At 41.7% G+C, this 840899-nt stretch carries 841 protein-coding genes, 2 tRNA genes, 1 rRNA gene, 1 other RNA gene, 6 pseudogenes, 6 riboswitches and 1 other annotated feature (1 of these 858 cut by a window edge); of the genes and pseudogenes, 228 read left to right on the top strand and 623 right to left on the bottom strand.

Annotation, left to right across the window (positions count from 1 at the left end):
* Positions 1-130: ribosomal RNA gene (locus ACLGGR_RS09885) — 16S ribosomal RNA — on the bottom strand; the annotation flags it as partial.
* Between the two features lie 435 nt (positions 131-565).
* Positions 566-668: riboswitch (TPP riboswitch) on the top strand.
* Between the two features lie 93 nt (positions 669-761).
* Between ACLGGR_RS09885 and thiT the strand changes: the two genes are divergently transcribed.
* Entirely contained in the window at positions 762-1337 is a 576-nt protein-coding gene (gene thiT, locus ACLGGR_RS09880; RefSeq protein WP_251215791.1) for an energy-coupled thiamine transporter ThiT, read from the top strand.
* 240 nt (positions 1338-1577) lie between these two features.
* Here the strand turns inward: thiT and ACLGGR_RS09875 are convergent, their stop codons facing one another.
* The 3 genes from ACLGGR_RS09875 to ACLGGR_RS09865 form a co-directional block, all read right to left on the bottom strand.
* A complete protein-coding gene (locus ACLGGR_RS09875; protein WP_410972971.1) occupies positions 1578-2132 on the bottom strand; it encodes a GNAT family N-acetyltransferase in 555 nt (184 codons plus the stop codon).
* 146 nt (positions 2133-2278) lie between these two features.
* Positions 2279-3826, bottom strand: a complete 1548-nt coding sequence (gene floT / locus ACLGGR_RS09870; protein ID WP_024423234.1) for a flotillin lipid rafts scaffold protein FloT — start codon at positions 3824-3826, stop codon at positions 2279-2281.
* Positions 3827-3837: 11 nt separating this feature from the next.
* Positions 3838-4368: an NfeD family membrane protein gene (locus ACLGGR_RS09865; protein WP_034284306.1), complete on the bottom strand. Its 531-nt coding sequence runs from the start codon at positions 4366-4368 to the stop codon at positions 3838-3840.
* Between the two features lie 207 nt (positions 4369-4575).
* Between ACLGGR_RS09865 and ACLGGR_RS09860 the strand changes: the two genes are divergently transcribed.
* Positions 4576-5055: a DinB family protein gene (locus ACLGGR_RS09860; RefSeq protein WP_189310216.1), complete on the top strand. Its 480-nt coding sequence runs from the start codon at positions 4576-4578 to the stop codon at positions 5053-5055.
* Positions 5056-5094: 39 nt separating this feature from the next.
* On the opposite strand, the gene gbsB is transcribed toward ACLGGR_RS09860, so the two are convergent.
* Complete coding sequence (gbsB, locus tag ACLGGR_RS09855; RefSeq protein WP_048237229.1) at positions 5095-6303, bottom strand: choline dehydrogenase; 1209 nt, start codon at positions 6301-6303, stop codon at positions 5095-5097.
* 27 nt (positions 6304-6330) lie between these two features.
* A complete protein-coding gene (betB, locus tag ACLGGR_RS09850; RefSeq protein WP_410972970.1) occupies positions 6331-7800 on the bottom strand; it encodes a betaine-aldehyde dehydrogenase in 1470 nt (489 codons plus the stop codon).
* A gap of 206 nt (positions 7801-8006) precedes the next feature.
* On the opposite strand from betB, the gene gbsR reads away from it, so the two are divergent.
* Positions 8007-8564 carry a transcriptional regulator GbsR gene (gbsR, locus tag ACLGGR_RS09845; RefSeq protein ID WP_142945031.1) on the top strand — a complete coding sequence of 186 codons (558 nt, stop codon included), beginning with the start codon at positions 8007-8009 and terminating at the stop codon, positions 8562-8564.
* A gap of 72 nt (positions 8565-8636) precedes the next feature.
* A tRNA-Ala gene (locus ACLGGR_RS09840) sits at positions 8637-8709 on the top strand.
* 351 nt (positions 8710-9060) lie between these two features.
* Here the strand turns inward: ACLGGR_RS09840 and ACLGGR_RS09835 are convergent.
* The 19 genes and pseudogenes from ACLGGR_RS09835 to ACLGGR_RS19285 all read right to left on the bottom strand — a co-directional run.
* Positions 9061-9864: a peptidoglycan recognition protein family protein gene (locus ACLGGR_RS09835; protein WP_410972969.1), complete on the bottom strand. Its 804-nt coding sequence runs from the start codon at positions 9862-9864 to the stop codon at positions 9061-9063.
* 19 nt (positions 9865-9883) lie between these two features.
* Complete coding sequence (locus tag ACLGGR_RS09830; protein WP_019743388.1) at positions 9884-10147, bottom strand: phage holin; 264 nt, start codon at positions 10145-10147, stop codon at positions 9884-9886.
* 12 nt (positions 10148-10159) lie between these two features.
* Complete coding sequence (locus tag ACLGGR_RS09825) at positions 10160-10372, bottom strand: BhlA/UviB family holin-like peptide (RefSeq protein ID WP_008344062.1); 213 nt, start codon at positions 10370-10372, stop codon at positions 10160-10162.
* 56 nt (positions 10373-10428) lie between these two features.
* Positions 10429-10575, bottom strand: coding sequence for an XkdX family protein (locus ACLGGR_RS09820; RefSeq protein ID WP_224929347.1), 147 nt, complete (start codon positions 10573-10575; stop codon positions 10429-10431).
* On the bottom strand, positions 10576-10929 hold the full coding sequence (locus ACLGGR_RS09815) for a hypothetical protein (RefSeq protein WP_410972968.1): 354 nt from the start codon (positions 10927-10929) through the stop codon (positions 10576-10578).
* Entirely contained in the window at positions 10926-12338 is a 1413-nt protein-coding gene (locus ACLGGR_RS09810; protein WP_410972967.1) for a hypothetical protein, read from the bottom strand. Before ACLGGR_RS09810 ends, ACLGGR_RS09815 begins: the two co-directional genes overlap by 4 nt.
* 122 nt (positions 12339-12460) lie before the next feature.
* Positions 12461-12604, bottom strand: coding sequence for an XkdX family protein (locus tag ACLGGR_RS09805; protein ID WP_410972966.1), 144 nt, complete (start codon positions 12602-12604; stop codon positions 12461-12463).
* Positions 12601-12921: a hypothetical protein gene (locus tag ACLGGR_RS09800; protein WP_410972965.1), complete on the bottom strand. Its 321-nt coding sequence runs from the start codon at positions 12919-12921 to the stop codon at positions 12601-12603. Before ACLGGR_RS09800 ends, ACLGGR_RS09805 begins: the two co-directional genes overlap by 4 nt.
* Positions 12922-12934: 13 nt before the next feature.
* Positions 12935-14320 carry a hypothetical protein gene (locus ACLGGR_RS09795; RefSeq protein WP_410972964.1) on the bottom strand — a complete coding sequence of 462 codons (1386 nt, stop codon included), beginning with the start codon at positions 14318-14320 and terminating at the stop codon, positions 12935-12937.
* A 22-nt stretch (positions 14321-14342) separates the two neighbouring features.
* Entirely contained in the window at positions 14343-14642 is a 300-nt protein-coding gene (locus tag ACLGGR_RS09790; protein WP_410972963.1) for a hypothetical protein, read from the bottom strand.
* 11 nt (positions 14643-14653) lie between these two features.
* Positions 14654-15796, bottom strand: coding sequence for a hypothetical protein (locus tag ACLGGR_RS09785; RefSeq protein WP_410972962.1), 1143 nt, complete (start codon positions 15794-15796; stop codon positions 14654-14656).
* Positions 15797-15809: 13 nt separating this feature from the next.
* A complete protein-coding gene (locus tag ACLGGR_RS09780; protein ID WP_024423249.1) occupies positions 15810-16193 on the bottom strand; it encodes a phage tail-collar fiber domain-containing protein in 384 nt (127 codons plus the stop codon).
* Between the two features lie 11 nt (positions 16194-16204).
* The gene (locus tag ACLGGR_RS09775) at positions 16205-17128 is read right to left on the bottom strand and encodes a YmfQ family protein (protein ID WP_410972961.1); all 924 of its coding nucleotides are present in this window, start codon (positions 17126-17128) and stop codon (positions 16205-16207) included.
* Positions 17112-18161 (bottom strand): baseplate J/gp47 family protein, encoded by a 1050-nt coding sequence (locus ACLGGR_RS09770; RefSeq protein ID WP_098677636.1) that lies wholly within the window; start codon positions 18159-18161, stop codon positions 17112-17114. Before ACLGGR_RS09770 ends, ACLGGR_RS09775 begins: the two co-directional genes overlap by 17 nt.
* Positions 18154-18576, bottom strand: a complete 423-nt coding sequence (locus ACLGGR_RS09765; protein WP_034282463.1) for a DUF2634 domain-containing protein — start codon at positions 18574-18576, stop codon at positions 18154-18156. Before ACLGGR_RS09765 ends, ACLGGR_RS09770 begins: the two co-directional genes overlap by 8 nt.
* 14 nt (positions 18577-18590) lie before the next feature.
* On the bottom strand, positions 18591-18857 hold the full coding sequence (locus tag ACLGGR_RS09760; RefSeq protein ID WP_024423253.1) for a DUF2577 family protein: 267 nt from the start codon (positions 18855-18857) through the stop codon (positions 18591-18593).
* On the bottom strand, positions 18854-19864 hold the full coding sequence (locus ACLGGR_RS09755) for an XkdQ/YqbQ family protein (RefSeq protein WP_251215799.1): 1011 nt from the start codon (positions 19862-19864) through the stop codon (positions 18854-18856). The genes ACLGGR_RS09760 and ACLGGR_RS09755 overlap by 4 nt, the downstream gene beginning before the upstream one ends.
* A 12-nt stretch (positions 19865-19876) precedes the next feature.
* On the bottom strand, positions 19877-20545 hold the full coding sequence (locus ACLGGR_RS09750; RefSeq protein ID WP_025094222.1) for a LysM peptidoglycan-binding domain-containing protein: 669 nt from the start codon (positions 20543-20545) through the stop codon (positions 19877-19879).
* A pseudogene (locus ACLGGR_RS19285) lies at positions 20538-23327 on the bottom strand (transglycosylase SLT domain-containing protein); the annotation flags it as partial. The gene ACLGGR_RS09750 and the pseudogene ACLGGR_RS19285, both read right to left, overlap by 8 nt.
* Before the next feature lie 145 nt (positions 23328-23472).
* On the opposite strand from ACLGGR_RS19285, the gene ACLGGR_RS19280 reads away from it, so the two are divergent.
* Positions 23473-23754 (top strand): YMGG-like glycine zipper-containing protein, encoded by a 282-nt coding sequence (locus ACLGGR_RS19280; protein ID WP_458773719.1) that lies wholly within the window; start codon positions 23473-23475, stop codon positions 23752-23754.
* Between the two features lie 920 nt (positions 23755-24674).
* On the opposite strand, the gene ACLGGR_RS09735 is transcribed toward ACLGGR_RS19280, so the two are convergent.
* Both ACLGGR_RS09735 and ACLGGR_RS09730 read right to left on the bottom strand, forming a co-directional pair.
* Positions 24675-24812 carry a hypothetical protein gene (locus ACLGGR_RS09735; protein WP_095410046.1) on the bottom strand — a complete coding sequence of 46 codons (138 nt, stop codon included), beginning with the start codon at positions 24810-24812 and terminating at the stop codon, positions 24675-24677.
* A gap of 41 nt (positions 24813-24853) precedes the next feature.
* Positions 24854-25294, bottom strand: a complete 441-nt coding sequence (locus ACLGGR_RS09730) for a phage tail assembly chaperone (RefSeq protein WP_039180982.1) — start codon at positions 25292-25294, stop codon at positions 24854-24856.
* Between the two features lie 152 nt (positions 25295-25446).
* Here ACLGGR_RS09730 and ACLGGR_RS09725 point away from each other — a divergent pair, with 152 nt between their 5' ends.
* Positions 25447-25536: a putative holin-like toxin gene (locus ACLGGR_RS09725; RefSeq protein WP_074041930.1), complete on the top strand. Its 90-nt coding sequence runs from the start codon at positions 25447-25449 to the stop codon at positions 25534-25536.
* Positions 25537-25800: 264 nt separating this feature from the next.
* Here the strand turns inward: ACLGGR_RS09725 and ACLGGR_RS09720 are convergent, their stop codons facing one another.
* From ACLGGR_RS09720 to ACLGGR_RS09635, 18 genes are all read right to left on the bottom strand, one after another.
* Positions 25801-26244, bottom strand: a complete 444-nt coding sequence (locus ACLGGR_RS09720) for a phage tail tube protein (protein WP_410972960.1) — start codon at positions 26242-26244, stop codon at positions 25801-25803.
* Position 26245: 1 nt separating this feature from the next.
* A complete protein-coding gene (locus ACLGGR_RS09715) occupies positions 26246-27592 on the bottom strand; it encodes a phage tail sheath family protein (RefSeq protein WP_034282473.1) in 1347 nt (448 codons plus the stop codon).
* A 3-nt stretch (positions 27593-27595) separates the two neighbouring features.
* On the bottom strand, positions 27596-27808 hold the full coding sequence (locus tag ACLGGR_RS09710) for a YqzN/YkzM domain-containing protein (RefSeq protein WP_024425900.1): 213 nt from the start codon (positions 27806-27808) through the stop codon (positions 27596-27598).
* Complete coding sequence (locus tag ACLGGR_RS09705; protein WP_039180991.1) at positions 27795-28250, bottom strand: phage tail terminator family protein; 456 nt, start codon at positions 28248-28250, stop codon at positions 27795-27797. Before ACLGGR_RS09705 ends, ACLGGR_RS09710 begins: the two co-directional genes overlap by 14 nt.
* Before the next feature lie 4 nt (positions 28251-28254).
* On the bottom strand, positions 28255-28752 hold the full coding sequence (locus ACLGGR_RS09700) for an HK97 gp10 family phage protein (protein ID WP_410972959.1): 498 nt from the start codon (positions 28750-28752) through the stop codon (positions 28255-28257).
* Entirely contained in the window at positions 28749-29105 is a 357-nt protein-coding gene (locus tag ACLGGR_RS09695; protein WP_251215803.1) for a YqbH/XkdH family protein, read from the bottom strand. The genes ACLGGR_RS09700 and ACLGGR_RS09695 overlap by 4 nt, the downstream gene beginning before the upstream one ends.
* A complete protein-coding gene (gene yqbG / locus ACLGGR_RS09690; RefSeq protein ID WP_024423261.1) occupies positions 29102-29485 on the bottom strand; it encodes a protein YqbG in 384 nt (127 codons plus the stop codon). The genes ACLGGR_RS09695 and yqbG overlap by 4 nt, the downstream gene beginning before the upstream one ends.
* A 13-nt stretch (positions 29486-29498) precedes the next feature.
* Positions 29499-30422, bottom strand: coding sequence for a phage major capsid protein (locus ACLGGR_RS09685; RefSeq protein WP_024425904.1), 924 nt, complete (start codon positions 30420-30422; stop codon positions 29499-29501).
* Positions 30423-30444: 22 nt separating this feature from the next.
* Positions 30445-31533: an XkdF-like putative serine protease domain-containing protein gene (locus tag ACLGGR_RS09680; RefSeq protein ID WP_410972958.1), complete on the bottom strand. Its 1089-nt coding sequence runs from the start codon at positions 31531-31533 to the stop codon at positions 30445-30447.
* 38 nt (positions 31534-31571) lie between these two features.
* On the bottom strand, positions 31572-33029 hold the full coding sequence (locus ACLGGR_RS09675; RefSeq protein WP_142945048.1) for a phage portal protein: 1458 nt from the start codon (positions 33027-33029) through the stop codon (positions 31572-31574).
* Positions 33026-34327, bottom strand: a complete 1302-nt coding sequence (locus ACLGGR_RS09670; protein WP_410972998.1) for a PBSX family phage terminase large subunit — start codon at positions 34325-34327, stop codon at positions 33026-33028. Before ACLGGR_RS09670 ends, ACLGGR_RS09675 begins: the two co-directional genes overlap by 4 nt.
* An 8-nt stretch (positions 34328-34335) precedes the next feature.
* Positions 34336-34980, bottom strand: a complete 645-nt coding sequence (terS, locus tag ACLGGR_RS09665) for a phage terminase small subunit (protein ID WP_410972957.1) — start codon at positions 34978-34980, stop codon at positions 34336-34338.
* Positions 34981-35132: 152 nt separating this feature from the next.
* Positions 35133-35651: a sigma-70 family RNA polymerase sigma factor gene (locus ACLGGR_RS09660; RefSeq protein WP_410972956.1), complete on the bottom strand. Its 519-nt coding sequence runs from the start codon at positions 35649-35651 to the stop codon at positions 35133-35135.
* A 127-nt stretch (positions 35652-35778) separates the two neighbouring features.
* Positions 35779-35931 (bottom strand): XtrA/YqaO family protein, encoded by a 153-nt coding sequence (locus ACLGGR_RS09655; RefSeq protein ID WP_395960789.1) that lies wholly within the window; start codon positions 35929-35931, stop codon positions 35779-35781.
* A gap of 50 nt (positions 35932-35981) precedes the next feature.
* Positions 35982-36383, bottom strand: coding sequence for a RusA family crossover junction endodeoxyribonuclease (locus ACLGGR_RS09650; RefSeq protein ID WP_142945053.1), 402 nt, complete (start codon positions 36381-36383; stop codon positions 35982-35984).
* Positions 36384-36485: 102 nt separating this feature from the next.
* Positions 36486-36677, bottom strand: coding sequence for a hypothetical protein (locus tag ACLGGR_RS09645; RefSeq protein WP_260601831.1), 192 nt, complete (start codon positions 36675-36677; stop codon positions 36486-36488).
* Positions 36655-36807, bottom strand: a complete 153-nt coding sequence (locus ACLGGR_RS09640) for a hypothetical protein (RefSeq protein ID WP_185907607.1) — start codon at positions 36805-36807, stop codon at positions 36655-36657. The genes ACLGGR_RS09645 and ACLGGR_RS09640 overlap by 23 nt, the downstream gene beginning before the upstream one ends.
* Complete coding sequence (locus ACLGGR_RS09635; RefSeq protein WP_251215812.1) at positions 36804-37067, bottom strand: helix-turn-helix transcriptional regulator; 264 nt, start codon at positions 37065-37067, stop codon at positions 36804-36806. The genes ACLGGR_RS09640 and ACLGGR_RS09635 overlap by 4 nt, the downstream gene beginning before the upstream one ends.
* A 159-nt stretch (positions 37068-37226) precedes the next feature.
* On the opposite strand from ACLGGR_RS09635, the gene ACLGGR_RS09630 reads away from it, so the two are divergent.
* The 4 genes from ACLGGR_RS09630 to bioB all read left to right on the top strand — a co-directional run bounded on the left by ACLGGR_RS09630 (position 37227) and on the right by bioB (position 40009).
* Positions 37227-37604 (top strand): helix-turn-helix domain-containing protein, encoded by a 378-nt coding sequence (locus ACLGGR_RS09630; protein ID WP_095409428.1) that lies wholly within the window; start codon positions 37227-37229, stop codon positions 37602-37604.
* A gap of 231 nt (positions 37605-37835) precedes the next feature.
* Positions 37836-38186, top strand: a complete 351-nt coding sequence (locus tag ACLGGR_RS09625; RefSeq protein WP_142945056.1) for a hypothetical protein — start codon at positions 37836-37838, stop codon at positions 38184-38186.
* Between the two features lie 314 nt (positions 38187-38500).
* Positions 38501-38854 carry a hypothetical protein gene (locus tag ACLGGR_RS09620; protein WP_251215813.1) on the top strand — a complete coding sequence of 118 codons (354 nt, stop codon included), beginning with the start codon at positions 38501-38503 and terminating at the stop codon, positions 38852-38854.
* 159 nt (positions 38855-39013) lie between these two features.
* Complete coding sequence (gene bioB / locus ACLGGR_RS09615) at positions 39014-40009, top strand: biotin synthase BioB (RefSeq protein ID WP_410972955.1); 996 nt, start codon at positions 39014-39016, stop codon at positions 40007-40009.
* A gap of 35 nt (positions 40010-40044) precedes the next feature.
* On the opposite strand, the gene ACLGGR_RS09610 is transcribed toward bioB, so the two are convergent.
* The 4 genes from ACLGGR_RS09610 to ACLGGR_RS09595 form a co-directional block, all read right to left on the bottom strand.
* Positions 40045-40518 carry a hypothetical protein gene (locus ACLGGR_RS09610; protein ID WP_024423274.1) on the bottom strand — a complete coding sequence of 158 codons (474 nt, stop codon included), beginning with the start codon at positions 40516-40518 and terminating at the stop codon, positions 40045-40047.
* Positions 40519-40688: 170 nt separating this feature from the next.
* The gene (locus ACLGGR_RS09605; RefSeq protein WP_039183288.1) at positions 40689-41522 is read right to left on the bottom strand and encodes an undecaprenyl-diphosphate phosphatase; all 834 of its coding nucleotides are present in this window, start codon (positions 41520-41522) and stop codon (positions 40689-40691) included.
* 127 nt (positions 41523-41649) lie between these two features.
* Entirely contained in the window at positions 41650-42792 is a 1143-nt protein-coding gene (locus ACLGGR_RS09600) for an AI-2E family transporter (protein ID WP_142945058.1), read from the bottom strand.
* Positions 42793-42857: 65 nt separating this feature from the next.
* Positions 42858-43250 carry a DoxX family protein gene (locus tag ACLGGR_RS09595; protein WP_410972954.1) on the bottom strand — a complete coding sequence of 131 codons (393 nt, stop codon included), beginning with the start codon at positions 43248-43250 and terminating at the stop codon, positions 42858-42860.
* A 197-nt stretch (positions 43251-43447) separates the two neighbouring features.
* On the opposite strand from ACLGGR_RS09595, the gene ACLGGR_RS09590 reads away from it, so the two are divergent.
* On the top strand, positions 43448-44440 hold the full coding sequence (locus ACLGGR_RS09590) for a Gfo/Idh/MocA family protein (protein WP_410972953.1): 993 nt from the start codon (positions 43448-43450) through the stop codon (positions 44438-44440).
* A 62-nt stretch (positions 44441-44502) separates the two neighbouring features.
* Here the strand turns inward: ACLGGR_RS09590 and ACLGGR_RS09585 are convergent, their stop codons facing one another.
* From ACLGGR_RS09585 to ACLGGR_RS09545, 7 genes and pseudogenes are all read right to left on the bottom strand, one after another.
* Positions 44503-45027: a type 1 glutamine amidotransferase domain-containing protein gene (locus ACLGGR_RS09585; protein ID WP_251215817.1), complete on the bottom strand. Its 525-nt coding sequence runs from the start codon at positions 45025-45027 to the stop codon at positions 44503-44505.
* Between the two features lie 90 nt (positions 45028-45117).
* Positions 45118-47106, bottom strand: a complete 1989-nt coding sequence (locus ACLGGR_RS19275; protein WP_251215818.1) for a methyl-accepting chemotaxis protein — start codon at positions 47104-47106, stop codon at positions 45118-45120.
* Between the two features lie 369 nt (positions 47107-47475).
* Positions 47476-48423 (bottom strand): methyl-accepting chemotaxis protein, encoded by a 948-nt coding sequence (locus ACLGGR_RS09570; RefSeq protein WP_410972996.1) that lies wholly within the window; start codon positions 48421-48423, stop codon positions 47476-47478.
* Positions 48415-49311, bottom strand: a pseudogene (locus ACLGGR_RS09565) (HAMP domain-containing protein); the annotation flags it as partial. The gene ACLGGR_RS09570 and the pseudogene ACLGGR_RS09565, both read right to left, overlap by 9 nt.
* A 314-nt stretch (positions 49312-49625) precedes the next feature.
* Positions 49626-51617: a methyl-accepting chemotaxis protein gene (locus tag ACLGGR_RS19270; protein WP_251215820.1), complete on the bottom strand. Its 1992-nt coding sequence runs from the start codon at positions 51615-51617 to the stop codon at positions 49626-49628.
* A 125-nt stretch (positions 51618-51742) separates the two neighbouring features.
* Complete coding sequence (locus ACLGGR_RS09550; protein ID WP_410972994.1) at positions 51743-52570, bottom strand: methyl-accepting chemotaxis protein; 828 nt, start codon at positions 52568-52570, stop codon at positions 51743-51745.
* Between the two features lie 114 nt (positions 52571-52684).
* Positions 52685-53551: pseudogene (locus tag ACLGGR_RS09545) on the bottom strand (cache domain-containing protein); the annotation flags it as partial.
* A gap of 339 nt (positions 53552-53890) precedes the next feature.
* Between ACLGGR_RS09545 and ACLGGR_RS09540 the strand changes: the two are divergent.
* The gene (locus ACLGGR_RS09540; protein ID WP_034282523.1) at positions 53891-54631 is read left to right on the top strand and encodes a protein-glutamine gamma-glutamyltransferase; all 741 of its coding nucleotides are present in this window, start codon (positions 53891-53893) and stop codon (positions 54629-54631) included.
* Positions 54632-54652: 21 nt separating this feature from the next.
* On the opposite strand, the gene ACLGGR_RS09535 is transcribed toward ACLGGR_RS09540, so the two are convergent.
* From ACLGGR_RS09535 to ACLGGR_RS09510, 6 genes are all read right to left on the bottom strand, one after another.
* Entirely contained in the window at positions 54653-54901 is a 249-nt protein-coding gene (locus ACLGGR_RS09535; RefSeq protein WP_048237293.1) for a hypothetical protein, read from the bottom strand.
* A gap of 24 nt (positions 54902-54925) precedes the next feature.
* Positions 54926-55957, bottom strand: coding sequence for an NAD(P)H-dependent flavin oxidoreductase (locus ACLGGR_RS09530; RefSeq protein WP_410972952.1), 1032 nt, complete (start codon positions 55955-55957; stop codon positions 54926-54928).
* Between the two features lie 16 nt (positions 55958-55973).
* Positions 55974-56375, bottom strand: a complete 402-nt coding sequence (locus tag ACLGGR_RS09525) for a secondary thiamine-phosphate synthase enzyme YjbQ (RefSeq protein WP_142945068.1) — start codon at positions 56373-56375, stop codon at positions 55974-55976.
* 112 nt (positions 56376-56487) lie between these two features.
* Positions 56488-57780, bottom strand: coding sequence for a hemolysin family protein (locus ACLGGR_RS09520; protein ID WP_323650611.1), 1293 nt, complete (start codon positions 57778-57780; stop codon positions 56488-56490).
* Between the two features lie 48 nt (positions 57781-57828).
* A complete protein-coding gene (locus ACLGGR_RS09515) occupies positions 57829-58503 on the bottom strand; it encodes a zinc metallopeptidase (RefSeq protein WP_024423288.1) in 675 nt (224 codons plus the stop codon).
* Between the two features lie 80 nt (positions 58504-58583).
* Positions 58584-58808: a YuzI family membrane protein gene (locus tag ACLGGR_RS09510; protein WP_410972951.1), complete on the bottom strand. Its 225-nt coding sequence runs from the start codon at positions 58806-58808 to the stop codon at positions 58584-58586.
* A gap of 126 nt (positions 58809-58934) precedes the next feature.
* Between ACLGGR_RS09510 and ACLGGR_RS09505 the strand changes: the two genes are divergently transcribed.
* Complete coding sequence (locus ACLGGR_RS09505) at positions 58935-59921, top strand: potassium channel family protein (RefSeq protein WP_142945069.1); 987 nt, start codon at positions 58935-58937, stop codon at positions 59919-59921.
* Here ACLGGR_RS09505 and ACLGGR_RS09500 read toward each other — a convergent pair.
* The 5 genes from ACLGGR_RS09500 to ACLGGR_RS09480 all read right to left on the bottom strand — a co-directional run bounded on the left by ACLGGR_RS09500 (position 59918) and on the right by ACLGGR_RS09480 (position 64619).
* Positions 59918-60319 carry a YugN-like family protein gene (locus ACLGGR_RS09500; protein WP_142945070.1) on the bottom strand — a complete coding sequence of 134 codons (402 nt, stop codon included), beginning with the start codon at positions 60317-60319 and terminating at the stop codon, positions 59918-59920. The genes ACLGGR_RS09505 and ACLGGR_RS09500 overlap by 4 nt on opposite strands.
* Positions 60320-60348: 29 nt before the next feature.
* Positions 60349-60567, bottom strand: a complete 219-nt coding sequence (locus ACLGGR_RS09495; protein WP_142945071.1) for a spore germination protein — start codon at positions 60565-60567, stop codon at positions 60349-60351.
* A 112-nt stretch (positions 60568-60679) separates the two neighbouring features.
* The gene (locus tag ACLGGR_RS09490; RefSeq protein WP_117731500.1) at positions 60680-62035 is read right to left on the bottom strand and encodes a glucose-6-phosphate isomerase; all 1356 of its coding nucleotides are present in this window, start codon (positions 62033-62035) and stop codon (positions 60680-60682) included.
* Between the two features lie 127 nt (positions 62036-62162).
* On the bottom strand, positions 62163-63335 hold the full coding sequence (locus tag ACLGGR_RS09485; protein WP_410972950.1) for an iron-containing alcohol dehydrogenase: 1173 nt from the start codon (positions 63333-63335) through the stop codon (positions 62163-62165).
* Positions 63336-63455: 120 nt separating this feature from the next.
* Positions 63456-64619, bottom strand: coding sequence for an iron-containing alcohol dehydrogenase (locus tag ACLGGR_RS09480; RefSeq protein ID WP_410972949.1), 1164 nt, complete (start codon positions 64617-64619; stop codon positions 63456-63458).
* 144 nt (positions 64620-64763) lie between these two features.
* On the opposite strand from ACLGGR_RS09480, the gene ACLGGR_RS09475 reads away from it, so the two are divergent.
* Complete coding sequence (locus ACLGGR_RS09475; protein ID WP_003212952.1) at positions 64764-65000, top strand: DUF378 domain-containing protein; 237 nt, start codon at positions 64764-64766, stop codon at positions 64998-65000.
* A gap of 69 nt (positions 65001-65069) precedes the next feature.
* Here ACLGGR_RS09475 and yugI read toward each other — a convergent pair whose 3' ends face one another.
* The 3 genes from yugI to ACLGGR_RS09460 all read right to left on the bottom strand — a co-directional run bounded on the left by yugI (position 65070) and on the right by ACLGGR_RS09460 (position 67355).
* Positions 65070-65462 (bottom strand): S1 domain-containing post-transcriptional regulator GSP13, encoded by a 393-nt coding sequence (yugI, locus tag ACLGGR_RS09470; RefSeq protein WP_007500519.1) that lies wholly within the window; start codon positions 65460-65462, stop codon positions 65070-65072.
* Between the two features lie 198 nt (positions 65463-65660).
* On the bottom strand, positions 65661-66854 hold the full coding sequence (locus tag ACLGGR_RS09465) for an aminotransferase (protein ID WP_039181074.1): 1194 nt from the start codon (positions 66852-66854) through the stop codon (positions 65661-65663).
* Entirely contained in the window at positions 66855-67355 is a 501-nt protein-coding gene (locus ACLGGR_RS09460; protein WP_003213765.1) for an Lrp/AsnC family transcriptional regulator, read from the bottom strand. It lies immediately after the preceding gene.
* A gap of 175 nt (positions 67356-67530) precedes the next feature.
* Between ACLGGR_RS09460 and ACLGGR_RS09455 the strand changes: the two genes are divergently transcribed.
* On the top strand, positions 67531-68355 hold the full coding sequence (locus ACLGGR_RS09455) for an alpha/beta fold hydrolase (protein ID WP_410972948.1): 825 nt from the start codon (positions 67531-67533) through the stop codon (positions 68353-68355).
* Here ACLGGR_RS09455 and ACLGGR_RS09450 read toward each other — a convergent pair.
* A complete protein-coding gene (locus tag ACLGGR_RS09450; protein ID WP_041107617.1) occupies positions 68352-68612 on the bottom strand; it encodes a YugE family protein in 261 nt (86 codons plus the stop codon). The genes ACLGGR_RS09455 and ACLGGR_RS09450 overlap by 4 nt on opposite strands.
* 82 nt (positions 68613-68694) lie before the next feature.
* On the opposite strand from ACLGGR_RS09450, the gene ACLGGR_RS09445 reads away from it, so the two are divergent.
* Both ACLGGR_RS09445 and ACLGGR_RS09440 read left to right on the top strand, forming a co-directional pair.
* Positions 68695-69870: a MalY/PatB family protein gene (locus ACLGGR_RS09445; protein ID WP_410972947.1), complete on the top strand. Its 1176-nt coding sequence runs from the start codon at positions 68695-68697 to the stop codon at positions 69868-69870.
* A 133-nt stretch (positions 69871-70003) separates the two neighbouring features.
* Positions 70004-71296 (top strand): ATP-binding protein, encoded by a 1293-nt coding sequence (locus tag ACLGGR_RS09440; RefSeq protein ID WP_410972946.1) that lies wholly within the window; start codon positions 70004-70006, stop codon positions 71294-71296.
* On the opposite strand, the gene ACLGGR_RS09435 is transcribed toward ACLGGR_RS09440, so the two are convergent.
* Complete coding sequence (locus ACLGGR_RS09435) at positions 71297-71473, bottom strand: hypothetical protein (protein ID WP_162860193.1); 177 nt, start codon at positions 71471-71473, stop codon at positions 71297-71299.
* 91 nt (positions 71474-71564) lie between these two features.
* Here ACLGGR_RS09435 and kapB point away from each other — a divergent pair, with 91 nt between their 5' ends.
* A complete protein-coding gene (kapB, locus tag ACLGGR_RS09430; protein WP_095409449.1) occupies positions 71565-71957 on the top strand; it encodes a kinase-associated lipoprotein KapB in 393 nt (130 codons plus the stop codon).
* On the opposite strand, the gene kapD is transcribed toward kapB, so the two are convergent.
* Positions 71954-72571 carry a 3'-5' exonuclease KapD gene (gene kapD, locus ACLGGR_RS09425; RefSeq protein WP_142945079.1) on the bottom strand — a complete coding sequence of 206 codons (618 nt, stop codon included), beginning with the start codon at positions 72569-72571 and terminating at the stop codon, positions 71954-71956. The genes kapB and kapD overlap by 4 nt on opposite strands.
* A gap of 218 nt (positions 72572-72789) precedes the next feature.
* Between kapD and ACLGGR_RS09420 the strand changes: the two genes are divergently transcribed.
* The 3 genes from ACLGGR_RS09420 to ACLGGR_RS09410 all read left to right on the top strand — a co-directional run bounded on the left by ACLGGR_RS09420 (position 72790) and on the right by ACLGGR_RS09410 (position 76406).
* Entirely contained in the window at positions 72790-73968 is a 1179-nt protein-coding gene (locus ACLGGR_RS09420) for an MFS transporter (protein ID WP_269466388.1), read from the top strand.
* A 107-nt stretch (positions 73969-74075) separates the two neighbouring features.
* The gene (locus tag ACLGGR_RS09415) at positions 74076-75977 is read left to right on the top strand and encodes a transglycosylase domain-containing protein (protein WP_095409452.1); all 1902 of its coding nucleotides are present in this window, start codon (positions 74076-74078) and stop codon (positions 75975-75977) included.
* An 18-nt stretch (positions 75978-75995) separates the two neighbouring features.
* Positions 75996-76406 carry a thiol-disulfide oxidoreductase DCC family protein gene (locus ACLGGR_RS09410; protein WP_024423304.1) on the top strand — a complete coding sequence of 137 codons (411 nt, stop codon included), beginning with the start codon at positions 75996-75998 and terminating at the stop codon, positions 76404-76406.
* Between the two features lie 243 nt (positions 76407-76649).
* Here ACLGGR_RS09410 and ACLGGR_RS09405 read toward each other — a convergent pair whose 3' ends face one another.
* Positions 76650-77207, bottom strand: coding sequence for a YufK family protein (locus ACLGGR_RS09405; protein ID WP_024423305.1), 558 nt, complete (start codon positions 77205-77207; stop codon positions 76650-76652).
* Positions 77208-77392: 185 nt separating this feature from the next.
* On the opposite strand from ACLGGR_RS09405, the gene malK reads away from it, so the two are divergent.
* From malK to ACLGGR_RS09370, 7 genes are all read left to right on the top strand, one after another.
* On the top strand, positions 77393-78991 hold the full coding sequence (gene malK, locus ACLGGR_RS09400; protein ID WP_142945080.1) for a malate sensor histidine kinase MalK: 1599 nt from the start codon (positions 77393-77395) through the stop codon (positions 78989-78991).
* Complete coding sequence (locus ACLGGR_RS09395; protein WP_095409456.1) at positions 78984-79691, top strand: response regulator; 708 nt, start codon at positions 78984-78986, stop codon at positions 79689-79691. Before malK ends, ACLGGR_RS09395 begins: the two co-directional genes overlap by 8 nt.
* 394 nt (positions 79692-80085) lie before the next feature.
* The gene (locus tag ACLGGR_RS09390; RefSeq protein WP_142945082.1) at positions 80086-81168 is read left to right on the top strand and encodes a BMP family lipoprotein; all 1083 of its coding nucleotides are present in this window, start codon (positions 80086-80088) and stop codon (positions 81166-81168) included.
* 159 nt (positions 81169-81327) lie between these two features.
* Positions 81328-82863, top strand: a complete 1536-nt coding sequence (locus ACLGGR_RS09385; RefSeq protein WP_323649165.1) for an ABC transporter ATP-binding protein — start codon at positions 81328-81330, stop codon at positions 82861-82863.
* On the top strand, positions 82856-83902 hold the full coding sequence (locus ACLGGR_RS09380) for an ABC transporter permease (protein ID WP_095409459.1): 1047 nt from the start codon (positions 82856-82858) through the stop codon (positions 83900-83902). The genes ACLGGR_RS09385 and ACLGGR_RS09380 overlap by 8 nt, the downstream gene beginning before the upstream one ends.
* Complete coding sequence (locus ACLGGR_RS09375) at positions 83903-84862, top strand: ABC transporter permease (RefSeq protein ID WP_048237319.1); 960 nt, start codon at positions 83903-83905, stop codon at positions 84860-84862.
* A gap of 176 nt (positions 84863-85038) precedes the next feature.
* On the top strand, positions 85039-86376 hold the full coding sequence (locus ACLGGR_RS09370) for a 2-hydroxycarboxylate transporter family protein (protein ID WP_265192805.1): 1338 nt from the start codon (positions 85039-85041) through the stop codon (positions 86374-86376).
* Between the two features lie 73 nt (positions 86377-86449).
* Here the strand turns inward: ACLGGR_RS09370 and ACLGGR_RS09365 are convergent, their stop codons facing one another.
* Positions 86450-86665, bottom strand: a complete 216-nt coding sequence (locus tag ACLGGR_RS09365) for a hypothetical protein (RefSeq protein WP_142945085.1) — start codon at positions 86663-86665, stop codon at positions 86450-86452.
* A 219-nt stretch (positions 86666-86884) separates the two neighbouring features.
* On the opposite strand from ACLGGR_RS09365, the gene ACLGGR_RS09360 reads away from it, so the two are divergent.
* Genes ACLGGR_RS09360 through mnhG form a run of 7 tightly spaced genes read left to right on the top strand, consistent with a single transcriptional unit; the run spans position 86885 to position 92655 of the window.
* Positions 86885-89290, top strand: a complete 2406-nt coding sequence (locus ACLGGR_RS09360) for a Na+/H+ antiporter subunit A (RefSeq protein WP_142945086.1) — start codon at positions 86885-86887, stop codon at positions 89288-89290.
* Entirely contained in the window at positions 89287-89718 is a 432-nt protein-coding gene (locus ACLGGR_RS09355; RefSeq protein WP_039181111.1) for a Na(+)/H(+) antiporter subunit B, read from the top strand. Before ACLGGR_RS09360 ends, ACLGGR_RS09355 begins: the two co-directional genes overlap by 4 nt.
* Entirely contained in the window at positions 89718-90059 is a 342-nt protein-coding gene (locus tag ACLGGR_RS09350) for a Na(+)/H(+) antiporter subunit C (RefSeq protein ID WP_048237322.1), read from the top strand. Before ACLGGR_RS09355 ends, ACLGGR_RS09350 begins: the two co-directional genes overlap by 1 nt.
* The gene (locus tag ACLGGR_RS09345; protein ID WP_410972945.1) at positions 90052-91530 is read left to right on the top strand and encodes a Na+/H+ antiporter subunit D; all 1479 of its coding nucleotides are present in this window, start codon (positions 90052-90054) and stop codon (positions 91528-91530) included. The genes ACLGGR_RS09350 and ACLGGR_RS09345 overlap by 8 nt, the downstream gene beginning before the upstream one ends.
* A gap of 6 nt (positions 91531-91536) precedes the next feature.
* Positions 91537-92016: a Na+/H+ antiporter subunit E gene (locus ACLGGR_RS09340; RefSeq protein ID WP_024425941.1), complete on the top strand. Its 480-nt coding sequence runs from the start codon at positions 91537-91539 to the stop codon at positions 92014-92016.
* Positions 92016-92297: a Na(+)/H(+) antiporter subunit F1 gene (locus tag ACLGGR_RS09335; protein WP_024425942.1), complete on the top strand. Its 282-nt coding sequence runs from the start codon at positions 92016-92018 to the stop codon at positions 92295-92297. Before ACLGGR_RS09340 ends, ACLGGR_RS09335 begins: the two co-directional genes overlap by 1 nt.
* A complete protein-coding gene (gene mnhG / locus ACLGGR_RS09330; protein WP_142945429.1) occupies positions 92281-92655 on the top strand; it encodes a monovalent cation/H(+) antiporter subunit G in 375 nt (124 codons plus the stop codon). The genes ACLGGR_RS09335 and mnhG overlap by 17 nt, the downstream gene beginning before the upstream one ends.
* 94 nt (positions 92656-92749) lie before the next feature.
* Here mnhG and ACLGGR_RS09325 read toward each other — a convergent pair whose 3' ends face one another.
* From ACLGGR_RS09325 to degQ, 6 genes are all read right to left on the bottom strand, one after another.
* Entirely contained in the window at positions 92750-93139 is a 390-nt protein-coding gene (locus ACLGGR_RS09325) for a hotdog fold thioesterase (protein WP_095409463.1), read from the bottom strand.
* Positions 93140-93162: 23 nt separating this feature from the next.
* Positions 93163-93804, bottom strand: coding sequence for a two-component system response regulator ComA (gene comA, locus ACLGGR_RS09320; protein ID WP_024423322.1), 642 nt, complete (start codon positions 93802-93804; stop codon positions 93163-93165).
* Between the two features lie 80 nt (positions 93805-93884).
* Positions 93885-96197, bottom strand: coding sequence for an ATP-binding protein (locus ACLGGR_RS09315; protein WP_410972944.1), 2313 nt, complete (start codon positions 96195-96197; stop codon positions 93885-93887).
* A 53-nt stretch (positions 96198-96250) separates the two neighbouring features.
* Entirely contained in the window at positions 96251-96421 is a 171-nt protein-coding gene (gene comX / locus ACLGGR_RS09310; protein ID WP_142945088.1) for a competence pheromone ComX, read from the bottom strand.
* On the bottom strand, positions 96418-97332 hold the full coding sequence (locus ACLGGR_RS09305; RefSeq protein ID WP_323649151.1) for a polyprenyl synthetase family protein: 915 nt from the start codon (positions 97330-97332) through the stop codon (positions 96418-96420). The genes comX and ACLGGR_RS09305 overlap by 4 nt, the downstream gene beginning before the upstream one ends.
* A 151-nt stretch (positions 97333-97483) precedes the next feature.
* A complete protein-coding gene (degQ, locus tag ACLGGR_RS09300; RefSeq protein WP_003213123.1) occupies positions 97484-97624 on the bottom strand; it encodes a degradation enzyme regulation protein DegQ in 141 nt (46 codons plus the stop codon).
* 505 nt (positions 97625-98129) lie between these two features.
* On the opposite strand from degQ, the gene ACLGGR_RS09295 reads away from it, so the two are divergent.
* Positions 98130-98486: a YuzC family spore coat inner layer protein gene (locus ACLGGR_RS09295; protein ID WP_410972943.1), complete on the top strand. Its 357-nt coding sequence runs from the start codon at positions 98130-98132 to the stop codon at positions 98484-98486.
* Between the two features lie 35 nt (positions 98487-98521).
* Here the strand turns inward: ACLGGR_RS09295 and ACLGGR_RS09290 are convergent, their stop codons facing one another.
* The 9 genes from ACLGGR_RS09290 to ACLGGR_RS09250 form a co-directional block, all read right to left on the bottom strand.
* Entirely contained in the window at positions 98522-99748 is a 1227-nt protein-coding gene (locus ACLGGR_RS09290) for an EAL and HDOD domain-containing protein (RefSeq protein ID WP_048237328.1), read from the bottom strand.
* A 137-nt stretch (positions 99749-99885) separates the two neighbouring features.
* Positions 99886-101358, bottom strand: coding sequence for a nicotinate phosphoribosyltransferase (locus tag ACLGGR_RS09285; protein WP_142945091.1), 1473 nt, complete (start codon positions 101356-101358; stop codon positions 99886-99888).
* Positions 101359-101375: 17 nt separating this feature from the next.
* Positions 101376-101927, bottom strand: coding sequence for a cysteine hydrolase family protein (locus ACLGGR_RS09280; protein ID WP_024425949.1), 552 nt, complete (start codon positions 101925-101927; stop codon positions 101376-101378).
* Between the two features lie 60 nt (positions 101928-101987).
* Positions 101988-102395, bottom strand: a complete 408-nt coding sequence (locus ACLGGR_RS09275) for a YueI family protein (RefSeq protein ID WP_142945092.1) — start codon at positions 102393-102395, stop codon at positions 101988-101990.
* A 27-nt stretch (positions 102396-102422) separates the two neighbouring features.
* A complete protein-coding gene (locus ACLGGR_RS09270) occupies positions 102423-102671 on the bottom strand; it encodes a YueH family protein (RefSeq protein WP_024423330.1) in 249 nt (82 codons plus the stop codon).
* Between the two features lie 96 nt (positions 102672-102767).
* Positions 102768-102989: a spore germination protein gene (locus tag ACLGGR_RS09265; protein ID WP_098677646.1), complete on the bottom strand. Its 222-nt coding sequence runs from the start codon at positions 102987-102989 to the stop codon at positions 102768-102770.
* 98 nt (positions 102990-103087) lie between these two features.
* Positions 103088-103309, bottom strand: coding sequence for a spore germination protein (locus ACLGGR_RS09260; RefSeq protein WP_003213446.1), 222 nt, complete (start codon positions 103307-103309; stop codon positions 103088-103090).
* 66 nt (positions 103310-103375) lie between these two features.
* The gene (locus ACLGGR_RS09255) at positions 103376-104479 is read right to left on the bottom strand and encodes an AI-2E family transporter (protein WP_410972942.1); all 1104 of its coding nucleotides are present in this window, start codon (positions 104477-104479) and stop codon (positions 103376-103378) included.
* Positions 104480-104662: 183 nt separating this feature from the next.
* A complete protein-coding gene (locus tag ACLGGR_RS09250; RefSeq protein WP_142945095.1) occupies positions 104663-104899 on the bottom strand; it encodes a YuzF family protein in 237 nt (78 codons plus the stop codon).
* Positions 104900-105075: 176 nt separating this feature from the next.
* Between ACLGGR_RS09250 and ACLGGR_RS09245 the strand changes: the two genes are divergently transcribed.
* Complete coding sequence (locus ACLGGR_RS09245; RefSeq protein ID WP_410972941.1) at positions 105076-106563, top strand: esterase/lipase family protein; 1488 nt, start codon at positions 105076-105078, stop codon at positions 106561-106563.
* Here the strand turns inward: ACLGGR_RS09245 and ACLGGR_RS09240 are convergent.
* The 8 genes from ACLGGR_RS09240 to ACLGGR_RS09205 form a co-directional block, all read right to left on the bottom strand.
* Positions 106560-107093: an HD domain-containing protein gene (locus ACLGGR_RS09240; protein WP_024423336.1), complete on the bottom strand. Its 534-nt coding sequence runs from the start codon at positions 107091-107093 to the stop codon at positions 106560-106562. The genes ACLGGR_RS09245 and ACLGGR_RS09240 overlap by 4 nt on opposite strands.
* 144 nt (positions 107094-107237) lie before the next feature.
* Entirely contained in the window at positions 107238-107981 is a 744-nt protein-coding gene (locus tag ACLGGR_RS09235) for a (S)-benzoin forming benzil reductase (protein ID WP_410972993.1), read from the bottom strand.
* A gap of 99 nt (positions 107982-108080) precedes the next feature.
* Entirely contained in the window at positions 108081-108566 is a 486-nt protein-coding gene (gene essA / locus ACLGGR_RS09230) for a type VII secretion protein EssA (protein ID WP_142945098.1), read from the bottom strand.
* On the bottom strand, positions 108556-111453 hold the full coding sequence (gene esaA / locus ACLGGR_RS09225; RefSeq protein ID WP_410972940.1) for a type VII secretion protein EsaA: 2898 nt from the start codon (positions 111451-111453) through the stop codon (positions 108556-108558). Before esaA ends, essA begins: the two co-directional genes overlap by 11 nt.
* Positions 111450-115925 carry a type VII secretion protein EssC gene (essC, locus tag ACLGGR_RS09220; protein WP_410972939.1) on the bottom strand — a complete coding sequence of 1492 codons (4476 nt, stop codon included), beginning with the start codon at positions 115923-115925 and terminating at the stop codon, positions 111450-111452. The genes esaA and essC overlap by 4 nt, the downstream gene beginning before the upstream one ends.
* Before the next feature lie 51 nt (positions 115926-115976).
* Positions 115977-117290, bottom strand: a complete 1314-nt coding sequence (essB, locus tag ACLGGR_RS09215; RefSeq protein ID WP_410972938.1) for a type VII secretion protein EssB — start codon at positions 117288-117290, stop codon at positions 115977-115979.
* Between the two features lie 14 nt (positions 117291-117304).
* A complete protein-coding gene (gene yukD / locus ACLGGR_RS09210) occupies positions 117305-117544 on the bottom strand; it encodes an ESX secretion system protein YukD (protein ID WP_003213579.1) in 240 nt (79 codons plus the stop codon).
* Between the two features lie 95 nt (positions 117545-117639).
* Positions 117640-117933, bottom strand: coding sequence for a WXG100 family type VII secretion target (locus ACLGGR_RS09205; RefSeq protein ID WP_003213769.1), 294 nt, complete (start codon positions 117931-117933; stop codon positions 117640-117642).
* A gap of 406 nt (positions 117934-118339) precedes the next feature.
* On the opposite strand from ACLGGR_RS09205, the gene adeR reads away from it, so the two are divergent.
* The 3 genes from adeR to ACLGGR_RS09190 all read left to right on the top strand — a co-directional run bounded on the left by adeR (position 118340) and on the right by ACLGGR_RS09190 (position 121529).
* Complete coding sequence (adeR, locus tag ACLGGR_RS09200; protein ID WP_048237340.1) at positions 118340-119569, top strand: sporulation transcriptional activator AdeR; 1230 nt, start codon at positions 118340-118342, stop codon at positions 119567-119569.
* A 110-nt stretch (positions 119570-119679) separates the two neighbouring features.
* The gene (gene ald / locus ACLGGR_RS09195) at positions 119680-120816 is read left to right on the top strand and encodes an alanine dehydrogenase (protein WP_142945102.1); all 1137 of its coding nucleotides are present in this window, start codon (positions 119680-119682) and stop codon (positions 120814-120816) included.
* A 116-nt stretch (positions 120817-120932) separates the two neighbouring features.
* Positions 120933-121529 carry a biotin transporter BioY gene (locus ACLGGR_RS09190; RefSeq protein ID WP_410972937.1) on the top strand — a complete coding sequence of 199 codons (597 nt, stop codon included), beginning with the start codon at positions 120933-120935 and terminating at the stop codon, positions 121527-121529.
* 65 nt (positions 121530-121594) lie between these two features.
* Here the strand turns inward: ACLGGR_RS09190 and ACLGGR_RS09185 are convergent, their stop codons facing one another.
* The 3 genes from ACLGGR_RS09185 to ACLGGR_RS09175 form a co-directional block, all read right to left on the bottom strand.
* A complete protein-coding gene (locus ACLGGR_RS09185; protein ID WP_410972936.1) occupies positions 121595-122371 on the bottom strand; it encodes a sporulation protein in 777 nt (258 codons plus the stop codon).
* 160 nt (positions 122372-122531) lie between these two features.
* Complete coding sequence (locus tag ACLGGR_RS09180; RefSeq protein WP_251215842.1) at positions 122532-123860, bottom strand: Na+/H+ antiporter family protein; 1329 nt, start codon at positions 123858-123860, stop codon at positions 122532-122534.
* Between the two features lie 334 nt (positions 123861-124194).
* Positions 124195-125685 carry a leucyl aminopeptidase gene (locus tag ACLGGR_RS09175; protein WP_048237344.1) on the bottom strand — a complete coding sequence of 497 codons (1491 nt, stop codon included), beginning with the start codon at positions 125683-125685 and terminating at the stop codon, positions 124195-124197.
* A gap of 324 nt (positions 125686-126009) precedes the next feature.
* Between ACLGGR_RS09175 and ACLGGR_RS09170 the strand changes: the two genes are divergently transcribed.
* Positions 126010-126486, top strand: coding sequence for a divergent PAP2 family protein (locus ACLGGR_RS09170; RefSeq protein WP_024423347.1), 477 nt, complete (start codon positions 126010-126012; stop codon positions 126484-126486).
* A gap of 40 nt (positions 126487-126526) precedes the next feature.
* Here ACLGGR_RS09170 and ACLGGR_RS09165 read toward each other — a convergent pair whose 3' ends face one another.
* From ACLGGR_RS09165 to ACLGGR_RS09150, 4 genes are all read right to left on the bottom strand, one after another.
* The gene (locus ACLGGR_RS09165) at positions 126527-127171 is read right to left on the bottom strand and encodes a 3D domain-containing protein (protein WP_410972935.1); all 645 of its coding nucleotides are present in this window, start codon (positions 127169-127171) and stop codon (positions 126527-126529) included.
* Positions 127172-127270: 99 nt separating this feature from the next.
* Positions 127271-127591 carry a YuiB family protein gene (locus ACLGGR_RS09160; protein ID WP_039181171.1) on the bottom strand — a complete coding sequence of 107 codons (321 nt, stop codon included), beginning with the start codon at positions 127589-127591 and terminating at the stop codon, positions 127271-127273.
* A gap of 81 nt (positions 127592-127672) precedes the next feature.
* Entirely contained in the window at positions 127673-127798 is a 126-nt protein-coding gene (locus ACLGGR_RS09155; RefSeq protein WP_157840088.1) for a YuiA family protein, read from the bottom strand.
* A 135-nt stretch (positions 127799-127933) separates the two neighbouring features.
* Complete coding sequence (locus tag ACLGGR_RS09150) at positions 127934-129151, bottom strand: NAD(P)/FAD-dependent oxidoreductase (RefSeq protein WP_162473404.1); 1218 nt, start codon at positions 129149-129151, stop codon at positions 127934-127936.
* A gap of 391 nt (positions 129152-129542) precedes the next feature.
* On the opposite strand from ACLGGR_RS09150, the gene yumC reads away from it, so the two are divergent.
* Entirely contained in the window at positions 129543-130541 is a 999-nt protein-coding gene (gene yumC, locus ACLGGR_RS09145; protein WP_034282604.1) for a ferredoxin--NADP reductase 2, read from the top strand.
* 47 nt (positions 130542-130588) lie between these two features.
* Here the strand turns inward: yumC and ACLGGR_RS09140 are convergent, their stop codons facing one another.
* Positions 130589-130795 carry a hypothetical protein gene (locus ACLGGR_RS09140; RefSeq protein ID WP_024425965.1) on the bottom strand — a complete coding sequence of 69 codons (207 nt, stop codon included), beginning with the start codon at positions 130793-130795 and terminating at the stop codon, positions 130589-130591.
* Between the two features lie 196 nt (positions 130796-130991).
* Here ACLGGR_RS09140 and ACLGGR_RS09135 point away from each other — a divergent pair, with 196 nt between their 5' ends.
* Positions 130992-131408, top strand: coding sequence for a hypothetical protein (locus ACLGGR_RS09135; RefSeq protein WP_410972934.1), 417 nt, complete (start codon positions 130992-130994; stop codon positions 131406-131408).
* Positions 131409-131530: 122 nt separating this feature from the next.
* Here ACLGGR_RS09135 and ACLGGR_RS09130 read toward each other — a convergent pair whose 3' ends face one another.
* The 3 genes from ACLGGR_RS09130 to ACLGGR_RS09120 form a co-directional block, all read right to left on the bottom strand.
* Positions 131531-131893 carry a HesB/IscA family protein gene (locus ACLGGR_RS09130; RefSeq protein WP_024423354.1) on the bottom strand — a complete coding sequence of 121 codons (363 nt, stop codon included), beginning with the start codon at positions 131891-131893 and terminating at the stop codon, positions 131531-131533.
* A gap of 73 nt (positions 131894-131966) precedes the next feature.
* Positions 131967-132821, bottom strand: coding sequence for a diaminopimelate epimerase (gene dapF, locus ACLGGR_RS09125; RefSeq protein WP_046313318.1), 855 nt, complete (start codon positions 132819-132821; stop codon positions 131967-131969).
* Between the two features lie 270 nt (positions 132822-133091).
* On the bottom strand, positions 133092-133328 hold the full coding sequence (locus ACLGGR_RS09120; RefSeq protein ID WP_008346813.1) for a YuzB family protein: 237 nt from the start codon (positions 133326-133328) through the stop codon (positions 133092-133094).
* A 255-nt stretch (positions 133329-133583) separates the two neighbouring features.
* Between ACLGGR_RS09120 and ACLGGR_RS09115 the strand changes: the two genes are divergently transcribed.
* Positions 133584-134651 (top strand): NAD(P)/FAD-dependent oxidoreductase, encoded by a 1068-nt coding sequence (locus ACLGGR_RS09115; RefSeq protein ID WP_034282611.1) that lies wholly within the window; start codon positions 133584-133586, stop codon positions 134649-134651.
* Positions 134652-134701: 50 nt separating this feature from the next.
* On the opposite strand, the gene ACLGGR_RS09110 is transcribed toward ACLGGR_RS09115, so the two are convergent.
* Both ACLGGR_RS09110 and ACLGGR_RS09105 read right to left on the bottom strand, forming a co-directional pair.
* Positions 134702-134932 (bottom strand): hypothetical protein, encoded by a 231-nt coding sequence (locus tag ACLGGR_RS09110; protein ID WP_046313316.1) that lies wholly within the window; start codon positions 134930-134932, stop codon positions 134702-134704.
* Between the two features lie 102 nt (positions 134933-135034).
* Positions 135035-135364 (bottom strand): YuzD family protein, encoded by a 330-nt coding sequence (locus ACLGGR_RS09105; RefSeq protein WP_410972933.1) that lies wholly within the window; start codon positions 135362-135364, stop codon positions 135035-135037.
* Between the two features lie 121 nt (positions 135365-135485).
* Between ACLGGR_RS09105 and ACLGGR_RS09100 the strand changes: the two are divergent.
* Positions 135486-135785: pseudogene (locus tag ACLGGR_RS09100) on the top strand (NifU family protein).
* 43 nt (positions 135786-135828) lie between these two features.
* Here the strand turns inward: ACLGGR_RS09100 and ACLGGR_RS09095 are convergent.
* The 6 genes from ACLGGR_RS09095 to yutH form a co-directional block, all read right to left on the bottom strand.
* Positions 135829-137799 (bottom strand): S9 family peptidase, encoded by a 1971-nt coding sequence (locus ACLGGR_RS09095; RefSeq protein WP_410972932.1) that lies wholly within the window; start codon positions 137797-137799, stop codon positions 135829-135831.
* 101 nt (positions 137800-137900) lie between these two features.
* Positions 137901-138833 (bottom strand): homoserine kinase, encoded by a 933-nt coding sequence (gene thrB / locus ACLGGR_RS09090; protein WP_410972931.1) that lies wholly within the window; start codon positions 138831-138833, stop codon positions 137901-137903.
* Complete coding sequence (gene thrC, locus ACLGGR_RS09085; RefSeq protein WP_410972930.1) at positions 138830-139891, bottom strand: threonine synthase; 1062 nt, start codon at positions 139889-139891, stop codon at positions 138830-138832. Before thrC ends, thrB begins: the two co-directional genes overlap by 4 nt.
* Positions 139888-141192, bottom strand: a complete 1305-nt coding sequence (locus ACLGGR_RS09080) for a homoserine dehydrogenase (RefSeq protein WP_142945113.1) — start codon at positions 141190-141192, stop codon at positions 139888-139890. The genes thrC and ACLGGR_RS09080 overlap by 4 nt, the downstream gene beginning before the upstream one ends.
* Positions 141193-141415: 223 nt before the next feature.
* Positions 141416-142384 (bottom strand): 2-hydroxyacid dehydrogenase, encoded by a 969-nt coding sequence (locus tag ACLGGR_RS09075; RefSeq protein ID WP_410972929.1) that lies wholly within the window; start codon positions 142382-142384, stop codon positions 141416-141418.
* Between the two features lie 85 nt (positions 142385-142469).
* A complete protein-coding gene (gene yutH, locus ACLGGR_RS09070; protein ID WP_251215848.1) occupies positions 142470-143480 on the bottom strand; it encodes a spore coat putative kinase YutH in 1011 nt (336 codons plus the stop codon).
* A gap of 132 nt (positions 143481-143612) precedes the next feature.
* Between yutH and ACLGGR_RS09065 the strand changes: the two genes are divergently transcribed.
* Entirely contained in the window at positions 143613-144113 is a 501-nt protein-coding gene (locus tag ACLGGR_RS09065; RefSeq protein WP_025094161.1) for a phosphatidylglycerophosphatase A family protein, read from the top strand.
* Positions 144114-144152: 39 nt separating this feature from the next.
* Here the strand turns inward: ACLGGR_RS09065 and ACLGGR_RS09060 are convergent, their stop codons facing one another.
* From ACLGGR_RS09060 to ACLGGR_RS09050, 3 genes are read right to left on the bottom strand one after another with little or no spacing between them, the layout of a single operon-like run.
* A complete protein-coding gene (locus ACLGGR_RS09060; protein ID WP_087978090.1) occupies positions 144153-144926 on the bottom strand; it encodes a TIGR01457 family HAD-type hydrolase in 774 nt (257 codons plus the stop codon).
* Positions 144927-144944: 18 nt separating this feature from the next.
* The gene (locus ACLGGR_RS09055; protein WP_048237358.1) at positions 144945-145379 is read right to left on the bottom strand and encodes a DUF86 domain-containing protein; all 435 of its coding nucleotides are present in this window, start codon (positions 145377-145379) and stop codon (positions 144945-144947) included.
* 19 nt (positions 145380-145398) lie between these two features.
* Positions 145399-145674 carry a YutD family protein gene (locus ACLGGR_RS09050; protein WP_024423368.1) on the bottom strand — a complete coding sequence of 92 codons (276 nt, stop codon included), beginning with the start codon at positions 145672-145674 and terminating at the stop codon, positions 145399-145401.
* A gap of 120 nt (positions 145675-145794) precedes the next feature.
* Between ACLGGR_RS09050 and ACLGGR_RS09045 the strand changes: the two genes are divergently transcribed.
* A complete protein-coding gene (locus ACLGGR_RS09045) occupies positions 145795-146430 on the top strand; it encodes a YhcN/YlaJ family sporulation lipoprotein (RefSeq protein WP_034659879.1) in 636 nt (211 codons plus the stop codon).
* Between the two features lie 39 nt (positions 146431-146469).
* Here ACLGGR_RS09045 and lipA read toward each other — a convergent pair whose 3' ends face one another.
* Complete coding sequence (lipA, locus tag ACLGGR_RS09040; RefSeq protein ID WP_251215850.1) at positions 146470-147366, bottom strand: lipoyl synthase; 897 nt, start codon at positions 147364-147366, stop codon at positions 146470-146472.
* Between the two features lie 326 nt (positions 147367-147692).
* On the opposite strand from lipA, the gene ACLGGR_RS09035 reads away from it, so the two are divergent.
* Positions 147693-148637, top strand: coding sequence for a M23 family metallopeptidase (locus ACLGGR_RS09035; protein ID WP_251216290.1), 945 nt, complete (start codon positions 147693-147695; stop codon positions 148635-148637).
* A gap of 231 nt (positions 148638-148868) precedes the next feature.
* On the opposite strand, the gene yunB is transcribed toward ACLGGR_RS09035, so the two are convergent.
* From yunB to ACLGGR_RS09015, 4 genes are all read right to left on the bottom strand, one after another.
* The gene (yunB, locus tag ACLGGR_RS09030; RefSeq protein WP_410972992.1) at positions 148869-149633 is read right to left on the bottom strand and encodes a sporulation protein YunB; all 765 of its coding nucleotides are present in this window, start codon (positions 149631-149633) and stop codon (positions 148869-148871) included.
* Between the two features lie 75 nt (positions 149634-149708).
* Entirely contained in the window at positions 149709-150014 is a 306-nt protein-coding gene (locus tag ACLGGR_RS09025) for a YunC family protein (protein WP_410972928.1), read from the bottom strand.
* A gap of 67 nt (positions 150015-150081) precedes the next feature.
* Positions 150082-151455: a bifunctional metallophosphatase/5'-nucleotidase gene (locus ACLGGR_RS09020; protein ID WP_410972927.1), complete on the bottom strand. Its 1374-nt coding sequence runs from the start codon at positions 151453-151455 to the stop codon at positions 150082-150084.
* Between the two features lie 63 nt (positions 151456-151518).
* On the bottom strand, positions 151519-152370 hold the full coding sequence (locus ACLGGR_RS09015) for a DUF72 domain-containing protein (RefSeq protein WP_142945122.1): 852 nt from the start codon (positions 152368-152370) through the stop codon (positions 151519-151521).
* A 304-nt stretch (positions 152371-152674) separates the two neighbouring features.
* Here ACLGGR_RS09015 and ACLGGR_RS09010 point away from each other — a divergent pair, with 304 nt between their 5' ends.
* Positions 152675-153844: a PucR family transcriptional regulator gene (locus ACLGGR_RS09010; protein ID WP_410972926.1), complete on the top strand. Its 1170-nt coding sequence runs from the start codon at positions 152675-152677 to the stop codon at positions 153842-153844.
* A 64-nt stretch (positions 153845-153908) separates the two neighbouring features.
* Positions 153909-155066, top strand: coding sequence for an oxalate decarboxylase family bicupin (locus ACLGGR_RS09005; protein ID WP_410972925.1), 1158 nt, complete (start codon positions 153909-153911; stop codon positions 155064-155066).
* Between the two features lie 268 nt (positions 155067-155334).
* Here the strand turns inward: ACLGGR_RS09005 and ACLGGR_RS09000 are convergent, their stop codons facing one another.
* The 3 genes from ACLGGR_RS09000 to ACLGGR_RS08990 form a co-directional block, all read right to left on the bottom strand.
* Positions 155335-156051, bottom strand: coding sequence for an NPP1 family protein (locus ACLGGR_RS09000; RefSeq protein WP_410972924.1), 717 nt, complete (start codon positions 156049-156051; stop codon positions 155335-155337).
* 290 nt (positions 156052-156341) lie between these two features.
* Entirely contained in the window at positions 156342-157541 is a 1200-nt protein-coding gene (locus ACLGGR_RS08995) for an MFS transporter (RefSeq protein ID WP_142945127.1), read from the bottom strand.
* Positions 157542-157699: 158 nt separating this feature from the next.
* On the bottom strand, positions 157700-158935 hold the full coding sequence (locus ACLGGR_RS08990) for a pyridoxal-phosphate-dependent aminotransferase family protein (protein WP_410972923.1): 1236 nt from the start codon (positions 158933-158935) through the stop codon (positions 157700-157702).
* A gap of 171 nt (positions 158936-159106) precedes the next feature.
* On the opposite strand from ACLGGR_RS08990, the gene ACLGGR_RS08985 reads away from it, so the two are divergent.
* Complete coding sequence (locus ACLGGR_RS08985; RefSeq protein WP_251215855.1) at positions 159107-159985, top strand: endonuclease I family protein; 879 nt, start codon at positions 159107-159109, stop codon at positions 159983-159985.
* Positions 159986-159998: 13 nt separating this feature from the next.
* Here ACLGGR_RS08985 and ACLGGR_RS08980 read toward each other — a convergent pair whose 3' ends face one another.
* The 9 genes from ACLGGR_RS08980 to ACLGGR_RS08940 form a co-directional block, all read right to left on the bottom strand.
* Positions 159999-160742, bottom strand: a complete 744-nt coding sequence (locus tag ACLGGR_RS08980; RefSeq protein WP_410972922.1) for an IucA/IucC family C-terminal-domain containing protein — start codon at positions 160740-160742, stop codon at positions 159999-160001.
* A gap of 21 nt (positions 160743-160763) precedes the next feature.
* Entirely contained in the window at positions 160764-161801 is a 1038-nt protein-coding gene (locus ACLGGR_RS08975) for a FecCD family ABC transporter permease (protein ID WP_142945131.1), read from the bottom strand.
* Complete coding sequence (locus tag ACLGGR_RS08970) at positions 161794-162810, bottom strand: FecCD family ABC transporter permease (protein WP_410972921.1); 1017 nt, start codon at positions 162808-162810, stop codon at positions 161794-161796. Before ACLGGR_RS08970 ends, ACLGGR_RS08975 begins: the two co-directional genes overlap by 8 nt.
* Before the next feature lie 73 nt (positions 162811-162883).
* Positions 162884-163837 carry an ABC transporter substrate-binding protein gene (locus ACLGGR_RS08965; RefSeq protein ID WP_410972920.1) on the bottom strand — a complete coding sequence of 318 codons (954 nt, stop codon included), beginning with the start codon at positions 163835-163837 and terminating at the stop codon, positions 162884-162886.
* A 139-nt stretch (positions 163838-163976) separates the two neighbouring features.
* Entirely contained in the window at positions 163977-164885 is a 909-nt protein-coding gene (locus ACLGGR_RS08960; protein ID WP_410972919.1) for an alpha/beta fold hydrolase, read from the bottom strand.
* 64 nt (positions 164886-164949) lie between these two features.
* On the bottom strand, positions 164950-165861 hold the full coding sequence (locus ACLGGR_RS08955) for an alpha/beta hydrolase (protein ID WP_410972918.1): 912 nt from the start codon (positions 165859-165861) through the stop codon (positions 164950-164952).
* A gap of 311 nt (positions 165862-166172) precedes the next feature.
* Positions 166173-166601, bottom strand: coding sequence for a phosphate-starvation-inducible protein PsiE (psiE, locus tag ACLGGR_RS08950; protein WP_410972917.1), 429 nt, complete (start codon positions 166599-166601; stop codon positions 166173-166175).
* Positions 166602-166638: 37 nt separating this feature from the next.
* Positions 166639-167946 carry a HAMP domain-containing sensor histidine kinase gene (locus tag ACLGGR_RS08945; protein ID WP_410972916.1) on the bottom strand — a complete coding sequence of 436 codons (1308 nt, stop codon included), beginning with the start codon at positions 167944-167946 and terminating at the stop codon, positions 166639-166641.
* Positions 167933-168628 carry a response regulator transcription factor gene (locus ACLGGR_RS08940; RefSeq protein WP_323649084.1) on the bottom strand — a complete coding sequence of 232 codons (696 nt, stop codon included), beginning with the start codon at positions 168626-168628 and terminating at the stop codon, positions 167933-167935. Before ACLGGR_RS08940 ends, ACLGGR_RS08945 begins: the two co-directional genes overlap by 14 nt.
* Before the next feature lie 250 nt (positions 168629-168878).
* On the opposite strand from ACLGGR_RS08940, the gene ACLGGR_RS08935 reads away from it, so the two are divergent.
* On the top strand, positions 168879-170084 hold the full coding sequence (locus ACLGGR_RS08935; RefSeq protein WP_410972915.1) for a DUF418 domain-containing protein: 1206 nt from the start codon (positions 168879-168881) through the stop codon (positions 170082-170084).
* An 84-nt stretch (positions 170085-170168) separates the two neighbouring features.
* On the opposite strand, the gene ACLGGR_RS08930 is transcribed toward ACLGGR_RS08935, so the two are convergent.
* Positions 170169-171101 (bottom strand): helix-turn-helix transcriptional regulator, encoded by a 933-nt coding sequence (locus ACLGGR_RS08930; protein WP_410972914.1) that lies wholly within the window; start codon positions 171099-171101, stop codon positions 170169-170171.
* An 82-nt stretch (positions 171102-171183) separates the two neighbouring features.
* Between ACLGGR_RS08930 and ACLGGR_RS08925 the strand changes: the two genes are divergently transcribed.
* Positions 171184-171828: an FMN-dependent NADH-azoreductase gene (locus ACLGGR_RS08925; RefSeq protein WP_410972913.1), complete on the top strand. Its 645-nt coding sequence runs from the start codon at positions 171184-171186 to the stop codon at positions 171826-171828.
* A gap of 152 nt (positions 171829-171980) precedes the next feature.
* On the opposite strand, the gene ACLGGR_RS08920 is transcribed toward ACLGGR_RS08925, so the two are convergent.
* From ACLGGR_RS08920 to ACLGGR_RS08820, 21 genes are all read right to left on the bottom strand, one after another.
* Entirely contained in the window at positions 171981-173837 is a 1857-nt protein-coding gene (locus tag ACLGGR_RS08920; protein WP_410972912.1) for an alpha/beta fold hydrolase, read from the bottom strand.
* A gap of 58 nt (positions 173838-173895) precedes the next feature.
* On the bottom strand, positions 173896-174462 hold the full coding sequence (locus tag ACLGGR_RS08915; protein ID WP_323649073.1) for a TetR/AcrR family transcriptional regulator: 567 nt from the start codon (positions 174460-174462) through the stop codon (positions 173896-173898).
* Between the two features lie 196 nt (positions 174463-174658).
* Positions 174659-176056, bottom strand: a complete 1398-nt coding sequence (sufB, locus tag ACLGGR_RS08910; protein ID WP_007500362.1) for a Fe-S cluster assembly protein SufB — start codon at positions 176054-176056, stop codon at positions 174659-174661.
* A gap of 17 nt (positions 176057-176073) precedes the next feature.
* Positions 176074-176520, bottom strand: coding sequence for a Fe-S cluster assembly sulfur transfer protein SufU (sufU, locus tag ACLGGR_RS08905; RefSeq protein ID WP_041115744.1), 447 nt, complete (start codon positions 176518-176520; stop codon positions 176074-176076).
* Positions 176510-177730, bottom strand: a complete 1221-nt coding sequence (locus ACLGGR_RS08900; RefSeq protein WP_410972911.1) for a cysteine desulfurase — start codon at positions 177728-177730, stop codon at positions 176510-176512. The genes sufU and ACLGGR_RS08900 overlap by 11 nt, the downstream gene beginning before the upstream one ends.
* Positions 177730-179043 carry a Fe-S cluster assembly protein SufD gene (gene sufD, locus ACLGGR_RS08895; protein ID WP_034280840.1) on the bottom strand — a complete coding sequence of 438 codons (1314 nt, stop codon included), beginning with the start codon at positions 179041-179043 and terminating at the stop codon, positions 177730-177732. Before sufD ends, ACLGGR_RS08900 begins: the two co-directional genes overlap by 1 nt.
* A gap of 18 nt (positions 179044-179061) precedes the next feature.
* The gene (sufC, locus tag ACLGGR_RS08890; RefSeq protein ID WP_007500355.1) at positions 179062-179847 is read right to left on the bottom strand and encodes a Fe-S cluster assembly ATPase SufC; all 786 of its coding nucleotides are present in this window, start codon (positions 179845-179847) and stop codon (positions 179062-179064) included.
* 213 nt (positions 179848-180060) lie between these two features.
* Complete coding sequence (locus ACLGGR_RS08885) at positions 180061-180195, bottom strand: YuzK family famiily protein (RefSeq protein ID WP_254965641.1); 135 nt, start codon at positions 180193-180195, stop codon at positions 180061-180063.
* Between the two features lie 215 nt (positions 180196-180410).
* Complete coding sequence (locus tag ACLGGR_RS08880) at positions 180411-180779, bottom strand: carboxymuconolactone decarboxylase family protein (RefSeq protein WP_003212803.1); 369 nt, start codon at positions 180777-180779, stop codon at positions 180411-180413.
* 103 nt (positions 180780-180882) lie between these two features.
* Entirely contained in the window at positions 180883-181704 is an 822-nt protein-coding gene (gene metQ, locus ACLGGR_RS08875; RefSeq protein ID WP_142945141.1) for a methionine ABC transporter substrate-binding lipoprotein MetQ, read from the bottom strand.
* Between the two features lie 14 nt (positions 181705-181718).
* On the bottom strand, positions 181719-182387 hold the full coding sequence (locus ACLGGR_RS08870) for a methionine ABC transporter permease (protein ID WP_125586118.1): 669 nt from the start codon (positions 182385-182387) through the stop codon (positions 181719-181721).
* Positions 182380-183405 carry a methionine ABC transporter ATP-binding protein gene (locus ACLGGR_RS08865; protein ID WP_142945143.1) on the bottom strand — a complete coding sequence of 342 codons (1026 nt, stop codon included), beginning with the start codon at positions 183403-183405 and terminating at the stop codon, positions 182380-182382. Before ACLGGR_RS08865 ends, ACLGGR_RS08870 begins: the two co-directional genes overlap by 8 nt.
* A gap of 154 nt (positions 183406-183559) precedes the next feature.
* A riboswitch (SAM riboswitch) is annotated at positions 183560-183668 on the bottom strand.
* A gap of 102 nt (positions 183669-183770) precedes the next feature.
* Positions 183771-184112: an SCP2 sterol-binding domain-containing protein gene (locus ACLGGR_RS08860; RefSeq protein ID WP_024423403.1), complete on the bottom strand. Its 342-nt coding sequence runs from the start codon at positions 184110-184112 to the stop codon at positions 183771-183773.
* A gap of 120 nt (positions 184113-184232) precedes the next feature.
* The gene (locus tag ACLGGR_RS08855; protein WP_142945144.1) at positions 184233-184535 is read right to left on the bottom strand and encodes a thioredoxin family protein; all 303 of its coding nucleotides are present in this window, start codon (positions 184533-184535) and stop codon (positions 184233-184235) included.
* 12 nt (positions 184536-184547) lie between these two features.
* On the bottom strand, positions 184548-184892 hold the full coding sequence (locus ACLGGR_RS08850) for a toprim domain-containing protein (protein ID WP_024423404.1): 345 nt from the start codon (positions 184890-184892) through the stop codon (positions 184548-184550).
* 131 nt (positions 184893-185023) lie between these two features.
* On the bottom strand, positions 185024-185260 hold the full coding sequence (locus ACLGGR_RS08845) for a YusG family protein (RefSeq protein WP_048237389.1): 237 nt from the start codon (positions 185258-185260) through the stop codon (positions 185024-185026).
* A gap of 44 nt (positions 185261-185304) precedes the next feature.
* Positions 185305-185688, bottom strand: a complete 384-nt coding sequence (gcvH, locus tag ACLGGR_RS08840) for a glycine cleavage system protein GcvH (protein WP_268429218.1) — start codon at positions 185686-185688, stop codon at positions 185305-185307.
* A gap of 66 nt (positions 185689-185754) precedes the next feature.
* Complete coding sequence (locus ACLGGR_RS08835) at positions 185755-186111, bottom strand: arsenate reductase family protein (protein WP_024423406.1); 357 nt, start codon at positions 186109-186111, stop codon at positions 185755-185757.
* A 310-nt stretch (positions 186112-186421) separates the two neighbouring features.
* The gene (locus tag ACLGGR_RS08830) at positions 186422-188203 is read right to left on the bottom strand and encodes an acyl-CoA dehydrogenase family protein (RefSeq protein WP_323649066.1); all 1782 of its coding nucleotides are present in this window, start codon (positions 188201-188203) and stop codon (positions 186422-186424) included.
* Positions 188204-188217: 14 nt separating this feature from the next.
* Positions 188218-189393, bottom strand: a complete 1176-nt coding sequence (locus ACLGGR_RS08825; RefSeq protein WP_410972910.1) for an acetyl-CoA C-acetyltransferase — start codon at positions 189391-189393, stop codon at positions 188218-188220.
* Between the two features lie 12 nt (positions 189394-189405).
* Positions 189406-191793, bottom strand: coding sequence for a 3-hydroxyacyl-CoA dehydrogenase NAD-binding domain-containing protein (locus ACLGGR_RS08820; protein WP_410972909.1), 2388 nt, complete (start codon positions 191791-191793; stop codon positions 189406-189408).
* 199 nt (positions 191794-191992) lie between these two features.
* Here ACLGGR_RS08820 and ACLGGR_RS08815 point away from each other — a divergent pair, with 199 nt between their 5' ends.
* Genes ACLGGR_RS08815 through ACLGGR_RS08805 form a run of 3 tightly spaced genes read left to right on the top strand, consistent with a single transcriptional unit; the run spans position 191993 to position 192767 of the window.
* A complete protein-coding gene (locus ACLGGR_RS08815; RefSeq protein WP_003212904.1) occupies positions 191993-192130 on the top strand; it encodes a YuzL family protein in 138 nt (45 codons plus the stop codon).
* A 26-nt stretch (positions 192131-192156) separates the two neighbouring features.
* Positions 192157-192408, top strand: coding sequence for a hypothetical protein (locus ACLGGR_RS08810; RefSeq protein ID WP_048237393.1), 252 nt, complete (start codon positions 192157-192159; stop codon positions 192406-192408).
* An 11-nt stretch (positions 192409-192419) separates the two neighbouring features.
* Complete coding sequence (locus ACLGGR_RS08805) at positions 192420-192767, top strand: spore coat protein (RefSeq protein WP_142945150.1); 348 nt, start codon at positions 192420-192422, stop codon at positions 192765-192767.
* 29 nt (positions 192768-192796) lie between these two features.
* Here ACLGGR_RS08805 and ACLGGR_RS08800 read toward each other — a convergent pair whose 3' ends face one another.
* From ACLGGR_RS08800 to ACLGGR_RS08790, 3 genes are all read right to left on the bottom strand, one after another.
* A complete protein-coding gene (locus ACLGGR_RS08800; RefSeq protein WP_024423411.1) occupies positions 192797-193048 on the bottom strand; it encodes a YusU family protein in 252 nt (83 codons plus the stop codon).
* Positions 193049-193119: 71 nt separating this feature from the next.
* Positions 193120-193950 (bottom strand): ABC transporter ATP-binding protein, encoded by an 831-nt coding sequence (locus ACLGGR_RS08795; protein WP_008347057.1) that lies wholly within the window; start codon positions 193948-193950, stop codon positions 193120-193122.
* Between the two features lie 146 nt (positions 193951-194096).
* Positions 194097-194543, bottom strand: a complete 447-nt coding sequence (locus ACLGGR_RS08790) for a YusW family protein (RefSeq protein WP_410972908.1) — start codon at positions 194541-194543, stop codon at positions 194097-194099.
* Positions 194544-194656: 113 nt separating this feature from the next.
* On the opposite strand from ACLGGR_RS08790, the gene ACLGGR_RS08785 reads away from it, so the two are divergent.
* A complete protein-coding gene (locus ACLGGR_RS08785) occupies positions 194657-195499 on the top strand; it encodes an oxidoreductase (protein WP_410972907.1) in 843 nt (280 codons plus the stop codon).
* 46 nt (positions 195500-195545) lie between these two features.
* Here ACLGGR_RS08785 and ACLGGR_RS08780 read toward each other — a convergent pair whose 3' ends face one another.
* A complete protein-coding gene (locus ACLGGR_RS08780) occupies positions 195546-196952 on the bottom strand; it encodes a S1C family serine protease (RefSeq protein WP_410972906.1) in 1407 nt (468 codons plus the stop codon).
* 328 nt (positions 196953-197280) lie between these two features.
* Here ACLGGR_RS08780 and ACLGGR_RS08775 point away from each other — a divergent pair, with 328 nt between their 5' ends.
* Together ACLGGR_RS08775 and ACLGGR_RS08770 are read left to right on the top strand one after the other, a co-directional pair.
* Complete coding sequence (locus ACLGGR_RS08775) at positions 197281-197958, top strand: response regulator transcription factor (protein WP_142945154.1); 678 nt, start codon at positions 197281-197283, stop codon at positions 197956-197958.
* Entirely contained in the window at positions 197955-199286 is a 1332-nt protein-coding gene (locus ACLGGR_RS08770) for a HAMP domain-containing sensor histidine kinase (RefSeq protein ID WP_251215881.1), read from the top strand. The genes ACLGGR_RS08775 and ACLGGR_RS08770 overlap by 4 nt, the downstream gene beginning before the upstream one ends.
* A gap of 20 nt (positions 199287-199306) precedes the next feature.
* Here the strand turns inward: ACLGGR_RS08770 and spxO are convergent, their stop codons facing one another.
* Entirely contained in the window at positions 199307-199471 is a 165-nt protein-coding gene (spxO, locus tag ACLGGR_RS08765) for an anti-adapter protein SpxO (RefSeq protein ID WP_003212782.1), read from the bottom strand.
* Between the two features lie 192 nt (positions 199472-199663).
* Between spxO and ACLGGR_RS08760 the strand changes: the two genes are divergently transcribed.
* Positions 199664-200542, top strand: a complete 879-nt coding sequence (locus tag ACLGGR_RS08760; RefSeq protein WP_041107731.1) for a TetR/AcrR family transcriptional regulator — start codon at positions 199664-199666, stop codon at positions 200540-200542.
* Between the two features lie 48 nt (positions 200543-200590).
* Here the strand turns inward: ACLGGR_RS08760 and fumC are convergent, their stop codons facing one another.
* Entirely contained in the window at positions 200591-201985 is a 1395-nt protein-coding gene (gene fumC / locus ACLGGR_RS08755; protein ID WP_024423418.1) for a class II fumarate hydratase, read from the bottom strand.
* A gap of 89 nt (positions 201986-202074) precedes the next feature.
* Positions 202075-202242 carry a YvzF family protein gene (locus tag ACLGGR_RS08750; protein ID WP_003213147.1) on the bottom strand — a complete coding sequence of 56 codons (168 nt, stop codon included), beginning with the start codon at positions 202240-202242 and terminating at the stop codon, positions 202075-202077.
* A gap of 112 nt (positions 202243-202354) precedes the next feature.
* On the opposite strand from ACLGGR_RS08750, the gene ACLGGR_RS08745 reads away from it, so the two are divergent.
* From ACLGGR_RS08745 to ACLGGR_RS08730, 4 genes are read left to right on the top strand one after another with little or no spacing between them, the layout of a single operon-like run.
* The gene (locus tag ACLGGR_RS08745; protein ID WP_251215883.1) at positions 202355-203779 is read left to right on the top strand and encodes a spore germination protein; all 1425 of its coding nucleotides are present in this window, start codon (positions 202355-202357) and stop codon (positions 203777-203779) included.
* Positions 203766-204860 carry a GerAB/ArcD/ProY family transporter gene (locus tag ACLGGR_RS08740; protein WP_142945158.1) on the top strand — a complete coding sequence of 365 codons (1095 nt, stop codon included), beginning with the start codon at positions 203766-203768 and terminating at the stop codon, positions 204858-204860. The genes ACLGGR_RS08745 and ACLGGR_RS08740 overlap by 14 nt, the downstream gene beginning before the upstream one ends.
* Positions 204857-205978, top strand: a complete 1122-nt coding sequence (locus tag ACLGGR_RS08735) for a Ger(x)C family spore germination protein (protein ID WP_410972905.1) — start codon at positions 204857-204859, stop codon at positions 205976-205978. The genes ACLGGR_RS08740 and ACLGGR_RS08735 overlap by 4 nt, the downstream gene beginning before the upstream one ends.
* A gap of 37 nt (positions 205979-206015) precedes the next feature.
* Positions 206016-206384, top strand: a complete 369-nt coding sequence (locus tag ACLGGR_RS08730; RefSeq protein WP_142945160.1) for a hypothetical protein — start codon at positions 206016-206018, stop codon at positions 206382-206384.
* Between the two features lie 42 nt (positions 206385-206426).
* On the opposite strand, the gene liaR is transcribed toward ACLGGR_RS08730, so the two are convergent.
* The 7 genes from liaR to ACLGGR_RS08695 all read right to left on the bottom strand — a co-directional run bounded on the left by liaR (position 206427) and on the right by ACLGGR_RS08695 (position 211697).
* Positions 206427-207062, bottom strand: a complete 636-nt coding sequence (gene liaR, locus ACLGGR_RS08725; RefSeq protein ID WP_142945161.1) for a two-component system response regulator LiaR — start codon at positions 207060-207062, stop codon at positions 206427-206429.
* Positions 207059-208123: a two-component system sensor histidine kinase LiaS gene (gene liaS / locus ACLGGR_RS08720; RefSeq protein WP_142945162.1), complete on the bottom strand. Its 1065-nt coding sequence runs from the start codon at positions 208121-208123 to the stop codon at positions 207059-207061. The genes liaR and liaS overlap by 4 nt, the downstream gene beginning before the upstream one ends.
* Complete coding sequence (gene liaF / locus ACLGGR_RS08715) at positions 208120-208884, bottom strand: cell wall-active antibiotics response protein LiaF (RefSeq protein WP_251216292.1); 765 nt, start codon at positions 208882-208884, stop codon at positions 208120-208122. The genes liaS and liaF overlap by 4 nt, the downstream gene beginning before the upstream one ends.
* A 30-nt stretch (positions 208885-208914) precedes the next feature.
* Positions 208915-209784 carry a LiaG family protein gene (gene liaG, locus ACLGGR_RS08710; protein WP_251215885.1) on the bottom strand — a complete coding sequence of 290 codons (870 nt, stop codon included), beginning with the start codon at positions 209782-209784 and terminating at the stop codon, positions 208915-208917.
* 104 nt (positions 209785-209888) lie between these two features.
* Positions 209889-210557 carry a stress responsive protein LiaH gene (gene liaH / locus ACLGGR_RS08705; RefSeq protein WP_410972904.1) on the bottom strand — a complete coding sequence of 223 codons (669 nt, stop codon included), beginning with the start codon at positions 210555-210557 and terminating at the stop codon, positions 209889-209891.
* 15 nt (positions 210558-210572) lie between these two features.
* Complete coding sequence (locus ACLGGR_RS08700; RefSeq protein ID WP_251215886.1) at positions 210573-210965, bottom strand: hypothetical protein; 393 nt, start codon at positions 210963-210965, stop codon at positions 210573-210575.
* A gap of 162 nt (positions 210966-211127) precedes the next feature.
* Positions 211128-211697, bottom strand: coding sequence for a cob(I)yrinic acid a,c-diamide adenosyltransferase (locus tag ACLGGR_RS08695; protein WP_410972903.1), 570 nt, complete (start codon positions 211695-211697; stop codon positions 211128-211130).
* A gap of 188 nt (positions 211698-211885) precedes the next feature.
* Here ACLGGR_RS08695 and ACLGGR_RS08690 point away from each other — a divergent pair, with 188 nt between their 5' ends.
* Complete coding sequence (locus ACLGGR_RS08690; RefSeq protein WP_410972902.1) at positions 211886-212632, top strand: SDR family NAD(P)-dependent oxidoreductase; 747 nt, start codon at positions 211886-211888, stop codon at positions 212630-212632.
* Between the two features lie 216 nt (positions 212633-212848).
* On the opposite strand, the gene pdxA is transcribed toward ACLGGR_RS08690, so the two are convergent.
* The 20 genes from pdxA to ACLGGR_RS08590 form a co-directional block, all read right to left on the bottom strand.
* Complete coding sequence (gene pdxA / locus ACLGGR_RS08685; RefSeq protein ID WP_410972901.1) at positions 212849-213874, bottom strand: 4-hydroxythreonine-4-phosphate dehydrogenase PdxA; 1026 nt, start codon at positions 213872-213874, stop codon at positions 212849-212851.
* Positions 213850-215193 carry a four-carbon acid sugar kinase family protein gene (locus tag ACLGGR_RS08680; RefSeq protein ID WP_410972900.1) on the bottom strand — a complete coding sequence of 448 codons (1344 nt, stop codon included), beginning with the start codon at positions 215191-215193 and terminating at the stop codon, positions 213850-213852. Before ACLGGR_RS08680 ends, pdxA begins: the two co-directional genes overlap by 25 nt.
* A gap of 25 nt (positions 215194-215218) precedes the next feature.
* On the bottom strand, positions 215219-217000 hold the full coding sequence (locus ACLGGR_RS08675; RefSeq protein WP_410972899.1) for a sigma-54-dependent Fis family transcriptional regulator: 1782 nt from the start codon (positions 216998-217000) through the stop codon (positions 215219-215221).
* Between the two features lie 146 nt (positions 217001-217146).
* Positions 217147-218322: a sialidase family protein gene (locus tag ACLGGR_RS08670; RefSeq protein ID WP_410972898.1), complete on the bottom strand. Its 1176-nt coding sequence runs from the start codon at positions 218320-218322 to the stop codon at positions 217147-217149.
* The gene (locus ACLGGR_RS08665; RefSeq protein ID WP_410972897.1) at positions 218319-219725 is read right to left on the bottom strand and encodes a sodium:solute symporter family protein; all 1407 of its coding nucleotides are present in this window, start codon (positions 219723-219725) and stop codon (positions 218319-218321) included. Before ACLGGR_RS08665 ends, ACLGGR_RS08670 begins: the two co-directional genes overlap by 4 nt.
* A 63-nt stretch (positions 219726-219788) precedes the next feature.
* Positions 219789-220961 (bottom strand): iron-containing alcohol dehydrogenase, encoded by a 1173-nt coding sequence (locus tag ACLGGR_RS08660; protein WP_410972896.1) that lies wholly within the window; start codon positions 220959-220961, stop codon positions 219789-219791.
* Positions 220962-220968: 7 nt separating this feature from the next.
* The gene (gene dapA / locus ACLGGR_RS08655; protein WP_410972895.1) at positions 220969-221868 is read right to left on the bottom strand and encodes a 4-hydroxy-tetrahydrodipicolinate synthase; all 900 of its coding nucleotides are present in this window, start codon (positions 221866-221868) and stop codon (positions 220969-220971) included.
* Positions 221869-222048: 180 nt separating this feature from the next.
* Positions 222049-223335 (bottom strand): heme ABC transporter ATP-binding protein, encoded by a 1287-nt coding sequence (locus tag ACLGGR_RS08650; RefSeq protein ID WP_410972894.1) that lies wholly within the window; start codon positions 223333-223335, stop codon positions 222049-222051.
* Entirely contained in the window at positions 223332-224390 is a 1059-nt protein-coding gene (locus tag ACLGGR_RS08645) for a FecCD family ABC transporter permease (RefSeq protein WP_410972893.1), read from the bottom strand. Before ACLGGR_RS08645 ends, ACLGGR_RS08650 begins: the two co-directional genes overlap by 4 nt.
* On the bottom strand, positions 224356-225306 hold the full coding sequence (locus ACLGGR_RS08640; protein ID WP_410972892.1) for an ABC transporter substrate-binding protein: 951 nt from the start codon (positions 225304-225306) through the stop codon (positions 224356-224358). The genes ACLGGR_RS08645 and ACLGGR_RS08640 overlap by 35 nt, the downstream gene beginning before the upstream one ends.
* Positions 225307-225475: 169 nt before the next feature.
* The gene (locus ACLGGR_RS08635) at positions 225476-226870 is read right to left on the bottom strand and encodes a glycoside hydrolase family 28 protein (RefSeq protein ID WP_410972891.1); all 1395 of its coding nucleotides are present in this window, start codon (positions 226868-226870) and stop codon (positions 225476-225478) included.
* 20 nt (positions 226871-226890) lie between these two features.
* Positions 226891-228384 (bottom strand): UxaA family hydrolase, encoded by a 1494-nt coding sequence (locus ACLGGR_RS08630; protein ID WP_410972890.1) that lies wholly within the window; start codon positions 228382-228384, stop codon positions 226891-226893.
* On the bottom strand, positions 228381-229832 hold the full coding sequence (locus tag ACLGGR_RS08625; protein WP_410972889.1) for a tagaturonate reductase: 1452 nt from the start codon (positions 229830-229832) through the stop codon (positions 228381-228383). Before ACLGGR_RS08625 ends, ACLGGR_RS08630 begins: the two co-directional genes overlap by 4 nt.
* A 57-nt stretch (positions 229833-229889) precedes the next feature.
* Positions 229890-230900: a LacI family DNA-binding transcriptional regulator gene (locus ACLGGR_RS08620; RefSeq protein WP_410972888.1), complete on the bottom strand. Its 1011-nt coding sequence runs from the start codon at positions 230898-230900 to the stop codon at positions 229890-229892.
* Positions 230901-230957: 57 nt separating this feature from the next.
* Complete coding sequence (uxaC, locus tag ACLGGR_RS08615; protein ID WP_410972887.1) at positions 230958-232394, bottom strand: glucuronate isomerase; 1437 nt, start codon at positions 232392-232394, stop codon at positions 230958-230960.
* Positions 232395-232531: 137 nt separating this feature from the next.
* Entirely contained in the window at positions 232532-234286 is a 1755-nt protein-coding gene (locus tag ACLGGR_RS08610) for a HAMP domain-containing sensor histidine kinase (RefSeq protein ID WP_251215902.1), read from the bottom strand.
* A gap of 3 nt (positions 234287-234289) precedes the next feature.
* On the bottom strand, positions 234290-235012 hold the full coding sequence (locus ACLGGR_RS08605; protein WP_410972886.1) for a response regulator: 723 nt from the start codon (positions 235010-235012) through the stop codon (positions 234290-234292).
* A 175-nt stretch (positions 235013-235187) separates the two neighbouring features.
* Positions 235188-236003, bottom strand: coding sequence for an ABC transporter ATP-binding protein (locus tag ACLGGR_RS08600; RefSeq protein WP_142945185.1), 816 nt, complete (start codon positions 236001-236003; stop codon positions 235188-235190).
* Between the two features lie 20 nt (positions 236004-236023).
* A complete protein-coding gene (locus tag ACLGGR_RS08595) occupies positions 236024-237046 on the bottom strand; it encodes a FecCD family ABC transporter permease (RefSeq protein WP_142945186.1) in 1023 nt (340 codons plus the stop codon).
* Positions 237047-238099, bottom strand: a complete 1053-nt coding sequence (locus tag ACLGGR_RS08590; protein ID WP_048237426.1) for a FecCD family ABC transporter permease — start codon at positions 238097-238099, stop codon at positions 237047-237049.
* 259 nt (positions 238100-238358) lie between these two features.
* On the opposite strand from ACLGGR_RS08590, the gene ACLGGR_RS08585 reads away from it, so the two are divergent.
* Positions 238359-239297, top strand: coding sequence for an iron-hydroxamate ABC transporter substrate-binding protein (locus ACLGGR_RS08585; RefSeq protein ID WP_142945187.1), 939 nt, complete (start codon positions 238359-238361; stop codon positions 239295-239297).
* Positions 239298-239539: 242 nt separating this feature from the next.
* Here the strand turns inward: ACLGGR_RS08585 and ACLGGR_RS08580 are convergent, their stop codons facing one another.
* From ACLGGR_RS08580 to ACLGGR_RS08570, 3 genes are all read right to left on the bottom strand, one after another.
* The gene (locus tag ACLGGR_RS08580; RefSeq protein ID WP_251215904.1) at positions 239540-240946 is read right to left on the bottom strand and encodes an amino acid permease; all 1407 of its coding nucleotides are present in this window, start codon (positions 240944-240946) and stop codon (positions 239540-239542) included.
* Positions 240947-241138: 192 nt separating this feature from the next.
* Positions 241139-241317: riboswitch (Lysine riboswitch) on the bottom strand.
* 324 nt (positions 241318-241641) lie between these two features.
* Positions 241642-241785 (bottom strand): small acid-soluble spore protein SspJ, encoded by a 144-nt coding sequence (gene sspJ / locus ACLGGR_RS08575; RefSeq protein WP_142945189.1) that lies wholly within the window; start codon positions 241783-241785, stop codon positions 241642-241644.
* Positions 241786-241866: 81 nt separating this feature from the next.
* Positions 241867-242295 carry a MarR family winged helix-turn-helix transcriptional regulator gene (locus ACLGGR_RS08570; protein ID WP_142945190.1) on the bottom strand — a complete coding sequence of 143 codons (429 nt, stop codon included), beginning with the start codon at positions 242293-242295 and terminating at the stop codon, positions 241867-241869.
* Between the two features lie 171 nt (positions 242296-242466).
* On the opposite strand from ACLGGR_RS08570, the gene ACLGGR_RS08565 reads away from it, so the two are divergent.
* The 4 genes from ACLGGR_RS08565 to modB all read left to right on the top strand — a co-directional run bounded on the left by ACLGGR_RS08565 (position 242467) and on the right by modB (position 246483).
* Entirely contained in the window at positions 242467-242952 is a 486-nt protein-coding gene (locus ACLGGR_RS08565; RefSeq protein WP_251215905.1) for a metal-dependent hydrolase, read from the top strand.
* Positions 242953-243075: 123 nt separating this feature from the next.
* Entirely contained in the window at positions 243076-244926 is a 1851-nt protein-coding gene (locus tag ACLGGR_RS08560) for an LTA synthase family protein (RefSeq protein ID WP_410972885.1), read from the top strand.
* A 115-nt stretch (positions 244927-245041) separates the two neighbouring features.
* Positions 245042-245818, top strand: coding sequence for a molybdate ABC transporter substrate-binding protein (gene modA, locus ACLGGR_RS08555; protein WP_410972884.1), 777 nt, complete (start codon positions 245042-245044; stop codon positions 245816-245818).
* Positions 245818-246483, top strand: coding sequence for a molybdate ABC transporter permease subunit (gene modB, locus ACLGGR_RS08550; RefSeq protein WP_410972883.1), 666 nt, complete (start codon positions 245818-245820; stop codon positions 246481-246483). Before modA ends, modB begins: the two co-directional genes overlap by 1 nt.
* Positions 246484-246523: 40 nt before the next feature.
* Here the strand turns inward: modB and ACLGGR_RS08545 are convergent, their stop codons facing one another.
* The 7 genes from ACLGGR_RS08545 to ACLGGR_RS08515 form a co-directional block, all read right to left on the bottom strand.
* Positions 246524-247369 (bottom strand): aldo/keto reductase, encoded by an 846-nt coding sequence (locus ACLGGR_RS08545; protein ID WP_410972882.1) that lies wholly within the window; start codon positions 247367-247369, stop codon positions 246524-246526.
* 69 nt (positions 247370-247438) lie between these two features.
* The gene (locus ACLGGR_RS08540) at positions 247439-248308 is read right to left on the bottom strand and encodes an ROK family protein (protein ID WP_323649000.1); all 870 of its coding nucleotides are present in this window, start codon (positions 248306-248308) and stop codon (positions 247439-247441) included.
* A gap of 64 nt (positions 248309-248372) precedes the next feature.
* Positions 248373-250388 carry a Na+/H+ antiporter gene (locus ACLGGR_RS08535; RefSeq protein ID WP_142945196.1) on the bottom strand — a complete coding sequence of 672 codons (2016 nt, stop codon included), beginning with the start codon at positions 250386-250388 and terminating at the stop codon, positions 248373-248375.
* 310 nt (positions 250389-250698) lie between these two features.
* Positions 250699-251310, bottom strand: coding sequence for a trimeric intracellular cation channel family protein (locus ACLGGR_RS08530; protein ID WP_024423463.1), 612 nt, complete (start codon positions 251308-251310; stop codon positions 250699-250701).
* Between the two features lie 150 nt (positions 251311-251460).
* Positions 251461-251874 (bottom strand): disulfide oxidoreductase, encoded by a 414-nt coding sequence (locus tag ACLGGR_RS08525; RefSeq protein WP_041107782.1) that lies wholly within the window; start codon positions 251872-251874, stop codon positions 251461-251463.
* Positions 251871-252557 (bottom strand): DsbA family protein, encoded by a 687-nt coding sequence (locus tag ACLGGR_RS08520; RefSeq protein ID WP_142945197.1) that lies wholly within the window; start codon positions 252555-252557, stop codon positions 251871-251873. The genes ACLGGR_RS08525 and ACLGGR_RS08520 overlap by 4 nt, the downstream gene beginning before the upstream one ends.
* 143 nt (positions 252558-252700) lie before the next feature.
* A complete protein-coding gene (locus tag ACLGGR_RS08515) occupies positions 252701-254800 on the bottom strand; it encodes a heavy metal translocating P-type ATPase (RefSeq protein ID WP_285846019.1) in 2100 nt (699 codons plus the stop codon).
* A 412-nt stretch (positions 254801-255212) separates the two neighbouring features.
* Here ACLGGR_RS08515 and ACLGGR_RS08510 point away from each other — a divergent pair, with 412 nt between their 5' ends.
* Genes ACLGGR_RS08510 through ACLGGR_RS08500 form a run of 3 tightly spaced genes read left to right on the top strand, consistent with a single transcriptional unit; the run spans position 255213 to position 257780 of the window.
* Positions 255213-255956, top strand: coding sequence for a metal ABC transporter ATP-binding protein (locus ACLGGR_RS08510; RefSeq protein ID WP_024423467.1), 744 nt, complete (start codon positions 255213-255215; stop codon positions 255954-255956).
* Positions 255956-256828, top strand: coding sequence for a metal ABC transporter permease (locus ACLGGR_RS08505; protein WP_251215912.1), 873 nt, complete (start codon positions 255956-255958; stop codon positions 256826-256828). The genes ACLGGR_RS08510 and ACLGGR_RS08505 overlap by 1 nt, the downstream gene beginning before the upstream one ends.
* 13 nt (positions 256829-256841) lie before the next feature.
* Positions 256842-257780, top strand: a complete 939-nt coding sequence (locus ACLGGR_RS08500; RefSeq protein WP_410972881.1) for a metal ABC transporter solute-binding protein, Zn/Mn family — start codon at positions 256842-256844, stop codon at positions 257778-257780.
* 37 nt (positions 257781-257817) lie between these two features.
* Here ACLGGR_RS08500 and ACLGGR_RS08495 read toward each other — a convergent pair whose 3' ends face one another.
* On the bottom strand, positions 257818-258366 hold the full coding sequence (locus tag ACLGGR_RS08495; RefSeq protein WP_410972880.1) for a hypothetical protein: 549 nt from the start codon (positions 258364-258366) through the stop codon (positions 257818-257820).
* Positions 258367-258454: 88 nt separating this feature from the next.
* Between ACLGGR_RS08495 and ACLGGR_RS08490 the strand changes: the two genes are divergently transcribed.
* The gene (locus ACLGGR_RS08490) at positions 258455-259060 is read left to right on the top strand and encodes a TetR/AcrR family transcriptional regulator (RefSeq protein ID WP_410972879.1); all 606 of its coding nucleotides are present in this window, start codon (positions 258455-258457) and stop codon (positions 259058-259060) included.
* Positions 259061-259079: 19 nt separating this feature from the next.
* On the opposite strand, the gene ACLGGR_RS08485 is transcribed toward ACLGGR_RS08490, so the two are convergent.
* The 19 genes from ACLGGR_RS08485 to ACLGGR_RS08395 form a co-directional block, all read right to left on the bottom strand.
* Complete coding sequence (locus tag ACLGGR_RS08485; protein ID WP_410972878.1) at positions 259080-260012, bottom strand: response regulator; 933 nt, start codon at positions 260010-260012, stop codon at positions 259080-259082.
* The gene (locus ACLGGR_RS08480) at positions 260009-261325 is read right to left on the bottom strand and encodes an ATP-binding protein (protein WP_142945204.1); all 1317 of its coding nucleotides are present in this window, start codon (positions 261323-261325) and stop codon (positions 260009-260011) included. The genes ACLGGR_RS08485 and ACLGGR_RS08480 overlap by 4 nt, the downstream gene beginning before the upstream one ends.
* 117 nt (positions 261326-261442) lie before the next feature.
* Positions 261443-262888, bottom strand: coding sequence for an aspartate ammonia-lyase (gene aspA, locus ACLGGR_RS08475; RefSeq protein WP_024426050.1), 1446 nt, complete (start codon positions 262886-262888; stop codon positions 261443-261445).
* Between the two features lie 18 nt (positions 262889-262906).
* Entirely contained in the window at positions 262907-264184 is a 1278-nt protein-coding gene (locus ACLGGR_RS08470) for a cation:dicarboxylate symporter family transporter (RefSeq protein WP_024426051.1), read from the bottom strand.
* A 175-nt stretch (positions 264185-264359) separates the two neighbouring features.
* Positions 264360-264494 carry a hypothetical protein gene (locus ACLGGR_RS08465; RefSeq protein ID WP_342490968.1) on the bottom strand — a complete coding sequence of 45 codons (135 nt, stop codon included), beginning with the start codon at positions 264492-264494 and terminating at the stop codon, positions 264360-264362.
* Positions 264491-266926 (bottom strand): heavy metal translocating P-type ATPase, encoded by a 2436-nt coding sequence (locus tag ACLGGR_RS08460; protein WP_410972877.1) that lies wholly within the window; start codon positions 266924-266926, stop codon positions 264491-264493. Before ACLGGR_RS08460 ends, ACLGGR_RS08465 begins: the two co-directional genes overlap by 4 nt.
* A gap of 81 nt (positions 266927-267007) precedes the next feature.
* Complete coding sequence (gene copZ, locus ACLGGR_RS08455) at positions 267008-267214, bottom strand: copper chaperone CopZ (protein WP_024423475.1); 207 nt, start codon at positions 267212-267214, stop codon at positions 267008-267010.
* Positions 267215-267287: 73 nt separating this feature from the next.
* Positions 267288-267593, bottom strand: coding sequence for a metal-sensing transcriptional repressor (locus tag ACLGGR_RS08450; protein WP_012011272.1), 306 nt, complete (start codon positions 267591-267593; stop codon positions 267288-267290).
* 87 nt (positions 267594-267680) lie between these two features.
* Positions 267681-268136, bottom strand: coding sequence for a DUF6376 family protein (locus ACLGGR_RS08445; RefSeq protein WP_142945207.1), 456 nt, complete (start codon positions 268134-268136; stop codon positions 267681-267683).
* Positions 268137-268392: 256 nt separating this feature from the next.
* Entirely contained in the window at positions 268393-269994 is a 1602-nt protein-coding gene (locus ACLGGR_RS08440; RefSeq protein ID WP_410972876.1) for a histidine kinase N-terminal 7TM domain-containing diguanylate cyclase, read from the bottom strand.
* Between the two features lie 397 nt (positions 269995-270391).
* Positions 270392-270937, bottom strand: coding sequence for a hypothetical protein (locus tag ACLGGR_RS08435; protein ID WP_410972875.1), 546 nt, complete (start codon positions 270935-270937; stop codon positions 270392-270394).
* An 11-nt stretch (positions 270938-270948) separates the two neighbouring features.
* A complete protein-coding gene (locus ACLGGR_RS08430) occupies positions 270949-271443 on the bottom strand; it encodes a hypothetical protein (RefSeq protein ID WP_410972874.1) in 495 nt (164 codons plus the stop codon).
* 278 nt (positions 271444-271721) lie between these two features.
* Positions 271722-272085, bottom strand: a transfer-messenger RNA (tmRNA) gene (gene ssrA / locus ACLGGR_RS08425).
* Positions 272086-272259: 174 nt separating this feature from the next.
* On the bottom strand, positions 272260-272730 hold the full coding sequence (gene smpB, locus ACLGGR_RS08420) for an SsrA-binding protein SmpB (RefSeq protein ID WP_012011279.1): 471 nt from the start codon (positions 272728-272730) through the stop codon (positions 272260-272262).
* A 139-nt stretch (positions 272731-272869) separates the two neighbouring features.
* A complete protein-coding gene (gene rnr / locus ACLGGR_RS08415) occupies positions 272870-275209 on the bottom strand; it encodes a ribonuclease R (protein ID WP_410972873.1) in 2340 nt (779 codons plus the stop codon).
* Positions 275210-275228: 19 nt separating this feature from the next.
* On the bottom strand, positions 275229-275975 hold the full coding sequence (locus ACLGGR_RS08410; protein ID WP_024423480.1) for an alpha/beta hydrolase: 747 nt from the start codon (positions 275973-275975) through the stop codon (positions 275229-275231).
* A 124-nt stretch (positions 275976-276099) separates the two neighbouring features.
* Positions 276100-276333: a preprotein translocase subunit SecG gene (gene secG / locus ACLGGR_RS08405; protein ID WP_003212746.1), complete on the bottom strand. Its 234-nt coding sequence runs from the start codon at positions 276331-276333 to the stop codon at positions 276100-276102.
* 185 nt (positions 276334-276518) lie between these two features.
* Positions 276519-276809 carry an AbrB/MazE/SpoVT family DNA-binding domain-containing protein gene (locus ACLGGR_RS08400; RefSeq protein WP_024426058.1) on the bottom strand — a complete coding sequence of 97 codons (291 nt, stop codon included), beginning with the start codon at positions 276807-276809 and terminating at the stop codon, positions 276519-276521.
* 37 nt (positions 276810-276846) lie between these two features.
* Positions 276847-277080: a helix-turn-helix domain-containing protein gene (locus ACLGGR_RS08395; RefSeq protein ID WP_008347669.1), complete on the bottom strand. Its 234-nt coding sequence runs from the start codon at positions 277078-277080 to the stop codon at positions 276847-276849.
* 154 nt (positions 277081-277234) lie between these two features.
* Here ACLGGR_RS08395 and ACLGGR_RS08390 point away from each other — a divergent pair, with 154 nt between their 5' ends.
* The 3 genes from ACLGGR_RS08390 (at position 277235) to catR (ending at position 278561) form a co-directional block, all read left to right on the top strand.
* Complete coding sequence (locus ACLGGR_RS08390; RefSeq protein ID WP_034280928.1) at positions 277235-277630, top strand: helix-turn-helix domain-containing protein; 396 nt, start codon at positions 277235-277237, stop codon at positions 277628-277630.
* A 138-nt stretch (positions 277631-277768) separates the two neighbouring features.
* A complete protein-coding gene (locus tag ACLGGR_RS08385; protein ID WP_323648958.1) occupies positions 277769-278170 on the top strand; it encodes a helix-turn-helix domain-containing protein in 402 nt (133 codons plus the stop codon).
* 70 nt (positions 278171-278240) lie between these two features.
* Positions 278241-278561: a catDE operon transcriptional regulator CatR gene (catR, locus tag ACLGGR_RS08380; protein WP_142945214.1), complete on the top strand. Its 321-nt coding sequence runs from the start codon at positions 278241-278243 to the stop codon at positions 278559-278561.
* A 75-nt stretch (positions 278562-278636) separates the two neighbouring features.
* Here catR and ACLGGR_RS08375 read toward each other — a convergent pair whose 3' ends face one another.
* The 4 genes from ACLGGR_RS08375 to ACLGGR_RS08360 are packed head-to-tail and all read right to left on the bottom strand — an operon-like array spanning position 278637 to position 282094.
* On the bottom strand, positions 278637-279326 hold the full coding sequence (locus ACLGGR_RS08375) for an ABC transporter permease (RefSeq protein WP_142945215.1): 690 nt from the start codon (positions 279324-279326) through the stop codon (positions 278637-278639).
* A gap of 21 nt (positions 279327-279347) precedes the next feature.
* Entirely contained in the window at positions 279348-280265 is a 918-nt protein-coding gene (locus tag ACLGGR_RS08370) for an osmoprotectant ABC transporter substrate-binding protein (RefSeq protein ID WP_410972872.1), read from the bottom strand.
* Between the two features lie 13 nt (positions 280266-280278).
* Positions 280279-280932: an ABC transporter permease gene (locus tag ACLGGR_RS08365; RefSeq protein WP_024423488.1), complete on the bottom strand. Its 654-nt coding sequence runs from the start codon at positions 280930-280932 to the stop codon at positions 280279-280281.
* 13 nt (positions 280933-280945) lie between these two features.
* Positions 280946-282094 carry a betaine/proline/choline family ABC transporter ATP-binding protein gene (locus tag ACLGGR_RS08360; RefSeq protein ID WP_133744561.1) on the bottom strand — a complete coding sequence of 383 codons (1149 nt, stop codon included), beginning with the start codon at positions 282092-282094 and terminating at the stop codon, positions 280946-280948.
* Between the two features lie 269 nt (positions 282095-282363).
* Here ACLGGR_RS08360 and ACLGGR_RS08355 point away from each other — a divergent pair, with 269 nt between their 5' ends.
* A complete protein-coding gene (locus tag ACLGGR_RS08355; protein ID WP_034280936.1) occupies positions 282364-282900 on the top strand; it encodes a GbsR/MarR family transcriptional regulator in 537 nt (178 codons plus the stop codon).
* Positions 282901-282955: 55 nt separating this feature from the next.
* On the opposite strand, the gene ACLGGR_RS08350 is transcribed toward ACLGGR_RS08355, so the two are convergent.
* Positions 282956-283588, bottom strand: coding sequence for a MarC family protein (locus ACLGGR_RS08350; RefSeq protein WP_142945218.1), 633 nt, complete (start codon positions 283586-283588; stop codon positions 282956-282958).
* 119 nt (positions 283589-283707) lie between these two features.
* On the opposite strand from ACLGGR_RS08350, the gene ACLGGR_RS08345 reads away from it, so the two are divergent.
* Together ACLGGR_RS08345 and ACLGGR_RS08340 are read left to right on the top strand one after the other, a co-directional pair.
* Entirely contained in the window at positions 283708-284172 is a 465-nt protein-coding gene (locus ACLGGR_RS08345; RefSeq protein ID WP_410972871.1) for a hypothetical protein, read from the top strand.
* A gap of 15 nt (positions 284173-284187) precedes the next feature.
* Positions 284188-284652, top strand: a complete 465-nt coding sequence (locus ACLGGR_RS08340; protein WP_410972870.1) for a GNAT family N-acetyltransferase — start codon at positions 284188-284190, stop codon at positions 284650-284652.
* A gap of 22 nt (positions 284653-284674) precedes the next feature.
* Here ACLGGR_RS08340 and ACLGGR_RS08335 read toward each other — a convergent pair whose 3' ends face one another.
* From ACLGGR_RS08335 to ACLGGR_RS08275, 13 genes are all read right to left on the bottom strand, one after another.
* On the bottom strand, positions 284675-284956 hold the full coding sequence (locus ACLGGR_RS08335) for a hypothetical protein (protein ID WP_142945220.1): 282 nt from the start codon (positions 284954-284956) through the stop codon (positions 284675-284677).
* Positions 284953-285321: a zinc metalloprotease gene (locus ACLGGR_RS08330; RefSeq protein WP_410972869.1), complete on the bottom strand. Its 369-nt coding sequence runs from the start codon at positions 285319-285321 to the stop codon at positions 284953-284955. Before ACLGGR_RS08330 ends, ACLGGR_RS08335 begins: the two co-directional genes overlap by 4 nt.
* Positions 285318-286715, bottom strand: a complete 1398-nt coding sequence (locus tag ACLGGR_RS08325) for a hypothetical protein (RefSeq protein WP_410972868.1) — start codon at positions 286713-286715, stop codon at positions 285318-285320. Before ACLGGR_RS08325 ends, ACLGGR_RS08330 begins: the two co-directional genes overlap by 4 nt.
* Positions 286687-287454: an ATP-binding cassette domain-containing protein gene (locus ACLGGR_RS08320; protein ID WP_410972867.1), complete on the bottom strand. Its 768-nt coding sequence runs from the start codon at positions 287452-287454 to the stop codon at positions 286687-286689. The genes ACLGGR_RS08325 and ACLGGR_RS08320 overlap by 29 nt, the downstream gene beginning before the upstream one ends.
* Positions 287455-287512: 58 nt before the next feature.
* Positions 287513-287782 (bottom strand): hypothetical protein, encoded by a 270-nt coding sequence (locus ACLGGR_RS08315; RefSeq protein ID WP_075621754.1) that lies wholly within the window; start codon positions 287780-287782, stop codon positions 287513-287515.
* Between the two features lie 256 nt (positions 287783-288038).
* The gene (eno, locus tag ACLGGR_RS08310) at positions 288039-289331 is read right to left on the bottom strand and encodes a phosphopyruvate hydratase (protein WP_003212752.1); all 1293 of its coding nucleotides are present in this window, start codon (positions 289329-289331) and stop codon (positions 288039-288041) included.
* A 31-nt stretch (positions 289332-289362) separates the two neighbouring features.
* Positions 289363-290898, bottom strand: coding sequence for a 2,3-bisphosphoglycerate-independent phosphoglycerate mutase (gene gpmI / locus ACLGGR_RS08305; RefSeq protein WP_251215931.1), 1536 nt, complete (start codon positions 290896-290898; stop codon positions 289363-289365).
* On the bottom strand, positions 290891-291652 hold the full coding sequence (tpiA, locus tag ACLGGR_RS08300) for a triose-phosphate isomerase (protein WP_017359213.1): 762 nt from the start codon (positions 291650-291652) through the stop codon (positions 290891-290893). The genes gpmI and tpiA overlap by 8 nt, the downstream gene beginning before the upstream one ends.
* 30 nt (positions 291653-291682) lie before the next feature.
* Complete coding sequence (locus ACLGGR_RS08295) at positions 291683-292867, bottom strand: phosphoglycerate kinase (RefSeq protein ID WP_410972866.1); 1185 nt, start codon at positions 292865-292867, stop codon at positions 291683-291685.
* A gap of 213 nt (positions 292868-293080) precedes the next feature.
* Positions 293081-294088 (bottom strand): type I glyceraldehyde-3-phosphate dehydrogenase, encoded by a 1008-nt coding sequence (gene gap, locus ACLGGR_RS08290; RefSeq protein WP_007500174.1) that lies wholly within the window; start codon positions 294086-294088, stop codon positions 293081-293083.
* Between the two features lie 31 nt (positions 294089-294119).
* Entirely contained in the window at positions 294120-295157 is a 1038-nt protein-coding gene (locus tag ACLGGR_RS08285) for a sugar-binding transcriptional regulator (protein ID WP_142945227.1), read from the bottom strand.
* 309 nt (positions 295158-295466) lie between these two features.
* On the bottom strand, positions 295467-296840 hold the full coding sequence (locus tag ACLGGR_RS08280; protein ID WP_410972991.1) for an amino acid permease: 1374 nt from the start codon (positions 296838-296840) through the stop codon (positions 295467-295469).
* A 139-nt stretch (positions 296841-296979) separates the two neighbouring features.
* A complete protein-coding gene (locus tag ACLGGR_RS08275; protein WP_410972865.1) occupies positions 296980-298173 on the bottom strand; it encodes an ornithine--oxo-acid transaminase in 1194 nt (397 codons plus the stop codon).
* A 209-nt stretch (positions 298174-298382) separates the two neighbouring features.
* On the opposite strand from ACLGGR_RS08275, the gene ACLGGR_RS08270 reads away from it, so the two are divergent.
* On the top strand, positions 298383-299822 hold the full coding sequence (locus ACLGGR_RS08270) for a sigma-54 interaction domain-containing protein (RefSeq protein ID WP_410972864.1): 1440 nt from the start codon (positions 298383-298385) through the stop codon (positions 299820-299822).
* 30 nt (positions 299823-299852) lie between these two features.
* On the opposite strand, the gene ACLGGR_RS08265 is transcribed toward ACLGGR_RS08270, so the two are convergent.
* Both ACLGGR_RS08265 and rpoN read right to left on the bottom strand, forming a co-directional pair.
* Positions 299853-300590 carry a FadR/GntR family transcriptional regulator gene (locus ACLGGR_RS08265; RefSeq protein WP_410972863.1) on the bottom strand — a complete coding sequence of 246 codons (738 nt, stop codon included), beginning with the start codon at positions 300588-300590 and terminating at the stop codon, positions 299853-299855.
* A gap of 172 nt (positions 300591-300762) precedes the next feature.
* Entirely contained in the window at positions 300763-302061 is a 1299-nt protein-coding gene (gene rpoN, locus ACLGGR_RS08260; RefSeq protein WP_410972862.1) for an RNA polymerase factor sigma-54, read from the bottom strand.
* A 70-nt stretch (positions 302062-302131) separates the two neighbouring features.
* Here rpoN and yvfG point away from each other — a divergent pair, with 70 nt between their 5' ends.
* Positions 302132-302347: a protein YvfG gene (gene yvfG / locus ACLGGR_RS08255; protein WP_142945233.1), complete on the top strand. Its 216-nt coding sequence runs from the start codon at positions 302132-302134 to the stop codon at positions 302345-302347.
* 177 nt (positions 302348-302524) lie between these two features.
* Here yvfG and ACLGGR_RS08250 read toward each other — a convergent pair whose 3' ends face one another.
* The 13 genes from ACLGGR_RS08250 to ACLGGR_RS08190 form a co-directional block, all read right to left on the bottom strand.
* Positions 302525-303703, bottom strand: coding sequence for a DegT/DnrJ/EryC1/StrS family aminotransferase (locus ACLGGR_RS08250; RefSeq protein ID WP_410972861.1), 1179 nt, complete (start codon positions 303701-303703; stop codon positions 302525-302527).
* Positions 303703-304389 (bottom strand): acetyltransferase, encoded by a 687-nt coding sequence (locus ACLGGR_RS08245; protein ID WP_251215937.1) that lies wholly within the window; start codon positions 304387-304389, stop codon positions 303703-303705. The genes ACLGGR_RS08250 and ACLGGR_RS08245 overlap by 1 nt, the downstream gene beginning before the upstream one ends.
* On the bottom strand, positions 304352-304945 hold the full coding sequence (locus ACLGGR_RS08240; protein WP_251215938.1) for a sugar transferase: 594 nt from the start codon (positions 304943-304945) through the stop codon (positions 304352-304354). Before ACLGGR_RS08240 ends, ACLGGR_RS08245 begins: the two co-directional genes overlap by 38 nt.
* Before the next feature lie 20 nt (positions 304946-304965).
* Positions 304966-306480 carry an MATE family efflux transporter gene (locus tag ACLGGR_RS08235; RefSeq protein WP_410972860.1) on the bottom strand — a complete coding sequence of 505 codons (1515 nt, stop codon included), beginning with the start codon at positions 306478-306480 and terminating at the stop codon, positions 304966-304968.
* Between the two features lie 28 nt (positions 306481-306508).
* On the bottom strand, positions 306509-307531 hold the full coding sequence (locus tag ACLGGR_RS08230; protein WP_410972990.1) for a polysaccharide pyruvyl transferase family protein: 1023 nt from the start codon (positions 307529-307531) through the stop codon (positions 306509-306511).
* 11 nt (positions 307532-307542) lie between these two features.
* The gene (locus ACLGGR_RS08225) at positions 307543-308565 is read right to left on the bottom strand and encodes a glycosyltransferase family 2 protein (RefSeq protein ID WP_410972859.1); all 1023 of its coding nucleotides are present in this window, start codon (positions 308563-308565) and stop codon (positions 307543-307545) included.
* Positions 308566-308592: 27 nt separating this feature from the next.
* Positions 308593-309696 carry an EpsG family protein gene (locus tag ACLGGR_RS08220; RefSeq protein WP_410972858.1) on the bottom strand — a complete coding sequence of 368 codons (1104 nt, stop codon included), beginning with the start codon at positions 309694-309696 and terminating at the stop codon, positions 308593-308595.
* Positions 309697-309710: 14 nt separating this feature from the next.
* Positions 309711-310841, bottom strand: a complete 1131-nt coding sequence (locus tag ACLGGR_RS08215) for a glycosyltransferase family 1 protein (protein ID WP_251215942.1) — start codon at positions 310839-310841, stop codon at positions 309711-309713.
* Positions 310834-311673 carry a glycosyltransferase EpsE gene (epsE, locus tag ACLGGR_RS08210; protein WP_410972857.1) on the bottom strand — a complete coding sequence of 280 codons (840 nt, stop codon included), beginning with the start codon at positions 311671-311673 and terminating at the stop codon, positions 310834-310836. The genes ACLGGR_RS08215 and epsE overlap by 8 nt, the downstream gene beginning before the upstream one ends.
* Positions 311666-312814, bottom strand: coding sequence for a glycosyltransferase family 4 protein (locus ACLGGR_RS08205; protein ID WP_251215944.1), 1149 nt, complete (start codon positions 312812-312814; stop codon positions 311666-311668). The genes epsE and ACLGGR_RS08205 overlap by 8 nt, the downstream gene beginning before the upstream one ends.
* The gene (locus ACLGGR_RS08200) at positions 312780-314654 is read right to left on the bottom strand and encodes a polysaccharide biosynthesis protein (RefSeq protein ID WP_142945250.1); all 1875 of its coding nucleotides are present in this window, start codon (positions 314652-314654) and stop codon (positions 312780-312782) included. Before ACLGGR_RS08200 ends, ACLGGR_RS08205 begins: the two co-directional genes overlap by 35 nt.
* Before the next feature lie 165 nt (positions 314655-314819).
* Positions 314820-315503 (bottom strand): CpsD/CapB family tyrosine-protein kinase, encoded by a 684-nt coding sequence (locus ACLGGR_RS08195; RefSeq protein WP_075611942.1) that lies wholly within the window; start codon positions 315501-315503, stop codon positions 314820-314822.
* On the bottom strand, positions 315493-316224 hold the full coding sequence (locus ACLGGR_RS08190; RefSeq protein ID WP_024423528.1) for a YveK family protein: 732 nt from the start codon (positions 316222-316224) through the stop codon (positions 315493-315495). Before ACLGGR_RS08190 ends, ACLGGR_RS08195 begins: the two co-directional genes overlap by 11 nt.
* Before the next feature lie 257 nt (positions 316225-316481).
* Between ACLGGR_RS08190 and slrR the strand changes: the two genes are divergently transcribed.
* Positions 316482-316952, top strand: coding sequence for an HTH-type transcriptional regulator SlrR (gene slrR / locus ACLGGR_RS08185; RefSeq protein ID WP_251215945.1), 471 nt, complete (start codon positions 316482-316484; stop codon positions 316950-316952).
* An 86-nt stretch (positions 316953-317038) separates the two neighbouring features.
* On the opposite strand, the gene ACLGGR_RS08180 is transcribed toward slrR, so the two are convergent.
* The 4 genes from ACLGGR_RS08180 to ACLGGR_RS08165 form a co-directional block, all read right to left on the bottom strand.
* Positions 317039-317263, bottom strand: a complete 225-nt coding sequence (locus ACLGGR_RS08180; protein WP_024423530.1) for a phage holin — start codon at positions 317261-317263, stop codon at positions 317039-317041.
* 144 nt (positions 317264-317407) lie between these two features.
* Positions 317408-318307: an iron-hydroxamate ABC transporter substrate-binding protein gene (locus ACLGGR_RS08175; RefSeq protein ID WP_410972989.1), complete on the bottom strand. Its 900-nt coding sequence runs from the start codon at positions 318305-318307 to the stop codon at positions 317408-317410.
* Between the two features lie 17 nt (positions 318308-318324).
* Positions 318325-319326, bottom strand: a complete 1002-nt coding sequence (locus ACLGGR_RS08170; protein ID WP_065214796.1) for a FecCD family ABC transporter permease — start codon at positions 319324-319326, stop codon at positions 318325-318327.
* Entirely contained in the window at positions 319323-320348 is a 1026-nt protein-coding gene (locus tag ACLGGR_RS08165) for a FecCD family ABC transporter permease (protein WP_185907614.1), read from the bottom strand. Before ACLGGR_RS08165 ends, ACLGGR_RS08170 begins: the two co-directional genes overlap by 4 nt.
* Before the next feature lie 323 nt (positions 320349-320671).
* On the opposite strand from ACLGGR_RS08165, the gene ACLGGR_RS08160 reads away from it, so the two are divergent.
* The gene (locus ACLGGR_RS08160) at positions 320672-322081 is read left to right on the top strand and encodes a polysaccharide deacetylase family protein (RefSeq protein ID WP_142945255.1); all 1410 of its coding nucleotides are present in this window, start codon (positions 320672-320674) and stop codon (positions 322079-322081) included.
* A gap of 217 nt (positions 322082-322298) precedes the next feature.
* Here ACLGGR_RS08160 and abc-f read toward each other — a convergent pair whose 3' ends face one another.
* The 5 genes from abc-f to ACLGGR_RS08135 all read right to left on the bottom strand — a co-directional run bounded on the left by abc-f (position 322299) and on the right by ACLGGR_RS08135 (position 327150).
* Entirely contained in the window at positions 322299-323858 is a 1560-nt protein-coding gene (gene abc-f / locus ACLGGR_RS08155) for a ribosomal protection-like ABC-F family protein (protein ID WP_410972988.1), read from the bottom strand.
* 392 nt (positions 323859-324250) lie between these two features.
* Complete coding sequence (locus ACLGGR_RS08150) at positions 324251-325417, bottom strand: macrolide family glycosyltransferase (RefSeq protein ID WP_410972856.1); 1167 nt, start codon at positions 325415-325417, stop codon at positions 324251-324253.
* 168 nt (positions 325418-325585) lie between these two features.
* A complete protein-coding gene (locus tag ACLGGR_RS08145) occupies positions 325586-326476 on the bottom strand; it encodes an ABC transporter substrate-binding protein (protein ID WP_410972987.1) in 891 nt (296 codons plus the stop codon).
* A 174-nt stretch (positions 326477-326650) separates the two neighbouring features.
* A tRNA-Arg gene (locus tag ACLGGR_RS08140) sits at positions 326651-326726 on the bottom strand.
* Positions 326727-326844: 118 nt separating this feature from the next.
* Positions 326845-327150 carry a TM2 domain-containing protein gene (locus ACLGGR_RS08135; RefSeq protein ID WP_410972855.1) on the bottom strand — a complete coding sequence of 102 codons (306 nt, stop codon included), beginning with the start codon at positions 327148-327150 and terminating at the stop codon, positions 326845-326847.
* Between the two features lie 228 nt (positions 327151-327378).
* On the opposite strand from ACLGGR_RS08135, the gene clpP reads away from it, so the two are divergent.
* Positions 327379-327975 (top strand): ATP-dependent Clp endopeptidase proteolytic subunit ClpP, encoded by a 597-nt coding sequence (clpP, locus tag ACLGGR_RS08130; protein WP_007500118.1) that lies wholly within the window; start codon positions 327379-327381, stop codon positions 327973-327975.
* A 58-nt stretch (positions 327976-328033) separates the two neighbouring features.
* Here the strand turns inward: clpP and ACLGGR_RS08125 are convergent, their stop codons facing one another.
* Positions 328034-328612: an LOG family protein gene (locus ACLGGR_RS08125; RefSeq protein WP_047203876.1), complete on the bottom strand. Its 579-nt coding sequence runs from the start codon at positions 328610-328612 to the stop codon at positions 328034-328036.
* A 137-nt stretch (positions 328613-328749) separates the two neighbouring features.
* Between ACLGGR_RS08125 and ACLGGR_RS08120 the strand changes: the two genes are divergently transcribed.
* The gene (locus tag ACLGGR_RS08120) at positions 328750-329091 is read left to right on the top strand and encodes a MazG nucleotide pyrophosphohydrolase domain-containing protein (protein ID WP_034281021.1); all 342 of its coding nucleotides are present in this window, start codon (positions 328750-328752) and stop codon (positions 329089-329091) included.
* A 26-nt stretch (positions 329092-329117) separates the two neighbouring features.
* Here ACLGGR_RS08120 and ACLGGR_RS08115 read toward each other — a convergent pair whose 3' ends face one another.
* Positions 329118-330740: a SulP family inorganic anion transporter gene (locus ACLGGR_RS08115; RefSeq protein ID WP_039181629.1), complete on the bottom strand. Its 1623-nt coding sequence runs from the start codon at positions 330738-330740 to the stop codon at positions 329118-329120.
* Positions 330741-330777: 37 nt separating this feature from the next.
* A complete protein-coding gene (locus tag ACLGGR_RS08110) occupies positions 330778-331359 on the bottom strand; it encodes a beta-class carbonic anhydrase (RefSeq protein ID WP_410972854.1) in 582 nt (193 codons plus the stop codon).
* Between the two features lie 553 nt (positions 331360-331912).
* Between ACLGGR_RS08110 and ACLGGR_RS08105 the strand changes: the two genes are divergently transcribed.
* Positions 331913-332890: a 2-hydroxyacid dehydrogenase gene (locus tag ACLGGR_RS08105; RefSeq protein WP_410972853.1), complete on the top strand. Its 978-nt coding sequence runs from the start codon at positions 331913-331915 to the stop codon at positions 332888-332890.
* A 182-nt stretch (positions 332891-333072) separates the two neighbouring features.
* Positions 333073-333561 carry a ribonuclease gene (locus tag ACLGGR_RS08100; protein WP_251215952.1) on the top strand — a complete coding sequence of 163 codons (489 nt, stop codon included), beginning with the start codon at positions 333073-333075 and terminating at the stop codon, positions 333559-333561.
* A gap of 50 nt (positions 333562-333611) precedes the next feature.
* Here ACLGGR_RS08100 and ACLGGR_RS08095 read toward each other — a convergent pair whose 3' ends face one another.
* The 17 genes from ACLGGR_RS08095 to ACLGGR_RS08015 all read right to left on the bottom strand — a co-directional run bounded on the left by ACLGGR_RS08095 (position 333612) and on the right by ACLGGR_RS08015 (position 349317).
* Positions 333612-334355 (bottom strand): arylamine N-acetyltransferase family protein, encoded by a 744-nt coding sequence (locus ACLGGR_RS08095; protein WP_410972852.1) that lies wholly within the window; start codon positions 334353-334355, stop codon positions 333612-333614.
* Between the two features lie 39 nt (positions 334356-334394).
* Positions 334395-334652, bottom strand: coding sequence for an HPr family phosphocarrier protein (locus tag ACLGGR_RS08090; protein WP_142945264.1), 258 nt, complete (start codon positions 334650-334652; stop codon positions 334395-334397).
* Positions 334653-334678: 26 nt separating this feature from the next.
* Positions 334679-335629, bottom strand: coding sequence for a DNA-binding protein WhiA (gene whiA, locus ACLGGR_RS08085; protein WP_142945265.1), 951 nt, complete (start codon positions 335627-335629; stop codon positions 334679-334681).
* A gap of 17 nt (positions 335630-335646) precedes the next feature.
* Positions 335647-336606 (bottom strand): gluconeogenesis factor YvcK family protein, encoded by a 960-nt coding sequence (locus tag ACLGGR_RS08080; protein ID WP_034281026.1) that lies wholly within the window; start codon positions 336604-336606, stop codon positions 335647-335649.
* Positions 336607-337494: an RNase adapter RapZ gene (rapZ, locus tag ACLGGR_RS08075; RefSeq protein WP_185907621.1), complete on the bottom strand. Its 888-nt coding sequence runs from the start codon at positions 337492-337494 to the stop codon at positions 336607-336609. It abuts the gene before it with no gap.
* Positions 337495-337533: 39 nt separating this feature from the next.
* Positions 337534-337998 (bottom strand): 8-oxo-dGTP diphosphatase, encoded by a 465-nt coding sequence (locus tag ACLGGR_RS08070; protein WP_024423553.1) that lies wholly within the window; start codon positions 337996-337998, stop codon positions 337534-337536.
* Between the two features lie 336 nt (positions 337999-338334).
* Positions 338335-339285 carry a thioredoxin-disulfide reductase gene (gene trxB, locus ACLGGR_RS08065; protein WP_048238006.1) on the bottom strand — a complete coding sequence of 317 codons (951 nt, stop codon included), beginning with the start codon at positions 339283-339285 and terminating at the stop codon, positions 338335-338337.
* Between the two features lie 234 nt (positions 339286-339519).
* Positions 339520-340926 carry a PcsB-like coiled-coil domain-containing protein gene (locus ACLGGR_RS08060; protein ID WP_323648906.1) on the bottom strand — a complete coding sequence of 469 codons (1407 nt, stop codon included), beginning with the start codon at positions 340924-340926 and terminating at the stop codon, positions 339520-339522.
* 364 nt (positions 340927-341290) lie between these two features.
* Positions 341291-342751 carry a tetratricopeptide repeat protein gene (locus ACLGGR_RS08055; protein WP_251215956.1) on the bottom strand — a complete coding sequence of 487 codons (1461 nt, stop codon included), beginning with the start codon at positions 342749-342751 and terminating at the stop codon, positions 341291-341293.
* Positions 342752-342881: 130 nt separating this feature from the next.
* Positions 342882-343511: a bifunctional phosphoribosyl-AMP cyclohydrolase/phosphoribosyl-ATP diphosphatase HisIE gene (hisIE, locus tag ACLGGR_RS08050; protein ID WP_142945269.1), complete on the bottom strand. Its 630-nt coding sequence runs from the start codon at positions 343509-343511 to the stop codon at positions 342882-342884.
* The gene (gene hisF, locus ACLGGR_RS08045) at positions 343508-344266 is read right to left on the bottom strand and encodes an imidazole glycerol phosphate synthase subunit HisF (protein ID WP_410972851.1); all 759 of its coding nucleotides are present in this window, start codon (positions 344264-344266) and stop codon (positions 343508-343510) included. The genes hisIE and hisF overlap by 4 nt, the downstream gene beginning before the upstream one ends.
* Positions 344263-345000, bottom strand: a complete 738-nt coding sequence (gene hisA, locus ACLGGR_RS08040; RefSeq protein WP_410972850.1) for a 1-(5-phosphoribosyl)-5-[(5-phosphoribosylamino)methylideneamino]imidazole-4-carboxamide isomerase — start codon at positions 344998-345000, stop codon at positions 344263-344265. Before hisA ends, hisF begins: the two co-directional genes overlap by 4 nt.
* Entirely contained in the window at positions 344997-345635 is a 639-nt protein-coding gene (gene hisH / locus ACLGGR_RS08035) for an imidazole glycerol phosphate synthase subunit HisH (RefSeq protein WP_142945272.1), read from the bottom strand. The genes hisA and hisH overlap by 4 nt, the downstream gene beginning before the upstream one ends.
* A complete protein-coding gene (gene hisB / locus ACLGGR_RS08030; RefSeq protein ID WP_041115604.1) occupies positions 345635-346219 on the bottom strand; it encodes an imidazoleglycerol-phosphate dehydratase HisB in 585 nt (194 codons plus the stop codon). Before hisB ends, hisH begins: the two co-directional genes overlap by 1 nt.
* Complete coding sequence (gene hisD / locus ACLGGR_RS08025) at positions 346219-347505, bottom strand: histidinol dehydrogenase (RefSeq protein WP_142945273.1); 1287 nt, start codon at positions 347503-347505, stop codon at positions 346219-346221. Before hisD ends, hisB begins: the two co-directional genes overlap by 1 nt.
* Complete coding sequence (gene hisG / locus ACLGGR_RS08020) at positions 347502-348149, bottom strand: ATP phosphoribosyltransferase (RefSeq protein ID WP_059376603.1); 648 nt, start codon at positions 348147-348149, stop codon at positions 347502-347504. The genes hisD and hisG overlap by 4 nt, the downstream gene beginning before the upstream one ends.
* Positions 348142-349317, bottom strand: a complete 1176-nt coding sequence (locus tag ACLGGR_RS08015) for an ATP phosphoribosyltransferase regulatory subunit (RefSeq protein WP_410972849.1) — start codon at positions 349315-349317, stop codon at positions 348142-348144. Before ACLGGR_RS08015 ends, hisG begins: the two co-directional genes overlap by 8 nt.
* Positions 349318-349550: 233 nt before the next feature.
* On the opposite strand from ACLGGR_RS08015, the gene ACLGGR_RS08010 reads away from it, so the two are divergent.
* Positions 349551-350339, top strand: coding sequence for a C39 family peptidase (locus ACLGGR_RS08010; RefSeq protein ID WP_410972848.1), 789 nt, complete (start codon positions 349551-349553; stop codon positions 350337-350339).
* A 40-nt stretch (positions 350340-350379) separates the two neighbouring features.
* Here ACLGGR_RS08010 and ACLGGR_RS08005 read toward each other — a convergent pair whose 3' ends face one another.
* The 8 genes from ACLGGR_RS08005 to hprK form a co-directional block, all read right to left on the bottom strand.
* Positions 350380-351003, bottom strand: coding sequence for a DsbA family protein (locus ACLGGR_RS08005; RefSeq protein WP_410972847.1), 624 nt, complete (start codon positions 351001-351003; stop codon positions 350380-350382).
* Positions 351004-351032: 29 nt separating this feature from the next.
* Positions 351033-351674 (bottom strand): NAD(P)-dependent oxidoreductase, encoded by a 642-nt coding sequence (locus ACLGGR_RS08000; RefSeq protein ID WP_410972846.1) that lies wholly within the window; start codon positions 351672-351674, stop codon positions 351033-351035.
* Positions 351675-351761: 87 nt separating this feature from the next.
* Positions 351762-352190: an Rrf2 family transcriptional regulator gene (locus tag ACLGGR_RS07995; protein ID WP_024423567.1), complete on the bottom strand. Its 429-nt coding sequence runs from the start codon at positions 352188-352190 to the stop codon at positions 351762-351764.
* Between the two features lie 69 nt (positions 352191-352259).
* A complete protein-coding gene (locus tag ACLGGR_RS07990) occupies positions 352260-352778 on the bottom strand; it encodes an acyltransferase (RefSeq protein ID WP_142945280.1) in 519 nt (172 codons plus the stop codon).
* 1 nt (position 352779) lies between these two features.
* Positions 352780-353430 carry a pyrophosphatase PpaX gene (gene ppaX, locus ACLGGR_RS07985; protein ID WP_024423569.1) on the bottom strand — a complete coding sequence of 217 codons (651 nt, stop codon included), beginning with the start codon at positions 353428-353430 and terminating at the stop codon, positions 352780-352782.
* The gene (locus tag ACLGGR_RS07980; RefSeq protein WP_410972845.1) at positions 353427-354371 is read right to left on the bottom strand and encodes a nucleoside recognition domain-containing protein; all 945 of its coding nucleotides are present in this window, start codon (positions 354369-354371) and stop codon (positions 353427-353429) included. Before ACLGGR_RS07980 ends, ppaX begins: the two co-directional genes overlap by 4 nt.
* A 19-nt stretch (positions 354372-354390) precedes the next feature.
* Positions 354391-355215: a prolipoprotein diacylglyceryl transferase gene (lgt, locus tag ACLGGR_RS07975; protein ID WP_142945282.1), complete on the bottom strand. Its 825-nt coding sequence runs from the start codon at positions 355213-355215 to the stop codon at positions 354391-354393.
* An 11-nt stretch (positions 355216-355226) separates the two neighbouring features.
* The gene (gene hprK, locus ACLGGR_RS07970; protein ID WP_024423572.1) at positions 355227-356159 is read right to left on the bottom strand and encodes an HPr(Ser) kinase/phosphatase; all 933 of its coding nucleotides are present in this window, start codon (positions 356157-356159) and stop codon (positions 355227-355229) included.
* 177 nt (positions 356160-356336) lie between these two features.
* Between hprK and nagA the strand changes: the two genes are divergently transcribed.
* From nagA to ACLGGR_RS07955, 3 genes are read left to right on the top strand one after another with little or no spacing between them, the layout of a single operon-like run.
* Positions 356337-357527, top strand: a complete 1191-nt coding sequence (gene nagA, locus ACLGGR_RS07965; protein WP_410972844.1) for an N-acetylglucosamine-6-phosphate deacetylase — start codon at positions 356337-356339, stop codon at positions 357525-357527.
* Positions 357527-358252 carry a glucosamine-6-phosphate deaminase gene (gene nagB, locus ACLGGR_RS07960; protein ID WP_142945284.1) on the top strand — a complete coding sequence of 242 codons (726 nt, stop codon included), beginning with the start codon at positions 357527-357529 and terminating at the stop codon, positions 358250-358252. Before nagA ends, nagB begins: the two co-directional genes overlap by 1 nt.
* Positions 358253-358270: 18 nt before the next feature.
* Entirely contained in the window at positions 358271-358996 is a 726-nt protein-coding gene (locus ACLGGR_RS07955) for a GntR family transcriptional regulator (protein WP_410972843.1), read from the top strand.
* 29 nt (positions 358997-359025) lie between these two features.
* Here ACLGGR_RS07955 and ACLGGR_RS07950 read toward each other — a convergent pair whose 3' ends face one another.
* From ACLGGR_RS07950 to ACLGGR_RS07930, 5 genes are all read right to left on the bottom strand, one after another.
* Positions 359026-362880, bottom strand: a complete 3855-nt coding sequence (locus tag ACLGGR_RS07950; RefSeq protein WP_410972842.1) for a lamin tail domain-containing metallophosphoesterase family protein — start codon at positions 362878-362880, stop codon at positions 359026-359028.
* Between the two features lie 94 nt (positions 362881-362974).
* Positions 362975-363361: a phage holin family protein gene (locus ACLGGR_RS07945; RefSeq protein ID WP_142945287.1), complete on the bottom strand. Its 387-nt coding sequence runs from the start codon at positions 363359-363361 to the stop codon at positions 362975-362977.
* Entirely contained in the window at positions 363362-363556 is a 195-nt protein-coding gene (locus ACLGGR_RS07940; protein ID WP_024423578.1) for a PspC domain-containing protein, read from the bottom strand.
* 6 nt (positions 363557-363562) lie between these two features.
* Positions 363563-364654: a DUF4097 family beta strand repeat-containing protein gene (locus tag ACLGGR_RS07935; protein ID WP_142945288.1), complete on the bottom strand. Its 1092-nt coding sequence runs from the start codon at positions 364652-364654 to the stop codon at positions 363563-363565.
* A gap of 11 nt (positions 364655-364665) precedes the next feature.
* Complete coding sequence (locus ACLGGR_RS07930; protein WP_095409647.1) at positions 364666-365001, bottom strand: DUF4870 domain-containing protein; 336 nt, start codon at positions 364999-365001, stop codon at positions 364666-364668.
* 197 nt (positions 365002-365198) lie between these two features.
* Here ACLGGR_RS07930 and ACLGGR_RS07925 point away from each other — a divergent pair, with 197 nt between their 5' ends.
* On the top strand, positions 365199-365429 hold the full coding sequence (locus tag ACLGGR_RS07925; protein ID WP_048237529.1) for a hypothetical protein: 231 nt from the start codon (positions 365199-365201) through the stop codon (positions 365427-365429).
* A gap of 57 nt (positions 365430-365486) precedes the next feature.
* On the opposite strand, the gene ACLGGR_RS07920 is transcribed toward ACLGGR_RS07925, so the two are convergent.
* The 4 genes from ACLGGR_RS07920 to ACLGGR_RS07905 form a co-directional block, all read right to left on the bottom strand.
* A protein-coding gene (locus ACLGGR_RS07920) for an IS3 family transposase (protein ID WP_410972841.1) occupies positions 365487-366637 on the bottom strand; the annotation gives its coding sequence in 2 pieces (ribosomal slippage) (positions 365487-366364 and positions 366364-366637; 1152 coding nt in all).
* Between the two features lie 111 nt (positions 366638-366748).
* Entirely contained in the window at positions 366749-369625 is a 2877-nt protein-coding gene (uvrA, locus tag ACLGGR_RS07915) for an excinuclease ABC subunit UvrA (protein WP_410972840.1), read from the bottom strand.
* A 7-nt stretch (positions 369626-369632) separates the two neighbouring features.
* Positions 369633-371618 (bottom strand): excinuclease ABC subunit UvrB, encoded by a 1986-nt coding sequence (uvrB, locus tag ACLGGR_RS07910; protein WP_142945290.1) that lies wholly within the window; start codon positions 371616-371618, stop codon positions 369633-369635.
* A gap of 292 nt (positions 371619-371910) precedes the next feature.
* On the bottom strand, positions 371911-372156 hold the full coding sequence (locus tag ACLGGR_RS07905) for a CsbA family protein (protein WP_034281059.1): 246 nt from the start codon (positions 372154-372156) through the stop codon (positions 371911-371913).
* Between the two features lie 280 nt (positions 372157-372436).
* Between ACLGGR_RS07905 and ACLGGR_RS07900 the strand changes: the two genes are divergently transcribed.
* From ACLGGR_RS07900 to ACLGGR_RS07865, 8 genes are all read left to right on the top strand, one after another.
* Complete coding sequence (locus tag ACLGGR_RS07900; RefSeq protein ID WP_410972839.1) at positions 372437-374968, top strand: PEP/pyruvate-binding domain-containing protein; 2532 nt, start codon at positions 372437-372439, stop codon at positions 374966-374968.
* A 90-nt stretch (positions 374969-375058) separates the two neighbouring features.
* On the top strand, positions 375059-375631 hold the full coding sequence (locus ACLGGR_RS07895) for a TetR/AcrR family transcriptional regulator (protein WP_251215971.1): 573 nt from the start codon (positions 375059-375061) through the stop codon (positions 375629-375631).
* Between the two features lie 40 nt (positions 375632-375671).
* Entirely contained in the window at positions 375672-377006 is a 1335-nt protein-coding gene (locus tag ACLGGR_RS07890) for an MFS transporter (RefSeq protein WP_410972838.1), read from the top strand.
* A gap of 272 nt (positions 377007-377278) precedes the next feature.
* A complete protein-coding gene (locus tag ACLGGR_RS07885; protein ID WP_410972837.1) occupies positions 377279-378262 on the top strand; it encodes a YncE family protein in 984 nt (327 codons plus the stop codon).
* On the top strand, positions 378259-378945 hold the full coding sequence (locus tag ACLGGR_RS07880; protein ID WP_251215974.1) for a response regulator transcription factor: 687 nt from the start codon (positions 378259-378261) through the stop codon (positions 378943-378945). Before ACLGGR_RS07885 ends, ACLGGR_RS07880 begins: the two co-directional genes overlap by 4 nt.
* Positions 378942-380357: a HAMP domain-containing sensor histidine kinase gene (locus tag ACLGGR_RS07875; protein WP_410972836.1), complete on the top strand. Its 1416-nt coding sequence runs from the start codon at positions 378942-378944 to the stop codon at positions 380355-380357. Before ACLGGR_RS07880 ends, ACLGGR_RS07875 begins: the two co-directional genes overlap by 4 nt.
* 209 nt (positions 380358-380566) lie before the next feature.
* Entirely contained in the window at positions 380567-382681 is a 2115-nt protein-coding gene (locus tag ACLGGR_RS07870) for an ArnT family glycosyltransferase (RefSeq protein ID WP_251215976.1), read from the top strand.
* A gap of 31 nt (positions 382682-382712) precedes the next feature.
* Positions 382713-383705 (top strand): glycosyltransferase family 2 protein, encoded by a 993-nt coding sequence (locus ACLGGR_RS07865; protein ID WP_251215977.1) that lies wholly within the window; start codon positions 382713-382715, stop codon positions 383703-383705.
* A 45-nt stretch (positions 383706-383750) separates the two neighbouring features.
* Here ACLGGR_RS07865 and ACLGGR_RS07860 read toward each other — a convergent pair whose 3' ends face one another.
* Positions 383751-385100 (bottom strand): amino acid permease, encoded by a 1350-nt coding sequence (locus ACLGGR_RS07860; RefSeq protein ID WP_251215978.1) that lies wholly within the window; start codon positions 385098-385100, stop codon positions 383751-383753.
* A gap of 75 nt (positions 385101-385175) precedes the next feature.
* Positions 385176-385400, bottom strand: a binding site (T-box leader).
* Between the two features lie 89 nt (positions 385401-385489).
* Complete coding sequence (locus ACLGGR_RS07855) at positions 385490-386164, bottom strand: NAD(P)H-dependent oxidoreductase (RefSeq protein ID WP_251215979.1); 675 nt, start codon at positions 386162-386164, stop codon at positions 385490-385492.
* A gap of 228 nt (positions 386165-386392) precedes the next feature.
* On the opposite strand from ACLGGR_RS07855, the gene ACLGGR_RS07850 reads away from it, so the two are divergent.
* The gene (locus ACLGGR_RS07850) at positions 386393-386758 is read left to right on the top strand and encodes a winged helix-turn-helix transcriptional regulator (RefSeq protein WP_251215980.1); all 366 of its coding nucleotides are present in this window, start codon (positions 386393-386395) and stop codon (positions 386756-386758) included.
* A gap of 9 nt (positions 386759-386767) precedes the next feature.
* On the opposite strand, the gene ACLGGR_RS07845 is transcribed toward ACLGGR_RS07850, so the two are convergent.
* The 3 genes from ACLGGR_RS07845 to ctpB form a co-directional block, all read right to left on the bottom strand.
* A complete protein-coding gene (locus tag ACLGGR_RS07845) occupies positions 386768-387955 on the bottom strand; it encodes a PDZ domain-containing protein (protein ID WP_034623768.1) in 1188 nt (395 codons plus the stop codon).
* Positions 387956-388023: 68 nt separating this feature from the next.
* A complete protein-coding gene (locus ACLGGR_RS07840) occupies positions 388024-388377 on the bottom strand; it encodes a swarming motility protein SwrAA (protein WP_003212923.1) in 354 nt (117 codons plus the stop codon).
* Between the two features lie 344 nt (positions 388378-388721).
* Positions 388722-390170: a carboxy-terminal processing protease CtpB gene (ctpB, locus tag ACLGGR_RS07835; RefSeq protein ID WP_251215981.1), complete on the bottom strand. Its 1449-nt coding sequence runs from the start codon at positions 390168-390170 to the stop codon at positions 388722-388724.
* 153 nt (positions 390171-390323) lie between these two features.
* Here ctpB and ACLGGR_RS07830 point away from each other — a divergent pair, with 153 nt between their 5' ends.
* Positions 390324-391064, top strand: coding sequence for a sulfite exporter TauE/SafE family protein (locus ACLGGR_RS07830; RefSeq protein ID WP_251215982.1), 741 nt, complete (start codon positions 390324-390326; stop codon positions 391062-391064).
* A 49-nt stretch (positions 391065-391113) separates the two neighbouring features.
* Here the strand turns inward: ACLGGR_RS07830 and ACLGGR_RS07825 are convergent, their stop codons facing one another.
* From ACLGGR_RS07825 to ACLGGR_RS07805, 5 genes are all read right to left on the bottom strand, one after another.
* On the bottom strand, positions 391114-392385 hold the full coding sequence (locus tag ACLGGR_RS07825) for a murein hydrolase activator EnvC family protein (RefSeq protein WP_251215983.1): 1272 nt from the start codon (positions 392383-392385) through the stop codon (positions 391114-391116).
* Between the two features lie 110 nt (positions 392386-392495).
* Complete coding sequence (ftsX, locus tag ACLGGR_RS07820; protein ID WP_251215984.1) at positions 392496-393386, bottom strand: permease-like cell division protein FtsX; 891 nt, start codon at positions 393384-393386, stop codon at positions 392496-392498.
* Positions 393379-394065: a cell division ATP-binding protein FtsE gene (gene ftsE, locus ACLGGR_RS07815; RefSeq protein WP_142945301.1), complete on the bottom strand. Its 687-nt coding sequence runs from the start codon at positions 394063-394065 to the stop codon at positions 393379-393381. Before ftsE ends, ftsX begins: the two co-directional genes overlap by 8 nt.
* A gap of 380 nt (positions 394066-394445) precedes the next feature.
* On the bottom strand, positions 394446-394775 hold the full coding sequence (gene cccB, locus ACLGGR_RS07810; RefSeq protein WP_251215985.1) for a cytochrome c551: 330 nt from the start codon (positions 394773-394775) through the stop codon (positions 394446-394448).
* A gap of 48 nt (positions 394776-394823) precedes the next feature.
* Positions 394824-395672, bottom strand: coding sequence for a YitT family protein (locus tag ACLGGR_RS07805; protein ID WP_024426245.1), 849 nt, complete (start codon positions 395670-395672; stop codon positions 394824-394826).
* 189 nt (positions 395673-395861) lie between these two features.
* Between ACLGGR_RS07805 and ACLGGR_RS07800 the strand changes: the two genes are divergently transcribed.
* Positions 395862-396596 carry an alpha/beta family hydrolase gene (locus ACLGGR_RS07800; RefSeq protein ID WP_410972835.1) on the top strand — a complete coding sequence of 245 codons (735 nt, stop codon included), beginning with the start codon at positions 395862-395864 and terminating at the stop codon, positions 396594-396596.
* A 16-nt stretch (positions 396597-396612) separates the two neighbouring features.
* Here ACLGGR_RS07800 and ACLGGR_RS07795 read toward each other — a convergent pair whose 3' ends face one another.
* The 24 genes from ACLGGR_RS07795 to degS all read right to left on the bottom strand — a co-directional run bounded on the left by ACLGGR_RS07795 (position 396613) and on the right by degS (position 418714).
* Positions 396613-398406, bottom strand: a complete 1794-nt coding sequence (locus tag ACLGGR_RS07795; protein WP_410972834.1) for a M3 family oligoendopeptidase — start codon at positions 398404-398406, stop codon at positions 396613-396615.
* A gap of 124 nt (positions 398407-398530) precedes the next feature.
* Positions 398531-399632, bottom strand: a protein-coding gene (gene prfB / locus ACLGGR_RS07790) for a peptide chain release factor 2 (RefSeq protein WP_098677688.1) whose coding sequence is annotated in 2 segments (ribosomal slippage) — positions 398531-399559 and positions 399561-399632 — 1101 coding nt in all. Because the reading frame shifts where the segments join, the coding sequence is not laid out codon by codon here.
* Between the two features lie 67 nt (positions 399633-399699).
* Positions 399700-402225, bottom strand: coding sequence for a preprotein translocase subunit SecA (gene secA / locus ACLGGR_RS07785; protein ID WP_251215988.1), 2526 nt, complete (start codon positions 402223-402225; stop codon positions 399700-399702).
* A gap of 198 nt (positions 402226-402423) precedes the next feature.
* On the bottom strand, positions 402424-402987 hold the full coding sequence (gene hpf, locus ACLGGR_RS07780) for a ribosome hibernation-promoting factor, HPF/YfiA family (RefSeq protein ID WP_024423608.1): 564 nt from the start codon (positions 402985-402987) through the stop codon (positions 402424-402426).
* Positions 402988-403175: 188 nt separating this feature from the next.
* On the bottom strand, positions 403176-404861 hold the full coding sequence (locus tag ACLGGR_RS19265; protein ID WP_251215989.1) for a methyl-accepting chemotaxis protein: 1686 nt from the start codon (positions 404859-404861) through the stop codon (positions 403176-403178).
* A gap of 33 nt (positions 404862-404894) precedes the next feature.
* On the bottom strand, positions 404895-405275 hold the full coding sequence (locus ACLGGR_RS07765; RefSeq protein WP_142945306.1) for a DUF8042 domain-containing protein: 381 nt from the start codon (positions 405273-405275) through the stop codon (positions 404895-404897).
* Between the two features lie 14 nt (positions 405276-405289).
* Positions 405290-405631, bottom strand: a complete 342-nt coding sequence (fliT, locus tag ACLGGR_RS07760; RefSeq protein ID WP_046313066.1) for a flagella biosynthesis regulatory protein FliT — start codon at positions 405629-405631, stop codon at positions 405290-405292.
* Positions 405628-406032, bottom strand: a complete 405-nt coding sequence (gene fliS / locus ACLGGR_RS07755; protein WP_058837543.1) for a flagellar export chaperone FliS — start codon at positions 406030-406032, stop codon at positions 405628-405630. The genes fliT and fliS overlap by 4 nt, the downstream gene beginning before the upstream one ends.
* Before the next feature lie 17 nt (positions 406033-406049).
* Positions 406050-407579 carry a flagellar hook-associated protein 2 gene (locus ACLGGR_RS07750; protein WP_410972833.1) on the bottom strand — a complete coding sequence of 510 codons (1530 nt, stop codon included), beginning with the start codon at positions 407577-407579 and terminating at the stop codon, positions 406050-406052.
* 20 nt (positions 407580-407599) lie between these two features.
* Positions 407600-407941 carry a flagellar protein FlaG gene (flaG, locus tag ACLGGR_RS07745; protein WP_251215991.1) on the bottom strand — a complete coding sequence of 114 codons (342 nt, stop codon included), beginning with the start codon at positions 407939-407941 and terminating at the stop codon, positions 407600-407602.
* A gap of 161 nt (positions 407942-408102) precedes the next feature.
* A complete protein-coding gene (gene csrA / locus ACLGGR_RS07740) occupies positions 408103-408327 on the bottom strand; it encodes a carbon storage regulator CsrA (RefSeq protein ID WP_008360181.1) in 225 nt (74 codons plus the stop codon).
* Positions 408321-408755, bottom strand: coding sequence for a flagellar assembly protein FliW (fliW, locus tag ACLGGR_RS07735; RefSeq protein ID WP_075611996.1), 435 nt, complete (start codon positions 408753-408755; stop codon positions 408321-408323). The genes csrA and fliW overlap by 7 nt, the downstream gene beginning before the upstream one ends.
* A 28-nt stretch (positions 408756-408783) precedes the next feature.
* Complete coding sequence (locus ACLGGR_RS07730) at positions 408784-409362, bottom strand: DUF6470 family protein (RefSeq protein WP_251215992.1); 579 nt, start codon at positions 409360-409362, stop codon at positions 408784-408786.
* 46 nt (positions 409363-409408) lie between these two features.
* Positions 409409-410317 (bottom strand): flagellar hook-associated protein FlgL, encoded by a 909-nt coding sequence (gene flgL, locus ACLGGR_RS07725; RefSeq protein ID WP_251215993.1) that lies wholly within the window; start codon positions 410315-410317, stop codon positions 409409-409411.
* Positions 410318-410326: 9 nt separating this feature from the next.
* A complete protein-coding gene (gene flgK, locus ACLGGR_RS07720) occupies positions 410327-411847 on the bottom strand; it encodes a flagellar hook-associated protein FlgK (protein ID WP_410972832.1) in 1521 nt (506 codons plus the stop codon).
* A 15-nt stretch (positions 411848-411862) separates the two neighbouring features.
* The gene (locus tag ACLGGR_RS07715; protein ID WP_251215995.1) at positions 411863-412345 is read right to left on the bottom strand and encodes a flagellar protein FlgN; all 483 of its coding nucleotides are present in this window, start codon (positions 412343-412345) and stop codon (positions 411863-411865) included.
* Between the two features lie 18 nt (positions 412346-412363).
* Complete coding sequence (gene flgM, locus ACLGGR_RS07710; RefSeq protein ID WP_024423620.1) at positions 412364-412627, bottom strand: flagellar biosynthesis anti-sigma factor FlgM; 264 nt, start codon at positions 412625-412627, stop codon at positions 412364-412366.
* A 79-nt stretch (positions 412628-412706) separates the two neighbouring features.
* Positions 412707-413126, bottom strand: coding sequence for a TIGR03826 family flagellar region protein (locus ACLGGR_RS07705; RefSeq protein WP_142945312.1), 420 nt, complete (start codon positions 413124-413126; stop codon positions 412707-412709).
* 56 nt (positions 413127-413182) lie between these two features.
* The gene (locus ACLGGR_RS07700) at positions 413183-413905 is read right to left on the bottom strand and encodes a ComFC family protein (RefSeq protein ID WP_410972831.1); all 723 of its coding nucleotides are present in this window, start codon (positions 413903-413905) and stop codon (positions 413183-413185) included.
* Positions 413866-414159, bottom strand: coding sequence for a late competence protein ComFB (gene comFB / locus ACLGGR_RS07695; protein WP_142945313.1), 294 nt, complete (start codon positions 414157-414159; stop codon positions 413866-413868). The genes ACLGGR_RS07700 and comFB overlap by 40 nt, the downstream gene beginning before the upstream one ends.
* A 49-nt stretch (positions 414160-414208) precedes the next feature.
* Positions 414209-415600 (bottom strand): ATP-dependent helicase ComFA, encoded by a 1392-nt coding sequence (locus tag ACLGGR_RS07690; RefSeq protein WP_410972830.1) that lies wholly within the window; start codon positions 415598-415600, stop codon positions 414209-414211.
* Between the two features lie 125 nt (positions 415601-415725).
* Positions 415726-416568 (bottom strand): DegV family protein, encoded by an 843-nt coding sequence (locus ACLGGR_RS07685; protein ID WP_410972829.1) that lies wholly within the window; start codon positions 416566-416568, stop codon positions 415726-415728.
* Positions 416569-416784: 216 nt separating this feature from the next.
* Positions 416785-417474, bottom strand: coding sequence for a two-component system response regulator DegU (degU, locus tag ACLGGR_RS07680; RefSeq protein WP_008348273.1), 690 nt, complete (start codon positions 417472-417474; stop codon positions 416785-416787).
* Positions 417475-417538: 64 nt separating this feature from the next.
* A complete protein-coding gene (gene degS / locus ACLGGR_RS07675) occupies positions 417539-418714 on the bottom strand; it encodes a two-component sensor histidine kinase DegS (protein WP_003213166.1) in 1176 nt (391 codons plus the stop codon).
* 221 nt (positions 418715-418935) lie between these two features.
* On the opposite strand from degS, the gene ACLGGR_RS07670 reads away from it, so the two are divergent.
* Positions 418936-419604, top strand: a complete 669-nt coding sequence (locus tag ACLGGR_RS07670; protein WP_012011434.1) for a YigZ family protein — start codon at positions 418936-418938, stop codon at positions 419602-419604.
* On the top strand, positions 419589-420680 hold the full coding sequence (locus ACLGGR_RS07665; RefSeq protein WP_410972828.1) for an LCP family protein: 1092 nt from the start codon (positions 419589-419591) through the stop codon (positions 420678-420680). The genes ACLGGR_RS07670 and ACLGGR_RS07665 overlap by 16 nt, the downstream gene beginning before the upstream one ends.
* 35 nt (positions 420681-420715) lie before the next feature.
* Here ACLGGR_RS07665 and ACLGGR_RS07660 read toward each other — a convergent pair whose 3' ends face one another.
* The 14 genes from ACLGGR_RS07660 to ACLGGR_RS07595 form a co-directional block, all read right to left on the bottom strand.
* Complete coding sequence (locus ACLGGR_RS07660) at positions 420716-421783, bottom strand: glycosyltransferase family 4 protein (protein ID WP_142945317.1); 1068 nt, start codon at positions 421781-421783, stop codon at positions 420716-420718.
* Positions 421784-421917: 134 nt separating this feature from the next.
* Positions 421918-423114: a teichuronic acid biosynthesis protein TuaH gene (gene tuaH, locus ACLGGR_RS07655; protein WP_410972985.1), complete on the bottom strand. Its 1197-nt coding sequence runs from the start codon at positions 423112-423114 to the stop codon at positions 421918-421920.
* A 19-nt stretch (positions 423115-423133) separates the two neighbouring features.
* Positions 423134-423889: a teichuronic acid biosynthesis protein TuaG gene (gene tuaG, locus ACLGGR_RS07650; protein ID WP_048237564.1), complete on the bottom strand. Its 756-nt coding sequence runs from the start codon at positions 423887-423889 to the stop codon at positions 423134-423136.
* A gap of 24 nt (positions 423890-423913) precedes the next feature.
* Positions 423914-424591, bottom strand: coding sequence for a teichuronic acid biosynthesis protein TuaF (gene tuaF / locus ACLGGR_RS07645; protein ID WP_048237565.1), 678 nt, complete (start codon positions 424589-424591; stop codon positions 423914-423916).
* A gap of 72 nt (positions 424592-424663) precedes the next feature.
* Positions 424664-426121, bottom strand: a complete 1458-nt coding sequence (gene tuaE / locus ACLGGR_RS07640; RefSeq protein ID WP_410972827.1) for a teichuronic acid biosynthesis protein TuaE — start codon at positions 426119-426121, stop codon at positions 424664-424666.
* Positions 426122-426160: 39 nt separating this feature from the next.
* Positions 426161-427090 (bottom strand): NAD-dependent epimerase/dehydratase family protein, encoded by a 930-nt coding sequence (locus tag ACLGGR_RS07635; RefSeq protein WP_251216001.1) that lies wholly within the window; start codon positions 427088-427090, stop codon positions 426161-426163.
* Positions 427091-427108: 18 nt separating this feature from the next.
* The gene (gene tuaD / locus ACLGGR_RS07630; RefSeq protein ID WP_285846032.1) at positions 427109-428443 is read right to left on the bottom strand and encodes a UDP-glucose 6-dehydrogenase TuaD; all 1335 of its coding nucleotides are present in this window, start codon (positions 428441-428443) and stop codon (positions 427109-427111) included.
* 79 nt (positions 428444-428522) lie between these two features.
* Positions 428523-429707, bottom strand: coding sequence for a teichuronic acid biosynthesis protein TuaC (tuaC, locus tag ACLGGR_RS07625; protein ID WP_410972826.1), 1185 nt, complete (start codon positions 429705-429707; stop codon positions 428523-428525).
* Positions 429704-431155 (bottom strand): teichuronic acid biosynthesis protein TuaB, encoded by a 1452-nt coding sequence (gene tuaB, locus ACLGGR_RS07620; RefSeq protein ID WP_410972825.1) that lies wholly within the window; start codon positions 431153-431155, stop codon positions 429704-429706. Before tuaB ends, tuaC begins: the two co-directional genes overlap by 4 nt.
* A gap of 18 nt (positions 431156-431173) precedes the next feature.
* Positions 431174-431833, bottom strand: a complete 660-nt coding sequence (locus ACLGGR_RS07615) for a sugar transferase (RefSeq protein WP_034281119.1) — start codon at positions 431831-431833, stop codon at positions 431174-431176.
* Positions 431834-432032: 199 nt separating this feature from the next.
* Positions 432033-432602, bottom strand: a complete 570-nt coding sequence (locus ACLGGR_RS07610; RefSeq protein ID WP_410972824.1) for a hypothetical protein — start codon at positions 432600-432602, stop codon at positions 432033-432035.
* A gap of 346 nt (positions 432603-432948) precedes the next feature.
* Positions 432949-434439, bottom strand: coding sequence for an N-acetylmuramoyl-L-alanine amidase (locus ACLGGR_RS07605; protein ID WP_410972823.1), 1491 nt, complete (start codon positions 434437-434439; stop codon positions 432949-432951).
* A gap of 22 nt (positions 434440-434461) precedes the next feature.
* Entirely contained in the window at positions 434462-436546 is a 2085-nt protein-coding gene (locus tag ACLGGR_RS07600) for a SpoIID/LytB domain-containing protein (RefSeq protein ID WP_410972984.1), read from the bottom strand.
* A gap of 48 nt (positions 436547-436594) precedes the next feature.
* Positions 436595-436918 (bottom strand): LytA, encoded by a 324-nt coding sequence (locus ACLGGR_RS07595; RefSeq protein WP_251216007.1) that lies wholly within the window; start codon positions 436916-436918, stop codon positions 436595-436597.
* A 182-nt stretch (positions 436919-437100) separates the two neighbouring features.
* Here ACLGGR_RS07595 and tagU point away from each other — a divergent pair, with 182 nt between their 5' ends.
* Positions 437101-438021 carry a polyisoprenyl-teichoic acid--peptidoglycan teichoic acid transferase TagU gene (gene tagU, locus ACLGGR_RS07590; RefSeq protein WP_142945331.1) on the top strand — a complete coding sequence of 307 codons (921 nt, stop codon included), beginning with the start codon at positions 437101-437103 and terminating at the stop codon, positions 438019-438021.
* 233 nt (positions 438022-438254) lie between these two features.
* Here the strand turns inward: tagU and wecB are convergent, their stop codons facing one another.
* Positions 438255-439394 (bottom strand): non-hydrolyzing UDP-N-acetylglucosamine 2-epimerase, encoded by a 1140-nt coding sequence (gene wecB, locus ACLGGR_RS07585; protein WP_410972822.1) that lies wholly within the window; start codon positions 439392-439394, stop codon positions 438255-438257.
* Positions 439395-439659: 265 nt separating this feature from the next.
* Here wecB and galU point away from each other — a divergent pair, with 265 nt between their 5' ends.
* A complete protein-coding gene (gene galU, locus ACLGGR_RS07580) occupies positions 439660-440541 on the top strand; it encodes a UTP--glucose-1-phosphate uridylyltransferase GalU (protein ID WP_008343198.1) in 882 nt (293 codons plus the stop codon).
* A gap of 25 nt (positions 440542-440566) precedes the next feature.
* Here galU and tagH read toward each other — a convergent pair whose 3' ends face one another.
* Both tagH and ACLGGR_RS07570 read right to left on the bottom strand, forming a co-directional pair.
* Positions 440567-442171: a teichoic acids export ABC transporter ATP-binding subunit TagH gene (tagH, locus tag ACLGGR_RS07575; protein ID WP_410972821.1), complete on the bottom strand. Its 1605-nt coding sequence runs from the start codon at positions 442169-442171 to the stop codon at positions 440567-440569.
* A gap of 19 nt (positions 442172-442190) precedes the next feature.
* On the bottom strand, positions 442191-443018 hold the full coding sequence (locus ACLGGR_RS07570; protein ID WP_410972820.1) for an ABC transporter permease: 828 nt from the start codon (positions 443016-443018) through the stop codon (positions 442191-442193).
* Positions 443019-443330: 312 nt separating this feature from the next.
* Here ACLGGR_RS07570 and ACLGGR_RS07565 point away from each other — a divergent pair, with 312 nt between their 5' ends.
* Positions 443331-446336 (top strand): CDP-glycerol glycerophosphotransferase family protein, encoded by a 3006-nt coding sequence (locus ACLGGR_RS07565; protein ID WP_410972819.1) that lies wholly within the window; start codon positions 443331-443333, stop codon positions 446334-446336.
* Between the two features lie 109 nt (positions 446337-446445).
* Here the strand turns inward: ACLGGR_RS07565 and ACLGGR_RS07560 are convergent, their stop codons facing one another.
* From ACLGGR_RS07560 to tagD, 3 genes are all read right to left on the bottom strand, one after another.
* Positions 446446-448698 (bottom strand): CDP-glycerol glycerophosphotransferase family protein, encoded by a 2253-nt coding sequence (locus ACLGGR_RS07560; protein ID WP_410972818.1) that lies wholly within the window; start codon positions 448696-448698, stop codon positions 446446-446448.
* Between the two features lie 86 nt (positions 448699-448784).
* Complete coding sequence (locus ACLGGR_RS07555; RefSeq protein WP_410972817.1) at positions 448785-450818, bottom strand: glycosyltransferase; 2034 nt, start codon at positions 450816-450818, stop codon at positions 448785-448787.
* A gap of 90 nt (positions 450819-450908) precedes the next feature.
* On the bottom strand, positions 450909-451298 hold the full coding sequence (gene tagD, locus ACLGGR_RS07550) for a glycerol-3-phosphate cytidylyltransferase (protein WP_008343212.1): 390 nt from the start codon (positions 451296-451298) through the stop codon (positions 450909-450911).
* 359 nt (positions 451299-451657) lie between these two features.
* Here tagD and ACLGGR_RS07545 point away from each other — a divergent pair, with 359 nt between their 5' ends.
* Both ACLGGR_RS07545 and ACLGGR_RS07540 read left to right on the top strand, forming a co-directional pair.
* Positions 451658-452428 (top strand): WecB/TagA/CpsF family glycosyltransferase, encoded by a 771-nt coding sequence (locus tag ACLGGR_RS07545; RefSeq protein WP_251216018.1) that lies wholly within the window; start codon positions 451658-451660, stop codon positions 452426-452428.
* A gap of 11 nt (positions 452429-452439) precedes the next feature.
* Positions 452440-453630: a CDP-glycerol glycerophosphotransferase family protein gene (locus ACLGGR_RS07540; RefSeq protein ID WP_410972816.1), complete on the top strand. Its 1191-nt coding sequence runs from the start codon at positions 452440-452442 to the stop codon at positions 453628-453630.
* A 17-nt stretch (positions 453631-453647) separates the two neighbouring features.
* Here the strand turns inward: ACLGGR_RS07540 and ACLGGR_RS07535 are convergent, their stop codons facing one another.
* The 12 genes from ACLGGR_RS07535 to ACLGGR_RS07480 form a co-directional block, all read right to left on the bottom strand.
* Positions 453648-456278, bottom strand: coding sequence for an N-acetylglucosaminidase (locus ACLGGR_RS07535; protein WP_410972815.1), 2631 nt, complete (start codon positions 456276-456278; stop codon positions 453648-453650).
* Between the two features lie 124 nt (positions 456279-456402).
* Positions 456403-457353 (bottom strand): mannose-6-phosphate isomerase, class I, encoded by a 951-nt coding sequence (gene manA / locus ACLGGR_RS07530; RefSeq protein ID WP_142945341.1) that lies wholly within the window; start codon positions 457351-457353, stop codon positions 456403-456405.
* Between the two features lie 146 nt (positions 457354-457499).
* Positions 457500-458321 carry a carbohydrate ABC transporter permease gene (locus tag ACLGGR_RS07525; RefSeq protein WP_410972814.1) on the bottom strand — a complete coding sequence of 274 codons (822 nt, stop codon included), beginning with the start codon at positions 458319-458321 and terminating at the stop codon, positions 457500-457502.
* Complete coding sequence (locus ACLGGR_RS07520; RefSeq protein ID WP_410972983.1) at positions 458318-459268, bottom strand: carbohydrate ABC transporter permease; 951 nt, start codon at positions 459266-459268, stop codon at positions 458318-458320. Before ACLGGR_RS07520 ends, ACLGGR_RS07525 begins: the two co-directional genes overlap by 4 nt.
* A 77-nt stretch (positions 459269-459345) precedes the next feature.
* Positions 459346-460611, bottom strand: a complete 1266-nt coding sequence (locus tag ACLGGR_RS07515) for an ABC transporter substrate-binding protein (RefSeq protein ID WP_251216021.1) — start codon at positions 460609-460611, stop codon at positions 459346-459348.
* A 102-nt stretch (positions 460612-460713) separates the two neighbouring features.
* Entirely contained in the window at positions 460714-462132 is a 1419-nt protein-coding gene (locus ACLGGR_RS07510; protein ID WP_410972813.1) for a response regulator, read from the bottom strand.
* Entirely contained in the window at positions 462126-463568 is a 1443-nt protein-coding gene (locus ACLGGR_RS07505; protein ID WP_142945345.1) for a sensor histidine kinase, read from the bottom strand. The genes ACLGGR_RS07510 and ACLGGR_RS07505 overlap by 7 nt, the downstream gene beginning before the upstream one ends.
* Positions 463565-464566, bottom strand: a complete 1002-nt coding sequence (locus tag ACLGGR_RS07500; RefSeq protein ID WP_410972812.1) for a sugar-binding protein — start codon at positions 464564-464566, stop codon at positions 463565-463567. The genes ACLGGR_RS07505 and ACLGGR_RS07500 overlap by 4 nt, the downstream gene beginning before the upstream one ends.
* Before the next feature lie 69 nt (positions 464567-464635).
* The gene (locus ACLGGR_RS07495) at positions 464636-465091 is read right to left on the bottom strand and encodes a GNAT family N-acetyltransferase (RefSeq protein ID WP_410972811.1); all 456 of its coding nucleotides are present in this window, start codon (positions 465089-465091) and stop codon (positions 464636-464638) included.
* Positions 465092-465211: 120 nt separating this feature from the next.
* Positions 465212-465811, bottom strand: coding sequence for a bifunctional 4-hydroxy-2-oxoglutarate aldolase/2-dehydro-3-deoxy-phosphogluconate aldolase (locus ACLGGR_RS07490; protein ID WP_323648770.1), 600 nt, complete (start codon positions 465809-465811; stop codon positions 465212-465214).
* Positions 465783-466799 (bottom strand): sugar kinase, encoded by a 1017-nt coding sequence (locus ACLGGR_RS07485; RefSeq protein WP_410972810.1) that lies wholly within the window; start codon positions 466797-466799, stop codon positions 465783-465785. Before ACLGGR_RS07485 ends, ACLGGR_RS07490 begins: the two co-directional genes overlap by 29 nt.
* Before the next feature lie 86 nt (positions 466800-466885).
* The gene (locus ACLGGR_RS07480) at positions 466886-467896 is read right to left on the bottom strand and encodes a LacI family DNA-binding transcriptional regulator (RefSeq protein WP_410972809.1); all 1011 of its coding nucleotides are present in this window, start codon (positions 467894-467896) and stop codon (positions 466886-466888) included.
* Between the two features lie 259 nt (positions 467897-468155).
* Between ACLGGR_RS07480 and kduI the strand changes: the two genes are divergently transcribed.
* From kduI to ACLGGR_RS07455, 5 genes are all read left to right on the top strand, one after another.
* A complete protein-coding gene (kduI, locus tag ACLGGR_RS07475) occupies positions 468156-468983 on the top strand; it encodes a 5-dehydro-4-deoxy-D-glucuronate isomerase (RefSeq protein ID WP_410972808.1) in 828 nt (275 codons plus the stop codon).
* Between the two features lie 7 nt (positions 468984-468990).
* On the top strand, positions 468991-469761 hold the full coding sequence (gene kduD / locus ACLGGR_RS07470) for a 2-dehydro-3-deoxy-D-gluconate 5-dehydrogenase KduD (RefSeq protein ID WP_410972807.1): 771 nt from the start codon (positions 468991-468993) through the stop codon (positions 469759-469761).
* Between the two features lie 103 nt (positions 469762-469864).
* Positions 469865-471331 carry a spore germination protein gene (locus ACLGGR_RS07465; RefSeq protein WP_251216029.1) on the top strand — a complete coding sequence of 489 codons (1467 nt, stop codon included), beginning with the start codon at positions 469865-469867 and terminating at the stop codon, positions 471329-471331.
* Between the two features lie 3 nt (positions 471332-471334).
* Positions 471335-472435 (top strand): GerAB/ArcD/ProY family transporter, encoded by a 1101-nt coding sequence (locus tag ACLGGR_RS07460; RefSeq protein WP_410972806.1) that lies wholly within the window; start codon positions 471335-471337, stop codon positions 472433-472435.
* Entirely contained in the window at positions 472432-473577 is a 1146-nt protein-coding gene (locus tag ACLGGR_RS07455; RefSeq protein WP_410972805.1) for a Ger(x)C family spore germination protein, read from the top strand. The genes ACLGGR_RS07460 and ACLGGR_RS07455 overlap by 4 nt, the downstream gene beginning before the upstream one ends.
* Before the next feature lie 13 nt (positions 473578-473590).
* Here the strand turns inward: ACLGGR_RS07455 and ACLGGR_RS07450 are convergent, their stop codons facing one another.
* Together ACLGGR_RS07450 and ACLGGR_RS07445 are read right to left on the bottom strand one after the other, a co-directional pair.
* A complete protein-coding gene (locus ACLGGR_RS07450) occupies positions 473591-474988 on the bottom strand; it encodes a glycosyltransferase (RefSeq protein ID WP_410972804.1) in 1398 nt (465 codons plus the stop codon).
* Between the two features lie 136 nt (positions 474989-475124).
* Positions 475125-476489: a sugar porter family MFS transporter gene (locus tag ACLGGR_RS07445; protein ID WP_142945357.1), complete on the bottom strand. Its 1365-nt coding sequence runs from the start codon at positions 476487-476489 to the stop codon at positions 475125-475127.
* Positions 476490-476747: 258 nt separating this feature from the next.
* Between ACLGGR_RS07445 and ACLGGR_RS07440 the strand changes: the two genes are divergently transcribed.
* Complete coding sequence (locus tag ACLGGR_RS07440) at positions 476748-477713, top strand: LCP family protein (protein WP_410972803.1); 966 nt, start codon at positions 476748-476750, stop codon at positions 477711-477713.
* 165 nt (positions 477714-477878) lie between these two features.
* Positions 477879-478760, top strand: a complete 882-nt coding sequence (locus ACLGGR_RS07435; RefSeq protein ID WP_410972802.1) for a Cof-type HAD-IIB family hydrolase — start codon at positions 477879-477881, stop codon at positions 478758-478760.
* Between the two features lie 55 nt (positions 478761-478815).
* On the opposite strand, the gene ACLGGR_RS07430 is transcribed toward ACLGGR_RS07435, so the two are convergent.
* The 5 genes from ACLGGR_RS07430 to pgsB all read right to left on the bottom strand — a co-directional run bounded on the left by ACLGGR_RS07430 (position 478816) and on the right by pgsB (position 483145).
* Entirely contained in the window at positions 478816-480039 is a 1224-nt protein-coding gene (locus ACLGGR_RS07430) for a C40 family peptidase (RefSeq protein WP_410972801.1), read from the bottom strand.
* Positions 480040-480146: 107 nt separating this feature from the next.
* Positions 480147-480317, bottom strand: coding sequence for an extrachromosomal elements maintenance protein EdmS (gene edmS / locus ACLGGR_RS07425; RefSeq protein ID WP_087976066.1), 171 nt, complete (start codon positions 480315-480317; stop codon positions 480147-480149).
* The gene (locus tag ACLGGR_RS07420; protein ID WP_251216037.1) at positions 480314-481480 is read right to left on the bottom strand and encodes a CapA family protein; all 1167 of its coding nucleotides are present in this window, start codon (positions 481478-481480) and stop codon (positions 480314-480316) included. The genes edmS and ACLGGR_RS07420 overlap by 4 nt, the downstream gene beginning before the upstream one ends.
* Before the next feature lie 18 nt (positions 481481-481498).
* On the bottom strand, positions 481499-481948 hold the full coding sequence (pgsC, locus tag ACLGGR_RS07415; protein ID WP_007497520.1) for a poly-gamma-glutamate biosynthesis protein PgsC: 450 nt from the start codon (positions 481946-481948) through the stop codon (positions 481499-481501).
* Between the two features lie 15 nt (positions 481949-481963).
* Positions 481964-483145, bottom strand: coding sequence for a poly-gamma-glutamate synthase PgsB (gene pgsB, locus ACLGGR_RS07410; RefSeq protein ID WP_142945362.1), 1182 nt, complete (start codon positions 483143-483145; stop codon positions 481964-481966).
* Between the two features lie 747 nt (positions 483146-483892).
* On the opposite strand from pgsB, the gene ACLGGR_RS07405 reads away from it, so the two are divergent.
* The 9 genes from ACLGGR_RS07405 to rbsB all read left to right on the top strand — a co-directional run bounded on the left by ACLGGR_RS07405 (position 483893) and on the right by rbsB (position 493344).
* Positions 483893-485374, top strand: coding sequence for a spore germination protein (locus ACLGGR_RS07405; protein ID WP_251216038.1), 1482 nt, complete (start codon positions 483893-483895; stop codon positions 485372-485374).
* The gene (locus ACLGGR_RS07400) at positions 485364-486461 is read left to right on the top strand and encodes a GerAB/ArcD/ProY family transporter (RefSeq protein WP_251216039.1); all 1098 of its coding nucleotides are present in this window, start codon (positions 485364-485366) and stop codon (positions 486459-486461) included. Before ACLGGR_RS07405 ends, ACLGGR_RS07400 begins: the two co-directional genes overlap by 11 nt.
* Positions 486451-487593 (top strand): Ger(x)C family spore germination protein, encoded by a 1143-nt coding sequence (locus ACLGGR_RS07395; protein ID WP_251216040.1) that lies wholly within the window; start codon positions 486451-486453, stop codon positions 487591-487593. Before ACLGGR_RS07400 ends, ACLGGR_RS07395 begins: the two co-directional genes overlap by 11 nt.
* 117 nt (positions 487594-487710) lie before the next feature.
* A complete protein-coding gene (locus ACLGGR_RS07390) occupies positions 487711-488697 on the top strand; it encodes a LacI family DNA-binding transcriptional regulator (protein WP_142945366.1) in 987 nt (328 codons plus the stop codon).
* Entirely contained in the window at positions 488694-489572 is an 879-nt protein-coding gene (gene rbsK / locus ACLGGR_RS07385) for a ribokinase (RefSeq protein ID WP_410972800.1), read from the top strand. Before ACLGGR_RS07390 ends, rbsK begins: the two co-directional genes overlap by 4 nt.
* On the top strand, positions 489569-489961 hold the full coding sequence (gene rbsD, locus ACLGGR_RS07380) for a D-ribose pyranase (RefSeq protein ID WP_267586795.1): 393 nt from the start codon (positions 489569-489571) through the stop codon (positions 489959-489961). The genes rbsK and rbsD overlap by 4 nt, the downstream gene beginning before the upstream one ends.
* A gap of 15 nt (positions 489962-489976) precedes the next feature.
* A complete protein-coding gene (locus ACLGGR_RS07375) occupies positions 489977-491458 on the top strand; it encodes a sugar ABC transporter ATP-binding protein (RefSeq protein ID WP_410972799.1) in 1482 nt (493 codons plus the stop codon).
* Between the two features lies 1 nt (position 491459).
* Positions 491460-492413: a ribose ABC transporter permease RbsC gene (gene rbsC, locus ACLGGR_RS07370; protein ID WP_024423678.1), complete on the top strand. Its 954-nt coding sequence runs from the start codon at positions 491460-491462 to the stop codon at positions 492411-492413.
* Positions 492414-492426: 13 nt separating this feature from the next.
* Positions 492427-493344: a ribose ABC transporter substrate-binding protein RbsB gene (gene rbsB, locus ACLGGR_RS07365; protein ID WP_024423679.1), complete on the top strand. Its 918-nt coding sequence runs from the start codon at positions 492427-492429 to the stop codon at positions 493342-493344.
* A 37-nt stretch (positions 493345-493381) separates the two neighbouring features.
* Here the strand turns inward: rbsB and ACLGGR_RS07360 are convergent, their stop codons facing one another.
* Together ACLGGR_RS07360 and alsR are read right to left on the bottom strand one after the other, a co-directional pair.
* Entirely contained in the window at positions 493382-493999 is a 618-nt protein-coding gene (locus tag ACLGGR_RS07360; protein WP_410972798.1) for a flavin reductase family protein, read from the bottom strand.
* Between the two features lie 59 nt (positions 494000-494058).
* A complete protein-coding gene (alsR, locus tag ACLGGR_RS07355; protein ID WP_142945371.1) occupies positions 494059-494946 on the bottom strand; it encodes an acetoin biosynthesis transcriptional regulator AlsR in 888 nt (295 codons plus the stop codon).
* 150 nt (positions 494947-495096) lie between these two features.
* On the opposite strand from alsR, the gene alsS reads away from it, so the two are divergent.
* From alsS to chrA, 5 genes are all read left to right on the top strand, one after another.
* Complete coding sequence (gene alsS, locus ACLGGR_RS07350; RefSeq protein ID WP_410972797.1) at positions 495097-496797, top strand: acetolactate synthase AlsS; 1701 nt, start codon at positions 495097-495099, stop codon at positions 496795-496797.
* Between the two features lie 35 nt (positions 496798-496832).
* Positions 496833-497603 carry an acetolactate decarboxylase gene (budA, locus tag ACLGGR_RS07345; RefSeq protein WP_410972796.1) on the top strand — a complete coding sequence of 257 codons (771 nt, stop codon included), beginning with the start codon at positions 496833-496835 and terminating at the stop codon, positions 497601-497603.
* Positions 497604-497754: 151 nt separating this feature from the next.
* On the top strand, positions 497755-498231 hold the full coding sequence (gene chrS, locus ACLGGR_RS07340; protein ID WP_142945374.1) for a chromate efflux transcriptional regulator ChrS: 477 nt from the start codon (positions 497755-497757) through the stop codon (positions 498229-498231).
* Between the two features lie 16 nt (positions 498232-498247).
* Complete coding sequence (gene chrB / locus ACLGGR_RS07335) at positions 498248-498829, top strand: chromate efflux transporter ChrB (protein WP_410972795.1); 582 nt, start codon at positions 498248-498250, stop codon at positions 498827-498829.
* Positions 498829-499365 carry a chromate efflux transporter ChrA gene (chrA, locus tag ACLGGR_RS07330; protein ID WP_075623622.1) on the top strand — a complete coding sequence of 179 codons (537 nt, stop codon included), beginning with the start codon at positions 498829-498831 and terminating at the stop codon, positions 499363-499365. Before chrB ends, chrA begins: the two co-directional genes overlap by 1 nt.
* Before the next feature lie 33 nt (positions 499366-499398).
* Here the strand turns inward: chrA and ACLGGR_RS07325 are convergent, their stop codons facing one another.
* A complete protein-coding gene (locus ACLGGR_RS07325; protein WP_323648708.1) occupies positions 499399-500718 on the bottom strand; it encodes a UDP-glucose dehydrogenase family protein in 1320 nt (439 codons plus the stop codon).
* 116 nt (positions 500719-500834) lie between these two features.
* Positions 500835-500978 carry a YwzD family small protein gene (locus ACLGGR_RS07320; protein WP_003214884.1) on the bottom strand — a complete coding sequence of 48 codons (144 nt, stop codon included), beginning with the start codon at positions 500976-500978 and terminating at the stop codon, positions 500835-500837.
* A 186-nt stretch (positions 500979-501164) separates the two neighbouring features.
* Between ACLGGR_RS07320 and ACLGGR_RS07315 the strand changes: the two genes are divergently transcribed.
* Complete coding sequence (locus ACLGGR_RS07315; protein ID WP_070326105.1) at positions 501165-502772, top strand: SWIM zinc finger family protein; 1608 nt, start codon at positions 501165-501167, stop codon at positions 502770-502772.
* On the top strand, positions 502759-505536 hold the full coding sequence (locus tag ACLGGR_RS07310; RefSeq protein WP_323648704.1) for a DEAD/DEAH box helicase: 2778 nt from the start codon (positions 502759-502761) through the stop codon (positions 505534-505536). The genes ACLGGR_RS07315 and ACLGGR_RS07310 overlap by 14 nt, the downstream gene beginning before the upstream one ends.
* Positions 505537-505606: 70 nt before the next feature.
* On the opposite strand, the gene ytvA is transcribed toward ACLGGR_RS07310, so the two are convergent.
* The 3 genes from ytvA to ACLGGR_RS07295 form a co-directional block, all read right to left on the bottom strand.
* Positions 505607-506395: a YtvA family blue-light photoreceptor gene (gene ytvA / locus ACLGGR_RS07305; RefSeq protein ID WP_251219992.1), complete on the bottom strand. Its 789-nt coding sequence runs from the start codon at positions 506393-506395 to the stop codon at positions 505607-505609.
* 153 nt (positions 506396-506548) lie between these two features.
* Complete coding sequence (locus ACLGGR_RS07300; protein WP_267587104.1) at positions 506549-507409, bottom strand: Cof-type HAD-IIB family hydrolase; 861 nt, start codon at positions 507407-507409, stop codon at positions 506549-506551.
* Between the two features lie 403 nt (positions 507410-507812).
* Complete coding sequence (locus ACLGGR_RS07295; RefSeq protein WP_410972794.1) at positions 507813-508169, bottom strand: hypothetical protein; 357 nt, start codon at positions 508167-508169, stop codon at positions 507813-507815.
* 117 nt (positions 508170-508286) lie between these two features.
* On the opposite strand from ACLGGR_RS07295, the gene ACLGGR_RS07290 reads away from it, so the two are divergent.
* Complete coding sequence (locus ACLGGR_RS07290; RefSeq protein WP_024423692.1) at positions 508287-508697, top strand: YwpF-like family protein; 411 nt, start codon at positions 508287-508289, stop codon at positions 508695-508697.
* A gap of 27 nt (positions 508698-508724) precedes the next feature.
* On the opposite strand, the gene mscL is transcribed toward ACLGGR_RS07290, so the two are convergent.
* Together mscL and fabZ are read right to left on the bottom strand one after the other, a co-directional pair.
* Positions 508725-509120, bottom strand: a complete 396-nt coding sequence (gene mscL, locus ACLGGR_RS07285) for a large conductance mechanosensitive channel protein MscL (RefSeq protein WP_024423693.1) — start codon at positions 509118-509120, stop codon at positions 508725-508727.
* Positions 509121-509247: 127 nt separating this feature from the next.
* On the bottom strand, positions 509248-509682 hold the full coding sequence (gene fabZ, locus ACLGGR_RS07280) for a 3-hydroxyacyl-ACP dehydratase FabZ (protein WP_142945382.1): 435 nt from the start codon (positions 509680-509682) through the stop codon (positions 509248-509250).
* Between the two features lie 219 nt (positions 509683-509901).
* On the opposite strand from fabZ, the gene ACLGGR_RS07275 reads away from it, so the two are divergent.
* Positions 509902-510957 (top strand): tetratricopeptide repeat protein, encoded by a 1056-nt coding sequence (locus ACLGGR_RS07275; protein ID WP_251216050.1) that lies wholly within the window; start codon positions 509902-509904, stop codon positions 510955-510957.
* Positions 510958-510971: 14 nt separating this feature from the next.
* On the opposite strand, the gene ACLGGR_RS07270 is transcribed toward ACLGGR_RS07275, so the two are convergent.
* The 4 genes from ACLGGR_RS07270 to spoIIID form a co-directional block, all read right to left on the bottom strand.
* A complete protein-coding gene (locus ACLGGR_RS07270) occupies positions 510972-511790 on the bottom strand; it encodes a flagellar hook-basal body protein (protein ID WP_034281197.1) in 819 nt (272 codons plus the stop codon).
* A 30-nt stretch (positions 511791-511820) separates the two neighbouring features.
* Positions 511821-512660 (bottom strand): flagellar hook-basal body protein, encoded by an 840-nt coding sequence (locus ACLGGR_RS07265; protein WP_061110178.1) that lies wholly within the window; start codon positions 512658-512660, stop codon positions 511821-511823.
* Between the two features lie 124 nt (positions 512661-512784).
* Entirely contained in the window at positions 512785-513786 is a 1002-nt protein-coding gene (mbl, locus tag ACLGGR_RS07260) for a cell shape-determining protein Mbl (RefSeq protein ID WP_007497573.1), read from the bottom strand.
* A gap of 184 nt (positions 513787-513970) precedes the next feature.
* The gene (gene spoIIID / locus ACLGGR_RS07255) at positions 513971-514249 is read right to left on the bottom strand and encodes a sporulation transcriptional regulator SpoIIID (protein ID WP_008343327.1); all 279 of its coding nucleotides are present in this window, start codon (positions 514247-514249) and stop codon (positions 513971-513973) included.
* Between the two features lie 347 nt (positions 514250-514596).
* Between spoIIID and ACLGGR_RS07250 the strand changes: the two genes are divergently transcribed.
* From ACLGGR_RS07250 to ACLGGR_RS07240, 3 genes are all read left to right on the top strand, one after another.
* Positions 514597-515010: a MarR family winged helix-turn-helix transcriptional regulator gene (locus ACLGGR_RS07250; RefSeq protein ID WP_410972793.1), complete on the top strand. Its 414-nt coding sequence runs from the start codon at positions 514597-514599 to the stop codon at positions 515008-515010.
* A gap of 15 nt (positions 515011-515025) precedes the next feature.
* Positions 515026-516213 (top strand): MFS transporter, encoded by a 1188-nt coding sequence (locus tag ACLGGR_RS07245; RefSeq protein WP_142945385.1) that lies wholly within the window; start codon positions 515026-515028, stop codon positions 516211-516213.
* A 120-nt stretch (positions 516214-516333) separates the two neighbouring features.
* Entirely contained in the window at positions 516334-516933 is a 600-nt protein-coding gene (locus tag ACLGGR_RS07240) for an undecaprenyl-diphosphatase (protein WP_410972792.1), read from the top strand.
* A 38-nt stretch (positions 516934-516971) separates the two neighbouring features.
* Here the strand turns inward: ACLGGR_RS07240 and ACLGGR_RS07235 are convergent, their stop codons facing one another.
* Positions 516972-518360 carry an MFS transporter gene (locus ACLGGR_RS07235; RefSeq protein ID WP_410972791.1) on the bottom strand — a complete coding sequence of 463 codons (1389 nt, stop codon included), beginning with the start codon at positions 518358-518360 and terminating at the stop codon, positions 516972-516974.
* A gap of 175 nt (positions 518361-518535) precedes the next feature.
* Between ACLGGR_RS07235 and ACLGGR_RS07230 the strand changes: the two genes are divergently transcribed.
* From ACLGGR_RS07230 to ACLGGR_RS07210, 5 genes are all read left to right on the top strand, one after another.
* Entirely contained in the window at positions 518536-519423 is an 888-nt protein-coding gene (locus ACLGGR_RS07230; RefSeq protein ID WP_323648690.1) for a transporter substrate-binding domain-containing protein, read from the top strand.
* Between the two features lie 42 nt (positions 519424-519465).
* The gene (locus ACLGGR_RS07225; protein ID WP_080967770.1) at positions 519466-520143 is read left to right on the top strand and encodes an amino acid ABC transporter permease; all 678 of its coding nucleotides are present in this window, start codon (positions 519466-519468) and stop codon (positions 520141-520143) included.
* 10 nt (positions 520144-520153) lie between these two features.
* Entirely contained in the window at positions 520154-520894 is a 741-nt protein-coding gene (locus ACLGGR_RS07220) for an amino acid ABC transporter ATP-binding protein (protein ID WP_410972790.1), read from the top strand.
* A gap of 193 nt (positions 520895-521087) precedes the next feature.
* Entirely contained in the window at positions 521088-522296 is a 1209-nt protein-coding gene (locus ACLGGR_RS07215; RefSeq protein WP_410972789.1) for an ammonium transporter, read from the top strand.
* An 18-nt stretch (positions 522297-522314) separates the two neighbouring features.
* Positions 522315-522662, top strand: a complete 348-nt coding sequence (locus ACLGGR_RS07210) for a P-II family nitrogen regulator (RefSeq protein ID WP_007497589.1) — start codon at positions 522315-522317, stop codon at positions 522660-522662.
* Between the two features lie 85 nt (positions 522663-522747).
* Here the strand turns inward: ACLGGR_RS07210 and spoIIQ are convergent, their stop codons facing one another.
* Positions 522748-523644, bottom strand: coding sequence for a stage II sporulation protein SpoIIQ (gene spoIIQ, locus ACLGGR_RS07205; protein WP_048237629.1), 897 nt, complete (start codon positions 523642-523644; stop codon positions 522748-522750).
* Positions 523645-523758: 114 nt separating this feature from the next.
* On the opposite strand from spoIIQ, the gene ACLGGR_RS07200 reads away from it, so the two are divergent.
* From ACLGGR_RS07200 to rpsN, 5 genes are all read left to right on the top strand, one after another.
* Positions 523759-524268: a GNAT family N-acetyltransferase gene (locus ACLGGR_RS07200; protein ID WP_251216057.1), complete on the top strand. Its 510-nt coding sequence runs from the start codon at positions 523759-523761 to the stop codon at positions 524266-524268.
* 162 nt (positions 524269-524430) lie between these two features.
* Positions 524431-524853, top strand: a complete 423-nt coding sequence (locus ACLGGR_RS07195; protein ID WP_024426331.1) for a DUF5362 family protein — start codon at positions 524431-524433, stop codon at positions 524851-524853.
* Between the two features lie 142 nt (positions 524854-524995).
* Positions 524996-525145 (top strand): 50S ribosomal protein L33, encoded by a 150-nt coding sequence (gene rpmG, locus ACLGGR_RS07190; RefSeq protein WP_003214771.1) that lies wholly within the window; start codon positions 524996-524998, stop codon positions 525143-525145.
* 82 nt (positions 525146-525227) lie between these two features.
* The gene (locus tag ACLGGR_RS07185; protein WP_410972788.1) at positions 525228-526424 is read left to right on the top strand and encodes a GTP-binding protein; all 1197 of its coding nucleotides are present in this window, start codon (positions 525228-525230) and stop codon (positions 526422-526424) included.
* 16 nt (positions 526425-526440) lie between these two features.
* Positions 526441-526710 (top strand): 30S ribosomal protein S14, encoded by a 270-nt coding sequence (gene rpsN / locus ACLGGR_RS07180; RefSeq protein ID WP_142945393.1) that lies wholly within the window; start codon positions 526441-526443, stop codon positions 526708-526710.
* Positions 526711-526964: 254 nt separating this feature from the next.
* Here the strand turns inward: rpsN and moaA are convergent, their stop codons facing one another.
* Together moaA and fdhD are read right to left on the bottom strand one after the other, a co-directional pair.
* Positions 526965-527972 carry a GTP 3',8-cyclase MoaA gene (gene moaA, locus ACLGGR_RS07175; protein WP_410972787.1) on the bottom strand — a complete coding sequence of 336 codons (1008 nt, stop codon included), beginning with the start codon at positions 527970-527972 and terminating at the stop codon, positions 526965-526967.
* 10 nt (positions 527973-527982) lie between these two features.
* Complete coding sequence (gene fdhD / locus ACLGGR_RS07170; RefSeq protein ID WP_251216061.1) at positions 527983-528771, bottom strand: formate dehydrogenase accessory sulfurtransferase FdhD; 789 nt, start codon at positions 528769-528771, stop codon at positions 527983-527985.
* A 134-nt stretch (positions 528772-528905) separates the two neighbouring features.
* Here fdhD and ACLGGR_RS07165 point away from each other — a divergent pair, with 134 nt between their 5' ends.
* Entirely contained in the window at positions 528906-530171 is a 1266-nt protein-coding gene (locus ACLGGR_RS07165) for an L-lactate MFS transporter (protein WP_410972786.1), read from the top strand.
* 82 nt (positions 530172-530253) lie between these two features.
* Positions 530254-532602, top strand: coding sequence for an FdhF/YdeP family oxidoreductase (locus ACLGGR_RS07160; RefSeq protein WP_410972785.1), 2349 nt, complete (start codon positions 530254-530256; stop codon positions 532600-532602).
* A 52-nt stretch (positions 532603-532654) separates the two neighbouring features.
* Here ACLGGR_RS07160 and ACLGGR_RS07155 read toward each other — a convergent pair whose 3' ends face one another.
* From ACLGGR_RS07155 to ACLGGR_RS07130, 6 genes are all read right to left on the bottom strand, one after another.
* Positions 532655-533332, bottom strand: a complete 678-nt coding sequence (locus ACLGGR_RS07155; RefSeq protein WP_410972784.1) for a VWA domain-containing protein — start codon at positions 533330-533332, stop codon at positions 532655-532657.
* Between the two features lie 83 nt (positions 533333-533415).
* Positions 533416-534114, bottom strand: coding sequence for a VWA domain-containing protein (locus ACLGGR_RS07150; RefSeq protein ID WP_142945399.1), 699 nt, complete (start codon positions 534112-534114; stop codon positions 533416-533418).
* Between the two features lie 323 nt (positions 534115-534437).
* Positions 534438-535463, bottom strand: a complete 1026-nt coding sequence (spoIID, locus tag ACLGGR_RS07145; RefSeq protein WP_323648675.1) for a stage II sporulation protein D — start codon at positions 535461-535463, stop codon at positions 534438-534440.
* 257 nt (positions 535464-535720) lie between these two features.
* Positions 535721-537028, bottom strand: a complete 1308-nt coding sequence (gene murA / locus ACLGGR_RS07140; protein ID WP_024423722.1) for a UDP-N-acetylglucosamine 1-carboxyvinyltransferase — start codon at positions 537026-537028, stop codon at positions 535721-535723.
* 32 nt (positions 537029-537060) lie between these two features.
* Entirely contained in the window at positions 537061-537795 is a 735-nt protein-coding gene (locus ACLGGR_RS07135) for a YwmB family TATA-box binding protein (RefSeq protein ID WP_142945400.1), read from the bottom strand.
* A 129-nt stretch (positions 537796-537924) separates the two neighbouring features.
* Positions 537925-538155, bottom strand: a complete 231-nt coding sequence (locus tag ACLGGR_RS07130; RefSeq protein ID WP_024423724.1) for a DUF1146 family protein — start codon at positions 538153-538155, stop codon at positions 537925-537927.
* A gap of 170 nt (positions 538156-538325) precedes the next feature.
* Here ACLGGR_RS07130 and ACLGGR_RS07125 point away from each other — a divergent pair, with 170 nt between their 5' ends.
* A complete protein-coding gene (locus ACLGGR_RS07125) occupies positions 538326-538802 on the top strand; it encodes a hypothetical protein (protein WP_024423725.1) in 477 nt (158 codons plus the stop codon).
* A gap of 40 nt (positions 538803-538842) precedes the next feature.
* Here ACLGGR_RS07125 and ACLGGR_RS07120 read toward each other — a convergent pair whose 3' ends face one another.
* From ACLGGR_RS07120 to prfA, 21 genes are all read right to left on the bottom strand, one after another.
* A complete protein-coding gene (locus ACLGGR_RS07120) occupies positions 538843-539238 on the bottom strand; it encodes a F0F1 ATP synthase subunit epsilon (RefSeq protein WP_003214592.1) in 396 nt (131 codons plus the stop codon).
* A gap of 24 nt (positions 539239-539262) precedes the next feature.
* Positions 539263-540684: a F0F1 ATP synthase subunit beta gene (atpD, locus tag ACLGGR_RS07115; RefSeq protein WP_024423726.1), complete on the bottom strand. Its 1422-nt coding sequence runs from the start codon at positions 540682-540684 to the stop codon at positions 539263-539265.
* 24 nt (positions 540685-540708) lie between these two features.
* On the bottom strand, positions 540709-541575 hold the full coding sequence (locus ACLGGR_RS07110) for a F0F1 ATP synthase subunit gamma (protein WP_024423727.1): 867 nt from the start codon (positions 541573-541575) through the stop codon (positions 540709-540711).
* Positions 541576-541663: 88 nt separating this feature from the next.
* Positions 541664-543172, bottom strand: a complete 1509-nt coding sequence (atpA, locus tag ACLGGR_RS07105; RefSeq protein WP_034660286.1) for a F0F1 ATP synthase subunit alpha — start codon at positions 543170-543172, stop codon at positions 541664-541666.
* A gap of 16 nt (positions 543173-543188) precedes the next feature.
* Positions 543189-543734 (bottom strand): F0F1 ATP synthase subunit delta, encoded by a 546-nt coding sequence (locus ACLGGR_RS07100; protein ID WP_024423729.1) that lies wholly within the window; start codon positions 543732-543734, stop codon positions 543189-543191.
* A complete protein-coding gene (gene atpF / locus ACLGGR_RS07095) occupies positions 543731-544252 on the bottom strand; it encodes a F0F1 ATP synthase subunit B (protein ID WP_034281220.1) in 522 nt (173 codons plus the stop codon). The genes ACLGGR_RS07100 and atpF overlap by 4 nt, the downstream gene beginning before the upstream one ends.
* A 120-nt stretch (positions 544253-544372) precedes the next feature.
* On the bottom strand, positions 544373-544585 hold the full coding sequence (gene atpE, locus ACLGGR_RS07090) for a F0F1 ATP synthase subunit C (protein ID WP_003214968.1): 213 nt from the start codon (positions 544583-544585) through the stop codon (positions 544373-544375).
* A 48-nt stretch (positions 544586-544633) separates the two neighbouring features.
* Complete coding sequence (atpB, locus tag ACLGGR_RS07085; RefSeq protein WP_142945402.1) at positions 544634-545368, bottom strand: F0F1 ATP synthase subunit A; 735 nt, start codon at positions 545366-545368, stop codon at positions 544634-544636.
* A 7-nt stretch (positions 545369-545375) separates the two neighbouring features.
* Positions 545376-545759 (bottom strand): ATP synthase subunit I, encoded by a 384-nt coding sequence (locus tag ACLGGR_RS07080; RefSeq protein ID WP_003215321.1) that lies wholly within the window; start codon positions 545757-545759, stop codon positions 545376-545378.
* Between the two features lie 497 nt (positions 545760-546256).
* Positions 546257-546886 (bottom strand): uracil phosphoribosyltransferase, encoded by a 630-nt coding sequence (gene upp, locus ACLGGR_RS07075; protein ID WP_003214553.1) that lies wholly within the window; start codon positions 546884-546886, stop codon positions 546257-546259.
* Between the two features lie 147 nt (positions 546887-547033).
* Complete coding sequence (gene glyA / locus ACLGGR_RS07070; RefSeq protein WP_034281450.1) at positions 547034-548281, bottom strand: serine hydroxymethyltransferase; 1248 nt, start codon at positions 548279-548281, stop codon at positions 547034-547036.
* A gap of 177 nt (positions 548282-548458) precedes the next feature.
* The gene (locus tag ACLGGR_RS07065; protein WP_410972783.1) at positions 548459-548998 is read right to left on the bottom strand and encodes a TIGR01440 family protein; all 540 of its coding nucleotides are present in this window, start codon (positions 548996-548998) and stop codon (positions 548459-548461) included.
* A 12-nt stretch (positions 548999-549010) separates the two neighbouring features.
* Positions 549011-549460, bottom strand: coding sequence for a ribose 5-phosphate isomerase B (rpiB, locus tag ACLGGR_RS07060; protein WP_003214714.1), 450 nt, complete (start codon positions 549458-549460; stop codon positions 549011-549013).
* 133 nt (positions 549461-549593) lie between these two features.
* On the bottom strand, positions 549594-550052 hold the full coding sequence (locus ACLGGR_RS07055; RefSeq protein WP_267586823.1) for a low molecular weight protein arginine phosphatase: 459 nt from the start codon (positions 550050-550052) through the stop codon (positions 549594-549596).
* Positions 550053-550115: 63 nt separating this feature from the next.
* Entirely contained in the window at positions 550116-550670 is a 555-nt protein-coding gene (locus tag ACLGGR_RS07050; protein ID WP_410972782.1) for a manganese efflux pump MntP, read from the bottom strand.
* A 60-nt stretch (positions 550671-550730) separates the two neighbouring features.
* Positions 550731-551783, bottom strand: coding sequence for an L-threonylcarbamoyladenylate synthase (locus ACLGGR_RS07045; RefSeq protein WP_323648670.1), 1053 nt, complete (start codon positions 551781-551783; stop codon positions 550731-550733).
* Between the two features lie 161 nt (positions 551784-551944).
* Complete coding sequence (locus ACLGGR_RS07040) at positions 551945-552388, bottom strand: GNAT family N-acetyltransferase (RefSeq protein ID WP_251216067.1); 444 nt, start codon at positions 552386-552388, stop codon at positions 551945-551947.
* 63 nt (positions 552389-552451) lie between these two features.
* A complete protein-coding gene (spoIIR, locus tag ACLGGR_RS07035) occupies positions 552452-553108 on the bottom strand; it encodes a stage II sporulation protein R (protein ID WP_323648668.1) in 657 nt (218 codons plus the stop codon).
* Positions 553109-553227: 119 nt separating this feature from the next.
* A complete protein-coding gene (locus ACLGGR_RS07030; protein ID WP_048238026.1) occupies positions 553228-553707 on the bottom strand; it encodes a hypothetical protein in 480 nt (159 codons plus the stop codon).
* 142 nt (positions 553708-553849) lie between these two features.
* The gene (prmC, locus tag ACLGGR_RS07025; protein ID WP_410972781.1) at positions 553850-554734 is read right to left on the bottom strand and encodes a peptide chain release factor N(5)-glutamine methyltransferase; all 885 of its coding nucleotides are present in this window, start codon (positions 554732-554734) and stop codon (positions 553850-553852) included.
* The gene (prfA, locus tag ACLGGR_RS07020) at positions 554724-555791 is read right to left on the bottom strand and encodes a peptide chain release factor 1 (RefSeq protein WP_048237652.1); all 1068 of its coding nucleotides are present in this window, start codon (positions 555789-555791) and stop codon (positions 554724-554726) included. Before prfA ends, prmC begins: the two co-directional genes overlap by 11 nt.
* A 210-nt stretch (positions 555792-556001) precedes the next feature.
* On the opposite strand from prfA, the gene racA reads away from it, so the two are divergent.
* Positions 556002-556550 carry a chromosome-anchoring protein RacA gene (gene racA, locus ACLGGR_RS07015; protein WP_410972780.1) on the top strand — a complete coding sequence of 183 codons (549 nt, stop codon included), beginning with the start codon at positions 556002-556004 and terminating at the stop codon, positions 556548-556550.
* Between the two features lie 232 nt (positions 556551-556782).
* Here the strand turns inward: racA and ACLGGR_RS07010 are convergent, their stop codons facing one another.
* The 10 genes from ACLGGR_RS07010 to ACLGGR_RS06965 all read right to left on the bottom strand — a co-directional run bounded on the left by ACLGGR_RS07010 (position 556783) and on the right by ACLGGR_RS06965 (position 567177).
* Positions 556783-557739 (bottom strand): AEC family transporter, encoded by a 957-nt coding sequence (locus tag ACLGGR_RS07010; RefSeq protein ID WP_142945413.1) that lies wholly within the window; start codon positions 557737-557739, stop codon positions 556783-556785.
* Between the two features lie 91 nt (positions 557740-557830).
* Positions 557831-559531: an oxaloacetate-decarboxylating malate dehydrogenase gene (gene malS, locus ACLGGR_RS07005; protein WP_144471919.1), complete on the bottom strand. Its 1701-nt coding sequence runs from the start codon at positions 559529-559531 to the stop codon at positions 557831-557833.
* Between the two features lie 279 nt (positions 559532-559810).
* Positions 559811-560413 (bottom strand): thymidine kinase, encoded by a 603-nt coding sequence (locus tag ACLGGR_RS07000; protein WP_048237655.1) that lies wholly within the window; start codon positions 560411-560413, stop codon positions 559811-559813.
* Positions 560414-560500: 87 nt separating this feature from the next.
* Entirely contained in the window at positions 560501-560701 is a 201-nt protein-coding gene (rpmE, locus tag ACLGGR_RS06995) for a 50S ribosomal protein L31 (RefSeq protein WP_003215407.1), read from the bottom strand.
* Positions 560702-560832: 131 nt separating this feature from the next.
* Complete coding sequence (rho, locus tag ACLGGR_RS06990; protein WP_008354975.1) at positions 560833-562116, bottom strand: transcription termination factor Rho; 1284 nt, start codon at positions 562114-562116, stop codon at positions 560833-560835.
* 366 nt (positions 562117-562482) lie between these two features.
* The gene (gene glpX / locus ACLGGR_RS06985; RefSeq protein ID WP_048237657.1) at positions 562483-563448 is read right to left on the bottom strand and encodes a class II fructose-bisphosphatase; all 966 of its coding nucleotides are present in this window, start codon (positions 563446-563448) and stop codon (positions 562483-562485) included.
* A 32-nt stretch (positions 563449-563480) separates the two neighbouring features.
* Positions 563481-564770, bottom strand: coding sequence for a UDP-N-acetylglucosamine 1-carboxyvinyltransferase (locus ACLGGR_RS06980; RefSeq protein WP_024423746.1), 1290 nt, complete (start codon positions 564768-564770; stop codon positions 563481-563483).
* Between the two features lie 246 nt (positions 564771-565016).
* Positions 565017-565655 (bottom strand): fructose-6-phosphate aldolase, encoded by a 639-nt coding sequence (gene fsa / locus ACLGGR_RS06975; RefSeq protein WP_003215343.1) that lies wholly within the window; start codon positions 565653-565655, stop codon positions 565017-565019.
* A gap of 111 nt (positions 565656-565766) precedes the next feature.
* The gene (locus tag ACLGGR_RS06970) at positions 565767-566624 is read right to left on the bottom strand and encodes a class II fructose-bisphosphate aldolase (RefSeq protein ID WP_024423748.1); all 858 of its coding nucleotides are present in this window, start codon (positions 566622-566624) and stop codon (positions 565767-565769) included.
* A 178-nt stretch (positions 566625-566802) separates the two neighbouring features.
* Entirely contained in the window at positions 566803-567177 is a 375-nt protein-coding gene (locus ACLGGR_RS06965; RefSeq protein WP_003214681.1) for a response regulator, read from the bottom strand.
* Between the two features lie 180 nt (positions 567178-567357).
* Between ACLGGR_RS06965 and ACLGGR_RS06960 the strand changes: the two genes are divergently transcribed.
* Positions 567358-567888, top strand: a complete 531-nt coding sequence (locus ACLGGR_RS06960) for a DUF2529 domain-containing protein (RefSeq protein ID WP_142945415.1) — start codon at positions 567358-567360, stop codon at positions 567886-567888.
* Positions 567889-567929: 41 nt separating this feature from the next.
* On the opposite strand, the gene pyrG is transcribed toward ACLGGR_RS06960, so the two are convergent.
* The 12 genes from pyrG to ACLGGR_RS06900 all read right to left on the bottom strand — a co-directional run bounded on the left by pyrG (position 567930) and on the right by ACLGGR_RS06900 (position 582250).
* Complete coding sequence (gene pyrG / locus ACLGGR_RS06955) at positions 567930-569537, bottom strand: glutamine hydrolyzing CTP synthase (protein ID WP_034281230.1); 1608 nt, start codon at positions 569535-569537, stop codon at positions 567930-567932.
* 239 nt (positions 569538-569776) lie between these two features.
* The gene (rpoE, locus tag ACLGGR_RS06950) at positions 569777-570316 is read right to left on the bottom strand and encodes a DNA-directed RNA polymerase subunit delta (RefSeq protein WP_142945416.1); all 540 of its coding nucleotides are present in this window, start codon (positions 570314-570316) and stop codon (positions 569777-569779) included.
* Positions 570317-570755: 439 nt separating this feature from the next.
* On the bottom strand, positions 570756-571259 hold the full coding sequence (locus tag ACLGGR_RS06945; RefSeq protein WP_410972779.1) for a hypothetical protein: 504 nt from the start codon (positions 571257-571259) through the stop codon (positions 570756-570758).
* On the bottom strand, positions 571238-571852 hold the full coding sequence (locus ACLGGR_RS06940; protein ID WP_410972778.1) for an ATP-binding cassette domain-containing protein: 615 nt from the start codon (positions 571850-571852) through the stop codon (positions 571238-571240). The genes ACLGGR_RS06945 and ACLGGR_RS06940 overlap by 22 nt, the downstream gene beginning before the upstream one ends.
* Positions 571853-571882: 30 nt before the next feature.
* Positions 571883-572413: a stage II sporulation protein M gene (locus ACLGGR_RS06935; protein WP_410972777.1), complete on the bottom strand. Its 531-nt coding sequence runs from the start codon at positions 572411-572413 to the stop codon at positions 571883-571885.
* Between the two features lie 1155 nt (positions 572414-573568).
* Positions 573569-573745, bottom strand: a complete 177-nt coding sequence (locus ACLGGR_RS06930) for a hypothetical protein (RefSeq protein WP_410972776.1) — start codon at positions 573743-573745, stop codon at positions 573569-573571.
* A 157-nt stretch (positions 573746-573902) separates the two neighbouring features.
* Complete coding sequence (locus ACLGGR_RS06925) at positions 573903-574193, bottom strand: uberolysin/carnocyclin family circular bacteriocin (protein WP_075612067.1); 291 nt, start codon at positions 574191-574193, stop codon at positions 573903-573905.
* A gap of 1499 nt (positions 574194-575692) precedes the next feature.
* The gene (locus ACLGGR_RS06920) at positions 575693-576835 is read right to left on the bottom strand and encodes an acyl-CoA dehydrogenase (RefSeq protein ID WP_410972775.1); all 1143 of its coding nucleotides are present in this window, start codon (positions 576833-576835) and stop codon (positions 575693-575695) included.
* A gap of 16 nt (positions 576836-576851) precedes the next feature.
* Positions 576852-577964: an acyl-CoA dehydrogenase family protein gene (locus ACLGGR_RS06915; protein WP_410972774.1), complete on the bottom strand. Its 1113-nt coding sequence runs from the start codon at positions 577962-577964 to the stop codon at positions 576852-576854.
* An 11-nt stretch (positions 577965-577975) separates the two neighbouring features.
* Positions 577976-578839 carry a 3-hydroxybutyryl-CoA dehydrogenase gene (locus ACLGGR_RS06910; protein WP_410972773.1) on the bottom strand — a complete coding sequence of 288 codons (864 nt, stop codon included), beginning with the start codon at positions 578837-578839 and terminating at the stop codon, positions 577976-577978.
* Between the two features lie 19 nt (positions 578840-578858).
* On the bottom strand, positions 578859-580034 hold the full coding sequence (locus ACLGGR_RS06905) for an acetyl-CoA C-acetyltransferase (protein WP_410972772.1): 1176 nt from the start codon (positions 580032-580034) through the stop codon (positions 578859-578861).
* 104 nt (positions 580035-580138) lie between these two features.
* Positions 580139-582250, bottom strand: a complete 2112-nt coding sequence (locus tag ACLGGR_RS06900; RefSeq protein ID WP_410972771.1) for a heterodisulfide reductase-related iron-sulfur binding cluster — start codon at positions 582248-582250, stop codon at positions 580139-580141.
* 143 nt (positions 582251-582393) lie between these two features.
* On the opposite strand from ACLGGR_RS06900, the gene cls (ACLGGR_RS06895) reads away from it, so the two are divergent.
* From cls (ACLGGR_RS06895) to ACLGGR_RS06885, 3 genes are all read left to right on the top strand, one after another.
* Complete coding sequence (cls, locus tag ACLGGR_RS06895; protein ID WP_410972770.1) at positions 582394-583590, top strand: cardiolipin synthase; 1197 nt, start codon at positions 582394-582396, stop codon at positions 583588-583590.
* Positions 583591-583602: 12 nt separating this feature from the next.
* Positions 583603-584565, top strand: coding sequence for a UV DNA damage repair endonuclease UvsE (uvsE, locus tag ACLGGR_RS06890; RefSeq protein ID WP_410972769.1), 963 nt, complete (start codon positions 583603-583605; stop codon positions 584563-584565).
* A 73-nt stretch (positions 584566-584638) separates the two neighbouring features.
* On the top strand, positions 584639-584893 hold the full coding sequence (locus ACLGGR_RS06885) for a hypothetical protein (RefSeq protein WP_034281244.1): 255 nt from the start codon (positions 584639-584641) through the stop codon (positions 584891-584893).
* Positions 584894-584921: 28 nt separating this feature from the next.
* Here ACLGGR_RS06885 and ACLGGR_RS06880 read toward each other — a convergent pair whose 3' ends face one another.
* The 3 genes from ACLGGR_RS06880 to cls (ACLGGR_RS06870) form a co-directional block, all read right to left on the bottom strand.
* Positions 584922-585920 carry a S66 family peptidase gene (locus ACLGGR_RS06880; RefSeq protein WP_410972768.1) on the bottom strand — a complete coding sequence of 333 codons (999 nt, stop codon included), beginning with the start codon at positions 585918-585920 and terminating at the stop codon, positions 584922-584924.
* A gap of 203 nt (positions 585921-586123) precedes the next feature.
* Positions 586124-587839, bottom strand: coding sequence for an ABC transporter ATP-binding protein (locus ACLGGR_RS06875; protein WP_410972767.1), 1716 nt, complete (start codon positions 587837-587839; stop codon positions 586124-586126).
* 106 nt (positions 587840-587945) lie between these two features.
* On the bottom strand, positions 587946-589448 hold the full coding sequence (gene cls, locus ACLGGR_RS06870; protein ID WP_251216081.1) for a cardiolipin synthase: 1503 nt from the start codon (positions 589446-589448) through the stop codon (positions 587946-587948).
* Between the two features lie 152 nt (positions 589449-589600).
* On the opposite strand from cls (ACLGGR_RS06870), the gene ACLGGR_RS06865 reads away from it, so the two are divergent.
* Positions 589601-590572, top strand: coding sequence for a S66 family peptidase (locus ACLGGR_RS06865; RefSeq protein WP_410972766.1), 972 nt, complete (start codon positions 589601-589603; stop codon positions 590570-590572).
* Positions 590573-590974: 402 nt separating this feature from the next.
* Here ACLGGR_RS06865 and argS read toward each other — a convergent pair whose 3' ends face one another.
* The 5 genes from argS to speE all read right to left on the bottom strand — a co-directional run bounded on the left by argS (position 590975) and on the right by speE (position 595389).
* The gene (gene argS / locus ACLGGR_RS06860) at positions 590975-592648 is read right to left on the bottom strand and encodes an arginine--tRNA ligase (protein ID WP_060597505.1); all 1674 of its coding nucleotides are present in this window, start codon (positions 592646-592648) and stop codon (positions 590975-590977) included.
* The gene (locus ACLGGR_RS06855) at positions 592645-593067 is read right to left on the bottom strand and encodes a YwiB family protein (RefSeq protein ID WP_003215400.1); all 423 of its coding nucleotides are present in this window, start codon (positions 593065-593067) and stop codon (positions 592645-592647) included. The genes argS and ACLGGR_RS06855 overlap by 4 nt, the downstream gene beginning before the upstream one ends.
* A gap of 123 nt (positions 593068-593190) precedes the next feature.
* Positions 593191-593538: a hypothetical protein gene (locus tag ACLGGR_RS06850; protein WP_048237674.1), complete on the bottom strand. Its 348-nt coding sequence runs from the start codon at positions 593536-593538 to the stop codon at positions 593191-593193.
* Positions 593539-593616: 78 nt separating this feature from the next.
* The gene (gene speB / locus ACLGGR_RS06845; protein WP_251216084.1) at positions 593617-594489 is read right to left on the bottom strand and encodes an agmatinase; all 873 of its coding nucleotides are present in this window, start codon (positions 594487-594489) and stop codon (positions 593617-593619) included.
* A 69-nt stretch (positions 594490-594558) separates the two neighbouring features.
* Entirely contained in the window at positions 594559-595389 is an 831-nt protein-coding gene (speE, locus tag ACLGGR_RS06840) for a spermidine synthase (protein WP_025093862.1), read from the bottom strand.
* A gap of 227 nt (positions 595390-595616) precedes the next feature.
* On the opposite strand from speE, the gene ACLGGR_RS06835 reads away from it, so the two are divergent.
* A complete protein-coding gene (locus ACLGGR_RS06835; protein WP_410972765.1) occupies positions 595617-597686 on the top strand; it encodes a transglycosylase domain-containing protein in 2070 nt (689 codons plus the stop codon).
* A 124-nt stretch (positions 597687-597810) separates the two neighbouring features.
* On the opposite strand, the gene ACLGGR_RS06830 is transcribed toward ACLGGR_RS06835, so the two are convergent.
* Both ACLGGR_RS06830 and ACLGGR_RS06825 read right to left on the bottom strand, forming a co-directional pair.
* A complete protein-coding gene (locus ACLGGR_RS06830) occupies positions 597811-598329 on the bottom strand; it encodes a YwhD family protein (RefSeq protein WP_039182196.1) in 519 nt (172 codons plus the stop codon).
* Between the two features lie 12 nt (positions 598330-598341).
* On the bottom strand, positions 598342-598998 hold the full coding sequence (locus tag ACLGGR_RS06825) for a site-2 protease family protein (protein ID WP_323648627.1): 657 nt from the start codon (positions 598996-598998) through the stop codon (positions 598342-598344).
* Between the two features lie 109 nt (positions 598999-599107).
* On the opposite strand from ACLGGR_RS06825, the gene ACLGGR_RS06820 reads away from it, so the two are divergent.
* Positions 599108-599293 (top strand): 2-hydroxymuconate tautomerase, encoded by a 186-nt coding sequence (locus ACLGGR_RS06820; RefSeq protein ID WP_142946267.1) that lies wholly within the window; start codon positions 599108-599110, stop codon positions 599291-599293.
* Positions 599294-600010: 717 nt separating this feature from the next.
* On the opposite strand, the gene ACLGGR_RS06815 is transcribed toward ACLGGR_RS06820, so the two are convergent.
* The 4 genes from ACLGGR_RS06815 to ACLGGR_RS06800 all read right to left on the bottom strand — a co-directional run bounded on the left by ACLGGR_RS06815 (position 600011) and on the right by ACLGGR_RS06800 (position 603266).
* Complete coding sequence (locus ACLGGR_RS06815; protein ID WP_410972764.1) at positions 600011-600817, bottom strand: zinc-dependent metalloprotease; 807 nt, start codon at positions 600815-600817, stop codon at positions 600011-600013.
* Between the two features lie 224 nt (positions 600818-601041).
* The gene (locus ACLGGR_RS06810) at positions 601042-601542 is read right to left on the bottom strand and encodes a YwgA family protein (RefSeq protein ID WP_251216088.1); all 501 of its coding nucleotides are present in this window, start codon (positions 601540-601542) and stop codon (positions 601042-601044) included.
* 30 nt (positions 601543-601572) lie between these two features.
* Positions 601573-602874 carry an HD domain-containing protein gene (locus ACLGGR_RS06805; RefSeq protein WP_007497716.1) on the bottom strand — a complete coding sequence of 434 codons (1302 nt, stop codon included), beginning with the start codon at positions 602872-602874 and terminating at the stop codon, positions 601573-601575.
* Between the two features lie 170 nt (positions 602875-603044).
* Positions 603045-603266 (bottom strand): YuzB family protein, encoded by a 222-nt coding sequence (locus ACLGGR_RS06800; protein ID WP_003215259.1) that lies wholly within the window; start codon positions 603264-603266, stop codon positions 603045-603047.
* A gap of 242 nt (positions 603267-603508) precedes the next feature.
* Here ACLGGR_RS06800 and ACLGGR_RS06795 point away from each other — a divergent pair, with 242 nt between their 5' ends.
* The gene (locus ACLGGR_RS06795) at positions 603509-604318 is read left to right on the top strand and encodes an RsfA family transcriptional regulator (protein ID WP_323648613.1); all 810 of its coding nucleotides are present in this window, start codon (positions 603509-603511) and stop codon (positions 604316-604318) included.
* A 33-nt stretch (positions 604319-604351) separates the two neighbouring features.
* Here the strand turns inward: ACLGGR_RS06795 and ACLGGR_RS06790 are convergent, their stop codons facing one another.
* From ACLGGR_RS06790 to pta, 19 genes are all read right to left on the bottom strand, one after another.
* Positions 604352-604585, bottom strand: coding sequence for a DUF5970 family protein (locus ACLGGR_RS06790; protein WP_003214547.1), 234 nt, complete (start codon positions 604583-604585; stop codon positions 604352-604354).
* Complete coding sequence (locus tag ACLGGR_RS06785) at positions 604582-606858, bottom strand: glycosyltransferase (RefSeq protein ID WP_410972763.1); 2277 nt, start codon at positions 606856-606858, stop codon at positions 604582-604584. The genes ACLGGR_RS06790 and ACLGGR_RS06785 overlap by 4 nt, the downstream gene beginning before the upstream one ends.
* A 119-nt stretch (positions 606859-606977) precedes the next feature.
* Positions 606978-607463 (bottom strand): tetratricopeptide repeat protein, encoded by a 486-nt coding sequence (locus ACLGGR_RS06780; protein ID WP_410972762.1) that lies wholly within the window; start codon positions 607461-607463, stop codon positions 606978-606980.
* Between the two features lie 39 nt (positions 607464-607502).
* Entirely contained in the window at positions 607503-608348 is an 846-nt protein-coding gene (gene lipL, locus ACLGGR_RS06775; RefSeq protein ID WP_410972761.1) for an octanoyl-[GcvH]:protein N-octanoyltransferase, read from the bottom strand.
* Positions 608349-608473: 125 nt separating this feature from the next.
* Positions 608474-608869, bottom strand: coding sequence for an SMI1/KNR4 family protein (locus tag ACLGGR_RS06770; protein ID WP_410972760.1), 396 nt, complete (start codon positions 608867-608869; stop codon positions 608474-608476).
* Between the two features lie 58 nt (positions 608870-608927).
* Positions 608928-609140: a hypothetical protein gene (locus ACLGGR_RS06765; RefSeq protein WP_410972759.1), complete on the bottom strand. Its 213-nt coding sequence runs from the start codon at positions 609138-609140 to the stop codon at positions 608928-608930.
* Between the two features lie 72 nt (positions 609141-609212).
* A complete protein-coding gene (locus ACLGGR_RS06760) occupies positions 609213-609482 on the bottom strand; it encodes a hypothetical protein (protein WP_410972758.1) in 270 nt (89 codons plus the stop codon).
* A gap of 29 nt (positions 609483-609511) precedes the next feature.
* Positions 609512-609874 carry a hypothetical protein gene (locus tag ACLGGR_RS06755; protein ID WP_410972982.1) on the bottom strand — a complete coding sequence of 121 codons (363 nt, stop codon included), beginning with the start codon at positions 609872-609874 and terminating at the stop codon, positions 609512-609514.
* Positions 609875-610220: 346 nt separating this feature from the next.
* Positions 610221-610616 (bottom strand): CDI toxin immunity protein, encoded by a 396-nt coding sequence (locus ACLGGR_RS06750; protein ID WP_410972757.1) that lies wholly within the window; start codon positions 610614-610616, stop codon positions 610221-610223.
* A gap of 67 nt (positions 610617-610683) precedes the next feature.
* The gene (locus ACLGGR_RS06745; RefSeq protein ID WP_326135895.1) at positions 610684-611010 is read right to left on the bottom strand and encodes a hypothetical protein; all 327 of its coding nucleotides are present in this window, start codon (positions 611008-611010) and stop codon (positions 610684-610686) included.
* A 15-nt stretch (positions 611011-611025) separates the two neighbouring features.
* Positions 611026-612549: a T7SS effector LXG polymorphic toxin gene (locus tag ACLGGR_RS06740; RefSeq protein WP_410972756.1), complete on the bottom strand. Its 1524-nt coding sequence runs from the start codon at positions 612547-612549 to the stop codon at positions 611026-611028.
* A gap of 11 nt (positions 612550-612560) precedes the next feature.
* Entirely contained in the window at positions 612561-612839 is a 279-nt protein-coding gene (locus tag ACLGGR_RS06735) for a YwqI/YxiC family protein (RefSeq protein WP_410972755.1), read from the bottom strand.
* 4 nt (positions 612840-612843) lie between these two features.
* Complete coding sequence (locus tag ACLGGR_RS06730) at positions 612844-613242, bottom strand: YwqH-like family protein (RefSeq protein WP_410972981.1); 399 nt, start codon at positions 613240-613242, stop codon at positions 612844-612846.
* Positions 613243-613417: 175 nt separating this feature from the next.
* Positions 613418-613684, bottom strand: a complete 267-nt coding sequence (locus ACLGGR_RS06725; protein WP_142946245.1) for a hypothetical protein — start codon at positions 613682-613684, stop codon at positions 613418-613420.
* Between the two features lie 13 nt (positions 613685-613697).
* Complete coding sequence (locus ACLGGR_RS06720; protein WP_323648599.1) at positions 613698-615032, bottom strand: TRAP transporter large permease subunit; 1335 nt, start codon at positions 615030-615032, stop codon at positions 613698-613700.
* A gap of 43 nt (positions 615033-615075) precedes the next feature.
* Positions 615076-615954: an NAD(P)-dependent oxidoreductase gene (locus ACLGGR_RS06715; protein WP_323648597.1), complete on the bottom strand. Its 879-nt coding sequence runs from the start codon at positions 615952-615954 to the stop codon at positions 615076-615078.
* 13 nt (positions 615955-615967) lie between these two features.
* Positions 615968-616639, bottom strand: coding sequence for an RraA family protein (locus ACLGGR_RS06710; RefSeq protein WP_410972754.1), 672 nt, complete (start codon positions 616637-616639; stop codon positions 615968-615970).
* 151 nt (positions 616640-616790) lie between these two features.
* On the bottom strand, positions 616791-617642 hold the full coding sequence (locus ACLGGR_RS06705; protein WP_251216102.1) for a MurR/RpiR family transcriptional regulator: 852 nt from the start codon (positions 617640-617642) through the stop codon (positions 616791-616793).
* 130 nt (positions 617643-617772) lie between these two features.
* Complete coding sequence (gene pta / locus ACLGGR_RS06700; RefSeq protein ID WP_024423792.1) at positions 617773-618744, bottom strand: phosphate acetyltransferase; 972 nt, start codon at positions 618742-618744, stop codon at positions 617773-617775.
* Positions 618745-618984: 240 nt separating this feature from the next.
* Between pta and hemQ the strand changes: the two genes are divergently transcribed.
* Complete coding sequence (gene hemQ, locus ACLGGR_RS06695) at positions 618985-619755, top strand: hydrogen peroxide-dependent heme synthase (protein ID WP_268427479.1); 771 nt, start codon at positions 618985-618987, stop codon at positions 619753-619755.
* Positions 619756-619895: 140 nt separating this feature from the next.
* Here hemQ and ACLGGR_RS06690 read toward each other — a convergent pair whose 3' ends face one another.
* Complete coding sequence (locus ACLGGR_RS06690) at positions 619896-620864, bottom strand: alpha/beta hydrolase family protein (protein WP_410972753.1); 969 nt, start codon at positions 620862-620864, stop codon at positions 619896-619898.
* A 121-nt stretch (positions 620865-620985) separates the two neighbouring features.
* The gene (locus ACLGGR_RS06685; RefSeq protein ID WP_410972752.1) at positions 620986-621465 is read right to left on the bottom strand and encodes an Lrp/AsnC family transcriptional regulator; all 480 of its coding nucleotides are present in this window, start codon (positions 621463-621465) and stop codon (positions 620986-620988) included.
* A 145-nt stretch (positions 621466-621610) separates the two neighbouring features.
* Between ACLGGR_RS06685 and ACLGGR_RS06680 the strand changes: the two genes are divergently transcribed.
* From ACLGGR_RS06680 to ACLGGR_RS06655, 6 genes are all read left to right on the top strand, one after another.
* Complete coding sequence (locus ACLGGR_RS06680; RefSeq protein WP_410972751.1) at positions 621611-622843, top strand: MFS transporter; 1233 nt, start codon at positions 621611-621613, stop codon at positions 622841-622843.
* A gap of 149 nt (positions 622844-622992) precedes the next feature.
* Positions 622993-623595 (top strand): type 2 periplasmic-binding domain-containing protein, encoded by a 603-nt coding sequence (locus tag ACLGGR_RS06675; protein WP_410972750.1) that lies wholly within the window; start codon positions 622993-622995, stop codon positions 623593-623595.
* A 1-nt stretch (position 623596) separates the two neighbouring features.
* Positions 623597-624304 (top strand): 3-((4R)-4-hydroxycyclohexa-1,5-dien-1-yl)-2-oxopropanoate isomerase, encoded by a 708-nt coding sequence (gene bacB / locus ACLGGR_RS06670; RefSeq protein WP_410972749.1) that lies wholly within the window; start codon positions 623597-623599, stop codon positions 624302-624304.
* Positions 624301-625062, top strand: coding sequence for a glucose 1-dehydrogenase (locus ACLGGR_RS06665; RefSeq protein WP_323648587.1), 762 nt, complete (start codon positions 624301-624303; stop codon positions 625060-625062). Before bacB ends, ACLGGR_RS06665 begins: the two co-directional genes overlap by 4 nt.
* 15 nt (positions 625063-625077) lie before the next feature.
* Positions 625078-626499 (top strand): alanine--anticapsin ligase, encoded by a 1422-nt coding sequence (gene bacD, locus ACLGGR_RS06660; protein ID WP_410972748.1) that lies wholly within the window; start codon positions 625078-625080, stop codon positions 626497-626499.
* Between the two features lie 17 nt (positions 626500-626516).
* Complete coding sequence (locus tag ACLGGR_RS06655) at positions 626517-627710, top strand: pyridoxal phosphate-dependent aminotransferase (RefSeq protein ID WP_410972747.1); 1194 nt, start codon at positions 626517-626519, stop codon at positions 627708-627710.
* Between the two features lie 15 nt (positions 627711-627725).
* Here ACLGGR_RS06655 and ACLGGR_RS06650 read toward each other — a convergent pair whose 3' ends face one another.
* From ACLGGR_RS06650 to ACLGGR_RS06595, 12 genes are all read right to left on the bottom strand, one after another.
* The gene (locus ACLGGR_RS06650) at positions 627726-628517 is read right to left on the bottom strand and encodes an SDR family oxidoreductase (RefSeq protein ID WP_410972746.1); all 792 of its coding nucleotides are present in this window, start codon (positions 628515-628517) and stop codon (positions 627726-627728) included.
* 104 nt (positions 628518-628621) lie between these two features.
* Positions 628622-629077: a dTDP-4-dehydrorhamnose 3,5-epimerase family protein gene (locus ACLGGR_RS06645; protein ID WP_410972745.1), complete on the bottom strand. Its 456-nt coding sequence runs from the start codon at positions 629075-629077 to the stop codon at positions 628622-628624.
* On the bottom strand, positions 629070-629924 hold the full coding sequence (rfbD, locus tag ACLGGR_RS06640; protein ID WP_142946233.1) for a dTDP-4-dehydrorhamnose reductase: 855 nt from the start codon (positions 629922-629924) through the stop codon (positions 629070-629072). Before rfbD ends, ACLGGR_RS06645 begins: the two co-directional genes overlap by 8 nt.
* A 3-nt stretch (positions 629925-629927) precedes the next feature.
* The gene (gene rfbB / locus ACLGGR_RS06635; protein WP_410972744.1) at positions 629928-630893 is read right to left on the bottom strand and encodes a dTDP-glucose 4,6-dehydratase; all 966 of its coding nucleotides are present in this window, start codon (positions 630891-630893) and stop codon (positions 629928-629930) included.
* Complete coding sequence (locus ACLGGR_RS06630; protein WP_410972743.1) at positions 630890-631630, bottom strand: sugar phosphate nucleotidyltransferase; 741 nt, start codon at positions 631628-631630, stop codon at positions 630890-630892. Before ACLGGR_RS06630 ends, rfbB begins: the two co-directional genes overlap by 4 nt.
* A 2-nt stretch (positions 631631-631632) precedes the next feature.
* A complete protein-coding gene (locus ACLGGR_RS06625) occupies positions 631633-632661 on the bottom strand; it encodes a PseG/SpsG family protein (RefSeq protein WP_410972742.1) in 1029 nt (342 codons plus the stop codon).
* On the bottom strand, positions 632658-633398 hold the full coding sequence (locus ACLGGR_RS06620) for a glycosyltransferase family protein (RefSeq protein ID WP_410972741.1): 741 nt from the start codon (positions 633396-633398) through the stop codon (positions 632658-632660). Before ACLGGR_RS06620 ends, ACLGGR_RS06625 begins: the two co-directional genes overlap by 4 nt.
* Positions 633388-634512: an N-acetylneuraminate synthase family protein gene (locus tag ACLGGR_RS06615; RefSeq protein WP_410972740.1), complete on the bottom strand. Its 1125-nt coding sequence runs from the start codon at positions 634510-634512 to the stop codon at positions 633388-633390. The genes ACLGGR_RS06620 and ACLGGR_RS06615 overlap by 11 nt, the downstream gene beginning before the upstream one ends.
* 1 nt (position 634513) lies before the next feature.
* A complete protein-coding gene (locus ACLGGR_RS06610) occupies positions 634514-635389 on the bottom strand; it encodes a GNAT family N-acetyltransferase (protein WP_410972739.1) in 876 nt (291 codons plus the stop codon).
* Positions 635386-636564, bottom strand: a complete 1179-nt coding sequence (locus ACLGGR_RS06605; protein WP_410972738.1) for a DegT/DnrJ/EryC1/StrS family aminotransferase — start codon at positions 636562-636564, stop codon at positions 635386-635388. Before ACLGGR_RS06605 ends, ACLGGR_RS06610 begins: the two co-directional genes overlap by 4 nt.
* Before the next feature lie 21 nt (positions 636565-636585).
* Entirely contained in the window at positions 636586-637998 is a 1413-nt protein-coding gene (locus ACLGGR_RS06600; protein WP_410972737.1) for a capsular polysaccharide export protein, LipB/KpsS family, read from the bottom strand.
* Between the two features lie 6 nt (positions 637999-638004).
* Complete coding sequence (locus tag ACLGGR_RS06595) at positions 638005-638775, bottom strand: glycosyltransferase family 2 protein (RefSeq protein ID WP_410972736.1); 771 nt, start codon at positions 638773-638775, stop codon at positions 638005-638007.
* A 184-nt stretch (positions 638776-638959) separates the two neighbouring features.
* Between ACLGGR_RS06595 and ACLGGR_RS06590 the strand changes: the two genes are divergently transcribed.
* The 3 genes from ACLGGR_RS06590 (at position 638960) to ACLGGR_RS06580 (ending at position 641307) form a co-directional block, all read left to right on the top strand.
* A complete protein-coding gene (locus ACLGGR_RS06590) occupies positions 638960-639625 on the top strand; it encodes a YIP1 family protein (protein WP_410972980.1) in 666 nt (221 codons plus the stop codon).
* A 388-nt stretch (positions 639626-640013) separates the two neighbouring features.
* Positions 640014-640556 (top strand): spore coat protein GerQ, encoded by a 543-nt coding sequence (gene gerQ / locus ACLGGR_RS06585; protein WP_410972735.1) that lies wholly within the window; start codon positions 640014-640016, stop codon positions 640554-640556.
* Between the two features lie 133 nt (positions 640557-640689).
* Positions 640690-641307: a cupin domain-containing protein gene (locus tag ACLGGR_RS06580; protein WP_142946221.1), complete on the top strand. Its 618-nt coding sequence runs from the start codon at positions 640690-640692 to the stop codon at positions 641305-641307.
* A 41-nt stretch (positions 641308-641348) separates the two neighbouring features.
* On the opposite strand, the gene ACLGGR_RS06575 is transcribed toward ACLGGR_RS06580, so the two are convergent.
* From ACLGGR_RS06575 to ACLGGR_RS06565, 3 genes are all read right to left on the bottom strand, one after another.
* Entirely contained in the window at positions 641349-641720 is a 372-nt protein-coding gene (locus ACLGGR_RS06575; protein ID WP_251216118.1) for a DUF423 domain-containing protein, read from the bottom strand.
* A 70-nt stretch (positions 641721-641790) separates the two neighbouring features.
* Positions 641791-643098 (bottom strand): purine/pyrimidine permease, encoded by a 1308-nt coding sequence (locus tag ACLGGR_RS06570; RefSeq protein ID WP_251216119.1) that lies wholly within the window; start codon positions 643096-643098, stop codon positions 641791-641793.
* 33 nt (positions 643099-643131) lie between these two features.
* Entirely contained in the window at positions 643132-643464 is a 333-nt protein-coding gene (locus ACLGGR_RS06565; RefSeq protein WP_039182322.1) for a YwdI family protein, read from the bottom strand.
* A 170-nt stretch (positions 643465-643634) separates the two neighbouring features.
* Here ACLGGR_RS06565 and ACLGGR_RS06560 point away from each other — a divergent pair, with 170 nt between their 5' ends.
* Positions 643635-644993 carry an aldehyde dehydrogenase gene (locus tag ACLGGR_RS06560; RefSeq protein WP_410972734.1) on the top strand — a complete coding sequence of 453 codons (1359 nt, stop codon included), beginning with the start codon at positions 643635-643637 and terminating at the stop codon, positions 644991-644993.
* A gap of 33 nt (positions 644994-645026) precedes the next feature.
* Here the strand turns inward: ACLGGR_RS06560 and ACLGGR_RS06555 are convergent, their stop codons facing one another.
* Together ACLGGR_RS06555 and ACLGGR_RS06550 are read right to left on the bottom strand one after the other, a co-directional pair.
* Positions 645027-645707 (bottom strand): uracil-DNA glycosylase, encoded by a 681-nt coding sequence (locus ACLGGR_RS06555; protein WP_410972733.1) that lies wholly within the window; start codon positions 645705-645707, stop codon positions 645027-645029.
* On the bottom strand, positions 645704-646531 hold the full coding sequence (locus ACLGGR_RS06550; RefSeq protein WP_410972732.1) for a glycosyltransferase family 2 protein: 828 nt from the start codon (positions 646529-646531) through the stop codon (positions 645704-645706). Before ACLGGR_RS06550 ends, ACLGGR_RS06555 begins: the two co-directional genes overlap by 4 nt.
* 128 nt (positions 646532-646659) lie before the next feature.
* On the opposite strand from ACLGGR_RS06550, the gene ACLGGR_RS06545 reads away from it, so the two are divergent.
* Entirely contained in the window at positions 646660-646974 is a 315-nt protein-coding gene (locus tag ACLGGR_RS06545; protein ID WP_041115434.1) for a YflT domain-containing protein, read from the top strand.
* Positions 646975-647099: 125 nt separating this feature from the next.
* Complete coding sequence (locus tag ACLGGR_RS06540) at positions 647100-647909, top strand: bifunctional hydroxymethylpyrimidine kinase/phosphomethylpyrimidine kinase (protein WP_410972731.1); 810 nt, start codon at positions 647100-647102, stop codon at positions 647907-647909.
* A 46-nt stretch (positions 647910-647955) separates the two neighbouring features.
* On the opposite strand, the gene ACLGGR_RS06535 is transcribed toward ACLGGR_RS06540, so the two are convergent.
* The 5 genes from ACLGGR_RS06535 to ACLGGR_RS06515 all read right to left on the bottom strand — a co-directional run bounded on the left by ACLGGR_RS06535 (position 647956) and on the right by ACLGGR_RS06515 (position 652277).
* Positions 647956-649032, bottom strand: coding sequence for a chitobiase/beta-hexosaminidase C-terminal domain-containing protein (locus ACLGGR_RS06535; RefSeq protein ID WP_410972730.1), 1077 nt, complete (start codon positions 649030-649032; stop codon positions 647956-647958).
* A 153-nt stretch (positions 649033-649185) separates the two neighbouring features.
* Positions 649186-649440: a hypothetical protein gene (locus ACLGGR_RS06530; protein ID WP_142946214.1), complete on the bottom strand. Its 255-nt coding sequence runs from the start codon at positions 649438-649440 to the stop codon at positions 649186-649188.
* Positions 649441-649550: 110 nt separating this feature from the next.
* The gene (locus ACLGGR_RS06525) at positions 649551-649679 is read right to left on the bottom strand and encodes a hypothetical protein (protein ID WP_410972729.1); all 129 of its coding nucleotides are present in this window, start codon (positions 649677-649679) and stop codon (positions 649551-649553) included.
* Positions 649669-651009: an MFS transporter gene (locus ACLGGR_RS06520; protein ID WP_410972728.1), complete on the bottom strand. Its 1341-nt coding sequence runs from the start codon at positions 651007-651009 to the stop codon at positions 649669-649671. Before ACLGGR_RS06520 ends, ACLGGR_RS06525 begins: the two co-directional genes overlap by 11 nt.
* A 185-nt stretch (positions 651010-651194) precedes the next feature.
* Positions 651195-652277: an amidohydrolase family protein gene (locus ACLGGR_RS06515; RefSeq protein ID WP_410972727.1), complete on the bottom strand. Its 1083-nt coding sequence runs from the start codon at positions 652275-652277 to the stop codon at positions 651195-651197.
* 524 nt (positions 652278-652801) lie between these two features.
* Here ACLGGR_RS06515 and ACLGGR_RS06510 point away from each other — a divergent pair.
* Positions 652802-652937 (top strand): annotated as a pseudogene (locus ACLGGR_RS06510) (FMN-binding glutamate synthase family protein); the annotation flags it as partial.
* Between the two features lie 113 nt (positions 652938-653050).
* Here ACLGGR_RS06510 and ACLGGR_RS06505 read toward each other — a convergent pair.
* From ACLGGR_RS06505 to ACLGGR_RS06490, 4 genes are all read right to left on the bottom strand, one after another.
* Positions 653051-654508 carry a sucrose-6-phosphate hydrolase gene (locus ACLGGR_RS06505; protein ID WP_410972726.1) on the bottom strand — a complete coding sequence of 486 codons (1458 nt, stop codon included), beginning with the start codon at positions 654506-654508 and terminating at the stop codon, positions 653051-653053.
* A gap of 19 nt (positions 654509-654527) precedes the next feature.
* Positions 654528-655916 (bottom strand): sucrose-specific PTS transporter subunit IIBC, encoded by a 1389-nt coding sequence (locus ACLGGR_RS06500; protein WP_142946210.1) that lies wholly within the window; start codon positions 655914-655916, stop codon positions 654528-654530.
* Between the two features lie 255 nt (positions 655917-656171).
* Positions 656172-657005: a PRD domain-containing protein gene (locus ACLGGR_RS06495; protein WP_267586906.1), complete on the bottom strand. Its 834-nt coding sequence runs from the start codon at positions 657003-657005 to the stop codon at positions 656172-656174.
* Positions 657006-657057: 52 nt separating this feature from the next.
* Complete coding sequence (locus ACLGGR_RS06490; RefSeq protein WP_142946208.1) at positions 657058-657336, bottom strand: hypothetical protein; 279 nt, start codon at positions 657334-657336, stop codon at positions 657058-657060.
* A 500-nt stretch (positions 657337-657836) separates the two neighbouring features.
* Here ACLGGR_RS06490 and ACLGGR_RS06485 point away from each other — a divergent pair, with 500 nt between their 5' ends.
* The gene (locus ACLGGR_RS06485) at positions 657837-660263 is read left to right on the top strand and encodes a S8 family peptidase (protein ID WP_251216127.1); all 2427 of its coding nucleotides are present in this window, start codon (positions 657837-657839) and stop codon (positions 660261-660263) included.
* A 320-nt stretch (positions 660264-660583) separates the two neighbouring features.
* Here the strand turns inward: ACLGGR_RS06485 and ACLGGR_RS06480 are convergent, their stop codons facing one another.
* The 3 genes from ACLGGR_RS06480 to ACLGGR_RS06470 all read right to left on the bottom strand — a co-directional run bounded on the left by ACLGGR_RS06480 (position 660584) and on the right by ACLGGR_RS06470 (position 663714).
* Complete coding sequence (locus tag ACLGGR_RS06480) at positions 660584-661588, bottom strand: LLM class flavin-dependent oxidoreductase (protein WP_251216128.1); 1005 nt, start codon at positions 661586-661588, stop codon at positions 660584-660586.
* A 54-nt stretch (positions 661589-661642) separates the two neighbouring features.
* Positions 661643-662392 carry an oxygen-insensitive NADPH nitroreductase gene (nfsA, locus tag ACLGGR_RS06475; RefSeq protein WP_095409856.1) on the bottom strand — a complete coding sequence of 250 codons (750 nt, stop codon included), beginning with the start codon at positions 662390-662392 and terminating at the stop codon, positions 661643-661645.
* 110 nt (positions 662393-662502) lie between these two features.
* Entirely contained in the window at positions 662503-663714 is a 1212-nt protein-coding gene (locus ACLGGR_RS06470; protein ID WP_142946204.1) for an FtsW/RodA/SpoVE family cell cycle protein, read from the bottom strand.
* Between the two features lie 477 nt (positions 663715-664191).
* Between ACLGGR_RS06470 and ACLGGR_RS06465 the strand changes: the two genes are divergently transcribed.
* Positions 664192-664455 carry a spore morphogenesis/germination protein YwcE gene (locus ACLGGR_RS06465; protein WP_008345491.1) on the top strand — a complete coding sequence of 88 codons (264 nt, stop codon included), beginning with the start codon at positions 664192-664194 and terminating at the stop codon, positions 664453-664455.
* 75 nt (positions 664456-664530) lie between these two features.
* Here the strand turns inward: ACLGGR_RS06465 and qoxD are convergent, their stop codons facing one another.
* From qoxD to ACLGGR_RS06425, 8 genes are all read right to left on the bottom strand, one after another.
* On the bottom strand, positions 664531-664911 hold the full coding sequence (gene qoxD / locus ACLGGR_RS06460; protein ID WP_007497818.1) for a cytochrome aa3 quinol oxidase subunit IV: 381 nt from the start codon (positions 664909-664911) through the stop codon (positions 664531-664533).
* Position 664912: 1 nt separating this feature from the next.
* On the bottom strand, positions 664913-665530 hold the full coding sequence (qoxC, locus tag ACLGGR_RS06455; protein ID WP_008359616.1) for a cytochrome aa3 quinol oxidase subunit III: 618 nt from the start codon (positions 665528-665530) through the stop codon (positions 664913-664915).
* Entirely contained in the window at positions 665530-667488 is a 1959-nt protein-coding gene (qoxB, locus tag ACLGGR_RS06450) for a cytochrome aa3 quinol oxidase subunit I (RefSeq protein ID WP_044331067.1), read from the bottom strand. Before qoxB ends, qoxC begins: the two co-directional genes overlap by 1 nt.
* A 27-nt stretch (positions 667489-667515) precedes the next feature.
* Positions 667516-668472 carry a cytochrome aa3 quinol oxidase subunit II gene (gene qoxA, locus ACLGGR_RS06445; protein WP_142946279.1) on the bottom strand — a complete coding sequence of 319 codons (957 nt, stop codon included), beginning with the start codon at positions 668470-668472 and terminating at the stop codon, positions 667516-667518.
* 516 nt (positions 668473-668988) lie between these two features.
* The gene (locus tag ACLGGR_RS06440) at positions 668989-670071 is read right to left on the bottom strand and encodes a M24 family metallopeptidase (protein ID WP_410972725.1); all 1083 of its coding nucleotides are present in this window, start codon (positions 670069-670071) and stop codon (positions 668989-668991) included.
* A gap of 12 nt (positions 670072-670083) precedes the next feature.
* Positions 670084-671595 carry a UDP-glucose--hexose-1-phosphate uridylyltransferase gene (gene galT / locus ACLGGR_RS06435; protein ID WP_410972724.1) on the bottom strand — a complete coding sequence of 504 codons (1512 nt, stop codon included), beginning with the start codon at positions 671593-671595 and terminating at the stop codon, positions 670084-670086.
* A 35-nt stretch (positions 671596-671630) separates the two neighbouring features.
* Positions 671631-672623: a UDP-glucose 4-epimerase GalE gene (gene galE / locus ACLGGR_RS06430; RefSeq protein ID WP_340869120.1), complete on the bottom strand. Its 993-nt coding sequence runs from the start codon at positions 672621-672623 to the stop codon at positions 671631-671633.
* Entirely contained in the window at positions 672623-673801 is a 1179-nt protein-coding gene (locus tag ACLGGR_RS06425) for a galactokinase (protein WP_410972723.1), read from the bottom strand. The genes galE and ACLGGR_RS06425 overlap by 1 nt, the downstream gene beginning before the upstream one ends.
* Before the next feature lie 181 nt (positions 673802-673982).
* Here ACLGGR_RS06425 and ACLGGR_RS06420 point away from each other — a divergent pair, with 181 nt between their 5' ends.
* A complete protein-coding gene (locus tag ACLGGR_RS06420; protein WP_059377217.1) occupies positions 673983-674828 on the top strand; it encodes an AraC family transcriptional regulator in 846 nt (281 codons plus the stop codon).
* 34 nt (positions 674829-674862) lie between these two features.
* Here ACLGGR_RS06420 and ACLGGR_RS06415 read toward each other — a convergent pair whose 3' ends face one another.
* Both ACLGGR_RS06415 and ACLGGR_RS06410 read right to left on the bottom strand, forming a co-directional pair.
* On the bottom strand, positions 674863-675120 hold the full coding sequence (locus tag ACLGGR_RS06415) for a hypothetical protein (protein ID WP_024423842.1): 258 nt from the start codon (positions 675118-675120) through the stop codon (positions 674863-674865).
* Between the two features lie 26 nt (positions 675121-675146).
* The gene (locus tag ACLGGR_RS06410; protein WP_012011676.1) at positions 675147-675530 is read right to left on the bottom strand and encodes a GtrA family protein; all 384 of its coding nucleotides are present in this window, start codon (positions 675528-675530) and stop codon (positions 675147-675149) included.
* 456 nt (positions 675531-675986) lie between these two features.
* Between ACLGGR_RS06410 and ACLGGR_RS06405 the strand changes: the two genes are divergently transcribed.
* The 5 genes from ACLGGR_RS06405 (at position 675987) to ACLGGR_RS06385 (ending at position 679740) form a co-directional block, all read left to right on the top strand.
* Complete coding sequence (locus ACLGGR_RS06405) at positions 675987-676127, top strand: anti-repressor SinI family protein (RefSeq protein ID WP_095409863.1); 141 nt, start codon at positions 675987-675989, stop codon at positions 676125-676127.
* A 302-nt stretch (positions 676128-676429) separates the two neighbouring features.
* Positions 676430-677119, top strand: coding sequence for a class I SAM-dependent methyltransferase (locus tag ACLGGR_RS06400; protein WP_142946198.1), 690 nt, complete (start codon positions 676430-676432; stop codon positions 677117-677119).
* The gene (locus ACLGGR_RS06395; protein WP_251216135.1) at positions 677112-677780 is read left to right on the top strand and encodes a glycosyltransferase family protein; all 669 of its coding nucleotides are present in this window, start codon (positions 677112-677114) and stop codon (positions 677778-677780) included. The genes ACLGGR_RS06400 and ACLGGR_RS06395 overlap by 8 nt, the downstream gene beginning before the upstream one ends.
* A gap of 107 nt (positions 677781-677887) precedes the next feature.
* Positions 677888-678202 carry a DUF485 domain-containing protein gene (locus ACLGGR_RS06390; protein ID WP_122631592.1) on the top strand — a complete coding sequence of 105 codons (315 nt, stop codon included), beginning with the start codon at positions 677888-677890 and terminating at the stop codon, positions 678200-678202.
* A complete protein-coding gene (locus tag ACLGGR_RS06385) occupies positions 678199-679740 on the top strand; it encodes a solute symporter family protein (RefSeq protein WP_410972722.1) in 1542 nt (513 codons plus the stop codon). Before ACLGGR_RS06390 ends, ACLGGR_RS06385 begins: the two co-directional genes overlap by 4 nt.
* 27 nt (positions 679741-679767) lie before the next feature.
* On the opposite strand, the gene ACLGGR_RS06380 is transcribed toward ACLGGR_RS06385, so the two are convergent.
* From ACLGGR_RS06380 to cidR, 4 genes are all read right to left on the bottom strand, one after another.
* Entirely contained in the window at positions 679768-680142 is a 375-nt protein-coding gene (locus tag ACLGGR_RS06380) for a nuclear transport factor 2 family protein (protein WP_410972721.1), read from the bottom strand.
* 133 nt (positions 680143-680275) lie between these two features.
* Positions 680276-680944, bottom strand: coding sequence for a thiamine phosphate synthase (gene thiE / locus ACLGGR_RS06375; protein WP_410972720.1), 669 nt, complete (start codon positions 680942-680944; stop codon positions 680276-680278).
* Positions 680941-681756: a hydroxyethylthiazole kinase gene (gene thiM, locus ACLGGR_RS06370; protein ID WP_410972719.1), complete on the bottom strand. Its 816-nt coding sequence runs from the start codon at positions 681754-681756 to the stop codon at positions 680941-680943. The genes thiE and thiM overlap by 4 nt, the downstream gene beginning before the upstream one ends.
* Before the next feature lie 17 nt (positions 681757-681773).
* Entirely contained in the window at positions 681774-682661 is an 888-nt protein-coding gene (gene cidR, locus ACLGGR_RS06365) for a cidABC operon transcriptional activator CidR (RefSeq protein ID WP_142946191.1), read from the bottom strand.
* A gap of 165 nt (positions 682662-682826) precedes the next feature.
* Between cidR and ACLGGR_RS06360 the strand changes: the two genes are divergently transcribed.
* Together ACLGGR_RS06360 and ACLGGR_RS06355 are read left to right on the top strand one after the other, a co-directional pair.
* A complete protein-coding gene (locus ACLGGR_RS06360; protein WP_024423851.1) occupies positions 682827-683210 on the top strand; it encodes a CidA/LrgA family holin-like protein in 384 nt (127 codons plus the stop codon).
* Positions 683204-683884 (top strand): CidB/LrgB family autolysis modulator, encoded by a 681-nt coding sequence (locus tag ACLGGR_RS06355; protein WP_024423852.1) that lies wholly within the window; start codon positions 683204-683206, stop codon positions 683882-683884. Before ACLGGR_RS06360 ends, ACLGGR_RS06355 begins: the two co-directional genes overlap by 7 nt.
* 35 nt (positions 683885-683919) lie before the next feature.
* Here the strand turns inward: ACLGGR_RS06355 and ACLGGR_RS06350 are convergent, their stop codons facing one another.
* Positions 683920-685101: a class I SAM-dependent rRNA methyltransferase gene (locus ACLGGR_RS06350; RefSeq protein ID WP_142946190.1), complete on the bottom strand. Its 1182-nt coding sequence runs from the start codon at positions 685099-685101 to the stop codon at positions 683920-683922.
* Between the two features lie 118 nt (positions 685102-685219).
* On the opposite strand from ACLGGR_RS06350, the gene glxA reads away from it, so the two are divergent.
* Positions 685220-685603: a glyoxalase GlxA gene (gene glxA, locus ACLGGR_RS06345; protein ID WP_142946189.1), complete on the top strand. Its 384-nt coding sequence runs from the start codon at positions 685220-685222 to the stop codon at positions 685601-685603.
* A gap of 85 nt (positions 685604-685688) precedes the next feature.
* Here the strand turns inward: glxA and ACLGGR_RS06340 are convergent, their stop codons facing one another.
* The 3 genes from ACLGGR_RS06340 to ACLGGR_RS06330 form a co-directional block, all read right to left on the bottom strand.
* A complete protein-coding gene (locus ACLGGR_RS06340) occupies positions 685689-686417 on the bottom strand; it encodes an amino acid ABC transporter ATP-binding protein (protein WP_103131778.1) in 729 nt (242 codons plus the stop codon).
* Entirely contained in the window at positions 686414-687058 is a 645-nt protein-coding gene (locus ACLGGR_RS06335) for an amino acid ABC transporter permease (protein WP_024423856.1), read from the bottom strand. The genes ACLGGR_RS06340 and ACLGGR_RS06335 overlap by 4 nt, the downstream gene beginning before the upstream one ends.
* 70 nt (positions 687059-687128) lie before the next feature.
* Complete coding sequence (locus ACLGGR_RS06330; RefSeq protein ID WP_251216141.1) at positions 687129-687893, bottom strand: transporter substrate-binding domain-containing protein; 765 nt, start codon at positions 687891-687893, stop codon at positions 687129-687131.
* A 523-nt stretch (positions 687894-688416) separates the two neighbouring features.
* On the opposite strand from ACLGGR_RS06330, the gene ACLGGR_RS06325 reads away from it, so the two are divergent.
* Together ACLGGR_RS06325 and ACLGGR_RS06320 are read left to right on the top strand one after the other, a co-directional pair.
* Positions 688417-689502, top strand: coding sequence for a Rap family tetratricopeptide repeat protein (locus ACLGGR_RS06325; RefSeq protein ID WP_410972718.1), 1086 nt, complete (start codon positions 688417-688419; stop codon positions 689500-689502).
* Positions 689503-689521: 19 nt separating this feature from the next.
* Positions 689522-689662, top strand: coding sequence for a hypothetical protein (locus ACLGGR_RS06320; protein ID WP_185907651.1), 141 nt, complete (start codon positions 689522-689524; stop codon positions 689660-689662).
* 44 nt (positions 689663-689706) lie between these two features.
* Here the strand turns inward: ACLGGR_RS06320 and ywaC are convergent, their stop codons facing one another.
* The 5 genes from ywaC to ACLGGR_RS06295 form a co-directional block, all read right to left on the bottom strand.
* On the bottom strand, positions 689707-690339 hold the full coding sequence (ywaC, locus tag ACLGGR_RS06315) for a GTP pyrophosphokinase YwaC (RefSeq protein WP_025093809.1): 633 nt from the start codon (positions 690337-690339) through the stop codon (positions 689707-689709).
* Positions 690340-690434: 95 nt separating this feature from the next.
* Positions 690435-691448, bottom strand: a complete 1014-nt coding sequence (locus ACLGGR_RS06310; protein WP_061110245.1) for an ABC transporter permease — start codon at positions 691446-691448, stop codon at positions 690435-690437.
* Positions 691445-692941: a sugar ABC transporter ATP-binding protein gene (locus tag ACLGGR_RS06305; protein WP_410972717.1), complete on the bottom strand. Its 1497-nt coding sequence runs from the start codon at positions 692939-692941 to the stop codon at positions 691445-691447. The genes ACLGGR_RS06310 and ACLGGR_RS06305 overlap by 4 nt, the downstream gene beginning before the upstream one ends.
* Before the next feature lie 69 nt (positions 692942-693010).
* Positions 693011-694129, bottom strand: a complete 1119-nt coding sequence (locus ACLGGR_RS06300; protein WP_122632237.1) for a sugar ABC transporter substrate-binding protein — start codon at positions 694127-694129, stop codon at positions 693011-693013.
* A gap of 170 nt (positions 694130-694299) precedes the next feature.
* Positions 694300-694409, bottom strand: a riboswitch (SAM riboswitch).
* 97 nt (positions 694410-694506) lie between these two features.
* Complete coding sequence (locus ACLGGR_RS06295; protein ID WP_410972716.1) at positions 694507-695934, bottom strand: right-handed parallel beta-helix repeat-containing protein; 1428 nt, start codon at positions 695932-695934, stop codon at positions 694507-694509.
* A 368-nt stretch (positions 695935-696302) separates the two neighbouring features.
* On the opposite strand from ACLGGR_RS06295, the gene ACLGGR_RS06290 reads away from it, so the two are divergent.
* Complete coding sequence (locus ACLGGR_RS06290; RefSeq protein ID WP_410972715.1) at positions 696303-697394, top strand: branched-chain amino acid aminotransferase; 1092 nt, start codon at positions 696303-696305, stop codon at positions 697392-697394.
* A 196-nt stretch (positions 697395-697590) separates the two neighbouring features.
* On the opposite strand, the gene ACLGGR_RS06285 is transcribed toward ACLGGR_RS06290, so the two are convergent.
* The 13 genes from ACLGGR_RS06285 to sigY form a co-directional block, all read right to left on the bottom strand.
* Positions 697591-697989, bottom strand: coding sequence for a hypothetical protein (locus ACLGGR_RS06285; protein WP_142946184.1), 399 nt, complete (start codon positions 697987-697989; stop codon positions 697591-697593).
* Positions 697990-698107: 118 nt separating this feature from the next.
* Complete coding sequence (locus tag ACLGGR_RS06280; RefSeq protein WP_142946183.1) at positions 698108-699436, bottom strand: 6-phospho-beta-glucosidase; 1329 nt, start codon at positions 699434-699436, stop codon at positions 698108-698110.
* Positions 699433-699759 carry a PTS lactose/cellobiose transporter subunit IIA gene (locus ACLGGR_RS06275; protein ID WP_003215078.1) on the bottom strand — a complete coding sequence of 109 codons (327 nt, stop codon included), beginning with the start codon at positions 699757-699759 and terminating at the stop codon, positions 699433-699435. The genes ACLGGR_RS06280 and ACLGGR_RS06275 overlap by 4 nt, the downstream gene beginning before the upstream one ends.
* A gap of 26 nt (positions 699760-699785) precedes the next feature.
* Positions 699786-701135, bottom strand: a complete 1350-nt coding sequence (celB, locus tag ACLGGR_RS06270) for a PTS cellobiose transporter subunit IIC (protein WP_410972714.1) — start codon at positions 701133-701135, stop codon at positions 699786-699788.
* A 14-nt stretch (positions 701136-701149) separates the two neighbouring features.
* On the bottom strand, positions 701150-701455 hold the full coding sequence (locus tag ACLGGR_RS06265) for a PTS sugar transporter subunit IIB (RefSeq protein WP_003214824.1): 306 nt from the start codon (positions 701453-701455) through the stop codon (positions 701150-701152).
* Positions 701456-701577: 122 nt separating this feature from the next.
* A complete protein-coding gene (locus ACLGGR_RS06260; RefSeq protein ID WP_410972713.1) occupies positions 701578-703521 on the bottom strand; it encodes a BglG family transcription antiterminator in 1944 nt (647 codons plus the stop codon).
* Positions 703522-703758: 237 nt separating this feature from the next.
* On the bottom strand, positions 703759-704373 hold the full coding sequence (locus tag ACLGGR_RS06255) for a class F sortase (protein ID WP_251216147.1): 615 nt from the start codon (positions 704371-704373) through the stop codon (positions 703759-703761).
* Between the two features lie 59 nt (positions 704374-704432).
* The gene (locus ACLGGR_RS06250; RefSeq protein ID WP_410972712.1) at positions 704433-705824 is read right to left on the bottom strand and encodes a copper amine oxidase; all 1392 of its coding nucleotides are present in this window, start codon (positions 705822-705824) and stop codon (positions 704433-704435) included.
* Positions 705825-705949: 125 nt separating this feature from the next.
* Positions 705950-706063, bottom strand: coding sequence for a hypothetical protein (locus tag ACLGGR_RS06245; RefSeq protein ID WP_223251037.1), 114 nt, complete (start codon positions 706061-706063; stop codon positions 705950-705952).
* 82 nt (positions 706064-706145) lie between these two features.
* Entirely contained in the window at positions 706146-707516 is a 1371-nt protein-coding gene (gene gdhA, locus ACLGGR_RS06240; RefSeq protein WP_024423873.1) for an NADP-specific glutamate dehydrogenase, read from the bottom strand.
* 310 nt (positions 707517-707826) lie between these two features.
* Positions 707827-708039: a hypothetical protein gene (locus tag ACLGGR_RS06235; protein WP_039182469.1), complete on the bottom strand. Its 213-nt coding sequence runs from the start codon at positions 708037-708039 to the stop codon at positions 707827-707829.
* Complete coding sequence (locus tag ACLGGR_RS06230; protein WP_410972711.1) at positions 708036-708347, bottom strand: YxlC family protein; 312 nt, start codon at positions 708345-708347, stop codon at positions 708036-708038. Before ACLGGR_RS06230 ends, ACLGGR_RS06235 begins: the two co-directional genes overlap by 4 nt.
* Positions 708344-708877, bottom strand: coding sequence for an RNA polymerase sigma factor SigY (gene sigY / locus ACLGGR_RS06225; RefSeq protein ID WP_251216151.1), 534 nt, complete (start codon positions 708875-708877; stop codon positions 708344-708346). The genes ACLGGR_RS06230 and sigY overlap by 4 nt, the downstream gene beginning before the upstream one ends.
* A gap of 461 nt (positions 708878-709338) precedes the next feature.
* Here sigY and ACLGGR_RS06220 point away from each other — a divergent pair, with 461 nt between their 5' ends.
* Positions 709339-710376: a pectate lyase family protein gene (locus ACLGGR_RS06220; protein WP_251216306.1), complete on the top strand. Its 1038-nt coding sequence runs from the start codon at positions 709339-709341 to the stop codon at positions 710374-710376.
* A 57-nt stretch (positions 710377-710433) separates the two neighbouring features.
* On the opposite strand, the gene cydC is transcribed toward ACLGGR_RS06220, so the two are convergent.
* From cydC to ACLGGR_RS06145, 15 genes are all read right to left on the bottom strand, one after another.
* Complete coding sequence (cydC, locus tag ACLGGR_RS06215) at positions 710434-712167, bottom strand: thiol reductant ABC exporter subunit CydC (protein WP_410972710.1); 1734 nt, start codon at positions 712165-712167, stop codon at positions 710434-710436.
* On the bottom strand, positions 712157-713893 hold the full coding sequence (gene cydD / locus ACLGGR_RS06210; protein WP_410972709.1) for a thiol reductant ABC exporter subunit CydD: 1737 nt from the start codon (positions 713891-713893) through the stop codon (positions 712157-712159). The genes cydC and cydD overlap by 11 nt, the downstream gene beginning before the upstream one ends.
* Complete coding sequence (gene cydB, locus ACLGGR_RS06205) at positions 713893-714909, bottom strand: cytochrome d ubiquinol oxidase subunit II (protein WP_251216154.1); 1017 nt, start codon at positions 714907-714909, stop codon at positions 713893-713895. The genes cydD and cydB overlap by 1 nt, the downstream gene beginning before the upstream one ends.
* Positions 714896-716311 carry a cytochrome ubiquinol oxidase subunit I gene (locus tag ACLGGR_RS06200; protein ID WP_251216155.1) on the bottom strand — a complete coding sequence of 472 codons (1416 nt, stop codon included), beginning with the start codon at positions 716309-716311 and terminating at the stop codon, positions 714896-714898. The genes cydB and ACLGGR_RS06200 overlap by 14 nt, the downstream gene beginning before the upstream one ends.
* 323 nt (positions 716312-716634) lie before the next feature.
* Positions 716635-717750, bottom strand: a complete 1116-nt coding sequence (gene isdG / locus ACLGGR_RS06195; protein WP_274382408.1) for a heme oxygenase — start codon at positions 717748-717750, stop codon at positions 716635-716637.
* A 7-nt stretch (positions 717751-717757) separates the two neighbouring features.
* Entirely contained in the window at positions 717758-718771 is a 1014-nt protein-coding gene (locus tag ACLGGR_RS06190) for a FecCD family ABC transporter permease (RefSeq protein WP_410972708.1), read from the bottom strand.
* A complete protein-coding gene (locus ACLGGR_RS06185; RefSeq protein WP_251216156.1) occupies positions 718768-719706 on the bottom strand; it encodes an ABC transporter substrate-binding protein in 939 nt (312 codons plus the stop codon). The genes ACLGGR_RS06190 and ACLGGR_RS06185 overlap by 4 nt, the downstream gene beginning before the upstream one ends.
* 18 nt (positions 719707-719724) lie before the next feature.
* Positions 719725-720477, bottom strand: a complete 753-nt coding sequence (gene srtB / locus ACLGGR_RS06180; protein ID WP_142946168.1) for a class B sortase — start codon at positions 720475-720477, stop codon at positions 719725-719727.
* Between the two features lie 26 nt (positions 720478-720503).
* A complete protein-coding gene (locus tag ACLGGR_RS06175) occupies positions 720504-721274 on the bottom strand; it encodes an ABC transporter ATP-binding protein (RefSeq protein WP_410972707.1) in 771 nt (256 codons plus the stop codon).
* Entirely contained in the window at positions 721261-722247 is a 987-nt protein-coding gene (locus ACLGGR_RS06170) for a FecCD family ABC transporter permease (RefSeq protein ID WP_142946166.1), read from the bottom strand. The genes ACLGGR_RS06175 and ACLGGR_RS06170 overlap by 14 nt, the downstream gene beginning before the upstream one ends.
* 33 nt (positions 722248-722280) lie before the next feature.
* A complete protein-coding gene (gene isdE / locus ACLGGR_RS06165; protein ID WP_340869056.1) occupies positions 722281-723168 on the bottom strand; it encodes a heme ABC transporter substrate-binding protein IsdE in 888 nt (295 codons plus the stop codon).
* Between the two features lie 73 nt (positions 723169-723241).
* Positions 723242-725071: an NEAT domain-containing protein gene (locus ACLGGR_RS06160; RefSeq protein ID WP_410972706.1), complete on the bottom strand. Its 1830-nt coding sequence runs from the start codon at positions 725069-725071 to the stop codon at positions 723242-723244.
* A 19-nt stretch (positions 725072-725090) separates the two neighbouring features.
* Positions 725091-725747 (bottom strand): heme uptake protein IsdC, encoded by a 657-nt coding sequence (isdC, locus tag ACLGGR_RS06155; RefSeq protein ID WP_142946163.1) that lies wholly within the window; start codon positions 725745-725747, stop codon positions 725091-725093.
* Between the two features lie 20 nt (positions 725748-725767).
* Complete coding sequence (locus ACLGGR_RS06150; protein ID WP_142946162.1) at positions 725768-726226, bottom strand: NEAT domain-containing protein; 459 nt, start codon at positions 726224-726226, stop codon at positions 725768-725770.
* Between the two features lie 370 nt (positions 726227-726596).
* Positions 726597-726929, bottom strand: coding sequence for a winged helix-turn-helix transcriptional regulator (locus ACLGGR_RS06145; RefSeq protein WP_024427514.1), 333 nt, complete (start codon positions 726927-726929; stop codon positions 726597-726599).
* A gap of 179 nt (positions 726930-727108) precedes the next feature.
* On the opposite strand from ACLGGR_RS06145, the gene ACLGGR_RS06140 reads away from it, so the two are divergent.
* Genes ACLGGR_RS06140 through ribD form a run of 3 tightly spaced genes read left to right on the top strand, consistent with a single transcriptional unit; the run spans position 727109 to position 729819 of the window.
* Entirely contained in the window at positions 727109-727963 is an 855-nt protein-coding gene (locus ACLGGR_RS06140; RefSeq protein WP_142946161.1) for a VOC family protein, read from the top strand.
* Positions 727964-727979: 16 nt separating this feature from the next.
* Positions 727980-728741 carry a GTP cyclohydrolase II gene (locus tag ACLGGR_RS06135; protein WP_024427515.1) on the top strand — a complete coding sequence of 254 codons (762 nt, stop codon included), beginning with the start codon at positions 727980-727982 and terminating at the stop codon, positions 728739-728741.
* Positions 728728-729819, top strand: coding sequence for a bifunctional diaminohydroxyphosphoribosylaminopyrimidine deaminase/5-amino-6-(5-phosphoribosylamino)uracil reductase RibD (gene ribD, locus ACLGGR_RS06130; RefSeq protein WP_142946160.1), 1092 nt, complete (start codon positions 728728-728730; stop codon positions 729817-729819). Before ACLGGR_RS06135 ends, ribD begins: the two co-directional genes overlap by 14 nt.
* 44 nt (positions 729820-729863) lie before the next feature.
* On the opposite strand, the gene ACLGGR_RS06125 is transcribed toward ribD, so the two are convergent.
* The 7 genes from ACLGGR_RS06125 to ACLGGR_RS06095 form a co-directional block, all read right to left on the bottom strand.
* On the bottom strand, positions 729864-730232 hold the full coding sequence (locus ACLGGR_RS06125) for a VOC family protein (RefSeq protein WP_034281355.1): 369 nt from the start codon (positions 730230-730232) through the stop codon (positions 729864-729866).
* A gap of 285 nt (positions 730233-730517) precedes the next feature.
* Complete coding sequence (locus ACLGGR_RS06120; RefSeq protein ID WP_410972705.1) at positions 730518-731366, bottom strand: polysaccharide deacetylase family protein; 849 nt, start codon at positions 731364-731366, stop codon at positions 730518-730520.
* Positions 731367-731431: 65 nt separating this feature from the next.
* Entirely contained in the window at positions 731432-731761 is a 330-nt protein-coding gene (locus ACLGGR_RS06115; RefSeq protein WP_024423898.1) for a PTS sugar transporter subunit IIA, read from the bottom strand.
* A gap of 19 nt (positions 731762-731780) precedes the next feature.
* Positions 731781-732104, bottom strand: coding sequence for a PTS sugar transporter subunit IIB (locus tag ACLGGR_RS06110; protein ID WP_024423899.1), 324 nt, complete (start codon positions 732102-732104; stop codon positions 731781-731783).
* A 12-nt stretch (positions 732105-732116) separates the two neighbouring features.
* On the bottom strand, positions 732117-733550 hold the full coding sequence (locus tag ACLGGR_RS06105) for a glycoside hydrolase family 1 protein (protein ID WP_410972704.1): 1434 nt from the start codon (positions 733548-733550) through the stop codon (positions 732117-732119).
* Between the two features lie 44 nt (positions 733551-733594).
* Positions 733595-734905, bottom strand: a complete 1311-nt coding sequence (locus ACLGGR_RS06100) for a PTS sugar transporter subunit IIC (RefSeq protein ID WP_410972703.1) — start codon at positions 734903-734905, stop codon at positions 733595-733597.
* An 89-nt stretch (positions 734906-734994) separates the two neighbouring features.
* Positions 734995-736953 carry a BglG family transcription antiterminator gene (locus ACLGGR_RS06095; RefSeq protein ID WP_410972702.1) on the bottom strand — a complete coding sequence of 653 codons (1959 nt, stop codon included), beginning with the start codon at positions 736951-736953 and terminating at the stop codon, positions 734995-734997.
* 136 nt (positions 736954-737089) lie between these two features.
* Between ACLGGR_RS06095 and ACLGGR_RS06090 the strand changes: the two genes are divergently transcribed.
* The gene (locus ACLGGR_RS06090) at positions 737090-737293 is read left to right on the top strand and encodes a hypothetical protein (RefSeq protein ID WP_410972701.1); all 204 of its coding nucleotides are present in this window, start codon (positions 737090-737092) and stop codon (positions 737291-737293) included.
* Positions 737294-737341: 48 nt separating this feature from the next.
* Here the strand turns inward: ACLGGR_RS06090 and ACLGGR_RS06085 are convergent, their stop codons facing one another.
* The 6 genes from ACLGGR_RS06085 to ACLGGR_RS06060 all read right to left on the bottom strand — a co-directional run bounded on the left by ACLGGR_RS06085 (position 737342) and on the right by ACLGGR_RS06060 (position 743067).
* The gene (locus ACLGGR_RS06085; RefSeq protein ID WP_041087582.1) at positions 737342-737767 is read right to left on the bottom strand and encodes a YwqH-like family protein; all 426 of its coding nucleotides are present in this window, start codon (positions 737765-737767) and stop codon (positions 737342-737344) included.
* Between the two features lie 288 nt (positions 737768-738055).
* Positions 738056-738319, bottom strand: a complete 264-nt coding sequence (locus ACLGGR_RS06080; protein WP_024423905.1) for a YwqI/YxiC family protein — start codon at positions 738317-738319, stop codon at positions 738056-738058.
* 37 nt (positions 738320-738356) lie between these two features.
* Positions 738357-738782: a YwqH-like family protein gene (locus ACLGGR_RS06075; protein WP_041118256.1), complete on the bottom strand. Its 426-nt coding sequence runs from the start codon at positions 738780-738782 to the stop codon at positions 738357-738359.
* Positions 738783-739076: 294 nt separating this feature from the next.
* Positions 739077-740483 carry a Na+/H+ antiporter NhaC gene (nhaC, locus tag ACLGGR_RS06070; RefSeq protein ID WP_410972700.1) on the bottom strand — a complete coding sequence of 469 codons (1407 nt, stop codon included), beginning with the start codon at positions 740481-740483 and terminating at the stop codon, positions 739077-739079.
* 144 nt (positions 740484-740627) lie between these two features.
* Positions 740628-742049 (bottom strand): aspartate ammonia-lyase, encoded by a 1422-nt coding sequence (gene aspA / locus ACLGGR_RS06065; protein ID WP_034624136.1) that lies wholly within the window; start codon positions 742047-742049, stop codon positions 740628-740630.
* Between the two features lie 28 nt (positions 742050-742077).
* Positions 742078-743067: an asparaginase gene (locus ACLGGR_RS06060; RefSeq protein ID WP_142946154.1), complete on the bottom strand. Its 990-nt coding sequence runs from the start codon at positions 743065-743067 to the stop codon at positions 742078-742080.
* A gap of 205 nt (positions 743068-743272) precedes the next feature.
* On the opposite strand from ACLGGR_RS06060, the gene ACLGGR_RS06055 reads away from it, so the two are divergent.
* Positions 743273-743620, top strand: coding sequence for a helix-turn-helix domain-containing protein (locus tag ACLGGR_RS06055; RefSeq protein WP_039182556.1), 348 nt, complete (start codon positions 743273-743275; stop codon positions 743618-743620).
* A gap of 63 nt (positions 743621-743683) precedes the next feature.
* Here the strand turns inward: ACLGGR_RS06055 and ACLGGR_RS06050 are convergent, their stop codons facing one another.
* From ACLGGR_RS06050 to ACLGGR_RS06030, 5 genes are all read right to left on the bottom strand, one after another.
* A complete protein-coding gene (locus ACLGGR_RS06050) occupies positions 743684-744148 on the bottom strand; it encodes a helix-turn-helix domain-containing protein (RefSeq protein WP_142946153.1) in 465 nt (154 codons plus the stop codon).
* 98 nt (positions 744149-744246) lie between these two features.
* The gene (locus ACLGGR_RS06045; protein ID WP_410972699.1) at positions 744247-744774 is read right to left on the bottom strand and encodes a YfjD family protein; all 528 of its coding nucleotides are present in this window, start codon (positions 744772-744774) and stop codon (positions 744247-744249) included.
* A gap of 21 nt (positions 744775-744795) precedes the next feature.
* The gene (locus ACLGGR_RS06040) at positions 744796-745554 is read right to left on the bottom strand and encodes a hypothetical protein (protein ID WP_410972698.1); all 759 of its coding nucleotides are present in this window, start codon (positions 745552-745554) and stop codon (positions 744796-744798) included.
* Between the two features lie 12 nt (positions 745555-745566).
* Positions 745567-746763: a DUF6861 domain-containing protein gene (locus tag ACLGGR_RS06035; protein ID WP_142946151.1), complete on the bottom strand. Its 1197-nt coding sequence runs from the start codon at positions 746761-746763 to the stop codon at positions 745567-745569.
* A gap of 4 nt (positions 746764-746767) precedes the next feature.
* Complete coding sequence (locus ACLGGR_RS06030; protein WP_034321782.1) at positions 746768-747091, bottom strand: WXG100 family type VII secretion target; 324 nt, start codon at positions 747089-747091, stop codon at positions 746768-746770.
* 226 nt (positions 747092-747317) lie between these two features.
* Here ACLGGR_RS06030 and pepT point away from each other — a divergent pair, with 226 nt between their 5' ends.
* Together pepT and ACLGGR_RS06020 are read left to right on the top strand one after the other, a co-directional pair.
* A complete protein-coding gene (pepT, locus tag ACLGGR_RS06025; protein WP_142946149.1) occupies positions 747318-748550 on the top strand; it encodes a peptidase T in 1233 nt (410 codons plus the stop codon).
* A gap of 289 nt (positions 748551-748839) precedes the next feature.
* Positions 748840-749019, top strand: coding sequence for a hypothetical protein (locus ACLGGR_RS06020; RefSeq protein ID WP_039182574.1), 180 nt, complete (start codon positions 748840-748842; stop codon positions 749017-749019).
* Positions 749020-749102: 83 nt separating this feature from the next.
* Here the strand turns inward: ACLGGR_RS06020 and ACLGGR_RS06015 are convergent, their stop codons facing one another.
* Positions 749103-749780, bottom strand: a complete 678-nt coding sequence (locus tag ACLGGR_RS06015) for a DUF3298 and DUF4163 domain-containing protein (protein WP_410972697.1) — start codon at positions 749778-749780, stop codon at positions 749103-749105.
* Positions 749781-749941: 161 nt separating this feature from the next.
* Between ACLGGR_RS06015 and ACLGGR_RS06010 the strand changes: the two genes are divergently transcribed.
* The 5 genes from ACLGGR_RS06010 (at position 749942) to ACLGGR_RS05990 (ending at position 756096) form a co-directional block, all read left to right on the top strand.
* Complete coding sequence (locus ACLGGR_RS06010; RefSeq protein WP_185907650.1) at positions 749942-750799, top strand: MurR/RpiR family transcriptional regulator; 858 nt, start codon at positions 749942-749944, stop codon at positions 750797-750799.
* Between the two features lie 198 nt (positions 750800-750997).
* Entirely contained in the window at positions 750998-751891 is an 894-nt protein-coding gene (gene garR / locus ACLGGR_RS06005; RefSeq protein ID WP_410972696.1) for a 2-hydroxy-3-oxopropionate reductase, read from the top strand.
* 7 nt (positions 751892-751898) lie between these two features.
* Positions 751899-753320 (top strand): four-carbon acid sugar kinase family protein, encoded by a 1422-nt coding sequence (locus ACLGGR_RS06000; protein ID WP_410972695.1) that lies wholly within the window; start codon positions 751899-751901, stop codon positions 753318-753320.
* Positions 753321-753371: 51 nt separating this feature from the next.
* The gene (locus tag ACLGGR_RS05995) at positions 753372-754691 is read left to right on the top strand and encodes a gluconate:H+ symporter (RefSeq protein ID WP_410972694.1); all 1320 of its coding nucleotides are present in this window, start codon (positions 753372-753374) and stop codon (positions 754689-754691) included.
* 82 nt (positions 754692-754773) lie between these two features.
* A riboswitch (SAM riboswitch) is annotated at positions 754774-754886 on the top strand.
* Between the two features lie 88 nt (positions 754887-754974).
* Positions 754975-756096, top strand: coding sequence for a 5-methyltetrahydropteroyltriglutamate--homocysteine S-methyltransferase (locus tag ACLGGR_RS05990; RefSeq protein ID WP_024423919.1), 1122 nt, complete (start codon positions 754975-754977; stop codon positions 756094-756096).
* A 152-nt stretch (positions 756097-756248) separates the two neighbouring features.
* On the opposite strand, the gene ACLGGR_RS05985 is transcribed toward ACLGGR_RS05990, so the two are convergent.
* A complete protein-coding gene (locus tag ACLGGR_RS05985; protein ID WP_047202926.1) occupies positions 756249-757241 on the bottom strand; it encodes a JmjC domain-containing protein in 993 nt (330 codons plus the stop codon).
* 883 nt (positions 757242-758124) lie between these two features.
* Here ACLGGR_RS05985 and ACLGGR_RS05980 point away from each other — a divergent pair.
* The 5 genes from ACLGGR_RS05980 to asnB are packed head-to-tail and all read left to right on the top strand — an operon-like array spanning position 758125 to position 763661.
* On the top strand, positions 758125-758853 hold the full coding sequence (locus tag ACLGGR_RS05980) for a class I SAM-dependent methyltransferase (protein WP_081125102.1): 729 nt from the start codon (positions 758125-758127) through the stop codon (positions 758851-758853).
* The gene (locus ACLGGR_RS05975; protein ID WP_081125105.1) at positions 758843-759100 is read left to right on the top strand and encodes a PqqD family protein; all 258 of its coding nucleotides are present in this window, start codon (positions 758843-758845) and stop codon (positions 759098-759100) included. Before ACLGGR_RS05980 ends, ACLGGR_RS05975 begins: the two co-directional genes overlap by 11 nt.
* A complete protein-coding gene (locus ACLGGR_RS05970) occupies positions 759097-760086 on the top strand; it encodes a GNAT family N-acetyltransferase (RefSeq protein ID WP_081125108.1) in 990 nt (329 codons plus the stop codon). The genes ACLGGR_RS05975 and ACLGGR_RS05970 overlap by 4 nt, the downstream gene beginning before the upstream one ends.
* Entirely contained in the window at positions 760083-761471 is a 1389-nt protein-coding gene (locus ACLGGR_RS05965; RefSeq protein WP_410972693.1) for an MFS transporter, read from the top strand. The genes ACLGGR_RS05970 and ACLGGR_RS05965 overlap by 4 nt, the downstream gene beginning before the upstream one ends.
* A 6-nt stretch (positions 761472-761477) precedes the next feature.
* Positions 761478-763661 (top strand): asparagine synthase (glutamine-hydrolyzing), encoded by a 2184-nt coding sequence (gene asnB / locus ACLGGR_RS05960; RefSeq protein ID WP_410972692.1) that lies wholly within the window; start codon positions 761478-761480, stop codon positions 763659-763661.
* Positions 763662-763883: 222 nt separating this feature from the next.
* Here asnB and bglH read toward each other — a convergent pair whose 3' ends face one another.
* The 11 genes from bglH to ACLGGR_RS05905 form a co-directional block, all read right to left on the bottom strand.
* Complete coding sequence (gene bglH / locus ACLGGR_RS05955) at positions 763884-765302, bottom strand: aryl-phospho-beta-d-glucosidase (RefSeq protein WP_410972691.1); 1419 nt, start codon at positions 765300-765302, stop codon at positions 763884-763886.
* Positions 765274-767181 carry a beta-glucoside-specific PTS transporter subunit IIABC gene (locus ACLGGR_RS05950; RefSeq protein ID WP_323649273.1) on the bottom strand — a complete coding sequence of 636 codons (1908 nt, stop codon included), beginning with the start codon at positions 767179-767181 and terminating at the stop codon, positions 765274-765276. The genes bglH and ACLGGR_RS05950 overlap by 29 nt, the downstream gene beginning before the upstream one ends.
* A gap of 327 nt (positions 767182-767508) precedes the next feature.
* Positions 767509-768342 carry a BglG family transcription antiterminator LicT gene (licT, locus tag ACLGGR_RS05945; RefSeq protein ID WP_142946142.1) on the bottom strand — a complete coding sequence of 278 codons (834 nt, stop codon included), beginning with the start codon at positions 768340-768342 and terminating at the stop codon, positions 767509-767511.
* Positions 768343-768577: 235 nt separating this feature from the next.
* A complete protein-coding gene (locus tag ACLGGR_RS05940) occupies positions 768578-769393 on the bottom strand; it encodes a YwqG family protein (protein ID WP_410972978.1) in 816 nt (271 codons plus the stop codon).
* A 168-nt stretch (positions 769394-769561) separates the two neighbouring features.
* Positions 769562-770017 (bottom strand): methyl-accepting chemotaxis protein, encoded by a 456-nt coding sequence (locus tag ACLGGR_RS05935; protein ID WP_404841210.1) that lies wholly within the window; start codon positions 770015-770017, stop codon positions 769562-769564.
* 534 nt (positions 770018-770551) lie between these two features.
* Complete coding sequence (locus tag ACLGGR_RS05930) at positions 770552-771286, bottom strand: energy-coupling factor transporter transmembrane component T family protein (protein ID WP_142946133.1); 735 nt, start codon at positions 771284-771286, stop codon at positions 770552-770554.
* On the bottom strand, positions 771276-772874 hold the full coding sequence (locus ACLGGR_RS05925; protein ID WP_410972690.1) for an ABC transporter ATP-binding protein: 1599 nt from the start codon (positions 772872-772874) through the stop codon (positions 771276-771278). Before ACLGGR_RS05925 ends, ACLGGR_RS05930 begins: the two co-directional genes overlap by 11 nt.
* Positions 772849-773448 (bottom strand): ECF transporter S component, encoded by a 600-nt coding sequence (locus ACLGGR_RS05920; protein ID WP_251216184.1) that lies wholly within the window; start codon positions 773446-773448, stop codon positions 772849-772851. The genes ACLGGR_RS05925 and ACLGGR_RS05920 overlap by 26 nt, the downstream gene beginning before the upstream one ends.
* Complete coding sequence (gene tenA, locus ACLGGR_RS05915) at positions 773445-774131, bottom strand: thiaminase II (RefSeq protein WP_410972689.1); 687 nt, start codon at positions 774129-774131, stop codon at positions 773445-773447. Before tenA ends, ACLGGR_RS05920 begins: the two co-directional genes overlap by 4 nt.
* 87 nt (positions 774132-774218) lie before the next feature.
* Positions 774219-774322, bottom strand: a riboswitch (TPP riboswitch).
* 56 nt (positions 774323-774378) lie between these two features.
* Entirely contained in the window at positions 774379-775506 is a 1128-nt protein-coding gene (locus ACLGGR_RS05910) for a hypothetical protein (protein ID WP_251216186.1), read from the bottom strand.
* Between the two features lie 141 nt (positions 775507-775647).
* Positions 775648-776304 (bottom strand): type 1 glutamine amidotransferase domain-containing protein, encoded by a 657-nt coding sequence (locus tag ACLGGR_RS05905; protein WP_142946128.1) that lies wholly within the window; start codon positions 776302-776304, stop codon positions 775648-775650.
* 254 nt (positions 776305-776558) lie between these two features.
* Here ACLGGR_RS05905 and ACLGGR_RS05900 point away from each other — a divergent pair, with 254 nt between their 5' ends.
* Entirely contained in the window at positions 776559-776723 is a 165-nt protein-coding gene (locus tag ACLGGR_RS05900) for a hypothetical protein (RefSeq protein WP_003214630.1), read from the top strand.
* 34 nt (positions 776724-776757) lie between these two features.
* On the opposite strand, the gene ACLGGR_RS05895 is transcribed toward ACLGGR_RS05900, so the two are convergent.
* The 11 genes and pseudogenes from ACLGGR_RS05895 to ACLGGR_RS05845 all read right to left on the bottom strand — a co-directional run bounded on the left by ACLGGR_RS05895 (position 776758) and on the right by ACLGGR_RS05845 (position 787246).
* A complete protein-coding gene (locus ACLGGR_RS05895) occupies positions 776758-777129 on the bottom strand; it encodes a DUF1304 domain-containing protein (RefSeq protein WP_251216188.1) in 372 nt (123 codons plus the stop codon).
* A 5-nt stretch (positions 777130-777134) separates the two neighbouring features.
* Positions 777135-777389 (bottom strand): ORF6C domain-containing protein, encoded by a 255-nt coding sequence (locus ACLGGR_RS05890; protein WP_142946126.1) that lies wholly within the window; start codon positions 777387-777389, stop codon positions 777135-777137.
* 206 nt (positions 777390-777595) lie between these two features.
* Positions 777596-779977, bottom strand: coding sequence for an immune inhibitor A domain-containing protein (locus ACLGGR_RS05885; protein ID WP_410972688.1), 2382 nt, complete (start codon positions 779975-779977; stop codon positions 777596-777598).
* Between the two features lie 189 nt (positions 779978-780166).
* Entirely contained in the window at positions 780167-780460 is a 294-nt protein-coding gene (locus ACLGGR_RS05880; protein WP_060597613.1) for a putative quinol monooxygenase, read from the bottom strand.
* 25 nt (positions 780461-780485) lie between these two features.
* Entirely contained in the window at positions 780486-781124 is a 639-nt protein-coding gene (locus tag ACLGGR_RS05875) for a nitroreductase family protein (protein ID WP_410972687.1), read from the bottom strand.
* 13 nt (positions 781125-781137) lie between these two features.
* Positions 781138-781622: pseudogene (locus ACLGGR_RS05870) on the bottom strand (MarR family winged helix-turn-helix transcriptional regulator).
* A gap of 313 nt (positions 781623-781935) precedes the next feature.
* A complete protein-coding gene (locus ACLGGR_RS05865) occupies positions 781936-783237 on the bottom strand; it encodes a pyrimidine-nucleoside phosphorylase (protein WP_142946122.1) in 1302 nt (433 codons plus the stop codon).
* A 25-nt stretch (positions 783238-783262) separates the two neighbouring features.
* Positions 783263-784444: a NupC/NupG family nucleoside CNT transporter gene (locus tag ACLGGR_RS05860; RefSeq protein WP_034281385.1), complete on the bottom strand. Its 1182-nt coding sequence runs from the start codon at positions 784442-784444 to the stop codon at positions 783263-783265.
* Positions 784445-784610: 166 nt separating this feature from the next.
* The gene (deoC, locus tag ACLGGR_RS05855; protein ID WP_133744373.1) at positions 784611-785282 is read right to left on the bottom strand and encodes a deoxyribose-phosphate aldolase; all 672 of its coding nucleotides are present in this window, start codon (positions 785280-785282) and stop codon (positions 784611-784613) included.
* Between the two features lie 84 nt (positions 785283-785366).
* On the bottom strand, positions 785367-786311 hold the full coding sequence (deoR, locus tag ACLGGR_RS05850) for a DNA-binding transcriptional repressor DeoR (RefSeq protein WP_034281387.1): 945 nt from the start codon (positions 786309-786311) through the stop codon (positions 785367-785369).
* A 59-nt stretch (positions 786312-786370) separates the two neighbouring features.
* Positions 786371-787246: an aldose 1-epimerase family protein gene (locus tag ACLGGR_RS05845; protein WP_410972686.1), complete on the bottom strand. Its 876-nt coding sequence runs from the start codon at positions 787244-787246 to the stop codon at positions 786371-786373.
* Positions 787247-787483: 237 nt separating this feature from the next.
* Between ACLGGR_RS05845 and ACLGGR_RS05840 the strand changes: the two genes are divergently transcribed.
* A complete protein-coding gene (locus ACLGGR_RS05840) occupies positions 787484-789307 on the top strand; it encodes an acyltransferase family protein (protein WP_410972685.1) in 1824 nt (607 codons plus the stop codon).
* Positions 789308-789459: 152 nt separating this feature from the next.
* On the opposite strand, the gene ACLGGR_RS05835 is transcribed toward ACLGGR_RS05840, so the two are convergent.
* The 3 genes from ACLGGR_RS05835 to ACLGGR_RS05825 all read right to left on the bottom strand — a co-directional run bounded on the left by ACLGGR_RS05835 (position 789460) and on the right by ACLGGR_RS05825 (position 792763).
* A complete protein-coding gene (locus tag ACLGGR_RS05835) occupies positions 789460-790731 on the bottom strand; it encodes an MFS transporter (protein ID WP_142946118.1) in 1272 nt (423 codons plus the stop codon).
* Between the two features lie 233 nt (positions 790732-790964).
* Positions 790965-792059 carry a saccharopine dehydrogenase family protein gene (locus tag ACLGGR_RS05830; protein WP_410972684.1) on the bottom strand — a complete coding sequence of 365 codons (1095 nt, stop codon included), beginning with the start codon at positions 792057-792059 and terminating at the stop codon, positions 790965-790967.
* Positions 792056-792763: a class I SAM-dependent methyltransferase gene (locus ACLGGR_RS05825; RefSeq protein WP_410972683.1), complete on the bottom strand. Its 708-nt coding sequence runs from the start codon at positions 792761-792763 to the stop codon at positions 792056-792058. Before ACLGGR_RS05825 ends, ACLGGR_RS05830 begins: the two co-directional genes overlap by 4 nt.
* 125 nt (positions 792764-792888) lie before the next feature.
* On the opposite strand from ACLGGR_RS05825, the gene ACLGGR_RS05820 reads away from it, so the two are divergent.
* Positions 792889-793896, top strand: coding sequence for a helix-turn-helix transcriptional regulator (locus ACLGGR_RS05820; protein WP_142946115.1), 1008 nt, complete (start codon positions 792889-792891; stop codon positions 793894-793896).
* Between the two features lie 35 nt (positions 793897-793931).
* Here ACLGGR_RS05820 and yidA read toward each other — a convergent pair whose 3' ends face one another.
* Entirely contained in the window at positions 793932-794744 is an 813-nt protein-coding gene (yidA, locus tag ACLGGR_RS05815) for a sugar-phosphatase (protein ID WP_410972682.1), read from the bottom strand.
* Between the two features lie 310 nt (positions 794745-795054).
* On the opposite strand from yidA, the gene ACLGGR_RS05810 reads away from it, so the two are divergent.
* A complete protein-coding gene (locus tag ACLGGR_RS05810) occupies positions 795055-795414 on the top strand; it encodes a MerR family transcriptional regulator (RefSeq protein WP_039182663.1) in 360 nt (119 codons plus the stop codon).
* Between the two features lie 129 nt (positions 795415-795543).
* A complete protein-coding gene (locus ACLGGR_RS05805; protein WP_410972681.1) occupies positions 795544-796527 on the top strand; it encodes a Gfo/Idh/MocA family protein in 984 nt (327 codons plus the stop codon).
* Between the two features lie 40 nt (positions 796528-796567).
* On the opposite strand, the gene ACLGGR_RS05800 is transcribed toward ACLGGR_RS05805, so the two are convergent.
* The gene (locus tag ACLGGR_RS05800) at positions 796568-798082 is read right to left on the bottom strand and encodes a methyl-accepting chemotaxis protein (RefSeq protein WP_142946112.1); all 1515 of its coding nucleotides are present in this window, start codon (positions 798080-798082) and stop codon (positions 796568-796570) included.
* Positions 798083-798398: 316 nt separating this feature from the next.
* Here ACLGGR_RS05800 and ACLGGR_RS05795 point away from each other — a divergent pair, with 316 nt between their 5' ends.
* Positions 798399-799736: an amino acid permease gene (locus tag ACLGGR_RS05795; protein WP_251216196.1), complete on the top strand. Its 1338-nt coding sequence runs from the start codon at positions 798399-798401 to the stop codon at positions 799734-799736.
* Between the two features lie 31 nt (positions 799737-799767).
* Here the strand turns inward: ACLGGR_RS05795 and ACLGGR_RS05790 are convergent, their stop codons facing one another.
* The 6 genes from ACLGGR_RS05790 to ACLGGR_RS05765 form a co-directional block, all read right to left on the bottom strand.
* A complete protein-coding gene (locus ACLGGR_RS05790; protein ID WP_410972977.1) occupies positions 799768-800856 on the bottom strand; it encodes a DNA alkylation repair protein in 1089 nt (362 codons plus the stop codon).
* A 110-nt stretch (positions 800857-800966) separates the two neighbouring features.
* Positions 800967-802295 carry a GntP family permease gene (locus ACLGGR_RS05785; RefSeq protein ID WP_142946109.1) on the bottom strand — a complete coding sequence of 443 codons (1329 nt, stop codon included), beginning with the start codon at positions 802293-802295 and terminating at the stop codon, positions 800967-800969.
* Between the two features lie 24 nt (positions 802296-802319).
* The gene (gntK, locus tag ACLGGR_RS05780; protein WP_410972680.1) at positions 802320-803864 is read right to left on the bottom strand and encodes a gluconokinase; all 1545 of its coding nucleotides are present in this window, start codon (positions 803862-803864) and stop codon (positions 802320-802322) included.
* 184 nt (positions 803865-804048) lie between these two features.
* A complete protein-coding gene (locus ACLGGR_RS05775) occupies positions 804049-804906 on the bottom strand; it encodes a MurR/RpiR family transcriptional regulator (RefSeq protein WP_048237914.1) in 858 nt (285 codons plus the stop codon).
* Between the two features lie 92 nt (positions 804907-804998).
* Complete coding sequence (locus tag ACLGGR_RS05770; protein ID WP_410972679.1) at positions 804999-805934, bottom strand: nucleoside hydrolase; 936 nt, start codon at positions 805932-805934, stop codon at positions 804999-805001.
* Positions 805935-806026: 92 nt separating this feature from the next.
* Positions 806027-806521, bottom strand: a complete 495-nt coding sequence (locus tag ACLGGR_RS05765; protein ID WP_107162823.1) for a DUF1433 domain-containing protein — start codon at positions 806519-806521, stop codon at positions 806027-806029.
* A gap of 101 nt (positions 806522-806622) precedes the next feature.
* Between ACLGGR_RS05765 and ACLGGR_RS05760 the strand changes: the two genes are divergently transcribed.
* From ACLGGR_RS05760 to ACLGGR_RS05750, 3 genes are all read left to right on the top strand, one after another.
* Complete coding sequence (locus tag ACLGGR_RS05760; RefSeq protein WP_410972678.1) at positions 806623-808116, top strand: lipase family protein; 1494 nt, start codon at positions 806623-806625, stop codon at positions 808114-808116.
* A gap of 12 nt (positions 808117-808128) precedes the next feature.
* Positions 808129-808539 (top strand): hypothetical protein, encoded by a 411-nt coding sequence (locus ACLGGR_RS05755; RefSeq protein ID WP_410972677.1) that lies wholly within the window; start codon positions 808129-808131, stop codon positions 808537-808539.
* Between the two features lie 82 nt (positions 808540-808621).
* Entirely contained in the window at positions 808622-810298 is a 1677-nt protein-coding gene (locus ACLGGR_RS05750; protein ID WP_251216204.1) for a hypothetical protein, read from the top strand.
* 221 nt (positions 810299-810519) lie between these two features.
* On the opposite strand, the gene ACLGGR_RS05745 is transcribed toward ACLGGR_RS05750, so the two are convergent.
* Entirely contained in the window at positions 810520-811419 is a 900-nt protein-coding gene (locus ACLGGR_RS05745; protein ID WP_410972676.1) for a LysR family transcriptional regulator, read from the bottom strand.
* A gap of 172 nt (positions 811420-811591) precedes the next feature.
* On the opposite strand from ACLGGR_RS05745, the gene ACLGGR_RS05740 reads away from it, so the two are divergent.
* From ACLGGR_RS05740 to ACLGGR_RS05710, 7 genes are all read left to right on the top strand, one after another.
* Positions 811592-812587, top strand: a complete 996-nt coding sequence (locus ACLGGR_RS05740; RefSeq protein ID WP_410972675.1) for a LacI family DNA-binding transcriptional regulator — start codon at positions 811592-811594, stop codon at positions 812585-812587.
* 172 nt (positions 812588-812759) lie between these two features.
* Complete coding sequence (gene ganS / locus ACLGGR_RS05735; protein WP_410972674.1) at positions 812760-814025, top strand: galactooligosaccharide ABC transporter substrate-binding protein GanS; 1266 nt, start codon at positions 812760-812762, stop codon at positions 814023-814025.
* A gap of 146 nt (positions 814026-814171) precedes the next feature.
* Positions 814172-815410, top strand: a complete 1239-nt coding sequence (locus tag ACLGGR_RS05730) for a carbohydrate ABC transporter permease (RefSeq protein ID WP_251216307.1) — start codon at positions 814172-814174, stop codon at positions 815408-815410.
* A gap of 1 nt (position 815411) precedes the next feature.
* A complete protein-coding gene (locus tag ACLGGR_RS05725; protein ID WP_410972673.1) occupies positions 815412-816254 on the top strand; it encodes a sugar ABC transporter permease in 843 nt (280 codons plus the stop codon).
* Between the two features lie 11 nt (positions 816255-816265).
* Positions 816266-817474: a glycoside hydrolase family 53 protein gene (locus ACLGGR_RS05720; protein ID WP_410972672.1), complete on the top strand. Its 1209-nt coding sequence runs from the start codon at positions 816266-816268 to the stop codon at positions 817472-817474.
* Between the two features lie 23 nt (positions 817475-817497).
* On the top strand, positions 817498-819564 hold the full coding sequence (locus ACLGGR_RS05715) for a beta-galactosidase (protein WP_410972671.1): 2067 nt from the start codon (positions 817498-817500) through the stop codon (positions 819562-819564).
* 283 nt (positions 819565-819847) lie between these two features.
* Complete coding sequence (locus tag ACLGGR_RS05710; protein WP_024427570.1) at positions 819848-821176, top strand: CitMHS family transporter; 1329 nt, start codon at positions 819848-819850, stop codon at positions 821174-821176.
* Between the two features lie 41 nt (positions 821177-821217).
* On the opposite strand, the gene ACLGGR_RS05705 is transcribed toward ACLGGR_RS05710, so the two are convergent.
* The 7 genes from ACLGGR_RS05705 to ACLGGR_RS05675 all read right to left on the bottom strand — a co-directional run bounded on the left by ACLGGR_RS05705 (position 821218) and on the right by ACLGGR_RS05675 (position 827973).
* Entirely contained in the window at positions 821218-821646 is a 429-nt protein-coding gene (locus ACLGGR_RS05705) for a DUF4064 domain-containing protein (protein ID WP_340868914.1), read from the bottom strand.
* 24 nt (positions 821647-821670) lie between these two features.
* Positions 821671-822621 carry an ABC transporter permease gene (locus ACLGGR_RS05700; protein WP_410972670.1) on the bottom strand — a complete coding sequence of 317 codons (951 nt, stop codon included), beginning with the start codon at positions 822619-822621 and terminating at the stop codon, positions 821671-821673.
* Complete coding sequence (locus ACLGGR_RS05695) at positions 822618-823547, bottom strand: ABC transporter ATP-binding protein (RefSeq protein ID WP_251216211.1); 930 nt, start codon at positions 823545-823547, stop codon at positions 822618-822620. Before ACLGGR_RS05695 ends, ACLGGR_RS05700 begins: the two co-directional genes overlap by 4 nt.
* Before the next feature lie 323 nt (positions 823548-823870).
* The gene (locus ACLGGR_RS05690) at positions 823871-824209 is read right to left on the bottom strand and encodes a zinc ribbon domain-containing protein YjdM (RefSeq protein ID WP_251216213.1); all 339 of its coding nucleotides are present in this window, start codon (positions 824207-824209) and stop codon (positions 823871-823873) included.
* Between the two features lie 92 nt (positions 824210-824301).
* Positions 824302-825441, bottom strand: coding sequence for a glycerate kinase (locus ACLGGR_RS05685; RefSeq protein WP_410972669.1), 1140 nt, complete (start codon positions 825439-825441; stop codon positions 824302-824304).
* A gap of 29 nt (positions 825442-825470) precedes the next feature.
* Positions 825471-826742, bottom strand: coding sequence for a GntP family permease (locus tag ACLGGR_RS05680; protein ID WP_323649315.1), 1272 nt, complete (start codon positions 826740-826742; stop codon positions 825471-825473).
* A 118-nt stretch (positions 826743-826860) separates the two neighbouring features.
* On the bottom strand, positions 826861-827973 hold the full coding sequence (locus ACLGGR_RS05675; protein WP_410972668.1) for a CdaR family transcriptional regulator: 1113 nt from the start codon (positions 827971-827973) through the stop codon (positions 826861-826863).
* 160 nt (positions 827974-828133) lie between these two features.
* Here ACLGGR_RS05675 and ACLGGR_RS05670 point away from each other — a divergent pair, with 160 nt between their 5' ends.
* The 4 genes from ACLGGR_RS05670 to ACLGGR_RS05655 all read left to right on the top strand — a co-directional run bounded on the left by ACLGGR_RS05670 (position 828134) and on the right by ACLGGR_RS05655 (position 833206).
* Entirely contained in the window at positions 828134-828784 is a 651-nt protein-coding gene (locus ACLGGR_RS05670; RefSeq protein WP_142946091.1) for a TetR/AcrR family transcriptional regulator, read from the top strand.
* A 69-nt stretch (positions 828785-828853) separates the two neighbouring features.
* On the top strand, positions 828854-830107 hold the full coding sequence (locus ACLGGR_RS05665; RefSeq protein ID WP_410972667.1) for an MFS transporter: 1254 nt from the start codon (positions 828854-828856) through the stop codon (positions 830105-830107).
* Positions 830104-832431 (top strand): FtsX-like permease family protein, encoded by a 2328-nt coding sequence (locus ACLGGR_RS05660; protein ID WP_410972666.1) that lies wholly within the window; start codon positions 830104-830106, stop codon positions 832429-832431. Before ACLGGR_RS05665 ends, ACLGGR_RS05660 begins: the two co-directional genes overlap by 4 nt.
* Positions 832432-832444: 13 nt before the next feature.
* Entirely contained in the window at positions 832445-833206 is a 762-nt protein-coding gene (locus ACLGGR_RS05655) for an ABC transporter ATP-binding protein (RefSeq protein ID WP_410972665.1), read from the top strand.
* 33 nt (positions 833207-833239) lie between these two features.
* Here the strand turns inward: ACLGGR_RS05655 and ACLGGR_RS05650 are convergent, their stop codons facing one another.
* Positions 833240-833452, bottom strand: a complete 213-nt coding sequence (locus ACLGGR_RS05650) for a hypothetical protein (RefSeq protein WP_142946087.1) — start codon at positions 833450-833452, stop codon at positions 833240-833242.
* A 416-nt stretch (positions 833453-833868) separates the two neighbouring features.
* Between ACLGGR_RS05650 and ACLGGR_RS05645 the strand changes: the two genes are divergently transcribed.
* Complete coding sequence (locus ACLGGR_RS05645; protein WP_410972664.1) at positions 833869-835047, top strand: response regulator aspartate phosphatase; 1179 nt, start codon at positions 833869-833871, stop codon at positions 835045-835047.
* A 97-nt stretch (positions 835048-835144) separates the two neighbouring features.
* Here ACLGGR_RS05645 and ACLGGR_RS05640 read toward each other — a convergent pair whose 3' ends face one another.
* The 5 genes from ACLGGR_RS05640 to ACLGGR_RS05620 all read right to left on the bottom strand — a co-directional run.
* A complete protein-coding gene (locus tag ACLGGR_RS05640; RefSeq protein WP_410972663.1) occupies positions 835145-835993 on the bottom strand; it encodes a PRD domain-containing protein in 849 nt (282 codons plus the stop codon).
* 30 nt (positions 835994-836023) lie between these two features.
* A complete protein-coding gene (locus ACLGGR_RS05635; RefSeq protein WP_142946084.1) occupies positions 836024-837490 on the bottom strand; it encodes a glycoside hydrolase family 1 protein in 1467 nt (488 codons plus the stop codon).
* Between the two features lie 4 nt (positions 837491-837494).
* The gene (locus tag ACLGGR_RS05630; protein WP_410972662.1) at positions 837495-839354 is read right to left on the bottom strand and encodes a beta-glucoside-specific PTS transporter subunit IIABC; all 1860 of its coding nucleotides are present in this window, start codon (positions 839352-839354) and stop codon (positions 837495-837497) included.
* 338 nt (positions 839355-839692) lie between these two features.
* Positions 839693-840646: a hypothetical protein gene (locus ACLGGR_RS05625; protein ID WP_410972661.1), complete on the bottom strand. Its 954-nt coding sequence runs from the start codon at positions 840644-840646 to the stop codon at positions 839693-839695.
* A gap of 150 nt (positions 840647-840796) precedes the next feature.
* Positions 840797-840899: the end of a hypothetical protein gene (locus ACLGGR_RS05620; RefSeq protein ID WP_410972660.1), read on the bottom strand. It continues 800 nt past the right edge of the window; only the last 103 of its 903 coding nucleotides appear in the window; the start codon falls outside the window, past its right edge; the stop codon is at positions 840797-840799.

Raw genomic sequence — 840899 nt, 5'->3', positions numbered from 1 at the left:
AGGTTACCCACGTGTTACTCACCCGTCCGCCGCTAACATCCGGGAGCAAGCTCCCTTCTGTCCGCTCGACTTGCATGTATTAGGCACGCCGCCAGCGTTCGTCCTGAGCCAGGATCAAACTCTCCGAGGTATGCAGGATGCATATCACACATGCATTGCTACACGATGTAGCGAACTTAGCATGTGATCATTTCCTGCCTCGCCAGTTTGACTGACTACCTATGAAGTATCATAGGATTTTTTTATAAAAACTCGAATTAACAGGTACGTTTTGTCTTGTTTAGTTTTCAAAGATCATCTTCGTCGTCTCTCAGAGGCGACTTTATTAATATAACATTCTATCAAGATAAAGTCAACAACTTTTTTCTCAATGTTATTTATCAACCGCGCTGTTTCAGCGGCGAATACAAATATAACACCTTTTAAAAGAAGAAACAAGTATTTTTTCTAAATAATTTATTTTTCCTGATCTCTTCCTATATATTCGTACAAAAAGGGCTTAACTCCGTAATTCACTATTGTTGATCCTGTAGGTCTTTAGTATATTTATAATAGATTGAAACTAAATAACCGCAGGGGGAGCTTTGTGCTGAGAGTGAACAATTCGTTGTTCTGACCCTTTGAACCTGTCAGTTAATACTGAAGTAGGAATGTGGAATCACTTGCATACATAGTATTCAAGCCGATATGTTTTTCTATGAATCACATACTCATCCTGACATGGTCTCTCCTTGCACAATTCGTGAAAAGGGGATTTTTTTATGCAGCAATCAAATCAATTAGTACGACTGATGGAGATCGCCATCATGACTTCTCTTGCACTTGTTTTAGATTATTTATCCGGTCTCTTTTTAAGAATGCCGAATGGAGGTTCTCTTGCACTGATTATGATTCCTGTCATTCTCATGTCTATTAGATGGGGGATATCTACTGGATTTATTATTGGTGTGTTAATCGCAGGTCTTCAGCTGATGAATAGTCCGATCATCGCTACACCTGTTCAAGGATTCCTCGATTACTTCGTTGCGTCTGTCGTCATTTCTTTAAGCGGCTTGTTTTCTGGAGTGATCAAAAAAGCCATTCAGGATCAAAAGCGAAAACAGCAATTCATCTATATTACCTTAGCTGTTTTTGTTGCTAGTTTCTTCAGGCTGCTGACGTTCTTTATTTCTGGCGTCGTTTTCTTTTCTCAATATGCACCGAAAGGAACACCAGGATGGGTCTACTCTTTAATTTATAACAGTACATATATGGTTCCTTCATTTATTATTTGCAGTATCGTTCTTTGTATACTCATCCCAAGTGCATCCCGTTTGGTTTTTCCTCGTCAAAAATAACCGGCTGATTACAGCTGGTTATTTTTTTATGCATAATTTGCCGCTCTATGGAATCTATTAATAATAGAAGATTTCATGCTGGAGGTACGACAATGAGCCCTTACTCCATTATGCTTTGCTGTTATATTCTCAGTCTTGCTTATTATTTGGCAGGTTTCTATGAAGCTTTAAAAATAGCAGGCGTGAAAGGAAAAGTAGAAGCTTCACCGTTTATTTCTTACATGTTGCTTGCTGTACTTTTCACTTTTTTCTCTCATTATTATTGGAAGCTGACGATTTAATTTGTTGTACATGGTTATTCAATATAGACAGCTCCCACCCATACCCTATTTCATTATGGTTCTCGCCAGCCAGCTCGAACTGGCTGGTAACGACAAAACTAGGTTGAAGCTTTTGATAAAATTGTTTTGCCGAATTTTGTTCAAACACCCATAGCATCAACCTCTGATACCCTTTTTCTATTAAATAATCCACCCCTTTTGCAATTAAAGCAATACCCGTACCTGATTTCTGTTTCTCTTGTAATAAATAGATGGCATAAAGCTCTCCATCATATGTAGAATAACGTTCGTCACGTTGTTTTCCGAAAGAAGCAAAACCAAATACGCCATCCGCATCTTCTGCGACAAATGTGCCTTCAAGTGATCTTCTTCTCCAGCTCTCTTCTCGATCTTCTATATTTAAACCATCCAAATAATCCTGATTAATAATGCCTTGATAAGTCGTCTGCCAGCTTTTCACATGAATTTCGGCTATTTGTGGAATATCTTGATGTACAGCATGTCTCACCTTCATCCGCGCCACTCCTTTTAGTTTTTTCACCCTATCTTCATTATGATAAATTCCTATTATGTAAAATTCAATGACCGACGTTTTGTCAGCATACCTTTTAATGATTACAGAAAAAAGTGACACCTTCTGATAGAAGGTGCCTTTTGATTTTATTCTTCTATTTGACGATCAGCGATTTCTTTTTTTCTTGGTTGTTTGATTTCGTTTGTCAGCTCTTGAATGCTTTGCTTCACATTGCCTTTGCCAGAAAAGTTCTCAATAATTTCTTTCACATCAATTCCAGAGGATGCTTTCAGGCTTTCTTGAAGACTGGACATGAGATTTGTGGCATAGCCTGTGACTTTATTGGCACCGCTGCCTTCCCCATTACCGCCCGTATCCACAACAGTAATTTTATCAATGTTAGAAAGTGGTGCAGATACTTGCTTCGCATATTCAGGTAGCATTTTCACAATCATATCAAGAATCGCTGCCTGACCATACTGTTCGAATGCTTCCGCAATTTTCTCTTTCGCTTCAGCTTCTGCAAGTCCTTTTAGTCTAATGACTTCTGCTTCTGTTTCCCCTTTCGCACGATCCGCTTCTGCTTTGGCAAGCCCGTCAATACGGACTTTTTCAGCTTCTGCTTTGGCCATTGCTTCAATACTGTATTTCTTCGCATCTGCTTCAGCAAGACGTTTCGCTTTTTCCGCCGCAGCCGACTGCTCAACAGCATAACGGTCCGCATCTGCTTTCTTTTTCACTTCAGAATCGTATTGACGTTCACGACGCTGAATCTCTTTTTCTTCTAATTCGATTTGCTTCTGACGCTCAATGATTTTGACTTGCATTTCTTGTTCAGTTACGTGCTGACGGTTTCGAGCTGTTTCTAGATCGTACGCTTGGTCAGCACTTGCTTTCGCTGTATCCTGTTCACGTCTGAATTCTGCTCTTTTCAGCTCATTGATCTTTTCTGCTTCAGCGATTTCAGTAGCACGCTCAAGCTCAGATTTCTTCGCATCTTTATCTGCTTCGGCACGTTTGATACGTGTTTCTTTATCTGCTTCAGCTGTTGCAATATCTGCATCACGTTTTACTTGAGCAATTCTTGGTTTACCTAGAGATTCTAAATAGCCATTTTTATCACGAACATCTTTAATCGTAAACGAGACAATGACAAGACCCATTTTCGCTAAATCTTGAGAAGCGACACGTTGTACTTCTTGTGAGAATTTCTCTCTGTTTTTATAAATCTCTTCAACTGTCATTGATCCTAAGATTGAACGAAGGTGGCCTTCTAATACTTCTCTCGCTTCGTTTTCGCGGTCTTCTTTTGTTTTCCCTAAAAACTGCTCTGCAGCAGTCGCGATTTCTTCAATCGATCCGCCAATTTTAATGATGGCTGTTCCGTCCGCCATGACTGGTACACCTTGTTCGGTATAAACTTCAGGTGTTGAAACATCTAGCTTGCTAGATAGTAAGCTGAGCGGCTCTGCTTGTTGAAAGACTGGAAGTACAAAGGTACCGCCGCCTCTCACAATCTTAATCTTGTTTCCACCTTCATCCACGTGGACATTTTTACTTCCTAGATAACTTCCTGTGACGATTAATGCTTCATCTGGACCTGCTGTCCGGTATTTAGAAACAAATACACCAATAAGTGCAATAAGAATCACGAGCACAATTCCAATGATCACTAAAATAGTTGTTCCTGGCATAGCATTCCCTCCTAGATTTCTTCATTTGGTATAACAGATAAGACGCCTTTGTTCACTTCGACAACTAGCACACGGGTTCCATATGGAATCTCCTCTTGGTCGAAACTGACAGCTGGCTTTGAGATTTTCCCGCTATTACTGATTAACAGTACTTCTCCAAACCCGTCTTTTGGAACAGATACAATGATCTCCCCAGTTCTTCCTTTTAAATCGGCCTCCGTATAAGAGAGAGATTCTTCAGCAGAGGAAAGCGGGACTAGTACAAATACATTCAAACAGGTCACAAGGATCACTGCGAGGATGGCAGATAAGACTGCGCCAAGTCCACTTCCGACAATTGCTGTTTTTTCAGAGATAAACCCTCCAGCCGAGAAAAAGGTAAGAAATGCGAGGATCAATGTTGGTTGAAGGAATGGAACAGGGATCGCTTCAAACAATCCATCAAATACATCGCCGAAAAAGACGAAAACAAGTGTCAGGATTCCTGATATCATTAATATGTATAAATACAGCGTCTGAAGAGGCAGCCCGAACACATCCATCTTCCTCACCCTTTCTTCATGAAATGAACATCTTTTGTTTCATTTAGACCACACTCACCTCCAATGTATTCCTTCTAACAGGTAATACGAACCACTTTTGTAAAGGTTTCATATTTCATCACAATTCTTCAAAGGGATTTTCGGATAGCTCAAGAATGATTGTCATGTACCATTATGTTAAAATTTGATCTTGAGGTGATGAAGAAAATGAGTTTATTACATGATGCAAGACAAGAATTGTGGCACGAGCTGCAAGGTTTGAGCGAAGAACAATTGAACCAAAAATTATCTGATGATACTTGGAGTATTCAAGAGGTAACAGATCATTTAAAGAAAATGGACCTAGTTGCAGCAAAACATCTAGCTGCTGAGGGAAAAAAGGCGCCGATCAAAGAATATGAACCAAAGCCAGTAGAAATGGCAGAGGATCGTTCAAAAAAAGCCACTGCGCCTAGTATCGTTGCGCCCGATCGCAAGCATGTGACACCTACACATTTAAAGGATGAGCTCGATACAGCACGTGAGAAGCTCAATCAAATTTTATCAACATTTACTGAGGAAGATTTCAAACGCGTCATTGCACACCCTGTGTTTGAAGAGCTGTCCCTTAAGCAATATCTTGATTTTATCGGCGCACACGAAAAACGCCATATTCATCAAATCAAAGAAATTAAAGAGCAACTATAGACATAAAAAAGACTCCCTTATGGGAGCCTTTTTTCATTATTATACCGTTTTAGGTGTTAACTCAAAGCAGCGAGCATAAATCCAGTTGTACGCTTTTTCGTTTAAATCTCTTGGGTTTCCAACTGTTTGCGGGTCTTTCATCGCTTCTTTAGATAAACGATCAATCATATCTTTTGATACACCTTGTTCTTCTAATGAAGGAACTTCTAAATCTTCTACTAAATCATACATCCAATTCACAGCTGCTTTGGCTGCTTCCTCTGTTGACATTCTGCTTGTATCAATACCAAACGCTTGCGCAATTCGAGCGAATTTTTCCGGATACCCTTTCCAGTTATACTCCATCACTGGTCCCATCATCGCTGCAACACACTGACCGTGCGCGACAGGAATAATGCCTCCGAGTGTTTGACTCATCGCATGTGCAGCTCCTGCTGATTCACTTCCATAAGAAAGCCCGGCAAGCATCGCAGCTTGTGCCATTCCATATCTGGCTTCTAAGTCCTCGCCATCAGCAAAGGCACGGCGAATATAATGAGCAGCATATTCAATCGCCATGAGCGCTACCGCATCTGTAATGGGCTGAGCAAATTTCATCGTATAGCATTCAATGGCGTGAGCAAGCGCGTCAATTCCAGTCATTGCAGTCACGTGAGGCGGCATGGATACATGAAGCTCTGGGTCAATCACTGTTAGATGAGCTGCAATGAGAGGACCACCTGTATTGAATTTGAATTCTCTTTCTTCATCAGTAATGACCGCCCACTGCGTTACCTCTGAACCTGTGCCAGCTGTTGTCGGAATAGTGGTTAAAGGCGGAATTCTATTTTCAAGCGGTTTTTTCCCCTCTGCTGCTTCGTAATCAAGGACTGAGCCTTCATGAGTCGCCTCTACTCCGATTGCCTTTGCTGTATCCATTGAACTGCCGCCGCCTACTGCGACTAATCCATTACAGCCTTCTTTTTCATATAAAGCAGATCCTTCGTTCACTAGACGGACTGGCGGATTTGGCTCTACTTTATCAAATAGAACGACATCGATTTGCGCTTCTTTTAATGAAGCAATTACTGGGTCCACCACGCCGGCTTGATAAATACCAGGGTCTGTTACAAGCAATACCTTTGAAACGCCGTATGCTTTCACTTCTTCCCCAACATGTTTCACTGCACCAATGCCGTGTTTGATGACAGTTGGAATTTCAAATGTATGAAATTTCTGCATGCTTTCAATTTTCATATTTAGTGTCATATAGAATCTCCTCCAAATGCGTAATTTTTATTTAAACCAATGAACCGCTTCAGGTTTTGTATTTCGATATAAATGCTTCAGCTCAGTATATTCCTCAAGTCCCGTGCGTCCTAATTCGCGCCCAATGCCTGATTGCTTATAGCCACCCCAAGGTGCTTGAGCGAAATAAGGATGGAAGTCATTGATCCAAACCGTGCCCAATCTTAATTGTCGAGCCACTCTTTCGGCTTTGCTAATATCAGAAGACCACACAGCTCCTGCTAATCCATAAATCGTATCATTTGCCAGCTTGATAACTTCTTCCTCTGTACGGAAGGATTCGACTGTCAGGACGGGTCCAAAGACTTCTTCCTGTACAATCCGCATATCTGACGTGCAGCCTGAGAAAATGGTCGGCAAGTAGAAGAACCCCTTTTGCAGCTCCTCTGCGTCAGGTCTTTTTCCGCCTGTCTCTAACTTAGCGCCTTCTTCTATACCGATGCTGACGTATTTTTCTACTTTTTCTCGATGCTCAGCTGAGATGAGCGGCCCGCTCTGGGTATCTTCATCAAAGCCGCTGCCCAGCTTGATTTTTTTCGTACGCTTCACCAGTTCTTCTAAAAATTCATCATGAATAGATTCTTCCACTAGCAAACGTGAACCTGCTGAACATACTTGCCCTGCATGGAAAAACACAGCATTCATTGCCTGGTCAACCGCTACGTCTAAATCAGCATCTTGAAACACAATATTCGGATTCTTTCCGCCAAGCTCAAGGGCTATTTTTTTCACATTCCCGCTGGCTCCCTGCATAATTTTCTTACCTGTTTCAATCCCGCCTGTAAATGAAATCAGATCTACTTGATCATTCACAGCAAGCTCATCTCCAACCGTTGCCCCCGGTCCTAGCACTAGGTTTGCAACGCCTGCTGGAACGCCCGCTTCTTCTATGAGTTTAAATACTTTTATCGTGGTGAGTGGTGTGATTTCACTTGGCTTTAGAACGATTGTATTTCCCGCCGCAAGAGCAGGAGCGATTTTCCAGCTTGCTTGAAGCAATGGATAGTTCCAAGGAGTGATTTGTCCGCATACACCGACAGGCTCTCTGACCAATTCACTTTTCGAGTTTGGAATTGGTGATGCAATGATTTCCCCGCCAGCTTTATCAGCCAGACCTGCGTAATATTGGAACACGTTCGCAATATCGTCCATATCTGCTTTGCTTTCCTCTAATGTTTTGCCTGTATCAAGCGATTCCAATTTGGCTAGTTCATCAAGATCACGTCTAATCAATTCAGCTATCTTAAACACAATATTTCCTCTTTCAAGTCCAGGCAGGTTTGCCCAGTCCCCTTGATCGAAGGCTTTTCTCGCTGCTTTAATGGCTAGCTGTGCGTCATTTCTAGATCCTTCGCTGACTGTCGCGATCACTTCTTGATTGAACGGATTGATGATATCCCGTGTGTCGGTACTTTTAGCGCCAACCCATTGTCCGTCTATAAATAGCGTTTGACTCATAGAAGGAACCTCCTCTGATTCTCTTTGGTAAGTTTGTTAAATAAAAATTTAACGTTTTGAACATAATTAACTTATCATGTTCAAATTTTTCTGTCAAAAGGAGATATGCTTCATTTATTTTGACATTTTGTATTCTTTCGTTAACATATAGTCCATAAAGATTTTTTTGAACGTATTGAATTCTCTTAATAGAAAGCAGGGACAAGATGAAAAAGCAGGAACAGGCGCAAGCAGAAGATCGTATTTTGGCTGCTAAAGATCTAGTCATTGATTCCATAGCCGAAACGATGGATCTCTATGGCATTACACGAAGTGCAGGTATTCTATATGGGACGATGTATTTAAATGAGGAAATGACACTGGATGAAATGCGTGAAGAGCTGCAAATGAGTAAGCCGAGTATGAGCACAGGTGTGAAAAAGCTGCAAGACATGAATATTGTCAAAAAGACGTTTCACCGGGGCCGAAGAAAACACAGCTTTGTTGCGGAAAAAGACTTTTTTAAGTTTTTCACGAACTTCTTTCCGCAAAAATGGGAACGTGAGGTCGAGGTCAATTTAGCGGCAATTGAAGAAGCGCAAGAGCGGCTTCAAGAGGTGGCGCATGATGATCAGCTCGAGGAACATGTAAAAGAGGAAGCGCAGCAGCTCATTGAGCAGCTTGAAAGCTCAAAAGCCTATTATGACTGGCTGAGACGATTAGCCCATTCAGTTCATTCTGGTGAAATTTTTGACTATATTCCAATTGAGCAGAAAGAAAAATAGACGATGTGTTTACGTTTTACAGCTTGAATTTCACAGGAGGATTGATTATAATAAATTATGTCGTCATACCTCGGGGCATTAGCTCAGCTGGGAGAGCGCTACGCTGGCAGCGTAGAGGTCAGCGGTTCGATCCCGCTATGCTCCATACGAAAAACCATTCTTGAAAAATCAAGAATGGTTTTTTTATGTACATATCTCTTATGTTTGTTCTTTGTTTTTCGGATTCTTAATAAATTTATGATGCGGTATGTAATCACAGAAAGATAAGTTAGGATGAGAATGATTGTATAGGACACAGGAAAACCGCTCGTCATTCCGTGATAAATGAAATAGATGAGCAACGCTGACAATATGATGATCTGGAACAGTTCTTTTTTCATTTTTCTCTCCTCTCATGATAGTGATTTGGTTGATTACACCACATGTGATGTAATTTTTTGTTAGCTATCAGCAAGGAAGCATTTCCTCACTTGCTGATAGCTCTTTTTATAGATCGTCACTTCTTCAGCAATTGTTCGATTTTGTTCTTCGTCTTCGGTCCGTAAATTCCATCTGCAGCTAAGCCGTTCATGAGCTGGAACCGCTTGACCGCGTTCGCCGTTTTCGGTCCATAATAGCCGTCAATCCCGTTGTTTTTTGCCCCTTTGTCTGGGTAAAAATAGAGGGAAGATAAGGCTTTTTGCACGGCTGTGACTTGAGGGCCTTTTGTTAACGGCTTGGTTACTTTTAAAATGCCAGACGGCAGGTTTAACGATTTCTGTTTGGAAGCGGGTGCTTTGTGGCTCAAGCTTTCTGCCTGAACTGGTTTTCTTGTGCTTTTGCTGCCGGTATGCGCTGTGGCTATGCCAGCTTTAAACTGATCCCACCGTCCGAGAAGTTTCCTTGGACACTCTTTCCCGCTCCAATGTTTATGAGGCACTACATTTGATAAAGGAATCCCCAAATCTCCTATCAGCTTGCGAATGAGCCATTGGGCATTTTCGACTGCTTGTTCAAAGTTACCGTCTGCATTTTCACAAATTTCAATTCCAATTGACTTCATATTGCCGGTGCCTCTGCCATCCCCTGCGTGCCAGCCGTTTTCGTTTAACGGTAAATGCTGATAAATCACCTGATCATCAACGGTGTAATGCCAGCTGACCCCAGTACTCGAACGTGCAACAAACACTGCATGACTGGCCGCATTTGCACCTTTTGCACTGTTTGACGTATTATGCACCGTAATATAGAGCGGCTTCATCGTGTTTCCTGGTCTGTTGCGATGTTGTTTTGGGATGAATGCTTGAATGATTTTCATCATGTTGTTTCTCCTTCAAGTATTATTTTGTTAGCCCTCTTTGTTTCAGAGCATCTTTTTGTAATTGACCTTTGTAGGTCACATAATTGTTTTTAAACCAAGCTATTACTGCTGTGACCATAGTGAAAATCGTAGAACCTGCCACATAAAGTGCCTCACCAGCGGTTTGTACTTGCTCCTCACTAATCGGCAGCACCGTCTGTCCAAACATGACAAGCGTTTGATTAATCAGAGCAATAAAAAGAAGCACTGTGCGAATCACAGTGCCTTTGTCAAATGTTTTCATGACATTTACCTCCTATTTTAAATTCCGTTCAATTTTGTCGAGCTTATCGATCACAACGTCATACTTTTCACTAAACTTTGCTAACACATCATTTTGCGCCTCGATTTGCTCATTGAGCTTGTTTTCTCTTTCCTTTGTTGTGTTTAATACGTAAAACAGCACCCAACAAAACAACACCGCAAACGGTCCTTGTGTCATTAAATATTGAGTCAAATCCATTTCCACTGCACTCACCTACTCCCTCACTTTGCGCATCCTTAAAGGAGGCAAAATAAAAACGCCTATTCAGCGTTTGTTGGATATTCTTCTCTTGTTATTTCTTTGTATTGTTTCGGCGTAATCTTCTCAAAACGAACAAATTTTGCTACATCTTCATTTTCATAACACTTCCATTGATAGAACAATGAAATACTACGGAACCAATCCAATTAAATGACCCCCTTTTCATTCAGCAACATGATAAGCTCTGATATTGTTTTTGATTGTTCTTCTACTCTCTTTTCTGACTCTGACAGCTGCTGAAGCAGATCAGCATTTTGCTGTTTTAATAGATCAATTTCTGATGGTGGCATCGGTTTTGGCTGCAAGCTATCAATGTATTCCTTTGTTGCCGACTCATACCATGCCCTTTTCGCTACATTGTATTTACCTTTGTACAAACCATTTTGAGGTCTTACATCTGTATATCCTTTTGGGATGTCTGCGTCCTCTTCAATTTCTATTTCTTCTCCTGGAAGGTAATTGAATTTTTCATCGTATTTATATACCCATTTCACTTTCATCCCTCCTGTGCAGCCATGAATTTAAAGCCGAAAGTGATAAATTCATTTGGGTTTGTTGAATTGGAGACACTTTGTATATACACATTACCATCAGTATCAATATGTGTTCTGTGTGTTTGTGGTGTTGAACCAGCGCCGATACTAGATGCTACCCCTATAAAATGCATTCCCTGAATAGGGCGATAACCACTTGGTAATGTAAAAGCAGGTACCTCAAAACCGATAGTACCCCCTGTAATTGAACCAATTAACTCTACCTCTCCAAATGCATTCTTATAAAATTGCACTTTTTGAGTCCCGTATTCTTTCCATCCGTTTATTATTTTTGTCGGGGACTTCCATTCTATTTGCTCTGCGCTGGTTAACAAGCGTTCCCATTTTGACCATACGCTATTTACAACTGTTTTTCGCCATGTCCGGCCGAGATTATCAAAACCAATGATAGAACCATAGTTTCCTGCACTATTACATACCCAAACCCCTCGTAAAGCAACACCTGGTCCGTTAATAGCTGATGTGTCTGAGGTGAAATGTACAAAACCTTTATAACGAGGTAGTATGTCATGAAAATCAACAGAATTGATTATGTGAAATTTCCCAAAACCATCTGGATTGGTAATAGGAAATGCTTGTATAGCATTTAAATCTTTAGATGTGAGCTGCCTTTCCCATTCAGTCCATGTATAGTCAATCTTCCTAATTCTATAAAAAGAGTTCAGACCATTAACTGCATCGTATATAGCTTGTAACAGAGTATTTCCATAACTGATAACAATCATAAATGCCCTTTTGATCCCTTGTGGACCATTTAGACCTGCATTATAAACGAGATACATTCCTGTTTCCGTAATTTCGTTATAGTCGGTGGTCTCACTTGTACCTTTATAAAAGGGTTGACCGTTATCCCTTGTTATTTTATGAAGCTGACTGTTGTTCCATTTATCTTTTTCAGCTGCTGTCGGAATCTGAGTCCAAGTGATAGACAAATGGCTAGAATTATAGTAGAAGTAATATGCATTGCCTGATGTATCGATCGCAAAACCTGTTCCAATGTTATTTTGTCCCACTGTCTGTATCCCTCTAATGGCAAATTGTGAAGGGCTATCCTCTATTCCACTGGGCGCATAAAATGTACATGTCCCTTTGTCTTTAATTGAGTCAAAGATTTTTGAGCCGGCAGGAATATTTAAAAGTTGTACTCCATTATCTCCTGTAATTTTATACAGCTGTGACTCATTCCATTTCTTTTTTTCTAGTTCTGAAGAGTGCTGTCTCGAATCATCGATATGATTAGTTAATTGTTCTGATATACCAGTGTCGTTATGAATCAGTATTTTCAACATATCGTTGAATAGATCAGCATGAGCTTTATCACTCGTTTCAAAAGAACGAGGAGTTTTTATATCCAATTTGTTCTCTCCTTTCTACAATGCCTTAAATTGTTTCAATGAGATTGAGGATAATTTATGATTTAATGGTTTATTACCCTAAGCCGTCGGAATCACCTTTTTCAGGCAAAAAAAGAAAGCCATTAGGCTTCGTATTTGGTTCCTGTTATGTCTTGATAGTCGTCTGCCGAGATCCAGCCAATGCTTACATAAAATGCAATGTCCTCTGGGCCGTAACACTGCCAGTCCCAGAATTGTTTGATATCTGCTACAGTCGGAAACATCATTCTGAAGTCCCCCCTTTTTGTATAGCCAATAGCTGTGTTAATTGTTTAGATAATAAAGCATTTTGTTTCTTTAAAAGTTCTATATCACTTGGCGGGAGAGGGGCTGGTTTTAAGCTATCTATATACTCCTGTGTCGCTGATTCATACCATTGTTGTTTTTCCACATCAAATGCTGCTTTAAAAAAAGAAGGATTATTGGGTGGAGCAATTGTTGTGCATTGATCTGGAATGACATAATTACCTTCATTATCCCTTTCGAACACTTCGATAGGTCTGATCAATTCATTTTGATGATTGTATTGATAGGCTTGTATCATCTTTATCACTTCCTTAATTTAATGGGACGACCGTGTCTAAATAGTAGCCAGTTACTGCACTGTTATTCACTGCATGTAGACCGGTTAATTTTAACTCTCCTGTCTTATATATATATAATTTACTATGACCCGTTGTACCTGATACTGGTACTGATACTACTATGCCTTTATCAGGCAATCCAGTAATTGGAATTCTCCCGCAGATAACTTCTCTATTTGCTACTAGATGACCTCTCAACAATAATAAGTTTCCCCATTTAACATATTGAACTGGTCTGTCACCAATAGAAGAACCATTATCTAATGTGACATTTAGCCAACTGACATTTTCAAAATCAGCATCAGTAACTATTTTTTTCCATCCTTTGAAAACACCGTCAGTATGAACAGTACCAAACCAATGAGTGTTGTCATAACTTCTAATGATGTGAATAGTTTTTCTACCATTTACAGTTTCTAAGATATCGATATTAAACCAAGAAGAATCATTATCGACAGGCATATTTAAAACATTAGATCCAACAGCAAAGTAAAATCCGGATGGCAGCGTTAAAATATCAGTACCTATCGGCATTGAAAGTCTTAATCCCTTTGAGTTTAATAGGTTATGGTCATTGAGACGTTTCCAACCGCTCCACTCTTGTTGGGTACCTGTTACATCAGTTGTTGAACGGTTAATATAGACATCTCCTGTATTGTTTGCACCGATGACCCAGCCGTAGGTATTTTCACTAAAGACAGACAAAGCCCTCATGGAACTTCTTGTCGGAAGGTCTGGATGTGCTTCATGGATGTACCATGAGTGAACTCCCGGCAATTTTATCAGCTTATCTAAAATACTAGGATCATCTGCATTAATTCTTTCAAAAGCTTTTCCATCGTCAGCAGTGATTTTAGACAATTGTCCTGCATCCCATTTGTTTTTTTCATTTTGAGTCGGCATCTGCACCCAGTTGATTCCAATGTCTTTTACATAATAGGAAAAATAAAATGCATTGCCTAATGTGTCAATTGCCATTCCTACACCAATATTGTTTTGCCCTACAAGCTGGAAGCCTCTTAATGCAGCGTTCCCAATAGCAGGAGAATCAACTACTCCAGAACCCCCTGGGGCATAGAATGAGCAAGCACCTAGCGCTTTAATTTCCTCATAGATACTGCCACCTGGAGGAATACTGACCAAATGGGACCCGTTATCATTTGTTAGTTTATATAGCTGTGATTCATTCCATTTCTTCTTTTCTGAACCAGAGACGTGAGGATTTGTATCTTCTGCATGATGATGAATTTGAGCTAATAGTTCTGTATCATTTTCAATCAAGATCTGTAGCATTTTATTAAATAAATCTGCATGCGCTTTGTCGTTTATCTCAAAAGAACGCGGTGTTTTTAAAACCATATTTCTCCCCCCTTATAATGTTTTAATGTGATTTCAACTCTTTTATATCACGTAATATCTGTGTCATTTGTTTGGTTAAAAAGGCATTTTGCTCCTTTAATATTTCAAGATCATTAGGTAATGGTTTTGTTTTTAGGCTATCGATATAATCTTGCGTAGCTGTTTCCTCCCATTTATGTTCTTTAGGATTAAATTTTGCAATATACGATTCAACAGGAGGAGGTACATCGGTAAAACCTTCAGGAATTTTTTCATGTTCATTGATGAGTTTTTCTTCACCAGGCATATAAATCAATTGATCATTATATTTATAAATCCACATTTTAGTTCCTCCTATAATGTACTGAATTTAATTAAAAACGTAATGAATTCTGTAGGATTGACAGAGTTAGAGGAAAATTGTACACATACTCTTCCGTCATTTGAGATAAATGTCCGATGATATTGTGGTATCCCAGATGTACCAAGACTAGAAGCAACCCCCACATAATAAACAGAATGTTTCGGGCGGTATCCCTCTGGAAGGACAAAAACAGGAATTTCACCTAAGGCACCATCTCTAACAGCACCATTTATCTCCACTTCTCCCAAAGCATTTTTACCGAAACGAATAGGCAGCGCACTTGAACTATATTCTTTCCATCCGTTTAAAAGTCTTGGGGTGGTCCATATAATTTGTTGGTCAGCTTCACTCAAATTACGTCTCCAGCCTTGCCAGCCTAAATTTAGATCGAGATAATTTGTAAACATATTGTTTTTGTTATCAATAGCAATAACCCAGCCATAAGTTCCTTTATTATTACTATCAGATGAAGTGAAATGAAAAAATCCTCTGGCAGATGACTCAGAGGGATTATCTTTTGCACCAGCCACAGAATAAAAAGTGCCGAATGTTTTACCAGTTTCAGATATTTTATCTAGAAGACTATCTGAAGCATCTACAGATACACGAACACCACCCGTGTCATTAGTAATTTTAATTAATTGACTTCCATTCCATTTATTTAAATCGTTTATACTCGGAAGGGGTGTCCAAGTAATAGTCGTATGACCAAAATTGTAGTAAAAGCTGTATGCTTTTCCTGATATATCTACCGCAAAGCCTGCTCCAATATTATCTTGACCTACAATTTGCATACCTCTCAGTGATATATTTGACGGTGTTGGAGAATCTTCGACTCCAGGAGCTGCGTAAAAGGTACATGTACCTTTATCCTTAATTGCATCAAATATTTTTGAATCAGCTGAGACATTGATAAGCTGCATACCGTTATCGGCAGTTATTTTATACATCTGCGAATCATTCCATTTTTTCTTTTCTTCTTTAGATGCATGTGAGTTCATATCTTGCGTATGGTTGGTAAGCTGTTCTAACAGACCATTGTCGTTTTTAAGCAAGGTTTGAACCATTTCATTAAATAAATCAGCATGCGCTTTGTCACTAGTTTCAAACGTTTTCGGTGAATTTATTTCCATTTAAATCCCTCCATCAATAAATATCATCAATCTCAAAAACAAATTCGATGTCACCGTCTTTTTGTTTGTCTGTCATGGTGCGGATGGCGGTGAATTTGCCGTCTTCGTCGACAAGTGCTAGTTCGTTGATCACTTCTCCTGCCAGTTCTCCTTCGGCGATCGTGCAGGTGTAGCGGATTTTTGCTGGTTCCATGAAGGTAAACGAATCAATATTTTTTTGGACTAGTTCTTTTTTGAGTTTTTGTTCCGTGCCGTCTAGAGAGATTGGTTTTCCATCCTTCGTTCCCCCATTTCCAAATGCCATTTTGACGACTTTTGTGAGTTTTGTTCCTTCGGCTCTTGCCTTTGCCATTTGTTGACGTGCATACAGTGTTGTTACGGTTAATTGATCAGCCATTGTGATCCTCCTTATAACTCTATTTTTTTAGAAGTTGCTGCTAGCATTTTTGATCCATCCAGCGGAACAGATCCATCGAGAATCCAGTAATGATCCTTGATCAATAAGCTGCCGCCCTGTTCAGTTTGGACATGTACTGGTAAGCGGAACGTCATCTTCTTCTTGGTTTGATGCTGGAGCTGATTTTTTGTGCGTAAAGTCAATGCTGCTCCTTGCTTCGTTTCATGTACCGCTCCAGTCATGACATAGTTCATGCGATATGCTGTGTCTGACTGATATTGAAGCCGCATTCTCATGTTTAATGAATGCCGAAAACGAGCAGGCACATCCGTTGTACCTCGTGTTCCGCTGAGATAAAACGTACCATTTAAGACAAATTCACCATTGAGTAAAATCGGAATATGATCGAAAAAACCCACTCTGCTGCGCAGTGTGAGCCTCCCGTGATGATCATTTTTTTCATATACGTCGGTATGATGAAAAGCCGTGAACGTATAAGCCAAGTGTGCAGGTTTTAACGTTTCAAGTATTTCTACAATATATCTCGTGTTTTGCAGATCATCTAGGTTCACACGTAAGGCGAAATGATAGCGATTGGTTGTGAGACGGATGATAGCACTTGGATTCTTGAGAAAGCGATTCACTGATTTCTCTAATGAAAGATACGTGATTGGCGGAATATTTGACATCATATTGAGTAAGCGTGCCCTGCGCAGTTCAATTGAATCATCTGATTCCCGCTGCACCTTCAGCATTCTTTCCCATCTATTCAATCCCCATGTCGCTGTTAAAGGAAAGAACTGATCCGTTAAGTCGAAAATAGATTCGTCCAATCCCTCAAATTCCGGTGCCTCTGTCTTGAGCAGGTGATCCACTTCATAAATCTCTGTAAAATATGGCGGCAAGTAGTTTTTCATTTCATCCTGTTTGCTCAATAACCTTCACCTGCCTAAGACGCGGAATCTCAATGTCCTGTAATACTAAGTTTTTCGACTCTCCATTCAATAACACATCTGCATAATCTGACACACTTTCTGAATGGTACAGAATATCATTTAAGGCGGACATTCGAATGGTACTCTTTTCAAATGCGATTGATTTCAACAGCGTCTTGACCTTTTCTTCTATTTCTTTCTGAGCTCCTTCAAGGGTCCAGTCCATTTGAAGTTCGACAGCTACTTCTATGTCGATATCCAGCCATTTGGCGCTTTCAACAGTTGCTTTTGAGCCTATAGGCGCTTGTCCTTCTCCTTCACCTGGCACTGGGTCGATATATTCCTGTACCCTTTTGACAAGAAGATCTGATGCAACATCTAGATTGCCATCTGTGATGACAATTTTGACCGTCCCTTCTCCGTTCCAAAGCGGGAACACTTTCGCTCTGCCAACACCGGTCACTTCCTCAGCCCATTTTTTATAATGCGCCCTGTTGGCACTGACTGCCTCTCGCCTCGCACGTATTAAATATCGATCATATAAAGAAGCGTCATCTTCCTCCTCTTGACCTGGTATCACCAGTTCTTTCATCGTAATCGATTCAAGTCCTGGAATTGTATCAAGTGACAGCAGCGGCTGATCTGTTAATTGAACATTGCCGGCTTTACCAGGTGTCTCGCATTCTAGCGTGCCATCCTTCGAATACTGGAAATAAACGTCTTCAATAAAAAAACGTGAACCAGCTGGAATGTTGATATTTTCTGGCTGAATGGCCGCTGACCAAACCGCTTTAGTGGCTGGTTTTCTTTCAATTCCTACTTCAGCAGCCCGCCGATCTAGAAACTCTCCTTGTGCTGTATCTGCAAAGACCAGCTCAAACACTTGATCAAGCCAAATATAGGACTGGGCCAATTCAGCGGCAGCAGGTGCCAAGGCATTCCAAATCACGCTGTTTTCTCTTTTATCTATATCATCTGGCAGTCTATCCAGCATTCTTTCCATTAATGCTTCATACGTTTGTTCTTCAAACATCGCCCTCCATCACCTCCTCTATTTCTAATGTGCCCTCATCTGTGACAATCGCTAGTTTGACATGAAATGAGTCATTTTGCTTTGTGACCTCTAACTCTTCAATATGATCAATCCGCTCGTCAACGATCAGTGCTTCCTCTAGCAGCCTTGGAATCTCCATTTCTTTGTATTCATCCGTAGCTTCTGTATCCGTCAATAGCTCCTGAATTTCAGTACCAATGTCGTGGCTGTAGATAGGATGTGCATACCGCTCTGTCCTAAGTGTCATATAAACGAATTGCCGGATTGCCTCGATGCCTGAAATGGTTTCGCCTGTCAGTCTGCCAGTTTCAAAATCTATTCGATACGTCGTCGAGGTTTCGACCTCTTCGTCTTCTTCTGTTTCCTCGATTTCTTCCTCTGGTGAAAGTGCCACGTTCATCACCTCCCTTACAATTTGTCGATGATGTAAAAGGACTGCCCTCCTGCCATTGCAAGCACCATAATACTGTCTCCCCTTTTCAGCTCATCATCCTCACCCTTATTTAAGCGCTTGGGCCAAATCAGTAATTCTTCTGGAATGATCAGTTTATGATTTTCATTTAATCGGATGCTCAGAGGGGAAACAGCCGTTACTTCTCCGATGACAAGATCAATTGGAGATTCTGCGTCTACTGCATTCACTGCCAATCGTTTAATCGCTTCACTTAATCTCACGCCTGATCACCCTTTGGCATAGAATTTTTCTCAACAACATCAATGGTCATGGTGTGTTTCACCCCACTGAATTCATGTTTGTCTTGATCGATCCAGTAAGTTTTTGTTACGTTGATTTCAGGAATTTTCAAATAGATTGGGAGACCGCTTTGCAGCTCAGGAATTCCTAGGGCTTGGATGCTTTTGACTTCTTGTTTGACGCCTTTTTTCTCAGCCAGCCGTACTTTGGCTCTTTTTTGCAGCTGCGGCTGGTTGATTTGCCCCGTGACTGTCTCAACATGCTGTAAAATACCGTATTTATTCTGACCGGCTTTATCCTGTTCGATCACTACAATCTCGGATTTACTGCCTTTTTTCTTATTCTTCCCCTGTTCATCAGCAGACGTACGCATCTTGACACGAGTGGCTGTCTCTTCAATCGAGGTGCTGTATTGATAGCTGATGAGATTGACGCCTGATTCAATGACCCATACGTCCTCTGGATCAGGCCAAGCTCTCAGCCCCATCTTGCCTTTAGCAGAATAGATTTGATAGTTTCTTCCCGTTTGCCGCTTCGTTTCTTTCAATGCTTTCAATATCATGTCATACAAGCTCGTATCATTTTTAAAGACTAGTGATTTGATGACATGTCCTGTATTGGCAATGGAGGTCATTGGAATTTGAAAATCAGCTCCAATCCGCCTTAAGATTTGATCTGCTCTTTGATTTGAAAAAACATAGACATCTTGGTTTTTCACCAAATATTGAAGCATATCGTATGCGGTAAAGGTCAGCTTCCCTTCAACGGGCGTCCTGGAAAAAACAATGCCTCTGAACAGCTCTTTACCTTTCCATTTAAAAAGAACCGTGTCCCCTTCTGAGACACGGTAATATGTTTGACTGCCTTGCTTTGTGATAATATTTGCCTGAATAGAGCGAGGGGCTTGATACCTTTGCCCCTGAAGTGTCACACTCTCTGTGACAAGCTCATACATGGTGCCGCTTCTGATGGCAAAAAGCTCAATCAATGCCAGCCCCCCTTATTGAGGTATTTTTAATTTTTGTCCAGGGAAAATCCAATGCCCCGGCTGCTTAATATTGCGTTTGCTTCGTTTAATCATCGCTGCTTTATTGGCATTCCAAATACGCCGCCATTTCGTACTGTCACCATAAAATCGGCCTGAAATGGCCCACAACGTATCACCTTTTTTGACGGTATACAATTTTGGTGGTGTTTTTGATGGCCTTTTCTTTTTGGTTTGTTTTGCTTTTTTCTTCCGTTTGATTTTCCTAGGCGATGCGGTTTTATATTCTTTTAACTCGATCGTAAATTCACGATCTCCAATATCATATGACCCTTCCTTGTGGGTAAAGCTTTCAATGCTGCACGTCATATTGATTTTTGTCCCAGTTACAATCAACCGTACGGATTTCTTTGAACGCATCATTCGTTCAATTTTCGCTATTGCATTCTCTGGTGATGGAATGCTTTTATATTCAGCAATCGGCGAATATTTCTTAGGAAATAATGAGGTGAATGATACTTGTTTCGCCGAGGGTACGTCAATAAAGGTCAGTTCTCCAAAAGAGGCGACTTTCACTGTTTCATTTTGTACGTTATTTGTGATTTCGAGTTCAGATGGAAGGACAGGGAATCGCAACTTGTCCTTTCCTTGGGAAATCCACAATTGATACACTGATTTACCCATCCATCACGACCCCCTTCGATCCTGTATGAAGCTCTACTTCCAGTTCATCTACAAGCATTTGTTTGATTTTTTCGACTAACGATTGCTGGTCTTGTCCATTATGGAAATGCTGATCGCCATTGAATTGAATTGTGATTTGTTTATAACCTGACGATGTTGTACTGCCAGCAGACTGAGCTGAGGTGACCTGCTGCATCTGTGCTTCTGGTAAAGGAGCAGATGCATTCGATGGATCATATACTTGCATCCCAAGTGCCTTGGCTGCCTGCGTCAATAAATACCTTCCGCGAATGCCTCTTTCTTCAGGAATAATCCATTCGCGTTTATTTCCTTCACCGACTCTAGCCACCTGCTCTTGAGTAATCAATCCGCCATTTGCGTAGCCTTTATAAGGGCCGCCTCTTCTCATACTTCGTAATCCCGGCGTATTGAAGACTGTTCCATATCTGCCCTTAATGTAGTTAATAGCTGCAACGGCATTATGAATTGGGTTCCAAATGTCATTCATGCCCTTGCCTTTATTGGCGTTAAACGTCGTTCCAATGGTTTGCATTAAGCCTTTAGAAGGTGTTCCCTTTTTGGCGTTGGAATCCCATAAGTTGATCGCTCTCGGATCTCCATGTGACTCATTTTGCGCGATGGTCATCAGACCTGGAAGCCAGCTCATAGATGTACCAGTCGCCATGATAGCCGCCATGAGCCATTGCTTCACATTTAGATTTGAAGCTCCCATGCCGCTGAAGGCTCCAATTAATGAACCAGCCTGATTCTCAGCAAATTTTTTCACATCAACTGAGTCGAGCCCTTTGACGACACCAATCGATGCAAATTTCCCAAGATTCATCATGACGCGTGAAGGGGAATGAATGTCTAATTCATCTCTAAACGCCTGCTCTACTTTCTTCGCCATTTCTTTGGCTGCTTGCGTGACTTCGCTTCCTTTGGAACGCATGCCGCTGTTAAAGGCGTCAATCATTCCAGAACCCCAGCCTGGTGATTCTTGTTTTGCTTGCAGGAATGGTTGTTTGATGTGCTGATCTACGTATTGACTAGTACCAACTGATGTGGCATTTTGCCCTGTCGCAAAACCACTAACCGTCCCAGAACCCCAAGTTGGTGATGCCGTCATCACTTGTTGGTATGGTGCTTTTACACGACTTTGCAAGAAGCTATCTGTTCCTGTTGGTGTCATCTGCTGACCATTTGCAAAGGCAGAAACCGTTTGTTGACCATACTTTCCTGAGTCTGATGTCAATTGACCAAAAGGCTGCTGAATATTCTTTTGTTTCCATTGATCAAGAGAGATTACTTTACGGTTTAACCCTTGTTCAAAGTCGTTATTAAATTGCTCGCCAATGCCAGAGGCTTGAATGTCCCCAGTCATCGAGACCGATCCGTCTATTGAACCGACAGAAGATGATGCAGCTACAGCTGTAGGAGCTGGAGAGCTTGATACTTGATTTCCAGCTGCTCCGCTTGGCATAACAGACATTCCGAGTTGAGAAGCAGCCTGTGCAAGCAGCATCTTTCCGCGCCCTCGGTTATTTTGAGTTGGAATGACAAATTCGTTACCTGCTTCACCGACCCATGATAAGGTTGGCTGGGTGATATAGCCGCCTGTGGCATTATTATCAGGTTTTTTCTTCCCAACGACCCAATTTATTACTACATCTACAATACCGCCTGCTTTGTCAAAAATCTTTTTTACCCAGCCAAATGCTGCAGAAAATCCATCACTTATGGCACCTGCCACTTTTACGATCGGTGTCTGAATATTATCTTTAAACCATTTGGATAATCCATCCCAAATATCTGTCACCACTTTATACGCTTCTTCGAACTTTTTCCCGAAACTATCTTTAATGGTTCCTACAGTATCTACAAGTGGATTCCACACATTCTCCATAAACCATGTCGATACAACTCCAAAGATTGATTGTATTTTTTTCCATGCATTTGATAATGCCGTCCAAATTCCTGTAGCGACTGTAACGACTGTGCTGCTTAACGGTGTCCAAACGTTTTCGATAAACCACCCTGCAACTGTACTGAATGTTTCTTGAATCCATGTCCAGGCATTGACTAGGCTTGACCAGATGGTCGTTGCTACCGTAACGACTGTACCGCTTAACGGAGTCCAGACGTTTTCAATAAACCACCCTGCAACTGTACTGAATGTTTCTTGAATCCATGTCCAGGCATTGACTAGGCTTGACCAGATGGTCGTTGCTACCGTAACGACTGTACCGCTTAGCGGTGTCCAGACGTTTTCGATAAACCAGCCTGCGACTGTACTGAATGTTTCTTGAATCCATGTCCAAGCATTGACTAGGCTTGACCAGATGGATGACGCTACTGTGACTACCGTACTGCTTAATGGTGTCCAGACATTCTCTGTGAACCAAGTCGCAACTGTTGACCAAACTTCAACAATTTGATCTTTGATTTCAATGGCTTTTTGGCCAATCTTTTCAAATCCGCCCCCATCAAACCATTTTCCGATCGTTTCACCGATAGATTCGCCGCCCATACTTCCAGCGATGCCGCCTACTAGACCACCGATGGCTGTACCTACCCCTGGAACTACACTTCCAATAGCTGCACCTGCTGCTGCACCTGCCATCCCACCGGCGATACCGCCTCCAGTCGTACCGATCTTTTCACCAGCATTCTCTTTTTTCATACCGATTAAATTTGTTGCACTAAGTAAACCACCTAGAATAGGTACTTTCTTTAATAATTTACCGCTCCCTTTACCGATATTTTTCACCGCATTCCCTAGTCCACTTAACCCCTTGCCGCCAACTGAAGCTGCGATACCCGCACCTTTCTTTAGTCCACTAGGGATTTTCCCAAATAATTTACCTGCATTTGTTTTCAGTTTCCCTAATTTACTTGGAGGCCTTCTATTCATTTCGGTTCTTGATGTGGCATTTGGATTTGTTGATTGTCTCGGTGAACGGCCATTTTTCGCTTTAGTAGACCCTCGGCTGCTTATTCCTCTTGCACAACAAGGGCAACAACTACTGCGAAACAAACCTTTTCCACCTCGCGGCTTAGGCTGCGTTTTAGGAGCCGAATTAGATGGTGCTGTTGTCGGAGCTGTTGTTGGTGCTGTTGTTGGCGCTGTTGTTGGCGCTGTTGTTGGTGCTGTTGTTGGTGCTGTTGTTGGTGCTGTTGTTGGTGCTGTTGTTGGTTCACTTGATTGATCACTTGTACCTAAGAGTCGATCTAATCCAGTCTTCACCAATTGATCTAGTTTTTTTTCAGGATTAAATTTAATCTTCTCTTTAATTCTTCCGATCACATCTTGTTTGTACTCTTCCATTTTATTTTCAACCCAAGGAAGAGCTTTTTCATCCCAAAACTTTCTAGGACTCAATTTTTCCTTCACTTTGTCGGCAACGTCACCTGCATATTTTTGAATTTCATTTAATCCTTTATTGGCAAAGTTTTGGAGCCAACTCTGTTTAGGTTCATCCTTTTTAACTGACGGACTAGCAGCCTCAGGCTCTTTTTTTATGGTTTTTTCTTTCACAACAGACTCTGCCTGATCTCGTTTTTTCAACTTACTTTTTGCATTGTCTTGAACAGACACTCTGATTTCGTGTTTGGACATCGTCAAGCTTTTGAGTGTCTTTTTGATTCGTTGAATTGCAGCGGTGGCTTGGTCAACCATGTTTAATCTCATATAATACGTTCTGTTGATGAGCTGAAGGATTGATTTTTTGATCGATGACATTTTCGCTGACAATTGATCGTTTAGTTTAAACGTCAGCATAATGGGGGTTGTTCCCATTTGTTTCAAACGATTTATGCTGGATTTGATGACATCCAGCCCCTTCGCTTGAATGGATATGACCAGATGATTTGGAATCATATTTAACTGATTGTTCAATGCTTTTAGATCACGATAGATTCCCTGATCCAGCCTCATGGAAAATACTGAAATTTTCCGAAGCGATAAAGTGAGATTTCTTAAATTCTTTTCATCTATTTCTAAGCTTATTTTTACCGGTTTTCTAAATGGTTTGAGCTGCTTCTCGAACGTTTGAAATCGTTTTTGAATGCGTAATAACTTCTTCGACACCCGGTCTTCTAATTCAAATCGTGCTGTGAGTTTCGCCATTTATTTACCTCCTTTCTTTGCTTCTTTTTCTAACATGTCTAGCTTGTAGCTGATGAGTCCAAAAAGAAATGCTTTGAACGGCCTTGGTGCTTCATATAAATCTAGGAGTTCAGATGGGGAGTAGTGAAGTTCGTGCATCGCGTAATATAAAAACACCGCTTCTTTATCCCCATCTTTTATTAGTTTTTTGCTGCTTCTTCTAAATCTTCAATTTCATCTTCGAATCCGTTGATTTCGATCGCTTTGTTTAACCAGTTCGCATATTCACCGCCGACTGACAGGACCCGTTTTGCTACTTCAACTGGATCTTGTGTGCTGTAGGCTTCTCTTAATTCCTTTGAACGGAAATCTGGGTAAATCGTCGATTCAATCGCAATACGTGCGTAGAAGCGCTGGCTGTCTAAGTCCTTCACACGTCCTCTGCCTTTGATATTTTTGAAGGTTGTGTTTTCTTTTTCCAATTCATCAATACGTTCAGTTGTAATGGCTTTAAAGACAAAAGGAATAACATTCCCTTTTTTATCAACAAAACGCTTAGAAATCGGTACTTTGACTTCTTCCGCTTCTACTGTTTGTCCTGGCATAAAAAATGAAAGATCAAATGTTTGTTTTTCACTCATGTTTAAAAACTCCCTTTGTTATGTTTTTTTGAATGCAAAAAAGCACATCCATTTTTTGAATGTGCTTTCCAATCTTTTCATGTATAATATAATTCGTACAATTGAACGGCTTGCTCAAGGGTGTCTGGCTCATCCCCGATAGGAAGGGGGTGATGCTCATGTCAACGTTCCAAGCGATTTCCCTAATGCTTTTATTCGGGATGTTTATCCTTGCTTTGTTGACGTATATAAACAAAAAATAGACTCCCCTTGAGCTTTGGACGGTTGAAGGGAAAGTCTATCCTTAAAACTATCTAATTGATAAGCCAGCCCCTTGAAGGGCCTCATTGTACATTGCCGGGATGTTGGAGCATCCTGGCTTCTTTTTATTTTATGCAAATTGCTTTGCATGTAAACATAATTTTGTATACTCGGAATGCTTTGGGAATGCTCTGAGCATTCTCTTTGCATTATAGCATATTCGGTTTTTATTTAGCTAATTAATTAGCTAATTTCCTCCACATTTCTTAGAAAGAATCCTTCAGCTTTTCAGGAAGATCAAAGTCCTCAAACGTGAAAGGAACTTCTTCTTCAAGCGCCTCTGAATCAACATCCAATCCAGCGATTTTAGCAGAATCAAAGTTGACATCAAATAATGTCACACGCTCAGTGCCACGGCCTGATGATTTATCGTCAATTACCGCTTGAAGAGTGAAATATGGATCTTCTCCTTTTTTCACATAATTGAGCATTAATTGAACGAAACGGGACGTAACTTTATAGAATGTTGCCGTTCCTGTTCCATTTGCTCCCGTTGTTTTATGGCCAGTCATTCGGCGGCCCATGACGTTGACTTCTGATTTGTTTTTCTCCACGTTTGCTTCGAAGGTTTTGATAAATGCAAGTTCCTCACCTTCTAAGAAAAGACGACCTTCTTTACCTGAAATCGTATTTTGCGCTTTAAAAGCCATCTTACTTCACCTCCACATTGAAATAGAATTTTTCTGCCGCATCGACTGGTTGAACCGCTAAATCGATGATAAATCCATCACGATCTTCATTGAGACCGATCACGATATCTGTTTCTGAATTAAAGCCTGTAATGCCGCTGCCATCTTGAAGCTGTGTGAGATACTGGGTAATCAGTGTTTTCACAAGTTGCACACCATCATCTGATGCTGGAATGTCATTGCCATTGGCTTTACGTAATTTAATCAGATTTTTTAATTCGAATGTTAAATCATTGTTGATCGCATCAAGCACACGAATAATTTTATTTTTCGCCAATTGCTGGTTCTTTTCAGCTGTAAAGCTTGTCAAGGAGTTAATATCTTTTTCAACACTCACCGTGCGATCTCTCGCATCAAAGGTGAAAAGGAACTCCCCTTGTGATAAACGGTATTCTACTTGATCATTGTCCAGGCGTTCTAATGTATCGACTGCTCCTTCGTATTCAACAAAGGTCAATGACTGATTGAAATTTGCTCCGGCACTTGCACCTGCGACCCATGCTGTTGTTTGAGCAGGTGTTAGTTCTGTTCCATCTTCGAGGACAACGCCGCTTGTCACATTGATGATTCCTTCTTGGTCCGCTGCATAATTCGCCACAACCCCTTGCACCTTACGACCTTGCTTATCACGTAAACGCTCGATAAATGAAGCGAAGGTTGCTTTTAATTGCTCACTATTATCGACTGGAAGGGCAATGACATCAAAGTATTCTGTTTCTGCTGCTTCTAGGAAAGCTGTATAATCTGCGACACTCGCCACGCCGTTTTTCCCGCCGCTTAGTGCCACACCAGCTGTGATGACAGCTTCACCTTCACCAGAAAATTGAACGTATTTGTTTTTCACAAGGTCTTTGACATCAGTGACGACCTGTTTATCCACAATATCCGTTCCAAGATAAGTGATCACATCGCGTTTTGTGCTATCAAGTACATTTTCTGCCACTTGTACTGTGATTTCATTTCCTTTTAGGCCGCCATAATTTGCTGTGACCACAAAATTTTCAGCAATTTCGGCTTTGGCCGGCTCACCTTCATTGAGGCGGTAAAGCAAGACCGTTTGCGCTTTTTTCTTTGCTTCACGGAAAAGAAGCAGTGACTTATCATCAATGTTAAGTCCAACCTTTTTATTTAAATCTTCCATATTTGAAACGGAAATAAAGGTTTTTGGTTCTCCCCAGCTCATCACAAGGGGAAGTGCCACCGTACCTCGATCGCCTAAAGTAATTCGCTGCTCTGCTGTTGTTTTAAAATTAAAGTAAATGCCAGGACGCTTTTTCTCTGTACCTGGTGTAAAAGTGCCTCCGTTCATCCTTTAAACCTCCTTGGACAAAAAAGCATCGATGTGCTTCTTTGCTTCTGTTTTTGTAATTGGTTGATGTTTGATATAAAAAAGAGCACCTTCAAGGATTTCTGGTTTTACCCCAAAAAGATCCTTGCTGTGCTCTTTTAAGGCTTCAAATGAAAAGCCAAATTCTTTTTCTTCGCCAGCTGTTTGAGCAGGCTGAGCATTTTTAGTCTTGCTCACGTTTGATCACCCCATCTGAAAAGTTGATATCTTCAAGGCTTGCCTGTTTGTCACGGTTATACCAATAGCTGCTATCCCACGTCAGGACAATCGCTGCTACGCCTTGATCTATCATTCTTGTTTCCACTCTTTTTATGCGGACATAATCATCAAGCACCTCTCCGTCTTCACTCATCATCTGAATGATTTGACGATCAGCAAGCAATGCATCAACGATTGTTTCTGCCGCATCATGTGCTTTTTCTGTATCAATATGAAAGACTTTCACTTGCAGCGAATAAGATTTCATAAAGGTAGAGACCGTATCTGGACCACTGATCACTGTCACAGGCGGCACGTAAACGGATGGCACTTGAAAGCGTTCTGGCAAAAGACGATCATACATTGTCACAGGAAAGTGTGTGTAGATATAATGCATGATTGCCCCGACTTCTTGATTCATTCCATCACCTCCCAAAATGTCGATCGAACCAGCTTTGAAGCTTTCGATCCAGCGACTGTTCAAACATTTGCTCATAGAGCATGACAGCATGATCCCAGTAGCCATTTCCATCAATCCATTGAGAGGCAAGCATCATCCCTGTACTTGCATTCGGATCATATTCAAAGCGGCTGCCAGTCCATCTGCCAGGCACCCATCTTCGCTCTCCACTTGAAGAAGTGGCATGTCCGTCATTGACATAGGAGGCATATTCAAGCTGCGTTCCCACTTCAAGTGTGAGACCGCCTTTTGAAATGAGAAAATGATTCTCCTTGCCACCTTGCTTAAAGGAGCTTAGAAGCCGGCCTGTATCGACAGCATTCTCCTTGATTAATTCATCCTGAATGATGTCTAAAAACTGCAGGCCCATGTCCTCCAGCCAATCTTGATATTCTGCCTTCAAGCCGCCATCACACGCTGTTTCCAGCTGTGAAAGCAGCCGGTCAAGTCCATCAATTTTCATAGATTTTCCTTCCTGACTGCCATCACTTCGATGTGATGATTTTTCACTTTTTTAGGCTGCTGTAATTTGAGTGACACGCCATTCCACACCATTTTGTCATGCAAGCGAATATCACTTGCTAAAGGAAAATGGACAAGATAGGATTGATAAATGACTGTATTCGGCTCTTCTTGCACAAGTGACTGGTTCTTTTCTATGACATAACAAGCTAGATCGGTCAGACTGGGAGCAACGGGATAGGAAAGTGTCATTTGTAAATCATCAGCTGGAATTCCAAATTTCCCGCGGACGGACTCCTTCTGTTCAAGGTGAAAAAGATCACAGCGATCTGTTAATAGAGATTGATAGCTCATAATGACCTCACCTTTAGTTTGGCGCTGCCGCCGGTCAATGTTGGTTCAATGTAATCGACAAGCAGGGCATATACATAGGGTCTGCCTTTCACTTGATCAGCTGCCTTCGCATATGAATAATCGCCCATCTTTTCTGACGTAAAGCCTTTCATCATAGATTCGTCATCATTCAGCATGGCAAAATATTGAGCCATTTTTAATAATGCGATTCTTGCTTTTTCAGGGAGGGGCTGATATTTTTCACTTGAGAAATCGTGACCTACGATCTGAAATACCGCAGCTTCTGCTTCGATAATATCTGCTGTCAGTCTTTCTACAGATCGATTTTTCACACGATCAAATACAGAATAGGCTTGCAGTTCTTCAGCAGAAATGATCATGACCTATCGTCACCTACTCTTTCACTTTCATCACTTTTGCTACAGCATCCTCTTCCTCAAATTTGCTGTCTAGCTTCGCTGTGAGGACAATAATAAATTTACGGCTGCGAATATCTTTTTCTACTTCAATTCGAATATTACGAGAGAAACCGACGATAATATTTTTAGGGTGTGTCAGCAAAATATCTGATACGTCTGTTCCTGCTTCGTCATATGGCTGCATATTGGCAAGACCTTTGACCGGCACACCGAATGCAGAAGAAAGTCCGCCTTGAATGGCCGCATCTCCGAGGCCTGTCTGACGGTTTGCTACTTGATCCTTCCACTCAACCTCTAAACTTGGGGAGGTGTAGAAGCGGAAATCCTGAGGTACACGTAAATATTTTGATGGCATCGCTTTATAGGCTTGCTTAAACATTTGGCGGCTAATTTCCGCTCCATTCGCATCTACGATATGAGATACCGCTTGTTTTCTCACGCCATCCATTTGAGCTAAAAATGGATCTGCTGAAGTCGTATCGCCATTGACGATGAGCTCTTCAATGTCAACTGCTGCACGTTCAGCAAGCATTTGCATAATCGTCTGCTGAATTCCGTCTTTCTCAATATTGTTTTCAATGCTGTCGTAGGTCATATGAATCTCTGCGATGACCTCTTTCGCATTTAGCTGGACAGTGCTTGTCGCTGGGACAACACGATCTTTCGCATCAAGCGCTTTGCCTTCTTCTGCTGGGCGCAAAATACGCTGGCCAAAGCCGATTTTTTCGATTTTTTGTGAATCACTTTCCATTGGAATGATACGTGCATCATTTAAAACGGTTGGTGTATTTTGCATCATTCTAATGAATGTGTTGGATTGGGTTGCGTTCATGAGACCGCCGGTTTTTAAGCTGGCAAGTGTCATTTCGGCCTTGCGAATCAACTCTTGATTTCTCACACTGTTTCCTCCTTATTTAGGCTTATAGTAAGCCATCCCATATGGGCTTTGTACTGTCGTTTTGTGTATCGTGGATTGTTTGTTTTGACATGCCGCGCGCTTTTTCAAGCATGTGAATCCGCTCTGAAATAGGCAAAAGCTGCTGCTGAAGCACTTGCTCAAGCGCTGCTTTTTCTCTGCTGGCTGATTTCTCTAAGGAAGAAAGCTGATGGCGAATCGGTGCAACGACTTGCTCAAGCACCTTTTGGACAGGTTCTTCCCCTGTTTGATCTGTTTCCTTCTGTTCAGCCTGCTGTAAGACATTGTCGATAGCCATTTTTGCTTTTTCAAGCTCTCGTACTTGCTCCGTCGTTAAAGCAGCATCTTGTTTTTGTACAGAGGCTGGCCTTTCACCAATCGTTTGAAGCACATCTTCTGTCTTCAAAATGTCCTGCACGATTGGCAGCAATTGCTCAAGCGCTGATCTTACACCCGCCTCATCACCATCACTTGACTGTAAGGTTTCCAGCAGATGGTCTAAAACGCTCCAAAATTGTTGTGACATGTTTGCACCTTCCTCTTTCAAAAAGAAATTTTTCAGCAAAGAAAAAAGCCCTCTCTCATTTGAGCTTTGAGATAGGAGCTGATCTTGTTCTTCTATTGCTACGATGTCCGCCGTTCCAGCCATTGAATACCCTGTAATGTGGCCTTTCTGAATTTGATCCCAAATCTCTTCCGAAGCCTTTGTCACAAGCACCCAAGATCCTTTTCGAATCAGCTCACCGCCTACTTCAAAATCAGCTGGTGCGATGTATGATTCAACCACTTCGCCAACACCATGTTGAAAATCATGCTGTTTGTCAATGTGGCGGGCATCCTTCATAAAACTATGTGCCGCTCTTTCAATTTCTTTGGCAGACATAAAGTCTTGGTGTGCATCAGGTGTATTCGGTTCATACACGACACCATACACAAGGCGATGAGCATCTTCTGCCTTTGTCAGCACACTGATCTCCTTTTGAAAGTCAGGCCGCTTTTTCTTTGCCTTCATTAAAAAGAATTTCTTTTTGTTTGCTGCTCTGTCGACGTAGGAAACATGCGTAATTTTTGCGTTTTTTAATTCTCTTGGCATATGTTCACCCCCTTTCAAAAAAGCGCATGCGCTTCGGTTTATTCCTTCAGCTGATTCGTCTCTCGTTGAGACTGTTGCTCGGCTGATGTCATGCGGCTTTCTAAAGGTCTGTGATAGAGATCCTCCGGCCATTCCTCTAACGTTTTCCCAAGGATACGTCCTGCCAGATCTCGCAAATCGTTTGGTGACACTGCCCCAGCCTGAATAAACGGTGTCAGAACCTTGGCAATCTCTAATGGGTCTCTAAAGTCAGGACCATTTAATAGGAAACGAACATGCCAAATATCAAGATCCGGCAGGAAAAGAGTATTGAGTTTTCCTGTGATGAGGTGCCGTTCAGGCTGAAATACCTGTTCTTCTGTTGTTTTCCGCGCCGTATCTGCTGTCGCTTTGTTATAGTCTTGAGACTCACCTGTGTAAATAGGCGGCAGGCGAAAAGCAGAGCGGATTTTGTTTCTTGTTTTTTCATCGTATTCTAAAAAGAGTGCATCTTCTTGCAAGATCTCTGCTAAGGATTTAAAGTTCACTTTGACATTAGAGACATCTTCTTCTCCAGTTAACCCTTTTTCTGTCGGGAGTCCTTCAACTTCAAGCAAGAGAAACTTATGTGCATGATCAGAGCCTTCAATATCGTCCATATAATCCTGAAGCTGCTGATAGGAAGACTCAGACAGCATCCCATTTTCGACAATGATGGCACCAGGTACATGCCGCCCTTGTTTAAAATAAAGGTAGTTCAGCTCTTCTGCCTTGCGTGCTCCATACATATTGACGATGTTGCCAATCCAGCGGGGAATTCCATACGTTCCACTGCCGATTTTAAAATGAATTACTTCTGTTGCACGCAGCGGCTCTGGGGTGGTGTCATCGTATTTACCTGTTTCACAATGTAAAATGCGCGGATCACCATATTCCTTGAAGAAGACTTTCTTTTCATTGATCACCTGCACATATTTACGGAATCGTTTCTTTCGATTCATTGTTTTCAATTCGCCGTTTTCTGTGTATTGGAATTCGACGTCGACTGGCTCACTCAGCTTGCAAATACGGATATGGAGCGCATCTAAATACTCGATTCCTGCCGGCTTTCCTTGACCATCTCGGAGCACCTCTAAAAAACCATTGCCCGTTTTCTCCCGGTCTTCGATGACATAGCCAAGCACTACATCGGCTGATTCATCATAGTTCATGTATTTCGTAAACTCTTCAAGTCTTGTCCATTCCTTCTCTGCGGCCTTCTTTTTTGCTGGTTTCACACCTTCTGCATTAAAATCAAAGGCATATTCTACACCAAAACCAAAGCCTAAAATATTGGTCTTATACGCATCAATACATTGCTGAAGAATGGTTGAATATTCTGCCATGCTTTTTAATTCATTGATATTGTAAGGCGGGGGAACAATGTCATCCTTTTCGTAGGAAAATTCATCTGCATACATTTGTTTTGTATGATCAGACATGTTTGCCTTCATAATGGTAGCCTTCAATTGTTTCATTGTATGGACCTCCTCTCTCTGTTTGGACGGACACGCTCCGAGGCGGTCTGTTTCAAATCTGTCACTTCATAATCATCCAGCGCATACCAGATGGCTGATAATGTGTGCGGATCGATTTGAAATTCATCTTCCTCTAGGCGTCCATCCTTATCTGCCTTATAGGTTAGTGATTGAAGTTCATAGATGGTATATGGACAAGCATCAGAACAAATAATTTTCTTAAACCGTTTGATCTTTTTTGTATACTGCAAACGTGAGCCTTGAAACTTATGTGCGGCCACCATTTGAAAGCCGCGCTGCCGAAAATAGTGGATGGTTTTAGGTTCGGCTGCATCGGCTTTAATCAGTTCCTTTGATTCAATGAACTCTTGCAGGTCAATGGCTGTTTCATCATCTGTCTTCCCGCGGTCGTAATATTCCCAATAAATATATAAGTACTTTTTTTCATGATCGACAGCTAACCGAATGAGCGCATTGTATGATTCAACAAATCCAAAATCCATGCCTGCTCGTTTCAGCGGTCTGTCAATCTGCTGAATGGCTCCTAATACGTCAGAATGGTTTCTCACCTCAAATTGAGGAAAAACCTTTGTGCCATTAATGCCGAAATACCCCTTCCTCGCAATACGATAGAGGTCTGGGTCATACTCTTTCAGCTCATCCAGCTGCTTCACGTAGCTTTTAGGAAGAAATAAGTTATCTTCCGCCGTGGAGTGATGATAGTACGTATCCTTGATGACAACAGTCCGTTTTTTATATAAGGTCTCGTCATCTAAAACAAAACGCTTCAGCTGTTCATCTCGAAAAAAATGTCGGTATGTCCAATTATCCTGACCTACAGGATTGGTCGATAACATCATATAAAGCGGTAAGGATGGATGCCTCAGCCTTCCAAGCAGCTCTTTAAAGCCTTCATAAGAAACCTCTGAACATTCCTCAATCCAAATGATCGAGATGTTGTTGATCGATTTCAATTTTTCAGGCTTGTCCAGCCCTTTAAATAAGATGCTGCTGCCGTTTCGAAACGTCAGTGCAAGCGGCGAACTTCGGCACTTTACCACATGGTCGATGCCGAGGTCGCTGACGATCTCTTGTAATAGAGAAAAGGTTGATTCGCGGTGCGTATCATACACTTCTCGAATGACAAGTGCTGTCCGCTTTTCTTCCAGCAGCTTTAAGACGAGCTTTAAAGCAATGTGATAGCTTTTGGAGGAGCCGTAGCCCCCTACTAAAAATTGAAACTTTTGATTCCAATCGAATAGAAAGTGTTCAAAGTGAGGATTGACTTCTTTTTCAATCATTGGCGTCATGAGTCGTCCTCTTTTCGCTTGATCATGATTTGAAGATCTTCCTCTTTTTCTTCACGCACTGCTTTTTTTGTTTTTTCGATTGTCAGTTCAATTTGCTTCAGTCTTAATCTTCGTTCATCCTTTGCATGAGCGAGCTCTTCAAACTGTTTTATTAGACGCCTGAGTTCACCCATTGCACGGGATTGTGCATTTAAAAATGTGGCATGCCGATCCCATGAAAATTGAAACGAGTATTCTTCTGAGGTGATGTCTAGTTCTGGCTGAATGCCTTCGCCTGTTTCTTCTAATGAAGAAGGCACGTATGCCGCCTTTTTCACCTCTTTGATCATGTCCTCTTGATCTGCTACATACATGATTCGCTGCGCCCGAATAATGGCTGCATATTGAATTTGAATTTGGTCCCAGATTAAATCAATCGATGTGCGTCCATCCATTTTCTCCATGATTTCAATCGTTTCATCTGAAAGAAATTGATTGAAGATCGAGTGTGCTTGCTTTGACGAAGTTTTTTGTCTTTGCCATCCGTATCGCCTTTTCCATGATTTGACGGTATGGATCGAGACATTGTAATGATCAGCAATTTGCTGGTACGTCATCCCCTTCATATAATCGTGCTTGGCCTCTATCCGTTTATCTTTCATTTACATTCACCTGCCGCCTCCTTTTAATTCGAACGATTCCCTCTGAAGGAATCATTTGTGTAGGGCTAGCAAACATTCGTTTGGTCTTTCTAACTATAGGTGGCAACTGTAAGACAAGCTTTCACTGATTTATTTTTGGATAGAAAAAACGCCTATTCAGCAGCTCTGAATGGGCGTTCTTGTACTTTTTTGGACATCTTCGTCCGCGCTCTTTCCATATGTTTTTGGACAGTTCCTTTTTTGACATCCAGCATTACCGCGATCTCGCTAAACGATAACCCTTGTGTTGTGTGCATAAAGAATACGTCCTTTTCTCGATCTGTTAAAACAGACAAAGCGTCATCAATTCGTTTTTTGTCTCTCTCACTGATTTCTCTTTCTTTCTCTTGAATAAGGGTATATTCATGTGATAAAGCCTCTAACACTTCTGGGTTTGCGAGGATGGTACGCTGATAGACTGAACGTCTGTCTAATCCTCTGCGTGCACCGGGCTCTCTTCCGATTTGAAGCCATTCTACTACGTATTCTAGATCGCTCACCATGCTGGCGATCATTTTTTTATCATGCTTGTCTTGAACGGACAGCTGATATTCTTCTTTTTCTTGAAATGGTTCATATTGTTTTCTAGCATTCTTTAATGCTCTTTTATATTCAATGAGTAAATCTTGCATATTGGCTCTCTCCCTTTTTTAAGAAAATAAAAAACGGACACCAATCAGGTCCCCTTTTAGCAGGGTCTTGATCAGTGTCCGCAGGCTTTCCGTCTTGGACATATTGTGCTTTGATGTGTTTAGTCAGTTAGCTGATTTTAAAACCAATCTCGTGATCTACTCTTGCAAAATGACCTTTTGCCGTTTGAATAATGGTTTTTCCATGTTCAGGTACATCCATTTTATAAGCCGTTCCTACATTCCCATCTAACACGATGACTTGAATTTTTCCTTTTTCCATCTCACCGACAAATGTTTGGTTATCTTGAATGAATAATTGTTTTGGCTCGTTCATATGCTTGTCTCCTTTTTTGGTGATGACCCCGCGCCACCACCTACCGTATTGATAATGATTTCAACTCTTGGACACATACTATAAAACTGTGAAACTCTTAAATCGACAATCTGCAGAGGGGCTTCATTGGCTATAGAATGAAGTGCTTCTTGAATATGCTGTAGACTTGGCTGAAAGATGCTGACGTGTACTGGGCGTATCAATCCTTTTTCTGCGTATGTACGCTTTTTTTGGCAGTCAGCTATGTCAAGCGGCATGTGATCAAATAAACGAATCTCAAGTGATAGTGCGCCTTCTAATTTTTGCGGGCATTGTAATTTTGCAGCAGATCGTATTCTTTTCATCAATGTCTCTTTTGTTAACAAATGCTCATGTTCAATGATTAAATGGATGACCACGTTATGATCTCCCGTCATCCTCTGCCCATTGGCGGATGTCTTGTTCGTTTTTACCCGCTTTGAGCAAGCATTTCAAGAATGTCATGATTTGCTTCCATCGTTTCACGTCGGCCTGATTCCTCCTTTTTTTGTATCATCGACCTTAGCTTCTAGGAGGGTCATATATGTCTCTTTCTCTTCTGCTGTGGCAAAAACAAACATAGGTTTCTGATGATGAAAGGCGATCCAGCCGCCAGCTTGATCTAAGCAAACCTGCGCTTCTTTTCTAGCATCAAACGTCAGCTGATGTCTCATCTTCTTCAGAGCCCTCCAAACTGTCCTCAATTTCTGTTTCGTATCCATATCGTTTCATGTCATATAACCAACAGCTTTTTGGATAGCCAAAGTCATTCATCTGTGTCACCATTGGATGTTCAATATTCATTCTGCTCGTCTCCCCTTTTCTAAGAACTGATCTTCTTTCAAGAAATTACTCTTTTCGTGTAACTTTTGGCCAAAAAAAAGCTCTTGAACACCGGTATTCAGCAGATCTGCAATATGCTTTGCTATTTCTAAGCTAGGCTTTGTTCTGCCCATTTCGATATTCGCATAGCCGCTTGTGTACTTATATCCCAGTTTTTTCGCCATATAGGTTTGTGTTTTTCCTTGCAATATGCGCTCTTCTCGTAAATTTTCAAGTTTCATCTTTCCACCTCTTACTCAATATGTGTAAGTTATATTCCTTATGATAATATACACGAAACGAGTAAGTCAATCATATTTTTATTCTTTTTGTGTATTTATTTATCTTTTCCGTGTAATTCATGATAAAATTTACTCATAACATGAAAAAAGGTGTTTCCGATGGATAATTTAACTGGGAAGATTCTAACTGAATTAAGAGAGAAGCATGGATGGAGCAAGTCAACAGTTGCTAAAAAACTCGGATTAAAGGCGATGTCCACCTATGCAAACTGGGAATATGGCTTGAGAAAACCCGACGGTGAAATGATTGTGAAAATTGCCGAGTTATATGGGGTCTCAACCGATTATCTTCTCACAGGTAAGGATAAAGACAGGCCCGCCGACGATCTTGCAGACGATCCTGATTTGCAAATTGCGTTTAAAGCAGCCTCAGATTTTTCCGAAGAAGCACGAAGACAAACCATCGATTTTATTAACTACATTAGAGAGAAAGAGAAACAAAAAGGCCGTCAGCCAAAACAGCGAGACGACCATTGACTATCTCTTTTTCGTCATGATTTACATTGCTGGGTTGAACCCGGCTTTTTTTATACCTCTTTTTCCCCCTAAAAAAAAGAGCATATGAATAAAAAATCATATGTTTTTTAATTTCTCCCAACATAATATGTGACAATTTTCACCACAATTACTCTTTTTTCACATATTTTAATTGACATATAATTCTATTAATATTAATATATGTATATACCAAAAAAAGGAGTGTTACCGATGAAAAAATTCATGAAAGTCTGTACATTGTCTTTAGCTGCTTTAGGTGCTCTTACGTTCTCCCAAACTGAAGGTGCTCATGCAGCTGCACAGCCAAAAGAACCAGTCATAGCAAAAGCTCCTATTATGAATAAAGTGATTACAGTGAACCGCACGCTTACTGTAGGTTCTTCAATCGCCGTTTCTCTTCCAGCAAGCCAAATTTCTGTGTCGGGTGCAACGTATGCGATTCAATTAGATCAAACGGCTCCAAACTTCACTTGGATCCGTGCGGTACAACGCGGTTCAGTGACAGTTTCTTACTATAATTCACTGGGCGAGCTTGTGATTAACTATATTACTGTTCGATAAGCAATCTAGCTTTACATATGAAAAGGCGATGACTCAAGACATCGACCCAGACCGTAGACAACTCCACTTTTACTTCAAATAAAAGTGGGGTTGTCACATTTTTTCGATAAAACCTCATGTTTTTTGCACTGAACAAGATTCTTTCAGGTTCATGGCATCATAAGTACGCATCTCTTACTAAGTAAGCCACTTTTCCCCTCATTCGAAAATTCATTACAATTTTCACCAAAAATACTTATTTATCACCATTTTAAATTGAAATATAATGTTATTATTGTTAATATATGTATATATCAAAAAAAGGAGTGTTACCGATGAAAAAATTAATGAAAGCTTGCACAGTGCTTTTAGTTGCTTTAGGTGCTCTTACGTTCTCTCAAACTGAAGGTGCTCATGCAACTGCTCAGGTAAAAGAACCAGTTATAGCAAAAGCCCCTATTATGAATAAAGTAATTACGATCGACCGCAAAGTTAAGGTAGGGTGGTCTGGTGCTTTTTCTATTCCAATCAGTAAAATAACTTTATCCGGTGATACAGATGCTGTTGAACTGAAACAAACTGCTCCAAATTTCACTTGGATTTACTATTTAAAACCTGGCTTTGTTAAAGTATCTTATCTAAATTCAGATGGTGAACTTGTAATTAACAACTATACAATTACCTACTAAAACTCTTTTAAATTTATTAAACTTAAGGCGATGACATCATATCATCGCCTTTAATAATGTGATCATTCTCTAAAACCAGCTAGACATTCAATTCTTGCTATAGACCAACCAATATGTTAACTTTAAATTATAATAAGTTGACATATTAAGGGGCTGATGATGATAAAACACATATCTTTGTCTTGGGAAGCGATAGCGGAGAAGGCGATAAAAAATGAACCGATTACGGTACAAGAGGGTTTAGACATTCTTGAAGCTGACGATAGAGAATTGTTACCTATTATGCACGCAGCCTATCAGGTACGATTTCATTTTTTTCAAAAAAAGGTGAAATTAAATATGATTTTTAACGCAAAAAGTGGATATTGCCCTGAAAACTGTGGATATTGTTCACAGTCGATGATTTCAAAAGCACCGGTTGAAAGATATACAATGCTTGATCAAAAAACCATTGTGGCAGGCGCGCGTGAGGCTCTCAAAAGAAAAGCCGGGACTTATTGTATTGTGGCAAGCGGGAGAACGCCTTCTCATAGGGAATTAGATGAAGTCACTGCAGCAGTCAAGGAAATCACTGAAACGATGCCTTTGAAGGTGTGTGCTTGTCTTGGGTTATTAAATGAAGACAAAGCGAAGCGGCTGAAGGAATCGGGTGTTCATCGGTATAATCACAATATCAATACACATCATGATCATCATGATCAAATTACGACAACTCATACATACGATGACCGCGTATCGACCATTGAGCAGGTCAAACAGTCTGGCATGTCACCTTGCTCAGGGGTCATCATTGGAATGGGTGAAACCAATCAGCAAATCGTTGAAATGGCTTTTGCGCTCAGAGCACTTGATGCGGATTCAATTCCAGTCAACTTTCTTCATGCCATCGAGGGAACACCGCTTGAGCATCAAGAACGAACACATCCGATCAAAGCATTGAAAGTGCTGGCAATGTTGAGATTTGTCAATCCAACAAAGGAAATTCGGGTATCCGGAGGCAGAGAGTTTAATTTACGAACGCTCCAGCCGCTCGCACTTTATGCCGCAAATTCCATTTTCGTTGGTGATTATTTAACAACAAAAGGCCAGCAAGTCCAAACGGATCATCACATCATTGAAGATTTAGGGTTTGAAATAGAAGAATGTGCGTTATAAAAAAAGTCTGCCGATTCACCGGCAGACTTTTAAGATTAGAATCTTTTATGAAAATCGACAGTTCCGCTTCCATCTTCTCGATCAAAGCTGCCAACAAACGTCCAGTTAATATATCCACCATCACCATTGTTGACAAACGTACCATCTTCAAATACCCAAATACCAAATGTAATGCCGTCATATTCAACACTATCATAGTAGACAACATTGTTCAGACCGCTAAAGTCATGGTCTTGGCTTAAGTTTTGGACAACAACGTTGTAGTTTTGACCTGCTTCATAGAATGCACTGTACGCCGCATTTTTTACGAATCCATCACGATTTTGAGATGATTTTACTGCTTGTTCAATTTTATCGGCAATGGCTACTGGATCAATAGAGACACTTCCATCAACACCTGTTGTAGTAGCAGCTTCAGCCGTTTGACCAAAAGTCGTAAGAGATAGAGGGGCAGCGATCATTGACGTAGCGATAACAGAACCAACAAACATTTTACTTGTTTTTCTCATTATTTCTAACTCCTCCTTTAATTGGTATGTTTATGTACTACCCCTTTCTCTGTCTCTTAAACACTAATTTATGAAAAAAATTCTTATTCTACCAATTAAGAGGGTGTTTTTACTGTTTAATTAGGCGGAATAACAAAAAAACTACTCTTACAAAAGAGTAGTTTACAGTATTACATGAACAGGATAAATAAAATCACACCTAGGATAATTCGGTATATTGCAAAAGGCACCAGTTTGATTTTATTGATTAGTTTTAGGAAGAATCGAACAACAAAGAGAGCCACAACAAACGCACTCACAAAGCCGACGATAAAGAATGGCAGCATGTCTGTTGTTAAATATTCGGCATTTTTCACAAGGGTTAACAAGCTTGCTCCCGCCATAATTGGCATCGCCATGATAAATGTAAAGTCTGCCGCAGCACGGTGATTCAAACCAAGAATAACCCCGCCTGCGATTGTCGAACCTGAGCGCGAGAAGCCTGGCCATAATGCCAAACATTGAAACAGTCCGATATAAAGCGCCTGTCTGTAAGTCATGTTGTCGACAGAGCTTGTTTCTGTTTTACGTTTATTGATCCAGTCAGCGACAAGCATCAGCACTGCCCCTAAAATCAAACCGACAGCGACCGTTCTGACGTCAAACAAGTATTTATCAATATAATCTTCAAATAAAAAGCCTAAAATGACGGCAGGAACAAGTCCAACAGCAATTTGGGCGATGGTCAGTTTATGCCCGCTGCGCTTTTGTTCTTCGGTGATATTTTTCTTTAAGCCCAATAAGTTTAAAATACGATCTTTAAACACGATCATGACAGCTAAAATTGAGCCTAACTGAATCACGACTTTAAATGTGTTGGCCGCTTCTGGCGTAATAATTTCCTTTGATTTTAACCAAAGATCATCGACAATGATCATGTGACCTGTAGATGAAACAGGTGCGTACTCTGTTAATCCTTCAACAATTCCTAAAACCAGTGCCACGAATAAATCCCATAGATTCATGATTTTCTTTCCTTTCAATTCTGATCTTTTGAACACGCCAAACATCTATGTCCACATAAAGACAAGCTTCCTTCATCGAAAGCTCGTCTTTATGATACTATATTTTTTTCAAAAAAAGATTATGACATCAAACCTTTTCTTCTTTATACAAATTGGACCGCATTTTGAACCAATCAAATAAGTGAGTCGTGATGACCTTCAGAACGGCATACGTCGGAATAGCGACAATGATGCCAACCACGTTGAACAATTTACCAGCTGTTAATATAACAAAAATAATCGTAATGGGATGAATATGAAGGTTTTTCCCCATCACCTGAGGAGAAATGAATTTCCCTTCAATGAGCTGTACCACTGTCCAGACAATAATGAGTTTTAACAGCATTACTGGTGACGTCACAAGTGCAATCACAATCGCTGGTGTAATCGCAATTGTTGGACCAAGGTAAGGCACTATGCTTGTACATGCAGCAATGATAGCAAGCAGCAGCGCATAATCAAGTCCAATGATCATATAACCGATTAACAGAAGAACACCGATACAGAAGCTGACAATGATTTGTCCGCGAATATACGAGCTCAGACGGTGGTTCATTTCGTGAAGCATGATATGGGTATGTTCCCTCATTTTACTTGGGAAAAATTTCAATAGGTAGTCAGGCAGCTTTTTGCCGTCTTTTAATAGATAAAAAAGGATAAACGGCACAGTCACGATCGAGATGATGACTTCTGTGAGCGCCCCTAAGAATGTTCCTACACCGGTAAAGGTGCTTTCCAAAATCTTCGTCGCTTGACTGGATGCTTTACTTACCAATTCAGACACGTTAAAGTTCATCGAGTTTTGCACTTGATTAATAAAGTTACTTCCTGTTAATTGTCTAATTTGATCTTCTACCGTATCAACGTATTTCGGAAGATTATGAAATAGGCTCATGGTTTGAGCTTGTAAAAAAGGAATAATGGACACGATGGTCACTGTAATAATCCCTATAATGACAATATATAAAAGCAAAATGGAATAGATCCGCTTGATTCTTGCTTTCTCTAACAAGTTGACAATTGGATTTAATAAATAATACACGACCCCCGTTAAAATAATCGGTAAGGCAATGGTTTTGACGAGTACAATGAGCGGTGTGAAAATAAATGATGTTTTCATGAAAACAAGGATATTCAATCCAATTAATAGCAGGACGAGTAAAAAGAGAACAAACTTGTTATCAAGAAAAAATTTTCTAAATCGACTGCTCCACATTTGCATAGAATTCATATTGTTCCTCCAAACACGGGCTATTTTATGAGTAAATTGTACACTACTTGATCATGATATGGTGATCATTGTTTCAGCTTTTTTTCCCATTTTGCAATAGACATCGCCCATACAATGAGAATCGGCTGTCCAATAAGCCTTATCCATAGCAAGGCTTGTTCTGTATTTTCTTGACCTGGAAATGGTATTCCCTCACGAGCAGCAAATAAGTTTGCGGGGAAAATGAGGACAAGATAGACAGCAATGGATTTTGCCGCTGCAATCCTGACATTTGGCAAAAGCAGCATCACGGCCAGCAGCCATTCAAGACATGCAGTTGCATAGACCATTACATATGGAAATGGCCAGCCTGGCATCATGCGGGCAAAGCCGCTCGGCTCTATCACATGAAAAATACCGGCCGCTATGAATAAAAGCGCAAAGGTGCATGTACTTCCTATATGCAGGACGCGCTTCATGTTTCCTCCTCTCCCTTCTATCCTGAGTATTACCCGAAGAAGGAAGAAACTACCCACTTTTCGTACATTTATATCCTTTATGTAAGACGCATCAGCCTATATAAAGGTTTCATCGGCTTTTCAATAAAAAGAATATTCTTTCATACAAACGCTTTCAAAGCATGTATAATCAGAGAAAAGCAGGAGGAGGGAATGACATGATTCGATTTGCTGTCATCGGAACGAACTGGATTACAGATCGATTTTTACAGGCTGGTGAAGGAATTGCTGATTTTACATGTACAGCCGTCTATTCACGGTCCGCTGAAAAAGGACAGGCCTTTGCCGAAAAATATGGGATTTGTACAGTTTTTACAAACTTACAACAAATGGCGGAAAGTGATACGTTTGATGCCGTGTATATTGCGAGTCCAAATGCCCTTCATAAAGAGCAAGCCATGTTGATGATGGAGCATCAAAAGCATGTTTTATGCGAAAAACCATTCGCCTCTCATCGAAAAGAAGTGGAAGAAATGATTGCCGCAGCGAAAAAACATCAAGTGTGTTTGATGGAAGCGATGAAAACAACATTTCTGCCAAACTTTCTTCAAATTAAACAGCATCTTGATCAGCTGGGACCTATCAGGCAGGTGGTCGCGCATTACTGTAAATATTCCTCAAGATACGATGCCTATCGAAACGGCGAGCTTCCAAATGCCTTTAAGCCTGAGCTATCAAATGGTTCTTTAATGGATATCGGTGTGTACCTCGTCTACCCATCCCTATACTTATTTGGTCTGCCGAATCAAATTACCGCGAGAGGCTATAAGCTTTCTTCTGGTGTTGATGGGAACGGTTCAGTCCTTTTACAGTATGACGGGCATCAAGCACTTCTTTTTCATTCTAAAATTTCAACGTCTCATTTATCGGCTGAAATTCAAGGCGAGGATGCCACGATGGTGATTGATCAATTCCACCGTCCTTCACGAATCACGATACATGACCGTGACGGACATCAAACTGACATCTCTCTCAAAGATGATCAGCCAGCTATGTCTTATGAAATCAATCATTTTATTGAGTGTATTCAGCAGGGAATGGGGCAGTCTCCGGTCAACACTTTTGCCCTATCTGTTCAAACCATGTCCGTCATGGACGAAGCGAGAAGACAAATGGGCGTGATGTATCCTGCCGACAGACAAAATGTATAGGGTATAAAATGATGAAAAAAGGGCGAAATTTTTTTGTTCGCCCTTTGTTTCGTGTCAGTCGTTTATTTTGCCGCTAACACATCCGCAAATGCTTTCACATACGGCGGAAGGTCCGGCGGACGTCTGCTGGAGATGAGGTGGCCATCTGTGACCACTGCCTCATCGAACCAGTCCGCACCAGCATTTGTCATATCATCTTTAATACCAGGTGTACTTGTCACTTGTCTGCCTTTCAGAATTCCTGCTGAAATCAGCACCCAGCCGGCATGACAAATCTGCCCGATTGGTTTTTCCTTCGCATCAAATGTACGGACGATCTCTAATACTTCTGGATAGCGGCGCAGTTTATCAGGCGCCCATCCGCCAGGGACTAGCACGGCATCATAATCATCAGCTTGGATGGAATAAAAATCTGCATCAGATACCGCCGGCACACCATACTTCCCAATGTACTCATGATTTGCTCTTTCTCCTACAAGATGGACAGTCGCCCCTTCTTCTCTTAAACGCAGAACCGGATACCATAGCTCTAAATCTTCAAAATCATCACTGACAAACGCAATGACCTTCTTATCTGATAAACGCATCCTATCTCTCCTCTTCTTTTGATTACCTCTATTGTACGAGATGACCTCTTAAAAAGAAAAGCGGTCCCCCTTGAGGAGAACCACTTGACCTTATTCGCTGATCTTAAATTTTTTAATTAAATCACGTAATTCTTCCGCCATTTGGGAAAGAGTCGTGGATGAAGAACTAATCTCTTCCATAGAAGCAAGCTGCTCTTCAGCAGATGCTGCGATATCTTGGATACTTGCTGAACTCTCTCTTGATACATCTGCAATTTCATTCACTGCTTTAGAAATTTGCTCAGATCCTTTTGAAAGCTCGCGCACCGTTGTATTCATTTCATTCATCCTTGCTGCGATTTCCGATGTTTGCTCATTTATTTGTGAGAAGCTTTCTTTCGTTTGATCTGTAATAGTAAGACCATTCTTCACTTCTTCATTCACTGCTTTGAACATATTTTGAGATGTTTCAATTTCAGAGACAATTTCATTCACAAGCTTTTCAATCTCTTTTGCTGAATCCGATGATTGAACCGCTAGTTTACGCACTTCTTCCGCAACAACAGAGAAGCCTCTGCCTGACTCGCCTGCACGAGCTGCTTCTATGGCAGCATTTAGTGCAAGTAAATTCGTTTGATCCGCAATGCCGTTAATCACGCCTAGGATGTTTGTGATATCTTTTGATTTATGCTCTAGCCCGTTGATCACGCCTTCAGCTTCTTTCACTGAATGGTCAATCGTCTTCATTTGGCCAACAGTCTGCTCCACAAGCTGTCCGCCTGTTTCTGCGACTGTTTTTGATTGAACAGATGACGCTGTGATGACATCAGACGTTTCGGCAACTTCGTTCAGTCCTTCATTCATTTGCTTTAAATGAGACGCACTTTGCTCCACCATTTCACTTTGATTTTCGTTGCCGTTTGAGAATGTTTCAATAGATGATGTAATATGTTCGGTTGCTTTTGTTGTTTGACCTGCGCTCGCCGTCAGTTCTTCAGATGATGAAGCGACATTCTCAACAGATGTTTGTACAGCTTGAATGACATCTCTTAGGGACTCACTCATTTCATTAAAGCTTGTGCCAAGCTGTCCAATTTCATCTTTTGAGCGGACATCAATTTTTTCTGTTAAATCTCCTTGACTGATCTTCTTCGAAGAAGAGACAAGAGTGGAAAGTGGTTTTGTAATGGAACGGATGATAAAGAAGATCAGAATCCCGCCAATGATAAGCGCGCCGGCTAAAATGATGGCGGCCATGTTAAAGACTGGCTGTGCAGCTTCTTCTACTTCACTGACAAACATCGTCCCGACAATCTTCCAGCCAGTCGCTTTGTTTGTGGTGAACTCCATTTGCTTTTCTTTACCTTCAAACATATAGCTCATCGATCCGTTATCTTGTGAATACAGCTTTTCTAACCATTCACCAGATAATTTTGTTCCCGCTTTTTTCGTTGGATGTGCCACATATGTACGATCTGGACTTCCAATAAAGGCATAGCCTTGTTTCCCAATGTTAATGCTATTGGACTCTTTTACTAGATTCGCAATGTCTAGGTTCATCGCGATGACGCCTGATCCATCCTCTAGTTTTTTAGAAATGGTTACCACAAGTGTACCGGTTGAAGCCGTTGCGTATGGTGCTGAAACAGACAGCTCACCGTTTTTCGCCCAGCCGTCTTTATACCAATCCCGCTCAGTAGCGACATAATCCGCAGGCATTTTTTGATTAGGATATCTTGAAAACACTTTGCCGTCACTTGAAGCGACAAAAATGCCTTCTGTGTCATCATTCATACTCATGAACTGCTCAAAGCGTCCTTGAATATCGGTCGTTCCTTTTTGCTTGAGCTTTTTCTCCGTGATCCATTTGCTAAAGAAATCGGCTGCGTCTGTTTTCACTTTTACAACCTTCGTAATATTTTTATCTAGCTGCTCTACGTTTTCCTTTGCGCTTTGCATAATTTGATCATTTAAGGAGGTGCTTGCCGTATGATATGAAGAGAATGCCAATACGATGATTGGGCATAAAAGAATAAATAAGAAAGAGAATACGAGCTTTTTTGAGATAGATGGCTTTCTGAAATACTGTATGAATTTCATAAAAAAGAAAACTCCTTTTAGTAAGATAGTATATATATCGGAAGTACTACTAGGTTCTTTACTTTTTTAACTTATTAAAGTCTAAATAAGTCCAAATTACCCAATTTATATGCATCGAATGGAAAAACACCTGACGTTTTGGCGTCAGGTGCTTAAGATTGTTGACAAAGGGCTAAAATGTTCTGGATTTTAACCCTTTGTCTTCTTTTCAGTGTGATAGAAAACCTTTGAAGTCTAGGAAGGACGAGCACCGGAGCGGAGCGAATTTAACATTCGTGAGCACCGGAGCGCAGACCTGACACCGAATGCGAGGGTTTGTCTACACGCTGAAACACCTGACGTTTTGGCATCAGGTGTTTCGCTACTCTCTTACATTTTAAATTGTTTAATGAGCTCTCTAAGTTCTTCTGCCATCTGAGATAAAGTGGCAGAGGATGAGCTGATCTCTTCCATAGATGCCAGCTGCTCTTCTGCGGAAGCCGCAATATCTTGGAAGCCTGCTGAGCTTTCTCTTGAGAGCTCTTTAATTTGATTCACCGCATGAGAAATATCATTTGAACCATGTGATAGTTCTTTGGCTGTTCCGTTCATTTGTTTCATTTGTTCTGTCATTTCAGATGTTTTATCAGTGATTTTCTCAAAACTCACTTTCGTTTCATCTGTAATGTTTAATCCAGATTGCACTTCTCCTGCTACTTGTTTAAACATTTTCTGCGATTTTTCTATTTCCTCCACAATTTCGTTCGTCAGGCTTTCAATTTCTTTTGAAGAGCTTCCTGACTGCTCTGCCAGCTTGCGGACTTCTTCTGCGACAACAGAGAAGCCTCTGCCTGCTTCACCTGCTCGTGCGGCTTCTATCGCAGCGTTTAAAGCAAGGAGATTCGTTTGATCCGCAATCCCGTTGATGACCCCAAGAATGTTTGTAATATCTTTTGATTTCTGCTCTAATCCTGCAATGACAAGCTCTGCTTCTTTTACTGCCTGCTCTATGGTTTGCATTTGACCTGCTGTTTTTTGAACGAGTTCTCCTCCAGCCTGAGCGGTTTTGCTCGATTCGATGGACGATTCCATCATATGAGAGGTTGTGTCGACCATATGCGATAGGCTGCGATCCATTTCGTTTAACTGGACCGAGCTTTTTTCGATCATATCATTTTGATGTTCAGTGCTGTTTGAGAACTGTTCAATAGATGATGTAATATGCTCAGTCGCTTGAGCTGTCTGTCCCGCACTTGCCGTTAACTCTTCAGACGAAGCAGCCACATTTTCAATGGAATTTTGGACAGCTTGAATGACTTGTTTCAGCTTTGCTGACATGTCGTTAAAACTTTGCGCAAGCTTACCGATTTCATCATGCGTACGAACTTCAATATGCTGGGTCAAATCACCTTGACTGATTTTCTCAGCCGATTTAGAGAGCTCTATCAGTGGCTTTCGAATCGATTTAATAATAAAATAAATCGCGATTCCGCCAATGACAATTGCAGCCGCAAGGATGATCATTGTTAAGTCGAGCACTGGCTGTGCGGCTTCTTTTACTTCATTCACATACATCGTTCCAGCAAGCTTCCAGCCTGTTGCTTCATTTGTGTCAAAAAACATTTGTTTCGGCTGGCCATTATATTCATATTCAAAACTGCCTTCTTTTTTATCATACAGTTTCGAGATGAAGTCACCAGTCAGCTTTGTTCCAGCCTTATCGGTTTTATGGGCAACATAACGCTGATCTGAGGTGGCGACAAACGCATAGCCTTCTTGGCCAATTTTGATGCTGTTTGTATCTTTCACTACCGTATTTAATCGAACATTCACCCCAATCACACCAGATCCATCTGCTAATTGTTCTGATATTGTGATGAGCAGGTCATCAGATGACTTACTTGTAAAAGGATCTGAAATGATGAGTTTCTTCTCTCCCATCGATTGCTGAAACCAAGTTTCATTTTTAGCGCTCTTTGCATTACCTTTGTGGATCTCGGAATATTCAGTTAGTTTACCATTTTGATCTGCAACAAATACTTCTACTACATCGTCATCTGTTTCCGATAATTGCTCTAATTTTACTTTGAGTAAATCTTTGTTTTTAGCAGTCAATTCACCCTTTTTGATCGATTTGGATAAGTATGAAACAATGTCAATTTTAGGCTGTATATCTTTATTAATGAGCTCGTTTAATTGTTGAACACCATTTGCAGCACTAGACATAATCTCATCATTGAGAGACTTTGATGCCACTTCATAAGAAAATGCGGCCAATACGAGAATTGGCACTAGGAGAATCGCTAAGAATGCAGTAATTAATTTCTTCGACATCGTAAAGTGCTTAAAAAAGTTGATTTTGTTCATGACTCTACTCCTTTTGATTTATGATTTGTGGTCTTTCTCTTCTATTCTTAGGTAATATGAATTATTTTTCAAGGAATAATGTTCAAAAAACCCAAAAAATAAGTATAATTACCTATTTCTTTTGATTTACTCAATAAAAAAGAGCCTCTAGCTGGAGGCTCTTTTCTTCATGTCTATTCAACCTTAAATTTGCTAATTAAATCGCGTAATTCTTCTGCCATCGAAGAGAGTGTGGCAGAGGACGAGCTAATTTCTTCCATTGATGCCAGCTGTTCTTCTGCTGAAGCAGCAATGTCTTGAATATTTGCCGAGCTTTCACGTGATACGTCTGCGATCTCACGAACAGCCTCTGACACATGTGCAGAGCCATTTGAAAGCTGGACAACAGTTTGATTCATTGTTTGGAGCTGGTCAGAAATTTCTTTTGTCATTTCGAAAATATTGTGGAAGCTTACTTTTGTTTGTTCAGTGAAGCTTAGACCTGATTGAACTTCTCGATTCACCGCAGTAAATACTTCCTGTGATACATCGATGTCTTGCACGATTTCTTTGATCAAATTCTCAATTTCTTTTGCTGAGTTCGCAGATTGAACCGCCAGTTTTCTTACTTCTTCTGCTACAACGGAGAAGCCTCTGCCAGATTCACCAGCTCGTGCGGCTTCGATTGCTGCATTTAGCGCAAGTAAATTCGTTTGATCGGCAATTCCATTGATGACACCGAGAATTTGGGTAATGTCTTTAGATTTACTTTCAAGTGCACTGATGACATTCTCTGCTTTTTTCACGGACTGATCAATGACATTCATTTGAGAAGCGGTTTTTTCAACAAGCTGGCCGCCTTCTCCTGCGATATCTGTTGATTTGATCGATGAAGCAGTAATAGATTCAGCCGATTCATTCATATTCTGAAGACCGCGGTTCATTTCTTCTAACTCTTCTGAGCTCAATTCCACTTTATCATTTTGGCTTTCATTTCCGCTGGAGAATTGTTCAATGGCTAGTGTAATATGCTCTGTTGCTTTACTTGTTTGTCCTGCGCTGGCAGTCAGTTCTTCTGATGAAGATGCAACATTCTCGACTGAAGTTTGAACGGCTCCAATGAGAGATCGCAATGAGTCAATCATCGTATTAAAGCCTTTACCAACTTGTCCAATTTCGTCATCTGACTGGATCTGAAGCTTATCGCGTAAATCACCTTCGCTGACTTTTTTCGAGAAGCGGGCAAGATTGGATAATCTTTTTGAAATAGAGCGGACGATAAAGAAAATGAGGGTTCCTGCTACAATGAGTGTGACACTAAATACGATAATGGCTGTATTGAAAACGGGCTTTGCCGCCTCTTCTACTTCAGAAACGAGCATCGTTCCACCAATTTTCCAGCCGGTTAATTCATTGGTTACATATGCAACCTTTTTATCTGTTCCTTTGAGGGTATAGCTGCCGCTTCCTTCTTTGTTTTTAAAAATAATACTTGCCAGATTCTCATTGACCTGACTTCCTGACTTTTGGGTTGGATCTGCTAAAACCGTTTTATCTTTCTCCATGATGAAAGCATAGCCTTTTTGCCCAATTTTGATTTCTTTTAGTTTTTGGAGCAGGCTGTCAATTTCCATATCAAGACCAATGACACCTGAACCATCTTTCATTTTTTGGGCAATTGTGATAACCATTTTGCCAGTGGATGCTGCTACATATGGTTTTGTGATGACTTGTTTGCCGTTTTCTGCTTTTAATGCCTCTTGATACCATGGACGTTCTCTTGGATCATAGCCATCAGGCATCTTTTGAACTGGGTATTGCATAAACAATCCCTTTTCAGAGCCTGCATAGATCGCGGATACATCTTTTTCATTAATTTTTCCAAATTGCTGTAATTCTTTAATGGTCGCATTTCTATTTTTTTCTTGAAGGCTAGACGCTTTGAGCGAGTCTGTAAACAGTGTCACAGCATCTGATTTGTTTCCAATATTCTCATTGATTAAGGTATCAAATGCATTGACCTGACTCATTGCACTGCCCATAATCTGTTTGTCTAGCTCTGTCTTTGATGTAAAAAATGCACTAATTGTCAGTGCCACAGTTGGCAGGATAAGGACTACCAAAAAGGCAATGATTAATTTTTTTGAAATGGATGGTTTTTTGAACCATTGGATCATTTTTCCCATTTTAACTTTCCCCCTTTACTTCTCTAAAGTTATTATCGGATGAAAGGTGTATTTTTAGAGACTGGAAATGACGTTTAAAAATAAAAAAAATACCCAGACAATTCTGGATATTTTTTCATCATTATTTAATTAATTTTAAATTGACTTGTGAGCTCTTTTAATTCCTCTGCCATGTTGGCAAGTGTCACAGAAGAAGACGTGATTTCTTCCATAGATGCGAGCTGCTCTTCTGCGGAAGCCGCAATGTCCTGAATGTTTGCTGCGCTTTCTCTAGAGACTTGGCGCATCTCCTGCATCGCTTGTGAAACAAGCTTTGAACCGCTCGATAGGTCAATGGCTGTATCGTTTAATTGCGTCAGTTTTTTCGACATTCCTTCTGCAGCCTCATAAATGTGTTGGAAGCTTTCTTTTGCTTCTTCTGTCATACCAAGTCCTGCGTTTACTTCTCGATTGACTGCTTTGAACATATCTTGAGATTTAGCAATTTCTAACACAATTTCTTGGATGAGCTTCTCAATTTCTTTCGCTGAATCTGCGGATTGGACAGCTAGTTTTCTCACTTCTTCTGCAACGACGGAGAAGCCGCGTCCTGATTCACCTGCTCTTGCTGCTTCAATTGCTGCATTAAGCGCAAGCAGATTTGTTTGATCCGCAATACCGTTAATGACATTTAAAATACTCGTAATATCTTTAGACTTGTATTCTAATTCTTTCATGACCTGCTCTGCTTCTTGTACGGATGTATCAATATGTTTCATTTGGCTTGCTGTGCTTTCAACAATTCGCCCGCCTTGACCAGCCGCCTCTGTTGATTGAAGTGAAACAGCAGCCACTTCAGATGAAGTATGTGACATATCTTGTAATCCTTCGTTCATTGCCACAAGCTGATTCGTACTAGATTCGACTTTCTCGTTTTGTGCTTCATTTCCATTTGAAAATTGTTCTATCGACATCGTAATATGCTCTGTTGCTTGACTTGTTTGGCTGGCACTTGCCGTCAGCTCCTCTGAAGCCGAAGCCACGTTGTCGACAGATTGCTGTACAGCACGAATGACGTCACGAAGAGATTCACTCATCTTACTGAAGCTTCTTGTGAGATCACCTATTTCATCCTTCGATTTGGTTTCGAGGGTTTCTGTTAAATCCCCTTCACTCACCTTTTCTGAGAAATCAACTAGCCTTCTCAGTCCAATTGTGATCGAGCGAACAATGAAGAAGATAGCGACACCGCCAAGGATAAATGAAGAAATTAAAAGAATAATGGCAGAATTCCAAACTGGCTGTGCTGCTTCTTCTGTTTCTGATACAAACATCGTTCCAGCAATTTTCCAACCTGTTAAATCATTTGTCACAAAAACGAGACGTTTTTGTTCTCCTTTATTCTCATAAGTTGAAGTTCCTTCTTTTCCGCTGTAAAGGATAGATGAAATATTTCCTGTGACCTTAGATCCTGATTTTTCTTCTGGATGAGCTACAATTTGTTTATTTTTATTTGCAATAATTGGATATCCTTCTCGTCCAATTTTAATTTCTTTTATTTTATCGACAATGTCTTGCACATCAATGTCGATTCCGATCGCTCCAGACCCGTCCTTCAGGCGCTGGGCAATCGTGACCACCATTCCGTTTGTTGTAGCAGAAATGTATGGATTGGTGACAACTGGCTCACCTTTTTCATCCTGCATTGCTTGCTGATACCAATCGCGTGTTGTTGGATCAAAGCCTTTTGGCATGTCTACATTAGGAAACTGAATGAAATCACGATTTTTACTTGCTGCATAAAAACCAACCACATCTTCTTCATTGATTTTGCTGTATATCTCAAGATGCTCATACAGTTCGTCCTGGTTTTTCTTTTTAAAGTCTGCAGCAGTAGATGTTTCAGTAAAGAGTTTCACCGCATTTTCCTTGTTCAAAAGCTTTTGCTCGATCATGTCATTCAGCTCATTGACTCTTGCTTTTGCTCCGTACATGATTTCATGATCTAATTCTTCTTTGGCAATCTGATATGAAATCGTACTGAGTGTAATGATTGGCAAGACGAGAACAAGTGTGAATGAAATAATCAGTCTTTTGGAAATAGATGGTTTTTTCAACCATTTTATTGCATTTTTCATGTTTTTCCTCCTTTTAAACGATATGTTTTATATCGGACATCTTCATAGTATTTTCATGTTTTTCAAATAAAAAGGATGCTATTTTGTTTATTTTCACAAATCGATTCCTTGCCCAAGCACCCTGCATACGCTAATACAAAAGGGGGCGCTTTTCATATGATTATCCTTTCAGGACAGCCAGTAACAAATGAGCAGCTGGCATCGTTTCAGCTAGAGGGACAAAAGCGGATCATTTTGATGCAGTTACAGGCCTCGAATGATACGTTCCGCTATAGGCAAGCATCTGATTTGTTATTTGAGGTCACTTTAAGATCGAACATTATGAATGCTGCAAGAGATTTGAATAAGAGTGGTGCCTCATTTGCCATCTTTCAAAGATCGCGTGCAAATGATGCGTTTTGGCGAGTATCGGAAGCAGGAGCACTAGAGCTGCGCTATCAAGTGGAGCCATCTAGAGGCATTAAAGACATTTTTGAAAATGGATCAAAATATGCATTTGAATGTGCAACGGCAATTGTCATCGTGTTTTATATGGGGGTCTTGCAAACAGTAGGAGAGGAGAAGTTTAATCGAAGGCTTCGCAGTTTAACACTGTATGACTGGCACTATGATACTTTGTCGATTTATACAGAGCGCGGGAATGATTTTATCTATGGGGATTGCTTATATTTCGAAAATCCAGAGTTTAGCTATCAGCAGTCGCAATGGCGCGGGGAAAATGTGATTTACTTAGGAGAAGATCAATATTACGGTCATGGGCTCGGAATTTTAACAGCGGCAGAAATTATCGACAAACTGAATAAGAGAAGACGGCCAGGTGCGGTTCAATCCGCTTATTTATTACCGCAGACTACCCGGATGGATGTGATTTATCTCAGGCAAATGTTTGGCAGCTAAAAAAAGCCTCTTGTCTATTGGTTATGACAAGGGGCTTTTGTATGCCTTGCGTTTACGATAATTTTGGAGTGTGCCAAGCATCGTGTTCGCAAGGACCTCCATCTCTTCTAAATCTTTTCTTGTGACCGGTGGATCGTGCCGGCTCCATTTCACGTATCGAACAAAATAGTAATGACGAATGGGCGTAAGGACGGCAGGAGATTGTGGAAAGTCATCAAACCAAAATTCAATCTGGCCTTTTTTTCGATAGGAATGTTTTAAGATGTCCATCCTGTTACACCACCCATCATGATTTTATGTCTGCGTCAGTCCGTGCATGATGTCTTCAACGCTTAAAATCGAGTGAATATGCCCAACGCCCTGTCCTGCCCACAGAGCCATTTGATCAGGGTTAACGCCGGCAGCAGCTGCTTTTCGCATCGGTGTTGTGCATATATGCTGAACTGGATAAGGAAGGACTCTATCTTCATGCAGGCTTTCATCCTCCATCCACTGATTCACAATACCTCTCGCTCTTTTCCCAGAAAAAAGCCTTGTCACCCTTGTTTCACTGCCTTCTGCCTGTAAGATGGCCTTCTTGTATACCTCTGCCGCAGCACTTTCCTGGCTGGCTAAAAACCGCGTGCCGATTTGAACCGCATCCGCTCCAAGCGCTAGCGCTGCTTTCATACCAGCTCGGTCCGTAATGCCCCCGGCGGCGATCAATGGCACCTGACAGAGCGGTTTGACGTCAGGGATCAGACTGATCAGCCCCACCAGGGCGTCTCCTTTTGCACGTAAAAATGTGCCGCGGTGTCCCCCTGCTTCACTTCCTTGCAGAACAATTGCATCCATTCCTTTTTCCTCTAAAAGCAGTGCTTCCTCTTTTGTTGTCGCCGTTCCGATTAAAAAGATTCCTTTCTGCTTTAAGCGATGAATCGTTTGTTCATTTGGACAGGCGAATGTAAAGGAAACGATAGGAACGCCTTCTTCCAGAAGAATGTTGATTTTCTGTTCAAAATCATCCCACAATTCTTCTTCGCTTGGCATCCTATCAGCTGCGGGCCATACAGGCAGTCGCTTCTCCCAAAACGCCACATCCTCTTTTTTCACTTCTGGAATTGGCTCTGGTACAAACACATTGACCTGAAACAGGCGAGATGTCAGCTGTTTGACCTGTCTAATCTGCTGTCTCAAATCGTCAGGCTTCACATATCCACTTGCCAGGCTGCCAAGCCCCCCGTATTCTGAAACAGCGGCTGCCAGCTGCGGTGTCACAGCCCCTCCTGCCATTGGCGCTTGGATGATTCCATGTTCGATTTTCAGTAACTTTTTGATATCCCCCATTTATTTCCTCCATCTCTTACTCGTTTGATGACACTTGTACATAAAAATGACGATATCTTGGCCCGTCAAACTCACAGAAATAGATTCCCTGCCACGTGCCAAGCACAAGATCCCCATCATGAATGAGAACATGCTGAGACGCTCCCATATAACTCGCTTTCATATGTGCTGCCGTATTTCCTTCCATATGGCGGTCCTTTGGGTGTTCCCACGGAAAGACTTCATCAAGCCGGCGAAGCATATCCCGTTTCACATCTGGGTCTGCATTTTCATTAATGGTCATCCCTGCTGTCGTATGTGGACAATAGATGATGACAGTTCCGTTTTGTATGCCTGTTTCCCTGACATAATGGCGAACCTCGTGTGTGACATCGATCATGTCATCGCGTCTGTCTGTTTGTATATTGATTTTTTTCATTTGAGCTGCTCCTTTTTAACGTTTCTATCAAACCATACCCTTTTTATGTGAAACAAATCCTCTTACCTAAAGTTTACCAAGCAAAAAAACCTCGTCAAGCAATGCGAGGTTTTTAAGAAAAGTGAACCTTTTTGACTTCAATAGTTCGAATATGGTGGTCTTCAGCATCCATGATGGTAAATTCACAGCCTTCTGCTTCAATCGTATCTCCAATGTCAAAATCAAATTTATGTGTCATCATCCAGCCAGCAATTGTATCAACATCATCATTCTCAATGGCTAAATCCAATAAATCATTTACTTCATCAATCAATGCTTTCCCATCCATCACATAATGGAAATCACCTTTTTTAACGATGTGAGGTGTTTCATCCTGATCATATTCATCTCGAATCTCTCCGACAATTTCCTCTAGTATGTCCTCTACTGTGACAAGTCCCGCTGTTCCTCCGTATTCGTCTACGAGCACTGACATATGAATCCGTTCCTTTTGCATCAAAATGAGCAATTCTTGAACGGGCGTACTTTCAATCACTCGTATCACCGGACGCATTAAGTCTTCAATCGATACATCTTGATTTAGGAAGCTGGCCTTAAATACATCTTTGCTATTAATAACACCAATCACATGATCTTTGTCTTCTTTAATAACAGGGTAGCGTGTGTACCTTTCGTTCAGCATATAATGGGTCACGTCTTCTAGGGTCTGTTCAATCTCTATGGCTGAAATTTCGGTACGCGGAATCATGATCTCTCTCGCCACTCGGTTATCAAATTCAAAGATTTTATTCACATATTTGTACTCAGATTGGTTAATCTCACCCTTCTCATAGCTTTCAGATAAAATGAGACGCAATTCTTCCTCACTGATCGCCACTTCATGTTCTTTGACAGAATGAAAACCAAATAATTTCACAATGCCTCGTGCAGCCCCATTTAATGCTTTAATAAACGGATACATGACTTTATAGAAAAAGATGAGTGGTTTTGCTGTCACAAGGCTGACCGCCTCTGCCTTTTGAATGGCAATTGTTTTAGGCGCGAGTTCTCCCACAACGACATGTAAAAACGTGATGATCACAAATGCGATGATAAACGAAAGGATGTCAGTCAATGCGGAATGAAGCCCGATTTTTTCAAACAGCGGATGCAGAAAATGCTCTACCGTCGGCTCACCCAGCCACCCTAAGCCTAAAGCCGTGATGGTAATTCCAAGTTGACAGGCGGATAAATACTCGTCGAGATTTGATATCAGCTTTTGAACATGGATGGCTCTCTTATCACCGCTTTCGATCAGCTGGTTGATTTTAGAGCCTCTAATTTTCACAATCGCAAATTCAGTGACAACAAAAAATGCTGTCGCAGCAATGAGTAATATGACTAAAAATACGTTTAAAATATACAAAAAAACCCTTACCTAACACTGGTAAGGGCTCACCTCCTCTGGCATCAATTAATCATTACGGCCATTTAGGAAGATCATTACAAAACGGAGCAATTCAAACAGGGAAACAAGGGCCGCTGCTACGTACGTCAGAGCTGCAGCATTTAACACCTTGTTCACGCCTCTTTCTTCACTGCTTCTAATGATTCCTTCTGAAACAATGATATCTTTTGCACGAGAACTTGCATTAAACTCGACAGGCAATGTCACAAGCTGAAAGAATACAGCTGCTGAGAACAAAATGATCCCAAGCCCGATTAAGTTAAGGCTGCTGAGCAAAATTCCACCAAGGAAAAGAAGCGGAGCAACACCAGATGCAAAGTTCACGACAGGAAAGATCTTATGTCTCAAAACAAGCGCACCATAGGATTCCTGATGCTGCAAGGCATGTCCAACCTCGTGTGATGCGACTGAAATGGCCGAAATGGAATGGCCGTAGTACACAGGTTCAGATAAACGAACCACACGCTGCGTCGGGTCGTAATGATCAGTCAAAGTTCCTCTTACCGGTTCAACAGGCACGTCATATAACCCGTTGCGATCTAAAATATATCGAGCGGTTTCAGCACCTGTTTTCATACTGGATGCTTCCACCTTTGAATACTTTTCAAAATTATTCTTTACTTTAAATTGTGCCCAAAATGATAATCCCAATGCGGCAAATGTTAAAAAATAAAAAAACAGCATGCTCATCAGCTTCCTTTTATTTTATATATTTATTTACAATTTTAATGACTTTTATGTACCATGTACAGCAAAAAGCACTAGGTCTTTTTCAGGGGAATAACCGCACCAATGAAAAAGAAGAACAAACCTAAGCAAGCTGTATAAAAAGTCACTGTCCCATAAAGGTCTTGAAAAAAGTGCAGCCATGAAAAATCATTCATAAAATGATTCACAGCATTTAAATCAAACACGAGTAAGATGACAGCTGATGATAAAAAGTGCACGCCAATAAAAAGAAGTACGGTCTTTTGAACGAACGTCATTCGAATTCCCTCCTTCTTCTCCCTTATTTTAAGATATGGGTTCTATTTCAATACATGACGAAGATGAAAAAATGTTTCCTCAATCGGGCATACTGACATTAGCAGTCTCCTGAAAGGAAGAGTCCGATGAAATCAAACCGTATCTTTATCGCTTGGCTAAGGTGGCCACTTTATCTTCGAATTGCTATTATCATCTGTTTCTTGCTTCTCTTTTTTGGACAATTAATCGTTTTACTTGAACCGAAGCAGTATCATACGATCTTTGATGGGATCTGGTGGGCGCTCATTACAGTCTCTACGGTTGGCTATGGTGATTTTGTGCCGCAAACTATGCCAGGGCAGGTGGCGGGTATGGCGCTCATTTTTATCGGTGCCAGCTTTGTCACCGCTTATTTCGCCACGCTTGCCGCCGCTGTGTTCAGCAAGCAGCACCATTATGTTGAGGGCAAGGTAGCCTTTAAGGGGAAAGGACACCTGATTATCGTCGGCTGGAATGAGAAGACGAACAAACTGCTTCAGTCGTTTCAAACGATTGATCCAGCCATGCCAATTGTGCTGATTGATGATTCCTTGAAAGAAGGGCCTCTTTTGGAAAATGTTCATTTTATTAAAGGACATGGCACCGAAGATGTCACACTGCGCAAAGCCAATATTACCAGTGCAGATGCACTCATGATTACCGCGGATCAGCATGAAAATGAAGTGACAGCCGATATGCAGAGTGTTTTAACCTTACTTGCTGCAAAAGGATTAAACCCTTCGCTATATTGTTTAATTGAAATCTTAACAGATCGTTACGTGAAAAATGCCGAGCGTGCTGGTGCCAACCAAGTCATTCATACCTCTGATGCCGTCAATCATTTAATGGTTGAACATTTTCTTATAAAAGAACAGCTCACGGCGTTAACGAAAAAACGACAAATGACCTTGCATAAACACGTCACGATCATACCTGTACCGGTTTCATTAGCCGGAGAAACATTCTTAACAGCGCTCCATCATTTTTTAGAGCATCATGTGATCATCGTCGGCGTACAAAAAAAAGAAGGACCCATGATGAATCCTCCCTTTGGCTATGAGCTTCATCCAGAGGATGAACTGATCAGCCTTTAAAGCAGTGCGTCTTCTAATTCCTTGACGAGCGAAAAGCCAATCTCAGCATAAGCCTTTGATACATCCCCATCTTTCTCTTTTGGTTCTTGGAATTGGTTAAAGGATGCGCCCATATTTCCAACCATCGCATGATCATCTAACTTATCTTGATATACATGCTTTAAGAGAAATGGATGTCCCATTTTCACCACAACACCTGGCTGATCGAGCTGGCCTTTCTCGGCTGTAAAAGGAACTCTGAGAAAGGTATAGCCATCACGGTTATCAATTTTATAATCAAAATACCCGTGATCATAATCCCAGTTGCCATTAATGACATAACCGAGCGGCTTCATCGTTTCTTCTAAATGGTAAAGTGAAAAGCTTTCACCAGGCAGTCTGGATGGTACATGAATCATACGAAACCCTCCTTTTTGTATAGGGTTCGTTAAAGAGAGGAATTCATACATTTGCCTCTCGTGATTTGTACATTGTTTGTAAACGCGGCATCAAATAAGCTTTGATTGGTTGTTTGAGTCGGCTCGTTCGAACTGCCGGAACCTGCTGTTTCCTTCGTAGCACTCATAGGACAAATGCGCCCGACATTGCCAAAGTTAACGATCGCCTGGCCAGAAATATCATGAATATAAATATGATTCGTCCTCATTTTTCACCCTCCTCCATTCATTATTCTATGTACAGAACACAGGAAAGCTTGCACAGGAACCTGAAGAAAACAAAAAAGGCACACCCTTATGAAAAGGTGTGCTTTTTCGTTCTTATGATTGTTTTAAACGGCTTTCAAGCTCTGCTTTTTTCTCTTCAAAGCCTGGTTTTCCTAGTAAAGCAAACATATTCACTTTATAAGCTTCTACTCCAGGCTGATCGAATGGATTGACGCCTAGTAAATATCCAGACATCGCACATGCTTTCTCAAAGAAGTATACGAGGTATCCGAATGTATAAGCATCCATCTCAGGAATTGTCACGATGAGATTCGGTACTTTTCCATCTGTATGGGCAAGCATCGTTCCTTCAAATGCTTTTTTATTGACGAAATCAACCGTTTTTCCTGCTAGGTAGTTCAAACCATCAAGATCTTGTTCTTCTGCTTCAATCACAAGCTCATGTCGAGGCTTGTCAACATTCACGATTGTTTCAAACAAGTCTCTTCTTCCTTCTTGAACATATTGACCAAGTGAATGAAGATCTGTTGAGAAGTTAGCAGATGAAGGATAGATTCCTTTTTCATCTTTCCCTTCACTTTCACCGAATAATTGCTTCCACCATTCTGAGAAATATTGAAGGCCTGGCTCATAGTTAATCAGCATTTCAATTGTTCTGCCTTTATTGTAAAGGACATTGCGGACGACAGCATATTGGTAAGCCGCATTTTCAGAAAGCTCAGATGAAGCGAAGTCTTCGCTTGCTTTTGCCGCACCTTCCATCATCTGATCAATGTCTGCTCCGCTCACAGCGATAGGCAAAAGACCGACTGCTGTTAATACAGAATAGCGTCCACCGACATCATCAGGGATGATAAATGATTCATAGCCTTCTTCAGTTGCTAATGTTTTCAGTGCACCGCGTGCCTTGTCAGTTGTCGCATAAATACGTTTTTTCGCTTCTTCAGCACCGTATTTTTCAATGAGGAGCTTTTTAAAGATGCGGAACGCAATGGCTGGCTCTGTTGTTGTACCAGATTTTGAAATCACGTTAATGGAGAAATCTGCATCTTCCAATAGATCCATCACATCTGTTAAATAAGAAGAACTGATGTTGTTTCCAATAAAAATGATTTGCGGTGTCTTGCGCTTGCCTTTTGGCAAAGTGTTATAGAAAGAATGGTTCAAAAACTCAATCGCCGCACGTGCACCTAGATATGACCCGCCGATTCCGACAACGAGCAGGACGTCAGAGTCAGACTTAATTTTATCTGCACTTTTTTTAATGCGGGCAAATTCTTCGCGGTCATATTGCTTCGGCAAGTCCACCCAGCCTAAATAATCACTGCCTGCACCCGTTTGTTCATGAATATTATGATGGGCTACCTTCACAAAATCTTTTAAATATGTAAGCTCATGTTCTTGAAAGAAAGGTAACGCTTTCGAGTAGTCAAATTGAATATGTGTCATCGTTTGTAAGCCCTCCATTACGTTAGTTCTATCCCTTTCACTTTAGCGGAACTAGCTTTTGAAATCAAGTGATCGTCACTGGCATAGCAAAAAGCCGCTACTCTTAGATGAGAAGCGGCAATCTGGATTATAAAGAAGCTTTCAAAATCGCTAGAATGTCATCACGATTAAGTTTCATAAAGTTTCCAAAACCACCGTATTCCATTTCTTTTGCTGCAATGTCAGCAATTTTGTCCAGCTGATCTTCACCGATGTCATAGTCCGATAAACGGCTTGGTGCTCCTAGGCTTGTCCAGAACGCAGACAGTTTGTCGATTCCTTCTAATGCGATGTCACGATCTGACTTTCCTTCTGTTTCAATGTCAAACATGTTCAGCATAAGGTTTTTAAAACGTTCTACATTATGATCAAGGGTGTGGCGCATCCAGTTTGGGAAGAGGATGGCAAGTCCACCTGCATGCGGAATGTCATAGACAGCCGATACAGCATGCTCAATCGTATGGGACGCCCAGTCGCCGAAATAGCCCATTTGCAGCGTGCCATTTAAAGCAATCGTTCCTGCATAAAGAATGGTTTCACGATGCTCATAGTTTTGTAAGTCTTCCAGCAGTTTTGGTGCTGTCTCGATGACTGTTTGAAGAACAGCAAAGCACATCCGGTCCTGTAAAGGCGTGTTTTTTACATTGTGGAAGTATTGCTCAAAGACGTGGCTCATCATATCGACCATACCATACACCGTCTGGTTTTCTGGCACAGAATACGTATGCTCGGGGTCTAGAATTGAAAAAGCAGGGTGAGTGACAGAGCTACCCCACACATATTTTTCATTCGTTTCCCAGTTTGTGATGACAGAGTCTGGATTCATTTCTGAACCAGTTGCTGCAAGTGTCAGTACTGTGCCAAACGGCAATGCTTTTTGAGCGGTTGTTTTCTTTGAAATAATATCCCACACATCACCGTCATACTCTGCTCCCGCTGCAATCGCTTTTGTACAGTCGATCACACTTCCGCCGCCGACGGCTAATAAGAAATCAATGTTCTCATTTTGGCAGATATCGATTCCCTTTTTCACTGTTGTAAGGCGCGGGTTTGGTTCAACGCCAGACAGCTCAAACACTTCTGCATCTGCTTCATTTAACGCACTGATGACATTGTCATAAAGACCATTTTTCTTAATGCTGCCGCCGCCATATACAAGTAACACTCGTTTTCCATAACGAGCGAGTTCGCTTTTGAGTCCGTCTAGTTGTCCTTTACCAAACATCAATTTCGTTGGATTATAGTAAATAAAGTTTTCCATCTGTTCTACATCTCCTTAAAACATTTATATCCAAAAACATGAAAGACTACTGTAACATATGTGCGCGCAGAACTCAAAAAAAGATAACTGCTTAAAAGCAGCTATCCTTTCCATGTTCGATTATAAAGAAGCGTTTAAAATAGCTAGAACATCTTCTTTGTTCAGCTTTTTAAATTGACCAAATTCACCACGTGCCATTGCACGGTCTGCAATTAAATCAATTTTCTCATCGTTGATGTCATAATCCGCTAAACGGCTTGGTGCACCAAGACTTGTCCAGAAAGCTGACAGCTTGTCGATTCCTTCTAAGCCGACTTCTTCGTCTGTTTTGCCCGCAGGGTCTATATCGAATACACGCACCGCTAATTGTTTAAAACGGCCTGGGTTTTCTTGAATCACATGTTTCATCCAGTTCGGGAACAAGATCGCAAGTCCTCCTGCATGAGGGATATCATAAACAGCAGATACTGCATGCTCAATGTTATGAGAAGCCCAGTCACCACGTGCCCCCATTGAAAGCATTCCATTAAGTGCAATGGTGCCAGTGAATAAAATCGTTTCACGCAGCTCATAGTTCTCTAGATCGTTGATCAACTTCGGTGCCGTTTCAATGACAGTGCGAAGAAGTCCTTCACACATACGATCTTGGTAAGGTGTATTTTCTGTGTGATGGAAATATTGTTCGAACACATGTGACATCATGTCAACCATGCCATAAATCGTATGGTTTTTAGGTACAGTGAATGTGTTGACTGGATCAAGAATAGAGAATTTCGGGAAAACTGCTGGACTTCCCCAGCCATACTTCTCATTTGTTTCCCAGTTTGTGATGACTGATCCAGAGTTCATTTCAGAGCCTGTTGCGGCAAGTGTCAACACAGTACCGAATGGAATAGCTTCCATAGGGACGTGCTTACGTGTCACGATATCCCAAGCATCTCCATCGTACTTCGCACCAGCTGCGATTGCTTTTGTCGCATCAATGACACTGCCGCCGCCAACTGCCAAAATAAAATCAATGTCGTTCTCTTTGCAAAGCTCGACCCCTTTTCTTACTGTTGTTAAGCGCGGGTTAGGCTCCACACCAGCAAGTTCAGTGATTGCTGCTCCTGATTCTTTTAGGATGCTGACAACTTGGTCATAAAGGCCGTTTCGTTTAATACTGCCTCCACCATATACAAGTAATACGTTTTTTCCGTAGTGTTTGAGTTCATCTGAAAGGGCTGAAACTTCTCCCTTTCCAAAAATTAATTTCGTTGGGTTCCAATAAGTAAATCGATCCATGTGATCTCCTCCTCGCGCTACATTATGCGCCTCATTCATTCCAAAAGTAAAGTAATTTGCTTTCATCCATTTTCTTACGCATAGTTTGGCTAAAAATCTGCAAAATATAAATGTATTGATGCTGTAGCGAAAGGAGGAATCACGATGAGTGCTATTCAACGTATTGCCCTCGTGCTCACGATTATCGGTGCTATTAACTGGGGACTAATCGGCTTTTTTCAATTTGACTTAGTAGCAGCGATCTTTGGCGGACAAGGTTCTGCATTATCACGTATTATTTATGGTCTTGTTGGAATTGCAGGTCTTGTCAACCTTGGTCTGTTGTTCAAACCAAGCGAAGAAGCTGTTCGCCGTGACGAGCCGAATCCAGAAGTTCGTTAAATAAAAAGACATAAAAAAGGCTGCCTACATGAGGCAGCCTAAGGCACCGTTTGAAGCGGTGCTTTTTTATTATTTCTTGATAAGGTCTTTACGGTTTGATTGCTCAATCCACTCTTCAAGTTTATCTTTAAGCGTATTGAAACCTTGTGGTGCAGCAGCTTCTTCTTTCACTTGCTGTGGTCTTTGTTTCTTTGGTTTGCTTTCTTTTCTTTCAGGTGCATCTTGTGTCGCACGGATAGAAAGGCTGATTTTACCTGCATTTTCATCAACAGAAAGAACTTTTACTTGTACTTCGTCACCAATTGAAAGGTGCTCGTTGATGTCTTTTACAAAGCCATGTGTTACTTCAGAAATATGCACAAGTCCTTGAGTTTCTTCATCTAATGCAACAAACGCACCATACGCTTGTAATCCTGTTACTTTACCAGTGTAAACACTGCCTACTTCAAACTTTGTCGCCATGATAACAACTCCTAAATAAATGTTTTAATATTCGTTTATACGCAATTAAAAACTATATCACAGAACGGGCAGTTACGCAAAATATTTTTTAAATGGGTTTAGATGAGATTAAAAGGGGGAATACCTGAAAACAAGAATGCTTTCTAGTATTCCCCCCTAATTTGTGAGGCATGAGTCCATTTGGATTGATGCCTTTTTTTATTTTAAGATGGCTGATGCTTCTTCCTTCACTTGTCGAGCCTGTAAAAAGCGCTGAATTCTTGAAAGTGATTCCTGAAGATGATCAAGTGACGAAGCATATGAACAGCGAATATGACCTTCACCGCTCGGTCCGAATACATTCCCAGGAACAACGGCTACTTTTTCACTTAAGAGCAGCTCCTCAGCAAATTGTTCTGACGTCATGCCCGTGCTTTTAATTGATGGGAATGCGTAAAACGCTCCATTTGGCTGGTGGCATGTGAGTCCTAGTTCATTAAGGGAGCCGACAAACAAATTACGGCGCCTTCTGTAGCTTTTCTTCATTTTCTCGACATCTTCAAGTCCATTTTTTAATGCTTCTTCTGCCGCATATTGTGCCATCGCCGGCGCGCACATCATAGAATATTGATGTATTTTCAGCATGGCATCGCGCAGTACAGGTGGTGCTGCCACATATCCTAAGCGCCAGCCCGTCATGGCAAACCCTTTAGAAAAGCCTGAAATCAAGATCGTTCTTTCCTTCATATCTTGAATGGCCGCGACGCTTGTAAAAGCTTCATCGTACGTCAGCTCTGCATAAATCTCATCCGTAATAATGAGCAGGTCATGCTCTTTCGCAAATTGAGCAATATCTTCAAGCTCTTCCTTTGAATAAACAGACCCAGTTGGATTTGATGGTGAGCAAAGCAAAATCGCTTTTGTTTTCGGCGTCAGCTTCGTGCGAAGATCCGCAGAATCTGCTTTGAAATCTTTTTCAGCGGATGTACTTAAATAAACAGGCACTCCGCCTGCAAGTGTCGTAAGTGCCCCGTATGCTACGAAACAAGGCTCTGGAATGATCACTTCATCCCCGCTGTTTAAAATCGCACGAAAGGCCAAATCAAGTGCCTGGCTTCCGCCAACTGTGATAATGAGTTCCTCTTCTGGACTGTAGTCAATGTGAAACCGCTTATATAAGTAGTGGCTCAGTTCTTTTCGCAAAGAGATTAAACCGGCATTCGCCGTATAAGAGGTCAGTCCTTGTTCTAATGACATAATACTTGCTTCTCTGACATTCCAAGCTGTCACGAAATCCGGCTCGCCGACACCAAGGGAAATAACCCCTTCCATTGTGGCTGCCAAATCAAAAAATTTCCGAATACCTGACGGCTGAATGCTTTGTACCGTTTCAGATAAATAAGACTTTTTCATTTAAGGAGACACCACGATTCTTTTGTCATCGTCTCCTGTTTCAAACACTTTCCCATCATGTTTATATCTTTTCAAAATAAAGTGGGTAGTTGTTGAAACAACGGAATCTAGTGTCGATAATTTTTCAGATACGAAGCGGGCAATATCAGACATAGATCTTCCGCGAATCACAACGGATAAATCGTAAACACCTGACATGAGATAGACAGACTCCACTTCCTGAAACCGATAAATCCGTTCAGCAATTTCATCAAATCCTACGCCTCTTTTTGGTGTCACTTTTACATCAATCATTGCTGTTACGCCTTCATGACCATCCACTTTTCGCCAGTCAATCATGGTTGAATAATCAATAATGACTTTTTGATCTTCAAGTTTTTGAATGATGGCTTCGGCTTCTTCTGTTGTCACGCCTGCCATTTTTGCAATTGTATTTAAATCGGCGCGGCTGTTTTCATCTAAAATCTCTAATATTTCAGTTTCTTTTTCTGTTAGTTTCATTTGATTTCACACCTCAGATTATAAAAGCTAGTTTTAAAAAATCTTCTGAACATTATAGCACGTTTTTCCCATTATGCTAAGCAGGGAAAAGATTCTAATAATAGCTTAAAATCCACTTTTTAGGGTACAATACAGTCACCTAACAGAGAGAGTATCAAGTATCGGAGTGAAGAATGTGGACATTGTTCAGCCAGCGTATATGAAAAGTACATTCGGTTTAGATATCTATTACGAGCACTATCCAAACGAGGGCAAGAAGACATTGATCTTAATTCACGGTCTCTTCTCTTCTACCTTCAGCTATCGAAAGCTCATCCCGCTTCTGAAACAGGACTTCAATTTAATTGCAATCGATCTGCCGCCATTTGGACAGTCCGAGAAGTCGAATACGTTTATTTACAGCTATCGCAACATGGGAAAAATTATTATTGAACTTGCTGGTCATTTACAGGTTCAGCATGCGATCTTAGTGGGTCATTCAATGGGCGGACAGATCGCCTTATATGCTGCTTCTGAACGGCCGGACTTATTTGAAAAGGCGGTTCTTTTGTGCAGCTCTGGATATTTGAATAAGTCAAAAAGATCACTTGTTTACAGCACATATATTCCTTATTTTTATCTGTATCTAAAAAGAAAGCTTTTAAAGCAGGGCATTATGAAGAATTTAACGGCAGTTGTGCATGATCATTCCATCATTGATCAAGAGATGGTCGATGGATATTTAAAGCCGTTTTCAGATGATCAAATCTTTCGGGGGATATTTCGTTTGATTCGGCACCGGGAAGGAGATTTAACCTCGGACGTTTTAAAGAAAATGGAAACGCCCGTGCTGCTCATTTGGGGCGAGGAAGATCGAATCGTTCCCATTCAAATAGGCGAAAGACTGCACAAAGATCTGCCTAATTCGACCTTACATGCATTAAAAAAAACCGGGCACCTCATTCCTGAGGAAAATCCGGTCTTTGTGTCTGATCAAATCGGACATTTCAGCCTGTCTTAGCGTGAACAGGAGCTGCTGTCTCGTATGACAAAAAGCTGATTCGCTGTATGCTGACAGCTCTCTATCGGAAGAAGCTGTTCAAATGAGTGATGGTAGATGGCTTGAATCTCTTTTGCTAAAGATAACGGGTCTTCTGCGTCGTATAATGCACTGATGACGTCAGCAGGCTCCGTTTCATAAAAATCCTCTCCATAATGAAAAGGGTCCCATGCCTTAATAAATTGAATCATCTCTTCTACAGCTTGACTATCTTTCATCGGTATCACCGCTTATAATAAATTTTGTGATGTTTATTTTAGCACAACCAAGAATGGTTGAAAAACAGCTAGAGGTGGTTTCATGAATTTCGACGAACAGATCATACGTAAAGGTTCAAAATCAGTGAAATGGGATCAGGCAGAGTCTTTGTTCCTGACAACAGATGCCCTCCCGATGTGGGTGGCCGATATGGATTTTAAAGCACCTCAGGTCGTCCTTGATGCATTGAAAGAGCGATTAGATCATGGCGTTTTTGGCTACGCATTTCAAGATCAGGATACGCAGCAGGCAGTCGCTGGCTGGCTCAAAAGAAGACATGGATGGACAATTCAGACAGATGCCGTCACCTTCACACCAGGAATCGTAACGGCACTTAGTTTTGCTGTTCAAGCCTTTACAGCACCGCACGACGAAGTAGTTATACAGTCACCAGTGTATACACCTTTTTATCAAATGATTGAGCGAAATGGACGTACAGTCTCAGCCAATCCCTTAAAAATAGAAAACAACCGCTATATGATGGATTTTGATGATTTAGAGAAAAAACTGAGCAGACCACAAGCAAAGCTCATGTTCCTATGCCATCCGCATAATCCGTCCGGAAGAGCATGGTCAAAAGAGGAATTAAAGCGAGTCGGAGACCTATGTGTGAAGCATGGAGTCACAGTCGTTTCAGATGAGATTCACTCGGATTTGATGCTTTACGGGGAGCAGCATGTGCCCTTCGCCAGCCTTTCTGACGACATTGCACATATCACGGTAACGTGTATTGCGCCGAGTAAAACCTTTAATCTAGCGGGGCTTCAAGCATCTGCCATTATCATTTCAGATGAAGAAAAAAGAACCCTTTTCACGAATGAACTGCAAAGAAACGGACTGTCCAAACTGAATGCATTTGCGATTCCTGCGATGGAAGCAGCATACCACCACGGGGATGAGTGGCTTGATGCCCTTGTTCTTTATCTCGAAGGCAACATGAAGATGGCGATGGACTATATTGACGAATATCTTCCAAATATGCGTTATATGAAACCAGATGCTTCTTATTTATTGTGGCTGGACATTCGGGATTATCAATTCAGTCAAGCGGAATTGAAACGGAATCTGCTGAAAAAAGGGAAAGTGATCCTAGAGCTTGGCCACGTGTACGGACACGAAGGAGACGGCTTTATTCGGATAAATCTCGGCTGTCCTGCTTCAACAGTCAAAGAAGGACTAAAACGTCTTCACCAAGCATTCACGCTTTCAGCTGAATAAGACCTATACGATAGAAAGAACATCCTAACGGGTGTTCTTTTTAAAGAAAAAAACCCTCCTTTTATCATATCTACTTTGTACATGAAATGATATAATGAGAGGAATTACAATTATTTACGAGGAGAGCATTTAAATGGAAATGTTCAAGGATTTTCTGCTCCATGTATCTTTTATTCTATTTCCAATCTTTTTATATCATGCGCTATGGCTAAGCCGGACCCCTGCTCATTTCCCAAAAACGAATAAACTGCTCATCACAGTATTCGCATCCATCTCTTCAGCACTATGTATTATGTATCCAGTTGGTTCGATTTTAGATTTGCAGACTGGGCTTCAATCCATTCCCCTTGTACTTGCTATTTTATACGGAGGATACATGGCGGGGATCGTTGCCATCTTGATAAGCATCATTGTCAAATTCGTGATGTACGGCTCTTTCTTATGGATTGGACTCATCGTTGTCCCAATTTACTTTTTCATCCCATTCCTGTTCTACCGAAAATGGCATCAATATTCGAAGCTGAATAAGCTTTTTTACGGAGTGCTTATCGGTTTATCCAAAGGATTCTTTATTTACATTGGTCTGCTTGCGGTCAGCTTAATGGCATACAGTCCAGCTTTTATTATGCAGCAAAAGCTCCTGGAGTTATTTTTCTCAACTCTATACTACATATTCTTTCTTGTGCTCAGTATCTATTCCATTGAATTCGTGAAAGAAAATGCGGAAATGAGAACACAGCTTGTCCAGTCAGAAAAGCTGACCATTGTAAGTGAACTTGCTGCAAGTGTCGCCCATGAAGTACGCAATCCGCTGACAGTTGTGAGAGGCTTTATTCAATTGCTCTTTTCGAGTGATCATACGAAAGAGCCACCTGCCAATAAAGATTATAAAAATCTCGTTCTGTCCGAATTAGACCGAGCGCAGGACATTATCACGAGTTATCTTGACATTGCAAAACAAAACTATTATCAAATTGAATCTCTTAATCTCTCTAAATTACTTGAGGAATGTGCATCACTGATGACATCCTATGCGAATTTTAAATCGGTCACGATTCATCAATCCATTGAACCTGACTTATACATTCAAGGTGACGTAACGAAGATCAAGCAAGTCATGATTAATTTAATCAAAAATGCAATTGAAGCAGCTCCTGAACATGAAGGGAAAATTGAACTTTTTGCTTCAAAAGAAAATCATAAGATCTGCATTTATTTCGTTGATAACGGTGTAGGTATGACAGAAAGCCAAATGAAAAAGCTTGGCGAACCCTATTATACCTTGAAAAATAAAGGGACTGGGCTTGGGCTGACAGTGACTTTTTCTATTATTGAAAATCACCATGGAACCATTCGTTTCAAAAGCTCGCTGCAGTCTGGAACAACCGTTACCGTGAAATTTCCTGAAGATACAAGAAGAAAATGATTAATCCATTTTTTTTGTTCTTTTTTCATCTATGCGCTCCTGCTTCTTAGACGCACGAACGATGAGACGAAAACAAATAAACGCAGCAATAAAGAAAATCACCGTGGTGATAGCCGCTGGGATGTACTCCCTTTTATCTTCAGGAAAATATAGTAGAAAAAGTACGATGAATGACATCTCGCCATTCCCCCTTTTGCTCGTTTACTTCACTATATTGGCTAAAAGAAATGAAATACCTTCCTATGAGAAGGAAATGGAGGAATTTCACATGACAGACATTCAAATTGGACAAGTTGTGAAAGGTTTTTATAAAACAGGTGTATATGTTGGGGAAGTGACAGCAGTGAAACCGTCGACCTATCTCGTTCAAGTAAAAGCAGTTCTGACACATCCCACACAAGGCGACCTGCATCATCCGAAAGAAGCAGACGTGCCTTTTTTCCAGGAGAGGCGGGCTTTGGCCTATAGAGAACAGACAAATATCCCTCATCATATGGTGAAGCCTTATGATGGTGATATACCTGATTATGAAGTATCACTGAAAGAAGCTGTAGATAAATTGAAACAAGCACTCCGTGCGGATGATTCCAAATGGGCTGAAAAATCAAGAGCGTGCTTATCTTCTCTTGAGAAAGATTATTTTCCAGAAGACGTCCGCTAATCAGCCGAATCAAAAAAATGCGAGAAATCGATAAGCTCACCGATTTTGGTTGTTTGCGGATTTTCCACATAGGCTCTGTCTTTTTCAAAGAGGGTGAACAGCTGATAAGTCGTCATGGCATCATCGAGTGCTTTATGATGCTTACCAGCTCCTTCACTGCCGTATTCCTTTGCCGCTTTTCGAAGCCCTGTCAATGTGCGGTCACCAAAAAAGGTTTTATATTCAAAGGCAAGATCCCTCAGCTTCCCCTTAAAAGGAAAGGTAATGTGATTGAGCATACAATTTTGCTTCAGTACCTTCATGTCCATGTTGCCCCACGTAATAATCTCACAATTCTCTCCCCCATCTAGTGTCACAAGCTTCTCGATAAACGTCTCAAATGAAATCCCGCTCTCTACATCCTCCTGTGTAATTCCGAGGAAAGATTTACAGCGCTTCGTCAGCTTCGGGAACTTTTTCGGTTTGACGTAGCTAGAGAATGTGTCTATGATCGTTTCATCTGCTGCTTTCACTACCCCAGCTTCAATAATTTCAGGAAAAAAGTTTTGTGGATGATATTTTCCATCAGGCATCGTAAATTCAAAATCGACCACAAGCACCGTCTTCTGTTCCACCAGTTTCACCTCACTTTTTCGTCAGTTTTTCATTCTCATACCATTATATTAAGACGGACCTTGAAATCACTTCATTTTCGTGAAAATAATGCAGATTCACTATGCCCAACCTATTCATCAGATGAAAGATCGTTTATTTTCCTTTATAATTATTAAGGAACACGAAATAAATAAAGAAGGTGGTCTCTATCACAAACAGGAAGAAAAACTTGTACATCATGTGGTTTGTGAACTTTTTTGTATCTGCGAGCATTACAATGATCGTCCCTTTTTTATCACTTTACATAGAATCTCTTGATAGCAGCTATTCAAATGAATTTGTTCAAAGATGGAGCGGCTATGTCTTTGGGGTCACGTTTTTAACGGCCTTCCTGATCTCTCCGATTTGGGGGCGGATTGGCGACCGGCATGGCTATAAAAAGATTTTATTGATTAACGGTATTGGCATCGCCACAAGTATTCTATTAATGGGGCTTGTGCACACCGTGTATCAGCTATTCGCATTAAGGCTCTTCATGGGGCTTGTCACAGGCTTTATCTCGACTTCAATGGCACTGATTTCTGCACAGACTGAAAAGGCAACTGCCGGTAAAACGCTTGGAACGATGCAGATGAGTAATGTCGCCGGAGGATTGTTTGGTCCGTTAATGGGCGGATTCATGGCAGACAGCGTCGGATTTATTTATACGTTTTTCCTCACAGCGGCTGTCATTTATGTGTCAGCTATTGTGATTATCTTCGGAGTAAAGGAACAGCCGATCCGGTCAAAAGAAGCAAAGCGAGTTTCTTACTCACGGAAGGATGTACTCATTCACATTTTCAAACAGCCTTTGCTTGTGGTCACGATGCTTTTAACGTTTATTACACAAGTAGGGAACTTTAGCATTCAGCCGCTTTTGGCTTTATACATTCATGATTTACATGGTCCTGTCAATCTCGCTTTTTATGCGGGGCTAGCATTTTCTGCAACTGGACTTGGCAATTTGCTGTTCACGCGAAAATGGGGAGATCTCGGAGATCGAATTGGTCACGACAAGGTGCTGCTTGCCCTTCTCATTCTCTCCTCTATTTTATTCATCCCGCAAGCGATGGCGGATTCCTACGTGATGTTAGTCATTTTCCGTTTTCTATACGGGATGGCACTTGGCGGGATTATTCCGTGTACGACAGCGTATATCCGGATCAAAGCACCTGCTTCTATGCAAGGAGAAGTGCTCGGATACAATGTCAGCTTCCGCTTTCTTGGGAATGTTGTCGGTCCAGTAATCGGCGGCATTGTGGCGAGTCATTACGGGATTCCAGCTGTCTTTTATGTCACTGCCGGCATTTTTCTGTTTGGCGCGTTATTTTTATGGGCGGTCCGCTCGCATGCGAAGACAAAGGAAAGGAGTGTCTGATCATCTTCAGATACTCTTTTTTCTTGCGTAAAAGCCTGATTCACTAGACTTCACGCCCATTCTTTTCTAAAAATAACCTTCTCGTATTCGCAAAAGAATGGTACGATATGGCTAGAAAATTGAAGAAAGTGAGTGACCTCATGTTTCGTGCAATTATTGGTTGGTTATTACTTGCTGCCCTCATCCCACTATTTGTTCTGACTTTTTATCTATCAAAGGAAGAAGCTGCAAGTGTAAAGCCTGTTAACGAAGTGCTTGATCAAAAAATCAAGCTGGAAAAGATAGATTTTTCCCAAAACAGTTATATGTATGACCGGGATGGTTCTCTTATCTCCGAGATCGTCTCAAACGATGAGAACCGAGTGTTCGTGAAATACGATAAAATCCCTGAACCTGTGAAGGAGCTATTCCTTCGTTCAGAGGACCGCAACTTTTATGACCATAAAGGCATTGACTTTATGGGAGTTGTTCGTGCCCTTGCTGCAAATGTTAAAAACCATGGCATCAGCCAAGGAGCGAGTACGATCACACAGCAGCTGTCCCGCAACTTATATTTAAGCCATGAACGTTCGTTCAGCCGAAAGTTTACGGAGCTGCTCTATTCCTATGAACTTGAACGAAAATTCTCAAAGGATGAAATTCTAGAAAGCTATTTAAATACGATTTATTTCAGTAATGGTGTTTACGGTGTCGGTTCTGCGGCTAATTACTATTTTGATAAGCCGCTTAGTTCTTTAACACTTGCACAAATGGCATTTATCTCTGCTATTCCAAACAACCCAACACTGTATGACCCATTAAAACAGTTCAAGCACACAAAGAAACGCCAAGAACGACTGCTTGGTATTTTAAAGAAAGATGGCGTCATCACCAAAAAGCAATACAAAAAAGCCGTCAAAGAAAAAATCAGCCTGTCCTTAAGTGAAAAGAAAAACCTTTACCCTGACTATGTGACATATGCCAATGAAGAGTTTACCGATCTTGTGTCTGATCAGGAGGGCTTTACAAAACGATTGAAGAAGGCCAAAACGGCTGAAGCAAAAAAGGCTATTCAAAAAGAATTATCTGAAAAGGTCAGTGCCCTGCTCCAGGATGGCGTGAAAATTTATACGGCGCTTGATCCTTCCTTACAGCAAAGAGCCGTCTATCAGCTCAATGCTCAATTGCCTTACCAAGGTGTGGAAGGCGGATCAGCCGTCATTAATCATGAAACGCATCAAATTGTTGCACTTGCTGGCGGGAAAAACTATAAGAAATTTGATTTCAACTACGCTTATCAAGCGCAAAGACAGCCTGGTTCTGCGATTAAACCGCTTTTAGACTATGCGCCTTATATTGATCAAACCGGCGCAACGGCTTCAAGCACCATCAGTGCCGGCAAGTTTTGCAGCAGCGGATACTGTCCGCAGAACTATAACCATAAAACATATGGAACGGTCACACTTGAAACAGCCTTTAAAAATTCTTACAATACCCCTGCGATCCGAATGCTGGATACAGTAGGTGTCAAAAAAGGCTTCAGCTATTTAGAGAAGTTCTCATTTGAGCATATCGTAGCGGATGATTACCGCCTTCCTTCTGCACTTGGCGGATTTACGAAAGGCTTCTCACCGCTAGAAATAACAGATGCATATACCGTCTTTGGCAACCAAGGAGCCTACACACAAAGTCATTCGATCACAAAAGTGACAGACTTAAACGGTAAGACCCTTTACAAGTGGAAAGAGTCGCCAAAGCAAGTATATTCTCAGCGTACAAATGAAACGATGCGTAAGCTGCTTACCTCCGTTGTGAAAAGTGGGACAGGGAAAAAAGCGAATTTCAATGCCCCTTACATCGGTGGTAAAACAGGGACATCCAATGACTACAAAGATATTTGGTTTGTGGGACTGACAGATCAGTACACAATGGGTGTCTGGGTCGGAAGAGATAGAGGAACGGTCGAATCGATTTACAATTCAAGCCCGCACTTACGTATTTGGAAAAATACGATGCAATACGCCAGATAAACAGGAGGTTTGATTGCGATGCATTCAACACATCCACCCCATTTAATTTTATTTGACGGTGTCTGCAACGTGTGCAGCGGCGCTGTTCAGTTTGTGATTAAGCGCGATCCAAATGAACGGATGATGTTCGCTTCATTACAATCAGATACAGGGCAGCGTATTTTAAAAGAAAACGGTTTGCCTTTAGATGAGTTCAATTCATTCATTTATATCGAAAAAGGGACCCTTTATACGAAATCGACAGGCATCTTAAAAGCCGCGCGGCATTTAAAAGGGATCTACAGATGGAGCTTTTTACTCCTTGCCATACCACGCCCAATCCGTGATTGGTTTTATCAGCTGATTGCAAAAAATCGCTACAAATGGTTTGGGCAAAAAACATCTTGTATGATGCCAACACCCGATATTCAAAAACGGTTTCTTTCATAAAAAAAGCATCCTCCATCATTGGAGGATGCTTAGATTGTTGACAAAGGGCTAAAATGAACTTTATTTTAGCCCTTTGTCTTCTTTTCAGCGTGATAGAAAACCTTTGAAGTCTAGGAAGGACGAGTACCGGAGCGGAGCGAATTTGACATTCGTGAGCACCGGAGCGTAGACCTGACAACGAATGCGAGGGTTTGTCTACACGCTGAGCATCCTCCATCATTGGAGGATGCTTTCTTTGTCTGCTTATGAAGGCAGACTTGCCATCACACTGTTATAAAGCTTAATAAATAAGTACAAAATACCGATCAAAAACGTCGCCCAAAACAGCAGAATAAACATCATAAATCCAATCAAATTCAGCATAGAAAGCGATTGATAAATGCGAACCACAACCCAGATAAAATAGACAAGACTTGCTAATGCAAAAAGTCCGACAAGCAGAATGAGCTGCTGCGTCAACAGAAACGCAAGCAAGCTGGCAAATAAATAAACAACGGATGCAATCCGAATTTTCTTTAAGTTCTCCCCTTCAGGGTCCTTAGCGAAAAAGAGCAACGCCAGCTCTAATACCGTATCTGCAATCAGTTTTAAGGCAGATAAGATCATAAAATAAACAAGTGCAAAAGCGGCAAAGAGAGCAAGACGGATGCCCTGTTCTGAGAAAAATTCCAGCATTCCTTTTAAAATACCTGCTTGAGTCAAGAAATCAGTTGTGATACCTACTGTAAAAATCGAAAAAGCAGAGCTGAATAGTAAAATTGAAATCAGCGGAAAATATCCAGTCAAATATGTATTTTTCATAAATAGTTCCTTTCTCATAAGCTCACATTTATTATGGCTCACTTAAAACGGATTGACAAGATGCTTTCAAAGTAAACTGACAGCAAAATCAAATTTATGATTTTGCACGTACATTCCTTCACAAACTTACATTTTCCCGTTAAAGTATTACTGTTACGAAAAAATTGTGCGTTAGGGGTATACTCGTGAAAAAAACTTTAAGACTGCAAACACGGCTGACGATTTTTGTGTGTATCGTTGTCCTGATCTCTCTTTGTATCACATTCTTTACGATATGGTCGGAAACAGCCAAAAACATTCATCAGCAGGAGCGTGACATTGCTCTTTCTACTGCCAAAATGGTCGCAGAAGCACCGATCACCGCACAATCATTAGAAGATCATTCATATTCAGCATTACGAAAATATACAACAAGTGTTCAGCAAATCACCAAAACCGAATTCGTTGTCGTTATGGATATGAACGGTATCCGCAAAACACATCCGAATCCCCAGAAGATTGGAAAGCGGTTTGCCGGCGGTGATGAAAAAGCTGCATTACAGGGGAAAGAACATATTAGTACGGCTTCTGGAACACTCGGCAGATCCATGCGTGCTTTTGTTCCTGTTTATGATCAAAACGGAAAACAGCTCGGGGCTGTGGCTGTAGGGATTACGTTAAAGGAAATTGACTTGATTATTCATCAAAGCTTACTTCCACTCTACTTCGTCACATCACTCAGCCTTCTATCTGGCATCATCGGAGCACTCATTGTAGCAAGAAAAGTGAAGAAGATTATGTTTGGACTTGAGCCGGATGAGATCGCCACATTGTTAAAAGAACGAAGCGCCATGCTAGAATCAACAAAAGAAGGAATTCTTGCCGTCGATCAGCACGGTAAAATCAAGCTGGCCAATGCAGAGGCCAAACGGCTCTTTCATAATATGGGCATTATGGTTGATCCTAGAGAACAAGATGTTCAAACTCTCCTCCCTTCAAGCGGCTTAAAGCAAGTCATTAAAACACGCAAGCCGCTGCTTGATCGTGACGTGAGAATGAATGGACTGGAGCTCGTCTTTAATGAAGTGCCAATTACGGTAAAAGGTGAAATTGTCGGGGCCATCGCCACCTTCCGTGACAAAACAGAAGTGAAACATCTGGCTGAACAGCTTAGCGGGGTCAAAATGTATGCGAATGCGCTTCGTGCCCAGTCACATGAATTTATGAACAAGCTGCATGTCATTTTAGGATTGGTTCAGCTCAAAAACTACGATGACCTTGGCACTTATATCAAAGATATTGCGATCTATCAGCAAACGGAAACAAATGAAATCATCAACCATGTGAAAAACTCTGTTTTAGCAGGATTTTTACTAGGAAAACAAAGCTATATCAGGGAACAAGGCGCTGCCTTGGAGGTTATTTGCAGCACACAAGTGCCAAATACGGAGGACCCGGCAGTGACGCATGATCTCATTACCGTGATTGGCAACCTGTTAAATAACGCACTCGATGCAGTTTCACATACTGAGACGAAAAACATCTCGATTTCCTTCAGATACGTCCATCAGCAGCTTCACATTGAAATCACGGACACAGGTGTTGGTCTCACAAAAGAAGAACAAGACATCATGTTTGATCAGGGCTTTTCAACTAAAGGAGAAGACAGAGGGTTCGGACTCTACTTCGTTGACCAAAGCATCAAGAAATTGAACGGACATATGATTGTCACGAGTGAAAAAGGAGAAGGAACGACGTTTAGTCTCCGCATTCCGTATAAACAAAAGGAGGATTCACATGATTAATGTGTTAATAGTAGAAGATGATCCAATGGTTGGGGAGCTGAACAAACGCTACCTGACCCAAATCGATGGCTTTGAGTTAAAGGGAATTGCCACCTCCTTTCAGCAGGCACTTGAAGTGTTAAAAACAGAAGTCATTCACCTCGTACTGCTCGATATTTATATGCCTGGTCAAAATGGACTGGCATTACTAACAGAAATTCGCCAGCAAAATCATTCCGTTGATGTCATTGTCATTTCTGCTGCCAATGAAGTAGATGTTGTTCAGCAAACGATGCGGAACGGAGCGGTCGATTATTTAATCAAGCCTTTTGAGTTCGAACGATTCCAATCAGCACTGGCAGAGTATAAACGGAAACATGCCCTGTATCAATCCATGAACAGCATTTCGCAAAATGATTTAGATGCGAAGCTATTTCATAAAAAAGCAGAGGCGGAAAAAGTCCTTCTTCCAAAAGGCTTGACCAAAAGCACACTCAAACTCATCTGGACAAGCATTCAATCATTTGGTCAGCAGGCTTTCACGACTGAAGACCTAGCCAATCATACAGAAATCTCTCAAGTCTCCATTAGAAAATACTTGAAATTCCTTGAGGATATCGAAGTGGTGGATGTTGAAATGGCGTATGGGACAATTGGACGTCCTGTTTTCCAATATAAATTGAACACGAGCAATATGAATTTGATTCAGCAATATCTTTAAACTGCTACATCTGACCTTTCACAAAGGCCAGATGTTTTTTTATGGCATACGATGTAACAAATCCCTTGATATCAGCTGTTCTACTGTAGTAGAGCACATCGCAAAAGCGGCATTATATCATATTTCAGCAGATAAAAAGACATCAAATAAAGCCGTTTAACATTTTTTTAAAAATAAAACAAATTTCTATTTATTTATTCGATTGGAAATGATAAATTATGATTGATTAGTTCAACGAGATATAAGTCTGATGTCTTACATCTTCTCTCCTGCCCTCCATTAGTTCCATGAGAAAGCAGGATAAAATACCCTTTTCTGAAGGGTAAGAAGAGATAAGTCGGTCTTTTTTCGCGAGACTTTTCTGAAACTTTTAAATTTTATAGGGGGTTATGTTTTGAAGAAGCGCAAAATTGGACTAGCATTGTCCTTAGTCGTAGCAGCAGGAACCATCCTTGGAGCATGCGGCAACTCTGGCTCAAACAGCGGTGAAAGCAAAAAAGATAAAGATCAATTCACTGTTGCAATGGTAACTGATGTCGGTGGTGTCGATGACAAATCGTTTAACCAATCAGCTTGGGAAGGTTTACAAGCATTTGGGAAAGACAACAATCTAAAAAAAGGTAAAAACGGCTTTGATTACTTACAATCTAAATCAGATGCTGACTATACAACAAACTTAAACACACTTGCTCGTGAGAAATTCGACCTGATTTACGGAATTGGTTTCTTAATGCAAGATGCTATATCTGAAATTGCGGATCAACGTAAGAATAATCACTTTGCTATCGTTGATGCAGTCGTGAAAAAAGACAACGTGGCAAGCATTGTGTTTAACGAAAACGAAGGATCATTCCTTGTAGGTGTTGCGGCTGCTCTTTCTACAAAATCAAACAAAATTGGTTTTGTCGGCGGCGTTGATTCTGAATTAGTCAGAAAATTCGAAGTCGGTTTCCGTGCAGGTGTTGAAGCAGCTAACCCGAAAGCAAAAGTTGAAGTGAAATATGCTGGTGCATTCGATAAGGCTGACATCGGGAAAGCAACAGCTGAAAGTATGTACAAATCCGGCGTCGACATCATCTATCATGCTGCTGGCGGCACTGGAACTGGTGTCTTCACAGAAGCGAAAAACCTGAAAAAAGCGGATCCTAACCGTAAAGTTTGGGTCATCGGTGTAGATAAAGACCAGTATGACGAAGGAAAAGTACCTGGAACAGAACAAAGTGTCACCCTTACTTCTATGGTTAAGAAAGTAGACACAGCGGTACAAGACTTAACAACGAAAGCAAAAGAAGGTAAGTTCCCTGGCGGCGAAGTGATCACATACGGTCTGAAAGAAGGCGCTCTTGACATTTCTCCATCTCAGGAAAACCTTGATAAAGATGTATTAAAGAAAGTTGAAGAATGGAAACAAAAAATCATCAAGGGTGAAGTTAAAATCCCTGCAACACGTGATGAACTAAAAGATTTTAAAGCTTAATTTGAGCATCGGGATAAGCACACCTTATCCCCTTGCCTCTCCTTTACCTCCTCTTTATTCGTAAAAGGTGGTAAAAGAAAAGCTGCAGCCTCGTTTTGCAGCTTTTCTTTTGCTAGTTTTTATCTTCATCAGCACCCTAAAAAAGGAGCGGTTAAACCTGTGGATTATGTCATTGAAATGTTGAATATACGCAAAGAATTCCCTGGCATTGTAGCAAACGACAACATTACGCTGCAGCTAAAAAAGGGCGAAATTCATGCGCTGCTTGGTGAAAACGGCGCTGGAAAATCAACGCTCATGAATGTGCTTTTCGGACTGTACCAGCCTGAAAAAGGTGAAATTAAGGTGCACGGAAAACCCGTGACTATCTCTAGTCCAAATGATGCTAGTGATTTAGGCATCGGAATGGTGCATCAGCACTTTATGCTTGTCGATACCTTCACTGTTGCTGAAAACATCATTTTAGGTAAAGAGCCAAAGAAGTTTGGAAAGATTGACAAAGAACAAGCCATACAGCAAGTACAAGAGCTTTCTGACCGCTATGGTTTGAAAATAGATCCTGCCGCAAAAGTATCTGACATCTCTGTCGGCATGCAGCAGCGAGCAGAAATCTTAAAAACACTTTACCGCGGCGCTGACATATTGATCTTCGACGAACCAACGGCCGTTTTAACACCTCAAGAAATTAAAGAACTCATACAAATTATGAAAAACTTAATCAATGAAGGTAAATCCATTATTTTAATCACCCATAAGCTGAAAGAAATTATGGATGCCTGTCATCGTGTGACCATTATCCGAAAAGGCCAAGGCATTCGTACACTTGATGTGGAAAACACAAATAAAGACGAACTTGCAAGCCTCATGGTTGGCCGTGAAGTGTCATTTAAAACAGACAAAAAAGCTGCTTCCCCTGCTGAGGAAGTTCTTCAAATTCAAGACCTCACAGTAAAAGACGCCAGGGGAATTGAAGCGGTCAAACAGTTGAACCTCTCAGTGAAGGCTGGTGAAATTGTCGGAATTGCTGGAGTAGATGGCAATGGCCAGTCTGAATTAATTGAAGCCATTACCGGTCTAAAAAAATCAGAATCTGGCACGATCATGCTAAACGGGAAAGCCATTCAAAATCTCCCGCCTCGTAAAGTGACCGAATCTGGGATTGGACATATTCCTCAGGACCGTCATAAACATGGACTCGTGCTCGATTTTTCAATTGGAGAAAACATTTCGTTACAAACGTATTATCAGCGTCCTTATTCAAAATTCGGCTTATTAAATATGAAAAATATTTATCAAAAAGCAAAAGGAATCATTGCGGAATATGACGTCAGAACACCGAGTGAATATACAGAAGCGCGCGCTCTGTCAGGCGGTAACCAGCAAAAAGCCATTATCGGCCGTGAAGTTGACCGCAACCCTGATTTATTAATTGCCGCTCAGCCGACACGAGGACTTGATGTTGGTGCGATTGAATTTGTTCATAAACGTCTAATTGAGCAAAGAGACTCAGGCAAAGCCGTTTTGCTCATCTCCTTTGAACTTGATGAAATTATTAATGTCAGTGATAAGATCGCTGTCATTTTCGAAGGCAGCATTGTGGCCATTGTTGATCCAAAAGAAACAACAGAGCAAGAGCTTGGTCTATTAATGGCTGGAAGTACGCAACAGGAAGTGGGGAAAGAAGCAAATGTCTAATCGCTTAACAAATCTGCTGATTCCGCTTATAGCCATTGTACTTGGCCTTTTCGTTGGGGCCATTATTATGCTGGCAAGCGGTTATAGTGTCATCGAAGGCTATAGTGCCCTTTGGAATGGCGTTTTCGGTGAAACCTATTATATGGGAGAAACCATCAGGCAAGTGACACCTTATATTTTATCAGGTCTTGCTGTTGCCTTTGCATTTCGGACAGGCCTATTTAATATCGGTGTAGAAGGTCAAATGCTCATTGGCTGGGTAGCTGCTGTATGGATCGGAACAACTGTCCATGCACCTATGTATATCCATCTCCCGCTTGCACTCATCACAGCAGCAGCTGCTGGTGCATTATGGGGCTTTATTCCTGGGTTTTTAAAAGCTCGTTTTTATGTGCATGAGGTCATCGTCACCATCATGATGAACTACATTGCCCTTCATGTCACAAACTATTTAATCTCAAATGTCTTAACAGATAATAAAGATAAAACAGATAAAATCGATGCCACTGCCTCGCTCCGCTCTGGATTCTTTGAGCAGATCACTGATTTTTCCCGGATGCATAACGGTATTTTTGTTGCCATTATTGCTGCGGTCGTGATGTGGGTCATTATTCAAAAAACCTCTAAAGGGTTTGAATTACGAGCGGTTGGAATGAACCAGCAGGCATCACATTATGCTGGTATGAACGTTCGCCGCAATATCATTTATGCGATGCTCATTTCAGGTGCTTTTGCTGGTCTTGCAGGCGCTATGGAAGGCCTTGGTACATTTGAATATGCCTCTATTAAAGGCTCGTTTACAGGCGTAGGTTTTGATGGAATCGCCGTCGCTTTATTAGGTGGAAATACGGCTGTTGGTGTTGTCCTTGCCGCATTATTGCTTGGTGGATTGAAGGTCGGTGCGTTAAATATGCCGCTTGAATCAGGCGTACCGACTGAGGTTGTTGATATTGTCATTGCGATCATCATTCTTTTCGTCGCCTCAAGCTATATTATCCGTCTTGTGATTCAACAAATGAAGAAAAAGGGGGGAAAATAAGTGGGATTTCTGCAAATACTTGAAATCATCGTCCCAGCTACACTTGTTTATGCTGCACCACTTATTTTAACCGCTCTTGGAGGCGTCTTTTCAGAAAGATCAGGTGTTGTCAATATCGGTCTTGAAGGTTTGATGGTCGTCGGAGCATTTTCCAGTATTATCTTTAACTTATTTTTTGCTGATACGTTTGGAGCCTTGACCCCGTGGCTTGGGCTTCTTATCGGAATGGCCGTTGGCGGATTGTTCTCACTGATTCATGCAGTGGCGACCATTACCTTCCGAGCGGATCAAACGGTCAGTGGTGTGGCCATTAACATGCTGGCACTTGGCGCAACATTGTTTGTCGTTAAACTGATTTACGGAAAAGCACAAACTGATAAAATTACAGAGCCTTTCTATAAAGGAGATATTCCCCTTTTAAGTGACATACCGATTATTGGTGATATTTTCTTTAAAGATGTTTATTATACGTCCATACTCGCCTTAGCTCTTGCAGTTGTTGCTTGGTTTGTTTTATTTAAAATGCCGTTTGGACTTCGTCTTCGTGCAGTCGGAGAGCATCCAATGGCAGCTGATACAATGGGAATCAAAGTGTATCGGATGCGTTATATCGGCGTCTTTATTAGTGGCCTGTTTGGCGGTCTTGGCGGAGCTGTTTATGCCTCAACGATCGCGCTTGATTTCTCCCATGCCACCATTACTGGACAAGGCTTTATCGCACTAGCTGCGCTTGTATTCGGTAAATGGCATCCGTTTGGCGCAATGGGTGCTGCATTATTCTTTGGATTTGCTCAAAGTTTAAGCATTATTGGCTCTCTCCTGCCGCTGTTCCAAGATATACCGAACGTGTATATGCTGATAGCACCATATGTGCTCACCATCTTAGCACTTACTGGCTTCATTGGGCGTGCTGATGCACCGAAAGCACTTGGTACACCATATTTAAAAGGAAAACGATAAATACGATGTATGATCAATCCCCTGAAGGACAAACTACCTTCAGGGGATTTTTGTATGATAAAAAACTCAAAAATTCCTGTTTATTTTACTTTTATTACACTTATTTTAGTTTAATAAATAGATGAGTGTCACAGAATCTTCTACAATTGAGACAAATAGCATTTGGGGGTGTTTATGTGGCTAATGCACAACAATTGAAATCGATTACAGACGATTCTGACAATAATAAAAGCGTTTTCCGTAAGATCATGTCTTGGAAAATTGGTGTTATTGATCTACCTGTGTATTTAGTACTTGCAGCGATTATTTTAACTGCCGCTTATTTTAATAAAATTCCAGCAAATATGCTTGGCGGTTTCGCTGTTATTATGATTTTGGGGATTTTCCTTGGAGATGTAGGACAACGTATTCCAATCTTAAAAGATATTGGTGGACCGGCGATCCTTTCTTTATTCGTACCATCGTTCCTGGTCTTTTTTAATGTTCTGAATCCGAACTCATTGGAAGCGGTTACGTCTCTGATGAAAACGTCTAACTTCCTTTACTTCTATATTTCTGCTCTTGTAGTAGGTAGTATTCTTGGGATGCAGCGAACTGTTTTAGTACAAGGCCTTATTCGTATGTTTGTTCCTCTAGTTGCAGGTACAATTGCAGCTGTGAGTGCAGGAATCCTTGTTGGCCTTTTAGTTGGTTACACACCGCATCATTCATTCTTCTTTATTATTGTACCGATTATTGCCGGTGGTGTTGGAGAAGGGATTTTGCCATTATCTATCGCTTATTCACAAATTCTTGGTGTATCAGCAGAGTCATTAATTTCTCAATTGATTCCTGCCGCTGTCATTGGGAACGTCATTGCCATTATCTGTGCTGGCGCAATGAAGAAGCTTGGTGAGAAACGTCCTGAACTAAACGGAAATGGCCGTCTTGTGAAATCAAAAGAAGCAAACGAAATTTTTGAACAGCCAGATCTGGATGCAAAAGTTGATTTCGGGTTAATGGGTGCTGGTGTACTCGTTGCTTGTACAACCTTCATCTTTGGTGGTTTGTTAGAAAGCTTTGTTCATATTCCAGGTCCAATCTTAATGATTGTTCTTGCCGCTTTAATCAAATACTTAAACGTGATGCCTCAGCATCTTCAAAACGGCTCACAGCAGTTCTACAAGTTTGTATCAAGAAGCTTTACATGGCCGCTAATGGTTGGTCTTGGTATTCTATACATTCCACTTGATGATGTAGCAACTGTCATCTCGATTCCATTCGTATGCGTATGTATCGCTGTTGTACTCGCAATGGTTGGTTCTGGTTACTTCGTTGGAAAACTAATGAACATGTATCCAGTAGAATCTGCTATTGTCACTGGCTGTCACAGCGGACTTGGCGGTACTGGCGACGTTGCCATTCTTTCAGCTTCTGGAAGAATGGGTCTTATGCCTTTCGCACAAGTATCTACACGACTTGGCGGAGCAGCAACTGTCATCTGTGCAACGATCTTACTCAGAATGTTTAGTTAAAATTTCACACATAAAAAGCATGGGCTCTCACATGGGCGCATGCTTTTTTATATTTCTTTTCTCCTATAGGATCTTATTCATCAGCATCTGCTAATACAATTCGTAAATATTCCCTCGGCTGAAAAGGATACAGCTTGGTTTCTTGATAGCTCATGTGAAGAAGATGCTCAGAAAACAGCGGCCATTCACTCCCGGCCTGCCACCTTTTTTGATCATTTCTGTCAATCAAGAATGCTCCTCCTAAAATCGTGCAGAATAGGCTTAAGCTGATGGCAATCTTTTGTGTCATTTAATCAGCTCCTTTAAGAAAAGCATGTACGAAAAACAAAACAATATACAATGGGTATCATTTTTGATAAAATTATTTTTGTGGTCAAAAGAACCTAAAACAAATACAGTTTGTTTGAAGTCGTTTCAAACCAATGCACTATGGCTGTATTTACGCTATAATTTTAATTACCAGTTCTTTAGAACGTGAATTTATATTGATCAAAGGAGGTTCATTTTCTTGCAGCTTATTCACTTCGCCATCCTATCACCTTTTTTACTCGCCTTTGTTGTACCTTTCCTTTACAAATATGTGAGGCGTATACATACAGGGTGGTTTGTTCTCATCTTGCCAATTCTTTTATTTACCTATTTCATCCAAATGTTACATATCACCTCGAATGGACGAACACTTTTCTCACAGGCTGAATGGATTCCATCATTAGGGATGAATTTCACTGTGTATGTCGATGGTCTCAGCCTGTTATTTGCTTTATTAATTACAGGTATCGGTGCACTTGTGGTGCTGTACAGTATTTTCTACTTATCAAAAGAAAAAGAACAGCTTGGCTCTTTCTACACGTATTTGCTCATGTTTATGACCGCCATGCTGGGTGTCGTTCTTTCTGACAACATGGTGGTTCTATACTTGTTTTGGGAGTTAACGAGTATCTCTTCCTTCCTCTTAATTGGGTATTGGTATAAGCGGGAACGCTCTAGGTACGGAGCAACGAAATCACTGCTTATTACTGTTTTTGGCGGATTAGCTATGCTTGGCGGCTTCATCCTCATTTACCTGATTACTGATTCATTCAGTATTCGTGAAGCAGTGAATCAGCTTCAGCTTATTATGGCATCACCTTACTTTATCCCTGCCATGATCCTAATTTTACTAGGTGCATTTACGAAATCAGCGCAGTTCCCATTCTATATCTGGCTGCCTGATGCAATGGAAGCACCGACCCCTGTGAGCAGTTATCTGCATTCTGCTACGATGGTGAAAGCTGGTATTTATCTTGTTGCCCGCTTCAGTCCAATCTTTGCAATATCAGAGGTATGGTTCTGGACCATTTCCATCGTTGGACTTGTTACATTATTCTGGGGATCATTCCATGCCGTCCGGCAAAACGATTTGAAAGCCATTCTGGCCTATTCGACAGTGAGTCAGCTCGGTATGATTATGCTTATGCTTGGCGTCGGCGCAGCTGCAATTCATGAAAACAATCCTGCCTTTTTTGGTGCAGCCGTTCTTGCTGCTATTTTTCACCTCATTAACCATGCTACATTTAAAGGCAGTCTCTTTATGGCAGCTGGTATTATCGATCATGAAACAGGAACTCGTGACATTCGGAAATTAGGCGGATTAATGACGATCATGCCGATTACCTTCACGATTACGTTAATCGGTACATTCTCAATGGCCGGACTACCGCCATTTAATGGCTTCTTAAGTAAAGAGCTATTTTTTACAAGTATGATACGAATTTCTGACATCAGCTTTACGGACGTTTCAACATGGGGTGCTATCTTCCCAGCACTCGCTTGGCTCGCTAGCGTCTTCACGTTCATTTACAGTATGATGCTCCTCTTTAAAACATTTAGAGGTCGTCTGAATGTAGACCAATTGGAGAAAAAACCGCATGAAGCACCGATCGGCATGCTCATTCCGCCAATCATTCTAGCTGCACTTGTGGTCACTTTCTTCTTTTTCCCTAATATTCTTGCCTATTCTGTCATCGAACCCGCAATTGCGGCGATCATTCCTGAAGCCATTGAAACAGGAAGCCGATTTGCTGTGAAAATTGAAGCGTGGCATGGCTTTCAGCCAGAGCTGTATATGACAATAGGTGTTGTTGTACTCGGCACAATCGGCTACTTGACGCTTTCAAAATGGCGTCCTATGTACAACATCTTTAAGGAAAAATGGTCATTTAACGCTTTATACGACCGCTCTCTTATCGGTTTGGAAAAAGGTTCATACCGCCTGACAAACAGTTATATGACTGGTTTTCTTCGGGACTATCTTGTTTATGTGTTTGGTTTCATGATTATCGTCATTGGCGGTGTGATGTTTTATCAGCAGGCCTTTTCATTTAAAACAGATCAGGCTGCCTCAATTGGCACGTATGAAGTCATTCTTTCACTTGTGATGGTGGCGGCGACGATTGCAACTGTATTCGCAAGCTCACGATTAACAGCTATTATTGCTCTAGGTGTCATGGGCTACACGCTATCATTATTCTTCGTGATTTTCAGAGCACCTGACCTTGCGCTGACGCAGCTCATTATTGAAACAATTTCAGTCGCACTGTTTTTGCTTTGCTTCTATCATTTGCCGAAGCTGAGCTTAAAGCAAAAAACAAGAAGATTCAAAATGACCAATTTCATCATTTCTTTAGGTGTTGGGGTTGTTGTCACTTGTCTAGCTTTTGCTTCCACAAGTCAGCAGTCACTTGACACCATCTCAACTTACTTTATTGAAAACAGCTACAAACTTGCTGGCGGTGACAATATTGTCAATGTCATTCTTGTAGATTTCAGGGGCTTTGATACCCTCTTTGAAATTACTGTGCTCGCCATTGCGGCACTTGGTATTTATGGGTTATTAAAAACACAAGCAAAACGGAAGAGAGGTGTGCGGCGATGAGAAAGATTGATACGAATGATATGCTTTTGCAAGTCACAACAAAAATCACAGCATTCATCATCTTGCTTTTCTCCCTTCACCTATTTCTTGCGGGACATAACAATCCTGGCGGCGGATTCATTGGCGGCCTGATGAGTTCTGCGGCTGTTGTTCTTCTGCTTTTAGCCTATGATCTGAAAACAGTAAGACGCATTTTGCCATTTGACTTTATTTATGTAGCTGGAGCCGGTTTGCTCGTTGCGATTCTGACAGGTATGGGATCCTTTCTATTCGGTGCCCCTTTTCTATCCCATGCATTTGATTATTTCCAATTACCGTTTTTAGGGAAAACAGAACTGGCGACAGCCGTCCTGTTTGATATCGGTGTGTATTTAGTCGTTGTCGGTGTCACCATGACCATTATTCAAATGATTGGAGAGAAGGAATAATGGAATTTCTAATGTCTATTATCGTCGGAATTATTTTTATGGCGGCGACCTATCTGATGCTGTCAAAGAGCCTTCTGCGGGTCATCGTCGGTACTGCTGTTTTGAGTCACGGCGTCCACTTGCTGCTTTTAACAATGGGCGGCTTAAAAAAGGGAGCGCCTCCCGTTCTAAAAGAGGGGATCACATCCTATGTAGATCCATTGCCACAAGCATTAATTTTAACAGCCATTGTCATTGCTTTTGGTGTGACATCCTTATTACTTGTCATGGCCTTCCGTGCTTTCCAAGAGCTGCGAACAGATGACATGGATCAAATGAGAGGAAATGATCAGCATGAATAATCTCGTGATCCTGCCTATTTTAATTCCATTACTAGCTGCTACACTATTGATCTTTATGAATAAAAACATCATGCTGTCAAGAGTCTTTAGTGTCTTGGCATCTCTTTCAGCCATTATATGTAATGCATATTTGGTTCAAACGATTTTCACAAATGGGATACAAACCCTTTATTTGGGCGGCTGGAAAGCACCATTTGGGATTGCCCTTGTCGCCGATCAATTTGCTGCACTCCTTGTGCTGACCGCATCCGTTGTCGGGCTTGTGACAGTCCTCTTCTCCTTTCAAACAATTGGGAAAGAAACAGAGCGTCTCTTCTATTATTCTGGCGTTCAGTTTTTATTAGCTGGCGTGAGCGGAGCCTTTTTAACGGGAGATATTTTCAACCTGTTTGTATTCTTTGAATTACTGCTGATGGCGTCTTATATGCTCATTGTATTAGGCGGATCAAAACCTCAGCTTCGTGAGTCACTCAAATATATTGTGTTTAATATCATCTCGTCGGCATTATTTATTGTCGGAGTCGCCTGCTTATATGCAGTGGCGGGCACGCTCAATATGGCTGATTTAAGTGTGAAAATAGCTGAATCAGGGCAAACAGGGTTAATCACTGTTATTTCCATCCTGTTCCTCATTGTGTTCGGCTTAAAAGCTGGGATCTTCCCGCTTTATTTCTGGCTTCCAGGATCGTATCACGCACCGCCGGCCGCGATTTCAGCTCTATTTGGTGCTTTGCTGACAAAGGTTGGCTTATATGCGATTGCCAGAGTCTTCACATTAATTTTTATACATGATACAGGCTTCACCCATACACTCATGGCGTGGCTTGCCGCACTGACGGTGATATTCGGTGTGATTGGCTCGATCGCCTATTCTGATGTGCAGAAGATTGTGATTTATAACATTGTCACAGCTGTTGGGGTCATTTTGTTTGGATTTGCAGCCAACACACCAGCATCACTCCAAGGAGCCATTTATTATCTCATTCACGACATGGTGATCAAAGGAGCATTATTTATGCTGGCAGGTGCCCTCTTTGTGTACGCTGGTACAAACCAACTGAAAAAAATGGGCGGGCTGATTCAATCCCAGCCTCTATTAGGGTGGATGTTTTTCATATCGGCTTTATCACTGGCAGGAATTCCGCCGCTGAGTGGCTTTGTTGGAAAACTAAAAATTGTGGAAGGTGGATTTTCTGCTGGATACATGACGTTTTCTATCTTGGTCTTATTGTCCAGTCTCCTTGTCCTCTACTCTATTATGAAGATTTTCATGTCTGCATTTTGGGGCGAGGATCAGGACATGCGCAGAAGAAAGCCGTCAATTAAAGGAATGGTGTACCCTGGCGTACTGCTTGTCGTCTTATCGCTTGCCATTGGGTTAGGGACAGAGTTCATTGCGCCTTATATCAATCAAGCAGCGGAAATGCTCTCTACACCAGAAAAATATATTCAAGCTGTGCTGAAGGAGTAGATGAACATGGCCTTTCAAATATTACTAAACGCTCTCCTCGCCTTTACATGGATGTTTATGAATGATACATACAGAGCCGCAGACTTTGTATCAGGCTTTGCCTTAGGGATGATCGCTATTTTTATGCTGCGTCGATTTTTCCCGCAGCGTTTTTACGGCTATGCCCTTTATGCGATTTTCAAGCTTATCATCATTTTTATTCGCGAGCTGCTTCTTGCCAATTTAAGTGTATTAAAGACCGTATTATCTCCAAAGCTCACGATTAAGCCCGGTATTTTCGCCTTTCGTACGGACTTGAAAACAGATTGGGAAATCACCATACTGGCGAATATGATTACATTGACACCAGGTACACTAGTGATTGATATTTCTGATGATCGTTCGATTTTATACATTCATGCGATGGATATTGAAGATGCTGAAAAAGCCATTCACGATATCCGGGTTTCATTTGAAAAAGCGATTCAGGAGGTGAGCGGTAAGTAATGGAACTCATTTTGCAAATGTCACTTGGCATTCTTGCGCTGTCTACTTTGCTTTTTGTGATACGAGTGATCAAAGGTCCCTCTATTCCTGATCGTGTGAGTGCGCTTGATGCAATAGGAATCAATTTAATTGGGATGACAGCCATCGTTTCAATTTTACTGAAAACCACTGCATTCTTTGAGATTATTTTACTGCTCGGCATCCTTGCCTTTATCGGTACTGTCGCTTTTTCCAAATTCCTTGAGAAAGGGGAAGTGATTGAAAATGATCGTCATCGCTAAAGCCATCGTGATTTTCTTTATCATGCTAGGCGCTATTCTCTGTTTGATTTCAGCCATTGGTGTCCTCCGTTTGCCGGATGTTTACACACGTATGCATGCTGCATCAAAAGCATCGACACTTGGTGTTGTTCTGATTTTAGTAGGTGTGTTTTTTCACGAATGGTTTCTTGCAGGTGTTATCTCTGCAAAAATCCTTCTCGGGATCGTATTCATCTTCCTGACAGCACCAGTCGGCGCGCACTTGATCGGAAGAGCCGCCTACAATACTGGTGTTAAGCTCGACAAGCGCAGTGTTCAAGATGATTATGGCGGTTTCCGTAACTTTGTGATTAAGCGAAAAGAAGATTCTTATTTATAAAAAGCAAAAAAGAATGGACTGACATGTTGGGCCATTCTTTTCTTTTATCGCTCAACAGCATATAAAAAAAGCTTCCGCTGCACCGGGAGCTTTTTTATATGCGATCAATGACAGCAAGTGTGCATCTTGACGTACAGATGTGCCGGTCTCGATCATCTTTTATATCGATTTGAAATACCATTGTACGCCGTCCTACATGTACTGGAACAGCTGTCGCTGTCACCACTCCATCGCGTACAGATTTTAAATGATTGGCATTGATTTCAATACCTGAGCAAACTTGCTGCGTTAAGTCTAAATGAGCAGCAGCCCCCATGCTCGCCACTGTTTCTGCTAGAGCAGCAGATGCTCCTCCGTGCAGCAGTCCAAATGGCTGTTTTGTTCTGTGATCGACTGGCATTGTTGCAACGCATCGTGACTCATTGCACTCTACAATCTCAATGCCTAGTGCCTCAAGCAGTGTATTTGATCCGCTCACATCCATTAAGGCCCTCTCCCTTCACACGTTTACAGCACACTTTCAGACTTGGCTATTAACACCGCTTCTGTACGAGATCCAACATTCAGCTTATTAAAGATGGATGTCAAACTGTACTCAATTGACCGTTTGCTCAAATGAAGCACATCGGCAATCTCCTGGTTCGTGTATCCTTTTTCTACTTCTCTAAGGATCAAACACTCCCGTTCAGTTAAGAGATCGTGATCAGTCTGCTGCGCCTGTTCTGGCTTTTCTTGCTGCTGTGAAATTAATTTCTTTAAATAGGACAGCTGAATGACAACTTCTCCTTGTAATGTGCGGTGTATGTATTCAATAATTTTGTCTTTCGTCTCTGTTTTACTAATTGCACCGTGTAATCCAGCCCGAATTGCCTCTTCAAAATAATCATCTACTTCATACCCTGTATAAATGATAATTTTCACTTGATGGTTGGTTTCTAATATTTGCTTCGCAATGTCCATTCCATTGATATCCCCGAGATTTAAATCCATTAAAATCACGTCATAGATGGAAAAGTCATGCGTCTTTAAAAAGGCGGCTTCTGCATCAGGACTTAAACAATCGACTGATAGCTGCTGGTCTGATTCTAAAATGCTTTTTGTCCCTTCCATGACAGCCGGATGATCATCAATGACCAATATCTTCTTCATGTCTTCCTCCCTTTAAATCACTCACTTCCATTTTATATAAAAGACTTGGCTGATGCCAAGTCTTAATCCTTAATAAATCGTTACAATTCCATTTCAATTTTCACCTTAAGCCCTTTTTCCGGGGCTGTGTGAATTTGAAGCTTTCCATTTAACGCTTTGACTCGTTCTCTAATTCCCGATAGCCCCATGCTCATTGTGTGCTGATCAAGATGACTTGCATCAAAACCGACTCCATCATCCTCATAGTGAAGAACAACCTGATCTTTAATACAAATCAGCATCACTAACACTTGAGTGGCTTGGGAGTGCTTCAGGGCATTAGATAACAGCTCCTGGACAATTCGGTAAATATTCAGCTGTGAATCAATATCGATGTCCAGCTCTTTATCAAAGCGTGTCGTATTCAGCCTAATATGAAACGGCGCTTCCTCCTGAATTTGAGAAGTCAGCTTTGATATCGCCTTTACTAAACCTAAATCATACAGCAGCTGCGGCCGAAGCTCATGACACGTTTCTCTCGTCGTTTGAATCACTTTAGACATTTGATCGTTCCATGAGATAAGCGAATTTTCAATAGATGTTGGGCATTGGTTGTTTTGAAAATTCGTTAAAAACATCTCTGACTGCCTTTTCAGCGATATCAAGTCCTGCAGCACAGAATCATGAAGATCCCTCGCTAAATCTGAGCGCTGCTTTTCTTCCATGGCAAACATGATTTTCTTCAGCCAGGCAGGATTGGCTTCACGCTGCTTCAAATCGTCAAGATGCTCCATCAATTCTTCGATCTTGACAACATTTTCTAAACTGACACTTGTATAAAAGGCCAATGTTTTCAGCCAAGAAATTTCATCACGTGTCAATTTCGGTGTCTGTATATTGGATAAGCAGCAAATCATAAACGAGTGACCGCCCCGCTCGCCAATTTTCATCATAAATCCTTTATCAAGCTCGATGATTTTACCAACTTCACCTAAAATATCTTGAAATTGATCCACGTATTCTTTCCATAGCTTACTATCATTTGTTGACTCATCAATTTCAATAATTTGTCCATCAGCCTTCACCTCAAGCACAAAGGCTTTATTCACAACAAGCACTTCTAAAATGGTGTATTTTAAATGATATAACACTTGATGAAGTGAGGACGCCTCACGAATGAGCTGCGTGAATTTAAACACGCTGTCCTGGTAATTATGCTTCTCTGAAAAACGCTTCAGACGAAAACGGAAATCTAGAATTTCTTTGAAATAGAAAACAGCCAACATGAGTGTATAGGTGATTAATGCGAGCTTCAGTGTGTACTTCAAATCTTCTGGCTTTTGCAGAATGTAAAACGTGACAACAACAAAAATGGTCGGTGTAATGGCAAGAAACCCATAGTATTTCAGTCTGCTTAACAAAAAATCCATATTGTAAAGTTTGTTCGTCATAAATTGATACACGAGTGAAAAAGGAATGAGCAAGACAAAAGAAGTTAAGAAAAATGGATCTACCACATAAATACGAAACAAAACATATGGAATTGCAAATAAAAATATAAATGGACAAAATGCTATAATATTTATCATGACAAAAAACTTTAAAACAGACCCCTGCTCTGTCTCTTTATATTTCCGCATTCCATTGATAATCACTTTGAATGACATGATAATAGAAGCAAAAAAGAATAAAAGATTTAAACTTGGCATGTATCTGGCTAACGCCGAATCAATCGGAACAAATAACTCTATTACTAGATTAATTATAGGAAGGCTATATAAAAAGCGAATCGTTTTTTGAGTCGTTATATGCAAGTCAAACTCTTTGAAATATTGATAAATGAAATGAATATAAAAGACAAATACACTTGATAAACAAAATGTGATTACATAATGGCTAAATCTATCACCAATACCTGAAGTACCTGCACTAAGATATCCGATACAAATCGTTAATAAAAATAAAACTAAAAGAAATGCTGATTTTCGTTGGGCCTCTTTGTTAATTCGAATGATAAAGAAGATACAAAATAAACAAATTGAATACAGGATGAGAGGAATTATATAGACAAATAAACTTTCTTGACCAATCAATGTCTTATTTTTTAGAGTGATCATTTGGTTGCCTCTTTGAATATCAATTCTTTGCACATTCCTAAGCTCACCATTGATCAAATAATCTTTGTTGTTAGCAGGTTCCCCATTGATTTTAAGTATAATATCTCCTTCTTCTAATCCTGATGTGTAGGCTAAAGAAAGATATTCAACTTTGACAACTTCTGCTTGACCGTTCTTGTTCTCCGCTACACGTGCTCCATTAAAAATATCAAATACATAAATATATGAAACATAGATCACAAATAAAAAAGACAGAAAAACCAAAAAAGCAGATAGTTTCGTATAAGTTATCTTCATGTATAAAACATCCTTAACTGGAGAACTTTTAAATCATTTTTAAATGAATCGTATCATTTATAGTACCATATATAATCTGCAGACATTTGCCCTTTTTTAATCCCCTGAATGATTGCTTTCATGGTTTGCTCATCTGTATGAATTAAACTTGCATTCCCTAAGTCCAATTCATTCACAACACCAGGATTTTTGACTAAATATGCAATAACATTTTGAATGTTCAATCATTGCCCTCCTTTGTCATAAATGCATATAATTGTTCCTTCTTCGTTTTAGGTAAATCAAGTTGTTCCATTCCACGCTTCATTTTTAACAGCATAATCTCTCTCATCGATACCATGTACTGAGTCAAACCAGCTTCAAGTAACTTCTGCTTCAGTTGAAACGGCTTTTGCTCTGATTCATCCAGCTGGTTAGAAAAGAAGGCAAGAAGCTCTTGACTGGCATCGTTAAAACGTCTTTGTAAATAACTGAATGCCAGCGTTTGTTTTTTTTGAAAATCTCCGTTTGTTTTTGAAAATAACGCAAAAAAATCGTTACTGATCTGTTCAGCAACACCATAATATATCGAATAAGATTCCACAGTGGAGCTTATTTTTCCTGTCGCTAAATAAACACCCAGAACGCTAGAAATAGCTGTTAAAGAACCCGATTTTTTCCTTAAAACCTCTACACACTCTTCTTCTGTTCTATGCAAATGACGCAAATCCTCGTGCTGCCCTTCCATTGACATTTTAATGAAATGGAACAGCTTCTCTACTAGTTGAGAATTATTTTCACATATTGATGCGATGAATTGGATACTCACCGTATATAAATACGTAGAAGCATTGATGGCCACTCCTTGGTCGACGTTCATCCAAGGATACGAATCATTGTCCTGATCTTCAATATCATCTAATATATCGGCAGATAAGATAAGAAGTTCAATCCCTGCTGCCAGTTTTGTAATCGCTCGCTTGTCTTGTCCGCCAAATGCCTCATAATGCTGGTAAGCCAATTGACCAAGAGGAAATTCTTTTTTTCTATCTGTAAATTTCAGAAGCAGCTTTTGTAAATCATTCTGCCTGACTGCATGTTGAATAAAATCAGACATATTCTGCTTGATTTTTGTATTATCTAGATAGTTTAGCATACTCGATCTTGTACCTCACCCTCTCGTCTTTTATTTTACTAAAAAGACATGAGCAAATGTCCACTGACATCGCTATTTAACAATTATATAATAATATATCCTTTTTTTGTATGTATTTGGATAAAAAAAAGACTTGATGATTATCAAGTCTTTAAGAAATTTTCACATATTCATATTTGTCGTATTGATCAATGCTTTTGTTAATGTTATGAAGAGAAGCCGTTGTTTCTCTAATTTCGTTTTCAAGTTTCCATAATAATTGTTTAAGTTCTTCGATTTCATACTTTTCCATCGATTCCACTCTCCTTTTTTGGAAGATCAATGTATTTGTGTATGGTGATTGGGTCATAAGTATTTGATCTGTTACTAACAGTGTAAATGTAATTGAGTATTTTTTCACCGAAAAGTATGCACAAAATGTGTGCGTGATACCGCAAAATTCAATAGGTCTTTTTTCATCATTTTCTGACTTTTCAAATCATACTTTTATCTCAATTTCAAAGGAATTGCGTCATTTTTGCGACAGGAATAGGCATCATTCGTCACACTTCTCTCCCGAAAGAACATACGATCCCCTCCGCATCTTCGGTTTTACGTGTTATAGGTCAGACGACAGACGCTATTGTGGACACCGCAACTTTTTGGCGACATTCACCGAAATTGACCGCAAAAGTACCTATTTTTATGTTGGATTTACAAAGATAGAAAGATCATTTTGATTCTTTATTCTGATTTTCTTCATACATTTAGAACAGATATCCGTCCAATTTCACGTCAATGAGAGAAGAGGTGACCATGTGTTTTACTATGTTCCTTATCCTGCTTTGCAGGTTCCCGCAATGAGCCACGCATACCCACCGCGCACGCCAATGACTTTTCCTCCAGTAGATGCCCACTCATTTCAACGCGCCGCAAAGGAATCAGCACGTCTCGTTGCTGATGCTTCACTCATCACGCAGCAAATTTCCAGCTCCCTTCCGTTTGCGCAGCGCATCATGGAGGCTGCTGAGCGCTCTGATTCAACAAGTGTCATCCGAATGCTGAAGCAAATCGGTGTGAAAAGCGGCATCGATATCCGCTTTAGTCCAGAAGGCATTCGGATCTACTTGTCTCTTGCCTCCAGCAGACTTTTTCTTCTTTTACAGTGGGCATGACAAAGAAAAAGCCGCTCTCACGCGAGCGGCTTTTCTTAAGATTCAAACATTTTATGGCACCATTCAATGGCTTCTATATAACAGCCATAAGCTTCCTGTTTCGGGAGATTTCCATCTAACATCTCATCATCCCATTCATTTCGTTCAATACGTTTGGCCACACCTAGCACAAAAGAATAATCATTTTCATAGCCAAGCAGTGCCTCGCCAACTTCATCAGAAAGCGGCAGCTCCTTCACAAGTTCTGTGATATCTGCTCTGACAAGTGTATCAATAAGAGAAAACATACCTGTCAGCATATAAGAGGCTGGGTGCTCTCGTTCAGTACGGTGGGCAATCAGTTCACACGTTTTGGCACGAATGAATGACATTTTGATAATTTCTTTTTGGCTTGAGTTAGCTTGGACATTCAGTTCTTTAAATGAAAGGATAAAGATCCAGCGCCGAATCTCATTAAACCCAAGCAGGATAATTGCCTGCCGGATACTTTTAATTTGATAAAGACGTCTCATGCCGCCTGAATTTAGCATTTTTAATAATTGATATGATAGCGAAAGGTCACTTTCAATAAAATGGGTCACGGTCTGGATATTCGGCTGGTCCTTGCTTAACTCATTTAAAAGCTGATGGTACGCATGGAAGCTGGTCGATAAGGCTCGTCCCGATATCACATGCGGCTCACTAAAGAAATACCCTTGAAACAAGTGGAAGCCCGCTTCTAGCGCTTCTTCATATTCTCTTCTCGTTTCTACTTTTTCAGCTAGAAATCGAAGGCGATACTTTTTATACGTATTCAGAATAGCTCTTCGTTCTTGCGTTGTCGTTTTCAAAAAGTCAATTTTTAAAATATCAATGCAATAGAGGAGTTCCTCAAGCAGCTTGTCACTATAATGTGTTCCGTTTAGGAAGAAATCATCGAGTGCAATCGTATATCCCCATTTTTTTAACTGCTTACATCTCATAATAAGTGCCGGGGTAATCGGTACATTTTCTAATATCTCGATCACAAGCTGATGCGGATCAAAATAGGTGAGCAGATCAGATGAAAGCAAGCTTTCGGTGAAATTAATGTAGCATCGTTTTCCTTCTGTCAGTGTCTCGATGCCGATATTTAGAAAACTGTTGATAATGAGGTCCGTTGTCGCTTGATCACCGTCTTCAGCGCTATATGTATTGGTTTCACTATCTCTATAAAGCAGCTCATATGATACGACTTGTTCTTTTCTGTTAAAAATAGGCTGTCTTGCAACAAACACCCTCAACTGCTCCAATCCTCCTTTATGCCATGACAAACAAGATGTGCTTTCAGTATACCAAATGATTGCGCTTTTCGTTCATTTTCAATCGGTCAAAATAAAAAAAAGAGACCATCCGGCTTGATGATCTCCCTTTCTTCTAATCATTCGCTTTCATAAAGCTCTTTTTTGATTTTATTTTTCACATCATGGATAAACTGCATTTTATTATCCCAGCATTTTTGACTCAAATCGACTGGATATTCTTCTGGTTTGCTGATTCGTTTGTATTCCTCCCAGAAGAGTCCAAGACTGTCCTGCACGTAGGCTTGAATCGTTTGAATATCCGGATTGTCATAGACAAGTTTTCCTTGTTCAAAAATCGGGACGTGTAGATCTTTCGCCACAAAATTCGTCACAAATTTACTAATAAATGTATGCACAGGATGGAACATTTTTAGTTTATCCTCACTATGAACATCTTCCTCTTCAAGTGCAATGTAGTCACCCTCAGAATGATGATTCAATTGATTGATAATGCGGTACACACGTTTACGGCCTGGTGTTGTCACTTTCTCTGGGTTGGATGAAATTTTGATGGTATCATTCATTTTGCCGTTTTCTTCAATGGATACCAGCTTATATACTGCACCGAGGGCTGGCTGATCGAATGCTGTGATGAGTTTTGTCCCAACACCCCACACATCAATTTTGGCGCCCTGTGCCTTTAAATTCATAATGGTGTGTTCATCAAGATCGCTTGATGCAATGATTTTTGCATCATGGAATCCTGCTTCATCCAGCATCGTTCTAGCTTTTTTAGACAAGTATGCAAGGTCTCCGCTATCAAGTCTGACACCAATGAAGTTGATTTTGTCTCCAAATTCTTTCGCTACCTTAATCGCATTCGGAATACCTGATCTGACGGTATCATACGTATCGACTAAAAAGACGCAGTCTGTATGTGTTTCAGCATATTTTTTAAATGCCGTATATTCATCGCGGTATGCTTGTACAAGTGCGTGGGCATGTGTTCCTGATACTGGAATGTTGAAGCGTTTCCCAGCACGAACATTACTTGTCGCCTGAAAACCGCCGATGAGTGCAGCTCTAGCTCCCCACATCGCTGCATCCATTTCATGCGCACGTCTTGTTCCGAATTCTAATGCTGTCTCATCTTCAATGATTCCTTTAATCCGGGCCGCTTTTGTTGCAATCAACGTCTGGAAATTCACGATATTGAGCAATGCCGTTTCGATTAACTGAGCTTCAACAAGCGTTGCTTCGATGCGCATAATCGGTTCATTCGCAAAGACAATTTCCCCTTCTCGCATTGAATGAAGTGTACCTGTAAAGGACAATCCGCTTAAATAGTCAATGAAATCGCTTTTATAACCGAGTTCATCTTTTAAATACGCTAGATCGCTTTCGGTGAAAGAAAAGTCCGATAAATATTCAATCGCTTTCTCTAAGCCAGCAAATACAGCGAAGCCATTGTCAAATGGAAGCTTTCTAAAGAAGAGTTCAAAGACTGCCTTCTTCTCATGTATGCCGTCTCTCCAATACGTTTCTGCCATGTTAATTTGATAAAGATCTGTATGTAGTGATAAACTGTCGTCATTAAACCGATGCTCCAACTTCCATTCTCCTTCCCTTACTTAACCACTTTCGCACCAAGCGACTGCTCAAAGTGAGAAAGTGCCCACTCGTGCCCCGCTTCATTAAAACTCGCCACAGCATTCTGGTGAATCACAAGTTCAAAGCCTTTATTGTACGCATCAACAGCTGTATGAAGTACACAAATATCGGTACATACGCCGGCTAAGTGAAGTTCCGTGATGCCGCGCTCGCGCAGTTTCATTTCTAATTGAGTGCCTGCAAAAGCAGAGTATCTTGTTTTTTCCATATAATAGACATGTTTTAAATGTTTTGACGTGTGAAATAGTGAACTTAGTTGTCCATAAAGTTCAATACCCTCTGTTCCGCGAATATTATGGGGCGGAAATAACTTTGTCTCTGGATGATAAGGGTCCTCTTCTTCATGATGATCGACAGCAAAGACGACAAAGTGGCCTTCATCAATAAATGAAGAAGTGATCTCTGTGATCTTAGACTCAATCGCCTGTCCAGGCTTTCCGCATGTCAGTTTTCCATCGTCTGCAACAAAATCAACTGTATAATCAATACAAATCAACGCTTTGCCCATCCGCATCTCTCCCATATGCTCTTTTGAATCATTATAGCTTATTCATTTCACTAGGGAAACCTATTCAACAGATTCATGAGAAAAAGCTTTTTGAAACAGCTCATCCTCTATATAGATGTGTTCCTGATTAACCGCACCAGGCATCTCTATGACAAGACCAAAAGGAGAGTGTGCTTCGTGATGATTCACCACTTTAAAGGAACATCCAGCAGCATTTGCCATTTTGACATATTGAGAATAAGAAGCATAGGAAAGTTCACCATTTAAAAGAACTGTGGCCTGGCGATTGGCCTTCAATATTTGTTCGACCTCTTGATACGGTTTATTTCTTGATACCTGTCCCTTTGTCAGGGCGAGAAGCGCTCGTTCCCTTAATGAACCAAGAAACATTCTTCGTTCATCTGGTTTTGTTTCAGCATGTCCAAATATCCCTTGCTGCAAATAGAAGTCTACAGATTCTTCTTTCATCGCTGTTTTCACTCCTGGTTTCTAAATTTACATTTCTGTGACCCAGTGAACAATCTTGAGTGCGAGGTCACGGGCTTCGTCTGTTTCTACTCTTTCCATTAAGGATTGTTCAAGCGTATGGATGAGCTGCTCCTTTTCGTCCTCATACGCAATGGAAATACTCCATTCAATGTCAGGTACGGCAACAAGCGTTTTATATTCTTTTTTATTTTCATGTAAATATACATTGTAGGTCTTTGGTTGTCCGCTTGTGATGTGTGCTTTTCTAATTTTCATTTGACTCTGTTCACACCTCTTTTTTCTTCTTACATCCATATCCATTGTACCATAAAAAAAGACAGCTTCTGAAAAGGAATTCCCTTTCAAAGCTGGCTACGCATTAAAGCTCTTTTGCTGGCCGATCAGGTCTATATCCCACACAAACGTAACGTTTGGACTATTAATAAATTGGCCAAAGTCCCCTGCATTATAGGTACCTGAACCACCGGCAGAGTGATCAACACTTTTTGGCGAAATGGCAAAAACATCACCGAAATGTGCAGAACCATTTCCAATCACACGGTCAATATGAATAGGTCCAACAATCGCTGGCATCTTTCCACCACCTTTTCTCCCCACATCATATGCCCAGCTCAAAAATACGTGTATGAAAAATAAAAAAGACAGCTGATCTTTCATCATCAGCTGTCTTTCTATGCGTTAAATGATTGAGGCTGGCCAAACAATGTAAAGTCCCAAAGCATCGTGGCATTCGGATCACTTGTAAGCGACATATAATCACCTGAATTAAATGCTCCCGCACCGCCAGTAGAGTGGTCTACAGCCAAAGGGGCAATGGCCAGGACATCACCGAAAGTAGCTGCACCGTTTCCTCCTAGCGACTCGATATGAATAGGTCCAACGATTGCAGGCATCAGAATCTCCCCCTATCTGCTTATCTCAATCATCTTATGCAAAAAGGGAAAAGGTGTGCATCTGTCCTAGACGTTTAAATGCTGTTCCTTACGAGACCGCTGACGCAGCTGAACCAATCTGACAATATTCAAGGTGATGGCTTTGAGCAGTGCATAGACAGGAACCGCAAAGATCATGCCAACGATTCCGCCAAAGCTTCCTGCCCCAATTAATAGCAGGATAATGGTCAAAGGATGGGTGTTGAGGCGTTTTCCAATAATCAATGGAGAAATGACATTTCCATCAACTTGCTGAACGACAAGAATGACAATGACTGTCACCACCGCTTTTCCAGGCGAATCAAGAAACGCAATAAGCACAGCTGGTGCCGCGCCAAGATATGGCCCTAGGTACGGAATCACATTTGTGACCGCAATGATAATGCCGAGAATGAGCGCATATTTCACACCAATTAATAAGTACCCGATAAAACAAGCCACTCCAACAAATAAACAGACAACAATCTGCCCTTGTATGTAAGCCGCAAGTGTATCGTTTAATTCTTTAAAGATTTTCAATCCTTCCTTACGGTAAGGCATTGGCAAAAATTGAACGAGCTTGTCCGGAAACTTATGTCCGTCTTTCAACATATAAAACAAAATGAACGGAACGGTGATCACAGCTAAGGCAATATTGGCAATCACGCCAAACACCGCAGACATGCTTGAAGCAATGTTTTCCGGCAAATCTTTTAATGTCGAAACAATTGACTGTTCAAACTTCGAGACGGAGACATAATCTTGGTTCATCATCCAAGTAAAAGTTTTAGAATGCGAGAAGTCGTTCATAAATTTCTGCATGTCCGTCACATAACCTGGGAAGCTTTTGACAAGTCCACCTACCTGCGTGACAATAATCGGTCCCGCAGCATTCACAATGAACGTGATGAGCCCGATGAACAAGAGATAAATGATCAGGATAGCAAGTGTCCTAGGAATTTTCTTGGACAAAAATCGAACAATTGGATTAAAGATGAAAAAGAGAATTCCAGCCAGCAAGATAGGAACAAACAAGGTTGATGCAAATAAAATAATCGGCTGAAATAAAAACGAAACCTTTGTAGATACATAAACAATGAGTAAAACAAGTAATATTTGGAATGTCCAAAAATGAACTTTAGATTTTAGCAAAGATGCTCCTCCTGTTACGTATTGATCTTATTAAAAAACTACTATTCAACCCACCTTCTGTCAACTGCTTCTTGTTTTAGAACCTTATTTTTTGTAAAAAAAAGAACAATTGGTATATCATGCACTTTTTCCAGATATACATTCTATAAGCATGAAAAAAGCAGACACCTATGCGTCTGCTTGTTACACTCTTTCACTGTGATCAGGCATCACCGATACAATTTGCTGGATCCGCACATATAAAACTGACTTTGCCCCCGCCTCAATGACAATATGATCCGGCATGACTTCCTTCAATTTTCCACGCACCGTATCTTTCACTGTTTGAACAATTAATCTCATACCAATCACTTTCTGCAATGTTTGATAAACATATGGATCAACTAATGAAACAAGCTGCGGACTTCCTTGTTGTGCCATCCTACCTGCCCCTTTACTTGTGTATTTACCCACAGCGTATGCAATGACCCATGTGAATGTCACTCATGGCAAACCCACAACCCAAATACCATATTTTTACATTTTATATTTTTTTACATCTTTTGGAAGTATAATAGATTGGTGCTGCCAACAACTTAAATCATTTGAAGAGGTGAATGTTCTTGAAAAAACTCATCTGTATCGCTGCTGTCATGCTCTTTTTTTCCTTTGCAAGTTATGCGTATGCAGGAACAATTGGAGATGAACCTGGGACACCAGGGAAGTGGTTTAAAGGAGAAGAGCCGGTTCAAAAAGACGAGTCAAAACCGCCACTTGTTTTTGTACACGGCATTAACAGCTCCTCCTCCACATGGTTCGACCGAAACGATATGGCAAAGCAAGCTGTTCTGAACGGATACGAAAGCGCATTCATAGATTTGTATCCAGATCAGGATACGAAAAAGAATGGCAAACTATTAGCAGAAAAACTAAAAGAAATCTATGATGTGTTCGGTCGAAAACTGATTGTGATTGGTCATAGTAAAGGCGGGGTGGATACACAGTCCGCACTCGTGTATCACAATGCCCATCCATATGTGGAAAAGGTCATCACACTCGGCTCCCCTCATTATGGGACGCCGCTGGCAGATTTAGCGTATAGCAAGGGCGGAAGCTGGCTCGCGGAAATTCTTGGACAAAAAAGCGACGCGCTCTATTCTTTGCAAACGGGGCTCATGGCGGCTTTTCGAAGTGAAACCGACAAGCTGGAGAAGTTTCCTCATAAATACGTCACGTATTCGGGATCGGAATGGGGAACATTTGGCGGGGTGCTGTATTTAGGCGGCATGTATTTAAAGAGTTTTGGTGCAAATGATGGTGCCGTCACAGTAAGCAGCACAAGACTATCATATGCAAACAATATTTTAACAGGGAAATGGGATCACAACTCAATTAAAAACGGCTCAAGCATGTTCCCTGTGTTTCAGCATCAGCTGCTGGCAAATGTCGCAAGCGCTGAAAAAGAAAATATAGAGAGCCCGAACTCTACTGAACTGAATACAGATGTTTATGTGAAAGGCGGAGAAAGTGAAAAGGATAAAACAGAAGCGTTTTATGTAGAGGAAGGAACGAATGGCTTATCGATTCAGTGGTTAAATGAAAGGCAGGAGGCGCGGCCGGAAATCATCGCCCCAAATGGAGACGTCTTAACAAATCTGAAGACATCGGAAGCATCTTTCCCATATGAAGGCGCATTTTCGCACCATGTGCAAATCAATAAACCCGTTCCTGGAAAATGGACGATTCGATCAAATTCAGGAAAAATGGCTCCTTATTTGCTGCTCGTATCCTTTGATTCACCATTAAATGAAGAAATCAAAGCAGAGGCAGCGAAATCAGGGGATGATGCATCGACCCATTCAAGCGGTCTGATTAAACGATTAAGCAAGAAAGTAGAAACCTTTTACTTTAAGGATGCCCAAAAAGATCATCCACTCAAAACAACTGATTCATCAGCTGTTCAATTGAAAAAAGAAGGTGCTTATTCTGTCACGGTTCATTACACCGGACTCACTGCATCAGGTACATCAGCATTTAACCGTACCGTTATTCGCACATTGTATGTCGATCAGCATGGAAATATTCATGGAGACATTCCTTACTAAACAGAGCGTTTCATGGGCTGAAGTGCCTGCTGCACTTTTTGATCCAATTCCGTGATTTTTTTCATTGCAAGTGATTCGTCTATTTGTCTGTAATGGTGATGTCCGCCAGGCTCTTCATCCATTTCATCTGCTTTCTTGACGATTTGCTGGAGTGTGTCCTTATGAAGGTCGCCCTCTGGCAAATATGAATCTGTATGAAGCAGAATCGCAAGCGCAATATCTTTGGCTGCCTTTGGTTCCTCACCGAGGCGTATGAGCAGTTTGTGAGCCCGCTCTGCGCCTTTAATGGCATGAATATCATTCCGTCTATATGTCTCGTAATCCCATTCTCCGCCAGCTGTATACCATTCATAGTGGCCGATGTCATGCAAGAGGGCTGCTTTCACAGCGAGATCTGGATTAATTCCAGCCTGCACCGCCAGTTTGAATGCGTGATAAGCACAAGCAATCGCATGGGCTTTTCCTGACCGATTTAAATATTTTTGAGCGACTGGATGGGTGTAAACATCCATTAATGTAACCTTTCTCATGGAAACCCCTCCTTATCTATATTTTTAGCATCCTAACATATTCTGAAAAGAAACTCAAATGTTCTGTTATATTTTCTATGAGTCTCTAGTATAGCTTATGTTAAATGAGCTGTTTTTGCTTGTACAATACGAAAAAAGCAGTCGTTATGACTGCTTTTTCACATACTCACGTGCATCGTAGACACATCCGCCAGCTGGATCATCCGCTAAAAGATCGAGCAAAATACCTGCGACTTCATCTGGGCTCTTCAGCGTGCCTGTTTCATATAATTGCTGAAAACGGTCTATCTGTTCAAAGTCTTGTTTTGATGACTTCCGAATTTCCCCCTGCATATCTGTATCGATCGTGCCGGGTGAAAAGGAAAACGTGTTGATCGGATGCGCCTCGTCCTGCTGTTCCTCATGAAAAGTCCTCATAAACATATCGAGCCCTGCCTTTGAACTGCAATACGCACTCCAGCCTTTGTACGGGTTTTTCGCCGCTCCAGAAGAAAGATGAACGATCGTTTTCTTTCCGTTATATGATTGAGTCTGCTTGGCAAACACATGGCTCAGCAAAACAGGAATGACAAGATTCAACGTATAATGCTGATGAAGTGTATCCTGTCCGCCTTGTCCAACGCGCTTGATAGGTGTGACCATTCCTGCATTATTGACGAATAAGATGTCATCAGCATTTGCCAGATTTTGCGGCGTGAGACTATTTTGAAGCCATTTGGCTGCTGCCGTTTCATCGGTCAGGTCAACCTGAGTATGTGTGAGCTTCGGATGGGATATCGGCGATGCACTTCTTGCTGCTGTGTACACATGATCTCCGCGTGAAAGCAGCCTGTTCACAAGTGCTAGGCCAAAACCTTTTGATCCGCCTGTAACGATTGAAATTCGAATGACAATCTCCTCCCTTGATAACACTATTTTACGTAGTGAAACGGTATGACATCAAGCAATCTGCATAAAGAAAAGCCTGCCTCTTTTAAAAGAGACAGACTATTTCTTTTCAGCCTTCACATTCACCTTTGGAATCAGGATGATCATCACGACGAGACCAAGGGCGATCAAGAAACCAAAGATCATCGGAAGCAGTGCCGATGTCTGCTTCTCATGATCATCGTCAGAAGGTGCTGATACAGCCGAATCACTAAAAGAGATATTCATCTCTTTCATCATGCGAGCTGGTGTTTTGGGCGGGTTCTCTTTTAGATCACTAAAAAGCTGAGGAGAAAGAGATCCACCCGGGGCTTTAGGCGGTTCAGCAAAATGAATGTCTGTTTTGATTTTTGACGTCGTTTTGCTTTGTTCGTATTTCGTTTGATCCCTCAATATACTCGAGTTAATATTGAGCTCCTTTTCCTGATATTCATTCGGCTTGACATTCGTATCCGTATCTTCACCAGCAGCGAAAGCAGCAGGGATGAGAAGAAAAAGGGAAACGGCAACGAGTACCGCCCCTTTCACGAATAGATTAAGCTTCATGAGTCACATCACGTTCCTCTGTTTTATCTTTCCATAGCTTTTTCACAAGCGGCACGACCATGAAAAGGACAGTTAAAATCACTAACCCTGTGACGCCCATTCCAAAGGTGTCCCCATTTCCATATTGGATCGAGAGGTACACGTCTGTCACTGGATTGGTAAAGTGGAAATTCGGCATCACCAAATCAATTAACGGTGCGACAAAGAAGAAAATAAGCGCCGTTGCTGCCATCCATCCGGCAATGGAACCGAAAAGGAAGGCCGTGCGAATAAAGGCAGAGCACGCCACTAATAACAAAATGGTGAAGATCGACCATTGAATGGCTTGATCATCTGCAAGTTTGTAAATGTTTAGTCCAAACAAGCTGATCATGAGTCCGACTAATAGATTTAGAATGCCAAACAGTGCACCTTTGACCAGCATCGGAGCTGACGCATAATACGAACTGAAAAAGCCAATTAACAAACTGCTGATCATCACAATGACCAAAATCACGACCGGCGGTACAGTCTGCGTTTTTTCTTCCGGCACATCGCCGCTTATTTTCAGTGGATTGGCTAAATGGTTATACACAAAGTTGCTGTTGCCTTGATCACTTAATGTATTTCCTAGAATCCCCTTTAAATCTTGCTGAACAAGCTTCGTAGAGTCGACATTCTTGCTCCAGTTTTCATTCAGCGTATCTGCTTTTTCTTGAACTGTTGTGACACTCTCTTCAATGTTATTCGTATAATCCGCCACCCCTTTTTGGCGGTCGGTTAACGAACTCATATTTTCAGAAAGACGAAGCACTTCCTGACCAATTGAATCCTGTGCACTGACTACAATTGAACTGCCAGCAAGATCTGCCGTATACACCGCATCCCCTTGATCAGCCATTTGCTCAGCTACATTGTCCGCACTTTCGGAGATTGTTTGTAATTCCTGTTCCATGCTTGCCTGCTGAGTCGTAATGTACTCCGCATAACCATCTGAAAACTTCTGCATCTCATCAATAAAAGTAGACACATCATCGTTTGATGTCAGCATCTGGTTTTTGAGTGTATCCCAGTTTTCTGTTTCTTCTTTTTTGATGGAGAGGATGGACTGGATATTCTCTTCTTTTGTGTCATATAGAGAAGAGTTATTAGATGGTTGATAGACATTTGCAATCATCAGCTCTAGCTGAGAGAGTTGATTTGAATAGTCCATTAATTTTTTAGTTCTTGTTGATTTTGTTTCGAACTTTTTCTCAAAAAGATGATCGCTAAAGGCATTACTAATCGGTGAGTTCCTGCGCTTCAGCTCTTTTACTTTGCTTACAATGGATGATTCTTGATTTTTGATTTCATTCGGAATGACGTTATATCGATCTTGTAACCATAGAATCATCTTTTCAAGTTTATCTACTTTTTTCGTCAGACTCTCAAGCTCTTTACTCATTTGACTCACTTTGTCTTTCAAATCATCATTATGAGTCGCAGCTTTTTCTTGAATTTTCTTTTTCACTTCATCTAAGCGAGTTGAGAGTGCTTTTAGGTCATCCTGCGATGAATTCTTGCTGCTGGTATCTGGCTGAGCAGGACTTTCACCGCTTTCACCTTTTTCCCCATCTTCAGTCGAAGGCGGTGTCTCCTGTTCTCCTAATTGATCCGCAAGGTCGTTCATTTCTATTGAAATTTGCGAGAGCTCATTTGTTTCTTCATCTAGGTTAATCCCAATCTCTTCTGGGTTTTCATTATCTTGATCTGACTGCCCGTCTTCATCAGAGTCAGCTGGCGGTTCCGGCTCGTCCATTAACTCTTGCCTTTTTGCCAATAGCTTTGTCTGCAAGGCTGATATTTTATTTCGATAATCTTCTAAGTAACGCTCTTCATACTTTTTAATCAGTTCTTCCTGAGACGTCTTCACAAGTTCCTTTAATCCCGTTGATTGCTTAGGAATAGCGTCTTCTCTCGACTTTTGAACAGATTGGATGGCGCTGTCAGTTGTTTTCAGCTGACTTTGTACCCCGTTGATGTCTGTTTTTAGTCCGCCCATTTGATCACTAAAGCTTCGGGCATTTTGGTTTTGAATGTCAGCGAGCTGTTTGAGCCCTTGCTGGATTTGCTTTTGGCTTGTTGATTGCGCTTTGATCAAGAGATCCTTTTGTTTGTCTTGATACTGCTGGTATTGATCGACTACTTTCACAAAATCCTTTAACTGGTTCTTTGCTTCTTCTGTTGTACTCAAGCCGTCTTTATATTGTTTCTGTGAATCGGCCATCGCATTTTTTAATTCTTCTATTTGTTTCTTCTGCTGCTGTACGGCATCTGATAGTTTGTTTGAGTTCGGTTTATAGAAGTTGTACATCGTGTTTTGGAATTCGACTTCTTTGCCGACAATATGCTCAAACTCTTCTCTTACATTGCCGATTTCCTGTGATACAAAACTCCAGTATAGCGTCGACATTTGTTCATTCATTTTCTTTTGTGCATTTTCCAGCTCTCTTTGCACTTTCTCTTTATTGACTGCATTGAGCTGATCTTGAATCGAAAATTGAATGGACGCCTTTTCAGGATGGTCTTTATCATAGCTCAGCACATTTTTAGAGAAGTCAGACGGAATATAGAGGACAGCGTCATACTTTCTGTTTTTCAGTCCATTTTCCGCCGCACTGCGATTCACTACAGTCCATGTATAGTCAGGACGCTCTGACAATGCTGCCACAACATCCTGTCCGAAACGAGCTGTGTTTTCACTTTCGCTCGCTCCCATATCCTCATTGACCACCGCAATATTACGGGTGGCATTCTTCTTCTGTTTTGCCGGGTCATCTCCAATCAGGTGGAAAAATAAAACCGGCAGCACAAGAATCAATATCATGGTGGAGATGATTTTGATGGAGCTTTTTTGCTGCTCTGTCATTGAACACTCTTCCTTTCTACCGCACATAAAGGAACCTGGATTTTCTTCTCTTTCCCGTTTTCAACCAAATAGCCGAAGCCTGGCTGAATCTCTGGTTCTTGTCTTGCATACGGAAGCGGTATGATGTTTTGCTCTGATTTTTTCATGAGTAACATGGCATGACGAACTTGTTTGATTTCGTTTGTGAGTGCATCATAGCCCTTACTGAACTCGGTATGATTCCCTGATGCGATCAGGCTGAAGCCCAGGTGCGCATATGACTTCATGAAATCAGCCAATTGATCTTGAAGACGCGGATCGATCGTCTGCTGAAAACGCGTAATGCCATCAATCACAAGCACAATTTGGGGAAATGACAGCTGATCGGTCTCCCCTCGGCGTACAGCTTCGACGTACATCTCTTCCCGCACCTTGAATAAGCGGTCTATTTCTTCTGCCCATTCGGTGATATCATCCTTTGTTTCAAGGTAATCGATGTTCTCTTCTTTTGCATAATGAGATAGACCCCGATCAATTGAATCAAAGACAGCCAGCTTTTCAGGCTTTGCCACTAAAAGCTGATCAAGCATCAGTTTTGTCACATTTGTTTTCCCGCGCTGCGTTTGACCGATGATGAGACAATGTTTATTCTTTTTCAAGTCAAAATAAACGGGTGCCACAGATTCCTCATCTAATCCGACTGGAATATCATAAGGCGGTTTTTGTTCATCTAAACGACTCTCAAGCTCCCAAACTGTCAGCTTATCAGGAAGCATTGGCACAGGCTTTGGTTTTTCAGCCGCTTCAAAGCGGTCATGAAGAAGCTGTATTTCTTGTTTCAAATGCTCAAACAATTCGAGATCGTTCTCTCCTTCAACTGGCAGGAACATTTGCGCAAAATAAAGCTCTTCTTTGTTAATAATGACTCGGCCTGGGACCGGCTCTAAACTAAATTTCGGTCTGCCAATAATCGAGTACGCCTCTCCTTGATCCATTAAGTAATGGACAATCTTTGTTTTCAGATTGTTCATCAGCGATTGACGCACTGCATTTACCCGGGTCGCTGTAATCAAGAAATAAATACCTAGTGATTGTCCGTCACGGCTCAGCTGAATAAATTCAGATTCGAGATCATGCATTTCGTCTTTGACAATGTCAAAGTTGTCAATCACGATAAAAATGAACGGAAGCTTTTTCTCATTTAAGGCGTTGTACATTTTGATATGACTCATTTCTTGCTGTCTGAATAACCGCTTGCGATATTCAACCTCTTCCCGCAGACGCTTCATTGATTTTTGGATCTTTCTCATCTGATCCATTAAGAAATAATCCGCCGTATGTGGCAGTTTGGCTAACGGAAGCAATGTTCCGTTTCCGAAATCATAAATATATGCATGCCATTCTTCAGGTGAATACCTCTCCGCAAAGCTCATCAGCAGTGTTGTAGCAGCAAGTGATTTGCCGTAGCCGGAGGAACCGAAGATGCCAATGTTCCCATCTTCCATCATTTGATAAGAAAGTGGATGCTGGCTTTGCTGATCTGGTTCATCGACAAGTGCAAAATGGAAGACATGCTCTTCACTCGACGCATAACGCGTTTTTGGAATCCGCTCTTCAAGCGGTGGAAGCCATGGACTTGGCAGCTTCTCAATTCCAAGCTCATGCTGCATACGTTCAATTTCATCTACAACAGCGGAAATCTCCGTCACTGTCTCTTTTTTCACTGCTGGCTCTGTGCTTACCCCTGATAACGGAATAAGACCAGTATCTGTCACAATGGCAATGTCATCTTCTGAGCCGTAGCCATCTTCCATATATGGTGCACCGCTCCAAGCCGATTGGAACAGTTCATAAATTTCATTGTTACCAACTTGTAAATAACCGCGGCCTGTGATGGTAATGGACGCTGCATCACTATTTTTCAAAATTTCCTTACTGTCTGACGCATCTTGCACTTTTAGTGCGACCTTAAAGCGGGAGTTACTCCAAATCTGATCATCAATGACTCCGCCTGGCTTTTGGGTAGCCAAAATGAGATGGACCCCGAGGCTTCGGCCGATACGTGCAGCACTGACAAGCTCCCTAATAAAGTCTGGCTCTTCACTTTTTAATTCAGCAAACTCATCAGAGATTAAGAACAAGTGAGGCATTGCCTGCTCAGCCTTTTTCTCCTTGTAGAGCTTCGTATAATCATTGATGTGATTCACATGATACTGATCAAACAGCCGCTGCCTTTTCTTCAATTCACTTTTAATTGAGGCAAGCGCTCTTTCACTAAAGTTCTTGCTGCCTTCAATATTGGTGATCGTTCCAAGTAAATGAGGAATATTTCGGAACGGCTGCGCCATTCCGCCTCCTTTATAGTCAATCAACAGGAAAGCAACTTCGTGCGGGTGAAAGTGTACAGCGAGCGATAAAATATATGTCTGTAAAAATTCACTTTTCCCTGATCCCGTTGTTCCCGCCAGCAATCCGTGCGGGCCGTGTGCTTTTTCATGCAGGTTCAGATCGACAATGTCGTTTTTCCCTTTATAACCGATTGGCACTGATAATGATTTGGCCGTTTCTGAAGTCAGCCATTTTTCACGAATGCCAATGTCGTCCACCTGTTTGGCATGAAAAAGATCAAGGAATGAGACCGTTTCAGGAATCGAATTGGTCATACCGACTTGATGGTCTAATGTTCTCAGTGTTCTGGCAAACAGTTCATTGTCCCCGCGCTGATGTGTATCAAGCTGAAACGGAATTCGTACCGCCTTCTTGTGCTGAATGAGAATATCTCCTTCTTCTTCGTTAATATAACGGACAAGCGTTGAGATATTTTCAGCTAAGCTTTCCTTTGTTTCTGCAGCAAAGAGAATGGAGATACCAAGGTCTGTCCGGCTGCCTTCTAAGTATTCTAAAATCACATGCTCAGCAATGAGCTCATGGTTTGTCACGATGAACACAAAATGAGGCGTAAAGATTTTCTTCTCTTTTTCTTCTTCTAAATCACGCTCACGTAAAATTTCATAGATTGAGGACAACAGCTGATCGCGTGTTTGCTCGTTGTAAATAAACCCTTTGCCATATGTATGAGGCAGCTGGAAGTGCGGAAGCCATTTCATCCATTCCCAATTCTCATACTCCTGCTCATGAAAGATAAAAACAAATCTCAAATCGTGATAGCTGTGTGAGAAAGCAAGCTGTCCGACAAGCTGATGAAGCTCATTTTTCACAATCGCAGGCTTCCCAATTAATCCTGTTGGACCATCCGCAAGACCGAATGTAATCGGGACATTCTTCACTTCACGATATACTTTTTGCATGTGCTGCGTTTGTTCCATTAAGTCATCAATATCTCGATTGGCCATATCGCCGCCGCTCATCGATAATTCATAGCTTGATGGGACTGCTCCCGTTCCAAGACGCAGATGCAAGAAGTCGTCACTTACAAGTGTCTTTTCCCAAATGCGGCCGCTGATTTCTGATGTTAAATACTTCATTTGTTCAAATGATGGATAATGATACGTCAAAATATATTGCTGGCGGTCATACAGCTCCTGCAGCTCTTTCCGTTTATTTTCTAAATAAAGAGAGTAGACTCGCTGCCGCTTCTCTTCTCGTCTTTTGCGCTGTGATTTTTCTTTAAAGTATTGAACGGACGATGTAATTAACGTCATGATAAACATCGCCATCGACACGACAATAAAGATTCCGCGCGGCTGGATAAGGGCGACAATCCCCATTACAAGGAGCATCACAAGCGGCGGCAGGACGACAAGCCAAAGCCCTCTGCTGTTATTTTCACTCTCCTGCGAAGGAAAGCTAAAGGATACCCGGTCATCTGGTAAATCATAAATCAAACGCGGTGTACGTCTGTATGAAGGGTATTTTTGTTTTGTCTCTGTGCTTGGCGGTCTTGTTTTTTCCAAACGTGTTTGAAAGGGTTCGTATGCTGTCACCTGTAATAAATCATCATCTTTAAATATCACCGTCAGAAAGTTCCAGAACAGCTCATCTCCGGCATAAATCTTCTCTGGACCGTGGATTTTCTTTCCGTTCACGTAAATCGTCTCGTCCTGAGGCATGACATACCATGTTCCTTCTATTTTCTCTAAAGTGAACTGGCTGGCATCTTGAAACATGGAATGAGCTTGTTCTTTCCACACATCAATTTCATCTTTCTCCTCACGTGAAAAAGACAGCTCGACTCTATTTCCTAGGTAATAAATATGCTGATCATGATGTGCATCCATTAAAATAAGTGTGAGTGAACCAAGCTGATATGGTTCATGTGGAAGTAATTTTCCTTTCTTCTCATCTCCCTGATAAATATAAAAACCATCATTCGGTTCATCAGGTGATAAACGAATTGCCCCTTCATCAAACGAAAGTGAAGGGATTGTCACCGTATGCTCTATTTCAGGTCCAATCAGAGCTTCTCGATTGAACTGCTCATCTAAACGGACGGTTTGATAATCCTCCTCATAAAAAACCCAAAGAAGACTCAAACGCTCCACCTCCTCGTGGGACAGCACCTACTGTCAGTTGTATCGAAAGAATTATTTCTTCTCATCTTTTTTCGTCTGAGAGGTTTTCTTTTTCGCTTCAGATTCTTTCTCTTGTTTCTCTTGATCGGCTTTTGACTGCTCTTTTTGTTCAGTAGCTTCATCTGTTTGGCTTGCGCCCGAGGAGTCACTCGTGCTTGTCTCCGTTGTTTCTTTTTCTTCATATTTCGCCATTTCCTTAATGATCGGATCTAGCTGTTTTTGTTTTTCTTCAGCAGAAAGGCTGTCATCGTTTTGAATTTCATTACGATAGGCGACGAGTGCCGTAAATATGTACCTGTCGTCTCCAAGCACCCGTGCAATATCGAGTGCTTCCTTGCTATTGCCTTGTCCAATATGAATCCAGAATAGGAAGTATTGCGGATCTGTCTGTAATGTGTACGTTTCTGTGATTTCTTTTTTATGCTGATCAAGTAAGAGGCTGCCTTGATTCGTTTGTACATACGAAATGGCCAGTTCATATTGAAGAGAGACTGGCATTTGATTGGCTGGATATTTCTCTAACGTATCCACCACTTGACTGTACTGCTTGTTGAGATAATATTTGTTTGCCTCGACGTACGCTTCTTGTTTTGGCATGGCAAAAAAGAAGGTGTAAATGGTGTACACCAAAGCAGGGATTAACAGGACAAGTAGACCTAGTCCGATGTATCGCTCAATCTTCCATTTCTTTTTAGGAATGGTTAAGAGCGTTTTTTCTTTCTTATCGATTGCTTCAATCTTTTGCTGAATCAAGGCAGACAATTCTTCCAGCGACTTCGTTTCACTGATTTCTTTTGCCAGCTCAGATAATTTCAACGTTTCATTGTAAGCCACATATTCTTGAAATTGATATTCATGGTCAACCACTCGAAGAACGACGGCCTTCACCTCTTTTAACAGGCGATGCTCATCGGTTTCATATGGCGGGATGCTTTCTTTAACCCCATAATGCAAAAATGCAGGAGCTAAGCCTTGATGAAAAACAATGTTTTCAGGAGAAACAATAGGATGCAGCCGCTTCACGTCGTGTTTAAGAACTGCATCGACAAGCTGGTATGAAAAAATCCATTTGCTTTTTTCATCCTTTGCATGGATGAAACGAAATTCCTGATAGGCAGGAGGCGGTTGTATAGAAATGATGACCTCATCTTCAGTTAATTGAATCTCTTTCTGAAATGAAGGATTGATGTCTTTGATCGGTGCCGCTTCTAAACCGTCTAAGAGTTTAATCGTCTCTTTTTGAAAAATAAAGGTATAGGTGCCTCCCTCTTTTTTCATGACTGCTTCTAATTGTTCTTCTAAATAGGAACTCTTTTTATCTGCCATTTACAAAAGTCCTTTCATAGTATTTCCAGCCTGTCTCCTGTGGTAATTCCACAGTCTGACAGCTTATATTCGCCTGAAAACACAGCTTTCTTATTGACTACTCGCACCCATCCGCCTTCTCGCTTTGGAAGTGAGATTTGTTTTGCCTGCCAGGCGATATGGATGACTTGTTTAATATGTAAATAATTTGATAGTCTCAAATCAAACACACTGCCATCATAATTTTTTAAGTCGATGGTAATATCGATATACACAAATTTCCACCTCACAAAATAGAAAGAGCGCCGGCATCCATTGACAGACTCGGCGCTTTTTCTGCATTTCACACTTAGAAAGGAAATCCCTTTGATTAGCCGCGGATTTGGCTTGCGATGTCTTGGTCAGTGCTTTCAAGTGTATTTGCCGTTTGATCAAGCTGATTGCTGACATCTGTTAATAGATCAGACATTTTGATAAATGAAGGCTTAAGCTGCTCGTATTGATCAGCAAATGCTTCACTAGAAGCACCTTCCCACATTCCTTTTAAATCAGAGATCATTCTATTTAGACGATCAACTTGGTTTAACACTTCTTGACTTTCAACACCATATTGCTTAGCGGTCGCTCTTAGTTCTTCTGGGGTTACGCGAATAATTCCTGACATATTCCTCATTACCTCCCGTGCATAGCCGCCATATAATGGGCTAATCCACTTATTTTTTGACGTTATTATTATAAAAACAGAAATGATACACAGTCAAACAAATCTGTTTTTATTTTACAAAATGAGTCTATAGAATTACTGTTTTTTCGCTTTTTATCTAGTATTTAACATTTTTTTGGTCATATATTCTTAATAAGTGTCCACCCACTTCGATGAACCTTTCCGCCTATTGATTTTTTACTACATTATTATTGTACTATTTCTTTTTCAACGTGCTTCAACATCCATGTGCTTGCTTCTCACACTTTTTGTTTTTTTAAGTTTATGGCAGTTTTTTGTTGATTTACGTACCCCATTCTCTTCATAATGTAAGTACGTGAAATATTCGAAAAAGCAGGGGTTTTTTATGACAAAAAAGACAGATCCGTTTAAGTATAGTCTTGATCGTTTAGAGGATGTGGCAGACCAAATTAGTGATGTGCTCAATTGCCCTATTACTATAGAAGATACTCATCATCGATTATTGGCATATAGCACACACAATGATTTTACTGATCCCGCCAGAACTTCAACCATTATCTCCCGCCGAGTACCGGAAAAAGTCATCAATCGGCTTTGGAAGGACGGCATCATTCCTACACTCCTTAAAACAGATGAACCGCTTCGTGTCCCTCAAATTGCAGAGGTGGGTTTATCTAGCAGGGTCGCCATTTCCATCTGGAAGGACAAAGAAGTGCTCGGATTTATTTGGGCGATTGAATCCGCACAGCCTTTTTCAGAAGAAGAAATGGACCTTCTCAAAATGGCAGCACATGCCGTGAAAAACAAATTACTCAATTTACAAATTCGAAAAACGAAAACAGAAGAACGCAATCAGGAGCTTTTCTGGAAGATGCTCACGGGGCATATTCATGAGAAGGATGAGATGCTTGACCTATTTTTAAGACTTGGCATCAGATGTCCAGACACATATGCCATCATCATCTTCCGTCTTCGTGATGAACTCACAGAGGAGACAGAAAAAAAGCTGTCCTATCTGCTTGAAACAACACAGCAAGTACAGGTACTGTTAACGACTGTTGATTTTCACGAATTCATTATTCTTGTCTCACCAAAAACAGAACATCCGCTTCAAGATATTAAACAATTCACAAGCGGCATGCTGCATCAGCTGGCGGACAGGTATCATATTCAGCATGTTCAAGCAGCGATTGGAGGAATTTACGATAACATCTCACATATTCAGCCTTCCTATAAAGAAGCACTTGCTGTATTAAAAACGAAAGAACGCTTTCCAGTTGAAACAGAACGTTTAAACAGCTTTTCCGAACTAGGCATTTATCAATATCTTGATGTGCTTGCTGAGAAGCGAAAGGGCTCTTCTTACTCCAGTTACTCTTTATCAAAGCTGGAGGATTACGACCTAAGGCATCATTCCAACCTCGTCGAAACCCTTGAACGGTTTATTGACTGTGACAGCAATGCCAATATTGCCGCAAAGCAATTAAACATCCACATCAATACCTTGAATTATCGATTAAAACGGATTACAGACATCGCAGAAATTGATTTAAAAAACATGAATGAGAAAATGACGATCTACCTTGATATGAAGCTAAAAAACGTCCATTTGTGAAATTTCACAAAGAGGCGTTTTTTTATTTTTTATTTCAACCGAAGAATTTTCTAAACTTTCAGGATACACTAGACATACAATATCAATAGATAAGCATAGGGGGAATAAACATGATCATCGGCATTCCGAAAGAAATTAAGAACAATGAAAACCGAGTGGCATTAACACCAGGAGCAGCTTCTCAATTGCTTTCAGCTGGACATCAGATTTTAATTGAAACAAACGCTGGTTTTGGAAGCGGATTCACTGATGACGATTATGTATCTGTTGGTGCAGAAATTCTTGATCAGGCGAAAGATGTATGGGCATCTTCTGAAATGATCATGAAAGTAAAAGAACCATTACCTGAGGAATATCCTTATTTCAGAGAAGGACTCATCTTATTTACGTACCTGCATCTTGCCGCAGAGCCCTCCTTGGCTGAAGCATTGAAACAAAAAGGTGTGACAGCCATTGCTTATGAAACAGTAACGGACGGAAAATCACTCCCTCTTCTCACACCTATGTCGGAAGTGGCAGGCAGAATGGCCGCTCAAATTGGTGCACAATTTTTAGAAAAGCCAAAAGGCGGAAAGGGTATTTTACTTGCAGGGGTACCAGGGGTATCAAGAGGAAAGGTCACCATTATTGGCGGCGGTGTTGTTGGAACAAACGCAGCGAAAATGGCGGTCGGTCTTGGCGCAGATGTCACCCTGATTGATGTAAACGCAGAACGCCTGCGTCAGCTGGACGACCAATTTGGACATCAAATGAAAACGTTAATGTCCAATCCTGTCAATATTGCAGATTCAGTCAGTGAGGCAGACCTTCTCATTTGTGCTGTGCTGATTCCTGGTGCCAAAGCGCCAACGCTTGTGACAGAAGAAATGGTGAAACAAATGAAGCCTGGTTCTGTCATTGTGGATGTAGCGATTGATCAAGGCGGCATTGTTGAAACCATTGATCATATCACAACCCATGATCAGCCTACTTATGAAAAACACGGCATTTTACATTATGCTGTCGCTAATATGCCAGGCGCGGTTCCGCGGACATCCACTGTAGCTTTAACGAATGTGACTGTTCCATATGCACTGCAAATTGCGAATAAAGGCGCTGCAAAAGCCATTAGAGAAAACAATGCCATCGCAGAAGGTGTCAATGTCATGAACGGGCATATCACGTACGAAGCGGTCGCTCGTGATCTCGGCTATGATTACGTACCTGTCAGCAAAGCCATCGATGCCTCTTTTATGACCGAAGCTTAATCAACTACCTGCCCTATTGATGGGCGGGTTTTATTGTTAACCTAAAATAAAAACAAGTTGACAAAAATCACTCTTCCCCTTAATCTATTTGTACAGATAAGACAGGGGGAAACATCATGCAAAAGAAGACAAGAACTGCTGACTTTGTACTAGTCGGAATGTTTGCTGCACTCATGGCTATCGGCGCCAATATCACATCCATTGTGCCGTTTTTACAGATCGGCGGAATTCCACTTACGATGCAGCCGTTTTTTTGTGTACTTGCTGGTCTCTTACTGGGCAGACGACTTGGCGCATTAGCTATGATTGTCTATGCCTTGGTTGGAATTGCTGGTGCACCTGTATTCGCCCAGTTCTCTGCGGGCTTTGGGGTCATTTTAGGGAAAAGCGGCGGCTTTGTATTATCGTACATCCCTGCTGCCTGGCTTGCTGGATTCATTCTAGAAAAAAGAAAAAACCCTGGCTTTGGCCGCTTTTTGCTTGCAGCCATTGCTGGTACGACCGTGATGTATGTGATCGGAACGACCTATACATACCTCGCACTAAATGTATGGCTCAATGCCCCGATTTCTTATCAAACCACGTGGTTCTTTATGATTTGGTTTATGGTAAAAGACTACGCATTGACCATATTACTTGCGATGCTGTCTCCTAAAATTTATCGCTCTGTTTCAAAAGCCACATCCTTTCGAAAACAAGAAGCCGCCTCATAAGTGCAGACTCATCAAGTTGATCATAGAAAAAAGAGCCTGTCTTCATTCAGGCTCTTTTTTCACCATTACTCAGCGTATCGATCTATGATTTCTTCCAGCATTCCTTCAAGCGTTTCTACATCTTCAAGATCTGATGGACTGAAGCGGTAGCGTGCAAGCTGTTCTCCTTCATTATACATCTCCTCAAGCCAGCCTCGCAGGCCTCTTGCTCTACGGTCGACTTCGAATACAATGTCTAATCCGCCTTCATCAATCAGAAAAATCAGCTCTAACTCATCAAGCATATAGCGATAGTAGTCTGATGTCGGAATGAACTCGAATTCTTGGACGAATGGCAGGCGCCGCTGAAAGTAAGGTGCTTGTTCACAGTCTGCTTCGTTCAGGTGGAAGCCTAGATTTCTAGTAGCCTCAAGTACATTTCTCACCCAAGGATGTGCTTCAACGAAAATGCGGTCATAGTCAGATTTATCGATCCCGCCTTGGATATCAAGGTCTGTCTCTACTGCAACTTCTACTTTTCCGATCGTCATCGGGGTATCAATAGGAAGATTAAATGAAAACGGAAATTCATGCTTTTCACTAGGCTGGATGGTAAAAGAATCCGTCACTCGTAAAGTATAGATGTTCGCATATTTTCTACGCTCTTCATCATCTTTCACAATCACATACTGTGTTTCAATCTTGACATTGATATAGCGGATGTCCTGAGCGATTTTCCCGCCCTTTACATGGACAGTTCCCGTTACTTCTTGTCCTGGATAATAAGCGTTTTTCTCTAAAATGGTATCTACTTTTGCCGCACCAATTCCTGCACTGGCCGCTAGTTTTTTAAAAAATGACATGTCCCATCTTCCCCTTTTCATTTTTATCAGCATATATACGTAAGATAAAGGAAGAAAGATTCATTTAATTCATACTTTTGTCCTAATTATTTTTTTCATCTACGAACAACAAAAAAGCTTATAGAAAAAACATCATCGTTTTCTCTACAAGCTTTTCATCTTACAGAATAATCGCCGCCAGCCAGCCGAACAGAACAAGCGGAATATTATAATAGATAAAAGTCGGGACACAAGTTCCCCAAATGTGGTGATGCTGTCCATCCATATTCAATCCAGATGTTGGTCCAAGCGTACTGTCACTTGCAGGTGAACCTGCATCTCCAACAGCCGCAGCAGAGCCAATAATGGCAATGGTGGCCATTGGGCTAAATCCTAAGTGTAAGCAAAGTGGAACAAAGATGGTTGTAATAATCGGAATCGTTGCAAATGATGATCCGATTCCCATTGTCACAAGCAAACCAACGAGCAGCATTAAAATCGCGGCAAGGCTCTGGCTGTTGCCGATAAATTGGGAAGATGCTTTGACAAGAGATTCAATATCTCCTGTTTTTGTTAAAACGTTGGCAAATCCAGCGGCAACAAGCATGACAAAACCAATAAATGCCATCATATTCATTCCAGATGTAATGAGTTCATCTGCTTCACCGCGTTTCATCATTCCAGTCACAAACAAGACAAGCAGTCCTGAGAGTGCACCGAAGATCATTCCTTCCACACCAAGGCTTTGTGATAGATAAAGCTGGACAATCAACGAAACGAGAATAGCAAGACCGGCAAAGAATAAGCTTTTTTTCGTATAAGCCGATTTCTCTACGTCTGTAATTTCACGATCCTCATATACCTTCGGCTTTCGATACACAAAAATGGAAACGATCAAACCAAGAACCATACCCGCAACAGGAATCAGCATGGCATACGGAATATCTGCTAAGTTTACAGTCAGACCCGCTTCTTTCATATTGTCACGAAGCATTCCATGGAAAATCTGTCCAAAACCGACTGGAAGTAATATATATGGTGCAGTGAGTCCGAAGGTCATGACACACGCTAGCAGTCTGCGGTCAATCTGAAGCTCGTTAAACACCTTTAATAACGGTGGAATTAAGACTGGGATAAAAGCAATATGAACAGGAACGACGTTCTGTGAAAAACAGGACACGATTAAAATGACAAGAACGATGAGCACTTTTGATAGTGTTTTCCGTCTTGAATCGCCTTCTTTTCCTAGAAGCTTCACTGCTCCTTCAACCATGGCATCTGGTAGACCTGTTTTCGTCAGCGCCGCAGCAAAAGCTCCTAATAGCGCATAACTAATCGCCACTGTTGCATTTCCTCCAAGTCCGTCCGTAAAGGCGTTTACTGTTCCTCCCAAGCCTAATCCACCTGCAAGTCCGCCAGCTAAAGCGCCTATTGCCAGCGCAATCACGACATTGACCCGCAGCAAGCTTAATATCAACATTAAAACAACCGCTAAAACAACTGCATTCATGGTGAAACCCCCGAAATCCTTTAGTTTACTAATGTAGTAGATAATTAAAGTACCAACGTATGTTACCATAGAAAAAAAACTTCGTCAAATGGCGTATGTCCTACATAAAAAAGCCCTGCCATGGCAGAGCCCAGCGTGTAGACAAACCCTCGCATTCGCCCGCAGTCCTGCGTACCGGTGCTCACGAATGTTCAATTCGCTCCGCTCCGGTACTCGTTCCTTCCTAGACTTCAAAGGTTTTCTATCACGCTGAAAAGAAGACAAAGAGCTAAAAAAGATTTTTTTAGCCCTTTGTCAACTACTTGAGCTCTGCCATCCGGCAGAGCCTTATCCTTTATTTCTTTCCTTCAAATCGTTCCACAAATGTAGCAAGTGATCTTACCATCACACCTGTTGCCCCTGTTGGTCCAAAGCATGAAGGTTTTTCTGTTGTTGCAGTTCCTGCAATATCTAAGTGAACCCAAGGTGTATCCTCTGCGAATTCACCAATGAAAGCACCTGCCATAATCGCATGACCATCACGGCCTGGTGAGTTATTGAGATCAGCCATTTTGCTGTTTCGTACTCGTTTTTTATCTTTTTCTGTGATTGGCAGCTGCCAGATCATTTCACCACATTCTTCTGATGCTTCTTTAAACTGAGCGAGCAGCTCATCGTTATTGGTCATCACGCCTGTTGTCTCATTTCCAAGCGCCACAATGACACCGCCTGTTAATGTGGCCACATCTACAAGGACAGAGGCACCGTGCTGCTTCGCATATGTCACCCCGTCTGCTAAAACAAGACGGCCTTCTGCATCCGTATTAAGCACTTCGATTGTTTTACCGCTTAGTGACACGATGACGTCATCCGGCTTCATAGCGTCTGCTGAGATCATATTATCGGTTGAGGCTATGACCGCAATGACATTTTGCTCTGGGCGCAGTTCTCCGATGATTTCCATTGCGCCTAAAACAGAGGCTGAGCCGCCCATATCTGTTTTCATGCCAACCATACTAGCTCTTGGCTTTAAAGAATAGCCGCCTGTATCATACGTGATGCCTTTACCAACAAGGCCGATGACGTCTGTCCATTCTTCCTTGCCTTGATATTTCAGCACGATGAGTTTTGGAGGTTCTGTTGAGCCTCTATTGACGGCTAAAATACCACCCATTCCGAGCTCTTCCATTTGTTCTTTATCTAAAATTTCAATCTCAAATTCGTATTTATATGCAAGCTCTGCCGCATACGAAGCCAGATCAGAGGATGTGAGCATGTTCGGCGGCATATTCACAAGGGTACGGGCCGAATTGACTGACTGTCCGTACACTTCGCCGACTTTCAAACTCGCCTGAATTTCAGCTGTATCATGATCCGTCGTAGCATAAACAAACTCGATGAAGCGATCCGGTTCATTTGTTTTATGTTTAAAATCCTGTAATTCATATGTAGCTAAAAGGCAGCTTTCAGAAAGGGCATGGGCTGCATCTTGAGCAGGCAGATCCTTTCCAATAAACGTATCCAGCAAGACAGAAACCGCTTGCTTTTTATCTTGATGAAGCTTTTTAAATAAATGGGCAAACACTTCTTTTGCCTCTTCAAACGTGTAATCTGATTCTTTCCCAAGCCCGACAAAATAAATGCGTTTGATGCCTGTTTCAGGGGATGGGAAAAACTTCGAAAGCTGATTTCGTTTGGATGAAATGTCGCCTTCTTTTAATAATTCAGTGATTCTTCCTTCAAGTAATTCATCCATTTCTTTTGCTTTTCCTGATAATTGGCTCTTTTGAAAAAGTCCGATCGCCAGTGTATCTTTATGCTGCAATTCATTTGTCGAGAAAAACATATTTATCACACGCTCCTTAATGAACTCCATTTTTCACATTGGAACTTCTATTATATCAAAATTTGCGTGCCTATACGATCATTGCCAGACTGTCTTTCCTTGATGAACATTTATATTTTCACACGCGGAAGGGTATCATGAAAAAGCGGCGAAAACCTGAGCAGCCTGTCCGTGTTCTCCTCGTTCCACATCTACTTTCTTTAATGTTATAATGAACATGGACTTGGCAGCATTTTTTACTGCTATCATTTTTTCATCATACTAGGATCTTTAGTCCATCATTTCGCACGATATTTTTTCTTAAAGAGAGGATGTTTCTTGTTCATGAGCGTACTGACGAATTTTCCGCTGCTTGCCAGCCTTGCAGCCATCTTTTTTGCTCAATTTGTAAAAGTACCGATTCAATTTATCATTTCTAGACGACTAGATTGGTCGCTCATTACAAGCACAGGCGGAATGCCAAGTTCACACTCCGCAGCAGTAACAGCACTCTCAACAGCAGTGGCTTTAGAGCACGGGCTAGATACATCAATCTTTGCCATTTCCGCCATCTTTGCCATTATTACCATGTTTGATGCGACAGGCGTTCGCAGACAGGCAGGAGAACAGGCGACTGTCCTCAACAAGCTCGTTACAGATTTTAACCGATTTGTTTCCGAAGCGAAGAATTTCCCAAATGCGGAAGAAAAAGAAAAGCAAAAGAAATTAAAAGAGCTTCTTGGTCATAAGCCGATTGAAGTCTTCTTCGGCGGCTTAACAGGAATCTTGCTGACACTCATCTTAGATTATTACTTCATGTAGAAGCGAAAAAGCTTTGGACCTTAAATGGCCCAAAGCTTTTTCATTCTTTATTGGCTTGAAACTGCTGACGGAATACTTGCATCGATTCTGCTTCATTGAGCTGATTTAAGTCTTTTTCCGTTAACGTCCCTTCACCCTTTTTGATGATATACACATCGAGTACTTTTTTACCCCATTCTCTATACACATCATCAACGGTTTCATAGTATAAATCAAGCTTATGGCCTTTAATGGCTTTCCCAGTATCTGCAACCACACCGTAGCCATAGTTTGGGATATACAATACCGTTCCAATCGGAAAGACAGATGGGTCCGCTGCCACTGTTGAATATAAATCACGTTTCACTTTGACGCCTGAATATGTAATGCCATATGCATGATGTTCCTTCGTTTTGCCTGTTGATTCCACACCTGCTGTATAGCCGGTTGCAACAACCTTCTGCTTCGGGTAATCGTTCCAATTAAACGCTTCTTCGAGAGAAACAGACCGCGAATCTTCACTTTTGAGTGCCATCGTTTCCCTTTTTGGCTGTTGAAAAAAAGAAGATACTTGCTTGCCCGCATCGGTCTCTTTCACCCATGCAGCTAAATCACTTGGTTCGACTCCAGATATGCCCGTAAAGCTTGTCAAAAGTGCGATCATGAATAGCGCTGTCATGAACAATCGTTTCATCCATGTTTTCATCTCTATTTGTCACTCCTCTACCCATCTATTTGTTTCCAAACAAAATGGAAACTATGCAAAGGAGAAACAAAAAAACCCACCTGCGTGTCCACAAGTGAGTTAAAACATTTGATACCCTCTTTTTCGAAGTGCATTAATGACAAAACCTGATGCGATCGCACCAATCAGGCCGCTTAATAAGATGATGATATCTGCCGCAGCGAGTGAGACAATCCGGTCTCCTATTCCTGAAAAAGCAGTGCCAGGCTCTCTTACATAAGCGATCATCTTTTGATTGTTAATAATGAAAAGGCATACAATTGGATATAAAATAGCCATAATCCATGACATTCTCAGCAGCATATTGAGCAAAAAGCCAATGCCAAAGAATAACACGAAAAATAAAATAACTGAAATGATAACGACTGGTAAACTGATCACTTCATCTCCACCCCCAAATATCCCATCATTAGTTTAACTTGGAAATAGAGATGAAGTCAATCAATGGAAAAAGCAGATCGATTAACGCTTCTTTCCTGTCCCTTTACATTCCTCACATGTTTCAGATCCGCCGAGCAATAGCTGAAAATACCCTTTTCCTGAACAATATTGACAGGTTGATGTTTTTTCCTTTGTTTGTGCATTCATATTGCTCACTCCTTAATCTAAATTTTCTGATAATTAATCATAACATATTTTGCTGCCGATGACCAAGTGAGAAAATATACCACAACAAATAAAAAAACGTGTATCACGAGGATACACGTTGTTGTCTATGATGGTTTAGAAGAACTTGAATTTTCCTTTTTTCAGAACAAGTCCTGGTCCGCCAACCATGAATAATGAACGGTTGTCGATGATTTTCTTCATTGCAGAAGCTTTTGTTCCTTGAAGTTTCTTACCAAACGCAACACCTACAGCGTCGTGTTCACCAAGAGAAGCAACTGTTCCTTTGATGTCTGGCTTAAAGCTTTCAAGAGATCCACCTTTTACTAGTGCTGCAAGGTTTTTCGCTACTGTTTCACCTTGCTGCATAGCAATTTGTGCAGTTGGTGGGTATGGACGGTTGATTTCTTCATTGATAATCAATGAACAGTCACCGATGATGAAGACATCATCATTTTCTGGTACACGAAGATCTGGAGAAACTTTTACGCGGCCGCGCATGTTTTCAAAACCAGCTTCTTCAACGATTGGGTTACCGCGTACACCTGCAGCCCAAACAACAGTTTCAGCTTTGATTTCTTCTGTATCATCGTCTTTTCCAACAATGATTCCTTCAGGCGTACATTCTTTGATCGCTGTACCGATTTTGAACTCAACACCTTTACCTTGAAGGTAGTTCATCGCATAGTCGATCAATTCTGGGTCGAATCCAGGAAGAGCTGTTGGCGCAGCTTCTACACAGATGATACGCACGTCTTTTTGATCAATATCATACTCTTTGCAAAGCTCAGGCACACGGTTTCCAAGCTCACCAAGGAACTCAATACCTGTGAAGCCTGCACCGCCGACAACGATCGTCAAACGCTCTGGGCGTTTTTCAGCATCCGTATTATACGTCGCAAATTGAAGCTCAATGTGCTCACGAAGCTGACGAGCAGAGTTGATGTTAGAGATTGAGAATGCATATTCTTTCAGTCCTGCAATACCAAATGTTTCAGGAACAGCACCAAGTGCAACAACAAGGTAGTCATAAGAAAGTTCGCCATCTGATGTCACAACTTTCTTCGCTTCCTTATCAATGCTTTCAACTGTTGCTTGTACAAAGTTGACACGGGAACTGTTAATCACATCTTTGATTTGATAACGACAGCGGTCATGATGAAGTGTACCTGCACTTGCTTCATGTAACCATGTTGTTTCGTAATGATAATTATGCTTGTTCACAAGAGTAATGTCCGCATCATTTGTGCCAAGCTGTTTTGTTAATCTTGTTACAGTCATTAATCCGCCATAACCTGCACCTAATACAACGATTTTCGGTTTATTCACTGGAATCACATCCACCTTTTTTAAATTTGCTGTAAAACGGATAAAGAATTACATATCGTTATTCTCAACCGCTTTGCGGCATTTTATGAAATTTAAACAAAAAAATAAGTATGTGAAAATCTGAACTTTCACCTACATAAAACGAAAGCATTTGACCGTATCCGACAAAAATTCATAAAAAATTAATATTTAGTTCCCTTAACAATAATAGCGAGTTCTGCTCCAATTTTCAAGGCTTTAAACTGAAAATCCTTAGGATAAACGGTCTTTCTCACTTTTTCCTCCGTTTCAAAGCTTCAGCATCAAAAAACGACAAGTTTTTCAAAACAAGTCAAACGACGATATGTGGTATGATATGATATAGTGATAACAATTTTCATTTGGGAGGATTAAAGGAATGCAAGAAGATTCTAAGGTATATGACATTACCGTTATCGGGGGCGGCCCAGTTGGATTGTTTACTGCGTTTTACGGAGGCATGAGACAGGCAAGTGTGAAAATCATTGAAAGCCTTCCTCAGCTCGGCGGTCAACTATCCGCTCTTTACCCTGAAAAATATATTTATGATGTGGCTGGATTCCCAAAAATCCGCGCACAAGAATTAGTTGATAACTTAAAGGAACAAATGGATAAATTTGATCAAACCATTTGCTTAGAGCAGGCAGTTGAAACGGTTGAAAAGCAAGCAGATGGCATCTTTAAACTTGTGACAAATCAAGAGATTCATTATTCTAAAACAATCATCATCACAGCTGGTAACGGTGCATTCCAACCGAGAAAGCTTGAGCTAGATGCAGCAGAATCATTTGAAGGAAGCAATCTGCATTACTTCATTAATGACTTGAACCAATTTGCCGGCAGACGTGTTGCCGTTCTTGGAGGCGGAGACTCTGCGGTGGACTGGGCACTCATGCTTGAACCAATCGCAAAAGAAGTATCCATTATTCACCGCCGCGATAAATTCCGCGCGCATGAGCACAGTGTAGAAAACCTGCACAACTCGAAAGTCAATGTCCTGACACCATTTGTACCAACTGAACTCATTGGTGAAGACCGCATTGAACAAATCGTGCTCGAAGAAGTCAAAGGCGATAAAAAACAAGTGCTTGATGTGGACGACGTGATCGTCAACTTCGGTTTTGTTTCCTCCCTTGGACCAATCAAACAGTGGGGCCTTGAAATCGAAAAGAACTCCATCGTGGTGAAATCTACAATGGAAACAAACATTGAAGGCTTCTATGCGGCAGGAGACATCTGTACGTATGAAGGAAAAGTCAAATTGATTGCAAGCGGATTTGGTGAAGCACCAACTGCTGTCAACAATGCGAAAGCCTACATGGACCCGAAAGCCCGTGTACAGCCTCTCCATTCCACAAGCTTATTTGAAAACAAATAAGAGCGGATCAAAAAAAGGAGTTCCCACTCGCGGAACTCCTTTTTCGTTTATTTAAAAATCCCAATATAGGCATTCGCCATTCCAAGCACCATTGCAGCAAGCAGTACCACAACAATCCCTGCCACAACCAAAATCACCCGATCCTTCACACGTTCCTTTTTCGGAAGCGGCTTCTCAATCCCGCAAGATGGACACGTTTTGGAACGATACGGAATCAATTCATGACAGTTCCTGCAATTGATTTGTTCACTCAAACCTCAGCAACCTCTTTTCTGACTACAGTTTATGTTTGGTTCTCATGATACTCTTTTCGAGGTGAAATAGCCAGTTGTTCGGGCAAGCTGTAACAAAATTGAGCGATTTATACATTGTTGAAGAGAAAATGAAGATTTCATCTGATCAACCCGATATAGGAAATGAAGAAGTTCATAATGAAGGATAGGTGTAAAGATGTTAAAGCGTTTAATGATCAGTTTGAGCTTATTACTGCTGATTGGTGGCTCAGTTGAACTGTTTGCAAAGGACTTTAACAAACGTAATGCTGAGTTCGCAGCAGGGTTGAATATTGATATTAATCAATTAGAACCTTTTTTAAGACATGTCTCCTCTTCGATTTTGGATTCTGGTTTGAATGATCAAGACATCAAACAGATACAGTCTGAAATAAAGAAAATGCAAAAGGACAATGAAACGAAAGAAATCGGTACGTTTGAAGTCATGTATCGCGGAGAACCAGCAAAGATTCGAGTTGAGGTGGAAGTACATGTGGAAGATGTCAATAAAGAAGTCTTGATCTATTTGTATAGTACACATGAGTTGATCTATGTCCTCGACAAAGAACTGTTAAAAATCGAAGAAGAAATATGAGAAAAAGATGCTGAGTGAGTGTCTTTTTTCTTTACTCTCAGCTCAATTAAAAAAGCCTCCTCGTTCGTGTTGTTTAAAAACAAACGAAACAAGCAGGCTTATCTTTATTCATGATCACATGTTTAACATTCTTCCGGCGTACCGGTATTCGTCGCTGTTCTGAAGGAAGAACCGCATCCGCATGACGCGATGGCATTCGGATTGTCGATGGTGAAACCGCCGCCCATTAGTGATTGTTTGAAATCAATGATGGTTCCGTTCATGATATCAAGGCTTTCGGAGTCGACAAGGACATTTATGCCATGCTGTTCAAACTGCGTGTCTTTCTCTGAGACTTCATGGTCAAAGCCCATGCCGTACGAAAGACCGCTGCAGCCGCCGCCTTTTACGCCAACTCGAAGGAACGCATTTTCTTCTTCATGTTCTTTCATCATATCTTTAATCTGCAGTGCAGCAGCTTCTGTAATGGTTACTGGTGTACTCATGATCATCCCTCCTTTTGACTGGATGTTTCTTTTCAATTATAAACGTGATGATGCCTTTTCTCAAATAAATGGATTAGAGATAAAATGTGCCGTCACAAATCGTTTCAGCAGGTCCTGTCATGAGCACGTGGTCATTGTCTTTCCAGCGAATGATGAGGTCTCCGCCTGCTAAATGAACGGTCATGTCTGTTTCCTTTTTCGCCTGACCATTCACGATTGTGGATACAGCCGCAGCGCAAGCCCCTGTTCCGCAGGCCTGTGTAATCCCTGAACCTCTTTCCCACACACGAAAATGCAGTTCTGTTTCACTGACAACTTCTACAAATTCTACATTGACGCCTTCTGGGAACATGTCGTGTTTTTCGATGATTGGTCCAAGTGTATGAAGCGGTGCTTTTTCAATGTCCTCTAAATAAAAAACGATGTGCGGGTTTCCCATTGAAACGGCCGTTCCATTTAAAACTGCCTTGCCAAAATCAAGTGCCTCATTAATCGTTGTGCTGGCCGGTTCACCAAGCATTGGCATCGCTTCTTTTTCAAAACGTGGTTTTCCCATATCTACTGTGACTAACTGAACGTGACCATCCTGAGCGTGAACGGTAGCTTCAACGAGTCCTGACAATGTCTCAATCTGGAACGTTGTGTCTGTCACAATTTGATGCTCATACACATACTTTGCTACGCAGCGCAGCCCGTTACCACAGTTTTTTCCCTCTGATCCATCATTGTTGAAAATGCGCATCTTCACAGGTGCAACATCTGATGGGCAAATCAGGATCATCCCGTCAGAACCGATTCCTGTATAAACAGAAGAAACGCGAATCGCTATCTCTGATAACTGTTCTTCTGGAAGCTGTTCCTTCATCTGATTGACGTAAATATAATTATTTCCTAATCCGTGCATTTTCGTGAATTGAAATGATGTCATGAGCTTCCTCCAAAAATGTTGTTTCTTTATAGTATAAAAGGAGTCGATTCAGGAGACAATCTTATCATCCCCCGTTTTTCATACATAGAAGCTCTTTGCTGCCATGGCAAAGGGCTTTTATTATGCATATGCCTCTTTTTCTCTCGTGTGATGCTTCATATTGATGATATTTTATTAGCATAACATATTGGATGCGCTTTCTATTAATTCTCCTTAAAAATGGAAGATGAAAATGTGAAAAAAATGCACCTCATGACCCATGTGGTGCATTTAAAACATGTCGTTTTCCTCTATAAAAGCATAAATACGCTCGACTAGCTGCTCTGCATTTTCTCCTGAAACAAATTCTCCATTCACAAGTGCAAATGGGGAGTCCATACATTTGCCGCAATAGCTTAAACAGCCGTATTCCATTACGTCTAGGTTTGGGTCTTTTTCAAGCTTCTCTTTTGCTTCTTGAGACCCTTGTGCAAGATTACTTACACAAAATTCGATCAGTGGAAACACTGTGCTTCACCTCACATTGCCTTACCATCCTACCGAAATTCCTTGTATTAGTCAAAATATGAGCTTCATCTGTATCGTTACGCCTATTTCTCGTAAAATGTTTTACTATTTAGGACTAACTGATGAATATGTAGGTTATTTTGAAACAATTATTGTGGTTTCACAGTAAATTCGATATAATTTTATTTGGTATTTTAACTTAAAGTTTTTTAGTATAAGTGTTTTTCAATGTCTACGGGGAAAAGGAGAATCGTCATGAAAAATTTAGTCTTGATCGGCGGAGGTTACGGGAATATGCGGGTTCTCCACCGCTTATTGCCAAATCAATTACCTGATGATGTCACTATCACATTAATTGATCGAAATCCTTACCACTGTTTAAAAACAGAATATTATGCACTTGCTGCTGGAACGATCTCTGATCATCACATTCGAGTATCTTTTCCAGAGCATCCGAAGCTGGATATTCAATACGGGGAAGTAGAAAAAATTGATATTGAAAACAAACAGATCTTATTCAGCGACCGTGAACCGATTCCGTATGATGATACGGTGATTGGACTCGGCTGTGAGGACAAGTATCATAATGTCCCTGGTGCGAAAGAACATACATACAGCATTCAAACCATTGATCAGTCAAGACATGCGTATAACAAATTAAATAATTTGAGCGCAGGTGCAACGGTTGGCATCGTCGGTGCTGGACTTAGCGGGGTAGAGCTGGCCAGTGAACTAAGAGAAAGCCGTGCTGATTTAAACATTATTCTTTTTGACCGCGGAGAGTTGATTCTATCAAGCTTCCCAAAAAGATTAAGTTTGTATGTGCAAAAGTGGTTTGAAGAAAATGATGTAAAGATCATTAACTGTGCCAATATTACAAAGGTTGAAGAAGGTGTCGTTTACAACCATGATGACGCGATTGAAGCAGATGTCATCGTGTGGACAGCTGGAATACAGCCAAGCAAAGTGGTACGTGAGATGGATGTTGAAAAAGACGCACAAGGCCGCGTCGTATTAACTCCTCATCACAATCTCCCTGGGGATGAGCATGTATATGTTGTAGGTGACTGCGCAAGTCTGCCGCATGCCCCAAGTGCACAGCTTGCTGAGGCGCAGGCAGAACAAATTGTCCAATCGCTGCAAAAACGCTGGAAAAATGAGCCGCTTCCTGAGGCTTATCCACAATTTAAGCTAAAAGGTGTTTTAGGTTCTTTAGGGAAAAAAGCCGGCTTTGGTTTAGTGGCTGATCGTCCACTTGTTGGCCGGGTGCCAAGACTCCTGAAATCTGGACTCCTTTGGATGTACAAACATCACAACGGCTAAAATCATGTGAATTTTTTCTCAAAGCTCCTTCATGATGAGGGAGCTTTTTTTTATGAAACGGCATGTGCCGATGAGTGGGTCCATTTGATCGGAGCAAGGGCAAGGATGCAGTCTTTACGAAAGGTTCTCATCGTCTTTTTCGATAAACAATATGCTTGGATGAGCTGATCCGTTTGACGGTGTACAATGATTTTTCTCTTTGTGCACTCTCCATTTTTCTTCATATAAATCATCTCAATCGGTATTTGCTGATGAAGAGATTGTTTCAGTAAATAATTCATGATGCTCACGCTCCTTTCATTTCATTATAAACGAACAAACGTTCCTTTTCAAGACAAAAAAAGGAACGTTTGTTCTATTTTCTTTCTCAAAAAAAGAACAGCTTATTCACTGCTCTCCTTGTACCCGTATTTCTCCATTTCTTGATAAATGTCTTTTAATTTCGGATTGCCCTCTCCAACGATTTGATCCTCTACTAAGACAAGCGGATAAAAGAATTCATCAACAAGAATTCGTTCAGACAATTCCTTTTGTTGTTGGTTTTCTGGCGGGTGCTCAATATCAATATATGTGATGCGAAATGGCTGATTCGGATATTTTCGTTTTAATGCTGCATCTAACCATTCAAACGTATCTTTTGAAGAAGGCAGATTCACGCAGCTAGCGCACAAGACATCTCTTCCATATACATAAAGATCGACGGTTTGATTCATTTAACAAGCCCCCTATTCTAACTTCATTTTAGCTGAATTTTCTGTATGAAAAAAGCCAAAATCACTTTTTGTTTCAAGATGAGATTGTGCTATAATGAAAAGGAAACTTTGAAACCAATCAATAGATTTTTATCGTCCAGATGAATATAATGGTGATATGTTGTGAAAGGAGCGATTATATCTAATGACTGAAGTCGAAATGAAAGACCAAGTACAGGAAGTACTGGACAAACTTCGTCCATTTCTATTACGTGATGGTGGAGACTGTGAGCTTGTAGACATTGAAGATGGTATTGTGAAATTACGTCTTCTTGGTGCATGCGGCAGCTGCCCAAGTTCAACCATTACATTGAAAGCCGGTATTGAGCGCGCATTATTAGAAGAAGTGCCTGGCGTTGTAGAAGTTGAACAGGTTTTCTAATTCATATATGACATGAAAACGACCCAATCAGGGTCGTTTTTTATTAGGTTAACTTCTCTCTAAACCATTCCTTTATAAAAGTCAGTCTTTGAATGCGCTGGCCCGGGTGACCACTTCTGGATAAATCATGAGATGCCTTTGGGAATTTGACCAATCTTGTGTCTTTCCCAAGCTCCTTCAAGGCCACAAAAAGCTGCTCTGCTTGATCAACTGGGCAGCGATAATCTTCATCGCTGTGCAAGATGAGAAGCGGTGTGTTCATCTGCTTCACATATTTTAGCGGCGAACGATCCCATAGCTTATCGACAGAATCATAAATATCCCCATCAATCTGCCACCTTGTAAAGAAATAACCGATATCACTGATGCCATAAAAGCTAATCCAGTTTGAAATGGAGCGCTGTGTGACAGCTGCGCGAAAGCGGTCGGTCTGACCGACAATCCAGTTGGTCATAAACCCCCCATAGCTGCCGCCTGTCACGCCAAGTCTTGTTTCATCAAGGAAATCATAGACTGTGAGCACATGATCAACAGCCTGCATGACATCGTCATAATCAACGTCACCATAGCTTCCTCTCACACGGTCGGTAAACATTTGTCCGTATCCATGACTGCCGTGCGGGTTGATATACACGATGGCATAGCCTTCAGAAGCGAGCATTTGAAATTCATGAAAATACGTATGACCATACATCGCATGCGGACCGCCATGAACCTCTAGAATGAGCGGATATTTCTTTCCCTCTTCCATCTGGGAAGGCTTCATAAACCAGCCATGCACCTCGTCTCCATCTTTTGACTGAAAAGAAAATGGTTCAGGTTCCGATACGATATGCTCCTTTAGAAAATCATGATGCTCGAACGTGATTTGCTTTAGCTCAGTCTCCCCTAATGTCATCTCATACAGCTCACTTGGTGAGACAGGTGTAAGCCGGCTGAACAGCAGTTTGGATTCATCTGGATGAAGGCTGAAATTGGTGATATGTTCCGCCTCTAGTCGAACAGGATAGGCTAAACCTTCAATAGAGAAATAATAAATCCCTGTACTGCCTTGATCAGAAACAAGCGCATAAAACCCTTGACTGTCCTTTGTCCACTGCGGAAGCTGAAAGACCTCTCCCATCACGCTATCTCCTGCCATACAGTTTCCAACATACATATCGAGCATTTCTGACAGCTGAACCGCCTTGTCTTCCTTCAGATCATACAGCCATAATGATGGGAAGGTGGCATTTTGAAATTCGCGCTCATGTCCAATATACAAAAGGCTCTCTCCATTTGGAGAAAAAGAGGCGGTGGAATAAGCGCCGTTTGCATGTGTAATCTTTCTTGTCGTACCATCTTCTAATGACAGGAGACACACGTCACTTATGTAAGGTGTCTGTGCGTTTAATTGAATAAAGGCAAGCCATTTGCCGCACGGAGAAACCGTATGATTCATATGATGAACCTGCTCACTCGTAACAGGCTCTACCTCTCCTGAATCGATATCCACCTTCACGATCTGCGTGAAACGCCCATCTAAAAAGCCTCTTCCATCTGCTTTATAGGTCAAATCATCATATACCGCTGGAGCAAAGTCATCTCGCTCTTCCTTTTTTTCATCATGAACAGATTCTGATTGTTTCAATGACACAGCCGCATAAAGAAAAGCGCCATCTGGGGAAAAGACAGGATGAGATACTCCGTACGGAATCTTCGTTAAGGTTCGCAAGCCGCCTCCTTCGCTCTTCATGAGCGCCAGCTGAGGGACTTCCTTTGGCTTTTGTAAAATAAAAGCAAGCTGCTTGCCGTCTTTTGACCAAACTGGCTGATGATGCTTTCCATCCTCAAATGTCCATTGTGCCAGCTCCTCTGTCTCTTCATTTCGAACCCATAAATGGATATTGTAATCGTCCTTTTTCTCATTCACAGTGACTTTTGTAAAGACTGCCTTTTTTCCATCTGGTGAATAAACCGGATGAGAAACAGAAACAATCTTTGTTAAATCTTCTGCCGTCATCAATTTCTTCATGAATGTATCTCCCCCTTTTATGCATAAAAAATAGTTCGATCCTCTAAATAATAATCCCTGCTTCTTCCCATAAAAACAAGCATAAAAAAGAACGTGCAGATTCACAGCACGTTCTTCACTTGATTAACAGGATGATGCTGCACGACAACCCCTTCTACTGGAACCGTCAGCAAATCGACTTCGCAATGCGGGAAGTTTTGGGCAAGCTGTTCTTTCAGTGCTTCTCCCTTCCCTTTTTCCACTAAGGTGAGGATCGTCGGCCCAGCACCGCTCAAAGCCGTTCCATACGCTCCTTTGAGCGAAGCGACATGCTCTACCTTTGACAGCTCTGGCACGAGCATTGTGCGGTAAGGCTGATGAAATAAATCCTTATTCATCATTTCTCCAACAAGCGGCCAGTTTTGCGTCATTAAGGCGGCCACAAGAACGTTGCTCACAGCACTCGCACTGACGGCATGCTTATAGGAGAAATCCTCTGGCAGGACATCACGAGCATCCTTTGTCAGCACTTCATAAAAAGGAATCACCACGACGACATCTACATCCACATGCTGCACTTTCACGGCATGTGTCTTGTCTTCTTCATGGAGACCGATCAGTAAACCACCGAATAAAGAGGCACCCGCATTATCTGGATGACCTTCTACCTCACTTGCATAAAAGAGCTTCTGATCATCTGTCATGTTTAATTCAAGAAGCTGATTGGCGAGTTCAATGGCGGCCACGATGGCAGCAGCACTGCTGCCAAGCCCCCGTGCCAATGGAATATCACTCCACACTTTGACATGAACAGGCGGGAGTGTTTTTCCAAAGTCATCTGCGACCTTTTTGGCTGTTTGATAAATCAGGTTGTCGGTGCCTGATGGAACCCCAGACACAACATCTGTTTCTGCTTCAAACAGCCAGCTATCATGGTCATAGACCGATAGCTTTAAATAGCGGCTGAGCGCCATTCCAACTGAATCAAAGCCTGGTCCTAAATTGGCAGTGCTTCCCGGTACTGTGATTGAAAAAAGCATGGAGGCTTCACTCATACGCGTGCGGCCTTTTCTAAGTGTTCAAGAATTTGATCTTCATCTGCATCGAGTGTGACCGGCTTGATTTGTGAAATATCGATAGCCGTATTTGGATCTTTCAATCCGTTACCTGTTAATACCGCAACAACTTTACTGCCTGGCTTGATTTCTCCAGATTTCACCTGCTTTAATACGCCCGCAATCGACGCACATGAGCCCGGCTCTGCAAACACGCCTTCTTCACGTGCAATCAATTGATACGCATGAAGAATTTCCTCATCTGTTACTTCATCAATCTTTCCGTTTGATTCATCTGCGGCTGACACAGCTTGTTTCCAGCTCGCTGGATTTCCGATACGGATAGCCGTTGCCACTGTTTCCGGCTGCTCAATCACTTCATTTCGAACGATTGCCGCTGCACCTTCTGCTTCAAAACCGCGCATGACAGGCAGTCCAGTTCCTTTTTTCTCGTGATATTCCTTGAAGCCTTTCCAGTAGGCCGTGATGTTCCCGGCATTTCCAACAGGAATCGCCAGTACGTCCGGGGCAGAGCCTAGCTGCTCACAGATTTCAAATGCCGCTGTCTTTTGTCCTTCAATTCGGTAAGGATTGACGGAGTTCACAAGGGCGATCGGTGCTTTTTCACAGATGCTGCGGACGATTTTCAGTGCATCATCAAAGTTGCCGTCAATGGCAATGATCTCTGCTCCGTACATGACAGCCTGTGCAAGCTTACCGAAGGCAATTTTCCCGTCAGGAATGATGACGATACATTTCATATCAGCACGGGCTGCATAAGCTGCTGCTGCTGCAGAGGTATTCCCTGTCGAAGCACACATGATCGTATCATTGCCTTCTTCTTTTGCCTTTGCAACGGCCATGACCATTCCTCGATCCTTGAAAGAGCCTGTTGGATTGACGCCTTCTGTTTTCACATGAAGCTCAATCCCCAGCTTTTCTGAAAGCTTGGCGAGGTGGACCAGCGGTGTATTCCCTTCATTTAATGTTAGTTTTGGTGTAGATTCGTTTACTGGTAAGAATTCTTGAAATTCTTCAATGAGTCCATTCCATTTCATCGGCTTAAACCGTTCCCTTCTACTCGGTACGTGCTCTTCACTTGAACCACCACGTCGAGGTCGTTTAATTTTTGCAGGATATTTGAGAAATCTTCTTCTGAGGTCTGATGTGTAATGATCACAATTTCAGCCAGCTCATCATGTCCTTTCACAGGAAGCTGAAGGATCTTTTCAAAGCTGATGCCTCTTTCAGAAAAGATAGATGTAATGCGGGAGAATGCCCCGACTTGATCTCTAACATGAATTCTTAAAAATTGCTGAGCAAATACTTCTGATGACGATTTGATCTTCTTCTCAAACTGCGGTGCGATAAATCCGCTTCCGTTCACGCCAAGGCGCATGTTTTTCATCACTGCGACTAAGTCTGAGACAACAGCTGTTGCCGTTGGCAGACTTCCTGCTCCAGGTCCGTAAAACATCGTTTCACCTACAGCACTTCCGTAGACATACACCGCATTGAATTCATTGTTGACGGATGATAATGGATGATGATCAGGAAGTAAGGTTGGCTGGACACTGACCTCCACTTTCTCTCCGTCTCGCTGAGCAATTCCGATCAGCTTCATTGTATAGCCAAACCGCTTACTGAAATTAATATCCTCATCAGAGATATCAGAAATACCTTTCACCTTTACATCCTCTAATTCCACATTCATAGAAAAGCCGAGTCTTGCAAGAATCGCCATTTTCCTTGCTGCATCCAGTCCTTCTACATCAGCTGTCGGGTCTGCTTCCGCAAAGCCAAGATCCTGTGCTTCCTTTAAGACATCCTCATATGCGCTTTTATCGACATTCATTTTCGTTAAAATAAAATTCGTTGTACCGTTCACAATCCCCATCATCTTGGTGATTCGGTCAGAAGCCAATCCTTCCTCCAGCGTACGCAAAATTGGAATTCCTCCGGCGACACTTGCTTCATAATAAAGATCACAGCCATTTTCTTTCGCTACATGTAAAAGCTCCGTACCGTAAAGTGCCATTAAATCTTTATTGGCTGTAATGACATGCTTCTTCTCATTCAACGCATCTATTAAATATTGTTTTGTCTCTTCAATGCCGCCCATTACTTCAATGATGACGTCAACCTCTGGATCTCTAATCACATCGTATACTTCAGTTGTGAAGACCTCTCTTGCGACATCCACATCTCTTTTTTTATCGGGATTGTTCACAAGCACTTTTTGTATTAATACCGGACAGCCGATTTGGTGCATTAATTTATCCTGATGGTCTTGGATAATTTTTACGACACCGCTCCCCACTGTTCCTAATCCTAATAGCCCAACTCGAATTGCCTTCACCTGAAATTCCACCTTTCTCCGTAAATGTCCTCTCTAAAAAGACATTTGTTAACCTTACACAGACATTCAATGTACACACATTATAAAGGGGTATCCTCATTTTGACAAGGTAATAAAATAAGAGATTGTCAGAATGAAACCGCTTAACAGCTATTTACATCAAGATTCTATATTTTCAAAATATTTTTGTCAGAAAAGCTCCCGAAAGCCGGGAAGCCTTCTATTATGAACGAACCGGCGTTTTGGCTGGCTCGTCTTGTAAGACAAGCGCAATATTTTCAGCACATAAACGCATCATCGTTTTTCTCGTTTCGACACTAGCACTTCCAATATGAGGGAGGACTGTGACGTTAGGTAATGTCGTTAACGGATGAGACGGACTGACAGGCTCTTGTCTAAATACATCCAGACCAGCGCCGGCAATTTTTCCTGTCGTGACAGCCTCGTATAAAGCATCCTCATCCACAGTCTGTCCTCTTGATACGTTAATGAAATAAGCAGAGTTCTTCATCAGATCAAATGCTTTTTCATTAAACATGTCTTTCGTTTCCGGGGTTAACGGCGTCAGACAGACGATGAAATCAGACTGCTTGAGCAGTTCCTCAAAAGCCGCATAGGTCACACCAAGCTGCGCTTCTGCCTCGGGTTTTCTTGAACGATTATGATAAAGAACATTCATATTAAAGCCTTTGGCCCGCTTGGCAAGTGCTGTTCCAATGCTGCCCATTCCGACAATCCCAAGCGTTTTGTGATGAACATCAGCACCGGCAAGAAGAAGCGGTCCCCAGCCTGTCCAGTTTCCATCCTTAATCCAATCACTCGCCTCGACAATTCGTCTAGCTGACGCCATTAGAAGGGCAAAGGCTAAATCAGCCGTGGATTCTGTTAAGACGTCCGGTGTATGACATACGGTGATTCCGCGCTTTTTAGCTGCTTCAAGATCAATATTGTCATAGCCAACAGCAAGGTTTGCGACCACCTTGACATTCGGGGCCTTTGATAAAAGGGTCTCATCTATTTGATCTGACAGCATGGTGAGAAGCGCATCCGCTTTAGCAGCCTGTGTTTCTAACTCTTCTCTTGGACACGGCTCATCTTCGCTTGGCCACATCTCGATATGAGCGACTTCTTTTAGTGGTGTAAGTGATGCTTCATCCAGCTTTCTTGTGATATAGACATAAGGTTTCGTCAAGAAGAACACTCCTTTGATTGATTTCTTTAAGCATAACGAAAAACGCCTCAAGAGAAAAGAGACGTTTCATCTGTTCACTGAAACTTCAAATCAGTGGACCTGTGATCCAGCCAACAGGTGGAATGAGGCTCCCGCCGCTTCGCATGGCACTCATTTCTTGAAAGACCTTGAGAAAGTATTCATAGCGATTGGCATCATTTAAGACGTAATCTAACCGTTCTTCATAATATGATTTTTCATTTTCTCCCGACATGTAGTAGCCTTCCACAATTTCAAAATAATGAAGCGGAAACAACAAACGGCTGTATAACAAACGCTTTGAAAAGGAGGAAAGAGGTGTCACCTCCTCATATTGCTGAAGAAAGGAAAAGCCTTCTTCAATTAAATCTTCCTTATGCTGTACAAAGGTTTCTCTTAAGTATTCAGCAATATCACGGGTTGGATGATCAAAGACCCAATCCACCGGTAAACGCAGCGGCTGCTCATGCGGCCATGTCATACGTGAAAAGCGCTGATGACAGACAGTGCCTGAGTCACCTTCTTTCGGTTCATCATCAAGCTCAGTATCGACTAAATATTGAATGGCATTCTCCGTTAATCCAAGATAATATGGAAACGATTCAATGAATTTTTGTTCAAACCGTTCCAGCGGTTTTTGATGCATTTGCTGCATCCAAAAGCCTTCAAGCTGATCTAATCGTTTTGCCCATAATTCCTTCCAGGCACCGACACGTTTTGTTTCGGACACCTCATATGGAAAGCCTCTTCCCCTGACATGAAAGGCTGCCAGTTCTGACGCTTGCTGAAACGAGCGGCTTGAGATCGGAGGCGCTGCTTTTAATAAAGCGTACTGCTCCTTTCCATGAGTAAAGGTGGGTTTCTCTTCATTTGTTAATTCAAACACAGCGACGTATGGGTCTCCAGCATTCAGTAAATACTGACTGATATGATACAACTCTGAGAGTTCTTCTTCTCGCAAATGAGACACAGGAACAATGAGAAAGAGAGCCTCCGCCGTTTGAAAGCTCTGATAACTGCCATATGGCGTAAATTGACGAACATCAATACCAAATGTGTGATAAATGGTTTCTTTCATGTTTTCACCTGCGTTCCTATGATCAATCTCTTATCATATCGTAGTCGCAGGTTGAGGGATTTATGAATACTATTTACTATCCGAAGCTTTTTACACGTTGTGGACAAATTACGAGGATTGGGTGAGGAATACATGCCGCATCATCATGAGATGAACGAAGTAGAAAAAACAGCAAGACGCCGTTTACAAGAACGAGGCGTAACCATTCAAGATATAGCAGACCTTGTCTACTTTTTACAGGAAAAATATCATCCTGGCTTAGACATGACAGAGTGCATCCACAATGTGGAGCGTGTCATCGCAAAACGTGAAGTCCAAAATGCGATTTTAACGGGCGTCGAACTAGACGTACTCGCCGAGCAAAAGAAGCTGACTGAGCCGCTTCAATCAATACTTGAAACGGACGAAAGCCTGTATGGCGTTGATGAAATTTTATCCTTTGCTATCGTCAATATTTATGGTTCGATCGGCTTTACGAATTACGGATATATCGATAAAGAAAAACCAGGAATTCTCGGGAAACTCAACGATAAATCCACAGGCGAATGCCACACCTTTTTAGATGACATTGTCGGCGCTATTGCTGCTGCCGCATCAAGCAGGCTGGCACATAGTGCGAGAAATGCGGAATAAAGAAAAAGAGGACGCGCGCGTAACGCTTGTCCTCTTTTTTTATGATAATCGCTCGATCCACTCGGATAATGAATCAATGACATAGGTTGGCTGCTTTTCATACTTCTGAAGTAGCTCTTTTGTGGTCACTCCTGTATGGACGAGTAATGTGTCCATTCCTGCATTCATTCCTGCCATAATATCCGTATCATAGTTATCACCCACCATGAGCGTCTCAGACACATCTGTCCCAAGCACACGCATCGCTTGTTCCATAATAATGGATTCTGGCTTTCCGATAAATGTCGGCTGAACTGTTGTGGTGACAGTTAGTACAGATGTTAACGAGCCGTTCCCTGGCAAAAGCCCTCTTTCTGTTGGAATGGCTATATCTCCATTTGTTGAGACAAATTGTGCGCCTTGACGAATGGCAATCGCACCTACTGCTAATTTTTCATATGTAATGCCCCGATCAATTCCAACAACAACGAAATCAGCGTCTTCCTGACCAAACGTCAGCCCTTTTTCTTCAATGGCCTGCTTGATTCCTTCTTCACCAATCACGTAAACTGATGCATCTTTCTTTTGCTCAGCAATATAATTAGCCGTCGCCATACTTGTTGTAAAAACTTGTTCTTCTGTTGCTGGGATATCAAATGACACGAGTTTTTCCGCTACCTGCTTCGGCGTGCGTGATGAGTTATTCGTGACAAACAAGTAAGGGATGTTCAACTCATTTAACTTTTGAACAAATTGACCTGCTTCTTCGATCTTTTCTGTTCCTTTATACATGGTCCCGTCTAAATCAATTAAATAGCCTTTGTATTTCATGATGCTCACAACTCCAATGGTTTATTTAAACGCTGATACTGGGCCAAGCTCCTGCTCCAAGTAGGTACGGATGCGGCTTGGAAAGACCTCCAGCGCCTGCTCTACTTCGCTGATCACCTGCAATAAGTCATGATGAACCACTTCCTGATATTGCTGCACAAGTGTTTTGCGGGATGAGACAAGCTTTTTCAGCTGACTGCCTTCCACTTCTGGTACGACCTTTTCATCAACAAGTATATCCATGATGTCATCATAGCTTCCTGGGTCACGCATAATAAAGCCATCAATCATGTCATTTCCAGTATCAAGAATACATTCGACGAGCAAATGAACAATTCGTTCCAGCGCTTTTTTCTCTAGAGGACTTGTCCATGTTTGATGACTCTGCATCAACTCATATTGCTCCTCGAAAAAACGTAATGTCTCTTCAATCTTTTTTCTGTCTACGAAATACATCATGACGCTCCCCTTTGCGTTATTTTCTGATTCGTTTTAAGACAAAATAGGCACAGCCAAAATTACAGTATTCATAAATGTATTCATCGAGTGTGCTGATTTTAGTATCAAAAGTGGCCTTTTGGTTTTGGTCATCAAAGAACCCCTTCAGCCTGAGCTGATTATAGCCCCAGTCCCCCACAATATAATCATACTTATTTAAAATATCTGAGTACCTTGCTTTAAACGCTTCTTCATTAAAGCCGTCTTTGATATCTCTTACAAGATCAAAGGTAGCATTCTGAACGACGATCATCTTCTCACCTCTTTTTAAACGATCCATCTTTAATGATAATTCATTGGAAGAACTCCATCAATTGCTAAAGCATGTTTTTTCCGATTTAGCCGAAGCTAAAGGAAAAAGGAGGTCACATTTATGAAGAAACAACTGACAGCCGCGATTCTCCTCAGCATGCTTTTAGGCGGGTGCGGCTTTCAATCAGGTATGAACCGGCAAGTGGATGAAGATTCTTCAAGTAAAACCATCCGTCTGTCGGATCGTCATGAAGGAAATAATTCCAACATGCCAGAAGCAGATACAAACAGAGCAGGATATGTTCGTTATCAGCGCCAGCAAGTAACGGATCAGAAAGAAAGAACCCCTGCTTTAAATCGCGAGCATCTCGCCCACGTGATTACAAGTTTAACGGTGCAGCTGCCAAACATCAAAGATGCTGCCACACTTGTGACAGATGAGGATGCACTCATCGTGTATCGAACAGGAAACAAAAACCGTGATGAATCTGCCGATCAAGTGAAGAAAACGGCGGTTTCTGTTCTCCCTCGTTATTATCATGTATACGTCTCTGATAATCCAGAGCACTTTCAATCCATTGCCAATTTTTCACGTCTTCAAACCAATTCACGTGATTTTGACCAAATTTTAACCAAAACGATTCAACAAATGAAGTATTCCCCTCAAGGTGGAGATATTTCAACGAAAGAAGATGCAAATGGCATGACGAATTCCGACCGTACGATGAGAAGAAACGCCCCTTACGGCCAAAATTAATACGAGAAAAAACGCCAGAGAGCTCTGGCGTTTTCTTTGTTACGCTTGCGCCTGACGCTTTTTAGACGCTTCATTTACTTGTTCATCTGCATGGTAGGAAGAGCGCACAAGCGGCCCAGCTTCACAGTGGCTAAAGCCTTTTGACATCGCAATTTCCTTCAGCTCTGCAAACTCATCCGGATGGTAATATTTTTGAACTTTCAAATGCTTCTTCGAAGGTTGTAAGTACTGCCCAATCGCCATGATATCCACGTTATTGGCAAGAAGATCATCCATGACTTCAATGATTTCTTCCTTCGTTTCACCGAGTCCAATCATAATGCTTGATTTTGTTGGAATGTCAGGCTGCATTTCTTTTGCACGGCGCAAGAATTCTAATGAACGATCATATGTAGCACGCGCACGAACTCTTGGCGTTAATCTGCGAACTGTTTCAATATTGTGATTTAAAATGTCAGGACGAGTGTCCATTAACGTCTTCAAGTTATCATAATGACCGCCCATGTCTGAAGGGAGAACTTCAATGGTCGTGAATGGGCTTTTTCTTCTAATCGCACGAACGGTTTCAGCGAACACACCTGCTCCGCCATCCTTTTGGTCATCCCTTGCAACCGCTGTTATGACAGCGTGCTTTAAGTTCATTAAGGCTACTGAATCTGCCACGCGTTCTGGCTCTTGCAGGTCAAGCTCAGTTGGAAGTCCAGTTTTCACCGCACAGAAACGGCATGCGCGCGTACAAACAGATCCAAGAATCATAAATGTAGCGGTTCTTCTCACTGCCCAGCATTCGTGAATATTCGGACATTTCGCTTCCTCACAAACAGTATGCAGGTTGTTTTCCCGCATCATTTTCTTCAAACCGGTATAGTTTTCATTCGTATTCAGCTTAATTTTAAGCCAGTCCGGTTTTCTTACGTGCTCTTCCTTCTTTGCCAATTCCATCATCTCCATATGAATTCGTTAAAGGTGCATCTACAAAAATCTTCCTGCTATATACGATGGATGCAGCCAAGAAGCTGCAAAAAATTGAATCTTCGGCCTAAAGCCTTTTCTTTAGACACTTTAACATAGTACAGATTGAACAACAAGGGAATGAGCTGCAAAAATACCCAAAAGCCTCCTAAAAAAACAGATGAAAATTACTAACATTTTCTTCTTATGAAATAGATTGATCTAACCACACTAAACGGTAGAGGACGATGTTCGAAGAAAGGAGATGGACGTTTGTGAAAGTGGTTTTAGCCATCATGATTGCTCTTTCAATGCTCCCTTTACCTGTTCATGCAAAAGGGACGGGCAAGCAGCCAGATGAATTGAAGCAAAGAATGGCCCTATATGAAAAAGTCTCCATGACAACACAGGTTCCATGGTATGTACTTGCTGCAGTTGATCAGTATGAACACAATATTCGAAAAAGCAGAAGAGATTTACCGAAACAAAAAGGCGTCATTGGCATCTACATTCCCCGGGAAATGTGGATTGGACCAGAAAACCCGAATAAACAAGATACCTCTCCTTTAAGCATTAAAGTGTTTGACGGAATTGGGCTTGATGGGAATGGGGATGGAAAAGCAAGCAGCGATGACGATGAGGATGTATTATTCACGTTTGCTCAATACTTGCTCCACTACGGCAGCAGCGTTGATCAATTAAAAATTGGCTTATGGGACTATTATGGACGTGATCAAACCGTTGGAATCATTTCATCTTTTATGAAGCTATATAAGCACTATGGGCATCTTGATCTTGGAAAGCATGCTTTTCCTCTTCCGGTTGGAGCTGACTACAGCTACCGGAGTACATGGGGAGATGCGAGAGGATTTGGAGGCAGAAGGATTCATGAGGGAACCGATTTATTTGCCCATTATGGACTTCCCGTTCGTGCGACATCGTATGGCGTGATTGAAATGAAAGGCTGGAACCGTTTTGGCGGCTGGCGGATTGGCATTCGAGATATTCATAATCATTATCATTACTTCGCTCACTTAAATGGCTTTGCAAAAGGCCTTAAGACAGGTCAAATTGTTGAACCTGGCCAAGTGATTGGATCTGTCGGAAGCTCTGGTTACGGTCCTCCAGGCACCGCAGGGAAGTTTCCGCCTCATCTTCACTATGGCATGTACAAAGACAACGGCAGAACCGAATGGTCATTTGACCCATACCCTCATTTAAGGGCGTGGGAAAGAGCTGAACGGAAACGAAAGTAAAATAACAGCCCAATCATTCTTGGGCTGTTTTTGATGATGGACAAAGAGCTAAAATGATTTTTAATTTTAGCTCTTTGTCTTCTTTTCAGCGTGATAGAAAACCTTTGAAGTCTAGGAAGGGAGAGCACCGGAACGGAGCGAATTTGACATTCGTGAGTACCGGCGCACAGACCTGCGGGCGAATGCGAGGGTTTGGCTACACGCTGACACAGCCCAATCATTCTTGGGCTGTTATTCCTTTTTCTCCTTTTTCTCTGGGAGAACAATTGATGGAGCACCTGAATTTGTTCCGCTGCCATTATAATAATCTGGTACGTCTCCTTGAACGGCCTGTATGGAGACAGGAACAGAGTTTTTGACTACGATTGTTTCAGAGGCAAATGGGATAATGACTCTTACCTTGACCTCGATCAGAACACTAATATCAATCAAGGCATTGTTGATGCCATAAGGCTTAATGTTTTTTTCAACGTCCGTATGCGGATCACCAATCACACTAAAGCGCACAGGCACTTTTGGTCCGAGGTTAGCAATGAGTGCATTTCCGGATGCTTGCCCGAGCGGAATGTTATATATAATGCCGTCATGTCCATCTGTTTGATCCTTTAATGCTTCTTTTGCCTCTTTTTGAAAGTTCCCCTTTTCAATGTCTTCTAAATTTTTTTGAAGATGACGTGACAGGTCAGCCATTGCTTTCGATGTTGCTTTCGCATTAAAATCGATGGTCGTCACTTTTCCGTTCTCACTTGTATTCATGACCACCATATCCTTCATATTCTCCTGATCGTCTGCAAAGTCTTGTACTGAATATTGTATGAGATGATTGGCGATGCGCTCTGTTTCTAGTTCAGCAATGTGAATAAGGGTTGGTTTAATGGATCGGTTGATAAAAAATAAACTAATCACGGTTGAGAGCACAAAGAATACGATGGCAAGCAGCATGACGTAACGAAATGGCAAAGGGCCCTTTTTGTAGGGGCGATAACGGCGGTTCATTCTCAATAAAAAATCCCCCCTTCTCCATTACATGTGTATGCAGACAGGCGGGGGGATAGGAATCATCTCTCTATTTTATTTCACCATTTTTAATAATGCATCTTTTCCAATTGTTCCAGCTGAGATGCCCAGCGCTTCTGCGGCGTATGTCACAGATTCTAAAGGAGCATCGAGCAATTGCTCAATGGTTCTTACACCAACTGCTCTTCCTGCAATAATTCCTCTATCTGCAAGCTTTTCATTCAAGAGCCCGACATCCAGTGCACCGCACATGATATACCCATGTTCATTTGATACTGCCATAAAATTTGTCTTCGGCAGCTTGACGGTGACCGCTGTAAAGGAATGGCCATCAATTGTAATAGGTGTTAAATTCACCAAATCCCTTCACTCCTCTCATCACAATCTATGTGAAAAGAGGGCGCGTGTTGTTAGGCTGAAGCGGATTTCATGTTGCTTCCTTCAAGCGCCATGTCAGAACATCACGTAAAAATTCAGGCATGAAATATTCAATATGTTCGTGATCACGGATATGAGGAAAAAGAGAGCCTAATGTATACATATCGACTGTGCCAACTGTATAAGATGCGTCTTTTTTGATCAATTGACCATGTACAAAGACATCTTTCACCCGTTTGGTCTCGCCTTCTTCTAATGTATAGCTGAGTCCGCTATATAGCATTTTCCCCATCAGCTCACCTCTAAATCCGAAACCTTTGATGCGCAGCTGTTCCATTTTTTCTTCACAGCCCCGCCGAACCGTTTCGATCAGCTGTTGACCCGTAAGCGTCACCCGAATGGGGTTAATGGGATGCGGACATATCCGGTGGACTTCTTCTCTTGTGACGATCCCTGCCTCTAATGAATCAAGCACCATACCTGCATTCATCATGCCAATATCAGCTCCGCACCAATCTTTAATGGCATCTGTTAAAAGCTGCGGAAGCGGAGATTCGTCGAACCACTTCGTTTCTAGCTTCGACTCAATCGTTGTCACTTTTTCCTGCATGAGTGCTTTCGCTCTTCTTTCTGCTTGCTGTAAGGTGGTGATGGCTTCATCTGATTCACTGATGAGCTGATCCACTGACTGTACTGTCGCTTTTTTCTCTATCAGCTCTTTGCGCGCTGTATCGATCGTCAGCTCAACACAGCCAATATAATGCCCATACTTTTCAGCGCATGCAAGCAGCACACCATTGTCCATTTCACCTTGTTCTAACAGATGATGCGTGTGTGAGCCTAGGATGATGTCGATTTCAGGGAAATCACGGGCGACCTCTCGATCATGGATGATACCGAGATGGGATAAAAGCACAATGACATCTGCCTGTCCCTTTACTTCCTGCAGCATGTCCCGTATGCTGTCAAACGGATCAGTAATGTTCCAGCCCAGCTTTTCATATACAGGTGTATACGCAATGGTCACGCCTAAGAGACATATCTTCAGTCCGTTGTCCATTGTGATGATATGATAGGGCTTTGCCCACGATGGCCTTTTGCCTTTCTCAAATAGATTAGACAGGACCACTGGAAATTGTGCATTTTCATACAAGTGATCCAGCTGATCATGAGGCAGCGTAATGCCTTCATTATTCCCGATCGTGACCCCATCATAGCCCAGCTGATTGAGGAGCTTGACGTTTACCTTTCCATAATCAGCTTCGGATACGAGGTTCACTCGGTCCATATGGTCGCCAATATCAAACAAGAGCATCTGATCGTGAACTTGACGCTTTTCTTCAATATAAGCTGCAATTTTTGGCCAGTTCTCAAAGTGGCTGTGCAAGTCGTTTGTATGATATAACCATAGCTTCTGCAGCATGTTGATCTCTCCCTCAAGTTGTCACTGAACCGTCTCATTCAGATTGAAAGCCTCAGCTCTCGGTTAACTAAATAAATCTAACTGCTTCGGAGACAGGCTTGAATACGTGATATCCAGCAAATCAATCATCTGCTGGCCATTTGCCGCTGCATCTCCGCCGGAGTTATTATTAAACACGACATAAACATCTTTCGATTGCTGATGCAGGATGTCGAGATTCTTTTTCCACTCTTTTAATTCAGCTTCATTATATAAATATAAATATCTCACTTCACGCCAATTCTCATGGTCTGCCGGGTGAAGCCAGCCCTGTTTATTCCTCCCGTGAAAACGGACCAAGGTTTTATCACGGTGTGTAGCTTGTATGACTGGCGGTATGGAACCTTCTCCGACTTGCGGTTCATCACAGACGGAATGAATCCATCCTTCCTTTTCCATAAAGGACAAAGTCTGCTCATAAAATTCCTCTGAAAACCATGTACGGTTTCGGAATTCAAGAGCACATGGAATATCGCCCATCTTCTCCTTACACCATCTTAAATAGTGGACGTGCTCTTTTTTGCAATCAAACCAAGGTGGAAATTGAAAGAGCACCATGGCGAGTTTCCCTTCACGAATGAGCGGAGTCAGCGAAAGAATAAATGCATCAAACATCTCCTCCTTCGAAGCAAACGGAATCTCGCCCCTTTGATGTCCAGTCATTCCTTGGTATGCTTTTACAACAAATTGAAAGTCATCCGGAGTATCCTTTATCCACTTTTCATGATTACGCTCAGGCTGAACGGCATAAAAGCTGGCATCCAGTTCTACAATCGGAAATGTTGACGCGTAGTGAAACAGCTTTTGCGCGCTGCCGATTTTCGGCGGATAAAGACTGTCATGATCTCCCCAGCCAGTTAATCCGATATAAATCATGTTTCTCACCTCTTGCCACTCTCATGTATAGACGGCTTCCTCATTCGAAGCCTTTGTTTCTTGTGATACCCATATTTCTGAAAGAAATTCTTCTGTCTACAACATATCATATTTGCTCGTAATTCTGAATGAAGATGACTGGCGGCACGTGATTTTGTCTTGACGTTCTGTTTGTTTGTTATATTAATTGACAACTTTCTATCTAAAATGATTTTAGCTGATAACATAAAATGCATATCAGAGATGTTGACAGTGATTGTCCATTTTTTTATTCATCTTCACCAATAAAGGAGATTGAATGGATATGAACATAGACGATAACCAGTTTGAAATTTTACAAAAAATGGCCAAAAAGATTCACAAGCCCATCTATTTGTTTAACCAGCATGGACGAATTCTCTATTCCTCGCACCCCATGATCTCGAGCCCAGAATGGATGCACATTCTTCCCCTTTTTCAAAGCAGGACAACTCATTCTTTTTCGATGATACATGCCAAACAAACCTTTTCCGTCTTTCCAATTGATCTAAACGAACAAACATGTGATTATCTGGTCATCCTTTCTTTCATTAATCCGCAGAATAAAGCATTGCATGCGATGATTGCAAAAGCAGTGAACGAAATAGCGATTGCGCGCATGAGACAATATGCCGCTCTGCAAACGGCCAAGCGTGCTAGAAATGAGGGCTTTCGCAGATGGATAGAGAGGGCATCGTCTTCCCAGCAAGATCCCTTACATTTCGCTCAGGCGTTTGGATTAAACGCCGAATGCCGCTATCTATGTATGATCTGTCAGCTTGATCAGCGTAGTGATACCACATGTTTTATGAAACAGCAAATGGTTTTAGATCAAGTGATTGATCTGCTCGAAAATGCACTTCCAAGCTGTCCATTCCCTGCCTTCCTCTTTGTCAAAGGTGATATGGGTGTTGTATTGATGGAGGAGACTGGCAGTTGGCTGGAGGTGAGCGACAGGCTCAGCTCTTTTTTAAAACAGTTGCAGATACTTGTTAAACTGCAAGTGAATCATACTATTTCTTTTGGGGTGAGCTTGACGGGATGCCTCATCTCCCATCTGTCTGAAGGCTACAATGAGGCATTAGAGGCTCTTCAAACCGGACATCTCTCATCGCGGACTGAATATATTCAGTTTTATCAGGCAAAGGATGTGCCAGATTTACTAAGGCTCATTCCAAAAAAGGATATGATTACGTTTCATCAGCTGCACCTACACCCGTTATCTGATCCATCACAAGTCGATCAAAATCTTCTTCACACCTTATCTGTCTATTTAGAAACCCATTGCCACATTTCAGAAACAGCCAAACGATTGTCCATTCATCGCAACACGGTCATTTATCGCCTCGAGAAGTGTGAAGAATTGCTTCGAATCAGCTTAAAAGATTCTGACGCAACATTGCGGCTGCGCTTAGCCTTCCGTATTCAAATGTTTCTCTCCTCCTATCCAGATTGAATTTTTTCTTCTGAAACCTCATATAGTTTGGAGGAGAAAAATGAGACTCGAGGAGGGATGACAAATGGATGATGAGCTCCGTCACATCCCGCAGCCCATTCGAAAGGATGGCGCGGGTGCCACCGACTTAGGCCCGCGCGATGTCCTTCGAGATATAGAGAACCCAGATATGCTCGTTCCCCCTAAAACCGATGCCGGAACAATCCCCAATTTAAAATTTTCATTTTCTGATACACACATGCATTTGAATCACGGCGGCTGGTCGAGGGAAATTACGAAGCGGGAGCTGCCTGTTTCAACAACGATTGCAGGTGTCAACATGCGGCTCACACGCGGAGGTGTTCGTGAGCTTCATTGGCATAAGCAGGCGGAATGGGCGTATATGATTTTAGGCAAAGCCCGTATCACATCTGTAGATGCAGAAGGGCGAAATATGATCGCTGATATAGAAGAAGGCGATTTGTGGTATTTTCCACCTGGTATCCCGCACTCCATTCAAGGGCTTGAGGATGGATGTGAGTTCCTTCTTGTATTTGATGATGGAGATTTTTCTGAATTTGATACATTCACGATCACAGACTGGTTTGCTCATACACCAAAAGAGATTCTCTCCGCCAATTTTGGTGTTCCTAAGAAATTATTTGACCATATACCAAATAAGCAGCGCTATATGTTTCAAGGCTCACCGCCGTCATCCTTAGAAAGCCAAATGGTATCTGATCCATACGGCAGCATCAAGCCGCCATTTACGCACCAGCTTCTTCGTCAAAAACCAATAACGACCTCTGGCGGAACAGTCCGAATTGTCGATTCACGGAATTTCCCGATTTCAAAAACGATTGCAGCTGCACTTGTTGAAGTAAAACCTGGCGGCATGAGAGAAATGCACTGGCACCCTAATAATGATGAGTGGCAATACTATTTAACAGGTACAGCCAAAATGACGGTCTTTGGAGCAGGTGGTACTGCCCGCACCTTTAATTACAGAGCCGGTGATGTTGGATATGTTCCTTTTGGCATGGGGCATTACATCCAAAATATCGGCCAAACGAGCCTTTGGTTTTTAGAAATTTTTAAAAGTGACCGGTTTGCAGATATTTCGTTGAATCAGTGGATGGCCTTAACCCCGCCTCAATTAGTGAAAGAGCATTTACACGTAGATGATGCGATGATTCGTGCGCTTCATAAAGAAAAATCACCTGTCGTGAAATATGAGAGTTGATGCGATTTTGTTTATAAAAAAACCGATCATTTTTTAGATGATCGGTTTCAGATTGTTGACAAAGTGCTAAAATGATCTTTATTTTAGCACTTTGTCTTCTTTTCAGCGTGATAGAAAACCTTTGAAGTCTAGGAAGGACGAGTACCGGAGCGGAGCGAATTTGACATTCGTGAGCACCGGAGCGCAGACCTGACAAAGAATGCGAAGGTTTGTCTACACGCTGAAACCGATCATTTTTTAGATGATCGGTTTTTTATCATAGCTAATCTTATCGATACCACGCTTTTGCTAAATTGTTTTTAAAGTTACTGTCTTTGAAAGGTACGTTTGCACTACCAAAGTCTGTTGTATTCAATGCATGTCTTGCAGCCGGCGTTAAATCATCCCAGCCAATTAAAGGCTGCATCCCTTTTCCACTCACATTGCCGCTTACATTCAACTCATGATTTAATGGCCAGTTGCTATCATAACCTACTAAAGGATTTGTCCCTAAAATACTTGCTGCACTCGGTGCTACTTTCTTATATTGTCCATGACCTGAGTAAGCAATTGATTGAACACGCGGGTTGGCTACAGCTGGGTTGTCAATCCAAACGACAATGGATTCCCAATCGTGACGATGACCAAAGCCCGGTGAAGGATTATCTTTTGGGAAATACCAAGCATACATAATCGCCCAGCTGCCATTGTACCAATCTGAACGTGAATATACTTGACCGATATTACTGCTGCATCCACCATTATGTGAACCGCTCGTTTTTAACCCTCTGCTTGTGTTTCCAGCAGCATCTACAGCTGGGAATGGTACACATCCATGCCATACTTTCAAATAAGGCTGGATTTTTTTCGCCGCTTTTTGTGTAACAGTTGTTGGGTTGACTTCTCTAAAACCAACTACCTTGTCATGATCAATTTCTGCCGCATGAACTGCTGTACTAAACATGGTGACGATAAAAAATATAATGGCAAAAATAAACTTCTTCATTTTCTATCCCCTTTTCTCTTGATTATCTCAGTTACCTCATGCTGTCGAGATTGATGTTACCATTGCCGAAAAAACCAATCAATCACTTTTTACACAAAATGTATAATTCAGTATTTTATTAACAAGTTTTTATTGATCTCAAAGACCTAAATATATGAATTCTCTCTCAGAAAAAGGTTTAAATATTGATAAACTCTACTATTCATTTAGATAAAATATAAAACATATACTATTTTTAATTGGAATTTTTCTAAATACATTTCATTCAATAAAAAAAGACTGTAGATCAACTACAATCTTCCTTGCGCTGCATGAGCATGCTGCACTTTTTTCCCCCACACGATGGATGCAGCGAAGCTTACGCAAAGCACCAGTGTTCCAAACATAAAAGGAAACTCAATATTCACATCAAATAATATACCCGCAAGACTCGGTCCGACGATGTTGGCAAGGCTCATAAAGGATGTATTGAGACCGCCTGCTACCCCTTGCTGATTGCCTGCCATCTTGGACAGCAATGTATTGAGGGCTGGTCGGACGAATGACGTAGCCGATAAAAATAAAATCGAACCCGTAAAAATCAACCAAAAGGATGGCGCAAAACGGCAGGCGATCAGCATGAAAGCCGCACCTAACAGCGCATAACGCACGACTCTCATCTCCCCAAATCGTTTCACACAGGCATTCACTAACGCCCCTTGGACAAGCACCCCAGCAAGACCCGCAACCGTAATCACAAACGCAATATCCTTCGGTGAAAATCCGTGTTTTTGGTCTACATATAAGCCGAAAATCGATTCAAAATGAATGATTCCGAAATTGAGGACAAAGGCCAATATAAATAAAAAGCCGTACGATGTCCTTAGGGCCTCGATCATTTGCACAAAAGGATTGAAATGAATATGCTTGTTGAGCCGCGCCTCTTCCTGTTTTTCCTTTGTTAATGTTTCAGGTAAGAAGAGGATGGATAACAAGGTAGAAAGAGCAGCAAAGGAACCGGCAATCAGAAAAGGAAAAGCGATCCCGTACTCAACCAAATAACCGCCTACGCCCGGCCCAATGACAAAACCTAGTGTCATTGCTGCACTAAATAAACCCATTCCTTTCCCACGGTCCTTTTCACTTGTGATATCAGCGATGTATGCAAACATGGCCGGCATGAGTAAAGCCCCGGCAGCACCGCCTAAAAACCGAGACACAAACAGCATCCAAAGCTGATCAGCAAAAGCAAAAATAAACTGAGCAATCGTAAAGCCGGCAATCCCGGCAATGATCAATTTTCTTCGTCCAAATCGATCGGTCAGTGCGCCGGCAACCGGCGATAACGCAAATTGTGTAAAACCTGTTGCAGCGACAAGAAAGCCGAGTGTTTTTCCTGTTGCACCAAAGGCTTCGATGTAACTCGGCATCACAGGTACAATGAGGCCAAAGCCAAGCATGGCAATAAAAATATTGAGCATCAAAATGTATAATCTGCCCATCTTCTTCATACAAAAAACCTCTTTCTGCAAAATAAATGAAAATGATGACAAAAATATGAGAACTTCTCCAGTATAGCGATAACCTCATCTATAAGTCTAGTTTTTCAAAAATTAGCGTTCTTTTCCAAATAAAAAATACCCGCCAATGGCGAGTATGAGGTATCACGTTATTCAGCTTGTTCATAGATAGAAAGAGCCGCCTGAAGCCCTGCTCCGCAATGGATAGACGCACCGTGTTTGATGAGGATCGCTTCAAGCCCTGCTAACACAAACAGTACATTTTCCTTTCGGCAGCTGTAACCCATTGTCCCAATTCTCCATATACGGCCGGCAAGCGGGCCAAAGGAGCTTGCAATCTCAATCCCAAAATGATGGAGCAGGTCGGCACGGACCGCTTCTCCGTCAATACCACTTGGAATGACAATACAAGTCACAACCGGCATTTTACAATCTGGATCACCAAACAATTCAAGACCCATTGCTTCAAGACCCTTCATCAAGGCTTTCTCATGAAATGCGTGCCTTTGAAAACGTTCAGAGAGCCCTTCTTCCAGCACAAGACGAACCCCTTCTCGCAGTGCATAGAGCATCGTTGTTGCTTCTGTATGATGATTTAATCGTCTTGGGCTCCAATAATCCTGAAGCTGGCTTAAATCAAAATAATTGCTTTTGATTGGAGAAATATCGATTTGTTTTTGTAATTCATCCTGTGTCGCAATGCCTTTTTCTACTTTCTTTCTCGATTCAATGACAGCTGCGACTCGGTCATTATACGTAATAGGTGACATACCTGATGGAACAGATAAACATTTCTGCGTGCCGCCAATCGCCGCATCAATTTTCCATTCATCCACTTTTACCTCGACACCGCCAATCGTTGCCACAGCGTCTACAATGAACAGCGCATCAAGAGCCCGGCATGCTTCACCGATTTGCTTGAGCGGCTGCAATCGTCCAGTCGATGTTTCCCCATGAACCATTGCAACGATTTTAGGCTTGACCTGCTTTATTTCTTGGATGATGTCGTCAGGATCAAAAACCGTCCCCCATTCACATTCCATTGTATGTACTTCAGCACCGTAGCGCTGTCCTATTTCAATGAGCAGGTGACCGAAACGGCCAAAGACAGGCACAAGCATTGAATCTCCCGGCTCAATCACACTGGCGAGCACAGCTTCAAGCCCTGAACGAGACGTACCGTCGATTGGATAAGCCCATTTGTTTTCTGTTTGAAAAAGTGACCGCAATAAGGTCATTGTTTCATTCATAATGTGTGTAAATGCTGGATCAAATTGACCGAGAATAGGCGTGCTCATTACACGGAGCACTCTCGGGTCTACTTCAACGGGTCCCGGTGTCATAATCGTTCTTGAAGGTGTTTGCAGTTCTTTCACGTGATCCATCCTCTCCCTTGCTGTCCATCCTTATATGCCCACTTATACAGTAATGTGAATAAAATAGCAATCTCTTTTCCTGCGAACTTATTACATAAAATTTACGAGAAATCCATTTATTTCTTCATGGCAATATGATAGAAATAAAGAGAATACATTCCCTATCAAGGAGGAAATCGAATGAAAAGAACTTTATTTGGAACTGTGGCCGCCGGATTGATGATATTCGGCACATTAGCCGCCCCGCTGCCTCCAGCTGCAAATGCTCAAACCTTCACGCTGAATGAACCAAGTCAAACGATCACCTTTTCCCCGTTACAGCTTCAAAACGAAACTTCTGTACAAAAAACGCAAACTGCCGCTACAAGTCAAATCGATTCCTATTACCAATCTGCTGCTGGCAAATCAGGACCCGCTCTTAAGAAAGCCTTACACGATATCATTGATGATCATACGCAGCTATCCTACAGCCAGGTTTGGGATGCCTTAAAGAAAACAGATGAAGACCCCAATAACCCAAACAATGTGCTGCTGCTTTATAGTGGTGCCTCCCGCTCAAAGCAGTCGAATGGCGGAAATGTGGGCCAGTGGAACCGGGAGCATGTCTGGGCCAAGTCTCACGGCAATTTCGGGACAAGCCAAGGGCCTGGGACAGATCTCCACCACCTTCGTGCGACAGATGTGCAAACGAATAGCACACGCGGAAATTTAGATTTTGACACGGGTGGTAATGAATACAAAGGAGCGCCGGGCAATTTCTACGACAGCGACTCATTCGAACCTCACAACCGGGTCAAAGGAGATGTTGCGAGAATGCTCTTTTATATGGCGGTTCGATACGAAGGCGATGACCGCTTTCCAGATTTAGAATTGAACGATAAAGTGAATAATGGAAGCTCTCCTCTTCACGGCAAAATGTCTGTGCTTCTCAAATGGCACAAGCAGGATCCAGTCGATCAAATCGAACGGAACCGCAATGAGGTCATCTATCAAACGTATCAGCACAACCGCAACCCTTTTATTGATCATCCTGAATGGGCAAGTGAGATTTGGGAATAAAAAAAAGGCACTGCTACGAGCAAGCAGTGCCTTTCTTTTGTTCAAGCGGACAAACAAGACAATAATCGAGACTCTCCGATTTTTTCTCAAGCTTATAATACATACAGCAGGTTTTCCGGTTGGATGTTTCTAGTAAGCTGTCGTCTAGGTTTAGGCTGTGTTGAAATGGATTTTGCTGAGCTCCGAATACATCACCAGCCGCTTGTTTCAGATACAGATAATCCTCCCGCACACGCTGCTTCACCGCAGGCTCTTCCGCTTCCCGCATCATGCTTCGATAAAGAGAGTTGATTCGAACCGCTACATTTTCCCATAAAATACGATAAGAAAGTTTTGATGTGCGGTTCAGCACGTCTAAAAGAGGCGTAACACACTCCGTAAAGAGCGCACGCACGGCCTTCTCTCTCCATTCATGCCGGTCTCCTTCTAGTGGAACAAACGAACACGCCGCCTCATCCATTTCAATTTTTCGATCCTCTCTAAATGCACATGCTGCTGGTGGAAACTGATAGACACCGTCATACAGCGTCATCAAGTATAAAGAGGAACTGACCGCTAAGTAGGCATACCGCTTTGAAAACATAGATGCTGCTACCGCAAGATTCGGTGCATGCATCGCTTCCTTTTCAGCTTCTAATAAACGCATGATGGCTGCTTCTGAAAAAAGCGCAGCAAGTGTGCGATCAGATGTCATTGGTCCATTTGTGATGTGTACCCCAAAATCAAGTAATTCTCTCTCAACCCACTCTGGCCTCATATCAAAACCCCCATCTTCTGTTTATCGATTACGCTGTTGATATAACAAATAAATAAAGAACGGTGCACCAATTGCCGCCGTAAATACACCTGCTGGGACATCTAACGGTAGAAATGCGGTTCTAGCCACAAGATCAGCCAGCATCACGAGAATACTCCCAACAAGCGCAGATGCTGGGACAAGCGCTATGAAAGAACGGCCAATGATCATCCGTGCAACGTGCGGCGCCATGAGTCCAACAAATTCAATGCCGCCTGCAAATGCGACAGCAACACCAGCCAATGTCACACTCATCAGGAGAAAGAATAATCGTTTCGCCTGCACTTTTACACCGAGACCTGTTGCAAGATCATCGCCAAGTTCTTTTACATTCATCGTTCTTGCTAACACCATGACAATCGGTAAAATGATCATCACCCAAGGAAGCATCGCAATGACGTCTTTCATCGTAGAACCATATAAGCTGCCCGTCAGCCAGATGTATGACTTTGTCGTTGTCATCGTATCACTAAGAACAAGCGTAAACGTCACGCATGCCTTCATAATGGCGGAAATCCCTATTCCCATCAGGACAAGTGTGATCGGTTTGACCCCTTTTTTCCATGAAAGCAAATAGATCAGGCACGATACCGCAAAAGCACCTGCAATCGCCCATAAGGATTGATAAGCAATGGGCACAGTGCCCATCCAAAAGACAATGAACATAATCGCACCAAACGAAGCACCACTCGTAATCCCAATGATGTCAGGTGATGCAAGCGGGTTGCGGATCAATCCCTGCAAAATAAGCCCTGATACCGCAAGCGCGGCTCCGACTAAGACAGCCAGCAGCGTTCGGGGAATTCTCAGCGTATTTAACACAAAGGAATTTCCCTCTCCCTGACCGATTAAATGAAGTAGCACATCCACCGGCTGAATGAACCGGCTTCCCATACTGAGACTGAGAATAAATAAACCAAAGGCAATGGCCGTCAATAAAAGCAAAATCAAAAATGTCCGCTTTGAAAATTGAAATGAAATGCGCCCGCCTTTAGAACGCACTGTATATGTTTTAGCCACCTGTCTTCAACCCCTTGCGCACGAGATAAACAAATAGAGGCGCTCCTGCTACCGCCGTCATGACACCAATCGGCACTTCCTGCGGCATGATCAGAAAACGAGCCGCCAAATCCGCGGCAAGTAAAAGCGACGCCCCCACAACGGCACAATACGGCAGTACCCAGCGGTGGTCAGGCCCGACAAGCTTTTTCACAATATGCGGCACAAGAAAACCAACAAAACCAATTGAACCAGCAACAGCGACGGAACCACCTGCTAAAAAGACGACGAGTACACCCATCGTTATTTTCAGCAACAGTGTACGCTGGCCAAGTCCTTTGGCAATATCGTCTCCCGACAAAAGAACATTAATAGAACGTCCAAGAAGCAGCGCCACAATAGTCGCACCTAAAATATAAGGCAAAACAGGGATTAACATATCAATGCTTCTTCCAGACACTGAACCAGCCATCCAGAACAAAATGCTTTGAATCGACTGTTCATTCACGATTAAAAGACCTTGTGTAAAGGACGCAAACAGTGCAGATATCGCCGCACCTGCAAGGACAATTTTGACCGGCGTCAATCCATCTCTTCCAATGGAGCCCAATACAAAAACGAGCATCCCTGCAATCGCTGCGCCTAGAAAGGCTGTCCACATATAGCCAGTTAACGACTCTGTTGAAAAGAAAACAATCGAAATCACGATAAAAAATAGTCCACCTGCATTAATTCCTAATAAATCAGGCGCCGCAAGCGGATTTCTCGTCAATGCCTGCATGAGTGCACCTGAAATCGCTAGGCTTGAGCCAACGACTGTTGCGATTAAAGCCCTTGATAATCTGGATGTCATGACAATGACACTGTTTGGATCCGATTCATCAAATTGAAGAAAAGCATGGATGGTGGCTTTGAGGGAAATTGAGGTTTGCCCAAGGGAAATACTGAGCATAAAAAAGACCAACATCAACACAATGAATCCAGCAAAAAGCAGTGCCTTGCTTGAATCCTTTTTTAATAAACTTCTCATCTGATTCCCGCTTTCAATCTGTTATGGAAAAAAGGAGAAAATGGTATATTCACATTTTCTCCTCTGTTATGACTTATTTATCAATTCCTAGACGATCGTAAATATCATCAAGCATCATGTTTGCAGCGATAATACCGCCGCCCATGTTCCAAGTGATTTCATCTACTTTATGCACTTGTTTCGCTTTCACTGCGTCAAGCTGCTTCCATAAAGGATGACTTGTCCACTCTTTATATGCTTTCTCAACTGCCTTATCTTGTTCATCCATAAAGTAATAGATTACGTCTGCATCCATTTGCGGAATGCTCTCTTTGTCTGTAAGTGTAATGATGTCTTGCTTTTTATCTTTGACATTCTTAGGTCCTTCAAAGCCTAACTCTGTTAAAATCGACCCTGCGAAACCAGTTTGATAGATTCTTGCATGATCTGCACGGAAGTTTACTACAGATACACTCATTGGCCAGTTTTTGATGTCTTTTTTCGCTTTTTCTTTGAAGTCAGCGACGCGGTCATCCCACTTCGTCAGCAATTCTTTTGATTTGTCTTCCTGATTTAACGCTTCACCCATCAACTTCACTGTATCTTTGAATGTGAACACAGTTTCAGTTGCAACAGTTGGAGCGATTTCTTTCAGCTGATCAAAAATTTGCTCGTGGCGGATTTTTGATGCAATGATCAAATCAGGCTTGAGCTTTTCAATTTCCTCTAAGTTTGGCTGTGTTTCCTGCCCAACAATTTTAACATCCTTTAAGTCATCTCTTAAATATTTATACGTAGGTGCTTCAAGCCATGATTCAACGACACCCACTGGTTTAATGCCCATAGCGACTGCTGCATCCGTTGCTCCTTGGTACAGTGTCACCACACGTTTAGGCGATCCTTTAATTTCAGTTGAACCGATAGCGCTTTCAACGGTTCTTGTTTTCTCTTTACTATCTGACTTGCCGTTACTGCTATTGCTGCCGCAAGCTGCAAGTAAAACGATGGAGAGCACAACTAATAGCGACCAAAAAGATTTCTTGAACATGTACCTCACCTATCCATTCTATATGTAGTCATATCGTTTGATAACGATTCTCATTATCACACTATGATTTTATCATAGAAAAGGATGGTGTCAATGTAAATTTTTAAGAAAACGGGAGAGTGTTGACTAGTTGGTCATGCTAAATAGAACGATTCCACACTTGGATCGTTCTTCCAATATGTTTTCCCACTTCTAGTAGAATCGACAAATGGGTGTGTCCATCCAGCACTTGATAGACTGATTGTTGTTGGATCGATTCATTTGGCAGCTCATGATAGGCAGGAAATTTTTCTATATCATACAGTTCATCCTCGCTGCCTACTAACATCGCATATGGCCGATCCATTCTCGCAAATTGTTTTTTAGGTGCAGACGGGGTTAAGGCAAGAGATAAATTGACGGTGATGGCTGTCAATAAAAGCGGATCCTGCTCGACTGCCCATTTTGGATAATGAAAACGTACGGCTTCAGAATGACCCATCAACATTCCTTTTGTCATCGCAGACAGAACGAATTTCCATACTTGAACGGCCGCAAAAGGAATTTGATCTGACCTTGCAGTATCGGATTGATAGCCAAATTCAGGTGCGATAAAAAAGTAGCCATCAACTTCTCTTTTTTTCGGCCAAGATAGATAGTTTAACAGCAATCCCGCTCCAGATGAATGACCGCAAAGATAAACGGCTCCTTTTTGCTGCTGTTTGACCGCATCCACAAACTGCGATATATCCTGCCACACATCCGTGATATTAGGTGTATCACCCCTTTTTCCACCCGAATGCCCGTGACCTCTTAAATCGAGCAAAAACGTATTCACATGAAAATCATGCTGCAGCGTATGGGCGATATGCTCATAACCAGCTAGGCTGTGAGCGCCTCCACCATGGATTAAGATGACATTTGCCTCGTTCTTCTTTTCAGCTATAAACGGATAAAAAGCAAGGCTTGTGCCGTCATGTGATGTCATGAATTGTCTTTTTGGAATATGCACAGGTGCTGCCTGCTGCATGCTTGTAAATGAGAATGGTTCTGTCTTGGTATCTGTCAATTTTTTGCTCCTTTAAACAGAAACGAGAATGGCCAGCCTCGCTAGTCATCCTCATTCCTATTTCTTATTCATTGCATTCTTTCAAAGGGAATGTATTACTTTCAATAATCTCGACAATTTGGTTTAACGCTTTTTTTGCTTCTGGTATAGGGAAAACAGGAAACACGTGATTCATTTTAGGATATTCTATATAGTTTATTGGAACCCCCTGCTTATCTGCCATCTCTTTGAATTTACGGGCATCCGGGAGGAAGAATTCGTGAGTGCCTATAAAAACAGAAATTCGTCCAAGTGACTTGATCTCTCCATAGATTGGACTGACTAAGTGGTGTGTTTCATCCATGTCACCCGCATATCTTTTTCCTGCTTCAATTAATAATGCTAGATTGAGCATTGGTTCTTTTGGAACCATAGCAGCGATATCAGGGTTGCTTAATGTAACATCTAGCCATGGTGATAAAAGAATGATATTCCCTGGCTGCGGCAAGCCCTTTTTTTCCAAGTATTGAGCAAAAGCTAACGATAAACCTCCGCCAGCAGAATCACCCATGATCACGATTTTTTCAGGTGTTCCTTTCTCTAAAAGAGCTTGGTACACAGGAAGGACACTCTCGATCGCATCCATATATTGATGGTTCGGTGCTTTTGGATAAACCGGTACATACACCGTACTATTTAATTGCTTCGTCAATCGGTCTAAAAAACGCCAATGCCAAGTCAAAGGCTGTTCAATATAGCCGCCACCGGGTATAAACAACACTTGATAGTCATCCGGCTGAACATTTGATTTCAGCATATACGTATCGACTGGAAACGAGTGATTTTTAGTGATTTTGTACTTATTCTTAAGTTTTTCAGGCAATTCATAAGGTAATTGATTTGCCCTTCTTCGCTCTTCTAGATAATCATTTACATTGAGTTTCTTTTTCGTCAAAACAAGCAGCTTTTCTACTAAAAAACTTTGAATACTTCGCATATGATCGCCCCTGTTCATAGAATCATGATGATTGATGTCGATGGAAAGATAAGGCTTCTAAAGCATACCATATGAAGACGTACATCAGGAAAAAACCTTTTTATCCAGCTGATCACTCACCACAATAAACACTTATTCATTAATGAACAACTGTTTATTTATTGTTACTCATATTCTACTTTTTAGACGCATGACAATCAATTGTCAATCTGACCCTAACCGTTCATTAATAGACAGATAACGATCGAGTGTTCATCTGATCAATGTCCAGACATGAAAAAAGACGAACGGTCATCGTTCGTCTTCTTTCCTTACTTCACTTCCTCATGCTCTTGAGCAGCATCTCTTTTGCTCGCGATAAAGAGTGCACAGGTCATGGCAAGAATGGCCAGCGCCCACCAGAAGGTCGATACTGCCTCTTCATGATCAATGATAATCAAACGGATGACAGCTGTGATTCCAATATAAATAAAGTATCGAAGCGGAAAATGAAAGTTAGATTTAAAGTATTTAATAATTAAGGCAATAAACTCAAAGTACATAAAGAAGATCAGCAGTTCCCCAAGCATTCCATAATAGCTTTCTCCTTTGTTGAACAGTGTCTTATAAACAAATTGGACAATGTACCATGTTTCACTGATTAAGAGAACGCTTAAGGCAATGGCCAAAAAGAACAGACAGATATTGAGAAGGCCTTGCAAGAGATCAGATATTTTTCGGAAGTTGTTGAATCGTTTCATTGGGTTGTCTCTCCATTTCAGTATATTCATTTGTTGTCTACATTTTAATGTTCCAAAATCGCAGCACGATGTAGTAAACATCGTTCCTTTCTATACTTTCAAACTGCCCGTGCATGCGGGTCATCATTCGTTTGATGCTTCGTTCACCAAGTCCATTGCTTTCTAGTGTGACCTCTGGCTCTTTGATTGCATTGCTGACATGGATCTCAAAGATTTCTTGATCCGATAAAAACGTGAGATTGATATCCTTTTTGGGATCAGCGTATTTCCGTAAGTTGGACATCACATTATCAAATACCCGGCCAAGCTGCTCGACATTCACATTAATATAGCTGTCAGGCAGCTCTCCTAAAAGATGAACGTTGAAGTTCTCTTGATGCAGGATGGCCACCTGATCTGACAGGAGATCGTAAATTACCTCTTTGACTGCGACGGTCTCAAGCTCAGATTCATGTTCTTTATCCAGCAGAAAATAGGCAAAGAGATTGTCAGACAGATTTTTTAATTGCAGTGCTTTCCCGTAGGCACTCGCTATATATTGATCTTTATGGGTATCCGCTCCAGTCTCCTCTTTTTTTGCAAACTCCAGATTCATTATTAGTGACGTCAGCGGTGTCCTCATATCATGGGACATTTCGGTGACCAAGCTGCGGCTCTCTTCTTGCAGCTCATCAATGGCTTGAAGTTTGTCCAAAAAGGCTTTTCGCAGATCCTCAATACTTTTGGCAATCATCGCTAATTCATCGTGCCCTTTCACCGTCATCTCATAGTCCAGCTCACCGCCTTCAAGAATATGAATCTCTTGATGAATCGTTTGCAGGTAGCGCAGACTTTTGCGAATACCAAGAAGAACAATGAGGAGAAAAATAAGCGTCGTCCCGAGCAGCTCGAGTGTAAAGGCAAGATCGTGGTAACGAGATGAATAGAAACCGTCCACCATGACGCGGCCTTTACCGTCGCTAAACTGAACTGGATAGGAATGGTGCTCAGCGTACTGGGTCATCCTTTCTTTTCCGTACGCCGATTCATCGGCAGCGGAATAGATAGAGTCATATTGCAGCACTTGATCCTTGAAGATGGTCAAATTAATGTAATTCTCTCTTTTCACCCACTCGCCAAATGCTTTTCGATCCATTGAAGACAGCTCATTCTCAGACACGTAACGGCTGAATTTTTGAATATACTTGGCTGACTCCTGCTCGTAATACTCGTCTGAACTCAAATATCCATCGATCAATTCATCGGTGATTTTTTGCAGCGTCAAAAAGACAATACCACTCACGATTGAAGCCGCCAAAATCAGCAATGCCAGTTTTTTAGCCAGCGTATATTTACGATGTGCCAAATCGATATCCTCTTCCCCATTCGGTTTTGATATATACAGGACGCGCAGGATCATCTTCAATTTTGGCACGAAGCTTTCGAATATGCACCATCACCGTATTGTTGGAACAATAGAAATAAGGCTGCCCCCACACGCTTTCATAAATATTTTGAGCAGAAAATATTTTGTTTCGCCTGCTCATGAGCAGCTTTAACATCCGATATTCTAGATCAGACAGCTTAATTTGCTGGCTTTCTTTCCATACTTCATTAAATTCTTCATTTACCCTCAGCTTGCCCCCAACAAGAAAGGTCTCTTCCTGCTCCTTCTTTTCCTGATAGACGGTATACCTGCGTAATTGTGCAATCACTCTAGCATGAAGTTCCTCTTCTGAGAAGGGCTTGGTCATATAATCATCCCCGCCGGCAAGTAATCCTTCAGTTTTATCAAATGTGCTCGATTTGGCTGTCAGAAATAGAATCGGGACGTTTGATGAGGCTCTTATGTGCTGGCACGTTTCAATGCCTGAGGGCCCTGGCATCATCACATCCAAAATCACCAAATCGAGTAAATCATCCACAAGCTTCAATGCTTGGTTGCCGTTCATCGCTCTTAGTACCTCATATCCTGCACGTGTAAGCGATTCCTGCAGAAGGTCACCGATATCCTGATCATCTTCTACGACTAATATTCGATGGGTCATGTCTCTCACCTCATGAAATGTGATGCTCTTTCTTTTATGTCTTTACTATATATCATCTAGCTATGTGAAAAGATACAGCATAAACCTTAACAGTTTATGAATATAAGAATCTGCCATTAAATGGACACATTTATTCCCAAAAATTCACTTCTTCATAATTTGTTAAGAATTGAACTATATATTGATTCATTGTAAGGATCAATGGTTCGATCCAAATCGTATTTATCATAACAGGAAAAGGGGCATGGATATGAATACAAACAAAGTAGCACACGGACAACCGATGAGTCTGCGGGAAAGGGTTCATTTCTTAGACATTGTACGAGGGTTTGCTTTAATGGGAATTATTCTGGTCAATTACTTTTTGATCGTAGATTCGGCCAAGGGATTTGACATGGAGTCAAATGATGTTTTTCACAATGTAGTAAATTGGTTCGCATCAGGGAAATTCATTACGTTGTTCTCCTTTCTATTCGGGGTTGGTTTTATGATTTTTATGAACCGAGCTGCTCAGAAGGTGGACAGCCCGAACAAACTGTTTGCCCGCAGATTAACCATTCTCTTAGGATTTGGCCTTCTGCATGTCACCTTTGTTTGGATTGGTGATATTTTGGCCTATTATGCAGTCGCTGGCTTTTTATTGCTTTTCTTTTACAAACGCACAGCCAAAACCATCCTATACTGGCTGATTACACTATTTGTGATTCAATTGTTCACACCTCTTTTCACGATGCTGTTCAATACCATGAACACAGGATCATCAGGCAAGCCGGATTTTGCTGATTTCGAGCTGACCAGCCACAACAGTCTGACTTATTTAGCATCGATTGGTGACCGGTGGACAGATTTGGCCACAATGGCTTCTGGTTCATTTTCTATGTTCTATTCTATGTTCCTCATGTTTTTGCTTGGTGTGTATTTTGTGAAAATGGAGTTTTTCAAAAACATGGAGGCGAAAAAAGCGATTTGGAATCGCATTTGGGTCATTTTTTCCATCGCTTTTCTCATCACCCAAGGCAGTACGATCATAGCAGCGGTCAATCCTTTTGAAAATACACTCTGGGTGAACATTGCCACTGCTCTGGAACAAAACGGGGGATTAACTGGCAGTATGTTTTATATGAGTACACTTGCGATGCTGTTTCTACACGTTCCTCAGCTGCGAGGTGCTTTGATGATCTTTACCAAAGTTGGACGGATGTCATTGACCTGTTATTTGCTTCACTCGACCATTGGAACAATGCTATTTCTGAAGTATGGAGCGGGACTTGCCAATCAACTTCAGCCGGCTGGCACGTTCTTCATGGCTATTGGCGTGTATGTCTTCCTTGTGCTTTTCAGTACGTTTTGGCTAAAACGGTTTAAATATGGCCCGATGGAGTTTATTTGGCGTCAGCTGACGTATGGGAAGGTCGATGACAAATCGAAAACAAATACAATGGATGTGGCGAAATAACTGACATAATAGTAGTTAAAAAGAGTGAGAAAAAGGCGAACTTTAGTGGTTCGCCTTGTCTGTAGTATATTAGTTTTTTGTGATTCAATACTTGTCAATCACTTCTCGCAATTGATTCAAATAACTTTCTTTCAATTCATCTGGGTATTCAATTTTCACATGTTTCCCAAATGACATCAAATAGTGTGTCATATACGATAATTCTTCTTGGTTGTACCCACCCACAATATAAGGAATCTGATCAATGATCTCCAATCTCATATTTGGGTAATGATTCTTCAGAAACTTTTCTTTTCCTTGTTCCGTTAATCGACATTTAAATGAGATATCATGATAAGTTTTTTCGTACGCGAGCTGCAGTTCTTTTAATTCTTCCTTCGTAAATGTGTCTCTGATTTCTTCTTCAATCCTCATGTCCTTCATAAAGTCACATCTAAAGATGCCCCACTTTTTATTTTGAACATCATATGCTTGAGAAAACCAAATGCCATTTCGATAAAATAACTCAAGAAATTGCAGCCTGATCCATTTATTTTCATATTGAGTGTACGTCATCTTCACGATTTGATCTTTCATCATTGCCTGTAAAATCAATTCCAAATGATTTTGTTCACTAACTGGTGCGACATTATAGTAATGAATCACATCCAAAGTCTCCGTAATCATTTGCTTTCTCTCATCAGACAGTGTAGCAAACAACTTTTGCCGAATTTGTGAGTAGGATTTTTTAAATGGTGTTGCTGACACCAGGTCTAGCGCTTTAAGAGCGAAAAAAACAGCTTGGACTTCTTCTATATTGAAATAAATAGGAACCAATGGAGATTGATTCACCAGTCGATATCCTCCATGTCTGCCATTTTCAACGTAAAAAGCTAAGCCCATTGACTCTAGCTCTTCTATATCTCTTAAAGCCGTCCTTTTAGAAATGCCAAATTCGGATTGTAAATCCTTTAACTGAAAAGAGTGTTTATCGCTTAAAAAAATAAGTTCTTGGTTTAATCGTTCTGATTTTTTCATTTGTTTTCCCTCTTAAAAAGGTGACTTCTTTTGTCACCTTTATCATTTATACTCAGCTTATCAAAAGAAAAGGAGCATGTATATGCAAACATTAATCATTAACGCGCATCCAGATTTCACTCATCGAGAAAGTTATTCAAACAAACTGCAAACACTATTTTTAGAACAGTTTAAAGAAAGATTCCCTCATGACAAACCAACAATATTATATTTACATGAAACTGAAATTCCTCGTATCGAAAAAGACCAGCTGCTACGTATTTGGGATAAGCAAGCATCCGAACAAACATTAACGGCTGCCGAAGAAAAAATCGCCGCTGCTTCATCTGCTTTATTGGCTCAATTCAAAGCACATCATCGAATTGTGATCGTGTCACCTGTTCATAATTTCAATGTGACTTCACGAATGAAAGATTATATAGATAATATCTTTATTGCGAGAGAAACGTTCAAATATACAGAAAATGGTTCTGTTGGTCTGATGACTGACGATTATCGTGTACTTTTACTTCAAGCAAGCGGCTCAATTTTCACAAATAACGATCGATACACACCTCTGGAATTTTCACATCATTACCTAAAAGAAATATTTCAAAACTTGATGGGGTTTCATCAATTTCATATTGTCCGAGCACAAGGAACAGCGATTTTAGAGCAAGATGCTATTTTACAATCTGCATCTGATGATATGACGAAAACCTTAGATCAGTTTTATGCACCTAATTAACCTCTATTTAATCAAAAAGACCCAAAACGAAAAATCGTGATTTTTTTAATAAAAATCACCTTTTTCGTTTTTAGGGTACTATAAAATCTTTCAGTTGATGTGCATCGGCGGGACCAAAAGCACTGCGATTTCATTTTATTTATCCCACATTCTCAACTGCTAGTAAGACTATTTTTTATAACCAATGCTGCCGTTTCACTCGGGTGGCTAAGAGGGAAATGATGGCCATATGGGACAACATCAACTTTTCCAAGATGCGATGGAGCAGAATATCCTCTGTCATACTCCCCCCAAATCATGTGAAGATTATCCTTTGTTATTTCATTGAAATCACCGTGATCGTTTTTCAATAGTAAATGGTTAAGCTGAACTGTCGTATTTAAAATTCTAGGAGACGTAAAGCTGTTTCTGATTTTTTCAATATAATGTTCAGGGATGCTCTCCGTCCTTTCAAACAAACCATTACTTAATAAATAACGTTCTATCATATTAGGAGCTGCCAATTTTAATGTCCATTTGTTCATCCACTTAGGAACATTTAGCGATTTAGCATTTTTTTTGGCAACTGGCGGCTGAAGTAAAGTGATTGAATACTTCTTATCTATGTACCCTTGTCCCAATGCTTTCAATAGAATAAACGCACCGAATGAATGGCCAATGAGATGTGCACCATGAGCCGCTTTCTCCATTACCTTTTTCACTACATTCAAATAGATATCTAGAAGATGTTTCTCTCGTTTAAATGGAGAACGTCCCAAACCTGGAAGATCCAAGATCCATACAGGTTGACCCGTTTTTTCATGAAGCTCTTGTGCTAAAGGGAATAAATCCTCTCCATCACTCAATAAACCATGTAATAAAATAAATGGTTTCCCCTCTCCTTTTAGTTGGTAAAGGGTATTGTTATCGCATAATGTTCGCTCAAATACATGATGATGCTCACCATGTTGATCCATCATGCGATAATCCAGATCAGCTACTACGGCCGGGAAAAAGTTCATGACACTCGTCTTCTTAAACCAATCGTCTCCCATTATTTTTTTCGCTGAAACATTTGAGAATGTTCGTTTTGTCATAAAATTCAGTCCGTCAGAAGGAATTTTAGTGATTTTGCTTACGCCACTATTCATAACAGCTTTCATTAGTGGCATTGGGACAGAGATTTTAGGGGCCATCATATTCATACTTTCCGACATCACACTTAATAATTCAGCAATGTTCTGATCGTGCTCCTTGTCTTCAACAAGTGTATATGTTTGGATAGCCGGCTGCTCCAACCTGAAAACCTGCACAATAAACCTCGCAAACTCATCGTTTGAAATAAGTGGAAGCCTATAGTCCTTTCCTCCAGGAATCACCGGCATGAGCCCTCTTCGCATACTCTTCACAAGCAAACCCAATCCTGCAATTTGCTCTGTACTCCCTGTTTGACTACTGCCGACTACAGTTGGCGGATTAATGACAGCCAGCGGATAACCTACAGCTGATGCCTGTTGACGAATATAAAGATCTGCTAAAAATTTTGTTCTCTCATATGGATTTTTTATTTTCAAATAGTTGTTTCCTTCTTTAAACACATCAATTGTAACCTTGCTATTTTGATCATCAAAGGGACTCATATAACCGACGACATGAATAAATTGCTGCAAACCCTTCGATTGATGAATACTTTTAGCTAATTCACTCATATGTTTGGCGCCATTTAAAAAGACGGAAGCTGCCTCATTACTTGTCGCTTGAATATCCATGGGGCCTCCTGCGTGAATCAGCACATCCGTTTTCAGTACCCTTTTCTTATCTTCAGCACTTAGACCTAAATCTATTTTCGTCAAATCACCTTCAACAAAGTGCATCACTGACTCTTTTAAAATGCCTCTTTCTTGAAAAATTCGTGTTGCTTTACTTTTCGATCTCACTAAAAGAAGAATGTTCACATCCTCTTTGGTTAATTCTTCGACTAATTGCTTTCCGATAAAGCCTGTTCCACCAATTAAAAATACTGTTTTCATATGAAGTCTCCTTTTTAGTACTACATAGTACTAATTTGATGTAAAAAAAATGCTTCTTTTATCGAAGCAAGTTAAATAAATGATCTGCTGTTTTTGTGATGACAGTGGCATCCTTCAATGTTTCTGAAATAAATAACGCTCCTTCAAGATTTGTAATAAAAAGGGATGACACCTCATCAATATGAATCGTATTTCTGAATTCCCCGTTCTCTACCCCTTGTTTCAGTAATAGAGAAACTTTCTTTTGTAATCCTGTAAAAAAGAGACCTATTTTTTCTTTTATTTGTGTGGCCTGTGCAGGACTTTGAATATAAAGAGTAATAAATGGACAGCCGCCCTTATACTCTCTCGACTGAACGCCTTGTGATAATTGCTTTAAAAACATTTGGATACGCTCTTCAACCAAAAATTGTTTCTGAGAAATTACGTCATCAATTGCAGATTGATACATGTCAATCCAATAATCAACGACCCCTTCTAATAATTCTTCCTTATTAGAAAAGTGATAATACACATTCGACTTTGACACTTTGCTTACACGTACTAATTCATCCATACTTGTATAAGCAAACCCTTTTTCCAAAAATAATGTTGCAGCTACTTCAAGTACACGTTTTTGATTCATTAATTTTATCTTTGTCATAATTAGAACTATACAGTACTAATTTATATATTGCAAGTATTTATGTTCATTTGGAGAGATGGACCTGGCTTCTCGAACTAAAGCCATAAAAAAACACAACGCCATGAAGGCTTAATTAACAAGTGGTATCACTCGAAATTAAATGCCTTCAAAAAGCGTTGTGTATCAATGTTTTTTATTAACCAATAGAGCCTTCCATTTCGAACTTAATCAAGCGGTTCATTTCAACGGCGTATTCCATTGGCAGTTCTTTTGTGAATGGCTCGATGAAGCCCATGACGATCATTTCTGTTGCTTCTTCTTCAGAAATTCCGCGGCTCATCAAGTAGAATAGCTGTTCTTCTGATACTTTTGATACTTTTGCTTCGTGCTCTAATGAAATGTTGTCGTTTAAGATTTCATTGTAAGGGATCGTATCAGACGTTGATTTGTTATCCATGATGAGTGTATCACACTCGATGTTTGAGCGTGCACCTTCTGCTTTGCGTCCGAAGTGAACGATTCCTCGGTATGTTACTTTACCGCCTTGTTTGGAAATCGATTTCGATACGATCGTTGAAGATGTGTTTGGTGCAAGGTGAATCATCTTCGCACCTGCATCTTGGTGCTGACCTTTACCTGCAAGGGCAATACTTAATGTCATACCACGAGCGCCTTCACCTTTTAGGATGACCGCTGGGTATTTCATTGTCAGCTTAGAACCGATGTTTCCATCAATCCATTCCATAGTTGCATTCTCTTCACATACTGTACGTTTTGTCACAAGGTTGAAGACGTTGTTTGCCCAGTTTTGAATCGTTGTATAACGGCAGTAGCCGCCTTTTTTGACGATGATTTCAACAACCGCACTGTGCAGTGAGTTTGTTGTGTAAACTGGAGCTGTACAGCCTTCTACGTAATGCACATGTGCGCCTTCGTCAACGATGATCAGTGTACGCTCGAACTGACCCATGTTTTCAGAGTTGATACGGAAGTATGCTTGAAGTGGAGTATCTACTTTTACGCCTTTTGGTACGTAGATAAATGAACCACCAGACCATACAGCCGAGTTAAGCGCAGCAAATTTGTTGTCAGTCGGAGGAATGACTTTTGCCCAGTGCTCACGGAAGATGTCTTCGTTCTCTTTTAATGCGCTGTCTGTATCTTTAAACACAATTCCTAGATCTTCAAGGTCTTGCTTCATGTTGTGATACACAACTTCAGATTCATACTGAGCAGATACACCAGCTAAATATTTTTGCTCTGCTTCTGGGATACCAAGCTTATCAAAGGTTTGTTTGATTTCTTCTGGTACTTCATCCCAAGAACGCTCAGAGCGCTCTGATGGCTTTACGTAGTACGTAATTTCATCAAAGTTTAATGCATTTAAATCTCCGCCCCATTGTGGCATCGGCATGTTGTAAAAGTGCTCAAGAGATTTCAAACGGAAGTCGAGCATCCACTGAGGCTCTTCTTTCATACGAGAAATTTCTTCAACGATCTCTTTTGTCAGTCCGCGCTCTGAACGGAAAATGGAAACGTCTTTATCAGAAAAGCCGTATTTATATTCACCAACATCTGGCATTTTTTTAGCCATCCATTTTCACTCCAATCTTATGATTTGCCGTTATCTTCGGCAGATGCGCCTTTTTCAAGCGCCTTCCATGATAATGTTGCACATTTGATGCGGGCAGGGAATTTTGCCACTCCCTGCAGCGCCTCAATGTCACCAAGATCAATGGAATCGTCGTATTCTTTTCCTAGCATCATATCGGAGAAAATCTGAGACATTTTCAAAGCTGTTTCAATATCTTTCCCTTTAATCGCCTGCGTCATCATAGAGGCAGATGCCATCGAAATCGAGCATCCTTCTCCTTCAAATTTCGCATCCGTGACTTTATCGTCTTCGATTTTCATCGTAAGACGAATACGGTCACCACACGTTGGGTTGTTCATATCGACGACAATGCTGTCGTTTAGCACACCTTTGTTTCTCGGATTTTTATAATGATCCATAATCACTTGTCTGTACAGTGTGTCTAAGTTTACATTAAAAGACATTCGTAAAATACTCCTTTGTCTTACGGAGCGCTGCAATAAGTTTGTCAATCTCTTCTTCTGTATTATACAGATAGAAGCTTGCTCTTGCAGTCGCTGATACACCAAGCCATTTCATGAGCGGCTGTGCACAGTGGTGTCCAGCACGAATGGCGACACCTTCCGTATCCAGAACAGTTGACGCATCATGCGGATGGACATCGTCTAAGTTAAACGTCACAAGCCCAGCTCGGTGCTGCGGTCCATAAACAGTCGCACCGTCAAGCTCCTTGAAGCGCTCAAGCGCGTAAGTCGCAAGCTGATGCTCGTAACGGCTGACTTCCTCCATACCAATGTCATTTAAGAAATCAATCGCTTTTCCGAGTCCAACTGCTCCGGCAATAATCGGTGTTCCCGCTTCAAATTTCCACGGCAGCTCTTTCCATGTAGAATCATATAGATCCACAAAGTCGATCATTTCACCGCCAAACTCAGCAGGCTCCATATTATTCAAAAGGTCCTTCTTCCCGTAAAGCACACCGATGCCAGTCGGTCCACACATTTTATGCCCAGAGAATGCGAAAAAGTCACAATCTAGATCCTGAACATCAATTTGCATGTGCGGGGTGCTTTGGGCACCGTCGACGACAATGATTGCCCCATGATCGTGGGCAATTTTGGCGATTTCTTTAATCGGGTTGATGGTTCCTAGTACGTTTGAGACATGTGTGACAGCGACGATTTTCGTTTGATGTGTGATCGTTTGCTTCACATCTTCAAGCGATAGCGTGCCGTCTTCCTGTAACGGAATGTATTTCAATGTGGCGCCAGTTGCTTTTGCTGCTTGCTGCCAAGGGATGATATTCGCATGATGCTCCATATGCGTAATGACAATCTCATCGCCTTCTTTGAGGTTTGCTCTAGCATAGCTGATCGCCACTGTGTTTAGTGCAGTTGTTGTACCTCTAGTAAAAATAATCTCCTGGACAGATGAAGCATGGATGAATGCACGAACTTTCTCTCTCGCACCCTCGTATGCGTCCGTTGCTCTTGTGCCAAGGGTATGAACACCCCGGTGAACGTTCGAGTTGTAAGACCGGTAATACTCATTCATTGCATCTATGACAACTCTTGGTTTTTGAGAAGTCGCTGCACTGTCCAAATACACCAAATCATGTCCGTTCACTTGCTGATGAAGGATTGGAAACTGCTCACGAACGTCTTTGATATTCATTATTTTACTTTCCTTTCAATCACAGAAACAAGCTGCTTTTTAACTCCTTCAATCGGCAGTTCTTTCACAACTGGATTTAAGAAGCCATAAATCACAAGTCTTTCTGCATCTTCTTTGGAAATCCCGCGGCTCATGAGGTAGTACAATTGAATTGGATCGACACGTCCAACAGAAGCAGCATGCCCTGCTGTGACATCATCTTCATCAATTAATAGAATTGGGTTTGCGTCACCGCGTGCTTTCTCACTCAGCATGAGGACACGTGATTCCTGCTCTGCATTTGACTTTGTTGCGCCATGCTCGATTTTACCAATTCCGTTAAAGATAGAGGATGCTTGATCCTTCATCACACCATGCTTCAAGATATATCCTTCAGAGTTTTTACCGAAGTGGATGATGCTTGTTGTGAAGTTTTCCGTTTGGTTTCCTCGGCCGACAACAACTGATTTCGTATCACCGAATGTACCGTCGCCCATCAGTTTTGTGATGTTCTCAGACACAACGTCTCCATCATTCATCAGGCCAAGTGCCCATTCGATTTTACTGTCACGGCCATTAGCCATACCGCGTCTGTTCACATATACTGTGACACCTTCTGCAAGGTTATCTACAGCACCGTATGTGACGCGGGCGTTTGCGCCTGTGAACACTTCAGAAACGATATTGAAGATCGCTTCTTCCGGTTTTGCTGTACTGATGTAGTTTTCTACATATGTGACAGCACTATGATCGTCTGCTACGACGATGACATGGTTGAACAAAGTTGTTTCGTCATTTTCATGAAGATAAACAGCTTGAATTGGTGCTTCAAGCTCAACGTTTTTCGGAACATAGAGGAAAGCTCCGCCATTCACTAAAGCAGCATGTAAAGCTGTTAGTTTATGCTCATCCACTTTCACTGCATCTGTCATGAAGTATTGTTTCACTAAATCTCCATGCTCACGAATCGCTGTATGAAGATCAGTGAAGATCACACCTTTGTCTTTCGCTTCAGCTGAAAGAGACAAATAGGCCGGCGTTTGATCACGCTGAATGTAAACTGTCTTATCTGTGTCCTCTAAATCAATAAGAGATTTCACTTCTTCTGGAAGCTCTTCTAATGATCCAAATGGCGCACTTTCGACTGTATGCTGTTTGAAATTGGTTAAATTCCATTTTGAAATATTCGTTTTGTCAGGCTTTGGCATTGGGAGGTCTTCTGCTTTTTCAAGAGCCTGTAAGCGAAGGGAGCTCATCCATGCCGGTTCCTGATGCTTCTCGGAGAAGCTTTTGACATAATCTTGATCTACTGATAATTTCGTTTCTAATGTCATCAATAATCCTCCTAACGCTTACGCTTCTTGACCAACAGTTTCGTCTTCAATTCCTAACTCTTTTTTAATCCAATCATAGCCTTCTGCTTCTAGACGCTGCGCGAGTTCTGGTCCGCCAGATTTCACGATACGGCCTTGCATCATAACATGAACGTGATCTGGTGTGATGTAGTTCAGCAGGCGCTGATAGTGAGTGATCATTAAGCAGCCAAAGCTTTCGCCGCGCATTTTGTTAATTCCTTTAGAAACAACTTTCAGGGCATCGATATCAAGACCAGAATCGATTTCGTCAAGGATGGCGATCTTTGGTTCAATCATCATTAATTGAAGAATTTCGTTGCGTTTTTTCTCCCCGCCTGAGAAACCTTCATTTAAGTAGCGTTGTGCCATATCTGGGTCCATTTCAAGGAACTCCATGTTTTCGTCCATTTTGCGGATGAATTTCATAAGAGAGATTTCATCGCCTTCTTCTCTGCGTGCGTTAATAGCAGAACGAAGGAAGTCAGCATTTGTAACACCGCTGATTTCAGACGGGTATTGCATCGCAAGGAAAAGACCAGCTTGAGCGCGCTCATCTACTTCCATTTCAAGGACATCTTCGCCATCAAGCAAGATGCTGCCTTTTGTTACTTCATATTTAGGGTGACCCATAATTGCAGCAGATAAAGTAGATTTACCTGTTCCGTTTGGTCCCATTACTGCGTGGAATTCTCCACCTTTTATCTCGAGGTTTACACCCTTTAAGATTTCTTTCCCTTCAATCTCAACGTGCAAGTCCTTAATTGTTAATGTCGAAGCAGTCATATATCGATACCTCCAAAATAATCATTATTCTCAATTTATTCTCATTCTAATTTTATAACAAATTAAAACTGAATACAACACATTCACGATAAGCGTGAGAGGATGCTCTCAAAATTCTAACAAAAAAAGCAGGTAGATAAAAGGATTTATGTCGAAAAGACTGTTTTCATAAAGAAAGGGCGGGAAACTGTTCTCCCCGCCCCTCAGCTATTATTAGCCTCGTATATTCATTTTTGCGAGCTGTCTTTTCTCATCTCGGTAGGACTGCTCTCGTTTATATTCCACTTTCATCCGTAAGTCATGGTCTCTTTCGTACTCTGCATAGCTCATGCCATGAGCTTGATGCATGGCCTTTTCCATCTCGGCGGTATAATCCAATCCTAGTGTACTATGGTCCGAACAAATAATAAACCATTCCCTTCCTTGAGTGTAGCTTTATTGTAGCAAACGTATGCGGCTTCACTCAAAAGGGATATGACACCCTATGCTGGCATATTTTCTCACACAATCGGATGAGAAGCGCTCAACTCCCTGATATGGAAAAATACCGTGTTATGCTTCTCTTAATGCGTCTGTCCTCCAAATTCATCAATACATTGCTGAACGACAGTGATTCCTTGGCTTAGTGCTGCCCCGCCGCCAAAAGCTGCTGCTACGCTGACAACCTCCAGCAAATTCTCTTCTGTCGCCCCTTGATCGAGCGCTCCCTTTGTATGATAAATCATGCAGTATTCGTCCTGTGCATGAATACTGATGCCAAGGGCAATCATTTGTTTTTCCTTTTGCGTTAATGAATCGCTCTGGAAGCACTGCTCCGTAAATTCATTAAATTTCTTTCCAAACACCGGCATTTTCTTCTGGAATTCACCCATTGCGGTTTTATAATCAGTCAGTGATTGCTGCATGGATCCGCTCATATGCTGTTCATTCATCTTGATTCCATCCCTTCAGGTCATTTGTACGTTTTTATTATGAGCGAGATTTGAAAAAATACACAAAAAACCTCGCTTTGATAGAAGCGAGGTTGAAATGTTGTTATTCAGATACAGGCAATACTGCACCGTCATATTTTTTGTCGATGAATTCTTTGATTTTATCAGAGTGAAGAACTTCCATTAATACCTTGATCTTCTCTGATTTTTCGTCACCTTTGCGAACCGCAACGATGTTTGCATATGGGTTGTTCTTTGTTTGCTCAAGTTCGATTGAATCTTTTTTCGGATTCAATTTATTTTGAATCGCATAGTTTACGTTGATGAATACAGCATCGCCTTCACTGTTTTCATAAGCTTTCGCCGTTAATTCAGGTGCGATTTTTTTGAATTTTAGGTTCTTTGGGTTTTCTTTAATGTTCTTTACTGTTGCGTTGATTGTATCAACCTTTGGATCAAGCTTGATAACACCAGCATTTTGAAGCAGGGCAAGCATACGGCCTTGTTCAGCTACGTTGTTTGTCATGATGATTGTGCCGCCGTTTGGAATATCTTTTACTGATTTGTATTTCTTAGAGTAGATACCGAAAGGCTCAAGGTGAACCGCACCTGCACTCACTAGGTTATAATCTTTGTTTGATTTATTTTCTTCGTTTAAGTAAGGGATATGCTGGAAAAAGTTCGCATCCACTTCTTTTTCAGCTAACGCTTTGTTGTACATTTTATAATCGCTAAGCACTTTCACTTTTAAATCGTAGCCTTTTTCTTTTAGAAGTGGTTTTGCTTCTTCAAGAATTTCGGCATGCGGTGTTTTTGAAGCGGCAACCGTAATGGTTTTGCTTTCACTTGCGTTATTAGATGAACCGCACGCAGCTAAAATACCTGCAAATGCTAGAAATAGTGCACTTAAAATCAATTTCTTCATGAATAAATCCTCCCTTAACGTTTATCAATTTTATTTGTAATCAAATCACCGATTATTTGAATAATAAAGACGATGATCAGAATAAACACAGTGGCTACAAGTGTGACATCAGTATTACCGGATTGGTACCCTTCCACATAGGCGAGGTCACCTAGTCCGCCTGCTCCAATTGCACCTGCAATCGCAGTAGAGCCAATTAGAGCAATCGCTGTTACGGTTATACCTGAAATGAGGGCTGGCAATGATTCTGGCAGCAATACTTTGAAAATGATTGTCGACGTTTTCGCTCCCATTGATCGTGCTGCTTCAATGACTCCTTTGTCTACCTCACGCAGTGCAATTTCGACAAGACGTGCATAGAATGGAGCTGACCCTATGACAAGGGCAGGAAGTGCTGCATTTGGGCCTAGAATAGTGCCCATAATGAGTTTTGTAAATCCTAATAATAGAATGATTAGAATGATAAAAGGAATCGATCTGAAAATGTTGACGACAGCGCCGATGACAGCATTAATCGGTTTATTTTCCCAAAGACCGCCTTTTCCTGTAAGGAAGAGCAGGAGTCCTAGGATAATCCCGATTGCAAAGGCAAATGCCAATGAAATGAGTGTCATATACACCGTTTCACCTGTTGCACTCCAAATGACGTCTAAATCAACGTTCGGAAACCATTTCTCAAACATGTGTCATCACCTCGATTTCAACCTGTTTGCTTTGGATATAGGCGATGGCTTTTTCTACTTCGGTCTCTTCTCCATTAATGTGGATAAAGAGTGTTCCAAACGCGCCTTCCTGCGTTTGAGAAATCTTCCCTTGAAGGATGTTCACATCGACGTTGAAGGATCGAATGATCTCAGTGATCAGCGGCTGCTCGGCAGAATCTCCGATAAAGGACAATCGTACGACCTGACCTTCTTTTACCCGCTCAAGGACATGCTCAATTGTTTCTTTCGCTTCCTCTGGTTCAGCCAGCTGTTGCACAAATCGCTTCGTCATTTCTTCCTTCGGCTGTCTGAAGACGCGCAATACTTCGCCTTCTTCGACAATACGTCCATTTTCCATGACCGCGACGCGATGACAAATTTTGCGAATGACGTGCATTTCGTGTGTAATGAGCACGATCGTGAGCCCTAGTCGTTTATTGATATCCGCCAAAAGCTCAAGGATAGAATCAGTCGTTTGCGGATCTAGCGCAGATGTCGCTTCGTCACATAGAAGAACCTTTGGATCATTCGCTAATGCTCTCGCAATGCCGACACGCTGTTTTTGCCCGCCGCTTAGCTGAGACGGATACGCATTTTCTTTTCCTTCTAAACCGACCAATTTAATCAGTTCATTCGCACGTTCTCTCCGTTTTGATGTCGGTACACCTGCGATCTCAAGCGGGAACATAATATTTTGTCTCACCGTTCTTGACCAAAGCAAATTAAAGTGCTGGAAGATCATGCTGATTTCTTGTCTTGCTTTCCGAAGTTTCGCATTCGATACTTCATTGATCCGGTTGCCTGCCACTTCAACAATTCCATCTGTTGGCAGCTCCAGACCGTTTAATAGGCGAATAAGCGAGCTTTTTCCTGCACCGCTATACCCGATAATTCCGAATATTTCACCTTTATCAATATCCAGGTTGACGTCTTTCACGGCATCAACATTTCCGCTTTTTGAATGGTACGTTTTTGATACATTCTGTAAATGAATCACAGTCTGATCACCTGCTTTCTTGCTGAATCTATAGGTTTCCATCACATACGTTATTTATTCTTCTTTCTGTCATGACTCTAGCCTGACGCCAGGTCAGTAAAAAAGACCTAACTGCAACGCAAGCAGAAAGGCCTTTTATGTCAATTACGCCTTTCTCTCATCTTTCAAAGCGCTGCGGCTTTGAGTGAATTGGCACCAATTTCAGCTATGCTGACGGTTGCCGGGTTTCATAGGGCACGTCCCTCCACCTCTCTTAATAAGAGAAAATATGTTGTTTTATGTGATGTTCATGTTTTTACTAACGTAGAATATCATGCTACCCGAGATATGTCAACGCTGTAAATCGCTAATTTCCAAGTAAACAACTACGTTATCATTTTTCGAAAAAAACCGTTCGTCAGCCAAAGCACTGCCTCTAGTCTAAGGAGCGCACGGAATGACCCTTTGACTTTGACTTGTCCCCTGCTGATTAACTGCTGTAAGGACATATCTCCATCTAATAATTGAAGAATTTCTTTCCTCTCACCATAAAAGATGAGATCCGATAACTCAATTGCAGGTAGTTTCTTCACTTCACCACGTTCATCCACAATCAATGTACAAGAGTCAGTTTCCGCCTCAAATGTAATCTTCAAGGATGATGATGAGAGCAGCGGTTTTAATAATAAACGCTGCCCTGTGTTACCATGGGCTTTCACATTTTCCACATGTATAACCTCCCTGTCATTTGGTTATACATAACATTTCTCTACAAACATCGGCTTGTCCTTTATAAATAACTCGACAAATTTTCAAATGAATTTCTTGAAATATGACAAAAAACCGCTTTATTTAGCGGTTTCAATCATTTCATGAAGATATGGAACTGAGTGAAAGGCATAGCCTTTTTGCACCAATTTACCTTTTTTAAACAGTAGAAAGCAAGGAACACTCTCAATCTCAAATGCTTTCGCAAAGCCTGGTGAGTAGTTTAAATTGTTTTCGTAAAATGGTACATCCGGCTGCATGGCGTCTACGACTGCCAGCATTTTCTTTGCCAGCTGGCATGTTCCGCAAAACGGAGTATATAAGTATAAAAGAAATAAATCGTCCTCTATCTCCTTGAATTCGTGTTCTTCAATCTCTTTCATATACGTCCACCCTCATAAATATTTCGAATGAACATCAATGTTTGCAGCTAATAGGATAGATGCAATGTGGGCTGACGGTGAAGCGGCCACTTCGCGGTACGTTCTATCGACAAAAAGATGAAGTGCTTCAGGGAATTCTTTTCGAAATTGCTTCCGCAGTTTGTCGCCTGCATCGTCACTGTCTGCTAATATGTAAACGTCTTTCCCCACTAAATCGTCCACAAGCTGATCCAGCTTCGATGTACTGATCGTGCCATTGGTGCAAATGATGGTAACAGGTTCACTTATGACTTCTTTTAGCTTTTGTTTGTCTGTTTTACCTTCTACAATGATGACCTTTTCTATCTCGACATTCATCACGATCACCCGGCCCTTTTGACGTTGATTCACTTCTTCCTTAGATTACAATCTTTCATTCAGGTTGTAAAGATTGGGCGCCTCGTCATCAAAAAGACTGCAGCTTCTGTTCACTGCAGTCTCATCTGTGATTAGCACCAGCCATTTTCATCGTCACAGTCTACATATTTTTCTGTCCCGTGGGTTAATGTATCCGTTAGACGATAAAAACGATTTTGATCATAGGAATATCCCGATTTCAGCTCATATTGGTTTTCACTAATCATCGTGCCAATCTCTTCATTTTGATGATAAAGCACCATGCCGCTTTCTTTGAATCGTCCAGTGACATGCTCTGTTATATCCACGTGTTCTTTTTGAAAAGACAAATTGGACACCCCCCATAAAGGTAGAGTGTCCAATTTCACATGAATTAGTCTTCTTTTGTCATTTCTTCATATTGCTCAGCCGTCATTAAGTTCTCGATTTCAGCTGCATCAGCTGGTTCTACAACGATCATCCATGCTTTTTCGTATGGAGAGTCGTTGACGAATTCTGGGCTGTCATCCAGCTCATCGTTCACTTCAACGATTGTGCCATTGATCGGTGCATAAAGTTCAGAAACAGTTTTTACTGATTCTACACTTCCGAAAGGCTCGTCCGCTGTGATTTTGTCTCCTACTTCAGGAAGCTCAACGAACACGATATCGCCCAGCTCAGATTGAGCAAAATGCGTAATACCGATACGCACCTTATCTCCTTCTACTTTGACCCATTCATGTTCTTCTGAATAACGTAAATCTTTTGGTGTGCTCATTCAATACCCCTCCAGTCTTTTCTTACAATCTATATTGAAGATACCACAATCTGAATGAAAGTTACATCATTTCCAGACGCTTTTAAATGTATCTTCATTAAATCCAACCGTCACTCGTTTTCCGTCTGTTGTAATCGGGCGCTTAATCAGCATTCCGTTAGACGCGAGTAATTCTAGCTGCTCGTCCTCTGACATTGCAGGAAGTTGATCTTTCAGCTGCAGCTCCCGGTATTTTTGTCCGCTTGTATTAAAGAATTTCTTCAGCTCTAAACCGCTTTTTTCGTAAAGGGCTTTTAATGTTTCTTTATCAGGCGTCTCTTCGACGATATGTATGCTGTTGATGTCTTTATTGTGTGCTTCCAGCCACTTTTTTGCTTTTCGGCATGTACCGCAAGATGGGTATTCGTAAAAATCTAAAGCCACCATTTTCACCTCCTGCAAATTGTGACAACATTTTATCACAAAATATTTTAAAAACCTAAATGTATGCTTACAAAAAGGTGCGGAGTGATATCCGCACCTCAGATTGTTGACAAAGGGATAAAATGATCTTTATTTTAGCCCTTTGTCTTCTTTTCAGCGTGATAGAAAACCTTTTCAGCCTAGGAAGGACGAGTACCGGAGCGGAGCGAATTTGTCATTCGTGAGCACCGGCACGCAGACCTGACAAAGAATGCGAGGATTTGTCTACACGCTGAGGTGCGGAGTGATATCCGCACCTTTTAAGCCGTCCTTATACGATATATTTCTCTGCTTCAAAGATTCGTTTTGCCACTTCACGCTTTTTGGCGATGACATTGATTGGAGTAAATCTTGTCAGCTTGCGAAGGGCTGACAGGCTCATGCGGAGTGAATCTCCTTCCTCCATCGCAATCAAGGATTCTTTTGCATGGGCTTCAATCTTTAAGAAAGCTTCTTGCGTGAAAATTTGTGTGTAAGCAAGCTTTTGAGCATTCTTTTCTTCCCCTGTTGCAGCGATTGCCTTTTCTGTGCGCAAAATCGCTGATTCAGCAGCAAAAATTTCATTCACGATATCGGCTATGTTCACAAGAATTTCTTGCTCTTTGTCTAAGGCTTTCCCGTATTTCATTGCTGCCATACCAGCCACCATTAAGGCGATCTTTTTCGCATGGGCGAGCAAATATTTTTCTTGATCGAGCGGCTGATCGCCTGGCTCTTCCGGCATCATCATCATCAGCTCTTCCTGTAAGGTTTGCGCCTTTTGAAGCAGCGGAAGCTCTCCTTTCATCGCTTTCTTCAAGAATGTACCTGGTACAAGTAAACGATTGATTTCGTTTGTCCCTTCAAAAATACGGTTAATTCGTGAGTCGCGATAGGCTCTTTCGACCTCGTATTCTTGCATGAATCCATATCCGCCGTGAATCTGCACGCCTTCATCCACAACATAATCTAACGTTTCAGAGCCGAGCACTTTACAGAGAGAGCATTCAATCGCATATTCCGCAATAGATTGAGCAATTTGTTTGCCGTCTTTTTGCTCTTCATCACTTAATAGCCCCATCCGCTGTTCAAATAATCCAACCGTGCGGTAAACTGCACTTTCCATCGCATAGAGCTTTGCTGACATATTGGCTGCTTTTTCACCAATTAAGCTGAATTGAGAAATTGGTGTTTTGAACTGCTTACGCTGGTTCGCATATTCTGCCGACAATTGAATGACGCGCTTTGATGCACCGATTGTGCCGACTGCCAGCTTATAGCGCCCAATATTCAAAATGTTAAAGGCAATTACATGACCTCTGCCGGCTTCACCGAGCAAATTCTCCTTCGGTACTTGGGCATCTTCAAGAATCAATGTTCTTGTCGATGATCCTTTAATGCCCATCTTTTTCTCCTCAGGTCCCGTTTTGACACCTGGAAAATCCTTTTCGACGATAAAAGCAGAGAAGTGTTCACCATCAATCTTCGCATACACAACAAAGACATCGGCAAATGCGGAGTTTGTGATCCACTGCTTTTCTCCATTGAGGACATAGTGGGTACCTGCTTCATTCAGAACTGCGGTTGTTTTTGCTCCAAGAGCGTCAGAGCCTGATCCTGGCTCAGTGAGTGCGTACGCCGCAATGGTTTCCCCAGAGGCGAGTCCAGGCAGGTACGTTTCCTTTTGCGCTTGATTTCCGAAGAGCACGATCGGCAGAGAACCAATACCGACATGAGCACCATAGGAAAGTGAGAAGCTTCCTGCTCTAGCGAATTTTTCAGTAATGATCGCTGAACTGATTTTATCTAATCCAAGCCCGCCGAATTCTTCTGGCACGTCGGCTCCTAAAAGTCCAAGCTCACCAGCCTTTTTGAGAAGCCTGACCGAATGCTCGAACTCATGGTTTTCAATTTGATCTATATGCGGAACCACATCTTGTAAAATATAATCCTCTGTTGTCTTCCCAATCATTTGATGTTCATCAGAGAAATCCTCCGGTGTAAAAATATGCTCATAATTCGTCTCATCAATTAAAAAGCTTCCACCCTTTTTTACATCTTCCAATGCTTTCATCCTGATTTCCCCCTTTAGATCAATTCAAAAATCCCTGCTGCTCCCATGCCCCCGCCGATACACATTGTGACAATGCCAAATTGCTCGTTTCGCCGTTTCATTTCATGAATAAGTGACAGCGTTAGTTTCGTTCCTGTACAGCCGAGCGGATGTCCGAGCGCAATTGCCCCGCCGTTGACATTCACCTTTTCTTCATCAATCCCTAAATGGCGAATGACTTGAATTGCCTGAGAAGCAAACGCTTCGTTTAATTCAAACAGTCCAATATCCTTCAGCTCAAGTCCAGCGATTTTCAGCGCACGCGGAATGGCTTCAACCGGCCCGATCCCCATCACCTCAGGCGGTACACCGCCGACAGCAAATGCTCTAAATTTAGCGAGCGGCTGAAGAGAAAGTGAGGATGCTTTCTCGCGGTCCATCATCATCACACACGCAGCCCCGTCACTTGTCTGCGAAGAGTTCCCTGCGGTCACTGTGCCTCTTGTCGAAAAGGCTGGACGCAAAGTAGACAGAATCTCCTCCGTTGTGCCTGCTCTCACACCTTCATCCTGTGAGAACGTGAATTGATGCTCTTCTAATTGATATTGCTCTCCTACCCGTCGTTCCGTTACATCAACAGGTACAATTTCATCTGAAAACTTCCCTTCTTGAAGTGCCTTTGCTGCCTTTTGATGACTCCTCACCGCAAAGGCGTCCTGATCTTGACGTGTGACCTGATACTTTTGCGCCACTTGCTCTGCCGTGTGACCCATGCTCATGTAGTATTCAGGCGCTTGCTCTGCCAAGAGAGCATTCGGACGAATGGAATGCCCCATCATCGGCACCTGCGACATCGATTCGACTCCTCCAGCTAAAATCGTGTCTGCCTGCCCAAGCATAATTCGTTCACCCGCATAAGCGATAGACTGAAGTCCTGACGAGCAGTAGCGGTTTATGGTGATGGCAGGTACAGTATAAGGCAGTCCCGCTAATGCTCCAATATTTCGGGCCACATTTAATCCCTGCTCTGCTTCTGGCGTTGCACAGCCAATGATCAAATCATCTATCTGACCGTCGTATTCACCGGCACGCTTTAACGTTTCTTTTACACATAATGCGCCCATATCATCAGGACGGACATGTTTTAACGATCCTTTTTTCGCCTTCCCTACTGGTGTTCTTGCGCCAGCGACAATGACTGCTTCTCTCATTTTGACTCCCCCTTAGTTACGTAAAGGTTTTCCTTTGACGAGCATGTGCTGCATGCGTGCCTGTGATTTCACTTCTCCTACAAGACTTAAAAAGGCTTCTCTTTCAAGCTCTAATAAGTATTGCTCCTCTACCTCTGTTCCAAATGGCAGTTTCCCGCCGGAAATGACATGAGCTAATTTTTTTACAATGGTCATGTCATGCTCTGAAATATATCCAGACAGTCTCATATTTTCAGCAGCCAAAATCATCGCTGCATAGCCTGTTTCTCCCATGACCGGCACCTTTTGCTTGAGCGGCGCACGATAACCGGCTTCATCAAGAGAGAGCACCAGTTGTTTTGCATCATAGATCAGGTGATCCCCATTCATACTGATCCGGTCGTTCACGCGGAGCATGTTCATATCCCGCGCTTCCTCAGCTGAAGTTGATACTTTTGCCATCGCAATTGTTTCAAATGTTTTCAGCGTGGCATCCTGTATAGCCGTCTGCGACGGCTTCGCTGACCCTTGCAGGTGACGAAGGTATAACTCTTTGTTTCCGCCGCCTCCTGGAATCAGTCCAACTCCCGCTTCCACAAGTCCCATGTAAGTTTCGCTCGACGCCTGTATAGCTGCTGCCGGCAGACAAACCTCTGTTCCGCCTCCTAATGTCATCCCAAACGGTGCGGCTACGACTGGACGCTCGCTATATTTGACCTTCATCATCGCCTGCTGGAAGCGCCTGATCACAAAGTCAATCTCAAAGAAATTATCGTCCTGTGCTTCCATTAAAATCAGGGCAAGGTTAGCACCAACACAGAAGTTCTTCCCTTGGTTTCCGATAACAAGCCCTTTATAATTCTTTTCCGTCTCATCAACAGCACGATTGATCATATCAATGACATCTAGTCCAATGGCATTGCTTTTAGAGTGAAATTCGAGTAAGGCGACGTCATCACCAATATCGATCAGGCTCGCACCAGAATTTTTGAAGATAACGTCGTGTTTCTTTTTCAATCTAGCTAAAGAAATATGTTTGTCGTTCCCTTTTTCCTGTTCATAAGCGCCATTCTGATAAAAAGCTCGCTCTCCTTCAGCATTCTCTTGATAGAATGTGTCGTGTCCTTTTGACAGCATGTCTTGCACCCACGCTGGGATGCTGTGACCTTCTGCTTCCATGCGCTCGGCGGCTTTTTTGACACCAATTGCATCCCACAGCTCAAATGGGCCATGCTGCCAGCCAAACCCCCATTTCATTGCGTTATCGATGGAAAGAATATCATCCGCAATTTCACCTTTTAGATGAGCTGAATAAAGAAGCACGGGCGCTGTCATATTCCAAAGCAATTGCCCTGCACGGCCATCCTGATAAATAAGCGCTTTCAACTTTGCTTTTGCACCCTTTTGCTGTTTCGCCATCTCAATGCCTGGATCTTTTAGCTTTGTGCGCTCTCCATATGTGAGCGTCACTGGGTCAAGCTCTAAAATAACCTTCCCATTTTTTTGATAAAAACCTTGCCCTGCCTTGCTGCCAATCCATCCTTTTTCGAGCATTCTTTCAATAAACTCAGGCAGCTGAAAAATCTCTTTTTCCTTTCCTTCTACCTGTTCATATACGTTTCGTGCCACATGAGAGAACGTGTCAAGCCCCACGACATCAAGTGTACGGAAGGTCGCACTTTTCGGTCTTCCAATGAGGGGTCCTGTGACAGAATCCACTTCTCCAATGGTGTATTTGTTCTCAAGCATTTCACGCACTGTGACAAGAAGTCCATAAGTGCCAATACGGTTTGCAATAAAGTTCGGTGTGTCTTTTGCTTCAACGACACCTTTGCCGAGTACATCCTCGCCAAATGTTTTCATAAATGAAAGTACTTCTGGATCTGTTTCTTGAATAGGAATGATTTCTAAGAGCTTTAAATAACGAGCTGGGTTAAAAAAATGTGTGCCTAAAAAGTGGCGTTTAAAATCATCTGATCGGCCTTCTGCCATTTTTTCAACTGAAATACCGGATGTATTGCTTGATACGATGCTTCCTTCTTTGCGGTGTTCGTCGATGAGAGAGAATACGTGCTTTTTGATGCTGAGCTTTTCAGTGACGACTTCAATGATCCAGTCAGCATCGTGTAATAAGGAAAGGTGGTCTGTGAGATTTCCCGGTGTGATGTATGATAGGTTTTTTGCTGAAGTAAGAGGTGCTGGCTTTTGCTTTAACAATTTTTTCATCGCTTCTTGACTTAATCGATTCCGAACACTAGGGTGATCAAGCGTCCGCTTTTTCGCCGTTTCTTCCTTTGTGAGTTCATTTGGCACAATATCTAGCAGTGTTACTGGTATCCCGATATTGGCTAGATGTGCAGCAATGCCTGAGCCCATGACACCTGAACCAATGACAGCCGCCTTGCGAATATGTTTGCCCATAAATATCCCCCTAAACATTTTGAATGAACAGTCATTCATTTTTTGTCCAAAAAAAAGCAATGCCTCTTTCTTTATCTTAAAAGATTTTCCGAAACAGTTCAATAGCAGATTTCAAAAATTTACACATTCTCATGTGCCTCCGTTTGCGGCGTATGAATTAAAGATGAGAGGGAATTGTAAGAATGGAGGTGATGTCCACATGTCTCGTTTGAAGAAAAACCCATCGAAAGCAGGCGTAAGTGCTGCAAGTGTAAAAGGAAACGCAGGTCCATCACAGGAAGCAGACCTTGGCGGGAAAAAAACCAGTCAAAATCAGCAATATAAAAAGAATCAGTAAGGAAACAAAATCGTAAGGAGGAACACATGTTGAACAATCAGCAAATGAATATGCCCCCAGAAGTCATTTCAGTGAAGGATTCCTTGTACTTAGAGGATATGCTCAACTGGAACTTAATCGCCATGAAAAAGGCTCATTTTATGGCCGAGCATTGCCAGGACCAAACATTGAAACAAGAATTAAATCAAGTTGGCCAAATGCATCATCAGCATTACACACAAATTCTTCAGCATTTAGGCAGCTCAGGGCAAGGCCAGTCTACTGGCTTTATGCAATAGGAGGAAAAAACATGGAACAGCAAAACCAACAAAAAATCGGGAACCCACAAACTCCGGTTCCCACAACAACAAACATGAACGATCGTGATTTTGTCACAGATCTCTTATCGACTGAAAAATATATGACAAACGGATACAACACAGCGCTCAATGAATTCAGTCATGAATCTCTTTACCAGGATATTCAGCGAATTGCACTGGAAACACAGAAAACACAAAGACATTTATATGATGTCATGTTCCGATATGGCTGGTATTCCGTTGAAGCAGCTGATCAGCAAAAGCTCCAGCAGGCACATCAGAAATTCCAGCAAACACTGACAGAACAATCTCCGTACGGATCATCACAAATGTCATAAAAAAACTGCCAGTTGGAGCTGGCAGTTTTTTAACGGTCTTTATTGGCACGGTGAGCTTCGTTCAACTGTTTGATCCGTTGAATCGTGTGTTTGATTTCTTCTTTAGCTTCTGGATACGTTTCATTGAAGTGCTTTGCTAGCGGCGGCATGCTTTTTGCAATATGAGAGTAGATCACCCACTGTTTCACATCTTGTTTCAGCTCGTCTGTTGATTCACCGAGCAGCAGCTCTGTATATTTATCAAGCAAGCCTTCCAGCTTTTCATCTAATTCATTTCCCATTGATATTCCGCTCCTTTTTCAGAAAAAAGCCTGACTCTGTGAGACACAGATGTCAGGCTTTTGACATACGATTATCTTGCAGCAAGAAATGTTTCAGCTTGTGCTTGCTGCACAATACAGCGTCCTCTACCATGCGGAATACATAATGGTGTTCCAAATAAAGGATCTGTTGTCACTTGGCAATTCATATCAAAGACATTTTTCACGAGATCACAATTAATCACTGTTTCTGGTCTTCCTTCTGCATAAATCGACTTGTCTTTAATCGCCACAAGATGATGAGCATATCTGCATGCGAGATTGAGATCATGAAGAACCATCACAATTGTGCGCTGCTCTTTCTCATTTAAATCAAACAGAAGGTCCAAAATTTCGATTTGATGCGTCATGTCTAAATATGTCGTCGGTTCATCTAACAAAATAATATCGGTCTCTTGTGCCAGCGTCATCGCAATCCATGCACGCTGCCTCTGCCCACCTGATAATGAATCCACGGTCCGATCAGCAAGGTCTTCCATCTTTGTTGACTTCAATGCGCGGTTCACTGCTTCTTCATCTTGCTTCGACCACTGCTTCAGCCAATTTTGATAAGGATATCTGCCTTGCTTCACTAACTGATGCACGGTTAATCCTTCTGGCGCTTCTGGTCCTTGTGGAAGAATGGCGAGCTGTTTCGCTACTTCCTTTGTAGGTAATTTTGCAATGGAATGACCTTCAAGCAGGACAGAACCACCCATTGGCTTCATGAGACGGGCCAAAGAGCGAAGTAGCGTGGATTTACCGCATCCATTACTGCCAATAAATACTGTGATTTCACCCTTAGGGATCGATACATTTAGTTCGTCTATGATCATTGTTTCTCCGTAGCCTAAGCTTAAACCTTCAGTAGAAATGGCACTCATTCCGCTCAAACGCTCCTTTTCTCATCCAAATTTTTATATTCAATATCGTCTATGTACAGACGTAAAAGATCACTTATCTCAATTTAGTGTATCAGATTTAAGTGATCTTGAAAATCATTTTCAATTAAAAAATGAGAAAGTCTCGTTTATTTCTTCCTTTGGAATGTACGTTTGGTCCCATCTTCGAGCTTCAGATCAATCTGAATCCGCTGATAATCATCATCTAAATTAAAAGCAGCTAATAGTTCATTTACATACGCTTCATTGATCTTTGCACTAGGAATCGACATATCATTCAGCTTCATCTTCATCTCGCGTAAGGCTTCTTCCCCTTCATAGCGGACACCATTCATATGATCACGAATGAGCGCTTCCTCTTTGCCTCTTGCCTGACGATAGGTCGCTTCATATAATTCGTTTTTCTGTCCATATTGTACATGCAGATGCACATGCTGAAATGGCAGTTCCTTCATTTGAACAGCTGACAGACTTTCTGCTTCTGCTTCATGTGTTTGTTGTAATGGTTCAATTGATTGACAGCCGGACAGCATAAAGAGCAGCACTCCTATCCGTCCTGCCTTCTTCCAACACATCATGTGTTTCCTCCTATTTCACAGCATCGCTTTTTATTCTTCTCCAAGCTCCTTTTCGTTATTCAATAAAACATCGCACTATGATAAATTTAAACAAAAAGGAGAACCGGATGATGAAAAGAACAGCCATTGTAACAGGTGCCAATAGCGGCTTTGGCAAGCTCATCACGATGCGTCTCGCCAAGAGGGGCTATACAGTGATTGCCGGCGTCAGACAGGAAACCAATGCAAAAAAGCTCGCTGAAGAAATCGAGCAAGCCTCTTTATCCAGCATGATACATATTGAAGCGTTAGATGTGACCGATACGCAGTCAATTCAAGCATTTCAGAAGAAGCTCCATGCCTATGCACCCATTACCCTGCTTGTGAACAATGCAGGAACAGCCTTTGCTGGTTTTGCGGAGGAGGTTCCTGTCGACACATACCGCCAGCAATTTGAAGTGAATATTTTCGGTGTGATGGGAATGACCCAAGCAGTGCTGCCGTTTATGACGAGTGGCGCAAAAATTTTCAATATGAGCAGCATCAGCGGATTAATGGGGATGCCTGCACTTTCTCCATATGTATCGTCTAAGTTTGCGTTGGAAGGCTATACAGAAAGCTTGCGGATTGAACTGGCTTCGTTCGGTATACAGGCGGCCTTGATCGAGCCAGGCTCTTTCCAGACGAATATTTGGAACACTTCCATGAACGAGCAAATGATTCAACCCTCAGAAGGATCGAAATACACAAAACTCTATCAAAAGATGATGGCCCATATTGATGCCCAGAAATCCAACTATGGAGATCCTCGTGAAGTGGCGGAGCTTGTTGTACGATTAGCAGAAAAGAAGCGGCTGAAACGGCTGAGATATCTTGTTGGAAAAGGCGTACGACTTTCATTCACAGCAAAGCAGCTTCTGCCTTGGAACGTGTGGGAACATATCATACTACGTACACTCTCTTCAAAAAAATAAGCACAAAAAAACAGGTGGATATGTTGACATCCACCTGTTTTTTTATTTATTCGCTATCTGACTGTCCAAGGGTAATATCTAGATTTTTGTTCTTTCCTTCACGGATGACAGTCATTGTGGTTTTATCGCCGACTTTTGTTTCTTTGTAAAGAATTTCTTTCAGCTGAGAGCTGTTCACTACGTCTTTCCCTTTGAACTTGATGATAACATCTCCAGATTTCAAGCCTGCTTTTTGTGCAGGTGAACCTTTTGAAACATCCTTTACGTAAATGCCTTTGCCGATTTGTTTATCAAATAAGCCGAGCGTATTTTCCTGATACGTCTCAGGCACTTGCTCAAGGTCAATCATTTGTACGCCAAGGTATGGACGTTCAACTTTTCCATTTTTCAATAACTCATCTACAATCGGTTTGACATCGTTACTTGGGATCGCGAATCCAAGTGATTCCACACCGCTTTCGCTGATTTTTAAGCTGTTGATGCCAATGACTTGACCGTCAGTATTAATAAGCGGACCACCGCTGTTTCCTGGGTTAATCGCTGCATCTGTTTGCAGCACATTCATCTCCACCGTACCAGATGACGTATTTGCTTCTACGGTACGATCAAGACCACTAATAATTCCTTCTGTCACAGTACCTGAGAACTGTGCACCGAGCGGATTCCCAATGGCAATGACTTTATCTCCAGCACGAAGCTTAGAAGAATCACCAAAGCTCGCCACTTTATCAATGCCGTCTGCGTTCATTTCAACAACGGCTAAATCTGTCATGACATCACTGCCGACAAGCTTTGCGTCTTTTGTTTTTCCATCATAAAGGGTAACCTTGATTTTATTGGCACCTTCGACAACATGGTTATTTGTAATAATGTACGCTTTTTTGCCATCTTTTTTGAAGATGACACCAGAGCCTGTTCCAGCTTCAGCTTCTGTTTGATCACCGCTTAAGCCAAACGAATTTTGTGTAGATTGATAGTTTGAGACCCCAACAATAGTGGGCTCTAAATCTTCTACCATATCAGCAACATTTGTGGCATTGGTGATTTGTTTTGTCGAGAAATTATCTGAGGCTGCCGGCTCGCTTGATGCTGTCTGCGTTTGCGTGTTGGCAGCTGTATCCTGTGACTGCGGCAAAAGTGGTGTAATGCCAAGTACAAGACCCCCGCCAATAATCCCTCCAAGAATCGGGCTCAGCCATGCCGCCTTGCGCTTTTTCTCTTTTTTCGACGCACGGTCATCCACCATTTGAGGAGAATGATTTGTCACACTCTCCTGAGTGGCAGATGCTTCGTTTTCATGCTGATGAAAAACAAGTTCCTTCTCTTTTTCTGGTGCGTCTATTTGTTTCTCATTCTCTTGATCGGTATCTTTTTGCTGATTCATTTCATTGTCTTGATTCGCATTTTCATCATGATTCATCTTATTCTCTTCATCTTCTCTTCGGAAATCCATCGCTTGCACTCCTTTACATCATGTTTCATTCGTATGTGTAGATAGGACTCAGGTCCTCTTTTTGGAAAGATCATTGAAAAAAATACTTTATGGCAATATGTCAAATTATATAATACTTAATCATAGAAAAAAAGCAAGGTGCGCACATTGATGAAAAGCACCTATTCATCCGCCTTTTGTCTATGCCCTTTTTTCCCTTGACCTTATCATAATCAAACATTATGGGATAATGATGAGAAGAATATGTGAAATTGTGAAAAAAGCGTGTGATTGTTGACATGCCGCCTTCGTATCCCGTTATAATGACGTTGAGAGGATGTGGAAGACTTTGTCGTACACCATTTATTTAGTTGAAGATGAACAAAACTTAAATGAACTGTTAACCAAATATTTAGAGAGTGAAGATTGGAATGTCTCCTCTTTTTTAACTGGAGAAGCGGCACGCGAGGCAATGGACAAGCCGCCGCATCTATGGATTTTAGATATTATGCTGCCTGATACAGACGGCTACACCCTCATTAAAGAAATCAAAGCCGCATCACCTGACGTACCGGTCATTTTCATTTCAGCACGTGATGCAGATATCGACCGTGTCCTCGGTTTAGAGCTGGGAAGCAGTGATTATATTGCGAAGCCATTTCTTCCGCGTGAGCTGATCATTCGGGTTCAAAAGCTGCTGGAGCTTGTGTATAAAAACAGCGATACCCCGCAGCAGCAAAGTATCACACCAGTGTCTTCTTATATCATTCATGAGGATGTAAGAGAGGTCTATGAAGAGGGTCAACTCATTAACTTAACTTCTAAGGAATTTGACTTGCTGCTTTTATTTACCCATCACCAGGGACATGCTTTTTCTCGTGAAGATATCCTCGTCAAGATTTGGGGACACGATTACTTCGGGACAGATCGTGTGGTTGATGACCTTGTCAGACGGCTGCGCAAAAAAATGCCCGACTTAAAGGTCGAGACCATCTATGGATTTGGCTATAGGATGCTTAAAGGATGAAGAACAAACCGCTCGCTTTTCAAATTTGGGTTGTGATCTCTGGCATTTTGCTCACCATTTCAATTGTCCTGATTATTCTATTTTCCAATACATTACGTGACTTCTTCACAAATGAAATTTATAAAAATATCGAAAATGAACAGCAAGTGCTGACAGAATATCCATTGAACCGAGACGGCTCGCCAAAATCGACACCGGAAAACCGCTCCGTGCAGCACATTTTGATCCCGTCAGATGAATTAGATCAAATGGCGCAGTTTTTCCCGCATGCCTTTATTGAGAAAATCCAATCGTTTGTGAAAAAACAAAAAAGCGCAACGAAACGGTATTCTGAAGAGGTGAACGGCCAGCATATCTTTTTTGTCATCAAAAAGGTATCATCAGGCAATACACAATATATTCTTCTGTCCTATGCACCAGGTTCTTATCGAGACGACCTGTCCTTTACGCTGTTTAAACAGCTGATCTTCATCTTAGGCACCGTTATTTTACTAAGCTGGATTCCATCGATTTGGCTTGCCCGCTATTTATCCCGACCAATCGTTGCGTTTGAAAAGCACGTCAAACGGATTGCACAAGAGGACTGGGACGATCCTGTCATCGTTGACCGTCAAGATGAAATCGGCAAGCTCGGTCATACCATTGAAGAAATGAGACAAAAACTCATCCAGAAAGATGAAACGGAACGGACACTTTTGCAGAATATTTCACATGATTTAAAAACACCTGTCATGGTCATCCGCGGCTATACGCAGTCCATTAAAGATGGTATTTTTCCTAAGGGAGATCTTGAACAAACGGTGGAAGTCATTGAAGGTGAAGCGGAAAAGCTTGAGAAGAAAATCAAGGATCTGCTGTACTTAACAAAGCTTGATTATTTATCTAAACAACATCCCGCACATTCTTCCTTCCTACTCAGTAATACGTTGCTGGAAGTGGTCGACCGAATACGCTGGTCGAAAAATGAATTGCAGTGGAACGTGGACTTAGATGATGAGGCTGCTCTTGAAGGCGATCCAGAACAATGGAGCAAATTATTTGAGAATGTACTAGAAAATCAACTTCGCTATGCAAAAAGTAAAATTGATATTCAGATGAAACAGAAAGAGGATCAAATCCGCATTGTCATTCGTAATGACGGTCCTCCAATTGAAGAACATATGCTGTCCAACCTATACGAGCCTTTTAGTAAGGGAAAAAAGGGCGAATTCGGTATTGGATTAAGCATTGTCAAAAGAATCCTTTCAATGCATCAAGCGTCCATATCTATTGAAAATGATGATCTAGGTGTACGTTATACAATCATAGTTCCAAAGAAGAGACTGTAGGTTTTTGACCGCAGTCTTTTTTAGATGAATGAATACCCATTGAAATCACGGTATGTGGCTTTGATCTTTTTGCCAGCTTGATACATCCATTTCTTTTCAATGGTTGTCTCTTTCGGCATTTTGACTTTTTCTACTTGAATCCCTTTTGTTCGCAAGCGTCTAATCATATCATCGATTTCTCTCATGGAACATCATCCTTTCACATATTTTGACCAGTTGGTCACCTTACTTTATAATATAAAGAATTACACTGTAAAAAACAAGTTACAATCTGATTAATTTTTGAAAACTTTCGTCGTTTATGACCGATAAGTCACATCTCTTTGCGCACGTTTCCTAAGACATTTGTCTCTCGGTAAGAAAGGATGACATTCATTTTGAAAAAGAAAGAAAAAATGATCATTGAGGCTGGCATGAAATTATTTGCCAGCAAAGGCTATAACACAACGTCTGTTCAGGAAATTGCAGATGAATGCCACATGTCAAAGGGTGCTTTTTATCTTTATTTTAAATCAAAGGAAGCACTGCTCATTTCGATCCTTCATTACTATTACGATAAGGTATTTACCCGGATTCATGAGGTTCAAACAGAGGGCGGCACACCAAAAGAAGCCTACCGCAAACAGCTCACTGTCTATTACGATAATATTTTGCAGCAAAAGGATTTTATTAAAATGCAGCTGAGCGACAGGGCGCTTCCATTGAATGAAGAAACGCAGCAGCTCGCAAAACAAATTAGGCTTGCAACCATCCAGCTTCACATCGATAACATTAAACAAGTGTATGGAGACGCTGCTATTCCATATATGGCTGATTTATGTTTGACGATTGAGGGCATGAGCCACGTTTATTTCGAGCTTGCCATTTTATATGATTTTCAGCTGGAAGCAGAAGAGCTTGCCACAACCATGATTCATCGTATCGATGATTTGATGGGCGGTATGATGAAGCGAAATGATCTTCCTCTCATTTCTGTAGATCAAGCGAGCGATTGGTTTGGTCCGATTTATGAACGGTCATTCGATCCGCTCACAGAATCTCTTTTAAAGGAATTAAGAGAGATGGCTGAAGCACACTATGAAGTGAAAAACGAGCCTGAGTTATTTGAAGCGCTTGGCATCCTAGAAAATGAATTAAACAAGCAAAAGCCAAGACAAGTCATTGTGAAAGGCATGCTGTACCAATTGAAATTATACGCACCGCTTCAAACCAACTCTGAGTCACTTTTGCGCATTTTGAAAGAGGATCATTTGTAAACACATCACTTTCAATGAAAAAAACCAGGGGCAGCTGCCCCTGGTTTCTTATTTTGCTTTCGGTGTCACCATTTCCTCTGGTTTCACAAATTGCTCGAACTGCTCTTCTGTTAACAGCTCTAATTGAAGTGCTGCTTCTTTTAGTGTTAATCCTTCTTTGTGCGCAAGCTTCGCAATTTTTGCTGCATTTTCATATCCGATGTGCGGGTTAAGTGCCGTCACAAGCATCAATGAATTGTTCAAGTTTTTCTCAATCGTTTCAAGGTTTGGTTCGATTCCAACTGCACACTTGTCATGGAATGAGTTCATGCCGTCAGCAAGTAGTTCAACTGATTGCAAGAAGTTATAAATAATGACTGGCTTAAATACGTTCAGCTCAAAGTTCCCTTGGCTTGCTGCAAAACCGATTGTGGCATCATTCCCCATGATTTGTGCTGCAATCATGGTTAAAGCTTCACTTTGGGTTGGGTTGACTTTTCCTGGCATAATTGAGCTTCCCGGCTCATTTTCAGGAATAATCAATTCACCAATTCCGCAGCGAGGACCACTTGCAAGCCATCTCACATCATTGGCAATTTTCATTAAATCAGCTGCAAGTGCTTTTAAGGCACCGTGTGCATACGTAATTTCATCATGGCTTGTCAGCGCATGGAATTTGTTTGGTGAAGAATTGAAAGTTTGACCTGTCAGCTGGCTGATTTCCTCAGCAACATATTGACCGAACTCAGGATGTGCGTTAATTCCTGTACCAACAGCCGTTCCGCCAATTGCTAATTCTCTCATTTTTTCAGTTGATTCTAGAATCATTTCTTTTGAACGATCCAGCATGTATACCCAGCCGCTAATCTCTTGACCAACTGTCAGCGGTGTTGCATCCTGCAAGTGCGTACGGCCGATTTTCACAATCTCTTGATACGCTTTTGCTTTCTCATCAAGAGTTGTTCTTAACTGGTCAATAGCAGGCAGCAATTTTTTGTACACAGCTAAAACAGCTGCCACGTGCATAGCAGTTGGGAATGTATCATTTGAGCTTTGGCTGCGGTTAACGTCATCATTCGGGTGAATGCTGAACTCGCTATTTTTATCTTTCAAGTAAGCAGTTGCTCTGTTTGCAACGACTTCGTTCATGTTCATGTTACTTTGTGTTCCACTGCCTGTCTGCCAGACAACAAGCGGGAAATGCTCGTCATACTTTCCGCTGATGATGTCATCACATACAGCAGCAATTGCTTCTGCTTTTTCGCTTTCAAGGTTGCCAAGACGTTCGTTGGCAATCGCTGTGCTACGTTTCAAAATTGCAAACGCATTCACAACTTCCTTTGGCATTTTCTCAGAACCGATTTTGAAATTTTCTTTGCTTCGTTGTGTTTGTGCACCCCAGAACTTGTCCTTCGGCACTTTGATTTCGCCCATTGTATCTTTTTCGATTCTAAATTCCGTCATTATGTATCCCTCCATAGCTTCTCATCACTCAACTCTATTCTATACAAAAAACGAAAATCCTTTAAGCGTTTTCAATTAAAATTTTATCTTTATTTTAATTTTAGTTCAATATAAACGCGAACATCCTTCGAATATTTGTATTTTGGGTTCGTTTTTCCGTAATCCTTTGATGTATATGTCACCTCATAATGCTTGTCAAACGACTGTAGAATACGGTCGATCTCCTCTTTTGTTCCTGCTAAACGAATCTGTGCCATCTTGTTTCCTCCAAAACCCTCATTCTTTCTTTTACCACAAAATAATGTAACACAGAATATTGTTTTTTCAAGCAGGTAATGCTAAGAAAAAGATTTGAGGCGGGTGATCCGAATGAATCAGACTCCATTAAAAGAGCACTTATACGATAATCTCTCCGTCATTCTTCCGCAATTAAAGGAAATGGACGATTTGATCCATGACAAAAAAACACTAAATAACGGACAGGTTGTTTACTATTTATACATAAAAGAAATGAACGAAACGATGGAGATTCAAACCTTTTTAAAGCTGCTTCTCCAAGATCATACGTCTCTCACAAAAGAGAAGCTGGAATCCAATTTATCCATGATGACTACACGTTCGGTGAAAACCACCGAGGAATTGGTCGATGCGATTTTTGATGGGCATTGCGTTGTACTGATTAACGGATTTCAGCATGCGTATATTTTAGAAACGCATGGAACGAAGAAACGCAGTATAGGTGATGCTACCTCTGAAACAGTTGTGAGAGGACCGAAAATTGGCTTTATTGAAGATTTAGATACGAACTTAGCTCTTGTAAGGCAGCGTTTGAAAAACCCTGATCTTAAAACCGTCGACATGAAAATTGGTCAAAAAAAATACACCCAAGTGACCATCATGTACATTGATGGTATGGCTCAATCGTCTGTTTTAAAAGAAGTGAAAAAACGGCTCAAACAGGTCACGATTGATGATATACAAGACTCTGGGGTTCTTGAGGAACTGATTGAAGATAATGTGTACTCTCCTTTTCCGCAAATCCAAAACACAGAACGGCCGGATAAAGTGGCATCTGCTTTAAATAATGGACGTGTCGCCATTTTTGTTGATCATTCACCTTTTGTGTTAATTGTACCTGCTTCTCTCGCGACGATTATGCAATCACCTGATGATTATTATGAAAGGTGGATCGCCGCCTCTCTCATTCGTATGCTGCGGTTTACCTCTATCTTTCTGACATTATTTTTATCAGCCATTTATATTGCGCTTGTGTCCTTCCATCAAGGACTTTTACCAACAACACTGGCGATTTCGATTTCAAGTACAAGAGAAAATGTCCCCTTTCCGCCTATTGTGGAGGCACTCATCATGGAGATAACGATTGAACTGCTGCGGGAAGCCGGTTTAAGGCTGCCAAATCCACTCGGTCAAACGATTGGACTTGTAGGTGGAGTTGTCATTGGGCAGGCGGCCGTTCAGGCTCATATTGTGAGCTCGATTATGGTCATTATCGTCAGTGTGATTGCCCTTGCGTCCTTTACTGTGCCTCAATACGGGATGGGCATGTCGTTCCGCGTGCTCCGCTTTGTGTCCATGTTTACAGCAGCTACTTTGGGTTTATATGGGGTTGTGCTGTTCATGCTCGTTCTCCTTACTCATTTAACACGGCAAAAAAGTTTTGGTACGCCTTATTTCTCACCAGATTTTGTGTTCAGCTATAAAAATGAAGACAATTCCATCATTCGATTGCCTTTGAAAAATCAAAAGAAAGGAGAACGATATGGTCAATCATAAAGAGTCGATTTCCAGCTATCAGGCAAGTGCCATTATTGCCAATACTACATTAGGTGCAAGTATGATGATTCTGCCAAGATCAATGGCTCAGGCTGCCACTACACCTGACGGCTGGATTGCGCTCTTACTCATGAGTGCCGTTTACATTGTGTTCATTTTTGTGAATGTCCTTATGATGAAAAAAGTCCCCTTCTCCTCTTACTACGATTATACAAATGAGGGGCTTGGAAAGTGGATTGGTGCTCTTGCTAACCTGCTCATTATTATTTATTTTCTTGGCGTTGCCAGCTATGAAGTACGGGCTATGTCAGAAATGGTGAAGTTCTTTCTACTTCAAAACACGCCTGTAGCGGTGACAATGATCAGCTTTATTTTGGTTGGTCTTTATCTTGTAGTCGGCGGGATTGGTGATTTTGCCAGACTGTGCCCCTTTTTTCTCATTGTCACCTTGATTATCTTATTTGTTGCATACGGACTCAGTGTTCAAGAATTTAAGTTAGATAACCTCCGGCCTGTTTTAGGAGAGGGATTCTCCCCTGTCTTCAAATCCCTTAACGCATCAGCCATTTCGTTTGTCGGCATTGAAATGATGCTGTTTATGCCTGCCTTTATGAACACGCAAAAACACACCTTTGCTTATGGCGCAGTCGGCTTTATGATTCCTGCGATCATCTATATTTTTACCTATATTCTTGTCGTTGGTGCGTTCACGGTGAAAGAAACTGCGACTTTGACTTGGCCGACGATTGCTTTATTTCAATCGTTTGATATACAAGGGATTTTTATTGAACGGATTGAATCCTTTTTACTCATCGTTTGGCTTGTTCAGCTTTATACGAGCTTTGTAGGATATACGTTCTTTGCTGCAATGGGGGTATCCAAACTAACAAAATTACCAAAAAAGGTCGTGCTCGCATTGATGGGAATTGTCATCTACTTTGCCGCCGTTTTCCCAAAGGATGTTGATACAGTGCGTAATTATTTAACCTATGTGAACCATTTATTTTTTCTTTTATTCGGCATCCTCCCGTTTCTCTTATTTATCATCGTGTTTTTTAAAAGGAGGCGGAAAGCAGCATGAAAAAGAAGGCGGCCTTTGCATACCTGTCCCTAGTTCTATTAAGTGGATGCTGGGATAGTACCAATATTGAGGAGCTCAACATGGCGATTGGTTATGGCTTAGATAAAGGAGATGACGGTCATAAGCTTAAAATATCTATGCAAGTCCTTGTTCCTCAAAAAATTGAGCAAGAATCCAGCGTAAAAGATCCAACAAAGATTATTGAAACTAGTGGTGATTCCGTACATCAAATATTCCGAACAACGACGCTCAAAAGTCACCGTGTTTTCGCCCAGCAGCTGAGGGTGTATTTATTTTCTGAGGAATTAATCAATGAGAATAATTTCGACCTCGTCATTAATCAATTTATTCGCGACAATGAAACGAGGAGAGGAAGCCTCGTCTTTATGACCTCTGAGAAGCCTGGGGACTTGCTGAAAATCAATGACGATGGACAGCCAGCTTCTTCTACATTATATGATATTTCTGGGAATACTAAATCGACCATACGTATGCTCAAGCCCGTTTCATTAGGAGATATTTCTTCTGCTATGCAAAACAAAGTCTCCTTTGCGATTCCGAAGGTTAGTGTGAATCAGGGGAAATTAATGATTAACGGCGCATCTATTATAAAAAACAGACGATTTCTCACCAACATCTCTCCGTTAGCCGTGCAGTCATATAACCTGTTGACCGGAGACGGAGAAGGCGGAGTCATTGAATTTGAATATGATCACAGCATCTATTCATTTGAAATTTTTAAACTGAAACACAGCATTGAAACAAATAAAACAGCGAGCGGAAGATATCAATTTGATGTGTCAGTGGAGCTTGATGGACGATTGTCTGAGGATTGGAATGAGCGGGAGAACGCATTCAATGAAAAGTATCTTCAAGAAATTGAGGGTGTTGTGGAGCGTCGATTAGAGAAAAGCGTAAAAAATTTCATTGAGGAATTACAGCATGAGATCAAAGCAGATATTTGCGGGTTTTATCAAAAAGCGAGTATTGCATATCCGAAGGACTTTCGAAAAGAAGCGAAGCATTGGGATGAGATTTTTAGTGAATCGGACATTCGTTACAAGACAAATGTGAAAATCCGTGACTTCGGGACTAAGGGCGCAACACAATCCTTATAGAGTATGTTAAAATGGTAAGAAAAAAAGGGTGTCAATCATGAAACGAGCTTTACTTTCGGCCGGCATTCTATTTTTGATTCTAGGGATACTTCTGTTAATCGTTGTATTCACGCAATCAAAAGAAGATTTCTTCATTGAAGCCGACAGCTTTTCAAGCACATTTTTGATCGTGGTTTATTATGGACAAACCCCTGCGCTCCTTCTGATGGGAGGCGGTTTATTCGTCGGACTTTCACAGATCATTGATTTGCAGGAAAAAAAAGCGGCAGCAGCAACGGAGAGCGTAAAGCTTTTATCCGAAATGAAGAAAACCCTGGAAGAAAAATCGGCCAAGGAGCAGGAGGCTTTTCCAGTTCCTGAGCTCCATCAACTATCCGAACGTCCGATCACAGGACAGAAGGACTAATTTCACGCATGTTCTAGCAGCTTTCACTTGAAAGCTGTTTTTTTATTGAATCAGCTTATGACGGTGCGCATACACAGCCGCCTGCGTTCGATCTTCCACATCAAGTTTGGATAGAATGTTGGTAATATGGGTCTTCACCGTTTTAATTGTAATAAATAATTCCTCGGCAATGACCTTATTCGATTTCCCATCAGCAATCAGCTTCAAGATCTCCATTTCTCTAGCTGTTAATGAATCATGAAGGATGGACCCATTTGATGAATGACGGAGTTTATTCATGACCTTTCCAGCCACTTTTGATTCAAGTCTTGGTTCGCCGATACTTGCAGATCTGATGGCATCAGCAATTTCTCCTGCCTTGGATGTTTTTAATAAATAGCTTAAAGCACCCGCCTCAATCACCGGATAGACTTTATCATCGTCAATAAAGCTCGTCAGAACGATGATCCTGGCATCTTCAATTTCTTGACAAATTCTTTTCGTTGCTTCGATGCCATCCATCCCTTCCATGACAAGATCCATTAAAATCACATCTGGCCTTAATTCAATGGCTAGCTCTACACCCTTTTGTCCATCTGACGCTTCACCAATGACTTCAATATCAGCCTGCGCCTCTAAAAAGGCCGCAAGCCCCATTCTCACCATTTCGTGATCGTCGATTAAAAGCACTCGAATCATCGAACGTTCTCTCCTTTTCCTTCATCAAAAATGGGAACCTTCACATCAATTTGTGTTCCTTTTCCCTCAAATGACATAATCTCTGCGACACCGCCTACTTCACTTGTTCTCTCTCGAATCGATTCAAGTCCGTAGGAGGCTGTCTTCACATGGTCTGTTTGAAAGCCGATGCCATTATCGATAATCTTTAGCTGCACTTGCCTGTTTCTTATGAGCAGGCGCACTGTCACCTTTGTCGCCTTTGCATGTCTGAACACATTCGACAGCGCTTCTTGCACAATTCGGAAGAGATGGTCCTCTACTCCTTTAGATAACGGAACATCATCTTCTATCTCCCAATCAATATCAATCGGCTGCTTTGCTTGGAATTCATTTAGCAGCTCAATCAAGCCTTTTTTCAGGTCTTTTCCTTCTAGAGTAATCGGTCTTAAATGAAGCAGAAGAGCACGCATCTCATTTTGTGCATCGCCAGCCATTCGTTCGACAAGCTGCATTTGCTTTAAAATCTTTTCGTCCTTTTCCTTCATGCCTTCAAGAATAGCTGAGGTCATCATCGAAATCGCAAATAGCTGCTGGCTGACCGCATCATGAAGCTCTCGTGCTAGTCGCTGGCGCTCTTCTGAGACGACCGATTTCTTCATTTGAACCTGCCATTCAGCCCGTTCATTTGAGAGCTTTTGCAAAGAGGCTACTTGCCCTTCCACCCGCTTCGCCATTTCATTTAATTGATCGGCGGCTAAGCCAATTTCATCGTCGCCAAGAGACGGCAGTCTGTATGCAAAGTTTCCATTTTCAAACTTCAAAATCGACTCTAGAAGCTGATCAAGGCGCTTCTTATGCTGATAACCAAATACACGCCCGGCAGAAATCCCAATCGCAAGACTAATGATCAGTAAAATACAAAAAAACGGTATGCCAAACCAGCGGGTAGAAAGCAGGATCATCGGATCAAGCTGATAATAAAAAAATAGGGGCAGTGTCGTCATCGTTACAACACCGAGCGAGATGCCGACTGCAAGACGAACAGATTGCCACTGGATACCTAAATGCAGTTTTCTCATAAGTATCTCACATCCACATCTCCGATCAGTAGCGAGATGGAGATTTTCACTTTTCGTTTACTCTCATCGTAATCGTTGGTCATGACATACACTTTACTGCCGAATCCGCTTCTTTTTTCATCTATGATTTTCATATCACCAATCGCGGCTGAAGCACTTACACATACTTCAATATCCTGCGGTACGTAAATATCCACATCTCCGATCAGCCCGCTAATCACAATCGTACTCTCTTCTTCGGCGATAATCGCCTTTGATAAATCAATTTTAACATCGCCAATAAAACCTGAAATCGTCAAATCACTTAATTGAAACGGCTTTTTCATCAGCCTGACTTCACCGATAAAAAAGTCATGCTCTTTGCGCGGCTTTGTCTGGCTTTTTGTTTTCTTCTGATCGCCCTCTTTTTCAAGATTGACTTTCAGTGAAGGCTTCCCATCGTTTGATGTTTCCTTTTTATCGACATCAAAAACAGGTTTATTCTTCAATAGGCGATAGCCGGCATAAATCAAAAAGGCCGCAAATAAGTAACCTGTTAAACTAAATGTAATATTGAGCAGAAATTTTAAGAAGAGAAAGCCGGCAAAAATATAGGAAACTGAACCGAGCCAACGTTTGGATCGTGAGTGCAGCCAATAACCCGCCAGCGCAAAAAACACAGGCCAAAACAAATCTGCTCCGATCCCGATAATTTTGAGAAATAAATTAATACCAAAAATCACAACAATGATGCCTAAAATTTGATTCCTTGTAAAGCGCAGTTGACTCGCCTCCTTCCTTTCTTTCAATCATTACCGCAGCTTGAGGTTACCACTTGTCATTTCAATATCGACTAAATGTGTCCCTTTTCCCTGCGTGCCTTTAAAGCCTCGACCTTCACTATCCACTTGATCAAAGTCATACGAGTGATCGACGCTTCCACTTGTTTTTTTCACCTGAACGTTGAAATCTCCGTCATCTGGTAAATTAAATCTCGCGCTCCCTGATGTCATATGAAAGGAGACAGGTGACTCAATTGTATCAAAACTTGCCGTCATTCGACCGCTTGTCATGCCCAATTGCAGCTCGCCTTTGACATCTTTAATATCGGCACGACCCGAAGTTGCCCCAATATCACTATCCTTCGCATCGATGTGCGACACTGCCAGCCTGCCAGAGGTTGCTTTGATTTCTACATTTTTTGCTGAAAAATTCTCGGCTGTGAGGTTTCCACTCGTTGATTTGAGTATCACATCTTGAAGGGACAGCTTTCCTTCTCCGTTAATCTCGCTGACGCCGCTTCCACCCGTAATCTTCACATTTTTATGATAATCTGTTGGAATTTTAACTAAGAGCTCTCCTTTTTCAAATTGAGTGAAAAACAAGAAGCTTTTATTTTCAGCACGAATTTTAAAGGTACCGCCTGTTTGCTCCGCATACATTTTCCCTTTTCCATTGACAGCAGTCACGGAAATATCGGAACGATTTTCAGGTTTTACCTTCACGCGAAACCCAGAAAGAGAAATATCTAATTGATCAATCTCCTCTTTTTTCGCTGAAGCTGTTGTCACTGGTTTTTCACGGGAAAAACTTAAATGAAAAAGATTTTCATTTTTGAAAAGCATGCCAATCATTAAAAAGATACCTACAAGTATACAAATTAGACCGATTAATCGCTTCATTCATACCATCCCTTTATCTTCTGACCTTTTCATTATAAGGAAAAGCGAAACAGAAAGAAATCAAATATCGGAAGAAAAAGCCTGCTTTTCTTCCGATGTGATCTCTATACGTTTGCTTGCTGCTGTTCAGGCTTTTTCTCGAGCTTGAGCTTCTGCCATTCTTTTTCAACTTCATCGGCATAATCTAAATGAGCATATGCCCCTTGATCCGTAAATTGTGCATAGCTGCCTGCTTTTGTTTCCATTTCTTCAATACGGTTCTCCATTCGAAGAAATTCTTTATATGCACTTTCACTGTCTACTTTATTGATGGAATCATTCATATGCTGCTTTGCCTGTGCGGCATTTGCTCTTGCAATCAGTGCCTGCTTCTTGTCCTTTATATCACGCAGCTTCGTTTCTAAGTGCTGTAATTGCTCTTTCAGCTCTTTCAATTGTTTCACAGATTGCTGGTACGCTTCCTGATATTCGTTGTGCTTTTCTTCAAAATACTTCATTTCTGTGAGTGCTTTTCGTGCAAGTTCTTCTTCCCCCGCATGATAAGCCAGCTCAGCCTGCTTCTTTCGCTTTTCAGCAAATGCTTCCGTCTCTTCTGCTTTGCGCAGGAAGCCTTGCTGAATCGTTTGCTGTTTGATGATGGCATGTTTCGCTTTCGCAACATCATCCTCCATATCACGAACGTATTGATTCAGCATGACACGCGGATTCTCCAATTTATCTAAGCCTTCATTGACAGATGCAACAAACATATCTCTTACTCTTCTTAATACCATTTGATGTTCCTCCCTTTATTTTTTCTTTAAAAAGTCTTCCCATTCTTGATCAAATGACGTGTGAATCGGTTCTTCCATATTGGGTGCCGTATTTGGCTCCATATAGGTTCTGTTTGATGATTCTTTTGTAGATTTACCATTGATCATCGACCAGCCAAAATAAAGAAGTACCCCTGCAAATGCGATGCCAAGTATAAACGGCAGAAATTGCACGACGATCAGTACACCAATGACTGCTAGAATGACACCTAATGTTTTACTGCCTTTTTCATATTTTTTTACACCTACATAGATGAGCCATGCCCCAATCAGTGTCGGGATCAGCCCACCTAATGAACCACCAAAGAAGATGGATAAACCGACAAACAATAAAATTGAACCGATAATGGTTTTACTTGTTATTTTCATCTTCATGCCTCCTTTCTTGCTCCTTGCTTTAACTATAGTCAAAAAAGAAAGCCGGCAAAACGTGTCACAGATTGATCTTTGATTGCGACTAGAGTCGTAACAATGCTCAGACTAAGCGGCAGAACCTAATAAAAAAGCACTCTTCTATGAAGAGTGCTTACCTTATTTAGAACGAAATACGTCGGCACTTCGTTCATATTCAACATCAGCTTCACCAAGCCGATGATTCACGATTCGGGCTGCTGCAAATAAATAGTCGGATAGACGGTTTACATATGTGAGCGCAATGGCTGGAATCTCCTGCTGTTTTGCAAGCGTCACAATATGCCGCTCTGCTCTTCTGACGACTGTCCGCGCTACATGTAAGAGAGCAGCGCCTTCCTGACCGCCTGGTAAAATAAACTTGGTGAGCGGCGCGGCCTCTTCTACATAGACATCCATTCTTTCCTCAAGGACTGTCGCAGAGGCTTCTGTTAATTTGCCTTCTTTAGGTGGTGTCACTGCTGCCAAATCACCGCCGCAGTCAAACAGCTCATGCTGAATAACGATCAGCTCTGACAAAAGATCCTGAAACAATTCGCCATGCTGCCGTAACTTTGCATGTGCGAGTCCAATAAAGCTATTCGCCTCATCTAACGTACCGTACGCCTCTACTCTCACGTCATCTTTATCGGCTCTTCCGCCGATCAAGCCTGTTTGGCCTTGGTCCCCAGTTTTTGTATAAAGTTTCATCGGTTTGCCTCCTTTTCTACTGCTTTGTCTTTTTAGTATAACCTGAAGTTGAAAGGATGTATTTGTTTTATTATGAAACACTTTAACTAAAAACTCTCTCCGCCTTCTTATATATGTTGAATGATGAAACATCCCGTTTTATAATAAATGAAAGCGCTTTTTAATTATGAGAGATGGGTGGGATGTACGTGACTTTACAAAATAAAGTAGCGATCATTACAGGGGCAAGCAGAGGGATTGGCCGTGCCATTGCGGAGGCACTTGCCTGCGAAGGAGCGCGCGTCGTTCTCAATGGAACGAACGACATGTTGCTGCAAGAAGTTTGCTCGTCACTGAATAAAGAGGAGAAACGAGCCGTTTATGTTGCTGGGGATGCTAGTTTACCAGAGACAGCATCTTCTCTTGTGGAGCACGCGAAAACACATTTTGGACAGATTGATCTGCTGGTTAACAATGCGGGTGTCAATTTACGGAAATCAACAGTCGAGACATCCCTTGATGAGTGGAAACGATTGATTGATATTAATTTGACCGGCACGTTCCTCATGTGCCAAGCGGTCATTCCTGACATGATCAAACAACAAGGCGGAAAGATTATCAACATGAGTTCTACAACTGGTAAAACCCCTCATCACAATGCATCACCTGCATACGGTGCATCAAAGGCAGGCATCAATTATTTAACGATGCATCTTGCCAAAGAATTAGCAGAGCATCATATTCATGTGAATGCCGTCTGCCCGGGTCCAATTGAAACAGATATGAGCAAACAGTGGAGCGATGAATACCGGCGTTCTGTTTTAGATAGAATCCCTTTGAAAACGATTGGGACACCAGAGCAAGTCGCAAATGTTGTGACATTTTTAGCTTCTAACCAGTCGGATTTTATCACAGGAGAAACCATCAATATGAATGGTGGAACGTATATGAACTAGAAAAAAAGAGCCTCTCTTAAAGGCTCTTTCAGATTGTTGACAAAGTGCTAAAATGAACTTTATTTTAGCACTTTGTCTTCTTTTCAGCGTGATAGAAAACCTTTGAAGTCTAGGAAGGGCGAGTACCGGAGCGGAGCGAATTGAACATTCGTGAGCACTGGAGCACAGACCTGACAACGAATGCGAGGGTTTGGCTACACGCTGAAAGAGCCTCTCTTAAAGGCTCTTTTTCTTTTCATATTGATTTTCTCTCGTACCAGAAAGCATGATGGCCTGTCTAATTGCTTCTTCCATACTCGCAGAATCAGCTTTTCCTGTTCCTGCGATATCAAATGCCGTCCCGTGATCGACACTTGTACGAATAATCGGCAGCCCAACTGTAATGTTTACACCCGATTCTAAGCCAAGCACCTTAATCGGTCCGTGCCCTTGATCATGATACATCGCCACAACGATATCAAAGTCACCTCTTACTGCCCTAAAGAACAAGGTATCAGCAGGCAGCGGCCCAAATACTTGAATCCCTTCTTCCTGCGCTAGTTCAACAGCTGGGATGATCTTCTCCGCTTCTTCTCCGTTCCCAAACAACCCATTCTCCCCAGCATGCGGGTTAATCCCGCATACAGCGATTTTAGGGGCAGAGATTCCAGAACGGACGAGTGTATCATGTGCCAGCTTAATCGTCGTGTATACACGCTCAGGATTAATTTTTAAAATGGCATCCATTAATCCAATATGTGTGGTGACATGAACTACCTTTAAGTTAGGGGCCGCCAGCATCATCGCATAATCTTCTGTACCCGTCAGATCAGCTAAAATTTCTGTATGTCCTGGATACATATGACCTGCCTTATGAAGTGCCTCTTTATTTAACGGCGCTGTGCAAATGCCGTCAATTCTACGGTCATTCGCAAGGGTAATGGCTTTTTCAAGATATCGGAAAGCAGCATTTCCTGCTTCTTTTGATATGTCCCCAATCGGTATCTCGTTCGTTAAGAGCTTGAGGTCTAAGCAGGGAACAGCTCCGGCTTTAACTTGCTCCGCTTCCTCTGGTTCTATGATACTTACAATCTCCACATCTATATTCACAAAGTCTTTCGCCCTATTTAATATACTGGTGTCTCCGATCACAAATAGAACGGCTTCTTCATGTAAACGGGTTTGCTGAAAAGCTTTTAAAATAATTTCAGGACCAACACCAGCCGCATCTCCCATCGTTACAGCAATGATTGGTTTTGACATTCGACTTCCCCCTCTATCTTTTTCAGCACTTCTACCGCATGAAGTACTGAATCTTTTTGACCGTAAGCTCCTGCTTTCGTAACCGCATATAAATTGGTATCAACGAGCTGACCGAGCGGGATGCCAGGCTCAATTTCTTTCAGCAGCCGAATACCTCCTGCTCCAAGCTCCTGGCAAATCGCCCTCGCTGTATCTCCGCCAGTTAGGAAAAGTCGTCTAATTCCTGATAATGTGACAATGTCTTTTGTGATCATTCCAAGAAAGACGGACAAAGCACTTCCAACCTCTTGTCTAGACAGCCCTTTCTTTTCTCCATAAACCAGCATCTTTTCAACCATCTCTGGTCGTGCATCTGTGTAAAGGAGAATATCTTCGTTTTGACGCTTACCCAGTTGATCAAGAACTGATTTTCGTTCCCATGCTTCACAGCCGTTTAATACATTCAGCGGGTTCACTTTTATTTCAAAACAATCGTGAGTTTCTCTTAAATAAGCAAACTGCTCATTTGTTTTTTGAGAGGCGCTTCCAGATACGATGAGGACGGGCTCCTGTTTTTTAGGACGAGAAGTATTTCTGTTTTTAGCGACATATGCCGATAAAGCACCAGCTAGTCCCGCTGAACCGACCCATAGTATTCTTTTATCTATCTTCATAAACACTTCCACAATCCGCTCCAAATCATCGCTTGTTTCTGCATCACACACAAACCATTGATGACCATGCTTCAATAAGGATGATACCTCATCACTCGTTACTTTTAGCTCTTCGCCGATTGTCTGTTGAGAAAGGTTTTTTGGTCTGACGTTCGTCTGCTCCTCAATTAAATCAGATATGCTGGATGTCAAAACTGGTGTTTTTGGATCCTTTGCGGCCTCTGACAGATGAACAGGTACTCCTTCCACATAATGTATGCCATCATTGGTTGCTCTTTGTGCATCTGGGTAGGCAGGTGCGATGACCGCCGCATCAAATGGGCCAATATCCATTAGTGCTTGAAGTTCAATTCCTATATTGCCTCTTAACGTTGAATCTATTTTTTTAAAGAAAAGGTGCGATTCATCTTGGAGAAATGGCTGCACCATTTGAATGACCTCATGATAAGCGTTCTCTGAAGACATACTTCGTGAATCGGTATCCACAATGAGCACATCCTCCTTATACCTTTCAAGGTCTTCAAATGACGGCTGAAACAGTACAGAGGCTGTTAAGCCCGTTTTCACAAATTGAACACCTGTATCGTTGGCACCTGTTAAATCATCCGCCACAATGATCACCTTTTGCTCTAAGTCCGCTCCTTTTTTTAATAGATCGTTTGTCATTTAGACACCTCGGCCTCATTACATATTATTCCTTTAGTTTTCTCCATAGCGTCGTACGGTTAATATTCAACCGCTTTGCCGCCTTTGATTGATTCATATTTTCTTCTTCCAGCACTGTTTTGATAATCCGTCTTTCAATCTCATCAAGCGTCCCATTCAAATAGCTGGACAACTGCTTTTCTTCATTTTCAAAAGCAAGCTGATCAATCGCTGCCTTTGCCTTATTCAAAGTGATATATCCACTTTTTGTTGTCAGTACAAGTTCCTCAACAATCCGCTTGAACTGCCTGACATTTTCTCTGAATTTCTGGTGTTGAAAGGCTTCAATCACATCTGCTGACAGACCAACAACCTGCGTCCCGTAAAGAGAATTCAGTTCCGCAATAAATAACCTGCTTATGTCCTCAATATCTTCTGACCGTTCAGACAACGGAGGGACATGAATCGTGAGCTCCTGCAAGCTCGTATATAATTCCTCACTAAACGATCCAGTTTGCATCAATTTGAACAAATCCACTTTAGACGAAGCCATCCAGCGAATATTCTGATGATGATGCAGCTGCTCGGCAATGAGCTGCTGTATATCCATTGGAACGCTCTCAATATCCTTCAAAAACATCGTCCCTTTTTGATGCAGAGGGATTGATTTTATATCTTCCGGTTTTGTCAAACGTCTGCAATGTACCGTCGTAAAGCTCTCATTTTTCCTCTCGCTCATTTGATGGATAGCAAATGCTAGGCTTGATTTACCAGTTCCTTGTTCACCATAAAGGCAAATCGAGCGCTCCGTTTGGCTGAACGCTTTTGCCCTTTTGATGACATCTTTCATTTTTGGACTTTGTTCTGTAAAAAGAGCAAATGGATGTTCTGAATGAATAGGCGACGCAAGCGCCCATATACGATGACCTTCTTGATTCATCACAGCAGATGGTTTTTCAATCGTGACAAGCAACTCGCCTTTCGATAGCATGCTTCCTTTGACATGCCACACTTGCTGCTGATGGGATATTTGAGAATAGCCATTTTGTTTCCCTTCTCGAATCGCCTTTAGTGCCGGTTCAAGTGCTGGACACCATGCAATCACATCAGCATGAGAAGTAGACGGTGCAAATAATCCTTTTTCTATCCATTGTTTCATTTGTTGATTCATAAAATGTAGCTGGTTGTGCGGATCAATGATGAGCATCCCTTTCGGCTCTTGATCAATCATTTCACGAAAGAGACGCTGTTCAGCTGTCGCCTCTTTATATAAACGATACATTTGTTTTGCTTGATGAAATGCTTCTTTGACCGATTCACGACCTGATGTAATGAGCATACTCTGCATTCCCAGCTCTTTAGCCGCTTTATCAGTAATGACATCTCCAAGCACAACCTGAGTCCCTTGTTCTTGTAATTGTTTTAAGAGATCCCATACCTCTTCCTCTTGCTGCACTGTGTAAATATCAATTTTAATCCCGTATAATTCCCCAATGGTGCGTACACCTTGTGTAATATTTTCAAAACCCACGACCGCTTTTTTACCTTGATAATCTTTTATCAGTGTTAAGGCACGAAGCAAGTCATACCCTGACACAGGGATATCAACTACTGGGATGTTCACATGTTTTTGAATGAGCGCAGCTGTTCCGCCCCGGCTCATAATGATATCCATTCCTTGAGCTTCTGCTTGTTCTGCAAGAGCAACACCAGACCGGAGATCTCCGACTACAAGCTGGAATGTCATATTTTCTTCTTCTTTAGCAAGGTCGATTAACACATCGCCCAACCCTTTATATGGCGCAACACCTAACACTTTGATATTCATGAAAAGGACCCCCATTTTTTATCTCTTCATCACGAGACATACCTTGAGGGAGTCCAGCCGATAGAAAGTGGGGACAACCCTCCAAACATCAATTATAAATGAAGCAAATGAGGGTTACAATTCACGGAAATAGGGCCCTCTTTCAGTTAAGAAGTGCGTTTGACCCATCCTTCTGTCACACACACATATTTGATCGCCTGCCGATAATACGTAAACGCAATATGCAGCTTCCCGTCTTTTCCTTCTGTGATGGATGGATAAGAATACTCTCGATTTAGTTTATCCTTTGAATTGTTTGTCATCGCATATCCATCGCCCACTTCAAGGTTACGTCTGACAGGCCATGTATCACCATTATCCTCAGAGACCGTCAAAGTCATTGGTGCACGCGGTGTCCCCCAAAAGGCTGGACGCGCTTCTGTATCAACCGCCGTGCGTGTATCGCCTTCATCCTCAATTTCATCATATAAAGAAGCTCTTCTTTCTGTTTGCTCATCTGCATTGATATGATTATAGACGAGAGCAAGATGCCCATTTTGAAGCACGATAAATTGAATGGATGAATTATTATTTGGCAGCTCCGTCGCCTTTGGCTCAGACCATGTCCGTCCATGATCGACAGAACGGCTCATATAAATCGAATCAGCAAACCGGCTTCTAAAGAGGGCAATGAGGGTGCCGTCTGCACACTTTCCAATATTCATATGAACACAGCCCGTGCTGTTTGGTACAATGACCTCATCCCATGTCTTTCCTTGGTCAGATGAAATTTTCACAGCACTGACATCCCGGTTCCCCGTCCATTTGACGCCTGGAATGGTCTTACAATAGAAGACCGGCAGCAGCCAATCTTGATTATCCAGTACAACAATTGGCTGTCGTATAAACGTCCCCTGCTGTTCAAACAAAGTATCAATCTCACCCCATGTCTCACCTCTATCCTCTGATAGCCGGTACCTCACGATGGCCGTATCTTGATTCCCAGATAGCTGTGCGGTATACAGCAGCCATAGCCTGCCATTTTCCTCTTGAAACAAAACTGGATTTTGTTCAGAGCGCGCAGGATCGTTAGATAATTTCACTGCCTTTGTCCACTTGTTACTACCCCGTTTGAGTCTTGACATATAGATTGAGATATCAGGTATTCCCTCCTGCGTTCCGCCAAACCAAACACATAATACATCTCCATTATCCAGCTCAAGTAGATTGGCGGCATGATTTTGCACGCAGTCTGTTGGCAGAAAGGCTTCTTTTCTCTCTGCATCTTGTTCATTTTGTCGCAAAATTCCATCTATTTTAATCGCAGTCTCTTCATTTGTCATGACAATTCTCCTTTCAATGGTTGATCCTTTTTAGCAGGTGGACTGAAAAGTCGATCGATCACCAGCACAAGGAAAGGAATGATAATGGCAATATACATATTATCGATTCCGAATGGATTATCGAGTAAATACCAAACCGTCGTGGTAACACCTGAAGCAGCAAGGCCAATGGTCGCCCCTCTATTTGAATTAAAGTACGGCAAGTAAAATCCCATTGCTGCTACAACAGCGATAGATGTTCGAAGCGCCCTTGTAAAAAAGGAAAGGGACAGCAGCTCCGGCGCAAGTGCTACTCCTACAAGAGGCACAATTCCAACGAGTACAGCCACATACCTCGTGACTTTCATTCTCTGCTCCGGTGTTGGTTTCATTTTCGGTACATAAAAATCATCCATAATTAAGGTTGTTGTCGCAAGTGCAACCGTCGACACACCGACAAAAATGGATGCCACAAGGGATGTTGCCACAATAGCACTCAAAATCGGATTCATATGCTGTAAAAAGACAGGGAAAGCATAAATAGGATCAATGTCTGGATACAAATAACGTGCAGCTACGCCGATCACACCGATTGCTATGGCGAGCGGCAAACAAAGTAGAGCCGCATAAAGCGTTGATTTCTTTGCCTCACGCTCACTTTTCGACGAAGTGATTGCTTGAATGATAAACTGCGTAGCAAAGATGGCACCCATGTTTCCAATAAACCAAGCTCCTATCGTCCCCCATCCAATTGTCCCGTCCCATGTAAAGAAATGATCAGGCATCGTTTGTTTCATTGGTTCAAAGCCTTTTGTTAAGTAAAGTGCTACCCCTAGTGTAATTAAAATCCCCGCATACTTCACGATCGAATGAAGGATCGTGACCCATGCAACCCCTTTCATTCCTCCGAATGTAAAATAAAATGTACTCACAACAGCTGTAATGATCGCACAGGTCATTAAAGGAAGCCCCAAAATGGATGCAATGGCAGCTGAACCACTTAAATAGTTTCCTAGATTCACAAGCAGCAATGCGGCAATCATAATAACAGAAACAACTAACTTCGTTGATTTTCCAAACTTCTGATTGATAATACCCGAAATGGTGTACTGCCCTGTTCGATAAAACTTGCCTACTAAGAAAAAGGAAAAGATAAAAAAGGCGATAGCGACGGTCACAATAGACCATGAAGCAGAAAGCCCATGCGTAAAGGCAGATTCTGCTGTTCCAACAGTGGATTTCGTTCCAATGAATTCACTCATGAGCAAAATACCGACTACAATGGCTGGAAGTGACTTAGCGGCATTGTTAAATTCTGAATTGGATTTACTGCGGAAACGCATTGTCAGCCAAGTCGTAAATAGTATATAGAGAATAATGACGATCAAAATAAATGTGATGACAGAACTGCTTAAGACATTCATTTAAAATCCCCCTTTGTGTGCAAGCCGTGTGAAGCAACTTCTCATTCCCATTCCAATGAAGCGTTAAGCGTCGAGCAGTTTCATGTATACCTGTTCAATATCAGAAACAGACATTGGCTTTGGATTGTTGTCCATTAATCTCTTCACCTCTGAAGCTGCTTGAGCAAGTGCCGGTACATCCTCCTTAGACACGCCAAAAGCTTTAAGCTGCTGTGGAATGTGTAAATCCGCTGTCCATTCTTCAATTTGACGAATCACATGCTCTGCAAGCTCCTGCTTTGTGTGAGCACCCGCTAGTCCTATTGCTCTTGCCACATGTTCAAGCCGATCAATGATATGATCTGCATTAAAAGCCGTGACGTGCGGAAGCAGCATGGAATTAGCAACACCGTGAGAAATCTTGTATTTCCCCCCTAATGGATAAGCCATGGCGTGAACAGCAGCAGTTCCGGCACTTGTGAGCGCCATTCCCCCATACATTGCACCAACAAGCATATTTTCTCTTGCCTTCATATTATCCCCGTGATGATACGCTTCCTGAATACTTCCTGAAATCAGCCGCATCGATTCAAGTGCAAACATATCACTGAATGGATTGGCTTTATTTGAAATATACGATTCAAGTGCATGCGTAAACGCATCCATACCTGTAGCTGCGGTAATGGATTTTGGCAAGTTGAGAGTAAGTGCTGGATCTAAGATCACAAGGTCTGGCAAAAGGTGTGGACTAACCATTCCAATTTTCAGTTCCTTTTCTGGAAAAGTCACAATTGCATTTGGTGTCACCTCAGATCCCGTTCCAGAGGTTGTCGGAATTAGAATCGTTGGCACTCCCCTTTTTTTCACAAGATTTGTGCCAACGAGAGCAGAAATCGGCTGATCGTTTGTCTTAAGAACAGCTAAGATTTTTGCAGCATCAAGGACACTCCCCCCGCCAATTCCAATAATGGCGTCATGCTCTCCTCTTAAAAAGGTGTGGAATACGTCCTCAATATTTTCTTCTGTTGGTTCAGGTTTGATTTCTGTACTTATCTCACTTGCTATCCCCTTTTTCGCAAGTTCTCTTTTGATGTGATCTGCATAACCAAGTGATACGATCGATGGCTGCGTTAATATAAAAATGGATGTGAGTCCGCTAAGCCCTAAACCATCTAATTTCTCCCCAAGAAGGTCTAAAGAACCTGCGCCAGATACAATGTGTGATGCCGTCTGAAAGTGATAATGCGTGATCGTCATCTCTTCACTACTCCTTTGCCGCTTTTCCTTGTTTGCGGTAGTGCTCAACCATTTGTGCCACAGCTTCTAATGCCTCACCTGACAGCTCTTTTACAGGGCTTTTGGGCGGGCCAACCGGAATTCCATAAAGCTCTGCTGCCTTTTTCAAAGGCGCTGGTAATGTCCCTAAACCGAATGTTGCTCTTAATGGCTGCAACTGCTTCTGAAAGTGCTCACTTTCGTCAAGCTTCCCTTTTTGAAAAGATTCATAGAGTCCAACGACAGTTTCAGGAAGTACATTTGCAGTTGCTGCCACCGCTCCTGCTCCGCCAAGTTTCAAGGTCTCCAAAATGAGTGAGTCAGTCCCTGCAAGGACAACAAAATCTTCATCTTTTGTGACATCCAGATATGCCTTGATATTTTCAATGTTTCCACTGCTATCTTTAATACCTAGCACATTCGGCAGTGCACTGAGCCGGGCAACCGTCTCTGGTGCTAGAGATACTCCTGTTCTCGATGGAATGTTATAAAGCAGAATCGGAATATTCACATTCTCAGATATGTGGCGAAAGTGCTCATACAGCTCTTCTTGGGTTGGTGCAACAAAGTAAGGTGTAATGATAGACAGAACATCTACCCCTAGATCTGCCAGTTTGTTTGACAGCCTGATAGTTGCCTCCGTACTATTCTCACCTGCTCCAATGAATACCGGCACTCGTCTGCCAACAGCATTCACGACAGTTTCAGCAATTCGAAGCTTTTCTTCCTCTGAAAACAAATGAAACTCTCCATTTGTGCCTAAAGCAAAGATGCCGTGTACACCTGACTCGATCAAACGATTCACTAATTGCGTTACGACTTCGGGATGAAAATCTTCTTTCTCAGTAAGCGGTGTCAAAATAGCTGGTATAATCCCTTGAATGTTCAAATGATCCTCCCTTTCTAATGTGTTGCATTTTTAAACATATAATATTTTAAGCGCTTTCATATTTTTTATTATAAAAGGATTGTGATTTAATTAGCAACACTTTTTTGTTTTTTCTTTATATTCCGTTCATTTCTTATGCAGTTGTTGATGTTTTCAACAAAAAAAGCGAACCATATTGGTTCACTTTTGAATGGCATTCAACGTTTGAAGAAGCCTTTGCACCTTCTGTCCTAATCTTTCGTGTAAGAGGTCAGCATCTTCCGTTTCTTGCGTATTGAGTGCAGCAATACAAAGGTGATGGATTGGAATGTTTGTTTCTTGCTTCATGATGTGCATAAGCTGCCCCATGAGCTGAACAGCTGCGCCGTCTGTTAAAGATCGTTTCAGGATAAGCCAAATGGTCAACTCTTCTTGCTGAAGCATGCCGTAAAGGATCATATCGTCTTCGGCGTCTTCAGCGGCATATTGCGCTAATCCGTTAGCTTGCTCGAAAAACAGCATATCTTCAGTTGACTCTAGCTGTTCATGAAGCATCTTCGTTCCCGTTCCAATAGACCTTTTCCAAAAGAATCCGCCGTTTTTCTTATGTGAGGAAAGGATGCGAAGAGGCTGATTCATGGAAAACACCATTCCTTCTGAGCCATATGTCCTCCAGCCATCCGCTATGTTTACAATTGATGCTGTAGAAGGGGCCGCAGGCTCAACCATCAGCTGAGGGTTTGCCCTAAATGGATGCTGGAGCGGTGTCACATTTGTTTCATACACACGATTGATTCGTTCAGTGGTCAAGACGTGATGCGGCAGTCCTAACATGTCAGTCTTTCCTTCATGAAGCAGCAGCAGCCGATCACAATACAAACTAGCGATGTTCACATCATGAAATACACCAATGACCGTTAATCTAGAGGAAGTCGTTTCTTCTTTAATTAAATCAAGCAATTCTTTTTGATAGGCTAAATCAAGAAAGCTGGTTGGTTCATCCAGCAATAAATATTCAGGCTGCTGCGCTAATGCCTGTGCCAAATACACACGCTGCTGTTCTCCTCCACTTAACTCATGGATGGATTGATCCTTGAACTGTGCAACTCCCGTTTGTTCCATGACTTTGCTGACAACCTGCACATCTTCTTGCGTGACAGATTGCAGCCACCCTTTTTGATATGGATAACGACCGAATTGGACGGTTTCTTCCACCGTAAATGAAAAAGCTTGGTCCGTTTTCTGCGGCAGAACTGCCATCTTTTGCGCAAGCGCCTTTGGCTGATAGGATTGAACAAGTTGACCGCCAAGGCGTACTTCACCGCTCTTAGGTGCTAAAATTCCTGCCATCATTTTAAGCAGGGTCGTTTTACCGCTCCCGTTTGGGCCGAGTATACCGAGAAATTCTCCTTGCTTTACTTCAAGACTAATGCCACGAATGATTTCTTTCTCTCCATATCCACCTCTGATTTCCTTCACTTGAATCATACGTGCGTCCCCCCTCTATATTTACGAATGAGGATGATGCCAAATACAGGTGCACCAATTAACGCAGTAATGATGCCAATCGGTAATTCAGTCGGCTCAATGATGGTACGGGATAACACATCTGCTAATACAAGAAAGGAAGCACCGTTCAGCATAGACAAAGGCAGCAGATGCCGATGATCCGTAATAGTTAAGAGGCGGATAAAATGCGGAATCACAAGACCTACAAAACCAATCGTCCCCGATACCGCTACTGCACTTCCGGTCAGGATCGAGCCAGCCAGCAGCACAATATATTTGCTCCTTTTCACATGTACACCTAATAGCTTTGCCTTCTCCTCGCCATACGTCATGACATTCAAATCTCGCCCCATCAACATTAAAGCGAAGGTCCCAATGAGAAAGAAAGGAAGAAAAAGGACAATATAACGCCAGCCCCTCATGGACACACTGCCAAGCAGCCAATGAATGATCTCTTTTAGATCATCACCTGTTAAAGCAATCATCAATGAAATGAGCGCACCCAAAAAAGAGCTGAAAATCACTCCTGTCAAAATTAAAGAAGAGATGCTCATCCCCCGGTGAACAAGACGTGCAAAAAATAGAACGAGACAGAGGGTCACAAGTGCTGTTGTCATACTGAATAATGGCAATGTGAAACTGCCAAAAAGCGGGAGCTGCAAGCTAAAAAACAGGGTCGCTACGGCTCCAACTGATGCCCCTTGAGATACCCCCAGCGTATAAGGGTCAGCGAGAGGATTTTTTAATAAACCTTGAAAAGCTGCACCAGATAACGCCAGCGCTGCTCCGACTAATGCCGCTAATATGACTCTTGGCAGCCGAATGTTCATCATAATATTGCGATCGATGGAATCAATGGTTCCAAACTGCACTCCGAATAGTTCATGAACAAATATTCGAAGAATAGAAGGAATGGGAATCCCTAAGCTTCCAAAGGAGATTCCCATTCCAATGCTCATCACAAGAAGTAAAGCACTTAATGTATATGCGATGATCAATTTATTTGAACGTGTCAGGATAGACGCTTTTCGCAAGAGCCTCGACTCCTTCAACCAATCGCGGTCCCGGTCTTGATGCGAGATCCGTATTCAATTGAAAGACTTGTTTTTCTTTCACTGCTTTCATTGCATTCCAGCCGTCTCTTTTTTTCAGATCAGCTAAGCTGGAACCATCAATTGTCACGATGACATCAGGATTTCGTTTGATAATCGATTCTTCTGTCATTTGCACCCAGCCAGTTTGATCGCCAGCAGCATTTTTGGCATGGATAACAGAAAGCATTTCATCCATAAATGTATTTTTACCAGTTGTATAGATTTCAGGAGCACCTGACACTTCGACAAAGACAGTTTTTTGTTTGTCTTTCGACATCCCCTCTGCTTGTTTCTTAATGTCATTCAGTTTTGTTTTCATCTCGTCTACAAGCTTTGTTGATGCTTCTTTCACGCCAGCTGCTTCACCGATCATATTGATTGATTTGTACACATCCTTAAAGGAGGTCGCATCATTAACAGTCAGTACTTGGATCCCTGCATCTTCAAGCTGTTTAAATCCATCTTTTGAACCCATCTGAGATGCATGTGCTAAAACAAGATCTGGCTTTAAAGCAATGACTTTTTCGACATTGAATTCAAGTCCGCCAATCTTCTCTACCTTTTCGACTTCCTTTGGATAATTGTCAAAGTCTGATCGTCCAACCATTTTATCTCCAAGACCGAGTGCATAGGCAACTTCCGTATTACTTGGAATTAACGAAACAATTCGTTTAGGCTGTTCTTTGATTTCGACTGTTTTGCCAGCTGCATCTTTAATCGATACTGGAAATGCCGCAGTGGCCGTTTCTTTATTTTGTGACCCTTTTGCTTTATGATCTGTCTCAGCGCCTGCACATCCTGCTAAAACACCCATCACAAGCAATAACGATAGCCAAATAGCTGTTAACTTTTTCATGAGTGAACCCCCTGGTTTATGTACTGCTTGACGAAATCCCTTTCGTCAATTCTTTTCTAATTTCGGGAATATTATACTACAGTGCAGATAGGTTGTATATGTGATTTCTAAAAGCGTTTTTTCTGTTCACAAAACAAAAAAACAGCCTCTAAAAAGACTGTTTTTCACTCTACTTATAATTGATTTGTTCTCCATTGATGACGACTTTTTGAAAAGCAGGCGAAACAGCATGCTCTAAAGAAAGGGGATACGCCACATCATCTATGACACAATCTATCATTTTAAAATGAGTCACAGGAGAATGTGCGTATGCGGCTATTTTCACACCATATCGTCCGCCGCTGCTTTTGAGCCCTTCTACTTCAATATGACGTATAACAGGACAATGCGGACCAGCATCTCCTTCTTCATACATCATGTCGATACAGATCACTTCATGCTTTAGACTTTTGACTGTATTGTTTTTAAAATAAATATGTTCAATGGTACCGCCTCTGACAGAGTTGGTTTTGATACGCAGTGCCCGGTCAAGGTTCGGACTGTCCATTACATTATTTTCTGCATAAACATACCTTACGCCGCCAGAGATTTCGCTTCCGATCGTCACACCGCCATGTCCATCCCGCATCTCATTTCTACGAATGACGATGTTTTCAGATGGAATCCCTATTCTTCGTCCATCCTCGTTTCTGCCCGATTTGATGGCAATACAATCATCCCCGTTATCAAAATAACAATCTTCAATGAGTACATTCCGGCAAGACTCCGGATTGACACCATCTGTGTTTGGTCCATGCCCAATGATTTTAACGCCGCGGACGATGACGTTATCACTTAACACAGGATGAATTTGCCACATCGGTGAATCCTTCACTGTCACACCTTCGATTAGAACATGCTGACATTGGTATGGCTGAATAAAGCTCGACCTTAAATAATGCCCTTCTCCAAATACCCTTTCTTCTACCGGTATTCTATTTTCCGCCATTTCAAACAAGAGCTGACGATCCCGATCCTGAGAGGGCTGGCCATTTGTTCCATACTTCCAAGGCCACCAATGATGCTCATCACCTCTGCCATCAAGCGTTCCTGCTCCCGTAATAGCGATATTTTCTGCATGGTGTGCGTAAATGAGAGGTGAATAATTATAAAGCTCTACCCCTTCATATCTTGTCAGTACAAGAGGCAGGTAATCCTTTGGGTCTTGGCTGAATGTTACATAGGCTTTCTCATGCAGATGAAGTTCTACATTGCTTTTCAATTCTAAAGCACCTGTCACAAACGTCCCTGCTGGGATCAGTACACGCCCCCCTTTCAACCGATGCGCATCATCGATGGCAGACTGAATGGCATTAGTAGAAAGCTTTGCCCCTTCCGCATCTGCTCCATAATGCACCACATTCAATTCACGATCTGGGAACTGCGGCGCTTTTATCTGCTTTAGCACTTGATCGATTCCATTTGCTTTTTTATTTTTCTTCCCTTGCTTTGCTAAACGAGCAATTCCGACTCCAGTTAGTAACGTTCCTGCTGTGATATACATCAAATCCCGTTTTTTAGACACTTACTCATCCCCCAGTCGACTTAAAGTGTGACACCTGTTTTGAAAATAGCCAGCTCTCTAAAATTGTTTTTTTCATGATTTACCAGCTTCCCGCTCGCCACATCAATGACAGTTGAAATGAATTTTTCTAACACAACATCCTCCGGTACATCTTCAAGCAGTTCTCCAGCATTAAAGTCAATCCAGTGCTTTTTTGTTTCATATAAAGCTGTATTGGTCGAGACCTTCATTGTTGGCACAAACGTACCAAATGGTGTCCCTCTACCTGTTGTAAACAGGACCATTTGACAACCAGATGCAGCAAGTGCAGATGAAGCAACCAAATCATTACCAGGTGCACTTAATAGGTTCAATCCCTTTTGTTTCAGCAGCTCTCCATATTTCAATACATCTTTAATATCAGAAGTACCTGCTTTTTGTGTACAGCCAAGAGATTTATCTTCTAATGTCGAAATTCCACCGGCTTTATTTCCCGGGGAAGGATTTTCATATACCGGCTGTCGATGATCCAAGAAGTATTGTTTAAAGTCATTGATCATTTGCACAATATTGTCGAAAGTCGCTTCTGATGCTGCTCTCTCCATTAAAATCGTTTCAGCACCAAACATTTCGGGCACTTCTGTCAGCACAGTTGTTCCGCCTTGCACGACAAGAAAATCCGACAGTCTGCCTAAAAGCGGGTTTGCGGTAATACCAGAGAATCCATCTGATCCTCCGCACTTCAAACCGATTTTCAGCTCAGATAACGGAATATCTTCACGATGATCTTCTTTCGCCGCATCATAAATTTCCTTAAGTAAAGCGACTCCCGTCTCAATCTCATCTCCTACTTCTTGGCTTCTTAAAAATTTCACTCTCGTATGGTCATATTCACCTAATGTGGCCTGAAAATCCTCAATGTCATTGTTTTCACAGCCAAGCCCTAGAACGAGTACTCCTCCAGCGTTAGGATGCTTCACCGCATTTTGTAAAATGGTTTTGGTATTTTCATGATCGTCCCCAAGCTGTGAGCAGCCATAATTGTGTTTTAATACGAGGGCTGTTTCAAAAGGATGGATGTTTCCACCCATTTCAGCAGTGAATATTTTGATCATTTGATCTGCGATGCCATTCACGCATCCAACGGTAGGAACAATCCAAAGCTCATTACGGATCCCGCTTTCACCATTTTTTCGTTTATATCCTTTAAATGTAAGATTCTTTTTTTCATAGGGATTTTCTGATAATGAAGGTTGATATTCGTATTCGAGCTTGCCAGATAGATTGGTTTTGATATTATGCGTATGCACCCATTCTCCAGCAGAAATGACAGTCACTGCATGACCAATGGGATAGCCATATTTGATGATATTCTCTCTTTGCTTGATCTCAGCCAATGCAAACTTATGACCTTTGGCAACGGTCTCTTTTAAGATAATCGTATGTCCTTGATGCTGCAGCTCCTCCCCTTGCTCCAGTCCTTTTAAAGCAATACCGACATTATCTGAAGGGTGGATTACAATAAAGTCTTTCATGCCTTCTCCCCCTGACTTTCATATTGATGAAGCATCATTCGATGAACAGCCGCTCTCATCCCATTCATCTGTATGAGGGTAAGCTGATCAGCTACAGCTTGACTCAATCCATTTACATCCGTTAAATCTCTGCCCCATAATGACTCGCATGAAAGAATTTTCGCTGCTACCGCTTCATTGGAATGGGCTTCCCATGCTTCCTTCATGAGGGTGAGCACAGTCTCATCATCCTTTACCCTTTCTGCATGTGCTCTGTAAAAATAGATGAGACTGCTAAGTGAAAACACAAGTTTCATTGGCAGCTGTTTCTTTTGCTCAACATAATCAAGTAATGACGGAAGATTACGGGTTCGGAACTTGGATACCCCATTCAGCGCAATATCCAGCAATTGATGCTTTACAAATGGATTGCAAAAACGATCCCAAACGGATTGTGTATAAAGAAGAAGCTCATCTTCGGGGAGTTCAAGCCCCGGAAGTACTTCCTCCTCCAGCATACGCCGGATGAACGGACCAACATGCTCATCATCCACAGCTTCTTTTACAGTTTCTATGCCGCATGAGTAGGCAATCGGCACCATCGCTGTATGTGCACCATTTAAAATTCGTACCTTGCTCATTCGATAAGGCGCAATATCCTCTACAAAAAGTACATTTAACCCTGCTTCTTGAAAGGGGAGCTCTTTTTGCACGAAGGCAGGTGCTTCAATGACAAAAAGATGGTAATATTCTGCCGTGACAAGCAATTTGTCGATATACCCTTCTTCCTTTTGTACGATGTCAGCCGCTTCCTTAGAGAATCCAGGAACAATTCGGTCCACAAGCGTATTACAAAACGTGTTGGCTTCCTTAATCCATGTAATAAACGCAGGCGGCAGTTCCCACTCAGCTGCCATACCGATCACATATTCCTTCAATCGATCACCATTTTGTTCAACCAATTCACAAGGCAGAAGGATCAGCCCTTTCTGCTCATCTCCAGCAAATGCTTTAAACCGGTGATATAAAAACGCTGTCAGCTTTCCTGGAAAACTGGCTTGCGGCCGATCCTTCAAACGATCCTCCTTTCTGAGCACAAGTCCTGCCTCCGTCGTGTTTGAGAAAACAAAGCGGAGATCCGGGTTTTCCGCTACGTGTAAAAACTCCTCGTAATCCGTATACGTACTAATTCCTCTGCTAATTGATTGAATGATCATACGTTCATTCATTTCTTGCTGGTCATGATATCCCTGAATACATAATGTGTACAAGCCATCTTGTTCATTTAAGGCTTTCACCGATCCTTTTCGAGGAGGGACAACAACCGCTCTTCCTTTAAAATCTGTGCAGTCGTTCAGCTTCTGGATGTGCCAATTGATAAATCCTCGCATAAAATTTCCTTCACCAATCTGCAAAATCGTTTCCGGATACTCATGTGCCGGGTATATGGCTTTTGATAATCGTTTCAAATGGATTCCCCTCTCCGCTTTATGCACACGTGAACATTTTTTCTAAACAGGTGCTGATTACTGCACCTGTTTGACTGAATCTCTGATCATCAACTCTGTATGGACATACACTTTTTCCATATGATCTTCTTCTTGCTCTTTACCGTTTATCACTGAAAGGATAGCTTCTGCTCCAAGTGCACACATTTTTTCAATCGGTTTTTTCACCGTTGTCAATGCTGGTGTGGTATAGGATGAAAAGGCAATATCATCAAAACCAATAATAGAAATATCACCTGGACACGTTTTGCCTTTTGCAAATAAAGCATTCATTGCACCAATTGCCATGTCATCGTTTGAGCAAAAGAGCGCTGTTGGCGGATCATCAAGGGCCAGCAGCGCTTCCATTGATTCATAGCCGCTTTTCATGTGATAGTCGCCTTTCATCATATATTCTTTCTTCATAGGTATTTGGTGATCAATTAACGCTTGCAGGAAACCAGCTTTTCTTTCTTGAGTTGATTTAAAGCCTTCTTTTCCTTCAATGATGGCGATTTGTTCATGACCTTGCTGAATGAAATGGTGTGCAGCCTGGTAAGCTCCTTGACTATCATCTGCTAATATATTCATGACTTCATGACTTTCTACACGGCGATTCAGCACAATGATGGGAATGCCCTGTTTCTTCACATGATGGATAAACGCTTCATCATGCTCGCTTTGACTCATAAGCAAAATGCCATCGTAGCGTTGTTTATGAATGGTTGTGTAATCGTGAAAGTCGTCAATTCCTCTTACAAAGAGATTATAATACTCTGTCATGACGCTATTGACACCTTTTAACGCATCCACAAAGAAGCTTGAAGATGTGCCTTCTGTTAAACTCGTAAAAAACAGACCGATTGTAAATGATTTTTGTGATACAAGGCCTCTCGCATGGACATTCGGTGAATAATTCAGCTGTTTTGCAATCGACAAAATCTTTTGTTTTGTCTTCTCCTTAATAAAAGGACTGTTATTCAAAGCCCTTGATACCGTGGTATGAGAGACGTTTGCCAATTTTGCTATGTCTTTAATTGTGACTGTCATGCTATTCCGCCTTTTATGATTTTTTACCATCTTATCATAAAACCGCTTTCATTTTCTTCATGTCATTCTGTTTGGATGCGGGAGCTGCTTTGCCCGGTCAAATTGGAAATACTGCCTGGCATTTTCATAGCTGATTCCTTTCACGATTCCCCCTAACAGCTCAAGATCATAGGGGACTTCTCCTTTTTCTACCCAATCTCCGATGATATCGCAAAGCAGTCTTCGAAAATATTCATGCCTTGTATATGACAAAAAGCTTCGTGAATCTGTCAGCATCCCAATGAAACGGCTGATCAGTCCAATACTGGATAGAGCCATCATCTGCTCTGTCATTCCTTGTTTCGTATCATTAAACCACCAAGCTGTGCCGTGCTGGATCTTCCCAGGTGTCGTCCCGTCTTGAAAACTTCCAGCCAATGTTGAAATCACAACATTATCCCGAGGATTCAAGGAATAGAGAATGGTTTTTGGCAGTGCCTGTTCTTGTTCTAAACGATCCAATATTCGGCATAGCGGCTTGGCAATGTCTTCATCATTCATCGCATCATACCCAGTATCTGGTCCAAGCCTCTCAAACATTTTCGTATTGTTGTTCCTAAGCGCATTGATATGAAGCTGCATCGCCCAGCCCCGTTCATAGTAAGCCTGACCCAGCTGAATGAATGTTTGTGTTTTAAATTTGATCTTCTCTTTTTCCGTCAATGAATGCCCAGACATTCTTTTATTGAAGATGGCTTCCACTTCTTCTTCCGTCGTTTCTTCAAACGTCATTTCGTTAATGGCATGATCTGAGATCAGGCAGCCCTGTTCATGGAAAAAATCAATTCTTGTGAGAAGTGCTGTCAAAAAGTCTTGATAGGATTGTATTGATGTAGATGAAGCCTCTGCCAGTTCGTGAACATACGCTGCAAATAGATGATTCGTTATATCGAGTGCCTTATCAGGCCGAAAGCCAGGCAGCACTTGCACAGTGAATCCTTCTTCCCGCAGCTTTTGATGATAGTAAAGCGTATCGACTGGATCATCTGTCGTCACGACTGTTTCAACGTTCGATTTCACAATGAAGTCTCTTGCACCAAATCCATCTCTTTGCAGCTTTTCATTTACTTTCTGCCAGATGATGTGTGCGTTTTTTTCGTTTAAAAGTTCTTCAACTCCAAAATATCGTCTCAGCTCTAAATGCGTCCAGTGATAGAGCGGATTTCCAATGGTCATGGGAACGGTCTTCGCCCACGCCAGAAATTTCTCATAGTCTGAGGCATCCCCTGTGACGTGTGATTCGGGTATGCCATTTGCTCTCATGGCACGCCATTTGTAATGATCTCCGTAAAGCCATGCTTCGGTGATATTATGGAAGGTTTTATTTTCATAGATTTCTTTGGGGCTTAAATGACAATGGTAATCTATAATTGGAAGGTCCTTAGCAAACTCATGGTATAGCTTTTCCGCCGTTTGACTGTTGAGTAAAAAATGCTCATCTAAAAAGGCTTTCATCAAACTCCCCCATCTCTCTTATAGATAAAAAAACAATTTGTTCACGTTAACAATTTTATTGTAACCGTTTACAAAATTGATTTCAATCCTAAAACAGGAAAAAACGATCTCCTTTAGAAAAGAAAATCGTTTTTTGGCTATTTTACAGGTGATGATTTTTTTAGGATAATCGCAATAGTTGTACCAGTGCCTAGTTCACTTTCAATTTGAATATCACCGTCATGCAGCAAGACGAGCTCTTTTGCTATCGCAAGTCCTAGTCCTGTTCCGTTCGTTGGATCATTTGTATTTGTCCCTCTGTAATAGCGGTTAAATAGGTGATCCACCGTTTCCTGGGCCATTCCGCAGCCATTGTCTTTCATTTCGATCCGAACTTCTTCATCTGTTTCAGATAAAACAGCTGTAATATGAGTGCCTCTTTCGTTATGCTTCACTGCATTCGCCAGCAGGTTCTCAATCACTCGTCTGAACCATGCTTTATCGATCTCAAATATGACACCATCTGTTTGATCTTCAAAGGAGCATGGATAATCCTCAGATGAGGAGCTTCTTGAAAACTCGTCCATAATGGAAGCTAAAAATTCACTGAGTGCAACCGGTTTCCGATTAATAGGCAAGGCACCATTCTTCAATCGGTACGTGAGGTTTAAATCCTCAATCAATGTCGACATGTATTCGGATTTCTCACGAATCACCTGTCCCATTTCTATGACTTCTTCCTTGGACCATTGATATTGATTGGATTCAAGCATGAGTCCATAGCCGTAAATCGTACTTAGAGGCGTTTTCAAATCATGAGATAATCCTGCAATCCATTCTTCTCTTGTGGTTTGAATTTTTCTTCGGTTTGCTTCATTCTCTTTTAATGTAAGCGTGAGCTGATCCATTGTTTTTAAGATATCCTCAAATAATCGATATTCGCGCTTAATACGGCCTTTTTTATTTTTACTGACTGGAATTCCCTTTCTATTTGTTGGTTCCTGCAATTTATTTCTTGATAAGAAAATCAGCCAGCGAATAATGTGATAAATTGGCAGTCCATAGCGATACGAATACCATGATGTCATGACAATAATAATGGTGAGTGCAAGACCTGCATTTAAGATAGTTGTATATTGATTTAAAGCGTCTGTCTCTTTATCGTAAAGTTCGTCCGGGCTGTATACTTTATTTGGTACCGAAACAATAATATACAGGTTTTTATTCACTTTCATATAAGACAGATCACTTCTAAACTCCCAAGGTTTCGATTGATACTTGAGCAGTTCAACATCTGTTACGTTATGTTTCAAATCGATGTTGGCTCGAATGCCTTTCAAATATTTTCCTTCGTCATTGAACAAATGCACCGATCCATTCATTCTCTTCAAGAATTCTTTTGTTTCAACCGAATATTGAGATAGTGCAGCCAAATTCTTCTCGTGCTGCTTCAGATAATTGGCTACTTTTGTGCTGTTCGTTTTGAACCCATATAACACGATAAAGCTTTTTTGATCAATCTCAATTGGCCAGAAGTACATCTTGTAATCTTTAAATTGTCTCTTTTCAAAGATCTTGATCATTTCATCCTTTTGATAGGATGTTGGAATGGTTTTAGGGCGATGATAACTATAAACGTTTTTCTTTTTCGAATCAATTACTTGCAGCCAGCCGTCTCGTTTTTTCACTGCTTGCTTGAGCTGATCGTCGGCTTCCATTTTTCCATCCTCGTTAAAATAAAGCCAGCTCATGAGTGTATCTCCATCAGCTTTTGTTAAACCGGTTTCAGCCATGTTCTCATAGTATTTTTTATAATATAAGTTATCAGAGAACGTATTCCCAATCATCAAAATGGCAATCACAATAAACATTTGTCCGACAAAGTGAAAGAAAAGTTTTGCTCGTAAATTCATAAACTATTGAAGAACCTTTGCAGGATGCGGTATAAATTTATAACCCATACCACGGATCGTCACAATATATTCAGGCTGACTCGGATCTAATTCGATCTTTTCTCTCAGCTTTCGAATATGAACCATGACGGTGTTGTTATCACCATATGATGGGACACCCCATACTTTCTCATAGATTTGATCTTTTGAAAGAACCATATTCGGATGATCACAAAAGTACTTCAGCAAAGAAAGAAGCTGAGCAGAGCATGCCGTCACCTCTCCTCTTACCTTCAATTCGGCTGCATGAGGATGATAGGAGAAATGGGCATAATGATATTGGCTTTGAGTGTCTTCTTGCTCCTCCTGTAAGGAGATATATGTTCGATTTAGGTGAGCCTTAATTCTAGCCACTAGCTCAAGCGGATTAAATGGCTTGGTGATGTAATCGTCTGCCCCCTGCGCAAAACCTGTCAGTTTATCTACATCAGACGTTCTTGCAGTTAAATAGAAAATGGGCGATTTCGTTAATTTTCTTATTTCAGGCAGAACGTCAAAGCCAGACTTACCGGGCATCATCACATCTAGAAGTAAGAGGTGGATGTCCTCGTTTTTGACAATATCTAATGCTTCATCTGCATGGTAGGCTTTATAAATGTGCTTGAATCCTTCTTTTTTTAATACGCGTTCAACCATTTTCACAATTGCTTCTTCGTCATCTGCAATCAATATTTTTGCTGTTTCCACGCATCTCTTTCCTTTCTAGCTATGATCTCTAACCGTATATTACCATTGTCTAAAGTAAAAAAGTACCTCTTTTCTGCATAAAAGCGAAAAAATATCAACTGGAGAAAATGGCAGCACTAGGAAGTTTCAAACACGCAAAAAAACCCGGCAGCTGCACCGAGTTCCTTTACATCTATTATCCATTCACAGCTTCTAGCTTTCGTTCATGATTCATTATGTCATACGTTAAACAAATCGGTTTATTCGTTCTAGGATCAAGCACAATTTCTGCATCAATATGGAATACCTGACTGAGTACCTCTTTGGTCATGACCTCATGTGGCGTACCGTCTTTTATGACTTTCCCTTGATTGAGGGCAATCATGTAATGTGAAAAACGCGCCGCATGATTCAAATCATGGATGACCATCAACACAGTTCGGCCCTGCTCTCTATTTAAGCGTTCTAACAACTGAAGAATCTCGAGCTGATGTGCAAGATCCAAATAAGTCGTAGGTTCATCCAATAGGAGCAGTTCTGTTTCCTGGGCAAGTGCCATCGCAATCCATACACGCTGACGCTGTCCACCGGAAAGTGCTTCAATTGGCCGATCATGAAAAGCGATCATTCCCGTTTCCTCAAGTGCCCATCTAATGATTCGTTTATCTTCATTCGATAAGCGGCCAAACCCATTTTGATGCGGGAAACGTCCATATGACACGAGCTCATACACTGTCAGTCCACTTGGTGCTTCGGGCGTTTGCGGTAAGATCGCCATTTGTTTTGAAATTTCTTTTGTTGGCGTTTCATGGATAGCTTTTCCATTTAAGTAAACAGCTCCTCGATTGGACTTCATAATACGAGACATCGTTTTTAAAATGGTTGATTTCCCGCAGCCATTCGGTCCAATCAGTGTTGTCACCTTGCCTTTTGGGATACTGACATTCAAATCTTCTACAATTAAACGGTCTTGATAACCGATACAAAGCTTTTCTGTTTCGAGCGATTTCATATGTTGTCTCTCCTTCCTCATTAGTTCGATTTCATCAATAAGTAAATGAAGTAAGGTGCGCCTAGAGCAGAAACGACAAGGCCAACTGGCACTTCTGATGGTGCAAGTATGACGCGGCCAAGTGTATCTGCCAGTAATAATAACAGCGCGCCAATCAACGCGGAGGCCGGTATCATTCCTTGGTGCTTTGGCCCAACAAGCTTTCTCGCCAAGTGCGGTGCGGCTAATCCTAGGAAAGAAATACTTCCTGCAACAGCAACACTCGCACCTGCTAATGCAACGGCAATCAGCATGAGAAGGCTTCTTTCTTTATGAACAGAAATGCCCAATCCATAGGACAGCTGATCACCCAAATTCATAATGTTTAAGTAGCGTGATCTGACAAGCGCTAATATAAGGAAAATCAGCATCCATGGCAGAACAGACAGGACATACGTCCAGCTCGAGCCATAAATGCTTCCAGATAACCACACGATGGCTTGGTTAAAGTCATTTGGGCTCATCTTCAATTGAATGACCACAATCGCTGCTGAAAACGCAGCATTCACACCAATACCAGTTAAAATCAATCGAACAGGTGTGATGCCTTTTTTCCACGCTAACACATAGATGAGAAATGCAGCAAAGCCTGCACCTACGAACGCGAAAAGCGGCAGTACAAAAATCGAAAAATCACCTAAATTCGTCATCGTGCCTTGAAATGCAAAGATAAATAGCACAACGGCAAAGCCAGCACCGGCATTGACACCGAGAATACCTGGGTCAGCTAAACCATTTTGCGAAACACCTTGCCAAATCGCTCCTGATACAGCGATAGAAGCGCCGACAAGTAAAGCGATGACCATTCTTGGAAGCCTGAACTCGAATAATACGAGCTCATCCATTTCACTTCCGAATCCAAAAAGTGTTTTCAATGTATCCATCGGAGAGATCCGAATTTCTCCGGTATTTAAACTAATGAGGAACACAGCTACGATCGCGAAAAAGATCATTAGCATCGTTCGTTGATATTTCTTTTTCTTTGCTTGCTGCACCATTTCCATTTAAATTCCGCTCCTTTCACGTCTAGCTAAATATAAGAAGAAAGGAACGCCTATAATCGCAGTAATGGCACCGACTGGCGTTTCAAACGGAGCGTTGACCAGCCTTGCAGCAATGTCTGCATAAATTAATAAAATGGCCCCTAAAATAGCGGAACATGGGATAATCCAGCGATAGTCCACGCCGACTAAGAATCGAGTGACATGTGGGATCACAAGCCCGATAAAACCAATAGAGCCTGCTACCGACACGGCAGCACCCGTTAAAAGGATAACAACCAATATACCAAGTACCTTGACCGTTTTTGTATATTGTCCAAGTCCTTTCGCCAGTTCTTCACCTAAGCTCAGAACCGTGATCGAGCGGGCAAGAATCATTGCAATGATTAGTCCTGCAATGGCAACTGGGATGATGATATGAATATTGCTCCAATTCACACCTGCCACTCCGCCAGCATACCAAAAACTCATATCTTGAGCGACGTCAAAGCGGATGGCTATGGCTGAGGAGATGGAGCTCAAAAGTGCTCCAACCGCCGTACCAGCTAGTGCGAGCTTTACCGGGGTCAGTCCCCCTTTTGACATAGTACCGACACCAAATACAATAGAGGCACCGAGTGCGGCTCCAACAAATGACCAAAGAATTAATGTAAAAGAAGATTGGCCAGGGAAAAATGCTAATGCAATGGCAATTGCAAATGCGGAGCCATTTGTCACACCCATAATCTCAGGTGACGCAAGCGCATTTCTTGTCATTCCTTGCATAATGGCACCTGATACGGCTAAAAAGGCACCGACGAGGGCAGCTCCAACTGTACGCGGCAGCCTCAATTCCCGAATGATTTGATGTGAAGTTTGATGTGGATCAAAATGAAAAACGGCTTCCCATACAGTCTGTAGATGAATGTTGGCCGCTCCTAATGATACCGATAAAAAAAGACCAAATGCTAAAGCGATGATTCCTATGATGATAACAGCTGCTGTTCCAAAAGGCTTCGTGACAATATCGATCGTATCATCGCTGGCTGGCAGCTGTTTATTCGATTGTGAGCCCAAAACCAGTCTCTTCCTTTCCATTCATGTCTATTTTCTATTAGTGATAATGATTATCAATCTCGAAGTCTAGTATATCACTTTCTTTTCTTTTTGAAATCATTGTTCTGATAAATTTCTTTATTTTCATCAAAAAACTGTGAGAATTTCATCATTTTTCTTTTGGTTCTAAATTAGCCGATGCATTTTTGTTCCTATCATGTTACGATATAATCGAAAATGAGAATCATTATCAAGAGAAAGTGAATAGGAGAGAATTTTTGTGAAAAAACGTACTGGATTTCTTTTGATTTCTTTATCCATCCTTATGATCTTTACAGCCGCTTGCGGCAGCACTTCAAATAAACAATCTGCAGCGAAAAAGAATGACATGATGACATATCAGGATGTCAAAGGTGAAGTGAAGCTTCCGAAAAATCCGAAACGAATTGTGCTTCTTGCAGAGAGCTATTACGGGGACCTCGTCACACTCGGCAAGACGCCGATTGCTACAACATCACCCATTTTTAAAAACCCTTTTTATAAAGGGAAAACAGATGGAGTCGAAAATCTTGGAAGGACCCCATCGGTCGAAAAGGTAGCCGCTTTGAAGCCAGATATGATTATTGCTTGGGGAGAAGATGAGAAGTTTGATCAATACAAAAAAATCGCCCCAACTGTAGCAGTTAAATACAACCAATATTCCTTCAAAAACCAGCTAAAAGAATTCGGTAAAATGACAGGTACACCGAAAAAAGCAACAGATTGGATTACAAAATGGGATACCAAAATTGCTGAGGTGAAACCAAAGGTAACCAAAGCTGTGGGCAGCAAAACAGTCTCGATCGTATCGCCATTTGATAAAGGTATTTATATCTTCGGAAATACCTTTGGCCGCGGGGGCGAAATCATTTATGACGAGCTGAAATTAAAAGCACCGAAGGCCGTCAAAAAAGAAGCGATCGACAGCGGTGTCGGCTATGCAAATATTTCTCTTGAGAAGCTGCCAGAATTCGCAGGCGACTATATTTTCACAGGTCCATGGAGCGGTTCAAAAAGTAACGGAGACCAAGTGTATCAAAGCAGCATTTGGACATCACTTCCTGCCGTCAAAAATAAACATGTATTTGAAATAGATCCAGTCGGTTACTTCTTTAATGATCCAGTGTCACTAGAAGGTCAGCTAGAGTTTATTGTGGACCGATTGACATCTGCATCATAAAAAAACGTTTCTCCAGAGATGGAGAAACGTCCAAATTATTGACAAAGGGATAAAATGAACTTTATTTTATCCCTTTGTCTTCTTTCAGCGTGATAGAAAACCTTTGCAGCCCTAGGAAGGGCGAGTACCGAAGCGGAGCGAATTTGACATTCGTGAGCACCGGAACGCAGACCTGACACCGAATGCGAGGGTTTGTCTACACGCTGAACGTTTCTCCAGAGATGGAGAAACGTCTTCCTTATCTATGCCGTTTCTTTGGCAAATCCTTTTGACATCAATGGATAAAGCAAAATACCCACTAAGAATAGACCGATTCCAAGACCAAAAGTTTTCAAGTCGGCTGTTCCTGAAACGATGACCCAAGCTGAATACCCAATTGCAACAAGTGCAATGATGCCGTCTCTTGTTCGATTTCCTTTTTGAAGCTCATACGTGTCACCTTGCATAATGACCTTAAAGCTGTAGATTGAAGACACAATATACGGAATAAGATACGCAAGTGTCGCTGATGTGGTTAAAAAGGTAAAAGCTTCATTAATCGTACGTGACATCACCGAGAAGATAAACAGCTGTGACATAATATTTGTAACAGTCAAAGCGAAAGCAGGACTTCCTTTTTTGTTTGTTTTTGCAAATACTGCTGGAAAATCACCAGCTTTTGCTGCTTGATACGGTACTTCTGAACCAAGTAAAATCCAGCCAAGCATCGAACCAAACAAACAAATAATCGCCAGCAGTGCCATGACAATTCCGCCAGCTGGCCCAATAATAAGCTGAAGCACGTCCACGAATGGTTTGTCAGAGCCTTGCAGTTGATCATGCGGCAGGACGCCCATTGTAATCAACGTGATAATCATGTAGATCGAAAGTGCGATTAAAAGACCTGTAATCGTCGCACGTTTCACATCGCGCTGTGAGGATGCTCTTCCTGATAAAATAACAGCCGATTCAATTCCAACAAATGCCCATAATGTGGAAATGGCCGCATGATGAATTTGACCTCCAAGTCCGAGCACTCCTTCTCCACCTGTTTCAACCGGGAAATAATAATGTTCAAATAATGACGTTTGAAATGCAAATAATCCCGCAACAATAAAAAGGACGAATCCAAGCACCTTCGAAAAGGTCGTAATAAAATTCAATTTACTTGCAGCACTTAAGCTAGTGATTAAAATGGTATGTGTTCCCCATAGAAGAAGGGTACATACGATAAACGTCATGAGCTGACCAAGGGTAACCGCTTCTTTTCCAAAGGTAAAAACCTCTGTCTTCACGGTGAGAATAGGGAAAAAAGTCGTTAAATAACCAGCAAGGCTTGTAATAATCGCGACATTACTAATCCAGCTTGCCACCCAATATCCCCAAACCATTGTAAAACCGGCCGCTTTCCCTTTTTTCGGATCTTTAAAAAGCGCCCTTGCATAACTTTGTGGTCCAGCTGTCAATTGCGGCTTATGAATGGACAAATGCCCAAATACAAGCGCAATCATCAGCACACCGCCGCCTGTGACAAGCCATGCCATCGTCACACCTAAAGGACTTGCGTGCTGGGCAAGCGTACTTGGCAGCATAAAGATGCCTGAACCTACCATATTTCCGACGACAAAGGCCGTCAATAACCAAAAACCCCATTTTTTTGTCTGTTCCATTTCCGTACCTCCGTTTTATTCACTTTGGACCAGACCCGGCAGTATCTTCATTGATATATTTGTGAAGCAATGACTTGCATTCTTTATGTTCATAATGGATTAACTTATTCACAGCATACCCTTATTTTTGTTACTCAGAACATAAAAAAAAGCCTGAACAAAAGTCCATGCTTTTCAAAACATACACCTTGATCTCCGGATAGCCCTCCACGCTTCAAAGACGTGGCAGTCCTGCATTTATTTAATGCAGACCCAGCATAAAGAAAGTTGGAGCTCTCTCTACACTTCGGCGCTGATGCCTTTTTTCTCATGATCTACGATTCCATCTCTCCTATGAGTGACTCATCATCCGCGCAACCTCTACCTCACTGAGACATAGCGTGAGGATTTCTATTCATTTTTACTACACGAAGGTTATCAAACATTCTCACATCTGTCAAAGGGAAAAACATAGAAAAAAGGCAGAGAACTATTTCTCTGCCCCTGATTGTTGACAAAGGGCTAAAATAATCTTTATTTTAGTCCTTTGTCTTCCCTCTTTCAGCGTGATTGAAAACCTTTGCAGCCCTAGGAAGGACGAGTACCGGAGCGGAGCGAATTTGACATTCGTGAGCACCGGAGCGCAGACCTGACACCGAATGCGAGGGTTTGTCCGCGCGCGGAGGCAGAGAACTGTTTCTCTGCCCTTTACCTAATTAATGTTGGTTGTTTTTCTTCTTTTGTACAGCTTCCTGAAGCGGATCGCCTGCTAGCTCTTTACTTGCTTCCTCTAACAGCTGATCTACCTGCTGATGGTCTTTCTCACTTTTCGCCTTTTTATCCTTTTGGAAAAATGACATCGCTGTTTCCTCCCTTTTCATATAATGCGGTTGCCTGTTTAATTTGTGCTTTAGCGCTTAGCATTATACAAAGGAAGAGGCTCAATCATCATGAAAGGTCTGTCTCATTTTTTGCAAGTACATCAGAAAGGTTTTTAAATCTTCCTTTGTGAAGTCTGACATCATATGCTGAATCACTTTTCCGAAAAGACGTGTATGCTTTTCATAAATGGCCAGCCCTTTTTCCGTGACTTCTAAACGGACAAGTGATGAATCGTCCTTGTCCCGTTCTCTTTGAATATAACCCTGCTCACATAATTTGTTGAGTGCAATAGAGGCTGCACCAGGGTTTAAAGAGAGTCTTTGCTTCAGCTCTTCGGCATGTGATACTTTGCCTTGTATCAAAATAGAAAGAGCATATATCTGCGGGGGCGTGATGTCTTTCTCTAACTCAAGTAACTTGCGGTTTAATTTACGGCTGACTTCATAATGTACAAGAACAATTTCTTTTAAAATGTCTGCATTACCCATCCGAATCGCATCCTTATCGTTAGTATCAACATGACTTCCCCCTTATTATAGAATGTTTTTCCATTCAGCCAACCCTTTTGGCCTCTTTTTCTTCAGAAATAAGCCTTGCTGAATGAATCCACCCTTGATATAGTGAGTACTTGAACTAAAAATAGAACAGGAGTACGCATCATGACAGGAAAAACACACATCATGGGCGGAATTACCGCCACCACAGCCGTTGCCTACTATTATGGATTCGACCCAGTGACGATGGCTGCTGCTGGATCAGCAGGTGCCCTGATCCCCGACCTTTGCCATACAAAAAGTAAAATCGGCAGAAAATTCCCTCTGCTCTCGGCACTGATCAGCAGTGTGTTTGGTCATCGCACGTTTACACACAGTTTATTATTTTTGCTGATCATTTATTTTCTAGCGACAACATACATTCCAAATGACAGCCTAAGTATCGGTTTACTAGTCGGGATGGCAAGCCATCTCATCCTGGATGCAGGAACAGTGAACGGGATTAAATTTTTATTTCCAGCTTCCATTAAAGTGCGTCTTCCCTTCTATGTCAAAACAGGCAGCGCAGGAGAACAAGTCGTACTGGCTGCGCTCACCGTCGTTACCTGCTATTACATCGCTGTCATCTGCGGCTTATCCATCCCATTCTAATGAATCAAAAAGAGATTTCCGAAAAACACAGGATATGAATTGATCATTCCTCATTTTTTTAGTAGGTTTAAGATAAGTGTTTTTGCCTTGCAGCTGAATACAGAATGGTGAGGAGCTACATAAATGAAAGCGTTCTTCAAAAATCACTGGTTTTTAGTGTACTCCATCCTCTTCATGTGGATGAAAACATACATCATTTATCAATTCGGATTTCACATACGAACGGTCAATCTGTTTCATGAATGGCTGCTTTTGATCAATCCACTTAGCTTTTTGCTCCCTTTGTTTGGGATTGCTCTTTTTTTAAATGAAACGAAGCAAAAGGTTTTTTTATTGACCGCAAATTTGATTTTGACGGCGATTCTCATATCGAATACGATCTTTTATGGATTTTATATTGATTTCATTACGATCCCTGTATTATTCCAAGCGAAAAACATGGGAGATATGGGCAGCAGTATGACGGAATTGTTCCACCCGCTGTTTTTGCTGATGCTCATTGATTTCGTTGTGCTGGTGTGGCTGTTAAAGCGCAAACCTTTAGCGCCAAAAGCCTCCTTCAAGACGATCAAAACATATTATGCCGTGTGCTGCAGCTTTCTATTGTTTCATGTCAGTTCAGCCATGATGGATCACCCTCGCTTTCTGACAAGCTCTTATGATCGAGAAGTCATTGTACGAAATCTTGGGCTGTTCCAGTTCCACCTGTATGACGGCGCTGCCCAAACAGCGCGAATTGGACAAAAAGCCTTTGCAGATGAAGATACACTTTCAACCGTAGCAAACTATACAAAAGCTGATTACAGTGCACCAAACGAAGAGTTTTTTGGACTTGCTAAAGGCAAGAACGTTGTGTTCATTTCACTCGAATCAACACAGCAATTTGTCGTTGATCAAAAGGTGAATGGACAATACATCACTCCCTTTTTAAATCAACTCGTTAAAAAGAGTTTTTATTTTGATGAATTTTATCAGCAGACTGAGCAAGGAAAGACGTCGGATTCAGAGTTTATTGTCGCAAATTCCCTCTACCCATCTAGCAGCGGCGCTGTCTTTTTTACAGCGAGTGACAACGAATATGACACGTTATATAAGCAGTTGAAAAAAGAGAATTATCAATCCGTCCAATTTCATGCGAATAATAAAACGTTTTGGAATCGTGATGTGATGTATGAATCGTTTGGGATTGACCGCTTTTATGATGTCGATTCGTATCAGGTCAATGAACAAAATTCAACCGGCTGGGGCTTAAAGGATATTGACTTCTTTGACCAATCCATTGATTATTTAAAAAAGCTGAAGGAGCCTTATTACAGCACGTTCATTACCTTGACCAATCACTTTCCATTTGAAATCGATCCAAAGGATCAAATGATTGATGAATATGATTCGTCCAGCGCCATTTTAAACCGCTATGTGACGACTGTCCGCTATCAAGATGAAGCCATTAAGACATTTTTTGACCGTATGAAAGAAGAAGGACTGTATAACAATACAATGTTTGTTCTCATGGGGGATCACTATGGCATCTCCGAGGCACATCATCAGGCAATGGCAGAGCTGCTCAAAAAAGATGAGATCACACCGTATGACGCTGTGAAATTGCAGCGGGTTCCTTTTTTGATTTACATTCCTGGTGTCACAGATCAAGCACCGCAGACAATTTCTGAAACAGCAGGGCAAATCGACGTGAAGCCGACACTCCTGCACTTACTCGGTATTGAAACGAAGGATGCCATTCAATTTGGCAATGACTTATTTTCAAACGAACGGACGCCTTTTGCTGTTTTGAGAAACGGGAACTTTATTACAGATGATTATCTCTATACAAAGAACACCTGCTATGATCAAAAAACAAAAGAACCTGTTGAACAGGATGAGGTGTGTCAGCCTTATATCGAAAAAGCCAATAAAGAGCTTTCCTTATCAGACAAAGTGATCAATGGGAATTTGCTGCGTTTTTATCAGCATTAAAAGTCGCCATCTGGCGGCTTTTTCTTTTCTCTTTTTACTGAAAGCCTATGAATGGTCAAATAAGTTTGCTTATAATAAAGGATACATATGAAATTGAATAATAAGAGGTGTGAACATGAAGTATGCGTTCTTCGCCTTCATCGCCATCTGCTTGCTCCTGAGCGGGTGTCAAACAGAGATGAAGTCATCAGATACAAACAAAAAAACAGAGCTTGTCATTTCAGCAGCGGCAAGTCTTCAGGATGCACTTAAAGAAATTGAATCTGCCTTTAACGATAAGCATCCGAATGTGACATTAACAAATAATTTCGGGTCATCCGGCGCATTGAAGCAGCAAATCGCTCAAGGGGCAAAAGCGGATCTCTTTTTCTCTGCAGCTGAAGCGCCCTTTGATGAGCTTGTGCAATCTGGGGACATCGATCAACATTTTATCAAGGATGCCATCCAAAATGAGCTTGTACTCATTGTGCCAAAAGATCACTCTTCTTCTATTAAAAGCTTTCAAGACGTCCAGCACATAAAAGGAAAGGTTGCTCTTGGCACACCTGAATCCGTTCCTGCTGGTACATACGGCAAAGAGATTTTCACAAAGCTGAACATTTGGGATCAAGTGAAAAAGAACGCTGTGTACGGCAAGGATGTGCGGCAGGTTTTAAGCTACGTAGAAACAGGAAATGTGGAAGCAGGTGTTGTGTATAAGACAGACGCCCTCGTTTCCAAAAAAGTAAAGATTGCAGTTGAAGCCAATCAGGACATGCACTCCCCGATTGTTTACCCAGTAGGGATCGTAAAAGGGACAGAACATTTGGAGGAAGCCAAGTCATTTTTTGAATTTCTTCAATCAGAAACAGCCAAATCCATTTTTAAAAAGTACGGCTTTCAAGTGACATAATGCCCATGCTGACTGAAGAATTCCTATCTCCCATTTGGCTGTCTGTGCAAGTTGCCGTTGTGAGCGGACTGCTGGCAACTGTTTTTGGTACATTGATTGGCTATTGGATGGCGCGAACATCATTTAAAGGGAAAATGATCGTAGAAACGCTCTTGATGATGCCGCTTGTCCTCCCGCCAACGGTTGTAGGGTTTTTATTGCTCGTCATATTCGGAAGGCATAGCATGATCGGGGGCACGATTGAATGGATCTTCCACCAGCCGGTCATTTTCACGTGGTGGGCGGCAGTTATTGCATCGACGGTAGTGGCATTCCCGCTTATGTATCAATCTGCAAAAGCTGGATTTTCTACGATTGAGTCAGACATTGAAGGGGCTGCAAAAGTAGATGGTGCACATTCATTCCAAGTCTTTGCTTATATTACTGTACCACTTGCCCTGCCATCCCTCTTGTCAGGCAGTATCCTCAGTTTTGCTAGAGCCCTTGGAGAATTCGGGGCGACCTTAATGTTTGCCGGCAACATCCCAGGAAAAACTCAAACACTCCCAACTGCTATCTATGTGGCGATTGATTCTGGACGAATGGAGCTTGCTTGGGCCTGGACGATTTGTATTGTAATCTTATCTTTTATCATGCTCTTGGCTGTGCGCCGAAGCAGTACATAAAAAATCCCCTTTCTCACATGAGAAAGAGGATTTTTTTTATTTATTCAAACCCAACCGTCATCGTCTCTGGATTCGAGCCGACGCGTTCGTTATTGTTTAATGCATCGATTTTTTCCATGTCTTTTTTGGAAAGCTCGAAGTCAAAAATGTCTGCATTTTGTTTAATGCGTTCTTCATTGATTGATTTAGGAATTGTCACGACACCGCTTTGCAGATCCCAGCGCAAGATGACTTGAGCAACAGATTTGTTGTACCGTGCAGCAATGTCCTTCAAGACGTCATGGTCTAATAACTTCCCTTGCATCAGTGGAGACCATGCCTCAATTTGAATGCCTTTTTCCTTTGCATATTGACGCAGTTCAACAAGTGTCAGTTTCGGATGAAACTCAACTTGGTTCACAGCTGGAACGACCTCAGCATCTTTTAACAGCTCTTCTAAATGCTGAATGTAGAAGTTGCTGACTCCAATGGCTCTGACTTTCCCGTCTTTATAAAGCTTCTCAAGTGCGCGCCATGTGTCTTTAAATGTATCTGCATTTGGTCCAGGCCAATGAATCAAATAGAGGTCTAAGTAATCAAGACCTAATCGGTTTAAGCTTGCGTCAAACGCTTCAAGCGCTTTGTCATAGCCTTGATCTGTGTTCCATACTTTAGACGTAATAAATAAGTCTTCTCGTTTCACGCCAGATTCTTTAATCGCTTTTCCTACGCCTGTCTCATTTTTATAAACAGCTGCCGTATCAATGCTGCGATATCCGTTTTGTATGGCTGCTTTTACGGCATCTACCACTTGATTGCCGTCCTCCACTTTGAATACACCTAAACCAAACCAAGGCATTTCCACTCCGTTATTCAGTGTTACGGTATCATTCAAGCTTTTGACCATTTTAACAACCACCTTTTTTATAGATTCCATCTCTTTCATTATCTCATGTTGTGCTTCAAAACTCTATTATCAGGCGTTTCTCTTCGCTTCGATGGCTAAGAGCAGCGCACCTGTCATGCCAGCTTTGTCCTCAAGTCCAGGGGAGACAATGTAGGTATCAAGCGGCGGCAGATCCACATAATCATTAACATAAGCAGCTAGCTTCTCTCGAATGAGTGGGAATAGCTGTTTTTGCTTCATGACGCCTCCGCCCATGATGATGCGCTCTGGGCTTAAAATGAGCGAGTACTGCATAAGCGCCTGCGCTAAATAATCCGCTTCAAGTGCCCAAACCGCTTCTTCCTGCGTAAGCTCTTTGGCAGGTTTTCCCCACCTTTTCTCAATCGCTGGTCCAGCTGCCAGTCCTTCTAAGCAATTTCCATGTGCCGGACAGACACCTGCAAACGGATCTGATGCATCCTGTCTGATAAGGATATGTCCCATCTCTGGATGAGAATGACCGTGTAGAAGCTCATTTTTCACAACAGCTCCCGCACCAATGCCTGTACCGACCGTGATATACAAACAGCTGCTTAGCCCTTTGGCTGCCCCTTTTGTTAATTCACCTAGTGCTGCGGCATTGACATCAGTTGTAAAAGATACGGGGACACCTAATTGCTTCTCAAGCTCAGGAATGAACGGGTAATGCTTCCACTCCACTTTCGGCGTGTTCATAATATAACCGTATGAAGGATCGTCCTTTTGAACACAAATGGGTCCAAAGGAGCCGATCCCTAATGCTGCAATGTCATGCTGCTGGAAAAACGGAATGAGCTGTTGTATGGTTTTATCCGGGTGCTCTGTCGGAATTGTCATTTCCTCCAAGATGTCTCCATGCTCATTGCCGATTGCACAACAAAATTTTGTACCCCCAGCTTCAATTGCTCCATAATACGCCATCATTGATCTCCCCCCTGCTTGTTCTCTTTCTTCATCATAAAACATGGGGGAGAAGATGACAACATCACGTATTGGTGAGCAGAACAGCCTCCATGTCATTGATATACTCCCTTAAATGATGGGCAATATCACGATTGATCTCACCATCTTCATATAAGGTTTGAATTTCATTTCGAATTGTTTGTACAGCTTGGAAGTTAAGTTCTTTTTTCTTCCGATCAAATGAACGGTCTTTTTGCTGGAAGAAGCTTGGACCGTGTTCACAGCGGTAAATCACTTGGTTGTAAAAACCAATCACTTGGTGGCACGTTTGCTGGTTTTCATCTGTCATATGATGTTTGATCGAATCTACTGCAGCTTCAGCGGTTTTCTTACGGATTTGTTTGTACGATTCCTCGTTTTCTAAAATGCCGCTTGAAATGAGCTGATTCGGCCGCCATAATTGCAGCCATTGAAGCAAGCGCAGAAACTTCACTTTTGAAAAGCGAATCTTGAAGGAGTTTGAATACAGCATTTCCAGCTCATGAAATCTCTCTTGCAGCTCATAGGCTTCTTCCTTGTCAATTTTCTCTTCATCAATTAATTGTTGAAGTTTCATCTGTTCTGCTTTGATGCCGTGCAGTCTGATTTTTCGCTCTTGTCTTCTCATCCCGAATTGGTATGGTTCACGCTGGATATTTCTCAGCTTCATTCGGTAATCATTGATGAGTGCAAGAGACACTTCTCTGTTGTCCTCATTCATACCTTCTTTTAACGTTTTAATAGCGCTTCTCAGCAGCTTCCGTTTCGCATGCTGAATCTTTGTATCCAAGTCCACGTCCACTTGTTTGTCTTTTTTCTCAGATAAAAGAGGCAGTAACACACTGGCTAAAATGAGCGTACATAAAATCACACCAGCTGCGAGGAAAATAATCAAATGCCGCTCTGGAAATGGTGATCCGTCCGCAAGCGTAAATGGAATAGAGAAGGCACCGGCTAATGTCACAGCCCCGCGGACACCAGAGAATGTCATGAGCATCGAGGCACGAAACTTCGGCTTTTTCACATTTTGCTTTTTCGTTGCACTCCATTTTCCTGCCCAGAACAGCCATACCCATAAGAACCGCAGCACCATGAGACATAGTGTAATAATTAAGATGTAGCCAATCACCTGCATGTTATTAAAGGATTCATCTTGGAAAATGACTGTAGAAACATCCGGAATCTGCAGTCCAAGTATGACGAAAACAAGGCCGTTTAAAATAAATAAAATAATATTCCAAGTGTTTGATGAAGCAATTTGCAGTTTGGCTAAATTCGCTTCCATTCGATCTTGCTCAATGGCATGTGTCACACCGCCAGCCACAACGGCTAAAATGCCAGATACACCGATTTCTTCCGCTGCTAAATAAATCACAAATGGGGTAAGGATTTGCAGGATAATGTGCATCGTGACATCGTCCATTCCTAAACGGCGGAGAAAATAGCGAAAACGAATGATAAAAAAGGATAGAATAAATCCAGTCAATAAACCACCTGCGGCAATCAGCACAAAGCTAAAGGATGCCTGAGCAATTGAAAAGGCTCCCGTCACCGTTGCGGCAATGGCAAATTTAAAGGCAACCAGTCCAGACGCATCGTTCATCAGCCCTTCGCCTTCCAGCAGTCTCATGATGCCCTTTGGCATATTCACACGGCTGGATAAAGCACTTACTGCCACCACATCTGTCGGTGATAAAATCGCTGCAAGTGCAAATGCAGCTGGAAGCGGTATGCTTGGAATCATCCAATGAATGGTATATCCCGCTACAATCACGGTCGCAAACACTAAACCAAGCGCTAACAGAAGAATCGGTGCTCTTAATTTCCATAGCTCGTCCCTTGGGGTACGCTTCCCGTCATTAAATAACAGCGGCGCAATAAATAGAACGAAGAAGAGTTCAGGATTTAAAGAAATATGTAAACCTGAAGGAAAAGCTGCCACCAATATTCCTAAGCCCACTTGAATTAACGGAACGGGAATAAAGGGGACAAAACGATTGATAATATTAGATACTGCAATGAGTGCTAGTAGTACGAGCACTGCCAAAAAAATCTCCACTAGTACATGTCCCTCCTATGTATATTTTTCGTCAAGTTTTGCTTACATGCAAAGATGTGTTCATTACATTTGTCCGCTCAGAAGTGCTTCTTTAGTATTCCGCAAAATGTGAAACCAACACATAACAATCCATCTAGGCAAAAAAAGACTGAATCCAGATATTCAGCCAGCTGACAAAATTTTCATCATATGTATTGTTCAAATGATGAACAAAAGACCCTGCTTTTATTTTACACGAAAACTCCATCATCTGCTGATATTCAGCTCTTATTAAACACAAAAAAAAGAGCGGAATCGCCCTTTTTTCGTTTTACCCTTTATTTAAAAAATAAGACCTGGCGGGAAGACGCCATTTGAATAAGTAGGAACAAACCCTGCATACGACGAGGATGACAAACAGCAGATATAAAGCAAGCTCTCCTTGCGCTAAGCCGAGTCCGACGAATAAGCCGCCAAGGGCTGCCCATACGGCATAAATCTCTGCTTTTAGCACAAGCGGCTTTCGCCCTGCTAATAAATCACGCACAATTCCGCCGCCACTTCCAGTCAATATGGCTGCCACAATGACTGCACTGAGCGGGAGTTCTCTTTGCACAGCAAATAATGCGCCTTGAATCGCAAACGCTGCTAAACCGATCGCATCCGAGAAATTTCCCCATGTGCTCCAGTGCTTGAGCAAAAGCTTTGGAAAAAGAAACACAATCGTAATGGATACAAGGGCAATCGTAAACATTTTGCCCTGTGACCATAAAGCAGACACCGGAAGACCAATTAATAGATTCCGAATCGCTCCACCGCCAAATGCTGTCACAATCCCTAAAATGTACACACCAAGAATATCGTACTCTTCCTCCATTGCCACAATCGCACCACTAATGGCGAATGCGACAATGCCAATGATACTTAAGACTTCCCATGCCATTTTCCGCTTATCTCCTTACCATTATCTAATCATCTAATACTACTCCCTTAATGTATATCTGACACAGGCGAAAAGCAATACAAATTTTCTTTAAATTTTATCTTTTTGCAAAAATAAAAAATAGCCCGCTTTAGTAGCAGGCTATCTTCTTCAATCTTCTTTTGCATTTAACAGCAGCATACTAATGATGATGAGAATAAATGCAATAAGAGCTAGTAGTGGAATGGTGATAAAACCAAACCAGTTTAAATAATCAACGGAACAAGGAATACCGCTCAGGCAAGGGCGAATCGATGCAAAGCCTGGTATCTTTTGTTCCATATAATGATAGATAGAAAAACAAGCGCCAATCACAGCCAAAGGCAGAACGTAATATTTCACTTTCACATCGCCTCTGAATGTCGCAATTCCAAGTAAAAGCACGAGCGGGTACATGAAAATACGCTGAAACCAGCACATATCGCATGGTATAAACTTCTTTACTTCACTTAAATACAGGCTGCTCATCGTCGCAACGATAGAGACGATCCAAGCACTGTATAAGTAAACAAGCTTATTCCTCATGATTTTTTCCCTTTGAGCTCTTGATCAATTAATTCTTTGATTTCATCATAGTCATAAAAGTTTTGGACTTGTTTGTTGTTAATGAAAAGTGTTGGTGTTGCATTCACTTTATATTGGTTCACAAGCTGATCGTCTGTGTTCAGCTGCGGCTGATATGTTTTCTTTGATAGGTTATCTTTTAGCTTGTCCGTATCTATTTTTGTTGTCTTTTTCGCTAGTTCCGTCAGCTTAGCAGGCGTGACCCATTCAGCTTCACTATCTGGCTGTGCCTGATAGACAGCTTCATGAAATGCCCAAAAGTTTTTCGGATCTTCTTTCCACACTTCTTCAGAAGCTAGTGCTGCTAATACCGCACCGTCCCCATGAACAGGCAGTGGTAAGTTAATAAACGAGAAGGATACATCGCCATTATCTATGTAGTCGGCTTTCAGTTTTGGGAAAATGTCGGTCTCAAATGCTTTACATGATGGACATTTGTAGTCGCCAAACTCAACAACTTGCACCTTTGCTTTTTGATTTCCCATGACAGGCTGTCCTTTAATAGACGGCTTACTGTCAACTGTTTGCGCTTCTTGGCTGTTGTTATTTCCAATCACAACGAAAATACCGATGAGAAGAGCTGCAATGATGGTTAAAATAACTGCAAACTTGATGGATGAAGATTGATTATTTTTTTTACTCACAAAAGCACCTACCTTATCTTTTTCATTCCTTCACAGAAGAAAAAGGATAATGGCCCAAGAAAATGCCATTATCCAGCTTCTTCTATTTTAACAAGAGGGGGTCTATTATGAAAGACGCTATTCATGAATTTTTCCTTACAATTTTATTTCATGACCCTCATCGCATTTAAAACAGCAAGTACAGTCACACCGACATCCGAGAAGACAGCTTCCCACATGGTTGCAATACCAAATGCACCGAGTAATAGGAAAACACCTTTAACCCCAAGAGCAAATGCAATATTCTGCCACACAATTCTTCTTGTTCGTTTAGCGACAGCGATGGCTTCTGCAACTTTTGACGGCTGGTCTGTCATAATGACGATATCAGCTGCTTCTACCGCTGCATCTGAACCAAGTCCACCCATTGCAATTCCTATGTCTGCTCTTGCTAATACCGGTGTATCATTGATCCCGTCCCCGACAAATAATAATTTTTCTTGAGGCGCTTTTTTCTGATCAATTTCTTCTAATTTCGTTACTTTATCCTGCGGTAATAATTCTGCATGTACTTCATCAATGCCAATTTGCTGGGCGACCGCTGTTCCGACTTGCTTGGCATCACCCGTCAGCATGACTGTTTGAATGCCAGATGCTTTTAGAGCAGAGACGGCTTCAATTGCATCATCCTTTAATTCATCTGCAATCAAGATTGATCCTGCAAACTCACCGTTAACGGCCATGTACACAACCGTTCCGCTTCGTTTTTCTTTTTCATACGAAATGCCTTCTCGTTCCATCAAACGATGATTCCCCGCTAAGACTTTGGAACCATTGATGGTGGCTTTAATTCCATGTCCCGCAATATCCTCATAGGCTTCGATCTGGCTTTCATCAAGCGGTGAACCATATGCCGCTTTAATCGATTCAGCAATCGGATGTGAGGAATGGGCTTCTGCTAAAGCTGCAAAAGAAAGCAGCTCTTCTTCTGACCACTTGCCGCTCGTTGTCACGATATTGGTCACCGTAAAGTTACCTTTTGTGAGTGTACCCGTCTTATCAAATACAGCATAACTCACAGAGTTAAGTGCTTCTAGATAGTTACTGCCTTTTACAAGGATGCCTCGTTTAGAAGCTGCCCCAATTCCCCCGAAAAATCCTAATGGGATGGACACGACAAGTGCACAAGGACAAGAAATAACAAGGAAAACGAGTGCCCGGTAAACCCAGTCAGACAATTGAGCTGATGGAATGAGAAGCGGCGGCACAAAGGCAAGAAGCAATGCTAATACAACGACAGCTGGTGTGTAGTATTTTGCAAACTTTGTGATAAAGTTTTCTGTCTGTGCTTTTCGGCTGCTCGCATTTTCAACCAAATCTAAAATTTTCGTCACTGCCGATTCGCTTAGCCCTTTTTGCACTTCAATTTCAAGAATACCGTTTTGATTCACAAATCCTGCAAGAACTTCTTTTCCTGCTTCTACATCCCGCGGCACAGACTCCCCTGTTAATGCAGAGGTATCCACGAGTGAAAAGCCTTCAATGACAAGGCCATCGAGTGGAATTTTTTCGCCCGGTTTCACGACGATACGATCGCCTACTTTTACTTCTTCCGGCTTCACTTTTTTCGTTTCATTTCCTACTTTGAGATTCGCATATTCAGGGCGAATATTCATTAATTCACTAATGGATCGTCTTGAACGGTTCACTGCTGCCCCTTGGAACAGCTCCCCAATTTGGTAAAACAGCATCACTGCCAGTGCCTCTGGATATTGCTGAATCACAAAAGCACCAGCTGTTGCAATGGTCATTAAGAAGTTCTCATCAAATACTTGGCCGCGCACGATATTTTTCAGCGCTTTAAAAACCACATCACCGCCGACTAGTAAATAAGCTGCGAAAAACGCGATAAATTTCAGTAAGCCATCTTCTGGTATAAAATAAGCTGCTGTTCCAATGACTGCACCGCCAATTAATTTCAGCACAATCGCTTTTAAATTCTTTGTCCCATGATCATGATCGTGGTGATGTCCCTCTTCTTTTGGTGATACACTCACATGAGGTTCGATGGACTGAACCGTTTTTTCAATACGTTTTGACATCGTTTCTTGCTTATCTGCATGTGTGACAGTCAATGTCCCTGTCGCAAAATTAACGGAACAAGCTTCAACGCCATCCATTTTGCTGACACCTGTTTCAATTTTGCGTGCACAGTTTCCACAATCAAGACCGCTTAATACGTATTCATCCTTCATTTTTTTCATGTTCTCACCTTTTTTCTATATGATAAGTAACGTTCCCTGGATCGATTCAACCTATTAAAAAACAAAAACTTTATATATGAGCATATATTCATATATTGGATTACCCTTATTATATGAGGATTTCTTGTCTTCTGTCAATCATTTCTGAAGAAATAATTGGTTTTTTGTGTCCTATTCTGTCACACGGATTTTCAATAAACCAAGCTCATGTCCCCCGCTCCCCGCATAACATAAAAACGATCGTTTGCAGTTTTTCTCTTTACAAAAGAAGGGCAGAAGCTTAGAATAAAATAAAAGTTTCCCTAAGGAAACAAATTAGCGTTAGAGAATCATTTCATCCTTTAGTCAAAATTATTTAATGTATGCATATATCTTTAGGAAGTGCAATGATGATCGAAAGGGGCCGCAAGAGATGTCAAATGCTTTAACAATCGACCGTCTTCATGTCTCATATCACGGACAGGATGCATTAGAGAATGTCTCTCTTTCCATACAGGAAGGGACAATGACAGGAATCATCGGTCCAAATGGTGCTGGTAAATCGACGTTACTCAAGGCATGTTTGGATTTAATTGAAAAAGACCAAGGGGATATTCGTTTTTTTGAACAGCCCTTTAAACAAGTCAGAAAACAGATCGCCTATGTACCGCAGAGAAATGATTTAGATTGGACGTTTCCGATTCATGTACTGGATACCGTACTACTTGGAACATATCCGAAGCTCGGACTAATAAAACGTCCCAAAAAAGAAGACCGGGCATATGCGTACCACTGTTTAGAAAAAGTCGGGATGCAGGACTTTGCCAAAAGACAAATCGGTGAGTTATCCGGCGGTCAGCAGCAGCGTGTTTTCCTTGCAAGGGCACTTGCGCAAAACGCACAGCTCTTTTGTTTGGATGAACCGTTTGTCGGGATTGATATGGCAAGTGAAGAAACGATGGTTCGCATTTTGAAGGAATTACGAGATGAAGGGAAAACCATTTTGGTTGTCCATCATGATTTGAGTAAGGCAGATGATTATTTCAGCCATCTTGTTCTGTTAAATAAAAAACTCATCAAAGCAGGGCCTGTACACGACATCCTTCGCCCAGAGATCATGCTGGAAGCATATGAAACACAATTGCCATTCTTAAAATCAGCAGGAGGAGACGTGTAATGGAATTTTTAACCGGACTCTTTGAATATGCTTTTTTACAAAAAGCACTATTTACATCTGTCATGGTAGGCATCATTTGCGGCGTTATCGGCTGCTTTATCATTTTACGCGGCATGGCCCTGATGGGAGACGCCATTTCACACGCCGTACTGCCAGGTGTCGCCATCTCTTATATGCTGGGAATTAACTTTTTCTTCGGGGCCGTTTTAACTGGGGTGTTAACAGCGATTGGGATCGGTTACGTGAGTCAAAACAGCCGCATAAAAAATGATTCTGCCATCGGCATTGTCTTCACAGCCTTTTTCTCAATCGGGATTATTTTGATTACATTTTTGAAAAGTTCAAGTGATCTATATCATATTCTATTTGGAAACGTTCTAGCGGTTCGGTCATCTGATATGTGGATTACACTTGGTATCGGCATTTTTATTTTGCTAGCCGTCATCGTTTTCTACAAGGAACTGCTCATTAGTTCATTTGATCCGGTGATTTCTTCGGTTTACGGTTTGCCGAATCGAATGATTCATTATTTTCTCATGACCTTATTGACCCTTGTGACCGTTGCATCACTGCAAACCGTTGGAATTATTCTTGTCGTTGCCATGCTGATCACGCCGGCAGCCACCGCTTATCTCTTAACGGACCGGCTATGGATCATGATTTATTTATCTGCTTTTTTTGGTGCTGTTTCTGCCGTCGTAGGTCTTGGGCTTAGTTTTACGTATAACTTGTCATCTGGCGCTTCTATCGTGCTGGTCGCCACCATTTTATTCGGCAGTGCCTTTGTCTTTTCACCAAAGCAAGGAATTCTATGGAGGTCATTAAAATCTAAACGAAAACGGACGCTGTTAAAAAAGGAAGCGTCTATGTAAAAGGAGGACATATATGAAGAAGGTATTTGCAATCCGTTTGACCGCAGTATTCATTGCCCTTATGGTCATCGCAGGCTGTTCTACCCAGCAAAGTAATTCCGGTAAAGATGACGGCACATTAAAAGTTGTCACGACCTACTCCATTCTTTATGACATTGTGAAGGAAGTAGGCGGGCAGCATGTCTCTATTCACAGCATTGTTCCCATTGGTACAGATCCACACGAATTTGACCCACTGCCAAAGGATGTTCAGTATACGACGGATGCAGACCTTGTTCTATATAATGGCTTGAACCTTGAAACAGGGAACGGCTGGTTTCAAAAGCTGCTTGAATCGAGTGGCAAGGACGGGGATGATGCACCTGTAGCCGAGCTGAGTAAAGGCGTCAAAGTGAAGCATTTGTCTTCAAAAGGCCTTGAAAGCCAGCAGGACCCGCACGCATGGCTGAATGTCGAGAACGGGATCCTTTATGCCCAAAATGCCCGAGATGCGCTCATTCAAGCAGACCCTGAGCATAAAGAAGATTACGAAAAGAATGCAGAAGCCTATATGAAAAAGCTTCAAGCGCTTCACGATGAAGCAAAAGACAAGTTTGATCAGCTGCCAAAAGACAAAAAGCTCCTTGTCACAAGCGAAGGAGCATTCAAGTATTTTGCAGAGGCGTATGGTCTGAAAGCCGGCTACATTTGGGAGATCAACACAGAAAGTGAAGGAACACCTGGACAAATGAAGCGCATCATTCATTTTGTGAAAGATCATCAAGTTCCTGCTCTCTTTCTTGAAACAAGTGTTGATAAACGCAGCCTTGAAAGCCTCTCTGAGGAAACCGGGGTTCCAATCAAAGGAAAAGTCTTCACTGACTCTATTGGAAAAAAAGGTGAAGATGGAGACAGCTACTATAAGATGATGAAATGGAATATAGACACCTTTTACAAAGGGCTGTCATCATAAGAAAAGACAGGTGGAGTGAATCCGCCTGTCTTTTTTGTCAGCCTGTTATATTTTCTGGATGTTTTTTCGGCCAAATGACGTAGCTGATGCTAATGATGAAATCAATAGCTAAGATCATCCCCCATGTATTGACAAGCTGCATCAGCGCTTCCGTCCGCTCTGGTGCTTGGATGAGATAGGTCAATCCATATAACAGCCCCGCTCCGATGACATAAGAAATGAAATGCCGCGCCCAGCCGACCATTTCATACACAGACCGCTCCTTACCGTACTTTGGTTTTCCCTTTGGCTTCGGGCCTCCTGCAAATCGATAAGCAAACCGGGCATCTGCCCATTTCACCATTTGATGGCCAAAGGCCAGACTCACACCAATATAAACAGCCGCAAGCCCGTGGATGACACTCGCCACAGCACCCTGTCTTAAATCCATATAAGTTGCCGCAAGAAGGATTAAATCCAAAACCGGCGTACAGACAAGAAAGAAAGCCCCCCACTTTTTCTGTTTAAACACATAACGCAGTGTTAAGCCCATTAGAATAAACAGCCAAAAACCAATTTCACATGCCACAATCAATAACCCGACCAATTTTCCCACATCCTTTTTAATACAATTGTATTAAATAAAAAATAACACAACTGTGTTAAAAAAACAACAGCTATGCTAAAATCAATGTATGCCGAAAATCGTCGATCACCATAAACAAAAACAAAAGGTCGCTCAAGCTGCAATGAGAGTGATTAAACAAGAGGGATTGGAAAACGCATCTGTACGAAAAATAGCAGTAGAAGCTGGAATTTCAGCCGGCTCTATGCGGCATTATTTTTCCACACAGCAAGAGTTATTTCTATTCTCTATGCATTTAATTCAGGAAAGAGTCAAGGAGCGGATTACAGGGCTTTCATTAAACGGTTCAACAGAGGAAAATATCATCACTTTATTGGAGCAGCTTCTTCCACTTGATGAAGAAAGAAAATTTGAAATGGAGGTGTGGCAGGCTTTTACAGTCAAGGCGATGACTGAATCAGATCTACAGCCGCTCAATGCAAAGATGTATGACGAGCTTTTCCAAACGGTTCAATATTGTTTAATGAAATTGAAAGAGGATGGGCTGCTGCTAGATGATATCGATCTTTTATTAGAAACTGAGCGGCTTTACGCGATGATCAATGGGCTTGCATTAAATGGAATCGTGCAGCCCGAACGTTTACCGCCTGAGCTTATACGCTCCATACTACAGATGCACCTGCAATCCATCACAAAAAAAGACATGTCTCCCTAATTGGAGAGCATGTCTTTTTTTAATCTTCCATAAAAATACGTTTTGCTTCGTAGTAAAGCACCTGCACAAATTTCTTCACATTGATGCGGGTGTGTTCTTCTCTTCCGCTCGTCTCTTTGGTCAATTCACTCATTTTCTTTCGAACGATGGTGAAATCGAAAAATTTAGATGCGTAATTTTCAAACGTTGGATGGGAAAAATCGGTTAGCCCAAGTGATGCGATATGTTTTAATGATTGGTTGATCGCACGCCTTACCCGCTGTTCGGCTGCCTTTGCTTCTCTTGCGATGTCTGCCGATGTATAGGGATCACCTAATTTATCCTCCGTAATCCCAGTGAAAATGATCTTTAAAGAAGGAAAGGAATCATGATGATCAGCATGCAGCGCTAAATACTGGTCTGTAAACAGAATCATATCTAATAAATCTTTAGACCCCTTCTCACCAACAATACCAAGCTCCGCCAGCAAAAACTGACCTGCCTCTGCAAGACTTTTCCCCCGCTGCTTCGTTTTCGTCTGACCGCGCTGTTGAAATTGCATGACCGATTTGAGTGAGTGCTGAATATTTTCAATTGAATGCTCCAAATGAAGACGTTCAATCATAAGATGGAAGACACTTAAGACCTCAACACGATTGATTGGCTTTGTCACATAATACTCGACGCCAAGCGTATACGCCTGTCCGATTAATTCCTTTGTTTCAACCTGTGACAGCATTAAGTATTTCCCATGAAACTCATCCTTGATCGCTCGAATCGTTTCAAGCCCGTCCCTTTCCGGCATCAATAGATCAATACATAAGATATCAATGTGCAAATCATTTAAGTAGCTGGCTGTTAACTCTGCGCCATCCTCTGCTTCCCCGGCCACAATGCCAAGCTCTTCATCTTCAATGAGCTGAGCCAGTGAAGAACGAACGGCTTCATCATCATCAACAATAAAAAATCTCATCTCCCAATCCCCTCTTTTCTACTAACTTGATCTACTGGAATCGTTATTGTGAAAATCGTTTGTTCATTTGGGATACTCTTCATTTCGACACTTCCGCCAAGCTTCTCCGCTGTATCCTTTACATAGGCAAGCCCAATACCGCTCGATGGATTCCCAGCCTGGTCGTATTTCAAAGTGAAGCCTGGTTTAAAAATAACATGATGATTACGTTCTTTAATGCCAGGTCCGTTGTCGCTGATTTGAAAAATCACCTGGTTTTCTTTCTGTGAAATAGAAAGTGACACCTCTCCTTCTACAGGAATGGCTTCAACAGCGTTGGATACGATGTTATTTAACAAAGATAGAATGGTATACACGTGATAGGCGGGATGCTGCCCATCTTCATCATAATGAAAGACGATGTTTTTTTTAAGTGATTCTGCGTAATTTTCATGAATGCGTATCACAAGCCCAGCGATATGAGAAGGACTCTCATAAGCCTGGAAATTTTCCTCATGAATCAGCTTTGATAAGGCAGAAAAAATCCGCTGATTATCCTTTTTGATTTCATGCACCTCTCCTGCAATCTGCAAGGCGGTTTTACCGAGCTTTTTCAAATCCAATGATTCCGCATCCTTTGCGTGATGAAGGGATTGATACAATTGATAGGATGTGGCCGTAATGTGCTCAGCATGTGCGAGTGTTTTATGAAAATATGTAGATTCTGTGTAAAGGTTAGACAGAAGCATCAGCAAATGTTCCTTTTCCTTTTTCATCTGACGCTCTCTCGCCTGCTCTTCATATAAGCGAATCATTGTATAACAAGCCAAAACGAAAAAGCTTCTGAAAATCGCCAAAACAAATAATTGAAACAGCGTCCGCACTGTTAAAATTTCATCCATGGTGCCTCGAAGTGCGATGATCTCAACAACGCTCGCGCACAGCTCCATGATGATGCCTGTCGCTCCAATCAGCCAAGGCTGATCGCGGAAACGTCTCACCTTCAATAAATAAAAGAGTGTGCCATAGACGACATAATAAAGCAGGGAAGGAAATCTTAATGAAACCGCCTCTTCCAGCGGAAGATGCCCTGTCACGGCTGTATCAAGCAGCACACGAAACGCAAAAACAGATATTCCCGCAATGATCCCGCTTGCCCAAGCCGGGAATCTTTTCATTTGAAGCAGGATAAAGAAAAAGACAACGGTTCCAAAGCTGACCCGAAAGCTGTCTTCAAATGGATAAAATTTAAACTCTCCGCCAATCGGCGTTAGCACAATGAGCAGCACAATTAAATAAGGCTCTGTATTCAGCCATTTTTTCAGTAGATTCAAACGCAGTCACATCCCTAATAATTGACGATAGTATACTATGTGAGCTAAAGAAAAACAAACCTCCATGAAAAAGCGCACACCGGGATTTTTGCCGGTGTGCGCTTCTCATGATGCCGCTTAATCTTCTAAACGATCCTTTTCTAAAAGTGATGCGCCAGCAATACCTGGTTTTGTCATTTCAAAAGGATTTAAGATGACATCAAGCTCTTCCTCTGTTAACACATCATTTTGCAGACAAAGCTCACGTACAGATGCGCCTGTAAGGATGGCTTCTCTTGCAATTCGTGCAGCCGCTTCATAACCAATGTGCGGGTTCACCGCCGTCATGACACCGGCACTCTTTTCTACATATTCTTTTAATCTAGATTCGTCTGCTTTTAGGTCACGCAAGCAGTTGTCCACGAAGGACTCGAATACGTTTTTCATCATGCTGAGAGATTGAAGCAAGTTGAACACTAACACTGGTTCCATGACGTTCAGTTCAAGCTGGCCAGCCTCTGATGCAAGACAGATTGTGTGATCATTTCCAATGACTTGGAATGCCACTTGGTTCATAACCTCAGGCATAACTGGGTTGACTTTCCCTGGCATGATGGATGACCCTGGCTGTCTCGGCGGCAAGTGCAGCTCACCAAAGCCCGCTCTTGGACCTGAAGCCATCAAACGAATATCGTTCGCCATTTTGGACATGTTCATCATACATACTTTAAGCGCAGCCGATACTTCTGTATAAGCATCCGTATTTTGCGTTGCATCGACTAAGTCTTCAGCGCCAACTAACGGTAATCCGCTAATGTCAGATAGATAGCCAACCACTTGGCGAATATATTTAGGATCCGCATTCAATCCAGTTCCGACTGCTGTTGCACCCATATTGACTTCATATAAATGCTGTCTAGACTGTTTGATACGCTTAATATCACGAGCAAGAACTTTTGCATATGCACTAAACTCTTGTCCAAGTCTGATTGGAACAGCGTCCTGAAGATGCGTACGTCCCATTTTGATGACATGATCGAATTCCTGCGCTTTTTCAGTCATGACTTGATGCATGTTTTCCATCGTATAAAGTAGTTTTTCAATCATATTCAATGTTGAAATATGAATCGCTGTTGGGAAAACGTCGTTTGTTGACTGCGACATGTTCACATGCGTGTTTGGACTTAGCTCAGTGTAAGCGCCTTTTTCCTTTCCTAGTAGTTCAAGCGCTCTGTTTGCAATGACTTCATTGGCATTCATATTCATTGAAGTGCCAGCCCCGCCTTGAATTGGATCGACAATAAATTGATTGTTCCATTTTCCTTCGATGACCTCATCTGCGGCTTGAACAATTTTTTCTCCAAGGCCAGAATATAGTCGCTGTGTATCCATATTTGCAAGTGCGGCTGCCTTTTTGACAATCCCTAATGCTTTGATGAGTTCCTCATGAATACGGTAGCCTGTAATTGGAAAGTTCTCCACTGCACGTAATGTTTGAATTCCATAATATGCTTGTGTGTCTACTTCCTTTTCACCTAGAAAGTCCCGTTCGATTCGAACTTGCTTGTCCTGTAGCTTCGTCATTTGAAAAGATCTCCTTTTTTACGCTGCTTTTGTTTGTTGTTTTAATTCCTCAATATACTTCTTCGATTTCTCTTGATCAAATACTTTTTCCCACTTAGACATGACAATGGCTGCAAGTGAGTTACCAAATACGTTGACTGTTGTACGAACCATGTCAAGAAGACGGTCGATCCCAACGATGAAGGCTAGTCCTTCAAGCGGCAGTCCCATAGCACCAAGAGTTGTGATGACAACAACGATCGATGCACCTGGTACACCAGCCATTCCTTTAGATGTCAGCATTAAGATTAATAGTAACGTAATTTGCTCATAGATGGAAAGTGGCATGCCATACATTTGTGCAACAAATATCGCAGCAATCGATTGATAGATAGCACTTCCATCTAAGTTAAAGGTGTAGCCTGTTGGAATAACGAACGACGTGATCGCTTTCGGGCAGCCGAACTTCTCCATTTTGTCCATTAATCTAGGTAGTACAGCTTCTGAACTTGCTGTTGAGAATGCAAGAATAATTTCTTCTTTTAATACTTTAAATAGTGTAAAGACGCTTGTTCCAGCCATTTTCGCAATAATGCCAAGTACGACAATGACGAAGAATGCCATTGTACCGTAAACGACAAGTACCAGTTTACCTAGCGGGAGAAGCGCTCCGACCCCGAATTTGATCACCGTCACACTGATGAGAGCGAATACACCAAATGGTGCAAACTTCATCACTTTATTGGTCACCCAGAACATGGCTTCGAGTATACCCTCGAAGAATCCTAATACTGGTTTTCCTTTGTCACCTACTGCGGCAATTCCTAATCCGAATAAGACTGTAAAGAAGATGGTTGGTAATAGATCACCTTCTGCAATCGATTGGAAAACGTTTGTTGGTACAAGATGCACCAACGTTTCAGAGAAAGTCGCTTTTTCAGAAGAAGCCTTAGATGTCTCTTCATATTTAGAGATATCGCCTTTCTCCATGTTGCTCATATCAATTCCTGTACCAGGATGGAACAAGTTTGCTGCAAGCAGTCCAACTGCTAATGCAATCGTTGTCACAATCTCGAAGTAAAGAATCGTTTTCCCACCGAGTCTTCCGATCGTTTTCATATCTCCTACACCTGCAACTGCTACAATCAATGCAGCAATAACAATTGGAAGAACAATCATTTTAATTAAATGGATGAATATATCGCCAATTGGCGTTAACACATTAATAACGGTTTCATTTTGATAAAACAGCGCTCCCACGACAACACCCAGAACAAGTGCAATGAGTATTTGAGAAGCTAACCCTAACTTTTTCATACGTGAACCCCCTTTTATTGATAACGCTTTCTTTGTTGCTTAATCGCATCTTAACGACGAACCTACAAAAAACGACAAAAAAGAACAAAAAGAAGTGAATTTTTTATGAAAAATCTTTAAAAAGGTGGGTTTTTCCACAATATTGTTAAAAAAAGACTTCGCTTTTGGCGAAGTCTTAATGATTTTGCATTTGTTCACTTGGTGTATCTTGTTGTGGAGAAAATCGATCGTACATCGCATATCCAATGAGGACAAGAGCAACATAGAACAATGCACTAATCGTCCAAATCCATTTGACATTCAGTTTCATTGTGCCACTCCCTCTCTCACCGGTTTCAATCGCTGCAATCTGAGCGCATTCAGCACAACGGACACGGAGCTGAAGGCCATTGCCGCTCCTGCAAGCCATGGTGCAAGGAAACCAAATGCAGCAATCGGTATCCCAATACAGTTATAGGCAAGCGCCCAAAATAGGTTTTGTTTAATGTTTCTCATTGTTTTTTTACTAAATTCCAGCGCATCTGCAATGGCATGGAGATCTCCCGTCATGAGCGTAATATCTGCTGCTTCCATGGCAACGTCTGTCCCTGTCCCCACAGCCATCCCAATATTCGCTGTTGCAAGAGCTGGGGCATCATTGATACCGTCTCCGACCATGGCGACTTTTTTTCCTTGTTCCTTAAGTGCCGTAATGTGAGCCGCTTTTTCTTCAGGAAGCACTTCAGCAATGACATGATCAATGCCCGCCTGTTTCGCAATCGCCTCTGCTGTCAGCTTGTTATCACCTGTCATCATCACGACGTGAATCCCCTGCTCTTTCAGACGAGCGATGGCTTGAGGAGAGGATGATTTGATCGTATCTGCCACTGCTACAATGCCGGCCACTTCTCCGTCAATCGCAACGAGCATAGCCGTTTTTCCTTGCTCCTCCAGCGTTGTGACAGATGCTTCGACTTGATCATATGGGATTTGATGTTTCTGTAATAGCTTACGCGTTCCAACCAAAAGCTTGTGTCCTGCTGCCTTTGCTTCAATCCCATGACCTGGGTCAGCTTGGAAGGCTTCAATCTCGACCGCTTCAAGACCTTGTTCCTGCATTCCATCTGTGATGGCTCTAGCAAGCGGGTGTTCCGACTGCTGTTCAGCTGATCCTACTAACTGAAGCAAAACATCTTCTGTCCAATTAGCATATGCCTGCACATCTGTCAGACTCGGTTCCCCTTTTGTCACAGTTCCTGTTTTATCTAACACCACCGTGTCGAGTGATTGAGTCACCTCTAAATGCTCTCCGCCTTTAAACAGAATACCTGATTCAGCCGCACGGCCGCTGCCAGCCATAATAGAGGTTGGTGTGGCAAGACCGAGCGCACACGGACATGCGATGACAATGACGGCTATAAAGGTTTCAAGTGCTGACGTCACATTTCCTGGGTCAACAAAGAAAAACCATATCAGGAATGTGAGCACAGCAATTCCTACAACAATAGGAACAAATATCCCTGATATTTGATCTGCCATTCTTTGAATCGGTGCTTTTGAGCCCTGCGCTTGTTCTACGACTCGGATAATCTGTGAAAGAGCCGTCTCTTTCCCGACTTTCGTCGCTTTCATTTTGATAAATCCATTTTTATTAATCGTTGCCCCAATAACCATATCTCCTGCTGTTTTATCAACAGGCAGACTTTCTCCTGTAATCATAGACTCATCTATTGCAGTTATCCCCTCTATGATCTCTCCATCTACCGGCACTTTTTCTCCTGGTTTGACAAACACAAGATCATTCACTTTCACGTCAGAAATAGGCACAGTCATCTGTTTGCCATCACGCTCGATAACCGCCTCTTTCGCTTGTAAGCCCATCAGCTTTTGAATCGCTTCTGATGATCTTCCTTTTGCTCTTGCTTCCATTAATTTTCCGAGCACGATCAACGTAATGAGGACAGCACTTGTTTCATAATAGAGGGCTGCCTCATGTGTGCCTTGAACCGCTGACTGAATGCTTTCATATAAACTATAGAAAAACGCAGCAGATGTCCCAAGAGCGACAAGAACATCCATATTGGCACTTTTATTTCTTAAAGCCTTATACGCCCCTACATAAAAGGGCCATCCGACAATGAACTGCACCGGCGCTGCTAACGCCAGCTGTACCCATGGATTCATAAACGCTTCTGGCAGCCAAATAAAGGATGTGAAAGAAAAATGGCTGACCATTGCCCAAAGAAGCGGCAGTGACAAAATCATCGAGAATAAAAAGCGTGCCGTCTGCTTCTCTATTGCTGCTTGGCGGTGATCTTTCTTTTCTTCCTCTGCTTGATCTGCGGATGGTTCGATTAAAGAATATCCAATAGACTGCACCGCATCTTTTATGTCATTTGTAGACGTTTGACCCGGATGATATGTGACCTGAAGTGTCTCAAGTGCAAAATTTACAGACCCGTGATCGACACCGTCAATCCGGTTAATTTTTTTCTCGATTCGGTTTGCACAAGCCGCACACGTCATTCCCTCTATATCAAATTCTGCTTGCTCCATCACCACATCATAGCCAAGAGATTGAACTTTTCGCTTCAAATCATCTGGGGTTAACTTCTCTGTTTCATAGACGATATGGGAAGTTTCAAGCGCCAAATTCACACTGGCATCCTTCACACCTTCCAGCCTGTTCAATCCCTTTTCGATGCGGCCTGCACAAGCCGCACAGGTCATCCCTGTAATTTGAAAGTCAATTTCCTTTTTCATTGATCTCACCTCTCTATATACTCCATGGGGGTATTATTTTTTTGAAAAAAATACGTGCTGTTTTGCAGCACGTATGTTCATTTAAACGACATCATATCCCTGTTCTTCAATTACATCAGAGATACGGTGTAACGTGACTTGATCCGGGTGAAATGAAACCTCCACCTGTCCTTTATCTAAATGGACTTTCACAGATTCCACACCTGCTAATTCTCCTACATTTCCTTCGACTGCTTTCACGCAATGTCCGCAAGACATGCCCTGCACTTGAAGTGTTGCTTGTTCCACTTCTCATCGCCTCCATCAATCATTTTCTACACTTACTATACCCTAGTAGGGTATCATTGTAAACATATAAATGCTACGATTTTGTCAGTTTCGTAAAAACCGTCATTAACTCTTCAATGGCTTCATCTCCATTGCCGCTCTTAATCGCATCCGCTACGCAGTGATGTGTATGCTTTTCCATCAAATGAAGGCTGACCTTTTTCAAAGCCGCATTGACTGCGGAGATTTGATTGACAACATCTATACAGTAACGATCGTTTTCAATCATTTGCTGAATCCCGCGAACTTGCCCTTCCACTCGTTTCAAGCGATTGATCAATTGGTCCTTTTCCTTCTCGGCTCTAGGCGAAGCCATATGTCTTTCTTCATGTTCTGTCATGTGATCACCTTTTTTCCATTATGACTTGTCTTTACCTAAATTAAAGCATATCTCCACCGGAAAAGGCAAAGATATGCTGTGTTTGTCCTAGTTTGTTAGTTGTTCGATATCCTGCAAAAGATTGACGGACTGCTGAAGCTGTTTCATCAATCCCTGCTGGTCCTCCAGTATGGCGGCAACATCAATATCGCCTGCTTTCAATTGCTGTAAATACGTTTGGATCTCTTCCGACAGCACTTTATTTTTTTCAATGATTTGTGCATGCAAGTCTTCTGCCATTTTTGGCGCTGTGACGTCATTAAAATCTTGAATATCTGCCTTCAATGATTCAAGCTGCTGCGTTAATTCTGCCTTTTTGGCGGCGTTTTGCACAGCCTCTTCAGCGAGCTTTGGAAATTCCTCAGTAAATTGCTGAATGTCTGTCACATAGTCATTTGCCTCAGTGACATATGTCGTTGTATCGTTGACCTGATCAAGCAAGCCGGAGCAACCGCTTAATACAAGCGTTCCGGAAAATAGGCAAGCCATCACATATTTTTTCAAGATCGATCATCCTTTCATCTGTGGGATTAAAAGCATCATTTGTTCCGCTTCCCTATCACACAGATGTAAAAAGACCTTAAAAATAGCCAGACCTTTGCCTCATGTGTGATAGGCAAAGGTCTGGCTAACATTGTTCATGCCGGAATGGCCGAGAAACAATGGATGTTTCTGTAATGACGACCAAACCGTAAAAGCTACTCCCCTTTAGGAAACCGTTCAAATGTTATGTTTATCTTACCGAAAGTCAGGACAACAGTCAATGCGAAAGACCCTGCTCTTCATACAGCATATAGTCCGATCCAGTTGATGCATAGATCCTATTACGTCCTTGGCGTTTTGACATATATAAGGCCTGATCCGCTTCAAAGAGAAGTGTTTCTAATACACAAGGATCATTGGCTGTATGAGCAATTCCAAAGCTCGCTGTCACTCGCACTTTTTCCTCATCATTTGTAAAGAAACTTGCTTCAAACGAATGTCTTATTTGTTCCGCGATATGACAAGCCTCTTTAAATGACTGATGCGGTAGACAAATGGCAAACTCTTCTCCCCCATATCGTCCAAATAAATCGTCCATTTGTAAATGCTCCTGACAAATAGAGACAACATGACGCAGCGCTTCATCCCCGATATGATGCCCGTGTGTGTCGTTAATTTGTTTAAAGAAATCAATATCAAACAGCATAACAGCCGTATCCTTCGCATCCTCTTCCAAGATCATCTGCGTTCGTTCGATGAAAGAAGAACGATTGAAGATATTCGTCAAACCATCAATATACGCTCGGCGCTCCAGCTCTTCCTGCAGCAAACGCTGCTCTGTTACATCACTGATCACTATTTGCCTGCCCTCAATCTCTCCTCTTCTATTAAAGAGCGACGAAGCAGTCAGATGATAATAATAGGACTGGTCTTTTTCCTTCTGCCACATTAAATCATATTGCGAATGATCCTGCGGAGAACGCAGCCACTGAATGAACGCTGACTCTTTGATGACTTCTGAGAAAATATCGTCGATTTTATAGCCAATTCCCTTTTTATTCTCAAGTGCCGGAATGATCGATGCAGCAGCAGGGTTGTAATCAACGAGTGTCCGATATCGATCTAAAATCAGAACCCCTTCAGACATATGCTCAAACACACGCTCCATTGCAATGGGAGACAGCTTAAAGAGCTGGAACGACATAATCGCCCATAAATAGAGTGCGTTGGTTAAAAACATCACCACTGGGACCGGATCAATATGAAGAGGTGTAACGCCTAATAAATAAATAAAAGAAGTCATAATTGGTAATAACATTCCCACTAACAGTATCAGAATCTGCTTTAAATATTCTTTTTTTGTGACACGTAAAAACCAAAGCAGCATAAAAATAGCGAGCATCGAACAGCCAAACGTATAAACGCCATGAATGATATACCAATAGCCAATCGTAAAATCAGCCAATAAAAACCCATCTACTGGATTCATCGTGATGCCTCGATAAAAGAGTGAATGAAAAGAGTTGGTGAACACCATAATGGTTGTGAGAGTTGGAATCAATAAGATGAGAAGCACGCGGCGCTTTGTGAAATATTGATGGAACCCCGTAAATTGCAGCACAATCATCAGACTGAGCGGTGCGATAAACGGAAGACCTATGTATTGAAAACAAACCCAGAACATGATTTCACCAGGGGTACGAGCCAATAATTCAAACGTATGCCCAAAGATATAAATCGCAGTTGCCCCAGACATGTACATAAACAATTGACAGCCAATATACCGGTGGCGGTTCGCATGAGCAATGATTGATAATATCACGGACAGAATGCCAGAAACACTCATGATCACAATAAAATGTAAAACAATCGAATCCATGTAAACGCCCCAATTTCAGTTATTTAGAACTAGTCTAATCTTACTATATATGAGGACGTCAAAAATGGGAAGATGTGATTTTGAATTGGTTGGAGGTTTTTTGTAAAGTATCGGGTGTTTTTGTTCGTGAGGACCTATCCTCTTTTCACTTTTTTGCTTCACTTGAGGTAGAAGCTTATTATGATAGGAGAAATATCAATGTCTATTCGTTTCCATAAGTTTTATTTGACTCGGCGGTCATTCGATACATCTATGTGGACAAATCGCTTTACACCGCTTTCTCTATAGATTTTAGATTAATGGTAACTTCACTAAAAAACCTTAATCCTTAAAAAACACAGCGGCATAACCGCTGTGTTCGGCATCAATAGCCATTGGGTGGTTGATTGCTCCTTGTTTATTTTTCACTGCCGCTTAGATGTTTCGCATAAACAACCTTATCAAGCTCTCTATCTGCATTTCCGATCTCAACGGTTACGTTGTCATGGCTGACTGAGATGTCTTCCATAAGGTCAATATCATAATCAGTAATCATGGTAGGTGTGTTGTCAACAATGTATTGGTAATCAGTACCAGCGCGAAGTACATGCTTATGTGCCTTTTTGAAGCTATGTGGAACGTCTTCTTTGTCATCACCTTTGTCAATCAGCTTTTGAGCACGCTTGAGGGATTTTTCGACTTTTGCTTCCCATTTTTTATTTCCAACAACTGAGTTACTCATAAGGTCGTTATATGTGGCAGCTTCATCTTCGAGTGCATTCATATGATCGTCATACCATACGAGATATGCTTCCAATTCAGCGTTTGTTTCTTTTGATGATGCGGTTTCTTGTTTTTGGTTTGGTGACTCGCTACTTGATGTTTCTGTTTTACCACACGCTGCTGTTAGCGCTAATACAAATACTAAAAGGATAGTTGCAATGATTGATTTATTTGTTTTCAAGGTCTGTTTCCTCATTTCTTATCTTTTTTGTCTTTTCTAACTTTGTTCACTTCATCATCTGCTTTGTTTGTTTCATCTAGTGCAGAGTCAACCTTTTTCTTAATCGTATCCAGTGCGCCAACGGAATCTTCGTTCATTGTTCTGATAGAGCTTGGTGTTTCATCAATTAGATATTGATACCCGTCGTTTGCTTTGAGTAAATACTCATGCGCTTTTTTATAAGCGGCAGGCACATTCTTTTTGTTTTCTACACTATCAACAACTTTTTGTAAGCCATCTAGTGATTTTTTAACAGACTTGAACCATTCTTTGCTTCCAGGTTCGACCTCCATCATACGTTTTGCATATGTGAGCATTGCACCTTCGATTTCGACGCGGAATTCATCGTACCATTCAACATATTCTTTCTCTTCCTTTTCACTGTTCCCGCATGCCGTGCCGAATACCATAAGTAGTCCAATCACCATAGCTCCAATCAGTGATCTCATCTTTCCTTTGTTTAACATTAGCTTGATCTCCCTCTGCATCTTCTGCTATTCTCCAATTAGTCAATAAATAATATATGGAATTATAGTTAAATATCCCTACATTTAATCATCGGCCAAAAGAAAGTTATATTTAGCTATTCATTCAAATTATTAGTAAAAAGAACCTTATTTGGATTTTTCATCATAAAAAAAAGACGCTATCGATAGCGTCTTTTTAAATTAAATCTCAGTTTTCATATTGCCAGATCCCGTATCAAGGGCTTTCAAACCCTTGATACGACCGCATTCTAAAAATTTTATGGAGACGGTGGGAGTCGAACCCACGTCCAGAGACATCGATTACTTAAGCGTCTACGAGCGTAGTCAACATATTTACGTGTTCACTCATCCTCATGCCTGCTGACGGGCGCTTGGAGAGCTAGTCTGATGGATCTCTTCTTACGTCCTCAGACGGAAACGTAAGCGTAGCCTACTTCATTGGGCTCCTCACAGACACATAGGCGATGTCAGGAAGAGCTCGCTGCGCTTATTAGGCAGCTAGTGCTAAGTTTTGGTTAAAACTTTTAGTTTTGCCAGTTACATTTAAGTGCGTGTTAACGAGATCGCCTCTCGGCTCGCAGCCTAAGCTCGAACCATCCCTGTCGAATCCGTAACGTCCCCTTGTAAAAGGGATATACGGGATGGAAGTTCAGCTTCACTGCTTCCGTATATAACTATTATAACAATCTCATCGCTCGAAACAACTGGTGGTTTCTGTCAAAACAGCGATGGTTGTTTACTGCATAACATATTGTAGCATAATGCTTCCGCTCTCAGCAAGCCATCTGCATCAGTCTAGAATTGCTTTTGACGATCGCGGAAGGCACGTTCGATTTCACGTTTTGCATCTTTTTTCTTCAGATCTTCACGCTTATCGTATTTCTTCTTCCCTTTTCCGATTCCGATCAGTACTTTGGCAAAGCCATTTTTCAAATAAAGTTTCAGAGGCACAAGTGAGTATCCCTCTTCCTTTGTCGCACCAATCAATTTGCTGATTTGCTTGCGATGAAGAAGCAGCTTTCTCGTTCTCAGCGGATCATGATTATAACGGTTCCCCTGCTCGTATGGGCTCACATGCATGTTGTGAAGAAACACTTCTCCTCGCTCGATTTTGGCGAAGGAATCTTTTAAATTCACTTTTCCAGCACGAATCGATTTGATTTCAGTTCCTTGTAATACAAGGCCGGCTTCGTATGTTTCTTCTATAAAATAATCATGATTTGCTTTTTTGTTTTGGGAAACAACCTTTCCCTCTCCCTTTGGCATTGGCGTACACCCTCCTTTTGGCACAAACACGGTCCAAATCGTACGGATTATTTTATCAAACAATCCAGCTTTCGACAATGCTGACGCCATGTGGTCAAAAAGCAAATAGAGCGTGATGCCCTATTTGCTTTTTGACACGTTACTTTTTCTTTTTGCGTTTTTGTTTCGGTGCGTTTTCAAATACGCGTTTTTTCTTTTTCTTCTTCTTACGGTTAGTGAACCAGTCGCCGCCTTTAGCATCTTTTGCCTTATCCCCAGACGCCTTTTGACCCCCGCCACCTTTTTTCGCTGGTGGATCTGTCCGTTTTTTAAATTTGAAATCTTTTGGTGATTTACGGCGAGTGCCTTTCATCCCGACGATTTCAAAATCAATGGAATGCTCATCTTTATTAACACTCACGACTTTGACAGTGATTTCGTCACCGATACGGTAGACGTTCCCTGTACGTTCACCGATCATGGCAAAGTGCTGTTCATCAAAGCGATAATAGTCGTCTGTCATGTAGCTGACATGGACAAGACCTTCTATTGTATTCGGCAGTTCAACGAATAATCCAAAGTTCGTCACGGAACTAATCATGCCATCAAACTCTTCACCGATTTTATCTAGCATAAACTCTGCCTTTTTCAGATCATCTGTTTCACGCTCTGCATCAACTGAGCGGCGCTCCATCGTGGAGGCATGATCTGCGATTTCAGGCAGCAGCTGGCCCCACTTCTCTAGGGTTGCTTCATCTGTCTTTTTCTGAATCAAATAGGTTCTAATCAGTCTATGCACGATTAAATCCGGATAACGGCGGATCGGTGATGTGAAGTGTGTATAGAATTCCGTTGATAATCCAAAATGGCCAATGCTTTCTGGATCATACTTCGCCTGTTTCATAGAACGAAGCATCACAGTTTGAATGACAACTTCTTCCGGTTGATCCCTGACAGCATCGAGGACACTTTGAAGTGCACGCGGGTGAATGTTCGTTGACGTTCCTTTCACAATGTAACCAAACGTCGTCACAAACTCTAAAAAGCGCTGAAGTTTCTCAGGATTTGGCTCTTCGTGAATTCGGTAAATGAACGGAACATTCATCCAGTGGAAATGCTCTGCAACCGTTTCGTTTGCAACAAGCATGAATTCTTCAATTAATTTCTCTGCAACGGAACGCTCACGAATGACAACGTCTTTCGCAGCACCTTCATCATCTACAAGCACTTTTGCTTCCTTGAAATCAAAGTCTACAGCTCCGCGCTCCATTCGTTTGTCACGAAGAATCTCAGCAAGCTTCTCCATCTCTTGGAACATCGGCACGAGCGGCTCATATTTGTTTAGAAGCTCTTCGTCTTGGTCGACTAAAATCTTATTCACATCGGAATAGGTCATTCTCTCTGTTGTTTTGATCACACTTTGGAAAATCTCGTGTTTGACGACTTTCCCGTTTCGATCAATGACCATTTCACAAGACAGTGTGAGACGATCGACCTTTGGATTTAATGAACAAATACCGTTTGACAAACGATGCGGAATCATCGGGATGACGCGGTCGACGAGATACACACTCGTTCCACGTTCATAAGCTTCCTGATCAATCGGTGAATTCTCTGTGACATAATGAGAAACGTCTGCAATGTGCACGCCAAGCTTATATTTGCCATCATCCAGCTTTTGCACGGTTACGGCATCATCTAAGTCCTTCGCATCGGCACCGTCAATTGTCACAATTGTTTCATTGCGAAGATCACGTCTGCCTTCGAGGTCTTTTTCATCAATCGTTTCCGGTGTGTCTGCTGCCTGCTGAAGTGCTTCTTCTGGGAACTCACCTGGCAGGCCGTGTTTATGAATGATTGATAGTATATCAATGCCAGGGTCATTTTTATGACCGAGGATTTCTGTCACTTCACCCTCTGCACTCATTCTTCCTTCAGGGTAGCTTGTCAGCGTCACAACGACTTTATGACCTTCGATCGCTCCGTTTTTAGCGGATTTCGGAATGAAGATATCGTTTGTAATTTTTTTATCATCAGGGATGACAAAGCCAAAGCTTTTCGTTTCTGTATAGGTACCGACAACCGTCTGAGTATTACGCTCCAGAATACGGATGACAGTTCCTTCTTTTTTCGTACCGTTTGATTTGTGGCTGACACGTACCATGACGGTATCGCCATTCATTGCTGTGCCCAGCTCATTTGGGGGAATGAAAATATCATCCTGTCCAAACTCTTCAGGCGTCACAAATGCAAATCCTTTTGCATGAGCAGACAGCTTTCCTTTTACTAAGTTCATTTTTTCTGGTACACCGTAACGGTCGCTGCGCGTGCGAACGATGAGTCCTTGATCTTCCAGCGTCACAAGTGCTTTGACGAGCTCTTTATAATCATCAGGATTGGTAATCTCCATCATGACTTCCAGCTCTTGAACTGTTAACGGTTTATACGCTTCTTCTTTCATAAAAGCGAGTAATTCATCCATAAATTCTTCTTTTTGCACACTCTAACCCCCTATATATTTAAATTGACCAATCAAGTGATTCTAAGAATGCATAGACATCCTGATGAACCTTCTCCCGCTCTTTATCAAGCGTGATGACATGGCCTGATTCTTCATACCATTTCAAATGCTTATCATCTGTCTCTACTTCGTTATAAATGATATTCGCACTGTCTGTATTAATCATATGATCGTGACGTGCCTGCACAACAAAAGTAGGTGAATAAATCATGTCTACATTGTTTCTGACATCTGCAATCAGTTCTTGCAGGCTCCTCAGTGTATCCATTGGTGTTTTCTTGAACGCTTCCATTTCTTGTTCAATTTGGTCCTCTGACTTACCCTCAAATTTCTTATAGTTACGGGCATAATCTAGTACACCCTGGTACATGACTTCCTCACTTTTTATGTACATAGGTGCACACATAGGTACAATTCCCTTTACAGGTACAGTGTAACCTAATTTTAATGAAAAAACTCCTCCGAGGGATAGTCCGCAAACCGCAATCTCCTCATAGCCCTCATCTTTTAAGAATTGATAGCCTTCTTCTACATCTTTCCACCAGTCAGCCGGTCCTGTATGGACAAGCTCTTCTGGCGGCACACCGTGTCCTTTATATTGAGGTGCATGGCATGTATAACCTCTTTCGTTCAAATAACGACCAAGCATTCGAACATCGGCTGTATTCCCAGTAAAACCGTGAAGAAGGAGCACCGCCTTTTCTCCACCTTTAAACGTAAATGGTTTTGGTGTAACAACTTTCATGATGTGACTTCCTTTCCTTCTGATATGGTGTATATTTTCCACTTGTATGTATGAAACAAACACAAAAGAGTGCTGATAATAAAAAAAGGTCTGAAAAAAGATCAGACCTTCTGTTACTCGCGCTTTACACGCCTAAATATGCCAATGCAAGTGTTAAGATGAAGAAAAGCACTGACAAAATAACCGTTAATCGGTGAAGAATCAAGTCAAGGCCTCTCGCTTTTTGCTTACCGAAAAGCTGCTCGGCTCCACCTGAAATAGCGCCTGACAGTCCAGCACTTTTACTTGATTGTAGTAATACAACGATGATAAGTGCGATACTGACAATTACGAGTAATGTGATAACAAATGCGTGCATGAAAACACCTCCAGACAAACTGGTACACATAACTTTATTTTACATGAAAACAAGGTGCATGTCACGAAACATCAAAATAAAGATTTCCTATATATTGTCGACTTGATTCGTTATTTTGATTCAATTTCGTTCCAAAGTGCTGATTGCAGCATTTTTATATGCAATTTTCGGTTAAAAACTCATTTTTAATGAGTTGCTTCTTCCTTCAATAGCTGTTTTAATTCTACTAACAAACGTTCAGCTCCTTCAGGACTCAGCATCACGCTTCCATTTCCATAGCTTTTGTTGTACTTCGTCACTTGTCCTGTTAGCAGGCAGCTCTTATCTGCATCATATTTTTTCAGCATAATGGTTTGATCTTCAATGAAAATTTCTAACAGCTGCTCTTCTTTAATATTGAGTACCTTGCGCATTTCTGAGGGCAGAACAATTCTGCCAAGAGAATCAATGTGTCTGACCATTCCAGTCCTTTTCAATGACATTTCCTCCTTGATGATGATATGATGATTTTATTTATTGACTTTTGTCAACATCTTCATAGTAAAATAGATCTTCAAATTTTTTATCAAAGTAATGAATCATTTTGCCAATGACAAGCTGTCCTGGTTTCCGGTGACCATTTAATACCCTGCTAAGTGTGGCAGGAGAGATGCCAATTTCATCAGCGAGCTGATTTAACGACATATCGTTCTCGATCATATACTGCATGACAAAAGCCCGCCTGATCTGAATCTTTTCGACCATCATTACAACCTCCTATGGAATCATTATGTACAACATGTAAGGCTCTCACATCAAGCAGATTCATTAACTTATGTCAACACTTTTACCCCTCTGCTATTTCCTTTGGTCAATGATCATACTAAAATAAGTCATATACTGAAATGTGAGGTTCGATGTCATGAATCACTTTGGTGAACAATTACGCATTTTAAGAGAAAATAGAAAAATGTCGGTCAATCAGCTTGCCATGTATTCAGGTGTAAGCGCTGCTGGTATTTCTCGTATTGAAAATGGAAAGCGCGGTGTGCCAAAGCCTTTAACCATAAAAAAATTAGCACACGCCTTGAAGGTGCCTTATGAGGATTTAATGCTGCTTGCCGGTCATATTGAACAGGAACAAGTTCATGAAATGAAACCGAAATATGAGTCCATGTTAAAAATCTATCAAACGGCGCTTCAAAAGGATGTAGAACATCTTCCCATTTTTGACGGGGACAAATGGGAAAGGCTCTCCGCACAAGACATCAGCCAGCTGAATGAATACTTTCTCACGCTCATCAACCAAAAAAGGTGAACAAATAGCGGGGCATAAACCTAATGTACATCCACCATTAACTAATGTCAATATTTTCATGCTGTACTTATTGCCAATAGTCAACAAATCAAGTAAAATAGACATATCGAATCTATAACCATGTGAGGTTTTGCGTTGATGAACTTTGGTGCATATTTAAGAGCATTACGTGAAGAAAAGAAGCTGTCAGTGAACCAATTAGCGATGTATTCTGAGGTCAGCGCTGCCGGTATATCTCGTATTGAAAACGGGAAACGCGGCATTCCGAAGCCTCCTACGATTAAAAAGCTAGCTGGTGCGTTAAAGGTCCCTTATGAAGACATGATGCACGCTGCGGGCTATATTGAGGAAGCCACTTCTGTCCATCAGCTTAGGGGAGAGGATCTTGCTTTATCCAAAATAAAGGAAGCCGCAGCGCAATATGAACTTGGTGATCTCGAAATATTTGATGGTGACATTTGGTCGACTCTTTCAAAAAAAGAAATAGAGGACCTCAACCGCTATTTGTTATTTATGTTAAACAGCCGTTCGTCCTCATAAATGTTTAAGCTTTTTGCGCCGATTTATGACAGATTTACGGTATAATAGGTTCAGATTGGAGTGAAGAAAGATGAATCAATCTGACATGTGCCCGCGGTTTGAAAAAGCTGTTGAGTTATTGAGTAAACGCTGGGTGGCACTGATTGTTTTTCAGCTTCTCTCAGGTCAGCAGCGCTTTAGTGAAATTGAGGCGGCTCTGACAAATTTAAGCGGAAGAGTATTATCTGAGAGATTAAAAGAGCTGGAAGCAGCAGGTATTGTAAAACGGGAGGTTTTTGCTGAAACACCCGTGCGCATTGAGTATTCTTTAACAGATATGGGGCGTTCACTTGCACCCGTTTTTGAGGAAATTGCGAAGTGGTCCACTGAATGGATCACACTTGAATCATAAATTGTGAACTGCCTGATCATCATAAAACAACCTCCCTTACAGATGTAAGGGAGGTTTTGTCTTTTCAACCGTTTATTAAGCAGATGTGATGTTTTTTTCAGCTAACGCTTTTCTTTCTTTTTTCTTGTTTGTCGGGCTTAAATAGCGTTCAAGCCAGCCCATGGCAAGGTCAGCGATAATAGCCATGAGTGCAGTTGGAATCGCACCTGCTAAAATGATGGCTGTTCCGTTTGTGGCGTTTGACCCTCTGATGATGATATCACCAAGACCTCCCGCACCTACAAATGTTCCAATCGCTGTAATACCGATGGCGATGACCAGTGCGGTTCTTAAACCAGCCATAATGACTGATAAAGCAAGCGGTAATTCAACCATTCTCAGCACTTGCCATTTCGTCATCCCCATCGCTTTACCTGATTCTAAATAGGCATGTTCAATGCTGACAATGCCTGTGTACGTGTTTCTGATGATCGGCAGAAGCGAATATAGAAAGAGTGATAGGATGACTGTATTTGCGCCAAGTCCTAATACAAGCATCAACACGGAAAGCATCGCTAATGCCGGTATCGTTTGAATGACGTTTGTAATGGCGAAGACCCAATTGCTCAGTTTGCGGTAATGCGCCACAAAGATGCCTACTGGAATCCCGACAATCGCCGCAAACAACACCCCATACGCCGACATGAGAAAATGCCGATAAAATTCTTCTAACACATATGACCCGTTCTGCTGATAATACGTCCATAATTGCTGCAGTGTGTCCATCAGCCGTGACACCTCCCAATCTTACTCAAAGTAATTGTGTTTTTTCAGGAAATTCTTCGCAACGGTTGCTGGTTCTTGAAGCTCCCCGTCGACTTGGTAGTTGAGCTCTTGCATTTGTTCTGTATCGATTTTTCCGATCAGCCTGTTGATCACCTTATCAAGCCCTGGATTTTCTTTTAAGACTTTCTCCGGGACTACTGGCGATGCATCATATGGCGGGAAGAACCGTTTATCATCTTTTAAGATTTTGAGGTTATAGGCTTTGATTCGCCCATCTGTTGAATAGGCAAGCACAATATCCATTTTTTCATTCTTTAGAGCATCATAGACTAAACCAATCTGCATCGGATACGTGCTTCCAAATTCAATACCGTATGTTTTCACGAATCCTTCATAGCCGTCGCCTTTCTTTTTAAGCCAAATATTATCGACTCCAAATCGGTAATTTTTCGCATTCTTTTTCAAATCAGAGACCGTTTCTAACTTGTTTTCCTTCGCCATCTTTTGCGTCACAGCAAAGGCATACGTATTATCAAATCCATAAGAATTAAACCATTTGTAATCATAGCGTTTCTTAAATTCTTTTTGGACGATTTCCATCGCACGCTTCGGGTCTTTTTCCGCATCCATTCCAAGCGTGCTTGTTAAATCCGTGCCTGAATATCTTGTGGCAGAAATGTCTACATCTCCGTTTTCCATTGCTTTCTGCTGCACAGTGTTGGAGCCTAAGTTTTTCACAATGGTCGTCTTTTTATCAGTGTAATGTTCGATCATATCGCCAACCATATAGGCCATAATTTCTGATTCGGTAAAATTTTGTGCTCCAATTCGCAGCGTGCCCCCTGAGGAGCCGGCTAGTCCAGGAAGTGAACAGCCGCTTATCAATAGCAAGCATCCGGCAAGCAGTGCACTGATCCATTTTGTTTTTCGATTCTTCACATAAGCCAACTCCTTATGAAACTTCCTTCAATCCTTTTAAGCCTTCTGGTGTTACTTTTTTCTCTAGCTTCATTAATGATAAGTCGATGATGACTGCTAAAATTGTGACTGGAATCGCACCCGCAATAATGAATTCAGGCTGATATAGCTGAAGTCCAATCAAAATGTAGTCACCTAGACCGCCTCCACCGATAAAGGCTGCAAGTGTTGTCCAGCCAATCAAATAAATCGTTGACGTTCTGACACCTGCCATAATGACCGGTACAGCAAGCGGGAGTTCAACAAGACGAATTTGTTCCCATGTTGTCATCCCGATTCCTTTACCGGATTCAAGCAAGTTTTTGTTCACACCTTGAACCCCGGCATACGTATTTCTTAAAATAGGTAAAACCGAATAGAAAAAGAGAGCAACGATTGCAGGTATTTTCCCAACCCCCAAAATAGGAATAAAAAAGGCAAGAATCGCTAAACTAGGGAGTGTTTGAAAGATATTCACGACACCAATGATAAAACCTGCGCCTCGTTTCATTCGGGTGAGAACCACGCCTAAAGGAACGGCAACAAGAATACCGAGCACGACAGCAATTAAGGAAATATATAAATGCTCCCACATTTTTGTGAGGAGTTCCCCACCATTTTTCTCTAGAAAGTCGATGATTTGATCCATGTGTACACCTCCCTTAATTCATTTCAGTGACAGCCGCCGGCGTATCGTCTCCCCAAATGGAGTCGTACACAACATCTACAAGACTTGCACGTGTCACAATGCCTTTTAAGTGCCCTTCTGCATCCACAACCGGTACATATTTAATGCCGCGTATTAAGATTTTCCGGACAGTGTCTCTTAGAAGTGCGCCTTCTTGTACGGTATAGAACTCTGTATTTAAAATATCACCGACGAAAGCTGCTTTTCTGCGGTTCGCATCGATTGTTTCAATATCGATATAGCCCTTTAGCACATGATGTTCATCTACTACAAGCAAGGAATCGACCCGCTTTTCTCTCATGATGTAGATGGCATCTGTTAATGTTTTTTCAACTGTAATAGTGACTGGTGACGTGTTCATCATTTGTTCTACACGTTCCATATTCGGATTTGATTGAAGCAGACGTTCTTTTCCGATGAATTCTTCTACAAATTCATTGGCTGGGTTCCGCAGAATATCGTCAGGCGTACCTACTTGGACAATCTCTCCATCTTTTAAAATCACAATTCGATCAGCTAGTTTAATGGCTTCGTCCATGTCATGTGTGACGAATACGATGGTTTTATTTAACGTTTTTTGCAGTTTCTTAAATTCTTCCTGCAATGAATCTCGTGTGATTGGATCAAGTGCGCCAAACGGTTCATCCATGAGGATCAGAGGGGGTTCTGCTGCTAGTGCGCGAAGAACACCGATGCGCTGCTGCTGTCCTCCGCTGAGTTCATGAGGGTAGCGCTCTAAATATTCCGGTCCCATGTCGACAAGCTTCAGAAGTTCACGTGCCCGTTCTTTCCGTTTTTCTTCCGGCCATTTTAACAGCTTCGGAACAAGTGAAATGTTTTGTGCGATGGTCATATGGGGGAACAGTCCAATTTGCTGAATCACATAGCCAATTTCTCTTCTTAATTGGACTGGATCTTTTTTCATAATGTTTTCTCCCTCGATGAAGATTTTTCCTGAGGAAGGTTCGATGAGTCGGTTAATCATCTTCATGGTTGTTGTCTTACCACAGCCACTCGGTCCAATAAAACAAATAAATTCTCCTTTTGCTATTTCTAAATCAATATTTTTGACAGCCTTTTTTCCGCCTTTATACGTCTTAGATACATTCTCTAGTTTCAGCAAATGAGACACCTCCAATTAGTCGGATCAATATTTTCAGAAAATTTACACCTTATTTATTATAGTGCAAACTTTATAAAATAAAAAGTTTACGATGTGTTTGTATTGCATAACATTTATTTAAAATTTTCAGTTAACGGCTTGATAGATAGAGATCTCTCCTTTTTCCTCCAAATTACGAGCAAATACTCAATATTTATTGTTTTCATCAACAAACAGGTATATGATATATTGTGTTACAAATTGTCAGTCGTGAAGGGATGAATCGGGGAGTGGACAAGCTAGCGTTAGGCGCCATTCAAAAAGCACAGGATCATTATATTGAAAAAGCTGCCGAGAACATGAATGCCTTTGGTCTTTCTTCTACAGTGGGTAGAGTGCTTGGTATCATACACATGAACCGTAAACCAATGACGCTTGGAGAGCTATCAGAGGCGACAGGCATGAGCAAAACGAGAATGAGTCAAGTCGTTCGAGAAATGCTCGATTTGAATATTGCGGAAAAAGTTTATGAAAAAGGAATACGTAAAGATCTATATGACGTTGAGCAAGATCAATACCAAACGTTTATCTCCTTGTTTGCAGCCAATTGGTCCCGAGTTGTCAGCAAAAACCGCAAGGCACATAAGAAAACGTGCAAGGAATTGCTGGAACTGCTTGAACAGGACGACTTGCCAGAAGAGACAGAGGATAAAATCAATCTGCTTCTTTCAGAAATCAAGGAAAGTCTTGATTATTATGATTGGATTAGCCGCTTAATTGAATTCTTTGAAAGTGAAGAAGTGTTTAAGCATGTGCCGAAACCTTAAAAAAAGCTGTTTTATTTTACAACATTGTAGAAAAAAACAGCTTTTTTATATACACTTATGACATAAACATTGGAAACATCCCTTTTAAACCTGCGCCGATCATCTCAACTGCCACTACAGCAAGAATTAATCCCATTAACCGTGTCACGACATTCATCTCTGTTTTCCCCATTTTCCGCATAATGAAACTTGAATAATGAAAAGCATAATAGGTCATCGCCAGAACGATAACAATGCCGATTAAAATCGCCAACATGTGAAGCATTCCTTGACTTCCCGGGGTTAAGCTCATCACTGTAGCGATTGTACCGGGACCAGCGATGATCGGGATCGCCAGCGGCGTAACGGAGACATCTGCCTTCTCTTTGCTTTCTTCCTTTTCCTCAGAATGAGGATTTTGGACATGAGATTCCTTTGCATTCAGTAAATTGTAAGCGATACCAAATATAAAAATACCTCCGGCGATGCGGAGTGCATGAATATCGATCCCAAACAATTTGAAAATGAGCCTGCCTGCCAATAAAAAGGCAATCAGAATGATGAAAGAGACCACAATGGCTTTTTTGGCTGTCTGGGAGCGTTCTTTCTCTGTATATCCCTCTGTCAAGGTGATAAAAAGAGGCACGTTTCCAATGGGGTTTGATACAGCAAATAATGAAACCACGACATGAATCATAAAGGAAATCAACAGACACCCTCCTTTTTTCATAGTGTCTGCCAATCTAATGTGAATATTCCCTTGTGATGTTAAAACCTGTATATATTTAACCGATGTTAATAGAGGTTTTATTGAAAGGGGAATGACACATGAAGAAAACAATCACTATCGTCCTTCTATCTGTTGCGGTTTTAGGCGCAGCCGGCTGGATGGTTTGGCAGCAGCAGACCATCAAAGCAGCAGAGGAAAAACATCAGCAAGAAAGCAAAACGAACACTGAGCAGCTTTCGAAGTTAAAATCAGATCAAGCGGATATGAAGCATGAAACCGAAGATCAAAAAAAGAAACTGTCTACCATCACGAAAAAGCTCAAAAACGAAAAGAAAGCCTATCAAAAAGAAGTCAAGCAGCGTAAAGCGCTTGAGGCACAAATCGAGCAGCTTCAAAAAGAGCTGACAGCAGCAAATGCCACTGCTCAAGCGAATAAACAGAAAGCACAGGCTGCAAGGAAACCAACTGTGAAAAAAGACCCAAATGTCACTCACAATCCGCCCTCACAATGGGTACAGGATCAATATGATTGGGGTGTGAAACAAGGATATATTAAAGAATAGAAAGGATGAAAAAACATGATACACATTCGGCCATTGTCAGGTGATCAATCTGTCCCTATGGATCTTTTACTCTTAGCTGATCCTTCAAAGGAAAAGGTTCTTACTTATGCGCAATCCGGCTCTTGTTATGCCGCGTATCATGAACAGGACGTGATTGGTGTCTATGTACTTTTATCTCTGTCTCAGCAGACAGTCGAAATCATCAATGTCGCCGTGAAGGAATCATGGCAAGGAAAAGGAATTGGGAAGCAGCTGATCCGCCATGCCATTGCTGAAGCGAAAGCCGCCGGTTTTCACACGGTTGAAATCGGCACAGGCAACTCGAGCATTCAGCAGCTCGCACTTTATCAGAAATGCGGCTTCCGCATGACATCTATTGACCACGATTTCTTTCTTAAGCATTATGATGAACCGATTTTTGAAAATGGCATTCAGTGTATGGATATGGTACGGCTGTCACTCACTTTGCAAGCAGACTGATGTTTTGTTCCGTCTGCTTTTTTTATGTTCTGCGCTTTTTTACCACATGCTTCACATATTGAATGAAGAAATAAAGCGCGGCGCCAGCTAAAAAGCAGACAACACATCCAAAGAGCGTCGCCTCTGAACTGAATTGATACTCTTCAATTTTCATGATATAAAATGGCATGCCAAACATTGTTGGACTTGATTCAACATGATTGACCTCTAGCAGCAGTAAAAAAACAGGGGTCATAAACACAGCAAATACATACAGCATTGCAAGTGTTAAGCCGCTGGAAAACGAATGAAATACTTTAATCATCTCTTTCTCTCCTTCATCTCTTTTAAACTGGCTGTGATATTTTTCCCGTCTGGGCAAGCTGGATGCAGCATCACCGTATTTAGTAAAGAAAAAAACAGCAGCTGATGACTGACCGGATGCTTCCATATCATAAAAAGCACAATCGAACAAAGTACCGGAAAGAGCGGCCCTGCAAGTGCCACCATCATATTGAAGCTCGGCCGGACAAATGTTTCATGGACAACCGCCACATGCTTCCGATCAATCGTTATCACAAAATCAAAGAGCGGCCTTTTTTCGAATTTGTTACACACCATGACCATCAGCATATGACCGAGTTCATGTATCACCACAACCACTAGGAAACTACACACAAGCTCTATCATCGCAAGATAGGCCTCTTTAACATGACTGCATATATACAGCTATAAAATGCAAGTGAACCTAGCAAATAGGCGGCAGCGAGAAGATACACATCTGTCGAAAGCCACTTCAATAAAAGCATATCGATAAAGCTGAATACAGCAATCATCATCACGATGACAAACAATTTATTAAACTCACTGATCTTCACGAAAAACCCTGTACAGGCCGCCATGGCAGTGATCAACAAAATGGACAAACTTGCGAGGCCATGCCCTTCACTTTCAATGCCTATCACCAAAGATGCAAGCCCAATAAACACAAAATAGATCAACAAATTAATGGCGTAATAAAATAAAATTCTCGACAATAAATAAGCACCCTTTGATGTATTTAACATAAAGATGGCCCTTTGATTGATATGATATTCTCTGCCAATCATCAGCGGTAGCATAATCAATATTTCCTTTAATGCATACTGCACAATAAAGGCATACAGCCAGCCGGTTTCTACCGGTGTAAAAACAAATGGCAGCCCCGCCGTCAAACAAATGAGAAATAGAAACAAAATGCCCTGTTCTTTAAAAACAGCTGACCGGCTGAAATAGACCAATTCCTGCCGCATGTGCGTCAAAAAGGAAGATTGCGTTCTAATTTTCTTGTAAGAAAACGACTTCACCTCTGTTTTCAGCTGCAAAAACATCCGATGGACATAAGAAGCCGCTAACCCCTTCAGCCATAGCCAGCCAGCGCTTAGAAGGATCACCAGAAATATGAGATAGACTGATGGCCATACGCGGATCATCTCCATTGCTTTTTGCAAAAGGAGAAACACCAATAGATTCAACACCGCAAAGCCGAGCGTTTGCAGCAGCAAATGCTCTTTTGTTTTTGATACGAAATGGCTCACAGCAATCCGCATCACCATCCAAGAAGCAAGCGCAAACAGCGCCAGTACACAGCAAGTCATGCATACAGCCGTTATCCAATACAGAGATAGTGCCTGACCGCTGATCAAAAGGCCCAATACAATCGGTAAAAAAAGCAGTCCTACCATGAAGAAACAAAAGAGCACCGGAAAGAAATATACACAAAGGACAAATGGCACACTTTGTATCGCACTATTCAAAAAGTAGAATTGATATTCCTGGCGCTTTAATTTATTTCTGGATAACACAATGCCTGCGCCTAAAAGTAAAAGCGTCATTTTCATCAATTGGAGGTATAAAGCAGCCGGCTCGCTTTCTCCTGCCTGCATAAAAAAGCGCAGGCTGATGACGACGTATATCGCATACATGAGCAAGAAAAAAACCGCGGCTGCGAGAAGCTGGATAGGATACTTTTTTGCGAGCTGCTTTCCTTTTGTAGTCAGCATCCCCCATTCTATTTTATGAAGAACGTGTCGTGTCCAGATCATTGAGTAACCTCTCCACCTGCATATAGTAATCTCGATTTACTTCTTTATAAATCTCTTCAAGTGCCTGATGAGGAAATGTCTGATTCGTTTCTTGACGGGACATATCCAGCTTGACGTCACCATTTCTTAAGATCATGAGATGGTCATAAAGCGTATCACCAAAGCTCAAATGATGGGTTGAAATGAGAATGCCAGCGCCTTGATCTCTCAGCTTCATGAGCACCTTTTTTAAGATGATCATCATATCTGGATCAAGTCCGTTCGTTGGCTCATCGAACACATAATAATCACATGGCCTGAGTAGCTGGGAAATGATCTGCGTTTTCTTTTGATTGCCATGAGACAGCTGAGCGATAGGCTGATCCATATATGAACCCAGCTCAAACAGATCGATGAACGTCTCTTCCCGTGTGACATCTTGCTCATTTGGCAGTTGAAGTAATTGAAAGTATTCCCTCGGCGATAAATAATCGAACAACGAATGGTCGTCAGGAATATAGGAAACATGTTTTTTCAACATGGAGATATGTTCTGAGGATTGAAGGTTCAGCTGCTTACCATGTAAAGTGACGCATCCTATAAATGGTGTCAGTCCAAACATGGATTGGATCATCGTCGTCTTCCCCGCACCATTATGCCCCAAAAGAAGCAGGATCTGCCCTTTCTCGACATTCATTTGAATATTGCGGAGAGAGAAGGTGCGGCTATAGGTTTTTTCATTTAATTGTAATGTCAGCATCATGACCCTCCGTTTGTTTCAGATAGAACAGATGACCTTGCATCTGTTCTCATCCCTGTTAATAACCGCACTGGATTTTAACGTACATGCCTAATAATTTGAACTCTCCTAAAAATTTGGAGCCTCGTCCAAAGGTCTTGCATGCCCAAATCAATGCTCCAAGTGAAATAATACCCAATATAGCGGCAAGAACATAAATCCAAAATGCGTTTTTCTGTACATTCTTAGAAGCTAGAATTCGTTGCTTCCTTTCATCATATGCCGCCAATAGGTGAAGAACATACATATACACACCTACTGGAAAACGAAGGCTAAAAGGATTCAGCATCTCATCACCCCCTAATATATGTAAAATGATACCACCCACTTACAGAAAGCATAAGTTCATTTCAGATCATATTTTTAGTCGATTTTTCATGATTTAGTGCTTATAAATGGAAGGGTTTTGACTTCATCTCTAACTGAAGGAGGATTTTTTACAGAAATAGGATAAGCCAAATGAATTAGCCATCGGATTTCGCTCAACACAAAAAAACGCTGCGTCCCGCTCTCATGAAAGAGTGGAACGCAGCGCATAACTGACATTATTTATTCAAGTTATAGAATGTTGCAATGCCGTGATATTGTGCTGTTTCAGCCAATTGATCTTCGATGCGAAGTAATTGGTTGTATTTCGCCACACGGTCCGTACGAGACGGAGCACCTGTTTTGATTTGTCCAGCGTTTGTTGCCACAGCGATGTCTGCAATCGTGCTGTCTTCAGTTTCACCAGAACGGTGAGAGATAACAGCTGTGTATCCTGCGCGTTTTGCCATTTCGATTGCATCAAATGTTTCAGTTAATGTACCGATTTGGTTTACTTTGATTAGGATTGAGTTACCAACGCCGTTTTTGATTCCTTCAGAAAGCTTCTTCGTATTCGTTACGAACAAGTCGTCTCCTACTAGCTGAACCTTGCTGCCAAGGCGCTCAGTTAATAGTTTGTGACCTTCCCAGTCGTTTTCATCAAGACCGTCTTCAATAGAGATGATTGGGTATTTCGATACCATATCTTCATACCAGTCAACCATTTCAGCAGATGTTTTCACAACACCTTCGCCTGATAAATGATATTTACCGTCTTCTTTGTTGTAGAACTCAGAAGATGCAGCATCCATTGCAAGTTTCACTTCTTCACCTGGTTTGAAGCCAGCTTTTTCGATCGCTTCAACGATTGTTTGAAGTGCTTCTTCGTTAGAACCAAGGTTTGGAGCGAATCCACCTTCGTCACCTACAGCTGTGTTTAGGCCTTTTGCGCTTAATACAGATTTCAGGCTATGGAAGATTTGAGCGCCCATGCGAAGTGCTTCACGGAAGTTCGGTGCACCTACAGGCATAATCATGAATTCTTGAATGTCTACGTTGTTATCCGCATGCTCTCCGCCGTTGACGATGTTCATCATCGGTACTGGAAGCGTTTTGGAGTTGAATCCACCAAGGTATTGATAAAGTGGAATTTGTAAGAAATCAGCAGCCGCACGTGCTACAGCGATAGATACGCCAAGGATTGCGTTTGCGCCTAATTTCCCTTTGTTTTCTGTTCCGTCAAGTTCGATTAACATTTTGTCAATCGCTACTTGTTCTGTTACATCAAAGCCTAAAAGCTCTGGTGCAATGATTTCGTTTACGTTGTTTACAGCTGTCAGAACACCTTTTCCAAGGTAACGGTCTTTGTCTCCGTCACGTAGTTCTACTGCTTCATATTCACCAGTAGAAGCACCACTTGGAACAAGCGCACGGCCAAAGCCGCCAGATTCTGTGTAAACTTCTACTTCAACTGTTGGGTTACCGCGAGAGTCTAATACTTCGCGTGCATATACGTCAACAATGTATGGCATGTTTAATTTCTCTCCTTTTGAATCAATTTTTTTATTTCTGAATTAATGATGTTCCTGTCATCTCTTTTGGTTTTTCAAGACCAAGTAAGTCTAAAAGCGTTGGAGATAGATCGGCTAAAATACCGCCTTCTCTAAGCGTCGCACCTTTTTTCGTCACGATGACTGGTACAGGATTCGTTGTATGTGCAGTATGCGGCTTTCCTTCTTCGGTAATGAGCACGTCTGCGTTACCGTGGTCTGCCGTGATGATGGCATGTCCGCCTTTTGCCAGGATTGCGTCGACTACAGCTCCTAAGCACTCATCTACTGCTTCAATAGCTTTGATTGTTGGCTCAAGCATACCTGAATGACCAACCATATCCGGGTTAGCAAAGTTCAGAATGATCGCATCATGCTTGTCAGCATTGATGTCTGCAACAAGTGCATCCTTTACCTCATAAGCGCTCATTTCCGGCTTGAGGTCATAGGTTGCCACATCTGGTGAATTGATTAAGATGCGGTCTTCACCAGGAAATTCTTCTTCACGTCCACCACTCATAAAGAACGTCACGTGAGGATATTTCTCTGTTTCAGCAATCCGCAGCTGTTTCAATCCATTCTGAGCAAGTACCTCTCCTACTGTGTTATCCAAATTCACTGGTTTGAAGGCAACATAGCCATCTACCGTTTCACTGAAGTGTGTGAAGCAGACGAAGTGTAAATTCTTCGGATGAGCTTCTCCGCGGTCAAACGAGCGGAAATCTTCATTTGTGAAAGTGTTCGAGATTTGGATGGCACGGTCTGGACGGAAGTTATAGAAAATCACAGAGTCACCGTCGTTTACTTTGGCAACCGGCTCACCATTTTCTCTCGTAATGACGGATGGAATAACGAATTCATCGTAGATTCCATTTTCATAGGAGTCATCAACGACATCATAAATGTTTTGATAACTTGGGCCTTCACCATACGCCATCGCGCGGTACGCTTTCTCCACACGATCCCAGCGTTTGTCACGGTCCATTGAGTAATAGCGTCCAGAAAGTGTTGCCACTTCACCGACACCGATTTCTTTGATTTGTTCTTCCAGCTGTTTCAAGTACACTTTGGCTGTCTTCTGACCAACATCACGTCCGTCCAAGAAGCCATGAATGTATACCTTTGTTAAGCCTTCTTTTTTTGCCAGCTTCAGCAGGGCAAAAAGATGCTGGATGTGACTGTGCACACCGCCGTCTGACAAGAGACCAAATAAATGAAGCGCCTTGTCATTCTCTTTTGCATACGTCATTGCATCTAGGAACGTTTCGTTTGTCTCAAATTCCCCATCACGAATGGCAACATTCACTCTTGTTAAGCTTTGATACACAATGCGTCCTGCACCGATGTTCAAATGCCCAACTTCAGAGTTCCCCATTTGACCTTCCGGGAGGCCTACTGCCTCACCTGAAGCCGTTAAGGTTTGATGCGGAAATTCGTTCCAGTAGCGGTCAAAGTTCGGTTTTTTTGCTTGTGCGACAGCGTTACCGACTGTTTCGCCTCTTAAACCGAACCCGTCTAAGATGATTAATGCAGCTGGTTTCTTACTCATATTGACCTTCCTCCAATAATTGAACGAAAGACTGAGGTTCTAAGCTTGCGCCGCCTACCAAAGCACCGTCAATATCGGATTCTGCCATATATTCTTTAATATTTGCCGGCTTCACGCTTCCGCCATATTGAATGCGAAGGCTGTCTGCCGCTTCTTGACCAAATTCGCTTGCAACGGTTTGGCGGATGTGTGCGCAAACATCGTTTGCATCTTTCGCTGTAGAAGATTTTCCTGTACCGATCGCCCAGATTGGCTCATATGCAATAACAGATTCAGCGACTTGCTGCTTCGTTAAACCAGCTAGTGCCTTCTTCACTTGATCAGCGACAAGTTCATTTGTTTTGCCAGCTTCACGCTCTTCAAGCGTTTCACCTACACAAATAATTGGAACGATGCCATGCTTGAATGCAGCATGTGCTTTTTTATTGACTGTTTCATCAGTTTCAGCAAAAAATTCACGGCGCTCTGAATGCCCAATCACTGAATAGCCGATGCCTAGATCTTTTAGAGCAGCAGGGCTGATTTCACCAGTGAATGCACCATTTTCTTCAAAGTGCATGTTTTGTGCACCAATTTTAAGGTCTGTTCCGTTTGAAAGGCTGTTTAGCTTTTCAAGGAAAAGAGCTGGCGCACAGACAATGGATTCCACTTTGTCAGGAGATGGAATAGATGACTTGACTTCTTCAACGAAGCTGACTGCTTCGCCAAGTGTTTTGTTCATTTTCCAGTTCCCAGCTATAATTGGTTTTCTCATGATTGACACTTCCTTATAGCAGTTTTGGTCTTATTTATCGTTTAATGCAGTAACACCAGGAAGTTCTTTGCCTTCCATAAATTCAAGTGAAGCGCCGCCGCCTGTAGAAATATGGCTCATTTGATCGGCAAGACCAAATTTCTCAACTGCTGCTGCTGAATCTCCACCGCCAATGACAGAATATGTACCTTTTGCTTCTGCCAGTGCTTCTGCGATTGCTTTTGTTCCTTTAGCGAATGCATCGATTTCAAATACACCCATTGGTCCGTTCCAGACAACAAGTTTGCTGTTTTTAATAACGTCAGCATACTTCTCTCTTGTCTCTGTTCCAATATCAAGTGCTTCTAGATCACTTGGAATTTCAGAGATTGGCACAATGCTTGTATTCGCATCATTTGAAAAGTCGTCGGCTACCAGAACGTCTGTTGGAATCAGGAAGTTCACGCCTTTTTCTTTTGCACGGTCCATAAAGGATTTCGCTAAATCTACTTTGTCTTCTTCTAATAGAGATTTCCCTACTTCGTGGCCTAGTGCTTTCACAAATGTGTAAGCAAGTCCGCCGCCGATGATGAGGTTGTCCACTTTATCAAGAAGACTTTCAATTACACCGATTTTATCCTTTACTTTTGCGCCACCGATAATCGCTGTAAATGGGCGATCAGGGTTTGAAATGGCTTTTCCTAGAACCTCAAGCTCTTTTTGCATGAGGAAGCCTGAAACAGCCGGAAGATAAGCTGCAATACCAGCTGTGGATGCATGTGCACGGTGTGCAGCACCGAACGCATCATTGACATACACATCGGCTAAATCAGCAAATGCTTTTGATAATTCAGGATCGTTCTTTTCTTCACCAGGATAGAAACGAACGTTTTCAAGCACTAGCACATCTCCTTCTTTTAAGTCAGAGATTTGCTTTTTCACGTTGTCGCCGTAAGCTTCATCTGCTTTTTTCACTTCTTTTCCAAGAAGCTCTTGCAGACGTATTGCCACAGGTGTCAGACGCAGTTCTTCAGTAACTTGACCCTTCGGACGACCCAAATGACTAGCTAGCAGTACCTTTGCGCCTTGTCCTGTTAAATACTCAATCGTTGGTAATGCTGCGCGGATACGAGTATCATCCGTCACTTCGCCGTCCTTCATTGGAACGTTAAAATCTACGCGGCAGAACACAACTTTACCTTTTACGTCAATGTCTTTTACTGATTTCTTATTCATGCTCGTCAGGAGATCCTCCTTTATTCTGGTTTCCTTACGCATTGGACAAGTCTCTCTTTATCCTTTTCCCATTTTGCCCTCATCAAAACGAGAAATCGTGCAGAACGGATAAATACAGAGAAAAAGGGAAAGGGATGCTTCCCCTTCCCTTGTCCGTCTTCATTATATCGTGTCTCTAGGAAAGAACCAAGTGAGTTCCTTCAGTGTGAGAAATTAAAGACCTTGTTTTGCAATGTAAGCTGCAAGGTCAACAACGCGGTGAGAATATCCGCTCTCGTTATCGTACCAAGAGATCACTTTCACCATGCTGCCTTCCATTACCATTGTAGAAAGAGCATCAATTGTTGAAGAGTTTGCATTACCATTGTAGTCACCAGATACTAATGGCTCTTCGCTGTAGCCAAGGATTCCTTTAAGTTCTCCTTCAGCTGCTTCTTTAAGTGCTGCATTTACGTCTTCAGCTGTTACATCTTGGTTTAATTCAGCAACAAGGTCAACTAAAGAAACGTTAGGTGTTGGAACACGCATAGCGCCACCATTTAATTTACCTTTAAGTTCAGGCAATACAAGTGAAACAGCTTTCGCAGCACCTGTAGAAGTTGGGATGATGTTTTCCGCAGCTGCACGAGCACGACGGTAGTCTTTGTGCGGAAGATCAAGAATTTGCTGGTCATTTGTGTATGAGTGAACAGTTGTCATCATACCGCGTTTGATACCAAATTTATCGTTAAGTACTTTTGCAAATGGAGCTAAGCAGTTCGTAGTACAAGATGCATTAGAGATGACATCGTGGCTAGCTGCATCGTATTTGTCTTCGTTTACACCCATAACGATTGTGATATCTTCTTCGTTAGCAGGAGCAGAGATGATGACTTTTTTAGCGCCAGCTTCTAAGTGTTTCGCAGCGTCTGCACGTTTTGTGAAGAATCCAGTAGATTCAACAACGATTTCTACGCCTTGTTTACCCCAGCTTAATTTCGCAGGGTCACGTTCAGCTGATACTTCGATTGTTTTACCGTTCACTACTAAGTTTGTACCGTCTACAGAAACCTCTGCATCTAGTTTTCCGTGAACAGAGTCATATTGTAAAAGGTGTGCAAGCATGTTAGCATCTGTTAGATCGTTAACCGCTACTACCTCAACTTCAGGATTATTTAATGCTGCACGAAATACGTTACGTCCAATACGTCCAAATCCGTTAATACCGACTTTTACTGCCATGATGTTTCCTCCTTTTATAGGTCACAATGTTTTATATTGAGGGATCAATTGACTCCCTTAATAACTCTTTTGCGGCTCCTTCGTCTGTGACGAGAACCGTTCGGCGTGGTTTTTTGAAATAAGCTTCAATAGCCCCCGCCTTTGATGATCCACCTGCAACAGCAATGATGTGTGGAATGCTTTCTAGATCATCTAGCTGCATGCCGACGGAGTGCACTTTGTGTACGACCTCACCATCACGATTAAAGTAATAGCCAAAGGCCTCTGTCACTGCGTCATGCTCATCAATCTTTTTTAAATCTTCAGCTGGTGTATTTCGTCTCATCGCCATTGTTTTTGCTTCACCAATACCATGTATAAGCATCGTGGACGATTTAATCGTTTGAAGCACTTCTTTGACGGACGGCTCTTCAATAATGGAAGAGTAAGCACCTTCTGACAGCTGCCCTGGAACAAACAGCAGTTTGTAAGTACCGGAAGCTTTTTCAGCCATGTGGGCACAAATGGTGTTTGCCTGATTTTTTACATTCTCCCCAAGACCGCCTCTCGCAGGGACAAACATCATATCGCGGTTTTTGGCATCAGGGGTCATCATTTCGGCAACGGCTTCCATCGTCGTTCCGCCAGTGACGGCGACGATATTATTTCCAGTAAACCTTTTTTTCATGCATTGAACAGCAGCTCTCCCCATTTCTTGCTTCACCCACGGGGATTCATCACTGTCACCAGAAACGATCATGACTTCTTCCAGGCCTAACTTTCTCTTTAATGTATTTTCCAAAAAGGTTAAACCTAAAACGTCCTTCATCATTCCTTCAAGCATTTCAAGCAAAGCGTGACCCTCACTCGTCAGCATCATGCCGCTCGTTTTGACATCCAGCAGATTTTGTTCTTTTAAAAACTGAACTTCAGCTCGTAAGATGCGCTCACTGATACCAAGACTCGTCGCAAGACTTCTGCGGCCAATTGGTTCAGCTAATCTGATGTACTGCAAAATGTCGTAGCGTTTTTGCATAACAATGAGAAGATCTGGCAATAATTTTTTTTGAGCTTCCAATAAATGATTCATGGCTAACGACCCTTTCTTTTCACGTTGGACTAAAAACGTCCCACTGTGACAAAAAACGTCCCGCCACAGCCAAAAAAAATCAATCCCTGCTTTCTTTAATTATTTTAACAGGATAATCTTGCATTTTCAACTCTTACAAACACATTTAGACAAAAAATAGACACATTTTCACCAATAACCTGCTTGTCATCAAGGTTCTGGCTATGATATTTCTTTTCAAAATATTTATTTTCTTTTATATAAAATGTATTCATGATTGAAAATGTGCATGCTGGTGAGATCAGCATGCACATTTTTTTCAGGATCTGCTTATGTTTTCGTGATGGTTCCAAGCTGTTTTGCCTCTTCCTTCGGTTTGATTTTGAGATAATAAATGATGTAGCAGGCGGCCATGAACGGGATTCCGCAATAAAGACCGATCCGCTGATCCTCGATAAAAAATAAGCTGATGAGAACGATGCCAAATGCGATAAAGCCTGCTAATGGGACAAATGGATAGAGCGGTGTTCGAAAGACAAGATCCTTTACATCTCCGCCCGCCTTTATGAATTGTTTTCTAAAGAAATACTGGGACAAACAAATCGACATCCACACCACAACAAGGACCATACCAGAAATTGAAATGAGCCACACATACACCGTTTTTGGTGCCACAACACTTGTCAGCAGGGATAGTGCAGATACGACCATTGTCACCAATAGCGCATTGATCGGAATTTTACGCTTGGACAGCTTTTTCGTAAAGTCAGGTCCTTTCCCGTCTTTCGAAAGCGCCCAAAGCATACGTGATGATGCATATAGTCCAGAGTTTGCTACAGATAAGACCGCTGTGATGATGATAAAATTCATGATATCTGCAGCATATGGTATGCCGACCTTGTCCAGCACGACGACAAACGGGCTGTCGACGGTGCCTGCTGTCTGCCACGGAAGAAGTGCGGCCAGAACCGCAATGGATAAAACGAAAAAGACCATCGTTCTCCAAATAATATTTCGTATAGATCGCGGCAATGTTTTTTCAGGGCTTTCACTCTCTCCTGCGGCAATCCCGACGAGTTCTGTTCCTTGAAAGGAGAAATTGACCGTGACCATGGTTAATAAAATAGCAAAAACGCCGTTAGGAAATAGTCCGCCATGATCCGTCAAATGACGAAATAGAGGAGCTGGTTCTCCATCTTTCAGATGAATCATTCCGAAAATTGCGCCAATTCCAATGATAATAAACAATAGGATGGCAGCGACCTTAATGGCTGAAAACCAAAACTCGGTTTCAGCGAAGCTGCGAGCTGAGATGGCATTCACGGCAAATAAAATCACGCTAAATGCAAGACACCACAGCCAAACAGGGATATCTGGGAACCACCTTTGGAGCAAAATGCCTGCTGACGTAAACTCCAGTCCTATTGTACATGCCCAGCTAAACCAATAAAGCCAGCCGATCATAAAGCCTGTGGACGGACCTATATATTTGGTTGCATACTCCTGAAAGGAACCCGCTGTCGGCATCGCCACTGCTAATTCTCCAAGACACAGCATCACCAAATACATTAACAATCCGCCAATGATAAAGGATAGAATGGCTCCCCCGGGTCCAGCCTGATGGATAATGAGTCCTGACCCAAGGAAAAGACCAGTACCTATGACGCCTCCTAAGGCAATCATAAAGAGATGCCTGCTTTTCATGGAACGCTCTAGTTCATTATGCTGCTCTTGCTTCAATTCATTTTCCCCACTTTCACTCTTCTATTCATCATCCTTTGACAAAATTCGCTGTTCGTTGAAAGAGAAAGGGAGAAAGTGAAGGTTTCTCCCCCTTTGACACTTATGCTTGAAATAATGCTTCAATATGACCAATCGCCCAGTCTAGGTCTTCTTTAGATATTGTAAGAGGCGGTGCAAAGCGGATGACGGTCTCATGGGTTTCCTTACATAACAGTCCTGCTTGTTTCAGCTTCTCACAATAAGGTCTTGCTGCCTCTGTCAGCTCCATGCCGATAAATAATCCGCGGCCGCGCACTTCCTTGATGACAGGACTTTGAATGCGCGTGAGTTTGTCTTTTAAGTATTCGCCAAGCTCCATAGAACGCGCTGCAAGGTTTTCGTCGATTAGGACATCCAGTGCAGCCAGCGACACCGCACACGCGAGAGGGTTTCCACCGAAGGTAGAGCCGTGAGATCCAGGGTTAAACACACCTAATATATCGCGGTTTGCTACCACACACGAGATTGGGAATACACCGCCGCCTAAAGCTTTCCCAAGAATCAGCATATCTGGCTCAATGTCTTCCCAGTCACATGCAAACATCTTGCCTGTTCGCGCTAATCCGACCTGAATTTCATCCGCAATGAACAGCACATGTTCTTTTTCACAAAGCGCCTTCGCTTCCTTCAAGAAGCCTTCTAGCGGCATGACAATTCCCGCTTCACCTTGAATAGGTTCGATCAGAAAAGCCGCTGTTTGTGGTGTGATGGCTTCACGTAAAGCTTCAATATCTCCGTAAGGAATGAGTTTAATGCCTGGAAGCATTGGACCGAAACCTCTTTGATATTCTGCTTCAGAAGAAAGAGAAACAGCCGTCATTGTTCTGCCATGGAAGTTTCCAACGCACGCAATGATTTCTGCGCGATTGTCTTCGATTCCCTTGACGTCATAGCCCCAGCGTCTTGCTGCTTTTACAGCTGTTTCTACAGCCTCAGCGCCAGTATTCATCGGGAGTGCCATCTCTTTATTCGTCAGTTGACAAATTTTCTCATACCAAGGACCAAGCTGATCATTGTGAAAGGCTCTTGAGGTCAGTGTCACACGATCTGCCTGTTTTTTGAGCGCTTCAATAATGCGGGGATGGCGATGGCCTTGGTTCACTGCGGAATACGCACTCAGCATATCCATATATCGATTGCCTTCAGGGTCTGTCACCCAAACTCCCTCAGCCTCTGAAATCACAATTGGCAGCGGATGATAGTTTGCCGCACCGTATTGTTCGGTTTGTTGAATCAATTCATTTGTCTGTGTCATCGTCTATTCCTCCTTCTATAAGCTAGCCTCTTTTTCATTAGGTTTATCTACACACATATGATATGCAAGGATCGTGCCAACTTTCTGCCCGCATCATGTCGGTGATTGATCTGATTCTTCACGCAAAATATCTTTGCATCTGCCAAATAATTTAGAGGAAACCGCAAAATTTTTCATGTAAAATAGAGGTAACGTCTGGAGGTGGCGCAATGAAAGAAGATTCGTATACTGCAAAGCTCGAAAATGAGATTGATCTGTATAAACAAATGCTCGATTTAATAGATGTCGGGGTTCATGCAATTGACGAGAATGGCCATACTGTTGTCTATAATAAAAAAATGATGGAGATTGAGTCTTTGAAACGCTCTGATGTTCTCCATAAAAACGTATTAGACCTCTTCGTCTTCCAAGACGAAATGCACAGCACGCTTGTCCAAGCGCTGCGTACTGGGAAGCAAACCGTTCATGCAAAGCAGACGTATCATAATTACAACGGAAAAGAAATCACAACGATTAATCATACATACCCGCTCGTTCGAGACGGCCTTATCCAAGGTGCGGTTGAAATTTCGAATGATGTGACCAAGCTGGAACGACTGATTCACCATAATATGAAGAAAAAAGGAAGCACATGCTTTACCTTTGACTCCATTATTGGAGAAAGTCCTGCGTTTTTAGAGGTGATTGAGCATGCAAAACGGGCGACACGCACCTCTTCCTATGTGCTCATTGTTGGAGAAACAGGAACAGGAAAAGAACTATTTGCTCAAAGCATTCATAACGGCAGCAGCCGGTCATCTGGACCATTTATTACCCAGAATTGCGCGGCACTGCCTGATAACCTCATTGAAAGTCTGCTCTTTGGTACGCAAAAAGGGGCTTTTACAGGCGCAACTGATCAGCCCGGTTTATTTGAACAGGCACAGGGAGGTACACTGCTCCTTGATGAGATCAACTCATTAAATCCTGGTCTTCAAGCAAAACTGCTGCGCGTATTACAGGAGAAACGTGTAAGAAGGTTGGGCAGCACAAAAGAAATTGCTGTTGATGTGAGAGTCATTGCCAATATGAATGAGGACCCTGTAGATGCAATCGCTGGCGGACGCATGCGCAAGGATTTATTTTATCGATTAGGTATTGTTACTTTATTTATTCCGCCGCTTTCGGAGCGAAAAGAAGATATTCCTACGTTTGTCAGTCACTTTATTCAAAAGTATAATGATCTGTTTCAAATGAAGGTGAAGGCGGCTGATGAAGAGGTACTAGCCCTTTTTCAAGCGTATGATTGGCCAGGTAATGTAAGAGAACTGGAGCATGTGATTGAAGCGGGGATGAATATGATGATGGATGAGGATTCCTTAAGCATGCATCACCTTCCGTATCATTTTAGATTTAAGCACAGGGAAGGGCGCCCTGCAGCGCAATTACAGACGAATCCTTTGCAGCATACCAAAGCAGCTGACACGTTTATCTATACAAGCCCAGAACATACGACTGATTTTCAAACCCAAATGGAACGATTCGAAAAACAATACATCGTCCATTACTTAGAAAAAATGGACGATAATATTTCACAGACTGCAAAGATACTGGGCATGAGCAGGCAAAGTCTGCAATATCGCATGAAAAAGCTGAATATTTCTCGTTAATAATAGAGCTGTGCCCTCATTCGGCACAGCTTACTGTGGTTCTGACTCTTCTGCCGGTTCTTGAATCACATCACTCAGCAGTTTTTCTACATTTTGTAAATGCGTGAGCATCGCTCTTTCTGCTTCTTCTGGCTGCCTTGCCATGACGGCTTTGTAAATATGTTCATGTTCTTTGTAAAGCTGCCGAATAGAGGCTTTTCTTGAAAACAAGACGACTTGTCTCGTCTCCCGCATCGTTTCTACCAGCAAGGTGGAGACCTGATTCATTAACGCTTTTAATAAATCATTCTTTGAGGCTTTGGCTATAGCGAGATGGAAGGAGAGGTCTGCCTCTTCACCAGTTTCTTTATGTGCTTCTGCGAATTTCATTTGTTCGAGTGCCTCACGCAGCTGATGAAGGTCATCGTCCGTTCGGAGCAGCGCTGCCTTTTTGACAGCACCCGTCTCAATAATGGTTCTTAATTCAAGGAGCTGTGTGACATCATGCTGCTTCATCAAAAATGCAGGAGACAGGTTAAATGTGAGCTGTTCAGGATCAAACTGCTTCACATACGTGCCTTCCCCTTGCTTCATCTCTATTAATCCGATCGCTTTGAGAGCAGACAGTGCCTCTCTTACAGCGGAACGGCTGACTTGAAAGCTTTCTGAAAGCGCTTGAACCGAATCTAATTTTTCCCCCGGAAGAAGCTCACCTGTACGAATGGATTCAATTAATGCATCCGCAATTTCTTCATATATTTTTTTCGTTTTGATTTGTTTATATTTCAATTGGTCTCACCTCATCACTGTTGTCTATCCCTATCGGCTCATGCCCTATCTTATACTTTACCCCAAAATTTCCGATCACACGTCTCCCCTCTATAATTTTCAAAAAATCTTCGGGCTGCCTTGCTTTCAACAAAAAAAGAAGCACATGCCATGTTCTGGCAAGTACTTCTTTTTAATCGTATCGCTTCCGCAGCGTAGAGGACGGAAGGTTCATTTGTTCACGATATTTCGCAATGGTCCTGCGCGACACGCGGATGCCGAAGGTTTGCTGAAGCAGCGTCATGATTTGCTGATCTGAATACGGTTTTTTCTTATTTTCCGTTTGGATGAGCTCTGCAATGTGCGTTTTGACAGTGTAGCTGGACGCCTCTTCTAGCGAATGCCCTTCTAATTTTGCTTGGAAAAATTGTTTCATTTCCATGAGACCATAAGGGGTTTGCACCATTTTCCCTTTTACAGTCCGGCTCACTGTTGACTCATGCACTTGCAGTATATCTGCGATCCGCTTCATCGTAAGCGGTTTCATTTTATGTTTCCCTGTAAGGAAAAAATCCGTCTGATGTGAGATAATCTCACGAACGACATGAGTCATCGTTTGCTTTCTTTGCTTGAGCGCTTGGACAAGCCAATTGTACTGCTGCTCTTTTTCCTTTAAATACGTGTATGCTTCATGCCGCTTTTGTTCTTGAATCATGGCGAAGTAGCCTTCATTCATTTCAACGTCTGGAAAAGCGCGCTGATTCAGCTCAAATGTGATGTGATCCTGCATCACAGTAATCGTCACATCAGGCTCTATATACACATGCTCATCATCATATGAGAAATGAAGTCCTGGTCTTGGTTCAAGCTGAGACACTACATCTTGTACCGCTTGGAGTGTTTTCATTGAAATGCCTGTTTTCGCCGCAATTTCCTTCCAAGCCTTTCTGGCAAAAAGAAAGAAATGCTCTTCGATGATCCGCTCGGCTTCATACCAGCGTTCCTTTTTTCTTCTCAGTTGAAGGAGGATGCATTCCTGCAATGATCTCGCGCCAATACCGGCAGGCTCTAGGGATTGCAGCTGATGAAGGACGGCTTCTACATCTTCAGCTGGCACCTCTAAGACAGCTGCCATTGCGTCAATCGGTTCATTTAGATAGCCATTGGAATCAATGGACTCAATCATAAAGTAAAAGATTCTTTGATTCTTTTCACTTAAATTTAAATCAATCGCCTGTCTCTTTAAAAACATTTGCAGGCTTTCTTTTTGATGCGTTCGATACGGCTCTGTCATTCGATCGTGTGATTTTTTATGATAAACTGGTTGGTAGCTGTCCGTGTCTTTCCGCTCAATCAGAGGGTTCTCAAGTGCTAACTGGTCAAGATACTCGCCGAGCTCTGTGCAATTCAGCTGCAGCAGCGTAATGGCCTGCCTGAGTTCTGGTGTGAGCACCTGCTTTAATACCTGTTCTTGTTGCAGTTTAAGGCTCATTGTCTCCCCTCCCTCTCATCATTTTACATGAAGATTGACGGACCGTATATACGAAATAGGAGTGATTTCTATGTCTGAACTTTTTTCCGTTCCATACTTTGTCGACAACTTGAAACAGCACATCGCCATGAACCAAAATGAAGACAAGGTTCATGCCATGAATGCCTATTACCGCTCCGTGGTGTCAACACTTGTTCAAGACCAGCTGACCAAAAATGCGGTAGTATTGAAGCGAATTCAGCATCTTGATGAAGCCTATCAAAAGGTGAAAAAAGAAAACGAATGAACGAAAAAGAACACCCTTTGTCAAGATGGCAAAGGGTGTTTATCCTATGCGAAAAGTTTCTGATCCAGCCTCGATTTATACATCATCAAAAAGCCAGAATATTTGAAACGAAATGACAATACTTATTCCTATTTATTCAATAAATTGAGGAATTTGATAGAAAGAGAGGCAGGCTGCTTACGAATGAGCAGCCTGTGAAGAGGTAAATGTTTTTTCTCGCAGTACTTCGCGGAGTATATGGATGATACGCTCCTGATCTACATCTGTCATGCTCGTTCCAGACGGAAGACAAAGCCCCCTCTCAAATAACAGCTCAGATACAGGAGTCCCCTTTTCCGCAGTATAAAAAGAGCAATGACGAAAGAGCGGCTGCTGGTGCAGCGGCTTCCATACACGCCTTGCTTCGATTTGTTCTTTTTCTAAAGCACCAATGATATCTGCTGGAGACAATTGTGTATCACGATCAATGGTCAATGCCGTCAGCCAGCGGTTGGATTTCGTTTCTTGATATTCTGGCATCAAATGAAGACCCTCTGCTTCTGATAAAGCGTCCTGATAACGCTGAAAAATGCGGCGCTTTAGTTCAACACGCTCGTCCAGCACTTCCATTTGAGCAATCCCGACACCTGCTAAGAGGTTGCTCATGCGATAGTTGTATCCCATCTCTTGATGCTCATAGTGCATCGCTTGTTCTCTGGCCTGTGAAGCAAGAAAGCGGCATCGTTCAATCGCAGCTTCATCATCACTCACAAGCATTCCGCCCCCTGATGTTGTAATGATTTTATTTCCATTAAAAGAATAGATACCGAACCTGCCCATTGAGCCGCTTTTTCTTCCTTTATACAGCGCACCTAACGATTCAGCCGCATCCTCAATGACTGGTACATCATATGCTTCACATAAAGCCATGATCTCGTCCATTTTTGCGCTTTGCCCATATAAATGGACAACGATGACCGCGCGGGGTTTTTTCCCAAGACGTTTTGATTCAACAAAGGCTTTCTCTAAAGCGAGCGGGCACATATTCCACGTCTCCCTTTCAGAATCAATAAAAACGGGCTCCGCCTGTTCATATAAAATCGGATTTGCCGTTGCAACAAACGTGAGGGTGGAACAAAAGACAATGTCTCCTTTTTGAACACCGATCAGCTTTAAAGCAAGGTGAATCGCTGCTGTTCCTGAGGATAAAGCCGCTCCTGTCTTCACTCCTGCATAGTCCGCCACTGCCTGTTCAAATTCATTCACAAGCGGTCCAAGCGGCGCAATCCAGTTGCTCTTGAAGGCTTCCTCTATTTTTAGAGACTCTTTTCCGCTCATATGCGGAGGAGATAAGTAAATTCGCTTCCTTTCTTTCATCACTTCCCACCTTCTCTCCGATCTTTGATTTCTATTGCAGGAATTCCTACAGCGACCTTCTGATCATGTATATCTCTTGTCACTGCCGCTCCAGCGCCAATGACCGTCCAGCTGCCAATCGTTGTCCCTGGTGTCACCACGGCACCTGCCCCAATATGGGCACCCTCCCGCACGGATACACCGCCAGTCAGCACCGCGCCTGGTGACAGGTGCACAAACGATTCGAGTATGCAGTCATGCTCTACGATAGACCCTGTATTCATAATCGCATGCTCACCGATGGCTGCATTTGCTTGAATCACTGCCCTTGCCATCACGACAGTCCCCCTTCCAATGACAGCTGACGGACTCATAACCGCATCTGGGTGAATAAGTGTGGCATATGCTGCGTCTTCAAATGAGAGACGTTCCTTGATGAGCTGTCTGCTCTCATTTTGTCCGATCGCAATCAGCCATTTCATATGAGGCATTGTCTCTCTCAGCTGCTCACTCATGGAGATCGGTCCATACAAAATCCCGCTTTGAGTGACCATCTCTTCAAATTGATCATCTAACACCGCACATAATGAGTAATCGGAATGTGCAAAAATGACATCTTGGATGACTTTACTATGTCCGCCGGCCCCAATTAATCCAATGATTTGCTTCTTACATATCGGTTCCTTTGAATTTTTCAGCTGTGGCATGATGTGGTTGCTGCACCCCCTCTGTTTTCATGACTTTCAGCAAGGTCATCCATAAAATTTTCATATCGAGCCAAAACGATTGATGCTCGACATACCAAAGGTCATAGGTGAATTTCTCCTCCCAGGAAAGCGTGTTCCGGCCGTTCACCTGTGCCCACCCTGTTATGCCGGGCTTCACAAGATGACGCCTTGCTTGTTCTTTTGTATACATAGGCAAATACTCCATCAAAAGCGGTCTTGGCCCAACGAGACTGAGCTCTCCTTTGAGTACATTGACTAGCTGCGGCAATTCATCAAGACTAAGCTTTCGAATTAAGGCGCCGGTTTTTGTTAATCGCAGATGATCTGGCAGCAGCACCCCATGTTCGTCGCGTTCATCGGTCATCGTGCGAAATTTATATAGCATAAAAGGCCGGCCATACAGACCCGGCCGCTTCTGCCGAAACACCACAGGCGTTCCAATTTTCCACCTAATCAGTCCATAGATGAGAAGAAAAAGAAGACTGCCTGCGATGAGCAGCGTCAATGCCACTATCACATCTATCACTCTTTTCATTATTGCATCTCCTTTTCATATTAGCGGGAGACCGCATGTTTTACCTTACGCATCAGCTGCATCCGCTCTCGTTTCGTTCCTGCAAACAGATACAAGTAGCCCATATAGAGAATGAAACAAAGCCCGCTAATACAAAACAGCTCCCACCATGAAGTCACATTATATACCGCCTGAATTCCTGCGCAGACGCCCCAAATGAATAGCACTCCTGCAAGAGGAACCAGCGTATGTTGATAAAAGATAGTGCGTTTCTGATTCGTGATGCTGGCCGTATAAAAAGGCAGGAACACGATATTTTTGATCAATAAAACCATTGCCCCTGCTGATGCAATGCCATATAAACCAAGCTGCAGCATATGAGTCAATCCATAAGCAAAAAGCACATTCGACACACCTAATATAAGGGTGACAACCGCCGGAACTTTAAATCGATTAAACACGGTCGGCACATATGTGAGCGGTAAAAACATCAAGGTCAAACATAAATAAGCCGCATGAATCATGAGAAGCCATTTCAGCTCTTCAAAGGCAGGCCCAAGCCATAAAAGCATGAGCGGACCAGCGAGACCTCCTAGAAGTGCGGCTGGGAACGCAACAAATAAGCCGCTCCACTTAATGGCGTTTGCAGCATATTGAATGAGTCCCTCTTTGTCCTGATTCGAATAAAATTTCGTGATCGTTGGGGCAAACACAACGGCCAGTGTCCCTGCCAGTGTGCGTAATAATAATGGAAACTGTAAAATCGCCGCATACTGCCCCGTCGCTTCCGCTCCAATGAGCAAGTTGGTCATCAATAAATCAATTTGTAAAAACAACAAAATCCCCATTTGCTCAAATGAATGCCAGACCCCTGATCGAACAAGAGTGAGACTAGACGATAATGAGACGTGCCGCCACTTAAACGAAAACCAAGGGATGAGTTTCTTAAAATAATAGATACCGATTCCCATAGCTGCTAAGCTTCCAATGACGGCCGCAAGTGGAATATGCCAAATGGCTGGTGTCGTCCATGTAAACAGGATGACAATCATCAGTGCCCTCAAAAACATTTGAATCGCTTGTCCAACACTTGATACATAGAGCTTATTCGCATAAAACGGTGCAGCCCCAATGCCAGACATGACGAAATTGAGCATAAATAAAAGACCCCCTAAAATAAAGGCAGTCTGTGTGTCTTTTGCGAGATGAACAGGCACATGAAGCCACTCAACCAGCTGATGAGACATGAAAAGACAAAGCAAAAAGAGACTAATAGATAGTAAAAACGAACTGACGAAATAGGAAGCGAGATAGCGCTGCGCCTTCTCCATCTCTCCTTTATGAGCCGCCACAGAAAAAAATCGCACAACAACCGCACTTAACGAAGCCGTAATGACCGATAAATAGTTGATCATATTTTGCGTCAGATGGATTAAGCCGAATGCTTCCACTCCAAGCGTATGAACAATATAAGGTGTTAAACAAACAGACATAAGCATCATGAGGACAAACGTGATTAAGTTCGCACTGGCATTGTAAAGAAACGCCCGATTCATTGTGCTTTCACGCAGTGTTTAAGAGCCTTCATCCAGCTTCCTCTCCCTTTTGACCGCTTGTTTTCATCAGCTGATGAACTGCCTCTTTCACAGCTGCCTCATTTGGTTCTTTTAAAAGGGTCATAAACGGAAGGTGAGCCACCCACTCAAATCCCTCCATTACCTTATGATCAAACGATCTAAGGACAACACACGGTGTATGAGTGATCGCACAAAAAATCATGCCATGCAGACGATCTGTCACGACAACCTGCGCTTTTTTAAACTCCGTCCACAAAGCCGTTAATTCATCTAAGCGAGTTGTTCGATCGACTCGTTTGCCAATTGTCGTTGTGATCAAACCGACTTGATTATATGTCTCTTGGATATGCTGCTGTAGCTGCTGGCGCGATTCCTTTGTCAGATATGCTTCTTGATCCTCACGCAGACAAAGCAGAACCCCTTCACGTGTTTCATCCTTTGATGATTCGTCTAATGACAGCACCATATCAGGCTGCTTCCACACATCTTGATCAGGAAAATGCTGCTTCATCCATTCATAGGTTGTTTGATCTCTTGCCATGAGGAGCAGTCTTGGGTGCTGCTTATACGTGTGAATGGCGCGGCGCTCCTCTCGTTTTCCTCTCTTTGTTTCTGTAAAATGTACAGTGGCAGGCAGCTGGATCATGGGGTAGGACTTGAAGGCCTTGATAATAAATTGTCTCGTCCATTCTTCGTACCGGTATAAATCCCCCATATTGCCCCCACCGATGATACAGACGATGTCTTCTGGGTGCCGGCTGCGCTTTAGCGGACGGGCAAGGCGATAGATCTCTTTCATGTCCACTTCTATGATGTCATAGTCTGGAAATAGTTTCTTTAAAAAACAATAACTAGCATAGGCAATCGCATGATCCCCTAAATTATCATGTCCCGGCAGCAGCGTGAGAATGATTTTCTTCTGATGACTCAGCTCTGGCAGCCTTTGGCGGCTCAGTCTATACTCAAGCGGATATTTGATTTTTAAGAGCAGCCACTCTGCGGTGTTCGCCTTCAATTGCTGCAATGTCAAACCCATCACCCCTATTTCCTTGTCTGATATTCGATCCATTTTTGATAGCTTGAAGCCGCAGCAGAAAGCGGATAAATCAATCGGCACTTAGCAAGAAATAAAATCATCCGCTTTCGAACTGTGAGCTTTGATGGCTCCACTTGTTTGACGGCATGCTGAAAAGCATCATGTGTCACCATTTCCCGCATGTGATCAAGCTTTTCCTGAATAGAGAGGGCATTTTGGCTCTTCCATTCGTTGAGCATACAATGAAGCGTATGATTGACGATAAAAAAATCTAATGCTTTCTCATACAGAGAGATGTCATCATGCTCTTTTAAAAACAAGCGCTGCGCATGATAAAAGGTCAGTCCATGATGAAAATACTGCTTCTGATATCGCTGCACAATAGATGACAGATGAACCCTGTAATAATATAGGGGCTCATGAACAAAAGCGATGCTGCGTGATAAAGAAAAACAGCGCAGCGTCACATATTGATCTTCAATGTTCTCAAGCTCACCCCGCAGTGGAAATCGAATGTGGTGTTCTTCCATAAAGGCACGCCGATACAGCTTATTCCATGAGAATCCAGTCAAGTCTCCGTGTAATAACGCTTTGATTAAATCCGTTTTTTCGGCTGAGCGCTTGTCTAACAGCGTCGTTGGTATCGTTCGCTTTGACTGTTCAAATTGAATCCAATACTCACTCACGACAAGATCTGCCTCGGTCATTTCAGCTTTTTCATACATAGCTTCACAGTAATGAGGAGCGAGAATATCATCTGAATCCACAAAGGCGAGATACGTCCCTTTCGCTTCCTCGATGCCCCGGTTTCTCACAGCACCTAACCCTTGATTGGGTTGATGGATTACCCGGAAACGCTTATCACGCTCAGCAAACGCTTCAAGCCATTCTCCGCTGTGATCGGTCGATCCATCATTGATAAGAATGACTTCTATATCGGAAAAGCTTTGATCTGCAATTGATTGAAGACATTGCTCCACATATTGACTCGTATTGTAAACTGCGACCAATAGACTGATAGCTGGCATTACAGCATGCCCCACCTTTCTTCAAATCTACTTTGTAAATATCGTTCTATACGGCAAAACTGAAGAATCGAACGGCATCAGCATGATGCTGTACAGAATATAGCAAACAGCAATCCCTACATACATAAAAACGTTAGACCGCTGATCAAAAATGCGTGTGAAATATGGCAGTAAAATGAGCTGATACAAACCAAAATAAATATGAAATCTTGCATAAATGACATCCTTCGTTGCAAGGATGCCAAACAAGAAACCAAGCAAACAAAAATTCACAATGTAATCACTCTCAGGCGTCAGCTCACGAAGTCGTTTTCGATAAAAGAAAGCAAGCATAAGCGGCAAAATCAAGACACCGATTTTTGTTACATTCATTCCATTCGTATTCGTCGTGAGCCATTCTTCGTAATGACCATATGAACTGCCTTGCAGCATCACCACAAACACCGAGACAAAACGGTCATAAAGAGCGGTTAAACCTAAGAAAATCAGGCATAAGACCAGCATCATCCAAGACCAAGCCTTTGTTCTCACGATAAAATACACAGGAATCATGATGAGGGCCGATGAATGAAACAATGAACATACAAGGACGAGCGGAAAATACAATTTCCACTGACCATTGATCACCAACCGGATGGCATAAAAAAGAATCGCTGCCACCATATACTGGCGCATGCCATTAAATGACGCATAATAATGAAAGGTCCCAAGAAAAAGCAGCATACTCAGCTCAAATGGACGGCCATATTGTATTAGCGTCTTGATGATAAAAAAATAAGTAATGGCTCCGACTGAGATATACATGATTTGCGGATCATGAGACAGTTGATTAAGCATCCATAAAATAAACGTAAACCCTGGATCCGTTGCGGCCTTATCCACACCGAATCCAAATATATGCCAAGGCCTTTCATAATTGATGGAAAACTCATACATCTGGCCATATGTGACAAAATCGGTTCCTACTTTATACCGAATACCAGCTACGATACAAAGAAACAAAAACGGAAAAAACACCAGAAGCTTATTAGGCCGCCATCCGCTTTGAATGGTATCATCACGTCTGCCGTAAAATGCGGCAAAGCTCGACCATAAATAGACCATGATCATGTTCACCAAATAAACCGCCATCTGCCCTTCCTTCCTTACAGTCCATATAGATTCATCACACGTGTAATATTCTGTTTCACATCAAATCCTCTTTGTTCAAGCTGAGAGGTAATGGTCTCTTGAAGCGGAGGTTCTGCATGATACGCTTCAAGCACCGCCTTCATCCATTCATGCGCGGAATCTCGCAGCGACATCCTTTTCACAAGCCCGCAGCCTAAATCCACTTCCTCTGTAATATGATCTGAAATCACACAAGGAAGCCCAGACGCCTGTGCTTCCACTAATACAAGCGGAAGACCTTCAAACAAGGAAGGCATCACAAAAACATCAAATGCTTTCATATACTGCGGAACGTCTGATACGACGCCTGTAAAGACAATGTCATCCATCAAGCCTGCCTTCTCCGCATACGATTCGACTACTTGCTTCAGCGGTCCATCCCCTACGAGGACAAGCTGAAATGAAACTCCTTGCTTCTTTAAAGTCTGGGCCAGTTCTATAAAAAAAACGTGATTTTTTTGCTCATGGAACCGCCCAATATGACCGATGACCATGTTTTTTCCGCAAAGATGAAGCTGCTTTTTGATCTCTGCCTTTTCGTCTGGATCAGGCTGAAAAAAAAGGGATAAATCAATCCCATTTGGCAGCACCTCAACTTGCCCATTCTGCATTTTTTTCTGTCCAAATAAAAAGACACCGGCATCCTCGCCGCATGCAACAAGCTGTGTAGAGAACGCAAAGATCAGCTGGCGAAATCCTTTGAGCATCATATGATCCAGCCAGTTTGGTGACTGCTTCCACGCTGTATTATGTGAATGGCAAATGCGCACCTTCACACCCGCTCGTTTTGCAGCAAGTGCGGAGAAGCCTGTTTGAAAATCCGTATGTGCATGCACTGCCTGATAGGGTCCTGTTTTCTTGATCGTCTTTGTCAATGTTTTCACAAAAGTCACCGGAGAGGACGCCCCAATACTCGGGACGTAAAAGATGCGTCCCCCAAGCCGGCGAATTTCCTCATCATAATCACAGACGTCCTGCCGGTGGGTAATGAAATCAAATTGAAGGACATTCCTATCGAGTGCACGATAGATATTCATGATCATCGTTTCAGCTCCGCCGCGGTTCATCCCGCCCACAATATGAAGCACGCGCTTTGGTTCACTCATCCCGAACCGCCCTCCTCTTCAGCATAGACGACGCCAGCTTCCGGCGATGATAAAGCTTCATGACCTTCGGTGACAAGCAGGCACGGACCACCGGCTTTAAAGCAAATAAATAGTCAAGCGGCGACAGCTTTAATACCCAGCATGCTTTCAAAACGAGCCAGGCATTATCCATCGAATATCGAAATTTTCGCCGCTGAAAGGCCGCTTCATCCTCTCTCACCAGATATAACGGATCTTGTAAATTAAAACCTTTCCTCCCAGCAGCAAAAAAGCGGATCCAAAGATCGATATCTTCCATCCGCCTTGTTGCTTTCACAGAGCGATAGCCATGTAAAGCCTTGTATGCAGAAGCCCGCATCATAATGGTCCCATGACAAAAAGGGGTCCCTCTTGCCAACACTTTCCGATCAGGCTCTGAAACAAGTGCCCTCACACCCTTTGTTCCCGATTCATCAAAAACCGTCATCGCCGTACCGACCACATCATATTCAGGATATGTATCGAGGAAATGAACCTGTTTTTCTAAACGAACCGGCACAGACATGTCGTCGCCATCCTGCCTTGCAATCAACTCTCCCCTCGCTTCAGCCAGGCAGCGATTGAGACTGGCCGCGAGTCTTTGATTTTGTTTATTGCGGATCAGGCGAATTTTTTCAGGATGTCGTTTTGTATAAGACAGCACTTTCTCATAAGTGCCATCTGTTGATGCGTCATCACATATGATGAGCTCCCAGTTTTCATATGTTTGATGAAGAATGGATTCAATGCTTTCTTCTACTGTCTCTTGGCAATTGTAGACGCCCATGATCATAGACACCTTTGGTTTATGCATGCTGTATCACCTTCTCTGCTTGATCCATATAGATTGTATAAATTTCTTCCATTGCACTGATCGTCTGCTCCTGTGCAAATGCATGAGCCATTGAGCGCCCCGCTTTTCCCATGAGAAGCAGCTGATCCTTTTTGTCATAGAGCTGCTGCAAATAATCAGCTAAACCATTCACATCTTGCGGTTTAACTAAAAAACCATTGACGCCATGTTTGACAAGCTCACAATGCCCTCTATTCTCCGTTGCAATCACAGGTTTTTCTGCAGACATCGCTTCAAGCAGGTTCATGCCGAGTCCTTCTCTCAAGCTGGTAGAAACACACACATCGCTCATATGCATCCATTCCTCCATTTGTTTGCAAAACCCAGCAAAGTGGATATGCTTTTCAAGTTGGAGCTGGCGGGTAAGCTTTTCATAGTTTGGCCTCATTGTCCCTTCCCCGGCAAACACGATCTTCATATTTGGTATTTTCCTAGACAGCTGTGCACATGCTTTGATGAGCATTCCTTGATTTTTATTCATGTTTAATTCGCCAGCACACAGCACGATAAAATCATCCGAGGAAAAGTCATATGCGGCGCGAAGGCGCTGCTTCTCTTTTTCATCGACTGGTGCGAACCGTTTCATATCCACACCCATACCGGGCACATAATAAACAGATGTCCGCTCTTTTGATAAACGGTCGGCTCTTTTAAAATCTTCTCCATTAATGGTGATCAAAGCGTCTGTATAGCGGGCGAGAAATCTCTCAATTGGATAATAGAGCAGCCAGTTTTGAAGCGGCGCCCCCTGCCAAAAGTGAAAACCATGTGCTGTGTAAAGAACCTTCGTTCCTTTTTTGCGCATGCCTTTGGCTGCGAGCCTGCCAATGACACTTCCCATTGGTGTGTGGCAATGGATGATATCATAGTGCTCTTTCGCTAACAGCTTCTTCAGTTCTACATACGCAAGCCGGTTGCGTACATGAAAAGGAGAACGTTGAATCGGAATCGAGTGAGCTTGATTCACATGGGGCAGCTCCAGCTGGCCATTTGCCGCTGTATGCACTTCCCAACCTTGTTCCTGAAACCACCGGAAATACGGAAGATGAAAGGCCTTAAAGTGATAATCAACCGTTGCGCAAAACAAGACTTTTTTCTTCATTGGCAAGCGCTTCCTCCTCTCGTTTCATCTGATCGGACAACATATCATGCGACTCAATGGCAGCAAATAATGCTTGTCTCATTTGCTCTTCACTCATCATGTCAAATTCATGGATAAAGCGGTTCAGCACATATGGGTCACCATCCAGCGCTTGGCCGATGTGAATTTTCGGGAAGATTTGCTCCTGTGCTTTTTCATGCTGGTTGAGTAATTCCTCGTACATTTTCTCTCCAGGACGAATGCCTGTGAAAGTGATCGGAATCTGGTCTGTGGTGTAGCCTGAAAGGTGAATGAGGTTTTCTGCGAGGTCCACGATTTTCACTGGTTCCCCCATATCTAAAACAAAAATCTGTCTTCCTTCTGCCAGTGCACCTGCCTGTATCACAAGCCTTGATGCTTCTGGGATGGTCATAAAATATCTTGTCATGGCTGGATGTGTGACCGTCACCGGCCCGCCTTGCTCGATTTGTTTCTTAAAAATAGGGATGACGCTCCCCCTGCTCCCGAGTACATTTCCAAATCGAACGGCGACAAATTTTGTTTCGCTGCTTGCCCCCATTTGCATGATTAGCATTTCAGCAAACCGTTTTGTGGCTCCCATCACATTGGCAGGGTTGACCGCTTTGTCAGATGAGATGAGGACAAATGTTTCAATGCCGTGCTCGTGTGCAGCTTCTGCGACATTTTTTGTCCCGATAATATTGTTTTTCACGGCTTCTTTCGGACTGATCTCCATGAGCGGGACATGCTTATGTGCCGCAGCATGATAAATCATATCCGGCTGAAATTGACCAACAATTTCACTCATTTTTTGTTTATCTTGAATATCCGCAATTTGTGGATAGAGTCTGATGCTGTCTCCATACAATTCTTTCAGCTCTAGTAAAATAGAATGAATGCTAAATTCTCCATGTCCCACAAGTACAATCGCTTGAGGAGCAAACACACAAATTTGACGGCAGATTTCTGACCCAATCGATCCGCCTGCCCCTGTGACCATGATCGTTTTTCCTTTTAAATGTACAGTTAGACGGCTCGTATCTAATTGAATCGGTTCTCTTCCTAATAAGTCCTCTGGCTGTACATCCCGTAATTGATTCAGCGCATGGCTTCCTTTTAAAATCTGCTCCATTTCCGGCATGATCTGTGTTTTGACTCCGGTCGCTACACATTCCTTATACAGCCCTTTTAAGGTGTGGCTGCTTTTGGACGGAATGGCGATGATGATCTTCTGAATATCCATCATGACGACAGCTGTTTGAATTTGTTCTTTTCCTCCTATGACAGGCAGACCCATAATTTCAAGCCTATGCTTCGTCTTGTCATCATCGATGAAGGCGACTGGCTCAATATGTACATCACTCGATTGCTGAAGCTGACGAACGAGCATGGTCCCCGCTGATCCGGCGCCAATAATTAATGCCCGCTCCTTTTCTGCCTGAAGCCGTTTTGCCCCGTCATGAAATAGCCTAGAAGCCATACGAGATGCACCGATGAATAAGATATGAAAAAGCCACACGATGAATAAAAACCGAAATGGCCATGTCTGCACGAAAAGATACAGCATTGTCATCGAAAATAAAAAAGAACACACAAAGGTCTTCATTAAAGAAAATAGCTCTCTTACTCCTGTATAAGCCCATACTTGCTTGTACACATGAAATATGCAGGCAAATATATGGTGCCCAATGAGCAGACTGAGAGAAGAAATGGCGAGCATTTCAAATGTATATACGGTTAAGGCCGCCTCTTGGACAAATTGAAAGCCAAAAAAGACGGCAACTAAGATGAGATATGAATCTAGTGCTACGATGATTGATAATCTTTGGGCGTAAGTCAACGCTCCTCCCCCTTTTTAAAGCATCACTATTCTTACGTAACATGGGCATCAAACCCGTCCTCACACCCCACTACTGATGACGAGCATCTAAGGCACCGGTTATGCCCACAGCAGGATCGAGTGCCTCCATTGTTAAAGATTAGGAGACATCACCTATCAATCTTTTTAATACATATACAGCCTGCCCTTTTTCTCTTTCTTGCCATTTAGCATAGCTCCAAGCAGTTTACTTGTTGTTCCCTCTAATACTTCTTTTGATTTCTTCACAGCAGCTATCTTTGTTTTGCCGCTTAAGACAACGAGAATGCTCCCATCCGTCCGGTTCGCCAAGATCTTTGCATCTGCAACTGGCAGAAGCGGTGTGGAATCAACGATCACCATGTCATATTGCTGTTCAATCTCATAAAAGAGCTGCTTCATCACAGAAGAGGAGAGCAGCTCCGCTGGATTCGGCGGAATGGTTCCGCTCGGAAGCAGCTCTAAATGCTCAATCGGTGTAGATAAAACAGCTTCCTCCAAGCTGCAATTATTTAATAGCACATTTGTCAAACCGGTGTGATGACTCAGGTCAAAATATTCATGAACGGCCGGCTTTCTCAAATCAGCATCCATGAGCAGCACCCGCTTGTTCTGCTGTGCAAAAACAGCTGCTAAGTTTGCAGCCGTAAATGATTTCCCTTCCTTCGGCAAGGAGGAGGTCACCAATATAGATTTCAGCCTTGTTTGAATCGATGTGAATTCGATGTTTGTTCGGATCGTACGGAATTGTTCCGCAATGACAGAGTGAGGATTTAATACAGAAATACAGGATAAATCTCTCTTTTCTCTTTTCTTCCTCTTAAAGATCAATGTTCTGTCCTCCCGTTATGACGGACTGCTTGTCTTTTTTGGCCCTCCTATCTGCCTGCATTTGATAGACACTGCCAAGCGACGGCAATCCGATCTCTTCTCTTATTTGATGTGTTCGTTTTACAGTATCATCGAGTAAATTCATTAAGAAAATGAGTGTCATTCCCCCTAATAAAGAGGCGCCTAGTGCCAGAACGATATGAACGAATTTTCTTGAATTCATCAGAATCGTGTTGGACAGCTTGGCTTCAGACAAAACATTAATGCGATCCATATTCATCGTTTTTTTGATTTCTTCTTGCAGCACCTCTGTTGCGGTATTCGCAATAGCAACTGCCTTCGCGCGATCCTCATCTTGTACAGAAATATTGATGACCTCAGACTCATTTTCTGTACTTGTGGCAATTTTGTGTTTTAGTCCTTCTGCTGATTCTGTGAGATGGAGTGTTTCTTTTACTTTTTCAATGACGATTGGGCTTTTTAATAAAACTTGAAAGGTACGTGTATATTGAAGGTTCATCTGAATATCGTTTAAATCTGCTTGTGCGTCATTGCTGCGTTTATGAACAAGAATTTGAGTGGTTGCCTGATATACAGGAGTCGAGACATAGAACTGATAATAGGCTGAAATGCCCGTTACGATCAGGACAATCAGGATCAGAAGGGCCATTTTCTCTTTAATGACAGAAAACAGCTGCTTAAAACCTATATTCTCATTCATAGATACCTCCCGATTTCATCATAAAAAGGTTATATATGGTTTCTTTTTGTTAATGATTGGATTATAAAAGATAATACCCGCAAAGAAAAATGTCATAATAGGTCTTATAGTTCTTTTTAAAGAACGAAATCGTTCGTTTTCTTTTGTTTACTTCCTGATTCTTACGTTTTTGAATTTTATAAAGAACAATTTATTTCTTATAATGAACGAAAAGGTCGCAGAACTATTCGCCGGGGAGAAGGGAGATCATTGATCGAATGATAGGCAAGGTGATACGCATTTACCGAAAGAGAAAAGGATACTCGATTCAGCAGCTGGCTGAGGATGCTCATGTCTCTAAGTCATATTTGAGCAAAATTGAGCGTGGTGTCCACAGGAATCCATCTGTCCAGTTCTTAAAAAAGGTATCCTCTTCATTAGAGATCGATTTACAAGAGCTGTTTGATGCAGAGACGATGATGTTTCATTACGCTGAGGGTGGTGAACACGAATGGCGGGAGCATATTGTGAGTGCCGTCCAAGCCGGCATGCCTAAAGAAGAGCTCTATCAGCTGCTCCAAACGTACCGAAAGGAGCAGGAAGAAAAGTCGTTACATGTCACCCATAGAAAGCTGACTGATTCAAATATCGCAGAGTGGAAGCGTCTAATGAGTGAAGCGAAAGCGATTGGCTTAAGCATTGAGGAAGTAAAAGCATTCCTCAACAACATGGGAGAACGCCGGGCGTAAGCCTTTCAGGAAGAATGATTGCGGGGAGAGGCGTTTGACGCTTCGATGAAAAAGAGCCTTTGTTTCATGAAAGGCTCTTTTTTCTCTTATTCTTCTTTTTTTGTTCGTGCTTTTTTCGTTATATCATTGTTTTTCCAATAGGCCCATAGTGATGTGATCCCCAGAAAGGCCAGCGTGATGAATTGCTGAACGCCTTCTTCATCAATAGGAATTGGGCTTTTTCCCGCAGCGGTTAGCGCACTGTTAACAAGCGCCAGTAAAAGCAGCACAAGTCTTGCAATTGTACCTGCACTAATTTTTTGAACCTCCAACTGTAACCCCTCCCTTTCCTCTTCTTACGGGCGGTATTGCTCGTTCTCTCTCATATGTATGCAGCAGCCGAATGAATAGAAGAACGAATCAAAAAAAGAGACATCATTCCTATATACGGAATGATGCCTGATTTCATTTGCTATTTATTTAGAAAACATCTCTTTTGCTTCATCCAATGCCATTTTATTGCCTAGAGCTGAGTAATCGAGCCACGGCTGATCGACAATTGGATAGACTTGGTTTTTCTTCACTGCTTTTAGACCCTTCCAAATCGGAGTCTTTTCTAATTGCTTGAATGCCTGCTGCGCTTTATCATCACGGTTGACAACGACAAAGATCGCATCAGCATCATAATCAGGAAGAACCTCTTGAGAAATCACTTCAAATGGGCGCTTGCTGTCCAGCTTTTTCACACCATCGACAGGTGTCAGGCCTAAATCCTCGTATAAAATAGGACCCATTGGGCGCTTCATGCTAAATACGCGAAGCTCCTTTGCTGTCACACGGATCGCCATGACTTTTCCGTTTCCAATCTTTTTCTTGATGAGCGATTTGACTTCTTTTGCTTCTTGATTGTAATTCTTAATATATTGATCCGCTTCTTTTTCTTTATTGACGTGTTTGGCGATTTTTTTCAAATGATCCCGCCATGTGCCATCATTTAAATTAAACACTTCTGTTTTGGCGATCTTCTTATATTTCGATAAGTCTTGTCCGGCTAATTCTTCATCAACATAAATGACATCTGGTTGTAACGCAAGCAGTGATTCCATATCTGGATCAGCTGCAATGCCGAGCTTCTTCGTCTGACTCAGCTGCTTTTTCGCATGTGGAAGGAAATCTTTTAAGTCTCCTCCAACAACAGAGCCCGCCGGCTTAATACCGAGTGCTAACAAGTCATTTGTTAAATGAATGGACAAGGAAGCAATCTTTGGTGTTCCATTGGTCTTTTCATTTGTTGTATTCTTTGTTTCCTGTTGTCCGCAAGCGGCAAGCAGCAAGAAACAGATCGTTAATCCAAACACTAGTAGTTTTTTCATGATGAGTTCCTCTTTCATGTTTATTTCGTTTTAGTTAATAAATAGAGAAAATACGGGGCACCGATAAAGGCCACGACCACACCCGCTGGTATGGCATTTGGAGCAAAGATGGAACGTCCGATTGTATCGGCACTGACCAAAATCAACAAGCCAAGCAGCGCACTAACTGGTAAAAAATACTGATGCAGTGACCCGACAAGCCGTCTGGCCAAATGCGGGGCGACGAGGCCAATAAAGCCAATACCGCCTGTCATCGAAACACTTGCACTCGCCAGGCCAACTGCTAAGGTCAGCAAAAGGAGACGTTTACGCTGAACACGTACACCTACACTTGAGGCGACAGCATCTCCTAAAGTCAATGCATTGAGCGTGTTTGACTGCATCAGCGTAAGCGGCACAAGGCATACAATCCAAGGAAGAAGTGCCAGCACATGAATCCAGTCTCTCCCCCATACATTGCCCACAAGCCATCTTGAAGCAAACGTATATGTATCTTCATCCAGCTTCAATGACAAATATAAGGTGAGTGCACTAAATCCCGCAGCAACCGCAATTCCCACTAAGATCAGCCGGATAGGAACAAGCCCTTCATGCCGGTCATATGCAAGAAGCACGATGACCGCTGCCGCAAGCAGTCCGCCGCCAAACGTAAAGAGCGGAATAAGAAGAGACGGATTGCCTTCAAGTGCGTGAAAATATGTCACAAACACAATTAAGCCAAATGCTGCCCCTGCATTCAATCCAATAATCCCAGGATCGGCGAGTGGGTTACGGGATAAGCTCTGCAAAATGCCGCCAGCAATCCCAAGACCAATACCAGCTAACATCGTCACCACAATTCGAGGCAGACGATAGTCAAACAGCACCGTTTCACTTTGGAAATCTCCAAAGCCAAATAACGTCTTAACGACCATGACAGGGCTTAGTTTCAGCGTACCGGTATTTAAACTATAGAGTACAACAGCCGCACTCAGGCAAAGCAAAACGACTGTCACGACAAGAGCACGCTGTTTCTCTCTCATGACAGGTTCCTCCCTTCTTTTCTGGCAATGTATAAGAAGAAAGGAACACCAACAAGTGCCACCATCACGCCAATGGCAAGCTCTCTTGGCGGATTGACTGTACGGCTGCCAAGGTCTGCAAAGACAAGCAGCATTGCGCCTAATATTGCTGACATTGGAATGACGAAACGATAGTCTACACCAACAAGCTTTCGTGCAATATGCGGGATGACGAGACCAACAAACCCAATCGATCCGACTGCCGATACAGAAACCCCTGCTAATAACACAGCAGCAGTCATTCCTAGTATTCGCACTTGTCGAGTTTTCACCCCTAAATTTGCCGCTGTATCTTCACCGAGCGATAGTAAGGAAAGTGACCGCCCTAATAGCATTGCCCATACGATCACAATCAGAATGACCGGGGCGAGAATCGTCAGCTGCGGCCATTTCACACCAGCTACCCCGCCTGCATACCAAAAAGCCAGATCCTGACTCAGGTCAAAATAAATCGCGATCCCAGAGCTGAGCGCATGAAGCAATGCGGCTACAACCGCTCCTGCTACAGTGAGGCGCAGCGGTGTCAATACGCCGCCAGCCGCCCCAATCGCAAAGATCAGCAGCGTACTGAGCACAGCACCAATAAAGGAAAAAAACATCAGTGCCGAATAAGGTATTCCTGGGAAAAAAGCAAAACAGAGAGCGACCACAAACATCGCACCGCCATTAATGCCCAAAATCCCCGCATCTGCCAGTGGATTTCTTGTGATGCCCTGCATAAGAGCACCTGCTACGGCAAACGCCGCTCCCACTAGAGCTGCCCCTAAAACACGAGGAAGTCTTAATTCATGGATGATCTGCTGCTCTGTGACATTTGACTGATAGTCAAATACAGCTGTCCAAACCGTTTGCAGAGACAATGTTTTTGCACCGTATGACACAGCAAAAAACATGGCAGCCGCTAAACCAATGACGGCGAGAAAAAATATCAAAAAGAACAGAATATATGATGATCGTTTTTGTTGAGTTCGCTTATCCTGCAAAATCGGTGTCATCCTTTTCTTCATTAAAAGTCAGTTTGAAAATGAGAATCATAATCAACAAAATTATAGCCGCCAGCCTCTAAAAAATCAATGTACACCCTTTTTTTTAATTAATGAAGGTATGTGCGGAGCAGCGGGGTGGGAGGTTCTTTTTGCCGCTCAGTACGATCTATCATTTTTTCTCATAGTTTAATAGGAAAATAGTTGACATTTCGCATGAATATCCCCTAAAATTACAAAAGTAAGTCAAATGTTATAAAAATATTACAAACAGATGTCAAACTAATAAAGAATGACCCGTCATGAGAGGAGATTTGAAAGTTGTGTCAGTAAAGGGAAAATGGAGTATCGTCCTATTTGCGCTTGCAGTCGTCATTGGAGCAGTTGCTTTCTTTCAAAATCAACAAGCAAGCGGTACAGAGAAGAAAAATGTAAAGCAGGATTCGAACTATAAAAACGTGGAAATTGTCACTCTCGTAAATGACGGGAAATTTATGAGATATGCAGTCAACTATCCTCTTTTTCATCAGAAAGAGCTAGATGACAAGATTCAAAGCTATGCCAATTCAGCATTAGAGCATTTCAAAAAAACATTCAGTGAAGCAAAGGATATTGATGAAAATAAACGCTATGAACTGAATATTGATTATGAAATGGTGCATTATGCGAAGCAGTCTGCTGCCATCCTCTTTACAACCTATACGTATACTGGCCAGCAAAATGGAACCACCAATCATCTCACGATTAATTTTGATTTTCAGAAAAAAACCTTTCTTGACACAAAAGATTTATTTCTCCCTAAAACCAATTACTTAAAGAAATTATCCTATATTACATATACGGAGCTTCGAAAGGATAAAACCTTATCTAAGGATCAGCCTCTCCTTCAGAAAGGAACAGCCCCTGATGCTCAAAACTTCAGTCAATTTGCCTTGAAAGACAAATATGTAGAATTTTATTTTCCTGCATCACAAGTAGCCGCGGAGGATCTTGGGCCGCAAACACTCGCAATCAAAAAGACATTGCTGAAGGACATATTAAAGCCAGAATATATGGATAAAATCAAAAATAAAAATGAAATGAAAGAACCGAACCCAAAAAGAAAAGCCGTCAAGCTGCCGCAAAAATCAAAGCTTGACCCGAATAAAAAAGCCATCGCACTCACATTTGATGATGGACCAAATCCAGCGACAACCTCAAAAATTTTAGATGCGCTGAAGAAAAATAAAGGACATGCCACCTTTTTCGTCTTAGGCAGCAGGGTGCAATATTATCCTGGAATGCTTGCCGACATTCTAAAAGGCGGGAATGAAATCGGAAACCATTCCTACAATCACCCTTTATTAACAAGACTGCCTTTAGAACAAGCCGTGAAACAAGTGAAGGACACCCAGCAGCTAATAGAGAAAGCTAGCGGATATACACCTACGCACTTTAGACCGCCATATGGCGGTACAAATCAAGACATCAATCAGGCGATTGGGATGAAGGTCACTTTATGGGATGTTGATCCTGAGGATTGGAAAATCCGCAACAGCCAGCAAATCACAAACCGCGTTCTCTCACATGCAGCAGATGGCAGAACGGTGTTAATGCACGATATTTATGAAAGCTCAGCTCAAGCTGCCGTTAAGATCATCCATGAACTCACCAAACAAGGCTACCAGCTCGTCACAGTGAGTGAACTTGAACAATTAAAAAAAGAACGGCATGAACAAACCCCTGTAGAATAAACAGGGGTCTCAGATTATTGACAAAGGGCTAAAATGATCTTTATTTTAGCCCTTTGTCTTCTTTTCAGCTTGATGGAAAACCTTTGCAGCCCTAGGAAGGGCGAGTACCGGAGCGGAGCGAATTTGACATTCGTGAGCACCGGCACGCAGGATTGACAAAGAATGCGAGGGTTTGTCCGCGCGCTGAAACCCCTGTAGAGTAAACAGGGGTTTTCTTTTATGACTCCAAAGACTTTTTTTGTTTCAATAATGCTTGAAATGTCTCTTCAAGCTCTTGCGACGGCTCAATACTTAAACGGCTGAGCACTTCAGACAGCTGCATATCAATTAACAGAAGCTCCTCTTCTCTATTTGTCACAGCTGGTTTTTCTTCCTTTTGTTTATATGCTTCATATGTGCCGTCAAATGCTTCAATACGTTCCTCATGAATATGGAAAATACGAGTGGCAACCTCCTCAACTAGCCTGCGATCGTGGGAGACAAACACAACGGTACCTGGGTAATCTTTCAATAGACCTTCAAGTGCTTCAACTGCCGCCAGATCTAAAAAGTTCGTCGGTTCATCCAGCATGAGAACATTGGCATCACTGACGAGTAAGGACGCAAGCATCGTCTTCACCCGTTCTCCACCGCTTAATACCCCAACAGGCTTATGCACATCATCCCCTCTAAATCCTAGTCTCGCCAAAACCGTTCGAACCACTGTCTCATCTTGAACCGCCTCTTTCAGCGCATTTTGTAAAATCGATTCATCTACCTTCAGTCCTGAAAGATCCTGGCGGAAATAGGCTAGCTTGACAGCCTCTGAACGAGTAACTCCGGGATGTCCATTCACTAACATACGGAGAAATGTCGTTTTGCCGCTCCCATTCTTTCCGATAATGGCTACTTTGTCTCCGCCCCTCACTTCCACATTTGCCTGCTTCCAAAGCACTTTACCGCCCACCTTGCCATCTACATTTTCCACGCGTAAAATGGTACGGCTTGCTACTTCCTTCATCGTATGCTGAGTCATTTGAATGGGCTGAATATCCTTTACCTTTTCCACCTTTTCTAATTTCTCCATCCTTGTTTCAATGGATTTGGCTGTTTTCTCCAGCTTTTTTTGCTTATTTGCATAGTAGGGCTTTGCAATTTTAGGCCCTGAGGATTTCACTTTTTGTGATGGCTTTGTGGCTTTGTCCGCCTTTTTCTTTTTCTTTTCGAGCGCATGCTCTAACTGTTTTTTCTTTTGTGTATAAGCTTCATACGCTTCCATCTGCTGACGATGGGCCAGCTCTTTTTGCTGTGCAAAATGCGTGTAGTTGCCTTTGTAATGATGAAGCTGCCCTTGATCCAGCTCCCAAATCTCCGTACATATTGCATCTAAAAAAGCACGATCATGTGAAACAACAATGAGAGCACCTTGATAATGACGCAGCTTTTCTTCCAGCCACTCAATATGCTCTGTATCCAAATGAGTTGTCGGTTCATCTGCTAATAAAAGGGCAGATGGCCGGCTTAATGCTCTTTCAATATAAGTCTGGGTCATTTCACCGCCACTCTGTCTGCCATCTCCTTGTTTCAATTGAGGAAGCAGTGTACAGGCCGCTGTGGCTGTAACTGTGCCGCTTTCTGGTGTTTCCTGTCCTGCCAGCACATGCATTAAAGTCGTTTTCCCGGTGCCATTTGTCCCGACAAGACCAATACGATCACCTTGATGGATGGCTAGTTCCTCAATATCAAATAACAAGCGATCTTTTCGAAATACCTTTAACTGATTGGCTTTTAGTAACATCCAATCCTCTCCTTTCGTATCAGGAGACATGAAAAAGCCTCCCATTCTCAGAATAGGAGGCAAAATGGTGTACAAAAATAAACGGATTGATCCAGTATGGTGTACCGTTCATATTTGAACACACGCATCCCACGTATCAATCACCTTATTCTTTGATTCCCAAGCTGTACCATCCTATTCCGAAGCTAAAAAATGAAAACGCAGCAAACATGGCAAACCGATCGTTTGCTCACTGCCTTCGTTCGTTCATTTTGCTTACAGGTCATAGGATTAGTACTTCATTGCATTGGGTCACCCTTCCGTCGTTTGTTACATATACGATAAAAGATTGGTTATTTTTTGTCAAGCGGGGTCCCATTTGAATAGGGCAGCCATCTTTGAAAAAATGTTATCTATTGAGTCTGTTTCGCTTGCATGAATTGGTCGATCACCCTTAATGCTTTTTCTGTTCCACCTGCTGCTTGGAAGCTTTCTTCAATTTTCTCAATCCCCGCACGGTACGTGTCACTGCCTAAAACCGTCTCAACAGTTTCTCTTAGCTGCTTTGCTGTCAGCTGATTTTTATCAAGTGCACAGGCAGCAGATAATTCGGTCAGTCTTTGTGCCACCATCGGCTGATCTTTGTCGACTGGAATGACGACCATCGGAACGTGGTAATGAATACCTTCATTGACACTATTCATGCCGCCGTGCGTTATAAACACATCTGTCAGTTCGAGCACTTCAAGCTGCGGCACATAAGGCTCGATCAGAAAATGAGCAGGCGCCTCTTTTAAGAGAGAACGATCCACTTTTTCACCTGTTGCGATAATCACTTTTCCGTCAAAGTCTTCGAAAGCATCTATACACATATTAAAAAATGCTTCTGTATCCCCAAGAACGGTGCCCATGGAAATAAAAACGACTTTTTCTTGCTCAAGTGCTTCCAGCGGGAAATCATGGTGGTCAGCTCTTTTTAGAAAGCTCGGTCCAATGAAGACAAACGAATCGTTTAATGAATCAACAGACGGCTGGAAATATTCACTCGTATAGACGATATTCAGTTCTCCACGGTTTTTCATGAATTGCATCAAACGCGTTGGCTGAACGCCAAAACGCTCTTGTATCTTTTCTAACAGATGATCGGCTTTCTCATCCTTTCTGTATAACGGTGTATCAAAATGCGCCTCTTGCAGCACAAAAGATGGGTTGGAACCGATGCTCGGAATGTGTAAGTAATCTCGAACAAGCTCCCCTGCCCCAAACATATCAAAGTAGACCAAATCAAATGAATGTTTCCCGGAAAGTGTTTCCACCACCTCTAAAATATCATAGGATGTTTGCAGCATGGCATGAAAGAACGGCTGCATAGAATCTAAATCTCCTTCTTCCACATGCAATGTCCGAATATAGTCTGGATGTATATGTACGTGAGCGCCTAAGCGTTTGATTCGTTCCTCATAATGTACAGTTGTGACCGCATGCACTTCATCGCCTCGATCCGTCCATGCTTTGATGATTCCTAACATAGGGTTCACATGTCCTTCAGCTGGAAACGTAATCAATAAAATCTTCGCCACAAGAAATCCCTCCTCATTGTCAATTCTCTTCCATGTTAATCATATACAGTGAACTGGCTCAACAAATACGCCTAAAAAGGGAATAAATGAGTCTTACGTCCAGTATTTCATGATGAAGTGGCAGAAAAAAAGACAAAGTCTCCTAATAAGCACTTTGTCTTTTTCACATTATGATTTGAGCAGCATTTTTTTAAATGCAGCAGACTGTTTTTCAATGGAGATCGGATCTGCATAGATAAATTCCTTGATTGAGTAGTACAAGACATGCCCTTGCTTCACCGCTTGATTTTTCTTCCATACACCGCTGTTCGTTATATCAAGATTTGGCTTTTTTCCATCCTTTGTTGGTACAAGTAAATAGTCCCCTGTATACTCGTTCATCTCTTCTAGTGAAATTCCGAGATAGCCTTCCTTAGGAAGTGCCTTTTCTGCCTTTTCAGGCAAGCTGAACCCATAGCCTTGATAGATGACTTCCCCGCCGCGGCCAAAGTCCGTACCAAATAAATACACTTGCTTTGGCTGAACATCCATAATGGAGAATGTCTTGTCATCACCAATTTTCGCTTTCACTTCTTCCCCGTCCTTCTTCAGCTTCTCGTCCATTTCTTGTATTTGTTTTTTCGCTAACGCTTCTTTTCCAAGAATCTTTCCAATTTCAATATGCATCTCTTTGAAGCTGTGTTCACTTGTCGTAAACGTGATCGTTTTGGCAATCTTTTTATATTTTTCAATCTGTTCGTTTTGTGAATAAGCAATGATCAAATCAGGCTTCAGCTTTGCAATCGCCTCCACATTTTCGATCGGTACCCGCTTCACACCTGTTTCATCTAAAAAGGATGATTTAGGATAAACATCCGTCATGCCAACAGGTGTCACACCTAACTTTTTAAAGTTCCCAAGCTGCGCTGTTAACACAACAATCCGCTTCGGTTTGGCAGGAATGGTGATCTTTTCACCCGTTTCCGTTGTATATGTACGCGTACTTGCTGCTTGCTCTTTATTCTCTTTCTGCCCGCATGCCACTAACAGCAGTGCCAGCAGACTGACCAGCCAGATCATTTTTTTCACTTACGAAACCACCTTTAATTGAGAATGATTATTAATTATAGCATAAATAATCATTCATAGATGAAAAGTTTTAAAAGTGAATTATACATGCGGCGGAACGAAAAAAACCCTCTCCAAAGGAGAGGATTTCGTGAGACCATTGTCTATCGTAAGCAAGGTCAAGTACGCGCTCGGAGGGATTCGAACCCCCGGCAGACGTGGTACCGGAAACCACCGCTCTATCCAACTGAGCTACGAGCGCACGATATGTTTTTTGAACGTCAGCATATCAAATTATAAGGGAAATGCTGCAAGAAAGCAATGATATTCTGATGACTTCAAAAAAGAAGCCTGCACCGAAAAGATGCAGACCACTTTACTTATGCCATTTTAACAGATGCGATAATTTTTCGTTCTATGTTTTCATTTACTTCATCAACTGTTTTTACAAGACAGATGATACCATCAATAAACGGCCAAATGAACAATGTCAACCATCCTAGTAGAAGCATAGTCACTGCATAGCCTTTCTTTTCATCAAGATAAAAACGATGAACGGCAATCGCTCCAAGGAACCACCACAAAATAAATACAACTAATTTCGACTTTTTTTTGGCTTGAAGTTCAGTTGATACAACAATACGCTGTTGATCAGTCAAACTACTTTTCTCCAAAAGATTATCCACTCTTTTTCCTTCTTTCTGACTATAAATGATAATAACATAGGTAATATTACCTCATAACAGAAAGTTTTACCATATTTTTTTAAAACTTTTCCATGGTTTAAGAAAATAAATTTTTGGGGAAAATAACATGTGGCTGTCGAATTTTTTGATTGCGTTTTGTTTGACCTTTATTGACCAAAAATGTATCATTGAATTACATACTTACCTAAAAGGTGAAGGAGGAACATTATGAATTTAATACCTACAGTCATTGAGCAAACAAATCGTGGGGAAAGAGCTTACGACATTTATTCTCGTCTTTTAAAAGACCGTATTATCATGCTTGGTTCTGCGATCGATGACAATGTTGCCAACTCCATCGTGTCACAGCTGCTTTTCTTAGAAGCTGAAGATCCAGAAAAAGATATTTCTATCTACATTAACAGCCCTGGCGGTTCAATCACAGCTGGTATGGCCATTTACGATACGATGCAATTTATTAAACCAAAGGTATCAACTATTTGTATTGGTATGGCTGCATCTATGGGTGCGTTCCTGCTTGCTGCTGGTGAAAAAGGTAAGCGTTATGCCCTTCCAAACAGTGAAGTCATGATTCACCAACCACTAGGCGGTGCCCAAGGTCAAGCAACAGAAATTGAAATTGCGGCAAAACGAATCCTTTCTTTACGCGATAAACTGAACCAAGTACTTGCTGAACGTACTGGTCAGCCAATTGAAGTCATTGAGCGCGATACAGATCGTGACAACTTCAAAACAGCGGAAGAAGCACTTCAATACGGACTCATTGACAAAGTCTTGACCCGTAATACAGAAGAACAAAAATAATGATCACAACACAAACCGTCTGTTCCTTGAACAGACGGTTTTTTGTTTTCATCATACTTTAAGACAGCTCCGTCCATTTCTGCTGAAGAGACGGTGTTTGGTAAGAAGCCATCTGCGTGATTAATTCCTCCGGTTCGCTTGAAGCATGTAACAATTGAAGGTGTGATTCATTCGAAAAACCTTCCTGTATACTAAATTTCACCATGTCCATGAGCGGGTTGAAATAGTCATTCACTTGATACAAACCAATCGGCTTTTGATGAATGCCGATTTGTGCCCAGCACAGCACTTCAAATAATTCTTCATATGTACCAAAGCCGCCTGGCATCGCAATAAATCCATCGGCCAGCTCGCTCATTTTCGCTTTTCGTTCATGCATGCCTGTTACCTCAATTAACTCTGTCAGCTCTTGATGCACGACTTCTCCTCTAAAAAGCCCCTTAGGCATGACCCCGATCACTTGCCCGCCATGTCTCATGACCTCATCGGCAATGGCGCCCATTAACCCAATACGCGACCCGCCGTAAACAAGACGAATGCCCTGCTTCGCCATATAAGCACCCAGCTCTACAGCCTTTTGTTTGTAGACATCATTTACACCTGGATTCGAACCAGCAAACACACAAATCGTTTTCATCAAAACAGCTCCATCTCTCTCTATGATTTCTTCACCCACTCATTCTACTATAATGATTTGTAAAGAAACAGCCGTTTCTTCTATATATAGTGTAAAATCAAAAGAGTGAATACCATATAAGGAGCTGTAGATAGAGAATGCAAACAACTGAGATGGAGAAGTGGATCAAAGATTTTTATCAAACGAGAAATTGGACAGAATATGGGCCGTTTATCCGGTTAGGCTTCTTAATGGAAGAAACGGGAGAACTCGCTCGTGCTGTTAGAGCAATAGAAATCGGACGAGACCGGCCTGATGAGCAGAGACAAGAATCATCTGAACTGAAGAAAGAACTCATTGAAGAAATGGGAGATGTCTTAGCAAATCTCCTCATTTTAGCGGATCAATATGATGTCACAGTAGAAGAGGTCTTCAGCGCTCATCAACAGAAACTCAACAAACGCTTTTCTGGAGAAAAAGAGCCAGTAAAAAACACGTGACCAAGCTGTCACGTGTTTTTTACGTCTTAAAGATGCTGTGGTGAAATATCATCCGTTCGTTCAAAGAAATGCTGTTTTCCGATATGATGGAACAGACCCGTTCGATGCAAAAGCTCCTTAGGCTGTGATTGAAGTCCAACAATCATCAGCTTTCCATTATGATGCTTTAATCGATTGGAGATATTCATTAAAACTGCTTCTGCCGATGTATCCATATAATTGACTTTATTCATAAGCAGAATGAGCGTTTTCGGTTTTGTTTGGACATGGTCCAAAATCGAATTTTCCAATGAATCTGTTGTTCCGAAAAAGAGCGGCCCTTCAATGGAATACATACTGATCCCTTTCTCGTCTGTCTGTTTTTCTAAAGCAGCTGCTGTTTCCATTTGAGGAACAGCGACATTGGTATGAATGTTGGTCGTCTGGCTCATTTTTTTGATAAAAGCGATAAACGCTAAAATGAGACCAGCGGTGACGCCAATAATCAAATCACCGATGACCGTGAGCAGAAAGGTCACGACAAGTACAAGTGAATCGGCATTTTTCACTTTCACAATATTGATAAACTCTTTTCTCTCACTCATATTCCAAGCAACAAACATTAAAATTGGTGCCATTGCAGCAAGTGGAATCATCGAAGCATACGGCGCAAATAGCATTAAGATCAGTAAGACGACAACGCCATGCACAACACCAGAAATAGGACTTGCTCCGCCATTTTTTATGTTCGTGGCCGTTCGGGCAATAGCTCCCGTCGCTGGAATTCCTCCGAAAAGCGGTGCCGCCATATTGGCAATTCCTTGCCCAACAAGCTCCTTATTGCTGTCATGCTTAGAGCCTTTCATATTATCAGCGACCATTGCGGACAAAATCGATTCCACGCCGCCTAAAAGCGCAATGACAATTGCTGGAGGCAGGAGGTAGATCATTTTTTCAATCGTCAATTCAGGAAAAGCGAAGGTTGGCAGCTGACGAGGAATTTCACCATATGCAGAGCCAATCGTTTCAACTTGTCCTTGAAAAAAGAGAACCGCTAGAAACGTAGAAGCCAATAGACCTAATAGAGCACCAGGTATTTTGGGAATGTATTTTTGTGCCGCCAAAATCACGATGAGCCCGATGACGGCTGTGATGATGGCGAGACTGTTTGCGGTACCAAGATGGACCACAATTTCTCTCATATTGAGGAAAAAGCTTTCATGTTTTTCAACACCCTTTAATCCGAGGAAGTTGGCAATCTGTCCTGAAAAAATAATGACAGCAATGCCCGCAGTAAAACCGATGATAACCGGACGAGGAATAAATTTCATGAGCTTTCCTAGTTTGAATATTCCGAATAATACAAGCATACAGCCTGCCATAAAACCGGCAATGAGCAAGTTTTCAATACCGTACTGGCTGACAATCCCGAATAAAATGGGAACAAACGCCCCGGTCGGCCCTCCGATCTGATACTTTGAACCACCAAACAATGAAATCAAAATGCCGGCAACGATGACTGTGTATAATCCATATTCTGGTCCAACACCAGATGCAATGGCAAATGCCATGCCTAAAGGAATTGCCACAACGCCCACGACAAGCCCAGCGATTAAATCGCGTCTAAACTTTGATGAATTGTACCCTTCGAATCTTCCATAAAAACGCATGGTATGTGTTGGCCTCCTTCAAGTATGTGTAGATGATTTAGGTATACTGCGCGTCAATCTGTTTGTCTTTCACAACGACATCCAGCTTGCCTGTTGCTGGATGAATCACCAGTCCATGAACAGCCACATCACTTGGCATCAGTGGATGCTCTTTCACCAATTTCACACTTTGGGTCACGCTCTCTTCAACCGAATCAAAGCCTGTCAGCCAGCCCTTTAAATCGACTCCTGAGTTTTTCACAATGCTTAAGCATTTTTCTTCGATTCCGCGTGCTTTCGCCTTTTCAAGTAAAGGGTTTGCCGCAAGACCTGCCATTCCGCATTCATGATGCCCTACAATGCATACTTCCTCTGCCTTTAGCTCATAGATGGCTAGCAGGATACTCCGCATCACACTGCCGAACGGATGTGTCACGATGGCGCCTGCATTCTTAATGATTTTCGCATCCCCGTTGCGCAGCCCCATAGATTGCGGCAATAATTCCAAAAGACGGGTATCCATGCACGTTAAAATGACCAGTTTTTTCTCAGGAAATTTCCCCGCTTTGAAAGGCTCATAATGTCTCTCACTCACAAACTCTGAATTGTGCTGAAGAATCTGTTCTAATTTAGATCCCATTTTATTCATCTCCCATCTTTTATAAGTAACGTAAGCCCGCGCCTGTCCCCCTTTTCTTTCTTGTGTTCTCAAGAATAGAGAAGAAAAATGATAGAAAAAAAAGAAAAAAATGAGAAAACGATGAGAAGAAATATCATCATTTTCTCTATTTTACGCTGCATCCCAACGGATCCGCGGGTTTGTTTTCAATCTATTGTTCTTATAAAACCAAAAGACAATAAAATGGTTTAGTAGAAAATGACCATCCCGTTTAATACATTTCAAATATAATAAATTTTCTACCAAAAAGTCTCGATCTATTTTCCAGTTTGTCAGATAATCTCTCGTAAAATCTTGCAATTTCACATATCTCATCTACCATCAGCTTATTTTTATATAGATAAAAAATGCATCAGATGGCATATGAATATACTTTTTCACTAAGAAAATGTCTTTCTTTACCGTTATTTCAGTATATTAAATATTGAGTGGCTAACATTCAAACGTGTTCTGCCGAAATGGTTGCTTTATAATAAAAAGAGCAAGATGATCATGTGAAAGGAGCGAATCGACTGTGACACCACACATTTTTGTCGCCAAACCCTTACCTGCCTCTTTTGAGGAAATGCTAAAGGAACATTGTACATACGAGGTTTGGCAATCCAAAGACCCTATTCCAAGAGACATTTTGTTTGAGAAGCTGCAGCACGCTGATGGGCTTTTAACGTCTGGAACGAAAATCGATCAAGAGCTGTTAGATCACGCACCAAAACTTAAGGTCGTGAGTAATAACTCTGTTGGCTATGACAATTTCGATATAGAAGCGATGAGACAAAGAGGTGTGATTGGTACGCACACTCCTTATACGCTCGATCATACCGTGGCTGACCTTGCTTTTTCGCTCATTCTCTCCTCTGCGCGAAGAATCGCCGAGCTGGATCGTTTTATCCGTGAAGGAAAATGGACGAAATTCGTACAGGAAGAAGAGATCTTTGGCATCGACGTTCATCATCAAACGCTCGGTATTATTGGCATGGGACGTATTGGAGAACAAGTGGCCAAACGGGCAGCACATGGTTTTGATATGAACGTTCTTTATCACAACCGGAGCCAGAATGAAAAGGCTGAATCGACGTATGGCGCTGTATATTGCGCACTTGATGATCTTTTAAAACAGGCTGATATCATCGTGTTGATTACACCGCTGACCGAGGAAACGTATCATATGATTGGGGAACGGGAATTGAAGTTAATGAAGCAAACGGCTTTATTTGTAAACATTTCCCGCGGGAAAACAGTGGATGAAAAAAGCCTCATTCAAGCACTTCAGGAGGGATGGATCAAAGGCGCTGGTCTTGATGTGTATGAGCAGGAACCTCTTCAAGAGGATCATCCTTTCAAAGAAATGGACAATGTCACCCTTGCGCCGCACATCGGTTCCGCTACTGAAACAACAAGGGATCTCATGCTGAAACGAGCCATTCATAATGTGATTCATGGAATAGATGGGAAGGCGCCTGTTGATGTTGTAAAGGAGCTTGCTTCATCTTGAACAGATAAGACGCAGGGAGCTGAACTGCGTCTTTTTATTTATTTCTTTAGGGTCATCAGGAGAAAAGCCTCATTTTAGCAAAGATCCTGAATCTTTACATTTCCTTCATGTTCGGGTGCTATAATATGAGGTAGACAAGCATCAAGAGGACGGCATCCGATTTCCTTAATAGGAGGATGAAGATGAAAAGATTGAGTTCGGTTTTTACTATGTTCGCTCTGATCGCTGCTATTCTGTTTTCTGGATTTATCCCGCAGCAAGCTCATGCAGAAACACCTTCTACACCAACAGCCACAACTGAAACTGCTTCTATTCAGCTCACGCCAGATGTACGTACCCTTGCCGTCATTAATACCTTTGATGGTGTAGCAGATTATTTAATTCGCTACAAACGACTGCCTGATAACTACATTACGAAATCACAAGCAAGTGCGCTCGGATGGGTGGCATCTAAGGGAAATCTAGCAGAGGTTGCGCCAGGTAAAAGCATTGGTGGAGATATTTTCTCAAACCGGGAAGGACGCCTTCCTTCAGCAAGCGGCCGAACATGGCGTGAGGCCGACATCAACTACGTTTCAGGCTTCCGCAATGCTGACCGTCTTGTGTATTCAAGTGATTGGCTCATTTACAAAACAACAGACCATTATGCGACTTTCACACGTATTCGATAATCAATAAAAAAGACAGCCCCGTTTGATCTAGGGCTGTCTTTTAGTATGGTTTACGGTATAAGCTTTTTCACGTAATCCTCAAAAGGAATCGGAAGTGGTTTTTTCGATATTTCTTCCTGTTCATGTATCGTAACATGATCCTCTGTCACGACAACACGGCCTTTTGGTGTTAGTTTGGAAGCAAGCGGCCTTTTGTTAAAAGGAGAAGCTTCATTTTCATAAATTTCATGCCGCAATTGTGCCAATGTATCTTCACCGACTTCTTTTAATGTGAAAGCATAACCTGTTTCAGCACCAGCGCCCCTGTCCAATTGAAGTAAGTGGGTTCCTTTTTCTGTTTCTTCTGCTTTCACGCGAAAACGAATGGACGGTGCTTCCACCCATTCACCTGTAAAAGGCACAGGCTGAAGGGGTAAGTTCACACCAAATCCCGCATCAATGAGAAAGCGTTCGTTGTGATGCTTCAACATGATAGCTACATGCGTGCCATCAATGGCCCACGTGTCCGCTTCTTTGTTATACACTGTCCCTTGAAGAAGCTGTACAGAAAGCCCTGCCTCTTTTAACACATAGTATAAGAGAGGATTGAGATCGTAACAAAGACCTCCTCTGTTTTCTTCAAGAAGATGCTGCTTCAACCCTTCTTGATTCAAAGTGTAGGATTGTTTGTTCAGAACAGCTCTATTTTCAAACGGAAAGGTATAGGCCATTTTTTTTAATAATACAGGCAAGTCATCAAAGGTGATGGACTGGCCTTCATATCCGATCCTCTGTAAAAAAGCTGATTGAATCATGACATTCCCTCCTTAAAAAAACTGAGCCTTTGAAGAGACTCAGTTTTCTTGATTGATAAAATCCGTTAACGCCTGAATGGCTTCTTGCTCATCCGCACCATCTGCAATCAGTGTGACAGTAACCCCAGAGCTTATCGCAAGACTCATGAGACCCATAATGCTTTTCGCATTGACTTTTTTCCCATCTTTCTCTAGAAAAATATCAGCACCAAAGCGATTGGCTTCTTGTACGAACAAAGCGGCTGGACGTGCCTGCAAGCCTGTTTTCAGCTGGATGGTGACCGTTTTTTCCACCATATGATCTGCCTCCCTTTTTCATTCTCCTATTTGAGTGTAACAGCTTGTCCGTTTCGTAATTGTTCTGCGATTTGATCTAGTTTTCTTAAGCGATGGTTAATCCCTGACTTGCTGATCTTGCCGCTTTCCACCATTTCTCCAAGTTCCTTCAGCGTGACCTCTTGATAGTCGACTCGCAGTTTGGCAATTTCACGAAGCTTATCTGGCAGGGCATCAAGTCCAATTTTTTCATCAATGAATTGAATGTTCTCGACCTGACGCAGTGATGCACCAATCGTTTTATTCAAGTTTGCTGTTTCACAATTGACGAGCCGGTTGACGGAGTTCCTCATATCTCGGACGATTCGCACATCTTCAAAGCGGAGCAGTGAGTTATGAGCGCCCACAACACTTAAGAATTCCGTGATTTTTTCTGCTTCTTTCATGTACGTAATGTACCCTTTTTTGCGCTCAAGTGTTTTACTATTGAGATGAAATTGATTCATCAGCTCACAAAGGGCATCATTATGTTCTTTATATAGTGAAAAAATTTCAAGGTGATAGGAGGACGTTTCTGGGTTATTCACAGAACCGCCTGCTAAAAAAGCACCTCTCATATAGGAGCGCTTGCAGCATCTTTTCTTCACAAGCTCTTCTGAAATATTGCGCTCAAATACAAATTGCTCACCTAATATTTTTAAATCCTCTAAAATGGTTCTCGCTCGTTCTACCAGTCTGACAATATACACGTTATTCTTTTTCAATCTCATTTTTTTACGGACGAGCAGTTCGACTGTCACATCGTATTTCTTCTTGAGCAGCGTATAAATCCGTCTTGCAATGGCTGCGTTCTCTGTCTGTATATCTAAAATCAATTTTCGATTAGAGAAAGATAATGAACCGTTCATACGGATGAGGGCAGAAAGCTCTGCTTTTGTGCAGCAGTCCTTCACGTCCAGATTAGTCAGCTCTTTTTTTGTTTCGGATGCAAATGACATCCTTGCCACCCCCATTCCTATTTTTTCTGATGCAGCAGGTCGACAAGCAGCGAGGCTACTTTCAGCGTGTCGTGACGAATGACATGCTGGTCGTATGTAATAATTTCCCCAGGAATCACTTCTAATCCCATTGCTTTCAGTGCATCTGTGTCGAATTGTACAGGCTGTGCCTGTTCTTCTGCATATTTTGCTTTGATTTCTTCTGGAATTTCTTTATTATTCACAAAAATCGTATCGATAAATGGACGATCCATATGATCATTTAATGCCTGGACATGATCAGCTGCACTGTAGGAAAGCGTTTCCCCCGGCTGCGTCATGACATTGCAAATATATACTTTTTTCGCCTTAGAGCGAATCACTTCTTCTCCTATATGCGGGACAAGCAAGTTTGGTAAAATACTTGTATACAGGCTGCCGGGCCCAATGACAATCAAATCCGCCTCACGAATGACTTGAATGGATTCTGGCAGCGGTTCAATCGTATCGGGTGTGAGGAACACTCGTTTAATTCGCTCACCATAGGTAGGAATTTTCGATTCTCCTGTCACCATTTGCCCATTTTCTAATTCCGCATGAAGAACAACACTTGAATTCGCTGCTGGCAATACTTTTCCTCTCACATTTAAAACCTTGCTCATTTCAGTAACGGCATGAAAAAAATCACCGGTTATATTTGTCATGGCCGCAAGAATGAGGTTGCCGAGAGAGTGGCCTGTTAAGTCATTCCCTTTGTTAAAACGGTGCTGAAATAAATCTTCTACAAGCGGTTCAACATCAGAGAGAGCCGCAAGAACGTTTCGAATATCTCCTGGAGGAGGAATATTCAAATCATGCCGCAGTCTGCCTGAGCTGCCTCCGTCGTCAGCAACCGTGACAATAGCGGTAATGTCCACTGGCTTCGTTTTTAGCCCTCTGAGCAAAACAGATAAGCCGGTCCCGCCGCCAAGAATGACCACCTTTGGTAGTGTCGTCATCTATTTTCTGCTTCTCTTTTCAATGTCCCGGTGAGTGACATGTGTATAGTAATCGTTTTTAAAATACTCCGATAAGTGGTTGGCCAGCGTCACAGATCGATGCTGTCCGCCTGTACAGCCGATGGCGATCACAAGCTGGCTTTTTCCTTCTCGTTTATAGGACGGAAGCATAAAGCTGAGGAGATCGATTAATTTCTCCATGAATTTTTGTGTTTCACTCCATTTCATCACATAGGAGCGCACTTCTTCATCATTTCCAGTCTGTGGACGCATGCTCTCAATATAGTAAGGATTCGGCAGGAACCTCACGTCAAAGACAAGATCAGCATCAATCGGAAGGCCGTATTTAAAGCCAAAGGACATCACATTTACTGTAAACACCTGTCCTTGATTGGTGGCAAAATGCGTGACAATTTTTTCTCGCAGCTGTTTTGGTTTTAAATCCGATGTATCAAAAATCATTTGAGACCGGCCTTTTAACTCCTCTAACAGCTCGCGCTCCATTGCAATACCTTCGAGCGGCAAACCTGTTGTCGCAAGGGGATGCGAACGTCTCGTTTCTTTGTATCTTGAGACAAGCACCTTATCATTTGCATCTAAAAATAGAATTCTTGGCGTGATCCAGTCAAGTTCACTCATTTCATCTAAGGCGGCAATTAAGCTGTCAAAAAATTCGCGTCCGCGCAAATCCATCACAAGAGCAACCTTGCTCATCTTGGAATTCGATTCCTTCATGAGCTCTAGGAATTTCGGTAAAAGTGATGGCGGCAGGTTATCAACGCAAAAGTAGCCTAAGTCTTCAAAGCTTTGAATGGCGACGGTTTTTCCCGCACCTGACATTCCTGTAATAATCACAAGCTGAATATCTTCTTGTTTGTGTGTATTCATGCCTGCTCCCTCTCCTTCTTTATGAAAACGGTTCATGTATTATTCTCCCTGAGGATCTAACCGATAAGCAATCAGTTCAAAATCGGGTGTATACGTAAAAGTGCCGTGCAGAAGTCCTTTTCCTTTGAGCATGAAATCAAGGATATGGGAATCTCCTGGAGCCATCGGCAAATGAGGCACATCCTTTACGTCATGCCATTTTAAAATGCCTTCCTCTGACTCTGTTACGTTTTTCCCGGTAAATGAATCTGCCATAAAGGTGAACATCATCCACTCTTGAACGATTTGATCGCCTTCTTTTATGATAAAGGTAAAAACACCTTTTAGCTGCGGATTTAAAATATAAATACCTGTTTCTTCTCTATATTCTCGAACGACTGAATCCTTAACCGATTCTCCGCTTTCCATTTTGCCGCCCGGTGCTACCCACCAGCCCCGTCTTGGCTTTTGCAGCAAGAGAACTTGATCTTCGTGATGCAGCACACAATTGGTTACTCGTTGCATCAGCTGTCACCTACTCTTTTATGTCTTTAACTTATTATACAGGTTCAACCTGACTCCCACAATGAACATGCCCGTTCTTCCCTGAAAACAGACCGGTTTTCGTTTCTCTACTCTTTATTTTACAGCATCTAACGGTTCTCCATGCGTCATTTGTGAACATCTCGTGAATTTCTGATTTTAGGCAAAAAAAAGGACACGGATTCACATCCGTGCCAAACATGTATTCCTTATAAAAGGGGGTCAATTACTAGTTTTATCATAACGGAAAATTATTTCACCCGTGTTACATTCCAGTTAAAAGCCCATGACGCTATATTAAGTATTTACGACAGCCTTTTATTTCGTTGCTTTGAGTTTTTCAGCAAGCTCTTCTACATAATGCTGTGCGCTTTGTGCTGCAATACTTCCGTCACCTGTTGCTGTCACAATTTGACGAAGTGTTTTTTCACGAATGTCACCAGCAGCGAAAATTCCTTCCACTCTCGTTTCCATTCTTTCGTTTGTTTCGATGTAGCCTTCTTTATTTGTAATACCGAGATTTTCAAATGGTTTAGACAGTGGCAGCATTCCGATATAGATGAAGGCGCCGTCTGTTTTAAACTCTTCTTCTTCACCAGTTACCGTATCAATCAATGTCACACTGCCGACTTTCCCATTTTCTTCATTGATCTGTTTCACAGTTTTGTTCCACATGAAGTCAATTTTTTCATTATCAAAGGCACGCGCTTGTAAAATGCTTTGTGCACGAAGTTTATCGCGTCTATGAATAATCGTTACTTTAGAAGCGAAGCGTGTGAGATACACACCCTCTTCTACCGCAGAATCTCCGCCGCCAATGACGACAAGCTCTTTGTTTTTAAAGAATGCCCCGTCACATACTGCACAATATGATACGCCGCGGCCGCCAAGTTCTTTTTCACCTGGTGCACCGATTTTTTTGTATTCAGCCCCTGCCGCAATAATGACAGAGCGTCCTTTGTATTCTTTTGAGCCGGCTTTGACGATTTTGTATTCTTCACCGTTCACGATTTCTTTGATATCGCCATATGCATACTCTGCACCGAATTTCTTCGCATGCTCAAACATTTTATTTGAAAGTTCCGGCCCTAAAATGCTTTCAAAGCCAGGATAGTTCTCGACATCTTCCGTATTCGCCATTTGTCCGCCTGGAATTCCTCTTTCAATCATTAACGTTGAAAGATTTCCCCGTGATGTATAAACAGCGGCTGTCATTCCGGCAGGACCCGCTCCAATGATGATCGTATCGTAGATTTTTTCTTCTGACACAACTGTCACTCCCTCTTCAATTGCTGCTCGCATTTCTTATTAGAATGCCCTTGGGTGATGCTTCCATTCATGACAGAGAGCATCATTTCCACTCTTAGCTTTTATTCCTTACCCATATCCTATTAAATCTGCGGGGAATAAGCGAATCATTTGCTCATATCTTCAAAAAAAGAAAAAGCTTCCTTAAACTGCTGTTTAAGGAAGCCTGTTTACGGTTATATAAAAAGTAATGATTTATTCAACGACTCTTCTTACAACGCCTTTGAATGCTTTTTTCCAGTATACGTTGTTCATTGAGTCAACTGAAACACCGCGAGAGCTGTTATCGTTCAAGAATGAACCGTTTCCTAAGTAAATACCAACGTGTCCATTTACTTTATACGTATCAAAGAACACAAGGTCTCCGCGTTTCATGTCAGATGCACTTACAGCTCTTCCTTTACCTACAAGCGTATCTGTTGTTGTACCGCCAACTGGTCCAAGGTTGATGCCTGCTGCTGCGAATGCCCAGCGAACGAATGAAGAACAGTCAAAACGACGTGCGTCAATATCGGCTTGTGATCTGCCGCCGCCCCATTTATATGGAGATTGTCCAACAATAGTAGAACCTGTGCTGATTGCACCTTCAATTCCGCCTACGTTACTGCTCACAGGTGATCCACCGCCAGAAGATGGCTTCTTGCTTGGTGAACTGCTGTTGTTATTGTTGTCATTAGATGATCCACTGTTACTTGAAGATGGGCTGCTATCGTTACTTGAAGACGGGCTGCTATCGTTATTTGAGCTGTTGTCTTCCGCTTGGACACTAGCTTGACGCTGCTGCTGTTGTCTTTGTGCTTTTTCTTCTTTTGCTTTTTGAGCTGCTTCTCTTGCTTCTTTTTCAGCTTGTTTTTGTGCAGCTACTGTTGCGTCTTTTTCAGATGCAATGCTGTTAGCCTCACTGTTTAACTCGCTGATTTCAGAAAAAGCACTTCCTTTTTGCTTTTTCACTTGCTTGAATAGCTTGTCTTTTTCATCAAGCTGTTTATTCAAGTCTGATTGAAGCGTTTCAAGCTTTGCAAGTGTGTTTTGCACATTTTCAAGCTTTGTGTTTAATTCGTTTTCAGACTTTTGAAGCTCTGCTTTGTCTTTTTCCTGCTCTTTAATGATTTCACTGTCTGCATTGATCAGTGTAGATACTGCACCTGCACGGCTGATGAAATCGCTAAAGCTTTTTGCTCCTAGTAATACATCTATGTATTTCGTAGAACCGCCGCTCTCTTGAATCGCACGTACACGCTTTTTCAAGAACTCGTTTCTTTCTTCAATTCGTTTTTCTGTATCAGCAATTTCTTTTTTCAGTGCTTTGATTTCTTTTTTTGTTTTTTCATTTTCTTTTTGTTTTTCTTCGATTTGATCACTTGTTTTTAAAGCTTTCTCATCAATATCTTTAAGCTTTTGTGCAAGTGCCTCTTGTTTTGCTTCAAGCTTTGAAAGCTCTTCTTTTTTCTTTTGAAGGTTCTTGTTTACCTCAGATTGCTTGCTGTCTAGTTCTTGTTTCTTTTGTTCAAAGTTCTGTGCGTTTGCTTCATGCGTAAATGGAATAAATAAACCGCTCGCTCCGATTACCGAAGCTAAACCGAAAGTAATAAACTTTTTCACGAATAGTTCCTCCTTTGACAATTTCCCAAGCGACATTAAAAAGCAGCAAATTCTCTGCGACCAATCTGTGCTCTCTATGTCTTTCTTCCTGATTGTTCAGTCAGATGTTGACCAGATTGTTTCTATCACTAGGTGTTTCATTATGTATAGTAAAATATTTAAATATCTATCTTTGTTTTAATCCACGATTTTCATTATACATGAGACATCGACAAAATGAGCTAATATTTTTATTACATTTATGTTTCAAAAACATGTCGTGATTGTCATACTTCGCCAATTCCTTGCAAATCCCACCTTTTTATCCAAGAAAAAAGCATGACCTTTTCGGCCATGCTGGGATGTTCTGAATCTATATACCTATTTAATCGATTAATGTACAGATCTCTCGTTCGTATTTTGACAGTGTTTGAACACTGATCTGAAAAGCGGACGCAACGTCTTTTTTGCTGACAGCTGATTCTTCTTGTTCATTCATCCATAAATAATAAGATGCTGCTGCCCAGGCAGGCGCATTTTTCTTATCAATACCAGAAGCACGTGCCTGCTGAATAATATGGAATAACCAAAAATAAGGCATATGGCTGTCAGGCTGAACCGCTTCCTCCAAACTGGATGCCGCCTGTTTTGCAAAAACGGCATCTTCTGAAAAAGACTTTTCTTTCATTTCATCTTCATACAAAAGCAGTTCTATAAATTGCTGTTCAAAGGTCGTTTTCGCTGCGCGTGCATCAAGGACAGACTGCAGAACGTCACGTTCCCCTTTTTGTTTACTGACATAGTACGCAGTCAGCCGTTCCTCAATCGATACCATTGGCTCAGTCACCTCAGGTTTATCCTGCCACGGCTTGATTTCATCTGCGTCGATATCTTCTTCGACCATCTTATCCCAAACCGTTTGGGCGAGCGTTTTGTGGCCTGTATGATAGGCTGCGCTTGCAAGCCAGTATAAAAATGTACTATCTCCCTGAAAACCTGTTTTGTACAAAGAATAAAGCCATTTAAAGGCCCATTCAAATTCTCCAACAAGGGCAAATGTTGCGCCAAGCTTATAACGCTGTTCACTTAGTATTGGATACACGTGCGTTAATTGCTTCGCTAACATGTTGACCTTCTCTTCTTCTTTCTCATAATGGTAGAAGACAAGCTGATTGCAAAGGGCATGCAGATTACCGGGATTTTCAAGAAGGACCCGGTTCAACATTTCTTTCGCCTGATGGATTCGGCCAGAATAAAAATAGGCCAAAGCAAGATTATTATACGCTGACCAAAATTCTGGATACTCAACAATCATCTGTTCCAGCATCTCAATGGCTTCATCGAGTCTGCCGCTTTCTAGCAAATGGTTTGCTTGATCCTGCTTCACAATCAGGTCATCCTGATCATAAGGAAAATCTTCGTCCTCTTCGTCGCTCATATCGAGCAGGTCAAGGAGGTCGTCATTTTCATCCGCAAATTCCCCGTTCTCTTCCAGTGCGGCATAAGCAGTAGCTGATTTATATGCCTCTTGAAACAGTCCGAGATTGGCATAATTATTGGCTTTAAAATAGTGGCACTCAGACATGTTTTCATCGATGTGTTCAAGGATGAAATCAAGCAGTTCGTTTGATTGCTGGTAATGACCCATTTCAGTATAAATAATGGCAAGCTGTGACAGCATTTCTACATTTTCAGGCTCAAGTACGATGGCCCGCTGTATCAGCTTACTTGCCCTAGACAGATTTCTATCTCTATATGCTTTAAGACCTTTATGAAAAAAGTAATGCCCATCTTGAAATAGCTGGACGACTTGTGTGTGATTATTTTGAGAAGTGTATTTACTCACCGATACCCTCCATTTCGAACAGTGTACCGTGTGTAGTATAACATACTTCACTAGTCGTCACATAGAACAAAAGGAAAGGAAGGATTTGTTTTTCATATAAAATGAAAAAGCCAGGGATATCCCCAGCTTTTCATTCACCTTGATGACGTTTTTTTAATACCTTTAATACATCATCAAGCGGCAATTGCTGTTCGCGTAATAATACAAGAAGATGATAGAGGAGGTCAGCAGTTTCCCATTTCAATTCTTCTTGATCCCTGTTTTTCGCTGCAATGATCACTTCGGACGCTTCTTCCCCTACCTTTTTCAGGATTTTATCGACCCCTTTTTCAAATAGATAGGTTGTATAAGCACCTTCTGGCATTTCCGCCTGACGCTTTGCAATGACCTGTTCAAGTTCATTTAATATCGCAAAACGATCCTGCTCTTCGCTTTGGCTCTTTTCGCCTTCTTCCGAAAAGCAGCTATAGCTGCCAGTATGGCAGGCTGGGCCGCTTGGTTTCACAAGGACAAGCAAAGCATCCTTGTCACAGTCATATCGAATAGAAGTCACTTGCTGGGTATGTCCAGAGGTGGCGCCTTTGTGCCAAAGCTCGTTTCTCGACCGGCTATAAAACCATGTTTCACCGGTCTCCAGCGTTTTTTCATAGGATTCTTGATTCATATATGCCAGCGTCAATACTTCCTTACTTTGAGCATCCTGTACAATCGCAGGAATCAGGCCTGCCTCATTAAAGGTTAATTCGTTTGCCTGTTTCATCTGACCTTCACCCCGTGTTCTCTCAAATATGTCTTCACCTCATGAATGGAGGTTTCTTTATAATGGAAAATAGAGGCTGCTAATGCTGCATCAGCTTCTCCTTTTGTAAATGCCTCCAGCATATGCTGGGCATTGCCAGCGCCGCCAGAAGCGATAACTGGCACAGTGACTGCCTCTGATACAAGCTTTGTCAATCGATGATCAAAGCCTGTCTTTTCACCATCGGCATCCATACTTGTCAGCAAAATCTCTCCTGCACCTCTCTGCACAGCTTCCTTCGCCCAGTCGCTGACCTCTAAATCTGTTTGACGGCGTCCTCCGTGTGTATAGACCATATATGCTTTTTTCTCTTCATCGTATTTTGCGTCAATTGCAACAACGATACACTGGGAGCCAAAAAAGGCAGCTCCTTCTGAAATCAGTTCCGGCCTTAACACAGCTGCTGTGTTGACAGATACTTTATCTGCACCCGCTCTTAATATACGCTTCATGTCATCAAGGTGGTTAATCCCGCCTCCCACCGTAAATGGTATGGCAAGAGTGGACGCGACTTGTTTGACCACATCCACCATCGTTTTCCGGCCCTCATGAGAAGCAGAAATATCAAGGAAGACGAGTTCATCCGCCCCTTCCTCATCATAGAGCTGCGCTAATTCTACCGGATCACCAGCATCCTTTAAGCCAAGGAATTGCACCCCTTTGACAACACGCCCTTCCTTCACATCAAGACATGGGATGATTCGTTTTGTCATCATATGCGGTCAAGCCCTTCAAACGCTTCTGCTAAAGTAAACTGCTTTGTGTAAAGTGCTTTTCCAACGATTGCACCAGACACACCAGACTGTTTTTGCGCTGACAGCTTTTGAAGATCAGCTACTGCGCTGACACCACCTGAAGCAATCACTTGTTTGCCGGTTGCTTCTGCTAAGCGAACCGTGCTTTCCACATTTGGACCAGACAGCATGCCATCCATTTGAATATCGGTAAAAATAAAGACCTCTGCGCCTTCCTTTGCCAATTCCCTGCCGAGTTCCTCCGCCTTCACTTTAGACGTTTCAAGCCATCCTTCAGTCGATACAAAGCCATTTCGCGCATCAATCCCAATCGCTATTTTCTCTCCATATTGCGCCAGCATTTTTTTCACAAAGGCTGGGTTAGATACAGCTGAGCTGCCGAGAATCACTCTATCTACGCCGTTGTTTAAATAAAAGGCAACGTCTTCTTCTGTCCGAATACCGCCGCCGATTTGCACCTTCACATCTAAGGAGGAAGCAATCGCCAGCACATGCTCATGATTGACACGTTTCCCTGCTTTTGCACCATCTAGATCGACAAGATGAATCCATTTTGCTCCTTCTTTTACAAATTGCGCGGCCATATCGAGCGGTGAATCTCCATAAATGGTTTCTTGATCATAATCTCCTTGCACAAGACGTACACATTTGCCATTTCTCATATCAATCGCTGGATATAATGTAAACTCACTCATTTGCTCACCCTCTGTTCGTTTGCTAATTGAATAAATTGTTTGAGCAGCGCCATTCCTGTTGTGCTGCTTTTTTCAGGGTGAAACTGTGCACCAAGCACATTTCCCTTGCCAACAACTGCTGGTACTTGAACACCATAGTCCGCGCTTGCTAATTGCTCATCTGGATTCATATTACTCACATAATAAGAGTGAACAAAGTACGCAAATCCTTCCGGTACACCGTCAAACAATGGGGAGGGCTGATGAAATGTGAGCTCATTCCACCCCATATGAGGTACCTTCAGTCTTTGCCCGTCCTGATCACGATCCTTTAAAAGAACGACACGCCCTTTTAACAACCCCAATCCTTTTGTGTGTCCTGCCTCTTCGCTTTCTTCAAATAACAGCTGCATGCCAAGACAAATGCCGAATAACAGCTTTCCTTCCTCTACGACTTGATGGATAAACGCCTCAAGTCCTGTCTGTTTTAACAGCTGCATTGCATCACGAAACGAACCGACCCCGGGCAAAATATAAGCATCTGCTTTTTTCAGCTCCTCCACATCAGAGGAGACGATATAGCGGGCACCTGCTCGTTCCAGTGCTTTTGATACGCTGAACAAATTTCCCATTCCGTAATCAATGACTCCGATCATTAGAGCATCCCCTTTGTTGATGGTATCCCTTTCACTCGTGGATCAATGGTTGTTGCTTCATCTAAGGCACGTGCCATCGCTTTAAAAATGGCTTCAATTATATGATGTGTATTGGTTCCGTAGTGAACAATGACATGAAGATTGATCCGGGCTTCAAGTGCAAATTTCCACAGAAACTCATGTACTAGCTCTGTATCAAAGGTACCAACCTTTTGACTCGGAAAGGCCGCTCTCATTTCCAAATGAGGACGATTGCTTAAATCGACCACGACTTGGGCAAGTGTTTCATCCATCGGAACAAAGCTTGATCCATATCGCTTAATTCCTTTTTTATCGCCTAACGCTTCCTTAAACATTTGCCCAAGTACAATGCCGATATCTTCTGTTGTGTGGTGATCATCAACATCCGTATCTCCTTTCGCATCGACGGTCAAATTAAAGTGTCCATGCTTCGTAAATAAATCAAGCATGTGCGTCATAAAAGGGACATCTGTTTGAATATCCGCTTTTCCTTCTCCATCAATTTCTAGCGCTAATGAAATGTTCGTTTCATTTGTTTTTCTCGATGTTTTCGCCTGTCTCATTACGATTCCTCCCGCTTTCTCGCTTCAATCGACCTTGCATGTGCTTCAAGCCCTTCTAATCTGGCAAATGCCGCAATGCTTTCCCTGTGTGTTTCAAAGGCCTCTTGACTATATGAAATAATGCTCGTTTTCTTTTGAAAATCAGTCACACCAAGCGGGCTGGAGAATCGAGCTGTTCCGTTTGTTGGCAGCACATGATTCGGCCCTGCAAAATAATCGCCCACTGGCTCTGGACTATAGCGTCCTAAGAAAATCGCGCCAGCATGCTTGATTTGACCAAGAAGTGATTCCGGATATGCTGTCAGCACCTCTAAGTGCTCTGGTGCTAATTGATTGACGACATCTACTGCACGATCGATTGATTCTGTCACGTAAATACGGCCATGATCTTGTATGGATTGTGCTGCGATTGATTTTCTCGGTAAAATATCCAGCTGCTTTCGCACTTCAGCCTGCACGCTTTCAGCAAGTGTCTTAGACGGTGTCACCAAAATACTAGATGCCAGCGCATCATGCTCTGCCTGCGAAAGTAAATCCGCCGCTACCTCATGCGCGACTGCTGTTTCGTCTGCTAGAACTGCAATTTCACTTGGGCCTGCAATCATATCAATATCTACCTGACCAAATACTTCCCGCTTTGCCAGCGCTACATAAATGTTCCCTGGACCTGTGATTTTATCAACAGGCTTGATGCTGTCCGTTCCATAGGCAAGTGCCGCAACCGCCTGTGCTCCGCCCATTTTATACATCTCAGAAATACCAAGCTCCTTCGCAGCAGCCAGTACAGCGTCAGAAAGACAGCCATCTTTCCCAGGAGGTGTCACAAGAACGATTCGTTCAACGCCAGCGACTAGCGCAGGGATCACATTCATTAATACAGATGATGGATAGGCAGCTGTTCCGCCGGGGACATACACACCTACCGCATCAAGCGGCGTTACCTTTTGTCCAAGCATTGAACCATCCTTTTGGTGATAAAACCAAGAGGACGTCAGCTGACGCTCGTGGTATGTGCGAATATGCTTTATAGCCGTTTGAATAATTTGAACCATCTCTTTGTCCAAGCGGTCGCAGGCTTTTGCCATTTCATCTTCTGTGACAAGTGGATTTTCAATCAACACACCGTCAAATTGCTTTGTAAAAGACCGTACAGCTTCATCACCATTTGTTCTCACTTCTTGTATAATGCGCTGAACAGCCTGACGCTGCTCTTCTGTTCCTGTATCTAAAGACCGTTTGAGTGAGAGAGTATCTGTCTCACCTTCTTGTAAGTAGGTGATGTTCATGATGATTCCTCCCCTTCTCCTTCAATGATTCTTGCAAGACGCTGCGCCATTTCATCGATCACCGTATCCTTCATCCTATAGCTCACAGGATTAACAATAAAACGTGACGTGATATCACAAATATGCTCTGTTTCCACAAGGCCATTTTCCTTTAGAGTTTGACCTGTGGAGACAATGTCCACAATGCGATCGGCCAGCCCAATAAGCGGTGCTAATTCAATGGAACCATTCAGTTTAATGATCTCCACCTGTTCCCCTTGCTCTCTAAAATAGGACGATGCGACATTTGGGTACTTTGTCGCCACACGCGGCGCGACACCACCCCAGCTCGCTCCCGGCAATCCAGCAACAGCTAGATGACATTTACTAATGTTTAAATCGAGCACTTCGTACACATCACGAGCTTCTTCGAGCATGACGTCCTTCCCTGCAATGCCAACATCCGCCACGCCGTGCTCTACGTAGGTGGTCACATCCATTGGCTTAGCTAAAATAAAGCGGAGGTTTTCTTCTGGTACATCAATGATTAATTTTCTTGAATCCTCGAATTCCTCTGGCAGCTGGTACCCCGCCTGTCTTAACAGCCCTGCTGCTTCTTCAAATATTCGCCCCTTTGGCATCGCCATCGTCAACACTTTACCCATTTTGCTCTTCCTTTCTAGCGCCGATAAAATAAGTCACCTGCTCAAATGCCTTGGTCATCGCGTCAATATTTTCAATCCCCGCTAAGTCTTGCAGGACGATCTTTTTCCCTTTTGACCGCTCCTTTTCTGCAAAAGCAAAAGCTTCCAGTCTTTGTTTTTTGCTAAAAATCACAGCCTCCTGCGGCTCAATGATTTCTTTTGCATCGAGCGCTTCAAGAAGACGGTCTAGTCGAAGTCCGAACCCTGTAGCTGGTGCAGGTGCATCAAAATGAGCAAGCAATTGATCATATCTACCGCCGCTTCCGATGACCGACCCAACATGATCTGCAAATACTTCAAACAAAATACCCGTATAATAGCTCATATGACTCACCATGCTTAAATCTAAACGGATATATTCTGTACAGCCGTAATCTTCAAGTGTCTCCCAAAGCGACTTTAACTGTGCGAGCACCTCTTTTCCTTCTTGTGAAACAACGATTTCCTCTGCCCGCTCTATGACCTCTTGGCCGCCTCTTAGCTCTAAAAGCTGTAACAGCCTCGTTTTATCGATGGAGGAAAGCGGCAATTGTTTCACATGCTGACGGTATCCTACATAATTCTTTTCATATAAGAAGCGGCGAAGGACGTTTGCACGCTCTGTATTTCCGAGTACATCGACAAATAACGTCTCTGCTAAAGCGACATGCCCGATCGCAATTTTGAAGGACCTTAGCCCGGCATTTTTTAAGGCAAATACGGCAAGCGCGATGACTTCAGCATCTGCACTAATCGAATCATCACCAATCAATTCAATTCCGACCTGCTCAAACTCTGACGGCCTTCCGCCTTCTCTTTCCTGGGCACGGAACACATTGGCTGCATACCCAACACGAAGCGGATACGCCTGCTGGTGAAGCTTAGAAGCCGCCACCCTTGCAATCGGACCTGTCATATCAGGTCTCAGTACAAGGGTTTGCCCGTTTTGGTCAAGCAGCTTAAAAAGCTGTGTATCAGTAATCGCCGATTGCACACCGACTGTATCGTAAAATTCAAGCGTTGGTGTCTCCATCAAACGGAAACCCCAACCAGTCATGACCTCTGTTAAGGAATGTCTCACTTTTTTCTTCGTCTCATACAATCCAGGTAATGAATCCCGCATACCATATGGTTTCTCAAACATAAACATGTTTCTTCCGCACCTCCAACACATTAAAACGAAAAATTCCGAATCCTTTAGTTCGCTAATATGATAATATGCTAACAAAATAAAGTGATTAAATCAATCATTTTTATCTCTCCCTATTTTCATCAACATATTCTGGAATTATTACATTCAAGTGACACCTGTGCCTTTTCTGTATGTTCGGTGAAAGAACGTGCTATAATACTTAAAAATATTGAATAACACAGGAGATTACAGTGAAATTCATCCAGACATTAATTTTAACTTTGTTGTGCGCATGTATTGTTTATTTCGGCTTTATATACGTTTCACAAATCGACCAAGTCAAGAAAACAGCATCCCCGCAAGAAGCAGCAAAAGAAAACGATACGGCACTTGCGGCTGAAGAAACTCATTCAACGAAAAAAGCAGAAACCACACATCAATCATTAAAAGGAAGCAAAAAAGCCATGGACGTCATCCTCTACAATCAAATGGATGCACCAAGGCTTTATAACGGATGCGAGGTCACAAGCTTAGCGATGCTGCTTCATTACAGCGGCTATGAGCATGTAACGAAAAACGAATTGGCAAATGAAGTAAAACGTGTTCCGCTCACTTATGAAAATGGCTTAAAAGGAGACCCTCATGACGGGTTTGTAGGCGATATGGAGAATGGACCGGGTCTTGGTGTTTACCATGAACCGATTTATCAGCTTGCGAAAAAATATGCGGGCGATCAAGTTGTCGACTTAACTGGAAAGCCTGTTAAAAAGGCCATCTATCAATCACTTGAAAAGGGCTATCCTGTCTGGGTGATTACGACATCCACCTTTGACAAAACAGATAACATCGAAACTTGGAATACACCAAATGGCAAAATAGATGTAAGTTTTAATGTGCATAGCGTGGTCATCACAGGCTATGACAAGGAGCATGTCTACTTGAATAATCCATACGGAGAAAAGAATCAGAAAGTCGATCGTGATCGGTTTGAAGATTCTTGGGAACAGATGGGCAGTCAGGCGATTATCATAAAAGCGTAAAAAAACAACCTCTATGCAGATAGAGGTTGTTTTTAATGATTTATTTTTCTAGTAATTCCTTCAGGCGGGCTTCAAGCTTTTCAGCTGTCATCGCACCTCCACCGAGGCTGAAGTATTCATCCCCTCTTTTTAATAAAAGAGTAGGATAGCTATTCACCTGAAGTTGATGCACCTTCGCAAAGTCGGCATATGCATCATTGATCGCTTCTTTTGTTTTCATGCGTTCAATGACTGCGTCAGGATCAAGATGATGCGCCAAAGCGATGTCCCGATAAGTTTTTTCATCACTCAAGCTTTTTCCGTCTTGATAAAAAGCCTTTTGCATCGATGAAGCCAAATACAATGCGCGCTCAGGTGCGATGGATCTTAAGGCAGAAAAACCAATGGCCGCAGCCTCAGAGTCTAAAAGAAACGTTCCGTTTGCTAATAGCTCCTCATAACGTTCACCAAACTCGACTCCAGTCAGCTGACTAATACGCTGATTGACTTCTTGAATGTATGGATAATTCTTTATGGGAAGACTTCTTTCTCCTACAAATAAACCGCCCGACACAAGTGTTAGTGATATCTCCGGATGATTTTCATGCAAAGTGCGGATACTGTTTGAAAATCCATAACACCAGCCACAATACGCATCCCATACATAGATGGTTAGACTCCTCATTTATCATTTTTATGCGGCCGTGTAACTGCTTATTCGGCTTCAGATACAACGGTAAAACGTTCTCCAACATGGGCTGCCTGCTCCACTTCATCAACCAGCGCAATGGCATAGTCAGCATAGCTTACATAGCTGTCACCTTTAGAATTGACAATCAGATGGTCTTTCCCTTTCACGTAAGAACCTGTACGTTTGCCAGCTGGATTAAAGAATGCAGCCGGGCTGAGGAAGGTCCATTTTAATCCCTCTGTCTGTTGAAGATCTTTTAGGTTTTCTCCTTGCTGTGTAGCCGTAGCAGCATACTCTTTTGGAAATTCTGGTGTGTCCACAAGTCTTGTTGTTTTCGCCTCATCTACAAATAGACTTCCTGCTCCGCCCACAACGATCAAACGAGTCTCAGGTGCGTCTTTTAAAATATCAATCAGCTTTTTCCCAGCTTCTACGTGAAGGTGCTCTTTTCCAGCAGGTGCGCCAAATGCATTCACAATGACATCAAAGCCTTTAATGTCTTCTGCTTGCAAGTGAAACACATCCTTCTCAAGAACAGCTAGTGATGAATCTGTCACCTTTTGTGCATCTCGGACGATCGCCGTTACTTCATGTCCTCTTGATTGAGCCTCTTTCACAATTTCTTGTCCTGCTTTACCTGTTGCGCCAATAATTCCAATTTTCATGTTAACTCCTCCTGCAATATGTTTTTATGTTGATAAAGAAAGGTGTAACTAATACGGTTACAACAGAGGTAAAAAAAATTGAATAGATCATCCAATTTTTTTGATTAGCACATGCGTTAGTTCACTTAATTTGATCTCAGCAAGTACTTGCTCCATCGCACTTTGAGCGCGGCATAAAATTAATTCAAGCACCGCTTGAATATTTGCACCGATCGGACAGTCAGGATTTGGGCTTTCATGAATTTGAAACAATTCTCCCTCATCCACGACTTCAACCGCTTTATACACATCGAGCAGTGTGATGTCGTCTTCACTGCGGTTCAGCTGAGAACCACCTTTGCCAAGACTCGTTGAGATTAGGCCTGCTTTTTTTAATTTACTCATAATGCGGCGGATGACCACTGGGTTTGTATTCACACTTCCCGCGATATCCTCCGATGTCTGTAATGATCCTTTTTCAAGTGATAGCAAGGCCAGAATATGGACAGCGACAGTAAATCTGCTGCTGATTTTCATGTTTTCTCACCTCTGTTGTAATCATTATAGTTACACCATGTCGCATTGTCAACAAAAAAGTCTGCCGAGCTACTCAGCAGACGTAGATTGACGTGCTTCCATTTCTTCTTTCGTATAAATCATGCGCATTGGATTTCCTCCAACAAATGAGCCTGCTGGCACATCCTTATGAACAAGTGTACCAGCCGATACGATCGCTCCATCCCCAATGGTCACACCAGGTAAAATAGTTGAGTTAGCTCCAATTAAGACTTCATCACCAATATAGACTTCCCCAAGTCTGTACTCTTTAATCAAATACTCATGGGACAAGATGGTCGTGTTATAGCCAATCACACTATTTCGACCGACAGTGATTTTCTCAGGAAACATCAGATCAACCATCACCATTAAGGCAAACGCCGTATCCTCGCCGACCTTCATACGAAGAAAGGTTCGGTATATCCAATTTTTCATTCCCATAAAAGGCGTGTACCTTGCCATTTGAATAAAAATGAAGTTTTTCACCACTTTGAAAAAGGGAACTGTCCGATAGACTTGTCGTAGCGAATTAACCCCTTTTACAGGATAACGAACTGTTTTTCTCAACTTAATCAGCTCCAACAATCGCCAGGAGATCACTCATTTTCTTGAGCATGAAATCAGGGCGATGCTTTAAAAGGGCCTCTTCTCCCTTAATAGACCAAGCAACACCTGCCGTTTTTGTCCCTGCCGCTTGACCAGACAAAATGTCGTGATAATTATCACCGACCATCACAGCTTCATGCGGATCACTGCCAAGCTTTGATAATGCCAGCTGAACAGGCTCCGGATGCGGCTTCTCATTTTGCACATCATCGAGCGTCACAATGACCTCAAAGAACGGCTCTAAACCGGTCAGCTTCAATCCCATTAAAACCGTATCCCGTATCTTCGTTGTGACAATACCGAGCTTAAATCCTCGATCCTGCAGGACTTTCAATGTGTCGATAACCGTCTCATATTCAGTCACAAGCAGATCATGCTGCTTATGATTAAACGTGCGGTACATCTGAATCATATCATCCGTCAAATCAGGGTCCATCGCAGAGAATGTATCAAACAAGGACGGACCAATGAAATGAAGAATATCCTCACGGCTGTACTGACCAGGGTAATAATGATCCAGCGTATGCTGAAATGAAGCAATAATTAATTCATTTGTATTGATTAATGTGCCATCTAAATCAAATAGCACTGTGTTGATCGTCGATTCGTTCATATGGCTTCCTTTCTAACAGCTGCAAGTTCCCGCTTCCGCCAAATATAGCTAATAGCAGCTGTCAATAAAATTGCAGAAATCAGGCGGATGACAAGAAGCGGCCATACTGGAATGCCAAGTGGAATAAAAATTAGCGTATCTTCGACCACCGCATGGCAGGCAACGAGGAAAATAAAGGCAAGAGTTAAGTCCTTTTTACTCACACCGTCCTCTTCCACTGCCTTCATCATCACACCGGCTCCGTACGCCAGACCAATCGTTAATCCAGCCACCATCGTCATAGACGTATTTTCTTTCATTCCAAGCATTCTAGTAAAAGGTGACAGCCACTTAGACAGTGTATGAAGCCACCCTAAATCTCTCATGAATTGAATGATGATCATGAGAGGGATGACGATACAGGCGAGCTGGATCACACCGAGTACAGCTTTTTGTAAAGCAAGCAGGACGATCATGTACCAGCTAGAAGGCACATCAGCCGCCTGAGCTGCCGTCAGCAGTCCATATTGCGCCGGCTCCTCGCCTCCCTGCCAAACGAGATGAATGACAATAGCCGAAATAACAGCAAGACTGATTCTGACCAACAAAATCACAGACACTCTCAGTCCAACCTTTGCTGCCACTGTCGATTCGATGATCAGGTTATGGCAAAAGGACAGCATCACTGCCAAAATAAACACTTCCTTCACAGGAAGCTCTAATGTCAAAATGGCTGCAATCCCCGCATACAAGTTCAGCATATTTCCTAATACAAGCGGAATAGCCGCTTCTCCCGAAAGACCAAACACCCCCATAAATGGCCGAATGAATTGTATGATCCAATCCATTACAGGCGTATGCTGCAAGATACTGACGAGAATGGTAACTGGAAAGATGACTTTGCCAAGTGTCCAAGTTGTCGATAGCCCTGCTTTTAAGCCGTTTTTCCATGTCTCTCCCATCTCTTATGATCCCCCCTGCTTAATTCGATGAGTTGTTCTCTTTATACGGAATCGATGCGTATCCTTTCATTCTTCTAAAGAAAATCAGTAGAACAGCCGCTACGAATATCGCAATCGAAATCATCTGTGCCATTCGAAGATGCTCTGTCAGCATTAAGCTGTCTGTTCTCATCCCTTCAATGAAGAAACGGCCGATTGAATACCAAATTAAATAAGACAAGAAGATTTCGCCTCTTCGCAGCGATGTTCTGCGTAGTAAAATCAATATGACAACACCGGCAAGATTCCATAATGATTCGTATAAGAACGTCGGTTGATAATAGGTCCCATCAATATACATTTGATTAATGATAAACTCAGGCAGATGCAAATTTTCTAAAAAGGCTCTTGAAACTGCCTCACCATGCGCTTCTTGGTTAATAAAGTTCCCCCAGCGCCCAATTGCCTGCGCTAGTAAAATACTAGGTGCTGCGACGTCAGCTATTTTCCAAAAGGATACCTTTCTCACTTTTGTAAAAACGATGGCTGTCAGTACGGCACCGATCAGCCCGCCGTGAATCGCAATTCCACCATTCCAAATTTTAATGATTTCGTTTGGGTGCTGCTGATAGTAATCCCATTCGAAGGATACATAATAAATTCGTGCACAAATAATCGCTATTGGAATGGCAAATAAGATTAAGTCAATAAACATATCTTTATTGATTCCTCTTTTTTCACATTCTCTCAGTGCGAGCCAAAGTCCAAGCAAGGCCCCGACCCCAATAATCACACCATACCAATGAACCGAAATAGGTCCAAGCTGAAAAGCGATCGGATCTATTGGCTGAATTGCTTCGTTCATATAGTCAACTCCTATTCATCCTGGCCATTGTCTTCAATGACATCGGCAAGTTTACTTGTAAATTGTTCCGCTGCATTATGTCCCATACGTTTCAGCCTGAAGTTCATCGCAGCCACCTCAATGATGACAGCTAAGTTTCGACCTGGCCGTACAGGGATCGTCAGCTTCGGTACATCTGTATCGATGATTCGCATTTTCTCTTCTTCAAGTCCTAAACGATCATACTGTTTGCCTTGTTCCCAAAGCTCAAGGTTCATCACAATCGTAATTCTCTTATAGCTTCTGACAGCGCCTGCTCCAAATAAGGTCATCACATTAATAATGCCTAACCCGCGGATTTCTAAAAGATGTTCAATCAGCTCTGGTGCGCTCCCGACTAACGTATCCTGATCCTCTTGACGGATTTCAACGCAATCGTCTGCGACCAGCCGGTGTCCCCTCTTCACTAATTCTAAGGCTGTTTCACTTTTTCCTACTCCGCTTTTCCCAATTAATAATACACCTACACCATATACATCTACGAGCACACCATGAATAGCAGTCGTTGGTGCAAGTTTACTTTCTAAAAAGTTGGTCAATCGACTCGAAAGTCTTGTCGTTTTTAGGCTAGATCGTAAAACGGGCACACCATTTTCATTTGATGCTTCAATTAATTCCTTCGGGACATCACGATCTCGTGACAAAATAATTGCAGGGGTAATATCTGTACAAAGAGACATCATTCTCTGCTTTCGCTCTCGTTCTGGGAGCTGCTCAAAAAAAGAAAGCTCTGTTTTCCCTAAAAGTTGAACTCTTTCTTTTGGGTAATATGTAAAATAACCAGCCATTTCAATACCTGGTCTGGAAAGATCACTGATTGTAATGGGACGATTAATCCCTTCTTCCCCACTTACCAGTTCAAGATGAAATTGTTCCATTATGTCCTTCGTACGAACTTTCGGCACGCTTCTTCCTCCTTTTATCACAGGCGATTCAGAAATACAGCTCTATTTTATCACTTTCAATGATGAACCCAAAACAGTATTTTATCCTGTTCCTGTTTCACTGCCCTAACTGGTATAGACAACTATACTTAAAAAGAGTAAACTTAAAGCAAAGATAACGAATTAGGGGGCTCAAACATGAGCGGTTCTTTATTGCTCTCCAATATTCATATTGTGACAAAAACAATGATCATTGAAAACGGTTTTGTCGGTTTACGCGATGGCAAGATTGACTATATTTCAACATCACCACCGACAGGAAATTATGAAAAAGTATATATTTCCCGGGAAAACTTTTATTTACTCCCCGGAATGATTGATATTCACATCCATGGAGGCTATGGTGCAGACATGATGGATGCGACGGCAGAAGCGATGAATACACTCGCTGACAACCTACCATCAGAAGGAACGACAAGTTTTTTAGCGACAACCATCACACAAAACCATCATGAGATTGAGCAGGCACTTAAAAATGTCGCTCAGTGGAAACAAAGTAATGAAGCACAAGCAGGAAGTCAGGCACAATGTATAGGAATCCACCTCGAAGGCCCATTTATTTCTAAAGATAAGGCAGGGGCACAGCCTGTTCAATGGATTAAACAGCCGGACATCCCGCTTTTTAAAAAATGGCTGGATGCTTCTGATCAGCTCATTCGAATTGTCACGTTTGCGCCTGAGGAAGACACAGATTTTGCATTCCTTTCCCTATTACAGGAAAAGAACATTATCCCTTCTATTGGACATACGAATGCCCATCATGACATGATGAATTTAGCAGCTAAGCATGGTGCACGCCATGTAACGCATCTTTATAACGCACTGAGTTCATTTCAGCACCGTGAACCGAATGCTGTAGGTGCTGCTCTTACGAATGAAAACCTTTATACCGAGCTGATCACAGATGGGATTCATTCCCATTCCCTATCCATCAAACTTGCGTATTTGGCAAAAGGTTGTGATCGTTTAATCATGATCACAGACTCGATGCGTGCAAAAGGACTCGGGAATGGAACATACGAATTTGGCGGTCAGGCGGTCACAGTCAGCGGCGAAAAAGCATTGCTGGACGATGGTACACTTGCAGGATCAATTTTGCGAATGAAAGATGGCGTCAAACGGATGAAACAGCTCACCGATTGTGAGTGGACAGAGATTGCAAAGATGACCTCAACCAATGCAGCCGCTCAGCTGGGACTTGATCAACAGCTAGGTTCAATCGAAGTTGGAAAACTAGCTGATTTGGTGATTTGGGATGAATCTGGTGAACTGATGATGACGATCTGCCGTGGACAAATCGTCTTTGAAAAAAAGGAGGCCAACCACTAATGAACATCATCGAATTTGAAAGCAAAGATCAACTAGGAAAAGAAGCAGCTGCGATTATTGCAAGGACAATAGCTGCTAAACCCGATGCCGTACTCGGCCTAGCAACGGGCGGTACACCGATTGATACTTACAAAGAGTTAATTCAGCTTCATCAAGCGCATCAATTGTCTTTCAAGCAAACAAAAACAATCAATTTAGATGAATATGCAGGACTTGATCCAGAACACGAAAATAGTTATATGACCTACATGAAACGTCATTTATTTGATCATATTGATCTCCCTCATGATCAGTATTTTCTTCCAAATGGCACTGCAGTTTATTTAGAAAAGGAATGCTTAAGATATGACCAGCTCATTGAGGATATAGGCGGCATCGATCTTCAGCTCCTTGGAATCGGTCAAAATGGCCATATCGGTTTTAACGAACCTGGTACCCCTTTCAACTCAAAGACTCATGTCGTCCAGTTAGATGAAAACACGAGACAGGCCAATGCAAGATACTTTTCTTCTATTGATGAGGTACCTACACATGCCATCACGATGGGAATTGCGAGCATTCTTTCAAGTAAAAAGATTCTCCTTCTTGCTTCAGGAAAATCAAAAGCGAAAGTGATACAATATTTAGAACAGGCAGAGATTCATCCAGACTTCCCAGCATCTGCACTGAAACTTCATGAAGATGTAACGGTTTTGATTGATCGAGAAGCTGGATCACTACGCTAAAAACGAGAGGATTTTCACATGTTTATTGATAAGCAGTCACCTATTCCGATGTACCATCAGATTATGGAGAACCTGAAAAAACAGATTGAGGATGGAACATTAGCACCTGATACACTCATTCCTTCTGAAAGAGAATATGCCGAACGCTTTGGTATTAGCCGAATGACTGTCAGACAAGCCTTATCGAATCTTGTGAACGAAGGATATTTGTATCGACAAAAAGGAAAAGGCACCTTTATTAGCCGAAAAAAGTTTGAACAGCCGCTTCAAGGCTTAACAAGCTTTTCAGAGGATATGCGCCAGCGTGGACTCAAAGCATCAAGCCAGCTGATTGACTTCAAAAAAACCGCATGTCCAGAGCACTTGCTGCCAGTCTTACAGCTGTCTAATAGTGATGCTGTATTTGAGCTCAAACGGATACGCCTTGCAAATGATGAACCGATGGCGATTGAAACGAGCTATATACCTGAAAGATTTGCCGGAGATTTAACAAAGAAACATTTAACTGGCTCTTTATATGAATATATAGAAACTCACACTGGCCATGTCATTGCCCATGCAAAACAGGAACTTGAAGCCAATGTTGCCTCAAAGGAAGAAGCAAACTTGCTGTCTATTTCAACAGGCGATCCTGTGCTGTCAATAACAAGAACGACTTTTTTTCAACAAGACATTCCATTTGAGTATGTCGTTTCTGTTTATAGAGGGGATCGTTACAAGCTCATTCATACAATGGAAAGATAAACAGTGCCCCTGACACGGAGCACTGTTTTTTATTTCCTAAGAAATTTTGTTTCATCATCATCTTTTGTATGAATTTTCCATATAGGTGAGATGGCTTTTCCTTGAAAACGATCTTTTGCTACAGTGTACCAATAATAATCTTCATTTGGCTTTAAGCCCTTCCACTCAAAGCTCGCTTTTTTGCCGCTTTTTATACCTCGCGCCTCTCCTAGAAGAACATTCGTATACACATTGAGTTCAAAATAATTGGTTTTGACAGATTTCATTTTCGGTGTCAAATCCACATCGATTGAAAATTCATCTTGATCTCCATACGTTTTAGGATCATAAAAATGCTCTTGATTCAAGTAAGGAGAGTATGTCGTAAAGTGAAGCTGATTTTTTTCTTGATCGGCTGTTATCACCCTCATAAACCCCTGACCACCTTCAGGTCCTGACTGATAATCGGCGAGTATTTGATATACTTTCCTGTCTACTTTTCCATCATGGTCATCATCAAGCTCATCTACTTTCCTGCTTGCTCCATGGTAATGACCGCTAAATACGGCCACAATATTAGGATGGCGTTTCACCACTTGGTGGAAGATGAGGTCACCAATCGGGCTTCGGTTGCCGCTCACTAACAAATACTCATGGAAATTTAAAATGACGATACGATCTGGATGCTCAGAAATTACACGGTTTAACCAATCAATTTCATCTTGCTTAATTCCCCAGCCCATGTACACCATCATATAATCATTACCGCCGGCAGAGATGAGATCATAATGACCTTTATTGTTTCGATAGGATTCACCATAGTAAGGCTTATCAGCAAAGCGTTTTTCCCCGAAATATTTCCCGTATTCCGCATAAACACCGTCCTTGTGTCTAACATCATGATTTCCTGCTAAAACACCATAAGGGATGTGATTCTCATCTAATACTCGCATAAATGTATCAGCTCGCTGCCATTGCTTATCCTTTGAATCATCCACAATATCGCCTGTATGGAACACATATTGAATGTTTAATTTTTCCCTCTGATCTCTGATCCATTCGACCATTTGTTTAAAGATATGAGGGTAGCTCTTTGCATAATATTGAGTGTCAGACATCCATACCATCTTATATGGCTTTTGCGATTTGCTGATTTCATCCTGTACTAGCAAATCAAACGTTTGATTCTTCATGTACTGTCTCACTGACAGCAGCCCTTTCAGGTAAAATTCCTTTGAATCCTTGGCAAAGTGATGAGTGATTTTATCCCACTCTTCCTGCTGGTGATTCCATGCGTACATTGTCACCTTTCTACCTGACAGTGAACTCCCTTTCCATACAGCTTCTACGACATCCTTTTCACGTACATCATGATGAACCTTAATTTGAAAACGGTGATAAGGAAAGCGCTGTAAATCCTTCGTTTCAACTGCCTTCCCATCAACAAATGCAATACGGTTCCTTTCTTGATCAGAAAAGATCATTTCTCCTTTTTGGAGATAACTCTTTGGCGGTTCTGTCTCTGCTGCATACTTAAAAATTTTCATTGAAGGATGCAGCGATGTATATTGATAGGCACGATAAAAAGAGTAATCTAACTTATCATTCGTTGGATCCTTGGTTAGCACAGTTTGCTTTGATGATTTCATTTTCGTCTTATCTGCGACCCGTTCTGGTGTTTCAGGATGCTCATGTACCGTCTTGAACTCTTTTTTCAACGTCGACATGTTCCCGGCAGCGTCCTTTGCTTTGATTGTCAACGTGTGCTTCCCAGGCTTTAATTCACTAGAGGACGTCTGATATGGCAAAGAAACTGGTTTGCCATCTACATATGCCTTCAACTCCTCTATGTCACTAAAGCGATCCGTTACTTTTGCTTTTAATGTAAAGGCGCCTTTATATTGATCCTTTGCTTGTACGTTGGTCTTAATTCTCGGCCCAGTGTTATCAACTTTCACACGTACTGAAGCATGCTCGTCTGAGGTTTTGGCCTCAATTAGGTGCGGCCCTTCTTTCAGCCTTCTTGTGTCCCATTTCATATAGGTTGAAACATAAGCCTCTTTTGGAATCTCAAATTGAAACGTTCTCACCTTTTTTGCGTTCCCGCTGTCTCCCATTCTCCATTCTTTTTGCGGCTTCGCATTGATTGGCGGAATTTGTGTTCCATTCGATAAGATCATCCTGACGTTTTTCAATTCAAAATCATCATGATTCTCTCCAGGCAGCCGGTCCATCGGAGAAGACTTCGTGCCAGCGTGGAAAGAGATCGTTTGGAGACCTGCCCTTTTTATCTCTTCTTCGGGTATTGGCATTGTATAGGTACGATACACTTTAGTCGAATCATCAAAAATAGAAAGTAAACGCTTACCTATAGACACACCATTTTTAAAATATAAATTTGTTCCTTTGACTTCAAATGCGATATATGGATCTGCTTCAAGGGCAGAGGATACTTGCTGATTACGTTTTCCATCTATCCTTAATTCGATGCTTTTTTTCTGATCAGACGTTGCCTTTAATGAAAATAACCCTGAAACCGTATCTCCCTCTTCTACATTGAATCTTAGACCGTGGGCTTTGCTGACCTGCTCCACATCAATCGTTTTTTTCAACGTCTTGGCTTCATTTTCGCCGTCTGACGCTTCAAGCTGATATTCCAATTGTTCTTTCCCAATCAACTCAGGTGAATAAATAATATGATGAAATAATCGGTCATTATGGTCTTTTTGCAGCAGTATTTCCTTGAACGCATCTTTTCGATTCGTTCGATAGCGCAGCTTGACGGTTTTCACAGCCTGATCATCTTGGACATCAGCTTTAATCTCTACGCTTTCAGTTGGTTTCACTGGCTTCCTCACTGTCATATCTTCAATCACAGGTTTATGGATATCTTGAGAAATTTCCTTTTTCTCAGATGGAATTTGTGCTTTTAGCACTTTACCTGGAGTGGGTTCTTCCTCAATTTTCGAAATCAGCTTCGTCTGCGTGGTACCATCCATTGGATACTTAAACAGCAAGGATTTATGCTCGCTAAACCATGATGGCTTCAAACGAAATGCGGCAGAAGAAATCTCTTCACCTATATTTGTTGTGATTGAAACAAGACGAGATTTAGAGTTGGACAGCCCTTTGCTCTCGATAATGGATAAATGCTCGCCCTCTTTTAATTGGCTTTTGTACATGGCATTAAAGTCCGCTGCAGTTAAATGCTCCTGCCCTTTTTTTCTCAGCCAGAACACATAAGGTTTTCCCGGTGAAATGGTGACTGGATTTGAGTGGAAGGAATATACGTCATCCATTTCGATGCCCTGTGCAGGATTGCGGTAGCGGAGCTGATAATGTTTAAGAGAGATAGGCGCATGTGTCGTGTTATACACTTCGATAAACTCAAAAGCATCTTTGCCTTTTCGGTTTTTTGAATTGACGACAATTTCTGTGATGAATAAGTCCGGAATATGCGAAAGATCCTCTTCAAACCCATTTAAATGAACCGATTTCTCAGCCGTTTTGATCACTGATTTTTGCGTAAGGAACTCTGTATAGTAACGAACGGTTGGATTCCATAATTGATCTGGCGGAATTTTCGCTGTAAATTCTGGCTTCATTCCTGGCAGCCGTTCCATTGGAATCAAGCGGTACCCCAGTTCATCACTTTGTTTATAGTACAAGTTCGCAGACAAAATCTGTTCTTGATCACTAATGGACGCACGAAACTGAAGATCATGGCTTTTTCCTTGAACCGGGCGGACGTCCACATGAAATTGGTCAAAGATAAAAGGAGAAAAAGGCTTGTCCGGTACATTCACTTCTGTTTGAAGAAAAGGCCCTGCTGAAGCAGGCTGGCTGAAACAAAAAAGAATGATAAAAAAACATAAAAGCATGATTTGTCTGCTCACGTTCACCATCTTACACCGCCTCCCTTCGGATATTGTGTCTCCTGAAGGTGGTTTTTATGTCAGATGGAACGGAGAAACGATACAAATTTGCACAAAAAAACCGTTAGCTTTTTTTCGCTAACGGCTCTACAATTCCTTTTTGTATCAACAGATGGAAAATGGATAAAATGACAGCCATCCAAATGGCCGTTCCGAATCCATCAATGTTAAAGCTATCTCCCATAAAGCTCGATGTCATCATGAGTGTAATCGCATTGATGACAAATAAGAACAATCCAAGTGAAAGGACGGTCACTGGAAGCGTTAAAATGATCAAAAACGGCTTCACTAAAATATTGAGCAAGGACAAAATGATACTTGCCACAATGGCTGCGCCAAACCCTTCGATATACACGCTTCCAAGCCCAGGCAGAATGCCCGAATCAAAATATCCCGCAATGACGATTAAAAGTAATGCATTTACTAAAATACTGACGATCCATCTAAACATTTATTTAGTGCCTTCTTCCGGAACAACAAAATACCAGATGAAGTAGATCAGGAAGATCGGCATAAATGCTGTCAAAAATCCGATGATGACGGTTAAAATGCGAAGCAGGGATGCATCCACGCTTAAGTATTCCGCAAGTCCACCAACAACACCCGCTATTTTTTTATCTGTTGCTGAACGATAAAGCTTCTTCATGTAGAATCACTCCTTGTCTGATTGGTGCTTTACTTGTATTGAGCCTGTTTTTGTTTCTGCAAAAATGGATATACTGTGCGCCGCTTGTTGATTGGCTTTGATCATTTTCTCTTTTTGTAATGTTTCATTTTTTTCTTTAATCATCTCTGCATCAAGTAAATCGTGAGAGATAGAACCGAGATTGCTTTTCAGCTCAGCAGTTACTGCACAAGCACGCGGGATTTGAACGTCCACACTGCCTGTTGTCGTTTTCGTATAGATGGAACGGCACTTTTCATCTGACAGCTGAACTGCAATATTTCCGTTAAAGCTTTGGGCATCAATTGATTCACTTTTCCCGCGCAGGTCTATGAGCCCATTGATGGTTTCTACTTCAATCATACCACACTCGTGATCTGCCAGTTTAATTTGTCCGTTTGCAGTTTCAATTCCAACTTTTTCTGCCTGTAACGAAGCAAAAGAGACAACCCCATTTGTGGTTTTCGCGGCAAGTTCTTTTGTCTTTAGCTTTTCCCCGCGAATCGGCCCATTAAACAGCTTGACCTTGATCTTATCGTATTGGATACGCGGTACGTATAAAGTAACATTGACTTTCATCGTCTTCTTTTCGGTTCGAATAAAAAATTTATCTCCTTCAAGACCGCAGTCCAATTGATTGAGAAATTGCTGTCTTGCCTGCTCGCCATCCTCTGCACGGTAGATTTTCGCATGGCACTCAGCTCGAATATCTCGATCGTCCCAAGGCATCACGTTGAGGCTGCCGTTCGCCAATTGAATATCTAAATGAGAAAGCGATGCATCTTTGAACTGAAAAATGTGCTCAACATCAACGGACTGTCCAAAGTTCAAATCAAGATCCACGTCTTTTACCTTTTTCACCGCAGAATCTAACCAGCCAAACAGCTTTGCCCCAAGATTTTCGGTGCCGTTTCCTTTGCTCTCTGCTCCAGCTTTTTCTTCATGAAAGGTGTGCTCAGCTGTAGATTTTTCTAATGAGACTGACTGACTTTCTTCTAGTTTTTCCAGCAGCGTAATTGCTTCTTTTGCTGATAATATCCCGTCTTCTACTAATTTTAAAATTCGTTCTTTTTCATTCATACAAAGCCCTCCTAAGATTTGATGGATTGAAGTACTTTAATACCTTGAATGATATTCCAAATGACAGAGATCAAAAAGCCAATGACTACTAAAAAAGACAAGATGAACACCGTCATGACTGGAATGAGCGAGTCGCCTGCCTGTGTCGCCAATAAAAATGGGATAGACCCAAAAACCAATAGAATGCACGCCGCGACTGGCAAAAGATGTGACCATAATGCCCGCATCGCGTGCCGCTTCGTTTCCTTTTGATCTACTACAAAAAACGCCACGATCGGTACGATAAACGGCATAAAAAATACACTAAAGTAACAAATAGAAGCAATAATCGACTGATCTCTATTCATATATATTCGCTCCTTCATAACGAAAATTCCTTTCTAACTCATACGTTTATTGCGTATAAAAAGTTTCAAAATCATTCGATTTACATATGACCTTAGACACAAATTATTTCTTTTTACACCTAAGAGTAGATTCTTCACAGATTACCCTTTAAAATATGTTGAAAAGATGGTGATTATCAATATAGGGGGTAATTATTTTGACAGATCATCATAATTCAAAACAAACGGCTCAAACGCTTTTAGACCTTATACAGAAACAGAAAAGCATGAACAGCGATATGATCAAGGAGCTTGAGACCATTCATCCGTCTCATCCAAAGTATGGTGATATCCGTTATTTAAAGGTGCTGCTCGACAGCAGCAGCACCCATATTTTAAAGGATTTAACGCACCTCAGTAATTTAATGCCGAAGGAAGATGTGCAATAAAAGAAAACCCCTCTTATGGGACTGACCCCCGTTATTGAGACAGGGATCAAAACACCTTTATACAGCCAATTGCCGATAGTTTATCGGTGATTGGTTGTTTAGTTTCTTTTGAATACGAATGTTGTTATAATAATAAATGTATTCTTTGACAGTGCGTTCTACGATGGTGGTCGTAGTTCGATCAATGCTGTTAAGATAGAACGTTTCAGACTTTAGTGAGGAATGAAACGATTCGATGGAGGCATTATCAGCGGGCGTCCCTTTACGGGACATGCTCATGGTAATGCCTTTTATATGAACAGCTTTCTGATACTCGTAAGATGTATACACAGAACCTTGGTCGCTATGTAACACGCAGTTCTCAGGCAGTGCTGGGAGCTGATCAAGTGTGTTTAAGATAAAGTCTGTGTCCTGCTTATCGCCAATCGTAAAAGCAATCACTTCTCCATTATATAAATCCGATATACTGGAAAGGTACAATTGTTTCTGTCCATAAGGCAAATACGTGATGTCCGTTACTAGTTTTTCAAGAGGGCGATCAGACTGAAAGTTCCGATCGAGTATATTACCAGCCACGGCATAGGGTTGCCCATTCTTCTTACGCTTTTTCATTTTAACCCGGCATTGCCACTGGTTTTTCTGCATGATACGTTGAACAGTTTTATGGTTAATACGCATTCTCGCTTTTAGTATGGCTGTAATTTTCCGGTATCCATATCGATACTTATGTTCTCGGCACAACGTGCCGATTTGTTTCTCTAGTTGTCTTTTAGAATGATTCTGAGTCAGATTCTTTTTCCATCTATAGTACGAAGCGCGTGAGATGCCTAAATGGGCACAGATGCCCTGTACTGTCATCTTTTTGCACAATTCTTCTACCAGTTTGATTGACGTTTCCTTATCAACTTCCTTTCCAATTCGTTGTACTTTTTTAAAACTTCATTCTGTTGACTCAGATAGCGATTTTCTGCCCGCAGTCTCTCTAATTCAGAAGAGTACTCAGGACCCTTTCCATGGGTATATTGTTTTCCAACAGGCTGTTCGAACCGGTGTGTATCCCCAGCCTTATGCCACCTCACCCATGTCTGAACCTGCGTTTTATTTTTGATATTCAATTCCTGCATGATCTCTTTCATTGATACGCCTGCCAATCTCATTTCTACAGCTTTCTGTTTGACTTCAACCGGATAACTCACTCTTGTCCCCATAGAAAAAACACCTCCATGTTTTATTTCGGATCACAACGATCCATTTTCAAACTTGAAGGTGTTTTTTATTTGTCTCATCTTATGGGGTCAGTCCCTATCGAGGGGTTTTCTTTATAAAGAAGTGACACTTTCCGTTTCTTTAACCAACTGTTTCATGCGTTTACGGTCACGCTCTAAAATAGGCTTCAAGTATTGACCTGTGTAAGATGCTTCTTCTTTTGCAATGTGCTCAGGAGTGCCAGAAGCAATGATCGTTCCGCCGCCTGCACCGCCTTCAGGTCCGAGATCAACAAGGTAATCAGCAGCCTTGATAATATCAAGGTTGTGCTCAATGACCAACACCGTATCTCCGTTTTCAACCAAACGCTGAAGCACTTTTAATAAACGGGCTATATCATCCACATGCAGTCCTGTTGTCGGCTCGTCCAAAATATAAAGAGACCTTCCGTTTGAACGGCGGTGAAGCTCAGATGCCAATTTCACGCGCTGCGCCTCTCCTCCGGACAATGTCGTTGCAGGCTGTCCAAGTGTAATGTATCCTAGCCCCACATCATAAATCGTTTGAAGCTTCCGCTTAATTTTCGGGATATTCTCGAAAAATTGGAGTGCGTCCTCCACTGTCATTTCAAGCACATCAGCAATGTTTTTTCCTTTATATGTGACCTCGAGTGTTTCGCGGTTATAACGTTTCCCGTGACACACTTCACAAGGCACATACACATCTGGCAAAAAGTGCATTTCAATTTTAATGATGCCATCCCCGCGACACGCCTCACAGCGCCCGCCTTTGACGTTAAAACTGAATCTTCCTTTTTTATAGCCTCGTACCTTTGCTTCGTTGGTTTGTGCAAACACATCCCGCACATCATCAAAGACACCTGTATATGTGGCAGGGTTGGATCTTGGTGTACGGCCAATTGGAGATTGATCAATATCAATGACCTTATCTAAATGATCCATTCCTTTAATTTCTTTGTGCTGCCCTGGCTTCGCCTTCGCTCTGTGCAATTTTTGCGAAAGTGATTTTAATAGAATTTCATTCACAAGCGTACTTTTCCCTGAGCCGGATACTCCGGTCACAGCTGTAAAGACGCCCAGAGGAAACTTCGCATTCACGTTTTTCAGGTTGTTTTCTTTTGCACCTTTTATCTCAATATAGCGGCCGTCAGGCTTTCTTCTCTCAATTGGCAGCGGGATAAATTTCTCACCAGATAAATATTGTCCTGTTAATGATTTCGAATCCTTCATGACTTCTTCTGGCGTTCCAGCTGAAATCACTTCTCCTCCATGAACTCCTGCTCCAGGTCCAATATCTATTAAATAATCAGCGGCTAGCATGGTATCTTCATCATGCTCCACGACAATCAGTGTGTTCCCGATGTCGCGCATGTTTTTCAACGTCCCGATCAAACGGTCATTATCGCGCTGATGCAGACCAATGGATGGTTCATCTAATATATAAAGAACACCTGTCAGCCTTGATCCGATTTGAGTCGCCAGGCGAATTCGCTGCGCCTCTCCGCCTGATAGTGTGCCAGCCGACCGGCTCAAATTCAGATAATCTAATCCCACATTATTTAAGAAGGACAACCGCTCTTTGATTTCACGTAAAATGAGCTGGGCAATCTGCATATCTTTCTCAGACAACTCGATTTTTTCATAGAAATCAAGGGCATCAGAGACAGACAAATCGGTGATTTCTCCGATATGCTTGCCATTGATGAGAACCGCCAGCGTTTCTTTTTTCAGACGATATCCTTTACAAGTCGGACATGGCTGATTAGCCATATATTTTTCCATTTGCTCACGAATATAATCTGAGCTGGTTTCCTTATAACGCCGTTCAATATTACGAAGAACGCCTTCAAACTCAATTTCATTTTCACGTACCTGTCCAAAATCATTTTCGTATTTAAAATAAATCCGTTCAGATCCGCTTCCATATAAAATTTTATCAAATAAATGCGATGGGATATCTTTTACTGGAATGTCCATGTCGATACCATAATGTGTACACACAGCTTCAAGAAGCTGCGGATAGTATTGCGAGCTTTGCGGCTCCCATGGTGCAATGGCATGCTGCCGTAAAGTCAGATCCTTATTAGGAATGACAAGCTCAGGATCGACTTCTAGTTTTGAACCGAGCCCATCACAGCTCGGGCAGGCACCAAAAGGGCTATTAAATGAAAACATTCTCGGCTCAAGCTCACCAATAGAGAACCCGCAGTGCGGACAAGCATGATGTTCGCTGAATAACAGCTCTTCTTGTCCAATCACATCAATCATCACTCGGCCTTCGCCTAACCGCAGCGCAGTTTCAAGTGAGTCAGACAGCCGAGCAGCAACGCCTTCCTTCACCACAATTCGATCAATGACCACTTCAATGGAATGCTTCTTGTTCTTTTCAAGCTCGATATCTTCTGAAAGGTCTTCCATCTCTCCATCGACTCTCACTCGCACATAGCCCTGCTTACGAATTTGATCAAGTACTTTCACATGTGTTCCTTTGCGGCCAGATACAACTGGCGCAAGCACTTGCAATTTTGTTCTTTCTGGATATTCTAAAATACGATCTGTCATCTGCTCAATCGTTTGTGATGTAATTTCGATCCCGTGTATTGGACAAATAGGTTTACCGACTCGAGCATACAAAAGACGCAAGTAATCATAAATTTCAGTGACAGTACCAACTGTTGATCTGGGGTTTCGGCTCGTCGTTTTCTGGTCAATACTAATCGCCGGAGAAAGACCTTCAATGGCATCTACATCCGGTTTATCCATTTGCCCAAGAAATTGGCGTGCATACGCTGAAAGAGATTCAACGTACCTGCGCTGACCTTCTGCATAAATGGTATCAAAGGCAAGCGACGATTTTCCTGAACCCGATAACCCCGTAATGACCACTAGCTGGTCACGCGGGATATTGACATCAATATTTTTAAGGTTGTGGGCTCTAGCACCTTTCACCTCTATTCGTTCCATAGCCATCAGGCAATCATCCTTCCGCTTTTAGCTCTAGCAATAAATCTCTTAATTCTGCTGCTTTTTCAAAATCAAGCGCTTTTGCTGCATCTTTCATTTCCATCTCGACCTTTTCGATCACTTTTTCTCGTTCTTTTTTACTCATTTTCGAAAGCTTTGGTGCTGCTTTTGTTTCGTATTCTTCTGAATCCTCATGTATCTTTGTTGCCTTAATGACATCTCGAATTTTCTTATGGATCGTTTGCGGGGTAATCCCGAATTTCTCGTTATATGCTTCTTGCTGTTCTCGTCTTCGTTTCGTTTCTTGAATCGCAATGTCCATCGATTTCGTCATATTGTCTGCATACATAATGACCCGGCCTTCTGCATTTCTCGCTGCACGGCCAATTGTCTGGATGAGGGATCTTTCAGAGCGCAAAAAGCCTTCTTTATCCGCATCTAAAATGGCCACGAGCGACACCTCTGGAATATCCAGTCCTTCACGAAGAAGGTTGATTCCAACGAGCACATCATATTTACCGAGACGCAGATCACGGATAATCTCAATCCGCTCAAGGGTCTTAATCTCTGAATGCAGGTAATTCACCTTGATTCCGATTTCTTTTAAGTAATCTGTGAGATCCTCAGACATTTTCTTCGTCAGCGTGGTCACGAGCACACGCTCATTTTTCTCAACTCGTGCATGAATTTCTCCAATTAAGTCATCAATTTGTCCTTCAATCGGACGCACTTCAATAATTGGATCAAGTAATCCTGTTGGACGGATAATTTGTTCCACAACCTCTGGTGTTTTCTCAAGCTCGTACGGACCAGGCGTTGCTGATACATGCACAATATGGTTGATATGCTTTTCAAACTCTTGAAAGGTGAGCGGTCTGTTATCAAGTGCTGATGGCAGGCGGAATCCGTGATCAACCAACACTTGCTTTCTTGCTTGGTCGCCGTTGTACATGGCGCGGATTTGCGGAATCGTCACATGCGACTCATCGACAACAATCATAAAATCATCTGGGAAATAATCAAGCAGTGTGTAAGGTGTTGAACCAGGAGGACGCAAGGTCAGATGTCTTGAATAATTCTCGATTCCTGAACAAAAGCCCATCTCTCTCATCATCTCAAGGTCATATCTTGTCCGCTGCTCAAGGCGCTGCGCTTCAAGCAATTTTCCATTTTCACGAAGCTTTTCGAGCTGTTCTTCAAGCTCTTGTTCAATATTAATAATTGCTTTTTCCATTTTTTCTTCTCTTGTGACGAAGTGAGATGCTGGGAAAATAGCCACATGATCACGATCACCAAGTATTTCTCCAGTCAGCGCATCCACTTCACGAATACGTTCAATTTCATCACCGAAAAACTCCACTCTGATACAATGCTCATCTCGTGAAGCAGGAAAAATCTCAACGACGTCTCCTCGGACTCGGAAGGTTCCGCGCTGAAAATCTATATCATTACGAGAATACTGAATATCCACCAGCTTACGAAGAAGCTGATTGCGTTCAATCTCCATTTCAGTACGCAAAGACAGTACAAGCTCTCTATATTCCTCTGGCGAACCTAAGCCATAAATACAGGACACACTGGCAATGATGATGACATCTCTTCTCTCAAATAACGAGGACGTAGCCGAGTGTCTCAGCTTATCAATCTCATCATTGATGCTGGCATCCTTCTCAATAAATGTATCGGTCTGAGGCACATATGCCTCTGGCTGATAATAATCATAGTAACTTACAAAATATTCAACAGCGTTATTCGGAAAAAATTCCTTAAATTCGCTGTATAACTGACCAGCAAGTGTCTTATTATGCGCAATGACAAGTGTCGGTTTGTTCACTTCTTTAATCAGGTTGGAGACAGTAAAGGTCTTTCCCGTACCTGTAGCACCTAACAGCGTTTGATGCTGTTTCCCCTGATGGATCCCCTCAACAAGCTTTTCAATCGCCTTTGGCTGATCTCCTTGGGGCTGATAGTTAGAAACTAATTCAAAGCGGTCACTCACATCAAAGCCTCCGTTTCGTTACGAAATCTATCTAATGAATATATTATCATAAAAGAACACAAAAATACGAACTAAAGTTCGGCTCTTACTTGATTTTTATTTCCAATACAGTCATACCCTCTCTCCCATGGCAAATAACCCTCTTAAGAAAACCTTCCTTTCAGTATGGAACATTTTGGAGTGAGATATTCGATGAGCAGAAAAAGAAAGCTGCGCTTACTAGAAATCGTAAGCACAGCTCTTGTTTAAAACATATCAGCTTTCAGCCATCATGCTCTTGATGCCGATGACATCATTGATTTTTTTCAGCTTTTTCTCTCTTTTCAATTTCTTTCTTAGCCATAAACAAAGCCCCAGCAACTAAAGAAATAATATCTAATCCCACAATAAAGTAGGTTTCTGTATAGCCCTTCATGTACGAAGCAAATAAAAGCGCTGCTGTTAACGCAATGCCTACGTAATGATTATAAGTAACCTTTGAAAATAAAATAACGAGCAAGAAAGGAAAAACTAGTGCAAATATGGCTTTTGTAATCACAAAAACCCTCCCTCTTCATGGTCTACTTCCTTGATTATAGTAAAGATTGGCATATTGAACAATTCACAGTTTTCAATTTCGCCTTTTTTCTTCATGTTCGGAGACTTTTGGTGTAGAAGAAGAAGGAAATTAGTGAGATTGTCCCCTTTATAAAGATAGGTCTTTCCGTCTTTGACAATAACAACCAATCAATCCTATGATTAAAATGATAGTGCGCACTATCATTTTAAAAAATAGAGAGACATACAAACATTGGCTATTTGGATAAGGGGGCATTCCCATGTATTCAGTTTTATTTCATGCGGCTGAAGAATCAGCAGCACTCGCAGGGGCAAAAGGCCTAAATTTAATCAAATTAAACAATCACGGCCTGCCAGTCCCAGATGGATTTATTATCAAAACCAACAGCTTTGCAAGCTTTCTTTCATATCACAATCTGCAGCCATCAGAACAAAACCTTGCTCAAAAAATCAAAGAAGCATCGTTTCCTTCACAAATGGAAGCAGAGCTGCTTTCGTCCTTTCAATCATTGCGGAAGACTTATCCCTCAGTTGCAGTCAGGTCCTCTTCTGTTGCTGAAGATCTCGAAGGCGCATCATTTGCAGGACAGTACGAGACCTATTTAAATATCAAAACAAATGAAGAATTCTTACAGGCAGTCAAAGAATGCTGGTCATCTTATTTTGCAGCAAGAGTCACAGAATATAAGGAAGAGATGAATAAAAACGAGGAAGAGATGCCGCTCATGGCCGTTGTCGTTCAAGGATTGATCCATTCTGACGTCTCCGGTGTCATCTTTAGTGAGAATCCAGTATCGGGGAAAACAAATGAAATGATGCTGACCGCAAGCTACGGATTGGGAGAAGCCATTGTCTCCGGTCTTGTGACACCAGACACGTTTATTGTAGATAAAGAGAACTTTTTAATTGAAAAAACACTTGGGACGAAAGAGCTGCAAATTGTTCCTTACCAAGAGGGTGTCATCGAACAGCCAGTAGCAGAAAAAATGGCTGATCAATTTTGCTTGAGCGATGATCAATTGGTAGAAATTACACAAATCACAAAACAAGTAGAGGCACTTTACGGACATGGAGTCGATATCGAATTTGGTATAGCAAATGGGTCGTTTTATTTACTTCAAGCAAGGCCGATTACCACAGCTCTCTCAAAACCAGCAAATGAAACAGCAGGTGCTTCTTTTCTCATGCATCCAGAAGAGCTGCAAGATTTCTGGATTTCAATGGACGATCATATGCCTGGTCCAACGAGCCCACTTTTCTCAAGCCTGATCATACCAGCCTTAAAAAGCGGGATGAAGAAAAGTGGAGAAAAGTATCAAGTGCCGGATCTGAACATCAAAGATATTAAGCTTTACAGAGGCCACCTATACTCAGCACCGGACCTGCCACAAGTGGAAGAGGGAGCTGCACCTGTTTTTGATGAACGTATATTTGAATTATTTCCGCATTTAAGTGATCGGATGTATGAGATTCTAGAGGAAAACTTCTTCCCATTTTACGAAAAACTCGATCGCCAAATAAATGAACCTATGACCATTGAAAAAGCCATCATTGGTTTTGAAGAATTAAAGGCTTTTTATATCCAAGCTTATGATGATCATTTTGATATCGTCATACCGCAAGTCATTCTATCAGCCATCATTGAAGACATGCTTGTCACGTATACCGGTGATCAAACACAAGTCGTCTTGCTTCATGAAATGATGATAGGCGTGATGAACAAATCTCTGGAAACAGACAAGGTTTTATCTGATATAGCAAAGGAAGTCCTTCAAGATCCAGAACTTCATCAGGCATTTATTCATCATGAAAAGAACCCAGAGCTGTTATATGCACTCAATCACTCGGAAAAAGGAAAGCATTTCATTTCGAAATTGGAGGAATTTCTCCAAGTTTACGGCTGGCGATCTATTAAAAGTCATGACTTTACGGAAGAAACATGGATAGAGAACCCTGAGTATATATTAGATATCATTAGAAATAACATTCAGTCCCAATGTGATTTTGATGAAGAATTTGCAAAAGCAGTGATCAAAAGACAAGAGACGTATAAACATTTTATGAGTCAAGTGAAGGATGAGTCGTTTAAAACAAAATTTGAGACACTGTATCAATTTGCCCTTCAAGCAGCGAATATCCGAGATGACCACCATTTCTACATTGATGCCATGTTAGACGCTAAAGCCCGGGTATATCTATTAAAAATTGGTGAACTTCTTACACAAAAAGGAGCCATTCCTCATCAAGATGATATATGGAATCTCTATGATGAAGAGGTACAAAAAGCGCTCACAACGTCTATCTCATTCTATTCGGTTATCCAGCAAAGAAAAATGGAAATGAAAGAAAATGAAGCCATTCAACCACCAGCTTACACCGGCACACCAACTGAAGCTGAATTACAGCAAGTCGAAAGAATGCTTGGTTCATTAAGAGAAAATGAAAACAACACACAAGATGTGATCCATGGAATTGGCGCATCCAGCGGTATTGTTTCCGGAAGAGTAAAAGTGATTACTAGCGCTGAAGAATTCTCACAATTCCAAAAGGGTGATATTTTAGTTTGTAAAACGACCACACCTCTATGGACGAGCTTATTTAGAGATGCAAAAGCAGTCATCACCGATGCTGGAGGCATTTTGTCTCATTCAGCTATTATTGCAAGAGAGTATATGATGCCAGCTGTCTTAGGGACTAGAATAGCAACTGAAACACTCCAATCCGGTGACCTTGTGACAGTAGATGGCAGCAATGGACGCGTTCAAATATTAAAGCAGCATTCGCGTGCATAAATTTATCATTTTGGATGATATTGGCGGTCATAGATTTTATCGGTATACTTACTTTGTTGCAAACACATTCATAACCTGAGGTGAGTATGCTTGTTAAAATCTACAAATCAACGAATCATTCGCGCAACAATGGATTTATTAACTGAAAAGGGCTATCAAAAAACAACAACCAAAGAAATAGCGACAAAAGCGAATGTGAGTGAAGCAACTATTTTTCGCAACTTTAAAAACAAACGCGGCATCATTGCTGCCATTATGAAAATGAAATCAACACCGACAAAAACCCTAGAAGCAGAGTTCAAAGGCGATTTATACACCGATTTAAAGTTTCTCGGTACCTATTTCCTTGAAGATTTGACTTCCAAAAAAGAATTTATTTATATCAGCATGCGAGAACCGGATATGTTTAAGGATTTAACGAATCATGAAAAGATATATCCTCAAGAACTGAGAGAAATGTTGATACAATATTTCAAAAAGATGGGTGCTCATCATCATGTATTAAAAGGAAAAGAAGACATTTATGCAGACATCTTCATTAGTACGTATTACGGATTTTTCATTCAACAGCTAGAGCAAGATTTTCAACTTGTTCTCACACAAAAAGAAGATTTTATTGAAACATGCACACACATTTTCATGAGAGGAATTTCTCCCGCTTAAAGGGTGAAATTCTTCTTTTTTACAAAAGGTGGTATACACATTGAGGTTAAAAAAAGAGAGTTTCATCATCTATTCTTTGTTGCTTGGAGCTATACTAGTTCCAGTCAACTCCACGATGATCGCAGTCGCTCTATCATCTATATCAACTTATTATGATCAATCCCTTGCAAACATCACTTGGGTTGTCACGATTTACCTTATTGTCATGGCAGTCACTCAGCCTATTGCTGGTAAGTTAGGAGATATATACGGACACCGGCGAATGTATTTAATTGGGGTCATGCTCTTTTTAATTGGCTCAATTGGATGTGCTTTAGCACCTAATCTAACTTTTCTCATCTCTTTTCGTTCCATTCAAGCAGCTGGCGGCGCTATTTTAACACCGAATAGCATTGCATTGATTCGTGCAACAGTATCCCCCGAAAAACTGTCTAAAACAATGGGATACTTTGGGTTTGGAGCTGGTATTGGTGCCGCACTTGGACCTTTTATTGGCTCGATTCTTATTCAGAGTTTTGATTGGCACTCAATATTCTTTGTAAATATCCCATTCTTGTTCCTTACACTTGTTACCGGCGTATTCCTCATTCCGAAAACAAAGCATACACGCTTACAAGCAAGTGTAGACATCATTGGTTCATTGTACTTAACCATCGGGATTGCCACACTCATTTTATGCACAAAAAGCCAATTGCTAAATGAATACTTGATCTATGGAATTCTAGCATTGATCGTGATTCCTTTATTCTTTAAACATGTACGGAAAGTAAAGAATCCGATCATCGATTTGTCACTTTTTAAAAACAGTTCATTTACAAATGCGAACCTGTCAATCATGCTAAGTAATTTTGTGATGTATGCTATCCTTCTGATTATGCCGCTGTTTATGGAACAACAACTTGCACTTTCTCATACACAAAGCGGTATTATTCTGTCAGTATTTTCTCTTTGCATGTCTATTAGCGGCTTGTTAGGGGCAAGACTCCATCCGAAAAAAGGCGCAAAAAAAATGATTCGCTTTTCATTTCTCTGCCTCACTTTATCAGGCATCATGTTAATCACACTGAGTCAGTACCCTACCTTACCTCTGCTTATCGTGACACTTGTCGCAGGTGGAATTTCATCAGGGATCGGTATGACCAGTATGCAGATGGCTTCTTTAACATCAGTTGATCAAAGCTTATCTGGTTCAGCATCTGGTATTTTCTCTACCTTTCGATATTTTGGCAGTATCATTTCGTCTACATTGATTGGGATTATGAGTGGTTTTCAATCTTTATTTATTGTATTAATGGGTGCAGGCATTCTTGGTTTCTTTTTATCTCAACGCGTAAAAACAAAATCAACCTCTCCATCATCTGAACATTCCGCCTAATCACTCCCTTGCTCTATGTCTATTTAGAGCGGGGAGTTTTCATCATTTGTATCACTGTAAACTATAGTGATTGCCTTCATCAAATCCTGAAAATCACCTTTTAAAGGAGAAAAAATGGTATATGACCAGACAAAAAAGGAACTTCAGGTGCAAATTGTCTCCCTCACTCACCTAAAAGCTTTTTTCATCTCCTTCAGCATAGATAACTTCAATTTTTTTTCACAATTTTTGTGGTATGATTTTGAAAATAGAGAACGCAAAGGAGCGGAAGAATGGAACGTGTGAAATATGTTTTGATCTGTTTATCAGCTCTACTTTTATTCCTGACAGGCTGTGGAAAAGAACGGCAATTTGCGCCGCCAGGCAGCTCTCAATCCATCGCTGTCATCTCTCAATTAAAAAAAGCCTCCTTTTCAATAGTTGATATACAAAAAAATAAAATGCTCTCTTCTGTGGATTTAAAGCACCCACTTACTGATCTTATTCAAATCAATAAAGACATCATCATCGCTACAAGTAAAGAGGGAGAATCCCTTATCGAAATTAATCTAAAAAACGGGACAGCAACAGATTATATGGATGTGGATAAAGGACTGACTTCCCTTACATATGATGCAGCTTCTCATACATTGATCGCTGCCAACTCACAGAAAAATGTCGTTTATTTTATTGATACGGAGCGTAAAAAAATAAAATCGACTGTGAAAACCGGAAAATTACCTTCTTCTATGACTCTTTCTTCATCAGGTATTTTATTTGTTTTAAATGCAGAAAGTCATACTGTCTCCGTCATAGATATTGAAAAGGAAAAAAATATACGTACGTTCTCTGTACTTAATCGGCCTTCTGGGATTCATTTTGATGGACAGTCTATTTGGATAGGCGGCCATGGTAAACAAGGTACCTTAAATAAGAGTATTTTTGCTTATGACCCTAAAACAGGCAAAAAACAGCGAGAAATAAAGCTAGGCATTATGCCTGTTGCATTTTTTTCAGAGAAAAATTCTTCTACTTTATATGTACTATGTCATGGAGATCATACGCTATACAAAGTAGATACCAAAACAAATAAGCAGCTTGCTTCTGTTGAAACTGGTCAAAATCCAAATTATATCACCGCTGATACGACATCAATTTATGTGAGTAACTTGGATGACAACTCAGTATCCATCATTGATAAACACTCACTTATCATGAAAAATCAACTGAATGTACCATCAGGACCTTATGCTATCGTGTTGGAGGAAAAGAAATGAAGGAACAAATGCGTATTTTAATCGTAGATGATGAGCTTGATATGCTTGAGTTAATCGGGTCTTTTTTAAAGAGACATGGCTTTCACATTATCACTGCGAATAATGGAAAGGATGCCTTGCATCAGCTTGAAATGGAATCAGTTGACCTTGTTGTATTAGATATCATGATGCCTGACATGGATGGATTTGAGGTCTGTCAGCGTATTCGACAAACATCTCAAATACCGATTTTATTTTTAACAGCGAGGAGTTATGAGGAGGACCGAATTAGAGGACTTGAAATTGGAGCGGATGACTACATCATGAAGCCTTTCAGTCTGCGTGAGCTTGCAGCAAGAATTGAAACAACCCTGAGACGAATTAGAGGTCTTTCGCTAAAGCGCAGCCGAATACAGATTGGTGACATGGAGATTGATCAAGATGGCAGACAAGTCTACCTCCATCAACAGCCCGTTAATTTAACAAGAAGAGAATTTGATTTACTCATGTTTCTTTTGCTCAACCAAGGACAAGTGTTTTCACGAGAACGCCTTTATCAAAAATTGTGGGAAGCACATTCAACGAGCGGCTCTTTAAGAACAGTTGATACACATATCAAAACGCTGCGACTGAAGTTAAAGGAAGCAGAACGATATATTAAAACCGTTTGGGGTGTCGGCTATAAGTTTGAGGAGGAAGAATGAAGCCATTATCGATTAAAAAGAAAGTACTCTTCTTAATCCTTGCGGTGATCGGAATCGTTGCAGCCTCAGCGCTTGCCCTTACCTTTTACTTATACCAGCATTTATATATTGATAAACAGATCGATTCCTTAAGTTTGCAAGGTAAGAAGCTGGCAGAAATCTATCACACACACGGGAAAGACAAGTATTTTACCGACAGAATGAAATGGGCAAATGACTCAAGTCAGGCGAACATTATTTTTACAGATGATCCAATGGAGCTTTCAAGTGGACTTCCTTTTGATACGGACACAAATGGTAATCTCATTACGTTCAAGGAACGCCAAAAGCTCCTTCAAGGTGAAACCGTCGTGTTAATTAGAGAACACCCAAAGTTTCACCAAGATATTCTTGGCATCGCCATCCCTGTTTTCTCAAGCAATGATGATCTATCGGGAACTATTTTCCTCTCCATGCCCTTATCAGATGTATATGAACCCTTTGTCCAAATTAGATTGACGCTTGGCCTATCCATCTTAATGATTCTGCTCCTGATATTCGTGATCGGATATAAGAGCTCCAATAAAGTAGTGCAGACAATTAATAAAATGAAAGAAATTGCAATGGAAATGGAATCAGGTGATTTCTCAAAACGAATGGCCGTAACCAAAAAAGGAGATGAGTTAAACCAGCTTAGCCGCTCCTTTAATAAACTGTCTTCAACCCTCGAAAAAGTTGAACAGCACCGCAGGGAATTTCTTGCGAATGTCTCTCACGAACTTAGAACACCTTTAAGCTATATGAAAGGCTATGCAGAAGGAATTGAAGAAGGGATCATTGATCAAAAAAAGGGAATGCAAATCATCCAAGATGAGGCCACACGTTTAAGCCGGCTTGTACACGATCTTTTAGATCTTGCACAGTTAGAAGGTGACTCCTATCCACTTACGACGGAGCCAATTGTCTTTGCTCAGCTGATCCACGATGTTCTTGATCAAATGGCGTTCTTCGCTGACAAAAAAAACATTACTCTCAAACGTAAACTTGAAGAGGATTGCATTGTTTATGGTGATAGCGACCGTCTCCAACAAGTGATACGTAATTTACTGGACAATGCCATTCATTACACGCCATCTGGAAAATCAATATCGATTGAATTACAAGTTCACCAAAGTGTTGCTGAATTGAGAGTGACTGACGAAGGCAACGGTATTCCAAAAGAAGATCTTCCTCATGTTTCTAAGCGATTTTATCGTGTAAATAAAGCACGAACAAGAAAGGATGGCGGCTCTGGTCTTGGACTAGCTATTGTTTATCAAATCATCAAAAAACATCATGGAACGTTTGACATTCAATCTGAGCCTGGCATTGGTACGACAGCCATCATTCAACTTCCCAATGCTTCATTCAATGAGAGCTCACCTACTCTATAACTACTACTCACATATTTTACTCTCATTGGAATCTCTACTTTATCTGATAAATTCAGTATTCATAGGATTTGTCTACAACTAGAACAGCTCTTTTCACCAAGAGCTGTTTTTATTTCTAAAAAATAAAAAAATGGTCTTTTTTTATTAACATTTTATTCATATTTGCTTGTTACACTTTTTTCAAGTGAAGAAAAAGGAGTGACATGCTTTTGATCAGACGTTTTCAGAAATTTGATATTTATTTATTTTTCATATTGATCTTATCTGCCATCTTAAACATTTATAACATTTGGGAAGATGATACGGTGAATGCGTATTATACTGCGGCTGTCACAAGTATGATGCAAAGCTGGCATAATTTCTTCTTTGCTTCATTTGATCCAGCAGGATATGTCACGGTGGATAAACCCCCGCTCACCTTCTGGCTGCAAACGATCAGTGCCAAAATTTTTGGTCTCCATGGATGGAGCGTCATCTTGCCTCAAGCTTTAGCAGGCATTGGATCTGTTTATCTGATCTATCGTCTTGTCAAACCAACTTTTGGCCAAGCAGCGGCAAGATTAGCGGCACTTATCATGGCGTGTACACCTATTGCGGTTGCTGTATCTCGCACAAATAATATTGACAGCTTACTCGTCTTTATACTTTTACTAGCAACAGGAATGATGTTCAAGGCTGTAAAACAGCAAAAGGTTCTTTGGGCGATTGCTTCGTTTGCGATGATTGGCGTCGGCTTTAATACAAAGATGCTACAAGCCTATATGATCGTGCCCGCACTCATTCTTTTTTACATCCTTGCTTACCGATCGACATGGAAGAAAAAATTACTCTCGCTGATCGTTTCAATGATTGTCCTTTTAGGTGTATCTGCTTCATGGTCAATAGCGATTGATCTCACTGCCAAAGACAATCGTCCTTATATCGGATCAAGTGAATCGAATTCTGCATTAGAATTAGCCTTTGGTTACAACGGTCTCCAGCGGCTGACTGGTCAACAGTCTGGCTGGGGGGGCGGCACAAATCAGGGGGAGGGGCAGCCACCTTCACAGCAGGGTGATCATCAAAATGACAATGATTCATCCACCATGCCTCAGCCGCCATCTCATGGAAATCAAAACAACTCAGACAATTCAAACCAATCATCCAGCCAGAAACAGCCTTCAATGCAAGGACCACCAAGCAGTGCAGACGGCACAACACCACCTGATATGCCTTCAGGCGGTAATGGTAATGGACCGCCAAATGGCGGGGGCGGAAAAATGGGAAATGGCTCCGGCATGTTTGGTACAGGAACCAAGGGACCGTTACGTCTGTTCCAATCGGAACTGTCCGATCAAATCAGCTGGCTGCTTCCATTTGCAATCTTCGGTGCGATTGGTATCTTCTTCTCGACTGCCTTTGAAAGAAGACGTCTCAATACAAAACAAAAAGAAACACTATTTTGGTTAGCTTGGCTTATTCCTGTTGCTGCATTTTTCAGTGTAGCAGGATTTTTCCATCATTATTATTTGATCATGCTGGCACCGCCAATTGCTGTATTAGCAGGAGCAGGATGGGTTTCTATGACACAATTGTTTCAAACAGGAACTGGATTTAAAAAACGGCTGCTTCCAATTGCGATATTCGTCACAACAGCATTTGAAATCTTTATCCTATCCACTTTTACAAGCACGATCGGTCTTGGACTAAGCATTGCAGTCGGTATCATTGGTGTTGGAACAATCCTTTCTCTGCTTTTGATAAAAGGAAAAGAAAAACTAAAACAATTCGTGTCTCTCATCGCCATCCTTGGCATGCTGATTGCACCACTATACTGGGCAAACACACCTCTTCTTTATGGGGGAAACAGTATGCTTCCAGAGGCTGGTCCTCAGCTTGCAACTTCAAGTGGCAGCATGAGTTCACAAGTCAATGAAAAGTTGATCAGCTATCTTGAGAAAAACAATACGGGAGAAGAATTCCTATTCGGAACAACAGATGCAACCACTGCTTCACCTTACATTATTAAAACAGGAAAAGCTGTTATGGCATTAGGTGGATTTAGTGGGTCTGATAACATTCTCACGCTTAGTGAATTCAAACAGCTCGTCAAAGACGGCAAAATCAAATACTTCTATCTTTCTGGTATGAGAGGCGGCAGCTCTGACATTCTCACTTGGATTCAAAAAAATGGAAAAGAAATATCTGCTTCTAAATGGCAGAACAGCTCTACATCCAAAACGAACCAGCAAACAGACAGCCAACAATCAGAACAAAATGATCAGTCAAATGGACGAATGGGCGGAATGAAGAGCGGCACTCTTTATGAACTATCCGTTGATTAATTCATCTATTAAAAGGGAGGAACGATGACTGATGGAAAAGAACATACGATATTCGATTGTAGTCCCAGTCTATAATGAAGAACTTGTGATCCACGAATCCTATCAGCGACTGAAAACAGTCATGGATTCGACGGGAGAAGCATACGAGCTTCTCTTCGTCAATGACGGTAGTATGGATCGAACAGCTGAACTAATTAAAGGGTATTCCAAAAACGATCCGAATGTAAGACTCATTGATTTCTCGCGTAACTTTGGACACCAAATTGCAATTACAGCTGGGATGGATTATGCAAAGGGAGAAGCTGTCGTCGTGATAGATGCAGACCTACAAGATCCGCCTGAATTGATATTAGAGATGATCGCAAAATGGAAAGAAGGCTATGAAGTCGTATACGCCGTGCGCACCAAACGAAAAGGCGAAACTTTTTTCAAAAAGCAAACCGCTTCCCTTTTCTATCGCGTTTTACGTCAAATCACCGAAGTAGATATCCCAATCGACACCGGTGACTTCAGGTTAATGGATCATAGAGTGTGCCATGAAATGAGAAAAATACGAGAAAAAAATCCATTTGTTCGCGGCCTAGTCAGCTGGGTAGGTTTCAAACAAATTGCAGTAGAGTACGTTCGAGATGAACGTCTAGCAGGAGAAACAAAATACCCGCTCAAAAAGATGCTCAAGCTCTCGATGGATGGAATCACTTCCTTTTCCTATAAACCTTTGAAACTAGCGAGTTTAGCAGGAATTGCCCTTTCCGCTATCGGATTCATTTCAATGTTTCTTGTACTTTACTTAAAGCTTTTTACAAACAGCACCATTACAGGATGGAGTTCATTAATTGTCATACAGCTGTTCTTTAGCGGTATTATCCTCTTTATGCTGGGAATGATCGGGGAATACATCGGCCGAATCTACGACGAGGCAAAAGATCGACCACTTTACATCGTAAGAGAGAGTTACGGGCATCAGTCAAAGCCACAGCCTGTTCAATCCCCTGTTCATTTCAAGCAATACAAACAGCATTAAAAAAAGCGTGTGAGACCTCTTTAAAGGTCCCTCACGCTTTTTGTATTAAGCGGCTGTTTCAAACCGCTTTCTGTTGATGAAGAAAGAAAGAGTAATAATCAGATAAATGCCCATTGTGACCATCGTTTGGATAATTGGAGTTGTTGACACAACGCCGATAAAAATGGCAATGATCGCAATCACAGAAAACCATGTTGTGAAAGGATACAGCTTCACACGATATTCTCCTGGTTCTGCTACACTTCGAGATTTTAAATGCCCGACAGCAATAATAAACCAAATGAATAAGACCGTATAGCTTAAAGATCCCATTAAATAATTAAAGGTTTGACTTCCTACAAAAAGTGAAATCAATACAGCCGCATACAATGTAGATGTACACACTAGGATCGCTCTGACAGGCACCTGCTGTTTTGATAGCTTCGAGAAGCCCTTCCATACACGTCCATCCATCGCTTGCGTATACAGGACCCTTGAGGATGCGTACAGGCCAGAGTTCATAGAAGACAAGATCGCTAGTAAAATGATACCGTTCATGATGTCACTTGCATATGGCACGCCAATCGTTGCAAACACGGTGACGAATGGACTCACTTGCTCATTGTTTACTTGATTCCAAGGAATCAAGCTGACGATGATGAAGAACGGCAGTACATAGAAACCAATGATTCGTACAAATGTACTTTGAATGGCCTTTGGGATGACTTTTTCAGGGTTTTTGGTTTCTGCTAATGTGACCCCAATCATTTCAGTCCCGCCATATGAATACACCACAACAAGCATGGCCGCAATTAATCCGCCTGTTCCATTCGGGAAAAATCCTCCGTGGTCGGTTAAGTTGGATAATCCAGGTGCTGCATGCTGACCAAATGAGACAAACAGCATTGTTAACCCAATGATAATAAATAGAATAATGACAGCAATTTTAATAGAAGCTAACCAGTACTCCGTCTCAGCAAACATTTTAACAGAACAAACATTGATCAATGTCACAACAAGTGAAATGATTAACACAAGTGTCCAAATCGGCACCTGTGGGAACCAGTACTGAATAAAGATTGCAGATACAATCGCTTCTGCTGCAATGTTCAGCACCCACATTTTCCAGTATATCCAGTCTAAGAAATAAGCCGGATATTTGCCTAACACAGGTTCAATTAAATCACGGAATGTTCTTGCGCCAGGTCGTGCAACCGTCATTTCGGCAAGTCCTTGCATAATAAATAATAAAATAAGACCACCAATCATATATGCCAAAATGACAGCAGGACCTGCGATATCAATAGCAGAGCTGCTTCCTTTAAACAGACCAGCACCAATTGCACCGCCAAGTGCGAGCATCATAATATGCCTTGACGTCATTGTTCGTTTTAACTGCACATGTTCCTTTTCCATTTTCTATAGCTCCTTTAAATTTGAATCTTCAGACAAATATAGGATAAAAGCATATAAAAAGGCCAGTCATCTCCTTGAAGAGACGACTGACCTTGCAACCGCGTTACCACTCTAATTGATTCAGCCATAGCTGAATCCAACTTAAAACCCGTTAACGGAGGTCACACGTAAAGACTTACTATTCATTCAGTCTTACCGCTCTTTGAGCGAGTTCAATGATTCGTTTTACTGCGTTGCACCAACCCGCAGCTCTCTTAAAAAACGGATGTTCATCTACTATTCTCAAGTCAAAGCGTTTATAGTCAATTTGTATATTCATCAAAGATTTTATTTTTTAAATATACTGACTATCCACGCAATTGTCAACATCCTTTTTCAGACATTCTCTTTTAACGAATCCAAACAGCTACTTCATCCATCGGACGGCGCGTTTTGCCGCGCTTCGGCTCAGTCACACGATAACCAAAAGCTGCCATGACAGAAATGTCATACTGGCCATCTTCAAGCAGTCCTTCTTCATCTAGAATGCGATGAATCTCATCGTAGCTGAACCCCTCGACTGGGCATGAATCAATACCAATTTGTGCAGCAGCTGTCATCATGTTTCCAAGGGCAATATACGTTTGTTTTGAAGCCCAATCAAAGAGCGTACGTTCATTTTCCAACAAATGAAGATCATTCTCTTGGAATTCTTGGTAGCGTCCCTTCACCATCTCGAACGTTTCGTCTGTCATTCCTTTGATTTGCTTGTTGATGTATTCTGCATATGCTGAATCATAACGGGCGTCTGTTCTTGCCAAGATGATCACAAAATGACTGGCAGTTGGAAGCTGCTTTTGCGCTCCCCATGTATACTCTTTTAATTTTTCTCTAAATGCTTCATTTTGAACAACGAGGAACTTCCAAGGCTCAAACCCTACAGAGCTTGGGGAAAGTCTTCCTGTTTCTAAAATGAACGCAAAATCATCCTCTGATATTTTTTTCGTTGGATCGAACTCTTTTGTCGCATGGCGGAATTCATACGCCTCAATGATTTCTTTTTTTAATTGCTCTTTGTCTCGCATTGTATTCATCCTTTCTATTGACCAATTAGGGCGTTTGTTTCATCAATCCAATTTCTTTCCATTCCCATTTAGAAATTGTTATGATAAGAAAACAAACAGCCCGAATGTGTGATGTGATATTTCTATGGTATAAGAAAAGCTTCGAGTGATTCAAGTACGCACATTTTTGTTCGTTAGTTACCATCTTGTTCGTGTATCACCAAATTTGTCTTAGAAAGGAGTGTTAAAATGAGTGCACCATCCAATCCAGTCAGTATTGTCAACCATGGCTGTCCCGTTTCAGTGACAACAAGTGTCATCGGAGGGAAATGGAAAGGAGTGATCCTTTATCATTTGACTTGCGGTCCAAAACGCTACAATGAATTGCGCCGGCTGCTGCCAAGAATTTCTCAGCGTGTTCTTACACTGCAATTGCGTGAACTTGAACAAGACGGCGTTGTTCATAGAGAAGTCTATGAGGAGGTTCCCCCTCGTGTTGAATATTCACTCACTTCTCTTGGCAATACATTAAAGCCTATCATCTTCGCCATGCGTGAATGGGGTGAATCCTATGGGAATGAAGTGCGTCCAAAAGAAAAAAGCTGCCATCTCTAGCAGCTTTTTTTAAGATGAAATTGCCGTTGGCTCTTGCTGTGGATCATCCTTCACAAACAGAATGCCAAGCTGATGATGCTCCCCTTCGTAAGAAGCACGTTTCTCAAATCTTGTCTGACCATTTAAGCCAATGATCTCGAGCTTTGTTAGAGCACGATTGGTTTGAAGGGCTTCATAAAATTCTGAAACAGTTTTGACTTCAATTCCATTCACCTTTGTGATGACTTCTCCGATCTCAAGCTTTAAATCAGCTGCTGGTGTATTTGGAATAATCCCCAGCACCATCAGCCCTTGATTACGCTTAGAGAAGTAGAACGGGGCAGCATTGTCATTGACCCTCTGCTTCCATGAGAGAAAGACTCTTCCTATCACCGCTATCAATACAGCTCCCCAAGCAATCGGTTCAAACCAAATACTTGCAGCGCCTAATAAAGCGACAGCGAGACCTAGCATAAGAATACGACGTGCCGTAATTTGAATACTAACAATTGGCAGTGAGCCTTGAATTCTCTGACCAAATCCGATGATATATGGAATCAAAATAAATGAAAAGCTTTGATCATGCACTTGAAGCACCGGCCACCATGGCAGAGAAGAAGTGAATTCACCTGCCGGCATCAGCAAAACAAGCGGTAAAAGCCACAGACGGTTTGCCCGCTGCTGACCAATTAAAAGTCCTCTCGCACTCATCACCATAGCAGGCGATGTACGTAAATGCGCCGTTCGATAGGCTAGAATTCCCTCGGTCATTAATAGAAGTCCTAGCAGAATGACAACGGCTGATGCATTCATCATTGAGAGCTGCGGCAGCCAAGAATGACTCACTTGGAAATGCATCAGTCCAAGTGCCGCAATAAAACTGAAACCGAGTGTGTATGCAGACGAAAGCGCACTCGCCTTAAAGAATAAAGAGAAAACGATGGTCATCGCTGCAATCAGCACGATGAATCCAGGGGGGAGGGCAATCCCTAAGCCTACTGAAATGACAGATAGGCAAATCCCTAGAATCCATCCCTTTGAATATGTAAATTTAAGTTCATCGTATACATCTTCTATTCTTGTTTGAAACGCTTTTCTCTCCCGCTTTACGCGGATGTAGCCATGCAATAGGCTGATTAATATCATGAAATAAAAAAGAGGATGGATTAAAAACAGACCGACCGCTTTTAATCCGGCTCCCATCCACTCCGAGCTCATTATCGTTCACCGCCCAAGTCAAGCATTTTCTCTTATTCTATCAAATAAATCGATGCTTGACATCAGGTTTATTTCTCCTGATTCATCCAAAGTGTGACATTCGACAGTGAAAAATCTTTTAAGTAGTGATTGACATCTACATCTAGTATGCCGCCGAGCAGCTGCATCGACCTCTTGATGTCGGTTAAGTTTATACCAAGTCTCTTATGATTATCCATTAAATAATTGAAGTATATCTCAGCACAGTCTTCATCGATTTCGTCGACTGATTCTACCGTTGTGTAATTGACCAAGTACCTGCTTAACAGCATGAGCAGACTTAATGCCTTTGTAGCGGAAAACGTCACATCTTTCGAACGACTCTTAAGTTCCTCTACCAACTCGTAATATTTTTTCTCTCTCACAATACTTGCCCTTTTCAATTGTGTACCCCCATTTACTAGTTCTTTTAAGAAAAGCGCAAACCTCGGTACAGCTTAATGCTCAAGCTGAATATCCGCAAAAAATAAAATATTTAAAATGAGTGCTACTTTTTATTGTAAGAATTATTTATGTAACATACAACTTTCAAAAGTTTCATTTTCATGACATGTTTAAATCAACAGAAAGTCTCTTATATACATATGTTATCGGGTAAAATTGAAGGAATGTTATGTTTTTTGTAAAATAAATGAATATATTTCTCGATATAATTTATTTTTAAACATAAATTATTACATGTTCATGACACTTATGAACCAAAAAAAAGAGGCTATTATTCGCCTCTTTATTTTTTAAGATATAGTGCTTTTAGTGCAGTCTGTAATTGAAGGTCATTTTTTTCGTATGATTTCACTTCATCCACCATTTTGTTCATCATTTCCGCTGTTTTCAAATCAATGACACCTGATTTATCGAGATTGTATGTGCTTTGGAAGGCAAGTACGGCCTTTTTCGTTTCTTCATCAAAGTATCCATCTACTCTGCCAGGGTCGAATGACAATCCCTTTAACAGCGTCTGGGCTTGTCTCACTTCTTCATTGTTCATATCAAGCTGAAGCGGTTCTTTCAGCTGAAGCGGACCTGCGGTAAAGTAATCTGGCTGATGAATCGCAATTGTCGGTACGACGCCTTTTTTGTGAATCCAATTGCCTTTTGGCGTGAGCCATTTATACAGCGTTAATTTAATATTACTTCCATCTCCCATCGGAACCGCCTGCTGCACAGTTCCTTTTCCAAAGGAGACATCACCGACGACTTCATACTTTCCAGCTTCTTTCATGGCTCCAGCAAGTATTTCAGAAGCGGAAGCACTGCCTTTATCAATTAAGACGTTAACTGGGTAAGGTTTTTGTTCTTTAGTTTTTGAAAAATATCGTTTCCGGTCGCCATTCCGTTCTGCGATTTGAATATAGGGCTGATCCTTCGTAATAAAATGCTTCAAAATATCTTCCACACTTTGCAGATAGCCGCCAGGGTTTCCTCTCACATCCAGTACAAGGCCTTCTATGCCCTTTTTCTCGAGCTGTTTCAGGCTTGACGTGAAATCCTTCGCCGTATCTTCAGAGAAGCTGGAGATCGCAATATAGCCTGTTTTATGCCCATTGACCTCTTTTACAGAGGAGGTCACAGTTTCAAGCGGGATTTCCTCTCGTTTGATATGGAACGTTAGCTCTTTTTCAATTCCGTTTCGTTTGATTGTTAAGGCGACAGAAGTTCCTTTTTTCCCTCTTATTTTCAGCACAGCATCGTTTAAGCTTTTTTCTTTCATCGGCTCACCGTCAATACTGATGACTTCATCTTTCGGCTTTAGACCTGCTTTTGCCGCAGGGGATTTTTTAAAGGCGGAGACGATAATGATCTTTCCTTCATCCATCCCCACTTCTGCCCCAATTCCCTCAAAAGAGGAATCAAGCGAATCAGAAAATTGCTTTGCGGTTTGCTTGTCCATGTATACTGAATACGGATCGTTTAACGTCGATAGCATTCCTTGGATCGCGCCTTCTAGCAGCTTTTGCCGATCCACTTCCTCTACATATTCATTCGAAATAAGGTCATAGGCTTTCTCGATCTTTTCCATCCCATTCTCTTTCGCCTTATCACTTGATTGAGCTTGTCCAGCCATTGCAGTAGCTGTTTGCGGTGACTCCGCATGAGTTCCCTCTTTTTGCGTCATCACACCTGCACTTATTAAGAGAACGACACTTGCCATAATAGATGCGATTTGTTTTTTCATATTTGGCCTCCTTCTTCAACTCTTCCTGATGACCTGAGTTATTATATGCCAGAAGAAGGGATTTCATGTAAAGACATTCTCCCGTGAAGGCTTGACGAATCATTTTATTAGGTGTAATTTTTATTTTGTTATGATTGAGAAGGAGTCTTCGCTATGTATATTATCTTGACGATGCTTTTATTAGGAATTTTATTAGGTTTTGTAGGAGCAGGCGGGGCAGGATTTGTCATCGCATTGCTTACGTTAATTTTTGATATCCCTATCCATACAGCACTCGGGACGTCATTAGCCGCCATGGCATTTACGACCCTATCAGGTGCATACAGCCACTACCGGGAAGGGAACATTCAGCTGAAATCTGGTTTGATTGTTGGAGCTCTGGCTTGTATTGCTTCTTTTGCTGGGGCTAAGGTTGCTCCTTTTATTCCAGAAGATAGTCTGCACTATTTAACAGCCGGGATGCTCTTTTTATCCGCTGTTTTTATGATGATCAAACTATTTGTTCTTAATGAAGAGGCTGCACAGCAGCCGCTTTCTTCACGTCAGCTAATGACAAGAGGCATTATTTTAGGCCTTGTGTCTGGGATGCTGTCAGGCATGTTTGGTATCGGGTCTGCACCATTTATTCAGGTAGGACTTTTGATTTTACTGAAGCTGTCGATTAGGCAAGCCGTTGGCACAACAATGCTTGTCATTATTCCGATTTCCATCGGCGGTGGAATTGGGTATATTTCAGAGGGCTATGTTGATTTTATTCTGCTGATTCAAATTTTAATTGGAACCGTATTAGGCGCATTTATCGGCGCGAAATTCACACGCCTTGCACCTAAGCTCTTATTGAAATCAGCTGTTCTGTTAACACCTATTATTGCCGGATTACTGCTGCTATTTTAATTCTATCTAGACTAAAAAAGCCGATAACATGATGTTATCGGCTTTTTGATTAGCGGATATATTGCGCTGGATTGACTGCATTTGATTTTGCGCCATTCCATAATCCTTTATGAATTTCAAAGTGAAGATGCTGACCATGCGATTGGCCGGTATTTCCCATATACCCAAGGAATTGTCCTTGTTCGACTCTCTGTCCGGTTGACACACTTCTTGTAGACAGGTGGGCATATACGGTTTGATAGGTCTGTCCATTGATATTGTGCGTAATGAACACAACATTTCCGTAGCTCGATGAGTAGCTTGAGTTCGTGACTGTTCCAGATGCTGCTGCATAGACAGGAACTGTTCCCTTTGCTGCAATATCTAAGCCGAAGTGGTTTCCGCCAGAACGTCCGCCAAAGCCAGATGAGAATCGGCCAGCAGCTGGTTTAATAAAGCCTGAGCTGCTTGCTGGTGTATCAGATACTTGATCTGAGCCGCCGCTGTGAGGTGCAGGTGCATTTTTTTCAGCTGCTTGTTTTGCTTGTTTTGCTTTCTTCGCTTCTTCCTTTTGTCGGTGTGCTTCCTCAGACTTCACAGCCGCTTTTTGATTCGCTAGGATTTCTTGTTCATTCTCAAGCTTGCCTAGTTCATCATGTGCATGATTTTTTTTATCTGTCACATCACCTAAAATGTGTTCTTTTTCTTTGTGCTTCTTAGATAAATCTTTTTTCAGTGCTTCTAGCTCTTTCAGAGATGTTTCAAGTCCACTTAGCTGATTATTTAGCTCTGCTTCTTTTTGCTCCACCAGCTTTAAATCATTTTCATGTTCTGTAATCATGTCTTTGTCTGCTTCGACAATGGTTGTGACAGCCCCAACACGACCGACAAAATCACTAAAGCTGCGAGCACCTAGCAGCACATCTAAATAGTTGATCGTACCGCCGCTTTTTTGCATAGAACGAATTCGGTCTTTGAAAATGGATTTTCTTTTTTCAATTCGCTCATTGATGAGTTGAATGTCTTCTTTTAGCTTCTTGATCTCTTGCTTCGTTTTTTTAACTTCTTTCTCTTTTTCAGCGACTTTTTCAGTTGCAGTACTTACCTTTTGGTCAATTTGTTCAATTTCTTTCTTGAGCTTTGATTCTTTCTTTTCAAGCTTTGCCAGCTCTGACTTCTTCTTCTTCAAGCTTGATTCAGTCTTCGATGTTTTCTCTTCGATTTGTTGACGTTTTTGATCTAGGTCTTCGTATGCGAATGCACGATTTTCTTTCCCTGGAATGTATAACCACGCTGTTCCAATAAACGCTGCCATTCCAGCCATCATCAGCTTTCTTTTCAAAACGATATTCCCCTCCCATGACAACTGTCGACATGAAGAGCCGACCGGATGAATTGGATCAACCGGTCACATCTTCTATAGAATCTTCGAATGCTGCCATCAAAATATATTTATACTTTTAAGAATTTACGGATAGACGTTAAGCTTCCCCATACACCAATGATTGCACCGATCACTAGCAGGATCAGTGATACTTGATAGACAAACGGGTTGTATGGAAGCATTGAAATAAATGAGCCTTGTACTCTCGGTGCGATCCAGCCCACTGCATATTGATACGTGCCAAGCAATAGGGCAATTGGTATAATGGAACCAAATACACCAAGCAATAATCCTTCAATGAAGAATGGCCAGCGGATAAACCAGTTCGTTGCACCTACCAGCTTCATAATCTCAATTTCTTTACGTCTAGCAAAAATCGTAATTTTGATCGTATTGGAGATTAAGAACATAGCTGTAAATAACAGCCCAATAATGAGCACAATCCCAACATTACGCGCTACTCCGACTACATTAAAGAGCCGGCTGACCTCTTCTTTTCCATAGGTTACTTTATATGTACCCTTTAGGTTTTCTAATTTCTTCGCTACTTTTGGTGTATCGTGAGGATCTGTTGTTTTCACAATAAACGCATCGTTTAATGGATTTTCTTGATCAACAAGTCCCATGGATTGTCCATTTTCTCCAAAGCTTTTAATCAGTGCTTTCAGTTCGTCATCCTTAGATGAGTACTTCACATTACTGATTTCAGGTATCTTTTCAATTTCTGCTTTTAATTCATCCTGCTGCTTTTGATTCGCCGTTAATTCGATTAATACTTTTACTTCTACTTCTTTTTCAGCGTTCGATGCCATGTTATTCAGGTTGAGCATAATCACAAGGAAAACCCCAACTAAAATCAATGTGACAGTAACCGCACTAATTGATGCAAAAGTCATCCACGTGTTTCTTCCTAGTGAACGGAAGCTCTCACGTAAATGCCGCGAGAGAGTTTTAATCATAAATTCCGTACTCCCCTCTTGCTTCGTCACGCACAATGATTCCATCTTCAATTGCGATGACGCGTTTCTTCATGGTGTTTACAATTTCTCTGTTGTGTGTCGCCATAACCACTGTTGTTCCGCGGTTATTGATTTCTTCGAGCGTCTTCATGATTTCCCAAGAAGTGTCTGGGTCAAGGTTTCCTGTCGGCTCATCTGCAATGACAACCTCAGGACTATTGACGATCGAGCGAGCGATAGACACACGCTGCTGTTCACCGCCAGACAGCTGGTCAGGAAATTGGCGCGCTCTGTGCTTTAGCTGGACCAAATCGAGAACATCAAGCACTTTTTTCTTAATGATATGAGGCTGTTCACCAATTACTTCAAGAGCAAATGCTACGTTCTCAAACACAGTAAGAGTTGGAAGCAGCTTGAAATCTTGGAATACTACGCCAATTTCTCTTCTTACGTAAGGAATTTCTTTTTCCTTCATTGAACCTAAATCTTTGTTATTAATTAAGATTTGCCCTTTGGTCGGCTTCTCTTCACGATACATCATTTTGATGAAAGTAGATTTACCAGCACCACTGGGACCAACAACATACACAAACTCTCCTGGATGGATAGAGACATTGATTCCATTGATCGCCTTTACACCATTAGGATAGATCTTGTAGACTTCCTTCATTTGAATCATGTAATCACCTAATCTTTTCTTATTCGCTGACAAACAGCTTATCATGATGTTTTGACACTTCTCGTCAAAAAACTTATGTATGGTCACGCACATACCCTTCGATACTTACTAACAATTTATGTCCTTTTCATCCAAAAAGATGAAAAAATTGAATCGTCTAATTTTCAACAACTCCAATTATACGTCATGAATCGACGCAATGGTATTACATTTATATTTCAAAACTTATAAATAAAAGGTAAATAGAACAATCAAAACCAAAAAACGTGCCTTTATACCCTTATTTTTTAAATAAAATTTAATATAATGCGTTATCATACTATCAAAAAGTCTTTTTCTACATATAAAAAACAAAAAACCTTGTCGATTAGACAAAGGTTTTATTTTTTCTCTGCAAGCCATTTTGCTACTTCTTTTGCTTGCTTTTCATCTACCATTCCGCTTGGCATTGAGCCTTTACCGTTTTGCGCAATATCTGCGATTTGGCTTTCATTATATTTCTTCCCTACTTCTTTCAGGCTTGGTCCGCCTCCGCCAGATAGGTCTTTCCCATGACAGCCAATACAGTTTTGCTGATAGATCTCCTCACCACTGCTCACAGATGACGCACTTTTGCTGCCTTCCTTGTCACTGCTGCTTGAATTTCCTCCACAAGCCGCGAGAACAAGAAGCATCGCTGCAAATAGCATCGTTAATCCGCTTTTTTGCATCTATTTCCCTCCCTTACAATCATTTGGTCAACGCTATTATATCCTTGTTTACGCCCTTTTAAAACCCTCACCAAGCACCTCTTTTGCATCCATCACAATGACAAAGGCTGATGCATCGATTGCTTTCACCACTTGTTTCAACTTTGTGAATTGTGACTGTCCAACGACACACATCAAAATCGGTCGGTCATGATCGGTATATCCTCCGACTGCTGAGATCTTCGTCACACCGCGGTCAATTTGATCAAAAACCGCCTGTCTGACCTCATCTTCATGCCCTGTAATGATCATCGCCATTTTCGAATGACTGAAGCCGGCCTGTACCACATCAATCGTTTTACTAGAAATAAACACACCAATGACCGCGTACAGCCCCTCTTCGATTCCAAAGACCGTCATCGCAGCTAGAACAATCAAGCCATCCATCATCGCTAAACAGGTGCCTAGCGTGAGTCCTGTGTACTTATTGATGATTTTGGCAGCGAGTGCCGTTCCTCCCGTTGATCCATTCCCAAGGAACACGAGCCCTATTCCGATCCCAATGACCACTCCGCCAAAAATAGCCGCTAGCAGCGCTTCATGTGTGACAGGTGCAATATGTCTAGTGACAAACACCATGAAAGGTAAAAAAATCGAGCCGACGAGTGTTTTCACTCCAAATGTACCGCCTAATAAATAAAAGCCAGCGATAAACAGCGGAATATTAAGCCCCCATTGCACATACGCCGCTTCAAAGCCGAATGACTGCATGATGGTACTAATTCCGCTCACACCGCCTGCTGCAATCTGATTCGGCAATAATAACGTATTAAATCCAATCGCCACGATGGCTGATCCGATTAAAATGAACAAATAATTTTTCACTTCGATCCAAAATTGTGAATGTCCCTGCTTCATGTCTTTCTTCCTCCGTTACTTCTGAATGCACACCTATTTTAAGCCCTCTTAAAACGATTGTAAATAACAGCCAAATGCAGTGCTAATGGATTAATACTTTATCACACAGACGGATCAGCGTACTTGCCGGTTGGCATAGGAGTAAATGATGGTATATTTAATATGTACATGAGAAAGAAGGGGCATGCGGTGAAGAAAATACTGAAGATAACAGGTATGACATTACTTGCACTGATCATCTTAGCTTTTGGTGCTTTCTATACATGGAGCCGCTTCACATATGGACCATCAGAAGCATTAAAAAAACAGGTGAACATTGAGCAAGTGGAACATAAAAACGATGTTTATACATTTGAAGCACCAAAAAGTGATACTGGCATCATTCTCTATCCTGGGGCAAAGGTGGAACCACTTGCGTATGCCTACATCGGGGATGCGCTGATGAAAAAAGGCTACTCTGTCTTTATCCCTGACATGCCATTTTCCTTTGCGATCTTCAAACCAAACAAAGCGCAGGACATCATCAAAGATCACCAAACGATCAAACACTGGTATATTGGCGGACATTCACTTGGCGGGGCAGCTGCCTCAATGTTTGCAGAAAAAAATCAGAGCAAGCTTGATGGACTCTTTTTCCTAGCATCTTATCCGGCATCAGATGCCCTGAAACAATCGTCACTAAAAGTCCTCTCTATTTCAGGTGAAAAGGATGGGCTGGCATCACAAGAGAAAATCAAAAAGTCGAAAACAAATCTGCCGTCTCAAACCGTTTACCAAGAGATAAAAGGCGGCAACCATGCGCAGTTTGGCATGTACGGCAAACAAAAAGGTGATCAGCCTGCGGACATTCCAGCCTTATCGCAGCAAAATGATCTCATTCAGACAATGCTTGATTGGTTGAAGCCAGCAAAAAAGCTCCCATAATGGGAGCTTTTCATTTTTATTTTTTTGTCGCTTCTAAAAATTCTTCAGCATCTGCTACAGCCAAACGAATGGCTTCTTCCCAAAATGCTTTTTGGGTAAGGTCAACGCCTAGATGTTTATTGGCTAAATCTTCTACTGTCATTGAAGCAGTATCTTTTAATAATGCAATGTATTTCTCTTCAAACGATGTACCAGCCTGCAATGCTTTTGCATAAATTCCTAACGAGAACATGTATCCAAAGGTGTATGGGAAATTATAAAACGGAACATTTGTGATATGGAAATGCAGCTTAGACGCCCAAAAGTGCGGATGGTATTCATCTAATGAGTCACCAAATGCTTCCTTCTGTGCTTCGACCATCAGCTCATTCAACCGGTCAGCCGGCACTTCTCCTTGTTTACGCTCTTCATAAAATCGCTGTTCAAATAAGAAACGAGATTGAATGTTCATAAAGAATGCTACACTGCGCTGCAGCTTATCTTCTAACAAGCTGAGACGCTCCTCTTCATTTGCCGCTTCTTTTAATGAAGCATCCGCCACAATCATTTCTGCAAATGTCGACGCTGTTTCAGCTACATTCATTGCGTATTTGCGATTCAGAATGCGAACATCCTGCATCACTTCCTGATGGAACGAATGACCAAGTTCATGCGCTAGTGTCGCCACATTGGATGGACTTCCTGAGAAGGTCATAAAAATGCGTGACTCTCCGCTGTCAGGGAAATTTGTACAAAAGCCGCCTACCCGTTTGTTTGGACGGTCCTCAGCTTCTACCCAGCGTTCGTTAAAGGCTTTTTCTGTAAAAGCAGCAAGCTCTTCTCCAAATCCACCGAAATGTTTCACAATAAAAGCAGCTGCTTCTTGATAAGGGTAGATTTTGGTCTCACTGCCGATAGGAGCCCCAACATCGAACCAGCTCAGCTTATCCACTCCAAGCATGTCAGCTTTTCGGTGTAAATAATCAATGAATGGCTGCTTATGTTCATCAATCACAGACCACATCGTATCAAGTGTTTCTTGTTTCATCCGGCAAATATCAAGCGGTTCTTTTAAAATGTGATCCCAGCCTCTTGCTTCATACACTTGCAAACGAAAACCAGCGAGGTGGTTGAGCGTACTAGCAAATAAATGTTCATCCTGCGTCCATGCATGCTCTAGGTTGTGGTAAACAGCCTTTCTGACTTCACGATCTGAATCATCCATGGCATTTTCCGCTTGGCCAACAGAGATCATCTGCGTTTCACCATTCTGTTCAAACGGAATCGTAATTTTATTCACTAAGCTGGAATAAAGCTCATCCCACGCATGGTACCCATCCACAGCCAGCTTTTGAATCAGCGTTTCTTGTTCAACAGGTAATTGATCCTTCACACGGTCTCTTCGCTCATTTAATATGTAGCGGACATCTGAAAAGGCTGCTGAATTGGTCAGTTCTTCCCACTTATTTGCAGGGATAGCAGCAAGCGCTTGATCAAACAGTGCAAGGATGGTTCCTAAATCAGCTTCCAGCTTGGCAATCGTACCTCGAAGGCTGCCTGCCTTCATATCCTTCGTATTTTGAGCTTGTAGACAGGATACAAATGAACCTGCTTGAGACAATTTTTTATATGTAGTTTCATACGTGTCAAGGACAGACGTTAATTGGCTTTCAATGTGTGTATCTTCTTTTGAAAAGGCATCTACCTTTTGTCGTAATTCATCTAATAGCTGCTGAATGTTTTGCAGGTATGTCTTAAATTCTGGTGAAGAGCTGCCTCCTTTAAAAAAGGCATCTAAATCCCACGTTTCTTGCAATGGTGTTAATCCCAAAATATTTCCCCCTTTATTTGCTAATTTCATCATACAAAGGATATAGAATCAGTATGTCGTATGTATTCCTTTATATTCATTATATTTTCTCACAATTAAAAAAACCCGGCAAGAAGCCGAGTTTTTATGATAATTTCGAACGTAGGTAAGCATCGATAAATGAATCTAAATCTCCATCCATCACCGCTTGAACATTTCCCATCTCCGTATTGGTTCGATGGTCTTTCACAAGAGAATAAGGGTGGAATACATAAGAGCGGATTTGGCTTCCCCAGCCAATTTCTTTCTGCTCTCCTCTGATTTCATCCAATTCTGCCTGCTGTTCTTCGATTCGTTTTTGATAAAGTTTCGATTTCAGCATTTTCATCGCACGTTCTCTGTTTTTGATTTGTGATCTTTCTGTTTGGCACGTCACGACGACATTTGTTGGAATGTGTGTGATACGAACGGCAGAGTCCGTCGTATTGACGTGCTGCCCGCCAGCTCCGCTTGCACGATACGTATCCACCTTGATATCCTCTGTCCGAATATCAATATCAATTTCTTCATTGAATTCCGGCATGACATCACAGGAAACGAATGACGTATGTCTGCGGCCAGATGAATCAAAAGGAGAAATACGGACCAAACGATGGACACCTTTTTCTGCTTTTAAGTAACCGTACGCGTTATGCCCTTTGATGAGCAAAGTCACAGACTTAATTCCTGCCTCATCACCAGGAAGGTAATCAAGCGTTTCGACCTTAAAGCCTCTGCGCTCTGCCCAGCGAGTGTACATTCTCAGAAGCATAGAACCCCAGTCCTGTGATTCAGTACCGCCTGCACCTGGGTGAAGCTCAAGAATGGCATTGTTTTTATCATAAGGTTCGCTTAAAAGAAGCTGCAGCTCAAATTCGTTAAACTGCTTCGTTAAGTTCTTCAGCTCTTTTTCAAGCTCTGCATGAAGCTCCTCGTCATAATCTTCCTTTAATAAATCATGCGTCATTTGCAGTTCTTCATGCGATTCACTGAGCTCATGATAGGAATTCACAGAATCCTTCAGTGCATTGGCTTCATTGATCACGCCTTGAGCCTTTTGCTGATCATTCCAAAAATCAGCCTCTGACATTGTCGCTTCAAGCTCTGCAATTTTGGCTTCTTTTGTTTCTAGGTCAAAGAGACCCCCTAAAATCAGCTAGCCTGCTAGCCATATTTTCAAGCTCTTGTCTAATTTCTACTAATTCCATATCCTTCACCTCATAGATGTATGGGGGCTGACATGAATAGAAAGAGGTTTTCACCTCTTTCCATTACTTATTCTGTCTTCCCATGACAATTTTTATATTTCTTGCCGCTTCCGCAGTGACATGGAGAGTTTCGTCCAATGTCTACGACTTTACGTACCGGCTTCTTCTTCACTGTCTTCTCCTCATCGCCCTCTTGCGGCTGATGAGCCGTTGTTTGACCTTGAACCACTTCTTCACGTTCTAGGTTGTTTTGGATTTCTGATTTCAAGACATACTTGGCCACGTCATCTTCAATTGAAGCCACCATATGCTCAAACATCGCAAATCCTTCCATTTGGTACTCACGAAGCGGATTCGTTTGTGCATACGCACGTAAATGAATACCTTGACGCAGCTGATCCATTGCATCGATATGGTCCATCCACTTCGAATCCACCGCACGAAGAACGATGACTTTTTCAAATTCACGCATTTGTTCTTCGCCAAATTTTTCTTCTTTTGCATCGTATTTTTCTTTAATACGATCCATGATGAAAGTTGTGATTTCATCTGCTTCTTTACCGAAGATATCTTTGACCGAAATGGCACCTTCATCTAAATAGTTCGTGTTGATTAATTCAACAAGACCATCTAGCTTCCACTCTTCAGGCAGCTCTTCTTTTGGCGTATAAGATCCCACAGCACGCTCAATTGAAGATTGAATCATATTGATGACAATTGATTTTAAGTTGTCAGAATCGATAACTTCAAAACGTTGTTTGTAGATCACTTCACGCTGTTGACGAAGCACATCGTCATATTGCAGAAGCTGCTTACGGGAATCAAAGTTGTTCCCTTCCACACGTTTTTGAGATGATTCAACGGCTTTAGACACCATTTTACTTTGGATTGGTGTAGAGTCATCCATGCCAAAGCGGTCAAGCATCGCCATCGTCCGCTCTGCACCAAATCGGCGCATCAATTCATCTTCCATTGAGAGATAGAATTGGGTAATCCCTGGGTCTCCTTGACGGCCAGAACGTCCGCGAAGCTGGTTATCAATACGACGTGATTCATGACGCTCTGTCCCGATAACAGCCAGACCTCCAAGTTCTTTTACACCTTCGCCAAGCTTGATGTCCGTACCACGTCCTGCCATGTTTGTCGCAATGGTCACAGCACCTTTTTGACCAGCCTCTTCAATAATTTGTGCTTCACGCTCATGGTTTTTTGCGTTTAACACTTGATGAGGAATGCCTTTATTTTTAAGCAGCTTAGAAATAAGCTCAGATGTCTCAACTGCTACTGTTCCAACAAGAACTGGCTGTCCTGTCATATAGCGCTGCGCAACATCCTCAGCCACTGCTTTAAATTTACCATCCATTGTGCGGTAAATTAAATCAGGTCTGTCATCACGAACGACTGGCTGGTTGGTCGGGATTGTCACAACCTGCATGTTGTAAATGTTACGGAATTCTTCTTCTTCCGTTTTTGCTGTACCCGTCATACCCGATAACTTTTCATACATACGGAAGTAGTTCTGGAACGTAATTGTTGCTAGTGTCATGCTTTCGTTCTGTACTTCAAGACCTTCTTTTGCCTCGATGGCTTGATGCAGACCTTCGCTATAACGGCGCCCCTTCATTAAACGTCCTGTAAAGGAGTCAACGATGACTACTTGGCCTTCTTCTACCACATAATCCACGTCTTTTTGCATCGCAACATGTGCCTTCAGCGCCTGAGCAATGTGATGGTTCAGCGCGACATGTTTGACATCAAACAAGTTCTCGATGCCGAATGCTTTTTCAGCCTTCGTCATTCCGCTCTCAGTCAATTGCACACTTTTTGTTTTAATATCATACGTGAAATCATCTTCTATTTTTAATGTACGGACAAATGCATTGGCTTGTACGTAAAGTTTTGTTGATTTCGCAGCTTGTCCAGAAATAATAAGAGGTGTTCTCGCTTCGTCAATTAAAATGGAGTCAACCTCATCGATCACGGCATAATGAAGTGGTCTTTGAACCATCTGCTCTTTGTAGAGCACCATATTATCTCGTAAATAGTCAAAGCCGAGTTCATTGTTTGTTGAATACGTGATATCAGCGGCATACGCTTCTCTTTTTTCATCTTTGTCTAAGCTGTTTAAGTTTAAGCCGACCGTTAAACCAAGAAATTCAAAAATTTTACCCATTTCCTGCGCATCACGGCTTGCCAAATATTCGTTGACTGTCACGATGTGGACGCCTTTTCCAGAAAGAGCATTTAAATAAACAGGCATTGTTGATGTCAGTGTTTTACCTTCACCTGTTTTCATTTCAGAGATGTTGCCTTCGTGAAGCGCGATCCCCCCCATGAGCTGCACCTTAAATGGATACATTCCTGTCACGCGGCGGGATGCCTCGCGAACCGTAGCAAATGCTTCAACCAACAGGTCATCCACGGATTGTCCTTTTTCAAGTTTTTCTTTAAATTCAATCGTTTTATTTCTTAAAGCCTCGTCAGATAATTTTTCAAAATCTTGAGCGAGAGCTTCGATTTCATTTGCCTTTTTTTCATATCGGCTGATCGTACGTTTCGTAGGATCAAACACTTTGTTTAAGATTCCAAGCATATAATAACGCTCCTCTATTTCATGCAATTTTTCGGCATGTCCAAAAGTTTGACAGGTCCATATTTACCTGCATTTATCATACCATACCTTCTTTCATTTCCAAAGAATTTGCCATAATTTCGCACAAAAAACCCGCCCCTCATGAAGGGAACGGGTTTACTTTATTTAGGTTGTTTTTGAATCAGCATCAACTGATGTTTAAGCGTTTGGCTCGATAAGTCCATATTTACCGTCATTTCGGCGATAAACCACATTGGTCAAATTTGTCTCAGCATTTGTGAAAACGAAGAAACTATGACCTAACATGTTCATTTGGAGAATAGCCTCTTCACTATCCATCGGTTTTAAGTTGAAACGCTTTTGTCTGACGATTTCTGTTTCATCAATCTCTTCGTCATCTTGAACTGCTACTTCAGCCGTACCATTTCCTCCAGCAAATAAGTGCTTTTTGGCACCTTGCTCGCGGAATTTACGGTTTACTTTTGTTTTGTGCTTTCTAATTTGACGTTCTAATTTACTGGCTGCTAGGTCTACTGCATTGTACATATCCTCATTATGCACCTCAGCTCGAAGTGCTAGATCAGTCATTGGAATGGTAACCTCAACTTTAGATTCTTGATCGTTGTAAAACTTCAAGTTCACGTTGACTGAAGCATCTACGTCTGTCTCAAAATAACGCTCCAGCTTTCCAATTTTTTTCTCGACATGATCTCTTAGTGCAGGTGTTACATCGATGTTTTCTCCTCTGACATTGTAATTCATGTAAAGAACGCCTCCTTTAAAATTAAGGATATGTAAACCTACTTCTACTTTTCCCTCCTTTTCTCCTGCTCAAACGTAAAAAAAATGTGAATATTTATTGAAATTTGTCGAATTTTGCGGTGCTTCAACTGTTGCTTGATAGGTGATGAATATATATTCGGCTGATTCTTGAAAAAGACCAGCGCTCGTTAAATGGTAAAAGATGAAATCGATGTTTTCAGCGATTGAGATAAGGATTTTAAATCCTCCGCAGCGGCTTTCATCTCTTCATTGGCCGCTAATGATTCTTCAACAGCAGCAGACATGTACTCTGTCTCTTCTGAGTTTCTTTTCGCACCTTCTTCAATGACACCAACTGTTTGAGAAATTTCCTCTGTACTAGCAGAAATTTGTTCTGCAGTGGCTGACAGCTCTTCTGCTTTCATTGAAATATCACGAATAGATTCCAAGATTTCATGGAAACTCTGTTCAGATAATTGTGATACTTTTACACCCTCTTCTACATCCCGCTCAACCTTCGTCATCGATTGTGATGACTTTTCTGTATCTTTGTTCACGTTCTCGAGTAATTGACTAATTTGATCTGTCAGCTGACTAGATTCTTCTGCCAGCTTCCTCACTTCATCTGCTACAACTGCAAAGCCTCTTCCATGCTCTCCCGCCCTTGCTGCTTCTATGGCTGCGTTTAAAGCAAGCAAATTCGTCTGGTCAGCAATGGCATGGATGTGACCTAACAAGTCTTGAATGCCTGTAAACTGCGCTTGTACATGGGTCATTGTGGAATGGTGGTCATTCACAGACTCTTTAATAGAACTCATTTGTTTCACAAACTGTTGAATAAGGGCAGCACCCTCTTCAGCCTTTTCAGTCACTGAAATTGAGTGACCCGAAACATCGGACGTGTGTATAGCTGCATTTTGCATGCCAGTCGACACTTCTTGAATGGCGGATGCAACTTTTCCAACCGCATCTGATTGTTCACGTGAAGCTTCACTGACCTGTTCAATCGAGCTAGATGTCTGCTCACTAGCCGATAACGTTTGACTGATGGTTTCCTCAAATTGGGCAGCAGAATCAGCAAGCTGTCTTGATCCACTTTGCACCTGCAAAATAAGCTGACGCAAATGAGCTGTCATTTGGTTAAAGGCTGTGCCGAGTTGACCAATCTCATTTTTAGAGGTCACTTCAATCTCTTCAAGGGTAAGGTCACCATCTGCCATCCTTCTTGCGGCATTTGTGACAGAGACAATTGGTTTTGTCATGCGATGAACGAATCTGATCCCAATCACCAAAAGGCCAACAATAATCGCTGCACTGACAAGAATGAGTGTAAGTAATAATTGATTACTATCTTGATTGAGCTGATTGATCTTTTGATCACGTTGTTTTAGCTGATTTTGAGCGAATTCTTTTGTTAAGGTATGTATTTCTTGTTCGATAGGTTGTAATTCTTGACTGAGGCGGGTGTTGAATTCTTTTTGATTTTGCATATTTAATGAATTAAATAATCGATTCGTTGAGGTGTAGTAGAGATAATTTTTTTCTGAGATTTGATCTAATAGATTTTTTGCTTGTTTGACCGTACTCATTTTCGAAGCTTCTGCTGTTTTCTTATTAATATCTTCATATGTTTGCTCAATTTTCTGCAAATTTTCTGCATCTTGCACGACGACATATGTTTTAATCTGTGCTTCCTGCTTTTGCAGAAGCGCTTCTAATTCCAGCGAGGTCTGATAAAGCTTCACTTCCTTGCTTAATAGCGCTTTATAGGATTGATCTGTTTTGTAATAGAGAAAGCTTGAGAATCCTAACATACTGACAAACAATACACACATGACAATAAGCCCAAATAAAAATTGATTTTTTAGTCTCATAATTTCCTCCGAATGGTCTGAATTGGACAAAAATTAATGAATGACATACGGCCTCATACAGGCATGTATTTCATCCATCCACTTTCTATATTCAGGTATAAAATATGATTTCAGGAATGATTGGAAGTGATTTGAAGGGAATGTATAGAAAGCTAGTATATCAAAACTTAAAAATATTTGATCAAACGAACGAATCGTTTGGGCAAAGTGATCATTTTCAATAATTGAAAGCAGAAGGGGATGTGTTGTGTCTAAATGAAAGAAGGCGTGGATCAGATCATTAAAGATCCGATCCCCTTCTGTTTTGTCAAAATCCTTCTCAATTTCATCTAAATATTTTAGACTCTCTTCTATCGTGTATAGAAGTTCATAATATGTGGTTAATAAAATATAGTCATTTGAACGATACGCCACAGGTCTCACCTAATTTATTTCCGTTTATCGTAGTATACGCCGTCACTTGTTATGGGCTGGTATGGATTTTGATAATTCAGCTGTTTTGTTTTCTTTTTTTGAATGGCTTGAATATCTGCTTTTATCCCATTTTGGATAACCGTTAATTGTTTCGCCATCTGTTGATCTGTTTGTATGATTTCTCGGATTTTCTCTTTTTCTTGATCCGTCAATTCATGCTGTATATCTCTCATTAATTCGTCTCTCTCAATTAAAAAGGCATCAAAGTCTTCAACCAGTGTGTCACTTTGCGGATTTTCCGCTATTTCGGCTGCCATTTTTAATGTTTGATCATGCAGCTGGTCTACAATACTCATAGAGAGCCCCCAATAGAGTGATGACGGCCTTTTCGATCGGTTTGAATGACTTCCTTCCACGCATCACGGAAATCAGTTACGTACTCTTCTACTTCATTCAATATCTCTTCGTCATTTTGAAGATTGGCTTCTATCAGTCTGCGATAAATGTAATCATACATACTTGCCATACTCTTTGATACGTCATAGGAACGATTTAAGGTGACATTTAATTCTTGAATGATGTTTTGAGCCTTTTTCAGGTTCAAGTTTCTCGTTTCAGCATCCTCTTTTTGAATGGCATGCTTCGCTAGTCTGATGAACTTTAAACAGCCTTCATAAAGCATAAGCGTCAACTCGGCAGGTGTTGCGGTCTCAATAGAATTTTTCTGATAGGCGGCATAAGGGTTCTGTATTGCCATATGTTATAAACCTCCAATTATTGTCCAAGCAGTTGAGAAAGGTAGCCAGATTGGTTGTTTAGCTTTTGAATCGCACTATCCATGGCGTTAAACTTTTTGTAGTAACGGGCTTCCACCATTTTTAAACGATCTTGGAATGTGCTCATTCGTTTTGTCAAAGAATCAAGGTCCTTACCAAGTCCGTATTCCTTTAATTCCATCGTTGTGCTGCCAGCCTTTGTTCGAATGCTCTTCGAGAAGGCGGTTAAGGAATTTTTGACACGATAAATGATTCCTTGTTCTTGATATTGCTGCTGCGCTTTTTCTTTATCTTTTGAATCCACATTTAAACTACCCGAGATAAACATTTGTCTGACTTTCTCTGGGTCTTCTTCAATGGCTTTTCTTAATTTCTCTACTCCATCACTATCCTTACTAAATTCAAGCTTCCCACCATCTTTATAGCTGGATGATGTCGAAATACCGATTTGTGTGAGTTGAATTTTATTCCCATCACTTGTCGTAATATTAGCATACAAATCACTTCTTATTTTAGAGGCACCAGATCGTAAAATGGAATCACTTCTCAGCAAGCCAGACTTCGCGGTCGTTTCCCATAGCTCAATTTCTTTTTCAGACATCCCTTTTTTCTCTTCTGCTGTTAATGGTTGATAGTCTCTGTTTCTTTTTTCATTGACTTTACCATTAATCTGCTCAACGAGCTCATTGTACTTATCAACAAATTGTTTAATTTTATCAAAGATTGCATCTACATCTGTTGAAACGTTTAAGCTGACAGGCTGATCCGTTGTTCCTTTAAGTTCGTACGTAATACCAGCCTGTTCAAATGTATTGTTGTTATTTTCCATTTTCAGGCCATTAATCTCGTATTGTGCCTTCTGTCCTTGAGTAGTCGCAACTAATTTGTTATCTCCATCTACTTGGAAGCCTAATTGCGTTAAAAATGAAGCTGAATCGCCATCAGCTGCTTTAATACTGACACCTTCACCCGTTGTCCGAGAAGTAAGAGCAATTGTATCCACGTAGTTAGTGCCATCAGAGATTTGGCCTTTGTAAGCCGTCACACCTAATTGCGCGTTGTTTAGCTTTTTCACGATGTCATCGATTGTATCGGAATCAGAAGTATTGATCGTCACCATTTTCGGTTCTGTTGAATCTGGTGTCGTCACTTCAAACGTAAACGTGCCGTTTGCTGGTGTAAATCCAGATGTACCAGAGGATTTGAAGACAGAAGCTGTCGCTAGTTGAGTGACATGAATAGAGCCAGAGGTCGCATTTGTTGATCCAGTTGCTGTGACAGCCGCTTCATTTGAGCTTGTTACTTTTTTGGCACCATATGTGCTTGGAAGATTTAACTTTAAGCTGGTAATCAAATCATCTAATTCTTTTATCTTCGAATTGACCTCACGATAGCTGTCCATTTGCCATTCGAGTGTCTGTTTTTGACGTGTCATTTTATCAAGTGGTGCTTGCTCAGTTTTCATTAGCTTTGAGACGATTTCATCAATATCAAACACATTTGAAAATCCAGTAATTCGGTTAACCATTGTTTATGTTCTCCCTTCATTTACATCCTTTTATCTACAAATAAACCGACAATCTCTGTCATTGCCGCATAGAAATCAAGCCATTCCTTGGACGGAATTTCTCTAATGACTTCTTCTGTTTGGTTATCTACGACTTTGACATAATATTCATTGAGTTTTTCATGTAATTCAAATTGCAGATGAAATTGCGTAGGCTCAATGAGCTGGTTTGCCCCTTGAAGCGTTTTTTCAATTTCTTCTTTTGAAACGACATTGCCATTTGCTTGTAATTCTGAGTTTACATTGTCATTCTGGTTATTAGAAACACGGGTTTGAAATGCATCGATAATTGGCTCTAGCGATGTCAACTTACCAACAGACATAGTTATTCAGCTCCTGTGCTTTAATCTATCTTTTATATCGGCTTTGAATTTGCAAATTAAATATAGATGGACCGATTTGTTAAAGTTTCAAATAGATTATGAACATTGGTATCGAAACGCTTTCACACGGAGAAGGACAACTGAATGCGATAAAAAAATCCTCACTTTTTTTGTGAGGATAATTGAGAGAGGAGATCTAAGGATAAACTCGCAGCACGATTGTTCTCTTCTTGAATAGACAGGTACACTTCTTTCCTGTGAATATCGATGTGCTTAGGAGCCTCAATCCCGACTTTCACTTGATCGCCTTCTATTGAAATAATCTTGACTTCAATATCATCGCCTATTTGAATCGACTGGTTTAATTTACGAGACAGCACTAACATGAGGAAGCCACCTCTAACAAATGTTTTGTATGATAGGCTGAATCATGCAAAATCACCTGCTTTGCTTTCATGTTTTTCCGGTTCACAATAATAGGCGCTCTTAAATTGGCTGTCGTTTTTTCAATAGATGATTCCATTGTTAAAATAACCATTACTTCCACATCATTGGCATCTTCTACTTCCAAAATGTCTACAACCGTTTCGTCTAAATCAAATTCGTATTGATTGAAAAATAAAAACGGGCTGCTGACGATAAAGCCTAATGCCGAGTTTTTCAATGATTGAAGAACTAAAAATGGAGACTCTTCTGATAAAGGCAAAATGACAAACTGTTTTTGATCCAGAAATCCTGGTATCCCATTAGAGAAGTTGATGATTTGCTCCTCTTTGATTGTCACTTCACCATGGTATTTTGTTTGAATGATCATAATTCACGACCTTTTTCGTTTTTCTTAACTATACCTTATCACCATTTTGGCCCGTTTCGTCAACTTCTATTTTTAATTCTGGGTATTGTAACATATCAATATTGACCTTACCTGGCTGGTAGTTAACGATTGGTTTATGTGGAGTTGCCTCTATGACAGCTTTTTGCGGCTCCACATCAATTTGAAGTTCAGAAGGCTGATAGTGAATTTTCACACTAAAGAATGAAGGTATCACACCAATGGTGAATTGTTTTGCTGGAGGACTGCCATTGATTTTGGCAAACTCAGCAATCGCATTCCCACCATTCTCGATTTTAATGAGTTCACTTCCTTCTTCCGCTCTTCGGCCCATTCCTTCTCCAACAGCACGTTTCCCCTCAGCTGCCCATTCCTCAGAACGCCTAAAAATCGACTTGATGTCCATATCGGCAAATGCCTCGGTTTGATCAATGGTTAATTTCGACGGTGTCCTTTTGATATTCATGACAGCTCGTGGCTGCTGAATCTCAAGGTCCGCTCGTGGCTGCTCTACTTCTTGCCGGGAAGGAGTTGTCCACATTTGAAGCTTTGCATAGGTTTGCTGCATTAACAATCTAGGGATTTGCATATGTTCACCTCCATGATGCAAAAAAGCACCCATCGGATGCTTTTTATTATCTTAAGAAATCAACAAGGGATGGCTGAATGACTTTAGCTGTTGTCGCTAAAGCAGCTCTATTCACTGTCTCTTGTTGAAGAAGATCAAGAATTGCCTTTTCACTTTCAACATCTTCATTATCTGATTTAGCATTTTTCAGGACTTCGAATTGTGAAGTCAAACGACTCTCTACTAAGTCAACACGATTCGAACGTGCTCCTAGGTCAGATCGCTCAGCACTCATCACTTCTTTAAACTGATCAATACTTCCTAATGCATCATCTGAATTCGCGAATGTTCCATTTTTCAATGAATTTTCTAAATCAGTCAGCATTTCAATGACATTTTGACCGCTGGCCTGTCCTCCAAACGCTGAGATTGGATTTGAGTTTACATTTAAAGTGATGCCATCAGAAATATTCGCTTGAACAGTATTCGCATCTGTATAATTTTCGAAGTTAAATGTATACGTTCCGTCTGCATTCTCAACAACTGGTTTAACATTTGTATTTGTTCCATTAAATACGAACTTACCTAGCATTTGGGTGTTCATTGCATCGATGATTTGATTCTTCATCTGGCCAATTTCCACTCCGATAGCTGCTAAATCTTCCGGCTGCTTTGTTCCGTTCGCCGCATCAAGCACTTTATCTCGTATATTAGACATAATATCAATGATTTCTGTGACACTTGTTTCCGATGTTTCAATCCAGTTTTGCGCTTCATTTAAGTTATTTTTATATTGTTCATTTCGAAACAAGGCAGTACTATATTGAAGGCTTTTTACTGCTGCAACAGGATCATCAGACGTTTTCGTAAAACGTTTGCCTGTTTGTGCCTGTTCATTAATTTTAGATAGTTTTTCATAACTTTTACTAATATTACGCAGTGAGTTTTGTGAAATCATTCCTTGTGTGACTCGCATCTGTTATCCCTACCTTCCTACGACACCCATGCCGTTTATTACCTTATCCAATACTTCATCTTGTAATGTCATAATTCTCGCAGCCGCATTATATGCATGCTGAAATTGAATCATATTCGTCATTTCTTCATCAATAGAGACAGCGCTTGTCGACATTCTACGTTCATTGGCTGAATTGACAAGAGCAGCTGAACTGCTTTCAAGCGTCATATTTTTTTTGCCTTGTATCCCCATCTCAGCAATGACATTTTGATAATAATCCTGAATTGTCGTTGTATTTCCACCGATTGGTAACTTTAAATCTTGTATATTAGCTAGTTTTGTAGCATTCGAACCGTCACCTTGTGTTTGATTGAGAGATGCTGCAATATTATCTGTTGATGCTAAAATGACATCGCTCACTTTAATACGAGCTGCCAACCCTTTATTCAATTCATTGTTATTCTCAATATCAAAAAAGTCTTGCCCACTTGCACCATTTAACGTGTACCCCTGCTTATGTACATCGTTAAATGTATCCATAAATACTTGTGCTACTTCATCAAGCTCTGCAAGCATATCTGGATACATACCTTTTTCAGCACCATTTGACATGTAGCCATAAGCCTCAACAAGTGCTTTTACTTTACCGTTCACTTGTAATTGATCCGCTGCAATAGTTGTTGTTCCGAATTGAAGTGAGTTAACAAGTCCCGTTGTATTATCGTAAGAGATTTGCAGTTCAGACTTTTCGTTCGTAATACCATTCAAAATGTTTCCTGCAGATTGTCCATTTGCACCGATAATGTCGATGTTGACAGTTCCTTCAGCAATTTTGAGTGCATTACCGCCAGGTGGATTGTAGCTGACCTTAATATCAACAAGTGAGGATAATTGATCTACCAAAGTATCACGTGTATCATAAAGATCATTTGGAAGATATCCATTTGGCTCAACTGCTGCAATCTGTTTGTTCACTTCATCTATTTGAGATAAAAGAGTGTTTACATCTTTAGCTGTTGAATCGAGTTCCGTTTTCAAATTCTTTTGTATTGTTGTTAAAGAAGAATTGAGCAGACGGAATTGGTCAACTAAAGCCTGTGCACTTGTTTTAACTACTGTACGTGCAGAAGCTGTATCAGCATTTTTAGTTTCCGATAACACCTGTAATGATTTCCAAAGGTTATCAAAGGCTCTGTTCAAGCCTTCATCCGTCAAATCATTCATAACCCCTTCCATCTGGGAAAGGGCATCTGACTTCGTTGAGTAGTAAGACAAGTTGTTGTTATGATCTCTATATTGTAGATCTAAAAAGCTGTCTCGAATTCTTTCAACCGTTCCAACTTGTACACCTGTCCCCATTTGACCATACGTCTTGCCATCATAAACAGAAATGACTGGATAAGGATTTTCTGCTTTAAAGGTCACTCTTTGTCTTGAGTAGCCCTCCGTATTGGCATTGGAGACGTTGTTTGATGTGACATAAAGCCCTGCACGCTGGGCTGTAATTCCTCTTTTTGCCGTTTCTAGTCCCATGAATGTAGAACCCATTGGTATCCTCCTTGTTTATGCCTTTGAATCAAACAAAGCCCTTTGCTGTTTAGGCTTTGAACTCTCAAGACCATTTTGTCCGTAATTCATATTTTCTTTATTAGGGTTAACCAGCTCGAATGTCAGTGAAATAAATTGAAGTGACTGCTGAATAAGCTGTTTGTTCAGTTCATTTACATCTTTTAGTTCCACCATGATGTCTTTTAGTTTCTCATATAATGAAATGAGCACTTCTTGATCTGTACCTTCAGCCTTTTCGATACATGCAGTGATAGTTGGCGATTGATCACTTTGTAAAAATTGAACGGTCGCTTCAATTCGTTTTTCTTCTAATTGAGAAATGGCCTGAATATACTTTTGCTCTAAATTCAGAACCTCTGAAAGAGCATCAATCTCATTGCTTTTCAGCATTTCTGTTTTATCCTTAGACAGCTTTAAAAGCTGTTCATGCAATCCATAGAGACGATGCAGTTCTTCAATAATTATTTTAACTGACATTCACGCTGCTCCCTTTTGTTATTGTTGTTTATAAAAATTCAGCATCTTATCTGCAATGCCTTTTGTATCTACTTGATATGTTCCGGCTTCAATGCTTTTTTTAATTTGGTCTATTTTATCTTGGCGTTCTCTCATAATATTCGGCACCTTTTGCATTTCGATTGCCTTTTTAGAAATTTCGACTTTATCAGTTGATTTTGCTTGATTCGATTGCAACGTTTGTTTCTCATATGTTTTCTTGTAAGGATTTACTGGCTGTGTTCCATATCGATTAATTTTCACGGGATTCCTCTCGCTTTCCGTTACAGTCTGTCTTGATTCTATCCATTTTATCGACCAAACTGCAACTTAGTTTAGGGAATCAGTCGTTTTTAGGATTAATGGCATAATAAGTGTCTTTTTTCCTAGATTCAATCTCCCTTTTACGCTCTTCTTCTTGGTTCATTTGGCTTATTTGCGAATGAATATCCTGTTCACATTGGCTGCACAGCTTGTTTTTCCTGATCGCTTTGCCACATCTTTCACAAGGATAATTAATATTCGGAAATTGACTAATTTGCAGTCTTTTCAAACGGATAAATTTCAAGATTAATTCTTCATCAACTTCTGTTGCATCTACTATTTCAGCGATGGTTGATTGTCTATTACTTTGCTTCCTCAAGAATTTATAAACGATATCAAAAGAACGTTCTTCTTCTTCAAAGCATTTGTTACAAACCGTTTGGATGGTGGTTTTTAAAAATAGCTGATTACATTGTGGACAGTTTGCCAATTGATTCATAACCAAAACCCCTTACGTTATTTTCTTTACTTATTATCGGTTAATTATCATGATTTTTAACTACGTATCAACGTAAAAGAAGAAACACTTTTGGCACCTGCTTCTTTTAAAATTCTTGCTGCATCATAGATGGTTGCTCCCGTTGTATAGATATCATCAACTAATATAATATCCTTTTGAACAATCACATCTGTTTGCTTTATTTGAAACAATCCTTTTTGATCTAGGCGTTCATTTTTCTTTTTTTTGGACTGCTTACTTTGATGTATTTTCACGAGTGGCTGCAATATCGGCTTACCTATCAAGGAAGCAATGACGACGGACTGATTAAACCCTCTTTCTTTTAGTCTTTCATTACTTAAAGGGATCGGGATCAGCAATGGTTCTTTTATGCAGAAGGAACGTTTAAATGCTGCTTGTATATCTCGTTTAAACAGCTCAACTAAAGCCGTATCACCCCGAAATTTAAAGCGGGCAAGGACATCTTTCATCAACTCGTTGTAAGTATAAACTGACCTATTTTTCACAAGGACTTTAGTAGAATCAGGGCGTTCATTCCATCTATCACAGTCCTGGCACATTTGGTCATTTGACTGCGCCCTTCCACAGGTTGGACAAATAGGACGCTCAATCTTTACTAAGTGATTCTTACATGCTACACAAAGCCGATCATCATTTAATAGAAGTAATGATTTCCATGTAAAAGCAGGCACAAAATGCCCATCGCAAATTGGGCAAATCAATTGATTTCCTTGTTCAGCAGCAGACGATTTTCGCACCTTGGAAATGCGGAGACCTTGGAAGCTGCTTCTGTCAGAATGACCAGCATAGCCGTATTCTTCTGTTTATCGACCATCTCAGATTTACTGTAAGTTATTTTATCGATATCTGTTATATATTGTGGTTTCACTTGATTTAGTGAAATTGCTAATACATCTTCTATACACTTTTCACAATGACAAATCATGTTTAATTGGTTGAGATATTGATAGAGAATTTCCTTGAGTAGTATTTCTTTTGCATTGAGTAGCATATTTTGTCTCTCCTGCCATTTGTGTATTGTGAATATAATGTACCATGATTTAGTTGAAGCCACACTGTTTTTCAGAAAACTCTTTTGCAGCCGTATCATTCATTTTTACGATATGCTTCTTTGCTTGTTTCATACTTCTCGTTAAACCAAAATGAAAAAGGAAAACATCTCCTGTACAATAATTTGGATGTCTGCCCACTCTTCCAGAAATCTGAACAAGTGCACTCTCTGTAAAAATAGTAGATTCCGAACCTAGTACCCCCACTTGTACATTTGGAATAGTTACGCCTCTTTCTAAAATAGTGGTTGTAACTAGTACATCGTATGTGTAATCTCTAAAGTGCTGAACCTTTTGTTTCCTATCTGGATCATCGGCAGATACTCCCTCTACATTTAAGGTGTTTTCTCGAAGAATCTTCGTTACTTTCTTCATGGCAGCAATTGAAGGAACAAAAAGTAATACTCTTCTCTTATTTGCAATATGTCTCTGCATCCAATTCATTACTTTAGAAGGAAGCTGCTTCTTTTTTAATTTCTTTTTCCAGTGTCCGATCCATTGAAAGGTCGGGACGGGTAATGGTTGCTGGTGAAAACGCAGAGGAATTTTTATCGCTTCCAGTTTTCCACGAGAAACCTCTCTCGTTATTTTTTTAGAGGGTGTCGCACTTAAATAAATTCTTACCCCTCCGTTCTTTCTCATCGCCTTTAGAACAGCAAATTGGAGACGTTCATCCATTGAATAAGGGAAGGCATCGACTTCATCTACAATGAGCACATCAAATGCATTTTTGTATCTCATCAGCTGGTGGGTTGTGGCGATCACAAGCGGTGCCATTTGAAACCTTTGTGAACTGCCTCCATAAAGTACGGCTATTGTTATCCCTTGAAGTGCTTTTCTAAGCCGTGGTTCGAGTTCAAGCACAACATCTGTTCTAGGTGTCGCAATACAGACACTCATTCCTTGATTTAATGCATATTCAATTCCATGAAAGAGCACTTCCGTTTTCCCTGCCCCGCAAACCGCCCAGACGAGTAGATCAAATTTGTTTTTAATAGCTTCGATCATTCTTTCTGATGCTCTTTTTTGTCCTTTAGACAGCTCTCCCTGCCATGTTAATTCGGCTCGATATGTTTCTACCATTTGTGGACCTGTCCATTCATAAAGAAATCCACATTCAGTTACTTTTCCCATCATGATGCATGATCTACAGTACACACAATCCTTTTGACACACTTCACATGGAGAGTGAGCAAAGTACCGCTTATGTGATACACCACACCTGCAGCATGTAAAACCATCTGCTTTCCTCTCAATGGCAGGTGTTCGATTGACTAAGCCTTTCTCCTCCAGCCAATCTAAATTGGACTGTGAGCACCTTGTTTCAACAGTGAGCAGATGACGTGAATGCAGCTGCTGCTTTAGTTTCATTACTTTGTCCATGTTCAACTTCACCAAACACCTTTCAATTGATGTTTGCCTATTATGCGCAAAGACATGACCTTTCGTCCAACAGGTAAAATAGAAAAACAAAACCCCTTTTCCATAAGAAAAGAGGTTTTTAGGATTTATCTAATCACCCAGCCAAGGGCTAAAGAGCCTTCACCTAGATGGGTGCCGATCACGGCGCCAAAGTAGCTTTTATAAAATTCAACATGAGGATATTTTTCGGATAAGTGCGCAATTAATTCTTCTGCTTCTTCTTCTCTATTACCATGTATCAGAGTTGCTCTCATCGGAACACCACGTGATGCATCTTCATCAAATAATTCAAACATACGTGAAATGGCTTTTTTACGTGTGCGAATCTTCTCAAAAGGAACAATTAGCTTGTTGTCAAAATGCAGAATAGGCTTTACCTTTAAGAGGCTTCCAATAAAAGCCTGAGCACCATTTAATCTGCCGCCTCTTTGCAAATGAGTTAAATCGTCTACCATAAAATACGCCCGCTGACTTTCTTTCAGGTAATTTAGATGGGCTAACACTTCTTCTAAAGAAGCACCCTCTTGGATTTTTTCAGCAGCTTCTAACACATAAAAACCTTGTGCCATACAGCTTGTTTCTGTATCAAACGGATAAATGTCGATCCCGTCAACTAAATCATTCGCTGAGGCAGCACTATTGTATGTTCCACTAATTCCACTTGAAAGGTGAATACTAATCACGGCGTCGTATGTTTCACTTAGTTTTTCATATAGGGCTATTAATTCACCGAAAGCAGGCTGAGAGGTTGTTGGAAGATCTTTGTGTTTTTTGATTTCTTCATAATATGTCTTCCAGTCCATTTCTATTTCTTCACGATATGATTCGCTGCCAAAGATGACGTTGAGGGGGATCATATGAATATCATATTTATCACGCAGCTCTTGTGGTAAATAAGCAGTACTGTCTGTTACAACGGCTATTTTCATTCTTAAATACCTTCCTTATTTGTTAAGTTACTCTTTTTATTTTAAAAGAATGATTATTTTTTCATTAGATTTATAATAGTAATCAAAAAAGCCTGCCTAATCAATAGGCAAGCCCGCTATATCCGAAAAAGACTCCTTACCCTGTCCTATCATATCTCTCCAGCTAAAATGTGAGAGAACCAAAAACAGGCGAAAAAGGAGTACTTGTCCGGAACATTATCTCATTTCTACCCAGCCGTTTTTAATAGCTACAACAACAGCTTGTGTACGGTCGTTTACATTCATTTTTTGCAAAATGTTACTCACGTGGTTTTTGACTGTTTTCTCACTAATAAAGAGCGATTCACCAATTCCTCTGTTGCTCTTTCCGTCAGCTAACATTTGAAGAACTTCACATTCACGTCTAGTTAAGATATGAAGTGGTCTGCGAATTTCAGGATATACCTCGTGCTGTGGATGTGCTGAAACTCCGCTAGTCGCTAGGCGTCGGAATTCATTTACTAAGTTATGAGTGACTTTCGGATGTAAATAAGAGCCTCCGTCAGCTACAACTTTCACTGCTTCGATGAGTGTGTCTGCATCCATTTCTTTTAACAGGTAGCCTCTCGCCCCTGTTTTCAATGCATGTGTTACATAGTTTTCATCGTCATGAATAGATAGAATAATGACTTTTGATTCGGGATAAAGCTCAACAAGCTGCTTTGTAGCCTCAACACCATTTACATTCGGCATATTAATGTCCATAATGACAACATCCGGATGATAGTGTTCTACGATACGTGCAGCTTCGTCACCGTCGTCTCCTTCTGCAACTACTTCAAAAGTAGGTTCAAAATCTAAAATCCGTTTGACACCTTCACGGAATAATTGGTGGTCATCAATAATTACAATATTTACTTTAGTCACAAGCTACGCCTCCCCATGTTTATTGTTCTACACCTGAACTTTATGGTCAATATGTCTTTTGACTCTATTTTACAATTTTATTTTGCAATGTTAATGGCACGCGAATCATGATGAATGTCCCTAGACCTATTTTTGAGTCTATGGTCATTTTACCTTCCAGTAAGTCTACGCGTTCTTTCATGCCAAGTAAACCGAAGGATTTGTTTTTGTTTGTTTTCACATCTTTCATATCAAAGCCTTTTCCATCGTCTTTAATAATTAAGGTCACAAAGTCTTTCGTTACTTCTACTTTGACAGAGATTTCTTCAGCTTCAGAATGCTTTAATGAATTTGTGACAGCTTCTTGGGCTAGTCTAAACAGTGCTACTTCAAATTGAGAAGCAATTCTTTCGCTTTCTGTATCACCTAGGCATTGGAACGTAATTTTGGTTTTTCCATCATATTCTTCAATTGTGTTTAAGTATTTTCTTAGTGTCGGAATCAGACCCAGATCATCTAAAGCCATCGGTCTTAAATCATAAATGATTCTTCTCACTTCGTACAGTGCATTTCGCACATTCTGTCTGAGACTTCTAATTTCTTTAAAGCCTTCTTCTGTACCGCGGTCTCTAAAGATTCGTTCAATTAATTCAGAACGCATCATCACGTTTGCCAGCATTTGAGCAGGGCCGTCATGAATTTCCCGAGACACTCTTTTGCGTTCTTCTTCTTGGGCTTCAATAATTCTGAGACCAAAATCTTGTTTTGCCTGAGCATCTTCAAGTAAAACGCCGACCTGGCGTAAATCCTGATTGAGATAGTTGAGAACAACTGTAATCTGACTCACAAGCGTTTCAGAACGTTCAATGACGTCTTGTAAGCTTAATAATCGTCTTTCCAGATCGTCTCTTCTTTCTCTCAGCTGCTTCTCACGCTGCTGGATCATGGTGAGTTCCACTTGCAAGTTATGTGCTTTTTCGTAGGCCTCACGTATTTCTTCTTCGCTGAATTTGTTGAAGTTTCTGCTGACCTCAGATAAGCGATTTCTAGCATGTCTTGTATGGACTTCCAGCTTGTCCCCAAAATCAATTACTTCGTTTACTTGCTGCTTGATTTGCTTGAGCTCTTCCACTAGGCTTTCATATTGTTGACGGGACTGTTCGCCTATTCTAAATACTTCGTCCTTGCTGCCATCAACTGTACTTAGCATTTTCATGATGATTGAATCCAATAATTTCGGATCCATTTTGGGTGTTGTCATGGCTTTTCCCTCCCGTAACAGTGATGTCATGTTTTTTTATTATAAATGTCATTGATCTGCAATTTATGTCGAATTATAATGAAAGAATGCGTATAAATCATGAAGTTTTTATGACGACCCTTTTTCCACTCCTATCATCATAACAAAATACGCTGTAAAATTCTAAAACCAATGCAAATTTTCACTAGTCTTACAATTTGCTTGTCAGGAGGGTATGTCTTTTGCTGAATCGCTATCTTACAGTAAAAAGTCGTGGCGAGCATGAGATCGTCATTGAAAAATCACGTTTTATTTGTCATATACAGCGTGCTGTCTCAGAAGAAGAAGCACAAGCATTTATACAATCCATTAAAAAACAACATTGGAATGCCACACATAATTGTTCAGCCTATCTCATTGGTGAACATGACCTGATTCAAAAAGCGAATGATGATGGTGAACCAAGCGGTACAGCAGGTGTGCCAATGCTTGAAGTGCTAAAAAAACGGAAGCTGAAAGATACAGTCGTTGTGGTCACTCGTTATTTCGGCGGTATTAAGCTTGGTGCCGGTGGATTGATTCGTGCCTACGGAAAATCTGTATCAGAAGCTATCAACCATGTTGGTATGGTAGAGCGCTGTTTAATGCGTACAATGCACACAACAATAGATTATACATGGCTTGGAAAGGTAGAGAATGAGCTTAGAGCCTCATCTTTTCAGCTAAAAGAAATCCATTATGCAGAAGATGTTATTTTTGAGACATATGTCGAAGAAACACAAACAGAGCAGTTCATTGAGTGGATGACTGAGCTGACAAATGGAAAGAGTGTTACAAAAGAAGGCGAACTGATTTATTTAGAAAAGGACATTGGTCCGATAAAGGAGACAGATGAATGGCACAACGAGTAAAAGTGCGCGTACGAAAGAAAAAGAGTAAGAAGAAGAAAATTTTCAAACGTATTCTGGTCTTATTTTTGCTTCTTATCATCTGCATGGGCGGATTTGCGGTATATAAAATCGTCAATACACTTCAAGCAGCTGACAAAACATATGATGAACTAGAGCGCGGAGAGAAATCGAAGCTTCGTGATGCTGTCATTGATATTAAGAAAAAACCTTTCTCTGTGCTATTTGTCGGAATTGAGGATTATGCCACAAAGGGTGATCATGGCCGTTCAGATTCACTCATTGTCGCAACGATTAACCCTCAAGACAAAACGATGAAAATGGTTAGTATCCCTCGTGACACACGCGTACAGCTTGCAAGTGATACGACAGGCAGTAAAGAAAAGATCAATGCAGCATTTGCTAAAGGTGGTAAAGACGAAACGATTGAAACTGTCGAACAATTCTTGCATATTCCGATCGATAAATATGCAACCGTTGATTTTGACGGATTCAAGGATGTCATTGATGAGGTCGGCGGAATTGATATTGATGTTCCATTTGACTTCAATGAAAAAAGTGATGTTAAAAAATCGAAAAAGATTTACTTCAAAAAAGGCAATATGCATTTAAATGGGGAAGAAGCACTTGCTTACGCACGGATGAGAAAACAAGATCCACGCGGTGATTTCGGTCGTAACGATCGTCAGAAACAAATTTTACGTGCAATGATTGATCAAATGGCGAAGCCAAATAACATTGCGAACGTCGATAACATTGCTAAAGAAGTCAGTGATCACATTACGACCAATTTCCGTATCACAGAAGGTCTTGCGCTTCAACAAATCTACAGCGGATTTAAAGGAGACGACACAGAAACACTTTCTATTAAAGGATCAGACCTTTATTTAGGGCCAAATCGCACGTATTACTTTGAGCCAGATCCAACCAATCTAGCTAACGTACAAAATGAATTACGGACGCATTTAAAGCTTCCTGCTGAATCTTCACCTGAAACAGATTCACAAACCAATCCGTCCTCTGGTGAAACAGGGTCAAGTGATACAACTAACCCTTCAACCAGCACATCTGGACAATAATAAAAACAGCCCAGTTCCTAGGAACGGGCTGTTTTTTACTGTCTTTTGACCATTCGTTTATAAAATTTCGTAAATGGTTTGAACTCTTCATTCACCAAGCCCGTAATTTCCGCAATCACTTGCATAAACATGACCAGTAAAAAGATAATGATCAGTGATAACCAAATGGTGGCGCTTGTCAGCAAAATCGCGCTTAAGCTAAAGATTAAGCCAATCATGTAAATCACGATGACAGCCATGCGATGAGACAAGCCAAAGGCCATCAGCCTATGATGAATATGAGATTTGTCAGGTGCTGAGATCGGCTGTTTGTTTAATATTCGTCTAATGATGGCAAAGGTGGTATCGAAAATAGGAACACCTAAGATGATCACTGGGACAACAACACTAAACAAAGTGACACTTTTGTATAGCCCTAATAGTGACAGTACCGAAATCATATAACCTAAAAAAAGCGAACCGGTGTCACCCATAAAAATCTTCGCCGGATGAAAGTTGTAAAAGAGAAAGCCGATGGTACTGCCAATGACAACAAGTGATAAAGAAAGAATCAGAACTTTATCAGCTGAAAATGCCATCACGGCAATGGTTGATAAACCGATGACAGAAATACCGGCAGCTAGTCCATCAAGGCCGTCAATTAAATTAATGGCATTCGTGATTCCGACAATCCATAACACGGTTAGGGGATAAGCCATCCAGCCTAACTCTATTCGATCTGTTAAGAAAGGAACAGAGAAAAAGTCCATTTTTAAACCTGTGCTTACAATCAGGCAAGCAACAAGAACTTGTACGAGAAATTTAAATTTTGCACTCAAATTATATTTATCATCAAATATACCTAGAATGACGATGAGTACGGCACCAACTGAAATTGCTGTAATTTTATTATGTAGAAACAGCCCGCCTGCTAATGCTCCAGCCGCTACCCCAATAAAAATTGCCAAACCGCCCATTCGAGGCATTACTTTATCATGAACTTTTCGTTTATTCGGCTGGTCCACTGCACCAATCTTAATTGCAAACTTTTTGACGATTGGTGTCACAATTAAAACTGTAGCCAGAGAGACAAAAAACGCTAATAAGGCGCGTTCGTAATCCATAGGTCAGTCTCCTTCTAAATTGAAATCTGTATTTTGTATATTGGCCGCTCTTTCCATTATACAATTGAATAGAGGAGGATCACAAGCTCCCCCTGTGAAGAAGAAACAAATAAAAACGCACAATCCCTGATGAATTATGCGTTTTCTTTAATATTCGTTAGTTCCACCATGTTTGTGAACAGCGCGTGCCAATCTTTTTTCTTCGCACGGCTTTGTCTTAGATGTCTATAGGTCATGTCGTCTTTTTTGCTGATCACTTTTTGGCAGGCTTCTACGAAGAGCACAGGATCCTCGCCCTCTAAATATTCATACACATCATTCTCTTTTAGCCTTTCCGTTGACGGAAGATTTAAACCGACAACCGGTATTCCTGCGGCTAAAAATTCATATAGCTTAAGCGGAAACACGGCTTGATTGTAAGGAGATTGTTTGTACGGCATCATGCCTACATCAATCAATTTCATATACGCAGGCACTTCTTCTGGTGCAACAGCACCTGTCCAAATCACATTCGGCAGTTTAAGTGCATGCTGAAAAGATGGATCGCCATTTGTTCCATCCGGACCGACAAATAAAAATGTCCATTCAGGCTGCATGCGAGCAGCTTCTGCTATCATGTCAAAGTCCAGCTTCGGCTTGATGCCTCCAATAAAACCAAGAACAGTTCCGTCTCTTCCTTGCAGCACATCCTCCTTACACGGAAGATTGCTTTTCGCAAACACATCATACTCGACACCATTTTCCACTGTAAACACATCTTTTGGTTCGCCCATAAGACGTTTTTTGATTTGATCGTGTAGGTATTGAGAAGAGCATGTAATACTGTGTGCGTATTTGATGATTCGATTTTCTGCTTTCACAATGACACGCTGCCTCATATAAGAAAGTAAATTATTTTTGCCGCTTATCGGCTCTCCCCACAGGTCACTGCAGTCATAGACAATATGTTTCCATTCAAATAAAGAAGATAAGAGCGGAAAGCCCGGAAACGTATACCATAAGCAAACAGCGATTCCCTTCTTTTCCTCCTGCCGTAAATGCTCAAGAAGAGGGGACAATTTATGAATATAGAACATGTCTTGATATCGGCCAAAGCGAAAAAACTTGCTCTTGAGCACATCAGGAATGGTCAATTGCTTCATTCGATCGGTTATGGGCTGAAAAGGAGCTGTGTGACGGGATGCAGATGGGCATACCCAGATGACCTCTTTCGTTTCTGGATCAGATGCTAGAAATTCCGCCAGTCGATGCCGTCTGTACCTCAGGCCGTCCTGTCCCCATTCTCCTGTCGCTACGATAACATGTATGATCGAGTCTGCTTTCACCTTTATCACCTTTTTTCCCTTCTGTTTATAAGCGCTTCTTCACAGCATTTGTCGCATAGTGCATAAAACACCAAGATGCTTTGACAAAATGAAGCTGCTCAATTTCTCTGTAGACGAACCACGTTTTCTTCGCTGCTTTCCACTTGTTACTAGAGATCGAGTTTCCAACGATCCGGTATTCACTGAGCGGTTCACTCATACCATAGGCTGTAAATCCTCTTTTTAATATGGACAGCCACGTAGCTAAATCCTGTCTTGTGCGGATATTCGGCATTTCTACATGCCCTACCTTCTGAACATCAAGCATCACCGTTAAACAGCCGATAATGGTGTTTTTCAAGGCTTCATCATAGGTTAATCTCGCGGGTGCAGTGACGGTTTTTTCTAACGGTTCTCCATTTTCTGCAATGATGTCATATGCCGTGAATGTAAAGGCATAATCGTTTGTCAGCATGAAGTCTACCTGCTTCTCGAGTTTCGTCTCTTTCCACTTATCATCGCTGTCTAAAAAAGCGATAAAGCGGCCTTTTGCCTGTTTGATGGCTGCGTTTCTGGCGATGGCAGCTCCCCCATTTTGCTCTAAATAAATGACGTTGATTCTGTCGTCTGCTTCACTTAAGTCCCCAAGCAGCTTCCTTGTTCCATCTGTTGAACAATCATCTGCGATGATCAGTTCCCAGTTAGAATAGGTTTGGGCAAGGACGGAATGAACTGTATCCGTTAAATAACGTTCCGCATTATAGGCCGGTGTAATGATTGATACTAACGGTTGATTGTTCACCTAAGACTCATCTCCAGTTCATCATTAAGATTCTTTGAACACTTCGGGTAAGACCACAAACATGAGCGAGATGCTAAAGCCAATCACAAGTCCAAGCAGTGCCCGCTTTTTCGCTGACATGCCTTTATTGCCTTCATCAAGAACTTGAGCAGGATCAACAATCTTCGCCTGCTTCATTCCAAGCTTTGTAGACTCCAGTTCATATAAAAATCGTTCTTTATCGACTTTGGAATCGTTGCTGACAGATTCGTCTTCTAGAGCAGATAGTCTACTTTCAATCACCTGCTGCCTTTTTGTAAATAATGCTTTGTCTTGCTTCAGAAATGTATCCGACACCTGCTTCACGACAGCTAAAGCATGATCCTTATCAGCATCTGTGAAAGACAGCTGTAATTGTGTATCTGATTGATTGGTGAGGATGAGGCGGCTTTTCACATCCTGCCGTTCTTCTTCTTTCACATCACTGAGTGCTTCATTCAAAAATGCATCGCTTTTTAATAGAGATGTCACTTCTGCGATATTGTTATACACTCCGTCATCATATTTACCAAGTGTGAGGGTAACGGCAGCTGTGTAACTAGACTGCTGCGCAGTTCCTTTGGCAAAAAAGAATCCGAAAGCGCCTAATACGACAGGCAGCAGCACGAGCCATACGATATACTTTTTGATTCGCTTCCCTATTCTAGATATGAAACCAGACATGTTCATTCTCCCAACATTGACATATTTGCTTTTTCATTAGTGTAGCCATACCAGCGCAGCATCACACACGGTTTACCAAGTCTTCAATCGTTGTTTGTTTTTCAGCATATTCACCGCTGCGATGACGAGTCCTAAAAAGACCCAGTGGAAATATAAATTCGAGACAGAACTAGGACTGATACTTGAAACGAGAAAGCTCAGCATGGCAGCAAACAAACCTTCAATGATCATTTTTGCTGATCTTGTGTCAGCCCATTGGTATTGTTTATACAGCGTGAACATGAGATAAGCGTAGACTGAAATATAGCCCAGCATGACCGCAAATCCAAAATTCGTCATTACTTCGAGCAGCCAATTGTGCACTTCAACGACTTGATCTGTATCAAAGATCGAAAAGTGGGCTAAGTAGTAAGACACATTACCCGCTCCGACACCGAACCCGTATGAATCCGTAAAGAAATGCCATGCATTTTTGATCAAATTCGCTCTCGCAATGTTGGATGGGAGTGGTTCACTAAAAGAATGCGCGACCTGAGAAGCAAGAAACAAGTCATAAAAGACTGAATAAATCTTGGCTGAAAAAACAGCGATACAGATAACACCAAGTCCGCCTGCTGCGATGAGTGACCACTTTTTGAGAAAGCGCGGCATTAGCAGCCACACATAGATGACCACTCCTGCAAATATACCAAGCAGGCTGGCGCGGGATTCTGTTAACAAAATGAGATACAGTGCTGCAATGGCACCAAATAATCCAAATGCTTTGATATAACCATTTTTCATTTGCCGCATACACGCTAAATACAAGAAAAAGCTAATCGATAAAAACGTCGCGAAGTCATTTTGATTAAAAAAGACAGATGTAGGATAGTGCTGTTTATACGCCGGCCCAAGATACAATGAAGTATTCGGTAAATGGTTCAAAGTAAAGTGATTATAAAACCCTATCCCCATGACAAATACAGTCATGACGAGCCAAATGCTATAAAAGGTGATCACTTGATCCATTCGCTGAATGTACATGACCACAAGAAAGACAAATCCCATCCCCATCGCAAGCAGGGACATATATTTGAGACCGTCTGTGACCGAATGAGCCCACAGCAGTGAGATGAGCCCGTAAAGAAACCATGCAGCGAAAAAACCAAGAATCCCTTTTACACGAATCTGCTGCCACTGCGATATGTAAGTCCCCTTATCTCTCATCCGCCATATCAATAAAGCAAAAGCGGCAATGAGCATGATACGGTAGAGAAAAAGACTAAAGAACCCGGCACTAATAGAAAAGAAAGCGTTGTTGAGAAAGGTCAATGCAATTAAAAGATAAATGGCTGACATGAACACTTGCTCACCATTCATGTATAGTTTCATCAACACGAGAAAAGCTGTCAGGACCAAAAGCAGGACTGGAATGGCGACGATCTTTTTTAACCCGACGGGCTGCGCAGACGCCATTTGTAAAAGTCCCAGCCCTGCTGCAAACAATATACATCCGATCATGATTTGCCATGCTGTTTGTCTCACACTCATACCCATTTTCCTCCTAAGCACCCCATCCGATTTGAGGGATTAAGCCTTGACTTCCTGTTTATAGTAGGAAATGGTACGAGCCAAACCTTCCTGTAAACTCACAACAGGCTCCCATGCTAAGACTTGTTTCGTTTCCTCATTTGCCAATGTACTATGCACGATATCTCCTGCACGCTGCGGCTTGTAAATCGGTTCAAGCTGTGATTTCGTTACCCGTTTCATCGTTTGAAACAGTTCATTTACAGTGATGGAATCACCACACGAGATATTTAAACAAACGTTTGATTGGGCTGTTAAAGCCGCAACATTCGCTGCCGCTAGATCACCCACATAGATAAAGTCTCTTGTTTGTTCCCCATCTCCAAAGATAAAAGGGGCCTCATTCTTTGCAAACTTATCAGAGAAAATAGAAACAACACCGCCTTCGCCAAGTGCGTCTTGGCGCGGACCATATACATTGCTGTATCTAAGAATACAATAGTCCACATCATAGAGTGATTTTGCCATTTCTAAGTATCGTTCAGCTGTGAGTTTCGACAAGCCATAAGGTGAACCAGGCTGTAATGGATGAGCTGTGTCGACCGGCAGATATACCGGGTCTCCATAAACTGCAGCAGATGAGGCAAACACCACTTTCTCCACACCGGCTTCAGCCGCTGCTTTGATCACATGCAGTGAACCTTTAATATTCACTTCTTGATCATATATATAATCTTTAACAGATAATGCGACACTTACTTGTGCAGCAAGATGAATAATATAGTCTGGTGCGATTTGTTTAATACTTTCAACCACTTCTGGTTTTGTCACATCTTCTTCAATACATTGAACAGATAAATGTGCAATATTTTCTTTTCTACCTGTTGAAAAGTTATCAAGCACGATGGCCTCATATCCATTTTCTATTAATTTTTCAACCGTATGTGAACCTATAAATCCACTACCTCCAGTAACCAATACTTTCTTCATCCAAGTTTCCTCCTAAAATCAAGCTTCTAATAACATCTTAACATCCTGTACATGAGGACGACCGATCGAATGATAAATAAAGCCGTTTTTTCTCATTTGTTCTGGTTCAAAGACATTGCGTCCATCAATGATGACAGGACGCTGAAGTAGTCTTCTGACTTTCTCTATATCCATCTTTAACACTTCATCCCATTCAGTCAAGATTAAACATGCATCCGAATTCTCTATTGTTTGATATAGATTGTCACTAAACATCGTTTGGTTTCCAAGAATCTTCTTCGCTTCTAAGTGAGCAATTGGGTCATATGCTTTTACATACGCTCCTAGATCTTGTAGCATTGGAATAATATCTAAAGCAGGAGAGGATCTTAAATCATTTGTATTAGGTTTAAATGCTAATCCTAACACAGAGATCGTTTTCCCCTTTAGTTCACCATAGACATCTATCAATTTCTTCACGACATACGCTCGTTGATGTGTATTTGTTTCGACAACTGATTCAATTAGTTTAAAACGATAACCTACCGTTTCAGCTATTTTTAATAGAGCTTTGGTATCTTTCGGGAAACAGGAACCACCAAATCCGACTCCAGCTTTTAAAAACTTCTTCCCAATTCGGCTATCTAGACCAACGCCTTCTGATACTTTCTCAACATCTGCACCCACTCGATCACAAATGTTAGCAATATCATTGATAAAGGAAATTTTTGTTGCAAGCATTGCATTTGCTGCATATTTAATCATCTCTGCACTTTCTAGATTTGTTTCAACTACTGCTGTTTGAAATGGTTCATGTAACTCCTTAATGATCTTCGATGCATGAGAACTTGTAGACCCTATGACCACTCGCTCCATACTCATCGTATCTTTAATAGCAGAACCTTCTCTAAGGAATTCCGGATTTGACACAATGTCAAAGGGGTATTTACCTCGTGAAACCTTCTCTACAATGGCCTTAACAAGACGTCCTGTCCCCACTGGAACTGTACTTTTATTCACAATGACTTTGTATCCATTCAAAGATTCACCAATTGTTTTAGCAACAGCTTTCACGTACGTCAAGTCCGCTTCCCCCTGCTCTGTCATCGGTGTCCCTACAGCAATATAAATAATCTCTGATTCTCGAATCGCAGCAGGAATATTAGTTGTAAAACACAATCTTCCTCCTTCTGTATTCTTTTCAATCAATTCCTTTAAACCTGGTTCATAAATGGGAACGACACCACTTTTTAAGCTGTTGATTTTTGATTCATCGATGTCACAGCAGATGACACGATTTCCGATATCAGCAAAACAAGTACCCGATACTAACCCGACATACCCTGTTCCAATCACAGCAATTTTCTTCAACATTTTTCATCCTCTCAGTAAAAGCATATTGTCCGTTCCAAGCTGTTTATCTATCTATCATTCTTTGCACATTTCATCTTGTTTAAACGATGGATGTTGATTGATTGAGTACCTTCTCATATTGCTGAATGAGATGCTTTGCATTATGTTCTGATGAATATTCTGTATGAACCGTTTCATAAAGATCGTTCTTCACTTGCTCATTCCATCTGTTTTCATAAAGGCAGGCGTGAATCGCCTCTTTCAGCTGACTCGTCGAACGAGGTTCAACGAGCAGGTGTTGATAGGTTGAAAATAAGGATGGGAGACCACCAACCCGTGTTGCAATGACAGGTACTTTTAAAGCGAGCGCTTCTAGAACGACGGTTGGCATTCCTTCACTGTAGGAAGGGAGTGTAAACAGATCAGCTGCCATTAAGTAGTCTCTCACCTGCTCATTCGGCACCTGCCCTGGGAGTATAATCGATGCTTCAGCCCGTTCTGTGAGCTCCTTTGCAAGGGGGCCTTTTCCGACAAGGACTGCTTTCACCCCATCCATACTGCTGACAGCATCAGCCAATTCAAGCAACCCCTTCTCTGTTACTAAACGCCCAACGAAAACAACGAGCTTATCTTGAAGCGGTAAACCTAAGTGCTTTCTGATGCTTTTTTGATCTTCTTCCGTTCTGGAAAATGATTGGAGCGGAATACCAAGCGGAAGACATTTAGCTTCTACCTTCGTCATCTCATTTGTCTTTTTAGCCAGCTCCTCACTCACTGTCAGAACAGCAGATGCCTGCTTCACCGCCGTTTCAAAGGCTGCCAGTGCCCCTTTGCTAAAGCCCGGATATACGTTCACATCACTGCCGTGCAAGGTCAGAAGATAAGGGATTTTCGTTTCTTTCTGAATGACAGCCGCAGCTCCGCCAGACGGCATGGCAAAGTGCGCATGGATAAAATCTGGTGACAGCTGATGACGCTGCATTGCTCGGAGAACGGAAGCCGCTATTCGTTTACTCGGCTGCGCCCATTTCAGCTGTCCAGGGAGCGCTGGATAAGGCGGTCTATATACCGTCACTCCGCTTCTCACTTCCTGTTCAGGCAGATCTCTTTTTTGCCGATAGGATGATTTGAGCATCCGTAAGACCGGCGGATTCACTGGATTGGGACAAATGACAGTCACTTCTATTCCTTGTTTGAGCAGCTCCTGCACTTGCGTTTCATGAAACACGCCATCACTCGGATGTTTTTCACTAGGATATACACTTGTCAGCCATAGCACCTTCATGACGAACGACCTCTTCTCAATAATTTGCCTGCAGCCTGCGGATACATTTTGATGAGCAGCAAGCCATACAATATAGCACTCACACAAACAGTCAGTAGTAATTGAAATGATATATCTGCTGATGTCAGCTTCATCCCTTGATGTAAAGCTACCGCACAGACAGCCATGAGCAGCGTCATGACAGCGGGCTTTCCAAGTGATTTTAAATACACCTTCATATCAAGCTGAATGACATATGCCATCAGCCATCTGCCGACAATAAAGTTGAGCAGGCTCACACCTGAGTAGATCCAAGCTACTGTGAGCAGACTGCCTGTGCTGACGCCTGCATATAATGCGCAGCCATACACGATAAGCATCCCCGTATCCCAATAAAAGGCTAAGTCCGCTCTCCCTTTTGCAAGAAGTATTGAACCATTTGGATTCATCAGCACACGCAGAAGGCCGACAATGCACAATATATTTAGAACCGGAACCGCTACTAGCCATTTTTCTCCAAACACGACTTCTATAAAGCTATCTGATACGGTAGCAAGGCCGATTAATAATGGAAAGCTAACCAATGCGAGCATATTCGTCATACTTAGGAAGCCCTCTCGCAGCATGGAGTGATCACGCTGACTTTTTGCGAAAACTGGGAAAGCCACTCTCGTCACAATCGGGTTTATCTTCAGCACGGGAATCGTCACAATTTGATACGCCAAGCTGTAAATCCCTAACGCTTCTGCTCCAAGAAATCGGCCGATTAAAATCATGTCGATGTTCGATCCTGCTCGGTTGACCAGTCTGGAAGCGAGCTGGAAGGCACCGAATGAGAAAAATCCCTTCACTTCTCCTAATACAAAAACAGGTGCTGGACGCCACTTCTTCCAATAAGCCGCTGCATACATGAGACCTTTTCCTGATTGCAGCAGCACTTGAGAGATGACATAGGCGACAATCGGATTCACGAAGAAGGCGAAAGCGAGTAAAACGAGCAGTGATATGATGGTTGCAATGGTTTCAATGGTGCTTAATGTTTTAAAGGCTAAGTCTTTTTGCATCATATATTGGTACTGCTGGCCAATCGGTGCGATCAGAAACATGATCGATAATAGCTTGAGCAGACCCTCTAGCTCTGGCCGGTTATAAAAAGCGGCTATCATTGGGCTTAGCAGGATGAGCAGACAAAACAAGAGAATCCCTGTGAGTAAGTTGATCCAATATAATGTAGATAATTGACGTTCTGTCGTTTGTTCCTTTTGAATGATCGCTGCCCCAATTCCTAGATCAAGCAAAATCTGCGTAAATATTGTGACAGTTGTGATCATGCCAACAAGTCCAAACTCTTTGAGTGACATCACGTTCCCTAAAAAGGCGAACTGTGCAATTTGGATGATGGTGATGATCAATGCGGACAAGCTTGTCCATTTTGCCCCGCCTAGCATGCGTTTTTTCATACTTGCCATTTCTCTTCCCTACTTTACTTATCTGGCTCCGTCACCAGTCATGATGACTTTTAACGTTTTTACCATAATCTTCGTGTCGAGAGAAAATGTCAAGTTTTGAATATACTGTAAGTCGTGTGTTAATTTTTCACTTGGACTCATTTCATATCCGCCATTTACTTGAGCAAGACCTGTCAGCCCCGGCTTTACAGCCAATCTTTTTGTGAAGCCTGGAATCGTCCGATTAAATTCTGCGGTAAACATCGGTCTTTCCGGACGAGGACCTACGATACTCATTTCTCCTTTTAACACGTTGATAAATTGCGGAAGTTCATCAATTCTTGTTTTACGGATGAATGCCCCCACTTTGGTGATACGCGGGTCATTTTTTTGCGCCCATTTCGCTCCTCCGCTTTCTGCGTCAGTTCTCATCGATCTGAGCTTCCATAATTTAAAGTAAACACCGTCTTTCCCAACCCTTTCCTGCATATAAAAGGCTGGCCCTGGTGTTTCGAGCTTAATCAAAAGAGCAAACAGCAAAATAATTGGCGTACTCAACATCAATCCGATGAACGAGAACATTAAATCTATGAAACGTTTCGCAAATAAATAACGAACCATATGTTCTGTTAAGGCAAAAGAGTGATTTCGTCTCACTTCATATTCTCTGTAAAGATTCATCGCTTTCTCTGCACTCACTGACCTGCACCTCACTATTCAAAGTAGTTGTTGTGTAAAGAGATGTTCTATGAAAGTCAGTTTATCAGAGCAACATTAAGCAAATGTAAATGCGCTGTTAAGTCTTGTAAAACTGTGTTAAGAATGTGCACTTCTATCAAGTTATGCCCTTTTCAACGTAAAAAAGACCCGCAATTCTGCGGGTCTTCGGGTCTTTTCTTTATTTTGCTTTTACAGTTTCAATCGTTTTCAATCGAAGTGTTCCATTTGCATCTTTTGTATAGGTGACTTTCACTTTTGATTCTTCTTTTAGGCTGTTCACTTGTTTAGAAAATGTATTTCCGAATTGAATAGCTACTTCTTTTCCATCAATGTTGACAGCAATTGTATGTCCATCAGCCAAACCGACATATGTGCCTTCTTTGGTGACTTCATTTTCATTCGTTGTGGATTCTTTCTGTGTTTTAGAATCATCTTTTGATTGATCCTTAGCAGGTTCTTCTTTTGTGATTTCTTTGCTTGAGCTTTCTTTTGCCTCTTCATCAGATTGACCTGCTGGCTCTTCTGTTTGAGCAGCTGTTTCTTTGCTTTGATCATCTGCTTTTTCACTTGCAGATTTGTCTTCCGTCTTTTCCTCTGTTGCATTTTCTTTCTTTTGATCTGCTGCTTCAGTTGTTTCTTTTTTGCTGTTATCCGTATTGTTATCGTTTGACTGATTTGTTGTGCCGCATGCTGTGAGCATTACACCTAGAAGTAAGACTAAAAACGGCATTGTGATTAATTTTTTCAAGATCGTCACCTCTTCATGATTTGTCGGTTTACTGTCGTTGGAAGGTAAGTTCGGGAAAAAACCACCCTCTATATTTCAATTATAACAAAAATAACCTGAAATGAAATGTATTTTTAACTTGACACATCTTTCGTTTATATTAAGTCATTGTTAAATACCTTTACGTGCTGTTCAACTAATACAAAGATTTATGCACGTCTTCTGCAAGTTCATGATGATCACATACATTTGGTACGATATGAAAACATCAACTTTCAAACAGTACAATTGATCAAAAAGGCTGCCGAGAGACGTTCTCGAGCAGCCTAAGAGGAGTATCATAGGCACTCCTCATTTATATGTTTTCTTATTTAAAATAACCTGACACACCGCTTGAAATACCTGAAGCTAGTCGATCTTTATATGTCGCCGATTTCAAAATATTTGAATCAACTGGGCTAGTGATAAAGCCAGTTTCCAGCAAGACACTCGGCATCTTTGAATACTTAATGACATAAAACCCTGCTGTTTTCACACCACGATCTCTTGTACCTAGTGCACTAACCATTTTAGGCTGGATGTTTTGCGCAAGTTTTAAACTGTTCGCAGCCGCATATGTTGTGTCATAATACGTTTCTGTTCCATTGGCGCTGCTGTTGTCATTTGCGTTCGCATGGATACTAATAAAGATATCTGCTTTCGCAGAAGCCCCTTTACTTACTCGTGTTTCAAGACTGTCAAATGTATCTGATGTACGTGACATAACGGGTAATGCTCCAGAACTATTTAATTTTGTATTGAGACGCTTAGCAACATCAAGGTTCACGTTCTTCTCAAGAAGACCATATCCTGTGGCACCAGAATCTTGGTTTCCATGTCCAGGATCAATAAAAACTTTTTTCCCAACAACTGGATTTTTCAATTGAGAAGTCACCGTATTTGTTACGGTGGATGTACCACCTAGAACACTAAATGAAGTGATCTTCTTTGAACCAATGACTTGTCTAGTTGCTTTCGGTAATGTTTTTTCATTCGTGAAAATAAAAGCTTTCCCTTGCTTAGCAGCGATACTAGCTCCTGAAGCTGCATCCGCATATGCAAAACCATTGCTAATATACGTATTACTTGTACTCATATTGTATTTCGTTACAATATTTGCTGCAACTTCATAACGATTTGCTCCTCCAACTCTTCCAGGTGAAGGCAGCTTCGCATAAGTTGATTTATTTACACTAGATTCTCCACCAATGACAATGGTCTTTTTAATCCCTCGGCTTTTAATCACCGCTGAAGTTTCCGAGCGTAACTCTTTATCATTGGTTAATAAGATTGGATACCCTTGTTTTGCAGCATAAGGTGCAATAGCAACTGCATCTGCATAAGCAAAGCCGTTTGCTACAACAGCCGTACTAGAGCTTTTCATTTGTTTTGCAATATTTGCTGCTAAGTCATAGCGGTTCTTACCACTAATACGTGTCACAGAAATCCCCATTGACTTTAACTGAGTTGTCACCTTGCTAGAGACACTCTTTGTTCCACCGAGAATAGTCACATTCTTTGTTTTTAGACTTTGAAGGCCTTTTTTTGTATCTGCAGATAAACTGCTGCTGTTTGTAAAAAGAACAGGTGCATTTTTTTGATATGCATAAGGAACGGCACTTAATGCATCCGCATATGCATCTTTCCCTACAAGAACAGCCGTACTTGATGTTGTCCAGCCTTTTTTCGCAGCATTCACCGCAACAACGTACCGGTTCTTCCCATCAATCCTTGTGACTGAATTGTCAGCAAGTGCAGATGGAAGAAACAAACACATAGCTACTACACTTAAAAATACAACTTTTATGCTAGAGCGCACGTGTATAACCTCCTTTGATGTTTTAATTTGTTGTTAATTTTGTACCCGGATAATAGAATGACAAAATGCTTGAGTATGTGCTTCCTGATTCAGCTCTCATTTTCGCTCCATATTGACTCATCCCAACTCCATGTCCATATCCTTTTCCTGTGATAGTGAAATCATTGGTGTTGTTCTTCACTGAAGCATATGTGCTTTTTAAATTAGCGGCACCAAGTATAGATCTAAATTCAGTCATTTTAAAGCTAAGTGTCGCTGATTTATTCATACTATAGGTCCCCGTTTTATTTTTTAAGTGATAGCTGACTTGCAGAGAGGCTGTTTTTGCTCTCTTTCCTTTTGTTGTCCCAGAAAAGGTAACGTTGGAAATTTTAGCGATCTTGATGTCTGAAGCTGACGTTTCTTTATTTTTTAGAATCCAGCTCTTCAAACCTTGCAACTGACTTGCATTTGTTTCTGTTGTATTGCTCCACCAAGATGCTGGTGCTGACGTGCTGAGCGATGTACTCAATTGTGTTTTTGATAGTTTAAGTGTCCAAGCATTTACTGGATCTTTTGAATCTGCTTTAGCGACCAGATAAGGAAATGCACTTGACCACACTTCTTCACTAGCCTCAGTGTAGCCCCCATTACTAGAATAATAGGTTGCAGAAATCAGACTATTATTATATTTTAATACCTTGCCTTTTGTAGCATCTACAGCTTTCGTAGAGTTTGTAGACCAGTTGTATCCGCCGTATACTTGGAATGCTGTTGTATCTGGCACAACCTTACCTATACTGCTAACAGAATATGTACGTGCTGCAACAGCCTGTGCTTTTAATGCCTCAACATGCCAGCTTGCTGGCATTTCATTCGGGACAACCCCTTTAAGATAATCTTCAAAAGGGATGTTTTCATTTGTTGGTCGAATATAGCCTGATTCTACAGCAAAATTCATGTTCCCCAAGTATGCTTTCCCAGCAACTCGAATGACATTTGCAGTTGAATATTTCTCTGGAACAACCCTTACTGAGGAGCCAAACGTCTTGATGCCTTTCATTGAAATTTTCCCGTTAGAAACATTCAATTCATAATCCTTATTATTCTTCAAATAAAATTCTTTGGATAATTTTTCTTGTAAACTTGCTGAAATAGATTTTGTTCCACCAGACAGTTGGAACGAGTGCGTCCCCTGTTTTTTGACAACTGATGTCACTGGTGATGTTAGACTATTTTCTTTTACAAGTACCATAGGGCTGTTGTTCTTGGCTGCTAAAAGTGAAAATGTAATAGCATCTGTAAAGATAGATCCATTTGCTAGGTATAGCTTATCAGCATTCATGTTTAATCCAGTTACAATATTTGCTGAGACCTCATATCTATTTGCTCCACCTATTCTTTTCACTGTGGACGTTTTTTTAATTTCAGATTCAACTTTTTTACTAACACTCTTTTCTCCACCAACAATGACAACATTTTTTGGGAGTTTGTAAGTTGGTAAGCTGTCTTTCTTCGTTAACAGAATAGGATAGCCGTTTCTTGCAGCATATGGAGTTACTGAAGCACTGTCAGTAAAAATGCTTCCTGTTGCCACAACAGCTTGACTATAGTTCCCCATCTCTTTTGCGATATTTTGTGAAACAGCATAACGGGATTTACCACTGATTCTTTTGATCTTTCCGTATTTCTTCAGTGTTTTCTCTGTCGCTGAAGAAACACTTGTTGTCCCACCGATAATGAGAATATTGTCAGGACTCATTTTTGCAATTTGCTTTTCAGTGGTTTTTGTCAATTTTTCAGCATTCGTATATAAAATAGGTGCATTTAACTTATAGGCTAAAGGTGTTGCGGAAATAGCATCTGCAAACGCATCACGATTTACAATAACGATTGTAGAGGGATTTTTCCAACCTGCCGAAGCAATATTATTGGCTACCTCGTAACGATTCTTACCATCATAACGGGCAATTGAAGATACATTTGTACCAGTCACTTTGTATAAGCCGGATGATGATATGTTAAAGCTGGTTTTATTTCCAACATAGTTTGATAATTTAACAGAAATTGTTGAGCTTGCTGCTGCTGCATCATTTGAAATGAATACAAACAAAAGAAAGATAAACATTGTAAAAGCTAGACTCAATTTTTTCAATTTTACGATCCCACCGTCTCTCTATTGAACTTTTTCAATCTTTTGAATCTCTTTTTGACCACTGTCATTAATAATGTAAGAGATTTCTACTGTGTCTCCTGGTTTAAATTCATTTAACACATCTTTAAAATTATCCGTAAATTCATAGCTTAAGGTCGTATTCACTTTTTTTACTTCGACTGTATGTGCATCAGCCATTCCAATAAATTCAGCCTTCTCTTCCAGTACCTGAGGAGTTGAACTGCTTGTCTTGTTTTCTCCTGAGGACTGCTCAGCCGTTCCACATGCTGTGAGCACGATACCTAGTAGCAGTATTAAGAACGGTAAAACGACGATTTTCTTCATTTTTTTCACCTCATGTCTTTGTATCGTCTTATAACTTATTATTTTAAGGTAAATTTAAGGTTTTTTGAAACCTTTTTTTTGTTACAACGTCTATATCTAGGTTCAGAGTAAAAAAATAACTTGTTTATCAAGATTCGTAAACCTATAATCATGGAAGAATCATAGAAAAGGTGAGGGACATTATGAGAGCTGAGAGAAAAAGAAAGAAAAAAAAGGTTCTTTGGATTGTTTTATCGATTATTGGCTTATTCGTATTAGCAACTGGCGGATACGCATATCATCTTTGGAACACAGCAGCATCGACCGTCGCAGGCATTCAGGAGAATTTAAAGAAGTCAGATAAGCGTGACAAAGATGTCGATTTAAGTAAGAAAGACCCGATTTCTATTTTAGTCATGGGTGTCGATGAACGAAAAAATGACCGAGGCCGTGCAGATACATTAATATACATGACAGTAAATCCGAAAACGAAAACGACCGAGATGGTGAGCATCCCGCGTGATACGTATACAAAGATTGTCGGAAAAGGCACAATGGATAAAATCAACCATTCCTATGCATTCGGCGGTACACAAATGGCAGCAGATACTGTCGAGGAACTGCTTGATGTACCTGTTGATTACTTCGTTAAAGTCAATATGGAAAGCTTTAAGGATATTGTCGATACACTTGGCGGTATTACGGTGAACAGCACGTTTGCATTTAGCTATGACGGCCATTCATTTGGTACAGGAGAGATTAACCTGAATGGGGATCAAGCCCTTGCTTATACAAGAATGAGAAAGCAAGATCCAAAGGGTGATTTCGGACGTCAGCAAAGACAGCGTCAGGTCATTGAAGGCATCATGGCAAAAGGTGCCAACATTTCATCTATAACGAAATTCGGCGATATGTTCAAAGTCGTAGAAAACAATATGAAGACAAACATGTCATTTGACGATATGTGGACGATGATGAATGATTATCGTGATGCAAGACAGCATGTAAAACAGCACGAACTGAAAGGGTCAGGCACACGTATCAATAACATTTATTACTACCAGCTTGATGACAGCAGCCTTGCGAATGTTAAGAAGGAATTGAAGGAAAGTTTAGAGCAGTAAAAAGAAGACTACAGAAATGTAGTCTTCTCAGATTGTTGACAAAGGGCTAAAATGATTTTTATTTTAGCCCTTTGTCTTCTTTTCAGCGTGGTAGAAAACCTTTGCAGTCTAGGAAGAACGAGCACTGGCGCGGAGCGAATTTGACATTCGTGAGCACCAGCGCGCAGGACTGACAACGAATGCGAGGGTTTGTCTACACGCTGAGAAGACTACAGAAATGTAGTCTTCTTTTTTTATGATTGAAATGGAACTGGTTTTTCTTCACTTAATCCAAAACGATGGAGAAGCTCTTCGACAATTCGTTTTGACGCTTGTCCATCACCATATGGATTAGACGCCTTCGACATGTTGTCGTACTCTTTCTGATCGACTAGCAGCTGTTTTGCCATGTTGTAAATGGTCTCCTCATCTGTACCTGCAAGCTTAAGTGTGCCAGCTTTCACGCCTTCAGGGCGTTCTGTTGTATCACGCAGCACTAATACTGGCTTCCCTAGAGAAGGCGCCTCCTCTTGTACACCGCCAGAATCCGTTAATATAAAGTGTGAGTTAGCAGCGAAGTTATGGAAATCAACGACTTCGAGCGGCTCAATTAAGTGCACACGATCAAGATCACTGAATTCTGTCTGAGCCGCATCACGAACAGCGGGGTTTAAATGTACAGGGTATACAACCTGAACATCTTCAAACTCTTCTACAACACGTCTAATCGCTCTAAACATGTTTTTCATCGGCTGGCCGAGATTTTCTCTGCGATGAGCCGTTAACAAGATCATTTTATCTGTACCAATTTTCTCTAAAATAGGGTGTTGATACTGCTCTGTAACCGTTGTTTGCAATGCGTCAATCGCAGTATTCCCTGTCACAAAAATGGTTTCTTCTTTTTTATTTTCAATTAAAAGATTCTGCTTCGCCTCATTTGTAGGAGCAAAATGAATATCGGCAATCGTGCCTGTCATTTGTCGGTTCAATTCCTCAGGGAACGGCGAGTATTTATTGTGTGTTCTTAAACCCGCTTCAACGTGACCGACTGAAATTTGGTGGTAGAATGCAGCCAAGCTTCCTGCAAAGGTTGTTGTTGTATCTCCATGAACTAACACAATATCAGGCTTTTCTTCTTGGAATAATTGATCTAGTTTCAATAGTGCATTTGATGTGATTTCAGATAATGTCTGGCGCTGCTTCATGATGTTTAAATCATGATCTGGCGTAATATCAAAAGCTTTTAGCACTTGATCAAGCATTTGTCGATGTTGAGCCGTCACAGTAACTGAAGATTTAATTTGTGGATGTTTTTTCAGCTCAAGGACAAGGGGTGCCATTTTAATCGCTTCAGGCCTCGTCCCGAATACAGTCATTACATGTAATGTTTTCAATAGTCGATGCCTCTTTTCTTCTCAATTCATTATATGTTGTTCATTATACAAAAGAATAAGAACGAATCCTAATCATTCTATTCGTAATCTTTACATCACCTTTACTCTTTTCAACATAAATATTTACACAAGTTCTTTACAATTGGTTTTAAATCTTTCTCGTAAATCATTTGTCATTTCTATCATTTGTAAGTTACACTTTATGAAGGATGAAAAATGAAGGTCACATCATTTTTTTCTATATGTAAGGAAGGTGCAAAGTTCATTGAAAAAAGTACGTAAAGCCATAATACCAGCTGCAGGTCTTGGGACACGTTTCCTCCCTGCAACAAAAGCGATGCCTAAAGAAATGCTGCCAATCGTTGATAAACCAACCATTCAATATATTATTGAAGAAGCTGTTGAATCAGGAATCGAAGACATTATTATCGTCACTGGAAAAGGAAAAAGAGCCATTGAGGATCATTTTGATTTTGCACCAGAGCTAGAGCGCAATCTTGAGGAAAAGGGAAAGAGCGAGCTTTTAGAAAAAGTGAGAAAATCCTCTAACATTGCTGACATCCATTACATACGTCAAAAAGAGCCTAAAGGACTCGGACACGCCGTTTGGTGCGCACGCAACTTTATCGGTGATGAGCCTTTTGCTGTTTTATTAGGTGATGACATTGTTCAAGCCGAAACACCTGGGCTGCGCCAGCTGATGGATGAATACGAAAAAACTCTTTCATCTGTCATCGGTGTTCAGCAAGTGGCAGACAGCGATACGCATCGCTACGGGATCATCGACCCTCTTACACAAGAAGGACGCCGCTATCAAGTCAAAAACTTTGTTGAAAAGCCGCCGCAAGGAACAGCACCATCGAACCTAGCCATCTTAGGGCGCTATATTTTCACGCCAGAGATTTTTATGTACCTCGATCAGCAAGAGATTGGCGCAGGCGGAGAGATTCAACTGACAGATGCCATTCAAAAGCTAAATGACATACAGCGCGTATTCGCCTATGATTTCGAAGGGAAACGATACGATGTCGGCGAAAAGCAGGGATTCATTGAAACGACGCTTGAGTTTGCTCTTCAGGATGAAGAATTAAAAAAGAAACTCATTCCATTTATGAAACAGCTTCTCGAAAAAGAGGAAGTAAATTAAAAAAGCTGCCGGCTTCGGCAGCTTTTTATTTGATCAACGAAATAGTCAGTGTATGCTGTTCATTATCAATGACAAACAGGTTGTTTTCGCCCTTCACTGCGAATTTTGTTCGTTTCTCATTCATCCAGACATTCTGTTCTGTCAGCCCAAGTGTGGAAGGTGAGATGGGCATGATCTCACGGAACACCATCGTATTCGCCTGACTATTTTCAATCACATAATCGGTTTTTTCAGTGGTCAGCCGCTCAATGGTATCGCCTTGTTCACTTTTGACCGAGCTAAGTGTTTGCATTCTTTGCTTCAGCACAGACTCTTCTTTACCAAGGAAAGAAAGTAAATACTCATACGAACCTGCAGATGCGGGTGATACGTAGGAATTAAACTGTGCTGGCCCGATGGATAATGGCTTCAATTCATCTGCGCTTTGCAGCGTATCAGGTTTCACATAATACATCTCTGATGCTGTTTTGATTTGAACAGCTTGTTTATTTTTAGCCACAGCCTTTACTTCTTGACCGAACGATAATGTGACGTCTGCCTTTTTTTTCATGGCTTTGTCTGTATAAACCGTCATTGGATCAGCTGTGACTATGGCCTGTTGATCAATCTTTTTCATGTCATCAGGGGCGCCTTTCGTCTCTTGATTCGTTGACTGAGGAGTCTCTGTTTTACCTGAAGGAATTGCACCAAATGTCGCCAATGTACGAAGCGGACGATCCGAAAACATGGAAAGGGCAAGCAAGATGGTTAAAACAGCTATAATGGTGACTTGAAACGCCGGTCCAAAAAATGAACGTCGTTTCCCAGTGTCATTATACCTCGTGACCTTCTCTGTCTTTTGTAGGCCTTTTCGACCTTCCTTGTGTTCTAACTGATATTTTTGTTTCTCTTTCTTGGAAAGCTTGTTAAACCAATCAACAAACTCTTTGTACTCTTTCACAACCTTTTTCGTATCATCAAACATACGAAGTTCACCATAATGCATCCAAGCAACCCGATCACAGATTTTTTGGATTTGACTAATGGAATGACTGACAAAAAAGATCGTCTTTCCTTGTTCTTTGAATTCGGTGATGCGATCCACACATTTTTGATAGAAGGTTTGGTCTCCAACAGACAGCGCTTCATCAATAATGAGGATATCTGGATCAATATGTGCGGAAATGGCAAAACCAAGACGGGATTTCATCCCGCTTGAATAACTTTTTACAGGCTGATCAATAAAGTCTCCAATATCAGCAAACTCTACGATTTTTTCATAAAGATCGTCAATTTCCTTATTTGTTAGACCCATCATTAAGCATTTTAAACGAATATTGTCTTTACCGCTTAACTGATTGTTCAGCCCTGCCGCAATGGCAATTAACGAAGGCTGTCCGTCCATATCAATCTCACCGCTTGTCGGGGGAATGATTTTCGCCAGAAGGTTCGACATCGTGGATTTACCAGACCCGTTGATCCCCACGAAACCAATCGTCTCTCCTTCATAGACATCAAAGGACACATCACGAACAGCAAAGAAACCTTTTTCATTTTTATTAGGTAAAAACAGCCCTTTGATCTTGTCCGACTGTTTTTTATATAAGACGTATTGCTTGGATACGTTTCGAAACGAAACCTTTAGTTTCATCGTATAATCTCCTTACTTTTTAAAGAAAATCGACAAATTTATCCCTGAATTTCATATGCAGCAATGAACCGACTGTTAAAAGAAGAAGCGTAATCAGCCAGAAATAAAGTGTATATTTCACATCATGGAAGAACCATTCTCCCTTTAACAAGCTATTTCTGAAACCATCAATAATGTAGAAAAGAGGATTCAGTCTTAAAATATCTCCTATCCACGCTTTGTCTCCAGTGAGCTTCTCTGAGATATTCCAAAAAATCGGCAGCAAAAAGAAAAGCAAACGTGTCACTGATTGTAAAAGAAATTGATAGTCTCTTACAAGTACACTAATTGTTGAATTAAACAAACTAAACGAAAACATAAACGCGATCATACATAAAAGGTAGTAAATATATTGTAGCCAATGCGCGTCAGGATATATGCCATAAGAAATCAGCACAATGAGATAGACACCCATCATGACAAAATAGCTGAATAAGTTGGACATAATGACCACAGACGGCAGCGCACTAATCGGAAAATTCATTTTGGATACCATATTAATGCGTTTAAACACACTATTTGATCCATCAAGAATCGTCGGACTAATGAAGAACCACGGTATTAATCCGGCAAGCATCCAGATGATAAATGGAACCTCCATGCCTCCGATAACAATTGGCTGTCCTCCGCGAATTCCTAAACCAAAAACAAACCAGTAAGCCAGCATTTGAATCAACGGATTTAAAAATTGCCATAAAACACCTAAATAATTCATCTGATATTTTGATTTTGTTTCATAAATAGCAAGCCGCATAATCAGCGGAAATGAGCTGATTTGCTCCTTCAATATCGTCAACATTGCGTTCATTGTTATCTTCCTTAGAAAAAATTTTGAGTACCATTAAAATTAAAAGCACCGCTCATAATTGTAACAGATGTTGTTTATTTTTTCACTTTAAAGTCAAAACAAAGATGCTATCCTACATAAGTACAGGAATTATTTGCTTGATCATATGATATCAACAAATTTGGGATGATATTTACATTTCAGAATAATGTATGTTAAACTATTTTGACTATATGATCAGATCCACTTAACTTATTATCCATTTTATAGTTATTCAGTATTATTTTTACTATTATAAAGTATATTATTAACTAGATTTTAAGGAGAGAGACTATGGTTTCTTTAGAAAGTATTTTAACTAGTGACTCTATCTTATCTTTGTTTATACATTCATATGATGAAAAAGACCTAAAAACAATACATTTCATTCGTGATAATCAATCATTTGATTTCCCTCTACAGCAGAATAAAGATGGTTTTTACGTGGCCGAAATACGTGCTAAAGACATTCTCCCTCTAAAAGGCTCTTCTTTCAGTATCTTTGTAGCAGACGGATCGGGAACACTTTCTCAGCTACAATATGCCGCTCATCACAAATGGCAAAGGAAAATACTGCATAGAGATTTAGCTGTTCTAATTAAAAGAACAAGTAATGAGAATTTACAAACGAAAATAACCTTCGAAGTTTTAAATGCTAGAAAAAGAACAAGCTTATACAAAACAAATGCGATAGATTTCACGCTTGAGAATTATAATCTAACAATGAATGGTGTTTCAAACATTTTAGACATAGATACCCCATTAGATCAAAGGAAATTCTTTATCGCTCTTCATAGAGTACCTTCAAAAGATAAAATATTATTTCCTGTTGATTCAATTTCAGAAGATGGAAAGTGGTCTACTAACCTAAACTTAACATCACTTAGCCTTCATACTATATATGAGGGCATCTGGCAAATCCATTTTTATGAAGAAATAGAAGGTAAATTATTAGGATCATTCATCAAAACCCAATTAAAATTAAACTTTTTAAACTCATTTAAAACAGCCGATGACCTTTTTATTTGTCAATTCAAAAAGAAAAACAATGGATTAATTGTAGATGTAAAGCAGGAGAGCATGCTCGTTTCTTTTAAAGAGAGCTACATTCAAAACCAGACTATGCATGCGCAGATATCTATACCAAAAGAACAATTAGCTTTATTAGATGATCATGTTTCCGAAATTCGTATGATAAACATTCACGATACAAACAACAGTATTTTAATTAAAGTGAAACGTATGAATGATGAAGATTTTATTTTAAAGATCCCTTTTAAACATATCATTGAAACATTACAGCAAGGTAGTCAGAAGCAATCCGACTGGCTCTTTTTATTAACGAACAAAAAAAACCATAAAACAGTTTTTGCCAAATTATCAAATAACCCATTAACTTTTGATGAAAATAACGTTCTTAATATTTTTGAGAAAGTTCCTTTTGAAGTAGGATTACATCGAAATGCTAACCAAAACTTAAGTTTTACAGTTAGGAAAGCAAGAACTGTCAGAAATCTTTATCAAGTAAAGAAATCTCGTGGTCATCATTTAAAAATTGAAGGCGCTGCTATTTTAAGAGGTTTAGAGATGCCTCATCCAAATACTGTGAAGCGAACGTTGGTCTTAAAAGAACGCACATCGTTACAAGAAATATCTGTCCCCGTACAAAATAAAAAGGACTTAACCTTTGCTTATCATTATAAACGGGACAAGAAAGACTACACTTATTGTGGTTTTAAAGTAATGCTTGATACTACCACACTCCCTGAAACCAAAGGTGTTTGGGATTTCTTTATTAGATTTGATACAGACCAATTTACATTTGATAGACGTCTAGGTTTTGTTAAGTACACTTATAAGAAAGACAAATATCTTTCTATTACTAAATATACTAGTAACGATGATAATAAAATTTTCAACTTCTCTTCAACGACACCTAAAGGGAATTTAAAACTAGAAGTTCTTCCTTTTACATCCACAATCTCTGAGGATCAAATTAGCGAAAATCGAGAAGAAATTTGGATTATAGGTGAAAGACCCGATACTGCTCAAGATACAGGTTATCACTTTTTCAAATATTGCAGAGAAAAACACCCTGATAAGGAAGTCTATTATGCAATAGAAGAAGGAAGTAAAGATATTCGAAATATTGAACACCTTGGAAATGTACTGACAATTGGTTCAGCTGAACATATTGAAAAAACATTACAAGCCACACATTTTATCGGCTCTCATGACTTAGAATATTTTCTTCCTTTCAAAATACCACAGTATCAACATACTAAGAAAGCAAAAAGAATCTTTTTGCAACACGGTGTAATGGGGAGAAAATCCGCTGAATATCATCGATTCTTCTATCAATATCCTTTTCATATAGTTTGTGTCAGCTCGGTTTATGAAAAGAAAATGATGATGGATCATTTTGGTTACAAGGAATCAGAGGTTAAGGTGACTGGCTTATCAAGATTTGATCATTTAGCTAATTCTAAGACAACAGATCATAATGGTGATAGAGAAATTTTAATCATGCCAACATGGAGAGAATGGCTCAATACAGAAGAAACTTTCTTAAAATCGGATTATTACGAGAAGTATATTTCAATTCTAAAAGATGAAAAACTGCATCAAGAATTAAAAAAACATAGAGTGAAACTATTATTTTATCCACATTATCGAATGCAGCCGTATATCTCTTATTTCAACAAATATAAGAGTGATGTAGTTTCTATTTTGGAATTGGGTGAAGTAAACGTTCAAGAATTATTAATGAGAGCCTCTCTCCTTATTACTGATTATTCTAGTGTGTCATTTGATGTCAGTTTTATGAAAAAACCAGTGATATATTATCATTTTGATTTTGAAGAATTTTTCAATAAGGGTATTTTAAGAAGTAAGGAAGAAACTTTTCTAGGTGAAATTGTAGAGGATCAAACAAGCTTAGTTAGTGAGATTATTCATACAATTCATAATGGTTTCCAAGAAAAAGGATTTGTCGAAGAAAGAAGAGATTTAATTCTAACGTACACTGATAACAAAAACTGCGAAAGAATTTTTAATGAAATTTCTTCTTTAAAAGATGATCATTATTCAATAATCGCTTCCTTAACAAGGATTTCTAAAAACACTCTTCAAAATATAAAGGTAGCAACCATACAAACATTAGTGCGAAATTACGTATTCACGATAAGTGTCAAAAAAATAAAGATGTTAAAAAATAAAGCTCGAAAAAATCTCAATTCTCTTAAAAGATTTAAGAGATATCTAAAAAGGACCATACAAAAAAAAAATTTTTCTAGCTAGTAAGTATGATTAATCTTTGTTATAAACGAATCTTCATTTTTATTTAAAAGACAAGAAAAACACCTATAAGTTGATTTTATCAACTTATAGGTGTTTTTTATTTATTTGACTATTTATCAAACACTACTTCCACCACACGCTTCGATGACTCTCCGCTCTCTAAATAGCAGAATTTCTCATAAAACGGTGCGAATGCAGCTGGTAATGTAAAGGTCGGCTGTTCTGTTTTTCTTACCCATTCAATCACGCTTGATGTCTCTTTCACAAGCGGTCCTGGTGCTTCTTGTTCAAAGTCGAAGTAGAAGCCTCTCAATTTGTCACGATATGTTTCGATGTCTGGTACATAGAACAGCATCGGACGTTTGAGGTTTGCATAATCAAAGAACACAGATGAGTAATCTGTGATGAGCAAATCAGAAATCATATAAAGGTCTCTAATGTCTTCGTAATGAGAGAAGTCATAGGCAAAGCCTTCATACGGCCCTAAATCAAAGTTTTCAGCAACTAGATAGTGCATACGCAGAATGATAATATATTCATCTCCGATAGCAGCTCTCAGCTCATGCAGATCAAGGTCTAAATCAAATTTGTACTGCCCTTTTTTGTAAAATTGATCATCTCTCCATGTCGGTGCATATAAGATCAATTTTTTATCCAGCGGCAGGTTCATTTTTTGTTTCAGTACTCTCATCGTTTCTTCATTGTTCTGATTGTGAAGGAAGTCATTTCTCGGATATCCTGATTCAATCATGGTCTTTTGAAATTGGAACGCACGTGTAAAGATTTCAGTCGAGTAGGCATTAGGAGAAATGAGATAATCCCAATTCGATGCTTCTTTCGTAAAATTCTTTTTGTATTTCTTCGTGTTTGTTCCAGGCATATGCACCTCGTCCATGTCCATTGCCAGTCGTTTTAACGGCGTACCATGCCAAGTCTGCAAGTATGTTGTGTGATCTGGCTTTGGAACCCATAGCGGCAAACGGCTGTTTACAACCCAATACTCAGCTCTTGCCATCGCAAAGATCCATTTCAATGAAAGACGATTGATATAGTAGATGCCTTTTTCCTTAAACGGTGCTTCATGACCCTTTTTAACGCTCCAGATCAGCGTATATTCAGGGTGATTTTCTTTCATATACTCATAAATCCCACGCGGGTTACAACTGAATTGTTTTCCATTAAAGCTTTCAAATACAACGGTTTTCTTTTTCACAGACAGCTTACTCGCCAGCTTAAAGGTCGTTTTAAACGTTCTTGTCACAAGGCGGTTACGGACTTTCTTGACTTTGCCGATCTGCTTTTTGAATTTCTTCCATTTGCTTTTGACGTAATACTTGGCACGTGTTTTCATTGTGTAATCATTAATACGGATGCCAAGCGTTTGTCTTTTTTTCTTTCGGTACACTTCATATCGAATCGGTACCTTGTTCTTCTTTTGTATTTGGACGAGTCCCTTTAATTGTTTAGATCGATCTCCAAACACAAGAGATGGTGTTGTTAAAGTCTCCTCTGTTCCATTAACTTCACATATAAATTCGAAATACATTCTATAATTATATCTCTTATCTGTAGAATAGGTTAATTCGTCTAAAGGTACTTCAACATTGAATGGAAATATTTCTGGCATTTCCCCATCCGTTCTATAACCATTAATATCATTTTTGGGCTGATAGTTTACAGGGAACCGATGTTCAACTTCGTCCCTTTTGAACAGAATTTGAATTTTTTTGATTCGATAAGAGTGCTCAGCACTTATGACACCACAATATCCACTGACTGTAAGAACATTGGTCTCATCAAGTGATAGGTGACTCGTTTTCGTGATCTTCATCTCTCGCTTGATCTTAATAGAAGCATTACCTTTATCTGTACGATATGGTACAGCAAGGAGCAGCGTGTTTTTATTTTCTATGAAGCAGAGTTCAGACATTTCCACATCCAGCTTTAGACGACACTTATAATATGGATTGTCATTTTCACTTATGACTTTGCCTTCTTCCTCTTCTAATTCAGCCTCTTCGTCATCTCCATCTGAATCATATGAGGAGTCTTCGGTTTCATCTTCGCTCTCACTACTATCCATCATTCCAGAAAAATCCGTCACATACAAATTATACGTTTGGCCTTGTTCCATTTTATTCGGGAAAGAATCTTCATGAATCTCTATTTCAAACTGATTTTCCTCTAGATGTTTAAGAGGAAGGTAAACTTCCTGCTTTGAGACCCTTTCTCTCATGAGCAAGTAAAATAATCGACCCTCTAATGGTCTCTCATCATCTATCCTTAACAAAATTCTTATTTTTTGGTCGTCGTTCTTTAAACTCTCAACGACACTTTTCTTCTGAACCGTCTCTTCAATCATTAATCATTTATCTCCTCTGTTCATCAAAATCTTATTCTCTTCTCATACTTATAACACGATGTATAGTAAATAAAAGTTTCTATAAATTATTTATTCACCTTCCAAGAATAATTCCCTTTAATTGTCTTGTAAGAAACACCGTCAACTTTGGACACATCTTTTTCATTAAGCACATTCTCGGCAATTGGTAAACGCTTAATGATTTCATTGTATTCTTCGTCTCTCATTCTAAGATAGAAATCAACATATTTTGTTTTGTTACGTTTCAATGCCTCTTGTATGGATGCATGTCCAATAGGAAATGATACCTTTAAATTTTCGACTTCTTTAGAGAACAGCTCAGCGTGGTTGTGCCGATCATAACCGACAAGTTCTAATATAACCTTATTTTGTTTTTCAATAATACCTTTCATTTGAAAATCTAACGAAAGAACATGATGCTGAACATCAATTCCTACTAATTTAAAATGAATGGGCTTTATCATCCGTTTAATTTGGTCTCTTTTTTCTCGAACTTCTATCATTTTGTGAAGTGCCTTTGTCCAGTTTTCATAATAGTTAGGGATTGAATATATCTCTGCAATCTCCTGACAATTTTCTGAAAAAATCTGATACTGTTCATCGTTTTTCAACAATTCAATGATTTTGTTAGCTAGCTGTTTCACTTCATACTGCTCAACAACAAAGCCATTCACATTATTTTTAACAAGCGTGCTAGCACCATAATCATAGTTATACGTAATCACAGGGCAATTGTTAACAATTGATTCCATGATAGATAATGGACAGCCTTCAAAGACAGAGGTAGAAATAGACATTCTAGCTGTTCTAAATTCAGCATCGGGATTTTGTGTGAATCCTTTTAAAAAGACATTCTGTTCTAAATTTAATCTTTTAATTTCTTGTTTTAGCTGCTTTTCTTGAGGACCTGAACCAAAGATTTCAAGCCTAGCATTTGGTACTTCTTTTATGACAAATTGAAACGAACGAATGGCATCCTTGACATTTTTTATTTTGGTTAATCTGGCCATCATCAGAACCTTATATGGATCAGCAATATAGTGATCTTGTACTTGATGTGACGAGCGATCTAATGTATGTGGCGTTAAAAAGAATATATTTTGATGACCGAATTGTTTCTCTACGTCTTTTTTTTGCTCTTCGGTGATAAAGAAAACGGCATCTACTTTTTGTTTTTTTATTTGTGTAAATAATTCATTATAATCAGTACGTAATTCTGTCTTTTCTGTTTCATAGTGTTTACTGTGAATAATTGCTGAGAAGTAAGAAGAACTTCTTTTTTTTAATTGAAACACATACTTATCCTGCTTCCGACTATCAACTAAAAAGAGTTTTTTTCGATCATTTCTATACTGAATAGTCGTAAGCCACTCTTGTCTTAATGCTTTTTCACTTTTAAAGGTCTTCATCCCTTCATGGGAATACCATATGATGTCCCTCAATTTACTTTTAGAATCTTCTTTGAGATCAGCATACTCTTTTTTCATATAAATATATGTGTGTTCATAAATGAATAATTCTCGATAGACATTGCCAGTTTCCTGAGAAAAGTAGGAAACTTTATGCAACTGTCCTTGTGAATTATATTCCTCTCTTTTCTCCAATTGTTGATTAGGATAAAAATAATCAATCATCTCTATTTGATTTGATTTTTCATTCCTAATAAAACGAACAGACTGATCTTCATGATCAAATACCACTTTATTGATATTGTCAGCGTGATAAGATGGCACATACTGTTCCTTTGGTTTACCATTTGGAATAAGGAAATCTATATACATATTTTGAATTTTTGTCATTTTAGGATCCACTATCTGTTTGTCAATGATCCCTTTCACTTTCCGAGGAAATTCTTGATCATATGAAAAGGTTAAAAAATGAGATGAAATATTCTTTAACCCAAATAGGTTCGCACGTAACAATAACGATTTTGTCATACCACCATATTTTTCTTTAATTCTTCCAGTAATAAAGTAATACTCCATATCAGGAATTTTCAAGTGTTGTTGCGGTTGACTTTGATTATTTTCATGTGTTTTTTTTCTAAGCTTGTTAAACCATTTTCGGATCAAAACACTCAACCTTTCAATGTTGTCCATTTATTCCATCGATATTTAAATAAATTTTTTATGAATATGTTAACATAAAAAAGTACTTCTCACCAAAAGACAAGAAGTACTATCTTAATATTAAAGTCCCGCAATTTCTTCCTTAATTTGTGTTGTCGAGATGCCTTCTGTTCTCTTCAAGTATACGACTTCGCAATGTTCTTTTAAGAAATCGAATTTACCTTCCCAGTCATCTCCCATGACAAACACATCAATATCGTGCTCTTGCACGTCACGGACTTTTTGATCCCAGCTGTTTTCTGGAATGACTTCGTCTACATAACGAATGGTTTCAAGAATCAGCTTTCTATGCTCGTAGCTGTGATAAGCTTTTTTTGATTTTTGTAAATTAAACTCGTCTGTAGAGATGGCCACCACTAAGTAATCTCCAAGCTGCTTTGCACGTTCTAGCAGCTTAATGTGCCCCCAGTGTAATAAATCAAATGTACCGTAAGTTATAACTTTCTTCATTGCAAACATAAACTCCTTTCTTCAATCCTTATTCGACTGCATTCGTGCAGTAATTTATCCGTAATTCTGTGATATTCGATTCGTTCTTCGGAACCTCATTATATCACAGCGCCCACCAAACGTTAAGCGGATGTAAAGACAAACTATTTCCAATTTATTAGGCATAGGAGGGAAAGTCCGAGGAATCAATGTTTCACAAAGGATCGTCCCGATGAATTGATGAAAATGTCATGAAATTTAAAGGTTTGTAAAGTTATTGTTAATATTTCATGGAGCATCTGTGATAAAATGATGGTTAGACGAAGAATGAATTCACAATGAACGTTCATAGATAACAAGTTAAAAAGGAGGTCTAAACAATGCAAACAGAAGTGGTCTCTAACCTTTCTTATGTAAACGGCGACTTAGATGAATTTATCAGCTATATGAACCAGCACCATATTTCTCAGAAAAGAGGCGCCATGATTGCGACTGTCAATCCAGAGATAGGCTATGCCGTCATGAAGGATCATGCGTACCATCAAGTCGTCTCATCTGCGGATTATGTATTGCCGGATGGTGTAGGCGTCGTTTTGATGTCTCGCATGACCCAAAGTCCGCTTAAGTCAAGAATTGCCGGCTTTGATGTCTTCATGTCTATGCTTGATCTAGCAAACAAGCAGTCTAAAAGAATCTTTTTATATGGTGCGAAAAAAGAAGTGCTTGAGGCTGTGAAACAGCGAATTGATACGGAATATCCACATGTGGTTCTTGCAGGAAGCTGTGACGGCTATCAAGCCGATAAACGTTTCGTTGCGAAGCAAATCGCGCGCTCGAAACCTGATATGGTGTTCGTTGCTTTAGGTTATCCAAACCAAGAGAACTTTATTTATGAATACCGCCATTTATTCCCGCAAGCTGTTTGCATCGGTTTAGGTGGAAGCTTTGATGTATTTAGCGGAACGGTGAAGCGTGCACCACGCTGGATGATTAAGACAAATACAGAATGGCTGTACAGATTGATTGTGAATCCATGGAGATGGAAACGAATGCTGAATATTCCTAAGTACGCTTTTGCCGTATTGAAAGAAAGCAAAGGAAAAAAACGTTACTATCCTGAGCAAGTAAAGGATCAGACGAAGCAGCTGTGAGAGACTGACAAATGATGAATATACGCTCAATGATGATTTCATGTTATGCAGCTTTTATTTCTTTCATTGGATGGCTGATGAGCGGCGTGAAACCGCGTGAAAACCAGGTGACGCTGCTTGTTTCATTCCAAGAGAATGCGGCCGCTCTCATTCATACTTATCAACAACAGGCGAATATGACAATGCAGCTCACTGTCCTCTATACGAAGCATGCTTCTGCGATAGAAAAGGACAGGCCTCATCTGTCATTTCGCTATTTTCATGAAAAAAATCCTCTCCATCTCATTCAATGTATGTATACGATGTTTAAAAGCAAGGTTGTCGTGACGGATAATTACTTTCTCATGACGAGTGTACTCAGAAAACGGCCTTCTACAACCTGTATTCAAGTTTGGCATGCCAATGGGGCTTTGAAAAAGTTCGGGCTTGAAGATGCTTCAAATTCTGAACGAAGTCCCCGTGACATCGAACGCTTCAAACGTGTTTATGCGTCTTTCGATTACATCGTGACAGGCTCAGATCACATGCGTGAGATTTTCAAGACCTCGTTTGGGGTCAATGATGAACGCTTTTTACCAACTGGTGTACCACTGACGGATGTGTACTATGAACAGCACCAGCCTTCCTTGAAGCTGAATGATGTGCCAAAAGGGAAAAAGATCCTGCTCTATGCACCGACCTATCGAGACTTTGCAATGGACGGTCTTGTCCTGCCTTTTTCAAAAGAGCAGCTGCAAACTGAGCTGAATGGCGATTACATTCTGCTCGTCAAGCTTCATCCTGCGGTCAAACATTTAGCGAAAGCAGAAACAGACGGTGAATGGATATTTGATGTGTCCGATCAGCCGCTCTACCCATTGCTTTGTGCTTGTGATGTCCTGGTGACAGATTATTCGTCGATTGTGTTTGAGTATGCACTGCTCGAAAAGCCTGTCTTGTTCTTCCCTTATGACTTAGACACTTATCGAGAGAAACGCGGCTTAGTCGATCGGTATGAAGACATCATTCCTGGAAAGGCCTGTGTCACTCAGGACATGCTCTTGCAGGAGCTCTTGCACCTAAACGGATCAACCAATAAAGAACGAATCAAATCCTTTGCTGAGGAATGGAACCAATATTCAAAGGGACAATCAAGTCAGCAGCTCCTCTCATTTATTGAACAGCAACTGCTCTTACACAAAAAACGTCCGGCTTCTCAATAGGAAGCACGGACGTTTTTTTATTTATTATACACCGGGATATCGTAATACAGCGTATAGTCATCAAGCAGGTTATACAAACTATACATACGAGTGACTTGCTTATAAGCCCAGCCAATATCTGTTGCATATTGATGAGTCGCTGAAGCTGACCAGCGCATTTTATAAATTGTATCTTGGTTGTATGTGGCATTATTGATATAGCTGTTGCCAATGAATTTTGCTCCGCCAATAATGGCAGCCTCTGGCGTGAACCATTGCTGTTCATACGCATACTTTGCACCAAGATAGTTCGGATTGCTGTCATATGCGCCAATGCCATACATGTTATATACTTTCTTTCCATTAAACATTGTACCATTCGCTAAAATGGAACTTCCGTTACCCGTTTCAAGCAACGCATGAGAAATAAGATAAATTTCGTTGATATGATACGTTTTTGCTGCCGTAATAAAGGCTTGTCCTTTACCTGCAAGAATTCCTTTGCCTGCTAAAATCTTTGAATTGACCTCTGCCGGATTGAGATTCGCAGTTTCAGAGAGTTTCAGGAATTGAAAATAAGATTGCGTGCCTTCTGCAATATTGGCTGGATCTACATATTTTTGCACCTCTGCCGCACTTGCATTTCTCCAGCCGAGGTTGATCCTGATCCAGTTCCCTTCTTTTCCAAGCTGTTTCACTTTTGCTCCTTTATTCAGCTGTGCCACAATGTTGCTTGCAGAGCTCGAATCAGGTGTAGAACGGACATTTAATCCGTCCGTATTCACTGTCGATGTTGCTTGGTCTACATATGGTGCATAGACATAAGCCGCACCATCTGTCTGTGGTGATACCTTCATTTGTTTGTTGACCATGTCATTGACAGTAAGGTTGTAGTTTGTTTGCATGACCATTGGGCCATTTTTAATTTTTACGGCTGTCGCTGTCCAGCCATATTGGCTTTTCACAAAAGCAATGGCTTCATTTACAGTTGGTAACCCTGTAAATTGCTGCGTAATGTTGATTTTGTAAGCTGGTTTCGTTGTTGTTGTATACGCAGCGGTTTCATTCCGTTTTTTGAAAAATGCCATGCCTTGGTCACGAAGTGCAGCGGTTGAGATGACACCTGTTTTGATCTGATATTGAGCATAATCGGCTGCGCCTGTTTTTTGAGCAGCGGCCTTCATTTTTTGTTTCGTCAAATAGTTGAGTGCTTGATTCAATTTTGTCTGATTCACTGTCGGCTCTGTCGTGATACGGTATTGCTTGACCGCTTCTGTCAGCGTTTTTGTACTGCTGGCAACGCCATTTTTCTTGATGATCTCTTGAGCCTGCTTCACTTTATTTTGTTCAAAAACAGGCGTTGTCTTGAGACTATACGTTTTGCTGACAGCTTGTCCCTTACTTGTGGTTATGCTGCTTGTCAGCTTCTGCGTTTTTAAGTATGCGGCACCTTTATTCACTTTCGCTTGGTCCACTGCTTGATTGACGACGAGTCGATACGTGCTGTCTGATACCTTGCCTGTTTTTTTCGTTGTGGCAGATACTTTTTTCTTTTGGAAGAAAGCCGCTGCTTTTTTCGCTTGATCGTCTCCTAAAAGGTTCCCCGTCACTACTTGATATGGCTGTATAGAAGAAATCTTTTTGGACGTGTAGCGCCATTTCTTTTTCTTGAAAAAGGCCACCGTTTTTGTGTAAGCTGTATCGTTCAATTGATTGAGCTTCACGATATAATTTTTTGTTTTTCCCACGCGCTGGACAGTACCTGCAGCACCAGTTTGTTTCTTAATCTGAGCCGCAGCTGAAGCTGCTTGTTTGTTGTCTTTAAAATAGCCTGATTCCAAGCTGTAGACATTTTTTAAGGCACCTGCCTTTTGAATCTTCCCGCTGATCTTTGCTTCTTTTTGCAGCTGGGTAAGGAGCGTCTGTGCTTTCGACTGGTTCACTTGTGTAGCGGAAGTGACGATGTAATACGGCTTACCTGCTGCCACCGTTTGAAGCACTGCTGTTAAGCCGGATGCCTTTTGAAAACCTTGCAGAATGGTATTCGCCTTACTTTGTCCAACAATACCGCTTGAAATCAGCTGATACACAGTGCCAGCTTTCGTTTCGGTTTGGTATGTACTGGTGACGCCTGCCTGCTTTTGCAGCTCGGTTTGAATATTTTTCACTTTCGTTTCAGAATCAATGGTTCCTGATATGACCTGATAAGAAGGTTTGCTTTGATTGATGACTTCATAGGAGCTATTGAGCCCTGATGTTTTCGTTAGTTCGAGTGAAAGCTTTTTCGCCTGACTTTCATCATTAACTGGATCAGATACGACCTTTTGTAAAGGAAGGCGGTCACCTACTGGAGACACCGTACCGCTCATGCCCACTTCTTTTTTTAATGCAGCTGCACTTGCACTCGCTGCTGCTTGTGACTCATAACCTGAAGCAGTGAGCTGATAGGTCGACGTAGTTCCTGAGGTTTGATAAGTGGCTGTCCACTTTTTGTCCTTCTTCAGTGTTTCCACTGCTTTTTTCACTTCTGCTTCTGTTGTAAATACCTTTGAGGTGTTCATCGTATAAATGGATTGATCGACATAGGAGGCGGCTTGCGCTTCTTTACCCGTGTGTAATGTCATACCAAAGGCAGCTGCGAGTAACATAATCTTGATGGTTTTTTTCACGTTCCCTGTCCCTCTCTTAACTTTGCATAATAGTCTACTAATCTCTTTATCGACAAAAACAAGTACTCTTTCAAGTCATTTATGCAATAGAAAAATAGAGGACCCACTTGAAGTCCTCTTTGCCTTATATATGCGAAACAATCAGTTCACAAGATCCTTCAATTGAGAAGTTTCCTGTTTCAGCCGGCAGAATAAAATGAGCGCCCTTTGGCAGTGGATACGTGTTTCCATCATGCTCTAAAGACCCTTCTCCATGAATCACACTGCATAGCAAAAACGGATAATCCTGCGAAAGCTCTACTTTTTGATCAATTTCCCATTTATACACAGAGAAATATTCTGCTTCGACAAATGTACGAATGGTCACTCCCCGGCGTGTTTCAACTGATTCATCTGCATAACCGTCTACATGAGGAACCGTTGTGACATCAATCGCTTGCGCAAAATGAAGTTCACGTTCATTGCCATCCTGGTCTTTTCGTTCATAATCATATACGCGATAGGTTGTATCTGAGCTTTGCTGCGTTTCAAGGACAAGCGTTCCTTCGCAAAGCGCATGAATGGTACCGCTTGGCACATAATAAAAATCACCAGGCTTAATCTTCACCCGCCGCAAAAGACCTTCCCAATCCCCGCTATTCATCATGGTGACAAGCTCAGTTCTTGTTCTTGCATTGTGCCCATAGATCATTTCTGCTCCTTCTTCGCAGTCAATAATATACCAGCACTCTGTTTTTCCAAGCTCGCCATTTTCATGTCTTTCCGCATAATCATCATCTGGATGAACTTGAACGGACAAGTCTTGGTTTGCATCTAAAATTTTGGTTAACAGCGGGAAGCGGTCGCCTTCTATTCCCCCGAACAATTCTCTATGATTGTCCCAGAGTTCGATCAGCGTTTTCCCTTTATATGGACCGTCTTGCACGACACTTGGCCCGTTTGGATGAGCAGAAATTGCCCAGCATTCTCCCGTTTGATCAGAAGGAATATCATAGCCAAATTGATCCCTTAAGGCTGTACCTCCCCATATTCTTTCCTTCAATTCAGGCAGTAAAAAAATTGGTGACTGCTTCATTCAGGATGACTCCTCCCTTTGCTACCCTTTGATAATCCTTACCTAGCTTGATGAAAACTAGTAAGTCTCAACTTTTATTATGACGCTATCTAAAGAGAAGTCAATCCTTTCAGTACACCGAATGAAAACGATAACACAAAAATATTTTACCCTTTGACAGAGCCTGCTAGAAGCCCTTTGACAAAGTATTTTCCAAGAAGAATATAGACGAGTAGTGTCGGCAGTGCAGCCAATATCGCCCCTGCCATTTGGACGTTCCATTGCACAATTTGACTGCCTGATAGATTTTGCAAGGCAACCATTACCGGCTGATGCTCCGCAGTGGTCATCGTGACTGCAAATAAAAATTCATTCCACACATTTGTGAACTGCCAAATGGCTACCACAACAAATCCTGTGATTGAAAGCGGAAGAATCATATGTCTGAAAATCCCGATAAACCCTGCGCCATCCATTTTCGCCGATTCAATCATTTCATCTGGGATGCTCACATAGAAATTTCGGAACATGAGCGTTGTGATCGGAAGCCCGTATACGACATGGACAAGCACAAGCCCTGGAATTGAATTATACAATCCGACTTCACGCAAAAATTGAATGAGTGGGATCAGGATACTTTGATATGGAATAAACATCCCAAACAGTATCAGCGTAAAGACGACTTCTGATCCTTTGAAACGCCATTTTGATAAGACATAACCATTCATTGCACCTAAAACAGCTGACAATAAGGTAGCAGGAATGACTAGATAAAGAGAATTCATTAAATTGGGCGCCAGCTTTTCAAACGCGATTTGATAGCTTGAAAAATCGATAGTAGATGGCAGCGACCACATTCGCTCAAGGGTGACTTCACCTAATGGCTTCAAGCTTGTGACGAGCATGACATAAACAGGCATCAGAAAAAAGAGACTGCACAAAATCAATAAAGCATAAAGGAATGGACGGACAAACCATCTGGCTGTCATGATGAAGCCCCCTTCCGGCTCGACAGGAGATATGGCACGATAAAGACCGCAACAGAGATCAGCATGACAACCGCAATGGCGGCACCACCTGCATAATGGTTTCCTCTAAAGGTCATTTCAAACATATACACGCCCGGAACATCCGTAACAAAGTTCGCACCCGGTCCTGTCATCGAGTAAATCAAATCGAATATTTTTAAAGAAATATGAGCCATGATGATAACGACACTTGCAGTAATCGGTTTTAAAAGAGGGAAAATGATTTTCCAGTAAATCTGCCACTCCGTTGCGCCATCCATTCTAGCAGCCTCTCTTACTTCCTCTGGAATTCCTCGCAGACCCGCCAAATACATCGCCAGAGAGAAGCCTGTCATTTGCCAAACAGCTGCGATTACAACAGCAATCATGGCCGCAGGTACACCAAACTCAATTTTCCCCCAGACAAATCCGGCCAATATGTTCGTATCCGTGTACCACTTAGGCTGGATACCGAGCGTTTTCAAAAATAAATTCACCCCAGTTGACGGGTTTAAAATCCATTGCCATACGACTCCTGTGACAACGAAGGAAAGGGCCATCGGAAAGAAGAATAAATTCCGAAAAAGAGATTCCCCCTTGATCCTCTGGTCTAGTAAAATCGCAAGTGCGAGACCAGAGACAATGACCGCTCCAATAAAAAATAAAGTGAAAAAGACCGTGTTTCGAAGATCTGATTGAAAGCGGAAATCTTGAAACAACATGACATAATTGCGAAGACCTGCGAAAGAGAAATCAGGAACAAGCGTGGTCCAGTTTGATAATGACACATATCCTGTCCAGCCGATAAAACCGTAAACAAAGATGAATAATAAAACCGCTGACGGGGCTAAAAAGAGCAGCGCCAGCAGCTGGTCTCCATTCCATTTTTTCCGCATACGTTTGATTTTGGGCACAGGTGTTTTTGTCATCGGCGATGTGTCTATGCGCATGAAGCTACACTCCTTTTTAAAAAAGAGGCGGTGCCTAGCCGCCGCCTCCTTCGTCTTTATTTCATTGCATCTTTTAAAGATGAAACAAACTGACTGCTGTCTTTTTGTGTCACGAAGATATTGACGGCTTGATTCGCTTTTGTCACAAACCCTTCTTCAGCAGCTGATCCATGGGCAAGAGACGGCGCCAGCTTCGACTCTTTAAATGCCTTCATCGCTGATTTTCCGTATTCATCATATTTTGATACATCTGCATCGACACGTGCTGGAATCGATCCTTTTAGCGGATTAAACGCATCCTGTCCCTCCACAGATCCTAAAACAGATAAGAATTTCTTCACGTTTTCTGGCTGTTTCACACCTTTTGGCAGTCCAAATGTATCGGTGATCACCATAAAGCTTCCTTCCGTTCCAGGAGTCGCCGTGTATCCAAAGTCTTGATTCACCTTCAAATCAAGATCATTCACAAAGTACCCCTTCGCCCAGTCGCCCATGACATTCATTGCCGCTTCTCCTTTTGCCACGAGCTGCGAGGCATCCTGCCAGTTACGTGAGCTGTGATCATCATTGACGTATTCAAGCATACGTCCAAAGATGTCTGCCGCTTCCTTTACTTTCGGGTCATCCATTTTCATATCGCCAGCCCAAAGTTTTTGATAACCATCTGCCCCTAATACACCCAGCAAAACACTTTCAAACAAATGAGTCGCTGCCCAAGGCTCCTTATCTCCAAGTGCAAGTGGTGTAATCCCTTTTTTCTTTAATGCATCTGCTGTTTTGAAAAATTCATCAAATGTCGTTGGCGGCTCTAAGCCTGCATCATCAAATACTTTCTTGTTATACCAAAGCACATTGCCCCTGTGAATGTTCACTGGCACGGAATAGATTTTCCCATCTTTACTGACAAGATCAATCAGTGATTCTGGAAATTTGTCTTTCCAGCCTTCTTTTTCATATAAATCATCCAGCGGCTCCATTTTGCCTGCCGCGACCCAGCTCTCATTCAGCTCCGCCCCGCCATGCACTTGAAACGTAGCAGGCGGGTCATTTCCCTGCATCCGGCTTGTCAGAACAGCCTTTGCATTCGTACCAGCACCACCTGCAACAGCTGCATTTTCAATTGGGATGTCTTTATTCTCCTCTTCAAACAATTGAATGAGTGCCTTCAGCCCGTCTTCCTCACCTGCTCCTGTCCACCAAGAGAAAATTTCGAGCTTTTCCGCTCCGCCTTCTTTTTTTGCATCTGAGTTCGTCGATGAACTGCAGGCAGTGACGATAAGCATACAGAGTGCCAGCAATGTAAAGCCTAATTTGAACTTCATAATTGATCCCCCATCCCTATTTTGTAAGCGTTATCAAAATAAGTATAATGGCAGATCCTTGCTTTTTTTCAGGTAAATTTCTTCACTTTTTTATGAAATTCTTCATTTTTTTACGGCCTGATTTCGATATTCCTTCGGTGAACAGCCGACCATCTTCTTAAACACACGGCTGACGTAATTAGGATCTGTATATCCTGCCTGATAGGTAATTTCTTTTAAGCTTAGCGAGCTGCCTATAAGAAGCCTTTTGATTTTATCCAGCCGGCAGGTTGTCACATACTCTTTAAATGTCAGACCAGTCTCGTCTTTAAATCGTTTTGTGAAATAGGTTGGACTTAAATCAACATAAGCGGCCGTTTGCTCAAGCGTGATCTGTTCACAATAATGCGTTTTGATGTAACGCTTTGCCCGTTCGATGTCATTTATGGTCTGGGTTCTCGCTTCATACACGTCAAATAGGTGTTCACAGCACTGGCGGCATTCAGCTGCGGTGCTGATTGTCAATATCGATAGGTCTGTTCGGAGACGTGATTTGAAGAGAATCAGCAGTTCTTTTACTTGTGAAATCGTCGCCCCCTCTAATTGAAAGGCATCAAATAAAGCCAGCGCATCCTCTCTTCTCCCTTCTTCCAGCGCCTGCATCATGCTGTCTGCAAGCTCCGGCAGATGAATCAATGGACCGTGCTTCACCTCTGTTTGGTAAAAGCCATAACGAACAACGCCGCCACTCTTTTTTCGCTGATAATAGGAGAGCTTCGCCTCTGCTGCACTTTTCTGAAGTTGAAGCGGGTTTGAGACTGGATGACCTATGCCAACGACAGGTGAAGGCTGACCGCTTGTCATGGCAGCTCGAATGGCTTGCAGGATCTCTGCCTTTAGCTGGCCTGATCCTTGATGACTATAAATGAGGCATGTAAGTAGTTCACTCCCCATTTGAATCGGTACCGTATGAAATCGTGCTGATTTCTGTAAATGAATCATTAGCTGATCCCCGCCTGTCCCCTGAACAGCGATGATAAGACCTGCTTCATATTCGGAAAATAGCTGTTGAAACTCCATGGCGGTATAAGATTGACCGTTCATGACATGGGCTTCAAGCCACTTTGACCGCTGATCGGCCGCTGCCGCCTGCCGCTCAGACGTCTCCTGCTGAATCTCTGCTGCTACAAATCGAATGGCTGCGATGGTTTCGTCTTTGTCAGCTGGTTTGACGAGGTATTGTTTCACCCCTTCCTGCATCGCTTGCTTGGCATAATCGAATGTATCGTAGGCTGTCAGCATAATGAATTTTGTATGAGGACTAATTGCTTTGATCTGTTTGATCGCTGTCAATCCATCCATTCCAGGCATCTGAATATCCATGAGCACAAGATGAATGGAATCAGATCGCACGCATTCAACCGCCTTCTTTCCATTTTCAGCTTCTCCTGCTATATGACACTCTGGAAGCCATTCGGTTAAGAACTTCCGCATCGCTAGTCGTTCTATTTTTTCATCATCGACAATCAGCACGTTCAGCATGCTGGTCCCTCCTTCATCGGAATAGCCAATTGTATGGTGGTGCCTTCGTTTGGCTTTGAATCAATTTGCAGGGCATCTTGTACCCCGTAAAACAAGCGCAGTCTTGACATCACATTTCGAAGACCGATTCCTGTCGAGTGGCCTTTACTCAATATGTTCGGATCTTCCTCTTCTTTTTCTGAAAGCAATCTTCTTTTCTCTTGTTCATTAATGCCCATCCCATTGTCCCGAATCCGAATCATCACATAGCCGCCTTCTTGATAGATCGAGAGCTCGACAAGTCCCTCTTCCTCCTTTGGCTCGACGCCATGAATGAAGGCATTTTCAACAAGCGGCTGTAAGGTGAGACTTGGGATATGTACAGATAAACACGATTCATCGATGGACGTTTTGCACGTAATACGATCGGAAAATCTCGTTTCTTGTATATGAAAATATTCTTTCACCACTTTCACTTCTTGTTCCAATGTAACGGATGTACTGAGAGCCGACAGCGAATACCGCATCAGCGTGGAAACAGATTGAATCAACCTCGATGTGGCTTCCGCTGATTCTAAGTAAGCCATACGTGAAACGATGTTTAATGTGTTAAATAAAAAATGCGGATTCATTTGATTTTGCAGCGTTTTTAGCTTCATGTCTTTGATTTTTTGATCCAATGCTGCCTTTTGTTTGATCTCTTCAATCATCATTTTCATCTCTTGCCGCATTCGCTGAAAGGCTTCATTTAAAACAGATATTTCATCCTTTGAGGTAACATGCAAATTCACTCCATCAAAATTCCCTTCTGATACTTCTTTTACGCTTCGAGACAGATGAACGATTGGTCTTGATATCCCGCCAGCAATCATATACGCCATCCATAAGGCGACCCCGATTGATAACGTAAACAGGCACAAGGTAAAGAGCGCATAGGTTTGATGCCTTTTTTGAAGAGATTGATAGAGTACCTGATACTCAGATAATTCATCATCAAGCAGGGTCATCGTCTGCTCTTGTATATAGGAGGAGACGGTTCTCACTTCCTTCACACTTGCAGCATATTCTTCGATTTTCCCTTCTTTCACATGTGTCATGGTTGCATCACTTTCATTGATGAGCGTCCGCATCATATATTGATATTTTTCAATAGAAGGAATTGCCGCATGAAGCCCGGCATCCTTTCGCAGCACTTGATCGTAGGATTTCATTTTCTGTTTTGACGTAAGATATTCTTTGGCAAACTTCCGATCCTTTTCAATGGCATAGGCATTGACCTTTTCATACATCGTTTTCGCCTCTGTTGATATATCATTGAGCAGGAGAAAAGAACGGAAGCTCCGGCTATATTCTGATGTGATTTTTGAACTGCTCCAGTAGACAAAAAAAGCGGCTACGTTGCCAAGAAGCACAAGAATTAAAAATGCTAATAACAGCTTACTTCGAATCTTTCTCATGGCTGCATCCCCTGCTTTCTGTCTGTTTGCTGAAGAGGCAGATCGCCGCGCCGGATCACACTCGTTCCCGTGTACTGGAGCGGTTCTTCTTTTTCACCTTTCTGCAAACGAACAAGCGATTCAACCGCTTGATAGCCCATTTCATAAGGATGCTGCACGACCACAGCATCAATTGTCCCATCATCAAGCGCCTGAATCGTATCAGGCAATGTGTCAAATGCAAGCACATAAAAATCAGTGGATGATCGATACTGTGCGATTGCTTGAATGATGCCTGCACCATCTAATGCACTTGTGCCATAAAATGCGGTGAGCTTCGCATGATCGTTTAATAGTTTATAAGCGGCACCTGAGGCACCTGACTTCGTAATGGCTGATTCTTCTATTCCAGCAATATGAATGCGTTTTTCAGCAGCAACGGCATCTCGAAAGCCCTTAACGCGCAGCTTTTGATGAATGGCATCCAGCCTGCCTGTGACAATCCCTACATACTGTTCACCTTTTGTATCTGCGATGAGTGCCTGCCCTGCGATAAAGCCTGAATAGTAATTGTCCGTTCCTACATACACTTGACGCTTGCTCCCCTCTGCATCTGTATCGACGGTGACGACATCAATGCCTTTTTCCCTCGCCTTCTGAAAAAGCGGTTTGTATTTCTTCGCATCAAGTCCCTGCGTCATAATGCCATCAACATGCCCAGCGATCGCCATATCAATGGTTTTCAGATGATCGTCTACATCCGCTTGCTTTGGACCCAAATATTCTAGATATACGTGATGAACGTCTGCCGCATCCGCTGCTCCCTTTTGTACAAGCTGCCAGTATTCGTTATCAAGTTCCTCCGGTACAAGAACAAAATGATATTGATACGTTGACGCCGCTTTATCGGAAGCGCTTTCAATTTTAAATAAATCTTGACCTAATAACGTTAAAAAGATGACAGATACTATACAAAATGTGAGAAAGGTGCCCATTCCAATCCACTTAGATAATTTCACCGTATCCTCCTCCTTTCCACTATTTCCGCATAAAAAAAAGAGCTGCTTATAAGCATACTCTCTCGACCTCTATAATTCCTTTGTCATAAATAAACTGTTTGGATCTTCTTGATATGTACCAAAAGGCAGGCAATACTGAAACCCAGCGCTCTCATATAGTCTTCTTGCTGGTTCAAAGAAAGCCATTGCCCCTGTTTCTAAGCTGACACGTGTATACCCGCGCCGTTTTGCCTCTTGGAGAAGATGATTCAGCATATACCTCGCTACACCTTTTCGCATATGGAGGGCGGCGGTTCTCATCGATTTGATTTCCCCGTGTTCACTTGACAGCTCCTTTAATGCTCCGCAGCCAAGAAGCTCCTCTCCATCTCGCACACTCCACACGGTAACATCCTGTTTTTTTAAATCAGTTAATGGAAGGGCATGAATGCTTTCTGGCGGCGAATGCTCCTTCATCTCTTCTATATGTGCGGTAATCAGCTGGTCAATTCGTCCATCTGTGAGTTCATCTTGTAGAATGTACATTTTCATCACTCCTTCACGATCATTGTACGTGAGGAGTTGAAATTTCATCTGCTGTTATGTCAGATAAACGAACAAACAACCGGGATCCACGAGCCAATTGTTTGTTCGTTTGACAAGTATTTATGAGGAAAGAACTGCTTGTAATTCCTCTGCTGTACTGCTTTCAAGCTGACTTCCGACACCGACAGCCACCGCGCCTGCTTTGAGCCACTTTGGAACATCAGCTGGATGAATGCCGCCCGTAGGAATAAATTCAATCTCTGGAAATGGACCTTGTAAATTTTTCATATAAGATAAACCGAAGGAGCCGCTTGGAAAAAGCTTGAGTAAGCAGTAGCCATCTGCTTTCGCCTGCATGATTTCACTTGGGGTGAGGACACCTGGTACATAGAGTGTGTCGTAAAATGAGAGGTGTTCTCCAATCATAGGAAGATATCCTGGACTGACGATAAACTGTGAGCCTGCCTCAATGGCTGATTGTGCCTGCTCCAGCGTCGTAATTGTTCCCGCTCCTACAATGAGGTCTTGCTCCTCCCGGAAGGATGCGATGATGCGTTCAGCATTTGGTGTGGTATACGTCACTTCAATGGCACGGACTCCTTTTTTCTTTAAACGCTCAATCATTGCAATGCCTTCTGTTTCACTATCCGCTCTCACCACTGCGATCAATTTACAAGACGCGAGCTGCTTTTTAACGCTCAAACTTGCTGACTTTCCCATATCTCTCATCCCCTTTCATATACTCCCGCCTTTGATATCGCTTGGCTTCTTTCATAAAAGCCTGAAGCTCCTCCCGGGTAGGCAGGCCATCCTTATCGCCAGGTGACATCACTGCAAGTGCCCCGACTGCATTGCCTCTCGTCACCGATTTTTCATCTGATAAGCCGTCAAGCAAGCCGCTGATGACCCCCACTGCAAATCCATCACCAGCTCCGACTGTATCTACGACTTCCTGCACATAAAATCCATTCACAATTCCTTGACCGGCTGCACTTTTATAAAAGGCACCTTCTGCCCCTAGCTTAATGACCACTAGTTTGACACCTTTTTGCAAATAAACATCTGCAATCTCTTCTGGCTCGTGACAACCCGTGAGCCTTTGCCCTTCTGCAAGCCCTGGAAAAAACCAATCCACTTGCGAAGCGATATGATTCACCGTATGAATCATATCTTCCTCCTCTTCCCATAGCTGAAGCCGAAGGTTTGGATCAAATGAAATGGTTTTGCCCGCTTCTTTCATTTCTTGAAGGACACGAAAAGAAAACGCTCTCATTTCACTGGATAGGGCAGGCGGAATACCAGTCATATGAAGGTGGCCTGCCTGTTTGAAATAGGCGGCGGGAAAGTCGCTTGGACTCATTGTGCTTGCAGCAGAGCCTTTTCGATAATACGTGACGTCAGGATCTCCATCCATCACTTTTGATTTAAGTAAGATTCCCGTTTGAGACCCATCATTTGAACGGATCACTGCACTTGTATCGACTCCCTCTTTTTGAAGCTCTTCTAAAATAAATGTGCCAAGTGAATCTGCTCCGACTTTGCTCATCCATCCCACATGAAAGCCCAGCCTCGCCAAGCCGACAGCCACGTTACTCTCTGCACCAGCAAGTGCCTTTTGAAATGTATGCACTTGATGAAGCTCTCCGACTTCCTTTGCATAAAACATCGCCATTGATTCCCCAAATGTGACCGCATCCAATGCTTTCACTCATTTCTCCCCTTTCTCGGTACCGGTTTCAAATTAGTTGAAAAAGAGAGAGCATGCACGTATGTATACTCTTCTCTGCCTATCGTTTATAAAGATTTCCTCACAATGATTTCTCCATCAAGCTGAATCGTTTGGGGCGCACTTTCATCCCCTTCTAGCCTTGTCTTGATTTTTTGCATGGCTGCTTTCCCCATTTCATGAGATGGCTGGGCAACCGTTGTGATTCCAGGTCCAATCAGCTTATACCATTCTGTATCATCAAACCCTGCAATGCCTATCTCTTTAGGAATCTTCACCCCAAGCTCTACAAGTTCACTAATCAGCTTCAGCATGAGTAATCCATTACCAGCTAAAATCGCTTTTTTCTGTTTGTTTGATTGTAAAAATCGGACAATCTCTTCACGCATTTGTTCCTTTTGCTTTAAATCAATTTCTGCAATGATCGGCTTCTTATGTTTACTCAAGACTGTCTGTTCATATGCTTCCTTTCGTTCTTCACGAGGGCTGATTCCATCGACAGGCTCAGTAAAGAAAGCGATATGATCATAGCCTTTCTCATACATTTGTTGAAGCAGCCGGATTGTGATATCACGGTTGTTCGTGGTCACTGTGTCGACTTTCAGTTCAGGCAGCTTCCGGTCCACAAGAACAATCGGCACACCGTTTTTCTTAAAATCCTCCAGAATGTCATTGTTCTGTCCTGTCGTATTGATGATGAGCCCTTCAATATAATGTGCATTCAGCTTAAGAAGCATTTCCCGCTCTTTTTCTGGACGATTATCTGTGTTGCACACCATGATGCTGTATCCATATTCATCACAAATCTCTTCGACCCCGCGAAGTGTTGCCACAGAGAATGGATTCGTAATGTCGGCTACAATAAACCCAATGACCTTGCTTTTTCTGACTTTCAATCCTTGAGCAAGCTGACTCGGACGATAATGAAGTTCCTCAATGGCCTTCTTGATCTTTTTTACCTTTTCTGAAGAAATTTCATTTGTTCTGCCATTGATATATCTGGATACAGTTGATTTTGAGACCCCTGCATAAGCTGCAACTTCGTTAATGGTCACTTTCGTTTGTTTTTTCTCTTTCATTCAAAAAACTCCCACAATTGATCTTCACATTTGGTTCGAAACCGATTTCAAATAAACTTAAAAAAAGCATATCATAATTGAATGCATTTCAGAAGATTTTTTTGCATGATGATAACAAAAATTTGTCTCATTAGAGAAAAGGAAAGCGATTTCAAATTAACGGTTGACGGCGTACTCTTTTTCCTCTAAAATTTTCCTTGAAACCGATACCAAATAAAATATCAATATTTGTTTCAGATGGAAAGGGAGGCTTATCCAAATGGAAAATCGTTATGCTGTACATCCTGAGCAGGTCAAACGTTTTACAACAGAGGAACTTCGTCGTCATTTTCATATTCCTACGCTATTTGTCAGTGGTGAATTAAAGCTCTATTACTCGCATGAAGACCGCGTGGTGATTGGCGGAGCGACGCCAGCAGCAGAGCCGATCACACTAGATGCTGGAGACTTTTTACGGACGGAGTATTTTCTTGAAAGACGAGAAATCGGGATTGTGAATGTCGGCGGACAAGGAACGGTCACTGTTGATGGTGAGGCCTTTGTGCTGGAGCATAAAGATTTCTTATATATTGGTCTTGGTCACGAAGATGTACAGTTTGCTAGTTCGTCAGGCGAGCAGGCCAAGTTCTATTTAGTATCAGCCACAGCTCATAGAGCGTACCCTACGCAAAAAGCAGCTATCGCTGAATTAACACCAAACCACTTAGGGGAAGCAGCTGCCTCCAACGTGCGAAACCTGTATCAAGTCATCCATGCAGACGGCATTCAAAGCTGTCAGCTCATGATGGGTATCACTCAGCTTGAAACCAATAACACGTGGAACACGATGCCAGCTCATATTCATGATCGCCGGATGGAAGTGTACTTATATCTTGATATCGAAGAAGATGCACGAGTCTTTCATTTTATGGGGGAGCCATCTGAAACAAGACATCTTGTTGTGGCCAATGAGGAAGCAGTCATTTCACCTGCCTGGTCCATTCATTCAGGCTCAGGTACAGCGAATTATTCATTTATTTGGGCAATGGCGGGCGAAAACTATACGTTCAAAGATATGGACTTTGTCCCAATGGATCAGCTGAGGTAACGAGGTGATGACAACATCATATGTAGCGTCCCTCTTTTCTCTTGAAGGAAAAACTGCCCTTGTGACGGGTCCTGGAACCGGTATTGGGCAAGGCATTGCCGTGGCACTTGCCAGGTCAGGCGCAGATATCATCGGTACGTACCATCACACACCGCTTGAAGAAACAAAGGCACTTGTCGAACAGGCAGGCCGATCATTTCATGCGGTTCAGGTTGACTTTTCTAACCCTCAGTCTGCAAAGCAGGATGTCGACGCCATATTAAAGAAGCATACGATTGATATTCTCATCAATAATGCTGGAACGATCAAAAGAGAGCAGGCGGCTCACTATTCAGAGGAAGATTGGCATACAGTCATGGATGTGAATATCAACAGCCTCTTTTTCCTCACGCAAAAGGTTGGACAGCAGATGCTGAAAAATGGGCAAGGGAAAATCGTCAATATCGCCTCCCTTCTATCGTTTCAAGGCGGCGTCTTTGTTCCTGCCTATACAGCAAGTAAGCATGCTGTCGCAGGGCTGACGAAAGCTTTTGCAAACGAATGGGCGCATCAGCATATTCAGGTGAATGCGATTGCGCCTGGTTATATTGCGACCAATAACACTCAAGCCATTCGTGACGATGAAAATCGAAATGAAGAGATTCTCAAACGAATCCCCGCCGGGCGCTGGGGAAAGCCTGAGGATCTAGCTGGTGCGGCTGTTTTCCTTAGCTCACCAGCTTCTGATTATATGAACGGCCACATTTTAGCCGTTGATGGCGGCTGGCTTGCAAGATAAACAGACGAGAGAATTCCTATTCGGGGATTCTCTTTTTTCTATTTGTATAATTCTCCACCTTCCGAGTCACTCTATAAAAAACATGTGATGAGGGTGAGGTATTATGAAAAGTCGTATTGAACAAGATATAGCGTCCGTCATTAAGCGTGTCAAAAGCTTTGCCGGAAGAAGTGATGATATCGTGTTCCATTCTTTTTCATTTGGTCCTTCCACTATTTCTGCATGTCTCGTGTACGTTGAAGGACTCACAGAATTTGAGATGCTTTCTAAGCAAATCATTTCACCAATGCAAAAGGAACTGGACATCACCGAGGTGGGTTCTACTACACTTTCCTCCCTTTCAAAAACGTTCTTTGGCATTCAAAATGATGTGCTGGATGATATGAACCTTGCCACCCAGCAGTTATATAGCGGCAGGGCTATTTTATTTGTAGATGGAGCGGCTCAAGCGCTTGCGCTCCATACGAACCTTTTTCAATTCAGAGAAGTAGAAGAGCCGCAATCTGAAGTCCTTGTTAGAGGACCGCGGATCGGATTTATTGAGAATCTTGAAAAAAACACGGCTTTACTCCGTGAGCGGGCAAACGACCCTCATCTTGTGATTCAAAAGGTGAGTATAGGTACTCGCAATAAAAAAAACGCTGCTCTTGTGTATGTTCGTGATATTGCTGATCCTAAACTAGTAGAAGATGTTCTATCACGCATGACGGAAATTAAAATGGATGACATTCCTGAAACCGGCTATATTGAACAGCTGATTGAGGACAGTCACATCTCCATTTTTCCACAAATACAAAACACAGAACGTCCTGACCGGGTGATTGCATCTGTGCTTGAAGGCAAGGTCTCGATTTTGCTCGATGGGACTCCTTTTGCCCTCATTTTACCTATGACACTTACAGCTTTGATGCAATCTCCGGAGGATTATTATCAGAGATGGACAAGCGCGACTCTTTTGCGTTTACTTCGTTATATTGCCGTGCTGCTCACGATTTTTTTACCCGGTCTTTACATTGCACTTGTCTCTTATCATCCCGGGTTATTACCGACAAGAATGGCACTCACCATCGCAGGGAGCCGGCAGAATGTCCCCTTCCCTCCTGTTGTGGAAGCCATTCTCATGTCTTTTACGATAGAGCTGCTGCGGGAAGCTGGACTACGGCTTCCAAGAGCCATCGGACAGACAATTGGGCTCATTGGCGGCGTTATTATTGGTCAGGCAGCTGTCCAAGCCAATATCGTCAGCGCTTTAATGGTAATTATTGTGTCGCTGACCGCACTGGCTGACTTCACAGCACCGTCATATGACTTTAGTTTCCCACTGCGTATTTTGCGGTTTATGGCCATTTTTAGTTCAGCATTGTTTGGGTTATACGGCTTAATCATGTGTTATTTATTTGTGCTTTGCCACCTGATGCAGTTAAAGACCTTTGGTTTTGACTATTTCACACCAGTGCTTTCTTCACCGTTTTCAGACTTAAAGGATACGTACGTTCGTTTACCAATCGGGCTATTTAAATCCAGACCGAAAACAGCAAAAATAAAAAATCTCAAAAGACAAGGAGATTAAACGATGTACAGACCTGAAAAGCTATCATTGTTACAAGTCACCATTCTGTGCAGCTCTACAATGATAGGCGCTGGAATTTTAACCATTCCACGCAGTTCTGCCAATTCAGGAGTCCCTGATGGCTGGATCATTGTATTAATCCAGGGAGTCATCTTTGCTTTCGTTGCTTTTTTGTTAGGCTGGATTGCCGAAAAGAATGCACCGGACACCATTTTCGAGTCAAATACAAAAGGAGCAGGCGCATTTTTTGGCACGATCTTTAATTTGATGCTGATCGCCTATTTACTAGGCATTGTTGGCTTTGAGGCACGTGTTCTCGGGGAAGTGGTTCAGTTTTTCCTGCTGCAATCGACTCCCATGACCGTGATTGTGATGATTTTTTTACTCGTGGCGATCTATCATTTGAAAAGCGGTATCTTTCCAGTTGTCAAAATGGTGACCTATATTTATCCGATCACCATGATCATTTACATAGCGCTCATGCTGTTTAGTTTAAAAATATTTAATTTTGATTATTTGCGTCCTGTAATGGCGCATGGTTTTGAAGATTTTAGTAAGCTATTCTCTCAAACCTTTATTCAATTTACAGGCTTTGAAGTCATTTTGTTTGTTGTGCCGCTCATTTATAAAGACAAATGGTCGAAGGCGAAATGGGCAGCTGCCATTGGAGTTGGCATTACAACCCTCGTTTATTCGCTCACACTTTTTATTGTGATTGGCTCCATGACAGTAGGAGAAACGAAATCTCTCACTTGGCCGACGGTGTCCCTCATTCAAGCGCTTGAACTTGAAGGGGTGTTTATCGAACGATTTGATATTTTCTTACTGACGATCTGGACGTGCCAGCAGTTCATTTGTATGCTTGGCTTTTTCCAGTTTGCGATTAAAGGCTGCTTCACCGTTTTTAAAACAACCAATATAACGAGACTGCTATGGCTACTCTTTTTGATTACATCAGCACTCTCACTTTTCCCTAAAAATATCAATGAAGTCTTTTACTACTCTACTTTACTCGGCTACGCATTGTTCGTGATTTTAGCCATTCCTTTTATTACAGCTATCCTGCTGATGATACGCAAAAAATGGGGAGGTCGTTCTGCATGAAAGGAAGGCGTGTACTGTTATTCTTTTTTTCCTGCTGCCTTTTCCTTCTATCAGCAGGCTGCTGGGACTTAAAGGATATTGAAAAACTATCGTTTGTACGCGGTGTTGGCATAGATGAGGAAAAAGAGAATGGAGTTAAGCTGACCTACCAAAACCTTGTACCGAAAACGGGCGGAACACAAGAAGCCGATTCTCCCGGTTATGTGAATGTCGTCTCGAAGGGAAAAAATGTGCTGGAGGCTGTCAGTAATGTCGCCTTGAAGGACCCGCCGATCTATAGTGATCACCTGAAAATCTTCTTGTTCGGCAAAACTCAGGCGGAGCATCACGATATTCAAGGAACACTCAATCATTTTATTCGAGATGACGAGGTTCGGCGCAGCAGCTATCTCTTCGTGTCACGAGGTGATGCGTCAAAAATCATCAACCAAAAATTGAAATCACAGCAAAAGGTTCCGGTTGAACATATCTTCGAAACATCCAAAAACCGAAGCTTTAACGGGAAGATTTTAACGCCAATCCGTATTGGCCGGGCGTCTGATTACTTTCAAATGGGCGTTAGCTTCCTTGTCCAAAGTGTAGATGCGATAGGCGGTGAACTTATTTATGATGGGGCAGGTATCATACATGGAAAAACGCGAAAGCTGATCGATTTTATCCCAGCAAAAGATGTCCAATCTTTAAACTGGGTGATGGACCGTATCTCAGGCGGTGTTGTACCTGCCACCTACAAAGGTTATCCGATCACGTATGAAATAAAAAAAGCAAAAACGAAGGTTGAGCCCTATCTGAAAGATGGAAAGGTTTCCTTTAAAATTAGCGTAAAAACAAATGGAAAATTGTCAGAAGATCAATATCCTCCTGAAAACTCTTACGATGAGCAGTACATCAAACGATTCGAGCGGATCTTTGCTCATAAAATTAAAGAACGCATGCAACAAGCGGTTCATCATGTACAAACAGAAGTGGGCGTTGATCCCATATTTTTAAACCAGCAGTTCCGTATGAAATATCCTGACTATTGGGATCAGCATGGTACCGAATGGGATAAGATATTCCAAGAAGCAGTCATCGATTACGATGTCAAAGTCAGCATCTTGAACTTTGGAGCAGAAGGTGCAACGAAAAGCTTCAAATGGTAATACAAAAAGGCGGTTATCCCAAAGGGGAGCCGCCTTTTTTACGTACGACAATGAGAAGCTGATACAAAGTCACTTGATCAGACAACGCTTTTGTTTGAAAGCCAAGTGACGCGCCTATTCTTGCCACCTCGTCAAAAAACAATTGTGCGTTTTGATCAATCTGTACATTGATTCGCTGCTCGATCACGCGTTCAAACAGATGGTCTGGGAAAAGCGCACGCATGGTGTTTGGTGTGAAGAACCGCATATGGGTTCGGTCTAAAATTCCTACATCTTGATACGTAAAATCACCTGTCATCAAAGGAAGAAGCACCTCTGCATGCATCATGTTAGGCAGGCAGCAAATGATGACACCACCTGGCTTTAAAGATGCGTGCGCTTGCTCAATGATGTGCCAAGGATCTGACACATGCTCTAAAACATCTGAAAAAATGACCGCATCAAAAAAAGCTTCTTTCTCTAACCATGGATATTCATCCGCATTTGCCTCTATGACTTCTTCGTAATACGCCTTTGCGACCGCTGCTTTTAATGTATCCGCCTCTACCCCGTACATGTCAACAGACTGCCGATTTATCAGTTCAAGCCCAGTTGCCCCTGCGCCGCATCCAACATCCAGCACGCGTGCAGCGACCTCAGGCAGCAGTCCCGCAAAATACGGATGAGGGGTGAGCAAATTTAGATCAATGCCCCATTTATCTAAAAATCGATGTCTGTTCTCAGTAAACAGTGTAGAGATATTCGTTTCTTGATTGGCATTGAACGTTGCATGACCATGATGATGCACAAAGGAATCATGCACAATTTGCAGCCGATATCCTTTCAGTAATGAACGCAAGCAAAGATCGTCATCCTCAAATGATCCATATACGAACCGCTCATCAAATAACCCCACATCCTCGATCAGCTCTCTTTTCACGAGCAGGCAAAACCCCACAAGCCGGTGCACATAAGTTCTTTGACCTTTTCTCTTAGCCGTATATTCCTTAGCAAAGGCTGGGAGCTCCTTCACATCTGTATATGACGGCTGGACCATCTGAGGGCCGCTCACATAATTGGAGACTGGCCCCACCATCCCAACCCGTTCTGATGCGAATAACGCCTCTTTTAATGGAGGTAGCCAGTTTTCCGTCACGATCGTGTCATTATTTAAAAAGAGAATGCTGTCTCCTGAAGCTTCTTTTGCCCCTTGATTACATCCCTTTGCAAAACCTTGATTTTCTTCATTGTCAATGAATATCACATCTTCCAGCTCTCTTACATATTCCTTCGTGCCGTCAGTTGACGCATTATCGACAATGATGAGTTCATATTGGCCGCTGCTCGTATGCTGTTTAATGCTCTCGATACAAGTTTTTGTTAAATGCAGTTCGTTGTACGTCAGCATGACAATGCTTGTTTTCCCTTTCATCTCATTTCCACCTTTCACCCGTCTGTTCCATATGTATGTGATAGGCAGCACGTTCAGAAGATGAGGGAATGTCCTTTCTTGATTAAACGTTTGTTTAACATAGGAAAACCAGCTGCATGCAGCAGCTGGCCATTGGTCACACCGTTTTTCCTTCGTCACCTGTGACGGCACGATTTCTCTTTTTTAAATCTTCTTCAATTTCTTCAAGACTTTTCCCCTTCGTTTCGGTCACTAAGTATCTCACAAACAAGAAGGCGCCTACGCCGATGACCGCATAGATGAGGAAGAGATTACTGATACCAATCGCGCTTAATAAAGCTGGGAATGTCAGCGAGATGATTAAATTCCCTGTATGAAGGAGGAAGGTCGAGACACCTGTACCGATTCCCCGGACATGTACTGGGAACAGCTCTGGGAGCATCACCCAAACGACTGGACCCCAGCTGACAGCAAAGATAACGATAAAGAGACCTAAACAAATAACGGTTGTCCATCCTGCAGCAGTTGATCCCTCGAAAAATCGGTTGACCACTGACAGAACAATTAAACTAAGAACCATTCCCGCATTCCCAAATAGGAGCAGCGCTTTACGTCCTACACGGTCAATGATTTTGATGGCGATAAACGTCATGATGACATTCACTGCACCAATTCCGACGGTTCCTAAAATCGCCGCTGAATTCCCAAAGCCAACGCTTGTGAATGTTTTGGGTGCATAATAAATGATCGTATTTGTACCGATAAACTGCTGCAAAAAGGCTAGGCCGACACCAGCAATCAACGCTGGGCGTACCCATGGCTCAAATAATTCCTTAAAACCGCCTTTTTCTTCACTTTCCGCCTTTTGAATATCTGAAATTTCTTCTTCAACTTCTTGCTTACTTTTTCTGAGTTTAGATAATATCTCCTTTGCACGGTCAGCCTGTCCGTGGACAAACAGCCAGCGGGGACTTTCCGGCATAAACAAAATCCCACATAATAAAAGAACAGAAGGAACAACCGCAATTCCAAGCATCAAGCGCCATGCCTCTGCATCCGCTAAAGCGTAGTTCACAATATAGGCAAGAAGGATACCAAATGTGATCATGAGCTGGTTTAAAGAGGACAGTGCCCCTCGTGATTCTTTTGGCGCAAGTTCAGATAAATATAATGGAACAATCGTTGTCGAGCACCCGACAGCGAGCCCTAATACAATTCGGAACAAGACCATCACTTCCGTATTCGGGGCAAAAGCTGTACCAAATCCGCCAATAATAAACAAAATAGCTGCGGCAATGATGGCTTTTTTCCGCCCAAATTGGTCTGTCAGCTTTCCAGAAAGAGAAGAACCAAGCATCGCCCCGATTAAAATCGAGCTGACGACAAGTCCCTCTGTAAACGCGTTTAAACCTAAATCTTCTTTCATAAATAAGATGGCGCCAGAGATGACACCTGTATCATAGCCATATAAAGCACCGCCAAGGGCGCCGAAGAAATAAAGCCATCCATTCCGATTTTTCATATACATAACCCCACTTTTGTCTCTGTACTCTATGAAAAGTCATTTTCCTCACTTCCTGTCATTTCAAACATTTCGATGTTTTATGACAAATATATTTCATTTGTATATCTTTGAAACTTTTTACGAGAAGGAAACGTCAATTAAGCGTTAGTGAAAAAAATGTCGCACTATATCCCGTTTTAAGGTATATTTGTTTTAGTTTGTAAGCATAAAGAAGGACATCTTTACTATAAAAATCATAGCGAGGGTTTAAAATATATGGATCAATCACGAAGTAAACGCAAAGGGAAAAAGCGTTTAAAACCATGGGTAAAAGTCACTCTATTTATATTTGGTATTCTTTTACTGACGACCGCTTCTGTTACTGGCTATGCCTACTACAAAGTAACAAATGCTGCCAAAAAGGCACAAGTATCTCTAGATCGCGGTGCACAATCTGTAAAACGGATTGAAGCATTCGATCCAGGAAAAGACAGCTTTTCTGTCTTGCTGCTTGGAATTGACAGCAGACCGGGCGAAACAGTGAAACAAGCACGAAGCGACGCAATGGTGTTAGCAACCATTAACCGCACAAATAAAACCGTTAAATTATTAAGCATTCCTAGGGACTCATACGTTAATATTCCAGGCCACGGTTTTGATAAAATTACTCACGCACACGCATTTGGCGGTGCAGATTTAACAGTAAGTACAGTTGAAGATTTACTAGATGTTCCGGTCGATTTTGTCATCCAAAGTAATTTCGTAGCATTTAAAGAAATCGTCAACGAATTAAACGGTGTTCCTATTAACATCAAGGATGATTACCTTGTGAAACAAATTAAAAAAGATACAAAAGGCAAGGTTGTGCTTCAAACTGGAACTCATACACTAGATGGTGATCAAGCGCTCGCATATGTGAGAACAAGAAAAGCAGATAGTGACTTAATGCGTGGACAGCGTCAAATGGAAGTGTTAAAAGCCATTTTTGATAAATCAAAATCATTAACATCTATTCCGTCATACGACAATATTATTGATACACTCGGCGATAATGTGTCAACCACGCTTTCTATGAAGGAGCTAATCGGTCTGTTCCCTCTTCTGACTTCATTGAAATCGGTTGATACCATTCAGCTTAAAGGAACTGATTACCAGCCAAACGGGGTTTATTATTTCCAATTGGATCAAAACCAGCTGAACGAAGTGAAAACTGAATTGAAGAAGCAGCTTGAATTATCATAAATAGAAGCGTCCCTAAGGGGGCGCTTTTTCTTATTTCCTTGATCATTCGCTCATTTTTGTTTAGCCTTGATAGAGAGGAATCAACCATCCTTTTTTTATGAAAATCAAGGAAATCGTACATACTTTGAAAAGGCTATTGCATGAATGAAGGAGGATTTGACAGCGATGAAAAAAATGATTGCAATTGATTTAGACGGTACACTCTTAAATACAAAAAGTGAAATATCCGCTCAAAACCGAGAGGCATTGATTCGTGCGAAGGATGCTGGCTATATTGTGACCATCTGTACAGGGCGGGCAACTTTTGATGTAAAGGAGCTGCTTGGCGATTTAGACATTCCCATTATTGCGGCAAACGGCGGGACTGTCCATACAGAAGGATACGAACTCTTCAGCCGAATCACACTGGACCAAGAAGCGGGCAAGCGGGCGGCAAAGGCATTAGTGGAACGAAACATTTACTTTGAAGTCTATACAGATGATGCCCTCCTCTCTCCTTTTGATGGAAAAGAGAAGCTGAAAGCAGAATTTGATCTGATTGAAAGCGCAAACCCAAATGAGGATCTCGCTAATCTATGGGAAGGTGCCATGACGCAATTTAAACAATTTGGCATCAAACCAGTGGACGATATCCGTCAGATTTTTGAATCGAATGAACCAACCTATAAATTACTCTGCTTCTCGTTTGATATGAACAAACTGAACGAAGCTCGAAATCTTCTGGCAGATATGCCTGAGCTCTCATTGACCTCGTCTGGAAAACATATTATTGAGGTGCTTCCAAAAGAGTCTGGAAAAGGACATGCCCTGAAAAAGCTCGCAGCCCATTATGGTGTAGACCGCTCACATATTTATGCGATTGGTGACAGCCCAAACGATCTTTCTATGTTTGAAGAAGCAGGCCACCGCATTGCAATGGGAAATGCGGTAGATGTCATTAAAGAAAAGAGCACCTACATCACCAAAGGGAATCATGAAGACGGTGTCGCTTATTTTATTGATCTTCTTTTACAAAATCAATTTCATGAAAAAAAGACGCTTGTCTGATCAGCGCCTAGAGAGAAGTCCAGAAGTCCGATACAAGTACTGATCGGGCTTTTCTTTATTTTTTGATTCTAACAGCCGTTTCGTATTTGTCCTTCCAGTACGTACTTGTTTTCATATTGGTCAAGACAACACCGTTTGAGACAGTGACATGAATGACTTGATTTGATCCTGCATATATCGCCGGCATCAATGATGTCCCGCTGAAGAAGACAAGGTCTCCTGGCTTAAGCTCAGAACGTTTCACAGGTGTACCTGCTTTGACTTGACCTGATGCATAGCGAGGCAGCTCAATGCCAAGCACTTCTTGATACACGTACTGTGTGAACCCTGCTGTATCAAATCCTTGCTTTGGGGTCGTACCGCCTTTGACATAAGGGACTTCGCCAATATACGTAGCGGCTTTTGATACGATAGGGTCCTCTTTCGCAAGCTCCAGATCTGTTAATCGTTTCGCACCTGTCCATTTCTCGCGCCAATACGATTCAGACAAATAAGAAATTGTCACACTTTCAGAACGGCTCGCATGAATAAAGCGGTCGCCTCCAATATACATACCTACATGAGAAATTCCGGGCTTATATGTGTTGCTAAAAAAGACAAAATCCCCAGGGCGAATATCGCCTAATGCCACTTTTTCTCCAACGATCCACTGCTGTTCAGCACTTCGAGGTAAATATATCCCAAGTGATTTTTCAAATAAATACTGTAAAAATCCTGAGCAATCGAATCCAGTCTTTGGATCTGCTCCTCCAAATACGTAAGGAATACCTAAATAGGTCATCGCATCTTTCACAAGAGGGTCATCAGAAATTTCTTGTGTGCCGGGCAGGCGTTTGACCGCATAAAATCGATCAGTCCAATATTTGCTTTTGCTGACATCTGTTTTCACCACACCTTGACTAAGCGTGATATGAATGACCTGATTGTTACCAGCGTACAATGCCACATGTGTCGGGATATCCTTTGTTTCTTCAAGGCTTCGGAAATACACAAGGTCACCAGGCTGGGCTTTTTCCCATGATACCTTTTTTCCAATCTGATATTGGTCGATGACCTTCCGCGGCAAATCAAATGTTTCTGATGTCTTGTACACATATTGAATAAATCCAGATGCATCAAAGCCCGTTTTTGGATCGGTTCCTCCTTTATGATAAGGCGTTCCAATCAGCTTTTCCGCTTGCTCCAAAAGAGATGGTGTTTGAGCAGATACTGCTGATTGGGACATGAACATCAGCCCTACGAGCGCACACCCTCCAATCAACATTCCTTTCCATTTCATGATCCTTTCCCTCCTTTCTTCTATAGTTTCGGCATGACACCTTTCATTTTACACCTTATTTCGACAAAAAAGAGCACGCGATGTGCGTGCTCTTTATCCTTTTTAGGTTATTTACCTGCTTCTGCTTTTGACTGCTTTTGCTGTTCAATTTTCTGCATTTCAACCGAAATCTTTTGTTTTTCGTGATCTGTCAAACTGTCACTAAATTTAAAAGCAGACATAAAGACAAAGACTAAAATTAACGCAACAAACGGCCAGCTTGCTTTTAGAAATTTCATTTCTTCTCTTTCCCTCCGTTTTCTTTTAAGTTTTTAACTTTATCAGCGTGATCTACTTCAAAGAAAATGTGTCCGTCTTTTTCTTTCCAATCCGCATTCGTCCCATTGGTCAGCATACGGATAATGGCTTTTGATTCTAGAGATCCTGCTTTAACTGGAGCAGGTGTTGCTTCTTTGATGTACATTGGGACAACTTCAAATGTCGCTTTTCCATCTTCATTCAGATGATACTGAACAAGTGCAGAATCACGTGTTCTTGACCAGCCTTGGTCAAAAATAAAGTTTCCTAGGCTATAGAAAATCGCCGTTCCATTATAGACTTCCATCGGTTCAAGAACGTGCGGGTGAGCACCGATAATGATATCAGCACCGGCCTTAGACATCGCTCTTGCCAATTCTCTTTGTCTGTCGTTTACTTCATTGTTGTACTCCTGTCCCCAGTGAGCATGAACAACGACGAGATCTGCCTTTTCAGCAGCCTGCGAAATCATCGGAATAAAGATAGATGGATCGGCTGGCAGAATACCCGCCTGGCGATTCGTTGCTTTAAAATCTTTCCCATACACATCTGTAAAACCAAGTGTAGCAATTTTGACACCATTTACTTCTTTGTACGAAATGTTCTGCTTCGCATCTTGGAGGTTACGACCTGCACCTGTATAATCCATGCCAGTTTCTTCAAAGGCATTGATCGTGTTGTTCAGCCCTTTTTCACCATAGTCTGCCGCATGGTTATTCGCAAAGTTTAAGACAGAGAAATTTAAATCCTTCAACGCTTGGACAGAATCTTCATCTGTTTTTAAATGAATATTCTTTTGGGCTGCCTGCTCCTTATCTGAAGCGACTGGATGCTCAAAGTTGCCTGTCACATAATCTGACACATCAAAATATGGCTTGGCATACCGAAAGAGATGCTGTTTTCCATAGCGGTCTGTTACTTTCTCTACGTTTCTTCCAAACATAATGTCACCGACAAACGAAGCGGTCAGGATGTTTTCTGGATTCTTTTGTACAGTTGGCACTTTTGCTTGCCCGATAAACGTAAATAGAAATGTACAAGCAATAACGATCGGTAAAGCAATCAGTACATGTTTATTCGTCTTTTTCTTTTGGTTCTTTGTGATTTTCAGCAGCTTTTCCTGAAAGCTCAATTTTTTATTCATCATTGGACACACCTTATCTTAAAATAGATAGTAAACATACATGATGGCAAATGTTGCACCACTTAGAAGTAACGTGCTTCCAAGGGTAATCGTAAGACCTTGCTTTTGAATCGTATTCGCAATCAATCCAGGGACGATGATTCCAATTCCGCGGAATTCTGCTATTTCAAATGGGACCACTGGATAGAAGAAATCAAATATCAGTTTTAAAGCAATCCCTGTAATCAGCATCGCAGCAAACTTTCTGCGTCCGTATAAAATCATAAATTTTGATAGACCAAAGCGAACGATCACATACGTAAGCAAGCTGACAGATAAGACGACTAAAATGAAGACTGGCTGGTTAAATACAAGCGCCAGATAACCTGGTACAACTAGTCCAGCTGGTACGATTCCTGTTTTTTCTGCAAAGATTAAACTAAGTAGAACACCTAAAATTAACGAGATATAAAGATCTGATCCGAACATTTTCTATATTTCCTCCTAGCTGACAAGCTGCTTAATTTTGTATTCTTGAATTTTTTCGATTAACGGTTCAGCGGCACCATGGATATTGCCGACTCCATAAACCACTCGATTATGAAGCTTTTTCTCAAGCATATTCATAATTTGTTCTGTAGATTGATATTCAAGGTTGTGTAAGTGGTCAGCCGGAATTTTCCCTTCCTCATATGCCTTTACAATTGGATCTGTTGTTTCACCAATTAAGACAAGGTCACTTGCTTCAATATAAGGAAGTACATCCTCCGCAAACTGGATCGTTCTATCTACACGATCCGCACGGCAGTTCATGATAATAATCGGTTCATCTGTTGGATATCCAATTTCTTTCACACGCTTCCAAATGTTCAATGTAGAAGATGCGTCATTTGCCGCAAATCCATTTACAAAGTGTCCAGGCGTTTTCGCGTCCATTAATGGAAGAATTCTCATCGCTCCTGGGTCAGGCGGCGCATTTAACATTCCTCTGAATGCCGTATCTTCATCAATCCCTAATGCTTGGGCAACACCAAGTGCCAGTGAAGCATTATCTGGGAAAACCATGTACTCAAATTTCCGCAAAAACTCATCGGAAATCTTGGAATTATCTGCAACAATGACTTCTGTGTTGCGTTTTTTCGCAATCTCTTTAAAGAAATCCGTATATTCACTATCCGTAATAACCAAGTGTCCATTGTAAGGAATTGTCGCTGTAAAGGCTTCTGCTATTTCATCAAGTGTCGGCCCCATGACGTCCATATGGTCTTCAAGAACGTTTACGATCACGCCAATATTTGCTTGAAGCAGCTCTTCCTGAAAGATAATTTGGTAATCTGGATTTACCGCCATACATTCACTGACGATGGCATTTGCTCCTCTATCAACTGTTTCTCTCATTACTTCTTTCTGCTCTCCGATATTCGGTCCTTGCGGTTTCCTTTTAATCGGTTTCTCCTCTGGCGTATCCCAATAAATCATTCTTGCATCCGTTCCCGTTGTTTTGCCGACAGTTTTATAACCTGCCTCCATTAAGATACCGGTTGTCAATCTTGTGACGGTGGACTTTCCGCGAATACCATTAATATTGACGCGCACCGGCAGGGCATCGATATTTTTCTGATGACGCTTCTTTTCAATAAAGCCAATCCCTAACATGATGACACAGGCTATAACGATTAACCACATCGCTTATCTACATCTCCTTTTTTTATGAGTGTGATATGTAAATTCAATCAACAGTATATCTGTTCAGCATAAAATCACAATCGGTATTATGTAACATAATCTTTCACTTCCTCGTATGCCAAATTCCTCTAATCAGAAGGCTTAATTGCCTACTCGTCCTTCAAATGAAAAGGCCAAAAGGCGGACAAAAATCAGTCTGAATTTCTTCTGAATTCAAGAGAAAGCGTTACCATCAATGATCGGAAAATCTTTTGTCCTTTTCTCCCTAAATTTTTTGACAATTATAAAGATGTATTTTGAATCAATGTTTTAAAGCCTTTTCTTCTCTACAACATCAGTCATATCAGCGCTTTAAATGAATAGTGCGTGTTTTGGAATGTTTTATATTTTTGAACGAACAGGTTAGAAAGTCATTCTCATTGGTCAGTTTGCTGCGTGTTGACCTATGACAAAGGTCACCTCTAAAAAAATCAAGTCATCTGCTTATTTTTAGGTCACAAAAAAATGGGATAAGATGTAAAAGATTGATCATTTCGGTGTACCTTCTCTTTACGATATTCGCACCTTATGACCTAAACAATGAAACATTATTCATTTGTTTTTATCAAGATTCATCATTTCTTAACATTTTTAATGTGAATTTAGTTGAAAGTTGTCAGCTCATGTCATGCTTTCCCCAACGGAAACGAATAAAATTCGCTTCTCCGCTTACACTATGGTTAAAAAATCTGTGAGAGGAGGCTAAAGATGCCAAACACCAATGAGCAAACACGCTTACACTTTTTATCCGGCGGTTTCGAGGAAAAGATTCGAATTCTGAAGAAAGCATTTCAGCAAAGCGACGATTTTGAATACCGGGAATTAATGGTGAATGAAACGAAATCAGTGCTGTTCTTTATTAAAACAAGAGTGGATGAAAGTAAATTAAACGATTTCATTATCGGCAACTTGCTCGGCCCTCCAGGAGAGCAGAACTATACAAAGTCACTTAGTACACTCGAAACAGGAGACTTAACGCTGATTGTCGATAGCATTATTGCCGGAAGTATAGCCTTCCTTGATGAAAAATCCTCACAGATCAAAATATTTGCCGTTGGGCAGCCGCCGCTGCGTTCCATTTCTGAACCTTCTTCTGAAAGTATTATTGCTGGCGCACATGATGGGTTTGTTGAGAGCCTGGATACTAATATTTATTTGCTTCGTTCACACTTAAATGATCGAAAACTCGCGATCCAGTATCATAAGGTTGGCACAAAATCTGAAACAAAGGTTGCGACAGTTTATATTTCTGATATTGCCAATCAAGAAAAGATAGATGAGGTTAACAAACGAATTTCTTCTATTAAAGTAGACACGCTGCTCAGCCCCGGTTCTATTGTAGAAGCGATTGAGGATGATTCATATTCCATCTTCCCACAGCTCATTGACACAGAACGACCTGACAAAGTGAGATCCGCCATTCTTGAGGGGAGAATTGTTGTGCTGATGGATGGTAGTCCAATGGCTATCATTCTGCCTATTACGTTCTTTAGCTTCTTTCAATCACCAGATGATTATAATAGCCGCTGGATTCCGGCTACGTTTATTCGCATTCTTCGTTATGTTGCCTGTATCATCGCAGTGATATTGCCTTCTTTTTATATCGCGGTCATTGGTTTTCATTATGAGGTTGTCCCGGATGAATTAGCGATTACGATGAAAAATTCCATTATCGGCATTCCTTTTCCGCCTTTAATTGAAGCAATGCTGATGGAAATTACGATTGAGCTCATACGAGAGGCAGGGGTGCGCCTGCCAAAGCCAATTGGTCAGACGATTGGGATTGTAGGGGGTTTGGTTATTGGGGACGCTGTTGTAAAAGCCGGACTCATTTCGAATGTCCTTGTCATTGTCGTTGCCGTGACAGCTGTTGCATCCTTTGTTCTTCCATCATTTGAAATGACGTCAACCATTCGTATGCTGCGTTTCCCCCTCATGTTTATGGCATCGATGTTTGGGTTTATTGGCATTTCAATCGGTCTGTCGCTCGTACTGATGAACTTATGCCGCCTCGAATCACTAGGTGTCCCGTACTTATCTCCAGTGGCTCCATTTAACTGGCAGGACTTAAAAGACACTGTGATTCGATTACCGATGTGGATGTACAAAAAGCGCCCTGTTTACTTAAATCCAAAAAAGAAAGAGCAAATTGAAAATTTGAGAGGATGGAAAAATGAAGATGGAAAATAAAATATCTCCACCTCAAGCTGTTTTCTTTATCATTCAATCTCAAATTGGTGTCGGTATTTTAGCTCTCCCCCATTTGCTAATGAAAGACATGGGACACGATGGGTGGATGGCGATTATCTTAGCCTGTTTTTTCATTCAAATCATTAACACCATTTTTATTTACATCATCCAGAAGTATCCTGATACATCGTTTTTCCAAGCCTTAATTGAAGTGTTCGGAAAATGGATCGGCCGGACATTGGTGGCGCTCTATACAGTGTACTTCGCCTCCGTCTGTATTGTGGTTTTATCCATTTTCACAAGAATTCTTGGCATTTGGGTGCTGCCGCTCACACCAAATTGGGTCATTAATCTATTACTGATGATCACCATCATTTACATTGCAAAGGAGCAAATTACGGCCATCGTTAGATTTAACTTCATTCTGACGCCCTTTTTGCTCATGCTGTCTCTTTTAATGCTCTATTCATTAAAAGGAACCAATATCGACTACCTCCTGCCTCTTTTTCAAACTGATATTTCTCAATTTCAGCTCGGATTAAAGGATGTTGTACTTTCAATGAATGGGTTCGAGATGATCCTCATTATCTCTCCATTTATGAAAGGGTCCATTAAGGAACGATATAAAGTAATGACCATTTCAAATATTTGCACGACTCTTTACTACCTATTTATTACATTAATTTGTTTTATGTTCTTCAGCCCGATTGAGCTTAAGATCATTCCGAACCCTGTTCTTTATCTACTAAAAACCATTTCGTTCGGAGTGATTGAGCGCACGGATTTAATTTTCCTTAGTTTCTGGGTATTTGTCATTTTAGCAACACTCAGTAATTATCTCTACTTCTGTGCAAATGGCGTGGCAAGTATTCTCAAGAAAAAAGAACACAAAAAATATGTCTTTTATTTTGCCATTTTGATCTATGTTGCAAGCTGCTATCTTGCAACCGATAATTTTAGAATTCAGCGCTTTAATGACTTTACAACTATTGCGCAATATTCATTTATTTACACACTCCCAATCTTTATGGCCATTATCATCTTTATCAAACATCGCAAAGGGAAGGTGAAATCACATGCGTCATAAGTACATACTGACGCTGCTCATGTGTGTATCTCTCATTTTCATGCCTGGCTGCTGGGACCAAAATTTATTAAAGAATATCTCTCTTGTTTTAACCTCCGCTGTTGATCAAGGAGAGGATGACAATGCGAAGTACTCGATTACTTATCGAAAGGTGCAGCAGTCTCAAAGTATGGAGCAAGGGAATACAGGCAGCTATTTAACCACCCTTCTCACAACGGAAGCACCTACTTTAAGAAAAGCACGAACCAACTTCAGCCGGATTGTGGATCAAAAAATAGACATCTCGAAAATGCGTGTCATGCTGATCGGTGATGAATTTGCTCAAAATCGCCTTCTGCCCTACTTAGATATGTTTTATCGTGATCCGAAAAGCCCCCTCCTCGCAAATCTCGCCGTTGTTCAAGGGGGGACCTGTGAAGAAGTGATTAACTCGCTGCTGAAGGAAAAGCTCATTGTGAGTGACTATTTAAATAACTTGATCACAACCGCATCACGCTCATCCCAAGTAGCACCTAAAAACATTCAAAGTGTCCGATCCAAAATGCTGCAAACCGGAGAGGATTTTACATTGCCGTTACTCCACTATGATCAATCGAAAAAAATAACTAGTGTGAAGGGGGTCGCCCTTTTTGATAATGAGAAAAAGAAGGGTGAGCTATACGGTCAAGACGCTATTTTACTCACCGTCATGGATGGAAAAATGGGCAATTATGCAAATTTCACAAAAAAAGTGAGAAGTGACATGAAATCAAAAGAAAACAATTACATCACCATCCAAGTCACTGATGTGAAGAGAGACATCGAAATTCTGAATCCTGATCATCGAAACTTAACATACTCACTCAAATATGAATTTACAACTTCTGTCCTTGAGTACCCAAAAGATAATCTAGATACAGACAAAAAAATTGAAATGCTAAACAAAAGGCTTTCAACCATCTTGACTAAAGAAGCAGAAAAGATTATCGCTACATTGCAAGAAGCAAATTCTGACGTCCTCAGCCTTGGCAGAAAATATCGGGTAAAACACTATGATGAATATATGAAAATGAACTGGGTCACCGATTATCCGAAGGTAAAAATCATTCCAAAAATCAAAGTGAATATTACACAAACAGGTATTATTAGTTAAGAAAAGGAAGAAGCCATCTTTCTTTTCTTTTTTTATTTTTTTTAGATTGTCATTTCGATGCTTTCGTGATAATCTATGTGTGTAAACGGTTACACATTCATGAAGGGAGGCTCTCCATTGGCTACAATTAAAGATGTTGCAAAAGCTGCACAAGTGTCTGTTGCCACTGTTTCACGCGTGCTCAATGATACTGGATATGTTCATTCAGATACGAAAACCCGCGTGACGCAAGCGATGCAGGAGTTGAACTACTTTCCCAATGAAGTGGCTAGATCCCTTTTCAAAAGAGAATCACGCTTAATCGGCTTAATCTTGCCTGATATCACAAACCCCTTCTTTCCTCAGCTAGCTAGAGGGGTTGAGGACGAAATTCATGCGCATGGTTTTCGGTTATTATTCGGGAACAGTGATGAAGATCGAGAGAAGGAGATGGCCTACTTACAAACCTTTAAACAAAATCAAGTGGTCGGTGTCATCGCAATCACAAATGAACCTGAATCAGATATATACAATGATGATGATCTACCTATTGTGTTCTTAGATCGAACCGTTCCACATGCACCTTCTGTTTTTGCAGATGCTGCAGCTGGCGGGAAAATGGCGGCAATGGAATTAATCAGACGCGGCAGCCGGCAGATCACACTGTTAAAAGGGCCTGCCCATCTGCAAACAGCACGGCAGCGATTCAAAGGCGCACTCGATGTTCTCACGGAAACAGGTGTCGACTTTCATGTGATGTCAAATGCTTCATTTTCCTTTCAAGAAGCCCGAAAAAGCGCCAAGGCCCTTTTCCAGCTGTACCCTGAAACAGATGGCATCATTGCCAGCAATGACATCGTCGCAACAGCGGTCATCCATGAAGCGCTTCGGATCGGAAAAGCCATTCCAGAGGACGTTCAAATCATTGGATTTGATGATATCCCGCAAAGTGAGCTGCTCTTCCCTTCCTTATCGACCATTAGGCAGCCCGCCTATGAGATGGGAAAAGAAGCGGCACAGCTATTAATCAAAGCGATTCAGAAACAACCGATAGATCAACCAGTTATTCAAATGCCCGTCTCTTTTATTGAACGAGAGACCACAAGAAAGGTGGATTCACAATGAGTCATATTGTTGTAGTAGGAAGCTGTTCAATGGATTTAGTCGTCACATCAGATAAACGGCCAAATGCCGGTGAAACGGTTTTAGGCGAATCATTTAAAACCGTCCCAGGCGGAAAAGGTGCCAATCAGGCAGTCGCAAGTGCCAGACTCGGTGCAGATGTATATATGGTCGGCCGAGTTGGTGATGACGCTTATGGGCAGGACATCCTCAGCAATTTAGAAACACAAGGTGTCCGCACCTCATATATGAAACCGGTTACCGAAATGGAGAGCGGCACAGCTCATATCATTTTAGCAGAAGGTGATAACAGCATTGTCGTGGTCAAAGGGGCAAATAATGAGGTCACTCCTGACTATGTAAGAGAGGCTCTTTCTACAATTGATGACATTGGGATGGTTCTCATCCAACAGGAAATACCTGAAGAAACGGTCGAATCGGTCTGCGCCATTTGCAGTGAAAAAGAAATCCCTGTGATTTTAAACCCTGCACCAGCCCGCAGAGTATCGCAGCAGGTTTTACAGCAGGCTGCTTACATTACACCGAATGAACATGAAGCTGTTCTGATGTTTGATGGTCTGTCAACCAAAGATGCCTTGCGTCAATACCCTAACAAATTACTGATCACAGAAGGGAAAAATGGGGTTCGATATTTTGACGGATCGAAAGAAGTGTTAGTTCCAGGTGTACCTGTCGAAGCAGTCGATACAACAGGAGCTGGCGATACCTTTAACGGAGCCTTAGCTGTCGCCCTAACAGAAGGCAAATCCCTCTATGACGCACTTGCCTTTGCCAACCTTGCAGCATCAATGTCCGTCACAAAGTTTGGCGCACAAGGCGGCATGCCAACAAGAAAAGAATTGGAGAAAAAGAAATGAAAAAAAACGGCATCCTAAACAGCCATATCGCCAAGGTGCTTGCTGACCTTGGCCACACAGATACAATCGTCATCGCAGACTGTGGCCTCCCTATTCCAGAAGGTCCAGTCAAAATCGACCTGGCGTTATCGATCGGCACACCGTCCTTTCAGGAGGTCACCTCCCTCCTTCTTCAGGAAATGGCCGTTGAAAACATGACTGTAGCTAGTGAAATCAAAGAAGCCAATGAACGAGATTATTTATTTCTTAAGAAAGCGTTCTCAAAACCATTACATGATGTAGACCACGAGACATTCAAAGACATGACCAAACAGGCAAAAGCAGTCATTCGAACGGGTGAAGCCACCCCATACGCAAACTGCATTCTTCATGCCGGTGTCATCTTTTAAAAGGAGGAGCCAGTTATGAACATTGAGATGCATAACATCCATAAGGCTTTTGGCAAAAACACCGTTCTCTCCGGGGTCTCCTTTGACCTCGTCACAGGTGAAGTCCACGCACTCATGGGTGAAAATGGTGCGGGAAAATCAACTTTAATGAATCTGCTTACAGGTCTTTATTCTTTAGATCAAGGAACGATTCAAATCGACGGAAAAGAAACCGCTTTCAAAAATCCGAAGGAAGCGGAACAGCACGGCATTGCCTTCATTCATCAGGAGCTCAACATATGGCCGGATATGACCGTCTTGGAGAACCTATTCATCGGGAAAGAAATCTATACGAAGCTCGGACTGCTAGACACAAAGAAAATGAAGATCCTCGCCCAAACGCAGCTGGACCGGTTGTCTGTGAATCTCTCGCTTGATCAAGAGGCTGGCAGCTGTTCTGTTGGACAAAAACAGATGATTGAGATTGCAAAGGCATTAATGACCGATGCGAAGGTCATCATCATGGATGAGCCGACAGCAGCTCTAACAGAACGTGAAATTGAAAAGCTCTTTCAAGTCATTGAATCTCTCAAAAAAGAAGGCGTTTCGATCGTCTATATTTCTCACCGTATGGAGGAAATCTTTGCAATCTGTGACCGGATTACGATCATGCGTGATGGGAAAACGGTCGATACGAAAGCCATACCTGAAACGAATTTCCATGAAGTCGTCAAAAAAATGGTCGGCCGGGAATTGACAGATCGATATCCTGAGCGAACGCCTTCTACAGGAGACATTGTCCTTGAGGTGAAACAAGCGTCGAAAAAAGGACAATTTCAAGATATCAATTTCTCAGTTAAAGCTGGAGAAATCGTCGGTGTTGCAGGCTTAATGGGTGCTGGCCGTACCGAAATGATGCGGTCGCTGTTTGGCCTCGATCCTCTTGACCAAGGAGAAATATGGGTTCATGGGAAAAAGGCTGTGATTAAAAAACCAAGTGATGCCGTTAAGCTCGGCATCGGCTTTATCACAGAGGATCGCAAGGATGAAGGGCTGATGCTTGATGCATCCATCCGAGAAAACATCGGTCTGCCAAACTTAAAAAGCTTCTCTCCAAAGGGATTGATTGATAAGAAAACTGAACAGGATTTTGTCGACCTGCTCATCAAAAGACTAACGATTAAAACGGCTTCCTCTGACATTTCTGCCCGAAGCCTGTCTGGCGGAAATCAGCAAAAAGTCGTCATCGCCAAATGGATCGGCATACAGCCAAAGGTGTTGATTTTAGATGAACCGACACGAGGTGTCGACGTCGGAGCGAAACGAGAAATCTATCAATTAATGAATGAATTGACCGATCGAGGCGTTGCCATTTTAATGGTCTCCTCTGAACTCCCAGAGATACTCGGGATGAGCGATCGAGTGCTCGTCATTCATGAAGGAACGATCAATGGAGAATTAGACAAAACAGAAGCTACACAGGAACGAATTATGACACTTGCTACAGGAGGGAAGTAACATGAAACCACTTACTTCAAATGGACGATTTGATCACATCATGCAAAAGCTTGGGCCATTCTTAGGACTCATCATCCTTGTCGCCATTGTTTCTATTTTAAACCCGGCCTTTTTAGAGCCATTAAACATCTTAAACTTACTGAGACAAATCTCCATTAATGCCCTCATTGCCTTTGGGATGACGTTTGTTATTTTAACTGGAGGCATTGATTTATCTGTCGGTGCCATTCTCGCACTATCCAGTGCCCTGACTGCCGGCTTTATCGTTTCTGGCATGGACCCGATTTTAGCCATTATCGTCGGCTGTATCATCGGTGCCGTTCTTGGGATGATCAACGGTCTTTTAATTACAAAAGGAAAAATGGCTCCTTTTATCGCAACGCTTGCCACGATGACGATTTTCAGAGGTTTGACACTCGTTTATACAGACGGAAACCCGATTACTGGGCTTGGCTCTAACTATGCCTTTCAGTTGTTTGGCCGCGGTTATTTCTTAGGCATTCCTGTTCCAGCGATCACGATGCTTCTCACCTTTATCGTACTTTGGGTACTGCTTCATAAAACGCCTTTCGGCAGAAGAACATATGCGATCGGCGGGAATGAAAAAGCGGCTCTCATCTCAGGAATCAAAGTACCGCGCGTAAAAATTATGATCTATTCATTAGCAGGCTTCATGTCTGCCTTAGCAGGTGCAATCTTAACATCTCGTCTGAATTCTGCGCAGCCAACAGCTGGTACGTCTTATGAGCTTGATGCCATTGCTGCCGTCGTACTTGGCGGGACAAGCCTGTCCGGCGGAAGAGGACGAATTGTCGGCACACTCATCGGGGTGCTCATTATCGGTGTCCTGAACAATGGTATGAACTTACTTGGTGTTTCATCATTCTATCAATCTGTTGTGAAAGGGATTGTTATCTTAATTGCAGTCCTGCTAGACAGAAAGAAATCTGCTTAAGGAGGCAGCCGCTATGAAAAAATATCTTATTCTCATCCTGACTCTCTCATTGTTCATGCTTTCTGCCTGCTCACTTGAACCGCCGGAGTGGGCCAAGTCATCAAAGGATGGCAAGAAAAAGGACATCAAAATTGGGCTGTCAATCTCGACGTTAAATAACCCTTTCTTCGTTTCTTTGAAAAATGGTGTGACAAAAGAAGCGAAAAAGCTTGGCATTGAAGTCGTGATTGCAGATGCACAAAATGATTCAGCTAAACAAACAAGTGATGTAGAAGATTTAATTCAGCAAGGTGTCGACGCATTGCTCATCAACCCAGCGGATTCATCTGCTATATCAACCGCTGTCGAATCAGCAAACGCTTCAGATATACCTGTCATCACATTAGACCGCTCAGCCGAAAGTGGAAAGGTAGAAGCACTTGTCGCCTCAGATAACGTCAAAGGCGGTGAAATGGCAGCTAAATTTATCATCGACAAGGTTGGCAAAGGAGCAAAAGTCGCTGAATTAGAAGGCGTACCAGGCGCTTCCGCTACACGTGAGCGTGGAAAAGGATTCCATCAAATAGCAGATAAAGATCTAAAAGTGACAGCAAAACAAGCTGCTGACTTTGACCGGACAAAAGGACTGAATGTCATGGAAAACCTCCTTCAAGGAAACCCTGACATCAAAGCCGTTTTTGCCCACAATGATGAAATGGCTCTTGGCGCACTAGAAGCGATTCAAAGTTCTGGGAAAGACATTCTTGTCGTTGGCTTTGATGGAAACGAAGATGCCCTCAGCTCGATTAAAGCAGGAAAGCTCTCTGCAACGGTTGCGCAGCAGCCAGAGCTGATCGGTCAACTGGCAGTCGGTGCTGCAAACGACGTATTAAAAGGGAAAAAAGTACAAAAGAATATCGCAGCTCCACTCAAACTAGAACAGAAGAAATAAACAGAAAACCCCCGATTTCCCTCGGGGGTTCTTCCTATTACTGTGGTCTTTTCAGCACAAATGACGTGCCTAAATGAGCATAATCATTACCTGCTAGGCGTGCGACTGGCTTCAGTTCATTAGTAGAAACATATCCTTTTTCGGCATCATAAACAGCCTCATCTAAATGTGCACATACAACTCGGCCAATGATATGATCGACCGTGATCTCCCCTTCATCATTTTGAAAAGTGAGATGCTTTTCCAGCTGACATTCAAAACGAATGCGTGCTTCCTTGATCCCCGGCACTGAAATGACATGACTCTTTACTTGATGAAGACCGGTTCGTTCCAGCTCACTCTCTTCCCGCGGCAGCGTAGCAGCTGTTTCATTAATATCTTCTATTATGGCTTCATCACTCACATGGACGACAAACTCTTCCCTATCAATGATATGCTGCGCAGTATCTTTCATCTGACCTTCACGTCGCCCGATAGAAACCGCAATGAGCGGCGGATGTCCGCTGATGACATTAAAGAAACTAAATGGTGCGGCATTGACGACATTTTCTTTAGATAGACTTGTAATAAATGCGATCGGTCTTGGAACGATAGAACCAGATAATATTTTGTAAGCCTCTTTTCGTGACAGCTGATCCATTTGCAATGTAATCAATTCAAGTAAGCCTCCTTTTAATGTAACGACATCATACCATAACCCTTTCTCTATACCTCTTATTCCAGCTCGGTGCGATGGAGGATATGATGGACAAGATGAAATAAAGCAGGATTATGATTTTCACGTCTATAGGAAATCGTCCATTCCGCCAGAAGCTGTTCATCCTCAATGGCCCGATAGACAACATCCAGATTAAATAAACGCCGGGCTGATGTTGGAATTACTGCAATACCGATCCCTGCTGTGACAAGACCAATGATCATTTGATATTCCGCCGCTTCCTGCACAATATTTGGAGAAAACCCGTACTTTTCGCATAGCAGGATAAAGTGCTGATAAAGGGACGGCCATGATTCCTGAGATAAAGAAATAATCGGTTCATGACGGATATCTTCAATTGTGACCGTCTCTTTTTTAGCCAATCGATGATTTTTTGGAATCGCAAAAATACATTCACTCTGCTTCATCAAACGACTGACTAGCTCTTCATGCGGCGATGTAGGATGCAAAAAACCGATATCAATCTCACCATTTAAAAGTGCCTCTAGCTGCTGCGGAACAGAAAGCTGCTGCAGCTCGATACTGACAGAGGGATACAGCTCCCTGAATTCACGTACAACGGGCGGCAGAATATCATACGTCGCAGTTCCAACAAAACCTATGATAATTTTCCCCAGCTCTCCTCTTGCTGTATGACGGGCATGATCAACCGCTTTATCAAGCTGTTGCAGCACTCCCCGAATCTCATGTAAAAAGACCTTTCCAGCAGCTGTTAGCTCCACCACCCGCTTCGACCGGTGAAATAAAGGAAAACCCAATTCTTCCTCAAACTGCTTTATTTGCTGACTAAGTGGAGGCTGTGTCATATTCAACCGTGCGGCTGCTCTGCCAAAATGCAGCTCCTCCGCTACTGTGACAAAATACTGCAAATGTCTCAGTTCCATCCTTTCACTCCTCACACACTTATTCGTGAAACATATTAAAACCACGTTAAACATATATTGGAAAATTTATTTTATGAAATGTATAGTAAATCATATCATGAAAATATATTTTCATAAAAAATTTTACTTGCCGAAAGGAGTGCGGGGTAAATGAAATCTCAAGCACAACCCCTAACAAGACGAGGAGCAGAGTTGATTGTCGATACGCTGATTGCTCAAGGTGTGACCCATGTTTTTGCGATTCCAGGTGCAAAAATTGACGCTGTATTTGATGTATTAAAAGACAGAGGTCCTGAGCTTGTCTTATGCAGACACGAACAAAATGCAGCCTTTATGGCAGCTGCTGTCGGACGTTTAACTGGCAAACCAGGTGTTTGTCTCGTCACATCAGGTCCTGGTGCATCTAATTTAGCAACAGGTCTATTAACAGCCAATACAGAAGGTGATCCCGTTGTCGCAATCGCTGGAAACGTCATTCGTGCAGATCGTCTGAAACGAACCCATCAATCACTCGACAATGCGGCATTATTCAAACCAGTCACAAAATATAGCGTTGAAGTACAAGACGTAAACAATATACCAGAAGCATTAACAAATGCTTTTCGCGCGGCACAAATAGGGCAGGCTGGAGCAGCATTTATCAGCTTTCCACAAGATGTCGTGACAGAACACACCACACAAACACCAGTGTCTGCTCACCCTTCTCCAGAACTAGGTCCTGCACCGGATGCTCTCATCAGTTCGGCTATCGCCAAAATTCAAAATGCACACTTACCTATTGCGATTGTGGGAATGAAAGCTAGTCGTCCAGCTGCTGCAAATGCCACAAGAGCATTATTAAAAACACTTGGTATCCCATTTGTTGAAACGTACCAAGGAGCCGGCGTTCTCTCAAGAGAGCTTGAGTCTCAATATGTAGGCAGAATCGGCTTATTCCGTAATCAGCCGGGTGACCTTCTCATTGAACATGCAGATGTCCTTTTGACCATTGGCTTTGATCCAATTGAATATGATCCGAAGCATTGGAATCTTCAGCCGCAGCAGCGTCAGATCATCCATGTTGATGACATGCAGGCAGATATTGACCATTTTTATGAACCAGCGCTTGAGCTTGTAGGCAATATTTCTGAAACTGTCAAACATCTAGCGCATGACAGTGTTCCCCTTTCTCTAAGCAAAGAGAACATAGAATTAGTCACTGAATTACAGGAGCTATTAAGCGACATCGAAAAGGCACCAGAAAGAGAAAGTCATCGATCTCACCCGCTGGATGTCATTCATACATTGAGACGTCTGATTCCTGATGACACGAAGGTCACGTGTGATATCGGATCTCACGCGATTTGGATGTCCCGTCACTTCCGCGTCTATGAACCGAACTCATTCCTGGTGAGTAACGGCATGCAAACATTAGGCGTCGCATTACCATGGGCAATTGCAGCTTCTATCATGAATCCAGATGAAAAGATTATCTCGGTCTCAGGTGATGGCGGCTTTCTCTTCTCCGCAATGGAGTTAGAAACAGCTGTCCGGAAGAAAACAAACCTCGTTCACCTTGTTTGGAACGACAGCACATACGACATGGTCGCATTCCAGCAGGAAATGAAATATGACCGCACATCCTGCGTTGAATTTGGGCAGATCGATTTAGTGAAATATGCGGAAAGCTTTGGAGCGACTGGATTAAGGGTCAACTCACCTGAGGAGCTTTCAACCGTCCTTCAAAAGGGTATAAACATAGAAGGACCCGTGATTATTGATATTCCGATTGACTATCAAGACAACCCTGACCTCGCCAGTCAAAAATGGCCAGAAGTCTTTCGCAAAAAACACGCCATGAACGTCAGTTAAGACTTCGATACATTACATTAGAGGAGTGAGCGGATATGGGTATGATGCACCCAATGAATCAACAGAATGACACAAGACAGCATGACAAACAGCAAGAGGTCTATCAAGTATCGACAATGACCTCCCTGCTGGAAGCCGTATACGATGGAGATTTCTCCCTTGCGCATATTCCTGAACACGGTGATTTCGGCATCGGTACATTCAATCAATTAGATGGAGAGCTGATCGGCTTTGACGGCGCATTCTACCGGCTGCGCTCGGATGGAACAGCGACACCGGTCACCGATCAAGATTATTCACCATTCTGCTCTCTAACATTCTTTGAAACAGATATCGTTCATCGAATTGATGCACCTATGACGTCCAAAGAGCTGGAAGAAGAAATTGACCGCATTTTGCCAAGTAAAAATATCTTTTATGCGGTCCGCATTGATGGATCATTCAAAAAGGTTCAAACACGTACGGTTGAAAAACAGGAAAAACCTTATGTTCCGATGGTAGAAGCAGTCAAGTCACAGCCTATTTTCGACTTCGAGGATATTCAAGGTACGGTCGCAGGCTTCCGTACACCGCAGTACGCACACGGCATTGCGGTGAGTGGATATCATCTTCATTTCATTGATGATGATCGAAGTGTTGGTGGACACGTATTTGATTACACTGTTGATCAAGTCACCATCCGTATTTCTCAAAAACGCCATATGAATTTACACCTGCCAAATACGCAGGAATTCTTCCAAGCAGACATTGATCGTGCTGATCTTGCACAGCAAATTGCCAGTGCAGAAAGCAGCCCGGATCAATAAATGAAGACACCCCGTTGATTCCGGGGTGTTTTTTATGCATAAAGATGATTTCTTGCACGTAACGTTTTCGTTTTGATAGCAAAATATAAATTATACAGTCTATTCGTAATAAAATATGATAGAATATCAACAGAAGAAAGGTGGTTATACGGTGTCAAAAGACTATAGCATTCCAAACCTAACATTAGACGACAGAGATAAACAAATTTTATCCCTATTACACGAGGACGGGCGCATGTCTTATACAGATCTCGGCAAACAGGTCGGTCTGTCACGTGTTGCCGTACAAGCCCGCATTCAGCAGCTCATTGAAGCAGGAGTCATTGAACGATTCACCGCTGTGATTAACCCCGCGAAGGTCGGCATTCATGTCTCTGTCTTCTTTAATGTAGAGGTAGAGCCGAAATTTTTAGAAGCGGTAGCCCTTCAGCTTGAAAAGGAAACTGCTGTCACAAGTCTTTATCACATGACAGGACCAAGCAAGCTGCATATGCATGGCATTTTTCAACATGAACAGGAAATGGAGACATTCCTGACAAAAAAACTGTACCCGCTAGAAGGCGTTGTCAGTGTGGACTGCCAAATGCTCATTAAACGATACAAAAGCCGCATGGGCATGAAATTGTAGACAGGAGTTGAACCACTTGCAATCATATATCGAACTCATTATCGCTATGGTGCGAACCGGTATTCTCGGTTTTGGCGGAGGCCCTTCCGTCATACCGCTTATTCGCCATGAAGCGGTGGTGAAATACCAATGGATCAACGATGACGAATTCGGAGAAACACTCGCCATCGCCAATGCATTACCAGGCCCGATCGCTACGAAAATGTCAGCATACCTCGGATATCGATTAAAGGGCGTATCTGGCGCAATTGTCGCCACAGCTGCTCATATTTTACCAACATGTCTCGCCATGGTAGCCCTTGTCACACTTGTTAGCGTCTTAAGCTCCTCACAAATCATTCAAAATATGATTGGCGCTGTGACACCTGTCATTGCCGTGCTGCTCGGGATCATGGCATATGAGTTTGGACAAAAAGCGCTGAAAGGCTTCGGCATGATCTTCGGAATCGCTCTATTCCTTCTTGCCTTTATTGGGCTGCAAGTGCTGTCCATTCATCCAGGAATCATTGTGATGATCTTTTTATTATATGGCGCTTTTCATTTTAAACTGAAAAATCGCTGGAATCGGTCAAATAAAGAGAAAGGAGTGTCTTCATGATGCTGATTCTCTTTTTATTCTGGGCATTCTTTTTATCCAATCTATTAGGATATGGCGGTGGCCCTGCATCCATCCCGCTCAATTATGAAGAAATCGTCAATCATTTTCATTGGATGACGAACGAAGGATTCTCCAATATGCTGGCTTTAGCCAATGCACTGCCGGGGCCTATCGCTACGAAGATTGCAGCATATGTCGGCTATGACGTTATGGGCTGGCCAGGCTTTATTGTGGCACTGCTTGCAACTGTCCTGCCGTCTGCTGTTGGGCTGATTTTATTACTCAAGCTCATTGACCGCTTTCGTCAATCTTCCGTCGTAAAAGGCATGACCTTATCCGTTCAGCCTGTCATTGCGATGATGATGCTTTTATTAACATGGGAAATTGGCGGAGATGCAGTGAAAGCCATCGGCTGGACGCAATCGCTCGCCATTGCCGCGATCTCCTTTTTCTTGATGACCAAATTCAAGCTGCACCCTGCCTTTCTTATTGTGGCTGCATTTTTATATGGCGGATTCATTCTGCCGCATTCATAAAAACCGATAACATTCACTGTTATCGGTTTTCTTTTACATATAAATTGGAGAAACTGATCTGCGCCCAATCGAATGATACTCGACCCCTGCTTGTTCCGCCGCTTCAAGTGTATGACAGTTTCGACCATCGAAAATAAGCGGACACTTCATCCATTTCTTATAGGACGCGAGTGGAAACGACTGAATATCCGCCCACTCTGTTAATAGACAGACCGCATCGGCATCCTTGATCGCTTCTTCAATCGTTTGAGCGAATAAGACTTGATCCGGCAGCTCGCGAGCTGCACGCCGGGCAGCAACAGGATCATACGCCACAAGCTCCGCACCTAATTGATGGAGCTCATGAGCGATCGGAATAGAAGGCGCCTCCCTCATATCGTCTGTATTCGGTTTAAAGGACAGACCAAGAAGCGCAATTCGCTTCCCTTCAAGAGCTGCCCCCAGCCGCTCCTGAATATTTCGGATAAAACCTGCCCGCTGCTCATTATTTACTTTGATGACAGCTTTTAATAGTTCAAAATCATGGGACACATGCCCTGCAATTTGGACAAGTGCATTTGTATCTTTTGGAAAACAAGAACCTCCATAGCCAATGCCCGCTCTAAGAAAGGAAGAACCGATCCGCTGATCAAGCCCCATTCCCTGCGCCACCCATTCAACATCAGCTCCTGTTTTTTCACAAATGGAGGCAATCTCATTCATAAAACTGATTTTTGTCGCAAGAAATGCATTTGAAGCGTACTTGATCATTTCAGCACTTTTACGGTCTGTTTTCACCAATGGAAGGTGAAAATCAGCATACATCTCCTCTAACTCGTCTAATACGGCTTTTGTTTCAGCCCCTATCACAAGCCGGTCTGCCCTCAATGTATCTGAAATGGCAGAGCCTTCCCGTAAAAATTCTGGGTTAGATGCAATCGCTAGTGGTTCCTTCCGTCCTAATTCTTGATGGATCAACTGATCGATTTGATCACCCGTTCCGACAGGCACCGTACTTTTCACCACAAGAATTGCACCTGACTTTGCTTTTATTCCCATCTCTTTCGCAGCCTGAAACACATACTGTAAATCAGCTTGGCCATCTGCCTGCTGCGGGGTGCCGACTGCAATCATTAACACATCTGCCCGCGGGTAGGATTCCGCTCCATTTACGTGAAAATGAATACGTCCCTGCTCAAGGTTGCGTTTCAATAACTCTTTTAACCCGGGCTCATACATTGGAGGATTTCCCTGTTTCAGCCGCATGACCTTTCGCCGGTCAATATCAATACACGCGACATCATGTCCTGCCTCCGCTAAACACACACCTGTCACAAGCCCCACATACCCACAGCCTGCAATCGCAATATTCATGACACCATCAGCTCCCCATACGCCTTATGCTTGTAATGACATCGTATGCCGGTAGCTTTCATTCCATTCTTAAAAGCATACAAAAACCCCCTGCCATCACTAGCAGGGGGTCACTTTTATGAAACAAGACCATTTCGAATATGAGCAATCAGATTTTCAAGCATTTCTTTTGTTGTGACATCATTTGAATTTTCACCAATATCATGAGCGTACATCAAAATCTTTAAAAATTCTTCTTGATTTAAACCCTTATTATCCATGTCTGTATCCTTTCGAATCCACTAATTTCATTATTATATGCTGTAAGGTTGGTTTATGCAATACTCTATTACATCATTCGACAGCTTTTGAAATTTATGACCATTTTCATGAAAAACTTTTTTATGAATCCCCATTGAGCTATAATAAAAGAATTGGAATCTTTTACTTGGTTAGGAGCGGATCAAATGCTTCAGCACAACATCAACGAAGAAGAAATCAAACAAACTGCCGAACAGATCAAAGAACTTCTTCCTGCAACAGATGAAAACAAACAACTCATCAAAAAAGCATTGATTACTTATAGACAGGACAGCGTATACCGGCTCAAGCAAGAGTCTGATACCGAATGGTCAGCTTATGTACATGACGTCGTGGCAGCAAAGGTCCACCTTCATGTGCTGTTTCCTGTGAGAAGCAGCTGCTCATGTCCAGCAGATGGACTTTGCAAACACATTCTTGCTGTCTTCTTTTCGCTATACGCTCAAGTAGAGAGTGTGACCGGATTTACAGAAAATTGGTCAGAAAAGGATGAATTACAGCGCAGCAAAGAACTGATTCGCCAGCACTTCCAAGTGAAGCGCCCAGACGAACAATCACTCCAAAGCTGGCTGACTTTTTTCCAAGAGGAATTTAACCTCTGGCTGAAACGGACACCGAAGCACCAGCAAACACCGCAGCATTTGTATTACGGCTATTTATCGATCCTAAAAAAACACGCACCTGCTTCACCTGAATTCAAGAGCTTGTATGCGATTCATACGTCTATCGATGTATGGCTTAGGCTTCATGAACTCATCGACCTCGGCCGGCTTGATGCCGAAAAGGACTTTTATTCCATGAATCCATATGTAGAACAGCTCATGAACACCATTTTCGATTCAGTGGATCATTTGAAGACATACGCCCTTTCCTTTTCCCTCGATCCGTTTCTTGAAAACACACCAACTGCCGTTCGCACACTTCTTCAAATCAATGGACCTTTCCAGCATGAACGAGTAGCGGTCTTTATGGAGATTTGGGGCACCATATTAAATAGAGGGAAATGGGTCAAAAAAGAAACAGAATTACTAAAGAACGCCCAGAAGAAAGAACAAACGGTTGAACGTACCATCGGGCTGATGCACATGGACTATTTACTGAAAGAAGACGAAAGCCTCTTTCAGCAATTACAGCTGCTCAATGCTGATATGCTGCCAAATGTGCTTAATTGGCTGAAGGATCTCACAAACCGAAAGGACTGGAAGCGTCTCAAGCTTTGGTATCATGAAATCACCTATATATTAGAGGAATATTGCCAGCTAGACCTTTCCTACAGAGAACTGCGGGGAGCCGTCAGTGATTTCTTCTTTTATTTAGATGCATACTTTAAGCAGACGAAGGATCATCATTTATATGAACGCTACCTTCAAATCTGTATGCCCTATGCGTTTACAGAATACAGTCAGCTCTTGTATGCACAGCAGCGTTATGCGGAATGGATTGAGATTCACAGCCTCGTTGGTTTCTCCATTAGTGAACTGGAGAAGGATCTCATCAAACAGATTGCAAAAGAGGAGCCTGAAGCCCTCATTCCATCGTACCACCGTGAAATCTCACTGCTTCTCGATCAAAAGAATCGAAGTGCTTATCGAGAGTCTGTGAAAATGCTGAAGAAACTGCGCACGCTTTATCATAAAACGAAAAAAACCGCGATCTGGGAAAGGTATGTAAAGCAGCTGCAAGATTCAACAAAACGGCTGCGTGCGTTCCAAGAGGAAATGAAGAAAGGAAAATTGATTGATGACACGCCATAAACAAATTGTCATTCATGCAGAACAAACAGAAGATTTCTCTTTCACCATTTCAGCGCAAGCAGAGGACGGACACCCTGTTCCGCTTAATGAAATGAAGAGGCAGCTTTTCCAATGGCACGAATCTTCTTTCTACGGAACATTCTTAGAAGATGTCAGCTTTATCGGCACTCCTGCCTTCCTGTTAAGCCCTTGGATGACCGTTGAATTGCTAGGAAAAAATTCATTTAATACGTTTAGTCATGTGACATTAACGGATGAAACGGAACCACTGATGAAGACTGCCTCCACCATTTACGAATTCATTGAGGACGAAGATTTCGTTCCCGATTATGAGGCATGGACAAAAGGCGAACTTCGGTTTAAAGATAAAGAAGGCCTATTAGATGGCTATACGGCTGATTGGTTCTCCCTTGCTGTACAGGATTACATTCAATATGATGATGCCTTGCAGCACAAATGGAACCGCATGACCGCACAATCGCCTGCGCTCTCATCCTTCCAAGGACATTTTCTAGATGAGCAGGATTTCCTGGAGACGATTGGCTGGATTGATGACGAGACGCCGTTCACTGTCGGCTTGCGCTTAAACGAGCCGGATTTTGACGGAGATGATTGGAAAATCGAATTGTTTTTGCGGGATAAGAAAAACAGCGATCTTCACTTTTTTGAAGGCATCCGTTCATTGAAAAAGTCTTGGCATCCATATCAAGATAAAATTTCAAGAGAGATGGAACGATTCAGTCAAATTGTCCCTTGGCTTTCTTTCACATCTGGCACCACACTCATGTCAGAAGAAGAAGCGTGGCTCTTCCTATCTGAAGCAAGTGAAACACTTGTCAATATGGGCATTGAGATTCTGCTCCCATCATGGTGGCAAATTGTCAAAGACAGCACGATGATGTTAAAAGCAAGGATTTCTTCTACCCCTCGAGGCGAATCACATGTCGGAATGGACGCATTAATGGACTTTAATTGGCGCTTTGCTACAAACGGCATTGAACTGACAGAAGATGAGTTCAACGAGCTTGTCCAAAGTAAACGCCGCCTTGTCAACATTCGAGGACAATGGATCAAAATAGACCCGACCTTCATCCAGCAAATGAAAAAGTGGATGGAGCGTGCCGAAAATGAAGGACTTCACATGTCTGATATTTTGTCACGCGAACTGGCAGATCAAGAAGCATCCTCTGAATCGATTCCAGAGCTACTAGACAGTTCTGCATTTGCCCATATTCAATTTGAACTTTCATCGCAATTAAGAGGGCTTGTCCACCAATTAAATGATACACACGAGTTGCCTTCCTACGAAATGAGTGAGTCCTTTAAAGGCACACTGCGTCCGTATCAGCAGCATGGCGTGAACTGGCTTTTATTTTTAAGATCTCATGGATTTGGGGCTTGTTTAGCAGATGATATGGGTCTTGGAAAAACGATTCAAATGATTGCGTATTTCACGTATTTGAAGGAGCAGGAGCAAAATGCCGCTCCGTCTCTCATCATTGCGCCGACCTCTGTTTTAGGAAACTGGCAGCGAGAGCTCGAAACATTCGCACCACATTTAAATGTTGCCCTGCATTACGGCCCAGCACGTCCACAGGGAGAGAACTTCACAAAAGCATACGCGTCAACAGATATTGTCCTGACGTCTTACGGACTCTCACATTCTGATCGTGATGAATTAACGGCGGCAAAGTGGAATACCATTTGCTTAGACGAAGCCCAAAACATCAAGAACGCCCATACGAAACAATCGAGAGCGATTAGACAGCTCAAAGGACAGCATCACATTGCCCTCAGCGGGACACCAATGGAAAACCGTTTGACAGAGCTTTGGTCCATATTTGACTTCGTCAACAAAGGATATCTCGGCAGCCTGACCAGCTTCCATAAAAAGTTCGTCCTTCCGATTGAAAAAGACCGTGAAGAAAAAAGAATTGAACAGCTGCAGCAGCTGATCAAGCCCTTCTTATTAAGACGAACAAAACAAGATGAAGAGGTCGCCCTAAACCTGCCTGAGAAACTCGAAGAAAAAGAATTCATTCCGCTATCTGCTGAGCAGGCATCTTTATATGAACAGCTCGTAAAGGATACATTTGAACACATGGCATCATTAACAGGAATGCAGCGAAAAGCCATTATTTTAAGTATGCTTGGCAGACTCAAACAAATTTGCGATCACCCTGCGCTCTATTTAAAAGAGAGTGGAACAGATGTGAAACTGCTGAAACGTTCGTTAAAAATGGATAAACTCGCAGAGCTGTTAAAAGCAATACATGAGCAAGGAGAAAGCTGCCTCATCTTTACGCAGTATATTGAAATGGGCAACATGATCAAGCAGCTGGCAGAAAAGATGTTTGGAGAACCGGTCCAATTTTTAAATGGCAGCCTCTCAAAACAAGAGCGGGACAAAATGGTCGACCGCTTCCAGAAGAAAGAATTCAACATCTTAATTCTCTCTTTAAAGGCAGGAGGAACAGGACTCAACCTAACCGCCGCAAATCATGTCATTCACTACGATAGATGGTGGAATCCTGCTGTGGAGAACCAAGCGACAGACCGAGCTTATCGGATTGGACAAAAACGATTTGTTCACGTCCATAAGATGATCACAACGGGCACAATCGAGGAAAAAATCGATCAAATGCTCGAAACAAAACAAACATTAAATGATCAAATTATCCAAAGCGAGAGCTGGATTACAGAGCTATCGACAAACGAACTAGAAGATTTATTTACCTTAAGTGCCGCCGCTCAATCATCTTAATGACAGCAAAAAGAGGACTTTTCTCAAGCTTAATGAAGAGTCCTCTTTTTTCATTTCATATAAACATATGCTAAATGTTCAGTTTTTTCAATGCAGATTTCACATTCATATACGTATTTAATTCACGGAAGTCCTCTCTCATTTCTCCCATTTTCATTGCAAGATTCGGTTTAATTCCTGTCACAATCAGTTCAGTACCCGTCATTAAAATCAAATCGTTCAGCTTAAAGATCGCATCTGCCACAAATGAATCCACTTCTAATAATCCGGACAGATCGACAATAAAATAATCATCCTTGGATTGAGAGATATAGGTGGAGACCGTTGAAATGATCTTATCAAATCTTGGCGCTGTTAACGTACCAATGATCGGTAACACAGAGATACCATCTTTCACCGGAACGATGGGGACAGAAATATTCAGCACTTCATCAATTGATTGCTCAAGAAGCTCCTGCTGTTCCTTCTCTTTCGTGACATCCTTTTGCAAACCAACGAAATAAAGACGTTTCCCTTCATTTTCGTCAATCCAAAGAGGAGCGACACTTAACTCGTTCCAAAACATTTGTCCAGATTTTTTATAATTTTTCAGCTGAACAGTGACAGCCTCTTTGTTCTCAATGGCTGTTCTAATTTGTTTGAGAGCAATTTGCTCAGTTTCATCTCCTTGAAGGAAACGACAATTCCTCCCCAATACTTCGGGTTCTTGATAGCCTGTCATATCTAAAAAGCCCTTATTCACATATATTAAAGGATTATCAGGTAAAGACGGGTCCGTCACCGTCAGGCCAACCTGAGTATAGTCCAAGGCTTCCTTGATTAAATGCAGATTTTCGGACTTATAAGATTCCAGCGCCATTCGTTTACTCTCCTTAATTTCCTTACAAGCGGGTTTTATTCATAATTAAATTATATGATGTTCCACATCAGGTGTAAATAGAAGTGGTTCTGAATTCCTCTTTTGTAGAATGCGCTTCTTCCTATGTGATTTATACTATGACATCTGATTCATCTATTTCAAAAGGTGCCGGATCATATGCGCCACACCATGTTCATCGTTTGATAACGTGACGTGATCAGCGATTTCTTTTATATCCTGTCTCGCATTTCCCATCGCAACCCCAACACCAGCTGCTTGAAGCATCGATTCATCATTTAAACTGTCTCCTACAGCCGCTGCCCTACTTAAAGGAATACCTAGTCTTTCTGTCAGCCTTGTTAATGCCTGCCCTTTAGACGCGTCCTTTGAACCAATTTCAAAGTTATGATCAGCCGAACTGACCAATGTTACATCTGAATCATCACCAAACATATCCCATCCGTCTTTCAATCTGTCTTGAAAGAATGAAAAACCTAAGATGTTGTAAAATGAAAGCTTTCGATCCTCACGAAACAATTCTTTATATGTATCAATATAAGAAAAACCTGACTGGCTGTATTGAACTTCTGCCGCTTGCTTTAAGACATTCTGATCCGTTTCTGGATTTGCACTTTTTAAGCGGTCCATTTCAATCGCAAGAAGCTCTCTGCCGCGATTCGGTGTGAAAATGGCTTCGTTTGTAAAGACTTCATAATAATAATCACGTTCTTCAAGCCATGACAATATGTGTTTAGCCTTTTCTTCTTGTAAAGCAGCTGAATGATACACTTGTCCCGTAGGATCATGAATCACAGCTCCATTGGCACTAATCACCCATGTATTCATACCAAGCTGATCAAAAATAGACCTCACATCAAAATACGCTCTCCCTGTGGAAACGACAACCTCAATTCCATTCGCAGCTGCTTCCTTTAATGCCTGCTCGTTTTCCTGACTCACTTTGTGTTCACTGTTCAATAAAGTTCCATCTAAATCCGTTGCGATTAATTGAATGTTTGTCATCGTTCTCTCCTTTTTTTCTTTATTTTCAACCGATATGCCGTTAACAAAATCCATCATCATTATGAAATGAGTATCCACTATTTGCAAGAGCTGATCGGTTAAACAGTGAATAAAAGGGTATCCGGCCACGCGATATGACCGGATACACACAAAGGGGGTTCACAAGGGGACACATGACCTATACAAAGAAGCATTGGGTTCTATTACGCAGTGTTCATATGCACAAGGCAGCATCTATCAGCTTTAGCTAGAGGGGGGCTGTCAGATAATAGACGTTACCTTTAATGAGATACTTGCCTCCTTTCCTTTCAGCTACCCCTAGTTTACGGAGAAAGGCCGTATGTGACAAAACATGAAAATGGCAAAATAGATTTTCAAATTCTCTATATCCTCGTTACTTTCTGTTTTTTACCGCCTGCGTATAGAACATCATCTTGTTTTGTTTGATGAAATACTTATTTTTCATAAATTGATTAAAAATATCTGAATGAATCCAATTACTAGATGGCATGTGAATATAATCAGATCCGTCCCACGCAAACCAATAAAAACAAAGCAGGCCATCATGAACCGACAGCTGAAACTCAAAGCAGTCCATTTGATCCTCGGTGACGTATTGAAACGTGAGTGACTCCCCTTCTTCCATATACACATCACAAAATGAAAGAATGTCTCCCCACGAATAAACACGTATATTACTCTCTGCCTTCTCCTCGCCTATATGTATGTTTCGCAATTGATAAGACTCCATAAAACATCTCCTTTCACTCATGTGCAGCTAGTTCTAAGCAGGCAGCGGTTTCATTTATACAGATGTTGTATGCTATAATGATACTTACGAATAATGAACGCTTGTGAGGTGATAAATATGAAAACCTTTAGGCTGATTGATTTAAAAATTGAACTTGATCCACAGCAAGATAAAATGTCCAGCATTCCCCTTCGTGACGGTTTAATCATTAATAAAGAAGACGGTGAAAATCACTGGATGATCGAGGCACTCATTCCAAAAAAACATAGACAGGTGTTTGAGGTGCTCTTTCAGCAGCACACAGAAGTGAAGATTCTTGTGACGATCACAAAAGAAAACAACCGCCCTGTTCATCTATCTGTCCAAGTCAAAAACATCGTTGCCTTAGAAGAAAACATTTCTGTATTACTCGATGGTAAAATGATTACAAATCGTTACAGAACAGAAACTGAAGAAGTATTAAAAGACCTCGTCAAAGAGGGGCTGTCAGGAGAAAAACTACTGGATGCTTTTAAACAAAACACATAAAAAAGAGCGGGATTAGCCGCTCTTTTTCTATTGCACATCTTTAGATTGGCTTTGATTTTTCAATAAATCTCTGATTTCAGTTAGCAGAACTTCCGTTTGATCCGGCGTTTCCACAACCTCTTCTTCCTCAACCTTTTTCCGTTTTAACTTATTCAAATAACGAATAAAGATAAAAATGGAAAACGAGATAATTAAGAAATCAACCACTGTTTGAATAAAGTTCCCATATAAAATTTGAGCAGCTCCGATTTTAATGGATAAACCGCTAAAATCATGCCCTCCAATAATAATACCGACAAGCGGCATGATTAAATCATTCACAAGAGAAGTGACAATTTTGCCAAATGCTCCCCCAATGATGACACCTACAGCCAAGTCAATGACATTTCCCTTGACCGCAAACTCTCTAAATTCTTTCAGCATCCTTTATCACCTTCATCTTTTTTTGTCTAATATGACGTTTTTTTGTCAAAATTGCAAGTCCTTGTCCGTTCTAACTGAACATTTTCGACTAAAAAAGCGATTCATCCTTGATGAACCGCCAGGAAAATCATGATACTTTAGGACCGATAGAAAATGTCAGTTCTGCTTCACATGCAACTTCGCCATCTACTGACGCTACTGCTTTTCCTTTTGCAACCGGTCCGCGGAGACGCGTCACTTCAACCTCTAAACGAAGCTGATCACCAGGCTTGACCTGTCTTTTGAAGCGGCATCCGTCAATTCCTGCAAACAAACCAATTTTCCCTTTGTTTTCTTCCTTGCCTAACATAATCACACCAAAAACCTGTGCGAGTGCTTCTACAATAAGCACACCCGGCATGACTGGGTATCCTGGGAAATGGCCATTAAAAAATTCTTCATTCACTGTGACATTTTTAATTCCAACCGCTCTTTTTTCTCCGTCAACCTCTAAAATACGGTCGACCAATAAGAATGGATAACGGTGTGGAATAATGTCTTGAATTTGCTGAGCATCAAGCATATCTTGATCTCTCCTTCTTTTCTATATCGCTGATCTTCATTTGATTCCTATAGAAGTATATTATGAATGCTGGCATTTTTCAATATTCGCCTTACGAATATGGTAAAAAATAGAATCTACCATTGCCAATTGTCATCAAATATAATCCACACTACACTCATTGTTTTTTCACAAATATGGTAATATATATTACATCATTGATTGAATAAGAGGGTAAAAATGAATTTTATGAGCGATAAATCCATAAAAAAACTTCTCCATTCCTGGTATACAATGCTAAAGCATCGACATTTTTCGAAAGCTGAAGAAATCAAAAAGACACTATTAAAATACAAACGCAAATTATCAAAAAAACAGGAGCTCTATCTCCATCATCAGCTGATGCTTTTTCGTCATCAGCTCTGGATGAATCAGACAGAGGACTTAGAAAAACTCAAACATGAACTGCTGCCCCACAAAGATGAAATGAGCGAAGAACTACAATATTATTTTTACTTCTTTCTCGGATTATATGAATCTTTAAAAAGTGATCAAAATGATGCGATTCATTATCTCGAAAAGGCAGAGGAACGATTGCCATTACTTAACGATGAGCTGGAGGAAGCAGAGTTCCATTTCCGTACAAGCGGTGTTTATTATAACAACCGTTACTCATTGTTATCGATTCGTCATGTTCAAAAAGCCATGGATATTTTTGCAAAGCACGGAGACATCCATAGCATCTATCGGTGTAAAATTGTGCTCGCTCTTAACTATAGCGATCAAAAAAAATATGAGGAAGCGGAAGATATTTTCATTGAGATTATTGATTACGTGAAAAAGATTGATGATCAAGAGCTGCTTGGTATCGTTTATTATGACGCTGGCTTTATTCAGTCGAGACAAAACCGTCATAAGGAAGCGCTGGAATACTTCAAAAAAGCGCTTCGTCTCCCAGCATACCGAAAGTCAGCACACTCCTATGTATCGTGCCTATACGAAACTGTGCGTTCCTGCTTTAAAGAAAATTTAACCGATGAAGGGATGAAGTATATTCAAAAAGGGCTGAAAGAAGCTGTTGCTTCCCAGTTTGATATATTAAGAATGAAGTTTCAGATCTTATCTCTTCTTTACAGCCAAACGCCAAAGGCAGATGAGCAGATCGCCACGCTCGTCACATGTCTTGAACGAAAAGAAGCCTGGATTGATCTTGAGGATCTGCTTGCTGATGTCTCAGATTTTTATAAAAAAAAGGGCGACTTTGAGCGAGCCGCCTTTTTTATCATGAGAGGCTGATACCAGCCTGCTGATTATCGAATTGTATTAATTAATCCCAGCATTTGATCGCCCATCGTGATCGTTCTTGAGTTCATCTGATAGGAACGCTGTGTTGTCATAAGGTCTGTTAATTCTTTCGACATGTCCACATTTGACGTTTCCAGTGCACCTTGCTGAAGCTGAATCGCCTCTCGGTTTGCTCCATTTAGCGCTGTTAATGCACCTTGATAGGTTCCGTCGACCGAGAACAAATTATCTCCTTCAGAGACAAGTGCTGATGAATTATTGACTTGTACAACGCCTAGATTCACTTGCTGATTCGGTTGATTATCTCTTGAAATCGCCGTAAGCCGTCCATTTTTATCGATTGAAATATCACGGAAATTCGCATTTAAGACGATCGCATTTCCGTTTTCATCAAGAATCGGATAGCCTTCGCTCGTGACAAGCTGCACTTGATTACGATTATTGCCCGGCTGCAAGTAAAGTGAACCATCTCTTGTATAACGGATATTACCGCCGGCGTTGACCTGCAAATACTGCGACGGCGCTCCGAATGCAACATCAAGATCACGTCCTGTTTCTTTAATGGAGCCTTGCAGCGAGTTAATGGACGCATTGACCATTGTACCCGTTCCAAGCCTTAACCCAGCAGGTGTCAGACGACTGTTTGCCACCTGCTCATTTTTTTCATCTACCTGATTAAACTGCTGTCTGATCAGCTCTGAGAAACGGGTGTTTTTCGCGCGGTACCCTGTTGTTTCACTGTTCGCGATGTTGTTGCTGATGATGTCAAGCTGCTTTTGCACTTCATTCATCGATACAGCTGCGTTTATCATCGTTCTAAGCATGAGAATCCTCCTTTCTGTTTCATTTCTTAATTAGTACACTCTGCCAATTTCATTCACTGCTTTTTCTAAGCTTTTATCATACGCCTGAACCACTTTTTGATTTGTTTCAAATGCTCGGTAGGCAGTTGTCATATCTGTATATGATTTCGTCACATCCACGTTCGAGAGCTCCGATACGCCTTGGCTTAACGTATAGGACATTTGACCGTTATTGACTGCACTTGGCAGGGGCTGGTTATCAGCTGTACGGTATAAATCATTTCCTTCACGCGCTAGGTTTCTTGTATCCATCGCAACACGTACATCGATTTGACCAAGATTTTGGCCATTTTCAGACACAGTACCATCTGCATTCACTTTGAAATTCTCACTCTGAACCGTAATCGGCTGACCCGTCACAGAAAGAAGCGCGCGGCCATTAATCGTCAACTGATTTTGTGCGTTCAATGTAATGGAGCTGCTTTTCGTATAACGAACGCCTTCCGGTGTGTTGACCGCATAAAATAGCGCTGATTTCTGATTGGTCTCCGGATTGATCGGCACATTATTTTCAACTAGTGCTACATCTGTTGTTTGATCTGTTGTTTTTAAAGTTCCCTGTGTAAATTGAGGGATTAATTCCTGCATATATGTCCCAGTATTGATTCCGCCAATCGGCGATTGCAGTGGAACACTAAAGCCTTTGCCTGAGGAAGTTTGGAAACGTCCTGATTCCATTCGGCTCAGCAGCATTTCTGGAAATGCACGCATTGCCCCTTCATCCGCTTTATAGCCTGGCGTATTCGCATTTGCGATATTATTTGAAAGCATTTCTGTCCGCCGCTCTTGAGCGATCATGGCAGATGTTGCGGTGTATAGTCCTTTTAACACGTGCTCACCTCATTCAAATTCTTTCACATGACCTAAACACAATCTTCTATGAAATATATCGGCTCATTAGCAGGGTTCTTTAATAAAAATCCCCCATTCTTTCTAAAAAGAATGAGGGAAATCATTAGCTGAGTTTACGCTTTGGCAGCTTGTCCATATTATCAAGCATCACACCAGTACCAACTGCTACACAGTCCATTGGATTTTCAGCAACGAAAACCGGTACTTTCAGCTCTTCTGCAAGCAATTGATCAAGCCCGTTTAGAAGAGCTCCGCCACCTGTAATGATGACGCCGCGATCGATAATATCAGCTGATAATTCAGGCGGTGTTCTCTCAAGAACTTGCTTCGCAGCCTGAACAATCGCAGATACAGATTCACGCAATGCTTCTTCTACTTCTTTGCTTGTGACGGTAATCGTTCTTGGTAATCCTGTCACCATGTCTCGTCCACGAATCGAAATCTCTTCGTGACGTGCGTCTGGGAATACCGTTGCAACTTGGATCTTAATATCCTCAGCCGTGCGCTCACCGATCAACAGCTTGTACTCTTTTTTAATGTAGTTAAGAATTTCCAGATCAAATTTGTCTCCAGCCATTTTAATAGAAGAGGCGGTTACAATGTCACCCATTGAGATGACAGCGATATCTGTCGTTCCGCCTCCAATATCTACGACCATGTTTCCACTTGGCTGAAAAATATCCATACCAGCACCAATTGCTGCTACTTTTGGCTCTTCTTCAAGAAATACATGCTTACCACCGCTTTTTTCAGCAGCTTCTTTGATCGCCTTCTGCTCAACAGATGTAATGTTTGTCGGGCAGCAGATGAGCATACGCGGCTTAGAGAACAGCCCTTTTACATTTAATTTGTTAATAAAATGCTTGAGCATCGCTTCAGTTACTTCAAAATCAGCGATTACGCCGTCTTTTAATGGACGAATCGCAACAATATTCCCAGGCGTACGTCCAACCATACGTCTAGCCTCTTCTCCAACAGCCAAAACTTTCCCGCTGTTTTTGTCAAGAGCTACAACAGATGGTTCATTTAACACAATTCCTTTTCCTTTGACATGAATCAGTACATTTGCAGTACCAAGATCAATTCCAATATCCCTAGCAAACATCTATATATATCCTCCTTGAAAATCTGTTTCCATAGCAAATACCACATTCTGCCCTAATTATATATTCTATCATAATTTGCAGAAAAAAAGATATTTCTTTACAAAAGTCTTTACAAAATTTGTGGTTAGAAACTACCGATATGAGGAAGATATATATATCATGTTTATGAACAAAGAACTAAGCTTACTGTTTCACAGGCTCGCCTTCTAAAATTTCTTCTTTTTTATACTTTAACTTGGTGGCTTCTCCTCCTCGCAAGTGGCGGATTGATTTATGATAATCCAGTATCTCCTTCACTTCATTAGCCAGATCTGGATTAATTTCTGGCAGTCTTTCTGTTAGATCCTTGTGTACAGTACTTTTAGAGACTCCAAATTCTTTCGCAATAACACGAACGGTTTTCTTTGTCTCCACGATATACTTTCCTATCTTGATTGTTCGCTCTTTGATGTAATCGTGCACACCACTCGACCTCCCTAAAATGGATGTGAGAAGTGTGAAATGAGATCCGTATGAAGATTATCCATTTTGAGCGGCGCTTGTTCGTCGTAATTTCTCATCCATTAGGTAGTAAATGCCAAACACGATCCCTCACCTCAAACACTCTCTTTGTCAGGTTTGTAACAGTGTATTAGCATTGAATAGGGAATATGCTAAAAATGAAGATGGGACAAGGGATTTATCAGAAAAGGCAAAACAAAAAATCATTTCGGGGCGCGAAAATTTTCACTTTACAAGAAAGGATTCAGCACGTAAAATAGAAAAGGTGAATTTATTTACCTAGCTAAATATTTAAAAAAGGTGAGCATATGGATACGTTAAATAGAGAGTGTTTACATCAAATACATCAAGGCGCACGGCTGCTGTCTAAAAAGGCGAACGAAGCGCTTGCTGCTTATGACTTGTACATGTCCCAGTGGACTGTGCTTTTTTGTTTGGATACATTCGGCCCGAAAACCCAAAAAGACATCTGGACATATTTGAACGTCGAAGCACCGACCATCACCAGAACCGTCACCCGTTTAGAAGCAAACGGCTGGGTGAAACGTGTACAAGGAAAAGACAAACGTGAGAATCTGATCGTGATGACAGATGATGCAAAAGCCCGATTTGAAGAAATCAAACGCACGATGGAACAATTTGAAAAAGAATGTCTTTCAGATTTTACCTACGAAGAAAAACAACTCCTCCATACACTTTTACACAAATTATCAACTGAATAGGAAGTGACATACACCATGAACGAACGCATATGGACAAAAGACTTTATCATGATTGTCCTGGTGAATCTATTTACGTTCACCTCTTTTTATGCCCTTTTGACATTACTGCCCATTTACACAATGAATGAACTAAATGGAACAGAATCACAGGGCGGTCTCCTTGTGACGGTCTTCTTATTGTCTGCTATTGTGACAAGACCGTTTTCTGGCGCCATTATTGAGAAATTCGGCAAAAAACGGATGGCGGTTTTCTCTTCTACGGCCTTTGCCTTACTCACTTATTTATACATCCCGATTGATCAATTCCAAACGCTTCTTATGCTGCGTTTCGTACAAGGGATCTTTTTTAGTATTTTGACGACAGTCGCCAGTGCCATTGCGGCTGATATGATCCCGAAACATAAACGCGGGGAAGGACTCGGATACTTTGTGATGTCCATGAACCTCGCTGTTGTCATCGGTCCGTTTATCGCACTGAACCAAGTAGGAAAAATAGGATTCCATTCCTTATTTCTTCTCTTTTCCATTATCGTGACCATCGGAGCCGCTTTTACGATGCTAATTAGACAGCCAGAGCCTGAAAACGGCGGAAGCATCGTCTTCCGATTCACGTTTTCTCACCTGTTTGAAAAAGGCGCATTAAAAACAGCGGCCGTCGGTATTATTATTTCTTTCTGTTATTCGCCGATCATTTCATTTATTTCAGTATATGCCAATTCACTCCACTTGATGGGTGCAAGCAGTTATTTCTTCATTGTGTTTGCGGCTGCAATGCTTGGATCACGTCCATTTACAGGCAGACTTTTTGACCGAGTTGGAGCTCACGTTGTGATCTATCCTTCGATTGCCCTTTTTGCCATTGGTTTATGGATGCTGACAGCGACACATTCAGCCACAATGCTTCTTCTATCAGGTGCTGTGATTGGACTTGGCTACGGTTCGCTTGTGCCATGTTTACAAACACTTGCGATTCAGCACTCACCAGCTCACCGTACGGGGTATGCAACGGCTACTTTCTTCACTCTGTATGATACAGGTATTGCTGCTGGCTCATTTGTCTTTGGACTCCTTGTCAGCTTCACAGACTTTTCAAATGTGTACCTCATTGCAGGCTTTGTTGTCTTGCTGAGTATGGGCGTTTTTTATTGGAGCGAACGAAAACCTCAGGAAGCAAAAGCTCAAAAGGTCTCCCTTTCAGAATAAAAGGAAAAGGATACTATTTTAAACTTCGCCGGAAACATGCTAAAATATAGGATATTTCAAATAGAGCATACAGGCTAATTTGAAAAATAGTTGGCATTAAGCGAAAGTATAGGTGATGTTTTGAATTACGAATTGTTTAAAGTCATACACGGGATGGCTCACCATTCTGAGTTTTTAGATCAGGCCATGATATTCATTACGGACAAGGCCATTCTTATTTACGCCCTTGTCTTATTGATTTGCTGGATTTTAGGGAATCACAAATTTAAGAAGCTTGTCTTCTTTTCCGGTGTAACAGGCATTGCAGCACTTATCGTCAATTTTGCCATTACACTGTTTTATTATGAAGAGCGGCCGTTTGTGGCGCATAAAGTCGACACACTCATCCCGCACTCAGCAGACGCTTCCTTCCCAAGTGACCATACAACAGGTGCACTGGCTCTTTCATTAGCCATTCGATCCCGTAATAAAAAGCTCGGCAACATCTTGCTCGTCTTTGGATTACTCACAGGATTCTCCCGCATCTGGGTCGGTCATCATTATCCATTTGATGTTTTAGGCAGCTTGGTCGTATCGATTGTGGTTGTCTTTATCATGAATAAATTATGGAAGTTCTTTGACTCTCCTATTGATCGTATCGTGACATTTTACGAGACAATTGTAGGGAAAATTTTCAGAAGAAAGACAAAGGATCAGGGATCAGACCTGCCCAATTCTTAAGCGGCCTTGCGATAACGTGATGAAGATTCTCCTTCCACTTATCGCGCCGCTTTTTTTATTGGCTGTCTCCCTCTGACCATATTTGAAAAATATAGACTGACACCAATGCCAATAAGAGAAATGATGATCAACGTCCAGCCTAATTGCGCAAAATGAGCACCGGCTATTTCATCCCCAAACAACATACCAAGCACAGCAGACGACAGAATAGAACCAAGGTAGCGGCATGTTTGAAAAAGTCCAGAGGACGTGCCAATCATTTGCTGAGGACTTGCCTTGAGCATCGCAGCTTGAAGCGCAACATTCCCAATCCCATAACTGAGCCCAAGCAGCGCCAGAACCAATCCTTTTCCCCATAATGGCGCAGGAATAAAAAAGAAAGTCATGGCAGACGCTCCAGCCAGCATCAATACAGCACTCGCTAAAACTGGATGGCGTTCATCCCCGCGATCCACCCATTTTCCAGTCAGCGGTGACACAATAATGCTCATCCCTGACATACACAGCATAAAAAGACCCGTCATCTCCACACGCCAGCCTAACTCATCCTGGAAATAACTCGGCAAACCAAAAAAGAGACAATAGAAAAAGATATTTAAGATGATAAATTGCACATACACAAGTGACAGCCGCTGCTCCTCCCTGAACATCCGTATTTGAATAAACGGTTCATCCACCTGATACTCCCACCAGATAAAAGCGCCTGCACTCAGGAGACAAAGAATGCCTTGAACATATTGAATGCCATCACTCAGTGATAATAAAAATGAAAGCAGGAGAACAATGCAAACGGTAAAAAGAAGCATCCCTGGCAAATCGAGCTTTCGCACGGTTTCGCCTATGCGCAGCTTTCTCTTCTTCTGCTCCTTCGGAAACAACAATAGGCCGAGAAAGAAACTGATCAAAATAAACGGCAGATTCACTAAAAAGATGGCCGGCCAGCCGCCAATGGTTATCAGAAATCCGCCAAGCGTCGGTCCAAGCGCCGTCATCGCTGAAGCAAAAATGGATAATACCGCTAACGCCGAAGCCTGTTTTTCTTGAATATGATCCCGAATGAGTCCGACACCAGAAGGATAAATGGCACTGCTTCCAATCGCCTGTAACAGACGGATCACAATCAGCACTGCAAACGTCGGGGCAAACGGCGCGCAGATGGCTGAGACTGCGACAAGAACCAGACCGAATAAAAACAAGGTTCTCCGGCTCATGACATGATCCCCAATCCGGCCGCTCACCGGCTGCGTCACTGCACTGGCTAAATAAAAAGAAGAAATAAGCCAAGATACGGTCGTAAATGACAAACCGAATTCATGCTGAATTTGATGCAAGGCCAAAGAAATCATTGATGAATTCAGCGGATTCAACATCGTTCCAAAGGCAATAGCGGTTAAAAAAACTTTTCGATTGTCTTTCCACTTGTTCATACAGTGACCTCCTTTTGTGATCAGTCATGTTTTTTTCAAATCCTTTCGTTATTATGAGATTCATTTCCCTTTTTTACCCTAATCAATTCAAGTTCTCTCTTAGAAAAGCAAGACATACATTCTAAAAAGGACGATGTTGGAAAAACACATATAAAATTGAGAATATGAGGAACAAATGGTAAGATGCTACACATATTTAAAAGCCTACTTTCCCCTTATATGGAGAACGGCTGAAAAGGAGGAGAAGCTTATTATTAAAAAAAGACGGTTTTGGGTCCCAGCCCTTTTCTCGGTTGCAGTATTACTTCTGTCTTCGTGTGGTTCAAATGAAACAAATGGGAACGGAGATAAACGTAATTCTACAGCGAAAGGGTCGCCAATTTTGGAGGATGGAAAGTTTATTTTTGCAGCATCAGGTGAATTTCATCCGTTTAGTTACATGGATGGAAATCAGATGTCTGGCTTTGATATCGACGTTGGCAATGCGATTAGCGACAAACTAGGTCTCGAACCTATACAGAAAAAATATAAATTCGCAGGCATCGTCGAAGGCGTGAAAGCAGGCAAATTTGATGCGGCAGTTGCAAGTCATACCATCAATGAGGAACGAAAAAAACACGTCCTTTTTTCTAAGCCCTATTACTACTCTGGTCCGCAAATTTTCACAAGACCTGGAGCAGACATTCAACATGCTGATGACTTAAAAGACAAAGAAATTGCTGTATCAAAAGGATCGTCCTACGCTGATATTGCAAAGGAACATAGCGGGCAAGAACCAAAATATTATGATAGTGATGTAGTCGCCTTAGAAGCACTAGCCAACGGAAAACATGATGCAGTCGTGACAGATTTCGCCACAGGTGCAGAAGCCATGAAGAAAAAATTAAAAATCGTAGCGCAGGAAAGACTCGGACAAAGTGAGCAGGCAATTGCTGTATCAAAAGAAAATGAACAGCTCATTGAAGAGATCAACGATGCGATTGATGCACTAAAAAAAGACGGAACATTAAAACAAATTAGCGAAAAGTACTTTGATGAAGACATCACGGTCAAACAAGATTAAAACCACGATTGTGCGCCCTTTTTATAGGCGCACTTTCTTCAAATGGAGATGATTGTTTTGCCTACCCTATCACACTTTTTTCAGACGCTGATTGATTCTAAAGGAATTTTCTTAGAAGGAATGCTGATCACCTTACAGCTGACGGTGATCAGCATCTTCATCGGTATGTTCATCGGGCTCTTCTTTGCTTTATTGAAAATATCCCGCGTAGCCGTTTTCGGTTATATCGCCAATGCCTATATCTTTCTTGTGCGCGGAACACCACTTATTGTTCAAATTTTCATCCTATATTTCGGCCTCACAGAATTGAATATACCCGACTTCTGGGCTGCTTCCATTGCGCTCGCCTTTCATAATGGCGCCTATATAGCCGAAATATTTAGAGGCGCCATCCAATCCATCGATCAGGGGCAAAAAGAGGCAGGACGCTCTCTTGGCATGGGTCGTTTTTTAACAATGAGGCGCATCATTCTCCCGCAAGCGATGCGGCGTGCCCTCCCCCCTCTTGGCAACCAGTTCATTATCGGCTTAAAAGACTCATCACTCGCCGCCTTTATCAGTGTCAATGAACTATTTAACGTCGCCACCACGCAAGGCTCCAACAGCTTTGACAATATGACGTATTTACTTGTTGTCGCCGTCTATTACTTAGTTCTTGTCCTGCTGTTAACATTCGCTGTCCAAACCTTTGAGAAGAAACTATCAGCCAGTGACCAATAGGAGGAGAAGCATGACAGAATCAAAGGAAGTCATTCGTGTTGAAAAACTCAATAAATACTTTGGAGAGCTTCATGTTTTAAAAGATATCGATCTCACCGTCTATGAAAATGATGTGGTCGTCTTAATTGGTGCAAGCGGTTCTGGAAAAAGCACCTTGCTCCGCTGTATGAACTTTTTAGAAATAAAAAATGATGGAGATATCATCATCGATGGCAGCCCTGTTCATCCAAAGCGCAATCAATTAAACGAAATGAGACAAAAAATAGGAATGGTGTTTCAGCATTTTAATCTTTTCCCGCACAAAACGGTTCTTGAAAATATCATCGAAGCACCTGTCATGGTGAAAAAAACAAAGAAAGCGCAAGCCATCGCTGAAGCCAGCGCCTTGTTAGAAAAAGTCGGGCTTGCGGATAAAGCCAACGTATATCCTTCTAAACTATCAGGCGGTCAAAAACAGCGTGTCGCTATAGCCAGATCTCTTGCCATGAAGCCTGATGTCATGTTATTTGACGAACCTACGTCTGCCCTTGATCCAGAGCTTGTAGGTGAGGTGCTGCAAACGATGAAAAGCCTCGCAAAAGAAGGCATGACCATGGTCATTGTCACACATGAAATGGGCTTTGCGAAAGAAGTTGCCGATCGTGTCGTCTACATGCATGAGGGCCGCATCGTCGAAGAAGGCATCCCATCGGAATTGTTTGATTCTCCTAGGGAGGAACGTACAAAACTGTTTCTAAGCTCCATTTTATAGGTCAAACGCCCTTCATTTTTAGTGCTTAACGTACGTTTTTGCTCATTTTTTACGAACTTTTCATCCATTTATATTGAACATAACCAAAAAACCATGTCAGATAAACTTACATGTATATGTTATATATGACTTTTCTCTCTATAATGAAGAATTAAGAAAACAATTAATTCTGAATGATTCGGGGGAATGCAGCATGCAAATGGGTGATACAGTATTTATGTTCTTCTGCGCACTACTCGTGTGGTTAATGACACCGGGTTTAGCTTTATTCTACGGAGGACTCGTGAGAAGTAAAAACGTGTTAAGCACGACCATGCACAGCTTAACATCACTAGCGATCGTTTCAATCGTATGGATCGTATTCGGTTATTCCTTGGCATTTGCACCAGGCAATGCGTGGATCGGAGGCTTAGACTGGGTGGGCCTGAAAGGCGTAGGCTTTGAGCCTGGTTCCTATAGTGATACGATTCCACATTCATTGTTCATGATGTTCCAAATGACCTTTGCCGTCTTAACAACAGCCATCATTTCAGGTGCCTTTGCTGAACGGATTCGCTACTCAGCAGTCGTTGTATTTACACTCCTTTGGGTCACATTTGTATACGCTCCAGTCGCACACTGGGTATGGGGCGGCGGTTGGATTGGCGAGATGGGTGCGCTCGACTTCGCTGGCGGAAACGTGGTTCACATCTCGTCCGGTGTTGCGGGTCTTGTCGTGGCGATTGTGCTCGGAAAGCGTAAAGAAGCAGCAAGCTCTTCTCCGCACAACTTGATCTACACCCTTCTCGGCGGAGCTGTCATCTGGTTTGGCTGGTTTGGTTTTAACGTAGGTAGTGCTCTTACTTTAGACAGCGTGGCCATGTATGCCTTTATTAACACCAATACAGCTGCTGCTGCAGGCATCATCGGATGGCTGTTAGTAGAGTGGATGATCAACAAAAAACCGACCATGCTCGGCGCGATCTCTGGAGCCATCGCAGGTCTTGTCGCCATTACACCCGCCGCAGGCTTTGTTACACCGTTTGCTTCTATTATCATAGGAATCATTGGCGGGGTTGTCTGTTTCTGGGGAGTCTTCTCACTCAAAGCCAAATTTGGCTATGATGACGCACTGGACGCATTCGGCCTTCACGGAATTGGCGGTACTTGGGGAGGAATTGCAACAGGACTTTTCGCCACAACCTCTGTCAATGACGGCGGAGCCAATGGCTTATTTTACGGAGATCCCAGCTTACTTTGGAAGCAAGTGGTCGCGATTGTTGCCACGTACGCTTTTGTTGCCGTTGTGACATACGTGATCATCAAAGTGGTCAATGTCTTCTTCAAAATTCGTGCAACCGAAGAAGAAGAATCAGTGGGTCTTGATTTAACCATGCACGGTGAAAAAGCTTATCAAGATTAAAGAAAAAGGGGTGTCTCTATGAGCAAAATGTATAAAGTGGAGATTGTCACACGTCCAGCTAATTTTGAAACATTAAAGGTGGAGCTTGGAAAAATTGGTGTCACCTCGATTACCTTTTCAAATGTACACGGCTGCGGCTTACAAAAGGGACATACAGAGCTATACCGCGGCGTCAAAAAGGAAAGCAACGTGTACGAACGATTAAAGATTGAAATCGTCCTAAGCAAAGTACCTGTCGAACAGGTCGTTGAAACAGCTCAAAAGGTACTTCGTACAGGCGAACCAGGGGATGGGAAAATTTTTATATATGAGATAGAGAATACAATTAACATTCGGACAGGTGAAGAAGGACCTGCCGCCCTATAGTTTATCCTCCGCCGAGTGGCGGAGGATCTTTTTGAGCAGAAAAAAACCTCTGCATATTCACATACACAGAGGATCTTGTAGGACATTAAGATTGTTTTGTTTCTTCTGACTGACTGCTGTCTTTAGAGGAATCAGAAGATTTCTCTTGATCAGAGGATTTCCCCTTCTCATCAGACTTTTCTTCAGATTTTTCTCCAGCTGGCTCTTTAGCCTTATCTTCAGCAGCAGGTTCCTTCGTTTTTTCCTCAGTCTTTGGCTGAGCAGGTTCTTTTGCTTGTTCCGTCACTTCTTGCGCTGCTTTTTCAATCGTAGAAACAGGCTTGTCAATGAAGCTAAGCGGATTAAGCGCTAAACCTTCCATACGAATTTCAAAATGCACATGGTTGCCGCTTTCAGCACCATATAGATTTTTACCAGAAGCACCAATGACATCATTCTGCTTCACTTCATCGCCTTCTTTGACACTCACTTGTGACAACGATTGATAAACAGTCGACAATCCATCTTCATGTTCAATTTCAACAACGTGACCGAGAACTGGATCTTTTTTCGCTTGAACCACTGTTCCACTAAGAGCAGCTGTGACATCAAACACTTTGCCATCTTTATCTGCAAGATCAATACCTTTGCTCAAGGTATAGGTGTTATTATAGTTTACAAGTGCTGCTTCTTTTTCTTTTTGATCAGCATCTGCTTCATAGAACTTTTTCACGACAGAAACATTATCAGAATTCTTGACCGGCATTGCAACATTTTCAATCGGCTTTCCAACTTCAACGGCATCATCACGCTGTTCTTGCCCTGTTTGATTTCCATCAGATAGTTGGTCTTTCACATCTTTTGATACCGCTTGATACCAAAGAACGGCTGTTAACACGACCGCTGCGCTGACCAAGTAAATAGCAGGGAATACCCAGCGCTTACGGAAAAATTGCTGAACTTTCGTGATTTTGGAAGTACGTTTCTTTTCTTCCTCTCTCATTTTTCATCACCTCAGCAACATTCTGAACACTTTTCAAAAAATATATACACGCGAAATCATTTTTCTTTTTATTTTGCGCAATCGCATCAATAATATGTATGATAAATGAAAAAGATGGGGGACTTAATTGTGAAAACTTTCAACCGGATAGCAACAGAAGATGACCTCAAAGCAATTGTTGATATCTACAATTCAACCATTGCTTCTAGAGAAGTGACCGCTGATACAGAACCTGTTTCTGTCGAAGACCGCCGGCAATGGTTTTTGAATCATTCCGACAAAAGACCTCTCTATGTGAAAACAGATGAGGATGGAAATATCTACGGCTGGCTGAGCTTTGAAACGTTTTACGGAAGACCTGCATACAACGGGACCGTTGAAATGAGCATCTATTTGAACCAAGACTATCGAGGAAAAGGCTTAGGCTCACTTTTCTTACAAGAAGCCATTGAGTTAGCACCATCATTAGGCATTCGAACGTTACTTGCCTTTATTTTCGGGCACAACGAAGCCAGCATTCGACTGTTTAAAAAGCACGGCTTTGAGACATGGGGCCACCTGCCACGCATTGCAGAAATGGACGGCAGCAGATACGATTTAGATATCCTAGGAAAAGAATTATAAAACGAGCGTCTCCCTAAAAAAGAGACGCTTTTTATGACGCAAGTAACAGCTGTAAAAAGTGAAGTGAAGAGAGAAACAATTGAATCAATCAACATTCACTCTTCCTAAAGCACTACTTACTCAAGTATGATAAAGAGTGAATACATAAAGGAGTGAACACCATTGCAACAAACTGAGAAAATTATTCAATCTCTTCATTCAATCGTAAAGTGGGGAAAGGTTGGTAGTATCTTTCTCTATATTTCAGGCGGTCTGGCTATTCTTATTGGTTTTTGGCTTGTTCTTCCTGCAGCCCTTGGCGTCTTCCTCATTATGATGGGAATCCATGTACAAAAATCTGTAAAAGCAGCTGAACACTTGATTCAGGCTCCTGATACTTCTTACGAAGAATTATTAGAGCAATATGCTAAGATGATGAAAATGCAGACACTATTTGCCATTTCAAGTATTGCCGCAGTTATTCTTTCATTCATTGCCATCGTTTTGATTCTTATATTAGGCGGGTTAGCCTTCCTCCAAGAAATTCCTTATGATGTTCAGCAGTATGAAGGTGATTACGAACAAGAACTCGGTGACTTTTATTAATGGAGAGGGGTATCAATGGTCGTTCGATACCCCTTTTGTTTATCATTTGGCTTTGGTTATTCTCCTATGCTTGACATTCAGTCTTGATCATTTTAAAATACAAATCGTAACTATTACGAATTAAAGGAGGATCATATTACTTATGCGCGTGAAAATTACCTTGGCCTGTACTGAAACAGGTGACAGAAACTATATCACAACAAAAAATAAAAGAACAAATCCTGACCGATTGGAGTTAAAAAAATATTCTCCTCGATTAAAGAAATACACCCTTCATAGAGAAACAAAATAAATTTTTTAGGTTATAAATCGTAATGATTACTTTTTAAGTGAGGCGGAAAACAAAATGATCGTTTTCAAAAGGACAAAAACAAATGAATAAGCGTATACCTGTTACAGTATTAAGCGGCTTTTTAGGAGCAGGAAAAACAACGATATTAAATCATGTTCTTCAAAATCGCAAAGGATTAAAAGTGGCTGTGATCGTCAATGACATGAGCGAAATTAATATTGATGCAGAACTAGTCAAACAAGGCGGCGAGCTTTCTCGATCAGATGAGAAACTAGTTGAATTATCTAACGGTTGTATTTGCTGCACATTGAGAGAAGACTTGTTAATCGAAGTAGAACGCCTTTGTAAGGCGGGTAATATCGATTATATTGTCATTGAATCAACCGGTATTAGTGAACCAATTCCCGTCGCTCAAACGTTTTCTTATATTGATAAAGAAATGGGCATAGATTTGACCCGCTTTTGCCGGCTAGATACGATGGTCACAGTAGTAGATGCAAATCGTTTCTGGACTGATTTCCAGTCAGGAGAGAGTTTATTAGATCGTAAAGAAGCGGTTTCCGATGACGACGAACGAGAAATTTCAGATTTACTCATTGATCAAATTGAATTTTGTGACGTGCTCATTATCAATAAATGTGATCTAGTCTCACCCTCAGAATTAGATCGACTTGAGCATGTGCTGAACAAACTACAACCAGAGGCATCTATCATCAGAACCTCCAAAGGTAAAGTACAGCCAGATGACATTTTGAATACTGGTTTATTCGACTTTGAAAAATCAAGTGCTTCTGCTGGATGGATCAAAGAGATCAACGCAGGACATGCTCAGCATACGCCGGAAACAGAGGAATACCAAATTTCATCTTTTGTTTACGAAAGAAGACTCCCTTTTCATACTGGCAGACTGAATACTTGGTTAGATCAAATGCCTGAGCAGATCGTTCGTGCGAAAGGTTTTACATGGCTTGCCACACATCATGATTTAACCATTTTAATTTCACAAGCTGGGAAATCTGTTGCGATTGAACCAATTGCATACTGGATTGCTGCTTTGCCTGAGCAAGAAAAAGCACGGATATTAAATCAGGAACCAGAGCTTCTAGATGAGTGGGACGCAGAGTTTGGTGATCGCCATACAAAACTTGTGTTTATCGGTGTAGATTTGCCTAAATCAGAAATCATTCGTACTCTTGATCAATGCTTGCTCACACCTGAGGAATTTGATCAAGATTGGACTACATTTGAGGACCCCTTTCAATGGAAAATACAAAATTAGGCCAGGAGGGTTTTAATTGGCAAAGAAATCTAAGATTGCTAAAGAAAAAAAACGACAGCAGCTTGTATTGAAATATGCAGAATTAAGGAAAGAGTTAAAAGAAAAAGGTGACTATGAAGCTTTACGAAAATTACCTAGAGACTCTTCCCCTACCCGTTTAAAAAACCGCTGTGAATTAACAGGCCGTCCTAGAGGTTATTTACGAAAATTTAAAATGTCTAGGATTGCTTTTCGTGAGCATGCCTATAAGGGTCATATCCCCGGGGTAAAAAAATCGAGCTGGTAAAGAATGATTTGATCTTATCACAGCACTCGTAAAAGTAAAGCCGCACACAATGATGAAAAATCTATTTTCCAATCTTATCTCAATCTTTTTGAGGTGCAAAATAGCAATTTAAAAACCAGCAGAATCTCTGCTGGTTTTTTATAATGACTGAGTTCATAAGATAAAATGACCTGTTTTCGGAAAAGGATTTTCATCAACGATTATGACATTTTCTCTTCTTTTCAAAAATACACGATCATGATACTTTATTGTCATCAACCACCGATGTATGACATCTCAACCTTTTTCTGATCTTTTTTCTGCTCTCTCTCGGCTGAATATTGATCATGTCTATTCGACCATAATTCCTTTAACCTATTCGTTAATTCTTCATTATCTTTTGTCGTACGAATCATCTGTTTCAGATCAAAACCCGATGATGCAAACAGACATGTAAACAATTCCCCGCGTGCAGACAGCCTTGCTCTGTTACAGGTTCCACAAAAAGCATCTGAAACCGAAGAAATAATGCCAATCTCTCCTGAACCATCTTTGTAAAAAAAACGGTTGGCAACTTCACCTGTATATTGAGGAGGTTCTGGTTTGATAGGATATGTTGAATTAATTAATTCAATTATGTCTTTCTTTGTCATGACATGTTCTAGATTCCATTTATTCGTATTACCGACATCCATAAATTCAATAAACCTGAGAACGTGTCCTTCTTTTTTAAAGTAAGCTGCCATTGGTAAGACATCCTGATCATTCACACCTTTTTGAACAACCATATTAATCTTGATAGCAAGGCCAGCCTTTTTTGCAGCCTCAATGCCATCAAACACTTTTTGGATAGAAATATGCCTTCCATTCATTTGCTTAAAACGGTCAGGATTTAATGAATCCAAACTAATGGTAACTCTATTAAGACCAGCTTTCTTTAACTGATCAGCATATAACGGTAAAAGCGTTCCATTGGTTGTCATCGCAATGTCTTCAATCCCTGGAATTTTTGCGAGCTTTTCTATTAAGACAGGCAGATCCTTCCGCATTAAAGGTTCCCCGCCCGTGATGCGAATTTTTACCACACCTAGGTTCTTTACAAAAAGGGTAGCAAGTCGTTCAATTTCTTCGAAACTAAGTAGTTCTTCTTTTTTCAAGAAAGGATAATCTGGTCCAAAAATTTCAGCAGGCATACAGTACGTACATCTAAAGTTACAGCGATCCGTGACTGATATTCTTAAATCGCGCAATGGTCGATGTCTTTTATCCAAAATACTGACCATACTTTGCCTCCTATTCTGTAATACGCTGAGGATGAGTGTAGATATTAAAGGACTTTCCTCTGACGAACCCAACTGTCGTAATATTTAATTCTTCTGCCATTTTAAGCGCTAGCTCAGTAGGTGCTGATTTTGAAATGACAATAGATACTCCTAGTTTTGCTGCCTTCAATAGAACTTCCGACGATATCCGGCCGCTAAACACAAGGATTTTATCTCTTAGTGGAATTCTCTGAAGTAAACAATATCCATAAATTTTATCTAAAGCATTATGTCTTCCTATATCAGTTCTAGTGATGAATAGCTTTTCGGTATCACACAGTCCAGCATTATGCACTCCACCAGTATGTTGAAATAATTGGCTTTCTTCTTGCAAACACTTCATGAGATGTATACAGGTTTCAGCAGAAATACTGATTCGATCAATGGCTGTTTTTGCCGTCTTCACATCTTGCAGAAAATAAAAGTGTCTTCCTTTCCCGCAGCATGAACCAATTACTCGCTTTGTAAAATCTGATGAATGAAATTCACTTGAGTGAACTAAATCAACATAGGCAAAACCCATACTTTCATCTATTGTAAACCTTTTAATCTCATTTTCAAATCGAATGACCCCTTCTGAAGCCAAAAAGCCGATAACCAATTCTTTCAGATGTTCTGGTGAACAAACAAGTGTCACAAATTCTTCTCCATTCACCATCACAGTTAAAGGAAATTCTTCTACAATTTCATCAGTTTTGCAGGTAATTTGGCCTTCACGGTATTGGTGTATGACTCGTTTCGTTTTAACAGAAGAATTCATTGTATGATCTTCCTTTCAACGCAAATTTAGTTATATGATCCAATCAAATTGTGATATTATTTTAAAAAGTCATAAAAATGTAACATATTTCTATCTTATCAAACTTCTTGATTGCTTTATATGGGGGGAACAAAATGAACAAATCGAAAAATCGCTGGCTCATCGCAACAAGTGCTGTAGGAATTCATTTATCTATTGGGTCTGTTTATGCTTGGAGTGTTTTTACGAATCCTTTACATGAAGCCTTTCAGTGGTCATTAACAGAAATAAGTCTGACCTTCAGTATTGCTATTTTATTTTTAGGTTTATCTGCTGCTTTCATGGGACATTTCGTTGAAAGGTATGGTCCAAAAGCATCTGGTCTCTTCTCAGCTATTTTTTTCGGCATCGGAATGACTGGGTCAGGATTTGCTGTCCACATGTCCTCACTGCCTCTTCTCTATTTATTTTATGGTGTTCTCGCTGGAATAGGTTTAGGCGTAGGCTATATTGCACCTGTATCAACATTAGTTAAATGGTTTCCAGATCGTAGAGGACTTGCAACAGGTTTAGCTATTATGGGATTTGGGTTTGCTTCTCTTATTTGCAGCCCAATTATTCAATTTCTCATTGAAAAAGTAAATATCGCAAATACTTTTTATATTCTTGGAATCTCCTATTTTATCATCATGGTGATCTCATCTCTTTATTTATCTCCACCAACACCTGATGACGTCAAACAATTTGACGTATTCAAAACAAAGCAAAGAAAAATCCCACAAGATTTATCACAGCTTACAGCAAATGAAGCGATCAAAACAAGACGTTTTTATTATTTGTGGCTTATGCTTTTTATTAATATCACATGCGGAATTGCTATTATTTCAGTAGCGTCACCTCTTGCTCAAGAAAGTGTTGGGTTCACTGCAGGTGCTGCAGCTACTCTTGTTGGCATTTTAGGTGCTTTTAATGGTTTAGGACGGATTGGCTGGGCATCGTTCTCAGATTATATAGGAAGGCCGAATACGTATACGATTTTTTTCAGTATCCAGCTCATTGCATTTCCTTTACTCCCCTATTTAAAAGAACCACTCATCTTTTCAATCGTCATGGCGATCATTTATACGTGCTATGGAGGAGGATTTGCTTCAATTCCAGCCTATATTGGGGATTTGTTTGGTACAAAGCAGCTTGGTGCCATACACGGTTATATTTTGACTGCTTGGGCCGCTGCTGGTTTAGCAGGACCTCTATTTTCATCCTTCATCCGAGATATAACAGGTAATTACACACAAAGTCTTATGGTGTTCTCTGGTTTATTTTTCATCGCTTTTATCATATCACTTCTTATTCGGAAGGATATTCAGCAGCTGAGAGAAAAAAACCTACCTGCTTCTTCCTCAATCTCAGCCCGGCCTTAATTTGAATTTGACAGAATCACAATCTAAAGGTAATTTTTAGATATGAAAACGCTTTACAAAGTAATAGGAGGGTGATGATCTCATGGGGAAAACAAAACATAAGGGGCCTGTTAAACTCAATAAAAAACCCTCACCAAAGCTATGGGCCTCTTTTGCACCAATGGGGCTTGGCAAAGTGAAACCGAAACACATTCGAGATACGATGAAAGTGGCATGGGAGAACAAAGATAACCTTCCCTACGCGTACCGTATTTTAACGCAGGGCGTTTGTGACGGCTGTGCTCTTGGTGTCTCAGGACTGTATGATCAAACGCTCGCAGGACCTCATATATGCACCACAAGACTAAATGTGCTTCGTCTTAACACAATGCCAGCTATTGATCCAAAATGGTTTGAAGATATTCATCAGCTAAAGCAAATGGACAGCACCTCTCTTCGCAAGCTTGGGCGAATTCCTTATCCATTGATTCGAAAAAAAGGGGACAATGCCTTTACACGTATTTCTTGGGATGATGCATTAGATCAAATTGCAGCTAAAATCCAATCAATTGATAAACGACAGCTTGCTTTCTATTTAACCGCCAGAGGAATTACAAATGAAGTTTATTATACCGCTGCAAAGGCAGCTCGATTTATGGGGACAAATCATATTGATAATGCCTCTCGCATTTGCCATTCACCGAGTAAAACCGCTCTTAAACGGTCCCTTGGCATCGGTGCTTCAAGCTGTAATTACAGTGATTGGATTGGAACGGACGTATTAATTTTTTGGGGATCTGTCGCAGCAAACAATCAGCCTGTTTCCACTAAATATATGTACGCTGCTAAAAAGAAAGGGACAAAAATTATCGTCATCAATCCGTATAAAGAGCCTGCCATGGAAAAGTACTGGGTTCCTTCTATTCCAGAAAGTGCTTTATTCGGCACAAAAATCGCAGATGATTTTTACCAAGTCAATATAGGTGGCGATATTGCGTTTATGAACGGCGTCATCAAGCATTGGTTTGACATGGAGCAGAATGCTCCCCATTCGGCTCTTGATCATGAATTTATTCAAAACCATACAACAGGCATACAGGATTTAAAGCAGCATGTCGCACAGTTGAAGTGGGAGGACCTAGAAGCATCATCAGGTTTATCAAAAGAAAGAATGAAGGAATTTGCGATACTCCTGGCAAATGCTAATTCAGGCGTTTTTATTTGGAGTATGGGCCTTACCCAGCACCGGTTTGCAACTGATAATATATCACAGGTTGCCAACCTTGCCATGCTCCGAGGATTCATTGGCAGAAAACATTGTGGTGTCATGCCAATTCGTGGGCATAGCGGCGTCCAAGGTTCCGGTGAAATGGGTGCTGATCCATTCGCTTTACCCGGTAGTGATTTTGATGAAGAGAATATTGAAAGAATCGAACATATATGGGGATTTGACATTCCTAAATGGCATGGTGATACCATTGGGCAATCCTTTGAGAAGATGGCTCTCCCAAAAGACCATCCACAAAAACTCAAAATGCTGTTTACGAGCGGCGGAAACTTTTTAGAAACGATGCCAAATCCAGAAGCGATTGAAAAAGCATTATCTGAACTTGAACTCCGTGTCCACCAAGATATCATTTTGAATACCTCTACGCTTGTAGACGCTGAAGAGGCGGTGATTGTTCTACCTGCTATGACAAGGTATGAACAACCAGGCGGCGGCACATCAACCAGTACGGAACGTATGGTATATTTCAGTCCAGAAATTGAAGGACCTCGTATTGAGGAAGCAAGAGCAGAATGGGACATCTATATTGATCTTGCGAAAAGAGTCCGGCCAGAAGATGCCGAACTCATTCATTTTGAAACAGCTGAAGACATTCGTCGTGAGATTGCGATCGCCAATCGAAACTATGATGGCATCCAGCATTTACGTCATAAAGGAGACGTTTTTCAATGGGGAGGCGCATGGCTTTGTGAAGATGGCGTATGTCCAACACCAGATGGCAAGGGGCACCTTCTTCCTGCCCAGCTGCCTCAATATCGAAAAACCGAGGGGCATTTCAATATCACGACAAGAAGAGGAAAACAATTCAACTCCATGATCTACAGTGAAAAGGATGCCTTTAATGGTGGAAAACGACATTCTATCCTAATGAATGAAGAAGATGCAAAAGAGCTTTACGTTCAAGAAGGTGATCCAGTTGTTCTCTTTAATCAATATGGGTCCTATCAAGGAGTGGCTCAATTCGGAGAGTTGAGACGTGGCAATATCGCAGTTTATTGGCCTGAAGGAAACGTTTTAATTCCTAAAGGTGTGTATGAGAGCTACTCACAGATTCCTGAATATAATACGGCAGCCATATTAGAAAAAGCTGAAACCTTCCATGCAAGAAAGGATCAGCATTACGTGGAGAAACGAATTGATGAATTAGAAACGACTTTGAATTGATCGTCAACATAAAAAACAGCTGGGGTGTTTTCCCCAGCTGCCATTTCATTCTCTACCGACCAAAAGCGCTCGCTTCTTGTTGAAGAATGCGGTTCAATTCTTCAGCATTTGCCGCCGGTTGATATTGTCCTCCACCCGCTTTTGCTACAGATTTTAGACTTTTTGCTTCTTTTTCATTCACGTCGAAGCCAATGATATTGACGATTGTATCAATTCCGTCTTCATGTAATTCTTTTGCTGCTTGTGAAGGGCTTCCACCACAAGTTTCTTCACCGTCACTGACCACATAAACAATATTTTTCCCTTCAGCCTGATGATCTTCAAAATCTTGTTTTGTATCTGTTAATGCTTTTGCAAGTGGTGTCCAGCCAGTTGGCTTATACACATTCAGTGCTTGCTGAAATGTTGATGGCTCATATGATCCAAACCCGTAAACGGCTTCAGAACTTGAACAAGAAACAGCTTTCCCTGCATTTTTATTGGTTCCTTCATGACCAAACACGCGAAGCAGAACTTGTGTATCTTCGGATAAAATGCTCGCGAAGCTTTGAATAGACCTTTTGGCGATATCGATTTTCTTTTCTCCTTCAACTGATTGTGCCATGCTCCCGCTTAAATCGAGTAATATCACCACATGCGCAGGCGGCTCCTGTTTTGTTACAGCATGAGCTGGTGAAGAAAGAAGCAGGACAAGACTAGCCAAAATGGTTAATATGATATTTCTTTTCATCAATAAAAAACCTCCCTTTTTACTTTTGTACAGAAAAAGAGAAACGAAAGCATAAATCAATCGTTTCCCTTTTGTTCAGCAAGTTATTCGTGTAGTTTTAATGATTCTGCTGTAAAGATAGATCCCATTTCTTTACCAGTGCTTGCTTGGTAGTAATGGCCTTTACCAGCTTTGGCTACTTGCTTCAATTGACCTTCATAGCCATCGTTAAAGTCTAATCCGATCACATTTACAACAGTCGATCCTTTTGAGTTATGCAATTCTTTTGCTACTTTTACTGGATCTCCGCCACAAGTTTCTTCACCATCAGTGATTAAGTACACTATATGCTTTGTTCCTTTAGTAAGCTGCTCATCCGCTTGCTTTGCACTTTCAAGAGCACGTGCAATCGGTGTCCAGCCAGTTGGCCCAAGTCCGTTTAAAGAGTTTTCGAAGCTGTCCTTTTCATAAGGCTGTACGCCGTAAACACCTCTAATGACTTCACATGATTGAGCTTTACCTGAATTTTTGTTGTTTCCTTCAGAACCAAACAAGCTCATACGAATTTTAGCGTCTTTTGGAAGTGACTGAGCAAATTTAAATACCTCTTGTTTTGCGAGATCAAATTTGCGCTCTCCCTCAACTTTTCTTGCCATGCTTCCACTTGCATCAAGCAAGATTGTGACTCTTACATCTTTATTATGTTTTTTGACTGTAGATGCTTCTGCAAATACTGGTGAAGAGATTGACATAGATAATGTCAATACAGCTAAGGTTACGAGTGAGAATACTTTTTTCAACATAATTTTCCTTCCTCCTTATGTATTTGATTGAAACATCTTAATCGTAAAATATTCTGTCTTGGAATGGTATAGGACTCGGTCCCTTTTTCTCTTTCATCAAAATCACTAAAATTCTGTCAGATGTCTAGATATTTTCACCTAACGAGCCAATGATCCTCTCGATTTCTCCTCCTTTTGAGGGGCTTTGTATCGGCCATCAGTTCTTATCGGGACGTAAATGTTTAAGTTTTCCTTCGGTGCGTCTTAAGTCGCAATTTGTCACATTCTGTTCAAACCTCTTTGAACACACAAAAAAAATGCCTCATTTCTGAGACACCTTTGCTTTATTTTTTAGCCATATATGTGTTGAGAAAACGATCGGCTGATTCGATTTGAATTCCTTTATAATAATGTTTCACGATGGCATCTACTTTCTTGCCTGCCTGCGCCATATAATGCGCACCATATTGACTCATGCCTACACCATGCCCATATCCTTTTGTTGTAATCACAATCTGCTGACCTTGGCGTTCCCATGTGAAGTCCGCTGAATGAAGGCCTAGTGATTCCCGAATGTCTCGGCCTGAGAGCGTTTTACCGTTGATCACGGCTTTCGCTACCTGGTTTCCTGGTGTCCGTTCTACAATCTGTCCGACCTGAGCCTGCTGAGTGAGCGTCACACCTAATTTTTGTTGAAATTCACTCACCGAGATGGTTTTCTTGTTTTGAAATTTTGGCGATTTTTCGTCCCATTTACTTGAGACACTTTTCAAATAAGGGATTTCGTTTTTCCAATAGGCTTCGGCATTTTCCGTTTTTCCGTTACTTGTTGAAAAGAATGAAGCATCAATTGGTTTCTCGTCATAAGTCAGCACTTTTCCTTGTGTACTGGCGACAGCTTCCGTGACCTTTTTTAATTTCCAATTGTACGATTTCCCCCAAATTTTCTTGAGTTCCTGCTTGTTTTTGTAAACTTGGAACATTTGGGTATCATCTACAAGAGAGCCTTTAGGCGATTTGACGGTCTTATCGCTGATCATTTGTCTGACGATATACGTTCTTGCTGCGAGCGCCTGTGCCTTGAGTGCTTCCATTTCAAAATCAGCTGGCATTTCAGATGCGACGACACCGATCACATACTCTTCTAAGGGGATGTTTTCTACCTGCTGATGAGCTGAGCGATAGACGGGGATAGCGACGGGGGATTGCTTCAATTTGACTGAACCCTTGACTTCTTTTTTAACTGATGGTTCCGCCGCTACGTGCTGGCTGGCCGCCGGCTTCCCTTGGAACGTCGGCAACACAAGTAATGTTGGAATCATTAAAATGATGATGCATATTCCTGCGATTGTCCATATCATTGGTTTCATATTCGGCTGCCCCCATTTGTCATTGAATCTCTTTTATCCTATGGACAGGGACAAGCTAATATGACAGCTTCTTTCATTTAGTGGACAAGTCTTTTATGAAGATATGAGGCTGTTCTTCGATGGATTTTACTGTTCGTCTGTATGAATAAAATTTAAGATGGTTGGATACACTATTGATAAGCTTCGTGAAATGAGTCATTCTATGATTCTAAAAAAAAATCAGCATGCCCCAATGGACACACTGATTTCTTTCATGATTAAGCGTTCAGATCTGATACAACTTGTTCTTGTGTCACATCTGCTGATTCATCGTTGACTCTTTCAATATCTGCACCGATTGCTGCAAGCTTTTGGTGGAAGTTCACATAACCACGGTCAATATGCTTCAACTCAGTGACACGTGTATGACCTTCTGCCACTAATCCAGCAAGTACAAGTGCTGCTCCTGCTCTTAAATCAGTCGCTGCCACTTCAGCACCTTGAAGTTGAACCGGCCCATTGATAATGACAGAGCGACCCTCAATTTTAATATCGCCATTCATGCGGCGGAATTCTTCAGCATGCATAAAGCGGTTTTCAAACACCGTTTCTGTGATCATGCTTGTTCCGTTCGCACGAAGCAATAGCGCCATCATCTGAGATTGCATATCCGTTGGGAACCCAGGATGCGGCATTGTTTTTAGATCGATTGGCTTGAGCTCAGATGGTCCAATGACTCTTAAACCTTCTTCTTCTTCAATGATCTGAATACCCATTTCTTCCATTTTTGCAACAAGTGATGTCATGTGCTCTGGCACTGCACCTTTTACAAGAACGTTTCCTTCTGTAATGGCTGCTGCCACCATGAAAGTACCTGCTTCAATTCTATCAGGGATGATGTTGTGTTTTGCACCGTGAAGTGTTTCCACACCTTCGATTTTGATTGTACCAGTACCAGCACCGCGAACCTTACCGCCCATGGCATTGATGTAGTTTGCTAAATCAACAATTTCAGGTTCTTTTGCTACGTTTTCTAAAATTGTTGTTCCTTCAGCTAATGCTGCTGCCATGATGATGTTTTCAGTTGCCCCTACACTTGGGAAATCCAAATAAATTTTTGCACCTTTTAAACGGCCTTTTACTTCAGCCTCGATGAAACCATTACCTACTTGAATTTTAGCTCCCATTGCTTCAAAGCCTTTTAAATGCTGATCAATTGGTCTTGAACCAATCGCACAGCCTCCAGGTAATGCAACTCTTGCATGACCTGTTCTTGCTAAAAGTGGTCCCATGACAAGCACGGATGCTCGCATTTTACGGACATACTCAAACGGAGCCTCAGTTTCTAGTGCATGAGATGCATCAACTGATACTTCGTTATTTTCAAAATGTACTTCTGCTCCTAAATGACGTAACACTTCATTGATTGTATATACATCGGAGAGCGTAGGTACATCACAAATTACGCTTTTTTCTGTACTTGCTAACAAAGATGCAGCGATAACTGGTAAAACGGCATTTTTTGCGCCTTCTACTTTAACTGTGCCGTTTAACTTTTGACCGCCGCGGACGATGATTTTTTCCAAGGTCTTCCCCTCCGCGTCCCAAATTCTCTATATTAATATTCAGTCGTTACGATTGGTGTGCCAACCGTAATCGTATGATTTTCGTTCATTTCCGAACTTCTGATGGCAATTTGAACATTCATTTTATCATTTGAAGTCATAATGAACTGTTCCCACTTATCTGTGTAAGCGGAAAGCGACACAAAATTAGACTCAACGAGATACTCAACTGGTTTTGCTTGAAATTCATTTGCTAACGTTTCAGCTTTTTTTTGCAAAACAACATCCATCATACCATTTACATGACCATCGAGACAAGTAAAAATTACAATTTTCTCTTGTAATATGCTTTTTGCATGACGTACGAACTGATCATATGTATGCTCCCAGGTATTCAGTGGGCGAGCACCTTTTTGCTCATATAATAAATACGACTTTTGGTTGGATTTTGTGTCGGTCTTCACGAGTAAAATTTTCGATACTGTATCATTTTTTTCATCTTTGTAAATTCCTGTGACTTTGGTGACATGTTTCTCTTTTTTTTCGGTCCACTCATACTGTCGTAGTTCGTCTTTCAAACGTTTCACTTTTTTTGAAAATTGTTCGGATGAAATATCTACATTTGTTTTGGCATGAAGGGTCCACCCATCGACTTCGATTTGCTGGTTTTTCAGACCCTCTGCTATTTGAGCGAGCGGAGAAGATTCTTCCGCACGAACACCTTGAATCATCAGAACAAAAAAAAGAATAAACGCAAATAATGGCCAACCTTTCAAATACTTTCTCACTTGTCATTCCCCCTTGCTACAAGTGTTGCCGCAAGGAGGTCAATGCATACGTGGAAAAGTCAACAAAAGGTCAACCTTTTGACCCTTCCTTTTACGTTCCCGCAGAAGGCAGTGACCAAACCTTTTATGTTAGAACATATAAGGAATTTGTCTGGAGAAGTTTAAGTAATCAAGGAAGAAATTGCTGACCGCAGATGCGATGGCAATGGTAATGAGCATCATCAGCAGCCTTGCTTGAACGATTTTCCCTTTTTTAATGAGTGGATCAATATTTACAGCAAGCAGTGCCCACCATGTAACCGCGATAAAAAATAGGTGGATCACAATGCCCACGATTGCTTGTTGTCCTACGTCTTCCATACAGTTGAATCCTCCTTTTATTTATTTCTGTAAAGGAAAACTCCCTTTCATTATATCCTCGAAAATCGGAAAGATGAATCATTTGGAAAAAAGAGCTACATTTAGTGTGAATCCCCTCTTATCCTGATGCCAAGGAGATGATATACTGCGTGTGGAAGGAGCTGAACACATTGAAAGATTCTTTTCCTGACTTTGTTGATTTGTACGGAGAATTGGTTCCCTCATTTGATCATGAATGGGAGGCCATTGCTTTCTACTTTGATTATAGACAGACACAGCTAGAAGAATTAGCGCAATTGTGTCATTTTCATAACATTTCTTTGGATCACTCTGAGGAAAGCCTGTATCAGTTAGAATCACTATACTTCGATGCATTGACCAAGCAGCTGTTCGCTGAGTGGAAAATGCCAATAGATGCATTAGAAGCGATGATGAGTGTGTATTTAGGAGAGGTTGTCATCCGTCATCATTCAGATGCTGACTGGGTGGTGCGGCCTTATATGGACTCTCCGCACAAATATACGCTTGGCTTACGCAGAAACAATAAAACATGGCATTGCAGTACGCAATTTTGCGAGAACTTATATCTAGAAAAGCAAGCATCTCATCCTTATGTGTCGATGTATCAATCTCTTATGTCATCCTAAAAAAACCTTCTTATCATTGTGATAAGAAGGTTTTTCTGTTTTATTTCCCTGCTACATTTAAACGGTTTAACGCCCGTTTTAATGCGAGTTCCGCCCGGCGTACATCACTTTCATTCGGGTGGTTCAAATGCTCTTCAGCACGCTGTTTCGCTGATTTAGCACGATCGACATCAACTTTGTCTGATGTTTCAGCGGCCTGAGCAAGAATCGTTACTTGTTCAGGGCGGACTTCAACAAATCCGCCACTTACTGCAACCAATTCAGTTGATCCACTATGTTTTAAGCGAACTGCACCGATTTTTAGCGGAGCAACCATTGGAACGTGGCCAGCTAAAATACCAAGCTCACCGCTTTCTGCTCTTACACTGACCATTTCCACATCCGCTTGATACACTGGGCCGTCGGGAGTAACGATATTGACTTGAACGGTCTTCATGCTTTTACCCTCCTAAGGACCAGATTAGGCCTCTACACCCATCTCTTTGGCTTTTTCAATCACTTCTTCAATGCGTCCAACTAAGCGGAATGCATCTTCTGGAAGGTGATCGTATTTACCAGACAAGATTTCCTTGAAGCCTTTAACAGTTTCTTTCAATGGCACATAAGAACCCTTTTGGCCAGTGAACTGCTCTGCTACGTGGAAGTTTTGAGATAGGAAGAATTGAATACGACGCGCTCTGTGTACCACAAGCTTATCGTCCTCAGATAATTCATCCATACCTAAAATGGCAATAATATCTTGAAGCTCTTTATAACGCTGCAATGTTTGCTGCACTTCACGCGCAATCGCGTAATGCTCTTCACCAACGATCTCAGGTGCAAGTGCACGAGATGTTGAAGCAAGAGGATCAACCGCTGGGTAAATACCCATTTCAGTCAGCTTACGCTCAAGGTTTGTCGTTGCATCAAGGTGAGCGAATGTTGTTGCTGGAGCTGGATCCGTATAGTCATCCGCAGGTACATAGATCGCTTGAATCGATGTAACCGATCCTACGTTTGTAGACGTGATACGCTCTTGCAGCTGACCCATTTCTGTTGCTAGTGTCGGCTGATAACCTACCGCTGAAGGCATACGTCCAAGAAGGGCTGATACTTCAGAACCTGCTTGTGTAAAACGATAAATGTTATCGATAAAGAACAATACGTCTTGACCTTGTTCATCACGGAAATGCTCTGCCATTGTCAAACCAGTTAGGGCAACACGCATACGTGCACCTGGCGGCTCGTTCATTTGGCCGAAGACCATGGCTGTTTTCTCGATAACGCCAGAATCTTTCATTTCGTAGTAAAGGTCGTTTCCTTCACGTGTACGCTCTCCAACACCAGCGAATACAGAAATACCGCCGTGTTCTTGTGCGATGTTATTGATCAATTCTTGAATCAGAACGGTTTTACCTACACCGGCTCCACCGAATAGACCGATCTTTCCACCTTTGATGTAAGGAGCAAGCAAGTCAACAACTTTGATACCTGTTTCAAGAATTTCAACTTCTGTAGAAAGTTGATCAAAAGAAGGCGCTTGTCTGTGGATTGGATCTCTTTGCGCTTCCACACCAAGTGGCTCATCTAAGTCAATGTTATCTCCCAGTACGTTGAATACACGTCCAAGTGTTACGTTACCAACTGGTACTGAAATTGGTTTTCCAAGGTCTACAGCTTCCATACCGCGCTTCACACCGTCTGTTGATGCCATCGCGATGGTTCTCACTGTATCATCACCTAAATGTAGTGCTACTTCTAAAGTTAAGTCGATATCAACTTCACTTTCGCTTTCCGCTTTATGCGAAACTTTGATCGCATTATAAATCTCAGGCAAGTGACCGTCTTCAAAACGAACGTCTACGACTGGTCCCATGATCTGACTGATGCGTCCTGTTTTCATTGCATTCCCTCCTGACAATTATTTCTATTCTAAGGCAGCTGCTCCGCCGACAATTTCTGTAATCTCTTGTGTAATCGCTGCTTGACGAGCACGGTTGTAAGAGAGTGTCAGGCTGTCGATCAATTCTTTTGCGTTGTCTGTTGCACTCTTCATTGCTGTCATTCTTGCAGCATGTTCACTTGCTTTGCTGTCAAGAAGCGCACCGAAAATCAAACTCTCTGCATATTGAGGAAGGAGAACTTCAAGAATCTCTTCTTCAGAAGGCTCAAACTCATAAGATGCGGAACGTTTATTTGGTGTCGCTGCGGCCGAAAGGTCCGTTAGCGGCAATAATTTCTTCTCTGTTACTTCTTGTGAAATCGCACTGACAAAGTGATTGTAGAACATGTAAAGCTCATCAAACGCTTCATCAGAGAACATTTGAACGGTACTGCTTGCTAATTCTTTAATATCAGCAAACGCTACTTCGTCTCCAAGCCCTGTTACTTCAGAAATAACTGGAATACCACGCTTTTTGAAGAAGTCGCGTCCGATTTTACCAATGACAATCACCGCATATTCATCAGCGGATTGATGACGAGATTGAATGGTTTGGTAAGCGGCACGCAAAATCGAGCTGTTAAAAGGTCCTGCAAGCCCTCGATCAGATGTGATGACGAGATACCCTGTTTTCTTGACGGGTCTTGAAAGAAGCATTGGGTGCTTAGCACTTGTTCCAGTTGCGATTGCAGCAACCACTTCCTGGATTTTCTCCATGTAAGGAACAAAAGACTTCGCATTGTTTTCAGCACGATTCAGTTTCGCAGCTGATACCATTTGCATCGCTTTTGTGATCTGACTCGATTTTTTCGTTGACGTGATCCTTGACTTTATATCGCGTAATGAGGCCAAAGATTTCACCACCTTTTTTCAGGAATCCGTGTTCATTTACGTGAAAAGAGAGAAAAAGAGAATCTTTTTCTCTCGGAAAGATTACTAATTAGTTGCTTGGTGCAAACGTACGTTTAAAGCCTTCGATTGCTGTATTCCACTCTTCATCAGCAGGCATGTTTCCTGTTTGAGAGATTGTGTCAAACAAGTCTTTATGGTTTTCTTCAATGTACATGAATAACTCAGCTTCGAAGCGTTTGACATCAGCAATCGCGACATCGTCTAAGTATCCTCTTGTTAGTGCGTAAAGAATCGCTACTTGTTTTTCAACTTTAAGCGGTTTGTTCAAGTCTTGTTTTAAGACTTCAACTGTTCTTGCACCACGGTTTAATTTCGCTTGAGTCGCTTGGTCTAGATCAGATCCAAACTGAGCGAATGCTTCAAGCTCACGATAAGAAGCAAGATCCAAACGAAGTGTACCTGCTACCTTTTTCATCGCTTTGATTTGTGCAGAACCACCTACACGGGATACAGACAATCCTGCGTTTACCGCTGGACGTACGCCTGAGAAGAAGAGGTCAGATTGTAAGAAAATCTGTCCATCTGTGATGGAAATAACGTTTGTTGGGATATATGCAGAGATATCACCAGCTTGCGTTTCTACGAAAGGCAATGCTGTAATAGAACCGCCACCCTTTTCGTCACTAAGCTTCGCTGCACGTTCTAATAAACGAGAGTGAAGATAGAAAACATCACCAGGGAATGCCTCACGACCTGGAGGACGACGAAGCAATAACGAAAGCTCACGGTAAGCTGCCGCTTGTTTAGAAAGGTCATCATAGACAACAAGTACGTGCTTGCCGTTATACATGAATTCCTCACCCATCGTTACACCTGCATAAGGAGCAAGGTAAAGAAGTGGAGCTGGCTGTGATGCAGAAGCTGTGACAACGATTGTGTAGTCAAGCGCACCATGCTTACGAAGTGTTTCAACAACACCACGAACCGTAGATTCTTTTTGTCCGATGGCTACATAAATACAGATCATATCTTGATCTTTTTGGTTAAGGATCGTATCGATTGCAACAGATGTTTTACCTGTTTGACGGTCCCCAATGATCAATTCACGCTGTCCGCGTCCGATTGGAATCAAGGCATCAATTGCTTTAATTCCCGTTTGAAGCGGCTCATGTACAGATTTACGATCCATAACACCAGGTGCTTCACTTTCGATTGGACGTGTTTTGCTTGTTAAAATTGGACCTAGTCCATCAACAGGCTGACCAAGCGGGTTCACAATACGTCCGATTAACTCTTCACCTACTGGAACCTCCATGATACGACCTGTACGTTTTACATCGTCACCTTCGCGGATATCTTTGTAAGGTCCTAAGATTACGATACCTACGTTAGACTCCTCAAGGTTTTGAGCCATACCCATTACACCGTTAGAGAACTCAACCAGCTCTCCTGCCATAATGTTGTCAAGGCCATGTACACGCGCGATACCGTCCCCTACTTGAATGACTGTACCGACATCTTTTACTTCAATTTCAGATTGATAGTTTTGGATTTGCTGCTTTATCAGCGCGCTAATCTCTTCAGCTTTGATACTCACTAAGGTTTCACCCCTTCTAACGATTTTCGCCTGCAAGCTGACGTTCAATGCGGGAAAGCTTTCCGCTGACACTGCCGTCATAAATGCGGTTTCCGATACGGATTTTCACTCCGCCTATTAGATCCTTGTCAATCACATTTTCAACACGCAGTGATGTGACTCCGGCTTTTTTGGCAAATACTTCAGATAAAGATTGAATTTCAGCGCCGCTCAGCGGTTTCACTGAATACACGATCGCATCGTCTATTTGTTTCGTGCGGTTTGCAAGTTTCACAAACTCAGACGTCATTTCAGAGAAAATATTCGTGCGTCCGCGGTCAATCAGTAAATACATTGTGTGCAATACATAAGTAGAAACACCTTTGAAAGCTTCTGCAATCAAATGTTTCTTTTTGTCTGCCGTAATCTTTGGATGAACAAGGAAGTCATTTAGCTCTTGATCAGCCTTTAGAACTTTTTTGATCTCATTCAGCTCTTTTTCAGTTTCGTCTACTGCCGAAGAAGCAAGAACGATGTCAAAAAGAGCAGAAGCGTAACGCTTAGAGACAATAGTTACGCTCATCGGCTTTCGCCTGCCTCTTTAAGGTACTCTTGAATCAATTTCTCTTGTGCCTGCTCATCAAGTTCTTTTTCAATCACTTTAGATGCAATCAACACAGATAGTGATGCAACCTGCTCACGCAGTGCAGCCACAGCTTGTTCTTTTTCTTTCACGATTTCAGTTCTAGCAGACTCTTTCAAGCGCTCTGATTCTTGTCGTGCTGCTTGAATGATCTCTTCTTTTTGTTTCTCACCAATCTTTTTCGCATTTTCGATGAGTGTATGTGATTCTTCGCGTGCTTCTTTCAATAAGACACGTTGTTCTTCAAGAAGCTTTTCAGCTTGAACGTGCTTTTCTTCAGCACTTGAAATTTCATTTCCTATATAATCTTCACGCTGTTTCATAATCCCTAATAAAGGCTTAAGCGCAAATTTCTTTAAAAGTGCAAGCAAGATGAGCATAGCGATAAGCTGGAATAACATATCACCGGCGTTGAAGCTTAAGCCCCCTGCTCCTAAAACCACTGGTAACTGAGACATTTAGTACGGCAACTCCCTTCTTTAAATAATATGTTAAGAAACAAAACATAAAGGAATGGCGAAGTTTCGAACTAATCTGATCTTCGCCATTAAAATTCATATTAGAACGCTTCTCACATATTAACCAAAGAATGCCAAGAATGCGATAACGACAGCGATAATTGGAAGTGCCTCAACTAAAGCGACCCCGATGAACATAAGTGTTCTTAGTTCTCTACCAGCTTCTGGCTGACGAGCGATTCCTTCAACTGTTTTAGATACGATTAGACCGTTACCAATACCTGCTCCTAGTGCTCCTAAACCGATTGCAATTGCTGCTGCTATTAAATTCATTAAAAAGCTCCTCCTTTAAAATAACGTCCTTTTTGGACTCTCAATTTTTTAGTGTTCGTCGCTGACTTTATGGGAAATGTACACCATTGTCAGCATGGTGAAGATAAATGCCTGGATTGTTCCGACAAACAAACTGAATGCCTGCCATACAATCATCGGCACGATGGCACCTAATGTACCAACGATACCAAGCGCAATGTTTTGCGAGTAGAAATTGGTCGCAAGTCCTGCAAGTAACCCAAGAAGAATCTCTCCAGCGAAAATATTTCCGTAAAGACGCAAACCAAGTGTTAGCGTGTTTGCAAATTCTTCAATAAGTTTCAATGGTACTAAAAGCGGAATTGGTCTAAAGTAGTCTTTCGTATATTCCTTGACTCCTTTTGCCTTGACACCATAGTAGTGTGTGAGACCCATGACCAAAATTGCTAGTGTCATTGTGATTGCAGGATCAGCAGTTGGTGATTTCCACCATAAGTTGTGATCGACTGTAATCGAGAATGGCAGTCCAAGCATGTTTGAAACAAATATGTACATGAGTAATGTAACGCCAAGCGCTAGAAATGGGGCTCCTGTTTTCATGTCCATCGAACTACCTATGATATTTCGAACAAAATCAACAATCCATTCCATGAAGTTCTGCGCCTTTGTCGGACGAATAGCCAGAACACGAGTAGTCAGCACCGCTATGAGAAGAACGATGATACTAGCAATCGTAATCATGAGAACGTTGGATAAGTTGAACGTTAACCCTAAAAATTCTGTAGTTTTTGAACTGTGACCCAAAGAGTATTCACCTCTCTTCCATAGTAGAACGTTTAAGTTGAATGAAGGAATCTATCATAATGACAGGATATATTGTCATTAATCCTATAACAACACCTGCCAGATGAACTTCATTAGGGTAACGCCAAGCAATCGCTACTGCGAGAATCGCGTTGGCCCACCTGGCTGTACTTCCCATTGAACGAATGGATTTTCCTTTTTTAACCGCTCGATCAAAAGCGTGCATTCTCCGTATAAGTAGGAATAAATTAAAGAAAGCAAAAATTGTGCCGATAATCAAACCAAGAAACAGTGGTTTAAAACCAGGCATGGCATAGCCAAACACAAAAATTGCCAATAGATAGAACATGTATTTACTCTGTCTGCGGAAAATCGCGTTTGGATCGTTCATTCATCTGACTCCCGATGAAAAGTATTGTAAAAAAGGTGATAAATGGTGATGAAAACTGCGTAGAAGACGCTGATGATAAGCCGTCCTGTTCGAAAAAAATCAATCACCCATCGGTCTAATTGCACAATCAGACTTGAAATCTTTAGATCTATGGGATGCTGCTTCATTCGTTGATACAAACCCTGATTATTAAAGGGTTCACAATGAGGATTAGTAGAGTGCTATAGGCTATGAAAACCTTACCATAATACCCTCGTTTAGCATACAATAGCGTCTATGATGTGTCAATCCGTTCAAAGTTAAAAAACTTTTCTATAGTGATAGAGCACACAAAATGTTCACAATTTCATCAAACTTTAGGAGAGATGTGACATTCATTGAAAAAAACAGCCAATGTTCAGTATACATTGATTTTTCTAAGAACGGTATCAACCGTTTGTCATATATTTCAAAAATCCCACATGCACGTTTGCATGTGGGATTTTATTAAGACTTTCTTATTTCGTTCCATACATACGGTCACCAGCATCACCAAGACCTGGGATGATGTAACCTTTTTCGTTTAGTTTCTCATCTAATGCTGCAATGTAGATATCAACATCTGGATGATGTTTTTGCATTTCCTCTACACCTTCAGGGGCAGCAATTAGACACATGAAGCGAATGTTTTTCGCACCGCGTTTTTTCAAGCTGTTTAACGCTTCGACTGCTGAGCCGCCAGTTGCAAGCATTGGATCTACTACGATAAATTCACGCTCTTCCACATCAGATGGAAGCTTCACATAATATTCAACAGGCTTTAATGTTTTCGGATCGCGGTATAAACCGACATGTCCCACTTTAGCAGCTGGAATGAGTTTCAAAATCCCGTCTACCATTCCAAGACCTGCTCTTAAAATTGGCACAACACCGAGTTTCTTACCTGAGATCACGTTTGATTTCGCTACTTGTACAGGTGTTTCTACATCTACCTCTTCAAGCGGTAAATCTCTTGTGATTTCAAATGCCATTAATGTTGCGACTTCATCCACTAGCTCTCTAAATTCTTTTGTTCCTGTATGAACGTCACGAATATATGTAAGTTTGTGCTGAATAAGCGGGTGATCAAATACATAAACCTTTGCCATTGCTTGCTACAACTCCTTTTCTGTCATCTTCCGGTGAACTTTGCACACTTCCTACAATTCTACATAAAAAGACATCATCTTTCAATATGATTCGCAAATCCTACAAAAAAAACCCATATGCCAAAAATAGGCAAATGGGTCTGTTTTTTAATAATCTAATTCGTTATATAGAGGGAAACGGGCCGTAAGATCAGATACACGCTTTTTCGCCTCTTCTAATTTCGCTTCATCTTCATGATGTTTTAGCGCAAGCGCAATAATGGAACCGACTTCTTTCATCGCTTCTTGATCGAAACCTCGGCTTGTTACTGCTGCTGTACCTACACGTACACCACTTGTGACAAATGGTTTCTCTGGATCATAAGGAATGGCATTTTTGTTCACTGTAATACCAATTTCATCAAGAACGTTTTCTGCAATTTTTCCTGTGATGCCAAGAGAACGTAAGTCGATAAGAACAAGATGGTTATCTGTTCCGCCAGATACAAGCTGAATATCTTCAGATAAAAGAGTTTCAGCTAGTTGTTTTGCATTATCAATGACGTTTTGTGCATATGTTTTGAAATCTCCGTTCAATACTTCACCGAAAGAAACAGCTTTAGCAGAGATGACATGCATCAGTGGTCCACCTTGAATACCAGGGAAGATTGATTTGTCGATCTTTTTACCAAACTCTTCACGGCATAGGATCATTCCGCCGCGAGGTCCGCGTAATGTTTTGTGAGTTGTCGTTGTCACAAAATCTGCGTAAGGAACTGGATTTGGATGAAGACCTGCTGCAACAAGACCAGCAATGTGAGCCATGTCGACCATAAAGTAAGCACCGACTTCATCAGCAATCTCACGGAACTTTTTGAAATCAATTTGTCGTGGGTATGCACTTGCACCCGCAACGATCAGTTTCGGCTTATGTTCACGTGCTTTTTCAAGTACATCTTGATAGTCGATATGCTGAGTTTCTTTATCTACACCATATTCTACAAAGTTGTACTGTACACCACTAAAGTTTACAGGGCTTCCGTGTGTTAAATGCCCGCCATGTGATAAGTTCATGCCCAGCACTGTATCGCCATGCTCAAGAATTGTAAAGTAAACGGCCATGTTCGCTTGAGCACCTGAGTGAGGCTGTACGTTCACATACTCAGCGCCAAAAATTTCTTTTGCGCGGTCACGTGCGATATCTTCTACAACGTCTACATGTTCACAGCCGCCATAGTAGCGTTTACCAGGATAGCCCTCAGCGTATTTGTTTGTTAATACAGAGCCCTGTGCTTCCATGACTGCTTCGCTTACGAAGTTTTCTGATGCAATTAATTCGATTTTGTCCTGCTGGCGTTTCCGCTCTAGTTGAATTGCTTTGAATACTTGTGCGTCTTGCTCAGGTAAATGTTTCATCAGCGAAATCCTCTCCAATCTATTTCCATTCGATGTTTTCACCATCTCATTGTACACGGTTTTTGAGTAAAATGTAAAAGTTTTTTTTGGAAAATCGACTTCTTTTTTATGAAAACCCGAATATTCAAGTGGTAAAGCGTCTTCATCATTCAACATTATATTAGAAATATATCTAAGCTATGATCTTGTATAAACGGCTCGTTCTCCGCCTATCAGCTTCGGACGTGTTTTCGCAAAAGTCACATGTGCATGTCCTAATTGATGACGACTGAGGCGGACAGGTACAGCGACTCTCTTTAAGTGCATCCCAATCAACGTATCGCCGATATCAATTCCAGCATGCGCCTCAATGGATTCGACTAATACAGGATGTTCCATTTGCTGATACGCATGAGCCGCCATCGAACCACCCGCCTTACGGACAGGTACTGCAGCTACAATCTCCAGGTTAAAACGGAAAGCCACTTCTTCTTCAACAACAAGGGCACGATTCAGATGCTCACAGCATTGAAAGGCTAGCTCAATGCCGGTCTCTCGTCTTAGCTGATCTAATTCTTGAAAGATGGACGCAGCAATTTGCTCACTTCCTGCAGTACCAATATGCTCACCAGCCACTTCTGACGTACTGCAGCCAATGACTAAGATTTGCCCGGCACGCAATTCAACTGTTTGATGAAACTCTTTTAACATTTCAAGCCAATCTTGACCAATGTTCATGTTAAGCGCTCCTTATAGGTGCTTTTCTTCGTAATCAGCAATTTTGCCAATCCGCACAGCATGGCGTCCTGCTGTAAACTCTGTCGTCAGCCAAATGTGCGCAATCTCACGTGCTAATCCCGGTCCAATCACTCGCTCTCCCATCGCAAGAACGTTCGTATCGTTATGTTCTCTCGTTGCTTTTGCACTAAATGTATCATGTGCTAATGCACAGCGAATTCCTTTTACTTTATTTGCCGAGATACTCATGCCGATGCCTGTCCCGCAAATTAAAATGCCGCGGTCGACTTCTCCGTTTGCCACCATATTGGCTACAGGGAAAGCATAATCTGGATAGTCTACAGAACCTGATCCACATTCACAACCCATATCAATGTATTCAATCTTCAATTCATCCATCAGTTGTTTGATTTCTTCACGAATATTCGTTCCGCCGTGATCGGATGCAATGGCTACTTTCATCGGGCAATTCCTCCTAAGGGTGAGTTGATCTGTTATGTCTTACTTTCATTCTTTATTTACAGTTATATTTTAACCTCTGCCTAGTCATTTGCAAACAAAAGCAGAAAAACCGTTGACGCAACGGTTTTACAGGTTATCTATTATGATGATCTTTTTTCAACTTCTCAGCAAGCTGATACAGCAAGGCTTCTAGTTCATCTCGAGTTTCCTGATAAACAGAAAGACTTCCTCCAAACGGATCGGATACATCGCCTTCTGTTCCTGTCGCAAATTCCTTTAAAGTGAAGACCTTGCCTTTTGCATGCGCATATTGCTCTGCAATCAACTGTTTATGCTGCATCGTCATCGTGAAGACGTAATGAGCTTCGCGCAGAAGATCCTCTGTCAATTTTGATGATGAGTGATTCAGTGGAATGCTTTTCTCAAATAATGCTTCGACCGCTTGAGGAGAAGCCTTCCCTTCATCGGAGGCAAAAATGCCCGCTGATTTCACAGTGACCTCTAAACCTTTTTCATCTGCAATTGAAGCAAAAAGGGCTTGAGCCATTGGACTTCTGCATGTATTTCCCGTACAAACAAATAAGATTTTCATTTTTCGCCCTCCTTTTCTTCTATTATATAGCATTTCATTCTACATGTTATGTAAGGAGACTGGCTAGAGCGGAAATAATAATTTGATACCAAAGGCTAGTAAAATGATTCCGCCAAGCGCGCCGCTATATGAACCAACCCATGACCGAACCTGTTTACCGAGTAATAATCCGAGCCATGTGAGGAGCATACTAAAAAAACCAAACAATAATATGGTCATCCACACCCGGGAACCGTAAATCCCGAGGCTTAAACCAACAGAGAAGCTGTCTAGGCTTACACTTGTAGCAAAAAGAACGAGACCAGCCCCAACAGGTGCGATAAAGGGCTCATCCTCTTTGCGGATAGAAGCAACGATCATTTGCAGTCCCAGCACCAAAAGCAGCGCCCCGCCGATATAGGTGGCAAGAAGACCGAGCCATCCAGATAAGAGCTGACCTGTCAGCATGCCAAAAAGCGGCATCAACATATGAAATATCCCAATGACAAGTCCAATATAAATGATCTGGTGGAACCTCAGCTGAATCATTCCCATACCAAGTCCAACCGAAAAAGCATCCATCCCAAGTGCAAAAGCCATGATGCTGAGTGTCAGCAATTCACCAGCTAGTTCGTTCATGTAAATCCCCCTTGGACACACATTCTCCTTTAACCTATGTTTGTCCAAGAAAGGTTAGAACTATTGGAACGAAGGGAGTGTACGCCCTCCTGCGGCTTTTTGCAGACGGTTCATAATGGCAGAACCGACTCCCTGCTCTGAAAAGGCTTCTGAAATAATCAAGTCTACATCTGTTTCATCAAATTGTCTCAGTACACGATAAAGGTTTGCAGCAACCGTTTCAGGTTTTTCTCTCCATCCACAACTGTACACAACATCTGCTGCAAACAGCGATTTCTTTTCTTCTGTTGTCAGCACTCCGACTTTTATACCTTCAGCTCTGTATTTCTGAATGTGACGCTGCATGTCTTCATCACTTCCATGAAAGATATACATCTGGGCTTCAGGTGCATAATGTGTGTATTTCATTCCCGGCGAAACAGGCGCCTCGTCCTTTTTTGTCAGCCCTGGGTCCACACTCACCGTTCCGACTACCTCTTCTAATGCTTCTTTTGTAATCCCGCCCGGTCTTAAAATCACCGGGGTCTCACCGACACAGGATACAACTGTTGACTCAACACCAATTCCAGTTGAACCGCCATCCACAATCCCAGCGATTCTCCCTTGGAGATCACTCGCTACATGGTCAGCTTGTGTTGGTGAAGGTTTCCCTGAACGGTTCGCACTTGGTGCAGCAATTGGCAGACCAGCTGCTCGGATGAGCTCAAGCGCAATGGGATGGTCAGGCATTCTCACACCTACTGTGGATAAACCTGCTGTGACCTGCTTTGATAAAGCGCCCGGCTTACACGGAAGAACGATGGTTAAGGCGCCCGGCCAAAAGGCATCCATCAATGCCTTCGCTTTTTCGCTTTCTATTTGTGCAAATTCGTGAAGCTGTTGCACCTCCGCAATGTGAACAATCAACGGATTATCACTCGGACGCCCTTTCGCTTCATAAATTTTCATAACGGCTTCTGTCTCTTTCGCATTTGCCCCGAGTCCGTAAACGGTCTCTGTCGGGAAAGCAACCACTTCATTTTGCTGCAGCAGATCGGCCGCCTGTTTAATTTGTGGATAGTATGTGGATAAATCCTTTTCTAAATCCACAGACCACCTTTTTGTATTTAACATCATACAAACTCCTTTTAAAAAAGATAAAACTGTTGATATATCTCAATTATCCTTTTGAAAGTATAAAAGATGATGATCAATAAAACAAGCGTTGTCCACAATTTGTGGATAACGCTTGTTTTATAGTGGATAAGTATGTGTATAAGTCCATCATTTTGTGATTAACTGCCTTTTTTTTGCAGGACCACAGCCTGTTCTTTCCCTAATGTCTCTTTTGCATGCGCGGAGCTCCATATGCTTTCTGGAATTTCCTCTAAAGGCGTGAAGCCCATTAGTGCCAAAAAATCATGGGAGGAGGAATGGTTTGCGACGACATAAAAAGTATCCACACCCATTTTTCCTCCGAGCGTTTGAACGCTTTGGAACAAAGAGACAATGTGTCCCTGACCGAGCTTATCTGATATGACAAGAGACCGCAGCAATCCCTCTTGTTCATTGAGCTGTTCAAGACCTAAGCAGCCTGCCAGCTGACCGTCCGCATCTTCCATCACAACAAATGTCGTACGATCCGTAAGCGTTACTCCGCCTTTCGCTTGTCCCTTTTCAAGAAAATCATTGATCGCCGGGATATCTTCTTCTGTGGCTATTCTTAATTGATAATACATGCTTTCACCTCTTTTTGATCTCTTACTTCAACTCTATGAGGCAAAAACCGATTTATACCTTTTTTAAGAGAAAAGACTAGAGATCCATTCGAACAAAAAGAACTTCACTTCACCTGTCTCTTCTTCCTCTCCTTTCACCACTTCATTGACAGACTCTTTCGTTTGCTGCGCTGTCACTTGTTTATCATCATCCCCTTCTGGTGAGGCGATGGCTTCTCCGTTTGAAAAATCGATAAAGCAGAGCGGCGGGAATAACACACACCACCAGTTGGCTCCATCCCCTTCTCCAAGCGTAATTAAAATGGCTTCATATTTCCCAGCAGGGTAAACGAAATTTCCATAGAGCTTTGTTGGAAATGAAGCTTTTTGAAAACTGACCGATACGGATTGATCAATGTGCTGTTCCTTCAATTTCGCTTTGGCGATACGATTGATTTCTGGCAGCTTTGATCGAATGACACGCCTTGCTTCTTCAATGGATGTGAGGTCTTTGACCCACTCTGTCATATTGGCATTGACCTCGTCACGAATACTTCTTTTCACATCCTGATCCGCTGAACGATCACTATTTGCTAAAATGCGTAATCGAATCGCTTCATCTGGTATGACAACAGGCTGATTTGCAGAAGCAGCCGCTGTCTCCTCCCTGCCAAGGTTTGCAAAAGCACCGCATAATAATAGAAACATATAAAGACAAATCATCATTTTACTTTTAAACATTGTGTGTTCCTCCCACTTTTTCTCTTCGCTACAAACATTGTGTCCAGGAAACTCATCTCATAAACAGTCAACATGATTTTTTTAATAGATTATGAGTCAAAACAAAAAAGCCGTTCTCATTAAGAACGGCTTTTGAGTGAGGATTGGTAGTCAGAAGGGTACAGTCTTCCATCCCAATCTCGGCTGATTTTTAAACCAGATTCAGTTTTGATGACAGTCATGGCCCCTTTTTTCTCTATTTCTTTTTTGACCTTTTCTTTTTGATCAATAAATTGAATCACCATTTCATAGTTAAATTCAATTCTGTCATCGCTTTCATCTGAAGGCGTAAACATAATTTTCTTCAGCTTAATTTGACAATCTTGATCCTTTGCCGCTTCTAATATGCTCGGGAACATGCTGTCTTGTGTATATTCTTGATATTCATGTTCGGTTAAATAAACCTTTAGCTTCTCTTTCATGTCAGATAGGTCATCCGTTCGATTCACTGTGTATTGTGCTTTTTTATAGCTTTCTCCAAATGCTGCTGCCTCTTTTTTAAAGCTCGGTTTACCACAAGCACTCACAATCAATAGTACACTGACGATGACCAACACCATCGCATACCTTTTGTTCACACCATTCGCTCCTTCAAAACAAATTTATGTAAAAAATCATGATCAGAATGTTCATTCTTCTATATTATACGTTTCTCTTTTACCATAAGTTTCATCTTTACATAATAAAATAGTCCGGCTTTATTCAGCCGGACTTTCCGTTTTGAATGTGCGCGCAAACAGCTCGATCTTTTCCATTAATATCTTTGACGATGCGAACATTTGCTTCAGGAAATGCCTGCACGAGAAGAGCCGTGACATCTTGACCTTGCGTATGTCCAATTTCAAAGACAACAACTGCCTGCTCACTCAGCACGCTGTGAAGATCACGAATAAGACGCTGATAAAACCACAAGCCATCACGTCCGTCAGTCAGCGCATTGACCGGCTCATGTTTCGTCACAACCTCAGACAGGCTGTCCATTTCTTCCGCCGCAATATAGGGTGGATTGGAAATAAACACATCCACTTTGATGCCTTGAGCTATAACCGGTTCAAGTAAATCTCCATGTAAAAAATGAACGTCTGCACCGAGCGCTTTTTGATTCCGTTTTGCTACCGCAAGTGCTTCATGCGAAATATCAGTCGCTGTGACAGATAGTGATTTTTTTTCAAGAGCCAGCGTAATCGCAATTGCTCCGCTTCCTGTGCCAACGTCAACTGCTTTGAGCGGCTGATCGGGCGGGAAGACATCACCCACCAAATTCAGCGCCGCCAAAACAACTTCTTCCGTTTCAGGACGAGGAATAAGAACATGCTTGTTCACCTCGAAAGGACGTCCGTAAAAAAATTCAACACCCGTTAAATGCTGAACAGGAACCCCCTCCTTATGCTGCGTAACAATCTTGCTGAACAGTTGTTCTTGCTCCTCAGGCAGCGAATCATGAAAACCTGCAAGAAGCTCACTTCTGCTCCAGCCCAGCACATGCATCAAAAGAAGCTCTGCTGCATTTTGGTCTCTACCGGCTTCCGTTAACAAAGAAGAAGCCCATTTAAGGGCTTCAAAAATTGTTCGCTCTTTATTTTGCATTTTGAAGCTTTCTTGCTTGGTCTTCCATAATTAATGCATCAATGACCTCGTCAAGTTTTCCTTCTAAAATTTGATCAAGCTTTTGAATCGTCAACCCGATGCGGTGATCTGTTACACGGTTTTGCGGGAAGTTGTACGTACGGATACGCTCTGAACGATCCCCTGTTCCAACCGCAGATTTACGCGTTTGATCATATTCAGCCTGTGCTTCACGCTGGAATTTATCATAAATTCTCGCACGCAGTACTTTCATGGCTTTTTCTTTATTTTTGATTTGCGACTTCTCATCCTGACAGGATACAACCACACCTGTTGGAAGGTGAGTTAATCGAACTGCAGACATGGTCGTATTGACACTTTGTCCGCCAGGTCCGCTAGATGTGAAAGTATCTACTCGGATGTCTTTTTCATGGATATCAATTTCAACTTCTTCAGCCTCAGGCAATACAGCAACTGTTGCTGTTGATGTATGAATTCGTCCGCCTGATTCCGTTTCCGGAACACGCTGCACGCGGTGTGCGCCGTTTTCAAACTTTAGTTTGGAGTATGCGCCTTTCCCGCTGATCATAAAGATAATCTCTTTATAACCGCCTGTGCCAGTGACACTCGCTTCCATCACTTCCGTTTTCCAGCCTTGCATTTCAGCATAACGGCTGTACATGCGGTAAAGGTTTCCGGCAAAAAGAGCAGCCTCTTCTCCACCCGCTGCACCACGAACCTCCACTATAACGTTTTTGTTGTCATTCGGATCTTTCGGGATGAGCAAGATTTTCAGCTCGTCTTCTAAACGTTCCGTTTCCTCTGTGAGCTCTGAAATTTCTTCTTTGACCATGTCGCGCATCTCGGCATCCAGCTTCTCTTCGAGCATTGCTTTCGCATCATTCAGCTGGTCGTATGCCGCACGATATTGTCTATATACCTCAACAGTTTCTTGAATATCGGATTGTTCTTTCGAATATTCACGAAGCTTCGTAGTGTCGTTCACCACTTCAGGGTCACTTAAATATTCATTTAGTTTTTCATAGCGTTCTTCAATTGATTTTAAACGGTCTAACATGGTCTTCACCTCTGTTTTGTGCGTAACAGTCTAATTATAGTATAGCGGGGTATGACAGTCAAAAAAATTTCCAAAACAATTGATTTCCTGCAATTTTTCACTAGAAAACACGATCTTTGGCGATTGGTTACTTGTTTTGTCTAACGTGAAGGAACAGGTCCTCCTTAAAGAGAATGGTACTTGTAATTGAAAAAAGGGAGGGCATTTGGTTTGAATACAAATGAGGTTGCAAAAGAAATTGGTGTTTCTTCAAAAACGATTCAGCGTTGGGTCAAACAGCTCAACATCCCTGTCGCCCGGAATGAACTTGGACATTATGAATTTCATGAAGATATCATGCAGCTGCTCAAGGAGGTCAAACACCAAATGAGTGAAGGGGTGATCCTCCAAGACATCCAACTGCCAATCCATAAGGAAACCGTTCGTCAATCAGCACCTGCTGCCGAAACTGATGTCTCCATACAGCGGATTGAAGCATTAGAAAAGCAATTGAAAGAGCTTATTCAGCAGCAATTACACATCACTGATGTAGAAGATCGCCTGCAAGAGCTTGAACGGAAACTAGCTAAAAAGGCAGATGAAGGTGTATCGTATCAGCTGCTCCAGCACCGCAGGGAAATTGAAGATTTATCCACTAAATTTGACCGACTCGCCGCAACCTTAAAACAACCGTCACAAGTAGAAGAAAAAAAGGAAATCTCACACCCTGACATCAAAAAAAAGCGTGTACTCTTCCCTCTGTTTCATTCATTTCGTTAAGAAAGGCTGCCTAATGAGGCAGCCTTAGATTATTGACAAAGTGCTAAAATGTTCTTTATTTTAGCACTTTGTCTTCTTTTCAGCGTGATAGAAAACCTTTGCAGTCTAGGAAGGACGAGTACCGGAGCGGAGCGAATTTGACATTCGTGAGCACCGGAGCGCAGACCTGACAACGAATGCGAGGGTTTGTCTACACGCTGAGGCTGCCTAATGAGGCAGCCTTTTTACTATATTATACGGTAAGTGCAATAATAATCGGTAATGTGATCAGTGACATGATGGCACTGATGACAAATGCGGATGCAGTTTCCGCCTCTTGTTTTTCAAATCGTGTTGCGATCATCGCTGCAACAGCTGAACCTGGGAAGGCTACAAGTAATACAGCTTTCGTAATTTCATCCGCTGAAAGACCCATAAGAACAGCAATAAAATACATAAGTATTGGTTGTACAGCTACTTTTAGCAATGCAATACTGAAGGCTGGCAAGCTTAATTTAATTTTGCGGATACCAACAGTAACACCGACTGCGAATAGCGCAACCCCTGATGTAACGCTGCCAATTTCCTCTAACATTTCATGTCCGAGTGCAGGAAGTTTAAACCCTAAAAGAACAAGAATGATACTGGCTAACGGTGCAAGTGCAAGCGGTTCTGATAAACCGTGCAAAATGGCTTTTGTCGTCATTTTTAGGAAGCTTTCGCCGTCTTTTGTTTTTCCTTTTGTTTTTTCACCGACAGTTGACACAATAATTGCAATTGGATCAAGCATTGCATTTACAACTATTCCGGTAATCGCAATCGGAATTGCAACTTCTTGAGCCCCAAATAAACTGCCCAAGACCGGAATCCCCATAAATGCAAAGGTCGGTTGTGCTGAGTTTAACGAGAAAACAGAAGAATCTGTTAAATCATATTTAAAAGCAAATTTCGTAACTAAAAGGATAATGATATAAAAACCTACGATTCCGATAATTAGTGCAACGAAAAATGGAATTTGACTATAGAATTTATCTTTTGGTGTTGACAGAATACTGGCGATAAAGTGCGCTGGTAAAGCATACTTTGTAACAAGTGTACTTACACCTTTTGCAGATTTAGCGTCATAGCTGCCGAAGTGTCCTGCGAACCAACCCAGCGCGATAACGAAAAAAATCGGTGCTAGGAGGATCAAAATATTTAAAAAGTCCATCTTACTATTCCTCCTTAAATCCTTTACATGTTTCTTTTTTTATAGCGGCATTGCTTTGATTACCCGAAACAATGCCGCGTTACACATTTTATTATGCTCTTACAATTTTTTTATATTCAGGAATCCACATTGCGTCTTTCACAGCTTGTTCGATGTTGTCAGGCGTTCTTCTTGCGACACCATCTTTGATTGCTGCTTTTGCTACTTCAACAGCCACATGAATGGACACTTCTTGCAATTTATCAATACTTGGAAGAAGACCAGCACCTGGTTTCTCATGGTCAACCATTTCAGCAATTGCATTGGCAGAAGCAACGAACATGCCTTTTGTGATGATTTTTGATTCTGTTACGATTGAACCAAGACCAAGTCCAGGGAAAACGAACGCATTGTTTGATTGTCCGATTTCATGTTCAATTCCGTTATACTCAACGTTTTCGAACGGGCTTCCTGTTGCAACAAGTGCACGGCCGTCAGTCCATTTGAATAAATCCTCTGGCACTGCTTCAGCAAGCGGTGTTGGGTTAGACATTGGCATGATCACTGGACGTTCTGTATGAGCTGCCATTTCTTTAATGATTTCTTCAGTGAATGCGCCGCCTTGACCTGATGTACCAATTAAGATTGTTGGCTTCGCTTGGCGTACAGTTTCAGCAAATGAGATTTGTCCTTTTTCATCGCGTGCCCAGCCTTCTACTTCATCAGAAGTACGAAGGTATGGTTTTTGGAAATCAAGTACTTCATCTTCAAATTGATCTGTTAGCAATCCTCTGTAGTCTAATGTCCAGAATGCATTGTTTGCTTCTTCTTCTGTTAGACCTTCAAGAACCATTGTGTCTCGCATTTGATCTGCGATTCCGATACCAGCTGATCCAGCTCCGAAGATAACAACACGGTGATCTTTCAATTGAGTACCAGTTTTCTTGACAGCTGCAAGAACACCCGCTAAAGTAATGGCACCAGTACCTTGAATATCATCATTGAACGTTAAGATGTTATCGTTGTATTTTTTCATGATGTTACGCGCATTCTTGTTTCCAAGGTCTTCCCAGTGAAGCAATGCTTTCGGGAAGAATTTAAGTGCTGCTTTCACGTAAGCATCAATGAATTCTTCGTATTTCTCACCTTGTACACGTTTGTGGTGGTTCCCGATGTATAATGGATCATTCAATAATTTTTCATTGTTTGTTCCAACATCTAATACAACTGGAATCACGCGGCTAGGATCAATACCTGCTGCAGCAGTGTAAACAGCTAATTTACCGATTGCGATGTTGATACCACCAACACCCCAGTCACCAATTCCAAGAATACTCTCAGAGTCAGTTGCAACGATGAGATCAATATCTCCAGCAGTTGCGTGCAAGTTTTCAAATGCTTTTTCGATGCCGTCAATGTCGTCGATTGAAAGATAGACACCATGAGGTCTTCTGTATTCATGGCTGTATTCTTGAATCGCTTCACCAACAGTTGGTGTGTACACAACCGGAAGCATTTCACGAAGCTTTTCTGTTAGAAGCTTGTAGAACAATACTTCGTTACGGTTTTGTAAATCACTTAAGTATACGTTTTGACGAAGACGATCCGGCTGTGCTAGAAATTGCTTGTACGCTCTTTCCGCTTGCTGTTCTAAAGTCAGAACCGTTGGAGGAAGTAAACCTTCTAGTCCAAGCTCTTGTCTTTCTTCTTCAGAGAAAGCAACGCCTTTGTTCAACGTTGGAATCGATAATACATCTTTACCTGTCAAAGTGGTTTCGAGGTACCCTTCTTTTGTTTTCTTCACGTTGTTCATCAAAAACTACCCTCTTTCTAAAATATAAATAAAGTGAACTATTAATCCAAAGAACGATTAAGGAGAAAAATCCTTAATCAAAAAAATTATGACAAGAAATCGAACTTTTCGTTTAAATGCTTTACACTACAGTTAGTCATTTTATGCCTGCTTATGACAAAACGCAAGCGTTGAAAATTAGATAATTTAATCGTAGTGTTATTTAATTTATTTAAGTACAAATGATGGGTGTTCAGCCAAAATCTCGAAAAACGAAACACAGCGGCATTTGCTATTTTTTTAATTGTCAAGTGTTGTACCAACATCAAGTTTTGGTACTTCATGGTGATGTCTGCATCGTGCTTCGTATGATTCCTGCGCACCTACTAAAATAATAGGATCATCATAGGATGCGGGTTTACCGTCGATCAAGCGTTGTGTTCTACTCGCTGGGGAGCCGCATACCGAACAAACTGCTTGAAGTTTTGTTACAAGCTCTGCACATGCCATTAAATGCGGAACAACACCAAATGGCTCTCCTCTGAAGTCTTGATCCAGGCCTGCAACAATGACTCGGTAGCCTTGGTCAGCCAATTGAGTGACAATGTCAATGATTGTCTCATCAAAAAATTGCACCTCATCAATGCCAATGACATCGGTTCTTTCTGATATGTGCGTTATTATGTCTTTTGGTGAGGCTACTGCAATCCCATCTAATGATGAACCGTTATGTGACACAACTGAGCTTGTACTATATCGGTTATCAATCGCTGGTTTGAATATTTTTACTTCTTGTTTGGCAAAGGTGGCCCTTTTGGCTCTCCGAATCAATTCTTCCGACTTTCCAGAAAACATACTGCCGCAGATGACTTCAAGCCAACCGCTTTGTTTCATCACATACATAAGGTCTTCTCCCCCGTTTTAAAGTTCCATCAATCCACGTAAAAAAACAGGCAAGAACGGATTCCTGCCTGTTTATTGTATCTATTATTACTTAAGACCGTATTTTTTGTTAAAGCGGTCAACACGTCCATCAGCAGAAGCGAATTTTTGACGGCCTGTATAGAAAGGATGGCACTCAGAGCAAATCTCGATGCGTACCTCTTCTTTTACTGATCCAGTTTCAAACTCATTTCCACAAGCGCATTTGACTGTAGCTTTTTTGTAGTTAGGATGAATTCCTGTTTTCATCTACTGTCATCTCCTTCCGCCCTGAATCCAATTCGGAAACAGAGTTAATATCTCAGAAATAAATTCTGAAACGCACATGATAAAATTATAACAGTGTGAGTCTATGATTGCAAATGTATTTTTTCATAAAGCTATCTTCTTGATGCAGACATATTGGCTTGTTTCCATTCTTGCGTTAAAATATCGAAAAATTCTTGGTTTGTCTTTGTTTTTCTCATTTTGCGCATGAACTTCTCAGCGAAGTCAGGTGTATCTGACATCGATTTTCTCATTGCCCATAGACGATCAAGATGCTCTTTTGGCACAAGCAATTCTTCTTTTCTCGTACCAGAACGGCGAATGTCGATCGCAGGGAAGATTCTTCTTTCGGCCAAAGAACGGTCCAAATGAAGCTCCATGTTCCCAGTTCCTTTAAATTCCTCATAAATCACGTCATCCATACGTGATCCTGTATCAACAAGTGCAGTGGCTAAAATCGTCAAGCTTCCACCTTCTTCAATGTTACGCGCAGCACCAAAGAAGCGTTTTGGACGATGGAAAGCCGCAGGATCAATACCGCCTGAAAGCGTTCGGCCGCTTGGCGGAATCACAAGGTTGTATGCACGGGCAAGCCTTGTGATGCTGTCCATTAAGATGATGACATCTTTTTTATGTTCAACAAGACGCATGGCACGCTCTAATACAAGCTCTGCTACTTTAATGTGGTTTTCCGGTACTTCGTCAAAGGTTGAACTAACAACATCCCCTGCAACAGAACGTTCGATATCTGTTACTTCTTCTGGTCGTTCGTCAATCAAAAGGACAATTAGCTCTGCCTCTGGATGATTTTCAGAAATACTGTTGGCAATTTCTTTAAGCAAAATGGTTTTCCCAGCCTTAGGCGGTGCAACGATTAAACCACGCTGTCCAAATCCAACTGGCGCCATCATGTCCATAATTCTAGTAGACAGGTGATTAGGCTGTGTTTCAAGAATCATTTGACGGTCAGGAAATAGCGGTGTGAGTGCAGGAAAGTGCACACGTTCCTTTGCTGATTCTGGGTCGTCCCCATTTACCGCTTCTACATGAAGGAGGCCATAGTAGCGTTCATTTTCTTTTGGAGGTCGTACCTTTCCAGACACTTTATCTCCATTTCGTAAATCAAAGCGTCTGATTTGTGAAGCTGAAATATAAATGTCTTCAGAACTTGGGGAGTAGTTAATCGGTCTTAAGAAACCAAATCCCTCAGACTGAATAATTTCAAGAACCCCTTCCATAAATAAGAGATCCTCTTGCTCAGCATTCGCCTTTAAGATGGCAAAAATTAATTCTTTTTTTGTTAGTTTGCTGTAATAAGAGATTTTGTATCGCTTTGCTAGCTCATACAGCTCTTTTAATTTCATATTTTCCAAAGATGAAATCGAAACATCTTTCAATATGGACACCACACTTTTCTAGTCAATGTATTTCTTTACAAATGCATGACCATTGTATTTGATTAGCTTTTAATTCCGTTGTTGTTGGAATGACCTCGCTCTCATGGTAACGCTCCCACTCGTTTTATCGTGAAAGATAGGAACAATGTGAAATAGAGCTTTGTCAACATAGAGAAGGATAATGAGTATATCGTCATGATGCGGCAGTATTTAAACTTTGTTGAAGCTTAAAAGAAGTAAATTCGCAGAAAATTTCGCAGCACTCTTTAGTTTTACCTCATTTGCAGAGAATATTCAACTTTAAAAAGAAAATGATATATATTTGACACCTATATGAAAAGCGGGTAATGAATACCCGCTTTCAGATTACGGACGAATGACAAGATTCGGTTTTTTCTTTAAGCTGTGTCTGCCGTCTACGAAACGAACCGTACCTGATTTCGCACGCATGACAACACTATGTGTTGTTCCAACAGAGCCTTTGAATTGAACACCTTTAAGTAATTCGCCGTCCGTTACACCTGTCGCTGCAAAAATGGCGTCATCTCCTTTTACGAGATCTTCCATTCTTAGGACTTTACCAACATCCAGCCCCATTTTCTCACAGCGTCTTAATTCTTCTTCACTTTGAGGAAGAAGCTTACCATGAATTTCACCACCAAGTGCCTTTAATGCAACAGCAGAAAGGACACCCTCAGGCGCTCCGCCTGAACCAAATAGAATATCAACACCTGTGTGATCAAATGCTGTATTAATGGCTCCTGCAACGTCCCCATCATCGATCAGTTTAATTCTTGCTCCTGCTTCTCTCAGTTCAGCAATTATTTTCTCATGTCGACCTCTGTTTAAAATCGTTGCAACAACATCTTCAATATCTTTGTTTTTCGCTTTTGCAACAGCGCGAAGATTATCAATGACAGGCGCTTCAATGTCGATGCAGCCTACCGCTTCTGGACCTACTGCGATCTTATCCATGTACATATCAGGTGCATTCAGCAAGTTGCCATGATCTGCAACTGCAATGACAGCTAAGGCATTCCAGCCGCCGCTTGCCACAATGTTTGTTCCTTCTAATGGATCAACAGCGACATCCACGCGAGGTCCATATCCGTTCCCAAGCTTTTCCCCAATATAAAGCATTGGTGCTTCGTCCATTTCACCCTCGCCAATGACCACTGTTCCCTTCATTGGAATGGTGTCAAATACATCACGCATTGCACTTGTTGCAGCATCATCTGCTTCGTCTTTTAATCCTCTGCCCATCCAACGGGCAGATTTTAATGCGGCTGCTTCTGTCACCCGTACTAGTTCCATCGATAAACTTCTTTCCATTTTTGTCCAAATCTCCTCTCACAGTCAAAGCCTTATGAATTTTGAAGTTCTTCTATTTCTTGGTCATTCAGCTTTTCACGCCAGATGGTTGCACCCAAGCCTTCAAGCTTCTTCTCAAGCAAACTATATCCTCTGTCTATATGTTCAAGCCCTGTGATTTCGGTCACACCGTCTGCCATTAACCCTGCGACAACAAGGCAAGCGCCTGCACGCAGATCACTTGCTTTGACCTTTGCTCCTTGGAGCTGCGTTTGTCCGGTAATAATAGCAGATCTTCCTTCGACCTTCATGTTTGCACCCATTCGACGCAATTCGTCAATGTGCTTAAAGCGGGCTGAGTAGATCGTATCTGTGACCACACTCGTGCCTTTCGCTTTTGTTAACAGCGCCGTCATCGGCTGCTGAAGGTCAGTCGGAAAGCCCGGATACACAAGGGTTTTGATATCGACAGGCTTGAGTCCTTCGTTTCTGCCAACGATCAGCATCTGATCGTTGCTCGTTTCAATGGTGAACCCCATTTCTCTAAGTTTCGCCGTAATTGATTCTAAATGAGTTGGGATCACATTATCAAGTACAACTTCATCTCCCATCGCTGCACCAGCTATTAAAAATGTTCCTGCTTCGATGCGGTCAGGGATGATTGAATGCTTACAGCCATGAAGAGATTCTACACCTTCGATTCGAATGACATCGGTACCCGCACCCTTGATTTTGGCTCCCATGCTTGCAAGCAGTGTCGCTACATCAATAATTTCGGGTTCCTTTGCAGCATTTTCAATCACGGTTTTTCCTTCAGCCAGTACGGCTGCGAGCATGATGTTGATCGTCGCACCTACACTGACAACATCAAGATAAATTCGGGCTCCAACTAATTTTTCAGCGCGCAAATAAATCGCACCCTGCTCGTTTGTCACCTCGGCTCCAAGTGCTTCAAAACCTTTGATATGCTGATCAATCGGCCTAGGTCCTAAATGACAGCCTCCTGGCAGTCCGATGACAGCCTGCTTGAATCTGCCCAGCATGGCTCCCATTAAATAATAGGATGCACGCAGTTTCTTCACTTTTCCATTAGGAAGCGGCATACTGATCATGGAAACAGGATTGACGACCATTTCACCTTTTTCAAAAGTGACCTTTCCGCCAATTTCTTCTAACAGATCTCGTAATGTGTCGATATCTGATATATGCGGAAGGCCTTCAATGGTTACTGGAGAATCAGCGAGAATCGTGGCAGGAATCAGTGCCACAGCACTATTTTTCGCACCACTAATATGTACGGTCCCGCGCAAGGGGTCACCGCCGGCAATGTTTAACTTTTCCATATTTGTCTCCCTTCTTAAAGAAGATCACTGTTGGAGTTATACTGTTTGTGGATGTCGCGCTTTAAAAGGTCTTGTCCAAAATTTAGCCAATATCAAGAGAAAGAATACAGGTTAAACGAAATTTGTCGGAAGAAAAATAATCGAAGCTTTGCGAGGCTGTGATGTTCTCTTCTTTGCACAAAACATTCTTAGCGTGTATAAGGAAAACTGCGGCAAACGAGAGACAATCCCGCCTGCCACAATCACTTATTTATTCCAGTCTGCTAAAAATTGCTCAATGCCTGCATCCGTTAATGGGTGTTTCGTCAGCTGCTTGATGACTTTCAGCGGCATTGTGCCGATATGAGCACCTCTAAGCGCAGCTTCTGTCACATGCTGCGGGTGACGAATGGATGCAGCAATGATTTGTGTATCTAATCCATGAACATCAAAAATAGTTTTCACTTCGCTGATGAGATCAAGACCATTTTGGCCAATGTCATCTAAGCGGCCGAGGAATGGAGAGACATACGTCGCACCAGCTCTAGCTGCAAGAAGTGCCTGGTTTGCACTAAAAATTAATGTGACGTTTGTTTTAATTCCAAGGTCAGTTAATGCTTTGACAGCTTTAAGTCCATCTGTAGTCATTGGAATTTTGACCGTGATATTTGGTGCGATGGCAGCAAGCTCTTTTCCTTCTTCAATCATTTCCTCTGCTTTTAGGGAAATCACTTCTGCACTGACAGAACCTGATACCACGTCAGTGATTTCGCGAAGGCGGTCGTGGAATGATACGTCCTTTTCTTTCGCTACTAAACTAGGGTTTGTTGTAACGCCTGCTAAAATGCCAAGCTCGTGCGCCTCTTTGATGTCTGCAATATTTGCTGTATCTACGAAAAATAACATAACTGTGCCACTCTCCTATCAATAAATTGTCTGAAATGTAAATTTGATTGCGCTTTCTCAAGATATGGAGAAAACCGCCTGTGACTCAGGCGGCTTTCGGTTCTCATCAAATTATGCTTGGTTAGAAGAACCAAATTCGCGCATTTTGCCGATAACAGTCGCTTTAATTGCGTCACGAGCTGGTCCAAGATATTTACGTGGATCATACTCTTCTGTTTTTGCAGCAAGTGTTTCGCGTACTGCTTTCGCAGAAGCAATTTGGTTTTCAGTGTTTACATTGATTTTTGCTGTACCAAGTGAAATTGCACGCTTGATGTCAGCAGTTGGGATACCTGTTCCGCCGTGAAGAACAAGTGGAAGACCAGTTGTTTTACCGATTTCTTCCATTTCAGCGAAACCAAGGTTTGGTTCACCTTTGTATGGACCATGTACTGAACCTAATGCAGGTGCAAGGCAGTCAATACCAGTGCGTTCTACAAGCTCTTGGCACTCTTTTGGATCAGCATAAATAACGCCCTCAGCGATGACGTCATCTTCTTGCCCACCAACAGTTCCAAGTTCAGCTTCTACAGACACACCATGGAAATGTGCAAGTTCAACGACTTTCGCAGTTGTTTCCACATTCTCATCGAATGGGTGGTGAGAAGCATCGATCATGACAGAAGTAAATCCTGCATGAATGGCTTTTGCACAAGATTCAAAGCTTGAACCGTGATCTAAATGAATCGCAACAGGAACTGTTACATTATATTCTTCGATTAACGCTTTAACCATTGCGACAACTGTTTTGAAGCCGCCCATGTAGCGTCCTGCTCCTTCAGATACTCCTAAGATAACAGGAGATTTCTCTTCTTCAGCAGCTTGTAAAATCGCTTGCGTGAATTCTAAGTTATTTAAGTTAAACTGTCCAACAGCGTAACCTTTTTCCTTTGCGTCTTTCAACATTTCTGTCATTGAAACTAAAGGCATGATGAAAAATCCTCCCTATGTAGCTAATTTGCTTGCTAAAAAAAGCTCTCCACCCTAGCATGACCAGAATTTCTCGCCATATGTAAACTTTCAAAGTCAGATCGCTTTCTTCTTCTTTTCTAGAATACCAATTATTCGACAAATCGGCAACAGAATGACTCGATTCAATCATTTCCATCTAGCCATTTGTTTCAAGCGGCAGGTATTCTTTGACAGCATCTCGGATTTCATCAATATCAAAAGGCTTAGCGAAGTGCGTCAATGCACCGAGTTCTTTGGATTCTTGGATCATATCTAATTCACCATAAGCTGTCATAATAATGACACGGATGTCTTCATCAATTAATTTCATCCGTTTTAAAATTTCGATACCATCCATTCCGGGAATTTTCATATCAAGCAGGACAAGGTTCGGTCTATGGTTTTTCACAATATCTAATGCCTGAAGTCCATTGGCAGCTTGAAAGGTTTGATAGCCTTCTTTATGAAACACTTCATTTAATAATATTCTAATACCGTACTGATCATCGACAATTAAAATTTTCTCATTCATCTGTTACACCCCATTGCTTTCATTTTTCGCCATAAAAAGAGCTGTTGTTAAATAATTCTGTTTGATTTTCACATTTCCTTTAATTATAATAGTTTACTTTACGACATTTTCTGAGCATTTTTCCTAATATTCTCTTTATATTCTATTATAAAATGATCTGACCGAAGGAGGAAATGAGTCTTGTTAAAAATTTTTACGACCCAGTTATCAGGTATTTTTTCACGTATTGGAGAAAAGCAGGCTGAAGCGATTGAGGACGGTGCACGCCTTCTTGCACAGGCCGTTGTCAGTGGACATGCCGTTTATTTTCACGGGAAGAATGAGCTGGCTGCTGTCGCCTTAGAGGCATCTGAAAGCAAGGAGCCGTTTCCCGGTGCGAAGGTACTGCCGCTCGATCAAAAGGAGCGCAGCTTACTTCATCCAAGTGACAGGGTGCTGTTATTTTATTCAGACCCAGAAGATCAGGAAATTCAATCTCTTGTAAAAGAACTGCACGAACAAGGTACGCCCATTGTTGGTGTAGGGCCGGCACTAAAGGAGCCTTCCACGATTGAAGAGCATTGTGATGTCCACATTGATTTCCAGCTCAAGAAACCGCTTGTGCCCGCTGAAGATGGAACAAGGTTTGGTTTTCCTGCTTTAATGACCTGTTTATACGTCTACCACGCCCTATCGTTTACTGTGAAAGAAATCGTGGAAGAATATGAATAAAAAAAACTGCCGAGAAGTGAGATTCTCGGCAGTTTTTTGTTTTATTTTGATTCAGATGCTTGAAGTGAGGCACCAACGAAATCTCTAAATAATGGCTGTGGTCTTGTCGGTCTTGAAACGAATTCTGGGTGGAACTGAGAAGCAAGGAACCAAGGGTGATCCTTCAGCTCGATAATTTCAACAAGACGTCCATCTGGGCTTGTACCAGAGAAGACAAAGCCTGCTGCTTCCATTTGCTGTCTGTATTCGTTATTAAACTCGTAGCGATGACGGTGGCGTTCGTAGACCACTTCGTCATTGTATGCAGCAAATGCTTTTGAGTCTTCATTTAATTTACAAGGGTATAGACCGAGACGAAGTGTTCCGCCTAGATCATCTACATCCTTCTGTTCTGGAAGAAGGTCAATGATTGGGAATGCTGTTTCAGGATCAATTTCCGCTGAATGAGCTCCCTCAAGGCCTAATACGTTTCTCGCATATTCGATAGATGCCACTTGCATTCCTAAGCAGATTCCAAAGAATGGCACTTTGTTTTCACGGGCGTATTGTGTGGCAATGATTTTCCCTTCTACTCCGCGATCTCCGAAGCCTCCAGGAACAATAATACCGTCAACATCTTGTACGAAATCAGCGATATTCTCTGCTGTCACTTCTTCTGCATTGATCCATTTAATTTGAACATCTGCATCAAATGCATAACCAGCATGACGAAGTGATTCAACGACAGAAATATAGGCATCTTGCAGCTCAACATATTTCCCTACAAGACCAATTGTAACTTGTTTCGAAAGGTTTTGCACTTTATCAACAAGCGCTGTCCACTCCGTCATGTCCGCATCTTGGCAGTCAAGTTTCATATGTTCACATACTAGCTTGTCCAGCCCTTGTTTTTGTAAATCAAGCGGAATGGAGTAAAGCGTGTCTGCATCCTGACATTCAATAACAGCTTTTGTATCAATATCACAAAATAGCGCAATTTTGTCCTTCATATCTTGTGCCAATGGCATTTCAGTTCTGACCACGATGACGTTTGGCTGAATACCAAGACTGCGAAGTTCTTTCACACTATGCTGTGTTGGTTTTGTTTTCAATTCACCCGCTGCACGGATGTAAGGAACGAGGGTACAATGAATGTACATCACGTTTTCACGTCCGATGTCACTCTTCATTTGACGAATGGCTTCAAGGAATGGAAGGGATTCGATATCTCCTACTGTTCCGCCGATTTCTGTAATGACCACATCTGCACCCGTTTCTTTTCCGGCACGGTACACACGGTCCTTGATTTCATTTGTAATGTGGGGAATGACCTGTACTGTTCCACCTAAGTAGTCACCGCGGCGCTCTTTCTTTAGAACAGTAGAGTAGATTTTACCAGTTGTAACGTTGCTGTACTTATTTAAGTTAATATCAATGAAACGCTCATAGTGACCTAAATCAAGGTCTGTTTCAGCACCATCATCTGTGACAAAAACTTCACCGTGCTGGTATGGACTCATTGTCCCTGGGTCTACGTTGATGTATGGATCGAATTTTTGAATGGTGACATCCATCCCTCTATTTTTCAGAAGGCGGCCTAACGATGCAGCCGTGATTCCTTTTCCAAGTGAGGAAACAACTCCTCCTGTTACAAAAATATACTTTGTCATTTCGTATGCTCCTCTCTTTTTTACCCTTGCATGTCTAGACATGCACAGCTTCATCCTTTTTAGAGTGTATCCCTAAATCTCTTGAAAAATAAGAAAGCTCCCTTTCAAATAAATGAAAGGGAGCGTAAATGAACGTATCTTTACGTACTCTTTTTTAGAGAGCCCAAAATACATACTACATAGTTCGCTCTCGAAAGTCAAGACGGTTTTGTCCTGTTTTGAGGACCGGTTTGAGAGGGTTATTTTTCTTCCTCATCATCGTCTAAATCGTCTTCATCAATCTCCGTTAAGCCGTCATCATCTTCATCATCATCTTCGTCGAAGTCTTCAAGATCTTCATCAATTTCTTCATCATCGTCTAGGTCGAGATCATCGTCGTCTTCAACAAGATCAAGGTCTTCTTCAAGCTCGTCGATTTCTTCTTCCTCTTCAATTTCATCGAAGTCTTCTTCAACGACAGCTGCTTTTGCTTTTTTCTTTTTCGCTTTTGTTTTCACAGCTGGTTGAACTTCTTCTTCGATTTGATCAACTGGATACCAGCTGCGAAGTCCCCATCTCTGATCACCTAACGAAATAAAGCGGCCATCTATATTTAAGTCTGTATAAAATTGAGCAAGTCGATCATCAAGATCGGATTTTTGTATTCCTTGCAAACGGACAATTTCATCTATTAACTCGGAAAACGTAATTGGTGATTTGCTGTCTCTGAAAATTTCATAAGCAAGTTCAACTAAAGACATTTGTTTGAGCTGTTCCTGTGAGTATTCTTTCAAACTCAAGGTCAGACACTCCCTTTCTATTACATGTATGTATCCATTTATCAGTGAAATAATAAGTATTTATACCTTATTTTTACGACAAACCATACCTCTCATTATAAACAAATTAGGGGAGTTTATGCCACCTTTATTGATGTTAATTTTTGATTTTTTCTCACGAGTAGCACCTTTTGGTCTTCCCCTGCGTGAAATTGGACTGGTTCTTGTGTACGGCATGCTTTTTGTTTGCTGTTCTATTCATTCCAAATAAAAAAATTGGAGAAATTAGAGGCAGCACTGTTGAATGAATAAAATTTAGCTATCGTTTGAACGAAGTGATTGTCCATTTTTATAAAAAGGTACACGTCAACGGGTTAAGTTGACGTGTACCTTTAATGGAGAAATTATAAAACCTTTTTTCGATAACCTTGTATTCAGTTCATCCTCTAATTATTATTCATTACAGTACAGCGACTATTTCTTTTCCTAGGGAAATTAAAGCATCTATAATAAATGGTGCCGCAAAGAGAATCGATGCTTTCCAGTTCGCTTTTTTATATTGAAAAAAGAACAAGATCAACATTGCTCCTATAAGTGCCGTGAATATATACAGCCATAAGCTATGTATTTGCAAGATCCCCATACATATTACATTAATAAACATAATGATAATCTTAGGGATCAGAGCATAAAACAAATGACCCTTAACCTCCGGAAGAAAGATCATTAATAAGAATTTAGAGATGAGATATTGTACTAAGAGACTGATGGTGGTTAGAATTGTTGTAATGACAACAATTAGATTCAGCATCGTTTCATAGGACATATCCTCTAACAAAGCTCTTAAATCATCTAGTTTCGAAATGTAGCCATTTAACTCAATAGCAAAAGTAACGAAATAATAATTGGCCAGAATAAAAATGACCAATGATATCAGTGATGTTATTCTTGGACGTTGTTCCATAATAGCCTCCCATCCCCTATACTCACAATGCTTGAATGATCGTTTAAACGTTTATTCACCATGCTATGGGAAACATATATGATGGTTGAAATTTTTTTAATAGAAAGATTCACTAGCCTCTCAGATAGCATCTCTATACTCTCTGAATCTAGAGATGACATGGTTTCATCAATTAGGATGGTTTTCCAATCTTTTACGAATAATAAAGATAACCCTACCTTCGCTTTCATACCCGTAGATGCTCTGCTATAAGAACCATCTAGGTTACCATCAAAAAAATCATTCACAATACCCATTTGTTCTTTAGTCGGCACAATTTTAAACGTATTCCACAGAATCTCTAGGTTTTCTCTAATTGTAAATGGGTGAATGCCGATAGGATCCACATTTAAGTAAAGAGTCGATTCTTTGTTTGCCTCAATATCTCCAGAATATCTCTTATCTAAACCTGCTATCATTTTAAGGAGAGTGCTTTTACCTGCACCATTTCTCCCCACTAAATGAAAGAGACCTGTTGAAATTGAAAAATTCACTTTATCTAGTATGATATTGTTTTTGAACTTCTTAGTACATTCTACAAATTCTAATCCCACTTGAATCCCCTTCTCTGTCATATAGAGTCTTCAATAAAACCATCTATGATTGATAATGATAGAAAATAATAAAGAATCATACCCTTCAATAAAAGCAGCTATTATTAGGATGACTAACGATAGCAGATAATAAGGAATCATTTTTTTCATAACACCTAAAGCAGCTTTAATTGATTTCGTATAAATTAGTGTGAACAGTACATACTGGCTTATTCCTTGATAAAGCAACATATTTGGGAATTCTAATAGCCCGTGAGGAATTAGTTTACCTAAAGCTTCTTGTGCTCCTAACGTTCTAAAGCCCATCGTAATGACGAAGGACGAACCTCCAAAATCCATTATTTGAAATAACGGCGACAACAAGAACCCCAGTAAATACATTGCAAAGTTCGTTAAGTTATGTGTCAGGACTACAGACATAAATTCCTGGCCCGAAGTTGGTGGTGCTGCTTCAAATAAATCTTTGTTGACTATATTCCCAAGATAAATCCCTGTACCTATCAGCAATATACAGTAGATAGAGTAATACCACAGAAAATATTTCAATCTTTTATGTAACATTTTCCTCCTCTTTTCATGAAGTAATCGTGAAAATAGTAATGCATATGAGTAATAAAATAGGCAAGGACAGCTTCAATAACTTATGTTCATAATCGTTGATTAATAGTTCTGTTTTTCTGAAATATACGACCCCAATAAAGATGATTAAAGGAAGCGATAACATATTTTTAAGAATAATTGAGATATCAGACGTGTTTATCACTACTCCGACTATTCCACACACACTGACAAAAGTCAGTACAATACATAGTAAATAAATCGTACTGGATTTAAACCTCTCGTACGGACTCACAATCAAAGAGGCTTGCAGCATCTCAACTCTTGCCTTATCAAGCATAATTTCTTCCTTTTTCGAACCTATTAGGATTTCTAAGATCGTGATAAAGTTTATATAGACCAAAATGAGCGCAGGCAGATATTCTATTTTTGTTAAAAAGGATTGGGCGAAATAAGTAAGTACTGCTACTAAGACGCCAATTAAAATTATTAATATTTTATTACTAATGATATAAGAAAAAAACAAATACATAATATTCCCAGACCTATATTGCTTATTCGCACTTTTTAGGAAGGAAAGTCCAGATGTCAAAGGTATCCTATGAGAATTACTTATGTAAATGTAAATAAGAAGAGACTGTACCATTTGCAGTATCAACACTGCTTCAAAAATGGACGTTATGATATACCAAAATTGTAACAAAAGGAGTATTCTGTTTATGATATTGAATAGACCAGACAATAATTGAGATGCAAAGGACAGCATCACGACAATAAGAGCTAGTATCATAATGAAATATTGTTTTTCTACTAACAAAAAAGTTAAAGCGATGAAACAAGCGAAAAGTAATTGAACTGAATACCCTTTTTTAATCGTAAAGAATAAATGTTTCAACAACAATTGTTTAGAGATAAAGACCAAGCCTGGCTGCTGTCTTTTATACGGTAATACACAGCGATTAATATTAGCTGTAGCTACAATGTATATTGAAATAAAAATAAAACTGTTTTTATAAGTGCCGGGAACCCCATCGCGATAGAAAATCATCGCTATCATAACAATGATAGAAAAAAGAATCATTCCAATATAATTGAGATACCCCATTATACTTTGATCATATATTTTAAATAGCTTATTTATTTTATACATAAGTCATGTTAAAAAGCAGCAGCCTTGGCTTTTCCTTGTTTTTTAAGCACAGCCAAACTAGAGACAGTCACAGTACTAAGACCTAGATTTGCTGATATCAAAGAACCTTTTCTAGCGACTAAAGATGCCATTGTAACTTCCACTAACAATAGTGAGAATGAGCCAAGTTTTTTTGCCTTCATCATAAAATTTCCTCCTAATTAATGTTTTATTACAAGCCGCATGGCATAAAACGCTAAATTAGTTTTTACCATTGTCTAGTAAACGTCGTTTCACCTGCTATCAAAACACTTTTGGAAAAAAAATCATCTCAATAAAGATTGAGATGATTTTTTTTTGAGATTAAAAAGCAGCAGCTTTTGCTTTTCCTTTTTTCTTGAGGATAGCCAAAATAGTAGCAGCTACACCTGCACTAATTGTTCCTACACCAGTGAACATGCCAACGACAGTAATAACAGTTGCTACTGAAGACCAAGCATCTAAGAAATTAACCATTGCAAACGCGGTTCCAGAACTAACACCCAGATTTGCTGCAATTAATGAGCCATTTCCAATTACTAAAGCTCCTAATGTTACCGCAAGAAGTAGCAGCGATAATAAAGCATAAAACTTAGAATCTGTTGCTTTTGTCATAACACGACCTCCTTCTATTATTTACCACTCTTTTAGTCTAGCAAGAATTAAATTACATTTCAACATTTTTTGTAAATTTTTTAATAATAATTGAAATAGATGTAATTATAACCATTTATTATAGGGGATTATGTTCATTTCCCAGTTTTACAGGGCGCTTATGTACTGACATAAAATGCTCTGATTCTCTAAAAACTAGTCAAAATATCTAGTAATCAAAAAATCAATTCGTTTCAAATCTTTATTGACTTGTCTTAGAGGTAGGTAGATTTATCATCACTTAAGAGATTATGGCATTTATATTTATATGTATGATAAGCTACCTTTATCCTTAAAGTTATGAACGGAATATTACGAATAAACATGTTTATCTTTACTAAAGGCAGAACTAAATTCAATGAATAACTCTCTCTTTCGATTCTCTGTGAACTTATTTTGAATTCAAGAGACCTGATCGTACAAATCATAAGTTTATACATAACAGTTGACATATTTTAAAAATTGTAATATATCAAAAAAACAATAAGCATACTATTCTTCAAAACCAATATATGCCCCCTGTAAGCCGTTGAAAAAAACTTAAATGGGTGGAACCAACTAGGTAAATAAACCAATTTCTCACTTTCAAAAAAATCGAAACACTCATATTGAGTTGTCTCGATTTCGATTGATAATAATGTACTTAATTAGAGGTGTTATTAATATTATTTTTTGTTGTTTTGTATTAAACATCTCACTGGCTATCTCTGCTATTTCTTTATATCAAGAAATTTATGTATGTTGGATAATATTCATCATTTTAGAAGAAGTCATTCTCTTTTAGAATGAAGCTTAATCCCGATATTTCCGCAAAATTTAAAACGCTTTTGGAATTTATTTATTAATGATTGCTTCAATTTCACTTATAATATGCTTAAAAAATTAATTGATGAAAACATACACTTCTATATTCTATCTTAATCTAAAGTTTCTGAAATAATGAGATTACAACAGCTATGGTCAATACAATTCCTGCGAACATTAATACAATTAATTTTCTATTACTGTTTTCTTTTTGATCATTGTCTTTTTTTGAAGTCTTCGAAAGTTCTACGGAAACAAGAATCCATATAACCATGGTTACGATTCCTAAGGTGGTAGCAGCGTTCATAATAACCTCCCATATTTATATTTCTTCAATTTTAACATAACCCCAAAGGTAAGTTGGACCTATACTGGGCATCACCTCAAATTCAGGGAAAATTAACTATTATCTTTTATACACATTTACCTATTTCTTTATTAATCCCTAATACTTTAGTAAGTTTGTTGCCAGTTTTTATTGATTAAATACTCTCTAAATAATCGATGACAAGTCACTCTTAAGTTAAAGCTTTTTATACTGCTGACACAATCCTTTTTCCTTCACAAAAAAACCTTTAGATTTTGCTACTGATTTAAAGCTGATTGAACCATACAAAGCAAAAGCCACCTAGCGAGAGGTGGCTTTTACTTTATTTCTATATATCTAGCAGTTTCCTTGAGATGACCAAACGCTGGATTTCCTGAGTTCCTTCATAAATTTGAGTGATTTTCGCATCACGCATGTATCGTTCGACTGGGTAATCCTTTGTGTAGCCGTACCCGCCGAAGATTTGAACCGCTTCTGTCGTCACCTTCATCGCTGTATCACCGGCAAAGAGCTTGGACATGGCTGATTCCTTTCCATACGGGAGGCCTTTCGTTTCGAGCCATGCCGCTTGGTAAGTAAGCAGCCTTGATGCTTCAATCGCTGTTGCCATATCAGCCAGCTTAAAGGCGATCCCTTGCTGCTGAATGATTGGTTTGCCAAATTGTTTACGCTCCTTGGCATAATCAACCGCGGCATCAAGAGCGCCTTGAGCAATCCCTACCGCCTGTGCAGCAATGCCGTTTCTGCCGCCATCGAGTGTCATCATGGCTATTTTGAACCCTTCTCCTTCTTGACCGAGCCGGTTCCTTTCATGAATTCGGCAATCTTCAAATCGAATTTCCGTTGTTGGCGATGAGCGTATGCCCAGTTTGCTTTCCTTTTTGCCAACGGAAAAACCAGGTGTCTCTTTTTCTACAATGAAAGCAGTTGTATTTCGAGACGAAGCTTCTTGGTCTGTTACGGCAAACACAATATAATAATCTGCAATGCCTCCATTTGTAATAAAGATTTTCGACCCGTTCAAGACATATTCACTGCCTGCCTTTACGGCCGTTGTCTTCATTCCGACAGCATCTGAACCGGAACCGCTCTCGGTGAGGGCATATGCTCCTATCTTCCGCCCTTCTGCAAGCGGCTTTAAATAAGTCTCTTTTTGTTCATCTGTTCCGAATGTATAGATTGGCCATGAAGCAAGAGATGTATGTGCGGACAGGGTGACACCTGTAGACGCGCACACTCTTGAAAGCTCCTCAACTGCTATGACGTAGGCTAAATAGTCACTGCCGATTCCGCCCACTTCTTCCGGCCAAGGGATACCCGTTAAACCGAGCTCCGCCATTTTGCGAAAAATAGATGGATCATATGTCTCTGTTTCGTCTCGCTCTGCTGCTGTTGGCTCCACTTCGTTTTTCGCAAAGTCTCTCACCATTTTTTGAATCATTTCATGTTCGTCACTTAATTGGAACTGCATCGTGAGCCACCTCGTTTCATATTAGCTGTTTACAGATGACCAGCCTTTGAATTTCACTTGTTCCTTCATAGATTTCACAAATTTTCGCATCACGAAAGTAACGTTCTGCTTGATAACGATTCGTATAACCATCCATGCCTAGCAAATGGAGCGCTTCTGTACTGATCTCCACCGCCGTTTTTGACGCAAATAGCTTTGCCATTGATGCTTCCTTTGTGACCGGACGATTTGCCTCTTTGAAAGAAGCCGCTTGATAGACGAGCAGTTTGGCTGCCTCAAGCTTCGCCGCCAAATCGCCCAGCCGAATGGTCGTTTCAAGACCTGCTGGATGCTTCTTTAAATAGGTCACTGCCTCGGTTAAAGCGGCTTCTGCAATGCCAAGGCTTTGAGCCGCAATTCCGATTCTCCCTGCATTTAAGCTAGACATGGCAATTTGAAAGCCTTCTCCTTCTGCACCGAGCAACTGATCTTTTGGAATCCGCACGCCATCAAAATGAAGCGTGACTGTTTTTGAACCGTGCAGTCCCATCTTCTTCTCATCTTTTCCAATCGTAAATCCCAGCGTATCTTTCTCGACAATGAACGCCGATATATTTTTTCTCGCAGAAGCCGGATCGGTCACCGCAAAGACAAGATATAGCTCTGCTTCTCCGCCGTTAGTGATAAAGATTTTCGTTCCATTTAATACATAATCGCCGCCCACCCGCTCTGCTCTTAACTGAATACTTGAAGCATCTGATCCAGCCTTTGGTTCAGTCAGACAAAAGGCTCCCAGCTTCTCTCCTGATGCAAGTAGCGGGACATAGGTTTCTTTTTGTTCTTTTGTTCCAAAAGTCAGAATAGGCATCGTCACAACAGATGTATGAACGGACACAATGACACCGATGGTCGCACTCACTTTCGATAATTCATGGATTGCGATGATATACGTTGTAAAATCTGCTCCTAAGCCTTGATACGAAGCTGGTATTGGAATCCCTAGATAGCCTTGCCGCCCCATTTCACTTAAAAGGCTTTTTGGAAACCGGCCTTGTTCCATCGCTTCTACTTCAGGGAATATACGCTGGCGTGCAAATTCTGCTGTCTGTTCTCTCCAGAGACGCTGTTGATCCGTAAGCAAAACATCCATCTTGACTCCCCCTATGAGTGGTCGTGGTATGTGTAAAAACCTCTCTTTGTCTTTTTGCCCAGCCAGCCTGCATTCACGTATTTTTTCAAAAGAGGACAAGGTCGGTATTTGCTGTCTCCAAGTCCTTCGTGAAGGGTATTCATAATAAATAAACATGTATCCAGTCCGATGAAATCAGCTAAACGAAGCGGCCCCATTGGGTGATTCATCCCAAGTGTCATGACACCATCAATGCTTTCTGCATCTGCCACACCTTCATATAGGGTGTAAATGGCTTCATTGATCATCGGCATCAATATACGATTTGATACAAACCCTGGGAAGTCTTCCACTTCAATTGGGGTTTTGTTTAAATGCTTTGCTGTTTCACAAACGAGTTGATACGTGTCGTCACTTGTTTGCAGCGCTCGAATGACCTCAACGAGTTTCATGACAGGGACAGGATTCATAAAGTGCATGCCAATCACTTGCTCCGGTCTCCCCGTAACAGCTGCTAATTCTGTGATCGACAAGGAAGACGTGTTTGTCGCAAATATTGTCTCAGCCTCTGCAAATTGATCAAGTGTTTCAAAGATTTGTTTTTTCACACTCATTTGTTCTGATGCGGCTTCTATGACTAAATGAGCCTGCTGTACGTCCTTTAAATCTGTGGAAACCGCAAGCCGCTGCGTAATATCTCGGACTGCCTGATGGGCTAGCTTTCCTTTTTCTGCCCGTTTCGTTAGTTGTTTGGTCATGGAGGAAATGGCCCGATGAATCTGCTTTTCTGATGCATCATGGAGCAGAACTGTATAGCCTGACTGAGCAAACACTTGGGCAATGCCTGATCCCATTTGACCTGCTCCAACGACCATAATCGTCTCTTCAGTGCTCATGGCAATAAACGCCTCCCTTTTAATCTACCTTTATCATGATGGCATCTCCTTGACCGCCTCCACTGCAAATCGCTGCAATGCCAATGCCTCCGCCTCTTTGTCTTAATGCATGAATCAATGTCAATATCACGCGTGTTCCGCTTGCCCCAATCGGATGACCGAGTGCGACAGCCCCTCCATTGATATTCATTTTCCGCCGGTCGATACCGGTTATTTTTTCACATGCCAGAGCCACAGCTGAAAAGGCCTCATTGATTTCAAACAAATCGATATCCTCTAGGCGCTTTCCTGTTTTCTTTAAAAGCTTCTCGATGGCAAAGGCTGGTGTTTTCGGGAAATCCTTCGCCTCTACAGCAACCTGAGCATGACCGACAACGACTGCCATTGGCTTTACGCCATGCTGCACAGCATACGTGTCTTTCATTAAAAGAAGCGCACTTGCACCGTCATTGACACCTGGTGCATTTCCAGCGGTGATGGTGCCCTTCTGATCAAAAACAGGCATGAGCTTTGACAGCCGTTCATATGACGTATCACGCCGCGGAGATTCATCTTCTGTGATCAGCCGTTCTCCCGTTTTTGTTTTGACGGTGACGGGGGTGATTTCTTGTTGAAAAAAGCTGTTTTTTTGCGCTTCGATGGCCCGTTCATGACTTCTGAGTGCCCACAGATCCTGCTCTTCCCGCGTGATGCCAAGCTCCTTTGCAGCCATACTTCCATACTCACCCATATGAACGCCTGTAAACGAACAGGTTAACCCATCTAAGATCATCGCATCTTGTACTGCGCCATCACCCATTTTGTAGCCCCACCGCGCTTTTTTTAGCAGATAAGGAGCTTGAGACATGGATTCCATACCGCCCGCCGCTATGACCTCAGCATCTCCAGCTCGAATGATTTGATCTGCTGCGGTCACACTGCGCATTCCTGATGCACAGACTTTATTGATGGTTTGTGTTGGAACAGACCAAGGAAGATCAGCATATCTTGCTGCTTGCCTTGAAGGAATCTGCCCTTGCCCTCCTTGTAAAACACTTCCCATAATGACCTCATCTATTTCATGAGAACCCGAAACTCTTTCCAGTGCAGCCTTGATCGCTATACCGCCTAGTTCTGCGGCAGTCAAACCACTGAGAGCACCGCCTAGTTTTCCAAATGGTGTTCTTGCTCCAGATACAATGACCGTCGTACTCATATATGCCCCTCCCCGTTTTGTTACCGCTTACATATCGTTTAGGCAGCTGATGAAACAGCGCCATGGATAAGCCGATGAACATTCTATTCATCGGCCTGTCATGTTTACGACACCTGCTTTCCAGCCTCACCAAACACTGATTTTTCAAGAAGTTCTGCGACATCAAATGTGCCTACCTGCTCCTCTACTTCCTTCGCCTTCGTCCCATCTCCCAGCATCGTTAAGCAATAAGGACACCCTGAGCTGATGATGGACGGCTGTACCTGTAACGCCTGCTCCGTTCGTGCAGTGTTAATCCGGGTACCTGTCTCTTCTTCCATCCACATTAAGCCACCACCTGCACCGCAGCACATACCAGTTTCACGGTTGCGCTCCATTTCTTTCAGCGTCACACCAGGAATCGCTTTTAAAATGTCTCTTGGCGGGTCGTACACTTCGTTATATCTGCCTAGGTAGCAAGAGTCGTGGAAGGTAATCACTTCGTTCACTTCATGTACAGGTGTTATTTTCCCTTCTTTCACTAACTCTGCCAGTAATTCTGTATGATGATACACTTCTGCCTCAAGTCCGAAGTCTGGATATTCATTTTTAAATAAGTTGTAGGCGTGTGGATCAATCGTGACGATCTTTGTGACGCCGTTTTTCTGGAATTCTTCAATGTTTTTTGCAGCAAGCTCTTGGAATAAAAATTCGTTTCCGAGTCTTCTTGGCGTATCGCCTGAGTTTTTCTCTTTATTGCCTAGGATGGCAAAGGATACTCCCGCTTCATTGAGGAGCTTTGCAAAAGCAAGCGCAATCTTTTGGCTTCGATTGTCATATGCCCCCATTGAACCAACCCAGAATAAATAATCAAAGCTTTGATCTGCTTTTTTCAGCTCTTTCACTGTCGGCACATGCACATCTTCTCTTAGTTCACGCCAATTTTCTCTTTCTTTCCGGTTCAATCCCCACGGGTTCCCTTGGCGCTCAATGCTTGTCATGGCACGCTGTGCATCCGCGTCCATTTTTCCTTCGGTCAGCACAAGATATCTGCGCATATCAATAATCTTATCAACGTGTTCATTCATGACAGGGCATTGGTCTTCACAGTTTCGGCACGTCGTACATGCCCAGATTTCTTCTTCTGTAATGACCTCTCCAATAAGAGAAGGATGATATATAGAGCTGGCAGCCGACTCTTCGGCACCTGCTCCTCTCGCCTGCAGTGCCAGCTGGTTTCCTGTTGTCTGCTTAAAAGCAAGCTGCGGGACCCAAGGTGTCTTTGATGTAATAGCCGCCCCTTTATTGGTTAAATGATCTCTTAACCTTAAAATCAAATCCATCGGAGACAGCATCTTCCCTGTCCCTGTTGCCGGGCACATATTCGTGCAGCGCCCGCATTCCACACAGGCGTAAAGATCGATGAGCTGAGACTGACGGAAGTCTTCAATTTTTCCCACACCGAAGGTCTCTTGTGTCTCATCTTCAAAATCGATTTTTTGCAGCTTGCCTGGCGGGTCTAATCTGCTGACAAATACGTTCACAGGCCCTGCAATCAGATGGGCGTGCTTTGACTGCGGAACATATACTAAGAATGTCAGCAAAATAAGAAGATGCACCCACCATGCGGCATAAAAAACAATCGCAGCCGCCAGAGGTGAAATTCCGCCCAGCAAGAAAGCAATACCAGAAGCGATTGGCTCAGTCGGTGATAGAGAGTGTCCATGCCAGATGATGTTCATGCCGTTCCCAAGTAAGACTGTCAGCATTAAGCCGCCAATAAATAAAAGCACTAATCCCGATTTGAAGCCTCGTTTTAAACGGACAAGCTTCTCCACGTATCTTCTATGGAAAGCCCATACAACGGCCACTAAAATGAGAAGTGTGACAATCTCTTGGAAAAACGTAAAGACGCCGTACAGTGGACCTAAAGGAAGCCCGCTGTCTGGAATAAGCCCCTTCAGAATAAAATCAAGGGCTCCGAACTGTACAAGGATAAATCCGTAGAAAAACAGAACATGGATGATGCCGCTCTTCTTGTCCTTTAACAGCTTCTTTTGCCCAAATACGTTGACCCAAACACGCTCTAAGCGTTTCTTTAAGTCTTGTTGAAACTCTTCTTTTTTACCAAGACGAATATACGCCGCTCGTGTTCGAATGAGATAAACAAACAAATACACAGCGTAAGCGGTCACCGCCGCAAATGCGATCAAGTTGATGATTAAAAGGCTATTCATCTTGCTCCCCCTTTCATTCCCCAAAACCCTCTTTGTTCCGTTTCCATGTTGTACCTCTATCATAAATAATGAATGAGTATTCAGTCAATATTTTTTACACGTTTGGGTACACTATTGAAATATGCAAAAAAGGAGGAAGTTTCATGATCGCATTGATCATCCTACTCGTACTCATTGCCATCGTTTTGCTTGTCATGTTAGACCTTTATATGGGAAAAAAATATTTTTCTACTCACGCATTTGAACGGTCTTTTGACCAAACAAGCGGCGATGCCGCCTTTTATCATGATGGCGAACCATTTTTCGATCAGCTGCTTACCGATATACAGCAAGCCTCTTCTTCTATTCATATGATGTTCTTTATTGTAAAGAACGACAAGATTGGTCAAAGGGTCTTACAAGCATTGAAAGCCAAAGCGGAGCAAGGCGTTTCCGTCTTTTTGCTGACCGACCGATTAGGCTCCTACTCGTTTAAACAACAGGACATTCACATGCTAGAAAGAAGCGGCATTCAATTTTACTTTTTAAATAAGCCTCGTTTTCCTTTTTTGATTTACCGGTTAAACATGAGAAATCACCGTAAAATCACGGTGATTGATGGGAAGATTGGCTATATTGGCGGATTTAATATAGGCGATGAATATGTTGGGAAGAAAGGCCGGTTTGGCATTTGGAAGGATTATCATTTGCGTATGACTGGACAGGTTGTCGCAGATCTTCAGCATGTGTTTCTGAATGATTTGTACCGGTCGTCTGGCATTCATCAGCTGCAATATGAGGTTTTCCCTGCATTGGAACCGGGAACATTACAATGCACAACACGCGCGACTGCTGGTTTTTCTTTAGAAGCTTTATTTCTCCAAGATATTCAGCAGGCGAGGAAACAGATCATCATCTGTACGCCTTATTTTATTCCATCAGCCCCTCTTCTGAAGGCGCTGCTTGATGCACGAAAGCGGGGCGTCACAGTTGAAATCATCATTCCAATGAAAGCGGATCATCCACTTGTCAAAGAGGCTGGCTTTCATTATTTGAAGGACCTCATTGCCTCTGGATGCCTTGTTTATCGTTTTTATAAAGGGTTTTATCATTCTAAAGCCATTTTGATTGATCACAGCCGCTGTATGATCAGCACTGCGAATTTTGATAAACGCAGCTTGTTTTTAAACGAAGAAGTAGATGTAGCCATTGATGATCCCGCCTTTACTGCACACGTAGAGGAAAAAATTCGGGAGCATATGGAAGTATCTGAGATCCTGACAGAAGAAACATTGTCAAAGCGCCCGCTTTTCACAAGGCCGCTTGAGTGGGTTTCCGCCATGTTCTCGTATTTTTTATAAAGGAGATGACCTATGCGTTATCGATTTGGTTATGTATCCAATGCCGTCACCTTGTGGGAAGCTTCTCCTGCCAAGTCGCTGACCTTTGCTAGATACAGCAAGCTCTCTAAAGTAGAAAGAAAAGAGGCTTTATTGCGAACAACGAAGGCCAATCTTGTGAATACATTAAGAACGCTTTATTTCGCCATTGCTCATGATATCCCGCTTTACCGTTTTTCAAGCTCGATCGTCCCGCTCGCGACCCATCCCGAGGTGCGCTGGGACTTCGTGACACCTTTTCACAAAGAATTTCTTGAAATAGGCAAGTTAGTGAAACGGCACGGATTACGGGTGAGCTTTCACCCCAATCAATTCACCTTGTTTACCAGCCCAAAACCTTCGATTACAGAAAATGCCGTCATCGATATGACATACCATTATCAGATGCTTGAGGCGATGAAGCTCGAAAAGGAAGGCTACATGAACATTCATGTAGGCGGGGCGTACGGCGATAAAGAATCGGCTCTTCAACGCTTTGATGAAAATATCAAACAGCTTCCGCCTCATATCAAGGCGAGAATGACACTTGAAAACGATGACAAAACATATACGTCGCTGGAAACGCTTGGTGTATGTGAAAAGCATGACATTCCGTTTGTTTTTGATTACCATCATCACGTGGCAAATAAAGATGATGATGCCGCACTCGATGACATCCTGCCAAGAATGTTCGATACTTGGACAAACACTGGCATTCCGCCCAAAATCCATTTGTCTTCACCTAAATCAGAAAAAGCGATACGCAGTCATGCAGATGGAGTAGATATGAACTTTGTCTTACCGCTTTTTCAAGCATTAAAACCGTATGGTCGTGATGTAGATTTCATGATTGAAGCAAAATTAAAGGATCAGGCTCTTCTCCGTCTAGTCGAAGAGCTGTCTGCGATAAGGGGCAATAAACGAACGGGCGGGGGAACTATTGAGTGGAAATCATAGAGAAAGGTTTACCTTTGTGCAAATGGGGGTAACAAAGCTATTGTGAGAAAGTAATTAACAGGAGGATATGAAGATGTCTCAAATCTATTCAATCCGAATCGCTGCAAAAGCGTTGAATTTACATAAGCTTATTTCTCTTTATGAAAAATGCCAGCAGGCTCAGCATCGTTTATATGTGTATTCTAAAAAAACAATGTGCAGCATTAAGAACATCGTAGAGCTTGAAACCTTCAGGCTCACTCATTTAGAATCTGACTACTTAATTGTCGTAGAGGGAAAAAAAGCGCAAGACCTCCTCCAGCCATTTGAAAAAGAGAAGGTTTCATAAAGAAGAGCAGCCGCGGGCTGCTCTTTTGCTATATCCACTCTTTTGTTAACCAAACTTGTTTGGAAGCTGCATCCATTTTCACTTGTGCCCCGATTGGCATCGTCAGCATCGGGTGCGTATGGGCACAGTCAAAATCAGCGATGAGCGGTCTTTTTGTCTCCCCGAGCACCTCAAGTAAAATCTCGTAAGGCTCTTTGCCCGTCCCTTCGTCATCAAACAGCTCATGTTTTCCTAAAAGAATCCCAGATACCCGTTCAAACACTCCATTTACTTTCAATAAAGAGAAGTTCTTTTCTACAACGGAAGCGGTTTTCATACAATCTTCAATGAGAAGGATGTCTCCGTTTTGGATGGCTGGCATGAACTCACTTCCCCAAATGCCGTACATCGCATTCAAGTTCCCACCGATCAATCTGCCTTCTGCCTGTCCCTCTATGACGCACAGCCAATCGTTCGGACGCTGCTTTTTATCACCCGTCTTTTCTTCCCAATTGATTCGTTCATCTGTCCAAAAAGGCGGTTTTTCAATCTGATAAGGTATGGTTTGATGGGACATCAGGATGTCCCCAAACGACTGATATGTATAAGTGACAAACGGTTCAAACTCGCCAAAAGAAGGAACAAGCGCCGGCCCGTAGAAAACAGGCAGTCCCGTTTTTTCGTACGCCGCTAAAAGAATCGCTGTCGCATCTGAATAACCGATCATAATTTTCGGTTGTTGTTTCAGCAGGTCAAAATCAAGATAAGGCAGCAAACTATTTGAATTTGTCCCGCCAATCATTGACATGATGCACGCCAAGTCCTTTCTAGCCATCAGTTCATTCAGCTCATCTGCTCGTTCTTGAATTGTCCCTGAACGGTAGTGATCCTCTTTCCCTGTTAATGATCCTGATACCACAATGAATCCTTTTTGCTCAAGCCACTTCTTCGCCCGCTGATACCTAAGAGGCGAGGTCGCTGATGCAGGACTGGAAGGTGAAAAAATACCGATCTTATCTCCCTTTTGTAATCGCTGAAGCCCCTTCATTCCATCAGATCCTTCCTACACGCATTTTTTCTATCCTAACAAAAAAAGCCCTTTATCAAAAGGGCTCAGATTGTTTTTCATTCAGCGTGATAGAAAAACCTTTGCAGTCTAGGAAGGACGAGTACCGGAGCGGAGCGAATTAACTTTCGTGAGCACCGGCACGCAGAACTGCGGGCGAATGCGAGGGTTTGTCTACGCGCTGATCAATGACCAAACTGCGCTTCATGCAGTCTGCTGTATACGCCGCCCATTTGAATAAGGTCTTGGTGACGGCCCTGTTCTTGGATACCTTCCTCTGTCACGACGATGATACGGTCGGCGTGCTTAATGGTTGCCAGGCGGTGGGCAATGACAAGTGTGGTCCTGCCGACAGCCAGTTCGCTCAGTGCATCTTGTATGGCTTTTTCTGTTTCTGTATCGAGCGCTGATGTGGCTTCATCTAAAATAAGAATCGAAGGATTTTTTAGGAACATCCTCGCAATCGACAGGCGCTGCTTTTGACCTCCCGACAATTTGACGCCTCGCTCGCCTATGACTGTATTTAATCCTTCTGGGAAACGCTGAACGAGTTCCTCTAAATGCGCACGACGTACAGCCTCCCAAATCTCTGCATCGCTGGCTTCTAGGTTGCCGTACGCGATGTTTTCACGAATGGTGCCTGAGAATAAAAAGACATCCTGCTGCACAATGCCGATCTGCTGTCTTAAAGAAGACAGGGTCATCGATTTTGTACTCACACCATCAATTGTAATTTCCCCTTCCTCCACATCATAAAAACGTGGCAGCAGGCTGCAAATCGTCGATTTTCCGGCTCCTGAAGGCCCGACAAACGCAACAGTTTCTCCTTGTTTGATCTTCAAAACGATATCCTTTAACACATGGCTGTGCTCATCGTAGCCAAATGTCACGTTTCGATATTCAATTTCACCTTTCAGCCCGAATACATCACGAGCTCCTTCTGTATCCTTCACATCTGGATCTGTTTCAAGTAAGTCGACATAGCTTTTAAAGCCCGCAATTCCTTTTGGATACATTTCAATCACTGTGTTGATCTTATCAATCGGTCTGAATAAGACGTTTGTAATCAGAACAAACGCGATAAATCCACCTGCCGTTAATTGACCCTGCAGAACAAACCATGTACCTGCCAGAAGGACAAACAGTGTCACAAGACGTGTGAGAATGTAACTGATTGACCCGTTAACTGACATGATTTTATATGAAAGAAGCTTCGCTTTCCGAAAACGGTTGTTGTTTTCAGCAAAACGCTTTTTCTCGAAATGTTCGTTCGCAAAGGCTTGAACAAGACGAATTCCGCCAATATTATTTTCAACCCTTGCATGAAAATCTCCAATGTCATTGTTCAGCTGTGTAATCGCCTTCGTCATCTTCTTATTAAAATGAAGAGCAAGCCAGATGATGACTGGCATGATCAAGAAGGTTAAAATAGCAAGCTGCCAGTTAATCATCAGCATGACAGCAAAGGCGCCAAGAATCGTCATAATCGCAATAAACAAATCCTCAGGTCCGTGATGAGCCACCTCACCAATGTACATGAGGTCATTTGTCATTCGGGACATAAGCTTACCCGTTTTGTTGTTATCAAAGAACTTAAATGAAAGACGCTGAAAATGATCAAACAGCTTCTTCCTCATATCTGTTTCAATATTGATGCCAAGCATGTGCCCCCAGTACGATACAATAAACTGCATAACCGAGCTGAGTGCATAAATGATAAACAGAGCAAGTGCGGTCCAAGCAATGACCGTCCAGTTCCCTGTTGGTAATAATGTATCAATGAAGTAGTTCACGATCAGCGGGAAACCTAGTTCCATCAGTCCAACTGCGACAGCGCAAAAGAAATCTAAAAAGAACAGACCGCGATAGGGCCTGTAATAGGCGAAAAAGCGTTTTAGCATATGTAAAAGAACCTCATTTCCTCTATAATTGATAATCATTTTCAATTATAGAGGAATCCTCTTCAAAATACTAGATCAGGAAATGATTTCTTTTGACTGGAAATCCTCATAATACGCCAGAAAACAACCGGGCAAATGATTCTTTCAACCGCTCTTTTAAGCCTCTTTTATAAAAATGAACAGGACCCATTTGCTCACATTCCTTCATATCTTCCTCATAGTGAGCCATCAATTGCTCAATTGGCTTTTTGGCGGCTGTAAAGACATTGACCTCAAAATTGAGCTGAAAGCTTCTCATATCGACATTCGCGGTTCCGACAGAGGCGAGTTCTCCATCTGCGATCATCACCTTTTGATGCATAAACCCTTTTTGATAGTGATACACCTTGATGCCCTCTTTTAGAAGCTCAGAAAAATAGGATCGTGTGGCATATTGCGTGAGAAATCCGTCATTGATCTCCGGTACCATTACCCGCACATCCACCCCTCTTGTGGCAGCGATTTTGAGCGCAGTGCGAATCGATTCGTTTGGTACAAAGTAAGGTGTGGCAATCCAGACAAATTGTTTCGCATTAGAAATGAGGGCATCATATAAATCACTCATACTTTCTTTCATATCAGGTCCAGTTGGTACAACCTGAATGACATCCTCGCCTGTCACAGAATGCGGCGTATGATACCTCGGATCATCAATTAATACTTCATCTGATACATACTCCCAGTCCAGCATAAAAACGGAGTGAAGGGTCTGAACAGCCTCACCCTTTAACATGGCATGCGTATCACGCCAAAAGCCGATCTTTTCATCCCGACCTACGTATTCCTTGCCGACATTTAACCCGCCGACAAACCCTGTCTCTCCATCAATAATGACGATTTTTCGGTGATTTCGGAAATTGAATTTTTGATTAAAGAATCCATATTTTAAAGGCAGAAAAGGAGCGACCTTGACTCCTGACTGCTTCAAGCGTTTAATATCTTTCCGGGAGAAGCGAATGCTGCCTGCCGCATCATATATGAAGCGAACCTCTACTCCTTCTTTCACTTTTTCAATTAAAATCTCCATCATCCGGCGGCCGAGGAAATCGGATTTGAACATATAGTATTCTATATGAATGAACGATTTTGCTTTTTTTAACTCTTCAAAAATTCGGGGAAACGTCTCCTCCCCATTTTTTAAAATCTCCATATCACTATTTGTGTTCACATGCATGCCTGTTGCTTTTTCTGTGTAATGAAAAAAAGCACGCTGATTATCGGTTAAACGTGATTCATCCGGCTTGCTTTCAAGCTCAGAGATTCTTCTTAATTTTTCACGGTTATACATTCTCTTTGATTTGAATAAATGACCTTTTACATAGAGCTGCCCTGAGAACAGATAGAACATATAGCCAATGATCGGGAAAAAAATCAGCACATACATCCATAACAGCGTGTGCTGTGATGTACGGTTCTCCAGCATGAGTGAGATGATACTAAATAAAATAATGGCGATATAAATCGCTGCGTACAGCTGAACGCTCCACGCCGGCACAGGCCACCAATACACCACATATGCCCCGAATATCATAAAATATAAAAATAAAAATTCCAGTCTCCTCTTTTTCACATTCTCCGCCCTCATTCTCTCTTTTTCTCTTCCATACCCTTTGCACAGCTTGTATGAAACGCACGATCCATTCCTTTTTCCTAGCCTTTACAGACTTGCGCTATTTGATCCGATATAATGGAGAAATATGTGATGGAAAGGAAGATTTGTTTATGCATACACCCTCTCCTTTAAAAAAAGGCAGCCATATTCGGGTCATTGCCCCAAGCCGAAGTGCCAGCATTTTATCAAAAGAAGGAATTTCTCAAGCGAAAAAACGTCTGGAGTCTTTAGGCTTCACTGTCTCTTTTGGACAGCACGTGTTTGAATGTGACCTTCATTCCTCGTCGTCTATTGAACACCGCTTGTCTGATCTGCATGAGGCGTTCACAGATGATGAAGTCGATGGTATTTTGACAGCCATTGGGGGCTTCAATAGCAATGAGCTTTTGCCTTATATTGATTACGACTTGATCCGTCAGCATCCTAAAGTCCTTTGCGGCTATAGTGATATCACTGCACTTGCAAGCGCCGTCACAGCCAAATGTGATATGGTGACATATTCTGGCCCCCATTTCTCAAGCTTTCAAATGGAACAGGGACAGGAGGAGCAGACCGCCATGTTTCAAGCTTGCTTGATGAACGGCGGCGAGCCGTTTGATGTGATTCCTTCAACAAAATGGAGTGATGACGCGTGGTATTTAGATCAAGCGAACAGGCAGTTTCATCCGACGAAATGGAAAATATATCAGGAAGGAACAGCTGAAGGCACCTTGTTTGGCGGAAACCTTTGTACACTGAACTTACTGCAAGGGACATCGTTTATGCCGAATGTAAAGGATGCGATCTTATTTGTGGAGGATGATGAGTTGGTGTTCCCTGAAACGTTCGCCAGAGACCTTACCTCCCTCTTGCAGCATGCAGAAACAATCAAAGGGTTGATCATCGGTCGCTTTCAGAAAAAATCCAACATGACAGAGGAACACTTAAGATTCATCCTAGATAAGCATCCAATGCTCAAACACGTCCCAGTGATTTATGATGTAGACATAGGACATACACAGCCAGTCTTCACTTTCCCGATTGGTGGAAACATTCAGCTAGCGTGTACAAATGGAGACGTGAAGCTGCGCATTCATTCATAGAAAAAAGCACCGCATATTCGGTGCTTTTTTCTATGCCACCATCTTTTTTAAAATTTTTTTAGAAAAAGTGATCCAACCTTCCATCCCCTTCGTTAAGTAGATGTAAAAAGAAAAGAGAGGAGGCAAAAACATGTTTTCTGATGTACTTAGCCAATTATTCGATTCTATTTCTAACATTATCAACACACTTGGATAATTCCATTTAACGCACACATACTACATGCTTGCCGAAGGGAGGCACACTCTATGTTCTCTGATGTACTTAGCCAATTATTTGATTCTATTTCTAACATAATTAATACGCTTGGATAATTTTCAAAACCCGCTGTCTCTTGAGGATAGCGGGTTTTTTATATGAAAAAGCCCCACTCATCTAATAGAGTGGGGCTTTCTTTTATTTCATTACATCTTTTCAGGAGCCGATACACCAATTAATTTTAATGCATTAGCAAGCGTGATTTGTGTTGCTTTCATGAGTGAAAGACGTGCTGTTGTTTTTGTTTCGTTTTCTACGTCAATGACCTTCTCGGCATTGTAGAAGCTGTGAAGGGCTGATGCAAGGTCATAAATATAGTTCGTCACGCGGTGTGGAATACGCTTTTCAGCTGCTTCTGCTACAACTTCTGGGAAGCTGCCAATGATTTTTAGAAGATCGTATTCTTTTTCCGATTGAATGTGAGAGAAATCGGCTTTTTCAAGATTTGGTTCGTAGCCTTTTTCTTCACCTTGACGCAGCATGCTGCAAATTCTCGCATGCGCATATTGTGCATAGTACACAGGGTTTTCGTTAGACGTAGAAATCGCTAAGTCTAGGTCAAAGTCCATATGTGTCGCCGCACTTCTCATCGCAAAGAAATAACGAGTCGCATCTAAGCCGACTTCTTCAATCAGATCACGCATTGTAACGGCTTTTCCTGTACGCTTACTCATCTTCATCTTTTCACCGTTTTTATAAAGATGCACAAGCTGAATGATTTCTACTTCAAGCTTGCCAGCTGGATATCCAAGTGCTTGGATCGCCGCTTTCATTCGAGGAATATAGCCGTGATGGTCCGCTCCCCAAATGTTAATGAGCTGATCAAAGCCTCTGTCCAATTTGTCTTTATGATATGCGATGTCTGGAAGCAGGTAAGTGAAGCTGCCATCTTTTTTAATCAGCACACGGTCCTTGTCATCGCCAAAATCAGTTGAACGCAGCCACGTTGCGCCATCTTCTTCAAAGACATAGCCTTTAGCGCGAAGTGTTTCCAGCGCTGGCTCGATTTTTCCGTTTTCATATAAAGAGGTTTCTGAATACCATACATCAAATGGGACACGGAAATTCTCAAGGTCTACACGTAATTTCTCTAATTCGTATTTCAAGCCGTATTCACGGAAAAACTTCATACGCTCTTCTTCCGGTTCATGAACAAAACGGTCCCCAAATTCATCCGCAAGCTTTTGTCCGATGCCTTTGATGTCTTCTCCTCTGTAGCCGTCTTCAGGCATTTCTTTTTCAAGACCGAGTGCCTCAAAATAACGTACTTCTACAGATAAAGCGAGGTTATTGATTTGATTCCCTGCATCGTTGATATAGTATTCACGGCTCACATCGAACCCTGCTTTATCAAGGATATTGCAAAGGGAATCTCCTACAGCTGCTCCGCGGGCATGTCCAAGGTGAAGGTCACCTGTTGGGTTGGCTGAGACGAATTCGACTTGCACCTTTTGACCGCCGCCTGTATTCGTTTCGCCATAAGCTTCTTTTGCCTCAAGGACAGCTGGAATGAGCTTTGTTAAATACTGATTGTTCATATAAAAGTTAATGAACCCTGGACCTGCGATATCCAATTTTTCAATGGAAGCTTTCCCTTTATCAAACGCATTGACGATGTCCTCTGCGATTTGACGAGGTGCTTTTTTCGCAATGCGGGCAAGCTGCATCGCCATGTTGGTCGAGTAATCACCGTGAGTTTTGTCTTTTGGCACTTCTAAAAGGACATCTGGCACCTGGCTTTCATCGGCAAGTCCTGCTTTGACGACTGCCGCTATGATTTCTTCTTTTAACGCATCCTTGACCTGTTCTGCGATATTCATGAACGTAAATCCTCCTTATACGAAATCGATAATGTATGTAAATGCTTTTGATCTTCTCCTGTCAGCATATCGTACGTAATGTGCAGCAGCCCCTTGTCCACATCGAGATCAATACCATGTGTGTGCACATCTAACTGAAGTGTACCGAATGGCATCGTGTAATGTGTGACGGTCGTTTCTCCAATGAGAAAGCGCTGCTTCATTTGAATAGCCCCTGATCTCATGACAAAAATTTCTTTTTCACTCATTTTCACAACGGTTTTTACTTGACCCATTTCATGTTCTTCATGGTAAGTGAGATACGTTTTGTCATTCTTCTCTTGATACGTTCCAGTCGTGCGGAATTCGATCGTTTCAGCCGGCTCCGTCTCTGGTTTCATCACTGACTTTACATGAATTGAAATTTGGTTTTGTGTCATTTTGCACTTCCTTTGCTAAGACCCGTTTAACTAAAATAGTATACCATAATCATGATCGCCTATCATACCATCATTTCTCTTCTTCACGGCGATTAAACTTCATTTTTCATCTTCAGCCACCCTTTAGAAAAAAAGAAAAATGAAACTGACCAATACGACAAGTCCAGCCTTTACGCCTAAGTCTTTTCTTTTCATTAAGTAAAAAAGAGCCTGTATGCCTGAACTTGCCAAAAATGCCTGAAAAAAATCAAATGGTGCGATTTGATCCTTTTTAAATACCACCTGCATGAATAACGCAATGGCCGTCAGATAGAAAAAGCCTCGATCGTGAAACAGCCCCAGCATCTCTTCCTTTGCTTCCTTTTTCGAAGCAAAAACAGGCGGATCAGCTGCGAGCTCTCGTTTCAGTGTGAGAAAGCCTGCCCCTAACACACATAAAGCGAGGAACACCATCAAAATTGACGAAAACATGAGCTGCCTCCTTTATTTTTTGACCAATGTAAAAAAAGAGCTTGTCCACATGAGATGACAAGCTCCTCTATCAACTGATTATTTCACAAACCCAAGCAGCATTTCGCGTAAAAGCTTGCTCGCTGTATTCGCTGTTTGGTCAGAGTGATCGTATACAGGTGCTACCTCGACAAGGTCTGCCCCGACAACTTGGACGTCAGATCCTGCAATCGCATGAATGGATGCAAGCAGCTCTTTTGATGTAATACCGCCAGCATCTACCGTTCCTGTACCAGGTGCATGTGCTGGGTCAAGTACATCAATGTCAATCGTCACATACACTGGACGCCCTTTTAGCTTTGGCAATACTTGCTTCAATGGCTCGAGTACTTCAAATTTAGAAATGTGCATACCCGCTTTTTTTGCCCATTCAAATTCTTCTTTCATCCCAGAACGGATGCCGAAAGAGAATACATTTTCAGGTCCAATAAGCCCTGCAACTTTACGAATCGGTGTTGAATGTGAAAGCGGCTCACCCTCATATTCTTCACGAAGATCTGTATGTGCGTCCATATGGATGATGGCCAAATCAGGGTATTTCTTATACATCGCACGGAAAACCGGCCAAGACACGAGATGCTCGCCGCCCATTCCTAATGGAAACTTCCCTTTTTCTAAAATGCTGTCGACATACTCTTCAATTAAATCTAAGCTCTTCTGTGCATTTCCAAAAGGAAGTGGGATGTCACCCGCATCAAAGAATGGCACCTCATGCAGCTCACGATCTAAATAAGGGCTGTATTCCTCTAAACCGATCGATACTTCACGAATGCGGTTCGGACCGAAACGTGAACCTGGGCGGTAACTAACTGTCCAGTCCATCGGCATGCCGTATAAAATGACCTTTGCATCTTCCCATGTCGGCTGACTTCCAATAAACACTTTTCCTGAATAAGCCTCGTCGAATCTCATGCAAGATTCCTCCTTTTACGCTTCAAAAAATGCGCAAACCGTCATTTGCGCATTTCCATTTCGCTTGATTTATTTGATTAAGTCGCTCACAAATTTCGGCAGAACGAATGCCGCTTTGTGCAATTCTTTTGTGTAATATTTCGTCTCAATATCAAAGAAACGGCTGTCTTCTACAGCAAGTGGATCATATTTTTTAGAACCGATGGTGAATGTCCAAAGACCGCTTGGATACGTTGGAATATTCGCTGTGTAAAGCTTCGTAATTGGGAAAATTTCTTTTACATCACGCTGTACATTTGTAATCAGCTCAGGTGTGAACCAAGGGTTGTCCGTTTGTGCAACGAAAATACCGTCTTCTTTAAGTGCTTTTGCGATTCCTGCGTAAAATCCTTTAGAGAACAGGTTCACTGCTGGTCCAACTGGCTCAGTAGAGTCAACCATGATGACATCATACTCGTTGTCAGCTTCAGCAATATGCATAAAACCGTCTCCGACTTTGACATCTACACGAGGATCGTCTAGTTTTCCAGCGATAGAAGGAAGGAATTTCTTCGAGTATTCGATGACCTTTCCGTCAATATCAACAAGTGTCGCTTTTTTCACACTTGGGTGTTTGAGGATCTCACGAATGACACCGCCGTCTCCTCCGCCTACGACAAGAACATTTTCCGGGTTTGGATGAGTGAAAAGAGGAACATGTGCCACCATTTCGTGGTATACAAACTCATCTTTCTCAGATGTCATCACCATGCCGTCTAAAAACAGCATATTGCCAAACTCTTCTGTTTCCACCATTTCTAAATGCTGAAAGTCTGTTTGTTCTGTGTGAAGGGTTTTGTTCACCTTCAATGTAATACCAAAATTCTTCGTCTGCTTCTCTGTATACCAAAGTTCGCTCATTGTTCATCTTCCTCTCATCCAATAATAAACAAACATCTATTGTTAGCGCCTTTTATCGGCTATGACTATATCGATTGTCCAAGAAAAAAGTATAGTGGATTCATATCAAATTGTAAAGAACCGCATGAGTTCTCTTTATTTTTTAAAGCACACTCCCTGCAATCGCTTGTTTAAAACGGTTTTCTTTGTTCCATACTGATAAAAAACCGTCAAAATGGGGGCTTTGCATGGACACAATCATGAGTAATAAAAAAATCCGCATGACCGTGAAAACGATTCGAGCCTGTTTTTTTATCGGCTTGCTCGCTTTTCTATTTGCAGGTACCGTCTTTTTGACGATTCTTTTACTTGCCAAATGGCAAGGTGCTCCTTCTGTACAAGTTCCCCAATCCACGACCATTTATGCAGCCGATGGCTCAAAGCTTGGAGAATCCAGCTTTGGAGAAAAGAGATATTGGGTGCCCTTAAAGGAAATGTCCCCTCATATCAGGCAGGCAGTTGTCGCTGTTGAGGATAAAACCTTTTATGAGCATCATGGCTTTGATATAAAACGGATGGCAGGTGCTGCTGTGGCCGATATTCGTGCCATGGCAAAGGTGCAAGGTGCGAGCACGATCACCCAGCAATATGCACGAAATTTGTATTTAGATCATGATAAAACGTGGAAGCGGAAGTGGAATGAAGCCTTTTACACGATTCGTTTAGAGCAAAACTATACAAAAGATGAGATTTTAGAAGGATACTTGAACACCATTTATTATGGTCACGGAGCTTACGGCGTGGAAGCAGCGTCACGTCTGTATTTCGGAAAAAAAGCGAAAAATTTAACTCTCGCTGAATCTGCCCTGCTTGCTGGTATCCCAAAGGGGCCTTCTCTCTATTCCCCTTATGTGAATGAGGAGAAAGCCAGCGCAAGAAAGAATATGATTTTGAGGCAAATGCAAGAGGATGGCATGATTACGAAAAAAGCAGCCGATGATGCTGCGAAAGAAAAAATGTCCTATCGCCCTTTGCAAGAGAAGCAGCTGCAAGCAAAGCAAGCCCCGTATTTTTATGACGATGTGATTCGAGAGCTGAAACAAAGCTTGGGGTTAACAGAAGAGCAGATTGAAACCTATGGGCTTCATATCCAAACGACCCTCAATCCAGAATTACAGAAAATCGCAGAAAAGACGTTAAAGAACACGATGAATTCCAAATCAGATATCCAAATCGGCTTTACTGCCATCCATCCCCAAACAGGGCATGTACTCGCCCTCATAGGTGGAAGAGATTATGAGAAAAGCCCATTCAATCGGGTGACACAAGCAAAAAGACAGCCCGGTTCAACCATGAAACCCCTTCTCTATTACATTGCCTTGCAAAACGGGTTTACACCCGCAACCGTCATGCGCAGTGAGGAAACGGTTTTTGAACTGGATGATCAAGGCAGCGGTGCCGCTTATTCACCAAGCAATTATCACGGCTATTACGCCAATGACGGCATTACAATGCTTCAAGCTTTAGCGCTGTCTGATAATATTTACGCTGTGAAAACCCATCTATTTTTAGGAATGGAGCAGCTTGTACGTGCTGGCAAGACGTTTGGAATCAAGGAAAAACTAGATCAAGTACCATCTCTTGCCCTAGGCACGTCTCCTGTGAAACCAATTGAAATGACCAATGCTTACGCCATGCTGGTCAATGGCGGAAAACGCGTCAAGCCAACCTTTATTACGAAAGTAACCGACGCAAAAGGCAATGTGCTTTTTGAAGAGAAACAAAAACGAGAACAAATCCTAGATGAAAAAGCAGCATTTGTCACCACCGACATGATGTCAGGCATGTTCAATGATCAATTAAACGGCTATACAAGTGTCACTGGCCGCACCATTATGAAGGACCTCACAAGAACATACGGAGGAAAATCCGGGACAACAGGAGCCGACAGCTGGATGATCGGCTTCTCTCCCCAGCTCGTCACAGGTGTATGGACAGGCTATGATAAAGGCCGCACCATTGACTCAGTCGAAGAAACAGCCTATGCGAAAAAAATATGGGCTTCCTTTATGGAATCAGCCCTTTCGAAGCAGCCCGCCTCCTCCTTCATGCCGCCTGACGGTGTCAAAGGGGTATATATCAATCCAAAAACCGGCGATCTCGCAGGTCCAGGATGTGAATCAAAGGTATTCACCTATTTTATAGAAGGAACGGAGCCGACAGGTGTCTGCTATGGTGCCGAGGACAAAGCCTCTGAGCAGGAACCAGTTCAAGATCAAAAGCCAAAGAAATGGTGGGAAAAGTGGCTGAAACGTTAAAAAAGACATGAAAAACCCCGAGACCTGCATCTCGGGATTCTCCATGTCCTAGCTTTAACACCAGTTTACTCAAAAAACGGATGGAATTGGTAGACATCCGCCAATCTTCACAAAAATTTCACAATTATTCAGGGACAGCCAATCCTTCTTTTAATTCATCTGTAGATGCGTCCCATAGCGCTTCATTATGCCCCTTCAAGAAATCAGCCAGCACCTTTTTGGATACGTCATCCATATGACTAACGACGATTTTTCGCTTCATCGATTTATCCATTAAATTCACATGCTCTGGAAGTGACTTATACCCGCGGCGGATCGAACGGTCAACGGTCATTTCACAAGCCGTCACACCTGCATAATAAGGACCTTCTTCTCTGCGGTCAATCGTCACCCATACGAGCCAATACGGTTTTCCGTTCGGCACTTCTTCTTTTGTTTTCAAAAATTTAATTCCTTTTTCGACGGCACTTCTCGCATGCATGGCACCAATATCAATGACAGCTTCCTTTTCCTCTACATCAATGATAACTGGCGAGATATTATCAAGACTGAGAGCGCCTGCCCCAAAGCCTCCATGTCCGTCGGTTGCATCTGTTTTTTTAATGATGTTAAAACCAATTGGTTTCTTCTTTTTACCTTCCATTCATTAAACCTCCTAAAGCAGCGGCTTCAAAATAAGTTGAAACCATTCAATAATTTGATCCCGCATTCCGATCAATGGACCAAAAATAAACTGTCCAAGCGGTGTGATCACAAATATGAGAAAAATGATAATCCCGTATTGTTCAAATTGCGTCATTTTCGCCCGGATACGGGGGCTGACGACGTCCTCAATAATACGATACCCATCCAGCGGCGGAAGTGGCAATAAGTTAAATAGGAACAAAACGACGTTTAAGTTAATAAAGATCCGGAAGAAATAATCAAGTCCCGGCTCAAAGCGCATGATCCACTCCCCGCCAAATTTCTGAAGAACCACATACACAAAAAAGCCCAAAAACGCCAGCACCAAGTTACTTAATGGCCCAGCAATGGAGACACAAATCCCTGCTAAGCGCGGTTTTTTAAAATGGTAACGATTCACCGGTACAGGTCTCGCCCAGCCAAACCCGGCCACAAAGATCAAAATCGTCCCGAATACATCGAGATGCTTCAGTGGATTGAGCGTCAGTCTCCCTTGATTCTTAGCTGTCGGATCTCCGAAACGGTACGCAACATATGCATGCGCCAGCTCGTGCATCGTAAATGCGACAACAAGCGTAATGGCGACATATGGAATAAGTTCTAATGGATAAACAAGAAATTGGTTCAAAGGCATGAATCCTTCTTTCTATACAATGTTTTACTTCATTCAGTATACTATAAGAAGTCCCTTAAACTAAAGGGAAGCATAACACTATAGGAAAAAGGAGGTTGCCTTTATGCCGATTATCACCGTTACAATGCTTGAAGGAAGAACAGACGAACAGAAAAAAGCACTTGTAGAGAAAGTCACAGATGCCGTTATTGAAACAACAGGCGCAGAAGCAGAAAAAGTCTCTATCATTATTGAAGAAATGAAAAAAGAACATTTTGCCGTAGCAGGAAAGCGCATCAGCGACCTGTAAGCATATATAAAAGACGTCTCTTTTGAAAAAGAGACGTCTTTTATATGCTGGTTAAATGATTCCAAATAAAATTAGAGTTGTATCCAGTAATTAACTCTCTCTTTATTTAAACTCAATCTGTTTTGGATAGAGATCATGATTAAATTCATATTCACGTAAAGAATTGTTAGGCTAAAAATTACTTTCTTGTGCCAATTATTTTCAAAACGCTTGTTGTAGCCAAAGTTGAACAAAAAATAATAATTAACTTGCCTACAACAATTTGATGACTACCTGTAGATACGACAACTATTATAATAGCGATTGATATCATTAATAATAAGATAAATAATTTCTTCATTTTATGACCCCTATTTAGTCAATGTTAATAAGTCTATTATCTTGGATGAGATATACTTTTTGAGAAAATCAATAATTATTCTTTGTGAATGAATATTTTTGAAACACAATATATTTTAATCATAGTTTACTTGAAATAACAAGAAAAAAATTACTATTTTTATATAAAATACTATTTATGTATGTAACTAGCATTCATAAATTGTTGTGTAACTTTTACATTGCTAGAAGACATCTTTATTTTTTAATTTCTATTAACTACGAAAACAAAGGGCCAGAATAAAAACCCTTCTAACCCTTTGCAAATAATTTAAAATACAAGTATTTACTTCAATCAGTTTATTTAATTCCTGTGAAACACTCTTTTTAATTTTTACCTTATCTATACCAAGCTTTATTACGGTTCACTTGATTTTTATGAGCCGCATCAAAGAAATCGACTGTGTAAGAATAATCATAATTCATTAGGCAGACAATGCCGCTTCCTTGAGGGTCATGCGGTAAGCCAAAGTTATGGCCGTATTCATGCGTAGCCGCTTTTGCTGTATTCGCTGTTCCTTGGTCAAGGTTAACGGCGAATGCACTTCCGCTCGGTGCACTATTATATACGTAAGCGATTCCGCCAGCATCAAAGTTTGGATTTGCTGTAAATCCAGTGACAAAATCGTATCCTCTGCCATCAAAGCTGCGCTGAAGGTTGGAAAGGATTTGTGATGAATTTGATCCTGAAGACGTCCAAGACCCTACGGCTTGTACGACAAAGTCCACATCATGATCACGGTTAAACGTGACATCTGCTTGCTCGATGATGCTGACAATCCGTGTTTGCCAGTCACTATATTTCGCACGATACTGCGCATCAGCAACCGCATAGACAGTGACCTTCTGACTGCCTGTACTTGCTTTTGTTGAAATTGAATCTCCTGTATTGGCCTTAAAGGTTCTTGAGCCTACCTGCTTACCAGACTCATCTAATACCTTTGTTGTCACATCTCGTTCAATTGGAGGTGCTGTTGTCAAATCTTTAAAATCGTTTGCTTTTGGCAACCCCTCACTAATATGGGTTTCGAACGGCGCATGACCATGATCATGACCTGCACTCGCTACTGGTGCTGAAGCTGAACTTACCCCCGGTAACAAACTACCTACCAATAAAAATGACAAAAAGACTGAACGCTTTTTCATTCCTATCCCTCCTTTGTTTTTCACAAAGTTATATATTCACTGAAAATTCACCATTTTCCTTCTCTTCAGTCAAAAACAGGGAATTAGATGCACAGGAAGAAAGTCGAATTACGTCATTTTCACTAATTTTTCGGATATTTTGACACACATTTCATCGAAAAATAGCGCTTTTGGTCTGGGTCTTACAAAACAAAAAAAGCCCTAAAAGTCGGGCTTTTTTTCAACTAGTTCAATTCCTTCAACTGATCAATATAAGCAATAGCAGCCTCAAATTCTTCGTCCGTATAACGTTGCTTGCTTTTAATAGTAAAGACCTTTTCCTTTACCTCATCTTCTGGCAGGTCATCAAAATATAAAATTGTTGAGACAAGCTCTAGGAAACGGGACGATTGCTCGTTCATCTGCTGCGTCAGCGCTTTGAGGTCAGGCATGTCCACTTCACACTGATCGAGAAACTCTTTCCCATTGTCCGTCAGCGAATAGCGATATTGATAGTATCCGCCCTTTTTTTCCTTCATTTCGTCCAAGAATCCAAGGTTGCACAGCTCTTCAATTCTGAGCGTCAACTCCTCTGAATAGGGGCCATAAAAATGAAAATCGTATTTCTCGTAAAAAGGCAAATCTAGCTTTTTTGCTATGTAAATCATCTTTTGCAGCTTCTTCCGTCCAACGATTTCCCCTGATTCAGAGAATACCTTCATCAACTTTGCATGTTCTTTCAACAAATTCCCGACATCTCCTTTTTCAGTACTTCCTTATCCCAAACCAAGCAGCTTCATGATCGCCTTCTTTTCTTCAGCTTTTTCCGACATATCTACAATTAAGTCCATCGGGAAATAAAGTTTATGATCGGTTCTTCGTTTACCGGAAATGGCGTCAACAATATCTGACTGTCTCGACAATTCTTTAATATGACCGCTTTGCGTCAAAAGATGGATGGGCAGCCTCTCTTCTTCCTCCCCTGGTCTGTAGAAGTCATAGGGCAAGTCAGAGGAAGAGTCGACCACTAAATAGTAGTCAGGATCAATTCCTGCCTCCTTGAACAAGGCGGTCAGCTTGAAATATTTCGTCATTTCTTCATTTGGATTAAACTCTGTATATTGGAACAATCGGCGGTTCATAAAACGGCGGCACAAATCAGCCAGCACGTGATCTTCTTCATCTTCCCACGCCTGAAAATAAAATAAGACAATGGATTCATCTAGCTTAATATAGTCCTCTGTGGTGACATTCCCCTCAAAGATTGAGTAAAAATGAACTGGGGCATGTGTAAAAATATAACCAGTTTCATGCAGCTCTTTTGCCCGATGAAGGATTTTCGTTAAAATGACTTCCGCACTGCGTGTCACTGGGTGGAAATAGACTTGCCAGTACATTTGATAGCGGCTCATAATATAATCTTCAACCGCATGCATCCCGCTCTGCTTCATCACAATCTGATCTTCTCTCGGGCGCATCACACGTAAAATACGTTCCATATCAAAGTGGCCATAGCTGACGCCTGTATAGTAAGCATCACGCTGCAAATAGTCCATCCGGTCGGCATCAATTTGACTTGAGATCAAACTGACCACCTGTTTGTTTTGATACGTTTTGGCAATGACTTCAGCCACATGCTTCGGGAAATCATCACTCACCCGGCGGAGCACTTCATTGACTTCCGTCTGCCCTAAAATAATATCTCTTGTAAACGATTCATGGTCTAAGTGGAAGACCTTTTCAAAGGAATGAGAAAATGGACCATGTCCGAGGTCATGAAGCAAGGCAGCACTAAGTACAAGCTCTCGCTCTCCTTCATCCCATTCAGGCCGCCCTTTAAACACATCATCCACAATTCGTCTCACAATCTCGTATACACCGAGTGAATGATTGAATCGGCTGTGTTCTGCACCATGAAACGTCAAATAAGTAGTTCCTAGCTGTTTAATTCGTCTCAGGCGCTGAAATTCTCTTGTTCCTATTAAATCCCATATTAATGCATCCCTTACGTGAACATAACGGTGCACAGGATCTTTAAATACCTTTTCCTCAGATAATTTCCCTTTTGGATACGCCATCGTTTCGTCCCTCTTTTTTTAAGACGTGTTTCTATTATATCGGGTAACTTTTCCCGAAAACATCCTTGAATTTGCTGGTGAATGTGTTCTCAGAAGTTGCTTGGACGTAAAAAGCCCGACCTGACAGGGACGGACCTCTTTTTAGGTCGACTGAACACATTCAGTGACATTTATTTGACTTTTTTTTGAACCTTTTCGAGTAATTCATCTTCTGTTGGTGCGGATAATGGGCGATTGTTCACAAACGCAAAAGCCTTTTTTCGTCCTGGACCACAATAGGATTGACAGCCGATCTCAATTTTTGCATCAGGGTCAACCGATTTGAGTCGAGGCAATAACGTCTTTAGGTTCGTCGCATCACAATCGTCACATACGCGAAACTCATTAGCCATGGTCTTACGCTTCCTTTCAATGATGATACTTCATTCTATATGAAACAGTTGGACAGCCAATCGTGAATAATATACCACCCAACATTGTACATCGAAGCGGCTGGACTTGCAAGACGCTTTGCCGCCCCAATCACCAGCTTACATAAAAGCTAGTATTTTCCACTATCCTTTTAGCAAACTTGTATAAACCTTCTTGAACTTGGCTAATCTAATACCATCAAATCATATGGGGGTTTAAACACATGTCAAAACAAAGACAAGATGCTTGGTCAGAGGAAAATGATCTCCTCCTGGCAGAAACCGTCTTACGTCACGTCAGAGAAGGCAGCACGCAGCTAAATGCGTTTGAAGAAGTAGGAGATAAACTGAACCGCACCTCAGCGGCATGCGGTTTTAGATGGAATGCTGTCGTCAGGCATCAATATGAAAAAGCGTTGGCACTTGCCAAAAAACAGCGAAAACAACGGATGCGCGCACTTGGCAATGGCCAGCCTGCGAAAAAACGATTACTTTATCAGCCGCAAGTAGAAGAAACGGTCACTCAAGAGGAATTCTCACAGGAATTGGAGCCAGCACAGGAAGAAACATTTGCACCAGCTGCTGAAACAGCAGAACAGCTTCAGTTTGTGGATCAAAGCTACAATGAAGAGTTAGCTAGTTTGTCACATTTATTGTCACAGGCTTCTCATGCCCCAAATACCGCAGAGAAAAAGCCGGAAGCAAACCCATTTAGGCAGCATCAAGAATTAACCATCGACGATATCATTGATTTCTTACGCCGTTATGAAGGCGATGGTCAGCAATCCACTGCCTTACGTATGGAAAACAGCCGCTTAAAACGAGAAAACAATGAGCTTTCTCATAAAGTTTCGCAGCTAGAGGCTGAAGTGAAAAAGCTTGAAAAGGATCAGCTCACAATTCAAGAAGATTATGAAACACTCGTCAAAATCATGAACCGTGCAAGAAAACTAGTTTTGTTTGAAGAGGACGATAGTGCCGCACCAACCTTTAAAATGGACCGAAACGGCAACCTCGAAAAAATGGCAGAATAACAAAAAGTGCTCCCCGCCTCGGGAAGCACTTTTTTAAATGCCCAAAAATAGCATCACACTAAAAAGGACATTGATCAAAAACACAAACATAAAAATATACCTGACCTGCCTTACCTGAAAATCACCAAATATAAAAATATAAAGACCTGCGATGCCAAGTGTCAGGACAGGCTGAAGAAATGGCACTAAAAGCGAAATGCCGTAGCCGGCTCCCATGAGGACAGGAAGCCATAGTAAATAGAGGTAACCGCCGTTTTTTGATTTCAAGAAACCACTCCCTCTCTTTCTTCTATCTGCTTGATTTCAGGCTGAACAAATTTGAGTCCGGCCATTGTACGGCCGCGTTTTTGTGATGTCCAGACCGCAATCGCCGGCTGATCTATCAGAGATTCTGTGTCAATGGTAATCAGCACTTTCTCATGTAATGCAATTGAAGCTTCAGACTCGATTTTGCATCCAGATAAACTAATATCATGTATGTTTACCGGCACCTTCTCTTCTAACCGGCCCTCATAGGACAGCGTGCCTGCCACACCTTGTAAAGGCCTTCTCATCCATTTGCGCTGCAAGGCCTTTGGTACCTTCTTCGTTTTTCTTACAAAGCGGAGAAATGTCCGAACAGCATAGGATTTTTTCTCACGATCTGTTATCGATACATGCTCTCGTGTGAATAAGAAGCGGATCAGTGATAGATACTCTGATTTTTCTGTGTCAGTAAAAGCAACACCAACCATCAGCTTGTCTCCCTCTGGATGGCTCCAAACCACATCACACGCCACACTTTCATCCTCTGAAAAGAACAATTGCGTTTGTCCTTGATAGAGAGAAGGAGCTTGATCAAGTGGTATGGATAGACGCGCACCTGAATCACTCATATCTAGTAGAAAACAAGCAATCGGCTCATCTTGATGATCAGAACGGAGCCGCCCCTCTTTTTCAATGACAAACCGCTCTGATTTTCGATAACGCGGTCGATCAAACGCCACAATGAGTGCCATGAATAGACCTGCACCGTTATAAAGCACCCAAAAAATATTAATCAACGTAAGGTCAGCATTCATCGTCCCATTTACCTTCACATCGTATCCTATTTTCACAAGGACAAGCAATGAGAGCAGCAAGAAGATCAAATGAGGAATCATCGTTTTCAAATGAAAATGTCTCTTGTCCGTTTGAATTCCCTTCGGTGTAACAAGAAATTCAACCCTCTTCTTCAAAAACAGCTCACTTAAAGCCACACCAGCCAGATGGAATGCCATAGAGCTTTCGTAAATATGACTCCAAAACATACTTCTTTTTTGATTCGATACCAATTTAAACGCTAAATACGAACTAAAGAACGCCGGCAGCCAAAACATAAAAATGGACTGGAAATCTGCCCAGAAACTTTGAATACCAAATAATAAAAACAAAATCGGTGTAAGAATGTAAATCATTTTAAACAAACCGTTAAACCAATACACAATGCCATCTAAATAAAGAACTCGCTGCATAAGCGTTAAGCCGCGAACCTTCAATGGATTAAACTTACGGGCGCACTGAATGTTCCCTCTCGACCACCGGTCTCTCTGCTTTAACAGATCAAGCCAGCTTTCAGGTGCGAGCCCGACGGCTAATACTTCTCCGACAGACACAGATTTGAACTTCCCTTGGAGAAGCATTCCTGTCGCCATGTCTTCTGTAATCACTCCAGTAGCAAATCCGCCAATTTCCTCTAAGGCCGTTCTTCTAAATACAGTATTACTCCCGACATACATAACCGCATTGAACCGATCCTTACCAGCTTGGAGGGTTTGCATGAAGAAGTCCTGTTCATTTGGAATTCGATCTTTCGAGAACATATTATATTGGAAAGGATCTTCATTATAAAATGCTTGTGGAACTTGAACAAACGCAGTGGCTCCATCATGAAAGTAAGCCACTGTTTTTTCTAAAAAGGCAGGAAGAGGGACCATATCAGCATCAAGTGTGAGAATCAGCTCCCCATTCGTTTGAGACATCGCATGATTTAAATTACCCGCCTTAGCAAACTTGTTATCCGTTCTTGTCAGATAATGAACACCAAACTCAGAAGCAAGCTGCTCTACAGACTCCCTCTTGCCATCATCACATAAATAAATGTGGACGCTTCCTTTTGGATAAGAGAGATTCAAACAACCTGCAACCGTGCGTTTTAGCACTTCAATTGGTTCATTATATGTAGCTATGAAAATATCAACTGTTGGCAGCCTATCAAGTTCACTGATCGTGACTTGTTTCCGATTTGAAGGCTTCCAAACAAGTGTATAAAACACAAGCAGCTGTAAAAATCCAATACACTCACAGGCAACAAGCAAAATGCCCATTATCATATTAAATGTACCTTCATGCGGCAGTGTAAAAAAGAGACGCCAGCAAATATAGGCGGCATTTGTTAACACACAGAGCACAATGATGATTTTTTTAACAGTAGAGGCAAGCGGCTGAATACGATACATCACATACAACACAGACAAAACACAAAGCATCAACAGCGGGTAATACGTGGTGAATAATGACAACAAATTTACCTTCTTTCTTACGCCATAAATGACTATTACATATAAAATTCCATAACAAAGGAGGGGATTCTTTCATAACATTGCCCCTCCAAATCTATTCAAGCAGCCAAATCAACATATTATTTCCACAATGTATCTAACTGATTTGAATAAAAATCAATCGCTTTTCGATAACTTAAAATAGCAGGATCTTTTGTCGTTTCAGTTAAACAGTTCAGTAATATTTCCATCGCTTTGCTATGTTCCTTTAAATTATACAAAGTCATGGCATAGAACGTTTGAATGGCTTTGTTGTCCGGATAAGTTTCCATCCCTTTTAGGAATATCTGTTTTGATTTATCATATTCTCCTAAAGTTCTGTATGTACTTCCTAACCCTAGTAAAGCGTCTTCTAGTTCTTCTGAAGACAATCCTAACTGAATCGCCCTTTCATAAAAAAAGACAGCTTGCCTTTCCTCACCTAACAGGTCATAACTCCAGGCACATTGATAATGAATAGAGGCATCGTCTGAATACTCCTCTACAAGATGAGACAGCATTTCATTTGATTCTTGAAGATGTCCACTTTTTCGAAGTTCAATGGCTTTCTCAAGCTTTGTTTTCATCACTTCACCTCTACTCTTTTCAAGATGAAAAGGCTGATGTTACGAAAACACCTTTTCATTCCGCTCAATCATCCGCGTCATGTTTTTCTCAAATTCTAACTGTTCTTCTGCGTTCAATCCTGATGCTGTCAGCTGATCACTGAGTTTTTGAAGCTCCTCTAGTAATAAACGCATGAGAAGCGTACAATCAATCGGTTCACCGATTAATTCTGATAAGGATGCCATCGTATCCGGCTGTATATCGGGAAATACTGCCTTCACTTCTTGCCGTTTATCCTTTAAGGCGGCGTCATAAAAACGACGGATCAAGTCGGCACGTTCACGCCCGCTTCCATCTGCACACAAATAAATTTGCACAGCGACCCCACCGCGTAATCTACGCTGAGAAATGCCTGCAAATTTCTTTCCATTGATACTTAAATCATAGCTGCCTGGACAATATGAGCCGACAATTTCATAGGCTTCAATGTCCACCTCATACATCGACAGCATCCGGCGGATCAAGTCCACCATCGCATCATACCCGCGGTCAATATCAATGCCTTTCTTTTGTTCCGGAAAGATTAAAGACACATTCAGTACACCTTCATCCAGCACCACAGCAAGACCGCCTGAGTTGCGCACAATCACACGATAGCCCTCTTCCTCAAGCAGTTTTACACCATCTTTGAGAAATGGAAGTCTTGTATCCTGAATCCCAAGCACAATCGTATTGTGATGCACCCAAGAACGGGCTGTCGCTGGTGAAAGGCCCTTCCCCACCGACGCGCAAAGCGTATCATCCATCGCAAAGGATTGCTTCGGGTCCACATAAAGACCAAGACTCGACTGATCGATAATCCGCCATTTCGGCTGTGTCAGTAACTCAATAGGTTCATTTTTCATCTCCTGCATATCCTCTCGTACATAAACTGTGTTTATTATACCATGTGATGAATGGAGGGAGAATGCAAAAAGCTCTATGACATTTGGCGTCACAGAGCGTTTCAGTTGGATGATTTGGTTTTCGATTACGCTTCTATGATACAGCCCTCACTCACCCATTTCAGAAAGTTTTCGGCCATCAGCTCTGCATGCTGAGGGTCCATTACACCAGCATCCACGATCCATACCTTTTTCTCCTCTTCAACCAGCCGCATGAGAAATACTTGCCCGCCGCCATCGTCGCCAATCGCCACATAGCCGCTTGCATATTGCTGAACCTCCCATGTTTTATTCCGTTCCACCATGTCCTCCGTCCCGTATAGCAGCACCTCACCGCCAAAGGAACATCCATTTGTCTGTTTCAACAATTCCTTATAAGCACGGGGCAGCACCATGTTTAGCTGGGATTCTGCCTCTTTGATATGTATGTCACTTGCTGGTTTGTTTACGTGCAGATTTGGGATTTGAGGTAAATTGATCATTTTAAAAGCCTCCTCTAAGTAAATTTCATGACCCTTTTATACAAACGAAGGAGCATTCTTAAAAGAAAATGACCACATCGAGTATAAAACCCCACAATAGAAGTTCAAAAGCATGATGTCCGTGCAGAACTAGCCAATCAATAGGGAAACCGCGATAATCAGCATCTGAGTAAGAAACTCCTCTTATCAAAGCTGTTCCTATAACAATCAGAATACTGATACTTAATAGCCAGTTGGATGTTTTTTTGATTTTGTATTGTTTATGTTCCATATGCATTCCTTTCTCTGTTTTGCTGCCTGATACAAAACTTGATTCTAGTACTACAAACAGCCATCCTATCTATTACAGCATTTCTTTAAGCAAACTTTCTGCTTTATGTAATTCATCTAGAAAGGGGTTTAGATAGTCATTATAACTATCCAAATAAGCTCTCACCCCGCCAATGATCAAAATCTTTTGGAGATCTTCATTGTTCTGAATGATCCTTTGTGCAGCCTTATATCTTTTGTATATTAATTGGAGAACACCTTGATTGATTTCTTGTGAATATTCTTTTTCTAGGATGTTGATGACGGTTTGGATTTGTTTTATTAGTTCTTCTTTTTTGTTCATTTAATGCTCCTTAAGACTTCAATCTCCTACTAATAAATATCTAATCGTTGACAATTAAAACTTATAAAATCGCCTTCATTTATATCTCCTGGTATATTGTAATCCAATTCTAATAAAAATCCGCCCACTCTCACTTTTTCATCACGCTTATCAATTAATTGTCCTAAGAAACTATAACTAAAATTATCATCTAATTTTTCAATTCCAAACTCTGACAATTCTACTTTCACTAAGTCTGACACATCTAAACAAAAAATAGGTTCTAATAGTTCACTTTCTTCAAGGTAATTTAATGGTTGAGCAAAACACATTAATTCCAGTTCGCCATCTGTTACAATCACTTCAGCTTCTGAAGCTTCTTGTGAAATCCAGTTTATTTTTTTTATTTTCAATACGATCATCCTTTTTTTACTTCTTTGTCTTTACCCCTAAACTTGGTACTTTTCAGAATGTTCTTCAGCACAGAGAAAGTTAAAATGCTTGTAGTAAGTCAAATAGTGATGATTGTCTGTGAGCCGGATTGATTAGCAAAGAGAACAGTAAAACCAGATATAGCAATCAAACTTAAAATGACCTTCACAGAAACATTTCAAAAAAGTACAAGCTTACATTCAAAGATTATTTAACATTGCATCAAATAAAGTAGAAAAAGAAAGAATATCTTTTTTATTAACAATAATAAACATTTAAAAACCCCCAAAGAGACTCAAATTAATTCTTTTTGAGGGTGCATCTATTCTATTTTAATCCTACTTTTACTTCACCATCATGAAAAACTTCAATCGCATATCCAGAAGATGGTGAAAAAATCCACGTATCAAAACTGACAGCTGTAACATCATCTATAGCTTCAAATACTTTATCTAAAGTAGATTGAATAATTGGTAACGTCCCTTCATCCCAAATTACATAAACAATATCACTGTACTCATTCAGTCTTTGATTCAAAAAGGATCGTATTTCATCGAATGTATCCACTTGCTCATAAGAAGATATCTTCTTCCATTCAATTTGCCCCCAATCAGTAAATGGAAAAGAATTTTCAAAATCATTTAATATTTGCTCTCTATTATCTTCATATAAAATATGTATATCCTCACCTAGTGCCTCAATACACTCATCTAATAAACTCACCTTTTCTATCACTTCTTCTCATTTATTTTGAAAAGAATCTGGTCTCTTTCCAACTCCTATTAGAGGTTTAGTTAACGATACATTTAGGTGAAAATTTCACAAAAACAGAGTTTTTACCATCATCCATCATTCTTTTCAATTCCTTACCTAATGAATAATTAGAATCTGGTTCTGTTTGCAATACACAAACAATATTTCCACCCTCCCCTTGAGTTAGACAGGTTAATTGCAAATATTCATTGTTATCAAAAATAAAAGAAACGATGTAATCATAGAAATTACCTTCTGGGTTGTCCTTATTTAATTCCTCCTTAAAAACTCTGACTATGGTTCCAGCCCAAATTCGAGTATCATCTTCAACTTCCTGTATAGATATCCAATCATTCTTAATCATTCTATTACATCCTCTCTACTTTATTTTTAAATTATGACCACCAGATGCATCAGCAGGTTTAGTTTGTTTAAAATCAAAATCAACCTCTCCTTGATGCTTCCCCTTATTATTTGTTTTTTCAAAACGACCATGCTGTGTATCTACTGAATATAAATCTCCAGTTTTAGGGTCTTTATATACATCCCTACTATTAATCTTACTTAATTTTGAATCTTTTATTAAGCCATTACTTTTAGCAACTTCTTTTACTTTCATTTTTACAGCTGCGACACGCTCTGCTGGAGGCAATTTCACTAATGATTTTTCAAAATCTTTAGCCCCATTCCTCGCACCCTTAGCACTCTTCTCAACCTTCTTAGCTACTTTCTCCCCTTTGATAATCTTAAAAACATATTTCCCCACTTTAACAATGTTGGTGCTTGGAATCATGTACACCCCTGATACCAAACGATCCATATCCGCGACTTTATCACCTGTTATCGGATCTCTTCCTGTAATAACCCGAATCGCGTCATTTATTCCTGTAAATTCAACCGCTGTATTTAAAATATTTTGGGGTTGATCGCCTGTTTTTACATCAGAAATCGGTTTAACGCTCTCAATCGTTACTTTGTTTTTTTCTGATATTCGTAACTGATACAGCATTCCGTCTCGCATGACATCAACCGTTTTGGCATGTTCGAAGTTGATCTTTTTGTACTCATTTATGTTGTATACTTTTCCATTTAAGGTCAAGGTGGTTTGATTGATTTTACTAGACAGCGTTTCCCGAACAACCGTCTCCACATTCGCCTGTTGTTTCTCTTTCAGTTTCTTCATCATGATCATCAATGGATTGTCTTTTGGGGTGTCTATTTTATCCTTCAATCCACTGATGGTGCTGCTTACTTTTTCTTCTTTTTCATCTTTGAAAATAGATCCCTTTTGATAGCTCGTGATGTCGATTTTTGGTCCGGTGAACATGGTACTTAAGGTATTTATGTATTGCTTCATTGTTTGAAGGGAGCTCTTGGTTTCATGTAAAGCACTTGTCTGCTCCCTGTCAAATGCATGAAGCAGACCAATGGTTCTTGATGTCTCGAGCCATGCCTTTTGATAGTTCTGCTGAAAGGCTGATTCGTCTGCATTTGGTAAATGAACAATATGACCAACTCTGCCGATGGCGTGGTTTACCTCTGATACAATTTCAGAAATCGTTCGTTCAGCTTTTTTTAAGCCTTGATCAAGATCATGTTCGATAAATGCTTGTGATATAAAGCCGTGCTCATTCGATTCTAGCGCGTGAAGAGCCTGCTTTGTGTTTTTCAATGCAGCGCTATATTCCTCAATGACGGCCTGAAAGAATTGCAGGAAGGGAATATGGCATTCTGAATAAAAGGCGCGGATGGCTTGTCCCGCCTCTCCCTTTAGTGCGCCATCGAGTGAGATGATGTGATTGATTTGTTTTTCTAGGGAGCTGATTTGCTGTGACTGCTGCTTTAACGCATTCAGCGTTTGATCTATTCCATTTATTAGCGCAAAGGCGTCAAGGGTTTTCATTGCGTTCTCCTTTATTTTCTTTTACTGCGGGAAGCAAGCGCCTTGTCCGTTTCAATCATGGTGTTCACCGCTTGTTCTGTTTGTGCAAGCTGTTTCTGAAGAATGCCTATATAGGATGTACTTAATTCGTTCAGCTGCTGATTGATCTTTTCTAATGTGTCTGCCGTCAGGAGCTGGTTTCTTCCTTTGGTGGTTGTTGGAAGTGCTGCATTCATTTGAGCGCCTGATTGTTTTGCATGCTGTAATACTCGTTTGATCTGACTGGCATCTATTTTAATTTCTCTGCTCATGTGACTACCCTCTTTTTTCTTCCAGTTGTTTCTGCTTTTCTTTCTCTATTTTTCTTTCCACCGAATGAATTTCATGTTCTAACGAATGGATCTCCGATGTTAGATCACTGATTTTCTCATCGATTCGATTTAATAGATTGGTCAGCTGTACACCTTTTATTTCCTGACTAGCAGAAGCCATTTCGTCTCGAATGTCATCAAACTTGTCTGCCAAATGGCCAAACCATGTATGTGATGTCAGATCTGGATGAGTGATTTTCTTACTTGCATCTGACAGGGCCCATTTTGCCTCTTTGATTTCTTTGCGGCACATGCTAAGTTCGATAATTTGTTCTTTTTTTATAGATATATCTGCCTTTAACGAATACAAGGCTGCTTTATAACCGATGATTGCTCCAGATATGATCAAACACCTCTATTCCTTAAATAGTCCTTCGTTATGTTACCATTTACTAGCACGAGAGGCATATGATTGAAAGTGAATTTACCAAAAAATGAATCGTATGTATTGGGTTTTAATACCTATTTCTCGCGCACAAAAAAGCTGGATCCATTTACTGAATCCAGCTTTTTATTGCTTATTTGAGCGAATCACCTGCTGTTGCTGATGGATGATCGCTAAATGAGGTGTCTTTCTTTTCAGGAATATAATTTAGAGAGAAACCAACAAGACTGAAAAAGGCACTTAACACCAGTGTTGGGTTTTTGAATAGGTTCGTACTTGCAATAATCATATCTCCCTTTTGCAAAAGAATCCCTAGTATTTGACCGAATACCAACAGAGCTCCTGACGTTAAGAACAGGACAAGCAGCACTTTAAATAAAAATTCCATCAATGCTCTCATGTGTTTCTCCTTTCTATACTGGAAGTATTCCCATTCCGATGAGCCAGCCAATTCCTACGATCGGCAGCATATAGTAGAGAATCAGCGGTATAAATGTTTTCTCCGGTCTGGCTCCTGCAAGACCAGAAGCAATGAAAATCGATCCTGATGCCGGCGGGGAAGCACCTTCTGTTGACGAAAAAGCAAGAATGGCGACAACAGCTACAACTGGGTCCACTCCGACTGAGACTAAAGCTGAAAATGAGACAAGTCCAACAGCTGTTAACGTGGCTGTTGAAGATAATGGTCCAGCCACCAGCGTAACAAGAATACCCACAATGAGCACCATAAGCCATTTCGGAATGGTCAGTACTGATGTGATTTGCGTCAAATCTTCTGCGAGTCCTAATTCAGCAAGCACCTGACTAGCAGCAACAGCAAACAGCATCAAGGCACCGATCGTTGTAAACTTAGGAATGGCAGACTTGAAAAACTGAGACCAATCTAGTGCAGACACCTTTTTTCTTCCAATTGTTAAACTAATCAACATCATGAGAATCGGAATCCACGTAATTAAAGAAATTTGATCCATAGCCTCTGGTCCGATGTTTGGATTACTTTTTAAGTAGTTTGCCAGCGGACCAATTGTGATAATGATAGGAATCAAGGCACCGAAAAAAATAAAGATCGACTTCCACCCTTGTTTCACAGCTTCCCTAAAAGGAAGAATATCATCTGGCGGCATGGCCTGAATTTTATTCTTTTTCACCAGGATATACACAAGAATAAATCGGTATACGACTTGATACAGTCCTCCTATTAGAAGCGCAATATATAAATCTCCCTCAGATACAAGGGCTGCAATTGGTGCAAACCCCAGCATGATAAACATTGAAGAGTTCGGAGGCAGTGCCGCCCCAAGTCCGCCATTCCCTGCTAAAATCGTAGCCGTATGGGTTCGGCTCCAGCCTGATTTAATCATCCAAGAGGCCGTGATAGAGCCAGTGGCAGCTGTGTTTGCAGAATTTGAACCTGAAAGAGCACCTAAGACTGCTGAACCTAACGTACTCATATAAGCCGCTCCACCAGGAAGTTTTCCTACAACCGAATTTAAGATTCGCAAAAGTGCATGAATTAGTTCCAGCTTTTCGATTAAATAGGCCATGAATACAAATGCGACAGCTGCATAGAGCACCTCATATGTGGATGCAAATTTTAATCCATCCCAGAAAAGTCTTAATGCATCAAATCCGCCAAATAATGTGGTTGCAATAAAGCCTAATAGCATGGCTTCTCCCATATTCCGTTTCACGACGACATTCCATATAATGATGACAGCTATGAATACAATCAACGCAATAAAACCCATATCATTTTTTCGCCTCCCCTTTGTTCAATAAAACGCTTACAATTTATTGACCCTGCTGCATCACGTCAATGACTTCTTCCCAGCTGGCCGGCTTTTTCCCATTAAACCGTTCAACGAATTGAAAATCTGCTAATCTCTCAAGCTTTTGTTGTGCTGCCCGAGACATACTGGCATCAACCTCTGCTTCATCTAGCATGTCAATAGAACCAAGAAGCTCGATCGCTCGTCTTTTCGCATGAAGTGCACTCCCTGTCACAAGACGATTCATGGTCTCTTCAAAACTTTTGCTATCCATTGTATCGCTAAGTGAAGAAATCACTTGATGTTCCACGTTGTATTTTTTTGAAATTTCCAAAAATTCAATCATGAGACCAACGATCCCCTTCATATAAACGCTTCTGATCAGTTTCAAAGCCGAAGCATCTCCTGGCTGGTCACTGATTTTTTTAATATTCATGCCATAAGCATTCATTACTTTCATGAATTGGTCAGTTCCACTGCCGCTTGCCGTGATCGGAACCTTGTGTTTGTTGACTGGAAGAGGCCCTAGCATGGCAGCATCTACGAATAGAGCTTTTTGCTTTTCAACTTCGTTTGCCACTTGTTTTTTGATGTCTGGTGTTGATGCCGACACATCCACATATACTTGATTCTCTTTCAAACTTCCCGATACGGATTGGGCCACTTCTAAGGTTTTATTCGCTGGCACAGCAGCAATCACAATATCAGATTTCTCAACAACTTCGCTAATACTGCTGGTTAATTGAACTCCTGTCTGCGATGCTTTTTCCTTCAACGCGCCAGCCAATTTCTCGTTTTGTAATAGTACATCATACGCATAAAATTGATCTAATCCTTCTGTTTTCAATCCCGTTGACAGCTCATATGCTGCTTCTCCATATCCGATAAAGCCTATCTTCATCACAGATTCTCCCCTATCCCTGATATTTTTTCATTCTGCCTTCCAGCCATGCCGGTGCTAAAAGACTGATGTCTTGCTTTCCTTCGTCCACATACTGTTGAATCGTTTTTAATCTCTGATTTTCATACGCTTGTTTCTCTTCCGCTAATGTCAGCAGATGTTCCGCCTTTTCCTTTGGAACGATGACGACGCCATCATCGTCAGCAATGACTAAGTCACCTGGTGCTACTTTGACACCGCCGCACGAGATGATTTGATTCAATTCCCCAGGACCATCTTTAAAAGGTCCATTTGGCATAAACCCCTTACTGTATATCGGAAACGCCAGTTCTTCTAAAGCGAGTTTATCGCGAACAAGCCCGTCAATCACGATTCCTTCTATTCCTACAGCCTTTGCTACACCTGCCATCAATTCCCCTAAATATGCATGGCCCTTATGGTCTTTTCCATCAACAATCAGTACATCTCCTTCTTTCGCAGAGTAGATCGCTTGATGTAGAAATAAATTATCCCCTGGCCGTAAGCTGACGGTAAAAGCTGTACCTACTACATTCATGCCTCTTGCAACTGGTTTGATTTGATGATCCATCGCGCCGGTGCATCCCATCACATCTGACAGCAAGGTCGAGTTAAGCTTTCTTGCCCGATCTATTAGATCATTTGACACGAATTGAACAGTACTCATTGTTTCCATCATCCCCTTTGAGTTATATTTATTACATTTATTTTTATATAAAGTAATATATATTACTTTTGTGATAAGATCATACCATCTCATTTTTATTTAGTAAAGCGCTTTCAAAAAAATTAAATTAAAAAAATGAGTCACCACACGACTAATGTGTTGTGTGATAACTCATTTTCGTTAACATATGATTGATTTGATCTAAACGTGGTTTTGTCCTTTCAGGATCATTAATGGCTAAAGCACTTAAAATGTAATCTACGATAAAGATAGCAGATACGACAGAGTTATGAGAGCCTACACTTGCTGAGGAACACGGTAATACATATTGTGCATACTTGGTTAGTGGAGAGCTGTAGCTGTCTGTAATTAAGAGCACTTCCACCTCATATGACTTCGCTGCCTCCAGCAAATCCTTCAAACGCTTTGCATAGCGAGGATAGCTGACCGCTATAATGAAATCATCAGATTGAAAATGAACGAGATCATCCACCCAGTCACTTTTGTCTGCATCAATATATTGACAGTTCCCCAACAGCCGATTAATTCCGAGTGACAGATACTCGCCGACAGGTCTTCCACTTCGGACACTTGTACACAGAATCTGGCGGGAGCTGGCTATTTTTTCAACAATATGCTGAAAGGTTTCTTCCGTGATATTGTCTAAAGCGTACTGGATATTTTGAAATTGCAGCTCGACATGGTTATGCAGGAGCTTACTTTTATTTGAATGCTTGAGGTTCGCTTCAAGTCTCGTTTGAGGGGCAGCTTTATGCTTCATATTTGATTGAAGCTCTTTTTGAAGCTCGGAGAAACCGGAATACCCTACAGCAGCAGAGAATCTCATGATGGTAGCTGTACTCGTCCCTACTTTTGACGCCAATTTATCTACAGTTAAAAACGCGACCTCCATTGGATTTTGCACGATATAATCTGCAATTCTTCTTTGTGCCTCGGTCAATCCCGCGACCTTATGCTGAAGCTTATGTATTAAATCATCCATTATAGCACCTGCCCATTCTATCGGCTTTATCTACGATCAGATTTTTTCTTTTCCCCCTATATTGTACACATTTGTCATCAAAAAAACAGCCAGCACGAATCTATCGTACTGGCTGCCTTTGTCGAGATCATTATAGTGCTTGAGCTGCTGTGATAAGCGCAAGGTTGTAAACGTCTTCGGCATTACAGCCTCTTGAAAGATCGTTTACTGGCTGGTTTAAGCCTTGCAGGATTGGACCTACAGCTTCAAAGTTACCTAAGCGCTGTGCAATTTTGTAGCCAATGTTTCCAGCTTCGAGGCTAGGGAAAACAAATACGCTGGCGTCGCCTTTGATGACGGAATCCGGCGCTTTTTTCGCTGCTACTGAAGGAACGAAAGCTGCATCGAATTGGAATTCTCCATCAAGTACAAGCTCAGGTGCCTTTTCTTTTGCAATGCGAACTGCTTCAGATACTTTTTCTGTTTCGTCTGATTTTGCTGAGCCTTTTGTAGAGAAGCTAAGCATTGCCACACGTGGTTCGATATCAAACATTTTGGCTGTATTTGCACTTTCAATCGCAATTTCAGCTAGATCTTGGCTGTCTGGTGCAATATTGATTGCGCAATCAGCAAACACATATTGCTCTTCGCCGCGAGCCATGATGAAGACGCCAGAGGTTTTCTTTACGCCTTCTTTTGTTTTAATGATTTGAAGTGCTGGGCGCACTGTGTCAGCAGTTGAGTGTGCCGCACCGCTCACAAGTCCGTCTGCAAGACCTTTATACACAAGCATTGTACCGAAGTAGTTTTCATCTAGTAATGCTTTTCTAGCTTGCTCTTCTGTTGCTTTACCTTTACGTCTTTCTACGAAAGCTTGTACAAGCTCTTCAAAACCTTCATATGTATGAGGATCATACACGTCAACACCATCAAGTGTAAGACCTAATTCTTTTGCTTTAGCTTCAACTTCTTGTTTTTTTCCTACCACAATTGGCTGTAATACTTTGCCATCTGCTAGTTTTTGAACGGCTGTTAGAATTCGTTCGTCCATTCCCTCAGGAAAAACGATCTTAACTCCTTTACCTGCAACCTTTTCCTGAACTGTTGAAAAAATATCTGCCACTTCAATACCCTCCTTGATTTTACAAAAAAAGCGGTCTCTTTTAAGCATACTCTTCTTCTACCTAAATTCAAACTACCAACTTATATTATAGCGCTTACAAATTAAATTCTTATTTTTCAAACTAATTTAATCAATTTTGATAAAAGCTGTTTTCCTCGTTCAAGTTTTGATCACATCTCCATTTGGACAAACTATGTTATAGTTGGAACAGATGGAAAACTGTTAATAGGAGTGAAAGAAATGAGCGAACAACATACAACAAATGAAGCAGCTCAAACACTAGATGGCTGGTATGCACTGCATGATTTTAGAACAATCGACTGGACAGCTTGGAAGCTGCTGACAAGTGATGAGCGCCAAGCCATCATTCATGAATTCACAGGTCTATTGGAAAAATGGAAAACAGCTGAGCAAGATAAAGCTGGAAGCCAAACAATCTATAGTATTGTCGGCCAAAAAGCAGATATTATGCTCATGATTTTACGTCCGACAATGGAAGAACTAGGTGAAATTGAACTCGAATTCAACAAGACACGACTAGCAGAGTTTACGATTCCAGCTTATTCGTATGTTTCAGTTGTTGAGCTCAGCAACTACTTAGCAGGAGGCGGCGATGGCGGAGATCCTTACGAGAATCCGCATGTACGTGCGCGCTTATACCCAGAGCTTCCTTCTTCTCAATACGTGTGCTTCTATCCAATGGATAAAAGACGTTCTGGCAATGACAACTGGTACATGCTTTCCATGGATGAGCGTAAATCTCTTATGAGAAGCCACGGCTTAATTGGCCGAAGCTATGCTGGGAAAGTAAAACAGATCATTACAGGTTCTGTTGGTTTTGATGATTATGAGTGGGGCGTTACCCTTTTCTCTGATGATGTGCTTCAATTTAAAAAATTGGTTTATGAAATGCGCTTTGATGAAGTCAGTGCACGCTACGGCGAATTCGGTTCATTCTTTGTTGGAAACCGATTACCAAACGAGCAGCTGGCGTCTTATTTCCATGTATGATAAACTCTTAAGGCTTCGGATCTCTCCGAAGCTTTTTTATGTATTTGTTTAGAAAGGTGATCACATCTTCATTTTCAGGATAAGTAAGAAACAAAACTAAACTCATGGCCCACAACAATGTAGTTAGGATGAACATCATTTTATTTCTTTAGTCTACTTTCAATAAATTGAAGTGTGTCGGCTGCTATTCTATTTCTAGATAGTACAATTCCAGCATGCCCACAACTGTATACGTGCCTTTTAGGTTGATCCCAGCTATTCCACAGAGTATCAGCATCGTTTATGTCGATATACATGTCATATTTTCCTGATATTAAGAGTACATTTTCTTTGTCTACGAGAAGTTTTGCTTTACTAGGGTTCATAATTTCCCAAGCTTTGTCGAGTTCTTCATACGTTGTTCCATGTTCCTCCAGATCTCTTCGTATATACTTCCCAGGAAGAGTGTTCCAGATGGAATGTGCAATATTGTTCGCATAAAAAGCTGATACAACAATATTCACGTCTTTCTCAACTGTTGCTAATAAGTTTGTTAGCCACCCTCCTAAACTAATACCAACTACGATTATTTCCCCACCTTCATTTTCCTTGATCCATTTAATCAGCCCTCTAAGTTCAACAATAGCTTGCTGGGAGGATTGCACTGTTCGACTTATATTGGCGCTAATCATCTGTTCACCAGAATATGTTGAATTTTGTGGCTCCCTATCGAAATGATAAGGCAGCGTGTAGTAATACATATTCCAATCATAATTTTTAACGATCTTATCGTGATAAATCTTCTTGATTCGGTCGTATGAATCCATTCGCCATCCATGTACGAAGATTACATTGGGCTTGTGCTTAGACTCTTTTCGTAAAAACACTTCCCCAGAAACCTTGTCATTCTTATCTTCACCAGATTTGATGCTTGAATGGAAAGAAAATATTCCACTTTTTAAGTTTGCTGTATGGTTATTGATGCGAAATTGTAAATCAATTGGCTGAGCACTAAAAAAACGATCCCTGTTACCTACGTCAATAAGCAAATTATTATAGTGACTTTCTTTGCTTCTTGTTCTGTGCATATCCATTAATGCTGCGTAATCTATTACTTTTAAAAGCTTCAAAAGAATGAACTCCTTTAATCTCAAATTATTACTATACGATTATTTCAGCATAAAAAGCTGAAAAGAAGACAAAGGGCTAAAATAAAGATCATTTTAGCCCTTTGTAACAATCTGAAACTTTTTATTTCACCACGGTCATTTCTGGCTCTTCTATTTGTTTCACACGTTCCTGAATGGGATGGGAAAAAGAGTGCTCTGACAAGACAATATGGGAGACGGTTTTTGTAAATCCAGACACTTCTTGAATAAAGGCTTCAATTTCTTCAAGAGAAGAAACTGACAGCTTAATGAAAAAGCAAGACTGCCCTGCCACTCGATAAGCAAAAAAGGCGCGTGGATGCTCGTTCATAAAAGCCACAAAACGCTGATACTCCCCATTTAACACTGTAACTTCCAGCAGGCAGTCAATCAGAAGCCCTAATTTTTTATAATTGACCTGAACAGAATACCCTTCAATAATCCCTGCATCCTCTAATTTACGCACTCTTTCTGCTACCGCAGGTGCTGATAAATTCACTCGTTTGGACAATTCCCTCATGGATAAGCGGGCATCTTCTCTCAATTCATTTAAAATATGCACATCTACATCGGTGATTTTCATTCGTACCTCTCCTATCCAAAAATCGTTCCATTTGAAAAGTATTTTATGATAATACTTATGATGCGAAATGTAAAATAAAACTAAATAATGGTAGAATTTATTTTAACGGAATTGAATGAAAAAGCAAGTATGGAGGGATCACTTGATGAAAGAATCTTTAGACAGCCAGGCTCCTAAAACATTTCCCATCACACTTGCCATTGCACTCACACTTGGCGTTTTTACGGCGGGATCGGAGGAACTGGTGATTTCACCACTGCTGCCTGATTTATCAAACTCCTTTCAGCACTCTCTAGATATTCTCGCTCTTTCCATCAGCATTTATGGGTTAGCTGTGCTGGTTGGAGCTCCGCTGCTCGTTCCTTTAGGGGACCGGTATTCAAGAGAGCTGTGTTTGATTATTGGGCTGTCTTTCTTTTTGGTTGGCACAGTGATGTGTGCTGCTGCCCCAAATTTGGCCGTGTTTTTTGCAGGCCGTGCTATTTCTGGACTGGCGACTGGTGTATTTGTGCCAACAGCCTACGCTCTTGTGGGCGACCGGGTTCCATACGAGTATCGCGGCAAAGTGATGGGACTCATTGTATCGAGCTGGTCTCTTTCTCTTGTCCTTGGTGTGCCCATTGGCGCCTTTATCGGTCAAAGTTTGAACTGGCGCTGGACATTTTGGATTTTCGCCATGATGAGTCTCGTTGTTCTGCTGCTCGTCATCCTTGAATCTCGAAAACAAGTCGCAACAGCTGCTTCGAAGGCACCTCAAGCTAGGGAGAAATCAGGCTCTTTATGGGGGGCTTTGAAAATCGACCGAGTCCCTGCCTATTTGACCGTGACATTTTGTAACATGCTTGGATTTTATGGCATGTACTCATTTTTAGGAGCATACCTGCAAAGTCTGTTTTCCGGAGGGCAATCAACAGCTGGACTTCTGATCATGGCTTATGGTGTTGGCTTTTCCATGAGTATGTTTACTGGGAAATTAGCAGATTGGTTTGGCAAAACGCGGTCTCTTTTCTTTGTGCTGGGCGGCATTACGCTCGTTCTTGCCTTACTTCCTTATGCACCGTTTTCATGGACATTGCTCATTTTCGCTTTATTTATTTGGGGTGCCATGCAAAGTTTATCTGTCACGCTTTTGAGCACCGTCCTGAGCGACTGCTCCCAAACTCACCGAGGCAAAGTGATGGCTTTTTACAGCCTTGCTTCCAATCTTGCCGTTATGCTTGGGTCCGCTTTAATGGGACCTGTTTATGTCCATTTCGGCTATCATACGGTAGGGCTTGTATGTGCACTCATTACGCTTGTTGGTTTTCTCATCAGCTTCGTCAGCTATAAACGTGAAAAAACCTTACAGCAGAAACATAAAAACACATTTGAAACGTAAGCTCATTTCACTGCACATCTCGATATGTGCAGTTTTTTAGATCAATTTTTAATATCATCATAAAATACATTTTTTATAAATTTTGTTGACAATTACCAATTTTATTTTTTATAATCTAGTAAAAATTTGAAAAAGATTGGATGGTAAACATGATCTTAAAGAATGATGTTTTTCATTTCAAAGAAGATCCCATCGTTTCACCTAAGATGTTTACAGTCAATACATTAGGCCCTAAGGGGACAAGCAGTGAATATGCAGCAAAACATTTCATCTCTCATTCCACCACTACACTCGGCACTCATACAAAACTATCCCTTTACGACACATTCGAAACTTGCATTGAACATACTCTCTCTAACGCACTCCAATACACTCTCGTTCCACACGCATACGAAGGAATTAAACACTTCTACATGAGACCTGACCTACAGCTTTTACAAATATTCAGATGTGACACGCCCATGTATGGTTTGGCTGTCAGACCAGATTTCCCCTTTCAAGAACAAATGCTTCACCATTTAAAAATTGTTTCTCATCCTGCACCTGTGAATTTGATTCAATATTTTATTCACCAAAATGCTGAATTTGAGCTTGTCAATTCTACAAGTACAGCCGCACAAAAAGTAAGAGACGGCGAATTTGATTTCGCTTTAACCAATGAGGTGGCTAGAGCTACATACGGGCTCACTTTCATTCGAACATTTAAAAGCATTCCTATGAGCTGGTCTATATTCGGAAAAGGAGAGATGTAACATGACAACTGAACAAAAGGTGCAAGAATTATATTTTCCTCAAGCAAAAAAACGAGAATGGGATAATGGTGTCATCCAATATTCTACTGTCAGAGGTGATACGGAAGTGTTAATTTCACACGTCCCTCCTCACACGATCATCGAACCTCATGAGCATCCAGAAGCACAAATCGGCATCGTATTAAAAGGCGAGCTTCAAATGACGGTCGGCCAATCGACCCAATTGCTCACCCCATTAGAATCAGCCTATATTGCACCACCATTCGTTCCTCACAGCGCATCGAATCTGACAGATGAAGAAGTGATCGCCATTGATATTAAGAGATTAAAAGATGGAGAAGAATATACGGCTCCTCCTACTTATTTCTTAGACATTTTCAAAACGCGTGATTTACTTCCTGGCATGGAAGTGACTTTTTTTGTGGAGGACTGGATGGAGCTTATGATTGCCAACATTCCGGGAAATGGCGGGGAAATGCCTTTCCATAAGCACCGTAATGAACAAATCGGGATTTGCATTAGCGGTGGGTACGATATGACGATTGAAGGCTTTACAGAAAAGATGGAATTTGGCACGACTTACTTCTGTGATCCAAAAGAAGATCACGGCGCCATTAATCCAAAGCCAGAAGCATCAAAGTCTATTAATCTCTTCTTCCCTCCACGCTATAACCGCTTAAAGCCAAAAGCGTCTAAGGTGAAGAAATGAACATTGCCGGAAAAGTCGTCCTGATTACAGGAGGTGCGTCTGGGATTGGGCTTGCCGCCGTCAAGCTTTTCCTTGAACACGGAGCAAAAGTAGCAGTGGCTGATATCAATGAAGATAGCGGTAAACAACTCATTGAATCATTGCCTCATGAACATGCTGCGTTTTTCAAAACAGATATTACGAATGAGTCTGACTGTCAAAAAACCGTTCAATCCGTGCTGACCCAATTCGGGACAATTGATGTTTTAATTAACAATGCAGGCATCGAAATTGTCTCACCTATTCACGAGATGACACTGGAGGATTGGAACCACATTCTACAGGTCAACCTGACTGGTGTATTTCTCATGAGTAAGCATACATTGCCGCATATGCTTGAGAAGAAAAGCGGAAGTATTATTAATACCGGATCTGTCGGAGGTCTCGTTGGCTGGCCTGACATTCCTGCATACAACGCAACGAAGGGCGGTGTCATCCAGCTCACAAAATCGATGGCGATCGACTATGCCGCTCATCAAATCAGGGTGAATTGTATCGCACCAGGCATCATTGATACGCCATTAAATGAAAAATCCTTTTTAGACAATCATTCAGAAAGTCTTGAGGTTGTTAAAAAGGAAAAAGCAAAGGTGAATCCCTTGCTTCGTCTCGGAAAACCTGAAGAAATTGCGGGCGTGATGCTGTTTCTCGCCTCTGATCTATCCAGCTATATGACTGGAAGTGTTGTCACAGCAGATGGCGGATACACCGCTAGATAAAAAGGAGTGCTTTCATTGAGTAAAAAAACCGTACTTGTCATTGCTGACTTAGGAGGATGCCCGCCCCATATGTTTTATGAAAGCGTGGCGGCATCTTATCATATCGTTTCTTATATCCCTAGACCCTTTGCCATTACAAAGGGTCACGCTGAACTAATCGAAAAATACTCCATTGCCGTCATCAAAGATCGTGATTATTTTGAGACACACCCTTCTTTTGAACACCCTGATTCTATTTACTGGGCACATGATGATTATCTAAAATCAGAGGAAGAGGTAGTGGATGACCTAGTCCGTGTGGCTTCCTTTTTCAAAGCTGATGCCATCACCACCAATAATGAATTATTCATTGCACCAATGGCCAAAGCCGCTGAACGGCTGGGGCTGCGTGGCGCTGGGGTAAAAGCAGCTGAAATGGCACGTGATAAAAGCCAAATGAGGACTGCATTCAACGCTGCTGGTGTCAAAGCGGTGAAAACTCAGCCTGTCACGACTTTAGCTGATTTCCAGCAAGCTATTGATCATATCGGGACACCGCTTATTTTAAAGCCTACATATTTAGCAAGCTCTATTGGCGTGACCCTTTTTCATGACAAAGCCGGCAGTGATGATCTCTTTTTAAACGTACAATCCTACTTGCAAACGATTCCCGTCCCAAACGCTGTGACATATGAAGCACCATTTGTCGCTGAAACGTACTTAGAGGGTGCTTACGAGGATTGGTATCAGGAGGATGGCTATTCTGATTATGTCAGTGTAGAAGGGTTTGTCGTGGAGGGAGAATATATTCCTTTTGTCATTCATGACAAGACCCCTCAAATCGGTTTTACAGAAACGGCTCATATTACTCCCTCGATCCTAGACAATGAAGCCCAGCAAATCATCATTGAGGCAGCTAAGAAGGCAAATGAAGGGCTAGGCCTTGAAAACTGTGCGACCCATACAGAGATCAAGCTCATGAAAAATCGAGAAACGGGACTGATCGAATCCGCAGCTAGATTTGCTGGCTGGAATATGATTCCGAATATCAAAAAAGTGTTTGGGGTGGATATGGCCAAGCTGCTGATCGATGTATTAGTCGATGGAAAAAAAGCGGAGCTGCCAAAAGAGCTGCTTTCTGGACATACGCATTATATAGCAGACTGCCATTTGTACCCTCAGCATTTCAAAGAAAGCGGACACATACCGGCAGAGGCCACACATATCACCATTGATCATATCCATATTCCGAAGGATGCTTTAGTTGGAGATACTGTGATCGTCAGTGAATCCGTTCCATCCAAAGGCACCTTTGTCGATCTATCTTTATTTGAAGCCTTTAACGGCATCGTGTCGCTTGAATTAAAAGGGTCATCCTCACAGGATGTTGCCGCATCCATCCGCAACTTACAGAAGCAAGCTGCTATTCAGTTAATGGATGAATTAGTGAAGGGATAGAAAGAGAGGGTAACGTGGTGGAGATCTTACCATCTAACATAATTGAACGGCTGCCAGAACAGAAATTTGGAACCGTATTTGAGAAAATTGCGCAAAAAGCACGAAACGGAGCGAACATCATAAACCTTGGTCAGGGAAATCCCGATCTTCCTACTCCTGTACACATCGTAAGCGCCCTTCAAGAGGCAGCAGGCACTTTGCAATTTCAGCAATATGCACCTTTTAGAGGCTTCGATTTTTTCAAGCAAGCCATTGCAGATTTCTACAAAAAGGAGTTCGGCACTGAGATAGACCCACAGAAAGAGGTTGCCCTTTTCAATGGGGGGAAAACAGGCCTTTATGTCATGAGTCAGTGTCTGCTTGACCCTGGGGACGTTGCCCTCGTCCCCGATCCAGGATACCCAGAATATCATTCTGGGATCTTGATGGCAGACGCAAAGCCCTACTGCATCAAACTTGAATCGAAAAATGGCTATTTGCCGAATCTCTCTTCAATTGATCCGGAGGTGCTAAAAAAGGCAAAGGTTCTTTTCTTAAATTATCCGAATAACCCAACAGGTGCTGTGGCAAATGATGCATTTTTTGAAGAGACTGCTGATTTTGCATCAGCTCACGGACTGCATGTCATTCATGATTTTGCCTATGGTTCATTTCATTATGAACAAAAACCCGTAAGCTTTTTGAACGCTCCTCTTGGGAAAAGCGTAGGAGTGGAATTATATTCTCTATCCAAAACATTTAATATGGCAGGATGGAGAGTCGCTTTTGCTGTAGGTAATGAGGAAATCATCCAAGCCATTAACGCCTTCCAAGATCATGTGTTTGTCGGTATGTATGGCGGATTCCAACAAGCCGCAACTGTCGCCTTGCAAAGTGATGACCGTCACATACAATCATTAAAAGAGGTCTACCTTGAACGAATTCACTTTTTCATCCGTCAGGCAGAAAAGCAGCTAGGATGGTCCATCGAACGTCCAGCTGGCGCCTTTTATTTATGGGCTCCAATCCCTGATGATTTTGAACATTCTCATGCATTTGCTGACTATTTACTCGAACATACTGATGTCGTTGTCACGCCTGGGGGGGTGTTTGGAGCACATGGAAGCCGTCATGTCCGCATCTCAATGGTTGCTCCAATTGAACAGCTCGCCCTGTTTATCGACCGGCTTCGCATCCTTCCGATTCGCTTTAATCAAAAAACCCGCATATAGCGGGTTTTTTTGATGCTATATACTTTTCATCGAACCACCATCAACAGATATTTGTTGCCCTGTAAGATAGGAGGCTTCCTCTGATGCGATAAAAGCGGCCAATGAAGCCATTTCACTCGCTGAGCCCACTCTTTGCATTGGAATTCCTGACGCTACAGCCTGTACAGCTTCTTCCCGCGATAATGCCTGTTTACGCATCATGTTTCCGATAAATTGTTCATACCGATCTGTAGCAATAAATCCTGGGTTTAAACAATTCACTGTGATCCCCGAAGGTGCAAGCTGTGTGGCAGCATTTTTACTAGCATTGATAATCGCTGCATTCATCATACTGTTCGTAAACATTTGGTCACCAGGTTCCTTCCAAAGGTTCCCGACAATTTGAATGATACGGCCATATTCATGTCGTTTCATCATCGCTGCCGCACGCTTCATCGTATCAATGTACGCAATGGCTTTTTGAGAAAATACTGCCATCATCTGCTCGCTGTCACATGAATCAAAGGTATCCGGCTTCCCCCCTGGAATGTTATTAATCAACACATCCAGTCTGCCAAACTCTTTTTCTATTTCCGTAAAAGCCTCAGCCCTCACCCCTTCATCTGACATGTCGCCACAGAAAAGAGCTACCGGCTCCTTTGTTTCTGCCATACATTGAATGTGCTGCTGCGCTTCTTCTAGCGAGGATTGATTTCTAGAATTGATGATGACCTTTACATTGTCTTGAGCGGCAAGCTTTATGGCAATGGCCTTTCCAATCCCTGTACTTGCTCCTGTTACAAATGCAATTCTTTTAGACAAACTCATCCACATCCCTTTTCTTATCAGCTTAGTACATATACATAAAATGACACATATAGAATGTATTTCAACAAAAAAAGACCTTTCTCCTGCGAAAGGCCCCCCGTTCTCTATTTAAATGTCGTTTCCCAATTAAACCCGATCGTTTCGTCATTCCAGGCGATTCTCTTTTCATCTGGGTTTTTCGGGTCATACGATTCTGTTGTGAAATACACAATTTGCAGCGGCGTCTCACCTAGTACACGATAGCCATGCGCGACACCCTTTGGGATGAGAAGCAGCATCGGATTGTCTTCCCCCATATAATAAACATCGGTTTGCCCCTTTGTGGGAGAGTCCTGACGCAAATCATATAACACGACCTGCGCATGACCTGCGGGGAAGAACCAAACGTCGTCTTGTTTTTCGTGATAATGAAAGGCTTTGATCACGCCTGGAAAGCTTTTCGACCATGACGCCTGACCAAAGCGTTTCAGTATCGGTTCATCATCTCGAATGAGCTCTGCAAAAAAACCGCGGTCATCACAATGTTTCATGAGTTTTTTCGTTTGAACACCATCAATCATGCTGTTGCCATCTCCCTTCTTTCTGCAAATATTCGTAAAGTGCATCCTTCCAATGCCTCGGCTGCCAGCCTGTGGCTTCAATCGCTTGAAGATCTAAGACAGAATAGGCTGGGCGAGGCGTTTGGAAGCCGTACTCTTCCGTGGAAATCGGCTCAATTGTGGCGGACAGGCCGCTTTTCATCACAATTTCTGACGCAAAATCAAACCAGGAACAGCTTTCTCGATTACTGACATGATACACGCCTGCCTTCTGATCAAACAAATGAATCAAGGCCTCGGCTACATCCTTTGTATAAGTAGGAGACCCTATTTGATCGTTCACAATGCGCAAATGATCCTTCGTTTCAGCGAGTCGAAGAATGGTATTCACAAAGTTATGCCCCTCATGTCCATAAAGCCACGAGGTACGAATGATTTTCACTTCGTCTGACACAAGCTGAATCAATTCCTCACCAAGCTTTTTACTCTTTCCATAAATGGTTTGAGGGTCTGCTTGTGCATCGATTTTGTAAGGGGTGTCCGCCTGCCCGTCAAACACATAATCTGTACTGACATGTAACACATCAGCGCCTGCGCGTTTTGCTTCCAGTGCTGTATAGTAAGCGCCAATGCCATTCACAAGATATGCCTTTTCCGTTTCTGTTTCACACTGATCAACAGATGTATAGGCTGCTGCACTGACCACAATATCAGGCTGAAAGTGTCTCATCGCATGTCTGACTGCCTGCTGGTCTGCGATATTGAGCATACTCCTCGTTAAGGCAATGACGGTCATGTCTTTTTCCTTGAGCTGTCTGCTCAATTCTTTCCCTAATTGGCCGCCTGCACCGGTGATTAAAACTTTCATCCGTCACCCTTCTTCGCTCTGATCGTATTTGGTTTGATACCAATTGATCGTTTTTTTGATACCTTCTTCAAATGACGTCTCCTGCGTCCAGCCGAGCTCGCCTTTTAGTTTACTGGCATCAATGGCATACCGTCTGTCATGTCCTTTTCGGTCTTGAATAAACGCAATTTGATCATGACTGATTCCGAGCTGCGATAAAATCGTTTTGGTTAAATCAAGATTTGTTTTCTCATTGCCGCCGCCAATATTGTATACCTGCCCGGCTGTGCCGTTTTCGAGTACCTGCTTCACAGCTCTCGCATGATCCTCTACATACAGCCAATCGCGAATTTGCTGGCCGTCTCCATAAATCGGGATTTTCTCTCCGTTGACCGCTTTTCTAATAATGGTCGGTATTAATTTTTCCTCATGCTGATACGGTCCATAATTGTTGCTGCATCGTGTAATCATCGCGGGTAATTGATGAGTGTGGATATAGGATTTCACAAGCAGGTCTGAACTCGCCTTGCTTGCTGAATAAGGATTATTCGGTGAAAGTGGTGTTTGTTCTGTGAAAGCAGGATCATCTGGCTCCAAATCTCCATATACTTCATCTGTTGAAATATGAATGAGCTTTTTCGCCTTTCCTTTTAAGACCGCTTCAAGCATACGATACGTTCCGAGGACATTTGTTTGAATAAAAGGCTCTGCCGATTCAATGCTGCGATCAACATGCGATTCTGCCGCAAAATGAATGATGGCATCATAAACTTCATCAAATGCTTGATCCAGCTCATGCTGAAGGGTAATATCCCCTTGAATAAAACGAAAATGAGACAACTTTAATAATTCATCCATCTCCTCTGGATGACTGGCATACGTTAATTTATCAAAAACGGTGAGCCGGACATCTGTGTACTGAAGCATCAGCTTCACAAAATTCAGTCCGATAAAACCTGCTCCGCCTGTAATTAAATAAGACTTCGTCATTCGGATCCCTCTTTTTTCTTCATCGTTTCAAACATTTTCGCAGATGCTTCGTGGAGAGATTCATGTGTTCCTGCATCAATCCACCACCCTTTTAACATATCATAGGTCAGCTGACTATTTGAGATATAGAGATTGTTCACGTCTGTAATCTCTAATTCGCCTCGATCTGACGGCGAGATTCTCTCAATATATTGAAAGACTTCTTGATCATAAAAATAGATGCCCGTGACGCAGTAGGATGAGCGCGGATGCTCCGGCTTTTCCTCTATTGATAAAATCCGTTGGCGGACAGCATCAATTTCTGCAATGCCAAACCGCTTTGGATCTGCCACTTCTTTCAACAGAACCTTGGCTCCACTTTCTTGCTGCTGAAAAGCTTCAACAAAAGGGCTTAGCGAATCTTCAAATACATTATCACCAAGCATCAGCACAAACTTCTCCTCTTCTACAAAGGGCCTTGCATAGGATAAACCGTCTGATATCCCAGACGCTTCAGGCTGTACCTGATATACGATGTTCATCCCAAGTTCCTGATCGCTTTCAAGCAGCTTTTGAAACAGCGGGATTTGTTCTTCTTGTGATATGACCATCACATCTAAAATCCCTGCTTCCTTCAATTTGAACAATGACCAATAAATCATTGGATATGGACCAACCGGCAATAAATGTTTATTGAAAATCTTCGTTAAAGGCGCCAGTCGTGATCCCTTTCCTCCTGCTAAAATAACTCCCTTCACATCTACACATCCTTATGTTCTTTTTGGTGATGATTCATGAGGTGTATAAGAATGTTTTTCACTCGTTCAGTTCCTTTTCCATCAATGAGTGTCCGTCCATTGAGATGGATGCTCCTGCGGAGAAAGTAGCTGCTGGACAGTCTTTCCACAGCACACCGTATATCTTTTTCATCCACAAGTTCACCTAATCCAAGATGGCGGCAGGCTCCCTTTTGCGCAAAACGAGCGGCTGTCACTGCTTGGTGGTCTACTTGTGAAAGAACAATACTGGGCACTCCGATACAAACTGCCTCGTATAATGTCATCCCGCCAGCAACTATTGCCAAATCAGCTTCCGAGAGACGCGCAGGTAATTGATCTGTATGACGAATGAATTGAATATGCTCAGCCTCTATTTGTTCCTCGATACGGGAGGCTTTTCCTGTAACCGCTAAAATGTGTAAGTGGTCCACTTCGAGGAGTGCTGATACAGCCTTAGATAACAATCCGCGCGGGTCACTGCCCCCAAGGCTGATAACAACCTTTTTGCATTCTTTTCGAACCTCATATGTGTCTTTTAATCGGCTTACCTCTTGATCTAACAATAAATAAGGTGTTCCATAAAAATATTCTGTCCCATCTACTTGCATGTGCTTTTCGTCCAGACCACCATAAATGCCGTTCACGACAGCATCGGCAAGCTGACAGGCTTCTGCTCTCTTTTCTTCGAATAAGACCAGCCTTGCAGAGCCGGAGGACGCTTTGACCAATCGAAGAAATTGGAGGTCACAATCAAGTACATCAATCAGCAAAAGAGCAGGATTCAGCTCTTTTATGTCCTGCTCCATCTGAAGAAATGCCTTCGACTCCTGCACCAAATGAACGTGCCAATCTGGACCTGAGAGCATTTCTACACAGATCTGTTCATTTGTATAGAAATATAAGTCGTTTCCTTCTTGAAGCAGTTGATTTGCCAGCCGTTTCATTCTGACGACATGCCCCATGCCTCTTAAAAAACCACCATACACAACAATCATGATTTTCTTGTTCATTCAGCATCCTTCTGTTTCACAAATTGATTCAACCGAACAATATCAGGGTCTTGTTCGCAAATGGTGATGAGCTCAGCCGTAGGCACAGCAATGGAGCCACCAGCTTTCTCTAGTAAACGGGTCGCAAACACATAATCTTCTTCTGTATCAATCGTGAATCGATAAGCAGGATATGCAAGTTCTTTGGGCGGTGTGAATAATTGTAGATGAAATTGCTCAGGATGCTTTCTGATATAGAGCGTGACATGCTCACGCTCTGGCTGCGTAAGGGGAAAATTGTCGATTTCACTTAAAATACGTGCGTCGATCATTTCCCCGGAAATACCGAGTGGCGTTCCAGCCGTATACGTGTAATCAGCCTTCTCTTGTTTATGTTTTTCAAGCATTTTCGACAAAAGGACTGGATCTATAAATGGGTTATCTCCTGTTAAACGCACAATGGTTTGCGGTTCAAAATGACGGACAATCTGCGCAAATCGCTGCAGTACATCCGCCTCACTGCCACGAAATACTTTATAGCCCTTTGATAAGCAGTAATGAGCCAGCAGATCATCTTCTGCCTCAACTGTTGTGGCGATCATGAGGTTCTGCGTTTTGTGAGTGTAATGAGCTGATTGCTTTACCCGTTCAACAATCAGGTCGATCAGCGCCATACCGCCGATCGGTTTCATCACCTTTTTTGGCAGCCTTGTTGAGCCCATTCTCGCCTGTATGACAAAGAGCACATCATTGATCATTTGACGTCTCCTTCACAAGTACATCTTCCCACGAAACCCCTGTATGGGCTGGGATATCTCTGACAGCCTTTGCGCCAAGTAAAATCGCCATATAACGTGGATGCAGACCTTGGCTTTTTTGGCCCGGACGTAACACGGCTAGATTTTCTGTGGTCAATGTCTCGCCCTTTGCAATGCCTTTTGTCGTAAAAATGCCTCGATACGCAAATTCACGAATTTTGCCTTCAATGGCTGTTGTCGTTTTATAAGAACTGCCAAGGAGCTCCTCTGGCACTGAATGAGTGTCAGCTTCTGTTAGATTGCGCTGCTTTTCTGCCGCTCGAATATGCTGAACCATTTCCTTCAATTCTTCAGGATCAAGAGCAAAGGAATGATCAGCCCCAGGTAACGTTTTATCGACTGTAAAGTGCTTTTCAATGATTGCTGCCCCAAGCTTCACAGCGGCCACAGGAGCTTCAGTTGGATGCTCACTATGATCAGAAAAGCCAATGACTGCCTCGGGAAATGCCGCAGCTAAGGTTTGAAGTACACGCAGGTTCGTGTAAGCTCTAGGTGCTGGATACTTTGCTACGCAATGCATGATAGCAACCTGTTGATTTTGAGCGCTTGTAATCGCCTCATATGCTTCATGGACATCTGAAATGGTTGCCCCGGCTGTTGAGAAAATGATGGGCTTTTGAAAAGATGCCGTGTGACGCATAAGAGGCAAATGATTGATTTCATAGGATGCCAGTTTGAAAGCCGGCGGATCGGTTTGATTCAATAGATCCGCAGATTCTTCGTCACACACTGTGCTTAAAAATATCAGCCCTTTTTCCGCACAGCGTGACAATAACACCGGGAGCCATTCTGGCGGCAGTTCCATTTGTTCCACTAAAGAAAAAATGGACACCTCTTCTCCCTTGGCTGTTTCATACAAACCTGGTTCCTTTTGATACATCCGATCAGCTTGAAACATTTGAAACTTCACCGCATCGGCACCTGCTTCTTTTGCCACATCAATTAAAGCAAGCGCCTGATCTAGCTTTCCATCATGGTTAATGCCTGCCTCTGCAATGATAAAGACAGGCGCACCATCCCCCACTTTGCGATCTCCGATATAGAAATGCGCCATCTTACCTCTCTCCTTTTTTCGGCCACACATGGTAATACAAGAAGGCATTTTTTGTTCTAAAGCCCAGCTTTTCGTACAGCTGAATCGCGGTTGTGTTATGCATCTGAGTTCCGGCAGACATAAACCGATGCCCTCTCTCATAAGAGGCGTTTATCACCGCCATCACCAGCATTTTTCCGATCCCTTTTCCTTGTACATCCGGTCTAATGGACAATAAATCAAGCACTAGTTCATCGCCCTTTGCCACCCCTTGAATCAAACCAATGACTTCATCGTTCACCTTTGCCGCGAGATTGATGTCTGCACGTCCGAGTAAATTGTTTCTCATCCATTCCTGAAAGAAATGCTGGACAACATTCTGATCTAAAAAAGGATCAAGTGCATACCGGCTTTTCATAAAAGCCTGATGAGCAAGTGACACCGCCTCATCGTAATCCTTTTCATCCGGCAGACTGATGACCACATCTTCACCTGTAGATGGCATCTCCATTTGAACAGGCGGCGCCTCAAGACGAGTGAGACCGCCCACATAGTACACATGTGACAGCCTTTGGACGATGCGGTTTTTTTCAAGATCAGACGCTTCAAGACGTAAAAAGAAAAAATCGCATTTTTCTGTTCTCATCCAATTGATGAAACGCTCCATCAATTCTTGAAAAGCAGACGCTGACTCTGCTTCGACAAACTTCACATGAAAAATATGCTGATCAAAAATGCCGCTTTCCCATTTTGACCATTCATATAACAGGACTGCCTTTAGCTGGGCGCCTTTGACAAGAGCAAACTGCTTGAAGCCGTTCATTTGTTCCGCTTGTTGGCCGTATTTCTCCAGCCAAGCGGCCAGCACCTGATCATCTACAGCATGAACGACCTTCATGATGATGCCTTCTGTTCTTTTAAAATAGACAACACCGCTGTGATAACATCCTGCACATCTTCATCTGTCATACTCGGATAGAGCGGCAGTGAGAGCGTCTGTTTGTAGTATGCGAGTGACTCAGGGAAATCCTCTGGTGAATAGTGATACGTTTGTTGATAGTATGGATGCAAGTGAACAGGGATAAAGTGAACACTCGTGCCGATTTTATATTCCATTTGCAGCTGATCAATCAGTTCATCACGCGTGATGAATGCTTCTTTTGGATTCACTTGCAGTACATACAAATGCCATGCATGTCTTCCTTCTTGATGCACAGGCGGCAGGATCAGACCCGCTTCTTTTTGAAAAGCCTGATTGTATGCTTTTGCAATCTGTTCTCTCCGTGCCTGCATGTCATCCAGACGGCTTAGCTGAACAAGCCCTAACGATGCCTGCACGTCAAACATGTTCATTTTATAGCCTGGTTCCTCGACCTCGTAATACCACGTTCCTTTTTCTCCATAACGATTCCACGCTCCCTTGCTCATCCCATGGAGCGCTAGTCTTCTAATTCGAGCCGCAAGCGCATCATCATTTGTTGTCAGCATGCCGCCTTCACCAGTCGCTAGATTTTTTGTTGCATAAAAGCTAAAAGCGGTCGCATCACCAATCGAACCAACGGGCTGACCGTGGTACGTTGTGTAAAGAGCATGGGCAGCATCTTCAAGTACAAATAGATCATACTTTTTGGCAATCGCTAAAATCCGGTCCATATCGCACGATTGACCAGCAAAATGAACAGGGACAATCGCTTTTGTATGTGGTGTAATGGCCGCTTCTAGTTTCTCTGCATCGAGGTTGAGTGTCGCTGGATCAATATCGACAAATACAGGAGCTGCTCCCGTATGGATAATCGTATTGGCTGTTGCGCAAAATGTCAGAGGTGTTGTAATCACCTCATCCCCATTCCCAATCCCTTTAGCTTTTAAGGCTAAAAATAAAGCAGCCGTACATGAATTGACAGCGATCGCATGCTTTGCACCAGTCAGCTGCTGAAATTTTTCTTCAAACTGTCTTACTTTTGGTCCAGTTGACAGCCAGCCGGACTTTAATGTTCCAATGACTTCATCAATTTCTTCCTGCTCAATGAAAGGTAGAGCATAAGGAAGAAATTGTGCTCTCTTTTTTCCCATATCGCTTGCACACCCCTATCTTCATCTCTGAAAATCCACACCTGTTTTTGTTTTGAGCAGAGAAAGCAGAACATCGGTAGATCGCGCATGCGGATAATGTTGTTTAATGAACTGAGCTCCTTGCTGTTTTGCCAGTTTCATCTCTTGTTCATCCGACAAAATACGAATGGCTTTATCAGCTAGTTCAACAGGGTTTTCCATATGATAGCTGCCAAGCGACTCGTAATATGGGTATCTTCTGCCTTCTGTCATCTTCCCGATCAGCACACTCTTTTCAAAAAGCATCGCTTCAAGACCAACTGTTGATGTGAGCGTAATCACGATATCCACATATGGCAGCAGATCATACAGGTCAATTTCTTTTTTAATCAATTTCACATGATTTTCCGCTCGTTCAATAGACACATAGTCATTTAATCGATTTCGAGCAATTTCCCAAGGATGCGGCTTCATGATCAGCTGAATGTCTTTCCGTTTGGCGATCGTTTTAAGAACATCGCCATAGAAGGCTGCAGAAAATGGCTGCGTTGCCACAAGCACGGTCTTTTTAGCCGGACTGAAGTTCAATTTACGAAAGATAAGATCCTGTTGAAGCGGCGTTCGCTCCTTCACCAAATCAAATCTCGGATGACCTGTGATTTCCACCTGTTCCGGCTGACAGCCTTTGTCTACATACCAGTCCTTTTCATACTTTCCAAACACCCCATGGCAAGTCGTGAAAATCGGTAAAAAGGCTTCGTCTCCCATAAGCGCGCCGTGCTGAAGACAGATACTCGTAAGCTGGCGTTTCACTGTTTGCAAAGCGAGTACGCGGCTGTAAGCATCCTCCGTCGTACCAACAATGACAGCTGCAATCGGCTGCATTTGAAATAACACTTCTATCTGGTCAATGACATCGATAAATTGCACAATGTCCTTCCGTAGTTTTTCTCTAAAAAAGACATTGCCAAAGACAGGGTGGTGAGCGTAAGGTTTAAGGAGAGCATTTGCTTTTTCAATATATTCAGTATGGGCTTCTTTATTAACCTCTCCGGCTAATTCCGGCTTACTGATGACAGGTATTCCGAAATAATCCGCCTTCTTCCAGCGAGCGAGCACCACCGTTTGGTTTGGATGGAACCGCGTGTAATTTTGTTCAGTAAAACGCAGGTGTTCAAAGTGGAGCAATACCTTTCCATTCGCCGGACGATAAGCGATACGCTTGATCTGCTGCTTATGCTGATCAAAAAATGGCTGAATCTCTTCCGGTAATGGACAAGTGGTTGTCAGTTCTTGACCGAACGCTTCCTCTTCCATGCGTTCCCTCACTTCTGGACTGATATATTGATAAAAATTACTGATCAACCCAAGAGGAATTTGCTTATAGGACAAATCCTTCATCAGATTCACATACTCAAAATACACTTGCCAATAATGATGAATATAGTGCGACACTTCAGGTCACCTCCCATATCTTTTTTTTAATATACTGCGGAGCTCCCAGCAGGTAGACTGCTCGGGAAGTGCTTGAATAAAGGCACTTTTCTCTTCTTCTGCCAGCTGATAATGAATTGACTGTTCTGTGATGTAATTTGTATCTAATATTTCATCAAAGGGATAGAACGGATAAAAATGATTCAACCGAAAAAAGAAACGGGCATCCCCTATTCGATAAAAATGCGGACTCTCGTCCCAGTAAGACCCAAATTCAGCATGAATTTTTGATAAAATGGATGCACGATGTACGACCGAGCAATGATCTATGGCACAGGGGGCATTCCATTGCACTGTTTGCGCTGGCCGAATTGTTTCCTTCACTGGCTCTTTTTTGCTATTTAAATAGATCACTTTAGAACTAGAATAGACAATATCTTTATCTGGATTGGCATCTAAATAATGAGTGAGCTTTTCTAAACGGTCCGGGGCGTAGACATTGTCATCTGTGGCATAGGAAATATACTCGCCCTTTGCCAGTTCTAATGCTTGATTAATCAGCACGGCGTATCGAGTTTTCGCTGTTCTCTCTTCCAGCGTTTTAACACCGCTTTGGATAAAATGAACACGGGGATCTTTACGAAACGGTTCAATCGCAGCTAGGGTTTTTTCGTTTGATCCATCATCCATGATAAATAGTTCAAAGTCTGACAGCGTCTGCTTCAAGACCGCTTCAATCGATCTGCTGACGTAAGCCGCCTTGTTGTAGCTCGTCATAATGACAGTTACTTTTGTCAAAGTTTTCACCTCGGTCTCTTTCAAACTATGTTTATCATATGTGTCTCCTCTTAAAGAGACTGTAGAGTGACCTATTTTTTATAAAATTGTATTTTTTTATTGATCTATCTTTGAAAAATGCGAATTTTTTGGTAATATAAGTAATCATTTGTGTGTATTAAAGGAGTAAAGAACATTGGAAGCTATGAAGAATGATCACTCCCAAGAAGAGGAAGTAAAAGGATTTTTTCGATTTTTTAAAATTTTCGTCGCGACAAAAACGATTATTCGCTCATATCGACATTCCAATATTCCAATTTGGCTGATGATGCTCCTTGCAAGTATCGCCGGTACGGGCTGGATCTATGAAGGGTATTTTAGCGAGTATATGGGCAATCATATTCCATTCCCTTTTATTCTGTTACAAGGAGCGGGATATGGTATTTTGGCAGGCAATATGATTCTATTTTTCGGTGTCCTCCTGATCAAATGGTTAGGCCGTCTCTTTTTCGGCTGTCAAACGGCGTATCGAGATATACTCAAAGCCTGCACACTGACGATCTTTTTCCCTTCTGCTTTATTTTCACTTACTTGGATTTTCACAGTTGGGATGCTCGGTCCGTATACGTTTGTTAAAGTCTCACCATATTTAGATCAGCATTATGAAGTATGGTATTATCTCAATCTTTTACCTCTTACGGAAGCATATGCAAAGACGTGGATATTTGGAATGGCTGTTTTAGGCATTGTCGCTGTGATGAAGCTCAGATTATGGCAAGCCTTCATCATTGTGATCACACCGCTCGCCGCGTTTTTTCTCATCATGACACTTTTATTTGATATTCAGCACGCTGTAAACTGGATCATGTAAAAAGGACGAGTACCGATAGAATACGAGGGGTTGTCTACACTCTAGGAACTGTAGAGCAGTTCCTCAGATTGCTGACAAAGGGCTAAAATGGTCTTTATTTTAGCCCTTTATCTTCTTTTCAGCGTGATAGCAAACCTTTGAAGTCTAGGAAGTTTGAGCACTGGAGCGGAGCGAATTTGACATTCGTGAGCACCAGCGCGCAGGACGGACAACGGATGCGAAGCTTTGTCTACACACTGAGGAATTGCATAGCAGTTCCTTTTTTTCGGTCAATGTACATATTCTCCCCTCCTGTCTCATAGTGTGAAAGAGAGAAAGAATGCTATGGAAACAACAGGTGCTTTAGCGCCTTCTGTTTAGAACACCATGAGGAAAGAGGAGGAACGTTATGAAATTGAAAAATCAATTTGGGCAAGGTTCGGGTTTCGAAGGTCAAGATTTTCGCCAGCAACAATTTGGAGCAAATCCGTACCCTGCGCAGCAGATGGGTTATTCAGTCCCTCCCCAAACGCAGGGTCAAATGCAAGGACAAATGCAGCAGGGGTTTCCGCCAATGCCGTCTACCGGTACTTCACAAGGAGGCCAAGGAACGTCGGGCGGCGGTCAGCCTTATCAAATTCCTTCTGGACCGATTTATCAGCAGAATGTCACTGGGCAGCTGCCTATTGAGCAGTCCTATATTGAAAATATTTTACGATTGAACCGCGGCAAGGTAGCCACGATTTATATGACGTTTGAGGCGAGCAAGGAATGGAATTCGAAGATTTTTAGAGGCGTCATTGAAGCTGCAGGACGTGACCACATTATCATTAGTGATAATAAGACAGGAACACGATACTTACTATTAACGATCTATCTTGATTACATTACGTTTGATGGGGAAATTCAATACGACTATCCATACTCCATGTCTACGTATTCTCCGAGATAGATAACGTCAAGCATGGCAAAAGCAAGGCTCAGGTGCCCTTGCTTTTTTCTTTTGTCTAGGTTTTTGTCACACCTCTGGGGCGCTGCTCATAAGATGCCTAGTAGTTTTTATCAAAAGCCTAGAGGTGACATCAATGACTGTTGAGCTGGATTATACATCACCAAATGTCAAATTTTCATACGATCTAAATCAAAGCCCCCTTGTGAAATACGATCAGCATAACCTGATTAATGTGTTAGGAAAAAAACAATTAAACTCGTTGGATCGAGTGTCCCTGCTGGATATATATTTGAGTAAAAGCAAAGTCGTAGAGCCTCATTATCATCAAAATGCCGCAGAGCTTGTTTATTGTATAGCCGGTTCTGCTGCCGTATCGATACTGAATCCATTTACAAAAAAACTGCACACCTACACCATCACACCTGGACAGGTGGCAAACGTGCCTCAAGGCTGGTGGCATTATGAAGTCGCTCTCCAAGACAGAACTCATTTGTTAGCCATTTTTAACGCATCTACACCTGAAGTGATCCTAGGCTCAGACCTTCTTACCCTCACCCCTTCTCACATCATGGCCCATACTTATTGCATGAACGAAACACAGTGGAAGCAGGCGATAAAGCCCGTAAAACCAAGCGTGTTTATCGGACCATTTTGCCACCGGGAGGAAGAGTCTCAAACGCATCCTGTCCCCCCATCTCACTATGTCCCTTATTATCAAGCACCACCCAACTATACCCCTTACTGGAGTTAAGAAAAAAACCGATGCCCCTATGAGAGCATCGGTTTTTTAGCTTATAAATTTTTTGCTGCTGCAATGACCAGCATGATCCAAGAGGCAATAAACGCCAATCCGCCAATGGGGGTAATGGCACCTAGAACCTTTACCTGAGTCAATGCCAAAACATAAAGGCTTCCTGAGAAGAAAAGGATGCCTGCAAGCATCACCCAGCCAGCGGCAGGAACCAAGGAGACACCTGATAGCTTATCTGCAAGAAAAGCGACAATAAATAGTCCTATCGCATGGAACATCTGATATTGAACCCCTTTGTTCCAAATCTCTATATACTTTTCAGGGATTTTCCCTTCCAGACCGTGCGCACCGAAGGCTCCAAGTCCAACAGCAAGCATGGCGTTAATCGCACCTAAAATGAAAAATAGTTTCATTCGTCATTCTCCTTATCTCGTCAATTATGTTTATCATAGCGCGGGTGAAGGGCGACATTCAACTTTCCCATTACGTTGACACGAGATTGTCGGATTTCTTTTTCTTTCGTAACAAGACTTGGTCGACCACGATCGCAATGAGCGTGCCTAGAACAAGACCGTTGCTTAATAATGAAATGAGCACGGGATGCATGCCTTTCAAGGCCCCCTGAGGCACAAACATCGCCCCTACGCCTGCTAAAACGGCAATCCCAAGGACAAAGCGAATCCGCGGGACTTCTTCTTTCTCATACTGATCAAACTCCGCCATCGCGATCCCAATCATAGAAGAGAAGACCACAAAGTTTACAGCAAGCCCCACAGGTGATGGCAATGCAGAGAAAAAGCTCATGAGCAGCGGGAATAAACTAATGAGTACAATGAGCAGACTTCCTATGAAAAATGGCTTTCTCGATGGAATTTTCGTTGTCTGGATAAATCCTGCTGCCCCGGAAATAGGTACAGGCGCAATCGCACCGATGAGCCCGCTTAGTAAATGACCAAATGCTGCGACAAAACCAGCAGGGCGTGCTCTCTTCCGCTCACGCAGTTCACCAAATGCCTTCACTGAGCTTTCCACAATTCGAATACTTGCCAGCATGTTCACAATGAGTAAAATCGTTATAAAAAAGGACGTGACAAGCAATCCACTGTCAAAGACCGGCATGCCGAATGGAAACAGCTTCGGAAACTCGATGATTTGTTCTGGAATTCGAACCGGCTTCGCCAATCCGAGTAGAGCGAATAACAGCCATCCGCCTGCAAGTGCGAATAACACAGAAAACTGCCTCAAGTAATGCCATTTTGAGCGGCTGATCATGAAAGTGAGGATAATAATCAAGATCGATAAGCAAAAGACAAGCCCGTCCACCTGATTTCCCCGATAGCCGATGCCCATCAGCCCTTTCATGATTGGCTGACTTAACTGCACAACAAGCAGCAGCAGATAAATGCCTGTAACGACTGGCGTAAATAAAGACGCGAGCCAATTGATGATTTTAAATAAACTAAAAATAAAAAAGAAAACAGCACTAAAAATTAAAGCCCCTTGTAATGCTTGCAGGGTTTCAGGATACGTCGCAAAGATTGTTCCTGTCATGCCGGCATAAAGGGTATACACACCCCACCAAAGCCCTGCTGGACTTTCATTGATCGGCAGCATATGGCCGCATAAACACTGCACCATCGCCACAAGACCAAGTGAAAAGAAAGTACTTTGAATCAGCTCCGCCGATTGCACTTGGTTCAATTCAAATGCTTGTGCAATCGCAATTGGTACGGCAATAGAAGCTGCGATAAAAAATGCCATCCACTGAATGGCGCCCAAAAATAGTTTCAAACCGATCACCTTCCCTTTGTCGTGACAAGACCATTAAAAATCAAAAATAGAGTCGCCGTTCCCGTCCTTCTCTTTTTGCCCCTCATCATTTTGCTGAAATTTCTTCGCACCACTTGTGCCCATGAGTTTCTCCAGCATGGCTTGATCTGTAGACACAGATGGTGCTGATGGTGTATGTATCGATGGAGGTGGTGAGATGACCGGCGACTGCGGCATTTGCACCTGTGATGGTGCGTCGAGAATGACATCACATAGTGAAGAAATGGCCGCCACTTGACGTTTCACCTCTTCATCATTTCCACTTTGTTTTGCTTTTTGAACCGCTTCCTCCATTTTTTGAAGCAGGCTTGATATATGAATATTCAAGGGTAGACCCTCCAATCTAAAAAAATCTCTTTTCAACATTATTTTACCAAATGAACAAACCAAATGGGTTCATTTTTTCAAAGCAGTGCGCTCACGACTCTCTTATTTGACCCGTCATCTTCATTCACACATAATAAAAGAAACAACATCGTCTATGAAAGGATTGAATAATGGAAAAGCTCACGGCTCTATTTCAGAAACAAAAAGTCTTTCAGAAGCCAGCGGTTCAAGAACGCATCCGCATTCTTCAAGACTTAAAAGCAGCAATCAAACAGCACGAAAAGGATATTTTACAGGCATTAGCCCATGATTTACATAAATCCGAACAGGAAGCCTATACAACAGAGGTCGGGATGGTGTATGGAGAAATCAATCATACCATCAAGCACCTTCACAAATGGGCGAAGCCAACACGCGTGAAAACACCCCTGACTCATATCGGATCAAAAAGCATGATCATCAAGGAACCTTATGGAAGTGTGCTCATCATTGCTCCTTGGAACTATCCTTTCCAATTGGCCCTTTCTCCATTAGTCGGTGCGATATCTGCGGGAAATGCTGTGATTTTAAAACCGTCTGAGCTGACGCCGGCAGTCTCACAAGTGATCAGCACTATCATGAAACATGTATTTCAAGAAGACCATGCGGCTGTCGTAGAGGGCGGTGTTGATGTCAGTACAGAGCTGCTGAAACTGCCCTTTGATTATATCTTCTTTACTGGAAGTGTGGCAGTTGGCAAAGTCGTCATGGAAGCCGCCGCAAAGCATTTGACCCCTGTCACACTTGAGCTTGGCGGAAAAAGTCCCAGCATCGTCATGCCTGATACCGACATCAAGCTGGCAGCGAAGCGGATCACCTTTGGAAAATTCACCAATGCAGGGCAAACCTGCATTGCACCTGACTATTTGCTCGTTCATGAATCCATCAAAGAGGAACTTTTGCGAGAAATGACTGCCTGTATCCGTGATTTTTATGGTGAACATCCCGAAACGCATCCGCACTTTGGAAAAAATGTCAGTCAGCGTCATTTTGACAGGCTTACACAATTTCTCTCAAATGGAACGATCGTCACAGGTGGACAGCGCAATGAACAGGAGCTCAAAATCGCTCCGACCATTTTAGACAACATCACATGGGAAGATCCCGTCATGCAGGAGGAAATTTTCGGACCGATTCTGCCTGTCATGACCTTTGATTCTCTGCATGAGGCAGTTCATATGATCAAAGCAAGACCGAAGCCGCTTGCACTTTACTTATTTACGACAAGTAAAGAAACAGAATCCTATATTCTAGACAACCTCTCATTTGGCGGAGGATGTATCAATGACACGCTTATGCATGTCGCTACCCCTTACCTGCCATTCGGAGGCGTCGGCGAAAGCGGCATGGGACGATATCACGGGAAGGAAAGCTTCTTTACTTTTACGCATGAAAAAAGCGTCCTGCGCCAAACCAATCGCTTCGATTTTTCCTTCCGTTATCCAAATGCGAAAAACGGACTCGACTTGGTTCGCAAATTTTTAAAATAAACAGGACGAAGGGGCTCTCCCCTCGTCCTATTTTCATTCAATATCCTTGATACACCAATTGATTTCTTCAATCCCCATTTGCTTTAAATACGCGTTTACCTTTGAAAACGGCCGGCTGCCAAAAAAGCCGTTTCTTGCAGAAAAAGGACTTGGATGAGGTGACTCAATGATGTAATGCTTGTTTTGATCAATGCGTTCTTTCTTGTTTTGAGCATGTCTTCCCCATAACACAAAAACGACCGGCTGCTCACGCTTATTCAGCACATCAATCACGCGGTCAGTCACTCGTTCCCAGCCCTTGCCTTTATGAGAATTCGCCTCGCCCCTTCTCACGGTCAGCACAGTATTTAAGAGCAGCACACCCTGCTCTGCCCAGCTGACAAGTGAGCCGTGATTTGGAACAGGACAGCCAAGATCATCCTGTAGCTCCTGAAAAATATTTCTTAAAGATGGCGGGTGTTTGACGCCCGGCTGAACAGAAAAGCTTAATCCATGTGCCTGTCCTGGGCCATGATAAGGGTCTTGTCCTAAAATCACCACTTTGACCTTTTCATATGACGTTAAATGAAGAGCACGATACACGTCATCTGGTTTTGGAAAAACGGTCTGCGTGCGATATTCTTCCTTCATCCATTCACGTAATTCCTGATAATATGGCTGTTCAAATTCACTTTTCATCACAGCCCACCAGCTATCATTTAAAAATGGCTTCATTGTGGTTTTCCTCCTTCTACTTGCTGCGCTAGTCTGGAGATCATCGGTTTTCCATCCCACACAATCTCACTCTCTGATTCTCGCTTTTTCATCGCTGGTTCTTCTAATAATATAGCAAAGTTCGCTGTCGGCAGGTCGCCCAGTTCATGCTTTGCACTTAAATCATCTAAGTAGTTCTTCCTTGTTTCGCCCAGATCACTAGACTGATTTCCACCGCCGTCAAAAAACGCATAGATCACGCTAGCCGCTGGCACTCGTTTGACTCGGGCATGCTGTGACACACGTAAAAAGAAGTCCCAGTCCCAATAATGATGCATCGCTGGATCAAAATAGCCAATCTCATCGTGTATACAGCGTTTGTACATACTGCCGGAAGGAACATATGTAGAAAAGACACGCATATCCTCAATATCCGCTGTATAAGCAAACAAACGTCTCGACAGTGGGAAACGGGTCGCGCCTTTTTCTTCAAATGATACAATTTCTGCATCAGAAAAGACAAAATCGGCATTCTCCAGCGCCTTGCTCATGCGTTCGATATGACAAGGTGTGAAGTAATCATCGTCGTCACTCAGCATGATGACGTCACCTGTCAGCTCTAGCACTCCCACATTTCTGGCATTCACATGCTGGACATTCTCATCTAAATGAATCAAGCGGATCGGAAGCTCAGAGTAAAGTTCCTGAATGATGTCGACTCGCTCTCCTGCATCATTGACAACGACAATTTCAAAAGGCTGTACGGTTTGTCTTGTAATGGATTCAAGCAGCTCACACAATGCGCTGAGCCGGTTATGTGTCACAATTAATAAGGAAATCTTCATATGCAGCTTACTCCTTTAATAGATTCGTCTTTTTCCATTAAAACATAAATTGGCTTTCTTCTCATGATATAAAAGGCGGTTTGATTTGATGGGAAAATGGGAATTTTTGATGAAAAGGAGTGATGATGATGGAATATATCACGGTTGAAAATAGTAAAGAAGCGAAACAGACCATCGACCACATTCATTCATCGGGTTCGTCTAAGGACGCTGTTTTTGTTTTTGCGTACGACCCAGAACGCTCTGATACCGTAACGGAGTATACAGACGCCAAAAGCATGACTGCGGTCGATCAAGGGATTTTGGATCAAGTCGCCAATGTCATCCGCACCCGGGATGATGAACTGATGGCCAAAATGATGTCAGCTGGCGCCGATCAAGAGTTAGCCTTAACACTTTTAGACGAACTGAAAAAAGGGAAATTGGTGATTTGTAAAAGGTAAGAAAAAGAGGCGTTCCGAAGAGAGGAACGCTTTTTTATGCCGTTTCATTGTGATAAATGGAAAAGCTGATTATAATAAGGGATAGAACAATAACTGTTACACATCACATTGGAGGTTCAGCAACTATGTCTATGAATAAAGCACTCACCATCGCAGGTTCGGATTCAAGCGGCGGTGCAGGTATCCAAGCAGATTTAAAAACGTTTCAAGAAAAAAACGTCTACGGGATGACAGCTTTAACCGTTGTCGTTGCAATGGACCCACATAATCATTGGGATCATCAGGTGTTTCCAATTGATACGGCGACAATTCGCGCGCAGCTCTCTACCATTGTAGAAGGCATTGGTGTAGATGCACTGAAAACGGGTATGCTTCCTACCGTCGACGTGATCGAGCTTGCAGCTGACACCATTAAAACATACGACTTAAAAAATGTCGTCATTGATCCTGTTATGGTTTGTAAGGGTGCGAACGAAGTCCTTTACCCAGAGCACGCGGAAGCACTGCGTGAAAAGCTCACGCCACTGGCAACTGTCATCACACCTAACCTTTTCGAAGCAGGTCAATTAAGCGGGATCGGCGAGATTAAAACGATCGAACAAATGGAAGAAGCAGCAAAACGCATTCACGAACTTGGTGCAAAGTATGTGGTCATCACTGGAGGCGGTAAGCTAAGCGAAGACAAAGCCATCGATTTGCTTTATGATGGACAAACCTTCGAACGCCTTGAAACAGATAAAATTGACACAGAATACACACACGGCGCAGGCTGCACATTCTCAGCAGCAGTCACAGCTGAACTAGCGAATGGATCAGACGTGAAAGAAGCCATTTATGCAGCAAAAGAATTCATCACAGCTGCCATCAAAGGCTCTTTCCAGCTAAACAAATACATCGGACCAACAAAGCATTCTGCTCATCGTTTTGACAAATAAAACAGAAAAAAACCGATTCGCCGTTTGGGTGAATCGGTTTTTTTGTTTATCGTAAGCTGAGTCTCTGTGCAAATAACCAATCCGTTAAGCCTGGGGTCTCATAAGCAGGCGTCCATGATGCATGATCATACCCATACTTGCTTGCATACTCGGTATAAAGTGGCTGGCCGCCAGCTTTTTGAATCGCTTGAATTGTATTTCTCGCATAGCTGATAGGGATAATGGAATCATCCTCTGCATGAAATGCCCATATTGGCTTGCTCGCTAAAATTCCCGCCTTGCTCGGATCTGCACCCCCAGCAATAGGAATCATCGCTGCAAACAAACGAGGATATGTGATGTTCAACTGATAAGAGCCAAAGCCACCTTGAGATAAACCAGTCGCATAAATCCTTTTCCTATCAATTTTATATGAAGTTAAAACATGCTGAAGCACTTCATAAGCTTTATGTAAATCTGGTGAAAACTGAAACACGTTTGTCAGGTCGATTTCATTTTGCGAATTTCTTGTTAAAGCAAAGCCCCCATCCACAGCATTTCGCGCTTGAGGTGCTAGTACGTATGCAGGATGTTTCTTTTGAACTTCAGGAGAAGCCCATAAAACTGCACCATCGTTCGCAAGTAACTGCTTTTGATTATCGGTCCCTCTCTCCCCGCCTCCATGTAAGAAGAGGACTAAAGGATAGGCTTTACCCCTCTTATGATTTTTCGGAATGTACAACCGATAAGGCATTCCTTGATATTCAAAAGATAAAAAAGATGATGCGATATCCTCTCGTGTGACAAAACGATAATTGTACGTAGATGTAGCAAGTCGATACCTATTTTTGTAAGCGCTTACTTTTAAAGTCGTATTGGCATCAATATGAATAGGTTTTTTATATCGCTGACTTTGAGTTGTCGGCTGGCTGCCATCTGTCGTGTAATAAAGAGAAGCTTTTGGCACCGGAGAATGGAGAACCACCTCTTGTGAGCGATAATACTGACCAGATGGTACGGAGGCAGTAGGTACAAAAAATGACGTGTGTTGAGTTCGGGCAGATGAAACGGAAGGATTGAGAAAACTCATAGAAAATAAGACAATGATAAAGGTGATCAGGCATTTCTTGGTTGCATGGTTCATATCGTTCCTCCTGTACATGCTCAGATGAATTTTTATTTATTTTGTATCATGACCAAAGAAATGTCAACGCTTTCATTTTAATTTCTGAATAATTTATTAAAACAAAAAAGCGTACCCACACCCAGGTACACTCTTTTATTCATACATTCATGCCTATTTTTGCTGATCGGACTCTTTCGCCATTTTTCGGATAAAGACTTCAATGGATTCAACAAATAAAGCATATTCTTTCATTTGTTTATACGTATCTGACAGCTTCTCTTTCACTTCTTCCTGCTCTAAAGAAGGTTCACCGAGAATAGATTGAACTTGAATGAGCAATTCTTTATATTCTTCACGTTTATCTTCAACATGATCTGCCATTGTCTCCAAGCGTTTTCTAGTCGTCGGCTGCTGTTTTGAATTCAAGTAAACAACCCCTTTTTTGTCCTACCGCATTTGGATAAACGTCAGCCTCAGCTGTATATATTTTAAAATGATACCATATTTCCACCTGTTATCATATGCGTAAAACGTCATCAAACCGCTTTAGGCCAACCTTGTATATACACGCTATAGGCTTTAAGATACAGGCTGATCTCACTAGAAAAAAGCAGATCATTGATCTGCTCAGCTTGTAGAGAAACCCATGCTTCTTTATTTTTCAAGTCGGATTTCCCCTATTTCCTTCTGACTCTTTAAGATAGTTCTTTTTTGCTCAAATTTCATAGCTAATACTAATATGAAAGCGATTATTAAAATAATACTTAAGAAAATCAAACCGGCTTGCATTTTTCCTGTATAATCTTTTAGCCATCCAACTGCATAAGGTCCAACAAAACCTCCTAGATTTCCAATTGAATTAATGACTGCAATTCCAACAGCTACTGTGGCTGGACTCAATATCATAGTGGGTAATGACCAAAAAGGACCTTTAAAACAATACATGGCTGCCAATGAAATGGTGATGAAAAACATTGCAATAAATGGATTGGACACCATTCCTACACTGAGTAACGTTAAACCAGCTACGAGTAACGGTAAAGCTGTGTGTATACGTCTTTCTCCAGTGCGATCTGAGCGTCTTGACCAGTAATTCATGACGATTGAGGCAATAATGTAAGGGATTGTAGCAATGAAGCCGATCTGGGTGTTTGATAAATAGCTAGATAATCCTTTAATAATTTGGGGCATCCAATAACCGACGCCCAGTGTACCTGCAGTATATACAAAGTAAATTAAGGAGAGGTACCACAATTTAGGATCAGTCAAGGCCGTCTTATGACTAGAGGTTTGTTGGCCTTTCTTTTCTCTTAGCTCCTCGTCCTTTCTTAATTCTGACATCAACCAATTTTTTTCTTCTGCTGTTAACCACTTTGCTTGTTCAGGCCTGTCTGTTAAGTAGAAATATGTAACAAACCCTAAAATAACAGCAGGGGCGCCTTCGATAATAAACATCCAACGCCATCCAGGCACATTCATCCAATGAATATGATCAATAATTAAAGTAGAAACGGGAGCTCCAATAATATAAGAAACTGCGATTGCTGTCATAAACATCGCAATTGTACTTGCTCTTTCTTTAGCTCGGAACCAATAAGTAAGGTATAGTATAATGCCAGGAAATAGGCCTGCTTCTGCTATTCCAAGAAGGAATCTAATGATATAGAGCTGGGTAGCATTCTGAGCAAACCCAGTTGCCATAGAAATAATTCCCCAAGTAAAGAGAATCCTAGTAATCCAAACCCTTGCCCCAAATTTTTGCATTAAAATATTACTTGGTACTTCAAAGAGAAAATAACCAATAAAAAAAATACCTGTCACAAGACCAAACATTTTACTTGTTAGTCCTAATGCTTCATTCATTTCCAATGCAGCATATCCCACATTTGCCCTGTCTAGATAAGAAATAATATAGAGTAAAAAAAGTAACGGGATAATTCTTCGTGTCACCTTTCGAATCGTCTTCTTTTCAAATTTCAATTGAGAATTTTCCATTCGAATTCCTCCTTTTAAAATAATAAAAAGAAATTTTGATAACGCTTACATTTGTTTAGAAAATAAAGAGCTACTCTTACGGTTCTGTAAGATGTGTAAGAGTAGCTCCTTTTACTCTCCTTTTGTTTCCTCAAGACAGCGAACAAAATGAAAACTTTCTTTCATCGTGTCAAAAACGTTTATTTTCAACTGAAATTACTCTCAATGACTGGTTTACCGTTAAAAATTACATGTTTCGGTTGATAATTAATGTTACCTAACACCGTTTCTCCATCTACATCGGGAAAAGCAGTCTCAGTAGAAGTAGAATCTAGAACCACAAGGTGATTTGGAGTAAAAGTAAAATCGTCAATTCCTAACAATTTAGGAGCTGTTACCAGAACTGCTCTAAACGCTTCATCTAGAGACAGACCACCTACAATCATTTTAGAAATGATGTAGCTCATGTTATAAACAGGGTATTTTCTCCATGACGCGCTTGTTAAATCTGTACTGATCGTATCTGGTTTAATTCCCTCAGCTAAGCATTTATAAAAAACATTCCAATTAAAGTGTTTTCTACCGTGACCGATATCTAATACTATTCCTCTTTCCACTGCAGCTAGAAATTCTTTTTTTACCTTTCCGGCGGTATTTAACACGTTTCCATCCCTTCCTTGAAATGGATGAGTGAGAATGTCTCCTTTATTAAAATATTGTGTTACCTCTTCAATATCTAGTTGAGTTCCAGTTAAATGCACCATCATTCGTAAATCAGTTCGATCGGCTGCTTCTCTTGCTAAGCGTAATAAAGACCGGTCAGTCGTTTTGTCCACCTGGCCTAAGCGAATCTTAATTCCTAATAAACAATCTTCAGCTAAAGATGCAACTTCAACAATTCGATCCAACGAAATACTTTCTGGCTTGGTTGGGTTAGGGCTCGGGTGATTGGTCAGCCCTTCCGGTAAAGCTGATAACCAAGAACGTACTGTTAACGGGCTGTTTTCCCAATAACGATTTGCTTCCTCCCATCCGTCATAGCCAAAAGTACCTGCGTCCCCAACTGTAGTTACTCCTGAGGAAAGATATTGTTTATCTGTCACACCAATCTCTGCTCCAGGTGCCCATACATGACAATGAAAATCGACTAGTCCTGGTACAATTACGCTAGATTCAGATAAATGAATATCCCTATCATCCTCATGAGTAACTGTTATGCTTGTAGACTGATTTGGAATGAACCCCTTTTCTGACCAAATAGAACCGCCTTTAAAATTCCATACTCCCATCCAAATACACCCCTTAACTTAATATTGATTTAATAGATTAATTCATTTAATTGTTTGCAATAGCAACTTCTTTACAAGCCTTGATAACGTCCAGCCACTGGTGCTAAACCACTGACTGCCATACACAACCAATAAGATAGCGCTTTCAAAAATGAAATTAATGATGCAATCCCTATCTTCGACAACTTTCATTTTAGAGACATTGCGCCCCTCATCATTATTTATCGCATGTAATAAAAATTACTATATTTTATATAAAAGTAATGTTTATTACCAATAATTTAAATGTATGTTATCACTCATAATTAATAAAGTAAACATTTTTTATAAAGAACAGCAGATAAAGTAAGTGAAGCACATGGGAAAAATCGTTTTAACTGAAAGTTATCGAGGAAATATAATGAATTGATGGCGAGGGAGATGTAGACGGTGTGATTACCATTGGTCCAAAAGCAAAAAAACAATGAAAATAAAAATAGGGGAAGGCGGGTTTATCTGAAGAAGTTTTGAAAAACTGATTGGTCGAACTATTTAAACGGGCTGTTATGATTGAAGTTAAATTTGGACAAGGTGCTTTAGCAGGAACGGGTGGGGAAATTTCACTTAAAAATTTAACAGGGCGAAGTGATGGGGCTAAAGGAAAACGAGGATGCGGTGTTGGGGTACCCAATTTCCCGCACCTCGATTATCTGAGAGAGAAATGTATTCTACATCGGCACCGTCTGATCATCACTTGGAGGGTACGTAGACGTTTTCTCTAATTGTTGAAGAGATCAACTACCTGCTTCTCTTTGTAAATGCCATGTCTTCAATGTCAGCTTTGTTTCATTTCTTCCACTGATGGAGATCGATTTATTTCCCGGGGAAGGAAAGTAACGTGCAGTAAAAACTTCACGGCCTCCGTTTACAAAAATCTCAATCGACGATGAATCAATAAAGATATGAAGATCGTGTAATTCCCCTATTGCTGCTTCACGCACTTCCTTTGATCGATCTTCAAATCGATCCCGCTCTAATGTCAGCTTTCCTTCCTCTTTATCATAGATAATGCGTGCAGCTGCACGGATACAGCATTCAAACCCTTTTTGTGTGTCAATTTGATCAATGAATACCTCTGCGCTCGTAATATCATCTACAGGGATGGAATGAACAGAACGTTTAATGTGAAAAACATGCTCTTGTTCATTGGTCCGCATGGATTGAAGTTCACTTACTGGTTTTTGAATGAGATGTCCGTCATCATCTAAACGGAGCTCTCTCGGGATCGTGAGGCAGTGTATCCATTGATAAGAAATCGTCGGATGATGCTCTTCTCCTTGATCAGGCACCCCCATCCACCCGATTAAAAGACGTCTGCCTGATTCGTCTAGAAAGGTTTGCTGCGCATAGAAGTCAAAACCGCGGTCCAGCTCCTCAAACGCTCCGTGTGTATATTGATAGGAGTGATCATCCAATGTTCCAACAAAATAGCCCGATTGATGTGTGTTGTGATATTTTAAGCCATCCGGCTTGAGCCCTTGCGGTGACACAATCAATACATCCCGGCCGTCTAATTCAAACAGGTCTGGACATTCCCACATATAGCCGAAATTGTCTAAACCATTCTTTCCGCTGCCTGCAATCGTGCCTTGAAACGTCCAATTTTCTAATGTATCAGAGGTAAATAAGACAAGGTGTCCTTTCAGGTCTAAGCTTTGTGCACCAAGGACCATGTACCACTGGCCATTTCGCTTCCAAACCTTTGGATCTCGAAAATGAGCAGTGAACCCTTCCGGCAGCGTCGCCACGACACCTTTTTTCTGAAAATGAATACCGTCCTCTGAAACAGCTAAACATTGATACGTCTCACGGTTCCCTTGTTCATCCCGAACGTTTCCAGTGTACATCACATGCATCTGGCCATCGTTTATAAATGCACTGCCAGAATAACAGCCGTTTTGATCAAACCAATCGATTGGGGCAAGAGCGGCTTCTTCGTGCTGCCAATTGACTAGATCTGTCGATGTATAATGACCCCAGAATTTTGCACCATGCCCTGTTTTGAATGGCTGCCACTGATAAAAGACATGGTATATTCCTTTCCACTGAATCAGTCCATTCGGGTCATTTAAAAGACCGACTGGCGGCATCAAATGAAAATGCTGCCGGTACACATCCTTTTTGACCAAATGCTCATAGTTTCGAATACGGTCTGCTATCTTTTGACGAAGTGCTGCGTCAGTTGTTGTCATCACTGTGACCACTCCTTGATTATTTTTCGACTTCTTTTACTTTAAAAATGATGGTGAGAATAAATGAAACAGCAACAGCGATTAACATACCAATCACATAATTGACCACATTCTGAACACCAAATGGTGCTGCAATCGCAATCATCGGAATGCCTGTTAAACCATAAGCATTGGCGGCTACCTTCGTGAAAACGACAAATGCCCCGCCCAATGCGCCTCCGATCATCGCCGCAATAAATGGTTTACGATAGCGGAGATTTACACCGAATATGACAGGCTCAGTAATTCCTAAAAAAGCAGAGAAGGCAGCAGGAAGGGCAATTTCTTTTGTTTTTGCACGCTTGGCTAAGAAAAAGACAGCCAATCCTGCTCCGCCTTGCGCGACATTGGACATTGCCCAGATTGGCAGCAAATAGTTGCGCCCAATATCATTCAGCAATCCTGCCTCAATCGCATGGAAACTATGATGAACCCCTGTGAGCACAATTAAAGAGTAAGCACCGCCGAAAATGAGTCCTGCTAAGAACCCTGCATGGTCATAAATAAATGTCAGTGCATTGGAAATTCCTGTACCAAGCATTCTTCCAAGCGGACCAACTGCAATAAATGTCACAAATCCAGTTACAATGACGGTGACAAATGGGGTCACAAGTAAATCAATACTGTTTGGAACGACCTTTCTTAAATTTTTCTCAACAAGGCACATGATATATACGGTCAATAACACTGGAATGACCGTCCCTTGGTAACCAAGAAGCGCAATATCAACATTGAATAAATGCATATATTCAGGTTTTGCTTCCGTCAATCCCCACGGGTTAAGCAGATTCGGGTGAATCATAATTCCCCCAATGACAGCCCCTAAATACGGATTTCCGCCAAACTCTTTCGCTGCACTGACCCCAATTAAAATCGGTAAAATGATAAAGGCTGCACTTGAGAACATATCAAGCATTTGGAAGACCGCAGAGCTTGGATCAGCCCATTTGAAAGCTTTCATCATGCCTAATAGACCCATTAATAAACCGCTCGCAACAATTGCTGGAATAATCGGTACAAAAATATTCGATAACGTCTTTGCAAAACGCGCAAGTGGATTCATTTTTTGTTTCACTGCTTCATCATGGCTGACAGGCTTTTGTTTCTCGTCGCCTGTCTCAAGACCAGTCTCACGAGCAAATGGTTCATACACTTTGTTGACAGATCCCGTTCCAAAAATGACCTGAAATTGACCTGAACTTGAGAAAGCACCTTTCACACCTTCAAGTTCTTCAATGGCCTCTTTGTCAATCAAATCCTCACTTTTCACCACCAATCTGAGTCTTGTTGCACAATGCGTAGCACTAATGACATTTTCTTTGCCGCCTAACAGTTTTGTTAATTCTTTGGCTGTTTTTTGATAATCCAAGTTATCTCCCCCTTTTTTAAAGCAAAAAAGACCTAAAATTCACCAACGAGTAAAGGACATACACGTCCCCTCGTTACGCAAATTTTAGGTCTTGCCTGCCTGACAGTCACAATCCCGCGATATCAAATTTTTGATGACGCTTTCATCATAGTATAAGACTGTGACATGCGTCAACCTCTTTTTTCAAATCCAATGACCCATATACACTAATAAGAGTAGTGTGCATAAAAAAAAGCCTGCATGCAGGCATCACAATTAAACCAATTCGGCTTCCTGCAGACGCTGGACATGCAGCGTGATGTAGCCGATCTCCGATTCAGGGAGATGAAGTCCATATTCATCTTTTAACAAATCAGCGAGTCCAAGTGCACACTGGTAAGCCGTATCATACTTTGTTTGGATAAAAATCAGCATGTCATCGTCCATGATTTGAAATGCCTCATTCGATTCCAACCTGCCTAATGCATACCTCAAATGTGTCACAAGCCGCTGATAAGAAATACTATCCTCATCAATTGAATGCTGAAAATAGCTTTCAATATGCTCGATCATTTCTTTGATCATCGTTGTATATTTCACGGTCTTTTTCATGGACTCCGTATTCATTTTGGCCGTATGAATATGAAGTGCCACATATCCTGCCTCATCGTCCGGCAGTTCAACCCCAAGCCGCTCCTTTACATAACGAATGGCATACTTTCCAATCTCATATTCCTGCTTATATAAGACTTTGATCTCACCAAGCAATTTATTATATAACACAATGCCTTTTTGAAGGCGTTCAATGGCGAAGGACAAATGATCAGTCAGTGATATGTGGATGTGATCACTGAGCGGCATCATGAGTTTCCCCTCAGCATAACTGATGATATGCTCTGCCACCTCAATATGCGCCTCTGGCAATGTGGCAAGAATTTGTTTGAATTTCTCATTTTCTTCACGCACAACAAAGATTTTCTCTATTTTTTGAAGAGGAATGACGTCATTTTTCCCCTTCTGAAAAGCAATTCCGGGTCCCATCACAATTTTCTCCTGATCACCCTCCTTCACAACCACTGCGTTGTTATTCAATATTTTATATATCTTCAAGGGGTATCCTCTCCCAGCAGATAACATTTCTTATGTGGGATTTTACCCTGTTTCACTTTTTCTGTAAAGGTAAGAGCGGACCAGCACGCGCCTCTCGCATCGTCTTCTCTTCAAGCATCAGCAGACTTTGAGTAAACCGCTTCTCTGCCCTGCGTTTCTTCTTATGTTCTTCTGCCAGCTTCTCCAGCTCTCTCTCTTTCACTACTTGAAAGAATCCGGCATCCGCCGCGGCCGCCTGAAACCCTTGCTGTTTCATCATTACACCAGGGTTCACAAGCACATTCATCATAAAACCAAACCATACGCTCAACCAGTTTTTTAATTTCTTCACTGAACATCCCTCCGCTTTTCTTAGAATCTAGCAGCTCTAGCAAAACAACTGCTCCTATCATATCCCGAGAAAAAAGAGAGGTTTGTCACAATCTGGGTGAAAAAACCAACTAGTTTTCAGAAGTTTTGTTGAAAAGTGCAGAAGATCATCATGTGCCTGGATGTTTCATTGAAAATTTTATGCACACAATATCCCAAAGATAAGCACACCTTATCAACAGGGTTTATCCACATATCAACATCCTCTTACTAGATTTTGTGTATGAGAATTTTTTATTTTCCATATATGTATCTGAATAATAGAGTTATCAACAGATAATTGTGCATAAGTGCGACTTTATAAACAAAATAGTTCTTTGTAACTATGTAAAATAAGACCATTTCAGTAAAGGAATTGTTTTCAACATATTGAATACTTAATAACGGGCAGTGAATCTTTCCTATTTATCCACAAAAAGAAAGGCTATCTCCCTAAAAACACAGCTAGAAAGGGGAAAATAAATGAAAAAGGTAATATCTCGTTCTTCTGTTCTATTGTTCTCCACTATTTTTATTTTATCCACATTCTTTACCGGTCAACAGGCTGCTGCTGCTCCATCTAACAAAAAGATGGAACTAGAAAAAGCAGAAATCTTCGGTGAAATCAATGTCAACTCGAAAAAACAAACCACTGTAATTGTTGAATTAAAGGAAAAATCCTTAGTTGAAGCCAAGCAAGAAGGCGAAGCACAAACAAAAGCCTCCCTCAAAAAATCTCGAACAAAAGTAAAGAACGCAGCACTCAAAGAGGTAGATAAAGCGAGTGTTCGTCAAGAATATGAAAAAGTCTTCTCTGGTTTCTCTATGAAACTTCCTGCAAACGAAATCCCGAAGCTGCTCGCAGTTGATGGAGTAAAAGCCGTTTATCCGGATGTTACATATAAAACCGATGAAGTGAAAAAAGAAAGCATCCAGCTTCCAAACGAAGATGTCTCCCCGCTTATGGATAAGAGCGCTCCATTTATCGGTGCACCAAAAGCATGGGATGCTGGCTATTCTGGAAAAGGGGTCAAAGTTGCTGTTATTGATACTGGAGTAGACTATACCCACCCAGATTTAAAAGGAAACTTCGGTTTATACAAAGGCTATGATTTTGTTGATAATGATTATTCTCCGCAAGAGACACCTAAAGGAGATCCTAGAGGTGAATCCACAGATCACGGCACACACGTCGCAGGAACGATTGCGGCAAATGGACAAATTAAAGGGGTCGCAAAGGATGCCACGCTTCTTGCATACCGTGTACTTGGACCAGGTGGATCTGGAACAACTGAGAACGTTCTTGCAGGCATCGACCGGGCTGTTACTGACGGAGCAGATGTCATGAACCTCTCTCTCGGAAACAGTGTCAATAACCCTGATTACGCAACAAGCATCGCACTTGATTGGGCCATGTCTGAAGGCGTTGTCGCTGTTACTTCCAATGGAAACAGCGGTCCGAACAGCTGGACAGTCGGTTCTCCCGGCACGTCAAGAGATGCCATTTCTGTTGGAGCAACTCAGCTTCCGTACAGCCTTTACAATGTGAAATTCCCGAACTATTCTACTGCAAAAGTCATGGGCTACTATCAAGAGAGTGATTTAAAAGCGCTTGACCAAAAACAAGTCACACTCGTCCAAGCAGGAATCGGTGACGAAAAGGCATTTGAAAACATCGATGTGAAAGGAAAGGTGGCCGTGATTGAACGGGGTGCCATTGCTTTTGTGGATAAAGTCGACAATGCAAAAGCCGCTGGTGCAATCGGCGTTGTGATGTATAACAATACAGATGGAGAAATCCCAGTCGATGTACCAGGTCTCGCACTTCCTACAATTAAGCTGTCAAAAGCTGAAGGAACAGCGCTTATCAAAGCCATTGAGGCTGGAAACGATACAACGGCTTTCTCCATTCAATTTGTCAAAGAACTTAGTGAGCAAGTCGCTGACTTCTCATCCCGCGGACCAGTTGTGGATACGTGGATGATTAAGCCTGATCTATCAGCACCCGGCGTCAGCATTGTGAGTACGATCCCAACACATGATCCTTCTCAGCCTTACGGATATGGTTCTAAGCAAGGAACAAGTATGGCATCTCCGCATGTGGCAGGAGTTGCAGCGATCATCAAACAAGCAAAACCATCGTACTCTACTGAACAAATCAAAGCACTGCTGATGAATACAGCAGAAAAACTGTTTGACGCAAATGGCAGCCCTTTCCCTCATAACACACAAGGAACAGGCAGCGTTCGAATCATCGAATCACTTCAAGCGTCTTCTATCGTTTCTGATGCGAGCTATTCATACGGCACTTTCTTAAAGGAAAAAGGCGTTCAAATCAAAACGAAGAAATTTAAGGTAGAAAACCTTTCAAAAGCACCAAAAACGTATACCATTGATTACAAATTCAATGGCAGCGGCATTAGTACAAACGGAACGAAAAAAATCACCGTCAAAGGGAATTCCACTGGATCCTTTACTTCCGCAGTACAGGTGAATTATGGAAAAACCAAAAAAGGGACGTACCAAGGCAGCATAACCATTCGCGAAAATGGCAAAAAGGTCACGGAAATCCCTACTTTATTGATTGTGAAAGAGCCAGATTATCCGCGTGTCACTTCTGTTTCCGTAGAGCCTGACAACCGTGCTGGAAGCTATGTCATTAGCAGCTATCTGCCTGGCGGCGCTGAGAACCTTGCATTCCTTGTCTATTCGACAGATGGAGAGTATTTAGGTGAAGCTGGTGTTTATCAACATGTTGATAAAGGAGAGCACCGCGTCAAATGGAATGGTACGATCAATCAAGGACAGAAGCTTGAAGCTGGTGAGTATACAATGCTTGCATATGCAAGTTTGAAAGGAAAATCAGATACCGTACAAACGAAGGAACCTTTCGAAATTTACCCTGAATAAATGTGAATCACAAGAAAAGCCTTGTATGAGCGGATAAGCTCATCAAGGCTTTTCGATCATATATGGAGGAAAGAGAAACTCATGTTGATATTGCTATGGGTCATTTCTTTTTTTACTGCTTTTTTTCTAACGATCACCTTGGTTTATTTTCTAACCTTTTTACATACGAAGCAGCCTCGTCCTTTTCATCAAGCATGCGATCTGACTGTTTATGCTTCCTGTATCTATCCGCTCAGCCTGCTGGTGTCAGCCGCCTTCTTCCTCACCATGATGCTCCTTTTCCCCTTTTACTGGCTGCGCAGGCGATAAATATACATACGTTATGCATCAAAGGCTTCCTTTAATAAACGATACGATGTGAGCCGGTCTTGCATGTGATGTGTGATGGTCACTGCGATCAATTCATCTGTCCGATAAGCCTTCGCAAGTGTGGTCAGCTGCTTTTTCACAGATGCTGGTGTTCCAACGACCATCCTTTGACGATTGGCAGCCACTCGTTTTTGTTCATATGGACTGTAGGAATAGCCCTGAGCTTCTTCATATGAAGGAAAACGGTCAAGATTCAGCCCCTGTTCATTGGCGAGTAAAGATAAATCTAAGCTGACAGCCAGCTTTTCTGCCTGCTCCTCTGTTTCGGCACATAAAACAAAAACTGCCAGACTGACACGCGGCTTTTCACCGAATACTGAAGGTTCAAATCGGTTGATATATTGCTCCACAGAGTCTTCTCCGCCTTCACCATTAATAAAAAGAGCAAACGTGTAGCCTGCACCTGCTTTCGCCGCAAGCCTTGCACTCCCTCCTGAGGAACCAAGCATCCATACTTCCGGCGCAGTCTCTACCTTCGGAGAAGCAGTCAAATGAGGCAGCGGGTAAAATTCATCCGCTAGATCATGTAAATAGACCTTCAATTCTTCTACCTGCTCAGGATATTGGTCGCCTAGACGCTTTCGCTCACCATGATGAAGGGCAATGGAGGAAATGGGCATACCACCAGGAGCACGTCCAATTCCAAGATCGATTCTGCCGGGAGCCAGCGCTTCGAGAACCCTGAAGTTCTCTGCTACTTTATAGGCACTGTAGTGGGGAAGCATGACGCCGCCTGAGCCAATGCGTATGTGCGACGTAACAGCTGATAAATGCCCGAGGAGCACCTCTGGACTCGATCCTGCAAGCCGATTTGAAAAATGGTGCTCTGATACCCAAAAACGGTGATAGCCCCACTTTTCCGCCTGCTTCGCCAGTTCAACCGTCTGCTTCAGTGCTTCAGCAGGTGTTGCGTCTCCAATCAAAGGAGATTGATCCAGTATACTTAATTTCATCATGCTGCACCTCTTACAGAAATCCCCCTCTCTTAAATGGAAAGGGGGATGTCTTATTTATTTTCGATTAAAGCCCTTCTCTTTCACAAATTCTCCAAGGAAGGCACGCTTTGGCTGACTAAAGCCTCTCAGCATCTGCTCAGACCAAGTATCTTTTCTCTCGCCGTTTGTTCGTTCTTCATAATATGCCGAAATACGATCATCGTATTCTTTTAAATAACGATCCACATGCGCTTCATCTTGCTGATATGAGTTTTCATGATAGATTAGTTCAACTGGCAGCCGTTCCTTTTGTGACGACTGGCTGGCTGGATGGCCAACAGCTAGACCGAATAACGGCAGCACATAAGATGGCGTTTCAAGCACTTCAGAGACTTCTCTCAGCTGATTACGCAGTCCGCCAATATAGCAGATCCCAAGTCCCATTGATTCTGCGGCAACACTGACATTTTGTGCAGCCAATGCCGCATCAATGACGCTAATGAGAAAGGCTTCCGTATTCTCTAGCGCCTCCTGATGATTCTTCCCTGCTTTTTTTGCAATATGATCATGGCGTTTCAAGTCTGCACAGAAGACAAAGAAATGCCCATTCTTCTCAACGTAAGGCTGATTCCCAGCCAGTTCAGCAAGCTTGGCCTTCTTTTCCTGATCTGTCACACCAATAATACTATACGCCTGTACATAGCTTGATGTCGAAGCAGCCTGTGCACTTTTGATTAGTGTCAGCACCTCTTCTTCTGTCAAACGCTCGTCTGTAAACGAACGGATGGATCGATGATTTAATATGGTTTCTATCGTTTTGTTCAATTCGAAGACCTCCTTCACTTCTTCTATCATAAGGCAAAGACATAGGGAATTTCAAAAATGAAAACTCGCATAAAAAAAGACAGCCTATGCTTAGACTGCCCTTACCCGTTTTATTTAAATAAATAACTTTGATATTTCGTTAATTGAACACTTGCGTTATATGCGATCCCGAATCCAATGAGAACGGACAAGACAGAGCTTCCTCCAAAGCTGATAAATAAGAGCGGAATCCCTGTTACTGGCATCACGCCTATGTTCATCCCAATGTTCTGGAACGTATGGATCACAATCAGCGCTGTATATCCTACGCAGAAGAATGACGCGAATCGGCTATAAGGATGTATACGGTCAATCAGTACGACCAGCCGGTAGATCAAGAAGAAGAACATGATCACAACAAACGCACAGCCAATAAAGCCAAAGGCTTCTCCTATAATGGAGAAAATCATATCCGTTTGTGCTTCAGGGACATAGACCTTTAAGTTTTTAATGCCATTCCCAAAAATCTGCCCTGCACCAATGGCCATAATGGCCTGCTCCACTTGATATTTATCAGATCCAGATGCATCCTGTGTCTGCGCTTGGTTGGCTGTCGAAGAACTATCAGGCAGCCAAGCGGTAATCCGGTTAATTTGGTACTGTTGAATGCCGATTGTTTTCGCAAAATCAGGGAAGAGAATGATGACGGCTAACACAGCGGCAACCAATAGTACAACCACTGAACCGATGAGAGAGATCAGTTTCCAATTGACCCCTGATAAAAACACCATCACAACAACAATAAACATACAGACCGCCGCCGTCCCTGCATCCTGCAAGAAGATCAGTCCAACTGGTACAGCTGCCACTCCGGCGATTTTTAATAGAAGGAAAATATCATCTTCTAATGTCCGTTTTCCTCTAGGGCTTGACTTGCCGATGACAGATGCGAGCATCATAATCAAACCAATTTTCATGAACTCTGAAGGCTGAAATGTCCCTATTCCAGGTAACACAAACCAGCTTTTCGCCCCATTTTTGATTGGAGCAAAATCATGACCCCCGATTTGTGCAGGCGCAACCTTCAGAAAAAGTAACAGCAGTATGCCGCCTATAAAAATATAGAGACTCAGCTTCTCTAATTGCTCCAAATCAAAGTAATTTATGGCTACAATACATATAACTCCGACCATGTAGTAAATAATCTGTCTGGTCCATGCATTAGATCCATACTGTCCAAATTGACCCGCAGCATAAATTGCAATGACACTGATGGCAAAGAAGGCTAAAAATATAAAAATCAAATCTCCTTGATAGTAAGGAGATGTATTCTGCTTGTTCATGAACTAACCACCCTTATTACAAAACATAAAAGCCCTTATTTATATTAGATTGAAATTTTCACAAAATCAACTCACCTTAAATATGACGGAAGATACATCCGAAAGGTTCCATTCATTTTTCAAAAAATGAAATACTTTTCATCCTAACAATAGGAAAAAATTCCTTTACACTCTTTTCATTCAACCGATCTCAAGTCCTTTAAAAAGATTATTTTACAGATTTTAAGGGGAAAATTCAATGACCTATGTGGCAAGAAGACAAGTAAACATCAGATTAGCATAAGTTGCAATGAGGATTGAGGAATAAAACCATTTTGTATGGAATAAGGCCCATTTTCCAATTATTGCGTTTACTTCAAAGTCAATTGTGGTATAATACCTGTAACAAAATGTTCACAATATCTCCTAAAAACAGACACAATTGCATCCTGACCTCTCATTTGATTTGAACATCAACTTACAAAGGAGTTGGATACGATGGATATGTTCTTTGCGTACCTATGTATTGCAACGGCTACACCCCTGTTTTTATGGCTGGAAAACAGAAAAATTGCATTAGCTTCTATTCCACCCATTATGATTATGTGGATTTTCTTCGGTCTTTACATGACAAGCAGTTTATCTCCAGCAGGACATACCTTCATGATCGCATTCTTTGCCATTAACGTGATTTTGGCTCACATTGCAGCGTTCCTCATCTACGGACTTCCATTCATTCGCAAAAGATTCAGCAGCAGATAGATACGCCCAACTATTGGAAGCGTTATCACCATCATGATAAAAACCACTCACCTTCAAGAGATGAGTGGTTTTTTATTATTTCTCTGAATGCTCAGACTGCTTTGGCGCAGACGGTGAATAACCGTCTTTACTGTTCTCTCCGTGGCTGTAGTGAGCCGCAAAGATCCAAACAGATCCGATGACGAAGATAATCGCACAGAACAGACCAAACAAAGTATTTCCGACTTGAACAGTTCCGTTCTCACTCTCTGTCATGTGCATAAACATGAACAGCTGCAAGAATGCTTGAATGAACGCAAAACCAAAGATAATCCATAGTTTTGCGGAACTGCCAATTTCAGCTCCAATCGCAATCCAGAATGCTAAGATTGTCAGCACAATGGACAGGATAAAGCCAACTACGTGTTTCCAAGGGAAGTGTTCGTGCTCTGCTGAGGAATGTGTTTTTCCAGCCATATCACAAAAGCCCCCCTAATCCGATCAAGTAAACAGCTGTGAAGATGAAAATCCATACAACATCAAGGAAATGCCAGTATAGACTTGAGATGAAAATCTTCGCTGCTGTTTGTGGAGTTAATCCACGTTTTTTAATTTGGAACAAGATCCCGGTAATCCAGAAGATACCGATCGATACGTGTAATCCGTGAGTTCCTAAAAGTACAAAGAATGCAGACCAATACGCACTTGTATGGATGCTCGCACCCTCATGTACATAATGGAAGAACTCAAAAATCTCAAATCCAACGAAGCCTGCACCTAGAAGCAGTGTGAGAATCGTCCAAATGACAACCCCTTTTGTGCTTCCACGGCGCATTTCATGAACGGCAATCCCGCATGTAAATGAACTAACCAATAGCAGGAATGTCATGATCAATACAAGCTTCATATCAAACAGCTCAGCTGGTAAAACGCCGCCAGCTGTTCTGCCATGTAGAACAAAGTAGGTCGCAAAAAGTGTTGAGAATAACACGATTTCCGCGCCAAGGAATATCCAGAAACCAAGGATGTTTAAACGTCCGGTTTCAGACTGATATTCAAGCGGTGCATTTGCATAGCTGCTATCATTATGTCCCATTACTTCTGCGCCTCCTTATTCTTTTTCTCTGTTTCAATCACTTCTTCAACAGGAATATAGTAGCCATTGTCATATTCGAATGAACGTAAAATCATCGTTGCGAATACACCAATTAAGCCAATAACGCCAATCCAGTACCATTCAAATACAAGACCGAATGCACCAAGTCCAAAGAATGCAGACATGATCAGCGGTCTGCCTGAATTATGCGGCATGTGAATTTTCTTGAATTCTTTTTCAGGATGAACGTCCACATTGTTTTGCTTCCAATGATGGAATGCATCTGGTGTTGTCACTTCTGGAAGTGCTGCAAAGTTATAATGCGGCGGAATTGCAGAAGATGTCGCCCAGTCAAGTGTACGTCCTTCTCCCCAGCTGTCTCCAGACACTTCACGTTTTGAGTGTCTCCAGCTGTAGTAAATGTTATAGCAAAGGATGATGAATCCGATACCCATCATAAATGCACCAATTGTTGAAATAAAGTTTAGTGCAGTCCAGCCATCTTCTGGTCCATACGTATAAATACGTCTTGGCATTCCTTGCAGTCCTAGGAAGTACTGCGGGAAGAAACAGATGTTAAATCCGATCATGAATACCCAGAAGAACCATTTGCCGATTCTTTCGTTTAACTTGTAACCAAACATTTTTGGATACCAGAAAACAAGACCAGCAAAACAAGCAAATACAGTACCTGCGATTAATACATAGTGGAAGTGGGATACAAGGAAGTACGTGTTATGGTACTGGTAATCCGCAGCTGCCATCGCAAGCATAACACCAGTTACACCACCGATTACGAAGTTCGGGATGAAACCAAGTGCCCAAAGCATTGGTGAGGTAAAGCTGATACGGCCTCGATACATCGTAAAGAGCCAGTTAAAGATTTTCACACCTGTTGGTACAGAAATCGCCATTGTTGTGATCGAGAAGAATGAGTTAACCGCTGCACTGTTCCCCATTGTAAAGAAGTGGTGAACCCACACAAGGAAACTAAGAACAGAGATTGCCACAATCGAGACAACCATCGCTTTGTAACCAAACAACTGCTTTCTTGAGAACGTCGCAAAGATTTCTGAGAAAATACCGAAAGCCGGCAGGATAACAATATATACCTCAGGATGTCCCCAAATCCAGAAAAGGTTCGCCCAAAGCATCGGCATACCGCCTGCTTCGAGTGTAAAGAATGCAGAACCGAATAAACGATCAAATGTCATAAGTGCTAAAGCAACTGTTAGTACAGGGAATGCAAAAACGATGATGACAGACGTAATCAATGTTGTCCATGTAAACATTGGCATACGCATTAGTGTCATACCTTTTGTACGCATTTTTAAGATGGTCACCATGAAGTTAATACCTGTCATAAGTGTACCAATACCTGCAATTTGGAGCCCGAGCAAGTAGTAGTTCTGTCCAGGTCCTGGTGAGAAATCATTTCCGGCGAGCGGCATGTAACTCGTCCAGCCTGCACTTGGTGATCCTCCAATTACGAAGGAAATGTTGAACAGCATTGCTCCGACCATGAATGTCCAGAAGCTAAGGTTGTTCAAATAAGGGAATGCAACGTCACGTGCACCAATTTGAAGAGGAACAACGACGTTGATTAAACCAATTAAAAATGGCATCGCCATGAATAGAATCATGATCGTACCATGCGTTGTAAAGATTTCATTATAGTGGTTTGAATCTAAAAACGTATTATTAGGAAGCGCCAGCTGCGCGCGCATCATCAGTCCGTCTACCCCACCGCGGAAGAACATAATCACAGCAGCAAGGATATACATGATTCCAAGCTTTTTATGATCAACTGATGTCAGCCATTCTTTCCAGAGCCATTTCCACTTTTTAAAGTAGGTTAAAACAAACACGATGGCAATGGAGGTAAGAGCGATAGAAATTTGCGCACCAAGAATTAATGGGTCTCCAGTTACAAAAAACTCATCCCATTTTAAATGCATAACGGCCTCCTCCTTTCCTTAGTCAGTTTATTCTTTTTCTAGTTTTCTTTTATAGTTCTTCACATTCTCGAAAGGATCTGTCTTGGAATGCGGAGAAACTGCTTGATAACCTAAACGTTTGCGTGCTTGGAGTGCATATTCAGAATCCTCTCCATGCTTCGCAAAGGATAAATGTGTTGATGAGAATGTCTGCACATCTGCAGCATCAGGAAGCATCAAATAGTCATACGTTTTCTTCGTTAACTTCGGTGCTTCTTTCTTCGTTTTGTTTACCCATTTATCATAGTCAGACTGCGTCATCGCATTGACTTTGAATTTTTGCTGAGCAAAACCATCACCTGTGAAGTTGGCGTTTCTTCCTTGGTATGTGCCTACTTCATCAGCTTGAAGATATTGTTCCATTTCCATTCCAGCCATCGCATACTTCTCCCCGCCTAGCTGAGGAATCCATAGTGATGCCATTGTATCAGCGGAAGTGATTTTGAATAAAATCGGCTGATCTTTTGGAATGTTTAAGTAGTTCACTGTCTCAATATTTTCCTCTGGATAACTAAAGATCCATTTCCAATCAACAGCTGTCGCGTAAACGACAAGTGGATCTTTATGGCTTGTTGCTTGAGGTGCCTCTTCCAAAGAGTAAATTGTTTTTACAGTTGGAATCGAAAGAGCAGCAACGATTAATATTGGGATCACTGTCCAGATAACTTCTAGAAGCGTATTCCCGTGAATTTCTGGATTATAAGAGGCGTTCCCAACGTCCTTACGCTCACGGTATTTAACCAAAATGATGGTAAAGAGAACAAATACCGCGCCAACGATAAAGAGCATGAATCCAATAGATAAAAGGATTAAGTCTGATTGTTGTGCTGCGACTGGTCCTTTAGGATCTAAGACAGCGATATTGCTGCAACCTCCTAAAACAAACACGCTCACGAGCATTGCTAATAAAAGCATAGGTTTAATGGCTCTGAACAAGAAGATCACCATCCTTCCTTAAATAATGTATAAATTGCTGAATAATTGTGAAAAGCCATCTGCCTTCGAAAACTTTTCTTCCCTTTGTAATGCTATCAAAATCTGTTAGAGTTAGCTTCCCTTTTTTCAAAAGTTCATTTATTTTTCAACAGATTTCTATCAAAATGTCATAAATTCGACATAAATTTATATTATTGCACACACAATAAATTTCTAGGATTTTGAAAAGTTGAGAGTTGAAGGCAAAGGACAAACAATCAAGAACTTTGTCAAATTTAGGTTTACCACAATAAAAAAGTTTGGTCAAATTTCAATTTAACTTAATGAAATTTTATCTAGGTAAACAATTTCAAAATAGGTATCCCCACATTTAACAAAAACCTTACTTATTTTAACGCAAGTTGACAAGAAAAGAAAGTATCGATCCTCTGACTATACGCTGTAAGAATTGGTAATCATGATGAATTTGTGGAATCTCACTAATGACTTCCATCAAAAAACCGGCTCAGCGCCGGCATTTTGCAGTTATTCATCTCTTACCAAAATATCAGGACGTCTATAGATGTCCCCTTCATGTTCAATGTCAATGTATGTCCACTTACCTGTATAGGTTAAAAAGCGGTTCCCCTCTTTCTCTACGACCATCGTATCCTCTGATTTTAATCCAGGCAATGAAGGATTCCAAGTAAACACTTGGTGCAGCTGAATTTCTTCCTTCGATGAGGGAACTGCAATGATTTCTCTAGATACAAAGCCCGTTTTTCCCCCTTGATGAAGCTTTTTCCAGCTATCAGGGAAGCCCTCTTTTTCATACTGAGCAATACCTGCTTTCAATACATCTCCCAATGTCTTACCGGGGCGCGTGGCGGCATTCATGACTGTGTCAATTCGTGCAAGGCGCTCTTTGTTCTCTTCAAGCTCCTTTGGAAGCTGTCCGAAGTAAACAGACCTTGTGACATTCGCGACGAGTCCGTGCCGTTCAGCACATAGGACAACAAGCGCATGCTTTTGAAGTGCTTTGTCTGTCGGAATTGGATGACGGTATTGATGAATCCGGTCATCAGTTGCTACAAGCAGCACTTCAATCGTCATTCCCTGCGCGATCGCTTTTTGAGCCGCGATTGAAGCGATTTCGTGCTCCGTCTGTCCTGGAACGATTTCTTTACAGACACTTTCTACAATGACCGCTGTTTCATGACAAAGCGTTTCATATTGGCGGAGCTGTGATGCGGAAAGAATGGATCGAACTTGCGACAAATCCGGCTCGATCCATTCGAATCCATCCATTTGAATGTCTGACCCGATTCGTTTGTCTTTTGTGAGTGTTTGAATGTGTGCCGTATCATCCTCAAACCAGTCCATCGTCACCACTTGAAAGGGGTAATCGATATACGCCATCTCTTCTTCAATGATCCGCTTTTCTTCCATTTGATTCACAATGAGGACGATGTCGTCTTTTAACACGAGCAGCTTGCACACACCCTCTGGTGTATTTAACACAATGTGATTTCTTCTTCCTCCTGTCAGCCAGGAGAAGTTATTTCGCTTTTGAATCAAAACACCGTCGAGCTGTTTTTCTTCCATTAATGTTCTTACTTGTTCAATCATCTAATCACCTGCCTATATGAGTGTATGAATGAAACGTTTAAAAGCTGTTTTCCCTTGCTCGGTTCTTTTAAACACACCCGCCTGTGAGAGAATACGGGAAAAAATCATGCCGATTTCTTTTTGTAAAATGGCTTCTGTATTGTCCTCTGTAAAAGTGTTCTCTTCGAGCAGATGCTTCGCCCATGTTTCGTGTTTCGTGATAGCAGGGTGGGCTTTGATTTCTTCAAAGGGGTTTTTGGATAACAGCACTTCTTTTAATTGGCTTAATTCCTCTGCTAATCTACCAGGAAGAACTGCAAGGCCCATCACTTCAATTAATCCGATATTCTCTTTTTTAATATGATGGACTTCTTCGTGCGGGTGGAAAATTCCATCCGGATGCTGCTTGTTTGTACGATTATTACGCAGCACTAGATCTAATTCATAGTCATCTCCATGACGGCGTGCAATTGGTGTAATGGTATTATGCGGCGTCTCTCCTGTATGAGCCAGCAGCTCCACTTCTTCATCTGAATACATTTTCCACTCGTTTAAAATAAAGTCTGCGGCGTCTGCAAGCTTCTGCCGATCGCTGCTTCGAAGGCGGATGACAGACATCGGCCATTTCACAATTCCAGCTCTCACATCCGGAAAGGCATTCAGAGAAAAGACATCTTCCATCTCCGCTTTCGCCATCGGAAATTCATGCGCACCGCCCTGAAAATGGTCATGACTTAATATACTGCCCCCGACAATCGGAAGATCGGCGTTCGATCCGATGAAATAGTGCGGGTATATATATATGAAAGAAAGCAATCGTTCAAAGGTCTTTTTGGTGATGCTCATCGGCTCATGTTCGCCTTTGAACACAATACAATGCTCGTTGTAATACACATAAGGTGAAAATTGTAGAAACCAAGATTCATCTGTGAGTGTCACAGGAATGATCCGGTGATTCTGTCTCGCTGGATGGTTGATCCGCCCCCCAAACCCAACGTTTTCTTTACAAAGGAGACAAAGAGGATATTGCTTTTGACTTAGCTTTTTGGCTTCAGCGATTGCTTTTGGATCCTTTTCTGGCTTCGATAGATTAATTGTGATCTCCAGCTCGCCATCATCTGTTGGTGTAAACCACTGCACATTTTTGGCGATTCTGCCTGTATGAATATAGTGTGCGTGCTGCTGCATTTCATAGAACCAGCTTGTAGCCGCCTCTGGCCCTTCATGCTGGCGTTTCTCTTCAAATTTCGCGTAGATGACACTTGGAGGCGCCACCAAACATCCCATGATTTTCGCATCTAGTAAATCGCGATACGTATCCGTCCCCTCAGGTATAAGGCCAGTCTCTACAGCCCAATCCAGCATCGGCATTAAGATGTCTTCAAGCTCCGCATCCCCTGAGACTGTTCTTGGCTCAGCTTCATCCAGCCCAAGCACCTCAAGCAGCCGATTTCTCGTATAATCGATATCTAGTGGTGTGATCAGCTCTTGATTGATTCCATATTGAATCAGCTGTTCCAGTTTTTCAAAAATATCAACCGCCATTCTCTCTGTCCCCTCTCTTGCCTGCCTGTTATGCGTTATTTACTCTGGTAGCCGTCTGGATGCTTCTGAAACCAATCCCACGCACTTTGAATGATGGTATGAAGGTCAGCATATTGAGGTGTCCACCCTAATTCTTGCAGCGCTTTTTCAGAAGAAGCAATCAGCTTTGCTGGATCTCCCGCGCGTCTGTTAGCCACCTGTGCTGGGATCGCATGCCCCGTGACGTTTCTTACAGCATCCACTACCTGCTTCACGGAGAAACCTGTGCCATTCCCTAAGTTGTATGTTGCACTTCCTTTTCCAGCGCGCAGACGATCAACAGCTAAGATGTGCGCCTCTACTAAATCCATCACATGTATGTAATCCCTAATACACGTGCCGTCCTCTGTCTCATAATCATCACCGTAAATCATAATCTGATCTCGTTTTCCTAAAGCGACTTGCAGAATGATCGGAATGAGGTGTGTCTCAGGCTGATGATCCTCTCCGACAAGTCCTTCTGTATGAGCGCCAGCTACATTAAAGTAGCGGAGCACGACGTATTCTATTCCATATGCCTGCTCAGACCACTTCAGCATTTTTTCAATCGCTAGTTTCGTTTCTCCATAAGGATTGGTTGGGTTCGTCTCATCCGTTTCAACGATCGGCACACGCTTTGGTTCACCATATGTGGCAGCGGTTGAAGAGAAGACGATGTGTTTCACATCAAATTCATTCATCACCTGAAGTAAAGCTGTTGCCCCTCCAACGTTGTTGTCATAGTACTTTAGCGGGTCTGTTACACTCTCACCGACAAGTGAATCTGCGGCAAAGTGCATAACCGCTTCTATTTGATGCGTTTTGAAAACCTGTCTTAAAAAATCTTGATCTCGTAAATCTCCCTCTTCTAAAACAGCTCCCTCCAAAACAGCTTCTTTGTGGCCTGTCTGCAAATTATCCACTACCACCACTTGTTCACCTTTCGCTAAAAGAGCCGCTACCGCATGACTGCCAATGTACCCTGCTCCACCACAAACTAAAATTGTCATTACACTTCCTCCTTCGTCAGTTCTCTTGCGCCGCCTCCAATTCCAGCTGTGTAAAAAGAGGCTTGAATGCCCGTCTTCTCTTGATAAATCGCACCCGTTTCTTCTATAAATGATGCCAGCTGCTTTTCTTTCACAATACTGATCGTGCAGCCGCCAAAACCTGCACCAGTCATACGGGAGCCAATCGTCCCCGGATGAAGCCAAGCGGCTTCTGCCAGTGTATCCAGTTCAAATCCAGTCACTTCATAATCATTCTTTAAAGAGAGATGAGATGCCTTCATAAGCGCACCTATTTCTTCCATTTTATCATCTTTCAGAAATTTGACTGCTTTTATGGTCCGATCGTTTTCTGTCACCACGTGTCTTGCACGTTTGCGGCATGTTTCATCCTGAATCAAGTGGGCATGCTCGGCAAATTCATCTGCTGTGAGCTCACATAAGTGGGCAAGATCGATTTCTTTTCGTAAATCGTTTAAAGCCGATTGACACTCTGACCTGCGTTCATTGTATTTGGAGTCTGCCAGTGTCCGCTTTTTGTTTGTATTGGCAATGACAAGCGCCAGCCCCTCTTGCCGAAACGGACTATATTCAAAATCAAGGGTATCGCAATTGAGCAAGATGGCGTGATCTTCTTTTCCAAGAGCAATTGAAAACTGATCCATGATGCCGCAATTGACGCCAATAAATTCATTTTCTGCACGCTGCGAAAGGAGGGCAAGACGGGCATTTGAAACGCCGAATGAATGCCATTCATTGATGCAGACGGCGGTGACAAGCTCGATGGAGGCAGAGGAAGACAGGCCTGCGCCATTGGGTATATTGCCGCCGTATACAATGTCAAAGCCTTCTTCTATCTTCATCCCTGCTTCGATAAACTGACTGAACACGCCCTTCGGATAATTCGCCCAGCCGTCCGACTCCAAGTAAGCGATTTCAAAAAGGTCGAATTCTTTCACACCATCACCATCAAAGTTCAAGGAATACATTCTCACACGGCCATCTGACCGCTTTGCACATGCTGCATATGTACCAAGTGTGAGCGCACAAGGGAATACATGACCTCCATTGTAATCTGTATGTTCACCAATCAAATTGACTCTTCCTGGGGCAAAAAAATAGCGAATTTCTTCTCTATCCCCAAATTGCTGGTGAAATGCCGTGCGTAACATATCGATCATATCCATTCCCCTTTTCTCTTCTGATACTCTTATTTTAGTTGCCTGAACAGCGTAAGTTCAATGGTAAAAAAATCGTTAAAAAATACCCTTTTTTTGCTGTGAATGGTACGATGTGATATGAGGTGTACCATGATTCAAAATAGAAAAAGGTTGTTTTTTGCTGTGAAGGAGGTTTTCCAATTTGAAGAAAGAAGCATTTGCATTTCGTTTTCACCATTCTGATGTTACATTGCCGGCACAAATATGGTCTGTTGGCTGGGAGGTTCAATCATCTTCGTTATACAGCTGGAATGGCGTGGAGCGGAAGGATCAGGGCAAGTGCATCTTTCAGCTCACACTATCTGGACACGGCATGATTGAAATCGGACAGAAGCGGTTCAAAGTCTTGCCGGGGCAGGCCTTTCTTGTGAAAAGTCCAAGTGCCTATCAATATTATTTTCCAGAGGACAGTGAGCATTGGGAATTTCTCTATTTGACGCTTTATGGGGATGCCTGCGATCTTTGCTTTGACCAATTTATTGATCAAGGAAAGCAGGTCATGCGTTTTCATCCTAATTCCAAACCGATCCGCCTGCTGAAGAAAATTTATGATGAAGCCAGTGAAAGACGGATTACCAATCCATTTGAGGGGTCTAGCCTTGCTTATCAATTTGTCATGGAACTGTATTCATATTTGCCAAAGCTTGAGGGACAAATGGAGAAATGGCCTGAGCCCATCGTCCAAGCGGCCTTGTTTGCCAGCCATCATTTTCACGAGGAAATTGGCCCAGACGATATGGCAGCTGCGGCACGTTTATCCAAAAGTCATTTTACGAGGGAATTCAAAAAGGCCACTGGCTTCACACCTATTCATTACTTAACCAATATCCGGTTAGAGAAGGCGGAAACATTATTAAAAACAACGAAATACTCAATTGAAGAAATCGCCATACAGTGCGGCTACCGAAATGCGAATTACTTGAATAAAGTCTTTCGAAAGAAAATCGGCATGTCTCCAAAGCAACTGCGGGAAACAAGCGATGCATAATAAAAAGCAGCCGCTTCATCATTGGCTGCTTCTTTTACGCTTTTGACAGGTCAACATGAATTCTCCCTTGTCTTAAAACAATGGTCATTTGCGTGTCAGGGGTCATTAAGTTTTCTAAAATGTCCGTTGCCGTTTGAAGCGCAATGTCCATTCGGTTGATCTTTTCCTTTTCTTGTTCCGAAAACGCTTCTGGATGTGCGGTCATTTCTTTGACTAGCCTCAGCACTTGTTCATGCTGCTTTTCTGTTTGTTGATATATGGCATCATATAAGTCGTCTGGCCTGCTGCTCATTAAACATCACCTATCTTTTTTATGTGTTAAATCGCATCTTCTTTTGTTTTCTTAAAGACGAACCACTTACTGGCGACATAATTGACCACCACAATCACAAAGTTGACGAGAATTTTTGCGACGGTTTCATTGAGCGCCATTTGGCTCACAAATAAAATCATCAGCCCCAGATCTACACCTAGAGACATGAGACGGACACTAAAAAATGAAGAAAGCTCACGCATGAGGCTTTTTGTGTCACGAGCCTTTTGCTTGAAGACATACTTCTTATTGGTGATATAAGCAAAGAGAACAGCAAATACCCATGAAACAACCGTAGCTGTTTTGTAATCCATGGAAAACATCTCAACGAATAAATAGAAGCTGACGATATTGACAATGGTTGTACACACACCCATCACAAGATACATGACAACTTCTTGATACTTTTGAAAAAGGCTATACATGTCTTTCTTCATTCCTTCTTGGTGGTTTCTGTTTCTTTTAGAATACCATCTTGAGAAGAACTTCCCAAACGAACAATATGTACGTCCTGCAAAGATGAAATTTGTTCTACTCGATGGCAAATGTCAACACAATTGGTTTATATGAGTCAAATGTTTTAGGTCTTTATCATTATTTTAATTTATAATCTTTCAACTGACTTTACAATTGTTTATTATTAGAAGTAAGATTTCAATATTTATGGGTTTTTTAGTCATTTTTTTAGGGACGTGGTAGGTGATAGATTTTACAAAATAGGTTAAATGTCATCATTTTTCGACAAAAAATTATTTTGTGCTGTTTTCAACCACACGTACAGTTACTAGACGGTTTGTTCAAGTCATTGGTTGCAGTGAATATGTCTTATTGAACTGGAGGATATTATGGATACGCAAGTGAAAAGAAGAGTTGACGAAGAGTGGGTTTATTTGATTGAGGAAGCGAAAAAAATTGGACTAGGCATCGAAGAAATACAAGCTTTTTTAACATCCAACGGTGATCAGAAGATGATAAACAAACCGTAAATCAACGCCGTTATCCTTTGTCTTTCAGACTGCTTTGGCTAAAAGTTCTGACCTGTCAATTGACCTTTTGAAAATCCTTTCATGACGATACGCTACAATAGTTGAACACCTCTCCATACCAATCCCTTCCACTCAATGGGGTTCTGTCTTTCTATATTAGGAGGACAGTCCGTTTCCTGTTCTTTATATGATCCCTTTTTAGCCGCTATTCATGAAAATTGTCCTTCTCTCGTTATAAAACCAAGCTGCCCACCCATATATTAAACATGAAAACAACGAGAAAGCAGAAAGGTGGGTAGAGCGTGAGTTCAGGTTCCCTTTCGTATTATCACCAAAAAAAGGATCAGTATTATCATGGGGTAAACCCGGTCATCGTCAGTCGTATTCGCGCGGAATGGACGTCTTTATTAGATATCGGATGCGGCACAGGCAAGCTTGGAAAAGTCCTGAAACAAAAGGGCCGGTCCATTTATGGCATTGAGTCATTTGAGGATGCAGCAAAAGAGGCTGAGCAAGAGCTTGATCATGTTCTCTGCGGAAATATTGAACAGATAGCTCTCCCTTATGAACATGAACAATTTGACTGCATGATTTTCGGAGACGTCCTCGAGCATTTATTGGACCCTTGGGCCGTTTTAAAAAAGGTGAAACCCTTTCTTAAAAAAGAAGGGGCCATCCTGTCATCTATTCCAAATATCGGCCACATTTCAACGGTTTTAGAATTACTAGCCGGCAGATTTACTTATACAGATGCAGGGTTAATGGATCAAACACATTTGCGTTTCTTCACCCTTCACGAAATACATGCACTTTTTCATTCAGCGGGTTTTCGCATTCGTGAATTCGAGGCCATTCGCGTACAGCATCCTTCCTATGCAAGCGTGTTGAATGATCTACATGAATTACTCATGAAACACGGCATTCGTTCTGATTTTCACGAGGCAGCTACAGCCTATCAATATGTGGTCGAGGCGGTTCCATTCAATGAGTAATCCCACCATCCTGTTTGTTTTATGTGTGAATGATGAATCGATGTTTCAGGCTTGCTTCCGGCAGCTCGCTTCACTTCCGGCCCCTCATGGATACCATGTGGAGGTCTTACCAATCAGACAGGCATCAAGTATGACCTCTGCATACAATGAAGCCATCACTCATCCAGCTCAGTTTAAAATTTATCTTCATCAGGATACCTTGATTGTCAAACAGCATATGCTGCTTGAGCTCATCCCGCTTTTTTTACAAAATCCATCACTTGGCATGGTTGGAGTGATTGGAGCAGAAAGCGTGCCTGACAATGGAATTTGGTGGGAGAGTTCTGATTGCAGGGGAAAAGTCATTGAATATCGTCACGATACCTACCAGCTGCTTTCGTTTGAAAGAGGCCGTCAGCAGCCCGAAGCGCAAGATTATATTAAAGCTGCGGCCATTGATGGTCTTTTTATGGCGACGCAGTATGATGTGAAGTGGCGTGAGGAACTCTTTGATGGCTTTCATTTTTATGATGTTTCGCAGTCCTTTGAATTCACTCAGAAGGGCTATGAGGTTGGGATTGTGAGGCAAGAAGAGCCTTGGTGTATTCATAAATGCGGAGATCATTTTGACGCAGAAGCATATGAAAAAGCGAGAGAACAATTTCTTGCAAATTATCGATAGAAAGCACCCTTTTCGGGTGCCTTTTTTATGATATACTGTCATAAACAGCCAGATCGTCTCATATGCATTGGAGTACCTTGTCCCTAATTCGTACAAAGGAGGAAACAATGGCAGACAAAAAAGTTCATTATAAGAAGGTTGCCGCTTCAGAGGATTTTCGAAAACTTCTTGAGGAAAAACGCAGATTTATCGTACCGATGACGATTTTCTTTTTTCTCTTTTACTTTTCACTTCCGGTTGCTACATCCTACTTCACCTTTTTGAACACGCCGGCAATTGGCGCGATCTCATGGGCTTGGTTATTCGCCCTCACACAATTTGTTATGACTTGGGTTTTATGTGGACTTTATGCGAAAAAAGCAGCTAAGTTCGACAATTATGTAAGCGCTTTAAAAGCTGAATCAAGAGGTGATGACGAATGAGCATGACCGCTTTTATTTTGTTCGTAGCGATCGTAGGACTCACATTGGTCATCACATATTTTGCTGCGAAAAAAACAAGCAATGCGAGTGATTTTTACACAGCAGGCGGAGGTCTGACTGGGTTTCAAAACGGCCTTGCCATTGCTGGTGACTATATGTCCGCTGCATCATTTTTAGGGATTGCTGGAATGATTGCGTTAAATGGATTTGACGGCTTTTTCTATAGCATTGGTTTTCTAGTAGCGTATCTTGTCGTTCTTTACGTTGTGGCTGAACCGCTTCGAAATCTAGGAAAATATACGATGGCCGATATGATCGCTGCACGATTTAAGCGTCCTGCCATTCGAGGGGTTGCCGCCTTTAACACCATTACAGTTTCCACTTTTTATATGATTGCACAGCTTGTTGGAGCAGGTGCATTAATCAAGCTGCTTCTTGGCATTGATTACTGGATTGCGGTACTGATCGTGGGTGTCCTGATGACCATTTATGTCGTGTTTGGCGGCATGATTGCGACCAGCTGGGTACAGATCACAAAGGCTGTGCTTCTCATGCTTGGGACGTTAATTATTTCTCTGCTTGTATTTGCAAAGTTTGATTTTAGTCTGCTGAAGATGTTTGAACAGATGAAAACAGCGACCCCGCTCGGTGAGGCATTTCTTCACCCGGGAAATAAATATGATGTGCCTTTAGAGACACTGTCTTTGAACCTTGCTTTAGTGCTTGGGACAGCAGGTTTGCCGCACATTTTGATCCGGTTTTATACGGTCAAAGATGCTATTTCTGCGCGTAAATCTGTTCTATCCGCTACGTGGATCATCGGGATCTTTTATTTAATGACGGTCTTCCTTGGCTTCGGCGCTGCTGCCTTTGTTGGAACAGAAGCGATCACAGCAGCAGATGCAGCAGGAAATATGGCCGCTCCACTGCTCGCCCAAGCTCTTGGAGGAGATTTGTTATTTGCCTTTGTTTCCGCTATTGCCTTTGCGACTATTTTGGCGGTGGTAACTGGTCTCGTCCTATCCGCCGCGTCTGCCTTTGCGCATGATTTTTATAGTCAGATTATCCGCAAAGGAAAAGCGAGTGAGCGGGAGCAGGTGAAGGCGGCACGCTTTGCTTCCATCGGCGTGGCGATCCTCTCTATCGTTCTTGCATTATTTGCCCAGTCCTTAAACGTCGCTTTTCTTGTGTCTCTTGCATTCGCAGTGGCGGCAAGTGCTAATTTACCTTTGATTATCTTCACTGTTTTTTGGAAACGATTTAACTCTACGGGTGCCATTGCAGGAAGCTTAACAGGTCTTCTGAGCGCACTGATCATCGTCTCGCTCAGCCCAAGCGTCTGGGACCCATCAGGAGCAGCTATCTTCACGGGAGAGCCGCTCATCCCGCTGTCGAACCCTGGGATTATCTCGATTCCACTCGGATTCCTTGCCGCATATTTAGGCACGATATTCTCGTCTGAAAAAGCAGATGAAGACACCTTTACGGAAATTCAAGTAAAGGCACATACAGGCATGCATATGGATACTGATTCATAAGGAAAAGCCGGCTGCTCAGCCGGCTTTTTAATAGCGCTGGAATAACTCTGGGTTTTTCGGAACGTTTTCTAAATAAACGATCTTCCCTTGGTCGTCCAGCTCTGCGATATCAATTCCTTCTGCTGTATAGACACGGCCATCCGAAAGCTTTCCGCAAACGGCCCAGTTTGTTTCATACTTTCCGTCTTCTCTTTTAATCCACCCATCCCACATGTGCTTAATGTCTTCATGTACGTGAAAAAATGTGTTCAAAAATTGTGTGAATGCTTGGATACCAGGCTTTTGGGCGCCATTTAAGACAATCATGACATTGTCAGAAAACAATGCCAGCAATTCATCCATTTGCTTCTGGCTTTTTCCCGCTTCATCGTATCGACGAAAATACGTATCGAGCACTTCCATGTTCATTCTCCTTTAATTACCTGTCATTTCGAAAATAATCGAACTATATGATTGTACACAATTGTTTCTCTCCTGTCTATTTTCCCCGGCATAAGAAAAGACATGAATTGATTCAATCCATGTCTCCTTCAGGTTAAAGGGATGCTTTTTCTGCTTCAACAAGTGATCTCAGCTCTTCTGCTGCTTTTTTTGGATCGGTGCTCTGGCTAATGGCGCTAATGATGCTCACACCATCTGCCCCAGCTTGTATCACTGGTGCAGCGTTGTCGCATGTGATCCCTCCGATACCAACAATCGGAATTTGAAGGCCATGACGGCGGACTTCAGTGATCAAAGACACCCCTTGGACACTTCGTGTATCCTTTTTCGTTTCCGTTGGATAGACTGGGCCCATCCCGACATAATCTGCTCCGTCCTTCATGGCTTTTTTCACTTCATCTAGGTTATGCGTCGACACGCCTAATATTTTATTCCCGATCCTTTGCCTGACATCTTTTGCGTTTATGTCTTCCTGTCCAACATGAACACCATCTGCTTCAAGATCAATCGCTAGCTGTACATCATCATTCACAATAAAAGGAACATTTGCTTCTTGGCAAAGCACTTGGATTTGACGAGCCAATTGTTTCTTCTCTTCACCTTGCAAGGCTTTTTCACCCTTTTCACGAAATTGAAACATGGTGATTCCACCTTGAATGGCCTCTTTCACAACATCAAGCGGCTGCCTGCTTGTATTCGCTGTTCCCATAATAAAATAAACCGATAATTGCTGTTTGATTTGCTGTTGATCAGCCTTTGTCATGTGAAGCTCCCTCCTATTTTCCCTAGTGCCAGCACATCATCGCCGGTTGTGTGTGATAGTGCGTTTAACAATTCCATTTGAAAGGTTCCCGGTCCTTTATCCTTTGTTTGCAGAGCTGCCCTTTCAGCGGCGACACCATAAAACAGTAATGCGGCTGTCGACGCATGAAGCGGCTGTTCACCCGCTGCACAAAATGCTCCGATGACAGACGTCAGCAAACAGCCGGTTCCCGTCACCTTCGTGAGCCATTCATGTCCATTATGAATGGACAGCACCTCATCTCCATCTGACACCACATCGACTTTTCCTGTGATCACCACTATTGTCTGAAGTGCAATGGACGCTTGTTTGGCTAATGCCGATACATCTCCATTGGCGGCTTTCGCATCAACGCCTTTTGACTCCCAGCCATCCACTCCAAGTAAATGAGCCACTTCAGCAGCATTTCCTCTGACAACGGTGATTTTCACTTTCTCTAACAGCTGTTTAGCGGCATTCGTTCGAAACGTTGTCGCACCGACGCCGACAGGATCTAACAAAACAGGTACACCTTTTTCATTGGCGGCTTGTCCAGCGAGAATCATGGCTTCCACCGTTTCCTTAGTCAATGTGCCAATATTCAGCACTAGTGCATCCGCTAATTGCGCCATATCAGCCACTTCTTCTTTGGCGTTTGCCATGACCGGAGAAGCACCTAAAGCAAGCAGTCCATTCGCTGTAAAATTCGTCACGACTTGATTGGTGATATTATGAACGAGTGGATTTTTCTCTCGAACCTTCTCCAATAAATGAGACGCGCAGCTTGTTTTCATCCGTATCGTCCTCCCTTTTACTCTGCATCCCACACGTAGGATTTCGTATGCTTCAACCATTCCCTTGCCGCAAACGACAAATAGCGGTCCTTTCGCCAAATGACACCTAAATGCCACGGGATCGATGGGTTTAGGGAAATGACCTCTACCTTTTCAGGATCAAGATCACGGCAGATTCGTTCTGGCAGAAGTCCAATCCCTAAGTTTTCAGCTACCATTTCACTAATGAAATCCCACTGAGACGTTTCATAAATGACATTTGGCCGGAATCCCGCATTCATACATTCATTCAAAATCCGGCTGTGCAGAACAAAATCTTCTCTAAAGAAAATAAAAGACTCTTCCCTTAAATCAGCTAAATGTACTTCCTCACGACCAGCCATCGGATGAGATGGATGCGTCACGAGCTTCATGTTCTCTTTAATAATGGTGTACGTATGAAAAATTTTATCATTTGCAGGCAGAACAATGACACCAATATCTAACGACCCATCCTCGACTCCTTCTTCTACTTTAATGGAGCCGTGCTCAACTAATTGAAATGTGACATCTGGATATTGCTGGCGGAATTCCCCCATGACATTCGGGAAGAAACTTGACCCAATCATTGGCGGCAGTCCGATTCGGATATGCCCTTTTTTCACATTCATTAAATCATTTAATTCGCTCGTTAAATTCTGAAATGACTGTGTGATTTCACTTGCCTGTGTATACATGGTTTGGCCAGCATCTGTCATTTCAACTTGACGGCCATTTCGGTAAAACAACTGCACCCCCAGCTCATCCTCCAGGTTTTTGACCATTTTGGAAATGGTCGGCTGCGATACGTAAAGGGACTGCGATGCTTTCGTGAAGCTCTTTAACCTTGCCACTTCTAAAAAATATGTTAAATGTCTGATGTCCACATGCTTCATCCTTCCTATAGACAAAAGGAATAATTACTATTCGATATATGTATTTTACCTATAACTGAACGTGCTGTACACTTTAAAGTAAGCTCATCACTTGGAACGTTGTCATGTTTTTGTGAAACACTGAACAATTTATATAGAAAAAGGAGTGAACAGAAAGTGAAATTGCTCAAAACGCCGCTGATTGCTGCCCTTCAGATTATGGCCTTGTTTATTTTTGCGAAATTCATGAATGTGCTGGCGGCCTTTTTGCATTTAAGAATTCCAGGCACGATCTTAGGCATTCTTGTCATTTTCTTATTACTTCATTTTAAGATCATTCAATTAAAATGGATAGAACTTGGTGCCGTATGGCTGCTCGGAGAACTGCTGCTTTTCTTTATTCCATCAGCAGTTGGTGTCATTGATTATGGAAAACTGCTTTCTCAATCTGGCACAAGTATTGTCCTCGTCGTCTTAATTAGTACGTTTGTGGTCATGCTCTCAACTGGTATCATGACGCAAATGATTGCGAAACGAAAGGAGCGGAAAAAGCTATGTTAGTTGGCGGACTATTTCTGATTTTAACAGTTCTTTTATATCTCGGATCTAAAGCGGTATACAAACGGCATCCGAAGGTTTATGTGTCACCATTACTTGTCACTCCGCTTGTACTTGTCGTCTTGCTGTTAATCGTCAACATTCCTTACGATGCTTACAATCAAGGCGGGAAATGGCTCACGAATATGCTGCAGCCTGCGACTGTTGCTTTTGCCATTCCTTTATATAAGTATTTTCATATCCTGAAGAAGCATGCAGTAGAAATTATATTGAATGTGGCTTGCGGCTCTGTCATTGCGATCTTATCAACGGCTTTTATCGCCAAGTTGTTTCATCTAGACACAGGTCTTATTGAGAGCCTTGTCCCAAGATCAGTCACAACACCTGTAGCGATGAGTGTGTCAGAGATGATCGGCGGTATGCCGTCCGTTACGGCTGTGTTTGTCATTTTAACCGCACTGTTTGGATCGATTATAGGTCCAATGGTGATCCGTTATTTCCGCATCGATAATGACATTGCCATGGGTGTCCTGCTCGGAACAGGTGCACACGGGGCAGGAACATCGAAGGCCTTTGAAATGAGCTCCGTCTCAGGAACGATCTCAAGTGTATCGATGATTATTTCAGCCATTATTACATTATGTGCAGCGCCTATCCTCATGTCGTTTGCCTTATAAAAAAAGCCATTTCCAATAAGGGAAATGGCTTTTTCTTATGCTTGTATGAAGACAACTTTTAAATAGTTCCCTTCAGGATAATTCTTCGTTGTACGGAAATCCTCAGGAAGGGTATATTCTTCAAGTATCCGATAGGTTTGCCCTGCTTCTTTAAAAGCCTGCGCAATAAACCCTTTAAATTTCTTCATGCCAAATGCACTGCTATTCGTTGATGCCACAATGACGCCGTTCTCAGCTGTGATTTGGATGGCTTCTTTTAATAGCTTCTTATAATCTTTTGCTGCACTGAATGTGTGCTTTTTCGTTCGCGCAAAGGAAGGCGGGTCTAAGATGACGAGATCATAGGTCCAGCCCTTTTTCGCTGCAAACGGAAAATATTTAAAGACATCCATGACTTTGATATCCTGCCCGTCCACATCAATATCATTGACTTCAAACTGCTCTGATGTTTTTTTCAAGCTGCGGTTTGCAACATCCACACTTGTCGTATGGCTCGCTCCGCCAAGCGCAGCTGCCACTGAGAAAGCGCCTGTGTAAGAAAACGTATTGAGCACAGTCTTTCCTTTTGCATATCGATCTCGAATCGCTTTTCTCACATGACGCTGATCAAGGAAAATACCCGTCATCGCGCCATCATTTAAGTAAACCGCCACGTTCATCCCGTTTTCTTTCACGATGAGAGGAAATTCACCTTTCTCTCCCTTCACAAAATCATCATCTTCTATATACTGTCCAGATGTATCAAATCGTTTCTTTTCATAAATGCCTTTATAGTCTGGATATACTTGCTCAAGTGCAGCCAATACTTCTGCCTTTAATGTATAGACTCCTTCACTATACCATTGGATGAGGTAGAATCCGTCATAATGATCAATCGTGACGCCGCCAATTCCATCACCCTCTCCGTTGAATACACGGAAAGCAGTCGTTTGTGCATCACGAAATAAATGCGTTCTGCTTTTCGCCGCCTGCTCAAGCCTAGAGACAAAGAAAGCTTGATCTATTTTTTCGTTCGCATCAAAGGTTAGTACCCAGCCGATTCCTTTATTTTGTACACCGTAATACCCTTTTCCTAAAAAAGTGCCTCGCTCGTCCACCCATTCAATGAGCTCGCCTTCACGTACACCGTTCACATGCGATACTGCATCTTTGGAAATGAGCGGATATCCTTTTTTCACTTGTTCCGCGAATGTTTGTTTTAATGAGATTTTTTTCATTTGTGTCATCCTTATCCTAAATTGACTCTCTCTATCCTACCATATGAATGTATACGTTACTTCTATTATGATAAGATGAGGAGAAAAATATCAACATGACATAGAGGAGGCACTTCGTTTGACGACATTACGCTTAGATCATACAGGTATTATGGTTTCGAATATTGATCAGTCCATTGATTTTTATGAAAAAGTGGTGGGCATGAAATTAAAGGACCGCATCACTCATACAAATGGAGTGATTGAGCTTGCATTTCTCGGTTTTAAAGATGAAAACGAAACGGAAATTGAGCTCATCCAAGGCTACAGCAGTGACCTGCCATCTGAAGGAAAGGTCCATCATCTCGCTTTCACAACAGACAATATTCATGCTGAATTCAATCGTATTCAAAAGCTGCAAATTGAATTAATTGATGAAGAAATTACGACATTACCAAATGGATATTGCTACTTCTTTTTCAGAGGACCAGACCAGGAATGGATCGAATTTTTCCAGCGCTAATATTTCCTAGGAAATGGGACCGCTAATTCTCCCCCATTTATTCATAAAGAAAAGAGTAAGAGCATATACATGCCCTTACTCTTTTTTATAACACCTTACTAAGAAATGATTTTGTACGCTCATGCTGCGGGTTCCCAAAGAGAGCTTCCGGTTTGTCTTCCTCGACAATATATCCGCCATCCATAAAGATGACACGGTCTCCTACCTCTCTTGCAAAGCCCATTTCATGTGTGACCACAATCATTGTCATACCTTCGACAGCTAATTGTTTCATTACAGCTAATACATCCCCCACGACCTCAGGATCAAGAGCTGATGTCGGCTCATCGAATAATAGCACTTTCGGGTCCATTGCCAACGCTCTTGCAATAGCGACACGCTGTTTTTGTCCACCAGATAATTGGTTAGGATAGCTTTTAGCTTTGTCTTTTAAGCCGACTTTTTCAAGCAAGTCTAACGCTTTTTCGACCGCTGCCTTCTTCTCAATGCCTTTTACCTTTATCGGTGCAATTGTGATGTTTTCTAAAACGGTTTTATGAGGGAATAAATTAAAATGCTGAAACACCATGCCTACTTCTTGTCGTACTTTATTGATATTCACCTTTGGATCTGTAATTGTATGTCCGTGGACAACGACCTCTCCAGCCGTGATATCTTCTAATTTATTGAGGCATCTTAGAAACGTGCTTTTCCCAGATCCAGAAGGACCAATGACACACACTACTTCCTTTTCCTCGATGACTGCATTAATATCCTTTAACACTTCGTGATCGCCAAAGGATTTCTTTAAGTTTTTCACCGTAATCATACTCATTTGATATCAAATCTCCTTTCTGCGTAGCTAGCCAGTAGAGAAAGTAAATAAATGATCACGAAATAAATGACACCGACAATGAGCCAGACATTCAAAGGATCAAATGTAGCCGATGCTTGAACTTGTCCTCGCTGCATAATATCCGCAATTCCGATAATAGATAAGAGAGATGTATCCTTCAAGCTGATGATGGCCTGGTTTGTAATCGCTGGGAGCATGCGGCGGAATGCCTGTGGAAGGACGATAAAGCGCATGTTTTGCCCCCCTGTAAATCCTAAAGAGCGCGCAGCTTCTGTTTGTCCTTTATCAATAGACTGAATCCCTGCACGAATAATTTCAGAGAAATAAGCCCCTGCATTAATTGCTACTGTAATAATCCCTGCGGGCACTCGATCAAGCGAAATGAATTCAAGTGTATTCAAACCAAAATAAATGAAGAATAGCTGTACGATAAATGGTGTGCCTCGAATGGCATTCACAAAGACGAGTGCGATGAAATTTAAGATTTTAAATGGCGACAGACGGAATAACGCCACAATTAAACCGATGATAAACCCTAAAATAATGGCAACAACAAAGATATATAAAGTGGTTTGCAAACCATCCATTAAATACGGAAATGCATTAATAATTGTATCCATGTTTCTCCCTCCCTAATTCACATACGGCTGACACATAAAGAAAGCGCGCTCGGAGCGCGCCTCGCTTGTGTTATGACTTCAAATATTTATCAATAATTTTGTCATATTCACCGTTTTTCTTTAGGTTCTCCAGACCTTTATTGATCTTCTTCAATAGGTCTTGGTTTTTCCCCTTCATAACAGAGATACCATACTGGTCTCCATTCAAGCGGTCTCCAACTGTTTTCAATTTTAAATCTTGTTGTGCGATCGCATACGTAATGACAGGATAATCCTCAATTAAGGCATCTGCATTTCCGTTTGATACTTCTTGGAACATAGATGGGCTGTCATTAAATTGAACGACTTCATACCCATATTTATCTGCGTTATCAGATGCGAATTTTGCACCAGTCGTCCCGTTTTTAACAGCTAGCTTTTTCCCCTTTAAATCATTAATAGATTTGATGCTGCTGTCCTTTTTCACAACAACTGTCAGCCCAGCGTCGAAGTATGGATCTGAGAAATCCACTTTCTTTTTACGCTCATCTGTAATACTCATACCACCCATTCCAACATCAAGCTGACCTGCTTGCATCGCTGGAATAATCCCTGAGAAATCCATTGCTTCAAGCTTCACTTTGAAGTCTTGGTCTTTCGCAATGGCGTTAATTAAATCGACGTCTATTCCCACAGTTTTACCGCCCTTTTCAAATTCAAATGGCGGATATGTTACATCTATCCCGATTTTATATGTGCCTTTGCCTTCTCCCGAACCACTGTCCGATTTTGATCCACAGGCTGCCATGACAAGCACAACAATTAGTCCCATGATCAATAACATCGATTTCTTCATAAAACACGACCCCCATTGTCAGTTTTGTCTAAATATTCGCAATAACAATAATACTATACCACGCTAAAGCTATAGTGTGTGATGTTTTTTATCAATACCAAAGATCCATACAATTCTAGATCGATAGTCTCTTTAAATTTTACTTTTTTGCGAATAACTCATTTTATTCTAAAAGAAGAGGGATTCACAATTATGATGTGAGGTAATCTCACAAAAAACGAGGCAGCGCCTTGATAAATGATGTTTCTTCCTTGCATACGAAAGCAATCTCAATAACTGGCTTCCTCTCTTTATTGATATTGTAATATATTTTTCCCAAAACCCTCTTTTTACCTAAAAATATGTAAGCGTATACAAAGGAAGAGCCAACTCCCTATTTCTTTCACTACTGGTTGAATTTACATCAAAAAACATGTTTTACAAACTGCAAGAGAGAGCTTAAAATAAATATAAGAAGATACTGGAATATGGAAAGTTGATTCAGAAGAACGGATATTGATAGATGAAGAAAGGAGGATATGAATTGGCAGAAGCAAGTGTTTTGTCGTCCGTTGATGTAGCGAATATGCTCAATGATTGGTATGTCATGATGAAAAAAAGAGAAATACAAGGTGCCATCCAGTTAAAAGAAGACATTCTTCAAGCGTTTGATCGAATGGAAGAAAATCAAGACGTCTTACTTTACTATCAACTGCTAGAGTACCGTTTTAAAGATCTAATAGAAGATACAGCTTCGTTAGATCATAGTCTTTTTGTTGATGAAAATGCCATCCGTACGGATGATATGCTCAGCTATTATTTCTATTTCTTTAAAGGGATGTATGAAATGCGCAGAGGCAATCAGGATACCGCATTTCACCATTTAAAATTGGCCGAGGATAAATTAGATCTCGTACATGATGACATTGAAAAAGCCGAATTTCATTATAAAACAGGATGTCTTTACTATAATATTAGGTCCACGCTTCTCTCCATCCATCACTTAAAGATGGCTTCATCTATTTACGACGCAGATCCATGTTATGTGAAAAAATCAATCAGCTGTCAAATGATGCTTGCTTTGAATTATGCGGATCAGTCGAAATATGGTGAGGCAGAGGCGTTGTTTGAAGAAGTGATTCATTCATTAGAACAGATGGAAGATCCAGATTTACTTGGCCACGCCTATTGCAATGCCGCCTTTATTAAGAGTCTAAGAAATGAATACAGTGAAGCTGTGCCGCTCCTAGAAAAGGCTTTAATGATAGAGACATTCGAAACTTCTTCTCCAGGCGGCTATTTACTCGCCATGTATGCCTACACAAAAGCACTATTTAAGCTGAAAAAGCCTGGTTTGTTCCACTATTATGTACAGCTTTCACTTCAAAAAGCAGAAAATTTAAAACAACGAAACATTTCACTTAAATTATCCATTTTAGAAACACTTATGATTCAGCCAGACAACATGATTGAGCAAATCAAGGCTTATTGCGATCAATTAGAATCGATGAATTTCCTTGTCGATCTTGAAGCTATTTGTCAGGATGCAGCTGCTTACTTATTGGATCTTGGGCTTCATGAAGAATCCTCTTATTTTGGAAACAAGGCGTTGTCCTTAAAAACTTGTTAAGAATATGGAGTGATGTATGATGAAGAAATGGCTCATCACAAGTGCGATTTTCACGCTCTTGATAACAGGTGTTTCTGTTGGTACTTCCATTCAAAAAGATAGTCAATCTGCACAATCTCAAGATATCATTCAAAAGAGGGACCGTGGAACAAACCCTTAATATGAAAAAAGCAGCTGTGATCAAAACAGCTGCTTTTTTATGTGCTAATCAATTTCTCGTTTAATATTCTGCATTTTTTCATCTAAGTAATGGGCAATATCTGCAGCTTCCTTCAGTTCATCGGTCAGCTGATGAGGAACATCGTTTTGCAGTTTATAATAGATTTTATGCTCTAGACTCGCCCAAAAATCCATCGCAATGGTCCGCACCTGAATCTCAACCTTCACATGCTCCACACGATTTGTTAAGTAGACAGGTATCTCAACAATTAAATGAAGGCTTCTGTAGCCATTTGGTTTCGGATGTTGAATGTAGTCCTTCACTTCAAGGATCTTTAAATCCTCTCTTTGCCTCAATACATCCATAATGTTATAGATATCTTGAATAAAAGAACAGATGATGCGAACACCTGCGATATCATGGATATGCTCCTTGGCACATTGTGTCGTGATATCGCATCCTTTTCTTGCTAATTTATTCACTATGCTTTCAAAGGATTTGATTCGTGATTTTGTATGCTCTATTGGGTTGTGTCCATGGATTAAATTATATTCCTGGCTGATAATCGAAAACTTTGTGTCCATTTCATCTAACGCAAATTTATATACTAATAGTTCATTTTTCCAGTCTTCCATGACATTTTTCAAATCTTCTACATGAGTTGCTGACATATTCATTTTCTTTTTGTCATCTCCTTTTGGGAAACGGCAGCTGCACCGCTTTCCGTTTACTAGACGGAGAGAGGACTCGAATGGTTTTAAAAAATACGCAGTTAGCCTCGTTGCTTGTAATATGTCAGCGCCAGCGCAAGGGCCAGCACAGAGCCTTTCACAATATCCATTGCATAATAAGGGACAGACATCATCACCAGCCCATTTTGTAAGATCCCGATGAGTACAGCCCCGATAAAAGTGCCAAATGCGTTCGGCTTACCTGCTCCCATGACGGAAAAACCGATAAAAGCAGCCGCTACTCCATCCATTAAATATGGTGCACCAGCATTAATTTCTGCTGTCATGACCCTTGATGCCAGTACGATACCGCCGATCGCTGCAAATAACGCAGAAAGCAGATAGGCCGCAATTTTGTATTTGTTCACATGTATGCCAGACAATCGAGCCGCTTCCTTATTCCCACCGATGATGTACATGAATCGGCCGTGCTTTGTGTAGGTCATGAAAACATGTGCAAATAGTACAATGGCAGCCATAATAAGAATGATATATGGCACCTGTCCAATTTTGCTAAAAAAGGCAGGTATCGTTCCCGTTGAGAACGTGCCATCGGGAAGCACCATATTTTCAGAAATGGTCGCCCCTTTCGTATACGTTTGAGCCAGCCCTTGAATGATAAACATCATGGCTAATGTCATGAGCATATCTGGAATTTTCATTTTGACGATCATCCATGCATTTATCAATCCAACAATGATAGAAGCCGCTAGCGCAGAGAGGATTGCAATCAGTGGGTTTTGCGAGAACCATACGAACATAGAAATGACAATCGCATTTGATAGCGTAGCGACTGATCCAACTGATAAATCAAAGCCGTTTACTGCCAATGAGATGGTTAAGCCCACCGCAATGATGGTCACAATTGAGATAGACCGTAGAATATTGATGATATTTCCTGACTGCAAAAACGCTGGATTTGCTGCCGCAAATACCACAATCAACACGACAATGGTTAAGATCGTCCCATATCGATAAAAGAAATCAAACAGATGAAAGGATGGCCGCTGTTTTTTGATTTGCTGCACAGGGGCTGGAATTTGTTGTTCGCTCATGATTGTCCTCCTGTTGAATGATATAAAAGCTCCTCTTCAGTCGTCGGTGCGGTCATTTCCCGGGCAATGCTGCCATCATATAACACGTATACTCGGTCAGCGATACCTGCAATCTCTGACAGCTCACTCGACGCATAAATCACAGATTTTCCGCGGGCGGCAAGCTCTGCAATCAAAGTGAAAATATCTTTTTTCGCTCCAACGTCTACACCTTTGGTTGGTTCGTCAAAGAGATACACATCTGCCTCAGCCAGCAGCCATTTTCCGATAGCAACCTTCTGCTGATTTCCACCAGATAGGTGCTTCACCTTTGCTTCAAGAGACGGCGTTTTGACACCAAGTCGTTTGACGATTTCGTCTGCTTCCCGCTTTTCCTTCGAACGATGTAAGAAGCTGAATATCCTTGAAAATGAATGAAGACTTGCAGCCGTTAAGTTCCACCCCACGCTCTCTTCGGTCAGGATCCCTTCTTTTCTCCGCTCTTCAGGCACAAGGGCCATTCCAGCTCTCACAGCTTGATGAGGCGAAGTGATGCGAATGGTTTGACCATGAAGCTGCACGGACCCCGTCTTTTTTTCTGAGGCACCGAAAAGGGCTTTGCACAATTCTGTTTTACCAGCACCGACAAGTCCTGCGATCCCGAGAATTTCTCCTTTTTTGACATAAAAGTGAATGTTGTTTAATTTGTGTTGATCGTTTAGCTCTTTCACTTCAAGCACAACAGGTGCATCTTTTAGTGGCCTGCGAGAAGGGAATTGCTCCTCTAATGGTGCACCTAGCATTTCTTCAATGACCTGCTGCGGATTTGTGTCTTTGACAAGGTGAGCTGCGACATCAGTTCCATTTCGCATCACAGTCAGTTCATCGCAGATGGTGAATATTTCAGGCATGCGGTGAGAGATAAACACGATCCCCGTCCCATTCTGTTTCAACCGATCAATCATTGAGAATAATTTGCTTGTTTCTGCATGACTAAGCGGAGCCGTTGGTTCATCTAAGATTAAAATGCTGCATTTAATCGAAACGGCCTTGGCAATGAGCACCATCTGTTTTTCGGCAAGGGTCAGATCGCTGACAAGTCGTTTTGTGGAGATGTCGATGTCCATTTCTTTTAATAGCTGCGCCGCCTTGCGATGCAGCTCTTTCCAGCTGACAAATGTTTTTTTCTCAAGTTCATGCATCATCATATTCTCACCAACAGTTAAGTAGGGAACAAGAGCCGTATCCACTTCTTGATGGACCGTCTGTACACCATATGAGGATGCATCCTTTGGGGTTTGAATGGATGCCGCCTGGCCATTGATGTGGATGGTTCCGTCGAAGTGAGAATGAGCGCCAGAAAGAACCTTCATTAACGTTGATTTCCCAGCTCCATTCGCTCCAATCAGTGCATGGACCGTCCCTTTTTTTAATGTGAAATTCACTTGATCTAACGCTTTGACCCCTGGAAATTCAATTGAAATATTCTTCATACGAACAAGCGGCGCTGTCATAGGTGTCCTCCTTCTCTTGATATCATCTGAAAAACGAAACACCCTCTATGGAAAGAGAGTGCACGTCGCTTATTTTGTATAATGCTTCTTCAACGTCTTCATCCAATCTTCCTCAAAAGCAGTCGATGAACCGAATCCTTTCACTTCGTCTGCAAGATTGACCATGTTAATGGCTTTTCCTGCTTGTTGAAGCTGCTTTTGCGAGATGAGAGAGGCCTCAAGGTCATAGGAAGATGGTGTTTTCTCACCAGCTATTTTCTTCGCAAGAATCCTCACGTCGACTGCGCCGATAAGCTTCGGATCAACCGCTGCTGTGTACTTCCACGGACTGTCCTTCGCTGTCATTTCTTGAAGATCCGCATTTGATACATCAATCCCATAAATCTTCACTTCTGTTCTTCCTGCTTCCTTTAACGCTCTTGCTGCCCCAATGGCAAAGGCATCCCATGTGGCAAAAATAGCGTCCAGCTTGCCCTTTGGATACTTATTCAGCATGGCTGCTACTGCATTTTGCGTTTGAACAGACGTATCAGAGGAGGCAATACCAAAGCGGTCAAGCTCCTTAATCCCTGAATGTTGTTTAAGCGTTTCTTGATAGACCTTATTTCGTCTCACCATTGGCGGGAATCCATCTACCCAGAGGTACGCAATATTTGCTTTTCCTTTAAAATCAGACACGAGCGCATCTAATGATTTTTTCGCTAATTGCTCGTCATCTTGAGATGTCACTGTGACCCCTTTGATGTCCTTCAGCTTAGGATTCGAATCAAATGCTACAACTGGAATGCCTTTCGCTGTGATCTTTTTCACATCAGCGACTGTCGCCTCGTCGTCCCCGTGAGAGATGATAAAGCCGTCATAATTTTCTTCAAGCGCCTGAGATATGGCATCATGGAACTTCGCTGTATCTCCATTTGCGGTGTAGACATCTACCGTAAAGCCGAGTGCTTCACCTTCTGCCTTGGTTCCAGCTAAAAATTGAGCTGTATGATCGTCTCCTCCAATTTTGCGGATGACTTTAATTTTTGCTCCCTGTCCCTTTGCAAATCGCTTCGGTACATTGTCAAAAGAGACTTTTTCGTTCGTATTTGCCTTTGAGCCTGCACTTGATCCAGTGCCGCAGCCTGTTAACAGGACGGTTAATGCCGTTAATAAGACAAGAAATGATGTAAAATGCTTACGCTTCATTGCTGTTCCTCCTCAAGTTGTTTTAATTTTTCACATCGGAAAACTAGGTAAAAAAGTGGAAATACGCCTGTAAAACAGGCATTTGATTCAAAAAAGAGACGAAAAAAAGCCTCTCTTGGAAAGAGAGGCTTGATCACCGTTGCATGAAACATGTATCGGGAAGTCTTCCTCTCTTATCTGTCAAAGCTGTAACAGCTTTGCAGGAATTAGCACCAATTTCTAAAATAGAAACGGTTGCTGGGCGTCATAGGGCCAGTCCCTCTGCCTCTCTTGATAAGAGATCCGTTATGAAATTTGTTTTCGTTGAAATGTCTTCTTTACTTTAATGTGATGTCACATCAATGTCAATGACTTTTTTGAAAATTTCTAAAATATCATCAGCTTCCGATGATTTTCTTCGCAGGTGATGATTTTTTCAGACGGAAATCATATTTTTTCTCATTCACAAATTGCGGGTTAAGATGTGCTGATCCTTTATCTTGACCGCTTTTAGAGAGATACGTTTTGTAGCCTTCCAACCATTTCCCGTGCCATACCCACTGTGATGCTTTCGCACCTTTGCGGTCATCATAAACGTTCTTCTGGAAGGTATTCTTTTGGTTCACTTGATAAAGATTCACGACTAAGTAATGTGAGGCACTAGCTGTCATGATATTATTCGTGATTCGATTGTTCACTGCTTGATATTGCATCAGCAATTGACCGCCTTCTAAGCCGGCTGTGTCATTTTTGTACAAAGTATTATGTGAAATCGTCGTATTGGTTGTACCGCCCCGCTTCTTATCATAGCCGCCAATTGAAATGCCTGTATAACGGTTCAAATACACTTGATTGTGTTCGATGCGGATGCGGTCCGCCATTTTTCCTTTATGTTCGCTTGTGACTTCAATCCCCAGGTCATTGTGATGTGAAATATTATGATCGATCACAATGTCTTTTCCGCCATCGACATAAATTCCGCCAGCGGAGATGTCGCTTCCATAGGCCGGGTTCCCTGCACTCGTAATCTCATATACTTTGTTTCTTGAGACAACACCATTTCTAACTTGATCATACTTTTTAGAGGGTGCTACGTTCTCAAAACCAATTAAATCAATGCCAATATTATCAGTGTGCCGGACCGTGTTATGTGTCACACGGAACTTTTTGACGTTTCCATTTAGCACAAGCGCTTCACTGAAGCCCAGCTTTAATTTTTCAACGGTATTTCCTTTAATTTCAATGTCTTCAATGGCTGCAGGAGCTTTTGTCCCATAGACAGCAATTCCATGTGCATTTCCATCTTCATGTTTCGTCTGAATGTCATACACTCGGTTATTGAGCAGTTTGACGCCTTTGCCGCTTCCTTTGATGAAAATACCAACTGGTGTCAAATCTTCTTTATTCGTCTTAAGATGTGCTACAGTCAGGCCTTTGAGGGTGATGTAGCTCTTTTGATCGATCGTGACAAGACCGCCATCGGCTTGATTTCCTTTAAGGGAAGCCCCGCTGATCACAGGTTTTTCTTTTCCGTAAGCTTGAAAGACAACGGGGGCTTTCTTTGTTCCTGAATGGCGGACAATCAACTTTTCTTTATATGTGCCGCCTCTCATGTAAATGGTTGACCCAGCCTTTGCCATACTTGCTGCTTTTTTCAGTGTACGGAAAGGTTTTTGCTTAGTTCCCGGGTTTTTGTCGTTTCCGTTTACCGCTACGTAATAGGCTGTGCTTTGCTTAGCTCCAGCCTCATCTGTCATCGCCTGACAGCCAAAGCTGATCACGGTCATGAATAAAATGAGTAAAATGCCTGGTATCGCTCGTTTCATCTTGTTGTTTGCTCCTTTCCCTTCTCTTCTTCCTTTATCGGTTAAAAAAAAGAGGATTAAAATATGACAATGTCCCTTGCAATGTACTAGTCAAAAGGTGTATGGTTGAAAGAATATCTTACAGGAAAACCATTCGTTTTTAAATTGTCAGATTAATCAGTCAATAATGTATTTGGATTTTATTTCTTTTTTAAAAAGGGGTGACATGAGCCAAACTGACAGCAGAGAGAAGGAAAGCGCTTTAACAGATTTTTCTTGTCTGAATTACAGAAAACCTATTGCTAATATTTTGTGAAGGTATAGAATAGAATCATAATTATTTCATATTATTAGAATTTTCAAATAATCAAACAGCAAGGAGATTTACAATGCCAAAACAACCCATCCGCGTTGAACTTAGTTCAACAAAAAAACCAAAACCTCAATCTGATCAACTTGAATTCGGAAAAATCTTCACAGATCACATGTTTGTGATGGATTATTCAGTTGATAAAGGCTGGTACGATCCAAGAATTATCCCTTATCAGGCCATTCCAATGGACCCAGCTTCGATGGTCTACCATTATGGTCAATCTGTTTTTGAAGGCTTAAAGGCTTATGTTTCTGAGGATCAAAAAATTCTCTTATTCCGTCCGGAAAAAAACATGGAACGCTTAAACAGATCCAATGACCGCCTCTGTATTCCGCAAATTGATACAGAAACAGTATTAGAGGGCTTAAATGAACTCATTCGCATTGATAAGGATTGGGTACCTGATGCAGAGGGCACTTCCTTGTATATTCGTCCATTCATTATTTCCACTGAGCCGTATTTAGGCGTTGCACCGTCTAGCACGTATAAGCTGCTGATTATCTTATCTCCAGTGGGATCATACTATAAAGAAGGCATTCATCCGGTCAAAATTGCAGTTGAAAATGAGTTTGTCCGTGCCGTTAAGGGTGGAACAGGAAATGCCAAAACAGCTGGAAACTACGCCTCAAGCCTTAAGGCACAGCAAGTTGCTGAAACGAAAGGATTTTCACAGGTTCTTTGGCTTGATGGGGTCGAGAAAAAATACATTGAAGAAGTCGGCAGCATGAATATCTTCTTTAAAATCAACGGAGAAATCGTGACGCCTGAATTGAACGGCAGCATTTTAGAAGGCATCACGCGTAACTCTGTGCTTGAGCTGTTGAAGCATTGGGGAATTCCAGTAACAGAGCGCAAAATTTCAATTGATGAGTTAATTGAAGCACATCAATCTGGCGAGCTTGAAGAAATTTTTGGGACTGGAACGGCGGCCGTCATCTCTCCTGTCGGGGAATTAATTTATCATAATCAGCCATATGTGATCCAAAATGGTCAAACAGGCGAAGTATCGAAGAAATTGTACGAAGCCATTACTGGCATCCAAAAAGGGACACAGCCAGACATCTTCGGCTGGACAGTTGAAGTTGACTCAGTCGTCAAGCAAGCATAAGCATGTAAAAGAACCTTTCAGTCATGAAGGGTTCTTTTTTTAGCGTTCTTTGGTATTTGCATTGGATCGATCATCATAGCTACTGGTTTCGACGATTCACCGTTTTTCACCCGGTTTCTATTTAATTTTCTAGGAATTTCTATCTTTGTTCTTTCTATTACTTCGAAATAGACTTAGTCGACCAATCTGCTTCCCATCAAATCGTGCACCAAAACAAGACCGATACCCCAACAATCGCCCCTGCGTATATCCACTGTTTCCCTTTGATGCTCCGCTTTCTTTCGATCAGTACAAAGATCTCCGGTAAAAAGACGATGATGATTTCTAGGATAAGAACAAGATAATAAACAAATGGCATCGGCTGGAAATCAAAATTTCCTGCATCTCCTCCAACCGTTGTGAAATACATCAACAGGTTGGTCACTGGAATGGTGAAACAAACAAGCAGGCGGAGAACATAAATCCACACATACTGTCTATGCCGAATAAGACCAACAAACGAAGCAATAATGCCATACAAAAACAAGATCACTGTGCCATAACTCATTACAGGCTGTACGACAAACCCGTAAAGCATTAAACCAATTGCAAGCATATTCAAACAGTCCTTTCTTTGAAGCCATACATGCTGTTTTTTCTATCATACACTTCTTTCTTGAATTTCCATATGGGACAATGATAAAAAAACGACCCCTTAAAGGGGCCATTTTATTTTATGCTTTGACTGATTTGAAGAATTGCGGTAAATATTCACGGTGCGCTTCGAGCATTTCATCTAAAATTTGCTTGGCAATTTCGTCAGATGGGACGAGTGGGTTGATCGTCATCGCCACAAGAGCCGTTTCGTAATCTCCAGTCACAGCCGCTTCTGCTGCCACACGCTCAAATGATTTGATTTGTTGAACGAGCCCTCTCACAGCTACAGGCAGATCACCTGTCGCTATTGGTTTTGGTCCGTCCTTTGTAATGATACAGTTTACTTCAACCGCTGACTCAGCCGGAATGCTGGCAATCGCCCCTCTGTTCACTGTATTGACTGGCTGAATGTCGTGCTTATCATTATAGATGGAGCTGATTAAGTTACAGGCCGCATCGCTGTAATAGGCCCCGCCCCTTTTTTCAAGCTGCGGTGGTTTAATCGACAAATCAGGATCTTTATAAAGCTCAAATAATTCCTGCTCGACTTGCTGTACAACCTCTGCTCGTGTTCCTTTTTCTTGAGCCGCCTTTTGCTCTTCTTCCAGCATATCTTTCGTTTTATAGTAATAGCGGTGATACGGACATGGGATGACCCCTAATCCTTTCACAAAAGAAGGCTCCCAATTTTTCGCTTCAATGTTTTTCATAGACCACTGGCTGTTCGGATTTCCTAGTTCATCAAGCACTTGATCCATAATGCTGACACCGTCTAAATATACGTCTAATCCATAGACCATATGATTGAGACCGGCAAACTGTACCTCGATGCGTTCAACGTCCACATCAAGCGCTTTGGCAATCCCCATTTTGATCCCAATCGGTACATTGCATAGACCGACCACTTTTTTTAGATTCGTGTATCGTAAAACAGCTTCTGTGACCATTCCCGCTGGATTTGTAAAGTTCACAAGCCATGCGTCTGGGCAAAGCTCTTCCATATCCTTCACAATGTCTAGAATGACTGGGATGGTCCGAAGGCCTTTAAATAAACCGCCTGGTCCGTTCGTTTCCTGTCCGATGACGCCGTATTTAAGCGGTATTCTCTCATCCTTTGCCCGTGCTTCCAGCAGTCCTACACGAAATTGTGTCGTCACAAAATCTGCATCCTTCAAGGCTTCCCGGCGATCAAGAGTCAGGTGTACCTCAATCGGCAGACCCGCTTTTTCAACCATACGTTTCGCCAAAGCACCCACGATGTTTAACTTTTCCTGACCCGCTTCAATATCCACAAGCCATAATTCCTTTACAGGCAATTCTTGATATCGTTTAATAAACCCTTCGACGAGCTCAGGCGTATAGCTCGATCCACCGCCTATTGTGACAATTTTGATTCCTTCTTTCATGAATTGACACCTCCGAGTTGCTTCATTTTTTCATGGAGCTCGATGATTTCCGCTGCGAGCTCCTTGACGGTCATTGCGTTCATGAGATGATCCTGCGCATGAATCATTAAGAGGCTAATATCCGTCTTTTCGCCCCTGATTTCTCCTTGGATCAGCTCTGTCTGTGCGTGATGCGCCTCATTTAACGCGTCTTGTGCTTCCTGCAATTTTTGCTTCGCCTCATCAAAGTTTCCTTGTTTTGCACATGTAATGGCCTCCATCGCGGAGCTTCTGCCATTCCCGCCGTGCAGGATGAGTTGAAACACAATTTGTTCCATTTCCATCGGCCGCATCCCCCTTGTTCCCTCTATTACATGCTGACGACATTTTCATCAGTTGATGCTTTTGTTTCTAGCTCACTTTCTTCTTTGAATTTCTGCTTATCCCACATTCTAAAGAATGGATAGTATAGAGCAAATGACAGCGCAAGGTTAATCAGCTGCATGACAGCACCAGAGATTTTGCCTCCTGTTGCGAGATAGCCTGAAATGATTGGCGGCATGGTCCATGGGACAGCGATCCCTGCCGGTTTTGCCACAAGCCCTGTGCTCATTCCGATATATGTGGTGATGATCATCATGATTGGCGTAAGGATAAACGGAATGAGGAGCATTGGGTTCATCACAATCGGCATTCCAAAAATGATCGGTTCGTTGATGTTAAAGATGGCTGGCCCAATGGCAAGGCGGCCAAGCTGTTTCATTTGTTTACTTCTGGCACGTAAGATCATGGTCAGCACCAAAGCTAGCGTTGCACCGCTTCCGCCGACGTTGATGAAGATTTCAAAGAACTGCGCTGTGAAAATATTCGGCAGCACTTCTCCTGCTTGGAATGCAAGACGGTTCTCATCCATTGCACCGAGCCAAATTGGCCCCATGACGCCACCGACAATGGTTGCTCCGTGAATACCACATGCCCATAGGAGCATTTGCACACCCATTGCAACGATACTGCCGCCTAAGCTGCCACCAAGAATGGAAAGCGGTGTACCAATTAAGACCGTGATGATATTATGAATACTCTCAAAAGGTGTCATCTCAATCACAAGTCTAGCGACCCAGATCAGTGTGATGACCACAAAACCTGGAATAAGTGCAATAAACGATTTACTGACTGCTGGCGGTACACCATCAGGCATTTTGATGACGATGTTCCGCTGTACAATAAAGCGGTAAATTTCGGTTGAAAGCATGGCAATAATCATGGCAACGAATAAACCTTTACTGCCCATCAGTGTGACAGGAATGCCCCCGCCCACTAGGATAGCTTCTGTTGAGCCTTCAGGTGTGAAAGGTACTTGATATGGAGTAGCCAAAAGGAAAGCCGCAACAGCGATCGCACCAGATGATAGTGCATCAACGGCATACTTTTCAGCTAGCCTGTAAGCAATCCCGAAGGTTGCAACAAGTGCCATAATGTCAAAGGTTGCATTCACAGGATAGGATAGTTTCGTGGCCCATTCTGCTCCGAAGATACTTGCCATAAAATCGCTGTATCCTGGGATCGGAAGGTTGGCTAAAATGAGAAACAGTGAACCGACAATAATGAGAGGCATCGTTAAAACAATTCCGTCACGCAATGCTTGTAAATGTCTTTGAGCGGCAATCTTCCCTGCAAACGGCATGACCTTCTCTTCTAGAAATCGGTTGAATCCATTCATCCCCTCCGCCCCCTTTATCCGTTCACTAGCTGTTCAGCAGATTTTAAAACCTCGGCGCCATTACATACGCCATAATGCACGGTATTAATGACGTCTACTGGTATTCCTTTTTCTTCTCCGAGCTTTTTCATTTGCGGTAATAAATATCGAACCTGAGGTCCTAATAAAAGCACATCGGCTTGATCAATATGATTTTTCGCAGAATCTCCAGATACTGCCCAAATACGATAATCTTTTCCTTGTTCTTGTGCGCTTTTCTCCATTTTTGTGACAAGTAAGCTTGTGGACATACCTGCTGCGCAAACCAATAAGATGTTCATGTGTAAACGCCCCCTTTTCAAAGTGTGAAGCTATTCTTTACACATTCATCATATTATGAAACCGCTTTCATAAACACCCATACTTTTTCCTTTAGGAAGCGGAAAAAGTTAATATCACACAGTTAGTTCTTGTACGAAGGAGCCTTTTTATACATGATATCAAGCATGTCTTCAAATGTATCACAGGCGATCAGGTGATGAATGAATTTCACATTATGCACAAGCTCCCCAAGCAGGCGGTACATGCCTTTTAAATCTTTGGCATTCTCTTTTTCGACACAAAGCAGGCAGACAAATTGAACCTTTTTCTCTCCCCAAATGATTGGTTTTTCTAATGTACATATCGCCCAAAACGTCTCATCTGTCAGCGGCGTCATCGGGTGCGGAATCGCCGTATAATGTCCAAAAGAGGTAGGAGCAGCCTCTTCTCTTTCCATGACAGATGGTGTGAGCTCAGCTGGCGCTAATCCCATATCGATGACTTTTTGCGTTAAAAAGGTGATGACCTCTTCCTTTGTGTGAAAGGCCCGTTTTGTAAAAACCAATTCCTTTTTCATATATTGCGAGGCCAATGTCACCCTTGTTTCACTCGTCAGGGCTTCTTCAATTTTTAAAAAATCGCCGCCTCCCAAAATGGTGTTCACTTGAATGACTGGAACCGGTAATTCCATATGAATTGGAATCGTTGTAATAATCAAATCCAGGGCATGTAAAGAGACATGCGGCAGCGAATATAGCTCTGCTGTTCCTAAAATGGTCAGCTTTGATCCAAATTGTGAACGCAAACGATCCTGCAGCAGCCTTGCACTCCCTGCACCAGACGCACAAACAATGAGACACCGCTTCGGCGGGATCTCCATTTTCCTCCGCTCTAAAGCCGCACCAAAATGAAGCGCCATATATCCGATTTCATTCTCATGGATACTCAGCCCCTCCTCTTCTTCAAGAACCCTGCTGGCGATAATCCCCGCTTCAAAAGCAAGGGGATACCCCGCTTTTATTTCATCAAGCATCGGATTTCTTAAGTTCATTCCATATTTACAGCGGTTTATCGCAGGCTTTAAGTGCAGACTGAGTCCAATCATTAGTTCCGTATCGCCGGCTAAATCAAGCTGCAATTTTTGATCAATGGCTTTCAGCATGAGCTGTACAAGCCGGCTCGTGTCATCATCTACAATTTGTTTTTGACCGCTCGAAGAAAAGGACTGTACCATTTTGGCTGTTCCTAGCAAATGAATGGCGATATAGACGATTTCCTCTTGTGGAAATGAGACATCCAGCAGCCCTTCAAGACGCTCCACCATTTTTTTAGCGACCTTATATTCCTTTGCCCGGGGAATTTCGCTGATTTCCTCTGGAAGAACAGATACATAGTTTCCGTGTCTAATTCGTTTGCAGGCAATGGCGACATGAACGATTAAATTATTCATGCAAATGTCTGATAGATTCATACCTTCCTCATTGATATAATTGATCATTGTTTTCTGAATCAATTCGAGTTCATGCTTTGGCAAAATCGTGACTGCTGTGTTCAGCATCGTTTGATAAGAACGACGTTCATTGAATAAATATTCTGACATACAATAACGGATTTTCATCTCTGATCCCTTGATCCGGCAGCCTTTGCTTGGCTTCGCTTCCAGCTTCAGATCAAAGGGCTCCAGCTTACGTTTGACCGATTTCACATCGTTGCTCATCGTTGATTTACTAATAAACAGCTGCTCCTGTAAATCCTCCAGCTTCACATAGGATTCTGCCAAAAGAAGCCTTTTTAAAATAAACCGAACACGCTCCTCTGGCAGCACAGCAAGCGGCTCTTCCTGCTCGACCTCCTCCTTCATAAAACGGCGAAAGGCATTCTCATCGTTGATCAACAGCTCATAACCAGCTCCTCTAACAGCTGTTACTGCCGCTTGATAAGGGGCAAGACGGTCGTTCAGTTCCTTGATGTCTGTACGAATGGTGCGGCTTGTCACTTGTAAACTGGCAGAAAGTGCAGCGCTTGTGAGCGGGGTCTCAGCTGCCATGAGCTGACTTAAGATGTGCGCCAGTCTTTTACTCAGCATCAGATCGGCCTCCTTATGTAGGGATGGAGAATCTGCCTTGTCTGGACAGGTTGTATACGCTTGCAGTTCTCTTCATTACTCATATTCTACTGAAAAGAAATAAAAATTGCCAACTCATTTATATGACAAATGCCCCTATTTATACAACTAACCATATCTAATGTCCTATGAATCTTTTTCAAAGATACTTGCGAAAACCACGAAAAAAAGGCGTACACCATCGTGTACCCGCCTTCTTTATGAAGAGATCAGCTGGGTAAAGACAACCAATCTTTTTTCATGCGTACCTGCTACATGATCAAATGTCCCTGTACAAGTGATTAAATTGAGATTCCGTGTAAAGGCGTATCCAAAAAACGCATTAGGCTTCTCTTCACGCGGATAGCTTCTTACTTTTATGACTTCAAACGTTCGCTTTTTTCCTGATGAGGACGTGACGGTCACCTTGTCTCCCTTTTTTAGCTCCTTTAATCGATAAAAAACCGATGGACCCCATTTATTATCTACATGGCCGTTCATGACGGCATTCCCTTTATCTCCCGGCTTTGGACCATCTTCAAACCAAGCCGTGTTGTCTGTATCCTGAGGGACCCCCATACTGCCATCCTTTGATAAAGCTGTTTTCTCCACTTTTGCTTTGACATCAATCGCAGGAATGGCGATTTCAGCTGGTACAATGCCAGACGGCTCGTCTTTTAATGTATCGTGTGAGTGGTTTTCTTTCTCAGCTTGATGTGTGGTCATTTCATTAGAAACTGGTATGTTTTTTGAGGATGACGATTCATCCATTGACTGTGATGAACAGCCTGTGATGATGAGAAGCGAAAGAATACTGAGCAGCCAATTCTTCATCTAAGCCGGCCTCCTTTTGAAGAAAGGAACGGCACGATTGTGCACGTTCCCATCTGTCTTTATGAGTTAGAATTTGATGCCTTACGGCGATAGAGGAAAAATGCACCGGCTGCACCGCCTGCTAGGATTAAACTAGCGATCATTCCCGCAAATGCTTCATAGGACATGCCTAAAGGACCGGCTGTGCCTCCCATACCTGTTTTCGGCATTTCATTAGGCATGTTAGATTTGAACAGCTCAGGATGCTGATCAACAATCGCTGCTGCGACATCCTGACCAACCATGAACATATGACCGTAAGCCTCTCTCACAGTCGGATAAAGCTGATCATATTCGCCATTATGGTAAGATGTATATGTTTTGATCAGCTCATCAATATGTGTTTTCAAACCAGCCTCTAAATCCGCTGCCTTTAAACGTCCATCTGTTGCTTGATCTAGGAATTTCGCTTGCTTCATTCGATACGCATCTAAGTCTTTGACAGCCTTTTCTTTTGCTTGATCATCCCCTGATGCATCCGCTTTGACATAATCAACTAAATAACCGATATGGCTTGACCAAATGTCTTTGAATTGTTTTCCTGCATCCTTACCATAAACAGATGCAATCGCATCAGATAAATCATTTGTGTTTTCATTTAAAGCCGCTGCTGCTTGCTCAAAGTCCTTGCTGCCATCATTTCCTTTTTGCATGGCAACTACCGCAAGCGCCAAATGCTCTGAGAACAAGTAGTTTAAATCTTCACGAAGATCCGCTGCTGGTGTATCCACTGACTTTTGATCAAATTTCCCAGGAAATTGATCTGTGATGGCCCATGACACGCCTTTTCCTACCTCAAACATATGATGAATGGATTTTCTAACCGTTTCATAAGTCGTATCAAAATCCTTTTCAGTGTAGCTGTCAAACGCTTTTAGCAGTTCATTCACATGCATCTTCAAGCCTTCTTCAAGCTCACTTGCTTTTAGTCTGCCGCCTGTTGCTTGATCGAGCATATCGGCTTGTTTCATTCGATATTGATCAAGCTGCTTCATCGCTTTCTTTTTACCTGCATCATCTTTTTTCGCTGTGGCTTGTACATAGTCAACAAAGTAGCCGATATGACTTGACCAAATGTCCTTGAATTGTTTGCCTGCTTTTTTTCCATACACGGAGGCAATTGCATCTGATAAGTCATTCGTGTTGTCATTTAAAGCCGCCGCTGCCTGATCGAAGTCTTTACTGCCGTCAATTCCTTTTTGCATCGTGATCACTGCTAAATAGGCATGCTCTGAAAACAGCTGATCTAGTGCTGCTCGGAGATCTGTTGCTTTATTTGACACCTCTTGTGACGAAGGCGTCTTCTTCGCCTCCCCATGCATATGTCCTTCGTGTGCACTTGCGCTATGAGCCGCTGGGAATAGTAACGCTGCGCTCAGTGGAATGGTTAACATTGCTTTCTTCATGTTCATCTTTTATTTCCTCCTCTTTCCGTTTGTTATGTACTTAACGGAGAGAGGGAGAAAATAGATCATTCGATTCTATTATTTTTTTCTTACAACACAGGCTCTGTATGTTTGCATAAAAAAAAGCCGGATTATCCGGCTGATACGTTACGACGTTTAGATGCTTTTCGCTCTTTATATATTTTTCTCACCAATGGATAAATCACAGGTGCCCATTTGACAATTTGTTTCAGCCATTTTTTCATTTCTCCCGCGCCTCCTTATTGTCATTCTTAAAGGACGATTCCCCATCTTGTCATGAAATAAACAGGTGCGGGAGAGCAGGAGTTAAATCACGCCTTGTGCGATCATGGCATCTGCCACTTTACGAAATCCTGCAATATTTGCTCCAACCATGATGTTCCCTGAGTGTCCATATTCGTCTGCTGTCTCTGTACACTGACGATAAATAGACTGCATCATTTGTTTCAGCTGAGCATCTACTTCTTCAAATGTCCAAGATATTCTTGCACTGTTTTGTGCCATTTCCAGTGCTGATACACCTACTCCTCCAGCATTGGCCGCTTTTGCTGGCGCAAATAAAATACGATTCTCTTCAAATACTTTGACCGCCTTAAGAGTGGATGGCATATTGGCTCCCTCTCCTACAGCGATGACACCATTTGCCACAAGCTGCTGTGCATGCGCCTCTGATATTTCATTTTGTGTTGCACACGGCAGCGCAATATCACAAGGAACGGACCAAATTTGTTCGCAATCTTCAATTAATTCAGCATGCGGGTGAATGTCTATGTATGCCCCAATCCGCTGATTCTCGACTTCCTTGAGCTGCTTGATCGTCTCAAGTGAAATCCCTTGAGGATCATAAATCGCTCCGCTTGAATCACTGCAAGCCACAACCTTACCGCCTAATTCAATTACCTTTTCCATTGCATAAATAGACACATTTCCTGAGCCCGACACAACAACTGAACGCCCTTCAAATTGGAGCCCATGTGCTTTCAGCATTTCCTCCATGAAATACACCAGTCCGTAGCCTGTCGCCTCTTTTCTCGCTAAGCTGCCTCCGAATCCAGGGCTTTTCCCCGTGAGTACACCCGCTTCATAAGCACCGCGCATTTTCTTGTACTGTCCGAACATATAGCCAATTTCGCGTGCTCCTACACCAATATCACCTGCTGGCACATCTTGATCAGGCCCAATATATCGGCCGAGTTCACTCATAAAGCTTTGAACGAAACGCATGATTTCCCCATCAGACTTTCCTTTAGGGTCAAAATCAGATCCGCCTTTCCCTCCGCCAATCGGCATACCAGTCAGTGCGTTTTTAAAGATTTGTTCAAACCCTAAAAATTTGATAATGCTTGCATTAACGGTTGGATGAAAACGAATGCCTCCTTTATAAGGACCGATGGCACTATTGAATTGAACCCTAAATCCTCGATTGACTTGTACTTTGCCCTCATCGTCTACCCATGGCACTCGAAATACCACAAGCCGCTCAGGCTCAATGAGTCGTTCTAAAATGCCCTGTTTTTCATACTCTGGGTGCTTCGCAAAAACTGGGACGAGTGATTCCAAAATTTCTTTTACGGCTTGCTGGAACTCCTCCTCGCCGGGATTTCGTTTTTCCACCTCTTCTAACACACGGTGGATGTAGCTTTGTGCTGTTTGTGCTGCTCGATCTAAGGTCAACATGTCGCATCTGCCTCCTTGTAGATATCTCCACACTTTTAATTGTTAGATTTTCTAACGCATATTGAGATTAATTTAACACCAATTGTAAAATCTGATCAATATTGATAACAGATGAAAATGATGCCGAATTGAGATAGATCAAGCAGCCGCAGCGATTGTCTTAAAAATAAGCGCTCAAGGAATGACTAATGTGCTAGAAATGAACACGCGGATGTTTCTCGTCCCGTTTTCTTTGACAAATACATGAATCATGCTGAATTTCTAGCTGGTTTTCCATTGAAAAAAGGGTCAAAAGTTTGATCGGATGCACTCAATCTTTTCGGAGCTTCCCGCCTCTTTTTCGATCAGGTAACACGACACAAAGCCAATATAAAATAGAAGACGATGGAAAGTTAATGAGACCGACAATGCCCCAAAACCACTTGTAACGCCCTCTTTTCTTTGCATCCATAAATAAAAGAAAGCCCTGTGCAAACAATAACGGCAATACGCACAATAAGATGATCATTTCCGTCTGACTCATAAGGAAGACCCTCCTTTGATATGCTGATATTCCTTGTAGCCAACAATAAAGCAAACGGGTACGCTCACTATTTGGAGAAGAATGAAGATGATAGGCAAATGGGTAATGGCAGCTGCAAAGAGTGCCAGAATGGTCAAACTGATCAGAATGTATGCCAGTACTTCTTGTTTAAAACGCCTTTTCTCTTGTTCCTTCGCCTGTTTCAGCATCATCATGACAGCCTGCTCACTTGGCTTTTCCACTTCAATTTGTTCGTCTAGCTGCCGCAGCTCTTCTTTTAAACGTTCGGTCAAACGATCTTCCTTCATAAATCCCACTCCTTTCGAATTTTCTTTAATCCGTGATGAACCCTCGATTTCACAGTGCCTTCTCTCATTCCGAGCATTGAAGCAATTTCTGGATAAGTAAAGCCATAATAATAGTGCAGAATAATCGGCGCTCTCTCCTGAGCCTTTAATTCATTTAAAGCATCCCACATGTCATGCCATGTGTTCCCCTTTTGCTGAACGTCCCATTTAAAGCGGCGTATGGCCTCCTGGTTCGCTTTTCCTTCTCTCATTTGTTCACGTTTTCTTTTCTTCTGGTGATCTAAAAATTGCCTAGATGCAATCGAAATGAGCCAGGTTGAAAATAAGGCATCTCCTCTAAATGAAGAAAGTTTCATATACGCTTTCAGCATCGTTTCTTGCATGATTTCCTCTGCCAGCTCTTGTTGAAGGGTCAGCTTCAACATATATCGATAAAGAAAGGAATAGTGATGCCGATAAAGGGCTGTAAACGCAGCATCATCTCCCTGTTTTGCCCGCTGAATCAATAATGTCTCTTCTGTCTGCTCCAAACACGCCCCTCCTTTCTTTTCTTCTCTTATTCATGAGACGACACGGATGGCAATATCGTTTAAAATAGACCTTATTTTTTAGCATATCTCCTATGATTTTCGTTTTATATCCAATTTTTTCTTATGTAATGATTATGGCATTCCTTCTTCTCTAACAAAATGATGCGTTCGTAATCATCTTGTTTTTCTACCAAACGGAGAGCCTTCTCTCCATAATCATGAAGTCATCCTCATACCTATCGTCAATGGTCCTTATCTCATGAAGATGAAAATGAAATAATCATTGGCTTAGCTTCCTAGAAAATCATGGAATACGCTGCGTCTATTCTTAGCCGATGATACCTTTTTGCATGCTATGCTCTTCCTACATTCCGAATGAGGCGATGCTTGTGAAGAAAGGAGAATTGGTTGAATCACAGCTTATTTTGGAAACGTTTACATTAAAACAAAATAGAATGGAGATGTTGACTTTGAAGAGAAAAGTTCCAATGTTAGCCGGTGTATTAGCTGTTGGTCTCGTCACTTCATTATTTGCACCAAACGGGGAGGCAAAGGCAGCAGCCAAATACCCAGAAAGCCCTTCTATTATGGCCAACTTTAATCAACAAGGCTTCTCCACATTAAATGGCGGTACAACAGGCGGTGAAGGCGGTAAAACCGTGACAGTCAAAACTGGAAATGAATTATTGGCTGCTCTCAAAAATAAAGGAACAAATGAAAAATTAAAAATTGTTGTAGACGGGACGATTACCCCTTCTAATACATCAGCCAATAAAATCGATGTGAAAGATACAAATAATGTCTCGATCGTCGGTAAAGGGACGAACGGCGAATTCAATGGGATTGGCATTAAAGTATGGCGTGCCAATAACATCATCATCCGCAACTTGAAGATCCATCACAGCAAAATCGGTGACAAAGATGCCATCGGAATTGAAGGCGGCGCTAAAAACATATGGGTTGATCATAATGAACTGTACAACACATTGAATTCTGGGAAAGATGACTACGATGGTTTATTTGATGTGAAGAATGACTCTGACTACATCACCTTCTCGTGGAACTATGTACATGACAGCTGGAAAACAATGCTCATGGGCAGCTCCGATAACGATAACTACAATCGTAAAATTACGTTCCATAACAACCGCTTTGAAAACCTGAACTCTCGTGTACCGTCTATGCGCTTCGGGGAAGGCCATGTGTATAACAACTATTACAAAAACATCCTAGCAACAGCGATTAACTCACGTATGGGCGCGAAGATGAGAATTGAACACAACGTATTTGAAAACACCAATAATGCGATCGGAAGCTGGGACAGCAGTCAAGTTGGGACATGGCATGTCATCAACAACTCTTATATTAACAGTACAGGCAGTCTGCCAACGTCTTCAACAGGTACGTATAACCCTCCTTATAACTACTCTTTGCTTAACGTGAACAATGTCAAATCAGAAGTGATATCAAATACAGGTGTTGGTAAAGTAAACCCTTAAACCTCAAAACGTTCGGACAGAGATTTCCTGTCCGAACGTTCTTATCATTTCATTCATTTATATTGTAGAAAACGGACGATCCATTTCATACAGCTTTTGATAACGCGTGTTTTCTTTTAGTAAATCCTGATGCTGACCCTGCATCTCAATACGCCCGTCTTCAATAAACATGATGCGGTCACACGCCTCACAGCCAGTCAGGTGATGGGTAATCCAAATAACTGTTTTCCCTTTTAACACACGGAAGATGGTTTCCAGCAATTCACGCTCTGTCCGCGGATCAAGCCCGACGGTCGGTTCATCTAATACAACAACCGGCGTGTCCTGAAGCAATATTCGAGCTAACGCCATACGCTGTCTTTCTCCACCTGAAAATCGAACCCCTGTCTCCTGAACACCTGTATGATAACCTTCTGGCAAAGACTCAATGTAATCATGCAGCTGCACTTGTCTTGCTGCTTCTTTTACCTGTTCTTCTGTCGCCTCTGGAGATCCTAAACGAATATTGTTTAAAACAGACGTATCGAATAAATAAGGCTGTTGATTGAGTACAGACACATAGGCAGAGACCTTCTCTTGAATGCTTTGAACCGGTTTTCCTTGAATGCTGACAGCTCCTTGATTTGGAACGACTGCCCCTTCTAACAACTTTAAAATGGTCGATTTGCCTGCACCGCTTTTTCCTAAGAGCGCGAGTGATTCCCCTTGCTTTAGAGAAAAGGACAGGTCTTGAAGTACATATTGATGCGTGTCATACCGAAAGGACACTTGATCAAAACAGACCGCTTCATCGTGAGAAAGGGTTGACTGAGCCACTGCCTCACTCTCAGTTTCTCCTTCATATGACTGCTTTTCATAATGATGTAATCTGCTGGCAGCATGCTGATAAACGGGAATATCACCTGCCGCATCTGACAGCGGAAGAAAGGCTTCTGTTAACGGAAACAGCACAAGCACAAAGGCTGCAATCAGTGTGTGTGACATGGATCCTGACTGAACGACCGAGCCGCTCCAATACACGACAAGCACGACAGCTCCTCCAATCAAGAGCTGTGCCAAAAATTGACGAACGCGGATAAATCGGTGTTTGGCTGCTTCAAGCGCTAACAGCTGCGCTTCTTTTTGTTCATAACCATCCACAAAATCTTTCTGCCTGCCGCTGAACAGCCAGTCACTAACGCCCATGACTGCATCTGTTAAATGGCTGTACAGTTCATTTCTGCCTTTTTTCATTTGAATTTGTCTTGCCCGGTTCACAAGCACTGTGACGTATGGGAAAACGAATACGAGAAGCGCCATATAAAGCAGCATCAGTCCAGCAAAAGGCCATGAGAAAAGGCCAAGTGCGCCAATGGATGCGGCATATAAAAGCAGTGCACCGATAGATGGAAAGATGGTTTTTAAATAAGCGTCCTGCAATCTTTCCACATCATCTGACAAGAGACCAAGCATTTCACCTGTCCCAAGCTTAGTCTGTTTGGCACTTCGTTCAGCCATGTCATAGAGGCGTACACGCATTTTTTCAATCATTGTCAAAATGAGCTGATGGCTTGCCAGCCTTTCTGCATATCGGGCAGCAGAGCGCGATATACCAAAGGTACGTACAGCCACAATCGGGACGTAGACCATGAGTATATTCTCAGGTCTTGTCGCGGCTTTTGAAATGAGAAATCCCGACGTGTACATCAGCATAGAAGCAGAGAATACCGCAATGGCTCCTAAAAATAAAACCAAGGCAAACAGCTTTTGATTCTCCTTGATATAAGGTATAAACCAGCCTTTACTGACCATGTGTGACCGCCCCCATTTGCTCCTGTACCAATTGATAATACACGCCTTTTCTTTGCATTAATGATTCATGTGTCCCCATTTCTGCGACGGTTCCTTGATCCATGACAATGATTTCATCCATGTCCGGCATCCAATGGAGTCTGTGTGTCGCTAAGAACACAAGTTTATGTTCAAACAGTGGAAGCATTGTTTTCTTCAATTCATACTCTGTTTCAATATCGAGATGCGCCGTTGGTTCATCTAACAGCATAATGGAACGCTGGCCCAGCACAGTTCGAGCAAGCGCAATTCTTTGCGCCTGTCCGCCGCTTAACTCTCTTCCTTGTTCTCCAATGACCTCATCCAGTCCGTTTGGCAGCTGCGTAACCAGCTGAGATAAGCCAGCTTCATGCACCGCTCTTTCCACTTCTTCCTCTGCTGCATTTGGTTCATAAAAACGAATGTTTTCTCTTAATGTCATGTGAAATAAATAGGGGTGCTGCGGCATATAGACAACTTCCTTTTGCCATTCCTTCATCTGTAGATGACCAAGCGGCTGGCCGTTTAGCGTGATTTGACCCGAAGACGGTTCAACAAAGCCGCCGAGGACATCGGTTAACGTCGATTTCCCTGAACCACTGGCACCAATGATGCCGATTTTTTTCTTCCCTTTGACAGTGAGATCTACATCCTGAATGGAATAAGGGGCAAGTTCATCATGCTGGACATAAACATCCTGCAGCGTGAGCACGGATTGTTCATCCCACTTATTCAGCTTGACGAATTGTGTCTCCTGCGCGCGGAATCCTTTTTCTTCCAAAATGACCTGCATGGCTTCATTCGCTTCTTTTCCATTTAACGTTGCATGATAATCATTTCCCACTTCACGTACCGGAAGGAAATACTCCGGCGCCAGCATCAGCGCCGTCAAAGCCGGCAATAACAGAAGCTCTCCTTCAATTAATCGCAAGCCAAGAAAAACAGCGACGGTTGCAATCGATAGCATCGAAAAGAAATCGAGCGCAAATGATGATAGAAAGGCGACCTTCAGTGTGCTCATGGTCGCTTTTCGATACCGCTTTGACACCTCCGCAATATTACGGGAGTGTTTTTTGCTGATACCTAAGTAACGCAGCGTCTCAAGGCCTCGGAGAGAGTCAGTAAAATGATTGGATAATTTCTCATACGATCTCCATTGTTTGGCCGCTTTACGCTGAGCGACAAGGCCTAGCAAAATCATAAAAATAATTAAAATCGGCAGCGTCACAATTAAAATGACGGCCGATGTTTCATCTAATGTCCACACATAGATAAGGACCATTGCCGGAATGACTGCCATGTTCACCATTTTCGGCAAAAACAGCTGTAAATACTGACGGTATTGAGCAATTCCTTCCATTGCTAATGTGACAAGCTTTCCTGTCCCTTTTTTCTTTGCAAAGGCAGGCCCTAATCGAAAGAGTTGGTCTAGCAGCTGCTTTCTGACGTCTGCTCCAATTCGGGAAGAGTAGGTAAACATGACCTTCTCCCGAATCAAGGTGAGACCGTGCCGCACAAGAAAGGCAGCAAGAAACAGCAGGACATAAGGCGTTGCCTGCGAGAGGCTTTTCCCGTCAAACAGCGTTGTAATGGCATGTGCCAGCCACTGTGCTTGGAAAATAATACTTGCTCCTTGGATGAGTGACACAATACCTAAGAGGGCAAGAAGCCCTCTCATTCCTTTTAATTGAAGCAAACGTTTATCCATTAGTAGGTCATTGGCTCCTTACCGCTTACACGTTTACGGAAGACATAATAGCTCCAAATTTGATACCCAAGCACAAAGGGCAGCAAAGAAACGGCAACAATCGTCATGACCGTCAGTGAATAAGATCCAGATGCAGCGTTTTGAATCGTGAGATCAAACGAATGGTCGATCGAACTAATCATAACGCGCGGGAACAATGCAGTGAACAGCATGGACACCGTCACCATGATGCCTGCGCCTGTGAATAAGAATGTCCAGCCATCACGTTCTTTTCTCATCAAAACAAGAGCAGCTACATAACAAACCACAATCAGCACAGTTAACGGAATGGTGATAATCGGGCGTACGGTATAAATGTCTGTTTCAATGATGGACACACCGACAAATATAACAAGAACAGGGAGTGCAATGAGCAGGACACGCTGGCCTAGTTTTCTTGCACGATCTCTTAAGTCACCCTCTGTACGAAGTGTGACGAAAATCAAGCCATGCAGCAGGCAAAGAACCGTCACAGCTAACCCGCCGATCACTGAGTAAAGATTAACAAAGTCCGTAAAACCAGCGTACATGTTCATGTCTTGATCAATTGGCATCCCGCGTAAAATACTCGTGAATAACACACCGAGCAAAAACGGCGGAAGCAGACTGCCAAAGAAGATCACCCAATCCCACGCCTTGATCCAAGAGGCTTTTTCAACCTTCCCTCGGAATTCAAAGGCGACGCCGCGCCCAATGAGCGCTAAGAGGAGAACCGCAAACGGAATATAGTATCCGCTGAACATCGTGGCATACCAGTGAGGAAATGCAGCGAAAATAGCTCCGCCAGCTGTAATCAGCCAGACCTCATTCGCATCCCAGAAAGGACCAATCGTATTGATTAAAATGCGGCGCTCGTGCGCGTCCTTTCCAAGCAGCTGCATGGACATCCCGACACCAAAATCAAATCCTTCTAAAAAGAAAAATCCAACAAACAATACTGCGACAAGAATAAACCAAATCTCGTTAAGATATGCCATGATATGCGCCTCCATCAAATGGATCTGTAGACAGGTCCGTTTCATCCTTTTGATCTGTATCCTCTTCAGAATGTGCACCTTTTTTAATTTCTCGAATGAATAGGTATGCGAGCAAGATGGCAAGAATCAGATACATCGTCGTAAAGCTAATGACTGAGAACAACAGCATGCCATACGATACGTTCGGTGAAATCGATTGAGCCGTCGTCATCATACCAAAGACGGTCCACGGCTGACGCCCAATTTCAGTCATGATCCAGCCGGCTGAATTCGCAATAAACGGGAACGCAATCATCCCTACCATGAAGCGTAAAAACCATTTGTTTGTTTCGAGTTTCTTTCTAAAGCTCAAGTACAAACCAATCATACTAGCAAAAATCATCAGCATTCCGGCACCGACCATGATTCTAAAGCTCCAGAATGTTGTTTTCACTGGCGGAATATAGTCTCCAGGACCAAACCTTGCTTCATATTCTTTTTGAAGTGTCAGCATGCCTGGAACATCTCCACTGAACTTCGAATATGCCAAATAACTTAAAGCAAACGGAATATTGATCTCCGCAGAGTTTTCTTTTTTATCTGTGTCAATGTTGGCAAATAGTGTCCAAGCTGCTGGATCTCCACTATCCTTCCAAAGGGCTTCACTTGCTGCCATCTTCATTGGCTGTGATTTCATTAAGTGCTTCGCTTGATCATGTCCAGAAAACGCTACACCTAAGCCAGAAATTAAAGCGAGGACCATCGCAATCTGGAATGATTTTTTGAAAAAGGCGATTTCTTGTTTTTTGATCATTTTATAGGCACTAACTCCTGCAATAAAGAAAGCTCCTGTTGCCAGCGCACCAAACAGAACGTGAGGGAACTCAACCCAAAGCTGCGGGTTCGTCACAAGAGCGCCAAAATCATTCATTTCTGCACGGCCATTTTTAATGGCAAATCCAACTGGCTCCTGCATAAATGAGTTAGCGAGTAAAATCCAAAACGCCGAAAAGATCGTACCAAGGGAAACCAGCCAAATGCACAATAAATGAATCTTCTTCGGCAGACGATCCCAGCCAAATATCCAAAGTCCAATAAATGTAGATTCAAGGAAAAAGGCGAGCAGCGCTTCAATGGCAAGCGGTGCACCAAAAACATCACCGACAAACCTTGAATAATCTGACCAGTTCATCCCAAACTGAAATTCCTGCAGAATCCCTGTTACCACACCTACTGCAAAGTTAAGTAAGAACAGGTGACCCCAAAACTTCGCCATCTTTTTATAGATGTCTTTTTTCTTGACGACATAAAGGGTCTGCATCAATGCGACGATAAACACCAAACCTATTGACATAGGAACAAAAATAAAATGAAATAATGTCGTTGAAGCAAATTGAAATCTTGCTAAAAACAGCTCACTCACAGCCTTACATCCTCCCTTACTTTCACATGCCGAACGATTCATGCTCACCATTTCACAAAATGTTCACTATTTGTTCAACATTTCACAAATAAAAGTCCATTTGAAATGGTTCACTCGGTGAAATTTTACTCTTGCTTTTCATTCGGTTAGTTATTTATACCTGTACTTTACACCCATACGCTTCAAAAATAAAGTAAATTTTACCTAAAATTTGGATGGTATTGTGTCAGTTGTTTGAATACTTTGTCAAGAATATGTGACGGGAAATAAACAACTGCAAAAAAAATAGCGCTGCATGTGAGCCGCAGCGCTGTGTTTCTATTTTAAGCTTTTTTCTGTAAAGCAGGTCTTGTCACTTGGACTTCATAGTACGTAATTTTGTTTTTTAATAGGCCTTCAGGTTTCGCTTTTCCGTGAGCGTGTGCATCTCCAAATGCCTGAGATTTTGTCCAGTTCACAAAGTCTTCTTTTCGATTCCAGCGGGTATGAATGGTCACCTCATCGTAATCGGTTGTCTGCTGCGTGACCCAGACTTCCATGCCTAAAAATCCTTCCATGAATTCTACTTGTCCCTGCTTGTTAAAACGCTTAACAAGGTGGTCTGCACTGCCTTTTTCTACTCTAACCTGGTTGTTTACAATGATCATGTTTGATTCATCTCCCTTTTGTTGTTGGATCGAAGCGATTGGGATAATGAGCGGATGCTCTCCATCTAGGTGAACCTCTGCCTGAATCCCAAAGACCTCTTTGAAAAAGTTTTCTGTTAATACTTCGTTTGGTGTCCCTATTTGGTAAACCTGACCACGCTTCATCGCAATCAGGCGGTCACAATATTTTGCTGCCTGCTGCAGGTCATGGAGAACCATTAAAATGGTGATCCCATGCGTTTCATTCAGCTGTTTGAGCAGCTCAAGTAAATCAAGCTGATGCGCAATATCTAAGTAAGTGGTAGGCTCATCCAGAATAATCGTCTCTGTCTTCTGCGCCAGTGCCATTGCAATATACGCTTTCTGCCTTTCTCCGCCTGACAATGTATGCAGCATCCTGTTTTCATTCACGCGGCTATTTGTCACATCAAGCGCCCACTCTATCGCTTCCTGATCTGTCTTCGAGCTCTTTTTCCAGATCGAACGATGCGGACTGCGTCCAAGTGCGACCAGCTCACGTACTGTCATCGATGGGATGGCAGTTCTCGTCTGCATCAGAACGGCGATTTCCTGTGCAATCTCCTGTGCTGTCATTTCTTTTTGCGGTATATCGTGAATATAAATCATGCCGCTCTCAATCGACGTAAGACGTGCGGCCGCTTTAATAAACGTCGACTTCCCTGACCCATTCGGTCCAATAATTCCTGTTACACTTCCTTTAGGCACAGCTGCTGATATAGACGACAGCCGAAAGCCTCCTTGACTGAGACTCACGTCATCCATCGCAATCACATCCAACTTAACCCCTCCCTTTCTTTTTTAATAAATAGAGGAAGAAAGGTGCACCGATACAGGCAAGCAGGATACCAACAGGCAGTTCAACCGGTGTAAACCATACCCGTGCTGCTGTATCAGCAAAGACCACAAGTACGCCGCCGCCAAGCATTGAGATCGGAAGCAGGTACCGGTAGTCATCTCCAATTAAAAGGCGGATAAAATGAGGGACGACAAGACCGACAAATCCAATTAAACCGCTCACACTGACAGCTGCACCCGCCAAAAGCGCCGCCAGTGCAATTAAGAAAAATCGGGTTCGCTCGACTCTAAGTCCGAGCAGCTGCGCTGACTCATCACCAAGCAAAAGAAGATTTGCCGGCTTGATTGCAAAAAAACAAAGACACAATCCAGCAAGCGCATAGGGTGACACAAAGCTCAGATGATGCCAGCTTCGTCCATTTAATCCTCCTGATAAAAAAGGCAGAACAGCCTGCACACGCTCACTATAAAGCACCATAAACCCATTCATGACTGCACCAAGCAGGGCATTGACTGCCACTCCTGCCAGAATCAATTTCAGTGGTGAAACCCCTTGATCAAACGACAACATATACACAACAAGTGCCGCTAATAAAGCGCCAAGGAAGGCAGCTGCTGGAAGCAAATATGTGAATTGCGGAAACACAATCATGCTGAGTACAGCAGCTAACCCGCCGCCGGCGGTCACACCGATGATCCCGGGGTCAGCGAGTGGATTTCGGACGACTCCTTGTAAAATGGCCCCTGATGCTGCGAGACAGGCCCCGACGATGAAACCTATGAGAACGCGCGGCAGGCGTAAATCAATGACGATTTTTTCATGGACAGGCTGGCCTGATCCCGTCAAAGCAGCGATCAAATCTGGCAGCGATAATTGAACAGAACCTAATGCAAGCCCTAGACATATGCCCACACCTAGCGAGAAAAGCAGTCCCGGTATAAGCCATCTTCGTCTCGACTGTCTTTTTTGAAAATCTAACTCTGCATTCATCTTCATGATGACAATCGCTTCAATCTCTTCTCTAGTTCATCAATCGCCTTTATCACGTCTGCGCCTGGATTCGTCCCGAATAAATCACTAGGCAGAATCTCCACACGGCCATTTTTGACAGCTGATACATCGTGCCATGCTGCATTCTGTTTCATTTCACTCATAAAGCCCGCTTTCACATCTTCAGGATTGCTGTGTGTCATGAGCAGAATGAGATCAGGATCGGCTTCGATCACCTTTTCTGCATTGATTTGGGCGTATTGAGGGAATTTTTCGAGTGCCGGTTCATTCTCAGCGATGTTTGCCCCCCCAGCGATATGCAGTAAATCTCCGCTTAAGGATTGAGGAAGCGCCGCCATATATGTGCCGGGTGCACCGTACACAACGAGTGTTTTCACTTTTTTCTTAGGCTGCTTGACCTGCTTTTTCCGCTCATCAATTTGATCATTGAGTGCTTTAGCCTGTTGCTGTTTTCCAAGCAACTCCCCAAATAACGTCATTTGACGCTGGATGTCCTTCACTGAATTGGCGCTTGTCAAAAGAAGCTGTGAACCAATTCCTTCTATTGTAGAGATGTCCTTGCTGTTTAATTGTTCATTTCCAAGCACCACATCAGGCTTTAAGCTTGTGATCAGCTCTACATCAAATTGATGCGTTGTGCCAATCGTTTGTACGGACTTTGCCTTTTGTAAGCTGTCTGGTAACTCGGCAGTTGGCCGGCCGACCACCTCACCGCCTAAAGCATACACAATACTCATGTCCCCAGACGACAAAGCGACGATACGCTGAGGGGATTCATCAAACGACAGCGTTCTTCCGGTAAAATCCTTTATCTTCAGTGCTCCTTGCCCGCTCCCTTTCTCTACAGGTGCTGCCTGACTGCATCCGCCGAGGAGAAGCATCAAGACGAGTCCCGCCAAGATCACATGTGAAAATTTCAACCGCCTGTCTCTCCTTTTCTAGTAAACTTTCTTTAGCTTTGCCTGTACCACGAGACGCCCGTTTTTAGGTGCAAGCACATGATCACAGGTCGATAAGGTGAGGATGAGGTCATCTGTGGACACGTCTGTCTTCGTTTGATAGATTGATTTCTTCCGCACAGCTTGCAAGTAGTGCGCATATTCGCCAAGATCTTGAAAATCGGTTTGAATATAGTCGAAGTCAACCGTCGTTTCATACACAGCAAAAATCTCCGCTTCATAGCTTTGATACAGCGTATCGTACTGAAATGTCCGGTGCTCTTGGAAGAAATCTTTTTTTAGATAGTTTGTGAGTCCAGCGAACATGGATCCATCCCTCATCCGATGGCCGTACACGACTGTATTTGGGCTTTCATGCAGGACATCATTACGATAATCCATAAAGATACTGCCTGCCCGGGTGTCGTTTTTTAAATAATTGCGAGTTAAGTAGAACGCATTATCGCGAGATTGAACGATCGGATACTGAATCATCGTGTCCTTCATATTGATCCAGCCAACAATGTCCTCATTCACCTTCCGCAGCTCATCGAATGACGAACGGATCTTACCCGGCTCCCGTTTTTCATTCATTTCTTCTTCATGTCCATACATCGTTTGGGCCTTTGCAAGCACCTGGCGATTTTGATAATAACCGAAAAGTTCGAAGCCGATGGCTGTACCGCTATAAATAAACACTCCTAAACAAACAATCGTCAGCATCCGCTGCCAGAGCCGTTTTCCTCGTTTCACACTGTCTCACCTGCTTTTTGCACAGCTTATATACCAACAGGCACGATGTACATCCCTGTTTCTACATCCTGTCTAATCGTGACAGACACATCATAAATGTGCCGCACGTTTTCCTCTGTTAACACAACGTTTGGCTGTCCTTCACTGATAATCTGTCCATCCTTCATCGCTATGATGATATCGCTGTAGCGGACAGCCTGATTCATGTCGTGCAGCACCATGACAATGGTTAATCCATGCATGGCATTCAGCTCACGGATCAGCTCAAGAATGTCAAATTGATAGTAAATATCCAAATAAGTTGTCGGTTCATCTAAGAAAAGGATTGGTGTTTTTTGCGCAAGTGCCATCGCAATCCATACACGCTGCCGCTCTCCACCTGACAGTGAGGCGAGCGGCACCTTTCGTTTGTCCGTTAGCTTTGTACTGGACAGCGCCCACTCTATTGCTCTCTCATCCTCTTCCTTGTCTCCTCCGCGCATCGTCTGGTACGGCGTTCTGCCGAATGCCACGACCCGTTCGATCGTTAAATCAAGCGGCGCTTCATTTTGCTGATGGACGACAGCGAGCTTTTTTGCCAGCTCCTTTGGCTTGAACGCATTCAGCGCTTGCCCGTCTAAGTGAATCTGCCCTTTATTTGGACAATGATTATTCGCCATCAAGGAAAGCAGTGTGGATTTTCCCGACCCATTTGGACCGATAATGGTTGTGATTTTCCCCTTTTCAATCTGTGTTGTGACCGATTGAACGATGTCCTTCTGCTGGTCATATGAGAATGACACCTCACGAATGTCCATGGAGACGGTCCCCCCTTCTTAATAAAAAGATCAGAAACGGCCCGCCAATCACGGCCATGATCGTAGAAGCAGGAATCTCATTTGGCGCCACAAGCGTCCTGCCAAGCGTATCAGCCGTCAAAATAAGCAAAGCCCCGCTTAACGCAGAAAATGGAATCAGTACCCGGTGATCCGAGCCGACAAGCCTTCTTGAAATGTGCGGAATGAGCAAGCCGACAAAGGCTATCACGCCCGCTACTGCAGCTGTCACTGCCGCAAGTAAAACGGCTGTGATGGAAATCAAAAGGCGCATTCTGGTCACACGCAATCCTAAATTTTTCGCTGTCTTGTCCTGAAGAGCCAGGAGGTTGCACCATCTGCTGAAGAAGAGTGCAACGACAAGACCGGCGACACCATAGACACCGATTAAACGGACATCTCCCCACGTTTTCATCGTGAGATTAGATTGTCCTGACTGATTAATCGTGATATTGAAATAGCTGCAAATGGTCACAAATGCTTCAGCCATCCCAGTAAACATGGCATTGATGGCGATCCCAACCAAGATCATGCGGATCGGGCTTAAACCACCCTTCCAAGACAGGACGTACACGAGGAAACACGCAATAGCCCCGCCTAATACCGAAAATAAAGGAGAGTAGAAATAAAATTGAGGAAGCGCTGTAATCGCCATTAATGAAAAGAAGCTGGCTCCTGATGAAATACCAATGACGCCGGCATCAGCTAACGGATTCCTCATGACCGACTGCAGCAGTACACCAGAGACAGATAAGGCGGCCCCTGTAAACATCGCGATAAGCATGCGGGGAATTCTCAAATCTTTTATGATTTCTACCTGTGCATGTTGACCGGTGATGAGCCCTTCCAGTAATTCAATTGGGGTGACATGAATGCTCCCAGTAATAGCAGAATAAACAAACACGCAGATCAGTAAGAGACTGACTACCAGAAATAAAATCCCTGTTTTTTTCATCTTGAACGTCCTTTTATCATTAAGATTCGCCGCTTATGACGGATACAACATACGAGTCAATTCATCTAATGCTTCTGCTGCCTTTAAATTGCCTGTTGTCCCGAATAAGCTTTCTTCGAGGTCATACACCCGGTCTTGTTTGACCGCATTGAAATGTTTCCAGATGTCATTTGTTTTGAATTCTTCATCAAACATGCGGACGACTTCGTCTGGCATCCCATGTGCGGCCCGGAGAATGATATCTGGATTGGCTTTTTGTAAATACTCCGTATTGGATGCCAAATACTCCATTTTCTCGCCTCTCACAATGTTCTTTCCTCCAGCGATACGCACAAGATCACCAATATATGAATTCTCTGTCGCCACCAAATAACTGCCTGGCACACCAAGTAAAATTAGAACGGACGGCTTGCGCTTTCCTTTCGTTCTCTCTTGTATATCTTTCTTTTTTTGCTCAAAGTCAGACACAATGCGCTTGGCTTGTTTCTTTCTGTCATACTGTTCTCCGAGCTTCGTGATAGCCTTCTCCATATTAGCCATGCTCTCGAGATTTAGGTATGTGGCAGGGACACCTGCTTGCTGAAAGGGTGTCTCTAAATCATATTGAAGGGTTGTGACAGACAGGACATCTGTCGGTTGAAGTGATTGGATGATTTCCATGTCTGGGCTCATTGGGTTGCCGACTTCCGGCAGTCCTTTGTAACGAGCTGGCAAGGATTTTTGACTTGTTGGCACCCCGACAAGATCCACCTCTAAAGCATCCATGATCTCCGCAGCAGCTACAGTCGTGGCTACAATGCGCTCACTTGATTCAGCGCTTTTCTTGCCTTTTGCTGAGCTTTCAGCTGACTGTGAGCAGCCCGATAAGATCATGCATACACTGAAGGCAGCGATCAAGGTACATAACATTCGATGCTTCAAAAACAGAAGCCTCCTTTCGAAAAAAGAGAGTGGATGCGCCGACATAAATGGCGCATCTCACTTAAAATACAGTCTATCTTGTCCGTGTTTGATATTTTCTGACGAGTACGAATAACGACCCGCCGAACAAAAGAATATACATCCAAAGAAGAGAGGTATCTCCCGTTTTCGGATTCAGCTGTCCAGACTCAGATTTGGTTTGATCATCTGTTGGCGTAAATGTCATCTGCTCTGCACCCGTTTCCTCAGGTGCTAAATTCTCAAGTTGATTTGTTTGTGTATCTTGCTCATTTGGATTTTTGACAAAGCCGATATTCTCGTCGTCTCCAATGACTGTTGAAATTCCGCTTCCCTCACCGAGAGCGATTCCTTTTGTGTCATAGACAAGTTTGACATCGTACTGTTCATGATAATTCGCAGCTGGAATATCAATCTTTACGCGTGCTGCCTGAGCTCCGCTTAAACTTTTTGCTTCATATTGAATGACGCGTGTATCTGCTTTTTGATCTGTCTTCGCGACAAGTGTCTCTTCAAACTTTCCGCCTGTTCCTACTTGGAATGACGTGATCGCTGAGCTGTTCTTCACTGTATATGAAACGAAATGGCGGCCATTTTTCACAACCAGTGTCGCAGGACTCACAACGTAATCGTTCATGCGAGAAAGCTCATCCTTGTCTGCTTTCTTCATTGAGAAAGGAAGTTTGTATACACCATCTTTTAGCTGAGCCGTCTCTTGATCTGCTCCGCTGTTATTTGTTTCTGGTGATGGTGTGTTTGGTTTTGGTGTTTCTGGTGCTGCTGGTTTTTCTTCCTCTACCTGCCCGTCCTTCACTGGAGCGATACTTGTTGAATCAAATTGAAAACGAATATCGTAGGTTTGATCATAGTTAGCGGCTGCTACTACAATGTGTACTTTTCCTTTGACCGCTTTTTTCAAATCATCTACATCAAATGAAACCACTCTTGTGTTCTTTGCTTCATCCTTGCTGACTGTTTTGGCTTCTTGATAAGAACCGTCTTTCTCTGTTTTCAAAGAAGCGACAGACTTATGATCCTTCACCGTAAAGGAAATGGTTTGCTTTCCATTTTTGACAGTTAAGGATGCAGGATGTGAGAAGTAATCACTCATTCGAGATGAATCATCCGTATCCCCTTTTAGCACACTGTAATTGATACGATATACGCCATCTTTTAATTGATTTTGCGTGGAATCATCTGGTTTTGTGCCATTATTATTGCCCGGTGTTGTCGGTTGATCGTCTGGCTTTGTTTCGTTATCGTCTGGCTTTGTACCATTTTGATCATCCGGCTTTGTTTCGTTATCGTCTGGCTTTGTACCGTTTTGGTCATCTGGTTTTGTTTCGCTATCGCCTGGTGTTGTTCCGTTTTGATCATCTGGTGTTGTTTCACTATCGCCTGACTCTGCAGGTTTAACGAGTGTGAGGCTGCTTTGATCGAATACAATTTGTACGTCATATGCTTCGTCATAAATAAAGCCGCCTAAATCCCAGTAAATTTTCACCCAGCCGTTTAATTTTGATGATAAGTCGGACACATCAAATTTGATCACACGTGTATTGGTTGTTTCATCCTCACTAACCGTTTCAGTGGTGACGAGAGTACCATTTTGTTCAACCTTGAAATCTGTAATTTCTTGGCTTTGCTTCAGTGTGACATAAGCTGTTGTCTTGCCATTTTCCAAAATCAGCTTAGCTGGCTTTTCTGTATAGGTATCCATCATGGACGCTTCTGTGGTGCCATTTTTTAAAATAGTGAATCCGACTGTGTATTCCCCATCAACGAATGATGCCGCTTGAGCTGTTCCTTGAGGAACCTGAAACGCAGTCAACAAACTGAATAAAACAAGCAGAATGGCTGCATTTAGATGAAAAAGACGTTTCAAATGGTGACACTTCCTTCCATTAATGCTTGATGATCCACTTTCTTGCTAAAAACCCGCCTGAACATAAGACAAGTACAAGGAGCCATCCTATCTGGCTTGTATCACCAGTTTGAGGATTTTCTTCTTGTTTCGAAGTAGATGTATCAGCTTTTTTTGTTGTTGATTCTTTTGATGGCTGCTGACTTTCTGCTGCACCCGCTGATTGATTTGCACTGTTAGATGAAAGTGATTTGATGCTGCTTTCATCGAATTTCAGCTGAATGGTGTAATCATGATCATAATCAGCAGATTTCACAGTAACATGAATTTTTGACTTGATTGGTTTAGACAAGCTCTGAGCTTGGAACTGAACGAGTCTTGTATTGGCTTTTTTATTCGTTGAGAGAACGGTTGTGTCGACATAGCCACCATTTCCAGGTACTTTAAATTCCGTTACCCAGCTGCTATTTTTAATCGTCATTTGTACAGTCAGCTTCCCATTTTTCGCAATCACTTTGGCTGGCTTCAGCCAGTAATCATTTGCCATTGATACCGCATTTCCTTCAGCTTTCAGCACAGTATAATTGACGGAGTATGTACCATCCTTTAACGTGGCAGCCTGTGCGTTTGAAAAAGGCAGTATAAGTGCCAGTAAAAAAGCGGCCATGAAGACTGGATGCTTCATCCATTTTTTCATCAAGCGAATTTCCTCCCCTTCTATTGAACAGATGCCGCATCAAATTTGAGGCGAATATCGTAATTACCTGTATATCCGATAACCGGTACAGTCACACTCACTTTTGCTGGTACGACCTCAGTCAGGCTGTCCACATTAAATTCTACCGTTCTCTTATTTGCAGCTGTATTGGTACTAATCACATTCGCATCTTTGTAGACACCTTGATCAAGGGTTTTAAAGCTTGTGATCCAAGAGCTATTGGTTAATGTGACTTGCGCTTTGATTTTTCCATCCTTTACGACAAGCTTGGCTGGTTTTTCAAAATACGTATTCGCTGTTGAAGTCGAATCGCTATCAGCCTTCCAAACCACATATTGCGCTGAATATTGACCATCTGCTAAGCCAGCTGCTGAGGCTGAGCTAACAGGAGCTAGAGCAAATAATAGAACAAAACTAAGGAATAATAATACGGGTGATGTTGAACGAATGACTTTCATGTGAACCCTCCTAAATGATATTGATAATTATTCTCAATAGATAATAAAAAAAATAACCTTCATAAGTGCTGGAACACACTTATAGATGATTATGATTATCATTATCAATTGAGTTGAAAAAATAAATCTTTGCTTCCAAAAAGTCAAAGATGTCTGTTTCTAAATGATGGAATGATACGTGTTTTAGGCAATCTGTCCCATTCATAATACCATGGCATAACCTCCATTCCATTACAGGGAAAAGAACCCTCTTCTCCTTGATATTATATAATGCATGAAATGATTGTCAACATCATTTTTCATACTATTGTCTTAGTTTTCTGGAAAATCACACAAAAAAATTTCGATCAGACACACTGATCGAAATCGATTAAGAAGGAACATGTTCCTCTATTTTGCTGTTTTTACGATCTAAAGACCAAGCATACATTTCACGAATAATCGGTTCAATTTTCTTCCCTTGTACTGTTAATTCGTATTCAATCCGCACTGGAATGTCGGGGTATACCTTTTTCTCAACAAGTCCCTCAGCTTCTAAATCCTTCAGCCTTTCTGATAGTAATCTTCCGCTGATGTTCATTTCATTTTCAAGCTGACAAAAACGCTTAGGCCCTGTCAGAAGCTGATTGATGATGAGAATGACCCACTTCTTGCCTAGAATCTCCATGGCATCTGTAATTGGGCAGCCATCTACTTGAGCCATATCTTACTCCCTCCTGCTTTTTTTCTCTTTTTTTCATTATAACATAATTAATTACTTGAAATAAGTCACTAACTATTATATAGTTTAGTTACTAAAAGTAACAAGGTATTCATTTTTATCAATTTTCAACAAACCATTGAACATGCAGATGCATATAACATGAAGGAGATGACCGAGCTTTGAATACAATCGAGCAGGTAAGATTAGGTGTAACAGAATTACATGTGTCCAGCTTTGAGCGTTCTTTGCCTTTTTATACAGACATTTTAGGTTTTACTTTATTAGAACAGACGGATTCTACTGTCACGCTTGGCAGCAACGCAAAGGAACCAATCCTTGTGCTGAAAGAAGATGTGCAGCTGAAAGAGAAGCCTGATCATGAGCCAGGACTTTATCATTTTGCGGTTTTATTACCTACCAGAAAAAACCTGGGCACATGGCTGGCGCATGTGCTCAAAAAAGGCTATCCTTTAATTGGAGCAAGCGATCATTTTTTCAGTGAAGCCATTTATTTAAGTGATCCTGACGGCATTGGCGTCGAAATTTATGCTGATCGTCCTGAGGACATATGGGTAGGTGAGCATGGAGAAGTGAAAGGTGGCGGAAATGCTCCGCTTGATGGAGATGGTCTCCTGCAAGAAGCCGCTGATTCCACCTGGGAAGGACTCCCGGCTGGTACAGTCATGGGTCACTTGCATTTCCATCTCAACCCAGAAGAAGCCGATTCCTTTTATGTGAACACGCTCGGTTTTCATATCCGAATGGCTCCCACAGCAAGCTTATTCATTGCTGGTGGCGTGTATCATCACCACCTTGCCTTTAATGCATGGGGACGCGGACGAAAAGGAGCCATTGATCCACGTTTTTCAGGAATTAGAAGCTATACACTGGTTTTCCCAGAAGAAGCAGACAGACAATCCGTCATCGAACGTCTGACAAAAGCAGGCACTCAAGTCAATACGACAGGAAAAAACAGCGAATTTATTGATCCATTTGGCGTTCTCGTTCGTTTACAGATTGAAGAAACAGACTAAAAAGAAGGTGCAGAATATGGACAAACACACAGAGCTTAAAACAGCCATATTAAAAGATAAAATCAAACGAGTACAGCAAGAAGACGGGTATATATATATCACTGGACCCATTAAACTGCCAGTGAATTTAGACGGCAGAACCGTCATGTTCAACTGGTATTCATGGTTAAAAGACGATGGAAAAGAGCCATTGTCAGATGAAGCTTTAATTGAAAGCCTCTCGTCCCGCCAGCTTGCTGATCATCAGCAGTCAAGCGTTCTTGTATATGGGGATTTTGAGCACGCTGACGAAGCCCTTATCCGCATGCATTCCATTTGCCACACCGGCGATATTTTCGGAAGCAAGCGCTGCGACTGCGGATTCCAATTGAAGCAGTCTATGCGAATGATTGAGGACAATGGAGCAGGAGCCCTGTTTTACTTAGCCAATCATGAAGGGCGCGGCATTGGTCTTTTCAGTAAAGCTATGGCTTATATTCTTCAAGAAAACGGCTACGATACAGTAGAAGCCAACGAAGCACTTGGTTTTGAAGATGACACACGTCAATACGAAGAAGCCATTGCCGTTCTTCAAACACTTCGTACAAAGCCGGTCAGACTCATTACGAATAACCCGAAAAAGACAGATGCGATCAGCCATGCAGGTTTATCTCTTTCTGGACGCATTCCGCTTTGGGGAGATGTCTCTGAATTTAACGAAAAATACTTGCAGACAAAAATCAACCGCTCAGGTCACATGAAGGCGGAGCAAGAGGTGCGTACGATTGCCACATCATGAGCGATATATGAAGCTAGCCCTTGATAATGCACGGGCAATGAAAGGTCAGACATCTCCGAATCCGCTCGTCGGGGCTGTGATTGTGCGAGAGAATGAAATTGTTGGAGTCGGTGCTCATATGAAAGCCGGTGAACCGCATGCTGAAATTCATGCACTCAACATGGCCGGAGACAAGGCAAGAGGAGCCACCATTTATGTGACCCTCGAGCCTTGCTCCCACCATGGCCGCACAGGCCCTTGTGCGGAAGCACTTGTAAAAGCCGGCGTCGAAACTGTTGTCGTGGCAGCACTTGATCCAAATCCGCTTGTCGCTGGCCGCGGGATTGCCATTTTGCAAGACGCTGGCATACAAGTTATCACGGGCGTACTTGAACAGGAATCCATTCTGATGAATGAAGTATTTAATCACTATATTACGAAAAAAACACCTTTCGTGACGCTCAAAGCGGGCATTACCTTAGATGGAAAAATCGCTTCTACCACGTTTGACAGCAAGTGGATTACATCTGAGACATCCCGTTGTGATGCTCACCATATCCGCAGTATCAATGATGCGATTTTGGTCGGTGCTCAAACCGTCATTCACGACGATCCATCATTAACTGCACGGATTCCAAATGGGAACAATCCGATTCGAATTGTCTTAGACTCAAAGCTGTCAACACCGCTGACAGCAAAGATCGTCACCGATCAGATGGCACCTACATGGATCTTTACAACAAAGCAAGCCGATGAAGAAAAACGAGCGGCCTTAGAAGAAGCTGGCGTCCGTGTCTTCATGACAGACAGCGACACGCGGGTGCCCCTTCAAGAAGTGCTTCAAGTGCTGGGAGAAAAAAATGTCTCCTCTCTCATGATTGAAGGCGGCGGTCAGATTAACGCCTCGTTCTTAGAACAGCAGCTTGTAGATAAACTTGTCATCTATATGGCGCCTAAGCTCATTGGCGGACGACTTTCTCCTTCCTTTTTCGGAGGCGAAGGCATACGCCTCATGAGTGATGCCATTGAACTGGATCAACTCACCGTGGAACCACTCGGAAAAGATATTAAAATAACGGGCTATCCCGTTTATCAATAACAAATAGGCTGTCGAGATTTCCTCGACAGCCTTATTTTTGTCTTCTAGTCTCTCCTCTCTAAAAACTCAATTCGATTCCCAAAAGGATCTTCTACATAAAACCGATTGGCTCCCTCCAATGGCTCATCTTCTCTTATACGAATGTGATGCTTCAATAATGCTTCTTTTAATTCCGATAGACTCTTTACAAGAAAAGCTGGATGAGCTTTCTTTGCAGCTTGAAAATGTTCCTGAATGCCAATGTGAAGCTGATGATGACCGCATTGGAACCAGACACCTCCGCGTTTAGCTAAATTACTAGGCTTAGGGATTTCTTTCATCCCTAAAATTTCGCCAAAAAACAAACGAGCTTTCTCTTCACTGCCTTTTGGAGCAGCTAGTTGAACGTGGTCGATTCCAAAAAAGTTTGACATATTCCCCTCTCCCTTTCTTTTCTCAATTGGTTTTTCTATGCAGTGTTTCTTAAGTTTTTGCGATGCTGAGCAAATTTGTTTGTTACTTCATTGGTGGGCTTGATACTTGGTGACTTTCTTTGAGGTGTTTCATACGATGTAGGGTTTGAATGACAATGCAGTATTTTTTTCAAAAACAGAACTCCCATGGTCATGAAAGTTCTGTCCATATCATGTCAAGGTGTATGCGCGGTGATTCATTTTGGTGAAACTTGTCGTAAAATGTTTCATGTGAAACATTGATCGTTACTTCCCTTCTACCAGCCTGCCAAAGCTTTCTGGTGAAAGTCCCGGTGAAATGCGGACGCGGTGCAAGGACATCATGCCTTGCTCCTTCTTCGCATGTCCTGGTTCAGTGGTGACAGCCATTTGGTATCCGGCTTCCTTCGCCAGTTTCAACGTCTCTTCATTATAGCGCCCGACAGGATAGCTGACCATTCTCGTACGCTGAGAAAATCGCTGATCGAAGAATGTCTTTGATCCTTTTAACTCCTCTTCCTGCTGCTGCTTTGATAATCGATTGAGCTCTAAATGATGAATCGTATGACTCTCAATTGATATCCCATGTGCCATCATCTCATCCATTTGCTCATCCGTTAGGTGATTAGGACGGCCAATGGATTGCTCAATCATAAAAATCGTTGCTTTCATTCCATATTGCTTTAAAATCGGAAATGCCTTTGTATAGTTATCGGTATATCCATCATCAAATGTAATGAGGATACTCTTTCTACTTGGCTTCGAATTTGTTGTGAAAACGCGGTACGCCTCTTCTGGCGACAGTGTGGCATAGCCGTTGTCCTTCAGCCATTTCATATGAGCTGCAAATTCGCTTTTTGGCACACGTAACGAGTTCCCGCTTGAGATACTGTGATACATCAAAATCGGAAGCTCGACCGGCTCCTTTTCCTTCATCCAGTTTTGTGTCTCTATCCCTGCTGTCTCTTTTTTCTGCTGAATGTCTTTTGTTTGTAATGGACCCTTTTCCTCTTTGACGACTTGCTGGCTTCCTTCCGCCTGCTCCTTCATTCCCATACAGCCCGAAATGAGCAGCAGCATAAGGCCAACCGTCATCAGTATACATGTTTTCTTCATTCACCAATCCTGCTTTCTCTTTATCTACCGAATGATTATAACAGAAATTGGTTATTCATTGACATCTATTTTGACAGGGTATTCATTTTTTTACACATTTCGATCATTTCGATGGCGAGCAGATGAATGGTCTCTGTTGTGAGCATTTGATCTTCTGCGTGTATCAGCAGTAAAGAAAAAGGAAGCTGTTCACCTGCCGCTTCTTTTTGAATCAGCGACAAGTGCAGGTTGTGGATGCTTCGAAACGCTTCCTCCCCTTTTTCGATCAACTGCTGCGCTTTTTCAAAATCATCCGCTCTTGCTAGACGAATCGCTTCTACATAATGACTTCTTGCCTCGCCTGCATGGGCAATGATTTGAAAGGCTGCTCCCTGCATTTCCTCTAATACCGTCATCTGCTTCTCCTCCAATTATTCAAGATTCATTTGCTAGTTTCAGTGCATGCTCTAGAATTTTTTCTCCGTTTGCTGTTCCGTATAATCTTACATTGACGACATCGACAGGTATTTGATAAGGTGCCGCCGTTTTTTCAGCTGCCTTTTTCATAAAGCTTACTTGCGGTCCAAGTAAAATCGCCTGTACATCCTCTCCATGCTCTTCTAGTTCATCTGCAATGGCTCCTTCTGGTATAGCATAAATATAGTAATCCAGCCCTTTAGCTTCTGCCGCAGCCTTCATTTTCGACACCACAATGGACGTCGACATTCCTGCTGCACAAGCGAGAATGATTCGTTTCATATCCCATCACTCCTATTGATAAATGACTTCTGTTTCAACCTTCAGTTCTCTTGTTTTGATTAATGTCTTGTACCAATACGCAGATGCTTTCAGCTGACGATTTCGTTCATTCTCCAGCTGAATTTCGACTAATCCGTAGCGGTTTTTAAAGGCATTCATCGGCGAGACATTGTCTGTAAATGCCCACAGCATATAGCCTGTGCAATTTGATCCTTCTGCTTTTGCTTGAAGTGCCCGCTTTAAATGCTGGCTGATAAATGAAATACGATACTGATCATCAATAATGCCGTCTTCTTTTTTAAACCGTTCTTCTTTTTCTACACCCATGCCGTTTTCGGCCACAAACCACTCAATATTTCCGTATTCTTCTTTTATCCTCATCCCCATATCATAGACAATGTTCGGGTAGATTTCCCAGCCTCTGAAAGGATTCATTTTTCTCCCTGGAAGCTCAAACATATCGTAATAATAGGATGGATGAAAAGGCGTCCCGTTGTTCCAGGCCTTACTCGGCGCCTTGACACGATGCGGATAGTACAAGTTGAGCCCGACGACATCCACCGTATGATTCTTGATGATCTGAAGCTCTTCCTCTGTGGCATCGAAAAGAATATCATGCTTTTTTAACACATTGATCAGTTCCTCTGGATACTCCCCTTTGATGGAAGGGTCTAAGAACACTCGATTAAAAAACAAGTCATACATACGTGCTGCTTCTTGGTCATGCGGGGCAGACGATCTTGCATACGTCACTTCTGGATTGAGAATCACGCCGATTTTGGCTCCTGCCGATTCCTTCAAACCCATCTCCTGAAACAGCTTCACCACCTTTGCTGTTGCCAGTGCTTTATGATAGTTCCACTGCATCCATTTCTTCGTATTTTGCTCAAACGGATACCGGATGGCATCTAGATAAACACGTGTCTGGACAACAATCGGTTCATTAAAACTAAACCAATGCTTGACCCGGTCCCCGTAGCGCTCAAACACCTTTTCCGCATAGAGAACAAACAGCTCGACGACATGCTTTGATGACCATCCGCCGTACTTTTCAAGCAAAACGGCAGGAAGCTCATAATGCTCTAAGCAAAACATTGGTTCTACACCTGCTGCAATTAATTCATTGATCAGATCATCAATGTAACGAGCATAGGCCTCATCCACTATCCCATTCTCGTAATCTATGAGAAATCTCGACCAATTGATCGATGTCCTGTAATGTGTCAGCCCAATCTCTTTCATTAAGGCTACATCTTCAGGGTAGCGCTCGTAAAAGTTTGTCGCACCAGCCGGACCATAGCCTTCGTGCCACACGTGATATCCTTCCTTGTACCATAAGTCGATGTACGAGTCCTGATGCGCCCGCTTTCCCTTCCATCCCTCGGTCTGCCAAGCAGAAGCCGCAGCACCTAGGATAAAATCACTTGGAATCTCGATTCTGTTCATGTCGCCGCCTCCCTTTTCCTCATCTGAATGTGAAGACCATCCTTTTATTCTGAATCTGGTGCTGCTTCTGGCTTGCGGTTAGACAAGAGGACAAACGGTAAATAGATGAAAACAGCAACCACAATACAGATAAGCTGTGTAATGACAGCTCCCATACTGCCAGCGGTGGACAGCCATGCATTCACAAGCGGGGGTGTCGTCCACGGCACCATCACGACCGCTTTTCCAGCGAATCCTGTAGCCGTCGCTATATAACCAATCGTACCTGTCACAAGCGGTGTGATGATAAATGGGATCGCCATCACAGGGTTTAGCATCACAGGTAATCCAAAAATAACGGGTTCATTGATGTTGAACAATCCGGGTCCAGATGAGAGCTTGGCAATGCTTCGCATCTCTTCCCTTCTCCCAGCAATAAAAATCGCAATCAAAAGACCAATGGTCACACCTGAACCACCGATGCTCATATACACATCCCAAAACGGCATCGTGATGATATTCGGAATTTCTTTTCCCTCTTGAAATGCTGTCATATTCACTGCAATCGATCCTAATAAGAGCGGCTCCCGGATCGGCTTAATCATCTGGTTGCCATGAATGCCGATCACCCAGAAAAATTGCGCCACAAACATCAACGTTAAAATCCCAGGCAGCCCCTGTACAACACTTTCTAATGGACGCTGCACCACGTTATACACTGCTTCATGCAAATAAATGCCTGTCAACCGGTGAAATGCAAAGCCGAATGAGCTAATGATTGTAATTGTAATGATCGATGGGAAAAGTGATGAAAAAGATGTCGCCACATTCGACGGAACCGAATCCGGCATCTTGATTTGCAGCCATTTCACCTCGGTCAGCTTACAAAAAATCTCCACAGATACGATCGCAATGATCATTCCTAAAAATAAACTTTTTGGATCGGAAAATTGTCTTGCCAACACGTCAACAACCTCACGCATCGATCCATCGACTTCAAGAAGAAGTGTCGTTGGAATAACAGATATAAATGAAATCAATGCCATCAATCCTGGGAACAGAGACTTGTGCCCGTTGATTTTCCCAAGCTCAATCCCAATGAGGAACACAGCCCCAATGGTTAAAAAGTTCAGCGTGGCATAATTGATTGCCTTCATAATAGGCTGAAGCTCTGCTAAAAACCTGAATATCTCAAAATGAGCAAGCCCTGTTTCCGGGCTCATGATCATATTCGCCACCAGTACAGCAAAAGCTCCTGTAATGATGATCGGCATCAGTGTGACAAATGCCTGTTTAATCGCCATAATATATTTCTGGTTGGTGATGCGATAAGCCACATGCCCCATGACATCTGCCGCTTTCTCCTTGAAGCTCATGATCCGTCTCCCCCTTTGCAAAAACTCGTGATCATCCTCCTTTTTGATGTTATTTTAAAAGCGCTTTCATTAACATCTAATCTTTTTCCTCACAGATGCGGAAATGATTGCCGCGTTTTTTCATTTGACTGCTCCAATACTTGAAGCGCAGCTGTCAACTCTTCAAATGAAGCGGCTTTGATGAGTTGTTCGACCACTTCCTTCCGTTCTGTCAGCCGCACAAGAAATTGATAAAGCGATTGTAATTCTTTTTGATACGTCTTCTGGATGCTTAACAAGCATACGACTTGTACTCGATCTTCTCCCCACAGCACTGGTTTTTTCAACGTACAGATCGCACAAAACGTGTCATCTGTTGCCGGTTTAATTGGATGAGGAATCGCAACCAAATGACCGAAAGATGTGGGTGACACTTGCTCTCTTTCTAGCAATAATTGTTCAAACTCGTCTGGGATTCGATGCTGCTCCTTTAGCACGTTCACGAAAAATTGAAGAACCTCTTCCCTTGAATGCAGGTCTTGCTGAAAAAATGTCAGCGCCGGACTCACATACCGCAAAACCCCTGTATCCTGTGAATTCTGCACAAATCGTTTCAGCCGCACAATATCATCGTCACTTAGAATCGTATGTACATCAATCACTGGCACCGGCAATGTATTCTGAAGCGGAATGGTACTAATAATAAAATCAATGCTTCTCAAGTCATACGAAGGAAGTTCCCCGACACTTGCAGTTCCAGCGATCTCCAGCCTTCCGCTAAAAGCCGCCGTGAGCTTATGAAGAAGAAGCTGACTGCTGGCGACACCCGTCGCACACACAATAAGACATGTCTTTCTCACATGCTGTGATTTTGTCCGCTCGATTGCAGCCCCAATATGGAGCGCCAAATACCCGATCTCATCCTCAGGGATCTCAACACCCTCTTTTTCCTTCAGCCATCTGCCCATATAGACACCCGCCTCAAACGCAATGGGATAATGCCTTTTAATGTCTGGTAAATAAGGATTTCGGATGTTCATATCGTATTTAAAACGATGAATGGCGGAACGCAAATGAAGACTTAATCCAACGATCAACTCCTTATCAAACTGAATATCAAGTGACATATGCTCCTCTACATAAGCAAGCAATTGGTGAGTGAAACGAAAATGATCTTCGTCCAGCAGATGAAATAACGTATGACCAGCCTCTCCATATGCCATCATCTTTGCCCCCATTAAGTGAATCGCGATGTACGCCATTTCAGATAACGGAAAATCAATCGCTAATACGCGGCGAATATCTTCTGACATTTGTTGAGCTATCTGGAAAACTGGCTGCACTTGAATTTCTTTCAATTCCGCTTCTGGCATCTGAACCAGCTTTTTTTCTTCAATTCGTTTGCATGCGATGGCAATGTGGGTCACTAAATTACTTAAACCGATTTCTGATAGATGAAGTCCGGTGGCTTTTGTACGTGAACGCACGATGTCCTGAATCAATTGATATGTTTCTTCGGGTAACAGTGCAGAGTTCGCGTGTTCCTGCCAAAACACAAGTTCGGCCATGCAATATCTTAATTTCATTTCATCGCCTGTCAGACGCAGACCATATTTAGGCCGGTGAGATATAGAAAGTCCATGCAATGAAAACAAGTGCCTGACAGCTTTCAAATCATTTTTCACTGTAGATTCACTCACAAATAATTCCTCTGCCAATCCATCTAATTTGATATAGTCTTCTGACAGAAGCAGCCTTTTCAATAGATAAGCCACACGGTCCTCAGGCTGATTGGGAATGAACGGTTCCTTTTTCTCATTTCTTTCTCTCAGTGACTTTTTCAAAAATGTACGAAATGCCCCATAATCTTCAACGGTCAATGTATACCCTGCCCCGCGTTTAATATGCAGTGCAGCACCATGTTCTTCTAAGATTATTTTAAGCGCTTTCATATCTGTTCGGATGGTTCGTGATGTGACTCCGATCACACGGGCAATTTCTTCACTTGTCAGTTCCTGCTCCGCTTGCATCAATCGTTTCAGAAGCTCCTCCTGACGTAGAGACAGCATGGGCTCTCCTCCTTGGCATTTACTTTTGCCTATCATCATAAACGAAAATAGAACTCTTTGCCCAGTATTTCTTTCAAATCGGGAACCTAGATATGGCTCATTCGTATGAATATGAAACTAGAGGAGGGGTGCTTTTATGTTTGTTGTCATTATCATATTAGCTTCTTTAGGAGCCATCATTGCCAGCTTGTTCACATCAAAGGATAAACGTGCATCTGCTAAGCGTTCTGCACATCATAGTTCAACGACAAGTACTTATACTGATTCGTATACCCATCACGCTTCTGATGCCTCCTGCGGGAGTGATTCAGGCGATAGCGGCGGTGGCGGATGTGACTAAACAAAAAAACAGCCGCCCTTTTATGAGACGGCTGTTTCATTTATGGTTTTAAAGAGCTTTCCAGCCCCGTTCAATCAAGTGTTTAACATCCTTTGCAAAATCCTCGCCCTTTTCCATCACGTCCTGAGCTCTTCCTGCAAAATTACTGGCAACGGCCAGCTCCATTTTTTTCAACTCAAAGTGCAAGATTTTTTGATCAATCTCTGTTATATATTTTTCATACTCATTGTTGACGATGTCGTGCATCACACTATAAGCATCTTTCCGGTGGCGATGAAAGTCGGTTCCTCTCTCACCTTTCCATGACGAATCTAGAGCAGGCTTTTTGATTTCTTTGATATCTGACTGGGCAAGATCTTGTTCTGTTCGAATATTGCTTTTGGCTGTCTTTAACCGAGAGATCATTTCGTCAAATTCTGCACGTTTGTTCTCAATTCCCATATGCAGATGGTGCAGCATCTCGGATAAACTCATGTCATCCACCTCTATCTGACCTCATACGAAAGCACGGCGTGAGCGCCTTTGGAAACTATCGACTCACTTGATTTTTCCAATCCTGACATTTCTATCGTTCTGCTTTCATTAAGTATAGTATAAGGCGAAAAGCCTCAGCCTTAAATAGGGAAAAGGTGTCCTTTTAATGACGCGTTTGGAAGAAAAACGGAATAATACAAGGTCTTACAACCTGAATTTTATATGAGTCTTTAAGACTATAATTTACATCGTGTTAATGGTACCCATAAATAAAAGCGATTGTGCTGATTATTTTGCAGCAATCGCTTCGTCTTGTTCTTTTAATGTTTTCACGTTAGAGCGTGTATCCTGAACATTTTTAATTAAGGCTTCTTTAAAGCTTGAGACCATTTCGCTCACCTCTGCTTCACGTGCCGTCCACTTGGTCACAAATTCAAGGCTGTTTTCACCCGCTTTATCTGCTGCTTTTTTCATCGCTAAAGCTTCGACTGCTTGGGAGACTTCATCTAGTTTATCCATGACTGTTTGGTAGTTTAACTTAATTTGTCCCATTGTGATATCCTCCAGATTTGTTCAGCATAAAGCTCGCTTACAAGCTGCTCCATGCTTTTGAGATCAAGCGTTTTGCGTCCTCTACTGCGTCTTCTCCTTTTTCAGCAAGACGTGCGGCGTCTCCAGCTAAGGAACTGGCAAAGGATAACGCAGCTTGTTCTGCTTCTAATGTACTGATTTTGAATTCGATACGGCTCACATAGCGTGGGTACTTATCATTCACGATCGTTTGCAGCGCATCATGTGCTTCATTTCGGTCTGTTTTGAAATCCTGGCTTCGCTCACCTTTCCAAGAGGTCCCAAGCTTTGGCTGCTTGATTTGCTTTAAATCCGTTTCTGCCGCATCTTGTTCACGTTCAACCTTGCTTTTCGCCTTTTTGAGTCGAGCGATTTTCTCTTCAATTTCTGCTTTTTTATTTGAAATGCCACCGTTAAGGGCAGACAGCATATCCGATAAGCTCATATGGGTTCCTCCTCCTGTCAAAAAATAAAAACGCTGCTTAGAGTCCCTCTAAACGAGCGTAAGGTGAATAGCACTTTTTCCAATATTGTTATTATAAGGTTCAAAGACTCATGTTTGAATAGGGATTTGTGCCCTTTTTATGGGATAAATATGCTTTCATTCTGCTTCACACTACCCCTTTAGCCCTCTTTTATAGGAGGTCTAAGTTCCTGTTTATCTGCTATATGCCACATATAGTCGCACGGTCCTAGGACAAACAAAGCCGCCCCGTTCAGGAGCGGCTTTTGCAAAGGCTTATGAGGCCGATTCTTCTCTTTCTTTTTGATCTTTCACGTACCAAATGAATTTACCCGTATATCCGTAAATGATCGCAAGACCAATGGCGACAAAGCTCAACCACATAAATGGTAAATACGAGAATGTCGATACGCCAAGAATTCCTGCCATGTAAATACCGTTATCTGACCATGGAACCATACCAGACGTAAGCGTACCACCGACCTCAGAGTTTCTGGATAAAACTCGTCTGTCTAACTTTAATTTATCGTAGCTCTTTTCCATAATTTTTGGTGTAAGGATTAACGATACATACATCGCACAGCCAAAGATATTGGCGAAGAACGCAACAACGAGTGTAGACAGCGTTACATTCCCTGCATTATGTAATTTTTTCTCAAATGTAGCGACGATGACTTTTAATACGCCTAAATATTCTAGTACTCCACCGAAACCAAGTCCCAGGATAATCACCACTAGAGACCCTAACATATTAACGATACCACCGCGGTTTAACAATGTATTTAAGAAGTCTACATCTGAATTGATAGAGAAACCATTATAAGCTGTACCAAGTGCATCGGCTGGATTCATTCCTTGGAATGCCATTGCCCAAACTGCACCAAGGAGCGCACCAATCGCAATAACAGGCATTGAAGGTTTTTTCAAGACAAGTAATAGCACAACAATAAGCGCTGGAATGATCATCCAAATATTAATCGTAAATGTATCTTGCAGTGCTTGTTTCAAAAACTCTACTTTTCCTTGATCAATATTTTTTCCGCCATACATAAACCCGGTAATTGTAAACATAATGGCAGTTATGACAAAGGCCGGTATGGATAAGACCATCATCGCTCTAACATGTGCGAGCACGTCCACTTTTGAAAGTGAGGAAGCAAGCACAGTACTATCAGATAATGGAGATAATTTATCGCCAAAATAGGCTCCAGATAAAACAGCACCAGCTACGATAGGTAATGGAATTCCCAAACCTTCACCAATCGCAATCATGGCAATACCTGCGGTTCCAACTGTACCCCATGATGTTCCTGTAGCAACAGACATAATAGAACAGATAATCAGTGTAGCTAGTAAGAATATATTAGGATGAATAAATTCCAGTCCATAATAAATTAATGTTGGTACCACTCCGCCGGCAATCCATGTTCCAACAAGTGCACCTACAGCAATTAAAATTAAAACAGCCTCTAAACCATTCGATATCCCTTTTGTAATGGCGTTTTGAAGATCTTTGTATGAATGCCCCAATCGAATACCTAAAGCAATAACCATAAACCATGAGATAAACAATGCTAGCTGAATATCTAATTTGAAGTAAAGAGTAAATGATAAAACAATCGCTAAAAACAAGCCAAGTACAGATACGACTTCTAAAATAGATGGTAGACGTGGTGATTTCATTGTGTTTCCTCCCTTTGTGCGTGCGTTAAGCGTTTTCAAAATATTGTGAAAAAATTGCGTCGATTCGAAAGAAAGTGAATTGCCTGTTTTTCTCTTTTTTCACAGGCAATTCCACATATTAATAAAATAAAATTTTTGATATTATTATCGCTCTAGGAGCTCTGCACCCGCAATGCCAGGCTTTGTCATCTCGTATGGATTTAAGATAATATCAAGTTCTTCTTCCGTTAAAACATCGTACTGCAAGCAAAGATCTCTGATCGATTGTCCCGTTAAAATGGCTTCTCTTGCAATTCTAGCGGCTGCTTCATAGCCTAAGTGAGGGTTCACGGCAGTGATCACGCCTGCACTTTTTTCTACATATTCTTTCAAACGTATTTCATTTGCTTCAATGTCCGCTAAGCAGTGATCTGTGAATGAGCGGAATCCGTTATTCATTATACTAATAGACTGAAGCAAGTTAAAGACCAGAACAGGCTCCATCACATTTAACTCAAGCTGGCCTGCTTCAGAGGCAAGACAGATCGTGTGGTCGTTCCCAATGACCTGGAATGCGATTTGGTTAATGAGCTCTGCCATGACTGGATTGACTTTCCCAGGCATAATGGATGATCCAGGCTGGCGGGCTGGCAATGCGATTTCAGCAAGACCTGCGCGCGGACCAGATGCCATTAAGCGAAGGTCATTGGCAATCTTAGACATGTTCATCATACATACTTTTAAAGCGGCAGATACTTCTGTGTAAGCATCTGTATTTTGCGTTGCATCCACGAGATGCTCTGCGCCTACAAGAGGAAGACCAGAAATATCAGCGAGCTTTTTCACCACGATCTCAATATAGCGGGGATCTGCGTTTAAGCCTGTCCCAACTGCTGTTGCACCCATATTGACTTCATATAAATGCTGCTTTGATTGGTTGATCCGCTTAATATCACGGCTCAGCACACGGCTGTAAGCTTCAAATTCCTGTCCCAAACGGATTGGAACAGCATCCTGCAAGTGCGTACGACCCATTTTGATCACATGATCGAATTCTTTCGCTTTCTTTTGAAAGACGTCCTGCATGACTTGCATCGTTTCAAGCAGAATGTCTAACTGCTTGAGCACAGCAATATGGATCGCCGTTGGAAATGAATCATTCGTTGATTGCGACATGTTCACATGTGTGTTTGGGCTTAAATGAATGTATTCACCCTTTTGATGTCCCATGATTTCTAGCGCTCTGTTTCCAATCACTTCATTGGCATTCATATTCATAGACGTTCCTGCGCCGCCTTGAATTGGATCGACAATAAAGTACTCGTGCAGCTTGCCTTCAATGACTTCATCAGACGCTTGAACGATGGCATTTCCAATTCCCTCATATAAACGTCCAACTTCCATATTGGCTTGAGCTGCTGCTTTTTTCACGATGGCAAAGGCTCTAATAAGTTCCTCGTGCATCCGGTATCCTGTAATCGGGAAATTCTCTTTTGCACGAAGGGTTTGAACCCCATAATACACGTCTGCTGGAATTTCTTTTTCACCAAGAAAATCCTTCTCATAGCGATAAGTTGCTTGAACCATCTCTTATGACCTGCTTTCTATAGAATAGTTAAATCACTAAATCTTCTGCGATTGGCGTTTCCATAATCTTTTTGACTTCTCTTGGATCTGTTGTTTTGCCTAGTGCCCACATCAGTTTCGGCACGATAGCTTCTGTATTCATATTTCTTGAACGTGCCACCAATTCTTGATTGATCTTGCGTCCTACCTCATACACACTCATGTCTTCTCCTTCTTCAAGACATTGAGTGGTGATGACAACAGAAATGCCTTCTTCCAGCAGTTCGTTGATCTTTTCTAAAAGGTTTCTTCCTTCGAAAGGAATCCCGCCGCTGCCGTAGCTTTCAATGACGACGCCTTTGTACATGCTTTTGACTGCATCTAAAAACTCAGGCTTTAGGCCTGGGTGCAATTTTAACAGACACACATCTGTGTTTAAAGATGCATCTAATTTAAGCGGTTTCATTGGTGTTCTTTTTACTTTGCTATTGTATTCAATTTGATGGTTTTCAATTGATGCAATATATGGGTAGTTAATACTTTCAAATGCATCGTAGCTTTTCGTTCTTAGTTTGATCGCACGTGTTCCTTGGATGACCCTGCCATCAAACACGACATACACGCCGCCAACACCGTCACATGCAAAGCGAATCGCATCTGTGATGTTTTTCTTCGCATCTGTTTTCTTAAAAGTAATCGGAATTTGTGAACCTGTAATCACGATCGGCTTATCAGGATTTTGCAGCATATAAGACAGCGCTGCTGATGTATAGGCCATTGTATCAGTTCCGTGAGTAACGACAAACCCATCATACTCATCATAATTCTCATAAATGGCTGTTGCGATATCAACCCAGTATTCAGGCTGCATATTTGTACTATCTATACTCATTAGGGACTTTGTGTCCATTGTATATTCTGCATTAATTTCGTTTAAATAGCTCAAAAGATCCTCAGCTTTAACACCTGGAGCTAAACCATTTTCACTCTCTACAGATGCAATTGTCCCACCAGTCGTTAAAAGCAATAATTTCTTCAACAGGTCCACCTCTTTCGTAAAATTACTTCGTTTGTCACACATATTATAAGCTAGCTTGTGCTATTCTATAATATACGCTTTACGCGTACCTTCATTGCCATTATAGTCACATAACGCGAATTAATCAAGAAATTGTTACGCATAACGCGTACATTCTATGCCAAAATATGATATACTGTTGTTGTAAATAAAGGAGCGTTCATGTATGATACTCGATCGTTTAACCACCCTTAGAAAAAAGAAAAAATGGTCTCTCCAGCATACGGCAGATCGCCTAGGTATCGCCAAAAGCACCTATGCCGGTTACGAATCTGGGTACCGACGACCTTCGCTTGAAGCAGTGAAGCTGCTGGCTGATTTGTATGATACGTCCATTGATTTTTTACTTGGTAGAACGGACGAGCCAGAGATACAACGCAAAATCTCTGATATCAAAATTGAACTGACGGAAGCAAAAGAAGGAACCATTCATGTAGACGGCGTTCCCCTAAATGATGAAGAAATCAAACAGCTTGTTGCCTTTATTCGGGCGAAAAACACTCTAAAAGTATAAACACAGAAAAGAGAGGCACCTTATAAACAGGTGCCTCTCTTTCCTTTTCCAATCAGCTTTTGATCAATATGGAGAAGACAGCCGGCTTAATTCCTCTAGCCGCCGCTTCGCTTCTTCTTTATTAAACGAACTATAATAGCGATAATTCTCCTCATCTAAGATGCGGTAATGCTGACTAAGTACATTTTGCTGAAGGCGAAACGTGCCTTTTTTGACAGAAGTCCTCCACCAAACCTTTCCGCCAATCGTACGCTCAACTGATAGATGTAATTCATCATGTGCCACAACTTCCAGAATCTCAAGCGGGTCATCCCCTAGTGTCCCCTTTAGAATGTCACTATCTCTGAATAATGCACATACGGCCGCAGTTTGCGTCCAATTGAGACGCAGCCTGTTTTTTTCAACCTGCTGTAAATGCCGTTTCGATAGACCTAGTACCTCCGCCATGCGATCCTGCGTATAATTCTTTTCTTTTCGAATCCGTGCCATTTGTTCTGTGACGAGGTCGATTACCATCTCTTTATCCATCTCTCATCACCTCTCCGAGTGTTCAGTCTTTACTGACATCATACACGATATTTTTGAAAAAGTGGCACCTCACCCTATCGAATTCTGACAAAAACAGCTTAGTCGGTCTTCTCTTCTCCCTGGCCATGCTGCTGTCTCCAATTTTCTTGGGCTGTCTGATGTAAATATGGATAGATCTCCTGTTTGACGGTCTGCTCAAATACTTCTTCATCTAAAATGCTGTACGCCGGAATTTTGATCAATTTCCCATCTACTTTCCGAATGAGCACATCCATGAAAAGAAATCCTCTTATACTGTAACGATGCCTGCGCATGTCAATTGATTGAATATCTTGAAAAGGGATCGTTCGGTCCCGATGCAGCACAGCGCCATTCTCTCCGCGCTGAATGCGAAAAATCACATTTCCCCTCTTCGTAAAAGCCGGCAAAATCATCAAAAAGGAGATCCAGCCATAGACAATACCTAATAGCCCGCCTAAAAATAAAAACAATGTATAGTTCGATTCAAATGTAAGGGCTTCTGAAAATAACCAAATACCGATGATACCGAAGCCGCCCGTTGCTAAGAATGCCCATACTCTTAAAAAAGGTCTGCTCCTTACTTCTATTACTTCACTTGGATTCAAGCGTCATTCTCCTTTTCTCCATTAGAATATAGAACGTAACCCGTCTCGATGAGCCGTCTCAATGCGAAATTGATTTTCTTTTATTCCTGATATAAGCCACGATTGGTTCTCACCTGGAATCACAAATATCATGGACTCCACATCCGGTGTATTATTTTTGTCATAGACGACCTTCATGAGGGAGTCCATCTTTCCTTTTCTCGTCTGTATATCAGAAACAAATGCCTTCACGAGCTCTTGATTCTCTGCTTTATTCAGGAAGGATGGCCACTCATTTTTCGCTTCACTTGCTTGCTCTAACAGCATTTCAAATTCCTCTGCCTGCAGGCTGATGACAGGTTCAGGGTGATCATTCATCTGTATGTTGAAAAAGGCTGTCACTTGCTCCTCTGCCTGCTGATCGCTGTTCAGCTTGCGAATCTGATGCACTTGTTGATCATAAAGCGTATGATGCGCATATACACCCGCCTGTGTTGTGTGAAAAGAGGTGCTGACTTCTTCGTCTGTGTCTCCAAATTTAGATGCCTTGATCGTGTGAGAGGCATCATTCATCGCCTGAATGAAATGGCGGTATTCTGCTTTATAACGGTATTGTCTGTTTCGAAATTCCAGTACACCTTTTGCAAGTAAAGAGCGGCACGCAATTTCAAATAAAAACCCCAAGCGCTCGTCCTCTACTTCAGGATAATAAGCCTCCTTTAAGGACATACCTTGTTCAAAATAGCCTTCACTGTAAAAACTAAAGATGAGTTCCTCAATACTTAGACTTAGCTGATCCAACTTGATCTCTCCTTATCCAAAAGAAAATGCACCCTTAAAGAAATCGCCTGCACCCTTTATGAGCGAATCTGCGGTTTCTTTTGTTTTTTCTATCCCTTTATGTATCACTTGATTTGCCTGATCAATGGTATCATTGACTGCTTTTACACCTTGACCCGCCAGTTCGAATGCTTTTTTCCCTTTGTCCACGACCGCATGAATCGGGTCCTTTAATTTCACTGCGACCTGTTCAGCAAAACCGGATGTCAGCTTGGCGACTTTTTCTCCAATAAATCCACCTACTGCTGAACCAATGGCTCCGCCAACAACAGTTCCAATCGGACCTGCAAAGCTTCCAAGAGCGCCCCCGACAACAGCACCTGCGACAGAACCGCCAGCGATAAAGACCGTATTATTCACTGCATTTCCAACAGCTTTTGCATTTTCACGCTTAAGGACTTCTGGCTGATCACCGAATTCAGCATAGTTCTCGGCAATTTTTAACCCGCAGCCAACCGTTTCTGTTGCACCAGTGACAACCGTTGCAATAATGGCATTTCCTTTCGCAAATCTTGCACCATTTTTCAGAACAGACTTGATCGCAGCCGTGTCCTTCCAATTGATACTTCCTTTTGTAAAATCACGGACACTGTTTGTGAACGCAACGGTATCGTCAGGATAAAATTTTGTGAATTTCTTATGGACCAAGTCAGCCATCGGCCAGTTCGATCGTTTTAATAATTCTTTTTTACTCAGCCAAATCCTTGCTAATCGGTCAAATCTCGTTCCTTCTACCCGGCTGGTCAGATCAAGCAGCAGCTTTGAATGCTGCGCTGCATATCGGCCATTCTCTTTAATGAAGGTCGTCATCCCAAGCCCGTAATATTTCGCCTGCATCATCACGATACCAGCTAAGCTCGTGAGTGTACCATATTGATCATAGATGCTGTACATTTTCCGCAATATATCATCCGCTTCGACCATTTTATCCGTTGCATGACGAATCGCAATATCATCACTGCTCAATTTACTGATTAATGCTTGTCCTGCTCCCCATGCATCCCCGACACCAGAAAAACAGCTTCTATACCGAGGATCGCAGCCTAAAATCAGCCCGTCCAGTTCACTATGTAAATCGCGGTGCTTCGTTTCAATGGCTGACAGCTCGCCTACAAAATCATTCGCCAGCCCTGTCAGCTGATCTGGATCAACCACAATGTCACGTGCCATCACATCATCTCCCTTCTCGGTTTCTTTCTCTCCGTTCTTCTCGTCTCTTTCGCTCAAGCTCTTCCATTCTGGCAATTTCAGCTTTACGCTCTTCAATTTTGACCGCTGCATCCCGAAGTTCCTGACTTGTTTCAAGCAAATCCTTTTCAAATTGATCATAGCGTGCCGTTGTTTCTTCAAAGCTTTGATCAAATTTATTCCTTGCTTCTCCCTGCCAGCCTGATCCTACTGCCTTCAGCCGATTCTCCAGCAGCTGCTTTGACTGCCGAATCTCATCGGCCGCTTCCTGAAACTTTTGAGCGAGTGCCAACGTTTGACTAGAATCCAACTTTCGCACCCCTTTCTCCCAATTTAACGTACAAATGGATGATTTTATATGTCCTCATTATAAATAAAAAGACACCCAAAAAAATCACCCTAAAGAACCATTCAGCACATTACCTAAGGAAAGTAGGCCTTTTTCCTCTCTAATTGCCAGAGAAAGCCTTTCTTGTTATGAAGCGCATTCAAGACGTGATAAAATGGACGTATTCTACAAAAGGAGTGACGTATAGATGAAAGAGGAAATGATTCAGCGTTTCACAAGTTATGTGAAGGTAGATACGCAGTCGGATGCAGAAAAGGAAAGCTGCCCATCTACTGAAGGACAATTGAACCTAGCGAGACAGCTTGTTGAAGAGATGAAATCCATTGGGATTCAAGAAGTGACTATGGATGAAAACGGCTATGTCATGGGAACAATTCCGTCTAACACAGACAAAGACGTGCCGACCATTGGCTTCCTGGCTCATATTGACACAGCCACTGACTTCACCGGCAAAAATGTAAAGCCGCAGCTTCATGAGAACTATCAAGGCGGCAACATTACCTTAAATGAAGATCTACATATCGTTTTATCTCCACAACAGTTTCCAAATTTAAAAAAGTACCAAGGACATACGCTGATCACAACAGATGGCACAACCCTGCTTGGTGCAGATAACAAAGCAGGTATCGCAGAAATTATGACTGCTATGCATTACCTCATCGAACACCCAGACATCAAGCATGGAAAAATCCGCGTCGCTTTTACGCCAGATGAAGAGATTGGCAGAGGACCGCACAAGTTTGATGTTGATGCCTTTGGTGCTACCTATGCGTACACAATTGACGGAGGGCCGCTTGGCGAGCTGCAATATGAAAGCTTCAACGCAGCGGGCGCGAAAGTATCCATTAAAGGAAACAACGTCCACCCAGGAACAGCAAAGAACAAAATGGTCAGCGCTGCGAAAATCGGAATGCTCTTTCACAACAAACTGCCTTCTGACGAATCTCCAGAATATACAGAAGGCTACGAAGGCTTTTTCCACCTGACGAAATTTGTAGGGGAAGTAGAAGAGGCTGAGCTGCAATATATTATCCGTGATTTTGATAAAGAGAAATTCAACAATCGCAAGGCACTGTTTGAAAAAATAGCAAATGATTTAAAAGCCACCTACGGAGAAAACAGCATCACCCTTAGCATTCAGGATCAGTATTATAATATGAGAGAAAAAATTGAGCCGGTAAAACATATTGTAGACATTGCTCATGAAGCCATGGAAAACCGCTCAGTAACACCTGTCATTGAACCAATCCGCGGCGGCACAGATGGCTCCCAGCTTTCATATAAAGGTCTACCAACGCCAAACATCTTTACTGGCGGGGAAAACTTCCACGGTAAATATGAATTTATTTCCGTTGAAAACATGGTGAAAGCAACCGAAGTTATCGTTGAAATTGCCCGTTTATTTGAAGAAAAAGCATAGACATGTTTACAACCGTTCCTGTTCGGGAACGGTTTTTTAATAAAAGTTTACAATTTTCTGAAACTTTTATGACACTTATTCGTACTAATAGAGACAACCCCAGAAAAAATTCTTCTTGACGAGTGAAATAACTGGAAATATAATAGTTAAAAACGACCAGTATTTTAGACCTAAAATAGCAGATCGAATGAACCTTAAGAACTAAACTGATTCTGCTGCTTATTTTCAGTTATAAACATCACTCACCCTGTCTACACTTAAAGAATAGGATGAATTGGAGGAATGTCATATGATGATTTTATTGATTATCGCTTCACTTTGCTGCTACTTACTATTCTCTTTCAAAAAAGATAACCGCACCCAAAAAAGAAAAAGCGCAGAGCTTTCGGAGTTTGAAATCTTTCGTATGCGCCGCCACTACAACGGAAAACGCCGTCACCCACTAAACGAGGCACCTAAACAAGTATAAATCCAAATAAAAGAGCCTCATGAGGGGCTCTTTTTGTTGAATAAACAGCAAAAAACGACCACATTTTATGGTCGTTTTTCTTTTTATTTATATACCTTCGCAGGAACTTGAATCATAGGAATTCCTACATAGTAAGGTGAAATTTCATATGGCTGGAAGACAACAGCAATTCCCTTTTTCGTGAAGTAATACTGCGTGTTGTAGTTGATTTCAATGTCACTTTTTTTCAGGTTCGCATAGAATTTGCTTTTATGTTTCTTTGTGTAGTTATAAATATAATCTCTTACTTTCGTACGCTTTTTCTTTGTTTTCACAACATCTGTCAAGAACAGCTGCTTTGTTTTTTTCTTTGTTAACACATAGTTCATGCTGGAAACCATCGTATCCCCATGCGCTCCACCGTTATACATGTAATCATAGTTTAAAATACTCAGTTTCTTCCCATTGTTAAATTTCGTTTTATACGTTCTCTCATACGTGACCTTCCCGTAGCCTTCCTTTTTCGCTTCGTCCTTTAAAAACAAGTACGTAGAATAAGAGAAAGCGATATCTTCTTTTAAATCACGATTGATGGTTTTCATATGCGCCTTGCTTAGGTTTTTCACCTGTGCATATTTGAACGTTTTTTTCTTTTTATAATAGTGTGTACTTACTTTTGCTTTTTTTGCTTGTTTGGCATCCGCAGATCCAACTGGCGCAAACAAGGAAACAATCAGTGAGAAAATGAGCAGGCTGATCGTTAGGCCTTTTTTCATTATCATAGTAAAAACCCCCATTTTTGTCTATTACCAAATGAGTATACCATGACAAAAGAACCAAAAGAAGTATTTTTTCCATATTATTCTTTCTTTTTCCACCTCGGGTTTGTTTACCGTTTTCATAAGTTCCTGTATGCTTAATGTAGAATGCTAGATGAAGTGTGGTGTTTATCATAGAAGAGAATATTTTTAGTCACATTCGGACGACGTTTCATAGTTTGTCCCCAACCCAGAAAAAGATTGCCAATTACATTTTACAAAACCCACAGAAAGTTGTGCTTCATTCTATAAGTGCACTCGCTGCTGAATGCAGTACAAGTGAAACGACGATCTTTCGGTTTCTAAGGAAAATTGGCTATGAATCGTATCAAGTGTTTCGTGTCCATGTTGCACAGGATATTGCGACCAATACCCCTCAATCCATATACGGCGAGATTGAGGCAACCGATAGTGTAGCTGACATTAAACATAAGGTCATAGAGTTAACAACAAACTCTATTCAAGATATGAAGCATATTTTAGAGGATCATGCCGTCACGCAATTCATTGAACACATGAAACAGGCACATAAAACCGTCTTTTTTGGAGCAGGTGCGTCCAGCTTTATTGCTGGAGATGCTTATCATAAGTTCCTGCAGCTTGGTTTTGAAGTGAGCCTATGCAGTGATCCGCATATGATGAATATGATTGCAACACACGCCACGGAACACGATTTTATCGTCGCAATCTCCCATTCAGGAGAGAGCAGAGAAATTCTTGACGCCGTACAGTTTGCAAAAGAAAAAGGAGCAAAGGTTGCTTCTATCACCAGCTATCCGAAATCTGAGCTCGCAAAGCAGTCTGACTTTCATCTGCTTAGCTCTTCAAGAGAGACAACCTATCGATCGGACTCCATGATCTCCCGTATCAACCAGCTTGTGATCATTGATGTACTATACGTCGCCGCTGTTTTAGAGCTAGGATCAAATGCCATTGAAAACGTGAAACGATCTCGATTAGCTGTAGCTAAAAATAAAACATAAACGCAAAAGACCGGAGCTGATTCCGGTCTTTTTTTGTGACTTTTATCATATTTGCCGTTGACACGTTCCTATCACGTCATGTACATTAAATGAACAATAGTTTATTTCCTACTATCAAATTTAAAAGATAGTATATATACTAACACAAAGAAAAGAAAGCGCTTTTTGTAAGGGTTTTCTATATAGGAGGCAGACAACGTGACAAAGAAGATTGGATTCATTGGACTAGGTATTATGGGAAAACCTATGGCACTCAATCTATTAAAAGCCGGTCATACTTTGACGGTTTTTGACCTAAATGAGGAAGCGATTCGATCGTTACAAGAAGCCGGAGCAAAAGGTGCTGTTTCAGCAGCTGAGGCAGCTTCTGAAAGCGATATCATCATCACAATGCTTCCTAAAGGAGAGCATGTAGAGGCAGTCGTTTCAGGTGATCATGGCATTTTAACGACAGCCGCACCTGGCACTGTCATCGTAGATATGAGCTCAATTTCTCCTGTAACCTCCAGAGCTTTAGCTGCTCTTGCCAAACAGCATCAGGTGGAATTTATCGATGCACCTGTCAGCGGCGGAGAACCGAAGGCAATAGACGGAACACTAGCCATCATGGCTGGCGGCGAAGAATCCATCTTTGAGCAAGTGAAGGATGTCCTGCTTGCGATGGGCACTGAGGTCGTATTAGTTGGGGCAAATGGAAGCGGGACAACAGCGAAGCTAGCCAATCAAATCATCGTCAACTTAAATATTGCCGCCATGTCTGAGGCGCTCGTTCTAGCCGCTAAATCAGGCATTGCCATTGATAAAATGTATGAAGCGATCCGCGGCGGACTGGCAGGAAGCGCCGTTCTCGATGCAAAGGTCCCTCTCATCTTAGAACGAAATTTTGAACCTGGCGGACGCATCGACATCAACTTGAAGGATTTAACCAATGTCATGGAAACGGCTCATGATATCGGTGTTCCTCTCCCGCTTTCTAGTCAGCTGCTTGAAATCTTCCACGCCCTCAAAGCGGACGGAAAATCCGGGCTTGATCATGGAGGCATCGTTCAATATTACGAAAAAATGGCTCATGTCGAAGTAAAGAAAGGATGAGATGGTCATGAAGCAAAGCACTGACATACTAAATGCCATTCCGAAAGCAGATTCAAAAGCCATTCAATCAGCATACGAACAAGCACTGAGCAACTTTCAGCATAAAGTCATTGTATTAGACGATGATCCAACAGGAATTCAAACCGTACATGGCGTCTCTGTTTTCACCGAATGGTCAGAAGAAAGCATTGAAGCTGGTTTTCTTGAAGACAGCCGCATGTTCTTTATTTTGACCAATTCTCGCAGTATGACTGAGAAAGAAACTGCCGCTGCGCATGAAACAATCGCATCAACCATTGTAAAGGTGGCTGAACGGCTTGATCAGGACTTCATCATTGTCAGCCGAGGAGATTCTACTCTTCGTGGACACTTTCCGCTTGAAACTGAAGTACTCAAAACGACCATTGAACAGCAAAGCTCCCGTCAGTTCGATGGTGAAATCCTTCTTCCTTTTTTCCAAGAAGGCGGACGCTTTACGATCGACAATATTCATTACGTACAGGAAGGACACGAATTAATTCCTGCTGGTGACACAGAGTTTGCAAGAGACCGTACATTCGGCTTTCAAGCCTCTCACCTTGGAGAATGGATTGAAGAAAAGTCAGAAGGAATGTTCACAAAAGAGAACACTACCTACATTTCGTTAGCTGATCTGCGGGCTTTACGCATTGATCAAATCAAACAGCAGCTCATGGGTGTGAAGGATTTCAAGAAGGTGGTTGTAAACGCGGTGGACTATGACGATGTCAAAGTTTTTGTCACCGCTCTCATCGAAGCCATTCAAACAGGACAGCAGCTGATGTTCAGAAGTGCGGCGGCGCTCACAAAAGTACTTGGCGGTATAGGGGATCAAGCCTTATTAACAAGAGATGACTTGATACAAGAAGAAAGCCCGCATGGTGGTCTCATTATGATCGGTTCTCATGTGAAAAAAACAACAGAACAATTAAAAGTGCTGCAACAAAATAAAGAGATGGCTTTTATTGAATTTAATACCCACCTCGTGTTAGAGCCTGAAGCCTTTCACGAAGAAATTGACCGCGTCATTCAGCAAACTGAAGCAATGTTGGCAGCAGATCAATCTGTGGCTGTTTATACAAGAAGAGAACGGCTTGATCTTGGAGATGATCGCCAAGAGGAAGAATTAAAGCTCTCTGTACAGATTAGTGATGCTGTGACAAGTATTGTCCAGCGTCTCACCATTCGTCCTAAGTATCTCATTGCCAAAGGTGGAATTACCTCCAGCGATATTGGGACAAGAGGACTTAGCGTAAAACGTGCGACCGTGGCAGGTCAAATCAAACCAGGTATCCCCGTTTGGCAAACAGGAGAAGAAAGTAAATTTCCTTTCATGTCTTATGTGATTTTCCCGGGAAATGTTGGGTCAAAGGATACGTTAAAAGAAGCTGTAGACATACTTGAAGGATAAGGCATAGGGGGTGTTTTGCGCCCCCTTATGCACCACAAAGGAGGAAAGATCATGTCGTTAGTGTTTATTGGACTTGGCGTTTTGTTGTTGCTTTTACTCATGGTTGTCTTTAAGTTAAACGCTTTCATTTCTTTGATTATTGTCTCTTTAATTGTTGCTGTGTTAGAAGGGATGACACCACTAGAAGCGATCGCTTCCGTCGAAAAAGGACTTGGCAGTACGCTCGGACACCTGGCACTCGTTCTCGGTTTTGGAGCGATGCTTGGTAAATTGATGGCTGATTCTGGCGGTGCTCAACGTATTGCGATGACACTCATTGACCGATTTGGCATCGGAAAAATCCAATGGGCAACGATGCTGACTGGATTTGTGATTGGAATTGCTCTATTTTATGAAACCGGATTCATTATTTTAATTCCATTAGTCTTTACGATCGCCCAAGCTGCAAGACTTCCTGTGCTGTATGTGGGTATGCCGCTCGTCGCTGCACTCATCACCACACATGGCTTCCTCCCTCCTCACCCAGGACCGACTGCCATTGCGAATGTCTTTCAAGCAAACATGGGACAAACCTTATTGGTTGGGATTATTTTAGCGATTCCTGCTGTTTTAGTAGGCGGACTTCTGTTTACGAAACTATTTAAAAAAGATCAGCTGCACGCACATATTCCAAAGAACTTATTTAATCCAAAGGAATTCACAGAAGAAGAAATGCCTAGGTTCGGCATTAGCATTTTCACCGCTGTTTTGCCTGTATTGCTTATGACATTCAGAGCTTTTCTAGAAATTTTCTTCCCATCCTCCCCATTGCTGCCAACCGCTGAGTTTTTAGGCGAACCGGCGATTGCACTATTAATTTCAGTGCTGCTTGCCATCTACACGTTTGGGCTTGGAAGAGGAAAAAGCATGCAGGATGTGATGAAGTCCATCACGGATTCTATCGGCTCTATTGCTATGATTCTATTAATTATTGCAGGCGGCGGCGCCTTTAAACAAGTGCTCATTGATAGCGGCGTCGATCAATACATTGCAGGGATCATGCAAGGAAGCACACTTTCTCCCCTGCTTCTGACTTGGCTCATTGCTGCTGTCCTTCGTGTCTCTTTAGGATCAGCCACTGTCGCCGGTCTCACGGCGGCCGGCATTTCTGCACCACTGATTGGCCTGACAGGTGTCAGCCCTGAATTAATGGTGATCGCAACAGGTGCCGGCAGTATTACGTTCTCTCATGTGAATGATGCGGGTTTCTGGATTTATAAAGAATACTTTAACCTATCGATGGCCCAAACCTTTAAAACGTGGACATTGATGGTGACCGTGCTTTCACTTGTCGGACTAGCTGGTGTTCTTGTTGCTGATTTGTTCATGTAGGAAATTAAATTGTAAAAACCATTGACTTTTTCTCGAAAAGGTTGAATAATTGTGTTTATTAAGAAAATTGAATCAAAAGGTAACCTTATTAAGAGTGGTGGAGGGACTGGCCCTGTGAAACCCGGCAACCGCTGTTCCTAGGAACAGAATGGTGCTAATTCCTTAAGCAAGCATATGCTTGTTTGAAGATAAGGCAGAGTTCTCACAGTATATGATGCTCTTCCTTATCCAAGGAAGAGCTTTTTTATTTGATTTTTTAACTTGAAGAAAGAAGGGATTCAGCATGACACAAGTACAAACCATTGGAAAGAAAACAACGAAACCACCATTCCGCGCAGATCAAGTAGGAAGTTTACTTCGTTCAGAGCGCATCAAGGAAGCACGCAAGCAAAAAGCAGACGGTACGCTGACAGCAGAGCAGCTCCGACAAATTGAAAACGAAGAAATTACACGTATTGTAGAGAAACAAAAAGAAATTGGGTTAGAGGTTGTCACAGATGGCGAATTCAGACGTGCATGGTGGCATTTTGACTTTCTTGAAGGACTCGATGGGGTTGAAGGATTTGAAGCAGATCAGGGCATTCAATTTCATAATACGACGACAAAAGCTAGAGGTATCAAGGTAACAGGCAAGATCGATTTTACAGATCATCCAATGCTGGAGGATTATCGCTTCCTTCACAGCATCGCTGGTGATCATACGGCTAAAATGACGATTCCAAGTCCGAATATGCTCTTTTTCCGTGGAAAGCTTGAAGAAGGGGTGTATGACAGCTTAGAGGAATTCCACCATGATGTGGCACAGGCGTATAAGAAAGCCATCCGTGCTTTTTATGATGCAGGCTGCCGCTACTTGCAGCTGGACGATACAGCATGGGCGGTGTTCTTTTCTGAAAAAGGCCACGAACAAATCAAAGCCTTTGGCCGTGAAGAAGATGAACTTCGTGAATCGTTTGCGAAGACAATCAATGAAGCTGTTGCCGACCGCCCAGAGGATTTGGTGATCACCATGCATATTTGCCGAGGTAACTTTAAATCGACATGGGCAGCTGAAGGTGGTTACGAAGCAGCGGCAGAAACAATTTTTGCCGGCTTAGATCTTGATGGTCTCTTTTTAGAGTTTGACGACGATCGTTCTGGCGGATTTGAGCCCCTTCGATATGTGAAGAACCCAAATCTTCAAATCGTACTAGGCCTTGTCACTTCAAAATACGGAGAGCTTGAGCCGGTTGAACAGATTAAAAAACGCATTGAGGAAGCAGCTCAATATGTGGACATTAACCAGATTTGTTTGAGTCCACAATGCGGGTTCGCCTCAACAGAGGAAGGCAACCTGTTAACAGAAGAGCAGCAATGGGAAAAGCTGCGTCATGTGATTGAGATTGCTGATCAAGTGTGGAAATAGGTGGAAACTTACAGAAAAAGCTGACCTTCATAATAAAGAACCGCTTTTTTTAGCGGTTCTTTATTTTTTGTCATCTCAATCGACATTATGCTAAGTTTAATCGTAATACTTCTATAGTTGAGTTAAGAAGATAATGAACATAAGTTATCTTCTTAAAAACCATCTTTTATACTCATAAGTTGTCTTACAACAAGTTGTGTAGATTGATATACATCTAAGTCATCTTTCTTTCTTGCCAGAATATCCCCTACTGAAATTCCCCTGAAATCGTTTGGCAAATTATTTATCATTGATTTTAATTTTTCTTCTATCTTTTTTCGTTCATTTTCATCCAAAAGATCAATATTCACCAGCTCTCTCCATTCGTCTTTTTGAATCAGTCGATTCCTTAATTCTATTAAAATTAGATCTAGCCAAGCTGGCTGACCGAAGGTAAAGTTTAATGCAATGGTTTCTTCAGAAGAACTAGTTGAATGCCAACAACCTCTTGGAAGAAATAAAAATGAGCCCGTATCTAAAATCAATTCCCTTCCATTAGATAAATTTTCATCAGGAAATTCACCATTCCAATACGACTTTAATGGATCTGGCAAATGAGGAGCCTCGATTAATTCATAATGTTGAAGTGGATTTACTGTATTAAAATTTTCAGCCAACTTCCATTTCTTTTTCCCTTTAAGTTGAAAAATGAAATTGCAATACGCATCAAAATGTGCTGAAAATCCAGCTGATTCCTTAGCAGCGTACAATACTGCTTTCGCCATTGTTCCCTCAGGCAAACCTAACAGTGATTTTAGTTTGTTAATAGATTCACGAAGCTCTGGTATAAATATTTCTGTGAAATCAAATTCTAAGGCAGCTCCTTTTTCATACCAACTCATTGCCTCTTCAGGTGGAACTAAAAACTTGTTAAGGATCCCCCCTGTCTCCTCAATTATTGCATCCCCAACAACCATTACTGGATTTTTATATATCTTTAGAATATTCTCCAAGCTGGATATACTTTCGATTCCAGGAACTGAAAAAAATCGTTCTAAACTTCCTTTGTTATGTAAAAAACTATTTGGCCAATATTCATTTAAAAACTCATCAGAACTCATCTCGTTTAAAACGTCGTCTAATATATTTCCATTTATTATTTTCATTATTTACCTCCTACACTTATATTTCCAAATACAATTATACAAAAAGCAAATCCAATTTCAACTAGTAATCTTAACATTCAGATAAAAATAATAGATTGTCAAAAGATATCCCATAAAAAATAATATGTATTCAAGGATCGACAGAATTATTTTTAAAAGACTTATGGACAAAAGAGATTAAAGGTATTATTCCTATACGTTTGTTAGTATGCATAATCATCACAACATAAAAGATTATCCTATTCCATTTAGAATTCAAATTCAGTGGTTAGACAACTCTCTAAAACAATAAACGTCTCTTCAGATTAAAATAACCCATGATTCTAGACATTTTTTGAATTTTCTCCTATTTCTTTTTCACAAACTCTAACTCTATTTTGTAGCAGCAATTTACTCATCACTTTTCACTTTATAAACTTTAAAATTTGTCAAAAAAATCATTGTTTAAATATTGAAAAAAATATAAAAAATGTGCTATCATGACTTTCGTTAGGGTATGAAATTGAAATTTAAGACATATATAGGAGGGATATTACATGAAGAAGGTTTATAAAACTCCACGTCTCGTTGAGATTCGTAATGTAGTTGTTGCTGGTGGACATTAATCCAATAAAACCCTTTTAGAAATGGACAATAAAGGAGGTGAATCACATGAAAAAAGTTTATAAAACTCCACGTCTCGTTGAGATTCGTAATGTAGTTGTTGCTGGTGGACATTAATCCAATAAAACCCTTTTAGAAAAGGATAATAAAGGAGGTGAATCGCATGAAAAAAGTTTATAAAACTCCACGTCTCGTTGAGATTCGTAATGTAGTTGTTGCTGGTGGACATTAATAACTGTTTTTTCATACCCTAACACTTTATGAAAGGAGTGTTCATTCTTTGCTGACTCATGATGAATGTTATTTATATAATGATTTTGTCAAAGAAAATCAACTATACATATACCCGTTGATAGGTAATAAAATTTTAAATCATACCCTTTCAGGTTCTGAAGAGACAATTGTTGATATGGGAACTGGTCCTGGTTATTTAACACATTATTTATGTAACAATTCAAATGCCACTATCTATGCTACTGACATTAATAAAACAATGTTAGAACTAGCCAAAAATCAAATAAATACATGTCTTAATAAAAAAAATGTGATTTTTGAAATACAAGATGTTCATTCATTAACGTATGCTAATGAATCGATTGATGCACTAGTTTCTTATTCATGTCTCCATCATTGGGTAGAGCCAGTAAAGGGATTAAAAGAGTGCTATAGAGTGCTAAAACCGGGAGGTAAAATCATCATTATTGATACTCACCCTATATCTTTACTCTCCTTGAATAGCCTAAAAAAACAAATAGACTCAAAGTATATAAGTATTTTGGAGGAAGCCTTCTTAGAAAGCTATACTGAAAAACATGTAGGTGAAATGCTTACACGCGCAGGTATTTCAAATTATTCATTCCATCCTTTAGAGTTCTCTGTTGAAGAATTTATGGAAGTTATTGATGAAATTGGAGATATTCCAACAAGTATGGATACAAACGAGCCAAAGCCACAATCTTGGTATCTTGTTATAGAAAAAAAGAATGGAGGGAATCCAAATGGAAAGTAATACAATTCTCATAAAGAATCCTGATAATGTTACAAGAAAGTACTTAAAAGGTATCATTATCGAACCAGGCATGTCCCTAAATCAAGTCGCTGCTGATTTTTATGAACGAATTGACGGGCAAAGAGAGTTTATTTCAATAGTAACGGAAATTGCTGAAGAATATGATACAGATGTTCAAACTTGTATAGAAGACCTGCAAGCATTGAGTAAACAATTAATTGAAAAGGAAGTTGTATATGTAAAATGAATAAACTTAACAACGATATTCTAGAAAACATCTATAAAAACATTTCAATTAAGAGAAGCAAAACAATCGTTAATTACATTGCAATGCTAATGGCACTAGCGAGAGATAATGAACTAAACGAGGATGATTTAATTAATTGGATTCACAGTAAATTAAGTGAAATAGGATATTTTCAAGAAAAAAACCGTTTATTTACTCAAAACAAATTAGATGAATTTGTCTTAGAGTTTATTGAAGGAAGAGCACTATTATATGATGATATCAGCATAACTGAAACAAAACAAAACGAATATGTCATCAGTAGCAAACTGTGGTACAAAAAGAATCCACCTGAGAGTTTTTTTTATTTTGGTATTGACCCTGAAGATTTTTCGAACTATGCACAAAAACTTGCACAAATAAACGCCGAAAAACTAGGCATCTCAATCCATTTTTCTGAGGATCAAGCGAATGAAAAAGAAGTAGCCCATATCCAGCTGTCAAAAAAATGTCCTCTTTCAAAAGAATTGACAGTAACTCAGCCAAGTTCAAAAGACTTCTCGTGGTTAACATGTTTTTTCAATGAACATTGGGGTGGAACGACTATGGTGTCTAAAGGAACAACTTATAATGTTTTAAATGAAAACATTTTGTTGGCTAAACGTGGAGATTATATAGTAGGAATATTAGTTTACAAAATATTCAAAGAAGAGGCAGAAATCCTGACTTTGGAGGCTCTAGAAAAGTACCATGGTGTTGGAAGTAGATTACTTTTTGAGTTAGAACAAAATCTAAAAACACAAAATATACACTCTATTAATTTAATCACTAGTAATGATAACTTAAATGCAATTAGGTTTTATCAAAGAAAGGGATATTCTTTCAAAAACATCTATATTGGTGCAATTGATAAAGCAAGAATGGTTAAACCTACAATTCCCTCTATAGGAAATTACGGAATACATGTCAAAGATGAATTAGAATTTGAAAAAAGGTTGATACAATGACTATAAAAAGCAGATTGATTGTTATTGCGATTTCACTCGGAGTATTTGCTAGTTCAATGAGTACTACCATGTTATTTATAGCCTATCCTGAGCTAGTTCAATTTTATAATATTGATTATGAAGTCATGCAGTGGAGAAACATCGCTTTTTGGTCTTTCTTCGGGGTTTTCATGCCCTTTTTTGGCATCATGGCCAAAATGACAAATGTTAAAAAAATGTTTTTAATAGGGTTAAGCTTATTCACTATTTCTTGCTTGCTTAGTGCTTTTTCATCTAACTGGGGAATGTTCTTGGTAGGGCAATCTCTTCAAGGTTTAGCTGATGCTATGATTGTTCCAGTGCAAGCTGTGCTTATTAGAAGCATATTTAGTGAAGATAGAATTGGTTGGGCATTTGGATTACAAGGTTCAGTGATGGCTGCATCAGCGCTGTTAGGTCCATCATTAGGCGGTTTGATTATACAGAGTATGAGATGGCAAATGATATTTTTGTTACTAGGGCTAATTGGATTGATAGCACTTGTTCTAGGGTTGATACTAGTTCCTAATATTAAAACATCAACTAAATTTATTTTTGGAAATTTACCTATAGTAGGAACTTTAAGCTTACTTATAACCTTTATATCCATTCAAGGAATATTTATTAGTGAAAGTGACGTTTGGATTTTAATTGGTTTTGCAGGTTTTGCTTCATTTTTGTACGTTGAATTTTTCAATAAAGTCCAAACAAAAATCATACCCCAAGATTTATGGAGTAATAGGCCATTCTTAATCAATGCGCTCAGAGGTTTTTTTATTTTTTTATCCATAAATGCTATTGCTACGTTTACCCCGATTTATTTTAGAATGTCTCAAGGATATGAAGCTAGTATAGTAGGCATGGTATTACTTGCAAGCCCTATCGTGATGATTTCACTAGGTGCATGGGGTGGAAGACGCGTGGATAAGTCATTAAATAAAACGATGATATTTGGTCTAACTTTATTATCAATATATAGTATTGGATGCATTCTCCCCGGTGAAAACTCTTTTCATTATGTATATTTTGTCTTGGTGTTCATTATAGGTGGTATTGGTGCTGTAATGGTGCTGCCGGCTCAAAATAAAGTAGCCTTAACTTCTTCACCAAAAACTGAAACAGGAACCTATATGGGATTATTTCAGATGGTTCAATTTACCACGGCAAGCGTAGCGGGTGTCTTGTTTGCTCCAATCATACAATCATCAACGAATACAGAAATATCAGTATCCGGTTATCAGATGATTGGTGTCACCTCTACTGTTTTCTTTCTCTGCTCAATGCTTATTGTAATTATAGAAGCGAAAATAAATAGACGAAAAATAGTAGATAATAATGGAGAAATTCAACTTAATAATAAGGAATGATCATTAATGTGCGGAATAGTTGGATTGGTTAAGTTTCATTATGATGTTACTTCACATGAAGTTCTTTCTATGAAAAACATGTTGGAAGAAATCAATTACAGAGGTCCAGATGGAGAATTTTATCATATAAACGGAAGAGAAGCATTCGGATTTTGTAGACTTGCGATAAATGATATTACTCATGGTCATCAGCCATTCGCTAATCATGACGAATCTATTATTGTCATGGTTAATGGTGAGATATACAATCATCATGATCTTAAAAGCAAACTAAAAAGAAAACGAGCTTTCCGTAGCCGGTCAGACTGTGAAATTGCATTATACTTATATGAAGATTATGGAATAAATTTCTTGAATTTTTTAAATGGAATGTTTGCAATCAGTATTCTAGATAAAGTTCAACAGAAGCTTTATCTTATAAAAGATAGGTTTGGCATTAAACCTTTGTTCTATAACTTTACGGGAGAACGTATTATCTTTGCATCAGAAATTAAAGCTTTATTGCAATATCCTAATTGTCCACGCACATTTGATTGGATGGAAGCTTTAAGTGATTCTTGGTTAGCTGGGCATGTTTCTAATAACATAACGCCCGTGGGGAGCTTTTTTTCAGGGATTGAAAATATACCAGGTGGACATTACATCGAAGTGAACCTCAGAAATAAAACAGTGAATACAAAAGAATACTGGAACATAACCAAAATTCCTACACATCACCTATCGAAAAATAAAATCATAGAGAAATATATAAATCTTTTAGACACTTCTTCAACAAAATGTTTAATGAGTGATGTAGATATAGGTTTATTTTTAAGTGGTGGTATTGATTCTGTGTCAATAGGTCATTTTGTAGCAAAACATACAGAGATCAACAGCTTTTCTGTTGTAAGTAGAAGTACCATTATTAACGGGGATGCAGAGTATGCTTTAAAAGCCGCACAGCATTATCATTTTAATGAACACTTTGCTGATTTTAATGAGTATACTATGGACTATAGTATCGATGATTGGAAATCTCTTTTATGGTTATGTGAGAGTCCTTATTGTAGTGCCGAGCAGCTCTATAAATATCATCTTCATAAATTCGCAAAACACTCGAATCCAAATATAAAAGTAATATTAACTGGGCAAGGTAGTGATGAATTTAATGGTGGATATAGCCAACTTTTTTCTGAAAGGGATCCAACCTGGGCCACTTTCATGCAATCGTTAAAGATTTTGGATAAAAACAAAGCAAAGAATTTACTGAATGACCCGATTAATACATGGGATAATTTATTTCAAGGAAGTTTATTAAAAAATAACTTTTTTAAGACCAAAAACAATCCTTACTTAAACTATGTTTATTCCAAGTATAGAGATATTCAGATGTATAACTGCTGGATGGAAGACAGAATTGCTGCTGGGAACCATATAGAGAATAGGGTTCCTTTCTTAGACCACAATCTCATTGAGCTAACACTTGGTGTTGAAGAAAACAAGTATGCTGATCTTTTTTTTGATAAAAACATACTTAGAGAAGGTCTTCTAAAATATACAGATATTCCCGAAACATTAGTAAAGAGACCTAAAGTTCCATTTTTTTATGGGAAAGGGGTTAAGTCTACTAGAAATTTAATTTTGAATATCCTAAAGAAGAATAATTATGAAATAATTGATTATGCTTTTAATAAAAATAGTTTTGTTAATATAGATTCCATCTATCAATTTGCAAAAACCATTGAAAATCATCATGACTTAGAAAATATTGAGTTCTTAACACGGTTAATCAATATGGGAATGTTAGAACAAATGTCGAGTGATTTATCGGTAAAAGTTAAGGGCACAAATAAAATTAGCATTCCTCCAAAAAGAAATATACACAAGTTACACTTAAACCAAGACGATGCTCTAACGATTAATACATTACACGTTCCAATACTAAAAGAAAACATAGATGTTTTAATGCCTTTGCATGAGGATAACTTATTATATATCACTATTAATAATAGCATTGAATACCTTGTTGATTCACGCGATGATTATGAATGGTTTACCTTTTTAAGTAATATCAATGGCATCAAATCCATAGAGGATATTTTATCTCGAAACAATCTAAAATTTGAAGATATAAAAGAAATACTTGAAGAAGCAATATTACTAGGTATTATCGAATTGAAGATCAAAACTTCTCTTCAAAAGCTTAAATAAATATATTCGAAGAGCATATGATTTACTTGAACCACGCAACAATTTAAAGTGTGGTTTATTTTTTGTTCAATTTTGTCTTTTTCATAAAAAAGGCATTATCACCATCATGCCTCTAGAGGAGACCCAAAGAATGATAATGCCTGATTCAAATTGTTTTTGTATTATTTTCACCGTTTCAAGACACCATATGTCCTTAAAGAAACGAAACAATATTTTCTCTGTTTAGTAATCCAAATGTTCACCATTTGTCGCAATCACTTGTTTATACCAATCGAAGCTTTTCTTTTTCTTTCTATCTAATGTACCGTTTCCTTCATTATCACGGTCAACATAAATGAAGCCGTAGCGTTTTTTCATTTCAGCCGTTGATGCGCTGACAAGGTCAATTGGGCCCCAGCTTGTATAACCGATCAGGTCAACTCCGTCTGCGATCGCTTCTCTCGCCTCTAGCAAATGGCTTCTGAGGTAATCAATTCGGTAATCGTCTTGAATTGATCCGTCTTCGTCTACTTGATCGACAGCACCCAATCCATTTTCTACGATAAACAATGGTTTTTGGTAGCGGTCATACAGCTGATTCAGTGTCGTACGAAGCCCTTTCGGATCAATTTGCCAACCCCAATCACTTGCTTCTAGATAAGGGTTTTTCACACCTTCAAATAGGTTACCGCCAGTCACTTGTCCAAGAATCTCTGGATCTGTACTTGTCACAAAGCTCATATAATAACTGAAGCCAATATAGTCAACTGTATGGTTTCTTAAAATGTCTTCGTCCCCGTCTTGGAACTCAATGTTGATGTCATTTTCAAGGAAATAACGTTTCATGTAACCTGGGTAATAGCCTCTTGCCTGTACATCTGAGAAGAACAATGTTTTACGGTCTTGCTCAATTGCAGCAAACATATCTTCTGGTCTTGAGCTGTACGGATAAGTTGTCATCGCTGCAATCATACAGCCGATTTTCGCATCAGGAATGATTTCGTGTCCTGCTTTGACAGCTAAAGCACTTGCAACAAATTGGTGATGCGCTGCTTGATATTGAATGCTTTTCTCGTCATCACCCTCTTCAAATACAAGTCCGCCGCCAGTGAAAGGCGCATGTAATACAACGTTGATTTCATTAAAGGTCATCCAATATTTCACTTTGTCTTTAAAGCGAGTGAACAATGTTTTCGCGTATGTTTCATAAAGATCCACAAGCTTACGGTTTCTCCATCCGCCGTAGTTTTTCACAAGTGCGAGCGGCATTTCATAGTGAGAAATAGTGACAACTGGCTCAATTCCGTGCTTATGCAGTTCATCAAATACTTTTTCATAAAAAGCGAGGCCTGCTTCATTCGGTTCCGCATCGTCGCCATTTGGGAAAATACGCGGCCAAGAAATGGATAGTCTGAAGCACTTGAATCCCATTTCTGCAAAGAGTGCAATATCTTCTTTATAGCGATGGTAGAAATCGATTGCATCATGATATAAGTTAAGGTCTTTCATTGATTCATCGAATGGGTGCATAATACCATTTGGTGATACATCAGCTGTCGATAAGCCTTTTCCATCTTTATTATAAGCACCTTCAATTTGGTTGCCCGCAACAGCGCCGCCCCATAAGAAACCTTTAGGAAATGTTTTTTCTAACTTGTTCATGTTGAATACCCTCCTCTTTTTCTTCTACACTGACTGTAAGCAGTGTCTCTTTCACTGTAATCGTTCCATCTGTTTTCGCATCAACTTGTGCATAATCATTCGTGTTGGTCACAATAACAGGTGTGGTGACATCATAGCCTTCTTGCTGGATACCCTTTATATCAAATTCAACGAGCACATCTCCTGCTTGAACAAGATCACCAGACTGCACATGACTTGTAAAATACTTTCCGTCAAGTTTTACCGTGTCAATCCCGACATGAATGAGAAGTTCTGTACCTTGTTCGCTCTTCAAGCCAATGGCATGTTTTGTGTGGAAAATGGTTTCAACCTTGCCGTTGAAAGGTGCTACAACACGCCCAACTGTTGGTACAATGGCTGCACCTTTACCCATGATTTCATTAGAGAATGTTGCATCATTTACTTGATTGAGCGGCTTTAGTTGACCTTCAAGCGGGCTTTGTACCACTTCATTTTGAAGTGCTGCTGTGTCTTTCTTATCTTCTGGTTTGTCTGCTTTTGTATCATCTTTCACTGGTACATCTTTGAATCCTAGAACAAGTGTCATGATCGTTGCTACAACAAATCCGATCACTAAACCGATGATTGAGTAGACAAATGTTGGTCCAATGAATGTTGGGAGACCTGGGAGGCCTGCTGATCCAGATATCACATATGATTTTACTTTAAAGATTGACATGAACACGCCGCCTGCTGCTGCACCAATGAGGGCTGCAAGGAACGGTTTTTTCAATCGCATGTTCACACCATACATAGCAGGTTCAGTAATACCCATTAAGGCTGTGATACTTGTAGACATCGCCAATGATTTGAATGTTTTGTTTTTTGATCTTAAGAAGACACCGAATGCTGCGCCTGCTTGTGCCATATTCGCTACAAACATCATTGGAAGAATGTAGTCAAAACCGTTTAACGTAATGTTGTTGATCATGATTGGAAGCAGTGCATAGTGCATGCCCGTAATGATCAATGGTGACATGAATCCGCCGATTAAGAGTCCGGCCAAAATACCTGCATGTTTAAACAGTAAATCAATTCCACCTGAAAGGCCATTTCCGATAATTCCACCAAGCGGTCCAACCGCGATGAGCATAATTGGTACAACGACAAGAAGTGTGACCGTTGGAACAAGGATGATCTTTAATGATTTCGGACTATATTTTTCTGCGAATCTTTCAACATAAGAGCCGAGCCAGATGGTGAGTAGAATTGGAATCACCGATGAAGAGTACACAACGGCAACCACTGGCAAGCCTAGAAATTCTGTATTTCCTGCGCCCAGTAAAGCGGTTAACTGCGGGTGCAGTGCTGCTGCTGCAATGGCAGCCGCGATATACTGATTTGTGCCAATTTTTTTGGCTACGCTTACAGCTAGTAGAATCGGTAAGAAGTAAAAGGCTCCATCTCCGATAGCTGTTAAAATGGCATACGTGCTGCTTTTATCTGATATCCACTGGAACGTGAGCATCAGTGCCAAAATCCCTTTGATCATACCGGCTCCAGCGATAGCCGGAAGAATCGGTGTGAAGACACCAGAGATAAAATCGAAAAGCTTTGATATCACATTTTGCTTTGACGCTTCTTCTGTACCGCTTGACTTGACATCAGTTGATAGACCTGAGTCAGCAATCATCGCTTGATAGACATTTGAGACATCATTGCCAATAATGACATGATATTGACCTCCGCTTTGATTGACGCCCATGACGCCGTCTGTTGATTGCAGTTTCTCTTTATCCGCCTTGCTTTCATCGTATAAGTTGAAGCGAAGTCTTGTCATACAATGCGTGACGTGCTTAACATTCTTTTCACCGCCGACAAGTTCTAGCACTTCTTTTGCTGTTTGTTTGTGGTTCATTGTATTACCCTCCAATCGTTGATTTAATCTTGATATAGAAAAAACCTAAACATCCATTAATGTCCGAGAAATAGCGATTCAGACATTAATCGATATTTAGGTTTTGCCTGCTTAACCAGTAACAATCCTTCATAGCGATTGATCGTTATTTAATTTTTATAAGTCTTTAGATATAAAAAAACCTAAATCATGCCTTATCAAAGATAGGGACAATGATTTAGGTTTTGCCTGCTTGACCAGTAACAATCCTAAAAGATTGTGGGTTATTTAGTTTATAGTTATAAATTATCATGTTAATTTTGTGATGTCAACGCTTTCTTTTTGAATTTATTTTCTTTTTATTACTCTGTCTATATGCAAAGTTAAATATAGCATTTCATCTTCTATGAGACTTCGGTTGTATTCTTTTTGAACATAATCGTTAATTTTTTCGGCGCACTGAAAAGCTGCGGTGTTTTTCTCTTTTACCACTTCATACAGAAACTCATTTTGATTTTCCATTTGTGTTTCGTTAAACAGACGCTGCCCAAAAAACTTCAAATGCGTCACAAAACGGAAATAATTTAATGATTCCTCGTCCAAATCAATTTGAAAGTGATACTTAACGATGTTTAAAATATCTTGAATGAGTTTGGTGATTTGAATAACGTTTGGCATTTCCTCATTGAGCTCTGCATTGACAATATGCATGGCAATAAAGCCGGCTTCATCCTCAGGAAGATGGATATTAAGCTTGTCCTCAATGATCCGAATAGCTTCTAAACCGCATATAAACTCATCTTTATACAGCCGTTTGATTTCCCAGAGCAAGGCATTTTTGATGTCCATTCCTTTTTGATGACGTTCAATGGCAAAGGTGATGTGATCCGTCAGCGTCACATAGATGCTGTCATTTAAATTTTTGTTAAGAGTTGTTCTCGCATGCTCAATAATCGCCTCACACACTTGCATATACTCGATTGGAATATCATAAAGCAGGGTTTTGAATTTTTCTGATATATCTTTATTTTGAATGGAAAATACTTTTTCGATACGTTCTTCGTCAATTGGGTCTCCGCTTTTCTTTTGAAACGCGATTCCTCTGCCCATAATGACCAGCTCATGCTGCTCGTCATCATACGCACTGACAACATTATTATTGATTACTTTCGAAATGATCAATTGATAACCCCCAGTACATTCCGCTTTTTCGAGCATTTTATCGTTGATTGATATGTCATGTTATTATTATTTTCAAAAAAGAGGACTTTAAGATGATTTTACATTTTTTTTTGATACGGTCAACTAGAAAGAATGACATATTACCTCTCAAAAATGACGAAATAGGGGCAAAAATGTCTAAAAACATACACAAAAACACTCTATATAGAGTGTTTAAAGTGTGTTTTTTACAAAATCAGGAGCAATCCCAATTATAGACGACATTCTCGAAATTTTTTCGTTTAAGGTCTTCTGGTTTGATAAAAAAGTTGGCAATACCGCAATCTCCCCACATCAAATCTACTTCATCATCTGAGTCAATTTGTAATAACAGAACGGTATGTTCTTGATCTACATAGGTACGCGGATCTTCTTGTGTAAACCCTGGATACCCGCCCAATTTGTGACCAAAGCCACTCGCTGTTTCATAAAACTCATCCAGCAGGGCATCCGCTTCATCGCCATTAACACCATCTGCATCTTCAAATAGGTCCCAGCTGTTCTTTCCTGTGACTTTTTCAAAGCGGAAATCTCCTACACTGATCGTTTCGCTTGATAATTCACCTGTAATTGCGCCTTCCTTTGTAACAGGAAAATAAAAATCATCTGGAATTTTCACAAAAGAAAAATCAGTCATTAACTCTTCTTCTGCCAAGAAAGGTTCCTCAATAAATTTGATGCGAAAATCTTTTTGCTCTGTTTTATGGTCAATATTCATCCCATAAAGATCATCATGCACAGAAATAAAAACTTGCAAAAGTCCTGTTTTTGGATAATCCTTCAGCTTCGGCAGCTGGCCGAAATTAATTTGTGCCAAAAGTTTCATAGGATGTCCTTCGCCGTCAACTGGATATTCGTCGTTTTTGGGGAAGTAAGGATCACCAGCTATTTTGCTGTCGTATGGTCCTGTTTTTCCTTGTTTCATCTGCAATTGAATCATTGGTTTTTCAGTTTCATCTAACAACTGACGGTAGGGTGCAAGTATTTCCTGCAGCTTTGCTGATTGTGTCACGATGATCTTCCTCCTTATGAATAGGTCTAATGACAAAACTTTTATCTCTTTTTCTATCATACAGAAGTGTACCCTGCCTGTCAGTGATAAATCGGTCAAAATCCTAACAAGTTTCTCCTCTTCACATGTAAAAAAACCTCCGATTCAGCTGGAGGTTTTGTGGTTTTTTTATTTCACTTGGTAGTTTACTAAGTCGTTTGCTAATGCTTTCATCGTTTCGTTTGTTTCGTGAAGACCTTCAATAATTTTTGTAAAAGTACCTACTAGCTCTGCCTGATGCTCAGAGGAAGCAACAATTTGCGCAATTTCTTCTTCCATTCCTTTGATCGATCCTTGCACATCTTTTAGGGCTGTTTCAATATCAGTCGTCGCCTGTTTCGCGTGAGTTGACAGCTTTCTCACTTCTGTTGCGACCACTCCAAAGCCTGCTCCTGCTTCGCCTACTCTTGCAGCTTCTATTGATGCGTTGAGTCCAAGTAAATTTGTTTGATCAGAGATACCTTTGATGAGATTGGACACTTGATTGATTTTAGAGGAATTTTCGACAGTGGTTTTCGTATTTTGTAGAATTTGTTCACTTGTCGCTTGTAGTTCCTCTGAATGTGCGGCAACCTGCTGTACCATTGCGACTAGTTTTTCGGAAGCTTCGTTGCTTTCCGTCATGATGTGATCTAATCGTTGTTGATTCGTTTGGTCATAGGCCACACAGAAGGCAGCAACCACTTGACCTGATTCATCAGTAATTGGAACGGCTACGATATCCATTGGAATCCCGTATACTTCTTTCGGAATTTGGATAAACGATGGTTCTCTCCCATTTTTCAGCATCGCAAAGTTTTGGAATCCAGCATCTACTGTATCACCAGCTTTAAATCCTAAATCAATATTCCCATGCTGCTGATAATAAAGAACCCTCTCTTTCCCTAAAACAGAAAAGGTTAGTTGCTCTCTCATAGCGAGCCCAATGATTGGTAAAGCGTCTATTATGTTATCGATTCTCTGTGACATTCGCTTACGTTCATCCTCTCTTTTTCTCAGTACATCTTCTTTATCGGTTCGTTATATGATCTATTACAGCCTGTAATGTGCACTAATATCAATCAAATGACCTAAGATATATAAAAAGCCCACATTCTATCAAGAGAATGTGGGTGTTTTTTAAACAAAGGTAATGCACATAAAGACACTGATACCGATGAGAAAAAGATACATATAGTCAATCCATGAGGTGCTGATGATATGATAATACGTTCGCTCTCTCGTCCCGGTGAAGCCCCTGGCTTCCATTGCAATCGCTAAGCGCTCTGATTTTCGTACACCCTGCGTAAAAAGGGGCAATGCATAACGCATAAAGGCTTTCCAGCTGTTTTTTTGCTTGTAGCCTCTGATTTTATGTGCAGCCTTCATTTGCTTTAATTCACTTTGAAATAACGGAATAAACCGGAAGCCGGCAAGCATTCCATACGCCCATTTTGGGGACATTCGGCATTGGTGAATCAGACTCATCATAAATGCCGTTAAATCTGTTGTGGACGTAAAAAGGAGACCAAATGTCACAAATCCAAGCATTCTGAAAGCGATGGTGAGCCCATTTCTTAAACTCTCCTCTGTGATATGAAACCACGCCCACTTCCAAACGGTATGATCCCCCTTGCCGAAGGCCGCCATCATCCAGAACACGAGAATAAAAAAGAGCAGATAAGGGACAAGCCTTGTAACGAGATACTTCATATTCCATCCACCTAAAACAACTCCAATGCCAAGAGCAAACAGCCAAATGATAAAGGTTGTTTTAGGGTCGGAAATCGCCATGAGACAGCACATCGCAAGCAGATGAGCGAGTAATTTCATGACTGGATTCACAGTGGAGAGAAAGGAGTGATTACTTTGCAATCGTCAGCACGTCCTTTCTTTCAGCCACATAGCGATAATGTAAAGGTGCTCTCAGCTGATAAGCATCGACAAGTTCTTGATTTGAAAATAAATCATAAGGGGTGCCATCATACACATGCTTCCCTTGATGAAAAAGAAGCACTTGATCGGCACACTCATCGACAAGCTCCATATCATGTGTGACCATCACAATGGTAGTGCCTTGGCGCTGACGCTCTTTTAAACGCCTCATTAATTCCTTCGCCGTTTTTTCATCCTGCCCGAAAGTCGGTTCATCTAACAGCAATACATCTTGATCAAAAAGGAGCATCGTGGCAACACTCAATCTTCTTTTTTGCCCTAAACTTAAGGTGAAGGGATGTGCTTTTGCATGCTTCTCTAAGCCAAACTCTTTCAGCAGCTGAACCGTTTTTTCTTGTACGACTGATTCTGGCCAGCTTCGCTGTCTGCCGCCAAAGGCAATTTCATCGAATACTGTGTCTTGTATAAATTGAAGCTCCGGATTTTGAAACACAAAGCCTGCTTTTTCATAGAGTAGTCGGTCAGACCATTTTTTAAGGTCTGTTCCTTTTAAGAAAATATGACCTTTTTTAGCTGGCTCTAAGCGGATCAAATGTTTGAGACACGTACTTTTACCGCTCCCATTTTCTCCAATAATCGCCACCCAATTTCCTGCTTTGATATCCAGCTGAAGGTTACTCATAATCCTCTTTTTCCCGTAGCTTAATTGAAGGTCGTCTGTACGAATCATTGTTTCTCGACTGATTGACGGCATTTCTTCATGCTGCTCTTTTCTTGCTTCAAAGGTTTGCATAAGGGTTTGACTCAGTGGATGAAATGGATCTTGAACAATCGTGGACCATTTCTCGGGAAATAATTTTGGCCGCCAAATCCCTGCCTCTTTCATTTCTTCTTCATATGCCCTGAGCACATCTTTTGGAGATCCATCTGCTAAAATGCTGCCTTGATCATCTAATAAAATCACCCGGTCCATCCATTCGATGACACCATCAAGCACATGCTCTACAAAAATCATGGTTTGCTGCTGATCGGCTGCAAGCTGCTGCAGCAGTTGAAATATGTCCATTCTACCTGCCGGGTCAAGCTGTGCGGTTGGTTCATCAAAGAATAGAACATCCGGCTGTAATGCTAGTAAACAAGCAAGTGCCAATCGCTGCTTCATGCCGCCAGATAAAGTGTGAATCTCTGTATGCGGATCGACATCCAATTGGACTTTTTGCATGAGCTGCTGAATGATGTCATCCATCTCTTCACGAGGGACGGAACGGTTCTCTAAGCTAAAGGCAATTTCTTCATTGACGCGGTGCATACAAAACTGAGAGTCTGGATCTTGAAACATGACGCCTGTATGTCTTTGTAACACCACTTCACCCTGCATGTCTGCTTCCACATGCTCTGGAATGATTCCAGCCAGAACCGAAATGAGCGTGGATTTCCCGCTTCCGCTCGGTCCTAAAATCAGCACCTTTTCCCCTTTTTGAATCGTAAGGGAGATTTGATGCAAAACTGGCTTAGGCTGTTCATAAAAACGGACAGTCAGATCATTGCACGCGAGAAATGAATTCATGCTGTTCACCTTTGTTTCGTTTTTCTTTCATGATGGCATATTGATTCAGTACACCGGTTTTGGATAGTGCGTCCACCACCACTTTCGCAAGACATCCGCCAAGTATCATTCCACTAATGATTTGAGTCACAAGCGTCATAAGTAAAACTTGAGGCGTGTAATATCCAAAGCCATTTGCCACGAGACTGTAAGCCATCGCTCCGATAGCGGCAAAGGCACCAGACAGCATCAGTGTCCACATGCGATACCGTTTATAACCAAAAAGAGCGAAGGCGAGTTCTGCCCCAAGCCCTTGGCATACACCAATCAGCAGAGCTGAAAGTCCGAAGTGGCTGCCTGTCAATAATTCCACAGCTGCGGCGGCCGTTTCCGCAATCAGGGCAGCCCCCGGCTTTTGAATGATATACGCAACGATTGGACTGGCAATGACCCATATTCCAAACATGATGTTGCCTCCTGCTGGGCCCACAAGTGCTGTAATCGGTAAGTAAAGCGTCGACCATCCTAAATAGATCACACCGCACGCAACGGATAAAATCACCGCAAGGACGACTTCTTTCATCTTCCATGTCATGATGAATGCACCTCCAGTTGAACTGGCCACTCTTCAACAGTGAAGGCCATTTCCCAAAACTTATACTCAAGCTGGCAGCTTAAGATAAAGTGCTGTTTCATTTTTTCCTTTTCCTTCTCACTTGCTGCTTCTGCCAATTGATCTAGCCGCTTGCAAAGCTCACCTGTGACAGAATCAGTTAATCCTCCATAAAACGTGATCCACTCATAAAACGGATGTGACGGGTCTGGCTGCACATCAGTGAGCATTCGTTTCCCTATTTCCCAATATGTGCAAGGACATGGAAGCAGGACAGCGATGATTTCACCAAGTGTGCCTTCTTGTGCGACTTGCAGCATGTGATGAATATAGTGATGAGCACTCGGAGCCAAAGAAGCACCTTGAAGCTCATCATATGCTACTCCTGCCACTCGGCAAAGGTTTTGATGAGGGTGTGTCTCACTATCAAGGACAAAAGCCATTTGTTGATGGAAAAAGGTAATGTCTTCTCTGTCTGTACATCTGCTAACGGCTGCCGCATAAATTTTAATAAAGGCATTTAAATATTCTGCATCCTGTTTGACATAATGAATGATCTGTTCCTTTTCGAGTTCTCCTGCTGCAAGTCCTCTCACAAACGGATGCTGATAAATCGCTTCAAATAATGGTTCTGCTTCTTGTCTTAATTGAGTTGAAAATGTCATAAAAAAAGCCTCCTCTTCTTCAGTTGAATAAATGAAAAAGCCACCCCAAATGGAGCGGCCTTCTTATCGATTCAAAAATGAATAAGACAAGGTCCAGCTCCACTTCCCTCCGCTAGTACGAACTAGATCAGGTTCAAAGGGTCCAAGATTTCCTCTTGTCTCAGTCATACATGACTCCCCTAGTGGACTTTTGTCATTTAATTATCTTTACTCTACACATGTGGCGATTTGATGTCAACCGCCTTTCTTAATTCAACGTGCTGATTGTTGGCAGCTTCTCGATCCCTGCGGCATAGTAGAAATTCAACACACTGAAGAAATCAATTGGCTTTCCTGTTTTTAAATCTACAGCTAAAATATGATCACCGTAATTTGTCAAATCATCAATATCTAAACGCCTTGGCGTTGTCTTCCCGAGAGTATCAACAAAGCTACTATGGTAGTACTGCCCGCTAGCAAACGATGATTCATGATACATAAATAAAGTCTCCACATCTAAGTAGACAAGAATGGCCTCTGAGGAACTTGCGTATGGAGCAGAGTACGACACTGGTGCCGAAATACTTTTCACTTTCACACTGTCAACAGAATGAGTTCTCTGGTCATATTTTCCATCATATGAGAAATAAAACACACGCTCCCATTTATAATCGGCGGTCTTAGATTGTTTGTTATACACTTTTGTACCATTTGCGAAAACATCCCCATTGGCATACGCAGCAACAAAGTATTGCAATGTTGATGACAGGGATTCAGCACCTGTGAAATTTGGTGGGTTTTTTGCATTCACTTGTAATGTATATGAGTCTCCAAAGTCTCCACCGCTGGTAATACCAAACGCATAATCACCCGCTGGTAAATTGCTTAACGCAAGCAGACTGCCTGCCGGTTGAATAAGATCGGTTGGATAGGCTTGTCCTGCTTCAAAATCAATAACAAATAATTGAACGAAATAATCAGCATTTGGAGAGGTAATCCTACTGATAAGTGCCTGAGGGGACGATGTACTTAAGAACCATAAATCAACTGGATCTTCCTCATTTAAAACTGCCGATTGATTAATAGCTAGTCCATCAATAGAGCGAACGGCAGACGTCCGCATCTTTCCATCTGCAGCCGCTTTTCGTTTAATACTTATTCCCTTTTTCTTATCTACTTTAAATGATTTTTTTACTTGCTTCTGTTGAACCGCAGTCCCTTTATCCTGCTTTTCAAACGACTCTTGCACTTGCTGAATCGCTTTTTCCGTCAGGAGTGATTGTTTTCCATTTGATTTTGGTGCTTCTTCTGCTTTTAAAGCTGGTGAAAATAAACTTGTTGCGACGAGTAAAACAGACAGTAAAGCGGCGGTGATTTTGACATAAAATGCTCTCACAGGAACATCCCCTTTTTCCTTATTTGGGTTTTTTACCCTGTGATTATTTTACCATTATTCTAATAATTGTTTTGGTCTTTTTTGGGACATTTTTATAACAAAAAAACCAGCCGCATGAGTGACGGCTGGTTTTTGATCGTTTTATGCAATGGTTTTGACAAACAAGCGTGCTGTTTCTGCACTTGATCCTGGGTTTTGTCCAGTAATGATTTGTCCGTCAACTACAGCAAATGGCGCAAAGGCATCTCCTTTTTCAAACGCTGCCCCCTGCTCACGAAGTTTTGTTTCCAATAAAAATGGAACTTTTGATGTCAGCTGCACGGCTTCCTCTTCTTCGTTTGTGAAGCCTGTAATTTTTTTACCTTCGATAAATGATTTGCCATCTTGGTCCTTCACATCAACGAATGCTGAAACGCCATGACAAACGGCTCCGATCGCACCATTTCTATCTGAAACCGCTAAGATCGCATCCGCTACCAGTTGATTAGACGCAAAGTCGATCATAGGGCCGTGTCCTCCGGCAAAGAAAATGCCGTCATAATCAGCTGGATTCACATCTGTAAGCGCCTTTGTGTCTTGAAGTAATTCATACACATCTTGATATTGCGCTGGAACACCTTCAGGAATTGAATTTTTGTCAATTGGTACAGTGCCACCTTGAATAGAGACAATTTGTACTTCTAGTTCATTTTCTTTAAAAATATGAAATGGCTCTGCCAACTCTTCTAGCCATAAGCCTGTTGGATGTCCATTCATTTCCGGGCTGCTTGTCGATACTAATAACACTTTCTTACTCATCTTGATCATCCTTTCGATTTATCATGTGGCTATTTTATATTTTGCACAATTAAATATCAAGCAATATGAATTCGAACCAGCTCTTTATGTTATACCCGATTTTCTAAAAAATATGGTATAACTCCAAATCTAATCAATATGTCACATTCTATTGGTAGGGAATTTCATGTAAAATTGTCTTTGAGTGATATAATATGAGGAAAGATTGACAGATTTCTCGTCACATGAGGAGTTTTTAAAGGAGTGGAAAAGAGATGAAAACCTATTCGATTGTGATGATCATCATCACACTCTGTATTATATTGGCCGTCTTTTTGATGAACCTAACAGGGGTCATGTACGGAAAAATTATTTTGGCCGTTGCCGTTGCCCTTTGTCTGACATCCATTATTCGTTTGATGGGTCTTCGAAAAAGATAAAAGCCGCCCTCACTAGGGGCGGCTTTATTTAAGATTAGATCGCCAGCATCAGTGCAATGAGTGCAAGAAGCGCTGGTACTCCTTGTTTGATGATAATTGATTTATTGGATGTTACACCGCCAAATACTGCTGCGATGATCACACAAAGAATGAAAAACAGCTGAATCATATATCCAACGGTATTCGCTCCAAGAATGAGCCCCCAAATGAGTCCTGCCGCTAAAAACCCGTTATAAAGCCCCTGATTGGCAAACATGACTTTGACATTTGGATCTTTTTGCAAGTGTTCTGGCAGCTTAAAAGACCTCTTCGCCATCTTTGATTCCATAAAAAACATTTCTAATAACATGATGACAATGTGTTCTAATGCGACAATTCCTACTAAGATCATTGCTAAAATATTCAAATTAGTTAATTCCTTTCTGGTAGACGTTCACGTATCTCTATTTTGTCCGTGTATAAATCAAAGTCTTGTATTAATTCTAGCGCTTCTGTAAAGCGACTTTGTGGAATGTCTTTCATTTTTCTCACGCCGAATTCCTTTTTAATAAAAGCCATGATGGTATTGATATGAAGCTTACCGTGGCCATCATACTCCAAATGGCTGCAAAAAGTCTGCATCGTCCCTCGAATCACCTTTAATTGCTTGGCAGTGACACAACTCATTGGTAACGCTCATCCTTTCCTTTGTTTTAACAGCTAAAAAGAATCATGGTTGAAAGAAAAACCTTCCAATGTCTATTATATAATGGTTTCATTCGGATATCAAAATAAAAAAGAACAGACATTCGATTAAAAAACAAATCGTGTCCTCACAATCATTTTTTCACATATCAAAAAGCCGGATTCATTAGTAGAATCCGGCTTTCTATTTAATTACTTTTCGAAATTAACACCTTTCCAACAGAACGATCCTTACTTTGTCCAACGACTTTAAAGGATAACCCATATGTCGGTACATCGCGTCCTGCATCTGGGTTGTTTGGATTGACATAGTTCGTTTTATCACTAAATGTATGCGCCGGGCGAATGTAGCGATCTTGCAAAGTTAAGCCCGTTGTTGCTGTATAATCTATATTCAGCTTCGTACTTGGATTCAAAGAGAATGCTGCATCATGTACTTGGAACCCTGTGGCGGCAATGGAACCGTCACTCCATTTTAATACTTGCTGATCTGCATCTACTACACCAAGGAAGCCGTTCCCCGGATGCTTTCCAACCCAGTTATCACTGTATGATTGATCGACATACCACACGACCAAACCGTTATTATAGCTCATCAGACTTGCACCGCGTTTAATATGCTTTAAGCCTTTATCGACATCCGCATAAGAGCGCCACTCTAGTAAATAGTATTGTGCTGCATATTGTTTTCCATTAGATTTTGAGAATCCATTAAAGGTAAAAGTGGATGTACCCTCGGCATCATCTGACCATACTTTCGTTCCATCTGCTGTGACGTTCAGATCATCTACGAATAAGCCTGGAAGTGAATAGCCTGCATCAGTTGTGTAACGGAATTGCAGGTCGATTTTTTTCCCTGCATAAGCAGACAGATCAAATGCTGCATCTACCCAGCCGTCTGATTTTCCGTCGATGCCATTGCCTTCGTTTGCACCTGCTTCATTTCGATCATTCGTGATGTTACCCGCGATGGTCTTCCATTGATCAGTCCCTGTTTCACGCACTTCTACATACGCATAATCATAATCTTCTTCAATATCGTACCATGCTTTAAATGTCAGCTCTGCTTTGCTTCCCTTCGACAAATCAATACCTGTTGTCGTCATGGTTGCATTCAAATTGTCACCCGTTCCACTGAAGTACGAATATTCCCCTTGAGCAGGTGTCGTGACGACAATCTCTTTATCTGGTAAATCGACTCGAACGGCATCATGGTTCGTTCCTTTTGTTGCTGCTTCATCAATTAATACTGTTTTGCTTTTCTTTAATGTTTTACCATCGATGGTTTGTCCAGAAAGCCAGTTGCCCCCATGCAGATTTTGAAGCATTTCTTTCGCATATGGGCTAAAGCCTGTTGGTTCCGTACCAGGAACTTTACCTGCCCAGCTTCCGCTTGACATGATCGACCAGTAAGAAACGGGCTCTCCTCTGCCTGTGTACTGTGTATCATACTCGTCAGGAAGACCAAGATCATGTCCGAATTCATGTGTGAACACACCTGCTGCGCCATCTTCAGGCTCAATGGTGTAATCCAATGCGCCTAATTTTCCGCCTTGTCCGACTTCAGATTCAGTGTCCGGAATTTCAAATACATCACCAAGTGACCAGCGGTGTGACCAAATCGCATCAGCGCCAAGTTGTCCGCCGCCTGCTTCTTCACCTACACCGGCGTGAACGACCATCAGATGGTCAATGATGCCGTCTGGCTCGTTATAAACACCGTCGCCATCAATATCATAGCGGTCCCATTGATCATACTCGCCGAGATCAACATTCGGATCTTTTGCTGCTGCTTCGAGTGCTTCTTTCACCAATTCACGCGGTCTGCCGTCACTGCCTGAATCATCAGGTACATTCCCGCCGTAATAAGCTGCTTCATGCTTTGCTGTATACCATCCTGCAACTGTTCCACTGACTGTATAACTGCCGCCGGACTGCTTTTCATAATATTGCTTCATGGATACTTTTCGTTTCCCATCTGGACCGATGTAGCCATTTTTTCCGAAAAGCATATCTTGGTAGTGCTGTTGATCGTACTTGTCATAGTACATATCAGTCTCTTCTTTTTTGATACTATTATGCTTATAATCTTTAAAATCTACTAATAAAACCAATACCTTATCATTGCGGACGTCACCTTTATACTTTTCCTTTTTGACCGGTTTTACTTGATTGCCTTCTTTTCCATTATGCTTCTTTAACTTTTTCTTTTTGGCAAGTTTGTTATGTACCTTTTGTTTATATTCTTTCAGGAATTCAGGCTCCTCTGTTAAGGTGCTGGCACTTTGTTTCATTGCCGATTCTTCTTTTTTCTTTAGATAGTTTTTTAATGCTTTTTGGGTTTCTGCCTCATTGGCATTCTTTTTAATCTTTCCTTGTTTTTTCAGGGCTTTGATGAGACGGTCTTCATTCACGACACTTGAGTCAAATGGAATACCTGAATAATGACCGCCATCTGAGGATGTTGATTTTTCTGTGGTATGGGCAGATAGAGGGGTGCTGAAAGCTGTCAATGTGCCTAAACTAAGGACAGCAGTTAGTGCAATTTTCGTCCATTTCCCTTTTTTCATATTGGTTCCTCCCTAATTTGGTAATAAATAATATCTAATTCTAGCATATTCCAATATAGTTAAGTCGAAAAACATTTTATTTTCAGAAATTTTGTGGGAAATGCACAATACGGGAATGAAATGGGTGGAACTATATGTCGAAAATAAAAGAACCCTAGGCGATAACCGCCTAGGGTGTTTGTTGTTTTTCTATGAAAGCTGCTGGCCTTGAAAGGCAACTACGTCAAGTGGAGCGGCTAAGAATTCTTTTGCCTTCGCTACGAAAGCCTGGAAATGAGCACTTGCATTATGGCTCTGAACCGCAGCGTCATCTTTCCACACTTCTACCATTAAAAAGGTATTTTCCTTTTCTGTGTCCTTGAAAAGTTTGTAAGAAACATTGCCTTCTTCAGCCTGTGAAGCTTTCATTAATGCATTGATTTCTTCTAGAAATACGTTTTCTTTTTCTGGATGAATGGTCATCCCTGCATGAATAATAATCATCTAATCGTCTCCTTTTTAAAAAATATTATTTCCACTCTGTAATGCGCTCAATCGGTAAGCGGTAAGATGCATAGCCTTCGTCAGCAGCTTTCCCAATTGATAACAGCATCACTGGTACATAACGTTCTTTATCCCAGCCAAATGTTTCAGCGATGACTTCTTTATCAAATCCGCCAATTGGATTTGTATCATAGCCGTGTGCACGTGCAGCAAGCATAAGCTGCATAGACACAATTCCACCGTCAATTAAAATTGTTTCGCGGTTCACTTGCTCTGGAAGAACCTCAAAGTGTGCAGTTAATGCAGCAATTTGTCTTTCTTTCACTTCTTGCGGCATGTAGCCATTTTCTACAGCTTTTGAATAAATTTCTTCTAAGTATTCATTGTTTTTCATATCTGCAAAAACTGCAATGACAGCTGCTGATGTTGACACTTGAGTTTGGTTGAATTTTGCAAGTGGTGCAAGCTTTTCTTTTCCTTCTGGGCTGTCAATGACCATGAAGCGCCAAGGCTGTGCATTTACTGATGATGGTGCAGTTGTTGCTTCTTCTAAAATCTCTGTCATTTCTTCTTTGCTGATTTTCACAGATGGATCATAGTTACGAATAGAGCGGCGCCCTTTCATAATTTCCATAAAATCGTTTGTTTTTAATGTTGTAGCCATGTGTAACACTCCTTTAAGTTGTTTGAATCTTTTCGATGTTTTGTTGTATACGGATGAGCACATCAGTGAGAAGCCTTCGTTCTTCTTCACTTACGTTTTCAAGCATTTCTGAGATAAATCGTTCTTTTTCTATTTTAGAAGCTTCGATTCTTGTTCTGCCTTCATCTGTTAAGCGAACAAGTGTGACTCGATTATCTTCTGGTTTTCTTCTGCGTGTGACCATTCCTTTTGTTTCTAACTGTTTTAAATGACGCGTCACAGCTGCACTATCAATATTTACTTTTTTCTGCAAATCTGATTGGCTGATTTCATCGGCTTGGAATAACAGCGATAGCAACTCAAGTCTTGATTGGCTGATGCCCGTGCATGCTTCGAACTTCACACCCATCATACGGTTCACGCACTGCAAACGATATAATACCTCTGCCTCTTCAGAGCAAAATGCAGTCAATGCCATCCCCTCTTTTCTATTCAGAAATCAATTACTTGATATATCAATCATTGACTCGTCAATTAATATACACCCATTGTTTGATGATTGCAAGAGGTTTGTTTCATAAAGTGAATTTTTTTATTTCAATAGAAAAAGACGAGCTGAATGCCCGCCTTAAGAATCTGGTGTCGTTGTTGGTCCCGCATAGTAGCTGATAAATCCAATGATCATCAATACAACGAAAATAAAGAGAATGAGTTTGAGCATCCTCATGGTTTATCCCTCCCATTCATCTAACTTATTATACTTAGAAGGGGTATCTCCTAAAATTTTCATAAAAAAAGACAAAAGCGATTTATCACTTTTGTCTCCTTCTCTTTATTCTGTAATCACTGTATGAATCAATGTTGGTGCATCGGCATGATCAGCGATGCGGATGTTGTCATAAATTTTCTCCACGACATTTGCAACATCTTCACGATTTGCATGCAGTGTCACAAGTGAATCTCCTTTTTCAACACGATCGCCCACTTTTTTGTTCAGCATGATGCCGACAGATAGGTCGATATCGTCCTCTTTTGTTGCGCGTCCTGCTCCAAGAATCATCGCTGCAACACCGATTTCGTCCGCGACGATTTCAGCTACGACACCTGATTCTTTGGCAGGTACTTCAATTTTGTAAGGTGCTTGCGGCAGTTTTTCAGGCTGATCCACAATCGAGCTGTCTCCACCTTGATTTTCTAAGAATTCCTTGAATTTCTCAAGTGCTTTGCCGTTTTTCATCACTTCAATCAGCTTTTCTCTTGCTTCATCAAGTGTGTCTGCTTTTTTCGCAAGAACGACCATTTGACTTCCTAATGTGAGCACAAGCTCGTTTAAGTCTTCAGGACCTTCGCCTCTTAGTGTGTCAATCGCTTCTTTCACCTCAAGGGAATTTCCAATCGCTAATCCTAGCGGCTGAGACATATCAGAGATGACAGCCATTGTTTGTCTGCCTACGTTGTTTCCGATGCGTACCATAGCTTTTGCAAGCTTCTCAGAGTCTTCTGGTGTTTTCATGAAAGCACCAGCGCCTGTTTTCACATCAAGTACGATTGCATCTGCACCAGCAGCAATTTTCTTACTCATAATGGAGCTTGCAATAAGCGGAATTGAGTTAACGGTTCCTGTCACATCACGAAGTGCATATAGCTTTTTATCAGCTGGTGTCAGGTTGCCTGATTGCCCAATGACCGCTACTTTATGACGGTTCACGAGCTCGATGAATTCGTCTTTTGTAATTTCTACGTGGAAGCCTTTGACCGCTTCAAGCTTGTCCACAGTACCGCCTGTATGCCCAAGGCCGCGCCCAGACATTTTCGCAACAGGTACATCTAGTGCTGCAACAAGAGGAGCGAGTACAAGCGTTGTTGTATCGCCTACACCGCCTGTTGAGTGCTTGTCTACTTTAATACCGTCAATGGCAGACAGGTCAATTGTATCTCCTGAGTTCGCCATAGCGAGTGTTAAGTCTGCACGTTCTTGATCCGTCATATCTTGGAAGAAAATCGCCATAGCCAAGGCACTTGCTTGGTAGTCAGGAATTGTTCCATCCGTATAACCTTTGACAAAGAAAGAAATTTCCTCTGAAGATAATTCTTTTCCGTCACGTTTTTTCGCAATGATATCTACCATTCTCATTGTTTTCACCATTCCTTTTTTTAAATTAGAAAATTAAACCGACAACGCCTGCTGTTAAGAAGCTGACAAGAGTTGCACCGAATAACAGCTTTAATCCAAATCGTGCGACAACGTTTCCTTGCTTTTCGTTTAAGCCTTTGACTGCTCCAGCAATGATACCGATAGAAGAGAAGTTCGCAAATGATACAAGGAATACAGAAATGATCGCTTCTGTACGCGCAGTGAAATGCAGACCGTCTCCAGATAGAGCGAGCATCGCAACAAATTCGTTGGATACCATTTTGGTTGCCATAATGCTTCCTGCTTGTACCGCTTCGCTCCAAGGTACACCAACAAGGAACGCAAATGGAGCAAAAACATATCCAAGTACATCTTGGAAAGAAACACCAATGACTGCTGTAAAGATACCGTTAATCATCGCAATTAATGCAACGAACCCAATCAACATTGCAGCAACAACAATCGCTACTTTGAAACCATCCATGATGTATTCGCCAAGCATTTCGAAGAAGGATTGTCTTTCTTCCTCGACGACTTCAAGCATGTCTTCGTCCTTAGACACTTCATATGGATTGATGATTGATGCGATAATAAATCCACCAAATAGGTTCAGCACAAGTGCTGTAACCACGTACTCTGGTTTAATCATTTGCATGTACGCACCAACAATCGACATTGATACCGTCGACATTGCAGATGCACATAATGTATAAAGACGCTGCTGAGGCAATAATCCAAGCTGTTTCTTAATAGAAATAAAGACTTCTGATTGACCTAAAATCGCAGACGCTACTGCGTTGTAAGATTCTAGTTTCCCCATACCGTTTACTTTACTAAGCAAATATCCGATTCCGCGTACGATAAGCGGAAGAATACGCCAATGCTGCAAAATACCGATCAACGCCGAGATAAAGACGATTGGCAGTAAGACGTTGATGAAGAAAGTGGATGCTTTATCATTCATTAACCCGCCAAATACGAAGTTGATTCCTTCACCGGCATAGCCTAGAAGCATTTGGAATCCTTTTGCAAACCCTCCGACTAGGAAGTTTCCAACACCTGTATTGAGCAGAATATAACCTAAAATAAATTGCAGTACAATCATGACAATTACTGGACGGAATTTCACTCGTTTTTTCCCATTACTAGCCAGCCATGCAATGGCGAGAATCACTAGCAAACCGATGATACCAATCACGTATTTCATGTTTTTCCTCCTTGAATGAATTCGTTTACATTAATGCGCTTGTATGGAACAAACCCTATTTCGTAAACAAAACGCGGAAGAATTTCCCAGAAGTGAGATCCTTCCGCATATGACTTTTTCATCATTTATGAGTCATGAATGTTATCCTACCATAGGATCGTATGAATTAATAGTCTTTCGAAGGAGCTGATTGATCCCCTTTGATAATGGAAACGCCTGCACTAGCGCCAATACGGGTAGCACCTGCTGCTGTCATTGCCTCAACGTCTTCTTTTGTTCTCACGCCACCTGATGCTTTCACACCGATGTCAGGTCCTACTGTTTTACGCATTAATGCGATGTCCTCAGCAGTCGCACCGCCTGTACTAAATCCAGTCGATGTTTTCACGAAATCAGCGCCGGCTTTCACTGAAAGCTCACAAGCTTTGACTTTCTCTTCATCAGTAAGTAAACATGTTTCAATAATGACTTTCACTAATGCCTTGCCTTTTGCTGCATCTACAACTGCACGAATATCTTGTTCAACCACATCATATTCGCCGTCTTTCAATGCCGCAACATTGATGACCATGTCCACTTCTGTTGCACCGTTTTCAATCGCATCCTTTGTTTCGAATGCTTTTACCGCTGTTGTGTTTGCGCCTAACGGGAAACCGATGACTGTACATACATCAACACCTGTTCCTGCTAGTTCTTTCGACGCAAGAGATACCCAAGTTGGGTTCACGCAAACAGATGCAAATTGATGAGTCTTTGCTTCTTCAAGTAGCTGCATAATTGCGGCTCTAGATGTATCTGGTTTTAGTGCTGTATGATCAATGAGCTTTGCTATCGTCATGCTTCACACTTCCTTTTAATTATGATACTTTCATCATATATGACAGATGAACAATTGTAAACATGGTTATGAAATTTTGTTCATCTATTTTGTGACATTTAAAAGAGCCCTCGCTGTGTGCTGATCGATGATCAATACATTCGCATATTTTCCTCTTAGTGCACCGTGTATAGAAGCCACCTTTCGATGACCGCCAGCGACAAGAATGGATCGTTCTTTTGTCCTTAAATCATCTAGCTCCACGCCAATTGTGCGATTGTTAATGGCTTCACTGCAAATGCGTCCATCTTGATCATAAAAACGCGAGCAAATGTCTCCGACACTGGATGCCTTGAGGAGCGCTTTTTCTTCTTCACGGAAATAACCTAGTCTAAACAAAAGCGCCTCATCTCTTACCGTTCCAACAGTAAACACAGCGATATTCGCCTGCTTGCCCATTTCAATAATTCGCTGAATATGTCTGTCCTGCTCAACCATCTCCTTGACGGCAGCACTATCAAATACAACAGGAAGCGGCAAATAGCGCGGTGCTGTTTGAAAGGCCTCAGCAAACAGCTGGATGGTTTCCGCTGAATATGTATTCACATGAGAATGACTGATTCCGCCCTTGAGCTGGACAACCTCTACACCTTTTACCTGTTTAGGTTGCATCTTTTGTGCAATTTGATACATAGTCGTTCCCCAGCTCACGCCAACGATATCGCCGTCTTTCACCGTCTCTTGCAAGTAATCTGCACCAAATCGGCTCAAATAATCGGTGATGGTTGGATAGTCGTCCTTTGGCGAAAACACCACATGAGCTTCGAGCAGGTCATATTTTTCCTTGAGTAATGAAGAAAGCTCATTTAGATCCTCAAACGGATCCATCACCGTAATCTGGACGTACCCCTTCTCTTTCGCATATTGAAGCAGCCGAGATACAGTCGGTCTCGACAGGTCGAGCTGTTTGGCAATTTCCTGCTGGCTGTAATCAGACAAATAATAGAGCCTTGCCGCTTCAATACTCAGCTGTTGTTTCTCTCGATCCATTTATACGCCCCCTTTTTCTTCTATCATAACAAATTGTTCAACTCATCATGCACAAATGTTCATTTGAAGAAAATTGTATAAGCGGCATGAAAGGTCTCATTCTTTTCTAATGTTTGAATACCAAACTTCTCTTTATACTGCCCATTCGTCCCTTCCATATCGGCGATGCCATACCAAGGCTCAATACAAACAAAAGGAGCCATCGTTCCTTTTTCTTGATCATAAGGTGACCAAATGCCAACGAAAGGAAAGCCAGTGAGATCGACCTCAACCCCGTGACCTGATCCTGAAGTCAATGACACTCGATTGATATGACTAAAGATCATCGCATCATGCTGAAAAAGCTCTGGCCGAAGCTGGATCGGCTCAAGCTGAATGCCTTTTTCTTTCTCCCTGACAAGTGAATTCCGCAGTTCATATTGCACAGAGAGATGTTCAGTGGAAGGTGTCAATGTGAGTGAATAATCTGCTGTTTGCTCGCCTTCAACAAGAGGAATACGAAATGCTGGGTGCCCTCCAATGGAGAAATACATCGTATTCTCTCCGTCATGATCAATTTCCCAGGAAATCGTCAGCCCATTTTTCAATAGTTCATAACGAATTCGCGCTGTAAATTCATACGGGTATTGCTTCACGTGCCGGCCTCTTGATTCATATTGAAAGGTCACCGTATGCTTCGTTTCTTCATATAAATCAAAATTAACATCACGCAAAAATCCATGCTGCGTGAGCTCAAAAGTTTGATCGTCCATCTTGTATTGATCATTCATTAATCGCCCAACAATCGGAAACAAGACAGGCGACACCCTGCCCCAATAAGCTGGGTCACCAGACCACATATAGTGACGCCCGCTTTCCTTGTCAAGCACCTCCCTGACTTCCGCTCCCTTTTCATGAATCTGAACCAATAACTGATCATTTTCGATCGTTCTCATTCAACACATCCCCTTTCCTTCTACTTTTATTATGACAGGGATTTTGGTTTTGAGTATCAAATTCGACATCTCTTAACCCACCAATTCTTTTTTCGTATAAAAAATTTTAAAAAAGACAGAAATTCGCCAACAAAATGTAATGCTGATTCGTCTAATCTTATATAAAATAAAAGAATCGTTGCTCTTTTGAATGAATAACAAAAAGAAGCGTTTGACATTGATGGGGGATTCATTTTCATGAACAGCAAGGAAAATCGTTTTCGTTATATTTTAGGATTAGATGGACTAAGAGCCGTTGCTGTATTGGCAGTCATTGCTTATCACTTACATATCGGACCCGCAAGCGGCGGGTTTCTTGGCGTTGATTTGTTTTTTGTCATTTCTGGTTACTTGATTACGACGATCTTGTTACATAAGCAGGATTTAGGCTATCAAGAGCTTTTGCCATTTTGGATGGGACGAATCAGAAGGCTTCTTCCAGCCGCTTACGTCATGATTTTTATCACCGTCAGCTGGTGCGCGATTGCTGGTTCAAACGCATTATTGTCCATTCGTGGCGATGCCATATCGTCCTTTTTTTATGTCAGTAACTGGTGGTACATTTTTCACCAGCTTTCATATTTTGATAGCTTCAATGCCCTATCTCCACTGAAAAATTTGTGGTCTCTGGCAATAGAAGAGCAATTTTATATCATTTGGCCGGTACTGTTGATTGCAGGGCTGAAATGGATAAAAAACAGATCCCATCTGACTATGATCACCTTTGGACTTGCACTTGTCTCCGCTTTATGGATGGCGGTTCTTTATTCACCAGATACCGATCCTAGCAGGGTTTATTATGGAACAGATACTCGTGCATTTGCGCTCCTGATTGGGTGCAGTCTGGCATTTGTGTGGCCTATGCAAAGACTATCCAGCAAAAAATTACTTCCTGTTGGCAGACGTATTTTACATATTGCCGGATTCGGTTCGTTTGCTGTTTTCCTTCTTTGTGTTTATGCAGTGGACGATTTCGACGGCTTTCTCTATCAGGGCGGCATGCTTTTATTCTGTCTGAATGCGGCCATTTTAATTGCGTGCGTCTGCCACCCTGCAAGTCTTATAGGGAAATGGCTGTCGTTTCAGCCGCTCGTCTGGCTTGGTAAGCGGTCTTATGGTATTTATCTGTGGCATTATCCCATTATCGTACTGACCACACCAGTCATTGAAATTGGACAGCCTTCCATATCCCGTGTCACATTGCAGCTCATCGCCATTTTACTGGTTGCTGAGGCTTCCTATCGCTTCATCGAACAGCCGATCCGCCAGCATGGCTTTAGACAATATTTTTCCTCTTGGTCTATTTGGAAAAAAGGAATCAAACAGTGGTCTACATCTAATAAGGTGTTCCTTGCAATTACCGCAGCTCTTTTAATCTTATTTATCATTGGCATGTCTAACTCGTCCACTTCATCCCCACATGTGAAGGAAGTGACGCAAATTAAAACAGCACCGAAAAAAACAGCCGAACCATCGGAATCAAAAGCGAAGAAAAAGAAAAAAAAACACGAGAAAAAAGCATCTGAGAAAAAACAATTTCACCAGGTCCTTGCCATCGGTGATTCGGTCATGCTGGACATTGCGCCGAATCTTGAAAAAGCATATGCACAAATCACCATTGATGCGAAGGTTGGTAGACAAATGAACGAAGCCGTCAGCATCGCCCCTCAATACACATCATTTAATCAATCTGATGCCGCTGTTATTATTGAGCTTGGCACGAATGGTTATTTTACCGAAAGCACGTTGACTGCATTCATTAAGCAATTTTCAAAGGCGCACATTTTCCTTGTAAACACGAGAGTCCCAAGAACTTGGGAAAATGATGTGAATGCAGTCATCGAGCGTGTGGCTAATCAACATCAAAATGTGAGCTTAGTCGATTGGCATTCAGCTGCCACAGGACAGCCTTCCTATTTTCAGCCAGATGGTGTTCATCTTTCCACAAAAGGCTCTGACACATTGACCCAGCTCATTACAGCCAGTATCAAGAAAAAAGGAGATGTGTCATCTACATCATAAGAAGACTAGCATTCTGTGAAAAAATTTGTGCAGTTGCTCTACTAATAAGCAAAACGTATTTTGATGGAAGATTAAAAAAAGACATGCTTTCCCATGATTGGGGGCATGTCTTTTTTTGTGATGGATTACAGGAACATCCGCACGAAGCTGCATTAAACTTTACTCTTAAAAGACCAAATTATGACAGGTATGAGAATTAACGATAAAATTCCTCCGCTTAAAGATAATGTAGCATAACTCGCATTCGCAACTACCATTCCTGAAAGAGCACCGCCAGAAGCACCTGCTAACGCAACAAAAACGTCGAGTGTTCCTTGGGTTTTTGCCCGGGTTGATGGTTCTGTAGAATCAACTATTTGAGCAGTACCACTAATTAAACCAAAGTTCCATCCCAACCCAAGTAAAGACAGAGCAATGATTAATAGAATCATTGAATCACTTGGTGCAAATGCTGCTAATAAACCAGCAAGTAACAATGTGATGCCCGACGCTATGCTCATAGCTGTTCGTCCTAGTTTATCTACAAGTACACCCGTGATAGGTGAAGGAAGATACATTGCCCCTATATGAAAACCTATAACAATTCCCACTTCGGCTAATCCATAACCATGATGCTGCATATGCACCGGTGTCATCGTCATGAGTGCAACCATGACAATTTGAGTTAAGACCATAACCGTAGCACCTACTGTAAGCCCTTTTTTATCTGTTTTTTTATCAGCAGCATCTGGTTTATTTCCATGTTCATGTTCTGCTTTGTAAGCTGCTATTCTACGGGCAATGTCTAACGGATCAGGACGCAGCAAAATAAAAAGGACAAGACCTGCTACAATAAATGCTGCGGCTGATAAAATAAAAGGACCCGCAAGTGCTGGGACACCAATTGATACTGCGAATTTACCCATCATTTCAACTAAATTCGGACCTGCTACTGCCCCAAATGTTGTCATGACCATTGTCGTACTAATTGCAGTTGCACGTTGTTTAGAATTCGCTAAGTCAGTCCCAGCATAACGCGCTTGTAAATTGGTGGATGTCCCTGCACCGTAAATGAAGAGCGATGCAAATAATAAAAGGACACTATTCATCATAGCAGCAATCACAACGCCAATTGCTCCGAGCCCTCCAGCAACAAAACCTGTCGATAAACCGATGCGTCGTCCATAACGTTGCGAAAGCTTTCCTACAACGAAAGCTGACCCAGCTGACCCCAAAGTAAATAAAGCAATTGGGACTCCTGCATAGGCTTCAGTTCCAAGCATTTGTTGAGCTAAAAGTGCACCTACCGTAATCCCTGCGGCTATTCCAGCCCCTCCAAATATTTGCGATAAACTGACAACGAACAATACCCGTTTATATAATTTTTTCAATTTTTTGGGTGAATCTATATAATTCTTCACTACATCTTGTTCTGTATCTAACACTTGTAAACACCCACTTTGCAAATTGTAACTATCATCATTTTATCAGTTCAGTCTACAGTCCTCTAGTTGAATCTTTCATCCTCAGCCATTTACATTGAAAACAAGCTTTTGTTTTCGGATCATAGACACCTTGTTTTTCAAATGGCACATGACTGATCTGTTCCATTGAGCTGACGCGTATCTTTTATCAAGAGTGAAGATGTTTTCATCTCGTTACCCAGTCTAACATCCTGCTAGTCTGTTAAAAGGCTGGCTCTCACCGCTAACGTCCGCTTTTCCTTCGTTTTTTGATCCACCAACGCAAAATCACCATTCTCATACGCTAATGAAAATAATTCTTCGATATGAAAAACACCTGCCTGAAACTGCCTGCTCAATACATGCAGTGCCGCAGCACTGGCGACTTGAGCTGTTGCTTGAGACTCATCGCGACCTTTTATTCCAAGCGCTGCTTGATGAATCTTGTTGCCCTTCATTCCTGTCGCTTCCACTTTCACTGCATATTGATCTGTACCCATTTGAGCAGACTGAATCAGTGAAATAGCTCGTTCCTTAATTTTCGGCTTAGTGAGAAGTGACGTCATTCCGAGTCTCCTTGTGAGAGCAAATGCACGTGTCGCCGCGCGAGAATCAAAACAGAGCCTTGTTGTCACAGAAGGCACGTGTAGCGTCGAAGGCAATGTCTGCTGGTCAGAGAAAGGGAACTGATAGGCTTGCCGCTTTCCGAGCGTTTTGCCAAAATCGATGCGTTTCCCTCCAGTAAAGCTTTTGACTTTCTTTCGCTGATGATTTTCCGTCAGCTCATAATCCGTATGCACTTGATCAAGCGTCCATTCAATGGCTGCTTTACCATGCTGATCACCTAGCCCAAGCATGATGCCAATATCAATTTGCTCCACAGAGGTCAGCTTAGATGCCGCCTTCGCTGCAAGCAAATTGGTGAGACCAGGTGCAAGACCTACGCTAAGCACAGCCGTTGCGTTCAATTCCTGCTGTACCTTTGCCAGCTGCTCAATATAGGCTCCTTTTGCCGAAATATCGAGATAATCAATGTTTGACCGTAAGCATGTTTCAGCAAATGACGTGTCATCTTGATCTAGACACATGATCACGAGTTTCGTTTCATCCATCCAGTCCGTAGACATTGATTGTCTGACGTCTATCTGAAATGGAAGTACACGCCCATTGGTTTGGCGTGAAAATTGTTCAGCCTTCTCATAACTTCGGCCAGCCGCAAAGACTTGCCCTGGGTACACTTCACTTAGTTGAAGACATATTTGCTGCCCTACATGTCCATAGCCGCCTATCACCATAATCTTTGACTTCATTTTCCAACCGCCTTTCTATGACCTCTTTTGCAAACAATCCCTTTGATCATGCCAGCTTGAAAATAAGGTCTGATGTCTTGAAATCCTGCTTCGGTTAATTGTTCTGTCATCTCTTTTTCAGACACGGGATATGTTGTTACACCCAGCCTTTCTTGAAAGGACGAAAACACGTCTTTTCCCAAGCCTTGACGTTTCATGAATAGAGAAAGCATATGAAGCTCCTGCCGAAATGCAGGCGTTTCCGGGTCTCCTTGAATAAACGCCATCATAAGCGGTGCACCTGGCTCAAGGTGGCGGGCGATCTCCTCTAAAAAGGTCATCTGATCTTTTACAAAATGAATGACAAGCAAACTCACCGCTGCATCGTACAACTTTTCAACCGGCACGTTGTCTAAGGCAGTCTCATACCAAGTGACGCGACCCTGCATATGAAGCTGTGCCACTCTGCGCTTCGCCATATCAAGCATGGTTGGAGATGGATCAACTCCTGTGAGATGCCAGTCTTTATTTCTTTGAAGCATGTTGATGATCTCTTCGCCCCCACCTGCTCCGACTGTCAAAATACGAGAAGTAGCTCCCATTAATTCGATTTCTAGTCTATCCACTGTCAGCTCATGCAAAAGATGATAGCCCGGTACTTTATGCGCAATTGTTGCTGCATAAGATTCAGCAACAGGATCATGCCAATGTTGATTTACACTCATATGTCTTCTCCTCCAGTTTCCGCTTTGCTTCGTTTCCTTTACACTAACGGTATGTTATCTTCATTGTAGGAAGATAGATGAGAAAAAACGATCCCTAAAAGTGGGGATATTGAGGAGGAGAACAAGTGACCAATCCAGCCGCTCATTTTCAGCAGCTGAGAAAAAACATTCGAGACGAACTTGCCGATATCTGTGATTTTGATGCTGCCTGTATCACAACCATTGATCCAGCGACTCTCCTCTCGACGGGTTCTTTCACAGATGAACCGATTGAAGCCATACATAACCAGCTGTTTCAAAATGAATTTTTAAAAAATGATGTGCACCAGCATGAGGATCTGGCTAAAGGTCCTGTACACACTGCGAGTCTCGTCCAAAGCGGAGAATATCTCAATAGCGGTCGATACCACCACATCTTGTTACCTAACGGATGGGCAGATGAATTGCGGGCGGCCCTTGTGATCCAAGGTGAATGCTGGGGTATCGCAAGCCTTTATCGGAAAAAGGGAAAGGAACCTTTTCATGAAAAAGACATACAAGCAGTTAACCGCCAATCACCAGCACTCGCAGCCAAGCTGAGAGATGAGCTTTTCAAAAAAAGAGAAACGGAAGAAGATGAAACGGCGGAGCATCAAGGCTTCCTCATTCTTTCACACGATTACCATCTGCTTTATGGAAATGAAGCGGGACTTCATTGGCTTCACACCTTCCAAACCTTTGAACAAATTGACGATGACACGATCATGCCCCGGCCGCTCAGAGCATTAGGCGCTAAGCTTTTATATGGTGGCGGTGACCAAACAGCGGTCAGCATATCCAGAATGCCGACAGGACTTTTTCTCTCTCTTCAGGCATTTCGATTAGCGCAGGCAGCTGGGCAGGAAGAGGCTGTCATGATTCATATTAAGCGAGCTCAAACAAGTGACATTCTCCCTTATATAGCGAAAACATATCGGCTGACAGAAAGAGAAATGAACGTCCTTGACTGCTTAATAAAAGGGCAATCCACCAAGGAAATTGCCAGTACGTTATTTATCTCGACCCATACTGTGCATGATCATGTAAAGGCGATGCTCGAAAAAACAAATTTGAACAGCAGACGTATGCTTGTTTACTTTTTCTCCAATATATAAAAAAGCGGCTACCGCACTGGTAGACCGCTCTTTTCTTATTTTCCTAAAACCAGCTCATGCAGCACATGTGCTACTCCGGCTTCATTATTAGATTTTGTTACAACATCTGCTACGGCTTTGACATCATCAATGGCATTTCCCATAGCGACGCCGCATCCCGCAAATTCCAGCATAGACACGTCGTTCCCGTTGTCACCAATAGCCATGACTTCTTCACGAGCAATTCCCAGCTCCTTCGCTAGAAGCTTCACGGCATTTCCTTTACTCACTTCAGGATGCAGGATTTCAAGGAAGAAATCTGTACTTTTCACCATCATATACTTTTCCTTCACTTCAGATGGGATGGCTTGTATCGTTTTTTCCAAACGTTCTGGCTGATCAATATACATCATCTTCGGAAGTCTCATCGATGAATCTGCCTCTTCAACAGGTAAATATTTAAGCGGCAGTTTTGTTAAGTAGGATTCAAGCACTGTGTATTCACTAATATCGCGATTTGGTGTGTATAAATTGGCTGAATCGAAATAATGCATCGGTGTATCCAGCTGACGGCTCAATTCATATAAAGAAGTTAAGTCATCATAGGATAATGTCAGCTCTGACACTACTTCATTTGTGTGGCTGTTTTGAACAAGCGCCCCGTTATAGGCGATCACATAATCTCCCTCTTGATCAAGCTGAAGCTCAGCTAAATAGCGGTTCACCCCGCCGATTGGCCGGCCTGTACATAAAACAATTTTAACGCCTTCTGCCTTCGCCTGTTGAATGGCTTCAAACACTTCATCCGGCACCATATGTTGATCATTTAATAACGTACCATCCATATCAATTGCGACTAATTTATACATTCACTGGTCCCCTTTTCTCAGCAAAAACGTGCTGTCACTATTTTGAGTGATCTACTACATGATCACATTATTCTTCATACTATTTACCTAATTTAGCCTATCGTTTTTTCCTCACGATGTCTACTTGTTCATATCTGTAACAAAAAATCACTTTCTCCTAATCTATTATAACGTATTCTATGAAATCTGCTGTGAATAGATCAGTTCTCCCATTTTACCTATATGAAAAGGAACAAATGTTCATCGGAGAATATTTTGAAACTAGCAAATCTAATTGTATGATGGATAGCAAAGAAAGGAGGTGCAGGGAATGATTACGTTTACGAGAGGTAAATTGTCAAAAATGTCTGGTGTACATATTGAAACCATTCGTTTTTACGAAAATGAGGGGGTACTCCCAGAACCAAAGAGAGCACATAACGGCTATCGTCTATATGATAAAAAATATGTACTCATGCTATCATTTATCACCGAAGCGAGAAAGCTAGATTTCTCCCTTAAAGAAATTCGTGAAATTATCAAATCACTTTTCGAAAAACAGTCAAAAACAGAGGCTGAACAGCTGCTCGAGCAAAAAGTTGAAGATATCCAACACTCTATTCAAGAGTTAAAAAAGAGGAAGGCCGCCATTCAATTGTTAACAAAGCAAACATTAGCAAACATCAGCTGATTGTAAGGGCTGTCAAAGGTGTGCCGGTGTTGGTCACTGGTACACCTTCGCTCAGGTATCTCAGTACACGTCCAATGAAAACATCGGTTATACTAGAGACAGCTTAAACGAGTGGAAGGGGTTTTGGAGATGAACATTGCAACCATCGGAACAGGTATCATTGTGGAAGGCTTCCTGCAAGCGATTGAGCAGCTCGACGGTGCTTCTTGTCACGCTGTCTATTCAAGAAAAGAAACAACGGCAAAGAAGCTCGCAGACAAATATGGGGTGCAGACAACTTATACGGATCTAAACGCTATGCTAGAAGATCCTCACGTAGAAGCCGTTTACATCGCATCACCGAATCGTTTACATAGCGAGCATGCAACCGCTGCATTGAAAAACGGAAAACATGTGATATGCGAAAAGCCTTTCACCTCTAATGTTAAAGAGCTGGAAGCCTTAATCGCTCTCGCAAAGGAAAAGCAGCTTCTCCTATTTGAAGCCATTACAACCGTTCATATGCCAAACTATCATTTAATTAAAAAGCACCTTCATCAATTAGGTAAAATCAAACTGGTTCAATGCAACTATAGTCAATATTCAAGCAAATATAATCAGCTGCTTGCCGGTGAAACGCCAAATGTCTTTAACCCTGAGTTCTCTGGTGGAGCGCTGATGGATATTAATATCTATAATGTCCATTTCATCATGAATCTCTTTGGGTCACCAGAGCAGGTCCGCTATCAGGCAAACCGCCATCCAAACGGTATTGACACATCTGGTGTTTTGACGTTTACATACAATGATTTTATTGCGACAAGTGTCGGCAGTAAGGATACAAGCAGCATGAACTTTGCATTGATTCAAGGAGAAAAAGGCTTCATTCATGTGAAAAATGGGGCGAATGGCTGCGAGGAAGTTCTGCTGCATGCTGATGACAGGGTCATCTCTCTCAATGCACAAACGAATCCAAACCGTCTGTTTTATGAGGCAGAAGCTTTCCAGCAGATCATGGAAACAAAAAATTATGAACAGTGCTATGCATGGCTTGATGATAGTCTCTCAGTGATGAAAGTGCTTGACGCCGCAAGAAAAGATGCAGGTATTGTTTTCCCAGCAGATCAATCTTAATGAAAAAAACCGCCTTCTACGAGAGGGCGGTTTTTGACGATTAAATACTCTTTGAATACGCCACAAGACGCTGAGACATGTGATTCACTTCATCAACTGCAGCATTCACCTGCTCTGTTAAAGCAGCCTGAGTTTGCGTAAGAGCTGTCATATTCGAGATATTGTCAAGAATTTCATCAATTTGTGTTTTCATTTCCGTTAAACTAGATTCGATATTTTCTGTTGCATTGGCACTATGCAGCGCCAGCTTCCGTACTTCATCTGCAACAACAGAGAATCCGCGGCCCTGTTCACCAGCTCTAGCTGCTTCAATCGCAGCATTTAGACCAAGCAGGTTTGTTTGGTTCGCCACTTCTTTGATTAAGTCAGAAATATTTTTCGTCTCATCAGCACTATTTTTTGCTAGATTTGCGGCAGACGTTGACTGCTCTTGAGCAACAGCAAGCTCCTGTGCTTGATTTGTCACAGAGCTAATGCCCGATACCATCTCGCTAATAGAACTTGAAAGCTGTTCTACTTGTGAAGCCATTTCATTCGCTGTTTTTTCTTTGTTTTTTTCTAACGTGATGTCACGAATGGTTCCTGCCACACGAAGAGGAACACCTTTTTCATCACGAATGGTTTCACCACCAGCATGATACCAGCGGTACTCACCATTTTTACTTTGCAATCTGTAATCAATGTCAAATGGTGTACGGCCAGAGTGATCATTTAAATGATCTGCAAAGGCTTGAAGAGCCATCTCTTGATCTTCAGGATGCAGACGGTCGCTCCAGCTGCTTAACACGTTCGGGAAATCTTTCTCGTCTGTAAAACCAAGCGTTTTTCTGAACTGCGGAGACCACCAGAATTCGTTATTTGGATTGACTGGATCACCGGCCTCTACCACCATGTCCCAAGGAGCTTCAACAAGCGCACGGTTGATTAAGTCATATCTTGTGACGAATGCTTGCAGCTCTTCTTCTTTCAATTTCTGATCATGGATATCAAAAAGAGCTCCCGCCACACGAAGAGGGACACCATTTCGATCACGAACGGTCGTTCCAGTTGCTTTGAACCAGCGATAATCTCCATTTTTCAACTTCAAGCGATATTCGATATCATATGGCGTACGCCCTGAATGATCCAATAAATGCGAAGAGAATGCATCTAATGTATATTCTTGTTCATCCGGATGTATTCGAGATGCCCAGCTGTCTAATAGATTTGGAAAATCGTGCTCATTTTGAAAGCCGAGCATTTTGCGGAAATCATCCGTCCATGTGAATTCATTCTTTGGATTGACCGGGTCTCCAGCGATAACGACCATATCCCATAAGCCAACTTGAATGGCTTTTGTCACTAAATCCATCCGCATTTGAATATTTTCATTGGCATCCTGCATCTTTTGCAAAGCTTCATTAATTTGCGCTACCGCTTCTATCGTTTGGCTTGAAGAGAATGCAGCAGTGTCTAGTCTTGCTGAAAGGTCTCCCTTTTCAATTCGTTCTATTAATTGACTGCTTTCACTGAGAAGGATTCCAGCCGATGAATCATTTGCTTTTTTCATAAACATCTTTCATAACTCCTTTCAAACCTTACGTTTTTGAAATATTTTACAGTTATAAACAATTCTTTATTAGGACTTTAGTAATACAAAAGATATATCGACAAAAACAGAAAATTGTTTATGTCAGAATGAAGGCAAATGTTTATTTTTTCATGAGGTTTCATATGCTGGATTTGGATGAAGGAAGTGTTTTATGGGGTTATGTGGGTAAAATGATAGAATCAACCTCTATTTTTGTCTGAAAAATCTCTTTTTTTATATTGACACTGGCGTCTTGAAAAAAGAAAATGGAACATAAGCATTTTTAAAAAAGGAGAACGTCATGAGCGCGAATCAGGAGCAACAAGAATTAAAAAAGCTTTTATCACCGCGTCACATTCGCATGATTGCGATGGGCGGGGTCATTGGTACAGGAATCTTTAAAGGAAGTGCCGATACAATCGGTTTAGCTGGTCCTGGGGTCATCTTTTCCTATGTATTTGCCGGATTGCTGCTCCTCATTGTAATGGCAGCATTAGCTGAAATGGCCATTGTCTATCCGGGAAATAATCTTCGCGACCTTATACAAATTGCGCTTGGTCAACGTTTTTCATTTGTCGTCGGCTGGGTTTACTGTTTTATGTGGCTCACTGTTTGTGTCATAGAGATTATTGCAGCTGGCAGTCTGCTTCAATACTGGCTGCCGAACGTACCGTTATGGTCACTATGTTTACTTTGCTCACTCTTAGTCATCGGAATTAACTTAAATAATGTAAAATACTTTGGTGAAATTGAGTTTTGGTTCGCTGGAATGAAGATTTTCGTTATTATTGTCTTTATTATTCTCGGTGCAGCATTATTATTTGGGATCATTCCAAACGAACAAAGCACACCAGCCTTAACCAACTATCAAAACTTCGTTCCGAACGGATGGGGTGCGATCTTTGCATCGCTTTTAGTGGTCATTTTCTCTTATGGAGGCTCTGAATTGATCGGGCTGACCATTACAGAAACAAAGGATGCGGAGAAAGTCTTGCCTGGAGTAGTCAAAAGTATGATGTGGCGGATTATTTTATTTTACACATTGCCGATTTTGATCATCTGCGGACTCATTCCTTGGAATCAAATTGACCCAAATAACAGTCCTTTTGTCCAAGTCTTCTCTGCTGCTGGTATGCAAGGCGCCTCTCACTTCATTAATTTCGTGTTGATTACAGCCGTTCTTTCTGCGGCGAATTCCGGAATTTATGGAACGACGAGAATGATTCATTCTCTGGCTAAATCAGACGGCGGTCCGAAAAAACTGGCACAGGTCAACAAAAGAGGCGTACCCATTTTAAGTTTATGGGTTACCGTTCTATTTCTTCTCATCGGAACATTTTTTGCTTACTTATATCCGGAGCAAATTTTCAGCTATATGCTCGCTATTCCTGGTTTTGCTGTTTCACTCATTTGGATCAGCATTTGTATGGCACATCTGAAGCTGCGTCCAAAATATCCACAGGAGCCGTATTTCAAGGTGTGGCTGTTTCCGTATTTAACTTTATTTGCAGGTCTTGTACTCAGTTTGAGCTTTGTTTTGTTCCTATTCAGACAAGAAAACCTGCCTAGCTCCATTATCAGCATCGGTTTCTTAGTCGCTGCCATCATCGCTTCATTCTTAATGAAAAAGAAGGCTTAAACGCCAAAACCCGCCGAAATGGCGGGTTTTTTCATGAGCTGCTATCTTCTGTTACCTCAAAATCAACCGACGCTTTTGGAATGCCGTTAATAATAATCGTTAAAGTATGGGTTCCCTCATAGTGCTTTCTCGTCGTCATATTTTGAAAGGACTGTGACCTGACGAATTCTCTATGTAACGCGGAACTGGTTTCAAACTCTGTGATTTTAAATACCTTTTGATTGCGGGTACCCCGAGCTTTGACGTAGTCTATGGCATACTCTACACGCAGCTTTAGTAGCTTAGCAGCCTGAAGTGTAAATTGAAAGGTCATTTTCTCTCCAATACGAATAGGGTCTTGCACTACCTTCAAATCCGTTACTTGAACAGATGGATCATCCCCATAACCAAACAAAGCCATGATATCTGGATCGCCTTTTTTTAGTAAGGTACGGGAAGCATGTTTGATGATCCAGTTCGTATGTGCATTCGTTCCATACCAGCGTTTAGCCGTCTTCTTCATCAGATCAGGCTGAATCGCAGAAATGTCATTTAAGTGGTTCGCTACACTTTTTTGCACATACCTCGCTGGGTCTGACTTCAAGTTTTCCAAAATAGGCAGCGTAACAGAAGGGTCCTTTTTAAGCGCAGGAACAGTTAATCCCCAAGGCAAACGTGGTCTGCATCCTTCACTAGCCAGCCGCCGAATATGCTCATTTTGATTCTGTGACCATACAAGCATTTGCGCCAGCATTTTGTCTTGATCCTGAATCAGAAAAGGCCGAACGGCAAATTCAGAAGTGGAAAAAGGCGTAAAGAATTCAAGCGCCTTGATTGAGATATCCCAATGTGCTAGGCCGTATGTTTCGACGTAGTCTGGAAATACAAGCGCACTAAGTCCTGAAAAATGCGGGGCTGTCTGACGCAGCACCTCAATCGCCTGCTCATAATCCTTAGGCAGACAGGCATGCATTGATTCAGTGACTCTTTTCATTCTTCCTTTTAACTCAAGCTGCTGCCAATCCTTTTGAAACACAAGCCGCTGGAATTCTTCAGTATCAAATCCAGTCGACGCTTGTGCAAGTTTCTCCGCTAATTCTTCAATAAATAATTCATGATAAACATGTTTTAATGGTTCGATCGTATCCGCCTCCCACTTCTCAATACCTTCATTTTACCCCAATCTGAAAAAAGAGGTATGGCCACAAGCAAAAACAGCCCAATTCCGCAGAATCAGGCTGTTGTGTTTCGCTATATAAACATATTAATGATCATAATAAATGCAATGGCACTAACGGAAATGATCGTCTCCATAGCCGTCCATGTCAAAAACGTTTCTTTAATGGTCATACCAAAATACTCTTTGATCAGCCAAAAACCAGAGTCATTGACGTGAGACAAAATCAACGAACCCGCACCTGTTGCTAACACTAGTAGCTCTCTGCTCACATCCGGCATAGATGCAGCAATCGGTGCGACAATACCAGCTGCGGTCATCATGGAGACCGTAGCAGAACCTGTTGCCACACGAATAACCGCAGCAATCAGCCAGCTAAGCAAAATTGGCGAGATTGGCGAGTGTTTGGCTAAATCTGCAATATAATCACCAACACCCGAATCGATGAGCACATTATTGAAAGCCCCGCCCGCTCCAATGACAAGCAGAATAGAAGCAATCGGTCCTAAACACTCATTACTAAAGGAAAGCACCCGGTCACGGCTCATCCCTTGCACAAAGCCAAGACTGAAGAAAGAATACACCGTTGCAATCAGCAGTGCTGTAATTGGATCTCCAATGTACTTGAATATCTGAAACCATAAACTTTCCTCTGGTAAAATAACATCTGCCAGTGTGGCAAGAAGCATTAGAATCACCGGCACCAAAATCGTAAACATCGTATTTGCAAAGCCGGGAAGTTTTCGATCTTCATTGCGTTCAGTAAATTGCTTTCTCAGCAGCTCCGGAACTGGCTTATGAATCCGCTTTCCAATCCACTTTCCATACAGCGGCCCAGCAATAATAGCTGTCGGCAAACCGACAATAATGGAAAAGAAAATGGTTTTCCCCACGTTGGCATGATAGATGCCGACAGCTGCCATGGCAGCTGGATGAGGCGGCACAAGACCATGAACGACGGACAAGCCAGCAATGAGCGAAATCCCAATTGTCACGAGCGAGATGCCCGTTTCAATCGCAATCGTAAACAATAAAGGAATGAGAAGAACGAATCCGACCTGGAAAAAGACCGGTATTCCCACAATAAAGGCAACAAACATCATCGCCCAATGCACATTTTTCGTCCCAAACCGGCCGATTAATGTGTGAGCAATCCGCTCAGCTCCACCTGATTCAGCCATCATTTTCCCAAGCATGGTTCCAAGCGCTAGAACGATAGCGAGCAATGATAACGTATTGCCTAACCCCGTTTTAATGGATTGAATGATTTCCTGTAAATCCATCCCTGTGGCAAAGCCGACTAACATAGAGGTAATGATTAAACTTACAAACGGATTCAACTTAGCAACTGTTATGAGGATGAGTAAAAGGACAATTGCCGCAATCACGATGAATAAAAGCATGCTCTCCCACCTTTTCCCTGATGTTTAATGATTTTGTTTTAATTGCAGCGCACTAATGACATCAAATTCATCCTTCAGTTTGTCATAGAGACGCTCATATAAGTAGAACAGTTCTATGTATGTTTCATTGTTCTCCATATTTGGTTCATGACGGGCAGAGATTCGAATCCAATCTTGAACCTCTTCTATCTCTTCCATATAACCTAAACTATGAAGTGCGAGGACAGCCGCCCCAAGTGCTGATGCCTCGTAGCTTTCTGGAACAAGTACTTCCCTGCCCATCGTATCCGCTAAAATTTGCCGCCACAGCGAAGATCGCGCAAATCCGCCCGACGCTCTGACATCCTTTGCTGAACCGGTTAAATCCCTTAAGGCAACACCGATTGAGAAAACACTCATGATGACGCCTTCTAACACAGCTCTTATAAAATGCTCGCGCTTATGCTGAAGACCGATCCCAAAGAAAGTGCCTCTCGCATTTGGATTCCAATAAGGTGCACGTTCACCTGTTAAAAACGGCAGAAACAGCAGCCCCTCTGAGCCGGCTGGAACTTTTTTCGCAATATCAATCATCAGGTCGTAAGGGTCCACTCCAAGGCGCTTTGCTACCTCCACCTCCGAGGAACCAAATTCATCCTTCAGCCATCTCAGCATGATCCCGCCATTATTCGTCGGTCCTCCAACCACCCAATGCTTATCAGTCAACGCATAGCAGAACGTTCTTGATTGTTCATCTGTTATTGGTTTGTCCACGACCGTACGGACTGCACCGCTTGTCCCAATCGTGACAGCCACCTCACCTTTTCCAATCGCTCCCACACCTAAATTCGCTAGAACCCCATCATTGGCACCAACCACAAATGGTGTATCTTCCGCAATGCCCATTCTTAGGGCGATCTCTGGCTGAAGCCCTCTTAGCTGATACGTCGTGGGAACAAGTTCAGACAATTGATCAGCCTCAATTCCAGCAATACGAAGCGCCTGCTCATCCCATTGAAGCGTTTCCAAACGGAACAGTCCCGTTGCTGAAGCAATTGAATAATCGACGACATACTGACCGAAGAAATGATAAAGAATATATTCTTTGATGGAAATGAATTTCGCTGCCTTCTTGAAGACATCAGGTGCCATTTCCTTGATCCACCGTATTTTTGAAAGCGGTGACATTGGATGGATCGGTGTACCGGTTCTTTTATACACTTGGAAGCCGTCCATGTCTGAAATGATTCGCTTCGCTTGCTCTGCACTTCTGTTATCTGCCCAAATGATACTGTTCGTTAACGCCTTGCCATCCTTATCCATCACAATCAAGGAATGCATCGCTGTACTAATCCCGACGCCTATGAGATGTTTTGCATCAAATGCTGCTTTCGTCAACGCACCTCTTACACTTGCAATGACGGCTTCTAATATATGTTCAGGGTCCTGTTCAACCCATGCTGGCTGGGGCTGAATGAGATCATAAGGAACCGAATGCTTTGCTATCACTTTCCCCTGTGGTCCAAACAGAACCGCCTTTGTACTTGTTGTTCCAATATCCAAACCAATTACCGCCTGGTTTACCTTCATCTGTATCACGCCCAATCATTGATTTGAAATCATATTTATTGTTTTGATATACCTGTTAAATCCCATTATAGGAATAATTTTTTCGACATTCAACGACCGAAAAGAAAATTATTTTCACTTAAAAGCTCACAATCGTTACCACAACGGCATTTTTCACTAATAGAAAAATTTATTTTTGAAACTATTACACCCTTTTTTGTGAAATGGTTTCTCTCATTTGTTTTAAATTTGTTAAAGTTTCCTGCTGTCTCAAGTGTGCAAGTGCAAAGTATAGTACGTCAATGACAGTGAGCTGAGCAAGTCTTGCAGACATCGCTTCTGTTCGAAAAGCCGTTTCTTGCGTCGAAGTATACAGCGTGACATCGGCAAGCTGGCTCAATGGAGAGCGCTGATAGCTTGTAATACCGATGGTTTTCGCTCCTTTTTCCTTTGCTGTTTTCATCGCATCGAGTAAATCTTTATTACGGCCGGAATGAGATATACCGATCACTGTACTGTGCTGGTCGAGAAGACCAGCAGACATCGCTTGAAAATGAGAATCGGTGTGAACAATACAGTTGATGCCTGTCCTCATAAATTTATGAAAAGCGTCCGTTGCAATGAGGCCAGACCCGCCACTCCCATAAAACTCTAAGCGCTTTGCTTCATGAATGATTTTAATCGCTTTTTCTACATCCTCTGGATTCAACAATTGAAAGCTATCCTTTAATGCGGATATATTCGCCTGAAAAACCTTTTGCATAAAAACGGCTGTATCATCATCAAGACTCATTTCTTCATCTACATAATCAGGCTTTGTTTGATCTATTTCCTGGGCAATTGCGATCTTCAAATCTTGAAAGCCCTCAAATCCAAGCCTTTTACAAAGACGAAAAATCGTCGCCTCTGAACTCGCTGTCTTTTTGGCAAGCTCAACAATAGACAAATGAATAATGTCGCCGGGTTCACTCGTAATGTGTTCTGCAATTCCTTTCAGTTTTGGCGGCAACCCTCTGCTTGCTGCTCGTATTTTTTCAATACTACTTAAACTGACAGAAGCCAATTGACTTCACTCCTCTCTTATTCGTGTGAGCGCATACATTTCCTCATGTTCCCATCTTATAAAAAAGAAGCCTGTTTGCACAGACTTCTTTTTTATGAATTCATCGTTTTGATCAATAAATCAAAAAAAGCGTCAGCATCTACATCCGTACACACTTGGACATTACGCTCTTTCTCCCACTGGTGCTGAAAATCACAGATCATTTGACCGTCACAAAACTCACTCTTCGTCTCCACTTCTACATAAAAAGCCTGTGTGCTTACAAGCTTCTTGTCAATGGCAAGACTTACAGCAAGCGGATCATGCATGGCACACGCCCACACACCATTGCGCTCAAAATAGCGCTGTCGGTAAATGCTTGTACTCTCTCTGATGTAAGCTGCCAACGTTTCATTTTGAATGGCATCGATTCTCTCATCCGTTAACAAGACCTGTCTCGTGACATCTAACCCCACTTGAGTCAATGAAGGGAATCCAGCATCTAGCACCAATTTTGCTGCTTCTGGGTCTGCATATGTATTGAATTCCGCAACTGGTGTGACGTTCCCCTGCCCCTTCACGACACCACCCATAAAAATGACTTCTTTCACATGATGAATCAGCTCAGGGCATTTTTTCACCGCAAGGGCTAAATTCGTTAAAGGTCCTGTCAACACAAGCGTGACCTGCTTCGAATACCGCAGCACTTGTTCAATGATAAAATCAGGCGCAAAACCAGCATCTGCTTTTTTCTTTGGCCGGGCATCCTTTAAAGCACCGCCAATTCCATCCTCTCCGTGTACCCGATGTTCATAATGAGGAGCTCTTAAAAGAGGCGTTGCTGAACCTTTGATGACAGGAATGTTATCTGCCCCAACCAGCTCAAGCACTTTACACGTATTCAATGTAGCCGCATCAACAGACACATTCCCGCACACCGTTGTAATCCCCAAAATATCAAACTGCTCACTTTTCACTGCAAGCAAAATCCCAATCGCATCATCGATTCCAGTATCTACATCTAAGATCAATTTCTTTGTATTTGCCATGGGTGAAATCTCTCCCTTTTAATAGTGTTGTTAGGTGAATGATAGCATATGCCTGTTTCAACTATTTAGGGAATATTAGCAGGTTGATCTTATTACTCTTTTTCTCCAATGTCCTTTAGATACTGTTCACGTTCCTTTTTAGAGAGACTATTCAAAAAATCTTCTTTCACTTGCGGATCAAAATCATCCCAGTTCTCAAAGCGATCTGATAAATCAGGGGAATGACTCATCGAACCTATTTCATTAGATTTGTATATTAATGATGCAGAAAAATGGTATTTATCAGGCTCATTATTTATATATCCATCAACTGTGACATAACCCATAGGGCTTATAGATACATTTTTTTTAAATGTGATGGTTTTGATAAAATTGTGAATATCTTCTTCGTGTAAACGTTCTTCAATTTTTGGTTTCATCTTTTCTGCGAATTCTTCGGCCTTTTCTTGATCGCTTTTCTCTTGCACGGTACTCTTACCTCCTGAATCACTTGATTTTTTTTCCTTAACTTGTTGTAGTATAAGTGCCCCTACCAAAATAATAACGATAGTAAACAAAATAAATACAATTTTCAACGTGTTTTTCATTAAAAAATATCCACCTTTAAATATTTTAATTGATAGATTCGCTCTTCTTATAGATATTTATTATATTTTAACTTATAATATTTAAGATAAATATTACAGGAGTGACAATTTTGTCTAAAAACAAATCCCACTTTCAGCTTAACGATAAAGACTATAATTTTATTTCGAATGCATCTTATAAAATAGATAATTACAAGAAGTCTAGTGACATAGTTATAAGCCAAGGTAGGAAAATGTATGTGGTTGATTATAAAGAAACAAAAAAAGGTCTAAATGCACTAACCCTTGTCTCAAGAGAGGATTATCGTATTTCTAACAAAGGCAAAGACCTCACCAAAATCAAAAACGCCGTCATCGCCTACCGTGGCTCAGAACCGATTGGTGCAGGCCAATATAAAGATACCATTAAAAAACATGGAAAAAAAGAGTCAGATGATCTTCTTTCTACCATTTTGACGAAGCTTCCTCCTTTTAGTCGATCGAAGGGTTCACAGGAAGTGACGACTAAGTTGACTACAGGCACAACCACCTATACAAATGAAATTGTTCAAGATTGGATGGTTTCGGATACAAAGTATCTAATTAAAAATTTCCCTTTTGAGCATGGTGCAGAGAATCAAATGGTTCAAGCGGATCGGTATGCGAAAGAAATACATAAGAAAATGCCGAATGCCAAAATGTATGTGACAGGTCATTCACTCGGCGGGTCAAATGCTTCCTATGTTCTTGTCAAAAACGACTTTATTCAAGGCGGGGTCACATTTGAGAATCCAAATATTTATCCAAATCTATCGGATGGTCTACAGGCTAAAGCATTAAAAGGCGATTACCGCAGTAGATTAACAGAATATATCAATCTCAATGACGGGCTTTCTCTATTAAATCGGCATACGACAGAAATCGGTCGAGTGAAAGTGATGTATGATGCCGCTCTCCCCGAAGGCATCGATTACTCCGAGGACTCCTCAAAAGCCGTCCAATTCATGAAAGACCTCCTCAATCGGGCAATGAGTGTGAATCCTTCACTGGATGCAAATTTATTCCTTGAAGCCCTCGCTGGCAGCCATGGCTTAGATCGTTATAGCTTTTCGCCAGACGGCTCCGTTCAAACCATTGATGATATGTTGAGAAAAAATCCTTCACTTACCACGGCCATGTTACAGCAGTTGAGTCAATCAAATGTTGATCCTCATAGTGTGGTGGCGATTTTAATTAAGTCCCACGTTCTCATGAACACAGGGCGTAAATTCTCGACATATGCCGATCACCATATGCAGCAAATCATTCGTAAAATCGAGAAACTGGATGACAAAGTGGATCAATCTGTGGAACGGGTACGCTCAAGGTATAAACAAATTGTTGGCTTTGGTTCATATGATCAGCTGACGGCTTCAGATGTGGATGCTGTGATTCGCCACTTAAAAACAGAGGGTCTTGAGAATGAGTTCTATTCGGTCAAAAAGTATGAGACAGCGATTGATAACGCTATGAATTTAAAAAGATGGCTAGACTCAATATCAGATGATATGAGCGAGCTAGGAAAACAATACCACGATGCAGATACGACCCTAGCAAAGAACATGGGTATTTCTTAAGGAGAACGACAAATGGAATTTTCAAAGAAACAACCAACAGATGCAGATCGTTTTTTGCAAAGAATGACAGATACGCATACAACAAGCTCCGTCTTCTCTCAAACAAACTTTCATACAGAAGACATGACACCAGCAGAGCTGGCGGCTTTGAAAGCAAAGATCAAAGAAGAACAGAAAACTGCACTTATCAGAGCCATCCGGCATCAGCTTCAAAATGAATTTGCAGAAGACCGTCAAGAAGCGGACAAAATTTTAGGTCTAATTGATGAACTTCTAGTCAAAGTGTATAAACAGCAACAGCGCATCCATACGCATATGTCAGGTCAAGCCATTGACGCCTTAATAGAAAAAATTGAACAAAGACTCCAGTTTTACGAACTGAAAGAAGATGTTCAATCTGCCATCAACTCGATTGGCATTTAGATGAACCTTCTATCCGATGAATCTTTTCCCCGCCTCACTCGTATATACTAAAAGAGTGATTGATTTGAAAGGAGATCTGTTTGTGGGATATATTTTGTTATTTTCGGTTGTGATTGGTCTTGTCTTGACCCTTTTGCTCACACCGCTCAGATTGATCGTTAGAAAGAAAGGAACAAAGCAGCAGGTGCCGCTCATGTGGATTGCAGGCCTTGCTTTACTGTTCATAATCGGTATTTTTGTTTTCTATTACATCACCAATTTAGATCGTAACCCTTCCTCTCTATGGCTGATTGGACTTGTTGTGACAGCAGCAGGCGCCTTTTTGTCGGTTGGATTGGAGCGTAAGATCAAAGGTGTGCTGTTTCTTATTCTATTGCTGCTCGGTGTTTACATGGCGACAGCCTTCCTATTCAATGCGAATGAGAAATTTGATGTCTCGAAAATGGAGCAAAAAGTAGAAATCAAAGCGTTTGATGAGACAGAAACACCTGCGAGTGTACCGCCTCAATTTGCTCGGAACAAAATGAAGAAATCGTTCGGACAGGTTCCAAACACAAGCTACTATGAGCTTGGCAGCTTGCAGATTCAGAAGGTCAACGGTGAGTATGTATACATCGCTCCAGTGGAGTTCTCGGACTTCTTTAAATGGATTCGTGCAGGCAGCACGCCGGGTTACTTTACATTAAGTGCGACCGACTCATCTGCTAATCCAAAATTCGTGAAAACGGAGATGGTCTATACGCCTTCCTCCTATTTCAACAAAGAAATTGAGCGGCATATCCGTCTCCAGTACCCAGATTTGATTTTCTACGGCGACACGCAGCTGGAAATCAATGATGACGGCAAGCCTTATTATATTCAAACGTATGGCGATTTCATCTCTGCCCGAAACGGCTTTAAAGCTTCCGGTGTGGTCGTTGTTGATGCCAAAACGGGTGCGACGAAGAAATATGCTCTAGATCAAGTGCCTGCCTTTATCGACGGTGCTGTTTCACCAGAGGCGGTCAGTCTGCAAAACAGCTATTTCGGAAACTATATTCACGGGTTCTGGAACAGTATGTTTGGAAAGTCAGATGTAAAGCTGCCTTCAGATGAAGGAACGGAAGCCAATGTGAGTCCAGTGTTTGATTCAAAAGGAGATATGTATTACTTTACAGATTTCACAAGTCCGAAAGAGGGCGTTGATTCCATGCTCGGATATGCCCTGACCAATGCCCGGACAGGAAAAGCGACTTATTATACTGGAAATCTTGAAGAATCCTACATGGATTCTCAGGGCGCACTGCAAATTATTGAGAAACGATTCATCGAGAAAAAATGGAAAGGGCGCATGCCGATTCTCTATAATTTCTATGGAGAAGCCAGCTGGCTCACACCGGTTCTCGATTCAAATGGATTCCTGCAAAACTACTTTATCGTTTCTGCTGCCAATCCAGAAATCGCTGCGTATGCTTCTACACCAAATGAAGCACTGAGAGCCTATAAGACAGCTCTTCAAAAAGGCGGCGGTACCGTTAACAGTTCCTCTAAGCAGGAAAAGAAAGAAGCGGCAGGGAAGGTCAAACGAGTCTACAAAGAAAAGACTGGTGACTATACAACCGTCACCTTCCTGCTAGACGATGGAAAAAGCTACACCATGTCATCTGAAAAGGAACCTCTCGTCATTTATTTAAAAGAAGGCGATCAGGTCACCATGAAATACACAGATACAGGTGAGATCTTCCTTCCAGTCGATGAAATCAAAATTAAAGGGTTATAAAAAAAGAAGCTTCTCCTACTGAGGAGAAGCTTCTTTAAATTATTGACAAAGGGCTAAAATGATCTTGATTTTAGCCCTTTGTCTTCTTTTCAGCGAGATAGAAAACCTTTGCAGTTTAGGAAGGGCGAGTACCGGAGCGGAGCGAATTTGACATTCGTGAGCACCGGAGCGCAGACCTGACACCGAATGCGAGGGTTTGTCTACACGCTGAGAAGCTTCTCCTATTGAGGAGAAGCTTCTTTTTTCTCTTTCCTTAACAATTCAACGAGCAATTCCTTATTTTTATTTCCCCCGGTCATCGGTGACTCGACATAGGAGAATTTCCGTTTAAAATCCATTCCCCTCACAGAAATAACAGCCAATTCACCGCCAATGCTGCCTCGCTGGAGGACATATTTAGATAAAACAGAAAGACCCATTCCATGGATCACAGCTTCTTTAATGGCTTGATTGCTGCTAAAGGTTACAAAGGTTCGTGCTTTCAGTCCATTTGATTTCAGGACATGCTGTAAATATTCTCCTGTCCCTGATCCCTCTTCTCTCGTGATCCATGTTTCGTTTTGTAATTGATCAATCGTGACATCTTTTTTCTTGGCAAAAGGGTGATCTAACGACGCCACAATATAAAGCTCGTCCTCTAGAAAAGTTTCTACAGAAAGCTCTTTGTCATTGGTCTGTCCTTCAATCAAACCGATGTCAACGTGGAATAAGCGGACATGTCCGGCGATCGCCTCTGTATTATCAATGACCACTTCAATATCAACATGCGGATAGAGCTGATGAAATTCCGCCAATATTTGCGGGAGTACATACTCACCAATTGTGAAACTCGCCCCGATGGTCAGCTTTCCTCTTGCCAAATGATGATGCTCATAAATGTCCTGCTTCGCCTGTTCATAGAGACGAATGATTTGTTTTGATCGATGGTACAGCATATCCCCAGTTGGTGTAACGGTTAATTGCTTTGGCGAACGATTCAGCAGAACGGTCTGGAATTCCTGCTCTAAGTTCTTAATATGAAGACTGACACTCGGCTGAGAAATTCGCAGCTTTTGGGCTGCTTTTGTAAAATTCTTCTCCTCCACCACTGTCACAAATGTCTTCAGTGCATCGTAATACATCGGTCCCTCTCCTATCAGAAATCTTAATCCAACACCTTACCTATATATATCTTACTAATTCCTTCCCAGCACGTAAAGAACCGCCTCAACGAAAACAATTTAATAAAAATATTTACTAATTTTTTTAAAGACTCTATACTAAGAGGAGATATTTTCTATAGGAGGTGCTGATTTGGCAGCTAAAATAAAGGACATTGCAGAAAAAGCAGGCTTATCCATTGCAACGGTATCTCGCGTACTGAACCAAGATCCCAACCTATCTGTCACCGATCAAACACGCGAAAAAGTATATGCCGCCGCAGAAGCTTTGTCCTATCAAAAGAAGACATTCAAACATTCATTAAAAAAAATCGCCTTTCTCTATTGGATGACCGAAAAGGAAGAGCTTGAAGATATTTATTTTAAATCCATTCGACTCGGTATTGAGGAACTCACCAATACTCGGAGCTTAAATGTCACCGCTTACAATCCATCTGATGGGCTTGATTCCATTGATCCTGCTACAGAAGGAATGATCGCCATCGGCCGATTTAAAACGTCAGAGCTTGACCAATTATATGCAATCACTCCGCACATTGTCTTTATTGATACGACGCCAGATGAAGACCGATTTGATTCTGTAAAGCCGAACTTGAAACGAATTGTTGAAAAGATCATCGATTCTTTTATCGAAAAAGAGCACCAATCCATTGGATTCATTGGCGGCACAGACCTTGATCTGAATACGAATGTGCACATTTCAGATATCCGTGAAACGACTTTCCGTGAGTACATGATGACCCGCCATATGCTTGATGAGCGATTGGTCTATATCGGCCACCATTTCTCAGTAGATGAAGGCTATTCGCTGATGATGAAGGCGATTGATGAGCTTGGTGATGATCTGCCCACCGCTTTTTGTGTCGCTAGTGACCCTCTCGCCATCGGCTGCTTACAAGCATTAAATGAGCGCGGATTTCCTCTGCCGAATCGCGTCAGCGTCTTTAGTATCAACGATATTCATGTGTCTCAATATGTGTCGCCGCCGCTCACCACGTATCACATTCACACGTCTTTACTTTGTGAGACAGCGGTTGATTTACTTTTAGAAAGACTTGTGGACGGCAGAACACTACCTAAAACTGTGCTGATTGCCTCAGAGCCTGTCTTTCGGAAAAGCACCATATAAACAAACTGGAAGTCCTGCCAAAGTGGAGGGCTTCTTTTTTCTCTATATGAGTAAAAAATTTTACTTAATAAATTTAATAAAATATGTTTACTTTTTTTACTTAAGTTGATATTCTCACATTAAGAAAGCGTTTTCTTATCATCTGTGAAAAAAGAACGAGAGGGGATTACCAATGAAAAAGGGAAAATGGGCGACATTATCAGCAGTTATTGGTACTGCTGTGCTTCTGCTTTCAGCATGCGGGCCAGGAGATGACAATTCAAGCGGGTCACAGCCAGCATCTACAGGTACAAAGACCTTGCTAGTATGGGAGGATGTCAAAAAGTCTGATGGGATTCAAGACGCTGTAAAAGAATTTGAAAAACAAAACGATGTGAAAATCAAAGTGGTCGAAAAAGCGTATGCCGACCAAATCGAAGCTCTCCGCCTTGATGGAGCAGCCGGGACAGGCCCAGACGTTATCACGATGCCTCACGATCAAATTGGATCAGCCGTCACTGAGGGGCTGTTACAGGAAATCAAACCTGATCAAAAAGTGATCAATTCCTTTACAGACGAATCCATTCAATCACAAACGGTAGACGGCAAGCTGTATGGCCTTCCGAAATCCGTTGAAACGACAGTGCTTTTCTATAACAAAGACCTTGTCAAAAAGGCACCAACTACACTTGAGGGCTGGTATGACCTTTCGAAAAAGCTGACAAAAGACGGGAAATACGGTTTTGTAGCGAAATGGGATGAAATTTACTATGCACAAAGTGTGTTAGGCGGATCAGGGGGCTATATTTTCAAACAGAAAAGCGATGGCTCTTATGATGTCAATGATATTGGTCTGAACAACGATGGCGCCATCGAAGGCGGAGCATACATTCAAAAATTCTTTAGCGAAGGACTTTTCCCGAAAGGCATCATTGGTGAACAAGGAATCAATGTCCTCAACTCCTTATTCACAGAGAAAAAGGCCGCAGCTGTCATTTCTGGTCCATGGTCATTTGGTCCATATAAAGAAGCTGGAATTGACTATGGCGTAACAGAGCTGCCAACACTCCCTAACGGAAAGCATATGAGCTCATTCTTAGGTGTAAAGAGCTACAACGTCTCCTCTTATTCTAAAAATAAAGAACTTGCTGAGAAATTTGTTGAGTTTATCACGAATGAAAAAAATTCGAAGAAGCGATTCGAAGTGACAGAGGAAATTCCACCAGTGAAAAAGCTGATGAAGGATCCAATCATCACAGGAAACACCAATGCGGCTGCTGTTTCAAAACAAACGAAATATGCCACGCTGACACCGAATACCCCTGAAATGGCAGAGGTGTGGAAGCCGATTGACAGCGCATTAGGCCTCATTGCAACCGGCCGGACAGATGTGAAAAAGGCATTTGATGATGCCGTCAATCAAATCGACTCTCAAATCAAAGCAAATCACTCTAAATAATCATCAAACACGGGTAGCCTTTAAGTCTATCAAGCTGCCCGTATTTGATCTAATTTCATATGAAGTAGGTGTTAGACGTGACGGGTAACCTTGAACTAGACCGCACACACATAGTGGAATCAAAGACACACCGGAGACGGGCGCTAATGTTCTCCTTAATACCCGGGATGGGGCAGATTTACAACAAGCAGTACGTCAAAGGGGCACTTTTTTTCCTGTTCGGCGTCTCTTTTTTAATCGTATTTTATGATTTATTCAATATTGGCTTTTGGGGGCTGTTCACACTTGGTACGATGCTGCCTCGTGACAACTCTGTTTTTCTTTTGGCAAAAGGAATTATTGCGCTGTTAACAGCTGGTTTTGGTATCGGCTTTTACGTACTCATGATGCGTGATGCTTTTATGAACGGAAAGAAACGTGATCAAGGGGTTCCGCTCCATTCCATCCGAGCTCAATATCATCAGCTTATCGACCAAGGCTTTCCTTACTTAATGAGCACTCCTGCTTTCTTTTTACTTCTTTTTTCTGTTGTCTTTCCTATTATGTTCAGCTTTGCGCTTGCCTTTACGAACTACGATTTATACCACTCGCCTCCTGCCAATCTGATCGATTGGGTAGGGATCAAGAACTTTCAAAATATCTTTTCCATTGATATTTGGAGAGACACCTTCATTGATGTACTTGGCTGGACCGTCGTATGGACTTTGGCTGCGTCCACCCTTCAATGTGCCATCGGCATCTTTCTAGCAGTTTTGCTCAACCAGAAGGATTTAAAAGGAAAAAGATTTTTTAGAACGATTTTGATTCTTCCTTGGGCTGTTCCAGGTTTTGTGACCATTTTGGTGTTTGCCGGACTGTTCAACGATACATTTGGAGCCATTAACAACACACTTTTTGCATCGATTGGGATTGATCCAAAACCATGGCTGACAGATCCATTTTGGAGCAAAATTGCCCTCATTGCGATGCAGACTTGGCTTGGTTTTCCTTTTGTTTTCATTATGACAACTGGTGTTTTGCAGGCAATTCCAGAGGATCTATACGAAGCTGCGACCATTGATGGGGCAAACTTCTTTCAGAAATTCCGGTCCATCACGTTACCGCTTGTCCTTTATTCCATTGCGCCTATATTAATCACGCAATATACGTTTAACTTTAACAACTTTAATATCATCTACTTATTTAATGGCGGAGGACCGCCTGTGGCTGGCTCAACTGCTGGGGGAACGGACATCTTGGTTTCTTGGATTTACAAACTCACGATGCAGTCTTCTCAATATGCACTCGCTGCCGCTGTCACGATCTTACTTTCAATCTTTGTCATCGCCATTGCACTCTGGCAGTTTAAGAGAACGAATTCATTCAAAGAGGAGGACATGATGTGATATGGGATCAAAACAAAACAAGCTCATTCGCCTGAGCATCACTTATTTTATCCTTTTCATTGCCTCCATTTGTATTCTATATCCACTGCTTTGGACGATTGGTGCTTCTTTTAATCCTGGGAACAGCCTCATGAGTACAAGCATGTTTCCGAAGAATCCAACGTTCAGCCACTTCATCGAGCTGTTCTTCGGTCAGGGAGCACTTTATGCAAAATGGTATTGGAACTCAATGAAGATCAGTATTGCCACAATGGTGTTAACGCTGATTCTTGTCAGTTTTACAGGCTATGCGTTTTCTAGATTCCGCTTCAAAGGACGGAAAAATGGGCTGATGCTCTTTTTGCTGCTGCAAATGATTCCTCAGTTTTCAGCGCTGATTGCGATTTTTGTTCTCGCTCAAATGCTTGGACTCATTAACAGCCACCTTGCCCTGATTTTGATTTATGCAGGTGGACAAATTCCGATGAATACGTATTTAATGAAAGGCTATCTTGATGCGATTCCAAAGGATCTCGATGAATCAGCCAGAATGGACGGCGCAGGGCATTTCCGGATTTTCATCCAAATTATTATGCCGCTCGCTAAGCCCATCTTAGCCGTTGTCGCAATCAACTCATTTACAGGTCCACTGGGTGATTTCATCATTTCCAGTGTCATTGTCCGCTCACCCGAAATGTATACGCTCCCAATCGGTCTGTACAATCTTGTGTCAGATAAAATGGGTGCCAGCTACACGACCTTTGCAGCCGGGGCTTTACTCATTGCAATTCCAGTTGCTTTATTGTTTCTTGTTTTACAAAAACAATTTGTATCCGGCCTTACACAAGGCGGGACAAAAGGATAAGGGGAGATTTGATGAAGAAATGGTTGCTTGTCACTGTTGTCGTTTTCTTTCTGATGGGATTAGGTATTCTGCCTGAAGCAAGGGCCGATACGATTTCTGTGAAACCGATCAATGGCCTGCAAGGTGATTTCATCAAAGGAGCTGATATCTCCATGCTTGCAGAAGTGGAGAGAAGCGGCGGCAGATACTACGATCAGAACGGAAAGCAGGTTGACCCGCTCAAACTATTAAAAGATAAAGGTGTCAACTATGTGCGTATCAGACTGTGGAACCATCCATATGACAATCAAGGCCGTGCCTATAACGGCGGCACAAATGATCTCAACACAGCCATCGCTTTATCGAAACGCGCAAAAGCACAAAACATGAAAGTGCTGCTTGATTTTCACTACAGTGATTTCTGGACTGACCCTGGTAAACAATTCAAACCAAAAGCGTGGGCGTCCCTCTCACAAAACGATTTAGAAAAAGCGGTCGGCACTTACACAGCTGATGTGCTCAAAGCGATGAGAGCGCAAAATGCCTTGCCGAATATGGTTCAGGTCGGGAATGAGTTGAACTCAGGTATGCTGTGGCCAAACGGAAAAAGCTGGGGTGAAGGCGGTGGTGAATTTGACCGGCTCGCTGCTTTACTAAAGGCTGGCACAAATGCCGTCCGCTCTGTCGATTCAAACATCAAAATCATGCTTCACCTTGCGCATGGCGGAGACAATGGTGCATCCCGCTGGTGGTTTGATGAAATCACAAAACGAGGCGTCTCATTCGATACGATCGGTTTATCTTATTACCCGTATTGGGACGGCGGCTTTAGCGGTCTTACGTCCAATATGAATGATATTAGTGCCCGCTATAACAAAGACGTGATCGTGGTGGAAACCGCTTACGGCTTTACGACAGCGAACGGTGACAACCTAGATAACTCATTTAATCAAGACTCTGTCAATACAGCCGGCTATCCCGCCTCACCTCAAGGCCAGGCATCTTTTATACGAGATCTATCCGAAAAGATTTCACAAGTAAACAACAACCGCGGGAAGGGGTTCTTTTATTGGGAGCCGCTTTGGATTCCAGCGCAAGGCGCTCCGTGGTCTAGTCAATACGGGCTGGCTTATATCCAAACAACCGGTACTGTCGGAAATGCGTGGGAAAATCAAGCGATGTTTGATTTCAACGGAAAAGCACTGCCTTCTCTTGATGTATTTAAACAAATGACACCGTAACTAAAAGGATAGGACGTGACAAAATGGGAAAGCGTTACCCACTCGTTCACCCAAATGTGAAAGGCTTTTTGCATGGTGGCGATTATAATCCAGATCAATGGCTCCATATGCCAGAGATCATTGAAGAAGATTTTCGATTAATGAAGCTTGCACACTGTCAAACATTCTCCATCAACATTTTCGCATGGAGTAAGCTAGAGCCAGCAGAAGGTCAGTATGACTTTGCATGGCTGGATGACATCATGGACCGCTTGGCAGCGCAGGGGGCACACGCCATTCTCGCAACGCCAAGCGGGGCAAGACCTGCTTGGCTGTCACAAACATATCCAGAAGTATTGCGCGTCGAAGCGAATCGTCAGCGTAACTTACATGGACTGCGCCACAATCATTGCTTCACCTCTCCGGTTTATCGAGAAAAAACGAATACACTCAACCGGCTGCTGGCGGAACGCTACAAGGATCATCCAGCACTAATCATGTGGCACATTTCGAATGAGTACGGCGGCGAGTGTCATTGCGACCTTTGCCAGGAAGCATTTCGAGACTATTTGAAAGACAAATACAATCATGATCTTGAGGCTTTGAATCAAGCATGGTGGACAGGATTTTGGAGTCACACGTATAGTGATTGGTCACAAATCGAGTCACCTGCACCACACGGGGAGCACATGATTCACGGCATGAACCTGGATTGGAAACGCTTTGTCACAGCACAAACCATCAATTTTTACAAAAATGAAATTGAGCCGCTGCGGGAATTGACGCCTCATATCCCTGTAACCACGAACTTTATGGGCGACTACCCGCATATGCGTCCTTTCCTTGGGCTGGATTATCATCAATTTGCAAAAGAGGTCGATGTGATCTCATGGGATAGCTATCCTGCTTGGCATAGCGGCAGAGAAACAACGGCCGAATTAGCATCAAACGTTGCCTTTGTACATGATTTGTATCGTTCCTTAAAGGACGGACAGCCGTTTCTCGTCATGGAGAGTACGCCTAGCCTTGTGAACTGGCATGAAGTGAACAAGGTCAAACATAAAGGCATGGCACACCTTTCTGCCATGCAAGCAATTGCCCACGGATCAGACTCCGTGCTCTATTTCCAATGGCGGCAAGGCCGAGGCGCCTCTGAAAAATTCCACGGTGCCGTTGTCGATCATTCTGGTCATGAACATACGCGTGTGTTTCAAGAAGTGGCTGATCTAGGGAAACAACTGGAGCAGCTACACCCAATTGCGGGCACATCCGTTCAGCCAGAGGTTGCCATCATTTATGATTGGGAAAATCACTGGGCCATTGATGATGCGCAAGGCTTAAATAATACAAACAAACGCTATGTAGAGGCTTGTCAAACTCACTATCGAAGCTTTTGGAAAAAAGGTATCCCTGTTGACATTGTCGGGATGGAAAAGGATTTCTCATCCTATCGTGTGCTCATTGGGCCAATGCTCTACATGATCAAACCAGGCGTTGCAGAAAAAATTGAAGCCTTTGTCAAAGAGGGCGGCATTTTTATCGCGACTTACTGGAGCGGCATGGTCGACGAAAATGATCTCTGTTTCCTCGGCGGTTTCCCTGGTCCTCTCCGCCATGTACTTGGCATTTGGGCAGAGGAAATCAACACATTGATGCCTGATGAACATGTGTTAATGACTACAGGGCATGGACGCACCTATCATGTCGGACAATACTGCGAATCCATACACCCTGAGACGGCCTCTGTGTTAGGACATTTTGAGAATGGCTGCTACGAAGGACAGCCAGCCCTGACTGTCCGTTCATTAGAAAAAGGGAAAGCATACTATATGGCCTCAGAAAATGAGCAGGCTTTTTATGATGAGTTTTACGAAGACCTTATCGCAGGTATTGGCATACAGCCTGTCCTATCCACTGCAATTCCAGAAGGAGTCAGTGTACAAAAGCGAACAGACGGTACGCAGGACTATGTGTTTTTGATGAATTTTACAGAAGAGCAGCAGAACATGTCTCTAGATTCAGAGGCAAGCTATGAGAATATGCTGACTGGGCAGCAAGTGCCTGAGCAGCTTCAACTTGATCCTTACGAGTACGTCATCTTGAAAAAATAGTTTAAAAGAAGCGTCCATTTATTGGGCGCTTTTTGATTTAAATAAGCCTAAATACCCATATTAAATATGATAAATTTAATCATTATTTTTTATCTAAATTTTTTTGCAATATTTGATACCGTATCACGACTGGTCCCTCCATCCTTTTTTACCATTGTATAGGTATGAAAGCGGTTGCTTCATACTCATATTTTTGATACCCTTTTTTTCAATGCACATGTGGGAATGCATTGGATGAAAAGTACAGACAAATGTAAACGGTTTATTGTAGGGGGAGGGGCTTATGTTAACGTTTGTTGGATTGATGATTATTTTAACGATTGTTGTGCTGCTGATTTGGGGGAAAGCAAGTCCAATTGTCGCCATGGTCATGGTGCCTTTAATAGGGGCGCTCATTGCGGGATTTGGGATCAATGACATTCAAACCTTCTTTGAGGAAGGGATTATCAAAGTATTGCCGGTGGCGACCATGTTTATCTTCGCCATTTTATTTTTTGGCATTTTGCAAGATACAGGGTTCTTTGAACCTGTAATTAAAACTTTAATCAAGCTGACAAAAGGAAATGTTGTCACAGTTGCAATGGGAACTGCTTTGATTGGGGTTATCGCACACTTAGACGGAGCAGGGGCTACGACCTTTTTATTAACTGTACCTGCACTGCTTCCACTTTATAAAAAATTACATATGAGCCCTTATTTACTGCTGTTATTAATCGGGACAAGCGCCGGATTAACCAATATGATTCCATGGGCCGGACCGACTGGACGGGCAGCCAGTGTCCTGAATATGGACCCCTCTGAGCTTTGGGTGCCACTCATACCAATTCAGCTCATTGGCGTTGTGCTCGTGTTAGGAATGGCATTCATTTTAGGAAAAAGGGAAGAAAAACGAATTCGGGTGAAAATTGCTGCAAATGAAATAGCTGCTGTTCAACTAGAAGGCGCTGATTGGGATCGAGCCATTCAATCTATTAGTGAAACTGGAGATGCCTCTTTAAAGCGTTATCATCTCATTTGGGTGAACCTTGTTCTGTTTTTGTGTGTTGTGGTACTTCTCGTATTGAACGTGATGCCTGCTAGTTTTATGTTTATGATTGGCCTGTCACTTGCACTGTTGATTAACTTTCCGAATGTGAATCTGCAAATGGAAAGAATCAAGGCACACGCACCTAGTGCGCTGATGATGGCGGCTGTCATTTTCTCCGCAGGGTCATTTTTAGGAATTCTTGAAGGCACAGGGATGCTAAAAGCCATTGCGGTGGACAGTATTCACATTTTACCAGCCTTCTTACTGCCGTTTTTACATATTATTGTCGGTATGCTTGGAGTACCGCTTGATATGCTGACAAGTACAGACGCCTATTATTACGCCCTTCTGCCAATTGTTGAATCCATTACATCTGAAGTTGGCGTACCAGGCACTTCTGCGGCATATGCCATGATGATTGGGAACATCATCGGAACCTTTGTCAGCCCGCTGGCTCCCGCTGTTTGGCTCGCGGTAGGTCTTGCAGGGGTTGATATGGGGAAACACATCCGCTACTCCTTCTTTTGGATGTGGGGATTCAGTATTATCCTTCTGTTCGTAGCGATGCTGATTGGCATCATTTAAAAAGAAAGACATGCGCTGATATGCGCATGTCTTTTCTATCATTATGAAGGATATTCACTTGTGTGAATGTCTGTTTTCGGCTTTCTAATAAGAGACATCAACCCAATGATAAACAATAGAACCATTGGAGCAAATGCAAGGCCAACTGTTCCAATTAAAAGAGTCACAGCAGAAACCAAGAAGAGAATACCTGAAAGCACGGCACGGCGGTCTGTTTTCAAAAGAATCACACCGACAATCGACAGCACAGCCGCAATTGCGGAAACGATCATAAACTGAGTACCAAATGCATTGACAGAAGCTTGAAGCGTTTCAATCGGCAAGGTTTCTCCTTCCTCTTGTAACACTTCATTGATTTCATCATAAAATGATGGACCCACAGAAAGGATTAATGCCCCAAACCCAACACCAATGGCATTGAGGACAATGCTGATAATCCCCATAATTTTTTCACCTTTACGTTTAATCATGTGTAAACCTCCTAAAAAATTTAATTAACCTGTTTTCACTTCACGTTTTTGGAAGACGATTAAGGCAATGGCCAAGAAAATAGCCCAATAGATGACTAGGACCGTTAGTGAGAATCCTAGAGACATACCTTCGATAAGAGTAACCTGTTCCATAAAGTATTGGGATGGATCGTTTGCAAATAACAGATATTTTGACCAATCAAAGAAGAGCATTAAAATACCTGTGACTGATCCACCCACAATATACGCTAACACACTAATGGCAATGGAGATAGCTTCACTTCTAAACACTGTAGAAATGGCGAACGAAAGGGTTCCCAAAACGACAAACATTGCACAATGAGCGAGATAATAATAGACCATATTGGCAAACTGTGAACGTTCAATCACTTCACCATTTTGATACACCAAATTCACATAATCAGTGTTAAGTCCAAAGAAAATAGCACCCAATATGAATGACAAAATAAATAGCACCCCAACAAGTAAAAGAGCATACAGCTGCACCGTAATATATTTAGATATTAGGATCTTTAGCCTTGATGGTGGACGAATCAATAATAATTTAATTGTACCATGCTTGTATTCAGCCGACACAATGGTGGAAGCAATAATGATCACAAACACACCGACTAGCTGAAGTAAATTGGCGTTTGTTTTCACATAATCCCATACACTGTGGCTAAACTGATCAGCTGGCGGCAAATTATGCTTGATTCGATAATCATTAATAGCGATCTCTTTTTCAAGCTGTCTTTTAAAGAAACCATTCTCTGTCTCTTTGAGCTCCTTCTTGTTTTCCTTATTCATCATTTCTAGCTGAGTTTTCCAATCACCTGAAGCTTGATCTTTGTCATTTGTTTTCACTACAAAGATCAGCGTGGCAACCATACCTAACACAAGAAGCCCAACCATAATCCAAGTACCAACACGATAACTGATTTTCATCCACTCGTTTTGAATGAGGCGAATCATACGTCTGCCTCCTTTTTACCTGTTAAGCTTAAGAACTTATCTTCTAAGGTTTGTTTTTCGATTTTGATTTCGTACAAATGAATAGACGCGCTGATCAAATGACGGATTAATTCTGGCATTTTTTCTTCTGGCATAGAGAAGAATAAGTACTGCTCCTCTTCTCTTACAGTGACGCTTTCCTCAAATGCTTCAATGAGCTTCTGTGCTTCTTCAAGCTCCCCGGCTGCTACCTTCATTCGATAATTAACCAAATCATCCTGCTTCGTTTCAGCACGCTGATCCTCAATGGCAATCAGCTTTCCGGTTTGGATAATCGCAAAGCGATCACACATCAATTCCATCTCTGACATGAGGTGACTTGAAACAATAACAGCCAGCCCTTCTTCCTTCGCAAGCCTTCTCAAGTAATCTCGGATCATTCGAATTCCCTCAGGATCAAGTCCATTGGTCGGCTCATCTAAGATTAGCAGTTTCGGTCTATGTATGAGTGCCTGCGCAATGCCCAATCGCTGTTTCATTCCTAATGAAAACGTACGAACACGCTTATGTTTCACATGCTGTAAGCTCACTAGTTCTAACAGCTCATCAATTCGTCCTTCGTCCACTTTCCCATTCATTCTGGCAAAGTGAACAAGATTTTGTCTTGCCGTTAAATGATTATACATTTCCGGGTTTTCAATAATGGCACCGACATCTTGGATGGCATGCTGATAGGAGGTTTGAATACTATGGCCATTAATCAGAATATCACCAGATGTAATGGGAGAAAGACCGACCATCATACGAATGGTTGTGGTTTTCCCTGCACCATTTGGTCCTAAGAAGCCAAAGACTTCGCCCGCTTGGACAGAAAAGCTCAAGTCTTGAACAATCTTTTTCCCGCGAATATGTCTAGATACATTATGCAGTTCTAAAACGTTCGTCACGTTACCTCTCCTTCTTTGTCTAAGTATCATCTATCATTCTATTTCCTGATAAACACCATGATCCGTCAAAAATAGAAGAACACTTCCATATGGTACAGCAATGCCCAAAAGTTGTGAAGGGGATTAGCCGAAATTTACCGAATCATCTGCCTTTTTTAAGGTAGGGTTAAGAAAACTGCGGGTTTTTATGTGAAAAGAGGCTTGATTTTTTAAAAAATGAACCTTTTTCAACAGGTATATATGTATGGAATTTCGTTTGAGATTATTCCTTTCACCTATAAATAAAGAAAAGAGGCCTCTTACTGACAGCCTCCTTTCATACATTATATCTTTTTCACAAACTCAGATTTTAATTTCATTGCACCAAAACTAGGAATTTTACAATCAATGTTATGATCGCCTTCAACTAAACGAATGCCTTTGACCTTCGTTCCTATTTTCAAAACGGATGATGAGCCTTTTACTTTTAGGTCTTTAATGACAGAGACCGTGTCCCCATCACTTAACAGGTTCCCATTCGCATCTTTGACAACAAGCTGTTCCTCTGACGCTTGTTCTTGTTCAAGTGACCATTCATGCGCACATTCAGGGCAAATCAGCAAACTGCCGTCCTCGTATGTATAAGGTGAGCTGCACGAAGGACAATTCGGTAGATTAGACATTTTTGTTTCCTCCAACTTTCTACATCATTTATATTGATTTTACCACATTTCTATAGATGGAATGTGATAGAAAAGGAAACATTTTTCATCGTTTACTCCTTTCTTCCAATTTCTAACGCAGCCGCGATATTCCGAGCCGTTCTCTCTACATGAAGATTCGCATCTTGTATCGCCTCAGAAAGAGAGGTAATACCTGGAACGATACTAAACAGTGCATCAATTCCATGATCGTGTACGACTGCACTATCTTTTGCTAGAGAGCCTGCGATGCCAATCACAGGCAAATGATACTTCTTCGCTGCTTTGGCTACGCCTATTGGCGTTTTTCCATAAATGGTCTGCCGGTCAATTCGGCCTTCTCCCGTAATGACAAGGTCTGCCTCCTTGATGACGTCATCAAAATGAACAGCCTTCAGCACAATATCGATTCCTCTTTGCAAATCGGCTTGTAAAAAGCCTAATAAACTCGCACCAAGTCCTCCTGCCGCTCCTGCCCCTGCTGCCTTTCCAAAGGATACATTGAATTGCTCTTCAGCTACTTGTGCAAAATGAGCCAGGTTCTTGTCTAACACTTGAACCATTTCTTCATCTGCTCCCTTTTGAGGGCCGAAGACAGCAGACGCTCCTCTCTCACCTGTTAAAGGATTATCCACATCACAAGCCGCCTCCAGACGGACGGATTGTAGTCTTGGATCGAGTCCAGATAAATCAATTGAAGCTAATTGATGAAGTGCCCCGCCGCCTGGCGTCAGGGAATGTCCTGTTTTATCAAGGAAAGCTGCACCTAATCCTTGCATCATCCCAACACCGCCATCATTTGTTGCACTTCCGCCAAGCCCAATCATCACATGCTTCGCTCCTTTATCCAGCGCTGCAAGTATTAATTCTCCAGTTCCTCTTGATGTGGTCCATAACGGATTACGTTTTTCTGGCGGAACAAGATGTAACCCAGAGGCTGCGGCCATCTCTATGACAGCAGTCTGACCATCTCCTAACATGCCAAAAAAGGCATCCACAGGCTCACCAAGCGGGCCCGTGACCACTTGATTAACAATATGCCCGCCCGTCGCATCAACCAACGATTGAACAGTGCCTTCTCCTCCATCTGCCATGGGCAGTTTGATATACTCCGCGTTTGGCAAAATAGAACGAAATCCTCGTTCAATGGCACATGCTGTCTCATAAGCAGACAAACTTTCTTTAAATGAATCTGGTGCGATCACAATTTTCATCCTAAAGCCCCTCTTTTCTTATCATGTTCTTAGCCAAACAGCTGGAAAACGCCAAAAATAATGGTCGATACAACGGTTAACGTCAAACCGATTAACGATTCAAAAGGCATGAGCTTCAAACGCTCTTTGATATCCATTTGAACACTTCCTGCTGTTGCATGGAAAAAGCTCCCGTGCGGCATATGGTCAAGCACTGTTGCGCCAGCATGAATCATGGCTGCCCCTGAAAGAGCAGATACACCAAGCCCAATCAGCGTTCCGCTAAATACACCACTTGCTACCGCTGTTCCTGCTGTTGTCGAAGCGGTCGCGGCTGACATAAATATCCCTGAAGTTGGCGCAAGTAAATATGGAGGTAAACCCGAGGCATCCAGTGCCTGAATAAACACCTCTTTTAAGGACGAATTCGATACGATTCCTGCTAGTGTACCTGTCCCTAATAACATGATCGCGACACCTGACATTTTATGGAGCCCCGACATCGCATAATCATTGAGAAATTTCCCTTTTTTCATGAAAAGAGCACCTACAATCCCTCCAATCGGTAAGGCGATCATTGGGTCTATATTGATTTGAAAAAGCGGTCTTAAAGCCAACAATAAAATGGTAACCAGCGGACCAGCCAGTGCTTGAAAAAAAGCAGGTATTTGAACTTTACTTTGCCCGGTTTCCTCTTCAAGAACGGGCGTCCCTTTGTTTGCAAGCTTTTTAGCTAATACATATGTAACAGCCAACCCGAACACAGCCGGAATGACACCTGCAGCCATCATTGAAGTCAGAGGTACACCAAAAGCGTCTGAAGCGGCAATAGCATTCGGATTCGGTGACATGATATTTCCTGCCTTCCCGCCTCCAATCATAGCAAGGAGAATCCCCGTTTTTGAGAGCTTTGCGCGTTTGGCAATGGCAATGGCGATTGGCGCCACCGTAATAACTGCAACATCTACAAAAACGCCCACTGTTGTTAAAATCATCGTTGCAAGTGCGAGTGCTAATAGTGCCCTCGCCTCTCCAAGCCTTTTCACGATGGCCTCAGCGATAGATAACGCTGCACCCGACTCTATGAGAACACCAGCCAGTACACCTGCGGCCATAATTCTAAGAACAGCCGGAATCATGTCCTTAGCACCTTCCATCATGACGTTGACCGTCTGAACAATGTCTACACCGCCAACCAAACCGCCTATGAATGCACCTGCCAGCATGCCATAAGCTGGTGATACTTTTTTTAGAATGAGAACAATCGCGATCACAAGCGCCGCCATGGCTCCCAGAGTACTTACCGTCACATCTCCACTCATCCTCAATCCCCCTAAAAATATCTTTCTCCAATTGTAAGCGTTTACCAAAGGGGATTGTGTTGTGAATTCGGATGAACTTTTTTCATTTATCACTCTACTCAATTGTGCATTTGCACAATCAAGATAGTTGATTCATTAGCTGCGCCATATAAAGCTCGATTAACTGTTTTACATGACGAAGGTCTTTTCCGGTCAATCCTTGAATTTTGTCTAAACGATAACGCAATGTATTCCGATGAATAAATAAACGATCAACAATTCTTTGCAAATCACCGCCCTCTTCAATGTAAACCCTTAATGTATGAGCGAGCTCTGCTTCTTGTGTCAAAGGCTTGTAAAAGTCAGTCCATCGACTTTTCTTTTCAGCAATTCCCGCCATCATGAATAAGCTTTCCAGCTGATATGACTCAAAGGAATACATACTTTCTTCAGGATCAAGAGCCCTTCCTAACCTCAGGGCATCTCTCGCATGCTGAAAAGAAATGGGCAGCTGGCTGATGTCGTCAGCGACAGTCCCTATCCCCACTAACACTTGGACTCCTACTGCTCTTTGCATTGTTCTTTGCAGATGACCTGTCACCTGCTTTAATCGATGTTCAGGTATTGGCTGACTTAAAAGAATCAATTCATGACAAAAGGTCATGCCAAGTAAATCATCCGCCTTCTTATCATATTGAATCGCATGCATTAATTTATGAACAGCATCCTCTGAGGATGGAACTGGCTGAAAAACAATAGCCATTCGGCGCTTGTCTAAGTCCATACCCAGCCAAGCAGCTCGATTTTTTAACTGATGATCCCCAGCATCAGAATATGAAATCAACTGATTGACAATTTCACTTTCTAGTCGATGACGCCATTGAACCCGCTCAAGCAGAAAAGATTGCTCTAACACCAGTTCAGCTGCCATCTTCACCAGCTCGGCATGATGCCGAATGTCCTCTGGCTCACCAGTAATCCCAATCACACCAACTACTTGTTCATGGAAGCAAATAGGCAAGTTGATCCCGGGTCTCACTCCTTCTAAGCGCAAGGAGGTCTCCTGGTCAATTTCCACACTGTTCCCGCTTGTCAGCACAAGTCGTGCACCATCATGTTTCTGGCCAATCCTGTTTCGTTCACCAGAACCAATAATGACACCATCTGCATTCATCACATTGATGTTTTTATGTAAAATATGCATCGTACGTTCAACCATTTCTTGAGCCAATTCACTGGTCAAAAATTGCATTTTCCATCTCCCCCGAAGGTTTTTTCATTCAATGTATCATAGTGACATTGCACAATAAATACAAAGTGTTCAAAAATCAGCTGTTGACAAAGGTACGTTGAAAAGTGTTTAATCAAACCAAAGACCGACCGATAGTCTAGTTAAAAGAAAGGATGGCTTTATGAGAACCCTTAAACATCCTGAGGAACGTAAAAATGACATATTAAACGCAGCAGAAGCACTTTTTTCAACCAAAGGCTATCAGAAAACAACGATTATTGACATATTAAAAGCCGTTGGCATTGCAAAAGGCACCTTTTACTACTACTTTTCATCCAAAGAAGAAGTAATGGATGCCATTATTGACAGGATCATCAAAGAAGATATTATCGTGGCAAAGCGTATTGCGGCTGAGCCGGACCTTCCCGTCGTTGACAAACTATTTCGTATCATCATGGCGCAATCACCTCAGCAAGGAAGCCATAAACAGGGCATGATCGATCAGTTCCATCAGCCTTCTAATGCAGAAATGCATCAAAAAAGCTTAATCAAAGCCATTAAAGAACTATCACCAGTGTTGGCAGATGTTATTCAGCAAGGTGTAGAGGAAGGGACATTCAAAACGAAGTATCCGCAAGAGACGGTTGAATTCCTTCTTGCTTCTGCACAGGTCATATTTGATGAAGGCCTGTTTCAATGGACAGCCGAAGAAAGTATACAACGCGCTTTAGCTTTTATCGATATACTCGAATCCTCATTACATGCAGAAAAGGGGAGCTTTTCCTTCCTGCTGAAGCGATTATCTGGAGAGCTGGATGAAAATAATCAGTGATTGGTCACTTCAATACCAATCCTGCATACATTATAGACTGACGGTCGGTCTAAAAGGAGAGTGATATTCATGTCTTTGTTATCCAAAAGGGGGTCAGCCCACTTTATCTACCTCGTTCTCGGACAGATTATTTCCGTTTTCGGATCTTCTCTCATTCGGTTTGTTCTATCTTTACACGTACTGGATATGACGCACCGAGTTGATTTATATGCCTTACTTTTCGCTTTATCCAATATCCCACTCCTTCTCTCTCCCTTAGCTGGTGCAATTGCTGACCGGTTTAATAGAAAGAACTTAATGATTTTATTTGATGTCCTCACCGGCATCATGATTCTTGCCTTTTATTTTTGGTTATTCTCGGGGAATGATTCACTCTATATGATTGGAGCAGTCATGATACTGCTTGGTGTGATGAGTACGTTCTATGCTCCCGCTGTCATGTCCAGCATTCCACAGTTAGTGAAACAAGAGCAATTAGAACAAGCCAACGGCATCGTCAATGGCGTTCAGGCACTTTCAGGTGTTCTCGCACCTATTATCGGAGGAGTTCTATACGGAATGATTGGAAGCCAATCCATCATAGGTGCAAGTGCCATCGTATTTTTTCTATCAGCTTGCATGCTATTAAGGTTAAACATTTCCTTCTCCCCTAGTCCGCTGACAGAGTCTATGGGCAAAGTACTCATAAAAGATATGAAACAAGGATTTTCTTATATTGGCAGCCAGCCATTTTTAAAAAGAGCCATGCTGCTTGCTGCAATGTTAAATTTCATCCTTACACCATTTTTTATCGTAGGGGGGCCAATCATATTAAGGGTCACAATGAAGAGCAGTGACATCATGTATGGAATAGGCATGGGCTTGATTGAGTTCGCTGTCATCGCAGGGGCTCTGCTAGTTGGACTTGTAGCGAAGCATTGGCGCATTCCTACTTTATATCGCTGGCTTCTTGTCATCGCGCTTATCTTACTGCCTGTGGCGTTCTCAACATCCAAAACAGCTCTTCAATTTGGCACTTATCCAGCTTATTTTCTCTTTTTAGCTGGATGTCTTCCAATTGCTATGCTGCTAACTATGATTTCAATCGTTGTGATTTCACATGTTCAAAAGAAAACACCAAATCATCAATTAGGAAAAGTGATGGCCAATCTGACAATGGTTTCTCAATGTGCTGCTCCGCTTGGCCAAATGATGTATGGATTCTTGTTCAATACGTTTTCAGCCACCATGTATGTGACAGTGCTCATCGTCAGTACTTTCATGTTTGCACTAGCCTGCTTAACAAAAAATATGCTTCAGCATGAAGGAGAATCAGCCTCATGAGATTAGCGTTTATAAAGAAAGACTTAACCCGTCACCGCCTTATTTCAATCGGCTTAACCATTTGCATCATGATGACTTCATTTCTCACAGCAAGTGCAGCTCAAATGATCGTACAGCTGAATGGTTCCATTTCTAACCTGCTTCATTCTGCCAAAGCGCCAGACTTTGTCCAAATGCATGACGGCAACCTAAATGAAAAAGACATTGAAGCATTTTCAAGCAAGCAACCCATGGTAAAGTCCCATCAAATCGTCCCAATGATACCAATTGAACATGCAAACATCAAGTTCGGACATGAGCCTGCCAAAGCAGGTGTGATGGATCATTTATTTGTGAAGCAAAATCGCAATTTTGATTTTCTTTTAAATGAACAAAACGAAAAGCTCACTATCAATAAAGGTGAAGTGGCTGTCCCAATTTATTTTCAACAAAAGTATCATCTCAACATAGGTGAGACGTTACTGATTGAGAAAGGAGCTAATCAATTCACCTTTCGCATCAAAGCGTTCTTGCGAGATGCACAAATGAACCCCAGTCTTGTCAGTTCAAAAAGATTTCTTCTTCATAACAAGGATTGGGATGCAATAAATCAAGTGTTTCAACAAAAAGAGTACTTAATCGAATTTTTACTGCATGATGCCGCGCAGACAGATACTTTTCAAGCCATCTATCAATCATCACAGTTGCCACAACAAGGACCAGCTGTCACATTACCTTTGCTGCGTATGCTGAATGCATTGACAGATGGAATGGTCATTGCCATTCTCCTGCTTGTTTGCCTGCTGCTCATCAGTATAGCCCTTCTCTCTCTTCATCTTGCTATGACGGCTTCTATAGAAGAGGACGAACGTGAAATTGGCATACTGAAGGTGCTTGGGATTCCTTTAACGAGAATCAAGCAATTATACGTTGGTAAGTATGCCGTGCTTGCTTGTGCAGGGTGTATAGCAGGATATGTGTTAACGCTTGTATTTGGTGATTTGTTTACGGCCAATATTCACCGATACATGGGGAATCAGCCTTCTTTTGCTCATTGGTTAATCCCGCTTTTTGTTTCTATTGCGACGGCAATGATCGTCATCTCTTGCAGCTATGCTGTCCTAAGAAAGTTTGGTCAAATATCAGCTGCTCAAGCACTTCAAGGCGTTATCAATCCACCGGGTCAAAAGAAAAGAATACCTATGCACCTCAAGAAAAGCAGGTTCATACCCGTCAATATTTGGCTTGGTTTAAAAGACCTAATATCACGAAAGAAGTTGTACACAACGATTTCTTGTATTATTGCACTCTGTACATTTTTAATGCTCATGCCTATTCAGCTATGGCATACCTTACAATCACCGTATTTCATCACATACCTTGGCTCTGGTAAAAGTGACCTTCGAATGGATATACGCCAAGGAAATCATCTAGCGAAAAATACAAACGAAATAGAATCAATGATTCGTGAAGATCAAAGCATAAAAACAGCAGCCATCTATGAAACGACTTCTCTTCAGGTGAAATCAAAGGAGAACACATTAGAAACGCTCTACTTAGAAACAGGTGAGCTCTCAGCATTTCCCCTCAACTATTTACAAGGACGACAGCCTTTAAAGAATGAAGAAATTGCTTTATCCGTATTAAATGCAGATTCACTTCAGAAAAAGATAGGAGAAAGAATCACTCTCGTAACTAATGGGCATGAAATCCAAAGAACGGTGACAGGTATTTATCAGGACGTGACCAATGGAGGCAAAACAGCAAAAGCAATATCACAGCCATTTCCTCAAAAAGCTCTTTGGCAAACCATTCAAATCCAACTAAAGCCAGGAGTAAATATCGCAGAGAAAAAGACAATATTTGAAAAAAAGGTATCTCCTGCAAAAGTGACAGATATGAAAGAATACGTTCATCAAACGATCGGCAGCACAGCAGCTATTGTAAAAGTCATTGCATTTTTTGCTGCATTAGCTGCCTTTGGAACCGCCAGCTTAATGCTATTCATGTTTCTGCACATGTTAAAGGCGAAAGATTCGAGCCGAAACCACATGTTAAGAACAATTGGATTTTCTATAACAGATATAACAAAACAATATATAACAAGTTTTATCGTTGTTCTCTCTTTTGGCGCCTTTATTGGAACAATCGCAGTCAATACCATTGGTCCTGCTTTAATGAGTGTCGGTGGAGCATCATTAGGGGCGTCGAGCCTTCAGTGGCTGTCACCACAATGGGTGTCGTTTGTGTATCCACTCACACTATTTATTGTCAATTTAGCTTTGATCGCCTGGTTATCGAAGACGTTTTTTTCTAGTCCAACGACAAGGCAAACACTTTTATAAGGAGATGTTTCACATGGAACACTTGATTGAAACGAAGCGATTGTCTTTGCATATCAATTCATTAAAAGGACAAAAACAAACCATTCTTAAGGATATTCACTTATCGATAAAGCGTGGGGAATTCGTGACCATTATGGGACCTTCTGGATGTGGGAAAACATCATTACTTTATCAGCTTAGCGGCATAGAAACAGCTTCAACAGGAGAGATCAAATATAAAGGCCGATCACTATCAGAAATGAATGACAAACAGTTAACTGCTCTGCGCTTAACAGAGATGGGGTTTGTCTTTCAGCACAGCCACTTACTAAAAAATCTTAATCTATTTGACAACATCATTGCAGCAGCTTATTTAGCAAAGAAAAAGCCAAGACAAGAATTGAATGAACGAGCACAATATTTAATGGAAGAACTTGATATTGATCATTTGGCAAATAGATATTTGACAGAAGTATCAGGAGGACAGCTTCAAAGAGCCGCTATCTGCCGAGCGCTCATGAATGAACCAGACATACTTTTCGCTGATGAACCAACAGGTGCTCTTAATTCCAGTACAACGAAGGAAGTGATGAATATTTTTTCAAGAGTCCACTCTGAGGGAGCAACACTGCTGCTTGTCACACATGACCCTAAGGTAGCTCTTCGTTCTGAAAGAATCATGTTTATGAATGACGGAGAAATTGTAGCCAGTTTACAACTAGGAAGATATGATCACTCAACTGCCGAGAATCGAGAATTGAGATTAAGTCAATGGCTGCAAGATTTGGGTTTTTAATTTGAGTAAAAACAAGGCAGGAAACTGCCTGTTCTACTTTTTCTGGCACTCAAACGAGTAATCCATAGACAAACTATTTGTTTCTAAGATGATTTTGCCGCCAGCTTGTTGACAAGATTCTGTCAGCAGCTCAATTTCTTTGCTATAAAAGTATCTCTTTGACATATAAAGAGTCACTAAAACAAGTAACAGAGTCATGATAATGACTGTGATTTGTCTGTTTAAGCTTTGAAATCTTTTTTTCATTTCAACACCCTTCCTAAAAGGTTAGAGTTAGAGTTTGAGTTTGGTACTATCTTTGTCTGCTTCTATCATTTTCTTATCTCATGATCTAGCAACATCATACCTGATTTTCTTTCATAGATCGACCTTCCATTTTCCCTCTGAAATAGCTAAAAATGCTTTATTCCAAATATACGAGTGATATTTTCATTCATTATCATAAAATCCATTGTATATTTCCCTTTTTTAGACTTCCAAAAAGAGATTTTATTCATTTGTACTAACAAGCAATTCCCCTTACAATATCGTACATCACATGACCTTAGGTCCTTTTTATTACCTCTTGTCAATCACCTCACCGAAACGATTATATTTTACCAAAAATTGTGATATCGTTTTTTATGAAACAGGTGAAAGGAACTTAAAGAGGTGAAATTTCCATGGATATCATTTCTGCTGAACAGGTGGGGAATCGTTTAAATGATTGGAGAATTGCAATCCGCAAGCATGATGTACACAGTGCAAAAGCAATGTATACAGAAGTAAAGGGATTACTTCAAAAAATGGAAGAAAATCAGGAGGTCTTGACCTATTACTCATTGCTAGAAGGCAAGTATAAACTCATGTTATATGAACGGAGAGGTACAAAACTGAAGGAACAGACAGAGCCAGATTGCCCCTCTAAAACAAACGACTTAATTGAATACTATTTTTACCTATACAAAGCCCTTTACGCTTCATATAAAAGAGACTATGCATCAGCCATTGGACTGTTTAAAATTGCCGAGAAAAAACTACAACACATTCCTGATGAAATAGAAGTAGCAGAATTCCATACGAAAATCGCCAACTTATATATGCTGCTTCGTCAAAGCCTGATTTCTCTACACTATATTCAGAATGCTATTGATATTTTCAAAAGTCATGAAGGATATGAGAGAAGACTAGCTGCAGCCTTTGTCATCGCCGCTGCTAATTATATGGACATTGGTGACTTTATAAGAGCAGAAGACTACTACAAAAAAGCATTATACATCGCAGATAGTCTCAACGATCATTTTCTAACATCACAGCTTTATCATAATATCAGCATTTTGTACGCCGAAGCTGGCGAATCGAAAAAATGTATCGATGCCCTAGAAAAGGCTCTTAGTGATGAAGACTATCTCTCTTCATGTTACTTTCATCACTCCATGTACATGTTAATGAAAGAGCTGCTTTCTATCGATGAAAGGACACAAGCTCTCTATTACTTCGAATTGGTGAACCAAAAACATGAATCAGAGAAATGCCCCATCTATACAGCAAAAATGAATTTGCTTTACCATCTATATTTCACTGAAGATATGGCTCAAAAAGCTCAAGCCTGTTTCGATGAAATCAGCATTCTTAAAAAATTAAAAGATGCTGAAGGAGCCTGTGAATTAAGTGCATTAGCTGCAAAACACTTTGAAGAGCTGGGAGCAATTCATCAAGCCTATCTCTTTTTAAAGGAAGCTGATCGCATGAAACATCCTATCATTGACTGGGGGAATTCTAATGAAAAAAATGATTTTATTAATTATCACTTTGACCATCGTTGTTTTAGGACAAACAGGGGCTTTCAATTCATTAAATGATGAAAATCCTGGTACAACAGAACGACCAATCGGAACTTAATATAAACATTGGTCATACAAAGAACCACTCGCCTCATCAAGGCAAGTGGTTCCACATTTATTTTAGTTGCTGATAAGATATGAGGCGGTGTATATGTACCGCAAGATAAGTAAGCTCATCATTAGGAATGACGATACTATGCACCTGTTTAATATAGTCTTTGATCTTAAATGCAACATCCATCGCTTGAGGATACAAGTGTGCAATTTGTTCAAATAACTCATTTTCTTGATCTGATAATAATTTATCAGCATAAAGTCTTTCTACAAAGAATTTCACATGTGTAATGAACCGGCTGTAATGAATATTCTCTTGATCCATTTTCATATTCAACGTATAGCGTACAAGATTGACAATACTCCCGATCATCTTGGCATATTTCATACCATCTTTCGAATCGGATTTTTCACCTAATGCATTAATTAAGTGAAAGGCGATATTAGCAGCTTCTTCTTTTGGTAATTGTACACCCAATGTGTCATTGACTAACCCAAGTGCGTAATTCCCTACTTCAAATTCTTCCGTATAGTAGTTTTTGATTTCCCAATACACGCGATTCGTAATATTAATATTCTTTTTATGACGTTCGACTGCAAAATTCAAATGATCCATTAAGGTAAAATAAACACCTGAATTTAAAGTTGAGTTTAAACGTTTTTCTGCATATTGGACGATGTGCTGAGTTAAATCGATAAACTCCTGAGGCATTGAATCTAACAGTTGAAGAAATTCTTTTGCTTTCATGTTATCAACTGACATAAAGACTTGGTCCGCTTTTTTCTCTTCTATCATTTGACCTGGTTTCTGTCCATAGCCAATTCCTCGGCCGAACAATACCATCTCCTGTTGGTTCTGATCTTCAGCCAGGACCACACTCGAGTTTAAAACTTTTTTGATTTTAAACATCGTCATCACCTGTTTTCATGATTGTGGTGTTCAATCAAGCGATTCACCATTTGTCTCAATGACTTTTTGGTACCAATAAAATGAATCTTTTCGAGATCGTTTTAATGTCCCGTTCCCGTCATCATCTTGATCGACGTGAATGAAGCCATAGCGTTTTGACATTTGTGATGTACCTGCACTAATAATATCAATCGAGCCCCAGCTCGTATATCCAAAGAGATCGACGCCTTCTTCAATCGCTTCTCTCATTTGACGGAAATGCTCTTTAAAATAGTTAATACGATAGTCGTCATGGATAGAGCCATCACTTTCAACTACGTCCTTTGCACCCATGCCGTTCTCGACAATGATAAGAGGTTTTTGATAGCGATCGTACAATTCGATCAAAGAAATTTTCAGACCAACCGGATCAATTTGCCAGCCCCAGTCAGTTGAAGGAAGGTAAGGGTTTTTGACCCCACGAATTGTGTTCCCTTCTGTCTCTTCTAAACCTTCTTGGGCTGATTCCGTTAAAGACATATAGTAGCTAAATGAGATAAAATCTACTGTGTTTTCTTTTAAAATGGTAAGGTCATCTGCTTCCATTTGAATATGAATATCTTTTCTCTCAAGCATGCGCTTGATCAGTGGCGGATACTCGCCAAACACCTGAACATCTGCATAGAAATAGTTTTCTAAGTTTTGTTTCAAAGCTTGTTCCACATCATTCGGGTGACACGTATGCGGATACGTTGTCAATTTTGTCAGCATACATCCTACCTGGCTGCCTGGGATGATACGATGGCAATCTGCTGTTACGAGAGCGGATGCGACAAATTGATGATGAAGTGCTTGGTACACCGTCTCTTCTACTTTTCCTTCTGGGCAGCGATCAGGAATAATTCCCGCTGTAATGAAAGAGTGGCGGTGAATACTATCAATTTCATTAAAGGTGAGCCAATATTTCACATCATGTTGATAACGTTCGAAACAAACATTGGCGAACTTCACAAAGAGATCAACGACTTTTCTTTCAACCCAGCCGTTATATTTCACACTAAGCGCTAAAGGCATTTCATAATGAGAGAGAGTCACGATCGGTTCTATGTTGTGTTTTTTCATTTCTGCAAATACACGATCATAAAATTGCAGCCCTTTTTCATTCGGTTCAGCTTCTTCTCCAGTAGGGAAGATACGACTCCACGCAATTGAAATCCGAAGTGTTTTAAATCCCATTTCAGCAAAGAGAGCCAAATCCTCTTTATAGTGATGATAGAAATCAACACCTCTTCGTTTTGGGTATTTTTTATCGTCTGGATCTTTGATCGCACGGTCTATATTTTCAGAAGTAACAGCAAGATGACCTTCATAATCTTCTACACTCAAGTTGGAACGGTACATTGCAATATCTGCAACAGACGGTCCCTTTCCATCTATATTCCAGGCGCCTTCTGCCTGGTTAGCAGCAATGGCACCGCCCCATAAGAATCCTTTTGGAAAACCTTTGATTTTTGTCATATGATTAGCCTCCTAATTGTGTGACAACCATCAATGTATCTTGACGATTGACCTCTTGTAATGGCTGTACCTTAATATCATATTGGTCTGTATTTGTGATTACAGCAAGTGTTACTGGATCATATCCTGCTTCCATGATTTTTTCTAAATCAAATTCAATCAATAAATCTCCTGCTTGAACACGATCTCCTGCCTGCACTTTTGGATAGAAATACTGTCCTTCCAACTGAACGGTGTCAATGCCGATGTGGAATAATACTTCAACCCCTTGGTCCGTTTTCATACCAAGTGCATGGTTTGTTTCGAACAGCAAGGTCACCTCACCATCTACTGGTGCATAAAGTGCTCCTTTTGATGGTACAATGGCAATTCCGTCTCCCATGACCTTTGAAGAAAAAATATCATCTTTTACTTCAGATAGAGAGATCATTTGACCAATTACAGGGCTTTTGAAAGTTTCTCCTGCTCCAATTTGTTCAGCAAATCCAGCTTGGTCCTTTGTCTTTTCTTCTACTGTTCGATCTTTACCTAATACAAAAGCAGCGATAAAAGCGACAATAAACGAAATGACTGCTCCAATGATAGCAAACATCAGATTTCGCGGGAGTTCATCTGATATAAACATCGACATGCTTGCTAATCCAGGGCCAACAAGCACAAAGGCTTGTATACCAACTAAACCAATGAAAATTCCGCCAACAAACGAACCAATCATAACACTTCCAAGGACTCGCTTATTTTGAAGTGTTACACCGTATAACGCCGGCTCTGTGATACCAAAAAAGGCCGAAATTCCTGCCGAAATAGCTGTTGATCTGAGTACCTTGTCTTTTGTTCGAAGTGCCACAGCAAAACACGCTCCACTTTCCGCAATATTATGCGCAAGTGATGCCGGTAAATAAAGTGCTTCTTTCCCAAGGGTTCCCATCGTTGTGACTGCATAAGGGACCATTGCTTTGTGCATGCCTGATGCAACCATGAATGGGAGGACCGCTGCTAAAATTGCGACAGCTACCCAGCCTACCGTATTAAACATCGCAAGAATAATAGATGAAAAACCTTGCCCTGCTGTAAAACCAATCGGTCCTAACAGAAGTAACGTAACTGGTACAGTAATGACCAATGACATCATTGGGACAAAGAAAATTCGAATTGGTTTTGGTGAAAACCGCGTAAAGAATTTTTCCATTTGCGCGTAAAGCAATACAGAAAGGATGGCCGGAAACACTTGATACGCATAAGCTATATTTTTTACATCGAATGACAGTAGTTGTGCACCTTCTGTAAGCATCGCCGTCATGTTCGGCAGAAGGAGCGCACCAACTGCTGATAGTGCGACCAGTGGGTTTACTTTTAGTTTATTCGCCGTCGTTACAGCAACTAGTAATGGCAGAAAGTAAAGTGGTGCGTCCCCTACCATATTTAATATTTGATAGGTTTGGCCTTTTGCATCCATCCAGCCTAATAAAGAGAAAAGGAGAAGAAATGATTTTAAAATTCCTCCGCCTGCGATAGCTGGTACAAGAGGCTGGAAGACACCGACAATGAAATCTAACAGAACTGTTCCTGCTTTTCTTTTTTCTTTTGGCTGATTGGATGGCACGTCTTGGCTTGATGAGCTGCTGCCTATTAAACTTGTTACCTTTTGATACACTTCAATGACGTCATTCCCAATCACTACTTGGCATTGTCCTGACATTCTGACAGCTATAACACCTGGTGTTTTTTCTAGTGCTGGTACATCTGCTTTTTTCTGATCGATTAGTGTAAAGCGAAGTCTTGTTGAACAGTGCTCAAGGTGCGCAATGTTTTCTTTGCCGCCTACATGCTGTAAAACGTCTTTGGCAACTTGTGTGTAATCCATTTTTTCTCCCCCTTTTCTCATACATGAGACCTATATTTTGGCAATAAAAAAAGGACCTAAAACGACAAATTAAAGAAATTCATCGTTTTTAGATCCTGCCTGCATGACCAGTCACATGTCTAATTTATTCATATTGGATTTGTTTTTAGTATATATTGATTATATGAAAGCGTCAACATTTATTTTTCTAAAAATTATTAAGGTCTATATACCCAAATTACTCTTCTTTCATTGTTGAAGTAAGCTCCATACAATAAATATCCTTTTATCATTCATCAAAACTATTTACATCTAAAAAACCAGATAAGTTTAAAATGACCCATCTGGTTTAAAATCATCTATTTTTTCTTTTCTTCTGCCTTCTTTTTAAATGCTTTCGCTTGTTTTTGATATTCCTCTTTCGTGACAGCTTTTAACTCTACTGAATCGCCTGTCATTATATATGGTTTAGGGATTTTTTTATATTCCTTTCTCGTGAAGGCTTTTAACTCTACTGTACCGTTTGTCTTTTTAATTGGCAGTTTTATTGATTTTGCATCTCGATCAGTCGAACCTATAATGACACCTTGTTCAATTATAGGATCATAGCTCATTTCGAAAATTTCTCCCCCATCAGTAAAGCCTCCGACTTCTAATTTCATTTCTTTATAAGGCTTACAACCTTCTTCAGAAACAGTTGTTATTAGAAAAGAGCCGTTCCATCCAATCTCAATATGCATGCTTTCCACTTGTAAAAATAGTTGTTTGTCCTCTGCCGTATATAGAAAACCATATACTTTCGCCACTTTATCTCTGAAATGCCTCATATTATCATAATATCTAGTTTCTGACGTATCAAATAGATATTGATATCGATCTTGAATCTTTTTGTGATACGAATCTAGCTTTTTTCGATTGATTGCTTTATATATCATACTTTTCTTATCACCTTGTTTTTTCACAGAAAGGTCTTTCCCTGAAATTTTAACATCGTATATGATTGTTTCTTTGCCTTGTTTGACTCGCAATTCATAACCGTTTCCCTTTGAATCCCCAGATACTGCATATTGTTTTTTGTATATTTTGGGATCCCACCACACTTCTTCTACATACTTTTCGTTCAAATGCCCCGTTACCTTCCCTTTATTCTCAGATACCTCTAACCAGCTCAGTCTATCCTTAGTTTTATACGCAAATGCATAGGAATGATTCAATGAATTTTTTTGTGCGATGGCTTGATATGCTGTCCAGCCGCCTCCACCCAAGATGAGTACTGCCAGGATAGACACGACCCACATTTTCAATTTGCTCATACGTACCTCCTCTAATATAAGTTTTGGGAAATCGACAATGCCGATATTTTACTATATATTCAACTAAATCCTTATTAATCTAATATTTATTATAAAATTCAGATAAATACTTTACGATAACCAATCCCTATTCACTTGAACCAACACGATCTATTTTTTCTTTTCTTCCGCCTGCTTTTTAAATGCTTCAGATTGTTTTTGATATTCCTGCTTCGAGACTGGTTTAAATTCTACGATACCGCCTGCTATTTTC

The organism is Bacillus sp. BD48 (assembly GCF_046566805.1).
Classification (GTDB): domain Bacteria; phylum Bacillota; class Bacilli; order Bacillales; family Bacillaceae; genus Bacillus; species Bacillus safensis.
This window is presented reverse-complemented; position numbering and strand designations above follow the sequence as displayed.

Excerpts from the sequence above, each read along its gene's own strand:
- ACLGGR_RS08650 (WP_410972894.1), bottom strand. The coding sequence starts at position 223,335 with ATGATTCAAGTGAAGGAAATCAGAGGTGGATATGGAGAGAAAGAAATC.
- tuaC (WP_410972826.1), bottom strand. The coding sequence starts at position 429,707 with ATGAAGGTGCTATGGCTGACAAGTGTATATCCTAGTGAAAAACATCCG.
- ACLGGR_RS09245 (WP_410972941.1), top strand. The coding sequence starts at position 105,076 with ATGTTCTTGAAAAAACTCATCTGTATCGCTGCTGTCATGCTCTTTTTT.
- alsR (WP_142945371.1), bottom strand. The coding sequence starts at position 494,946 with ATGGAACTGAGACATTTGCAGTATTTTGTCACAGTAGCGGAGGAGCTG.
- ACLGGR_RS09465 (WP_039181074.1), bottom strand. The coding sequence starts at position 66,854 with ATGAAAAAGTCTTATTTATCTGAAACGGTACAAAGCATTCAGCCGTCA.
- ACLGGR_RS07220 (WP_410972790.1), top strand. The coding sequence starts at position 520,154 with ATGACAGAATCAAAGGAAGTCATTCGTGTTGAAAAACTCAATAAATAC.
- ACLGGR_RS08315 (WP_075621754.1), bottom strand. The coding sequence starts at position 287,782 with ATGCTGAATCCTTTTAGCCTTCGTTTTCCAGTAGGTGTGTATATGTAT.
- ACLGGR_RS09660 (WP_410972956.1), bottom strand. The coding sequence starts at position 35,651 with ATGCAAGATTTACTCATTGAATATAAAAGAGCATTAAAGAATGCTAGA.
- ACLGGR_RS07215 (WP_410972789.1), top strand. The coding sequence starts at position 521,088 with ATGCAAATGGGTGATACAGTATTTATGTTCTTCTGCGCACTACTCGTG.
- ACLGGR_RS05845 (WP_410972686.1), bottom strand. The coding sequence starts at position 787,246 with ATGAGAACGATCGAAAATGATCAGTTATTGGTTCAGATTCATGAAAAG.
- asnB (WP_410972692.1), top strand. The coding sequence starts at position 761,478 with ATGTGCGGAATAGTTGGATTGGTTAAGTTTCATTATGATGTTACTTCA.
- ACLGGR_RS05730 (WP_251216307.1), top strand. The coding sequence starts at position 814,172 with ATGTTCTCCTTAATACCCGGGATGGGGCAGATTTACAACAAGCAGTAC.
- metQ (WP_142945141.1), bottom strand. The coding sequence starts at position 181,704 with ATGAAGAAATTGATTTTAAGTGCACTATTTCTAGCATTTGCAGGTATT.
- ACLGGR_RS08795 (WP_008347057.1), bottom strand. The coding sequence starts at position 193,950 with ATGAGTGCCATTTCTACTGAAGGTTTAAGCTTAGGCTACGGAGAAACA.
- prmC (WP_410972781.1), bottom strand. The coding sequence starts at position 554,734 with ATGCAAAATAAAGAGCGAACAATTTTTGAAGCCCTTAAATGGGCTTCT.
- ACLGGR_RS05785 (WP_142946109.1), bottom strand. The coding sequence starts at position 802,295 with ATGCTTTTATTCATCGTGATTGCGGCAATTGTCCTTTTACTCATCCTC.
- ACLGGR_RS09280 (WP_024425949.1), bottom strand. The coding sequence starts at position 101,927 with ATGGGCAAAGCGTTGATTTGTATTGATTATACAGTTGATTTTGTTGCA.
- ACLGGR_RS08120 (WP_034281021.1), top strand. The coding sequence starts at position 328,750 with ATGCAAACAACTGAGATGGAGAAGTGGATCAAAGATTTTTATCAAACG.
- ACLGGR_RS09105 (WP_410972933.1), bottom strand. The coding sequence starts at position 135,364 with ATGAATCAAACCGTCGATCTTTATGTATATGGAAGAGATGTCTTGTGC.
- ACLGGR_RS06800 (WP_003215259.1), bottom strand. The coding sequence starts at position 603,266 with ATGGCTAATGAGTTTCGCGTATGTGACGATTGTGATGCGACGAACCTA.
- ACLGGR_RS05880 (WP_060597613.1), bottom strand. The coding sequence starts at position 780,460 with ATGATTATTATTCATGCAGGGATGACCATTCATCCAGAAAAAGAAAAC.
- ACLGGR_RS09750 (WP_025094222.1), bottom strand. The coding sequence starts at position 20,545 with ATGGGTAAATCAGTGTATCAATTGTGGATTTCCCAAGGAAAGGACAAG.
- ACLGGR_RS07860 (WP_251215978.1), bottom strand. The coding sequence starts at position 385,100 with ATGGAAAAGGAACATGTGCAGTTAAAACGAACAATGACGTCAAGGCAT.
- ACLGGR_RS07100 (WP_024423729.1), bottom strand. The coding sequence starts at position 543,734 with ATGAGCGTAACTATTGTCTCTAAGCGTTACGCTTCTGCTCTTTTTGAC.
- ACLGGR_RS08790 (WP_410972908.1), bottom strand. The coding sequence starts at position 194,543 with ATGTGTTGGAAGAAGGCAGGACGGATAGGAGTGCTGCTCTTTATGCTG.
- ACLGGR_RS06285 (WP_142946184.1), bottom strand. The coding sequence starts at position 697,989 with ATGCTTGCAATTGGTTTAATGCTTTACGGGTTTGTCGTACAGCCTGTA.
- ACLGGR_RS08385 (WP_323648958.1), top strand. The coding sequence starts at position 277,769 with ATGAACTTTGGTGCATATTTAAGAGCATTACGTGAAGAAAAGAAGCTG.
- ACLGGR_RS05795 (WP_251216196.1), top strand. The coding sequence starts at position 798,399 with ATGAGCGCGAATCAGGAGCAACAAGAATTAAAAAAGCTTTTATCACCG.
- ACLGGR_RS06675 (WP_410972750.1), top strand. The coding sequence starts at position 622,993 with ATGATCTTAAAGAATGATGTTTTTCATTTCAAAGAAGATCCCATCGTT.
- gpmI (WP_251215931.1), bottom strand. The coding sequence starts at position 290,898 with ATGAGTAAGAAACCAGCTGCATTAATCATCTTAGACGGGTTCGGTTTA.
- ACLGGR_RS06720 (WP_323648599.1), bottom strand. The coding sequence starts at position 615,032 with ATGGGTTTTATTGCGTTGATTGTATTCATAGCTGTCATCATTATATGG.
- ACLGGR_RS08880 (WP_003212803.1), bottom strand. The coding sequence starts at position 180,779 with ATGAATGAACAGCATATGAGCGGATCCATGCAGCAATCACTGACTGAT.
- ACLGGR_RS08560 (WP_410972885.1), top strand. The coding sequence starts at position 243,076 with ATGAAAGCGTTCTTCAAAAATCACTGGTTTTTAGTGTACTCCATCCTC.
- ACLGGR_RS06390 (WP_122631592.1), top strand. The coding sequence starts at position 677,888 with ATGGCAGACAAAAAAGTTCATTATAAGAAGGTTGCCGCTTCAGAGGAT.
- ACLGGR_RS08580 (WP_251215904.1), bottom strand. The coding sequence starts at position 240,946 with ATGGAACAGACAAAAAAATGGGGTTTTTGGTTATTGACGGCCTTTGTC.
- ACLGGR_RS07245 (WP_142945385.1), top strand. The coding sequence starts at position 515,026 with ATGAACGAACGCATATGGACAAAAGACTTTATCATGATTGTCCTGGTG.
- ACLGGR_RS09170 (WP_024423347.1), top strand. The coding sequence starts at position 126,010 with ATGAGCGTACTGACGAATTTTCCGCTGCTTGCCAGCCTTGCAGCCATC.
- ACLGGR_RS09420 (WP_269466388.1), top strand. The coding sequence starts at position 72,790 with ATGTGGTTTGTGAACTTTTTTGTATCTGCGAGCATTACAATGATCGTC.
- ACLGGR_RS06965 (WP_003214681.1), bottom strand. The coding sequence starts at position 567,177 with ATGAATGAGAAAATTTTAATTGTCGATGATCAGTACGGTATTAGAATA.
- ACLGGR_RS07400 (WP_251216039.1), top strand. The coding sequence starts at position 485,364 with ATGGAAAATAAAATATCTCCACCTCAAGCTGTTTTCTTTATCATTCAA.
- ACLGGR_RS05710 (WP_024427570.1), top strand. The coding sequence starts at position 819,848 with ATGTTAACGTTTGTTGGATTGATGATTATTTTAACGATTGTTGTGCTG.
- ACLGGR_RS06505 (WP_410972726.1), bottom strand. The coding sequence starts at position 654,508 with ATGACAACAACTGACGCAGCACTTCGTCAAAAGATAGCAGACCGTATT.
- ACLGGR_RS09770 (WP_098677636.1), bottom strand. The coding sequence starts at position 18,161 with ATGTTTGAAGAACAAACGTATGAAGCATTAATGGAAAGAATGCTGGAT.
- ACLGGR_RS06835 (WP_410972765.1), top strand. The coding sequence starts at position 595,617 with ATGGACACAATCATGAGTAATAAAAAAATCCGCATGACCGTGAAAACG.
- ACLGGR_RS06550 (WP_410972732.1), bottom strand. The coding sequence starts at position 646,531 with ATGAAGATTTCCTTATTAATTGTGACACATAACCGGCTCAGCGCATTG.
- ACLGGR_RS06255 (WP_251216147.1), bottom strand. The coding sequence starts at position 704,373 with ATGAAGAATTGGCTGCTCAGTATTCTTTCGCTTCTCATCATCACAGGC.
- rpoN (WP_410972862.1), bottom strand. The coding sequence starts at position 302,061 with ATGAGCCTTAAACTGCAACAAGAACAGGTATTAAAGCAGGTGCTCACA.
- ACLGGR_RS08335 (WP_142945220.1), bottom strand. The coding sequence starts at position 284,956 with ATGATTAAAGTATTTCATTCGTTTTCCAGCGGCTTAACACTTGCAATG.
- ACLGGR_RS07270 (WP_034281197.1), bottom strand. The coding sequence starts at position 511,790 with ATGCTTAGAACGATGATAAACGCAGCTGTATCGATGAATGAAGTGCAA.
- ACLGGR_RS09625 (WP_142945056.1), top strand. The coding sequence starts at position 37,836 with ATGAAAAAATTCATGAAAGTCTGTACATTGTCTTTAGCTGCTTTAGGT.
- ACLGGR_RS07665 (WP_410972828.1), top strand. The coding sequence starts at position 419,589 with ATGGCACAACGAGTAAAAGTGCGCGTACGAAAGAAAAAGAGTAAGAAG.
- ACLGGR_RS09510 (WP_410972951.1), bottom strand. The coding sequence starts at position 58,808 with ATGACGTTCGTTCAAAAGACCGTACTTCTTTTTATTGGCGTGCACTTT.
- gdhA (WP_024423873.1), bottom strand. The coding sequence starts at position 707,516 with ATGTTGACCTTAGATCGAGCAGCACAAACAGCACAAAGCTACATCCAC.
- ACLGGR_RS07155 (WP_410972784.1), bottom strand. The coding sequence starts at position 533,332 with ATGAAAAGAAATATCATATTAACCATTTTGGCTAGTCTTGTCCTGCTT.
- ACLGGR_RS06300 (WP_122632237.1), bottom strand. The coding sequence starts at position 694,129 with ATGAAGCGTAAGCATTTTACATCATTTCTTGTCTTATTAACGGCATTA.
- ACLGGR_RS06440 (WP_410972725.1), bottom strand. The coding sequence starts at position 670,071 with ATGATTGAACAAGTAAGAACATTAATGGAAGAAAAACAGCTCGACGGT.
- ACLGGR_RS07295 (WP_410972794.1), bottom strand. The coding sequence starts at position 508,169 with ATGGAGTCTTATCAATTGCGAAACATACATATAGGCGAGGAGAAGGCA.
- ACLGGR_RS06970 (WP_024423748.1), bottom strand. The coding sequence starts at position 566,624 with ATGCCTTTAGTTTCAATGACAGAAATGTTGAAAGACGCAAAGGAAAAA.
- ACLGGR_RS09700 (WP_410972959.1), bottom strand. The coding sequence starts at position 28,752 with ATGAAAATTGATGGACTTGACCGGCTGCTTTCACAGCTGGAAACAGCG.
- adeR (WP_048237340.1), top strand. The coding sequence starts at position 118,340 with ATGACAAAAAAGACAGATCCGTTTAAGTATAGTCTTGATCGTTTAGAG.
- esaA (WP_410972940.1), bottom strand. The coding sequence starts at position 111,453 with ATGACAGAGCAGCAAAAAAGCTCCATCAAAATCATCTCCACCATGATA.
- ACLGGR_RS09005 (WP_410972925.1), top strand. The coding sequence starts at position 153,909 with ATGGATGATGAGCTCCGTCACATCCCGCAGCCCATTCGAAAGGATGGC.
- ACLGGR_RS08220 (WP_410972858.1), bottom strand. The coding sequence starts at position 309,696 with ATGGCGGTTTATTTGGTGAACATGATCATGGTCTATTTATGGTCGAGC.
- ACLGGR_RS09055 (WP_048237358.1), bottom strand. The coding sequence starts at position 145,379 with ATGTATTTCGTAGACAGAAAAAAGATTGAAGAGACATTACGTTTTTTC.
- ACLGGR_RS07555 (WP_410972817.1), bottom strand. The coding sequence starts at position 450,818 with ATGGACAACATTGAAAGGTTGAGTGTTTTGATCCGAAAATGGTTTAAC.
- kduD (WP_410972807.1), top strand. The coding sequence starts at position 468,991 with ATGACAACATCATATGTAGCGTCCCTCTTTTCTCTTGAAGGAAAAACT.
- ACLGGR_RS07540 (WP_410972816.1), top strand. The coding sequence starts at position 452,440 with ATGATGAATATACGCTCAATGATGATTTCATGTTATGCAGCTTTTATT.
- ACLGGR_RS05860 (WP_034281385.1), bottom strand. The coding sequence starts at position 784,444 with ATGAAATACGTGATTGGTATCATCGGTTTGCTAGTGATTCTCGCCATT.
- ACLGGR_RS06575 (WP_251216118.1), bottom strand. The coding sequence starts at position 641,720 with ATGAAACTATTTTTCATTTTAGGTGCGATTAACGCCATGCTTGCTGTT.
- essB (WP_410972938.1), bottom strand. The coding sequence starts at position 117,290 with ATGGCAGATAAAAAGAGTTCCTATTTAGAAGAACAATTAGAAGCAGTC.
- ACLGGR_RS06805 (WP_007497716.1), bottom strand. The coding sequence starts at position 602,874 with ATGGCGTATCCAAAAGGGAAATTATCTGAGGAAAAGGTATTTAAAGAT.
- ACLGGR_RS08680 (WP_410972900.1), bottom strand. The coding sequence starts at position 215,193 with ATGACAAACGATCTATTAAAAAAAGGAGCGGACTTAGAGCAAAAGGTG.
- ACLGGR_RS08295 (WP_410972866.1), bottom strand. The coding sequence starts at position 292,867 with ATGAATAAGAAATCAGTAAAAGACATTGACGTAAAAGGTAAAGTTGTG.
- ACLGGR_RS05715 (WP_410972671.1), top strand. The coding sequence starts at position 817,498 with ATGGGAAAGCGTTACCCACTCGTTCACCCAAATGTGAAAGGCTTTTTG.
- ACLGGR_RS07160 (WP_410972785.1), top strand. The coding sequence starts at position 530,254 with ATGGGGAAAACAAAACATAAGGGGCCTGTTAAACTCAATAAAAAACCC.
- ACLGGR_RS08215 (WP_251215942.1), bottom strand. The coding sequence starts at position 310,841 with ATGAGTGAACCAAAGCGCGTGCTTCATATTGTGGGCGGGATGAACCGC.
- ACLGGR_RS08375 (WP_142945215.1), bottom strand. The coding sequence starts at position 279,326 with ATGGACACACTGCAGCAATTATGGACGTATTATCAGCAGAACGGGTCA.
- lgt (WP_142945282.1), bottom strand. The coding sequence starts at position 355,215 with ATGAACGAAGCAATTCAGCCAATAGATCCGATCGCTTTTCAGCTTGGA.
- ACLGGR_RS08965 (WP_410972920.1), bottom strand. The coding sequence starts at position 163,837 with ATGTTCAAGAAATCTTTTTGGTCGCTATTAGTTGTGCTCTCCATCGTT.
- pyrG (WP_034281230.1), bottom strand. The coding sequence starts at position 569,537 with ATGACAAAGTATATTTTTGTAACAGGAGGAGTTGTTTCCTCACTTGGA.
- pdxA (WP_410972901.1), bottom strand. The coding sequence starts at position 213,874 with ATGTCAAAACCAATCATTGCTGTAACGATGGGAGATGCGGCTGGTGTT.
- chrA (WP_075623622.1), top strand. The coding sequence starts at position 498,829 with ATGCTGATTCTCTTTTTATTCTGGGCATTCTTTTTATCCAATCTATTA.
- ACLGGR_RS19265 (WP_251215989.1), bottom strand. The coding sequence starts at position 404,861 with ATGAGACTAAAAAATCAATTTTTATTTGGGCTTATTGTCATGTGTGTA.
- isdC (WP_142946163.1), bottom strand. The coding sequence starts at position 725,747 with ATGAAAAAATGGATGAAGCATCCAGTCTTCATGGCCGCTTTTTTACTG.
- ACLGGR_RS06250 (WP_410972712.1), bottom strand. The coding sequence starts at position 705,824 with ATGAACATGAAGAAAGCAATGTTAACCATTCCACTGAGCGCAGCGTTA.
- ACLGGR_RS06110 (WP_024423899.1), bottom strand. The coding sequence starts at position 732,104 with ATGAAACGAATCATTCTCGCTTGTGCAGCAGGAATGTCGACGTCCATT.
- tpiA (WP_017359213.1), bottom strand. The coding sequence starts at position 291,652 with ATGAGAAAACCAATTATAGCTGGGAACTGGAAAATGAACAAAACACTT.
- abc-f (WP_410972988.1), bottom strand. The coding sequence starts at position 323,858 with ATGTTACTAAAAGCCAATCAGTTAAAGGTATTTCGAAAAGATCGCTTG.
- ACLGGR_RS08410 (WP_024423480.1), bottom strand. The coding sequence starts at position 275,975 with ATGAAAGTTGTTACACCAAAACCATTTACGTTTAAAGGTGGAGAAAAG.
- ACLGGR_RS08510 (WP_024423467.1), top strand. The coding sequence starts at position 255,213 with ATGTCAAATGCTTTAACAATCGACCGTCTTCATGTCTCATATCACGGA.
- ACLGGR_RS08330 (WP_410972869.1), bottom strand. The coding sequence starts at position 285,321 with ATGATAGAGCTTGTGTGTAGTTTCCTAGTGGTTGTGGTGATACATGAA.
- ACLGGR_RS05840 (WP_410972685.1), top strand. The coding sequence starts at position 787,484 with ATGAACAGCAAGGAAAATCGTTTTCGTTATATTTTAGGATTAGATGGA.
- ACLGGR_RS08225 (WP_410972859.1), bottom strand. The coding sequence starts at position 308,565 with ATGCCAGCTATCAGTCTATTGGTCGCAGTTTACAATACGAGTCAATAT.
- ACLGGR_RS07325 (WP_323648708.1), bottom strand. The coding sequence starts at position 500,718 with ATGAATATTGCGATTGCAGGCTGTGGGTATGTGGGGCTTGTGACAGGT.
- rpiB (WP_003214714.1), bottom strand. The coding sequence starts at position 549,460 with ATGAAAGTAGCCATTGCATCCGATCACGGCGGAACGAATATTCGTGAA.
- ACLGGR_RS08465 (WP_342490968.1), bottom strand. The coding sequence starts at position 264,494 with ATGAAACTGAATGTCAAATGGATTTGGACGATTAGTGCATTGTTCTAT.
- ACLGGR_RS07000 (WP_048237655.1), bottom strand. The coding sequence starts at position 560,413 with ATGTATGTGATGAAACAAAGCGGTTGGCTTGAAGTCATCTGCGGCAGT.
- ACLGGR_RS09115 (WP_034282611.1), top strand. The coding sequence starts at position 133,584 with ATGAAAAATTTAGTCTTGATCGGCGGAGGTTACGGGAATATGCGGGTT.
- ACLGGR_RS09875 (WP_410972971.1), bottom strand. The coding sequence starts at position 2,132 with ATGAAGGTGAGACATGCTGTACATCAAGATATTCCACAAATAGCCGAA.
- ACLGGR_RS09570 (WP_410972996.1), bottom strand. The coding sequence starts at position 48,423 with ATGTCAGCAAAGCTGAAACAAGTCATTCAAGCTGTCCAAAATTCCATT.
- ACLGGR_RS06260 (WP_410972713.1), bottom strand. The coding sequence starts at position 703,521 with ATGCTGAGTAAAAGACTGGCGCACATCTTAAGTCAGCTCATGGCAGCT.
- ACLGGR_RS07490 (WP_323648770.1), bottom strand. The coding sequence starts at position 465,811 with ATGGGAAAGTCAGCAAGTTTGAGCGTTAAAAAGCAGCTCGCGTCTTGT.
- ACLGGR_RS07520 (WP_410972983.1), bottom strand. The coding sequence starts at position 459,268 with ATGACAAAAACACCTGTGCCCAAAATCAAACGTATGCGGAAAAAATGG.
- ACLGGR_RS09480 (WP_410972949.1), bottom strand. The coding sequence starts at position 64,619 with ATGGATCGATTTACTTATTGGAACCCAACGAAATTAATTTTTGGAAAG.
- ACLGGR_RS08570 (WP_142945190.1), bottom strand. The coding sequence starts at position 242,295 with ATGGGTAATGCAGACATTTTAAAAGAAATTGTTCTTGTACATTATGAA.
- ACLGGR_RS07320 (WP_003214884.1), bottom strand. The coding sequence starts at position 500,978 with ATGGATAATAAGGGTTTAAATCAAGAAGAATTTTTAAAGATTTTGATG.
- ACLGGR_RS06015 (WP_410972697.1), bottom strand. The coding sequence starts at position 749,780 with ATGATAATGAAAAAAGGCCTAACGATCAGCCTGCTCATTTTCTCACTG.
- ACLGGR_RS07395 (WP_251216040.1), top strand. The coding sequence starts at position 486,451 with ATGCGTCATAAGTACATACTGACGCTGCTCATGTGTGTATCTCTCATT.
- ACLGGR_RS07225 (WP_080967770.1), top strand. The coding sequence starts at position 519,466 with ATGGAGATGATTGTTTTGCCTACCCTATCACACTTTTTTCAGACGCTG.
- ACLGGR_RS08855 (WP_142945144.1), bottom strand. The coding sequence starts at position 184,535 with ATGAAAGAGATTGAAGAACACGAATTCAAGGAGATAGAGGACGATTTA.
- ACLGGR_RS08235 (WP_410972860.1), bottom strand. The coding sequence starts at position 306,480 with ATGAATCGGGCGTTTCTTTACAATGCCAGTGCGAACTTAATCACGTTT.
- ACLGGR_RS05630 (WP_410972662.1), bottom strand. The coding sequence starts at position 839,354 with ATGGATTACACACAAGTTGCCAAAGACGTTTTACAGCATGTAGGCGGC.
- ACLGGR_RS05810 (WP_039182663.1), top strand. The coding sequence starts at position 795,055 with ATGATTACGTTTACGAGAGGTAAATTGTCAAAAATGTCTGGTGTACAT.
- ACLGGR_RS09630 (WP_095409428.1), top strand. The coding sequence starts at position 37,227 with ATGGATAATTTAACTGGGAAGATTCTAACTGAATTAAGAGAGAAGCAT.
- sufU (WP_041115744.1), bottom strand. The coding sequence starts at position 176,520 with ATGTCTTTTAATGTAAACTTAGACACACTGTACAGACAAGTGATTATG.
- ACLGGR_RS07855 (WP_251215979.1), bottom strand. The coding sequence starts at position 386,164 with ATGCGAGACAAAGAGCAATTAAAAAAAGAAATCATTGAGGCGTATGAA.
- liaG (WP_251215885.1), bottom strand. The coding sequence starts at position 209,784 with ATGAAGCGATTAATCGGTCTAATTTGTATACTTGTAGGTATCTTTTTA.
- ACLGGR_RS07050 (WP_410972782.1), bottom strand. The coding sequence starts at position 550,670 with ATGAACGAACTAGCTGGTGAATTGCTGACACTCAGCATCATGGCTTTT.
- ACLGGR_RS07040 (WP_251216067.1), bottom strand. The coding sequence starts at position 552,388 with ATGTATTATCAATTAAGAATAGCCACAGAAGAAGATATCCCGGCGATC.
- ACLGGR_RS06220 (WP_251216306.1), top strand. The coding sequence starts at position 709,339 with ATGTTGACTTTGAAGAGAAAAGTTCCAATGTTAGCCGGTGTATTAGCT.
- ACLGGR_RS06035 (WP_142946151.1), bottom strand. The coding sequence starts at position 746,763 with ATGGCACGTGACATTGTGGTTGATCCAGATCAGCTGACAGGGCTGGCG.
- ACLGGR_RS09730 (WP_039180982.1), bottom strand. The coding sequence starts at position 25,294 with ATGAGTGAAAAACAAACATTTGATCTTTCATTTTTTATGCCAGGACAA.
- ACLGGR_RS08090 (WP_142945264.1), bottom strand. The coding sequence starts at position 334,652 with ATGGTGGAAAAAACGGTCACCATCCAGCTGAAAACAGGCTTGCAGGCA.
- ACLGGR_RS05670 (WP_142946091.1), top strand. The coding sequence starts at position 828,134 with ATGAGAACCCTTAAACATCCTGAGGAACGTAAAAATGACATATTAAAC.
- malS (WP_144471919.1), bottom strand. The coding sequence starts at position 559,531 with ATGAACAACGTGAAGAAAACAAAAGAAGGGTACCTCGAAACCACTTTG.
- ACLGGR_RS09865 (WP_034284306.1), bottom strand. The coding sequence starts at position 4,368 with ATGGATGTGTTCGGGCTGCCTCTTCAGACGCTGTATTTATACATATTA.
- ACLGGR_RS06610 (WP_410972739.1), bottom strand. The coding sequence starts at position 635,389 with ATGAAGGTCGTTCATGCTGTAGATGATCAGGTGCTGGCCGCTTGGCTG.
- ACLGGR_RS07845 (WP_034623768.1), bottom strand. The coding sequence starts at position 387,955 with ATGAGCTCGGAGTGGATGGGAGCCGGATTAAAAGCGGTCGGTCTGTTT.
- ACLGGR_RS08125 (WP_047203876.1), bottom strand. The coding sequence starts at position 328,612 with ATGAAAACGATTTGTGTGTTTGCTGGTTCGAATCCAGGTGTAAATGAT.
- ACLGGR_RS08820 (WP_410972909.1), bottom strand. The coding sequence starts at position 191,793 with ATGGGCAAACATATTCGCAAGGCGGCTGTCATTGGTTCAGGTGTCATG.
- upp (WP_003214553.1), bottom strand. The coding sequence starts at position 546,886 with ATGGCAAAGGTTTATGTATTTGATCACCCGCTTATTCAGCACAAACTT.
- ACLGGR_RS07480 (WP_410972809.1), bottom strand. The coding sequence starts at position 467,896 with ATGAAAGAGAAAAAACAAACGAAAGTGACCATTAACGAAGTTGCAGCT.
- ACLGGR_RS09065 (WP_025094161.1), top strand. The coding sequence starts at position 143,613 with ATGCCGCATCATCATGAGATGAACGAAGTAGAAAAAACAGCAAGACGC.
- ACLGGR_RS06780 (WP_410972762.1), bottom strand. The coding sequence starts at position 607,463 with ATGAAAACAAAGCTTGAGAAAGCCATTGAACTTCGAAAAAGTGGACAT.
- dapF (WP_046313318.1), bottom strand. The coding sequence starts at position 132,821 with ATGACATCATTTCAATTCACGAAAATGCACGGATTAGGAAATAATTAT.
- modA (WP_410972884.1), top strand. The coding sequence starts at position 245,042 with ATGAAGTATGCGTTCTTCGCCTTCATCGCCATCTGCTTGCTCCTGAGC.
- ACLGGR_RS05875 (WP_410972687.1), bottom strand. The coding sequence starts at position 781,124 with ATGGCTACAACATTAAAAACAAACGATTTTATGGAAATTATGAAAGGG.
- ACLGGR_RS07275 (WP_251216050.1), top strand. The coding sequence starts at position 509,902 with ATGAATTTTATGAGCGATAAATCCATAAAAAAACTTCTCCATTCCTGG.
- ACLGGR_RS08545 (WP_410972882.1), bottom strand. The coding sequence starts at position 247,369 with ATGGTCAAAAGCTTGAATGATACCGTAACACTGAATAACGGAGTGGAA.
- ACLGGR_RS08610 (WP_251215902.1), bottom strand. The coding sequence starts at position 234,286 with ATGAATTTACGAGCAAAACTTTTCTTTCACTTTGTCGGACAAATGTTT.
- ACLGGR_RS09495 (WP_142945071.1), bottom strand. The coding sequence starts at position 60,567 with ATGAGGACGAATCATATTTATATTCATGATATTTCTGGCCAGGCGATC.
- celB (WP_410972714.1), bottom strand. The coding sequence starts at position 701,135 with ATGAATGGATTCAACCGATTTCTAGAAGAGAAGGTCATGCCGTTTGCA.
- ACLGGR_RS09260 (WP_003213446.1), bottom strand. The coding sequence starts at position 103,309 with ATGCCTGCAATCGTTGGACCTATTCATATCGAGTCGCTAGGAGGAAAC.
- ACLGGR_RS09130 (WP_024423354.1), bottom strand. The coding sequence starts at position 131,893 with ATGAGTACACCAGTAACCATTACAGAAGCTGCTGCACTGCAGATTAAA.
- yugI (WP_007500519.1), bottom strand. The coding sequence starts at position 65,462 with ATGGCGACAAAGTTTGAAGTAGGCAGTGTTTACACTGGTAAAGTAACA.
- cydB (WP_251216154.1), bottom strand. The coding sequence starts at position 714,909 with ATGGCATATCTTAACGAGATTTGGTTTATTCTTGTCGCAGTATTGTTT.
- ACLGGR_RS07250 (WP_410972793.1), top strand. The coding sequence starts at position 514,597 with ATGGATACGTTAAATAGAGAGTGTTTACATCAAATACATCAAGGCGCA.
- ACLGGR_RS09335 (WP_024425942.1), top strand. The coding sequence starts at position 92,016 with ATGGAACTCATTTTGCAAATGTCACTTGGCATTCTTGCGCTGTCTACT.
- ACLGGR_RS07565 (WP_410972819.1), top strand. The coding sequence starts at position 443,331 with ATGGTTTCTTTAGAAAGTATTTTAACTAGTGACTCTATCTTATCTTTG.
- ACLGGR_RS05970 (WP_081125108.1), top strand. The coding sequence starts at position 759,097 with ATGAATAAACTTAACAACGATATTCTAGAAAACATCTATAAAAACATT.
- ACLGGR_RS07750 (WP_410972833.1), bottom strand. The coding sequence starts at position 407,579 with ATGGTTAACCGAATTACTGGATTTTCAAATGTGTTTGATATTGATGAA.
- ACLGGR_RS08740 (WP_142945158.1), top strand. The coding sequence starts at position 203,766 with ATGGTCAATCATAAAGAGTCGATTTCCAGCTATCAGGCAAGTGCCATT.
- ACLGGR_RS06625 (WP_410972742.1), bottom strand. The coding sequence starts at position 632,661 with ATGAACAAGAAAATCATGATTGTTGTGTATGGTGGTTTTTTAAGAGGC.
- sufB (WP_007500362.1), bottom strand. The coding sequence starts at position 176,056 with ATGGCTAAAAAAATGCCAGATGTTGGTGAATATAAATACGGCTTTTCT.
- ACLGGR_RS06425 (WP_410972723.1), bottom strand. The coding sequence starts at position 673,801 with ATGATCGATATGTTACGCACGGCATTTCACCAGCAATTTGGGGATAGA.
- ACLGGR_RS06055 (WP_039182556.1), top strand. The coding sequence starts at position 743,273 with ATGATACTCGATCGTTTAACCACCCTTAGAAAAAAGAAAAAATGGTCT.
- ACLGGR_RS09605 (WP_039183288.1), bottom strand. The coding sequence starts at position 41,522 with ATGAATCTATGGGATTTATTCGTGGCACTGGTTTTAGGAATTGTTGAA.
- ACLGGR_RS09715 (WP_034282473.1), bottom strand. The coding sequence starts at position 27,592 with ATGAACGGAGGCACTTTTACACCAGGTACAGAGAAAAAGCGTCCTGGC.
- spoIID (WP_323648675.1), bottom strand. The coding sequence starts at position 535,463 with ATGAAACCAATGATATGGACAATCGCAGGAATATGCATCATCATTTTA.
- ACLGGR_RS08915 (WP_323649073.1), bottom strand. The coding sequence starts at position 174,462 with ATGAATCAAAAACGTGTACTTGAAGTAGCTGCAACATTATTTTTGGAA.
- ACLGGR_RS06080 (WP_024423905.1), bottom strand. The coding sequence starts at position 738,319 with ATGGGACAAATTAAGTTAAACTACCAAACAGTCATGGATAAACTAGAT.
- ACLGGR_RS08440 (WP_410972876.1), bottom strand. The coding sequence starts at position 269,994 with ATGGATTCGATTGTTTTACATTTTATTGTGATCATGAGTGTTTCTGGC.
- mscL (WP_024423693.1), bottom strand. The coding sequence starts at position 509,120 with ATGCTGAAAGAATTTAGAGAGTTTGCGGTCAAGGGAAATGTCATTGAC.
- ACLGGR_RS06545 (WP_041115434.1), top strand. The coding sequence starts at position 646,660 with ATGGAATATATCACGGTTGAAAATAGTAAAGAAGCGAAACAGACCATC.
- ACLGGR_RS09490 (WP_117731500.1), bottom strand. The coding sequence starts at position 62,035 with ATGACACATATTCAATTTGACTACTCGAAAGCGTTACCTTTCTTTCAA.
- ACLGGR_RS08285 (WP_142945227.1), bottom strand. The coding sequence starts at position 295,157 with ATGAATCATTTATTGGAAGCTCAAAAAAAATTATTGCCAGATCTTCTC.
- catR (WP_142945214.1), top strand. The coding sequence starts at position 278,241 with ATGAATCAATCTGACATGTGCCCGCGGTTTGAAAAAGCTGTTGAGTTA.
- ACLGGR_RS05805 (WP_410972681.1), top strand. The coding sequence starts at position 795,544 with ATGAACATTGCAACCATCGGAACAGGTATCATTGTGGAAGGCTTCCTG.
- ACLGGR_RS07235 (WP_410972791.1), bottom strand. The coding sequence starts at position 518,360 with ATGAACAAGTGGAAAGACAATCGAAAAGTTTTTTTAACCGCTATTGCC.
- ACLGGR_RS09620 (WP_251215813.1), top strand. The coding sequence starts at position 38,501 with ATGAAAAAATTAATGAAAGCTTGCACAGTGCTTTTAGTTGCTTTAGGT.
- ACLGGR_RS05720 (WP_410972672.1), top strand. The coding sequence starts at position 816,266 with ATGAAGAAATGGTTGCTTGTCACTGTTGTCGTTTTCTTTCTGATGGGA.
- ACLGGR_RS09155 (WP_157840088.1), bottom strand. The coding sequence starts at position 127,798 with ATGAATGCACAAACAAAGGAAAAAACATCAACCTGTCAATATTGTTCA.
- kduI (WP_410972808.1), top strand. The coding sequence starts at position 468,156 with ATGGAAAATCGTTATGCTGTACATCCTGAGCAGGTCAAACGTTTTACA.
- ACLGGR_RS08630 (WP_410972890.1), bottom strand. The coding sequence starts at position 228,384 with ATGAAAGACTTTATTGTAATCCACCCTTCAGATAATGTCGGTATTGCT.
- thrC (WP_410972930.1), bottom strand. The coding sequence starts at position 139,891 with ATGAAATGGAATGGACTCATTGAAGAATTTCAAGAATTCTTACCAGTA.
- ACLGGR_RS09010 (WP_410972926.1), top strand. The coding sequence starts at position 152,675 with ATGAACATAGACGATAACCAGTTTGAAATTTTACAAAAAATGGCCAAA.
- ACLGGR_RS06050 (WP_142946153.1), bottom strand. The coding sequence starts at position 744,148 with ATGGATAAAGAGATGGTAATCGACCTCGTCACAGAACAAATGGCACGG.
- liaH (WP_410972904.1), bottom strand. The coding sequence starts at position 210,557 with ATGGTATTAAGAAGAGTAAGAGATATGTTTGTTGCATCTGTCAATGAA.
- ACLGGR_RS08870 (WP_125586118.1), bottom strand. The coding sequence starts at position 182,387 with ATGTTTGAGAAATGGTTTCCGAACGTTGATTTAGACGTCATTTGGAGT.
- ACLGGR_RS06605 (WP_410972738.1), bottom strand. The coding sequence starts at position 636,564 with ATGGGAAAAAAGAGAGCACAATTTCTTCCTTATGCTCTACCTTTCATT.
- ACLGGR_RS09180 (WP_251215842.1), bottom strand. The coding sequence starts at position 123,860 with ATGAATGCAGTTGTTTTAGCGGTTGTTTTAATGTTGATATTAAGCTTG.
- ACLGGR_RS08810 (WP_048237393.1), top strand. The coding sequence starts at position 192,157 with ATGTTGAACAATCAGCAAATGAATATGCCCCCAGAAGTCATTTCAGTG.
- ACLGGR_RS08320 (WP_410972867.1), bottom strand. The coding sequence starts at position 287,454 with ATGCTGACATTACAATTAAATGAAAAAACCTATAGCCGCACCTTCTCT.
- ACLGGR_RS07690 (WP_410972830.1), bottom strand. The coding sequence starts at position 415,600 with ATGGACAAAGTAATGAAACTAAAGCAGCAGCTGCATTCACGTCATCTG.
- liaS (WP_142945162.1), bottom strand. The coding sequence starts at position 208,123 with ATGAGAAAACTGCATTTAGGTATCCAGTGGCAATCTGTTCGTCTTGCA.
- ACLGGR_RS06350 (WP_142946190.1), bottom strand. The coding sequence starts at position 685,101 with ATGAAAAAAATCTCATTAAAACAAACATTCGCGGAACAAGTGAAAAAA.
- ACLGGR_RS07660 (WP_142945317.1), bottom strand. The coding sequence starts at position 421,783 with ATGGATTACGAACGCGCCTTATTAGCGTTTTTTGTCTCTCTGGCTACA.
- ACLGGR_RS06515 (WP_410972727.1), bottom strand. The coding sequence starts at position 652,277 with ATGGGAGTATGGAATTTTAAAGGCGGTTCTATTTGGTCAGAAAAGGGG.
- ACLGGR_RS08600 (WP_142945185.1), bottom strand. The coding sequence starts at position 236,003 with ATGAAATCGCTCGAAACAGAAAAGCTTTGTATCGGTTATCAAGACCGT.
- ACLGGR_RS06230 (WP_410972711.1), bottom strand. The coding sequence starts at position 708,347 with ATGAAGGAAGATCGTTTGACCGAACGTTTAAAAGAAGAGCTGCGGCAG.
- ACLGGR_RS06555 (WP_410972733.1), bottom strand. The coding sequence starts at position 645,707 with ATGAAGCCATTTTTAAATGATAGCTGGTGGGCTGTGATGAAAAGTGAA.
- ACLGGR_RS09345 (WP_410972945.1), top strand. The coding sequence starts at position 90,052 with ATGAATAATCTCGTGATCCTGCCTATTTTAATTCCATTACTAGCTGCT.
- uvrA (WP_410972840.1), bottom strand. The coding sequence starts at position 369,625 with ATGGCTATGGAACGAATAGAGGTGAAAGGTGCTAGAGCCCACAACCTT.
- ACLGGR_RS07880 (WP_251215974.1), top strand. The coding sequence starts at position 378,259 with ATGAAGGAACAAATGCGTATTTTAATCGTAGATGATGAGCTTGATATG.
- ACLGGR_RS08490 (WP_410972879.1), top strand. The coding sequence starts at position 258,455 with ATGCCGAAAATCGTCGATCACCATAAACAAAAACAAAAGGTCGCTCAA.
- ACLGGR_RS09695 (WP_251215803.1), bottom strand. The coding sequence starts at position 29,105 with ATGAGCTATCAATCTCTATTAACAGATCGCTGTGATCTTTTTCACCTT.
- sufC (WP_007500355.1), bottom strand. The coding sequence starts at position 179,847 with ATGACTGCTTCGACATTAACAATTAAGGACTTGCACGTTGAGATTGAA.
- ACLGGR_RS08700 (WP_251215886.1), bottom strand. The coding sequence starts at position 210,965 with ATGAAAATAACAAGTAAAACCATTATCGGTTCAATTTTATTGTTTGTC.
- ACLGGR_RS08770 (WP_251215881.1), top strand. The coding sequence starts at position 197,955 with ATGAAGAACAAACCGCTCGCTTTTCAAATTTGGGTTGTGATCTCTGGC.
- ACLGGR_RS09110 (WP_046313316.1), bottom strand. The coding sequence starts at position 134,932 with ATGAATTATTTACTGAAACAATCTCTTCATCAGCAAATACCGATTGAG.
- ACLGGR_RS06265 (WP_003214824.1), bottom strand. The coding sequence starts at position 701,455 with ATGAACATCTTATTGGTTTGCGCAGCAGGTATGTCCACAAGCTTACTT.
- ACLGGR_RS08070 (WP_024423553.1), bottom strand. The coding sequence starts at position 337,998 with ATGCAACGAGTAACCAATTGTGTGCTGCATCACGAAGATCAAGTTCTC.
- uxaC (WP_410972887.1), bottom strand. The coding sequence starts at position 232,394 with ATGAAAGCCTTTTTAGATGAGCATTTTTTACTCAACAGTCAAACGGCG.
- qoxC (WP_008359616.1), bottom strand. The coding sequence starts at position 665,530 with ATGGGACATAATGATAGCAGCTATGCAAATGCACCGCTTGAATATCAG.
- ACLGGR_RS06020 (WP_039182574.1), top strand. The coding sequence starts at position 748,840 with ATGATGATTTTATTGATTATCGCTTCACTTTGCTGCTACTTACTATTC.
- ACLGGR_RS05640 (WP_410972663.1), bottom strand. The coding sequence starts at position 835,993 with ATGTTTAAAATCAAAAAAGTTTTAAACTCGAGTGTGGTCCTGGCTGAA.
- thiT (WP_251215791.1), top strand. The coding sequence starts at position 762 with ATGCAGCAATCAAATCAATTAGTACGACTGATGGAGATCGCCATCATG.
- ACLGGR_RS06735 (WP_410972755.1), bottom strand. The coding sequence starts at position 612,839 with ATGAGCAGAGAAATTAAAATAGATGCCAGTCAGATCAAACGAGTATTA.
- ACLGGR_RS09505 (WP_142945069.1), top strand. The coding sequence starts at position 58,935 with ATGAAATCAAACCGTATCTTTATCGCTTGGCTAAGGTGGCCACTTTAT.
- ACLGGR_RS08460 (WP_410972877.1), bottom strand. The coding sequence starts at position 266,926 with ATGAAAAAGGAAATTGACTTTCAAATTACAGGGATGACCTGTGCGGCT.
- hisA (WP_410972850.1), bottom strand. The coding sequence starts at position 345,000 with ATGAGTGAGTTTACATTATATCCAGCGATTGATATGAGAAATGGCAAA.
- ACLGGR_RS05925 (WP_410972690.1), bottom strand. The coding sequence starts at position 772,874 with ATGAATTCATTTCTCGCGTGCAATGATCTGACTGTCCGTTTTTATGAA.
- atpE (WP_003214968.1), bottom strand. The coding sequence starts at position 544,585 with ATGAATTTAATAGCAGCAGCAATTGCAATCGGTTTAGGAGCACTAGGA.
- ACLGGR_RS06340 (WP_103131778.1), bottom strand. The coding sequence starts at position 686,417 with ATGAGTATGATTACGGTGAAAAACTTAAAGAAATCCTTTGGCGATCAC.
- ACLGGR_RS06280 (WP_142946183.1), bottom strand. The coding sequence starts at position 699,436 with ATGAAAGAAGGAATCAAAATTGTCACAATAGGCGGTGGATCGAGCTAT.
- hisF (WP_410972851.1), bottom strand. The coding sequence starts at position 344,266 with ATGATGACAAAACGAATCATCCCATGTCTTGATGTGAAGGAAGGGCGT.
- ACLGGR_RS07045 (WP_323648670.1), bottom strand. The coding sequence starts at position 551,783 with ATGTTAAATACAAAAAGGTGGTCTGTGGATTTAGAAAAGGATTTATCC.
- ACLGGR_RS06925 (WP_075612067.1), bottom strand. The coding sequence starts at position 574,193 with ATGACAAAAGCAACAGATTCTAAGTTTTATGCTTTATTATCGCTGCTA.
- liaR (WP_142945161.1), bottom strand. The coding sequence starts at position 207,062 with ATGATTCGAGTGCTTTTAATCGACGATCACGAAATGGTGAGAATGGGG.
- ACLGGR_RS09550 (WP_410972994.1), bottom strand. The coding sequence starts at position 52,570 with ATGTCGATAGAACAATTTTCAAATGGAAATGAAGCACAAAACGAGAAA.
- ACLGGR_RS08935 (WP_410972915.1), top strand. The coding sequence starts at position 168,879 with ATGAATACAAACAAAGTAGCACACGGACAACCGATGAGTCTGCGGGAA.
- ACLGGR_RS06905 (WP_410972772.1), bottom strand. The coding sequence starts at position 580,034 with ATGAGTACGACGGTCATTGTATCTGGAGCAAGAACACCATTTGGAAAA.
- degS (WP_003213166.1), bottom strand. The coding sequence starts at position 418,714 with ATGACAACACCCAAAATGGATCCGAAATTATTGGATTCAATCATCATG.
- ACLGGR_RS06145 (WP_024427514.1), bottom strand. The coding sequence starts at position 726,929 with ATGGCTCAAGTAGATGGCTGCCCAATTACAGATGCCATGGAGATTCTA.
- bioB (WP_410972955.1), top strand. The coding sequence starts at position 39,014 with ATGATAAAACACATATCTTTGTCTTGGGAAGCGATAGCGGAGAAGGCG.
- ACLGGR_RS08780 (WP_410972906.1), bottom strand. The coding sequence starts at position 196,952 with ATGGATTTCCGAAGAGAAGATGAAGAGAATAAGATGAATCATGATGAA.
- ACLGGR_RS06540 (WP_410972731.1), top strand. The coding sequence starts at position 647,100 with ATGTCTATGAATAAAGCACTCACCATCGCAGGTTCGGATTCAAGCGGC.
- ACLGGR_RS08325 (WP_410972868.1), bottom strand. The coding sequence starts at position 286,715 with ATGATCTGGACACGACACGTTCTTCATAAAATAGAATGGGGGATGCTG.
- ACLGGR_RS06705 (WP_251216102.1), bottom strand. The coding sequence starts at position 617,642 with ATGGATGATTTAATACATAAGCTTCAGCATAAGGTCGCGGGATTGACC.
- ACLGGR_RS06295 (WP_410972716.1), bottom strand. The coding sequence starts at position 695,934 with ATGAAACGAGCGATACCAGGCATTTTACTCATTTTATTCATGACCGTG.
- ACLGGR_RS06875 (WP_410972767.1), bottom strand. The coding sequence starts at position 587,839 with ATGCTAAAACGCTTTTTCGCCTATTACAGGCCCTATCGCGGTCTGTTC.
- ACLGGR_RS06465 (WP_008345491.1), top strand. The coding sequence starts at position 664,192 with ATGGATATGTTCTTTGCGTACCTATGTATTGCAACGGCTACACCCCTG.
- ACLGGR_RS08275 (WP_410972865.1), bottom strand. The coding sequence starts at position 298,173 with ATGACACAGACAAATGAATTGATTCAACAAACCGAACAATACGGTGCG.
- ACLGGR_RS09785 (WP_410972962.1), bottom strand. The coding sequence starts at position 15,796 with ATGGAAATAAATTCACCGAAAACGTTTGAAACTAGTGACAAAGCGCAT.
- ACLGGR_RS07450 (WP_410972804.1), bottom strand. The coding sequence starts at position 474,988 with ATGAAAGGGAAAACAAGCATTGTCATGCTGACGTACAACGAACTGCAT.
- ACLGGR_RS08340 (WP_410972870.1), top strand. The coding sequence starts at position 284,188 with ATGATACACATTCGGCCATTGTCAGGTGATCAATCTGTCCCTATGGAT.
- ACLGGR_RS06770 (WP_410972760.1), bottom strand. The coding sequence starts at position 608,869 with ATGATCAATTTACCTCAAATCCCAAATCTGCACGTAAACAAACCAGCA.
- flgL (WP_251215993.1), bottom strand. The coding sequence starts at position 410,317 with ATGCGAGTCACACAAGGAATGATTTCACAAAACTCACTGCGTAATATT.
- ACLGGR_RS08505 (WP_251215912.1), top strand. The coding sequence starts at position 255,956 with ATGGAATTTTTAACCGGACTCTTTGAATATGCTTTTTTACAAAAAGCA.
- ACLGGR_RS08660 (WP_410972896.1), bottom strand. The coding sequence starts at position 220,961 with ATGACGATCACGCATTATCACTTTCAGACGGCATCACACATTGTATCT.
- cls (WP_410972770.1), top strand. The coding sequence starts at position 582,394 with ATGATCGCATTGATCATCCTACTCGTACTCATTGCCATCGTTTTGCTT.
- ACLGGR_RS08145 (WP_410972987.1), bottom strand. The coding sequence starts at position 326,476 with ATGATCTGGCTGGTCAGTCTGCTGGCACTGCTGTTAGTGGCATGCGGG.
- ACLGGR_RS05700 (WP_410972670.1), bottom strand. The coding sequence starts at position 822,621 with ATGATTCGCCTCATTCAAAACGAGTGGATGAAAATCAGTTATCGTGTT.
- ACLGGR_RS08730 (WP_142945160.1), top strand. The coding sequence starts at position 206,016 with ATGAAACGAGCTTTACTTTCGGCCGGCATTCTATTTTTGATTCTAGGG.
- ftsE (WP_142945301.1), bottom strand. The coding sequence starts at position 394,065 with ATGATTCAAATGAAGGAAGTCTACAAGATCTATCCTAATGGTGTAAAG.
- ACLGGR_RS06920 (WP_410972775.1), bottom strand. The coding sequence starts at position 576,835 with ATGCAGTTCCAATTAAGTGACGAACATGAAATGATTCAAAAAATGGTG.
- ACLGGR_RS09800 (WP_410972965.1), bottom strand. The coding sequence starts at position 12,921 with ATGATACAAGCCTATCAATACAATCATCAAAATGAATTGATCAGACCT.
- uvsE (WP_410972769.1), top strand. The coding sequence starts at position 583,603 with ATGCGTTATCGATTTGGTTATGTATCCAATGCCGTCACCTTGTGGGAA.
- ACLGGR_RS06815 (WP_410972764.1), bottom strand. The coding sequence starts at position 600,817 with ATGAAAAAGCGTTCAGTCTTTTTGTCATTTTTATTGGTAGGTAGTTTG.
- ACLGGR_RS08825 (WP_410972910.1), bottom strand. The coding sequence starts at position 189,393 with ATGAGAGAAGCAGTCATTGTCGCTGGCGCAAGAACACCAGTAGGGAAG.
- ACLGGR_RS06235 (WP_039182469.1), bottom strand. The coding sequence starts at position 708,039 with ATGAGTCAGACGGAAATGATCATCTTATTGTGCGTATTGCCGTTATTG.
- ACLGGR_RS05965 (WP_410972693.1), top strand. The coding sequence starts at position 760,083 with ATGACTATAAAAAGCAGATTGATTGTTATTGCGATTTCACTCGGAGTA.
- ACLGGR_RS09500 (WP_142945070.1), bottom strand. The coding sequence starts at position 60,319 with ATGATTCATGTACCATCCAGACTGCCTGGTGAAAGCTTTTCACTTTAC.
- ACLGGR_RS06820 (WP_142946267.1), top strand. The coding sequence starts at position 599,108 with ATGCCGATTATCACCGTTACAATGCTTGAAGGAAGAACAGACGAACAG.
- tuaE (WP_410972827.1), bottom strand. The coding sequence starts at position 426,121 with ATGAGTGTGAGACAAACAGCATGGCAAATCATGATCGGATGTATATTG.
- ACLGGR_RS06470 (WP_142946204.1), bottom strand. The coding sequence starts at position 663,714 with ATGAACAAGCAGAATACATCTCCTTACTATCAAGGAGATTTGATTTTT.
- ACLGGR_RS09675 (WP_142945048.1), bottom strand. The coding sequence starts at position 33,029 with ATGAAACAATTGAAGGCTACCATTATGAAGGCAAACATGTCTGATCAT.
- ACLGGR_RS07435 (WP_410972802.1), top strand. The coding sequence starts at position 477,879 with ATGAAAAAAATGATTGCAATTGATTTAGACGGTACACTCTTAAATACA.
- ACLGGR_RS07885 (WP_410972837.1), top strand. The coding sequence starts at position 377,279 with ATGGAACGTGTGAAATATGTTTTGATCTGTTTATCAGCTCTACTTTTA.
- ACLGGR_RS07935 (WP_142945288.1), bottom strand. The coding sequence starts at position 364,654 with ATGAATGAAAAAGAACGAATTTTAAAATTAGTAGAAGACGGGATATTA.
- ACLGGR_RS08805 (WP_142945150.1), top strand. The coding sequence starts at position 192,420 with ATGGAACAGCAAAACCAACAAAAAATCGGGAACCCACAAACTCCGGTT.
- spoIIR (WP_323648668.1), bottom strand. The coding sequence starts at position 553,108 with ATGTTTAAAAGTAAAATGATGATTTGTCTTTATATGTTTCTATTATTA.
- ACLGGR_RS06305 (WP_410972717.1), bottom strand. The coding sequence starts at position 692,941 with ATGACAGCGCCGCTTGTTCGTATGAAGAATATTTCAATTGAATTTCCA.
- yvfG (WP_142945233.1), top strand. The coding sequence starts at position 302,132 with ATGTCTGAACTTTTTTCCGTTCCATACTTTGTCGACAACTTGAAACAG.
- tuaD (WP_285846032.1), bottom strand. The coding sequence starts at position 428,443 with ATGTTGAAGAAAATTGCTGTGATTGGAACAGGGTATGTCGGGTTAGTA.
- ACLGGR_RS06090 (WP_410972701.1), top strand. The coding sequence starts at position 737,090 with ATGTTTGTTGTCATTATCATATTAGCTTCTTTAGGAGCCATCATTGCC.
- prfA (WP_048237652.1), bottom strand. The coding sequence starts at position 555,791 with ATGTTAGACCGTTTAAAATCAATTGAAGAACGCTATGAAAAACTAAAT.
- ACLGGR_RS09190 (WP_410972937.1), top strand. The coding sequence starts at position 120,933 with ATGCAAAAGAAGACAAGAACTGCTGACTTTGTACTAGTCGGAATGTTT.
- ACLGGR_RS09095 (WP_410972932.1), bottom strand. The coding sequence starts at position 137,799 with ATGAAGAAATTGATGACGGCAGAAGATTTAACAAAGATTGTTTCTGTT.
- fliS (WP_058837543.1), bottom strand. The coding sequence starts at position 406,032 with ATGGCAATACAGAACCCTTATGCCGCCTATCAGAAAAATTCTATTGAG.
- ACLGGR_RS08745 (WP_251215883.1), top strand. The coding sequence starts at position 202,355 with ATGAATCAGACTCCATTAAAAGAGCACTTATACGATAATCTCTCCGTC.
- ACLGGR_RS08990 (WP_410972923.1), bottom strand. The coding sequence starts at position 158,935 with ATGGATCACGTGAAAGAACTGCAAACACCTTCAAGAACGATTATGACA.
- ACLGGR_RS07525 (WP_410972814.1), bottom strand. The coding sequence starts at position 458,321 with ATGACAGCCAGATGGTTTGTCCGTCCATTCCTTTATGCTTTATTGATT.
- ACLGGR_RS09270 (WP_024423330.1), bottom strand. The coding sequence starts at position 102,671 with ATGAAAATTAGAAAAGCACACATCACAAGCGGACAACCAAAGACCTAC.
- yumC (WP_034282604.1), top strand. The coding sequence starts at position 129,543 with ATGCAAGAAGATTCTAAGGTATATGACATTACCGTTATCGGGGGCGGC.
- moaA (WP_410972787.1), bottom strand. The coding sequence starts at position 527,972 with ATGGTCAGTATTTTGGATAAAAGACATCGACCATTGCGCGATTTAAGA.
- ACLGGR_RS08985 (WP_251215855.1), top strand. The coding sequence starts at position 159,107 with ATGAAAAGAACTTTATTTGGAACTGTGGCCGCCGGATTGATGATATTC.
- ACLGGR_RS07210 (WP_007497589.1), top strand. The coding sequence starts at position 522,315 with ATGAGCAAAATGTATAAAGTGGAGATTGTCACACGTCCAGCTAATTTT.
- ACLGGR_RS06385 (WP_410972722.1), top strand. The coding sequence starts at position 678,199 with ATGAGCATGACCGCTTTTATTTTGTTCGTAGCGATCGTAGGACTCACA.
- ACLGGR_RS07950 (WP_410972842.1), bottom strand. The coding sequence starts at position 362,880 with ATGGTGAACGTGAGCAGACAAATCATGCTTTTATGTTTTTTTATCATT.
- ACLGGR_RS07595 (WP_251216007.1), bottom strand. The coding sequence starts at position 436,918 with ATGAAGAAAATCGTCGTTTTACCGTTCTTAATACTGCTACTAGGTATC.
- ACLGGR_RS06100 (WP_410972703.1), bottom strand. The coding sequence starts at position 734,905 with ATGAGCTTCAAGGAGAAAGCGGCAGATGTCATGGGGCATGTGGCTTAT.
- ACLGGR_RS05625 (WP_410972661.1), bottom strand. The coding sequence starts at position 840,646 with ATGAGCAAATTGAAAATGTGGGTCGTGTCTATCCTGGCAGTACTCATC.
- ACLGGR_RS09350 (WP_048237322.1), top strand. The coding sequence starts at position 89,718 with ATGGAATTTCTAATGTCTATTATCGTCGGAATTATTTTTATGGCGGCG.
- ACLGGR_RS05755 (WP_410972677.1), top strand. The coding sequence starts at position 808,129 with ATGGAATTTTCAAAGAAACAACCAACAGATGCAGATCGTTTTTTGCAA.
- ACLGGR_RS09365 (WP_142945085.1), bottom strand. The coding sequence starts at position 86,665 with ATGACACAAAAGATTGCCATCAGCTTAAGCCTATTCTGCACGATTTTA.
- ACLGGR_RS08000 (WP_410972846.1), bottom strand. The coding sequence starts at position 351,674 with ATGAAAATTGGAATTATTGGCGCAACAGGTAAAGCAGGACAAGAAATT.
- ACLGGR_RS07230 (WP_323648690.1), top strand. The coding sequence starts at position 518,536 with ATGGTAAGATGCTACACATATTTAAAAGCCTACTTTCCCCTTATATGG.
- ywaC (WP_025093809.1), bottom strand. The coding sequence starts at position 690,339 with ATGAATATGTCAGCAACTCATGTAGAAGATTTGAAAAATGTCATGGAA.
- ACLGGR_RS05830 (WP_410972684.1), bottom strand. The coding sequence starts at position 792,059 with ATGAAGTCAAAGATTATGGTGATAGGCGGCTATGGACATGTAGGGCAG.
- ACLGGR_RS06645 (WP_410972745.1), bottom strand. The coding sequence starts at position 629,077 with ATGATTGATGGTGTTCAAACGAAAAAACTCATGAAACATTGTGATGAC.
- ACLGGR_RS06590 (WP_410972980.1), top strand. The coding sequence starts at position 638,960 with ATGAAGAATGATCACTCCCAAGAAGAGGAAGTAAAAGGATTTTTTCGA.
- ACLGGR_RS05990 (WP_024423919.1), top strand. The coding sequence starts at position 754,975 with ATGACACAAGTACAAACCATTGGAAAGAAAACAACGAAACCACCATTC.
- ACLGGR_RS06000 (WP_410972695.1), top strand. The coding sequence starts at position 751,899 with ATGAAGCAAAGCACTGACATACTAAATGCCATTCCGAAAGCAGATTCA.
- edmS (WP_087976066.1), bottom strand. The coding sequence starts at position 480,317 with ATGAAATTTCTAAAAGCAAGCTGGCCGTTTGTTGCGTTAATTTTAGTC.
- ACLGGR_RS07465 (WP_251216029.1), top strand. The coding sequence starts at position 469,865 with ATGAAAAGTCGTATTGAACAAGATATAGCGTCCGTCATTAAGCGTGTC.
- ACLGGR_RS09205 (WP_003213769.1), bottom strand. The coding sequence starts at position 117,933 with ATGTCAGGAATTATTCGCGTAACCCCAGAAGAACTAAGAGCGACCGCT.
- ACLGGR_RS06485 (WP_251216127.1), top strand. The coding sequence starts at position 657,837 with ATGAAAAAGGTAATATCTCGTTCTTCTGTTCTATTGTTCTCCACTATT.
- ACLGGR_RS07405 (WP_251216038.1), top strand. The coding sequence starts at position 483,893 with ATGCCAAACACCAATGAGCAAACACGCTTACACTTTTTATCCGGCGGT.
- ACLGGR_RS05890 (WP_142946126.1), bottom strand. The coding sequence starts at position 777,389 with ATGAGTTGTGTCACTGCCAAGCAATTAAAGGTGATTCGAGGGACGATG.
- ACLGGR_RS06190 (WP_410972708.1), bottom strand. The coding sequence starts at position 718,771 with ATGAAGATGAATGCAGAGTTAGATTTTCAAAAAAGACAGTCGAGACGA.
- ACLGGR_RS08815 (WP_003212904.1), top strand. The coding sequence starts at position 191,993 with ATGTCTCGTTTGAAGAAAAACCCATCGAAAGCAGGCGTAAGTGCTGCA.
- ACLGGR_RS08940 (WP_323649084.1), bottom strand. The coding sequence starts at position 168,628 with ATGACCCATCGAATATTAGTCGTAGAAGATGATCAGGATATCGGTGAC.
- ACLGGR_RS06855 (WP_003215400.1), bottom strand. The coding sequence starts at position 593,067 with ATGACACAAAACCAAATTTCAATTCATGTAAAGTCAGTGATGAAACCA.
- ACLGGR_RS06355 (WP_024423852.1), top strand. The coding sequence starts at position 683,204 with ATGTTAGTTGGCGGACTATTTCTGATTTTAACAGTTCTTTTATATCTC.
- ACLGGR_RS06880 (WP_410972768.1), bottom strand. The coding sequence starts at position 585,920 with ATGAAGGGGCTTCAGCGATTACAAAAGGGAGATAAGATCGGTATTTTT.
- ACLGGR_RS09315 (WP_410972944.1), bottom strand. The coding sequence starts at position 96,197 with ATGAAGATAACTTATACGAAACTATCTGCTTTTTTGGTTTTTCTGTCT.
- ACLGGR_RS06715 (WP_323648597.1), bottom strand. The coding sequence starts at position 615,954 with ATGAAGATAGGCTTTATCGGATATGGAGAAGCAGCATATGAGCTGTCA.
- ACLGGR_RS07995 (WP_024423567.1), bottom strand. The coding sequence starts at position 352,190 with ATGAAAATCAGCAGCAGATTTACTGTCGCTGTCCATATTCTGGCCTTG.
- ACLGGR_RS07445 (WP_142945357.1), bottom strand. The coding sequence starts at position 476,489 with ATGAAAAATCGGAATGGATGGCTTTATTTCTTCGGCGCCCTTGGCGGT.
- ACLGGR_RS06395 (WP_251216135.1), top strand. The coding sequence starts at position 677,112 with ATGAGTAATCCCACCATCCTGTTTGTTTTATGTGTGAATGATGAATCG.
- ACLGGR_RS08245 (WP_251215937.1), bottom strand. The coding sequence starts at position 304,389 with ATGCCACAGCTGAAAAATTCAAAGGAACCGATATGTAAGAAGCAAATC.
- ACLGGR_RS05985 (WP_047202926.1), bottom strand. The coding sequence starts at position 757,241 with ATGAAAATAATAAATGGAAATATATTAGACGACGTTTTAAACGAGATG.
- ACLGGR_RS09000 (WP_410972924.1), bottom strand. The coding sequence starts at position 156,051 with ATGAAGAAGTTTATTTTTGCCATTATATTTTTTATCGTCACCATGTTT.
- ACLGGR_RS09045 (WP_034659879.1), top strand. The coding sequence starts at position 145,795 with ATGAAGAAACAACTGACAGCCGCGATTCTCCTCAGCATGCTTTTAGGC.
- ACLGGR_RS06520 (WP_410972728.1), bottom strand. The coding sequence starts at position 651,009 with ATGGAAAATTCTCAATTGAAATTTGAAAAGAAGACGATTCGAAAGGTG.
- ACLGGR_RS09720 (WP_410972960.1), bottom strand. The coding sequence starts at position 26,244 with ATGGCTTTTAAAGCGCAAAATACGATTTCAGGTAAAGAAGGTCGTCTT.
- pgsC (WP_007497520.1), bottom strand. The coding sequence starts at position 481,948 with ATGTTCGGATCAGATCTTTATATCTCGTTAATTTTAGGTGTTCTACTT.
- ACLGGR_RS06650 (WP_410972746.1), bottom strand. The coding sequence starts at position 628,517 with ATGAGTTTGTCTAAAAGAATTGCATTTGTAACAGGAGCAAGTACAGGG.
- ACLGGR_RS06085 (WP_041087582.1), bottom strand. The coding sequence starts at position 737,767 with ATGAGTTTATCCGAGATGCTGCACCATCTGCATATGGGAATTGAGAAC.
- smpB (WP_012011279.1), bottom strand. The coding sequence starts at position 272,730 with ATGCCAAAGGGAGAGGGAAAGGTTGTTTCCCAAAACAAAAAAGCAAAT.
- ACLGGR_RS09275 (WP_142945092.1), bottom strand. The coding sequence starts at position 102,395 with ATGAAAGAAGAATCTGTAGACTTCTATTTGCAGCAAGGGATATTTGGA.
- ACLGGR_RS08095 (WP_410972852.1), bottom strand. The coding sequence starts at position 334,355 with ATGATTCAATCAGCTTTTTTACAGAGGATCGGATATGAAGGCCAGTCC.
- ACLGGR_RS06405 (WP_095409863.1), top strand. The coding sequence starts at position 675,987 with ATGGATACGCAAGTGAAAAGAAGAGTTGACGAAGAGTGGGTTTATTTG.
- psiE (WP_410972917.1), bottom strand. The coding sequence starts at position 166,601 with ATGAAACGATTCAACAACTTCCGAAAAATATCTGATCTCTTGCAAGGC.
- ACLGGR_RS07505 (WP_142945345.1), bottom strand. The coding sequence starts at position 463,568 with ATGAGAAAGATTCGAAGTAAGCTGTTATTAGCATTTTTAATTCTTGTG.
- tenA (WP_410972689.1), bottom strand. The coding sequence starts at position 774,131 with ATGACATTTTCAACTCAATTAAGACAAGAAGCAGAACCATTATTTGAA.
- ACLGGR_RS07730 (WP_251215992.1), bottom strand. The coding sequence starts at position 409,362 with ATGCAAATCCCTAGATTGTTAATGCAGCAAACCTATGCAAAGCTTCAA.
- hisD (WP_142945273.1), bottom strand. The coding sequence starts at position 347,505 with ATGAACATCACCTACTTACAAGAAGGTGAGACAGATACTCTCTCACTC.
- ACLGGR_RS06105 (WP_410972704.1), bottom strand. The coding sequence starts at position 733,550 with ATGAACAGAATCGAGATTCCAAGTGATTTTATCCTAGGTGCTGCGGCT.
- ACLGGR_RS05680 (WP_323649315.1), bottom strand. The coding sequence starts at position 826,742 with ATGAGTGGAGATGTGACGGTAAGTACTCTGGGAGCCATGGCGGCGCTT.
- hpf (WP_024423608.1), bottom strand. The coding sequence starts at position 402,987 with ATGAATTACAATGTCAGAGGAGAAAACATCGATGTAACACCTGCACTA.
- cccB (WP_251215985.1), bottom strand. The coding sequence starts at position 394,775 with ATGCAAAAAAGCGGATTAACGATGCTATTTGCAGCGATGCTTCTTGTT.
- ACLGGR_RS05645 (WP_410972664.1), top strand. The coding sequence starts at position 833,869 with ATGGATATCATTTCTGCTGAACAGGTGGGGAATCGTTTAAATGATTGG.
- ACLGGR_RS08500 (WP_410972881.1), top strand. The coding sequence starts at position 256,842 with ATGAAGAAGGTATTTGCAATCCGTTTGACCGCAGTATTCATTGCCCTT.
- ACLGGR_RS07955 (WP_410972843.1), top strand. The coding sequence starts at position 358,271 with ATGTTTATTGATAAGCAGTCACCTATTCCGATGTACCATCAGATTATG.
- ACLGGR_RS05690 (WP_251216213.1), bottom strand. The coding sequence starts at position 824,209 with ATGTCTAATCTACCGAATTGTCCTTCGTGCAGCTCACCTTATACATAC.
- ACLGGR_RS19275 (WP_251215818.1), bottom strand. The coding sequence starts at position 47,106 with ATGAAATTCATACAGTATTTCAGAAAGCCATCTATCTCAAAAAAGCTC.
- rbsB (WP_024423679.1), top strand. The coding sequence starts at position 492,427 with ATGAAAAAATATCTTATTCTCATCCTGACTCTCTCATTGTTCATGCTT.
- galT (WP_410972724.1), bottom strand. The coding sequence starts at position 671,595 with ATGGCGGTTGATATTTTTGAAAAACTGGAACAGCTGATTCAATATGGA.
- ACLGGR_RS07420 (WP_251216037.1), bottom strand. The coding sequence starts at position 481,480 with ATGAATAAAAAATTGAGCTTTCAGGAAAAGCTGCTGAAAATCACAAAG.
- thiM (WP_410972719.1), bottom strand. The coding sequence starts at position 681,756 with ATGAAAACAAGCTGCGCGTCTCATTTATTGGAGAAGGTTCGAGAGAAA.
- glpX (WP_048237657.1), bottom strand. The coding sequence starts at position 563,448 with ATGGAAAGAAGTTTATCGATGGAACTAGTACGGGTGACAGAAGCAGCC.
- fliT (WP_046313066.1), bottom strand. The coding sequence starts at position 405,631 with ATGAGTATTGTAGACCAGCTGCATGATCAAACATTAAAAATGGCAGCC.
- ACLGGR_RS07875 (WP_410972836.1), top strand. The coding sequence starts at position 378,942 with ATGAAGCCATTATCGATTAAAAAGAAAGTACTCTTCTTAATCCTTGCG.
- ACLGGR_RS07460 (WP_410972806.1), top strand. The coding sequence starts at position 471,335 with ATGTACAGACCTGAAAAGCTATCATTGTTACAAGTCACCATTCTGTGC.
- qoxD (WP_007497818.1), bottom strand. The coding sequence starts at position 664,911 with ATGGCTGGAAAAACACATTCCTCAGCAGAGCACGAACACTTCCCTTGG.
- ACLGGR_RS08110 (WP_410972854.1), bottom strand. The coding sequence starts at position 331,359 with ATGGGATCTAAATTAGAACAGATTCTTCAGCACAATTCAGAGTTTGTG.
- ACLGGR_RS06945 (WP_410972779.1), bottom strand. The coding sequence starts at position 571,259 with ATGGAACAACGTCCAAGAATAACATCACTGATATCATTGGTCATTTTT.
- ACLGGR_RS08955 (WP_410972918.1), bottom strand. The coding sequence starts at position 165,861 with ATGCGAAGTATTCAAAGTTTTTTAGTAGAAAAGCTGCTTGTTTTGACG.
- ACLGGR_RS08270 (WP_410972864.1), top strand. The coding sequence starts at position 298,383 with ATGAAAGAAGATTCGTATACTGCAAAGCTCGAAAATGAGATTGATCTG.
- tagD (WP_008343212.1), bottom strand. The coding sequence starts at position 451,298 with ATGAAGAAAGTTATAACTTACGGTACATTTGATTTATTACACTGGGGG.
- terS (WP_410972957.1), bottom strand. The coding sequence starts at position 34,980 with ATGAAAGATAAACGGATAGAGGCCAAGCACGATTATATGAAGGGGATG.
- yunB (WP_410972992.1), bottom strand. The coding sequence starts at position 149,633 with ATGAACCGCCGTTATCGCCCCTACAAAAAGGGCCCTTTGCCATTTCGT.
- ACLGGR_RS09185 (WP_410972936.1), bottom strand. The coding sequence starts at position 122,371 with ATGTCATTTTTTAAAAAACTAGCGGCCAGTGCAGGAATTGGTGCGGCA.
- epsE (WP_410972857.1), bottom strand. The coding sequence starts at position 311,673 with ATGCATAAACCAAAGGTGTCTATGATCATGGGCGTCTACAATTGCCAA.
- ACLGGR_RS07315 (WP_070326105.1), top strand. The coding sequence starts at position 501,165 with ATGCTTCAGCACAACATCAACGAAGAAGAAATCAAACAAACTGCCGAA.
- ACLGGR_RS05765 (WP_107162823.1), bottom strand. The coding sequence starts at position 806,521 with ATGAAAAACACGTTGAAAATTGTATTTATTTTGTTTACTATCGTTATT.
- hemQ (WP_268427479.1), top strand. The coding sequence starts at position 618,985 with ATGAGCGAACAACATACAACAAATGAAGCAGCTCAAACACTAGATGGC.
- degQ (WP_003213123.1), bottom strand. The coding sequence starts at position 97,624 with ATGGAAAAGTATGAAATCGAAGAACTTAAACAATTATTATGGAAACTT.
- deoC (WP_133744373.1), bottom strand. The coding sequence starts at position 785,282 with ATGACGATAGCAAAGCTCATTGATCATACAGCACTAAAACCAGATACA.
- ACLGGR_RS09725 (WP_074041930.1), top strand. The coding sequence starts at position 25,447 with ATGCTCATGTCAACGTTCCAAGCGATTTCCCTAATGCTTTTATTCGGG.
- ACLGGR_RS07440 (WP_410972803.1), top strand. The coding sequence starts at position 476,748 with ATGGATCAATCACGAAGTAAACGCAAAGGGAAAAAGCGTTTAAAACCA.
- ACLGGR_RS07560 (WP_410972818.1), bottom strand. The coding sequence starts at position 448,698 with ATGATTGAAGAGACGGTTCAGAAGAAAAGTGTCGTTGAGAGTTTAAAG.
- ACLGGR_RS09015 (WP_142945122.1), bottom strand. The coding sequence starts at position 152,370 with ATGATTTATATCGGATTAACTGGCTGGGGAGATCATGACAGTCTTTAT.
- galE (WP_340869120.1), bottom strand. The coding sequence starts at position 672,623 with ATGACAATTTTAGTTTGTGGTGGAGCAGGGTACATTGGCAGTCATGCG.
- ACLGGR_RS09165 (WP_410972935.1), bottom strand. The coding sequence starts at position 127,171 with ATGAAAACATGGATGAAACGATTGTTCATGACAGCGCTATTCATGATC.
- ACLGGR_RS06910 (WP_410972773.1), bottom strand. The coding sequence starts at position 578,839 with ATGAGCACTGAAGAGACGATTATGGTCGTTGGAGCAGGTCAAATGGGA.
- ACLGGR_RS07635 (WP_251216001.1), bottom strand. The coding sequence starts at position 427,090 with ATGAAGAAAGTATTGGTTACTGGAGGTAGTGGATTTATAGGTTCACAT.
- ACLGGR_RS09655 (WP_395960789.1), bottom strand. The coding sequence starts at position 35,931 with ATGGAAAAAGGAAAAATTCAAGTCATCGTGTTAGATGGGAATGTAGGA.
- pepT (WP_142946149.1), top strand. The coding sequence starts at position 747,318 with ATGAAAGAGGAAATGATTCAGCGTTTCACAAGTTATGTGAAGGTAGAT.
- cydC (WP_410972710.1), bottom strand. The coding sequence starts at position 712,167 with ATGGTCAGTAAAGGCTGGTTTATACCTTATATCAAGGAGAATCAAAAG.
- ACLGGR_RS08430 (WP_410972874.1), bottom strand. The coding sequence starts at position 271,443 with ATGTTAAACAAAGGAAAGATGAGATCACTGATTGGAGCTATGGTGATT.
- ACLGGR_RS08450 (WP_012011272.1), bottom strand. The coding sequence starts at position 267,593 with ATGACAGAACATGAAGAAAGACATATGGCTTCGCCTAGAGCCGAGAAG.
- hisB (WP_041115604.1), bottom strand. The coding sequence starts at position 346,219 with ATGAGACAGGCGAAAACATCGAGAAAAACAAATGAAACGAACATTTCA.
- ACLGGR_RS09410 (WP_024423304.1), top strand. The coding sequence starts at position 75,996 with ATGCATTCAACACATCCACCCCATTTAATTTTATTTGACGGTGTCTGC.
- ACLGGR_RS08920 (WP_410972912.1), bottom strand. The coding sequence starts at position 173,837 with ATGAAAACAGTATTTTTAATTGGTGGAACAGGCTTTATCGGAAAGCAA.
- rfbB (WP_410972744.1), bottom strand. The coding sequence starts at position 630,893 with ATGACGAAGTCTTATTTAATTACAGGCGGAGCAGGTTTTATCGGACTG.
- ACLGGR_RS06760 (WP_410972758.1), bottom strand. The coding sequence starts at position 609,482 with ATGAACAAAAAAGAAGAACTAATAAAACAAATCCAAACCGTCATCAAC.
- ACLGGR_RS07900 (WP_410972839.1), top strand. The coding sequence starts at position 372,437 with ATGTATTCAGTTTTATTTCATGCGGCTGAAGAATCAGCAGCACTCGCA.
- ACLGGR_RS08830 (WP_323649066.1), bottom strand. The coding sequence starts at position 188,203 with ATGAAAGCATTGGAAGATGTAAAAAAGGGTGGAAGCTTTTTAATTGAT.
- ACLGGR_RS09610 (WP_024423274.1), bottom strand. The coding sequence starts at position 40,518 with ATGAGAAAAACAAGTAAAATGTTTGTTGGTTCTGTTATCGCTACGTCA.
- ACLGGR_RS09020 (WP_410972927.1), bottom strand. The coding sequence starts at position 151,455 with ATGCTGCAGAAGCTATGGTTATATCATACAAACGACTTGCACAGCCAC.
- ACLGGR_RS08695 (WP_410972903.1), bottom strand. The coding sequence starts at position 211,697 with ATGAAACTTTATACAAAAACTGGGGACCAAGGCCAAACAGGCTTGATC.
- ACLGGR_RS09635 (WP_251215812.1), bottom strand. The coding sequence starts at position 37,067 with ATGAAACTTGAAAATTTACGAGAAGAGCGCATATTGCAAGGAAAAACA.
- ACLGGR_RS05675 (WP_410972668.1), bottom strand. The coding sequence starts at position 827,973 with ATGCAATTTTTGACCAGTGAATTGGCTCAAGAAATGGTTGAACGTACG.
- tuaB (WP_410972825.1), bottom strand. The coding sequence starts at position 431,155 with ATGGCAAGTATGAAAAAACGCATGCTAGGCGGGGCAAAATGGACAAGC.
- ACLGGR_RS06170 (WP_142946166.1), bottom strand. The coding sequence starts at position 722,247 with ATGAAAAAAACAGGGATTTTATTTCTGGTAGTCAGTCTCTTACTGATC.
- speB (WP_251216084.1), bottom strand. The coding sequence starts at position 594,489 with ATGAGATTCGACGAGGCTTATTCAGGAAAAGTGTTTATTGGAAGTCAG.
- ACLGGR_RS09450 (WP_041107617.1), bottom strand. The coding sequence starts at position 68,612 with ATGAAAGATAGTCAAGCTGTAGAAGAGATGATTCAATTTATTAAGGCA.
- ACLGGR_RS06410 (WP_012011676.1), bottom strand. The coding sequence starts at position 675,530 with ATGTATCTTGTGATGGGTGTGTGTACAACCATTGTCAATATCGTCAGC.
- flaG (WP_251215991.1), bottom strand. The coding sequence starts at position 407,941 with ATGTCTGTTGGTAAGTTGACATCGCTAGAGCCAATTATCGATGCATTT.
- ACLGGR_RS06980 (WP_024423746.1), bottom strand. The coding sequence starts at position 564,770 with ATGGAAAAGTTAAACATTGCCGGCGGTGACCCCTTGCGCGGGACCGTA.
- ACLGGR_RS06865 (WP_410972766.1), top strand. The coding sequence starts at position 589,601 with ATGCATACACCCTCTCCTTTAAAAAAAGGCAGCCATATTCGGGTCATT.
- rpmE (WP_003215407.1), bottom strand. The coding sequence starts at position 560,701 with ATGAAAACAGGAATTCATCCTAACTACAAAAAAGCTACAGTCAAATGC.
- gap (WP_007500174.1), bottom strand. The coding sequence starts at position 294,088 with ATGGCAGTAAAAGTCGGTATTAACGGATTTGGACGTATTGGACGTAAC.
- gntK (WP_410972680.1), bottom strand. The coding sequence starts at position 803,864 with ATGAAGGTAAACCAGGCGGTAATTGGTTTGGATATTGGAACAACAAGT.
- tagH (WP_410972821.1), bottom strand. The coding sequence starts at position 442,171 with ATGAAACTAAAGGTTTCGTTTCGAAACGTATCCAAGCAATACGTCTTA.
- ACLGGR_RS08800 (WP_024423411.1), bottom strand. The coding sequence starts at position 193,048 with ATGGGAAATGAATTAGATGAAAAGCTGGAAGGCTTGCTTGATAAATAT.
- ACLGGR_RS09795 (WP_410972964.1), bottom strand. The coding sequence starts at position 14,320 with ATGGTTTTAAAAACACCGCGTTCTTTTGAGATAAACGACAAAGCGCAT.
- ytvA (WP_251219992.1), bottom strand. The coding sequence starts at position 506,395 with ATGGCGCTGGAATCTTATAAGTCCGAAAATCTGCATTTAATCAAGGAA.
- speE (WP_025093862.1), bottom strand. The coding sequence starts at position 595,389 with ATGAGCGAACTTTGGTATACAGAGAAGCAGACGAAGAATTTTGGTATT.
- ACLGGR_RS08390 (WP_034280928.1), top strand. The coding sequence starts at position 277,235 with ATGAATCACTTTGGTGAACAATTACGCATTTTAAGAGAAAATAGAAAA.
- glyA (WP_034281450.1), bottom strand. The coding sequence starts at position 548,281 with ATGAAACATTTACCTGAGCAAGACGCACAAGTATTCAAAGCAATTCAA.
- tagU (WP_142945331.1), top strand. The coding sequence starts at position 437,101 with ATGAGAGCTGAGAGAAAAAGAAAGAAAAAAAAGGTTCTTTGGATTGTT.
- ACLGGR_RS06745 (WP_326135895.1), bottom strand. The coding sequence starts at position 611,010 with ATGATTAAGAATGATTGGATATCTATACAGGAAGTTGAAGATGATACT.
- ftsX (WP_251215984.1), bottom strand. The coding sequence starts at position 393,386 with ATGATTAAAACTCTCTCGCGGCATTTACGTGAGAGCTTCCGTTCACTA.
- ACLGGR_RS09735 (WP_095410046.1), bottom strand. The coding sequence starts at position 24,812 with ATGCACGAACTTCACTACTCCCCATCTGAACTCCTAGATTTATATGAA.
- ACLGGR_RS07705 (WP_142945312.1), bottom strand. The coding sequence starts at position 413,126 with ATGAATCAATTGGCAAACTGTCCACAATGTAATCAGCTATTTTTAAAA.
- whiA (WP_142945265.1), bottom strand. The coding sequence starts at position 335,629 with ATGTCATTTGCATCCGAAACAAAAAAAGAGCTGACTAATCTGGACGTG.
- ACLGGR_RS09395 (WP_095409456.1), top strand. The coding sequence starts at position 78,984 with ATGATTAATGTGTTAATAGTAGAAGATGATCCAATGGTTGGGGAGCTG.
- ACLGGR_RS06310 (WP_061110245.1), bottom strand. The coding sequence starts at position 691,448 with ATGAGCGAACAACAAATTCCAGCCCCTGTGCAGCAAATCAAAAAACAG.
- ACLGGR_RS08885 (WP_254965641.1), bottom strand. The coding sequence starts at position 180,195 with ATGCATCAAGCTCATGGCATGAGCTATGCAGAGTACGAAAGAGACCAT.
- ACLGGR_RS08345 (WP_410972871.1), top strand. The coding sequence starts at position 283,708 with ATGAAGAAAACAATCACTATCGTCCTTCTATCTGTTGCGGTTTTAGGC.
- ACLGGR_RS08100 (WP_251215952.1), top strand. The coding sequence starts at position 333,073 with ATGAAAAGATTGAGTTCGGTTTTTACTATGTTCGCTCTGATCGCTGCT.
- ACLGGR_RS09790 (WP_410972963.1), bottom strand. The coding sequence starts at position 14,642 with ATGTGGATTTATAAATATAATGATCAATTGATTTATATGCCTGGTGAA.
- tuaF (WP_048237565.1), bottom strand. The coding sequence starts at position 424,591 with ATGTCTGGTTTCATATCTAGAATAGGGAAGCGAATCAAAAAGTATATC.
- ACLGGR_RS07940 (WP_024423578.1), bottom strand. The coding sequence starts at position 363,556 with ATGAAGAAGCTTTATCGTTCAGCAACAGATAAAAAAATAGCGGGTGTT.
- ACLGGR_RS08190 (WP_024423528.1), bottom strand. The coding sequence starts at position 316,224 with ATGAATGAGAATATAGGTTTTAAGCAGCTGTTTTCTGTCATTAAAGAG.
- ACLGGR_RS08640 (WP_410972892.1), bottom strand. The coding sequence starts at position 225,306 with ATGAAAAAGTTAACAGCTATTTGGCTATCGTTATTGCTTGTGATGGGT.
- ACLGGR_RS08980 (WP_410972922.1), bottom strand. The coding sequence starts at position 160,742 with ATGAGGCCAGAGTGGGTTGAGAGAGAATTACTTGATTTTGGGGTACAC.
- ACLGGR_RS08515 (WP_285846019.1), bottom strand. The coding sequence starts at position 254,800 with ATGAAAAAAATGAAGGATGAATACGTATTAAGCGGTCTTGATTGTGGA.
- ACLGGR_RS07715 (WP_251215995.1), bottom strand. The coding sequence starts at position 412,345 with ATGTCAGTTAAAATAATTATTGAAGAACTGCATCGTCTCTATGGATTG.
- ACLGGR_RS08170 (WP_065214796.1), bottom strand. The coding sequence starts at position 319,326 with ATGAGAGAGAAACAGCGTGCTCTTGTCGTGACAGTCGTTTTGCTTTGC.
- ACLGGR_RS07570 (WP_410972820.1), bottom strand. The coding sequence starts at position 443,018 with ATGAACGCAATGTTGACGATATTGAAGGAGCAAATCAGCTCATTTCCG.
- argS (WP_060597505.1), bottom strand. The coding sequence starts at position 592,648 with ATGAATATCGCAGAACAGGTCAAGGATGCGTTAAAAGAAGAAATCATA.
- secG (WP_003212746.1), bottom strand. The coding sequence starts at position 276,333 with ATGCACGCATTTGTTATCACATTACTCGTAATTGTCAGTATCGCACTT.
- ACLGGR_RS06335 (WP_024423856.1), bottom strand. The coding sequence starts at position 687,058 with ATGGATACAATTATTAATGCATTTCCGTATTTAATGGATGGTTTGCAA.
- ACLGGR_RS05745 (WP_410972676.1), bottom strand. The coding sequence starts at position 811,419 with ATGTATTACGATGCACTGAAGACATTTGTGACAGTGGTGGAGGAGAAG.
- ACLGGR_RS09475 (WP_003212952.1), top strand. The coding sequence starts at position 64,764 with ATGAGTGCTATTCAACGTATTGCCCTCGTGCTCACGATTATCGGTGCT.
- eno (WP_003212752.1), bottom strand. The coding sequence starts at position 289,331 with ATGCCATACATTGTTGACGTATATGCACGCGAAGTATTAGACTCTCGC.
- ACLGGR_RS05725 (WP_410972673.1), top strand. The coding sequence starts at position 815,412 with ATGGGATCAAAACAAAACAAGCTCATTCGCCTGAGCATCACTTATTTT.
- ACLGGR_RS06535 (WP_410972730.1), bottom strand. The coding sequence starts at position 649,032 with ATGAACCATGCAACCAAGAAATGCCTGATCACCTTTATCATTGTCTTA.
- kapB (WP_095409449.1), top strand. The coding sequence starts at position 71,565 with ATGACAGACATTCAAATTGGACAAGTTGTGAAAGGTTTTTATAAAACA.
- fsa (WP_003215343.1), bottom strand. The coding sequence starts at position 565,655 with ATGTTATTTTTCGTAGATACAGCAAATATTGCAGACATCAAAGAGGCG.
- ACLGGR_RS07130 (WP_024423724.1), bottom strand. The coding sequence starts at position 538,155 with ATGGAAGACGTAGGACAACAAGCAATCGTGGGCATTGTGATCCACCTA.
- ACLGGR_RS05770 (WP_410972679.1), bottom strand. The coding sequence starts at position 805,934 with ATGGCAAATACAAAGAAATTGATCTTAGATGTAGATACTGGAATCGAT.
- ACLGGR_RS09405 (WP_024423305.1), bottom strand. The coding sequence starts at position 77,207 with ATGAAAAATACATATTTGACTGGATATTTTCCGCTGATTTCAATTTTA.
- ACLGGR_RS06415 (WP_024423842.1), bottom strand. The coding sequence starts at position 675,120 with ATGAGCAGCAGGCCAGACGACTTATATGATGCCATATATCAACAAACA.
- ACLGGR_RS09645 (WP_260601831.1), bottom strand. The coding sequence starts at position 36,677 with ATGAGACATCAGCTGACGTTTGATGCTAGAAAAGAAGCGCAGGTTTGC.
- ACLGGR_RS07185 (WP_410972788.1), top strand. The coding sequence starts at position 525,228 with ATGAATAAGCGTATACCTGTTACAGTATTAAGCGGCTTTTTAGGAGCA.
- mnhG (WP_142945429.1), top strand. The coding sequence starts at position 92,281 with ATGATCGTCATCGCTAAAGCCATCGTGATTTTCTTTATCATGCTAGGC.
- atpD (WP_024423726.1), bottom strand. The coding sequence starts at position 540,684 with ATGAAAACAGGACGCATCAGTCAGATCATGGGACCAGTCGTAGACGTT.
- ACLGGR_RS05635 (WP_142946084.1), bottom strand. The coding sequence starts at position 837,490 with ATGACAAAAATCAAAGGTTTTCCAAAAGGATTCTTATGGGGCGGTGCC.
- comA (WP_024423322.1), bottom strand. The coding sequence starts at position 93,804 with ATGAAGAAGATATTGGTCATTGATGATCATCCGGCTGTCATGGAAGGG.
- ACLGGR_RS06685 (WP_410972752.1), bottom strand. The coding sequence starts at position 621,465 with ATGAAAATCACCGATGTAGATGTGCATATTTTAAATGAATTGAGAGAA.
- ACLGGR_RS07805 (WP_024426245.1), bottom strand. The coding sequence starts at position 395,672 with ATGAAGCAGGGACATTCACAATTTTGGATCGAAGTGAAAAATTATTTG.
- ACLGGR_RS09175 (WP_048237344.1), bottom strand. The coding sequence starts at position 125,685 with ATGTTTTTCTCGACAAATGAATTGCAGCATAAAGATACACTGGCGATC.
- ACLGGR_RS07685 (WP_410972829.1), bottom strand. The coding sequence starts at position 416,568 with ATGAAAATAGCCGTTGTAACAGACAGTACTGCTTATTTACCACAAGAG.
- flgK (WP_410972832.1), bottom strand. The coding sequence starts at position 411,847 with ATGGGTTCTACATTCATGGGACTAGAAACGGCAAAAAGAGGAATTACA.
- atpF (WP_034281220.1), bottom strand. The coding sequence starts at position 544,252 with ATGTCTCAGTTACCAGTGGTTTTAGGAGCAGGGGGCTTAAGCTTCAAC.
- ACLGGR_RS09355 (WP_039181111.1), top strand. The coding sequence starts at position 89,287 with ATGAGAAAGATTGATACGAATGATATGCTTTTGCAAGTCACAACAAAA.
- ACLGGR_RS09680 (WP_410972958.1), bottom strand. The coding sequence starts at position 31,533 with ATGCCAAGAGAATTAAAAAACGCAAAAATTACGCATGTTTCCTACGTC.
- ACLGGR_RS08995 (WP_142945127.1), bottom strand. The coding sequence starts at position 157,541 with ATGAAGAAGATGGGCAGATTATACATTTTGATGCTCAATATTTTTATT.
- ACLGGR_RS07495 (WP_410972811.1), bottom strand. The coding sequence starts at position 465,091 with ATGTACATTCTACAAGATGAACTCACAGATGGACGAATTGACCAGCTG.
- rbsK (WP_410972800.1), top strand. The coding sequence starts at position 488,694 with ATGAGTCATATTGTTGTAGTAGGAAGCTGTTCAATGGATTTAGTCGTC.
- ACLGGR_RS06665 (WP_323648587.1), top strand. The coding sequence starts at position 624,301 with ATGAACATTGCCGGAAAAGTCGTCCTGATTACAGGAGGTGCGTCTGGG.
- ACLGGR_RS06150 (WP_142946162.1), bottom strand. The coding sequence starts at position 726,226 with ATGAAAGTCATTCGTTCAACATCACCCGTATTATTATTCCTTAGTTTT.
- ACLGGR_RS09780 (WP_024423249.1), bottom strand. The coding sequence starts at position 16,193 with ATGGCTGATCAATTAACCGTAACAACACTGTATGCACGTCAACAAATG.
- ACLGGR_RS06560 (WP_410972734.1), top strand. The coding sequence starts at position 643,635 with ATGGAAAAGCTCACGGCTCTATTTCAGAAACAAAAAGTCTTTCAGAAG.
- ACLGGR_RS08900 (WP_410972911.1), bottom strand. The coding sequence starts at position 177,730 with ATGAATATCAAAGACGTTCGTGAGCAGTTTCCAATCCTTCATCAGCAA.
- nhaC (WP_410972700.1), bottom strand. The coding sequence starts at position 740,483 with ATGAAATCACCACGTCTACCATCTATTTTAGAAGTCGTATCTGTACTT.
- ACLGGR_RS09535 (WP_048237293.1), bottom strand. The coding sequence starts at position 54,901 with ATGGACATCTTAAAACATTCCTATCGAAAAAAAGGCCAGATTGAATTT.
- ACLGGR_RS07200 (WP_251216057.1), top strand. The coding sequence starts at position 523,759 with ATGGGGGACTTAATTGTGAAAACTTTCAACCGGATAGCAACAGAAGAT.
- ACLGGR_RS09815 (WP_410972968.1), bottom strand. The coding sequence starts at position 10,929 with ATGAAAGTGAAATGGGTATATAAATACGATGAAAAATTCAATTACCTT.
- mbl (WP_007497573.1), bottom strand. The coding sequence starts at position 513,786 with ATGTTTGCTAGGGATATTGGAATTGATCTTGGTACTGCAAATGTACTG.
- gerQ (WP_410972735.1), top strand. The coding sequence starts at position 640,014 with ATGAAATTGAAAAATCAATTTGGGCAAGGTTCGGGTTTCGAAGGTCAA.
- ACLGGR_RS09590 (WP_410972953.1), top strand. The coding sequence starts at position 43,448 with ATGATTCGATTTGCTGTCATCGGAACGAACTGGATTACAGATCGATTT.
- bglH (WP_410972691.1), bottom strand. The coding sequence starts at position 765,302 with ATGAACAAGTTAGAAAAAACATTTCCTAAAGGTTTCTTATGGGGCGGC.
- fliW (WP_075611996.1), bottom strand. The coding sequence starts at position 408,755 with ATGATCATTCAAACAAAATACCATGGTGAAGTGACAATCAAAGAGGAG.
- ACLGGR_RS05995 (WP_410972694.1), top strand. The coding sequence starts at position 753,372 with ATGTCGTTAGTGTTTATTGGACTTGGCGTTTTGTTGTTGCTTTTACTC.
- ACLGGR_RS05650 (WP_142946087.1), bottom strand. The coding sequence starts at position 833,452 with ATGAAAAAAAGATTTCAAAGCTTAAACAGACAAATCACAGTCATTATC.
- ACLGGR_RS05800 (WP_142946112.1), bottom strand. The coding sequence starts at position 798,082 with ATGTTTATGAAAAAAGCAAATGATTCATCGGCTGGAATCCTTCTCAGT.
- rbsD (WP_267586795.1), top strand. The coding sequence starts at position 489,569 with ATGAAAAAAAACGGCATCCTAAACAGCCATATCGCCAAGGTGCTTGCT.
- ACLGGR_RS05920 (WP_251216184.1), bottom strand. The coding sequence starts at position 773,448 with ATGACATGGAAGATGAAAGAAGTCGTCCTTGCGGTGATTTTATCCGTT.
- ACLGGR_RS09435 (WP_162860193.1), bottom strand. The coding sequence starts at position 71,473 with ATGTCATTCATCGTACTTTTTCTACTATATTTTCCTGAAGATAAAAGG.
- rpmG (WP_003214771.1), top strand. The coding sequence starts at position 524,996 with ATGCGCGTGAAAATTACCTTGGCCTGTACTGAAACAGGTGACAGAAAC.
- rfbD (WP_142946233.1), bottom strand. The coding sequence starts at position 629,924 with ATGAAAGTTTTAATCACCGGTGCAGGCGGCCAATTAGGGAAAGAATTG.
- ACLGGR_RS06850 (WP_048237674.1), bottom strand. The coding sequence starts at position 593,538 with ATGTTTTCGTCAATTTTGATGGTGTTCCTCGCTTTATGTGTGTTAGGG.
- ACLGGR_RS07455 (WP_410972805.1), top strand. The coding sequence starts at position 472,432 with ATGAAAGGAAGGCGTGTACTGTTATTCTTTTTTTCCTGCTGCCTTTTC.
- ACLGGR_RS08005 (WP_410972847.1), bottom strand. The coding sequence starts at position 351,003 with ATGAGGAGTCTAACCATCTATGTATGGGATGCGTATTGTGGCTGGTGT.
- ACLGGR_RS06930 (WP_410972776.1), bottom strand. The coding sequence starts at position 573,745 with ATGATGAAGGCAAAAAAACTTGGCTCATTCTCACTATTGTTAGTGGAA.
- ACLGGR_RS07830 (WP_251215982.1), top strand. The coding sequence starts at position 390,324 with ATGTATATTATCTTGACGATGCTTTTATTAGGAATTTTATTAGGTTTT.
- ACLGGR_RS06710 (WP_410972754.1), bottom strand. The coding sequence starts at position 616,639 with ATGAGTACTGTTCAATTCGTGTCAAATGATCTAATAGATCGGGCAAGA.
- ACLGGR_RS05865 (WP_142946122.1), bottom strand. The coding sequence starts at position 783,237 with ATGAGAATGGTAGATATCATTGCGAAAAAACGTGACGGAAAAGAATTA.
- nagB (WP_142945284.1), top strand. The coding sequence starts at position 357,527 with ATGAACATCATCGAATTTGAAAGCAAAGATCAACTAGGAAAAGAAGCA.
- ACLGGR_RS09445 (WP_410972947.1), top strand. The coding sequence starts at position 68,695 with ATGAATTTCGACGAACAGATCATACGTAAAGGTTCAAAATCAGTGAAA.
- ald (WP_142945102.1), top strand. The coding sequence starts at position 119,680 with ATGATCATCGGCATTCCGAAAGAAATTAAGAACAATGAAAACCGAGTG.
- ACLGGR_RS09525 (WP_142945068.1), bottom strand. The coding sequence starts at position 56,375 with ATGAAAAAAATCAATATACAAACAGACAGACGCGATGACATGATCGAT.
- ACLGGR_RS09540 (WP_034282523.1), top strand. The coding sequence starts at position 53,891 with ATGATTATCCTTTCAGGACAGCCAGTAACAAATGAGCAGCTGGCATCG.
- ACLGGR_RS08530 (WP_024423463.1), bottom strand. The coding sequence starts at position 251,310 with ATGGCATGGGAAGTCTTAAGTATCATTGGCATTGTCGCATTCGCCATT.
- ACLGGR_RS08850 (WP_024423404.1), bottom strand. The coding sequence starts at position 184,892 with ATGAATGTCGAGATAGAAAAGGTCATCATTGTAGAAGGTAAAACAGAC.
- ACLGGR_RS08595 (WP_142945186.1), bottom strand. The coding sequence starts at position 237,046 with ATGGAAATGGTGCAGCAAGCAAAGAAAAAGAAATATCAACGAACGATG.
- clpP (WP_007500118.1), top strand. The coding sequence starts at position 327,379 with ATGAATTTAATACCTACAGTCATTGAGCAAACAAATCGTGGGGAAAGA.
- modB (WP_410972883.1), top strand. The coding sequence starts at position 245,818 with ATGCCCATGCTGACTGAAGAATTCCTATCTCCCATTTGGCTGTCTGTG.
- ACLGGR_RS08395 (WP_008347669.1), bottom strand. The coding sequence starts at position 277,080 with ATGATGGTCGAAAAGATTCAGATCAGGCGGGCTTTTGTCATGCAGTAT.
- ACLGGR_RS08540 (WP_323649000.1), bottom strand. The coding sequence starts at position 248,308 with ATGGCGTATTATGGAGCAATTGAAGCTGGGGGTACAAAATTTTGTTGT.
- ACLGGR_RS09530 (WP_410972952.1), bottom strand. The coding sequence starts at position 55,957 with ATGGGGGATATCAAAAAGTTACTGAAAATCGAACATGGAATCATCCAA.
- ACLGGR_RS08670 (WP_410972898.1), bottom strand. The coding sequence starts at position 218,322 with ATGACAAATGAAGAGACTGCGATTAAAATAGATGGAATTTTGCGACAA.
- yidA (WP_410972682.1), bottom strand. The coding sequence starts at position 794,744 with ATGTATAAATTAGTCGCAATTGATATGGATGGTACGTTATTAAATGAT.
- betB (WP_410972970.1), bottom strand. The coding sequence starts at position 7,800 with ATGAGTCAAACGCTATTTATAGACGGACAATGGGTTGGCGCTAAAAGT.
- ACLGGR_RS09485 (WP_410972950.1), bottom strand. The coding sequence starts at position 63,335 with ATGGAAAACTTTATTTACTATAATCCAACGAAATTGATGTTTGGTAAA.
- ACLGGR_RS05905 (WP_142946128.1), bottom strand. The coding sequence starts at position 776,304 with ATGAGTAAGAAAGTGTTATTAGTATCGACAAGCAGCCCGGAAATGAAT.
- yutH (WP_251215848.1), bottom strand. The coding sequence starts at position 143,480 with ATGAAAGAAACCATTTATCACACATTTGGTATTGATGTTCGTCAATTT.
- ACLGGR_RS06320 (WP_185907651.1), top strand. The coding sequence starts at position 689,522 with ATGAAGAAATGGCTCATCACAAGTGCGATTTTCACGCTCTTGATAACA.
- ACLGGR_RS09460 (WP_003213765.1), bottom strand. The coding sequence starts at position 67,355 with ATGAAACTAACAGAAAAAGAAACTGAAATATTAGAGATTTTAGATGAA.
- ACLGGR_RS06900 (WP_410972771.1), bottom strand. The coding sequence starts at position 582,250 with ATGAATAGCCTTTTAATCATCAACTTGATCGCATTTGCGGCGGTGACC.
- ACLGGR_RS05885 (WP_410972688.1), bottom strand. The coding sequence starts at position 779,977 with ATGAAAAAAGGGAAATGGACGAAAATTGCACTAACTGCTGTCCTTAGT.
- ACLGGR_RS09035 (WP_251216290.1), top strand. The coding sequence starts at position 147,693 with ATGCTCCCTTTACCTGTTCATGCAAAAGGGACGGGCAAGCAGCCAGAT.
- qoxB (WP_044331067.1), bottom strand. The coding sequence starts at position 667,488 with ATGCATTTAAAATGGGATGAGTTTTTTGTAACTGGAGACCCATTAATT.
- ACLGGR_RS08565 (WP_251215905.1), top strand. The coding sequence starts at position 242,467 with ATGACAGGAAAAACACACATCATGGGCGGAATTACCGCCACCACAGCC.
- ACLGGR_RS07065 (WP_410972783.1), bottom strand. The coding sequence starts at position 548,998 with ATGAACATTGGTCAAGATTGGCTTGAAATGTTAAAAGAGTTTCATCAA.
- ACLGGR_RS06290 (WP_410972715.1), top strand. The coding sequence starts at position 696,303 with ATGCCAAAACAACCCATCCGCGTTGAACTTAGTTCAACAAAAAAACCA.
- nagA (WP_410972844.1), top strand. The coding sequence starts at position 356,337 with ATGAGCGGTTCTTTATTGCTCTCCAATATTCATATTGTGACAAAAACA.
- ACLGGR_RS06620 (WP_410972741.1), bottom strand. The coding sequence starts at position 633,398 with ATGATCAATGATGTGCTCTTTGTCATACAGGCGAGAATGGGCTCAACA.
- ACLGGR_RS06075 (WP_041118256.1), bottom strand. The coding sequence starts at position 738,782 with ATGAGCTTATCGGATATGCTGTCTGCCCTTAACGGTGGCATTTCAAAT.
- thiE (WP_410972720.1), bottom strand. The coding sequence starts at position 680,944 with ATGACAAAGGCTGATCAACAGCAAATCAAACAGCAATTATCGGTTTAT.
- ACLGGR_RS05705 (WP_340868914.1), bottom strand. The coding sequence starts at position 821,646 with ATGATTAAACGTAAAGGTGAAAAAATTATGGGGATTATCAGCATTGTC.
- ACLGGR_RS07310 (WP_323648704.1), top strand. The coding sequence starts at position 502,759 with ATGACACGCCATAAACAAATTGTCATTCATGCAGAACAAACAGAAGAT.
- pgsB (WP_142945362.1), bottom strand. The coding sequence starts at position 483,145 with ATGTGGTTAATCGTTATAGCCTGTGTCATCATGTTAGGGATTGGCTTT.
- aspA (WP_034624136.1), bottom strand. The coding sequence starts at position 742,049 with ATGGTTCAAGCAACTTATCGCTATGAGAAGGATTTTCTTGGTGAAAAA.
- ACLGGR_RS06740 (WP_410972756.1), bottom strand. The coding sequence starts at position 612,549 with ATGAAAACCCTTGACGCCTTTGCGCTAATAAATGGAATAGATCAAACG.
- hisH (WP_142945272.1), bottom strand. The coding sequence starts at position 345,635 with ATGATCGGAGTCATTGATTACGGAATGGGAAATTTGTTCAGCGTATCA.
- ACLGGR_RS05825 (WP_410972683.1), bottom strand. The coding sequence starts at position 792,763 with ATGAGTGTAAATCAACATTGGCATGATCCTGTTGCTGAATCTTATGCA.
- ACLGGR_RS09250 (WP_142945095.1), bottom strand. The coding sequence starts at position 104,899 with ATGGCACAACAAGGAAGTCCGCAGCTTGTTTCATTAGTTGATCCATAT.
- ACLGGR_RS07010 (WP_142945413.1), bottom strand. The coding sequence starts at position 557,739 with ATGGACTTTTTAAATATTTTGATCCTCCTAGCACCGATTTTTTTCGTT.
- ACLGGR_RS06935 (WP_410972777.1), bottom strand. The coding sequence starts at position 572,413 with ATGTTACATAAAAGATTGAAATATTTTCTGTGGTATTACTCTATCTAC.
- ACLGGR_RS09805 (WP_410972966.1), bottom strand. The coding sequence starts at position 12,604 with ATGATGTTTCCGACTGTAGCAGATATCAAACAATTCTGGGACTGGCAG.
- gcvH (WP_268429218.1), bottom strand. The coding sequence starts at position 185,688 with ATGAGCACACCAAAAGATTTACGTTATTCAGAAGAACATGAATGGGTC.
- ACLGGR_RS05665 (WP_410972667.1), top strand. The coding sequence starts at position 828,854 with ATGTCTTTGTTATCCAAAAGGGGGTCAGCCCACTTTATCTACCTCGTT.
- ACLGGR_RS06480 (WP_251216128.1), bottom strand. The coding sequence starts at position 661,588 with ATGATGAAATTAAGTATACTGGATCAATCTCCTTTGATTGGAGACGCA.
- ppaX (WP_024423569.1), bottom strand. The coding sequence starts at position 353,430 with ATGAACGAATCGACGATCAACACAGTGCTATTTGATTTAGATGGCACA.
- ACLGGR_RS06115 (WP_024423898.1), bottom strand. The coding sequence starts at position 731,761 with ATGACGGTATTAGAGGAAATGCAGGGAGCAGCCTTTCAAATCATTGCC.
- ACLGGR_RS09340 (WP_024425941.1), top strand. The coding sequence starts at position 91,537 with ATGGCCTTTCAAATATTACTAAACGCTCTCCTCGCCTTTACATGGATG.
- slrR (WP_251215945.1), top strand. The coding sequence starts at position 316,482 with ATGATAGGCAAGGTGATACGCATTTACCGAAAGAGAAAAGGATACTCG.
- ACLGGR_RS08785 (WP_410972907.1), top strand. The coding sequence starts at position 194,657 with ATGAAAAGAACAGCCATTGTAACAGGTGCCAATAGCGGCTTTGGCAAG.
- ACLGGR_RS07375 (WP_410972799.1), top strand. The coding sequence starts at position 489,977 with ATGAACATTGAGATGCATAACATCCATAAGGCTTTTGGCAAAAACACC.
- ACLGGR_RS06245 (WP_223251037.1), bottom strand. The coding sequence starts at position 706,063 with ATGAAAAAATGGCTGAAACAAATTGTCAAATGGGCACCTGTGATTTAT.
- ACLGGR_RS09265 (WP_098677646.1), bottom strand. The coding sequence starts at position 102,989 with ATGCCAGCGATTGTTGGACCTATTCATATTGACCGTGTGATTGGAAAT.
- ACLGGR_RS06330 (WP_251216141.1), bottom strand. The coding sequence starts at position 687,893 with ATGAAGAAATCGATGTTATTGATCATGGGACTAATTGTTGTGCTTGTC.
- ACLGGR_RS07930 (WP_095409647.1), bottom strand. The coding sequence starts at position 365,001 with ATGAATAGAGATCAGTCGATTATTGCTTCTATTTGTTACTTTAGTGTA.
- ACLGGR_RS05685 (WP_410972669.1), bottom strand. The coding sequence starts at position 825,441 with ATGAAAATTGTGATCGCACCAGATTCATTTAAAGAAAGTTTGTCTGCT.
- fabZ (WP_142945382.1), bottom strand. The coding sequence starts at position 509,682 with ATGCTTGATGCTCAGCAAATTCAAGACATTATTCCACACCGTTATCCA.
- hisG (WP_059376603.1), bottom strand. The coding sequence starts at position 348,149 with ATGGGTAAAGTGTTGACGATGGCGATGCCAAAGGGGCGAATATTTGAA.
- ACLGGR_RS09325 (WP_095409463.1), bottom strand. The coding sequence starts at position 93,139 with ATGGATGTGAGCGGATCAAATACACTGCTTGAGGCACTAGGCATTGAG.
- ACLGGR_RS08250 (WP_410972861.1), bottom strand. The coding sequence starts at position 303,703 with ATGAAAGAAAGGAAGCGAATTTACTTATCTCCTCCGCATATGAGCGGA.
- ACLGGR_RS09240 (WP_024423336.1), bottom strand. The coding sequence starts at position 107,093 with ATGAGAAAGGTTACATTAATGGATGTTTACACCCATCCAGTCGCTCAA.
- fumC (WP_024423418.1), bottom strand. The coding sequence starts at position 201,985 with ATGACGGAATTTAGAATCGAAAAAGATACAATGGGCGAAATCAAAGTG.
- ACLGGR_RS19270 (WP_251215820.1), bottom strand. The coding sequence starts at position 51,617 with ATGGGAAAAATGATCCAATGGTTCAAAAAACCATCCATTTCAAAAAAA.
- yqbG (WP_024423261.1), bottom strand. The coding sequence starts at position 29,485 with ATGATCATTTCTGCTGAAGAACTGCAAGCCTATTCTGTATTTGATCGT.
- ganS (WP_410972674.1), top strand. The coding sequence starts at position 812,760 with ATGAAAAAGGGAAAATGGGCGACATTATCAGCAGTTATTGGTACTGCT.
- ACLGGR_RS06125 (WP_034281355.1), bottom strand. The coding sequence starts at position 730,232 with ATGTCAAACTTTTTTGGAATCGACCACGTTCAACTAGCTGCTCCAAAA.
- ACLGGR_RS06885 (WP_034281244.1), top strand. The coding sequence starts at position 584,639 with ATGTCTCAAATCTATTCAATCCGAATCGCTGCAAAAGCGTTGAATTTA.
- sufD (WP_034280840.1), bottom strand. The coding sequence starts at position 179,043 with ATGACATTAGAAACGAAATTATCAGTAGATCAAGATTATGTCAAAAGC.
- aspA (WP_024426050.1), bottom strand. The coding sequence starts at position 262,888 with ATGACGAAGCTACAGGACAAGCAAGTTCGAATCGAACGGGACTTTCTA.
- ACLGGR_RS08205 (WP_251215944.1), bottom strand. The coding sequence starts at position 312,814 with ATGAAGAAAAAAGTCTTGTTTTGCGCAACGGTTGATTATCACTTTAAG.
- ACLGGR_RS07030 (WP_048238026.1), bottom strand. The coding sequence starts at position 553,707 with ATGGTGTTGGTCATCGTCAGTGTACTATTGATTGTGAGTGCTTGTGGT.
- thrB (WP_410972931.1), bottom strand. The coding sequence starts at position 138,833 with ATGAGTGAAGCCTCCATGCTTTTTTCAATCACAGTACCGGGAAGCACT.
- ACLGGR_RS09380 (WP_095409459.1), top strand. The coding sequence starts at position 82,856 with ATGTCTAATCGCTTAACAAATCTGCTGATTCCGCTTATAGCCATTGTA.
- ACLGGR_RS09305 (WP_323649151.1), bottom strand. The coding sequence starts at position 97,332 with ATGCTAAACTATCTAGATAATACAAAAATCAAGCAGAATATGTCTGAT.
- ACLGGR_RS08115 (WP_039181629.1), bottom strand. The coding sequence starts at position 330,740 with ATGCGTTTTTATGGAAGATTCGAAGGGTACAATTCATCAAAGTTTAGA.
- ACLGGR_RS06135 (WP_024427515.1), top strand. The coding sequence starts at position 727,980 with ATGGACAAACACACAGAGCTTAAAACAGCCATATTAAAAGATAAAATC.
- ACLGGR_RS08925 (WP_410972913.1), top strand. The coding sequence starts at position 171,184 with ATGCAAACATTAATCATTAACGCGCATCCAGATTTCACTCATCGAGAA.
- ACLGGR_RS08735 (WP_410972905.1), top strand. The coding sequence starts at position 204,857 with ATGAAAAAGAAGGCGGCCTTTGCATACCTGTCCCTAGTTCTATTAAGT.
- gbsR (WP_142945031.1), top strand. The coding sequence starts at position 8,007 with ATGAAAAAGCAGGAACAGGCGCAAGCAGAAGATCGTATTTTGGCTGCT.
- ACLGGR_RS05950 (WP_323649273.1), bottom strand. The coding sequence starts at position 767,181 with ATGAACCACAAACAAACAGCAAAAGAAGTGCTAGAACTTGTCGGCGGT.
- spxO (WP_003212782.1), bottom strand. The coding sequence starts at position 199,471 with ATGAGAGAAATCGATGATATGATTAGACGCTTGCGAACAAAAGGGATT.
- sspJ (WP_142945189.1), bottom strand. The coding sequence starts at position 241,785 with ATGTCATTTTTCCAAAAGGATAAAAAGGCGAAAAGTGAGAAAGACCAT.
- ACLGGR_RS09835 (WP_410972969.1), bottom strand. The coding sequence starts at position 9,864 with ATGATGAAAATCATTCAAGCATTCATCCCAAAACAACATCGCAACAGA.
- ACLGGR_RS09050 (WP_024423368.1), bottom strand. The coding sequence starts at position 145,674 with ATGATCGTCGTTCAGAATGCTACCTTTGATCTTGTAAGAGATATCAAA.
- alsS (WP_410972797.1), top strand. The coding sequence starts at position 495,097 with ATGAAATCTCAAGCACAACCCCTAACAAGACGAGGAGCAGAGTTGATT.
- ACLGGR_RS07510 (WP_410972813.1), bottom strand. The coding sequence starts at position 462,132 with ATGCTGAACGTGCTGATTGTCGATGATGAAAAAATAGAACGACTAGCG.
- ACLGGR_RS06765 (WP_410972759.1), bottom strand. The coding sequence starts at position 609,140 with ATGGAACATAAACAATACAAAATCAAAAAAACATCCAACTGGCTATTA.
- rbsC (WP_024423678.1), top strand. The coding sequence starts at position 491,460 with ATGAAACCACTTACTTCAAATGGACGATTTGATCACATCATGCAAAAG.
- ACLGGR_RS05975 (WP_081125105.1), top strand. The coding sequence starts at position 758,843 with ATGGAAAGTAATACAATTCTCATAAAGAATCCTGATAATGTTACAAGA.
- ACLGGR_RS06795 (WP_323648613.1), top strand. The coding sequence starts at position 603,509 with ATGTCAAAACAAAGACAAGATGCTTGGTCAGAGGAAAATGATCTCCTC.
- ACLGGR_RS06175 (WP_410972707.1), bottom strand. The coding sequence starts at position 721,274 with ATGGACATTCGTGAGGTGTCATTCTCATATGACCAGCAGAAGGACATC.
- ACLGGR_RS08080 (WP_034281026.1), bottom strand. The coding sequence starts at position 336,606 with ATGACGACACTACCAAAGGTGGTCATTCTTGGCGGCGGGACCGGCTTA.
- ACLGGR_RS09440 (WP_410972946.1), top strand. The coding sequence starts at position 70,004 with ATGGAAATGTTCAAGGATTTTCTGCTCCATGTATCTTTTATTCTATTT.
- ACLGGR_RS05935 (WP_404841210.1), bottom strand. The coding sequence starts at position 770,017 with ATGGTACAGCAGGTTGCCGCACATTCAGAGGAACTACAAGCGACAAGT.
- floT (WP_024423234.1), bottom strand. The coding sequence starts at position 3,826 with ATGCCAGGAACAACTATTTTAGTGATCATTGGAATTGTGCTCGTGATT.
- fdhD (WP_251216061.1), bottom strand. The coding sequence starts at position 528,771 with ATGAATTCTTCTGTTAAAACGAAACGAGTCATACACCAATACCGTGAA.
- hisIE (WP_142945269.1), bottom strand. The coding sequence starts at position 343,511 with ATGAAACAGGCAAACGAATTAACCTTTAATGAGGCAGGCCTGATTCCT.
- ACLGGR_RS08970 (WP_410972921.1), bottom strand. The coding sequence starts at position 162,810 with ATGAGAAGTTTATTAAAAAAGGATTCAAGCAAGGCACTGCTTTTTGCT.
- comFB (WP_142945313.1), bottom strand. The coding sequence starts at position 414,159 with ATGCTACTCAATGCAAAAGAAATACTACTCAAGGAAATTCTCTATCAA.
- ACLGGR_RS09640 (WP_185907607.1), bottom strand. The coding sequence starts at position 36,807 with ATGAATATTGAACATCCAATGGTGACACAGATGAATGACTTTGGCTAT.
- ACLGGR_RS06830 (WP_039182196.1), bottom strand. The coding sequence starts at position 598,329 with ATGGAAGGTAAAAAGAAGAAACCAATTGGTTTTAACATCATTAAAAAA.
- ACLGGR_RS08485 (WP_410972878.1), bottom strand. The coding sequence starts at position 260,012 with ATGAGATTTTTTATTGTTGATGATGATGAAGCCGTTCGTTCTTCACTG.
- ACLGGR_RS09860 (WP_189310216.1), top strand. The coding sequence starts at position 4,576 with ATGAGTTTATTACATGATGCAAGACAAGAATTGTGGCACGAGCTGCAA.
- ACLGGR_RS07865 (WP_251215977.1), top strand. The coding sequence starts at position 382,713 with ATGGAAAAGAACATACGATATTCGATTGTAGTCCCAGTCTATAATGAA.
- ACLGGR_RS08665 (WP_410972897.1), bottom strand. The coding sequence starts at position 219,725 with ATGAATGTCTTAAGCAGTTCTGTCATCACATTTATTTTGATCGTCATT.
- ACLGGR_RS07430 (WP_410972801.1), bottom strand. The coding sequence starts at position 480,039 with ATGAAATGGAAAGGAATGTTGATTGGAGGGTGTGCGCTCGTAGGGCTG.
- ACLGGR_RS09585 (WP_251215817.1), bottom strand. The coding sequence starts at position 45,027 with ATGCGTTTATCAGATAAGAAGGTCATTGCGTTTGTCAGTGATGATTTT.
- ACLGGR_RS07150 (WP_142945399.1), bottom strand. The coding sequence starts at position 534,114 with ATGTTGAAAAAAGTATTCTCACTCGTAACCTTAGCTGTATTGACATTA.
- ACLGGR_RS08240 (WP_251215938.1), bottom strand. The coding sequence starts at position 304,945 with ATGAAAAGAGTGATAGATGTGATAGTGGCATTGACGCTGCTCATCGCA.
- ACLGGR_RS07080 (WP_003215321.1), bottom strand. The coding sequence starts at position 545,759 with ATGAACGATCCAAACGCGATTTTCCGCAGACAGAGTAAATACATGTTC.
- ACLGGR_RS08675 (WP_410972899.1), bottom strand. The coding sequence starts at position 217,000 with ATGAATATCAAAGTGTTAGGTGTTGCGCCATATAAAGGGTTGGGCGAT.
- budA (WP_410972796.1), top strand. The coding sequence starts at position 496,833 with ATGGGTATGATGCACCCAATGAATCAACAGAATGACACAAGACAGCAT.
- ACLGGR_RS05900 (WP_003214630.1), top strand. The coding sequence starts at position 776,559 with ATGAAAACCTATTCGATTGTGATGATCATCATCACACTCTGTATTATA.
- deoR (WP_034281387.1), bottom strand. The coding sequence starts at position 786,311 with ATGGATCGAGAGAAACAACAGCTGAGTATTGAAGCGGCAAGGCTCTAT.
- ACLGGR_RS08470 (WP_024426051.1), bottom strand. The coding sequence starts at position 264,184 with ATGAAAAAGTTAGGGTTAGCTTCTCAAATACTCATTGCACTTGTTCTG.
- ACLGGR_RS07055 (WP_267586823.1), bottom strand. The coding sequence starts at position 550,052 with ATGAAAATCTTATTTGTTTGTACGGGAAATACATGCAGAAGTCCAATG.
- ACLGGR_RS08525 (WP_041107782.1), bottom strand. The coding sequence starts at position 251,874 with ATGAGGAATAAGCTTGTTTACTTATACAGTGCTTGGATCGTCTCTATC.
- spoIIQ (WP_048237629.1), bottom strand. The coding sequence starts at position 523,644 with ATGAGAGAGGAAGAAAAGAAACGTACTTCCAAAATCACGAAAGTTCAG.
- rapZ (WP_185907621.1), bottom strand. The coding sequence starts at position 337,494 with ATGAATACACACAAACAAGAAGATATTCAGCTTGTGATTATTACAGGA.
- bacB (WP_410972749.1), top strand. The coding sequence starts at position 623,597 with ATGACAACTGAACAAAAGGTGCAAGAATTATATTTTCCTCAAGCAAAA.
- secA (WP_251215988.1), bottom strand. The coding sequence starts at position 402,225 with ATGCTTGGAATCTTAAACAAAGTGTTTGATCCTACGAAACGTACGATC.
- ACLGGR_RS06580 (WP_142946221.1), top strand. The coding sequence starts at position 640,690 with ATGACTGTTGAGCTGGATTATACATCACCAAATGTCAAATTTTCATAC.
- ACLGGR_RS05655 (WP_410972665.1), top strand. The coding sequence starts at position 832,445 with ATGGAACACTTGATTGAAACGAAGCGATTGTCTTTGCATATCAATTCA.
- manA (WP_142945341.1), bottom strand. The coding sequence starts at position 457,353 with ATGAAGCAGTCACCAATTTTTTTACTGCCTGAATTGAAGGAAAGAATA.
- ACLGGR_RS09415 (WP_095409452.1), top strand. The coding sequence starts at position 74,076 with ATGGCTAGAAAATTGAAGAAAGTGAGTGACCTCATGTTTCGTGCAATT.
- ACLGGR_RS07165 (WP_410972786.1), top strand. The coding sequence starts at position 528,906 with ATGAACAAATCGAAAAATCGCTGGCTCATCGCAACAAGTGCTGTAGGA.
- essA (WP_142945098.1), bottom strand. The coding sequence starts at position 108,566 with ATGAAGCTTAATCTATTCGTGAAAGGGGCGGTACTCGTTGCCGTTTCC.
- ACLGGR_RS08015 (WP_410972849.1), bottom strand. The coding sequence starts at position 349,317 with ATGTTTATGTTTGAGAAACCATATGGTATGCGGGATTCATTACCTGGA.
- cydD (WP_410972709.1), bottom strand. The coding sequence starts at position 713,893 with ATGGATAAACGTTTGCTTCAATTAAAAGGAATGAGAGGGCTTCTTGCC.
- ACLGGR_RS07545 (WP_251216018.1), top strand. The coding sequence starts at position 451,658 with ATGCAAACAGAAGTGGTCTCTAACCTTTCTTATGTAAACGGCGACTTA.
- ACLGGR_RS09830 (WP_019743388.1), bottom strand. The coding sequence starts at position 10,147 with ATGAAAACATTTGACAAAGGCACTGTGATTCGCACAGTGCTTCTTTTT.
- ACLGGR_RS06680 (WP_410972751.1), top strand. The coding sequence starts at position 621,611 with ATGAAAGAATCTTTAGACAGCCAGGCTCCTAAAACATTTCCCATCACA.
- ACLGGR_RS08930 (WP_410972914.1), bottom strand. The coding sequence starts at position 171,101 with ATGAAAAAATCAGAACGATTAAACCAAGAACTTATTTTTTTAAGCGAT.
- ACLGGR_RS05660 (WP_410972666.1), top strand. The coding sequence starts at position 830,104 with ATGAGATTAGCGTTTATAAAGAAAGACTTAACCCGTCACCGCCTTATT.
- ACLGGR_RS07515 (WP_251216021.1), bottom strand. The coding sequence starts at position 460,611 with ATGAAGTTCAAATTAGGCTTTACATTGCTGGCACTCTGTATGCTTATC.
- ACLGGR_RS07980 (WP_410972845.1), bottom strand. The coding sequence starts at position 354,371 with ATGGGAGAGACATGGAAAAACGGCTTAAAAGCAGGGCTATCGACAACT.
- lipL (WP_410972761.1), bottom strand. The coding sequence starts at position 608,348 with ATGAAAAATGAACCTATTGAGTTACTGACACAGCCGAAATGGCGGATT.
- ACLGGR_RS08750 (WP_003213147.1), bottom strand. The coding sequence starts at position 202,242 with ATGGCACAGATTCGTTTAGCAGGAACAAAAGAGGAGATCGACCGTATT.
- gbsB (WP_048237229.1), bottom strand. The coding sequence starts at position 6,303 with ATGACACTAAATATGAAAATTGAAAGCATGCAGAAATTTCATACATTT.
- ACLGGR_RS08365 (WP_024423488.1), bottom strand. The coding sequence starts at position 280,932 with ATGGATCAAATCATCGACTTTCTAGAGAAAAATGGTGGGGAACTCCTC.
- ACLGGR_RS06615 (WP_410972740.1), bottom strand. The coding sequence starts at position 634,512 with ATGGCGCATTTCTATATCGGAGATCGCAAAGTGGGGGATGGTGCGCCT.
- ACLGGR_RS09705 (WP_039180991.1), bottom strand. The coding sequence starts at position 28,250 with ATGAATCAAGAAGTCGGGGCAATCATGCATTATATCTACACACACTTT.
- ctpB (WP_251215981.1), bottom strand. The coding sequence starts at position 390,170 with ATGAAAAAACAAATCGCATCTATTATGGCAAGTGTCGTTCTCTTAATA.
- ACLGGR_RS06095 (WP_410972702.1), bottom strand. The coding sequence starts at position 736,953 with ATGCTGTCTCTACGTCAGGAGGAGCTTCTGAAACGATTGATGCAAGCG.
- ACLGGR_RS07945 (WP_142945287.1), bottom strand. The coding sequence starts at position 363,361 with ATGTTTAGATGGATCGTCAGTATTTTAGTAAATGCATTACTTTTAATC.
- ACLGGR_RS07600 (WP_410972984.1), bottom strand. The coding sequence starts at position 436,546 with ATGTTTATCTTTCTTTTGTTTGTATTCATTTCAAATGATGCAGCAGCA.
- ACLGGR_RS08620 (WP_410972888.1), bottom strand. The coding sequence starts at position 230,900 with ATGACAGTCACAATTAAAGACATAGCAAAATTGGCAAACGTCTCTCAT.
- ACLGGR_RS09600 (WP_142945058.1), bottom strand. The coding sequence starts at position 42,792 with ATGAATTCTATGCAAATGTGGAGCAGTCGATTTAGAAAATTTTTTCTT.
- ACLGGR_RS07120 (WP_003214592.1), bottom strand. The coding sequence starts at position 539,238 with ATGAAGACCGTTCAAGTCAATATCGTTACTCCCGACGGCCCAGTGTAT.
- csrA (WP_008360181.1), bottom strand. The coding sequence starts at position 408,327 with ATGTTAGTGCTGTCTCGTAAATTAAACCAGTCGATTCAAATAGGCGAT.
- ACLGGR_RS08280 (WP_410972991.1), bottom strand. The coding sequence starts at position 296,840 with ATGAAAAGCAGGCATCTCTTTATGATTGCCTTAGGAGGCGTCATAGGT.
- ACLGGR_RS06275 (WP_003215078.1), bottom strand. The coding sequence starts at position 699,759 with ATGGAAATGGAACAAATTGTGTTTCAACTCATCCTGCACGGCGGGAAT.
- ACLGGR_RS09595 (WP_410972954.1), bottom strand. The coding sequence starts at position 43,250 with ATGAAGCGCGTCCTGCATATAGGAAGTACATGCACCTTTGCGCTTTTA.
- ACLGGR_RS06915 (WP_410972774.1), bottom strand. The coding sequence starts at position 577,964 with ATGGATGTTTTGCTTACGGATCAACAGCGTCTCTGGAGAGAACAGACA.
- ACLGGR_RS09135 (WP_410972934.1), top strand. The coding sequence starts at position 130,992 with ATGTTAAAGCGTTTAATGATCAGTTTGAGCTTATTACTGCTGATTGGT.
- ACLGGR_RS06380 (WP_410972721.1), bottom strand. The coding sequence starts at position 680,142 with ATGGAAGTGCTCGATACGTATTTTCGTCGATACGATGAAGCGGGAAAA.
- ACLGGR_RS07850 (WP_251215980.1), top strand. The coding sequence starts at position 386,393 with ATGAGTGCACCATCCAATCCAGTCAGTATTGTCAACCATGGCTGTCCC.
- ACLGGR_RS07290 (WP_024423692.1), top strand. The coding sequence starts at position 508,287 with ATGAAAACCTTTAGGCTGATTGATTTAAAAATTGAACTTGATCCACAG.
- ACLGGR_RS06725 (WP_142946245.1), bottom strand. The coding sequence starts at position 613,684 with ATGAGAGCATTGATGGAATTTTTATTTAAAGTGCTGCTTGTCCTGTTC.
- ACLGGR_RS06120 (WP_410972705.1), bottom strand. The coding sequence starts at position 731,366 with ATGAAGAAAACATGTATACTGATGACGGTTGGCCTTATGCTGCTGCTC.